This is a genomic window from Novosphingobium sp. BL-A-41-Hi4B-X5A, from assembly GCF_055521705.1.
Genome location: NZ_CM145500.1, coordinates 2,256,991 through 3,145,700 on the forward strand (window position 1 = coordinate 2,256,991; position 888,710 = coordinate 3,145,700).

Here is an 888,710-nt window from a genome sequence, read left to right on the forward strand (position 1 = left end):
GGGCGTGACCATCAACGACCAGTACCGCAAGGAACGCTCCAGCGCCTTCGAAGCCGGTGTAAAGGGCGAACTGTTCGACGGCCGCATCACCTATGACCTTGCCGGCTACTACACCCGCGTCACCGACATGCAGTTCTTCGAATTCTTCGTCGGCGATTTCGGCCTGCTGCGCGTGGTCTCGAACATTGACCGCGTGGACATCAAGGGCGCTGAAATCAACCTGACCGGCAAGGTCGTCGACGGCTGGAAGGTGTTCGGCTCGTTCAACGTCACCGACAGCGAGATCAAGAAGAACGCTTCGCGCCCCTACACCGTCGGCAACAAATCGCCCTATACTGCCGATTGGACGCTGAATCTGGGTTCGGAAATCACCGCGCCGCTGACTGACAATGCCAAGCTGCTGTTCCGCGCCGACTATCGTGTGACCGGTCCGACGTGGTTCCACTCGGTGCAGGATCAGGAGCGCCCGACGATCTTCTCAGGGCTCTTGCCGATTTCGCAGCTGAACTTCCTGCCGCCGTCGTTCGGCAATGCCCGCTATGACGTCGCCAAGCGCGATGCCTTCGGCGTGCTCAACCTGCGCGCCGGAATCACCACGCCGAACTATCGGATCGCGGTGTTCGCCGACAACCTGCTCGATCGGAAGTACATCGCCGAAGCAATTCCTGCGATCGAGTTCGGGGGTTCCTTCATCTCGCCGGGCGCGCGTCGTCTCATCGGGGTTGAAGTGGGCGCCTCGTTCTGATCAGGGCTTCAGGATAGATCCGGCGGGTAGCGGGTTGTACCTGCTCCCCCGGACGATACAGGAGCATACGTGTCCAAAGCCTCGCAGGAAGCCTACCGCAAGATCCGCGCAGGGATCCTGTCGGGGCACTTCCCTGCCGGGCAATTCGTGCCCGAGGACGAATTCGCGCAATACTGCGGATTATCCCGCACCCCGGTGCGCGAGGCTATCGCCGAACTTGTCGCCGAGATGCTGCTGCAACGTTCCGGCACCAACCGGGTTTTCGTGCCGGTCTGGTCCGACGAGGACGAGGAAGAGTTGTTCACCCTTCGCGCCATGCTGGAAAGCCACTGCGCTTCCCGCGCGGCGCGGATGATTACCGACGAGCAGATCGCCGAGCTCAAGTCACATTGCGATTTCATCGACAATGCCATAGCCGCACCTTCGGGACCTGATGTCTCCGGATTTGTCGAGGGCAACCGCCACTTTCATGCGGTCATCCTTGCAGCCGCGCAGTCGGACCGTCTGGGGCAGCTAATGAAGTTCGTCGTCAGCCAGATCGTCGTCCACCGCACGGCAGAACAGTACAGCCGGGCGGACATGGAGCAGAGCCAGCGCGACCACCGTGACCTCGTCAGCGCATTCGAAATGCGTGACGAGGATTGGGCGGGCGCGTTGGCAAACACGCATATCCGGCGCGCGGCCAACGCCTACCGCACGATGCGGCAGGGCAGCGAGGCTGCTCAGGCCGAGGCCTGAAGCACGCGCAGTTCAGCCTGGGGCAGGGCTTCGGTCTTGGCCTGGGCCATCAGCTCCTGCTTGCGCGCCATCATCGCATCGCGCAGTGCGACCATGTCGAGCCCGGCGTCACGGGCTTGCGAGAACATGCCTTCCGAGCGGGCTTCCTCTTCGTGGACGTGGTGCTTGATCTCTTCGCTCAGCACCTTGACCTTGGCATCGAAGAACTCGTCCTCGGGCGACGTGGCCATGATGTCGTTGATCAGCAGCTTTGCCGCATCGTGCTCGACATAGGCCTCGGTATAGGTCTCTTCCTCGATCTTGCCCTTCAGCGCGGGGTAGAAGATCTCCTCCTCGATGATGGTGTGGATCTTCAGCTCGTTGCAGATCTGCAGGGCCAGCGCCTGCTTGCGGTCCGAGCGGGCGCTCTCGAACTTGTCGAACAGCGCCTCGACATTGCGGTGGTCGGCCTTGAGCAGGGCAATGGCATCGGTGAACTTTGCTTGAGCCATGGGTCTAAGTCCTTGAAAATGAGTCGATTGATCGCTCAATCCCCCAAGTGCGGCGAATGTTCCGGAACCATCCTCTGCGCCTCGCGCTTGGCTTGTCATGACCGGACATCGCACACTGCCGCAACCGCACGAACGCTGGCCAGAGGTGCTGTGGCTGATCCGTCACGGCCAGAGCGCCGGCAACGTCGCGCGCGACGCCGCTGACGCCGCGGGTGACCTGCGCATTGCGCTCGACCATCGCGATGTGGACGTGCCGCTTTCCGCGCTCGGCCACGAACAAGCCCGCGCGCTTGGGCACTGGTTCGCCGGTGGCGAAGAGGGTGCGCGGCCGGAGGTGATCCTGGCCAGTCCCTATGTCCGCGCCGTGCAAACTGCCGAGATCTTCCGCGAGGCTGGCGGCTGTGCCCCCGACTTGCGCATCTGCATCGACGAACGCCTGCGGGAAAAGGAGTTCGGCATCCTCGATGGCCTGACTACGCGCGGCATCCACCACTTCCAGCCCGATCAGGCCGAGTTCCGCCGCGTGCTGGGCAAGTTCTACCATCGCCCGCCCGGCGGCGAAAGTTGGGTCGACGTGATCTTCCGCCTGCGCGCGCTGCTCGACACGGTATCGCTGCACTACGCTGGCAAAAGGGTGATGATCGTGGCGCACCAGGTCGTGGTGCTGTGCATGCGCTATATCATCGAGCATCTTTCGGAAGCGGAGATCCTTGCCATCGACAAGGCCGGGGACATCGCCAACTGCGCGATCACGCAATACCGGCTCGACAGCTCTGGCAAGGGCGACGGGGAACTGGTGCTCGAGCATTACAACATGGTCGCCCCGATGGTCCGCGAAGGCACTGAAGCGACCCGCGAGCCCGACCGCATGGTGGCCGCCCGTGGCTAAAGCGCAAACTTTGGACGGCGCGTGGTTGCGAAAGCATCCGTTGCCGCAGCCGGACGAGGAAAGCGACAAGAATGCGCGCGGCCGCGTGCTCGTCGTCGGCGGTTGCACCATGGTCCCGGGCGGCGTGCGCCTTACCGCCGAGGCCGCCCTGCGCGCTGGCGCGGGCAAGGTGCGCATCGCGACCGTCGAGTCGACCGCCATGATGATCGGCGTACTGATGCCGGAAGTGGCGGTCCTGCCGCTGGCGCCCGACCCCAAGGGTGAGATCGACGCCTCCCGCGCGAACCTGGAAGGCGAAGTGGACAAGAGCGATTGCCTCGTTCTCGGTCCGGCGATGAGCTGCGCGGAACAGGCCTCGGCACTCGTCGGTCGGCTGATGAGGGCGGCGGACGAAACGCCGCTGGTGCTCGACGCAGCGGCGCTGATGGCGATCTGCGACCATGCCAGGCGCTTGCGCGAACGACACTCACCGGCTGTCCTTACCCCGCACATCGGCGAGATCGCCGCGCTGCTGGGCGAGGAGGCAGTCGCGATCAATCAGGACCGCGCCGCCGCAGTGTCCCGATGTGCCGAGCGCTTCGGGTCGGTAGTCGTGCTGAAGGGGGCAGTCAGCCTGGTTGCAGCGCCAACCGGAGAGCTGTTTAGCTACAGCGGCGGGAACGTCGGGCTGGCCACCGGTGGCTCGGGCGATGTCATGGCCGGTATCGCTGCCGCCCTGCTGGCGCGCGGGGCAGAACCGTTGCAAGCCGCGCTCTGGTCCGTGTGGCTGCATGGCGAGGCTGGCAGGCGGTGCGCGGAGGCGATCGGCCCGCTGGGCTACCTTGCCAGCGAGCTTCTCGGCTTCATTCCGCGGGTGATGGAACGGGCTGCTTGAGCCGGTAGTCTTCTACCGGTACGCCGCCGATCACATGCTCCTGGATGATCCGCTCCAGCACCGGCGGGGTGCAGGAATGATACCAGACGTTGTCCGGATAGACGACAGCCACCGGCCCTACCATGCACACGCGCAGGCAGCCGACCTTGTTGCGCAGCACCCCCTGCGCCCCGCCCAGCTTCAGCTCGCCGAGGCGCTTCTTGAGGTAGTTCCAAGCCTCGTCACCGACATCGCGCGGGGCGCACTTGTCCTTCTCCGGCCCGGCGCACAGCAGGATATGGCGCTGCGGATTGAAACCGCCGAGCTTTTCGAGGGCTATTTCAGCAAGAGCAATCTCGGCGGCATCAGGGATCATTCGGCCTTGCCATTCTTTTTCAACCAGCGTTCGAGCCAGTTGAACGAAGTCTGATGCCACTGCAACGAGTTCTTGGCCTTGAGCACCCAGTGGTTCTCGTCAGGGAAAACCAGCAGTTCGGAAGGGATGCCGCGGCGCTGCAGCGCCGTAAATGCCGCGAGGCCCTGCGTATAGGGAATGCGGAAGTCCTTCTCGCCGGTGATGACCAGCATCGGCGTTTTCCACTTGGCAACGTGGTTGACCGGGTTCCACTTCTCGAACTCTTCCGGCGCTTCGTAGTAAGGGTGCCCGCCGTGCTCCCACTCGTCAAACCACAGTTCCTCGGTTTCATAGGCCATGGCGCGGGCATCGAACACGCCGTCATGCTGGACAAGGCACTTGAACCGGTCGGGCCAGTTGCCGGCGATCCAGTTCATCATGTAGCCGCCGTAGGACGCCCCTGCCGCGCAGGCATTGTCGCCATCGATCTGTCCATCCAGCGCGATCGCGGCGGCAAAGCCCTTCTGCAGGTCCTCCAGCGGCTTGCCGCCCCACTGCCGGTTGATGGCGTCGGTGAAGGCCTGGCCATATCCGGTGGAGCCGTGGAAATCGATCGAGACGATTGCATAGCCCTGGCTTGCCCAGACGCGCGGGTTCCAGCGGTTGGACCAGCTGTCGTTATACGAGCCCTGAGGTCCCCCATGAACGAACAGGACGGACGGCAGCTTGCCCTTGATCCAGCTTGGCTTGGTGATCTGGCCCCAGACCGTATCGCCATCCGCGCCCTTGAAGCTGAAGCGCTGCGTCATCACGGGAGCGCGCTGGGCCAGCGCTGAAGTGGCAACGTCCGTCAGCCGCATGCCAGCCTTGCCCGGCTTGCCCACGAACAGTTCCGCCGGCGCATCGATCGAATCGCGAGTGTAGACCAGGCGACCGTCCTTGAGCGGCACGACATTGCCGATGTGTCCTTCCCGGCCGGGGTTGAGAACGAGGCGGGTGACCTTGCCGTTCATCGGATCGATGCGGAAGGCGGGCGTATCCAGGACGTCCTCTGCCGTCGCGATCAGCGCCTTGCTGTCCGGCGTCCAGGTCAGCGAGGCGACCGAGCGGTCCCACCCACCGGTCAGTTCGCGCCTTTCGCCGGTCTTCAGGTTGATGAGGTGGACGACCAGGCGGTCCGCCTCGTAACCGGGGCGCGCCATCGCGGCATAGGCCAGCCACTTGCCATCGGGCGAAGGGGCGGGGGTATTGTCGGTGGCCTTGTTGGCCTCCGTCAGGTTCTTCGGCGCCGCGCCGTCCAGCCGTGATTGCCAGATGTCGAGATTGGTCGAGGTTGGCTCGTTCCGGTCGGCCTGCCGCGCGACGAAGAACAATGACTGCGAATCCGCCGCCCAGGCGACGTCCTCGCCGCCACCGAAGGGCTTGCCCGGGCTGTCGCCGGTCAGCGTGCCCACAGGGCCGTCGGCAGCCTTGCCATCGCCGATGACCTTCCCATCAGCGCCAAGATCGAAGGCAAAGACACGGCTGTAGTTGCCGGGCGTTTCCCATGCATCCCAATGGCGAACGAAGCCCGCACCGTCCTTGTAGTGGCGACCTGTGCCGGGTCCGGGGAGGGCGGTGTTGCCGTCGCTGTCGCAGCCGAAGGTGGGGCAATCCCGCGCGATATCGCCCCACACGGCAATGCGCTTGCCATCAGGGGAAAGTTTGAAGCCGGCGACGTCGGTCTTGAAGTTGGTGACCTTCTGGAACTCCAGCAGTGTGGTGCGCGGCGTCCCGGCCTCCGCTTTCGGGCTCGCGGGAATGCGGTAGACCTGCGTCTTCGCATCTTCGTCGGCGACCACGCCGGGAGGGGCGCTTGCGAGGAAATAGAGGCTTCCGTCCGCCCCGTAGGCCGGGTCACTGGCGCCCGGCCAGATCGGCGCGCCCTGCGCCCGTCCGTCGAGAGAAATGAGTTGCAGCGCTGACGTGCGCTTGAGCGTGTCGGGATCAGTGCGAGTCACGATGATCGCCGCGGACTTGCCGTCGGGCGAAACTGCCGTGCCGCCGAGGCGGCCAAGCGTCACCAGATCCTGCGGAGAGAACGGCGCAGCCTGCTCTGCAACGGCAGGAACAGCGAAAGCGAAGGCGAGCGGAGCAGCCGCCCACAACAGCGAGTTGGTTTTCATGGAAACCGGATTAGCGCCGTAAGCCTACGGCGCAAACCGCAAAATCAGCCGCGCTTCCCGGCGATACGCGCAATCTCGGCGGCGACCATCTTCTCGACCATGGCAGGCAGGTTCTTGTCGAGCCATTCGGCCAGCATCGGCTTGAGCATCTCGCGCACCAGCCCTTCGAGCGAAGTTTCGCCCGAGCGGACGATCTGCGGCGCAACGCCGGGCTGCGCCAGCATCGAAAGCGCCGCGAGCGATTCGCGCATCGACGCTGCTGCCGCATCGGCAATCAGGCCGCCTGCGGGCTCGGCTTCGTCCTCTTCGGCAGGGTCGGTCAGTTCGAGCACGTCGGGACGCGGGGCCGGCTTGGGCTGCAGGCGTGCCTGCGCCTCGACCTTGTTGTCGCGCGCGATCACTTTCTTGATCGATTCGAGGATTTCCTCGACGGACGGTTCACCGGCCTGACGCATCGCAACTTGTACCCCCAAATGCCCCCGCTTCACCGATTCTCTCAAGGAAGCGGCGAGGGCGGAATTGTCGCATCCTGCGCGGGCGTGTCAACGGTGCGCGTCGATACCGCAGCAGGCTTGGGATCGCGATCCCAGTCCCAGAAGCGGCCCTTGACGCGGTCATAGTTGACCTGCGGATCGTAGAGCGCGCCGCCATCAAGGCCGAGGTCATTGGCATCGGCTTTGCCCATTGCCGACAACAGGTTGAACCCGGCGACATAGGCATTGCGCCGCGCCGCAACGAGCTGCACCTGCGCCCGCAGCAGTTCCTGCTCGGCATCGAGGATGTTGAGGATGGTGCGATTGCCGACGGTGTTCTCCGCCCGCACGCCCTCAAGGCTCAGCGCTGCGGCATCGACCGCGGTCTGGTTCATCGCGATGATCTCGTTCGCGGCAAGCCAGGACGCATAGGCCGAGCGAACGGTGGCGATAACCTCGCGTTCGACGCCGATTTCCTGCTCGAGCGTCGCCGATTCACGCGCCTGCGCCTGCCGGGTCTGTGCGGCAGGTCCGCCACCCTGATAGAGCGGGATCGAGACGCTGACACCGGCCTGCGCAGTGGTGTTTGCCTGCTGCAGGGTCTGATTGGACCCGAGGAAAGTGCCCTTGAACGCCTGGCGGCTGCCGTTCGTGGAGAGCGATACTGTCGGCAGCTTTGCTGCGTCGGCAACCTTCACGTCAAAGGCAGCAGCCTTGCTGCGTTCGCGTGCGGCCATGAGATCGGGATTGTTCTCAAGCGCGAAGTCGACAGCGTCGTCCGGGTTGCCGGGCAGGCCCGGCAGCGGCGGCGGCGGCTGCAGATCGGTCGGCGCCTTGCCGACGACCTGGATGTACCGCTCACGGCTGGCGATGAGGTTCGCCTGTGCCGTGCGCAGATCGCCACGGGCAAGAGCCAGACGGGAATTGGACTGGGCCACATCGGTGCGGGTCACGTCGCCGATCTCGAAGCGGTCGCTGGTGGCCTTGAGGTTCACTTCCAGAACCTCGACGTTGCTCTTGTTGAGCCCGACGATCGCGGAATCGCGGATCACATCCATGTAGGCCGCAACGACTTGCGAAAACACGCCGGATTCGGTCGCGCGCAAGTCTTCCTGCCCGGCTTCGACGCGGGTCTTGGCGGCCCGGATCGAATTCTTCACCGATCCGCCGGAATAGACCGGCACGCCGAGGCTCAGGTCGATGCTGTTCGACCAGTCGGTGATCAGGAACGAATTGGGGTTGGCGCGCAGCACTTTCGTATAGCTGGCCTGCCCCTGCAGGCTCGGCAAACCGCGCGCTCGGGCCAGTGGCACGCCTTCGTCGGTCGCCCGCTGGGTCGCACGGGCGGCCTGAAGCGTGGGATTGGTGCTGTAGGCGCTGGTCAGCGCCTCGCGCAGGTCATCGGCCAGAGCGGGGGTGACAGCGAGGCTTGCGGCGCTGGCCGCCAGAATGAGGCGTAGCGCCTTGCCCGTCGCCATATGGCTCAGAAGCTCCATTTCTTCGGGGCGGCAAACTCGGCCAGCACCGCGAAATCGGCTTCGGCGAGCGGCGTTGCCACCACCTTGCCCAGCGCCTTGCGGGCCATGGCGAGGCGGGTGACGCCGCGATCGGCGATGCCGGTGACGATCCGGCCATCATCGGCCAGCAAGCCGGCGAGCGAATCCGGCAGGACTTCTGCGGCGCCATCGATCAGGATCAGCGAATACGGTCCGCCCTGAGCCGATGCCAGCGATTCGGCGCGGGTCACGCTGTCGGCAAGCTGTCCGACCAGAGCGGCGAGGTAGCCGTTCGGCGAGATCACGAGGACGGCATCCTCGCGCGCGGTCTGGGCCGCTTCGAGCATCTGGCCGTAGGTCAGCGCCGGGGAAAGCGAGCGCCCATCCCCCAGCGGAACCGCCCGGTCGATGTAGGCAACCGCGCGACGTTCGGCAGGGACAAAGTCCTCGCGCGGGACGGCGTTGAAAGCATTGAGGATTGCCGGCGAATTGACGCCGCTTACGCGAAGCTGGCTATCGATCATCGCACGACGGGCAACCAGCATCTCATCCGCTGCCGGGCGATCTTCAACCACGGTCATTCGAAACCCTCATATCCGCTAGAGGCTTCCACCCGCACCCGGGGAAGCCTGAATGTTGCCAAGTGCCTGTAGATTATCGATCTGCTGTTTCCAAGGGATTTGCTTGTCGCAAATTGCCGCGTAATGCGCCCATCGCAACCAAGGCCTCTGGAGGGAGTCGGCAACATGGCAGAAATGGTCACGATCCGGGAAGCGGACCTTATCGATAGCGTCGCGGACGCGCTGCAGTACATCAGCTACTTCCACCCGATGGACTACATCCGTGCGCTCGGCGAGGCCTACAAGGCCGAACAAGGCCCGGCGGCGAAGGACGCGATCGCGCAGATCCTCACCAACAGCCGCATGTGCGCCGAGGGCCACCGCCCGATCTGCCAAGACACCGGCATCGTCAATGTGTTCATCGAATGGGGCCAGGATTGCCGCCTCGAATCCGACATGAGCCTGCAGGACGTCGTCGATGAAGGCGTGCGCCGCGCGTACAACAACCCCGACAACAAGCTGCGCGCCTCGGTGCTGGCCGACCCCGCCTTCACCCGCCGCAACACCCGCGACAACACGCCCTGCGTGCTCCATGTCGAGATGGTCAAGGGCAACAAGGTCACGGTCGACGTCGCGGCCAAGGGCGGCGGCTCGGAAAACAAGTCGAAGTTCAAGATGATGAACCCGTCGGAGAACATCGTCGACTGGGTGATCGAGATGCTGCCACAGATGGGCGCAGGCTGGTGCCCGCCGGGCATGCTCGGCATCGGCATCGGCGGCACGGCAGAACACTGCGTGCTGCTCGCCAAGAAGGCGCTGATGGAACCGATCGACATGGCCCAGCTCAAGCAGCGCGGCCCCCAGACCGATATCGAGCGCATGCGCATCGAAATCTTCGATAAGGTCAACGCGCTCGGCATCGGCGCACAGGGCCTTGGCGGTCTGTCGACCATCCTCGACGTCAAGATCATGGACGCGCCGTGCCATGCCGCGGGCAAGCCGGTGGCGATGATCCCCAACTGCGCCGCCACGCGCCACGCGCACTTCACGCTCGACGGTTCCGGCCCGAGCTACCTTGAACGCCCCAAGCTCGACGAATGGCCGCAGGTCCACTGGGCGCCGGATTCGGCCGCCAAGCGCGTCAATCTCGATAGCCTGACCCAGGCGGAGGTCGAAGGCTGGAAGGCGGGCGATCGCCTGCTGCTCAACGGCAAGATGCTGACTGGCCGCGATGCCGCGCACAAGCGCATCAAGGACATGCTCGCCAAGGGTGAGGAGTTGCCGGTCGATTTCAAGGGCCGCGTGATCTACTACGTCGGCCCGGTCGATCCGGTGCGCGATGAAGTCGTCGGCCCGGCCGGCCCGACCACTGCCACGCGCATGGACAGCTTCTCGGACACCATGCTCGACCTCGGCCTTCTGGCCAGCGTCGGCAAGGCTGAGCGTGGCCCCGCCGCGACGAAGTCGATCGCCGAGCACAAGAGCGCCTACCTGATGGCAGTCGGAGGCGCGGCCTACCTCGTTGCGCGCGCGATCAAGGAGGCCAAGGTCGTCGGGTTCGAGGACTTGGGCATGGAAGCGATCTACGAATTTACCGTCGAGGACATGCCGGTAACCGTCGCGGTCGACAGCTCGGGCGAGAACGTCCACCAGGCTGCCCCGCTCGTCTGGAAGAAGAAGATCGCGGACGAGAAACTCCTGCCTGTTTGAGGGGGAGGAAAGCCCATCCGGGCGGGGGAGCGGGCCGGTGCCGCAAGCCTCTGACGGATGTCAGAGGCGCACCCGATAAATTCCATGAACGACATTTGCCGCCCGACCGCCGTTATGGCGCGTCGGGCGGTTCGCGTTTAGGGTCGACGGGATGACGTCGTCGCAAATCGATCCCGGTATCCCGCGCGTTCCGGCCCGGCAGGTGATCCTGTCGGCTGCGGCGCTGTGGCTGTGCTACTTCCTGTTGATCACCGTGCGCGGGCTGGTGGTGGAGCTGGGTGACTTTACCGATCTGCTTTGGCGGCGTGCACTGGTGACGGCGGCGGGGATTGTGGTGACGGTCGCCTGCTGGCCGCTGCTGCGCCGGTTCGACGCTCGCCCTCTGGCCACGCGGGTGGCCGCAGCGCTGGTGATCATGCTTCCAGCGGCGCTTGCTCTGGCGGCGGTCAACCAGTGGGCTTTCGCGCCGGTCGAAAAGCGCATGATCGAACGGATCAGCACTGATCAGGGCGAGCCCCGCACCACAACCTCGACCCAAACCACCGTGACCACCGGTCAAGGGAAGCCGGGCGTGAAGATCCGCCACGACATGGCGGGCAACGTCCTTGTCGATGTGCTGGACGAGGGGTTCATTCCTCCGGCACCACCTGAACCCGACTTGCCTGAACCTCCGCCTCCGCCAGAGAACCCGCCAGCTCCCAAGGCTGCTCCATCGATGGAGCCTCTGCTCAGCGCAGAAGACATTGCCGAGCTGCGCAAGGTCGGCGACGAAGCGACGATTCAGGCGCTCAAGAACTTCGGCATCAAGCAGGACGCCGATGGCAGCATGGTCATTTCACAGCCCGGCCTGTTCGTCCGCCAATATGCCGATGGCCGCTCGGAAGTGCGGACCGGGGGCAAGGTCTATACCGTCGACGAGGACGGCGACGTCGAAAGCATCGGCGATGCTGTAGAACCGCCGGCATCGGCGGCATCAGCGGCGCCCCCGGCACCGCCAGTCCCACCGATGCTGTCCGCCGCGGAACGGGAAAAGATCCGCGAAACGGCCCGCCGCGAGGCAGACAAGGCTCTCAGGAAGGCGCAGGCGGCGCGCAAGCTGGCGCTGGAGAAGGCACAGGCCGTGCGGGCCCGTGAGGTCGCCGCAGCCCGGACGGCGGCGGAGCAGCGGAAAGCGGCATCAGCTAGGGATGAGTCAGGCAGGGCTGAAGCGGCAAAGAATGACGCAGACACGCCGCAGCCCAGCGCGTCAGCGATTGTCACAGAGGACCTGCGCGGCCCCGATCACGTCACCATCATCCGGCAAACGGTCGAGAACGAGGGGCTGTGGCGACAGCTCACCGATGTCGCGCTGGGGCGCTACTTCCTGCTGATTGCGTGGGCCGCGCTCTACCTGGCGCTCGGCAATGGCGAACAGTTGCGCGCGGCGGAGTATCGCGAGGGGCAATATGCCCGCGCGGCAAAGGCGGCCGAGCTTCGTTCCCTGCGTTATCAGGTCAACCCGCACTTCCTGTTCAACACGTTGAATTCCTTGTCGGCTTTGGTCATGGTCGGACGAACCGAACAGGCCGAGCGGATGATCCAGTCAATCTCGCGTTTCTATCGCCACAGCCTTGCCGGCGATCCCACGGCAGACATGCCGCTGGAGGACGAAATCGCCTTGCAGCGCCATTACCTCGACATCGAGGCAGTGCGCTTTCCCGAACGCCTGCGCTGCGAGTTCGACATTCCGGACGATCTGATGACCGCCTGCGTGCCCGGCATGATCCTGCAGCCGCTGGTCGAAAATTCGATCAAGTATGCAGTCTCCACCACGATCCGGCCCGTGACCATTCGCATCACTGCCCGCGAGGCGGGGGGCTTTCTGATCCTGACGGTAGCGGATGACGGACCTGGCGAGGGCTTTGCCAATGGTGGTACCGGCATCGGCATCGCCAATGTCAGAAGCCGTCTCGCCGCCCGCTTCGGCGAGGATGGAGCCGGCGTGGAAAGCGGGCCGCTTCCCGCTGGCGGCTATGCAACGGTACTGACCATGCCGGTCGTCCGGAACGAGTGCTGAGGGGACTTGAGTTGCGCACGCTGATTGTTGACGATGAACCGCTGGCTGTCGAGCGGATGCAGATCCTGTGCGCGCGGATACCTGCATTGCAGGTGGTGGGGACGGCCAGCGATGGCGCCGCGGCCCTGCGCCTGATCGAAGCGCTCAATCCCGATCTTGTCCTGCTCGACATGACCATGCCCGAGGTTGACGGGCTCGGCGTCGCGCGGGCGCTTGCAGGACAGGCCAACCGGCCTGCCGTCGTATTCGTTACTGCCCATGATGATTTTGCGGTCGAGGCGTTCGATTGCGATGCGGTGGACTACGTGCTCAAACCTGTCGCGCAGGAACGGCTGGAGCGGGCGGTGGAGCGCGCACAAGCGCGCCGCAGCACGTCGACCGAAGCTGCCCTGACGCCCGAAAAACCGCAAAGCGAGTGGATCGAGGAGTTCTGGGTGCCACACCGCTCGGAGCTGATTCGCGTTGCCGCCTCGGACCTCGAACGCATCGATGCGGAACGCGATTACGTCCGCCTGCATGTCGGGCATCAGAACGGATCGGGTCAAAGCGGGGGCCGCAGCTACATGATGCTGCACACCATCGCCGGGCTTGAAGCACGGCTGGACCCCGAGCAGTTCATCCGACTCCACCGCTCGACCATCGTGCGGCGCGACCGGATTGCCGGACTCAAGCACGATGGTCTTGGCGTGTGGTCCGCCGAACTGGCCGACGGTTCGGTACAGCGCATCGGCCGTACCTACCTCGCGCGGGTCAAGGCCATGGCGGGACGATAACACCCCCCACAGAGCCCGCTCAGACTGAGCCTGTCGAAGGCCCCTCGTGGTCAGGCCTTGGCTGGCATCTTTCGACAAGCTCAGGATGAGCGACCTTGGAAAAGCTCAGGCCTTGTAAAGCCCGTCGATCCGGGCGCTGTAGCGCTCCCTGATCTTGTGGCGGCGGATCTTGAGGCTCGGCGTCATCTCGCCATTGTCGATGCTGAAGGCCTCGTCGGCAAAGGTGAACTGGCGGACCTTCTCGATCACCGACAGGTCCTTGTTCACCCGGTCCACTGCCGCGCGGATCGCATTCCGGAACGCCGGCAGGTCCTGCAGTTCCTTGAAGTTGAAGTGCTCGCCCTGCGCGCGTGACCACTCCAGCGCCCATTCCGGATCGGGCACGATCAGGCCAACGATGTAGGGCCGCTTGTCGCCCGAGACCATCGCCTGCGCGATTTCCGGCTGCAGCGTCAGCATGCCTTCGATCTTCTGCGGGGAGACATTGTCGCCCTTGTCGTTGACGATCATGTCCTTCTTGCGATCGGTGATGACGATGCGGCCCTTCCCGTCGAGATGGCCGATGTCACCGGTGTGCAGCCAGCCCGCATTGGCGCCCTCGCGCGGAATGGCGCGCGCCGTCTCGGCATCGTTCTGCCAGTAGCCGTGCATCACGAGCTCGCCCTTGACGAGGATCTCGCCATCCTCGGCGATCTTAACCTGCACGCCCTTCATCGGCGGTCCGACGGTGTCCATCTTGAGGCCGACCTTGGGGCGATTGCACGAGATCACCGGCCCGGCCTCGGTCTGGCCATAGCCCTGCAGCATCGTCAGCCCCATCGCTTCGAAAAACACGCCGACATCGGGGTTGAGCGGGGCGCCGCCGGAAACCATCGCCTTCATCCGCCCGCCAAAGCGCGCGCGAATCTTCGGGCGCAAAGTTCGCTCGAGGATCAGGTTCATCGGCGCGTCGATGATCCGGCCCTTGCCGGCCGCCTTGCGTCCGCCGATCGAAAGGGCGCGGTCCATCAGGTAGTTCGCCAGCTTGCCCTGCTTCTCCACCTGCTTCATGATTCGCGTGCGCAGCACTTCGAACAGGCGCGGCACCACCACCATCAGCGTCGGCCGCACTTCCTCCATATTCGAGGCGAGCTTTTCCAAGCCTTCCGAATAGTAGATCTGCGCGCCCATGCCGATCGGCAGGTACTGGCCGCCGGTATGCTCATAGGCGTGGGACAACGGCAGGAACGAGAGAAACACTTCCTCTCCCCAGCCGAAGTCATTGGCAAGAATCTCGGCGGCACCCTCGACATTGCACAGGATCGAGCCATGATGCAGCCGCACGCCGCGCGGAGAACCGCCGGTGCCGCTGGTGTAGATGATGCAGGCCAGGTCATCCCGGCCCATGGTCCTGAGCCGCTCGTCCACGGCCGCCCGCGCTGTCGTTCCATCGCCGCTGGTCATCGACTGCCAGTCATGGAAGGACAGCTTGCCGGCCTGCATCTGGCGCAGCGGTTCGATCCCGATCACATGCTCCACGCAAGGCGCGGAAAGCGCGGCCGGCAGCAGCGGCTGCGAGAGCTTCGAGGTCGAGACGATCACCGCCCGCGCGCCGGAATTCTCAAGGATGTGCAGATGATCGCGCTCGGTATTGGTGATGTAGGTCGGCACGGTGACCAACCCTGCGGCCATGATCGCGTGATCGGCGATGCACCATTCGGGGCGGTTTTCCGAAACCAGCGCCACCCGATCGCCGGGATTGAGGCCGAGGGCGCGAAGCGATTGCGCCAGGACGCAAACCTGCCGCACCGCCTCGTTCCATGACAGCGATTGCCAATGGCCCTTGGCTTTGGCCCACAGGAACGGGGCATCTCCCCGGGCGTCAGCGCGGTCGAGAAACATCGAGACCAGATTGGGAAAACCTGCGAAATCGGAAAGCTGCACGTCTAGACCCTCGCCCTTATCGGCTGAACGGACCGAGGTCCGGCACGCCTGTTAACGGGAACCTAGTGGCCTCGTTCCGCCTCGGCAACCGGGCATCCCATTCGTGCGCCCTAACCTGCGCAATGGCACTTCATGGTGCCACCGCTGCGCCTTCGCTGCGGGGGTCGGCCGCACCGCGCCAGCGGTTGCCGACGCGCTCGATGGCATTGGCCTTGAAAGACGGCGACCGCGCCAGAACTTGCGCATGGCCGAGCTGCTGCAAGGCCGGGATCATCGCTTCAAGGGTGGTGCCTTGTTCGACGAAGACCACGTCACCGCCCGGAGCGAAAATAACCGGCAAGGCGATCGCCTCGCGCGCGGACAGGTCCCAGTCGAGCACGCCGATGATCGCCTTGGCCACTTGCGCGGGGATCGTCACGCCACCGGCCGCGCCGATGGCAAGGCGCAGCTTGCCGTCGGGTCCGTAAATCAGCGTCGGCGACATGGAACTGCGCGGGCGCTTGCCGGCTTCGACCCGGTTCGCGGTGGGCTTGTCGTCCTTGTCGGGCACGATGTTGAAATCGGTCAGCTCGTTGTTGAGATAGTAGCCCCCCACCATAAGGCCCGATCCGAACGGACCTTCGATGGTCGAGGTATAGCTTGCGGCATTGCCCCACCTGTCCACGGCGACAAAGTGCGTCGTGCCGTTCTCTTCCTGCGGATCGGCCTTGGCGAAGGCCAGCCTGGCTCCCGGTGGGGTGCCGGGCGACACGATGCCGAGCGACGTGCTTTCGGAAATCAGGGCGGAACGCGCGGCGAGATAGGCGGGATCGGTCAGCCCCGCCACCGGCACCGACACGAAATCGCTGTCAGCCAGGTACTGGTCGCGGTCGGCATAGGCGAGGCGCTGCGACTCCGCGATCAGGTGCCACGAAACCGGGTTGGCGGCCCCTAGCGCCTTCATGTCGAAGCGTTCGAGCTGCTTGAGGATGGCGAACACGGTGGTGGCGCCCGATGAAGGCGGCCCCATTCCGCAGATGCGCCAGGCACGATACTGGCCGCAGACAGGCGGCCGGGCGATGGCCTTGTATCCGGCAATGTCGGCTGTCGTCATCGGTGAGGGATTGCGCGGCGCCGTGCCCACCTCGGCCGCGATCAGCGTGGCGTTCTCGCCTGCGTAGAAACTGTCGGCGCCGCGTGCCGCGACTGTTTCGAGAGTGGCGGCCAGCGCGGGGTTGCGCACAACTGTGCCGACGGCAAGCGGCTGTCCGTCAGCGCCATAGAACAAGGCCCGTGCCTCGGGATCGAGCGCGCCGGTGCGGCTGGCCGCGGCCAGGATTGCCCGCAGGCGCGGCGTGATCTCGAACCCTTCGCGGGCCAGGCGGATCGCGGGCTGGAACAGGGTTCGCCACGAAAGCCGACCCTTGCCATTGTGCGCCAGCGCGGCGAGTCGCAGGTTGCCCGGTACGCCGACGCTGCGGCCGCCCGGGATGGCGTCGCGATAAGGCAGCGGCTTGCCGTCGGCGTAGAACCACTGCGGTGTTGCCGCCTTGGGAGCCGTCTCGCGGCCATCGATCGTCTCGACCTTGCCTGCCGCATCGCCCAGCACAAGGAAGCCCCCGCCGCCAATGCCGGAGCTTTGTGGCTCGACCACGGTCAGCGCCAGCATCGTGGCTATGGCGGCGTCGGTCGCGCTGCCGCCAAGCCGCAGCATCTGCACGCCAGCTTCGGCAGCGCGCGGATCTGCGGCGGAGACGAGGCCCGCGCTGTCTACCGGGACGCCCTCGATCGCAGCGGCCATCGGCGCGGGACGGGACGGGGCAATTGTCGCGCTGTGCGGAGGAACGCAGCCGCTGACGAGCAATGCGACGAGCGGCGTGGCCAGGCTGGCGGATTTCAGAATGCAGGGGACTGACATGCCCCCTTGCTATTCGGTGCCGACCGCCTCGGCAATGGACGTCATGCCGGCTTCGCGGACCTTGCGTTCAAGTCCTGCGACCAGGCGCTTGGCAAGGCCGGGGCCCTCGAATACCATCGCGCTGTAAATCTGGACCAGGCTGGCCCCGGCCCGGATGCGGGCCCAGGCATCCTCGACCGTTGCAATCCCGCCCACGCCGATCAGCGGAATCGCCCCGCCGCTCGCCTTGCGGAAATCGCGCAGGCGCTGCAGCGCAAGCTCACGCAACGGCTCACCCGAAAGACCGCCAGCCTCCCCGGCATGGGCCGAGCGCAATGCCGGACGGGTGATCGTAGTGTTCGAAACGATCAATGCGGCCAGCCGCTTTTCAAGAGCGATGCGGCAGATCGCATCGATGTCCGACGGCTCGAGGTCGGGCGCAAGCTTGAGGAAGATCGGCACGTTCATGTTGCCGCGCGCCTCTATCACCCCGTCCAGCAGGGCCGAGAGCGCACCTTCATCCTGCAACGCGCGAAGGCCCGGCGTGTTCGGCGATGAAATGTTGACGGTGAGATAGGATGCCAGCGGGGCCATGAGCCGCGTCATCTGCGCATAGTCGGCAATGCGGTCGGCCGAATCCTTGTTCGCGCCGATGTTCACGCCAACGATGCCGGGCAGGCCGTGCTTGCCCGTCTCACGGCGGCGGATCAGGCGGTTCGTTACTGCCTGTGCGCCTTCGTTGTTGAAGCCCATCCGGTTGATCACGGCCCGATCCTCGATCAGGCGGAACAACCGCGGCTTCGGATTGCCTTCCTGCGGAAGCGGCGTGACCGTGCCCACCTCGACAAAGCCGAACCCCAGCCCGAGCATGGCATCGGGCACTTCGGCGTTCTTGTCGAAACCCGGGGCCATGCCCAGCGGGTTGGGAAAGGCGATGCCAGCGATGCGCTGGGCGAGATTTGGCGTGGGCGCCAGCCTGCTCGAAGGCGGATTTATCGCGAGTGCGCGGATGGTCAGGCGATGCGCAGGTTCGGCAGGGATCCGGAAGATCAGAGGGCGCAGCAGCGAATATGGCGTCACGGGCAAACGGTTCCGGATTCTGCAAATGGTGAAGGACGAATCGGGGCCGATCCCGATGCGCCATGCCGCCGGACTGCCCCGCCAGAGTCTTTGCGATGTAATCTTCTGTCGGCCAACCCTGTTCTTCTCGAATCTGACAGCAATTGTAATTGATTGCGCTTGGTATGTTGCGCATTTGCCACCGGAATTGTCGAATCCATACAATTCTCTCCAAGGGCTTCTGCTTAGTAAGGCGCTGCGACCCGAAGGGCTCGGTGCAGTTCTGCAACGAGTTCTCGACTTTGAGGCGGCCGGCGCTCCCAGTGAGCGCGGCCGCCCTTTTTTTGCCTCTCTCATTTTTGAGCAAGCGCCCGCTTGTGCCGGCAAGGCCCCGCGCCTAGATAACCGGAGTGATTCGGTCCGATTTGTTCGGGCCGCTATTCGGGACCCTGCCAGATGCGCCTTTCGAGCATGGCCGATTACGCCGTCGTCACGATGACCGCTGCCGCGCGCCATTGCGGGCAGAGCCGCGTCTGCGCGCAACAGCTAGCCGACGAAACCGGCTTGCCGGTGCCGACCGTGCAGAAGCTGGTCAGCAAGCTTTCGGCGGCTGGGCTGCTCAAGTCCGTTCGCGGTGCGCGTGGCGGGCTCAAGCTGGCGCGCCCGGCTGCGGCTATCACTTTGGCCGATATCGTCGAAGCCGTGGAAGGCCCCATTGCGCTCACGCCCTGCAGCGAGCATGGGCGCCATGATTGCACGCTGGAAAGCGCGTGCACCGTCCGTCCGCACTGGCCTGCCGTCGATGCCGCACTTCGCGGCGCGCTGGCTGGCATACCGCTCACCCAATTGTCCCGTCCTGCCGCAGCGGTGACGGAGGTTATGGCATGACCGAGAACGTCGAAGTGAAAGACCAGGCCGCCCGTGAGGCCGCCGCCAAGGTTGCCGAATACGAACACGGCTGGTCGTCGGATATCGAGCAGGAGTACGGGCCCAAGGGCCTGTCCGAGGACACGGTCCGCTACATCTCGGCCAAGAAGGACGAGCCGGAGTGGATGCTCGAATGGCGCCTCAAGGCCTATCGCCACTGGCTGACCATGCCCACGCCCGATTGGGCGAAGCTTAACATCCCGCCGATCGACTATCAGGACGCCTATTACTGGGCTGCGCCCAAGGCCAAGCCCAAGCTCGGCAGCCTTGACGAGGTCGATCCTGAAATCCTGCGCGTCTATGAAAAGCTCGGCATTCCGCTGGAAGAGCAGAAAGTGCTCGCCGGCGTCGAAGGCGCGCGCAAGATCGCGGTCGACGCGGTGTTCGACAGCGTCAGCGTCGCCACCACCTTCCGCAAGGAACTGGAAGCGGCAGGCGTGATCTTCCGTTCGATCTCCGAGGCGATCCGCGAATACCCGGACCTCGTGAAGAAGTGGCTGGGGAAGGTCGTGCCGATGCACGACAACTACTTCGCCACGCTCAACTGCGCGGTCTTCTCCGACGGCACCTTCGTCTACATCCCCGAAGGCGTCCGTTGCCCGATGGAGCTGAGCACCTATTTCCGCATCAATGCGGAAAACACCGGCCAGTTTGAACGCACCCTGATCGTCGCCGACAAGGGCGCATACGTCTCCTATCTCGAAGGCTGCACCGCCCCGCAGCGTGACGAGAACCAGCTCCACGCCGCCGTGGTTGAACTGGTCGCGCTCGACGATGCCGAGATCAAGTATTCCACCGTGCAGAACTGGTATCCTGGCGATGCGCAGGGGAAGGGCGGCATCTACAACTTCGTGACCAAGCGCGCGCTGTGCCAGGGTGCCCGCTCGAAGGTGTCGTGGACGCAGGTCGAAACCGGCTCGGCGATCACCTGGAAGTATCCGTCCTGCGTGCTGAATGGCGAGGATTCGGTGGGCGAGTTCTACTCGGTCGCCGTCACCAACAATTACCAGCAGGCCGATACCGGCACCAAGATGATCCACAACGGCAAGGGGTCGCGCTCGACCATCGTGTCGAAGGGCATCTCGGCGGGCAAGTCCAACAACACCTACCGCGGCCTCGTCCGCGTCGCCCCCCAGGCCGAAGGCGTGCGCAATTTCACCCAGTGCGACAGCCTGCTGCTGGGCGCGGAATGCGGCGCGCACACCGTGCCCTACATCGAAGTGCGCAACCCCAGCGCCACGATCGAACACGAAGCCACCACCAGCAAGATCAGCGACGACCAGCTGTTTTACGCGATGCAGCGCGGTCTCGATCAGGAAAGCGCCGTCGCCCTGATCGTCAACGGCTTCGCCCGCGAGGTGCTGCAGCAACTGCCGATGGAATTTGCCGTCGAAGCGCAGAAGCTGCTTGGCATCAGCCTTGAAGGCAGCGTGGGATGAGCCTTGCCGAAAGCGATCTGTTTCTCGACTTTTCCGCCGTCCCTGCGGCGGATGCGATCGTGCGCAAGATTTCCGAATACGGGCATGCGATTGCCTTTCCGGCTGGTTTCGACACAACCGACAAGGCTCATTCGGGCTGGGTGCCAGCCTTGCTGAATGGCGTCGACACTGGTTTCGATTACGTGGTCATGTCGCGCCAGCAGTATGTCGGGAATGACCCGGAAGCCCCCGCCTGGCCCGAGCATGGCGATACCGCTCTGGCATTCGCGGCGCGCGGGCATCAGAGCTCCATTCTCGCCGTCTCTCTCGTCCAGCGGGCAATCTGCGAACTTTCCGACGCGCAGGGCTGGTGGCAGGAAGGCGGAGAACGCCTCGGCAATGCCGACATGATCAAGTTTTGCATCGCAACGATCAAGGCGATCGAGGCGAACCCCGCTCCGGCGGAGCCCCGGCGCAAGGCGTCGAAGGTCAGCGCCGAGGACAAGCGCTTTGCAATCAAGACGCTGATCATCTTCGGGTCCGTGCTGGTCGGCATTTACGTGCTGAGCGCTCTGGCCGGTTACCTTTTCGCGCCAAGGACGGCACACTGATGAAAAAGACCCTTACCCTCCGCCCTGTCGGCGAGCGCGCCGAAGCGCCGAAGATCCAGAAGAAGGGGCGCGGCTGGGCCATTTCGGGTTCGCGCCTCGATGCGATCCACGACATGGCGCGCCAGCTGCGCCGCGAGCCGGACGAGGCGCACCTCGCTCTGGCCGATGAACTCGCGAAGGAAGACCTCGGCAAGTACAAGTTCAAGCGCTACGCCGTGATCGGCTCGGCCATCGTCGATTTCGCCAGCCAGCCGCTGAAGCTGGTGATTGCGCTCGACCGTGGCGAGGCTCCGGAGATCGAGCGCCGCCGCGATGCCAGCCTTGCCGAAGTCGGCATCAAGGTGATCCGCTACGATGCTGCCGAAGTGCTGGGCGATCCCGAGGGTGCCTGCGCCGCCGTGCTACGCGCTATGAAGGCCCGCTACGACGAGCTGCGCGCCGCCTCGCGCCCAGCGCGCCCGTCCTATTCGCGCTCCGGCGCCCGCCCGCAGCGTCCCGCTCGCGGTTGAGAGACAGACCCATGCTCAAGATCCAGAACCTCCAGGCCAGTGTTGCCGACAAGCCGATCCTCAAGGGTCTTTCGCTCACCATCAACGCGGGCGAGATCCACGCGATCATGGGGCCGAACGGCGCAGGCAAGTCGACGCTCGGCTACACGCTCGGCGGGCGTCCCGGCTACGAAGTGACCGGCGGCACGGCCACATTGGACGGCACCGACCTGTTCGAACTCGAACCGCACGAACGCGCCGCTGCCGGCCTGTTCCTCGGCTTCCAGTACCCGGTCGAAATCCCCGGCGTCTCCTTCGTCCAGTTCCTGCGCGAATCCGCCAATGCCCAGCGCAAGGCGCGGGGCGAGGCTCCGCTTTCGGGCGGCGAATTCCTCAAGCTGGCCAAGGAAAAGGCGGGCCTGCTGCGCATGGACATGGACATGCTCAAGCGCCCCGTGAACGTCGGCTTCTCGGGCGGCGAGAAGAAGCGCGCCGAGATGGTCCAGATGGGCATCCTCGATCCCAAGATCGCCATCCTCGACGAGACCGACTCCGGCCTGGATATCGACGCGCTGCGCATCTGCGGCGAAGGCATCAATGCGATCATGCGCAAGCCCGACAAGGCCGTGCTGCTGATCACCCACTACCAGCGCCTGCTCGATTACGTGAAGCCGGACTTCGTCCACGTCCTTGCCGGTGGCCGCATCGTCAAGAGCGGCGGACCGGAGTTGGCGCTCGAACTCGAAGAGCACGGCTACGAGGCCGTCGCGGCATGAGCGCACTGCCCACCCGCAAGGATGAAGCCTTCCGTTACGCCGACCTGGCGGCGCTGGAAGCGCTCTGGCCGTTGCCGGTGCAGGAAATCCGCGTCGCTGCGGGCGAGACGGGCGCGAGTGCGGTCGTGCTCGATGGCGCGAACGATGCTGCGCAGGACATCGTCATCACGCTGGAAGACGGCGCAGAGTATGACCTGCGCCTGCTCAACGCTGGCTCCGCCTATGGTCGCATCGCGGTCAAGGTGACGCTCGGCAAGGGCGCGAAGTTCCACCTCGGCGCGGCGCAGATTGCAGGCGGCGAACAGACCGCCGAGATCGTCACCGAAGTCGTCCATGCGCAGCCCGATGCCGTGTCGAGCCAGGTCGTGCGCTCGGTCCTTGGCGGCAAGGCCACCGGCACTTATCTCGGTCGCGTCGTCGTGGCGCGCGGGGCGATCGGCACCGATGGCGAACAGTCGATCCGCGCGATGCTGCTCGATCGCACTGCCACCGCCAATGCGCGCCCGGAACTCGAAATCTACGCCGACGACGTAAAGTGCGCGCATGGCTGCGCGGTTGGCGAACTCGATCAGCAGAGCCTGTTCTACCTCGCCCAGCGCGGCCTCCCGCCCGCCGAGGCCAAGAAGCTCATGCTCCACGCCTTTATCGCCGAGGCCTTCGTCGGCGCGGCTGACGAGGAATCGCTGACCGAGGCCGCGCTCAAGGCACTGGATGCCGTGCTGTGACAGTCGAGGCGCTCACCCGCACCGCAGAGTGGCCCGGCCTCGTCAATCCTGACGGCAGCCGCTGGCACTATCTCGATACCGCCGCGACCGCGCAGAAGCCGCAAGTGGTGATCGATGCGATGGTGCGCGCGCTGGGCAGCGACTATGCTACCGTCCATCGCGGCGTCTACGCACGCTCGGCGGACATGACGCTCGCGTTCGAAGCCGCCCGCCGCAAGGTTGCCGCGCTTGTCGGCGGTGCCGAGAACGAACTCGTCTTCACCCGCGGCGCGACCGAGGCGATCAATCTCGTCGCGCAGACCTGGGGCCAAGCCAACCTCAAGGCCGGCGACCGCATCCTCATCTCCACGCTCGAACACCACGCCAACATCGTGCCGTGGCAGATGCTGCGCGATCGTACCGGCGTCGAGATCGACGTCTGCCCGCTAACCGAGGACGGCCTGATCGATCTCGCCGCTGCCGAGCGCATCCTTACCCCGGCGCACAAGCTGGTGGCCTTCGCCCACGTATCGAACGTGCTTGGCTCCACGCTTGATGCTCCGCGCGCGGTCGCCCTGGCGCGCAGCGTCGGTGCGAAGATCCTGCTCGACGGCTGCCAGTCGGTCGCCCGCCTCACCGTCGATGTGAAGGCGCTGGACGCGGATTTCTACGTCTTCTCCGCGCACAAGCTCTATGGCCCAACCGGCATCGGCGCTCTCTGGGCGAAGGCTGAGATTCTCGATGCCATGCCGCCATGGCAGGGCGGCGGTGCGATGATCGACAAGGTCACTTTCGAGAAGACCACTTACGCCCCTGCGCCGCAGCGCTTCGAGGCGGGCACTCCCGCCATTGTTGAGGCCATTGGCTTCGGCGCTGCGGTCGATTTCGTGAAGGCACAAGGGCTCGACGCCATCCACGCCCACGAATGCGCCCTTGTCGCCAAGGCGCGTGAGGCACTGCGCGGCATGAATTCGGTGCGCCTGTTCGGGCCGGAAGACAGTGCCGGCATCCTCAGCTTCGCGCTTGAAGGTGTCCACCCGCACGACCTTGGCACGATCCTTGACGAGGAAGGCGTGGCCATCCGCGCCGGACACCATTGCGCCCAGCCGCTGATGGCGCATCTCGGTGTGCCCGCCACCGCCCGTGCCAGTTTCGGCATCTACAGCGATGAAAGCGATATCGCCGCGCTCGTGCGCGGGATCGAAAGGACCAAGAGGATTTTCGGATGAGCGACAACGATCCCAAATTCGCGGTCGAAGAGGTCGAGGCTGTATCGGCCCCCAAGCGCGCCTTCGTCGAGGACGCAGTTGAAGAGACGCCCGCCGAAAAGCTGGAGCGCAAGCGTGACTATCTCGAAGGCTTCCTCGCGGCAAAGCCGGAAGCAGTCTCCTCGGGCGAACCCGGTGGCGACATCTACGAAGGCGTGATTGCGGCGCTCAAGGAAATCTTCGACCCGGAAATCCCGGTCAATATCTATGACCTCGGCCTGATCTACGGCGTCGATGTCTCGGATGACGGCCACGTCGACGTCACGATGACGCTCACCACGCCGCATTGCCCGGTCGCGGAATCGATGCCCGGCGAAGTCGAACTGCGCGTCTCGGCGGTACCCGGCGTGCGCGATGCCGACGTCAATCTCGTCTGGGACCCGGCCTGGGATCCCGCCAAGATGAGCGATGAAGCCAAGCTCGAACTGGGAATGCTCTGAACGCTCCCCATATAGGTGTCACCATGACGACCGAAACGCAGACCAAGCCCCGCCGTCCCCGCCCTGCTGCGGTGATCCTCACGCCCTCGGCAGAGGCGCGCGTGGCGCATCTGATGGCAACGGCACCCGAAGGCGCGATCGGCGTGAAGCTTTCGACGCCCCGCCGCGGCTGCTCGGGGTTGGCCTATTCGGTCGATTACGTGACGGAAGCCAACCCGCTCGATGAAAAGATCGAAACGCCCGGCGGCCTGTTCTTCATCGACAGTGCCTCGGTGCTCTACCTGATCGGCAGCACGATGGACTGGCAGGAAGACGATTTCACCGCCGGCTTCGTGTTCCAGAACCCGAACGCCAAGGGTTCGTGCGGCTGCGGCGAGAGCTTTACCGTCTAGCTCTCGGCGAGGAATTTCAGGAGCGCCTTTTCCAGCGCATCAACCTGATCGTCGGCGTCGATCCGTGCCTGCAGCCACAGGTTCTCCGCCTCGGTAACGGCGTGATCCCGCATCGCCTCGCCGTCAATGTCACGGCCCGGTTGCTTGCGCCCGAATCCCACTTCGCGAAGCGCCCGGACGAAGTTGCCGGTATCGACCTTTGCCATGCGGCCGAAAAACCGGCCAACATGGGTGGAGCGGTCGTCCATGAAGGCTTCGAGTTCACTCGCGCGTTCGCGGCTTATCCCCTTTGCGCCATTCCAGCCCTGCAGGTAGTTGGCTACGCCCTGCACGAACAGGCGCTCCCAATCGGGGGTATTGCTGGCTCCAAGCGTCGCGTCTTTCAGGCGGAACAGCATTTCCGCCTCGCGCTGGCTGACCGCTGCTGGGCGATCACCGCCCGCTGCAAAGATCGTGCGCCGGATCATCGCGCATTCGGCTGACGTGATGCAACCGGGTTCGAAGGCCCCGCCAGCGCGCGTCGGTCCTTCGCCGGTCAGCACTTCGCGTTCGATCTGCTGCAGCACGAACGCCCGCAGCGCTTCAGGCGCGGACTCTGCCCTTTCCAATGCGCGGACCAGCAGTTCCAGTTCGGTAAGCGTGTCCACCTTGCCGTCGTGCGATACCCGCTCGATCAGCCAGTTGGCGTTTTCTTCAGAGATATGTCCGCGCGGCGCAGTGCCGTTGACGAGAAACTCGACCAGCGCTTCCACGAAGAAGTCCGACCACTCCTGCGTCGGTTCGTCGATGTGATCATTGAGGACAAAGATCGCCTCGGCTTCGTCCGGATCGATCCTGCCATCGGGCCAGGCGGCGCGGCGCAATTCGAGAACTTCCTGTGCAGAAATTACGCCATCCTCGGCAGCCTGCTCGGCCAGAGCGCGGAAATGCAAGGTCATGCGTGTCGGTCCCTCAAGCCACAGATCGCAGCCCGACCTAAGGGAAACCGCTTAATTTGCCGTTATCAGCCGATCAGCCGCGCGATCGCCATCAGGCCCGAAACCGCGAGCAGGAAGCCGACGAACCCGCGCCAGGCCGCATCGCTGACCTTGCCAAAGGCGCGGGTGCCGAAGTGATTGCCGATAAGCACCGGCACGAACAGCACCACCGCGAAGAGCGCATCGCGCCACGATGCCAGCTGCAACGCCAGCGCCGCCGCCGTGCTGGCGATGGACGTGAGCAGGAACACCGTCAGCATCGATGCACGCGCCACTTCGCGCGGAATCGGCCGACGCAGGTAGTAAGGCACAACGGGCGGCCCCGGCATCCCGGCGAACCCGGTCAGCAGGCCCGCCGCCGCTCCGGTAAGGCCCGTCTCCACCTTCCCCGGCGCATGTCCGGGCCTGGCAGGCAGCAGCACCATCGCGAACGCCCCGATCGCCACCACCGCGATCAGCACCCGCGCCACCTCCTGCGGCGTCGCGAACAGGGCCAACAGGCCGACCGGCGTCAGCAACATGGCAAGGCCGCCAATCACCCCGGCGCTCTTCTCGCCCGCGTTCCACACCTTACGCGCGCCGACCAGCCCGATCAGCAGCCCGAGCATGTTGGATACGACCACCGCTTCGCCCGGCGGAATCACCAGCCCGATCAGCGGCACCAGCAGGATCGCCATGCCAAACCCCGCCAGCCCGCGCACGAAGGCGGCAACGAATGCCGCCAGTGCACAAAGGCCGAGCGAAAGGAGCGGTAGGTCGAGCGTGATCAGCTCCGCAGATCCGGCGGCGTCGCCTCGCCCTTGAGCAGGGCAATCGCCTCGTCCAGCGACACCACCTTCTGGTGCTGTTCGCCCAGTGTGCGGATCGCCACGGTGCCTTCCTCCGCCTCGCGCTTGCCCACGACCAGCAGGTAGGGGACCTTCTGCAGCGAGTGTTCGCGCACCTTGTAGTTGATCTTCTCGTTGCGCAGGTCGGTCTCAGCCCGGATGCCCGCCGCCTTTAGCTTGGCGAGCGCGTCCCTGGCATAGTCGTCAGCGTCCGAAACGATCGTCGCGACAACAGCCTGCACGGGTGCAAGCCACGCCGGCAGGCGTCCGGCAAAGTGCTCGATCAGGATGCCGATGAAGCGCTCGTAGCTCCCGAAGATCGCTCGGTGCAGCATGACCGGGCGGTGCTTTTCGCCATCCTCGCCGATGTAAGTGGCGTCGAGACGCTCGGGCAGTACGCGGTCGGACTGGATCGTGCCGACCTGCCAGGTACGGCCGATCGCGTCGGTCAGGTGCCATTCCAGCTTGGGCGCATAAAACGCACCTTCGCCGGGCAGTTCCTCCCAGCCGTACTCTTCGGTCGCAAGTCCTGCGCGGACCACGGCGGCGCGTAGTTCGGCCTCGGCCTTGTCCCACATCTCCTCGGTGCCGAAGCGCTTTTCCGGGCGCAGCGCCAGCTTGATCGAATAGGTGAAGCCGAAGTGCTTGTAGATGCGGTCAGCCAGTTCGCAGAACGCCTGCACTTCCGAAACGATCTGGTCCTCGCGGCAGAAGATGTGCGCGTCGTCCTGCGTGAACTGGCGCACGCGCATCAGCCCGTGCAGCGCGCCGTGCGGCTCGTTGCGGTGGCAGCAGCCGTTCTCGTAGAGGCGCAAGGGCAGTTCGCGGTAGGACTTGATGCCTTGCCGGAAGATCAGCACGTGCGCCGGGCAGTTCATCGGCTTCAGTGCCATCCAGTCGGCATCGTCCGAGACGATCGGGCCTTCGTCCTCGACGTTCGGCACTTCGTCTGGAATGACGAACATGTTCTCGCGGTACTTGCCCCAGTGGCCGGACTGCTCCCACTGGCGCGCGTCCATGACCTGCGGAGTCTTGACCTCGCGATAGCCCGCACCGTCGATCGCGCGGCGCATGTAGGCTTCCAGCTCGCGCCAGATCAGGTAGCCCTTGGGGTGCCAGAACACGGAGCCGTGCGCTTCCTGCTGGAGATGGAACAGGTCCATCTCGTTGCCCAGCTTGCGATGGTCGCGCTTGGCCGCTTCCTCAAGCCGCGTCAGGTGCGCATCGAGCTGCTTCTTGTTGAGCCAGCCGGTGCCATAGACGCGGGAAAGCATCGCGTTCTTCTGGTCACCGCGCCAGTAAGCCCCCGAAACGCGCGTCAGCTTGAACGCCTGCGGATCTAGCTTGCCGGTCGAAGGCAAGTGCGGCCCGCGGCACATGTCGAGCCAGTCGTCGCCCGACCAGTAGACCGTCAGCTCTTCGCCCTCGGGCAATTCGGCGGCCCATTCTGCCTTGAAGTTCTCGCCCTGCTGCTTCCAGCGGCTGATCAGCTGCTCGCGGCTCCACACTTCGCGGCGCAGCGGCTTGTTGGCGGCGATGATCTTGCGCATTTCCGCCTCGATCGCCGGCAGGTCCTCGTCGGTGAAGGGGCGCTCGGCGGGTGCGAAGTCGTAATAGAAGCCGTCGTCCGTGCTCGGACCAAACGTGATCTGCGTGCCCGGGAACAGCGCCTGCACCGCCTCGGCGAGGATGTGCGCGTAATCATGCCGCGCCAGGTCCAGCGCCTCGGCTTCGTCCTTGGCGGTCACCAACGCCAGTTGCGCATCCGCCGTGAAGGGCCGCGTCAGGTCTACCAGCTCGCCATCGACCTTCGCTGCCAGCGCTGCCTTGGCAAGGCCCGGGCCGATTGCGGCGGCGATGTCGGCCGGAGTGCTCCCGGGCGCAACCTCACGCACGGAACCATCGGGCAGGGTGATCTTCAGCAACTCGGACATGCGGGTCTCTCTGCAATCTTGTGGCAGCGCTTTGGCACAGGAGCGCCGCCACCGGAAGAGCGCGCAGCTTGTAAAAGGGCACTTGGCAATTCGTTCGGTTCGGGAGGCGATGCGCAAAGCCACCCGAACCGGGCGGCGGCATCGCGGCAGGCTTTACGCCAGCAGCGACCGCCCCCGGCTCGCGGGGGTAGTGGTTGTAGTGATGGTCGTCAGGCGTGCCATGTTAGCGGGCTTCTAGCGCGAAATACTTGCAGAGTCACCAAGCCCGTTTAGTCAAGCACCATTGCCACGATGACAATGACGCTTGACATGATCTGCAAAAAGGTCAAGCAAACTTGTCATCAGATCAAGGAGGCTTGACCAATGATTCGCTTTGCTCTCCCCGCCGTGACCGCCCTCGTGATGGTCGTGATTGTCTTGCTCGATATCGTCGAAGTCCTGCCCAAGGGCTCCACCACCACGGCCGTGCTGTTCATGCCGCTCGTCGCTGCGCTTTCGGGCACGCGCTGCCTGCGCCGCCCGCAGGAGGCTTGAGTCATGGTCGCCCGGATGACGCCCGAACACCGCCGCTACACCCGTGCCGTCATGCTGCTGATGGGCGGCTATGTCGCCACGCTGGTCGGCGTGAACCTGTTCTTCAGGAACAGCGCCCCCACCGGCCTCAGCGCCTACGCCGCGGCCCTGCTTCCCGCCCTCCCGGTGATTGGCGTGTTCGTGGCGATCGGCCGCCTGCTGACCTCGCTGCGCGATGAATACCAGCGCTACCTGATGACCCGGCAGATCCTCATCGCCACCGGTTTCACGCTCAGCGTGGCGACGGCATGGGGCTTCGTCGAAAGCTTCGGCCTGCTCCCGCACGTTCCGGCCTTCTACGCCACGGTCCTGTGGTTCGCAGGGCTCGGCCTCGGCGGTTGCATCAACGCGCTGCTCGAACGGCGCGGAGGTGGCGAGTGAAAAACCGCCTCAAGGTGCTGCGCGCCGAGCGCAACTGGAGCCAGGCCGATCTCGCCGAAAAGCTGGAGGTCAGCCGTCAGTCGGTCAACGCCATTGAAACCGGCAAGTACGACCCCTCGCTTCCGCTCGCCTTCCGCATCGCCGATGTCTTCGCCCTGCCGATCGAAGACATTTTCCAGCGAGGAGACTGAAAATGCCCGCAAGGACTCCCCGCCGCATCGGCATGTGGCTGGCGATTGCCGTGGGCATCGCTGCCGCATCGATGTCCGCCAGCAAGCACCACAAGGCTGATCGACCCGCCAGCACGGCCAACGGCGCCGTTCACATCACCCTGATCCTTCCGCTCAACTAAGCTTGCCCCGCCCGCCCGTGCGGGCCATGACAGGGCATGACTGACGTAGCCCGCTTCACCCTGCCGTCGGGCCAGCGGATGGCCTACCGCCATCTCCCCGGCACATCGCCCACAATCATCTTCCTCCCCGGCTACATGTCCGACATGGCCGGCGGCAAGGCGCAGGCCGTGCTCGAATGGGCGCGCGAGCAGGGCCGTGCCTGCCTGCTGCTCGACTATACCGGCTGCGGGGAAAGCGATGGCACCTTTGCCGATGGCCGCCTTTCGAAGTGGCGTGACGAGATCACCGCCCTGATCGACCACCTCGGCATAGAAGCCGTGCAATTGGTCGGCTCCAGCATGGGCGGCTGGCTCATGCTGCTCCTCGCCGAAGCGCTGGGTGACAGGGTAAAGGCACTCGTCGGCATCGCGCCTGCGCCGGATTTCACCGAATGGGGCCTGTCGCAATCGCAACGCATCGAACTCGCTGCCGGGCGCACGATCTACGAGGACAACCCCTACGGCCCCGAGCCTACCCCCACTCACGCCGGATTCTTTTCCGACGCCGAACGCCACAAGCGTCTGGCCAGCGGCATTGCCTTCGATGGTCCGGTTCGCCTGATCCACGGCCAGGCCGATGCCGACGTGCCGTGGGAAATCTCGATCAACCTTGCCCGCGCCCTGCGTTCAGCCGACGTGCAGGTGCACCTGATCAAGGACGGCGATCACCGGCTTTCGCGCCCCGCCGATATCGCGCTGCTCCTGCGTGAACTCGCCGGGCTCGCCGCCGTACAAGCCGCCTGACGTGCCGAAGGACAAGCCTGCCATGATCGATCTTCCCGCACCGCTTTTCGCCGTGGAGCATCGCATCGATCAGCAGGCCTCGCTGATGCAGATCGGACCCGCCACCATGCCGATGCGCCCCTCGGACCTGCCCATTCCTCGCCGCCGCGATCCTGAAAAGCAGCGGCAGGCCGAAAAGGAAGCAGGGCTCGAACGGCCCAACCTGCCGGAACAGGATCGCCTTGCCTATTGCCTGCAGAAAGCGGCCACCGACCCCGACGCGGCGATGGTCGAAGCCCAGACCTGGCTTGGTGAAAGCCGCGACTCTGGCCAGCAGGTCCGCGCCAACCAGTGCCTTGGCATGCTGCGGTCAAACGCCGGCGATTTCGATGGTGCGCTCGAAGCCTTCGCGCAGGCCGTTTCGGGCGTGCCCAAGGAACAGGAAGTTGCCGCCGTGCCGTTGATGGCGATGGCCGGTAACGCCGCGCTGGCGGGCGGCAATGCCGAACAGGCGCTGGGCTGGTTCGACCGCGCTCTGGCGATCAAGGGGTTTGCCGACAATGCCGCGCTTGGCGCAATGCAAAGCGATCGTTCGCGCGCGCTCGTCGCGCTCGGCCGCCTCGCCGAAGCTGGTGGCGCGCTCGACGAAGCACATCGCCTGGCGCCGGAAGACCCGGAAGGCTGGCTGCTGTCAGCCACGCTGGCCCGCCGCAATGGTGAACTGGACCGCGCCCAGCGCGATATCGAAATCGCCGCAAAGTACGGCCCGCGCGATCCGCAGGTCGGCCTCGAAGCAGGTGTCATCGCCGTGCTCTCCGGGCGGGACGACGCCGCGCGCAAGTCGTGGGAATCGGTCGTTTCGGCGGACAAGGACGGTGACGCTGGCAAGACCGCGCGCGCTTACCTTGAACAGCTCGGCCCCGCACCTAAATCGGTTTCACCCGAAACCGCAGGAAAGCCGGCATCATGAAACTCTCCGTCCTCGATCTGGTCAGTGTGGTCGAGGGCGGGACGGCGCGGGCGGCGCTCGACAATTCCGCCGCCGCGGCGCGCGTGGCCGAGGAATGCGGCTACCAGCGCTATTGGGTTGCCGAACACCATGGCATGGAAGGCCTCGCCGGCGCGGCCACGGCCGTTGCCCTTGCCCACATCGGCCATGCGACCTCGACCATCCGCATCGGATCGGGCGGGATCATGTTGCCCAACCACAATCCGCTGGTGATTGCCGAACAGTTCGGCACGCTCGATGCCTTGTTTCCGGGCCGCATAGACCTCGGCCTCGGCCGCGCTCCCGGCGCTGACCAGCGCATCATGCGCGCCTTGCACAAGGACACCAACCGCGCCGCCGAGGACTTTCCGCAGGACGTGGTCGAACTCCAGCTCCAGTTCGCGGGCGATCCGCGCGTGCCGCTGCAGGCCTATCCCGCCAAGGGTGCGAAGCCGCAGCTGTGGATTCTCGGCTCGAGCCTGTTCGGCGCCCAGCTCGCCGCGATGCTCGGCCTGCCTTATGCCTTCGCATCGCACTTCGCGCCCGATCACCTCGATGCGGCGTTGAAGATCTATCGCGAACGCTTCCAACCATCCGAAACCCTGGACGCTCCCTATTGCGCAGCCGCCATCAATGTCGTCGCTGCCGAAAGCGACGAGGAAGGCCAATTGCTCGCCTCCTCGATGGATCAGGCCTTCGTTGCCTTGCGCACCGGCACGCCGGGCAAGCTCAAGCCTCCGGTGCCCGGCTATCGCGACACGCTGCCACCGCCCGCCCTCGCCATGCTCGAACACGTCCGCCAGGTCAGCGCCTGCGGGTCGGTGGCAACGGTGCGCGATGGCCTCGCCGCATTTGCCGAGCGCACCGGCGCCGACGAGATCATCGTCGCTGCCTCGATCTATGACCAGCAGGCGCGCTTGCGATCATTGCGCCTTACTGCCGAAGCCGCGCGCGAGCTTGTCGTCGCCTGACGTAACCGGCCCGCAATCCTTCGGCACGAAAAGGTGCGCAAAGGGTTCACAACAGCGGGTTAAGCTGCGCGCGTCGATGAACCGGACTTGAGGTCTCGCCACGGCTGGATTACCCTTTGGAATAATGATACGCTTACGTATTCAATAATTACGCGAGGGTGAAATATCCTCTCGCAAGGAGAGTCGGGAAAACCCCATGGCGTCAACGTCCGCAAGCCGTTCGCAAGCCCCTGCCACTTCGTCTTCGCAGGCTCCCTCCGATCAGCTGTCATTGGCCTTGGCTGAGCGATTTGCCGGCGCGCTCCTCCCTGATGAAGCGCTCGATTTCGATGCTGCGCGCCTCGCCGAAGCGGCCCGATTTGCCGCTGCCGCCGCCGCACTTCGCAAGGGCAGCGATCCCGCCATCGCCATCGAAAGCGTCAGCGGTTCGGACAGCGACGGTCGGCATCTGCGCATCGCCGTGATCAACGACGACATGCCGTTTCTCGTCGATTCGATCACCTCGGCGATCACTGCGCAAGGTCTGGCCATCGATCGCCTCGTCCACCCCGTCGTCGCCGTCCGTCGCGATGCCGACGGCAATCTCACTGAATTCCCGGCGGGCGATGCTTCGGGTGAACGCCGTGAATCCGTCGTCTATCTCGAAACCGAACGCGCCGATGCGCGCCAGCGCCGCGGCCTTGTCGCTGCGCTCGAAGAGACCTTGGCTGACGTGCGTGCCGCCGTCACCGATTGGCCGCTGATGCAGGCCGCCATGCGCGAAGATGCCGCTGGTCTTGCCGATCCCGAAGGCGCTGCCCTGCTGCGCTGGCTGGCTGATGGCATGCTTACCCAACTCGGCAGCGTGACGCGCCTGCGTGACGGTACCGAGGTAAAGCCTCTCGGCATCTGCCGCGCTAGCGACCGCAGCTTGCTGGCGGCCAGTTCATTCGATCGCGCCTTCCGCTGGTTCGAATCCGGCAAGGGCCGCGCGCCCCTGATCGTAAAGGCGAACCGCATCGCCAACGTTCACCGCCGCGTGCCGCTCGACCTGTTCATGGTCCCGCGCATCGAAGGCGGCAAGGTCGTCGCGCTTTCGGTCCATGCCGGGGTCTGGACCAGCGCCGCGCTTGCCGCCGCGCCTGATCGCGTGCCTCGCCTGCGCACCCAGCTGGCCGAGCTGATGGACAAGTTCGGCTTTGCCGCCAACGGCCACGCCGGCAAGGCGCTGGTCCATGCGCTGACGGCACTGCCGCACGATCTCCTCGTCAGCTTCGACGATGCCGATCTGGAGCGCGTCTCGACCGCGATGATGAGCCTGGTCGACCGCCCGCGCCCCCGTCTCGCGCTGGTCCAGGCTCCGCTCGCCCGGCACCTTTTTGCCTTCGTCTGGCTCCCGCGCGATGTGCTGTCGACCGAGGTTCGCCTCGCCATTCGCGACATGCTCGAAGCGGCTGCCGGGGCGCAGGTGATCGACTGGTCGCTGCAGGTCGAAGGCAGCACGCTTGCCATGTTGCGCTTCGTGCTCGACGTGCGCGATCAGGACGGGCAGGTCGATGAAGCCGCGCTCGACCTGCAATTGCAGGGCATGGTCCGGGGCTGGGCAGGCGCTGTCGAAAGCGAACTGGCCACCAGCGAGGAACCCTCGCGCGCCGCCGCCATTGCCGCCCGCTATGCCGACGCTTTCCCGCTGTCCTACCGCAATGCTTCGGGTGCGGCCGAGGCGGCGCGCGATATCCGCGTCCTGCGCACCCTGGCGGGCAGCAAGGCCCCGCGCCGCGCCGTTCGCCTGCATCGCAACCCAGGCGAAGCCGTGCTGCGCCTCAAGCTCTATCAGCGCGAAGGCGCGATCGTGCTGTCCGATGCCGTTCCGGTGCTCGAAAACTTCGGCTTCCGCGTGCTCGAGGAAGTGCCCACCCCGCTCGACGGTGGCCGCCTCGGCTATATCCACGATTTCCTCGTCGCCCACCCGGCTGACAGCTCGGTCGATGATCTGCTCGCCCGCGCAGCATCGATCGAAAGCTCGCTCTCGGCGGTGATCAACGGCGCGGCCGAGGATGACGCCTTCAACCGCCTGATCGTTGCCACCGGCCTCACCGCGATCGAGGCGAACTGGCTCCGCGCCTTCTACCGCTACTTGCGCCAGGCCGGCATGACCTTCGGCATCCCGACCGTGGTCGAAGCGCTCAAGAACGCCCCTGCCGTCACCCGCGGCCTCGTCGCCGCCTTTGTCGCCCGCCACGATCCCGCCTTCACCGGCAACCGCGATGCTGCCTTTGCCGAAGCCGAAGAGCGCATCAGGACCGGCCTCGCCGGCGTCGCCGCGATCAACGACGACCGCCTCCTGCGCAGCTTCCGCGCGCTTGTCGGCGCCATCCTGCGGACCAACGCCTTCGCCCCTGTCGCCGCCGAAGCGATGGCCTTCAAGATCGATTCCGCGCTCGTTCCCGGCCTGCCCAAGCCTTTGCCGTGGCGCGAGATCTTCGTCTATGCCCCGCGCGTCGAAGGCATCCACTTGCGTGCCGGCCCGGTCGCCCGCGGCGGCCTGCGCTGGTCCGATCGCCGTGACGACTTCCGCACCGAGATCCTCGGCCTGATGAAGGCGCAGCGCGTCAAGAACGCCGTCATCGTGCCGACCGGCGCCAAGGGCGGCTTCTACCCCAAGCAGCTCCCCGATCCTGCCAAGGACCGCGAAGGCTGGCTGGCCGAAGGCAAGGCCAGCTACCAGGTGTTCATCTGCACGCTGCTGTCGATCACCGACAACATCGTCGAGGGCAAGGTCGTCCACCCCGCCCATGTCGTGATCCGCGATGGCGAGGACCCGTACTTCGTCGTCGCTGCCGACAAGGGCACCGCCTCCTTCTCCGACGTTGCCAACGCCATCGCCGAATCCAGGGACTTCTGGCTCGACGACGCCTTCGCCAGCGGCGGCTCGAAGGGTTATGACCACAAGGCGATGGGCATCACCGCGCGCGGTGCCTGGCTCTCGGTCCGCCGCCATTTCCTCGAACTGGGCGTCGACGTGCAGACGCAAGCCATCCGCGTCGCCGGCTGCGGCGATATGTCAGGCGACGTGTTCGGCAACGGCATGCTGCTGTCGAAGGCGCTCAAGGTCGTCGCCGCGTTTGACCACCGCCACATCTTCCTCGATCCCGATCCGGATCCGGCAAAAAGCTGGGAAGAGCGCAACCGCATGTTCGCGCTGCCCCGCTCCAGCTGGGACGATTACGACAAGAGCCTGATCTCGGCAGGAGGCGGCGTCTTCCCGCGCTCGATGAAGGCGATCCCGCTCTCGCCCGAGATCCAGGCGATGCTCGGGGTCGAACTGCCCGAGATCGATCCGGATTCGCTGATCGCGCTGATCCTGCAAAGCCCGGTCGACCTGCTGTGGTTTGGCGGCATCGGCACTTACGTGAAGGCCAGCACCCAGAACAACGTCGACGTCGGTGACCCGTCGAACGACTCCGTCCGCGTCTCGGCCAACGAGGTCCGCGCCCGGGTCATCGGCGAAGGCGCCAACCTCGGCACCACCCAAGCCGCGCGCATCGAGTTCTCGCTGCATGGTGGCCGCATCAACACCGACTTCATCGACAATTCCGCCGGCGTCGATTGCTCGGACAACGAGGTCAACATCAAGATCGCCCTTGCCGCCGCCAAGCGCTCGGGCAAGCTGACCGAGGACGCCCGCGTCGAACTCCTGTCGGCGATGACCGACGAGGTCGCCCACCTCGTGCTCGAGGACAACCGCCTGCAGGCGCTCGCCGTGTCCATCGCCGAACGCGGTGGCGCTGCCGCCATGCCGGCATGGTCGCGCCTGATCGATGTGCTCGAGGAAGGCGGCGATCTCGATCGCAAGACCGAAGGCCTCGCCGGTGCCGAAGATCTTGCCCGCCGCGCAGCCGCCGGGCAGGGCCTGACACGCCCCGAACTCGCCGTCCTGCTCTCCAGCAGCAAGCTCGTGCTGCAGCGCGCGCTTGAGGAAAGCACCGTGGTCGATGATCCGGTGCTGGAAGAGGAACTCGTCGCCGCCTTCCCGCCGCAGATGCAGGAAGACTTCGAAAGCGAGATCGTCCACCACCGCCTGCGCCGCGAGATCATCGCCACCAAGCTCGCCAACCGCATCATCAACCGCATGGGGCCGGTGATCCCGTTCGAGCTTTGCGAGGAGGAAGGCGTCTCGCTCGCACAAGTTGCTGCCGCATTCGTCGCGGCAGAGCGCCTGCTCGATCTGCGCAAGACCTGGGAACTGCTCGATTCGGCACACATGCCCGAAACTCTGCGGCTCGATCTGTTCGACCGTGTCGCGCAAGGCCTGCGCGGCCACGTCGCCGATGTCCTGCGCTCAGGCCGTGGCACGCAGTCGCCCGACGATCTGATCGAAGACCTGTTCGGCGGCGTCGCCCTGCTTTCGCACACCACGGCAGAGCTGCTGCGCGGTGCCGCGCAGGCGCAGGCCCGCCGCATGGCCGATGATCTCGCCACCAGCGGCGTTCCGGCGGAGATCGCCGCACGCCTCGTCCACCTCTACGACATGGACGGCGCGATCGGTCTCGCCCACCTCGCAGGCGAGCTCAATGTCGATGCCGCGGCGCTGACCGGCGCCTTCGCCGACCTCGGCGCGGCGCTCGGCATCGACTGGGCGCAACAGGCCGCACGTCGCATGAACCCATCGGACCCGTGGGAGCGCCTGCTCGTCGCCGGCCTTGCCCGCGATTTCCAGCAGATGCGCCTCGATTTCCTTGCGCGCTCCAAGGGCGGCTCACCCGATGCCTTCGTCAGCGACTGGCTGTCGGCCAATGCTGCGGCGGTGCGGCAGTTCCGCAGCCTCGTCGCCCGCGCCCAGGCCGCCCCGGTGGTGTCTCCGGCGATGCTGGCGCAAGTCGCCAGCCAGGCAAGGACCTTGCTCGGCCGCTAATCTGCCCAAGCAAAAGATTGCCGGAGCGGCATCATGGTATATACAGCCGAACATAGCTTGTTCCGGAACCATGATGCCGCCGATTCTGCTGCGCGCCCTCTTTGCCCTGCTGATCGCGCTTGCGGGCGCCACCCCGGCCTTCGCGCAGAATAAGGGTCCACTGGTCCTTGCTGCCGCCAGCCTGCAGGAAGCGATGACCGATGCGGCCGCCGCCTGGGCCAGGAAAGGCCACCCGCGCCCGGTCCTGTCCTTCGCCGCGTCCTCGGCCTTGGCCCGTCAGGCAGAGGCAGGCGCCCGCGCCGATCTCTTCGCCTCTGCCGATGAAGAGTGGATGGACTACCTTCAGGGCAAGTCGCTGCTCAAGCCCGGCACCCGCGCGCGGCTGATCGAAAACCGCCTCGTCCTCGTCGCCCCGGCGCAAGGCCGTGTGAACCTGCAGATCACCCGGAACTTCCCGCTGGCCAGGGCCCTTGGGTCGGGCCGCCTTGCCATGGCAGACCCCGCCGCCGTCCCCGCCGGGCGCTACGGTCGCGAGGCGCTGACCAAGCTGGGTGTGTGGACCAGCGTCGCGGGCAAGGTCGCCGCCGCCGAAAACGTGCGCGCAGCGCTTGCACTGGTCGAACGTGGCGCGGCTCCGCTTGGCATCGTCTACGCCACCGATGCCATGGCCTCGCGCCGCGTGCGCGTGGCCGGGACTTTCCCCGCGGCCAGTCACCAGCCGATAACCTATCCCGTCGCCCTGCTCGCAACCTCGCGCCATCGCGATGCCGAGGCCTTCCGCCGCTTCCTGATCTCGCGCGAAGGCCGCGCCATTTTCCTCAAGCGCGGATTCGGCCGGCGCTGATGACTCCCGAGGAGTGGGAGATCGTCCGGCTTTCGCTCAAGGTCGGCGCCGTCGCGGTCGCCGCCTGCCTGCCGGTCGCTTTCGCGCTGGCATGGGCTCTGGCGCGGGGGCGTTTTCCCGGCAAGGTCCTGCTCGATGCGCTGATCCACCTACCGCTGGTCCTGCCGCCGGTCGTCACCGGCTGGTTGCTCCTGCTCGCTTTCGGCCCGCAAGGCCCGGTCGGTGCGTGGGCTGAGCAGGCGCTCGGCCTCACCTTCATGTTCCGCTGGACCGGGGCCGCGCTGGCCGCCGCCGTCATGGCCCTGCCGTTGATGGTCCGCGCCATGCGCCTGTCGATCGAAGCAGTCGACCAGCGCCTCGAAGCTGCGGCAATGACATTGGGCGCCTCGCGCTGGCGCGTATTCTGCACCATCACTGTTCCGCTCGCGATGCCCGGCGTGGTCGCTGGAACCGTGCTCGGCTTTGCCCGCTCGCTTGGCGAATTCGGCGCGACGATCACTTTCGTCAGCAACATTCCCGGTGAAACCCAGACCCTGCCGCTTGCCATCTACAGCGCTCTGCAAATCCCCGGTGGCGAAAGCGCGGTGACCCGCCTCGCCATGATCTCGGTGCTGCTGTCGCTGGCCGCGCTGGTCATTTCCGAAGCGCTCGCCCGCCGCATGGGCAGGAGTGCCCATGTCCTTTGAGGTGACCGTCGCGCGCAGGCTTGGCGATACGCACATCGCCTGCAACTTCACCGCCAGCCCCGGCCTCACCGCCCTGTTCGGCCCCTCCGGCGCAGGCAAGACCTCGATCCTCAACATGGTATCGGGCCTGCTCAAGCCGGACGAGGGGCGCATCGTCGTGGGTGGCGAAGTCCTGTTCGACAGCGCCGCCGGTACAGACGTGCCGGTTCAGCAACGTCGCGCCGGATACGTCTTCCAGGACGCTCGCCTGTTCCCGCACTTGCGCGTCCGCGCCAATCTTGCCTACGGCGCCCGCGAAGGCGGCCCGATGTCGCAAGCCGATGTCGTCGATTTCCTCGGGCTGGCCCACTTGCTTGATCGCTGGCCGCGCACCCTTTCGGGCGGCGAGGCCCAGCGTGTCGCCATCGGGCGCGCGCTGGTCTCCAACCCGCGCTTCCTGCTGATGGACGAACCGCTCGCCTCGCTTGACCGCGCCCGCCGCGAAGAGATCATGCGCACGATCGAGCGCCTGCGCGACGAGGTGCGCCTGCCGATCCTCTACGTCAGCCATGACCGCGCCGAAGTCGAACGCCTTGCCGGGACGATCGTGGAACTCTGAAATCCTTTGTGGCCTGTCCGCAATGGCCTTTTCCAAGTCAGTCGGTTGACGAACGCGCGCTTTTGGCCAAACGCCCTCGCAACAGCCGGGAGGATTCGAGATGGAGCAGGCAGACGTCATCATCGTGGGTGCAGGGCATGGCGGCGCACAAGCAGCCATCGCATTGCGCCAGAACGGCTTCGAAGGCCGTATCCTGGTGATCGGCCGCGAACCGGAAATCCCCTACGAGCGTCCGCCGCTGTCCAAGGAATACCTTGCCCGCGACAAGACGTTCGATCGCATCTGCATCCGTCCGGCGCAGTTCTGGGAGGACAAGGCTGTCGAGATGAAGCTCGGCGCCGAAGTCGTCTCGCTCGATCCCGCCGCGCACACGGTCAAGCTCGGCGATGGCAGCGAGATCGGCTATGGCAAGCTGATCTGGGCCACCGGCGGCGATCCGCGTCGCCTCTCGTGCATGGGCGCAGACCTCAAGGGTGTCCACGCTGTCCGCACCAAGGAAGACGCCGACCGGCTGATGGCCGAACTCGATGCCGGGGCCAAGCGCGCCGTTGTCGTCGGCGGCGGCTACATCGGCCTCGAAGCTGCTGCCGTGCTGACCAAGTTCGACGTTTCGGTCACCTTGCTCGAAGCGCTCCCGCGCGTGCTGGCGCGCGTTGCCGGTGAGGCGCTGTCCGAATTCTACCAGGCCGAACACCGCGCACATGGAGTCGACCTGCGCACCGGCGCGGCGATGGACTGCATCGAAGGCGATGGCACCAAGGCCACCGGCGTCAAGATGCAGGACGGTTCGGTCATCCCGGCCGACATCGTCATCGTCGGCATCGGCATCATTCCCTGCGTCGGCCCGCTGCTTGCAGCCGGTGCCTCGGGTGGCAACGGCGTCGACGTCGACGAACTGTGCCGCACCTCGCTGCCCGATGTCTACGCGATCGGCGATTGCGCGGCTCATGCCAACGACTTCGCCGACGGCGCGGTGATCCGCCTCGAATCCGTCCAGAACGCCAACGACATGGCCACCACCGTCGCCAAGTGCATCTGCGGCACCGAAGCGCCCTACAAGGCCACGCCGTGGTTCTGGTCGAACCAATATGACCTGCGCCTGCAGACCGTCGGCCTCTCCACCGGCCACGACAACGCCGTGCTGCGCGGCGATCCGGCCACGCGCTCGTTCTCGGTGGTCTACCTCAAGAACGGCAAGGTCATCGCGCTCGATTGCGTGAACATGGTCAAGGACTACGTGCAGGGCAAGAAGCTGGTCGAAGCCCGCGCCCAGATCGCCCCTGAGCAACTGGCCGATGCCAGCGTGCCGCTCAAGGAAATGCTCGCCTAAGCCAGCCGCTCCACGGCCCAGCGGGCGGCATCTGCCACCGCCGGGTCGGGATCGCCGCACAAGCCCTGTACAATCGGCAGCAGCGCCCGGTCGCCGCTGTTGCCTGCGGCATAAAGGCAATTGCGCACCATCCGGTCGCGCCCGATCCGCTTGATCGGGCTGCCGCTGAACACCTGCCGGAACGTCGCGTCGTCCAGCGCCAGCAGTTCTGACAGCTTCGGCGCGGTCAGCTCGGCGCGGGGCAGGAACGCGCGGTTGGCCTGCGCCGCCCGCGCAAAGCTGTTCCACGGACAGGCCGCCAGACAATCGTCACAGCCATAGATGCGGTTGCCCAGGGCAGCGCGGAATTCCTCCGCCACCGGTCCCTTGTGCTCGATCGTCAGATAGGAAATGCACCGCCGCGCATCCAGCTGATAAGGCTTGGGAAAAGCACTGGTGGGGCAGGCCGTCTGGCACGCCGTGCAAGATCCGCAGCGGTCGGCATGGGGCACATCGGGCGTCAGTTCCAGCGTCGTGTAGATCGCCCCCAGGAACAGCCACGAACCGTGAGTCCGGCTGACCAGATTGGTATGCTTCCCCTGCCACCCGATTCCCGCCATCTGCCCCAGCGGCTTTTCCATCACCGGCGCGGTATCGACGAAGACCTTGACCTCGGCCCCCGGCACTTCCGCCACCAGCCACCGCGCCAGCGCCTTGAGATTGCGCTTCACCACGTCATGATAATCGCCGCCCTGCGCATAGACCGAGATGCGCCCCCGCTCCGGATGCGCTTCCAGCGCGCGAGGATCTGCCGCCGGGGCATAACTCATGCCCAGCGCGATCACGCTCTTCGCGTCGGGCCAGAGCGATTGCGGCCCGCGGCGGTGGTGGAGGCGGGTTTCCATCCACTCCATCGATCCGTGACAACCATCGGCGATCCATTGCTCGAGTCGGGTCGCTCGCAGGGAGTCGTCATGGGCAGGGGCGATGCCGCAGGCGGCGAAGCCAAGACGGGTGGCTTCTGCTGCCACTCTGCTCTCGAGAGTCAGGCCTTCGCTGCCAGGAGTTGCCCCATTGCCCCCGGGAGTTGCCGCTCTGCCTGCGAGAGTTGGACTTGCGTTAACCACACTTGCTGCCCTGCTCGTTCATCGCCTATCGCTAGGGCAATGACCCATGAAGATCGAGCTAGGGGAATGGCCGGTGGCTGGCAACGCGGTTGACAGCACCGGAGTGGAACTCGCCCCTCCAGAACTTGCGATCGAGGCGCGCGGGCTGGTCAAGCGCTTCGACGGATTCACCGCTGTCGACGGCGTAGACATATCCGTGCCCAAGGGCGCCATCTACGGCATCCTCGGCCCCAATGGCGCCGGCAAGACCACGACGCTGCGCATGCTGCTCGGCATCATCGATCCCGACGCCGGCTATCGCCGCGTGCTGGGCCACGAACGCCCGACCGAGGTTGCCCGGCGCATCGGCTACCTGCCCGAGGAGCGCGGCCTTTACCCGGCGATGAAGGCTTATGAGGCCATCGGCTTCCTTGCCGCTTTGCGCGGCGTGCCGCTGAAAGAGGGGCGCCGGCGCGGGCGGGAATTGCTGGAAGAACATGGGCTTGGCTATGCAGCCGACCGCCAGATTCGCCAGATGTCCAAGGGCATGGCGCAGACCGTGCAACTGCTCGGCACGCTCGTCCACAAACCTGATCTTGTGGTGCTGGACGAACCCTTCTCCGGCCTCGACGCGCTCAACCAAGGCAAGCTCGAACGCATGATCCGCGCGCTGGCGGCAGGCGGCACCACGGTGATCTTCTCGACCCACGTGATCGCTCATGCCGAGCGCCTGTGCGACAGGATCGCGATCATCGCCGGGGGCAAGGTGCCCTTCGCCGGGCCGGTCGATCTCGCCCGCGACCGCCTGCGCCCGCAAGTCCGGCTCGAAACGCGCGCGCAGGATGGGCCGTGGCGCGCCGCGCTTCCGGCAGACGTGCGGCACGAAGGCGCGTTCTGGTACTTCACCCTGCCCGAAACCGGCGTCGAGCCACTGCTGCGCGCGCTGATCGAAGGCGATGCCGGGATTCTCAGCCTCTCGATCGAGCGGGCAGGGCTGCACGATGCCTTCGTTGCCATCGCCGGCGAGGCGGCGGCCAGGGCGCTCGAGGAAAGCGAAGGAGACGCGCGGTGACCGGATTTGCCGAAAAGCTGCGCTGCGCGCTGGTCATCGCCCGGCGCGATTTCGTCGCCGTGGTGTTCTCCAAGACCTTCATCTTCTTCCTGATCGGCCCGGCTTTCCCGCTGGTCGTGGGCGGGCTTGCCGGAAACATCGGCGCCAAGGTCCAGCAGAACGTCGAGAGGCCGACCATCGGCCTTGCGATGAGCGCCGGGGACAACAAGCGCATGCTTGCTGCGCGCGAGGAACTGGACGGCCGCATGGCCGGTGGCCTGCCCGACATGATCGAACTTGCCGCCGCCGCGCCAGGAGAAGCCTTCGATGCCCGGAGCGCGCTCTCCGACGGCAACCGGGAGGTGACCGCGGTCGTCGGCGGGACACTCGCTGCCCCGACCCTGACCGCGACCGCCGACCGCGCGCGCCAGTGGGTTGGCCTCGTTTCCAACCTCGCCGCGCGTGCCCGCGCCGAGGCGCCAACTGCCTATCCGGACGTGCAGGTCGAGGAGGTCAACACCTCGATCGCCAAGGTCCGCACCGGCCAGATCTACACCGCGCAAGGCGCGCAAGTGCTGCTGTTCCTGCTGACGATGCTGCTGGCGGGCATGGTCCTGTCCAACCTTGTCGAGGAAAAGGGCAACAAGATCATCGAGGTTCTTGCCGCCGCCATCCCGATGGACGCCCTGTTCATGGGCAAGCTCTTTGCCATGCTCGCCGTGAGCCTTGTCGGCATTGCCGTGTGGGGCACGGCCATCGGCATGATCGTGCTGGCCGGTTCGGAAAGCCTGCCCAGCATGTCTGCCCCTGCAGTGGGCTGGCCGCTGTTCCTGATTCTCGGCTTCCTCTACTTTGCGATGGCCTACCTGCTGATGGGATCGCTGTTCCTGTCGATCGGCGGCATGGCGGCCACGGTGCGCGAAGTGCAGACGCTGTCGATGCCGGTCTCGATGTTCCAGCTGATGGTGTTCTTCTTCTCGAGCTATGCGCTGACCATGCCGGGCTCGTGGGTGGAATGGCTTTCGGTGATCTTCCCGGTCAGCTCGCCCTACGCCATGCTGGCGCGGGCCGCGCAACAACCCGAAGTGTGGCCGCATGTCCTGGCGCTGCTGTGGCAGGCGTTCTGGGTTGTCGTGATCGTGCGGGCAGGGGCTCAGCTGTTCCGCCGTACGGTCATGAAATCTGGCCCCGCGCGCGGCAAGGCCAAGGGCGGAGTGTTCGCACGGTTCCGGCGCAAAGCTTATTGACACGCATGTAGGTTGTGGCAAGCTACCAAAGTGACGAGGACCGCGCGGGCAACGTGCGGCCTTTCCGGAGGATAGCCATGGCCACGCAGCTTGCACCCGAAGCCCAGCAGTTCACCTACCGCAGCTCTCCCACCGCGATCGAGGCGTTCACCGCCTGGCTCAAGGACAATCCGCAAGCGATCCCGGCGCATACCCACAAGTGGGATGTCAGCCGCTCGGATATCTATGTAGAGGACCGATGGCAGCCGATCTTTGCCGAGATGCGTCGCGAAGCCCCGGTCAATTTCGTGCCCGAATCGCCCTATGGCGCCTACTGGAACGTGGTGAACCACAAGGCGATCCAGCACGTCGAATCACTCCCCGAGCTCTACTCCTCGTCATGGCAGTACGGCGGCATCACCATCGGCGATCCGCCGGCCGATACCGATCCCGCGCTGCTGGCTGAACGTCAGCTGCCGATGTTCATCGCAATGGACCGCCCCGAACACACTGGCCAGCGCCGCACGGTGGCGCCGGCCTTCACTCCGGCCAAGATGGTCGAGATGGAGCGCGAGATCCGCCAGCGCACCGGCGAGGTGCTCGATTCGCTGCCGTGGGGCGAAAAGTTCGACTGGGTCGACAAGGTTTCGATCGAACTGACCACCGGCATGCTCGCGCTGCTGTTCGGCTTTCCGTGGCCTGACCGCCGCCTGCTGACGTTCTGGTCGGACTGGGCCGGTGACGTCGAGCTCGTCCTCGCGCGCGAACTGTCGGACATGCGCTTCGGCTTCCTTGGCGAGATGGCGCACTATTTCCAGCGGCTGTGGGGCGAACGCATGCGCGCTGCGCCGTCGGGCGATCTCATCTCGATGATGATCCATTCCGAGGCGATGAACCACATGAGCCCGCAGGAGTTCATGGGCAACCTCGTGCTGCTGATCGTCGGTGGCAACGATACCACCCGCAATACCATGTCGGGCATCGTCCACGCGCTCGACCAGTTCCCCGACCAGCGCGACCTGCTTGCCCGTGATCCCTCGCTGATCCCGAACGCCGTGCAGGAGTGCATCCGCTATGTCACCCCGCTCGCCCACATGCGCCGCACCGCCACGGCTGATGCCGATCTGTTCGGCCAGCAGATCAAGGCAGGCCAGAAGCTGATTCTCTGGTACATCTCGGCCAACCGCGACGAGACCGTGTTCGAGAACGCCGACAAGTTGATCGTCGACCGCGACAATGCGCGGCGTCACCTGTCGTTCGGCTATGGCGTGCATCGCTGCGTCGGAGCGCGTCTCGCCGAGCTGCAACTGCGCATCCTGCTTGAGGAAATGCACGAGCGGCGGATGCAGGTGCGCGTTGCCGGCGAAGTCGAACGCGTCCGCGCCAACTTCGTCCACGGGTTCCGCAAGCTCGAGGTCATGCTCGAAAAGCGGTAATCGGGCATACAGGCGATGGTGCTATGACTTTCGTCACGATGGTGGAGGCAGGACGGGGCTAGAAAGTTCCACGTCCTGCCGGTGGACACTCCGCCCCCGAGGTAACACCCTCTCTCCCATCGGCAGGACAACCTGAGGTTTCGCCCATGATCGCCACCCGCCGCCGCTTTGTCGCCTTTCTCGCCGCAGGTTCGGTCCTGCCTTTCGCCAGTGCCTGTAGCGCCAAGCCGGCGGCCAAAGGCACCTTCCCGATCATGAAGAGCGAGGCCGAGTGGCGGCGCCTCCTGACAGCGGAACAGTTCTACATTCTGCGCGAGGAAGGCACCGAACGCCCGTTCACCTCGCCGCTGTTGAAAGAGCACCGCAAGGGCACCTTCGTGTGCGCGGCAGACGGCCACCCGCTGTTTTCATCCTCCACCAAGTTCGATAGCGGCACTGGCTGGCCCAGCTTCTGGAAGCCCTTGCCCAAGGGCGTGGCAACCAGTTCCGACCGCTCGCTGGGGATGGTCCGCACCGAAGTGCATTGCACGCAGTGCGGCGGCCACCTCGGCCACGTCTTTGATGATGGCCCCGCACCCACGGGGCTGCGCTATTGCATCAATGGTGACGCGCTGAAGTTCCGGGCCACCTGATCGCGCCACTTCTGTCCGGCTTGCCGGCGCTTGGGCATGATTCGCGATTGACGGCCCCGTGAGCGATGCCCACGGCAGGCCCGTGCGCCGCAAACTCTTCACATTACTCGTATTGCTGCCGCTGGCGGTGCTGGTCTGGGCAACGCAGCGCAACGACCCATTCACGTTCGATCGCCGGGTCGGCGTGACTGACCTCCTGCCAAAAGTCCCCGCAGCGGAGCGAGAGCAGCTTGGCCCCTTCGTGTTGCAGCAGGCCTGGTTGCTGGAAGGCGGGGATCATCGCTTTGGCGGCTATTCGGCGCTGGTCCCGCAAGAGGGCGGGCTGCTGGCCATAAGCGACCGCAATCGCACGCTGTCGATCCCCGTGCCGCTCAAAACCGGTGTCTTCACCTCGCCGATGCCGAACATGGTGGTGCAGCGTTGGCCCGATGGGCACACCATCATCGGCTTCGATACTGAAAGCGTCGTGCGTGACCCTGCCGATGGCAGCCTGTGGACCGGACTGGAGGACGACGTGCGCGTGGTGCGGACAGACCCTCGAACCGGTGCCGCCAGTCTTATCCCGGTGAACGAAACGCGGGACTGGCCGCGCAATGGCGGAGCCGAGGCAATGGCCCGCCTGCCCGACGGACGCTGGATCATGCTCTGCGAATCGTGCGGGACCGGCCGCGGTGGTCTGCACCTCGGACTGATGTTCAAGGGCAGGCCAGGACTGTCGAAAGCCCAAAAGTTCGGCTTTCTGGTTCCTGCCGGGTTCGATCCGGTGGATGCAGTGCCTTTGCCTGACGGTCGGCTCCTCATTCTTGTGCGCAAGCTGGGCCTGTCACCACCCGGTTTTTCGGCGCGGATCGTGCTTGCCGATGTTTCGCGCCTCGATCCGCGACGGCCATTGCCGACAGTCGAGCTGGCCCGTCTAGAAGGGCCGGTCCTGCACGAGAACTGGGAAGGGATGGCGCTGACGGCGGGCAGGGCCGGGCTTTCGCTCTGGCTTATCTCCGACGCCAATGCCTCAACCTTTCAGCAGACGCGGCTGCTCAGGCTGGAGTTCGATCCGGCGCATCTTCCGGGCCGATAGCGAACACAGCAAAAGCCCCCGTTCCACATGGGAAAGGGGGCTCTCGATGTTCCGACCCTTGCGGGCAGAAGGATTAGGCGGCGTTCGCCTTGACCAGCTCGCGCTTCACCTTGAGGGCGCGCGTCGAAAGCTTGGTGTCCGACTGCTTCAGCAGCCAGTTGTCGAGACCGCCGTTGTGCTCGACCGAGCGCAGACCATGGGTCGACACGCGGAACTTGAAGCTGCGCTCCAGCTTCTCGCTCATCAGCGTGACGTTCTGCAGGTTGGGCAGGAACAGACGCTTGGTCTTGTTGTTGGCGTGGCTTACGTTGTGACCGACTTGGCGGCCCTTACCGGTCAGTTCGCAGATACGCGACATGGCTAAAACTCGCTTGTGTTCGATAATACCTATCGGGAAGGCGCGGCTCTTATCGATTCACCGGACGAAGTCAAGGATTCGCGTTGCGTGTCTGGAACGGATCGTCGCTTGCGCGACGATCCTGACACGGCACCAGCCCACTCCCCCGCCCGACCACCCACGAGAGTATCCTGAATGGGTGGTCGGGCGGGGGAGTGGGCTGGTGCCGCCGCCATTCGCCTTGCGAATGGCCAGCAAACGAATATGCCGTAGGCATGACCCGCTGGCCCCTTCCCGAACCGATGCGACTGGCCTTTGCTCAAGCCCGTAAGGCTGCCGAGGAAGGCGAAGTGCCGATCGGGGCGGTGATCGTCAAGGACGGCAAGGTCATCGCCGCGGCTCACAACCAGCCGCGCAAGCTGTGTGACCCCACCGCCCACGCCGAAGTGCTGGCGATTCGGGCTGCCGCTGCGGCGCTGGGGCAGGAACGTCTCGAAGGGTGTGACCTGTGGGTCAGCCTTGAGCCTTGCGCGATGTGTGCGGGTGCCATTGCCCACGCACGCATCGACCGCGTCTATTATGCGGCCAGCGATCCCAAGGGCGGCGCGGTGGAGCATGGCGCGCGGGTGTTCGACCAGCCGACCTGCCTGCACCGGCCCGAAGTCTATTCCGGCATGGGGGAGGACGAGGCAGCGGACCTGCTCCGCAGCTTCTTCCGCGAGCGGCGTTAGAAGGAGCGCCAGATCCTCACGGGCACCGTGTCCGGCGGCCCGGCGTTGCCGATCGGGCAGCGCGCGGGCTTGAGCTTGCGCGAATGGCACAGATGCACCTCGCGCAGCCAGCCGTCGCGGCCGAGCAGCAGGCGAATCATCTCCGGCCTGAGGCGCGGATTGGCGATGACCAGCGCCTGCTTGACCTTGCCAACGTCCAGCGCATCCGTGCGCGACAGGCGGGCCATGTCGGGAAACTCGAGGCTCTGGAACAGCTCGCGGCCCTTGGCGAAATAGTCCGCGGGGCTGATGCCCATGCAGGTGCCGTGCTTGGCCCATTCGTGCATCATGAGATCGGTCGAAGGCGTAGTGCAGAAGTTGCGGCGCAGGACTTGCGCATCGGGCAGCAGCCGCGAAGGGCAGTACTGCGGATACTTGCCGTCCTTGCCATCTGGCCAGAGCCCGTGGAGCACGAAGCCAAAACGCCCCTGTCGGCCCGAACACTGCGTGGCATGGCGCGGATCATCCTTGCGCGTGCGGCAGAACTCGGGCGACCAGCTGATCGCTAGCGTGTAGCCGGTCGTCGGCATCACCCGGGTCTGCGCATCGGGCGCGGGCAGGGGCGGCACGCTGATCTGCGGCGGCACCTGACACTGCCAGCCCTGCGCGAGGGCGGGGCTGGATGCGATAACCGCGACCGCTGCCAGCCAGCGCATGGTCAGTCTGCCTTGCCCTGCTTCAACCACGCCGTCGATGCGGGCAGGAACATCAGCACGCCTGCGGCAATCATCAGCAGGATTGCGATGACCGAGAAGATGGCGAAGGGAATGCCGATCATCGTCGCTACTGCCGGAATGCCACCCAGCCCCAGGACGTCGAGCGCGATCACGGCAACAAGGAACCAGCGCGCTATCGCAAAGCGCCCTCGGGACACTGCGAGCGCAAGACCGATGGCCACCAGCGCGTTTGCAAAAGGGCCGATCAGCAACTCGTTGCGGCCGACTTCCAGCGCGGCGGCCATGGCCCCTGCATTGGCAACGATGTTGACGATGCGGATCAGCTGGCTGGCGATCACGCTGATTTCAAAGGCTCGGATGGTGGCGGGACGCATCTTGGGTTCCGTTCAGGCGAGGGGCGTGAAATCGAGGCCGATGTCGGCGGCAGGCGCGCTTTGGGTCAGGCGGCCGACCGAGACGTAATCGACTCCCGAAGCGGCAATCGCGCCGATCGTGTCGAGCCGCACGCCGCCCGAGGCCTCGCACGGCACGCGGCCTGCGACGAGCGCCACGGCTTCGCGCAAGCGGTCAGGGCCCATGTTGTCAAGCAGCAGGCGGGTTGCTCCGGCATCGAGCGCGGGCAGGATCTGGTCGATATGATCGACTTCGCAGATCACATCCTTGACGCCGGCAGACAGTGCGCGGCGCACGGCCTCCGCCACACCGCCTGCCACAAGCACGTGGTTGTCCTTGATCATCGCCGCATCCCACAGGCCCATGCGGTGATTGGTCCCGCCGCCGGTGCGCACGGCATACTTTTCGAGGTGGCGCAGTCCGGGGATGGTCTTGCGGGTATCAAGCAGCTTTGCGTTCGTGTCTCCCATGGCATCGACATATTGGCGGGTCAGTGTCGCCACGCCCGACAGGTGCTGCACGGTGTTCAGCGCGCTGCGCTCGCCCGTGAGCATGGCGCGGGCATTGCCTTCGAGCCGCATCAAGTCCGAACCGGGTGCCACCCGCGCGCCTTCCTCGACCAGGATCTCGATTGTCATGTCGGGATCGAGCGCGCGGAAGAATGCGGCCGCGATCGGCAACCCGCAGACCGTGATCGCATCGCGGCTGTCCATCACGCCCGAAAAGCGGGCGTCTGCCGGGATCACGCTTTCGCTGGTGACGTCATGCCCGCCGCCGGGCAAGCCTTCACCAAGATCCTCGGCCAGCGTTGCCGCGACGAAGGCTTCCAGATCGAAGCCGGGAATGGAGAAACTGCTCATGCAGAGCGCATTACCATTCCCGGCCTTTCTGTCGAGGTCAGTGAACGAAGCGCGCGACCACGTCGCGGTAGGAGCGCGACACCTTCACTTCGGCGCCGCTTTCCAGCACGAGGAAGCATTCGCCGTTGGTGTGCGGCTTGACCTGGCGCACCTGGTCAAGGTTGACGATCTTCGAGCGGTGCACGCGCTGGAACACGCGGGGATCGAGGCGGCGCTCGAGATCCTTCATCGTTTCGCGCAGGATCAGCGAATTGTCGCCGGTGTAGATGCACATGTAGTCACCAGCGGCCTCGATCCGCTCGATCGTGTCGACATCGACGCGGAAGATCTTGCCGCGATCCTTGATGTTGATGAGCTTTTCGAAGCGGCCGACCACCGGCTCGCCCTCGTCCTCGATTTCGGGCATGGCGCCAGGGGCCACTTCAGCGAGCACGTTCTTGAGCTTGTCGGCCTCTTCGCGGCTGCGCTTTTCCGAAAGCCGGGTGCGCGCGCGGTCAAGCGCGTCGGCAAGGCGGTCTTCCTCCACCGGCTTGAGCAGGTAATCGACCGCGTTGGCCTCGAACGCCTTGATCGCGTGTTCGGAATATGCGGTCACGAACACGAACAACGGCGGGTCGATTTCCATCACGCCCTTGACCACCGAGAAGCCGTCAAAGCCGGGCATCTGGATGTCGCAGAACACGAGGTCGGGCTTTTCGGTCTTGATCTTGCGGATGGCCTCGCGGCCGTTCGAACAGGTGTCGATCACTTCGACATCGGGGAAGGCCTGAAGGCGGAGCTGCAGCCCCTGAATGGCCAGTTTCTCGTCGTCGACGAGGATCGTGCGGATCGTCATGCGGTTCCCTTGGGTCTTGTCCAGACTTGGATCACGTTGCGCCCCCGAAACGGTCCCCCGTTGGAGTCTGCCTGATGGCAGGACGGGTAAAGTGGCAGTCGGTTCCCGAGATCATGCACCAACCCCCATGCCGGCCCCGATCGGGCGCCGGACGGGAATGCCTGGTACAGGCTCGGCCTTTGCTTCGAACGGCAGTTCGAGCACGACCTGAAAACCCCCTTCCGGGCGGTTTGAAATATCGAAGCGCTGGTTCTCGCCATAGGCCTGGACCAGACGGTCGCGGATGTTGGCAAGACCGATCCCGGTGCTGTCACTGCTCACGCCGAACACGCTTGAAGGATCGGTGCCCGGGGGCAAGCCCGGCCCGGTGTCCGACACGGTGACCCGCAGCATTGGACCGACGAGTTGCGCCTCAACCGTGATTTCCGCGCCGTACTCCATCGGGCTGACGGCATACTTGATCGCATTTTCGACCAGCGGCTGCAGCAGCAGCGAGGGCATCAACCCGTTGCGCACGGCATCGTCGATGCGGAATTCCGTCCGAACGCGCTCCTCGAAGCGCATGCGCTCGATATCGAGGTAGAGCTTCAGCGTCTCGATTTCCTGCGCCACGGTTACCCGTGCGGTCGGCTCGTTCACCAGCGTGTAGCGCAGGAACGAGGACAGGCGCGAAAGCATCGCGTTGGCGGGTTCGGTCTGCTTGAGCAGGACCAGCGTGGAGATGGAGTTGAGCGTGTTGAACAGGAAGTGCGGGTTGAGCTGGTAGCGCAGCATGGCCAGCTGGGCCGAAGTTGCCTGCGCTTCCAGCCGCATCAGCTGGTCGTTCTGCTCTTCCACCTGCAGGAAGAAGTTGATCGCGTAATAGAGCCCGGTCCACGAGATCACGAGCGTGAGGTCGAGGTAGAAAACCCCGAGGAACAGCTGCGCGAAACTGGCATCGCCGCCCTGCCGGTAAAGGCTTATCACCCACGAATCGATGAAGGCGTAGAGGCCGACGGCCACCGACATCGCGATGGCGGTCACGCCCCAGGTCACGATCGGCCGCCGATTGATCAGCGCGCGATAGATCACCGACAGGATCAGCGAGATCGAGAAGCCGGTGATCGTGGCGATGACGACGATGACGAGGAACGACCACGGCTGTGCATTGGCGATGGACGACATCGCACGCAGCAGCATAGCGCCGCCCCAGCCCATGAACTGCAGGCGCCAGAAGGCTCTGTTCTTGTTGCCGAAGAACGGCGTCGGTCTGAACGGCAGCGCAGCCATGAAAAGGTTTGTAACCGTTCGGACCGGCGGAGGCTAGTCCGCCTCAGCCCTTGCGTGCTGCATCGATGGCGGCCTGCAGGTCTTCCTGCGGAACTGCCCCGTGAACGAGCTGTTCGCCGATCACCCAGGCGGGCGTTCCATTGATGCCGAGCTGGCGGGCCAGCTGCAGGTTGCGCTTCAGCTCTTCCTCGACATCGGGCCGGGCCGCAAAGGTCCTTGCCGAGGCGAGGTCGAGCCCTGCCGCGGTTGCCGCAGCGGTGATGCTGGCGTCCGAAAGCCGGGCGCCTTCGAACATCGCCTTGTGATAGGCGGGATACTTGCCCTGCGCTGCGGCGGCCAGTGCCATGCGTGCGGCGGGCGCGCTTTCGGGCGCGATGATCGGCAATTCGCGCACCACAACGCGCAGGTCCGGGTTCTTCGCGATCAGCGCGTCGAGCGTCTTCACGCTCTGTCGGCAATAAGTGCAGGCAAAGTCGGTGAACTCGACCAGCGTGACCTTGCCGTTGGGATTGCCCATGACCGCACCGGGGAAGGGCGTTTCGAGCGCGCCGCGCATCGGACCGATCTGTGCTGCCGCCTCGCGCTGTTGCAACCGCTCCATCGCTTCGGGCAGGACTTCGGGGTGTTCGAGAATATAGGACCGCACCAGTCCTTCGATCGCGGCGCGTTCCTTTCCGTCGATCCCGGCGCTGGCCAGCGAGGCTTCGAGCTGCGCGTCGTCACTTGCTGCGGTGTCGGCGTCGCGGTGGGCGTACCACCATCCTCCAGCAGCGCCGCCTGCGGCAAGGAGCAGGGCGAGGGCGGCGAATGCGTCAATGCGGCGGGGCTGTGTATCTGACATCGACTGGTGCCTAGCGGGATTTCTTCTGGCGTTCCATCATTGCCCGCGCCGACATCGCAATGTCCTGCGCGCGCAGCCAGTCGGGCGTGCCCTTGGGCAGTGCCGCTTCGGCCGCCTCGGCGCTGCGCACGGCTTCGGCCAGTTGCATGTTCATCAGCTGCTGTTCGGCACTGGCAAGGCGCGCGCGCGGAATGTCGCCCTTGGCTTCATAGACCACGCCGAGCTGGTACCAGGTGAAGGGGTTGTCCCGATCGCGCGATGCCGAGGTCTTCAGCACTTTCTCGGCTTCGGCAAAATTGTCCTTGTCCTCGGTGGCGATCAGGGCGTGGCCAAAGGTCGTCGCTATCAGCGGCTCGTTGCCGGTCAGCTGTGTTGCCTTGCGCAGTGGCGGCAGGGCATCGGCGGGGCGGCCGGATTCGAGCAGGATCTGTCCTTCCAGCTCGAGAAAATAGGGGTTGTCCGGATCGCTGGCGATCAGGGCCCTGGTCTCCGCCAGCGCCTTGTCGACGTAAGCCTCCTTGTGGAAGGCATAGGCGCGGGCATAGCGCGCGGGAATATCGGTCATGTAGTCGGGGTAGGCGCGCAGCGTGTCCTGCGGTTCGGCCAGATAGCCATTGAGCTTGGCCTTGACCCGCTGGAACCGCGCCTGCAGCTCGGCCGGGGGCGGGGTGTTCCACGCCGGGTCCTTTTCATAGACATCCTGAAGCGTGGTCAGGCGGTCGGACGTCATCGGGTGGGTGCTGTAGAACTCCGCGTCCGGATTCTTGCTGGCATTGTAGCCATAGCGGAATTCCTGGTTCTGCAGCTTCTTGAAGAACTCGATCGAACCGCGCCCGGAAATGCCGGCGTCGGAAAGGAACTTCGCGCCCGCAGCGTCGGCTGAACTTTCCTGCGCGCGGCTGAAAGCCAGAAACTTGCCCAGCGCGGCCTGCTGCCCGGCCATGAACACGCCAAGCGCGGCATCGGGCGATCCTGCGGCAGCCGCCAGCCCGCCGAGCAGCAGCGACAGTACGGTGATGCCGGTGGCCGGCTTCAGCCCCTCGTTATAGCGGATGATGTGGCCGCCGGTGATATGGCCGAGCTCGTGCGCGATCACGCCCTGCAATTCGTTGACGTTGTCAGCCGCGCTGATCAGCCCCGAATGGATATAGATCGCCTGCCCACCGGCAACGAAGGCGTTGATCGATCCGTCGTTCAGCAGGACCAGATCGATGGCGTTAGGGTTGAACCCCGCCGCCTTGAAGATCGGCGCGGAGGCATCGCGGAACAGCGCCTCGGTCTCCGCATCGCGCAGCACCGATTGCGCTGCGGCAGGCTGGATGCACAGCGACAGCACGGCAAGGAGCGCGAGCAGGCGCGCAAGGAGCAGGGCGGGGATTCGGACTGTCACGGCGCTCGGACTATCGGCCAGCAGCCTGAACCGCAACTGAAGGTGCCGTGACCCTGGCGAGGAACGGCAGCACCGCATCGAGCGCGCGGGTATCGCGCGAGAACGGGCGCGCGAACATCATGATGATGCCTTCGTGGGTCACGCCGTCGAGCAGGACCGGCTGGTTCGGCGCGCCTGCCTCGGTCAATCGCTGGGCCAGCGCCTTGGAATTGCGCGGCTTTACCCGGGTGTCGGCATCCCCGGTCACCAGCAGCAGCGGCGGCGCGTCCTGGCGTGCGAAGTTCACCGGCTGGGTTCCGGAAAGATCAGGCGCATCGCCGAAGCTGTTGATGGTCGCCGGCGAATCGAGGGGCAGGAAATCGAACGGTCCGGCAAGCGAGACCGTCCCGCGGATTACCCGCGTATCCAGCCCCACGCCATTCAGCCAGTGCGGATCAAGCGTGAGCATGACCACGTTGTAGGCCCCGGCCGAATGCCCCATCAGCGCCATGCGCGCCGGATCGCCATGATACTTCGCGGCATTGTCCTGCACCCAGCGCAGGGCGGCAGCGCCGTCCTCCAGCATGCCGGGAAACTTCGCCTGCGGATAGAGCCGGTAACCCGCCAGCACGACCGCATAGCCCTGCGCGCACAGCGTCCGCGCGATGAAGCGATAGTCGTGGGGATCGCCGCTCGCCCAGCTGCCACCATGCACGAACACCACGATCGGCAGCGTGCCCTTGGCGCCTTGCGGCACGAACATCTCGAGCTTTTGCGCCGGGTCCTTGCCATAGCGCTCGGCCGCGACCTGCTGGATCGCGCCATCGCCACCGTTGAGCAGTTTGTCGGCGCCGTCGAGCACGGCCACGGCGTTTTCCTGCATGGCATGGCGGTAGGCAAGATAGCCCACCAGCCCGAGCAGGACGAAGCAAAGCGCCGCCCAGCCGATCCACCCCATGCGTCGCTTGCCCTTGACCGTCCGTGCCATGGGGCACTGGCTAGCAGGCTGCCGCCATTGCGCAAGGCACCTGCAGGGGCAGTGGGTCAGCCGATCAGATGGCGCGCCGCGCGTTCGAACAGGGCTGCGTCATCGTGTACTTCGCCCAGCGCGACGATCTCACCGCTTTCAAGGCGACGCACCACCACCAGCGCGAACTCCTCGCCTTCGGGCGGCGCGATCTCGGTGACCTTGCGTGCCGGCAGCGCGCGCAGCGATTGCGCCAGCGCTTCGGGCCCGCGCTTGGCCAGCGCCTTGCCGGCTTCCTCGCGGCGCAGACGGCGCTCGGCATTGATCACGCCCTTGAGGCCGCCGGCAGCCTCGGAAAGATAGGCACCCAGCTCGCCACGGCGCAGGCCGATGCGTTGCGCATGGGTCAGCGCGGTGGCGTACTCGGTCAGACGCGTCTTGTCGTAGTCGGCGCCGAACACCAGCTTGACCACCGGCGTCATCGGCGCGCGCTCCTGCATGGTCAGCCCTGCGTCGTCCAGCAGTTCGGCAAACTCTTCAGGTTCGGCCTGCGCCGCCAGGGCGAAGTCCCAGGCCCGTCCGATCGCGGCATAAAGCGCGCTGCGGGTGCGGTCCTCGCTCGAATTGGCAACCAAGGCCAGTTCGCGCGCCGAAGCGAGCCAATCGGCCAGGGCTTCCGGTTCATCGGCAGGTGCGCCTGCGGGCAGCGGCAGGATATCGTCGTCGAGCCCAAAGGCGGGCTCAGGAAAGATATCGCCGTCAAGCGAGGCCGGCCCATCGGCCCAGGCATCGGTCGGCTCGATCAGCGGACGGCGCGGCTGGCTCTTGATCGGTGCCGAATCGAGCGCCTGCCCGATTTCCAGCAGCAACTCGTCGGTCGTCGCCTGGTCGGCCAGTTCCTTCCAGTTGATCGCGCCCATGATGTAGTCGATGCGCGTTCCGTCCGAGGAGAACGGCAGCAGGATGCCACGGTAGAGGATTGTGCGGCCAAAGTGGTTCACGAACTCGGCTTCGAAGCCGATCGGTGCCTGATTGGCGATGATCTGCATGTAATGATCGGTGATGCGTGACAGCAGCGATCGGCCGGGCACCTGACTCAGGCGGGTGATCGAGCTTTCCGTGCCGCACTCGTCGGCCAGCTTCGCGCCGAGGAAGGCGATCGCCGGGTCCTCGATCCCTTCGTCGAAGTGCAGCAGCACGAGGTTGTCGGCAAAGTCCGGGTAAGTGCCCGAGAGCAGCGGGGCGACCAGCGGGAACGAATGTTCGCCCAGCAGGCCTGCCCAATAGTTGTAGGCGCGCACCTGCATGCGGCGCTCGTCCTGCCCCACCACCGGCGGCGGCTCGCTCGGCACGTCGTCCTCGAAACCGCCCAGGTCGAGTTCGGCCTCGGCGGCATCACGATCAAATCCACGCAAAGTATCCATCAGGCTCACCTGGTCCCCTTTATGGGATGCAGGTCTGGCGCAACTTCGTGAAGAAGTGCTTAAGTTGCGCCAGTGGAGCTTATGTCAGGTTAACGCGCGGCGATGGCCGCAGCTTTGGCGAGCAGCCGTTCGCTTTGCGCAAGATGCAGCAATTCCGCCATTTTCCCGTTCACCCGCAGGGCGCCCTTGCCGGCGTTGGCAGGGTCGGCAAAAGCCGCAACGATTGCTTCCGCTTCGGCGATATCTCCCTCGGACGGGGCAAAGATGCGGTTGCACACGGCAAGTTGCGCCGGGTGGATCAGCGTCTTTCCATCGAATCCCGAATCGCGCGCCTGTACGCATTCGCCCTCGAGACGTGCGGTATCCTCGATCGCGTTGCACACCCCGTCGAGGATCACGAGGCCATTGGCCCGCGCCGCCAGCACTGCCATGGTCAGCACCGGCAGGAACGCCATCCGCCCCGGCAACTGGGCGATGCCGCTATCCTTGGCAAGATCGTTGAGCCCCAGCACGAAGCCTGCAAGGCGCGTGGTTGCGGCGCAATCGGCAATCCGCTCCAGCGCCAGCACGGCGCGCGGCGTCTCGATCATCACCCACAGCCTGACCTCGGGCGCAAATCCAGCCGCGTCCATCGCTGCGGAAAGCGCCTGGACATCGCCGGCATCGTCCACCTTCGGGGCCAGCACCGCCTCGACCGGCGCCTGCGCCAGCGCTGCGAGATCGTCATGCCCCCAAGGCGTCGACAGGCCGTTGATCCGCGCGATCAGCCGGCGATGCCCGAAGCCGCCTGCCTGCACTTCGGCGACCAGCGCCGCGCGCGCTTCGGCCTTGGCTTCGGGCGCCACCGCATCTTCCAGATCGAGGCACACGGCATCGCAATCAAGGCTGCGCGCCTTGGCCATCGCCCGGGCATTGCTGGCTGGCATGTAGAGAAGCGAGCGCAAAGGGCGGGCGTCGGTCATCGCGAGAACTTTCCGTCTTCAGCTTTTCACGGCAGGAACAGCGTCCAGCCGCCCCTCTTCGCGCGTCGGCATAGGCGCAAAAAAGTGCATGGCAAGCGAAAGCACCAGCCATGCAGCAGCGGCATGAAGTGCGGCCGGCAGGCTCGAGAGATCAGCCACCGTGCCCCAGCACCATGCCCCCAGCGCCATCCCGCCGAACGTGACCGCCTGGTAAATCGACAGGCAGCGGCCGAGAATGTCTTCCGGACTGCGGAGCTGCATCGCGACGTTAAGGCTGGTCATCGCGCTGGCCCAGCCCATGCCGCCCACGAAAGCGGCCACGACTGCCATCGGAATGCCCGTCGCCGAAGCCATCAGCACCTGCGCGCAGGCGAAGATCAGCGTCGCGCCGGTCACCACGGTCTCGCTGCCGAGCCGCTGGCGCACTTTCGAGACGAACAGCGCCGTCACGATCGAGCCGATGCCGAAGCCGCCCAGCATAAGGCCGTAATCGAGCTCGCTGCCCTTGAGCATGTCGCGCGCCACACTTGGCATCAGCGCCTGCAGGCCTGCCGCGCCAAAGCCGATGGCGAGGCCACGCAGCAGGACTTTGCGGATCGGGGAAGACGACGCGCAGAAGCGGACACCCCGGCCGATCGCAGCAAGCATCGGTTCGCGCATCGGCGGCAGCGATTCGGGCCGCCAGCGCGACAGCACCACGATCATGCCAAGATAGCTCACCGCGTTCAGCGCGAAAGCGAGGCTGGTATCCCACAGCGAGATCAATATCCCGCCCAATGCAGGCCCAACGCTCCGCGCCAGGTTGAACGAGATCGCGTTGAGCGAGATCGCCTGCGGCAGATCCTCGCGCCCGACCTGCAGCCGTACCGATGCCTGCCAGGCCGGCCCGTTCAGCGCCGTGCCCATGCCCACCATCAGCGTCAGCGCCAGCAGGGATAATGGCCCGACATTGCCGGTATAGGCGAGCACGGCCAGCACCGAGGACACGACCAGCATGCCCGTCTGCGCCGCCAGCATCACGCGGCGGCGGTCGTAGTTGTCGGCAATGGCACCGGCGAACACGCCCAGCAGCAGGATCGGGATCGTCGCCGAGGCCTGAACCAGCGCCACCAGCACGTGGCTGGTGGTCAGCTCGGTCATCAGCCATGCCGCGCCCACCGACTGGATCATCGAGCCGATGTTGGAGAACAGGTTGGCCGTCCAGATGGCCCGAAATGCGGGGTAGCGGAACGGCGCCAGGGAACTTCGATTGGCAGGCTTGGCAGAAGCGGCTGGCACTACAGGTATCGGACCTTCATCTTCATGCGGACGGGTGCACCGCCGGTTACGTCAAAGGCTGCTGCCTCGAACTTGGGCGCCGACATCTTGACCGGCGCATCGCGCGAGAAGCCGAAGCCTTCCTTCGGCAGGAACAGCGTCTTGTCCATCTTCTTGTTCCTGTTCTCGTCATGCAGGAGAACGATGGCATAGCGCCCCGGCATCACGTCGCGGATCACCAAGGGGCCGGGCTGGTCTGCCCGGATCGAGGCGGTGCGGCGGTTGGGGTCCTTGTCGCATCCTTCCGGAAACAGTTTGGGATTTGCGCTCATGCACAGCCAGATCATGCCCTTGGCATTGCGCAGTCCGTTGATGTCGACCGTTACGCTGGTCGGCGCGGGAGCGTTTCCGGCGAGGAGGAGGGGCAGCAGGAATGCGATGCGCTTCATGGTGCGGACAGTCCCTTGTCTGTGCCGCACAGCCGATCCCAGAAACGGAAATAGAGACCGTAGTTGCAGCGGTAGAGTTCGTGGTGACGATGGTGGTGGCTCGCCGTTATCAGCCAGTTCCCTGCGCCAGAATGAACGAGCCAGCGGGGGAACATCTCCCAGCCCATGTGATTGGTCACGCCCATCACGGTCATCACCAGCAGCACCAGTCCGAGCATCCCGGCATGGATCGGGATCACGAAGACCAGCGCCGGGATCAGCAACGAGACGATCGCCGCCTCTATGGGATGGAAGTTCATGGCGGCCCATGCCGTCGGCGGGCGGCTGGCGTGATGGATCGCGTGGACCTGCCTGAACACCGCCGGGCGATGCATCCAGCGGTGGGTCCAGTAGAACCAGGTGTCATGGATGAAGAGGTAGAGTAGCAGCGAGACCGGCATCCACCACAGCGGATAGGCCAGCGGATCGGTGTAGATCTTCGTCCAGCCGCGCTGCTGCCAGCCCCAGGCGACCACGCCTGCCGGCACGCCATAGATGGCGGCGGTGGCGAGGCTCCAGGTGATTTCCGAACGAATTTGCCTGTCGAGCCCGGCGTAGTGGCCGGGCCGCACCTTGTGCGTCGCCCAGGCGAACATGCCGCTGGTGATCAGGTAGCGCACCGCGACGATCACGGTCATGGCAATCGCCGAGGCTAGAACGCTGTCCATCGCACGGCTCTATGCCAAGGTTTTGGGCGGGAGGACAGCCCTGCCTTGGGGCAGGGCCGAACCTTCCGAAGCTCAGCTCGCGCGGCGAACCTTGTGCTTGTGCGCGCCGACGCCCGGCGCACCGCGCGGACGGAAGCGGCGCGGCTTGCCCGCGTCCTCGCGCTCGCCACCGTTGAGCGTGGCTTCGAGCACCGGATTGCGCACCGGCCCGCGATCGGCAGCGCCGCCGTCACGACGCTCCTGACGCGGCGAGACGTCGCGCGGACGACCGTCGCGACCTTGCGCGCGGCCGCCGTGGGCCTGGCTGTCGCGGCGCTGGCCACCACGTGCTTCGCCACCACGGCCCTGACCTTGGCTGCCGCGACCACCATTGCCGCGTGCATCGCGCGCGTCACGGCGAGCATCCTGCTCCATTTCCGCAGGCTTGCGGCTCGGCGCCGGCAGCCTGGCGGCTTCGGCCATGAAGTTCTCGGGCAAGCCCATCGTATCGATCTTGACCCGGGTCAGCTTTTCGATGTCCTTGAGGTAGGGCTTTTCGTCCGGCGCGCAGAAGCTGATAGCGATGCCGTCAGCCCCGGCACGCGCGGTGCGGCCGATGCGGTGGACGTACTGTTCCGGCACGTTGGGCAGTTCGAAGTTGAACACGTGGCTGACGCCCGAAACGTCGATGCCGCGTGCGGCGATGTCGGTGGCGACGAGCACCGGGCACGAACCTTGGCGGAACGCTTCCAGAGCAGCGGTGCGCTGCGCCTGGCTCTTGTTGCCATGGATCGCACGGGCGTCGATCCCGGCTGAAGTCAGGTGGCGCACCACGCGGTCGGCGCCGTGCTTGGTGCGGGTGAACACCAGCGCGCGGTCAAGCTCCTTGGATGCCAGCAGCGCACGGATGCGCAGCGTCAGCAGGGCCTGCTTCTCGGCCTGGTTGATGAACGTCACGTACTGTTCGACGCGCTCGGCCGTGGTCGAGTTCGGGGCAACCTCGACGCGCACCGGATTGACGATGAACTGCTTGCCAAGGTCCTCGATCGCCTTTGGCATCGTTGCCGAGAAGAACAGGCTCTGGCGGGTCTTGGGCAGCAGGTTGGCCACGCGCTTCAGCGCATGGATGAAGCCGAGGTCCATCATCTGGTCGGCCTCGTCGAGCACGAAGATTTCGGTGCGCGAGAGCGTCAGCGCGCGCTGGTCGATCAGGTCGAGCAGGCGGCCGGGCGTGGCGACGAGAATGTCGACGCCCGGAACCAGACGGCGGGCCTGCTTGCCCACCGGCACGCCGCCGAACACGCAGTCCACCGACATGTTGAGGTAGCGGGCATAGCCCTTCATGTTGTCGGCGATTTGCGCGGCCAGCTCGCGCGTCGGGGAAAGCACCAGCATGCGGCACGAGGCCGGCTTGCGGGGTTGCGGGTTGGCAGCAAGGCGGTGCAGCGAAGGCAGCGAGAACGCGGCGGTCTTGCCGGTGCCGGTCTGCGCGATGCCGAGCAGGTCGCGGCCCTGCAGCAGGGCCGGGATCGCCTGGCGCTGGATCGGGGTGGGATCGTTGTAGCCCTTCGTTTCGAGGGCGCGGAGAATGGGTTCGGCAAGGCCGAGTTCAGCAAAAAAGGACATGAATATGCTTTCGTCGGCGCATCGGCAAAGGGCCGACGCGCGAGGGTGTTCGCTTGTGCGCACGCGCCAAGACGGCACGAGCGGGGTCGATCGTGCGACCCATGCGTGAAAGGGGAAGCGGGCGGGGCAACAACCGTTCGTCCGGAGCGGATTTCTGCCATTTCAGCGAAATCTCACGCCAGCATCCGGACTGCAGCGGAATGGTCCGCCACCGGTCTTGCTGCGGCGCACATAGGCACGAGCGCGCGATAAAGCAAGGAAATTCGGGCAAAAGGCGGTTGCATGCCGCCTCCTGCACCGCCAACGTGACGGCAAAAGGAGTGGGTCGATGCGTTTCACGTCTGGTCTGATGGCTGCTCTTGTGCTCGGCGCTGGCACCGCGCAAGCCGCGCCAAAGGGGGCCGAGGAGAAGATGGCCACCACCGTCGATGCCGAACAGGCGCGCACGCTCAGGTTCCTCGAAACGCTGGTCAACCAGAACTCGGGCAGCCGTAATCTCGAGGGCGTGCGCAAGGTGCGCGATATCGTCGTGCCCGAATTCACCGCGCTGGGCTTCACCTCGCGCTGGATCCCGATGGAACAGACCGGGCGCGCCGGACACCTTGTCCTCACCCACAAGGGGCGCAGGGGTGTGAAGAAACTCCTGCTGATCGGCCACCTCGATACCGTGTTCGAGCCGGACTCCCCGTTCCAGACCTATGTCCTGAATGGTGATAAAGCCACCGGCCCCGGCGTGGGTGACGACAAGGGCGGCATCGCCGTGATCCTCGCCGCCGTTCGGGCCATGCATGCCGCCGGCACGCTGAAGAGCGCCAACATCGAAGTGTTCCTCACCGGTGACGAGGAAGAAGCTGGCTCTCCCACCGAAGTCGCTCGCGCCGATCTCGTTGCTGCCGCCAAGGCTGCCGACATCGCGCTCGATTTCGAAGGCCTGTCACGCGAGAACGGCAGGGACATGGGATCGATCGCCCGGCGTTCCTCGCAAAGCTGGACGCTGGTTATAGAGGCGAAGTCTGGCCACTCCAGCGGCGTGTGGGGCGCAAACGCGGGCGACGGCGCAATCTATGCAGCAGCGAAGATCGTCGACGCCTTTCGCACCGAACTGCCCGAACCCTACCTTACTCTCAATGTCGGCCTGATCGCCGGCGGGGCCGAGGCGGACGTGGCCGAAGACAATGCCCATGTCTCGGCACAGGGCAAGACCAACATCATCGCTGGCAAAGCCGTGGCGCGCGGCGATCTGCGCACCCTCAGTCCCGAACAGAACGCCGCCGCCATGCGCAAGATGGAATGGATCGTCGCGCGCAATTATCCGGGCGTGACCTCGGCGAAGATCACCTTCAGCGAAGGCTATCCGCCGATGGCCCCGACCGAAGGCAACAAGGCGCTGCTCGGCAAGCTCAATCAGGTGAATACGGCGCTCGACCTGCCGCAGATGCAGCCGCTCGATCCGATGAAGCGCGGGGCGGGCGACATCAGCTTCGTTGCCGCATCCGTCGATGGCCTGGTCGGCCTCGGCCCGCACTCGACCGGCGATCACGCGCCGGGCGAAACGGTCGACGTGCCCAGCATTTGGACCCAGGCCAAGCGCGCTGCTCTGCTGATGACCCGTCTCTCGGCAGAGAAGTCCACGCGGTGAGCGAGGCCCACCCGCCCAGTCCCTGCACCGGCGTCTGCGAAGTTGACCGGGTCACCAGCGTCTGCCGCGGCTGCCAGCGCACGCTCGACGAAATCACCGCATGGTTCACCGCCACGGCGCCTGAGAAGCATGCGATCCTGCGCGATCTCGCCGCCCGTCAGAGCGTCAGCATCAGGTCCACATAGCCGTAGGTGGTGTTCCCTGTCGGCGGCGCATTAGGCGCGTCGCGCAGCAGACCTCGCTTGAACAGCACCGCGGCCCCGCCATCCACCTGCAGCAAACCCGGCACGATCCAGTGGCGCACGCGCCCTTCGATCTGGTGCCCGCCAAGGCTTCCGGAACTGCCGCTGGCATCGCGCACGCCGGTCGCGGCAAACTGGTCGCGCCGGTTCTCGGCCCAGGCGGTTCGCCACGCCACGAAAGCATCGGTCCGCTTCGACGGCGTCACTTCCACTCGCAGCGACGGCGAGACGATATTGCTCCGCCGGAATGGCCCATAGAGGCCGTTCGGGCCGAACTCGAAGCGGCGCGCCGAATAGAGCGTGTCGAATCGGGTGAACTTGCGCGGGTCGCCCTTGTCGCCACTCGCGGCATCGAACATCGCCACCAAGCGCGGGCTCCAGCCAGTCGGGAAAGTGTATCCCGCATCGGCGTGGAGGAACCACGCGTACACACCGAGGTCGGTCACGTCCGCCCCACTCGCAGTCCGCCGTGCCTTGCCGAACTGCACCGCGCCTTCGATGTCGTGGTCCCACTCGCCCGCCTTCGCCTTGATGAAGTGCCGCGCCCCCACGGTGCCGATCCGCCGGTTCGCTGTCGCCAGCTTCGCGCCGTCGCGCTCGATCAGGGCGAAGGCATAGGGCTGCAGCGTCCCACCCAGCACTTGCGGCAGGGTTCCATGCGCGCCGAAGAACATCACGTCGAAGTTCTCGCGGTCCCACTGCACCTTGTCGTTGCGGATGCTCGCGGCGTCATCGGGCAGGCGCTGGTGCGGCAGCGCGAACATCAGGTCGAGTTTGCGCCCCTTGCCCCCGTCCAGCGCGAGATGCGCCCCGGTGAAGGCATTGGTCGTATTCCGAAACCGCTGGCGCGCCACCATGCGCCGGTTGCCGAGATCAAGCGTATAGCGCCCCAATGTCAGCGTGCTCTTGCCCGAAAGCTTCACCGCCACGTTCGCCTGCACCAGTTCGAGCGCGTTGACCTCGCCGGCATTGGCGGAAGAGCGCGCGTCCTGCCCCCACGCTCGCGCATCCCACATCTCGGCATTGAACCACACCGGCCCGGCATCATAGCTGGCGGCAAGCTCGGTCCGCAGCGAAATCATGGTGTCTGTTGCAGGCGCGGGGAGGGGCCTGAACTGCCCACCGATCGATTCCACCCGCAGCCGGGTCGAGGCTGACAAAGTCCACGGGCCTTCCTCCGCTCGCGCGGGAAGCGCCAGGCAACAGGCAAGGGCGACGGCAGCAGTTCGCTTCACGATGGGTTTCCACTGGCGCCTCCGTTGTCGGCTGGCGCATTGCCCGCGCCATAGCCCGCACTTGCACGCGGCGCCATAGGCCGCTAACGGCACCCCACGTCACTTGGGGAGTAGCCACCGCGTTGCGCGGCCCTCAGCGTCAACATGCTTGGTCGAGAGGCCATGGCGCAGGCGGCAGGACTTTTTGTCCACCGGGCGAGACCAATGACAGCGAACCCATCGTCCGGGCCGGGCGGAGGGGCACGCTGTCGTTGGCCTGATCGCTCCGCCCGGCCCCGGAATTGCTGATGTTCGAAGCTCTCACTACCTCCACCGCGATAGTCGCCCTCGCCGAGGTTGGCGACAAGACGCAGTTGCTGGCGATCATCCTTGCCACGCGGTTCAAGCGCCCGCTGCCGATCGTGCTCGGCATCCTTGTCGCAACCCTCGCCAACCATTTCCTCGCCGCACTGCTCGGTGCGACTGCTGCGGCCTACCTTGATGGCCAGTGGTTCCGCTTCGCCGTCGCCATTGGTTTTGTCGCCATGGGTCTGTGGACGCTGGTGCCCGACAAGATGGACGAGGACGAACCTCCCAAGCCCTCGCGCTTTGGCGCCTTCCTCACCACGCTGGTCGCGTTCTTCATCGTCGAGATGGGCGACAAGACGCAGATCGCCACGATCGCGCTGGGTGCGCGCTTCAACGATGCCCTTGCTGTCACGGCCGGGACCACGCTCGGCATGATGCTTGCCAACGTGCCTGCGGTGTTCTTCGGCAACGAACTGATCAAGCGCGTGCCTCTGGATGTCGTCCGGATGATTGCCGCTGCGCTGCTCGTTGCCACGGGTGTTTGGCTGTTCGTCCAGACCCTCGGCATCTTCTAAGCCTTTACGTGTTCGGTATTTGTTCTAAAGTGCCGACATGATCGAATCAGCCGCTACCGCCTCGGATGTGATCGAACGCGAAGCCCGCGCGGTCGCGCGCGGCATCTGCCGCCTGTTCGCCCGCAACGACATCTGGTGCCTGCCCGAAATGCCGCTGCGTTCGGGCAGGCGCGCTGATCTCATGGGCATCGATGCCAAGGGGCAGGTCGTGATCGTGGAGATCAAGGTTTCGCGCGCGGACCTGCTCGGCGATGGCAAGTGGACCGATTACCTCGATCACTGCGACCGGTTCTACTGGGGTCTTGCCCCCCATCTTGACCGTGCCGTGCTCGAAACCGAGGACTTCCTGCCCCATGCCTGCGGGGTGATCGTCGCCGACGGCTATGATGCCGAGATACTGCGCCCGGCTCCCACCATTCCGCTGGCTGCTGCGCGCCGGAAGGCCGAAGTTGAACGGCTTGCCCGTGCATCGCTGCGCCGCCAGCTAGTCGGCATTGATCCCCAATGCGCCGCATGGGGCGGTTGATCAGGCCCGCCGCTTTATTCCCAGAGGCGGCACCAGCGCCAGCAAGGCGGCGCGGGATGCCAGGAATTCATGCCAAAGCGCGGTTGCGGCCGGGCCGGGGGTTTGCCCGCGCGCCGAAACTGCGAGCAAGGCCGCCAGTCCCGGCTCCATGATCGCGGCGAGATCGTCCACACCCTGCTTGGCCAGATCATAGCGCCACCCGCCGGTATCACGCATGATCGCCGGGAAGTTGCGCACTTCGGGCTTGCGCATTTCCTGCTGCAGTCCCGCCAGGGTACAGACCACGGCCGCGGCATCGTGCAGTGCCGACCACTTCATCGACATGGCGTTGCCAGCGGCATGGCCAAATTCGGCCCGGCCCGCCTGCGGCGGCGCAGCGCGCGAATCACCTGATGACGTCGAAACCCCGTTCATGGCTTCGGCGTAGCCCGCAACCGGTTCCCAAATTGCTAAGCGCAACTGGAACACAAAATCGCTGGCATGCCCGCCAAGGCGCTGCTAGGTGCCGTCTCGGCCCTGCACCCGTAGCTCAGCTGGATAGAGCGTTGCCCTCCGAAGGCAAAGGCCACAGGTTCGAATCCTGTCGGGTGCGCCATTACCATTCGCTGTGATGATCGTCGGCTGCGCGCGCGAAAGCTCAGGTCCCCGCGTCGGACGCCAGCACCCTCTGCCTTGACACATTGTCGTGAGCGCCCAAGAGGTCGGCACCCCTTTCGTTGAAGCAGGTCCTTTGCATGTTCCGGCGCGTCGCCTCCCTGCTCGATCCCTTCCTGCTTGCCCTTGTCGCAACAGTCGTCCTCGCCAGTCTGCTGCCGGCGCGTGGCGCATTCGTACCGCTGGTGGATGGTGCGGCGGATGCGGGGATCGTGCTGCTGTTCTTTCTTCACGGTGCCAAGCTGTCGCGTGAGGCGATCTGGGAGGGGGCCCGCAACTGGAGATTGCACCTTGCCGTGCTGGCGACGACTTTCGTGCTGTTTCCGCTTCTTGGGCTTGCCGCTCGCGCCCTGCCGTTTCTCCCGGTCGAGTTCGGCGCGGGCCTGCTCTTCCTCGCCCTGCTGCCGTCCACGGTACAGTCCTCCATTGCCTTTACCGCCATCGCGCGCGGCAATGTGGCCGCCGCAGTCTGTGCCGCGTCGTTCTCGAACTTCGCCGGGATTTTCGCCACGCCTGCGCTTGTTGCCGTGCTGATGGGCGGGGCAACGGGCGGGTTTTCCTGGGCTTCTGCCGAAACCATCGTGCTGCAGCTGCTGCTTCCCTTCGTGGCAGGGCACCTGCTGCGTCCGTGGATTGGCGGCTTCATCGCCCGTCACAAAACCTTGCTCGGCAAAGTCGATCGCGGATCGATCCTGCTCGTCGTTTATGCTGCGTTCGGCGCAGCCGTTGTCGAGGGACTTTGGCAGCGCGTTGCGCCCGTCAGCCTGCTCGTGCTGACGCTGGTCTGCCTCGTCATGCTGGCGCTGGTCCTTGCCGCCACCTGGCAGACCGCCAAGGCGATGAAGCTCCCGCGCGAGGATGCCATTGTCCTGCTGTTCTGCGGCTCGAAGAAGAGCCTGGCCTCTGGCGTGCCGATGGCGGGCGTGTTGTTCCCGGCGGCTTCGGTCGGCATCGTGCTGCTGCCCGTGATGGTGTTCCATCAGCTGCAGCTCATCGCCTGCGCCCTCATCGCACCGCGCTTGGCCCAAGGTGCCCCGGAATAGCAAACGGCGGCGAAGCCTGAAGCTCCGCCGCCGCCTTGAATGCCGATCCGATCAGAAACGGTCGGCGTTCATGACCTTGGTCCATGCCGCCACGAAGTCGGTCACGAACTTGGCCTTGGCATCGTCCGAGGCATAGACCTCGGCCACCGCGCGCAGTTCGGAGTTTGAGCCGAACACGAGGTCGACAGGCGTCGCCGTCCACTTGGGCGTACCGCTCGCCCGGTCCTTGCCCTCATAGAGCCCCGGCGTCGCCGACTTCGCCCAGACCGTGTCCATCGACAGCAGGTTGACGAAGAAGTCGTTGCTCAGCGTGCCCGGCCGGTCGGTGAACACGCCCGCCTTCGATCCACCCGCATTCGCGCCGAGCGCGCGCATGCCGCCCAGCAGCACGGTCGTCTCGGGCACGGTGAGGCCAAGCATGTCGGCCTTGTCGACCAGCGCCTCGGTCGGCCCATAGAACGAATCCGCCGCATAGTAGTTGCGGAAGGCATCGGCCTTGGGCTGGAGGTAGTTGAAAGATTCGACTTCGGTCTGCGCCTGCGTCGCATCGACGCGGCCTGGCGTGAACGGTACGCTCACATCTTGGCCCGCCACCTTGGCCGCCTGCTCGATCGCGGCATTGCCGCCCAGCACGATCAGGTCGGCCAGGCTTACCTGCTTGCCGCCCTTCGCCGCCTTGTTGAAGCCCAGGCGGATTTCCTCGAGCTTGGCCGTCACCTTGGCCAGCTCCGCCGGATCGTTGACCGCCCAGTCCTTCTGCGGAGCAAGCCGCACGCGCGCGCCATTGGCCCCGCCGCGCATGTCGGTGGCGCGGAAGGTCGAGGCCGAGGCCCACGCCGCGCGCACCAGCTCTGCCGTGGTCAGGCCCGACGACAGGATCGAACCCTTCAGCGCCGCGACGTCAGCCGCATCGACGGGCGCGTAGCTGGCCTTTGGCAGCGGGTCCTGCCAGGTCATCGTCACCGACGGCGCATCCTTGCCGAGATAGCGCGCCTGCGGACCCATGTCGCGGTGGGTCAGCTTGAACCATGCGCGGGCAAAGGCATCGCTGAAGGCCTGCGGGTTCTTCTTCCAGCCCAGCGTGATCTTGCGGAAGCCGGGGTCCTCGCGCATCGCGATGTCGGTGGTGAACATGATCGGCGCATGGCGCACGTCAGGACGGTGTGCGTCTGGCACCAGATTGGCTGCTGCCGGGTCCTTCGGGATCCACTGCGTCGCGCCCGCCGGGCTCTTGGTCTTGACCCATTCGAAGCCATAGAGGTTGTCGAGGTATTGCGTGGTGAAGGCAATCGGATTGGCCGACCATGCGCCTTCAAGCCCGCTGGTCACGGTGTCCTCGGCATTGCCCTTGCCGCACTTGTTGGCCCAGCCAAGACCCTGCTGTTCGATCTTCCCCTGCCCGGGATCGTTGCCGACGCATTCCTCCGGCTTATGCGCGCCGTGTGCCTTGCCGAAAGTGTGGCCACCGGCGATCAGCGCCGCTGTCTCCTCATCGGTCATCGCCATGGCGCCAAAGGCGCGGCGGATGTCCGCCGCAGCCGCCAGAGGATCAGGCACCCCGTTCGGACCTTCGGGGTTCACATAGATCAGGCCCATCTGCGTCGCGCCCAATGGCCCCTTGAGGTTGCCCTTGCCATCGCGCCGCTTGTCGTCGAGCAGCTTGGTCTCGGGGCCCCAGAACACCAGATCGGGCTGCCAGGCATCGACACGGCCACCGGCAAAGCCGAGCGTCTTGAAGCCCATGTCCTCCATGGCGACATTGCCGGTGAGGATCATCAGGTCGCCCCAAGAAAGCTTGCGCCCGTACTTCTGCTTGATCGGCCAGACGAGCCGGCGGGCCTTGTCGAGGTTGACGTTGTCCGGCCACGAATTGAGCGGCTCGAAGCGCAACTCGCCGCCGTCCGATCCACCACGCCCGTCTCCGGTGCGATAAGTCCCCGCGCTGTGCCAGGCCATGCGGATAAAGAACGGGCCGTAGTGGCCATAGTCCGCCGGCCACCACGGCTGCGGCGTTGTCAGCACTTTGCGGATGTCGGCCTTCACCGCGTCGAGGTCGAGCGATGCGAACTCCTTGGCATAATCAAAGTCGGGGCCATAGGGATTGGCCTTGGTCGCCTCATTCTGCCGCAGCGCGGTCAGGTCGAGCGTCTTGGGGTACCATTCCTTCGCGGCGGGTTCGCTTGTCGGCGTAACGGTTTCGGCCATTGCGGCACTGCCGAGCGGCAAGGCGGCCACAAGCACGGCGGCCAGCGCAATCCTGCTGATCTGCATGAGTTTCTCTCCTCCTGTTGCCCCGCGCGATAGCGGGCTGACAATCGGATAAATCGCTCAATGTTTGCAGACCAACGGGTTAGTTCTATCACAGTTATCGCGAAGGTCGTTCATCCTGTCGCAATTCAGCAATGATTCCGATGGGAGAAATGCGCGAACCCAGGTGAATGGATTCCGGCTTTCGCCGGGATGACGCACGAAAGTGGAAAGTCGCGTTGCAAGCCAAGCACCTGCGAGCCAGCATCCGGCTAACCAACGATCAGCAAGGATCGTCGCCCCGGCGCAGGCCGGGGCCCACAACCTCACGCGCAAGGCACCGCGCTTGCAAATCAAGCAGTAAGGTTTCCCCGAAGGGAGGAACCAAGCCCGAATTCAGCGATGTCGTGAAGTAGGAAACTGGAGCGGGCGAAGGGATTCGAACCCTCGACCCCAACCTTGGCAAGGTTGTGCTCTACCCCTGAGCTACGCCCGCTCGTGCGTTTCTGGCCGGTGGGAAGTGCCCCGTCCGGCTGGGGTGTGGGCGCCTCTAACGGTGACTCGGAAAGAGCGCAACACCAAAAATGCATGAGATGCGAAGTCTTTCGCAAAACCCCCGTTTCCCCTTGCCGAAGCGCGATGCGTTCCCACATTGTGCGGCACATCTAAATACATCGACCGGAGACGCATCTTGGCCAGCATGGGGCTCAATCTCGACGAACAGAAGGCAGTGGACCGCTTCCGCAAGAACGTGGTTGAGCCGTCGATGACCAAGCTGGTGATTCTCGATTTCTGGGCCGAATGGTGCGGGCCGTGCAAGGCGCTGACGCCGGTGCTCGAAAAGGTCGCCGCCGAGTATGCCGACAAGGGCGTGATCCTCGCCAAGGTCAATGTCGACGAGGAACAGTTCATCGCCGCGCAGTTCCAGGTGCGCTCGATCCCCACGGTCTATGCGATGTTCCAGGGCCAGCCAGTGGCCGACCTGACGCCCGCACGCACCGAATCGCAACTCAAGCAGTACCTCGACCAGATTCTCGCCAAGCTGCCGGTGCAGGGCGGTGAGCCCGAACAGGACGTCACCCCGCTGCTCGCGATGGGCGAGGAAGTACTGGCCGAAGGCGATGGCGAGCGGGCAGCCAGCATCTTTGCCCAGATCGTCGAGATCGCACCCGACAATGCCCCGGCCCACGCCGGCCTCGTGCGCGCACTGATTGCCGCAGGCCAGAAGGACGAGGCGCAGGCCGTGCTCGATTCGCTTGACCCCAAGCTCGCCGCCGATCCGGCCCTGGCTCAGGCGCGCTCGGCGCTGGCACTGGCCGAGGATCCGCCGGAAGAGGGCGAACTCGCGGCCCTGCGCGCCGCAGCGGCTGAGCGACCGGCAGACATGGACGCCCAGCTCGCCTTTGCCAACGGCCTCTATGCCGCCGGCCAGCGTGACGAGGCCGCGGCCAAGCTCCTTGCCATGATCGCCGCCGACCGCGAATGGAACGAGGGCGCGGCCAAGGCTCGCCTGCTGCAAATCTTCGAGGCGATCGGGCTGGAAGATCCCTGGGTTGCGGCCACACGCCGCAAGCTCTCCACCGTGCTGTTCGGTTGACCGCGATGGGCGCGAGCGCAAACACGACGCGCCTGTCGATCTTCCCGCTGACGGGCGCGGTCCTTTATCCCGGCCTGCAGCTGCCGCTGCACATCTTTGAACCCCGCTATCGCGCCATGGTCAGCGATTCGCTGGCGCGCGACCGGCGTATCGCGATGATCCAGCCGCAATCGCCGGTCGACGGCGCGCCGCTGTTCAGCGTGGGCTGCGTCGGCAAGATCGCCGATGTCGAAGCGTTGGAGGATGGGCGCTTCAACCTCGTGCTCGAAGGCATCGCGCGCTTCCGCATGATCCGCGAACTCGACGTGACCACGCCGTTCCGCCAGATCGAGGCCGAACTGCTCACCGACGACATGGCCGAAGCGCTGAGCGCGGTCGAGCGCGCGTCGTTCGAACAGGAAGCCCGTCGCTTCGCCGATGCCCAGGGCTATGCGGTCGATTGGGACTCGGTCGGCCGACTGGACGACATGTCGCTGATCAACGGCGTCTCCCAGATCGCGCCGTTCGATGCCGCCGCCAAGCAGGCCCTGCTCGAAGCCGATTCCCTCGCCGCCCGTTGCGAGCTGCTGGTCCAGCTCATGCAGTTCTTCGGCAAGCGCGACAGTGACGACGGCGGGCGGGTAACGCTTCAGTAAACCTCGGGCGAGGCGAGAAATATTGTGCGAATGATTGCTTGCGCCATACTTCTCTTGGTTACCGCTTGCCAACCGGAGCGATCCACCGCTTTAGCAGCCGACGAGGGTGCCGTCCCCCCTTCGGAGCCAAACTTTGCTTCAGGCTACAATCTTGACGAAAACTTCGAGATTGCAGTGAGCAGCGGCATCTCGCTCGAGCCGCAGTTCATTTTAATCAAAGTGACTGACGCAAACTCGGGAGTTTCCAAGTCCGGTTGTGTTGATGCCAATACGCTGTTCGGTTCGATCCACCGTGAGCATAAGTTGGGCTACGATGATCAGTCTCTCAAAACCGTCGGCAAGTTGGTTTTAGAAAAGCCGTTGAGAACTTTCAGTTTCAAAAATGGAGAGGCGTTAGCAAATTTGGATTTTGCCGGACTTGAGACGGCGAACCGCGAAGTGTGCACCTTGGTTCGCAAGGGCATCCGCGTGTGGCGTACGGATACCGGCAAGATACAAACGGATAGAGACATGCCTCCGCCAAGCTAACCTGCAGTACCGCAAGTCAGAACTGCGCCTGAATTCCGTCGATCACGAACTGCGCCGCCAGGGCCGCCAGCAGCACGCCGAGCAGGCGGGTGATCACGGCCTCGACCTGCGCTCCCAGCGCGCGGATCAGTGGCCGGGCTGCGACCAGCGCGATGAAGCTCAGCACCATCACCAAGGCCAGCGCGCCGAGGATCACGGCAGTCTCATTGATCCCGTTGGCCCGCGCGGTCAGCAGCATGACCGAGGCGATCGAGCCGGGGCCGGCCAGCATCGGCATGGCCATCGGGAAGACCGAGACATCCTCCACCTGCGGCTGGGCCGTGCGCACCTTCTCGGCTCGCTCCTCACGCCGTTCGGTGCGCTTCTCGAACACCATGTCGAGCGCGATCAAGAACAGCATGATGCCCCCGGCAATGCGGAAGCTGTCGAGCTCGATGTGCAGAGCGCCCAGCAGGTCCTCGCCGAACAGCGCGAAGACCAGCAGGATGCCGGTGGCGATCAGGCAGGCACGCAGGGCCATGGAGAACGCCTGTTTCGCCGTCGCATTGGCAGTGAGGCCGGCGTAGATCGGCGCACAGCCGGGCGGGTCGATCACCACGAACAGCGTGACGAAGGCGGAGAGAAACAGCTGCCACATCGTCTCAGGCTCCGTTCGCTTTGAAGCTGCGTGCGATGACTTCCTGCATTGCGCCGTCCTTCCAGATCCACGCCGTGAAGCGGCGGCTGCCATCGGGCATCACGCTCGACCGCCACGCCAGGCTGCCGTCGCGCGATTGGCCGTCCTTGCTGTCGCCGCCGTCGGATGCCGGAATGGCTCCGGCAAGCGGACGCATGGGAGGAAGCTTGCTGTCCTCCTTGCGCTCGCGCTTGCTGCCGGGCTGCGGCGCAGGGTCGCTGGCCGGACGACGGCGGACCGGGCAATCGGCGACCTTGCCTTCGGCCCAGTCCACCTCACGCAAAGGCGAGGCGAGATTCTGCCCATCATCAAGCACCCACTTCCAGTCGACCTTGCCCTTGAACTGGCGCTGCCACACGGTGACATATTCGCCGTCTCCGCCTGAGGGACCCTGCCATGCGCCATAGGTCAGCCCGGCGGTGCCATCGCAGCTGATCCACGCCAGGTGCGGCGCCCACTTTACCGGCGCGGGCGGGTCCTTGCGGTCTTTGAGCAAGGTTTTGGCAAGCTTGCGCCCGCCCTCGAACATTTCGGCGGTCTCGTCGGCGGTCTCGCGGAAAGCAGTCCACTGGCCCTTGTCGCGGACAAGGCGGGCAAAGCCGATGTCCGCGGCGATCAGCGCCGAAGGATTGGCATAGGCGCGCTGCGGCCGGCCCGACCTTTGCGAATCAGCGGCAGGCTCCGACAACGCGGGGGCGGCGGCAAGCAGGAATGCGAGGGGTATCAGGCGCTTCATCGCATCAGCCTAGCCGATGCGCCGCAGCCTGCCCACCCCGCGCAGGGTAGATCAGATCGCGTCTGCGGCCAGCTCCAACCCTTCGTTGCGATAAGCTGCAACGAGTGCGTTGCGCAGCAGCACGGCGATCGTCATCGGGCCGACGCCGCCGGGCACCGGCGTGATGGCCGAGGCAACTTCGGCGGCAGAGGCATAGTCCACGTCGCCCACAAGCTTCGTCTTGCCGGCTTCGGCGCCGGGCACGCGATTGATGCCCACGTCGATCACGGTCGCGCCCGGCTTGATCCAGTCGCCCTTGACCATCTCGGGACGCCCCACCGCAGCCACCACGATATCGGCCCGCTTCACCACTTCGGCGAGGTTCTTGGTGCGGCTGTGCGCCACGGTGACGGTGCAACTTTCCGCGATCAGCAGTTGCGCCATCGGCTTGCCAACGATGTTGGACCGCCCGATCACCACTGCGTCGAGGCCGGAAAGGTCACCAAGCTTGTCCTTGAGCAGCATCAGGCAGCCCAGCGGCGTGCAGGGCACGAAGCCCGGCTGCCCCACGGCAAGGCGGCCGGCGTTGGTCACGTGAAAGCCGTCGACGTCCTTGTCGGGATTGATCGCGGCGATGACCTTCTGCTCGTCGATGTGCTTGGGCAGCGGCAGCTGGACAAGGATGCCATCGACAGCTGGGTCGGCGTTGAGCTTCTCGACCATCGCCAGCAGATCGGCTTCCGAAGTCTCGGCAGGCAACTTGTGCTCGAAGCTGTTCATGCCGGCCTCGAGCGTGCTCTTGCCCTTGGAGCGCACATAGACTTGGCTTGCCGGGTCTTCGCCCACCAGCACCACGGCGAGGCCAGCCTTGCGCCCGGCCTGCGCTTCGAACGCAGCGGCAAGGTCGCCCACGCGGGCGCGCAGGGTGGCGGCGAAGGCCTTTCCGTCGATCACGGCAGCAGTCATCGTCTATAATCTAGCGAGTTTGCGCTTCACATTCCGGCCGAGGAAGCGGCAATGCCGCTCAGCAGGATCGTCAGCAGGTTGAGGCCGATGATCAGCACCATCGGCGAGAAATCGAGCGCGCCAGTATCGGGCAGGATCTTGCGGATCGGCCGCAGCATCGGCTCAAGGATAGCGTTCAGCGCCTTCCACACCGCCGCAACCGCATTGTTGTGCATGTTCACGACATTGAACGAGATGAGCAGGCTCAGCACGAACTGCACGATGACCACTACGACAAGGATGTTCACGAGGTAGTTGATCATGGCGATCAGCGTGTAGAGCAGCATCGGTGCAAATCCTCGACGGCAGAGTGAGAGCGAGCCATGCTCCTAGCCGACCCTCTTGCCGGGCCACAAGTGCCCGCGATGCCGCTACAGGGCAGCGATGGCGCCGCTCTGTATGTGCTACTTACAATTTAGGCAAGCTGTGCCGCTGTCGGTCTTAGGGCTTCAAGGTCGTGCTGTCGATGTGCCAGCGCAACTGTTCGGCCGATGCTCCGGGCACGTTGTTGACACGGCGCAGGATGACCTCGCCGGTGATCGTGCGGTCACCATCGGTGATGACGACCGGCGCGGTGTAATAGATCGAACCGGCCGCACCTTCCTGCTGGCCCTCGCTGATGACCACCGATGGCGCCTTCAGCCTGCCCCAGGTTTCGGCGAACATCGCGCCGTCCATGCCGCTGCGATCGCCCTTGTCTGCCCAAAAGGCGCGGACACTGCGCCAGTCGCGCGCTTCGATGGCGGCGGCGAAAGCGTCGAGCACGTCCTCGGGCCGCTTGGCGAGCGAGGGCTGAGCCGCCTCGCCGGACAACGCAGGCTCGGCCTTCTGCACAGGGCTGCCGGAAGACAGCGCGGCCGGCGCAGCCATTGCTGCGCTCTCTTCTGCAGGGGACGCCGGTCCCCGCTGGCAGCCGCCAAGGTGGAAGACGAGTGCTGAAGCAGCAGCCATGACAAGTGCGGTGCGGATCATGCCGCAGGGACGAGTGGCAGCCGGTCCGGTTCCGTCCGTTAATGCAATCATCATCCAATTCGGAGGATGAGCTGCGTCCGTCAGGCGCGGATCAGCGTCCCAGCACCGCGCGCGGTGAAGATCTCCAGCAGCATGGCATGGGGCACGCGCCCGTCGAGCACGACAGTCGCCTCGCAGCCTGCCTCGACCGCGTGGACGCAAGTCTCGAGCTTGGGGATCATGCCCCCGCTGATCGTGCCGTCCTCGGCCAGCCGTGCGATGTCGGCGGGGCGCAGGTCGGTGAGCAGGTTCTTGTCCTTGTCGAGCACGCCCGGGACATCGGTCAGCAGGAACAGGCGCGATGCGCCCAGCGCTGCGGCAATCGCGCCGGCCATGGTGTCGGCGTTGATGTTGTAGGTCTCGCCATCCGGCCCCACGCCGATCGGGGCGATCACGGGGATCATTCCGGCATTGACGATGGTGTCGATCACGGTCGTATCGATCCGGTCGGGCTCACCGACGAAGCCGAGGTCGACCACGATCGGATCGCCATCTTCGCCTTCAATCGCCTTGGGCGACTTCTTTGACTGGACCTTGCGGGCAACGACCATGCCGCCGTCCTTGCCGGAAATACCGATGGCCTTGCCACCTGCGCGGGCGATCCAGCTGACCAATTCCTTGTTGATCGCACCGGCCAGGACCATTTCGGCGACTTCGGCGGTCTGCTTGTCGGTCACGCGCAGGCCGTCGACGAACTGCGATTCGATGCCGAGCGCTTTCAGCATCCGCCCGATCTGCGGCCCGCCGCCGTGAACGACGACCGGGTTGATCCCCACCGCCTTCAACAGCACGATATCCTCGGCAAAGTCCTGTGCCAGTTCGGGATCGCCCATCGCGTGGCCGCCGTACTTCACCACGAAAGTCTTGCCGGCATAGCGCTGGAGATAGGGCAGCGCCTCGGTCAGGGTCTCGGCCTTGGCAAGCATCGCGGGGTCGTGGTTCTGGCTCATGCGCGCGCCCTTACGCGCAATGCCTGCAGAATCCAATATTGGCGTTGCGCGCGTAACGGCAGCTTATGCCGCGTTGTCGAGTCTGCGGCCGATCTTCATTACCAGCGCGATGATCAGCGGCACCAGCACTGCCGACAGCACAACCTTGGCCAGCATCTGCCCCGCCATCAGGGTGGCAATCGGGCGCACGCCATAGAACGAGACCGAAATGAAGATCAGCGTGTCGACAACCTGCGAAAGCGCTGCGGCAATGAATCCGCGCACGGCAAGAAACCGCCCAGCCGCACCGCGCAGGCGATTGAAGATCCACACGTTCAGCGTCACCGACACGCCATAGGCCATGATCCCGGCCAGCATCATCCGCCATGATTGGCCAAGGATGATCGGGAAGGCTTCCTTGGCGGGTTCGTACATGCCGGGGTCGGTCGGCAGGTTCAGCACGAACAGCGTCAGCGCGATGGCAAAAGCCAGCGGCAGGAAGCCATAGCGGACAAGGCGGTCTGCGGCGTCCTTGCCGTGCAGTTCGGCAATGCCGCTGGAAATGGCGACGAGGGTGAGGAAGGGAAATATTCCGGCCTCCACCGCAAGGGGGCCGAGCGCCACCTGCTTTGCGCCCAGCACACCGCCCAACGTCACCATTCCGCCATAGAACAGCGCGAAGAGGAACAGCGAACGGGGGATTGCGGCAGCAGGCGCGGTGGTATCGTGCATTTCGGGCCGATAGCGCGCTTTTAACCTCCCGCCAATTCGCTATTAGAAACCATTGCAACCAATTTGCCTCTCGGAGCAAGTCCTTCCCGATGCGTGTCGCTTCCAGTCTTCTCGGGATGGTGCTCATCCTTGCCCTCGCTTTCCTGCTCTCGTCGAACCGTCGCGCTATCCGCCTGCGCGTGGTGGCTGCGGCTTTCGCGCTGCAGGCCGGCTTTGCCGCGCTGGTGCTCTATGTCCCGGTCGGCAATCGCCTGCTGCAAGGTGCGGCGGGCGGGGTGGAAAGCTTGCTCGGCTTCGCCCGCGCGGGCGTGCAGTTCCTGTTCGGCCCCTTGGCAGACCCGGCGATCGGCGGCACCAGCTTTGCCATTTCGGCGCTGCCGGTGATCGTGTTCTTCGCCGCGCTGATCTCGATCCTTTACTACCTCGGCGTGATGCAACTGGTGATCCGCTGGATCGGCGGCGCGCTGGAAAAGGTCACCGGCATCAGCAAGGTCGAATCGCTGTGCGCTGCCAGCAATATCTTCGTGGGGCAGAGCGAATCGCCGCTCGTGATCCGGCCCTATCTGGCAGGGCTCAACCCCAGCCAGCTGTTCTGCGTGATGACCGTGGGCATGGCGGGTGTTGCGGGCACGATCCTTGCCGCCTACGCCAGCATGGGCATCCGCATCGATTATCTGGTGGCCGCCGCCTTCATGTCCGCGCCCGGCGGCATTCTCATGGCCAAACTGATGATGCCCGACGAGCCGCCGGTCCCCGCCGAAGTCGCCGACGAGGCCCTGCCCAACCCTCACGTCAAGCCCAGCCTCGCCTCTGACGAGGAAGAGCGCCCTGCCAACATCATCATGGCCGCCAGCCAGGGTGCGCAAACCGGCGTGAAGCTGGCCGTTGCGGTCGGCGCGATGGTGCTGGCCTTCGTGGCGCTGGTCGCGCTGGCCAATGGCATCCTTGGCTGGATCGGCGGCTGGTTTGGCGCGCCAGACCTCTCGTTCCAGATTGTGCTCGGCTATGTCTTCGCGCCGGTCTTCTATCTTCTCGGCGCAGACGGCTGGACCGAGGCGATGCAGGCAGGCGGCCTGTTCGGCAGCAAGATCGTCCTCAACGAATTCGTCGCCTTCATCGAACTGGGCAAGGACACTGCGCTTTCCGCGCACACCGTCGCCATAGTCACTTTCGCCCTGTGCGGCTTTGCCAACTTCAGCTCGATCGCAATCCAGATGGCCGTCACCGGCGGCCTCGCCCCCAACCAGCGCCCCGTCATCGCCAAGCTCGGCATCCGCGCCCTTGTGGCCGGCGCGCTAAGCAATCTGATGAGTGCTGCGCTGGCGGGGTTGTTCCTCAGCCTTTAAGGCTCGACCCCACCCTTGAAATCGTTGGCCCGGACTTGATCCGGGGCAGGGCCTTTCTTCGGCGAACGAAAGAAGAAGCCTATGCCTGGATCAAGTCCGGGCCGACGATGAAAGCGGGATCACCCGTAATGCGCGGCCAGCAGGTCTACCGCCTTGGCCAGTTCCCCATCGAGGTAGCCCAGCAGCTTGTGCCAGTCGTGCGCGCCTGCAAGTTCGCCCGGTCCGTCCGATACGCCGCGCAGGCCAACCAGTGGCACGCCGAATGTGCGCGCCGCGCGGGCGACGGCGTAGGTTTCCATGTCGACCATGTCTGCGCTCACCCGGTCCCAGTGATCGCCGCTGACGACATCGCCCCCGCTCGACAGTGTGGCGATGGGCAGGTCCAGTGGCGTTTCCAGCGGCAGTTCCTTGGGTTCATCTAGATAGGGCACGACGCCGGGTTCCACGCCCAACGCAGATGCGTCCATGTCGCGCCACGAAACGCTGCCGATCTGGTGGATTGATCCCAGCGCACAGCGCCGCGATCCGGCCGAGCCGAGGCAGACGATCAGGTCGGGCAGGGTGCCCGCTGCCTCCAATCGCGCCAGCGCCACGCCCACGTGCAGCGCCGCCTCGACAGGTCCGATGCCGGTGATCAGCGGCACGAACCGCGCGCGCAAGTGTGGGCCGTACTCCGGCTCGGCCGCCATCACAAACAAGGCGCGCTTCTTCCCCAGAGCTGTCAGCTCAACCATTCGCCTGCGCCTTCAGTTGATAAAGCAGGTCCAGAGCCTCGCGCGGCGACAGCGCGTCGATGTCGAGGCCGTTGAGGCGTTCGCGCAGGGCGTCCACCTTTTCTTCTGCCGCTTCGATCGCGGCGGCAAACAGTGGCAAGTCATCCAGCCCCGCAGCCAGCCCGCCGGTGGCAGCGCGGCCCTTCTCCAGCTTTTCCAGCACCGATTTGGCGCGCTTGAGAACCGGCGCGGGAACGCCAGCCAGCCGCGCTACCGCCAAGCCATAGGACTTGTCCGCCGGGCCTTCCGCCAGCTCGTGGAGCAGCACTAGATCGCCCTTCCACTCCCGCGCGCGGACGTGGTGGAGCGAGAGCGCATCGCAAGCTTCAGCAAGGCGCGATAGCTCGTGGTAATGTGTCGCAAACAGGCAGCGGCACTGGTTGATCGAATGAATCGCCTCAGCCACCGCCCATGCCAGCGACAGTCCGTCATAGGTCGAGGTGCCGCGCCCGACCTCGTCGAGGATGACGAAGCTGCGCTCCGTCGCCTGGCTCAGGATCGCCGCCGTCTCGACCATCTCGACCATGAAGGTCGATCGGCCACGCGCGAGGTTGTCCGCAGCACCGACGCGGCTGAACAGGCGGTCGACCAGCCCGATCGTCGCACCTTGAGCCGGCACGAAGCCGCCCGCTTGCGCCAGCAGCACGATCAACGCGTTCTGGCGCAGGAAAGTCGATTTACCGCCCATGTTCGGCCCGCCAACCAGCCAGAGCCGGTCCTGCGCATTGAGCGCGCAGTCGTTGGCGACAAAGCGTTCGCCCTTGGCTGCCAGTGCGGCCTCCACCACCGGATGCCGCCCGCCCATGATTTCGAGGCAAGGCTCGTCCACCACGCGCGGCAGGGCCCAGCCGCCTTCGGAAGCACGTTCGGCCTGCCCTGCCGCCACGTCGATCCGGGCCAGCGCGGCAGCTGTGGCGGCAATTGCTTCTTTGCCGCGGACAGCGTGGGCCACCAGTTCCTCGAAATGCGCTTCCTCTGCCGCCAGCGCATGTCCGCCGCTTTCGGCGATCCGGCTGGCTTCCTCGTGCAGGGCGAGCGCGTTGAAGCGCACCGCCCCCGCCATGGTCTGGCGATGGGTAAAGCCGGACTCGGGCGCCATAAGGCGGTCGGCGTGCTTTGCGGGGACTTCGATGAAGTAGCCCAGCACGCCGTTGTGGCGAATCTTCAGCGCCGTGATGCCGGTGTCGTCGCGGTACTTGGCTTCCAGCGCCGCAATCGCCCGCCGGGCATTGCCTGATACCCGGCGCAACTCGTCAAGCGCAGCGTCGTAGCCTTCGGCAATGTAGCCGCCCTGCGAGCGTTCGGTCGGCGGTGCAGGCACCAGTGCGCGGGCATAGAGATCGCACAATGCACCATGGCCGGACAGCGAAGGCAGCATCGCATCCAGTGGCTCGGGCCGGTCGGCGCGAGCGCGCAGAAGATCGTGAAGGCGGCGCGCTTCGGCCAATCCGTCGCGCAGTTGGCCCAGATCGCGCGGGCTTCCACGTCCCGCCACGACCCGGCCCAGCGCACGGCCGACATCGGGCAGGGCGCGAAGGATGCCGCGAATGTCGCCGCGCAGCAGCGGATCGTCGTGCAGCCAGCTAACCAGCTCCAGCCTGCGGTTGATCGCACGCGCATCGGTCAGCGGCGCGGACAGGTCCTCGGCCAGTTGTCGCGCGCCGGCACCCGTCACGCACCGGTCAATCGCCTCGACTAGCGAACCGCGCCGCGTGCCGCCGGAACTGACAAGAATCTCGAGACTGCTTCGCGTCGCCTCGTCCATTGCCATGTGCGTGCCGGCCTCACGCGCCACCGGCGGCAGCAACAGCGGCAGCGCACCGCGCCCGACATGGTCAAGGTAAGTGACGAGACCGCCAGCCGCAGCCAGCATCGCCCGCGTGAACTGTCCGAAGCCGTCCAGCGTCGAAACGCCATGCACCGCTTTCAGCCGGGCCTCGCCTTCATCGCTGCCGAACGACCGATTCGGACGCGGCACGCAATCAACTGGCGCATTCTCCCACGATTCGGGTGCAACCACTTCGCTCGCGCCAAGCCGGGCCAGCGCCGCGCCCATCTGCTCCGGGGCGCATTCCTCAAGCTCCATGCGCCCGGTCGAGATGTCGCAGGCGGCAATGCCGATAGCGCCGCGCACTTCGCACACCGCGGCCAGCACATTGGCCCGGCGCGGTTCGAGCAGCGCTTCCTCGGTCAGCGTGCCCGCTGTCACGAATCGGACGATGTCGCGCGCCACCAGCGCCTTGGAACCGCCGCGTTTCTTCGCTTCCTCGGGGGTTTCGACCTGTTCGGCGATGGCCACGCGGCAACCTGCCTTGATCAATCTGGCAAGGTAGCCCTCGGCCGAATGGACCGGCACGCCGCACATCGGAATTGGCGCGCCGCCATGTTCGCCACGGCTGGTCAGCGCGATATCGAGGACTTGCGCGGCGATCTTCGCGTCGTCGAAAAACAGCTCGAAGAAGTCGCCCATGCGGTAGAACAGGAGGCAGTCGCCAGCCTGCTGTTTAAGCGCAAGATATTGCGCCATCATCGGAGTTGGGGCATTAGGCGTCACGCGCACGTGGCTAGACGAGCGCGACGTGTTTCTCAAACCATCGACACCGGGATATCCGCAACTCCAGCGCACAGCCTGCGCAGAGCAGGCAGCATGGGGACGGTTCCGGTCTTGTGGGGGTACTTACGGTTTGACGCAAGTCCGCGAAAAGGATTGGCTCCGGGGTCTCAAGACTGCCTGGGCCCGCGCAGGTGCGCTGCCGTGGCTTTCCGGCCCCGGCATCCTCATCGCCGTGCTGCTCGTCTGCGCGCCTTTCGCGCTGGTCGAAGTGCCGCCCCTGATCGACGTGCCGGGCCACATGGGCGCCGCCGCGATCGAGGCCGCCGGTCCCGGCAACCCGCTTGAACAGTACTTCACCTGGAAATGGGTGTTCACGCTGAACATCGGCGGCGGCGTGCTGATGAAGGTGCTCGGCGCACAGTTCGGCATCCTTGCAGCGGGCTGGTGGAGCACCGTGCTCGCCACCGGCCTGTTCGCTGGCGGCTGCCTGTGGACCATCCGCATGCTCAACCCCAAGGGTGGGCACGCTGCGGCATGGTCGCTGATGTTCGTGTTCAGCTTCCCGCTGCTTACCGGATTCCTCAACTATATCCTCGCCACCGGCCTCTCGCTGACCGCGTTCGGCGCCTCCCTGTGGCTCGAACAGCGCAACCCCAGGGCGCGCGCCGCGATGCTAGTGATCGCGCAGCCGGTGGCGATGCTGTGCCATGCAATCGGCGGCCTGCTGCTGGCGCTGCTTGTCGGCGCACACGCGTTCGGTCGCGCGCTCGACGAGTTGCCCGAAGGCTGGCGCTGGCGCGATCTGACCAACCGCCAGTGGCTGCGCACGCTTGACTGGAAGGCCATTGGCCTGCGCCTGTGGCAGGCGTGCTGGCCGCTGCTCGCCACGGTGATCACGATCGTGCTGTGGAAGGCGTTCTCGCCGCCCGTCCAGTCGATGAACATCTGGCGCTGGGACCAGAAGGCCTGGTCCTTCGTGCTGACCTTGCGCGACCAGTCCAAGCTGCTCGATGCCGGGACCACGATCATCGCCTGCCTCTTGGTGCTGGTCGGGCCGTTCCTCGGCGCAAAGTGGCGCTTCCGGCAGGGCATGCCCGCGCTGATGGTGTTCCTGCTGTTTCTGGCGATCCCGAGCGACATCAACGGGTCGGCCTTCGTGGACATCCGCATCCTGCCGGTTGCCGCCATGCTCGGCCTCGGCCTGCAGGATTGGAGCGGCGCCCGCCGCCCGCAATGGGCCCGCGTCGTCGCTTATGCTGGCATGGCCCTGCTAGCCGTACGCCTCACCGTCACGGCGTGGAGCTTCAACGGCTATGCCGAGGACTACAACAAGCAGCTTTCCGCGCTGACCCATGTCGAACCCGGCAGCCGCGTCCTCGCATTCGTCGAGCATTCCTGCCTCGACGAATCCTGGCGCAACACCCGCCGCGATCACCTCGCCAGCCTTGCCAGCCTCTACCGGCAGGCCTGGGTCAACGACAATTGGGCGGTCCCTGGGCTGCATATGGTCGTGCCGCGCTTCCGCCCGGGTCGCAACTTCACGGCGGACCCCTCGGAGTTCGTCTGGTCGCGCGGTTGCGCAGGCGGCTGGCGTCGCAACGTCGATACTGCGCTCAAGTACGCCCCGATCGAGCGCGTGGACTATGTCTGGCTGATCGACACCGGTCTGCCCCACCGCGCCGATCCTCGTTTGCAGCTGGTCTGGCAGGAAGGACGCAGCCTGTTATTCAAGGTAAGGCGCCTCGGCATCCCGACGTGGCAACCGAAGGATTTCTGAAGCGACATGCCATAGCTTGCGCGTAATACGGTTTCGGCAAATTTGGTGTTTTCGAACTGTTGCGCACTGCCTGCGCGCCTTGACGTAGCGTCAAAGGTCGGACACTGCCTTTGCCTATTGTCCGATTAAACTTGGGGGAACCATGTCCGAGGAAAGCAACGTCCGCTTCACCGAACGCGAGGCGCTTTTCTACCACAACACGATCCGCCCGGGTAAGATCGAGATCATCGCCAGCAAGCCGATGGCGACCCAGCGCGATCTGTCGCTGGCCTATTCTCCCGGCGTCGCGGTTCCGGTCCGCGCCATCGCCGAAGATCCCGCCACCGCCTATGATTACACCGCCAAGGGCAACCTCGTTGCGGTGATCTCCAACGGCACTGCGATTCTCGGCCTCGGCAATCTCGGCGCGCTAGCATCGAAGCCGGTGATGGAAGGCAAGGCCGTGCTGTTCAAGCGCTTTGCCGACGTTGATTCGATCGACATCGAGCTCGCCACCGAAGATCCCGACGCTTTCATCGAAGCGGTTGCGCTGATGGAGCCCTCGTTCGGCGGCATCAACCTTGAAGACATCAAGGCGCCCGAATGCTTCATCATCGAACAGGCCCTGAAAGAGCGCCTGAAGATTCCGGTGATGCATGATGACCAGCACGGCACGGCAATCATTTCTGCCGCTGGCCTGCTCAACGCCTGCCACCTGACCGGGCGCAAGCTTGAGGACGTAAAGGTCGTGGTCAACGGCGCAGGCGCTGCGGCGATTGCCTGCACCGCGCTGATCAAGGCCATGGGCGTTCGCCACAACAACGTGATCATGTGCGATCGTTCGGGCGTGATCTATCGCGGCCGCGAAAGCGGGATGGACCAGTGGAAGAGTGCGCACGCGGTCGATACGTCGGCCCGCAGCCTCGAGGACGCGCTGGTCGGGGCCGACATCTTCCTCGGCCTTTCCGCTGCCGGTGCGCTCCGTTCCGACTGGATGGCCAAGATGGCGCCGCAGCCGATCATCTTCGCGATGGCCAACCCGGACCCGGAAATCACGCCGCCCGAAGCCAAGGCCGTCCGGCCGGACTGCATTGTCGCCACGGGCCGTTCGGATTACCCGAACCAGGTCAACAACGTGCTCGGCTTCCCCTTCATCTTCCGCGGCGCGCTCGACGTTCAGGCGACGACGATCAACGAGGAAATGAAGATCGCCGCCGCCGAAGCCATCGCCAAGCTGGCGCGCGAGCCGGTGCCCGAGGAAGTGGCGGCTGCCTATGGCATCAACCACACCTTCGGTCTCGACTACATCATCCCCGCGCCGTTCGATCCGCGCCTGATGGAAGTCGTGTCGTCGGCCGTGGCGCAGGCCGCGATGGACTCGGGCGTGGCGCAAAAGCCGATCGAGGACATGGATGCCTATCGCACCAGCCTCAAGGCGCGCCTCAACCCGACGACCTCGGTGCTGACCAACGTCTTCGCGCAGGCCAAGGACAATCCCAAGCGCGTCGTCTTTGCCGAGGCCGAGAACGAGGTGGTGTTGCGTGCCGCGATCCAGTTCAAGGATTTCGGCTATGGCACACCGGTGCTGGTCGGACGCACCCAGGGCGTGCTCGATCTGCTGACCGAACTCGGCGTCAGCGATCCGGCGTCCTACGAGATCCACAACTCCGCCGTCTCGCCGCTGGTGCCCGAGATGGTTGCCTACCTCTACGAACGCCTCAAGCGCCGCGGCTATCTTGAGCGTGACGTCAAGCGCATGGTCAACCAGGACCGCAACGTCTTCGCTTCGCTGCTCGTCGCCCTCGGCCATGGCGATGCGCTGATCACCGGCATGACGCGCACCTTCGCGCAGTCGATGAAGGAAGTGCGCCGCGTTCTCGATCCCAAGCCCGGCCACCTGCCCTTCGGCATTCACCTGATGGTCGCCAAGAACTACACCGTGTTCCTGGCCGATACGACCGTGAACGAGCGCCCTTCGGCCGAGGATCTGGCGCATATTGCCAAGGAAACGGCCGCCGTCGCACGCCGCATGGGCCACGAACCGCGCGTCGCGTTTCTCTCGTACTCTACCTTCGGCAATCCTTATGGCCGCTGGCTCGAATCGATCCGCGGTGCGGTTGCCATCCTCGATGCCGAAGATCCCGGCTTCGAATACGAAGGCGAAATGGCCCCGGATGCCGCCTTGAACCCCAAGGTCATGGCCAACTATCCCTTCAGCCGCCTTTCCGCTCCCGCCAACGTGCTGATCATGCCTGGCCTGCAGTCGGCCAACATCTCGGCCAAGCTGCTGCGCGAACTTGCCGGCAATGCCGTGATCGGCCCGATGCTGCTGGGCATGGAAAAGCCCGTCCAGATCGCCCCGATGACCTCGCTCGCGCCCGATATCCTGACGCTGGCGGTGCTGGCGGCGGCCGGGGTCGTGGGGTAATGCCCACCCCCGACCCCTCCCGCTTGCGGGAGGGGGTTAAGAAGGTGGCATTTGCACCCTCCCGCATGCGGGAGGGTCGCGAGACTTACTGAACGTAGTGAAGTTAGTCGCAGCGGGGTGGGCACCCCGCGCAACGGCTGCTTCAGATCAACCCAGCCAGCGGGCTCGACGGGTCGGCATACTTTCGCGTCGGCATGCGGCCCGCGAGGTAGGCATCGCGCCCGGCCTGCACCGCCAGCTTCATCGCGCGGGCCATGCGGATCGGGTCCTTGGCTTCGGCAATTGCAGTGTTCATCAGCACGCCGTCGCAACCAAGTTCCATCGCCACGGCAGCTTCCGATGCGGTGCCGACGCCCGCGTCGACCAGCACCGGCACCTTGGCACCTTCGACGATCAGGCGCACCGTCACCTTGTTCTGGATGCCGAGGCCCGAACCGATCGGCGCGCCCAGCGGCATGACCGCCACCGCGCCTGCGTCCTCAAGCTGCTTGGCCGCAATCGGATCGTCCACGCAATAGACCATCGGCAGGAAGCCTTCCTTGGCCAGCACTTCGGTCGCGCGGATCGTCTCGATCATGTTGGGATAGAGCGTGCGCGCCTCGCCCAGCACTTCAAGCTTCACCAGATCCCAGCCACCCGCCTCGCGCGCCAGGCGCAGCGTGCGGATCGCGCTTTCAGCGTCAAAGCAGCCAGCGGTGTTGGGCAGGTAGGTGATCTTCTTCGGGTTGATATAGTCGGTCAGCATCGGCGCCTTGGGGTCCGACACATTGACCCGGCGCACGGCCACGGTGACGATCTCCGCCCCCGAAGCCTCGACCGCCGCAGCATTCTGCTCGAAGTCCTTGTACTTGCCGGTGCCGACGATCAGGCGCGAGCGGAAGGTGCGTCCGGCAACGGTCCAGGTATCATTCGAATCCGTCACGTCGCTTTGTCCTCCGCCTACGAAATGCACGATTTCCAGAACGTCGCCCTCGGCAATTGCCACATCGGCCAGCGTCGAACGCGGCACGATCTCGCCATTGCGCTCGACCGCAACCTTGGTCGGTTCGAGTTCGAGGCTGCGCACCAGATCGGCGATCGATCCGGGCGCGGCGCGGCGGGGTTCGCCGTTGACGGTAAGGGAGAGCAGTCCAGTCATGCGGCCCGCTTTAGCGGCGCGGGGGCAGGGTGCAAGTATGGCCTTAGTGAGAGGCGCGCATGTTGATGAAGTGCGCAGTGGCTACAAGAATGACGCCGCCCACCGTCAGCGCCACTTCGGCGTCGCCATGGCCGACTGCGACGGCTGCGCCCATCAGCGCAAGGCCGGTCCCACCAATCGCCAGTGGCAGGAAGCGCCCGTGCCGCAGTGCGCCGATGCCGATGGTTGCCGCGCCGATCACCAGCGCGAATGCCAGGCCCCAGCGGTGGATGTCGGGATTGAGCAGCACGCCGCCGCCAATGCCGAGCATGCCCACAAGAAACAGGCCTGCCACGCAGTGAATCAGGCACAGCCCCGAAAGGAGCACGCCGATCCGGTCAAGCCGGGCACGCAGGGCAAGCAGGGCATCACTCATGCGCCGGCATATATGTTATAATGTAACATCGCGCAAGAAGGCCTCATGAGTTTCTGTCCTGTCCGAAGGTCCACGGCCCTGCCCGACAATCGCTCTTGCGATTCCGCAAAGGCAGGAGCAGGGGCAGCGCCATGAGCAACAGCGTCTCGCCCAAGCTTCGCAGCGACGCCATCGCCCTGTCGCGCTGGCTGTTCATCGTCGCCTTCATGGTTCTCGCCATCGTCGTGGTCGGCGGCATCACCCGCCTGACCGAATCGGGCGTTTCGATCACCGAATGGAAACCGGTCAGCGGCACGCTGCCACCGATCACCGAAGCGCAGTGGCAGGCCGAATTCGACGCCTATCGCGCCACGCCGCAGTACCAGCTGGTCAACGGCCCGGCAGGCATGACGATCGAGACCTACAAGTTCATCTTCTTCTGGGAGTGGGTCCACCGCCTGCTCGCCCGCACCATCGGCCTGGTCTTTGCCGCACCGCTGGCGTGGTTCTGGGTCAAGGGCCGCATCCCTGAAGGCTACAAGCCCCGCCTGCTCGCCCTGCTGGCACTGGGCGCGCTGCAAGGTGCGGTCGGTTGGTGGATGGTCAAGTCCGGCATCGTCAACGACGTCAAGGTCAGCCACTTCCGCCTCGCCACGCACCTGCTGGTCGCATTGTTCACGCTCGCTGGTCTCGTCTGGACCGCGCTCGACCTGATCGCGCTGGGCAAGGGCGAGGGCCGTTCGAAGCTCCGGGGCCTCGGCCTGCTCGCTCTCGTCATGCTGGTGTTCCAGCTATTCTACGGCGCGCTGGTAGCGGGCCTGCGCGCCGGAACTTCGGCAGGCGGCGGCTGGTTCAACTGGGACGCCTGGCCGCTGATGCAGGGCAAGGTCTATCCCGATGGCGTCGACTGGGCGATGGGCGCAGGCCACGCGCTCCTGTCTGATCCATTCCTTGTCCACTTCATCCACCGCTGGTGGGCTTGGGGCGTGGTTGCCGTGCTGGTCGTCGTCGCCCGCAAACTGCGCCGGACCGACCGCAAGGCCTCTGTCGTGCTGCACTCCGTCTTCGGCACCCAAGTCCTGCTCGGCATCCTGACGGTATGGAGCGGCGTCGCCATCTGGCTCGGCGTCCTCCACCAGCTCGTCGGCGCGCTGCTCGTGGCGACGACGGTATGGTGCGCCCACATCCTCGGCAGCCCGAGACACGCGGCGAAATGACCGCCGCGCTGATCTGGTCCACCTTCGGCGACCTGCAAAGCACTGAAGCTGTGGCAGACACGCTGCTCGAAGAGCGCCTGATCGCCTGCGCCAACATCCTCCCCGCCGTTCGCTCGCTATACCGCTGGAACGGCGAGCGCGGCGAGGGCAGCGAAGTCGCCGTCCTGTTCAAGACCCGCGCAGACCTGTTGGATGCGGCCGTCGCCCGCCTCGAAGCCCTCCACCCCTACGACGCCCCCGCGATCTCCGGCTGGCGCTGCGATGCGGCGGGAGCGGCGACGCTGGGCTGGCTGGAAGCGGATTGCGGACCTCAATTCTGATCTGATGGCGAACCGCCCGGATTGACCTTGGCCCGATAAAGCTCGTGCAAGCCGGAGTTATTCAATCGCACCCGATCGCCGCCCTGCGAGGCCATGATCTCAATGCCTTCGCCACGAAATTCGCTATGAATCAGGTAGAGCATGTTGAACACCGTTGCATCGATGACAGCTCGAATGGTTTCCATCGCAGCCTCATCGCTCATTCCTGCCAGCGCCTCTTTTATGCGAAGGGAATGCGGATGCGGCTTCCTCCCAGGAGGGTTGCGATAAAATGATAGCAGGTCGGCTGGGAGACTCTCGGTCGTGTCCGCGATCAACAATTCAATGATAGCGTCTGTCAGGCCGGCCATTGTTTGTATTCTCCTCGCGCCTCGCTTCATGGCGTAGGGCGGTCGGCCAAGCAACTGCCTGCACAGGTGGGTCAGACATGCACCAAATCTGTAGTGGTATTATTTTACCTCTCCCAAAACCCGCAGTTTGCTTGACTCTGGCGGGCATTTGCAACAAAGGCGCGCTTCCTTCGTCGTGAAGCAGCGGATTCCCGCTTGGATCGACGCACCGAATTCAGGGAACCCGTAGCCATGAAGGCTCTCAGCAAGGTCACCCGGTCGATCAAGCCGGCCGAGGTGGAGAAGAACTGGCATCTGATCGATGCCGAAGGCATGGTCGTCGGCCGTCTCGCCGTCGTCATCGCCAACCATCTGCGCGGCAAGCACAAGCCGAGCTACACCCCGCACGTCGATTGCGGCGATCACGTTGTCGTGATCAACGCCGACAAGGTCAAGTTCACCGGCAACAAGCTGAAGAACAAGACCTACTACAAGCACACCGGCTATGCCGGCGGCATCAAGGAAGTCACCGCGGACAAGGTCCTCGGTGGTCGCTTCCCCGAGCGCGTGCTTGAAAAGGCGGTTGAGCGCATGATCCCCCGCGGCCCGCTCGGCCGTGCGCAGATGCGCGCCCTTCACCTCTATGCCGGTGCCGAGCACCCGCATGGCGGCACCCAGCCGGTGGCGCTCGACGTCGCCTCGATGAACCGCAAGAACAAGGTGGGTGCATAATCATGGCCGAAACCGAAAACACCGTGTCGAGCCTCGCCGACCTCAAGGACCTGACCGCAGCCGCTCCGGTTGCTGCTGCTCCTGCCGAAGCTGGTGAAGCCGCTCCCGTCCGCACCGGCCCCGCTGCCGTGATCCGCGCTCGCGAAGTCGATGCGCAGGGCCGTTCCTACGCCACCGGCCGCCGCAAGGACGCCGTGGCCCGCGTGTGGCTCAAGCCCGGTTCGGGCAAGGTCACCGTCAACGGCCGCGATCAGGAAGTCTACTTCGCCCGTCCGACCCTGCGTCTGGTGATCAACCAGCCGTTCGAAGTCGCCGGTCGCGAAGGCCAGTACGACATCGTCTGCACCGTCAAGGGTGGTGGTCTTTCGGGCCAGGCCGGCGCGGTCAAGCACGGCATCGCCCAGGCCCTGTCGAAGTTCGAACCCGAACTGCGCAGCGCCGTGAAGGCCGCCGGCTTCCTTACTCGCGACCCGCGCGTCGTTGAACGTAAGAAGTACGGCAAGGCCAAGGCCCGCCGCAGCTTCCAGTTCTCGAAGCGCTAAGCTTCTTGCCGCAAGGCAGAACGAAATCAGGGGCTGGTCTTCGGACCGGCCCCTTTTTTCATGGGCGTGCATGTCGCTTGCCCATGCCCAACCCTTCCCGCTCATCCTGAGCTTGTCGAAGGGGGGAAGGGACCGAGGCTTATCGAGCCGAAGACGTAACTAGTCGCAGCGGGTGGAGAGCTTCCAACCCCTTGAGCTCGCTCACTCGGCAGGCGCGAACTGCTTGGCCAGCGTGTGGTAGAGCTTGGGCTTGCACACCTTGGCACTGGCCCAGTCGGCGATCAGTGCCGTTGCGAACAGTGGCAGGACCATCGTCCGGTCCGCCGTCATCTCCATGATGATGATCGAGGCGGTCAGCGGCGCGCGAACGACGCCGGTGAAATAGCCGATCATCCCCAGCACCACGATCGCCCCCGGCGCATCCCCGGGGCCAACCTCGGCATAGCCCGCAGCGAGCAACTGCCCGACGCCCGCGCCGACGGACAGTGATGGGGCGAAGATGCCACCCGGCGCGCCGCTCAACGCCGTTGCCAGCGTCGAGACGAACTTGCCCGGCCCAAACAGCAGCGAAGCATCGCCCCCTGCCAGCAGCAACTTGGTCGTGTCATAGCCCGTGCCCCAGCTCGACCCGCTGGTGGCAAGCCCGGTAAGTGCCACGACCAGTCCGCACCCTGCGGCAAGAACGATCGGGTGGGCGCGAACCTGCAGCAGCATCGGGCTCTGCGAAAAGGCCATCCCGATCAGAGCCCGCGAGAACAGCCCGCCAAGCACGCCACCGACCAGTCCTGCCAGCGGCGCCAGCACGAACAGGTCGGACAAGGGCAGGCGCTGTGCCATCGCGCCGAAGTAGACATAGTCCCCCGCCAGACCGAGGCTCACCACACCGGCGATCATCACGACGGCCATGACCAGCACCGCCAGCCGCTGCTCGAAGGCCGAAGCCAGTTCCTCGATCGCGAAAGCCACGCCCGCCAGCGGCGTGTTGAACGCCGCAGCGACGCCCGCCGCGCCGCCGGCAATGATCACGCCTGCCGTAACCGGCACGCGCAGCCAGCGATGAACCGCCACCATCAGCGCCGCGCTCACCTGCACGGTCGGTCCTTCGCGTCCCGCCGATCCACCGACCAGCAGCAGCGCTGTGGTGCCAAACAGCTTGCCCACCGCGCTCTTCATCGAAACCAGCGGTCCGCGCGCCGCAGCCGTCGGATTGTGTCCGGCGGCCATGACTTGCGGAATGCCCGAGCCGCGCGCCGCCGGAAACCAGCGCCGCGTTGCCCAGACCACGCCTGCAAAGACCAGCGGCGTCAGCACCAGCGGACTCAGCGGCGCGACGCGGTAAAGCACGGCGAACAGCGTCTGCGCCCACTCGCCCGCCCGCGCGAACAGGACCGCCACGACGCTGAGCAGGATCGCGCCGCCAAGCGCCGCTACCCTCGCCCGTACCGTAGGCAGGCTGGCGTCCTTGAATGCCTTGCGGAAATCAAACACTTGCATCCGACGCGATTAGACCGCCATGGACTGGCCGACAAGGAGAGGACGGGAATGAGTTCGGCAACGGGGGCCTCAAGGCTCGGCTGGTTCCGCACGGGCTGGCAGCGGGGAGCGATCGGCGCAGTGCTTGGCATCGCGCTTGCCGCGCTGCTCGGCCATCTGGTTCCGGCAGGCGAGGGCTTGCCGTGGATCATGGCTCCTGTCGGGGCTTCGGCCGTGCTCGTCTTTGCGGTGCCAGCCAGTCCGCTGGCACAACCGTGGCCGGTCGTCGGCGGCAATCTCATCTCGGTCCTGGTCGGCATGGCCGTGGGCAAGCTTTGCGCGCTTGGCGGGATCGGCGCGCCCGTGGCCGTCAGCCTTGCAGTTGGCGGTGCGATTGCCGTGATGGCCATCGCCCGCTGTACCCATCCCCCCGGCGGCGCGGCGGCAATACTCGGCGCCATGGCCGGGATTGCGCCTGCCGCCCATTTGCCCGGGCCACTGGCTCCGCTTGCGCTCAACGTGATCGGCATCGCTGGCGTCGGGTGGCTCTACAATGCCATGACCGGGCACCCCTGGCCGCACATCCCGGTCGTGCCACCATCCCCGGCGCCCTTGCGCACCGTGACTTATGACCGCGAAGATCTCGACGCCGTCCTTGCCGACTGGGACGAGACGCTCGACGTCGAACCCGATGATCTCGACGCGCTGTTCCGCGCGGTCGAACGCCGCGTGCTGCGGCGCTGGGAGGATGATCACAAGTAGGTGTCAGAACAGGCTGGGCTGCTCCGGCTTGCGTGGCGCAGGGGAGGCGGCGGGTGCAGTTTCCGCCACATCGATCTCCATCATCGCCGCGTCGGCATAGGGGCGCTGCATGGCCGCCGCCGCATCGCCTTGCACGGTCAGCCACTGATGCGCGGCTTCCGCCGTGCCGAGGATCACCGGCATCGCCTTTGGATGAACCCGCCCGACCACGGCGTTGGCCTCGCACGTAAGGAAAGCAAAGCGCGGCCCTTCCGCCGTCGGTCGCCACAGTCCGGCGAAGGCGAACAGTTCCTGCTCCTTCAGCGCGAACCAGTGCTTGCGCTTGCGGCCAGTCACCGGGTCCGGCGTGGCCGACCATTCCGAGAAGGCCGTCACCGGCACGAGGCAGCGCCGATTCGGGTCCTCCAGCGCCGCCCGCCACATCGGCGAGGCGAGGTTGCGGATGTTGGTCACCGGGCGCTTCACTTCGCCGAACGGTGGCCAGCCCCAGCGCATCGTGCCCAGCCTGCGCGTCGGCCCGCGCGCGATCAGCACGGGCGCCTCGGCGTCGGGGTAGATCTCCGAAAACGCCGGGAGATTGACCTGCGCATTCGCCAGTGGCGCGAACATCTGCGCGATGGCTTGCACGTTGCTGGTCATGCGATACAAGTTGCACATAACAACCAGATATGTGCGGGAGAGCGCCATGGCCACCCATTTGCGGCCGAATATCGAATGCAGCGATGCCGAATGGCATGCCCGGCAGGAACTCGCCGCCTGCTACCGCATCTATGATCACCTTGGCTGGTCCGAATCGATCTACAACCACATCTCGTTGAAAGTGCCGGATCAGGAAGGCGCCTTCCTGATCAACCCGTTCGGCCTGCTCTACAGCGAGGTTACCGCCTCAAACCTCGTCAAGATCGACATCGACGGCAACAAGCTCGACGACAGCCCCTATCCGGTGAACCAGGCAGGCTTCACCCAGCACGCCTACTTCCACCGCCACCTGCCTTGGGCCCACGCCATCTCTCACGTCCATACGACCGAGACGATGGCAGTGTGCAGCCTTGAAGAAGGGCTGATGCCGATCAACTTCTACGCCTGCAACTTCGCCGGCCAGCTCGCCTATCACGATTTCGAAGGCGTCACCGTCCGCGCCGAGGAAGGCGAGCGCCTGCTGGCCAACCTTGGCGACAAGCGCGTGCTGATGCTGCGCAACCATGGTCCGGTGGTGCTGGCCCAAACGCTGCAGCAGATGTTCATCACGCAGTGGAGCCTGCAGCGCGCCTGTGAGATCCAGATGGCGACGCTGTCGATGGGCCGCCCGCCAATCCATGTCGGCGAGGATGTCATCAAGGTGCACCAGCGCGATCTTTCGCAGGTCAGCGCCGGCGGTCGCGTCGGCGAGGCGGACTTTGCCGCATGGACCCGCCGCATCGACCGGATCGACCGCAGCTGGCGGGATTGATCGAAACGGGCGCGGCGGGCTAAGCCACGGCCATGGCCCGCCTCACCGTCAACAACCAGCCCGTGCAGTATCGTCTCGAGGACGATACCCCGTTGCTCTGGGCGCTGCGCGATGCGGCGAACCTCACCGGCACCAAATATGGCTGCGGCACCGGCGAATGCGGCGCCTGCATGGTCATCGTTGACGGGCAGGCAATGCCCAGCTGCACCCTGTCGCTGGGCGAGGCCGAGGGGCGCAGCGTCACCACTATCGAAGGCTTGTCGGGTGACCGCTCGCACCCGGTGCAGCAGGCCTTGGTGGCCGAACAGGCGATCCAGTGCGGGTTCTGTACGCCCGGCATCGTCACGGCCGCAGCCGCGCTGCTGACCAGTAACGCCAGCCCGAGTGATGAAGACATCGCCCGCGCCATCACCAACATCTGCCGCTGCGGCGTCTATCCGCGCCTGACCCGTGCGATCCAGCGCGCGGCCCGCGTCATGCGCGGCGAGGAGACGATCAGTGCCGCCCCGCCACCGGCGATCGTCGCGCCCGGCGCAGGCTGAAAGGGGTGGCGCCCTCCCCTCGCGAGGGGGGAAGGGGAGAGCGCCGGGGGTGTTTCAGAACTTTGCACGCACCGTCAGGCGGGCGTTGAGCGGCTCGCCGGTGGAGATGTTGTTGTCGGTGTGTGCGGCGGGGAAGTAGTCGGTGTCGGTCAGGTTCTCGACATTGAGCTGGATCGAAAGGTTCTCCGACAGATCGTAGAACACCGCTGCGTCAAGCCGGGTGAACGCCGGCAGCGTCACCGCATTGCTGATCGTGGTGAAGCTCTTCGACTGGTGCGTCAGCCCGAGGCCAAGGCCGAGCTTGTCGGTCACATCATAGCGCGTCCACGCCGATGCCTGGTGGCGCGGCAGCTGCGAGAGCTTGCGCCCGGCAGGCGCAGCCGTGGTCTGCGAACGCACTTCGCCATCCTGCAGCGTATAGCCCAGGCTCACCTGCAAGTCGGGCAGCACACGGCCCGCCAGCGACAATTCGACACCCTTGGCCCGGGTCTTGCCCGAAAGCTCGGGCAAGCCGGTAACCGGGTTGTTGAAGCGCGAATTGTCGCGATCGAGCTGATAGACCGCTGCCGTGAATGCAAGGTTCGGGTTCACGTCCCACTTCACCCCCGCCTCGATGTTCTCGAAGCTTTCGGGCGCAAGCGTCGCCTGCACCGGATCGAGCGCGCCGAACTGGTCGCCAGATTGCGGCAGGAACGTGCGGGTGAAGCTGCCGTAGAAGCTGACGTTCTCCTGCGGCTTGAGGATCACGCCAAAGCGCGGCGACCACTTGCGGTCCGTGCGCGATGCGCCCACGCCGTTGATCGCATTGCGGCCGGTGATGCGGAATTCGTCAAAGCGAACGCCTGCGACGACCTGCAGGAACGAGGCCAGCTCGATCTGGTCCTGGATATAGGCCGAGATCGTGCGCACATCGGTGTTGCTGTTCGACACGAGCGCGCCATAGGCCAGCGCGGGCACGGTCAGCCTCCGGGCCAGTGTCACGCTGCCGCTGGGGGTGTTGCGGCGCGTGGCGAGTGTGTCCTGATCGGCAAATTCGACCCCTGCCAGCAGAGTGTGGCCGATCCCGCCGGTCTGTCCGGTCCAGACGAGGTTCGCCTGCCCGATCCAGCTGCCGCGTACGGTGCCGCTCTCGTATCCGGCAAGCGCGACGGTGTTGTTCGTGGTGTTCACGGCGCCGCTGGCGAAGATGTTGCCATAGAGCTTGTCGGTGTGGCTGTACTGGCCAAGCACGTTGAAGCTCAGGTTCTCGGCCAGTTCGTGGTCGAGCCGGGCCTGCGCGATGTGCGCCTTCACCGTGGCGATGTTGGTATCGGCGCGGCCGAAGAAGGTATCGTCATAGCCGGTCAGCGGCTTGCCGTTCAGCGAGGGCACGCCGCGATCGGTGATGCGGCGATCATCGTCGTAGTTGTAGGACAGCTCGATCCGCGTGGCTTCGCCGGGCTGGAAGGCCATGGTCGGGTTCACGCCGATGAAGCGCCCCTCGAACTCCTGGCGGTGGTTGTCGAATTCCTCGTAAGTGGCATTCAGGCGCCCGCCGACCGTTTCTGTGAAGGGCTGGTTCCAGTCGGCGGCAAGGGCGAACGCGCCGAAGCTGTCGACATTGGCGCTGGCCTGGCCCTTGGTGCGGTCAAGGTCAGGCGTCTTGCTGACGCGGTTGATCACGCCGCCGCCGCCGCCACGGCCGAACAGCAGCGCATTGGCACCCTTCAGCACTTCGACGCGCTCGATGTTGTAGAGCGAGCGGTAGTACTGCGTGTCGTCGCGCAAGCCATCGAAATAGAAGTCTGCCGTGGTGTTCTGGCCGCGAATGGTGATCTGGTCGCGGTGGCCTTCGCCCTGGCCAAGCACCACGCCTGGGACATAGCGTAGCGCATCGCCAAGCTGGGTGATGCCCTGATCGTCCAGCTGCTCGCGCGTGAGCACGGTAATGGTCTGCGGCACGTTGACCAGCGGGGTGGGCGTCTTCACCGCATTGGCATCGACCGGGCGATAGCCGTCGGCAGTGCCGGTCACCACGATCACCGTGTTGGCGCTGTCCGCTTCCAGCGCGGCATCGGCGGGCACCAGTTCCTCTGCAAAGGCGGAAGAGGGCATCAACATGGTTCCGGCGAGCAGCAGGCTGGAAAAACGGTTCACGGTAGTCCCCTTGGCATTCAACGCTTGCGATAATCATTCGCAAGAGGGCGAGTATTGCGACTCAATCGCACTTGCAAGCCAATTTTTGCGAATTTTTCGCAATAACATTGACCTGCATCAAAACGCAGGCGTTGCGGCCAGTGTTTGCAGGGCTATGACGCTTGAAACGCACCTGCAGGAGGCACCGATGAAGGCAACGATCTGGCATAACCCGAATTGCGGCACCTCGCGCAACACGCTGGCGATGCTGCAGGAAGCGGGCGCGGACGTGACGGTGATCGAATACCTCAAGACGCCCCCGAGCACCGAAAAGCTCGCCCAGCTCTACCGCGACGCTGGACTCACCTCGCAACAGGGCCTGCGCCTGCGCGGCACCGACGCCGAAGAGCGCGGCCTCCCCTCAGCCGACGACGCCACCGTCCTCGCCGCCATGGCCGCCGAACCCAAACTGATCGAACGCCCGCTGGTGGAGACGGACAAGGGCGTGCGCCTGTGCCGTCCGAAGGAAAAGGTGCTGGAGATCTTGTAAGAGGCCGGGGAAGGGCGACGCCTATGATCTTGCGCCGGCGTCCCTATACATATGCAGCGCGACTTTGCGGATGCGCGGGATGACTTCGAACAGGGTCGAGGAATGTCCAAGGACCTCGTCATACGGCAGTTGGAGCGGCGTGACTTGCCTGCCGCGCTGGCAATCCAGTCACAGGTCTATCCATCCTTTCTTGTCGAACCTGCCGACGCCTTCGCGAGCCGGCTCGACGCATCGGCGCAATTCTGCCTGGCGGCTGTTTCCGATGGAAAATTGCTGGGCTATCTGCTTGCTCATGGCTGGCCGCGGCAGAGCCCGCCACCCATAGGCGCCATTCTGTCGCCCTCAGCCCTGAGCGAAGTCCTTTTCATCCATGATCTTGCCGTCGGCGCGAACGGACGCGGTTTGGCGCTCGGACGACGTTTGGTGAACCGCGCCTTCGAACTGGCTGCCGACCAGAAATTGCTTTGCGCAGAATTGATCGCTGTGGAAGGCGCCGCGCCCTATTGGCAATCACTTGGCTTCGCTGAAGCAGAAGTGTCAGCTGAGCTTGAAACCAAGGTTGCGGTCTATGGATCGCAGGCACGCTGGATGACACGACAGATCGCCCCGCTTTCGATCGGCTAAACGGTCGGGTGGCTACCTTCCGACGGACAAACAAAACGCCTCAACGGACTGTAAAACTCCCAAGATCTTGCGTAGAATCGTCAAATATCGTTGTCGAATTGGCTGACCTGCGATTATCTCCCGGCTGTGATCAAGGATAACGGCAAATCTGCTCGCAATATCGTTGCCAAGGCGGCGATCTTCCTGGCCGTCGCTGTCGTGTTCTATGGTATCGGTCTATTGGTGTTGGATGAAGGCGACCGCCAATACAGCCGAACCACCCAAGTGCGCCAATTCGCCGTTGGCGGAGAATGGCACGATACTGATCTGACAGTCATTCGTGAGTTCGAGAAACGCCATAAACTCGACCCGGAAGCGAAAGGTGGCTTGCGGCTGGTGATGTCGGAGTGGCCTCGCTGGCGGTACCAGATCTCGTTGGAAAATCTCACGGATGCGTCAGCCAAAGGTGCAATCTACGCAATTGCATACGATGGAACAGGGCCAGCCTACGAGAGAAGCTTCTCGCTTAACAAAGCCGATGCAAAACTGTTTTTCGATGTCTTTGACAAGAAGGTGAAGGGGTACCGGGGCGAGGCATTCCAGTATCTTGACGGCACAGGGCTCAGGTTCGAGCGCTGGCAGCAGCGCGCCGTGGTCGGAGCATCGGGAAATGCCGCTTGCATGAGCCACTACGCCGATTTGATGAGTCTGCTGGCCGAGACTTTGTCTGGATCGCTGAGCGATGCTCCCTTCGATTGGCGCACTTGGTTTGCGGCAAAACGGGTTCTGGAGCTTGGCGACTAAGGCAGCGAGTGGGTTTCGACCTCCGCAATCGCCCGAGGGCAGGCGTTACCCGATCAGAAAAACAGAAACGGCTTGCCCGCCATGATCAGCGCCGCAGCGCAGCCAAGCACGATCGCCTTGCGCGCCAGTTCAACCGCCGAAAAGTCGGCGAGGGGCGCGTGGATGAGGGCGATGGTGCGGGCCATGTCCGAGCCATGCGCCCTGATCTCTTAACTTTGCGTAAAAGGGTCGCCTGGCGAGGATTATTCGCACGCAAAGCCGCGAAGACGCAAAGAGGCCGTGTCTGCCTCAAGCTTCCGTCCAGCCGAAACGTCAGCCGTATCAGGCGACCTCGAACGAAGCGCAACATCTTCGCGTCTTTGCGGCTTTGCCTGAGATAATCCGGAAAGACCTTCAGTCCTCCATTGCCGCACAAGTCGCACGCCCACTCCCGGCCCCTCCCGCATGCGAGAGGGGGGAGATCAGTCCTGAAGCCATTCAAGCAGCGACGCCAGGCAATCGCGCGCCAGCAGCTTCGAGCGTTCCGGGCTCCAGCCCTGTTCCTTGCACGGCAGGTCGTCGTTGTCCTTGAACGGCATTTCCAGCGTCATCGCCACGCAGCCGAAACGGTGGGCGACCTGGTTGGTCGACATCGTCAGGTTGGCCCGGCCCGGCGCGGCAATCGGATAGCCGCGCCGCGTCTGGAAATCGGGCGTGCGGCGTTCAAGGATGCGGCGATAGCGTTCATAGGACGCGCCAAGCTCGTCGGTCCACGAAGGGATTCCCTCGAACCCTGCCAGGAACACGTGCGGGATCGCCTCGTCGCCGTGGACGTCCATGGCAAAGTCCACGCCGCTCTCGTCCATGGCATTGCGGATCGCCAGCACCTCGGGCGAACGCTCCGGCGTCGGCTCATGCCATTCGCGGTTGAGGTTCACGCCAACGGCATTGGTGCGCAGGTGCCCGCGGCACGAGCCGTCCGGATTGGCATTGGGCACCACGTGGAAGCGGCACAGCTGGCGCAGCTTCCGGCCATGCGGATCGGCCGGGTCGGTCAAAAGGTCCAGCGCACCTTCCATCCACCACTCGGCCATCGATTCGCCGGGATGCTGTCGGGCATAGAGCCAGACCTGTTTCGGACCCTCGCCCACTTCGAGGCAGTCGATCGGCTGCCCCTCGATGCTGGTGCCGAGGTTGCGATGGGTGACGCCGGGCAGCGCCGCCGTCTGCGCCACCAGATCGTGATGCCGCTCCATCGAAAAGGGTGCGAAATAGGCGAACCAGCAGGTGCCGGCTTGCGGAGCGTGGCGAATCGTCAGCGTGCCGCCGTCCTCGCCCGGATCGTAAGTGGTCTCGGTGCGGCCCCAGTATTCGCGGTCTTCCGAAAACGCCGCACGGTATCCCGGCCATCCGCCCGGATAGGCGGAATTGCCAAGCCCGGTGATCTTCAGCTCCAGTTTGCGCCCTGCCGCGCCATCGACGCGGAAGTGGAACCACTGGAAGAACTCCGAATCGCGGTCCTTGCGGATCGAAAGCTTCGCGCTCGCGCCCGAAACCTCAAGAACTTCGATATTGCCGGAATCGAAGGCGGCATTGATGCGGATATCTGTCATTTGACAGTGATAGTATCCCCTGACGTGCCGGGGAAGCCCGAGAACAGGGCATGCGCCAGACGGGGTGCTGCAAGCGCCGGCTCGGCTTCCTTGGCCTTGGCCTTTTCGCGATTTTCGGCGCGGCCTTCCCACAGCGCCTCGCCGGTCCGGCGGTCGCGGATGCGCACCGAAAGCTGCGTCACCACGTATTCCTTGGGCCCCCCGCCAAGGTTGATGCCGACGCCCAGCCCGACGCCGCCGCCATAGCTGCCGGTCGATCCACCAACGCCGACGCTCACTGGCCCGCGCTGCTTCTCGCGCTTGAGCACCTCGCGATTGACGCGAACCTCGGCCACGACATCCGCCGCGCCTGGGGTCGCACTGCCAAAGCCGCTGGCGAAGAGTTCCTTCTGCACGGCGGCCAGCCAGACCTGGTTCTCAAGACTGGCCTGATCGCCGCCGGGCGCCGCCTCGACTATCACCGCCGCCCCTTTCAGCCGGGGCAGCGTCTGCGCGGTGTGGAAGCGGGTCACGTCAATCGGCGCGGGCTTGGCCAGAACTGGCGTTGCCATCAGGGCACCGAGTGCAACTGCAGCGCTTAGGCGTTTCATCATTCTGCGTCCCATGATCATGGCGCAGTTGGTGCTACGCCGCGGCCTTTCCCGCAATGCCAATTGGCACACCTGCTCCAGTCAGCTCGCCGGAACCACCTGCGCGTCGGCAAATTTCGCAAACAGCGCCGAGGCCAGCCTTGTCGCCACGGCGCCGTTGTCCAGCCCATCGTCGTCCTCGCGCGTCTGCGTTTCGGCGTGCCCTTCCCACAGTACGCGGTTGGTCGCCTTGTCGCGGATGCGCACGTCGAGCCGGGTGGAGACGATCGCTTTCTTCGCCTTGGTCAGATCGATGTTCAGCGCCATCGCGGTGTAGTTGCCGCGGTTGGAGACGCCCACTTCCATCGCCCCCGAAACCGGCTTGCGCTTGGGCTCTTCGGGCATGACCTGTTCGTGGCGGATGCCGATCTGCGCCACTTGCCCGCCCTCGGCCCCGCTCACCGCTGTCTGATAACCAAGCTTGGCCAGCTGGTCGACGACCGCGGCCTCATAGACCGGCAGCTTCCATTCGGCCTCCGCGCCTTCGGCCGCAGCCACGGTGATCGGTCCCTTGCCCAGCAGCGCCGCAGCATCCGCCGCCTGGAACGCCTCGACCTCGACCTTGCGCGAAGGCTCGGCATTCTGTCGCCCGATACGCTGGTCCATCGGACTGTCCCACCGCCCGCCCATCGGCACGGGCTGGGCCGACGCGCTGGTGCTCGCCGCGACGATGGCGATTGCGGACAAGATCGGTTTGGCTTTCATTCGTAATTTTCCCGTAAGGGGTGAGGCGCGACCCGCCCGGACGTGTAAAACGCTCGCGCTGTCGCAACCATGAACGCGCGGGAGCAACGAACCCTGCGCCAGTCCGGAGCGAATCGCCAATGTCCAAGGTCCCCGTTCTCGTCACCGGCGGCGCAGGCTACATCGGCAGCCACGCGGTGCTGGCGCTGCAGGACGCCGGATACCCGGTGGCGGTGATCGACAATCTGGTCACCGGCTTCCGCTTCGCCGTGCCCGATGGCGTGCCGTTCTACGAAGGCGACATCGAGGACGCCGATCTTGTGGCGCGCATCTTTGCCGAACAGGGCACCCGCGCCGTCATGCATTTCGCTGGCTCCGTCGTCGTGCCCGAATCGGTTTCGAACCCGCTGAAGTACTATCACAACAACACCGCCAAGAGCCGCGCGCTGATCGCTGCCGTGGTCGAGGCGGGGGTGCCGCACTTCATCTTCTCCTCCACCGCTGCCACTTATGGCACGCCCGAAGTCTCGCCCGTCACCGAGGATACGCCGCAGCGTCCAATCAATCCCTACGGCATGTCCAAGCTGATGACCGAGGCGATGCTGGCCGATGTCGCCGCCGCCCACCCGCTCAACTACTGCGCGCTGCGCTATTTCAACGTGGCGGGTGCCGATCCGCACGGCCGCACCGGGCAGTCCACCGCGGGCGCCACCCACCTGATCAAGGTCGCGGTTGAGGCGGCCTTGGGCAAGCGCGCCTCGGTCGGCGTGTTCGGGACCGATTTCGATACGCCCGACGGCACTGGCGTGCGCGATTACATCCACGTATCCGATCTCGCCGCCGCCCATGTGCTGGCGCTCGAAGCGCTGATCGCCAGCCCCTCCGATTCGCTGACGATGAACTGCGGCTACGGACGCGGCTTCTCGGTGCTCGAAGTGCTCGATGCGGTTGACCGCGTGACCAATCGCCGGATCGTGCGCGAGATGCAGGGGAGACGCCCCGGCGATCCGGCTTCGCTCATTTCCGACAATCGCCGCATCAGGGCAAGGCTGCCATGGGTGCCGCAATATGCCGACCTCGACACCATCGTCACCCACGCGCTGGCGTGGGAGCGCAAGCTGGGTGAGCTTCGCGCTCAGTAGGCGCGCCCTTCGCCATAGCGTTTGCGCCATTGCGCATGGGTGATGAAGCTGCCGTCAGGCTGGCGGAGAAGCTCGCACTGGGTCGCCGTCGTCCGGCTGATCTCGCGCCAGTTGTCCATGCGGTCGGTGCCGAAATTGAAGCACAGGAACACCGCGCGCTCGTCCAGCTGGCCCACTGCGGTCGAATGCCGGAAGCGCGGCCCGAACACGAGCCCCTTGCCCATGCGGTAGGTCAGGTTGCGCTGCCCGCCGACGACCGTTTCATAGGTCATGCCCATGTCACTGGCATTGGCGGTCAATGGCGCCATCAGCGTGAACGCCTCGCTTTCCTCGGTCAGCCAGTCGTAATGCATGTCGAGCGATTTGCAGCGGCTGCGCGTCACCAGGAACGCCGCATAGAGACGGATCTCGCGGTCATGCGGCACGAACGGGGCGACCAGCGCCGACAGGTTCATGCGCCGATAAATCTCCTCGAACCAGTGGTAGGCGGCCTCGTCGGCATGGCTCAACCAGCAGATGTCGCTGCTCCAGTGGCGCGGGCGTTCGTTGTAGAGCTTCACCCCATTCGACAGGCGAAAGCGGCCCCGGTATTTTTCCATCTTCCGCGATTCGAGCGCCAGCGGCGCAAGTTCGTCAAGCAGTTCGGCTTGAATGTCGATTTCAAATGCGTTGAGCGCAAGCAGCGCGGGGTTGAGAAAATAGGGCTCGCCCGGTTTCTGGATAACGCCCTGCGGCTGGATCAACATGCTGGCCTGCCCATATCCCTCGCAGGCCCGATCCGCCTGCCCGGCCCGCCTGATTGGGCGGTGTTTGCACAGGGCCTTCCGCTTTGCAAGAAAGCGCCCCGGCGCGGCGATTTGCCTCCCGCAGGGTTGACTTGGGGGTTTGCCCCCACTAACGGCCACGCTTCAGTTTTCAGCCCGGTCAGCTTCGGGCAAAGGGATTCGACATGAAGATTCGCAACAGCCTGAAGTCGCTCAAGGACCGCCACCGGGACAACCGCGTGATCCGCCGCCGTGGCCGTGTCTACGTGATCAACAAGACCCAGAAGCGCTTCAAGGCGCGCCAGGGTTAATTCCAGAGTTTCGGTGCAGTCTCGCGACGGCGGGGCTGCACCGGAAACCGACCGGCTCCTGCGTTGAGCCACGCTGCCCCCGCCGAAACGCGGGGGCGCAGTCGTTTATGGGCGGCAGATCGCGAGGTCGCGAATCGAGAGGCTGGCATGTCCGTTGAAGCAGTCGTCTGGGACATCGGCCGTGTGCTGGTGCAGTTCGATCTCGCCGGCATCTATGCGCAAGCGATCCCCGATCCCGTGGAACGCGCCCGATTCGTCTCGGAAGTCGTGACCGAGGATTGGCACGCCCAGCATGACGAAGGCGTGTCTTTCGCGGAAATGGTCGCCGCTCGCACCGTGCAGTTTCCGCAGCACGCCGATCTTATCGCGCTCTACGCCAGCAACTGGCTCGCCAGCCTGCCGGGGCCGGTGCCCGGCACGCACACCCTGATCGAGCGCCTCGCCGCGAAGAGCGTGCCGCAATACGCGATCACCAATTTCGGCGTCGATTCGTGGGGCCTGTTCCGCCCGACCTTCCCGATACTCGACCACATGCGCGACATCGTGATTTCGGCGGTGGAACGGCTGGTCAAGCCCGACCCGGCGATCTTCCACCTCGCCGCCCGCCGCTTCGGCCGCCCGCCCGAAACCATGCTGTTCATCGACGACAACGCGGCGAACATCGCCACAGCACAGTCGCTCGGCTGGAAAGTGCATCACTTCGTGGGCGATCCTGACGCGCTCGAAGCGCGGCTGGTCGCGCTGGGCCTGCTCTAGCCCCTGCACCGCCCCTTCGAAATAACGTCACCCCGGCCTAGATCCGGGGTCCCGCTGTTCTTTGGCAAAGCAGCGCCGCCAAAAAGAAAGCGGGACCCCGGGTCAGGCCCGGGGCGACGAAGCAGATGGGGTGGAGCGCATCGCGCGCGCCCCACCTTCTAACAACTCAAAGCCCGTCGATGGCCTTGCTGACCAGCACGTTCACCGCAACACGGCGGTTCTGCGCCTTGCCTTCCTCTGTCGAATTGTCCGCCGCCGGGTCCGATTCGGCCATGCCGGTCGGCGTCAGCATGCGGTAGGGTGCCCAGCGGCACTGCTGCTGCAGGAAATTGATCACGCTGGCGGCGCGCTTCTCGCTCAGCGTCTGGTTGTATTCCTCGTCACCGACCGAATCGGTGTAGCCGACAACCAGCATCAGCGCGTTCTCGGTGCTATTGGCCATCGACGCGGTCTGGCACAGCTCGGCCTTGGCCTGCGGCGTCAGGGCATGCTTGCCGGTGTCGAAGTAGACGTTGGTCGTCGCCTTGATGTTGTACTTGTCGATGTCGCCCATGCGGCCCTTGAGCGCTGCGGTGGCGGCGGTCTGTTCGGCAAAGCCCTGCGCGGTGCCGTTGCGGATCATCTTGGCGGTCTTGAAGTCGCCGTTGCGGAAGGTGATCTGGCTGGCCAGCAGCGCCTCGCCCGCCTGCATGGTCTTGACCGTCACCGGCAGACCGTTGAGCAGGTTCTGCGTCGTCAGCTTCTTCGAACCGAACAGTCCGGTGCTGGCCTTGACCGTCGTGGCATCGTTGAAGAACACGATCGTGCTGGTGCCATCATCGGCGGTGACCTTCATCTTGTCACCCTTGCGCGCGGTGATGATGCCCTTGACCTCGGGCCCCTTGGTCATCGCCGAGGTATCCGGCACGACTTCGCCTTCGACGATGATGTTGGGATCCTGCATGCCGTTTTGCGGCTGGGCTACAGCGATTGCGGAAACCGATGCGGCAGCAGCAGCCAGCAGCATCATGCCGGCGCGCCGGGGGGTAGTGGTAGTCATCGAGAACGCTCCTTGCGACCTTCAAAAATGTGTCGGTGTTGCGACGGAACTTTCCCGCACATGAACGATCCCGCCCGGGAACCCGATTCCGGGCACTGGCAGCGCCAAGCGTGCGACGAACCGAGTGGGACGTGCATCACCATGGGATGGAATGAGCCCCATTCTCTTCTCCCCTCCCGCAGGCGGGAGGGGGCGGTGGTGGGCAATCAGCGCCGCCGCCAGCAGTCTCACACCGCCGGAAACACCACCGCCGGATCACCCTCGCGCCACGGCGCAAACTTGCCCATGACGCTCGCAAACAGCGCGGACTCGAGATGCCCCGCCAACCAGCGCTGCAAGTGCGGCAAGGGCTGGCTGTCGAACCACACCGGGTCCGTTGCCGCAAACTGCCTCACGAACGGCATGACCGCCATATCGGCCAGTCCGCGTTCGCTTCCGCACAACTGGCCATGCAGCGCCAGCCGCGCGTCAAGTTCGGTGAGGAACACCAGCCCGCTTTCCCGGTGCACCAAGGCATCGCTGCCGTGGCGTTCCGGATACTTGTAGCGATCAAGGTCGTGCTTGAACGGCCCGTCGTTCCGGTTGATCAGCGCCGCATCGTCGCGCTCCAGCCAGCTTTCAGGATCGGCCTGCGCCAGCGCCCAGTGCATCACCTCAAGGCTCTGCTCGATCACCCCGCCATCGGGCAGGACCACCACCGGCACCGTGCCCTTGGGCGAGGCTTCGAGCATTGCGGGCGGCTTGGCCGAAAGCTTGATCTCGCGCAGTTCCACGGCCACGCCGCTTACCGCAATCGCCAGCCGCGCCCGCATCGCATAGGGGCAGCGGCGGAAGCTGTAGAGGACCGGCAATGCCATGGGCTTCAGCCGCGCAAGCCGATCAGCGAGATCTGCCGGCCATAGCCCGGTTCCTTGCGGTGCGTGGCGCGGCGGAACGAATAGAACCGCGCCTCTTGCGCATAAGTGTCCTCGCCCAGCATGCCGACCTTGGCAAGGCCCGCATCGCGCAGACGCGAGGCGACATAGCCCTCAAGGTCGAACCATGCATGGCCGTCGCGTCCGGCCCGGAAGAACCGCTCGTTCTCGCCAGCCTGCTCAAGGAAACGCGCTTCGAAGCCTGCGTCCACCTCGTAGCTTTTCTGCGCGATGCATGGTCCGACCACGGCGGCGATCCTGTCGCGGCTCGCCCCCAGCGCTTCCATCGCGGCAATCGTCGCATCGGTCACGCCGGTGAACGCGCCCTTCCACCCGGCGTGCGCCGCGCCGACTACGCCGGCTTGCGCATCGCAGAACAGCACCGGCGCGCAGTCCGCCGTCAGCACGCCAAGGACAACGCCGGGGCGATTCGTCACCAGGGCATCGGCACGTGGACGATCGGCATCGGCCCACGGTTCGGTTACCGTCACCACATCGGGCGAATGGATCTGGAAGCAGGTTTGCAAGGTTCCGCCCGGCAGCACCGCTTCCACCGCACGGCGGCGGTTTTCACTGGTGAGCGCCGGATCGTCCTCGCTGTAGCTGACGTTCAGCCCCGCCAGCTCGCCCGTGCTCACCCCGCCCTTGCGGCCAAGGAAACCATGCGCCGCGCCTGTAATAAGCGGATGGGTCAGCGCCTCTGTGCTCACGCCTCCAGACTCTTGCTCACCTGCTCGCGCACATCGCGCGACAGTGTCGGCTCGGCAGCGATCCGCTCCAGCTCTGCCCGCATCAGCGCGGCGCGGCCTTCCTCCACCTTCTTCCAGCGGCCGAGGTAGGGCACGAAGCGCGCCGCGACATTGCCGTTTATGGGGTCCAGCTTGAGGATCAGGTCGGCGATCAGGCGGTAGCCTTCGCCGCCTTCCCGATGGAACGCCTGCGCGTTCGCCGCAAACGCCATCCACAGCGCGCGGACGCGGTTGGGATTGGTCATGGTGAAGTCGGGATGCTGCGCCAGCGCCTTCACATGCTCGGTCGCCTTGGGATTGAGCGAGCCGGCCTGCAGCGAGAACCACTTGTCGATCACCAGCATGTTCCCGGCAAAGCGCGCGTGGAAATCGGCGAGCGCCGCTTCGCGCTCTGGGCAATCGAGGCTGCACAGCACCATCAAGGCGCCCTGACGGTCGGTCATGTTGGTGGCACCATCATACTGCGCCTTGGCGCGGCGCGCGGCCTCGGCGGGATCGGCCGCTCCCAGATAGACCAAGCCTTGAGTCTTGCACTTGCGCGCACCCCGCGCCTCGGCCTCAAGGCTGTAGGGCACGGCGGAGACGCGGTCGTGCAGGGCCAGCCACTTGTCCTTCAGCGTCTCGCCCAGCCAGCGCTTCAGGCCCTCGCGCTCGGCAAAGATGCGCGTCGGGTCGGCGCGGGTCAGCTGCTCGGCAAGATAGGCTTCGCCCGGCAGGATCAGCAGTTCGCCGCGCATCAGGTCATCAAGCGCGGCGTCGTCGAGAATTGCGCCCATCGCCGCGCCGATGGCGGCCTGCGATGCCTCGCGGTTCTCCAGCGTGCCCGCCACCGCGCCGACCAGATGCCGCACGATCAGCTGCTGCATCGCCTCGTAGCGGGCAAAGGGATCGTCATCGTGGCGGGCGAGGAAGACAAGGTCCTCCGTCGTCACCGGCGCGACGATTTCGACCGGCGCGGAAAAGCCGCGATTGATGGAAATAACGGGGAGCGACGTGAATCCATCAAAGGTGAAGGACTGCTCCGGCTCGGTCAGGACGATCAGTTCCTCGCCATGGTGCTTGCCGGTCTCGCGGTCGAACAGGGCGAGGCGCAGCGGGATCACGAAGGGTTTCTTCTCAGGCTGCCCCGGCGTGGGAAGAGTTGCCTGTTTGAGCGTGAGAGTTACCACTCTGCCTCCGAGAGTTGCCTCTCCGCCCTCGAGAGTTGGATTTGCATTTTCGAGCGTCATGGAAACGCTCACACGCGGGGTTCCGGCCTGTTCGTACCAGTTGCGGAACTGCTTCAGGTCCAGCCCGGCGCCATCTTCTATAGCCTTTACAAAGTCTTCGCAGGTCGCCGCCTCGCCATCGTGGCGGTCGAAGTAAAGCGTGGTGCCCTTGAGGAACCGCTCCATGCCCGCCAGCACGGTCATCATGCGGATCACCTCGGCGCCCTTGTTATAGACCGTCGCGGTGTAGAAGTTGCTGATTTCCTGATAGGAATCCGGTCGGATCGGGTGTGCAAGCGGCCCCGAATCCTCAGGAAACTGCACGGCCCGCAGGATCCGCACATCCTCGATCCGCTTGACCGGCGCAGAGCCGCGATCGGCGCTAAACTGTTGATCTCTAAGGACTGTGAAGCCCTCTTTCAGCGAGAGCTGGAACCAGTCGCGGCAGGTAACGCGGTTGCCCGACCAGTTGTGGAAGTACTCATGCGCCACCACGCCCTCGATCGCGTCATAATCGCCATCGGTCGCGGTTTCGGGATCGGCCAGAATATAGCGCGTATTGAAGACGTTAAGGCCCTTGTTTTCCATCGCGCCGGCGTTGAAGTCACTGACCGCCACGATGTTGAAATCATCAAGGTCGTACTCGCGGCCATAGACGTCCTCGTCCCACTTCATCGAGGCGATGAGCGAGCGCATGGCATGGTCGGTGCGCTCCTCGTCGCCGGGGCGGACGTAGATCGCCAGGTTCACCTTGCGGCCGGATTTTGTCGTGAAATTATCGCGGTTTGCGACGAGTTCACCGGCCACCAGCGCGAAGAGATAGGAAGGCTTGGGCCAGGGGTCGTGCCATTCGGCCCAGTGGGTTCCGTCGCCATTCTCGCCCGAAGCGGTGGGGTTGCCGTTGGACAGGAGGACGGGAAACTGCGCCTTGTCCCCGCTCATCCGCACCGAATAGACCGAGAGCACGTCGGGCCGGTCGGGGAAGAAGGTGATGCGGCGGAAGCCCTCGGCCTCGCACTGGGTGCAGAGCAGCCCGTTCGAGGCGTAAAGGCCGGAAAGCTGGGTGTTCGCCGAAGGATCGATCAGTGTTTCGATGCCGACGTCATGCGCATCGCCGGGCAGTTCGATGACGAGGTCCGGGCCATCCATGTGCCAGTCATTGTGGGCGTGGCCGTCGACGGTCACCCCCTTGGGCTCGATCGCATCGCCATTGAGGCGCAGCAGTGAAGTGCCTGCGCCTGCGGGATTTTTCGTGACCTTGAGGGTCGCCTGAACCGTCGTGGCATTCAGCGAAAGCGCGAAATCCAAAGCGATTTCGGGAACGAGCCATTCGGGCGGGCGGTAATCCGCGCGGTGGATCACGGTGGGGGCGATGACGGGCTGGCCGGAGAGATCGTTCATGCCGCTGAACTTAGGAACGCGTGCGCGGCGGGGCAATCGCGGTTATCAGGCTTTTGATGGGAAACTTGCTGATCTTCGGAATGGGCTACACCTCGCAGGTGATCGCGGCGAGGCTGCGGGCGCAGGGCTGGACGGTGCGCGGAACAGGGAGTGCGGGCGATATCGCCTTCTCTGACCGCACGGCGGTCGAGGCGGCGATGGCGGAGGCGACGCACGTACTGTCCTCGGTCCCTCCGCTCCGCGAAGGGGGCGATCCGGTGCTGCAGACCTATGGCGACGGGATTGCCGCAGCGCCGCTCGAGGCCATCGGCTATCTTTCTTCGACCGGGGTCTATGGCGATGCGGGCGGGGCTTGGGTGGATGAAAGCTCAATCGTCGGCACTGGGCGGCGTTCGGCGCGGACGCAGGCGGATCTTGATTGGCAGGCGCTATCGCCCAAAGTGCGGGTCTACCGCCTGCCCGGCATCTACGGTCCGGGGCGCAGCGCGCTCGACCGCGTGGCCGAGGGTAAGGCGCATCGCATTGATATTCCGGGGCAAGTCTTTAGCCGCGTGCACGTGGAGGACATTGCCAGCGGGGTGATCGCCGGATTTGCAGGGCCAGCAGGCGTCTACAACCTCGCCGACGATCTGCCCTGCAGCCAGAACGCGGTAATCGAGGAGGCGGCACGGCTTCTGGGCGTTGCGCCGCCGCCGATGCAGTCGCTGGAAGAAGCCAATCTCTCGCCAATGGCTCTGGCCTTCTATGTCGAGAACCGCCGTGTGGCCAATGGCAAGGCCAAGCGCCTGCTCGGGTGGAGGCTTAGCTTTCCGACTTACCGCGACGGACTGCGCGCCCTCAACGCCAGCACCAGCCCGAGCATGGCCAGCGCCGATCCTGCGAGTGCCAGCACCGACCAGCGATAGCCCTCGAACGCGGTCGACAGCAGCATCGCGACAACCGGCACCAGCACCCCGTTGTAGGCCCCACGTCCTGCCCCGAGGCGCTGGAGCAGGCGGAAATAGAGCGGGAAGGTGAGGACAGAGCCTATTATCCCGAGATAAAGTACCCCGAAGATGTAGCCCGGCCGGAAATCGAACTGCGGCGGTCCTTCCACGATCCAGGCAAAGGCGGCGTCGAGAATTGCGCCGAACAGCAGGGCCCAGGCGAGCATCGGGATCATCGGAATGCCGCGCGCCATGCGGCTTGCTTGCAGGACGTTCGCCGACGACGCGCTGAACAGCGCGGCTGTGGTCAGCGCAATGCCGACAAGGACCTGTCCTTCGGGGGGCGCCATGCGGTATTCGTGCAGCAGCAACAGCACGATTCCGGCTCCGGCCACCACCGATCCACCAAGAAAGGCGCGGGTTACCGGTTGCTTGAGAAAGACCCAAGCCATCAGCGAATTGGGCACGACCAGCAGGCCGAAGACTACGGCGACGATGCCCGACGTCAGGTGGTGCTCGGCGCGGTACACGAACTGGAAGTTCATCACGAACTGCAGCAGGCCGAGCAGCGCGGCAACCTTGAGCGTGGTGTTAGAGACGCGCAGGGATTCCCGGCGAAACATGGCAACTGCGGCCATGCCGATGGCCGCTGCGATGAAGCGCCAGGTTACCGACCAGCTTGGCGGCACGCTGTCGATCTGGTCCTTGATCACCAGCCAGGTCGAGCCCCAGATCAGCGCGACGAGGAAAAAGGGGCCGGCAACGTCGAGTTGCCAGAACCGGGCCTGACCCGGCTGCTCTGCCTCGGTCATAGCGCAGAGATTGCCCGCGCCAGCGCAGAGGCATGAGCCGGGTCGGTGTTCCACGCGGTGACCAGCCGCGCGGCACCGGGGGCGCCTTCAGGCGCAGTCCAGTCGTAGAAGTCGAAGCCCTGCGCGCGCAGCGTTGCCTGCTCTGCCGGGGAGAGCACGACGAAGATCTCGTTCGCTTCGACGGCGTGGAACACGCGCGATCCGCAAGCCTGCGCGATTTCCTGCGCGGCGGCGTTGGCGGCGCGGGCATTGTCGAGCCAGAGGTCGCCCTCGATCATCGCAAGAACCTGCGCTGCGAGGTACCGGCCCTTCGACTGGAGATGCCCGGCGCGCTTGCGGCGGTAGCGAACGACGTCAGCGAGTTCCATGTCGAAGAACACCAGCGCTTCCGCGTTCATGCCGCCGTTCTTGACGCAGCCGAAGGTCAGGACGTCGACGCCGGCTTGCGCCGTCACTTCGGCGGGATGGCAGCCAAGGTGCGCGACCGCATTGGCAAAACGCGCGCCGTCCATGTGCAGGCCAAGGCCGCGCCCTTGCGCAAGCGAGCCGATCCGGGCGACCTCTTCCGGCGTATAGACGCGGCCATATTCGGTCGCCTGGGTGATCGAGATGGCGTGAGGCTGGACCTGGTGGACGTCGTTGCGGATCGGGTCGATCACGCGCTCGATCTCCTGGGGTGTCAACTTTGCGCCTTCGCCATCGGCGAGCATAAGCTTGGCGCCGTGGGTGTAGAAGCCGGGCGCACCGCCTTCGTCCATTTCGATATGGGCTTCGCGGTGGCAGACCACGCCGCCGTGGGGCGGGACCATGGCGGCAAGTGCGAGGCAATTGGCTGCCGTGCCGGTGGCAACCCATAGCGCCGTGCATTCGGTGCCAAACAGACAAGAGAACGCCTCGTCCAGATGGCGCGACAGGGCATCGCCGTCATAGCCCGAATCGGGCGCGTCGGCAGCGCGCATGGCGTCCCAGATCTTCGGGTGGACAGCGGCGGTGTTGTCGGAGAGAAATTTCATCGGAAACCGCAATGTCGGCAGCGGCGTTTCGGGTCAAGCAGTCACAAAAGGCCAAGGAACAACAATGTCGGACGTCACCATAACCCACCTCGATCAGGGCGCACGCGGCGAGTATCATGCAAGGGTGGAAGGCAGCGATGCGATCGGGCGGCTGACCTATAAACGCCAGGGCGATATGGTGGTGGCCGATCACACGCTGGTGCCGACCGAGATTGGCGGGCGCGGCGTGGCGGCCGAACTGGTAAAGGCGCTGGTCAACGATGCCCGCCAGTTCGGCTTCAGGATCGTGCCGCAGTGCAGCTATGTCGAGGCCGCGTTCCGCCGCCACCCGGAGTGGGCCGACTTGCGCGCCTGATCAGAGGTTTCGGGGCAGCGATAGCGTGGCGACGAGGCCGCGCTCTTGCCAGTCGATGCCGAATGTGCCTCCACGGGCTGTGCAGATGCGTTCGATGAGCGAGAGGCCTTGCCCGCCTGCGCGCGATGTTGCGGAAACCGGTTGGGCCGATTGCTCCTCCCAGACGATGGTGTGGCGACCGCCAGTCGCGTCGCCTTCGACTGCTGCGCGCAGTGCTATGCTGCCACCGTGGCCGATGGCGCCGTGCTTGGTCGAATTCACGGTCAATTCGCCGACCACCAGCGAAATCACATCGGCCTCGCGTCGATCGATTTGCTGATTCGGCGCGCAATCGAGGTCCACCTGCATGCCCTGGGCCTTGCGGAAGGGCAGGAGCAACGTGGACAGCAGCTCCTGGAGGTCGGACTGCTCGGTTTCGCCATCGAACAGGGTCTGTGCCGTGGCGAGCGCCGATATTCGGGCCACCATGTCTGTGGCGAACGCAGTATTTGCCGCGTCTCCACGCGCCACGGTGCGCAACATGGCGCAAACCATGGCGAAACTGTTCTTGAGGCGGTGGCGCATCTCGGCCAGCAGAACTTTCAGCGCCTCGCGATCGGCGTGCAACTGGCTCACGTCCCGCGAAATGGAGATGTAGCCTGCATGTGCGCCGTCTGGCGTACGAACGGCTGAAAGGCTTACTTCCCACCAGCGAGGCGTGCCCTTGGCGGTGGGACAGAACGCTTCGAGACGAACCACACCGGCGGAGCGGGCACCTTCAAGGGCCGAGCGGATCATCGGTTGAGCTTGCTGCGGCCAGAGGTTGGCCCATTCCTTGCCGTTAAGTTGTTCAAAGTCATCGATTTCCATGGCGCAAAGGCCGTTCGGATTCATCCACAAGAGATTGCCCTGAGGATCGACGAGTTTGACGCAGTCCGTGCTCTGTTCAAGAACGTGCGACAAGCTTTCAGGAGAGAGTTCTGCTTTCGAAAGCATCAGGAGCCCCACGTACTTGTCTCTGGCGATAAAGCCGCAACAGAACCTGAAGTTCCATATATCGAAAGTAAGATTTTACGGCAGATCATGCCGTGTATGCGGGGAAATGGTGCTGCTGGGGAGGATTGAACTCCCGACCTCAGCCTTACCAAGGATGCGCTCTACCACTGAGCTACAGCAGCACACCATTTCCGCGCTACCACTCCGGAGCCGCTGGACGGGCGGGGTGGGCAGGGGCGCGCTAATGACGGGGGCATGGGCCTTTGTCAAGCGACGTTCCAGCCTCATCTTCGACAAGACTTGCAGGAACATGGCGCAATCGGCATTCACACCGGAATGAGCGACCCCAAATCCCCGATAAGCCGCGAAGAACGCCTGGCGGCCCGCCTGCGCGAGAACCTGAAGCGTCGCAAGGCGCAGGCCAGGGCGATGGGTGCTGCTGATGTGATGGCAGTCGAATCGCCCGATTCGCCGGAAACCGGGCTTTCCAATCCGGCCGCCTGACGCTAGGGGCGCGGTTCATTTTCTTTGTCAGTTACAGGATGCCCCGATGCCTCGCCTGATCCTGATTCGCCACGGCCAGTCGCAGTGGAACCTCGAGAACCGCTTCACCGGCTGGTGGGACGTTGACGTTACGGAAAAGGGCGCGGCCGAAGCCTTCGCCGCGGGCAAGCTGCTCAAGGACAAGGGTGTGCTGCCGACGCTGGCCTTCACCTCGCTGCAGACCCGCGCGATCAAGACGCTGCATCTGGCGCTTGAGGCAGCCGGGCGCCTGTGGGTGCAGGAAGACAAGGACTGGCGCCTGAACGAGCGCCACTATGGCGGCCTGACCGGGCTCGACAAGGCCGAGACCGCGGCCAAGCATGGCGACGATCAGGTCAAGGTGTGGCGTCGCAGCTTCGACGTGCCGCCGCCGGTGCTGGAAGCGGGCAGCGAATTCGATCTGTCGTCCGACCCGCGCTATGCCGGGATCGCGGTGCCCGCCACCGAAAGCCTCAAGGACACCATCGCGCGCGTGCTGCCGTGCTGGGAAGAGAAGATCGCGCCTGCGCTGCGCGCCGGGGAGACGGTGATCGTCTCGGCCCATGGCAATTCCTTGCGCGCGCTGGTCAAGCACCTGTCGGGCATTTCCGACGAGGACATCACCGGGCTGGAAATTCCGACCGGCCAGCCGATCGTCTATGAACTCGACGACAACCTCGCCGAGATCGAACGCTATTACCTCTCGGAGCGCTGAGCGCACGACAGCCTGAAGGGGGCGGGAGATGTCTGAGAAGCCTTTGGTCGCCATCGTCATGGGCAGCCAGTCCGACTGGGAGACGATGAAGAACGCCTCTGCCGTGCTGGAGAAGCTCGGCGTGGCGCATGAATGCCGCATCGTCTCGGCCCACCGCACGCCCGAGCGGCTGGTGAGCTTTGCCAAGGGCGCGCACACTGAAGGCTTCAAGGTGGTGATCGCTGGCGCTGGCGGCGCGGCGCACCTGCCAGGCATGGTCGCATCAATGACCCACCTGCCGGTGCTCGGCGTGCCGGTGGAGTCCAAGGCGCTGAAGGGCATGGATTCGCTGCTGTCGATCGTGCAGATGCCAGGTGGCATTCCGGTCGGCACGCTGGCGATCGGCGTTCCGGGGGCGACGAATGCGGGCATCCTTGCCGCTTCGATTCTTGCGACGTCGGATGAGGCACTGGCCGAGCGGCTGATCGCCTTCCGCACCGCGCAGACCGATTCGGTGGCGGAGAAGCCGGTCTGATGATTGCACCGGGCGAGACGATCGGCATCCTCGGCGGCGGTCAGCTTGGCCGGATGATCGCGCTGGCGGCGGCGAACCTGGGCTATCGCTGCCACATATATGCGCCGGAAGCGGATTCGATTGCCGCCGATGTCTGTGCGGCGTTCACGCAAGGCGCGTATGACGACGAGGCGTCGCTCGCGGCGTTTGCGGCGCAGTGCGCTGTCGTGACCTACGAGTTCGAGAACGTGGCGGCGGCACCTCTGGCTGCGGTGACCGCGCATGCGCCGCTGCATCCTCCAGCCAAGGCGCTGGAAGTGGCGCAGGACCGGGTGAACGAGAAGTCGTTCGTGGAAGGCTTGGGCGGTCGGCCCGCGCCTTGGGCGACGGTCGATACGATGGAGGACCTGCGCGCGGCGGTGGCCAGCATCGGCGCACCGGGCATCCTCAAGACGCGGCGCGATGGCTATGACGGCAAGGGGCAGTGGCGGATCATGGCGCCGTCCGATGCCGAGGCCGTTGAGCTTCCGGGCAAGCCGCTCATCTACGAAGGCTTCGTGACCTTCGACGCCGAGTTCTCGGTGATCCTCGTGCGCACCGAAGCGGGCGAAGTGCGCTTCTGGGACAGCGCCGAGAACGTGCACAAGGGCGGCATTCTGGATCGTTCGACCGTGCCGGCCTCGCCGGTGATTGTCGCACAGGTTGAAGAGGCACGGGCGCTGGCAGCGAAAGTGGCCGATGCGCTAGACTATGTCGGCGTGCTGACGCTGGAATTCTTCGCGACGGCGGACGGCCCGGTGTTCAACGAGATGGCGCCACGCGTGCACAATTCCGGGCACTGGACTATCGAGGGCGCGCTCACCAGCCAGTTCGAGAACCACGTGCGCGCGATCTGCGCCTTGCCACTGGGATCGACCGCGCTGGCGGCCAAGGGCGTGGTCATGGACAACCTGATCGGCGACGATGCGCACGATTGGCCCGCAATCCTGTCCGACCCCGCCAATCACCTGCACTTATATGGCAAGGCGGCAGTGCGGCCGGGGCGCAAGATGGGCCACGTGACGCGGCTGGTGCTGTGAGCGGGGTTCGACCCGGACTTTTCCTGATCTATGCCCGCGCCGACAATGGCGTGATCGGCAGGGACAATGCCCTGCCGTGGCGCCTGCCTGCCGATCTCAAGCGGTTCAAGGCGCTGACCATGAACAAGCCCATGATCATGGGCCGCAAGACCTTCGAGAGCCTGCCAGGGTTGCTACCGGGCCGCCGCCATCTTGTGCTGACGCGCGATGGCGGGTGGAGCGCTGACGGGGCGGAAGTGGCGACCTCCGTCGAGCAGGCGCTCTCGATTGCGGGAGCGGGCGAAGTCGCCGTCGTCGGTGGGGCGGAGATCTACCGCCTGTTCATGCCCCTTGCCGAACGCGTGGAATTGACCGAGATACACGGAAAGTTCGAGGGCGATACCGTGATGGAGCCGCTCGGACCGGAGTGGACAGAGGTATCGCGCGAAGTGCATCCGGCTGAGTCTGAAAGACCCGCTTTCGATTTCGTCACTTACGCCAGAGCTGACGCATGATCCGGCTCGACAGCCTGCAGCCGGTTCCGGAATCGATGCGCGGAGCCATTCTGGCGCTGGGTAACTTCGACGGGTTCCACCTTGGCCATCAGTCTGTCGTCGGCGAAGCGATCCGCTGGGCAAAGGCGGAAGGCCGGCCGGCGATCGTCGCCACCTTCGATCCGCATCCGGTGCGGCATTTCAAGCCGGATGCCGAACCCTTCCGCCTGACCACGCTGGACCAGCGGCAGGAACTGTTCGGCGCGGCGGGCGCGGATGCGATGCTGGTGATCCACTTCGGCGCGGAGGTGGCGGGCATGACCGCGCTCGAGTGGATCGAGGCGGGGCTGGTCGGGCATCTCGGTGCGGTGGGCGTTGTCACAGGCGAGGACTTCACCTTCGGCAAGGGCCGCAGCGGCAATGCGCAGGTCTTGCGCGAAGACGGGCCACGCTTCGGGTTGCGCGCGCGCGCGGTGGGGCCGGTCACGCTGGAGGGCGAGGTTGTCTCCTCCAGCCGCATTCGCGATGCCCTGAAATCGGGCGATTGCGAGGCGGCGACGAAGCTGCTGACGCGGCCCTTCGCGATCAGGGGCATGGTGCAGCATGGCGACAAGCTGGGCCGGACGATCAACTTCCCCACCGCCAACCTCGACATCGGCATGTACCTGCGCCCGCGCTATGGCATTTACGCGGTGACCGGGCGTCTGCCTGACGGGCGCGTGCTCAAGGGCGCTGCCAATCTGGGCATTCGCCCGACGTTTGATCCGCCCAAGGAACTGCTCGAGCCGCACTTCTTCGATTTTGCCGGCGATCTCTATGGGCGGGAAATCGAGGTGGCGTTCCACCACTTCCTGCGGCCCGAGGCGAAGTTCGATGGGCTGGATGCGCTGGTGGCGCAGATGGAGCGCGATTGCGAACGGGCGCGCGAGTTGCTGGCGTAGCGGCGGATTCTGTTTCACGCAGAGGCGCAGAGAAAGCAGAGGGCGCGGAGAAGAGTAGAATATTCTCACGCAAAGACGCAAAGACGCGAAGGTGTAGCGCTTTGCGGCGAAGCCGCCTTGACCCGCTGGCGCTCCAGACGATAGGCAATCAAGGCCTGCGGCGCTACCGATCTCTTTGCGTCTTTGCGTCTTTGCGTGAGACATTCCGGGCGAAGCCCGCAAACTTCTCTGCGATCCCTGCCGCCTCTGCGCCTCTGCGCGAAACGACTCTCCCGCCACGCCAGAAAAATTGCGCAAAGCCCACAGCAGCGCTAAGGCCCGCCGGTCATGACCGAACCGCGAGACTACCGCCCGACCGTCTTCCTGCCGAAGACCGATTTCCCGATGAAGGCTGGCCTGCCCCAAAAGGAGCCGGTGATCCTGCAACGCTGGCAGGATCAAGGGATTTATCAGAAGGTCCGCGAAAGCCGCAAAGGCCGGGAAAAGTTCATTCTCCATGATGGCCCGCCCTATGCCAATGGCGACATGCACATCGGCCATGCGCTGAACCATATCCTGAAAGACATGGTCTGCCGTACCCAGACGCTGCTGGGCAAGGACGCGCCCTATGTGCCCGGCTGGGACTGCCACGGCCTTCCGATCGAGTGGAAGGTCGAGGAAGAGTACCGCAAGAAAAAGAAAAACAAGGACGAGGTTCCGCCAAAGGAATTCCGCGCCGAATGCCGCGCCTATGCCCAGAAGTGGGTCGACGTGCAGCGCGAGCAACTGAAGCGCCTCGGCATCAATGGCGATTGGGACAACCCCTACCTGACGATGGACGCCCAAGCCGAGGGCACCATCGTGCGCGAACTGCTGAAGTTTGCGGAAAGCGGCCAGCTCTATCGCGGGGCCAAGCCGGTGATGTGGTCGCCGGTCGAAAAGACTGCGCTGGCCGAGGCCGAGGTTGAGTACGAGGACATCGTTTCGACGCAGGTGGACGTGGCGTTCGAGATTGTTGAGTCGCCGATCCCCGAACTGGTCGGCGCGCATGCGGTGATCTGGACGACAACGCCTTGGACGATCCCGGTGAACCAGGCTTTGGCCTATGGGCCTGAGGTTGAGTATGTCCTCTTCAGCTTGTTCTCCGAGCCTGGGAAGGGTGCTGCGGAAAGCACGGCAGCAGATGAACGGATGGCCGAGCATGGCATCCCGATTGGCAGGAAGGTGCTTGTTGCAGCACCGCTGTTCAACGCCTTCGTTGCACGGCTGAAGCAGGTCGCTGCCAAGATTGACTGGTCGGATATCTGCGAGGAAACCCCAGACATTCTCAACCTTTTTGGCGAAAAGGTTATCAAAGGCTTCGACCTCGCCGGAACCATCTGCCGCCACCCGATGCACGAACTCGGAGGCTTCTTCGCCAAGCCGCGCCCGATGCTCCCCGGCGACTTCGTCACCACCGACAACGGCACCGGCCTTGTTCACATGGCCCCCGATCATGGCGAGGACGACTTTGCGCTGTGCAAGGCGCACGGGATCGAGCCGGTCTTCGCGGTGCAGGGCGATGGCAAGTATCGCGAGGACTGGGGCTGGCTCGGCGGGCAGGGCTCGGTCATCAACCCCAAGTTCAATGCGCCCGATGGCCCGATCTGCGAAGACCTGCGCGAGGCTGGCGGTTTGCTGGCGGCGTCTGCCGATTACAAGCATTCCTATCCGCATTCGTGGCGTTCGAAGGCCAAGGTGATCTATCGCTGCACGCCGCAGTGGTTCGTGCCGATGGATCGGGCGATTACCCCTCCACCCCCGCCTGCGGCGGCGGTCCCCCTCCCCGTTTATCCTGCGGAGAAACAGGGAGGATCAAATCCTCCCCATTTTGTGGAACCAAATGGGGAGGTGGCAGCGCGTAGCGCTGACGGAGGGGCTACTTTGCGCGAGATCGCCCTCCAAGCCATCGCCGACACCCGCTTCGTGCCAGAGAAGGGCCGCAACCGCATCGGCGCGATGGTCGAGGGCCGCCCTGACTGGGTGCTTTCCCGCCAGCGCGCTTGGGGCGTGCCGATCACGCTGTTCGTGGATCGCAAGACCGGGCAGTACCTCAACGATCCGGACGTCAACGCGCGCATTGTCGCGGCGGTCATGGCCGAGGGCGTGGATGCGTGGGACGAGGAACGGGCGCAGGAGTACCTGGGCGAGAAGTACAAGCTCGAGGACTACGAGCGCGTCACCGACATTCTCGACGTGTGGTTCGATTCAGGTTCCACCCATGCCTTCGTGCTGGAATCGGGGCGCTGGCCGGACCTGCAGTGGCCTGCGAACCTCTATCTCGAAGGGTCGGACCAGCATCGCGGCTGGTTCCAGTCCTCGCTGCTCGAATCCTGCGCTACGCGCGGGCGGGCGCCTTATGACGCGGTGCTGACGCACGGGTTCACCATGGACCAGAAGGGCATGAAGATGTCCAAGTCCCTGGGCAACACGATCAGCCCGATCGACCTGATGCGCGATTACGGCGCGGACATCCTGCGGCTGTGGGCGCTCTCGGTCGATTTCACCGAGGACCACCGCATCGGCAAGGAGATCCTTCAGGGGGTTGCCGACCAGTACCGCAAGCTGCGCAACACCTATCGCTACCTGCTGGGCGCGCTGGACGGTTTCAGCGAGGACGAGCGGCTGCCAGTGGCGGAAATGCCAGAGCTGGAGCAGTACATGCTCGGTCTGCTCGGCAAGCTGGATGCGACGCTGCGTCAGGCCGTCGAGGACTTCGACTACAACACCTATGTCCGCGCGCTGACCGACTTCTGCAACGAGGACCTGTCAGCCTTCTTCTTCGACATCCGCAAGGACTGCCTCTATTGCGACGCGGTGACGGACCCGAAGCGCCGCGCCTATCGCACCGTGCTCGATACGCTGTTCCACGCGCTAGTCCGCTATGGCGCGCCGGTGCTTGTGTTCACGGCGGAAGAGGTTTGGGCCTCGCGCTATCCGGGCAGCGACAGCGTGCATCTGCTGGAATGGCCGGACGTGCCTGCCGTGACGGTGGACGAAGCGCGCTGGAGCGAACTTCGCGCGCTGCGCCAGACGGTCAACGAAGCGATCGAGCCGTTGCGCCGGGAGAAGGTGCTGGGTTCGGGGCTGGAAGCTGTGGTGACCGTGCCGGACAGCGCGCCGGAGGCCGATCTGGCAGAGCTGTTCATCACTGCGACAGTCAATCGCGGGCAGGGCAGTGACGTGACCGTCACCCGTTCCACCGACCACAAGTGCGGCCGTTGCTGGCGCCTGCTTCCGGAAGTTTCGGAAGACGGCGACCTTTGCGATCGTTGCGACGCGGTCGTGACGGCGATTGACGCAGGCGCGGCCGCTTGATGCTGGCGCGCCCGCGCATCGAGGGCCTTGGCCTTGCACTGCTGGTCGCGGTGGTCGACCGGATCGTCAAGGCGGTGATGGTCGGCCCGCTGATGCTGCGCGACATTGGCGTGATTGACCTGCTGCCGTTCTTCGACCTGCGCTATGCCGAGAATTACGGCGTTTCGTTCGGCATGTTCACGGCGACATCGATGGAGATGCGGTACGGGTTGATCATCGTCACCGCGCTCATCGCACTGGGCGTGACGGTGTGGATGCTGCGCGAGACCTTGCGGGGCGATATCCTGGCGCTGGGGCTCGTGCTCGGCGGAGCGCTCGGCAATATCTATGACCGGCTGACGCTGGGCTATGTGATCGATTATGCCGACCTGCACATCGGCGAATGGCGGCCTTTCGCCATCTTCAATCTGGCCGACGTGGCGATCACGTTCGGCGTCCTGATACTGCTTGCCCGCTCGTTCAAATCGCGCGAAAAGCCAAACGATAGCGGCGACCATACCGCCACGGAGAATGCATGATGCGTAAAGCTGCCGCCCTTGCTCTTGTCGTCTCGGGGGCGACCCTGCTCTCGGCCTGCGGTGGCGGCGGTTCGCTGTTCAACCGTGACCGTCCCGATGAAATGGCAGTGACCCGCGCTGCGCCGCTGGTGGTGCCGCCCGATTTCGCGCTGACCCCGCCGAGCCCCGGCGCGCCGCGTCCGCAGGATTCGGAAACCGGCAAGCAGACGCTCGAAACCCTGTTCGGCGGCCCTTCGGCGCGCTCCAGCGTCGAGACCGACACGCTCAATCGTGCGGGCACGGCCGCCGCCTCGATCCGTTCGACCGTGGGCGATCCCGGCACGCAGACCGTGGCCAAGGGCCAGGTCGTGCGCGACATCCTCGCCGCGCCGGAAGGTGACGGTCAGGCCGCTTCGGCTTCTATCCCGGGCTGAGTTTTCGGCTTGAGTGCGATATGAAAAGCCCCGCTCTGGCGGGGCTTTTTGCGTCAGACGCGCCAGTCTATCGCACCACGGCCATGGGTTTCGAGGAAGGTATTGGCCTGGCTGAACGGTTTCGAACCGAAGAAGCCCTTGTAGGCCGAGAGCGGGCTGGGGTGCTGCGCCTTCAGCACGAGATGCGGGCCGTTCTGCAGGGCGCCGATCCGCGCTGCCTTCTTCTGCGCATGGCTGCCCCACAGCATGAACACGGTGGGATCGGGCCGCGAGGCGACAGCTTTGACGGCGGCATCGGTGAGCAGTTCCCAGCCCATGCCCTGATGCGAGCCGGCATGGGCCGCCTCGACAGTCAGCGCGTTGTTGAGCAGCAGCACGCCTTGCTGCGCCCAGCGCGTCAGGTTGCCGTGGGGGGCGCGGGGGATGCCGAGGTCGGCTTCGAGCTCCTTGTAGATGTTCACCAGGCTCGGCGGGATCCTGACGCCGTGCTGTACCGAGAAGGCGAGGCCGTGCGCCTGGCCCGGGCCGTGGTACGGGTCCTGCCCGAGGATGACCACGCGCACCTGATCGAGCGGCGTGAGTTCCAGCGCGGCGAGGCGCGCATCGCGTGGCGGGTATATGGCCTTGGCCGACCGCTCTTCGGCGTCGAGGAAGGCGTCCAGATCGCGCAAGGGGGGGGAATGCAGGACCGGTTCGAGGCTCGGTCGCCAGCTTTCGGGCAAGGAAATGATGGTCATCTTGGCGAAAGGTTAGACGGTTAGGAGGCCCACCCGCAAGCAGGGTTCCGGGACGGGCCGGTGCTTGCTAACAGCGCATGGCTGTACGGAGTGCTTTGATGAAGATCGCAATGGTTGGCTCGGGCTATGTCGGGCTGGTTTCGGGAGCCTGCTTTGCCGATTTCGGCCACGATGTGGTGTGCATCGACAAGGACGCGAGCAAGATCGAGCGGCTGCGCGCAGGCGTGATGCCGATCTACGAGCCGGGCCTTGCCGAGCTGGTCGCCGCAAACGTCAAGGCCGGGCGGCTGTCGTTCTCGACCGATCTTGCCAGCTCCATCGAAGATGCTGCGGCAATCTTTATCGCCGTGGGCACGCCTTCACGCCGGGGTGATGGCCACGCCGACCTGACTTATGTCTATGCCGTGGCGCAGGAACTGGCGGAGAACATCAGGACGCCGACTGTTGTGGTGACCAAATCGACTGTGCCGGTAGGCACCGGCGACGAGGTGGAGCGGATCATTCGCGAGAGCGGAACCGATGTGCGGTTCGCCGTGGTATCCAACCCTGAATTTCTGCGCGAGGGCGCCGCGATCGGCGATTTCAAGCGGCCTGACCGCATCGTCATCGGTGCCGAGGAGGAATGGGCGCGCGGCGTGATGCGCGAGGTTTATCGCCCGCTGTTCCTCAACCGGGCGCCGATCCTGTTTACCTCGCGCCGCAGCAGTGAGCTGATCAAGTACGCCGCCAATGCCTTTCTCGCCACCAAGATCACCTTCATCAACGAGATGGCGGATCTGTGCGAGAAGGTCGGCGGCGACGTGCAGGACGTGGCGCGGGGCATCGGCCTCGACAACCGCATCGGTTCGAAATTCCTGCATGCCGGGCCGGGCTATGGCGGATCGTGCTTCCCCAAGGACACGCTGGCGCTGCTCAAGACCGCCGAGGACTATAACAGCCCGGTGCGGCTGGTGGAGGCGGTGGTCAAGGTCAATGACAGCCGCAAGCGTGCGATGGGCCGCAAGGTGATCGAGGCGCTGGGCGGCGATGCGCGCGGCAAGCGCGTCGCGCTGCTGGGCCTGACGTTCAAGCCCAACACCGACGACATGCGCGATGCCCCCTCGATTGCGATCGTGCAGACGCTGCTCGATGCGGGGGCCGAAGTGGTGGCCTACGATCCGGAAGGCATGGAGGCCGCGGCCGAGATCATGCCTGAGGTGACGATGGCAGCATCGACTTATGCAGCCGTCGCGGAAGCTGACGCGGTCGCCTTGGTCACCGAATGGGATGCGTTCCGCGCGCTTGATTTTGCGCGGGTGAAGAGCCTGATGAATGTGCCGGTGCTGGTGGACCTGCGCAATGTCTATGACCCGGCCGAGGCGCGTGCGGCAGGCTTTGCCTACAGCAGCATCGGCCGGGTCTGAGAAGGTCAGACCAGGCCTGCCTCGGCGCTGATGGCGGCGTCCTCATCTTCCACAGCGGGACGCTGGGTGCCCCAGTGGATCGAACTCCACACGCGCTCGTGGAAGTAATAGAGCCCGATCTTCGTGATCACTTCGGTGCCGGCAATGGCGCCGGCGGCCTTGGCGCTGCCGGTGAACAGCCAACCAAGCAGGAAAGTGTCGATACTTCCCAGCGTCCGCCAGCTGATCGCCTTGACGATCGAGCGGGTGTGCGCCTCGTGTCCGTGAAACAGAATCATTGGCGGTTCCCTCCCGGCCAGAGATGCTTGCCTAGATCGTGGGAGCCCAGCCGAGAAGGGCATTCACGATGCGCTCGGCTGCGTCCTCGGGCGATTCCTGGGTGGTATCGACGCGGAAGTCCGGGTTTTCGGGTGCTTCGTAGGGACTGTCGATGCCGGTGAAGTTCTTGAGCTGGCCGGAACGCGCCTTCTTGTAGAGGCCCTTGACGTCGCGCGCCTCGGCTACTTCCAGCGGGGTGTCGACGAAGATTTCGACGAATTCACCCGTCGCCATCAACCCGCGCACCATCTCGCGCTCGGCGCGGAACGGGCTGATGAAGGCGGTCAGCACGATCAGGCCGGCATCGGTCATCAGGCGCGCGACTTCGCCGACGCGGCGGATGTTCTCGATGCGGTCGGCCTCGGTAAAGCCGAGATCCTTGTTGAGGCCATGGCGCACGTTGTCGCCGTCCAGCAGGAAGGTGTGCTTGCCCACGGCGTGCAGGCGCTTCTCGACCAGGTTGGCGATGGTCGACTTGCCAGAGCCCGACAGGCCGGTGAACCACAGCACCTTGGGGCTTTGGCGCTTGAGCGCGGCATGGGCCTCGCGGCTGATGTCGAGCGCCTGCCAGTGCACGTTCTGGGCGCGGCGCAGCGAGAAGTTGAGCATGCCGGCGGCGACCGTGGCGTTGCTCATCTTGTCGATCAGCACGAAGCCGCCGAGCGTGCGGTTGTCGCCGTAGGCCTCGAACACCAGCGGTTTGTCAGTGGCGATCTCGGCCACGCCTATGGCGTTCAACTCCAGAGTCTTCGCAGCAAGCTGCTCCATCGTGTTGACGTTCACGACGTACTTCGGCTGCTGCACGGTGACCGAAACGGTCTGCGTGGCGAGCTTGAGCCAGTAGGCGCGCCCCGGCAGCATGGCTTCGTCATTGAGCCAGACGAGAGTCGCCTCGAACTGGTCTGCGGCCTGCGGGGGATTGTCGGCAAGGCTGATCACGTCCCCGCGCGAGCAATCGACTTCGTCAGCCAGGCACAGCGTGACCGACTGTCCGGCAACCCCTTGTTCGAGATCGCCGTCAAGCGTGACGATGCGGGTGACCTTGCTGGTCTTGCCCGAAGGCAGGACGCGCACTTCGTCGCCCGGCTTGACCGAGCCGGTAGCGATCAGGCCAGAAAAGCCGCGGAAATCGAGGTTGGGGCGGTTGACCCACTGCACCGGCATGCGGAACGGCTTGTCGGCATCGACCGAGGACAGCACTTCGACGGTTTCGAGGTGCTCGACCAGCGTCGGTCCCTGATACCATGGCGTGTTGGCCGAAGGCGTGGTGATGTTGTCGCCCTTGAAGCCGGAAATCGGCATGGCGGTGAAGCTCTCGATGCCGATGGACTTCGCGAACTCGCCGTAGTCCTTGACGATGGCGTCGAAGGTGGCCTGATCGTAGTTCACCAGGTCCATCTTGTTCACGGCCAGCACGATGTTGCGGATGCCGATCAGGTGGCACAGGTAGGAGTGGCGGCGCGTCTGCACCAGCACGCCCTTGCGCGCGTCGATCAGGATCACCGCGAGGTCGGCCGTGGAGGCGCCGGTGACCATGTTGCGGGTGTACTGCTCGTGGCCGGGGCAATCGGCGACGATGAACTTGCGCTTCTCGGTGTTGAAGAAGCGATAGGCGACGTCGATGGTGATGCCCTGCTCGCGCTCGGCGGCGAGGCCGTCAACCAGCAGCGCGAAGTCGATGTCCTGTCCCTGCGTGCCGACCTTCTTCGAATCGTTCTCGAGCGCGGCGAGCTGGTCTTCGAAGATCATCTTCGAATCATAGAGCAGGCGGCCGATCAGCGTCGACTTGCCATCGTCCACCGACCCGCAGGTGATGAAGCGCAGCATGGTCTTGTGCTGATGCTGTTCGAGATAGGCGTCGATGTCCTCGGCGATGAGGGCTTCGGTCTTGTAGATGACGTCTTGCCCAAGTGTCGTTTCCGTCATCAGAAGTACCCCTGCTGCTTCTTAACTTCCATGCCGGCGCCACCGGCATCCTTGTCGATCACGCGGCCCTGGCGTTCGCTGGTGGTGGTCAGCAGGGTTTCCTGAATGACTTCGGGCAGCGTCTTGGCAGTGCTTTCGACTGCCCCGGTCAGCGGGAAGCAGCCCAATGTGCGGAAGCGGACCGACTTCATGGTGATTTCGGGGCGATAGCTCAGCACCTTCTCGAGGCGCTCGATATCGTCGGCCATGAACAGCTGGCCTTCCCACTCGTAGGTCGGGCGCTCGTCCGCGAAATAGAGCGGGACGATCGGCACGTCGTTGAGGTGGATGTACTGCCAGATGTCGAGCTCGGTCCAGTTCGAGATCGGGAATACGCGGATCGATTCGCCCTTGTTCTTGCGTGCGTTGTACAAGTTCCACAGTTCGGGGCGCTGGTTCTTGGGATCCCAGCCGTGGCTGGCGGTGCGGAACGAGAAGATGCGCTCCTTGGCGCGGCTCTTTTCCTCGTCGCGCCGCGCGCCGCCAAAGGCCGCGTCGAAGCCGTACTTGTCGAGCGCCTGCTTGAGCCCTTCGGTCTTCCACATGTCGGTGTGGAGCGAACCATGGTCGAACGGGTTGATACCCTTCTCGGCGGCTTCCGGGTTCTGGTAGATGAGCAGTTCCATGCCGCTCTCTGCCGCCATCTTGTCGCGCAGCGCATACATGTCCTTGAACTTCCACGTGGTATCGACATGGAGCAGCGGGAAGGGCGGCGGCGAGGGGTAGAAGGCCTTGCGCGCGAGATGCAGCATCACCGCGCTGTCCTTGCCGACGGAATAGAGCATCACCGGATTGGTCGCCTCGGCGACGACCTCGCGCATGATGTGGATCGCCTCGGATTCCAGGCGTTCGAGGTGGGTCAGGGTCTTGGCGTCGAATGCCACGGCTCTCGCTCCGTAATTGCGTTGCCGCTCCTTGCGCGATTTGCAGTACCCCGTGCGCTCCCATTTGGGAGCATGGCGCGCAGGCAATACTTTCTCCCTCGAAACGACAGCTTGATAGGCACGCGCCGCCGCTCGTTGGGGGACTGAAAGCTTGCGGGCACTTGCCCAACCGCCTAAGCGACAGGGATGGCAGTTCATTTCCACGAAGAAGACCTTCCCGAGGGCGTGCTTGCGCCGGGTCCCGTCGCCGTCGACACCGAAACCATGGGGCTGATCACCCCGCGCGACCGGCTATGCGTGGTGCAGATTTCCGACGGCCGCGGCGACGAACATCTCGTCCGCTTCTCGCCGGGCAGCAGCTTTGCCGCGCCCAACCTGAAAGCGGTTCTGGCGGATCCCTCGCGGATCAAGCTCTACCACTTCGCGCGCTTCGACCTGGCGGCGATCGAGCATTACCTCGGCGTCGTTGCGGCACCGGTGTTCTGCACCAAGATCGCCTCGAAGCTGGTGCGCACCTATACCGACCGCCACGGTCTCAAAGATCTGGTGCGCGAACTGCTCGGCAAGGAGATTTCCAAGCAGCAGCAGTCAAGCGACTGGGGCGGGCCGGTGCTGTCCGATGCGCAGCAGGAATACGCCGCATCCGACGTGCGCCACCTTCATGCCATGCACACGATCCTGGTCGAGCGGCTGGAGCGTGAAGGCCGCACGGCGATGGCGCAGGCCTGCTTCGATTTTCTGCCGATGCGTGCCCGGCTCGACCTTGCCGGTTGGGCCGAGCGCGACATCTTCAGCCACGAGTAAGGCAAGGCAGGGCAAGGCGCTTCGATGACCGTCCAGGCCGACATGATCCGCACGCAGCGCCGTGGCTTTGCCGCGCCGGGCGGATTTCATGATCGCCTCGTGCAGTTCCTCGCCCGCGCGCTCCCGGCCCTGGTCGGTGCGATGCTGGCGATCATGATCATCGCACCGCTCTCCCCGCGCGGCGAGATCAGCTTCCTGCTCGACCGGCGCAAGGTTGCCGTGCTTAACGAGCGCATGCAGGTATCGAGTGCGATGTATCGCGGCCAGGATGACGATGGCCGCAACTTCTCGATCACGGCAGGTTCGGCGGTGCAGCGCACCAAGGTGCAGCCGCTGATCCAGCTCGATCAGCTGACCGCGCGCATCATGCTCGACGATGGTCCGGCGCTGCTCACCGCGGGCAAGGGAAATTACGATTTCGGCAAGGAGATCGTCGACATCGTCGGACCGATCAACTTCCAGACCTCGGACGGCTACCGCATGACCGCCACCAATGTCGACATCGACCTTGGCGGCAAGCTGCTCAAGAGCCGTGGCCCGGTGGAAGGGCGCATCCCGGCAGGGACCTTCTCGGCCGACAGGATCGAAGCAAACCTTGACGAGCGCACGGTGACGCTCGATGGAAACGCCCGCCTTCGCATGGTGCCGGGCAAGATGCAGATGCCATGAGCAGGACCCGCATGACCACTCCCGCCAAGACCCCCCTTGCCGACATCATTCGTGCCGCCCGCCCGCTGCGCTGGGCTGCGATCGGCTTCGCCGGATCGGCCGCGCTAGTCGCGGGAGCGCAGCACCTTGCTGCACAGGGCATTGCCGGGCACGACAGCAAGGCACCGGTCAACTACGCCGCCGATCGCATCGAAGTGCAGGACAAGGCCAAGCGGGTCGTCCTGTCGGGCAATGTCGACATCAACCAGTCGGACCTGCGCATGCAGGCGGCGCGCACGACGGTGGCTTACAGCAACGCTGGAGACATCCAGATCGAACGGATCGATGCCACGGGCGGTGTTCAGGTCAACCGCGGTGGCGAAAGCGCACGCGGTGATGCTGCAGTCTACGACTTCAACCGCAATGTCATCACCATGACCGGCAACGTCGCGCTGCGCCGCAATGGCGATACGCTCAACGGTGGCCGTCTCACCATCGATCTCGATTCAGGTCTGTCCAGCGTCGACGGCCGTTCCGGCGGTGGCGCCGCGGGCGGCAGTGGTGGCCGCGTGACCGGCACGTTCAACGTCCGCAACAAGAACTGAAGCGCCGCCGCCCGGCCTGTTCAGGCCGGGGCGCGCTTGCAAGAGCCGAGAGCTGTGGCTTCGCGATCGCGATTGCGCTTGGCCAGGGCAGTCCGCATTTGGCCAAGAATGGCGCATTCCAGGCTGGCACCCTTTTGAACTGCCAGAATCGTGCTTTCGACTGCGAGCGGATCGAGGTCGGCAGTCACACTGCGAAGATAATACCGCGTCCAGCTGCCGCCTGCCGCCAGCGTTCCCGCCAGCGCTTCCTTTCCGCCGCGGGCGGCAAGCAGGCGATTGCGCATGTCGAGCAAGGGTGCTTCGTTGTCTCGCAGGGCCCAGATGGCCGCAAAACGGTGCGAGGCCTCGACGGGATCGCCTGCGGAAAGCGCAATATCGAACATCGCCTGCTGGGCAATCGCATCGCGCCAGCCGCGCTGCGCCGCCTGCTGGATCAGGCGTGAACTAATTTCCCGATTGCCCTTACGTTCCTCGGCAATGGCCAGAAGAGTCAGGTGCTCGGCAGGTAGAGGGCTGCGCGAAAGCAGTAGCCTGGCATCTTGAAGGGCCTGATCCGGCTCGGCAGATCGCACTTGGGCGAGACTCACCGTCTCTTGGGCGAAGTTGCGGAAGATCGCCGGCACGAACGGAGCGAGGGACGATTGCCGGCGTGACGCCCGGTCAAGCTGTGCGCCAAGCGCGACAAAGCATAGTGCGCCGACGAAGGTGAGCCATAAGGCGCGGATCACGACTTGCTCCCATGGCTGGCAGTAGGCGGCGAGTTACGGGCCGCTGCCCGGGCCAGGACTGCGATGGCAAAAGCGGCAAGACAGAGCATCGTCTGGTTGCGCAAGGGATAGTCAACCAGCGACTGCAGCGCGATGGTGAGGAGTATCGCGCTGCATCCCAGTACGTCCCAGCGCCGATCCTGGCCAAGGCCTGTCCAGGTCGAACGCAGAACCCATGCCGACCACAACGCAATCAGTAACAAGCCGATTGCGCCCGCCTCAATGGCGATTTCCAAGTAATCATTGTGAGCGCGCCCGGCTCGGCGTGAGGTGACGTTCTCGAGCGATTCATCAATCTGGAATACTTCGTCGAAGGTGCCCATTCCCGCGCCGACAGGCCAGTAGCGTTGCGCGGAAAAACGGGCATCTTCCCAGATGGCCGGCCGCTCCTCGGTGGTCTTGTTGAAGCGTTCCATAACGGCATCGAAGCGCGATTCGGGAAGTGTACCTGCGCCAGCCCCGATGCCCAAGGCAATCAGCGCTGCGGCAAGGCCTCCGGCAATAGCTGTTCTACCCAAGGCGCCAAATCCCTGAGTTTCCCTGCCAGCCCCCGCCCAGCCAAAAACAGCGCGCACCAAGAATAGCCCTACTGGCAAAAGCAAAAGTGCAAGTCCCGTCCGTGACTGGGTGAGGACGACGCCGACTACCAGCAGTGCGGCCGCTGCAAGTCCGGCAATGCCTCTGGTCGAGACAAGGCGAGCCGTGGAATTCCCAGCCAGCAGCAGGAGGCAGCACACAAAATATATTGCAGCCGAGTTGCGGTTCGCAAAAAGTCCGGCCACGACGCTCCGGTTCGTTGGCTCCGGGTACAGGCCAGCGCCTTCGCCGGCATAGAGCAACTGCAGCGCGCCCAGCAGAACTCCGGCCACGCCCATTGCAATGAATATCAGCTTCGCACGTTGAACCGCTCGGCTGTCTCCCTGCAGTGCAAGCGCGATGACGGTGAAAGGAGCAATCAGGCCCAGAAATGCCACCAGCGTACGTGCAGCGTTTACGGTAACAGGGTGTGGGGGGAGTGGGCCGAGAGCTGCCAGGGATTCACGAAGAAGGCTTCTTCCCGGCAGGGATTGCCACACCGAAGCCGGCAAAGGGATCAACTGCAATAGCGGAAGTGCCAGTGTCAGCGCGACCAGGGTTGTCAAACCGCGCGGTGCCTTCCGGAAAAACAGGAACACGGCGGGGCGATTGATCGCGAGGACGATGAGTGCACCGATCTGGATGACCAGATTGGGAAGCCCGTAAGCCACTCCTCCACCGCCCAGAAGGCAGGCTAGAAAGATTAGTGCAGCGAGAAATACGCCGGGTTCGTTTCGCATCGCTACCTGATTGATCGTATCACAGTTCCGGTCAAGGACTTACGGTCTAATGCCAAGGATTGGCGTGTGCTGCAGGCGATCTGGGTTGCCGGCAAATGGGCAGCAAAAAGGCCCGCCCACCTTGATCAGGGGGACGGGCCTTTAAAACTTGTCCGGCAGGATCAGTTCGCGCCCGACGACTTGTTGTCGAGTGCTCGCGAAATACCGTAGGCAGCAGCGCCACCCGACAGCAGAATGATGATCCAGTATGCCGGCTTCAGATCGTTGTCAGCCTTCACCGAGGTCGAAGCGCGGTTAGCTGCGTAGCCTTCGGTCGCGTATACCGAAGAGCCGCTGGCACGGGTTCCGGCTTCGGCGACGACCGGCGCAGCCAACATGGCCGCAGCGGCGAGTGCCGATGCAAAACGAGAAATCTTCATGCTTAATCTCCTAAGCAGTAGCACTAACGTATACCGCCCTCTCGAACCCTGCGCTACCGCAATGCAAAATGATTCGCAAGAAAAACTAGGGATTAACCCTTATTCATTTACTTTCGTTGGGTCTCAAGCTTTGCACGGCTCGTCGTCAATCTCGCGCCAAGTCAAGGTTTCTGAGGCGTAAATGCGCCAATTTGGCGCAATCGCATGTTTTTGCGAACAGGGCGTCAGCTGTGACATTTTTGCTGCATTGCAGCGTTACGTCACTCTTGGTGGGGGTTGCAGAGGGTAAAAGAGTGGCCGCGAACGCAATCCAATGTCTCATGGCAGTTGTCTCGGCTTGGCATAGTGGAGCGGCGTTTGCTCATTGCCTCGCCCCGGCAGACAGTCCACCAGCCTTATCCGTGCAGTGACGCAATTTGCATGTTCAGGACCTGCTATGAATCAAGATAAGTCAGCTGACCCTTTGATCGAAATCATGCGGAGGGAAATGGTCGTCTCGATGGGGGTGGTGCCGGTATCTATCGAAGATCCTTTTTTCGATGATGACGGCTTCGTCATCTCGTCTTCCGAGTTCCTTTTTGAAACGTTCGACCAGGTGCGATTTCATTATCGCAAAGGGTTCGGGATAACCGTGCAGATGCCCGATGACGCGGTTCGCGCAGGTCGAGCCTTGGCTGACACCGATTTCGAACTGTTTCAATGGGGTACGGTTTTTGGGGCAGTCGCCTGGCTCAATGGCCTGTTCCCGCTCCATGCCAGTGCAGTCGACGTCGGAGGGCGCATCGTTGCCTTCACTGCCGATTCGGGAGGTGGTAAGTCCACCATGGCGGCGGGTCTTGCCGGACTTGGGCTCCCGCATGTTTGCGATGATACGCTAGTCGTCTCCGTCAAAGAGCGCGTCATGGCGATGCCTGATGCAAAGCCGCTCAAGCTTTGGGATGATGCGCTTGTGCTGACGGACAGTGCTGCCCACCGGCCGGTGCAGAGCATGCCGGGCAAGCATTATTCGCAAGCGGCGCTCAAGGCGCAAACTGCGTTACCGCTTACGGATCTGTGCTTCATCGAGTTTGGCGAATCGGTCGACCTTGCGCCAGTTACCGGTGTTGAAAAGTTGCGGCTGCTGCCCGGTGCCTTGTACCGGGACTTCGTACATGCTGCGAGGGGCGACCGTGGAATCCATGAGAAACTGTTGCTGCGTTTCTGCACCGAAGTTCGCTTCTGGAAGCTGCGCCGACCGCGCAATCCCTCGACCTTTTCTGCAGATTTGCTGAAAATTAAGCAACTTCTTGAGTCCGTTTAGCCAGCTCTGCAACGGCCAAAAGCAATCTTTCTCGACTTGACACCCCATTCCGGGTTGCTTCGCACCCGCAACAAATGTAAACCACTGTTAAGGGCTAATGCGTATCGATTAACTATAGTTAGGAGTATGAGCATGACTGAGCGTAGCGAATTTGCGACCAAGGTGTGGTCGGCTCCGGTTCTTGAAGAACTCACGGTTGATCTGGCGGCAATCGCTGCCAACAATGGGTTCGGTGGTGACGGCTCGGGCAAGAACGGCAAGTCAAAGAGCTGATTGCAGGCGCTGACCGGGTAATCCGATGGCCAGGCTGCTGCGCAAGGTTGAATCGTCCAACTGTGCAACCGAGGTGGACGGTGAATTGGTCATGATCCACGTCGACACGGGAAAGTTCTTCTCGTTGAAAGGCGTGGGTCTTGATATCTGGCAGCGGCTGGACAGCCAGCCAGATCTTGATCTCATCTGTTCCGACTTATGTCGTGAATACGGCATATCCGCCGAGGAATGCGGGGCTGCCGTAGACGCATTCGTGGCACAGTTGACGACGGCGGGCTTTGCGCAATTGTCATAGCAGCAGCGGCGGTCTAACCTCGGCTGCTGCCATGACGTTCGCTGACCGGATGATCTTTCGGATGAAAGTCTTGCGCGCCATGGCGTTCGTCGCCTTGGCGCGTTTTTTCGTGCGATTTGTGCCCTTCCCGCGGTGGCGCGACACAGTTGGCGGCTTGGTTGAAGCAGGGGCGGCATTGGCCGTCCGAAGCGCGCCGCTTGAACGAGGCGTGAGGAATGCAGTCCAGTCCGCCGTGAATCAGATTGATCGAGCCTGCTTGCGCCTGCCGGGCACCAGCCGCTGTCTGCCGCGCGCGATCGCGTTCGGCTGGCTACTGCGCAAGCGGTCTCTGCCGTTGTTGACGGTCATCGCATTCAGCAAGGGCGACCGGACCGGCGAGGATGCTTATCATGCATGGGTGGAATGCAACGGGGAAATGCTGATCGGGGTCTGCGAGCGCGACACCTACCAGCCGATCATGGTCCTTGCGTCCGCACCAGTGCTGAAAGCACTTGCGAGCCAGCGAAAGTGATGTGGCGTTGACTCCGGAAAAGCCCGACGACCTGCTGATCCTTGCAGCGTTCGAGCTGTCGGAGGGTCCCGAATGGTTCGCAGCGGACTGGGACCGGGCGGTGAGATCGTTGGCCTTGGGCAAAGCAGGTGACGTACTGCACGGCCGGGTTGCCGGAGCAGGGCTTGCCAGCCGCGCAGAAGCGCGACCCGGCATCTCGCGAACTGTCCGGCACAGGACGCATCAGTTCCGGTGTCAGCCGGATGGTTCTTACGTTCTTCTGGCCGGACGCCTACATTTCCCTCGTGAATTGACGGCGCAGTTCGGCCTGCCTGATTGCGAGGATCACGCCTCGCTCTACGCGGCGCTCCATGCAAAGCTTGGCAGCGCTTGCGACCGCCGCATCGCCGGTGACTATGCTGTCGTGCAGTGGTGGCCGGATCAGCGCAAGGTTCGGCTGGCGCGCTCTGCAACCGCAAATGCACCGCTTCACATCAGGCGCGACGGCACCCGGCTCGTGGTGTGTTCGCTGCCCGGTCCGATCATGGCACTGGGCCATCAGGCTCGCGTCGTCGACCTGCGCGCGGGAACATGGCTGATGTGCGGCTGGGCCTCCCCTGGCCAAAGCTTCTATGAAGGCATGAGTTGCCTCGTCTGCGGTACCGAGGAAATCCACGATGCGCATGGGCACCGGGTGCAAAACTTCTGGTCACTTCGCGATGCGCCCGAGGTTCGTTACAAGCGAGACGAGGACTATGTCGAAGCGGTGGTCGAGCAACTGCGTCGCGCTTCGGCCGCCGCGCTCGACAAGGCGAAGTCGCCGGGAATCATGTTGTCGGGCGGTTTCGATTCGCAGGCGGCGGCGAGCTTCGCTGTAGAAGCGCTTCCTGCCGGATCGGTACTGCGCAGTTATACGAGCGTGCCTGCATCGCAATTCCAGCCTGCGGAAAGGCCCACGTCATTCGGCGATGAAGCCGATCATGTGCGTGAATTGTGCAAGATGTACCCGCAGATCCGCCCGAGTTTTGTCGACGGGGAGGATTTGCAATATGGCGAGCGGCTCAACGCTCTGATGCTGGTTTCGGGCTGGCCAATCTACAACGAGATGAACGCACATTGGTTTCACGCGGCGCTGGCCCGTGCCGAAGCCGATGGTGTCGATGTCGTTCTCACTGGGGATTCGGGCAACGCCGGCTTCAGTTATGACGGGCTGACAGGATTTCCGACATGGCTGGCCCAGGGCAAGTGGCTGCGTTTGGTGCGCGAACTGCGGGCTTATCGTCAGGACAAGCGGCCGTTGTGGCGGAAGCTGATATCGCGCGCTGTCATGCCTTACCTGCCGCTTAAGGTGAAACTGCGAATCGACGAGAGGCGCGGCTGGCGCGCTTCGCCATTTGCCTCTTGGTCTCCGCTGCGCGCTGACTTTGCTGAAAGCTCAGGTCTGATGGCGCAGGTCGGCAATGATGGCTTCGCCCTCTACGACTACGACCTTCCCGCGTCACGTGACTGGCGCGACTTGATCGTGACTCAACTGAACAACGGCGGGTCGGAAATCCTGCTCGGTTTCAAACTTCTTTACGGGCTCGAGATTCGCGACGTTCATGCCTACGTGCCGCTGCTCGAACTCTGTGCGGGGATCCCCGACGAGCAGTATCTGCGCGGTGGCCAGGATCGGTGGCTCGGTCGCCGCGTGCTCGTCGGCCGGGTTCCCGAAAAGGTCTGGCAAGAGCGTCGCGTCGGTCGTCAGGCTGCAGACTGGCCGACGCGGTTGCAGCGTGATCGGGATATGATCCTGCGGGAGCTTGAATCCCTTTCGCGTGACGAGCGCATCGCGCGGGTTTTTGACTTGCCCCGTCTGATCAAGAGTCTGGAAGAGTGGGACGGTGAGGACCGGCCCGAGCGGCGCGATGCGGATCGGCTGGTTTCTGCCGTGACTCGCGGCTTGTCGACGGCGCGGTTCATACGGTTTGCAGAGGGCCGCAATGTCGCTTGAAGGTGACGCGCCGGGCGGCCAAGGGCTGGCCACGGTGCGGACTGTCGTGCGCATGGCGGGCTGGCCCCGTCTCATCCTGCTTGGCCTGCTGATGCTCGTTTCGAGCCTGACGGAAGGCATCGGCCTGCTGCTCCTGGTGCCGATCACTGCCGTCATTGCGGGAGAGAAAGTGCCGCAGGGCATGGGGGCGTGGTTTGAGCCTCTGCTTGGCTTCCCGGTGGGGCTGTTGCTGGCAGCCATCGCGATGTTGGTCACTTTTCGTGCGCTGGTCGTTTACCTTGTGCTCGACCAGCAGGCGCGCCTTAGCCACGCCCTGACACGAACCATTCGCATCAAGGCGCAAGATGCGGTGCTTTCTGCAGACTGGCGCTGGCTCAGCCAGCAGAGCACTGCGGCCCATGCCGCGCGTCTGGTCGGCGAGGCCGAGCGTGTGGGCAGCCTTGGTCAGAATCTGCTCTCGGCTGTCACTTCACTTGTCACACTCGTCATGCTGACTACTGCGGCCTTCGCAATTTCGTGGCGGCTGACCGGCGTCGCCGTGTTGTCGGGAGCGGTCGTGGTTGTCGTGCTCGTTGCATTGCGAGGGCGCAAGAACCGCGAGGGCGAGCGGTTCGCGGCAGCTTACGGGGCGCTGCAGCAGCAGGTTACCAACGGGCTATTCCATTTCCGCGCGGCACGGATCAGCGGTGCCGAGGACGCATTGGCGCAACAGTTCAGCGTGACCGCGCGCGAAGTCGAGCAATCGCAGCTGAGCTACCATCGATCCGTTTCGCTGGCCCACGTGCTGTTTCAGGCGATCGCGGCCATCGTGCTCGGCGGACTGATCTATGTGGCGCTGGTTGGCATGCGATTGCCTCTTGGCGTGCTTGTGCCTGTCCTGGCCATTCTCGTGAGGATGGTGCCTGTGGCTATTGGCCTGCAAGGCTATCTCCGTCGCTGGAATTTCGACAGCCCTGCGCTGATCGGACTTCAGCGCATGATCCAGGAAGCAGGGGGGCATCGCGAACCGGAGGATGATGGAGGCGAGCCACCGCGCCTACGCAAGTTCCTCGAATTGCGCGGAATCGGGTTGCGCTACGCTGGCCGCGAGCGGGCAATTTTCCAGGGGTTCGATCTCATCGTGAAGGCGGGCAGCATCGTTGCGATCTGCGGTCCTTCCGGCGTGGGCAAGAGCAGCCTTGCCGACATGCTCGGCGGGTTGATAGAGCCGGACTCCGGCAAGGTGTTGATCGATGGTCAGCGGCTGACATCTCACGATCGCATCCGCTGGCGGCGACGCGTGGCCTATGTGGAACAGGTGCCCTACCTGTTCGATGGAACGATTGCGCAGAACCTTGCATGGGGACAGCCCACAAGCAACGAGAGCACCCTGCGCGAAGCGGTGGAGCGCGCGTTGGCGCAGGCATCTGCGCAGTTCGTCTTTGCCCTTCCGAATGGTCTCGATACCCGTGTCGGCGAAGCAGGGCGGCAGTTTTCCGGAGGTGAGCGGCAGCGTCTGGCATTGGCACGGGCATTGCTGCGCAAGCCCGATCTGCTGATCCTCGACGAGGTTACAGCTGCACTTGATGGCGCCAACGAGCAAGCAATCACTGATATGGTGCAGCGGCTGAAGGGTGAGTGCACGATCCTGATTCTCGGACACCGTAGCGCCCTACTTGCGCTTGCCGATCAAATCGTTGATCTGGGAGAGCATGCCAGCAACTGACACCAGTTCCGATTTCGCGGTACATGAGGAGTTGTTGCTGCGCATCTGTGCGGCGCCTGATTCCGACCACTTGGGCCGCATGACGCTTCTGGATGATGCAGGCTGGGCCAAATTGGCCGGGCTGGCGGAAGACAAGCGTGTATCCGCGCTGGTGCTGCGTGCGCTTGATATCGCCGAAGCTCGCCAGTTGGTTCCCGCAGCACCGCTGAAGCAAATGGAATCGGCGAGGCAATGGCACGCGCTCTATGCGTTGAAGCAAATGGCGGCGATCAAGCGGCTGATGCTGAAACTGGGCGATGCCGGATTTAGGCCGATCCTGCTCAAAGGGTTTGGCCTGGCACATGCAAGCTATCCCGATGCCGGGCTTCGTCCATTGCGCGATGTCGACCTGTTGCTGACTGCCGAGGAGGCACCCAAGGCGCAGGCCTTGCTGCTGGCTGATCGGCATTATCGGATTGCACCCTGGGCGGGTAGTTACGGTATGGATTACGGTCACCAATTGCCGGAAATCCAGGATATCGGTGATGAACTCACAATTGAAATACATCATCGTATAAACGCGCGAAACTGGCCGCAGGAACCCCTCCTGCTTGAAATGCTGCGATGCGAGGCAACTGATCTTTCCATTATGGGGATCGACGTGCTGATTCCGTCGCATCGCTCGAATTTCCTGCACCTCGCTGAACACGCGACCTTGCACCACGCCTTCGAAAACGGACCACTCATTCTGGCCGACCTGCACTTTCTGGTGACTCGTCATCGCACGGATTGGTCCGAGATCCTTGAGGCGGCGTCACGAATGGGCTTGCTGCGCGCATTGCAACTCCTGATGGCTGTAGCGCAGCAGCTCGGAGCCTCATGGGTCCCCGAAAATTTTATACATACCGATGCTGTCGGATGCGCCAATGTTGCAGCCGCAAAATTGGGGATGTTGCAGTCACATGAGCAAGCAGAGCAATACAAGCTGCTCAGACGGCTGGAAAAACGCGAAGGTGGAAACTCTGGCTGGTTGGCAGCTTTCCGCCGTCTGGCTCACCCTGATCCGCACGAGCTTGCCAAGCTCGCAGGATCCCGGTCGGACGATATGCGGCGCTGGCTGTACTACCCGGCCTGGGTCTTGCAAAAAGGCCACCGATACCTCTCGACTTCGCTTGATCCACGCTCGCTAGAGGCTGCGCGGCGAGAAGCATCCATGGTTGAATGGCTGAGCCAGTCAGATTGATTTAGGCAGAAGGGCATAGCAGTTGTTGACCTGCAGCGGGCTTGCTGCAATGCAGCAAGCGACATGCCCGACTTGAATCCGGCTAATGAGAAAAAGTGGCGCGCGCGGGGCGCAAGCATTGCAGCCATGTTGACGTTATAGTGTATCTACTTAGCTATCTCACCTCAGGGAGCACCTCTCATCGTGAACGGATCGCCAAGGCCTGACGGCAGCAGCCTGACGCAGCGGAAGGGAATCATTCTTGCAGGCGGTTCCGGCACGCGCCTCTATCCGTTGACCCGGGGCGTGTCGAAGCAGTTGATGCCGGTCTATGACAAGCCGATGATCCCGACATAGCCGAGTCCGAGAATCGCAATTTTCAACGTAATCTCCCGAAAGGAACAGGAATCTGTCGGTGGGGTGAAGAGACCGGCAAGCCGCCGCCTATCGACGCCGAACCGCGCAACTGACGGAAACAGGACCCTGCCCCGAGCCAGACACGCCCGCGAAGCCTAGCGCCAACTCCAAAATGGTGCAATGCAATATGAAATGTGGCGGCGCGGCGCTCGCGCATGGGGGCCGCGTGAATTCCGACATCGCGAATTGACCGGGACGCAGGATGTCTGGAATGGTGGCCGGAATGGTGAGAAATTCGAAATGGCGCTTCCCGGCAGGGGCATTGGCCCTGACCGCAGTGCTGACCGTGCCCATGCCGGCAGCGCTGCTCCTTGCGCAGGCTGCTCCGCAGTGGCCCGTTCGTATCCGCGATGACATGATCCGGCTCGGCGGCATCGAATGGCGCCTGCGCACCGCAGCTCGCGCGAGTTGCCCACGCACCGCTCCCGACATCGGCGTCACGATTGACGATCGCCGCGCCTATGACCGTCGGGACTGGCCCATGCTGGAGCGGACTGTAGGCCTGCGGGAAAATCCGGTGCTGATCGGAGTAGTCAAGGACGGTCCGGCAGACCATGCGGGGCTGCGTGCTGGCGATGAGCTCCTGGCCATAGGGTCCGTGAGTGTCGATGCCATCGCCGAACGTCGGCAGGCCGGATCGCTGGTGGCTGAAGCGCTGCTTGAAGAAGTGGCGGCAAGCAAGCCCGGTGTCGCCATCGCACTGACAGTGCGCCGGGCTGGCAGCGTGAGGAATGTCACGGTCGATCCGGCGCTTCATTGCGCAGCACGGCTGGTGCTCGTCACCGATCGCGGGGTCGATGCGCATAGCGATTCGCACAATGTCGCGATCTCCAGCGGGCTGATCGCCATGGCCCGCAGTGACGATGAAATCGCGTTGGCGGCGGGCCATGAACTGGCGCACATCACGCTGCAGCATCGCAAGGGCGGGGGCATCTCGGAACGGCGCCGGATGGAGGATGCCGCGGACTCGCTCGGCCTGCAGTTGATGCATTGTGCCGGATATGACGCTGCGCGCGGTCTTGGCCTGTTCCGCCGTCTCGGCAAGGGCGATTGGCTGGGATTTCTCCGCGCACCGACGCACCGCAGCTTTGCCAAGCGCGTGGCGCGGCTCGATGATGAATTGCCCGGGCTCACATGTCCGGTCAGCACGGCCGATGGGCATGGGAATCAGCGGTGACCCGTCAGAACGCGCGGTCGTGAACAAGCACGCGGGCAGTGTTGACGATAATCTTCAGGTCGCGCCAGATCGTCCAGCCATCGAGGTACTCGAGATCGGCCTGGAGTCGGTCCGCCAGATCGGTTTCAGTATCAGTCGCGCCGCGGAAACCTCGCACCTGAGCGAGGCCGGTGAGACCGGGCTTGAGCGAATGACGCAGCCAGTAACGGTGGTCGACCTCCCAGAACAGCTTGTCGCCCGCCAGTGAGCCAATGGCGTGGGGCCGAGGCCCGACGATCGACATTTCGCCCCGCAGCACATTGAAGAGCTGCGGCAATTCATCGATGCTCGTACGCCGGATGAAGCGACCGATGCGGGTGATGCGGTCATCGTCCTTGCTGGCCGACCGGTTGCCCGCGGCATCGAGCTTCTCGACGCGCATCGAACGGAACTTGAAGATCGGGAAGAAGCGATTGCCGCGACCGGTCCGCTTCTGCACGAAGAAGATCGGCCCCCGGTCTTCCAGTTTGATCAGCAACGCCACGAGCAGCAGCAGCGGGGCAAGCGCCAGCACGGCGCCGCCGGCCAAAGTCATGTCGAGGGCGCGCTTCACGGCACGGGCGCGTAAGCCAAGCGGCCCGCTGGCCACGATCAGCGCGCCATAGTCCCGATCACGTCGCGCGCCGATGACACCGAGCTTGCGCACTTCCGGATCGACGATCTCGCCGGAAACGTTCGCGCTCTTGAACACCAGGGCCCAGGAGTTGCGCCGTTCCGGCGAGCAGGTCACCAGAACGCGATCCATGTTGAGCATGTAGAGGCCGAGCCGATCCATCATGTGCGGATCGCCCAGATCAGGCGCGAGATGATGTTCCCGCGCGTCGATATGGAAGGCGTGCGGAATGCGCAGCGCGGCGCCACCGTCGTCGATGAGCAGGGTGTTGATGGCAACTTCGCCACAGCGCGCCTGGATCAGCGGGCGGATCAGAGCGCGGACCCAGAGCAGCAGCACGAGACTGAACGCAAGGCCGAGCATGGCAGACACGCGAGAGAAATCCTCGGTGCTCTTGGTGGCGAAACCGACGAACAGCAGGATTGCATCCGCACCCAGGAGCGACCATGCCGAGCGCAGGCGGGCGAAGTTCGGACGGCGCAGCGAACGAAGCGTGTAGACCTGCAGGCTCAACGCGATCGTCCAGTAGATCGGCAAAATCACCTGGCTGTGGACGAGCGACCCTGCATCCGCAAAATTGCCGAGGTAGAGCCAGCTTGCAGCGCCGAAGCCACCAAGGATTGCCAGTCCATCGGCCACCAGCAGCGCAACGTAAAGCTGCAGCCTGCGCTGCTCAAGAGACGGCGCCAGCGGAAGCGTTATCCGCTTCCGGCTTTGCGACTCGCGCATCTCGTCTGCCGAAATGTGCACTGTCATCGCGTTAGCTGCCCCTTCAGTCCGCTTGCCAGCATCGACAGGTTGATGCCCTGGCCAAGCAGGCGATTGATCGAATCCCTGTAGCGACCAAAGCTTATATTTATTGCACTGCGCAAAAATACCTAGTGATGCCTCTATGGCAAGCGCCTAAGTGTCCCGATGTGACGCAGGCCACACTATATGACGGAAAACCGCCACGCTTCATCGTGCCGCAGCGCGCGCGATCTCTGCCAGCCCCTGCGCGAGGGCGAGTTCCCCGTTCCTGTTGTCGGCGATCAGTGTGCGGTGCAGCAAAACCAGCCTCTCGCACAGACGCACGAGGCGCGGGCCGCGCCAGCGCTTGAGCTGCTGGGTCAGGTCGGCACGGTCACGGAAGAACACCCGGCGCGCGTCGCTTTCCTGTTGCATGAAAGCATTTACGTCTCCACGTTCACCGAGGCGACCGGCAAGCTGAACCAGTTGCCCGGCGCGACGTTCAAGCGCGAGGACCAGCCCGACCGGGTTGATGCCCTGTTCGCGCATGCGGGATAGCTCTCCCGGAATGCGCCGAACCTCGCCGCCAAGGACGGCGTTGACCAGTGGCATCATGCCATCGTCTTCGCTGACGGCACAGACTTCATCGAGGTCTGCCGCCGTCGCGGTGCGCGGCGCCTGCGGGCTGGCATCGAGATAGAGCGCGATCTTCTCCAGCTCGCTTCGGGCCATGCGCGTATCCAGCGCCGTCGCACGGGCGACTCGCTCGGACAGTTCGTCGGTCAGGCGCACGCCCATGGCATCGGCCGAACTTCTGATCGCACTGGCGACGGATTTGAGGTCTGGCGGATGGAACATCCCGACCAGCGCATCGGCCCGGTTCTCGAGCAATTTGGCAATGCGCGACTTGTCCGTGGCCGAAGTGGCGACGATGAGGACCGGCCAACCATCGACAGGGCTTTGCAGCAGGGTTTCGACAGCATCGTGCGCATCGTCGCCGGTCGCACGGACATGAATGATCCGCCTGTCGCCAAACAACGAGACCGAACGCGCCTCGTCAGCCAGACGCACCGGGTCGCGCTTGAGCTCACCTCCGCTCAGATCGACCTTCTCGGCCTCGCCGAGCATGCCTGCGATCTTGGCGGCCGCATCGCTGGCACCGGATTCATCCGGCCCGCAGAAATAGAAGATGCGACAGTCTTTTACCGCGCGAGCAGCGCTTGCCGCGAAGTTCTTCTGGGTGACCTTCACGCCCGGCTCAGGAGCGCTTGCGCAAGCGGACCGATACGCGCGTGACGATCTGATCGGCCACTTCCTGCGACAGGTTTTCGAGCGCCGTCTGTTCCGCAGCAATCACGGCATATTCGCTGTTCACGACGTCAAACCCGGCGTCCGATCCCGCCGTCGCGTCGAGGACGACCTCACCGTTCTGCGTATCGACCAGCTGATAGCGCGCCCGCAAAGTACGGCGCTCGCGCGTGATCGCATCGTTGGAAAGCTGGCCCAGCCCTTCGACGCGATCGTCCAGCCGGACATCAAGACGATAGCGCGCGCCGTTGCCTGCGGCGCCTGCACCCAGGCGATCGACCAGCGCATTGCGGACCAGCCAGCCGGACTGGCCTTCGATCGGCGAGATCGTGACGTCGGCGAGCGCGCGCGCCACCTCGCCCTTGCCGCCGCCTGCATACATTGGCTGCAGACCACAACCGGAAAGCAGCGCAAGCGGCGCGAGGATCAGGACGAGGCGCTCAGGCGACAAGATTCACCAGACGGTCAGGCACGACGATCACCTTCTTCACTTCCGCCCCCTCGAGTGCACGCTGCACTTTCTCGGAAGCGAGGGCAAGGCGTTCGAGGTCTTCCTTCGATGTGCCCTTGGCCACGGTCAGCGTATCGCGCAGCTTGCCCTTGACCTGCACGGCAACGGTCACCTCGTCATCGATCAGCAGCGCGGGATCGACCTCGGGCCACGCGGCATCGGCCACCAGCCCCGCGCCGAATCGGGCATGTGCTTCCTCGGCAAGATGCGGCATCATCGGGGCGACCAGCAGCAGCAGCTTGCGGATGGCGGCCGAACGGCTGGCCGAAGGCGCGGCCTTCTCGATTGCACCGGTCAGTTCGTAGATCCGCGCCACAGCCTTGTTGAAGCCCAGTGCCTCGATGTCCGAGGCGACCATATCGACAGTCTGATGCGCCTTGCGATCCAGCGCCTTGTCCTCACCGGCAGCATTGGCATCGAACTGTCCGAACAGGCGCCACAAGCGCTGGACGAAGCGTGCGCAGCCCTCGATTCCGGCTTCGGACCACGGCAAGTCGCGCTCTGGCGGGGAATCCGACAGCATGAACCAGCGGATCGCATCGGCACCGTATTTCGCCACGATCTCGTCCGGATCCACCACGTTCTTCTTGGACTTGGACATCTTGATCACGCGGCCGATCTCGACCGGCGCGCCGTCTGCCTTCAGCGTTGCGCCATCGCCACTGCGCTCAACCTCGGTGGGCGAGAAGAACACTGGCTGGCCATTCTCGGGATTCCTGCGCTCGTAGGTCTCGTGCGTGACCATGCCTTGCGTGAACAGGCTGCCGAACGGCTCGGTCACCTCGATCTTGCCGATACGGGCGAGCGCGCGGGTCCAGAAACGGGCGTAGAGCAGGTGCAGGATCGCATGTTCGATCCCGCCGATATACTGCTCCACCGGCAGCCACCGCTTGATCTCTTCCGGGTCGAACGGGCGATCTTCGGGCTGGCTGGCAAAGCGCAGGAAATACCACGAGCTGTCGACGAAGGTGTCGAGCGTATCGGTTTCGCGCCGGGCGGGATGGCCGCATTGCGGGCAATCGACATGCTTCCATGTCGGGTGACGGTCGAGCGGGTTGCCGGGCACGTCGAAGCTGACGTCCTCGGGCAAGGTCACTGGCAGCTGTTTCTTGGGCACCGGCACCACGCCGCAGACCTCGCAGTGCACGAACGGGATTGGCGTGCCCCAATAGCGCTGGCGCGAAACACCCCAATCGCGCAGGCGCCATACCGTCCTGCCTTCGCCCCAGCCTTCGCTCTGTGCGCGGCCGATGACGGCAGCCTTGGCATCGGCGACGTTCATGCCGTTGAGGAAGTCGGAGTTGACCAGCACGCCGTCGCCGGCCTCGGCCTCACCGGCGAAGGGCTTGTTTGCATCCGCCGGATCAGCGGCCACAACGCGCAGTATCGGCAGTTCGTACTTGGTGGCAAAATCGAAGTCGCGCTGGTCGTGCCCGGGCACGGCCATGATCGCACCTGTGCCGTATTCCATCAGCACGAAGTTGGCGATGTAGACTGGCAGGTACTTGCCCGTGAGCGGATGCTTGGCGCCGATCCCGGTGTCGAAGCCCAGCTTCTCGGCCGTTTCCAGTTCAGCGGCAGTGGTGCCGCCCTTCTTGCACAGCGCGATGAAGTTGGCCGCTTCGCAGTTCACCGCCGCGACGCCCTGCGCGATCGGATGGTCCGCAGCAACGGCGACGAAGCTTGCACCGAAGATCGTGTCGGGGCGGGTGGTGTAGACTTCCACGCTCTCGCCATTGGAAAGGTCGAAGCGGAACTGCAGGCCCTGGCTCTTGCCGATCCAGTTCTCCTGCATCACGCGCACCTTCTCGGGCCACTTGTCGAGCGTCGACAGGCCCTCGAGCAGTTCGTCGGCAAAGTCGGTGATCTTGAGGAACCACTGGTTGAGCTTGCGCTTCTCGACCAGCGCGCCCGAGCGCCAGCCGCGCCCGTCGATGACCTGCTCGTTGGCGAGCACGGTCATGTCGACCGGGTCCCAGTTGACCGTCGATTCCTTGCGGTAGACCAGGCCTGCCGCATAGAGATCGAGGAAAAGCGACTGTTCTTGGCCGTAGTATTCCGGCTCGCAGGTGGCGATCTCGCGGCTCCAGTCGAGTGCGAAGCCGAGACGCTTCAGCTGCGCTTTCATGTTGGCGATGTTGTCGCGGGTCCAGCCACCGGGGTGGACGCCCTTTTCCATCGCCGCGTTTTCTGCCGGCATGCCGAAGGCGTCCCAGCCCATCGGGTGCAGCACCTCGAACCCGCGCATGCGCTTGTAGCGCGCCAGCACGTCGCCCATCGTATAGTTGCGCACGTGCCCGATGTGGATGCGCCCCGAAGGATAGGGAAACATCTCGAGCACGTAGCTGCGGGGCTTGGCGCTGGAGTCGTCAGCGCGGAACGACTGCTGCTCGTCCCACACCTGCTGCCAGCGGGTGTCGGCGATAGACGGATCGAAGCGCTCGAAAGCAGAGTTGGCGGGAGCAGTGTTCTCGGTCATGCGCGCTCCTCTAGGGAGCGCTGGCGCGACGCGCAAGATTCGCCTCTCGGCAGATCAGAACCGGCCTTGCGCTACGCCGGATGCCTTATCCCGCAATGGCAGCGCGGCGCAGGTCGCGCGCCTTGCTCAGAATGATGTCTTCAAGCTTCTGGACGGTGGCGGCCTGAACAGGAGCATCGACCCACTGGCCGTTCTGCGAGACCTGACGGCTGGCGGCAACCCGCAGCGCATCGGCGCGCAAGTCCTGGTCGACGATCGAAACGGTGACCTTGACGCGCTCGCCCGGGTTCTTGGGGTTGGCATACCAGTCGGTCACGATGACGCCGCCATTGCTGTCAGTCTGCAGCAGCGGCATGAACGAAAGCGCATCGAGCGTTGCGCGCCACAGGTAGGCGTTGACGCCGATCGTGGTCAGCTGGCTGGGGGCGAGATCCGCTCTTGGGCGATCCTTCTTGCCGCAGGCAGTGACAGCCAAGGCCATGGTCCCGATCATAAGCCCACGAAGAATCAGCTTGCGGGTGCTCTGCGCGGTCTTGGCGGTCATGGTCACTACGAAACAGTCCTTGCTTGCGGGGGTGCCGTTTCCGGGCATTGCCGCAGGTTTGCGCGCATGTGAACGCGCGTGATCGAAAGAGCCTCTATCACCGGCGCGCGCCATGCGGCAAGCACGATGAACGACGCACTGAATTGCGGGGCCAAATGGTCTGGACCCGCGTGAACCGTGACTGAACATCGCCGAGTCTTCGCCGCGCCCAGCGCAATCGTCCGATCGGCACCTGTGGATATTGCGCCACACTTCAAAAGGAAGAGTCTTTCGCTGCCACTTCTATCTGGCGTGGGACTGGAAACCTTCAGGCGTTAGAGGTATTGCGTAGAGCATTCCGGGTGGTGCGCGGAGTCGTCACGGCGGCAAGCTGCTCTCGGGAGCATAATGGGGCGGATCAAAGCCCGGGTTGGGGTAGAACGGACGTATCATGGTCGGCAACGGCAACAAGGCTGCAGGTAAGGGTGCGATGCGCCGCCGCCTGCGCGCGCCGTTGACGCTCGGATTGGCCGCCGTGGTGGGTCTTGCCCTTTCGCCGACAGTGACTTCGGCCTTCTCCAGCGGTTTTGACATGGCGCCCGTCAGCCTTGCGGCGCGTGGTGGCATCGGTTCGTTCACGCCTGCCTCGGTTGATGAACGCCTTGCCTCGCAGATTACCGTGCGTGCGCTCAAAAACGGCAAGCTGTTCCGCTTCACGCCCACCGGCACCGATACCCGGCCGACTCGCTCGGTTACCGTTGCGGTCCGCGTCGATGCGCTGAATTCGTCGAACTTCGCGGTTCGCACCGCAATGGCCGATGCGGCGCAGCCGGGCGCGTCGCCGGTCCGCATCGCGCCGATGGCGTTCAACCTCGGCATGGCCCGTGGCTACGCCAGCTTCGCTTCGCCAGGCGCCGCGCCTTCGCCGTTGCATGATCTGCAGCGGATCGACATGCCCGATCTGGCCAAGTTCAAGGCGTCTGCCCCGGCGTCGACGCCCAGCCGCTTTGCGCCCCGGATCGAAGCCGAAGGCCGCGATCAGGCTGGCCGCGCGCCGCGTACGCTTGAAGGCCAGGGTGATTATCAGCTGGATCTCGGCGGCAGCTACCGCCTGACCAAGAACCTGAACGTCACTGCCGGCGTGCGCTACTCGCCCGAACGTGATCGCCTGCGTCCGCTGACCGATGGCAAGCAGGACAATCAGGCCGTCTACGTCGGAACCCAATTCCGCTTCTGATCCCGCTCGGCTTCCGACAGTATTAGCTTCATTGCTGCAGCAATTCTGCAGCATGTTTCCTCGTTCTTTTGCCGCATTTACGTATTCGGCAACTTGTCGCATCTCCGTCATGAACCTACCCTACCCGCGAGAGGGAACAACGGAGGGTAAAGCATGTCGCGAGTTGCAGTGGTTACCGGCGGTACGCGCGGAATCGGTCAGGCGATCTGCCTGGCACTCAAGGCGCAAGGGCGCACGGTTGTCGCCAACTATGCAGGAAACGAGGAAAAGGCCCGCGCCTTTACTGCCGAAACCGGCATTGCAGCTTATCGCTTTGACGTCGGCGATCATGAAGCCACGATCAAGGGCTGCGCGCAGATCGCCGCCGAAGTCGGCGAGATCGACATCGTCGTCAACAACGCCGGCATCACCCGCGATGGCGTGCTCCACAAGATGAGCTTCGACGACTGGAACGAGGTGATGCGCATCAACCTTGGCGGGTGCTTCAATATGGCCAAGGCCACGTTCCCCGGCATGCGCGAGCGCGGCTGGGGCCGCATCGTCAACATCGGTTCGATCAATGGCCAGGCCGGGCAGTACGGCCAGGTCAACTATGCCGCAGCAAAGTCCGGCATCCACGGCTTCACCAAGGCTCTGGCGCAGGAAGGCGCCAAGTACGGCGTGACCGTCAACGCAATCGCGCCGGGCTATATCGACACCGACATGGTTGCCGCCGTGCCTGCGCCGGTGCTGGAGAAGATCGTTGCCAAGATCCCGGTCGGCCGCCTCGGCCACGCCGAGGAGATCGCGCGCGGCGTCGCCTTCCTCACCGCGGACGAGGGTGGCTTCGTTACCGGCTCGACGATGTCGCTCAACGGCGGCCAGCACATGTATTGACCTGCAAAGGCCCCGCCCTCCCATAAGAGCGGGGCCTTGCTTTCTTACTCCACGGTTATGGCGGTCGCCTTCCATCCGCCAGCCTCGGACGCCATCTGCAGCGTCTCGGTCGCTTCCCCCGCCTTTGCGTAGCGCGCCTTGAAGGTCACGGTCCAATAGCCGTTGGGCGGTGCAGGCGTGAAATCGACCTTTTCGAGCTTGCGCGATATCGGCTTGCCAACGCGGGCCCGCACTCCCTCGGAGGCCTTGGCCCACCAGTCCACAGTGTTGAGCAACTGGAAAGATTTGTGCGTGGCCTGCCAGCTGGCGGCCCAGTCGTCACGATCGACCAGGGCAAGAAACGCTTCGGCGGCTCGCACTGCTGCCTGCTCGCTTGCTGCAGTAGGCACTACGGCAGGTGGTGAACCGGTGGCGGTGGCCGCCGGCGTCTGCTCGGTTCCGGAAAGCGCGGTCAGGGCTAACAAGGCAAGGCTCAAGGTCATGGCAACTCCTCCAACGATCCAGCCGATGCGGCGCGATGCGGCAGCCGCTCGGTCTGGGCGATCCATCGGATATGCTCCGGCGCGTTCGGTGGCAGCCCCGATTCCCTTGTCCCCTAACGATTGGGGGGCGCTCCCCTCGATCTCGTGCAGCAGGCGCGCCGCCTCGCGGCTGCTCGCCGTGCCCATCTTGCGCCGCGCCTCGCGCAGCCGTTCATGAATGGTATGCACTGAAAGGCCGAGCTGGCGAGCGATGGACTTGGCGTCATGCCCGCCGAGCAGCAGCCGCAGCGTCTCCCTTTCCTTCTCGCTCAGTGCTTCGTAACCTGTTGCCATCATGCACGGGTAGGAGCGATGCCGGTTGCGGGCCACCCCCAATAATTCGTATCCCGGCAACATGACCAACCCGTACCACCCGCCGGTAAAGCGCTCGGTCGAGATTGCCGGACACAAGACGTCGATCAGCCTCGAGCCGATGTTCTGGGACATGCTACGCGCAGCCGCGGCGGATGATGGGGTTCCGGTCAACGCGCTGGTCGCACGGATCGATGCCGACAGGATAAGGGTTGAGGTGCCGCCGGGGCTGGCGGGCGCGATCAGGCTGTGGCTGGTGGCGCGGCTGACGAAGCAGCTGCGCGATCAGGAAGCGGACGGCGCCGGAGCTTCATGAGCGGGCACAGTCGCTTCGGGCAGGGCTGGCTGCTGCCGCGCATCGAGCATTTCCGCTGCTGCATCGAGTGCCTTGGCATCATCGCGCGAAACGCCGCCGGGCTTTTCCTCTTCGGAGGAGCCGCAGGCGCTGACAAGGCCCAGCAGAACGGCAAGGGCGAAGGACCGCAAAGGTGTGCCGTGTGGTGTCATGGCAAAGGGGGCGGGCGGCAGCGCAATGCGCCGCCCGCTCCTGTCCTTACTGCGCGGGCGGAGCCGACTGCTGATCTTCGCCATCGGCAGCCGCGGCCTGCGCGGCAGCGGCAACCGCAGCGGCGTTGTTCGCGGTATCGCGCACGGCGTTGGCTTCGGCATCGGCCGCGGCCGATGCATCGACCACGGGAGCCATCGGTGCTGCTGCTGCCGAAGGTTCCATCGCGGGGAGTTCGTCTGCGGGCATTTCCACCGTATCTTCGGCAGCCGCTTCGGATGCATCGTCGGACTTGCCGCAGGCCGACAGGGCAAGGGCTGCTGAGGCGACGATCGCGAGGCTTGCGTACTTCTTCATCGAATTCCCTCTCTGGGCTGTTTCTGGGCTGTGCGCGGACGGGACACCGCCCGGCGCGGAGCCGAACGGGGCTGTTCTATAAGTGGCCAGTGGCTAAGGCAAATGCATCCTTGCCCTTGACGAAAGGAACCGTAACAATTGATATAACGTAATTGTTATATCCCTTGACACGTATAAAGGTTCCTTTATATGCCCTTTCGCATGGCCATCCATGACGCCATTCGCGCGCTAGACGACCCGACGCGCCTGCGCATTTTGCGCCTCCTCGCCAGCATGGAACTGGCGGTGGGCGAAGTCGCGCAAGTGCTGGGGCAAAGCCAGCCGCGCGTCTCCCGCCATATCAAGATTCTGTGCGATTCGGGCCTGGCGGAGCGCCGCAAGGAGGGCGCGTGGGTGTTCCTGCGCAGCTCGATCTCCGAAAGCTCGGGCAGCCCGCTTGCCGCCGCGATTGCAAGGCTGCTCGCGGTGGCGGAACAGGAAGACACCGCCTTTGGCCGTCGCTGCGCCGAAGACCGCCAGCATCTCGACGCGATCCGCGCCTCGCGCGAATCCCACGCGCTCGACTGGTTCTCGCGCCATGCCGAAGAGTGGGACGAGCTCCGCTCGCTCCATATCGAAGACGGCCCGGTCGAAGCTGCGTTGACCGAAATGCTGCTCGATCTCTCGGGTGAAGCTGGCCTTGGTCGCTTGCTTGACGTCGGCACCGGCACCGGCCGCATCGCCGAACTGCTCGCGCCGCATGCCGGGCACATCGTCGCTTTCGACAAGAGCCCCGACATGCTGCGCATCGCGCGCGCGCGGCTCCAGCACTTGCGCGCCGACAGCGTGGAGCTGGTGCAGGGCGATTTCGCGCAGATCCCGTTCGCCGCGCGCAGCTTCGATACGGTGCTGTTCCATCAGGTGCTGCACTATGCCCAGGCACCCGAGGCGGTTCTGACCGGGGCTGCCCGCGTCACCGCACCGGGCGGCCGCATCGCCATCGTCGACTTTGCCGCGCACGATCGCGAAGACCTGCGCCAGACCCACGCCCACGCCCGCCTTGGCTTCTCCGATGCCCAGATCGAGGCGATGCTGCGCGACGCCGGTTTCGTCCCATACGAAACCCGCGCGCTCGCGGGTCACGAACTCGTCGTCAAGCTGTGGACCGGCGTGCGCCGCGAGGACAGCGTGACGCTACTCGATCCACGGCAAAGCCGGAAAGCCCAATGAACGCCAGCCCCAAAAACACGAGCTACGACCAGTTACGCGAAGCCCGCACCGCACTCGACACCCCGCTTTTCGCCGGGCTGCCGGGTGACATCAACGTGTCGTTCGAATTCTTCCCCCCGAAGACTGACGCACTGATGGCGCAGCTTTGGGACGTGGTCGAAACGCTGGGGCCGCTGCAGCCGAAGTTCGTTTCGGTCACCTATGGCGCAGGCGGCTCCACCCGCGATCGCACCCACGGCACTGTCGCGCGGATCATCAAGGAGGCCAAGCTTCCCGCCGCCGCGCACCTGACCTGTGTCGATGCGACGAAGGCCGAAATCCGCGAAGTGGCCGAAAGCTACTGGGAAGCAGGCGTGCGCCACATCGTCGCGCTGCGCGGCGACATGGGCGCTCCCGGCGTTCCCTTCACCCCGCACCCCGATGGCTATGCAAATGCCGCCGAACTCGTCGCAGGGTTGAAAGAGATTGCCCCGTTCGAAATCTCGGTCGCGGCCTACCCGGAATCCCACCCGGATTCACCGAGCAGCCAAGCCGACATCGACAACCTCAAGCGCAAGCTCGACGCTGGCGCCACCCGCGGCATCAGCCAGTTCTTCTTCGAACCCGAAACCTTCTTCCGCTTCCGCGACAAGCTGGCAGCGGCAGGTATCGACGCGCCGATCCTCCCCGGCATTCTGCCCGTCTCCAACGTCGCGCAGACCCGCAAGTTCGCCGCAGCCTGCGGAGCGGCGATCCCGGCGTGGATGGACGGCCTGTTCGAAGGGCTCGACACCCACCCCGCCTCGCGCCAGCTCGTCGCCGCCACGATCGCCGCCGAGTTCTGCCGCCGCCTCTATGCCGGCGGCGTGCGCGATTTCCACTTCTACACCCTCAACCGCGCCGAACTGTCCTACGCGATCTGCCACCTGCTTGGCCTTCGCCCCAAGGCTCCGGCGCTGGAGAAAGCAGCGTGACCCTCGTTCCATCAACCGCCCGCACCGCCTTTCTCGAACAGGCAGCGCAGCGTATCCTCATCACCGATGGCGCGTTCGGCACCGAGATCCAGAACTTCAAGCTGTCCGAAGCCGATTACGCCGGAACGCTCGGCCTCGCCAAGGACCAGAAGGGCAACAACGACATCCTCGCGCTGACCAAGCCCGAAGTGCCGGAATCGATCCACCGCGCCTATTTCGAGGCCGGTGCCGACATCGCCGAAACCAACACCTTCAGCGCCAACCGCATCAGCCAGGCCGACTACGCCGCCGAGCATCTCGTGCGCGAGATCAACGTGGAATCGGCCAAACTTGCCCGCCGCGTTGCCGATGAATTCACGGCAAAGGACGGCAAGCCCCGCTTCGTTGCCGGTGCCATCGGCCCGACCAACAAGACCCTCTCACTCAGCCCGGACGTCAACGATCCCGGCTTCCGCGAGATCGACTGGGACCACCTCGTCGATGTCTATGCCGAGCAGGTCCACGCGCTGGTCGAAGGCGGCGCGGACTTCATCCTGATCGAGACGGTGTTCGATACATTGAACGCCAAGGCTGGCGTCATGTCGGTGCGCAAGGTCGAGAAAGACCTCGGCCGCGAAATCCCGATCATGATGTCGATGACGCTGACCGACCTTTCGGGCCGCAACCTCTCGGGCCACACGGTCGAGGCGTTCTGGTACGCGATCCGCCATGCCAAGCCGCTGACTGTCGGCCTCAACTGCTCGTTCGGTGCCACCCAGTTGCGCCCGCATGTGAAGGCGCTGTCGGAAATCGCCGACACGCTGATCATGGTCTATCCCAACGCCGGCCTGCCCAACGAGCTCGGCGAATATGACGAGATGCCGCAAACCACCGCTGGCCTCGTCAAGGAATGGGCCGACCACGGCCAGGTCAACGTGCTCGGCGGCTGCTGCGGCTCGACGCCCGCGCATATCGCCGCGATGGCGCAGGCGGTGAAGGCACTGCCGCCGCGCAAGATGGCCGTGCCGGAAGTCGCGACGCGGCTGGCCGGGCTCGAGCCATTCATCATGGCGGCATAATTCAGTCCCCCTCCCGCAAGCGGGAGGGGTTAGGGGTGGGCAGCGGTCAAGCGCTCACTCCCAAGAAGAAAACCCACCCCCGACCCCTCCCGCCTGCGGGAGGGGGGAGTAGAAGATGACCAATACCCCTACCGGCTCGCGCTTCGTCAACGTTGGCGAACGCACCAACGTCACCGGCTCTGCCGCGTTCAAGAAGCTGATCCTCGCCGGCGATTACACCAAGGCGGTCGAAGTCGCGCGGCAGCAGGTCGAGAACGGCGCGCAGGTGATCGACGTCAACATGGACGAGGGCCTGCTCGACGCACTTGAGGCGATGACCACCTTCCTCAAGCTGATCGCCGCCGAGCCCGACATCGCCCGCGTGCCGGTGATGATCGACAGCTCGAAGTGGGAGGTCATCGAAGCCGGCCTCAAGTGCGTTTCGGGCAAGCCGATCGTCAACTCGATCTCGATGAAGGAGGGCGAGGACGCCTTCCTCCACCACGCCCGCCTGTGCATGGACTATGGCGCCGCCGTCGTCGTCATGGCTTTCGACGAAAAGGGCCAGGCCGATACCAAGGATCGCAAGGTCGAAATCTGCGAGCGTGCCTACAAGCTGCTCACGGGCATCGGCTTCCCGCCCGAAGACATCATCTTTGATCCCAACGTCTTTGCCGTCGCCACCGGCATCGAGGAGCACGACAACTACGGGCTCGATTTCATCGAGGCCACGCGCGAGATCAAGGCGCGCTGCCCGCACGTCCACATCTCGGGCGGCCTCTCCAACCTCTCGTTCAGCTTCCGCGGCAACGAAATCGTGCGCCGCGCGATGCACTCGGTGTTCCTCTACCACGCGATCCCTGCGGGCATGGACATGGCCATCGTCAACGCTGGCCAGCTTGATATCTACGACCAGATCGATCCGGTGCTGCGCGAAGCCTGCGAGGACGTTGTCCTCAACCGCAAGCCTGCCGCCGATGACGGCAAGACCGCGACCGAACGCCTGATCGAACTCGCCGAAAGCTTCAAGGGCAAGGACAAGGTCGCCGAGAAGGAAGCCGAGGAATGGCGCGGCTGGGACGTCGTCCGCCGCCTTGAACACGCGTTGGTCAAGGGCATCGACGCCTACGTTGTCGACGACACCGAGGAAGCCCGCGCTGCTATCGCCGCGCGGGGCGGTCGTCCGATCGAAGTGATCGAAGGCCCGCTGATGGAAGGCATGAACACCGTCGGCGACCTGTTCGGTTCGGGCAAGATGTTCCTGCCGCAGGTGGTCAAGTCTGCCCGCGTGATGAAGAAGGCCGTCGCCCACCTGATCCCCTTCATCGAAGCGGAGAAGGAAGAGGGCGCCAAGGCGAAGGGCCGGATCATCATGGCCACCGTCAAGGGCGACGTTCACGATATCGGCAAGAACATCGTCGGCGTGGTCCTGCAGTGCAATGGTTATGAAGTGATCGACCTCGGCGTGATGGTGCCGTGGGCCACGATCCTCGACGTGGCGCAGAAGGAACAGGTCGACATGATCGGCCTGTCCGGCCTGATCACGCCTTCGCTCGATGAAATGGTCACCGTGGCCGAGGAAATGCAGCGCGCGGGGATGACAATTCCGCTGCTGATCGGCGGGGCGACGACCAGCAAGGTCCACACCGCGCTGCGCATCGATCCGGCCTACGATGGCCCGGTTGTTCACGTGCTCGACGCCAGCCGCGCGGTTGGCGTCGCTTCGCAGCTCCTCTCCGATACGCAGGCACAGGGCTTCATCAAGGCCACTGCCGCCGATTACCAGCACGTCCGCGATGCCCGTGCGGGCAAGGGCGCATCCAAGCTGCTCAGCCTCGAAGACGCCCGCCTCAATGCCTTCGCGCCCGACTTCTCGGAAAAGGCCCCGCCGCCCGAACAGCCCGGTCGCCATGTCTTCGAGGACTGGGACCTGAATGATCTGGTCGAGTGCTTCGACTGGACCCCGTTCTTCCGCTCATGGGAACTCGCCGGCACGTACCCGGCGATCCTCGAGGACGAGATCATCGGCGAATCCGCGCGCAGCCTCTACGCCGATGCCCGCGCGATGCTGGAAAAGATCATCGCCGAGAAGTGGCTGACGGCCAAGGGCGTCGCCCAGTTCTGGCCCTGTGCGCGTCATGGCGATGACGTGATCCTGCACCCGAACGACGACGAGTTTTCGGTTCGCCTGCCGTTCCTGCGCCAGCAGTTCATCAAGAGCCGTGGCCGCGCCAACTTCTGCCTTGCTGACTTCATCGACCCGGCGGGCGACTGGATCGGAGGCTTCGCCGTGGGCATCCACGGCATCGACCAGCACCTCGCCCGCTTCAAGGCGGACAACGACGACTATTCGGACATTCTGCTCAAGGCCTTGGCCGACCGCTTCGCTGAAGCCTTTGCCGAGCGCCTGCACCAGTACGTCCGCACCACGCTCTGGGCCTATGCGCCGGGCGAACAGCTGATCAACGAGGCGCTGATCCGCGAACAGTATCGCGGCATCCGCCCGGCGCCGGGCTATCCGGCCTGTCCGGATCACACGCTCAAGCCGATCCTGTTCGACCTGCTCGATGCGCAGACCACTGCTGGCATCACCTTGACCGAATCGCAGGCCATGCTGCCAACGGCGGCCGTCTCGGGCTTCTACTTTGCCCACCCCGAAAGCCAGTACTTCGGCGTCGCCACCATCGGGCGCGATCAGCTTGAAGACTATGCAGGCCGTCGCGGCTTTGACCTCCCGGTCATGGAACGCTGGCTGCGACCCAATCTGGATTAATCGCAACTTGGATTAGTCATCCCGGCGAAGGCGGGGATCCAGTGCGACATGAGGCCCGAATGGCAGTTGATCTCTCCAAATCTCGCTCCACTATGGTGCGGGGTTCGGGGGAACAACGGCCATGCGAATCGAGTTCACACTTTCACCGCTGCCAAGTCTCACGGGCACCAAGCCACCACAGGCTGCGCTATCCAATTCGTGCCAGGTAATCGCCCTGACCGGCGGAAGATGGAGAGTGACCATGCTTCCCGTGAATGAAGGCAAGGGCGAGCAACCATCGGCGTGGGCAAAGTTCGATCCGAGAACCAAGAAGGAATACTGGTACTGCTATTTCCGGTATGGCCCCGTTGATCCGGAAAAGCCGACTGAGGTTTTGCTGAAAGGTGTCGGTTCCGCCGCACCGCAGGGCACAGCGGCAGAGGCCATGGCCCGGTTTCCGCAAGGCATCGAGATTGAAATTCCGCCACCGCAATATGCCCGTCCCGCGACGGCGATAATCTTCGCCATCCCGACCGATTTCTACAACAAGAAGGGCTCGCTGCGCATTGCGCTGGAGTCTGTCGACTGATCGCCCTGACGTTGACGCTCAGTCCCCTCCTTCCGCTCGTCCTGAGTCTGTCGAAGGACGCAGGCGCAACATGCGATGCTTCGAAAAGCTCAGCATGAGCGGTCGGTGGGGACCGGCCTACTGCAACCGGCTCGCCTCCACCCGCGACATGGCCCGCCGCCTGAGATAATCGGCCTCCACGCCCGAAACCTCGGCTTGGCCCGCCAGCACGCCCAGCGCTGCGCCCAGCCCATGGGCAGCGAGTTCTCCCAGCGCGGCGTCGGTGTCCTGTCCCAGCTCGGCTGCCAATGCCTTCAGCACGCGCGCCATCTCGGCGAACTCCACTTCGCTTTCCCACGCCGCCTTGCATTCTTCGCGCCGAACGAAGCTGTCGCGCATTTCGAAGCCCATGCCACTCTCCTCTCGCGGCGGACCAACCCGCCATGAAGAGAAGCTGTCAGGCCTCGGCAAACCTGCGCTTAACTGACGGCAGCGCATCTTGCCGGAGCCGCGCGATGGTTAAGCGGTAAGATTCCTGTCAGCCGAGTCTTACCGGAGAGGGATCGCCGCGCTCGTCGATCAGCCTGGCCTGCGCGCTTGCCCTGCAGCGCAGGTAATCGGCTTCCACGTCACGCCCGGCCAGTTGTGCGAGGTGACTGAGCGCTTGGCCGAGTCCCCGTTCGGCCAGCACCCCCAGCATCGGCTCCACCGGCGCTTCAAGTTCCCCTGCCAACGCCTTCAGCGCCCGCACCATTTCGGCAAACTCGAACTCCGTCAGCCGCGCGGATTCGTATTCCTCCTTGCGCAACAGGGCCTTGCCGAGGTCAAAGGTCATTGGCCGCCTCCTTCACGCAGGATATGGCCTTTGAGATCAATTGAACAAGCCGTCGCACCTTTGCATAGACGATGGCAACGCGGGGGATGGATGATGACGGCAGCTGCGCCCGCGATGGGCACGACGGAAGTGTTCCTGATCGCGCTCACGATCATCCTTGCCGTCCCTTACCTGGTCTGGCGCCTCCTGCGCACCGACTACTGGGCGCCGCTCGTCGTCGTGCAGATCATCGGCGGCATCCTGCTTGGCCCCGGCGTGTTGGGTGCAGCCTTCCCGGACTATTACGCCTTCGTCTTCAATCCGCAGGTGATCGGCTCGCTGAATGGCATCGCCTGGTGGGCGGTTATGATGTTCGTGTTCGCGGCAGGGCTTGAACTCGATCTCAGCGACGCCTGGGCCAACCGACGCGAAACCGCGATTACCGCTGCAGGCGCTCTCTTGACGCCGCTGGTGTTCGGCGCCGCCGCGGCTGCGCTACTATTGCAGACCCCGGGCTGGATCGGCCCCAAGGGCAACTACCCGCAAGTCGTCCTCGGCATCGGCATGGCCTGCGCCGTCACCGCGCTGCCCATTCTCGTCCTCCTGATGGAAAAGCTGGGCATCTTCCGCGAGCCTTTGGGCCAGCGCATCCTGCGCTATGCCAGCCTTGATGACGTGGCGATCTGGGGCGTCCTCGCGCTGATTCTGGTCGATTGGGAGCGGGTCGGCCGGCAGGGCATCTTCCTCGTCGCCTTCGCCGTGGCGTCCTGGGCGGTGCGGGCCCTGTTCCGCCGCCTGCCCGAGAGCGATCGCTGGTACGTCTCGCTGATCTGGTTGGCCATGGTCGGCTTCGCGGCAGACTGGTCCGGCCTGCACTTCATGGTCGGCGCGTTCCTTGCCGGTGCGGTCCTCGATGCGCACTGGTTCACGCGTGAGCGGCTCGACAGCTTCCGCCAGTTCCTGCTGCTTGCCGTAATGCCCGTGTTCTTCCTTTCGACCGGCCTGCGCACCAAGTGGGATGTCGGCGGCCTCGCCGTGTTCGGCGCAGCGTTCCTGTTCCTCGTCGCCTCGGTCACCGGCAAGCTTGTCGGCGTGCGCATTGCCGGCCGCGTGCTCGGCTGGGCCAAGGGCGAGGCTTCGATCATCGGCTGGCTGCTGCAGACCAAGGCGCTGATCATGATCATCTTCGTCAACGTCCTGCTCGACAAGGGCATTGTCACCAACGAGACTTTCACCGCCTTGCTGCTGATGGCTGTGATGAGCACGATGCTGACCGTTCCGCTGGTCACCCCCAGGCTGAAGGCGCTGGCCAAGCCAACGCTCCATTAACGCCTGCGCGATAGGATCGGCGGCATGGAACCCGTCGATCTTCTCATGGCTGGCGTTGCCGCACTCGTGCTCGGCATGTGCTGGTGCCTGTACCGCGGCGTCACGCTGCTCACTGGCTCGCAGGTCGCCGTCGCCCATGTCTGGCGCGGCGGCTACAGCGATCTCGAGCGGCTGGACGACTTCGTCCACCTGCAGCAATCGATCGGCACCCTGCGCGGCTTCGACATCCGCGATGGCGAGGGCAAGCGCTGGATCGAGGACGAGGTCGTCTTCGAAACGGCCGACGGCACCCGCGTTCATGCCATGGTCGGTCGGCAGGTGCAGCGGTCGTGGAAGCCCTCCAGCGTGTTCCGCATCTGGTACCGCCGCGATGATCCGCAGCATGTCACCGCCTATGGACCGGGATACTGGTTCCTCATGGCCCTGCTCACGCTCGCCGCGCTCTATGCCACGTTCGCCTGGGGCATAGACTGGGCGCGCACCGGGCAGCCCCCGCAGTGGCTGGCCGATCTTTCGGCGAGGGAACTCTCGCACAAGTAAGAGTGGCGCGTCCGCGCATTCTCCCCTCTCCTGCGGCAAAACACCGGAGAGGCCCGCCATGTCCATCGATCCCGTCACCCGCCTGATCGCCATCGAGGAAATCAAGCAGCTAAAGGCGCGCTATTTCCGCTGCATGGACACCAAGGACTACACCGGCCTGCGTGCTGTCTTTGCCGACGATGCGGTGTTCGATGCCTCCTGCTCGCTCTCCATCGAACCCGCCGAGGACGCGGAGAACTGGACGCACTCCGGCGGCGACGCCATTGCCGCCTTCGTCGAAGCCGCCGTCGACGCCCTGCGCACCGTCCACCACGGCCACTGCCACGAAATCGAGCTGCTTTCGGAAACAGAGGCGCGCGGCGTGATCGCCATGGAAGACCAGATCTGGGACGCCGATGGCAAGCCCTTCCTTCACGGCATAGGCCACTACCACGAAACCTACCGCAAGGAGGCAGACGGCTGGAAGATCGTCACCAGCCGCATCAGCCGCCTGCACGTGATCGTCGGCGAATAGTTTCGGGCGCATCCGGCGTGGAATGACAGCACGCGATCTGCCATAGCGGGGCCGTGAGCCTTACCGACACCGTATTCCCGGAATCCGAAATCCTCGATCGTCTCCACGCCGTATTCGGCTTCAACGCCTTTCGCGGCGTGCAACAGGACGTGGTCGAGCGTGTGCTGCAGGGCCGCTCGACGCTCGCCGTCATGCCCACCGGTGCGGGCAAGTCGCTGACCTATCAGCTCCCCGCCGTCATGCTGCCTGGCACCTGCGTCGTAGTCTCCCCACTGATCGCGCTGATGCATGACCAGCTGCGCAGCGCCACCGCCAACGGCATCCGCGCCGCCACGCTGACCAGCGTCGACATGGACCGGGGCCAGACCATCGACCGCTTCCTCGCAGGCGACCTCGACCTGCTCTACGTCGCCCCCGAACGCGCCAGCCAGCCGCACTTCCTCGAGATGCTGACGCGCGGCCGCGTCGCCATGTTCGCCATCGACGAGGCGCACTGCGTGTCCGAATGGGGCCACGACTTCCGCCCCGACTACCGCCTGCTGCGCCCGCTGATGGACGCCTTCCCGGACGTCCCCCGCCTTGCGTTGACGGCCACCGCCGACCGCCATACCCGTGCCGACATCCTCGCCCAGCTCGGCATTCCCGATGAGGGCCTGATCGTTGCCGGCTTTGACCGGCCCAACATCCGCTACGCCATCACCCCGCGCGACAACCCCTTGCGCCAGTTGATGACGGTAATTGCCGAAAACCCCGGCCCCGGCATCGTCTATGCCCCCACCCGCGCGCAGGTCGAAAAGCTCAGCCAGCAGCTGCAGGCCAGCGGCCGTCCATGCCTGCCCTATCACGCCGGCCTCGATCCGCAGGTCCGCGCCGACAACCAGGCCCGCTTCGTCGCGTCCGAAGACATGGTCATGGTCGCCACCGTCGCCTTCGGCATGGGCATCGACAAGCCTGACGTGCGCTTTGTCGCCCACGCCGCCTGCCCGAAATCGATCGAAAGCTATTACCAGGAAACCGGCCGTGCCGGGCGCGACGGCGATCCTTCGGTGGCGGTCATGCTGTGGGGCGCAGAAGACTTCGTGCGGGCCCGCCAGCGCCTCGCCGAAGTCGAAGAGCACCGCCGCGCCGGCGAACGCACCCGCATCGATGCGCTCGCCTCGCTGGTCGAAACCCCGCACTGCCGCCGCGCCCTGCTGCTGCGCCACTTCGGCGAGAACCCGCCGCCGTCATGCGGCAATTGCGACAACTGCCTCGATGCTCCGCGCGTCACCGATGCCACCGAAGTCGCGCGCAAGCTGCTCTCGGCGGTCTACCGCACCGGCCAGTCCTTCGGCTTCGGCCATGTCGAGAAGGTGCTTACCGGCGTCGCCGACGATCGCGTGACCCAGCGCGGACACGATCAGCTCTCGGTCTTCGGCATCGTCACGGCTGACGAAGCCCCGCTGCTGCGCCCCCTGGCGCGCGCCCTGCAGGCGAGAGGCGCGCTGGTCGCCACCGAACATGGCGGCCTGGCCCTCGGCGGCGACGCCCGCGCAATTCTCAAGGGCGAAGCGGACGTGCCTCTGGTCCTCGTGCCGAAAAAGGAAGGCCGCTCCAGCCGCCGCCGGGGCAGTGCAGGCGGAGCGCTCAACCCGGTCGGCGATCCGCTGTTTGATGCCCTGCGCAACCTGCGCCGCGATCTCGCACGCGAGAACGGCGTGCCGCCCTACGTGATCTTCCATGATTCGGTGCTGCGCGAAATGGCCGCGAACCGCCCCGCCAGCCTCTCCGAACTCGGCCAGATCGGCGGCGTCGGCACCCGCAAGCTCGATGCCTATGGCGACCGTTTCCTCGAGGTCATCCGGCAGTGGTGAGCTGAAAGCAAAACCCCCTCCCGGTAAGGGGAGGGGGCATGCTCAGTTGATTGTGCCCGAGGCAATCGGTTCGGCCGGATCGTGCAGGGGCTGCCCTCGCGTCTTCCACAGCGAGTATGCCACGCCACCGGCGATCAACGCGAAGGTCACGCCGAGGCTCAGCACCGGCGGGAACTTGTCGCCGCCCAGCAGAAAGTCCGAGACGAAGATCTTCGAGCCGATGAACACCAGCACCGCCGCCAGCGCATACTTGAGGTAGGCGAAGCGGTCGATCATCGCTGCGAGCGCGAAATACAGCGCGCGCAGGCCCAGGATCGCCATGATGTTCGAGGTGTAGACGATGAAGGTGTCGGTCGTGATCGCGAAGATCGCCGGCACCGAATCCACCGCGAACACCAGGTCGGCAAGGTTGATCACCACCAGCGCCAGGAACAGCGGCGTGGCAGCCTTGACCAGCTTGCCGGTCTTTTCGTCCGGCACCTTCACGAAGAAGTGCTGGTCGTGCAGTTCCTTGGTCACGCGCATGTGGCGGCTGATCCAGCGCACCGCCGGGTTGTTGCCGATGTCGGGATCGTGGTCGTTGGTGAAGAACATCTTGATCCCGGTGAACACCAGGAAGGCGGCGAAGATATACAGCACCCAATAGGCCTGCTCGACCAGCGCGGCGCCCCCTGCGATCATCGCGCCCCGCAGGAAGATCACGGCAACGATGCCCCACAACAGGGCACGGTACTGGTACTTGGGCGGAATGGCGAAGAAGGTGAAGATCAGGCTGATCACGAAGACATTGTCGATCGACAGAGCCTTTTCGATGAAGAAGCCGGTATAGTACTTCATCCCCAGGTCCGCGCCCTTCTCGGCCCAGACCCATGCGCCGAACAGCAGCGCAATGGTGATGTAGAACGCGGTGAGCTTCAGCGATTCGCCGATGCCCATGGCCTTGTCCTCCTTGTGAAGGACGCCAAGGTCAAACGCGGTCAGCGCCACGACAAGGCCGAGGAAGGCCAGCCAGAACCAGGCGGGCGTGCCCAGCCAGTCAGCAAAAAGGAATTCCATCAATCAGACTCCAGTCCCCGCCGCGCCCCTAATGCGTAAGGCGCGGCGGTCGTTCCTCTATTTCAGACTGTTGCCAGAGTGGCTTCTGGACGGCGCAGGAACAGGGCCGCAAGCCGGGCCTTCACCGCGCTCTTGAGGCTGCGCAGACGTAGCACGTCGAGCGGATCGCGCGCGATGCGCAGCGCATCGTCCAGCTTCTGGTGACGTTCGAGGAGATGGAAGTAACGGTCGGACATGAAAAGCTCCCTAGTCGAGCAATTGCTACGATCGGGAATGCCGAAGCCCGCGAGGCCAAAGTCCGAAACGAGGGGAAAGAGACCCGGACCCGCATGGCATCGGCATTACCCGATGCGGTCCGACATCACGAAGCGAACTGCCACTATGGCCAGAACGCCGCGCCAGAGGGGCCCGGTCCGCTCAGATAATGTGGAGTGATTCGGTCCGGATTGCAAGAGGGATGTGCTGGGGGCGCGTAAAGGATCCAGCCGCACGTCAGACCTGCAGGACGCAACGCCCCCCTCCCGCAGGCGGGAGGGGTCGGGGGTGGGCAAGCGGCACGGCATAAACCTCTCTCCAAATCCGCTTGCACCTGCAACCAGATTTGATATTAATTTGATATCAGATTTAAGGGGAATCTCCGATGTCCGAGTCAAAGACGCATTCTGCCAGCACCGAAAGGGGCGCCTGGTCGATCAGTGGCTATCTCATGTTGGTCCTCATGGTCGTGCTGGTGATCCTCACCGGCGCACGGGTGCTGGGCTTTGCCAGCGGCAACCCGTCGGAAGATGCCGTGCCCGGCTTCATCGCCACGATCGCCGCGCTGCCGGTCGTAATCGTGTTCATCGCTTCGGGCTTCTACATGATCCAGCCCAACCAGGCCGCGGCGATCAACCTGTTCGGCTCCTATCGCGGTACGGACCGCAACCACGGGCTGCGCTGGGTCTGGCCGTGGATGACCAAGACCAAGATCTCGGTTCGCGCCAACAACGTCGTTTCGGAAAAGCTCAAGGTCAACGACCTGCGCGGCAACCCGATCGAGATCGCTGCCAACGTCGTGTGGCGCGTGTCCGATACCGCGCAGGCGCTGTTCGATGTCGATGATTACAAGGCCTTCGTCTTCGTCCAGATCGAAAGCGCGGTGCGCTCGATCGGCTCGCGCTACCCTTATGACGATATCGAACATCACGAGGTCACGCTGCGCGGCCACCACGATCAGATCAACGCCGAACTGCGCACCGAACTCAACGCGCGGCTGGTTCTGGCGGGCATCACGGTTGACGAATGCGGCCTCACGCATCTTGCCTATGCGCCTGAAATCGCAGGCGCCATGTTGCGCCGCCAGCAGGCCGAAGCCGTGATCTCGGCGCGCAAGAAGCTGGTCGAAGGCGCAGTCTCGATGGTCGAGATGGCGCTGACCCAGTTGTCGGAAAAGAACGTGGTCGAACTCGATGACGAGCGCCGCGCGGCGATGGTCTCGAACCTGATGGTCGTGCTCTGTGGCGAGCGCGATACCCAGCCGGTCGTCAACACCGGCACGCTTTACCAGTAAGGCGTGCGAGCCATGGCGCCAAGTCCGAAGAAGGCCTTTCCATTGCGCATCGATCCGGCGCTGTTCGCCGCGATCGAGCGCACGGCCTCGGCCGACTTGCGCTCAGCCAACGCCCAGATCGAAGTGCTGCTGCGCGAGGCCCTGACCAGGCGCGGCGTGAAGCTGGCCGCTGCCGAGCCCGTGAAGCGCGGAAGGCCAGCAAAAACGGAGAACAGTGATGGTTGATCCTCGCTACACCACCCGCCCGCCCAAGGCGGAATTGCCCGCCGATGACGGCGCCTGGTTCGCCCCCAAGCGCTTCGGGCTCGGCTCCGGCCTGCCGATCCGCTGGCAGGGTTGGGCGCTGATCGTCGGCTACGTCGCACTGCTGCCGCTGGTAAAGTGGCTCGACGACAGCGGCGACGGACGCCTTCGCACGCTTGGCTTTGCGTTGTTCGTCGTCGCTACGGCGGTCGTCTTCTCGATCTCGGCCAGGCGCACGCGCGGTGGCTGGAAGTGGCGCTGGGGCAAGAGCGATTGATCGGGCAGATTGCCCCTGTGACTTCGGACAGGCCCGCGGTTCCCAACGGAACATAAGGGCCTGTCAATCATTCCGCGCTACCCCGGTTCATGAAAACGCCGGGGACCAGATATGCGCATGATGAACCCGTTCGCCTCCAGAGAGCGCCGCCACCGTGGCCAGCGCCTTGCCGTCTTCCTGCTGGGAATAGCGGTTGTCGCAACGATTCCGGCCACCGCGCTCTTCGCACAGGGCCAGCGCTCGCCCTACACCGTGGTCGAGACCGGTCGCAGCTACGCAGCGCTCCAGCAGGCGGTGAACGCCATCGGCGAAGGCAGCGGCACGATCCGCATCGAACCGGGCGTCTATCGCGATTGCGCGGTGCAGCAGGCAGGCGACGTCGGCTTCATCGCGCAAGTCCCGGGCCAGACGGTGTTCGATGGCGCGGCTTGCGAGGGCAAGGCCGCCATCGTCGCACGCGGCCGCTCCACCACGGTCGAGGGCCTGATCTTCCAGAACATCCGCGTGCCCGATGCCAATGGCTCGGGAATCCGGCTTGAACGCGGCAACCTCACCGTGCGACAGTCCTGGTTCCGTGACAGCGAGCAGGGCATTCTCTCCGCCGACGATCCTGCGGGTGCCGTTCTCATTGAAAAGTCGACCTTTTCACGGCTAGGCCGGTGCGACCGCGGATTGTCCTGCGCCCACTCGGTCTACTTCGGCGATTACGGCAGCGTCACCATCCGCCGCAGCCGCTTCGAAGCTGGGCGTGGCGGCCACTATGTGAAAAGCCGCGCGGGCCGCGTCGAGGTCATCCAGTCGAGCTTTGACGATACCGCTGGAAAAACAACCAATTACATGATCGACTTGCCCGCTGGCGCCACCGGTCGCATCGCCGACAACGTCTTCGTCCAGGGCCTCGACAAGGAAAACTACAGCGCCTTCATCGCGATCGCCGCCGAGGGCAAGACGCACCCGGCGACCGGCCTTGCGATTGTTGGAAACGATGCGCGGTTTGCGCCGGGAGTAAATCGTTCGTCGGCATTCGTCGCGGACTGGTCGGGCGACAAACTGGCGCTCGGCGCCAACGCCCTCGGGGCGGGCCTCAGCCGCTTCGAGTCCCGCTAGAGTTCCGCCGAGTTTGGGTGGAGTTGTCGCTCTGCCCCCGAGTGTCTATCTGGAGTTGGAATGTTGCATTCACCGCTCCTGAAGCTGGGCGGGCGGCTCTGGGCGCTCCTTCTTGCCCTTACCGTCCTGACCCACGCAATTGCCCCGTTCGAGGCACCCGTGACCGTGCGTCACGGCTCGGCCTTCAGTGCGGCGACGGTGGACACGGCGGTCGCCCCGGCCAATCGCGCCCAAATTCAACGTGTTGCCCTGCCGATGGCACCGCCGCCGCCGCTTGCTCTCGCACCCGAACCGGCAGCGCCCGCGCTGTTCCAGCCCGAGGGTTTCTGGCCCCCGCAAACCGCACCGCCTGCGCCGCAGCCGCTTTCGCTGCTGCCAGCACCAAGAGCACCACCACGTTCCTGACCTTGAGCCCGCGCCTTCTGGCGCTGTTCAAACATGTCAGGAATACAGCAATGTCAAACACTTCCACGATTGCGAAAGCAGTCGACGCCCGCCGCGCCCACGTCGAGGCGCTCCTCTCCGCTTACCCCGATGTCACGCCGGAAGAGCGGCAGCTCATGGTCAACTGGTTCCGCTCCGAAGCCAGCGCGCTCGATGTTGCGCTCGTCGCCAGCAACCCCGCCGCCGAACGCGGCTACCGCCGCTTCCGCTCTGAAAACGTGGACAAATTCACACTCAAGGACATGGGCTATGCGCTCGGCTTTGCAGTGATAATCGCGCTCGCCGTGCTGCTGATCGCGTGGCGCGCCTTCTAACGAAGCAAGTGACCGGTGCGATCCCGCTTGGTGTCGAGATAGCGCTGGTTGTGGGGGTTGGCGGGGAGCTGGTGTGCCACGCGCTCCGTCACCTCCACTCCAAGTGCCTGCAAAGTCCCCACTTTCTGCGGGTTGTTGGTGAGCAGACGGATCGACCGCACGCCGAGCAGACCAAGCATCCGCGCCGCCACCGGGAAGTCACGAGCCTCGCTCGGCAGGCCAAGGCGCTCGTTGGCATCGACGGTGTCGAAGCCCTGGTCCTGCAGTTCATAGGCGCGCAGTTTGTTGATCAACCCGATGCCGCGGCCTTCCTGCCGCAGGTAGAGCAGCACGCCCCAGCCGCCCGCATTGGCTTCCTCGGCCATGCGGGCCAGCGCGGCATCGAGCTGCGGGCCGCAATCGCATTTGAGGCTGCCGAGAATGTCGCCGGTCAGGCATTCGCTGTGCAGGCGCACCACCGGCTCGCGCTCGCTGGTCTGCGTGCCAATCACCAGCGCGACGTGCTCGCGCAAGTCATCCCGCGCACGAAATGCCACGATTTCAGCATGTTCGCAGGCGTGAACGGGCAGGCGGGCGCGGGCCTGAATGGTGAGGTTCAGCGGGTCCTTGAACGCCACCAGATCGCCGGTCGAAACTTCCGCTGCGATCTCCACGCCGGTCGAGACGAGGAACGCCGGCAGGATTCCGGCCAGCCGCGCCATGTCCATTGCCGCGACGGCGGCGTCATGCGCCTCGATCGGATCGGCCTTGAACGGCCCGCGCAAGGGCGAGCCCAGATCCTGCGCCGGGTCGGCCAGGTTGCGCGCGGAGTTGAGGCTGAACGGCTCAGCGCCATGGATCATCACCGGCGCTTCCGGCACGGCAGCATCGCGCTGGTTGGCGAGCTTGAGCGTCGCGGCGCGGGCGGCGGAGATGAGCAGGCGCGCGGCGTAGATGCCAGGCTGGGCAAAGGCGGTTTCGGCTGGCAGCAGATCGAGCGCGCCATCCGCGCCGGTAACGCGGATCGCCCAGCCATGGCGCAGCGCGTCGAGCGCTCGTGCTGCGTTTCTGCTTTCGCTCACAAATCCAGCTCGGTGATCAGCGGGATGTGGTCCGAAGGCTGCTCCCACTTGCGTGTTTCCTCGACGAAGCGGTGCGAGCGCGTCTGCGCGGCGGCTTGCGGAGAGGCCCACATGTGGTCCAGGCGGCGGCCCTGATCCTTGGCACGCCAGTAGGAGCGGTAGGACCACCACGAGTAATTGCGTTCCGGCGCAGGGATGTGCTTGCGGCCAAGGTCGACCCAGCCGTGGGCATCGGCAAAGCGCTGCAGCGTCTCGACCTCGATCGGCGTATGGCTGACGACCTTGAGCAGCGCCTTGTGGTCGTAGACGTCGCATTCCAGCGGGGCGATGTTGAAATCGCCGGTGATCAGCGTCGGGCGCTCGATCTTCTCGGCCCAGCGGGTCATGCGTTCGAGGAAGTCGAGCTTCTGGCCGAATTTGGGGTTCACCGCGCGGTCGGCCACGTCGCCGCCTGCGGGAATGTAGACGTTCTCGACGATCAGCCCGTTGCCCGGCCCGAGCAGCTCGACGCCGATGTGCCGCGCCTCGCCATTGTCCTGCCAGTCATGCTTGCTGAAATCGCGGAACGGGATGCGGCTGACGGTGGCGACGCCGTGGTAGCCCTTCTGCCCATGGACCGCGCGGTGGGTGTAGCCGAGCTTCTCGAACACCTCGTGCGGGAACAGGTTCTCCGGCGTCTTGATCTCCTGCAGGCACAGTACGTCCGGCGATTCCTGAGTCAAAAATCGCTCAACCTGATCGGCGCGCAAGCGCACCGAATTGATGTTCCATGTGGCAACCGAGATCATGGCGCTGCTTTAGGGTTGCGGGGGGGCGATTGCTAGATGGGATGTGGTGTGCAGTCAAAGCTACCGCAAAGCCATGACAGCAAACACAACTGCGAATACACTGTGAACCGCCGCACTCCAGGTAGCGAAGCCGCGCTTGAAGCTGCCTTTTTCCGATTTGCGCGCGATGATAGCGGCGGCAGCCGCAATAGGCACCGCGATAAGCAACCCAATCAACGCAAACACGCTAGGAGCCGGGAAATCGAGGGCCGCTTGTGCAATTGCATAAGGGACGGCGGCAAGGATCATTGCAGCATGTCCACCAGAATTCCAGCGCATCTCCTGTCTTAGCATAACAGCACTTCTTAAGCTGCCTCCTGCAACCGCCGAACAGCAGGCTGCGCATGCTGTCGCGCGCGCCACAGGTCATAGTTGGCCTGCATCGCCAGCCACGCCCGGGCTGTACTTGCCCCTGCCTGTTCAAGCCGCAGCGCCAGATCAGGGCTGATGCCCGCCTTGCCGTTCAGCACGCGCGAAAGAGCGACGCGCGACAGCGCGAGACGGCTGGCGGCTTCGGTGACGGACAGATTCAGCGCTTCGATCACCTCGTCACGAAGCAGTTCGCCGGGATGGGGAGGGTTGTCCATCATGGTCATGGGCCGCACCCTATACCGTTCGGCGCGTGATTCCACCCCTCCACTACCAGCTTCGCCGGCGGTCCCCCTTGTATCTTGAAAATGGTGCATGATGCGATTGCGGGAGGCTCCGCTAGCGGAGCCTCCCGCCCGTTCGCGAGCCCGTGTCCCCCTTGGTCGTAGCAGCCCGCTGGGGAGCTTGGGCCCGGACGGATCTTCATCAACCCGAACGGTTGCACGGGGCGTTGACCCCGCACACGCAAGGATGGGAACGGAGATATGGCACAGCACGATCAATTTGTCGGTATCGATGTCAGCAAGGCGCGGCTTGATGTCTGTCTGTGGCCGCAGAATGAGGCCTGCGCTTTTGCCAACGACCGGGATGGCTTGCGAGCCTTGATCCGGTGGCTTCGCCGCGTCAGACCCCACGCAGTCGGCTTCGAGGCTTCGGGTGGTTATGAACGCGCTCTGCTGACGGCTCTATGCGAGGCAGACCTGCCCGCTCGACGCGTCAACCCGATGCGCGTGCGCCAGTTCGCCCGCGCTGCCGGGATTCTGGCCAAGAACGACAGGATCGATGCTGCAGCGATCGCGCATTTCTGCGCTGCGCTGCCCCAGCGCGAGGTGGTCCACGATCCTGCCCGCGCCATGCTCGGCGAACTCGTCACGGCACGCCGCCAGCTGTGCGAGGAGCGCACCCGCTGCGCCAACCAGGCCGAGCAGACTGCCAGCGCGCTGCTCAGGCGGATCGCTGCACAGCGGATCAAACGGCTGTCAGCCGAGATCGCGCTGGTTGAAGCAGAGATCGCACGCCTGATCGCGGATCACCCCGAACTTGCCGAGCGCAACGCAATCATGCGCTCGGTGCCAGGCGTCGGGCCGACAACCGCGGCAACGCTCCTCGCGTTCATGCCGGAACTCGGTGCAATGAGCGCCCGACAGGCCGCATCGCTCGTCGGCGTCGCGCCTTTCGATTGCGAAAGCGGGGCCTTCAGGGGCAAGCGACGCATCGCCGGAGGGCGCAAACCTCCCCGCGATGCACTCTATATGGCCGCCCTCGTCGCAAGTCGGCGCAACACCACAATGGCCGTCGCATACCACAATCTGAAAAACGCCGGAAAACCAGCAAAAGTCGCCCTCGTTGCGATCATGCGAAAACTCATCACAGCTCTCAACGCCATGATCCGAAACAAACAGAAATGGGCTGCCACATAGACGGTTGCTCCCCGTTTGTCCTCCGGAAAAACGGGGAGGATTGAGGCGCGATTTTATCGTTCGAGCTTCGTCTCCTGCGTGAGCGAGGATGGTGGTCTTCGAGAACCGGCGCGCAGCGACCTTGATGGTCGTGAGCACCGGAAGCGCAAGAAGGCTGCCGTCCGCAGCCGCGCAGGGGGCGAAGATCGGATGATAAAACAAAACCCTCGGACCGGGGGCATTGGTCCGAGGGTTCCATTTGCGTTCGTCACGCTTGACGCGGCGGTCTCCAGGAGACCGGGCAACAGGGGGGAAACCCGCCTCGACCGCCTCGTCGAAAACCGTTCTACGCCCGCCTCGCTTGCGCCCCGATGAACGGTGTCTGCAGGTTGGTCGCAGCTTGTCGCAGGGGGTGAACGGTTGGGGGGTGAGGTGAAGGCTTGGGGCGATGGGTGGTGTGCGGGGCACGAGTAACCCCTTCAAAAATTCATTCGTCACCCCGGACTTGATCCGGGGTCCCGCTATTTGGCGAACGCTCAGGAAGCGGGATCCCGGGCCAAGCCCGGGATGACGAAGTGAGGGTGGATGTTTCGCTAGATCAGCGCGTCACGGGACGGCGCGGATCGGTCCAGCGGAAGGTGCTGTCGTTCACCGCCACGCCGTACTGATGGCCCGAGAGGCGGACGGTGGTTCGCTTGTTCTGCGAATCGAGGGCGACCCACGAATCGAGCTGCAGGCCACCGGGCGCGCCGGCTTTGCGCACGAAGATCATGGTGATCGTGCCGTATTCAGGATGCTTGGGGTCGCGCACCTGGAGGCTGATCACGCCGGGATCGCCGGTGGGCAACTGCTTGGCAAAGCGCGCCACGTCCTTCTTGGGATCGAGCAGCGCGCCCAGCGGGCTGTTGGAGATCGGCCAGCGCTGAACCTGACGGACTTCGTAGTCGATCATGGTCAGCGCCCGGCCGTCGCCCACGATCAGCAGGGGCACGCCCTTCTGATACTGGAAGCGGATCTTGCCGGGCTGCTTCATCGTCAGCACGCCCGAAACGCTCTGGCCCGAACGATCGGTCTGCGTGAAGTTTGCGCGCAGCGTGGTGATGCCGCGCAGCGCAGAGACCGCGCGATCGATGTCGGAGGCTTGCGCCTGCACCACGGTGGGCGCGAGAAGCATTGCGGGCGTGGCCGCAGCGAAGGCAAGCGAAAGGGCCGCAGCGGAATAGGTTACCGGGCGGCCCATCTTGCGAATCGAGAAGATTGTATTGTTCATCGCCGTTCCTTGCAGTGTCGGCGTTGAACTCGCCGTGAACCGTCCCGGTTCCGAAAATGGCGGGACGGGCTTCACGGGTAAAGCGCAGATGCGCTGATTACTTGATCTTCGCTTCCTTGAACTCGACGTGCTTGCGCACGACCGGGTCGTACTTGCGGAAGGTCATCTTCTCGGTCGTGTTGCGGGGATTCTTCTTGGTCACGTAGAAGAAGCCGGTGTCAGCGGTCGAGACCAGACGGATCTTGACGGTGGTGGGCTTTGCCATGGCTCTATCCTGAACTTTCGCGCGCGAAACTGAAAACGAATGTGGCGGCGCGTTTCCACGCCGCCGTCACAGGGTGGGGCCGTTGGGGGAGAATCAGGGCAAAGTCAAGCGAGGACAGACCGACAGCGAGATTTGCCGGAACGGGCGCTCCATGCTAATGGTTGCATAAGAAACCAGATTGAGAGACGATGACTGCTCCTGCCAGCCTTGCCACGGACTTTGCCAGCCTGCCCGAGATGCCTGACGGCGTCTACACCGCGCCGCTCAAGCGCCCCGCGCGCGTGGGCGAGGACTGGCTTGAGCCGGCACAGCACGCCTACACGGCAGACGAGCACGCCATCTGGGACGAACTCTATGCTCGTCAGATGGAGGTGCTGCCGGGGAGGGCGTGCAGGGCCTTCCTGCAGGGGCTCCAGCGGCTGGACCTCGGCCGGGGTGGTGTACCGGACTTCGGTCGCCTCTCCGAAGAACTTGGCGCGCTGACGGGGTGGAGCGTCGTGCCGGTGCCGATGCTGATCCCCGACCACGTGTTCTTCTGGCACCTCGCCAACCGCCGCTTTCCCGCCGGCAACTTCATCCGCACGCGTGAGACGTTCGATTATATTCAGGAGCCGGACGTCTTCCACGACGTGTTCGGCCATGTGCCGATGCTGACCGACCCGACTTATGCCGACTACATGCAGGAGTACGGTCGCGCCGGGTGGAAGGCGATGCGCTACAACCGGCTCAAGTCGCTTGGCGCGCTCTACTGGTATACCGTGGAATTCGGGCTTGTGATGGAGGACGGTGCGCCCAGGGTCTATGGCGCAGGTATTCTGTCGGGGCCGACAGAGGCGGTATTCGCACTTGAAGGGCAATCGCCCAACCGGATCATGCTGAATGTCGATCGGGTGATGCGGACCGATTACGTAATCGATGATCTGCAGCCGACCTACTTCGTGATCGAAAGCTTTGCGGACCTCTATCACCAGACCGTCGAGCGCGATTTCGATCGGCTCTATCGCGGGCTTGGCGCCGGGTTTACTTATGCCAACACAGCCGTGATCGATATCGACGACGTGTTGCACCGGGGGACGCTGGAATACCACCTGCGCGGGGGCCGGGGATCGGGCGCGACGCCCGTCTGACAGATACGAAAAAGCCCGGCGCCTTCCAGGGTGCGCCGGGCTTCCTCAGGCCGTTAAGGCGGAAAGACTCAGGGTCAGCCCGGGGTCTTGTCCATCGTGTCGGCCTTGTCCTCCATGGCGTCGGCCTTGGCTTCGCCAGCATTGCGGACGGCGTCAGCCTTGGCTTCCATGGCGTCTTCCGAGGCGCCGCCCATGGCGTCAGCCTTGTCTTCCATGGCGTCGGCAGCAGCTTCCGACGATTCACGCACGGCGCCAGCCTGATCTTCGGCGGCGTTTTCCTGCGCGCTGTCGCAAGCCGAAAGGCCAAGGCCCATCGCCACTACAGACGCCATCATCGCGCCCTTGAAAATTGCCTTCATGTCAGTCCCCTTCAGGTATGGAGAAGGCGGCCGGAGCGACCGCCTTCGGGTTGAAAGTCAGAAAATCGCGGTTTAGCGAACCGAACCGCGACGAACGAGGTTCACGATCGCCAGCAGGATCAGGGCGCCGAGGAACGAAACGATCAGCGTGCCGGCCGAAATGCCGTCGGTGATGGAACCGCCGCCAATCAGCGGAGCAAGCAGGAAGCCACCGAGCAGCGCGCCGACGATGCCGACGACGATGTTGAGGAAAATGCCCTGCTGCGCATCGGTGCGCATCACGATGCTGGCAAGCCAGCCAAGAATGCCGCCGACGACGAGAAGAATGATAAGGCCCATGGTAAGTACCCCTTTGAAGTTCAGTTGTCGGTTAAAATCCCGACGACGAACTTGGTTCCGCAAATGCGGCGGGGCGTTATGGGCCTATCGGGGGATCAGCGCGTTCCGAGCCACACGAGTGCGACAGCGCCGGCCACGATGCGGTACCAGGCGAAGGGCTTGAATCCCGAGCGGCTGACATAGGCAACAAAGAAGCGGATCACGGCAAGCGCGACCACGAAGGACACGGCAAAGCCGATGGCGATTTCCGTCCAGCCCACGCCCATCGTCCCGTCCATCAAGGCCTGACGATTGTCGAGCAGTTCAAGCGCGGTTGCGCCGAGCATTGTCGGGATGGCCAGAAAGAAGCTGAATTCGGCAGCCGTGCGCCGTTCGATGCCCATGGCGAGCGCGCCCATGATCGTCGCGCCGGAACGGCTGACGCCGGGCACCATCGCCAGGCACTGCGCGGCACCTACGCCGAGGGCCTGGCGCAGCGGCAGTTCGCCGATGCCGGTCAGTTCGCCTGGCTTCGCGCTGCGTTCGATCAGCAGGATCGCCACCCCGCCCACGATCAGTGCCCAGCACACCACGGCAGGGCTTCCCAGCAGCACGTCGATGTAGTCTTTGAGGGCAAGGCCGAGAATTGCGGACGGAACGAACGCCGCCAGCAGATTGCGCAGGAACCGCAATGACATCGGGTTAAGCTTGAGCAGGCCCATGCCCACGGCCCAGAACGTGCGCCAGTACTGCACCACCACGGCGAGGATCGCGCCCAGCTGGATCACGACATTGAACATCGCCCACTGGTGCGCGTCATAGCCGAACAGCTCGGTGGCGAGGATGAGGTGTCCGGTCGAGGAGACCGGCAGGAACTCGGTGAGGCCCTCGACAATGCCGAGCAGGATGGCGGTGACGATCGTGTCCATGATGTCCCAAGCGATTGCCGCAGCGCAGCATCAAGTCAAGGCGTTAGGCGGCAAGCCCTTCGAACTGCAGGCGGGCGAGCCGCGCATAGAGCCCGTCCGCCGCCGTCAGGCTGGCATGGGTGCCCTGTTCCACGATCCTGCCGGCATCCATGACGACAATGCGGTCGGCCGCGCGGATCGTGGCAAGGCGGTGGGCAATGACCAGCGTGGTGCGGTCCTGCATCAGGCGGTCGAGCGCTTCCTGCACCAGCCGCTCGCTTTCGGCATCGAGCGCGGAGGTCGCTTCATCGAGCAGAAGGATCGGGGAATTGCGCAGCACGGCGCGCGCAATGGCGATGCGCTGGCGCTGGCCGCCCGAAAGGCGGGCGCCGTCCTCGCCAAGGAACGTGTCGAGGCCTTGCGGCAGATCGCGCAGGAACTGCTCGGCATTGGCGGCGCGGGCCGCTTCCCAGATCTGCTCGTCGCTCGCATCCCAGCAGCCATAGCGCAGGTTGTCGCGCGCCGAGGCGGCGAACAGCATTGCGTCCTGCGGCACTAGTGCGGTGCGGGCGCGGATTTCGGCCGGGTCGGCGCTGGTCAGCGGCACGCCGTCAACGCGGATCGTGCCGCCGTGCGGATCGTAGAAGCGCTGGGCGAGGAGGAACAGGGTCGACTTGCCCGCGCCAGAGGGGCCGACGATGGCCACCGTCTCGCCGGGTTCGACCGTCAGCGAGAAGTCTTCCAGCGCGAGGACTTCGGGCCGGGAGGGGTAGCGGAAGGTCACGTTCTGGAACGCGATCTGGCCGCGCGGCGGTACGGGCAGAGCCGTGGGGCGGGCGGGAGGCGAGATTTCCGGCTCCTCGCGCAGCAGTTCGTTGAGCCGTCCGGCGGCTCCCGCGCCGCGCAGCAGATCGCCATAGACTTCCGACAATGCCCCTGCGGCACCGGCGACAAGGCCTGCGGTAATGACGATGGCAAAGATCGTGCCGCCGCTGATCGTGCCCTGGGCAACGCCGACCGCGCCTTCCCACACCAGCATGGTGATCCCGCCGAACACCAGCAGGATGACGATCGCAGTCATCACCGCGCGCAGGCTGATGCGGCGAAGTGCGGTCTGGAAGGTTGCCTCGACGCGCTCGCCGAAGCGCTCGAGTTCACGCTTCTCCTGTCCGAAGGCCTGCACGATCTTCATCGCGCCGAGCACTTCGGCCACGATGACGCCGATGCCCGCCACGCGATCCTGGCTCGACCGGGAAACATTGCGGACGCGCCTCCCGAAGAACACGATCGGGCCGACGACCAGCGGGATGCCGACCATCAGGATCGCCGTCAGTTTTGGCGCCAGATAGAACAGGTAACCAAGGCCGCCGATTGCGGTGATCGTGTTGCGCAACGCGACCGAGACCGTCGTTCCGACGACCTGTTCGATGATCGCGGTGTCCGAGGTCATCCGCGAGGAGATTTCCTTCGGGCTGTTGGTTTCGAAGAAGGACGGCGGCAGGCGCAACAGGTTTTCCTGCACGCGCAGGCGGATGTCGGCAACGACGCGCTCACCCAGCCAGGATACGAAATAGAAGCGGCACGCCGTACCGATCGCCAGCACCAGCACGATCAGCAGCAGATACTGGAACCAGCGCCCCAGGTCATCGACATTGGCGCCGGCGGCAAAGCCCTTGTCGATGATCAGGCGGAAGCCGGATGGAATGGCAAGCGTGGCCGCCGAGGTCGTCAGCAGTGCCAGCGCGGCGAATACCAGTTGGCGGGGATACTTCAGCGCCTCGCGCCAGATCATGCGCAGCGGCCCGAGGGTCTTGGCCTTGGGTGCGGGCTCGGTAGCGGGCGGCGGGTTCCGGGTTTCCTCGTCCATGGCCGCGTGCCTAGCCGATGGCGGGGATTACCGAAAGGGGGCGGTTAGGGAACCCGCAAGATGACCGGATATTTGTTGCGTTGCACAAACGATCGAATCGCGGCAATCTGTATACAAACGACTCCCGCCCATCGGGCAGGCCATAATCAAAAGGTGTTCGCAGTGCTCTACAAGGCTTACGAAATACAGCGCTCGCTGATGAATGCGGGCAGCGCCTGGGCCTCCATGATGGCCGACGCGCTGACCGATCCGCGCAATCCCTGGGCCGGCGTCGGCCCCTCGCAGACCATCGCCAACGCGCTTGACGTGTTCGCGCATGCAGCAGCGCCGCGCGGCAAGCCGGCCTTCGGCCTCAAGGTCATCCACGTCGACGGCACCGCCCACGCCGTGAAGGAAACCACAGTGGTCACGCGTCCGTTCGGTGACCTCAAGATGTTCACCCATGATGGCCTGCCCAAGAACGCGCCGCGCCTGCTGATCGTCGCACCGATGAGCGGGCACTATGCCACGCTGCTGCGCGGCACGGTCGAACGCATGCTCGAGCGCTGCGTTGTCTACATCACTGACTGGGCCGATGCGAAGTATGTGCCGCTTGCCGAAGGTACCTTCGACCTTGATGATTACATCGATTACCTGACCGGCTTCCTCGAACACATCGGCGAAGGTGCGCACATGATGGCGGTGTGCCAGCCGTCGGTCCCGGCCTTTGCCGCGACGGCGATCATGGGCGCCAACAAGCACCCCTGCCGCCCGGTAACCCTGACGATGATGGGCGGGCCGATCGATACCCGCGAGAGCCCGACCGCGGTCAACGACCACGCGATCACCAAGCCCTATGTCTGGTTCAAGCACAATGTGATCACCACCGTGCCGACCAACTATCCGGGCGAGGGGCGCCGCGTCTATCCGGGCTTCGTGCAGCTGGCCAGCTTCATGTCGATGAACCTCGGCAGCCACATGATGAGCCACTACAAGCTGTTCCAGCACATGAACGCCGGGGCCGACGAAAGCGCCGATGCCACCAAGGCGTTCTACGATGAATACCGCGCCGTGTGCGACCTTCCGGCCGAGTTCTACCTGCAGACGGTGGATGTCGTGTTCCAGCGTCACGCCCTGCCCAAGGGCGAGTTCATCCACCGTGGTCAAGCCGTAGACCTTGGCGCAATTACCGACACCGCAATCCTGTGCATCGAGGGCGAGCGTGACGACATTTCCGGCATCGGCCAGACCAAGGCTGCGCTCAAGGTCACGCCGAACCTGCCCGAGGACATGAAGCAGTATCTGCTCGCCCCCGAAGTCGGCCACTACGGCATCTTCAACGGTTCGCGCTGGCGCGCGTCGATCGCCCCGGTGGTCGAACAGTGGATCGGCAAGTTCGAGAAGAAGGCCAAGGGCCGCAAGCTCAGAGTCGTCGCCTGAGGAAAAAGGCGAGGCCGACCGGTGGCACGTCGATCGGCCTCGCTCCCCCCCAAAAACCGCGCCTGCAGGCGCTACCTTCCCCGGTCACGAGGCGAAGGAACCGATTTCTCTGTCGATTCAGGTTGATGGTCGGCCAATAGATATGAGGCTGTTTCCTCGGCGAGAAGGGGGATTGCCGGGGCGGCGCCTGCTGTTGCCCTACCTTCGAATGAAACCTCGGGCGCATTTTCAATGAAGATGCCAGCGGGGAACGCGCGCCACTGCCGAGCCCTATCTCGTTTGACAAGCTGGCCGCAGTGCTTGCAATTGGCAAAAAGGCCCATGCCGCCCGCCCGGGGGTCTGAGGGTCTGACCTTTATTGCCGAGTGATAGTTGAACCGGCACAGCGCATATCGACGCCTGATAGCCGTAAAGATATTCTCAGGCAGCAGTAGTGCTATAAGTTCGACCAGATCGCGCTTCGTCATCTTTCGTGCTCACTCTAATTGTAAAGTTCAATCACGGACTGACCAGCTTCAGATGTCGTCCAATTGGCGGAGATTTTTCTCGTTCCGAAAGGTCTTTCTGATCTGCTAGGAACTTAAGGTATGCGCTGAGAAGAGAAAGCGCGTGGCAATCTGATTTACAGGAATAGGCAGGCAAAGGCGCTTTTTCTGAAAAGTCGATGAATACAAAAATTCCTGAACTGTTGAATGTCATGAGGACTTTAACATTATCAGGTATTAGGGCGATTAAAGCGCTTTCATACAGCCTATCTTTTAAAAGACGTAATGATCTGGATTTCTGCTTTTCCAGATTAATGCCGAACTCGCTCTCTATGACGTATGGAAGAACATCAATTATCCGTGCGGCAACGTCCGGGATTTCAGAGGCGGAAATTTTCTCGCATAAATCTGCGAAATCTCGAACATAATCGACGCCAAATGATATCCTCATTTGGAAGATCCACTATTATTATCTTCGAAAACAAGCGCATATGAGCCTGAACTGGTGTATTCGATCCGCCATCCTTTGCGGAGTTTCGTCCGTATCTTGGATGTCAGCACTCGCAGCGATGAACGGGCAATCGTTTTTACCCCCGTTGCATTGCACAGCGTTGAAATGCTTACATGATTTGGCGATTGCTCAAACAGAAGGCTGCAAATCGCCCGTTCTCGGCGGGTAAGCGGCGCGGTCGTGATGTTAGACTCATCGAAAAAGCATCGATTCTGCGAGTTTTGCGACAGGCGCAGGCCAGCAATTCTATATCGATTGACCAGACTGACTGCGCGCGCCTGTGCCTCGGGGATCGGCATTCTTGGGTCACAAACTTCATCAAACCCAGCGTTTAGGAGTGCCGCCCGTTCGCGTGGGGTGGTTGCCGGCATTATCGCAATCTTGGCTTTTGAATGCAGGAGAGGTCGATAAAGTCGGAGCAATTGCCGCAGTCGCCTCACGTCATTGCCAGTAACCAAAAGAATGTCGAAATCATTGGCTGCAGGACTAATGTCAGCGATGTAGCTTTCCGAAACCGCTGTGGATGTTTGATTCGGAAAGGCCAACTCCATCCAGTTCAGTTGTGGCAAATTGTTGCCGTCACCAAACAGCGCGGCGCGCGCGCGGATGTTTCTGACATTTAGGGTCGCCCAATCGCGCCGAAAAAATGACGATGACCGCTTGAAACTCGTTTCGCGGTCTTGCTGCACAATCGTTTGCATAGCAAACCCGGCGAGAGCCGTAGCTGCGTTGCGCATATCTGTTCCCACTCCAACAGCTCTTCGCACGTAAAAAAGTGTGCCAAGGGCTGGTCCGCCTGCGACCTAACTAAGCAAGGGTGGATAAAGTAACAAGTTGCGCAATAGGTTAATGCAAAAATGACATCTAACTGTGTAGGGTTGCGATATGTATATGATATGATAGGGAAATATTTAAATTTTAACCTTTGCTCGATTGTGGGTAATATTTGGTAAATTGCACAGTAGGTAAATTATTCTTAGAATATCTCGGAAATATACTTTAGTAAGGATTGGTTAATCCTCGTTTAATTCTAATCTATACAGCAATTCACTGTGAGAAGATGCCGTTTCGCTAAGACATAAAAATAAATCCGCGGGGGTATATTTTGATCGCTTTTGATAAAAACGTCCAAAAAGTGGAGACACACGCTATTGCGGAACCATCTCTATCTGTGATTTTGATCACACCTTACCGCTCGCAGCGGGCATAAGTTGTGTGCACTTCGACATGCGCCGTCGCCAAAGGCCACGCCTCAAACTCCCGGTAAAGGGCGTTAATCTTCAAGGACTTGGTTTCCTGCCCAAAAGGACAGGGTGAGGCGAGCTTCGGGCAATCAGACAAAGAACTGCGTGATCCATTCGCACTGCAGCGCGGGCTTGGCCTCGCCCTCGATCTCGATGGTGATTTCCATGGTCTGCTGCCACTGACCGGGGCGCTTCTCGTCCATCTCGAGCAGCTTGAAAACGCCGCGCACGCTCTTGCCGACGCGCACGGGGGCGAGGAAGCGCGTGCGGTTGCCGCCATAGTTGACGCCCATCTTGATATGTTCGGGCCGCGGGCAATCGCTTTCCATGGTCAGCAGCGGAATCAGCGACAGCGTCAGGAACCCGTGGGCGATCGGGCCGCCGAACGGAGTCAGCTTCGCCTTTTCCGGGTCAACGTGGATGAACTGGAAATCGCCGGTTGCCTCGGCAAACTTGTTCACGCGCTCCTGCGTGATCTCGACCCAGTTCGAGGTGCCGACTACCTGGCCGATCCGGGCCTTGATTTCCTCGGGCGGAAGGAATGTCGTCATGGCGATGTGCTCTCCTGCTCATGTCTCTTGGCCGATACAATGGCTGCAAGCCGGACGCGGGGCAAGCGGGTTTAATTGGGTGGTTAAGCGGTGGCCGGGTGCGGTGTCGGCTGGGGCGCGGGCTTGCGGAAAGGTTGCGGCTGTGCCGTCCGTACACGCTTGATATAGGCCCACAATCCGCATTGCAGCCCGACCAGCATGTAGCAGAACGGCTGGAACGCGATGCCGACGAAGGTCGAGCCCACCAGATAGATGACCTGCGCCTGTTGCAACGCTTCGGCCAGCGGTGCGACCCAGCGGAATTCTTCCGAGGTCTCCTTGCGATAGCGTCGTCGCAGGACTTCCATCTGCCACACGCCCAGAAGGTGCAGCGACAGCCATAGCGCCAGACCGGGATAGCCCTGCTCGCCCAGCATCTCGAAGTAGCTCGAATGGTAGGCGCGGCCTTCCTCGACGATCGGCTGGTATTCGAGCGCGGCATTGTTGTCGCCGGCGTAGTCCGCCTTGACGGTGTCGTAGGTCAGCTTGTTCTGGCGATAGGCCTCGAAGCCGCCGCCGAAGGGATGGCGCTTGGCGAACTCGATCGTCCACTTCCACACCGCCACGCGCGTCGAGGCGGATTGATCGGACTGGTGGTTCTTGATCGTGCTCATCCGGTCGGTGAACTCCTTGGGCAGGAGCGGGACTGCGATCAGCGCGCCGGCGGCCATGACCGAGACGATCAGCAGGCGTCGCCTGGCCGTGCGCAGGATCATGGCTGCCAGAACGACGACGCAGACCAGGCCGGTGCGCGCGCCCGTACCGATCGGCATCAGCGCGCAGGCAAAGCACAGCGCCCAGGCAAAGATCTTCACCCGCCAGTCGGGCGGAAAGATCGTGCCATAGCGCGACAGCCACAGCGCCAGAGGGATCACCGCGATGGCCACCGCCGAGATGATCGAGCCTTCGTAAAGGCCGGTATTGTCGTTCACCAGCAGGCGCAATTCGCCATAGCCGCCACCGCCTGCCGCCGTCTTGATCCCGCCACCGATCACGATCACCCCGATCGACAGGGCCAGGATCAGCGTGATGGCCTCGATTCTCAAGCGGGTCCGCAGGGTAAGGGGCAGGAACAGTGCCCACAGCAGTGCCTTCCACACCCAGGCCCACTTCTCCGCAGCTTCCACCGGAAAGTCGGCGGCCTGAGTCGTCAACCCGCAGTAGACCAGCAGGGTCAGCAGCAGGAACTGGCGCAGGGAGATGCGGATACCGTTCTTGTCCTCGGCCACGAACCACGAGAGGAACGCGCAGAGGAACGCGATCAGCGAAACCGGAATGTGGCTGAGGATGCCCCAGCTGACCTTCTGCGGCGCGACGATGTCAATGTAGCTGTAGGCCAGCACAAAGATGAACGGCTTGCGGAAGCCCGCGCCGATGAAGGCGAGCACGCAGGACAGCAGGAACAGGTCAAGCATCGCCACCGCCCGGCGCCTGCTCGCGGCGCTTGCGGAATGGCGTCTTGCGGCTCGGCAGGGATGGGTCGTCGTTGAGATCTTCACGATGCAGCAAGCGCCAGATGGCAATCGCCATCAGCACGTGCGGCAGGATTATCGTGAACTTGTCGATCATTGCAGGCTTGCGCTAGCCGATCGAGGTTGACGCGGCGTTAAGCCTTCCATGGCAGAGCGTTGCCCATGACACGCGTGCTCCACGTTCTCGACCATTCGCTGCCGATGCACAGCGGCTACACCTTCCGCACTCGCGCCATCCTCAAGGCGCAGGCGGCGATGGGGCTGGAAGTGCGCGCGGTGACCGGGCAGCGCCACACTGCGCCCATGCCGAGCGATCCCGAGGTCGTCGATGGCCTGACCTTTTACCGCGCTGGCGGCATTGCGGGCGGCCTTCCGCTGGTGCGCGAATGGTCAGAAGTTGCGACGCTGGCCGAGCGTATCGTCGCCATCGCGCGTGAATGGCGGCCCGACGTGCTTCATGCGCACTCGCCGGCGCTCTGCGGTCTCGCGGCACTGCGCGCCGGGCGCAAGCTCGGCATTCCGGTGGTGTACGAGATTCGCGCGTTCTGGGAGGACGCTGCGGTTGGCAACGGAACGGGGCGCGAAGGCTCGGCCAAATACTGGCTGACGCGCGTGCTGGAGAACGATGTCGTCAGTGGCGCCGACCGCGTCGTGACGATTTGCGAGGGTCTGCGTGCCGATCTTGTCGCGCGCGGCTTTGCGCCGGAAAAGCTGTCGATCATGCCCAACGGCGTCGACCTTGACCTGTTCGGCGAAGCTCTGTCGCGCGATGCCGGGCTGGCAACCGAACTCGGGCTGGGGGAGGGGCCGGTGATCGGCTTCCTCGGCAGCTTCTACCCTTACGAAGGCCTCGACGACCTGATCGCAGCCATGCCGGCCATCGTCGCCCGCGTGCCCGACGCGCGCCTGCTGATGGTGGGCGGCGGCCCTGCCGAAGCGGACTTGCGCGCGCAGGCACAGGCCTCTGCGGTGGCAGATGCGATCCGTTTCGTAGGCCGCGTACCGCATCACGAGGTGGACCGCTACTATTCGCTGGTCGATGTTGTCTGCTATCCGCGCAAGGCGATGCGGCTGACCGATCTCGTTACGCCGCTGAAGCCGCTCGAGGCCATGGCGCAGGGCAAGCTGGTCAGCGCTTCGGACGTCGGCGGACATCGCGAGCTGATCCAGCACGGCAGGACCGGAACCCTGTTCCCGCCTGATGATCCGGCCGGGCTTGCCACGGCGCTTGCCGATCTGCTCGGATCCCGCGCCGGTTGGGACACCCAGCGCGACGTTGCCAGGGCGTTCGTCCGTGATAGCCACGACTGGGCTAGCAACGTCAGGCGTTATCTACCTGTTTACCAAGCCCTGTTACCGAATCACGAACTGCCATCAGTCGCGGCGTAACCCGCGAATCCGGTGGCGGCAGGATGACCGAAACAGACAGGACGACGCCCCCGTGACTGCGACAAAGCGCAAGCCAAAGCCCATCACCGCGCATCCGATGTTTCCGGTCGTGACGTCCCTGTGGTTTGCGGCGTTCTTCGGGCTCGGCAGCTTTGCCGTTGCACCCTCTCTGCTCGAAGGCCCGGTCGTTGCGCTGGGCATTCCGGCCATCGTCCCTGCGGCCACTCCGCCACTCGGCTTTACCGCGCGCGTCCTGCTGGCGCTTGGCCTGCTGTTGCTGGGTGCGCTCATCGGCTTTGTGGTGGGGCGCAAGCTTGCACCCAAGGAAGCCGCTCCGGTGCGCCGCCGCGACATGTCCGCCGCCCGCAGGCAGCGCAATGACGAGACTGACCATCGTTCCGACGAACCCCGCCGCGTATTGAACCCGGCTGAAGACCTTGGCGAGCCGCTTGATGCGCCTGGCGATGATCAGGTCGCCCCGCTGCGTCGGCGGGCACTGTCGCTGACCGATGAAGCGCAGCCGCTGGTCCCGGCTCAGGACGCGCCGCTCCCCGGCTTCCTGCCTTGGGAGAATGCTTCCCCGGCCTATGCCGCAGTCGCTCGTGATGAAGATCCGCTCGCCCTTGAAGGTCTGCTTGAAGAGGCTGCAGGCGCTGCCGAGGTCTCCGTCGGGGCTGGGCCATTTTCCGCCCCTGCCAAGTCAGATGAAGAGCAGATCGCTGCCTTTGCGCCTCCCGCTGCCTTCACGCAGGAACCTGAAGCGCCGTTTGCTGCTGCTGGCGACGCCGAACCCGATTTCACACGGCCCACAGAGCCTGCGCCTGCTGCTTCGGTTCTGGCACCCAAGCCCCTGCTTCAGGCCCCGGCTGCACAAGTGACTCCGATCGAGCGTGCGCCGCTTGATGGCCTTGGCATGGTCCAGCTTGTCGAACGTCTGGCTGTTGCGATTGCCCGTCACGCGCCGCCGGTGCGCGATGCGGCGCCGCTTGAAACCTCCGCCTATGCGGCCCCCGCTGCTCCGGAAAGCCCTGCTCCTGTCGAAAACGTGGTGGCTGCTCAACCCGTACAAGTTGATGAAGTCCGTGACGATCTGCGCGTCGTCCGGCTGCGTCCGCTCGCGGTCGATATTGCGCCGCCGCTTGACGAAGACGAAGAGCAGGAGGGTGTCGCGCAGCTTGCCCGCTTCCTGCGCGCACCGGCTGTCGCCACGCCGGAGGCGCCCGTGCCCACTACCGATGATCCGGCCGAGCCCGAGGTTGCCGAGGAGCGCTACCCCTCGCTGCTCGACATGGGTCCTGCCTCGCTCCGCCAGCACTCGCCCCGCATTGACGATGGCCTTGCGCTGGACGAGGAAGCGGACGCTTCAGATGTTGAACCGACCGTGGTGTTCCCCGGGCAGGTTTCGGCGCTGCAAGGTGGCCTGCGCCGGTTTGAACGGCCTTCGATCCTGCCGGTCCAGGGCTCGCCCCTGGCTGCGCCGGGGCAGGCTGCACCCTCGACCCCGGCAGAAGTCCTGCCCGATGCATCGCCCGCTGCGTCCGGCGCGCTGGCTGATCCGGAAGAGGCCGATCGCGCGCTTCGCGCCGCACTGGCCACGCTTCAGCGGATGACTGCTCAGGGATAGTTTTCCACGTCCCTGGCGGCACTTTCGGGCAGAAAGACCCGGCGAAGCCGCACTTTCTGCCATGTCGCAACCGTATTTACGGCATTAACCGCGCGCTTGATGCCCTTGCGCGGTTGCAAAATAACTTTCCTGCAGTCATGGGGGCACTTCGCGCAATTTTCGTCGCTTTTCCGCGAGGGTGATTCGCGCGCCGCTGCCTTTTTGGCCATTGCCTTATTGGATGTAGGACGATCATCGAGATGGGATTTCCGCCGCTTCAGGGCCTGTACGATCCGCGTAATGAGCATGACGCCTGTGGCGTGGGCTTTATTGCCCACATCAAAGGCCAGAAAAGCCATGCGATTGTGGACCAGGCGCTGGAAATTCTGCACAATCTTGACCATCGCGGTGCCGTCGGCGCCGACCCGCTGCTGGGCGATGGCGCCGGCATCCTGATCCAGCTTCCCGACCAGCTGTTCCGCAAGTGGGCCGCTTCCGAAGGCAAGGACCTGCCGCAGCCGGGCGATTACGCCGTGGCCATGTGCTTCCTGCCGCAGGAAGAAGCCGCTCGCCTGTTCGTGACGGAATTCTTCGAGAAGTTCATCGCCAAGGAAGGCCAGGAACTGATCGGCTGGCGCGATGTGCCAACCACGCAGGAAGGCCTTGGCAAGGCTGTCGTCGAATCGATGCCGGTGATCCGCCAGTGCTTCATCAAGCGCGGGGCGAACACGCCCGATCAGGACGCGTTCGAGCGCAAGCTGCTCGCCATCCGCAAGCAGACGCAGAACCCGCTCGCCGCCATGGCCGAGAAGCACAACCTGCCGGGCGTCACGCAGCTCTATATGCCGAGCTTCTCGACCCGCACGATCGTCTACAAAGGGCTGCTGCTGGCAACGCAGGTCGGCTCGTTCTACGATGATCTGCGCGATCCGGACTGCGTTTCGGCTCTGGGCCTCGTGCACCAGCGCTTCTCGACCAACACCTTCCCGAGCTGGAAGCTGGCACACCCGTTCCGCTTCATCGCCCACAATGGTGAGATCAACACTGTTCGCGGCAATGTGAACTGGATGAACGCGCGCCGCCGCACCATGGAATCCGAGCTGCTCGGCCCGGATCTCGACAAGATGTGGCCGCTGATCCCGCACGGCCAGTCTGACACCGCCAGCCTCGACAACGCGCTCGAACTGCTGCTCGCCGGTGGCTACAGCCTTGCCCACGCGGTGATGATGCTCGTGCCCGAGGCGTGGGCCGGCAACCCGCTGATGGATTCCAAGCGTCGTGCCTTCTACGAATACCACGCCGCCCTGATGGAACCCTGGGACGGACCCGCTGCCGTCGCCTTCACCGATGGTCGCCAGATCGGCGCAACGCTCGATCGCAACGGCCTGCGTCCCGCACGCTTCTCGATCACCCGCGACGACCTGATCTGCATGGCTTCGGAAAGCGGCGTGCTGCCCTTCCGCGAGGAAGACATCGTCCGCAAGTGGCGCCTCCAGCCCGGCCGCATGCTCCTGATCGACATGGAGCAGGGCAAGATCATCGAGGACGAGGAAATCAAGGCCGAGCTGGCCAATGCCGAGCCATACGAAGAATGGCTCGACCAGGCGCAGTACAAGCTCAAGGAACTCGACGTGATCGAGCCTGAGCTGGCCGCGCTGCCGGTGGAAACCACCTCGCTGCTCGATCGTCAGCAGGCCTTCGGCTACACGCAGGAAGACGTCACCAAGTTCCTCGAACCGATGGGCGTTGCCGGCGATGATCCGATCGGATCGATGGGCACCGACACGCCAATCGCGGTGCTTTCGAACCGCTCGCGCCTGCTGTTTGATTACTTCAAGCAGAACTTCGCGCAGGTCACCAACCCGCCGATCGACCCGATCCGCGAGGAACTGGTCATGTCGCTGGTCAGCATGATCGGGCCGCGCCCGAACCTGCTCGGCCGCGATGCCGGCACTCACAAGCGTCTGGAAGTTGATCAGCCGATCCTGACGAACGAGGACGTCGCCAAGATCCGCTCGGTCGAAGCCGCGCTCGACGGCGCTTTCCGCACCGGCACCATCGACACGACATGGGATGCCGCCACCGGCGCCGATGGCCTCGAAATGGCCATCAAGGAAATGTGCTGGGCGGCGACCGAAGCGGTGCTGGCCGACAAGAACATCCTGATCCTGTCGGACCGTGCCCAGTGTGAATCGCGCATCCCGATGCCGGCTGCGCTGGCAACGGCTGCGGTGCACCAGCACCTCGTCCGTCAGGGGCTGCGCATGCAGACCGGCCTTGTCGTCGAAACTGGTGAAGCGCGCGAAGTGCACCACTTCTGCGTGCTGGCGGGCTATGGCGCCGAAGCGATCAACCCCTATCTGGCGTTTGAAACGCTGGAGCAGATCCGCGTGGCCAAGGAGCTTCCGCTCGAGCCCAAGGACGTCAAGAAGAACTACATCAAGGCCATCGGCAAGGGCATCCTCAAGGTCATGTCCAAGATGGGCATCTCGACCTACCAGTCCTATTGCGGTGCCCAGATCTTCGACGCTGTCGGCCTGTCGACCGACTTCGTGAATGCCTATTTCACCGGCACCGCGACGACGATCGAAGGCGTCGGGCTCAAGGAAATCGCGGAGGAAACCGTGCGCCGTCACGCCACGGCCTATGGCGACAACCCGATCTACAAGAAGATGCTCGATGTGGGCGGCATGTACCAGCTGCGCCTGCGCGGCGAGGAGCACGCCTGGACGGCGTCGAACATCGCCAACCTGCAGCACGCGGTCCGGGGCAACACGCCTGAGAAGTATCGCGAGTTCGCCCAGTCGATCAACGACCAGTCGGAACGGATGCTCACCATCCGTGGCCTGATGGAGCTGAAGAAGGCCGATCAGGCCATTTCCATCGATGAAGTCGAACCGGCGAGCGAGATCGTCAAGCGCTTCGCCACTGGCGCGATGAGCTACGGCTCGATCTCGTGGGAGGCGCACACCACGCTCGCCGTGGCGATGAACCGCATTGGCGGCAAGTCGAACACGGGTGAGGGCGGCGAAGACCCGGCGCGCTTCAAGCCGCTCGCCAATGGCGATTCGATGCGTTCGGCGATCAAGCAGGTGGCGTCCGGCCGCTTCGGCGTGACCGCTGAATACCTCGTCAATGCCGACGACGTGCAGATCAAGATGGCGCAGGGCGCAAAGCCCGGCGAAGGCGGCCAGCTGCCGGGAGACAAGGTCGACAAGACCATCGGCAAGACCCGTCACTCGACCCCGGGCGTCGGCCTGATCTCGCCGCCGCCGCACCACGACATCTACTCGATCGAAGACCTTGCCCAGCTCATTCACGATCTCAAGAACGTGAACACCGGCGCGCGCATCTCGGTCAAGCTGGTCTCGGAAGTGGGTGTCGGCACCGTGGCCGCGGGCGTGTCCAAGGCACGTGCCGACCATGTGACGATCTCGGGCTACGAAGGCGGCACCGGCGCTTCGCCGCTGACCTCGCTGACGCACGCCGGCTCTCCGTGGGAAATCGGCCTTGCCGAAACCCAGCAGACCCTGCTGCTCAACAACCTGCGCAGCCGCATCTGCGTGCAGGCCGACGGTGGCCTGCGTACGGGCCGTGACGTCGCGATTGCCGCGCTGCTCGGCGCTGACGAGTTCGGCTTCGCCACCGCGCCGCTGATCGCGGCCGGATGCATCATGATGCGCAAGTGCCATCTCAACACCTGCCCGGTAGGCGTCGCCACCCAGGACCCGGTCCTGCGTGCGCGCTTCACCGGCCAGCCCGAGCACGTGATCAACTACTTCTTCTTCGTCGCCGAAGAGCTGCGCGCGATCATGGCCGAGATGGGCTTCCGCACGGTTGCCGAGATGGTCGGCCGGGTCGATCGTCTCGACGTGAAGAAGGCTGTCTCGCACTGGAAGGCGCAGGGCGTCGATCTGTCGAAGCTGCTGCACAAGGTCGAGCCGGTCGAAGGCACGACCCTGAACTGGAGCGAGACGCAGGATCACGGCCTCGAAGCCGCGCTCGACAAGGACCTGATCGCTGCCAGTGCCCCGGCACTCGACAAGGGCGAACCGGTCCGTCTTGAGCGCAAGGTCATCAACGTCAACCGCACGGTCGGCGCGATGCTCTCGGGCGAAGTGGCCAAGAAGTACGGGCACAAGGGCCTGGCCGACAACACCATCCACATCTCGTTCAAGGGTGTGGCAGGCCAGTCGTTCGGCGCGTTCCTCGCCCACGGCGTAACGCTCGATCTCGTCGGCGATGCCAATGACTACGTCGGCAAGGGCCTGTCGGGCGGTCGCGTGATCGTGCGTCAGCCTGCCCACGTCGATCGTGACCCCACCGAGAACATCATCGTCGGCAACACCGTGCTCTACGGTGCGATCGCCGGTGAGGCCTACTTCAACGGCGTCGGCGGTGAACGCTTCGCGGTGCGCAATTCGGGCGCCGTCGCGGTGGTCGAAGGCACCGGTGACCACGGTTGCGAATACATGACCGGCGGTGTCGTCGTCGTTCTCGGCAAGACCGGCCGCAACTTCGCGGCAGGCATGTCGGGCGGTGTTGCCTATGTCTATGACGTCGACGGCAACTTCGCCCAGCTCGTCAACGGCGCGATGGTCGACGTCCTGCCGATCTCGGCAGAGCGTGACGAGGAAGACGGTGCGGGCCGTCCGCAACAGCGCGGGGTCGACGTCTACGACTACGGCATGGGCGACATGCTGCGTCACGATGCCGAACGCCTGCGGGTGCTGGTGGAACGGCACCACCTCTACACCGGCAGCAAGCGCGCTCGCGAAATCCTCGACAACTGGGCCGAGGCTTTGGGCAAGTTCGTCAAGGTCATGCCGCGCGACTATGCGCGGGCGCTCCGTCAGATGGAGGCCGAGCGCCTCGAAGCCGCCTCGGTCGCGGCTGAGTAAGGGTTAGATTACAATGGGTAAGGCAACCGGCTTTCTCGAAATCGATCGTCAGGACCGCAAGTACGATGCGCCTGCCGAACGCCTGAAGCACTATCGCGAGTTCGTGATCCCGCACGACGATGCCGGCCTCAAGGGCCAGGCATCGCGGTGCATGAACTGCGGCATTCCGTACTGCCACAATGGCTGTCCGGTGAATAACCAGATCCCCGACTGGAACCACCTGGTCTACGAGAACGACTGGCGCGAAGCGCTGACCAATCTCCATTCGACCAACAACTTCCCCGAGTTCACCGGCCGCATCTGCCCCGCCCCGTGCGAGGCGGCGTGCACGCTGAACATCGTGGACCAGCCGGTCACCATCAAGTCGATCGAATGCGCCATCGTCGATCGCGGGTGGAAGGAAGGCTGGATCGAGCCGCAGGTTCCTGCGAAGAAGACCGGCAAGTCCGTCGCTGTCGTCGGCTCCGGCCCGGCCGGCATGGCGGCTGCCCAGCAGCTGGCCCGCGCCGGTCACTCGGTGACGGTGTTCGAGAAGAACGACCGTATCGGCGGCCTACTGCGCTACGGTATTCCTGACTTCAAGATGGAAAAGACCCACATCAATCGCCGCGCGATGCAGATGGAGGCCGAAGGCGTCCAGTTCCGCACCAGCGTGGAAGTTGGCGTGACGGTCTCCTTCGCGAGCTTGCAGGAAAACTTCGATGCCGTCGTGCTGGCAGGCGGTGCGGAAGATCCGCGCGGCCTCAACATCCCCGGCGCCGAACTTCCCAGCGTGCGCATGGCAATGGAATTCCTGACCCAGCAGAACAAGCGCAACGCCGGCGACGACGAATTGCGTGCCGCGCCGCGCGGGTCGCTCACGGCCACCGGCAAGCATGTCGTCGTGATCGGCGGCGGTGACACCGGCTCGGACTGCGTCGGCACCTCGAACCGCCAGGGCGCCGCTTCGGTCACCCAGCTCGAGATCATGCCCAAGCCGCCCGAGAAGGAAGACAAGGCATTGAGCTGGCCGAACTGGCCGCTCAAGCTGCGCACTTCGTCGAGCCACGAGGAAGGCTGCGAACGCGAGTTTGCCGTGCTGACCAAGCGCGTCGTCGGTGAAAACGACGTTGCCGGCCTCGAATGTGTTCGCGTCGAGTGGGTCAATGGCCAGATGCAGGAAGTGCCGGGCAGCGAATTCGTGCTCAAGGCCGACCTTATCCTGCTCGCCATGGGCTTCGTCGGTCCGCGCAAGCAGGGCCTGCTCGAACAGGCCGGCGTCGAGCTCGACCCGCGCGGCAACGTCAAGGGCAACGTCGTTGATTACAAGACCAGCGTCGACAACGTCTTTGCCTGCGGCGACATGCGCCGCGGTCAGAGCCTCGTCGTCTGGGCAATCCGCGAAGGTCGCCAGTGCGCCCGCGCCGTCGACGAAGCGCTGATGGGCGTGAGCGAACTGCCGCGCTGATCGCAAGCCATTGCCGAAAAAGGGAAGGGGCGTCCGCAAGGGCGCCCTTTTCCGTTGGGTTTCAGCCGTCGCCTTCGGGCGCCACCGCAGGCATGGCTTTTGTGCGGCACACCAGCAGCTTGTCGATCTTGCGACCGTCCATGTCGACAACCTCGAATCGCCAGCCCTGATCGTGGAAATGCTCGCCCTCGTTGGGTAGCTTCTTGAGCACCGACAGACAGTACCCGGCCGTGGTTGCAAATTCGCGGTCGTCAGGCAGGTCCAGCCCGAGCCGGTCGGCCAGTGCATCGGCGGGCAGGGCGCCCGAGATCAGCATCGACCCGTCCTCGCGCTCAACCACCATCGGTTCGTCACCGGCATCGGAATGGCCGACAAAGTTGCCTGCAATGGCCGCCAGCAGATCGGCCGGCGTGACGATGCCCTCAAGGTGGCCATATTCGTCATGGACCAGCGCAATCGCCACTTCGGCCTGCTGGATCATGCCGAGCGCATCCATCGTGTCGAGCTGATCGGGCACGATCGCCGGTTTCTTCATCAGGCGCCCGAGCTGCACCTTGCGCCCGCGCAGCAATGTCGAGAACACGTCGCGCACCTTCACCACGCCGACAATGCGATCGACCGACCCGTCCGCCACCAGCAGCAACGAGTGGGGACTGTCGTCTATCGCTTCACGCAGTTCCGCTTCGCTCGCCTTGCGCTCGATCCAGTGCAGTTCGGTGCGCGGCGTCATCACCTCGCGCACCGGCCGTTCGGCAAGGCGCATGATCCCGGTCATGATCGCCCGCTCGTCCTCCTCGATCACACCCGATCGCGTGGCCTCGGCGAAGATCATGTGGAGTTCCTCGGCGGTTACCTCCTGCTCGGTCCCTTGCTTCAGCCCGAGCAGGCGGATGATCGCGCTCGAGGAATTGTCGAGCAGCCACACGAACGGCGCGGTGATCTTCGACATCAGCGCCATGGCCGGCGCCGCCAGCTTGGCGATCGGTTCCGCCGCGCGCAGCGCCAGTTGCTTGGGCACCAGTTCGCCAACCACGAGGCTGAGATAGGTGGTGATCGCAATGACGACAACGAAACCGGCATCGTCGGCATATTGCGCCGGAAAGCCCCATGCTTGCAGCCGCTCGGCCATCGGGCCGCCAAGGCTCGATCCCGAATAGGCACCGGCGATGATGCCCACCAAGGTAATGCCGATCTGCACGGTCGATAAAAATTTTCCGGGGTCGGCGGCCAGCGCAAGAGCAACCTTCGCGCCCTTGCTGCCGTCTTCCGCAGCCACCTTCAGGCGGGCAGGACGTGCCGAGACAATCGCCAGTTCCGACATGGAAAACAGGCCGTTGAGCACAACGAGGCCCAGGATCACGAAGACGTCAGACCATGGAAAAGGTGTCACGCGAAGGCCCCTAACAGATTTAGGACAAAAGGCGAATAGCGCATGGATTGTTCCTGAGGATCGCTTCGCCTGGGTTCCCGTTCGGGAACCGTTCAGTCGAAGTGGGCGTATTTCACCCTGTCAAAGCGGCATTGCGGCGCTAAGCTCGTGTCCGGATGCTGGTAAAAGGGGACAGGAAATGAAAATCCGTCGTGTTCTTATGTCGAGCCTGTGCGCGGTTTCGCTGGTCAGCTTGTCGGCCTGCGTCACCGATCCCAACACCGGCGAAAAGAAGGTTTCGCGCACGGCCATCGGCGGCATCGGCGGTGCGCTGGGTGGCGCCCTGCTCGGTGGCCTGATCGGCGGCAAGACTGGCCGTATCGTCGGCGCGGGCATCGGTGGCGTCGCCGGTGGCGTGATCGGCTACCAGAAGGACAAGCAGATCAAGGAACTGCGCGAACAGACCGCAGGCACCGGGGTGGATGTGACCGAAACCGATGGCGGCAATGCCATTCTGGTAAACCTGCCCAACGGCGTGACGTTCGACGTCGACAGCTCGACCGTGAAGCCGGCTTTCGGCGCCACGCTTGATCGCGTCGCCCAGTCGCTGGTCCAGTATCCGAACTCGCTGATCGACGTCTATGGTCACACCGATTCCACCGGTTCGGATGCCTACAATCAGGCCCTGTCTGAACGCCGCGCTCGTGCGGTCGCGGATTACCTGACGTCACGCGGCGTCGGCTATGCCCGTATCCGCAGCCAGGGTTTCGGTGAATCGCAGCCGATCGCTTCCAACGACACCGAACAGGGCCGTCAGGCCAATCGCCGCGTCGAAATCAAAATCGTGCCGATCAGCCAGGATGACGTGAATCGCGCTCGCTCCGGCCAGTAAACGCTTAGAATCAAGCCAGCGGCGTCGCCCACACGGGCGGCGCCGTTTGCTATGTGGAACATACGATTGGGCGTTGACCGGTGCGGGCCGAGGCTGGCATCGGCTCTGGCAAAGGAGACCAGTTCGATGCCGATTCAGCGCCGCACCATCAATGGCCGCGAAACCAACCCGATCGGGCTGGGCTGCATGTCATTGAGCTGGGCCTATGCGGGCCGTCCCAGTGAGGAGGATGGCATCCGCCTGCTCCAGCACGCGGTCGACATCGGCTACGATCACTTCGACACTGCGCGCCTATATGGCCTCGGCCATAACGAAACGCAGGTCGGCATTGCGCTCGAAGGCCGCCGCGACAAGGTCTTCCTCGCCTCCAAGATGGGCATCTTTGCCAGCGGCGAGAAGCGCGGCATCGATTGCCATCCCGATACGATCCGCAGCGAGCTCGAAGTGTCGCTCAAGCTGCTCAAGACCGATCACATCGATCTGTACTACATGCACCGGCGGGACTTCAAAGTGCCGATCGAGGATTCGGTGGGCGCGATGGCGGACCTCGTGAAAGAGGGCAAGATCGGCGGGATCGGCCTGTCCGAGATGTCGGCCGAAACCTTGCGCAAGGCAGCGGCGGTCCACCCCATTGCCGCGATGCAGACCGAATACTCGCCGTGGACCCGTCAGGCAGAAATCGCCGTGCTCGAGGCATGCAAGGAACTCGGCACCACCTTCGTTGCCTTCTCCCCGGTCGCGCGCGGCGTGCTGGCCAATGGCGTACGCGATCCGCAAGGCTTGCCCGATGGCGATATTCGCAAAGCCATGCCGCGTTTCACCGGCGAGAATTGGGAAAAGAACCTCGCGCTGGTCGATGCCTTCAATGCCATTGCCGCCCGCGAAGGCGTGACCCCTGCACAACTGTCGCTGGCGTGGGTGCTTTCGCGTGGCGACCATGTCGTCGCCATTCCCGGCACCGGCAAGATCGCCCATCTTGAAGAAAACATCGCGCGCTGGGACTGGGAAATTCCCGCGTCGGTTGCCGCAGAGGTCGATGATCTCATCAACCAGCAGACCGTGTCCGGCCATCGCTATGCCGGCGTCATGCTCCCGACAATTGACACCGAGGACTTCGCCTAAGCCAGTTTCGCCGCCCTGTCGGCCAGCCGCTCGACTGCAGCTGCGTGGATGGCGGGCGCGGTGACCAGCAGGCCGAAGGCGCGGGGGTCGCGCTTGTTGTAATCAAGCGGCTTGCCGAATGCATCGGACACGACCGCCCCCGCTTCGCGCGCGATCAGCGTGGCAGCCGCGATGTCCCACTCGAAACCCCAGCGCAGCGTTGCCAGCAGGTCCGCCTCGTTGGCGCCGACCATCGCGATGCGCAGCGCGATCGAGTTGGGCTTGTCCACGGTCACCAGATCGGCGTCTGCCTTGGGCAGGCTGTCGGCCGGAACGCGCGCTCCCGCCAGCACGGTGCGCGTGCTGGCGTAAAGTTTGCTGCCATTCCGCTCCGCTCCCTGGCCCGCCACTGCGGACCAGTACTCGCCCCGGGCAGGCGCGCTCAGCGCCCCGATCAGCGGGCGCCCCTCGCTCACCAGCGCTACCGAAACCGACCAGCCTGGCCGGCCGCGCACGAAGTCGCGCGTGCCATCGACCGGATCGACCAGCCAGCACAGGCCGCGTTCCAGCCGTTCGGGGTGATCCACCGTTTCTTCGGATAGCCAGCCTGCCGAGGGGAGCAGGGCGCCCAGTTCGCGCTTCAGGAAAGCATCGACCGCAAGGTCTGCATCGCATACCGGGCTGCCCGGCGTCTTTTCCCACACTTGGGGGGCATGGCCATGTCCAGGCCATAGGCCCAGCGCCATGTCCCCGGCAGCGCGGACGATCTGGTGGAGGCGGTCATAGTCGATCATTCCGCGCCTCCGTGCACAGTGGTGAGCATAGTATCGTGCAATTGCGAGACGTTATCAAAGATAGCTTCGAGTCTCGCATTTACGCTCCTTTTCAAGCTCCCCGCTCTGTGCTTAAGGCATTCCGAGTCAAGCGCCAATGGCGGCGTATACCTTTGCGCCAGTGCGGCGCGCCTGTTCGAAACGGGGATAACGCATGAACGTCCATGAGTACCAGGCGAAGGAACTGCTTGCGAAGTTTGGTGTCGGCATTCCGGCGGGGATTGCGGCGCTGACGGTTGAGGAAGCGGTTGCTGCGGCCAAGCAGCTTCCGGGGCCGCTTTATGTCGTGAAGGCGCAGATCCATGCGGGCGGTCGCGGCAAGGGCAAGTTCAAGGAACTCCCCGCTGATGCCAAGGGCGGCGTGCGCCTGGCCAAGAGCATCGAGGAAGTCGAAGCCTTTGCCAAGGAGATGCTCGGCAACACCCTCGTGACGGTGCAGACCGGCGAGGCGGGCAAGCAGGTCAACCGCCTCTACATCACCGATGGCGTTGATATCGCCAAGGAATACTACCTGTCGATGGTCGTCGACCGCGCAACGAGCCGCGTTGCCATGATCGTCTCGACCGAGGGCGGCATGGACATCGAGGAGGTCGCGCATGCGACCCCTGAGAAGATTGCCACGATCACCATCGATCCGGCCGAAGGCTTCATGCCGCACCACGGCCGCGCTGTCGGCTATGCGCTCAAGCTGACGGGCGATCTCAACAAGCAGGCCGGCAAGATCGCCGAGCAGCTCTACAACGCCTTCGTCGCGCTGGATTGCGACATGCTCGAGATCAATCCGCTGGTGGAAACCAAGGACGGTAACCTCCTCGTCCTCGACACCAAGATGAGCTTCGATTCGAACTCGCTCTACCGCCACCCCGACGTGATGGCGCTGCGCGACGAGACCGAGGAAGACCCGGCCGAGATCGAAGCGAGCAAGTACGACCTTGCCTACATCAAGCTCGACGGCAACATCGGCTGCATGGTCAACGGCGCCGGCCTTGCCATGGCGACGATGGACATCATCAAGCTGAACGGCGAATTCCCGGCCAACTTCCTCGACGTGGGCGGCGGCGCAACGACCGAGAAGGTCACCGCAGCGTTCAAGATCATCCTCAAGGATCCGGCGGTGAAGGGCATTCTCGTCAACATCTTCGGCGGGATCATGAAGTGCGACATCATCGCCGACGGCATCGTTGCCGCCGCGAAGGAAGTGAACCTGCAGGTTCCCCTCGTCGTCCGCCTCGAAGGCACCAACGTCCAGCAGGGCAAGGACATCCTCGCCAACTCGGGCCTGCCCATCGTCCCCGCCAACGACCTTGGCGATGCCGCCAAGAAGATCGTCGCTGAAGTCCGGAAGGTCGCCTGATCCTTCGACGGACTGCGGTTTGATCAAGGGGCGTCGGGCAACCGGCGCCCCTTTTCATTTGCCTGTCCCGTCGCCCACTTGTGCAGTTGACGTTTACGTAAGCGCGAATTATGCCGAGACCCACGGAATCAAGGAAAGGACGCTTAGGCCCATGAAAGCCCTGGTCTGCGTGAAGCGCGTGATTGACTACAACGTGAAGCCTCGTGTGAAGGCGGATGGTTCGGGGGTTGATCTTGCGAACGTGAAGATGAGCATGAACCCGTTTGACGAGATCGCGGTCGAGGAGGCCATTCGCCTGAAGGAAAAGGGCGTGGTGAGCGAGATCGTGGCGGTGTCGGTGGGCGTGGCCAAGAGCCAGGAAACGCTGCGCACGGCGCTGGCGATGGGCGCGGACCGGGCGGTGCTGGTGCAGGTCGATGACGGCACCGAGGTCGAGCCGCTGGCGGTGGCCAAGATCATCAAGGGCATTGCCGATGAGGAGCAGCCCGCCCTGATCATCACCGGCAAGCAGGCGATCGACGATGACAGCAACCAGGTCGGCCAGATGGTCGCCGCATTGCTGGGCCGTCCCCAGGGCACCTTTGCCAACGAGGTTTCGGTCGAGGGCGATGCGGTCGTCGTGAAGCGCGAGATCGACGGCGGCTTGCAGACCGTGAAGCTGGCGCTGCCTGCAGTGGTCACCACCGACCTGCGCCTGAACGAGCCGCGCTATGCCTCGCTGCCCAACATCATGAAGGCCAAGTCCAAGCCCTTGGCCACCAAGTCGCCCGCCGACTACGGCGTGGACATCGCCCCGCGCTTGAAGACGCTGAAAGTCAGCGAACCGCCGGTGCGCTCGGCCGGCATCAAGGTGCCCGATGTCGACACGCTGGTCGCCAAGCTCAAGGAAATGGGAGTAGCCTGATGTCCAAGGTTCTCGTTCTCGTCGAACACGACAACGCTTGCGTCAAGGACGCCACGCTCGCTGCCGTCACCGCTGCCAGCCAGCTTGGCGAAGTGACCGCGCTGGTCGCCGGATCGAACTGCGACGGCGCCGCAACGGCCGCCGCCCAGATCGCCGGCGTTGCCAAGGTGCTCAAGGCCGACGACGCATCGCTCGACAACGCGCTGGCGGAAAACGTCGCGCCGCTCGTCGCTGGCCTGATGGCCGATTACGACGCCTTCGTCGCCCCTGCCACGACCACGGGCAAGAACGTCGCCCCGCGCGTCGCCGCGCTGCTCGATGTCATGCAGATCTCGGACATCCTCTCGGTTGAAGGCCCCAAGACCTTCACCCGTCCGATCTACGCCGGCAACGCCATCGCCACGGTCGAAAGCTCCGACGCCAAGCTGGTCATCACCGTGCGCGGCACCGCCTTTGCCAAGGCTGCATCCACCGGTGGCAGCGCAGCGATCGAAGCCGTCAGCGCCACCCCCGACAGCGGCCTGTCGACCTTCGTCAGCGCCGAGATCGCCAAGTCGGAACGTCCCGAACTGACCAGCGCCAAGATCATCGTCTCGGGCGGCCGCGCGCTCAAGGACGCTGCCACCTTCGAACAGGTCATCACCCCGCTCGCCGACAAGCTGGGCGCCGGCATTGGCGCATCGCGCGCCGCCGTCGACGCAGGCTACGTGCCCAACGACTACCAGGTCGGCCAGACCGGCAAGATCGTGGCACCGGAAGTCTACATCGCGGTCGGCATCTCGGGCGCGATCCAGCACCTTGCCGGCATGAAGGACTCCAAGACCATCATCGCCATCAACAAGGACGAGGACGCCCCGATCTTCGCAGTGGCCGACATCGGCCTCGTCGGTGACCTGTTCACGCTGGTCCCGGAACTCACCGGCAAGCTCTGACACCATCACACAAAACGCCACCCTGGAGTGTTTCCCCGGGGAAACACTCCAAATGGGTTAAGGGGGCGAGATTGGCTGGTAAGCCTACACCTCTCAGCGAAGAGCTGTCCAAGCCGAGCCACGGCCGCGCTGCCCTGCTCGCGTCCGTGGCGCGCTCAGCGCGTCTTTCGCCGACCTACCTCATGCTGGTCGCCCTCGCGACCGCGATTGCGCACGTCGGGCTGCTCATGGACTCTGCGCCGGTCGTCATCGGTGCGATGCTCATCTCGCCGCTGCTTGGGCCGATCATGGGCTTCGGCTTTGGCGTGGCCATCTTTGAACTTGCGCTGTTGCGGCGCGCGGCAAGATCGCTGGGCGCGGGTATGATTCTGGCAATCCTCATTGCCGTTCTGCTCACCTGGATTTCGCCGATCCAAGACGTGACGCCAAGCATCCTCGCACGTGTCCGGCCCAATTTGCTCGATCTGCTGGTTGCGGTGTTCGGCGGTATCGCCGGTGCATATGCCACCGTCCGGCGTGAAGCCATCAGCCTGGTCGGCGTGGCCATTGCGACAGCGTTGGTACCGCCACTGGCTGTCGTCGGTTTCTCCCTTGCCACCATGCGCTTCGACTACGCCTGGGGTGCGCTGCTGCTGTTCATCACCAATGCCACTGCCATTGCTCTCATGGCCACGGTCACCGCACGTGTCCGCGGTTTCGGCACGCAACTCTCACCTCGACAGAGCTGGGCGCAGACCGCCGGTATCATCGTCACGCTGGTGGCGCTTGCCATCCCGCTCGGCTTGAGGCTCTCTGCCAACGTGCGCGAGGCGAGAGCGCAATCGGCCATAAACCGCCAGCTGCAAGAACTGGCTGGCCCGGCTGCCCGGATTGATCGCCTCGACAGCAACCTCGCCAGCACGCCTGCGCAAGTGGATGCGGTGGTAATGGCGCCGGTTTACAACGTCGGTCTGCAGGACCGCTTCGCAGATCGCGTGGAGGGCCTCCTCGGCCGTAACGTCCAGGTACGCCTTGTCCAGATCCGCAGCGGCACGCCGGAAGCAGACGACGCGCGTCGCGCACTGGAGGACGCAGTAGCAACCGAGCGAACGCGCAAGGCAGAGATTACCCGGCTGCGGGCGACCTTGGCGCGGATTGTCGATGGCGACGAGACTGCGGTTCTGGTCGATCCGGAGCGCAGATCTGCGCGGGTATTTTCAGCTGAGCCCCTGCCAGAATCCACCATCGCCGCGCTGCAGATCGCGTTCCCGGGGTGGACGATCCAGTGGGGTGAGGCAGATGCTCCTAGCGGCGAGGCTACAACTGCAGCGTCAGGCACTGGCTGAAATCGTCCAGCACGTAGTCCGCAAAGGCCTCGCAGTTGACGAAGCCGTGCTTGCGATAGAGCCCGAGGGCCGGTTCGAAGGCGGGGCCTTGGCCGGTTTCGAGGCTGACGCGGGCGTAGCCGCGCTGCCGTGCAATCGAAAGCAGGTGAAGCAGCACGGCTTCGCCAATTTTCTTTCCTAACCAATCACTTGCGACACGCATGGACTTCAGTTCGCCATGCGTGGCATCGAGTTCGCGGATCGCGCCCATCCCGGCCAGCACATCCCCGACCCACGCCGAATAGAAAGTGACGCCCGGTTGTCGCAGCTTCTCCACGGGCAGGGCGTGGACTTTGCAGGCTGGCGAGTTGGCATGCATGCCTGAAAGGTGGAGGGCGACGAGCTCACGGATCGCCTCTCCGGAAAGATCGTCTTCGATGATCGTGACGCGGTCCATTGGGTCCCTCCCTTCCAGTAACATTGACTTTTGAGCACGAACGGGCGCCATCTCGCAATGCTCGAGAAGAGCCGTGAAGGGGACGCTCAGCTCAAACGTATCATAACCGCCGATCAGTGGCGGGAGGTCGGGAGCAGCTTGGTATCAGGTGTGCTTGTCGGCCTTGCGACGGCCAAAGCGCATGCCGGTTTCGAGGCGGGCGCGCAGTTGGGCGTAATAGGCTTCGAGGAAGGCGCGCTCGTCACCGGCGCCTGCGTTCCAGCCGATCTTGCCGCAGATCGTGCGGGCGACATCCCGCAGCGCTTCTTCGCGATTTTCACGCAGCACGCGTTCGAGCACCTGCAGTTCGTATTCGCCATAGACCGCCAGATCCGTATCGCTGAAGCGGTACTGCACGCCGGTGGTCTGCGAGACGCCGCGCGCGCCTTCTCCAACCGAGAGTGCCTGTTCCAATTTGCGCTTGGGCGCTTCGACTACCCAGGTCCCGGCGATCAGGTCTCCGCAGCGCAGCCTGTCGCGATTGAAGAATGGGAACAGCGCAAAGATCAGGAACCAGACGAGGCCCGACCATGCTGCCAGCTCGGTATCGCCGCCTTCGACCGCGGCGACGAAGATGAAGATCAGCGGCATGAACAGTTCTATGTCGCGCACGAGATTGCGGGCAATCACCGCTTCGGTGGTCAACCGCGCGCCGTCCTTGCCGCGTGCGCGGGCGGCGACGCGGATGCCGGTGATGCGTTTTCCCGGCGTGGCGCCGCGCGGGCCAAGTTCGAAGAACAGGAACCAGGCATTGCGAAACAGGAACACCACGATGATCCAGATGATGACCAGCGCCTGCACGGCGCGCCCGGCGGGGCTGTCGTCATCCTTGTAATTGATGCCCACTGCATCGGCGACATAGATAATGAGCAGCGAGGCACCGACGATCGCGCCGACGATCATGGCAAGATCGAGGAACAGTGCGGCAGCGCGCGCTCCGCGTGAAGCCAGGACGAAAGGCAGCGGCACGCCTTCGGGGGTGACGACCATGCGGCGGCGGCGGTCCTGAAGCACCTGCGGGGTGCGCGGCGCGGGCTTGCCGGTGCGGCGGAAAGGCAGGCGCATTGGAAGGCGCACTGGCAGACGGAGGGCCATCAGCGGGCCTCCCGGCGGTAGGCGAAGAAGTAACCGGTCCACAGCACCAGCATGAAGCCGCCGACAGTGAGGCGGGACGGCGTGGAATCGATCAACTGCCTGGCGAAGCCTTCGAGCAGCGCTGCGACGATCAGCATGAGGACAACGCCGGTCATGACCTGCGCGGCCCGGCGGCCGGCAGCAGCGGCGGCATCCATGACCGACATGTTGCCGGGGAAGGCCATTGCTCGGCCGATGTGGATGCCGGCTGCGCCCGCCAGCAGGATTGCGAACAGTTCGGTCGTGCCGTGAATGGCGAGCCAGCCGACGAAATCGAGCAGCAGCCCCTGCCCGTGGTAGAGCCACAGCATCGCGCCGAGCAGCGCCGTGTTGTGAACGAGCAGCAGCATCGTCGGCAGGCCGAAGGCGAAGCCCAGCGCGAAGCACATGATCGAGACTTGCGCGTTGTTGCTGAACAGCCCGGCGGCAAAGACGCTCATACCGTTCTGGTCCTGGTTGCCGAACAGGGTGCCAAGCAGGACTTCGCGGCTTGCGCCCGGTACGCGCACATCAGCCATGCCGCCGGGGACGAGCGAGTAGTACCATTCGGGGGTCGATGCCACGAGCAGCCAGCCGACCGCAGTGCCCGCGACCATCAGCGCCAGCGCGATCAGCAGGTCGACGCCGAGGCCGCGCACGCTCGCGCTCCAGCCGCCGCCGATGAAGCCGCGAAACCACGACCACAGCGAGGCGCGCGGGCCATAGACAAGGAACCAGGCGCGCTGGGTCAGCGCTTCGAGATAGGCGACGAGTGCTGCGTCCAGCGAGGTTTCGCGAGCGATCGAAAGGCTGGAAGCGGCGGTGCGATAGAGCGCCGGCAGGGCGAGCAGGTCCTCATCCGAAACGCCGCGCGTGTGCCCCGCCTCCATGCGCTCGAGCACGGCTTCGAGACGCTTCCAATCGGCTTCGCGTTCGAGGCGGAAGCGATCGGAGCGCAGGGCGGCTTGCTCTGCCGCAACGGCGGCCTCGGTTGGCCTGGCGAACCAGTTGCCGATCTTCTGGGCAATTCCTGTGGTGACAGCGTTCATCCGATGCGCCCCTCGCGCTTGATCGCGAGATAGGAATCGAGCAGCCGCGTGCCGATCTGGTCATGCGGCGCCTCGAGCACGCGCACGCCGAGGTGGCGCAGGCGCTGGAGCACGATCGCGCGCTGCCGTGACAATGTGGTGGCGGTGACGGCTTCGGCGACCGATTGCATGTCGGTTACGGTTGCGGTGGCAAGGCCTGCGAGTTCGGCATCGGCCATGACCACGAACAGTACGAGGTGGCGTTCGACCAGTCGGCCCACGTTCTCTACCATCAGCTCGGCGCTGGTCGGGTCGGAGAAATCGGAGAACAGGACGATCAGCGAACGCCGCTGCAGCCGCGCGGCAAGCGTCGACAGGGCGAGCGTGAAGTTTGGCTCGCCGGGGTGGTAGTCAAGCTGGGCGGCGGCGCGTTGCAGGCGGGTGAAATCGCGGCTGTCGGTGACGAAGGGTGTGGCAACTTCGGGGCGCGCGGCAAAGCCGAACAGGGCGACGCGGTCCTGCGCCTTCAATGCGACATAGGCGGTGGTGAGCGCAGCGGTGACGGCGCGGTCGATGCGGGGCAGGCCCTCGATCGGTTCGCACATCGCCTGCCCGCAATCGAAGGCGAAGACGATCTGGTTGTTGCGCTCGACCTCGTATTCCTTGGCGAAAAGGCGGGCATGGCGGGCCGAGCTTTTCCAGTCGATGCGGCGGCGGTCCATGCCCGGTTCGTATTCGGCGAGTGCTTCGAATTCCGTGCCTTCGCCACGGATGCGCCGCGCGATCAGGCCGAACTGGGCGTCGCGCAGGAAGATCTGCAGCGCCGGGCTGCGCACCGGGGCAATGTTGGGCCAGACGCGGACTTCGGCATCGAGATCGCGGGTGGCCTGACGGTGAGCGAGGCCGAGCGGGCCGCTCCAGCGCAGCCAAAGGTGGGTGAGTTGCCCCGTGCCGCGGCGGGTGGGAGTGATCGTGGTGGTGCCGCTCCATGCCCCATCCGCAAAGACGAGCGGCAGGGCAATGCGGCCACCTTCGGCAAGGCGCGGGTCGCAGGCGATGGCGGCGTCCGGGCGGATGCCATTGCGGGCGCGGGCAAGCGAGGCAACGACCGTGAGAGTGGCCGGTTCGCCGACTTCGCTATCGGACGGGGCATGGACCTGCACGTCCTCAAGTGTTCCGGCGAACAGGCCATCGAGCAGGATCAGTACGAGCAGCGCGCCGCCCAGCGCGGGTGCGGCGATCCATGCCGCGGGGGCCGCCGCCGCCACGACCAGCGCCAGCGGAGCGAGGCCCGCGAAGAGCAGGACCGCACGGCCCGAGGGCAGCAGGGCGGCAGGCTTGTTCAACGCGGGGCTTCCGTGCCTTCGACGAGGGCGGTGACGATGGCCTCGACCTGCTTGCCCTCGATCTCGGCCGCAGGGCTGAGCATCAGGCGATGGCGCAGGACTGCGGTGGCCAGCGCCTTTACGTCGTCGGGGATGACATAGTCGCGGCCATCGAGCGCGGCGCGGGCGCGGGCAGCGCCGGCGAGCAGCACGGCGGCGCGGGGGCTGGCGCCGACGACGAGATCACCGCTCTCGCGCGTGGCGCGGACGAGGCGGACGACGTAGTCGACAATCGATTCGGCCAGCGTGATCGAGGCGATGGCGCTTTGCGCGCGGCCAAGTTCTGCGGCGGTGGTGACTGCAACGACGCCGAGTTCGGCGGGCTTGGGCGTGCCCTTGCCATAGCGGGCGACGATGCGGGCTTCTTCTTCGGCCGTGGGGTAGCCGACGATGAGCTTGAACAGGAAGCGGTCCAGCTGGGCTTCGGGCAGCGGGTAGACGCCCTGGCTTTCGATCGGGTTCTGCGTGGCGACGACAGTAAAGCGTTCGGACAGGGCGTGGACCTCGCCGTCGAGGGTGACGCGGCGCTCCTGCATGGCTTCGAGCAGGGCCGCCTGTGTCTTGGGCGGGGTGCGGTTGATTTCATCCGCCAGCAGCAGTTCGTGGAAGATCGGCCCGCGCGTGAGGGTGAACTGGCTGGTCTGGAAATTGAACAGGTTGGACCCGAGGATGTCGCCGGGCATCAGGTCGGGCGTGAACTGGATGCGCCCGAAATCGAGGCCGAGAGCGGCGGCGAAGGTCTGGGCGAGGAACGTCTTGGCGGTGCCGGGAGGGCCTTCGAGCAGGACATGGCCGCCTGCGAATAGCGCGACGAGCAGGTGATCGAGCACCTCTTCCTGGCCGACGATCGCCTTGCCGACTTCGGCACGGATCCGGCCGGATAGCGCGCCAAGCTCGGCCAGGGACATTTCGGTGGTCGTCTCGGTCACTTGAGGTGCCTTTCTATCTGCTGCAGCACTTGGGCGCGCTTTGTCAGCTCATGGGGCTTGCGGGCATCGCGCAAGTGGCGCGCCGCTTGGGAAAAGGGCGGTCCGGCCACGGCGCGGCGGACTTGCGCGGCGTCGATCAGGCGTTCGGTTTCGTCCGGTGCAAGGCCCTTGGGTAGGCCCAGCGCCAGCGCAATGCGTTCGCGCGCGGCATCGGCATAAGGTGCAGCGGCAAGGTGGACGCGGCCGGCGCGGCGAATCAGTCCCGCGGCGTTGGCGACGAGGGCAGCCTTGCCAAACGCGATTTCCTGCGCCTGCGCCAATGCAGGGCCAAAGCGGTTGAACGCACGCCAGGCAATCGCCAGCGCGGCGAGGAACAGGCAGATCGTGGCGGCAAGGAACGGCGGCTCGAACGCGAGGGTGAGGAGGTTGCGGCTGGCGCCAAAGCCGTTGAAGGTCATGTCGAAGACGAAGGGCTGGCTGCGATTGTCCGCCGTTGCCAGCACGAGATCGCGGGCAAGCATGGCGGTGTTGCGATCGGCAAGACCCCAGTTGTCGAGCAGGTCAGGTTCGAACACGAGGACGACGGGATAAAGATCCTCGTCCTCGCCGCCGTAATCGGGATCTATTCCAGCCAGCGTGTTGAGCGCGGGATAGTAACCGTCGTCGTCAAGAAACGCGGCGAGGGTCTTGCCGCTGCCGGTGGTGAGGATGGGCACGAGGCCCTTGCCGGAACCGGTTTCGATCTGGCGATCATCAGGGAACTTGCCGCGGCGGTTGCCGAGCTTCCAGCCGCCTGCGGGCGGTGCTTCGTCGTCGCCGATCTCGACCGTGACGTTGTCGGCAAAGCCCTTCCATAAGGGCGCCTGCGTGCCGACCATCTGCACCCAGCCGCGCTTGGCGGCCTTGGCGTCGACACCCGTGGCCAGCCACTTCGGCGTGACGACGATGGTCGGCCCCCAATAGCGGTGGGCATCGACGATTTTGGCGATCTCCTTGCCATCAGCGTCGGCTGGCGGGGTGAGGATCAGCAGGCCTGGTGTGTTTTCAAGCGCGCGTTTGTTCCGCTGCCGCTGGACGTCCAGGCCTTCGGCTTCGAGCATCCGCGCAAGGCCGGCATAACCGTTGAGGCCTTGTCCGCCGACGTGCGCGCCGCCGTTGTTGCTATTGCCGCCGGTGCCGTTGCCGAGGAACCAGAGCAGTGCGACGAAGGCGAGCGCACCGACCAGCAGCATGCCGATCAGAGTGCCGCGCGAGAACGGCGATGGTGCGGCGTTGCTCATTGGCCGGCGGCCGTCAGCGGCGCGATGGCGAAGCGTGAATAAGCCTCGCGCGCCGCACGCCATTCATCCGCCCCCAACGGGCGCAAGGCATAGCGCGCGCGCTCGACCAAGCTGGCGATGGTGCCGAATGCGGTGCGGGCCTCGCCGGGGAGGCCCGCGATCGTGCCGATCTCGCGCGCGGTGCTGGACGGGGCCAGCCAATCGGGCCGGGCCCGGGCGATCTGGCCGATGCTGCGCTTGAGCAGGAGATGCGCGGCCTCGCCATAGAGGCCTTGCGCGGCGAGGCGGTCTGCGTCCTCAAGCAGGGCAAGCGCCTCTTCACGCTGCGGCGCCCATTCAGGCTCGGCCACTTCATGGCGGGTGCCACGTTCCCGCCACAGTGGCCAGAGCAGGCTCCATGCGATCCACAGCACGCCGAGGCCTGCGCCCACGAGCAACAGCATCTCGATCACGCTCCAGCTGCTGCCGAGCAGGCGCCCGAGCGGCGAGAGCAGCCATTCGAGAAAACGGCCAAGCGCCTTGAGCCAGTCCGGGGTTATCGGTGCCGGGTCGGGCGGGACGGGAGCAAACTGGAGGTCCGACGATTCGCGGATCGAACGCCACGCAGCCTCGGCTGCGGCCGCATCATTTGCTGGTACTGTTGCCGCCGCAGGTGCCGTCACCCGCGCAACCTTGCACGTGGCAGGCGGCGGGGCAAGGGCAAGTCATCGGCCTTTTGAATACTCTTACTGGCCGCGAATGCGTTCCATTGGGTAAGTCCCAAGTATTCGCAGGTTCTTGGCAAAGAAATCGAGCTCCTCGAGCGCGAGATCAACCGGGCGTTCACCTGGAGCGCCGACGATATCGGCATAGAATTCGGTGGCGGCAAAGCTCGCGCCGCGCTGGTAGCTTTCCAGCTTGGTCATGTTGACGCCGTTCGTCGCAAAGCCGCCCAGCGCCTTGTATAGCGCAGCCGGGATATTGCGCACTTCGAACACGAACGTGGTCATCGCCGGGCCGGAGATGGTGGCCGGATCGCGCGGGGTCTTCGACAGGATCACGAAGCGGGTGGTGTTGTCGTGCGCGTCCTCGACGTTGTCCTCGATGACTTTGAGGCCATAGAGTTCGGCGGCGATGCGCGGAGCAAGCGCGGCCACTGTCGGATCGCCGAGTTCGGCGATGTAGGCGGCGGCGCCGGCCGTATCTGCATAGCTCATCGGCACGATTCCGCGATCGCGCAGATAGAACCGCGACTGGCCGAGCGCCTGCGGGTGGCTGTAGGCAGCCGTGAACGGCCCATCGCCCAGCGCCATCAGGCTCGCATGGATATCGAGGAAGTGTTCACCGACGATCGAAAGCCCGCTTTCTGGCAGCAGGAAGTGGATGTCTGCTACGCGCCCATGCTGCGAGTTCTCGATCGGGATGATCGCGTGGGCCGCGCGATCTTCCTTGACCGCGTCGAGCGCGTCTTCGAACGAGAAGCACGGCAGCGGCAGGCAATCTGGCAGGGCTTCGAGAGCGGCGCGGTGGGAGTTGGCGCCGGGCGCCCCTTGGAACGAAACGGCGCGCGCGGGATCGGCGGCTGCGGCGGCAGCCATGTTCTCGACAAGGGCGAGCGCGGGGGCGGGATAGCTCTGCATTGTGCTGCGCGCGTTAAGCCGGTCTGTTCTTTCGGGCAAGGGAGATCGATTTTGCGGCGCAAACCATCTTGCGCTGCTGCATGGCGCTGACTAGAGGGACCCCGAACTCGCGCGGGTGTCGGCAAGGTGCTGACGTTGCGCCTATGGGGCTCGTAAATGGACGATCGTTTCAATACCATCGCCGGATGGACCTTGTTCGGGGGCATCGTGGCTCTGGGGCTCTCCAGCCTGTCGGCGCACTACTTCCTGGCCGACAAGGAGCACCGTCCGGAAGAGATGGGCTACGCGATCGAAGGCGTCGTCGAAGAAGGTGCCGAGGGTGGCGCTGCGGCTGAACTGCCGCTGGCGAATCTGCTCGCGGCTGGCGACGTTGCCAAGGGCGAAGCCGTTTTTGCCAAGTGCAAGGCCTGCCACACCGCCGAACAGGGCGGCGCCAATGGCATCGGCCCGAACCTCTATGGCATCGTCGGCAAACCGGTCGGCAAGCATGCCGCAGGCTTTGCCTATTCGGCTGATCTTGCTGCCAAGGGCGGCAACTGGGACTTCGCCACGCTTGATGCCTGGTTGAAGAACCCCAAGGCCTTTGCCGCCGGCACCAAGATGTCGTTTGCGGGTCTGCCCAAGGGCGAAGACCGCGCCAACGTGATTCTCTATCTCAACTCGCTCGGCTCGAACCTGCCGCTGCCTGCGCCTGAAGCCGTTCCGGCTGCTGGTGCTGCGCCTGCTGAAGGTGCGGCAGTTGCTCTGGTTGGCGACGCTGCCAAGGGCGAGGCGATCTTCGCCAAGTGCAAGGCATGCCACACCATCGATCAGGGCGGCGCCAACGGCATCGGTCCGAATCTGTTCGGCGTGCATGGCGAGGCCGTTGCCGGTGATCGCGGTGGTTATGCCTTCTCCGACGCGCTCAAGGGCAAGGGCGGCACCTGGGACGATGCCACGCTTGATGCCTGGCTGAAGAATCCCAAGGCTTTTGCGGCTGGCACGAAGATGACCTTTGCGGGCATCACGGATGATCAGCAGCGCGCAGACGTGATCGCCTACCTGAAGTCGAAGAAGTAAGCTTCGCTTTCAGGCGAAATTCAAAAGGGCGTCCGGAACTGTCCGGGCGCCCTTTTGCTGTCTTTGGTACCTATTGCCTTCGCGCAAGGGCGGCGCAGAGTTGCGCTTTGGGAGGACCCGATGCGCCTGCTTGCTGCGTTACCGCTTCTGCTTGTCATGACTCAGGCCGGTGCGGTGGAACCGCCCGCCGCAATACAGGGCAACTGGACCGTTGATCTGTCGGCCAATCCGGACGAGCCTTACACCAAACCGATGGTGCTGCAGTTGCAGGCCGATGGCACGGTCAAGGGCAGCTTCTACGAGAGCGAGATCCTCTCCGGACGCTGGAAGACCGACCGCGCGCGGACTTGCGTGAGCTTTCGCACCACCGATGGCGCGGGACCCTATCATACAGCAGCATGCCTGGTTGGCGATCACATCGAGGGCCAGACCTGGGCGGAGCACCGCAATTTCCTGTTCAACTGGAATGCGAAGCGCTGACGCTTATAGGCTGCAGGCCTCGGCCATGATTGCTGCGTTGAGCGTCTCGGGCTCGACCGGGGCGTATTGGTCGGCACTGTCGGCGGCAACGGCGTTGCGGGACAGTATTTCCCCGGATGTCGCATAGTCCGTTGCAGCGGCGATCAGCACGCGCCGCGCGGCGCAGTCATAACGAAACAGGATGATCTTGCGTCCGGTGGCCAGACCCGCGGCGGGGGCGAAGTCGAAACCTGCCCAGACCTGGCGGACGGCGAAGCTGCGACCGGCACTGGGCGGCAGTTCGCGTACCGATTCGGGCCGAACGAGCACTTCGGTGCGGTCCTCGGCCACGCCGATGACCTTCCAGTCGGCAGACCATCCTCTTGCTGCGATGTCTTCTGCCATTGCCCCGCCGGAGAAGCCGAGGAAGGCGAGAGGGAGCAGCAGGCTGCGGATGGAGGTCATCGGGTGGCTCCGGAGTGCGTCGGTTAAGGCGCTGATAACCATGCTTGCCGGGTGCGCCCAGCTAAGGGTTTGTCCTGAGTCCCGCGATGCGACAGCAGGCTAGTCGTCAGTTAACGCAGGCTCCCCCGCGCGGCCCTTGAAGCCTTGGGCGATGACGTACCACTCCGAGGAATCCTTGCGGCTCGATGGCGGCTTGGCGTGCTTCACGGTCGAGAAGTTCGTCTTGAGGATCTTGAGAAGTTCACCATCCGTGCCGCCGGCAAAGACCTTGGCTACGAACGCGCCGCCGGGCGCCAGTGTCTGAATGGCAAAGTCGACCGCCGTCTCGACCAGGCCCATCGTGCGCAAGTGGTCGGTCTGCTTGTGGCCGACGGTGTTGGCGGCCATATCGGAGATGACAAGGTCCGGCGGGCCGTCAAGCGCATCCTGGAGGGCTTGCGGCGCCTCGTCGGCCATGAAGTCCATCTCGAAGATCGTGACGCCTTCGATCGGCTCGGTCGGCAGGAGATCAATCCCGACGACCTTGGCCGCCGGTGACTTCTTGCGCACGACCTGGCTCCACCCGCCCGGAGCGATGCCGAGGTCGACAACGCGTTTCGAGCCCCTGAGAAGTCCGAACTTCTCATCGAGATCGATCAGCTTGAACGCGGCGCGGCTGCGCCAGCCTTCGGCCTTGGCCTGCTTCACGTATGGATCGTTCAACTGGCGCGACAGCCAGCGCACCGACGATGCTGATCGTCCCTTTGCGGTCTTGAGCCGCTCATTGGGGTTCTTTCCGGAACGACTCATGCTGCTTCCGTTCTTCTGGGTCCGCGCGGGTCGGCGCCTGTGGCCATAAGGCTGCGCAGGATGCCTTCGCGAATACCGCGATCTGCAATGCCAAGGCGCTCTGCCGGCCAGATGTCGAGGATTGATTCGAGGATTGCGCACCCGGCGACGACGAGGTCTGAGCGTTCGCGCCCGATACAGGGCACGGCAATGCGTTCGGACGGCGTCATGGTCGACAGACGGCGCGAGATGTCGCGCATCGAATCGGCCGGCACGATCAAGCCGTCGACCGCGCGGCGATCATATTGCGGCAGTTCGAGATGAAGCGATGCCAGCGTGGTCACGGTGCCGCTGGTGCCGAGCAGGCGGATGCTGCGTTCGCCCTGTGCCGCGTGCCGGATCGGCGTTACGCGCGCGGTGAAATCGGCAAAGCCTTCGTCCACACGGCGGCGCATCTCGGCATAGGCGACCGCGCGGGCGTGCGGATCGTCGGCGATTGCGCCGATGCTCTCGGTCAACGAGACGACGCCCCACGGGACGGACTGCCAATCGAGGATGCGGGGCACGGTTTCGCCGGTTTCGACCAGCACCATCTCGGTCGATCCTCCGCCGATGTCGAAGATCATCGCGGGGCCGTTGCCCTGTTCGAGCAGGATGTGGCAGCCCAGCACGGCGAGGCGCGCCTCTTCCTGCGCGGTGATGATGTTGAGGCGGATGCCGGTTTCGTTGCGGACGCGATCGATGAAGGCCTGGCCGTTGCTGGCACGGCGGCAGGCTTCGGTGGCGACCGAGCGGGCGAGATGCACGTTGCGCTTGCGCAGCTTATCGGCGCAGACGTGCAGGGCGCCGAGCGCACGGTCCATGGCCTCGTCGGAAAGGCGTCCGGTCTGTGCAAGTCCCTCGCCAAGGCGAACCACGCGGCTGAAGGCGTCGATCACCACGAAATGCTCGCCCGAGGGCCGGGCGATCAGGAGGCGGCAATTGTTCGTGCCAAGGTCGATCGCGGCATATGCCTGACGGTGATGGGGTAGCGGCTTCTGCCAGGTGCTTGCCCGCTCGAACGCAGGCGCTGCGGAAGGTTCCGCCACCACAGCCGGAGTTGCCGCGGCGATAGCCTCGTGTGTGCCGCCACCGCGTGTTGCGGGCGGACTGGTCTTGCCGGCCGACTTGGGTGGAGCGCCGCTCCCGGTCTTGCCGCGGGGCCGACGGGGCTTCTTCCTTTGCCCCTTCTTGCCGCCTGCCGTCTTGCCGTTGGCCGGCTGGCCGTCCGGTCGCGCGCCTTGCCCATTTGCCGGCGGAATTGAACCCGCCATGAATCGTATTCGCTTATGTTTTCCCGCGCCGCCTGATGCAGGCCGGGTACTTGGCCCCAATGCTAGCGATGTGCCGCCCCGGCTGCAAGACCGGCCCCAAAAATGCCCATCGAACCGCTTGACTTGGGCGCACTCGCCCCCTAGTTGCGCGCCTCACACTGCCCCGTCGTCTAATGGTAAGACTACGGATTCTGATTCCGTCTATCGAGGTTCGAATCCTCGCGGGGCATCCAACTCTTCAGATATTCTGCCTGCCACGAGCAGCCCCCAGGCACTCGCCAAGACGAAAATCTGCGCCTCGATGACCGAGGTGATCCCCCGAGCAGTCCTTGTCAGCCCCTGTTCGCCGAGCAGGCTGCCAATCCTGTCGACATCAAGCTGCATTCCTGAAACTCCCAGCTCAAGAGCGTGGAGCGAGCCTGCCAGCAGGATACCGCCAGACAGGAAGATAATGAGACCTGCCACCGCTCCCGCGCACAGGGCCGTGGCAAGCACGATACGTCGCGCCTTGCCGGCAAGCGCAGCCCACGCGGCAAGACCTGCAGCAGAGCCGAGAATTGCGCCCTCAAACGGTCCGGTTACGTAAAGGTCGGATACGCCGGACAGCAACCCCACGCCTTCCCGGCCCAAAAGGTTGCCCAGTGCGCCAATCGCAAGGCCCCCCAGTGCAGTGCCGGCCACGATCCACCAGTCGACATGCTGGCGCCAAACCAGTGTTGCAGCCATTCCAGCGCCAAGCCCTGCGCCGGCGAGAAGACCCAGAACGCCGATCATCGCCGACAGGATCAGCACCTGCCCGCCACCACCGATTCCCGCCACCATGCCGTAGAAAAGCCCCGCCGCCGCCCCTGCCGCGAGTCCTGACAGGGTGCAGGCAGCGGCAATACGCGAGGCCAAGGCCCGTGGTGCCCCGCTGGCTTGCCGGGGCAACGCGCCAATAAAGCGGTAACCATGTTTCGGCACCGTCTGGATGAAGCGAGGTTTGGCCGCGTTGTCCCCCAATGCGCGGCGCAGGGTCCGGATACATTGCGTCAGCGCCTCGTCTGTCACCGGGATGCCCTGCCAGACTTCGTCCATGAAGCTGTCCTTGGTCACCAGTTCGCCGCGCCGCGCAACCAGCAGCGCCAGCGCATCGAAATAGCGGCTGCCAAGCTCGACCGGTGCGCCGTGTTGCCGCAGTTGCCGGTTCTCGCAGTCGAGCTCGAAGTCTCCGAAGCGCAAAATTTGTGCGTGTCTTCCCATTGCGTCCGGGTCTGCTGCGATCCCGGGGCATTGGCAAGCACCTGGCGCGATATCGGCAATTGCTCATCTTTTCCTCATGCCTTTCAGACCGCGCCAACGCATCAACCGCCCCGGCAAATGCATAAGGAGGCCCGATCATGACCAATCCCCGTACTATACAGACTGCCATTGGCTGGCGGGTTGCCGGATGGGGCAGCCTCCTGGCACTGCTCCTGCTCCCCGCCTTGGCGATGCAGCTGACCCCGGAGGTGAACTGGACAGCCGGGGACTTCGTGTTCGCTGCGCTACTGCTCGGCTTCATCGGCACGGTATTCGAACTTGCGGCCCGATTCGCTCAGGCAGGCGCACAGCGCATCGGCTATATTCTTGCCGGCATTACAGCCTTCCTTACCGTCTGGTCGAACGCAGCCGTGGGCATCATTGGCGACGATGATGCCGTGAACGCGCTCTTTTTCCTCATGATTGTCATCGGGATAGTGCTGGCGGCGGCCTGCCGGTTCCAATCCCGCGCCATGCGCTGGATCGCGGTATCCTTGGCGGCGGGACAGTATGCCGCAGGTGTCGCCGCACTCCGCCTGATGCCCGGACACGCTGTCGAATGGGGCGTCCTGACGTTCTTTGCGCTGCTGTGGCTTGCAGTCGCCTGGTGCCATCATCGCGCAGATGGTGCCTAGCACCACGGCGTTATAAGCATGCGAATCGGCATCCCGCCGCAGCGCGATTTGCCCTGTGTGCGGCAATCTTTCATTGCACGGTTCGGGGGTTGCGCTTTCCCGTATGGTGACCGACCTATGTGCACATGACTGAAGAAGAAAAGCAGCACGAGCTGACCAAGCGCAAGTTCTACAAGGCCGAGCAGGAAGCCGGTTTCGTCGAGAACCACCCCAAGACCACTCCCCAGCAGCAGGACCCGGCCTATCGGCTGGCCTTCCGCGATACCGACTTCCTGCTGCGCGAGGAGCTGCGGCCGGTGCGGTTCCAGCTGGAACTGCTCAAGACCGAGATGCTGCTGGATGAAGCCGACATCGGATCGACTCTGGTGGTTTATGGCTCGGCCCGCATTCCATCGCCCGACGAGGCCGAAGCAGCGCTGGCAACGGCCACCACGCCCGAGCGCAAGGCCGTGATCGAGAGCCTCGTTGCCAAGGCCAAGTATTACGAGGAAGCGCGCAAGCTGGCTTTCACCGCCAGCAAGTGCGGGCTGGTGGAAGACGGCAAGCGCCAGTTCGTGATCTGCTCGGGCGGCGGGCCATCCATCATGGAGGCAGCCAATCGCGGGGCGCAGGATGCTGGCGCCGAATCAATCGGCCTGAACATCGTCCTGCCGCACGAGCAGGCGCCGAATGGCTATGTCACGCCGCACCTGTCGTTCCAGTTCCACTACTTCGCGCTGAGGAAGATGCATTTCCTGTTGCGCGCAAGGGCGGTGGCGGTGTTCCCCGGCGGGTTCGGCACCTTTGACGAGTTTTTCGAGCTGCTCACCCTGATCCAGACCGGCAAGATGAAGCCGATCCCGATCCTGCTGTTCGGTGGTGACTACTGGAACCGCGTGGTGAACTTCCGCGCGCTGGCAGAAGAGGGCGTGATCAACTTCGAGGACCTGGATCTGTTCATTCCGGTGGAGACGGCCGAGGAAGCGTGGGCGCATATCGTCAAGTTCTACGATCTGGACTGCTGACCCGATGATCCAGACCGCGCGGCTGCTGTTGCGACCCGTGCGCCCGCAGGAGGACCTTGCGGCGATGCACGGCATCATGCGTCAGCCGCGTGCCATGGCCTACTGGTCCACGCCGCCGCACGACAACGCGGCGGTGACGGCGGAATGGCTTGGCAACATGGCCGAAATTCCGCCGCTCGAGGGCGAGGACTTCATTGTCGAACATGAGGGCCGGGTGATCGGCAAGGCAGGGTTCTACCGCTTTCCTGACCTCGGCTACATGTTCGACCCGGAAGTCTGGGGTCAGGGCTTCGCACGCGAGGCGGTGGGCGCGGTGATCGCGCGCGGCTTTGCCGTCCATCACCTGCCGCGCATCCTTGCCGACGTCGATCCGCGCAACAAGGCTTCCACACGGCTGCTTGAACGGCTTGGTTTCGCCGAGACCCACCGCGCCACGCGGACGTGGCTGGTCGGCGAGGAGTGGTGCGACAGCGTCTACTTCGCGCTCACCCGCGAGGACTGGGATCAGCGCACCGCCTGATGGCCCAGCGGGCCGTGGCCCGCCCCGAAGCCGGGCGCGGCTAGCAAGGCGGCGCGGACGAACTCGCGCGCGTCCTCTACTGCTTCTTCAAGCGAGGCGCCACTGGCGAGCAGCGTGGCAATGGCGCTCGACATCGTGCAGCCGGTGCCGTGGGTGTGGCGCGTTTCGATGCGGGGCGCGGTCCACACGCGCTCGGGCTGGCCGGGCATGACCAAGCGATCGATCACTTCGGGTCCCTCGGCGTCACCGCCCTTGGCGATATAGGCAATGCCCCGCGCCTGCATCGCGGCATAACCACCGAGTGCTGCGAGTTCGGGGACGTTGGGTGTGGTCAGCGTGGCAAGGGCCATCAGGCGTTCGAAAGCGGCGATCGTCGCGGCATCGGCCAGCGCCGCACCGCTGGTGGCAATCATCACCGGGTCGAACACGATGGGCACGGACAGGCTCTCAAGCCGGCCTGCTACCACGGCGGCGATCTCGGGCGAGCCGAGCATGCCGATCTTGACGGCATCGACGCCCAGATCGTTCACGCAGGCATCGATCTGCGCGGCGACCATGGCGGGATCGACGGGGACGACGGCTTGGACGCCGGTGGTATCCTGCGCGGTCAGCGCGCAGATGGCGGTCATCGCGTAGCCGCCAAGCATGGTGATCGTCTTGATATCGGCCTGGATGCCGGCACCGCCGCCGGAGTCCGAGCCGGCGATCGACAGGACGCGTGGTGGCCTCATCCCTTGAACTTGCGCTCCGTCGAGGGCGGGTGTTTGGCGTGGAGCGCCTTGGCCCGCGTCGGACGGTCCATCAGTTCGCCGCCGCAGTTGGGGCAGCGATCGTCAAGCTCCTCGGCGCATTGCGCGCACCACGTGCATTCGAAGGAGCAGATGAAGGCGCCGGGCGCTTCGGCGGGAAGATCCGTGCCGCAGCGTTCGCAATCGGGGCGCATTTCCAGCATCAGGCAGCCTTCCTGACGGCATCGCAGATCTGGTCGACCACGGCCTCGACTTCGCCAGCATCGTCTCCCTCGGCCATGACCCGGATCACCGGTTCTGTGCCGGACGGGCGGATGACGAGGCGACCCTTGCCGAGCAGGCGGGCTTCGGCATCGGCGATCGCTTGTTGGACCGTCTTGTCATCCAACGGCTTGCCGCCGGCAAAGCGCACGTTCTTGAGCAATTGCGGGACAGGATCGAACTGGTGCAGCAGTTCGCTGGCAGGCTTGCCGCTTTCCACCAGCGCCGCCAGCACCTGCAGAGCGGCAACCGTGCCGTCACCGGTGGTGGCGTGGTCGGTCAGGATCATGTGGCCGGACTGTTCGCCGCCGACATTGAAGCCGCCCTCGCGCATGCGTTCAAGCACGTAGCGGTCTCCGACTGCGGTGCGTTCGAGCGTCAGGCCCTTGCCGCCGAGGCAGCGTTCGAGGCCGAGGTTCGACATGACGGTGGCGACCACGCCGCCACCGCGCAGCTCTCCGCGTGCGGCAAGCTGGGTGCCGATCAGCGCCATGATCTGGTCGCCGTCCACCGTCTGGCTCTTTTCGTCGACCACGATCAGGCGGTCGGCGTCGCCATCGAGGGCAATGCCGATGTCGGCGCGCACTTCGCGCACCTTGGCCTTGATCGCGTCGAGATGGGTGGAGCCGACGCCTGCATTGATGTTCTTGCCGTTGGGCTCGACACCCATGGCAATGACCTCGGCGCCGAGTTCCCATAGCGCCGAGGGTGTGACGTGGTAGGCCGCGCCGTTGGCGCAATCGATCACGATGCGCAGGCCATCGAGGCGGACGTTGTCAGGCAGGCTGGCCTTGACCGCGTGAATGTAGCGGCCCCGTGCGTCCTCGATGCGGCGGGCACGGCCGACTTGCGTCGCATCAGCCAGCGCCAGATCCTGCGCCAGCATGGCCTCGATCGCCAGTTCGGCGTCATCCGAAAGCTTGAAGCCGTCGGGCCCGAACAGCTTGATGCCATTGTCCTCGAACGGGTTGTGGCTGGCCGATATCATCACGCCGAGGTCGGCGCGCATGGAGCGCGTAAGCATGGCGACCGCGGGCGTCGGCATCGGGCCGAGCAGCACGACATCCATGCCCACCGAAGTGAACCCGGCGACCATCGCGCTTTCCATCATGTAGCCGGAAAGGCGCGTGTCCTTGCCGATGACGACACGATGGCGGTGGTCGCCGCGCTGGAAGTATGTGCCGGCAGCCTGCCCGACCTTCATTGCGGTCGCGGCGGTCATCACTCCGGCGTTAGTCCGGCCCCGGATACCGTCGGTGCCGAAGAACTTGCGTGCCATGAAACGGCGTTTCCCTTTTTTTCGTGCGCCCGATCCCGGGCGGCATGCGTTGCCTTGCCGTGCAACCTAGCTAGAGTTGTCTCAAGATGACCTTACCGCCTTCTGAAAATTCGTCCATCACGCAACCGCCGATCCCGACGATCCGCGCCGGCTGGATCTTTGCTGCGCTTGTCGGCGGGCTTGTGCTGGGCCTTGCACTGGCTTTTCTCGACCCGGCACTACTCGATCCCGTGCTGGTCGTGGCGCAACCCGTTGGCACGCTATGGCTCAACGCCTTGCGCGCGACGATCGTCCCGCTGGTGGTTTCGCTGCTGTTCACCGGCATTGCGCAGACGGTGGCGGCAGCCCGTGCGGGGGCGCTGGCACGACGGGCGTTGCTGTTCTTCTTCACGATCCTTGCAGGCGGCAGTGCCATGGCGGCACTGCTGATCCCGGCGATCCTTTCGGTCTTCCCGATGCCGACCGCCGCCGCCGCAGCTCTGCGGGCCAGCGTAGCGCAGATTCACGACAAGGCGACCGTGCCCGGCTTCGGCGCGTTCCTGCAATCGCTGGTGCCGACCAATGTGCTGCAATCGGCCGCCACCGACCAGATCCTGCCGGTCATCTTGTTTACCGCCGTATTCGGGCTAGGAGCCACGCGTCTCGCCGAAACGCAGCGCCGCTCGCTGGCCACTTTCTTCGAGGCTGTGGCCAACGCGATGCTGGTGGTGATCGGCTGGGTGCTGCTGGCGGCCCCCATCGGCGTGTTCTGCCTCAGCCTTTCGGTTGCAGCGCAAAGCGGGACTTCGGCCATCGGCGCGCTGGCGCACTACGTTCTGGTGGTGACGTCGGCCGGCACGGTGATCTTCCTTGCCGCATATGCCGTTGCCGTTTTTGGCGCGCGTCTGCGGCTGGGAGAGTTCGCGCGCGCTGTGTTACCGGCCCAGGCTCTGGCGTTGTCGACCCAGTCCTCTCTGGCAACGCTTCCCGCAATGCTGACGGTCTGCCGCAAGCTTGGCGTGCGGGATCAGACTTCGGATCTGGTGATGCCCTTGGCCGTGGCGCTGTTCCGCGCGACCGGGCCTGCGATGAACTTCGCCGTGGCGATCTACGTCGCGCACTGGTTCGGCATGCCGATCACGCCTTCGATGCTGGTTGCCGGCTTCGTGGTGGCGACGCTGACGACACTGGGCGCGGTCAGCCTGCCTGGCGCGATCAGCTTCGTGACCTCGATCGGTCCCATCTCCATCGCCATGGGCATACCGGTGGAGCCGCTTGCCATCCTCGTCGCCGTGGAGGTCCTGCCTGACCTCATGCGCACGCTGGGCAACGTGACCATGGACGTCGCAGTCACTGCTGCGGTCGACCGTGCCCACGGTGAACCTGCGCGTTAACTGCAACTGCTGTTTCAATAATTTCAACGGTCTTGAGGCGGGACGACGTCGCAACCAACGACTACTTCGCGCGTTGGTCTGCGACGCAGATTTCCAAGCAAGGACGTTGACTATCATGGCGATTACACTTCCCCCGCTTCCCTATGCCGACACTGCACTTGAGCCGAGCATCTCGGCAACCACGCTGCAGACCCACCACGGCAAGCACCACAAGGCCTACGTCGACAAGACCAACGCCGCGATCGAGGGCACGGACCTGGTGGACAAGAGCCTTGAGGAAATCGTCACCGCTGCCGAGGCAAAGGGCGACAAGGGCCTGTTCAACAACGCCGCGCAGAGCTGGAATCATGCGTTCTACTGGAACAGCCTGACCCCGACATCTTCAGAGCCGACCGGCGATCTGGCGGCGGCGATCGAAGGCAGCTTCGGCTCGCTCGATCGTCTGCGCGAGGAACTCGGCGCACAGGGCGCGGCGCACTTCGCGTCAGGCTGGGTCTGGCTCGTGGCACGCGGCGACAAGCTGATGGTCGAGCAGACGCATGACGCAGCGACCTTTGCCACCGGCGATGCCAAGCCGCTGCTGGTGATCGACCTGTGGGAGCACGCCTACTACCTCGACCACAAGAACCTGCGCCCCGAGTACCTCAAGGCCGTGATCGAGAAGCACCTGAACTGGGAGTTTGCCGCCGAGAACCTCGGCCGCGACGGCACCTGGACCTATCCGGCCTGATCTGGCTGGTACTGATCCGCTTCAGCCTGCCCGTTCTCATCCATTCCGGAGAGGCGGGCAGGTTCGAATAGAGCTTCGCCAAAAAGGAAGCCGACCAGGTTCGGCCTGCCGATATGGTCGAGCAGCGCGGCGATGGTCAGCAGGATCGGGACCGAGAGCAGTGCGCCGAGCACGCCCCAGATCCACGAGAAGTAGCTGATCGACAGCAGGATGGCGACGGGATTGACCGTGAAGCGCGCGCCGAGGATTGACGGGGTCAGCACGTTCGATTCAATAGCGTGAAGCGCGAGGTAGGCAAGCACCGGGACCAGACCCACCGCCACGCTGCTTGCCGTGCCAAGCCCTACCAGAGCCAGCAACCCCATCATGACCAGCGGCCCGAGGTAGGGCAGGAAATTGAGCACGAAGGCAAGGCCGCCCCACATGACCGGCGCGGCGAGGCCAAAGCCCCATGCCCCCAGCGCCACGACAGTGCCCACGCCGAAATTCACCTGAGCCACAGTGAGGATATAGCTCGCCACGCGCTCCTGCACGTCGCGCAGGACCCGTGCGAGGCGGACTGAGGCGTTGAAGGAATGGCGATCCAGCAGAATGCGCCGTTTCATGCGAATGCGCGATTCGATCATGAAGAAAGTCATAAGCAGGGTAAGCAGCGTCTCCAGGATGACGCTTGGCGTGGCAAAAGCCACCTGTTCGATGACTGAAGGGCTGGCCACCACCACTTCGCGCGTGGCCGAATGCCCCGTGATCCGGGCAAGCTGCCGGTTTACATCTGCGATCCATGAAAGGTTTCCGCGTAGTTCGGCAAACCGTCCGGCAACCTGCCGCGCCAAGGTCGGCACCTGATCCACCATCACGAAGGCGGGCTGCAGGATCAGGAGCAACGCCATCAATACGACAGCAACCAGCGCACAGATCGCGATGAAGGAGGCCAGCATGTTCGGCAGGCCGAGACGGGTCAGTCGGTCCGCCAGCGGGGACATTACGATCGTGAAGATCATCGCCGTCACCGGAGGCAGGAACACCACCGATCCGATCGAAAGCACGAACGGCAATGCGAGGAACAGTCCCAGCCCCAGCAAAAGCACGATCGCCGATTGCAGCCGCGCACGGCGGTCTGCAGGATCGTCGAGGTCCAGCGGACTTTCCAGCATGTCTGACGGTGGCTGATTCACGCAAATGGGCCTGACAGAGGTTTCAATGCTCCATCCACCGTTGTCAGGCGCTGATCAATAGCCTTGGCCGGTGTCGCGTGAATTTGCAGGAGAGTGTTGCTGCGGCAGCAGAGCAGCAGTTCGTCAGGACTGGCTGCCGGCGTGAACGGTTTGATCCAGCTCGGTCATGATGGCCGAGTGAGCCACGGCATCATCGGTGCTACGGCGCGGGATCTGCCCGTTCTCGATCATTTGCGACAGTGCTGCGCGGGCGCGGCCAACGCGGCTCTTGATCGTACCAACGGCGCACCCGCAGATCTGCGCGGCTTCTTCGTAACTGAAGCCGCCTGCGCCCACCAGCAGCAGTGCCTCGCGCCGTTCTGGCGGAAGCGTGAGCAAGGCGCGGTGCATGTCCGAAAGATGCATCGGGCCTTCCTGCGCGGCGGGGGCCACAAGGATCCGCTCTGCCACGGTTTCGTCATAATCGGCGCGGAAGCGGTTCCGGCGCATGTCGGTGAGGTAAGCGTTGCGAAGGATCACGAAAGTCCACGCACGCATCGACGTACCCGGCTCGAACCGCTCTTGCGCGGCCCAGGCTTTGAGCAGCGTTTCCTGCACAAGATCGTCAGCCAGGTCAGGCCGGCCGCAAAGACCGCGAGCGAATGCGCGCAGGTGGGGGATAACGCCGGTGAGTTCACGCTTGAACGTCACGGGGTCGCTGGCGGGGCGAGGCGTCTTGTCGATGTCAGCACCGGCAGCCTGCGGATCAGCTTCAGCCATTGGATGGATCGTCCAGCTTGTTCAGCAGATCGGCAAAGGTATCGGGCAGAGGTTCATCGAGCACCGAATCGTAAAGGCGCTTGAGCCCATCCGCCCATTCAGGCGGGCGCGTTTTTCCGCCCTTGCGGCGCTGCTGACCCGGATTCATTGGTTGTTCTTTCGACATTCGCTCTGTCAACGCCTCCCCCTCCAGGGAAAAATCCAAAATGAGACCGCAACGGCGCGGCAGATGCGCATTTGTGAGTGCATCGCGCCCGTTCATTGAAATGCATTCATCAGAAAGCCATCAAGGTAAACGGCAAAGCGCGATACGAGGTTTTGATGAGGAACGATATTCGCTCCTGTCGGTTCCCGACCTGATGCTCGCAGCGATCATTTCGCTTTGCGGGCTGTTGAGTGTACCGGGGGAAGCGGGTTTTTCGGTGAAACCTGCAGTGGAAGGGAAAACGGGCGCGCGGTGGAGAAATTGCTTGCCCAGAAAAAGCTGACGCCCAGATGGTACGAGCGTTTCCCCCGCGCCGTACCCGTCGGCATTTTCGGCCTGACCATGGCGGTAACAGTCCTCAGCGTCGCTGCTATCGAAACCGCCGAGGATCGTCGCCAGACCGCTACCACGGCGCAATTGGCGCAATCCGTCGCCTCGGGGCTGGAGCGGCGGTCCAACGCCAATGCTGCCTATCTGCGTTCGAGTGCCGCGCTATTTGCAACACAGCAGATGGTCGAGGCGCCCCTATTCCGGACCTTCATCCGCCAATTGCATCTCGATGGCCGATACGTCGGCTCCGAAGGGATCGGCTGGGCGATGAAGGTTAACCGCGCCGACATTCCGACGGTAGAAGCAATCATGCGAAGCGGAGGGTGGCAGGATTTCGCGATCAGGCCCAAGCCAGACGCGGAACGCCCTTTCGTCGTCCCGGTGATGTTCTTGGAGCCCGACACCCAGCGCAATCGACGCGCGATTGGCTTTGACATGTTTTCCGAGGCCACGCGGCGTGCGGCGATGAAGTCAGCCGAGCGTACTGGTCAGCCGACCGCGTCGGGCGCGGTGGTGCTGCAGCAGGAAGGTAAAGAAGCGCGCCACCAGGGCTTCCTCGTCTACATGCCGGTTTATACGCTCAACAGCGATCCCAATCCCCGCACGCTGCGCGGATATGTGTATTCTCCCTACAATGCCCAGCGTTTCCTCGAATCGTCCATCGACACGAACCACCTGGGCGGGGCTGGCGTGCGATTGTTCGATGAAGATGCATCGGGCAGAAGGCTCATGGCCGAGGTGGCGCCGGTTGGCGCATCAGGACGCATCATTCGTCAGGCACTCGACATAGCCGGGCATCGCTTCATTCTGGAGATCGAGGCACCGACAACGCCAATGCTTTCGATCATGTCGGTCATGTCGCTGCTGTTCGGCCTGCTTGTCGCTACCCTGCTTCTGGTCCTGGCCCGCCTGTTGACCCAGCAGGCCGTGGAAGACCGCATCGCTCTGGCGTGGTTCGAGCAGCAGTCTTCGATCCGCAACTCGTTGACGCGCGAGCTCAATCATCGCGTCAAGAATACACTGGCCAATGTGCTGTCGATCATCTCGCTGACGCGCCGCCGCGCCACGAGCCTGCCGGAATTTGCCGACAGCCTGGAAAAGCGTATTCGCGCGCTGTCCGCCACGCACGATCTGTTGACCCAGTCCGACTGGGGAACGACACCGGTCATGGCTGTCGTGAAGGCCGAACTCGCGCCCTATGCGCAAGACGTGCAGCGACATCTCAAAATTTCCGGTCCCGACGTGGAGCTCGCGCCGAACGACGCCTTGTCGCTGGGCCTTGCCATTCACGAACTGGCGACCAACGCGGCAAAGTACGGTGCGCTAAGCGTCGAGACGGGGCAAGTGTCCGTCACATGGGACATGGCCGGCGAAAACCTTGCGCGCATCGAATGGGTCGAGCGGGGAGGTCCTCCGATCGATACCACTGTCCGCCGCAAGCGCGGTTTCGGCACAGAATTGGTAGAAAAGATCGTCGCGCACGAATTGCGCAATCCGGTCGATCTGCAGTTCGAGGCCGAAGGTGTGCGCTGCAGCCTGCTTATTCCTGTCAGGCGGCGCGGCGACTTCGCCATACGACAAGGGCGCGGCTAACGCCGCGCCCTTAAGGCAATTCCCAGTTGGTAGCCCCTTAGAGCGGGCGACTCGAGCCGAAGAACAGCGCTTGGCTAATCGCGGTGCGCACCGTCTGTTCCTGGAATGGCTTGGTGATGAGGTAGGTCGGCTCCGGACGGTCGCCGGTAAGCAGACGCTCGGGGTAGGCGGTTATGAAGATGACCGGGACCGAACCGATGCGCAGGATGTCGTCCACGGCATCAAGCCCTGAACTGCCATCGGCCAGCTGGATGTCGGCCAGTACCAGTCCCGGCTGTTCGCGCTGGACAATCTCGACTGCCTGGGTCCGCGTTGCCGCCATGCCGCAGACATCGTGGCCGAGCGAGCGGACGAGATCCTCGAGCTGCATCGAGATGAGCGGTTCGTCTTCGATGATGAGCACCGACGTCGCCGATTCGCGGTCGATCTCGGCAACGGCATCCTGCACGAGCAGCTCTACGTCAGCCGGCTCGCGGCCCATGATGAAGGCCGCTTCCTCGATGCTGAAGTCTTCCAGCGTGGTCAACAGCAAGGCTTGGCGGTTGGCTGGAGTCATCGCCGCAAGCCGCTCCTGCGCGGCGGCTTCATGATCGCCGAGCATGCCGCTCGACCGGTCCACCGTGTCGACATAAGCCGTTGACCACACGCGGTTGAACGCATGATAGAGCTGCGGACGGCCTTCGCCGATCATCGCGCGCAGGGATTCGTCAGCAAGCGCCGCTTCCAGAGTTGCGCGCACGAACGAATCGCCCGCGCTCTGGCTTCCCGTCAATGCGCGAGCGTAGCGGCGCAGATAAGGGAGTTGATTGGCAACCTTGGCACCCAGAGTCATTCGTACCCCTTCCCGGATAGTAACGTGCGCTCAAACGCACCATAACGTCATCCGGTTCCCGATCGGGAACAAGAGGAAAATTACGTTATCCCGCCTGTGAGGCTGTTAGCTGCTGCAATGTGGTAACGACCCATTCCGCAAGAAGGTCCGGTGAAGTGGGCTTGCGGAACTGGATGGCAAATCCATGGCTGTCGGGCACCGATCCGGAATCCAGCCCGGAAGTGATGGCCACCGCACAGCCCGCTTCGTACAGGCGCGAAGCGAGATCGAGCGAGTTGCCGTCAGGAAGCTGCAGATCGAGCAGCGCCACTGCTGGCATGCCCTTGCCAACAAGGCGCGTTGCCGATTCGACAGTTGAGGCGACAGCGACCGTAAGCCCTCGTTCCATCAAGGAATCTTCAATAGCCATTGCGACCAGAAGGCTGTCTTCGACAACGAGGACAAGGTCTTGCCCGTGTCGCACGGCAGCGTCGTTTTTCGGTTCCATCCGGGAACCCTAGGGCACAACACGGGAACAAACCCTGTCTTTTGACATAGCAGTTCCGGCGAACAGGTGATGAAAGGCGTCGGGTATGGGCAGGGACGATGCAGACTACAGTGCCGGGCAGGACGCCGGCAGGGTGGTGCAGAATCAGAGTGGAGGAGGGGGCTACTTGGTGCTGAACGGAGGACAGCCATGTCTGGCTTGCCCACTGGCGAAATGTGAGGCGCTGCACCAGCCCCCGCCGGATGTCCGCAACTGGATTGCCGCGTTCCGCCATGGCGAAATGCGCTTCACCCGTGGCGAACAGGTCTTTGCGCAAGGAACGCGGCCGATGTTCCTCTATACCGTGCTCTCCGGGGTCCTGATGCGGACCCGCTTGCTTGAGGACGGCCGACGCCAGATCATCAACTTCGTGTTCCCGGGTGACTTCGTTGGCCTGCAGGCCGCACTCGATGCCGAGATGAGCCACACGGTCGAGGCGCTGACCAATGCCACCTTGTGCACATTCGCGCGCGAGAGGTTCTTCGATCTTGTTGCCCAGCAGCCCCGGCTGTCATTCGATCTGACCTGGCTTGCCGCCCACGAGGAGGCCGCGCTCGAGGAGCATCTGGTGTCGCTGGGCCAGCGCAATGCGCGGGAGCGGATGGCCGCACTGGCAGTGTTCCTGGTCCAGCGCGGCATCGATACTGGCATTGCACCCGGTGGCGTCCTGGCCCTAACCGTCACCCAGGGACAGATTGCCGATATGCTGGGACTGTCGTTGGTTCACACCAACCGCACCCTGCAAACCCTGAGGCGCATGGGGCTGGTGGATTGGACCCTTTCGACCATCAGCGTTCCCGATATCGCCGCGGCAAAAGCCTACGCAAAGATCGATGGCAGCACATTTTCTTCGCGGCCTTACATCTAAGCCTTGATTCCAAAGGATAAAAATTTTTGCGAGAGCTTGGAACCGCCTTCCGGGATGCTCGTTTAGGGTATGTCACCGCCGAGACCCCCCCTCCCGTCCAAGCGGCTGGTGATACGATCCCGAAAGGTCCCCGATGGAAACGTCGGGGACCTTTTTTTGGCTGATCGGCCCCGGCTGCGCTCCCCGCGCGGCTGGGGCTTTTGGTCTGGAGGGCTGTTGGAACAGCGGCAGTTGTGCCACTCGGTTGGCTCTACTGCCCGGACAGCGCCTGACGGAGACGCCCGAACAGGCCGGACGAGCGTTCCTTCTCGATCATCGCGATCAGGACGTCGGTGCAGAATGGCTTGGGCAGGACCTTGCCCAAACCTGCCGCAGTGGCAGGTATCGCCGCGGGCGTTGCGGTGGTGAACAGGATCAGCGGGGGGCTTTCGCCAAGCTGGGTCGCCAGTTCCGCAAGCGCCCAGCCATCATCCCGGTCCGCAAGATGCACGTCGAGCACCATGAGGGCCGGGATTGCTTTTTCGAGTTCGGCCATCGCCTCGGCGACGCTGGCGCAAGTTGTGACCGATCTGGCCCCGGCCTCGGCCAAGGCTTCGGCAATGTCCAGGGCAACCAGGCCATCGTCCTCGACGATCAGCGCGGGCCCCAGTGCACGCAAGGGTCTGCGACGACCTCGTGTCCCCTCTCCTTGCGCTGTCGTCCGCACTTTTGCTTGCACCCCTGAATGGCCTGTTTAGCAGAACGTCATGCTCTGGACGGCGTTCCGCCCGGTCGTCCTACGTGATGCGCTGACGGGCGCAATCAGGCCAGTGGCTTGTCGTAGATCACGTAAGTCTTGTTGACGTGGCTGTCGATTGCCTCGGCAATGGCGTTCATCCCTTGGTTGTCGTCTAGGATCCAGCCGATCTCCCCGCGCGACGCGCCATATTCCCGGACCGAGTTGAGGCGGATCGCCTCGATCATCATGAAAGCCAGCTGGCTGGCCAAGCGCGAGGCCTGCAGGCGCTTGCGCACGCCCATCAGCGGCACGCGCATCGTGCGCACGCGCGGCTTGCGCAGCCACAGCAGCAGCTTGGCCCAGTTGAACGGGAACAGCTTGCCACCCATCGGCTTGAGCACTTCGTTGAGATCGGGCAGCGTCATCATGAAGGCCACCGGCTCGCCCTCGTACTCGGCGATCATGATCAGGTCTTCGCGCACGATCGGCTTGAACTTCTTGCCGGCGTACTTGATCTCCGTGTCGGTGAAGGGGACAAAGCCCCAGTTGTCCGACCAGGCATCGTTGAGGATGTCGAGGATCAGCGCCGCTTCTGCATCGAACTTCGACTTGTCGACATTGCGGATGCGGATCTTGGCGTTCTTCTCGCCCGACTGGACGATCCGCTGGATCAGCGGCGGAAAGCCCTTGGTGATGTCGAGCTCATAGGTGTTGAGCGTCTTGGCCGGTTGATAGCCCAGGGCCTTGATATAATCGTCATAGCGCTGTGGCTGGTGGCCCATCATCACCGTCGGCGGATGGTCAAAGCCCATCGTCAACTGGCCCGGCTCTTCCCAGATCGACATTGACAAAGGCGCAAGCACGCGGGTCATGCCCTTTTCGCGCAGCCAGCCTTCAGCGCGGCCGATCAGTGCCTGTGCGACGGCTTGGTCCTCGGCTTCGAGGAGGCCCCAATTCCCGGTGCCCGGGCCCATGCCCTGCGCGGGATCCATGGCGATGGCCAGATGATCGATGTGGGCGGAGATGCGGCCCACCACCACATTTTCCCGGCGAGCGAGGAAAAGCTGCACGTCGGCATGTTCGAAGAACGGGTTTTTGCCGGGCGTGATCAACTCCTCGGCTTCCATCCGCAGCGGCGGCACCCAGTTCGGATCATTGGCATTGAGGCGATATGCGAGGTCGACGAAGGCCTTTCGGTCAGCCTTGCCGGAAACCGGTGTGATGATTACTTCGCCTTGAGCCACGATCTTGCCTTTGTTTGCGGATATGGGGTCGTCGTCGATGGGACTGCGGTCCTGACCGGCGCATTGTCAAGCCGCAGGGCGCGGTGTGGGGACGCCCAGAGGCTATTGCTTGGTGCAAAAAGCCGGCCTGAGCCGGCAGATACGGGTCATACTGGAATTTGTGGCATGATTGCGACCGATACGCTTGAAACTCCCCGCGACGTGGCTGCTGCCGGTGTCGAAGCTCCGAAGCTTCCCCGCGGCCTTGCCGGAACGCCCGACGACAAGGAAATGCTCCGCTCCGCCGTCGAACTGACGCGCGACATCGCGACCGCGCGACCCGAAATCTACTGGCCCGACATGCTGGGGTCAGCCGCGCTTGGCTATGCCGCGCTGGCCGGCGCCATCCTGATCGGCAACCCGCTGGTTGCCGCGCTTTCCGGCGTGGTCGCTGCGCTGGCGCTCTACCGCGCGCTGTTGTTCATCCATGAACTCACCCACATCCACAAGAACGCACTGCCGGGCTTCCGCTTTGCGTGGAACCTGCTGGTCGGCATCCCGATGCTGACACCCTCGCTCATGTACGAAGGCGTCCACACGCTGCATCATGCGCGCACGCGCTATGGCACGGTCGAGGACCCTGAGTACTTGCCGCTCGCACTGATGAAGCCGTGGTCGCTGCCTCTGTTCGCGCTGGTTGCTCTGCTGTTGCCGATTGGCCTGCTGATCCGCTCGGCGATTCTGGTGCCGCTGGGCGCGGTTCTCCCGCCACTTCGTCGCCTGGTCTGGGAGCGTGCCTCGGCGCTATCGATCAACCCGGAATTTCGCCGCCGTCCCCCTGAAGGCGAATTCGCGCGGCAGGTGTTCTGGCAGGAGCTGGGGGCATCGGCCTGGGCGCTGTTCGTCTTGTGGTGGAGCGCCACGCACTCGTGGCGCCCGCTGCTGATCGGCATAGCGGTAATTTCCCTCACCGCGTTGCTCAACCAGATCCGTACGCTGGTCGCTCATCTGTGGGAGAACGAGGGCGAGGCGATGACCGTGACCGGCCAGTACCTCGATTCAGTCAACGTGCCGCCGCCCGCATGGCTGGCGCCGCTGTGGGCACCGGTCGGCCTGCGCTACCACGCGCTGCACCATTTGCTGCCCTCAATGCCCTATCACTCGCTGGCCGAAGCGCACCGCCGTATCGTGGCGCACCTCGGCACAGGCTCGACGTACGAGAAGGGCAACTACAACGGCCTGCTGCCGCTCGTCGGCAGGCTGGCGCGCAGTACAATGATGCCGCGCTGATGGGAAGGGCCGCGCTGCCTCAGGCAGTGCGGCGGTTCCACGGCATCAGGGCAAGCAACTTGGCCATGCCGCACCAGCCGGTTGCCCCGGCTATGAACAGGCCCGCCCCGACGAAAGCAGAAAGCGCGACGAAGCCCTGCGCCACGGTGAGCGACAGCACCACGCCTGCGAGGATCAGCAGCCCGGCGATCATCTGGACCTGCCGCATGATCTCGAGCGGTGCCTTGGCGTCGGTCTTCACTGGCAGACCAGCCGCACGCCAGCCGTCAATGCCACCTTCGAGAAGGTAGCCGGGACAGCCGGACGCGGCGGCGAGCCGTTCGGCATTGGCACCTGTGCGCATGCCTGAACGGCAATGCCAGATCACCGCGGGGTGGCCTGATACTGGTTCCAGAGCCGCAAGCGGCATGTTGGCCGCGCCAGGGATGCTCTGCCGGCGATGTTCGTCGGCGTCGCGGATGTCGATGAGCCGGGCGCCCTCGTCGAGCAGCGCCTTGGCTTGGGCAGGGGTGATGGTTGGAAGCGTCATGGCCTCCATATATTAGATATGACGAAAATTAGCAATATCTAATTTTAAGATCTATTCCTCGGTGCGGATCAGCACCGTCTCGCCGATGAGGAAGAACAGGACGAAGGGCGCCCACGCGGCCAGCAGCGGCGGGTAAGCGCCGAAATTGCCCATGGCCAGGGCCGCGTTATCGAACACGAAGTAGGCAAAGCCCAGCGCCATGCCGATCACCGCGCGCACGAAGAGGTGCCCCGATCGGGCCAGGCCGAATGCAGCCACGGCACCGAGCAAAGGCATGAGCAGCGCCGAAAGCGGCCCCGAAAGCTTGTGCCACCACTTGCCGTCAAGCTCGGTGGTGCGGAAGCCTGCCTCGCGGATCGCGGCGAGCGAACCCGATAGCTGTGTCAGCGATTCCGCATCGGCGTCGACCCGGCTGATCGTGACCTGGACCGGCTCCACCGTCTTGGCGAAGATCTCGTCGCGGCCGATCGGCGTCTTGCGGGCACTCTGCACATCGAACACCACGGGATCGCGGAACTTCCAGCCGGGATTGGCATAGGCTGCCGAGGGCGAAGTGACGATTTCGGTCACCATGCCGGTGGGGTCGCGGCGATACCAGCTGACCCCATCCATCCGCATCGCCTTGCCTTCGCCGGCAACCGAGCGGGCGAAGAGGATGTTCGGGCCGTCCTGCAGCCAGACATTCGACTTGATCGCCGATTCCTGCGGAATGGGCCCGTATTCCACGTTCTGCCAGGCTTTGAGCGTAGCAGTGGACCGCGTGACAATGCGTTCGTTGAAACCGAAGGTCACCGCTGAGGTGACCGCCGCAACGAGAAACAGGGGTGCCAGAACCTGATGCGCGGACAGCCCCGCCGCCTTCATCGCAATGACCTCGCTGTTCTGGTTCAGCGTCATCAACGTGATGATCGTGGCCAGCAGCACGGAATAGGGCAGAAACCGGCTGATCAGCTGCGGCATGCGCAACGAAACATATGTCAGCAGCTCGCCCTGCCCATTGCCCGGCGCCGCCAGCACCTTGCCGCTTTCGCTCAGCAGGTCCAGCATCTGCAGCACCAGCACCAGCATCAGCAGCACGGCAACGATCCGCACTGCAAACATCTTGGCAATGTAGGTTGCCAGGGTTCGCGAAGGGAAGAATTCAAGCTGCATGGGCGGCGTCTTCCTCGGCAACGGCAGGCTCGTCGCGCAACCGCTTGCGCTCGAACAGCTTGCGGATCGAACGCGAAACCTTGGCAAATCCGGTTTCGAGCGCACCAATCGGCTGGCCGCCGGGAACGTAGGCGATCTTCCAGTACATCCACAGGATTAGCGCCGAAAAGACCACGAACGGCCCCCACAGGGCCAACACGGGGTCGATCCTTCCAAGGCTGGCCACGTCCTGCCCATACTGGTTGACCTTGTGATAGGCCACGACCAGCACGATCGACAGGAACACGCCCAGCGCCGAGGTCGAGCGCTTGGGCGGAACCGCCAGCGCCACCGCGAGTAGCGGCAGCAGGAACATCATCACCACCTCGACCAGCCGGTAGTTCAAGCTCGCCTTCGACTGGTTGCGGATCTCCTCTGAATAGCGGTCATTCCAGCCGATCTGCAGCAGTTCAGGGAGGAAATACTCGCGGTCGGCGTCACCGCGCTGGCGGAACTGCTCGATCTTCGGGAGGTCGATCGGAAGGTCGTGGCTGGCGAAAGTCAGCACGCGGGGCGAGGTGATGCCGGGGCCGTCCTGCACGATCTGGCCATCGGTCAGGCGCAGGATCACCGTATCCGGGCTTTCCTTGTTGGCAAAGAAGCGCCCCTCCCGCGCCGAAATCACCATGACCTGCCCGTTCGCAGTCTGCAGGCGAGCGAAGATGCCGCGCAAATCGCGGCCCTCGTCCCGGCTCGAATCGACTCGCAGGGCCGTGCGATCCTGCAGCGAATTGAATTCGCCCACCTTGATTGATGCGCCCAGGGCGCCCGAGCGCAGTTCGAACTGAAGCTGTTCGTAGTAATAGCGCGAAAGCGGCTGAAGGTAGCTGACGATCAGCAGGTTGAGCGCAGCAAGCCCGATTGCGAACATGTAGGGCACGCGCAGCAGGCGGGTATAGGACAGGCCGACCGCGCGCATCACGTCGAGTTCCGAACTTGTCGCCAGCTTGCGGAATGCGAACAGAATGCCCAGCATCAGGCCGAGCGGAATGGCGAGGCTGGCATATTCCGGCAGCAGGTTCGCCAGCATCTTGAACACAACGCTTACCGGTCCGCCCTCGGTCGCCACGAAGTCGAACAGCTTCAGCATCTTGTCGAGGATGAGCAGCGACGCGGCGAGCACGAACACCGAAAGCATCGGCACGAACACGAGCCGGGCAATGTAGCGGTCGGTGGCGGTGAGGAACTTCACGTGGCGGGTGCTGGCGTCTTTTCGTGGATTGATCTTCGGCGGGGTCTTGGCTGTCCCCGGGTGGCTGCCGACAGGTTAACCGGCCATGAGTGTCTGGGAGTTAGCGCTTCCCAAGGCCCGGGGGAAGGAAAAACCGGAACAACTTTCGCTCATAATAACGAAAGTTATGGATGTGACTGGTCTAAAGTCATAGTAATAAACCGGGTGCCAGTGAGAGAGAGGTCGAAGATGTCGCATGAGCAAACCGGTAATGCCTGGTTCGCGGGCTTTTCTGGCGGTCAAACCGATCCGGAAAGGTTGAGCGCGCTGGCACGCTGGTGCGAACAACTCGCACCCACGGAACAGCGCAAGGGATTCGAGAAGATTCTCGGCGAGATCGCTTCGCCGCAAACCGAAGACGAAGGCGGGCGGCTGAGTGCCGCGTTCGACTGGATCGGGGTACTGGCGGATTCCGGCGCGTTCGAATCTGCAGCCGTGGCGTTGATTCCGCGTGATGCCATCTTCACGGGCGGGCGCCTCAAGGACGGCTCGTTCGTCGCGCAGGTGATTCTCGATGGCGGCATCGGCGCGCACTCGCGTGAGGCGCAAAGTCTGGCAATGGCATGGATTGCGGCGCTCCTGCGCGCGTTCGCCCGCCAGGCAGTGGAATCGGGTGCCTTGACGGCGCACTGATGAGAATTGCGATCTGGCGCCTTGCGTCAGGTCAGCAGCGATTTCACGCCTTTTCCAGCGTGCACTGCAGCGGGTGCTGGTTCTGCCGGGCGAAATCCATCACCTGGTTCACCTTGGTCTCGGCGATTTCGTACGGATAGACGCCGCAGACGCCCACGCCGCGCTGATGGACATGCAGCATGACGCGCGTGGCTTGCTCCAGGTCCATGTGGAAGAAGCGCTTGAGCACCATAACCACGAATTCCATCGGGGTGTAGTCATCGTTAAGCATCAGCACCTTGAACTGGCTGGGCTTCTTTGGCTTGGCGCGGGTCTTGGTGGCGATGCCGACCTGATCGTCTCCTCCGGGACCACGTGTGTCGTCGCCCTCTGCACAGCGCAGCGGAACGGACAGGTCCGGTTGGTCGAAAGGTTCGGCTCTCATGATGGCTTGAATATCGCACTCACCGGCCCGCTTCACAAGGGGCACGAAGGGGATGGTGCCAAGAGGGTGGCGAATTGTTGCGCCGATACGACAACCCGACAGCATCAGAACGACAAAAGGGCCGGCGGGATACCCGACCGGCCCTTCATGTCTTGGCTGGCAGCGCGGAAGGCGCTGCCGGTCAGGCTCAAGCGGCCTTCTTGATCTTTTCAACCGCGAGGCTGACGCGGGTCGAGATCGGCTGGAAGGCTTCGTTGGCCAGCTTCAGCATGGCTTCGCTGTTCTTCGAGCTGGCGGCAACCGCAGCGTCGAAGTTCTTGCGGAGCAGGGCCGACTGCTTTTCGAAGAATTCGGTGGGCGACTTGACCGTGGTCAGTTCCTTGACGTCGGCAGTCATCGCTTCGAAGACCGACTTGGTCTCGGCGACGTAACCCTTGGTCATTTCCTGCAGGCCAGTGGTCAGGATCTTGGTCGATTCGACCATGGCTTCGACGTTGCCCTTGGCGAACTCGCCGGCATCGCCAAACGCGGCCTTGGCCTTGTCCTGTGCGTCCTTGAACGCAGCGGTCATCTTTTCGGTCATTTCGGTGGGGGTAGCCATTGCGAACAGTTCCTTTCTGGGCGCCGCATTCTTGAGGGCGGCGCTTGTTTTCTTCACGCTTGGAATGGCGGTGAAAGGACGCTTGGCTGCGGGCTTCACCGCGGCCGTCGGAGCGGCCACCACGGGTGGCTTGGCCGGACGGGCCTTGGGGGCAGGCTTGGGAGCCTGACGGACGGGCTTTGCCTTTGCGACCCTGGGCTTGCGCGCCTTGGGTGCAACGGGCTCGGCCACTGCAGGGGCTTCGATCGGAGCGGCAACAGCCTCCGCCACCGGGGCGGCGACGGGCTTGGCCTTGCGCGGCCGCGAAGCCTTGGGCTTTTCGGCTGCAACCGGCTCAACAGCTTCGATCTCGGCAGTTTCGGTCACGGCTTCGGGAGCGTCGGTCAGCGCGACGGGAGCATCCACCACGGGGGCGGAGGTTTCCGGGCTTTCCTTCGTTTCTTCAACCATCTTGGCGACTCCTGCTTTGCGCATGGGCGGTAGGAACCGCCTCTTGCTGCACTGCACAAAATAGGAGTCGACTGGAAAATGTCAAGAAAATTGTGCGCTGCACAAATTCCATATTGGACCAATTGACGACGCCGGGCGCCGTGAAGCGTCAGCGGCTGCGGACGTAGCGTCCCGGCGCATCCTCAATCACGCGATCGCCCTTGCTGCCCGGAATGCGCTTGCCTTTGGCTGCAACCAGGTCGGGCGCCTGTTTTCCAATCCATTCAATCCAGTCCGGCCACCAGCTGCCCTTGGTTTCGGTGGCCCCAGCCACAAACTCCTCCAGACTCGCGGGATCATTCGGGTTGAGCCAGTACTGGTACTTGCCCGATTCCGGTGGGTTGACCACTCCGGCGATATGCCCTGAACCGGCGAGTACAAACTTCCACTGGCCGGACAGATGCCGCGTCAGTTTCCACACGCTGTTCGGCGGCGCAATATGGTCCTCGCGGCCGGCCTGGATGTAACATGGCGTTGCGATGCGGCGCAGGTCGACCGGCGTATTGTCAACCACCATCGCATCGGGAATGACCAGACGGTTGTCGCGATAGAGATCGCACAGATAGGCCTGGTGCCACCGCGAGGGCAGGTTGGTCGTGTCCCCGTTCCAGTGCAGCAGGTCGAACGCCGGATAGTCCTCGCCCAGCAGGTAGTTGTTGACGACGTAGTTCCAGATCAGGTCCGTGCCGCGCAGCGCGTTGAACGTCGCTGCCATGTAGCGCCCATCGAGATAGCCGTCGGTGGAAAGGCTCTGCAGCATCTTCAGCTGCCCGTCGTCGATGAAGTTCTTGAGTTCGCCCGCGTCCTCGAAATCGACCTGCGCGGTGAAGAACGTCGCGCTGGCAACCTTTTCGGCCTCACCCCGGCGCGCCAGCACGGCCAGCGTCGCCGCCAGCGTGGTGCCGGCCACGCAATAGCCGATGGTGTGGACCGCCGGAACCTTGAGCCGTTCGCGGACATGGTCGATCGCCTCGATCTGGGAGCGCACGTAATCGTCCCACACCACTTCGGCCATGGAGGCATCGGCCGACTTCCACGACACCACGAACACCGTCAGACCCTGCGCCACAGCCCAGCGGATGAAGCTCTTCTGCGGGTTGAGGTCGAGGATGTAGAAGCGGTTGATCCACGGAGGGAAGATCAGCAGCGGCGTCTCGAATACCTCGTCGGTCGTCGGCGTGTACTGGATCAGCTGGAACAGCGGTGTTTCATGCACTACCTTGCCCGGCGTTACCGCGATATTGCGGCCCAGTTCGAACGCATCGGGATCGGTGTGGGTGAGTTGCCCCTTGCGCAAGTCATCGAGCAGGTGTTCGACGCCCTTGACCAGGTTCTCGCCCTTGGTCTCCATTGTCCGCTCGATCACTACCGGGTTGGTCAGCGGGAAGTTCGCCGGGGAAAGCGCGTCGGTCACCACCTTGGTGGCAAAACGCAGCTGCTCCTTGCGCTCGGGGCTGAGCCCTTGCGCCTCGTCCGCCATCTGCTGCAGCTTTTCCGAAAGGAACAGGTAGGTCTGGTGGATCAGCGCGAAAGCGGGCTGTTCCTGCCAGCGCTTGTCCTTGAACCGCCGGTCCTGCCGCGGCAGTGCAGGGGGCGCGGCGTTGCCGGTTCCGGCCGAGACGAACTGCCCCATGACCGAAGACCACAACGCCATGCTCTCGTTCCACAGCCTGGCCTGCGTCTCGGCTTGCGCGATCGGCAACTGGCCGGCCATGGCCATGAACGTCTGCGTCCATTTGCCGATGTCGCCAAGGCGCGCCAGCATCGGCTCGACCTGTCCGGCCTGTTCGGCGCTGAAATCGAGCCACATCTTCTGCAGCTTGGCCGCGGACATCGCCCAGTGCTGGAGATCGGCAGGATCGGTGGTGACGGCTTCGGCACCGGGCACCAGCGGCGCGAACATGGCGCGCATGGCTTCGCCCTGCTGGCGGAACAGGTCTTCGAACACGATCGAATCCGCTGGCGAATCACCCACGTTCTTGTTCGTCATCTTCCGTTCCCTGCCGTTACGTCATGGCCTTGTTGCAGCGATCTATACACGCCGTGTGACAGCTTGTTAGCCCGCAGATGCATCCGCCGAACGCGATCATGCATCCATCGAGAGCAAGGTTTCCACAACTGGGCAATTGGCGTAAGGGCTTGCGCTGCGGCGATCCTGCCGCGCCTTTTCGACGAGTATTCAACCGTGGACGAAGAATTCTACCGCATGAAGCGCCTGCCGCCCTACGTCATTGCCGAAGTCAACGGCATGCGGGCCGCCGCGCGCGCCGCCGGTAGGGACATCATCGACCTCGGCATGGGCAACCCCGATCTTCCCCCGCCCGACCATGTGATCGAGAAGCTGTGCGAAGTGGCGCGCAAGCCCGACGCGCATGGCTACTCTGCCTCCTCGGGCATCCCGGGCGTGCGCAAGGCCCAGGCAAACTATTATGGCCGCCGCTTCAACGTCGATCTCGATCCCGAGACCGAAGTGGTGATGACAATGGGCTCCAAGGAAGGCCTTGCCAGCCTGGCCACGGCGATCACCGCGCCCGGTGACGTCGTGCTCGCCCCGAACCCGAGCTATCCGATCCACACTTTCGGCTTCATCATTGCCGGCGCGACCATCCGTTCCGTGCCGACCACGCCGGACGAGCGCTACTGGGATTCGCTCGACCGCGCGATGAAGTACTCGGTGCCGCGCCCCTCGATCCTGATCGTCAACTACCCGTCGAACCCGACGGCGGAAACGGTCGACCTTGCCTTCTACGAACGACTCGTTGCCTGGGCGAAAGAGAACAAGGTCTGGATCCTGTCGGACCTCGCCTATTCCGAGCTCTATTACGACGGCAACCCGACGCGCTCGATCCTCGAGGTGCCGGGCGCGAAGGACGTGGCGGTGGAATTCACCTCTATGTCCAAGACCTTCTCGATGGCCGGCTGGCGCGTCGGCTTTGCCGTGGGCAATGCGCGCCTGATCGCTGCGCTGAAGCGGGTGAAGTCCTACCTTGATTACGGCGCCTTCACGCCGATCCAGGCGGCGACCTGCGCTGCGCTGAACGGCCCGCAGGACATCGTCGTCAAGAATCGCGAGCTTTACCAGAAGCGCCGTGACGTGATGGTCGAAGCCTTCGGCCGCGCCGGCTGGGAAATCCCCAGCCCCAAGGCCTCGATGTTTGCCTGGGCGCCGCTGCCGCCCGCGCTCACGCATCTCGGCAGCCTCGAGTTCTCGAAGCAGCTGCTCACCCACGCCGAAGTCGCTGTCGCCCCGGGCGTCGGCTATGGCGAGGACGGCGAGGGCTTCGTGCGCATCGCCATGGTCGAGAACGAACAGCGCCTCCGTCAGGCCGCGCGCAACATCAAGCGCTACCTGCAGTCGATGGGCGTCAATTCCTCGGCTGCCTGACGCGGCATTGATGACGAATGACGACGGCCCTCTCCGCCCCTGCGGAGGGGGCCGTTGCCGTTTCGCGCGATCCGTCAAATGAGGAAGCTGGACCGGGCGCGAGCGCTCGGGCACCTTGGTCGCAACGAACCAGACAACGGATGCCTGCCATGAACTTCCACGACCGCGTCACCGTCACCATCGAGGATCACGTCGCCCACGTGCTGCTTGATCGCGCCGACAAGATGAACGCGCTCGACGATGCCATGTTCGAAGCGATCGTCACTGCTGGCCATCACCTCCACACCGAACGCGGCGTGCGCGCGGTGGTGCTTTCGGGCGCAGGCCGTTCGTTCTGCGCAGGGCTCGATCTGTCGAGCATGGGAAACACCAGCCGGTGGGAAGGTGACGGGCTCACCGCCCGCACCCACGGCAACGCCAACCGCGCCCAGCAGGCAGCCATGGTCTGGCGCAAGCTGCCGATGCCGGTGGTCGCTGCGGTTCACGGCGTCTGCTTCGGCGGCGGCCTGCAGGTCGCAAGTGGTGCGGACATCCGCTTCATCGCCCCCGATGCGCGGCTGGCGGTGATGGAAGTGAAGTGGGGCCTCGTCCCCGACATGGCCGGCTACGCCCTGTGGCGCGGCAACGTGCGCGACGATGTGCTGCGCGAACTGACCTACACCCACCGCGAATTCAGCGGCGCCGAAGCGGTGCAGTTCGGCTTTGCCACCCACGTCAGCGCCGATCCGCTGGCCGATGCCATGGCGCTCGCCCGCACGATTGCCTCGAAGAGCCCCACTGCCGTGCGCGGAGCCAAGACGCTGTCGAATCGCACGCCTGACATGAGCGTCGACGAAGTGCTCATGGCCGAATCCGTCGCCCAGCATGAACTGATGTATTCGAAGAACCAGATGGAAGCCGTGCGCGCGGGCATGGAAAAGCGGCCTGCGGAATTTGTCGATCCGTAACAGCCTGCTAGTCCTTGTGGGATGAAGGCCATCCACGATCCGTCCGGCGCTCTTGCTTCCGGCCTTGCTGCCATCCGCCAGCAGTTCCAGGTGCCCGAAGGCTTCCCGCCCGAAGTCCTCGCTGCGGCGGAACTGGCAGCGGCAAAAGCACTGGGGCCAGAGCACGAGGATCGCACCGATGAGCCTTTCGTCACGCTCGATCCGGCAACGTCCACCGATCTCGATCAGGCCTTCCATATCGAGGCAGCCGGCAACGACCTGATCCTCCACTACGCCATCGCCGACGTCGCCTGGTTCGTCGATGATGGCGATCCGGTCGACATCGAGGCGTGGAAGCGCGGCGAAACGCAGTATCTCCCCGATGGCAAGGCCGGGCTCTACCCGCCCGCCCTGGCCGAGCGTGCCGCCAGCCTCCTGCCCGATGGCCCGCGCCCGGCCGTCGTGTTCACCGTGCGCCTCGGCGCCAATGGCGAACCGCGGCTCGATGCCGCCCGCCGCGCCGTGATCCGCAGCCGGGCCAAGCTCGCCTACGACAGCGTCCGCCCGGACCAGCTCCCTGCCGACTTTGCCCGCTTTGCCGAACGCATGAGCGCGGCCGAAGCCGCGCGCGGCGCCGCCCGCGTCGATCCGCCAGAGCAGGAAGTCGAAGCGCTCGGGGATGGGCGCTATGCCCTGTCCTTCCGCCCGCTGCTCGCTTCGGAACGCGCCAACGCCACCCTCTCGCTGGCTGCAAATCTCGCCATTGCGCGCGCATTGCACGAGGCTGGCACCGGCCTCTTCCGCGTCATGGCAGGCCCTACCGCTGCAGCCATGGCTCGCCTGCGCACCACCGCCGCAGGCCTCGGGCTGGACTGGCCCGCGCACACCGATCTCAAGACGCTTGAACGTACGCTCGACCAGCGCAATCCCAACCACGCAGCCTTCATGCTGGCAGTGCGGCGGGCAGGCGGGGGCGCCGGCTACGCCCCATGGATACCCGGCGTCACGCCATGGCACGAAGCGATCGCTGCCACTTACGCTCACGCGACTGCGCCCCTGCGGCGTCTGGCAGACCGCTACGTGATTCGCGCAACGCTCGCTGTCACCAATGGCAAGCCCGCCTCGCCGGAGGTCGAAGCCGCGTTCCAGCGCCTGCCCGCCGTCATGGCGAAGGCCGAGGCGCTCTCCGGCCAGATCGAGCGCGCGGTCATCGATCTTGCCGAAACCGTCATGCTGCACGGGCGCGAGGGTGAGACGTTCCGTGCCTGCGTGACGGATACCGACGGCGATTCGGCGCGCGTGCAGCTGCTGGACCTGCCCGTCGTCGCCCGCGCCCGCATTGCCGGTGCCGCACCCGGCCAGCGCGTGAACCTGAGCCTCGCCGGCATCGACAGCAAGCAGCGCCGCCTCCAGTTCGCGCCGGTAAGCTGACCATCCCGCAAGAACCGCTTGCGGCAGCGCGATCTTCCGGCTAACCGCGCCGGACCACGCAGCTCCTGCGATCGAGGCCCGATGGCGGAGTGGTTACGCACCGGATTGCAAATCCGTTTACGCCGGTTCGATTCCGGCTCGGGCCTCCACTTTTCCCAGATCAACCTTTCGCAACGTCCCGGCCCGCGCCAGCGCGTTCCTGTCGCATGGCGCGAAGCGGCAGCGCAATTCGCGCGTCCTCCCGGCATGAGCGAGAGCCGAGAAGACCTCAAGGCCATGGCCGAGCACGTGCTGGCCGCAGCCAAGCGCGCCGATTTGATGCTGGCGACGGCTGAATCCTGCACAGGCGGCCAGCTTGCGGCGCTGTTCACCAGCATCGAGGGCTTCTCCAGCGAGTTCGACCGGGGCTTCGTGACCTACACTGCGCGCTCCAAGTCCGATCTGCTCGGGATCGATCCGATGCTCGTCATCCGTCACGGCGAAGTCAGCCGCGAAGTCGCGCAGGCCATGGCTGCAGGTGCTCTCGAACATTCGGCAGCAGGTCTGGTCTGTGCGATTACCGGCTTTGCCGGCCGCGGCGAAGATGGCGACGAGACCGGGCTCATCCATCTGGCGGTCGTGCGCAAGGGGGCTCCAGCGATCCTGCGCGAATGCCACTTTGGCGAACGCGGCCGCGAGGAAAGCCGCGACATGACCGTGCGCGCCGCGCTCGAGATGATGGCCGAAGCACTCGAGGTCTAGTCGATCACGAGGTAATAGCCCGCCGCATTGCTCGAAGGGTTGGTCAGCACGATCTCGAAGCGTCCGCTGAACAGCGGTGTCCACATGCATTCGCGGGTCCGTGCCTTGGCGGGCGGGCAGACCGGCTTTGCCTCACCGTCCAGAACCGTGAAATCGAGCGCGGCCTGTCCGGGCGTCGCTACGGCCACGCGGGCGGACCGCCCCCCATCAAACAGTTGCGGCAGGCGCACGGTTGCGCCGGGGTTGATCATGCCTGCCTTGTAGGCCGGCCCCAGCACACGCCCGCGATAAGGCGGCGTATCGGGCATGACGGCCTTTGCGCGCCATTGGGCCACCGGATCCGGTTCCCCGGGCATCGCCCGCGCTCCCAAGCTGTCGAGCGCCGCAAGGATCAACCCCAGTCGTTGTGGATCACCCTGAGCGCTGTCTGCCTCTGCCAGCAGTTTTGCCACGCCCTCTGCCGGATCGGCTGGAATGGCCAGTGCCTCACGCACCGGCGCGGCACGCCCGGAGTGCTGCGCGTTGGTGGCGCAACTGCCGAGCGCGATGGCACCGGCAAGGGTGACGATGGCTAAGGGCTTCATGGTGCAGGCTCCAGGATGAACTGCGCGCCGCGCGGGGCGTCGCCCAGCCTAAGGACAAGGCCGTGGCGTTCGGCAATGGCGCGGGAAAGAGCAAGGCCGAGGCCATGGCCGGGCTTGTCGCCCGGTGCATTGGCGCGGGAAAAGCGTTCGAACACCCGGTCACGCTGGTCGCGCGGGATTCCGGGGCCATCGTCCTCGATGGTCACGTGCGGCCCGGCACGCAGGATCAGGCGCACGCGCCCCCCCTCGGGCACATACTTGATCGCATTGTCGAGCAGGTTGGACAGCAGCCGGGTGATCTGCATGCGCTCGCCCAGCATGGTCACGCCCGGCGCGATCGCGGTCTCCAGCGTCAGCCCGGCATCTTCGGCGCTGCCTTCGTAAAGGTCGGCAAGGCTGGTGACGAGCGCAGTCATGTCGATCTCCGCCAGCCCGGCCAGATCGCCGCGGCGGCTTTCGGCCGAGGCGATGTCGAGCAGGGAATCGAGCATCGACAGGATCGCGCGGATATCCTCGCGCGATTGGCCGATCGGGCCGCCCGCGTTCTCCGGACGTGTCTGCATGGCCGCGCCGAGCCGGTTGTCGAGATGCATCAGCGGGGTGCGGACCTCGTGCGCGACGTGTTCAGAAACCTGCTTGTAGGCCTTGAGCAATTGCGCCTGCCGGGCCAGCAGCCGCGCACCGTGGCTGGCCATTTCGTCGATCTCGTCGCCACCACGCTGTCGCGCCGGAAAGCTCGCCGCGCGGCCATCGGCGGCTGCGCCAAGCGCTGCATTCACCGCGTCCATCCTGCGCGCAAGGTGTCGCGCGGTGATCCACGCGACAAAGGCCACGGCGGCAACGATGGCCGCGCCAACGGCAAGGAACGCGCCCGAAAGAACAGCGAGGGCTGTGCGGTCGCGGTCATATTCGCGTGCGACCAGCAACTGCAGGTCAGGCGCGAGCTTCGCGCCCTGGGCGTAGACGTTCGTCCCTCCCGCCAGCGTGACGAATCCTTCTTCCGACCGGGCGGCATTGATCAGCGGCCATTGCCGCACGTCTCCGGCAAGCAGGCGCCCGCCGCCATCGGCGACCATGTAATGCGAGCGGCGTCCCTCGAGGCTGACCACGGCTTGCCGGTCGGCCACGCGGCGCAACAGTTCCTCGCACCCGGCCGTGGCATAGATGTCGATCAGGCCGGCAAGGTCCGTCGAGACCGTTGCCGAGAGCGAAGCGCGGGTCTGGCGCTGGACGGTGATGGTGGTCACCGCGAACAGCACAGCCACAGCGATCACTGCGATCAGGATCGACGCTGTCGTCAATTGGCCGAAGATCGACCTTCTTCGAACTCGCGCAGGCTTCATTCGCCTCTCGTCAGTCGATAGCCTGCACCCCAGATCGTCTCGAGCGCGGGCGCGGCAAAGCCGTCTTCGAGCTTGCGGCGCATGCGGCCGATATTGACGTCGACGACATTGGTCTGGGGATCGAAGTTCATGTTCCACACGTCCCGCAGCAGCATTTCGCGCGTCACCGTCTCGCCGGCGTTTTCCATGAAATAGCGGAACAGCGCGAATTCGCGCGGAGACAAGGGAATGTGCTTGCCCGAACGGAAGGCGGTGCGGGCCTTCACGTGGCATTCGAACGCGCCGTAGATGATCACCGCGCCGTGAACCGCGCCCGCCGCGCGGCGATGCAGCGCGCGCAGCCGCGCTACCAGCTCCTGCGGCTCGTAAGGTTTGGCAAGATAGTCATCGACGCCAGCCTCGAGCCCTTCAATGCGGTTTTCGCTGCGGCCGAGGGCCGAAAGCATCAGCACTGGCGTGCCGACACCTGCCGAACGCAGGCGCGAGACGATCGTCAGGCCATCGAGATCGGGCAGCATGCGGTCTAGGATGATCACGTCGAAGTCCTCGGCACCGGCGCGCTGCAGGCCCGCCGTTCCGGTCTGCTCCCATGCCATCCGGTCACCGTCGGCCAGCACCAGTTCCTGCACGGCCTGCGCGGCGCGTGGATCGTCCTCGACGTATAGGATGTTGAGATTGCCCATCTTCGCTGCCCCCGATCCGGCATTTGCCGTGGCCGAACCGTCCGGCGCGATCATTTCACGCCGGACGGTGGCCTTGCAACCCTTCGTTTCGCGAGCGTTTCAGCGCATGTCCTCGACCGAGACCCAGCCCTTGGTGCCGAAGCTGTCCTGGACCTCGATGAACAGACCTTGCCGCTGACCGGTGGGTGTGAGAGCGGTACCGGCGCGCACGGTGCGAAGCGTTGCGGACTTGAGATCGGCCGCGGTGAACATCTTGGTGTCGATTGCGGTCGTGGCGTTTGCAGGTGCTGCCGGTGCCGGTGCGGCGGCCGGAGCGAGCGAGGCAAGCGCAGGGCCTTGGCCTGACAAACCGTTGAAAGCCTTGACGAAAGCCTCGATCAGCATCTGCCCGTCCTTGCTCCCGGCATAGGCCGCGCCGGTCGCTCCGCTGGCCACTGCGCCAAGGGTGCCGCCGCCGTTTCCGAAGGAAATCGTGGTCTTCTTGACCTCGCCCGAGCCTGACGCGACAGTCTGCCCATTGGCCGGGCTGATCAGGCGGATGCCGGCGGCCACCACTTTCTTCTTGCCGCCGAAGCCGCCGAACATGCCGAGCATCGAGCCGGCGCCTGGAATGCTGCGCATCATGCCGCTTGCCGCGCCCGAGCGGACGAGGCCTTCCATTGCAACACCCTTAGCCTTTTCAATGGCTTGGTCGACTTCTTCCTTGTCACCGGCGATGACGTTCATCAGGAACGTGGCAGGCTTGCCGCTGGCCGGATCGTGCAGCGAAAAGCAGCCGGATTCGCGGGCCATGGCGGCGATCAGCTCGCGCGGGGAGGACAGGCCGTACTTGGTCCAGCCTTGCGTATCGCCATCGACCAGCGCGACCGAGCCATAGCTCTTGTCGCACTTGGCGAGCGTGACGGGCGGCTCCTTGTCGGCAGCCAGGGCAGCAGTCGAAACCATTGAAAGCACGGCGAAAGTCAAGGTCCTGCGAAGCATCGGTCTTCCCCTAGAAGGGGGGCTGCACCCCCGTGCGGCCCCTTTCCAACTCTGGGGTAACTCTGCGGCAACTCTCCCCCGACTCCCACACAACTGTCCCGTCACTCTCGTGACAATTGCCGTTAATCTTCGCGGCAATTGCCGTTCAAGGAGCAACCTTGCCGAAGACAAGCACGCCGTTGACGGTGAACGCGCCAGTCGGGGCAAAATCGCTGATCTGATAGCCAAGGCCGACGTGGCTGGCGGCGTTGCCATAGAGCGCGCCCACCACGCTTGCGGTGCAAGAACCGATGCAGCTGTTGGCGTTTGCCGCCGCAATGCCAACCGAGCCCGAACCGAAGCGCATGTCGCCGCCGACAACGAGGCCGCCGTTGCCAGGGTCTGCCGATCCGCCCGGCGTTGCCACTGTCCAACCCCGGTTACCGGTGGCGACGTTGAGGTTGAAGCCGACCTTGGCCTGCGTGCCGAACTGGACGGCGAGCGTGCCCGATGCCGTTCCCGAGTTGCCGTCCGCCCCGTTGAAGTTGGTCGGGGCGGTCGAGCCGACGACGGTGTAGTTTACCGTCCCGCTTACCGGGAGGTTGGCTGCTGCGGTTCCGGTGACGATATGAACCTGAGGATTGGTCGAGGCATTGTTCGCGGTATCGTCCCAGCGCGTCCAGGCCACTGCATCATCGATCCGGCCGTGTTCCTTGAGCACCGAGGAGGTGCCGTAGAGGATGTTGGAGTTTGGCGTCAGCTTGACCCGGCTGATCGTGCCGTCCGGCGAGACCGTGACTTCGGCGGACGAGGACGCGTTAGTGCCGCCGTTTTGCAGAACCGCAGTTGGCGCGAAGCTGATCGTGGGCGAGCCGGACGAGGCGACGGTGCCGCTGGCCTTGAAGGCAGCAGAGCCGATGATGTACTTGCTGTCGCCGCCCGGCGTCAGCGCGGCGTAGGTGATTGCCGCCTTGTCTGCCGATCCGGCAAAGCTGCCGTTGACGGCCACGGTGCAGAAATTCGTGCAGCGGCTCGATCCGTCGTCCCCGGGCGCGACGAAGCCGAAGGTCCCGTTGGAATAGAGCTGGAACTGCGTTGTCGACTGCGAGATGTCGGCAAGACCGCCCGTGGTGGCGATGTTATAGACGTAATCGGCACCATTGAGACTGCCGCCGGGCATGACGATACGCGCCTCCATCGCCACTATCGGCAGGGTGCGCCCGAAATTGACCTTGAAGCTGCCGGTGAACGTGCCCGGCGCGCTCGATCCGTCGATCCATGTTGGCTTGGTCGCAGCATAGAGAGCATAGCTGACGATGCCCGTCGTCGGCGCCGTGAAGTTTGTCGGCAAGGCCCGTGCGGCGAAATAATGCAGCCCCTGGTTGGCGTTGAGAGTGAAGGGATTTGCTCCGGTATTGGTGCCATTGGACCAGCGCCCGAGCACGATATCAGCATCACCAGCAACATCGCTGACCGTCATCGTGCCGGGCGTGCGCGTGATGTTGGCCGGGCGGGTGTAGCTTTGCAGCCCGCCGTTGGCATCGAGCGTATAGGCTGTGGCACTGAAGCCCAGCTCGCTGCCGGTGATCAGGCGACCATCCGGCAGGCGCAAGGTGGTGATGAAGTTGATGCGCGGCGATGTGCCGTTGAAGCCGCCGGTGTACCCGGTCAGCACGCCGCCGCCGGTTCCGCCTCCGGTAGTCCCGCCCGGAAGCGTGCCGTCCTTGCCGAAGATCACCGCGCCCTGGATGCGGCCCGCGCTGAAACTGCCGCCGTAGGTCTGGTACATCAGGCCGAGCCGGTTGACCTGGTCCTGTCCGGCAAAATCGCCATAGAGGGTGATGTTGCAACCTGTCCCGCCCGAGGCGCAGCCCTGACCGTTGCCGGTCATGCTGTTGCCGAAGAAGTAGTTGCCGAGGCTGTCGTAGATCACCTCCTGCATCTGGCCATTGGCATAGTTCGGCGTGCTGAAGGTGTAGGTCACATCGCCGCCGGACTCGGGCATGACGATCGTGCCGAGCGTGCGGTAGGTGAGATTGCGGTTGTTGGTGGAAAAGCCGATGGTCAGCGCAGCATCGAAGGTGCCCGGCGCGGTGCGACCGTCGGAATAGACCGGGCGTGTTGCCGCCAGAACCTTGTAATCGACCGTGCCCGAAACCGGCAGCGTGACGCCCTTGGGCGCGAGCACGACATAGGGCATGCCGTTGTTGGTGCCGAAGCCGAACTGGCTGTTCTTGAGCCGCGCGTTGCCATCGTAATAGCGCCCGACAATCGCGCTGGCATCGCCCGCGACATCGGTGACCTTGGCCCCGAGCGTGGCGATGTCACCCGCCGTTTCCAGCTCCCCGGCAGCGTTGACCGTGGGCGTGGAGTTGGCGGGCTGGATATTGCCGTTGTGCCCGGCAAGCGCCTTCGAACCCGCCGCGTTCGACGGAAAGCCGCCAGTGTAGGTGGTGAGGCGCGTGCCGCCGGTTCCGCCCCCGGTGCCGCCGCCCGAGCCGGGAAGCCCCGAGAACAGGTCCGGATTTCCACCGCCTGCGAGGTAGACGTAGAAGCTTTCGATGAAGGCCAGCGTCGCGCCATCGAACAGCGCGGCGAGCACGCCGGCATCGGTCAGCGCCTTGAGGTAGGCGAGGATCTGCGCCTGCGTGAGCAGGGTATATTCCGAAGGCTTGCCGCCGTTTGCGAGGAAGGCGTAGTAGGCCTCGAGCGCGGTGACGTAAGTCGCGTAGACCGGCAGCGCGGTGTAGCCATCAGGCGTGCCGCCGCCGGTGAGGAAGGCGTAGTAGGCGGTAAGGAATTCGGCCTGCGCGCCGAGCAGCGTCGCGAGCTTGCCGCTGTCGATCAGCGCCTTGATGTACTGCTGCAGCAGGGCAAGGTCGGCCCCGGTATAGGCGCTGGGTACGCCGCCTGCCTGCAGATAGGCGACATAGGCCGAGAGCGCATCGGCGAAGGCTTCGTAGTTCGGCGGGGTTGGCAGGCCGGTGTAGAGGTCCGGGTTTCCGCCATTGGCAAGATAGGTGAAGAAGGCCGAGTAGAAGCTGGCGAGCTGGCCGAGGAATGCCTCGTTCGCGCCGACGGCGGAAAGCGCGGCGAGATACTGGCGGATCTCGTCCTGCGTCAGTGCGGTGTAGGCAGAGGGCAACCCGCCGTTCTGGAGAAATTCGTAATAGGCCTGCAGCGCCGTGGCGTAGCCGGTGAAGACGTTGAACGGCAGACCCTGCCAGCCGTCGATGGTGCCGCCACTGGTGAGGTAGGCGAGGTACTGCGCATAGAACGTGGCCTGTGCGCCGAGGAAACGGTCCAGCGCGCCTGCTGCGGCGAGGGCATCGAGGTACTGGCGCAGCACGGCGGGATCGAGCGCGGTGTAGGCCGACGGCACGCCGCCTGCGGCAAGGTAGGCCTGATAGCTGGCGAGCGCGGATGCATAGCCGGCAAAGACATTGGCGGGCAGGCCCTGCCAGTCGTCGATGGTGCCGCCCTGCTTCAGGTAGGCGAGATACTGCGCGTAAAACGTCGCCTGCGCGCCCAGCACCTGTTCGAACAGGCCGGTCGCCTGCAGGGTTTCGAGGTACTGGCGCAGCGCGGCAGGATCGGCGCCTTCGTAGGCGCTCGGCAGCTGGCCGCTCTGGAGATAGGCGAAATAGGTGGTCAGCGCGGTGCGGTACTGCGCGATGAACGTGGTGCCGCCATTGGCGAGATAGGCCTGAAGCAGCGCGCGGTCGCTTTCGGCAAGGCGGACGAGCAGGCCGGAATCGTTGAGGAAGCCGATATAGGCGTTGATCGTCGCCTGGGTCGCGCCGGCAAACGCCAGCGGATCGCCGCCTGTACGGATATAGGCGAAGTAGGCGCTGGTCAGCGAGGTGTAACGCGACACGAACTGGTCGGCATTGCCGCCGCCCAGCACGAAGGCGAGATAGGCATCGACCAGCACGCGGTTCTGGCTCGACAGCGCGGCAAAGCCATCGGTGCGCGAGCGGTAGGAGATGAAGGCGTTGATGTCCGCCAGCGAAGTGCCGCTGAACGAGGACGGCGCCGCGCCCGAACGGACGAGATCGAGGAACTGCACCATCAGCCCCGCATAGACGGTGAGGAACTGCGCCTGGGTCTGGCCGCTGGCGAGGTAGTTCAGGTAGGCGCGGATCACGTCGGCTTGGGCCTGATTGAACGGCTGGCCGCCGTAGAGGCTCTCGAGCCGGGCGGCATAGGCGACGAGGGCGGCAAGATCGCTGGACGGGAAGGTTTCGAGGCTGGGGTTGGCCACGGCCGCTTCGATGCGCTGGCCTGAGGAGACGATATCGCCCGAGGCGCCAGCGGCTGCGAGCGCTTCGCCGAGGATCACGGGCACGCCGTTTTCGGCAGCGGCAACCGGGCCGCCTTCGCTGATCGCGGCGACTTGCGGTTCGGGAGCTGGTGTGGGAGCCGGTGCCGGAGCTGGCGTTTGGGCCGCAAGTTGCGCCTGCCGCTGCGGGGTCATGCGCGGGGCGGGCGCGACGGGGGCCGAAGTGGCAAGGCGGGGGTGGCCGTTGGCAACTTCCCATGCCTGCCCGGCGTTGAAGCGCCGTTCCTCGCGCCCGTTGGCAATGCTGGCAAGGCCGGTCAGGACGCGACCCGTGACCATGGTCTTGCCGCTGGCGTCAGTGGCAACCGAGAAGCTGCCGGACGAGCCTGCGCCCGCGATCTTGCCCGTCCCCTGACCGCCGAGGCGGACGAGCGTTTCACTCATCCCTGCACCGGTGACGGTGACGTTGCCCTTGAACAGATCGACCGAGCCATCGGGGCGCAGCTGGAATTCCGCGCCTTCGACGAACGAGAGCATCGCGCCGCTGGACAGGCGGATCTGGGTGACGCCTGACCCTTGCGTGACGCGCTCGCCGCGCAGGGCGGCGGCGGCAAGATCGGCATTGTCGGCAAAGACCACTTCCTGCGCCTGGGCACGGGTGGCGAGAGCAAGAGTGGAGGCTCCGATCAGGAGGGCGGTGAGGGCTGAGGCTTTCATGGGGCTGGTCTCCCGGATCAGAATTCGAAGCGCGCGCCGGCCTGCACGGTCCAGCGTTCGTGATCGTAGAGGGCGATGTTCGACCAGTTGCGCGACCAGGTGGCCTTGGGCTGGAGGAACAGGCGCGGCAGGATGGCGAACTTGACCGCGGCGGTCACATCGACGCGCTCGTCATGGCGCTTGCGCATGAACAGCAGGTCGGCGCGGTCATAGCGGCGCAAGTCGAACGCCACGCCGCCGACGACCGCGACCTTGGGCGCGATTTGCACCTCCGCGCCTGCGCTGGCTCCGGCAAAGGTGTTGGATTCGGCGTCGCCTGCTTGGCTGCGCGTTTCCTCGTGCCCGCCGATCAGGTTGACCGAGAACTGGCGCGCGGCAAGGCCGAGGCCCACGGCAAAGCGGTCTGCATCGCGCAAGGGATCGCGGTCATAATCGAAGCGGGTGTACTGGACCGAGGCGGAGAGGGCTTTGCCGCCGGGCAGCATATGCGTGTACTGGCCGATCGCGCCATAGGCAGTGCGGAAGCCCTTGTGGCCGAGCCAGTACTTCTGCACCTGCCCCGAAAGCGAGGCGACATCGCGGTTGGCGAAGGTGTGGGCAAAACCTGCGGTGCCGGTGAGGCTGGCTTGATCGAAGGCGGCGGAATCCAGGTTGTCGCGGAAGTTGCCCAGGAGCGAGCCGAACACGCGGTTGGTCCGGCTGATCGCGCTGACGGCGGAGATGCCGCCTGAGATGTCGTAGAACTCGTCCTTCTGGGCGCGGGCGTTGTTGCCCAGCGTTCCGGGGCCGAGCGCGGCGAAGAGCGGGATGGTGATCGAGGTCAGCTGGGTGGCGGAGTTGATGTTGCTGTCGTGCCCGAACGCGCTTTCCGCAAAGCCGGAAAGGTCGGAGCCGCCGCCCTTGATCTGCTTGTCAAACTGGCGGACGAAGCCGGTGAAGCGCTGGCGGACCGGGTCGGGAATGGTCGGATCGTCGACCACAGTGGCGAACTGGGCGCGGGCGGTGTCGATGTCACCGGCCAGGGCATAGGCGCGGGCGAGTTCGGCGCGGGCGGGGGCATTGTCGGGCTGGCGGGCCAGCACGCGCTGCAGGGCGACGATGGCTTCGCCGTAGTGCCCGGCATCCGACGCGGCGAGGCCGAGGGCGTAGTCGAACGCGGGGTCGCCGGCCTTCTGGCGCTCCTGCGCGGCAAGCGCGGTATAGCGGGCTTCGGCTTCATTGGCCTGCTGGCCGAACGCGGGCGTGGGCAGCGCGGCGGCCACGGCCAGGGCGCAGGCACTGGCCTGCAGGAAAAGGTGCTTGGTCGCCATCGTACCCCTCGCGACTGGATGATGGCATTCCAGCTATCGCGGGGCCTGGGCGATGTCCGATGACAATGATTGTCACCGGGGTGACAAGGTCAGTAGGGCAGATCCCTGAGGCTTATCACATAGACACAGGCTATGCTTGCGGGCTAAGCCAGAGTCATGAGCAAGCCCCCATCGCGCCTCCGCCTCGATCCCCGTGCCGTCGCCACGTTCTGGCGGGTGTGCGAGACCGGATCGATCAGCGGCGCGGCGCGGGTGCTGAATATCTCGCAACCTTCGGTTTCGAACACGATCTCGCTGCTGGAGCAGCGGCTGGGAGTGACGCTGTTTGCCCGCTCGCGCAGCGGCATCGTGTTGACGCGCGAGGGTGAGGCCTTGCGGGAACGTGCGCAGGCGATGGTGCGGCTGCTGGAGACGGCAGCGGTCGAGGTGGACCATGCCGCGCGCAACGTGGCGGGCCCCTTGCGGATCGGCGGGACGCCGGGCGCGCTGGTCAGCCTGCTGCCGCAAGCGGTGGCGCGGCTGGAGGAGCGCGTCGGGCCATTTGCGTTGAGCGTGGTCGAGCGGCCGGACCCGCAACTGGCCGACCTTTTGCGCAATGGCGCGATCGACCTCGCTTTCGTCACGACCGAGATCGAGGCCTGTCCGCCCGACCTGGTGGAAGTGACGGCAGCGCGCGATTCCTTTGCCCTGATCGTCGGGCGGCGGCACGATGCGCTGGGAGACCGGATTTCGCTGCGCGAAGTGGCTGAACTGCCGTGGGTGCTGCCCGAGGCGCAAGGGGCGTTCCGGCGCCAGGTCGACGCGCTGTTCCTCGCGGCCGGGGTGGCCGTGCCGCAGAACGTGATCCGCTGCGATTCGCTGCTGACGACCAAGGCCATCGTCCGCCACAGCGACCGCGTCACTATCCTGCCGCGCACCGTGGCCGCAGCGGAACTGTCCATCGGCGTGTTGCGCGCGATCGGGATCGGCGAGGCGACCTTCGAGCGCAGCGTGGGCGTGCGCTATCTGGCCGAACGCGGACTGCCACCACTGGGGCGGGCAATGCTCGACGTCCTCGCCGAGGCATAGGCTGAGTCGATGGCGGGGCGATAATCGGTTATTTTACCTGATGGCTGGCGCGGCGTAGGTCCGGCGGCAAAGCCTTGGGAGAGACCATGTTTGATCGCCGTGCCGTTCTCGCCGGGGGCGTTGCCGCCCTTGCCGCAAGTGGTGCCTCGCTGTCGGCGAAGACGACGCGGAAGCCGGCACCCAGCCCACGCTTTCCCGATGGCTTCCTGTGGGGCGCATCGACCGCGCCGCACCAGATCGAGGGCAACAACACCACGTCGGACCTGTGGTATATCGAACACCAGCAGCCCACCGTATTTGCCGAGCCATCGGGCGATGCGGCGAACAGTTTCCTGTTGTGGGAGCGTGACCTCGATCTGGCCAAGTCGATCGGGCTCAACACCTATCGCTTCGGCGTGGAATGGGCGCGGATCGAGCCGGCCAAGGGCCGGTTCAGCATGGGCATGCTGGGGCATTACCGACGGATCATCGAAGGCTGCCGCGCGCGCGGCCTTGCACCGATCGTCACCTACAGCCACTTCAGCGCGCCCTTGTGGTTCAGCGCGCAGGGCGGCTGGACCAATCCCGAGAGCACCGAGCTGTTCGCCCGCTACTGCACAAGGGTGACGCAGGCGATGGGCGCCGGGATGCACAGCGCGATCACGCTCAACGAACCCAACATCCTGCTGCTGCTCAAGGCGATGCTGCCAAAGCCGGTGTGGGACATCCAGAAGCTGACGCTGGACACGGCGGCCAAGCGGCTTGGCGTGGAGAAGATGGTCTGCGGCAACGTGGCGGCGTACGATGACCTGCCGGCGCTGCAGGTGGGACTACTGGCCGCGCACAAGGCCGGCCGCGCGGCAATCAAGGCAGTGCGTCCCGACCTTCCCGTCGGCGTGTCGCTGGCGATGCTGGACGATCAGGCGGTGGGCAAGAACTCGATCCGCGACCGCATGCGCGGCGAGCTTTACGGGGCATGGCTTGAAGTGGCCAAGACCGATGACTTCATCGGTGTGCAGAACTACGAACGCGCCTTGTGGGGCGACAAGGGCAGGCTGCCTGCGCCTGAAGGCAGCGTGCGCAACTGGTCGGGTACGGAAGTCTGGCCCCTCTCGCTGGCTGGCGCGGTGCGGTATGCCCATGCGGTAACGGGCGTGCCGGTGCTGGTTTCGGAGCATGGCGTCGGCACAGATGACGACGCGGTGCGCGCCGCGTTCATCCCGCCTTCGCTCGCGGGTCTCAAGCAGGCGATGGATGATGGCGTGCCGGTGATCGGCTATTGCCACTGGTCGCTGGTCGACAACTTCGAATGGATCTTCGGCTTCCGGCCCAGATTCGGCCTCGCCAGCTATGATCCGGTCACCTTCGAGCGCAAGGCCAAGCCGAGTGCCGGCGTTCTGGGGGCGATTGCCAGGGCCAACGCGCTCGCGTGAAAAAAAGAGCGGGCGGCAGTCTGACCTGCCACCCGCCCATTTTCGCTGTCGTTTCGATCAGAACGCTATGCTGAGCGAGGCGCGGATCGAGTAGTCGACGCCGCCCTGGATCTGTTCGGCACCACCGGCCAGCTGCCAGGTATAGTCCATGCCGCCCATCAGCAGGCGCGCTTCGGACGTCCAGCCTGACTTCATGCGGTCGGCCACCAGGCGGAACTGGTCGCCATCCTCGAAGTTCGCCACCGTATCGCCGAGCGTTCCGGCGAGCCGTGCGCGGTAGCCGCCTTCCAGCTCCAGCGTGAGCGGGCGCTCGTCGCGGTTGACCTCTCCCGCGCTCCATGCGGCAGTGAGGCTGCCGGTGCCGGTCAGCAGGTCCGAGGTGCGCTTGGCGACGGACAGCGCGATCTGTTCGCTGCCGGTCTCGGTGTAGCCCTTTTCGCTCAGGCGGTAGTAATCGAACTTGGCCATCGGCTTGAGCGAGAGGTTGCCGCCGAGATCAGCGCGGTAGGACACGCCGCCCTGACCGCCCACGGTCCAGCCCTTCCACCGGCCGTTGGCGGTGTAGGACAGGGCCGTGCCATTGACGGCGCCGGTGAACTGCCGCGTCGAATTCAGCGAAACGCGGCCGCCCGAGGCCTTGGCGAAGGCGTAGAACGGACCGGATGCGAGACGCCAGAACAGGCCGAGCTCGTAGTTGCTCGCATCGGTCTTCTGATAGTCCGAGGTGGCGATATCGCCCTTGGTGTAGAGGAACGACAGGCCGAGATAGCCTGCGCCGATGTCGCGCTCCAGCCCGGCCGAAAGGCCCCAGCCCTTGACCTTGAACGCCGCCGTGCCGGTCTGGTCCTTGGTCCCGCGGAAGTAGATCGGCTCAAGCCAGCCGCCGACTTCGCTGATATCGAAGATAGAGCTGTCGTCCATCAGATGGCGCGAGGCGAGGCGGCCCGAGCGGGTGACGAAATCGAACACGCCGCCGGCATAGTCGGGCAGGAGCTGGTTGAACTGGCCCTGCAGCGTGGCAGCATCTTCCACTTGCAGGAAGCTGCTGCCGAGATTGGTCACCGCCGTGCCCTGCTTGTAGATCGCGTCATAGGCGGCGGCTTGCGGCGCGGTGAGGCCCAGCTGCGCGGCGCTCTTGCGCGTCACGGCCAGCACCAGCGTCTCGCCGACGCGATTGATCGCGCCGTTGAACAGGACCGGGAGCTGGGTGGTGGTGGCATCGAACACCGGCGAACCGGTCAGCGTGCCCGCCTTGAGGAAGGTGTAGTTGCCCACGGCCTTGTCGAGCGAGGTGATCGTGGCGGTGACCTTCGAGCCGCTTGCAAAAGTCGCGGTGTTCACGTCGATCAGCGAGGAGGTGCCGGTGCTGCCGTCGATATAGACGTTGAGCGCACCGCCGGAGTTCACGGCAAGGCTGTCGAACTTCAGAGTAGTGGCGCTGCTGGCTCCGAAGCGTCCGCCGTTGACCGTGACGTCGAGCGCGCCGCTGTTGGCCAGCGTGCCGGCGAAGATCGAGGTGCCGCCAAGGGTCAGCGTTCCGGCATTCCCGGCAAGATCGAGCTTGCCGATGAAGAAGGCGGTGTCGCCCATCGTCATCGTCGCGGTGCCCGCGCCGAAGTCGATGTTGCCGACATAGCCGCTGTCGCCCGAAAGCAGGACCGAATCGTTGCCCGCGCCGAGGAAGCTGTTGCCGAAGATGCGGCCCGAAGCCACGTCGAGCACGTCGTTGCCGCTGCCCGTGTGGATGTTGCCGGTGATCGAGGTGTAGATCGTGGGGTTGGCCGGGTTGTAGCCGCTGGCGGCCTTCTCGGCATCCTGCGCCTTCTTGTCGATCGCGTTGAGGTACTGCTTGATCGTTACGCCGCTGGTGTTGGCGGTCAGGTCGATCGCGCGCAGGTCATCGCCGCTGGAGCCCGATACCGAGATGAACCCGGTGTTGTTGAGGCTGGTCAGAGTTCCCGACTTGTCCTGGATGGCATAGGCAGTGCCTTCGCCAGGTGAGGACAGCGTGGCCTTGATCGAACCGCTATTCGACAGGCTGGGCACCGTCGAGCCTTCGTTGATCAGGATGGCGACGGCCTTCTGGTCAACAGTCGTCGCGCTGATCGTGCCCGAAACGCCGATGCCATTGGCCATGGTCACGGTGCCACCCTTGCCGCCGATCACGACGGCATAGGCATCGGTATTGCTGTAGACGGCATTGGCGGTGACGTTGCCGTCGAGCGCGAGCGAGAATTCGCCATCGCGCCCCTTGACCTTGCCGATCACGATGTCGCTGGCTGCGCCGACGAGAATACCGGGGCTGTTGCCGACCGAGGTGATCGTGCCGGTCACTTCCGAAGCATCGGCCACGCCGTCGTTGTCCTCGTCGGTCTTGGTGCTGTCGAGGTCATAGGGAGCGGCGTCGAGCAGGATGCCGCCGGCAACGCTGCCGCCGATCTCGACCGCGGCCTTGCCGGTGCGCAAGTCGGTGCGCGAAAGCGTCTTCGTGGAGCCGGCATCGTTGGTATAGGCAGAGCTTTGCGAGATCGCGCCCTGGATGCGCACCGCGCCGCCGACATTGCCATCGACGACCAGGCCCTGCGCACCGGCGCCGACGACTGCGACAGTGCCTTCGACCGTGACGTTGCCCGAGACGCCCTTGGTGCCGATGCCGACGCTGTTGTCGCCCAGCACCTTGATCGTGCCGGTGTTGGAAACGCTGCCGGTGAGGTCAGACTTGGCGACCATGCCGCCCGAGTTGAGGCCCTCAACCGTGATCGTGCCGGTGTTCTTGAGGGTTGCCGTGGTCGTCGCGCCCGCTCCGACAAGGATGCCATAGCGGTTGCTGGCTGAGGCGATCGGGCCATCGACGATGCCGTTGTTGTCGGTATCGGCGCCATTGAAGCTTTCGGTCACGGTGATCGTGCCGCCGTTGGTCACCGTGGTGTTGCGCCCGGCCTCGATGGTGATGCCGGTATCGCCGTCCTTGCCGCCGGTGTTGCTGATCGTGCCACCCGAAGCGACGGTGGCGGTGTTGTTCGAATCGACCGTCACCGCGGTGCCGCCCGAGCCCAGCGTGATCGTGCCGCCGCTGGCAACGGTGACGTTGCCGGCGGTCGAGGTCTTGAGCGGCGCGGTCGTGCTGGTGCTGACGGTGGTGTCGGCATGAGCCGCCTGAGGCGCCAGGAGGATGAGAGCCAGAGACGCTCCAGTCAGCGTCGACAGAAAAGTGGTGCTGCGAAGACGGTCCATAAACCCCTCATGAATTCCGATAAAGATGGCCCGCGCCGGGGTGCGGTCGGCGCGGGCCGAGTGCCGGACGGCGAGGCAAGCCCCGCTGTCCGATCGACAGGTCGGAGGACTCTTGGCCGCAAAGCCGGTTGCCTCCGCAGCACCTAACGGAGTGCGCCTGCCAACCCTTCGCCCGGTCGCGCAAAAATTTGCGACGGACCGTGTCTGGAGTTCCCGTAAATCTGTTGTTCACTTGGGAACCGGCAGGCAGAGTACGTAGAATCCCCTGCGCTTGGGCCGGGGATTGGTGCGAAACGGCGGGTATCCTTGACCTTCTACGGCGATCTGCGCTCGGAAGCGGTGTCGGCTGAAGACAGCCCGATTCCCGCTGCGGACCCGATCCATCGCGAGGCGCTCGACGATGCGGCCCTCATGCGCGAGGTCGCGCGCGGCTCGGTCGACGCCTTCACGCTGCTGGTCGATCGCCATTCGCCCGCGCTCTATCGCGTGGCCATGCGCATGTTGTCCGATGCGGCCGAGGCCGAGGACGTGCTGCAGGACTGCTTTGCCCGCCTATGGCAGAACGCCCCGCGCTGGACGCCGACCGGCGCTGGCCTGGTCGGCTGGCTGCACCGCGTGACGATGAACCTGTGCTTCGATCGCAAGCGCCGCTTCCGCGTGGTCACGGTTGACACGATGCCCGATCCCGCTGACGACACGCCGTCTGCCGATCGCCGGATCGAAGCCGACCAGGCCTCGCAGGCCGTCGCCGACGCGCTGGGTGACTTGCCCGAGCGCTATCGGGCGGCGTTAGTGCTCTGTTATTACGAAGGATTTTCGAACGCTCTTGCAGCCGAGGTTCTGGACCTCAATATCAAGGCCATGGAATCGCTGCTGTTCAGGGCCCGCAGGCAGATGCGCACGCTGCTCGAGGCACGCGATGTGTCCTGCGCCGATCTTGGGGCGCAAGCGTGATGGCGCGCAAGGTTCCAGCCTCGCCCGCGCGGGCCGATGCCGCGCTCGATCAGGTGCTCGACAAGGCGCCGCGTCCGGCGATGCCGCATGGACTTGCTGCGCGGATCGTGGCGCAGGCGACGGCGCTGCCGCAGCTTCCGGCCGAACCGGTTCCCCAAGCCGAGCCGGTGCCCTCGCGCGAAACCGCGCAGGTCATTCCGTTCGCCGTGCAGGAGCCTTCGGTGACGACCCCGTCACGCAAGCGTTTTGCGGTTGGCGGGTTTGCCGCGATTGCCGCCACTGTCGCGGCCGTGGTGCTGCTGGGCCAGTCGGGACAGAGTCCGGTGCCATCGGGCGTACCCGCAGCAGTGATGGCGCAGCGGCAGCCTGAAGCAGGGCAACCGGCGGCAGCGCCAGTGGCAGTCATGGCAGAACCGACCCCGCAACTGGCGCGTGCTCCCGCCGCGCAGCCAGCACGCCAAGCCGTCGCTGTGGCAGGGACGCAGGCAGATGCGCCTGTGCCCGCTCCGGCGGTGCAGCCGGCCGTTGAGCCTGAGGCGCAAATGGCGGCCGCAGCTGCTCCTGCGCCACGGGAAACTGCCGGGCCCAAGGCCGATCCTTCGGCGCGGCCGTCACCGCCGCGCGGGCTGATGGGGCCGCCGGCGCCGCAGCAGGGCTGGGGCTTTTCGGGCGGGGCGCCGGGTGGAACGCTGCCGGGCGGGCAATCGCTGCCGAGCCAGACGACCGGTACGGCATCGCCGCCGCCGCCCCCCTCCGGCAACTAGCGGCAGGCCTGTCGCTCGGCTAAGGGCTTGCCATGCAACAAGAACCGATCCTCGTGCTGACCACCGGCGGCACTATCGACAAGGCCTATTTCGACGCGCTCAGCGAATACCAGATCGTCGAGAGCGGCATCCCGGCGCTGATCGCCGAGGCGCGCGTGGCGCTGCCGTTCCGGGTGATGGAACTGATGCGCAAGGACAGCCTGGAACTGACCGATGCCGACCGCGCGCTGATCGCTGCCGCCGTGCGCGAGGCGCCCGAGCGCCATGTCGTGATTACCCACGGCACCGATACGATGACCGAGACGGCCAAGGCACTCAGTAACATCGAAGGCAAGACCATCGTGCTGACCGGCGCGCTGTCACCGGCGCGCTTTGCCGAGACCGACGCGCACTTCAACCTCGGCATGGCCTTCGCCACGGCGCAGGTCGCCGCGCCCGGCGTGTGGATCGCGATGAGCGGGCAGGTGTTTGACGGGCTCAAGGTCCGCAAGGACCGCGCGGCCGGCAAGTTCGTGAGCGTCTGAGCTCACGAACTCGCCAGCCGGTCAGGCCGTGAGGAATTCCCTGGTGTACCGCTCACGCAAGCTGCGCTTGTCGACCTTTTCGGTGCCGAGGCGCGGCAGCGGTTCGGTCACTTCCCAGAAGCGCACCGGGATCTTGAACGGCGCGATGTGGGCTTTCAGGAACTCGCGCAGCTCCTCCTCGGTGGCCGAGCAGTTCTCCTTGGCGAGATAGACCGCAGCGGGCACTTCGCCCAGCTTCTCGTCCGGCAGGCCGAACACGCTGGCCTCGGCGATGCAGGGGTGGGCGTAGATTGCGCTTTCCACCTCGATGCACGAGATGTTCTCGCCACCGCGGATGATGATGTCCTTCTTGCGGTCGACGATGAACAGGTAGCCCTCGGGGTCGAGGTAGCCAAGGTCGCCGGTGCGGAAGTAGCCATCGGGCATGATTGCCTCACGCGTGGCTTTCTCGTTGTCCCAGTAGCCAAGGAAGTTGCAGATCGAGCGGATCGACACTTCGCCGACCTGGCCTTGGGGCAGTGGCTTGCCATCGTCATCGAGGATCGCGAGATCGACCAGCGGGCGCGAGGCGGTGCCGGTGCTGCCAGGCTTGGCCAGGTAGTTCTCGTTCAGATTGCCGCAGCCGACGCCGTTGGTCTCGGTCAGGCCATAGCCCAGCAGCGGGAAGGCATGGGGCAGTGCCTTGCGGATGCGGTCGACATGCTCGATCGGGCGCGGCGCGCCGCCGGCAGCGAACGAGACACAGGTCGACAGGTCGTAGTTGTCGCGATCGGGGTGGGTGGCGATCTCGAAGCTCATCAGTGGCACGCCGACGAAGTAGGTCACCTTCTCGCGCTCGATCAGGCGCATCGCCTCGACCGCGTCCCACTTGGGCATCAGCACCAGCTTGCGGCCCAATGCGAAGGACTGGAGGAACACCGGCACTTCGCCGGTCACGTGGAACAGCGGCACGTTGACCAGCGTCACCGGCTGCGAGCCTTCGGCCGGGCCTTCGCCTCGCGCGGTGAGGATCGCCAGCATCGCGGCCGACTGGCAGACGTAATTCATCGTGCCCTGAACCACGCCGCGATGATCCGAATAGGCGCCCTTGGCCATGCCGGTGGAGCCCGAGGTGAACAGCACCGTGGCCAGATCGTCGCCGGTAAGGTCGGGCAGGATCGTCTCCATCCCGCCACCGTTTGCGAGCAGCGCGGCAAGGCCCTCTTCATAAGGGCAATCGTGACCCATCGGCAGGAGCTGCGCGCCATGGGCGTGGCCATCGAGCCGGGCGGCGCGGCCGGCATCGGCAATGACGAAGCGGCACTTCACCAGATCGATGCCGTGCGCCAGTTCCTCGCCCTGCCACCAGCCGTTGAGCAGCGTGGCGCAACCGCCTGCCATCAGCACGCCCATGTAGGCGATGACCCAGTTGGCCGAATTGCGCGCGGCGATGCCGACTCGTTCGCCCTTCTGCAGCTTCAGCCCTTCGACCAGGCCGCCCGCGACATGGCGCGCGGCCTTGTAGGCATCGGCAAAGCTGAGGCGGGTATCGCCATCGACGATGAAGGTCTTTCCGCCCTGCGTCGCGCAGAAGTACGCGAAGTAGGCCGGCAGGTGCGGCGGGGCGGCGGCGATCATGGGCAATTGCTGCCCGAACCGCTCGATCGGGACGGTGTGGAACATGCCACCTTCGGCAGTGAGCGCGCCAAAGGCGCCGTCCATGGCAAGGTCCAGTTCGGTCTTCATGATACCCTTTCGTCTCCTCACCCTGACGCTGTCTTGTTTCGCGCCTTTTTCGGGTTTGCCTGCAACCTTTTCCCTGTGCCAATACGTTACCCTATTGGGCGCGTTTGACAGCACGAAAACGGGTCCGTTCACGAAGTTCTAGGGAGTTCACTTCTTGCTGTCACTAGTGTCAACAGCAACCGCGCTTGCCGTAGCGTCGGCGTCCGCAGGTGCCGGACATGCGCCGATTCGCTGGGAGGATCTGGGCGTCGGGCCGATCGCGCTCGATCTCGGGTTCTTTGCGCTGAAATGGTACTCCCTCGCCTATCTCGCCGGGATCGTGCTGGGCTACTGGCACCTGTCGAAAATGCTGCGCCAGCCCGGTGCGCCGATGGCGCAGCGCCATGCCGACGACCTGTTTTTCTATGCAACGCTCGGCATCATCCTTGGCGGGCGGCTCGGCTATGCGATCTTCTATGCGCCCGAACTGCTGTCGCATCCTGAAAACCTGATCAAGCTGTGGGAAGGCGGGATGAGCTTCCACGGCGGCTTGATCGGCACCGTGCTGGCGATTGCCTGGGTATCCTGGCGCGGCAAGCTGAACTTCGTGCGGGTGTGCGACTACATTTCCGTCTGCGTGCCGTTCGGCCTGCTGTTCGGCCGTCTGGCCAACTTCGCCAATGGCGAGCTGTGGGGCCGCGAGGCAGGTCCCGGCGTGCCGTGGGCGATGGTCTTCCCCGGTGGTGGGCCGGTCGCACGCCATCCCAGCCAGCTTTACGAAGCGGGGCTCGAAGGGCTTGTGCTGGCTGTCATCCTGCTCGCGCTGTTCTGGAAGACCAAGGCGCGCTGGCGGCCGGGGCTGCTCGTCGGCACTTTCACGCTGGGCTATGCCCTTTCGCGCTTCACCGTCGAATTCTTCCGCGAGCCCGATGCCCAGCTGCTCGACTTTGCCATGCAGACCGGTCTTTCGATGGGCCAGTGGTTGACCGTCCCGATGATGGCAGTGGGCCTGTTCTTCCTTCTGCGCGGATTGATGCGCAAGCCGGTGCCCGCGGGCGGAGCCGTCCCGGCGTGAGCCAATCGCTGCTGGAGACCTTCGCCCGCCTGATCGCCAACACCGGGCCGATCAGCGTGGCGCATTACATGGCCGAATCCAACGGGCGCTATTACTCCAGCCGCGATCCCTTCGGCACGGCGGGCGATTTCATCACTGCGCCCGAGATCAGCCAGATATTCGGCGAACTGATCGGGCTGTGGATGGCCGACATGTGGATTCGCGCCGGGCGGCCCGAGCCGATCCACTATGTCGAACTCGGGCCCGGCCGCGGCACCTTGGCGCGCGATGCGCTGGGCGCGGCACGCCGCTATGGCCTGACGCCGCGGGTGCATTTCGTGGAGACGAGCACGGCGCTCAAGGCGCTGCAACTCGAACTCCATCCGACGGCGTTCTGGCATGCCGATCTTTCCACCCTGCCAAGCGACGGGCCGCTGCTGATCGTCGGCAACGAATTTCTTGATGCCCTGCCGGTCCGGCAGATGGTGCGGACGCCTGCTGGCTGGCGCGAGCGCATGGTAGGCCTTGCCGAGGGGCGACTGGTGCCGGTCGCAGGCTCCGCGCCGATGGATGCGGCTGTGCCGCAGGGGCGGCAGGATGCCCCTGAAGGCACGATCATCGAAACATCGCCGGCTTCGGCCGCAGTCGTCTATGAAGTGGCGGGCAGGCTGGCCGGACAGGGCGGCGCAGCGCTGTTCATCGATTATGGCCACGCCGAGCCGCGCTTCGGCTCCTCGCTCCAGGCGGTGCGGGCGCATCGCAAGGTCGATGTCTTTTCCAATCCGGGTGACGCAGACCTTACCGCGCATGTCGATTTCTCGGCCTTGGCTCCGATCGCGCTGTCGCGCGGGGTGCAGTGGCTCGGCACGGTCGAGCAGGGGCGCTGGTTGCGGGCGCTGGGGATCGATGCGCGGGCCGAAGCGCTGGCGGCTTATGCTCCCACCCATGCCGAGGCAATCCACGCCGCGCGCGAGCGGCTGACCGGGGAAGGCCAGATGGGCGTTCTGTTCAAGGTCATGGGACTCGCCGGGCCGCACTGGCCGCAAGGCGCCGGATTCGCCTGAGGCGAAACCTGTGCGCCACCAACTGTCGCAAGACTGAAATCGCCCGGAAATACGGGCCCGATCAAGGGCTGTTTCCCGCACCAAAATGCCTGTTGGCAAAGCCGTGGCTTTGCGTCTATCAGGCGCGCCAAGTGGGGGCCGGGGCCGTGCATTTGCGCGTGCCCGGTTCCCGTGCGGTTCCGGTGTCCATGTGGTTAGCCCCATGGGCAATTTCCAGAGCCGCTCCAAAGGGGCAAGTTGGACCGTGCGCGATCCGCGTGCGCGGCGGCAGCAGGCAGGGAATTTCAATGGCTGAACAGGCAAGCATCGACACTTCGGCACCGGCCGAAGAAGGCGTGCGCCGGCGCGATTTCATCAATATCGCGGCGGTGAGTTTTGCGGGGGTTGGCGGCGCTGCCGTGCTGGTCCCGCTGGTAAGTCAGATGGCGCCGTCGGCGGACGTCCTGGCGCAGAGCTCCACCGAAATCGACATTTCGGCGATCCAGCCGGGTCAGGCGATCAAGGCGGTCTTCCGCAAGCAGCCGGTGTTCATCCGCAACCTGACGCCGGAAGAAGTTTCCGCTGCCGACAAGGTTGACGCTTCCTCGCTGCGCGATCCGCAGACGCTGGAAGAGCGGACCAAGGAAGGCAAGACCAACTGGCTCATCACCATGGGCGTCTGCACCCACCTCGGCTGCGTGCCGCTGGGCGCGGGCGAAGGTGAAGTGAAGGGCGAGTTCGGCGGCTACTTCTGCCCGTGCCACGGTTCGCACTATGATACCGCCGCACGCATCCGCAAGGGTCCGGCACCGAAGAACCTCGAGGTGCCCGAATATGCATTCATCTCCGACACTGTCGTGAAGATCGGCTGAGGACAGGCAACATGAGCTTTCCCTGGGCAAACGAATACAAGCCGGCCAATGGCCTGACGCAGTGGCTTGACGAGAAGCTGCCGCTGCCCCGCTTCGTCTACAACGCCGTCGGCGCCGGTTATCCGGTTCCGCGCAACCTGAACTACATGTGGAACTTCGGCGTCCTCGCCGGCTTCTGCCTGGTGCTTCAGATCGTGACCGGCGTCATCCTCGCGATGCACTATGCCGCGAACGCTGGCGTTGCCTTCGACAGCGTCGAGCACATCATGCGCGACGTGAACTGGGGCTGGATGCTGCGCTACGCCCACGCCAACGGCGCTTCGGCGTTCTTCGTCGTCGTCTATCTCCACATCTTCCGCGGCTTCTTCTACTCCTCGTACAAGGCCCCGCGCGAGATGATCTGGCTGCTGGGCGTGGTCATCTTCCTGCTGATGATGGCAACCGCGTTCATGGGCTACGTGCTGCCCTGGGGCCAGATGTCGTTCTGGGGTGCCAAGGTCATCACCGGCCTGTTCGGCGCGATCCCGGTCGTCGGCGAACCGCTGCAGGTGTGGCTGCTGGGCGGCTATGCGCCCGACAACGCCGCGCTCAACCGCTTCTTCTCCCTGCACTTCCTGCTGCCTTTCGTGATCGCGGGTGTCATCATCCTGCACATCTGGGCGCTGCACATCCCCGGCTCGTCGAACCCGACCGGCGTCGAAGTGAAGAGCGAGAGCGACACCGTTCCGTTCCACCCGTACTACACGGCGAAGGACGGCTTCGGTCTCGGCGTGTTCCTGCTGATCTACTGCGCGGTGCTGTTCTTCGCACCGAACGCGCTGGGTCACCCGGACAACTACATCCCGGCCAACCCGCTCTCGACCCCTGCGCACATCGTTCCGGAATGGTACTTCTGGCCGTTCTACGCGATCCTGCGCGCCTTCACCTATGACTTCTTCTTCATTCCGGCGAAGCTCATGGGCGTGCTGGCGATGTTCGGGGCGATCCTGGTGTGGTTCTTCCTGCCCTGGCTGGATACCTCGCCGGTGCGTTCGGGCCATTACCGTCCGCTGTTCCGCAAGTTCTTCTGGTTCGGCCTGATCCCGACCATGGCCGTGCTGTTCTACTGCGGCGGCGCTCCGGCTGCGGAACCTTACGTGATGCTCAGCCAGCTGGCATCGCTGTACTACTTCGCGCACTTCCTCATCATCCTGCCGATCGTCTCGTCGATCGAGAAGCCGGAACCGCTTCCGTTCTCGATCACCGAAGCCGTGCTCGGCAAGGATGAGAGCGCAGTGCTCAACGCCAACCCTGCGGCCGCCTGAGCCGGTACGAAGCGCAAGAGAAAGAGAACCCCATGGTCCGTCTTTTTGGCCCCCTAGTCGGCCTCTTCTTCGCCGTCGCACTGCTCTGGTCGTTCGGCAATGGCGCCTACTCGGCGATCTCGGAACCCGCTGCCCCCACGGCAGAGCACGAGTTCCACCTGCACCCCAAGGACGTGAAGTTCGCGTCCGACGGGGCGTTCGGCAAGTTCGACAAGCAGCAACTGCAGCGCGGCTTCCAAGTCTACAAGGAAGTCTGTTCCACCTGTCACTCGCTCAAGCACGTTGCCTTCCGTGACCTCGCCGCCCTCGGCTACTCGGAAGCCGAAGTGAAGGCGATCGCCAAGGAGTGGGGCACCAAGCAGCCGACCTTCGATGCGAAGACCGGCGAGCGCGCAGAGCGTGACAACATCCCGTCGGACTACTTCCCGACCGTGTACTACGCAGGACAGGGCAGCCCGCCGGATCTGTCGCTGATCACCAAGGCCCGTCACAACGGCGGCGCCTATGTCGCCTCGCTGCTGACCGGTTATCAGGAACAGCCTGCCGAACTGCTCAAGAAGTTCCCGGATGCCAAGACTCCGGATGGCCTGTACTACAACCCGTACTTCGCCAACCTGAACCTCTCGATGCCCGCTCCGCTGACCGGCGAAGGCCAGGTGACCTATTCGGATGGCACCAAGGCCACGGTCGACCAGATGGCGCAGGACGTCTCGGCCTTCCTGATCTGGACCGCCGAACCAAAGCTCGACAAGCGCAAGCAGACCGGTTGGGCCGTGCTCGGCTTCCTCCTGTTCGCCACTGTGCTGGCCTACCTAGCCAAGAAGAACGTCTGGGCGGACAAGAAGGGCGAATAAGCCTTTCCCGCCCGATGGGCAAAACGAACGAGGCCACCGGAAACGGTGGCCTTTTTCGTGCGTCAGTCCGGCGTGCCGTCGATCCTCAGGTCGCTCGCCCGGCGAAACAGTTCCAGCACCAGCGGATCGTTCTCGGTATTGCGTATCGCAACCTCGAAGCGGATCTTGCGGGCAGGGGCCGGCAGAACCTCGGCGAGCACGCCCGCCTCCAGCAGTGGCCGCACCATCGGCTCGGGCAGCACGGCCGCGCCGCCGCCGCCGGTGACGATGTCGATCAGCGTGCGCACGTTGTTGCAGGTGCCCACCGAGCGCGGCGTGACGCGGTTGGCTTCGAGCGTCTCCATCGTCACGCCGTGCAGCGGCGAGAGGTCCGGAATTGACCACACCGGCAAGGCATTGGCAAAGCCGCCCGCCGCTGCCGTCCGCGCGCTCGCTGCCCAGACGAGGCCGACTGAACCGATAGGCGTGGTCCGAATGCCCGGGCTCGCCACCGGTCCCGCCAGGAAAGCAAGGTCGATCGTGCCGCCTAGCAGTTGCTGGAACATGCGCGCGGTCAGGTCCAGCTCCAGTTCCAGCGTCACCCCCGGCAGGTCTCGCTCGATTGCATGGACGAAGCCCGGCAGGCACGATGCTGCGGCAATCTCGCCTGAACCGATCCGCACGACGCCGCTGGCGCCCTCGAAGCCGGACGCCGTCAGCAGCGCCTTTTCGAACCCTGCCCACAGCGGCTCGCATTCCTGCACCAGCCGCCGCCCGCGCGCGGTCAGCACCATGTTGCGCCCCTCCCGGCGGAAGATCGCGATGCCCAGCTGCTCCTCGATCTCGCGCACGCGGGCGGATATCGCGGGCTGCGTGGTGTTCAGCCGCTCGGCCGCGGCGCGGAACGTGCCGAGGCGCGCGATCCACAGCAGCGTTTCAAGGTGATAGATCGCAATTCGCTTCATTGATCACAGGTTGTTATCGATTGTGATAAAAAACAATCGCTCTTTTCAATTTGTATCCTGTGCTAGCACCTCCGGCGAAAAGGAGAGTCTGCCGATGTCGAAGAAGCTCTATGCCGATGCCACTGCTGCGCTCGATGGCCTGCTGCGCGATGGCCTGCTGATTGCCTGCGGCGGTTTCGGTCTGTGCGGCATCCCCGAACGCCTGCTCGATGCCGTGCGCGATTCGGGCGTCAAGGACCTGACCTTTGCCTCCAACAACGCCGGGATCGACAACGAGGGCATCGGCAAGCTGCTGCGTACCCGGCAGGTCAGGAAGATGATCTCGAGCTACGTCGGTGAGAACAAGGAGTTCGAGCGCCAGTACCTTTCCGGCGAACTCGAAGTCGAATTCTGCCCGCAAGGCACTCTCGCCGAGCGCATGCGCGCCGGCGGCGCCGGCATTCCCGGCTTCTACACCAAGACCGGCGTCGGCACGCTCGTGGCCGAGGGCAAGGAAACCAAGGTATTTGACGGGCAGGAATACGTTCTTGAACGCGGCATCTTCGCCGACATCGCACTGGTCAAGGCCTGGAAGGCGGACGAGACCGGCAATGTCGTGTTCCGCAAGACCGCGCGCAACTTCAACGTGCCTGCCGCAACTTGCGGCAAGGTCTGCGTCGTCGAGGTCGAGGAAATCGTGGCGGCGGGCTCGCTTGACCCGGACAGCATTCACCTCCCCGGCGTCTATGTGCAGCGCATGATCGTCGGCGCGCCTTACGAAAAGAAGATCGAGTTCCGCACCGTGCGCGAGCGGGAAGCCGCATGATCCGGCATGCGCTGCCTCTGATGGCGGCGCTGGCGGCCACGCAGCTCTCGGGCTGCGTCGCTGCGGCCATCGCGCCACTGGCGGCGACGGGCGCGCTCGGTACCAAGGCGGTGAAGGGCAAGAACAAGCCCGAGCAACCCAAACCCCAGACGACGCCCGAAGTGACAGTCGGCCAAGGCGTCTCGGCCACGCCGCCACTGCTGGCGCCTGCCCCGGAAGTGCCGGAGCCTGCTGCGGCCGCACCGATGGTCGAAGCGGCAGAGCCTCAAGCCGCAGACGATTCGTCCTACGATCCCTACGGCGCGCTTGCCGCCTATGTTCTGGCCCAAGCCGAGGCGGCCCAGCCGGCCAAGGTGCGCACCTCTGCCCTGCTCGATCAGCGCAGTCTTGTCGCAGTCCCCAAGATGAGCCCTTGCACCGACCAGCGCGGGGCCGTGCTGATTGATCTCGATCCGGGCGACAAGGCGTTCGACCTAAACGATCCGCCCACTCCGATGCCCGGCCTCGCCCAGCACCTGCGGCGCATCCGCGGCACGGGGACGGCGGTGGTGTGGATCGCCTCGCTGCCCGATAGCGATGCCAAGCGCCTCGCCACGATCCTCAAGGCGACCGGACTCGATCCGCTCGGCATCGATCGGGTCATGCTCCTGCATTCGCGCGAGACCCGCAAGCAGCAGATCCTCGACCGCGCGGACGACGACTGGTGCGTGCTGGCGATTGCCGGCGACCGGAAGGCCGATTTCGACGAGGTCTTCGACTATCTGCGCAATGCCGATGGCCCTGTCGCCATCGCGCTCGAACAGTTCATCGGCGCAGGCTGGTTCCTCGCGCCGCCCCCCATCAAGTGACACGAAAGAGCAAGACCCATGACCACGCATGACGGGCTGAAGACGGGCTGGAGCCGTGACGAAATGGCGGCACGCGCCGCGCGCGAACTGCAGGACGGCTTCTACGTGAACCTCGGCATCGGCATCCCGACCCTTGTCGCAAACCACGTGCCCGAGGGGATGACTGTGACGCTGCAGTCGGAGAACGGCATGCTCGGCATCGGCCCATTCCCCTATGCGGGGGAGGAGGACGCCGACCTCATCAATGCCGGCAAGCAGACGATCAGCGAACTGCCCCATTCGGCCTATTTCGACAGCGCGCAGTCGTTCGCGATGATCCGCGGCGGCAAGATTGACCTCACCGTGCTGGGCGCGATGGAAGTGGCCGAGAACGGTGATATCGCCAACTGGATGATCCCGGGCAAGATGATCAAGGGCATGGGCGGCGCAATGGATCTCGTCGCCGGGGTCAAGAAGATCATCGTGGTGATGGAGCACTGCGCCAAGAACGGTGATCCGAAATTCATCCCCGCCTGCACCCTGCCGCTGACCGGCAAGGGCGTGGTCGACATGATCGTGACCGACCTTGCGGTTTTCCAGCGTCCGGACCACAATTCGCCTTTCAAGCTGATCGAGTGCGCGCCGGGCGTGTCCGCCGAGGAGGTCCGCGCCCGCACGACGGCGCACTACGTCGATCTCTGAGGGGGAGCACCTGATGGCCAATGACCTTGCCGCAATTCCATTGAGCCGGATCGATGGCAGCCCGGACACGCTGGGCAACCATGCCGGCAAGGTCTTGCTGGTGGTCAACGTCGCCTCCAAGTGCGGGCTGACCCCGCAGTACGAGGGGCTTGAGGCGCTCTACAAGGCCAAGGCAGACAGCGGCTTTGAAGTGCTGGGCTTCCCGGCCAACGATTTCGGCGCGCAGGAGCCCGGCAGCCACGAGGAAATCGCCGAGTTCTGCAAGCTCAACTACGGGGTCTCCTTCCCTCTCTTTGCCAAGGCTGACGTGACCGGTCCGGCCAAGCAGCCGCTCTATGCCGCGCTGATCCAGGCTGCTCCGACCAAGCAGGGCCCGGCCGCAGAAATGCGCGAACGGCTCAAGGGATATGGCATGACGCCCACCGAGGACCCCGAAGTCCTGTGGAACTTCGAGAAGTTCCTGATCGGCCGCGACGGCAAGGTCGCCGCCCGTTTCGCTCCGGGCGTCACGCCTGAAGATGCGGCGCTGGTGGCGGCGATTGATACCGAACTGGCGAAGTAGCCGGCCTGCTTGCGCGTGGCTCATGGCGCGCTAGGTTCGCGCCCCATGAGCTACACCCTGATCACCGCAAACCGCAATTACTCAAGCTGGTCGCTGCGGCCATGGCTGCTGATGAAGGCGCTCGGCATTCCTTTTTCGGATCGCATCGAGCCCTTCACCAAGCCGTCGAATTACGACGAATTCCGCGCCTTCTCGCCCACCGGGCAGGTGCCCGTCCTGCAAGATGGCGCACGGACGGTGTGGGATTCGCTCGGCATCACACTCTATCTTGCGGAACGGCATGACGGCGTCTGGCCCGCTGACGAAGCTGCTCGCGCCTTCGCCATCTGCGCCGTGACTGAAATGCACGGAGGCTTCTCCGCCCTGCGCAACGACTGCACGATGAACGTCGGCGTTCGCGTGAAGCCCCGCCCGATGCGCCCGGCGCTGCTGCGCGATGTGGCCCGCGTGCGCGAGATCTTCGAAGAGGGGCTGGAGCGCTTTGGCGGGCCTTGGCTGGCAGGGCCTGCTCTCACCGCGCTCGACGCTTTCTTCGCGCCCGTTGCCTTCCGCATCCGCACTTACGGGCTGGATGTCGGCAAAGGGCAGGCGTGGGTGGATCATGTGCTGGCGCACCCCGCCATGCAGCAATGGGAAGCCGAAGCGCTTGAGGAAGCCTGGCGCGAGGAAGGTCACGAGGCCGAACTGGCCGAATGCGGAGAGATCATCGCCGACTACCGCCGCGCCTGATCTGCCTTGGCGCTTGACTGCGAGTCAATTGCGCAAAAAGAAAGGCCGGCCCGAAGGCCAGCCTTGGAAAGTTTGGGAGAGGATGCCTGAAAGGCCTGTCCTATGTGCGGTTTCAGCCCTGATTCCGCAAGTGCGAAGGACGGAGTTTCGGTTGCACGAAATGCAATTACGGGCCGACGTTCGCCCCCTTGCGCATTTGGAACCGGATAACCGTTGTCCACCATCCCTTGACGGGCTTCTGTGCAGCATTCAGCGCCGGATCGAACTTGGCATTATGCATAAGATACTGGCAGGTTTCATCGACAAAGCCTGCCTTGACCATGGTGACGTTGATCTTGCAGTCATAGGGGCGGCCTTGTTCGTCGACCATCAGGCGCACGCGTGCCTCGGCCCGGTCTGACCGTTGCGACGTTGCCCGGGGCAAGGGAAGGGCGGCGATCCAGCTATCGGCGCCGCGCCGGGGTGAGGGATAGGTCTCCGGCATCTGTGCGGTGTCCGTGGGTTCGATACCCCAGCTGCGCACCACGTTCATCCCGCAGCGGCGCAAGCTGGCATAGGGTTCGGCCATCGAGCCAAGCTTCAGCAAGAGCGGTGGCTTCAGCGCGGGCTCGACGAGCATGCTGTCGATCGCCGCAATCTTCGCGGGCATGAGCACAAGGCGGCGCCGGGCATGGAAATCGGCATGCTTCGGCTTCGTGCTGTCCGGCTTGTCGACGAAAGGCACGTAGCTCACGAGCAGAGTAGGCTTGCCATCGGGCGTAAAACCACGCGTGACGGAATTGTCGACCCAACTGTAACTTCCGCCGCCCGGCAGCATCGAAAGTTTGAGGCTGGTCTTCTCCCCCCGGAAGCTGACAGGTTCGCCGATCAGCATCAGCGAAGGGCTTTCCGCAGGACTGCGCGTATCGAACTGGACGGTGAGCTCGTCCTGCCCTTGGCCGAACTTGCGAAGCAGTTGGCAGTTGTCCTCCTGGACATGCAACGTCCAGTCAGAACTCGGTTCCAGCACGAGCGGCGTAGCAAATGCCGTAGAAAGCGGGAGGTCGGCCAGGAGGAGGCACAAGGCAAAGCGTGCGGACTGTTTCATGCGCGAAGCCTAACCGCAATCGCCCGGATTTGAAGTGGTGTAATCAAACGAAAGAGGCCCCGCCAACGTGGCAGGGCCTGTTCCACGCTTAACCCATTTGGAGTGTTTCCCCGGGGAAACACTCCAGGGTGGCGTTTTGTGTGATGGTGTCAGAGCTTGCCGGTGAGTTCCGGGACCAGCGTGAACAGGTCACCGACGAGGCCGATGTCGGCCACTGCGAAGATCGGGGCGTCCTCGTCCTTGTTGATGGCGATGATGGTCTTTGAGTCCTTCATGCCGGCAAGGTGCTGAATCGCGCCCGAGATGCCGACCGCGATGTAGACTTCCGGTGCCACGATCTTGCCGGTCTGGCCGACCTGGTAGTCGTTGGGCACGTAGCCTGCGTCGACGGCGGCGCGCGATGCGCCAATGCCGGCGCCCAGCTTGTCGGCGAGCGGGGTGATGACCTGCTCGAACGTGGCAGCGTCCTTCAGCGCGCGGCCGCCCGAGACGATGATCTTGGCGCTGGTCAGTTCGGGACGTTCCGACTTGGCGATCTCGGCGCTGACGAAGGTCGACAGGCCGCTGTCGGCACCGGCGCTGACGGCTTCGACCGCTGCGCTGCCACCGGTGGATGCAGCCTTGGCAAAGGCGGTGCCGCGCACGGTGATGACCAGCTTTGCGTCGGAGCTTTCGACCGTGGCGATGGCGTTGCCGGCGTAGATCGGACGGGTGAAGGTCTTGGGACCCTCGACCGAGAGGATGTCCGAGATCTGCATCACGTCGAGCAGCGCGGCCACGCGCGGGGCGACGTTCTTGCCGGTGGTCGTGGCGGGCGCGACGAAGGCGTCGTAGTCGGCCATCAGGCCAGCCACGAGCGGGGCGACGTTTTCAGCCAGCGCGTTGTCGAGGCTGGCGTCATCGGCCTTGAGCACCTTGGCCACGCCTGCGATCTGCGCGGCGGCCTGTGCGGCAGCGTCGCAGTTCGATCCGGCGACCAGCGCGGTCACTTCGCCCAGCTGGCCTGCGGCGGTGACGGCGGCCAAGGTGGCATCCTTGACGGAAGCGTTGTCGTGTTCGACGAGAACGAGAACCTTGGACATCAGGCTACTCCCATTTCCTTGAGCTTGGCGACCAGCGTGTCGACATCGGGCACCTTGATGCCGGCCGAGCGCACCGGCGGTTCGCTGACCTTGAGCGTCTTGAGGCGCGCGGCGATGTCCACGCCGTAGTCGGCGGGCGACTTGGTGGCCAAGGGCTTGGACTTGGCCTTCATGATGTTGGGCAGCGAGGCATAGCGCGGCTCGTTCAGGCGCAGGTCGGTGGTGACCACCGCCGGCAATGCGAGGCGCACGGTCTGCAGACCGCCGTCGATCTCGCGCTTCACGACGACCGCATCGCCCTCGACCGAAACCTCGTTGGCAAAGGTGCCCTGCGGACGGCCCAGCAATGCGGCGACCATCTGGCCGACCTGGTTGCTGTCATCGTCGATCGCCTGCTTGCCGGTGATGATCAGCGCCGGCTGCTCCTCATCGGCAATACCCTTGATGATCTTCGCCACGGCCAGCGGCTCGACCTCGGTGCCGTCCTCGACCTGCACCAGCACCGCCCGGTCCGCGCCCATCGCCAGAGCCGTGCGCAGCGTTTCCTGGCTCTTGGCCACGCCCACCGACACCGCCACGATCTCGCTCACCACGCCCTTTTCCTTCAGGCGAATGGCCTCCTCGACCGCGATCTCGTCAAACGGGTTCATGCTCATCTTCACGTTCGCAAGATCAACCCCCGAACCATCCGCCTTCACCCGAGGCTTCACGTTGTAGTCAATCACGCGCTTCACGCAGACCAGGGCTTTCATGTGTCGTGCTCCTGCCAATCCCATGCCGTTGATGCACAGCACCAGAATAGGATGCGGCACCGGCTCGATCCTCGCGATGACGCGGAACGTGGATGGTGTCCACGGTAAATTTGCAAAGGTGCAAAGCGGAACTTTGCAGTTTGGGTCTGTTGAGGAAGCGTTTGGACCGCTGGGCTGGTCAGTGTAAAAGAACGAAGATTCTAATAAAGGAGCGGATGATGCTGAGACTGTCTCGCCAACTTGATTACGGAAAGCCGGCTCCGCCCTTCGAGCTGCCGGACGTCGAAGGAAGGCTGCGGACCTTGGGCAACTTCGCCGAGAGCCCGGCGCTGCTGGTGGCCTTCATCTGCAACCATTGCCCGTTCGTGCTGCACGTGCTGGACGAATTCATCGCCTTTGCGCGGGAGTATCAGCCCAAGGGCCTGCAGGTCGTGGCGATCTCTTCGAACTGGCCGGACGATTTTCCCGAAGACGATTATCCGCACATGCAGAAGCTGGCGGCCGAGAAGGACTTTCCGTTCCCCTACCTCCATGACGAGACGCAGGATGTGGCGCTGGCCTACAATGCGATCTGCACGCCGGATTTCTTCCTCTACGATCGCGAGCGGCTGCTCTACTACGCAGGCCAGTTCGATGCGAGCAGGCCGAAGATCAACCGGCCGCCCGTGCCGGGCCTGCCGCCGCTGCGGACCGACCTGCCGGTGACGGGCGAAGACATGCGCCGCGCCGTGGATGCGCTGCTCGGCGGACAGCCGGCGCCACAGCCGCAGCACCCGAGCGCCGGTTGCAGCATCAAGTGGCGACCGGGGAAGGACCCGTCGTGGGGATGAGCTTGCCGGCCTGAAGGCAACAAAAAAAGGGGAGCGGCGATGCGCTCCCCTTTCCTTTTTTGACGATCCCGCGTCGACTTAGAAGTCGACCGCGAGGCGGACGCCGTAAGTGCGCGGCGTGCCGAACTGCCAGTTGAAGATATCGTCCGGACCTGCGGAGACGAAGCTGCCGTAGGTCAGCGGGCGGGTGCCCTCGATGTTCTTCACGAACGCACTGATCGTGAACTTCTTGTCCTCTGGTTGGTACTCGAGGCTCGCATCGGTCTGGCTGAGCGCGCTCTGCTCACCATCACGATAGTTGTAGAAGTCGGTGAAGTACTTGCTCTTGAAGGTGGTGTTCACCCGTGCGGTCAGGCCACCCATGTCGCCGAGCGGGAAGGTGTGGTCGAGACCGGCCGTGATGACGAATTCTGGCGAGAACGGCGGGCGGTTGCCGGCAAAGTTCGGCTGCTGCACGCCGGGCTTCGTCGGATCGAGATCACCCACGCCGTTGCGGGCGCCGGAGAGGTCGAACACGTTGAACTGGGCGAAGAGCTCCTTGTACTCGGCGTTCAGGTAGTTAGCCGAGGCGTGGAAGTTCGTGCGATCGTCCAGCGCGATGTCTGCCGAGGCTTCGAGACCCCAGATCTTGGCCTTGCCGGCGTTGAAGATCTGGCCGCCGATGGCAGTGTCGAGCAGGACCGAGACCTGCAGGTCCTTGTAGTCGTAGTAGAACCCGCCAAGGTTGAACTGGTGCTGGCCATGATCGCCGAAGGTCTGCTTCCACCCGCCTTCGAACGCGGTATTCGTCTCGGGCTTGTAGGTTCCGACCGAGTCGAAGCCGCCGCCCTTGAAGCCTGTTGAAGCCTTGACGAACAGCAGCGTATCGCTGTTCGGCTTGTAGTTCAGGCCGGCAAGCCAAGTGACCTTGCTGTCGCTGCTCTTGAGGGGCAGGAACGAGGCGTTGATCGCATTGATGTTCTTGCGGCTCGGGCCGGTAGCGAACAGGAACGGACGCGACGGGCCGAAGGGGTTGGCGTTGACGTAAGTCGCATCGCGGCTGTTGTCGGTGTAGCGCAGGCCGCCAACGGCAGTCAGCTGTTCGGTCAGCGGCACTTCGACCTGGCCAAAGACCGACTTGCTGTCGCTTTCGACATAGCGACCGAAGTAGCTGAGGAAGGTGCCGGGCGTGGGGCCGTTGGCACCGAACGGCGGCGCACCGAAGATGAAGCTCGGCAGCATGAAGCCGCTTTCGCGCGCGATCTTCTCCTTGAAGTAGAAGCCGCCCACCTGGTAGATCACCCCGCCGAGCGTGCCGTTGACGCGCAGTTCGTGGCTCTGTGTGTCGGCTTCGTCCTGGAAGTTGTACGACTGGTAGATCGTCGGCAGGGTCAGGCGGCTCGGATCGCCCGAGTACTTGCGGTAACCACCGATGTAGGTCAGCGTTGCGGCATCGCTGATCTCGTAGGCGATGCGGCCGCGTGCGGCCCATGTGTGATCGCTGACATGGCCGATGCCGAAGAGCGGCGCGGCGTAGTTGCTGCGGTCAACCTTCGAGAGCAGGTTGGTGTTGCTGGGCACGCACAGGACCTGCGGATAGGCCGGGGCAACGCGCGTAAAGCCGTTGTTGCAAGTGCCGCCGGTGGGACCGTTGCCAGCAGCGTTGAGATCACCCGCAGCGAAGACGCCCGGAGTGAAGCTGCGGTGCGAGTATTCACCGGCGAGGTTGATGGTCAGGCGATCGACCGGCTCGAGGCGCAGCGAAACGCGGCCGCCGTAGGAGTGGTTGTCGTCCGAGCGTCCTGCCTTGTAGGCCGGGAACACGAAGAAGCCGCCGCCGGCAGGGTGCTTGCTGTAGCCATCGCGGTCATCATAGAAACCCGAGACGCGCAGGCCGGCAACGTCGCCCAACGGCAGATCAACCCCGGCATCGGCGCGCACGGCGTTGTAATTGCCATAGCTGATCGAGCCGTTTGCGCCGAACTCCTTGCCGGGCTTGCGGGTGATGAAGTTGATCGCGCCGCCGGTCGAGTTGCGGCCATAGAGCGTACCCTGCGGGCCGCGCAGCACTTCGACGCGGTCGATGTCGAACAGGGCCATGCCCATCACGTTCGGACGGTTGATGTATTCACCGTCGATGTTGACGACGACCGAGGTGTCCTGCGCTTCGTCGTTCGAGGTGGTGCCGACGCCGCGCACTGTGACCTTCACCGTGCCCTGGTCCTGGTTGAGCTGAACAACAGGCGCGATCTTGCCGACGTCGTTCATGCTGCCGAAGCCAGCCTTCTGAAGCTCCTCGCCGGAGACCACGTCGATCTTGATGGGAACGTCGTTGAGGTTCTGCGCGCGGTTCTGCGCGGTGACGATGATGACGTTGGGATCGGCCTCTTCGGCAGCTTCCTGCGCGTGGGCGGGCAGGGCGAAAGCCAGCGCGCAGGCGCTTGCCAGCAGGGCATGGGTATACAGGGTCTTGGGCATGATCTTCAGTTCCTCCCCAGGTGGCGCCGCGTTGGGCGTGGCAGCGTGTTAGCAGATTAGAATTATAAAAACTAGAACCCCAATTCTATTGGTAGAAAACTTTCGACACCTTGCGGCATTTTTGCAACGCGAGGGCGAGTGGGTTGCCAAATCGTGCCGGGACTGTGGCGCAGGGTTGGCATCAAGTAAAATACACAAGCTTTCAGCTGCCATAGGCAGAGCTTATGAGAGCCTTCCTAGAAGCCGCCGTTGTCATGGAGCCTATGCTCGTTTTGACAATTCACAAAGAAAACAGATTTGATGGAAACCGATCACTTTTTGATATGATTAACGCAAAAAAGGCGTCGGAGAGCCCCCGACGCCTTGATCTTTTGCGCGGCTGGGTCGTGTCAGCCGATGCCCATCAGCCTTGCGTTCAGGGCGCGATCAGCGCCACCGGCGGCGAAGTCATCGAAGGCATGCTCGGTCACCTTGATGATGTGACGGTCGATGAACGGTGCGCCTTCAGCGGCTCCCACTTCCGGGTGCTTGAGCGCGCATTCCCATTCCAGCACGGCCCAGCCGGCATAGTCGTTGGCGGCCATCTTGCTGAAGATGCCGGGGAAATCGACCTGGCCATCGCCGAGCGAACGGAAGCGGCCCGGGCGATCGACCCATGACTGGTACCCGCCATAGACGCCCGAGCGCCCATTGGGACGGAACTCGGCGTCCTTCACGTGGAAGCACTTGATGCGTTCGTGGTAGATGTCGATGAAGGCGAGGTAATCGAGCTGCTGCAGCACGAAGTGGCTGGGATCATAGAGAATGTTGGCGCGCGGATGGTTGCCGACGCGTGTCAGGAACATCTCGAACGTGACGCCGTCGTGGAGATCCTCGCCGGGATGGATTTCGTAGGCAACGTCGACGCCGTTTTCATCGAACACGTCGAGGATCGGCTTCCAGCGGCGGGCCAGTTCGTCGAAGGCGTCCTCGACAAGCCCTGCCGGCCGCGCTGGCCATGGGTAGAAGTAGGGCCAGGCGAACGCGCCCGAGAACGAGGCGTGCGCTTTCAGGCCAAGGTTGGCACTGGCCTTGGCGGCGTACTTCATCTGCTGTACGGCCCAGGCCTGGCGGGCGGCGGGATTGCCGTGGACCGCTTCCGGGGCAAAGCCATCGAACTGCGCATCGAAGGCCGGGTGCACGGCCACGAGCTGGCCCTGGAGGTGGGTGGAAAGCTCGGTGATCTCCAGCCCCTTGTCGGCGAGCATGCCCTTGATCTCGTCGCAGTAGGTCTGGCTCGTCGCGGCCTTTTCGAGATCGAACAGGCGACCGTCCCAGCTGGGGATCTGGATGCCCTTGTAACCGAGCCCCGCCACCCAGTCGGCGATGGCTTCGAGGCTGTTGAACGGTGCGGCATCGCCCGCGAACTGGGCGAGGAAGATGCCCGGGCCCTTGATGGTCTTCATGGCGCTTTTATCCTCAGAGCTTGACCCAGCCGGCATTGTCGCGGCTGGCGGAAACGGCGGTGTCAATGAATGTCATGCCGCGCACGCCATCGGCAATGCCGGGCAGGAGCGGAGCGCTGTCACCGCGCAAGAGGGCGGCAAAATCGCGATAGAGGTTGGCGAAGGCTTCGAGATAGCCCTCGGGGTGCCCGCCGGGCGTGCGCGTGCGCGATGCTGCGTCGCTGCCGAGGACCCCTGTGCCGGAGCGTACGAGAGTGCAGGTGCCGTCGAGCCGGTTGATGGTGAGGGTGTTGGGCTCTTCCTGTTTCCAGGTCACGCCGCCCTTGTCGCCATAGGCGCGGATGCGCAGGCCATTGAGTTCACCGACTTCGATCTGGCTGGCGAGCAGCACGCCGCGCGCACCGTTATCGAAGCGCAGGAGGATCGAGCAGTCATCGTCGAGCAGGCGGCCGGGCACGACCGCGCCAAGATCGGCCAGCAGTTCGGTGACGCGCAGGCCGGTGACGAACTCGGCCAGCTGGAAGGCATGGACGCCGATATCGCCAATGCAACCGCCGAGACCCGCCTTGGCAGGATCGACGCGCCATTCCGCCTGCTTGCCGACCGCTTCTCCTGCCAGCCAGCCTTGTGGATACTCGACGACAACCTTGCGCACGGTGCCGATCTCGCCGGCGGCAATGCGGGCGCGGGCTTCGCGGACCAGCGGGTAGCCGGAGTAGGTGTAGGTTACGCCGAACGGCTTGCCTGCATCCGCCACCACTGCGGCCAGCTCGTGCGCCTCGGCCAGCGTGGCGGTGAGCGGCTTGTCGGTCATCACCGGATAGCCGGCCGCGAGCGCGGCGCGGGCTGAAGGGAGGTGGTTATGGTTGGGCGTGACGATCGAGACGAAATCGATCCCGTCCGCGCGCGAGGCTTCGGCGGCGAACATCGCGTCGAGCGAAGGGTAGGCGCGGGCGGGATCGATGCGATAGCTTTCGCCTGCGGCCGCGCTGCGGGCGGCATCACTGGAAAAGACCCCGGCGACAAGTTCGATCTCGCGGTCCAGTTCAGCGGCAAAGCGGTGCACCGGGCCAATGAAAGCACCCGGCCCGCCACCAATCAGTGCCATCCGCAAACGCCGCATCAGTCTCTCCTAATTTAGAAAAACCATTCTATTTTCAAAATTCGTCCGGTCAAGGTTCGGCGTACGCCGATTTGCCATCGCCAAGCTTTGCGATTCGTGTAACAAACCCGCGCATCGTTCTAGAACCAAAATTTTCTTTGAAGGCGAACGGGTACGCAATGGCACGAGCGGGTAGGCAGGCGGAAGAACCGGAACTGGCAGTTGAAACGGTCAGCCGCAAGCCCCAGCAGGGCCGGAGCAAGGCTTCGCTGGAGCGGATGCTGTCCGCAGCGCGCGAACTGATGCTGGAGCGGGGCAGCGAAGACTTTACGCTGCAGGACGTGAACCAGAAGGGTAACGTCTCCATCGGTTCGATCTACCTGCGATTCCAGAGCAAGGACAACCTGGTCCGCGCGGTGATTGCCCGTGCGCTTGAAGACATTGCCGCTGCCGAAGATGCGATGGTGGCCGAGGTGCTGGCGCAGTCCCCCACGCTTGACGAGTTCATGCCGCGCTACGTGGCGGGCTATGCCGAAGTGTTGCGCGTGAATGCGCCGCTGCTGCGCCTTGCGATGGAACGGGCGTCGTTCGATCCGCTTGTTTCCAAGCCGGGCAAGGATCACGCCTTCCGTGCGACGCAGCTCGGCATGAACGCGATGCTCCACTATCGCGACACGTTTGGCGGCAGCGACCATGAGACCAAGGCCAATTCGGCCTACAAGATCGTCTTCGCCACGCTGGCGCGCCAGCTCAGCCTCGGCTCCTCGGGCGAAGCGGCACATGATTATGACTGGGAAGTCCTGAAGCGCGAACTTGGCCGCATGTGCCTGGCGTATCTGCGCGCTCCCTGAGGGGCCTGAAGGTCGGGGGCGGAAGGTTCAGCCTTGGGCGAGCAGGCGCTTCATGATCGCGCGGACTTCGTCGGCCATGTCGGGGCGTTCGAGCGCGAGCGACAACGTCGCCTCGACGAATCCGGCCTTGCTGCCGCAGTCAAAGCGGCGTCCATCAAACTTCACGGCGTGGAAGGGCTGCTGGCCGATCATCCGGGCCATCGCGTCGGTCAACTGGATTTCGCCCCCGGCACCCTTTTCCTGGCTCTCGAGCGTGCGCATCACTTCGGGCTGGAGGATGTAGCGGCCAGAGATGATCAGGTTTGAAGGCGCATCCTCGCGCCTGGGCTTTTCGACGAGGCCGGTGACTTCAGTAAGAGAATCCGAGACGCTCTGGCCGGGCGCGATCACGCCGTAGCTGGACACCTCCTCCTGCGGCACTTCGAGCACGGAGATGAGGTTGCCGCCGACTTCGTTGTAGGCATCGACCATCTGCTTCATGCAGCCGCCCTTGCCACCGGGATCGCCGACCATCATTTCGTCGGGCAGGAAAATCGCAAAGGGTTCATTGCCGACGACCGCGCGGGCGCACCAGATCGCGTGGCCCAGGCCCATCGGCACCTGCTGGCGCACGATGACAAGATTGCCCGGCAGAATGCGCGTGGGCTCAAGCACTTCGAGCGCCTTGCCGCGATCGGACATGGTGTGTTCAAGTTCGTAGGCGGTGTCGAAGTGTTCGACGATGGCGGTCTTGCCGCGACCGGTCACGAAAATGAGCTGTTCGATCCCGGCCTCGCGCGCTTCGTCGACCGCGTACTGGATCAGCGGACGGTCGATGATCGGCAGCATTTCCTTGGGGATCGCCTTGGTGGCAGGCAGAAAGCGCGTGCCAAGACCTGCGACCGGAAAAACGGCCTTGCGGATCGGCTTTCGCGAAGTGTCAGAACCCATTTTCCAGCCAATATCCATGCTTTGTTGCATCCTCATGATGCACTGCACAATTACTGAGGTGAAATGTCAAGCGCGTGACGTCACGTTATCGTATGCCCCAAGCTTGCACCGCCCTGAAAACCGGATAAACGGCAGCGATGGACAAGATCATCATCCGTGGCGGCAAGCGCCTTTCGGGAACGGTGCCGGTTTCGGGCGCCAAGAATTCGGCCCTCACGCTGCTGCCGTGCGCGCTGCTGACCGATGAGCCGGTGACGCTGCGCAACCTGCCGCGCCTGGCCGACATCGACGGTTTCCAGCACCTGATGAACCAGTTCGGGGTTTCCACCTCGATCGCAGGCGCGCGGCCCGAGGATTTCGGCCGGGTGATGACGCTGCAGGCGACGCGGCTGACCTCGTCGGTCGCGCCCTATGATCTGGTGCGCAAGATGCGCGCGTCGATCCTCGTGCTCGGGCCGATGCTGGCGCGCGCGGGCGAGGCGACGGTTTCGCTGCCCGGCGGCTGCGCCATCGGCAACCGTCCTATCGACCTTCACCTCAAGGCGCTGGAAGCGCTGGGCGCGACGATCGAACTGGCCGCCGGTTACGTGCGCGCAATCGCGCCGGATGGCGGCCTGCCGGGTGGGCGCTATTCGTTCCCCGTCGTCTCTGTCGGCGCAACCGAGAATGCGCTGATGACCGCCGTGCTGTGCAAGGGCAAGTCCACCCTGCACAACGCCGCGCGCGAGCCGGAAATCGTCGACCTGTGCAATCTGCTGGTGGCGATGGGTGCGCAGATCGAGGGCATCGGCACGTCGGACCTGACGATCCATGGCGTCGACCGCCTGCACGGCGCGACCTACATGGTCATGCCCGACCGCATCGAGGCCGGGTCCTATGCCTGTGCCGCCGCGATCACCGGCGGCGATGTCATGCTCCAGGGCGCGCGGATCGAGGACATGGAAGCGACCGTGCAGGCGCTGCGTGATGCCGGCGTTCATGTCGAGCCGCGCAAGGGCGGCATTTACGTGGCTGCCGATGGGCCGCTGAAGCCGGTAACGCTCTCGACCGCGCCTTATCCCGGCTTTGCCACCGACATGCAGGCACAGCTGATGGCCATGCTGTGCCTTGCCAAGGGGTCTTCGGTGCTGACCGAGACGATCTTCGAGAACCGCTACATGCACGTGCCGGAACTGAACCGCATGGGCGCGCGGATCGAGACCAAGGGCCGCACCGCCGTGGTCCATGGCGTCGACAAGCTGACCGGGGCTGAAGTCATGGCGACCGACTTGCGCGCTTCGATGAGCCTGGTGATTGCCGGCCTTGCCGCCGAGGGCGAAACCCAGGTGCATCGCCTCTATCACCTCGACCGAGGGTATGAGCGGCTTGAGGAGAAGCTATCGCTGCTGGGTGCCGAGATCGATCGCGTCGGGGGCGACTGACGAGCGGGATCAGTCCAGCCGCACCTTGCCGCGTCCAGCCTTTACGGCGCTCCTGATCTTCTTGCCCGCCAGCCGCTCGGTCTTGCCGACGCGGTTGAGGCGGGACTTGGCGCGCTTGGTCGGCAGGTTGCACGCCTCACGCAGCAGCTCTGACAGCCGCTTCCTCGCATCCTCGCGGTTCTGCTCCTGCGTGCGATAGCTGCGCGCGGTCAGGACGATCTCCCCCTTCGCCGTCATCTTGCTGCCGGCGAGGGTCTTGAGGCGGTGGAAGATCTCTGGCGGCAGCCGCAGCATGAAAACGTCGAGCCGCAACTGTACCGCGGTCGCCACCTTGTTGACGTTCTGCCCGCCGGGGCCAGCCGAGGCGATGAAGCTCTCCTCGACCAGCGTCAGCGCGTGGGCGACGAGAGCATCGGGCGACATGTCAGGCCCCGATGTCCGGAAGATCAGTGTCCGGTTGCTCAGGAGCAGGCAGTTCGAACCCGAACGCCGCAAAATCGAGCGGCATTGGCGAATAGGCGTCGATCGGTGGCTTGCCGTCGCGCTTCACCACCAATTCCGAGGCGTGCAGCATGGTGCGCCAGGCAAGCTTGCCATCGCCGTAGATCGGATCGCCGACCAGTGCGTGGCCAAGCCCGGCGAGGGCGTGGATGCGGATCTGGTGGGTGCGGCCGGTCTCGGGGCGGAATTCCACCAGCGTCAAGCCGGGCTTGCGCGACAGCACTTTCCAGTGCGTGACGGCTGGCTTGCCCTTCTTCGCCGGGATCATGCGCCAGCCCTTCTCGGCCGAGCTGATCTTGGACAGGGCGAGTTCGATCGTGCCGCTTTCGCCCTGCACTTCGCCAGCGACGATGCCGAGATAGACCTTGTCCACCTCACGCGCTTCGAACGCGGCGGAAAAGCGCTTCAGCGCCTTGGGATTGCGGGCGAGGAGCAGGCAGCCGGAGGTGTCCTGATCGAGCCGGTGAACAGGCTGCGGCTCGCGCTGGAAGCCGAAGCGCAAGGCGTCGAGATGGTTCTCGAGACTGTCGCCACCAGCGCGGGGCGGGTCGAGCGGCAGGCCCGCAGGCTTGTCGATCACCAGCGCTTCGCCGTCTTCGAACAGGATGGAAAAGTCGATCACGCTACCGCCTTTGCTATACGCCGCAGCGCTTCTTCGAGTTTGGATTCATCGGCCGCGAAGCTGATGCGGAAGCCGTCCTTGCCGCCGAAGGCCGAGGCAGGGACAACCGCCACGCCGCTTTCAAGCAGGTGGAGGCACAGCGCCTCGTCATCTCCGAACCGTGCCATCAGTGGCGCGGCATCGACCATGCAATAGAACGCGCCGTCGGGGATCGGGGTCGAGAGGCCGGGGATCGCGTTGATTGCGGCACAGACCATGTCACGCCGCGCGCGGAAGCGTTCGCGCCAGTCGACCAGGAACTCCTGCGGGCCTTCGAATGCGGCGACGGCAGCGGCCTGCGAAATAGAGGCGGGATTGCCCGACGAGTGTGATTGCAGCCGCCCCATCGCGCCGATCAGCCAGGCGGGGCCTGCCGATACGCCGATGCGGAAGCCGGTCATGGCGTGGCTCTTGGACACGCCGGAAACCGTCAGGATACGGTCGGCAAGGTCCGGGCATTCCACGGCGAGCGTGGCGTGAAGGCCCTCGCCATAGCGGAGTGGTGCGTAGATGTCGTCGCTCATCACCAGCACCCGCGGATGGCGGCGCAGCACTTCGCCCAGCGCGCGCAACTCCTCGGCAGGATAGGTCGCGCCGGTGGGGTTGCCGGGGCTGTTGAGCAGCAGCCAGCGGGTGGCAGGGGTGATCGCGGCTTCTAGTTGCTCGGTCGTGATGCGGAAGCCGCCCGCAGCATCGGTCGGCAGGTCCACGACTTCGGCGCCTGCAAAGCGCACGATTTCGGGGTAGCTGACCCACCATGGCGAGGGGATCAGCACTTCGTCGCCCGGATCGAGCGTGGCGAGCAGCGCGTGGAAGATCGCCTGCTTGCCGCCTGCGCTGACGATCACCTGCGAAGGTGGCACCGCGATGCCGAGATCGCGCCTGAAATGCAGCGCCGCCGCCTCGCGCAAACGCTGCGTGCCGACGACGGCGGTGTACTTGGTATCGCCCGCATCCAATGCATCCTTGGCCGCCTGCACGACATGCGCCGGGGTGGCAAAGTCCGGCTCGCCGACCGAGAGCGAGATCACGTCGCGCCCCTCGGCCCGCAGCTGGATGGCGCGGTCGGTGATGGCGGTGGTCTGCGATGGCGCGATCCGCGCGAGGGCTTTTGAAAGCTGGGTCATAGGGTTCAGGAGCCGAGCAGTTGCGCCGGGATCAGTCCGCGCAGGGCATTGCCGACAAGGAACCCCCCCGCGAGATCATCCAGCGTCAGGTCGGCCTCTTCAGCGCGTCCGGCCTCGATCAACGAACGGCGCAGCACGCCCGGCAGCAGGCCGAGGTCGGCGCGAGGGGTGAGCAGCTTGCCATCGCGTTCGACGAAAATGTTGGTGAAGGTGCCTTCGGTGATCAGGCCATCGTCGCGCAGGAACAGCGCCTCGCCAGCGCCAGCCTTCTTTGCGGCGGCAAGGCCGGCTTCGTAGAAGGCGCGGTCGGTGGTCTTGTGGCGCAGGCGCCAGTCGCCGTCTGAGACTGGCAGGGGCAGCACTGCGCAGGTCAGGCTTTCGAGCGGCGCGGGCATGGGCGAAGCGTCAAGCGCATGGGCGCCGCCCTTCGATGCGACGAGCCGCACTTTCGCGGGCGCATCAAGATCGAAGCACAGCGCGTGGATGGCGTTGCGCACGGCGTGGCGATCGAAGCTGAAGCCCAGTGCCAGCGCGCTCGCCTTCATGCGTTCGAGGTGCAGTTCGAGCAGCTCGATGCCCTTGGCGGGATCGAAGGCCATCGTTTCGATCAGGTCGGCATGGCCGGCAGACAAGCGCAAGAAATTTCCCTTCACCACGCATTCGCGCCATTCGCCGATCATCGCGGAATCGGCGACCACGGCCGACCCCACCCCCATCACGGCGCGACCGTCCGGCGAGAGGCGCACCGTGCGGATTGCCACATTGAAGGCAGCATCGCCAGAGGGGTCTATGCGTCCGATCGAACCGCAGTAGAGCCCCCGAGCATCGCGCTCTGCCTGGTGGATGATCTCCATCGCGCGGATCTTGGGCGCGCCGGTGATCGAGCCGCAGGGGAAGATCGCGCGGAGCAGGCTGCGCACGTCCTGGCCAGAATCCAACTCTGCCCGAACTGTCGTGACCATCTGGTGAACTGTCGGGTATGTCTCGATGGCAAACGGGGACTCGACGCGCACCGAACCGGGGCGTGACACGCGCGCCAGGTCGTTGCGCATCAGGTCGACGATCATCAGATTCTCGGCGCGGTCCTTCACGCTGGCGGAAAGGTCCGCCTTGAACCGTGCATCCTCTTCCGGAGTGCTCCCGCGCGGAGCGGTGCCCTTCATCGGGCGGACGCGGGCTTCGCCGTTCGCAAGCTTGAAGAACAGTTCGGGCGAGAACGACAGGTGCCAGTGCGAACCGTCCCAGATCACCCCGCCATACCCGGCGCCGGCATCTGCCCGGACGTCGGCATAGATCGCCAGCGGGTCGCCGTCCCATGTACCGGCGAGCGGAAAAGTGAGGTTGGCCTGATAGATGTCGCCCGCGCGGATCGCTTCCTGCACGAGATTGAAGGCGCGTGCATAGCCGCCCGAGGAAATCGCCGCGCCCATCGGGCCGAGCCTGCCCGAGCCCGTGGCGGTGGTGGCAAGCCAGCGTTCGACTTCGGCGCTGGCCATGCGCGTGACCTTGCCGAAGCGGGCGAACCACACCAGCGGCCCTGCGGCACCAGTGCGCTCTGCGGCCAAAGGGGCGAGGCGGGGTTCGAGCGCGAGCCCGGCCTCGTAGGCGAGGTAGCCCGCCCAGTCGCCCGGCGTGGCGGCGATTTGTGCCAGCGCCGCTTCGACTTCGTCAGCCCGGCGTGCGACGACGAGTTCGAGCACGTCTTCGTAGAGGCGCGCATCGCTGGCGCCCTCGGTGCGGGCGTCGTCTAGCAGGATGAAGGGGGCGCGGGTCATAGGCTTGGGGGCGCTCTAGCCGTTCCCCGCTCCGGATGCAAAAACCCCTCGCAAGGCGCGCGGTCGCGGCATAGTCTCGTGCCAAACGAATGGGGTGTTCTGGATGGAAGACATTTATCTCGGCCTCGGCTCCAACGGCGAACGGCAGGTGCTACGCCTTGGCCGCGCCAACCGCCACGGGCTGATCGCGGGCGCGACCGGGACCGGCAAGACGGTGACGCTGCAGGGCATTGCCGAACAGTTCTCGGCGCGCGGCGTACCCGTGTTCATGGCCGACGTGAAAGGCGACCTTGCGGGCATCGCCATGCCCGGCAGCCCGACCTTCAAGCACGCCGCCAGCCTTGAAGCGCGCGCCAAGGAACTGGGCATCGAGGACTACGCCTATTCCGACAATCCGGCGGTGTTCTGGGACCTCTATGGCGAGAGCGGCCACCCGATCCGCACCACGATTTCGGAAATGGGGCCGCTGCTGCTCTCGCGCCTGATGGGGCTGAACGAGACGCAGGAAGGCGTGCTCAACATCGCTTTCCGCTATGCCGATGACAATGGGCTGCTGCTGATCGACCTGCCTGACCTGCAATCCGTGCTGGTCGCCTGTGCCGAGAACGCCAGCGCGCTTGCCACGCGTTACGGCAATGTCTCCAAAGCCAGCGTCGGCACGATCCAGCGGCAGTTGCTCGCGTTCGAAAGCCAGGGCGCCGACCGCTTCTTCGGTGAACCGGCGTTCGAGGTGAACGATTTCCTGAAAGTGGACGAGCAGGGGCGCGGCATGGTCAACGTGCTCGCCGCTGACAAGCTGATGCAGAGCCCCAAGCTCTATGCCACGTTCCTGCTGTGGCTGCTGTCCGAACTGTTCGAGGCGCTGCCCGAAGTCGGCGATCCGGAAAAGCCGTGCCTGGTGTTCTTCTTCGACGAGGCGCACCTGCTGTTCGACGATGCCCCGCAGGCGCTGATGGAGAAGGTGGAGCAGGTGGTGCGCCTGATCCGTTCCAAGGGCGTGGGCGTCTATTTCGTCACGCAGAACCCGATCGACATTCCGGAGAAGATCGCAGGCCAGCTTGGCAACCGCGTGCAGCACGCGCTGCGGGCATTCACCCCGCGCGACCAGAAGGCGATCCGCGCGGCGGCCGAGACCTTCCGCATCAACAAGGACCTCGATGTCGAAACGGTCATCACCGAACTGAAAGTCGGCGAGGCGCTGGTCTCGACGCTGGACGATGACGGCGCGCCTTCGGTCGTCCAGCGCACGCTGATCGCCCCGCCGCGCTCGCGCCTCGGGCCGCTCAGCCCAAAGGAGCGCGCGGTGATCCAGTCGGTCAGCCCGTTCGACGGAAAGTACGATACGGCGGTGAACCGCGAATCCGCCGCCGAAGTTCTGGCGCAGAAGGCGGCTGACGCGGCAGCGGCGGCACAGCAGGTGGAGGAGCAGGGCGAAGAAGCACAACGCGCCTCCCCGCGCCGGACCACGACGATGTGGGAGAAGGCTGGCAAGGCGGCGGCGGGCGCGGTGGCGTCATCCGCAGGCGCAGTGATCGCCGCCAGCATCACCGGCAAGAAATCCCGCGCGGCACCGGTGGCCTCGGGGGTGACCGCAATGGTCGGCTCGATCGCCACGTCGATCGGCGGCGAGGCCCTGGGCCGTTTCGCGCGGGGGATTCTGGGCGGGCTGTTGCGTTAAGCCGCGCGCTGCGTGGAATTCCGCTTTGACCCGAGCAGTCACCTTTCGGCCACTATGCGCCGAAAGCTGACTTTCTGGATGCGACCCCATTGCCGGCTTAAAACCCATGCTATAGCCAAACTACGAAACTGGCCGAAGGGGTGATCCTTGTGCGTGAAAGCCCGGAGTGGTGGTGGATAAAAGGTCGGCGTTACATAACCTTAGTCATTTTACTTATTTTTGCTGCGGCATGGATTATCCGGTTAATCTTAGAAGAGGTAGCTGAGACCAACGGCAGCTAACCACCCATTGCTGCCATTCGCTCCGCTGGCAGTGAGTCGCGATAGTGGTCGTCCATTCAAGACGAACCTCATCCGCTCACCCTGAGCCTGTCGAAGGGTGCTGGCGCAGCGGCTGCGCCGGGTGCTTCGACAAGCTCAGCATGAGCGGGGCTTGTTTTAGAGTGGAAGGAGTTTAGGCCCGCTTCCCATTCGTCATTGCGAGCCGCCGAAGGCGGAGAAGCAATCCAGGGCGGTTTAAGCGGCTCTGGATTGCTTCGTCGCTGCGCTCCTCGCAATGACGAGGGATAGGCCCTTACTTCTTCTTCGCGTTCTGCCAGTCGGTCAGGCCCTTGATGAACTGCGGGCGGGTGCGGGCCTTTTCGGTCAGCATTCCGATCACGCGGTCCACCGGGCGGGCGGCTTCGGCGGGGACCGTGGCCTTGAACGCCTTGAGCTTTTCGATCATCGCCGGATCGTTCGATTGCCCGCCGAGGCTGGCGATGAAGGTCACGCGGCTTTGCGCATCGACCAGCGATTCGATCTTCTCGCGGTTGGTCAACGCGAAGTCGTAGGTCTCGTCCGGGTGCAGGCCCGCCGAGGCGACGATCATCGCCGCGCTGGTGGTCTTGCCCGGCGCGTCGGTCAGCGCAAGCTCACGCGCCGCCTTGGCCAGCGAGGCATCGGCGGGGCGGCCGAGCAGGGTGTAGAGGAACTGGCGTTCCACCGCGCTGTTGCTGGCCGCGGCCATGGCCTTGATCGCGTCCCAATCGGCCTTGGTGGCGTTGCGGGCGACGATGTTGAGCCAGGTCGTCTTTAGCGGACCGTCGAGCGCCTTGGGGTTGCTGGCGAGCATGGCGAAGCGGCGGCGCGCTTCGGCGACAACGTCAGGATCGCCCATCGTGCCGAAGCCCGCAATCAGCGTAGAGCGCAGGTCGGCGTCACGCAGGGGCTCGTCCGCCTTGGGCTCGAAGCCCAATGCCATCAAGCGCGGCTTGTAGGTGCCTGCGACCTTGCCATAGAGCTTCTTCTGCGCGGCCGGATCCTTGTCGAGCACGCGCCATGCGCCGACGAAATCGCCGAAAGCATTGCCGAGTACGACCGGATTGGCATTGCCGGGGATCGCCGCCAGCAGATCGAACGCCGGACCATAGGGCTGGTAGCCGCTGGACGAGAGTGCAAGGTTGTCGGCAATCAGGCCCATCTGGTCGACCGGCTGGAGCGTCGGCATGGCCTTCTTCAGCGAGTCGAGCATCTTGGGCGTGTAGAGCGAGCGGTAGTAGCCAAGCTGGCCCGCGTTGATCACGATCGGGCCGCAGCCATTGACCGTCACCGTCGCCTTGCCGCCATCAAGGATCGTGCGCACCGGCTCGCCGGAGCCCGCCGAGACGATCAGCGGCACCTTCCACTGCTGCGGCTTGGTAGCGACTTCGTCCTTGCGGTCGACGCTGAATTCGCTCTGTTCGAGGTTCAGCGTGGCCACGCCCTTCTTGCAGGTCATGCCGGTGACCTTGACCAGCGGGATGCCGGGCTTGGTGGTGAAATCGGCGGCGATGGCGGTGAGGCCGGGGGCGCCGGCCTTTTCGATTGCCTGCCACAGGTCCTTCGAGCGGGTGTTGCCGAACTTGTGATCGCGCATGTAGGCGCGCAGGCCATCGCGCCAGACGTTTTCGCCCGCGAACGCCTCGAGCATCGAGATGACCGCTTCGCCCTTCTGGTAGGTGATCGCGTCGAAGGCCTGGTTGGTCTCGTCGACGGTCTTGATCTCCTGCACGATCGGGTGCGTGGTCTTGAAGCCATCAAGGCCCATCGCCGCATCGCGCCCGTTCACGCGCTCGAGCAGCGGGAACCAGTCGGGGTGGAAGTGGGCGGTGGCCTTGGTTTCCATCCAGCTGGCGAAGCCCTCGTTGAGCCAGAGGTCTTCCCACCAGGCCATGGTCACGAGGTTGCCGAACCACTGGTGCGCCACTTCGTGCGCCTGCGTGGTGACGATGTTCTGGCGGGCGGCGGCGCTGGTGATGGCGGGATCGTTGAGCAGGATGCGCTCGAACGTCAGGATCGCGCCCCAGTTTTCCATGGCCGAGAAGAACTGCGACTGGCCAGGTGCGGCGATGTTGTCGATCTTGGGCAGCGGATAGGGCTGGCCGAAGTATTCGGAATAGTAGGGGATCAGCGGCGCGAGTTCGTCCAGCGCGAAACGGGCCTGCTCGCCGCTGCCCTTGGGCGCGACGATGCCAGCCTGAACGCCGGGGGCGGCTTCCTTGGTCATCCGCTCCCAGTCGCCCAGGCCGAAGAACAGGAGGTACGAAGACATCTTCGGGCTGGTGCCGAAGGTCACGCGCTTCATGCCACCCGCAAGCGGCTCTTCCTTGGCGATCGGCATGTTGCTGACGGCCATCTGCGTGGCGGGGACGACGGCCGAGAGGTCGAACGTGGCCTTGTAGATCGGCTCGTCGAACATCGGGGCGAAGCGGCGGGCGTCGGGCGCTTCGAACTGCGTGAACAGGCCGCGCACCTCCTTGCCGGTCACCTTGTCAGGATAGTCGAGCGCGAAGAGGCCATTGGCCTGCGTGTTGATGATCCCCGAATAGCTGGTGTCGAGGCGGTACTTGCCGGGCGCGAGCGGCGCGGCGGCGGTGAAGGTCGCGGTCTGGCGCTTTTCGTCCATCGTCACGGTGACGGGCATGGCTGCCCCGCCTGCGGGCGTGAGCGTGGCGGTGGTGATCTTGAGGTCCAGCGCGTGGAGCGTCAGCGCGGGGGTCGCTTCGGTGACTTCGAGATCGACCGAGGACGTGCCGGTGAAGGTCAGGGCCTTGGCATCGGGGGTGATCGAGATGGTGTAGTGCGAGGGGTGGGCGACGCGGGGAAGGTCAGTGTGGACGCCCGCTGCAGCCGAAGGATTGAGCGGGGCCTGCGCGGTGGCGGGCACGGCCGCCGTGGCAACGGCAAGGGCGAAAGCGGAAACAAAAGAAATGGTACGCATGCCGATCATGACTCCCCGGCGCAATGAAGATTGGTTGCAGTAGCAACCGGTCGTCGCCTGCGCGACTCCTTTCGACGAACGACAGGTGCGCGCCGACGAATGTCGGTTGACTATCGGGCCGGCGATGATCGGGCGGTTAACCGAGCGGCAGGCGCATGGTTGCGGTGAGTCCGGCAATGCCGTCCTGGCCGCGACGGTTGGCGAGCGTCAGCGTGCCGCCGTGCTGGTCGGCAATCGCGCGGGCGAGCGTGAGGCCGAGCCCGGTGCCGCCGGTGCCGCTGTTGCGCGATGCCTCAAGGCGGGTGAACGGCTCCATCATCCGCGCAATCTCGTGCTCGGGGATGCCCGGGCCATCGTCTTCGATCCGCAGCACGGCCTCGCGGCCTTCGCGGGTGAGCGTGATGCGGGCGCGTTCGCCATAGCGCATGGCGTTCGAGACGAGGTTGCGCAAGGCGCGCCGCATCCAGGTGGCGCGTACGGGCAGGACGACGCGGTCGGTGTCGCCCAGTTCCACCGGTTCGCCCATGTCCTCGAATTCGCCGATCACGTCGGCGACGAGGGCGGAGAGTTCGGTCGGTTCCAGCGGGTCCGACGGACGGCCGACGCGGGCGAGCGAGAGGATATCGTCGAGCGAGCGATTGATGTCCTCGATCGTGGCGGCCATGCGGGCGCGCTCGACATCATCGTCGACCGCCTCGATCCGCACGCGCAGTGCGGCCAGGGGAGTCTTCAAGTCATGCCCGATCGCGCCGAGCATGACGTCCTTCTCATCGAGCATCGCGGCGATGCGGCCTTCCATCGCGTTGTGCGCGACGATCAGGCGCTGAATATCTTCAGGACCCTCCGGCTGGAGCTGGCCATCCAGAGTGCGATTGCCGGCGAAATCCTCGACCCGGCGCGTGAGGGCCTTCAATGGGCGGGCCATGTGCCGCAGGATCAGCGCCATGGTGCCGACCAGCACGAGGTAGAGCACGATTGTCTGACCGACGAGGGGAGCCAGCACGCGCATTTCACCGCCTTCGGTGAACACACGGGTCGAAGTCCAGCCGCCTGACGGGCTGCGGATCGAGGCAATGACCAGGCGGGGCATTGGCTCCTTCGAGACCAGTTCCAGCTTGCGGCGGTTGCGGCTCCAGAATTCGAGGCTGGGACCATCGCGCATGGGATCGCGTTCGAAGACCAGCACTTCGGCGGTCTCCACCCCTTGCGCGTTCAGGACTTCGCTCAGTTCGTGCTCCACGCGCGGCAGGCGCCGCTCGCCGGGGCGATGGAGCGATTGTTGCGAATGTTCGATGCGGAAGGGCGGCGGCGCGCGATCGTCTGAATCCCCACGATGGTGGCGACGTTCCTCAGGGCTGGGGCCGATCAGCCGAAATGCGGCCGAACTGACCATCGACACCTCGCGCCGGTGGTTCTGTTCCTTCCAGAGCAGCACGGCCGAAATGGTCTGCGCCACCAGCAGCGCAAGCGCGATGGCGAGCAGGACCTGGCCCTGAAGGCTGCGCGGCCAGAAGCGGAGGCGCTGCACCGGTGGTCAGCTTTCGTCAGCAGTGGCGGGGCGCTTGCGCACCTCGGCAGCAAGCATGTAGCCGCCGCCCCACACTGTCTGGATCAGTTGCGGATTGCGGCTGTCGACTTCCACCTTGCGGCGCAGGCGCGAGATCTGGTTGTCCACGGCGCGGTCGAACAGATGCGCCTCGCGGCCCTGCACCATGTCGAGCAGGCGATCGCGGTCCAGCACCTGACGGGGATGATCGAGGAAGGCCATGAGCAGGCGGAACTCGGCCGAGGAAATGGCGACGACTGCGCCTTCGCGGTCGATCAGGCGGCGCTTGAGCGGATCGAGCCGCCAGCCTTCGAATTCGTAGATGACCGCGTCCGAAACCTCGCTCGACTGCTTGGTCGCGCGGCGCAGGACCGAGCGGATGCGCGCGACAAGCTCGCGCGGATCGAACGGCTTCACGACATAATCGTCGGCGCCGATCTCCAGCCCGACGATGCGGTCGGTGGATTCACCCTTGGCGGTGATGAAGATGACGGGCAGGCGCTTGGCCTCGACCAGATGGCGACAGAGCGAGAGGCCGTCTTCGCCCGGCATCATGATGTCGAGCAGCACGAGATCGCAGCCCGCTTCAAGCAGGCGGCTACGGGCTTCGGCGGCAGTGGCGGCCTGGGTCACGACAAACCCCTGCCGGACCAGATAGTCCGCCAGGGGTTCGCGCAGCGCAGGTTCGTCATCGACCAGGAGCAGTCGGATCGGCGCTTCGTTCATCGCAGTTTAGTTAGCCGGAGCGGGTGGCGGAGGTCCATCACCCATTGCGCCCATGTGTCCGCCCATGGGACCGCGATGCGCGCCCTTCATCTTGCCCATCATGGTTTTCATCGCGGCGCGACGCTCTTCAGGCGTGATCTTGCCGTCCTTGTTGGCGTCGGCCATGTCGAAGTGCCCCTTCACGCCAGCATCGAATTCGGCGCGGGTGACGGTGCCATCCTTGTTGGCATCGGCCATCATCGCCATGTGGCCGCCCATCATCATGCCGCGCATGCCGTGACCGCGGTGATCCTTGCGATCACCATCACGACCTTCGGGGCCCTTCATCTGCTGGTGGTGAGCGATGAATTCGGCCTGGCTGATCGAACCGTTCTTGTCGGTGTCGATCCTGGCGAACTGTTCGGCCCACTTGGCGCTCTTGTCAGCCTGGTCGAGCTTGCCGTCCTTGTTGACGTCGAGCTTGGCCCACATGTCATCGGACTTGGCCTTGGCCTCGGTCCAGGTGATGGTCTTGTCGCCATCGGCATCCATCTTCTGCGCAAAGGCAGGCGAGGCGGCGTAGAGCGCGAGCGAGGCCGTGGCGGTCACCGCAGCGGCGGCCGCAATATGGAATTTCTTCATCGGTTCGTTCCCGTCAGGAGAGAGGGAGGAGACTGCGGCCGCCATGCTCAGCAAGGAGAGGGGGAGGGATGCCTTGCTCAGGGGGGGACTGAAAGCCGGCGACCGCAGTTCCTGTAGTCCCTATCTAGGCGCAGCTTGTCGCGCGACTATGCCGGGGACGCGGGTTTATTGTCGCAATTTGTCGCGTCTGCACCGGGGCGTTCATCCGCGTGCAATCACGAACCGAACTCCCGCCGTTCAGCCCATCACGAAGGCGTTGAGCTTGTTGCCATCAGGGTCGCGGAAATAGGCGGCATAGAAGCCGCCACCGCGCAGGCCCGGCTGGCCCTCGCACGTGCCGCCATGGGCGAGAGCGATGGCGTGGAGGCGGCCGACCTGCTCCTTGTCACTGGCCTGAAGCGCGACCATCACGCCGTTGCCGACGGTGGCGGGCTGGCCGTCGAACGGCTTCATCGCCGCGATACCGGCAGCGCCATCGGGTACGCCCCAGGCGATGCCGGTTTCGAACTCCATCATCCGGCCGACGCGCATCTCCGCCGCGATGGCATCGTAGAAGGCCGCAGCACGGGGCAGGTCATTGGTGCCGACAGTGACATATCCGATCATCGCATTGTTCCTCATCCACGATTCGATAAGGAACAATACGTGAACGTGGGCGGCGTCACAAGGGCGCGCAGGCGGCGTCCAGCCATGCCAGATCATCACCGGAAAGCTGCGGGGCGAGCACCTTGCGCACCTTGGCGTGATAGGTGTCGAGCCACTCGCGCTCTTCTGCCGAAAGTAGTGCGACTTCGACCAGATCGCGGGCTATCGGCGCGAAGGTCAGCGTCTCGAAGCCGTAGAACTCGCCCTCCGCCCCGGCGATGTCGCGCTTCTCGACGAGCACGAGGTTTTCGATGCGGATGCCGTACTCGCCGGTCTTGTAGTAGCCCGGCTCGTTCGAGAGGATCATGCCCGGCATCAGCGGCTGTCCGGTGCCCGCCTGACCGCCGCTGGCCTTGGCGATGCGTTGCGGTCCTTCGTGGACGGCGAGGAAGCTGCCGACGCCGTGGCCGGTGCCGTGGGCGTAATCAAGGCCTGCCATCCACAGGAACTGGCGGGCAAAGCTGTCGAGCTGGCTGCCCGCCGTGCCCTTGGGGAAGACGGCGCGGGCGAGTGCAATGTGGCCCTTGAGCACGCGGGTGAAGCGGTCCTTGACCTCTGCATGCGGTGCATCGGGGCCGACCCAGACGGTGCGGGTAATGTCGGTGGTGCCATCGACGTACTGCCCGCCCGAATCGACGAGGTAGACGCTGTTGGGCTCGAGCGTGCGGCTGGTTTCCTCGCTGACGCGGTAGTGCACGACGGCCCCGTTCGGCCCGGCGCCCGAGATCGTGTCGAATGACAGATCCTTGAGCAGCCCGCCCTCGGCGCGGAAGGCCTGCAGGCGGTCGGCGGCGGAAAGCTCGGTAACGCCGCCCTTGGGCGCTTCGACCTCGATCCAGCGCAGGAAGCGGGCGATGGCCGCACCATCGCGGGCCTGCGCGGCGCGGTGGCCGGCCTGTTCGACCTCGTTCTTGATCGCCTTGGGCAGCACGACCGGGTCGGTCACGGCGACGGCCTCGGCGCCGGCCTGATAGAGCGCATGGAAGATTGCCGCCACCGAGCGTTCGGGATCAACCGCGACCTTGCGCCCTTTCATCTCGCCAAGAGCATGCACAAAGCGTTTGCGCGGGTGGACCCGAACCGCATTGCCGAGATGGGCGATCAATTCAGGCGTGACCTTTTCAGGCGCGATGAACAGGTCGGCCGTGCCATCGGCATTGGCGATGACGAACGACAGCGCGACCGGCGTGTGATCGACGTCGGTGCCACGAATGTTGAGCAGCCATGCCACCGAATCGAGCGCGGTGATCACGGTCGCGTCATAGCCATTGCTGCTGAGCCACTCGGCCACGGCGGCGCGCTTTTCGTGCGCAGATTGTCCGGCGTGTTCGTCGGCGTGGGGCACGGCGATAGCAAGCGATCGTTCCGGTTGATCCTGCCACACGGCGTCTACCGGATTGTGCGCCACCGGAACAAGGGCCGCATCGCGCTTGTCGAGCGCGGCGCAGACGGATTCGACCCAGCCCTCGGAATGCAGCCAGGCATCATAGCCGATCTTCGCCCCTTGCGGAGCATGCTGCCCGAGCCATTGCGCGACGCTGGTCTGCGGAACCGACTGGTACGACCACAGCTTGCCATCGACCTGATCGCGCACCTGCAAGGTGTAGCGCCCATCGACGAAGATCGCGGCTTCATTTGCCAGCACCACCGCTGCGCCGGCAGAGCCGCCGAAGCCGGTCAGCCATTCCAGCCGCTGCGCATAGGCGCCAACGTATTCGCTCATGTGCTCGTCGGAAATCGGGATGACGAAGCCGTCGAGGCCGTCTTTCGCCAGCTGCTTTCGCAAGGCATCGAGGCGGGCTTCGTGAGTGTGCATCAGCATGGGATAAGGTCCTGAATGTGGGCGGCCCGCCTTGCGGGCATCATGCGCGCAACATAGATGCGAGGGATGAGCATTGCCACACCTCCCGTCGCCGCCAAGGTTCCGCACAGCTTCTCGCACCACGGCCTGACCGTATCCGACGATTACGCGTGGCTGCGCGATCCCGGTTATCCAGAGGTGAAGGACAAGGCGATCCTTGAACATCTCAACGCAGAGAATGCCTGGTTCGAAGCCCGCATGGGCGAACGCAAGCCGGTGATCGACGCGCTGTTCAAGGAAATGCGCGCGCGGATCAAGGAGGCAGACAAGTCGGTCCCGCAGAAGGATGGCGATTTCCTCTACTGGATCGAGTTCGAGGAAGGCGCCGAATACAAGAAGTGGTGGCGCCGCCCGGTTGGCGCGCCCGACGATGGCAGCGCGGACGAACTGATTCTCGATGAAGTCGCCCTGGCGGAGGGCAAGGACTACTTCCGCCTTGGCGCGATTGCGGTGTCGAAGGACGGGACGAAGCTCGCCTGGTCGGTGGATGACAACGGCTCTGAACGCTTCACGGCCCGCATCAAGATCATCGCCACCGGCGAGGTCTTGCCCGACGAGATCCCCGGCACGCTTTCCGGACTGATCTGGGTGAAGGACGACACCGGCCTTGTCTACAGCCTCGCCAACGAGAACTGGCGGACGGACAATGCGCGCCTGCACTGGATCGGCCAGCCGCTGGAAAACGACGTCGAACTCTATCACGAGGATGACGAAGGCTTCCGCGTCGGCGCGTCGCTTTCGGCGAACGAGAAGTGGCTGATCATCTCGACCGGGGACCACGAGACCGGCGAAGTGCGGCTGGTTCCTGCCGACGATCCGCTGGCCGAACCGCTGCTGGTCAAGCCGCGCCGGAAGGGCGTGGAGTACGATGTCGATGAGCGCGATGGCGTTCTCTACATCCACGCCAACGACACCCACGAGAACTTCCGTTTGGCGACGGCGCCGCTGTCCGATCCCGGCAACTGGACCACGCTGATCGAGGGGACGGACGAATTCTACCTCACCGGGTTCGACCTGTTCCGCAATTTCTACGTCACCGAAGGCCGGGTGCGCGGGCTGGATCGCATCGAGGTACGCTACTACGACGATCCTTCGCGCGTCGAACCGATAGAATTTCCCGAAGCGAGCTACGAGGCCTCGCTGGGCGACAATCCCGAATGGGACATGAGCGTACTGCGGGTGGGCTATGAATCGATGGTCAGCCCGGCCTCGTCCTACGACTACGACGTGGCGACACGCAGCCTGACCCTGCTGAAGGTGCAGGAAATCCCGAGCGGCTATGACGCCTCGCTTTACGAAACGGCGCGGCTGGAAATCGCCGCGCGTGACGGGACGATGGTCCCGGTCAGCGTGGTCTGGCGCAAGGACCGCGCGCCCGGTGGGCCGCTGCATCTTTATGGCTACGGCGCCTATGGCATCGCCATCGGCCCGGGCTTCTCGACCACGCGGCTGAGCCTGGTAGACCGCGGATTTGCCTATGCCATCGCGCATATCCGCGGCGGCGACGATCTGGGCCGCGCCTGGTACAAGGCGGGCAAGCTGGAGGCGCGGACCAACACCTTCAATGACTTCGTCGACGTGGCCAAGGGCCTGATCGAGCGTGGGTTCACGCAGGCTGGCAAGATCAGCATTTCGGGCGGCTCTGCCGGTGGCGAGCTGATGGGCGCGGTGATCAATTCCGATCCCGAGCTTTGGGGCGCAGTCGTCGCGCATGTGCCCTTTGTCGATGTGCTCAACACCATGCTCGACGAGGATCTGCCGCTGACGCCGGGCGAATGGCCGGAATGGGGCAATCCGATCGAGGACAAGGCGGCGTTCGAGCTGATCCACTCGTACTCGCCCTACGATCAGGTCAAGGCGCAAGGCTATCCGCCGCTGATGGTGACGGCGGGCCTCAACGATCCGCGCGTGACATATTGGGAGCCTGCCAAGTGGGTTGCCAAGCTGCGCGAAGTGAAGACCGACGCCAACGAGCTGATCCTCAAGACCAACATGGGCGCGGGGCACGGCGGCAAGTCGGGCCGGTTCGAAAGCTTGAAGGAAACGGCGGAGGAGTTCGCCTTCATCCTGTGGCAGCTGGGGGTGGATGCTTGAGCAATCGCTACGCCCTGACCTTCACCGCTGGCCCCGAGCACATCGACGAACTGGGCCACGTCAACAACGCGGTATGGGTGAACTGGATTCAGGACATTGCCACCGCGCATTGGTCTGCCGTGGCATCTGCCGAGCACCAGGACGCCTACGTCTGGGTCGTGACGCGGCACGAGATCGACTATCGCGGCAACATCGTCGCAGGCGAAAGCGTGAGTGCCGAGACGTTCATCCCCGAACCGCCGACCGGCGCGCGGTTCGACCGGCGCGTCGATTTCCGCAATGCAGCGGGCAAGGTCATCGTCAGCGCCAAGACCACCTGGGCGATCATCGACCGCGCATCAGGCCGGATCCTGCGCGTGCCCAAGGACGTGGCCGCGCCGTTCCTGCCATAGGGTTTCGTCCTGAGGCTTTCCATTCTGCCGGAATGGTTGCAACCATAGACGCCCCGCATGCGTTTGGCCGCAGATGCAAGGGCAGTACGTGGATAGGACGAGTGGCGCAGTCACGCCGTCAGGGCGCTATCGCGACCGCCAGCGCAGCGGGCGTGAGCGGCTGGTGCCGACCGTGCTCGCCGCATTGCTGCACATCGCGGTGCTGTGGGGCGTGATCCACGGCTTCGGCGGCGTTCCCGCCATGACAGATCTCGCCAAGGAGACGTTCACCACCAGCACCTTCGATGTGCCGCTGGAAGAACCAAAACCCACCCCGACCTCGACCACGCCCGAGCCCGCGGGCGCTTCGGGTGAGGAGGGGAAGAAGGCCAAGCCCAAGCCGGTCATCGCCAAGGCTCGCGTGCCTTCGCGGAAGGAAAATGCGCCGCCGGTCGCCTCGACCGGGCAGGACCCGCGCTCGGGCGCAGCCGCGCAGGGGCAAGGCACGGGCGGTGGTGGCGAGGGTACGGGCACCGGCAGCGGCGCCAGTGGCAACGGTTCGGGCGGAGGCCTTGCCCGCAAGGCTGAGAAGATCGCCGGCGATATCCGCTCGACCCGGGACTACCCGGTCAGCAGCCAGCAGGAACGCATTGGCAAGCGCGTGGTTATCCTGCTGACTGTCGGCACGGATGGGCGTGTGTCGTCTTGCCGTGTCTACCGTGCGAGCGGCGTGCCCGAGGCTGACGCCACGACCTGCCGTCTTGCCAGCGAGCGGTTCCGCTTCCGGCCTGCGCTTGATGCAGAAGGAAATCCGGTCACCTCCAGCTATGGCTGGGAGCAGCGCTGGTTCGAACCATGATATTGCACTGCAACATGACGAGTGATATATCCTAAGTTATACAAACGGTTGGATAGAAGACCTTTTGCGACAGCCTGCGTTACTTTCGCGCTATTTTTGTTGCATCGCAATGCAACCGGATCGCCCGCCCCGCGTTGGTTCATCGACAGTACAGCAACCGCGTCACGCGGTTTGCGACCAGCCTTCGGAAGAACCTGCACGCCATGACTCTGATCGACAATGCGTTTGGCACCGGCGACGCTTCTGCTCCCGGAGTTCTCTCTTTTCTCCGTCGCGGCCAGAAAGCGCCTTGCCGGGTTGCGCTTATCGGCGGCTATGCTCCGCGCAAATGCGGCATCGCCACTTTCACCACCGACATCTACGAACAGCTGCGTGCGCATCATTCGGATATCTCGGTCGATCTTCACGTGATAGACGATGCGCGCTCCCCGCTTGAATATCCCGGTGTGCGCGGGCTGATCCGCTCGGACCAGGCTGAGGACTATCGCGCCGCAGCCCGTCGCATGAACGAGGATGCGGTCGACGCCGTGTGGCTTCAGCATGAATACGGCATCTTCGGTGGCGCTGATGGCGACATGGTGCTTGAACTGGTCGATCGTGTGGCGGCGCCGCTGATCGTCACTCTCCACACTGTGCTTGCCGAGCCATCGGCGCATCAGCGCGAGGTGCTTGAGCATATCCTGCGCCGCGCTTCGCGGGTCATGGTAATGTCGCAGCACTCGATGGGGTTGCTGCAGGACCTTTACCACGTCGCACCAGCGCGCATCGCGGTGATCCCGCACGGTGCGCCCGATCGTCCGTTCGGTCGTGCCGAGACCTACAAGGCGCGCATTGGCCATCAGGGACGGCGCGTGATGATGACGTTCGGCCTGCTGGGGCCCGGCAAGGGCCTTGAAACCGTGATCGAGGCGCTGCCTGCGGTGGTCGAGAACCACCCGGACGTGATCTATCGCATCGTCGGCGCCACCCATCCCAACCTGGTTGTCAGCGAAGGCGAACGCTATCGTGAGAGCCTTGAGGCGCTGGCGCAGGATCTGGGCGTGGCGGCCAACATCGAATGGGACAACCGCTTCCTCGATCTGGATGAACTGCTCGACCAGCTTGAAGCCTGTGACATTTACCTCACGCCCTATCCCAACATGCAGCAGTCCACCTCCGGCACGCTGAGCTACGCGGTGGCGCTGGGCAAGGCGGTGGTCTCCACCCCTTATGTTCATGCACGCGAGCTGCTGGCCGATGGCGTCGGTGTCCTGGTCGAGCCGCGCCAGGCTGACGTGATTGCGGCAGCGGTAAACCGCCTGCTCGATGACCCCCGCGAACTGCATGCCGTGCAGAAGCGCGCTTGGGACAAAGGCCGCGAAACGATCTGGCCCCGCTTTGCCGGGGCTGCCCGCGGCTTGGTGGAGAGCGTCGTCGTCCGACCTGATCGCACCATGCCACTGCTGGCGACGCCGGGATTCTCTGGCGTTGCGGCAATGAGCGACTCCACCGGCATGCTGCAACATTCGATCCTGACGGTCCCCGACCGCCGTCACGGCTACTGCCTCGATGACAACGTGCGCGCGCTGATGCTGATGGGCGTGGCGGATTCCGTGCCGCTGGCAGAGCGCCAGCGCTGGGCCATGGTCTATGCCTCGTTCATCCAGCACGCCTGGAATCCGGAAGAGCGCGCTTTTCGCAACTTCATGAACTTTGACCGCACCTGGTGCGAACCGATCGGTTCTGCCGACAGCAATGGTCGCACGGTCTGGGCGCTGGGCAGGGCGATGAACGATGCGCCGGACGAAGGGCTGCGGCACTGGGCGGCGCAATGGTTCGACATCGCGCTTGCTCCGGTTGGCACGATGGATGCCCCGCGCACGGTTGCGTTCGTGATGCTCGGCTGCATCGAGGCCTTACGCGCCAATCCCGCGCATGGCGAAGCGCTGGCCAGCCTGCGCCACGGTGCCGAATTGCTCGCCAATCTGCTGAACGAAGCACGTCGCCCCGATTGGGCCTGGTTCGAAGCGGTGCTCAGCTATGACAACCCGCGGCTGTCTCAGGCGCTGATCGGCGCAGGGCAGGTTCTTGAGCGCGCCGACTGGATGGAAGCCGGCCTGTCCTCGCTGCGCTTCATCGCGCGCCAGCAGGTCTCGGCGCAGGGGCACTTCCGCCCCGTGGGCTCGGAAACCTTCGGGCGGCCTTACGAGAACATGCCGTTCGATCAGCAGCCACTGGAGGCTTGGGCCGCGGTCGATGCGGCGGCGAGCGCCTATGCCGCGACCGGCGACATCACCTGGCTGCGCCATGCGGAAACCGCATATCGCTGGTTCCTGGGCGGCAACGACCGCGGCGAAGTGCTTGGCGATATCGTGTCGGGCCGCTGCCGCGATGGCGTGACTCCGCAAGGCGTCAACCTCAATTGCGGCGCGGAATCGATCCTGGCGTTCCAGCTTGCGCATTACGCGATGGTGCAAATTGCGCGGCGCCCCGGATCGGCAACTCTGGCTCAGGAACCTATTTCGCCCCCTGCCATTGCCATGAAGATCAACAGCAAGGGTACGCAACAGCTTGCGGGTACTTGAACAAAGGCTTCACGCCGATCCTTCGAGGGTCGTACTTCGTCCATTCCATCTCGGCTGGCAGGGGCCCGGCGGGTCAGGCGCGCGTGCGCGCAAGCTCGTCGACGATGTCGTCTCGCTGAGCAACGATGAGGCAGATGAGGAGTACGCACGCGTGCTCCACGATTTCGAGGAGCGTCACTGGCAGACTGAGCAGCTTTTCGAGGAGCGCTATCGCCAGATGGAGGCGGTCCTAAGATTCGACGGCTCGGAATTGTCGATTCGCCGCAAGCGGCTGATCGGCGCGTACTTCTGCCACGAATATACATATGCCGCTGCGGCGCTGATGAACCCGAGCATCGTGCCGCATCCCGACCAGTCCGGCATGACTGGCGGCGCGGTACGCTTTGTCATGAGCCTGCGAGCAGTGGGCGAAGGGCACATCAGCTCGATCGTTTTCCGCGAAGGCATCGCCCTTCCTGAAGGCGATTTCGAGCTGTGGCCGCAAAGCCATTTTGCGACCGCCTTGCTGCCTGACGACAGCCTGACGGCGTGCCAGGGAGCAGATTGCGCTGTTACCCTGCATCGCCACTCGGAAAGCACGCTGTCCAACAGCGTGATCTTTCCGGTGACCGAGCAGCAACGTGGCGGTCTGGAAGACCTGCGCCTTGTCCGGTTTGACCATGGCGGTGGCGATTACGAATGGATCGGCACTTATACGGCATATTCCGGCGCGGATATCCGGTCCGAATTGCTGCGCACGCGGGATTTCCGCTCTTTCCGGCTTGAACCCATCGTCGGGCGGGCCGGTCGGAACAAGGGCATGGCGCTGTTTCCGCAGAAGGTGGGGGGGCAGTACTGCATGGTCGGCCGGCAGGATGGCAAGAACCTGTTCCTGCTCCGCTCGGACAGTCTCGAGCGCTGGGACGATGATGGCGTGCTGCTGATGGAGCCCGAATTCCCATGGGAATTCGTGCAGATCGGCAATTGCGGCAGCCCGATCCTCACGGACCACGGCTGGCTGTTGCTCACGCACGGCGTGGGTGCGATGCGCAAGTACGCGCTGGGCTGCGCATTGCTTGATCGTGATGACCCTTCGAAAGTCATCGCGCGGTCCAGCAAGCCACTGCTGACGGCTATCGACGCCGATCGTTTCGGGTATGTCCCCAACGTCGTCTATACTTGCGGTGCACTGTTGGTCGAAGACCAGTTGCTGGTGCCCTACGGCATATCCGACAGCGCCGTTGGCTTCGCCACGACTTCGGTTGGCGAGATGCTGGCAAGAATGGATGCAACTCGCTAGAACAGGGCTTCGCTGCGCTGCAGCAGGTTAAATCAAGGCAACACATGACCAAGACAGTTCCCGTGATCCTGTGCGGCGGCAGCGGCACCCGTTTGTGGCCGCGCTCGCGCAAGGCGCGGCCCAAGCCCTTCCTTCCGCTCGTTGGTGACGAGACTCTGTTTCGCGCAACCGTGCTGCGCTGCCCGGTTGGCGAAGGCTTCGGCGATCCGGTCGTCGTGACCGGGGCTGCCCATCTTGGCCATGTCGAGGAACAGCTGCCTGATCGCGGCGCTACCCGAATCATCGTCGAACCCGAAGCGCGCAACACGGCTGCCGCGATTGCCCTTGCCGCGCTGAGCCTGCCGGAAGACGCGATCATGCTGGTGTGCCCGAGCGACCATCACATCGGTGATTGCGATGCTTTCCGGGCCTCTGCGCATGAAGCGGCGGCACTGGCGCAAGCTGGCTGGCTCGTTTCCTTCGGCATCGTGCCCACTGCGCCCGAGACCGGCTTCGGCTACCTCAAGCAGGGCGAGGCGATCGATGGCACTGGCGGCCGCCGCGTCGAGCGGTTCGTCGAAAAGCCCGATCTGGCCCGCGCCATGGAGTTTCTGAGCAGCGGTGACTATGCCTGGAACGGGGGCATCTTCGCGTTCAGGGTCGGCACGTTCCTTGAGGAACTGGGGCTTCACCGGCCCGACATTCTTTCGGCAGTGCGCGAAGCTGTCGCCAAGGGACGGGAAGATGGCATGCGCTTCCACCCCGATCGCGAAGCCTTTGCCAAGGTGCCCAGCGAATCCGTCGACTATGCGGTCATGGAAAACACGTCGCGCGCGGCGATGGTCCCGGCGGAGATGGCGTGGTCGGACATCGGCAACTGGCAGGCCCTTCACGATGCGCAGGATCGCGATGAAGCGGGCAATGCCGTCCGCGGGCGGGCGGAACTGAAGGATTGCAGCAACGTACTCGTTATGAGTGATGGCCCCCGCGTTTCGGTGGTGGGCGCATCGAATCTCATGATCGTCGTCGATGGCGACGAAGTCCTCGTCTGTACGCCAGAAGGTGCGCAAGCCGTGGGCAAGCTTTCCGGAGCTGCGAACCAGTGACATTGCTGCCGAGGCGGATGGTCGAAAAACCCTGGGGCAAGGACGATCTGCCCCGGCCCTTCGAAGCCTTCTCGGGAAGGAGCATCGGCGAAATCTGGTTCGAGCCGCCGTCCGAACTTCCCTCGATCCTGGTCAAGTACATCTTCACCAGCGATGCGCTCTCGGTCCAGGTCCATCCCAGCGATGAACAGGCGAGGGAACTCGGTGAAAGCGATCGCGGGAAGGAGGAGTGCTGGCTGATCCTCGATGCAGAGCCGGGCGCGAAGCTGGGTATCGGCTTTGGCGAGGCGCTCGACGGGGAAGCGCTGCGCGCCGCAGCCCTCGATGGCAGCATCGAGGGCCTGATGGACTGGTATCCGGTCGAACGCGGGGACTTCTTCTATATCCCGGCCGGCACTGTCCACGCGATCGGCGCGGGCGTGAGCCTCATCGAGATCCAGCAGAACAGCGACATTACCTATCGCCTCTACGACTACGGCCGCCCGCGCGAGCTGCACCTCGATCAGAGCGTGGCGGTGGCCAAGGGCGGGCCGCACGAACCATCGCTCCGCCGCCACGACGTGCTGTCTACCTCGCACCAACTGGCCGACGGCAAGTACTTCACTGCCGACTGCGTGATCGGCGAGCCCGCTGCGGAAGTGCAACGGGCATACGATGGCCCATGCCTCGTCATCCCGGTCGATGCCGCCGTGGCGGTAGCGGGCGAGGCGGTGGACGTTGGCCAATGCGCCCTTGCCGCAGCTGCCGCCGACGTGGCTTTCTCTGCCTCCGGCACCTGCCTGCTCGTCCGACCGGCCTAGCTTTCTCGCGGTGGCCGGGAAAAGGGTACGCATTCATGTAATGTTATGTTGTAACATGGAGGCTTTGCCTGTATGGAGCCGCCAACGCCGCACGGTCAGCAGGCCGGCGGCTGGTCGCATACAGCAAGGACATTCCATGCGTCTTACCGCTCTCCTTCTCCTCGGCGCCGCCGCCAATGCCACGCCCGTCATGGCCCAGCAGGCTCCGGCTCCTGCCGCTGATGATCAGGGCGATACCCACGCCCAGACGCCGAAGCAGATCGTCGTCACCGCCGCCTTCAACCGCGAACGGGCCGATATCATCTCGGGCGTATCGGTCCTGCAGGGACAGGAGCTGGCGCAGGCGATCCGCCCGACCATCGGCGAGACGCTCGATCGCACACCCGGCGTCTCGGCCACCTCCTTCGGCCCCAACGCCTCGCGTCCCGTTCTGCGCGGCCTTCAGGGTGAGCGCGTGCGCATCCTGACCGACGGCATCGGTGCCTTCGACGTCTCCAACACCAGCGCCGACCACGCCGTGGTGATCGACCCGCTGCTGGCCGAGCGCATCGAAGTGCTGCGCGGCCCCGCCACGCTGCTGTTCGGCTCATCGGCCATCGGCGGCGTCGTCAACGTCATCGACAAGCGCATTCCGCGCATGGTGCCAGACGAGATCGCCCACGTCGATGCCATGGCGACCTATGGCTCGGCGGCCGACGAACGCTCGATCGGCGGGGCGGTCGACGTGCCGGTGGGCAAGCAGTTCGTCGTCCACGCCGACGGCAGCTACCTCAAGACCGGAAACTTGCGCGTCGGCGACTATGTCCTTGCCCCCTCGGCCCGCGCCGTGGCGCTGGCCAATGCCGGGACCGAAACCGACGACCAGCTGGACGAAGGCTTGGACTTTGCCGGCAACGCCGCGCTCAGGGGCCGCCTGCCGAATTCTGCCGCCGAGACCTGGACTGCAGGCGTTGGCGCGGCGCTGATCACCGATACCGGCAACCTTGGCATTTCCTACAGCCACTACGACAGCCTCTATGGCATTCCCACCCGCTACGCGATCCGCCCCGGCGAGGAACAGGAAGCCCCCCGCCTCGACGTCTCGCAGGATCGCGTGGACCTCCGCGCCGAGGTCGAGACCGGCGGCGGCTTCCTCAAGTCGATCAAGGCCCGCGCCGGGTTTGCCTCCTACCGCCACTTCGAACTGGAACCGGACGGCGGCATCGGCACCGCGTTCTACAACAAGGGCCTCGAAGGCCGCGTCGAGCTGGTCCAGGCCGATCGCGGCGCGTGGAAGGGCGCGAGCGGCGTCCAGTACTTCGCCCGCGATTTCAACGTGATCGGCGATGAAGCCTTCCTGCCCAAGAACTCCACCCAGCAGCTTGGCCTGTTCACCCTGCAGCAGCTGGATCTCGGCGCATTGAAGCTTGAAGGCGGCGCACGCTACGAACACACCGTGCTCGAAGCCAAGCCGCTGCCCGACCAGCCGCAGTTCTTCAACGGCAAGCGCTCGTTCGACACCTTCTCGGGTTCGGCCGGCGCGTCGCTGGGCTTCGCCGATGGCTGGCGCTTCGGCGTAAACCTCAGCCGCACGGTGCGCGCGCCTTCTGCCGAGGAGCTCTACGCCAATGGCCCGCATGCGGGCACGCAGGCGTTCGAAGTCGGCAGCCCCGATTTCCGCACGGAGCGCGCCTGGGGCCTCGAAGGCGTGCTGCGCGGTTCCGGCCCCGGCTACACGCTGGAGGCCTCGGTCTATCACAACTGGTTCGACAACTTCATCTACGAGAGCCTGACCGGCGCGGTGGAGGACGGCTTGCCGGTGTTCCAGTTCACGCAAGGGCGTGCGCGCTACTATGGCTTCGAACTGCAAGGCACGGTCACGCTGGCACAGGTCGGCGGGTTCGATGTGGTGGCCGATGGCGTGGCCGATTATGTCCACGCCCAGATCGAAGGCGTCGGCCCCGCACCGCGCATTCCGCCGTTGCGCCTGCTCGGCGGCTTGGGCCTCAAGGGGGAGAAGGTGGACTTGCGCGGCGAAGTCGAATGGAGCGACAGCCAGCCGCGCCTCGCCAATTTCGAGACGCCTACGGCCAGCTTCACCTTGGTCAACGCCGAAGTGAACTTCCGCCCATGGGGCAACGCGCGCCCGCTCTCCTTCGCGCTTTCGGCCAACAACATCTTCGACGTTGACGCCCGCCGCCACGCCTCGTTCCTCAAGGACTTCGCCCCCCTGGCAGGCCGCGACATACGTGTAAGTGCGAGGGTGAGCTTCTGAGAACCACGGTTCATCGCAGATAAAGCCGTGGCCCAGCAGTTTTGCCCTTCAGGGAAAACGGTGAGGTCACGGCATGAAGCGGATAGCAATTGCGGGCGCTGCTGCGCTGGTCATTCTCGGAGCAGGGCTGGCCGAGGCGCAGCCCGGCGGGCGTTTGCGCGAACGGATCGCCAAGCGCATGGAGCAGCGCGCCGAAGGCGCGGCCAAGCGTGAACGCACGCCCGGCGCGCAGACCTTCTCCTATGGCCCCGACCCGCTGCAGGTCATGGACTTCTGGGCTCCTGCCACCATCGACATCGCGCCCAAGCCCAAGGTGCCGCTGGTGCTCTACGTCCACGGCGGCGGGTGGAAGCGCGGGAGCAAGGACACCGCAATGGGCAATGCCCTGCCCGGCCACTTGCGCAATCAGGGCTATGCCTTTGCCTCGATCAACTACCGCCTCGTGCCCGCCGCGACGGTCGAGCAGCAGGCGAGCGACGTGGCTCAGGCGCTGGCATACCTGCTGGCGCGGGCGGACAAGCTGGGGATCGACCGCGGCAAGGTCGTCATCACCGGCCACAGCGCGGGCGCACACCTCGTCGCGCTGGTCGGCACGGACGAGCAATACTTGCGCAAGGCAGGCCTGTCCTTCGCCGACATCGACGGCGTGATGCCCAACGACGGCGCGGCTTATGACGTGCCCAAGCAGATGGAGCAGGCCGGTCGCATGATGGCCGACACCTACAAACAGGCCTTCGGCACAGACCCCGCCCGCCAGAAGGCCCTATCCCCCACCTACCACGCCGCCGCCCCCAACGCCCCGCGCTTCCTCCTCCTCCACGTCCAGCGCAAGGACGGCGTGGCACAGGCGCAGGAACTCGGCGCGGCGCTCAAGAAGGCGGGCGTGACCGTCGAATACGGCAGCTTCCCCGGCACCGGCCTGCAAGGCCACGCCGAAATCAACCGCAAGCTGGGCGAGGCGGATTATCCCGCGACGCCGGTTATGGATGCGTGGTTGAAGGGGGTGTTTGGGGGGTAGGTTGAGTTCGTCGCGGATGGCAGTTTCCAAACCGACCTCACCGTCGCCCCGTGCTCGACACGGGGCTTGGCTTCTCTTCCTGGCCCAGCGCTGAAGAAGAAAAGCCAAGTCCCGGATCAAATCCGGGACGATGGGTTTTGGAGTTGTGACGCTCTTGCTTCGATGGGAGGGTTGGCGCGGGAGGCAGTTGAGCGCAACGGTAGGGAATGGTTATGCAAGATCAATGACGCTCAGAGACATCCAAGCCCGCCTAGCGGAAATTCTCGCCGCAGAAGAGGAACTTACGGTAAACTGGCGGACTGTTGATCGTCTTTGCGACGAGCTAGACCGCCAGCTTGAAGCGTTCGGGATGGACACGCCAGAGATCGTGGCCCATTTTCTTTCCGACAGTGATATTCGTGCTCGTGACGCGAGATATGGTGCCGCTCAGCGCGCCGCTCTTCGCACATATCTGTCAACCGGCGATTATTTTGATGGTGTCGAGGTGCCTTGGTGGGGATGCTTGGCGCTGGCGTTAGTAGGCGCGGGTTCGATCGTGTGGGCGCTGACCTAGCCCACTGGCCGCTGTGGGGCAGTGACAGGACCGACGGCTTTCAGTGAAGAATGGGCAAACTGCCCTTACTTCACCTCAAACCTTTTCCGGCCCGCTCTTACCCAACACATGCGTGCACCCCAGCGCTTGCGCACTATCCGTATCGCTCAGCGCCGCAACGGTGCGCCAACCAATCGAGCGCAGCCGCGCTGCCTCATCGCGGTCATGGCCCAGCGGCAGGAACACGCGGTCCTCTGGCGTTTCGCTGGCCGAGAGCAGGTCGATCAGCGCATCCGGATACAGCGAGAAGCCGGTAGCGGCCTCATCCTTGCCGTTGCCCGCGATGCGATATGTGCCACCGCGCCCCAACGGGCCACGCGCGCCTTCGGCGTAGAGGGTGAAGCCGAACCAGGTCTGGTATTCGAAGCCGTGGCGCTCGCTGGGATCGAGCGTCAGCCGCGCCGCGCCGTTCAGGCTCTTGGCGATCTGCCTGAGCGCGGCGATGCGCGAGGCGAGCGCGCCGCCCGCATCGATCTCGCACAGCTTCTCGATCGCGCTGTCGAACTCGCCAGTGGCGTAGAGCAGCGGCACATAGGCCTCGCCGCCCACATCGCGCAGGCCGCCCGCATCCTTGGTGTCGAGTTCGCGCCGCACCGCCTCGATCTGTTCGGGCGCCAGCGGGAAGGCCTTGGCGGCGAGAGTGTCGACCAGATCGGGCAGGGTGAAATCGACGCTGACGCCGCGCGCGCCTGCCGCCTGCAGGGCCTCGACCGCGATGGAGACGATCTCGGTCGCCGCCGCCAGATTGTCCGCGCCGACCAATTCGGCCCCGCACTGCAGCTTCTCGCGCGCCGGGTTCAGCCCGTCGCTCTTGATGGTCAGGACCTGGCCTGCATACATCAGCCGCAGGGGGCGCGCCGCTTCGGCCAGCCGCGTCTGCGCGATGCGGCCGATCTGCGGGGTGTGGTCGGAACGCAGGCCCATCATCCGCAGGCTCGAGGGATCGGTGAAGCGGAACATGCGCCGCGACTGGATACCCGCCATGCGCGCGGCGAGGCTCTTTTCGAACTCGATCATCGGCGGCAGCACGCGGTCATAGCCGTGGCCGTGCATCACGTCCTGAATGCTGCGCATCACGCGCGTGGTGGTCGCCGCCTCGCGTGGCAGGCGGTCCTCAAGCCCCTCGGGCAGCAAGCTGGAATCGACGTCGGTCATGTCGGCGCGCTTAGCGGGATGGATGGGAAATGTCGAACCTGTGATGTTGCGCGTGTTCTTATTTCGCGCAGAGGCGCGGAGAAGAAAAGGATATCTCACGCAAAGACGCAAAGACGCGAAGATGTCGCGCCAAGCGGCGCAGCCGCATTCTCCTCTACACGCCATTCGATTGGCAATGAAGGCCTGCGGCGCGCGCAACCTCTTCACGTCTTTGCGTCTTTGCGTGATTCATCCCGGGCGGAGCCCGTAATCTTCTCCGCGCCTCCGCGCGAAACGGAAAAGGCGGGCGCATCGCTGCACCCGCCCCTCGATTTCACGCTGACGCTGGATCAGACGAAGTTCAGCGCCTTGACCGTGCGGACGCCCTGGATGTCGCAGGCCTCCTTGAGCACGTCCTGCGGCACCGGGCTGTCGAGCGAGAGCAGCAGCACGGCTTCGCCACCGGCTTCGCGGCGGCCGAGGTGGAAGGTGCCGATGTTGATGTTCGACTGGCCGAGCAGCGTGCCGATGCGGCCGATGAAGCCCGGCGCGTCGGAGTTGACGATGTAGAGCATGTCGCCGTCGAGGTCGGCTTCGATGCCGATGCCGAAGATCTCGACAAGGCGCGGCTGGCCGTTGCCGAACAGCGTGCCCGCAACCGAACGCTCACCCTGGCTGGTGCTGACGGTGACGCGCACCAGCGTGCGGTATTCGCCTTCGCGGTCATGGCGCACTTCGCGCACATCCAGCCCGCGCTCCTTGGCGAGGAATGGCGCGTTGACCATGTTCACGCTCTGCGAATACTGGCTCATCAGGCCAGCGAGCACGGCAGCGGTGATCGGCTTCTGGTTGAGCTGCGCGGCGGCGCCTTCAACCTCGATGGCGATCTTGGTCAGGTTGTCGTGGGCGAGCTGGCCGACCAGCTTGCCGAGCTTTTCAGCCAGCGCCATGTAAGGCTTGAGCTTCGGCGCTTCCTCTGCCGAAAGCGAAGGCATGTTGAGCGCGTTGGTCACGCCGCCCGTCACGAGGAAATCAGCCATCTGCTCGGCCACCTGAAGCGCGACGTTGACCTGTGCTTCGGTCGTGCTCGCGCCGAGGTGCGGGGTGCAGATGAAGTTCGGCGTGCCGAACAGCGGCGATTCCTTGGCGGGCTCGGTCTCGAACACGTCAAGCGCGGCCCCTGCTACCTGGCCCGAATCCAGCGCAGCCTTCAGCGCTGCTTCATCGATCAGGCCGCCACGCGCGCAGTTCACGATGCGCACACCCTTCTTGCACTTGGCGATGTTCTCGGCCGAAAGGATGTTGCGGGTCTGGTCGGTCAGCGGCGTGTGCAGCGTGATGAAGTCCGCCTTGGCCAGCAGCGTATCGAGATCGGCCTTCTCCACGCCCATTTCCACGGCGCGCTCGGGCGTCAGGAACGGGTCGAAGGCAACGACCTTCATCTTGAGACCGAGCGCTCGGGCAGCGACGATCGAGCCGATGTTGCCCGCGCCGATCAGGCCGAGCGTCTTGCCGGTGACTTCAACGCCCATGAAGCCATTCTTCGGCCACAGGCCCGCCTGGGTCTGTGCGTTGGCTTCGGGGATCTGGCGAGCGAGCGCGAAGATCATCGCGATGGCGTGTTCGGCGGTGGTGATCGAGTTGCCGAACGGGGTGTTCATCACCACCACGCCCTTCGAGGAGGCGTAAGGGATGTCGACGTTGTCGACGCCGATGCCGGCGCGGCCGATGACCTTGAGGTTGGTGGCGGCATCGAGGATCGCCTTGGTCACCTTGGTCGAGGAACGGATGGCAAGGCCATCGTATTCGCCGATGCGGGCGATCAGCTGTTCCGGCGTCTCGCCGGTGATCACGTCAACGTCGCAGCCCATCTCGGTGAAGATGCGGGCGGCGTTGGGGTCCATCTTGTCGGAAATGAGAACCTTGGGCTTGGTCATAAGTGTCTCCCTCTCCCCTTCAGGGGAGAGGGCCGGGGAGAGGGGGAGTCCTGTCACCGGCCCTGAAATGGTTGGAAAATGCGGGAACAAGGGGCAAGTCCCCTCTCCCAACCCTCTCCCCTCAAGGGGAGAGGGCTAGAGGCAGCTTAGGCCGCGGCCAGTTCGGCCTTGGTCGTCTCGTAGGCCCAGTCGAGCCACGGGCCGAGGTCGGCGATGTCCTCGGCGTTCACGGTCGCGCCGCACCAGATGCGCAGGCCGGCCGGGGCATCGCGGTAACCGGCGATGTCGTAGGCCGCGCCCTGCTTTTCGAGGAGGGCTGCAAACTTCTTGATGAAGTCAGCATCCGCGCCTTCGACCGAGAGGCAGACCGAGGTCTTCGACCGGGTCGCTTCGTCAGCGGCGAGGTGCGAGAGCCACGAACGCTCTTCGACGATCTTGTTCAGCGCCGCCGCATTGGCATCGCTGCGCGCCTTGAGGCCTTCGAGGCCGCCGAGGCCCTTGGCCCATTCGAGCGCGAAGATCGCGTCTTCAACCGCGAGCATCGAGGGGGTGTTGATCGTCTCGCCCTTGAACACGCCTTCGGCCAGCTTGCCCTTGGAAACAAGGCGGAACACCTTGGGGAGAGGCCATGCTGGGGTGTAGGTCTCAAGCCGTTCGACCGCGCGGGGGCCGAGTATCAGCACGCCGTGGCCGCCTTCGCCGCCAAGAACCTTCTGCCAGGAGAAGGTGGCAACGTCGATCTTCGACCAGTCGATGTCATAGGCAAAGACTGCCGAGGTGGCGTCGGCAAAGCTGAGGCCCTCGCGGTCGGCCGGGATGAAATCGGCATTCGGCACGCGCACGCCCGAGGTGGTGCCGTTCCAGGTGAACAGCACGTCGTTCGACCAGTCGATCGCGTTCAGATCGGGGATCTGGCCATAGTCGGCGCGCAGGACCGTGGGATCGAGCTTGAGCTGCTTGGCGGCATCGGTGACCCAACCTTCACCGAACGATTCCCAGGCCAGCGTCGTGACGGGGCGAGCGCCGAGCATCGTCCACATCGCCATTTCGAAAGCGCCGGTGTCAGACCCCGGAACGATGCCGATACGGTGCGTATCGGGCAGCTGCAGCACTTCGCGCATCAGGTCGATGCAATATTGAAGGCGCGTCTTGCCGATCTTGGCGCGGTGTGACCGGCCGAGCGATTCGGTGCTGAGCTTTTCGGGGGCATATCCGGGCGGCTTGGCGCAGGGGCCGGACGAGAAATAGGGGCGCGCAGGCTTGCGAGCCGGAATCGTAGCAGACATGTAGTCTCTCCTTACAGAGAGCACGCGCGGCGTTGGGACCGCGTGGCCCGCCGACCGCCCTAGTGGCGCAGCGGGATTTGTCAAACCTTATCGGTTTCCAACTCTCATGAACTCAGGGGCAAGTCTCCCCCAACTCACCCACAACTGCCGGGTTCAGAAGGCCTACTGTCCGAGGGTTTCGGCAAGCATCGCGGCCGTGCGCGGACCAGACCAGTCATGCGCGCCGATCATGCGCCAGACTTCCTTGCCATCCTTGTCGTAGAGCACCGTCGTCGGCAGCATTCCGGTCTCGTAGAAGAAGCCGAGGTTGTTCTCGGTGTCGAGCCAGGGTTCGAGCGCGGTGAACTTGCGCTCGGCATAGAACGGGGCGACCTTGGCGGCGCCTTCGATGTCCTGCGATACGGTCAGGACCCGCAGCTTGCCGGAATTGTCCGCCGCCAGCTTGTCGAGCATCGGCATTTCGAGGACGCAGGGCCCGCACCACGTTGCCCACAGGTTGACCAGCACCGGCTTGCCCTTGAGGTCGCGCAGCTTGAGCGACTTGCCCGACGGGTCGGTCACGGTGAAATCGGGCATGTCCTTGCCGCGATTGGCAATGTCGAGTGTGCCGTTGAATTCGCCCTTCGCGGCAGATTCCGTAGGTGCCGCCGTCGTCTGCGGTTGCGAGTCGCTCTGGCCTTGCCTATCGCACCCGGCAACGGCAAGGGCCGCCACGAGCAACAGCACTTTGGGCGAATAGACGGACATGGGCGACAAATCAGGCTCCAACCAGATGTGGGGCGGGCGCTTCGCGGGCGGTCCCTCGGCGATCATGCGCGAGATTAACGCCTCGATTCCCTTCGACAAGGCGCTGTGGCGGCAAGACATCGCCGCGTCAAAGGCCCATGTGGACATGCTCGGCGAACAAGGCATCGTTTCGGCCGAGGATGCGGCGCTGATCGCCGATGGCCTCGACAAGGTCGCGGCAGAGTATGAAGCCAATGGGGTGCCCGAGAACTGGGACCTCGAAGACATCCACATGACCACCGAAAGCCGCCTTGCCGAACTGATCGGCCCGGCGGCAGGTCGCCTCCACACCGCGCGCAGTCGTAACGATCAGGTGGCGACCGACTTCCGCCTCTGGGTGCGCGATGCGATGGATCAGGCAGAGCTGGGCCTCAAACAGCTGCAGGTCGCGCTGGTTTCGCGCGCGGGCGAGCATGCGGCCAGCATCATGCCCGGTTTCACTCACCTGCAGACCGCGCAGCCGGTCACACTCGGCCATCATCTGATGGCCTATTACGAAATGATCGGGCGGGATCGTTCGCGCTTTGCCGATGCGCGGGTGCGGATGAACCGCAGCCCCTTGGGCGCGGCGGCGCTGGCGGGCACCGGATTCCCCATCGACCGTTTCCGCACGGCTGAGGCGCTCGGCTTCGATGGGCCGACGGACAACAGCCTCGATTCGGTGTCCGACCGCGATTTCGCGCTCGATTACCTGATGGCTGCGGCGCAGTGCTCGTTGCACCTTTCGCGGCTGGCGGAAGAGTTCATCATCTGGGCGAGCCAGCCCTTCGGCTTCGTGACGCTGCCCGACAGCCTGTCGACCGGCAGCAGCATCATGCCGCAGAAGAAGAACCCCGATGCCGCCGAACTGGTGCGCGGCCATTCGGGGCGGATCGTGGGTTGCCTGACCGCGCTGATGATCACGATGAAGGGCCTGCCGCTGGCCTATTCAAAGGACATGCAGGACGACAAGCCGCCGGTGTTCGAAGCGGCGAGCCTGCTGGCCCTGTCGATCGCGGCGATGACCGGGATGGTCGCTGAAGCCAAGTTCCGCACCGACCGGATGCGCGCCGCTGCCGAGTTGGGCTATGCCACGGCGACTGACCTTGCCGACTGGCTGGTGCGGCAAGCCAACATCCCGTTCCGCGAGGCGCATCACATCACCGGCTCTGCGGTGAAGCTGGCCGAATCGCGCGGCATCGCGCTCGATCAGCTGTCGATCGAGGACCTCAAGGCGATCGACCAGCGCATCGACGATCGCGTCTATGCCGCGCTTTCGGTCGAAGCGAGCGTGGCTGCGCGTTGCAGCCATGGCGGAACCGCGCCGGACGAGGTAAGGAAGCGCGTGGCCCAGGCGCGCATCGCGCTGGGGCTGGAGGAATCGGCTTGAGCCAATCGCGCAACATTCTGCTGGCAGGCCTTGGCGCACTCGCATTGGGCGGTTGCGGCAACAAGGCCGAGCTGAAGCTGGCGCCGGACCAGACGCCGCCACCGATCCCCTATGGCCGCGAGGTGCAGCCGGGCGCGGATGACCTGCTCAAAACCCCCGCGCAGGCAGCCCCTGCGCGCAATGTCGAGCCGCGTCGCCGCTCGCAGGATCGCGAAGACGATCCTTTCGATCTGCCTCCCGAAGACTGAGACTTTCCGATGGACCATTTTGAACTGAACGACGGCGTGCTCTGCGCCGAGAAGGTGCCCCTGCCGGTGATCGCGGCGGAAGTCGGCACGCCTGTCTATGTCTATTCGCGCGCCACGCTGACCCGGCATGCTCGCGTGTTTCGCGATGCCTTAAGCATCCTGCGCGATGCGAAGATCGCCTTTGCAGTGAAGTCCAACCCCAATCTTGCCGTGCTCAAGGTGCTGGCCGCCGAAGGCTATGGCGCCGATGTCGTCTCGGGCGGCGAGATGGAGCGGGCGCTGGCGGCAGGCATGGCGCCCGATGGCATCGTGTTCTCGGGCGTGGGCAAGACCGCTGCCGAAATGCGCCGCGGGATCGAGGCCGGGATTGGCCAGTTCAACCTCGAAAGCGAGGAAGAAGGGCTGGAGCTTGCGGAAATCGCCGCGTCGATGGGCAAGGTGGCTTCTGCCGCACTGCGCGTGAACCCTGACGTTGACGCAGGAACGCACGGCAAGATTTCCACCGGCAAGGCCGAGAACAAGTTCGGCGTTCCGTTCGACCGTGCCGCCGCGATCTATGGCCGTCTGGCCAACACGCCCGGCCTCAACATGCGCGGCCTCACGCTGCACATCGGCAGCCAATTGTCGAAGCTCGAGCCGCTGGAAGCCGCCTTCAACAAGGTTGGCGGGCTGATGGAAGAGATCCGCGCGGCGGGCCATTCTGTCACGCACATGGACCTGGGCGGCGGCGTCGGCGTGCCCTACAAGGCGGGCGAGGTGTTCCCGCAGCCTGCCGAATACGCTGCGATGGTCGCGCGCGTGACCGGCAACTGGGGCGTGACGCTGATGTTCGAGCCGGGCCGCGTGATCACCGGCAACACCGGCGTGCTGGTGACCGAAGTCATCCGCGTGAAGGAAGGGGCGAGCAATCCCTGGGTCGTGGTCGATGCCGCGATGAACGATCTGGCGCGCCCCGCGCTCTACGATGCCTGGCACGATTTCGCCGCCGTGGAGCCGAAGGGCGAGACCTTCACCGCCAACATCGTCGGCCCGATCTGCGAAAGCTCGGACACCTTCGCCATGGCCCGCACGATCGACAAGGTCGGGCGCGGCGATCTCGCCGTGTTCCGCACCGCGGGCGCCTATGGCGCGACGATGGCCAACACCTACAACTCGCGGCCTCTTGTGCCCGAGGTCATGGTGGATGGCGACAAGTGGGCCGTGGTGGCCGACCGCATCGATCCCGCCACGATCCTCGCGGCAGAGCGCGTGCCGGACTTCCTCAAGTAAGCCGAGTTTGAAGATATGAAGGCGCTCCCCCTCTTCCACCGCATCGCGGGCCAGCCGGTGATCCTGCTGGGCGAGGGGGACGCGGCTGAGGCCAAGCAGCGCCTGATCGAGCGTGCGGGCGGGGTGATCTACCGCGACATCAATGCCGGGATCGACGACGGCGCCCGCCTCGCCTTCATCGCGCACGACAATCCCGACATGGCGCAGGGCGACGCGATCCGGCTGCGCTGTGCCGGCCTGCTGGTCAACGTGGTCGACCGGCCCGAACTGTGCGATTTCACCACGCCTTCGATCCTTGACCGCGACCCGGTGCTGATCGCGGTGGGCACCGGCGGGGCCTCGGCGGGCCTGGCCAAGATCCTGCGCCTGCGGCTGGAGCGCCTGCTGCCGCAAGGGCTGGGCGCCTTGGCCCGCGCGCTGGAGGAGGCGCGCGAGGGGATGCGCAAGCGCTGGTCCTCGGTCGCCGACCGCCGCCGTGCCCTCGATGCGGCGCTGGACGAGGGCGGGGAACTTGACCTGTTTCGTGCTGGAAGCGAGGCAAAGGTGGCAGACTGGCTGGCCTCAGGCGCTGAAGGCCAGTCCGGTCGATTCGAGATCGTGCTGACGTCGAATGACCCCGAAGACCTCACCCTGCGCGCCGCGCGGCTGCTGGGGCAGGCGGACGTGGTGGTCCACGACGCCGACGTTGCGCCGAAAATCCTGTCGCGAGCGCGGGCCGATGCGGTGCGGGTGTTGGCGGGGGAGGCGACGCCGGACGGCGGGATCGTGGTGGTGTTGCGATTTGCTTAGGTCAAAATCCACCCCGTTTTCACCGCAGGTGCAAATGGGGAGCAACCGTCTATGTGGCAGCCCATTTCTGTTTGTTTCGGATCATGGCGTTGAGAGCTGTGATGAGTTTTCGCATGATCGCAACGAGGGCGACTTTTGCTGGTTTTCCGGCGTTTTTCAGATTGTGGTATGCGACGGCCATTGTGGTGTTGCGCCGACTTGCGACGAGGGCGGCCATATAGAGTGCATCGCGGGGAGGTTTGCGCCCTCCGGCGATGCGTCGCTTGCCCCTGAAGGCCCCGCTTTCGCAATCGAAAGGCGCGACGCCGACGAGCGATGCGGCCTGTCGGGCGCTCATTGCACCGAGTTCCGGCATGAACGCGAGGAGCGTTGCCGCGGTTGTCGGCCCGACGCCTGGCACCGAGCGCATGATTGCGTTGCGCTCGGCAAGTTCGGGGTGATCCGCGATCAGGCGTGCGATCTCTGCTTCAACCAGCGCGATCTCGGCTGACAGCCGTTTGATCCGCTGTGCAGCGATCCGCCTGAGCAGCGCGCTGGCAGTCTGCTCGGCCTGGTTGGCGCAGCGGGTGCGCTCCTCGCACAGCTGGCGGCGTGCCGTGACGAGTTCGCCGAGCATGGCGCGGGCAGGATCGTGGACCACCTCGCGCTGGGGCAGCGCAGCGCAGAAATGCGCGATCGCTGCAGCATCGATCCTGTCGTTCTTGGCCAGAATCCCGGCAGCGCGGGCGAACTGGCGCACGCGCATCGGGTTGACGCGTCGAGCGGGCAGGTCTGCCTCGCATAGAGCCGTCAGCAGAGCGCGTTCATAACCACCCGAAGCCTCGAAGCCGACTGCGTGGGGTCTGACGCGGCGAAGCCACCGGATCAAGGCTCGCAAGCCATCCCGGTCGTTGGCAAAAGCGCAGGCCTCATTCTGCGGCCACAGACAGACATCAAGCCGCGCCTTGCTGACATCGATACCGACAAATTGATCGTGCTGTGCCATATCTCCGTTCCCATCCTTGCGTGTGCGGGGTCAACGCCCCGTGCAACCGTTCGGGTTGATGAAGATCCGTCCGGGCCCAAGCTCCCCAGCGGGCTGCTACGACCAAGGGGGACACGGGCTCGCGAACGGGCGGGAGGCTCCGCTAGCGGAGCCTCCCGCAATCGCATCATGCACCATTTTCAAGATACAAGGGGGACCGCCAGCGAAGCTGGTGGTGGAGGGGAAAAGCCCCTCCGGCAGTCACCTGCGGTGACTGCCACCTCCCCGTTTGTGCTGCGCAAAAACAGGGAGGAGCTTGATCACCCCTTCATCGCCGCCTGCAACTGCCCGATGATCACCTGGCTCTGCTCTGCGCCTGACTGCGGTGCGAAGTCGCCGGTGCGGTCGCTGATCTTGTCCCAGTTGGCGGCGAAGCCTTCGACGGTGCGTTCGTTCGGGGCGAGGAGGACGCCCTTGTTCATCGTCACCCATGCGCCGTGGTATGCGCCGCCGCCTGCACCGACGATGGCGTTGGTCGGCGCGTCTTCCGAAACGAGGAAGAGCGCGGCGGGGACGACGTTTTCGGGGCCGAACAGCTTGAAGGCTTCTTCGGGGAAGATGTCCTCGGTCATGCGCGTGGCGGCGACAGGGGCCAGCGTGTTGACCTTGATGTTGTTCTTTGCGCCTTCGAGGTAGAGCGTCTTGGTGAGGCCAGCCAGACCGAGCTTGGCTGCGCCGTAGTTCGCCTGGCCGAAGTTGCCGAACAGGCCGGTGGACGATGCCGTCATGAGGATGCGGCCGTAGTTCTGTTCGCGCATCAGGTCCCAGCAGGCCTTGGTGGCGAAGGCCGAGCCGATCAGGTGGACGCGCACGACCATCTCGAAATCGGCCGGGTCCATCTTGGTGAAGCTCTTGTCGCGCAGGATGCCGGCGTTGTTGATCAGCACATGGACTCCGCCCCAACGTTCCTTGGCCTTGGCGACCATCTCGACCATCTGTTCGTATTCGCTGACCGAGCCGCCGTTCGACATGGCCTCGCCGCCCATGGCCTCGATTTCCTCGACAACCTTCAGCGCAGCGTCGGAATGGCCGGTGCCATCGCGCGAACCGCCGAGATCGTTGACCACCACCTTCGCGCCGCGGCGGGCGAGTTCGAGGGCATAGGCGCGGCCGAGGCCACCGCCTGCCCCTGTAACGATCGCGACGCGGCCTTCGAACGAAATGGTCATGTCTGGTCTCTCCGGGAGCGCCCTAACCGGGCGATTAAGTCATGCCCTTGCGATGCCACGGCGGGCGGCGGAACGCAACGGGCGAGGCGGTTTGCAGCATTTGCGACAAATCAGCCAAACCACCGTCAACAAAATGTAACACAACAGACATATTCGGCCGCAGACCAAAGTCCTGAGGATTCGCCATGAAGTTCGTAACCCGCGTCTCGATTTCTGCCCTTGCCTGTGCCGCTGGCTGGGCCGTCCCGGCACAGGCCGCGACCTCCAATGCCGATCTTGCCGCAATGCAGGCCCAGCTTCAGCAGATGCAGGCGCAGATGCAGAGCCAGATGGAAACGATGGCGGCAATGCAGGCGCAGATCCAGACGCTGCAGGGGCAACTCGCCGAAGCCAAGGCCAAGACCGATGCCACGGCTACGGCGGTTGCCGCGATCCCTGCGCCGACGGTATCGGGCAAGCCTCCCGTGGCGATCAGCTGGGATGGCGGGCCGAAGATCGAAGCTCCGGCTGATCCGAAGAACCCCAAGGCGGGCAAGTGGAGCTTCAAGCCGCGCGGCCGCCTGCAGATCGATACCGCGTCCGTTTCTGCCCCGTCCTCGATCGGCAGCAAGAGCCTGGGCCTCGCCACCGAATTCCGCCGCGCCTACTTCGGCTTTGACGGTACGATCCCGGGGAACTTCGGCTATCGCATCGAGGCGGACATTGCCAACAGCAGCATCGATCCGACCGACGTCTACCTGACCTACACCGGCATCAAGAACCTGACGCTGACGATCGGCCAGCACAAGCCGTTCGAATCGATGGAGGACACCGAGTCCGACCTGTTCACCAGCTTCATGGAACGCGCCTCGTTCAACACCGCCTTCGGGTTCGAGCGCCGCCTCGGCCTGTCGGCGCAATACCAGAAGGGCATGGTCCTGGCGCAGGTCGGCGTGTTTACCGACAACGTCACCGATCTCAACGCCGATACCGACAACAGCTATTCGATCGACAGCCGCTTTGCGCTTCAGCCCAAGCTGTTCGGTGGCCAGGCGCATATCGGCGGGTCGGCGCACTACCATGATCTCAACGACAGCAGCGCCACCGTGCGCTATCGCGCGCGCCCCTTCACCCACACCACAGACATCCGCTTTGTCGACACCAAGGCGATCAGCGCGCTGTCGGAAACGAACTATGGCGTGGAGCTGGGCTGGACCGGTGGGCCGGTGCACTTCACCGCCGAATCGCAGTGGATGAAGGTCAACCGCCCCGGCGCCATTGCCGACCCGACGTTCAATGGCGGCTATGTCGAAGCAGGCCTGTTCCTGACAAAGGGGGACACGCTGCCCTACAAGGCGAGCGAGGGTACCTGGACCCGGATCAAGCCGAAGAACGGCGTCGACAAGGGCGGCATCGGCGCGGTGCAGGTCAACGCACGCTACGACTGGCTTGATCTGAACGACAATGGCGTTCTGGGTGGGCGGCAGGAACTGGTGGGCGCGTCGCTGCTGTGGGTGCCGACCGACTACGTTCGCTTCATCATCGACTACGGCCATCTCTGGCTGAAGGATGCAGCAGTCGCGGCGGGCGCGGATCGCAACTACAACGCCGACGTCATCGGCATGCGCGCGCAGTTCGATTTCTGAGACGTGACATTAGCAAAAGGCCCGTCGTTCCATCAGGAGCGGCGGGCCTTTGCACGTCTCTGGAAAAAGATCAGGCGATGCGCGTGACCCAGCCGTGGGTGTCGGCAATCTCGCCGCGCTGGATGCCGACGAGCTTCTGGCGCAGCTTCTGCGTCAGCTGGCCGGGGCCACCCGAACCGATCGTGAATTCGCCTTCATGGTTGGCAACCTTGCCGACCGGGGTGACCACCGCCGCAGTGCCGCAGGCGAAAGTTTCGATCAGCTTGCCCGAAGCGGCGTCGGCCTTCCACTGGTCGAGGCTATAACGGCCCTCGCGCACGGTCAGGCCTTCTTCGGCGGCCAGCGTAAGCAGGCTCGAGCGGGTGATACCGGGCAGGATCGTGCCGGTGAGTTCGGGCGTCAGGATCGAACCGTCGTCGAACACGAAGAACAGGTTCATGCCGCCCAGTTCCTCGACCCACTTGCGCTCCGCTGCATCGAGGAACAGCACCTGGTCATGTCCGCGCGAAAAGGCTTCGGCGGTGGGCACGAGGCTGGCGGCATAGTTGCCGCCGCACTTGGCCGCGCCAGTCCCGCCGGGCGCTGCGCGGGTATAGTCCGAAACCCAGATCGAGACTGCCGGTGCGCCCGACTTGAAGTAGTTGCCGGCCGGGCTGGCGATGACCATGAACTTGTACTGTCGCGCCGGGCGCACGCCGAGGAAGGCCTCGGACGCGAACATGAACGGGCGCAGATACATCGAGCCGCCCTCGACCGTGGGGAACCAGTCCTTGTCGGCGAGGACCTGCTGGCGCACGGCTTCGACGAACAGCTCTTCGGGCAGTTCGGGCATGGCGAGGCGGCGGGCCGAGGCGTTGAAGCGCCGCGCATTGGCATCAGGACGGAACAGCGCGATGCCGCCGTCAGCAAGACGATAGGCCTTCAGCCCTTCGAAGATTTCCTGCGCGTAATGCAACACGGCCGCCGCCGGATCGAGCGCGATCGGGCCATATGGAATGACTCGCGCATCGTGCCAGCCTGCGCCTTCAGCGTAGTCAATCTCGACCATGTGATCGGTGAACGCAGTGCCGAAGCCGGGGTTCGCCAGCACCTGCGCACGCACGTCCGCAGCAACCGGCGCCGGGTGCGGATTGCGGGTGAAGGTCATGCTGGTGGTTTCGGCGGTGCTCGCCATGGGGAGGCAGTCCTTGCGCTAGAATCGAGGAAGCAGCGCCGTGAACTATTGTTGCGCGAAAGGCAAGGGGAATGTAATAAATGTGAAGGGCCGCATCGGTCAATCCGAGCGGCCCTTCGCATGGTCAGCGGCCGGAAGTGCCGCCCACGAAGCCTTTATCGCTTAATCGAAACTCAGCGATAATGCCTCGCGCGGGACTGTACCGACCTCTCTGCTGAACCATGAGACATCGGATCACCTCCTTTCGCGCTGTTGAGCCAAAGTCACAGGCTGTTGGGCCTGCTGGACCGGGAGTTTGCGTTCTCACCGGCCTTGATTTGAATGTGATTCATCCGGGGCCAAACAACAAGACTTGATCGAAAAAAAATTGTCGTCACAATCCCCGCTTCGCGCCTGCAGTATGGTCACCCCTGCAACCGGATCGCGCTATTTCCGGCAATCCTCGATCACTCGCCCGACCTCGGCCCAGGCTGGCAGGTAAAGCGTCGGCAGGCCGTTCACCTCGATGACAAAGCGCCCGCGACTGAACGCCATGGAATCCAACAGCGGATCGCGCGCGGCCAGCGTTGCCACCAGTTGCGGTTGGCCTTGCGGCGCGGGATCGGCGGAAAGCGGGCGGGTATCGCTGGTGGTCACCACCGTCATCGGCAGCGGCACGTTCGAAGTGCCGGTGCGGATCAGGCTCATCGTTGCAGCGCCCCGATTGCAGGCCATCGCGAACAGCGTGGCGTCACCCGGACCGAAGCGAGCCACGCCCGGCTCATAGCGCCAGTTGCCCACGGTCTGCGGCGCATCGCGCCAGTCCTTGAAGGTCTGGGCAGGTGGCGGTGGGGGCGGTGCCTGGGTCGGCTTGGGCGCAGGCGGAGGCGCAGCTTGCGGGACCACCGTCGGCGTGGCGCAGGCGGAAAGTGTGAGGGCCAGCGCACCGGATAAAACGAGGCGGGGGCGGTGTGCATGGTTGATCTTCATGGTGCAGTTATGGAAGGAACGCGCCGTGACCTCAACCCGCCCCCCGAAACAGCCCGGCGCATCCAAGCTTCGCGTGGACCAGTTGCTGGTCGACCGCGGCCTGGTCGAGAGCCGCGCGCGCGCGCAAGCCCTGATCTTGGCCGGGCTGGTCTTTTCGGGCGAAACCAAGATCGCCAAGGCCGGGCAGGCGCTTGCGCTGGACGCCGCGCTGGACGTGCGCGGGCGCGATCACCCATGGGTTTCGCGCGGCGGCATCAAGCTCGCCCACGCGATCGAGCATTTCGGCCTCGACCCGTCCGGCGTCACCGCGATGGACATCGGCAGCTCCACCGGCGGCTTCACCGACGTACTGCTGCAGGGCGGGGCCGAGCATGTCTTTGCCGTGGACTCCGGGACCAACCAGCTTGCGTGGAAGCTGCGTCAGGACCCGCGCGTCACCGTGCTCGAGCAGACAAGCGCGCGCATCCTCACGCCGGGGCACATCGATCGGCAGGCAACCTGGGTGGTATGCGATGCCAGCTTCATTTCCCTGCGCAAGGTGCTCGAAGTGCCGCTCTCTCTGGCGGCGCGGCCGACGCGGCTGGTCGCCCTGATCAAGCCCCAGTTCGAAGTGGGCAAGGCCGAAGTCGGCAAAGGCGGCGTGGTCCGCGATCCCGCCTTGCACGAGCGGGTGTGCGGCGAGGTGCGCGAGTGGCTGGAAAGCGAGGGCTGGGAGGTGCAGGGCATCGTCCCGAGCCCGATCACCGGGCCCGAAGGCAACGTCGAATTTCTGGTTTCGGCGCTGCGGAGTTGAGTTTTCCCCGGATTGTGTCTCCACGCGGGATGCAATGCGGGACGAGTTCCGATTGCAGAGCAGGCAACCCCTCGCCAATATCCTCGGCGAATCGCGCGTTTCGCGCAGTTGCTTGCGGGTGCCATGAACTATCTTGCCTCTTCGGGACAGCTTCGCGCCAGTCTCCTGCGCTGGTCGCTGTTCACCATTCCCCTTGTCGTCGCGCTCGGGTTTCTTTCCGGACAAGCCGCGGGCAGCGGCCCCGGCAATCCGTGGTTCGATGCGCTGGTCAGGCCGTCGATCTATCCGCCGCCGGCCGCCTTCGGGATCGTCTGGACCGTGCTTTATGTCCTGATGGGGCTGGCGCTGGCGATGGTCCTTGCGGCGCGCGGGGCGGCAGGTCGTGGCATTGCCGTGGCGATGTTCGTGGTGCAGCTCCTCATCAACCTTGCCTGGTCACCCACCTTCTTCGCGTTGCACCAGATCACCGTTGCGTTCTGGATCACCGTTGCCATGGCCGCGGCGATCGTATTGACGGTGGTGCTGTTCTGGCGCGTGCGCCCCGTCGCCGGGATGCTCCTGCTGCCTTATCTGGCGTGGGTCTGCTTCGCTTCGGTACTGACGTTCGAGTTCGGGCGTCTCAACCCCGACGCAGATGGCGCGTTCGGCACCGCGAAGACCGAGCGCGTGGAAATCTGACCCCCTAAAATCTGACGCGTCGAGTTCTGACTTTCCCGGCCACTTGCGCAAGGGCTTGAGGCGGACCACATAGCGGGAACAACAGCGCCTGCCTCGCGCCATTCAGGACCCAAGCCCATGCAGAGTGAAAACCCGATGATCGCCGACTTCGTCAAGCTGCTGAACAGCGCGGCGGGAACGATTGCCGGCATGGGCCGCGAAGCAGGCGAGAACGCGCGCGAAAAGGCCAAGGAAATCTTCGGCGGCCTCGATTTCGTCAGCCGCGAGGAATTTGACGCGGTCAAGGAACTGGCAGCATCGGCGCGTGAGGAAGTGGAAGCGCTCAAGGCTCGCATTGCTGCTTTGGAAGCAGCCTCAAAGGGCGAGTGAGGAACCGGCCCCCTACCTTGCGGATTTAACCTGCATCAAAGTGGCGCCTGCGGGCGCGATGCAGGAAGATATCCGTGTTCACACAACTCAATCCGACAATTCCCTTGCACGTGCTTGGCAAGGGCGATGGTTATGCGATCGGCATGATCGATTATGGCCAGGAGCACAACCTGATCTGGGTGACGGCGCTCGATGAATCGGGCGAAATCTGGTGTGCGCCGAACAGCAAGGTCCGCCTCGGCAAGAACTGGACGATGGGGCGCGCGGAGAACCGCCTGATCACGGAGGACAAGCAAGAGGCAACTGCCGCAGCCGAAGCAGAACACTGCGAAGGTCGGCGTGCGGCCTGACAGTCAGCTTTCCAGCATCTTTGCCGTGGCGAGCGAGCACTCCAGCCGCCAGCGCAGACCTGTCGGGGCATAATCGATCGTCACGTCGGCGTTCAGGCTGCGCGCCGGGATATGCCGCATCAACGTGGTGCCAAAGCCGTGGTGCGTCGGCTGATAGACGACGGGAACGCCGCTCTCCCGCCAATCGATCACGAACCTGTCCGCCGTTTCTTCCCAGCACAGCACCACCTTGCCGGTCAGCGATGACAGCGCCCCGTATTTGAGCGCGTTGGTGGCGAGTTCGTGCAGGGCCATGCCGATGATCTCGGCGCTGCGGGGGCTGAGCGGAATTGAGGCTCCGCGCAGTTCGATCTGCGCCCGCGCCTCGCGCCCCAATATTGCCAGCTGCGCCTCGGCCAGTTCGTCCATCAGGATCGTCGACCAGCCGCGCCGTACCAGCAAGTCCTGATTGGCCGAAAGGCTGGCGAGGCGGCGTTCGAAGCGGTGCAGAAAATCCGGGTCCTGGCAGCCGGAGCGACGGGCGAGGGCCTGCACCACGGCCAGCAGATTCTTCGAACGGTGGTTCACCTCCATCAGGAGGACGCGAATCTGCTCTTCCTTTTCCATCATGTCGGTGACATCGGTGTTGGTGCCGAACCAGTAGAGAATCTGGTCTCCGCCATCGCGTATCGGCGTGGCGCGGGAGAGGAACCAGCGCCACGCGCCGTCGCGCCCGAGCAGGGGAAAAGTATCTTCCCATTCCTCGCCCGCGTCGATGCTGGCCTTGAAGTGCGCGGTTACCCGTTCGAGGTGATCGGGGTGGTGGACCTTGTCCCAACCCCAGCCATTGCTTTCCCCATCTGCCAGCCCGGTGTAATCGTACCAGCGCTGATTGTACCAACCGATCGCACCGGTCCGGTCGGCAACCCATGCCAGTTGGGTGATGTTGTCGGCCAGCATGCGAAAGCGCATTTCGCTTTCACGCAAGGCGCGCTGGTTTTCTTCGCGCGCGGTGATGTCGCGGGCAATCTTGCTTGCGCCGACGATCTTTCCCGCCTTGTCGTAGATCGGCGAGACCGTGAGCGAGACGGAGATATGGGCGCCGTCCTTGCGCTGACGCACGGTGTCGAAGCTCTTTACCCGTTCGCCCCGGGCGATGCGCGCAAGGATGTCGTCTTCCTCGGCCTGCCGCTCTTCCGGGATCAGGCGCCGGATCGACTGGCCGATCATGTCCGCTTCCGTAAATCCGAAGATGCGCGTGGCCGCCGGGTTCCAGCTCAGCACGGTCCCCTGAAGGTCCTTGCTGATGATCGCATCATCGGAAGACTGGATTATGGCAGATAGATGGGCCTCGGCCAGCAATGCAGCTTGCTCCGTTGCGACCCCACCCACTGCCCTTCTTAGGGCTTGGGTGGCGGGATGCAACCGGAATGGAGCAAGGTGTTAACCTTGATCAAAGACCGGCAGCGCGCAGAGCCTGATCCAGGTCGTCGATCAGGTCGTCCGGATCCTCGAGCCCGACGTTGAGGCGCAGCATGCCTTCGCCCACACCCATGTCGGCGCGGGTTTCAGGGCCGACGCCGTAGTGCGTGGTCGAGGCCGGGTGGCACATCAGCGAGCGCGAATCGCCGATGTTGTTCGAGATGTCGATCAATTGCAGCGCGTCGAGCAGGGCGTGAGCCTGCTTCAATCCGCCATCGAGATGGAACGAGAAGATCGTGCCCCCGGCCTTCATCTGCTTCCTGGCCAGTTCATGCTGCGGATGGCTGGGCAGGAAGGGATAGAGCAGGCGCGGCACGCGGCCTTCGACGAAGCTTGCCACTTTCAGCGCGTTCTCGCTCTGGCGGTGGATGCGCAGGTCAAGCGTTTCGAGGCCCTTGTGGACGACCCAGGCGTTGAACGCGGCGATGTTCGGGCCGGTGTTGCGTTGGAACGGCAGGAGGACGTTGTTGATCCACTCCGCCGAACCGCACACGGCCCCGGCCATGACGCGGCCCTGTCCGTCCATCATCTTGGTCGCCGAATAGGCGACAACGTCGGCGCCGAAATCCATCGGGCGTTGCAGCGCGGCAGTGGCGAAGGCGTTGTCCACGACGGTGGTGATGCCGTGGCGCCGGGCCAGTCCGCAGACGAACTCGAGGTCGACCACGTCCATCGTCGGGTTCGCCGGGCTTTCGAAGAAGAACACCTTGGTGTTCGGCTTGATCGCGGCTTCCCAAGCGGCATTGTCGGAGGCGTCGATGGTGGTGCCGGTGATGCCGAAGCGGGGCAGCAGATTGTCGACAAGCCAGCGGCACGAACCGAAGGCGGCCTTGGCGGCGACGATGTGGTCTCCGGCAGAAAGCTGGCAGAGCAGTGCGGTGGTCATCGCCGCCATGCCGGTGGCCTGCGTGCGGCACGCCTCGGCCCCTTCCATCAGGGCGATGCGCTCTTCCAGCATCTGCACGGTGGGGTTCTGCAGGCGCGAATAGGTCATGCCTTCGGCTTCGCCGGCAAAGCGCGCGGCAACCGTTGCGGCATCGTCGTAGGTAAAGCCGGATGTAAGGAACAGCGCTTCGGAGGTTTCGCCCATTTCCGAACGCCACGTGCCTCCGCGCACGGCTTGCGTTGCGGGACGCCATTTCTGCGTGATCGAACGGTCCTGGCCAGCAGTTCTCTTCATGCCAGCCGCCTTAGTTTTCCGGAAGGCTGCGCGCAAGCGGCGGGATTGCGAAGCGGGCGCGCGCGCCCTATCGGTCAGGACGCATGACGCCACAGTTCCAGACCGCAGCCCCGCGCGAGAAAGACCCTGCATTCTGGTGCGCGGTCATCGCGTCCGCGTTCTTTCTCCTCGTGCTGCACCGGCTCGGCATTCCGTCGAAGCCGATGTTCGACGAGGTCCATTACCTGCCGGCGGCAAGGCGGCTGATCGACCTCACGGCGCGGCTCAATCCCGAACATCCCCTGCTTGCCAAGCAATTGATCGCCTGGTCGATGCAACTGATCGGCGATACGCCGTTCGGCTGGCGCTTCCCCTCGGCAGTGCTGGGAGGCCTTGGCCTTTGGGCGATGATGCGGGCGCTGTGGTGGGCGAGCTTTTCACGCTCCGCCACGGTCTTGTTCGGCCTGCTGCTGGCCACCGACTTCATCTGGTTCATGATGTCGCGCATTGCCCTGCTCGACATGGCGATGGCCGGTTTCATGGCCTTGGCCATGTGGCAATGGGCGCTGGCCTGGCGCAATCCTTCCGGCAAGACCTTGCTGGCGCGGTCTCACCTGCTGCTGGCGGGCGTTTTCATGGGGCTGTCGCTGGGCGCCAAGTGGAACGGCGCGCTGCTGCTGCCGCTGCCCGGACTGGTTTTCGCCCTGAATCGCTGGCAGGCTCTCGAAGGGCGGCGCGGCGGCTTGATGTGGGCCTCGCGCGGGGCGGGCCCAGTGCCCGGCGTCTCGCTGGTCGAGGCGGCGCTATGGCTGGGGGTGGTGCCAGTCGTGGTCTACCTCGCCACCTTCCTGCCCGCGTTCTTCTATGAAAAGCAGCCGCTGACCGTGGGCGGGCTGTGGCACTGGCAACAGTACATGCTGGAACTGCAGGACAGCGTGAAGAAGCCGCACACCTACATGAGCGTGTGGTGGCAGTGGGTGGCCAATATCCGCGCGATCTGGTTCCTCTATGAAGAAGTCGACGGCGCCCAACGCGGCGTGCTGATGATCGGAAACCCGTTCACCATGCTGGCCGGGCTGCCCGCGCTGCTGTTCTGCGCGTGGGACGGCCTGAGGGGCATGAAGAGTGGGGGCAAGCGTCTCTACCTGCTGGTCTTCGCCGCCTATGTCCTGCTCGTCGGCTTCTGGGCGATAAACGGCAAGCCGGTACAGTTCTATTACCACTACATGCTGGCAAGCTGCTTCCTGCTGGCCGCGCTGGCGCTGGTGCTGGGCGAATGGTGGGACCTCGGCCTGCGCTGGCCGACCAAGGTGACGCTGGTCCTCTCGTTCGGCCTGTTCATTGGCTTCTATCCGATCCTGTCGGCGGGAGAGCTGCCGCGCAAGGATTCGTACCGGGACTACACCTGGCTCAATAGCTGGAAATAGCGCGCAGCCGCAGCCAGATTGCGGTGGTCAGCGCCCCCAGCCCGGCAAGGGCCATGTCCTTCTGCGCGTCCCACGGGTCGCCCTGCTGGCCGTTGTAGGCATCGGCATCGGGCCCGGCCATGACCACGGTCAGCTGCCACTCGAAGATCTCGTAGACCGCGCTGCCCGCCAGCACGAACTCGACCGCGATGTAGCTGGCGAGCGCAGGCGACAGCCCGCGATGGCGTGAAAGCCAGCAGGCTATCGGCCAGACCCACATCGCGCCGAAGCTGAAGTGCACCAGCCGGTCCCACGAATTGCGGGGCAGACCCAATGCCTGGTCGATCGAGGGCAGGCCGAGCGCGCCGAGCCACTGCTCGTAGGGCACGTAGGAATAGATGTAGCGCCCGCCGAGGGTGTGAAGCGCCATGAACAGGGCAATGCATGCGACCGCGCTGGTCGGCATCGGCCAGCGGCGCAGCGCTAGGCACAGGCCCGCGACGATTGCCAGAGTAGGGAGGTTCTGCAGCGGCGCCAGCGCCGGGTAGGGCGTATCGACCAGGCTGAACAGCGCGCCCGCGGCAGTCAGAGCCAGCAGAAGCGCTTGCGGTCCCGGTATCCCCGCGACCGCGCGCAAATCAGTACTTGCCCCAGACAAAGCGCGAGGACAGCGCGAAGTTCCACACCGAGCCGAGCACGATACCGACGATCACCGCGACCACGCTGTGGAAGCCGATGGTCTTGAGCACGGCAGCCGAACCGACGTTGGTCAGCAGACCCAGCGAGCAGGTCAGGCCGAACTGCGCCCAGCCGCGCAGCAGCGGTCCGAAGCCGCGCAGGCGCTTGTCGGAATAGGTCAGCTCGTTGTTCAGCACGAAGTTGAACGTCATCGCGATGATCGCCGCCAGCGTGTTGGCGGTGTTGAACGTCGCGCTTTCCGACCAGTTGCCATAGACGAAGCGTTCGCCGGCAATGACCTTCAGCAGCACCCACAGGGCGCCCAGCTGTACCGCAACACCCATTGCGCCGACCGTGCCAAACAGCGCAAAGCGCGTCGGGATGATGCGGCCGAGCCACTTGTCGTAAAGGCCTACGAGGAATTCGAACACGACGGTCTGGTCCAGCTTGCTCTCGCCCTCGATGCGGGCGACGAAGTTGAGAGGGAATTCCTTGACCTTGAGCGGGCGGTCGACCGTCGCAAGGATATCGAGCAGGATCTTGAAGCCGACGCCTGAAAGGCGGTGCGCGTCTGCGCGCAGCGTTTCGGCGCGGAGCATGAAATAGCCGCTCATCGGGTCGGACAGTTCGACGCCGGTCACCTTGTTGGCGATGCGGTTGGCAAGGCCCGAGGCCTTCACCCGGTCCGGACGGCCCCATTCCTCGGTGCTCGCCCCTTCGGCAAAGCGCGAGGCGTAGGCGATGTCATATTCGCCGCTTTCGACCGCAGCGAGCATCTTGGGCAGCAGTTCGGGGTCGTGCTGCTGGTCGGCGTCCATCACCGCGACGATCGGTGCGGCGGTGGCGCACATGCCCTCGATCGCGGCCGAGGCGAGGCCGCGCCGGCCGATCCGCTCGATCACGCGAACGCGCGGATCGGTGAGCGAGATGCGGCGCGCCTCGTCGGCGGTGCCGTCCGGGCTGTTGTCGTCAACGAAGATCGCTTCCCACGCCACGCCCTGCAGCGCGGCGTCGAGACGCGCGACCATCGGCGCGATATTCGCGCGTTCACGATAGGTCGGAAGAATTACGGCTAACTGGAGCATCGGACGGGGCCTTTAGAGCCTTGCGAGCACCGCGTCACCAACTTCCGTCGTCCCGGCGCTCCCGCCAAGATCGCGGCCCAGCACGCCATCGGCCAGCGTCTTTGCCACTGCGGCTTCGACGCGGTCCGCTTCAGCAGCAAGGCCGAGCGAGTGGCGCAGCAGCATCGCGGCGGAAAGGATCGTCGCCATCGGGTTGGCAAGGCCTTGGCCTGCGATGTCCGGGGCCGAGCCGTGGATCGGCTCGTAGAGGCCGAAAGTGCCATGCGCGGTCTGGCGCTCGCCCAGCGAGGCCGAGGCGAGCAGGCCGATCGAGCCGACGCACATCGAGGCCTGGTCCGAGAGGATGTCGCCGAACAGGTTGCCGGTCAGCACCACGTCGAACTTGCCTGGCGCGCGGACGAGCTGCATCGCGGCATTGTCGACGTACATGTGCTCGAGCGTGACCTCGGGGTATTCCTTGGCAACCTCGATCACCACGTCGCGCCACAGCTGGCTGGTCTCGAGCACGTTGGCCTTGTCGACCGAGCACAGCCGCTTGGCGCGGCCCATCGCGGTGCGGAAACCGACATGGGCGATGCGGCGCACCTCGCTCTCGTTGTACGACATCACGTCGTAACCCTCGCGGTCGCCGTTGGCGGCGGTGCGGAAGCCCTTCTCGCCGAAGTAGACGTCGCCGTTGAGCTCGCGCACGATGACCATGTCGATCGCGCCGGCCACTTCGGGGCGCAGCGCGGAATGGCCTTCGAGGCCTGCAAAGACCTTGGCCGGGCGCAGGTTGGCAAACAGGGTCAGCTCCTTGCGCAGGCCGAGGATGGCCTGTTCCGGACGCAGGTGGCGTTCCAGCGAATCGCAATCGGGATCGCCCACCGCGCCGAACAGGATGCCGTCGGAAAGGCGGGCGATGTCCAGCGTCTCTGCCGGGAGGGGGTGGCCATAGGCCTTGTAGGCGGCGCCGCCGACCGGGGCTTCCTTCATCTCGATGTCGGGCAGGCCGAGCGCTTCGATCACGCGGACGGCTTCGCGCGTCACTTCGGGACCGATGCCATCACCGGGCAGAACCGCAATCTTCATGAAATACCCCTTCGTGCCTGCGCTCACTCGCCGCTTATGCGTCGAAGCCAATCCTTCTTAGGCGCCCGAGCAGAATCGCGCGCGCCCCCATAACATCGCGCGTGCGATCGGCAAGCAGGCGGTTGGCAATGGCTTTGCCCTGACGCTCCAGTCGCGCAAGTAGATCTGGCCATTGCTCGTCAGGCGGTGGGGCCGGGGCCGTGCCATAGCCGACCTCGCGCAGCAGGAGCACCTCGTAACCTGCCAGAACCCGCGCCCAGCCGCGCGCCGAGGGGGCGTGGCAGATCGCATCGAGCAAGGCGACGAGCGATTCATAGAGCACGGGGTAAGGGTGGCCTTCGGGCAAGGTCGCGGCGGTCAGCGCGCAGGCCCAGCCGATCCCGGCGCTCGGCAGCGGTTCGGACAGCCACGGCCCACGACTCGCTACCAATTCGACACGGGCCGATGGCAGTTGCGAGGCGGTGCGCGATCGCACCTCTACTTCGATCAGGTTTCCGGGGATCAGCACGGGCCGCAACTCGCGCCCCCGCGCCCCGGCGACATAGGCGGCGGCAAGGCCATGGTCGGCGGTCAGCACGCGGATGATCGCGCCGTGTTCGCCGTTGGGCAGGACCGAGCAGAGAATGGCGGGGGCGCGGATCAGCATCGCGTCATCCTCTGCGCCCACCGCCCTTTTTGGGCAATGCCTTCAAGGGCAGGCGCCACAAAGTTGCACATCGGCGTTGGAACATCTGGCGGTTTGCGATAGTTTGATGGGCATGAAGCAGCTCTTCCAGCATGCCGCCATCACCGAAGGCGTCACGGTGCGAGTCGCCGTAAACTTCCTCCCCGAACAGTCGCGGGTGGAAGCAGGCAAATGGTTCTGGGTCTATCATATCCGTCTCGAGAATGACGGCGACCAGCCGGTACAACTGCTGTCGCGCCATTGGCGGATCACCGACGGGCGGGGCATGATCAACTTCGTCGACGGTGACGGCGTCGTGGGCGAACAGCCCGTCCTGCAGCCGGGGCAGAGCCATGATTACGTCTCGGGCTGTCCGCTCGGCACCCATCACGGCAGCATGGAAGGCCACTACACGATGCAGCGTGCCGATGGCTCGCTGTTCGATGTGGCGATTCCATTCTTTCCTCTGGCGGCACCGGCTCCGGCAAACTAAATCCGGTTCGCAATGAAGCGGACCCATCTCCCTCTCAATGGCCTGCGCGTGCTTGACGCGGCGGCTCGGCACCTCTCGTTCACGCGCGCGGCCGACGAACTGGCGGTGACCCCCGCAGCGGTCGGCCAGCAGATCCGTGCGCTCGAGGACCTGCTCGGCGTCGTGCTGTTCCGCCGCACCTCCAAGGGCCTCGAGCTCACCGACGAGGCGATTGCCGGTCTCGATGCCATCCGCGAAGGCTTTCTGCGCTTCGAGGAAGGCGTGCAGGCAATGCAGGCCGGGCAATCGAGCCACGTCTATACCATTGCCTGCCCGCGCGATTTCTTTGCCGCGTGGCTTTCGCCCCGGCTTGCGGCATTTCGCGCCGGCAATCCGCAGATGCGCTTCTCGCTGGTTGGCGGCGATGCCGATATCGACTTTACCGAAGCCAATCTCGACCTCGCGGTGCGCTGGGCCGAAGGGCCGGGCGAACTGGAAGGCATCGCGCTGGGCCAATCGTTGATGGTAACGGTGGCGGCGCCCGACGCTGCGCCCGATTGTCCGTGGATCGGCTGGCCGGGCGATCCGGCACCGGGGGGCGGCGATGTAGGCTTCTCGGTCGGCGATGCCGGGACTGCGATCAGCGCGGCAAGCGCGGGCCTGGGTCGGGCGCACGTGCCCTATCAGCTGGTCGACAACGCGATCGGCATGGGCCGCGTGGTCGTGCAGGGCGAGCCCGTGACCTCGCGGAAGGGGTACTGGCTTGTCGCGCCCCTGCCGCAGTGGCGGCAGAAGAAGGTCAAGGAGCTGGTCGCGGCGCTTTCCGCGTAAAGCTAAGTAAATGATTTGCCACGCCAGATAGACCCAATTTGGCAGTGACCCTTACGCGCTGTTAACTGCCTTGATGGTATCCCCGCAGCCATGTTCACCGGGTTGCGCAGTCTATTCGCTCGCGGACGGCGCTTCGGCCGTTTGCTGCGCAATGCGCGTCCCTACACCTCCAGCTGGAAGCAGCGCGAGGGTGACAACTTCACCCTCGCCTATGCGCGAAGCCTGTCGCATCGCCTGCCATTGCTGTACCTCGTCGTCGTCTTCGACATGCTTCTGGTGGCCTTCCGGTTTCGCGACATCGCGCCGAGCTGGCTGATCGCGCCGGGACCTATTTTCCTGAGCGCTTTTGCGCTGCGGCGGGCCTATTACTGGCGGCCGGCTGCGGTCGAGCAGCGCGCAACGGCAGTGCTTCGGCGCGATCTTGCATCGATGAGCTGGCTGGGCGCTTTTGCCAGTTTCCTGTTCGCCCTGTGGGGTATGGTGCTCTACAGTTACGGCGATTGGGAAGCGCAATCATTTATCCATTATATCTTTGCCGTAACGCTGTTTTCCGGGATTCTCGGGCTGGGCCATTCGCCGCTGACGGCGCTGCGCATCGCGATTGCGACCACTATCCCGACCTCGGGCCAGATCCTCTTCAGCGGCCATCCCAACGCGGTCATGGTCGTGCTGGTGCAAGTGGTGGTGACGACCTTGCTACTGCTCATCACCAACGGTCATCATCGCGATTTCGTGCGGCTTGAACTGTCGCGGCAGCAATTGGCCCGGCGAGAGCGTGAAGCGGCCCGACTGGCGCAGGAGAACCTGCTTCAGGCAACCATCGACCCCCTGACCGGTGGCCTCAACCGTCGTGCAATTCTCGATCGGCTGGCCGAGGATATCGAACGGGGCGGCAAGGGTGTGCAGCGGGCCTGGCTCGCTCTGATCGACCTCGACGGGTTCAAGCACATCAATGACACCTATGGCCACGCGGCAGGCGATGCGGTGCTTCAGGCGGTCGCGAATCGGCTTGGCGGAATGGAGCGCGTGCGCTGTTTCGGTCGGCTTGGCGGCGATGAATTCGCGGCTGTTCTCGATCCCTCGCTCGATCACATAGCAGCGTTCGCGATCGGCACGGCGCTTTCGGAATCGCTGCGCGCCCCGGTGCTGCACGGTGGGGCGGTCCTGCGCTTTTCCGGGTCCATTGGCGTCCACCGCATGGACGGCCGGAGCGTCAGCGATTGCCTCGAACGGGCCGACGCCGCGCTCTACAAGGCCAAGGAGCTTTCCGACGGCGCCGTTGTCGTGTTCAGCCCGGATGACGAGGCCGAACTGCAGGATCGCGCCGCAATCACCCGCCTGTTCAACGAAAGCAATCTCGCTGACCGGCTCAAGCTCGTCTACCAGCCGGTCTTCGATGCCGAGAGCGGGGGCGTGATCGGCCTCGAAGCTTTCGTGCGCTGGAGCCCGGATGGCGAACGCTGGCTCGCACCGGGGCAATTCATGTCGCTTGCCGAAGCAACGGGGCGGACCGGCGAACTGACCCGGATGGTGCTGGCGCGCGCCCTGGCCGAATGCCCGGCGTGGCACTATGGACGCTGGCTGGCGATCAACCTCAGCCCTCGCGACGTGATGCGGACTGGCACGGCCGAGGCTCTTGCACGTCTGGTGGAAGAGCATGGCGCGCCACCGCATTCGATCATCCTCGAAGTTACCGAACGGGCCTTGCTCGAAGATCCCAAGCGCGCCGAAGCCCAACTGCTGGCATTCCGCGCGCGAGGTTTCCGCATCGCGCTGGACGATTTCGGCGCAGGCTGGTCAAGTCTCAACCAGGTCCACAGCCTGCCGCTCGACATGATCAAGATCGATCAGGAGCTGTCCCGCGCTCTTGCGAATGACCCGGGCGCGCGTTCGCTGGTCGGCACCATCGTTTCGCTCGCCTGGCAGCTTGGCATTGACTGCACAATCGAGGGCGTCGAGGACGAACTGCAGGCCAGCACGGCGCGCGCGCTCGGCATCCGGCTTATGCAGGGTTACCATCTGGGCCGGCCACAAGCAGCCGCTCAGGCGCTGGCGCTGATTTCAGAGAATGCGTTGAGCCTGCGCGCCTGAGGGTTTCGTGATCAGAAACTTGCGCTTCGGATTTTACGGGCCGGTGCCGCACGAACCTCGCCAGTGGCGAGGTTCAGATCAATGCTCCAGCACGATCGGGCGCGGCGTGCCCGGGGGATGAAGGCGGCGGAACAGCTTGCCCCTCTCGCTGAACAGCACCAGCAGCAGGCTGAGCACGCCCGCCGTCAGCAGCGCCAGAGCAAGGGGGTGGGCCGTGCCGTCATAGGCTTGGCCGACGAAGATGCCGATGACTGAACCGATCACCATGCGCAGGAAGGCATGCATCGAATTTGCACTGCCTGCCGTCCGTTCGAACGGCTGCAGCGCGATCGAGCCGAAGTTCGCGCCGATGAAGCCGATGAGGATCATGTTGGTGATCATCAGCGGCATGAACTGCCACAGCGTCTGCCCTTCCAGACTTGAGGAGTAAGTCTGCAACGCGCTGACGAGGATGAACGCGATCACCGCCGTGTGCGAAACGCGGCGCGCCCCGAAGCGCTCGACGATGCGCGAGTTGGAGAAGCTGGCGCAGGCCATCATCAGCGCGGAGAAGCCGAATAGCACCGGGAACATCTTGCCCGCGCCGAAGTGTTCGCCGACCAGCTGCTGCGACGAGTTCACGTAGCCGATCATCGCCCCGAAGGTGAGCGAACCGCCCAGCACGTAGCCGATGGCCGAGCGGTTCGTGGCGGCACCGGCCATGTTCTTCGCAATCGTCATCGGGCGGATCGGCTGGCGATATTCGGGGTGCAGTGTTTCCGGAAGGCGGATGTAAAGCCATGTCGCCATGCCCGTGGCCAGAACCGCCAGCAGCACGAAGATCCAGCGCCAACCGGCAAACAGCAGCACGACCTGCCCGATGCTTGGCGCAAGCATCGGCACGACCATGAAGATGACCGAGATGATCGACATCTGCTTGGCCATCTGGTCGCCGGAAAAGCGATCGCGGATGATTGCGCCCGGCAGAACGGCAAGCCCGCCGCAGCCGATCGCTTGCCCCACGCGCATCGCCAGCATGCCGTCGAATGACGTGACAAGCGCGCAGGCCAGCGAGAACAGGATGTAAATCACCATGCAGGTCAGCAGGACCGGGCGGCGGCCATAGCGGTCTGCAAGCGATCCGGGCACCAGCGAGGCAAAGCCCGAGGCGAGCAGGAACGTGCCGACCACAAGCTGGCGGCGGTTGGGATCGGCAACGCCAAGATCCGTCGCAATGTCGCCAAGCGCAGGCAGCATGGCGTCGACGGCGAGCGCCTGCATCGCCATGACGAGCGCCATCATCGCGATGGTCTCACGCTCGCCCATCGTGCGCGGCGCGCGCAGGGTATTGGAATCGTTAGTGGGCATAATCACCCTTTGAACGAGAACGGCTTCAAATCCCATCCCCAAAACCGGGTTTATGTTGCAATGCGAAACGGAGTATCGTGTCGCCATGGAACTTGCGCGAGACCATGACGAGCCTGACCGTCAGGCGATTGCCTTGCGCAAGATCATCCACGTCGACATGGACGCCTTCTTCGCCAGCGTCGAGCAGCGCGATGATCCCTCGATCCGGGGGCTGCCCGTGGCCGTCGGCGGATCGTCCGGGCGAGGCGTGGTGGCGGCAGCAAGCTACGAAGCGCGCAAGTTCGGGGTGCGCTCGGCCATGCCGTCGGCGCGGGCAGTGCAACTGTGTCCGGACCTGATCTTCAGGAAGCCGCGTTTCGATGTCTACAAGGCGGTGTCACAGCAGATCCGCAGCGTTTTCCTGCACTTCACGCCGCACGTGGAGCCGCTATCGCTGGACGAGGCCTACCTTGACGTGACCGACGACGTGCGCGGGATCGGGTCCGCGACGCGCATCGCCGAATTGATCCGCCAGCGCATAAAGGCCGAGACCGGGCTGACGGCCAGCGCCGGGGTGTCCTACAACAAGTTCCTCGCCAAGCTGGCCAGCGACCAGAACAAGCCCGATGGCCTGTGCGTGATCCGCCCCGGCGAGGGGGCGCAGTTCGTGGGCTCGCTGCCAGTGCGGCGATTTCACGGCATCGGGCCGCGCGGCGCGGAGAAGATGGCGAAGTTGGGGATCGAGACGGGGGCTGACCTGCGCGCCAAGGACCTCGCCTTCCTGCGCGCCAACTTCGGCAGTTCGGCGGACTATCTCTATCGCGCGGCGCGGGGGATTGACCTCAGGCAGGTCAAGGCGGACCGACCGCGCAAGTCGGTCGGCGGGGAGCGGACGTTCGAGCGGGACATCTCCTCAGGCCCCGCTCTGCGCGAGACGCTGGAGCGAATCATCGAAATCGTGTGGGAGCGGATTGCGCGCAGCGGAGCGACCGGGCGGACGATCACGCTGAAGATGAAGTTCAATGATTTCACGCCCTGCACGCGGGCCAGGTCCCTGCCACGCCCGATCGCCGGAAAGGCAGAGTTCTCAGCCCTCGCCCGCGATCTGCTCGATGCGCAACTGCCCCTGCCCAAGCCGATCCGGCTGATGGGCCTCACGCTTTCGGCGCTGGAGGGTGAAGAGGCCGAGGAAGGCGACGCAGGTGCTGCGCCCCCGGTGCTTCAGGCCGAACTGCCGTTCTGATCGGACAGCCAGCGCGCGATCATCTCGCGCACCGGACCGCTGGTGTTTGCAGGGAGCGCGCGGCCCGGAAAGAAGCGCGCTTCCTCGATCTCGCGGCCATCTGGGGCGGGCAGGTCTGCCGTGGTCCCCGCGACCAGTTCGATGGCGTTGGTCCAGCCCTTGCGGTCCAGCAAGACAGTGCCGAGGTGACGCGGCGCCGCAAGGCGGCAGCCGGTTTCCTCGAACAGTTCGCGTGATGCGGTCGCTTCCGGGCGCTCGTCACGGCCAAGCCCGCCGCCGGGCAGCATCCACGTGTCGCGCGCGTGGTAGCTGTGACGGACAAGCAGCACTTCGCCCGCAGCATTGGCCGCGATCACGTTGCAGCCACGCACCCGCTTGCGCGTGATACGCCAGTACCACAGCCGCGCGGCATGGGTGACACGCAGCACGGTGCGATGGAGTGGGCGGGGAAGGAAGTGCAGCACCAGCGCATTGTGGGGCCGGTGCTGCCGATTGTCACCTGCGCTTACGCCGCCTTCCAGCGCAGCGGCAGCGCCTTGTATCCGCCGACGAAAGTGGAGTTCACGCGGCGCGGGGCTCCTGCCAGTTCAAGGCTCTCCACCCGGTCGAGCAGCACATCGAGCAGGATGCGCATTTCGAGGCGGGCGAGGTGCAGGCCGAGGCATTGGTGCGAGCCTGCGCCGAAAGCGGCGTGCCGGTTGGCCGGGCGCGTGGCGTCGAACTTGCGCGGTTCGGGGAACTGCGCAGGATCGTGATTGGCTGCGACATAGTTGAGCATCAGCCAGTCGCCCTGCGCGATCTGCTGGCCGCCCAGCTCGGTGTCGCGCGCGGCGGTGCGCATGAAGTGCTGAACCGGCGTGGTCCAGCGGATCGCTTCCTCGACGATGCCGGGCAGCAGGCTGCGGTCCGCCTTGGCGCGGGCAAACAGGTCTGGATCGCGGGCCAGCGCCAGCACCGCGCCCGCCGAGGAGGCGGAAGTCGTATCATGCCCGGCGCTGGCGACGATGATGTAATAGCCGGCGGTATCGCGGTCGCTCATCGGTTCGCCATCGATCACGGCATTGGCGATCACCGTGGCGACGTCCTCGCCGGGGTTCTGGCGGCGCTCGGCGGCAAGCCCCGCGAAGTAGCGTTCGAATTCCGCCACGGCGCCGGCGACGATCTGGCTGATCTGTTCGGGCGGCAAGTTCTTGAGTCCGGACTTGTTCAAGTCCTCGTCCTGCCCGCCGAACATCTGCTGGGTCAGGAACAGCATCTTCGGCTCGTCCTCTGGCGGCACGCCGAGGATCTGCATGACGACATGGAGCGGATAGGGCGCGGCGACGAGCGGGATGAAGTCGCCCTCTTCGCCCGCCGCCAGCATCCGGTCGATCGATTCACTGGCGATCTTGCGGATCTCGCCATCCAGTTTCGACAGGTTCTTGGGCATGAACCAGTCCTGCGTCAGGCGGCGCAGCTTGGGGTGTTTGGGCGCATCCATGGCCACCAGCGAATCCACCAGATGCGGACTGCCCCCGGTGATCGAGCGGGCCAGCATGTCTCCGACGCGCAGGGTGAAGACGGCCGACTTGGGCCGGTTGAGGAAAGTCGCGTTGTCCTTGCTGACCTTCATCACTTCGTCGAAGCCCGAAACCAGCCAGAACGGTTCGTGCTCGTCCTGGGGCGCAACGACGCGGGCAACCGGCGCCGAAGCGCGAAGGGCATCGAACTGGTCGAGCAGCGGGTCCCACGTGCCGTAGGACTTGGGGTCGATGACGGCGCGGCCCACTTCGGCCGGAACCACCGGAACGCTTGCCATTGTCGTGTCCTCCCTCAGACCGTGGCCGCTTGCGCGGCTTCCCAGGCCTGCTTGTACTCATCGCGCAGCAGGCGCTTGAACAGCTTGCCGGTAGGTTCGCGCGGCAACTCCTCGCGGAAGTCGATCTGGCGGGGCATTTTCACGCGCGAAAGCTGCGGATTGAGCCACTCGGTCAGCTCGGCCGCAAGCGCCGGGCCAGCCTCGGCCATGTCGCGCGGCTGGACGACCGCAACGACTTTCTCGCCCATGTCCGGATCGGGCGCGCCGATCACGGCAACGTCGGCCACCTTCGGGTGCGTGACCAGCAGGTTCTCGATCTCCTGCGGGTAGATGTTCACGCCGCCCGAGATGATCATGAAGCTCTTGCGGTCGGTCAGGAACAGGTAGCCGTCCTCGTCAACCCAGCCCACGTCGCCAAGGCTGGTCCAGCCGTGCTTGTTGGTGGCGTCGCGGGTCTTGTCGGGATCGTTGTGGTAGCTGAACGGGCTGCCGCCTTCGAAGAACACCTGGCCTTCCGTGCGCGGCGGCACCTCGTCGCCCTCTTCGTTGCAGATCCGGATCGTGCCGAGCAGGGCGCGACCGACCGAGCCGGGGCGTTGCAGCCATTCCTCGCTGGCGATGAAGGTGAAACCGTTGCCTTCGGTGCCCGCGTAGTATTCCCGCAACGCCGGACCCCACCATTCGATCATCGCCTGCTTGACCGGCACCGGGCAGGGCGCAGCGGCATGGATCGCGCACTTGAGGCTGGAGGTATCGTACTTCGTGCGGACGTCCTCGGGCAGCTTGAGCATGCGCACGAAATGCGTCGGCACCCACTGGCTGTCGGTGACCTTGTACTTCTCGATCAGTTCCAGCGCGTGCTCGGGATCGAACTTCTCCATCGCGACGACCGTGCCGCCCATGCGGTGGATGGTCATCGACCAGCGCAGCGGCGCAGCGTGGTAGAGCGGCGCGGGCGAGAGATAGACGGCATCTCCTGTGATGCCGAAGGCTTGGGAGGCGATGCCGATCAGCGAGTTGACCGCGCCGATCTCCGGGTCCTCGGGCAGGGGAATGCGCACGCCCTTGGGCTTGCCGGTGGTGCCCGAGGAATAGAGCATGTCGCACCCGGCGCGCTCGTCAGCGATGGGGGTGGCAGGCTGTGCGGCGAGCGCGGCGTCGAGCGAAAGCGGGCCTTGCGTATCGAAGCGCAGTTGCGGCACGTCAGGGGCAAGCTTCGCCACTTCGTCAAGCACCGGCGCGGTATAGGCCGAACCGATCAGGAGGCGGGTGCCGCTATCGTGCGCGATATAGGCAATCTCGGGCGCGGCGAGGCGGCACGAGACTGCGACGTAGACAAGGCCAGCCCGCTGCGCCCCCCAGGCCAGCGCGAAGAAATCGGCACGATTTTCCAGGCACAGCGCAATGGTATCGCCGATCCGGAGCCCGCGCGAGCGCAACAGCTGCGCGAACTGGTTCGATTTGGCTTCCAGCTGCGCATAAGTGACCACTTCGCCGCTGCCACCCATGATCACGGCGGCGCGATCGGGATTGCGGGCGGCATGATACTTGGGGTGGAAATGCACCGGCCTGTTCCTCTCGCATCTGGCGGACTCAGGCCGCCATTTGCGAGGGAGCTTAACCGATCAGTTAAAGGGTGCAACCGTGATCTGTTCGTCCAGTTGCACCGCCTTGTCGCAATTCTTGCCCGATCCTTTCACGGCGGAATGATCCGCCAAGGCCGTTACTGCGGCGCGGGCAGGACGCGGTCGATCGGATAGATCACGCCGTTGCGCGCGACGATCGGCTCGCCCACCAGCTTGGGCGCGTCGTCTCCGCTGCCAAGGCGGATGGTATCGCCGCTGCGGGTGAGCGTGAGCGGCTGCCCGCCAAGGCTGGCAAGGCGCACCGTGCCGTTGGCGCGCTCGATGCCCTGGTCAAGATCGGCCCGCGCGACGTAGCCGGGAGAGAGGTGCTGGCTCACAAGCGCAAGGAGCTGCACCTTGCCGTCCTCGCTTTCCAGCGCCTTGCGGTCGGCCTCGGGCAGGGCCGCGATCGCCTCGTTGGTCGGCGCGAACAGGGTGTAGCTGCCGACGCCTTCGAACGTCTTCTCGAGCCCCGCCGCCTTCACCAGCTTGGCCGATTCCGAAAGATCACTGCTGTCGTCCAAGGCGTCGAACAGGTCCTTGCTCGACGCCTCGGCAACCGCCCCGCTGCCCTTGGCCTCGGGCACGTCGCTCTTTCCGCACCCGGCAAGGGCGAGCGCGACCGCCAGCACGGTCCCCATCATTGTATGGCGCACCATGGAAATCCCCTTTTGTTTTCGAGTGCAGGTCAGGCGATCAGTTCGATCACGGCGCGGACCAGCTGTGTGGTCGGGTCGACTTCGTAGACATAACCGTCGCTGTAGCGATACCAGCTGTCGGGCGTGTCTGCGTAGCGGCCGCGCCAGTCAGGCGGCACGTTGTAGAAGTCATAGCCTGCGGGCATCGGCTGGCCCACTGCCCACGGATCACCCGTCAGCAGGGCGGCAATGCCTTCGATCACGTTGGACTGCGGATTGACCTCGAAGATCGCGTTCTGCGCGTAGCGATAGTCATAGCCGTCGCGGAAGCCGTAATAGCGGTCGTAATAGCTGGGCACGGCATAGTCGTTGTACTGCGTCGGCCAGACCTGCCCGCCAAACAGGGCGCCGCCGAGCAGGGGCACGAGGCCCGAAACCAGCCCGCCATCGCCCACGCGGTACATATAACCGTTGCCGTAGCGCCAATCGTAATCATTGCCGAGGTAGCGCACCGGATACCAGTCTCCCCAACTACGCGGGGCCTGAATCTGGCGAGCCTGGCCCGGAGGCAGGCAGCCGTTGTTCTTCTTGGCAAGGCCGGGAGGGCAATCGCTCGCAACCGGAATCAGGAAGCGGCTGTCGTCGTAACGATAGCGGCCGTCCTGCCACTGGCGGCTTGCCACGCGGATGACGTTGCGGTCGTCCCCGCGCTCAACGCGATCAACCCGATCTTCAGGGCCGCGGCTGGCCTGGCGTTCGACCTTGTCGAAGCCCTTCGCACTGTTGTCGCGGTCCGGGCCCTTGCCGGGGTTCTTGTCATCGTTGCCGCGCATGGCCTGCTGGGGCGTCTGCCGCGCGTCGTTGCCGCGGGGTTTGTCGGGGCGCATCTCGGCGCGCTTGTCGGGACCCTTGGCCTTGTCGGGGCCTTTCTGGCCGCCGCGATCCATCTTCTCGGCCTTGGTTGGGCCGCCGCCGCCCTTGCCGTTCCCATTGCCCTGGGCGAGGGCCGGGACGCTGGCCGCGAGGGCGGCGACACCGGCCATGAGCATCATCTTGCGCATCGTGGTTCTCCGAATCCGTCGGATCAAGCAACGTGCGCCTTGTCGCTGCGGTTCCCGCAGACTAGGGCGGGGCCATGATAGCACGCGAACTTCTCGGCACCGCGCCGGTGCCCGATGGCGAAGAGCTGAAGCTCTACAAGCACGACCGCGATTTCATGATCGTGCTCGGCCACAACGAACTGATGAGCACGCGGCAGAACGGTTCGGAGATCGCGCTGGCGGTGCAGAGCATCGCCCGGATCGCCAAGGCGCAGCGGCCCGCGATGCTGATTGGCGGCTATGGCATGGGCTTTACCTTGCGCGCCGCGCTGGAGAAGCTGCCGGCCGACGCGCACGTGACCGTGGCCGAGCTGGTGCCCGAGATCATCCAGTGGGCCAAGGGCCCGATGGCAGAGCTCGAAGCCGGTTGCCTCGACGATCCGCGCGTGCGGCTGGTCATGACTGACGTGGCCGACGTTATCTCCGCCAATGCGCTGTCGGTGGGCGGCACGGGATATGATGCGATCCTGCTTGATGTCGATAACGGGCCGGACGGGCTGGTGCGCACCAAGAACAACCGGCTCTACACGATGCGCGGGTTGCGCACTGCGATGGACGCCCTGCGCCCCGGCGGCGTGCTGGCGATCTGGTCGGCGGCTAAGGATGCCAATTTTACCCAGCGTCTCAAGGCGGCAGGGTTCAATGTCGATGAAGTGGAAGTGCGCGCGCGGACCAATGGCAAGGGCGCAAAGCACGTGATCTGGTTTGCCAGCGTTTGAGAGCAATCGCCAATAAGGCACGATGCATTCACGGCGTGGATACCGGGCAATAAATACCATTCCTTTGCTGTCTCGCCGCGCGCGGACTAGGCGTCAGGCAAGACAGCATCGGGAGAATGACATGCGCCTTGCCACAATCGACAACGGTACTCGTGACGGGCGGCTGATCGTCGTCTCGCAACAGGGCGATGCCTTCGCCTATGCTCCCGCTACCACCTTGCAGGAACTGGTCGAGGGCTGGGAAGCACTCGCTCCGGCATTGCAGGCCATCGCCGAATTTCCCGAAACACTGGGCGAGGCCAAGCTCCTCGCGCCGCTGCCGCGTGCGTGGCAATGGCTCGATGGTTCGGCGTTCCAGAGCCATGGCGACCTGATGGACGCGGTGCTCGGCATCACCAAGCCCAAGACCGACGTGCCGCTGATGTACCAGGGCATGTCCGATACCTTCATGGCCACCGGCACGGAAGCGCGCTTCCCGTCTACCGACCTGGGCATCGATTTCGAGGGCGAGTTCGGCGTGATCGTCGATGCAGTGCCAATGGGCACGAGTGCTGCCGAAGCGATGAAGCACATCCGCCTTGTCGTGCAGATCAACGACTGGTCGCTGCGCACGCTCGCCGGGCCGGAAATGAAAACCGGCTTCGGCTGGGTCGGCGCCAAGCCGGCCTGCGCGATGGCGCCCTTTGCCGTGACGCCCGATGACCTCGGCGATGCATGGAAGGACGGGCGTGTCTGCCTCGACCTGCTGGTTGACTGGAACGACAAGCGCTTCGGCGCGGCCAATGGCCACGCCATGGGCTATGGCTTCCATGAACTCGTCGCCCACGCGGCGCGCACGCGCGATCTGGTGGCGGGCACGGTGATCGGATCGGGCACGGTCTCCAATGCAAACTTCCGCGAGATCGGCTCGTCCTGCATTGCCGAGCGGCGCGGGATCGAAGTGCTGGACGAGGGCGAACCGAAGACCGCATTCATGGCCTTTGGCGATACCGTGCGGATGGAAGCGGTCGACGCTTCGGGCCGCGCCCCGTTTGGCGTCCTGCACCAAAGGGTCGTGCAAGCCTGAAGCAGCCCACTTGCCGTCCTTCCGATAATTGTTATAGCGCATAGCGAAATCGGAGGATGCCATGGCCGTTGTTGCGAGTCTGTCCCAAAGTGCGTTGGCCCACGCTGCGCTTGATCGTTTCCTGCGCCCGAAGTCCGTTGCCGTCGTTGGCGCATCGGACAAGCCCGGCGCGCTTGGCGCGACGCTGCTGACCAACCTCGACCGCAACGGCTATGCCGGCGCGGTCTATCCGGTGAACCCCAAGCGCGACGAGATCATGGGCAAGCGCTGCTACGCTTCGGTCGATGCGCTGCCCGAAGGCGTGGACGTGGCCGTGCTGGCGATCCCGCGCGCGGGCGTGCTCGATGCGGTTAAGGGTCTGGCGGCGCGCAAGTGCGGCGGCGTGGTGATCTTCTCCGCGGGCTTTGCCGAGGGCGGCGAGGAAGGCCTTGCCGAACAGCGCGAAATTGCGCGTATCGCGCATGAGGCGGGCATGGTCGTCGAAGGGCCGAACTGCCTGGGCCTCGTCAACTATGTCGATCGCATTCCGCTGACCTTCGTCGAAACCAACGCCGTGCCGCCGGCGGGCAAGCGGGCGATCGGCATCGTCTCGCAATCGGGCGCGATGGCGGCTGTGCTGGGCACGATGCTGCTCGCGCGGGATGCGGGCGTGTCCTACTCGGTCTCGACCGGGAACGAGGCGGCCAGCGGGGTCGAGGATTACGTCGACTGGCTGGTCGATCAGGACGACACGCACGTGATCGCCATGATCGTCGAACAGTTCCGCAAGCCGCAGGCGTTCCTCGCCGCGGCGCGGCGGGCAAAGGCAGCCGGCAAGCCGGTGGTCCTGCTCCACCCGGGCAAGTCGAGTGCGGCACGCGAATCGGCCGCCACGCACACCGGCGCCATGGCGGGCGACTACAAGCTGATGCGGGCCATGGTCGCACGCGCCGGCGTGATCTTTGCCGAAACGCTCGAAGAACTGGGCGACATTGCCGAGATCGCGGTGCGTTGTGCGGCGCTGCCTTCGGGCAAGACGGCGGTGCTGGGCGAATCCGGCGCGTTCAAGGCGCTGACGCTCGACCTCGCCGAAGAGCTCGACCTGCCGCTGGCCGATCTGCACGACGAGGATTCGCCGCTGCTGCGCGCCGCGCTGCCGCCGTTCGTGCCGGTCTCCAACCCGCTCGACATCACCGCGCAGGGGCTTTCGGAGCCCGCGATCTACACCCGCTGCATCGAGGCGCTGCTTGACGACGACCGCGTCGGTACGGTCTTCGCCGGGATCATCCAGGCCGAACCCATCACCTGCAAGATCAAGTTCCCGCCGATCCTTGCCGCGGTCGAGGGCCGCACGCTCAACAAGCCGGTGATCTTCGCCGGGCTCGACGAAGGCGCCGAGGTCCCGGCCGAGCGCATCGCCGCGCTGCGGGCGGCAGGCATTCCGTGGTTCCCCACCACCGAACGCGCACTGCGTGCCGTGACCCGATTGACGCACTGGTCCGCTCAGGACCTTTCCGCCAACGATCTTCCCCCAACGCCACTGCCCGGCCTCGCCGATGTTCATGGCGTGATCCCGGAATACAAGTCCAAGGAACTGCTCGGTCCGCTGGGCGTGAGCTTCCCCAAGGGCGGCTTTGCCGACAGCGCCGATGCCGCGGTCGCCGCTGCCGATGCCGTCGGCTATCCGGTGGCGATGAAGGCGCAGGCGGCAGCCCTCGGCCACAAGAGCGATGCCGGCGGCGTGATCCTCAACCTCGCCGATGCCGCTGCGGTGCGCGAGGCATGGGACCGCATCCACGCCAATGTCGCCGCCTATTCCGCGTCGATCCGCCTGGACGGCGTGCTGATCGAAGCGATGGGCAAGCGCGGCATGGAGATGATCGTCGGCGCAAAGAACGATCCCGAATGGGGCCCGGTCGTGCTCGCAGGCTTCGGCGGCGTGACCGCGGAAATCCTGCAAGACGTGCGCCTGCTGACCGCCGACCTGACGCAAGCGGCGGTCGAGGCCGAACTGATGAAGCTCAAGAGCGCCGCGCTGCTCAGCGGCTACCGTGGCTCGCCCGCTTTGGATGTGCCCGCGCTCGCTGCACTGATCGTCAAGGTCGGCCAAGTCCTGCGCGCCGAACCCTCGATCCGCGAGATCGACCTCAACCCGGTGATCCTGCATCCCCAAGGCGAGGGCGTGGTGGCGCTCGATGCGCTGATGCTGGTGGAGTGAGTGGCGCTTCCGGGGCGCTTCAGTGCCCCGGGAAGTCCATCAGCGCCTCTACTGTTAGCCCAGCGTCGCGCAGGCGGGCGGCGCCGTGGAGGTCTGGCAGGTCGATCGCGAAGAGGGCGTGGGTCACGCTGGCGCCTGCCGAGCGCAGGAGTTCCGTGGCGGCAAGGGCGGTGCCGCCGGTGGCGATGAGGTCGTCGATGATGACCACGCGCTGGCCTTGCGCAATGGCAGTGGGGTCTATTTCGAGGCGGTCGCGGCCGTATTCCAGCGCGTAGTCGATGCCGATGGTCTCGACCGGGAGCTTGCCGGGTTTGCGCACCGGCACGAAGCCGAGGCCCATGTGCGCCGCAACCGCAGCACCGAAGATGAAGCCGCGCGCTTCCATCCCGGCGATGGCCTCGGCACCTGCGTCCTGCGCCATCCGCGCCAGGTGGCCGATGCTGGCGGCAAGCCCGGCGCCATGCGAGATCAGCGTGGTGATGTCGCGGAACAGGATGCCGGGTGCGGGAAAGTCCGGCACGGTGCGGACGAGGGCCTTGAGTTCTACGGGTGTCATGCCTTCAACCTAGCCGCGCTGCGCCTCAAAAGGAAAGGCCGAGAACCTGCCCGAGATCGGCCAGCGCCTGTTCGCCGCTGGTCACCTTGATCGCCTGCATCCCCAGCGCGGCGGCCGGTTTGCAGTTGATGCCGAGGTCGTCGAGGTAGACGCATTGCGCCGGCGCAAGGCCGAGCGCTTCGCACATCATCAGGTAGATGCGCGGGTCGGGCTTGCGCACGCCCGCCTTGCTGCTTTCGATGACGTGTTCGAAGCGGGCGAAGATCTGCTCCATCTCGTCATGTGCATCGGCGCTGCGGGCCATTCCGGCGCCGTGGCCGGCAGGCACGTTGTTGGTGATGCAGCCCAGCCGAAAGCCTTCTGCCTTCAGCCGGTCGAGCGCCGACACCATCGCCGGACGCACCGCGCCTGCCAGCACGGCGAGGACGGACGCGCCGTCGAGTTCATGGCCAAGCGCGCGGGCTTCCTCGGCAAAGCGCCGGTCGAACTCGGCGCTGTCTATCTCGGCGCGTTCGAACAACGCCCAGGCGTTGGTATCGCCGTTGCGGGCGTTGACGGAGCGGACGAAGTCCTGCGGCAGGCCCCGTTCCGCTTCAAGCCGGTTGAACGCCTCGAACGGGGAGGAGGTGATCACTCCGCCGAAATCGAAAATCACCGCTGCGTAAGCCATCCTGCCTCCCTTTATGCCGGAGCAGCCTTAACCGATCGGTGAAATCGAACAAGACCATCGGATTTTTCCTCCATTTTGATGTGGATCATCGTAACCTGGCAGCGGCGGGGGCAGGCTTTTTCCATTGAAGGACAGGAGGATCCCGATGCGCTCCATTCTTTGCCCCGTCGAAAAGTCCGAAACCCTGAACGACCGCGTTGAAACCGCGCTGGCGCTGGCCCGCGAGACCGGAGGGCACGTCACCTTCGTCATCGCGACTCCGTTCGCGCAAATGGCGGCGTGGGAGCCGTTCGGCGGTGCCGCCATTTCCGCTGCCGCAATCAACGAGGCGCGCGAGGCCGACGAGGCCTTTGCGCGCGAACTCGATGCCCGGCTGGCCCCGCAGGACGTGGCCTTTGATGTCACCATCGACGACAACGGCCGGGTGGAAGCCGCCGCTGCCGCCGCGCGCTTTGCCGACCTGATCGTGGCCACTCTCGACGATCCGAGCATCGAGGAACTGGTGCTTGGCGTGCGCAGCCCCGTGCTGGCGGTGCCGCGCGGAGTGCCAATGCTCGATTTTGCGGCACCGGCGCTCATCGCTTGGGACGGCGGGCACGAATCCGCCAACGCCCTGCGCGCAGCCTTGCCGTTCCTGGCCATGGCAAAGTCTGTGCACATCCTCACCGTGCGGGAGAAGGATGACACTTTCCCGGCGGTCGATGCGGCCTGCTATCTTTCGCGCCACGGAATCCATGCCGAAGTGCACGAACAGGAGCGCAACGGCTCGATCGCGTTCACGATCGAGGAATGCGCTCGCAGTCTCGGGGCCGGTCTCGTCGTCATGGGCCTGTTCGGACATAGCCGCCTTCGCGAACTGCTGATGGGCGGCGTGTCGCGCGATATGCTCGACCGGTCGCAGATACCGCTGCTGCTGGCGCATTGACGACTGGGCCGCGGTTGCGCCGCGGCCTGAGTGCGGGCCAGAGTGCGGACATGAAAACCACCCGCTCGCTGTCCGCGCTCGCCCTGCTGGTCACTATGTCGCTTGGTGCCTGCTCCCCGCAGCCGGCAAGCGGACCGACCAGCGCGGCGAGTGAAAGTGCAGTCGCAGCCAATTCTGAAACCACAGCCCCTGCAGAGCCGCCTGCGCTCGTGGCCACCGAAGCTGCGGCTGCGGCTCCGGCGCCGGTTCCACCTTCTTTTCGCGCTATTGGTACCGAGCCGTTCTGGTCTGCGCGGGTTGAAGCCGACAAGCTCTCATGGTCGACGCCCGAGCAGCCCGAAGGCCTGACCGTGCCGGTGAAGCGCCAGGATATTGCCGGAAAGGCGATACTTTCAGGCGAGGTTGGGGGAAAGGCGCTGGTGCTTGAGGTTAGTGCCGGGTCATGCTCCGACGGCATGTCGGACACAGTCTATCCCCTCACCGTGGTCCGGCGAATCGGCAACGACACCCAGCGCGGCTGCGCGCGCTGAACCTATCCAAATCACGCTTGTGCGCTGCACAACGGAGATTCACCAGGCACGGGTGCAAACAATTGCGAACGGAACGATCCGGTATCGTTGCGTATGTAACGACTGCAAAATCCCTGCTAAACAGCGACTTATCGAGTAAATTGCAAAAACTGCAACCAAATCAGACCATTTCGCAATTGCACAATTCTGGTGTGCAATGCATACAGATCCTGCCTTTCAGGCATCCTCTCCCAAAACTTTCCGACCCGGCGGGCAACTGCCGGGTCTTTTTTTGCCCGCATTCCGGGCGGCTCCACGCATCTCGCAACCTTCGCAGCCCTCCCGCGTTTGAAATCCTGATCGCCGGTTCCCACATCGGAACTTGTCGATAGCTCAAGGGGATTTCAAAAAGCTCATGGCAGATGCGGCAACCGAAGCCCGGACCGATGCGCGCACCGTGCGCCTTCAGGTTGCGGGTGCTCGTCAGGAAGAAAGCGGCCACGGCATTGCCCGCATCAGTCGGCACGTGATGTCGCAGCTGGGCGTGACCGAAGGCGACGTCATCGAGATCGTCGGCAAGCGCTCCACCGCGGCGCGGGTTATCCAGCCCTATCCCGAGGACGAGGGTCTGGAACTGATCCGCCTCGATGGCCTCCAGCGCGCCAATGCCGATGTCGGCTCGGGTGAGCACGTGGAAGTGCGCAAGATCGATTCGCGGCCTGCGCAGCGTGTGGTCTTCGCGCCCGCGCAAAAGGAACTGCGCCTGCAAGGACCGGCCGTGGCGTTGAAGCGCAACTTTGCCGGGCGTCCGCTGGTGACCGGCGATCTGGTGGCGACCGCCGGGCAGCAGCAGGTCAACCGCACCGACATGCCGCCACAGCTGCGCCAGATGCTCAATGCGCCTGCCTTCGCGCTGACCCAGATCCGCCTGACCGTGGTCTCGACCAGCCCCAAGGGCGTGGTCCACATCGACGAGAACACCGAAGTCGAACTGCGGCCCGAATATGAGGAGCCGCGTTCGAGCCGCGCCGACGTCAACTATGACGACGTTGGTGGCATGGGCGATACCATCCGCCAGCTGCGCGAGATGGTCGAATTACCGCTGCGCTATCCCGAACTGTTCACGCGTCTAGGCGTCGATCCGCCCAAGGGGGTGTTGCTGCATGGCCCGCCGGGCACCGGCAAGACGCGGCTTGCCCGCGCCGTTGCCAATGAAAGCGACGCCTCGTTCTTCACCATCAACGGTCCCGAAATCATGGGTTCGGCCTATGGCGAGAGCGAGAAGCGCCTGCGCGAGGTGTTCGAGGAGGCGACCCGCAACGCGCCGTCCATTGTCTTCATCGACGAGATCGATTCGATCGCGCCCAAGCGCAGCGAGGTTCATGGCGAGGCGGAGAAGCGGCTGGTTGCGCAGTTGCTGACGCTGATGGACGGGCTGCATAGCCGCTCCAACCTCGTCGTGATCGCTGCAACCAATCGCCCCGACGCGATTGACGAGGCGCTGCGCCGTCCCGGCCGGTTCGACCGCGAGATCGTCGTCGGCGTGCCCGACGAAAGTGGTCGCCGCGAGATCATCGGCATCCATACCCGCGGCATGCCGCTGGCCGAGGATGTCGATCTGCAGGAACTGGCCCGCACGACGCACGGCTTTGTCGGCGCCGACCTTGCCGCCCTGTCGCGCGAGGCGGCGATCGAGGCGGTGCGCCGGATCATGCCGCAGCTCGATTTCGAGCAGCAGACGATCCCGCAGGACGTGCTCGACAACCTGCGCGTGGAGCGCGATGACTTCCTGCAGGCATTGAAGCGCGTGCAGCCATCGGCGATGCGCGAAGTCATGGTGCAGGCGCCGACCATCGGCTGGGCCGACATCGGCGGGCTCGATGATGCGCAGGACAAGCTGCGCGAAGGCGTGGAATTGCCCCTGAAGAACCCCGAGGCCTTCCACCGCCTCGGCATCCGTCCGGCCAAGGGCTTCCTGCTCTATGGTCCGCCCGGCACCGGCAAGACCCTGCTGGCCAAGGCCGTGGCGAAGGAGGCAGAAGCCAACTTCATCGCGATCAAGTCGTCCGACCTGCTCAGCAAGTGGTACGGCGAGAGCGAGCAGCAGATTGCCCGGCTCTTTGCGCGCGCGCGACAGGTCGCGCCCTGCGTCGTGTTCATCGACGAGATCGACAGCCTCGTTCCGGCACGCGGCAGCGGGCAGGGCGAACCGAACGTGACGGCGCGGGTGGTCAACACCATCCTTGCCGAAATGGACGGGCTGGAGGAACTGCAGTCGGTGGTGCTGATCGGTGCGACCAACCGGCCGAACCTGGTCGACCCGGCGCTGCTGCGCCCCGGCCGCTTCGACGAGCTGATATACGTCGGCACGCCGAGCGTCGCGGGCCGCGAGCACATCCTTGGCATCCACACCCGCAACATGCCGCTGGCAGGCGATGTGGACCTCGGGCGGATCGCACAGGCGACCGAGCGCTTTACCGGTGCCGATCTCGAAGACGTGGTGCGCCGCGCTGGCCTGAACGCCATTCGCCGCGCGGGCGGCAATGTCGATCAGGTCACTGCGGAGGACTTTGCGGGTGCGCTTGATGCCTCACGCGCAACGGTGACCGAGCAGATGGAGGAAGAGTACGGCCGGATGAAGGGCGAGCTCAAGAAGCGCGCGATGAATCCGGGGCCGCTGGGCTTCATCACTCCGGGCATGGTCACGCCCTTGCGCGAATCCAAGCACGGCTGACGGCAACGCGGGCGGAGAGGTTCAGGCTTCTCCGCCTTCCAGCGTGAAGTCCATCTCCACGACGATGCCGCGCTCTGCGAAGCGGCGGACGATGGTGCCGCCCAGCTGGCGTTCTGACGAACGGATCAGCGCCGAGCCGAAGCCTTCGCGGCCTTGCTCTGTCGGCGCCGTCGCTTCCCTGGCGGCAATCTCTTCCCAGATCACCTTGGCACGCGTGTCCTCGCGCTCCCAGCGGATGCGCAGCAGGCCGCCGGGCGCGGACCAGGCGCCGTATTTCACGGCATTGGTCGCCAGTTCGTGCAGGACAAGGCCAAGCGGCACCGCGTGCCGGCCCGGCAGGTTCACCGTGCCGCCATCCAGTTCGCAGCGCTCGCTTGATGAGCGATAAGGCGCGATGACCTTGCCGATCAGCTCGGCAAGGTCGACCGTCTGGTCCTTGCCCGACCCTTGCGTAACCTCGTGCGCCGTGACGAGCGCGTGGATGCGCTTGGCGATGCGATCAACCGCCGGGGCGGCAGCAGCATCACCCCGCGCGCTCATCTTCACGATGGCGAGGATCACCGCGAACAGGTTCTTGACCCGATGGTTGAGCTCCTTGGCGAGCAGGTCGGCGCGGTCGCGCGCTTCGGCGATGGCGGCGGCGCCTTCGGCCAGGGCCTCGGCCTCGGCCTTGCGAATCGCCTGCCACAGCCCCAGCGCCAGTGCGCAGACGATCACCACGAACAGCGCAGCCAGCGAGGGCAGGATGCGCGCCTCGGCATTGGCCGCACGCTGCGCCGCCTGATCGAGGCGCACGCGCTCGATATCCTCCAGCCGGGCCACGGCCTTGCGCAACCCGTTCATGGCAAGCTGGCCTTCGTCTGACAGGAGGCGCGCATGGGCATCGGGAATGCGGCGCTGTTCGACGAGGTCGACCACGCCCGCCATCTCGGCCCACTTGGCATCGCCCAGCCGCGCGATCTCGGCTACGAGATTGGCCTGCTCTGCCGGCAGGTCTGGCCCCATGCGGTCGCGCAATGTCCGCATTCCGGCGGCATAGCGGCCCTGGCCTTCGCGGTAGGGTTCGAGGTAGCGGGTGTCGCTGGTGATGAAGTAGCCGCGCTGTCCGGTCTCGCCGCTCATCGTCGCGCGCACGATCTCGTCGAGCGAGGCGATGATGCCGCTGGTGCGGGCCGCCTGCTGGCGCTGGGTGCGTTCAACCTCGACCGTGGCGATGATCAGCGAGAACGTGCCGATCAGCGCCAGCGCGACGACGGCAAACAGCGCCAGCGTCGGAATTCGCGGGGCGCGTTGCCACCAGTGCAGCCTCATCTCCTTGAGGAGGGATTCGGTTTCCCTGTTCATCAGGGGGGCCTAGACCCTAAGGCTTGCATCAGCAACGTCTTCACACTGGGCAACATATTGAAGCGCCTGCGCCTTTGCCTGCAGGGTTGACGCAAATCGCCTTGTCGCCTATCGGCCACCCCCTGATTCCGGCGCTTTGCCCTGCGGCAAGTGCCTGTCCACAGATTCGATATAGAAGAGAAAAGCCATGAAGCGCACTTTCCAGCCCAGCAACCTCGTGCGTGCCCGCCGCCACGGCTTCCGCGCCCGCACCGCCACTGTCGGTGGTCGCAAGGTTCTTGCCGCCCGCCGTGCGCGTGGCCGCAAGAAGCTGTCGGCCTGAGCCTTTCAGCATAAATCCGGTTCCGGCGAAGGCGGGGATGACCCGAATCGCCACAATCCGGAAACGGGCAGACTTCGTTGCTGCCAATCGCGGGATCCGGGTCGCAAGGCCCGGATTCGTGCTGTTGGTGAACCGCGACGTGGTGCCCGCTGACGAGGCCGACCTCCGCTTCGGCGTCACCGTCACCAAGAAGATCGGCAACGCGGTCGTCCGCAACCGGATGAAGCGCCGCTTCCGCGCCCTGCTGCGCGAGGCCCTGCCCGATGCCGGCATTGCCGGCGCTGACCACGTGATGATCGGCCGCGAAGGTGGGGTGGAGCGCGATTTTGCCCTGCTGCGCGAGGAGTTGGCCGTAGCGCTGTCCCGCGCCGCGCAGGGCAAGGGCGACCCGCCCCGCAAGCGCGGCGGCGCCCGTGTCAATCCGGGAAGGGGCAAGTGAAGCGCCTGCTCATCCTCATCGCCCGCGGCTGGCAGCTCGGCCCCTCCCGCGTGCTCCCGCCTTCATGCCGCTACAGCCCTTCGTGTTCGCAATATGCGATCGAGGCGCTGGAAAAGCATGGCGCGATTAAGGGTGGCTGGCTCGCGGCGAAGCGGCTATTGCGCTGCCATCCCTGGGGTGGGCACGGCTATGATCCCGTACCTTAGCCAAGTCTCCTCACCCCACACGACTTCAAGATCTAGGACGCGAACACGGTGCAGAATCAGCGCAACGTCATAATGGCAGTGATCCTGACGGGTCTGCTGCTGATCGGCTGGGAAGCGGCCATGCGCTGGTTCTACCCGGCGCCGCCAGCCAAGCCGCAGGCTGCAGCAACCGCGCCTGCCAGCACTGACGGCACCAAGCCCAAGGCAACGCGCGAAGGCGGCCTGCAGAACGCGGCCGACATCGCGCTGGAAAAGAAGGACCTGCGCGCCGAACTCGCCGCAGGCAACCGCGTCGTCATCGACGCGCCGGGCCTCAAGGGCTCGATCAACCTCAAGGGTGCGCTGGTCGATGACGTGACGCTGGTCCGTCACCGTGAAAGCGTTGACAAGAATAGCCCGCCGGTGCGCCTGTTCTCGCCTGCCGGCACGCCCGCGCAGCACTATGCCCAGATCGGCTGGGTCGGCGAAGGCGTCGCCACGCCCGATGCCAACACGGTGTGGACGGCGGAGGGCGCAAGGCTGACGCCGCAGACCCCGGTCACGCTGCGCTGGAGCAACGCCACCGGCCAGACTTTCGCGATCAAGTATTCGATCGACGCCGACTACATGATCACCGCAACGCAGAGCGTCGCCAACACCGGCGCCGCGCCGGTCGTGGTCAAGCCGTTCGCCTTGGTCAACCGTACCGACAAGACGGCCAGCCTCGATACCTGGCAGCTGCATTCGGGGCCGATTGCGGCGCTGGATGGCTCGGTCAACTTTGACAACAACTATTCCACGGTAACCGAAGCCCCGGGGCAGGTGATTCCGCTCAAGGGCACGACCAACTGGATCGGCTTTACCGACATCTACTGGCTGTCGGCGCTGATTCCCGATACCGGTGCCAAGGCTGAAGGTGCGGTGCGCTCGCTCGGCAACAACGTGTTCCGCGCGGACCTGATCTATCCCGGCGTGTCCATCGCGCCGGGCAAGGCACAGAGCCAGACCGTCCGCCTGTTTGCCGGCGCCAAGGAAAACTCGGTCCTCGAAAAGTACGAAGCGACCGGCGTCACCAACTTCAGCCTGGCTATCGACTGGGGCTGGTTCCGCTGGTTCGAAAAGCCGATCTTCTGGCTGCTCGATTCGCTGTTCAAGCTGGTCAAGAACTTCGGCGTGGCGATCATCCTGCTGACGCTGATCGTGCGCGGTGTGATGTTCCCGATCGCCCAGCGCCAGTTCGCCTCGATGGCGGCGATGCGCGCGCTGCAGCCCAAGATGAAGGCGCTGCAGGAACGCTACAAGGACGACAAGCAGACCCAGCAGCAGAAGATCATGGAGCTGTACAAGACAGAGAAGGTCAATCCGCTGGCCGGCTGCCTTCCCATGTTCCTGCAGATCCCGGTGTTCTTCGCGCTGTACAAGGTGCTGACGCTGGCCATCGAAATGCGGCACCAGCCGTTCGCGCTGTGGATCAAGGACTTGTCCGCGCCCGATCCGCTGCACGTGCTCAACCTGTTCGGCCTGCTGCCGTTCACGCCGCCGAGCTTCCTTGCGATTGGCGTGCTGGCGATCCTGCTGGGCATCACCATGTGGGCGCAGTTCAAGCTGCAGCCGACGGCGATGGACCCCGCACAGCAGCAGGTCTTCGCGATCATGCCGTGGATGATGATGTTCGTGATGGCGCCGTTCGCCGCGGGCCTGCTGATCTACTGGATCACCTCGAACATCCTGACCATCGCGCAGCAGAAGTACCTCTACAGCAAGCACCCGCAGTTGAAGGCCCAGGCCGAAAAGGACCAGCTCGATGTCGACCGCTCGGTCGCGCGTGAGCAGAAGCCTGCTGCCAACCGGAAGCCGAAAACGCGGTGACACCTGAAGAACAAGCCGAACGCGCCGAATTGATCGAACAGGCGCGCCTCCTCTTTGCGGGGCGCGTCGAGTTCCTCAAGTCGGCCCCTGCGCTCAAGCACTTGCCCGATCCGGACGTGCCCGAGATCGCCTTTGCCGGCCGTTCGAATGTCGGCAAGTCGTCGCTGCTCAACGCGCTGACCGGGCGCAAGTCGATTGCGCGCACCTCGGTCACGCCGGGGCGCACGCAGGAGTTGAACTACTTCGAAGTGGGCGAGCCGACGCGCCTGCGCCTGGTCGACATGCCGGGCTATGGCTTCGCCAAGGCTCCGCCCAAGGTGGTCGAGCAGTGGCGCCGGCTGGTCCGCGATTTCCTGCGCGGGCGCGTCGTCCTCAAGCGCACCCTCCTGCTGATTGACAGCCGCCACGGCGTGAAGCCCGTGGACGAGGACATGATGCAGATGCTCGACGAAGCAGGCGTCGGCTATCGCGTTGTCCTGACCAAGGCCGACAAGATCAAGGCAAGCGAGCTTGAGGCGGTGACCGCCGAGACCATCGCTGCCGCCCGCAAGCGCACGGCCGCCTATCCCGAAGTGCTCGTCACCTCGTCGGAAAAGAAGATGGGCATCGAAGAACTGCGCGCAGCAGTGCTGCAGGATTCGTTGATCTAGGTCCGGTTCGCGCCAATCGCCCCAACCTGGTCACCCCGGCGAAGGCCGGGGTCCATTACATCCCTGATCACACGCAACGTCAGATTGAGACGATGGCTCATGGGCCCCGGCCTGCGCCGGGGCGACGGGGTAGTACACGTGGCCCCTGCGCCAAAACGACCAGCTCCCCTCCCGCAAGCGGGAGGGGGTGGGGGGCAGCATCCGGCAAAATGCGCCCCTGAACTCCAACACCGCACCATTCCCGAACGATAACCGCTGTCCTACAGCAAAGCGCCGGGCGCAGGCTTTTGGCCATGCCATATCGCCAGCCTCTCGACTCCGCCCGCCAGAACCTCGGCCAAGCCTTGCGCGAAGCCGCGAACGCGCCTGCCCTGCTGACTGCAGATCGCCTTCACGAGGCCCTGCGCGGCATCTCGGCGATACACGCCCTGAACTGTGTAAACCGTGTAAACCCGTTCACGGTCGACACAGCGAACCTGAACGGCTACGCGGCTCGCAGGCGTAACAGGGCGAACACGATGAAGCTGATCATCGGCAACAAGAACTACTCCAGCTGGTCGCTGCGGGGCTGGCTGGCCGCCAAGCAATCCGGCCTGCACTTCGAGGAAATCACCGTCCCGCTCTACGGCGAGGACTGGGACGAAGCGCGCCGGACCGACGAACTTGCACCATCTTCGGGCAAAGTGCCGATCCTATGGGACGGCGATGGCGAGGACGCACCCGTGGTTTGGGACAGCCTCGCGATCATCGATTACCTTGCCGACAAGGTCGGGCGCGATCGCTTCTGGCCCAAGGACGAGACCGCGCGCGCCATGGCGCGCTCGATGGTCGCCGAAATGCACTCCAGCTATCTGCCGCTGCGCCGCAGTCTGCCGATGAACATCCGCAAGCGCTTCGAAGGCGTGGAGATCAGCGCCGAAGTCCGCGCCGACATCGTTCGCATTCTCTCGCTCTGGGCCGAGGCCCGCGCCCGCTTTGGGAAGGGCGGGCCGTTCCTGTTCGGCACGTTCTGCGCGGCCGACATCATCTATGCCCCCGTCGTCTCGCGCTTCATGACCTATGGCGTGCCCGTGCCGGGCTTTGCCATGACCTACATGGAAGCGGTCTGGACGCACGACTGGATGCAGCAGTGGATCGAAGCCGCAGAGAACGAGGGCTGGACCATCGAGCAGTTTGAGGAGCCCGCACGCTGATGTCGCTCGATCCCGTGATCCTCGCCGAACGTCTGATCGACTGCGAGAGTGTTACCCCCGCGACCGGCGCGGTGTTCGATTGCCTGCAGGCTATGCTCGAACCGCTGGGCTTCGCAATCCATCGCTTCGTTGCCGGTGAAGCGCCCGACGGCCCGGTCGAGAACATGTTCGCGATCCGGCGCGGCCCCGAAGGCTCGCGCCACTTCGCCTTTGCCGGGCATCTCGACGTTGTTCCACCGGGCGAGGGCTGGACGTCCGGCCCGTTCAAGGCAGAACGCCGCGGCGAATTGCTCTACGGGCGCGGTGCGGTGGACATGAAAGGTTCGATCGCCTCGATGGTTGCTGCTGCCGCCGAAGTGCCGGTCGAGGAGGGAACGCTCAGCTTCATCATCACCGGCGACGAGGAAGGCCCGGCGCGCTTCGGCACCGTGCCCCTGATCGAGCTGATCCGCGAGATGAAGGCCGAGCCCGACCTGTGCCTGGTGGGCGAGCCGACCTCGGTCAACCGCCTGGGTGACATGGTGAAGATCGGCCGTCGCGGTTCGGTCAATATGTGGATCACCTGCAAGGGCGCGCAGGGCCACGTCGCCTATCCGCACCTCGCCGACAATCCGATCCCGCGCCTGGTCGCGCTGCTCGCCGATCTCGACGCGCTGGTGCTCGACGAGGGCACCGAGTGGTTCCAGCCAACGAATCTCGAGATCACCGACCTTGAGGTGGGCAACAAGGCCACCAACGTCATCCCCGCCGAGGCGCGCGCGCGCATCTCGATCCGCTTCAACGACCGCCATACCGGGGCGGGGCTGGTCGCCATGGTCGAGGAAGTGGCACGCCGCCACAAGGGCGAGGTGCGTGCGGTGATTTCGGGCGAGAGCTTCATCACCTTGCCCGGCGACTATTCCACGCTGATTGCCGAGGCGGTGCAGGCCGAGACCGGCCTCGATCCCGAACTTTCGACCAGCGGAGGCACCTCGGACGCGCGCTTCCTGCGCGCCGTATGCCCGGTCGTGGAATTCGGCCTGTGCAACGCGACGATGCACAAGAAGGACGAGGCCGTTGCGCTGGAAGACCTTGCAGTCCTCCAGCGAATCTACCGGCGGATTACGCTGGCGGCCTTGGCAGCCTAGGCCTTCACCTTGTTGGCGAAGCTTTTGCGCAGCTTCATCAGCTTGGGCGGTATAACGGCAAGGCAGTAGGGATTGCGCTGGCCTTCGCCTTCCCAGTACTCTTGGTGATAGTCCTCGGCAGGATACCACGTCGCCATCGGTTCGATCGTGGTGACGATGGGCTTTGGCCAATCGGGCTGGGCGCGGGCGATGGCCGCTTCCATCGCTGCCTTCTGCTCCTCGTCCGCCGGGAACATCGCCGAACGGTACTGCGTGCCCACGTCGTTGCCCTGGCGGTTCAGTTGCGTTGGATCGTGCGTGGCGAGGAAAATGTCGAGGATCTGGTCGAGGCTGATCGTTTCGGGACTGAACGTCACGCGGATAGCTTCCGCATGCCCGGTAGTCCCCGAACAGACCTGCTTGTAGGTCGGGTTGTCGACCGTACCGCCGATGTAGCCGCTCTCGACATTCGTCACACCGATCACGTCGCGGAAGACTGCCTCGGTGCACCAGAAGCATCCACCTGCGAGGATGGCCGTTGCTTGTTCGCTCATGCGCTATATTCTCCTGAATTGCGTGAGAGATAAGCATGCCACCCCCGCTTGTCATCGGCCCGAAGGAGTATCCCCACATGCGTCGAATCAGCCTTGCCCTGCTCGCACTCGTTGCGGGAAGCAGCCTCGCCACTCCGGTAATGGCCGAGACTGCGCAGACCGTTGCTGCAAAGGTCGATCCTGCGCTGGCCGCCGCCGTTGCCGATCCGTTGCGCGAGAAGGACCGTGCGCGCGACGTCTATCGCAAGCCTGCCGAGACGCTGAGCTTCTTCCAGGTCTCGCCGACGATGAAGGTGGGGGAATATGCTCCGGGCGGTGGCTGGTACTCCCGCCTGCTCGGGCTCTACCTCGGGCCCAAGGGTAAGCTGGTCGGCCTCTACTTTGACCCCACTGCCAGCGCCTTTGGCGACAAGATGAAGGCGGGCATTCGCGAAGGCGCCGCCAAGTATCCGGCGGAAGTGGCCGAATGGTCGGGCCAGCCGGCGGAGCGCTTCTCCGCGTTCACGCTCGACGTGCTGCCTGACGGTGAGAAGGGCACGTTCGATCGCATCCTTGTCATGCGCATGATGCACAACCTGCTGCGCTGGAACCTTGCTGCGCACGAGATCAAGCAGATGCGCGAACTTCTCAAGCCCGATGGCATGATCGGCATCGAACAGCACCGCGCCACGCCAGACGCGCCCTATTCGTTCACCGACGGTTCCAAGGGCTACCTGCGCGAGGCCGACGTGATCAAGTTCATGGAAGTGAACGGCTTCACTTATGTCGGCAAGAGCGAGGCCAACGCCAATCCCAAGGACCCGGCAAACTGGCCCGATGGCGTATGGACCCTGCCGCCACAGCTTGCCGGCAAGCCCGACGATGCGACCAAGGCGAAGCTGCAGGCCATCGGCGAGAGCGACCGCATGACGCTGCTGTTCCGCAAGCGCCCCTGAATTGGAGCCCGGCGACGGTTGAATTGCGAGGGCAGGGGCCTTAGGTCCCTCCCATGACCGAAATCTCCGTCGCCGCCCTGCAACTCGCCCTTCCCGGGGGCGAGGCCGAGAACATCGCCGCCACTGCCGCGCTGGTTGAAGAGGCCGCGCGTGGCGGCGCGCAGATCGTGCTGCCGCCAGAACTCTTCGCCGGGCCCTACTTCTGCAAGGTCGAGGACGAGGCCCTGTTCTCGATGGCCTATCCGCTCGATGCGGACCCGTCGGTGCGCGAGATGAAGAAGCTCGCCAAAGCCCACGGCATTGCCATTCCCACCAGCTTCTTCGAGCGGGACGGGCATCACTATTACAATACGCTGGCGATGATCGGCCCTGACGGCGAAGTCATGGGCAGGTATCGCAAGAGCCACATCCCGGACGGCCCCGGCTACGAAGAAAAGTACTATTTCCGGCCCGGCAACACCGGCTTCAAGGTTTGGGACGTGTTCGGCACACGCATCGGCGTGGGGGTGTGCTGGGACCAGTGGTATCCCGAATGCGCCCGCGCCATGGCGCTGATGGGGGCAGAGCTGCTGTTCTACCCCACTGCCATCGGCAGCGAACCCTATGACGCCGATCTCGACACCAGCCGCATGTGGCGCCGCGCGATGATCGGTCATTCCGTGTCGAACTGCATGCCGGTGATCGCAGCCAATCGCATCGGTATGGAAGATGGCCAGCGCTTCTACGGCCACAGCTTCATCTCTGATGAATGGGGCGATTACCTCGCCGAGTTCGGCGCAGGCGAAACCGGCGTGCTTCACGCGACTATCGACCTGAAGCGCGCCGCAACGCACCGCGCCGGCATGGGCTTCTTCCGCGATCGCCGCCCGCAGCTTTACGGGCGGCTGGCAGAAGACATCTGAAGCTGCATCGCTACATCGTCGCGCTCGGCTCGAACCAGCGCCACCCCCGCCATGGCAACCCATCGGCAATCCTGTGGGCGGCACTGGATGAAGTCGGGCGGCGCAACTGCAGGATCGATGCGGTGTCCCCGACGATCCGCAGCCGGCCAATCGGGCCGTCGCAGCGCGTCTACTGCAACGCCGCCGCGCTGGTCTCGACAGACCTTGAACCCCGCGCCTTGCTGGACGAGTTGCAGGCGGTGGAAACCCTGTTCGGACGCCGCCGCCAAGGCCAGCGCTGGCGGTCGCGCACGCTCGATCTCGACATTGTCATGTGGTCCGGCGGGTGCTGGGCGGACGAGAACCTGATCATCCCGCATCCAGAATTCCGCAAGCGGGACTTCGTGCTCGGCCCGGCGGCGCGCATAGCCGGTGACTGGCGCGATCCGATCACCGGACTGACGGTGCAGCAGTTGCACCGTCGCCTCGCCAAAGGCTTGACCCGCTCGTCCCCGCCCCCTAGGTGACGCGCCACGCCTCGCGCTTCACTTGCGCAGCCATGGCGGGCCCTTAGCTCAGTCGGTAGAGCAACTGACTTTTAATCAGTAGGTCGCTGGTTCGAACCCAGCAGGGCTCACCATTCCTTACCGCGACCGTGCGTTGAGCCCTTCGCCCAGCAGGTCTGCGGCCACTTCCGCGATCTCTTCCACCGGACGGCTGTCGTCCCAGACGCCGAAGCGCAGGCCGAGGAAGACGTTCATGCCCATGATGGCCCACGCTCGCACGTCCTGCTCCCCATGGCGCAGCGTGCCGGACGCCGCGCCCTCGGCAAGGCGCGCGGCGATGCGCGTTGCCGTGCCTTCGTAGTGGGCGCGGTAGCTTTGCGGGTCGGCGAACTCGGCCTCGTCGATGATCCGGTAGATTTCCTTGTGCTCGCGCGCAAAGTGCAGGAACCCGACGAGGGCTTCGCGTTCACGCTGCAAGCCGGTGGCGCCTTCGCTGACAGCGGCGGCGGCGGTCGTTGCCACCCGGGCCGACATGTCGCGCACAAGGGCGGTGAAGATCGCGTCCTTCGAATCGAAATAGGTATAGAAGCTGCCCAGTGCCGTTCCCGCGCGCCGCGTGATGCCGCTGATCGAGGCTTCGTGAAAGCCGCGCTCGCCAAACTCGGCTGCTGCCGCATCAAGCAGCTTGCGCAAGGTTTCGCGCCCTCGCGCGGTGCGTGGCACCTTTCCCGGACTTGCAGCGCTTGTCTGCGCCATTTGCGCTTCTCCCCGCAACCGCCCACCCCACAGCGCGTGTTGCCGTTTCGCCACGATCCGTAGCGACAAACCGGCAATCTCACAACGAGAAGTTGAAAGGTGGTTCAACTTTCAATATCAAGGCTGGCGAGCGGACGGAGCAGTCCGCGAGAGGGAGCCTGTCTGATGACCCGAATTTCCACGCGCGCCGCCTTGGCCGCCACAGTTGCACTGTTCGCCGTGCCCGCAATGCCCGCCTTCGCGCAGGAAACGCCTGCTGCTGAAGATGCCTCGGAGATCGCTACCGGCAACGAGATCACCGTGATTGCCCGCCGCCGCGAGGAGCGTCTGCTCGACGTCCCGATCGCAATCTCGGCGCTGAACACGGATGCGCTTGAGCGCGCCGGCGCCAAGGACCTTTCGGGCATTCAGGGCGCGATCCCGAACGTGAACATCGTGCAGGGCCGCGGCTCGGCCAGCAGCGCCAACTTCTACATTCGCGGTATCGGCCAGCCCGATGCACTGCAGACGTTCGACCCCGCAGTCGGCGTCTATGTCGATGGCGTCTACCTCAGCCGCATTCAGGGCGCGCTGCTCAACCTGTTCGATGTCGAGCGGGTCGAAGTGCTGCGCGGGCCGCAAGGCACGCTCTATGGCAAGAACACCATCGGCGGCGCGGTCAACGTCGTGTCGAAGAAGCCCGATCTCGATACCGTGAAGGGCGAGGCTGCGTTCACCTATGGTCGTTTCGATGAAGTGACGGCGAAGGGCTATGTCTCGGCCCCGCTGGTCACCGACAAGCTCGCGCTGTCGCTCGCCGGGGTCTATGACGACCGCGACGGTATCGTCACCGACCCGCGCACCGGCCGGAAGTACAATGACCGGAACAACCTGTCCGGCCGCGCCATCCTGCGGGCCAAGCCGACCGATACGGTCGAAGTGCTGATCTCGGGCGATTACACCCGCCAGCGCAACGCGGCCACGCTTGGTTATCTGACCGCACCGTTGATCCAGACCGACTTTGTCCGGGGCGGCGTCGTGCTTGCTCCTGCAAATCCCTATGGCCCCTATGACTACAAGGCATCGACCAGCCTTGCCCCGGATCAGGGCCAGAAGCTGGACCACTGGGGCGTTTCGGGCACGATCAACGTGGATCTCAGCGACAGCTTCCAGCTGACCTCGATCACCGCCTATCGCAAGCTGAAGACCGATTTCTTCATCGACATTGACGCCACGCAGTTCGAACTGGGCGACGTGTTCGTGGGTGTTCGCCAGAACCAGTTCAGCCAGGAACTGCAGCTCAAGTACGATTCCGACAAGCTCAAGGGCGTGTTCGGGCTCTACTACCTCAACGAGAACGTGAGCTCGCACCAGGAAGCCTACGCCGACGGCCTGTTTGCCTTCAACGGCGCGCCGATCACGTTCCTCCGCACGATCGACGACAAGCAGGTTACCAAGAGCTATGCCGCCTTCGGCCAGCTGACCTACGACTTCACCGAGCAGCTCTCGATGACTGCCGGCCTGCGCTATACGCACGAGAAGAAGACCTACAACCGCTGCACGGTCACTGCATCGACGCTCGGGCTGCTCAACAACATCCGTTACTGCTTCCCCGACAACCTGCCCGCGCCCTTCACTGGCGACGACGACGTGAGTTATGACGCGTGGACGCCGATGGTCAGCCTGTCCTACAAGCCGACCCCGGACACACTGCTCTATGCCTCGGCCAGCCGCGGCTTCAAGGCGGGTGGCTTCAACGGTCGCGTCAACTCGAACGGGGACATCTCGGTTACGCGCAACGGCGTGACGACGGTGGTGCCGAACTTCGAACCCGAAACGGTCTGGTCCTATGAGGCGGGGGCCAAGGGCACTTTCCTCGATGGCCGCGTCAATATCTCGGCAGCGGCGTTCTACACGGACTACAACAACTTCCAGGCCCGTGTCGGCAACGGCACCAATGTCGGCCTTGGCGGCAGCTTCCCGGTGCTCAACGCTGGCAAGTTGCGCATCCAGGGCTTCGAGTTCGACATCTCGGTCCGGCCGGTAACGCCTCTGACCCTGTTCGCCTCGGTCGGCTACCTCGATGCCGACTACAAGCGCTTCGATGATCCGCGCCGCTTGCCGCCTGCCGGTGGCGCTGCGTTCAGCTGCAACCCGACGGGGGCGCAGATCACTTGCCGGCCGGCCTTCGCGCCGCCGCTCACCCTGCGTGCTGGCGGTGAATACCGCGTCTCGCTGGGCGATGCCTCGCTGACGCTGGGCGGTGACGTCCGCTTCGTTGACAAGCAGTACCTCTCGGTCGACAACCGCCCGGGCCTGACCGAAGACGGCTACCTGATCGGCAACCTTTATGCCCAGGTCGACTTCGACAAGTTCTACCTGCGCGGCGCGGTCAAGAACGTGGGCAACACGCTTTACAAGACCGACGGTCAGGAATTCAGCTCGGTCGGCAACATCCAGACCGTCTACTACGGCGATCCGCGCACGTGGAACGTCACGGTCGGAGTTCGCTTCTGATCTGACAAGCGATCTCAAGCGGTGCAGGCGCCCTCAATCCCTCCATCGCCTGCCACCGCCGTCGAAGCCCCGGTCCGTTGTGGCCGGGGCTTTTGGCTTATTTGGAATGCTCCATTCCTGCGGGTTCTGCGCTTTGCGGGTGGAGCGGGCCCGGCTTTAACGACGGCATGGATCTGCACTTCAAATGCACGCAATGCGGGCGCTGCTGCCATGACCTCAGGTTGACGCTGTCGGTCGCCGAAGCGTGCGCCTGGGCTGGCAGAGGTCATCAGGTTGACCTGCTGACCGAAGCCTGGCCCTGGCCTGACGATGGCCCCGCCGACGATGCGGTGATGGCGTGGCGAAAGGCTACCAGCTTCGCGGTTCGCATCGGGGATGTTCCATTCCGGATCAATCTCAGGCTGGTTGCGCGGCACGAGGGGGCCTGTCCGCACCTGCTGCCGGACATGCGCTGCGGCAACTATGAAGCCCGTCCTCGCATCTGCCGCATCTATCCGCTCGAAAGCCGTCCCTTTGAAGCGGTGGAGCCCGCGCGCCGGAAGTGCCCGCCCGAAGCCTGGCACGATGATCTGCCCGTGCTGGAGCGCGACGGTGAACCGTCCGACAGCGCAGCTCGCGTGGTGCTTGCCGCCCATCGTCAGGCCATGATGGAGGACGTTCCGCTCAAGGCGCGGCTGGCATCGGCGTTGGGCTTTGCCGAGACAGCATTTGCCGGGGAAGGGTTGGCGGTGTGCGAGGTTGCACCGCTCGCCCTTCTGACGGCTGTCGAGGAAGTGTCCTGCGGCCTCTGGGATGTTACTCGGAACTGGGCAATGGTCACCAACCGGACATCGACGGCGCAGATGCTGGCCGATCTGGATTGCCCGGTGCGGCTGGTGTCGGCCGGGCCTGCGTTCCTGCCAGCCTTTGCCGACGAGACCTGATCAGGCGGACTTGGCGCGGACGCCGAAGCGGCCGAACTTGCGGTAGCGCGTCATCCAGCGGGCCAGGAACAGGCCGAGCGGACGCGGCGTCACGCCCAATGCCTCGATGCCGGGCAGCGTTCCCGACGCCACGTTGCCGGCCTTGAGCAGCTTCCACTGGTCGGTGCTCATCGGCGCACCCGGCAGCCATCCCGTCAGCGAAGCGAAGGCTCCCGACACTGCATCCGGCAGTTCGACCAGCACCGGCGTACGATCCGCAGCATTGGCGATGCGGCGGTTGAGTTCGCCCATGGTGATGACTTCGGGGCCGGCCAGCTCGTAAGTCTTGCCGCCGTGCGCGCCTGGGTTGGCCAGGGCATTGCCGATGGCTTCGGCAGCATCGTCGACGAACACCGGCTGCAACCTGGCAGTGGGGCCGAACACCGGCAGCACCGGCAGCTTGGCCATCAGGCCACCGAACATGTTGAGGAAGTTGTCGTCTTCGCCGAACAGGATCGAAGGGCGGACGATCGTCGCGGTCGGGAAAGCGGCCAGCGCGGCCTGCTCACCTTCGGCCTTGGTGCGGGCATAAGGCACGTCCGAACCGGCATCGGCGCCGAGTGCGGAAACATGCACGAACGCCTTGGCGCCAGCCGTCCCGGCGGCCTCGGCAACGCGGCCGACGCCCTGTCCCTGCAGCGAATCAAGGTCTCCGGCAAAAGCACCGACAAGGTTCACCACGGCGTCGACGCCGGTCAGCGCCGCCGCAACGGTGCGCGGCTTGGTCACGTCGGTCGCCACGAACTGGATCTGGCCGAGCGAACCCAGCGGACGAAGCTTGAAGCTGCGCTCGGGATGGCGGCTGCACACGCGCAGGCGGGCACCGCGCGAAAGCAGTTCCTGCGCCAGATGCGTGCCGAAGAAGCCGCTGCCGCCCACCAGCGCTACCAGCATGCCTTCGAGATCGCGCGTTCTGCCGTTTGCCATATCGAGCGTGTCCTGAATCACTTTTGCCCGCCAATCCGGGCCGTTTCACGCGACGCCTTTGGCACAGCAGCAGGAGCAGTTTCAATGAGGAAACTCCCGTTCTGCAGCGCGGTTGCAAAAAGAGTCGCGATTGACGGAATTTGCCCCGTTGACACCCCGCCGCGCCTGTCCTAGTGGCGCGCTCCTACCCGGCGAGACGGCGCTTCAGCCCCTCGCCTCCGTGCCCAGATGGCGGAATTGGTAGACGCACCGTCTTCAGGTGGCGGCGCTGGAAACGGCGTGGAGGTTCGAGTCCTCTTCTGGGCACCATTTGTTCTTCTCGGAACATCCCAAAAAGTGTATTAAACCCGCAGAAATCCAAGGGAATTGGCCCTTGGATCGTGCCGGATCGTCCCGCCTTTTCTCGGGGGTTCCGCACATTTTTGCGGGCCTTTTGCGGGCCTTTGCAAAAACCACATTGGGAAAAGGCCCGCACATGCCTCTGACCGAAACCCGGCTTCGCGCACTCAAGCCAAAGGACAAACCGTACAAGGTCGCCGACGACCGCGGATTGTACATCGAGGTGTCCCCATCGGGCGGAAAACTCTGGCGATTCCGCTATCGAATCGGCACCGTTGAAAAGAAGCTCTCGATCGGCTCCTATCCCGAAATCAATATCAAGGACGCACGCCAAGCGGCCTATGAGGCGCGGGTCAAAGTCGCGGCGGGCGGTGACCCGGCGATGGAGAAGCGCAAGCAGAAGATCCGTTCGGAATTCCTCTCCGCCCAGACCTTCGAGGCGGTGGCACGCGAGTACATTGATGAGATGATGGTGCAGAACGGTCGGGCGGATGCGACCATCATCAAGGCCAACTTCTTCCTCGACCAGCTGACGGCTGCCATTGGCAGCCGCCCGATCGACGAGATTGAGCCGTTTGAGGTGCTGGCTCCCCTCAAGCGCCTCGAAGCGAAGGGCAAGCACGAGACCGCTAAAAAGACCCGATCCTTTGCGAGCCGCGTGTTTCGCTATGGGGTTGCCACGACCCGATGCAAAGGCGACCCTACGACCATGCTCCGCGGGGCGCTGATCACGCCCAAGGCAAAGCACTATGCAGCGATCCTTGAGCCGAAGGATCTTGGCGCGCTGCTGCGCGCAATCCAGGACTACACTGGCAACTTCATAACCCGGTACGCCCTGCTCATCGCACCCCATGTCTTTGTACGCCCTGGCGAGCTGCGGCATGCCGATTGGAAAGAGATCGACCTGGAAGAAGGTGTCTGGCGCATCCCAGAGGGCAAGATGAAAGCGCGCCGTCCTCATGCCGTGCCGTTGTCCACGCAGGTGGTCGGGTATCTTAAGGAGCTTGCCGAGATGGTTGGTACCGAGGGCTATGTGTTCCCCTCCGCCCGTGCTTCTGTTCGCCCGATGAGTGAGAACACTTTGAATGCGGCCTTCCGCCGGATGGGCTTCACAAAGGACGAGGTAACCGCTCACGGTCTGCGGGCAACCGCCTCAACCATGCTGAACGAGAGCGGCCTCTGGAATCCGGACGCGATCGAAAGAGGGTTGGCTCATGGTGACAGCAATGCTGTTCGCGGCGTTTATCACCGCGGCAAGCACTGGGATGAACGCGTCCGCATGGCGCAGTGGTGGAGCGACTACCTCGATACGATCCGGGAGGGCGGTAAGGTTATCAAGGGCGCGTTCGCGAAGGGGGCGTGAGCCTAAACCCGATGATATTGTCATGGGCTAAAATTGGGACAAAGCAACCATTCGCCCTTCGCACAACGCAGGTCAGCCGCCAAGCCGCGGCTCGCTGCAGTTGATGTTTAATCCGAACCTGTACCATCGCGCTTCAAGCTGGGTGGCAGGAATTTATCGATCTCGCCTGGATTGAAAGTATAGTCCTCCAGCGTTTGCAAGGCTTTTTGCGCCTTGCCATACGCCTTCGGGGTGGTCCCTGGCGCAGACTTGTAGATGGTCGCCAGAGCGTTCTGAAGGTCATCGCGCTTCTGGCGGGCCTCTGCATCACTGATTGATCCGCTGGCGAGATCGGTCAGAAGTGACAGGTAGGCTTCGCGTATTGCCCACAAATCGGCAGCGGTGTCACGATGCTTTTGGGCAGTCGCTCCTGGGTCAAAACCCTTCATATAACCCGTGACGATGAGGCTGGTCAGCGAAACCAGCGCTGTGATCGCCTTTAGAGTGAAATCGTCCGTGAACAGGATGGCTAAAGCACCAGAGGTAGTGATCGCCGCTAGCACAATTTGCCCAATCTTGAGCCGCCGCAATGTACCAGCGCAGAGGTCGCCCTCCTTCTCGTGTGTCTTATGTGCATACACGACGCGGCCGAAACACTCGCGAATTTGGCCCTCAAGCGTGGTGTTCGCCTCGGCCTCAGGGGTAAGTTGAGCCAAAGATTTCCCTCCACTTATTGCGCGCCGTTGCAGGTCGTTGCTCAGCTTCATGAGTGATGGCGCTTAGGGCCACATCATAGCAAGCCTTTGCTTTGGTCTGAAAGTTGCCTTTCTTCCAGACATACGAGCCGCTTCCAGGAGCGCGCCAATACTGCTGAGACGTGTCAATATTCGACAGGTAGAGCAGAAAATCGCGTACAAGGTAGTCGTGATAGAGATAGGATTTATCGCGATATTGCCAGTCAGCGATGAATTGATACGCCAATGTGTCTATCAACATCCCGCTCATTGGGACGCTATGCCTGTCCCGCCAGATGCGAGCCATCCTGCCGATAGCCTTTAGATTGCCGTTCGAGGTGACAGAGTTACGAACCGAGAAGGCGTCCATCTCGGCTCTAGGATCGCAGGTTTTCCAGCTGCCACCGCCATTGGAGTCAGCGAAAGTGAACGACTTGCCGTCCTTATTCAGGAAGACAGGCAGAAACTCAAACCGTATGCCGTCCGTGAAGTTAACCGCGACAACCTGCCCGTCTCCCCCGACATAGCTGGTCGAGTAGGTCCGGCCAATTGACGTGCGAACCTCCTGAAGAAGTGCAGATTGTCCATTTCCAATGTATGCGTTGTATTTGTGATACACCGCATTCGGTAGTGTGAAGGCTACATCGAGATCGCTAACTCCATTGGCCGCCGTATCACGGCCATAAGACCCTACATAGAGGCTGTGGGCCGTTTCTGACTCAGTGTTCCAGAAGTCTTTGTTTAGCTGCTTCGTTATCCGCCTATAGCGGCGCGAAATACTGCCAACCGTGTCTGCGGGAATGAGATAGTTGGCGCGGAACGCCTTAAAGTTTTCGGCTACACCCATTCGATTGACGGTGCCACAACGAGCGCCTTGCCCCTAGAACAAACGTGGATCGCCTGGCGGTTTTCCACAAATGAGAACAGCCGTAGTCGAGAGACATGTCTGTTTGCGCCACCCAAATGCGACCGGAGATGTGGCTGCGCCATCTATCGCGATAAACAGTCCAGAAAATGCTGGGTGCGCTTGTGTGCCGCCTGGCTTTCAAACTCAGCTGGATCGAATCCTGCCGAATCACCAAGACTCTAGATGGGGAAACTTCAGATCTCTGAACACGTTTCAGCACCATGGTTCCCGACGCCCGGTCCAAGTACGAGCAAGGCCCTCGCTGACGAGCCGATCCCCAAGCGATTGGCCACCCCGAACAACGACACGCAATTTGCGACCAAAACGGTCTTCATCACGATTCCCGATCGGCCGGACTTCGAAAGGGCCTTCGTTCAACAGGTCGCGAAGCCGGTAAGTCGCCTTCATACCAAGCTGATACTCAGCGTCGCACTTGGGTTCGCTAATCTCGGGGGTGTCGATGTCTGCGATCCTGATCTTCTGGCCTTCGAGCCAGAAGGTATCTCCATCAACCACGCAGGTGCGGCGTGTCATTCCGCAGAGCTCGAAGCGCGGTGAGGTGCTTCCGGCCATCAGCGAAAGCTTAGGCGCGAGTTCTGCGGGGGCGATTGAGGTCAGACCGGACACGGGCCAATTCAATGCCAACATCCCGCCAGCGAATACGATCGAGAACGTGCCGAGACCCAACACCCACTCCTTGCGCCGACGCTTGTCGTGCTGCTTCTTCAGTTTGTCCCTGAAATCGAAGCGAACGACATTGTCATCCTTTGTGCCTCGACCTTCTTTTTGAGCCATCAAACTTGGCCTTCCCTACTCAAGCAATCGCTTCTTCATTTATCCAAAGACGAACGCCTTTCATATGCGCGAGCCAATTTCTTGCCATCGTTCGAGCACGCTGCGGACATAGCCGGGCGTCTCGCTGTTTCTGGGAATGCCGCCAGCTCGCGAAACCGCTCCAGGTCCAGCATTATAGGCAGCGAGGGCGAGATGTATCTGCCCAAACTTATCCAGCATCTCGCGCAAGTAGCGTGCCCCGCCATCAATGCTCGCAACAGGATCATGCCGGTTCGTGATGCCGAGGTAGCGAGCCGTGCCTGGCATCAGCTGCGCCAGCCCCGCCGCGCCAGCGGGGCTGATCGCCATCGGATTGAAGCGCGATTCAGTCCAGATCAACGCCTGTAGCAAGCCAGTGGGTAGGCCATATCGAAGCTCTGCCTCCCGCACATTCGCCAAATAGATCACCTCGCGGAACGAGGGCGCGAACGCCGCCTTGCGCAGACTCAAGTTCATCTCACCGTGTGCCGTAAGGGCCGGCTCGACAGCCTCAGGCTCTACAGGGGTAGGTCGATGTTCGAATATCGCGAAGGATGGCGTGTCTGCTTGGGCTGAAACCTGCACCGCTGGAATGCTCATCAGGAGCATCCCGATCCTTCCAAATCTGATCATCATCCATCTCGTCGCATTGCCTCGAATCGAATCGGAACGTATGGTGAACAAAGAGGTGTAGGAAAGTGCTATTACGCGCGCGATTGGGAGGAGAGGTCGCTCGCAAGGGGGCGGTATTTTAAGCTTGAGGAGCCCCGCATGTCCCACGCGTTATCCAGTCCTAACAGCTTGTCCCTTGCTTCAGCAGCAAAGCAGCTTTGCGAGGAGTTGGGAGGGTATTGGTCCGGCTCCAAGGGCATGGCGCGATGTCCCGCCCACGATGATCGAACGCCCTCGCTCAGCGTAACTTTGGGACGACGCGCCATCCTCTTTCATTGTTTCGCGGGCTGCAGCCAGGATCAGGTCCTGACTGCACTCGCCGCTCGAGGTGTTTCGCCGGGGAGCTTCTTTGCTGGGAAGGTCGAAGTCGAACCAGGTGCCAATGTCGGCAAGCCAGCATACCATGCGTTTGCAGAGCGAATTTGGCGTGAAGCAACGCCAATCGACGGTACTCCCGCCAAGACCTATCTCCAGGCCCGCGGCATCCGCGCCGTCTCTCGCGCGCTCAGATTTCACCCTCGTACCCCGCTCGGACCGAAGGGGAACACGCAATACTTGCCTGCTCTGATCGCGGCAGTGACGATGGATCATGGGCTGGTCGGAATTCACCGCACGTTTCTCAACCCGCTGAGGCCCGCGGTGCCCCCTTTCGCCAACCCGAAGCGCGCACTCGGGAGCTTGGCATCAGGCGCAGTTCGCCTCTTCGAACCTATCGACGGGCGGCTCGGCCTTGCCGAAGGTATCGAGAGCGCGCTCGCTGCCAAGGCCTTGACCCAGATCCCTTGCTGGGCATCGCTCGGCAATGAGCGGTTTGGCCTCGTGTCGATCCCGGAAAGCGTGCGCGAATTGCATCTGTTCGTCGACCATGATGCAGGCGGCGACATTGCCGAGGAACGCGCGCTCAGCGCCTACGCCTGTGAGCACCGAACGATCGTCACGCGTCGCCCGCGCGGTCACGGGAAAGACTGGAACGACGCCTTGCAAGCGTGGCTGCGGTCCAAGTCCTAACGTGAAGAGAGGGGAGAAGGCTTTTTGCCTGATGAAGCCCGGCCAGTGGACTGGGCTTCGTCAGGAGGTTTCAAATGCCAAGCTCTGCTCCCGCTCTCTTGCTTCCCCCACCATCTGAACCGCTAGTCCTTCTAGCTGCTCGCACCATCGCCGCAAGCATAGCATCCGGCGAACCGATCACGCGTCGGCAGTTGCATATGCTTCTGTCCGATCATTTCGGGGGCACAGACGCAGATGGGCGCTGGTCGGTGCGCGATGCGCATATCGCGTTGGAATTGGCTCAGACCGAATTCCTACAGGCCAACGCACAGATCGACCTTACCGCTTCGGCAGCCGACGCCGACCGGATGTTTACGGCGTTGGAATCCGTACTGCCGACCCAGACCAATCGCAGCGACGAGCAGATCGAATGGCAGCAGTTCGCGACGCCGCCGCGCCTTGCCTGGCTTGCTGCTCGGGCCTGCGCGCTGGCCACTGGCGAACTTGTGCTCGAACCCTCGGCCGGAACAGGAAACCTCGCGGTCTGGGCGGCCAAGGTTGGCTCGCGCCTTGATCTCAACGAAATCTCGCCGCTTCGCCGCGATTGCCTGAGCGCCTTGTTCCCTGCGGCCCGAGTGACTGGCCATGACGCTGAGCTGATCGACGAACTGCTCGATCAAGCCATCATCCCGAGCGTCGTCTTGATGAACCCTCCCTATTCCCATGGCATTGAGCGAGGGCACGATAGTCGCACTGGCTCGCGCCATCTGCGGTCAGCCTGGAACCGTCTGGCGTCCGGGGGGCGGCTTGTCGCGATCATGCCTGAATGGTTCGACTGCGCGAAGTTCCTGGCGGGGCTGAAGGGACCGATCTCGCTGCGGCTCAATGCCGTCGTCGAACGCGCGTTCGTCAGGCAGGGCACCGCCATCACCACGCGGCTGTTGGTCTTCGACAAGGTGGAAGGCTCCAATGAACCTGTCGCTATCCGCGCAAACGACTTTCGCCAGCTGGTCGATCTTGTCGATGGTTTGCCGGCTCGCGCCAGCTTGGAGGCTGTTACCGAGCACTCGAGCCTTCCGGCTCGTGCGCCGTTTCGCCTGGTGGCGGTGCCGCGCAGGCCGCTGCCGACACCAGCCAGGATCACGCCTCCAGCCTCCGCCATCGGGTCGCTCACCTACCAGTCGCTCGAAACCCCTGCGCCGCTTGCCCCTCAGGTCGGCCACTATCTGCCCTATCGCCCGAGCAGGATCGTGATCGATCGCGCGGCCGAGCATCCAACGCCGCTCGTTGAGTCCGTCGCTATGGGGTCGATCGCCGCACCGATGCCCGAAGCTGTGCCGCAGCTGCCCGACGGGCTGGTTGCCAAGGGACTACTGTCTGCTGCTCAAGCAGAGACTCTGATCTATTCTGCAAGCGCCCATGCGCGCGATCTACCCGGCCGGTTCGAGCCAGAGGACAAGGGCTGTTCGCTCAAGGCATCAGCGGAAGGGCAGACCTACCGGCAGGGTTATTTCCTCGGGGACGGGACAGGCGCCGGGAAGGGGCGTCAGGTTGCGAGCGTCATTCTTGATCGCTGGGTGCGCGGGGAACGCCGCCATATCTGGATTTCAAAGAATGAAGCGCTGCTGGAAGATGCCCGGCGCGACTGGGCTGCACTTGGCGGCCTGCCGATCGACATCCAGCCTCTGGCTTCCTGGAAGCTTGGCACCTCCATCGCCATGCGCGAGGGAATTCTTTTCGTGACCTATCCAACCCTGCGGTCAGGCCGAAACGATGCGACCCGCCTCGACCAGATCCTCGCCTGGGCGGGTGATGACTTCGACGGCGTGATCGTGTTCGACGAGGCGCACGCCATGGCCAATGCTGCTGGCGGCGAAGGATCGCGAGGCAAGGTCAAGGGATCGGAGCAGGGTATCGCGGGCGTGCGCCTGCAGAACCTCCTGCCGCGGGCACGCGTGCTCTACGCCTCGGCAACAGGTGCGTCAGACGTCAACAACCTGGCCTATGCCACGCGCCTTGGCCTGTGGGGTCCGGAGACAGCCTTCGCCAATCGCGAGGCGTTCGTAGCCGACATTCGTGACGGCGGGATCGCAGCGATGGAACTGGTTGCGCGGGACCTCAAGTCGCTCGGCCTCTACACCGCGCGCGCATTGTCCTTCGCCGGCGTCGAATACGAAATCCTCGAGCATCGCCTGAGCGAGGATCAGATTGCGGTCTATGATGCCTATGCTGAGGCCTGGGCGATCATTCACGCCAACCTCCGAGAAGCGCTGGAAGCCACGCGGATCGTCGATAGCGAAACCGGCGGGACGCTCAACTCGGGCGCCAAGTCTGCAGCGCTGTCGATCTTCGAGGGAACCAAGCAGCGCTTCTTCGCGCAGCTGCTTCTTTCGATGAAGCTCCCGAGCCTGTTGCCAGCCATCGACGCAGCGATTGCCGAGGGGAACGCCGTTGTCGTCCAGCTCGTCTCGACCGCAGAGGCCATGCTCAATCGTCGGCTTGCCGACCTCTCTGATGAGGAACGCGAAGCGCTGGAGGTTGATCTGTCCCCGCGGGAATATGTGATCGACTATCTCGCAAAGAGCTTTCCTGTTCGCCTGATGGCGGTGTTCACCGACGAAAACGGCAATCCTCGCTCCGAGCCGATGAGCGACGAACATGGCGCGCCGGTACTGTGCCGATCAGCACTCGCCGCGCGCGACCGGATGATCGAGCAGCTCTGCGCCTTGCCGCCGATAGCCACTGCGCTTGATGCTATCATCGAACGCTTCGGTGTCGACCAGGTGGCGGAAGTGACTGGCCGGACGCGCCGGCTCATCGTCGGCCGTGACGGTCGTCAGAAACTCCGATCACGCTCGCCGCGCGCGAACGTCGCTGAAACCCAGGCCTTTATGGACGGGACCAAACGCATCCTGGTCTTCTCGGATGCCGGAGGGACCGGACGCAGCTACCATGCAGACCTGGCCGCCAAGAACCAGGCTCGCCGCGTTCACTTCCTGCTCGAACCGGGTTGGCGGGCTGACGCCGCGATCCAGGGGCTCGGCCGCACCAATCGCACCAACCAGGCGTCGGCCCCACTGTTCAGGCCAGTGACGACCGATGTGCGCGGCGAACGCCGGTTCATCTCGACGATCGCACGCCGCCTCGACAGCCTTGGAGCCCTCACGCGCGGGCAGCGCCAGACCGGCGGGCAAAACCTGTTCGATCCGGCTGACAATCTCGAGAGCATCTACGCCAAGGAAGCGCTCCATCGCTGGTTCGGCCTGTTGTTCACCGGCAAGCTCGAAGCGGTCAGCCTCGGGCGCTTCCAGGAGCTGACGGGCCTCAGGATCGCAGCTCCTGACGGGTCGATGGTCGATGATCTTCCGTCGATCCAGCGCTGGCTCAATCGCATCCTCGCGTTGCCGATTGCCTTGCAGAATGCGATCTTTGACGAGTTCATGGGGCTAGTCGAGGCGCGCATCGATGCCGCCCGCCAGGCCGGGACGCTCGATCTCGGCCTTGAGACCATCGCGGTCGAGGATTTCACGCTCCTGTCGGACACGCTGCTGCGCACGGATCCGGCCTCGGGTGCGAACACCCATCTGCTGGAACTGGAAATCGCCAGAGCCCTGAAGCCGCTCACGCTGAAGCGGCTCGAAGAGCTTCACGGCCTCGCTGGGCAGCGGCAACTGCCTGTTCGAAATGCCCGCTCAGGCCGGGTTGCCTTGCTCGTGCCCGCCCGCAGCATTCTTGCCGATGACGGCACTCGCGTGTCCCGCTTCGAGCTGCTGCGCCCACTGAAGCGCAGCCACATCACCGAGGATCAGCTGGCCGAAAGCAGCTGGGAGGGGATCTCCGTCGAGGCTATCCGCGAAGCCTGGACCGCCGAGGTCGATGAAGCGCGGTCGAGCCACAAGCGCGAGCGCCTCTATCTTGCGACGGGGCTCCTGCTGCCAGTCTGGGACAAGCTCCCGTCCGATTTCGTAAGGGTCAGCCGCATCTCAGCGGCGGATGGCCGGTCGCTCCTTGGCCGGGAGGTTCCTCTCCATTGTGTTCCGCAACTGTGCCGGGCGCTGGGTCTGGAACGCGAGCAAACGCTTTCTGCCGAAGACATCGTTCAGACCATCCTGGCGACCGGCCGAGCCATGGAATTCGCCGGCCGTGAGCAGCTTGTGGTGAAGCGCAGCCTGGTCAATGGCTCACAGCGAATTGAACTGACCGGATGGAGCGTAGCCCGCCTTGACTGGTACAAGGCCCAAGGCTGCTTTACGGAAATCATCCGCTACCAGACGCGGCTGTTCGTGCCGATCGAGGGCGCGGCGAGCGTGGTTGCCAGATTGGCATCATCCACGTAGACCATTGCCAAATGGCATTGATTAGCGTATATGATGCCATATGGAGATTTGCCATGCTGGCTCTGCAACCCGTTGATACTGCCGCCACCGCTTTCCATCCTGATCCGATTACCCAGGACGAGGCAGCGGCCATGTTCCGGGCAGTCCTCAATCTGTTCGGCAAATGGGAGCTGACCGACGACCAGGCGGCAACCCTGCTCGACATGCCAGTGCGCTCCTATCGGCGCTGGAAGGCCGAAGGCCCCGGGCGCGTTTCGCGTGATGGGCGTGCGCGCCTCTCCAACCTCATGGGCATCCACAAGGCGCTTAGGATCATCTTCTCGGAGGCAACCCGCGGCTATTCCTGGATAAGGTCGGCCAACGATGCCTTTGGCGGATCCAGTGCGCTCGAAGTCATGCTCGGGGGCGAACTTACCGACATCATGCGGGTGCGTCGCTATCTCGACGCCGAGCGCGGTGGCTGGTGACCGGAACGGAAGATCTCCCTGTTTCTCGAGTTGAGTGGACGGGCGCTGTCAGGATCATCCGCAGCGCCTATCCGCCGATCGACCTGTTTGAGGACATCGCTGATCCAGCCGACTGGCCGCTGCTGATCTCGGCAGAGCAGAAGACCAATCCCCGCGTCATGGAGACGATTGGCAATCTCGACCTCGTTCCAGTCGACCGGCGCGTCGGCGGCAACGGGGCATCCTACCTCATGGCGCCATTCACCCACGTCAGCACTGACCGGCCAAGTCGCTTTACCGATGGCAGCTACGGCGTGCTCTACGTCGGTGATCGGTTCGAAACTGCACTGTTCGAGACGATCCACCACCATGCCCGCTTCATGGCGCGAACCAAAGAAGAGCCTGGCTGGACCTCGCAGTTCCGGGAAATCATCATGGCGGTCGATGCAGACCTACATGATCTGAGATCCGCAGCTGCGGAACCGGCCCTGATGCTGGACCCTGACAGCTACGCGGCATCTCAAGCTCTAGCTGCCAATCTCAGGGGCGCGGAATCCGACGGCATTGTCTACCCAAGCATCCGGCATCATGGTGGGGAGTGCGTCGCACTCTTCTACCCGGACTGCGCGTCAAACCCCTTGCAGGGGCGCCACCTCGATTATCATTGGGATGGGGAGCGCGTTGACCTCGTCCGAGATGCCGGATCGGGAGCTGTTTTCCGTATCGTCGATTTGCCGCCCGATCCTGTCTGACTGCATGAGTTGGGCTTCCGGCCGAGTGCTGTAGGATCCGCGAGCACAGTTGCCGGCAGCAGACTCATGTCTGCGCACCAGCCTTCACGAGTTGATGAAGGGCTTTGTCCGGCGAAATCGGGCCCTTGTACAGTGGGCTACATGGCGTCTCCGCTAGCTTGGCGGAAATCGCCAGGAGGTCATCATCATCGCCCTTTTCATAGGCATAGGCGGCCAGCCAGAATTCGGCTTGCTTAACGAACTCATTGATGATGCCCACGACGCTCCGGTTCGCAGTCTTCGCGTACCGGACCTGGTCCATCCGCCAAACTTCCTTAGCGATGAATTCGCTTGGCACGCCGTGCTCCTTCAGAACCAGCGCCAATTGTGCGGGGAATCTTCGAGCTAGCGTGGCCGCTGGGGCTAGCGGCATAAGCACGGGAAGCAGCGTGCGCTCAGACACCAGCAAAGCGACTTGCGGCTTCCAGAACATCACCGTGGCATACCAATTGCCCAGGGCGGTGTCGCTCTGTCCGGGCTCAGCGATGTCGGGCTTGATCCGATCTAGCAGCTTCTTGGTGCAGTGGAGGTGAAACATGGCGGCTTACGTTAGTGCTCGCTGTGAAGCGCGTCCACTGACGCTACCGGCCTCGAGGCTGGAATGGCAATGACCGACCACAACGTGCTGTTTAACCCGAAAAGGCGCGGATGGCTGCTTCTCCCGGAACCTGCCATCATGCTCAAGTGCCGCCTGTCGTGCTTAGCCGCTCAAGTCACCTTTCGGTAGGCCAGCAAAGGTGGCCAAGTAGTCTTTTTCGTTGCCGTAAAGCTGGGTGTCTGACTTCTGATACATCTGGAAATTGTAGCTCTCTACCTCAATCAAACCCGCGTCCTTTTGGCGGCAAGGATAACGCTCTCTGCTGGCTGAGAGGATCATGGCTCGTCGAGGGGTCAGTGGATAGAAAAGTTCAACCTCTGGGTCGCTCAATCCGAGCAGATTGATGACTGGCTGATCGCCAGTGATGAAGGGTTTGTCAGTCCGATTGTCGATCATCACAATTTCGTATTCATGGCGTTGGGCGTAGAGGCTTGTCCCCAGATTGGTCGCGTAGATGAAGGCTTCAATCGGCCACGTCCTATCGCGATTGTGCGGGAGTTCGAGCGGGATGGCTCGATAGCCATTCCGAATTTTCGCTGTTCGAAAATACTGATAACTGATGAACTGGATGAAGGTCATCTGCTGCTGATCATCGTTCCTATAAAAGCTCGAATCGCCTGCACGAAGACTATCGAGCATTGGCTTGCCTTGTTCCTCCATTGCGCCGTGATATTGCTCGCCAAGCGTCTTTCCAGTCTCATCTAGCAGCTTTTCGGCTTGGGCCTTGCTCTCATCAGAAAGCGGGAAGTTCGCCAGCATCCTGCGAAGAGTGAATGGCGTTTGGAGGGAATCCACCCAGCCGCGATTGAGCTTGCGGAGGCTCTCATCCTTAGACTGGTTGATGATGTATTCGAGATATTGCTCGTCAGGCTCAGAAAGTTCCTGAAACTCGTAGAAGAAGCGTTCGCTGCCAACATTGCGGGTGTGGCTGATGAAAGGCGCAGCCTTGCCTTTCTGGAGGCACCAGACCTGATCCTTTTTGTTGGCCCACGCCTTGAGATGATATTGCCAGACGTGATGCTGATTGGCGGTCAAGTTGGACACGGGCAGGTCCTGCCTAGAGGTTTTTTCATCAAGCCCATGATCTGAATTTCATCGCCAGTTCGCAGGTTCGTTGCGCTTGTATATGGTTTTTCTACCAGCCCATTGAAGTGCGTGATGAGCGGCTGAATGTGAAGGTCAATTAGCTCTCCGGGACAGCGTACATGTCAATCGCCGGTGCAAATATCCAGCCTTCTGACAACTGTTCAGTCAGTGGGTCACGGTAGATCACCAGCCGCCATTTGCCGCGGCTTTGCTTTACCGCGATCTCCATCCCGGCGTCTCCGCGCATCAGGATTGGTGAGTTACCTTGCGGGTCCCGGCGGATCGGCACAATGCGCTTCAGTTCGCCGCGCGGGTGTATCTCGACATAAGCCTGATTCGCAGCGTCGTCGGCCGCAAGTATCTCATCGAGCTTCTCTTCTATCGTGTTCATGCGACCGACCACCTCGCCATGGGCGTGTTGTTCGGCCGGGGTCAGATCCTGCGGCGTGATCTCCTTGTAAATTGTCTGAAAATTCAAGAGGACCCCAAGGAGCGCGAGCGCGCCTAGATTGCGCAGTTCCTTCACGGTGTTCTCACCGAACGTCGAAAACACCGCGCTCATCAAAGTGATGAATGCTACTACCAGATCGGTCGCCTGCGTCGGATCGTCCGTATGGCCGATCGCATCAACAATCCGCTGCGCCTCGATCACCTGCTCGGCCATCGCGACCGCGCTGCTAGTTGCCACCGCCCCGGCGGTCGCACGCAGGGTCATCATGTCGATCATGCGCGCGCGCTCTGCCGCCAACTTCAGGATGCCGAGCTGAGGACTAAGTGCCTCGCTCATCGCCCTGAACTGAGCACCGATGCTCGGGACCGCCATCAGCTTACCGATCAGCGACCGATTTGTGCCGACCAAGTCGCCCAGCTTCGCCAAGTCGGTGACCGTCGAGCCGACCAGCGCATGCTGCTTTGCCAGAAGGCCGGTAGGGTCCCGATTGATGGCGAAGCCGGTCTTTTGCAGCGCCATCATCCAGTTGGGCGTCGCATAGGGTTTCAGCACTGAAATCCTGCTCCGTCGCAGAGCCTCGCTCGCCGCCATCACCTCCCCGATGCGCGTGCCCCGCATCAAAGCGGCGGTCTTGAGGATGCCACTGCGTTCGGCTGCCTCGATCGCGGCAAGGCCTGTCGGAAGTTTGCGCGTCAGTTCTTGAATAGCAAAGCTCGGGCCCAAGGCCCGCTTAATCAGATCCGACTGCTCGCGCTGGCGCTTCATCATGTCATCGAGGGGGCTCGTCACGCCGAAAGGGAATTTGTTTGTCATGGCGTTGCTTTTCGCAGAATTGGCGACCGTCTTCGAGGCTGTTTTGGTTCACCGCGTAAAACCAGAGAAATGTGTTTCCATTTCCCTGCGCGGAGCGACGACGGCAGAAGACGAGCATGTTCACCTTACATCCTGACGAGCTCACGAATCTGGACGGCCTCCAGCTGGTCGAGCTGCCGCGCATGCTCGTCCATGCCGAGGCGCGCAAATTCGGCATCCCGATGCGTAATGTCCACGTGCCCCTCCAGATTACCGTCGCCGACGGCGGGCGCGACGCAACTGTCCACTGTACGGGCGGCAGGGCATCGACAGAGTATTTTCCCGGCCGCGATACCGTCTTCTAGTGCAAGGCCAGCGACGGCGGCGATGCTGCATGGACCAAGGAGGTCCGGGCAAGGCGTCGCAGGGCAAGAAAAAGAAGTGGGAGCTCAAGAAACTCGCCTAAGCCGTCTTGCGGAACGTGCGAGGATCGCTGATCCATGTGCCCCATCGCCGCGACGCCGCGCTGCCTTTGTTGACCCAGATTTCTTCAACCGCGCTTCCAGTAGAGGGTGCTTCGTCCATATATGGGTAAATGCCGAGATATTCTTGACCTTCGAAGCTCGCCTCGCGGTTCCTAGTGACGGGAAGGATAGCCACCGCCCCGTTAAAGCCGTCGAAATAGCCCAGTTCCCATGGCATCCACTTGGACCCTCCGGAATTCGCGGTATGCACATAGACCAGCGATTTGCACTGGCGCATCCGCGCCCGGATGACCTCGGCGGATGCGGCGGTAACATTCCTCCTGTCCAGTTGCGGATCTTCCAGCCAGTCGACATAGACCGTCTTACCATAGTCCTCGAGAACCCCCTTAACGCCCAAGATGATCTCCGCGTCGGATGTCGAATGGCTCAGGAATATGTCGAAGCTGCTCTTTGTCTTGGTCGCGGCAACCTCCTCTTCGAGGACAGTCGCTGCCTTCCTTAAAGTTCCGGTCTTCTGTTGCGCGCGCTGCCGGATACGGCTTTCCGTGAATGTCGCCATCAATACCCCCTAAAGCCAAAAACCTCGCGCTCTCGAGGCCGCAGTTTTAGCGGCCAGCCGCCTTCGCGGCGGTCTCAATCCAGCTGCCGAGATTGGCGTAGCCGTTGTCGCTGACCCAATCATAGGTTGGGATTGAAACGACAACACCGTTCCGCTTGAACGTCCACTGACTGAACGGATTAGCGCCCTTGGTGTCGGTCTTCTGCGCGGCGTCCTTGAGGTTGTGTATATAGACGCCCAAGAGGCCGTTATTCTTGGCCCAGCTTTGGGTGATCTCATAATTCACGTAATCGCGGTTCGCCGTCTCGGCGCCAATCAGCACGACCGTCACTGACGTGCCTTTAAGTTGGGCGTCGATCCAGGCTTTAATGGCCGCGTCGCCCTTCTTCTTGACCTCCTCCCAAGCCGCCTTGTCGAAGAAGCCGGATGCGACTCGCTCCTGCGTGACCCAGCTGTTACGAACTTGTCCCGCTCGCCAAACGTCTCGTTCGTAGTGAAAGCTGAAAAAGGTGTGACGTGCCATGCCTATTCCTTTCTGAGAATGTCGATAATCTGGAGAATGGGTTCGATGAGCTCGAGCGGATTGTCGACCTGCTGGCCGAGCCGCTTGAACAGCGCATAGAAATCGTCGCTGTGCCCCGGAAGCGCGGCTTTGATATCGCTCATCATCTCGTTCCAGAAGTCGGTCGATATCCAGCCGCTCGCGCCGATCGGTAGGCAATGCAGGCCGGACTTGCGCGCGAGATCGAATTCTACCCGCATCCCTTCCGCCGGCACCACGTCGCCTGACTGCAGCTTGTTCCCCATAAGGAAGATAGCGATTCCAGCCTGCGCAATCAGCTCGGCTCGATAGCGCTCGAAAACGCGTGTGCGTTCGGTCTGGTCCTGGATTCCTGCCGGGAAGGGTCGAAGTAGCAGATGGCTGTCAATGGTACGCTGGCTGCTGGAATATATTTGCTCGACGGCGCCGGTGACGACGGCGCTGCCGATCCCCAGTCCAAAACCGCTTGTGATGCGGCAGTCGCGGTCGATGAGCGCCGCCGCAAGGCGCCTCAGGAAATTCTCTGTTTCCTGCTGTCCCCAAGGGCCGTAGTCCGCCGCGCTTCCAGATATGAACACGGTCCGCTGCCGGAACCGGTTGGCGACTGTGCGCAGAAGCTCAGTGACATCGCCGTATTCTTCGACTGCGATAGTCTTGATGTTGAACCGCAGTAGGTCCTGAGCGACGAGGTCTTGGCGCGTCTTGGCATAGGCGAAGTCGGCCTCCGACTCGTTTGGCAGCTTAGAGCGGGTCTTGACGATACAGAAATGCTGCCGCTGGTTCCTCTCAAATCGCGAGCGGATCCGCGCCAGAACGTAGTCAAGATTGGGATCGGTGAAGCTGAAGCCGAGGAACAGGAAGGTCCGTTCGACAAGATCGCCGGTCAACGCAGTGACGAACGGCGCGTGAGTCCCGGCGTAGCGCTCATAATCGTCCTTGGTGAGCACAGCCTTGTCCGGATGCTCAATGTCGCCATGCATCTTGTAAACGACGGCATCGCGCCCGCGAACGGTCAGTGAGAGCTGTTCGATGGTGTATTTCGCATCCACCCGTTTGCCGCTGTCCTTCAGAGCCTGTTCCATCAGCCGATCATAGTTGGTGGTCCAATAGCTGCGGATCGGAAGGCGGGCGAGCAGCTGATGATTTTCGGTGGGCGTGGGCAAATCCGTGAACTGCTCAATAAGCAGCTGATTGAGCTGGTTACGATTGCCGGCATTGGTGTTGAGGTGAAATTGGGCCAACCCGACGAGGTCGCTTTCTTTTTCTACGTCGAGCCCCAGCGGAGTGGCGATCGGCGCGAGAAGGCCGCGCCAATCGACAAAGCCGGCAGCTTTGGAGAGGCCGGCCCCGATAAAGACTGCGGCATTGTCCTCCCGAAGTTCGGACAGGAACTTGGCTATGAATTCCTCTGCGACGCCATTCATCCATCACCTCCGTTCTATCTTTGTTCGATACTCACCCAGCACACCTGTCAAGGCTTCTGCGTGATCGATCCACAAGTCTGGGGGCCTTCAGGTCGCGCCAAATGCCCCATCGAATGTTCGAGAGATGGGAGGAAAGCACAGGTCGTATATGTGTAGCCATGGCAGCACCCCAGTCGATTTCCGAAGCCGGTCTGTCGGCGAACGGCCCAGTTGCAGTCTTAATCCTGCTACGTGAAGTCCTTGCTGAGTGTTGGGTGTAGGCGATAAAATTGCTGAGAACCCGCCGCGTGGGTATGACCGGAATGTCCCCACCATCGCCAGCCGTCATTGTCCGTGCTTATCGGGAGATCCGCCGCGAACGCATCAGAGGGGAGTGGGCTTTGCCCTGATTGAGCCAATTGGGCGTCGAAGGTCGATGCACCGGGCTCACGTCAGGAGTGTGTCCCATGATCAAATCGATCCCGCTGAACAAGCTTGTCCAGTCTCCCCGCAATGTCCGCCGTCACGGCGATCCAGCCGCCGATGCCGAACTCAAAGCAAGTATCGCAGCCCATGGACTGTTGCAGAATCTCATTGTCCGGCCCGCTGCGAAGGGCAAGTTCGAGGTAGAAGCCGGCGAACGTCGCCGCCGCGCGATGCTCGCGCTCGCTGACGAAAAGATCCTCGCCCGCGATCACGAAGTCACATGCCTCGTGCTTGAAGACAGCGCGGAAGCCGCCGTTGAGACCAGCCTCGCGGAGAACTTCCACCGCCTAGCCATGAACCCTGCCGATGAAGCCCAGGCCTTTGCCGCACTCGTGACAGGCGGTGCGACTGTCGAAGAGGTTGCCCGCCGCTTCGGCCTGACCGTCCGCTTTGCCGAGGGCCGTCTGCGTCTCGCGACGCTCGCGCCCATCGTGTTCGAGGCACTGGCCTCGGGCCAGATCACGCTCGACATCGCCAAGGCGTTCGGTGCGACCTCTGACCAGGAAATCCAGGCTCGCGTCTTCGAACAGGTTTCCTCAGCCTACTATGCGCCCAATCCCGACAGCATCCGGCGCATGGTCCTCTCCGGGACCGTCCGGGGCAGCGATCCGCGCGCCCGGCTCGTTGGTCGAGACGCCTACATCGCCGCCGGCGGCCGGATCGAGCGCGAACTGTTCGACGACGATGACAGCGAATCCTGGGTCGATGTCGCCTTGCTCGAGAGCCTCGCGGCGGCAAAGATGGAAGAGCAGGCCAAAGCCCTCGCCGCCGAGCAGGGTCTCGCCTGGGTCAAGCCCACGCTCGATCCCTATGCCAGCCACGATCTGGTCGAAGGGCTGGTCCGGCTTCCTGCCGAACCGGCGCCGCTCACCGAAGCTGAAGTGGCGAAGCTCGATGAGCTGGATGCCGCGTACGACGAGCATGCGGCGATCCTTGAAGACGAGGACAGCGCCGAGGAGGCCGTAGCAGCGGCCGAAGCGGCGATCGAGGCAATCGAACGCGAATGCCAGGAAATCCGCGCCCGCCCGCCTGTCATCGCGGCTGACCTCAAGGCCGAGGCGGGGATGATCCTGGTCCTCTCGCGCGATGGCACGCCGGTTCTCCAGCCCGTGTTCTACGGCGAGCGACAGGTTGAACTCGCCGAAGCCGACAGCGGGATCGAAGTCGTTCCGGCCGTCGACGGCTCGGACAAGCGCCGGATGGCCTTGTCCAAGCGCCTGGTGGATGAGCTGGCCATGCAGCGCCGCGATGTCCTGGCACTGCATGTTGCCTCTGACCCCGGGCTTGCGCTCGACGTCATGGTCTTCACGCTGGCTGATGCCGATACGCATGACTGGCGGGCACGGGCCGCAACCACACTGCGTGCACCTCTTCCGGCAGGGCCGATCATCGGCTTCGAAGCCAAGGATGCTCCGGCCAGCAGCGCGCTTGCCGAGCTCAGGTCCAGTCTCGACGAAAGCTGGCGCGCTGGCGAAGATGCGACTTGCCGCTTCGACCTGTTCCGCGCGCTGTCCGATGACAGCCGCGCCGCTTGGCTTGGCTATGTCGTTGCCCGGTCGCTCGAGGCGAGCCTCAACATGGCGGGCGAGCGTCAGCTACCGTTCCAGGACCACCTCGGCAGCCTGATCGGCATCGACATGGCGCAGTGGTGGCGACCGACTGCGGCCAATTACTTCGACCGGGTGTCAAAGCAGGTGATCCTCGACGCGCTGACCGACGTCGGCGGCCTCGAGCTTTCCTCGCGCTTTGCCTCCGTCAAGAAGGGCGATCTCGCGATGAGTGCCGAGCGCGTCTTCGCAGGCACCTACATCACAGAAGTCGAAGTACGCGAGAAGGCTCTGGCCTGGGTGCCTGAGGTCATGCGCTTCGCTCCCGCTGCGCCGGATGCTGGCGAGCCCGAGATTGACGCCACTGACGCTGAGCGCGGTGTAGACACCGAAGATCAGTCCCCCCGCGAGCTGGCCGCCTGACCTCCTCCTGACAGGCAAGGCCACTCGCTACCCGAGAGAAGCGGTCCTTCGGCTCACGCCGGAGGGCCGCTTCCTTTTTTGGAGAAGAGCAGAGGGGGCTCGGGAACCTGTGGCACTGACCGGCGAACCCGTCGCCGACTGTCCAGATGCCTCAATCAGGAGACCCAACATGGCCTATCGCAAGGGGCAGAGCGGCGGCTTGTCGCCCGCCACCCGCATCACCCAGGAAATCATCGCGCGTCTGGAAGCCGGCACGAAGCCTTGGATCAAGCCGTGGCGCGGCGTGCCCGTTTCGCGGCCCCTGCGGGCCTGCGGGATTCCGTACCGGGGCATGAATGTGTTCTGGCTGTGGATGGTCGCTGACATGTGCGGTTACGCTTCGCCGTTCTGGATGACGTACAATCAGGCCAAGTCGCTCGGCGCCCAGGTCCGCAAGGGCGAAAAGTCGACCATCGCGATCTTCTACAAGAGCTACACCAAGGAGGTGGAAGCTCCCGATACCGGTGAAAAGACCGACGAGGCCCGCCGGGTGCTCAAGGCCTATCCGGTCTTCAATGCCGATCAGGTCGAAGGTCTGCCCGAGCGCTTCCATCCGGCTGCAACGCTGGAGCTGGTCGAGCCTGAAGGGCGCGAGGCCGAACTCGACGCCTTCTTCGCCGCCATCCCCGGCAACCTGCGCCACCAGGGCTCTGAAGCCTATTACGAACCCACTGCTGATCGCGTCACGATGCCGCCTACCAGCCTGTTTTCCGGCTTCGACCACTACTATGCGACGCTCGCCCACGAGCTCTCGCACTGGACCGGCCATGCCAGCCGGCTGGGGCGCGATCTCAAGAACCGCTTCGGCACGGCGGCCTATGCCGCCGAGGAACTGGTCGCCGAACTCTCCAGCGCCATGCTGGGCGCTGAGCTGGGGCTGCCCGTCACACATCTCGATAGTCATGCGAGCTACATCGAGCATTGGCTCAAGCTTCTGAAGGATGACGACCGCGCCATCCTGACCGCTGCCGCCAAGGCCGAAGAGGCATCGACCCTGCTGCTGAGGCTCGGCGGGCGGATCACGGCCGAGCAGTTTGGCGGCGCGTCAGACGACGCTGCGCTTGCGGCCTGAGGGAGGATGCCATGGGCCGATCAGTCAGCTATCCCAGCGGCGCAATTGTCGCCTTCACCGTGCTCGAGGTCGAAGGCGAGGACGACTGGGAATTCGAATATGATTGGCTGCGGGAAGACCTGCGCGAGCGGGCCGGCCGAGCCTTCCCGTCGCTGATCCCGCATGACGGCTGGCGCGGCCGGGAGGATCGGATCCTCATGCGCAATGCCTATGCGGATTTCGGCGTATCGGTCTACGGCGGGCTGGTGGCCGTCTGGATCGTCGAACGCGATGACGGGGCCTATTGGGACGCCGATTGGCGCACGGCCCGCTCACCGCGGGCACAGCGCTGGCTGTCCCAGATCGCATCCCGCTTCGATGCCGTGTTCGGCGACTATGACTGTCTCGGGCATATGTCGAACGGAGAGGGTGTCTACGCCAAGCGAGCGGCTTGAGCCGAGCCGGGGCTGTGCATGCATGAGGCATAGGGCGTGCCCCTGCCAATGGATCTGTTCCGACCGCCCATGGCCTGGCGCCATCCGAGAGAGGCCCTGGGCCAGCAGCCAGTCTTGCGCAACCCGGCTTGGTTGGGCCCGTGTTGGCCTTGGCCCTTCGGGCTCAAGGCCTGCCCGCGCCAGCCCGCCAAGCCAGGTTTCCCCTGACGGGTGCGCAACCCTGCCTGAATGCTGGCCCTGACGGGCTCTCGCTGGCGCAGCCATGAACGGGTGCGGCGGCCTCACGTCAGTCAGGAGGACATCCCATGCACACGTCATTCGCCGACCAACTCGCCGGGCTCGATCCCGCCGGTTTCTCCATCGGTCCTGCTCCCGTATCGACAAGCGATTTCCCGGTCCGGGAGGCGGTCGTCCAAACCCTCGAAGCGGTCTGGTCCGATCTATTCGCCATGGTGTCCGGGACCGCGCTTGAGGCCGACGCCGAGGATCTCGGCTGGGCCTTCGTCAACATCTTTCACCGCTCCGCCGAGCGCAAATCGACAGCCCTCGACCGGGCTACCGACGAGGTCCGCGCGCTGATTGCGACGGCCGACGGATCCGAGGTCCACACCCATGAACTCGAGACCCAGGTCGAGCGGGCGCAGTGCGCCGAAAGCGCCATGCTGGCGCTCGAAGAGATGCGCGAGGTTGCCGCGGCCCTATACCTCAACGAGTTCGGTTCCTCCTGGAAGCCAGTCTCCAGTTCGCGCTTCAACCACAGTGCAATGCTGACGTCCGCGCTCGTCGAAGGCCGGGATTTCCTGCGCGCCCGCGCCGAGGCCAAGCGCCGTGCGGCCGTGCCCGAAGGAACCCCCGTCGTGTTCGCCGGAGGGCGCACCCGTCATGCGACCGAAGACGATGCGCTGACCTTCGGCAACAACGTCTGGGCGACGCTCGACAAGGTCCGCGACCGCGTGCCGGACATGGTGCTCATCCACGGCGGCGACACCAAGGGCGTCGATCGTCTGGCATCGAGCTGGGCTGAACGTCGCGGCATTCCGCAGGTGACGTTCTCGCTCGATATGCGCCTCGGCGCCCGTGCCGGCTTCAAGCGCAACGAGCGGATGCTCTCCCTCGATCCGCGCTACGTCATCGCCTTTCCGGGCAATGGCGTACTCGAACGCCTGGTGATCGACGCCAAGGCTCGGCGGATAACCGTGGTCGATCGCCGCGGGCCCCTCGGCACCAATCCGAAGAACACTTCGGCCAGGACCGACTGAGACCCTGTCGGCCTTCGCGCCAGCGCCGGACCGGCGCTGGCGTCGTCCGTCAGAGGAAAGGCGCGCGCCTGTCGTTTGGAGCCAGCGAATGGTCGTTGGCTCCGTGCCACAGGAGGCATTCCATGATCGATATCGAGGCCGTGATGGCCGACTTTGCTGTTCGCCAAGCCGAGCGGCAGACCCAGGTGGTCGAAGAGATTCAGCAGCTCAAGACTGTCATTCTCCCGCGCTTGCAGGAAGCCGGCATCGCCCGCGTCGAGGTCCGCTTCGACGGTTGCAGCGACAGCGGTGCCGTCGAGGAATGTGTCTGCCTCGATGCAGCCGGTGCGGCGATCGAATGCCCTGATGTTAAGCTGCAAGAAGGCGAAGCACATACGGCGGATGGTGCCGGTTCCGAGCAGCTGCACTCACTCGGGCAGGCTCTCGAGCAACTGACCTATCTGGCGCTAGAACGCCATCACCCTGGCTGGGAGATCAACGACGGTGCCTGCGGCGAACTGGTGATCGATGTGGCTGAAGCGACCTTCATGCTCGACTGCAGCCTGCGCTTCACCGCGACCGATGATCACTCGACCGAGCTCTAGGAGACCCAGGCATGGCCCACTGCTACTATCACGCCCTCTCGTCGGTCCGGAAATGGGGCGGTACCGTCGATGACTATCTCCCGCTGCATCAGTGGTTCGACCAGTCCAAGGCAATCCTGGCAGACCCCCGACATCGCGCGCTGCGGCATCATGCCGAGGGGATATTCATGCTGGAGGCAATCTTCGGCGAGACCCTCGTCAATGCCGATGGCCGGACGGTTCCGGTGCGTTTGATCGGCGAGCAGCACGTGCGCGAAGACTTGGACTGGATCCCCTCCTTTGCGGACTGGGCGCGCCTGGTCACGCTGCAAGCCTGGATGCTGCGAGGCAACCCTCTGGACGGCGCCGTTGGGGTGACGATCGATATGCCTGTCCCCGGCGAAGCAGTTGCGTCCAGGACCAGGCCACCTGCTGGACGATCGGTCCGCACCGAGATTTAAGAGGGGGTTCTCCGGTGGAGGGCTGCAGTGGATAATCCGGCCAAGACCGGAGGGTAACGAGGCAGGGCAGACCTGTTCAAGGCATCCGGCTCCACCCGGCTTCGATACAAACCTGTCCCTGAATCACCCCGCGTCGAGACGCGCAACCCGGATCAGGTCCGGCCGAGTTGCCGGGCTTTGCCCGGCTGCCCGCACCACCCGAACCAGTTCCGGGTTTCCCTTCGGTGCGCTTCGCCGCGGGGCGCTTCTGCTCGGGTTTGCAGCCGGGATGGACCCGGAATGCTTGATCAGGAGAAAGCCCATGACCAATCTCGTTATTCTCGTTGGCCGCATCGCTCGCGACCCCGAAACCCGCACCACCCAGGGTGGAACCAGTATCACCTCAATCTCGGTCGTCACCGACCGTCCCGCCCGCAAGGATGGCAAGACCTACAAGGACGAGAACGGCTACACCGCCAAGGACAGCGAATTCCACCGGATCACCTGCTTCAACGGCCTGGGCCAGAACGTCGCCAAGTATTGCACCAAGGGCCAGCTCGTGACGGTCGAAGGGCGCATCCACTACACCCAGTGGGAGGATCAGAGCGGCACCAAGCGCTACGGCTGCGAGATCATCGCCGACAAGGTCGACTTCCTCACCAAGGGCCGTTCGGGCGGCAACGATGGCGCTCCCGATATCGACGAGGACTGATTGTCCTCACCTCGCGACAAGGCCCCGGTGGCGGATGCCATCGGGGCCTTTTCTTTTGCTCGGGGGCTATGCGGCGGCGCGGGGCATCGAACCCCTTGCCGCCGCTGGTTGGGGCTACGCAGGGGCGATCCGCTTCAGCGTTTCCTCGATCCCGAGCGCGATTGATGCGCGGACAATCTGGCGCAGCTGGGCCGGTTCGATTGTCTCAGCGCCACACTCGATCAGGATGTGACCAAGGACAATCGCCGCCTCGTCGCGGAGCTTTGCTTCCCTGGCTGCCAGTTCGTCGCGCTGTTCCCGGAGCTTCTTCAAGGCATCGACCGGATTGTTCTTGCGGGGCATGTCAGTCCTTTCCGCCCCCTTGGTTTGTGGTCCCTCGAGAGCTCTTCTGCCACCACGCCCAGGGTGTAGGAAAATGAGAAAAGCGGCGCCCGACTAAAGCCCTCCGGTGCAACCGAAAGGGTAGAGAGGCTGGCTCACGGAATGCCCAGCATGATGTCCGTCCACATGCCGCCTCAAGGACGGCAGGGCCCCACCATTTTGCCGGAGAAGGGATGAATCCCTCCCCCGACAAAATCGTTTCCCCCACCGCCGCTGACGCGGCCGCGCCGACGCGCGGTCCCTGACCCGTCATGCGCACGAACATCGCACTTCCTCCTGTCGTTCGAGACAACCTTCAGGAGGATCATCATGGCTTATTCTGCACCGTGCACCACTTCATCCCGCAGCTACTTCGAGGCCCTGGAACTCGCCGAACGCCGGGCACTGCACAGCTACTTCAATCAGCACATCGTGGCAGACGACGAGCTCGGATACGTCGCGCTCGATGAGGGCGACTACTGCGCCCTGCCGGCACACCTGGCGACGCGTGTCGTCCACACCATTCACGGGTCGATGCTGGATGAATTCTGACGCTGAAAAGGGTGGGAGCCGGGAGCGGTTCCTGCCCTTTTATTTTGCTCGCCGTTGGTTCGATCACGCTCGGGATCAGTTGCGACGAGCGGAGTGCGGGCATCGGCGCCCGCACGCGCTTTGGCTCTGCGCTATCGAGGCCATTCAACCCCTCCAGCATGTTCGGCGAAGTGACCCGATCACCCACTCGCAGCTTAGTAGACTGAGCACACCGTACGCAGTGACACTGCCGGATTTAGTATTGGTATATCAGTGTGATACGCTGAGTTTTCGGGCTGGTGTCAAACCAATTTGAGCGTGATGCATGCCTTGGATTCGCGATTTACGGCCAAATTGGGGCCACCTAACTATCTGAATTGGCGCCAGTTTATCGCGATTGACGCGCCAATGTTCCTGATTTATTCTCATGGCTGTCTTCCGCAAGATCGAACCAGGTTCGCAAGGGTCAATTGGACCCCAGAACATGGATCGGCATCTCAGTCTTCAGACATACGTACCCCGCCCACTTGCTGACTGGATCAAGGGCAAAGCCCGTGACCAGCAGGTCTCCGTCAGCATCGTCATTCGCGATCAGCTGGTCGATGCCTGGCAGCGTGAAAACGAAGCGCGAAAGCGGCCTGGGGCGCTCGACCCGGTAAGGCAAAACCTGTTCATCACGGTAGCCCTCGAAGCGCTCCTGGCCAGCCATACTGATGGCTCGTTGCGGCAGCGAACACACGAGGCCTACAATCGCAGGCTCGCCCGGCTCGGGCTCAGCGCCTCCGCACCCGAGGGAGGCAGCGATGAAGGGTAATCTCCTTAACTTCACGCGCGGCAGCCAGCTCCTCGGTCACTTCGGTTTCATGTTTGCGGCAGGGCTCAAAGGGCCGCTCTTGGTGACTTTCATTGTCGCCGCTTGGCTCTCCTATTGGGAGGTGACCACGGCGCTTACCGACCACCAAATCTATCTGGCGTGGATGCATCTCTATGCTTCGGGCTACGCCTTCATGGAGTTCGATCCCGGCAAGCTAGTGGAGCTGAAGCTAGCCGGTGGCGGCACTGTCCGCCTGCCATTCAATGTCGTTCGCGACTTTCCTCCAATGCGTGAAGCCGTAGCTGCGCTCGGCACCGCCATTCGGCGCGGCATGGGCCTTTCTGCGCTCATCCTCGTCCCTGCCTTTATCGCCTTTTGGTGGTTCGCTGAACGGTTCGGCGGCAAATCAAAGGAGCGCAAGCACGAGCGCGGCGCGATGCTTGTCACCCTTGACGAGCTCGAGGCAGAAATCGACCGGCACAACAGCACGGAACGGGCTCGCGAACTGCAAGCCGTGCTCGGCTGGAAATGGCGGCTGGCGGGCGCTGCAGCCACCGAAGAGGCAGGCTTTTACAGCCCGGCTCATCTCGCGGGTGTGGCATGGCCATGGCGCCTTGAGCAGAGCCACACGATGCTGATCGGCACAACCGGCACCGGCAAGACCGTGGCCCTGAGCCAGCTCCTCGCCGAGGCCCGGGCGCGCGGGCAACGCGCGGTGGTTTTCGATCTCACCGGGGCGTTCATTGAGGCCTTTTTTGACCCCAAGCGCGACATCATCCTGAACCCGCTCGATGCCCGCTGCCCAACCTGGAGCGTGTTCCATGACTGCACCAGCGAGGGCGAATTCCACGCCGCCGCCGAAGCACTCGTTCCGCACGACGGTGGCGGCTCGGAGCAGTTCTGGGTGCTCGCCGCCCGCATGCTCTTCGTCGAGATGTGCCTGCATCTCCAGCGCACCGGGCAGGCCAGCAACCACGCGCTCGCCACCCGGCTGATGACCGCCGATCTCGCGCAGGTCCACAAGCTCATGCGCGGCACAATGGCCGACCCGCTCACCGCTCCCGAAGCGGCGCGCATGGCGGAGTCGATCCGGGCCGTGTTCAACGCAAATGCCAAGGCGCTCAAATTGCTGCCCAACCATAGCCCGCGCTTCTCGGTGCGGGACTGGACTCGAGGCATCTCCGCTCCGGGATCGATCCTGTTCCTCTCGGCGCGCTATGTCGACATGTCGATCTGTTCGCAGCTGCTCACCTTGTGGCTCGACACCGCGATGAACACGCTGATGACCATGGAGCGCACCCCGGATCTCAGAATCTGGTTCCTGATCGACGAACTGGGAGCATTGCACCGGCTGCCCGCGCTGGAAAAAGGGCTCCAGACCGCACGCAATTTCGGAGGAGCGATTGTCACTGGCGTCCATGCCTTTGCCAAGCTCAAGGAGGTCTACGGCGAGAACATGGCGATGACCCTGTCGTCGCTGGCTCGAAGCAAGCTCATCCTTGCAACCGCGGACCGGGAGACGGCGACCTGGTGCTCCGACTTTATCGGACATCGGCAGGTGCGCGACATGGAGGAAGGGTACAGCTACGGCTACAACAATGCTCGCGACGCCGTCAGCCTGACTCCTCGGCGACAAATCGAACCACTGCTCCTTCCCGACCAGTTCATGAACCTGCCGCGGCTGTCCGGCTACCTCAAGTTCCCGGACGGATTCCCGGCCGCTCCGATCACCCTCGTGCCGCGCCGTTTGCCCCGGTTGGCCGAAGGGTTCATTGCGCGAGCCTCCGAACCTGGCCCCCAGCGGACTGCCCCGGATGAGGGAGCCGCAGCGGGCACCTCTTCGCCTGCATCGCGATCCGAACCCGCCGAAGGTGCGCCGGCCGCGAATGACGATGGTGCCGGCAAGCCGGTGGTCCCCCGGCAACTGAAACTCGACCTGCAGGGCGTAAGGCCCGCGCCAGACGAGGCAAGCCAGAAGGGTGAGGAACAGTCCCGAACCCTGCCTGTCCGTGAGGCGCGGGGAGCGCTTGATGAGAGCAAGGGTGAGGCAGCCACCGAAGCCACCGTGGCGGGCGGAACAGCCGCGACACTGCCGCCCGGACCGCTTCTTTCCGGCAGGAGTGAAGCGACCGACGGAGCGCAGCCATCCCCTGATGAGAAGGCGCCCATAAGAGGAGACAAGCCCGGTTCGAGCGACCTCAAGTCGCAGCCGATCGAGCGGCCGCAAGAGCGAGACCATCCTCGCGTAAGGGCGGAACGCGACTTGCTCGAAGGCGGCATCGAGAGCGGCGAACAGGACTTCTACGAACCCGATCTTTGAGAGCCGCAAAGCAAGGGGGCACCTTGCTTGAAGGAACACGATCCATGCTTTCGGTCGCCAATGTCCGGTCAGCCTCCGGCGCGGCCAGCTACTTTGCTGCCGACAATTACTACGCGAGCGCGGACGCCGACCGATCGGGTCAATGGGTGGGATCAGGCGCCGCGGCGCTGGGCCTTTCCGGAGAGGTCGACGCCGCGGTCTTCGACAAACTCCTCAAAGGTGAGCTCCCCGACGGAACCAGGGTCGGCCACGAAAACCAGCACCGTGCCGGGACCGATCTCACTTTCTCGCTGCCCAAGAGTTGGTCGGTTCTCGCCCTCGTTGGTGGCGACAAGCGGATCATTGAAGCCTATCGCGAAGCGGTCATCGAGACACTGCGATGGGCCGAAAAGAACGCGGCCGAAACGCGCCTCGTCGAAAACGGGAAGGTGCGCACGGCTCAGACCGGCAACCTCACCGTGGCGCTGTTCCAGCACGATACGAACCGGAACCAGGAGCCCAATCTCCATTTCCATGCCGTGATCGCCAACGCCACGAAAGGTGCCGATGGCAAATGGCGAACATTGAAGAACGACCGGCTCTGGTCGCTTAACACTCTCCTCAACAGCATGACGATGGCGCGCTTCCGCCTTTCGGTCGAGAAGCTAGGCTATGCGGTAGGGCCCGTTGGCAAACACGGCAATTTCGAGGCGGCAGGCTTTACCCGCGAGCAGGTCATGGCCTTCTCCACGCGGCGCCAGGAAGTGCTCGGCGCGCGGCGTGGCCCCGGGCTTGAAGCTGGCAAGATTGCCGCCCTCGACACCCGCAGCGCCAAGCAGGCAGTCGCAGATCGGGGCGCACTTTTGTCGAGCTGGCAAGACCATGCCCAGGCCGCGGGCCTCGACCTGCCGGCTATGGTTGAACAGGCGCAGACCCTCGCAAATCCAGCATCTCGCACGCCCGCATCCGGCACCAGCCTGATCGAGCGTGGCAAGGCTTGGCTTCGGGACTTTGCCGAGCGGATCAAGGGCAATCCTGCCGATCCGCTAATCCCGGCTCACGTGCTTAAGCAGGACCGCGAAACCGTTGCTGCCGCCCAGGCAACGGCATCTGCCGTTCGCCACCTCTCGCAGCGCGAAGCAGCCTTTCCGCGTGAGGCGCTTTACAAAGCAGCGCTGGATTTCGGTCTGCCCACAACGATCGCGGCCGTCCAAACGCGGGTCAATGCGCTGGTGCGTTCGGGCGATCTCGTTCCAGGGTCAGGAGAACATAAGGGCTGGCTGACCTCGCGCGATGCGCTTGCTAGCGAGCATCGCATTCTCGCTGCCGTCGAAGCCGGGCGGGACGCTGTTGCGCCCCTTCTCGACAGCAATGAAGCAGGCGCACGGGTCAAGGCCGTTGCTGCCATCAATTACGGTATCGACCTCAACCCGGGCCAGGAAACAGCTGCGCGCCTGATCCTGTCATCGCCCCACCGGACGATCGCCATCCAGGGTGTAGCAGGTGCCGGTAAGAGCAGTGTCCTGAAGCCCGTGGCGCAGATCCTCGGTGAGGAAGGCAAGGAGATCATCGGGCTCGCGGTTCAGAACACCCTGGTGCAGATGCTGGAGCGCGATACCGGCATCACGTCGATGACTTTGGCTCGGCTGCTCAAGAGCTGGGCGCCGCTCTTGGAAGATCCCGGAAATACCGGCCTTCATGCTGAGGCGAAGGAAGAGCTGGGCGACCGGGTCCTGGTCCTTGACGAAGCGTCGATGGTCTCGAACCACGACAAGGAGCACTTGGTAACACTGGCCAACCTTGCCGGCGTCCGGCGGCTTGTTCTTGTTGGCGACGCACGCCAGCTCGGCGCGGTCGATGCGGGCAAACCCTTCGATCTCGTCCAGAAGGCGGGCATCGCGCGCGCAGACATGACCACCAACCTGCGCGGCCGGGATCCGCAGCTGCGTCTCGCGCAGGCCGCTGCTCAATCGGGCGATGTCCATGCCGCCCTCGGCCATCTCCAAGGCTCGACGATTGAGACAAGGGGCGACAGCGCATTGGTCGCTGCCGAGCAATGGCTAGCGCTGGCGCCACAGGACCGCGATAGGACCGCGATCTATGCCTCTGGCCGGATCTTGCGCAGCGCGGTCAATGACGCAGTGCAACGCGGGCTCAAGGCCAATGGCGAGCTCGGCAAGACCTCGCTGGACCTGACCGTGCTGTCTCGGGTCAATGCGACCCGAGAGGAACTCCGATACCTTTCGGCCTACCGCCCAGGCATGGTTCTCGACGTCCGCAGTCCTGACAAGCAGCAGCGTATCCCGCGCGGCGAATACAAGATCGAGAGCATCGACGACAAATCTCGCGAGGTCCTGCTCCGCGATGCCAAGGGCAGAACGCGAACTCTTCGCCCGAGCCGCATCCGCCCTGGTGAGAAGGACGATCGGCTCGCGCTGTTCGAGGAAAAGCGCCTGTCGGTCCATGAGGGCGATCGGATTCGCTGGACCGAGAACGATCATCGGCGGGGCCTGTTCAATGCCGACCAGGCGAGGATTGAGACGGTCGAAGGCTCACGGGTTACCCTGGTTACCTCCACAGGCCTGCGGCACGAGCTGGAGCGCTCCGACCCGATGCTCAGGCGGCTTGACCTCGCCTACGCGCTCAATGCCCATATGGCGCAGGGGCTGACATCGGATCGAGGAATTGCTGTCATGGACAGCCGCGAACGCAATCTGGCCAACCAACAAACCTTCTTGGTCACCGTCACGCGCCTGAGAGATCACCTGACCCTTGTCGTCGACAGTGCCGACAAACTCGGGAGAGCGGTCGCCCAGAACACCGGTGAGAAGACTTCAGCGCTGGAAGTGACCGAGCGCCTGCGCGAGGCTGCGGCGAAAGGTCTGGCTGCGGGAGCCGCGACCAAGGAAGATCAGAGCAAGCAGCCGCCCGAACTGGCCAAAGAGCGCACCAAGCCATTCGAAATGGGCATTTGATTACTGTGAGGTTGTGCCTGGACGGCGGAGCATTCTCCAGGCAACCTGGCGCGCATCGACTTTGACTACAGGCGGGAATGTGAAGGGCGTCTTCGAGATCAGCGGCAATTCGCGGTACGATGACGCGATCACCGAGCGGTATCACTTTCCGAGCAATTACCTGTCGGTTGCGCGAGAGCTCGCGAACGACTGGATCGTTTACCGCGAAACGCGGGTTTCTGGCGGGCGAATGGCCTATATTGCCGCGGCCTTCGTCGAGCGCATTGATGCCGACCCGAGCGATCCCAGCCACTTCTATGCGCGTGTGCGCGACTACCTCGAGTTCGATCAGCCTGTCCCCTACCGCGACGGCAGCGGCCGGTTTGCCGAGCGGTTCCTGCGCGAGATGGCAAAGCCAGGCGATGCCGGGCGAAGCCTGCGCGGCAAGTCCGTCCGCGGGCTGGAAAACGAGGACTTCGTGGCGATCGTCAATGCTGGGCTTGCCGAAACCCTCGATCCCGAAAACCGGATCCGGCTGGAGCTTGATGCCCCGCGCATCGATCCGGAAACCAATCTGCTTCTGCAAGATCACTTCGCGGAGCGGCGGGTTGAGCAGATGCTCGTGAACCGCAAGATTCGTGACGCGAACTTCCGCAACCACGTCCTCGACGCTTACGAGAACACCTGCGCCGTCACTGGGCTTAGGATCGTCAATGGCGGCGGCAAGGCAGAAGCCCAGGCGGCCCACATCTGGTCGGTTGCCGATGGCGGTCCTGACATCATCCAGAACGGGGTAGCCTTGTCAGCGACAGCCCATTGGCTGTTTGACCGCCACCTCATCACCTTCGATGATAACCTCTGCCTGCTCGTGTCACACAATAAGGTGCCGTCCGAGCTTCTGCAGCTGTTTCCGCCGGCCGGTCAGCAGATCCGGTTGCCGCGTGATCGATCGCTGCATCCAAGGGCAGACTTCGTGGCTCGCCACCGGGAGCGATTTGCAGGGATCTGATAGCGGCAGATCAGACAGAACGACCGAACCAAATGACCCGGCCGACCACATGGATCGACGCGCGCTCAACGTCGGTCCAGGTCGGGTAGGCGGCATTGTCGCTCGAGATGGTGATCTGACGTCCGCCTGGTTGGATCGTCACACGTTTCACCACCAGCGCATCGTCGACGCGCAGCACGTAGATTCCGTCGCGCAGGCGCGAGCCCTGATCCGATGCGTCGACCAGGACCTCATCGCCGTCCCGCAGCGTCGGTTCCATCGACTCCCCATGGACGTGGATGATTGACAGGCTGGGGCCTTTCGCCCGGGTCAGCTTGCCCAGCCATCGCTCATCGAAACCGAACCGGGTGTGGGCCGTCTCGCTTTCCGCGATCGCACCAAAGCCGGCCGAGGCATCGACGTTCAGAATTGGCACTTCGACCAGGCCATCGCGCACCGGAAGCGCTGGCCCACCGAGCACCTGCTCATCGACCCCGAAAAACTGGGCAAGGATACGCCGGTCCTCGTCATCCAGCTTGCGCGGCGAACCACGCTTGATGAATTGCTGAATGTAAGCAGGATTGCGATTGAGCAGCCGCGAAACCGCGGAATAACCCACGTTTCTCTGCCGGATCAGGCGATCCAGCTCTTCTCTGACATTCTCCATCGGCGGCGCCTTTCGAGGGGCGGTCCAGGTGGCATGTAGGAATTCATCCTAGACTCGATGGAGCCTTCCTAATAAGAACATAACAAGAACACAAGCCCAATCTGATTCGAGGTAGGTCATGAAACTGCTGGAGCGTATCGAGCGTCACCTCAAGGAGACCCACATGTCCGCCACCCGGTTCGGGCGAAGGGCAGTAGGCGATCCGCGCTTCGTTCTGGACCTACGCATGGGGCGCAGACCCCGCCGGAGAACGTTGGAGAAGGTGGAACACTATCTCAGCGAATTTCTCCAAGATTGACCAATGAGCGGCATGCTTGGACCATTCCGGATGCTCAAACATGCTTCGACAATACATCGTGCATCTGAGCGGGCTCAAACACGACGTCCCAAACCCAATGACCAAAGCCACCAACTGCATTCACGGACCTTACCCACTCATCCAAAGCATCGCGCTTCGCTTTGTTCTGTTGACTATCCGTCCCCTTGATTTCCAGAGCGAGTGTTACGCCATTGGCCAGCCTCACAATGAAATCGGGGAGGTAGCGTCGGCGAGATCCCTGCCACAGGTAATGAATCTGGAATCCAAGATGATCGTTCTTGGCGTAAGCTACTACGTCATCATGGTTTTCAAACACATTCGCTGCATATTGCTCCCACGCCGAGTCGCCGACCACATGGCTGATGTGGGATCTTACAGTCGGCATGTTGGGCTTGGTCGTGTACCACGCGCGCATCTGACCGGTGCTACCAATCGGGTTCTCTTCATCGAAGATCGGCGTCAGGGCAGTGGTGTTCTGCTCGGTCACGAACCGCAGAACATGCCGCACGATCAGATCGATGTTCAGCGCGATCAGGATGCGGCGGCGTACCGGGTCGCTATGGAACAGCGACGGGATATCGATCTTGTCTGAGCGCAAGAAGGTTTCGACCAGCCGGATAAGCTGGAAAACGAGGTATTCCTCGTTGCCCTTGAAGTTGCCTTTGAGTTCGGCGAACGCCTTGCGCGCTGCCACGAATGTCAGTCGCTGAAGGCGGAACTCCTCCGGCAGCAATGACAGATCGATAGCCGTCACCTTGCTCATGTCCGCCGCACCGCCAAGCGCAGGGGCAATCTCGGCACTGATGACAGTTGCAACCGGATCGAGGGTCAACGGCTCGACCTTCGCCCATTCCACTGCCAGTTCCGGCTTCACCACCGTTTCGATACGAAGGACGTTCGGCCACTTCAGTTCAAGCGAAGCACGGTCAGGCACCACATCAATCTGCGTGCTAGGTTTTGGTGGCGGCGGGGCATCACCACCTTCGCCCGGCTCGTAGATCGAAAGCGGGACTCCGAAGACGTTGACGTACTCGGGCAGAAAGAGTCCATTTTCGTCCTTGTCGTAACCGACCCTACGAAGCCCGCGACCGATGACCTGTTCGCACAGCAGCTGCGACGTGAACGCCCGCAGCCCCATGATGTGGGTGACGTTCTTTGCGTCCCACCCTTCGGAGAGCATGGCGACCGAAATGACCTTCTGGAGGTTCTGACCGGCACCGCCCCGCTTGCCTACGTTGTCGATGATCTCGCGGAGGAGTTCCTCCTTCTTCATTCCCCGGAAACGTTCCTTCTTGGTCTCGGGGATTGCTGCCTCATCGATCACCTGCTCCAGGCGAGCCTCATATCCCTTGTCGGCGCTGGCTGCCTCGCCAACTTCGGCCTTCTCCATGACGCGAGAGTCAACGCGAAGGGTTTTGCCCGGCGCGTTTAACTCCGGCCAAAAGCAATCGCCCTGATTGAAGTAGTGCTCGATACGCGCCGCCGTCTCGGTGCGGTTACACACGGTCAGCATGACCGGGGGCGAATGATGACCAGCCCAATCCTCTGCTGTCACCCGCCAATCAGCCCCGAGGATCGTGTAGGCGTCTTGAACCAGCTTCGGCAGGGCTTCGTGCGGCTCGGCCTTGCGGTTCAGGTCCTCTGCCACCGCCGGGTCGCGATAGATATGGTAGAGCTTGGACCGCATCGTCTTGGCATCGGGCATGGCATCGTCCCGCACCACGACACGGGGTGTCTTCACTAGCCCGGCTTCAATCGCGTCGTTGAGGCCAAAATCGGAAACAATCCACTCGAACAGCGCCGTATCGGTGCTGGCCTTCCCGGTCGGCGCAAACGGCGTGGCCGACAGATCAAAGCAACGCTGGATGCGCCGGGTCTTGTGCAGACGATCCAATCCCTCGATCCAGCGGGTGGCCTCGTCGAGGTCGATGCCAGCTTCCTCAGCCTGCTTCTTGCTGATCTTGACCTCAGCGGGCTTGCGGTAGGCATGGTGGGCCTCGTCGTTGATGACGACGATATCCTTGAAGGCGGCTAGTTTGCCGAGAACGCGGCGGGTAAATGCCTCGTCGGTCTCCGCACCCTTCTTGACCACCGAACGCTTCGGCTCCGATGCTGGCATGAGCGTATGCCAATTCTCGATCAGGATTTCCGCCTGATTGAGCTTCTGGCGCAGTGCCTCGGAAGGGCACAGGTTGAACTCGTCGTAATAGCTGCCCGCGCTGGGGATCAGCACTTGAAGCCGCCCCTTCACTGTCAGGCCGGGCGCGACGATGAAAATGGCCCGGCTGAAATCCTTGTTCCGCTTCGGGTAGGTCAGGGCGTTCAGCACCTGCCATGTGATGATCATCGCCATCACCGTGGTCTTGCCCGCGCCTGTCGCCATCTTGTTGCACAGACGCTGCCACGGCCCGCCGTCGCCGGGCACATAGATACCCTGCTTGTATTCTTCCGTCGCTTCGATGCACCAAATCAGCGTCTCGATGGCTTCAAGCTGGCAGAAGTAGAACGGGTGTTGCCGCGCAGTGTTGTCGTGCCAATGCTCCAGCAGTCGTTGGGTGACGATGGTCACGCCCGGATAGCCAGCCTCTCGCCACTGATCCACCCGGCCACGGATGACGTTGACGAGTTCGATTTCGACCGTCCGCCGCGTGTTGTTGCGAACATCGAACATCTCATAACTAGCGGGGCGACGCTCTGGAACGATCTCCAGCGTGGCATCCTGTTTCGAGACCCAATGCTGCTGAGGGCATACGAACGGCGTATTGATGATGAGCGACTTGGGCTTGGGCACCGCCGTCACTCCAGGTTCATGATTTTGAGCGACTCAATGCCCCGGTCATCGACGATCTTGACCGCGACCCGACGATGGTCTCCTGCCTCGAAGGGAAGGGAAACCGTGCCGTGGAACTGCTGCAACAGGTCCTCGTCCAGTTCGGCCCGGATCGTCTTCTTCAGGCGGTTCCAGCCGTCCTTGGCACCAGCCATCGGGAAGAAGACCTGATGCGGCATCAGGCTGCGCCCGTCATAGTCTGTATCGAGCGACCACATGGCGATCTTGGACGCGCCACCCGAAATGAGTTCGCCTTCGCGGGGGTCGAAATAATCGAAACCCCGAACCTCCACCTGCCAAGTTCCGTCAGCCAGTTGAACTGGCGGGCCTGCATCCGGCTGCCCCATCAGCCAGAATGACTGGTTAGATGACCGCGCCTTCTTTAGGTCCTCAGTCAACAGGTCGGTGTTCATCTGGGCCTTGAGCAGGGTGACGCCCGGCCAGTTGGTTTCGTCGATATCCTTCGCAGCCTCAGGATCGAAGGTGAAAGCGCAGAACACCACGAACTTGGGCTTTGGCACCAAGGTCTGTGCGTCTTCGATGGCCCGTTCCACCTGCTTCTGTTCAAGCGCTGCGTGTTCGGGACCAAAGCTGACGACGACCCGCTCCCCACTGTCCAAAGTGCCGGACGCATGGAGGTGCCGGACGCCGGGGATGGCCTCAAGGTCAGTAAACTTCAGCATAGCTCCGCCTTTGGCGCGGATGCCTGAGCGGATCAGTTCATCGCGCCATTGAGTTTGGCGGGAGGTCTCGCCGGAACGCGCAACAGTTGTATCAGCTTCCGCCGGTGTGGCTGACTCATCTAGTGAGAGCACAGTGGGTGCTGGTACTGCCTCGACAGAGAATGGGCCGGTGATACGCAACCGCGACTTGTCGGGTTCCGGCTTATCATAGAGGGCCTTTGGCTCGGCGTTGGCTGCTATGGCTCGATCCATTTCGACCTGCATTGAAACGCGGGCCGCATGAAAGTCAGCGAAAGGCTGCTCGGCCGATTTTGGCCAGCCCTCGGGGAAGTCATATGGCACCTCCCATTCTTGCAGCGTGTCGCCTTTCGTGAAGTCGATTTGTTTTCCCTTGCGATAGCCTTGCCAAGGTTTGAGCGCCATAGGCGGAGTTTTCAGCAGGCTTTGATTAAGTGCGCTAAGCGCGAGTAGAATGGCCGGGTGCTTTTGTTCATAGATCGTATCGATATCGGGATTGTTGGCTATCCTCGCAGCCATGATGTGCTCTGCGGTTTTGTAAACGAAGCCACCTTTTAAACCTTCCTGCGGGTAACGGAGGGTATAGTAATCGTAGGCAGCAGTCATCAACCGCTTCTTGGCAAGAGTAATTGCCACTCGGCTAGTGTCACAGGTAATCCAGCGACGGCCCCATTTCTCGGCGACGATAGCCGTTGTGCCTGATCCACAAGTTGGGTCGAGCACCAAGTCGCCCGGTGCGGTCGTCATCAAAATGCACCGTTCAAGGATTTTTTCGTTAGTTTGAACAACGTAAATGGGATTTGAAGGACCACCTATCCCGTCCCACCAATTGGACACCGCCTTCAATCCGAAGTCTTCCGGATACCTTTTAACGGCAAGCTGCTTATCACCGATGTGCAAACGGCCAGAAACCGCCAGGCGTTTCATACCAGAAAAGCCAGAGCTACTTTCTGCAGCGGCTTTCCAACCCAGCCCCTTTTTTATTCCAGGGTCGAATGCCATTCCGCAATGCTCATAGACTTTCGCCTGTGACGCGCCCGGATTTCCGCCGGTGGAAGGATCAGCCTTGAAGAGACGACACCCTGGAAAGTCCTTAGAAAAAGAGGCAAGATCATTGCGATAGCGCCCGGTTGGTACGCCCGCCTGCTTTTCGAGGCGAGCCAACGTTGTGACCTCACCGTTGGGCATTTCTACATTTGCAAAATCTGCCGTTATCTCCTCATCCGTCTCCCTCCCATCATATATCTGGAAATAAGTCATGCATGATTTGTCTTTTGCAACCCAGACAAGGTAGTCGTTAACCGGATCAACTTTTCCGCCCTTCTGACTACCCTTCTTTTTAACAAGAATTGTCACGACGTAGTTTTTAGGTCCAAAAATCTCATCGGTCAGATTTCTAACAAGATGGAGATTGTCATCGGATATCTGAACAAAAAGGCTTCCAGTATCAGCAAGCAAATCCTTGGCAGCGTTTAACCTATCACGCAGATAAGTCAGGTAAGAATGAATACCGAGTTCCCATGTATCACGGAAAGCCTTGATCATTTCAGGCTCAGACGACAGGTCCTCGTCCTTATCCGTTCTTCCCATTGCCTTCTGCCCAGTGAACGGCTGGAAGTTTGATCCGTATTTTATGCCATATGGCGGGTCGATGTAGATCATCTGTACTTTGCTAGCCATCGACTCCTTGTGGAGCAGAGAGTTCATGACCAGCAGGCTGTCGCCCGCGATGAGCCGGTTAGACCAGCCCTTTTCGTGATGATAGAAATCGAGCGCCTGACGGAGCGGCAGGTTCTCAAACGCGGCGGCGAACAAGTCTGCTTGGCGCCATGCTTCGCCAGCTTTCTCGCCCTTCAGCCGCTTGCGCGCATTGGCCAGGATCGTCGCTGGGTCCACCCGCTCATGCACATGCAACGATACCGTATCGACCGCGAAGCTCGCCCCCTCGGCCTTCCCCGCCCAGTTGAGGTACGGCTCCTGAAGCCGCTTCAGTTCCACCAGCGCATCGCGCATCGCATCGGCGTCACCTGACGCAAGCGCATCGTCGATCAGCTTCTCGACCGCTCCGCGCTGGCTGTCGAACATCAATTCCGGGTCGAGGTGGGGATCGTATTTCCACACCGTCTTGGGCTGGTCCGGATCATTGTCAGGGTGGACCATGCCCACTTCGGGATTGTTCACCCGCGTTTCGGTATGGCGATAACTCAGCACCTGCGTCGGCACGTCAGTCTTGCGCGCCACCTTTTTCTTGCCGCTCGCAGCCTTGGGGGCTGACGGAGCGGCATGCTCCTGAGCGGTCAGCGCGAAATCATCGTCGCCTTCATCGTCCTCGTCGTCCTCAAACCCGAGCAGAAATACCGATCCGCCACGGCCGCGACCCTTGCCAAGCAGCCCCTCCGCGACAAGCTCGTCCTTTGCTCCAGTGTACTCTTCATCTGTCAGCCCTGGCACAGTTTCCCGCAGCAGCGCCGCCAGCGCCATGTTACCAATGGCTGAGCCATCCTGCGGCACGTTGGCTAGGATTAGATCGCGGAGCGCTGTCGACATTATCTACCTCGGGTATCTTTAGCTCAGTATCCGGGGCAACAATGTCTCCCCCCACCGCAAGTCTTGATTAGGCGCTCCACGTACGCTCTGACAAGGCGCTGAGAGCGCCTACGACGAACGGATCAATATCATGGTTCGCGAAAATGCTATGAAGCGGACTCGGAAATTTTGAAGCATCGATGAAGGTATGGTCAATCTGCAGTAATTCTGTGATTCACATTGGCGCTCAATCTAAAGGAAAACGACTGCATGCAGATCTATCAGAGCGCTTTGAGCCTCAGCGCAACTGACCTGGTAGGCTATTTGAATTGTCGGCACTTGACGCAATTGGAGCATGCGGCAGCGCGCGGTGAACTTTCGCGCCCGAAATTCTTCGATCCAGCGCTCGAGGCGCTCTGGGAGCGCGGCAAGCAGCACGAGCTGGCCTATGTGGACCATTTGCGCGCCCAAGGCCTTTCATGCGTCGTGATTGAAGGTGTGGACATCAGCGACGAGGCCGTCGCCCAGACCATCGCCGCCATGCGGGCGGGCGTAGACGTGATCGTCCAGGGCGCGCTACGAGGCGGATCCTGGGCTGGCCGCGCCGACATTCTGCAGCGCGTTGATACGCCAAGCGACCTCGGCAACTGGTCCTATGAAGCCGCCGACACCAAGCTCGCCCGGGAAACGAAAGGCGGCACCGTCCTCCAGCTGTGCCTCTACTCCGAGCTCATCGGGGAAGTGCAAGGCACAATGCCGGTCTTCGCCAGCGTCATCCCGCCCTGGACCGACTTTGAACCGGAGCGGTATCGGCTCGCCGATTTCGCCGCCTATCATCGTCAGGTGAAGCAGGGGCTGCTTGGTGCTATCGGAACTGAGCAGCACGGACAGACCTACCCGGAGCCGACTTCAAACTGCGACATCTGCAATTGGAGCGCGCGCTGCGACAAGCAGCGCCGGGACGACGATCACCTGTGCCTCGTCGCGGGCATCTCCTCGATGCAGATTGCCGAGCTCAAGGAACACGGCGTCACCACGGCAACGGCGCTGGCAGAACTGCCGCTGCCCCTGCAATGGAAACCGGAGCGCGGCTCGAAAGAATCCCTGACCCGCGTTCGCGAGCAGGCCAGGATCCAGCTCGAATCCAGAGCCAGCGGCGAACTGCGCTATGAACTTCTGGCGCCGGTGGCAGGTTTCGGTCTCAACTGCCTGCCCGAGCCTTGCGAGGGCGATATCTTTCTGGACTTCGAGGGAGATTCCTTCGTCGGCCAGCATGGGCTGGAATATCTCCTGGGTTTCCACTTTCGTGAGAAGGGCGAGCCACAATACCGCGGGCTCTGGGCGCTAGACCGCGCTGGCGAGAAGGCGGCCTTTGAGACATTCATCGATTTCGTGCTCGAGCGGAGGAAGGTCTTCCCGCAGCTCCATGTCTACCACTATGGCGGGTACGAGCCTGGCGCGCTGAAGCGGCTGATGGGACGATATGGCACGCGCGAAGACGATCTGGATTCGCTGCTGCGTGGTCTCGTGTTCGTCGATTTGCTGGGCGTGGTCCGCCATTCGCTGCGTGCGGGCGTCGAGAGCTATTCCATCAAGAAGCTCGAGCCGCTTTACGGCTATGTTCGCGACGCCAGCCTTCCGGATGCCAACCTGGCGCTTAACCGGCTGCAGGTGAGCCTTGAACTGAACGACGCGGCGGGAATTCTGCCGGAGGATAAGCAGACCGTTGAAGCCTACAACCGCGACGACTGTGTCTCGACAGAGGTCCTGCGTGATTGGCTGGAGGCGGAACGCACCAAGCTCATTGCTCGAGGTATCGAAGTAACGAGGCCGGAACCAGGTGAGAGTGGACCCAGCGAAGGCCTTTCCGAATGGCTCGAGCGAATCACGCCGCTGATTGAGCAGCTGACTGCAGACGTGCCTGTCGATCCGGAAGAGCGCACCGCCGAGCAGCATGCGCGCTGGCTCCTGGCCAATCTTCTCGAGTGGCATCGCCGCGAGGAAAAGGCGACCTGGTGGGAATACTTTCGCCTCAGTGACCTCTCTGCAGAAGAGCTATTCGATGAGCGCGCTGGCCTCGCAGGTCTCACCTTCTTGGAAACGGTCGGCGGCACCGCCAAATGCCCGATCGATCGATACAGCTTCCCGGTGCAGGAAGCCGATATTCGCGCAGGCAAAGGTCTGAGAGCGCATGGCGGCCAGACACTGGGCACCGTTGAGAATATCTCGAGGGAACAGCGCACCATCGACATCAAGAAGGCCTCAGCGATGGCGGACGAACATCCGTCTGCGGTCTTCGTGCATGAGCATGTGTCGTCCAAACCGATGCAGGAAGCGCTGGTCAGACTGGCCACTCATATCTGCGAGCATGGCATGGCCGAAGGAGAAACCTACCAGGCAGCGCGCGACATGCTGATGCGCGTGGCGCCGCGCATTGCAGATGGCAGTGCCGTGCGGCGTGACGGTGAAAAGCCCCTTGATGCGGGCGTGCGCATCGGCCCGCTCATCTCAGCAGGTGTGCTGCCGATCCAGGGGCCTCCTGGCACCGGCAAGACCCACACGGGTGGGCACATGATTTGCGAGCTCGTCCGGCAGGGCAAAAAGGTGGGGATCGTGGCCAATGGTCACGAAGTGATCCGCAACCTCTTGAACAAGGTCATTGAGGTCGCCGAGGAGACCAACACCGCCCTGATCTGCATCCAAAAGCCGAAAGGCGGGTCCAAGGAAGACGCAACAGACCGGCTGCGGTTCGCGAAGAAGAACAATGCGGAGGTCTTCGCCGCGCTCAACGCGGATTGCAGCGTTGCAGGCGGCACAGCATGGCTGTGGTCGACCGAGGATGCCTTTGAAAGTCTCGACGTTCTCTTTGTCGACGAGGCGGCACAAATGTCGCTGGCGAATGTGCTGGCCGTTTCGCAGGCGGCAAAAACGCTGGTTCTGCTCGGAGACCCGCAGCAGCTCGACCAGCCCATGCAAGGCAGTCACCCGGATGGCACCGGCTGCTCTGCTCTCGACCACTTGCTTTCCGGCAAGCAAACCATCGCACCCGACGAAGGCCTGTTTCTCGATGTCACCTGGCGACTGCATCCGGATATCTGTGCGTTCACATCCGAGCTCTTTTACGAGGGCAAGCTCGGAGCGAAGGCGGAAGCGGCCGGGCAGCGGGTAAACGCCAAGGGCATCGCCAATGGCACGGGTCTGAGGTTTCTGCCCGTCGAGCATTCCGGCAATCAGAATTGCTCATCCGAAGAGGCTGACGTTATCGCCGAACTGGTCTCCGACATACTGGCACAGGGGGCGACCTGGATCGATCGCGAAGGAAACGAAAAGCCGCTCGGGATCGCGGACCTACTGATCATCGCCCCGTACAATGCGCAGGTGTTCGAGATCCAACGCCGGCTCCCCCAAGCGCGGGTCGGGACGGTGGACAAATTCCAAGGCCAGGAGGCCCCGATTTCGATCTATTCGCTCGCCAGCTCGTCGCATGCCGATGCGCCGCGCGGGATGGAATTTCTGTACAGCCTGAACCGGCTGAACGTTGCGACTTCACGCGCCAAATGCGTCACTATCCTTGTCGGCTCTCCGCAAGTTTTCGAGGCCGAATGCCGCACGCCTCGTCAGATGCAACTCGCGAATGCCTTCTGTCGGTATCTTGAACTCAGTTCATGAAAATGCCGCCGAACATCCGCTTGGCACCCATGATTTTGTGTGCCAGAATCGCTGCATTAAGCCCGGAATTCTGGGATAATGCAGCGATTTCGGAGCAGCCTGCCTGCTTAATAGGTGCCCTATGTTGAAGTCATCTGATGACCCGATTGCGACCGAGGACTGGAAGGGTCTCAAAGAGATCGACCGGGCCATCGCGGAAAATCGTCTCATGGAATATCGCGTCAAAAAGGCCTGGGCTGACCCTTGGGAACGTCGGGGTTTGCTCCTGTTTGCAGGATTGATCTCAGCCTTCGCGATCTACGCCTTCATTTACGATGTGATCTTCTGAATCACCATTCTTTGACATCGTCAGCCGCCTCTTCCGATGCTCCTTTCGCTCTACGGGTGACAACGTCAAGATTGCCTCTGGATTGACCGATCCGTCCACGGCCCCGCGCCTGGGCCGCGCGGACTTCGTCCCTGATGCCCGAGGTGTCAGGTGCCTCACCAAGACTGCCTGATCCACCGACGCCACTGGGTCCATGCGCGCGGACGCTACCCTGGCTTGTAACGGCAGGGCGGCTGACCGGCGCGAACTCGGGCAGTGTCAACTGACCTTCAATATCATCGTGCAGCCGGTCGGCGTAGCTCTCCACGAACCGTGCCTGGAGCTGTTGGCCCTGTGTGCTCATCTGGAAATTGATGTCGTCGAAGCGGACTGGGCCGTAATAGTCGCGGTTTGCTTCAAGCTCCGCCATGCCCCATTCCCTATAGGCCTGGCTGAGATTGAGCGAACCGGCAGCGTTCGCGCCTTGGTACCACGAGGCCTGGTTCTCGAGCCGGCTCGCCAGTTCTTCGGCGCGGCGTGCTTCGACAGAGTAGGTCTGTGCTTCGGTCAACGAGCGGCTGAGACCCGCAGCGCTGGTCGAGACCTGCGAACTCGAACTCGAGCTCGTTTGGCGGAGGAAGCCTTCACGCGTGTTCGACCAGTTCCGCGTGTCCGAAAGCTGCTGCAACGTCCCGGAAATCCGGTTGCGATCCTCAGATGCAATGCCGACGTCGCTGTCGGTCCAGCTTTGGTTTCGTCCGCCCTTGGCGCCAATCCCGCCACTCAGAACCCCACCTTGCGCTTTTGCTTGAATTCCTGCCTCGCCATTCAGGAACCACGACACGGTGATGTCGTCGGCGGCCCGGCGCGACAGGCCGAACTGGCGCTGCAGGGTGGTGGAGGCATTGTCGACCTCGCTGAAGGCCGTGCCGATGCTGTCGTTGCTGCCGGTGCCGCTGACCGTCTCCGAAGAGCGGCCCTGACTGTAGGCAGTGCGGATCTCGTTGAAGCGAGTGACGGCCGAGCTGGTCGATTGCTGGGCAAGGTTCGAATAGGTCTCGCTTTGGCCGCGGCTCTGGCTCGCCATCGTCGAGAGCCTACTCGTGAAATCTTGGCCCAACGTGGGCGTGAACGGGTACTGCGAGTTCGGCACACTCGCGAATTCCGCCTCACCGAAGCTTGTCGTCTGGGTGCCCACATCGCTGAACCCGCGCGTCTGCGGGGCGCCATAGGAGATGCTCGGATTGAGCGCCCCCTGGGCAAACTGGCGTGAGAAGACCGTCGAGTTGTCGAGATTGCTGTTACCGAGCGAGACATTGCCGGTGCTCGCCTCGCGCGCCGCTTCCTCGGCCGCATTCTGCGAGGGGTTGAGGTAAGAGGTCGCTTGCCCAGAAATCGCGAGCGCGCCCTTGGCGACGCCGCCCGCCAGGAACGGAACCGACGCGACGAGATAACCGGCCAGAAGCCCGATATCGCGGTTCACGTCGGTCATACCCGCGAAGGTCGCGAGCGAGAGCCCGGTGCCGCCGCCGGCCGCCGCAACATCGCTCGCCCCCTTGAACATCAGGATCATGTGCAGGATCACGAAGAGCGGGCCCCATGCCGCGAGGTAGAAGAACCCGGTGATGTAGCCGCGCAGCGCTACCGGCCCGGTCTTGGGCATCAGGAACAGCGGGAAGATGACCGGGAACATCGCGTAGAAGACGACCGTCAGCACGACATTGAGGATCGGCACCCACTTCATCGCGTTCTCGGCGATCGAGGCATAGGTCCGCTCAGTCTGAATGTCGGCCCGGGTCTGGGCGAAGACGTCGATGCTCGAGGTGCCGCTCGCGCCCGCGAACCCGTGCATGGCCTGGTTCATCGCGTTGATCGTCAGAACTTGCCGAAAGATGTCGCTCGCATTCTTCGAGACCCCCGAGAGATACTGGTAGGCGACCGGCAAGTCCGCGAGCAGCTTGGTCTTGGCGAGTGCGGCGCTCTGGCGCGGGTAAAGCTGCCGTCCGGCGCTGAGCGCCATGGAATCGATCAGCCCCGCCCATTGGTTCGAGAGCGCGGTGTAGGCATCGCGGCAGGTGACGATCGAGGCGGTCACGCTGTCATCAGCTTGGCGGGTCACAAACTTCTGGGCGCGCGCCGCACTGCCGGGCGCGATCGTGGTCCAGACGTCATCGCTCTCAGCCAACTGCTTCATCGAATAGCGGCCAAGCAGCAGGTCATAGAACACGCATTGCCGGACATGCTCGTCGAGATTGGCGGCAAATTCGGGATCGGAAATCCGCAGCGAGCGCGTCGCCTCCATCAGCCGCGCGCCATAGATCATGCCGTTCTTCGAGAAGTTGAGATCATCGGGCAGGCCAAAGACGAGCTCGGCCGACCGCGTCAGATAATCGCCGACCTGGCTTGTGAAGCTCGCCATGAGCGCGAGACCGAGCGGCACGTTGGCGACGTTCGCCGAAGCCAGGCTCGGGTTGACCCGGTCGGTCACATGGACGTCCATGCGCGGCACCATCAGGCACATGTAGATGAGCGTCGCGCCAAGAAACCAGTTGAGCCAGGCCCGCCAGTCCTGGTTGAAGGCAAGCACGATGACTGCCAGTGCCAGTCCCATCACCATAGTGACCTGGATGAGGCTCTTGTAGCCACCTGCGCCCGTCCAGCTGGCGACGGCATTAAGGACATTGACGATGTACTCGCCGCCGCCGACCGTGAAGATCTCGATCATGACTTGTCTCGCCTTAAGGGACGATGGAACGGGACTGGAGGGCGCGCGACCAATCGAGCGATGCGGCCATTGATGGGGACATCGAGGCAGCCAGCATGTTCTCGATCATAGCCGTCTTCTCGATGATCTGCATGATGGCCGAGACCTTAGCGTGTCCCGTCGCCTGACGCTGCGCGAGGCTCGAGCGGACGTCTGCAACCTGCGAACGCCAGATTGCGAGCTTGGCCTCGTCGGCAGCGATGAAACTCGCCATCGAGCGGCCGGCCTCGGACACGATCCGGTCGAGCACCGCGTAGAGCAGGTCGATGCTGGTGATTTCCGCAAGCGTGTCGCGATCATCGGTCGCCATGCCGCGACCATAGGCGGCCTGGACAGTCAGGATCTTGTAGAGCGGCACCGAGGCAACTTGCAGCAGCTCCTTCTCGGCATCGCCAATAGCGGTGTCCGAGCGGATCGCGGTCACCATGCTGCCGATCAGCGCAGCCACCCGCGGCCGGATCGCCTTGGCGGAGCTGAGGCTCATGTCCCGAAACGTCGGGTTGAGACACTGGTCAGGCTCGTCGCAGGCAAAGACCCGGACCGTCTGGCCTTGCGTCCCATCGAGCAGCGCGGTCACCAGCGTCGAGGATGCATCGCCCGCAAACGGCACGAACTTGCCCGGCTCATCGTCCTTGGGCGGGACGTAGATGACCGTGCCGATCAGCGTCATCGCGTATTCGGCGAGCTCGCGGTCGAAGGAACCGTTGGGCGTGAAGAAGGCCGATTTCTTGAGGACGTGCCAGGTGTAGTTGCGCGTCACGGCCGGGTTCACGTCGGCATAGTTTGCGCCTGCCCCGGAGTTGGTCGAGCTTCGCTGCCCGCGGGTGCCGCAGCCGTGCTTGGCCGCCGCATAGTCGGTGAAGATGCCCTCGCTGTTGCCGATCGCCTCGCAGATCGCCTTGTCGGCCAGATCGCCCTTGGGCCAGATCCCGCCAACCAGCCCTTGCGCCATCTCGCAGGAGTTGATCGACAGGTTGTTCATGAGCTGCGCCTTCTGCGCAAACTCCTGCATGATCTTCGAACATTCCGGGCAGACGGTGTCGATCGCCAGGCTGAAGGCAAAGCCCACGGCATTGTTCGCGACCGCCTTCAGGAGCGCGACCATCTCGCTCGCGTTGATGAAGCTGAAGCTTCCTGCGAAAATGTCGATCCCGCCGCAGCCGGCCCGCGCCTTGGGCAGCTGGAGATTGGCAATGTTGGTCGTCTTTTGCGGGAAGCGCGTCCAGACATTGCCGAGGCTGTAATAGCCTGCCGACTGGCCCTGGAAGGCGCTCGGCCCGGTGACATTCGCCGCGCCGCCCATGTCGTTCATGAAGCGGTCCATGCTGTCGCCGACATTGGCGTGGAGCGGGGTCGCAACGAGGCTCGTGGCGGCAAGCGCAAGCGCCGCTTTGCGCAGCTTAGAAATCATGGCCGGCTTCCTTTGAGGTCAGGAGAAAGATGCGATCCTGCAGTTCGTCGGCCGACAGGACCCCGTAGCCGATCGGGATCGCGCGCCCCGCTTCGCTGTCCCACAGGACCAGCGCTGGGGTGATCTTGGGCTCGAGTCCCATGCGCGGGCGCTGCCCGTTCTCTACGGCGTATTGCGGGAAATGACGCGAAGGACCGCCGTCGGTCGAAATAGCCCGGACGGTCAGGTTCCAGCGGTCGGCGACCGCTTTGACGATCGGGCTCATGACTTCGCAGGCGCCGCAGGTTTGCGCGAAGAAATAGAACAGCCCGTAGCGGTCACCGAGGTGCGCCATGATCGTGTCACGCTCGGCGGCGCGTGCGTCCTGCCATTGCCGCTTGGCCAGCGTGCCGACCGGGCGCTCGAGCGTGTAGTCGAGCTCAGGCTCCTGCCAGATCGCGCGCTGCCAGACATCGGAGAACAGCGAGGCCCGATCGAGCTGCTCGCGCTGGAAGCGGATATAGGCGGTCACGTTCTGAGGCGTCGGCTCGATGATCGCCCGGGCCTTCAATTCGCGAAGCGCGGCCGTGACGGCTTCCAGCTGGGCTGTTGCCGATTGCGCCTGAGGGACCGATCCATGCTCACGCGGTTCAGCCCGCTTGGGCCGCACGCAGTAGAACCAGTAACCGAGGCGCCGCTCACCGCAGTAGAAGGCATCCGCCTCGTCGGCAGTCACGGCCTGCTGCGGCCCCTGGTCCTGGGCGAAGAGCGGCATTGTCGGGACGAGCAGCGCAGCCATGAGGGCGGCGGTCACAGAGGTACGAAGCGCGCTCACTGGCTGCTCCTTTCATAATAGTCGCGGATTTTTTGCTGGATCAGTTCGGAGGTCTGCAGCTCGTCGGGGAGGCGCGCAGCGTCGGTGAACTCTGCGTAGACCTCGGAGAAATCCATGCGGGAGAGGTCGAGACGGGCGAACTCGTCGAGGGTGAAGCCCAGGCACTGCTCGGACTTGGGCTTGGCCCAGGGCTTGGGCAGCTGCGCGCGGCCCTGCTCCTGGAGGATGCGGGTCAGCTTGGATTCAAAGCAGCAGTAGACCTTCTTCTTGGTCAGGCAGACCCCGAGGAAGCTCGAGGAGCAATAGGTGCCCACATAGGCGCACAGACCCTGCGCATCGCGCTGGTGCAGCAGGATTTCCTCACGCCCGCATCCAAGCGCGACCAGCAGCTGGATACCGGGGATGAGCGGGAAGCCCTTGCCCTTGCAGCAGTTGAGCACGCCGAAGACCTTGGACGAGCAGGTCTCGCGTTCGCCCTTGAACAGGGTCATGGTCGCAGGATCGAATTCGCGCCGCGCCTGATCCATCGCGCTCAAGGCGACAACGGCGTCCTTGAATTCGTCATTGGCTTCGCGCTGGATGGTCTCGCACGAGCCGTCGATGCAGTAGACGTCGCCGTCGCAGACATATTGCTGGCCCGACGTCTCACTCGGCGGCACCGGGCACTCGTAAACACGCTCGGCGGTCGAGCAGGGACTGTCGCCCGTCAGGCAATCCTCGCGCACGAAGCGGCAGCTGCCGTTGGCCTCGAGCTCGCTGCAATCATTGCCGGCGACCCTGGCCGAACAGGTGTAATTGCGCTGCCAGGCCCAGCAGGGCTGGGTCACCGACACTCCGTCGACGATCCGGGTGACGGGATCGCTGTCGGTGCAGACCTCGCTGTCGAGCGAGCAATTGGCATCCGCTGCAAGGCTGGAGCACTGGCTCTCGTTGCGCTGGGTCGTCACCACGGTTTCGGTGGTCGTGGTGTAAGGCGTGGCGCCCTCGACCGGTGCGGTGCAGCTCACGAGGTCGACATGCAGATCGCCGTACGAGCAGCCCCAGTAGATCCCGAAATAGGGATCGCACAGGTTGATCGGCCAGGACTGGGTGACCGTGCACTGCGGTGCCGGATAATGGTTGCAGGCGTAGATGCTGGCGGGATCGACCCCGCTGCCGCCGACGCAATAATAGCCGTAGATGTCGCGCGGGGTTGCGCTGGCCTCCAGCGTGATTGGACAGGATGCGGACTTCTGCTCGGCCGTATAGCCAGTGTTGCAGGTCGCCATGTACGTGCCGACCGAGCCACTTCCCGGCGGCAGGGGCACGCAATTGCCCTTCGAGCCGGACACCGACATGCCGCTGGTGTAGTCGAGCGGGGTCTTGCTGATCTCACCCGAGCGCGCGAGGATGCTCTTGATCTCCTGGGGCGAGAAGCGCGCCCGATTGTTCATCGAATCCTCGATCGTGCGGACGGCAGTGTTGCTGGTGGCTGCACTGCGCGCCGCGCCCTCGATCCGATCCGGATGGGCGGCCAGATCTTCCAGGCTCTGCGTCCCGGCGGGGTTGAAACCAGGCACGCGCGAGGCATCGGGCGCAGTGGTCGCTGCACTCTTCACCTGGTCGATCACGGCATTGCCGAACGACTTGCCGTCGGCCTTCGCATCAGCAGTCGTGTGCCCTGATTGGGACTGGGCCGCGACGGACTGAGCGGCGCCCGCGCATAGGAGGCCGGCGCAGAGCAGCGTCAGGATCGTTCTCATTGATCGGCTCCTGCTTCGAGGCGGGCCAGATGAAGGCGCGCCAGCGCCGCGCCGGGGCCGGCACCGTCTTTGAAAGTTTCAAGGACCTGTCCGACCGTCACATTGCCAGTCAGCCGGTCGTGGGGCGGGAGGACATCCTTGCAATCGAAGCCATCGCAAGGCGAGAAATCGCTCCCCACCATGACAAAGCTCGGCGCTGCCTCGATGTGAAAGGCGCGGAACAGGCGCGGGTCGATCCCGAGCGCCTGCGGGGCATCTTCGCCTTGCCAGATCTCGGTCAGGAGCGCCTTGAACCGCTTGGAATCGCCGGATGGGAAGCCCCGCAGCACGGTCACGCCGCCGGCGCGGCCCATGTCGCGCACCAAGGCCTTCAAGGCCTCGGAAGGCATCGACAGGCTGGCAAAGGCGATGAAGCGCGGGCTTTCGCCAAGCGGCGCTTTCTCCGCCTCGGCGCGTTCGCGAACCATCGCATCGAAATCGAAGACATCGGTGCTCTTCGCCGTGGGCGGCAGGTTGTCCGCGTAGCGCGCGCCAGTTGCCTGCGCCCGGTCCTGGGTCTGGAGTGCATCATCGTGCACCGCTTCGGCCCGTTCGCGAACCGCCGCCGCCAGCGCGGCTGCGTCCTCGGCGTGCTCTGCCGAGCGGGCGCGAATGGCGTCGAGGTCGATGCCGTCGGGGGCACTCTGGGCGAGCGCGAGGCCCGCGAGCGGGAGAGCCAGTCCCAGCGGAATGAGAAGGAGTTTCCGGTTCATAGCGCGCAGCAGTTCCGCTTGCGCCAGACGAGGTAGCCCATGTCCTCGCCGATCGCGGGGATGACCTGTCCGGCCGATTGAAAGGTGGTGGCGGCGCCGATCGGGGGGCAGGCATAGCGCCCCTTGGTCGCCGGGTTCGGATTGGTGGCCTGGAACCGGTATTGCTGCTTGCGCATCACCGGCATCAGGTACTTGCCGCAGAGCCCCTTGCTGCCCATCGTGCCCCAGGCGACGAGTTCACGGTGGAGCTTGTAGGCAAAGCGCGAGAGCACGAGCCGCGACGCCTGGACATGTCCGATCGAGGCCGAAACATTCCCGTTCATCGGGTACATCGAGCCTTGGCAGCCCGCGCACCAGAACATCTCGTCGACCGGCAGGTGGACCGTCGAAGATACACAATCGGCGGCGCAGGCGGCGAGCGCGAGTGGGTTGGCGAACAAAACCGCCTCAGGATTGATGATCGCGGTGAGTTCGCTGTCCTGCCAGAGCGGATCGATCTCTGAGATGTAGAGAATGTCGATCGAGCCCGATTCCAGGCACAGGAAATCGGTGACGATCTCCATCCAGTAGATCAGCGGATAGGCATACCAGTGGACGTGCCAGCTCGAGTAGTTCTGGCTCGCCCCGCCAATCGCCGACGGCCCCTTGATCGAGCGAAACCCGATATCGAAGCCGGGATCGAGCTTCATCCCGCCCAGGTTGACGAAGCACCAGGGCTTCATGCTGACGTCAGCAAGCCGGACCGGCTCCCAGAACCCCATGGCGATGCCGGGGCGCAAACCGCACAGACACAGCGGCAGGGTCGGGTTGGAGGGATCCGGACGGCTCGACGGCCAAATCTTGAGGCCGCCGACCGAGATCGGAAACAGGCACGACCAGCAGATGTCGGTGATCGGGTTGACGAAGCTACCGGTGCAGCGGCCCGGCCCCGCATCGGCACTGGCTGGAGTGGCCAGCGCCAGACCGAGGCTTGCGAGCATGACCGCAGCCAGACGACCAAGATATGTCATGGGCGGGCTCCTTGGCGAAGCGGAAGAACGATCTCGCTGACTTCGAGCGCGCGGCCTTGCTGACGCACCCGCGCTGGCACCGCCCCGATCCCGAAATGACGAATGAGTTTGCCGCCCTGGTCGAAGTAAAAGCGTCGCTGCCGAGCCTTCATCAGCTCGAGCGGCGCACCCTTGGTCAGAATGAGTTTCGCAGCTCTCGACTGGCTCAGCGCCCAGCTGAGCTGATCGGGATCGTCGCCGTCGAAGAACAGGAGCTCTGCGCGCAGGGGTACGCTGTCGAGCGGGTTCACCCTCGTGCCGCGTGCATGAATGAGCTCGCCCTTGGGCCCTCGAATATCGGTCTCGAGCGTAATCGTCGGATCAAAGCTCCAGCGACGGGCGGCGCTCGCGCGGACCAGGCCGACCACGGGCTCGGGCCGATTGACCCGGGCCGTGGTGCGCCGCTGCAGTTCCTGGTTCAGCCGCCCGGTCTCGCCCGACTTTTCCATCGCGGTCAGCCGCGTATGGATCTGCTCGAGGAGATCGCGCTCCATCACCGGAAAGACCGCACCTTGCTGGCCATAGTCACGAGCCTCGGCCGCAGGGGCGCAGGCAAGGCAGAGCGGAAGGATCAGTGCGCGCCTCACAGGATCGCCCTCCCGCTGCCAAGAATGTGGCCACGGCAGGCAAAGCCCACTTCGGCATAGCGGCTGTCGAAGCCGCGCGGGTGGTCGCTCCCGACATAGTAGCAGCCGCGCGGGATCACCCCTTCGGGGCCGGGGCTGAGCGTCAGCCCGAGACGGGTGCGCGCGAGGCGCGCGCCGACCTTGTGTCCGTTGACCAGGACCTCGGCGCCCTCGTGGCTCACCACATCGCCCGGCAGGCCGAGCACGCGCTTGCCGAAGAGATGCGGTCCCTTCCCGAAATGCCTCTCCAACATCGCCGAGGCTGGAGGCTCGAAGAAGATCAGGCTGCCGCGTGCGATCGGCGCCGACTTGTCGAGCCAGAAGGCCCAGTTCGGCAGGCTCGGGCTCGCATTGATGAGAAAAGCATGATCCTCACCAAAAGCCGCGATCGGTGCCCAGGCAAACGGCAAGGCGACAATCCCGGTGAGGAGCAAGGGACGCCGGACCCGGCGCAGCGTGCGGGCGATAAGATCTGTCATGGCCGCTTCTCCCGGCCAAGCTTGGCGGCAACGCGCTGCTCGAGTTCAGCCGTGGCATCGGGGACGTTACCGCTGAGCACCGCTTCGGCGACCAGCACCACCCGGCCATTGCTGCCCATCTCGCGCACCGCAGCCTCGGCGGCTTGGAGATAAGCCAGCGTTCGTGCCTGCCCATCCTCGGGCGCCTTCCCACTGCGCGCTTCGGCATCGACGAAGCGCGCGATCGTTTCGGAGAGGCGCACGGTGACGATCTGCTCGCGGGGACGCGCCACTTCGCGGCTGACCCAGGCACCCCAAAGAAGGAGGCAGACCGCGAGGAGAACCGCGCCCAGGCGCAGCGCCAGTGGGCGATTAAAGGGCTGTAAGAGGGTCGTGTCAGCCATTGTCGTTCTCCTGGGAAGCAGGCGGAGCGAGCGCCATTTCGAGGCGCTTTAAAAACCGCGGTGCGCGCGCCAGCAGCACGCCCAGCGAGGTCGCTAGGAACACAACCTGGAGGTCCTGCGAGAAGGCGATCCGCCGGATTGCGTCCGCCTCGCGGTAGTGGTCGGCAAGATTGGCAAGCTGCGAGAAGAGAAGCTCGAGGTCCCAGCCCGCGAGGAACAGGAACGCAAAGAGCGGCAGGCCGAGCACAATCAGCAGGCTCGAGACGGCAAAGCGCGAAGCCTCGATGAGGACGAAACATGTCCCCTGCAGAAACGGCAGCAAACGCGGCGGCGGCGACCACACCCCGATTTGGTCGAAGGGCGTCTGGTGGAAGGCCATCAGCGCTCTCCTTGGCTGAGGCCCGCAACCTTGCGGATCGCATCGGCGAGCGGCATGCCGCGCGCCTCGAGCGCCTGGATCGCGGCGTAAGTGTCGGGATCGGACGAGAAGATCGTCGCCGAGAGCGGATCGAGCACCAGACGGCCGATGGCCTCGGTCTCTGGACCCTTGATGAAAATCTCGGAATACTCCGCGCCCGAGCGCTTCAGCGACCGGATCAGGGTCTCGGTGCGATCGTCCATGTCGAGCCGGGCGCTCTGTCGGAAGTCGGCAATCGTCTCGGCCTTCTGCTGAAGGATCAGCATCCAGTCGCTGTTTTCGAGTGCCGCGCGCGCGCCGTCAGACTTGTAGTAGTCGTTCAGGGACTGGGTGGCGGTCGCAAGCGCGCCGCCATATTTGCGCGCGGTGCGAGCATAAGTCTCGACGAATTCGCCCATCGAGCCGCCCCGCAGCATTGACCAGGCCTCGTCGATCAGCAGCAGCTTGCGGGTTGCTCGCGAGGTCCGCGTCATGGCCTGACCGGTCATGAACATGATCGCCGAGAGAACGACGCTCCTGAGCTCTTCACGGCTCGCAAGATCGCTCATCTCGAAGACGGTGAAATCATCGTCGAGCGCGAAGCTGGCCTGCCCTGAAAAGAACCCGCCGTAGCTGCCGCCTCGGCAGTAGGGCGCAATGGCGGTCGCGAGGTTTGTCCCGAGCTCGCCCCCGCCAGCGCCAAGAGCGGCTGCGATATCGTCGATGCTGCCGCCACTGCCGAGCGTGTCCCAGACCGTCGTCACCGCCCGGTCGATGAGGCCGCGCTCGGTATCGCTCGGCTTGTCATCGTGCCGCGCCATCTGGCCGATGATCGCCTTGATCATCGCGAAGCAATCGAGCCGGTAGTCTTCATCGCTCGCCGCCCGGGCATCATCGACCATCGAGAAGGGGTTGAGCGAGAAGCCCGCCGCCAGCGTGAACTCGACGAAACGGCCTCCCTGAAGCTTGACCGAATGTTCGAACGAGCGGCCATCGTCGATTACGACGACCTTGGCGCCCGCGCCGCGAAGGGCCGCGCAAAGCTCCTGGAGCAGGACCGACTTGCCCGACCCCGACTTGCCGCAGATGGCGATGTTATGGTTGCCCGCCCCATTCTCGAACGGCGACCACCAGAAAGGCTGACCGCGGCGACCGACGAGCAGGAGATGGGGCACGGCGCGGCCGAGATATTCGCCCTGCATCGGCGCGATATTGGCCGCCGTGGTCGAAAGCATCGTGCGCATGCGCTTCAGGCGCAGCATGTCGTCCGCCAGCCCGTCGGCAAGGCTCAACGGAAAGGCTGCCACCAGGCCCTGGAGCTGGAGAAAGCGCTCGTCGGCAAGATCCCAGCCTGCAGCCTTGAAGATCGCCTTGATGACGCGTTCATGCGCGTCGCCTTGGCCGAGAGGCGAATAGCTGGTGAGCCCGTAGAACAGCTTCACCAGCTTCTTGCCGGCCTGCAGTTCGTTTTGGACGTGCCGCCACTCGGCCGACTGGTCGGCAAGCTTGGGCAGGAACCGCGCGCTCTTGGTCTGGCTCAGGCTCGTGGTGCGCATGAACTTGTAGCCGGCGCGAGCCGAAGCCGCCTCTTGGTCAGGATAGACCAGGCAGAGCATGGTCGCAGTCGGACATGGAAAACGCAGCTTGTCGGTGAACATGTCGCCGATTAGGCGCGCGCATTCCCATGGCGCCCAGCGTTCGGGAAACGCGCGCACCGCAAAGTGGCGCAGATCGAAGCTGTCGGGCAGGCATTCGCCGACTTCGGGATGGCCAGCGCGGTCGCGGCCGATCTCGCGGAACCGCTCGGTTCGCAGCACCATGCGGTCGTCTTCAACCTCGAGCTCAATGTCGCTGCGGATCGCCTGGACGTCGATCTGCTCGAGCGGATTCCAGCCTTCGCGCTCGGGTTCGCGGGCCGTGGTCGGCGAGGTCAGCTCATCGATCAGCCCGATCAGCGCCGAGGGCCGCAGCGCATGGGCTTCCAGGCCCAGCGAATGAATGAGGCCCAGGAGCCCCTCGCGGCATTCGGCGAGTTCGGCATCGGTGACATGCGCGCTTTCTGGCACGCCCAAAGAGACGATCAGACGGCTGCTGCGGACATGGAAGGGCGCGTGCGCCGACCCGCTCTCCCAGACGAGATCGTAGAACCGGGCAATCCGTTCGCGCGCGATCGCTTCGTAAATCCCGCCCTGCTCGTAGCGGGGTGCGAACCACGGCGAGACTTGCCTGAAGATGCGGGGGCTCGCGAAATTGAGCACCTGCAGGCAGGCACCCTGGGGCAGCCCTTCTGAGAAGAACTGACCCAGGATCTCGCCGGTGCGCTCATCAGCGCCGATGAGCGGCGTCACCTCGAGAATGAAGCCCTTGGAGCGGGCATTGCGGTAGAGGCCGGCGCTCTCGTCGAAGACCCGGTACGGGAGCCAGTCCGAGAGCATGTCGAGGCCGAAGCTCGGCCGCGGCTTTTCCGCCGAGGCCGTGTCCGCAAACAGCGAGCCCATCAGTGCGTCGCGCGCCCTGGCAAGCGAGAGACTCATGGCTGTTGACCTTCCTGAGGAGCGGACTCCTCATGGTGTGCATCTGGGTGGGGGACCCGAGCCGGGAGGGAGGCAGTCCCGGGTCCCCCGGCCGGCGCGTGCTGCAAGGGGGCAGTCAGCACGTCCGGCAAGGCGGTGGTGGCAGGATCGGCAGGAAGATCGACCGGGGGACCGATCGGATGCGGTGGCTCTGCGGCGCTATCGGGATGGCGAGCGGCGCTCACCGCACGGGCGAGTGCCCGAGCGACTTCGCGGCGGCTCGCCGGATCGTGGAACTGGCTGGCCGCGCTCGTCGGCAGCGGCACCTCGACGACCCGCGCTTCGTGCGTCCGCCCATCTGCGTCGCGATAGGCCGCGAGCACGACGCGCAGCCGTCCTTCGGATATCTGCGGCAGGACGCGCGCCGAGGGTAGCCTGGTCGCTTCGGACGCTTTGCCGGAGGCCTGAGTGGCCGCGTCATCGATGACCGAGGTCGGCGCGCAATTGCCCTCCGGTGCCCGGCACGAGAAGCTCCCTTTGACGTTGCCGCCCAGCACCGCGCAGCCGCTGGTGGCGACAGCGAGGGCGGCGAGCGCCGCAAAGCGCAGCGGTGTGAGGGAAAGTCTGTTGGGCCTGCCCATCACTGGCCTCCCTTGTTCGGAGTGAGGCCAAGGAAGCGGCGGATTTCGCTCGCCGGGCGATAGCCCTGCAGAACCGCGCCATCGCTCGCCCGCACCATGACTGGCGTGCCGTTGAAGCCATTCGCCTTGGCGTAAGCCTCGTTTGCATCGAGGCCCTTGGGCTTGCAGCCAGGACGCGCCTTCGGCACCTCACCGGCATAGGCGGCGTGGAGCGCGGCGGCCGGATCGGATGCGCAGAGGACGGCCTCAGACAGCGCCCGGCTCTTGGCGCCGAAGATCGAGATCGGCCGTTCCTCGACCTGAACGTTCGCCTTGGTGAGTTCGCCGGTCAGCCGCTGGCAGTAGCCGCAGTGGAAGTCCGAAAAGACCACGACTTTGGGACCTGCCGGATTGCCCCAGCGCACCGCGCCATCGGCGGGCAACTTGGCAAGATCAACCTTGGCCGGGGCCGCCTTCGCCGGTTCGTCGTCCTGCGCCTTGCTCTCGCGCCCCGCCCGCGCTGCGCCGGCGGCGATGAGGTCGGGGTTGAGCTCGAGCAGGCGCGCTGCCGTCACATCGCGGCGCGTCTCCATGTCGTAGAGCCGTCCGACCAGGAGGTAGCGAGCAGACTCATCGACGTAGAACAGCGTGCTCCCCGACACGACTTCGCACAGCCCGCCGAAACCCTCGCAAGTGAGCGCGTCGATCGGCGTCTTGGGAAGGCGTGCCTTGAGTGCAGCGCGCACGGCGCTCGAGGTGTCACTCGCCTGGGCCGGCGCAGAGGTCACCGCCGCGAGACCGAGGCTGACGACGGCGAAGGCCGTAGTGAGGGCAAGCGCTGCTGTTGCGGCGCGGGCTTTGAAGCCCGGCCGGAAATCCGTGTAATTCATTTCGGGTTGCTCCTGACGTGAACGCCGTCGAGAAAGACGATCTCGACCTCGATGCCGGTCGGCATCTCGACGACGGGTTGGTATTGTTCGGCGCGTTCGATGAGGTATTTGCTCACCGTATCGGCGGCCTCGCCGGCGCCTTGGCCGATGCCGCCCGTGACAATGTCGGTCGGCGAAAGCGCCTGCCGCTTGCCATCGGCCCCGATCTGACCGGTGAAGATACCGTTGGCATTGGCCGAGAAGCCCCGGCCAAAGCCGCCGACGATGCCGGCAAGGAGGGCCTGGCCAACCAGGCTGCCTTCGCGGCTGACGACACGGCCACGCACGCCCGACTTGCCGGCAAAGCTGATGAAGCCTTTGACCTCGCTCACCGCATAGCGGCCGCCCGGCTGCGCGCAGGTCATGCGCGCCAGCTTCACATAGACTTTCTCGCTGCTGAGATCGCCGCGGGCCGCGCCGTTGACGAGGCAGCCGGTGATGTCGGTTGTCAGCACCTTGCCGCCGCGCATGACGGAGCGTGCCGGGCCAGTAATCCGCAGCACCACCGGGAGCGGATCAGTCTGGCTGGCGACACCGGTCGAGGCATCTACCCCGACGATGACTCGCGCCGGCGCATAGCTGTTGGGCGGCAGGTAATCGGGGCTGTCCTGTAAGAGGAGCTGCGGGGCGGCGGTGTCGCCGGCCGGCTTCTTGGGTCCGGCACCGCCGGTCTCGAAGCTCATCAGGCTGACCTTGGCGTCAGCTGGCGGGCCATCGGCGGTCTGCCGAGTTGCACCTGGCGCCGTGGTGCCAGCGCCGGGGGTAACGCCAGGGCCATAAGCAGGTGGCGGCATGACCGGTGCAGCCGGTGCACGCGAGGCCTGGTCGAGCTGTACTTTCAAGGCCGCGTTCTCTGCCGAGATCGCATCGATCGCGTGCTGACCGTCGGTGCGCATCTGCGCATTTTCGGTCTTGAGTGCAGCTAGCTGCTGCTCGAGCTCGGGGCGCGACACCTGACCTTCCTTGAGCGCCTTGATCTCGCGGTCCTGGGCATCGGCCCGGTTGCCGTAGGTCGCGACAAACTCGCGTTCGGACAGGTTGCGGTTGACGAGCCCGCCGGTGTCGATCGTCACCGCTTCGCCGGAAGCACCCGAGCCTTTGTCTTTGTCGCCGCTAAACAGGAACGTTGCGCCGCCAACGAGGGCGACGGCGCCGACACCAATGAGCAGAGCCTTCTGGCGCTGGGCAATCTGGCGATTGAGGTTACGGCGTCCAACTTCACGCCGGCTCTCAGGAGTGGCGGCCACCTGGCCGTCGTCGGCAGCGGGTTCACCGCCCGTATGTTCGGTTTCGCGTGCCATTACTCGAGCCCTCCCTTGCGGAAGACAAGGAAGGCGCTGGTCGTCTCGCCGGGGCGCAGCCCATCGCGGCCATAGGCAAAGGCGATGGTTCCGGCCGGACCCTCACGGTCGGCCGCAAGGTCGAGCGGCTCCTTGCCGAGGTTGCGTAAGACCAGGCGCTGCCCGACGAGCTCGGCACCGGAGTATTCCGCGACCAGCTGGACTTCGATCCCACCGGTCTTGCGGGGGAGCCCCAGTTCGGCGCGGGCCGTAAAGCCGGGCAGGACTGCGTCCCCGGCCATGGCCTCGATCAGGCGGATTGCCGCCTCATCGGGACCTGCCGCCTGCTCCCAGTCTTCGGCCTCGTGGGTCTTCAGCGCCGGGTTGGTGACGAAGATCTGGCTCGCCTCTTGGGCGGCCGTCCGGCACGCGAACTTGTAGACGTAGCCCGCCTTGCTCGTAGCGAAGAAGCTGACCCGGTCGGCGGCAAACTGCGGCGGGACCGAAATGTAGATGTCGCCGCGGACCGGCTCATGGGTCACGGTGAAATCGTTGTAGGGATAGGCGCTGGCGATCTTCGAGACGTTGGCAAAGTCATCGCCCACCAGCGCGATGCGGGTCAGCTCGCCGCGCGAGAGCACGCAGTCGATCTTGGCGTTGTCCGCCGCTTCGACGAACTGGTCGGCGAAGGCCGGAGACGCGCTGAACGCGAGGGCGCACAGGGCCGCGCCCAGCGCCTTGAAACCGGTGTCAACACGCCGTGTCACACCTAGTCCGAAGCAGGCGAGACCGGCGCCTAGCGCGGTCGTTGGGGTAAGATAGCTCATGGCCGTCTTCAGTCCTTCTGGCTTTGGTCTTGCAGCTGCTCGAAGCCCGTGAGCCCGAGGGCGAGGCCATGCCGGCTCCAACGGAACCGGAAGCTGCGATCGTTGCTGGCGATCACCTGCGCGCCGACGAAGGTCTTGAGCGTGCCGGTGACGGTTGAAGTGAGTGCGGCCGGGTCGACCTCCATCTTGCGGATGACAAAGGCCTGGCTGATGTCCGAACCGCGCTGCTCGTCGACGATCTTGACGAGCTCGGCCTTGAGGCGGCCGTAAGCGGCCGGATCAGCAAGCTTCAGGATCTCGGCCATCCAGTAGTCGAGGCCTTGCGGGCTCCGGTTGAGCAGCATCAGCGCGGTGTCGCGGGTGACGAGCTCGAGGTAGTGCGCGTCCGGTCCGGCGCTGGAGACCGAGAGCCGTTCGCTGGTCACCGGGACCAGCACAACCTCCCGATCCCGGGTTGCTGCTGCCCCCACGCCGAACAGCGTGGTGACAGCCAGACCGCCGGCGACCAGAGCCAGCCAATTGCGCTGGCGCAGGTATTTCTGGGTCTCTTCGTATGCGAATTCTGCGCGCATCGCTTGTCTCCCTCAGCCGGCCAGGAGGCGGCAATGGGAGGGCGGCGTGGCCTTCAGCCCAAGGACCCCCCCGGGCATGTACCAGTAGGCAGCATGCACCAGCGCCGAGCCCGCGTTTCCGGATTTCGCCTTCCGCAAGACGAACCAGGTCGCAAAGGCGAGAGCGATCCCGATGAAGATGTGCTGCGCCAGGATCCCCCAGATGAAAGGGATCAGCAGCCCCGCAAACTCGTCGATGGTCCAGAAGCCGATCAGCTCCGGATCGTCGAGCCGTTGGGGTACGAGGTACTTGTCGGCCATGTTGCCGCCCTCCCGCCGTGACCGGATCCGCTGTTCAGATGACCGCGGTCACGACCGAGGTGACAATCGGCACACCGGTACCAACGCCAATTCCCACGCCCACCGGCACCGCGATCTGGCCTAGCGAGAAGCGGCCCGATGCAAGGCCGACGAGTCCGCTCGCCAGGCTGAGGACGGTGATGATCTTGCCGCCCGAACCCTGGAGGAAGCCGGTGAATTTTGTGAGGGCAGGAGTGAAAGTGGCGTCGGTGCCGGCAATCGCTGCACCGGCGCAGGTCAACGCAACCGCAGCCGGCAAGAGGTAGTCTTTGAGCCGCGAACCGCGGGCGAGCATAACACGGGTTTTCATGAGCAGGGCCTTTCGAAGGATGGTCAAACAGCAAGCGGCTCACCGTTCGCTGCATGTTCCTCGTGATCCCTCGATGGCCCTGTAGGAAATCTAGCCGTGCGATTTCGCCCGCTCGACCAAGCGAAAAACGACTTTGGCGGCCGATCCGACCGGCCTTTGCGCCAGCGCACCCGTCTCCAGCGCAAATTCAGCCGGAAACTGCGCGTGACCTAACGGAATTCACGCGTGCGCGCCGCATTTCTGCGCGAATCGCCGAGCCGCGTTGATTCGCGCCTTCCTCTATGTTCCTTTTATGTTCTTTTCGTTTTCCTACACCCTTCCTCTTCCGATAGCCGGTGAGTCGATCATGCAAGCCAGAGGAGAAACTACCGTGATCGATATGGGCGTACTTGGTGAAAGCCAGACCCGGCGCGACCTCGCAAACCTGCTCCACACCGCTGTCGAACTGAGTGGCCGCAATCGCTGCGAAATCGCGCGCGAGGCCGACCTTCACAAGGATGCGCTACGCCGGACGCTGATCGGGGAACGTAGCCCCAGCGTGGGCGAAACGCTGCGGATACTGGCGTCATCGGGCATGGCACCGCATGCTCACTTGCTGCTGTTCTTGGGGGCTGGCGGTGATCAGGCGACTCGCTGGCTTCAGACCGACATCGCCCGCTTCTTTGAAGAGCTCGTCGGTGAGCTACCGTCCGCGCTCGAGCGCGTCCTTGGCAATCAGGTCCATGACGTGAAGCCCCGTTGGGCCAAGGGAACCGCTCACCGGGTGGCGAGGCTGCTCGCTGATCACATTGACGAGCTCGAACGCAAGGACGCTCTGCTGGGTGAAGGCAGCGCGGGCTTTGGAGGGCGCCATGGCTGAAACAGAACCGTCGCCGTCACCCGAGCAGCGCAGGATCACTCGCCTGATCCGGCTGAAAGAGGTCCAACACCGCGTTGGTCTTGGCCGGTCCACGATCTACCGGTGGATGGCCGAAGGGAAGTTCCCCAAACCCCTTCAGTTGGGTGGCTATGCCGTTGCTTGGGCAGAAGACGACATCCAGGCCTGGATCGGTTCCCAAGTTGGAAAACCCTGAGCGCACCTTCACTCCTGCGCCAGTGCGTGACACCCGCGCGATATGCATTGCATTTTCGCCCGTCGTTGGCAGCGCTGAGGCAGCCCCACAGCGAAGCCGTCTCCGCACCGGTCCCTGCCCGCCTCGGCGTGCATGGCAACCCGGCTCTGCCGGGTCCTGCGCTTCGCTGCGGCCCTGCGGGTGCAATGCTCGCCCAGCGGCGGGCCTTGGGACCGCCTGCCGCCGCCTTCGCCGCTGGGGCGATTTCCGTGTGTCGGCCAGGACTGCTTCATGAAAATGCCAGATATCGCCGGTGCGCTGGAGCAGCTTCCTCTCCTGAAACCGTGGATAACGCGGCGACGCATCGCCCGCATGCACAAGGCTCTGCTTGCCTTGTCGCCTTTGCACCAAGAGGTGTTCCGCCTGGTCCGCTTCAAAGGGATGTCGGTCGGTAAAGCCGCACAGCACCTGCAATTGCCTTCGCGACGCGTCCAGCAATTGCTCACCGAGGTGATCATCGCATTGGTCGACGCGGCACGGCGATGAGCTGGCTCGACGCCGGCAGCTGCAGTCCCTTTGTCAAAACTGCCTCTGACCTTCCGCCAACCAGCTTGGTGCAGCCTGATGCTACGAGGTTCGCCGCCGTTTGCACTTTGCCCTTGGCAGGAGACTTAAAACGGTCGATTCTGCACCACATGACCTCTCGCCTCGATCATCTGCCCGAAGGCAAGCAGCGGGAACTCGCGCATGTGGTCGAGACCGTGCGCTCGGGCTTTGCCGAAGCCATTGCTTCACGCACGCAGCCGCGCTTCCGCGCAGGTAAGCTACTCAAGATCATCCTGTTCGGCTCTTATGCCCGGGGCGATTGGATCGAGGATCCGGTGGGCCGCTACTTCTCGGACTACGATCTGCTGGTCGTGGTCAACCATGACGATCTCACTGACATAGCCGAGTTCTGGGAAGCGACTGAGAACAGGCTGCTTGCCGACCTTTCGGCAGGGACAGTGCTGCGTACGCCTGTCAGCCTGATCTATCACAGCCTCGACGACGTGAACGACAAGCTCCGGCTCGGCCGTTATTTCTTCATGGACATCCTGAAAGATGGCATTGTCCTGTTGGAGGAGCCCGGGTTCCCCTTTGTCGAGCCCATGCCGCTGTCGCGGGAGCAAGCGCTCAAGGAGACTCAAGACTACTTCGAAGACTGGTTCGAAAGTTCTAAAGAGTTTCTAGGCACGGCAGCCTACGCAATGGATCAAGGATGGCATAAGAAAGCTGCGTTCGACCTGCACCAGACAGTAGAAAGGCTGTATCACTGCCTCTTCCTGGTTCGCACGCTTTGGTCGCCAAAGTCGCACAACCTCAACCGCTTGCGCGACATGGCCGAGGAACTCGAGCCCACCCTGAAAGATGTCTGGCTGCGCACCGGACGCTTCGAGAAGCGGTGCTACGCCCTGCTGCGCGATGCTTACGTGAAGGCGCGTTATTCGCCTTCATACCGGATCTCAGCTGACGAACTCGCCTGGATCGCCGAGCGGGTCAAAGTGCTCCAGGACAAGGTGAAGAGCGCCTGCGAGGCGCGCATCGAGGACCTCGCCAAGGCCGCCTGACGGCACAAGTGGCAATTATAACGCAGAGGCACCGTCATGGCTGTCGTCAGCGTCCAACTTTGCTCGCCTCAGGCCGGAAGCTGAGAACCGCATCTGGGACCTAGCTGCCGCTCGCCAACGCTACCCCAAAGGCCGGACAACAAATAAAGCTGCCTTTCGCGCGCTGCCTTGAGTAAGGCATGAGATCGAGCGGCCGCCTCTGAAGAAGCTGCGGCACATTGAGTAGCCCGTAGATTTCTGGACGCCTTCGATCCTAGTTTTGAGGACAGGAGGCGATGATGGGGAAGCTCAATTTCAGTGATGAGTTCGAGCGCGATGCGGTAGCCCAGATCACGGAACGCGGGTATCCGGTAGCGGAGGTGTCGCAGCGGCTCAGGGCCAGCCCGCACTCGCTGTATGCGTGGAAGCGGCAGCTGGCGAAGGTCGTGTCCGGCGATGCGAGCAAGGATGCCGAGATCCGCCAAGTTGAAGCGCGAGCTGGCCCGGGTGACCGAGGAGCACGACATCCTAAAAAAGCCACCGCGTATTTCGCTCGAGATGCAAAGTGAGATACGCGTTCATTGCCGAGCATCGCAATCGCTTTGGCGTGCGAGCAATGTGCCGCTGCCTCGCCGTGCAGCCCAGCGGTTTCTATGCCTGGCAAAAGAGTCCGATGAGCCGGCGGGCTCGGGAAGATGCCCGGCAGACCGATCTGATCCGCAAAGCTTGGAACGACAGCGGGAAGGTCTGTGGCTATCGCAAGCTGCACGATGATCTTCTGGATCACGGCGAGACCTGCTGCCCCAACCGCGTTGCGCGGTTGACCAGGCTGGCGGGTATCAGGGCCCAGGTCGGCTACAAGCGCCGGCCTGGCAGCTACGGTGGCAAGCCGTCCCTGGCGATCGACAACACGCTGGATCGCCAGTTCGACGTGGCTTCACCAGACCGGGCCTGGGTGACAGACATTACTTACATTCGCACCCTGGAAGGCTTTGCCTATCTGGCGGTCGTGATCGACCTCTATTCCCGGCGGGTGGTGGGTTGGTCGATGCAAAGCAGGCAGACCACCGACGTGGTACTGCAGGCGTTGCACATGGCGGTATGGCGGCGCAGCCGAAGCACCGGGTGCTGATCACTCGGGTCAGGGCTCGCAGTTCGCCAGTATGGACTGGGCTGCGTTCATCCGGGCGCACAATCTCGAGCACTCGATGAGCGCGCGCAGCAATTGCCATGACAATGCGGTTGCCGAGAGCTTCTTCTCGTCGCTCAAGCGTGAGCGCATCCGCCGCCGAACCTACAAAGCACGCGAGGAAGCTTGGCAGGACGTGTTCGATTACGTCGAGATGTTCTACAACCCGGTGCGCAAGCAGGTACGGAACGGGATGCTGTCGCCCGTCGAGTTCGAACGGCAGCAGATTTTGAAAGCGGAAGGCGTCTAGAAAACTAGGGGCTACTCAAGGTGTAATTTGTGCGTACATTGATAATTGGCGTCTGCACCTGCCGCAATTTGCTTAAACCGAGGCGTAGTTGCAGGGTGATTTGGATCTGGACTTTAAAAAACTGGCTCTCAGTGACTGCCATGGTCAAACGTCCGGATCTTGCGATGAAAGATGTAGGAAGGCGGAGATTGGCAGGCTCAAAATCCTGTCATCGCTGGTTCGATGGTTGGTCATTTCCTGGCATGGCCTCCTGGCTTAGCCTTTCGGTCTGGGCTGGCTGTATCGGGGGGACTGCGGCGCGGGCACAGAACGCGGCCCCAGTCACGGTGACCCCGCCAACGCTTGTGCCAGATTCAGTGAACCGCAACGCTGCGGCGGACATTCCCGAGCGCGGCGGCATGCAAGCGCCGCCCGGTGCGGACAGCATTACTCTTAGTCTGTCGGACATCACCGTGTCGGGCGAATATACGGAACTGCACGACCGGACCGAGGCAATCATCCACAGCGTGATAGGAAAACCCGTTACGCTGGCACAAGTCTATCCGGCGGCGTCAGAAATTGAAGCAAGCTACGCCCGTGCCGGATACGTGCTGGTACGGATCGCGTGCCGCCGCAGGAACTGGATGACCACGGCATTCTGCACCTGCTGCTCGTGGACGGTTATTTCGAGGAAATCGATGTTGCCCATGTTCCAGCGAGGGTGCGCGCGCCCGTGGTGCGAGCGGTCGGGCACCTGCGCGAAAGGCCGCAGTTGTACCAGGCTGATGTCGAGCGCGCCATACTGTTAGCGGGCGACGCGCCCGGCCTTTCGCTCCGTTCCACGCTGGTGCGCGGCATTCGACCAGGGGGATCGCAGTTGATCCTGGACGGTACATACCGGCCGGTTTCCGCAAGTCTCGGCTTGCAAAACAGCTACGATCCCTCGCTTGGGTCGGTAGGAGTGCAGGCGCAGGTCTCGCTGAACTCGATCTTTGGGATGGGTGAATTGATCTATGGCTTTGCCGCCAGCGGCATCGATCTTGTCCATCTGTTCGAAGATCGAGCCAAGGTCAGGGTGCTGGGGGGCGGAGCGATCTTTCGGCTGGCCGATGGCGGTTTCGCGCTTAGAGCGGTTTTCGACCGCTTTAAATCGGCGGGTGATTCCCGCGGGGCATGATTTCTGATTCAGAATCCATGCTGGTGAAGGAGGCCGGCATGGATGGCCCAAGCTCTTTCGATGGATTTGCGTTCCCGACTTCTGGCGGCGGTTGATAGCGGGATGAGTTGCCGTGCTGCGGCAACCCGGTTTGGTGTCGCGCCATCGACGGCGATCCGGTGGGAGGCGCAGCGGCGCGAGACCGGTGACTATGCTCCCAAGCCGCAGGGCGGCGACATGCGCTCACGACGGGTGGAAGAGCGTGCGGCAGACATCCTCGCCATCTGGGAGGCGCGCAAGGACATCTCCCTTGAGTAATTGCGCGCTGGCCTGGCCGAGATCGGCCTGATCGTCTCGGTCGCCGGGTTGCATCGCTTCTTCATGCGTCGGGGCATGACGCGCAAAAAAGACTGGCTATGCCATCGAGCAGGACCGGCCCGACATCCTGAAGCAGCGGCGGGAGTGGTTCGACGGCCAACTCGACCTCGAACCCGAGCGGCTCGTGTTCATAGACGAAACGTGGACCGCCACCAACATGACCCGCAGCCATGGCCGCTGCCCGAAAGGCGAGCGGCTGCGGATGGGCTTCCCGCACGGTCATCGCAAGACCACTACACTGGTCGCGGGCTTGCGCATGACCGGCATGGTCGCACCAATGGTGCTGGACGGACCGATCAACGGCGACTGGTTCGAAGCCTATGTCACCCAGGTGCTCGTTCCCGGACTGCGCCCCGGCGACATCGTCGTCATGGACAACCTGTCGAGCAACAAGCGAGCGGCGGTGCGCGAAAAGATCGAAGCGGCCGGCGCAACAATGCGCTTCCTTCCGCCCTATAGCCCCGACTTCAACCCGATCGAGAAGGCATTCTCCAAGCTCAAGGCCATGCTTCGCAAGATCGGCGAGCGAACCGTCAGCGGCCTCTGGAACCTGATCGGCAAACTCGTCGATATCTTCCAGCCAGACGAATGCACAAACTACTTCAGTTCATGCGGCTATGACCCGGAGTGATCGAAAACCGCTCTAGACGGCACATTCTGCCCTGCTACTGCGAGGTCGTGTGGTCGAACGTTGCCAAGCGCGACATCGCCTGTCTTGATCCGGAACGGTGGACCAACTCCTTCGAGGACGCATGAAGCCGAGTCGAGAGATCCGAGAGCCAAGCCTCCAGGCACGTTTTCCCGAAATCAGTCATCTCCAACCAGATGCGACGTTTGTCCATGCCATCGGGTATGCGCTGTAGCAGTTTCCGGTCGTAGAGGACTGCCAGCCAGCGTATGGACGTGGCCATCGGTATGCTGGTCGCCAAGCAGATGTCAGACACGCTGATCGGTCTTCCCTGCATCTCGGAAACATAGACTTCTAATAGGATTCTCCACGAAGAAAAGTCAGCAATAATTCCGTCACAAATTTTTTCCTGTGCTCTAAAGCTTCGGCTTAAAGCCTCGGCTATTTGGAATTTTCCAATAGATTTACATGAGCACATTGGGCCGTGATGCATCGATGTTTCAGCTGCTATCTCAGACAAGCTTCTTTCGATTTGCGCAATTTTCAGCTTGACGTCCTCAAACATGTCGGCAACCCCCGCATCTCACGGACCATGGTTGCACTCCATCTAAAAGTGGATCGAGTCTTATCCGTTTCATATTGGCATGATCTGGAGTGGAGGCAAACTGCGTTCAAATTGGTGAATTTTAGCGGGGTTTTTCCCACGCATTATTTGAAGCGAGGATTCTAAGATCGCAGCGAGTTTACCGATGTTATCAAAGCATTTTTTACGAGTCTGCACATGTTTCTTTTTAGCTAGACCGAGCGATAGCGGAGTGACCGACGCTTGGTTTCATTTTGGCGATATACGTATTGCTACTCATGCCTGACTCCCATCAGCAGCAGTTAGAGTCCGGCGGACTAGTTGCGCATGAGGGTGGGTCGATCAATGACTTTCGCGACCGAACCCGCAGAGCTTAGTGGAGCACGCCTTTGCTTATGCAGTTCAGCGGCGCAGGCCGCTGCGGGCGCTCCCGGTTGTAGTCGTCCGTCCAGACAGGAATCAACACGCAGGCACGGTTCAGGCTGAGGAACAGCGTTTCGTTAAGCAGATCGTCGCGCATGAGGGCATTTAAGCTTTTCGACGTGGCCATCCTGTATCGGCTTGCTGGGGGCGAGGTAATGTCACTCGACACCGATCTGCCCGTGCCAGGCCAGCACTGCGTTCGATGTCAGCTTCGTACCAATATTGCTGACGATCATCCTTGGCCTTGCGCGTTAAGCGATCAAATCGATTTTCTCTCGCACGCCCCTGCGCCTCGAGACGACGTTCCCCTCATTGCGCGGAGGCACGGAACACACGTCCCGATGCCATCTGATCGTGCGACGTCGACCCTCCAGCGCTCGTTGGGCAAGGCCAGCACGGTTGCGGGTCTTCATGTACTGATCGCCCGGCTTCGGTGCCGTCGTCGTTGGACTGACAGATGCCCCTCGCGACATAGCAGCCGGGTCTTGTTGCGGTTAAACACCACGCCCTCCCGTCGCATGTTGAAGGACAGTTCACAGGAGCCGTAAGGCGACATCTAGCTTTACGATTTGTCGCCTTGGTCTGATCGATTTCCCGGCGGGTAGTCTTCCGGGAGAGGACGATGGGTTGTCTCGATGGCGAGGCATTGACGGCGATGAGTGTGCTGTTGAAGCAAGGGCATTCGCAGAGCGCTGTTGCGCGGCTGCTGGGGGTTACGGAAGGATCGGTTCGCTATCACCGCCGTCGGCGTGCCGAGGGCGCGGTGGACGGGCGGAGCCGGCAGATTGGCAAGGCGGCCGAACATGCTGAAGCGATCACGCACTGGCGCAGCGGCCGTGGGGATGGTGCGATCAACATCGCGGCGCTGCATGAGTGGCTGACGCGCGAACATGGCTATACCGGGAGCCTGAAGTCGGTGCAGCGTTATTGGTCGCGGACATTTCCAGCCCCTGTGATCCGCGCGCGTCGCCGGGTGGAGACGCCGCCGGGAGCGCAGGCGCAGGTCGACTGGGCCGAGTTCCCGGGCATGGTGCTGGGCGCGTGGGGCGAGATCAACCCGACTTATCGTCGTTTTGCCGATCAGATGCATTTCCATGTCGATGCCTGCCAAGTTCGTCAGCCCCGGGCAAAGGGCAAGGTCGAGCGTTCGGTCCGTGATTGCCGCGAGTACCTTGAACCGTATAGCGGCGAGTTCTCCAGCCTGGCCGATCTGCAGGCCTGGACCGACACGCGGATGAGCGAGCGCGCAGGCCAGCTGCGCTGCCCGGCGACCGGCACAAAGGTCATGCAGGCCTGGGAGCAGGAACGGTTCCTGCTGACCCGGCTCCCCGAGACGCTGCCCGAGCCGTTCGACGTTGCTGTCCGCCGCCGGGTTGGCGAGGACTGCATGGTCAGCTTCGAGGGCCGCCAGTACAGCGTGCCGTTTGCCTACATCCGCCAGGAGGTCGAGGTACGAGGGCTTTCCGACCGGGTCCTGTTCCTCAAGGACTGCAAGGTCCTCGCCAGCCACCCGCGCGCAAGCGAGGCGCTGATCATCATCGATCCCGCTCATTTCGAGGGCCCGAGCACGCCTCGGGTAATCGCGCCGCTGCCGCTGGGTCGGATGGGCCGCAAACTGCAGGAGATTGCAAGCGCTGGTGTTCAGCACCGCTCTCTAGAGCTCTATGCGCGCCTTGCGGAGGTAGCCCGATGAACGCGCCCCGGATCAGGCTCGATATCGACGCCACCCGCGAGAAGCTGTGTCAGCTTGCCTGTGGCCATGCCGCTGATGCCCTCGAGGGCCTGCTCGGCGATGCGGTGCGTGACGAGATCGGCGCGCACGTCTTCCTCGACCGGCTCCTCACCACCGAACTCGCTGGCCGCGAGGAGCGGCGGGTGCGGGTCATGCTCAAGAACTCGAAGCTGCCGTCGGGTCAGACGCTGGAGAACTTCGACTTTGCCTTCCAGCCTGCAATCGAGCGCTCACGCATCGATACGCTGGCGACCGGAAGCTGGATCCGCAACGCCGAGGTGGTCCTGCTGCAGGGCCCGCCGGGCGTGGGCAAGTCGCACCTGCTCGCTGCGCTCGGCATTCGTGCCGTCCAACTCGGCTTCTCGGTCCAGTACTACCGCTTCGACGAGCTCATGGCCGCGCTGCGCCACGATGCCCAGTTGCCACCGCTGCGCATCAAGATGCGCAAGTACATGTCGAGCGCGCTCCTGCTGATCGACGAGATGGGCTACGATCCGCTCAACCGTGAGGAAGCCAGCCTGTTCTTCCGTCTCGTCAGCTATCGTTACGGACGCGGCGCGATGATGATTACCACCAACAAAACCATCCGCGACTGGACCGAGCTGCTCGCTGGCGACGAAGTCCTCGCCACCGCTATCCTCGATCGGCTTCTCCACCGCGCCCATGTCCTCAACATCAAAGGTCGTAGCTACCGCCTGCGCGACCTCGAGGACGCCTTCAAGGCCTGACCTCCAATCTTCGTTGACGAAACTTCAGGGGTGGGGAGCATGCTCCCCACCCCTGAAATCATGCCTCTCATGTAATGCGACACCTCGTAACACTGGGTGTCGCCTTAGCTCGTAAATCGGTGTCCATTGACATCTGTCGAAATGACGACTCCCGCCATTGCTGAATCATTCCTTTTTCTTTGCAAAAGTTGCGCGGGCAGGTGCAAGCTTGACAGGATCGGGGATTACGTCCCCGAGGAATATAATGTCCAGGTGACGCGCTTTGCGTGAGGCCACGTAGCGGCGCTATGCTCCCAAACGCTGATGGTGATGGCGCGGCCGAGGAAGAGCCATTCGCTCGATGTGATCGAGGGACGGGCCAAATGCCGGAATAGCGGAGCGCGCGACGCCTCGCGCCAGCCACCTGGCGGGATCCGGACCCAATTTCCTGATCATCCTTTTGATCGCCCGTGGCAAAGGGATCACTCAAGATACTCCCGACGGAGGTCGTCGCACAAGAAATCCACTTCGCGGACCCCAGTCTTTGGGCTGAGCTTGAAGCATCGATTATCGACGACAGCAGATTGGCTCTGGCCGCAGCCACAGCTTCGGGATTTCAGTGAATTGTTTGCTGGGACGGTGCGGAGAGAGCATTCGGCGGGACCGGAGCAGTCAATGTTCGGAAAAGCCGTAACGCTCTCTCTGAGCGTAAATTCTACGGTCTGTTTTGTTAACGAATTCTTAAACGAGTGACAATCCCTCAAACTAGTTATGCCAATTTGGAAGTGGATCTCGACAGAATGTACGCAGAGATACGGGCGGTGACCTTGGAGAAAATATCTCTAATACACCGATGGCCTCTAAATTGCGCGTCAAGGTAATACTAAATAAGTCACCGACCTATCCGAGAAGCGCCGCAAAAAAGCGCGCGGTCGCTGCTAGTGTTAGGGTAAGGACAATAACAAACTCTGCCTTCTCAGACATACATTCTTCCTAGTTTGTGATTGGCGATCAACGAAGAGTGCGATGTCCGAACGCATGATCGCCGCTTGGCATTTTCTCAAGATCAATGCCAATGTGAAGCTGGATACCCGCAAAAACCATGTAGTTCGAGGCGGATTGGTCCGAGGATGGCTGTTCCCTGTGCTTTTCGACTACAATGACCCGCCGCTGGTCTATTTCTGTAGGTAATTCGGGCGGTTTGAGCCGGTTCTTCGAGATTCCTGGCAGAGTCATCCCATGCTTTCGCGTAGCTCGTGGAAGATCAGCCTGTTGAAGTTGTAGGCCATGTTGCAAAGGGTGAGCTTTGCTTCGGCACGGGCCAAGCCGATGGTGCGGATGAACAGTCCGAAGCGGTTCTTCTGATGCGCGAAGACATGTTCGACGTGGGCCCGTATCGAGGACTTTGCGGCGTTGGCTCTGGCGATCGCTCTCGGCATGGGCTTGCCCTTGGGTTTGCGCCGGTGAATTCGCGATGTGAGCATCCGATCCGACAACCACTTCTCGTTGCGCTTTGAGCGATAGGCGCTGTCTGCCCAGACCTCGGAGCCGGTGTTATCGGTACTCACGACGTGCCGAAGGAGACGCCCGTCGGCAGCCGATGCGGACGTTACCGCCATCTCCCGGATGAAGCCATAGCGCCGGTCGATGCTGATATGGGATTTGTAGCCGAAGACCGGCAGGGCAATCATGGGCAGCGGCGTGCCGTCTTCCCGATGGCGCACCTTGCCGCCAATCTTGAGCGTCCAGCGTGCATCGGTGTCCTTCTGCGCGGCCTTGTTCGGTGCATCGGGCCAGATATCCTTCGCACTCTTGCCCGACTTGATCGCCTCGCGTTCACCCTCGGTATTTCGCTGCTTGGGCGCGGGCACCAGCGAGGCATCGACAATCTGCCCCGACATCGGGATGTAGCCCTTCTTCTGGAGCTGCCAGTCGAAGGCCTTCATCACCCGTTTGAGCGTTCCGGTCTCGGTCAGGCGATTGCGGAAATGCCGGATCGTGTTCTCGTCCGGCGTCCGGTCCCCGAGCGACAGCCCAAGGAAACGCAGCCAACTCAGGCGATCCCGGATCATGAATTCCATCCGCGCGTCCGACAGGTTGTGCTGCGCCTGCAGGATCAGCGCCTTGAACATCATCACCGGATCGAACGGAGGGCGACCACCTTTGGCACCATCGCCATCGCCGAGCCCTTCAACCAACCAGGCCCGGAAGTATTCAAAGTCCACCGTCTGTTGCAGAACCTCGAGCGGATCGCCGTCCTTGCTCAAGGCCTCAAGATGATCGTCCAAACTGAACAGGAACTTCGGATCCATCACGGATCTCCATGATCGCTCTCGATCAATGAATCACCAACGACACCGAAACTCCATCGGTTTTTGCGGGTCTCCAGCTCGGGCTGCCATCGAGCCGCACTCGTCGAAAGACCAGTTTGGAGCGCGTCGGGTCGATGATAACAGGGTGATCTCCGGGATCATTTACATGCTCAAATGCGGTGGCCGCTGGGCGGACTGCCCCACCGAATACGGCCCATCGACGACCGTCTATAATCGATGGAACCGGTGGAGCCGCGGAGGCATCTGAGCGCGCATCCGGGCGGCTCTGACCAAGTAAGGCTGGATCGCGCAAACGGGTCAGATCGACAGTAGCTACATCAAAGCCCACCGCTCTGCCGGTGGCGCAGAGGGGGGGCGCCAATGCCATTGGCATCGCGCGTGGTGACCGGACAACGAAGTTCCACGCCCTTGACGATGTCCTTGGGCGACCAGTCCGCCTCGTCCCGACGCCCGCCAATGCATCTGACGGGAAGAATGCAGACCTGCTGATCGCCGAGACCATCGGCTTGAAGCGGGTGATCCCCGGACGGCGAAACCGCAAGCGCCCGATCCAGTATGACGAACTGCGCTACACGGACTGCTGCCGGGTCTAGGCCATGTTCTCCCGCCTCAAAGACCTCCGCCGCATCGCTATCTACTAAGACAAACTCGCCAGAACTTCCGTTCAGCCGTTAGCCTCACTGTCGCCGGCCTTGCTTGGCTTGATGGATAGGAAGGGGGCTTACGATACGACGTGAGACCCGAACTTCCGGCGTAACCCAGCCGCCGGAGTAGCAAGTACTTTATAGCTAACCCAAGCAACTGCAAAGCTGGCCGCGATTGCCAAGGGGATACCGACGAGTTTCGTCGCTGCGGTCCCCTCTCTGGTGTCCAGACCGATCGTTTCGAATAGCCGGATCACTTCCCCGTGCCACAAGTACGTGCCATAGGAAAGCACGCCGCCCGCTCGGGCGATGCGGGTCTCGAGTATCGGCATCATGAAGCTCCTGCTCGACGACAGATAGAGATGCGTGAAAACGAGAAACAAGCCTACGCCCTGCAGTGAATAGCGGACTGTTTCCCTGAATACGTCATTGCGGACCAGCAGCGTGAACAGGATCAGCAAGATGCCACAGCACAGCGCTGCGATACTCGTCATCCTTGAGGCTCGCCAAGACTTCTGTGCCGCGAATGCAAAAAGCGCGCCGTATGCGATGGAATCCATTCGCGCTTCAGAAGCCATATATGTGTAGGGATTGGTCCAGCTGATGGGAAACAAGTCTGCCAATACGACAAAGCAGCGCCATATCAGGCATCCGATAAGCACGGTAAGGAAAAAGGCCGTCCGTGCTCGAGAATGTTTGTATATGACAGAAAATATAATCGGAAATGTGATGTAGTAGTGCTCTTCCACAGACAAAGACCATAGATGGGTCCAGTAAGGAATCGCCTCTACTCCTATAGTGCTGTAGAGCCACGCGATATAGTAGTTCGTAAAGTAGAATATCGCAGCAAGAGTCTCTAAAACATTAGGTTTCTGATTCAAAAAAAGGCCGATGAGCGTTGATCCGATGATTAGCCCTAGAAGTTCAGGGGCAAGCCGTAGAAATCGGCGAATGTAGAACTCCCGGACACCGATCTTCTGGTTGCGAACCATCTCGTGAACCAGAAGCGTGGTAATCAGAAAGCCGCTGACAAAGAAGAAAATCGTGACCCCGAAGCCTGCCGGCATTCTCGGTACGCCAAAATGCCCCAGCAGGACCAGTCCCACAGCCAGAAGTCGGAGGCCGTCCAATCCTTCTAAATAACGCAAGGAACGAAAATCGTACACAATTGTCCCCTTGGCAAACCAAGCGGTCACTAGCATTGCGAGGAACCCAGTGCCAGCGGAATGCTGCGATTGCGAAGGCCGCGGTCAGTTCACGCTTCGATCAAGCGCGCTGGATTGCCGCCGACCGTTGTTCCGTCGGCCACATCGCGATTCACAACTGCGCCAGCCAGCACAATGCAATCTCGGCCGACGGTAATGCCGGGAAGGATTATCGCACGAGGACCTATGAGTGTGTTCTCGCCAATGTGCGTATCGAGGTACACTCCGCGCGTCATGTCGTGAGTCAGAACGACTGCCTGATGATCGATTACACATCTTGGGCCGATGTGGATGCCGCGAGGCCACGTGCGATCGATCAGGGCTGTTTCTGCGATCCAGGCAGTGGCATGGATATCCATCCGCCAAAGTCTGGTTTGGATCAGGCGCTGCAACTTCTGCTTAAGAGACTTTTCGAGCGGTTGGGCGGTATTGGCGCTAGACATGTGCATGGCATATGGGATGATCTGTCGAGGATCAACCAAGCACCGCCATGCATAGGAAAGTAAGTTGCGCAGCCTGAACAAATTGCTTTGGTTAAGAAGGATCGTGCTTGATCTGAAACGACGTTGGCTGGTGTGGCGTGACGGCGTGAACATCCATCCGGGTGCGAGCATTTCCCTGTCGTCGACGCTCATCGGCGGAGCGCCCGACGCCATAGTGGTGGACGACGGCACGTTGGTCGCATTCAAGACCCTCTTGGTCTCGCGGCTGCCCGACGGGACCATACGACCGATCAGGATTGGCCGAAACTGCTTTATCGGCGGGGGATCGACCATTCTGCCAGGTGTGACGATCGCCGATGAATGCGTGGTGGGTGCCGGATCGGTGGTCTGCCATGACGTGCCGCCTCGCTGCATTGTTGCGGGCAATCCGGCAAAGGTCCTCAGGACGGAAATCGAAGTTGGTCGCTTTGGCCGCTTTGCCTACGCCGAAGAGAACCAGCATCTCTATTACAAGCAGGATTAAAGCGTAATGGGGGGGCATAAATCGTGCCGCTTGAAAGCAGCGGCGCTATGCATTGTCCCAACGATCGTACTCAGCGCCTTTGTTTTTTTCAAAGAAATTCCTAACCTGCGCTTGGGGGGCGTATTGATCACTGAGCGATCGGCGCTGCCGCGCGTAGGTCAATTTCCCATCCGAATCGCAGATGGGACCAGCATAAAGGTGCTTGGCGACAGCAATTCGACCGGGAGTCGCGTCGGAGGGCAAGAGTATGCGTGGCCGGCGCTTCTTCAAGGAATGCTAGGAAGTTTTGTATCCATCGAAAATCACGCGGTTGGCGGGGCGATCGTGCAAGAGCCCCTTACGAATTGTGCGGAATCTGTTGAGCGTGTGGCAAAACCAGCTCTTGTCGTGATCATGTTCGGCACGAATGACGCTGCACCGCGGCGCTGGTTGGGCTCGCACCGTGTTGTATCTCCAGATAAGTTTCGAACCCGTTTGGAGGCTTTGGTGGAGGCTTGTCGGGAGGATGAGGCGCCGGTCCTGCTGCTTGCGGCACCGCCTGCGGGGTCGCCGGCCATGGACTGGAGGGTCCAGCCCTATCGGAGGATCGCCCACGAAGTGGCCACGAGCAAAGGCGCGTTTTTCATCGATCCCGCCGAGGTGCTTTCAGGGGAGATACTTCTGAAGGTGGATGGCCTTCACCTCAACCGCGCTGCCCAGAGAAAGCTTGCGGGGCTGCTGCATCAGGTGCTTAAGCCCGTTCCTGCCGCTTGAGCGCGCCGGAACCAGAGCTGGGCTCCTAACCAGAGCGCGATAGAAAGGCCCAGATACGCGCCATAGGCTACGGCATAGGTCTGCCCCACTGCAACGATGGAATCAATCCGCCCGCTTTGGATTACGAAAAGAGCGGTGCCCAGGCAAGCCATCCGCGGTAACAGGGTGAGATAGCCAAGATTGCGCGAAAGCAGCGTGTGGTTAAGCATAATTCCGCCCATTCGCAACAGTTCTCCCGAGATGAACCAGGGGATCGTGTCAACCCCGAGCAAGAATCGTTCAGAAAAGAACAGTTTCACGAAGAACGGCCAGAGTGGATCGAAAAGGCGTAACACGGCGATACCCACAGCCGGCAACGCTACCGACGCGGCTAAAAGCACCATGAAGCGCTTGCTGAACGCGAGTTCGCTCGACTGGTCCCAGCGTGCGAGCGTCATGCCGAGAAATGCGTTGGCAAGCGATGCGGCAAGAATAACGAAGAGCATGCCGGGCTGGATGAATCCAACGCCTTCTTCGCCGAAACGGGCTGCTGTTTCGCTACGCAGCGCCAGGATCGTGGTTGGTTCTAACAGGAGGCCGGCCACAATCGGCAACGCAATTACCAGGATTGGTCTACGCGCGGGCATCCACCGAACGGCCTTCCAGTCAACCAGCAAGCGAAGCTGCGGCCATAGCCCCACTAAGCCGCAGATCGCCAACAAGGCAGGCGTCATCACGACATAGGCCATCAGCTGGTGGATGCCGAGTCCGAGGAAAAGCGCGGCAAAGGCGAGATTGCTCGCCCCCCCAGCAACGATCGTCCAGAACATTCGGCGCGAAATGCCTAGTCCGAGGAAGACGCCACCCAGGACGCGCCAAAGCGATGCCAAGACAGCTGCCAAGGCGAAGCTTGCGCCAAGTAGAACCTGATGGCTTTTGACATGCGCTGTAGACAGGAACAGCCACGTTGAAACGGGGATCGCAAGTACCAGTGTCAGCAGAAACAATCCGATACCGCTCGATACCATATCCGCCTTTGTGAAACCCTTGCCGTCGCGCGGCAGCTCGCGGTTGAGAGCGTCGCAGACACCCATGCCCCCGACCACCGCGGCGGTCTCGATCAGGTTGTTGACCAAGGCAATCCAACCCACGCCGACCGGCCCAAAAGAAAGCGCGATAAGCTTGTTTCGGGCAAGGGTGAGGCCGAAGTTGGCAAGGTTGCCGCCAATGACCGCAACGCCCCGCCTGGCATGGGCGAGATAAGCCTTCACTGCACTTCCTTCATCAAGTCAGTGCGCCGCAGTTATTGCTGAATATCGCACGGGGCAGACTCTGCAGTCAATCAGCTGGCTGGCGCTTCATCAAGCGAAAGATGGCAGGCGGAAGCCAGTCGCGCATGAGGTGGTTCATTCGGACCTTATAATCCTCGCGATCCGGACTGTCGGGGCGAACCTTGAAGACGGTCGTGCGCTTTGGAAGGGCGGCAATGCCGTCTTCGTGTGCCGTGTAATAATACGTTGCGATCGAACGGCGTGCTTGCTCGGGAGGGCAGGAAAGCGGAACTGGCTGCCCATGATAGCTATCGAGTGAGGTGTTGAAGACCACGGCACGACCAATGGTTGGAAGCACACGGTGGCAGCAGTTTTCCATTTTCTGGTCCCACAACTCGAGATGGCCGCCGTACTCTTCGGACCAATCATCGTTGAGGTACACCAGCAAGTTCAGGCGACGCTCGATTTTGAGCTTGGGATGAATGTTGAAGTCCGCGTGAACGCCAAGATGCCCTCCCGAGCGAGTTTCATGCAGGCCGCCGCCCATATAGTAAGGATCTGCAATTAACCCGTCGATTCCGGTCATTGCCTGCAGGAAGCGTAGAACGGCCGGGCTGTTGAGTTCGATCACTAGATTGCGCAGTGCGCGGCCGGGTATCTCAGAGGGGCGGAACTGATATTTGAGACGCTCCTGCGCGCGATCGAAATATTCATGTCCGGTCGTATCGGGGAACCCTGGCAGCATCCCCTTCAGAAACTCCGCAGGTAAAAAATCGTCCATTACAATATGGGGAAACGGCGCGGCATTCTGGTAGCGCTCGGCCAACGCCTTGCCCGCATTAATACATTCTTCTTCATTAAAATGGATGTAGCCGTCAGTTTCCTGCGGCGTCAGAATGGCCATTGCCGGTCGCTCCAATGCGGACGAAACGGCTGTAAGCTAGCAGAATGTTTCGCACTTGCACAATGGCAGGCGCTAAAAATTTGAACGGTGTGCGGCATGACAGCAGTGCTGATGTCGCCTCGGAACAGGCACTTGCTAGGTAGCGACCCCGCTGACCGAAGTAGCCCAAGCCGCGACGTTACTCCACCTACGAGCAGAGCCGACGCCCAATTGATGCCCATGCTTGGGCGTGATGACAGCCTGGGTTGGGGAGGGGGGCAACCAGGTTTGCCGATGGATTTGGCACCATCTCTGCCGGGATGAGGTTGCCTAAGGCTCGAGTTGGCCAGGTATTTTAGTCGTGGCGCCAGGCGGCCAGCACCGACCGGGCTTGGGCTGGTGAAGATTGTGTCGTTCAGGCTCTCGTCCCGCAGGCACATGTTGAAGCTCTCGATGAACCGTTCTGCTGCGGCTTGCCCTGTGCGTTTTAGTGCTATTCGACCTCGCGCTCCTTGGACCAGCGCATGATCGCCATGCTGATCATCTGAATGCCATTATTGCTCGCGACTTGCTCTTGTCGGGACCATTCGGGAATCGCCCAGTCCAGCTCTCGAGCCACACGCAGCCTGAAATCGAGGTGTCGGCGTTGAACCGACACACTCGTCGGTGAAGTCGTCGAAAACGACAAAGATCTGAAATCGACGCCCTCGGGCGAACGCATCGGACACGAAGTCCAGCGCTCGTAGCCGGTTGCAGCTTTGCGAAATGGCCATGGGCGGCCGTGTGCCCAGAGCCCGTTTGCGGCCACCGCGGCGTCGTACCTGCACGCGCTTTTCCTGGAATACAGCCGCTGAAACTTCTTGTGGTTGATCCGAACGCCCTCACGCGCCAGTAGCCAGTGCAGACGGCGGGCGCCGAACCGGCGCCATCCGGTCGCCAGACTGCGCACACTCTACCGGATTGCACCGCCATCGCCGCGCTTACTGGGATGCCGCACCATCGGCCAGTCTTCGCTTGGCCCATCACACGCCCGTCGTTGGCTCACCTCTAACACCTGCTCGAGGTGAGCCACCGCATTCTCCGTCTCGCGGGGGGCGCAAACATGTCTTGACGTGATCACCTTGAGCAACGGGTTGTCCAGCACCGCTTCGGCGAGCAGCTTCTTCAGCTTGCTGTTCTGTTCCTGGATCTACCGCAGGCTGTGGCCCCGGATACCTCCACATCGCCGAACGTCGCCTTCCGCTTGTAGATAGAAGGTCGCACTGCTGACGCGGTGCTGTAGCCACCGGTATAGCCTCGTTCGCCTTGCTCTCGCGCGAGCTGCTGCGCCCTCAATCCAGGAGGCATCCAGACGCGCTTGCAAGTAATCCATGTATGGATCAAGCATGTATGGATCAAGCAGGCGATCCCGAGGTTGACGAGGACCGTAGGCGCGTACCTCGATGCCCCGGCCAATGTATTTGCGGACTGCTTTACGGTCGATGCCGACTTGCGGGCGATCGCAGCGATCTTCACACGATGGCGGTGCAAATCAAGGATCATCATCAAACCTCCAAGCTTCTTCATCGCGGCACCGCCTCCCACCGGGAAAGCTATGCCGGATTTTTGGAGTTTGACCTGTCCGGAGTGCGCCTCGGACAGGGTTAACGAGAAGAAGTGGAAATTATGAAATGTCACTTCTGGGGCATTTTACGCCGCGATCAAAAATCGCGGAGAAATTCTGTGCGGAGATCGGGCTGTCCGCAGCGGATTGGGAAGGGTCCAATGCCACCGCATGTCTCGGAACGAAAAGTGAATTAAAGCCCAGTCATGGCAGTCAGCCCACTGGAAAAATGTTTTCCTCCTATGCTGCGCTGCACCCATTTCCCTTGCGGGCTGCGTGCCAATGAGGATAAAGGAAAGTACCAAGGAGATCGCTCAATTCATGGCTTCGTCCGGCATCCCTGTTAAGAGCGGGCACGTTCATTTGCCCGCACCCAACATCGTACGCCCGCAAACGGGCCCGCGCTCACTCGTACCACTTCTGCCGGCGTTGCTGATGTTTTATGCCGCCCTGCTGCCACAGGAGGTGCGCTTGTCCATCGCCGGGCAGGTGATATACTCCTTCCGAGCGGTAAGCTTGTTAATGCTTCCGTGGTTGATCAACAGCATCTCTAGAGGGCGCTATCCGTTCAGAGGTGCGGATCTCTTCATCTTTGCTGCGATTGGCTGGATGATGATTTCCTTTTGTGCATTCTACGGCTTAGGGGAAGGGTTCAGCCGCGCGATCGGGTTGGTGCTCGACGTAATCACTCCCTATCTGATTGCTCGTTTGAGCATTCGCAGCTACGCTGATTTCCGCAGATTTCTAGTCTATATTGCTCCGGGCCTTCTAGCGGCGGGCTTGAGCATGATGGTTGAAAGTTTGACACACCGTCAGCTAGTGCGCCCACTTGCTGCGAGTATTTTTGGTCCGCTTCCCTTTTTTGAGAATGGTCAAGCCGTTGCTCAGGCCAAGGATTTCAATGTTATCCGCCTTGGGTTGCTTAGGGCTGCGGGTCCTTTTTCGCATCCCATTCTCGCCGGACTTTTCATGGCGAGCTTCCTTCCGCTGTTCATAAACTCGTCACTGCGAGGCTGGCCGCGCAAGGCAGGAATTGTAGCGGGCGTGATGGCGGTATTTTCAGTCAGCTCCGCCGGCTTCGTCTCATTTGCTATTACAGGTCTTTTGCTAGGATTTGAACGGTTCAAAAATAATGTTAGCGGAATTGGCTGGCGCACATTCATCTTCACCGTGTTTTCATTTTTGCTGCTGTTGCAGGTGGCGTCCCAAAATGGTGTCGTATCAATCATTGTTCGCTACACACTCGATCCTGCTACGGGTTGGTTTCGACAACTGATTTGGGAATACGGGAGTCGCTCTGTTGCGAAACACCCGTGGTTTGGTATCGGGCTGACTGACTACGAGCGTCTGTCGTGGATGATCAACAGTATCGACAATCATTGGCTGTTGCTCGCCATCCGCCATGGCTACATTACGCCGGTCGCGCTCTTGCTCGGATGCCTTATTGCAATGATCAGCTTGGGGCAGGTTGTTCCTCATCTATCGAAGGTGGAGCGAAAGCTCGGCATAGCAATATCAGTTTCGTTGTTCGGCATGGTCATGCTGGCCTTCACCACGTCCTATTTTGGGGGAACATTGACCTGGTTCATGATGCTAATTGGCATTGTCATGGCTCTGGGAGATAGGCGGATATTGAAGACCCAAAGTCGCGCGCAGAAGGCTGAATAAATGACTGCCAAGCATGTCGTCCCTCAATCGGCTGCGCTGCCCACTGCAGCTACGCAAGCGGTGCCGGAAGTTACCGTCATCATAGTTAGCTACAACACCCGCGATCTCACGATACGTGCGATCGAGACGCTGTTCGATAACGCTGGCGATGTAGCCATGCGAGTTGTGGTGTGGGACAATGCTTCTCATGACGGGTCGGCCGATGCGATCGCAGCACGGTTTCCTGCATTGGAATTGATCCGTAGCGCGGAGAACGTCGGTTTTTCGCGTGCAAACAACGCGGTTGCGGAGACAGCAACAACCGATTGGCTCTTGTTACTTAATCCGGACACGGAGACTCATCCCCGGGCGGTGGAGAACATTTTGGCCTTCGGAAAAGCGCACCCCGAGGCCGGAATTGTCGGCGGTCGCACGGTTTTCCCTGATGGATCACTCAACATCGCGTCTTGCTGGAATACCATGTCCGTATGGAGCCTGTTTTGTTCGGCAACGGGTCTGGCCAAGCTCTTCCGCAATTCCCCGTTCTTCAATGCAGAAGGAATCGGCGGGTGGAATCGGGATAGCGTTCGCAAGGTTGATGTTGTTGTTGGCTGTTTCATGCTGGTCCCCACCGCATTATGGCGTGAGCTTGGTGGCTTCAGCCCACGGTATTTCATGTATGGCGAAGAGCACGATCTGTGCCTCCGTGCCAAACGTCTCGGATATCAGCCGATGGTCACGCCTGACGCACAAATCATGCATCTGGTTGGCGCCGCCAGCGCGAAGCGTGAGGACAAAATCCTCCGACTCATGCGGTCAAAGGCCACTTTGATCCGTGATCATTGGAGTGGCGTCCGTGTTCCGATCGGTATTGCGCTTCTTTGGTTGTGGATTGCGATTCGCCGCGGGGGATCTGCGGTAAAGGCGATCGTCTCCGGAAAGACTGAGGAGCATTCACGCTGGCAGACCGTTTGGTCCAGCCGGAGAGAATGGCTTAACGGCTATTGATGGGACAAGATTCCAACCTCGTGCACAAGCAACGCCTCGGTTTTGGGCGTAAATTGATGCGTCTTCTCATGGCAATTTTCGATCCACGGGCCTGGATGCATCTTGTTAAGATTGTCAACTTCTACAACTATTCCCATGTAAGACCTTTGCGTGAATTAACGGTCGGTGCATCGCCAGCGATTAGTCCTGATGCTGTGTTCTCAAATGCCGAGAGGATCGTGATGGGAGATCGTCCCCGTATCGGTTCTCGCTGCCACATCTGGGCTGGACCCGGCACGGGCCGAATCATCATTGGCGATGATGTGCTTATGGGGCCGGAAGTGATGCTGACAGCGGCTACTTACGACTATAACGCCGGATCTCCAGTTACGGATCAGCCCATGCGTGAAGCTGATATCGTGATCGGGAACGACGTTTGGCTGGCGACGCGGGCCCTTATTCTTCCGGGAACAATGATTGGAGATGGGTCTGTTGTCGCGGCAGGTGCAGTGGTCAAAGGGCATTTCCCACCGATGGTGATTTTGGCCGGTAGCCCGGCAAAAGTTGTCGGCCAGCGTGCCATCCGGTCGCCAGAAGATCAGTGACCCAGTTGACTACTTGCCGAGCGACGCATTGACGATAGCCAGCTGGAGCGCAGTGGCGAAGCTTTGTGCTATATTTGGTCGCGTAAAACGCGCGCTGGCGTCGGACACCTGCCATGCGGCCAGAGAGGCCTTGATAGGTCTCTGCTCGTTCACCAGCTGCAGAATTGCTGCCGCAATTTCTTCCGGCGAGGAGGCTGAGACAGGAAACGCAAAATCTGAATTGTCGAAAAATCCGTCAACCGAAGTACCTTTCGGATAAATGATTGGTGAGCCCGAAAATAGAGCTTCGACAAAGACGAGACCGAAACTTTCGCGAAGCGAAGGCATAACGAAGCCGACGGAGGCGTTAAAGCGGTTGCGCAGTTGGGCATGGTCCAGAGGACCCACGAGCTGAACGTTACGCTGGTTGCCGATAATTGCTTGGCTGCCTTTTACGTCGGATTCGCTCCCTCCGCCGATCACGGAAAGGTGGATACTGGGATCTTTTCTCTCCACGATGCGCATGGCGGCAACCAAGCCAGCGAGATTCTTGCGCTTGCGATTTTTCAAATGAAACACCGTAAGCAGCTCTCGGTTGTCAACGTTCGTAGGGGTTAGCGGGCTATCAAGATCCGTCGGGCAGGGTAAGGTTATTGTAAGTCCACTGCGCTTGCCCAAGCGCTTTTCTATCTGCGTCATAGCCCAGGGCGAGAACGGAAACACAACGGCCGCTTCGTGCAGCACCTTTCGGAACTCTGGCGCGAGATCGGGCCGCATACGGAGGATCTTAGTGTCGGTATCGCCCTGTATGGATATCGCGTAAGGTACACCGAAACTCTTCGCCATGCGGCGAACGGCGAGACCTTCGATCGACAATTTGTGGCCAATAATCAGGTCGACGTCTGCCGTGCCGCCCTTCGACTTAGGGTAATATTCGACCAGTGAGTTGCCAAGCTCGTGCAGCATGGTGGCGTGGAAAACGCCTCGACCCGGTGCATAGTATCGAAGGGAAGTTCCGTCGGAAAATGACTGCGTCTCAAATGCTACTTTCGGCTTCCCGTGGCCCCGTAAAATCGAGAGAAGCATCGCCTTGATCCCCGGCGACCGACGATTGACTGAAATGACCTCGTGATCAAATTTGTCACGCGTCAATTCGACCAAACTCCGGATCACTGGAGTCTTGAACGTATCGAAAGCGTCCGGGTAATCGCCACTTACGTGCAAAATCTTAGCAGCTTTACGATCGGTCACAGCCGCCTCAGCACTCTTCGCACAAAAGGCCGGGGCGGCGAGCGCTACCCCGGCGCGCTGTAAAACTGTCATTCATTCGAGTTTTTGTCGCCGTAGGAGTAATAGTTGTAGGTGTAGTCGTAGGAATATCCGGCCTCAGCAGAACGGTACTTGGTAAGAACAGCTCCGGCCACCTTCCCTCCGGCGGTCCGGAGGCGGCGCAGTGCAGCCTTCGCCTGACCGTAGTGCGAGCGGTTGGCTTCCACAATGAACACCACACCGTCAACATGCTGTGCGATAAGCGGTGCATCCGCCAATCCCATCACCGGCGACGAGTCAATGATTATCAGATCGTAGCTCTCACGACAGCGTTGCAGGAAGTCGGTGAAACGGGTCGAAGACAGGAGCTCGACTGGTCTGAGAGGCAGAGGGCCCACTGGCAGTACATCAAGATTTTCCGGCGTCCCCTCCAACAGGGCGGACTGCAGCGGAACGTCACCCAGCAGAACTTCCCCAAAGCCTGCGGACTTCCGCTCTGAGCCGAACAGCGCGCTGATGGCCGGCTTGCGCAAGTCAGCGTCAATCAGCAGTGTCCGACGGCCCAACTGCGCATATTTACGAGCGAGCACAGTTGAGGTCAGTGACTTCCCTTCGGAAGGCTGGCTGCTGGTAATTTGCAGAACGCGGTGATTATCAGGTACCGCGAAATCGATCGAGGTTCGCAGCGACGAGTACGCTTCCATGAGCGCGCTGAATGGATCGCGGATCTGATCTTCCATCTCATCGCTGGACAAGTGTGGCGTGAAACCGAGAAGGGGCGTGCCGAGCTTGCGTTCGACATCATCACTAGACCGAAGGCGGTCGTCGAAGGCTTCTCGCAACACCGCGGCACCGACGGCCAAACCTACACCGGCAACCAAGGCTACCAGCAAGTTCTTGACCAGGTCGGGCGAGGAAGGAACCGAAGGCGTTTCGGCGCTATCCAGCTTTGTCACGGTGCCATTGTCAATGTTGGCAGCCGCCGAGATTTGGTTAAAACGTTCAAGCAGCGCAGCGAGCTGGGCACGAAGAGCGCCAGCCTCACGATCGAGGAGGTTGTAGCGAACGCGTCGGTCCTGCTTGTCGAGCGTTTCGTCTGCAACCTTGTTCAGTTCGCTAGCGATCCCTTGCTCCTGGCGAAGGGCAACGAGATAGGCATCGCGTGCAGAGTTCTTGATGTCGTTGCCGATCTTGGCAATTTGCGAATCCAGCGTGGCTATCTGTGCACGCGTCTCGCGGATCTGCGGATAAGATTCACCATAACGCTGCCGAAGTTCTGCGATCTTGGCCAGCTGCTTGGAGCGCTCGCCAAGCAGTTCTTGGTAGGTCGGATTTTGCTGCACTTCAGGAAGCTGGCTCGCGGGGATGCCGGCGATTGCGCGCCAGCGTTGCTCGGCAGAAATGCGATCAGAACGCAGCTTGGTGTAAGTCTCGTTGACGCTTGTCAGGTTGCCTACGGTGATCGTGGGGGCAGTGCCTGCGCTTTCGTCTTTGGCGGAGGAAGCTGTCAGAGGGCTGCCTACAATACGGTTCTGCTTGGCGTAAGCATTAGCCTTCATTTCGGCTTCCTGCACTTTTCGGCCGATCTCTGTGATCTGGTCCTGCAGATACTTGCGTGCATATTCGTTTGACCGCAGGCTGCGGCGAAGATCTTCTTTCACATACGCGTCAGCGTAGCCATTCGCGAGCAGGCTTGCAATCTGCGGGGTGGGCGAATGGAAGCTGATTGCAATCACGCGATTGTCCATCGGGATGGTAACGGAGACGCCACCTTGAGCGATGGCGGCTGCCGTATCCCGCCGCGTCTGAAGCCACTGCTTGTCTGAAAGCCCGACTGGACGGTTATCTAGATATTTCTTGCCGAGGAAATCGCGATTATCATACAGTTTCAGGTCGTCGACCACCTGATACGCTAGGCTACGGCTCTGGATGACTGAGCCTTGTGTATTCATGAATCGGTTGATCTCGTTCACCGAGACGTCTGGTGCGAGATCCTGGCCCTCAACGATCTGAACGCCGTTGGGCTCAACCCGCACCGTTGCTTCAGCCTGATATATCGGCTTGGTCATCAGCGTTACTATAAGGCCCAGCACCAGGATTACGGTCGTAACACCTATCAGAATTAGGCGCTGCCGGAACATCACTCCGCGCATCATGGCGAGCGTGAAAAATCCCTCGCTGCCGTCGCTGGAACCGTCATCCGATCCCGGCATAAACTTGTCCGACCACGCAGCGCGGTTCTGGGCGTCTATCATGCTTCGATTAACCCTTTGAAATTCACGGTCGGGAGGCCGTACCTCAGATGTTGGTAAACAGCGCGAAAGCAGGGAGAGTCTTGATCAGGTCTTGCCAGAATAATGAGAGACCGGAAGTCCCGACCACCACGCGGTCGGTCGGCAACAGGATCGGATCTAGCATCGTGCCCGAACGAACGGCGCCGTAGTCGAATTTGGCGACTGACATTCCCCGTTCAGTCTGCCGGAAAATTGCGACTTCCTTGAGTTTGGCTTCGCGCTTTAAACCGTTCGCGAGAGCGATCGCGCCTGAAAGTCTCGTTCCAGGCTTGAACGGATACATGCCGGGCTTTTCAACCGAGCCTTCAACAGTGACGACGTGTGAGCCGAACTGCATAACGTTGACTGAGACCCTCGGATCGATAAGGTCCGCCTTTGCGAGGCGCTGAGCCAATGAGCGCTCTAAGTCACGAGTGGTTATTCCGTCGACCTTGATCGATCCGACCAGCGGTAGCGACAGTATGCCATCGGCGCCAACGGGCACGTTCTCGACGGAAAGATCGGGCTCGCGGAAAACGGTCACGGACACGACATCTGAGGGACGCAATGTGTAGGTGGACGATTCTGTACCCGTGTAGTCCTGCTGACCGAGCTCGGCTGAGGGGGTCTGGTCGACAAGGCCGACCTTGGCACCAGGACCGGTGCTGCAACCCGCAAGAGCGATGAGCAGTATGCCAGCCGCAGCGGGTTTTGCAGCGCAACGGGCGAGTCTAAACTTCATGCAAGCTTCCACCCTCAAAGGCCCTTTTGAAACAGAGTTGTGGTCGGCATAAACCCCTCCCTAACACAGCGCAACCCTTGCTGCGGGGGACGTTGCGAGCCCTCGTCTCGACGCCGACAACTGTCTGTTGGTGCCCCCAAGATCGAATGTTGCAATGCAGCGTCCAATTCTGGCAAGAGGCGCGCGACAACAAACTTGAGGTCCGTCATATGCTCACCCTCTTCGCGGTTGTATCGTATGTCGCCACGGCGGTGCTTGCGTTGAAGGCTTTCTTGGTGTCGCGGTCTCGCAGGGGGCATAGTGCATTGCCTGCCATATCCAGAAATGTGTGGATCCTTGCCACGCTGCTTTTTGTCATAGCAGCGATCTCGCGCTATTTCGGGATTGAGGAACAAATCCGCGTCTGGTTCCGCGCCTTGCTCCGGTCTGATAAGCTCTACAGCAATCGCTTTGAGTTTCAATCGATCTTTGCCAGCCTTGTAGTCATCATTGCGGCAGCGGGAGCATTGTGGAGTGTAGTGAACCGAATGCACAGTGGTAAATTGCGACGAGGCGCTCTGCCGCTTGCTACTCTGGTAGCCGCGTCTGGCTGTGCCACAATGCTGTGCCTGATCGTGCTGCGCCTCGTATCGTTCCACGTCACCGACGTTTTGCTGTTCGGCGGTCCACGGTTGAACTGGTTTCTTGATATCGGCTCGACGCTTTCGGTTGCCTACGCCGCCGTGGTTCATGTGCGCTTGCTTGGCCGTCCGCGGCAACGCTGACGGATTTCGCCGCATACCGGCGTCTCCGTGGGATGCCGGATCAGCGTGCAAAGTTCAGAGCCGTGGAATAAGCGGATATCAGTGGGTTTATTTGGTGGCCCCAGTTCAATTCGGTTTCGACGCGCTTGCGCCCAAATGCCCCCATTTCCATGCGACGCGCCGGATCTTCGATCAGCTCGACGATCTTTTCAGCCATGTCGATCGGATCATTGGCTTTCGCATAGAGCGAAGCGTCCTGTGCCGAATATCGGCCCTCGGTCACGTCAAACTGCACAATCGCCTTCTCGAGGCTCATGTATTCCATGATCTTGTTCATGGTCGACTTGTCGTTCATGGCGTTGACCCGGTCAGGGTTGACGCCAACGTCCATCGTCGAAAGAACCTCGAACAGGTCTTGATCGGGCGCGCGCCCTGTGAAGTGGATGAAATCCGCCAGGCCCTTTTCGGCCACCAGCGCCTTGAGCTTGGGAAGGCTCGGGCCGCCACCGACAAGGCAGAACTGGATATCGCTGCGCCCCATCTGCCGCACGATGTGGTCCACCGCATCGATCAGCAGGTCGATGCCCTCCTGGTCGCCCATCACACCGACATAGCCGACGAGATACTTGCGGCCATTCTTCCAGCTGTCCACCGGCGGCACCCGCTTCAGACGGCTGAGATCAGGGCCGGAGCGCACGACGAAGACCTTGTCCGGGTCCATTCCGCCACGCTCGATCGCGATCTTTCGATAGGAATGGTTGGTCGCCATCGAGACATCGGCCGACTTGAAGGTCAGCTTCTCGAACAGGACCATAAGCTTCCAGAAGAAGCCGCGCTTGTCGAACTTGGCTTCGTAAAGCTCAGGATTGATGTCGTGATGATCGAAGATGTACTTCACGCCGAACAGCTTCAGCGGCAGCGCGACGAGGAAGATCAGGTCCGGCGGATTGCAGCCCTGAATCACATCGATGCCGCGCTTGAAGAAGATCTTCCAGGTCAGCACGGTTTCATAGAACAGCGCAGCGCCGTACTCGAGCAGGAAGCCCAGCGCGCCGCTTGCCTCGATCGGCAGCGGATGGCGATGGATCTCGATCCCGTCGATTACCTCGAAGCGCTTCTCGTAACCCTTGCCGGTCGGGCAGATGATCGAGACAAAAGCGCCTGCCGCCTTCAACGTGCGCGCCTCCTGCCACACGCGCCGGTCGAACGGCAGCGGCAGGTTCTCGACCACGATGAGAACCTTCTTGCCCTTGAGCGGCAGGCCCGGAATCTCGGTCGGGAACTCGAATTCAGCAGGGGTAGCAACCGCGTTCATGCAATGGCGCTCACGTCGACAATGCGCGTAGAACCGAGTTCGAGATCCTTGATCAAGCAATTGGTCGCAACGACCACCGCATAGTCACGCGACTGCGCCGTCGCCTTGTCGACCAGTAGTCCGTCGATCGAGGGCAGGATCGCATAGGCATAGCCCAGATTCTGGCCGATCAGGCTTTCCGGCTTCAACTGCGGGTCATAGATGTCGAGCGCGTACCCTGCATCGAGCAGCTTGCGCGCCATGTCGACCGCCGGACTCTCGCGCAGATCGTCGGTATCCGCCTTGAACGACAGGCCGACGAGCAGCACACGCGCGCCCGGTTCTAAGCCCTGCGTCGCCTGCAGGAACTGGTGGTGCTTGTGCGCGTCGTTGCTGCGCAGCAGAGAGTCGACGAGATGCGTCTGCGCGCCGGTATCAGCCGCAATATGCTGCAGCGCGCGCACGTCCTTGGGAAGACACGAACCGCCGAACGGACCGCCCGGACGAGTATAGTATGCCGAGATGTTCAGCTTGGTGTCCGAGACGAAGATCTTGTGCACCTGCCGCGCCGAGATGTCGAGGTTCTGGCAGACTCGGCCGACTTCATTGGCAAACGCCACCTTGACGGCGTGCCAGGTGTTATCGACGAACTTGGTGATTTCCGCTTCGCGGATGCCGACGTGGAAGATCGGCGCATCGATGCCTTCGTGTAGCGCGACCATCTTTTCGGAGGGCTCACCACCGATGGTACCGAGCACGATCTTGGGCGGGTTGAAATAGTCCTCGATCGCGGTCGCCTCGCGCAGGAACTCGGGGTTGTAGACCAGTTCGATGACGCGGTCGCAATCATCGCCGATAAGCGAACGGAAGATCGGCAGGATCATCTGCTCGGTGGTGCCGGGTCGCATGGTCGAGCGATAGACGACCGTCAGGGGGGTCGCACGGTCAGGCTTGATCGAAGAAGCAATCGCGCGGGTGACCTGCACGATGTAGCTCATGTTGTGTGCCCCATCGACACCACTCGGCGTGCCGACGCAGACGATGGCGATGTCGCAATCGTCGAGCTTCTCGCCGATCTCGGTCACCGCTTCGAGCCGACCTTCGGCGCGAGCCTTGCCAATCAGATCGTCGAGGCCGGGCTCGTAAACCGGCGAGCGACCGCCATTGAGCGTATCGACCTTGCCGGGATTGACGTCGATGCCGATGACATGATGACCCTGGCTGGCGATACATCCCGCCGCGGTGCAACCCACATAGCCCAGACCAAGGATGGCAATCTTCAACGTAATCTCCCGAAGCAAGCCAAACCGCAGGCGGGCCGCATGCCGTCCTTGCCGATCTTTAAGCGATGCGGAAGAAACGGCTTGGCAGGTTTCCCCCGCGTAATACTGCCTGCTTAGCGGCTACTCCAAAATGGTGCAATGCAATATAACTTTGCCGATAGAACGTTTTGTGGGCGTCCGGCATTTGCGGGAGGGCGACGAAATTCTCTCGATCAATGGCCAGAGCGTCGGCGCGATCGTGGAACGTCGCAAGGCGGGCGTCCTGGTCGCCGAGGCGCTGATCGAGGAAATAGCCGCCAATGAACCTGACCATCCGATCACGATCGCCGTCGGCCGAGCAGGGGCGACGCAGCAATTCCGTGTCCAGCCGGTCCGGCATTGCGCAGCACGCCTCGTGCTCTTCACCGATAGCAGCATCGACGCCCATAGCGATTCGCGCAATGTCGCCATTTCCGCAGGCCTGATCACTTTTGCGCGCAATGATGACGAAATTGCGCTGGCCGCAGGGCACGAGCTGGCTCACATCATCCTGCGGCACCGCAAGGGCGGCGGCATAGCGGCCCGGCGACGGATGGAGGACGATGCCGACTCGCTCGGCCTTCGGCTGATGCACTGCGCAGGTTATGATGTCGGCACGGGGCTCGGCCTGTTCCAGCGGCTGGGCAAGGGCGACTGGCTGGGCTTCCTCCGGGCGCCGACCCATCGCAGCTTCGCCAAGCGCGTGGCTCAGCTCAAGGCCGAACTGCCCGGTTTGACCTGTCCCGCGAGCGTCGAAATGCAGCATCTCGGGTAAGCGGAAGTCTCTCAAAACGCGCGGTCATGCACAAGGACGCGCACCGTGTTGACGATGATCTTGAGATCGCGCCAGATCGTCCAGCCATCGAGGTATTCAAGGTCGGCCTGAAGGCGATTGGCAAGGTCAGTCTCGGTGTCGGTCGCACCGCGGAAACCGCGCACCTGCGCCAGACCGGTAAGGCCGGGCTTCAGCGAGTGGCGCAGCCAGTAGCGATGGTCGACTTCCCAGAACAGCTTGTCGCCGGCCAGCGAGCCGATGGCATGGGGGCGCGGGCCCACGATCGACATCTCGCCGCGCAGCACGTTGAGCAGCTGCGGCAGTTCGTCGATGCTGGTACGGCGGATCAGCCGACCAATGCAGGTGATGCGATCGTCATCCTTGCTGGCCGAACGGTTGCCCGATGCATCCAGCTTCTCGACGCGCATCGATCGAAACTTCAGGATTGGAAAGAAGCGGTTACCGCGCCCGGTGCGCTTCTGCACGAAGAACACCGGACCACGATCCTCGAGCTTTATCAGCAGCGCAACCAGCAGCAACAGCGGCGAAAGGAACAGGACGGTGCCCCCTGCCAGCGTCGTGTCGAGAGCGCGCTTGACCGCGCGGGCGCGCAGGCCGAGCGGCCCGCTCGACACGATCAACGAACCGTAATCGCGATCGCGCCGTGCGCCGATCACACCAAGCTTGCGCACTTCGGGATCGACGATCTCACCCGAGACATTGGCGCTCTTGAACACGAGCGCCCACGACGTGCGACGGTCCGGCGGGCAGGAAACCAGTACCCTGTCCATGTTCAGCATGTAGAGCCCGAGGCGGTCCATCATGTGCGGATCGCCAAGGTCGGGCGCGAGGTGATGCTCGCGCGCATCAATGTGGAATGCGTGGGCGACGCGCAGCGAAGCGCCGCCGTCATCGATCACCAGCGTGTTCACCGCAACTTCGCCGCAGCGGGCACGGATCAGCGGGCGGATCAGCGCGCGCACCCACAGCAGCAACGCCAGGCTGAACGCCAGCCCGAGCATGGCCGATACACGCGAGAAATCCTCGGTGCTCTTTGTCGCAAAGCCGACGAACAGCAGCACCGACTCCGCACCCAGAAGCGACAGGGCCGAACGCCCCCGCGCGAAGTTGGGGCGGCGCAGGGCGGTAAGCGTATAGACCTGAAGGCTGAGCGCGATCGTCCAGTAGATCGGCAGCATCACCTGGCTATGCAGAACCGAGGCGGGATCGGCGAAGTTGCCGAGGTATAGCCAGCTCGCCGCGCCGAATCCGCCGATGATGGCAAGGCCGTCGGCCAGCAGTACCGCAACATAGAGCTGCAGCCGCCGTTGCTCGAGCGACGGCGCCAGGGGAAGCGTCACGCGCTTCCTGTTCTGCGACTGGCGCATCTCGTCTGCCGAAATGTGCATTGTCATCGCGTGTAGCTGCCCCTTCAGTCCCGCGCAAAGGTGTCCGCAGCACCGCGCGATCACCAGACGGGACATGGATCGTAACAATGGGAACGAATCTCTAATGCGACCAATGCTATTCTTATTGCACTGCGCAAAAGTACCTAGGGATCATCTTATGGCAAGCATCTTCGTGTCCCAATACGACGCAGGCCACTCCAGATGACGGAAATCCGCCACGCTTCATCGCGCTACAGCGCGCGCAATCTCGGCTAGACCCTGCGCAAGCGCGAGTTCTTCGTTGCGATTGTCGGCAATCAGTGTGCGGTGCAATAAGACCAATCGATCGACATTTCGACACCGGGTGGTGCAAGGCAGAGCCATTGTGAAGGTTTTCATGGCCGCGTAATCGTCGTGTGGGCGCTGGCGCTGCCGGGTCTGATGTTTGGCTCTTTCATCGTTGTGATAGCTACATTCTCGGCACCCTTTTTGATTGCTGCCGCTGTCCTTTCCTTCTAGTTTGGGACCGCGGTCCTGCGTCGCCCGACACCCTGGTCTCTGGCAGCGATAGCTGTTCCGCTATTTGCCGGCTGCGTGATTTTTGGCCGGGCAGGCTTGTTGTCTGTGGTCATAGCCGTGCCAGCAGCCTGCTATTTCGTTGCGTCGCTTCGGATCATGCCACCGACGCAAAGAGACCAGATTGACGTAGCGCCCAGTCGCTGATTCAACGCTGTTTTTTGGAGGCAGGCTTGAGCAGGGCGATCTGACCGAAGCAGAATGGTTTATCCTGAAGGATTTATTGCCCATCGAGCCTGAGAACCGTGGCCGAGGCAGACGGCCGAGTAGAACCGTTCGATCATCAACGGCATTCTCTGGTGACTGCGATGTGGCGCGCCATGGCGTGACGTACCTGCCAGATACTGTAGCTGGAACACCACCTATCTGCGGTTTCGACGTTAGAGCGAAGCTCGGGTCTGGGAGACGGTCGCGGTTACGCTGGCAGAGGTCATGGCGGACAGCAGCCTTGACAGGATCGACAGCACCACAGTTCGCGCCCACGTCTCGGCAGCGGGCGGAGCCGCAGGCCGGCGAAGCTAAAAGGAGGAATCATCGACGCGCTCTTGGCCGGTCGCCTGGCGGGTCCACCAGTAAGCTTCACTACCTGGCTGACGCCTTCGGACGACCATTCGCTTTCCACTTAACGGTCGGCGAGGCGGCACATTGCAAGGCGTATGATCGGGCACTCTACAAACAGCGCGATTGAATTGAGCGCCTGTTCAGCCACTTCAAGATCAACCGCGCCATCGCCACCCGCTACGACCACCTTGCGCGAGCTGGACACCCGCAAAAACCATGTAGTTCGAGGCGGATTGGTCCGAGGATGGCTGTTCCCTGTGCTTTTCGACTACAATGACCCGCCGCTGGTCTATTTCTGTAGGTAATTCGGGCGGTTTGAGCCGGTTCTTCGAGATTCCTGGCAGAGTCATCCCATGCTTTCGCGTAGCTCGTGGAAGATCAGCCTGTTGAAGTTGTAGGCCATGTTGCAAAGGGTGAGCTTTGCTTCGGCACGGGCCAAGCCGATGGTGCGGATGAACAGTCCGAAGCGGTTCTTCTGATGCGCGAAGACATGTTCGACGTGGGCCCGTATCGAGGACTTTGCGGCGTTGGCTCTGGCGATCGCTCTCGGCATGGGCTTGCCCTTGGGTTTGCGCCGGTGAATTCGCGATGTGAGCATCCGATCCGACAACCACTTCTCGTTGCGCTTTGAGCGATAGGCGCTGTCTGCCCAGACCTCGGAGCCGGTGTTATCGGTACTCACGACGTGCCGAAGGAGACGCCCGTCGGCAGCCGATGCGGACGTTACCGCCATCTCCCGGATGAAGCCATAGCGCCGGTCGATGCTGATATGGGATTTGTAGCCGAAGACCGGCAGGGCAATCATGGGCAGCGGCGTGCCGTCTTCCCGATGGCGCACCTTGCCGCCAATCTTGAGCGTCCAGCGTGCATCGGTGTCCTTCTGCGCGGCCTTGTTCGGTGCATCGGGCCAGATATCCTTCGCACTCTTGCCCGACTTGATCGCCTCGCGTTCACCCTCGGTATTTCGCTGCTTGGGCGCGGGCACCAGCGAGGCATCGACAATCTGCCCCGACATCGGGATGTAGCCCTTCTTCTGGAGTTGCCAGTCGAAGGCCTTCATCACCCGTTTGAGCGTTCCGGTCTCGGTCAGGCGATTGCGGAAATGCCGGATCGTGTTCTCGTCCGGCGTCCGGTCCCCGAGCGACAGCCCAAGGAAACGCAGCCAACTCAGGCGATCCCGGATCATGAATTCCATCCGCGCGTCCGACAGGTTGTGCTGCGCCTGCAGGATCAGCGCCTTGAACATCATCACCGGATCGAACGAAGGGCGACCACCTTTGGCACCATCGCCATCGCCGAGCCCTTCAACCAACCAGGCCCGGAAGTATTCAAAGTCCACCGTCTGTTGCAGAACCTCGAGCGGATCGCCGTCCTTGCTCAAGGCCTCAAGATGATCGTCCAAACTGAACAGGAACTTCGGATCCATCACGGCTCTCCATGATCGCTCTCGATCAATGAATCACCAACGACACCGAAACTCCATCGGTTTTTGCGGGTCTCCAGCTTCCTCGGCATGGTCCAAATCGCCACCGCCAGATACTGGCTCAAATTCGTCCACGCCGCCTAGCACACCATAGGCCATCTGCCTCCAGGCATCCACTACCCTAGATCGGCTCGGTATCTGACAGGGCCAACGCTGAGTGGTAGATGCTGCACAGCCTGTCGAAATCAAAAAAAGCGGGTCGAACCGCATGTTCTGCGGCACAGCTTCGCTACCCGTCTTCTGGAAGCGGTGCCAACGTTCGGACCCGCAACCTGTTATCTGCGTATCACAGCAAACTCAGGCTTTTTCTGGATCAGACGAACGCGCGCGGAACAAGTCTTTAGGAGCTATCCTCAGCGCGGTTGCTAAAGCACATATACACATCATATCTAGCGCGTATAAGTATAAGGCCTTACGTATGTATTCATACCTCCATATTCCAGTGTATTCGGGTTAATACTTACAATAAAATGGTGGGGCTAATAAGAATTTAGTTATATGAATGCCAGACTCTAAAGGAGTCTGGGGAATATGAGAGACGTCTACGCTTTGCAGCCAAACCCTTTATTAAGTGGATTTGCTTCACGACGCGCGTTCCTGAGCGGAGCATCGGCGACGCTTGCGCTCTCTGCTTGTGGGGGTGGTGAATCTCCGGAGGCGAGCCCGCCAATCCTGTTATCAACCGCTGCACAAAGCTCGACCCTTCGCGCGGTGGCTACCTCGGCCGCCACGACATCGCAGAACGAGATATACCCAGGCAATAATTGGACCGGATCTGCGGGTTCGGGGTTCACCTATCCGCCTTTAGATCCAGTGCGCCTAACTGCAAAGCCAACGGTGCGGCTCATAGTCCCGCCAAATCAGGCTTACACGGATACGCTCTTGGTGGGCGTTGCAGCTTTTGCGAACGACGGGGGCTCGTTACTTGAAAATCTGGGTTTGAAGTCTCTGATTGTCTATTTCGAAGGCAATCAAATTGAGATATCTAGTCCATCTTCTGAATCTTTCACGGCCGAAAATGGTCAACAAGTTAGCTATTTCGGCTGGTGGTTCCGACTAAGGCATGACGGTCGGAATGGCGATGCCCACTTGTTTGTAGAAGCCGTCCCACGCGACACTACCATGCAAAACAGGGTGATGGGACCTTACCTGTTTATGCCGTCCTCAGCGCTTTACGATCTGGAGCTGACGGTTTCACCTTCCCAACCCGAGATTGCAGGTACTCGTTATGCTTCGATACGGGCCGCGCTGGCTTATGCTGCGTTGCAAAGGAAGGATCGTCCGCGGATCACTTTGACAGAAGCGCGCGATGATTATCGGTTGGAGTCGATTGGTCGATCGTACGTGACTGCCAAGGGCTACGCTACAATCGAGGCTTTGGTGCCAATCACGATTAGCAACGCCAGCTACGCTCCAGCATCTCCTCGTACATTTTATGATGGCTTGCGATTTAAGGGTAGTAATATAACTATAGATCACAAGTTTATGGACACAATATATCATGAAGGTAAAGGGTGTCAGCACTGGTTTGACGGAGTAAACATCACTTCGACAGCCGGACCAAATTATACGATTCCTGCGCTGCGGGGGCCTAAGCTTTATAGTATTGCTCGTAATAATCCGTGGTTTACCGAGTGTACTATAAGTAGCGTTGCTAATATGGTTGTTGGTGCAAGCCTTGCGAGAGGGTGCAGGCTTTCAAACGGTTTGGGCGACATCATGACGGACGTCCGGTGTGCGGTCGGAAATTATGTCGAAAATTTCAACAGCTCGGAGGTTTGGGCAAAGGATGTTCCCGCTTTTACGCTAACATATATTGGAAATGCAAGCTCTGCTAATCTAGAACTTTCGGGATATTCGGATCAAGCATCCCGAGTTTTTACTGCTACGGTGGACGGTATGGTTGTGGGATCCTTCACCGTTTCCAAAACGGCGACAAGTGCTACACCGTGCTCTGCTGTCGTCAACTGGCTGAACGGACTACCGGGGTTCGTGGCAACGTTGCTCGATGATTCGCGCCGAGCTACTTTCTGTTCGTTGCCAAAGCTCAAAGGAGGAGCGTTCGGGCCAACGAATGTAAAAGGTACGACGTTACAAATAGTAACAATGTTGGATATTCACAGTGATGTTTGGCAGCAACTATTTGGGGGAATTCGAGAGAACGTAATTGTATTTAACAATATTATTGTCGGACATGTGGGGCAATGCTTTTTTATAAGCACGAATGAAGCTTCTATGGATTTAGCATTCGTTAATAATTGCTATTATGCTAAAAAGATTAATGACGTATATGCAAAAACGCAATGGTTTTTTAGCCAAGTTGGAAGATCTGGACTAAAATCGCATCTTATATTTTCGCATAACTCAATGAATCAGGCGTGGTGGTTTAGAACTGATGACGGATTTTCTATTGACTCCTACTGTATGTTCAAGAATAATGTATGCCTTAATTTCGAATGGAAAGGAAAGCCTGCGAATAATGTTCCTATAGATAATAATCATTTTTACGCTATGACTTCTCGTCTGGCCGCGTCGTCCGGAACTACGACCGGCGGAACAGAGGAGCAAATTTGGCCACGCGCTGCTCTTGGTGATTTCACTCCAAGTGGCCCCCTACTTTACGCGACCTCAAAACCAAGCGTCAGGCGAGATGGAAGGGGAAGAGAGAGGCGGAATGCCGACGTGCCAGGCGCAGTTGCTAGTTAGATTTGAGTCTCTGTCGAAAAGGTCCACAGCCTTCGCTTCAGCGATCCGACGCACTGGGCATCCCGAGGTGAGGAAAAGAGGGGACGTCGCCATCGAAGTGGAACGATCCGACAGGTTATGGCGCTTGGGCTTGGGACTCGTTGGTCACAGCCAGAAGAGTACGGTGGCTGCGAGAGCGAGGGTGGGGAAGAAGACGGTTGGGCAGCGCTCGTAGCGGGTCGCGAAGCGGCGCCAATCTTCCAAGCGCCCCAACGTCGTCTGCACGCGGTTAGGTCGTTTGTAGCGGCGGTTGTCGTACTTGACGGGCATGGAACGTGATTATCGGCCCGAAAATCAGGGTTTGGTGCCCTTTTGCTCAAGCGCATTTCGCGACCATGCCGAGGAAGCTGGAGACCCGCAAAAACCGATGGAGTTTCGGTGTCGTTGGTGATTCATTGATCGAGAGCGATCATGGAGAGCCGTGATGGATCCGAAGTTCCTGTTCAGTTTGGACGATCATCTTGAGGCCTTGAGCAAGGACGGCGATCCGCTCGAGGTTCTGCAACAGACGGTGGACTTTGAATACTTCCGGGCCTGGTTGGTTGAAGGGCTCGGCGATGGCGATGGTGCCAAAGGTGGTCGCCCTTCGTTCGATCCGGTGATGATGTTCAAGGCGCTGATCCTGCAGGCGCAGCACAACCTGTCGGACGCGCGGATGGAATTCATGATCCGGGATCGCCTGAGTTGGCTGCGTTTCCTTGGGCTGTCGCTCGGGGACCGGACGCCGGACGAGAACACGATCCGGCATTTCCGCAATCGCCTGACCGAGACCGGAACGCTCAAACGGGTGATGAAGGCCTTCGACTGGCAACTCCAGAAGAAGGGCTACATCCCGATGTCGGGGCAGATTGTCGATGCCTCGCTGGTGCCCGCGCCCAAGCAGCGAAATACCGAGGGTGAACGCGAGGCGATCAAGTCGGGCAAGAGTGCGAAGGATATCTGGCCCGATGCACCGAACAAGGCCGCGCAGAAGGACACCGATGCACGCTGGACGCTCAAGATTGGCGGCAAGGTGCGCCATCGGGAAGACGGCACGCCGCTGCCCATGATTGCCCTGCCGGTCTTCGGCTACAAATCCCATATCAGCATCGACCGGCGCTATGGCTTCATCCGGGAGATGGCGGTAACGTCCGCATCGGCTGCCGACGGGCGTCTCCTTCGGCACGTCGTGAGTACCGATAACACCGGCTCCGAGGTCTGGGCAGACAGCGCCTATCGCTCAAAGCGCAACGAGAAGTGGTTGTCGGATCGGATGCTCACATCGCGAATTCACCGGCGCAAACCCAAGGGCAAGCCCATGCCGAGAGCGATCGCCAGAGCCAACGCCGCAAAGTCCTCGATACGGGCCCACGTCGAACATGTCTTCGCGCATCAGAAGAACCGCTTCGGACTGTTCATCCGCACCATCGGCTTGGCCCGTGCCGAAGCAAAGCTCACCCTTTGCAACATGGCCTACAACTTCAACAGGCTGATCTTCCACGAGCTACGCGAAAGCATGGGATGACTCTGCCAGGAATCTCGAAGAACCGGCTCAAACCGCCCGAATTACCTACAGAAATAGACCAGCGGCGGGTCATTGTAGTCGAAAAGCACAGGGAACAGCCATCCTCGGACCAATCCGCCTCGAACTACATGGTTTTTGCGCGTGTCCAGCTTCGTCAGACAAGCAGAAGTCTGCTAACGCCTCCTGCCTCGTCGAAGACCCTCTGCATCAATGCATGCGCTGATTTTCAAGAGGCTGATTGGGCTTGGATCCTAAGCATCGCGGCCAGACGATCACCTGCCGACTTCGAATATGCGAGCGCGCGCTTTTCGATCAAATGCCACGACGCAATCGACAAGGTCAGAGTCACTGGGACACTCGCGGCTATATTCAACCAAGGGGAGTGCCCCGGCCACAGGTCGACAAGGCTTTGCTGCACCGGGTATGCGAAGATATAAACCCCATACGAGAAGTCGCCTAGATCGTTGTAGCGAAGCACAGTGCCTTTCGGCACGAAGGCGAGCCATAGCGATGTATAAACAAGTGCGGCCATGATCGCTGACGAAAAGAAAGCTGTCGAGGAGACCGCCAGAACCATGACCCAGACGAATGCCAGGCCCTGCGGACTGAGCCGCACGCTTTCACGCCAGACGTAAACGGCCATTCCCAGGGCAAAGGGAAGCCCCACAAAGAACATGATGTCCAGACGATAAGCGATCCCTCCCGATGGCGCTGCGAACACCGACCACCCATGAGCGATTAGAACTGCAAGGAAAAATGCTGCGAAAAGCGGTTTTCTGCGAAGGCCGCCAATACATCCAATTACGACCACGCCAGCATAGCAGGCAACTTCGTAGAAGAGGCTCCAAAGGCTTCCGTTTGTTGCCGCACCGTATGGGTTGCGCCCGAAGACGCCCGGCAAGAGGTCGTTGCGAAAGGCGAGACTGGCGTTTCGGGGAACGTATGCCCATGTTTGAAGGCTGGCAAAGTATTCGGAGGTGCGCAGGCTGGTCACGATCGGGCCGAGCGCAAATGCCGTAAGTGTGAGAACGACCAGCAGGGCCGGCCACAATCTAAGGAAACGCGCAATACAGAAATGCGCGAAAGTCTGCCTGCGATCGAAGCTTCGAGCGATCAGTAGCCCAGAAATGCCGAAGAAGATTGCTACGGCATATTGCCCGAGCGAAAGGCCGGTCGTGGCGCGAAGCGGCTCGGCCATCTCATCCCCGGCCACCAAGGCAAATGCGTGGGACACCAGCACTGCGCCTGCGGCGAGAATACGGATCAGGTTCAGGTTGTTGTCCCGCCCGCCGAGGCAGTCCGCAAGGACGCGGGCTTGTGCCAGCCGCAGGCGGGGCTTGTTATCGGCGCTCACATCTAGACTGCCCATGCGTTTACTCCCGGCAGCATCATGGATCATAGCGCCTGCAGCGGCTTCCACCACGCCTCGTTGTCCAGATACCAGCGCAGCGTGTTGCGCAAGCCGTTCTCGAAATCATGCTGTGGCACATAGCCAATCTCGGCGCGCGCCTTGGTCTCGTCGATGGCATAGCGGCGATCGTGGCCCTTGCGGTCCTCGACAAAAGTCTTAAGCTCTCTGGTGGCACGGCCCTTCGCGGCAGGGGCGTCGGGATAGCGCTCGGCAAGGCCTTCGACTTCGATGAAGGCGCGGTCGACTTCGGCGCAGATGCGGTCGATCACCGCCATGTTCGGCAGTTCCTCGCCGCCGCCGATGTTGTAGGTCTCGCCCGGCTTGCCGTTCCTGAGCGCTGCCTCGATGCCGCGGCAGTGATCCTCGACGTAGAGCCAGTCGCGCACGTTCATGCCGTCGCCGTAGATCGGCAGCGGCTTGCCCGAGAGCGCGTTGAGCACGAACAGCGGAATGAGCTTTTCCGGGTAGTGGTAGGGCCCGTAGTTGTTCGAGCAGTTTGTCGTCGTCGTGTTCAGCCCATAAGTATGGTGATAGGCGCGCACCAGATGGTCTGACGCAGCTTTCGAAGCGGAATAGGGCGAGTTCGGCTGATACTGCGTGGTTTCGCTGAACGCGGGATCACTGGGGCCGAGCGAGCCATAGACCTCGTCGGTCGAGATATGGTGAAAGCGGTGATCCTTGCCGGAGCCCTCGTCGAGCCAGACCTTGCGGGCAGCCTTGAGCAGGCTGTTGGTGCCGAGAATATTGGTGTCGATGAAGGCGTCCGGTCCAGTGATCGAACGGTCGACATGGCTTTCGGCGGCGAAGTGGACCAGCGTGGATACGCCGCGCGTGCGCAGCAGCAATTCCACAAGATCGGTGTCGCGGATGTCGCCTACCACCAGTTCGGCCTGCTCGACATCGGCAATGGTCGAGCGGTTGCCGGCATAGGTCAGGCAATCCAGCACAATGATCGTGTCATCGGGGTTCTGCTTGGCCCAGTAATGGACGAAGTTGCCGCCGATGAAGCCGGCGCCGCCGGTGACGAGCAGGTTAGCCAAGAGCCTTTTCCTCTTTCAGCATGGTCTTGAGATTGGTGCGCCAGTGGACCTGCGCGTCGCCAAGCAGCGCACGGGTGGCCGAGGCATCGAGCACCGAGAACGACGGCCGCTTTGCTGGCGTCGGGTAGTCCGCCGTAGCGATGGGGATGATCGCAGGAATGCGAGCAAGCAGGCCGAGCGCTTCGGCCTCCTCGGCAATGGCGACGGCGAAGTCGTACCAGCTGGCAACCCCTGCATCGCGATGGTGGTAGATGCCCGGCTGGTCCTTTTCCGCAAGCCCCCACAACGTCTGCGCCAAGCCGGTGGCCCAAGTGGGCGAGCCGATCTGGTCGGCAACGACGCGCAGTTCGTCACGCTCGCGCATCAGGCGCAGCATGGTGCGGACGAAGTTCGCGCCGCCTGCTGCATAGACCCAGCTGGTCCGAATTACGATCGCGTGTGCACCCGCAGCATCTTCGCCTGCGGCCTTGCTCGCGCCGTAGACGGATTGCGGGTTGCGGGCATCGTCAGGCCGGTAGCCCCGCCCGCTCGAGCCATCGAAGACGAAATCCGTGGAGACCTGAACGAGCCGCTTGCCAGATCCCGCAAGCGCCTTGGCAAATGCACCGGGCGCGCCCGCGTTGACCGCATGGGCGAGGGCGGGCTCGCTCTCTGCGCGATCGACAGCAGTATAGGCTGCAGCATTGAGCACGAGGTCGGGCTGCTCGGCTTCGACCACGCGTGCGACCGCATCGGCATCGGTCAGATCCAGTGCCGTGCGGTCGAGCGCGACGCAGGTCCAGCGTTCAGGCCGCGTGGCCAGCAGAGCCTTGCCGAGCTGGCCGTTGACGCCGGTGATCAGTGCTTTCACGGAAAGGCCTTTACGTCGGCCAAGGGCACGCCCACTGCGTCCTTGGCGGAGAGCTTCGGCTCGATCCCGTCAAGCGGCCATTCGATGCCAACAGCGGGATCATCCCATGCAAGACTGGCCTCATTCTGAGGCGCGTAGGGGGTCGTGCACTTGTAGAGGAAGTCCGTATCGTCCTCGAGCGTGAGGAAACCGTGGGCAAAGCCTTCGGGTACCCAGAACATGCGCTTGTTCTCGGCCGAAAGCACGACACCGGTCCACTTGCCGAATGTCGGCGAGGAGCGGCGCAGGTCCACCACCGCATCGAACACCGCGCCGCGCACGACGCGCACGAGCTTGCCCTGCGGACTGGGGTTCTGGAAGTGCATGCCACGCAGCACGCCCTTCTGCGAGCGGCTGTGGTTGTCCTGCACAAAAGTCAGATCAAGCCCTGCCTTGGCAAAGACTTGCGCGTTCCATGATTCCAGGAAGAAGCCGCGATCGTCGCCGAACACCTTTGGCTCGATGATCAAAGGCCCCGGAATGTTGCACTCGATGACGTTCACAGCGGGCCCTTCTGCGTCAGCAGTTGCAGCAGATATTCGCCATAGCCCGACTTGCGCAGCGGCTGGGCGATGGCTTCAAGCTCCGCATCGCCAATGAAGCCCTGACGCCAGGCGATTTCCTCGGGGCAGCAGATCTTGAGGCCCTGCCGCTCCTCGGTGATGCGCACATAGGTCGCCGCATCGAGCAGCGAGCCGTGCGTGCCGGTGTCGAGCCAGGCATAGCCGCGGCCCATGATCTCGACCGAAAGCTGGCCTTCGTCCATGTAAAGACGGTTGAGATCGGTGATCTCAAGTTCGCCTCGCGGTGAGGGCTTGAGATCACGGGCGCGATCGACCACGGTTTCGTCGTAGAAATAGAGGCCTGTCACCGCGTAGTTCGACTTCGGTGCGGAGGGCTTTTCCTCGATCGAACTGGCGCGACCTTCGGCATCGAACGCTACGACGCCATAGGCTTCGGGATTGTTGACGCGATAAGCGAAGACGCTCGCGCCGGATGGACGCTCGTTGGCGCTGCGCAGCAGTTCCGGCAAGCCATGGCCGTAGAAGATATTGTCGCCCAGAACCAGCGCGCTGGGGCTGCCTGCCACGAAGTCTGCGCCGATGTGGAAGGCTTGGGCAAGGCCGTCGGGCGTTGGTTGGACGGCATAACTGATCGATACGCCAAGTGCGGATCCATCGCCAAGCACCCGCTTGAACTGGTCGGCATCCTCGGGCGTGGTAATGATCAGGATATCGCGAATTCCGGCCAGCATCAGCGTGCTGAGCGGATAATAAATCATGGGTTTGTCATAGACAGGCATGAGCTGCTTCGAGACACCGCGGGTCAGCGGGTAAAGGCGCGTGCCTGAGCCGCCTGCCAGGATTATGCCTTTGCGCCCCATATGATCCTAGTTCCTCCAAGTATCAAGCCGACGAGCACCATCACGCCGAGCCATCAATGGCACTCCGCGGGCCTTTTGTGCATCGCAGCACAGGCATTGGCGGTCAACCACAAATCCGCGATCTCTTGACAGGACGGCAGGCCCATCCGCCTGCCGCTATCGTGTTTCGCGATTGTATCCTAGCGGTTGGCGTCGTGCTTTGGAGGATCGGAACGGACCTCCAGCCTTTTCCCGCCTGCGCGTCTCACGGCAGCCCTGTATCTTTGACCGTGCGCTCGAAGCGCTACCCCTCTGCCGCACCACCTCCAGCACAGCTGTAGTGACCAGACCCGGATAGTCCACCCGTCAACACCTGCGTCGGGAATGCTGAAAGAAATAACTGTCGGGTAAGCGCAGGCAGCCACGTCACCTGCCCGCATGCATCGGGTTTTTCCGCTGCAACGCCTTGTTCGCAGCTGGTGAAGAATGAAGCATGAGCAACCGTAGAACAGTCGCAATCGTAAGTGACCATGGACCACAATATGGTGACCAGGAGTTCGGGGTCCGGCCCCTGTCTATGCATGGGGTCGCACAAAGCGCTCGAGGCACAAGCCTCAATCAGTTCAATCTAATTTTTCCCGACAGCGATGCCTGCCTGGCGCATGTGTTTGATGTGAAATTCGGCCAAGGATTTCCCTGCTACATCTGTAAGGCACCCGCTTACTGGAGGCGGAGAAAGACACGCCGCTCATTCTTGGCCTCCTGCTGCCACAAGGCCGAGATATTCCCGCTGTCTGGTACAATGTTTCATAGGACCAAGATTCCGCTATGGAACTGGTTCTTTTTGATGCTCAACTTCACGAATTCCAAAACGGGATTCTCCTCCACGCACGCACGCCGCCTCCTCGGCACATCCCAGGAGGTTGCCTTTCATATGTGCGACCGCATCCGAACCCATCTGGCTCTTCTAGAAGGCCGCAGATCCATTGGAGGACCGGGAATGCACGTCTATGTAGACGAGGCACTCCTGCGCGGCGTTATCTCGGATGGCGAGGACGCCAATAACATCAGCGTCCTGGGCGCTTGTACGGACCTGGAATTAAGATCCGTCATCATTCCTGACCGCAAAGCCGGCACATTGATTCCTATCCTCGAGCGCATACTGGTCGCAGGCTCGATCGTGGTGACCGACAGCTTTGCGAGTTACAGATCTCTGAAATCGCGTGGATGGGACAGAGTCGTAGTAAACCACAGACAGCGCATCTTTGTGAATGAAGACGGCATCAGCCAAGCCCATATAGAGAGTTACTGGAAACACTTGAAGAGGTCATTCCGCGGAACCCATCTTAAAATTTCTAGAAGATATATATGGAAGTATATCAACTCGTTTAATTTCATTTATAATCGCAGAATGCGTTCTAATGAGATTTTCTGGGATTCTGTGTCATCATTTCCAAGGTTCTTAGATAGCCCTTATCCTCATCGTGATGTGGATCTCGGCTATCAAAGCTTAGTACTGCCTGACATAAACCAAAAACAGAGCAGTGGCCTCCGTGATGAATGACGTCCAGCACAAGGGGGAGCGCCAGACGCGCTGCTCGACAAGACAGCCGGAAGGCATGAGCATTCTCCACCTGAACGAGCATTTTCCGGATCAAGATTCTATAATAACCTACCTGTTTGAATGCCAATCCGATATGATTTCGAAATGCAAAGAATGTGGTTCGACAATTAAACTTTGGAGAGTCAAGGGAACAAAGAGATATGCTGGCCTATGCTGCGGGTACACTATTAGAACAGTGACCAAGGGAACACTCTTCTTCAGAAGCAGTCTGCCACTTAAATCATGGCTTATCGCGATAATGTACTTCTCGAATTCAAGATCCGGCATGACAACTGGGTTCATCCAAGCCATGCTTGGGACTGCGCAGGAGACTGCCTTCCGAATGGCTGACCGAATCCGTAGCCGCATGGCACTACTCGAGGAGCGAAGAACTATCGGTGGCGTGGGCGAACCCGTCGTTGTATCATTCCGCAGGCTTAAACGAACTCGGGACCGGGGCCCCCCTCGCGGTCGTGAACCCTTGGTAATGGCGCTGTTTGACAGTGTTCAGGTGGTCACCTTGGTTGTTCCAAACCGGAAGATCCAGACAATTGCGCCTCTTGTTCTTTCCAAGGTTCGGCCCGGATCAGTGTTGCTTTACATTAACGATATAGAGAAGCGTCGACTTCTCGGGTACGGATTCGACAGGCGGCTGTCAAAAAAATTCGAGCTCGAGTCAGCAACGTCGCACCCAGAGCCCATGAATCTTGCTATATCCTACTGGACGAATTTCCATAGAACTTTTCGGGCGACTTATGGTAAGGCACGATATACCAATATTTCCAAGTATCTTGGTGAATTCAATTTCCGGTTTAATCGCAGAATGCGTCCGGACAAGATCTTTTGGGACATCGTTTACAGCCCGGATATCTGAAGCGGCTGACAAGCAAGCCAAAATCGTGCGGGAATTCCATTGGACGGCGGCGGTGGCCAGCGGGGAGGCACGGTTGTGATGACGGTGCTCGAAGATCCATTCGATGGCGGGGGTCTCCAGACCCTCGTTACACAGAGTTCATGGCGAAACCGCGGCCCGATGACCTCGTCATCAAGGACAACGTGTCGATTGCCAAGTTTGCACCCGTAAGACTTCCGCAGACGGCATAGCAAACCGCGCTGCAAATGCATCCGCCGAGCAGGACCTCGTCCTGACCGAAAGTCAGCGCAAGGTTTGTCGGAAGACTTTCAGGGTATCCATAACCGGTGAACTTGGCATAAAGATTGGAACTGCCATCGGGCCTGTACACCCATGGCTGCAGCGCAGACTTGGTGGTCGGTGCAGACGTCCCACGCAAAATCGCTCGCTAACCGCAGGAGAGCAACGCGGACTCTTAGTCAGACTTGGCGCTGGGTTGCCGGCGTCGCGCTGAATAATGGACGCCACCCACTCAGACTACGGGCTGTCTCGCAACCCTGTCCGGTGGCCGGTTACAAAAAGTTGAGCCCCCGGCAAGAATGACTGAAATTGCGACCCAGCGACAACGGTAGCGATCCAAGGCTGCCATTCTACACTCTGTCTTCCGGGCATTTTCAACCGGGAGCGATGTTTCAGATCCGCCAACCGTCGCATTACCTCTGAACTCCGGTCAGAGCAGGGTAGTCGGGACATTCGGCTCATAATCCAGACCGAACAGGCGCAATCCCGGCGACTCCGGATCCCACCTTTTGCGACGGGTACTTGCGTTGATCTTCGGGTAGCGAGTTACAAAGCGCTCGTCGTAGCGGGCATAAAGCGCAGCGAAGAATGCATCGAAGTGAAGCCCGCTTCCCTCATCTGGAAAACCTGGAACGAGGCTAGTGCGACACTCCCGCTCCATCGCCACCATCGCGAGTGCCGCCGCCTCGCATTGCCCGGCCTGGTCGAGAAGATCACGGCGACGGCCCAGGATTTGCAGAGCATCGTGAAAACGCCGGACTGACGGCACGGGGGCGCCGTCACGCGCGAGAGCAGCATCGCCACCGCCACGCCGCGGCCATTCGTCCAGTTCCTCTACCTGGAGTTTGCAATCATGTCCGGCGGGCCGGTTGCCCCTGATGAGGACCAGATGGCCGATAACGAGCGCTGGGTGCGTCATGTGCAAGTTGGTGCAGTCGCCGATGATTTCCTCGACCCGGTTGCCGAGGTTTCGAAACGCTCCGGTCACGCCCTTGCAGGACACAGACAGCACCGGCCCGATCCGGGCCAGCGAGACGAGCACATCAACGTGCTTGGCCCTGATGCCCCCGAGCACGGTGCCCTCCCCGCAGCCGCCAAGAGCGGGATCGAAATGAAGCAATGGAGCGCCGCGCCGCCGCCGCTCCACCCTGAATGGAGGACGGGGGATGATGTCATCGGGGTCAAAGCCTCCTTCAACAACCAGCCGACATGCGACGTACCAATGCAACGGCAGAATATGGCGTTCGGATTGGATGCGGCCATCGAACTCGGCGAAAGCCCCCAGCGCGGCAGCCAGGCTTGTCCACCTACATGTGTGATTACCCACTACGGTGGTCGGACTGCAATCATCATGTCGTGCAGCACTTCTGCGGATTTGCTTGCGTGCGACAGCAGCGCAAGGGATGCGGGTGCTTCCTGGGCGGAAGATTAGCCCGGCCATATTACGGTTCGCACGGCTGTTGCGCGTTGAGGTCGAGAAGCAAGAGGGATCGATGCTTGCCCCAACAGCTTCTGATCCTTGATGAATTTGTGACGAACCCGCGTTGCAAGCAGTCAGTAGCATGATAAACAAGCAGCCATTGCAACAGGACCGTGTTGCAGCCTGAGAACTGGGATCGCGGTCCACAGGCAGGAGAAAGGGCGCCCTGCTGGAGGCCGGCTAATAAGACTGCCGGCGGGCGCAATGGTACCTCATGGCGGCTCGGGCGCTTGGGGAACTTTTGGAACAGATGTCTGAGCGGGCGGGATCGATCATTGAACTCGATGAGTTGCTCGGCGAAGTCACCTTCAGGCTTGGCTTCGATTACTATGCCCTCGCCCACCATTGCCAGCTTGCGAGCAATGAGGAAGGTGCGATCCGGCTGCACAATTACCCGCAACGCTGGGCGGAGAGTTATGATTCTCACGGGCTTGGCCTGGTTGACCCGGTTCATCGCGCCAGTCACGTCACCGCGAAGGGGTTTTCCTGGTCCGACATCGGTCACCTCATTCCACTCACGCCAGACGACCGCAAGATACTTGCACTTGGCGAAGAACAGGGCTTGCGCAATGGATTTACCGTGCCAGCCCATGTTCCCGGCGAGGCGCGCGGTTCGTGTTCCTTTGCTTGCCGCAGTCCCAGAAGGGGCGAACCTGTTCCGCTCCTTGCTCATTGCGCCGGAACCTTCGCCTTCGAGACAGCGCGACGGATCTGGCTGAAGCGTGGTCATAGCCTGAATCTTCGGAATCCCGTTCTGACCGATCGCCAGCGCGAGTGCGTGCTTCTCATGGCCCAAGGCAAGAGCGATCCTGAAATTTCGACGATCCTGGGCATATCGCGCGAGACCGTGACCGAGCATGTCCGCACGGCGTGCCAGCGTTATGGGATCTACAAGAGACAATTGCTGATCACCCTGACCCTGTATGACGGAACACTCACGTTCGGGGATGTGCAACCATGGAGATACCCCCATTTCTGGGGGTAGCGAGGACGTCGTCACCGTTCGATCCTTGGCCGACCAGTTCGGTTGAGGAGCAATCCGTCATGTTGAAAGTTACCACGCCCGGCACAGAGCCGGACGCTGCCCTGTTGCGCGCCATGTTTGCGGCACGAAAGGCAGTATTCATCGATCTGCTGGGGTGGGACCTTCCGGTCCTTGCCGACCAATACGAAATGGACCAGTTTGACGATGAACACGCACGGTACCTGATCCTGACTGACGAAGGCGTTCATCTTGCGTCTGCCAGGCTCTTGCCGACAACGCGGGCAGGAATCCTTTCAGGCCTTTACCCGATGCTCTGCGCCGGGCCGACGCCCTGCGCGCCCGATACCTTCGAAATTACCCGCTTCTGCCTTGACCGCTCACTGAACGCACGCGAACGGCGGGACGTTCGCAATGCCCTTGTCCACGCGCTGGCAGTATACGCTCTCGATGCGGGAATCTCGCGCTATTGCGCGGTGGCAGGACTTGGCTGGTTCAGGCAGATCGAACGGTTCGGCTGGGACTGCCGGGCACTGGGCTCCTCCATCCGCTCAGGAAAGGAGGAATTGGTTGGACTCGAAATCGACATTACTGCCGACACGCCACGGCTACTCGAAGCAGCCGGTGTCTGCAAAAAGGACAGTGGCCATCTGACACCGGAAATGTTGTCCTCGGTACCGGAAGGGGGCAAGGAGTGGCACTGATGGAACCGCCCGACCAAGCCAACATGATCGTCCATCAGTTGCAAACCGAGGGCTACGCGATCCTGCACGAAGCCCTGCCCGCGCCCATTATCGAGCAGCTCCATGACGATCTCAAAGGCGACTTTGCAGCAACGCCATTCGGGACCGGTATGTTCTACGGAGAACGCACCAAGCGGTTCGGCCGCCTCTTGCGCCGGTCATCTGTCACGCAACGCCTGGTTCTGCATCCGGTCATCCAGGATGTCGTACTCAAGATCCTGGGACCCTGGTGCGATCGCATTCAGCTCAATACGACCCAAGCAATTTCGGTCCATCCGGGCGCTCCAGCACAATTGCCCCATCGCGATCAGGACATGTGGCAAGCCGATTTTGGCGAGCGCGAGTATCTCGTGAACGTCATGTGGCCTCTGACCAGATTTAAGGAAGGAAACGGCAGTACGAGGATCTGGCCGCAGAGCCATGGCAACCAGTGCCACTCGACATTGGCTCCGGCTGAGTTCATCACACCTGACCTTATCCCGGGATCCGCCCTGTTGTTTCTCGGCTCGACGCTGCATGGTGCGGGAGAAAATGCCAGCACGGAGGAGCGGCGCGGAATTGTCATCGGCTATTCTCTGGGCTGGCTCAAACCTTACGAAAACCCTTGGCTTGCCTATCCACCTGAGATCGCACGGACATTTCCGCCAGAACTCGCGGCACTCTCAGGTTACGTTCAGCACCGGCCGAACCTGGGAAACTTCGAAGGGCAATGCCCTTCGATTCTGCTCGGGGACTACAAGGGGGAACCTCTTGGCGCAATCGATGCCCTGCGTCCTGACCAGTTGCAGCAGGCTGCTGCCTTTGCTGACCGGAGGAGCGGATGAGTGCCGGGCCCATTGCCGAGCGCGTGTATGACGCATTGCGCGCGATGATCCTGTCCCGCACCTTCATCCCGGGGGACCGTTTGGATCCGGCCACATTGAGCGAACATCTATCCGCCAGCGTCACGCCGGTACGTGAGGCACTTCATGTACTCTGCGGAGAGCAGCTTGTCGTGACGCATCGCACGGGGGGCTTTTTTGTCCCGACAATTGACGAGCCGACGCTAAAGGACATGTATTCCTTCAGCAACGAGGTGCTGGGACTGGCCCTGCGCCTCTGGCAGCCTTGGACACTCGTGGACTGGGACAGGATTGCAGAGCGCAGGACCGCCTATGCCGAACGCGTCGGGGATGCGCTGGAAGGAACGGCTCGGGCGTCAGTCAACGTCGAGCATGCCAAGGCGGTGATACTTCTGAATGCCCGCCTTCATGCTGTGCGAGTCATCGAGCCTGCAGTCCTACAGGGCTCCGTTGCAGAAATTCGCGACATCGAAAGCGCGCTTGACAGTGGCGACAAGGATCTGCTGCGAAGGTTGCTCGGTGCCTATCATCGTCGTCGCATTCGCAATTCTGCAGACATACTTCGTGCCCTGCACCGCCCGATTGGCCCGGCACCGCAAACAATCGACATATAGAATTCGTATAAGTTTCAGATAGCTCGACGCCATCCATAGTCTGATCCTGCCGCAATCAAGCGGCGAGCTGAAAAGGAGAAGACCGATGGAACGCACGTTCGATTTCGTCGAGGACGTCGAAGACCTGGGCACCGCCAGCATCGAAACGCTGGGCCCTCCGGGGGACCGGATCGAGTTCGGTGTGCTCGCGCAGCTGCCCGGCCTTGATCGCGACTGATCCACTGGCGGGTGCGGCGGTCCTCACAGGCCCGGCGCACCCGCCTTGTCGTTGCGTGGGGCTGACATGACACCGCCTGACTATGATCTTTCCACCCGCCGGATCGCCACGGGGATTGGTATTGCGCTGATCGGCGAAAAGGCGATCGTGCTTGATGTCCGGCACGATCGCTACACCATGTGGAGCGGGACTTGCGCCGCAGCGCTGCGCGACCTGCGCAGCGGCAATCCGTACTGTCTCCACCCCGGCGACTGCAGCAAGCTTGAGAGCCATGGCTTGCTTGCAGGCGATCCAGTCAGCACAGGACCATGGCTGACGGCGGCGGACGTCCCCACGCCAAACGACAGCGCGGTGGATGGTCCTGAAGCTGGACGATTGCGCTTGCCCGACTTGCTTGCAAGCGTCTGGAACTGCATTCGCGCAAGGAAGAATCTGCGTAATGCTCCCCTCCACCAGGTTCTCGTCGACCTGCCCGCCGTCATTCGTAGTGGCACGACGCGCAATCTTATCGCCCACGCCCGCGCTTTCGACCGGGCGCGACGCTTCGCGCCGGTTCGGCCAAGATGCCTTCCCGACGCGCTGGCCTTTGTACGCATGGCAAGGCGCAAGGGCTTTGCGGTCGATCTGGTCTTCGGGGTAAAGCTCCATCCTTTTGAAGCCCACTGCTGGGTGCAGTCGGGCAGCCTCGTGCTGACCGATCCCCTGGACAAAGTGCGCCGGTTCGAAGTGGTACTGGCGCTGTGATGCAGGGGTATCTCGTCGAATTGCCGCTAGATTGTCCGCTGGATAAGCAGGCACCCGGACGTCCCATGCCACAAATATCGAGGCCATGGCGCTCACGAACATTGAATGGCCTGACCATTCATGTGTCGCCTGCGACCGCATCGCGCCAAGTTGGCAGGACCGTGATTATCGGAGAGATCTTTGGCGATCTCTCAGTGTTAGGACGTGTTGATCTTCACCCCGACATGCTCGCACAGCACTGCTGGGGCAACTATGTTGCTTTTCACATGTCCCAGAGCGGCAAACCCGCATGGTTGCTGCGATCACCGCTTGGCCACCTTCCGGTCTATACTGCCGCCGAGGTCGGCAGCCTGTGGGTGTCCTCCCACGCGCCTGCGCTCTTGGCGGCGCGCGGCACAGCGCCGCAAATTGACTGGACCTTCGTCGCGGCACATCTTGCCTTCCTGCATCTAAAGACAGCGCAGACTGGCCTGGTCGGCATCGAGGAACTTCTCGGCGGTGAATGGCTCGATCTCGCGGTGTGGCCACCGGGACAATATCTAGCCTGGTCACCGGGCAAGTTTGTAAGCGGTGACCTCGAGATCACGGACTTTGCAGAAGCCAGCAGGTCCCTCGCCAATAGTATAGACGAGGCCGTGCGCTGTCTCGCTGGCGACGGCAAGATCCTGCTGGAGCTATCTGGCGGACTTGATTCCTCGCTCATCGCAATAGCCCTGGCCAACTGCGAAGCCGAGGCTTGGGCAATCAGTCTTTCAACGGGCTCAGCGGAGAGCGATGAGCGCATCTATGCGCAGGCGGCGGCCGATGCTGCGGGCATCATGCTCAAATTGCGCGAAGTCGGGAGATCCCGCTTGGCTAGCCAACCTCGCAACCGCGAAGCCCGTCCGGGTCTGCCGATGATTCTCGGCGCGGCCGATGCTTTGCTGGCAAGACATGGCAGTGCGCTCGGGATTACAGCATTCTTCAGCGGTGCGGGTGGTGACTGCGTTTTTGCAACGCCGAACGCTGCCGGGGCTGCGGCTGATGCGGCAATCCGGTCGAGCTGGGCTGCCCCTTCGACTTGGCGCACCGTAGAGGCGCTAGCCCGCTATCACAATGCCAGTGTCTGGTCCGTCGCTCACAGAGCCTGGCAACAAGTGCGGGGCGCAGCAACTCCCGCGGGTTGGCCGCGCACGCAGGGCTATCTTGCCGATACCGTTCCCCTCCCCGAGAAACCGCTGCACCCATGGCTCGCAGAAATCAGCGATATGCTGCCGGGCAAGCGGGACCATGTCCTTGCGATCCTCGCCAGCCTCGCTCACGTCGATGGCTATCCTCGCCATGCCGTTGCCCCGACGCGGTTTCCCCTGCTCAGCCAGCCCGTGGTCGAAACCGCCTTGCGCATACCAAGCTGGCTCTGGGTCCAGAAAGGGCAAGACCGGGCAGTTGCCCGTGCCGCATTCAAGCACCGCCTTCCCGACCTGATCCGGGATCGACGCAGCAAAGGGGCGCTCGATGGCTATGCGCTAGCAACGATCGAGCAGCAGGCGGAAGAGCTTATGCCGCTTCTGCTAGATGGTCATCTCGCACGGCAGGGCCTTCTCGATCTGGCAAGATTGGAACGCGCGTTGCAGGCAAAGGCGAAGCGCGCGGACCCGCGCGCGCATCTCCTCCTGCCACTGATCGATACCGAGTGCTGGCTTTGCGCCTGGCTTGGCGAGCCGTGAACTGCTCTGTTGGTCAAAGCGTCCGACCTGCCACGCCGCAAGACATTGAACAAACGAGGCGCTTACCTGCGGCCGGATATTTCCACCCGCCAGGGTAGCTGAGTGCTAGCAAAATCGGTTGTGCCATTGCGGATCGCTACGCAATTGGTTTTCTGAATTCCCGCTTAGATGCTAGGTCTTTCGAGCACGGCGACCCGTCAAATCTGGCCAGCCGTGCGCCCTGGCCTTACGGATCTGATCCAACCGAAGGCCAGGGCCATCAACCGCCGAGTTTCTCTGCATCCTCACATTTTGTGTTGCTGACCATTCGCTCGCGCAAGTTGTCCCCAGGTGATGGCCGTTCAATTTACGACCGCCTGTCGGTGAAGCGGCAAACACCCTCATTTGCTCCCTTTTTTGGACCGGTATGATGTAGTCAGCGTTTCATCTCCCGCCAGCGTTTCCATGACACCGGATCCGTGGGCGTGCCGCCCGCGTCACCCAGCAGCCAGAACCGAAACCAGTCGAAGTTGCGCCGGTTGACCGCCAGTTGATGACGCGGTTGCCACTTGAGGTGCATCTCGCCCGGAAAAGCCCAGAGTTCGACAGGTTTCCCAGCGCGCTGCAGCCGCGCAAGGAGCTCGACGTTGGCGCGGTACTCCTGCTCGGGCAATTGCATCAGCAAGGGCACCGCAATGCGGTCGGCATTGAAGGAAGGGGACACACGCCTCCACCCAGCCTGATCGATATCGGGATCACCCAGGCCCCAAGCCGACTTGAGCATGGCGGGCACGTCGCGCCCCAATACTGCATTGAACCAATAGTAGGTTGGGGTGACCATGACGTTGGCCACGGCTGCGGCCTTCAGCAACCTGGTGTGCATGGCGAGCCAGGCCGTGACTTCGCCACCGAAGCTAACACCGCCCATACCGACGCACGAGGCATCGATCTTGCCCTGCCCGGACAGTTCTCCGATAATTGCCGCAATCCCGCTGGCAGCGACGGCATAGGCTTCGACGTTGCCCCCACCGCCCGCCACGCCGGGATGACGATTGATGCACAAGGCCGCGATTCCCGATGCCACAAGGTCGCGCAAGGGATACTCGTCCCCCGTCCCGCCGCGCAGATACCCTTCGCAGGAATAGTAGGTAATGAACAGCGGCACTGGTCCGAGCTGGTCCGGCGGTAAAGCCAGATAGCCCGAGAACGTTCGCCTTGCACGGTCTTGCCAGACGCGCCGGTCGAAGCGAATGACGGGGTTCTCGAGTGGCGCATTCGGGGCCCTGAGAACCTGCTCATGGCGTGTTGCCAGATCAATTGCCACCACGCGCGGTGGCTCGTTGGCCGAGGATGCGACGCAGATGAGCCTCCGGGTCGAAGCTGCGCAAGCCTTGCCGTTGTCTCCGCCATTGCGTTCGCCCGAACTCTGGAACACCTCCTCGACCTGCCCACTGGCCGGGTCCCATCTGGCCAGAGTGCTGCCACCGTCGCGATTGCGACTTTCGAAAATCAGGGCATTGTCCGTGCCAGCCCAGGCGACAGAGCGCGCCCGTGCGGCTGTGCACTGCACGGCTTCACAGTGTGCCAGTTCCTTCCCCTCGGCATCGACGGCAGCCAGAGCCGAAGCCACGCCTTTGGACAGGACAACTGCAATGCCTCTGGCATCGCCTGACGGCTGGCGCAGGGCGACATACGAGTCCTGCAATCGTTCGAGCGAGCGCGGGCGGGTGGCGTAATGGCGAGCCTCTTCGGGTGTTGCATCGCGGATTGTTGCGAGATCCGGATCAAGCACCTTGAGTTTGGGCGGGCCCGCGGGAATGATGCCGCCCTGCTCGAACCAAGCGCCCTGGAGACGTCCGCTGGACCAGCGGCCATCGATTCGATCGCCACGATACAGTGGCCTTTGCGGGTCGACCGACGCATCGATCCGCGTTCCGCTATCGTACTCGGCCTGCTCGGCGGCCTCGATCGCGGCTCGCTTCGGGCCAAAACCGAGCAACCATGCCTTGCCACCTGCGAGAGGGATCATGTCCCTGACATTGCCAGCCTCGCTGGTCACTTGCGCAACTCCGGAACCATCGGTCGCTGCCTTCCAGACCTGAACTTGTCCGACCGCGATCTTGCGGAACAGCACGGTTCTGCCATCGCGCGTCCACTGCGCGCTTGAAGTCAGGGGAAAGCCGTTGAGCCACTCGATTTCTCCGGCATCGGCGATGCGCCTGGCAGGCGCCGAACCGTCAGACGGCGCCACCAGCCATGCGACGTCGTAATCGTTACGGTCGACCGAGGCGCGAAACTCGCGCCACAACGCGAGGGTGCCGTCTGGCGAGATCGAAGGGCTGTCGATCCGCGTGACTTCTACGGCGGGCCGGATCCCGGCCCCGTCCGCAGCCTGCGCTGCAAACGGGACCAGGGCGGCCAGGGCAAGCGACAGCGGGGCTGGATGCCATCGCGTCACCATGACTTGGTCACCTGCACCGCGACAAGTCGTCCGACCGCGCTTGCCTGCTCGGGATCGAAGCCGGCTGCGCTGAACGGGGTGCGGTTGTTTACATAAGGCGGGTCGCGATCGAACAGGTTCGTGATGCTCAAGGCGAACCGCGTGCCCGCCAAGGCACCGGCGTCATCTCCGAACCGCTTGGAAAGCGTAAGATCGACTGTCGTCCAGCTTGCAACCGACTCGACAGGTGCCACAGCCGTGTTGCGATAGCCCGCCATGTGATTGACGAAGGCTGTTGCACCGAAACCGTCCTGTTCGAACCCGGCGCGTCCGCGCAAACGATAGCGCACCGGGTTGCCGATCGTCCCCAGGGCCTGCGTGCGCGGAGCAGCCGACGTCAACTGCTGCGTCAGGTGGAACAGCCAGCTCCCCGATGCACCAAGTGAAAGCGCACCTCTGGCCGTCTCGTGGCGATAATTGAGATCAAAATCGATCCCGTCGAGATGGTTGCGCGCAAGGTTGGCGTTGCGCGCATCGATCACGTAGCGGATCGAGCCTGCAGCAATGCCAAAGGGATTGCTGAAATCGGGGCTCGCATAGAAACTTGCCACTTGCGCTGGAGACGGATTGGCCGTGATCAGCGGCTCGTAACGCGACCGCTGGGCCAGGAAAGTGAAAGCATCGACCGCGGGATTGAAGATGCGATCCTTGTAGGAAATGTCGAACCATGTCGCGCTCATCGAAAGCCCCGGGATTGCAGGCGGTTTGAAGTCGACGCCTGCCGTCCAGGTCCGCGCGCGTTCAGGTCCGATCCCCGGATCATTGCCGAACAGGGCAATGACATTGCTGCTGCCCGAGGGCGAGCCGGGGTCTGCAACGGGTATGGGCACGACCTGGCTGAGCCCGTGGCCCTGGCGCACGTCGAAGAAGCCGGGTGCACGAAACGAGGTGCCATAGGACCCTCGCAGCGCAAGGCCTTGCACCGGTTCCCACGTCAGTCCGACCTTGGGATTGGTCGTCGTCCCGAAATCCGAGTAGCGCTCGATGCGTCCTGCCACCGACAGGTCGAGCCGATGCACGCCTGCCATGCCCTGCCCAGGACCGACCAGGGGCGCACGAAGTTCGGCAAATCCGGCAAGCACATGGCGCGCCAGCGGGTATCCATTGTCGCCACTCGCGACAGGCGCAAGCGTCGTTTCATCAGCAAGGCTGCGCGAGCCGTAGCCCTCCTCGCGATACTCTCCCCCGACTGCCAGTGTCAGCGCTCCCCCCGGAAGCGCCAGGAGCGGCCCGTCGAACTTGAGACCAGCGGTCGTCTGGCGCGACCGAGCACTGGTTAGCGATGATCCGCGCACATAGTCGATCGTGGCCGCACTGGTGTGAGAGCCATCACCGAATACATTGAAAGCCTTGGCCGGATCAGGATCAGCGAGAGCCTGCGCAAGCCGGGCGCGATTGACGAGATTGTCCCGTAGCAGCTCTTCATGCTGGATGCCGTGATTGCCGTAAGCCTCAGCCCGCCATGCCCCGAAGCGGGCTTCCAGTACGCCCGCGACCGTCCAGTTGGTGACATGCGAACGATTGACGGTGGCCCCGAGGTCGTCCCGGAAATCATAACCGACGCGGATGGGCTGACCCGTTCCGATCGGATCGACATAGAACGGGTTACTCACGGGCACGGTAACCTGCGAGCCGAAGACGATGTAACGCTGGTCCGAGCGGCGGTCGGCAGCAAACCCCTGGAGCCGCATTGTCAGCCACGAAGACAGGTCCTGTTCAAGCGCGATAAGCCCTGCGTGACGGCGCGTGCGTGGCAGGATGTCGGTCAGGCGCCGACCGTCGCCAAGATTGCGCACTCCGGCAAGCAGATCACCTGGCGCAAGCGTCCTGCCATCCTGTCCGGCCGGTATGCCGAAGATTGCGCCATTGGCTGCAGTTATCGTGCCGGGATTGGCAAAGGCCTGGCGATAGTCAGCGCCCTCAAAGCGGGTAAGGTCCTCTGTCGCGTAGTCGCGGTCCTGGGCCGCGAGGCGGTCGCGCCGGTAGAATTCATAGGCCGCCATCAGGCTGCCGCCGCTCCAGCGCAGGCCCGCGAGCTGACTTGCCTGGAGCTCGCTGAAGCCGTCGGCCATGCCGACCCGAAACGATGTCTCGGCCCCTTCGTATCCGCGCCGCAAGCGTACGTTGACCACGCCTGCAACAGCATCGGAGCCGTAGATGGCTGACGCACCATCTGCGAGGACTTCGATGCGTTCGATGGCACTGGCCGGTATAAGCGAAATGTCGACGATTGAGCTCGCGGCTCCCAGCGCAAGGCGATTGCCATCGACGAGCGTCAAGGTCGAGGTCGTGCCAAGGCCGCGCAGGTTGATGCTGGCACCCGAACCGATATTGGCATTGGCATTGTTCCGCTGGGTAAAGCCGAGCGTGCCTTCATTGGGGCCCCCGCCGAAGTTCTGCGGAAGGACCGATACCAGGTCCTGCACTGTGGCCCTGCCGCTTTCCTCGATCGCCTTTCGGTCGATTGCGATCACGGCAGCGCTGCCGGCGCCGAACCGCGAATGCGCGTGCCGGTTACTACGATATCGTCAGTCGCGCTGTCTGCGGATGCACCACGCATTGGCGTTGACGATCCTGCAGAGCGGATTGCGTAGCCTTGGCTCGTCGCGATGCCCTGAAGCCCTGAGCCTTCGAGGATTTTGCCCAGCGCGCCTGCGAGAGTGTAGGTTCCCTGCACTGCAGGAGCGGTTCGGCCCACCACAAGCTTGTCGTCTGCGACGATGGTTGCACCGGCCTTGGCGGCAAGATCGTGGAGCGATCGCGCCATGGCCTGCGCCGGAAGGTCCAGCGAAAGGGTATCGGTCTCCTGCGCGCCCGCTGGCGCTGCCGCCACGAAAGGTGCCGCCAGCATAGCGATGACCATGGCATGGGTTGATGTCTTGAACGTCATGATTGCCTCCCTCGCGTCGATCTCAGGGGACGCGCGTCGGATGGGACGACGTCGCGCAAGAACACCCGCCAGATATATTGTAGGGCATCGCCGCGGACGGCACGCAGCCGGTCAGGCGCTCACTCCATGCTTGTGGAGATCTTGCCGAGCCGCCAGCGCGCACCGATCCAGCCCCTCCTTTCCTCTCTCCCGGAAGTGATTGGGAACTCTTGCAAGGAGAGATGCCGCCGGTCGGACGGCACGCGGATCATTCACACGGTCCGCGAGGGAGAGCAGGAAGCTTCAGGCCGTATCGATCACCAGCATCCCGGGACGCTGCGTCACGCTGATTCCGCCCAGGGCCTCGAGAATGCTCGCAAAGCCTTCTGGATCGTCGAGGCGGATCGCACCTGCCAGAGTCCTGTTGGCCAGTGCAGGACTTGCGAGGCGAAGCTGAACAGCATTGCGCGCGTTGAGCAGGCTGACCGCCTCTCCCAGGGATATGCGGTCACCGGTCGTCAATGGAGGGCGTGCAGAAGAACTGCGCTCGGACTGATGCTCGGTCCCGGATGGCCGCGCTTCGATCGTGTGAGCCCCGCGACCAAGGGTGTGCCGAGCGCCATCGGCGTTCTGCACCTGCACATGGCCATCTAGGACCTCGACGCGCAGACCATTTGCGGCGCGCGCAATATCCACCGTGCCTGCGGCACTGTCGATCCTGGTGCCTGCACTCATGATCTGCATCGCATCTGTGCCGCGCCGCGCCACACGGATACGAACGCGACCGGCATCAATCGTAACCTGGCGGATTGCGCGAGTGATGTTGGTTCGTGCCTTGCTCGGCCCGTTGAGTGTCAGGGAGCTTCCGTCGACAAGCTGCCATGTCCGCGTTTCACCTGCGGCCGTGGTGTATGTCCTGGCCTCGACAGTGGTTCCAACGCCGATTACCGGGTGGTCCCCTGAAAATCGCAATGTCAGCAATCCCATGCCAAGCAACAGGCATGCGCCGACTGCGGCGAGCTGTGTGCCGCGTTGCAGGTACAAAGGTGCACGGGTCAGTTTGCGCTCCTGGCCATGGAGGCTATGACCCAAGGCGAGGCTATCGCGCCAGGCGCGCTCGACCTCGGCGTAGGCGAGACGATGTCGCAGATCGCTGGCAAGCCAGGATTCGAAATCAGGGGCACGCGCTTGATCTGCATTTTCGTTGCGCGCCAGCCACTCTGCTGCTTGATCGCGGATCTTGCTGGGAATGGGTTGTCTCGTCACGCGCGGTTAATCCTCGGCGAGATGCCGCGCCAGGGCCTTGAGGGCCCTGCTCATCTGTTTCTCCACGCCCCGCACGCTCAACCCCGTCTGTTCTGCGATCTCGGCATAGCTATAACCATCGAGCCGCCGCGCAAGAAAGATGTTTCGCGTGAGCGGCTTGAGACGGGCGAGTGCCTGCTCCAGCCGGGCAAGCCGATCACGCGCTTCGAGCTGCGCCTGAAGATCGCACCCTGGATGAATGTCCTCAAACGGCTCGTGGCTGTAATGGTGCTGACGTAACTCCTGCCTGATCAGGTCCTTGCGTGCGTTATCTGCCGCAACCTGCACATAACCGGAGAGGTTCTCGATCTGACGTTGGCGGCCAGTCATCAGGCGCACGAACACCTGCTGCAGCAGGTCCTCCGCCAGGGTCACTCCGGTCTTGCGAGCAAGCTTACGCAGCAGCGAGGTGCGGGAGTTGCGGAACTCCGCCTCGATCGCCGCCGGGTCAGGTGGCAGCGCTTCGGCAGCGTTCTGGCCAAGACTGTCAGTGCCCGCTTTCATTGCAACAGGTTTCGTCAATCGCCAAGCCCCAGCTCGCGAGGCATTCCGGCGGTTGGCCGGATCCTGAGAACACGTCTGGAGACATGCGCCTTTGCCTTTGGCCCCGAAGGACTTGGACATGGACAAGGGCGATCCGGCCGTACGCAGCGGCAGAAACGGTAAAGCTACCAGAGCAAGGTTCTCAGGCCTCGACGCAGCACATCTCGGCTACGCCATTAAAAACTATGACAGCGCAGTTTCAATTGCAACGACAAAGCTCCGCAACGCATGGCAAAGTTTTCACAAGCTGCCACGTAGTAGGATTCGTGCCAACAGGAGATCAATTAGACCGCATCCTGGCGGCTCTGGCTTATGGAGTTTATACTTTCGAGGACGCGGATCGATAAGGAGCAATCTGCGCCGACACGAGCCAGGAGGTCCACTATGTTGCGCGATCAAGCCATTCTCGTGCGATCTCGCGTTCGAGTTGGTCATTTTCCTGCAAAAGGTTGCTTAAGATTGCGTGCGAGAACGGATCACCAAACTGATTCTCGCGCAAAGGCAAGTTCAACGACCCCAGAGAGTTCGCGGCAGATTTTATCCACGCCGACAAAATACTGAATTGTATGGCTCCGGTATCGTCCGCAGTCAGCAAAGCGACCGGCTCAGCGTGCAGTTCGACCGATACGCTGAGGGATCTAGCCAGACGGGGCGCTTCTTCGCGAAGAGGTCGACACTTGCGACTGCTGCGCAGGCTTGACCTTTATAGACCTCGAGGCTGGCGCCCCCTCAAACCCGGGAACTGTACCGGCAAGCAACGCCAGCATTTACTGCGAATTCGGTTTGATACATCTTCATCGCCTCTCAGACATCACGGACCCTCATCCGAGCTCAGCAATAGATGTGAGTGGCGTCCGGGTCTTGCCAACTAGCTCAGTTATGAACAGTTCGGATTTCTCACTCTCGCGTAGAGTTGGGTGGGATCGCTAGTTTGGGATACCGTGCCTTCAGCCTTTCCTCCAGTGCATCTAGCATATGCTTTCCAAGAGCCGTGATCGATTCCGCTCCCGAGCCTGCTGCCACGATGCGTCATGCAAGCAACAGGCTTGCGACTGCTGGTAGTTGGAATCTTTGGCCATGACCTGCACCCGTTGGGGATAAATCACGCCATTTGCATGCATTTTGGGGAAATCTGCTAGGGTTCGGGAGCGAAAGAGTAGGTGCGCTTCCGGCGGTATTGGACCACGCCCACCTTTGCGGGGAGCTATTCTGATCGGCCGGTTTCGCTCGATTTACTGTCCAAGCAGGTCCCAATCTTGGGCAAAAAAAGGTTGTCAGAGACCTGGCGGAACATGCTGGAACTTTCCATAATCGTTTTACTGGCGGGCCTTTCGGTCCCATCCACGGTGCAATTTTCTGCTTTTGTTCGCGGTCAGAGAATGGCTGAAATCCGCCATTTTCTGAAGATTCGAGTCCCATGAAAAGACTCGAACCTTTAAACCACATTGAAATGCGGGCTTTTCTGCGGGCCTTCGCAGAAATCATATCGTATATGCTACTGATATAACACAGAAATCGCAATTCTGTGCGAGTCCTCTTCTGGCACCATTTCTTCTCTTGCGGCTGCAGGCACCTGGATACAGATCCCGGTACGCCTTTTGATGCTGCGAACGCTAGGCATTTGAAAGAAATGGCCTCGGGTCTGGGGTGGCTCCTGATTGAGCGGAAGCGCAGCGATCAGCGCTAGCGCGCACAAGTTTTCGCCGCTCTTCCTCCGATTGCTTGTCGATGATCGACAGCCTCGCATGGCTCGCTTATCCATGAAAGCCGGAAGGGTTTTGGAGCGGGGTGGGCATCGATGCGGGCTTCGGAAATGCGCACGGCAATGTTGGTCGCTGTTTCTGGCCTTGCCTGTCTTGCACAAGTGCCGAGCCATGCCGCAGCAAAGCCCACGGCCAAGCTGGCCACGCTCGACAAGGCGCTGTCTGAGGCGATCAACCGCGAAAATGCCAATCCCAACCAGACCAATTTCGATGCCAGCCTGAAAGCTGCCGAAGCCGTCATCGCCGCGGCAGATGGTTTGCCGGCAGGCCCGGATACCGCACCATATCTGGCCCGTGCGCTTGTGTCACGATCAGGATACGCGCGGGAGGCAGGGGACATCGACAAGACCCTGGCCGATGCCGAGCGCGCGCGCGAGGTTATCCTGCCCTATCGCGATCTCGCCCCTGACGCTTACGTGCAGGCGATTGCCCTGGCCGGTGACGTGGCGATCCGGCGGGCGCTGTTCCAACAGGCGGCCGATCGGCTGAGCGAGGGAGCTGCCTATCTGGAGCAGCGGCGCGGAAAGGGGCCGTCATCTTCAGCGCTCGACATGGGCGAATCCAACATCGGTTACACACTTGCCATCGCCTACATGCAGCTCGGGCAGTATGATGCTTCGGTGAAGGCGCAGGAGGCAAGCCTCGCTGCCCGCGTGCGTGGGGTGGGCGAGTTTCATCCTGCGACGATCAGCGCGCGCTACAATCTGGCGTTGCGCCTGTCGCGCGCGGGGCGCCTTGAAGAGGCCGAGGCGATGGCAAGGCTTGCCGCAGAGCAGGTCAAGCAACATGTGCCGCAAACCGATCTGGGGCATGTGCGCGCGGTCGAGACGCTGGCGCTCGTGCTCGCCGGCGGAGGCAAGCGGAGCGAGGCGGTAGAAGTGGCGCGGCACGCGCTGGACATCCGTGTCGCCACCACCGGCACCGGCGATATCAACTTCGCCGCCAGCCTGACAACGCTGGGCGGGCTGCTGGCCGATCTCGGGCGCTACGACGAAGCCGTGAGCGTCCTGACGGGCGCCACGTCGACGCAGGACAAGCTTGGCCCGCTCGCGGCGCCGACCGACCGCCTGCGAGCTCTGACCTTCCTGGGGTTCGCGCAACTCGGTCAGGGCAAAATGGCCGATGCGCGTCGTTCGCTGGATGCAGCCTACGAAATATGGGAAAAGACAAGAGCGGCTGGAGCGGCTGAAACGTTTCTCCCAGCGGTTGCGCTGGCGCGTCTTGATAGCGGCGACGAAGCCGGTGCGGTTGCCGCCGCGACTGCGCACCTTGCGGTCGCCTCAGGCCCCAGAGCACCCGTGCTGGGCAAGGCGCAATCATGCGCGATCGGCGCCCTGCTCGGTGTCGCGACGGGCGAATGCGGAGCAAGTCCGGGCTTTGCGCTTGTTCGCACAGTGACCGACCGGCTCGATGCGAGTGCGGATGGTGAACTCGTGCTGGCAGATCGCCTGTCGCTCGAACTGGCGATGCGGCTGGCGCTGCGTGATGGCGATGGCCAACTGGCCGCCGACGCGTCGCAGGTGCTGGTTGGCTCGAAGGTTGCGCGGGCGACACGGCTTGCCGCGGCACGGGCGGGCACTTCAGACCCCGTTCTGTCGGCGCGCATTCGCACGCTTCAGGACGCCGAACTGGCCTACCGGCGTGCCAACTCGGTCTATCTGCTGCTACTGGGTAATGGCGGTGACGTGCAGTCCGCCCGCTCGGCGCGAGATGTGGCGCTTGCCAAGCTGGAGCGGGAGCGGGCCGGTATCGCCAGCAGCTATCCTGCCTGGGCAGCGCTGACTGCGCGCCAAGGCGTGACCCTCACTGACATCAGGAGCACGCTGGCAAACGATGAGGCGGTCCTCGCGGTGGTTCCGGCGTTGACGTCGGCCTTTGTCCTGCTTGTTTCGCCAGACCGGGCCGTGGTGCAGCGGATGGAGCCTAGTCGCGCGAGCTTTGCTTCGAGCGCGGCTCGGTTGCGTCGCGCACTCGACCAGCGGAGCTTCGATGCGGCAACGTCACACGAACTCTATCGCGCCATTTTTGCAGGCATAGCACCGGATTTGCGCAAGACAGGGGCCTTGCGGATCATCGCTGGCGGTGATGCCGCGGCCATCCCGTTTGCCACCTTGCTGGAGCGTCCGGTCGACAGGATCGATCGCAAGGCGCCGTTTCTTGTCATGCGTTACGCCTTGTCGGCTGGTGCGTCCTTGCAGGCGCGCACGGTTCAGCCGCGGCGTGCGCTGGCGGGTTCGTCGATGCTGGCGTTGGGCGCGCCTACGCCGTTCGGCACCGTCCGCATGGCCGATGCGCAAGCGGCAAGGAAGGGGCCGCTCCTGGCCAGTGCCGTGTTTCGCGGGGGGCAGGCCGATGGGCAATCGCTTGCCTCGCTGCCCGCCTTGCGCTCGGCCGAGGTGGGCGCCGTCTCGCGCAGCGTGGGCAAGGCCACGGTCCTGACCGGCGATCAGGCCAGCGAAGAGCAACTGGCGAAGACCAGGCTGGACCAGTACGGCGTGCTGCTGTTTGCCACGCACGCACTGGTCGCCGGGGAAATGGAAGGCGTGACCGAGCCTGCGCTCGTCCTCGCCCGGCCGGAGCAGGGGGCAAGCAGCGACGGCGTGCTGACCGCGTCGGAAATCGGGACGCTCAGGCTTGATGCCGACTGGGTGATCCTTTCGGCCTGCAATACGGCTGCTGGCGATGGTGAGGCAGCCCCGGCCTATTCCGGCCTCGCACAGGCCTTCCGCTATGCCGGGGCACGAACGCTGATGCTGTCACATTGGCCCGTGCGCGACGATGCCGCGGCGGTACTGGCCGGAACCGTGCTGAAGGAGGCTGCGAAAGGACGAAAGCCGGCGCAGGCGCTACGCACGGCCATGTTGCGCACCATGGTCGATCCGGACCTGCCGGACGCGGCAAACCCGCACGTCTGGGCTCCGTTCGTCGTGTTCGAATAGGTGGGTCAGAGGTTCGCCTTGAACAGGTCGAGCATCCTGCCCCAGGCCCGTTCCGCCTGAGTACGGTCGTAGATCGGGGCGTCGAGAGTGCACCAGCCATGCTGGGCGGGGTAGACTTCGATCTCGGCAGGGCGGCTGGCAGCGTCGGCGGATGCGCGAAGCTGGGTCTTCTCCTTGGGGGCGCGCTCGTCATCGTTCTTGGCGATGGCGAAGAGATAGGCGGCGCGGGTCTTGCCGATCAGGTTGACCGGGCTGTCAGCCTCCGGTCCGACGAGACCGCCACCGTGGAACGACGCCGCCGCGCCGACGCGGGCCGGATTGGCAAAGGCCGTCCGCACGGTGAAGGGGCCGCCCATGCAATAGCCGGCTGAACCGATGCGCTTCTTGGCGTTCACTTCCTTCTGCATGTCGAGCCATGACACGAAGGCCGCAGCGTCGGACGTGGTGCCCGACGGCGTGATCGCGGCGATCATCGGCTTCAGCTTCTTCTGCCCGGCGTCCGAGCGCCACGCCATCAGTGAATCAAGGATCGGGGCGGGGCTGGAGCGGTAGTACTGGTTGACGACCAGCACGGCGTAACCGGCGGCGGCAAGGCGGGTGCCCATGGTCTTGTAGGCATCGCGCAAGCCCGCGATGTCTGGCCACATGATCACGGCAGGGTGCTTGCCTCGCGTGGGGTAGACGAAGAAGGCGTCGGCCTTGCCGTCGGGCGTGTCGATCGTGACCATGCGGCTGGAGGTCGGCGCTTCTGCGGCGGTGACGCAGCCCGGCACCGTGGCAAGCGCGGCGGCACTTGCGCCGAGCCCGGCAAATTCGCGGCGATTGAGGAAGAATGCGGTGTTTTCGGCTTCGGTGATCTCATCGCACATCGCAGATTCTCCAGCTCCCGTCAGCTGAGGAAAGTAGCGCAGCGCATTTCGCGCGCAAGGTGCGATCGGTTTCATTTTTCCCTCTCGCAATCAACGCGACATTTGTTAGTGTTGCTTACAAATTCAGCCTTGTCGAAGAACTCTGGGGAGAGTCGAGCCATGACCGATGTGAATGCCCGCCTTGCCGCGCTCGAAGCGCGCGTGACCGAGCTTGAGGATCTCAACGCGATCCGCCGCCTGCAGTGGGCCTATGGCTATTACATCGACTACAACCGGCCGGAGGAAGTGGCCGGGCTGTTCGCAAAGGACGGCGCGGTCGTGTTCCTGTCAGGCGAATACGTCGGCTACGAAGGGGTGATGCGGCTTTATGGGACGTGGTTCCAGAACCTCTTTACCGGTGGACGGCGCGGGCCGGTGCATGGCCTGCTGCTCGACCATTTCCAGCTGCAGGACGTGATCACCATCTCCGAGGACGGCCAAAGCGCGAAAGGCCGCTTCCGCGGCATCCTTGCAGGCGGCTGGCACGACGACATCCTCAAGGACAAGCCCGAGGGCATGCCGCAGCAGTTCTGGGAAAGCGGGATCTACGAGAACGACTACGTCAAGGAAGACGATGTCTGGAAGATCAAGCGGCTGGACTACATGATGCAGTGGCAGGCCGATTACGAGACGGGCTGGTCAAAGACCGTAGCCCACCTGCAGCCCGCCGCGGTGTGTTTCCCCGAGAACCCGATCGGGCCGGACCGCCTGTTGCCCGATACCGACGTGCGCCAGACCTGGCCGAACCGGCAGGAAGTGGCGATGAGCTTTGCCCACCCGGTGCTGGCCAAGGCCTTCGCCGTCGGCGATTTCACCAAGCTGCAGAAGAAGTGGCCGTAAAAGGAGTCGGGGCGGGTCAACCGCCCCAGCGACCGATGCGCGTAAGGACGGCAGCGGCAACGCGGCGGAAGGCTTCCCGGTCGCGCGCCGGGACCCCCTTGAACAGATCGGCGCCGACGTGGGCCATCGCGGGAATGGTCTGTGCGAACAGTTCCTGCCCCGCAGGCGTGAGCCGTACCGGTTTGCGGCGGCGGTTGCGGCGGTTGGCGCCGGGCTCGACAAGGCCGCGTTGCATGAGCGCGGCGATTGCCCGGCTGACGTTCATCGGCGGCACGCCCATGATCTCGGACAGGTCATGCCCGGCAAGCTCGCCTTCGCCACCGAGCGCAAGAACGATGCGCAAGTCGGTAGTGGTGAGGCCGAGCGGCTCTGCCACGCCTTCGCGCATCGGCGTGCCGATGAAGGTGCCAAGCTTGAGCAGGTCGACAAGCAAGGCGACATCGCCATCGAGCAGCGCGGCGTTGGCAGCGGGAACTGGTGCGGGCGGCGTGTCCATCGGCCGCCTGTATTGCCCGGTTCCCGGGCTTCGGCAAGTGCCGAAGTGTGCCCGAACTGCATCACCCGGCGAAGTCTGGAACAGTCGCAAATGTTAGGCTTGCAAAGCGCTAATTAGTATGTCTTACTAACAAACAGCAACCGGTTCCGGAGAGAACCATACAGGAGAGGGGATATGGCTCAAGTCCATCGTACCACGTCACACGTGCGCCTGCTTGCGGCAGGCAGCCTGGCTGCACTTTCGCTCGGGCTGGCCACGCCCGCCATGGCCCAGCAGGCCCAGGCGCAAGACCAGGCCCAAGCGGATGAGAACACTCCGGAATCAGCGCGCGAGATCGTCGTGACCGCGCAGTTCCGCGAGCAGCGCCTGCAGGATACGCCGCTGTCGATCACCGCTGTTGACGCAACATTGCTCGCCTCGCGCAACCAGACCGACATCGCCCAGATCGCGCAGCAGGCGCCCAACGTTCAGCTCAACGCCATGGGCGGCGCCTATGGTTCCTCGCTGGGAGCAGCCATTCGCGGCGTCGGTCAGTTCGACTTCAACCCCGCCTACGAACCGGGCGTCGGCATGTATGTGGACGATGTCTACTATGCGACGCTGACCGGCTCGATCTTCGACCTGCTTGACCTTGAGCGCGTCGAAGTCCTGCGCGGTCCGCAGGGCACGCTGACCGGCCGCAACGCCATCGGCGGCGCGATCAAGCTGTTCTCGAAGAAGCCTACCGACGAGAATTCTGGCATGGTCGAGGCTGTCTACGGCAGCCGCAACCGCGTCGATATCCGTGGCAGCGCCAACTTCATCCTCGCGCAGGACCTCTATGCCCGCGTTTCGGGCGTGTACAAGCGTCAGAACGGCTATGTCGACCAGATCGACTATGGCTGCGCCAAGCCCGGCAACCCGCAGGGCATCAGCGCGCGTCCCGGCTCCGGGCAGGACTGCGTGATCGATAAGCTGGGTGAAAAGGGCTATGCCGGTCTGCGCGGATCACTGCGCTACAATCCGGGCGACAACTTCGATCTCGTCATCATCGGTGACTACACGCATGAAGAGCGCACCAACGCTGCGGAAGTGATTTCGCTGATCAACCCTGCGCGCATCACCAACGCCTATGCCTGCGGTCGCTTCTGCACTTATGCGAACTTCTATGCCCCTCCGGGCGGCTTCGTCAGCCAGGGCTACGAAATGCCGAACCGCCTCAAGTTCGACGGCTATGGCTTCTCGGCCAACATGACCATCGGGCTGAGCGATTCTCTCAACGTCCAGTCGATCACCGCCTATCGCAACTATCGCCAGAAGTGGGGTACCGACGACGACTTCACGCCGGACCTCGCCATTGCGGGCCAGGGCTACAACGACCTCAAGTTCTGGTTCTTCAGCCAGGAGCTGCGCGTCAACGGAAAGATCGGTGACAATATCGACTTCACCGTCGGCGGCTTCTATTCCGACCAGCGCTCGGTCTATTTCACCCGCCAGGATATCCGCTACATCGCACCGGGCCTGAACTTCCAGTTCCTCGGCAACGATCCGGTCAATGCCGACAGCAAGGCCGTGTTCGGCACGGTCATCGCCCGCCCCATCGAGGGGCTGACCGTGACCGGCGGTCTGCGCTACACCGAGGAAGCCAAGGACTACACCTTCGTCCGCAAGAACTATGACGGCACGCGCTCGATCTTCCTCGGCGCGCTCGATGGCGTGACGGCGACCTTCAAGGGTGATCGCGTAGACTGGCGCGTTTCGGCCGACTACCGCTTCAGCCCCGAGGTGCTGGCCTACGTGACCGTAGGCACCGGCTTCAAGGGCGGTGGCGTGACTGCCCGTCCGTTCGACGCCGCTCAGGCATTGAACGGCAGCTTCGATCCGGAAACGGTGACCGCCTATGAAGCGGGCCTGAAGACCGACCTGTTCGACCGTCGCCTGCGCCTGAACATCGCCGGGTTCATCAACGACTACAACGACATCCAGCTGCCGCTGATCAGTTGCGCGTCGCTGGGTTCGAACGCGCCGTGCGGTGCGCGCCAGAATGCGGGCAACGGCCAGATCAAGGGCTTCGAGCTTGAAATGCAGGCTTCGCCGATCGAAGGCCTGGATATTGATGCCTCGCTCAGCCACCTGACCGGCAAGTACAAGAACATCGACCCGCGCGTTGGCAACGCGATCCTGCTGACCGATCCGATCGTGACGCCGAACTGGAAGTACAGCTTCGGCATCCAGTATCGCGCCGACCTCGGCAGCGCGGGTTCGCTCACGCCGCGCTTCGACTTCGCGCACACCGGCAAGACCAGCGCCGGTCGCATCGCGGCAGGCCTGCCGATCGAATACTTCAACGCCTATGACATCGGCAACGCCCGCCTGACCTGGCGGAACGAGGCTGAGGACCTGTCGATCTCGATGGAAGTGCAGAACGTGTTCAATGAATACTACACGCCCTTCCGCTTCGCTGCGGTCTATGCCTTCACCGGCACGGCCTACAGCCAGGTCGGGCGTCCGCGCGAATGGGCGGTCACGGTGCAGAAGCGCTTTTGATCGGATGCATGTTCATGAGGGACGGGGCGGTCAGCAATGGCCGCCCTTTTCTTTTCAGCTTGGCACCCACCATATCAAATGTTAGCGTTTGGGTGTGAGCCGAATCCGGCCGCCAAGGGGAGAGATACCGTGCTGACGCGCGAGGCCTACGATCGCTATGTCCGCGCGTTCAACGCGAAGGACTATGATGCGGTCGCCGATTTCTATGTCGATCCGCCGCTGATGACGTTTTTCGGCGTGGAAATCCGTTCGCGCCAGGCGCTCAAGGATTTCTACGAATTCCTGCACCACCATGTCACGGAAAGTGTGACCGTTCTGAACTTCGCCTGCTCCGATACGCTGACGGCCATCGATGCGGTCATCCGGGTAGAGGGGGTGAATGACCTGACCCGCGACGCGCTCGACGCGCGCGGGCTGCACGGCTTCTTCCCGATCGCGGTGGGCGAAGTGCAGGAAATGCGGCAGTTCATCTTCTACACGATCAAGGACGGCCTGATCGAGCGCGTGGAATGCGCGTTGGCGCAGGCGTGAGAGGACACCAGGCCATGACTCCCGAAGGCGTTAACGTCGCCCATCCCGACAAGCTCTTCATCGGCGGCCGGTGGGTGGCCGCCCACTCCGGGCGGATGATTGACCTCATCTCGCCCAATACCGAGCAAGTCGTAGGCCGCGTGGCCGAGGCGGACGCAGCGGACATGGACGCGGCGGTAGCCGCGGCGCGCGAGGCATTCGACAACGGCCCGTGGCCAACAACGCCGCCGGCAGAGCGCATCGCTGCCTTCCGTCGCATGGTTGCCCACCTTGAAACACGGGTGCCGGAACTGGCCCGGGCGTGGACAGCGCAGATGGGCGGGCTCGCCTCGTTTGCCGGGCCGATGCATGGCGGCAGCGTAATGGCGCTCGGCCAGATCGCCGGGTTTGCCGAACAGTTCGAATTCGTGGAACGCCGCCCGAGCATGGCCGCGGATACGGCGCTCATCGCTTATGAACCGGTAGGTGTGGTCGCGGCGATTGCGCCGTGGAACGGCCCGTTCGGGATCATGGCCAACAAGGTCGCCTATGCGCTGCTGACGGGCTGCACGGTGATCATGAAGCCATCGCCGGAAACGCCGCTCGAGGCCTATATCATCGCCGAGGCGGCGCAGGCGGCGGGCATTCCGGCAGGCGTGGTGAACCTCGTCACCGGACACCGTGAGGCGAGCGACCATCTCGTCTGCAACGAGGGCGTCGACAAGGTCAGCTTCACCGGTAGCACCGTTGCCGGCAAGCGCATCGCCAGCGTCTGCGGGGCGCGGATGGCGCGATGCACGCTGGAGCTGGGCGGCAAGTCCGCGGCTATCGTGCGCGATGATTTCCCGATCGATGCTGCCGCGAAGATGTTGGCAGGCACAATCACGATGATGAGCGGGCAGGTCTGCGCCATGCTCAGCCGGGTGATCGTGCCACGCCACCGCCATGACGAACTGGCCGAAGCCATCGCCGCAGAAATGCGGCAGGTCCGGATTGGCCATTCCGATGACCCCGAAACCCAGCTTGGCCCGGTGGCGATGAAACGCCAGCTCGAACGCATCGAGATGTACATCGAGGAGGGCAGGGCCAGCGCCGATCTCGTCACCGGTGGCGGACGTCCGGCGCATCTCAACCGCGGCTATTTCATCGAACCGACCTTGTTCGCCAACGTGAAGAACGAAAGCCGGATCGCGCAGGAGGAGATCTTCGGCCCGGTCCTCAGCCTGATCCCGGTCGAGGACGAGGAAGACGCGATCCGCACTGCCAATGCCAGCGCCTATGGCCTCAATGGTTCGGTGCTAACGACAGACGCCGACGCCGCCTACCGCATCGCCCGGCGCGTACGCACCGGCGGCTTCGGGCAGAACGGCTTGCGCATGGACTTCGGCCTGCCGTTCGGCGGGTTCAAGCAATCGGGCATTGGCCGCGAAGGTGGCCTGGAAGGCCTGTTTCCCTACCTCGAGATGAAGACGATCCTGATCGACGCAATGCCGTCGGCACTTTGAAGGACAAGCGCATGAGCGGACACATTGCCGGCAAGTCGATCGTCATTACCGGCGCAGGTGGAGGCTTTGGCAGCCTGGTGGCGCGCAAGGCGGCGGGGATGGGGGCCAGCGTCACGCTGGGCGACATCGACCTTGCTGCTGCCCAAGGCGTGGCCGATGCCATCCTTGCAGAAGGCGGCAAGGCGCAGGCAGTGGCTGTCGACGTGCGTGACCTGGCGCAGGTCAAGGCATTGGTCGCCGCTTCGCTCGATGCGTACGGCGCGGTGGACGTGATGATCAACAACGCCGGGATCATGCCGCTGGCTTTCTTCTCGGACCACGAAGCGGCTTATCCCGCCTGGGAGCGCTGCATCGACATCAACATCAAGGGTGTGCTGAACGGCATGGTCGCCGCCTACGATCCGATGATCGCGGCAGGACGCGGGCAGATCGTCAACATCTCGTCGATCTACGGCAATTTCCCGGTGATAGGCGCGGCGGTCTATGGCGCGTCGAAATCGGCGGTGAACTTCCTTTCGGAATCGCTGCGAGTGGAAAGCCGCGGACGGATCAAGGTGACCACGATCAAGCCGACCGGTGTGCCGACAACCGGCCTTTCCGGCACTGTGGTCAACCAGGCCGCCGGCATTGGCATCGTTGCGCACAACATGCCGGATTTCATGGATATGGTCGGTCAGATGGCGCAAGGCACGTTCCCGGCGGAGCGGCTCGATCCCGAAGCCATCGACTATGCCAGCCTTGCACCCGAACATATCGCCGATGCCGTGATCCACGCGATCGACCAGCCTTGGGGCGTCTCGATTTCCGAAGTGACTGTCCGGGCGGCCGGAGACCACTTCGTTCTGTGAGGCGCGCGATCGCTCGTCGCGTCAGTTGTATTGCACCATCACCGTCATGGTGCCTGTCAGCGTACCGAGCGCCGAGGAGCCCGTCAGCGGCACGGAACCTCCCACACTGACATCGACCGTACCGACCGAGCCGGTTGCACCGCTCAACACTTGCGCGCCGCCCCCGCTATTGGTCAATGTGGCCGTGACCGAGCCGCCGCTGCCTGACAACGTCATCGTCGTCGGCACCGAAACGGTTACCGCCTGACCGCCTTCCCCGCTCACCGTGAACTGTGCCGCCGTCGCAGCGGGCGACGGAAAGCGGCGGACATTGGTCCCGGTGACCGAAACAATGCCGTCGGGCGTCAGCGTAACAGTCCCCGAACCGCTGGTGGGCCGCGTGACCGAGCCGAACTGCAGGTCCTGTGTCTTGGCAATGCTGACAGGGCGGATGACCTTGGCAATGATGTTGCCGACAAGCGAATCCGATCCCCCGCCCGTCGCGCGCTGTGCGGTGATCAGGTAGGAACTGGTCGCGCTCCCTGTCGGATCGGCAGAGTCGTTGCCGTCTACGGGCAGGTCAAAGCCGATCAGGAACGTGCGTGATGATCTGCGCGGAATGGGGGCCAGATTGATCACGATATAGCTCCCCGCGCTGTAGGCTGAGGTAACCGTGGCGGTGCCGTTGGCAATGCTGATCGCGGTGATGTATCCGACGCGCCCCGTAGGCGATCCGGCCAGTGCCAGCGTGACCTGAACATTCGTGGTATTGCACGCAAAGGTATTGCTGCACGAAATCGTGACCTCGGCGTTTGCGGACGTGTTTGACAGCCGCACCCCCGAGCCGGAGACCACCGTGACCGATCCGGATGTGGCGCTGGACCGCAGTACCGTCTGACCGGACGCGGCAGAGACGATATCGCCGAAGTTGGCATCAGTGATCGTGTCGACCGTGTAGCTCTGGGCATGCGCTGCCGAAATCGGCACGAACGGCAACAAGACGATGCACAGCGCGGTCAGCAGCAAGCGGATCATCAGCGTTTCACCATCTGTACGTGTTCGTTGAACGCGACTTCACCGTTGACATCAACCACCCGTCCATCGGCACCCACTATTGCAAACAACGGCTCTTTCAACCGCATGCCGAGGCGGGCGGCCTGGTCGGCGTCGATCTCGATTGCATACTTGCCCGGCTTCACTGCGTCGAACACTACGGTGCCATCGAACTCGGTCATGCCGGATGCGACATCGCCCTTGGACGAAACGAGCCGCACCTTGACCGCCGACAGGCCGCTCAACGCGCCATCGCGGCCGCGGAAGCGGATGCGCGTGACCAGCTCGGACGTGGGCACCAGCGGAAAGTCGATCCGCGCAACTCCCCCTGCACGTGCGGCAAACGTGATGTTCTGCGGCGGAGGCGCCACGAAGACGGTATCGGTGCCCGAGATATCGGCGCGCAGCGAAGTCATGTTGCCATCGCCCAGGCCGGTCACGAACGCCCGGCCCTGCCCGTCGGTCACGGTCTTCAGCCCGCCACCTTGCACCACCACGCCGGGCACCGCTTCCTCGCCCTGATCGCGCCGACCGTTGGCATTGGCGTCGATGAACGCGAGGAGCGCAGCGCTTGCCCCGTTGGCAGGACCTGGAGGTGTAACGCGATAGCGGCCCTTCAGCGGGTCCCGCGCTATCCCGAAGTTGAGCTGGACGCCCACTCGCCAGCGGTTCTGGCTCGTTGACCAGTCGCCGCCCAATGTTGCCGTCGCCATGGGCAAGCGGGCCGTAAAGCCCGCCTGCAATGCCGTATCGCGCCCAGCAAAGTTGCGGGTCGCGCCAAGGCGCAGGCTGTAGCGATCGCCAATTGCGCGGTCAGCTGCAAAGCCCAGCGTTTCCAGCCGCGTGCCGGGCTTGATTCCGAAATCGGCAGTGGCGCGAAGCTGCCACTCGTAGTCGATCAAGCGCATTGCGCCGAGATTGGCGTTGATCCGAGTGTCGGAAAAGCCGCCCTGCGTGCGGTGGCTGTAGTCGGCACCGATGGCGAACAGGGTCTGCCCCACATTCGCCGTGGTGCGTGCCCGGGCCGAGAGGGTCTGGCTGCCGTCGACGAACTCGGCGCGGTCGAACCGACCGGAGACCGGCAGGCCAAGCGAGCCCGGCAGCGGCACAGCAAGGTCGAAGACCACTTCGCTGTAGCGGCGCATCGGGCGCGACGGATCGAAAGCGGTATTGGCTTCGTCGGCAAAACCCCCGCCGTACTCGACATGGCGGCCAAGGAAGCTCACGCCGGCGATGCGTCCGGCAAGGCCTAGCGAAATTGCACGCCCGCCTGCGAAGTCGCTGGCAAGGTCGGTCTGCACTGCAAGCCCCAGCAGCGAGTTGCGCGTGCCGATCGAACCGATGACGTGTGAACTGCCGCCAAAGTCGGTGAAGCGCGATAGGCCAGCCGCAAAGGTCAGGTGCTCGCTTATGCCGTGGGCGATGTTGAAGGTGGCGCGCAGATCGCCCTTGCCCTTGGCAAAGCCGCTGAGGTTCGCATCAGACAGGTCGATTACGGTCCGGTCCTGCGAGACGATGCCGAGATCGACAGTGGTCTTGCCCGCCGCAAGCTGGCCGCCACCCACGTTGATCACGCGGGTGCGTTCGATGCGTTCTCCGCGCGGACCGTAAAGCACGACGCGCAGGGCGTTTCGGCCGCGCACCAGCGGGATATCGTTGAATTCATAGCGTCCCTGCACCCCCGCACCGCGCTGGGCAGAGCGCAGGATGTCGTTGACGTAGAGCTCGGCATCGTATCCCAGCGGCAGTTCTCCGCGCAGGTTGATGCGCTGGAACACGCTCGCCTCGTCAAGGCGCGAGGAGGAGAATGCGAAACCCGCCCCGCCAAGGCTGCGCGCGCCGATGACCTGCGGCGGCGTGAAGACATCGCCCAGCGCGGCCGAAGTGCCGCCGAGCGAGCCGAGCAGCCGGCCTTCTTCGGACCGGCGCGTGAAGGCGAGGCGGGCCGAAACCGGATCGCCGTGATCGTCGGTGGCGATCCAGGCGTTGAAGCCGGCTTTCAGCAGATCGCCCGCAACCCGCCCCTCGAACCGCGTGACTGCACGGCCGCCGCCGTTGACGCCTTCGCTGTTGTAGCCAAGCTCGGTCGTGAAATCGAAAGCGGGGGCGCTGGCCCAGCGGTACGGCGTTGCCACGCGCATCGCATCGTCCTGCGTCTCGGGCTGGCCGGCCAGACCTGCCATGCGAGCCAGGCGTTCGCGCTGTGCCTGTAAGGGAAGCTTTTCCGTGGCCTCGAGTGTGAGGATCATTTCGTCGGCGATGGACGTGATCTTCAGCGGCAGCAGCTTGGCCACCAGAGAGGCTCGCAGGTAGATGTCGGTTTCGGAGACGAGGCTGTCGGGCGGAATCAGCGCGACAACCTTGCCGCCAATCAGAGCCTGGCCTGACCTCAGGTCGATGGTGATCGGACGCTGACCTTCGCCGATACGCCCCGATGCGACACGGTTTGCAACATCGATATCAAGCGGAAGTTCGAGAAGGCGGGTCAGCTCGCCAAGCGGCAGCAGCGGGTCTGCGGGATCGCCATAGGCTGTCAAAGCCTCGCTGATCGTGGTGCCGTCAAGCTGCACGGAAAACAGCAGGAGGTCCTCGTTCGCAGCCTGCGTCGTGCCGAGCGCAGACGACCCGACCACCGGATCGGGGGCCTGCACGGGCGCAGCCGGTCCCGCTGGCGCGCTGCTGTTGGCAGCGGCCAGGGCCAGAATGGCCAGCGTTGCGGTCATTTCAGGGGGCGGTGTAGCTTCCGCTGGCGATCTCGACCGGCTTCTTCCCGTCGTCGGCGCTGTAGGTGGCGGTCACCACTTCGCCGCGCTTGAGCGGGCGGAGCAGAGGCACGAGGGCCTGGCGCTCGTCAGCTTCCGGGTAGACTGCGATGCCTCGCGCCACGCCGACAACTTCCTTGGCCGTGCGCAGTTCGAGATTGCCGTAAAGCGAAGTCGTGCCCTTGCGCTGCAAGGTGAGTGCAAGTGCAGGGCCATCGCGCGTGGTGGCGGGCGTTATCGCGCCAATTCCGCCGGTTGCATCGGGCGTGCCGCCCCGCACGATCAGCGGGATCGAGATGCCGAAGACCGACTGAATGCGAAGAACCAGCTCGCCCTTTTCGGCGGCGGCGGCCTGTTCGGCGGTCAGCCCCGCATCGGCGGGCGGCACCGTGGTGACGGTAAGGTGGGTGCGGTACTCCGCAGTCGTGCCGGTGTCGGCCAAGGTGGCACGAACGCGGACCGTCTTGCCTTGGCCCGGCGGCAGGATCAGGCGGCTGGGCGCGGCGAGCACGAAAGGCTTGGCCGATCGCACTTTCGCGCCAAGTCCCTCGGCTCCACGTTCTGCGAGGCGGCTGATCGGCACGATCTCGCCAGAGGGCAGCATGGCATTGTCGACCAGCGCCACGTCAACCGTCACCGGGGTGGTGCCCTGGTTGAATACGTAGACCGCTTCGGTGCGCTTGGTGGAATCGAAGATCACGCGGCGGGGCGTAATGTTGATGTTGGCCGCGGCCGCCTGGACCGGGACGGTCACCTGGGTGTCCTGCGCCTTGGGCGCGGTAATCGGCAGCGGTGCCTGTTGTGCAGCCGCCATTGCAGGCGCCAGCAAGGTCAGGAGGCCCGGCATGATCAGGAGGTTGCGCTTCATGGCTCTATGACCCTCAGTTGAATTGCGCGAGGAACAGGATGGAACGGTCGGCTGGAACACTGCCGCGTATTGCGCCGCGCAGGCGTGCGTCGGATGATGCCGGTTGCAGCAGATCGATGCGGTAGACGCCGCTCGCCATGACCAGAACGCCGCTGGCCTCACGGGGCATGCCCTTCTGGCCCGGCTTGCGCGGTGACATCAGCACCGAGACCGAGTCTCCCGCATCGCCATTGAGGAACACCGCGGAAACGGCGTCGCTCAGGATGTCGAACGAGAATCCGGCGCCAACCGGTTCGAGGATGACCACGGCCGCCTCTGCCGATGCGGGTGCGGTGGCAGCATGGGCAACCGTTGGCGAGGCCATGGTCGCGCAAGCAGCGAGGAGCGCCTTGGCAATCTGCCCGGTGCAACCCTTCGATCCCGCGTCCATGGCTTGTCCCTCTCTCGCCGACGGTTGCCGTCTGCCTCGGGAAGTTGCCGCGCAGTTGCGGCAATGCTCCCCTGAAGTTCCATCACTGATAGGTGACAGTTACCGTGAAGTTGCCGGTGTAGGCACCTGAAGCCTGGGTGTCGGGCAGGCTGAACGACCCGCCGACGTTGAGCGTGGCCGATCCAGCGGCGGCCAGTGCGCCCGAAAGCGTCACCGTGTTGCCGAAGTCGGGCAGCAGCGTCACCGGAATGGTGTTGGTGCCGCTGGTCAGGTTCACCGTTGCCGGGATCGAGGTGGTGACGGATTGGCCACCTTCGCCATCGACAGTGAACTGGGCGCGGCTGGTCGTGCTGGCGAGCGCCACGGCGCCGCTGGCGGCAACAACCGAGTTGCCGGTGTTGGCGAGCGTGACCGTACCGGTGCCGCCCGTGCGGGGGCGCACGATGCGACCGAAGGCAAGGTCGCTGTTCTTGGTGATCGTCAGCGGACGGACGATGGTGACCGACCCCGTTGCAGTGGCACTGCTGGTATTTGCGGCGCTCTGGGCGAAGGCAGAACCTCCGGCCAGAAGCCCGGCGGCGATTGCCGCGCTGGCAAGCAACTTCTTCATCTCAATTCCCCTATCCAACACTCCGGAGCTACCGGAGTTGTCCCGAGAAGGATCGTGCCGGATGTTGCACAAACCTTTGCCGGCGAACTGGCCGGACAAGGGGATTTCCTAGGTAGAGCGCCCTAAGCAATGGTTAATTCTGACCGGCCTCAGGCGGGGCCTGAGTTGGCGGTCGTTTACCAACATAAAAATGGAAATTCGTTTATATTCAGCGGCATCTGCGGGATTTTAGCGCGATGCAAGGGCAAGTTTAACAGGATTTAATGTTGTGACTTGGGGGCTTTGCCCAGATGGTCGTTAACTAAAGTGATTAATGGCTCATCCCGTCCGCCAAGGTTGCTGGATAATCTACGGCAGGGCTCCTTGGCCCTGATGAGGACGTGACGGGTCGATGCGGCGTGCCGGCAGGATCGGATGGGGTTCTGGAAGCGGATGCCGGTTCGACCGTCTGAACGGGATCACGGCTTCATCGCCGGATTACCGGCGTAATGCTTGCGGGCCTTGTGCCCAGCAGGATGTGGACCCGGCGCCCGCAGGGGCAGGCGCCGGTCCGGAACGGATCAGCCGTTCAGCTTGTCCTTGACCGCCTTGGCAGCCGAGAAGGTCAGCTTGTTCGAAGCTGCGATCTGGATGGTGGCGCCGGTCGAGGGGTTACGGCCTTCACGGGCCGGGGTGTTCTTGACCTTGAACTTGCCGAAGCCGTTCAGCGAGACTTCCTCGCCCTTCGCGGCTGCGTCGGCGATCGCGGCAAACACGCCATCGACGACCTTGCGGGCGTCTGCCTTCGAAAGGCCGTGGCTTGCTGCGATGGTATCTGCGAGGTCGCTGTTGTTCATTGTCCTGATGTCCTCTGCTGGAAAGGGACGGCACGGCTAACGCAAGCAGAACCGCGAAAGCCATGGCCTGCAGCCGTCTTTCCACCGAATTTCGCGCGCTACCAGTGATTTTGCGGCGATTTTGGACTTGCACTGCGACGAATCGGAGATTTCGAGGAACTTCAAGGCCAGTTGTAACTTTGTGTCGCAGCTTTTGCACTTGCCCATCAAGGGGCGTGCGCCAAGGCAGCAATCTGCTAGACACGGGCCGGAAACGCATCTCGCACTTGCAGCACGGATGGCGCCGCGCAGGGCGTGATTCGCGATTTTGCTGTGGCCGGTGCGATGGAACGATCGAGATTTCGAGAGAGACTGTCCTTGTCGTCGACCAACCGCTTTGTATTTGCCCTGCCTATCGTTGTTGCCTCGGCGTTGGCGCTCTCGGCCTGCGGTTCTGCCGACGCGCAGAAGGAAAAGCCGACGCCGGTCGTCGGTGTCATGGTGGCAAGAACCGAGCCGGTCGAACTGACGACGGAACTATCCGGTCGTACGGAAGCTTCGGAGATCGCCGAAGTGCGCCCGCAAGTGGCTGGGCTCGTAACCGCGAGGCTGTTCCAGGAAGGCTCCTTCGTGCGGGCCGGGCAGCCACTCTACCAGATCGATTCCCGGCTCTATGCCGCCAGCCAGGCGCAGGCCTCGGCGTCATTGGCCGCCGCGCAGGCGACGGTGGAGGCCAACCGCCTCAAGGCCGAACGCTTTGCCCTTCTGGCGGAGCAGGGCGGGGTAAGCCGGCAGGAAGCGGCAGATGCCCGCGCGGCCTACAACCAGTCACGCGCGGCAGTGGGACAGGCGCGGGCCGCACTTTCATCGGCTCAGGTCAACCTCGGCTTCACCCGCGTCACCTCGCCGATCAGCGGACGCATCGGCATCTCGATGGTCACGAAGGGCGCTTTGGTGACGAACGCCCAGGCCACACCCATGGCCAAAGTGCAGCGGCTCGATCCGATGTACGTCAACATCAAGCAGTCGGGGGCTGACTTCATTGCGCTGCGTCGCGCGATCGAAAGCGGCAAGCTCGTTGCCGGAGCGGCACCGGTAACCGTTATTCTGCCCGATGGCAGCACCTATCCGGTGGCAGGCAAGCTCAATCCGGCTGACATCGACGTCGATCCCGAAACCGGGACGATCACCGTGCGCGCCGTCCTGCCCAATCCCAAGGGGGACCTCTTGCCGGGCCTTTTCGTGCGTGCCCGGGTGGGGCAGGGCACGGTGCCCAACGGCATACTCGTGCCTCAGGCCGCCGTCAGCCGCGATCCGCGTGGCCGGGCCAGCGTGCTTGTCGCCAATGCCAAGGACGAGCTTGAGAAGCGCGATGTCGTTGCCGACAATCCGGTTGGGCAGAACTGGCTGGTCACATCAGGATTGAAGCCGGGCGACCGGGTGGTGGTCGAAGGTCTGATCAGTGCCCGCGAAGGGCAGAAGGTCAAGGTGGTGCCGGCTGGTTCGAAGCCTGAAGCCCAAGGGCCAGCGGCATCCGAAAAGAGCGGCGGGAACTGATCGCGGATGATTTCCCGGTTCTTCGCCTATCGCCCGATCTTCGCGTGGGTTCTGGCCATCGTCATCATGGCCGCCGGCTTGCTGGCACTGCGCACCATGGGCGTGGAGCAATATCCCGATATCGCGCCGCCAACGGTCTCGATCAACGCGACGTACGGCGGCGCCGACGCCTCGACGGTCGAGAATTCGGTCACCCAGGTCCTCGAGCAGCAGCTCAAGGGCCTCGACGGGATGCTGTACTTCAGTTCGACCTCGTCGAACGGTTCGGCAAACATCACCGTCACCTTCGACAAGGGTACCGATCCCGATACCGCGCAAGTCCAGGTCCAGAACGCGATCTCGCGCGCCGTGAGCCGACTGCCAGCGGTGGTCCAGCAGCAGGGCGTCAACGTCAACAAGGCGCAGTCCGATCAGCTGATGGTCGTCTCGATCTACGACAAGACGGGCCGCGCGACCAATTCCGACATCTCCGATTACCTTACCACGCACTTCCAGGACCCAATCTCGCGCGTGGAAGGCGTCGGCAGCACGAACGTCTTCGGCGGCTCCTTCGCCATGCGGGTCTGGCTCGATCCCTTGCGGCTGGCGGCGGTGCAGTTGATGCCGTCCGACGTAACAGCGGCGCTTCAGGCGCAGAACACGCAAGTTGCCGCAGGCGAAATTGGCGCCAATCCTGCGCCGGAAGGGCAGCGGCTCAATGCCACGGTCACCGCGCGCTCGCGCCTTGAAACGCCGGAGCAGTTTGCGAATGTGGTCGTGAAGACCAATGTCGATGGCTCAGTGGTAAAGCTCAAGGACGTCGCCCGGGTCGAACTGGGTGAGGAAAGCTACGGCGCGCTCAGCCGGTTCAACGGCATGCCCGCCACCGGCCTTTCGATCAGCCTCGCCTCAGGCGCCAATGCCACCCGCACCGCCGATCTGGTCAAGGCCAGAGTGGAGGAACTCTCGGCCGACCTGCCCGAAGGCTATGCCGTTGCCTATCCGCGCGACAGCTCGATCTTCGTCAAGCTTTCGATCGAGGAAGTCGTCTGGTCGCTCTTCGAAGCAATCGCGCTGGTCGTGGTGGTGATGTTCGTGTTCCTGCAGAACTGGCGCGCCACCCTGATCCCGGCAATTGCCGTTCCGGTCGTCCTGCTCGGCACTTTTGGCGTGCTCTTCCTGTTCGGTTACACGATCAACACCTTGACGATGTTCGGCGTGGTTCTGGCCATCGGCCTGCTGGTGGACGACGCCATCGTCGTCGTCGAGAATGTCGAGCGCGTGATGCACGAGGAAAAGCTTGGTCCGCTCGAGGCGACGGTCAAGTCGATGGAGGAGATCACCTCGGCGCTGATCGGGATCACGCTGGTGCTGACCGCCGTGTTCGTGCCCATGGCGTTCTTCGGCGGATCGACCGGCGCGATCTACCGCCAGTTCTCGGTCACTATCGTCTCGGCCATGACGCTTTCGGTGCTGGTGGCGCTGGTGTTCACGCCAGCCTTGTGCGCCACGCTGCTGAAGCCCATGGCAGATCACGAAAGGCCCAAGGGGCGCTTCTTCAGCGCGTTCAATTCGGGCTATTCCGGTCTTGAAGGGCGCTATCGCAAGCGGCTGGCCCGGGTCGTCGCGCGTCCTCGCGCCTGGATGATTGCCTTCATCGGCATCACCATCGCGATGGTGGTGCTCTATGTGCAGCTGCCGACCAGCTTCCTGCCCGATGAAGATCAGGGCAACATCTCGATCAGCTACCAGCTGCCGGTTGGCTCGACCTCGGAGCAGACCCGTGCCGTGGCGATGGGCATTTCGGATTACATCCGCAAGGCCGAGGCCGACAACATAAAGGCGGTTTTCGTGGTCATGGGCCGCGGACAGTCCGGATCAGCGCAGAATGCCGGGCAAGGCTTTATCCTGCTGAAGGACTGGTCCGAGCGAAAGGGTGCCGACAGGTCCGCCTCGGCCATCGCCGAACGGCTCAACGCCTACTTCCGCAAATCCCGTGATGCGCAGATCTTCATCCTCAATCCGCCGCCGATCCGGGGCCTTGGCAGCTCATCGGGCTTCGAAATGTGGTTGCAGGATGCGGCCGGCGCAGGCCGCGAGGCGCTTACCGCAGCGCGCCGCCAGCTGACCAAGCTGGCAGGCGAAGATTCGCGCATGGCGCAAGTCCGGTTCAGCGGCCTTGAGGACACGCCGCAACTGAAAGTGGACATCGATGACGATGCGCTGACCGCTTTCCAGATTGCGCCAGCCAGCGCCAACTCGACGCTGTCGATCGCCTGGGGCGGGCTCTACGTGAACGACTTTGTCGATCGCGGCAGGGTCAAGCGTGTCTACGTGCAGGGCGATGCGCCCTATCGCGCCAAGCCGGCAGACCTTGGCCAATGGTTCGTACGCAGCAACAACGGCGAGATGGCGCCGTTCTCGGCCTTCGCTTCAACCCGCTGGACACAAGGGCCGGTGCGGCTTGACCGCTTCAACGGCATTGCTGCCCAGCAGCTTCAGGGCAGCGGCGCGCCGGGGGTGAGTTCGGGCGATGCGATGAAGATCATGGAGGAAAACGTCGGCAAGCTCGACGGCAACTTCACCCCGGCGTGGAGCGGCCTGTCCTATCAGGAGCGCGCGGCATCAAGCCAGTCGGTGCTGCTCTATGCGGCTTCGATCTTCTTTATCTTCCTGTGCCTCGCCGCGCTTTACGAAAGCTGGTCGGTGCCGGTGGCAGTGCTGCTTGTCATCCCGCTGGGAATTGTCGGCGCGGTGCTGGCGGTTACGCTGCGCGGCTTCGACAACGACATCTATTTCCAGGTGGCCCTGCTGACGACGATCGGCTTGTCCGCCAAGAACGCGATCCTCATCGTGGAGTTTGCCGAGTTCGCCATGGCCCGAGGCGCCAGCGCCATCGACGCTGCGCTGGAAGGGGCGCGTCTGCGCCTGCGGCCGATCATCATGACCAGCGTGGCCTTCATCGCCGGCGTCATTCCGCTGGCACTCGCCGATGGCGCGGGCGCGAATGGGCGGCAGGCGATCGGCACCGGCGTGATGGGGGGGATGATCTCGGCAACCGTGCTGGCGATCTTCCTTGTGCCGGTGTTCTTCGTGGTGGTTAAGGGCTGGGTCGCTGGCCGCAAGAACCGGCGTAGGCCTCTTGCTGCAGGAGAACCGGCATGAAGCGGCGGGTCGCATTGGTGGCGCTGCCTGCGCTGGCATTGAGCGCATGCAATTTCGCGCCGAGGTACGTGCAGCCCACGCCGCCAGTGCCGCAGTCCCTGCCTCAGGGCGGGGTCTATCCAGCATTGGCCGGAGCTGAAACTGCCGTCGATGCGCTTGGCTGGCGCGACTTCTTCGTCGATCCACGCCTGCAGCAGGTCATCGCCACGGCTCTGGCCGAGAACCGCAACCTGCGCGCCACTCTGGCCAATGTCGAGCGGGCGCGGGCGCTCTACCGCGTGGATCGTGCGGCGCTGTTCCCCATCGTCAACGCTTCTGGAACGCTGTCGGCAGTGCAGGGAACCGCGGGCCGGGTGACCGACAATTTCCTCGTCCAGGCCGGGACGAGCGCCTACGAGATCGACTTGTGGGGGCGCTTGCGCAATCAGAGCCGCAGCTCGCTCGAGACCTATCTCGCCACCGAGGAAGGCCGCAAGGCAACGCAGATCGCTTTGGTCGCCGAGGCGGCGAGCGCATGGCTGTCCTACGCGGCGACGGCCGACGCCCTGCGCATCGCCGAGGACACCGTCGCCTCCCGTCGCCGCACGCTCGACGTGAACGTGCGGCGTGAAGCCAATGGCATCGGCACCAGGCTAGAAGTCGCCACGGCGACGACTGCGCTCAACAGCGCCGAGGCGGCGGTTGCGGACTTTCGCACCAGCCTTGCCCAGGCGCGCAATGCGCTGGATCTTATCGTCGCAAAGCCGCTTAGCGATGACCTACTGCCGACGACCCTTGGGACGGGCGACCAACTGCGCGATGCCCTGCCGGTCGGGCTTTCGTCCGAAGTCCTGTTGCGTCGCCCCGACGTGCTTGCGGCCGAGCACGACCTGAAAGCCACCTATGCCGACATCGGCGTGGCCCGCGCTGCCTTTTTCCCGACCCTTTCGCTCACCGGCCTGTTCGGCTTTGCCAGTGCCGGGCTCACCAACATCTTCAACAGTGGCGAATTCCAGAAAACGGTGAACGGCTCACTGCGGCAGCGCATCTTCGATGGTGGCGCCACGGCCAGCAACCTCGCCGCAGCCAAGGCGTCGCGCGATGCAGCGCTGGCCACCTACGAACGCACAATCCAGACCGCGTTTCGCGAAGTGGCCGATGCACTGGCGCGGCGCGGGACGATTGACGAAAGCATCCGTGCCCAGTCCTCGCTTGAGGCCAATGCGGCCACCGCCTATCGGATCAGCCAGTCGCGCTATGACGCGGGCGTCGCCAATTACCTCGAACCGCTCGATGCGCAGCGCACACTCTACAATGCGCGGCAGTCGCTGATCTCGGCGCGGCTGATCAAAGCGGCGAACATGGTCGAACTCTACCGCGCGTTGGGTGGCGGACTGGTGGAAAGCACAGGGAAGTGATTGCCCCGGCGAAAAGCGGGTTGCCAGATTTAACCATGCGCTTAAATGGTTCGCGCCATATCGGGAGAGAACCATGGAAGCCCCACGTTATTCGCTCGCAGGCCGCGTTGCGCTGATCACCGGGGCGTCATCGGGCCTCGGTGCACACTTTGCCCGCCTCTACGCAACCGCCGGCGCATCGGTGGTCATCGGCGCGCGCAGGGTTGAGCGCGTGGCCGCCCTTGCCGACGAGATCAACGGTCAAGGAGGCAAGGCACTCGCCGTTGCTCTCGACGTGACCGACGAAGCTTCGATCGTCGCGGCCTTCGATGCGGCCGAAGCCGGTGTCGGCGTGCCCGATGTCGTCGTCGCCAACGCCGGCATCGTCGAAGCGGGCCGCTCGATCGATCTGCCGGCCGAAGCGATGCGCCGGGTGGTCGATACAAACTTCAACGGTGTCTACCTGACAGCGCGCGAAGGAGCGCGGCGGATGATCGCGGCGGGATCGAAACAGAGCGAGAAGGGCCGGATCATCCTTACCGGATCGATCACCGCGCAGATGACCGCCACCGGCGATGCCGCATATGCGGCCACGAAGCTCGCCGTGCAGCACCTCGGCCGCCAATTCGCCCGCGAATGGGCACGCCTCGGGATCAACGTCAACGTGATCCAGCCCGGCTACATCCGTACCGAGATCGACGGCGAATGGTTCGATGGCGAAGGTGGCAAGGCCCAGATCGCCTCATGGCCGCGCAAGCGCCTGACCGACATCACCGCGCTGGACGACATGATGCTGTTCTTCGCCTCGGACGCATCACGACAGGTGACCGGCACCTTCATCTCGGTGGATGACGGGCAGAGCCTGTAATACCAAGCTGTGCAGCTTGGTATAAGGGCTTATTCCCCGACGAGTTCGACCAGCATGTCCTTGGTCAGCACCTGCGGCAACTGGCGCGGCTCGCCCCCGCCGTTGGGATACCACAGGTAAAGCGGCACGCCCGCGGCGCCATGGCTTGCCAGGAAGCGCGTGATTTTCGGGTCGCGCCGCGTCCAGTCGCCCTTCATCACCATCACGCCACGGAGGCGGAAGGCGGCGTCGACCGTGCTTGTCTCGATCGCGGCCTTCTCGTTGACCTTGCACGACAGGCACCAGTCGGCGGTGAAATAGAGGAAGATCGGCATGTAATTGGCCCGGGCATCGGCCAATACCTTCTCGTCAAACGGCACCGAGCCGAGCATGTCTTCCTCAGGGACCACTTCCGTGCTGGCAAGGCGTGGCGCGCCGATTGCGGCGAGGGCAATCATAACCGCCGCCGCCGGAGCCATCCACCGCAAGGTCGACCGCCCGCCGCGCTGCACCTGGCCCACGCGCCACAAGGCGATGACCAGCACGACGGCGAGAGCCAGCAAGACGGCCGCAAATACCTCACCGCCAAGGCGTGAGGCGAGCCAGAGCAGCCCGGCTGCGGTCAGCGCCATCGGGATGGCCATGATGCGGCGGAAGCGCTCCATCCACTCGCCCGGCTTGGGCAGCAGGCGCCGCAGGGCAGGAACGAAACCAATCAGCAGGAACGGCAGCGCAAGGCCAACCCCCAGCGCAGCAAACACGCCCAGCGCGGCCCATGTCGGCAGGACCAGCGCCGCGCCCATTGCTGCGGCCATGAATGGCCCGGTGCAGGGCGTGGCGACGAAAGCGGCAAGTAGGCCGGTGCCGAATGCTCCCGAATGGCCTGCACCACGCTCGACCGAAAGGCCTGGGAGTTCGTAAAGGCCGGCGAAATTGGCCGTGATCGCAACCGCCAGCAGCAGCAGCACCGCAACCACGCCCGGCTCCTGAAGCTGGAACGCCCAACCAACCTGCTCTCCGCCCGCCCGCAGCGCCAGCATCACCCCGCCGAGCAGCAGGCAGGCCAGCACGACACCTGCCGTATAGGCCAGGCCCTCGCTGCGGGCATTGTGCGAATTGCCGCGCGCCAGCGCCAGCGCCTTGAGGCTGAGGATCGGGAACACGCAGGGCATGACGTTGAGGATCAGCCCGCCCAGGAATGCACCGAACAAGGCGAACGCCAGCGTCGCTGCGGTGAACGTCCCTTCGCCGCCGACTTCGTCACCGCCCGCCGGCACGGCTCCGCGGGCCGAGGCGAAAGCGATGCCGCCGGCATCCTTGCCCATCGCCAGCACCCCTTCGATCTTTTCGGCAGGGGCGGGTGATTTGGCCATCGGCACTTCCACCACCAGCGTATCGCCGTTGCGGAAAAAGCGCTGGGCGGCGGCGTAGTCGATAATCCGCTCGGTCTTGAGGAACAGGTGCGGAGCATCAAGCGGGGCCGAGGCAGGAAACGGCAGGGCAAGGCGCAGGGTCTGGCCCGTCACCGCGAAAGTGCCCGGCCGGTCCAGCGGCGCAGGCATCGCCGCGCGCCAGCCCTCGAAGCGCTTGTCCCCCGCGCCGCTCCCGACCGTAACCGTGCCCTGCAACTCGGCGCGTTCGGGCACGCAGATCTCGTTGGTGCAGACCAGCCACTGCGCCTTGACGCTGATCGGCAGAAGTGTGCCCGGCGTGGCATCGGCGGGAAGCTTGAGCGGCACCAGCACGGCATAGTCGTGCTCGTACACGTGGTTCATCAGCCCCTGGATGACCAGCGTCTGCGGCACCGGAAACTGCATCGCGCCGGTGCTGGCGCCGTTGGGCAGGGTCCAGTCGAGCGTCAGCCCGTAACCGGCATCGCCGGGGTTGGACCAGTAGCCATGCCAGCCTGCCTCGGGCTGCATCAGCAGGGCAAGGGTGACAGTGCCGCCGGGCTGCGCCGGACCTTCGGCAATCAAGCTTGCGCGCATGTGGTTGGGCGCGGCTTGCGCATGGGGCACGGCCCATAGCAACAGCGCCGTCACAAACATCGCTATGATGCGCAAGGTCTTGATCCCGGCCAGTTCGCGTATCGGCATCAGGGCGTTACCGGTTCCATCTGGCCCCTTGAACAGGAGCGCCCGGCGGGCCATGCGTAGCGCTCTTGGGCGTCCTACGGCTGGCCTTCCCTTGAGTCCAGTGTACGTGCCCACAGGAGTATGTTTCGCGTGAAGACCCTTACCCGTTACGCCGCCGCTGCGCTCGCTTGCACTGCCCCGATGGTTCCCCTCGCGGCGCAGGAGGCCTCGCCCGCGCCCGTGGTCAGCCAGCAGGTCCCGGCCGGCGCGCCGAAGCTGATCGTCGCGATCTCCATCGACCAGTTCTCCGCCGACATCTTCGCGCAGTATCGCCAGCACTTCACCGGCGGTTTCATGCGGCTGACGCAAGGCGCGGTATTCCCGGCGGGCTACCAGAGCCACGCCGCGACCGAGACCTGCCCCGGCCATTCGACGATCCTCACCGGCAACCGTCCCGCCCACACCGGCATCATCGCCAACTCGTGGATCGACCAGAGCGTCACCACCGGCCCGAAGGTCGTCTACTGCGCCGAGGACGTTGCGAAGCGCACGGCGGGATCGCGCGACTACGTCGCCTCGCCCGTGCATCTGCTGGTGCCGACGCTGGGCGAGTGGATGAAGAAGGCCAACCCTGCAGCCCGCAACATCGCCGTCTCCGGCAAGGACCGCGGCGCGCTGATGATGGGCGGGCACGATATCGATCAGGTCTACTGGTGGAAGGGCAAGCAGTTCGTCACGCTGGCCGGGCGTGAGCCTGGCCCGACGGCAATTGCCCAGAACGCCGAGATCGACCGTCTCCTCGCCAAGGGCGCGGGCGAGTTTCCGCTGCCGGCCTATTGCCGTCGCGCCGATCGCGCGGTGCAGGCTGGTGACGTTTCCGTCGGCAATGGCCACTTCGCGCTGAAGGCCGGTGAGGCCGAGCAGTTCCGCGTCTCTCCCCGCCTCGATCGCGCCACGCTCGACCTCGCGGTCAAGCTGGTGGACGAACAGAAGCTGGGCCGGAACGCGGTCCCCGATATCCTGGCGGTAAGCCTCTCGGCCACCGACTATGTCGGCCACGCCACCGGCACCGAGGGCGCGGAGATGTGCATCCAGTTGACCCAGCTAGACCTGGCGCTCGGCGATTTCTTCGCCAGCCTCGACAAGCGCGGGATCGACTACGCCGTGGTACTCACCGCCGACCACGGCGGTTTCGACATGCCTGAGCGCCTGCACGAACAGGGCCTTGAAAAGACCTCGCGCGTCGGCCCCGAAGTTTCGGCAGAGGCCCTGTCGACCACGCTCGGCAAGCGCTACGGGCTCGATCCAAAGGGCCTGATCCTGTCGGATGGGCCGGCCGGCGACTACTGGCTGCGCAAGGACCTCGACGTCGGCCTCAAGGGCAAGATCATCGACGATGCCAGCGCGATCCTGATGACCAGCCCGTTCGTGGAGAAGGTCCTCTCCGCCGCCGAAATCGCCGCAACCCCGATGCCGCACGGCTCGCCCGAAACCTGGACCCTGGCCGAACGCGCCCGCGCTTCGTACAACCCGCTGCATTCGGGTGACTTCGTGGTGATGCTCAAGCGCGGCGTGGTCGCCATTCCACAGGCGCGCAAGGGCTATGTCGCCACCCACGGCAGCCCGTGGGACTATGACCGCCGCGTGCCGATCCTGTTCTGGCGCAAGGGGATGACCGGTTTCGAACAGCCCAGCCCTGTCGAAACGGTGGACATCGCCCCCAGCCTTGCCGCACTGATCGGCCTCAAGACCCCCCAAGGGGCATTTGACGGACGCTGCCTCGATCTCGATGGTGGCACGGCAAACACGTGTGGAGCATCGAAGTGAACGAGTCGCAGGCTGACGTCGTTATTCTGGGTGGTGGCCTTGTCGGCATGACGCTCGCCATCGGCCTCGCCAAGGCCGGGATCACCTCCCACGTGGTCGACAATTCGGACCCTGCGGCGCAGACCGCCGAAGGGTTCGACGGTCGCGCCTCGGCAATCTCGACCGCCAGCTGGAACCTCTACACCAACCTTGGCATGGCCGAGGAACTGGCGCCGAAGGGCTGCCCGATCGAATCCATCGCGGTGACCGACGGGATGAAGCCGGGCCGGATCGACTTCAAGCCGGGCGAGGGTGACGGCTCATTGGGCCGCATGTACGCCAACCGCGATCTGCGCATTGCCATGTATGGCGTGGCGGCGCGGGAAGAGGCGATCACCTTCCACCCCAACAGCCACGTCGTCGCCCGCGAACGCGGCGAACACGGCGTTTCGGTCACGCTTAAGGATGGGCGTATCCTGAAGGGGCGGCTCATGGTCGCCGCAGAAGGGCGCAAGAGCCCGACGCGCGACGAGGCCGGGTTCACGCCCGCGAAGTGGGACTACGGCCACCGCGCGATCATTGCGGGGCTGACGCACGAGAAGCCGCACGGCAATGTCGCGTGGGAAGTGTTCTATCCGGCAGGCCCCTTCGCGCTGCTGCCGCTGCTCGATGAAGGGGGCAAGCATCGTTCGGCGCTGGTCTGGACCGTCGCCGAGAAGGACGCCGCCGCCGTGCTGGCCATGCCCGAGGCGATGTTCCTGAACGAAGTCGCCAGCCGCATGCACGGCATCTTCGGCCAGATCGAACTGGCCAGCCCGCGCTCGTCCTATCCGCTCAACTTCCACCACACCGCGCGCATCGTCGAGGACCGGCTGGCGCTGGTCGGCGATGCCGCGCACGGCATGCACCCGATTGCGGGGCAGGGCCTCAACGTCGGCCTGCGCGATGTCGCGGCGCTGGTCGAGGTGCTGTCCGACGGCGTGCGCCTTGGCCTCGACGTGGGCGATGCGCAACTCCTCGCCCGCTACGAACGCTGGCGCGCCGCCGACACCTTCATGGTCGCCACCGCCACCGACGTCCTCACGCGCCTGTTCGGCATCCCCGGCAAGCTGCCCTCGGCTGTGCGGCGTCTGGGCATGGCCGGCGTGCAGCGTGCCGCGCCGCTCAAGCGCTGGTTCATGGACGAAGCACGCGGGATGAGCGGAGACCTGCCGAAGCTGCTGCGCGCGGCGTGAGCGTGGGGGATTAACCCCATCACCCGCCACCCCATTATCGTCATCCCGGGCTCGACCCGGGATCCCGCTTTTCTCTTGGCCCAGCGCTGAAGTAGAGAAGCGGGGTCCCGGATCAAGTCCGGGACGACGGGTTTTGGGATTGCAGCACTGCGACTTGGATGGCTGCTTTGGGGTGGTTAGTGGACATCAGCGCGTTGATAGCGAGCAGGCCTCTATTAGCCACGATGCGAAGTCCTTGAAGCCATACGCACGACCAGAGTCGTCGAGAACTAAGGCTAAGACAGCCGGATTTCCGGTGCGGTCATCCCCATCGAAGCAGGCTATATCGCCATCCATTTTTGCGAAGGGCACAAGGTTTCGTCCGTCGTGATTCCGGATGGAGTAAAACAGCTTACCCGCATCTGAGGCTGCATCCACAAACCACCAAGGCCCGGTCGGCAGTGTGCCATTTCCCTTCGCTATGGCTTGAATGGCATCTGGATAGCGAAAGCCGGGCGGCAAGATGGACTTGTCGTAGAGCGCGAAGGTGGCGGGCATTTGGACCTCACAAAGGCAGTCGCCACCTAGTTAAACAAGGCAATCGGACGTCTGCAACTGGGCGCTTTCCACCACAAGACTTATGGCAGCAATGGCGTCGTATCCTGAACGGCACCTCTTGTTGTGAAAATCGGAAAAGCGGACTCAGCTACCGCCCCAAACTAAAACCACTTAAATCTGCGGCGTAGACCCCGCCGGTGGCAGCGGAGGCACCGCAGGCGAAGCGCTTGCCGACGGCTCGGGCGCAACCGCCTGTGCAGGCGCGCTCACCGGCTGCGCACCCATCAGCGCTGCCGCCTCAAGCTGATCCAAAGCCCGCTGCGTTGCCATGTAGTCACGCGCGCGGACCAGCCAGTCTTGCGCGGCGTCGTGGCCGGGCATCTTTTCGACTTCTGCCGCAGCGGCCTCGATCTTGCCGCCGGCGAGGTAGGCGCGGGTGCGTTGCAGGCGGCTTTCAGGCGCGGGCGAGGGGGAATCGTCGTGGCGGATCACGAAGAGGTCTGACAGCTGGCGGCCGAGCCAGTCGAACGTGCCCTCATCCGCCTTGCCGCCGACCAGCTCGGGCGCAAGGAGTTCGAACTGTTCGCCAAGCTGGGCGAGCGTGACCGGCGCGGCGCCTGCGGCAATCACGCGGTCCACCGCCGCGCCCTGCGTGGTGCCGAAGCGCGCGCGCAATTGTGCCTCGATCCAGCCGAGGGGCTGACCGCGCTCCAGTGCCCGGCGCGCGGCGAAGGCAAGCAGCAGCGATTCGGCGTGGGTGGCATTGCCCGAGGCGGCGATGGCCTGCTGGTTCAATTCCGCCAGGCGCTGTTCAAGCATGGCGATCTTGGCGGCGGTGCTGTCAATCTGCGCGCCGATCTGCGCCTGCGCTGCGGCCGTTTCGGCGGCCGAGGGGCCCGGGGCGGGTTCCGTGGTGGGGGAAGTAACCAGCTGCGGCAGGCCCGAGCTGTCCATGCGCACGTCGATCAGGCCGTTATGCCATCCCAGCCACGCCGCGCCAGCAGCACCCGCCAGCAGGCACCCGGCGACCAGCGCAGCGATGCCGCGGCCGCCTATGCCGCTCCTTCGCGGGCTTTGACCCCGCGTGCTGTAAACCAGATCCTCCATGCGTTTTCGCTTGTCCTGTCGCCCCGATGTCACACTGTCTGGCACATCCGCGCGCCGAGTTCCAGAACCTCCTTGTCGGTCCTGCCGGCAGCCACTGCGACTGTGCCCCAGCCATTGCCAGCGAGTTCCGCTATGCGTGGGGCCAAGCATGCCAGATGGAGACTTTCCTTGGAGATTCCAAGTCTTTCGCATTCCTGGGCGAAGTGGCGGGCCGCTTCGCCGGAGTGCAGCAGCACGACCGCACCGCGCTCCAACGCCAGTTTCGGCGCGGCAGGAACTGCCCGTTTCCGGGACGCGTAAGTTACAACCGTGACGATTCGCACCCCCTCGGGCGGGGTCAGTGTCACGCGATCTTCACCTGCGATTCGGATGTAATTCCCGGGCGGCAGCGTGGCGACAACCGGCTGCAATCCGCCTTCGCCGACGCGCGCCACGGCAAACCCGGCAGACCGTGCCGCCGCCGCCGTCGTTTCCCCCACCGCGATCACCGAAACATCTGCAAAGGCCGCCAAACCCACCCCGCCATGGCGAAACACGTTGGCGCTGCCGGCAAGGATGGCGTCAAAACGCTCGTCCGGCACGTCCCAGCCCACCGGCTCGATCTCGAAAAGCGGCGCGGCGATCGCTTCCAGCCCCAAGGCGCGCGCCGACGCGCAGGTCGCCGTATTCCCCGGCTCGGGCCGGATCACCACCAGCGGCAAGTTCATGTGCCGGAGAAGTGCACCGTCACGGATTCCGGCGCCTCTGACAGCAGGCGATGGGCCAGCCGCTTCGGACCCTCGCCATCGGCGGGCGCGAACGTCTCGCTCGCCTCGATCCGCTCTGCCCCGTCCGGGCTGTAGATCGCGGCGCGCACGGTGAGCGAGCTTTCGTGATGCGTGGTCAGCACCGCAATCGGGCTGTGGCAATTGCCGCCCAGCGCCGCCAGCAGTGCGCGCTCCGCCAGCACTGCCTGGTGCGTAGGCCGGTCGTCAATCGCGGCAAGCCAGCCACGCACGTCCTCGCTCGCCACCAGGCATTCGATACCGATCGCGCCCTGCGCCGGCGCAGGCAGCCATTCGAACTCCGATAGCGGCGTGCCGACGCCAGTCTCGCCCAATCGCTGCAATCCGGCAGCTGCCAGCAAGGTCACGTCCGCCTCGTCCGCCTGCAGCTTCGCCAGCCGCGTGGCGACATTGCCGCGAAAGCCGACGATCTTGAGGTCGGGCCGGGCGTGAAGCATCTGCGCGGCACGGCGCGGCGCGCTGGTGCCGACGCGCGCGCCGGGCGGAATGGCATGGATGGAGGCCGCACCAACCAGCACGTCGCGCACGTCGGCGCGGGGAAGAACGGCGGCGATGCAGAATTCTTCAGGCCGCAGCGTTTCCACGTCCTTCATCGAATGGACTGCGAAGTCGATCTCGCCTTCAAACAGCCAGGCGTCGAGTTCCTTGGTCCACAGCGCCTTGCCGCCGATCTCGGCCAGCGGCCGGTCGAGGATCTTGTCGCCGCTGGCGGTGACCGGCACGATCTCCACCATGCTTTGGTCCCAACCATGGGCGGCGCACAGTCGTTCGCGGGTTTCCTCCGCCTGAGCCATGGCGAGCGGGGAGCGGCGGGTTCCGAGCCTCAGCGGCTTCTGGGGAGTGGCTGTGTTCATGCTTTGCTTGCCGTAACGGGGATTATCATTAGAGGAAAGCGCCAGATGGCCCTGATCCTTGGCATAGAATCCAGCTGCGATGAAACCGCCGCCGCGGTGATCGACGGCAATGGCACCACGCTTGGCGCGCGAATTGTCGCGCAACGAATTGCTTCACAAGACGAAGCGCACCGCCCCTACGGTGGTGTCGTGCCCGAAATCGCCGCGCGCGCGCATGTCGAAGTGCTGGGCCCGATGGTCGAGGCGGTGCTGGCCGACGCGGGCATGACGCTGGGTGACGTCGATGCGATCGCCGCCACTGCAGGCCCCGGCCTGATCGGTGGAGTGATGGTCGGCCTCGTCACCGCCAAGGCGCTGGCGATGGCGACAGGCAAGCCGCTGGTGGCGGTCAACCACCTCGAAGGCCACGCGCTTTCACCGCGCCTCGCTGATCCGAGCTTGCAGTACCCCTATCTGCTGCTGTTGGTTTCGGGCGGGCACTGCCAGATCCTCGAAGTCGCAGGCGTTGGCCAGTATCGCCGCCTCGCCACCACGATCGACGATGCGCTGGGCGAGGCCTTCGACAAGACCGCCAAGATCCTCGGCCTGGGCTATCCCGGTGGCCCCGCCGTCGAAAGGTTGGCGCGCGAGGGCAATGCCAAGGCCGTGCCGCTGCCGCGCCCGCTGGTGGGAAGCGGCGAACCGCACTTCTCCTTCGCCGGGCTAAAGAGCGCGGTGATGCGGGCCAAGGATGCGGGCATTCACATCGATGCCGATATCGCCGCCTCGTTCCAGCAGGCCGCGCTCGATTGCGTGGTTGATCGCACGCGCATTGCGCTCGCCGCTGCTGCGCCCGGGATGACGGCGTTGGTCGTTGCTGGTGGCGTTGCCGCCAACGCGGCGCTGCGCGGCGCGCTTGAAGCTCTGGCTGCCGAACACGGCCTCTCACTGGTCGCCCCGCCGCCGAAACTGTGCACAGACAATGCCGCGATGATCGGCTGGGCTGGCGCGGAGCGCTACGCTCTGGGATATAGCGACCCGCTTGACGTGGCAGCGCGCCCGCGCTGGCCGCTCGACGACAATGCCGCGCCGGTGCGCGGCGCAGGGGTGAAGGCATGACCGCTGGTGTAGGTGTCGTTGGCGCAGGCGCATGGGGCACCGCACTCGCCCAGATGCTGGCAAGCGACGGCCGCCAAGTCCTGCTCTGGGCGCGTGAGGCCGAACTGGTCGAGGAAATCAACGCCCAGCGTACCAACAGCCTGTTTTTGCCTTCGGCCAAGCTCGCACCTTCGATCCGCGCCACCCGCGATCTTGCGGAAATGGCAGCCCTTCCGGTCCTGCTGATGGTCACCCCGGCGCAGTTCCTGGCCAGCGTGCTCGGTGCAATGGGGCGCAACAGCGGCGACGTCGTGCTCTGCTCAAAGGGCATCGAAGCCGGGACCGGGCGGCTCATGGCCGATGTGGCCCGCACCGCCGCACCCGGAGCGGAAATCGCGGTGCTGTCCGGCCCCACTTTCGCGCATGAAGTGGCAGCGGGCCTGCCCACCGCCGTGACGCTCGCCTGCGAAGGCGGCGAAGTGCAGTGGCAGCGGCTTTCCACTGCCATCGCCCGCCCGACCTTCCGGCCCTATTACTCCGATGACGTGGCCGGTGCCGAAATCGGCGGCGCGGTGAAGAACGTCCTCGCCATCGCCTGCGGCGTGGTGGACGGCTTGGGGCTCGGCCAGAACGCCCGTGCGGCGCTGATCAGCCGCGGCTTTGCCGAGATGCAGCGCTTCGGCCTTGCCTTGGGCGCGCGGGCGGAAACGCTGTCCGGCCTTTCCGGCCTGGGAGACCTCGTGCTGACCTGTTCCTCCACCTCCAGCCGGAACTTCTCGCTCGGCAAGGCGCTGGGCGAAGGCGCCAGCGCAGCGGATGTGCTTGGCGCAAGGAACTCGGTGGCCGAGGGCGCCTTCACCGCGCCGGTCCTCGCGGAAATCGCGCGTAATCGGGATATCTCCATGCCGATCGTCGAGGCCGTGGTGACACTCCTCAAAGGCGCTGCCCCGGCGCGGGACGTGGTTGCAGGATTGCTGTCGCGCCCGCTCAAGGCGGAAACAGTCCTTGTCTGAAGCCAAGCCCCCCCCAACAGGATATCGCCGCGCTGGCCAAGGGCGGGCGGACGAATTTTCTCGGCTTCCTGCTGCGTCTTCTCGCGCGCATCCCGTTCCTTTTCATCGCCAGCCGCCTTTATGGCGCACCCGCCATGGGGCGCTTCGCCTCGGCACTGGTGATGGTCGAATTTGCCGGGATGCTGGCAACCCTCGGCCAGAAGCGCGGCCTTGCCCAGCGTCTTGCCGAGAACGACGAGCACCCCGCCAACGTCGTCGGCGATGCCGTGCTGCTGGCCATGTCGCTGGCGCTCGGCATGGGCGCGCTGATCTACCTGTTCCCACAATCGATGTATCCCAGCGGCAATTTCACGCTTGCCGACCGTCTGCTGGTGCTTTCGATCCCCGGCCTCGCGCTAGGCGACCTGGCCCTCGCTGCATTGGCCTACCGCTTTGACGTGGCGACCACGGTTCGCGCCCGTTCGGTGGTTGAGCCGTGGACAATCTCCATCGCGGCCGGCGCATTCTATTTCATCTGGCCGAGCTCCGGTCTCACACTTGCCTATCTCGCCTCGGTCTGGGCGGCGACGGGCGTCGCGGTCTTCGTCCTGCTGCGTACATATGGCCTGCCGCGTGCGTGGAAGCCGCGCCCCGGCCCGCTGTGGCAGATCGCCCGCCGCAACATCCCGCTGGCAGGCGCGGACGCCGTGGAATGGGGCACCCGCAAGCTTGACGTGTTCATCCTGCGCTTCTTCGTGGGCGAGGCGCCGGTCGGCATCTACTACTTCGCGCAGCAGATCGCCTCGTTGCCGCAGAAGCTCAAGACCAGCTTCGAACCGGTACTCGGCCCGGTCATCACCCGCAGCGTCAAGGACAAGGACTATGCCGCGATTGCCAAGCAGGTCTGCCAGGTCGGCTTCTGGATCGGCGCGGCGCAGATCGGCATTGCCTTGGCGCTCGGCATCCCGGGCGAGGGGCTGATGGGCCTTGGCGGTCCCGCCTTCGTTTCGGGCACCGCGGCGCTGGTGTTCCTGCTGGTCGCCGAAGTCGTCGCTTCCAAGGCGGTGGTGAGCGAGGCGGCGCTGGTCTACCTGGCGCGTATGCGCAACCTGTGGATCAGCCTTGCCACCATCGCGCTGCAGGCGGTGCTGACCATCTTCCTGATCCTTGTGGCCAGGCAGGTCACGCCGGGGCCGATGTACGTCGCCGCTGCAGCTTCGCTGGCTTTGGCCATCTCGCTTGGCCTGTCCTCGGCCGTGAAGTCCCGGGTGCTGACCCGCATTCTCGGCCATTCGATCAGCAACTGGCGTTGGGGCCTTGCCTGGGCGATCATACCCGCCATCGCGGTGGGCGTGGCGATGACCTGGGCACCCGAATGGGCCGAACTGGCCGTTGGAATTCCCGCAATTCTGGGTATTTACTGCTACATGTTGTGGGTCCGCGCGTTCGGGCCAGAGGACCGCGTGCTGTTCCGCAAGCAGCAACCGGCCTGAGATTTTTCGAGTAAGGGGTCATGCAGATGCTGCAATCGCTCGAAGCCAACCAGATCCTGCTGGCGGGCATCGTTCTTGTCGTCGCGTTCGTGGTGTGGTGGGTGTGGGGGCGCACCAAGCCAGCCCCGAAGCGGCGCGAATACACCGATGTACTCTCGGAAGGCGCCGAGAAGGCCGCTCGCAACACGGCCCTGATTGATGCGCCCAGCGCCGCGGCCCTTGTCACGCCGCCACCGGGCGTTGGCACGATGGCCGGGATCGGCGAAGTGGTGGCTGCCGCCGCTGCCGAGGAAGTGATCGAGGCCGCGCCGGTTTCGGCACCTGCCCCCGCTCCGCAGGGCGGCGATGACCTCGGCCGCATCAAGGGCGTCGGCCCCAAGCTCAAGGCCCTCCTCGCCTCGCTTGGCGTGACCAGCTACGCGCAGATCGCGGCGTGGACCGACGAGGACATCGCGCGGATTGACGCCCAGCTCGGCACCTTCGCAGGGCGCGCCACGCGCGACAACTGGGTGGAGCAGGCCAAGCTTCTCGCCAGCGGCGATACCGCCGCCTATGAAGCGAGGTTCGGCAAGGTCTGACTTATTCGGCGATTTGCGCCGGGGCGATGGGCTCCGGCGCGGCAGCCGGCGCAGAACGGCGGCACCTGGCGATAAGGTCGCGCACCGGCGCTCCGGCCGAAACCTTGATCATCCCCGCGCCCGGCAGCGTGCCGTTGTAGGACCCGCCAAGCACCTTGGCCCGGCTGTCATCGGCCGAGATCGTGCCCTGCCAGATATAGCCGCGCTGCCCCGGCACTGATGTCGCGTCCACGGGCAGCCGCATGATCCCGTCGCTCCCGACCAGCGCGAACAGCGCCTGCGCTCCCACCGGCGCGGCGGCATGGCGCGTCACCGTCAGCACGCCCTCGCGGCAGACAAGCGAAACCAGCGGCGGCTCCCCCGGATGCCCATAGCGCACCGAAAGTCCATCCGAGCCGGCGGCCCACGACGCCTGCGATTCCCCATCGCGCACCCCCGGCAAGGCCTCGCCCTCAGGCATGGCCATCCGCACCGCCCCATCCGGCGCCCCCTCACGCGCGGGCATCGCCGGCGATTTCGAACAAGCGGCAAGGGTGAGGGCCGCGATGGCAACAATCAGATTCTTCACGACAGTATCAGGCGGCCCGCTTCTGGACGGTCAATTCGAGCCCAAGCACCGAAAGGACCGCCACCAGTGTTTCAAGTGTGGGGTTACCGTCTTCGGAGAGAGATTTGTAGAGGGCCTGACGCCCCAAACCGGTTTTCCGGGCAATCTCGCTCATGCCCTTGGAGCGGGCGATATTACCCAGCGCTCCGGCGATGTGCTTGGGATCGTTCCCTTCCATTGCCGCTTCGAGATAGAAAAGGATGTCCTCCTCGGTCTCAAGATGATTGGCTGGATCAAATGGGTAGACCTTCAATGCCATCGTCGGCTTCCCTCACCATCTTGTGGGCCAGTGCGATGTCACGCGATTGCGTGTTCTTGTCGCCACCGTTCAGCAAGATGACCAAGACGTCGCCTTGCCAGATATAGTAGATACGATAGCCGGGACCGAAATGCAGGCGCAGTTCCTGCACACCATTCCCAACCGATTTCGTGTCTCCAGCATTTCCTGCAGCAAGGCGCATCAAGCGGTCGTCAATCCGCAACCGCGCCCGCCGATCGCGCAGACCGTCAAGCCAAGCCCGAAAACGGGCAGTCTGGACGATTTGCACGTGTCCTTTATAAGGGACATCATCCGCGTTGTCAATCTGATCGCCCATCCGATACCCACCTCGGGCAGCTTGAATAGGCGGCAAAACCGGTCTCACACATTTTAAGTGCGACCAATTTGGTGCCAGTCAGGACGTTACCCTCACCGCCCCCACTTCGTCTTCTGGCTCTTCCCGTACCGCGTCTTCCGCGTTCCCGGCTTGCCCTCGTTGCTCCGCCCGACGATCGGTGCCTTGCGCTCGCCTTCGGGCAGACCAAGCTCTGACGCCTCCAGCTGCCGGATTTCGTCACGCAGCCGCCCGGCCAGCTCGAATTCCAGATCCGCAGCAGCCGCGCGCATCTTCTTCTCAAGCTCCTCGATGTAGCCGCGAAGGTTGTGGCCGACGAGGTTGTTGGCCCCATCCGCGTCGATATCCACCAGCACGCCATCGCGGCTCGCCGTGTCGGCAACGATATCGTGGATGTTGCGCTTGATCGTCTGCGGGGTGATGCCGTGTTCGAGGTTGTAGGCCTCCTGCTTGGCACGGCGGCGATCGGTCTCGGCAATGGCGCGCTCCATGCTGCCGGTCATGCGATCGGCATAGAGGATCACGCGGCCATCGACGTTGCGCGCGGCGCGACCGATGGTCTGGATCAGCGAGGTTTCGCTGCGCAGGAAGCCTTCCTTGTCGGCGTCGAGAATGCAGACAAGGCCGCATTCGGGGATGTCGAGCCCTTCACGCAGCAGGTTGATCCCCACCAGCACGTCATAGACGCCCAGACGCAAGTCGCGGATCAGTTCGATGCGCTCCAGCGTCTCGACGTCCGAGTGCATGTAGCGCACCTTGAGCCCCGCCTCGTGCATGAACTCGGTCAAGTCCTCGGCCATGCGCTTGGTCAGCGTGGTGACGAGCGTGCGGTAGCCGTTGGCAGCAGTCAGCTTGCACTCGTTGATGCAGTCCTGCACCTGGTCCTCGACCGGACGGATCAGCACCGGCGGGTCGATCAGGCCGGTTGGGCGGATCACCTGTTCGGCAAAGACGCCGCCCGCCTGTTCCATCTCCCATTGCGCCGGCGTTGCCGAAACCGCGATAGTCTGCGGGCGCATCGCGTCCCATTCGTTGAAGCGCAACGGGCGGTTGTCGATGCACGAGGGCAGGCGGAAGCCATACTCTGCCAGCGTCAGCTTGCGACGGTGGTCGCCCCGCGCCATCGCGCCGATCTGCGGCACGGTCTGGTGGCTTTCATCTAGGAACAGCAGGCAGTTGTCGGGCAGGTATTCGAAAAGCGTCGGCGGCGGCTCACCGGGCAGGCGGCCGGTCAGGAAGCGGCTGTAGTTCTCGATCCCCGCGCATGATCCGGTGGCCGCAATCATCTCGAGATCGAAGTTGGTGCGCTGCTCCAGCCGCTGCGCTTCCAGCAGCTTGCCTTCCTCGACCAGTTCCTTGAGCCGCTCCGTCAACTCGAAGCGGATCGCCTGAGCCGCCTGCTGCATCGTCGGTCCGGGGGTAACGTAGTGCGAGTTCGCATAGACGCGCACATTCGTCAGCTTGGCCCCAGCCTTGCCGGTCAGCGGATCGAACTCGACAATCTCCTCCACCTCGTCACCGAAGAAGCTCACGCGCCAGGCGGTATCGTCGTAGTGCGAGGGAAAGATTTCGAGATTGTCGCCACGCACGCGGAAGTTGCCACGCGCAAACCCGGCATCGTTGCGCTTGTACTGCAGCGCCACCAGCTTGCGGATGATCTCGCCGCTGTCGACCGTCTGGCCGACCTTCAGGTCGAAGATCATCGCCGAGTAGGTCTCGACCGAGCCGATGCCGTAGATGCACGAAACCGAAGCCACGATGATCACGTCATCGCGCTCCAGCAGCGACCGCGTGGCCGAATGCCGCATCCGGTCAATCGCCTCGTTGGTCGAGCTTTCCTTCTCGATATAGGTGTCCGACCGGGGCACGTAGGCTTCGGGCTGGTAGTAGTCGTAATACGAGACGAAATACTCGACCGCATTCTCCGGAAAGAAGCTCTTCATCTCGCCATAGAGCTGCGCGGCGAGGATCTTGTTCGGCGCAAGGATCAGGGCAGGGCGCTGCAGTTCCTCGATGACCTTGGCCATGGTGAAGGTCTTGCCCGATCCGGTTACGCCAAGCAGGACCTGCGTCTGGTCGCCATCGCGTGCTGCCGCCACGAGATCGGCAATCGCGGTTGGCTGGTCGCCCGCAGGCTGGTAGTCGGACACGACCTTGAAAGGCCTGCCGCCATCGATCTTGTCGGGGCGCTGCGGCTTGTGCGGCACGAAAGTGCCGGAAGTGTCGGGCTCTTCGAGTCCCCTGCGAATAACGAGTTCGGCCATGGCGGGAATATGGGGAACAAACCGCGCCCATACAACCTCGCGTCGGGCGGTGACGTGGCGCACTGGCGCTTTTTCGGCAGGGTGTTAGCCTGCTTGCCGGAACGAGAGAGAACGAGACCCGATGCGCGCTGCAATTGCCCTGATCCCGCTGGCCCTGCTCGCTGCCTGCAACGATGGCGGCACCGTCGACAAGAAGAACGCCAGCACGGCCGAAGTCGCCAAGTCGGTCGCCGATGCGGGGATGAAGCTCAATCCCGGCCGCTGGGAATTGACCATGCAGTTCAAGAAGTTCGATGTGGAAGGCATGCCGCCCGAGGCCAAGGCGGCGATGCAGAAGATGCTTGGGGAAACCAGGACCTTCGCCTCGTGCCTGACCAAGGAAGAGGCCGAAAAGCCCGATGGCAAGTTCTTCGGCCAGCAGGGCGAAGACTGCAAGTACGACACCTTCACCATGGGCGGCGGCAAGATCGACGCTACCATGACCTGCAAGGGCACCGGTGAGGACGCCGGCAACATGGCGAAGATGACTCTCGCCGGAACCTACAGCCCCGATACCTACGATATGACCATGGACATGAACGGCACTGCCCCCAACGGCAAGCAGATGGTCATGCAGATGGCCCTCACCTCAAAGCACAAGGGCGAATGCAAGGGGGACGAGCAGGGCTGACCGCTCGACCGGCATGGCGGGTAATTACGCTGTCGCGCGCAGGTGCTCGGCGATCCACCATGCCACGAAACTGCAGTATGAAGGCCAGCACGTCAGCCCGATGCGCGCATCCTGCGTCGCGATCTCGGGTCTGTCCCAATCGTCTCGCTCGACTGCATAAATCCGCTTGTCCTGCTTCCAGTAGACGTACCAACGCCCTTGCGGGTCGGCATAGTCCGACCGGTCCTCGCTCCCGGCAATGGCAATGAAATTCGGATGCAGGTCGAACTCGCCGACCAGCAACTCCGTCCAGCCCTTCAATGTGGTCGCCGAACCGGGCAGCGGGTCGCACAGGGAGATGTGGGTGCTGCCATTGGGAATGCAGTCCATCCGGTAGGCGCGCATGAGATCCAGCGATGCCGGGTCATTGCTCCATCCGAGCGCGGCCAACTCGCCGGAAACCTTGCTACGCGCTTTCGCCGGACGGCGGGCATCCGTGGGATAGTCCTCAAACTGCGGCATGCCCGCCAAAGTTGAATCGATGAACCTGCGCGCCTCGGCGGCGTCGGCAATCACACCGCTTTGCGCATCGGGCTGCGGCACGGGCGCCGCATTGACATCGAGATAGCGATCCGGCTCCCGCGTCGTGCGCGCTGGAGAACCCACCACGTCGGTCGCAGGCCAGCTATGCCGATACGTTCCCTCCCACCCGATCCGCTTCAGCACGGCGGCGAAGATGAAGTCGATGATCAGGTCGTTGTCACGATAGCCCGCCAGAAAGTCGGCATCGGGCGAGCGCTTCGCCCGTCCGGTGAACATCGCCTCGTGCGCCGTGAACATCTTCGCTGTCGAGGCAAACCCGCCGGTCAGTGCCTTCACGTAAAACCCGAACTCCTCCAGCCGGTATCGCGGGTGCCGCTTGCGGGTCCATGCATCGCAAGCCGCACTCCATGCCCCCATGTCAAACGGCGCATCGTCAAGACAGCGGTCTAGCAAGGTGTTGATGAACCACGGCTCGTAGCAGTGCTCTTTTCCGCCCTCGGTGGAAAAGACTTCGTCCGTGCTCTCCAGCAGACAGGCCGCCGCCTTGGCATTTTCGATGCCGTCATAGGCCCTTGCCGGTTGGCCATGCTCGGCCATTGCCCGCAACAGCCGCCGGTGCCGTTCCAGCGATTGGCGCATGTAGCTCTCGGCCCGGTCCAGATCCCCTTGACCCCAGTAGAGATTGGCGAGCTGGAAGCAGTCCTTAACCTGACTACCAAGGTTCCACAGAGCCAGATGCAACGGCCCATCGACAAGCTGCTGCTCGACGAACGCCAGAAAGTTGACGCCGCCAAAAGCGTCTTTGGGCGCCTCCAGCTGGTCGTGCTTCACCGTCAACAGATAGTCGATGCGGCTCTGGCTAGGTGCCGGAGGCCGCTTACGCCGGAAAAGATCGAAAAGCCCCATGGGGCGAGATTAATCGTATCGCCACTCGGCTGCAATGCAGGCGCAAGCTACGTCCGCAGGCTCAGAAATCAATCGCGATCCCGTTCTTTTCCCAGTCGCCGAAGCGTGTGGGATCAAGGCCATCGGGATCGTCGCCGCGCTCAATAGCCTTGGGGGCAGGGGCGGGGTCGTTGGTCCAGTGCGCGGGCGGGGTGAAGTCCGCGGGGCGCTGCGTCGCACGAGGAGTGGGCTTTTCCATGCCTCTGCAGATGGGGCTTCGCGCACCGAACTGCAATTGCATATTGGGGCACAAGCGCCGATAGGCTGCGGCTTATGGCCCGTTCCACTCCTGCCGATGAAGTCCCCGGCGTTCCCGCCCGCCGCGCCGCGCTGCGCATGCTCGATGCCGTGCTCAATCGGGGCGATCCGCTCGATCAGGCCGCGCCGCCGATCCTGCGCGCGATCGAACGCGCCGACGACCGCGCGCTGGCGCTCGCCATCGCGCAGGAATCGCTGCGCTGGATGGCCGATCTCGATGCCCTGATCGATGGCGCGACGAAGCAGCCCCTGCCCGAGGATGCCAAGGTCCGCTCGGTCCTGCGCCTGATGCTCGCGCAAGCCCTGCGCCTGAACCTGCCCGGCCACGCCATTGTCGCCACCGGGTTGCCGCTGCTTGTGGGCGGCCCGCGACGGCTGGCGCACGGCGTGTTCTCCGCTGTCACCAAGAGCGGCGCAACGCTGCCCGAAGCGCCCACGCTTCCGCCCGCCGCCGCCGCGCGCTGGCAACTCGCATGGCCCAACCGTATCGGCGCCATCGCCCAAGGCCTTGCCGAACCGCCCCCGCTCGACCTCAGCTTGCGGGATCCCGCCCAGACCGTGCACTGGGCCGAACGCCTCGGCGGCCAGTCGCTCGCCCCCGGCCACGTCCGCCTCGCCCGCGCTGGTTCCGTCGAAGCGCTCGAAGGCTTCCGTGAAGGCGCATGGTGGGTGCAGGACCTCGCCGCCAGCGTGCCCGCGCGCCTGATGGGCGAAGGGCAGGGCCGCCGCGCCCTCGACCTTTGCGCCGCGCCGGGCGGCAAGACTCTCCAACTCGCCGCCGCCGGTTGGGAGGTCACCGCGCTCGACAAGTCCGCCCGCCGCACCGAACGCCTCGCCGAAAACCTCAAGCGCAGCGGACTCACCGCGCAAGTGGTGGTGGCGGATGCCCTGAACTGGCAACCCGAACACCCCTTCGACGCCATCCTGCTCGACGCCCCCTGCAGCGCCACCGGCACCTGCCGCCGCCACCCCGACGTCCTGCACCGCCACGCCAACCTCGCCGAACTGACCGCCCTGCAATCCGCCATGCTCGACCGCGCCGCCACCTGGCTCGCCCCCGGTGGCACGCTGGTCTACGCGGTCTGCTCGCTGGAGCGCGAGGAAGGCGAGTTGCAGGCGCTGGCCTTCGACAAGCTGACCCCCGCGCCGGTCACCGAGGTGGAACTGCCCGAGGGCTTGGCCCCGACCAACGGCCACTTCCGCTCTGATCCCGGTATGCTGGGAGAACAAGGCGGCATCGACGGCTTCTTCGCCGCGCGGTGGGTGAAGGGTTAGGGCGCAGCGTGCTTGGTCACACGGCGGCTATTGAGAGCTGCTGGACCGGAAACCGTCATTCCGCTTGCGACGCCTTTGCCGTCGTTGCATACCGTCCTCTGCACTGACATAAAATCTGGATGTCCAAACCTCCCCAGATCATTGCCACTGACATCCTTTATTACCACGATGCTGATGAAAGAGCCTTTTTCGAGTGGCTCGATCGGATGACCTTCGTTGCTGATTATTATGGAGAAGTCAGAGATTTATTCATTGTGCTCGATCGCGCGCCAACGGATGATGATATGTGGGAGATTATCGGATTTTGCCGCAGATATGGCGTCGACATGAAGCAGCTTGCCCAGTTCGAGACGCCAGCAAACACGGCTTGGCTCCGTGATCCAACTATGATCTGGTGCGAAGAAATATTTGGCATTCCAAGCAAGGCAAGCGGCAGCTAACCATCCGAAAGCGGCCGTTTCAGCCACTACTGCCGGTCCTCAGAAACGGCCATTGGCTCAGGCGCACCGTGCGGACTTTGGCGCTCCCTCCCTTTCCCGTCACCCCGGGCTTGACACGGGGTCCCGCTTTCCTCGCGCAAGCTATCCGACGATCACGTCGTAAAGATCCAGCCAGTCAGGATTGCCGCGCTCGATCAGGTCGAACTTGTACTCTCTGCGCCAGCGCTTCAGACGCTTCTCATGCGCGATGCAGTCTTCGATACGGTCACCGCGCTCCGCCCAGACCAGCCATTTCAAGCCGTACCGAGCGCAGAAGTCCGACCCTCCATCGTTGCGGTGCTGATGGATGCGCGCGGCAAGGTGCGAGGTCACGCCGACGTACATCGCGCCTCGGTAACGGTCGGCCATGATGTAGACCCAGCCGCCGAGCCTTTCCCTGTCCATGGTGCGAACAGAACGAAAGCGGGACCCCGGGCCAAGCCCGGGGTGACGGTAATGGTGCGGTTATGGAAGCTATTCTCGCCCAAGCTAACCGAGACCAGCCCCCCTATACCTCCCCCGCCAGCCTCCGCCGAAACATCCGCCGCACCAGCCACGGTTCGAGAAACCGCCCGACCAGATACAAGAACGCAAAGATCCCCGCGAAGACATAGGCCGCCGTCGCCGAAGGCTTGCGCTTGCGGGATTTGGCGTCGCCGTCCTTGGGCTTTTCCGGAGCGGGTGCGCCGAGGAACTTGTCGATCGGGTGCAGGGTCAGGACCGGCTCGTCCTTCTTCTTGTCGTCCTTCTTCGCGCCCGCGGCCTTCTCCTTGGCCTCGGCCTGCGCCTTCTGGTAGGCGCCGACGGCAAGCGTCAGCTGCCCGAAGCCGATGAACACGAAGGGCAGCAGGAAGCAGAACAGCATGAAGCGGCTGGTCAGGCGATAGCGCACGACTCGGCCCGTCGCCGTGTCTTCCACCCGCAGCGCGCCCTTCTCGAACGTGGAAAGAGTATCCTGCGCGGCGGGGGAGGGGTTGGCATAGGCCAGCCCTTCGCCCAGCGGCTGCACGCTGTAGCCATCGGCGGCGAACGCAGGGGCAATCCGCGCCATCGCCTCGTCCGCGCCGAGCCCCTCGGGCACCGGCACTTCATCGCGCACCGTCCAGATCCAGTCGATCAGACGCTTGGCGGAACGCGGCTTCTCGGGCGTCATCGGTTGCGTCCAGGGCGATGTCGCAGCCAGACCGCTCATTCCGCCGGAACCGCTGTATGCGCGCCACCAATGCCACCACCGAACTTGGCCCGCAGCGTCTTCCATGCCTCGCTGAACGGATAGTGCATCACCTCGCGGATCGGCATGCGGCGTCCGCCTTCCATGCCCAGCACTTCTGCCTCGCCATCGACGCAAGTGCCGAACATCCGGTCGATGATGATCCACGTGCCCGAATAGTTGCTGCGCGTCGCTTCATAGTCGAGCGAGTGGTGGACGCTGTGATGCTCTGTCGTGTTGAACAGGAAGCGCCACCAGCGGGGCGTGTTGAAGCGCACGTTGATGTGCTGGTAGGTGCTCACGGCGAGGCCGAACGTTCCCGCGATCAGGAAGGCGCGCGGCAGGAAGTCGAAGAAGCCGCCGATGCCAAGCCCGATCAGGAACAGCTCCACCGGATTGCCCACCGCGCCCTTGTTGATGTTGAGCTGGGTGATGAAGTGGTGCGGTGCATGGGTCAGCCACAGCGGGTACCAGTTGTGCATGCCGCGATGCATCCAGTACTGGCCGAAGTCGAACACGAACGAGATCAGGAATGCCTGGAGCAGCAGCGGCAGCCCGGTGAACCATGCCACCTTGCCGAAGTCAAAATTGGTCTGCAGCATGCCGATCACCGCGTCCGAGCCGATGAACTGGTCGACGATGCGCAGCACGGTGTAGCCAAGGCCGACATAGAACAGGTCGGTTACCAGCTCCTTCCACGTCAGCTGCCACGAGCGGAAGCGCGGGTTGACCCATTCCAGCGCCAGGAGCAGCACCTTGAAGCCGATGCCGATGGCAATGCCGGTGGATGCCACGGCCCACTCGTTGGGCGCATAGTACCAGAACAGCAGGAAGCCGAAGAAGGTGACCGGCTGGAACCAGGTGAAGAACGCCCGCTTGAATGCCCCGCCTTCAACCTTGGGCACGTTCTCCCAACCGACTGTCACTGGCGCGTCCGCGCCGATGATGCGATTGCCAACCTGAACACCTGCCATCTGCCGACCCTCGATCTGCATGCCATGCGGCGGGAAAAAGCCCCGCTTCCGGGCAGCACTATGGAGCGTCAGTGGCAGAGGTATACGCGTCGAATGACGTATGCCCTTTGTGGCGGGATTTCATGGTCTTGGCCCATCAGCAGGGCGGGGATTCGATGCCTTCCGGCGAAAAAGCCATCTGCGGCAGGAACCCATCAGCGCGGTAGCGCGTTGGCAAACGTTAACGTACGTTATGTCTGGTCGGTGGCCGTTGTCGAATTCTGATACCTCTGGCCAGTCGGCCCGCATGCTCCTTCGCGAACGCACCCGGACGGACCACGATCGCGTCGACGCCGCCTTCGCCCGGCTCGACCTTGGCGATCCTGCCGATTACCGCGAATTCCTGCTGGCCCAGGCTTCCGCCTTGCTCCCGCTTGAAGCCGCGCTCACCGGTGCAGGCATCGAGAACATCGTGTGCGACTGGTCGCACCGCCAACGCGCAAGCCGCATCCTTGCCGACCTCGCAGACCTCGGCCTCGGCGCCCCCGGACTGCTCGAGTCGCCCGGGTTTCACTCCACGGCCGAAATGCTCGGCGCGCTCTATGTGGTCGAAGGTTCGCGCCTCGGCGGAGCGATGCTCGCCCGGCGCGTACCCGCGCATCTCCCCCGCCGGTTCCTGTCAGACGCGGATTCGTCACGCTGGCGCTCGCTCGTCGCCCTGATCGACCACGAACTCGTCGCGCCTGCCTGCCAGGCCGCGGCCCTTGCCGCCGCGCGTGCGGCCTTCGCCCTTTTCGAAGCAGCCGCTCGTGTGCAAGCTGGAGTTCGCGTCCTTGAGCACTGACTACGCGGTCGACCTGACCAACTGCGATCGCGAACCGATCCACATCATCGGCACCATCCAGCCCAGCGGCTTCCTGATAGCGTTGACCGCCGATTGGATGATCGCCCGCGCCTCGGCGAACCTTCACGAATTCATCGGCCACGAGCTTGCCGACGTCTACGGACGCTCGCTTGACGAGGTGTTCCTGCCGCAGGCCGTGCACGACCTGCGCAACCGCACCACCATGCTCCGCAATGACGACGCGGTCGAACGCATGTTCGATGTCCCGCTCGTCGCTGGCAGGGGCAACTTCGACGTCGCGGTCCACTACAGCGGCAGCCAGATCGTCATCGAGGCCGAACCCTCGCGCGGGAGTCTTGGCGATGTCACCGGCATGGTCCGCTCGATGTTTGCGCGGCTTGACCAGTGCAAGAACATGACCGCGTTCTACCGCGAAGGCGCGCGCCAGATCCGCGCGCTGATCCAGTTCGATCGCGTCATGGTCTATCGCTTTGCCGCCGACGGATCGGGCGAAGTCGTGGCCGAAGCCTGCCGCCCCGGCATCGGGCAATTCCTCGGCCTGCATTACCCCGCCAGCGACATTCCGGCCCAGGCCCGCCAGCTTTACCTGCGCAACATGCTGCGCGTGATTGGTGACGTCCATGCCACGCCCGTCCCGGTGCTTCCCGCGCTGGACGAGACCGGCGCCCCGCTCGACATGTCGCTCTCGCTGCTGCGCTCGGTCTCGCCGATCCACATCGAATACCTCAAGAACATGGGCGTCGACGCCTCGCTCTCGATCTCGATCATCGTCGATGGCAAGCTGTGGGGCCTGTTCGCCTGCCACCACTATTCGCCCAACAATCCCAACTTCGAACGCCGCGCCGTTGCCGAGCTGTTCGCCCAGATGTTCTGCATGCGCCTCGAAAGCCGCGAGCGGCAGGCGACCATGGAGTTCGAACGCCGCGCCCGCGACATTTCCGACCAGCTGCTCGGCGCCGTCGCCTCGGATGAAAGCCTGCTGCGCGATCCCGACTGGCTGGCCGACATCCTGACGCATGCAATAGCGGCGGATGGCGTTGGCGTCTGGCTTTCGGGCGGTTACGCCTTTTCCGGCCAGTGCCCGCCCACCGAGGACTTCCGCCGCATCATCCGCGCGCTCAACACCACCGCCGCCGGCAAGGTCTACGCAACCGACCATATCGGCTCGCTGATCCCCGATACCTATCGCTTCTCCGACAAGGTCGCCGGCCTGCTTGCCATCCCCATCTCCCGATCGCCACGCGATTACGTCGTGCTGTTCCGGTCGGAGATGGTGCGTTCGGTCCGCTGGGCGGGCGATCCGCACAAGCCGGTGGAGTACGGCCCCAACGGTCCGCGTCTCTCCCCCCGCGAAAGCTTTGCCGAGTGGAAGGAGCTGGTTCGCGGCAAGTCCGAACCGTTCACTTCATCCGAACTGCGCGTTGCCGAAACGCTGCGCGCCACGCTGATCGAGGTCGTGCTGCGCTTGTCCGACGAGGCCTCCGCCGAACGCCAGCAGGCGAGCGACCGGCAGGAACTGCTGATCGCCGAGCTCAACCACCGCGTGCGCAACATCCTCGGCCTGATCCGCGGCCTCATCCGCCAGTCGCAGGCCAGCGACCCGGCGCTGGCGGGCTTCGTCAAGCTGATCGACGGCCGCATCCACGCATTGGCCCGCGCGCACAACCAGATCACCGAGGACCACTGGGGTCCAGCGCCACTGCAATCCCTCATCGACGCCGAGGCGGCGACCTTCATGGTCGACAGCAAGCGCATCCGCAGCTCGGGTGAGCCGGTTATGCTCAACCCTCTCGCCTATTCGACGATGGCGCTGGTCCTCCACGAACTCGTCACCAATTCGAGCAAGTACGGCAGCCTTTCGGTCCCCGATGGCCATGTTCTCATTGACTGGACCCAGGCTGCCAAGGGCGATCTTCTCGTCACGTGGCGCGAGGTGGGCGGACCGCCGGTGCGCGAACCGCAGCGGCAGGGCTTCGGCACCACGATCATCCAGCGCTCGGTGCCCTATGACCTTGGCGGCGAAGCGGTCGTGCGCTTCCTCGAGTCCGGCTTCGAGGCCGACCTGACGATCCCGAAGCGCCATGTCGCTGAAGCATCAGGCAAGGCGCGCGAGATCCATTTCCCCAAGACCGGTCCCGGCCACATCGAGGAACCGCCGCAGCACCTGCTAGCCGGCCAGCGCGTGCTGCTGGTGGAGGACAGCCTGATCATTGCACTGGACGCTGAGGATATTCTGTCTCGCCTCGGCGCGGATTCAGTGGTCACTGCCGGATCGGTAGATGCCGCGCTCGATCTGATCGATGTGGCCACGCCCACCATTGCCATGCTCGACATCAACCTTGGCATCGGCACCAGCTTTCCGATTGCCGATGTCCTGCACGAACGTGAAGTGCCCTTCATGTTTGCGACGGGCTATGGCGAACAGGCCAAGTTCCCCGATGTCCACCGCGCCCGGCCCGTGGTGCAGAAGCCCTACACCATCGGCAACGTCGCCCGAGCGCTGGCGACCCTGCTGCCCGATTCATGAGGTCGTAGAACCCCCCTCCCACGGGCGGGAGGGGCCATCTCCAGACTCCCCTCCCGCAAGCGGGAGGGGTTGGGCGTGGGCATTCGCCGTCAGGCGAACCAAAGACGCGCTGGGCATTCGCCGTCAGGCGAACCAAAAACGGGGTCGTCATTCGCCACACGGCGAACTCTCAGCCCCCAACAGAAAAGGGCGCCGTCACCGGCGCCCTTTTCCGCATCCTCTCCAAGATGCGTCGTGAAGGAACGGGCCTTGTGGCCCTGTCCCTTATTCCTCAGGACCGCCGCGGCCAGCGGTCTTGTCGTTCGCAGCGTAAAGCGCGTCGCCCTTGCCCTGCATGTAGGGCAGCGGGTTCACAGCTTCGCCCGAAACGCGGACTTCATAGTGGAGGTGGGGACCAGTCGAACGGCCGGTCGAACCGACGTAACCGATGATGTCGCCCTTGCGGACCTGCTGCCCTTCGGCAACCGCCACGCGCGACATGTGGCCGTAACGGGTTTCCATGCCGCCGCCGTGGTCAAGACCGACGAACAGGCCGTAGCCACCGAACCATTCGGCCTTTTCCACGACGCCATCAGCGCTGGCGCGGATCGGCGTGCCGGTCGGTGCGGAAAGATCAATGCCCTTGTGGGCGCGGCGGCCGCCGAGCACCGGGTGCTCACGCATGCCGTAGCCGCTCGAAAGGCGGGTCATCGCCACCGGAGCCAGCGACGGGATCGAAACCGAAGCCTTGCGGATGGTGGTGGGCTTCGACGAAGGCAGGATACCATTGTCGAGCTGCTGCCAGCTGGCAAAGAGGCGGCGGAATTCTTCGTCGCCACGATCGGCCGAGACGCCTGCCTTGGCAGCTTCGGCAGCGCGAAGCGGGGCGGCGATGTCTGCGGAAGCGGCGCTGTTTGCGAATGCCGGCGCGGAAGAGAATGCAACAACCGCCGTCAGGGCGCTGAATACAGTCTTGAAGGTGTTGGTGTTGAACAACATTACGACCCGTACGACCTTTTCTTCGGCTCTCCGCTCCCGGCATTTTCGCCGTGAAGCAGCAAGCCCTGAAACCCCCAGAGCGAACCCGATTTGCGGCTACAGACAGACGTGCGGCCTGTCGCCCGGGATTTTTCAGAGTTGGTCGGAACCCCCCGCCATCTCGTGAATTGGGGTATGCGGGGCAGGTTACAGGCAGGCAACCCCTGCCATCATTTCGCGCGACAAACCGGCTGATCGACGCGCCGAGTCGTTGAACGGTGGCTTAACGGCACCGCGGAAGTGCTGCTGAACCAAGGTTTTCCATAGGTCCACGGGGGATTCGCCCCTCATTTGGCAGACTGCGCCGAAATGTGTTGTGCCAAACCGCACATGGCGAATTTCGTCGTCAACGATTCTTTGCAGGATGCGGGCGGAACGCTCGTCGCCCCCCGCCAGAAACCGCTCGACAGTCGCCGGCGTCACATCCAGCGCGCGCGCTTCCAGCACCATCGGCACCACCGCCAGCCGCGCCGCCACATCATGCGCCGTCTCGCGCGCGGCATCCCACAACCCGTCATGCGCCGGCATCGCTCCGTAGAAGCTGCCCAGCGTGCGCAGGCGACGGGAAAGCAGGGCGAAATGCATCGCCTCGTCCGCTGCGACAGACAGCCAGTCATCGACGAACTGCCGCCCCATCTGCGCACCGAAGCGCCCCGCCGCATCCAGCGCCAGGTCGATCGCCACGAACTCGATGTGCGCCAGCGCATGGAGCAGGGCCAACCGCCCATGCGCTGATCCGCGCCCGCGCTTGCGCATGGCATTTGGCGGCAGCAGTTCCGGCCTGTCCGGCCGGGCGGGATAGTCCGGCATCGCCACGTCGAACACCATCGCCAGCTCGCCCGCACGCCAGCGGCGCACCACGTCGCGCGCCGCCATGACCTTGTCACGCGGATCAGGCGTCAGCATCACCGCGCGGATCGCGCGGGCGAGGGTAGGTGCGTTCATTCTCGGTGTCGCCGGTCAGAGCGCCTTGGCCGCAGCCAGCACTTCCTCGGCGTGGCCCTTGACCTTCACCTTGTTCCACACCTGTGCAATCTTGCCATCTGCGCCAACAAGATAGGTCGTGCGCTCCATCCCCATATAGGTTCGCCCGTACATCGACTTCTCGGTCCAGATCCCCAGCGCATCGGAAACTCCGCCTTCCTCGGCATCACTGGCCAACGGCGCGACAAGCGCGTGCTTCTCGGCAAACTTGGCGTGCTTCTTCGGCGGGTCCTTGCTCACGCCGAGCACGGCAATGCCAGCCGCCTCGAACTCGCCATGGAGCGCGGAAAAGTCCTTGTTCTCGGTGGTGCAGCCGGGTGTGTCGTCCTTGGGATAGAAGAACACGACCAGCTTGCGCCCGGCGAAATCCGAAGCCTTCACGCTGCCACCATCGGGCGTGGTCATCGCGATGTCGGGGAATGCCTCGCCCGTTCCGATCCGCTCGCTCATCATGCAATCTCCAGTTGAATATCGAACACCTGCGCCCAGCCGCGGGCAACGCAATGCCGTGCGTCCAGCACCGCGTCCAGCAGTGCATCCCAGCTGTCCAGCCCGCACGAGCGCGCGACGATGCCCCGGCTGGCCTCGGGCGGGAACATGCCATCAGGGGCAACCAGCCGTACCACCACCAGCAGCCGCGCCAGCAGGTCGTGCGCCCGGCGCGTACCCTGCGGCAGCAGCCCCAGGTCTTCGAGCGCCTGCACCGCCGCGCCCAGATCGGGCGTCTGCGCCACATGATCGCGCAATTGCAGGAAGTGGACCATGAACTCGATGTCGACCAACCCGCCGCGCGCCAGCTTCACGTCGAGTGGCCCCTTGGCTGGCTTGTGCTCGGCCATGGTCCCGCGCATCTCCAGCACGTCGGCGCGCAGCTTTTCCGGGTCGCGTGGGCGATCCAGCACCCGCGCGATAATCGCCGCCAGTGCTGCCCGGTCGGTTTCGGACCCGAACATCGCCCGCGCCCGGCACAGCGCCATGTGCTCCCACGTCCAGGCATCTTCGCACTGATACTTCTCGAAGCTGTCGAGGCTCACCGAGATCGGCCCCTGCGCCCCCGAAGGCCGCAACCGCGTGTCCACCTCGTAAAGCGCACCTGCCGCCGTCGGCACCGAAAGCGCGGCGATCACCCGCTGCGCCAGCCGGTTGTAATAGAGCGTCGCCCCCAGCGGCCTGCGCCCGTCGGATTCGCTCGCGTGATCCCCGCTGAACAGGAACACCAGATCAAGGTCCGAAGCGTGCGTCAGCGCCGCGCCGCCCAATCGCCCAAGCCCGAGAATCGCCAGGTCGCTCTCCGGCACCACACCGTGATTGACGCGAAACTCCTCGATCGCCGCGCGCCCCAGCACCTCGATCGAAGCCTCGGCCACCCGGCTCAGCGCCGCTGCCACCTCCAGCGGATCGCGCTGCCCCTCGACCAGCTGCACCCCCAGCGCAAACCGCATCTCGCCCACGCGCAGCCGCACCGCATCGAGCAAGCGCTGGTAATCATCCCCCGCTTCCCCGCGCGAAAGCTCCGCTGCAATCTCGTCCACGCTGCCCGGCAGATCAAAGGCAGACCGGTCGATCAGGATGTCGAGCAGGTCCGACCGCCGCGCCAGCTCATCCGCCAAAGTCGGCGCATGGGCCAGCACGCGCATGACAACAGCGAGCAATCCGGGCCGCGCTTCCAGCAGGCGGAACACGTTGATCGCACTCGGCAATCCCTCCAGCAGCCGCTCCCACCGGAGCAGCGCCCGCTCCGGGTCCGGCGCCTCGCACAAGGCCCGCAGCAGTTGCGGCCGGATCCGCGCAAACGCCTCGCGCGCCTCGGCCGAGCGCAGGCAGCGATATTGCCCGCCCTCCCATGCCTGCACCCGCTCGGCAAAGCGATCGACCACCGGGTCCGACTGGTCCGGCACCTCGACCTGCACCGCACCCGTTGGCGCATAGGTCTCGATCAGCGCATCGAACCGCTTACCCACCGTGTCCGAAATCGCCGCCAGTTCCGCCACCAGCGCCGCGCCATCGGCAAGCCCATCGAGCCGCGCCACGCCATCCAGCGCCGCCGCATCATTGGGTAGCGAGTGCGTCTGCTGGTCCGCCACCATCTGCAGCCGGTGCTCCAGCGTCCGCAGCCGGTCATAGCTCTCGCCCATGGCTCGCGCATCCTCGGCCCCGATGATCCCGGCTTCGGCCAGCGCATCGAGGCTCGCCCGCGTGCCCCGCAGCCGCAGCGCCGGATTGCGCCCGCCGTGGATCAACTGGTGCGTCTGCGCGAAGAACTCCACCTCGCGAATGCCGCCGCGCCCGCGCTTCAGGTCATAGCCCGGCCCGATTGCCTGCCCCGCCGAATAGTGATCGCGAATCCGCGTCGTCAGCCGCCCGATCTCGGCAATCGCCCCGAAATCAAGGCTCCGCCGCCACACGAACGGTCGTATCGTATCGAGGAAAGCCTGCCCCCGCGCCACGTCGCCCGAGGCCGCCCGCGCCCGGATATAGGCCGCCCGCTCCCACGCCAGCGCGCTGGATTCATAATGCGTGATCGCCGCCTCGAACGGCAGGGCGAGGGGACTGACCTCCGACGCCGGCCGCAACCGCAAGTCCACCCGGAACACATAGCCCTCGGCCGTCACCGAAGACATGATCTCCATCAGCGACCGCGCCACGCGCTGTGCCGCCTCTGCCGGATCGTCACGCTCGCGGCGCGGCAGGACATCGGGATCGTAAAGCAGGATCGGATCGATGTCCGACGAATAGTTCAGTTCCTGCGCGCCATGCTTGCCCAGCGCAATTGCGCAGAAACCTGTGCTTTCAGCATCAGGAACCCGGCGCCGGATCGCCGCCGCTATCGCCGTGTCGAGCGACCGGTCGGCAAAGTCCGAAAGCTCTCCCACCACCCGCGAAAGCCCGAACGCCCCCGCCAGATCGCCGATCGCCACCACCAGCGCCAGCGCCATCCGCTCCCGCCTGAGCGCCACGGCGGCATCCTCGATGCCGTCCCCCGCAGCCTTGGCCAAAGCCAGCGCTCCTTCGACATCCCCCGCCGCCAGCAAGGCCTCGACCTCAGGCAAGCGGCCAAGCGCCATCGACAAAAACGGGGAGTGCGCACGCGCGCGGGCAAGGGCGCCTTGGAAATCGGTCATCGTCTCTCCCGCATGCCCCGCTTGACCGCCCCGATCAAGCGCCATGGAAAACGCGCAGCTTCTGCTCTAAGGCGCGGGGCCAATTCCTTGATTCCGGACAAGCCAGCCATGACCACCCCGTTCCGCATGCCCCCCGAATGGCACCCCCAGGACTGGCTGTGGATCGGCTTCCCGCACTTGGCCGAGGAATGGTCGGGCGTGATCGATCAGGCGCAGGAACAGATTGCCGCCTTCGCCAGCGCCGTGGCCGACAGCGGGCAGGAAGTCCGCCTCGTCGTGCGCGATGCCGCCAACGAAATGCGCGCCAAGTCGCTCGTCTCAGCGGCCGTGAAGCTGGAACGCCGCACTTATGGCGACGTCTGGCTGCGCGATACTGGCCCGCTCGTCGTGCTCGATGAAGCCGCCAATCGCAAAGCCCGCCTGTTTGGCTTCAACGGCTGGGGCGAGAAGTACCTGATGCCGGGCGATCAGGAGATCGGTGCCGATCTGGCGGCTTCTGCAGGCCTCGAAGCCTCGAAGGCCGACTGGATTCTTGAAGGCGGCGCGCTCGATGGCGATGGCACCGGCCTCGTCGCCACGACCGAGCAGTGTCTATTGAACCCCAACCGCAACCCGCAGTTGTCCCGCGAAGACCTCGAACTGCGCCTCAACCGCGACCTCGGCTACACCCGCGTCCTCTGGCTGGGCGATGGCCTCATCAACGACCACACCGACGGTCACGTCGACAATCTCGCCCGCTTCGTCGGCCCGAACCGCCTCGCGCTCCCCCGCGCCACCGGCCCGGATGATCCCAACGCCACCATCTACGCCGATGCCAAGGCCCGCGCACAGGCAGCAGGCGTGGACGTGGTCGAAGTCCCGTCGCCGGGCCGCGTCGAATGGGGCAACATGATCCAGCCCGCCAGCTACATGAACTTCGTGATCACCACGAACCTCGTGGTCGTGCCGATCTTCGGCTCCCCCCACGATGAAGAGGGCGTAGCGGCCATCGCCGAGCTCTTCCCGACCCGCGCGACGATCGGCCTGATGGGCGACGCGGTGCTGGCCGGCGGCGGCGGCTTCCACTGCGCCAGCCAGCAGATGCCGAAGGCGCTAGTCTAAAAACGACCATAGAATTCACCGTCACCCCGGGCTTGACCCGGGGTCCCGCTGCCTTCTTGGCCAAAGCTGAAATTGCAAAGAAAGCGCGACCCCGGATCAAGTCCGGGGTGACGGGTTTTGTGTCCGTTAGCCGAGCACTTTAGCTCGCCAACCGCAACCCCGCAGCCGCGACATCAACCCCCGGCTGATCCGGCCAGATCCCGCGCGTGTCGTACACAACCTTGCCTGAACGCTCGGCCAGCGGCACCACCTTGAACACGTCATGGTCCACCAGCACGATCAGCACGCCGCACTCTTCCAGCGCCGTGTCGAGGTCGATCTGCACCGCGCCGGTCCCTTCGAACTCGCGCGGCAACGCACCCGCATAGGGCTCCACCACATGGACGCGTGAACCAAACTTGCGCGCCAGGCTCGCCGCGACAAAGCGGGCCGGGCTCTCGCGGAAATCGTCGATGTTGGCCTTGAACGCCAGGCCAAGGCACGCAACCTTGACCCCCGGATGGGCCTCGACCAGTTCCGAAGCCTTCGCCACGACATGGTGCATCTTGCCATCGTTCACGTTGCGCGCTGTGCGGATCAGCGGCGTCTCGTCGGGCGCGCCCGCGACGATGAACCACGGGTCCACCGCGATGCAGTGCCCGCCCACGCCGGGTCCGGGCTGGAGGATGTTCACGCGCGGGTGCCGGTTGGCCAGCCGAATCACTTCCCACACGTCCAGCCCCATGCGGTCCGCCACCATCGACAGTTCGTTGGCAAAGGCGATGTTCACGTCGCGATAGGCGTTCTCGACCAGCTTGGTCATTTCGGCTGATCGCGCATCGGTGGTCACGCAGGTCCCGCGCACGAAGCGCTTGTAGAAGGCCAGCGCCTTGCGCGCGCAACGCGGGGTGATGCCGCCGATGGAACGGTCGTTGTTGGTCAGTTCTTCCAGAATGCGCCCCGGCAGCACGCGCTCCGGGCAATAGGCGATGGAAACGTCGGGCGTTTCCTTCGTCTTCCCCGGAAATTTGAGGTCAGGCCGCAGCCCCGCCATCAGATCGCGCATCTGCTCGGTCGTGCCCACCGGCGAGGTCGATTCGAGGATCACCGTGTCCCCGGCCTTCAGCACCGCAGCCACCTGCGTCGCCGCCGCCAGCACATAGGAAATGTCAGGCGTATGGTGCCCGTCCTTGGCAAAAGGCGTCGGCACGGCGATCACGAAGACGTCAGAGGCCGCAATTTCGGTCGAAGCCCGCAGCAATCCGCGCTGCACCACGCCATGAACCAGGCCATCGAGGTCCACTTCCTCGATATGGATCTCGCCGCGATTGATCGTGTCGACCACGTGCTGCGACACGTCGAGGCCGAGCACCTTGCAGCCAGCGCGCGCTATGATGGCAGCGGTTGGAAGTCCGATATAGCCGAGGCCGACAACACAGACATCCGGCTTCACATCACCCATCATTCGCCAGCAACTCCACGATACGGCGCGCCGATTGCCCATCCCCGAACGGGTTGTGCGCACGCGCCATGGCCGAATAAGCAGCCTTATCGTCGAGCAGGGTGAAGATTTCGGAAACGATACGGTCAACATCCGTGCCGACCAGCTTGGCGGTGCCGGCCGTCACGCCTTCAGGCCGCTCGGTCGTCTCGCGCATGACCAGCACCGGCTTGCCCAGCGCAGGCGCTTCTTCCTGCACGCCGCCCGAATCGGTCAGCATGATCTCGGCCACGGACAGCAGCCGGGCGAAGTGCGGATAGTCCAGCGGCTCGATCATGGCGACGTTGGGCAGGCCCGCAAGCGCGGCATCCATCACCTTGCGCACGTTGGGATTGGGGTGGACCGGGAAGACCACCGCCACATCCTCGCGCGTGGCAATCCGGCGCACCGCTTCGGCAATGTTTTCAAGGCCCCCGCCGAAGTTCTCGCGGCGATGGCTGGTCACGCCGATCACCCGCTTGTCCGCGAATCGCGCCTCGATTTCGGCCAGCCCGGACGCGAGCGCAGGTTCTGCCTCGATCTTCGCGGTCACCCACTGCAGCGCATCGATCACCGTATTGCCGGTGATATGGACAGCCTGAGGATCAATATTCTCCGCCAGCAGCGCCGCCGCTGAAACATCGGTCGGCGCAAAGTGCAGCCTGGCAATCGTGCCGATGATCTTTCGGTTCACCTCTTCGGGCCAGGGATGATAGATGTTGTGGCTGCGCAGGCCTGCCTCGACATGCGCCACCGGCAGCTTGCGGTAATACGCAGCCAGAGCCCCTGACATGGCCGTGGCGGTATCGCCCTGAACCACCACCCAGTCGGGCTGCACCTGATCCATCACCTTGCCAAGTTCCGTCAGCAGCGCGGCGGTCAGCCCGTCGAGCGTCTGGTCAGGCTTCATCAGGTCAAGGTCGAAGTCCGGCACGATCCCGGCAATTTCCAGCACCTGATCCAGCATCCCGCGATGCTGCGCCGAAACGCAGGTCACCACGCGGGTGCGCGGGTCTGCAGCCAGCGCGTGGACCACAGGGAACATCTTGATCGCTTCGGGGCGGGTGCCAAACACCACAAGGATGGTCTTTTCCGTCATGGCGCTTCCAATATCGGCTGAGTGTTAACCGTGAAATAAGAGCCTCGATTTAAGCAGGGCGGCAATCCGGCGCGTGATGCGTCAACCATGAAAGGCCGCACAGCCTGTGACCGTACAGTTCCCGACAATTGCTCCTGCCCCAGTTCGCGGTCTCGATCCGCTGGTTTCGTCAACCACCCGTGTCACCGTGCTCGGCCTCGGCTACGTCGGCCTTCCGCTTGCCGTGGCGCTGGCCAAGAAGTTCTTCGTCACCGGATTCGATATCGACGTTCAGCGCATTTCGGAACTCTCCGAAGGACATGATCGCACGCGCGAGATCGAACCTGCGCTGCTCTCGATGTCGAGCCTTGGCCTCACCTGCGATGCCGGGGTCTGCCCGCCAAGCGATTTCTACATCGTCACTGTGCCGACGCCCATCGATGCGCAGAACCGCCCCGACCTGCGCCTCGTCGAATCCGCCTCGCGCACCGTGGGCAAGATGCTGCCCGCCGCCGTGAAGGAAGGCCGCGCGCCTGTCGTCGTGTTCGAAAGCACCGTCTATCCCGGCGTCACCGAAGACATCTGCGGGCCGATTCTCGAGGAGGTCTCCGGCCTCAAGTGCGGTCAGGATTTCTTCCTCGGCTACAGCCCGGAACGCATCAATCCCGGTGACCGCGAACATACCATCGAGCGCATCACCAAGGTCGTCTCGGGGCAGACGCCCGAAGTCCTCGATCGCGTTGCCGATCTCTATGGCGCGATCACTTCGGGCGGCGTGTTCCGCGCGGCCTCGATCAAGGCTGCCGAAGCCGCCAAGGTCATCGAGAACGCCCAGCGCGATATCAACATCGCCTTCATGAACGAAATCACCCAGATCTTCTCGAAGATGGACCTCTCGGTGTGGGACGTGCTCGCCGCCGCCGGCACAAAGTGGAACTTCCTGCCGTTTACCCCCGGCCTTGTCGGCGGGCACTGCATCGGCGTCGATCCCTATTACCTCTCGGCCCGCGCCGAGGCATTGGGCCATGATCCGCAGGTGATCCTCGCGGGACGCGGGGTGAACGATGGCATGGCGCAGTGGGTTGCGCGCGAACTCCACGCCCAGCGCGGCGGCAAACCCGGCTCGGTCCTCGTGCTGGGCCTGACCTTCAAGGAAAACGTGCCGGACCTGCGCAATTCCAAGGTCGCCGATGTTGTCGCCGAACTGGAAAAGCTCGGCCACAAGGTCGCCGTCCACGATCCCCATGCCGACAATGCCGAGGCCATGCTCGAATACGGCATCGAACTGGCAGGCGATGCCTTCGAACAGAAATTCGACCTCGTCTTCCTCGCCGTGCCGCACAAGTACTACCTCGCCGCCGGGGCTGACCGCATCGCCGCGCTGCTCGCGCCGGGCGGCACGCTGGCCGATCTCAAGGGCGTGCTTGGCGAACGGGCCGACTGGAAACTCTGACCGCCGCCCTCTAGGCTGGCGGCAAGACAACATACTGGAATTTCAATGCGCGTCCTGGTTACCGGAGCCGCCGGCTTCATCGGCTATTCGCTCATCACCCGCCTGCTCGCGCGCGGGGACGAGGTCGTCGGCGTCGACATCGTCAACGACTACTACGACGTCAGCCTCAAGGAAGCTCGCCTTGCCCGGCTGGTGGAGCAGGGCGGATCGAGGTTTTCGTTCTGCCGCAATGACTTCGCCGATTATGCGGGCCTCACCGCCGCGCTGGCTGACAAGCAGTTCGAACGCATCGTCCACCTGGGGGCACAGGCCGGGGTGCGTTATTCGATCGAGAACCCGCACGCCTATGTGCAGGCCAACCTCGTCGGCCACCTGAACTTGCTCGAAGTCTCGCGCCATCGCGGGGTTGAGCACATGGTCTATGCCAGCTCGTCATCGGTTTATGGTGGAAATACAAAGCTTCCCTTCTCGGTGGATGACCGCGTAGACCACCCGCTCTCGCTCTACGCCGCTACCAAGAAGGCGGACGAACTGATGAGCGAGACTTACGCCCACCTCTATCGCCTGCCGCTGACCGGCCTGCGCTTCTTCACTGTCTACGGTCCATGGGGTCGCCCGGACATGATGATGTGGCTGTTTACCAAGGCAATTCTGGCGGGTGAGCCGATCAATGTCTTCAACCACGGCGACATGTACCGCGATTTCACCTACGTCGACGACATCGTCAGCGGCGTCATTGCCTGCCTCGACAATCCCCCGCCTGATGACGGTTCGGTCAAGGCTGGCGGCAGCGAGAAACCGCACCGCCTCTACAACATCGGCAACCACAAGTCCGAACACCTGATGAAGGTCATCGCGATTCTGGAAGAGCAACTCGGGCGCAAGGCCGAGATGAATCTCATGCCGATGCAGCCGGGCGACGTCCGCCAGTCCTTTGCCGACATCGATGCGATTTCAGGCGACCTCGGCTACCGTCCGACGACGAGCATCGAGGTCGGAGTGCCCAACTTCGTGGCATGGTACAAGGACTACCACGGGTTGTGACTTCGCCCCCACTTCGCTCGCGAGAGTTTCAGGGGAGTTAGGGGGGAGTTGGGGTAGAGTTGGGGGTGAGTTGGACACCCCGGTTTCGTCAGGCGTTCACGTCCGCATAGTGGCTCGGCGGCTGGATCACGTCCATGCGTTCGGCCAGCAGCGGGCGGAAGCTGGGGCGGCTCTTGAACACCGAATACCAGCCGCGCGCCTGCTCGTGCCCCGACCAGTCGATGCCGCCAAGATAGTCCGCGACAGAGATCTGCGCGGCGGCGGCAAGGTCGGCCAGGCTCATTGTAGAACCGGCCAGCCACGGTCGGTTATCGATCAGATAATCGATATAATACAAGTGCTCATCGGCCAGCCGCATCGAATCGCGCAGGCGTTTGCTGTCAGGCGGGCTGCGATAGACGAGGCGCTTCTTCATGCGCTCTTCCAGCAGCGGCAGCGTCACGTCAGCATAGAAATTCTCGTCGAACAGCGCCACAAGACGGCGGATTTCCGCACGGTTCGTCGCCGTGCCGTTGATCATCGGCGTCTTGTCGACGGTCTCCTCGAAATACTCGCAGATCGCCCGGCTGTCGGCGAGAATCACGCCACGCTCGGGGTTCTGGATCGCCGGAGTCCGATAGGCAGGGCTCAGCTTCCCGAACGCCTCGGTCCGCTCCCACGGGTTCTCCCGCACAAGATCATAGGCCACGCCCTTCTCGCTGAGCAGGAGGCGGACCTTGCGAGAGAACGGACACAGGGGAAATTGATGAAGCTGCCACATGACAGAAGCTTTGCGCGGGGAGAGACGCAGGGTCAAGGACATGCGGCATGCTGGGCGCTTATCCGCGGTAGTGACAAGGGTACTCTTGCGAGTTAGTCTGACTAATTCCAAACTCTGGCAAGTGGCAGGCATGACCGTAACCGCTCTCGACCTCGGCGCGACCCGGCGCTCGTTTCTTCAAGGAGCAAGCGCGCTTGCCCTATTCTTGCACAATGTCAGCGCCTTCGCGGCAGGGGCCGCCCCGGCGCCGGCGCAGGCCAAGGACCGCGCCCAGCCTTTTGACATGTCTGACATAACGCTTGCCGAGAGCCCGTTTCTGCATGCCCAGCGCATGACCGAAGCCTACCTCCTGCGGCTTTCGCCCGACCGGATGCTGCACAATTTCCGCAGGAATGCCGGGCTTGAACCGCGCGCCCCGGTCTATGGCGGCTGGGAATCCGAACAGACGTGGGAGGACATCAATTGCCACGGCCATACGCTCGGCCACTACCTGTCCGCCTGCGCACTCGCCTGGCGCGCCACCGGCAAGGCCGAGTACCGGACTCGCATCGAGTACGTCGCAAGCGAGTTGGCGGAATGCCAGAAGGCATCGGGCTCGGGCCTGGTCTGCGCATTTCCCCGGGGCGCCGCGCTGGTCGCCGCACATCTGCGCGGCGAGAAGATCACCGGGGTTCCGTGGTACACGCTGCACAAGATCTACGCGGGGCTGCGCGACGCGGCGGAACTGGCGGACAGCGCACGGGCGAGGGACGTGCTGCTGCGGCTGGCGGACTGGGGCGTGATTGCCACGCGTGACCTTTCGGATGAAGCGTTCGAGGCCATGCTCGAGACCGAGCACGGCGGCATGAACGAGGTCTACGCCGACCTATTCACGATGACCGGCAAGGCGGAATACCGGACGCTTGCCGAGCGCTTCTCGCACAAGGCGATCCTGCGCCCGCTGGCAGAACGCCGCGATCACCTCGACGGGCTGCACGCCAATACCCAAGTGCCCAAGATCGTGGGATTCCAACGGGTTCACGAGGTGACGGGCGCGCCGGAGTACCACCGCGCCGCGCAGTTCTTCTGGCAGACCGTCACCGGCCCGCGCGCCTTCGCCACCGGCGGCCATGGCGACAACGAGCATTTCTTCCCCATCGCCGATGGAGCGGCGCACGTCTTTTCCGCAAAGGGGTCGGAAACCTGTTGCCAGCACAACATGCTCAAGCTCACGCGTGCCCTGTTCATGGCCGAGCCGAAGGCCGAGTATGCGGATTACTACGAGGGCACGCTCTACAACGGCATCCTCGCCTCGCAGGACCCGGACAGCGGCATGGCGACGTACTTTCAGGGCGCGCGGCCGGGCTACATGAAGTTGTACCACACGCCCGAGGATTCCTTCTGGTGCTGCACCGGCACCGGCATGGAGAACCACGTAAAGTACCGGGATTCCATCTACTTCCACAATGCTGACACGCTCTGGGTGAACCTGTTCATCCCTTCTGCGGTGCGCTGGCGCGGCAAGGGGGCAGAACTCGCACAGGAGACCGCGTTCCCGGAAAAGCCGGAGACCTTACTGCGGTGGAAGTGCTCAAGACCGTTCGCTGCCACGGTAAACTTGCGCCATCCCGCGTGGAGCCGGACTGCGCGCGTCCTGGTAAACGGGGCGGAAGTCGAGACGTCGAATGAACCCGGACGCTTCCTCGCGGTGCGCAGGACCTGGCGCAACGGCGACACGATCGCACTGCAACTGAAGATGGAAACGACTGCCCAGGCTTTGCCAGCGGCGGACGACATCGTGGCGTTCAAGTACGGGCCGCTGGTCCTGGCGGGAGCGCTGGACCCGGTTCCGCAGGGCAGCGACATTGTGGTCAATGAGCGGCTCTATGGCGCCTACAACGATACACCGGCGAAGGTCCCGCAACTGGCTGGCGACGCACACGATCTGGCAGAAACGATCCGCGGCGGGGCCAAACCACTGGAGTTCGAACTACCCGCGGCGGACGGCTCACCTGTCCGGCTGCTGCCCTATTACAGGATCGCCCACCAACGCTACGCGACCTACTGGAAGCTTGCCTTAGGCTTGCGCGCCGCCTGATCAAATGCTCCCCTTCACGGTCAGGGTGAAGATTGGGCCGATCAGTCGGTCGCGGGTTTCGACGAAGGCGATGGGGGCGTTGGGGCGGGGGCCGGCGAAGACCTCGCGGTCCCAGCGCTGGCGGCCGTTGAGGAGGTTGTTGGCGCTGGCCTTCACGGTCAGGCCGAACACGTTCTTGTGCTCGATGTAGACCCCGGCAAACACCGGCCCTTCATAGGCACGGCCACGTTCGAAACGGCGGTGGTAGAGCGACTGGTGGTTGTATTCGTAGGAGGCGCCGGCCGCCCAGTCGGTGCCCTGGAAGTCCTGGCGGAAGTTCAGCTCCCAGTAGCGGTCGGTGATGCCGCCGTAGGGAATGTGGTGGGCCGGGTCGAACGGATCGCGCAGCTTGGTGAAGGTCAGTTCGACGTTGAAATCGAGCCGCGCGCCTTTCCAGCCAAGCGGATCGAACTGCAGCGTGGTGTTGCTGACGATCTGCCGTTCCTGCGCCGATCCGACGTTGCCGATGGATTCGCCGTTCGTGCCGATCGGGACGACGGTCACGTAATCCTGCACTTGGCGGCCGACGAGCCGCAGCTTGGTCGAGCCCAGTTTGCCGAAGGTGCGATTGAGTTCGAGCTCGGCCGACCAGTCCTGTTGCGGCACGAGATCGGCGTTGCCGCTGTTGGCGTTGCCATCATCGAGGAAGCGGCGGGCGAGGAAGTCGTAGAACGAGAGCTGGCCGACCGAGCGTTTGATCTTGAACGATACATCGAGGCTTTTCGCGGCCTTCCAGCCCAGCGAAAGCGAGCCCTTGGGCCGGAAGAACGAGCGGCTGAGGTTGCCTTCCGGGCCAGTCGCGCCGGTCTGCATCAGGGTTGATTTCTCGGCGCCCACGATCATTTGCAGGGTCAGGGTGCTGGAAAGCGGGCGGCTGAACGAGAGGCTGGCATCGTAACGGTCTTCCTTCACGCCGCCGGTGCCTTCGGGGAAGGGAATTTCCACGAACTCCCCGGCCCCGTTGAGTTCGGCGAGGGTGGCAACGTTGCGGAGCGAATTGAACGCGCCTTCTCCGGCCAGTTGCCAGTCGCCGCCGAACATCTTCCACGAGTATTCACCGCGGACGATGCGCTCGGAGCTGTCGCCGGTCTGGGCGAAACGGTCGCCTGTGGCGGGTGAGCCATCGTCGAACATGGTCACGACCTGCTGGCTGTAGGGTTCGTGCTCCTCGCGGTTGAGGCCGATCAGCTTGAGGCGGCCGGGGCCAAGCGCGAATTCGTAGTCGCCGCCGATCTCCCAGTTCCGCGCCGAGGATTTGTCGAGCAAGTCGCGCACGATCACGCTGCCATCGGCGTTGGTGCGCACCGAATGCTCCTTAAAATGGCGGGGCACGCGCTGGAACGAGCCGTTGAGGTTGGCGATGGACGAGCCGGGACCGTCGATCGTCAGGCGCACGGCGAGCTTGGGATCGTCGCGGTTGGCCTTGATCACGTCCTCGCGCGTCTGGATCACCGCGCCGTTGCGGTCGGTGATGATCGTCGGCCCGCCGGCTGCGCCGCGATTGGCGTTGTTGGTCAGGCTGACGGTGTATTCGACCGGCCCCTGGCGGCCCGATACCGAGACTTCGCCATTGGTGTAGCGCGGATCGGCATAGTGCACGCGGTATTCCGGGCTGTAGCGGAACTGGCCGGAAAAGCTGGAGGAGCGGGCAATGACGTTGGCGACTTGCCCGGTAAGGCCGGGGATGTCGAGCTTCGCGCCATCGACCAGTTCGATGCGTTCGACGGTGGAGGCCGGGATGCGCGAAAGCTGGGTCCAGATATCGTCAGACTTCGACGACAGGCGCTTTGAATTGACCAGCACGTTGCCGCTTGCCTGGCCGAGGCCTCGCGCTTCCTCGCCTTCGCGGATGGTGAAGCCGGGGACCTGGCGCAGCATGTCGAGCGCGTTGCGCGGGGCGAAGCGTTCGAAGTCCTTGGGCGTGAAGGTGCTGCGGGTGCCGACCGTCTGTCCGGTCGGGGGTGCGGTTTCCGGGGCCTCCTCTGCTCCCCGCGCGGGCAGGGCAAAGGCAAGCATGGCACAACTGCAAAGCAGCGAAACTTGTTTCGATGGAAACTTCATGCCCTGCCGATGGCGCAACTCGGCAGGGCTGACGCGACAGGCTCGACCAACGACATGCGCGGGCCGACCAAAGCCGTTTGTCGGTTGAGATCAGCCCGAAAGGCGCATCCGGTCACGCAGGACGTCGATCGCAATGCGTTCTATCGCATCGGCGGGGCGGTCAGCGAGCAGGAGCCGAGCCAGCGTGCGTTGCTTCTGCGCGATAAGGTCGATCGCCTGGAGCTTGTCCATGTGGTTGATGGCCACGCTCATGTCGTCGCACAGGGCGGAGCCAAGCGCTTCGACTTCTTCGGCCAGCTCATCAAGAACGACCGCAATCTGGCGATGGGTGGCTTGTGCCATGGGCCTTGCCCTCCCTTGGGTCAGGCTGCTTCGGCGATCTGGGCGCCATCGGAAAGGGCGGCGAGATTCAGGACCATGACCATGCGGTCTTCGATCGCGGCCAGACCTTCGAGGAAGGGCACGACGGTATCGCCCGCCGACGTCGGCGGCGGCGGCTGGAGCGCTTCGCTGTCGATGGTGACGATGTCGCTGACCGAATCCACGATCCAGCCGGAGATCTGCGCGCCCTGCTGGGTGACGATGATCGCGTGCCGGGGCGTCGCTTCGGTGGCGCGCCAGCCGAGGCGGGCGGCGAGATCGACGACCGGAAGGACCGTGCCGCGCAGGTTCACGACGCCTGCGACATAGTGCGGCACGCGCGGCAGGCGCGTGGTGGGCGACCAGGCGCGGATTTCGCGGATGGCCATGATGTCGAGGCCGAAAACCTGGCCTTCAACCTCGAAGGTGATCAGTTCACGCAACATGTCTGGTTCCTTCCAGCAGGGTTCAGTGGGAGACGCGGCGGACGGCGGCGACGAGCTTTTCCGGGTCGAACGGCTTGACGATCCAGCCAGTCGCACCGGCCGCGCGGGCGCGTGCCTTCTTCTCGTCCGAGCTTTCGGTGGTCAGCACGAGGATCGGACGATCGCGGTGGCGGCTGCCCTCGCGCAGGCGCTCGATCAGGCCGAAGCCGTCGAGACGCGGCATGTTGATGTCGGTAATGACGACGTCGACCTCGTTCATGGCCAGCCAGTCGAGGGCGGCCATGCCGTCCTCGGCCTGCGATACGTCGAAACCGTGCCCCGACAGGGCATGGTTGAGGAGCGCCCGCATTGAGGGGCTGTCGTCTACGGTAAGGATCCGGGTGGTGTTGCTCATGGATGGGACTCGCTTCTCGAAGATCAGAACAGTTCGACGTCGCCACGAGCAAGTGCCGGGCGCGGGGTGGGCTGGACGGGTGGCGCGAACCGGTCTTCCACCGTGCGGTGGCGGACCTGGCCCGATGCCGGGCGGAAATCGACGCGGCGCGCCTGGGTGCCGCCAAGGTCCTCACGCATCAGCGCAATGCCTTCACGACGGAGGAATTCGCGGGCGAAATCGGCATTCATCGAGCCGATGCGCATCATGTTGCGATTGACGTTGGCGCCACCGTAGAGGTGCGCCTTGAGGTTGCCCTTGCGTGCGCCACGGGCGAGCATCTCGTTGACCAGAAGCTCCATCAGGTAGACGCCGTAGTGTTCGTCGACCTTGGTGCCGGCAGCGTTGGCGGGTGGCTCCGAAAGCAGGAAGTGGTTCATGCCGCCGATCCGCGCCTCCGGATCATAAAGACAGGTGGCGACGCAAGAGCCCAGCACGGTCGAATATTCGATCGACGGGCTGCCGCTTGCCAGCGCCTGGCCCTGCATCACGGTGACCCGTTCGAGCGGCGGCGCGCCGGGGATGGGGGTTTCGAAGCTCATCTCAGGCGGCCTTGTTGAAAGCGTGGCGCGCGATTGCGCCGAGGGGGGCGACAACCCGGGCCGCGCCAAGATTGATGGCCGCGCGTGGCATGCCGAACACGGTGCAGGTTGCCTCGTCCTGGGCAATGGTGCGAGCGCCGCTCTGGGCCATGGCGAGCAGGCCCTGCGCTCCGTCGGCCCCCATGCCGGTCAACAGGATGCCCACCGCCCGCGGTCCGACAGTCCTGGCCACGGATTCGAACAAGACGTCGACACTTGGCAGGTGGCCGGAGACCGGAGCCCCGGCGCGCAGCTTGCAATGCAAGGTGGAGGTGCCGCCCAGCGTGAGGTGGCGATCATCGCCGGGGGCGAGATATACGTGGCCATCCCGGAGCGGCGTATCGGGTTCGGCAACGACGATGCGCGGCGGGCAGGACTGGTCAAGGGTGCGCGCGACGGCGGGGGCGAAGCGGGCGTTGATGTGCTGCACGATCAGCGTGGGCGGGCAGTCTGCCGGGAAGCCCGAAAGCACAGTCTGCAGCGCTTCGACTCCGCCGGTGGACGAACCGATGGCGATCAGGGCGGGGCGATCTGCCAGCAATCCGCGCGCTTCGCTGGCGACGCGGCGCGTTTGCGGGGCGCGCGCGGTGAATTGCACTTTCGCGGCTTCACGGATCATGCCGGCAAGACGGCCGGCATCGTCCAGCCCGTGCCCGCCACCCGACTTGGCATAGCAATCGACGGCGCCGAGCGCGAGCGCGCGGGCGGTCATCTCGTTGCCTTCCTGCGTCGAGCCGGACACGATGATCACCGGGGTCGGGCGCAGTTCCATGATCTTGGCGAGGAAATCGAGGCCGTTCATGCCGGGCATCTCGATGTCCAGCGTGACCACGTCCGGGTCCAGTTCGCGGATCATCTGGCGGCCCTCGGCGGCATTTGCGGCGGCCGCGACGACTTCGATGTCGGGCTCCTTGCCAAGCCGGTTCATCAGGATTGCGCGCATGGTGGGCGAATCCTCGACGATGACGACGCGAATGGTCATGCAGCCCTCTTGCGGTAGATGGTTGGTCCCATGGTGGAGAGTTGGTCGAGAGCGGGGCCGGTGACCCGCTCGGAATGGCCGATGTACAGCCAGCCGCCGGGCGCGAGCTTCTCGGCGAAACGGGCGACCAGGCGTTCCTTGGTCGGTCCGTCGAAATAGATCATCACGTTGCGGCAGAAGATCGTGTCGAACTGCCCCTGCATCGGCCAGTCACCAAGCAGGTTCAGCGACCGGAAGCGCGCGATCTGCTGCACCGCCGGGTCGATCGTGCATTCATCGCCCGCCGTGCGCGTCCAGGCGCGGCGGAGGGCTTCGGGAACCGGCTTGAGATCTTCGGCGCGGTAGGTAGCGGCGCGGGCCTTGGCGAGCGCGTGGCTGGCGATGTCGCTGGCGAGCAGCCGCAGATCCCGCCGGGCAATGGCATGGCCAGCCCCGGCGTCTTCGCCCAGCAGGGTCATCAGCAGCGACCAGGTTTCCTCCCCGCTCGAACATCCTGCAGACCACAGGCGGACCTTGCCGCCACGCTGCAGGCGATCGATATATTCGGGCCGGACATCGCTGGCGAAATGCTCGAAGTGATGTGCCTCGCGATAGAAGAAGGTGTGGTTTGTGGTCAGCGCGCAGATGGCCTTCTGCCGTTCGGCAAGGTCCTCGCGGATGCGCAGGACATAGGCACCGAACGTGACGCATCCCGAATCGCGCACCAGCGGCGCCAGGCGGGAATAGACCAGCATGGCCTTGCCCGACGGCAGCACGATGCCGGCTTCCGCGTGGGCAATCTCGGAGATCGCGCGGAAATCGGCCTCGTCGAACACCCCGGGGCTGACCCCGGGCATGCTCGCGTCCAAGGCATCCATCAGGCTCATGCGGCTTCAGCCATGGCTGCGGAGGAGGCCGACGAAAGGCTGCGCGAGACCAGCCCGTCGACGTCGATGATCAGGGCGACCCGTCCATCGCCGAGGATGGTAGCGCCGGCGACGCCTTCGACAGAGCGGTAATGCGTGTCGAGGCTCTTGATCACGACCTGGCGCTGATCGCAGATGGCATCGACCATCAGCGCGGCACGGCCTGCGCCTTCGGTTTCGACCACGATCAGCACGGCCTCACGCGGGTCGCTTACAGCTTGTGCCGCGCCGACCGAATGGGCCAGCGAGATGACGGGAATGAACCTGCCGCGCACATTGATCATGCTGCGGCTGGCGCCAAGGCCCTGCACTTCGTGCGGCTCGGGACGCAGGCTCTCGACCACGTTGGCGAGCGGCACGACCAGCGTCTGGTCGCCTACATTGACGACCATACCGTCCGAGATGGCGAGGGTAAGCGGCAGGGTCAGGGTAAAAGTCGTGCCCTTGCCCGGTTCGGAATCGATGGTGATGCGCCCGCCCAGATCCTTCACATTCTGGCGGACCACGTCCATCCCCACCCCTCGGCCCGAAATGTTCGAGACCTGCTGGGCGGTGGAGAAGCCGGGGGCGAAGATCAGCAGGTCGATTTCTTCCTTGGACAGGATGGCATCGGGCGCGATCAGACCCTTCTCGACGGCCTTGGCAAAGACGCGCTCGCGATCGATGCCCTTGCCGTCATCGCCGATGCGGATGAGAATCCGGCCCGAGCGGTGCTCGGCCGAGAGGGTCAGCGTGCCTTCGGCGGATTTTCCTGCAGCAATGCGCTCGTCGGCCGGTTCGATGCCATGGTCCACGGCATTGCGGATGAGGTGGGTCAACGGTTCGCCCAGGCGCTCGATCACGGTCTTGTCGAGCTCGGTGCTTTCGCCCGAAACTTCGAGGCGGACATGCTTGCCGGTGGTGGACGACAGTTCACGCAGGATGCGCGGCACGCGGCTGAAGACCGAGCCGATCGGTTGCGCGCGGATCGACATGGCCGATTCCTGAATGTCGCGGGTGAGGCCCTCGATCATCGCCATTTCCTCGGCAACGGCGAGGCCCTGTCCGGCAAGACGCTGCGCCATCATGGCCTGCGCGATCACGAGTTCGCCGACAGCATCGATAAGCTTGTCGAGCTTTCCGAGCTCGATGCGGATGGACTGACCCGGCGCAGGGGGCGCGGGCGGGGCCGAACCGCCGGACGCAGCGACGCGCGCTGTCATGGCCTCCTCGACCGCGATGGGGGCGTCCGCGGCGGGGGCGGGCGCCGCTGTCTGAACGGCGACGGGCGGGGCAGCCTGGGGCGCTGCAGGCGTCGGCGGTGCGGCATCGGTCTTGCGCACCGGCGGCATGTCTGCGTCGGCTCCGAAGGCCAGCGAGCAATCATCGCCCACGAAATCGAAGATGTCGCGGACACTGGCTTCGGCAACGCCGGAGGGGAAGCTGAATGCCCAGCCAAGATAGCCGCAGCCGGGATCGAACGAATCGAGCGGCGGGACCGCGGACACGTCGCAAAGCTCGCACTTGCCGCCCATATCCGCCATTTCGCGCAGCATCAGCAGCGGCTCGCTGCCATTGCGCATCGCACCGCTGTGGGGGCGCAGCCGCATGTGCCAGCGCGCTTCTGTCACCTCGGCATCGGCGGCAGGCGCAGAATCTGGCGTGATTTCGCCCGAGATGTCGTCAAGCAGGGCATCAAGATCGAAGTCGAAATCGTCGCCTTCGTCGCTGGATGCTTCTGCTGCAACCGGCGCGACGACCTCTGCCGGCGCGGGCTGCGCGGCTGGTGTCGGCGTGGTGGCCGGGGCGGCGGGCGCGGCACCGGCGTTGGCTGCCATTGCTGCGGTAAGTTCGGCCTGGAGCGCGCCGTCCTCGGGCGGCTCGGTTGCGTCGCGCGCAGCAGTCACATGATCGCTCAGCGTATCGAGCGCGCGCAGGAGCAGGTCGGTGAGCGGGCCGGTAATCGGCACGGTGCCGTCGCGCACATCCGACAGCAGCGTTTCGAAGGTATGGGTGAAACCCTGCAGCGCCACGTAGCCGAATGCCCCGGCACCGCCCTTGATCGAATGGACGCCGCGGAAAACGGCGTTGACGGTATCGCTGTCCTGCGTTCCTTCGCGGCAAGCGGCGAGACCCTGTTCGGCCGCAGCCAGCGACTCTTCGCATTCGGCGAAGAAGATCGCCTGGATTTCCTCGGCGGTCATGCCAGCACTCCCGAGAACAGTTCATCAGAAAGCCCCGTCAGTGCGGCGGCCTCGGTCAGGGCATTCGAGGGGAGAATCACTGCCCCATCGCCGGTCTGGCGGGCGCTCACCAGCAGTTGCAGCATCGCTTGCCCGACCTGCCGACATTCGCGCGCATCGATCTCGAGCGGACCCGATCCAAGCGCCGCCAGCATTTCGGGCAACAAGGCTTCGGCGGCGGCGCGGTCGCAGCGCTCTGGCAGGGTGATCGATGTCATGGAGATGCTCTTCCTCCGGCTCGGTTGGGCCGATCCGGGGAGACCCGACGCGGCGACTGGTCTTCCGGAATAGAGCACGAGGGAAAAGGCCGGCTTTCGCCGGGCCTACGGTGAGATACGTAAGTGCCGGAACAGAAATTGCTGGTGCTTCGCGCGTAGAACGAACCGAGGCGAAACAACGCCTTGGAAGGTTTCCCTTGAAATGCACGAAGCCCGTGTTCTCGTAGTCGATGATTCCGCAGCCATGCGGGCTCTGTTTTCCGACATCCTGGATCAGTCCAAGAACGTGACCGTGATCGGCGCGGCAGCAAATGCGGCCGAGGCGCGTGAACAGATCAAGGAACTGCGTCCCAACGTGGTGACGCTGGACGTCGAAATGCCTGGCATGAGCGGCATCGAGTTCCTGGAAGAGATCATGGGCTCCAACCCCTTGCCGGTGGTCATGCTTTCAAGCCTGACCCAGGCCGGGACGGAAACGTCGCTGAAGGCGTACGAGCTGGGTGCGGTCGAGTGCTTTCCCAAGCCGCTCAAGGCAACGCCCGAACAGTTCAGCAAGACCGTGGGCAAGCTCGGCAAGATCGTGCTGGCAGCGGCAAACAGCAACGTGAAGGACCGCAAGGCGCCGCGCGAACACAAGCAGGTCGAAGCACACTTCGAATGGAACGGACACCTGCTTGCGCTGTCGGCTTCGATGGGCGGGATCGATGCCCTGACCCAGCTGCTGTCCTACTTCCCCGAAAAGTGCCCGCCCACGGTGATTGCCCTCAACGCCGAGCCCGGCATTGTCGAGACGTTCATCAAGCGCATGGACGGGGAACTGAAGTGCAGCGTCAAGGCGGCCAAGGACGGCACGCCCCTGACGCAGGGCACCATCCACATTGCCTATGACCCCGAGCGTCATGTGGTGATCGAGCCGGGCACTCCGGCAAAGTTGCGCCTGATCGATCGTGATCCAGTGGATGGCATGCGACCGTCGGCCAATCTCCTTTACGGTTCGATCGCGCGCGGTTCGGTCCCGGCGGCAGGCGCGATCCTGACCGGCATGGGTGCCGATGGCGCCAAGGGCCTGAAGCTGATGCGCGATAACGGGTGCAAGACTTTTGCCCAGGCGCGTCAGTCGGCCCTGGTTGCAGAAGCGCCGGCTGCCGCCATCGATGCCGGCGCGGTGGAAAGCGAGCTTGATCTCGATGGGTTGGGCGAGGCGCTGATCGCAGCCTGCAACATCGGTTAGGAACAAGGTCCTGGAGATCCTGCGCGGTCCGTCCCCGTCCGCGCAGGTGAGGAAGGCCCGGAACCGTCAAGGTTCCGGGCCTTTTCCTGTTTGCGTCAGCAGGGAAGCGCGGATCAGGCCGGAATGCTGCGCAGCATGGCCTCGCGGATTTCGGTGAAATCCTGGCGAATGGCCTGCAGCGTGCGCGCATCGAACCGCGTCACGCAATCGAGGATCGCATTGCGGGCCGATTGATACAGCTGGACCAGCGCGCCTGCCGTCGGGTTGGCGAGGTCCACGCCCATCTGCAGCGCGGTGAGAGCCGAGATCGCACGGGTGAGCGCGGCGCTCTTGGCGGCGTTGTCGCCACGTTCCTGCGCATGGACGGCGCGACCGACCGAACCGATGACCTGCTCGAGGCACAGGTCGACCAGCTGACGCGAATCGGCGCCGCGAACACGGGCGTCGAAATCGACGCGGCGATAGGCTTCGGTCGGGTCTTTCCGGTGATGCAGCATGTCAGTTCTTGCCCGATGCGTTCCAGGCGTCGATCTGCGCCTTCAGGAATGAGAGGGTGGATTGCGAGCCGCTGACCCTGGTGTCCATCGCGGCAAACCGGGTCACGAGCTGCTGGCGCAGCGCTTCCTGCTTTTCGGCCAGCGTGGCCGAGCGGTCAGCGAGGGTTTTCTGCAAGGCCGTGTTTTTGGTGACGGAACTTCCGAGCGAGATGCCGGTGGTCGAATTGGCGTTGCGGGCGATCTTGTCGATCGTGGCAAAGACGCCGAAGATGCCGGTGGTCCACATCGCGCCTGCCTCTTGCGGCGAGGTCTTGAGCGTCTGGTTCAGGCGAGCAGTGTCGAGGCTGAACGTGCCGTCACGTTCGGTCTTCAGGCCAAGATCTGCCAGAGTCGACGGGGCGCCGGATGCTGCGTTGAGCATGATCTTCTGGCCGGCGAGCCCGGTCAGTGCAGTGCGCAGCGCCCGGGCACCGGGATCGTTGTTGAGCTCGCCAGTGTCCTTGTTCATGGCCGCGTTGAGCTGCTTGGCGACCTCGTTGAGCGCGTCTGTGAGGTCGGTCATCGCCGTGGCAATGCCGGTCGACGGATCGCTGAACGTGATCGTGGCCGGGTTGCCGACATTCGTTGCCGTGAGCTTGAGGTTGAGGCCGGGCAGCACGTCGTTGATGGTGTTGCTGGTGCCCGAGTAGGCCACGCCATCGAGCATGTAGGCCGCGTCGGTGGCGGTGGATTTGAGCTGCGTGGTGTTGGTGGCTGGTGTCCAGGCGAGGTCGGCAAGCGCTTCCCCGCCGACAGCCGGGCTGGCTTCAAGGATGAAGCCGCTGTTTGCCCCTTCCTTGCCCTTGAGAACCAGCTGTGCACCTGCAGACCCGTTCGCGACGTAGGCCGAAACGCCGGTTCCCGCAGCATTGATGGCGGTTGCCACGTCGGCCAGCGTGGCTCCGGCTGGTACGGTGATATCGACCGCCGCCTGCGTGGCATCCGCCGTGAACGCGCCGCTCGCCACCGTGCCAAACCGCAGCGTCAGCGTGCCTTCGCCAACCGTCGAGGTCGAGGAAGCGTAGGCCGGCATGACCAGCTTCTGCGCGTTAGCCAGTGACGTGACCTCGAGGCTGTAGGAGCCACTGCCACTCAACGTGCCCTTACTGACCGTCGCGACGCTCGTATTCGAGATCGACGGCTTTACCGCCAGATCGCCGGTGCGGATCAGCGTGCCGATCGATGACGCGAGCGTGCTAATAAGGGACTTGAGGTTCGACGCACTGGAGATCTGTGCGTCGAGCTTTTCGGTCTTGGCCGAGAGCTGGTCGATGCGGGTGGCGAACTGGGCAGCGGCGAGCTGTTCGGCAAGCTGTGCGGTGTTGATGCCGCTACCTGCGCCGAGCGCCGAGACGATCTGCGCAGTGGCAGACGTGGATGCCGTGGAGGATGTGGTCGTTGCCATGGTCTTTAGGACGGCCGCACAGAGGCGGTCTTAAGGTCGATTACCGCTTCGGGGCGCCCATCTGCGTCGAACCGCATGTGGATCGGCAAGTCGATGTTCGGCAGGGGCATATGGTCGCCCCGGCCGAGCGACAGCACGAAGGCGAGGACCGAGGCGACGGCGGCGTAAAGATCCTCGCGGATCATCTGGTTCTCGCGCGTGGTGAAGTAGACCGAGCGGGCAAGCGGCGGCAGTTCGAGCGTCGGAACGCCGAGTTCTGCTGCCAGTTCGCGCATCGCCAGCGCCTTTTCGCCGCGTCCCTTGGCCAGCACGACCGGCGCGGGGGCTAGGTCGGGATCGTAGACCATGGCGACCGAGAAATGCGTCGGGTTGGTGATGACGAACTGCGCCTTCTGCATCGCCTGCTGCATCGCGCCCATCGCCAGCTGGCGCTGCTTGTTGCGGATGGCGGCTTTCTTTTCGGGTGAGCCTTCGGCTTCCTTGTGCTCGTCCTTCACCTCCTGAAGCGTCATGCGCAGGCGCAGGAAACGGCGGACCCACTGGATCGGGAAGTCGAGCAGGGCGATCACGATCAGCCCCGACGCAAGCGCGAACGCAAGCGAAGTGATCGTATCCCACGCGGTGACGAGCTGTCCGTGGATGTCACCTTGGCCGAGACCCACCATCCCGGCGATTCGGCCCGATGCCCAGGACCAGGCAATCGCCCCGAGCAGGCCCAGCTTGGCGAGCCCCTTGGCCAGTTCGATCCAGCCTTGCGGGCCGAACATGCGCTTCAGGCCCGACAGCGGATTGATGCGCGAAGCCTTGGGCGCAAGGTTCGACGGGATCCAGCGTCCATCGGACAGGCCGATCTGTGAAAAGACAGACGCTGCCAGCACCATCAGGCCGAGCAGGAAAACCGGAGGCAGGACGGCAACCATGGCGCCCGTCAGCAGCTTGGCCGGGGCGAAGTCCTCAATCGCCGCGCGATCCAGCGTGAACGAGGCGCGCAGCGTATCCTGCAGGGCGTCCATCACCCACGGCCCGGCAAACTTCAACCAGACTGCGCCGACCAGCACGCCAACAGCAGTGGCCAGGTCCTTCGAGCGCAAGACATCGCCGTTCTTGGCGGCGTCCTTCTTGCGCTTCTCTGTCGGGGCAAAGGTCTTTTCGCCTTCCTGCTCGGCCACGCCTGCCCCCTACTTCAGGACCAGCGCGCCGGCATTGGCGACGGCGGTGGCGGAGATGTCGACCATCACGTCGGTCAGCATCGGGGCGGCGGCGATCATCGCGGCAAGGCCGGCCAGCACGCCTGCGGGCAGGCCGAGCGAGAACAGGTTGAGGCTGGGGGCGGAGCGGCTGATGATGCCCGTCGTGACCTGCACCAGCAGCAGGATCAGAGTCACGGGCAGAGCAATGAGGATCGCGGTCACGAACATCTGCGTCGCGAATTGGCCGATCAGGTCGATCCGGTTTGCCGCCAGCCACGATGTGCCCGGCGGGAAGGTGCGGTAGCTGTCAACCAGCAGCGCGATCCAGTTGAGGTGCGCGCCGGTGCCGAGGAAGATGACGGTCAGCACGACCGCGAAGTACTGCCCCATCGCCGGGGAGTGCGCACCGCTGACCGGGTCTGCCGTCGTGGCGATCGACATGCCCATGCCGCCCCCGATCACTTCGGCGGCAAGCGTCGGTGCGGCAAAGGAAAGCTGGAGGGCAAAGCCCAAGGCCAGGCCGATCAGGACTTCGTTGGCGGCACTCAGCAGGCCATTGATCGAGAGTAGAGCGACGGGTGCTTCAACTCCGGTCCACCCGCAGACCAGCAAGGCGATTGCGCCCGAGGCGACAATACGGATCTGATAGGGGACGGTGCCGGTGCCGAACAGGGGTGCAGCGAACATCGCAGCCGCGATGCGCGTCATCACGAACATCCAGCGCCAGAAGTCAGCTTCGAGCGCGCCAAAGCCGAAGTTCAGCTGCAGCACGGTTCAGCCTTTTCCGGTCATGGCGATCTGGTCGAAGATTTCCTTGGTGAAATCCCCGACAAGACCGAGCATGGCCGATCCGAACAGTACCAGCACCAGCGCGGTGACCGCAAGCTTCGGCACAAAGGTCAGCGTCTGTTCGTTGACCGAAGTGGCCGCCTGGATCACGCCAACCACAAGGCCCACGGCGAGCGAGGCGATAAGGATCGGTGCTGCGACCAGTGCCGTGATCCACAGCATCCGGTCAGCCAGCGCGAGGAGGGAGGCGGTGTCTTCCATTGCCCTTTACCCGAAGCTTGCCGCAAGGCTGCCCATCAGCAGCGCCCAGCCATCGACGAGGACGAACAGCAGCAGCTTGAACGGCAGCGAGACGATCGTCGGGCTCATCATCATCATGCCCAGGCTCATCAGCACCGAGGAGACCACGAGGTCGATCACCAGAAAGGGGAGGAACAGCATGAAGCCGATCTGGAAAGCTGTCTTGAGCTCGCTCGTAACGTATGCCGGGAGCAGGATCGAGTAGGGCACGTCGGCCGGCGTGGCGAACTTGGGCGCCCGCGCCATTTCCGAGAACATGCGCAGATCGGTTTCACGGGTCTGGCGGATCATGAAGGCGTGAAACTCACGCCCGCCGGCCACGAACGCCTGCTCTGCGCCGATCTTGCCGCTGGAATAAGGCTGGATGGCGTTGGCGTTCACCTTGTCGAGCGTCGGGCCCATGATGAACAGCGAGAGGAACAGCGACAGGCCGATCAGCACCTGATTGGGCGGCGATTGCTGCAGCCCCATCGCCTGACGCAGGATCGACAGCACTACCAGCACGCGGGTGAAGCTGGTCATCATCAGGATCAGCGACGGCAGGATCGTCAGCAGCCCCATGATGAGCAGGAGCTGCAGTGACAGCGACAGCGAGCCGCCGCTCTGCGCGCCGGCCATCTGGCCGAAGGCGCGGTCAAGCGCGCCGGAGATCGCGGCGGGCTGCTGGGCCTGGGCAGGGCCGACAGCCGCCTGCGCCATGGCGTAGTGCGGCAGCAATATCAGCGTCGTCGCAAGGGATGCAAGGAGGCGCTTCACTGCACGTCCTCCGCTTCCACCTTGGGCCGTGCCGGAGCTTCGGCAAGGCGGACGAGGCCGTTCTTGCCCGCCGAGACAAGGATTTCGCGGCCGTGGAATTCGAGCACGGCAAGGCGCAGCGTGGGAGAAAGCATCTGCGTTTCGACGATGCGCACCGATTTGGGCGCGTTGCCCGCCATGAAGCGGCCTTCCATGCGCTTGGCGAACTTGAGGCTGGCCCAGGCGAGGCCGCCGATCAGCGGCAGCAGCACGAGCAGCTTGAGGACGTACCAGAACATCAGGCGGCATCCCCCTTGGCGGCTTTTTTCGCCGGGGCTGCAGGCGCTTCTTCGGGCTCGCTGCCGGCAAGTTCGACGATCCTGAGGCCGAAGCGGTCACCTTGTGCGACCACTTCACCGCGCGCGATCAGCTTGCCGTTGACCATGACGTCGAGCAGCTCGTCGGTCAGGCGATCGAGCATGACGACGGACTCCTCGGTCAGGCCGAGCACGTCCTTGAGCTTCATCGAAGTGCGGCCGAGTTCGACGGTCAGTCGAACGTCCACGTCCTTGAGGAAATCGAAACCGCGGGGCTGGAAGGTCATGGGGGTCAGGGCCTCTTCGGGAAATCAGGAAAGCTGGTTGAGCTGGATTGCGACGCGGTCTTCGAGCGCGCCGATCGTGCCGGTGGCGTAAGTCTTGTCGCCGACCTTGACCGGCACGTTGCGCGCGATGGGCACGGGCAGCACTTGTCCGATGCGCAGGCCAGATACGACCGCGAGCGGCAGCCGCATGTCGACCAGCACTGCGGCAAGCTCGACCGGCAGGTCGGCAAAGGGCGCGTCGGTGGGCTGGGCCGGACCGCGCCGGGGCTTGGGCGGACGCTTGGCATCGCCATGGGCAAACATCAGGCCGAGCGTATCGTGCGGGAAGGCAATCGAGATCGCCCAGGGCATCCGGCCCTGCTCGACCACGTTCAGCGTCAGTCCGGCTACCTTGGTCGCATCGGGCATGGCCTGAAGCTGGGCGAGGCTGGCATCGCGGCGCAGCGCGCGGATCGGACCGCCGCTGCCGCCCAATGCAACGGTGAGCGCCGAGGCGACGAGCTGTTCGATCCGGCCGATCATCAGTTCGGCAGAAAGCGGGAATTCCTTGGGCAGCGATGAAGGGGTATCGCCGGGACCGCCAAAGGCGCGGTCGACCAGGCGCAGCACGTTCTCGCCTTCAACGGTGATCATGAACGGGGCGCTGCCGATCTGCATCAGGCTGTTGGCGGCAAGGCGCGGGATTTCCGAGCAGAAGTCTGCGAAGTCCGTGTCCATCGGCTTCATCGCATTGATCTGCGGCTCAGCCCCGCCGAGCAGGGGACCGAGCGCGCCGCGAACCGCCTTGGCCAGGCGTTCGCTCATGCGGGTGAGCGCCGGGATCAGTTCGGCGGCACTGGGGCCGGGGCGCAGCAGGGCCGGATCGTGCCGGGCAATGGCACGTTCGGCGATGAAGGCGCGTTCGGGTTTCATGGAGGCGCTGACGCTTTCCGCTTACTGGACGATAAAGGTCTTGAAATAGACGTTGTCGACCCCGCCAAAGCCCTCGTTCTCGGTGAGGACCTTGTTGATCGCGGCGGTCAGGCGCTTCTGCAGCCGTGCCTTGCCTTCCGGGCTAATCACCTCTTCCTCGGGGGTGTCGGCAATGGCGATGAGCAGGGCCGAGCGGATCGCCAGCTCGTGCTTCTTCATCCACAGCACGACGCGATAGTCGCGGCGGGTTGAGGCCGAGATGTTCACCTGCAGCAGGGCGTCGGTGTTCTTGAGGTTCGACGTGAAATCGTCGGCGAAGTTGTAATAGACCGTGCGGAATTCACTGCCGCCGTCGCCATCGGTTTCGCCAGCAGCACCGCCGCCTTCGCCTTCACCTTCCTTGGCGACCGGCGCATAGGGGTCTTCCTCGCCCTTGCGCACCAGCTTGGGATTGTTGTCGACCTTGACGACTTCATGCGTGCCGCCGCCGATGATCCCGGCAGCCACGAGGCCGAACACGCCGCCCGCGCCGACGCCCAGTAGTGCGACAGCGCCGACGATCTTGATCATCATGCCGCCGCCCTTCTTCTTCTTGGGCTTCTCTTCCTTGTCGCTCTTGTCGCTCATCGAAGTTCTCTCAGGAAATGGGGGTCAGGATCAGGCGTAGATGCCGCGATCGTCGCTGCGGTGGCGGGGCGCTTCTTCCTCGCGGGACGAAGTGCGGTTGCCGGAGAATGGGCGGGCGGGAGCCTGCTCGGCTTGGCGCGGCTGCTGGCGCTGGCTTTCGCCTTGTCCGCTCTGCGCGCGCGGATCGGCTTGCGGCTGCGGATTCTGGCCGGCGCTTTCGGCGGGGGTGCGCGCAGCTTCGGCAGTGGCGCTGACCGCCCGGGCAAAGCCGGGATCGACGCTGCTCATCGCCACCGACATGCCGCGATCCTCGCTCTGGTCGAAGCGCAGGGTGACGCGGCCGAACTCGGCGTGGTTGATCGAGGCGGTAACGGCACGCGGCGAAGCTTCCTCGCGGGCGCGTGCGAGACTGTCGACCAGGGTGGCGAAATCGACGCGATCGGTGCGGGCTTCGTGGCGCACGGGCGAAGGGGCGGCATTGTCCGGCGCCGAGAGCGAACGGTCTGCCAGCAGGCTAGTGGTGCTGGTCGCCTCGATGCGGGGGGCTTCTGCGCGCTCGCTGTCGGTCAGCGGCTTGGCACGGGAGACCGGTGAAGGCGCTGCTGAAACCTCGGCTGCCTCACCATCGGCGCTCGCTGCCTTGCTCTGGCGAGCCATGCGAGCGGCCATGATCTGCGCAGTCGGCGCGCCGGCAATCGTTTCCGGCTGGCCGGGCGACGGTGCTGTCTCAGGTGCGGAGGTCAGTTCAATCTGCACCGTGCGGACCAGCGCGATTGCTGTCGAAGCGAGAGATGACGGTGCATTTAACCCTGGTCCAGCCGAGGCAATGGCTGCCGTGGGGCGTGCGGATGCACTGCTGGCGTCGCCACCGTCGGAAGCCACCAGACTATCCGGTGCGGCGAACAGTGCTGCGAGAAGACCAGCGTCGGGCAGGGCGGCGTCTGGCAGTTCCTGCGCATCGCTGAAGTCGTCGTCGGCGTGCTCGGCTTCGGCCTGCGGCTTTGCCGGCTGAGGCTTCGCCTGCACCTCGGCGGTGCGCACTTGCGGCAAGGCGGCAAGCACCTTTGCCGCATCCGGCAAGATCTTGCCGCTTTCCTGCAAAGGTGCGTCTGCCGGTTCTGCCGGCGTGACCTGCAGGGCGAGGAGGGCTTCGAAGGCAAGGCCGGGGGCAGTGGCGGCTCCATCCGTCGATTCCGCTGGATTTCCGCCATTCTGCAGCGGCGCAGCCTGCAGGGCAGGGGCGGCAGTCGGCTGGGAAAGGGCGGCAAGATCGAACATCGGCAAAGCTCCGTGGCGGTGCGTTAACCGTGATTATTCAAGACCCGTGCCAGATTGCCTTTTGCCGGTAGTAGGTGTTGTTGCGGATGCCACCTTGCGCGCGATCAGACGCTCCTGCGCCTCGGCGCGCTCTTCCACGGCGGCGCGGCGACGTTCGGCAGCGGCGGCTTCCTGCGCCTTGGCATCGGCGATCTTGCGCGCAGCATCGGCATCGGCGCGCGTGCCGGTGGTAATCCGGTCAAGCCCGGCGACGAAATGCCGCAACTGTTGCAATGAATGGGCATCACGCGCATCGGTGCGGGCGGAGTAGTCGGCGGAAAGCCGGGACGTCCGCTCCACGAGCCCCTGCAACTGCGCCAGCGTGCCCTCGGCCTTGCCGGCTTCGGCGAGCGCAGTCTGGCGGGCGATGTCACGGATACGCTCCAGCCGCTTCAGGCGCGCCAGGCGCTCGCGCTCTGCCTTCATGCGCCGATCAGCTGGGTGAGCGCGGCGACGCTTGCCGTCATCGGCACCACTTCACGCTGCGGCTGGCTGATGAACCCGGTCAGCGCCTCGTGCATGGCAATGGCGCGATCAAGCTGGGGATCGGCCCCGCTGCGATAGGCGCCCATCAGCACGAGGTCGCGGTTGGCCTCGTAACTTGCCACGAGTGCACGGAAAGTGCGGGCGGCGCGCTGGTGTTCGGGGGCGGTGATATCGTTCATCACGCGGCTCAACGAGGCGGCGATGTCGATGGCAGGGTATTGCCCGCGCTGGGCAAGATCGCGTGACAGCACGATGTGCCCGTCGAGAATTGAACGCGCCGTGTCGACCACCGGATCGTCCTGGTTGTCGCCATCGGCAAGGACCGTGTAGAGTCCGGTCACCGACCCGCCGCTTTCCGCCGAATTGCCGGCGCGTTCGACGAGCTTGGTAATCGTGGCGAGGGCCGAGGGCGGATAGCCGCGCGCCGCGCCCGGTTCCCCGAGCAGCAGGGCAATCTCGCGTCCGGCGTGAGCCACGCGCGTCAGGCTGTCCATGATCAGCAGCACGCGCTTGCCTTGCGCGCGGAAGTATTCGGCCAGCGCCGTCGCCATCATTGCGCCGCGTATGCGCAAGTTGGGCGCGTGGTCGGCAGGGACCGCAACGACGACCGAACGTTCGCGCTTGGAGCCTTGCATGTGCCGTTCGACAAAGTCCGATACTTCGCGCGCGCGCTCGCCAATCAGGCCGACGATGACGATCTCGGCCTCGGCACCATGCGCAATCATGTCGAGCAGCACCGATTTGCCGACGCCCGAGCCTGCCATGATGCCGATACGCTGGCCGATGCCGAACGTGGTCAGCGCGTTGAGCGCTCGAACACCGGTATCGAAGCTTTCGCGCACCGGCGAACGATCGAGCGCGGCAGCGCGGACGCCGCCTGCAGGCCATTCGCGGCGGTTGTGGATCGGCCCCATGCCGTCGATCGGCTTGCCCTCGCCATCGATCGCGCGGCCGAGGAAGGCCTCACCCACCGGGACCATGCCTGGGCGACCTTCGGGGCGGACCTTGGCACCGGGGCGCAGCAACACTGGATCGCCGAGCAGCATCATCAAGGTGCGGCCGTTGCGAAAGCCGATGGTCTCCGCCGTCAGCGATCCCGCCCCGTGAGCGATGCGGCATTGCGTGCCGATGGGCACCGAAAGCCCCGATACTTCAAGCATTCCGCCATCGCAGGCGGCCAGCAGGCCATAGCGCGCAGGCGTGAAATCGGGTTCGCACAGCGCCAGGGAATCGAGCGCCCGGTCGAGCACGGAGAAGGTTGGCCCCATCAGCATTGGCGCAGCGCCTCGTGGATGGCAGCGCGCCATTGCTCAGGTCCATCCTCGACCCCGCCGGTCGCACCTTCGACGCGCAGTGCGCCGCGTTCGAGCGAAGCGTCGGGTTCGAAGTGCCAGTCTTCGGGCAGGCGCGCGGCGATGAGGGCAAGGTCCTCGGGATGAAGCCGGATGACGCGCTGGTCCTCGGCGCGGGCGAGCATGGCGGCGGCAGCCTCGACCCGGCGGGTCAGCGCATCGGGATCAAGGGCTGCGGGCGCAATCGCTGCCTCGCACAGGGCAATCACCGTCTCACGCAAACGGTCCTGCAGTTCGGTCTGCATCGCGACATCGAGCTTGCCGAGCGCGAACTCGATCTTCTGACGCGCTGCTTCCTGTTCGGCAATGAGCTGGGCTGCGGCCTCCTGCGCTTCGCCCAGACCCTTGGCATAGCCATCGGCCCACGCTTCGGCGATCGGATCGTGCGGTTCTGGTTCGTCCTCCACCGGCACGATGATCGGTTCCGGTTCGGGCGCTGCAAATTCGCGGAAGAAGCGGCGATCACGCGCGAAGCCTGTGGGCACCTGGCCAAGGTCAGCCAGCGAGATCGCCCGCAAGCTGTCAGACATAGTCGTCGTCGCCCGCGCCAAACACGATCACGCCTTCGGCCGAGAGGCGGCGGGCCGCCGTGACCATGGCCTTCTGCGCCTCGATCACTTCGGCCATCTTCATGCGGCCACGTGCGGCAATCTCGTCGCGCACGCCGTCCGCGGCGCGGCTGGACATGGCGCGGAAGAAGCATTCGCGCTGCTCTTCGGGAATGCCCTTCAGCGAGGCAATCAGTGCATCGCTGTCGACCTCGCGCAGCAGTGCACCCATCGACTTGTCGTCGAGCGAGAAGAGGTGCTCGAACTTGAACATCTCGTTCTCGATGGCCTTGGCGAGCTGGCGATCCTGCTTGGCGATTTCCGGCATGACCCGCTTTTCGACCGCTCGGACCGAGGCGTTGATGATGTCTGCCGCCTCGCGCGGTCCGCCCATGGCAAAGGCGCCCTGGCCGTGCCGTTCGCCGATGCGCTGGTGCAGCATTTCCTCGAGCATGGCGATGGCTTCGGGCGCGACTGGCCCGAGCGAGGCGATGCGGTGAACGACCAGCGGCTGCACCTCGTCGGGCAGGCCATGCAGGACCGCGGCGGCCACTTCGGGATCAAGCTGGACCAGCAGCACGGCAATCGCCTGCGGATGCTCATCGCGGATCAGGGGCACGATCACCTGCGGCGTCAGCCATCTGGCAAGTTCGATGCTGGGCGTGCGCGAGGGATCGTCGGGCAGGATGCGTTGCATCAGGCTGTCTGCCTTTATCTCGCCCACGGCGCGCGTCATCAGCGAGCGTACCTGCCCGACGCGATCGTGCGCGATCAGGCCGAGCCGCTCGGTCTTCTCGACGAACCCGGCAATCGCCTGTGCGATCGCCACCGGGCCGATTTCACCCAGCGCGCACATCTTCTCGCCCAGCAGGCGAAGTTCTGCGGGCTCGAGTTGTGCGAGGATCTGCGCGGCCTGATCGTCCTCCAGCAGCATGACCATCACTGCCGCACGTTCGGGATCGGAAATGGCGGGGGCGTCCATCAGGTCGCTCATGCGCTGGCTCCTTCCTCTTCAGGCTCTTTCAGCATCTGCTTGAGGGCAACCAGCGCGCTGTCGGGCTTTTCGACGACAAGCCGCTGGGCAAGGCTGACCTGCCGGGCCAGTGCCTCGGCATCGACGACACCCGTTTCGGGGTTTTGCGCGGGCTGGATTGCCTGGGCAACTTCCTCGGCCGTGACGGTTTCGATGGGTTCAGCCGATTCTTCGGCTTCCTTCTCCTCCTCCTCGTCGTCCGCCGCTTCCCCTTTCTTGCGCTTCTTTGCCGCCTTCTCTTCGGCGGGTGCAGGTTCCTTTTTCAGCGCCTTGATCAAGGGGCGCACGCCGAGCAACAGAACCAGCAGGACCGCGATCAACGCCACGGCATTGCGCAGGATCGTGGCGAACCACGGCGTCTCCCAGAACGGCGCGGGGGCAACCTCTGCGGGCTTGAAGGCGCGAACGGCCACGGCAACCTGATCGCCGCGCGCCGGGTCGGCGCCAACCGCGGCGCTGACCAGCTGCTTGATCTGCTCGATGTCCTGTGGCTTGGCCTTGGCCATGATCTCGGCGCTCAGCGCAACGGCGACGGACAGGCGCTTGATCTTGCCAGGCGTCTGGTTCGAAACCGCCACTTCGCGGCCCAGTTCATAAGTGCGGGAAGAGCTGGATTCGCCGTTGGCGCCGGGCGTTGCCGCAGCCGCCGGCGTGCCTTGCGGGGCACCGGGCTGGGCGGTCGTCGCTGGCGGCGGCGTATTGGCGGTGACGCCGGGCACGCCCTGCGCCGTTGCTGCGCCGGCCTGTTGCGAGGCGCTTTGCGTTTCCTGCCGGACCACGCCCTGCTTGTCATAGCTTTCACGGGCCGAGGTCACCTGATCCATGTCGAGATCGAGCTGGATCTCGGAGGAGAAATTTCCTTCTCCCAGCATCGGGGTCAGCAGTTGCGCCACCTGCTGGCGCAGCTTCTCTTCCATGCGCTGCTGCAGTTCGAGTCGGTCGCCATCAGGGCCGGACGGGTCGGACAGCAGTGCGCCGTGCTGGTCCACCACCCGCACCGCGTCTATCGAGAGCCCGGGCACGGAACCCGCCACCAGGTTCACGATCGCGCGCACCTGGCTTTCGGAAAGCTGCCTTCCGCGCTTCAATTTGACCATGACCGAGGCCGAAGGCGGCACGTTCTCGCGCACGAAGACTGATTTTTCCGGCTCGGCGAGATGGACCCGGACAGCTTCGACGCCGTCGATCTCCATCACCGTCAATTCCAGCTCGCGCTCGCGCGCGGCCTGCAGACGCTGGCCCTCAAGCCCGCGGCTGGCGCCCATCGGCAGCTTGTCGAGCATCTGTGTGCCGGTTTCGGGCGTGGCGATGGCGCCATCCGATGCCGCAGCCATGCGCGCCTTGTAGAGATCGTCCTCGCCCACAGTGATTGCACCGGTGGCGTTGTCGATCTGGTAGGCGATGTTGGCCTTTTCGAGGCTGGCGGTGACTTCTGACCGTTCGCTGTCGGAAAGCTGGCTATAGAGCATGCGCTGCGGTGCGGGCGCCATGGTCAACCACAGCACGCCGGTCAGACCGGCCGCAGAAACGCCGGCGAACCACGGGAGAGTGCGCCGCACCGGCGGTTGCGCCAGAAACGCCTTGGCCCGCGTGCCGAAGCTTCCGGCTGCGGGATCGGTCAGGACGCCGAAGGTCGATGGTGCTGGCGTGGCAGGGACAAGGTCAGCCATTCAATCACACTCCCATCCGCATGATGTCCTGGTAGGCGTTCAGCAGCTTGTTGCGGACCTGCAGCGTGGCCTCGAAGGCAACGCCTGCTTCCTGACGCGCCAGCATGACCTTGGCGACGTCGACCACTTCGCCCTTTTCGTAGGCTTCGCTGATCGCACTGGCCTTCTGCTGGCTGGCGTTCACGTTATCGAGCGCGCCCTTGAGGCTCTCCGTAAAGCTCCCCGCCGGGCCACTGCCGGCTTGTGGTCCTTGCGCCCCCTGCGTTGCCTCGGGCGCCTTGACTTGCTGGAGCAGCTGCGAGCGCTCCATGATCTGCTGTCGCAGGGCCATGATGTCCTGGATGCCGGAAGCCCGGCCCCCGATGCCGGAGACGCTCATCGCCTGCCACCGACGGCCCTACCGTCCGCTGACCGGCCGTTCACTTCGATCCCGGCCTCACGGAAGCTGGCGAGGCGATAGCGCAGGGTGCGTTCGGAAATGCCGAGCTGGCGCGCAGCGGCAACGCGGCTGCCGTTGCAGGCCTCGAGAGTCGAGAGGATCGCCCGGGCTTCGGACATCTGCACGATGTTGGAAAGCTTGGCATCGCCCGCGGCAGGAACCGCAACCGGTTCGTTGATCAGGCGCGCGGGGCGATCGAAGATGATATGGGCCGGCTCGATCACGGGCGCGTTCCCGGCCAGGACCAGAGCGCGCCGCATCACGTTCTCGAGCTCGCGCACGTTGCCCGGCCAGCTATGTGCTGCCAGCATGGCCAGGGCCTCGTCAGAGATCCACGGTGCAACCTGCGCATGGCGCATCGCCATCGCGAAGGCGAGCGGCGCGATATCGTCGGGGCGTTCGCACAGGGCGCGCAGGGCCAGCGGGAAGACATTGAGGCGGTAATAGAGATCGGCGCGGAAGCGGCCTTCCTCGACTTCCAGCGGCAGATCGCGGTTGGCACAGGCGATTACCCGCACGTCCACCTTCACCGGCTGCGTTGCCCCCAGCGGTACCACTTCGCCTTCCTGTAGCGCGCGCAGCAGCTTGGCCTGCAGCGTCAGCGGCATCTCGGCGATCTCGTCGAGCAGCAGCGTGCCCCCGTCAGCCGCGCGGAAGAAGCCTTCGCTCGCGGCATTGGCGCCGGTAAACGCGCCCTTCTGGTGGCCGAACAGCAGCGCTTCGAGCATGGCTTCGGGCATGGCGGCGCAGTTGATGGCGATGAACGGCTTGTCGGCGCGGGCCGAATGGTCGTGGATGAAGCGGCTGAGCACTTCCTTGCCGGTGCCGGTGGGGCCGTTGATCAGGACAGGGATGTCGGTGGCGGCGATGCGTTCGGCCAGGGCGAGGACAGACAGGCTTTCCGGATCTGCGGCAATTGGCGCGCCCGGCTTTGCGGCACAGGCCAGTACCGCAGCCAGCGCAGCTTCGCCGGCACCATCGGTGTAGCGCAAGGTCGCCGTCCGGCTGCCCGGCTGCCGTTCGATGGCAGGCGTTGCCGATCGCTCAAGCAGCACGACCTGCTTGCGCGGGGGCAGCTTCGCGTTCTCGAAGGCATCGGCGAGCATCGACTGCCCATCCGCACCGTAGCTGGAAAGCACCGAAGCCGCGCGCTGGACCAGCGCTGGATGGGCTTTCGCCGCCGCTTCCGTGAACTGCAGTGCCCCGCAATCGCGAATCATTTCAAGACCCCTGTTAACCATCCTGTCTGTTCCCTTCTTTCGCGCGGGACCGACAAACAGGTTGAAACTTTAAGGGGGCGGGTAACCCTAAGGGCCAGTACTTAGGTCCGGCATTCTTTTGCCGGGCGGCAACTTAAATCCGGCTGCCATTTGCCGGTCTTAGTCCCGACAGCCGTGTCGATCCTCTGACCCGGCGGTCCTTTCGGGAACGACACACCACCCTACCGGAGAATGGAAAATGGCGGTTATCAATACAAACATCAGTGCCCTGAAGGCGACGAACTCGTCGAACATGGCCAACAAGATGCTCGGCACGGCGATGGAGCGCCTGTCGACCGGCAAGCGCATCAACGGTGCCAAGGACGACGCGGCCGGTCTGGCAATTGCCACCAGCATGACGGCTCAGATCAAGGGCATGAACCAGGGCGTTCGCAACTCGAATGACGGCATTTCGCTCGCCCAGACGGCGGAAGGCGCGCTGAACGAAGTTTCGAACATGCTTCAGCGCGTTCGCGAACTGGCTGTCCAGTCGGCTTCGGGCACCTATCAGGACGCCACCGACCGTGCCTACATGCAGACGGAAGTTGACGAACTGACCGCGCAGATCGGCCAGATCATCGACAACACCAAGTTCAATGGCACCCAGCTGTTCGACGGCTCGCAAGCGACCGTGACCGTTCAGACCGGTGCGAACGGTTCTGACACCGTCGACCTGACCATGGCAGACCTCACCACCCTTTCGGCGAACGGCGGTGCTGCAGGGTCGTACGACGTGTCCAGCGCAACGGCGGCGAACACGCTCCTCGGCACGCTTGACACCGAGCTGGACTCGATTTCGAGCGCCCGTGCAACGCTCGGTGCTGGCATGAACCGCCTGGAATCGGTGGTGAACAACCTCAACGACAACATCACCAACCTGTCGGACGCCCGTTCGCGCATTCAGGACACCGACTACTCGACCGAAACCACGCAGATGGCCAAGGCCCAGATCCTCTCGCAGGCCTCGACCGCGATGATCGCACAGGCCAACCAGAGCCAGCAGAACGTGCTGTCGCTGCTGCGTTAAGCGATGACCTCCGCCTGCCTCCACCAGGCGTGATCACAAGCCCGGCGGCCCATTCCAGGCCGCCGGGCCTTCGTGCGTTCTCCGGTGAATGAAGAAGGGCGGCTCCTTGCGGGGCCGCCCTTCGATGTTTCAGAAAGGAGCCGTTTTTACTTCACACCGACCGGGAAGCGCACGCCATTGGGCGCGGCGCTGGACAGCCGGCCATCACTGCGAGGACCGCCGATCAGCACGAGCCCGGCAAGGTGCGGAGTGGCCATCGAGGTACCGGAGATCGTGTTGTAGCCGCCGTTCAGCCACGTCGAGAGGATCGACACGCCCGGTTCGGCGAAGTCCACGGGGTCGTTGACCAAAGAGTAGTTCGAGAAGCTGGCGAAGGTGTCCGAGCTGTTCACCGCTGCCACCGTGTAGATATACGGGCCGTCGGCGCGGGCGGGTGAGTGATTGTTGGCGTCGTCAGTCTCGTTCCCCGCGGCCAGCGCAAAGATGACCTTGCTGCTGTTGGACGCGTTGACCACTGCCGTGTCGAGCGCATCGGAAACTGGCCCGCCAAGGCTCATGTTGGCGACGTCTCCGGCCGAGCCGACCGAGGCTACGTAATCCACGCCGGCGATGACATCCGAATAGGCACCGCTGCCGCGACGATCGAGCACACGCACCGCAACGACCTTTGCCCCGGCTGCCACGCCGACGACGCCAGTGCCATTGAGCTTGGCGGCAATCGTGCCGGCCACATGCGTGCCATGGCCGTTCAGATCGTTCGGCGAAGTCTCGCGCGAGACGAAGTTGCGGCTGAGCGCGGTGTCGACGTTGAGGTCCGGATGCGTGAGGAAGATGCCGCTGTCGATCACGAATGCGCGCCCGATGCCGGTGTAATTGGCGCCGCCGCCCACGCGGGTGATGCCGGCAGGGGTGCTTTCGGTGGTCGAACCGCCTCCGCCGCCCGGCTTTGCCAGCGCATTGATCGGGTCGATCACAGTGGCGACCTGGTCGGCCTCGCAGTATTCGATGTTGGGGTTATGCGCGGCGACGGCTTTGGCACCTTGCGCCGGCAAGTTGATAGAGAAGCCCTGCAGCGCATGACGGTAGACGTGTCCGATCTTGCCACCAGCCTTGCCAGTGACCTTGTTGGCTTCGGCCTGTTCGGCGCCGGCCGCAACACTGCCCTTCTTGAAGACGCAGATCCAGCTGTCGGGGATGGCCGATCCGGCGACTGCGGCTGCGGTTGGCCGGGCTGAAACTGCAACGGCATGGCCCGACGAGGCGGGCAACAGCACCGCTCCCGAACCCGTGGACTTCCCGCCGCCCGCCGCGGCAAACACGATCCCGGCCAATGCCACCGCCGATACGGTGGCCAAAGCTGCAAACTTGCGCATCTGGATTCAGCTCCCTGTCCCTACGTGTTGCGGTTCGTGGCTTGAGCCCGACGCACCCCGCAATGATCGGAAGCTGCAGTGATCCGGTTACACATGCAACCGGAACTTTCACCATTATTTCAGGTGAATGTCATTTTATTGCTTAACGAAGCGCAAAGGATGTTCATCCAGTGATCAGGATCGACATGCGCCGATTGCGCGGGTCGGCCGGGTTGTTCTGCACCAGCGGCTCGCGGTCGGCCACGCCCTCGATCCGGCGAAAGCGCGGTTCGGCGATGCCTTGGCGCATCAGCGTCTGGCGCGTCGTCTCGGCGCGGCCGGCCGACAGTGACCAGTTGTTGGCGACACCGTTCTTCCACGGCAAGGAATCCGTGTGGCCGCGAATGGTCAGCTGGGTCGGGTCGGGCGCAATGGCCTGGCCGATCGCGCGGAGAAGTTCGGCAGCGTCAGGCGTCAGCACGGTGGTGCCCAGCAGGAACATCGAGAAGTCCGCATCGTCTACCAGATCCAGACGGACGCCTTCGGGCGTTTCGGTCATGCGGACCTGTCGGGCCAGCTTCTTGAGCTTTTCGGATTGCGCAAGCTTCTGGGCGATGCGTTCCTTCATCACCTGGCTGCGTTTGATCTTGCTGCCACCTTCCTTTGGGCCGCCGGAGGCATCGCGGGGAATGGAAAGCGTCTTGTTGCCGGTCTGCCCGGCGCGGTGCGGATAGTCGTCCACATCCGTCAGCGATGAACCTCCCAGCACGCCATAGCCGCCGGCGCTGCCCTGTCGCACCTTGACGAGTGTCGGCGTGAAGTAGTCGGCAATGCCCTTGCGCTGCTTCTCGGTCGTCGCGCCCAGCAGCCACATCAGCAGGAAGAACGCCATCATGGCGGTCACGAAGTCGGCATAGGCCACCTTCCAGGCGCCGCCGTGGTGCCCGCCGGCCACGATGGTGATCTTCTTGACGATGATCGGTTTGGGCGGCTCGTTCTTGCCCTTGGCCGGTGCCTTGGCCATGGCTTATCTGCCGCGCAGCGAGTCGAGCAGTTCCGATAGGCCGGGGCGGAAGGCATGGCCCAGCCCCGAGCGTGCGCTCTCGACCACCAAAGGCTGCGGCCAGCCATGAAGGCTTGCGATGATCACCTGCTTCACAGCCTGGAAGATCATCTCGTCCTGCTCGAGCACCTGCTTGAGCCGCCCTGCGATCGGGCCGACCATGCCATAGGCGAGCAGGATGCCGAGAAATGTGCCGACGAGTGCCGAACCGATCATCGCACCGAGGATCGATGGCGGCTTGTCGATCGACCCCATCGTCTTCACCACGCCAAGGACCGCCGCGACGATGCCGAGCGCCGGGAGCGCGTCTGCAAGGCCCTGGATGGCGTGCTGGGCTTCGTGCTCCTCGTGGAAATGGGTCTTCATCGCGTGATCCATCACCTCTTCCACGGCATGCACTTCCAGCGTGCCTGAAGAGACCACGATCAAGGTCAGTGTGTCGCAGATCAGGGAAGTGAGTGCACCGTTGGCCAGCAGGCGCGGATACTCGGCGAAGATCGGCGAGTTCTTTGGGTCGGTCACGTGGCTTTCGAGCGCAACCGGGCCATCGCTGCGCAGGATCTTCATCAGCTTGGTGCACAGCACGATCACGTCGATGTGATCCTGCTTGTTGTGCTTGGGCCCCTTGAAGCTCTTGGCGAACCCGCCGCCGATGCCTTTCAGCTCATGCATCGAGTTGCCAGTCACGATTGCGCCCACTGCCGCGCCGCCGATGATCAGCATTTCGTGGGGAAGCGCATGCAGGACCGGGCCAAGGTCACCGCCGGTGATGGCGAAGCCGCCGAAAACCATGGCGAGCAGGATAACGATGCCAACGATCACGAACATGAAACAGGTTCCCGGTGAGCTTGCGCGCTCAGTTCAGCACGCTGAACAGCGAAAGATTGGCGAGCCGCGAAAAGCTGGCCTGGCTGGCCTGCAGCACCAGCATGGTGTTCTGCAGGCGGGCGATGGATTCGGTGAGGTCTGCCCCGCCGACTTCGGTCTTCTCGGTGGTGCGCATCTCGGAAAGTGAGGCGCGACGGTCGGTGTTGAGGTCAATCCAGTTCAGGCGCGAACCGACCACAGTCTGCGCCGTCGTGATGGAGTTGAGGCCATCGCCCAGCGCGGCAAGCGCGGTTTGCGCCGGGGTTATGCCGCCGGTCCCGGATTTCAGGTCGTCTGCCAGGGTCTTGGTCAGCGCCAGCAGATCGACAGTGGCGCCGCCGGACTGGAATTGCAGGAAATCCGGGCCGATTACCCCGCGCTGAACCGACTGGCCTCCGCCCAGTGAAATCGTCCCGGGCGCGTTGGTGCCCGCGTAGGTCGCGTTGCCCGCTGCATCCAGCGTGTAGGCTTCGGCGGCACTCTCACCGCCGAACAGGGCGTTGCCATTGGCATCGCGCGTGTTGGCAAGGGCCACGAGATTGCCGTGGATCTGCGCCACTTCCTCGCCGATCCCGGCGCGCTGGCTGGCGTTGACGGTGGTCGAACCCGCCTGCGTGGCCAGCTCCTGCAGCCGGATGACCAGATTGGCGAACTGCGAAAGCGCGCTGTCGGTGAGCGTGAGGTCACCGGTCGCGCGGTTGGTGGCGGCGGTGTCGATTTCGTCGAACACATCGGCCCGGGCCAACTGGCGCAGGCGCGAGGCGGCAACCGGATCGTCGGAGGACCGCTGCAGGCGCTCTCCCGTCGACATTTCGGCCTGCGTCTCCTCTGCCTGCTTGCGCAGGGCGGTGAGGTCCATGACAGATCGTTCGAAGAACGCGCTGGTCGATGTGCCGAAGATCGTGCTCATTGGCGCTTACCCGATTTGCAGGAGTGCGTTGAAGATGTCGGATGATACCTGCATGACCTTGCCGGACGCCTGAAAGGCCTGCTGGAATCTTACTAGGTTGACCGCTTCCTGATCGAGATCGACGCCCGATTGCGCGGAAAGGGCAACCTTTGCGGTGTCGGCAATCGTCTGAAGCGCTCCCAACGTGACATTGCGTCCCGCCAGCGTGCCTGAAACGTCGAATAGGATCGCATCCATCGTGCCCGACGGGTTCACGCCCGCCAGTGCCGTGCGGATCGCGGCAAGGTTCGTCGCATCGCGGCTGCCGGGCGTCGTCACACTTGCAGGAGCGGTGGCAATCTTGCGGCCGTCCTCGACGGCGAGTGCCATCGTTGCCGCGCTCGTCCCCGAAAAGATCGCGGCGCCCAATGCGCCGTCGAGATCGCGGCCCCCGGTCTGGGCGGTGTTGAAGGCATTGACGATGTCACCGGCAAGCGTGTCGATATCGGTCTTGAGCTGTGCGCCCTTGGCCAGCGCGAGTTGCTGTCCTGCCAGCGATCCGCCAGCGAGAGTCAGCGGCGTGCTGCCGACAGTAAAGCTGATGGTGCCGTCAGTTGGAGATGTGGTCATGCCCAGGGTAGCGGCGGTGTTGCCGGTCACCAGATCGGTGCCGGCGCTGCCGCCGATCTTGATCGCAACCTGCCCGTCGGCTGAAAAATCGGTCGAGATGTTGGCATAGCCGCTCAGTTCCTCGAGCAGCTTGTCGCGCTGGTCGAGCAGCGCGGTCTTGTCGCTGCTGGCGTCGGAGGCGCGGGCGAGGCGGGTGTTGGTCCGCGCCAGTTCCTGCGCAATGCGGTTCACTTGCGTCACGCCGTCGGTGGCAAGGAACCGCAGGCCGTCGGCAGCGGCGTCCATCTCCTGCGCGGCGATCTGGAACGTCCCGGCCATGGTCCGCGCCTTCTCGATCACCGAGGCGCGCAGCGAAGTGTCAGTCGGGTTCTGGGCCAGCTGCTGGAGCGAGGATTCGAAGCCGACGATGGCATCGAACACGCCAGATTGCTCGATTGCGGCTTCGATGTTCTGAAGGCCCGAAGCTTCCGCACTGGCCCGCGCCACGTCAGAGCCGGTGCGGCGCACTTCGGCCTGGCGGAAGGCATCGGCGTTGCGGACAATGCCGTCGAGCCGCACGCCCGAAAGGGAAAGGTCGCCAATTCGATAGGCCCCGCCGGTCGAAGCCACTTCGCTGAACGCGGCCGAGCGCCGGACATAGCCGCTGGACGATGCGTTGGCGATGTTCTGTGCGGTAATGTCGAGGCCGATGCGGGCGGCCTGGACGCCGCTGCGGGCGATCGAGAGAAGATCGGATGCCATGGCTTATGCGCCTCCCTCCGGCGTCGTATCCTTGGGCAGGAGCGCGGCAAGGTGGTTCTCGATCTGCCTGGCAAAGCCCAATGCGCCGGTCTGCGAGGCGATTTCGGCAAAGCGGTCGTCGCGCATCTGCACGAAAGTCTGGTCCATCTTCCCGAAAACGTCGTCGTCCCCGAAGTTGCTGGCGCGCGCGGCGGACAGCATCTGGCGGACGAAGATGGCTTCGAACTGCCTGGCCGCGCCCGAGAGCTTCTCGCGCTCGGTCTGTACCTTGGGCGTGAGCGACAGGTTGGCGGCAGATGCGGAAATCCCGGTCATATCACCACCATCTCCGCCTTGAGCGCGCCCGCTTGCTTGAGCGCTTCGAGGATTGCGACGAGGTCCGAAGGGCTGGTGCCGAGCTTGTTGAGCGCATCGACCAGCGAGGAAAGCGATGCGCCCGGCTTGAACAGGGCGACCTTGGCTTCCTTCTCGACCGCGTCGATCTGGCTGTTGGGGACCACGGCCGTCTGGCCGCGGCTGAACGGAGCGGGCTGGGAAACCTGCGGCTTTTCGTCGATCTTCACCACCAGCTTGCCGTGGCTGATCGCGGCGGGCGAAAGGCGCACGGCACTGTTGATGACCACGGTGCCGGTGCGGCTGTTGACGATGACCTTGGCCGCCGTTTCGGCAGGCGTCACGTCGAGCATCTCGATCGCCGCCATCGTTGTTGCGCGGCTGTCGGCTCCGGCGGGCAGGCGCAGTGCAAGCGTCACGCCATCCTCGATCGTTGCGGACTGCGGAAATCGGGCATTGATCGCATCGCGAACGCGCTGGGCGGTCATGAAATCGGCGTCGAAGAGGTTCCAGCGCAGCACTTCGCCGCTGTCGAACCCGGTGGCGACAGCGCGTTCGACGCTGGCCCCTTCGGCAATGCGGCCCACGGTCGGCACGTTCACGGTCAACTGCGAACCATCGCGCGCGGCAATGCCGAGGCCGCCGACGGCAAGATTGCCTTGCGCCATCGCGTAGATCTGGCCGTCGGCACCATAGAGCGGCGCAAGGATCAGCGCCCCGCCGCGCAAGGACTTCGCCTTGCCAATGGTCGAGACGGTCACGTCGATGCGCTGGCCCGGCTTGGCGAAGGCGGGCAGTTCGGCAGTGACCAGCACGGCGGCAGCGTTCTTGAGCCCGGGCGAGATACCGGGCGGCAGCTGCACGCCAAGACGGCCTGCGGTGCCTTTCATCGCCTGCGTAAGGTATTCGAGATTGTCATCGCCCGTCCCGGCAAGGCCAACGACCACGCCATAGCCAGTAAGCTGGTTGGCGCGGACGCCCTGGAACTCGCCAAGGTCGCGCACGCGCTCGGCCATGGCGGGCACGGGCAGGGCCGCCGCGAAGGCTGCAAGAACAGGAAGGATGAACCGGACCAGCATTGCATCAACCTTCAGAAGGGCGAAATCGCGTTGAAGAACTTCGAGAGCCAGCCCTCGCGGCTTGCCCGGCCGACCGATCCATTGCCGGTATATTCGACCCGCGCATCCGCAACCTGGCTGGAAAGAATGCGGTTTTCCTGATCGATGTCGCCAAGGCGCACGATGCCTGAAAACTGTACCCATTCCTGTCCCTGGCTCAGCATCATGCGCTTTTCACCGCGCACCAGTGCCGTGCCGTTGGACCTCACTTCCGCGATCGTCACCGCAACCTCGCCGGCGAGCGTGCTCGTCTGCGAGGCATTGCCCTGACCATTGAACGACGATCCGCCCGAAGCATTAAGGGCACTGGGCTTGATGAACGACAGCGGGCCGGTGGTTGGCGGGGTGACAGAGAACTGCCCGTTCTTCTGCGTCTTGGCGCCGGCGGTCTTGGCGCTGGTCATGTTCTCTACGAGCATGACGGTGACAAGATCGCCCACCGCATGGGCGCGGCGTCCTTCGACAAAGCCGGTGTAGCCGGTGCTGACGTTGAAGATCGAGCCCGCAGTCGGCGCCGCGGTCTGGACCGGCAGCGGCGGTGCAACCACCGGCTCGAAGCCCTTCTTGGGCTTGGCGGCAGAGGCCGGGTCCATGCCGAACACCACCGCGGCGGCGACCAGCGAGCCGGCCAGCAGGGCGCGGACGGCGGTCCGGCGGCGGCGCGGGCTGCTGAAACGATCGGGGGTGAAATGGCGGTCGAATGGCGTTTGCATCGGTGTCACAGCGTCTGGTTCGCGTTCTGGAGCATGTCGTCGACGGCCGAGATCATCTTGGAATTGATCTCGTAGGCGCGCTGGCATTCGATCATGTCGACCAGCTCCTCGACCACGTTGACGTTCGAACCTTCGAGGTAGCCCTGGCGAATGTTCCCGCGTCCCAGTTCTCCCGGAACGCCGACCTGCGCCGCGCCCGAAGCGGCGGTTTCCTGAAGGAAGTTGTCGCCCATCGACCTTAGGCCGCCCGGGTTGGCGAAGCTGGCAACGGTGATCTGGCCGAGCTGCGCGGGCTCGTTCTGGCCGGCAATGGTCGCAGATACGGTACCGTCGTTGGCAATGGTGATGGCGCTTGCGCCCTCGGGAATGGTGATCGCCGGGTTCAGCGGATAGCCCTGCGCGGTCACCAGCACGCCTTCGGCCGAGCGCGAGAAGTTGCCCGCGCGGGTATAGGCGAGTTGTCCGCCCGGCATCGTCACCTGGAAGTAGCCATCGCCATCCAGCGCAAGGTCCAGCGCATTGCTCGTGCTCTGCAGCGTGCCCTGGCTGTCGATGCGGGTGGTCGCCTGCACGGCAACGCCGGTGCCGAGGTTCAGGCCAGTGGCATAGGCCGTCTCGTTCGAGGACTGCTGCCCGGCCACGCGCGCGTCCTGATAAGCCAGCGTCGCGAAGTTTGCCCGGTCCCGCTTGAAGCCGGTGGTGCCGACATTGGCGAGGTTGTTGGCGATCACGCGCATCCGCGTGTCCTGTGCCTCGAGACCGGTGCGGGCGACGTGAAGGGCTGAGCTGGGCATATCGGGTTACCTTTGCGATCAGGAAATGCGCATGAGGGAGGCGCTGGATTCGTCGACTTCCTTGGCCTGAGCGACGACTTTGGTGCGCATGTCGAACAGGCGCTGGGCTTCGACCATCTCGACAAGCACGCGGGTGGGATCGACGTTGGACTGTTCGAGGCTGCCGACCATCAGCCTGGCCTCTTCGTCTTGCGGCAGGATGCCAGGCTGGCCGTTCTGGCCGGGGACACGGAACAGGCCGTCGAGTCCCTTCTCGATCCGGCTGCCGGTGGTCGAGGCGATCTTGATGCGCCCGACCAGCTGGGGCGGCTGGTCGGGCGTCTCGGGATTGGCGACGGAAACGCCGCCATCGGGGGAAATCGTGACCTTCGAGCCGAGCGGAACGGTGATCGGGCCGTTCTCGCCGATGACCGGGCGCCCGTCGCCGTTCTCCAGCACGCCGCCTGCACTCACCGCCAGATCCCCGCGGCGCGAATAGGCTTCGCTGCCATCTTCCGCCTGCAGGGCGAGCATCGTGTCGCCGGTCAGCGCCACGTCCAGCGGCTTGCCGGTGGCGATCAGCGTGCCCTGCGCCATCGACGATCCGCGCACTTCGCCTTCGGTCATCGCCCGCGCTTCAAGGCTGGGGCCTTTGAGCGTCATCGGCGTGGCCGTGAGCATTTCGGCGCGGAAGCCGATCGTCTGCGCATTCGCCATGTTGCTGGCGATCACGCGCTGGCGCACGGTCGATCCGGTCATGCCGGAGTAGGCGGTATAGATCAGGCGGTCCATGGATCAGGCTCCGGTCAGGTCAGGTGGATCAGGTCTGCAGCTGGATGACGGTCTGCGAGATCTGCGTTGCCGTATCGATCGCCTTGGCATTCGCCTGGAAATTGCGCTGCGCGGTGATCAGGCTGACCAGTTCCTCGGCAATATCGACGTTCGAGCGCTCGAGCGCGCCCGAGAGCAGCGAGCCGTACTGGCCGGTGCTTGGCTGGCCGAATGTCGGGGCGCCCGAGATGCCGGTCGTCACCCAGTTGGAAGAGCCGACCTGCTTCAACCCTTGGGGCGCGATGAAGCTGGCGAGAGCGACCTTGCCAATGATCACGTTGGAGCCGTCGGCGTAGGAGGCGGTTACTGCGCCATCATCGCCCAGGGTAATCCCGGCGAACTCGATCGGGTTGCCGTTGGCATCGGTGCCATTGGTGGCGGGGATCAGCGCGTCGGCGGGCGTGGTCGAGGTAATCGTGCCCGCAGCATCGGTCGGGAAGACCTGCAGTCTGTTGCCGGAACCGTCGGAGATGTATCCTGCCCCATCGACAGTCAGGCTGCCATTGCGGGTAAACAGGGTCTGACCGGTCACGACGTTCTTGGTGGTGAAGAAGCCATCGCCGTTGATCGCAACGTCGAGAGCCGATCCGGTCTGCTCGATCGGGCCAAGCGCGAAGTTCTGGTTGATCGATTCCACCGCCGCGCCGATGCCGACGACCAGCTTGGGGTTGGTAAAGGCGCTGCCGACGACGATGTCGGCAAACTCGGTGCGGCTCTTCTTGAAGCCAGTGGTCTCGGCATTGGCGATGTTATGGCTGATCACGCCAAGATCGGTCTGCGCGTTCTTGAGGCCGTTGAGCGAAGTGTAGAAGGACATGCGCGTCTCCTGCGGAACTTAAGCTTGCGAGGTGGTGGTGGGCTGGCTGGCGAGCAGCTTGGCAACGGTGCTGTTCAGCGTGTCGAGCTTGGTCGAGATCGCCGCGAGCGTGTCGGCCTGCTTGCCCGTTCCGCTCAGCGAATCCTTGATGTCGTTTAGGTTCGACAGCGACGAGAACTGCGCCAGCTGCGCCAGCATCTGCGTGTTGTCGACCGGCTCGGTCGGGTCCTGGTTCTGCAGCTGCGTGGTCAGCAGCTTTACGAAGTCCTCGGCGCCCATCGCGCCCCAGCCTTGACCAGCTTTGGCCGAAGCGGTGGCGCCGTTGACGCCGGTGGTGGCAGTTACGGAAGCGATCGACATTATTTCATCCTCATCGTTTCAAGCATCAGCTGCTTGGCTGTCTGCATCGCCTCGACCACGTTCTGGTACTGGCGCGAGCTTTCGAGCATCTCGACCATCTCGGCGTTCTCATCGACCGGGGCGGTCCAGACATCGCCATTGGCATCGGCGAGCGGATGGCCCGGATCGTGCTGGCGAATGGGGGTGGCGTCGGAGCGCTGGACGGCGGCAACGCGCACGGTCGAAAGGCCATTGGCCTGATCGAGCTGTTCGGCAAAGACCGGGCGCAACGGGCGATAGGCCTCCTGCTCGGTCGTGGTCACGGTTCCGGCGTTGGCAAGGTTCGATGCCGCCGCGTTCATCCGCACGAGCTGCGCCGACATCGCCCGGCCGGTAACCTGGAACAGGGTGAGGGGATTGTTGCCGGCCATGGCTTATTCCCCCTTGATCGCGCGGGTGATCGTCTCGACTCGGCCCTTGAGGAAGTTGAGCGTGGCCGAATACCCCACCGCGTTTTCGGCAAAGGCGGTCTGCTCGGTCGCCATCTCCACCGTGTTGCCATCGAGGCTGGGCATCACCGGTACGCGGAAGCGCGTGGCCGAGGCGATCGCCTTGTCCTCGCTCATGCCTGCGGTGCGGGCCTTGAGCGCTGCGGCAAAGTCGATGTCCTTGGCCTTGAAGCCGGGCGTTGCGGCATTGGCGATGTTCGAGGTCAGCAGGCCCATGCGTTGCGAACGCAGTTCCAGCGCCGCGCCGTGAATGCCGAAAAGGGAGTTGCTCATGGGTCTTGCTTTCACTGGCTGTCGAAACTCTGCCGGTGTTTCAGCAAAGGGTGTGCCAATTGCCGGAATGCCCCGGAAACCCGTGCCTTTCGGGATATCGGCAGGCGATGACCGGCAAGGGCTTGCCGGATGGCGGCAGAATCGCGCCCGTCGCACTGCAACAGACTGAAATTCCAGAACTCGCGGCCGTTCTGTGGTGACAGGAGACGTTCCGCTCATGCCACCTGCCTTTCTTTTCGACGGACTGTCCTTGTCGATCGTCCTTGCCGGAACCGCGCTTGCCACCGTGCTGCGCTCGGGCCGGAACGAGCTGACGGTCACCGCCCGGGCCATCGCCGGCCTGTTCGCAAAGCGCTTCTCTGCGGTTCAGGCCAAGGCTGATCTGGCCGCGCAGGTTTCGGCAATCCGCAGCGACGGTCTGCTGCGCGCCAGGACCAGCGCGATCGGCGACCGCGAGTTCGACGACGTAACCGACGTGCTCATCCGTTCGCGTTCGCTCGATGCCCTGATCGAACGACACCACGACCATCGCCGCAAAAGGATCACGGCAGCCAACGCGGCTGTCCGCACGCTGGCCCAGGCCGCAGAACTGGGGCCGGTGTTCGGCATGGTCGGCACGCTGGTCTCGCTCAGCCGCCTGCCCGCGACCGGGCTTGAACAGGGTACGCTCAGCGGAGCGATCTCGATGGCCGTGCTGACGACGCTTTATGGCCTGCTGCTGGCCAATCTCGTGCTTGCGCCGCTTGCCCGTGCGGTGGAGCGCCGCTCCCTGGACGAGGAACGCCAACGGCAGGAGGTGATCGACTGGCTCTCCGGCCAGATCGAACCGGCCCTGCCGGTTGCAACTCACGCCGCCCAGAACACCGGGCATCACTCTGGGCATCACATTGCGCATCATCGCGCCAGGCTGGAGCCATGATCGTCCGCGCCGGAACCGGCTGGCAATACGCGCTGGCCGATTTGTCTCTGATCCTGTTCCTCGCCACGGCTTCAGCGCTGTCGCAGACCGGCGACAATGCCAAGGCCGCACCGCCCGCGGTGCCTTTGCCACCGATCGCTGCCGCAACGGAAAGCGAACCGGTGGCGGTATGGAGCATCGGTAGTGGCGCGCCACCCTTGCGCACATGGCTCGGCCAGGTCGGGCAGGACCCGCGCCTCGAAGTGCGGGTGATCGTGCGCTATGTCGGCGATACCCGTCTCGCCGCGCTGGCCCAGGCGGTGCAGCTGGCCGAAGCTGGCGGCCCGCGCGCCAGGGATGCCCGCATCCTTGTCGAACCGGGGGATCGCGCCGGTGCCAGCGTAGCGCTCGTCTACAGCAGCGAGACGGCCGCTGCGGCCAGACCAACCCAGTCTGGCACGATGATTGCTCAATAGCGGCATACCCTCAGCTGGATTCCGCTTATGACCACGACCCGCCTTCTCGCCGCAGCCCTTGTTGTCACTGCTGTCGCATCACCGCTGCAAGCGCAGTCCTCGCCGTTCCACGATCTTGTTGCGATCGATCGCGCGGTCACTGCCTTCACCGGCGCCGGAATCGGTGAGCCGGGCGGTGCCACGCTGCCGGTTGACCGCCGTCTGCGCCTTGCCGCTTGCCGCTCGCCCTTGTCGCTCGACTGGCAGGGCAACCGGCAGGATACCGTGCTCGTCCAGTGCCCCGATGCGGGGGGATGGCGGCTGTTCGTCGCCACGTCCGGCAATACCCGGCAAGGCCCTGCCGCCCCACCGGCAATCGCGCGTGGGGAAGCGGTGACGATCAGCGTTGCGGGTGATGGCTTCTCGGTCGCGCAGTCGGGCGAGGCGATGGATTCCGGGGCCCTGGGCGCGTGGATTCGCGTGCGCACCAGCGCCCGCGCCACCCCGATCCGTGCCCGCATCGAACGGCCGGGGCTGGTCATCGTCCCCGTCGATTGACCGGCGCGCAGCCGTTTTTTAACAAACCGGCAAAATTTTTCCGCTCCCGCCCTTAAGAGATCGGCAAGTCCACCGTTCTTGCCTTTATCAAACGCTAGGAGCGGAACCATGTCACCTATTGAAATCGGTGCATCGCGCCCGGTTGGGCCGGTGCAGGTCAGTACGCCCAAGTCCTCCAAGGCTGCAGTAGCGACCCCGGTCGTCGACAACGCGCCCGTTGCCGAAGCCAGCGCAGCTGCACAGGTCGAGCGCTCTTCCGCGCTCGATGCAGGGCAGGCTGCGCCGGTCGATGCCGAGCGGGTAAAGGACATCCGTCACGCCATCGAGACCGGCAAGTACCCCATCATCCCCGCCAAGATCGCCGACGCCATGATCGCGGCCGGCATGCTGCTGAGGACTGCACAGTAATGGCCACCTCTTCCGTCGCTCGCCCATCGGACCTTCGCGAGACGCTTCGGCAGATGCTTGCCGTCCTGCAGCAGGAGCGGCATGCACTTGCCGGTCTCGATCTCGACATGATCATGGGCTGCGCATCGAGCAAGGCGGACCTGTGCGGCACTCTCGCCGATGTCGATCAGGCCTTGGTGGACGAGGAATGCCGCGGCCTGCTCGATGCCGCGCGCCGCCAGAACGAGGCCAATCGCAAGGTCCGCAACCTGATTGCGGCCAATGTCGCGGCCCGTCTCGACGCGCTTTCGGGTTCGGCTCCGCTCTACCGCGCAGGCCCTCAGGTCCACCGCCTTCGCACGGCGTGATGCCAAGTTGGCACGCCCCTTGCTGAACACCTTCCGACACGCCGCCAACCCGCGGCCGGAAGGACAGTTCAGTGAGTTCAGCCGAGACCTTTGCCTTGCCCGGATCCCCGGCCGCCGTCAGCGGAACCGGGGCCAGCGTGCGCGGGGCGATTGCCGGGGCCGCGCAGGCCACGGGCACCGACTTTGCCTATCTCATGGCGCAGGCCAAGCTGGAGTCGAGCCTCGATCCGTCCGCCCGCTCGCGCACATCGAGTGCTTCGGGGCTGTACCAGTTCACCACCGGAACCTGGTTGCGCACGCTCGAAAAGCATGGCGCAGAGCACGGCCTCGCCTGGGCCAGTGACATGATCCGCAGCGGCGCGGCGAGCGATCCTGCGGCCCGTGCCCAATTGCTCGCGCTGCGCTTCGATCCGCAAGTTGCCGCCACGATGGCCGGCGAGTTGGCGGGCGACAATGGCGATTACCTGAGCGGAGTGCTCGGCCGCCAGCCTGACCATGCCGAGCTTTACCTTGCCCATTTCTTCGGAGCCGAAGGGGCAGGGCGCTTCCTGACCGCCCTGGGCAACGATCCCTCGCAATCTGCCGCGGCGCTGTTGCCGTCAGCTGCGGCTGCCAATCGTTCCACCTTCTACGACCGCTCCGGATCGCCACGCTCGGTCAGCGACGTCATGTCGCTCATCCGCAACCGCATGGCAGCAGCCAGCGAGGGCGCTACTGGCGACGAGGCCCTGCAGTGGGCCGCCAGTATGGGGGCCGCCAGCATGGGCGTCACCCCCGCCGCTTCCCCTGCGCCTCAATTCACCGGCGGGCCCATCGCCCGCGAATTCCAGAGCGCGGCGGCAAGCAGCGGCAATCCGGTGCCGGTGGCAGCCAGCTCGATGGCCGATACGCTCAGGCAGGCCTTTGCCCTCGGCGATGGCGCATCGGCGCCTGCGCATGTCCGGCAGGCATATGGCCGTCTTTCGGCAATGGGGCTCTAGGCCATGCTGAAGCGCTTCGGCTCCCCCGCCGCGATGGCCCTGCCTGCCGGCATCCTGATGCTGATCGTGCTGATGGTCGTGCCGATTCCGGCCGTCCTGCTCGATGTGTTCTTCGTGCTGAACATGGCGCTTTCGGTCGCCATCCTGATGGCGGCGATGAATGCGGAAAAGCCGCTCGATTTCTCCTCGTTCCCCTCTGTCCTGCTGTTCGCCACGCTGCTGCGTCTGGCACTCAACGTCGCTTCAACCCGCATCGTGCTGGTCAACGGCCACGAAGGCGGCGCGGCAGCGGGCCATGTGATCGAAGCCTTCGGTGCGTTCCTGATCGGCGGCAACTTCGCAGTCGGCCTATTCGTGTTCATGATCCTGATGATCATCAACATGGTCGTCGTCACCAAGGGCGCGGGCCGCGTCTCGGAAGTGTCCGCGCGCTTCACCCTTGATGCCTTGCCGGGCAAGCAGATGGCGATCGACTCCGATCTCGCCGCCGGCCTGCTCACGGCCGACGAAGCCAAGGCCCGCCGCCGCGAAGTCGCGACCGAGGCCGACTTCTACGGCTCGATGGACGGTTCGTCCAAGTTCGTGAAGGGCGATGCCATCGCCGCCCTGCTGATTCTGGGCGTCAACATCATCGCCGGTTTCTGCCTTGGCATGATCAGCCACGGCCTGACGGCATCGCAGGCGGCAGAGTTCTACATCACGCTGGCCATCGGCGATGCGCTGGTGGCGCAGGTCCCCTCGCTTCTGCTGTCGATCGCCGCTGCCGTGATCGTCACCCGCGTGTCCGACAGCCGCGACCTGACCGGCCAGATCGGCGGCCAGTTCGCCAACCCTGCCATCTGGCTTCCCGTTGCCGTGATCATGGGCGCGATCGGTGCGATTCCGGCGATGCCGCAGATCGTGTTCCTGCCTGCCGCCGCGCTTGCCGGTTGGCTGTGGTGGGCGCTCAAGAAGCGCGCCGACCGTCCCGCCCCGGTGGAAGTCATTGCGCCCGAGCCGATCGATCCCAACCGCATCACGCTCGACGAGGTCAGCGACCACACCCTTGTCACCATCGAGATGGGCTATGGCCTGATCCATCTGGTCGACGAGCGGCGTGGCTCGCCGCTGGTCGCCAGGCTTACCGGCGTGCGCAAGCAGCTCAGCCAGGCCTTCGGCTTCATCGTTCCCCAGTTCCGCGTGCGGGATTCACTGGAACTTGGCGCCAATGCCTACCGTATCCTGCTGGGCGGCGTGCCCGTCGGCATTGCCGACATGCGCCCCGAAAAGATCCTCGCCATCGACGCGGGCGATGCCAGTCCCGACCATGGCTTGCGTGGCGAAGCCACCCGCGATCCCAGCTTCGGCTGCCCCGCCATCTGGATCGACCCGGCACAGCGCGATCTGGCCATCGCCGAGGGCTTTCTCACGGTCGATGCCAGCACCGTCGTTGCCACCCACCTCAACCAGGTTCTGGGCGACCGCCCATCGGCGCTGCTCGGTCCCGACGAGGTCAAGGCCATTCTCGAAGGCGTCAAGGAGCGCGCCGCAGGCCTTGTCGAGACGATCCACCCGCAGCCGATGTCGCTTGGTGCGCTTACCCGCCTGTTCCACGCCTTGCTCGACGATGGCATTTCCATCGCCCACCCGCTGCCGATCCTCTCGGCCTTGAGCGAAGCGCTGCAGCAGACGAACGACCACGACCGTCTGGTGGACCTGCTGCGCGCCGACCTTGGCGCCATGATTGTCGGCCGCATCTGCGGCCCGGACGAGTGCCTGCCTGTCGTCACGCTGGAAGCCGGGCTCGAACAGATGATCGTTGGCGGAATGCACGATCCCGCCACCGGCCAGCCCGTGATCGAGCCCGATCTCGCGCGCGGCATCGGCGAGCGCATCTCCACCCTGATTGCCGAGCGCGGGCCTGCCGCGCCGTCCATTGCCCTGATCGTCCAGCCCCGCGCCCGCCGCCCGCTCGCCGCGCTGTTGCGCCTGCGTGCGCCAGGGTGCCTGGTCATGTCGATTTCAGAACTGCCGCCTTCGCAGCCGATCGAGGTCATCTCCGTGATCGGAGGCGAGGCGCCGCCGCAACCTGCCCGTCCAGAGCTGCCAATTCCTGAGGGACTTGCCGCATGAAACACGACCACCGCGGTTTCGCCGCCGCCCGCGCCTATGCGCAGAACGAGGCCGCCGACCGTATCCGCCGCTTCCTGCCACTGGTGAAGCGCCTTGCCTGGCACGTCCACGGCTCGGGCCGCGCCGGGATCGAGATCGAGGACCTCATCCAGGCCGGCCTCGTGGCGTTGACAGAATGCGCCCAGCGGCACGACGGCCCGACCGAAGACGGCTTCGCCGCCTACGCCAAGTTGCGCGTGCGTGGCGCCATGGTCGACCTCGTTCGCCGCTCCACCCCGCTCTCCCGTTCAGCAACCGAACGCCGCCGCCTCCTGCGCGAGAGAACCACCGCGCTGACCAACGATCTCGGCCGCCCGCCCAGCGACGCCGAACTCGCCGCCGCCATGGGCCTGACCGAACGCGAGCTGGCCGACCAGAAGGCCGCGGATGAGCCTTTGCGTTTCGAAACGATCGACGATGCCTATTCCGACAGCAATGCCGCCTTTGCCGACGATCGCCCGGATGCCTTCGCCATGCTCGCGGACGACGAGATGCGCGGTGCAGTAGCCTCGGCGATCGCCGACCTGCCCGAACGGCTGCAAATGATCATCCAGCTCTACTTTGTCGAGGAGCTGAACCTTGCCGAAATCGCCGAAGTCCTCGGCGTCAGCATCCCGCGTGTGCACCAGCTGAAGGCGCAGGCGCTCGACAAGCTGCGCGCCTCGCTTGGCGAGGGCTACGATATTCTCTGACCCCGCTTGCCAACCGCCCTGAGTCAGTTTAACCGATCAGTTAAACGCAGCTTTGGGAGAGGCAGGAATGGCGATCAGGACACGCATTACCGAGATGCTCGGGATCGAGCATCCGATCGTGCAGGGCGGCATGATGAACGTGGGCTATGCCGAACTGGCAGCCGCGGTCTCCAACGCCGGCGGCCTCGGCATCATCACCGCGCTGACCCAGCCAACGCCTGAAGCCCTGCGTGATGAGATCGAGCGCACCAAGGGCATGACCGCGAAGCCCTTCGGCGTGAACATGACGATCTTCCCGACCGTCAATTCGCCCGACTACAAGGCCTATGCCCAGGCGATCATCGACGGGGGCGTGAAGATCGTCGAGACGGCGGGCACGCAGGCGGTCCGCGAGATCTGGGAAATGCTCAAGCCCCATGGCGTGACCATACTCCACAAGTGCACCGCCGTGCGCCACGCGCTTTCGGCCGAGCGCGCCGGTTGCGACATCATCTCGATCGACGGTTTCGAATGCGCCGGGCACCCCGGAGAGGACGACATCCCCGGCCTCATCCTGATCCCGGCAGCGGCTGACAAGGTGAAGATCCCGATGCTCGCCTCGGGCGGCTTCGGTGACGGGCGCGGCCTCGTCGCGGCGCTTTCGCTCGGGGCGGAGGGCATCAACATGGGCACCCGCTTCTGCGCGACGGTCGAGGCGCCGATCCACGACAACGTCAAGCAGGCCTATATCAACAACGATGAGCGCGGCAGCTTCCTGATCTTCCGCAACTTCAAGAACACCGCGCGCGTCGGCCGCAGCGAAGTGTCGGAGGAAGTGGTCCGTCGCCTGTCCAAGCCAGATGCCAGGTTCGAGGACGTGCAGGAGCTGGTCAATGGCCGCGCCGGCAAGCAGCTGCTCGAAACCGGTGACCTCACCAAGGGCGTGTTCTGGGCCGGCATGGTCCAGGGCCTGATCCATGACATCCCGACCTGTCAGCAGCTGATCGACCGCATCGTCGCCGATGCCGAAAGCATCATCCGCGGGCGCCTTGAAGGCATGCTGGCATGAACATCGACGGTTCGATCAGCGCCGTCGTCACTGGCGGCGCATCCGGGCTCGGCCGCGCGACAGCCGAAGCTCTGGCAGCGGCGGGTGTGAAGGTCGCGATCTTCGACGTCAACGAGGAGCAGGGCGAGGCCGTCGCACAGGCCATCGGTGGCCTGTTCTGCAAGGTCGACATCACTTCGGAAGACTCGGTCGTTGCCGGGTTCGCCAAGGCGCGCGCGGCCCACGGGCAGGAGCGGGTCTGCGTCCATTGTGCGATGACCCACCGCAAGGGCAAGACCGTCAGCCGCAACCGCGAGACCGGCGAGTTCACAAGGCTCTCCACCGAGGACTACGAATACGCCGCGCAAGGCATCCTGATCGCCAGCTACCGGGTCGCCTCCCTCTCGGCATTGGGCATGGCCAGCCTCGATCCGCTGGAAGACGGCGAGCGGGGCACGATCATTCTTACCGCCTCGGTCGCGGCGCAGGATGCGCAGGTGGGGCAGGTTGCCTATGGTTCGCTCAAGGCCGGGGTCAACGGCCTCGTCCTGCCAATGGCGCGCGACCTGATGGACCTCGGCATCCGCGTCAACGCCATCATGCCCGGCATCTTCGGGACGCCGCTGCTCGGCCGCCTGCCCGACAAGGTGCTCGACAGCCTCAACGCCTCGGTCCCGTTCCCCAAGCGCCTCGGCAAGCCCGAGGAGTTCGCCAGTCTTGCCATGGAACTGGTCCGCAACAGCTATTTCAACGGCCAGGCGATCCGTCTCGACGGCGCGATCCGCATGGCCCCCCGGTGAGGATTTCCGCATGACCCAGTCCCCCTTCCGTGACGATGTTCTTGCCGGCAAGACCGCATTCATTGCCGGCGGCACCAGTGGCATCAACCTCGGCATTGCCAAGCGCTTTGCCGAACTCGGCGCCCGCGTGGCAGTGCTCGGCCGCAATCCTGAAAAGGCCGCCAATGCTGCCGCCGAGATCGGCCATGACGCGGTATGGCGCGCGGCTGATGTGCGCGATTACGGCGCGATCTGCGAGGCGATGAAGTCCGTGCGCGATGAAATCGGCGCGCTCGATATCGTCATCTCGGGCGCGGCGGGAAACTTCCTTGCGCCTGTCCTCGGCATGTCGGCCAATGCCTTCAAGACCGTGGTCGACATTGACCTCCTCGGCACGTTCAACGTGTTCCGCGGTTGCCACGAACTGCTGGGCCCCGGCGCCTCGCTGATCGCCATAACCGCGGGGCAGGCGGAACAGGCCATGGCGATGCAGGCCCACGCCTGCGCGGCCAAGGCCGGGATCAACCAGCTTGTCCGCACGCTGGCGATCGAATGGGGGCCGGACGTGCGCGTCAACGGTATCTCGCCGGGGCCAATCGCCGACACCGAAGGCATGGCCCGCCTCGCGCCGGACGAGACCACCCGGCAGGCACACTATGCCCGCATCCCGATGAAGCGCTGGGGCACGGCCTACGAAATCGGCGAAGCGGCAGTGTTCCTCTCGACCCCTGCCGCCAGCTACGTCACCGGCGCGATCCTCGATGTCGACGGGGGCAGCTCGGTCGGCGACGCCTCTCGCACCAGCACGAGCAAGGGCTTGGCCTGATCATTCCTCTCCCCTCCCGCAAGCGGGAGGGGGCGGGGGTGGGCCTGCCTCAGCCCGCGTGCTCACCCGCCAGGATCGGGTCGCCCACCTGCATCGTCTTGCCATCGGTGACGATCACCTTGTCGCCGAGCGAGGCGATGCGGAACAGCTTTTCGGCGAAGGCATCGGGCACGCCGATGCAGCCGTTGGTGGCATAGCCCTTTTCCACCTTGCTGCCGTGGATCGATACACCGTCGTTGGTCAGCCGCATCATCCACGGCATCGGCGCATCGTAGATGTTTGAGACGTGGTCGGCATCCTTCTGGGTGATCGGGAAAATGCCGGTCGGCGTCGGCTTCTCGCCATAACCCTTGAGGATCGCCGCCGCGCCGATCTCGTGCCCGTCGCGGAATACCGAGATGACCCGCGCGGTCAGGTCCACCGTTACCACCAGCTTGCCCGATGCCGGTGCGCGGGTCTCGTCCCAGTAGAACTTGCCGAAGCGAATCGGCTCGTTGATCGGGAGGATCGACTTGACCACGAACGGCCCGTCTACCGGCTTTTGCGCCACGGCGGGAACCGGCTTGGGCGGGGGTACCATGGCAGGCGCGGCTTCTGCGGTGCCGCTGCCAAATGCGACTTGCGCGATGTCCTGCCCAGCGTGGAAGGCGAGCAGCGAAGCGGCGCCCGTGGCAATCACGCCCAATGGCATTCGCACCCAGCGCTTCGTCCACCAACCCGATTGCCCAGCCATTCGCGCCACTCCTTTCCCGTTAAGGAATAGGCATTAACGCATGGGCTTGCGAGTCCCGATCCCACCGCGTCCCGCCTCGGGACGGCGGGCATCTGGCAGGTTATCAATCGTGGTTAACGTGCGGGAAGTGCCAGCCGCCGCCACAGCCGCTCGAGCGGTCCCTGCCCAAAGCGCCGCAGCCACCACTGCGGCCAGAGGAGCATCGCCGCCCATCCCAGCAGCACGAACGCCGGAAGCCAGACGCGCGGCAGCTCCGGCCCAAGGCCAAGGCCCCAGCCAGAGAAAATCGCCGTCATCAGCACGGTCGTGCCAAGATAGTTGCTGAACGCACAGCGCCCCGCCGCCGCCAGCGCCTTGCCGATCCGCCACTGCCGCACGGTCGGGAAGATCAGCACCAGCAAGGCGGCATAGCCCAGCGCCATCAGCAGGTGCGGCAGGGCCATGCCGTCCTCGATTGCCAGGAACATCGCCTGCGGTGGCCAGCCGTGCCCTTCCAGCCAGCGCACCGCCATAACGGTCGGCACCCCACCGATGACGATGCCCGACCCGGCCAGCACCGCCAGCCGCCAGCGCGTCCAGGCCGTGAAGAACCCGCCGCGCACCATCGCCATGCCCAGCAGCATCAGCGGCACCGTTTCGGTAAAGGTCGAAAGCGTCGTGGTCAGAGGCTGGAGGGGAGAGTCGGTCAGCTTGAGCCAGATCGCCTGCAGGAACCCCGCGTTCAGCACGGCGGTGTCCCTGGCCACCGATGCGGCAATGCGGCCCATCAGCGCTGGCTGATCCGCCATCACGCCGGGCAGGGCGGTCAGCGCTTCGATAACGTGAACCAGCACGTAGAAGGGCAGGGCGATCAGTACCAGCTGTCGCGGCTCCAGCCGGCGCAGCAGCAGCGCAGCCAAGCCGCACACCGCGTAGAGAAACAGGATGTCGCCCCACCACAGCAGCGCGAAGTGCAGGTAGCCGAACAGCGCGAGCCACAGCAATCGCCGGACTTGTGCAGCGTCAGGGTCCAGACCCTTGCGCTCGGCAGCTTGCGCAAACAGCACCATGCTGGCGCCGAACAGCATGCTGAACAGCGCCCGCATCTTGCCCTCGAACACCACGAAGGCAAAGGCAAACCAGCCGTACGCGGCAGGCTCGGCATGAGGAATCGCAGGCGAGAAGGTTGCGAGCGAAGGCCCCCAGAACCCGGTGACATTGATCGCCAGAATGCCCAGCACGGCCACGCCGCGCAGGAAATCTATCGCCTCTATGCGGGTAGGGGGTATATCCTCGGCCAAGCCATCAGGGCTTTACCACCAGGCAAGTGAAGCCGCCAGCCTTGAGCGCGCCGCAAGCCTTGTCTGCATCGGCCGGTCCGGCAAACCCCCCGGCAAGCAGGCGCGTGACCGAGCCGGACGGAAGGTCGATGCGGCCATGGCCTGCCAGTTCAGGCCGTCCCTTGACCTTGCTCCACAGCCCATCCGCGTTGGCCTTGACGCCGAATGCGCCCAGCTGGACGCGCCAGTTGCCTTTGGCCTGTGGGGCAGGGGGAACAGGAGCAGAGGCAGCAGGCTTCGGCGCCTTGGCGGCGACCGGCTTTGCCGCCGGAAGTTCCGCCATATGCACCGCACCCGATGATGCTTTGGCTGCGACCGGCTTTGCTGCCGGGGCATTGCTGCCGACCACGCGCTTGGGGGCGGGCATCGGCACTGGATTGGCAAAGTCAGCGCCTGCAGTGATGACCGATGGAGGCACGTCTGCCTTCTCCAGCGAGCCCGTCGGGACGCTCGAACGGACCGGGGCGGTCGGCATGGCCTTGGCACCCAGATCGGCCGCCGCGAACTGCTCGGACCGCTTGGCCTGTGCCTTCTGCTCAAGATCCGCCGCCAGCGATACGCCAAGTTGGCGTTGTTCCAGCGGGATCATGTTGTCCATCATCGACAGCGCCCGCGTCGCCTGTTCGAGGCCGCTCGACGAGGCGCGACTGGTCAGCGCATAGGCGCGAACCCAGTCCTTGCCCACCGTATCGCCGTTGAAGTGCGCAATGCCCAGGATGTACATTGCGCGCGGTTCGCCGCGTTCGGCCGATGCCTGCAGGAAGGGCGCGGCCTCGGCCTTGCGGTTATCCTGGAACAGCAACAGCCCCAGCGTGTCGGACGCCTTGATATGGCCCTGTTCGGCGGCCTTGCGATACCATGCTTCGGCCCGCTTCAGGTCCTGCGGCACGCCTTTGCCCAGCTTGTAGGCCTGCCCCATGTTGAACTGCGCATCGGCATCGCCCCTGGCAGCAGGGCCAAGCCATTCCTTGACCGCCGCTTCATGCTCCCCGCGCGACCATGCCTCGACGCCCGCCTTGGTGTCGGCCAGTGCCGGAGCGGCGGCAAGCGCCATCGCCGCAGCGGCGGCAAGCGCCATTGCCGCAGCGGTGATCGCCAGACTGGAAATGCGCTCGAAGTTTCTCATGGTCGCCAAAGTCCGTCCCGGTGAAATGCCAGTGAAAAGTCACATCGTGATCGTTACTGCAACCCGCAGCCACCCTGTTCGGGTCTGTGCCCGGTTGCGATCCCGGCCTTGCTGCGCGGGCGGTATAGTCAACGAGGCGTTAGCGAAGTCTTAGCGACGGTCTGTGGCCCGAAAAGCGCGTAAGCCCCGACGTTCTTCATGCCAGATCCGCAGTCGGCCGTCTCCGGAATGGAGCCGACGTTAACCGAAATTTCAGTCCGATCTGCGAATCCGGACGCGAAGAGAACGTGGCGTGCGCCTGCATCATTGCGAGGTGCGACTATCAGGGGGTTTGGCTTTGCGCGTACTGGCATTGGCATCGCAGAAAGGCGGATCGGGCAAGACCACGCTGTCCGGTCACCTCGCCGTCCAGGCCCAGCGCGCTGGAGCTGGGCCGGTCGTGCTGATCGACATCGACCCGCAAGGCTCCCTTTCCGACTGGTGGAACGAGCGCGAGGCCGAATTTCCGGCCTTTGCCCAGACAACTGTCGCCCGCCTTGCTTCCGACCTCGTGATCCTGCGCCAGCAGGGCTTCAAGCTCGCGGTCATCGATACGCCGCCGGCCATCACCATGGCGATCCAGTCGGTGATCTCGGTTGCGGAACTGATCGTCGTGCCAACCCGCCCCAGCCCGCACGACCTGCGCGCCGTCGGTGCCACGGTTGACCTGTGCGATCGCGCCGGCAAGCCGCTGATCTTCGTTGTCAACGCCGCCACGCCCAAGGCGCGCATCACCTCGGAAGCTGCCGTGGCGCTTTCGCAGCACGGCACGGTGGCCCCGGTCACGCTGCACCACCGCACCGATTTTGCCGCCTCGATGATCGATGGCCGCACGGTCATGGAATGCGATCCCGGCGGCAAGTCGGCGGCAGAAGTCGCTGCCTTGTGGACCTACATTTCCGAGCGCCTCGAAAAGAACTTCCGCCGCACGGTCTTTGCCGTGCCGCAGCAGGCCGCCGCGATCCCGATGGCTGGCGCGCCGCGCCCGATAGGTGGCTTCGGCCGCCGCGTCGTCGGTTCCTGAGGAGGCGCGGCCCATGAGCGCTTCCAAGCCTCTCGCCTCGCTTTCGCCCAGCCTGCTCGCCCGCAAGGGCGCTGCCCGTCCGGCCATGCGCCCGCAACTGGCCATCAGCTACGAAGAGCAGAGCCAGTTCGTCTCGCAGGACGATCTGGGCTGGAACGACCTTGGCGAAGACATCGCCGAGATCGCCGCCCCGGCCCAGATGGAGCAGCCGGTTGTCGTCCAGCAGATCGAGTCGCTGGCAGAGAAGGTTGCCGCCTTCGCAAAGCCCGCCCAGCCCGGCGAATTTGCGTCGGTGGCGTCGGTCAAGATTGCGCGCAGCCGTGTGAAGGGCGGCAAGCCGGTCCGCTCCGCGCTGCAGGAAGGCCGCAAGGCTGCCTTCACTTTGCGCCTCGACAACTACCGCCATATGCGCCTGCGCCTGGCCTGCACGCTCGAAGATCGCAGCGCGCAGGAACTGGTGACCGAGGCGCTCGACCGCTTTCTCGCCGAACTTCCCGGGCTTGAAGACCTCGCCCGCCGCGCCGTGACGCGCAACTGACGCCTGAGGGGACCATGGACATGATCACCGCCTTCGCACCCAATCGCGCCGCTCGACTGGTGATGTCCACCGCGCTGGCCGCCGGCGTCCTTACCGGCTGCGCCAGCGGCGGCGCTCACCCCGACAAGTACGCATCGTCGGCCCAGACCGCGCTGGCCAAGGGCACCACGACGGCCGCGATCGACAATGCCGAAAAGGCCGTGCTGGCCGATCCGCGCAACGCCGCCTACCGCGTGCTGCTCGGCAATGCCTACCTCAAGGCGGGCCGCTTCGAATCCGCGCGCCAGGCCTATGACGACTCCATGGAACTCGGCGAAGACTCGAGCCGCACCGCGCTCAGCCTGGCGCTCGCCGATATCGCGCTCGGCCGCCATGCCGAAGCGATCGACACCCTGAACTCCTATCGCGACAGCCTTGCCGCTTCGGACTACGGCCTCGCGCTGGCGCTTGCCGGGCAGCCGCAGCAGGGCGCACAGATCCTCGCCCAGGCACTGCGCGGTGGTGAGAACACGCCCAAGGTCCGCCAGAACCTCGCGCTTGCTTATGCGCTGTCCGGCCAGTGGCGCGAAGCTCGCACCATGGCCGCGCAGGACGTGCCGGCCAGCGAGCTTGGCGATCGCATGGAACAGTGGGCGCTGATGGGCTATTCCGAACGCACCCGCGATCGCGTCGCCGGGCTGCTCGGCGTGCCGCTGCGGGGTGACACCGGCCAGCCGCAGGCGCTGGCACTGGCGAACTTCCCGGCGACGGAACAACTGGCCGCAGAAGCTGCCACCCGCGCGGGACCGGAAGCCGTGGCCGTCGCCGCCGCTCCTGCCCTGGCGGAAGCTGCGGTCAAGGAATTGCCCGCGACTGAGCCTGAGGCACCAGCACCATCGCTTGCCGATTCCTCGTCGCAATCGCAGCAGGCACAGCTTGCCCTGATCGATCTGCCCGCCTCGCAACCGGCTGCTGCACAGGCCTATGTTCGCCCCGCAACCGTTCCGGCGCGCAAGGCACCAGTCGCCGCAAGGCCCGTCGCGACTCCTGCAAAGGCTGGCACTCATCTCGTCCAGCTCGGCTCGTTCGCAACGCCCGAGGGCGCGCGCCGCGCCTGGCGCCATTACACCTCGCGCAATCCTTCGCTGAGGGGCTTCACCAACGTGACCACCCAGGTCAGCGTCAACGGCAAGCAGTTCTGGCGCGTTCAGGCTGCCGGCTTCGGCGGCTTTGCCTCCGCCAGCTCGATGTGCGGCTCGGTCAAGTCGCGCGGCGGCGTCTGCCTCGTGATGCGCGGCAATGGCCCCGCCACGCCGGGCCAGCAGCGCCCGACCGAAACGCGCATGGCCAAGCGCTGAATTTCGAAAGTTACCGTGTGAGAGCGGGCGGGGGGCGCGGGACCAAAGGGTCTCGCGCCCTTCTCGCGTCAGCTGACCTGCTTGCCGCCCTTGAACAGCGCAGTCACGCGGCCCTCGACCGGACGGCGGTCGAACGGGGTATTGCCCGCCGCAGCTGCCATCTTGTCGGAATTGACGATCCACGGACGCGCGGCATCGACCACCGCGATATCCGCTTCCATGCCGGTTTCGAGCCGCCCGGCCTCCACGCCCAGCAGCCGCGCCGGATTGGCGCAGAGCAGTTCGAACGCGCGCGCCATGGTGATCACGCCATCGCGGACCAGCGTCAGCGTCAGCGGCAGCAGCGTTTCGGCCCCGGCCATGCCCGGTTCGGCATCGGCAAAGGGCAGGCGCTTGTCTTCCGGGCCGCGCGGATCGTGGCCTGACGAGATCACGTCGATCGTGCCATCGCCAATCGCCGCGATCACCGCCTTGCGATCCGCGTCCTGCCGCAGCGGCGGCGACATCCGGCAGAAGGTGCGGAAGCCGACGAGTTCGAGGTCCGACAGGATGAAGTGCGCGGGCGTAACCCCAGCCGTCACCTTGACCCCGCGCGCCTTGGCCGCACGCACGAGATCGAGCGCGCGCGCCGTCGTCACCTGCCGGAAATGGACGTGCGCGCCCGATAGCTCGGCCAGCGCGATGTCGCGCGCCACTGCCAGCGCCTCGGCCTCGGCAGGGGCGCTCGGCAGGCCCAGCCGCGTTGCCACGTCGCCCGCCGTCGCCACGGCGCTGCCGGTGATCCCTGCGTCCTCGGCATGGGTCACGACCACCAGCCCGAGCATCGCGCAATAGCGCAGCAGCCGCAGCATCACGCCCGAATCCGCGATCCAGCCGCGCCCCGTCGCCACCGCCTTGGCCCCGGCATCGCGCATCAGCGCCAGCTCGGCCAGTTCCGTGCCCTCAAGCCCGCGCGTCGCTGCGGCCAGCGGATGAACCCACATGTCCGGCTTGCCCGACTGCGCGGCAAAGCGCACCCGCGCCGGATGGTCGAGCACCGGCCCCTGATCAGGCATCAGCGCCGCCCGGGTGATCCCGCCGAAGTGGAACGCGGGCTTGTCGATAGCAAAGACGCCAAGGTCGACCAGACCCGGCGCGATCAGCTTGCCGCCTGCGTCAAAAACCTCGTCGCCATCCTGCGGCGTGACATCGCCGACAGCCACGATCCCCCCGCCTTCGCAGCGCAGCGCGCCAGCAACCGGCTCGCCCGAGCCCAGAACCAGCTTCCCGCCAGTGATTGTCAGAGGTTGTGCGATCATGCCGGAACTCCTTCCGCTTCCCAGCCCGGCACACCGCGTGCCCGGCGGGTCAGCACTTCGAGGCAGGCCATGCGGATCGCCACGCCCATTTCCACCTGCCGCGTGATCAGGCTGCGCGTGGGGTGGTCAGCCACGGTCGAATCGATCTCTACGCCGCGGTTCATCGGCCCCGGGTGCATCACGAAGGCATCGGGCTCGGCCCTGGCCAGCCGCTCCGGCGTCAGGCCATAAAGATGGCGGTATTCGCGCGGCGAGGGGATGAACTGGCCGGACATGCGCTCCTGCTGCAGGCGCAGCATCATCACGATGTTGGCGCCCTTCAATGCCGCGTCGAAATCGAAGAACGGCGTCACGCCCATCGCCTCGATCTCCGCCGGCATCAGCGCAGGCGGTGCGCAGACGCGCACGTCGGCGCCCAGTGCGGTCATGCTGAGGATGTTGGACCGCGCCACGCGGCTGTGCAGGATATCGCCGCAGATCGTCACCTTCAGCCCGTTGAGGTCCGACCCTACCGGCAGCCCCAGCGCATGCCGCATCGTCAGCGCATCGAGCAGCGCCTGCGTCGGATGCTCGTGCTGCCCGTCGCCCGCATTGAGCACCGGGCAATCGACCTTCTCGGCAATCAGCCGCACCGCGCCCGAGCTGGCATGGCGGATCACGATGGCATCGGCGCGCATCGCGTTCAGCGTCATCGCCGTATCGATCAGCGTCTCGCCCTTCTTCACGCTGCTCGTGGCGGCATGCATGTTGACCACGTCCGCGCCCAGCCGCTTGCCGGCGATCTCGAAGCTCAGCAATGTGCGCGTCGAGTTCTCGAAGAAGGCGTTGATGATGGTCAGACCATTGAGCAGATCGGTCTTCTTCTTCGGCTGGCGGTTCAGCTCCACCCACTGCTCCGCCTCGTCGAGGAGGTAGAGGATCTCGTGGCGCGCAAGCTGGCCGATGCCGGTCAGGTCACGGTGCGGGTAGGCGAGGCCGCCCGCTGGATAGCGGCCCGCTTGGGGGTGGGTTGAGCTTTGCATTAAAGCCAGTTCCCTAGAGGGCAGGCCCGCCATTCTCAAGCCGTTTCCCGCTGGCTTTGCACCGCCGTCCACAATAGTCTGCGCCCCATGAGCTTTGCCAAATCGGTCTGGAAGATCCTCGTCGCCATCAAGGACGGTCTCGTCCTGCTGTTCCTGCTCCTGTTCTTTGCAGGACTCTACACCGTCCTCACGCTGCGGCCCGCCCCCGGCATGGTCCGCGAAGGTGCGCTGTACCTGCCGCTCGATGGCCGCGTGGTGGAAGAAGCGAGCGAGGTTTCGCCCACGCAATTGCTGTCAGGGCAAACGCCTGAGCCGGAATACACCGCGCGCGACGTATCCCGCGCCATTGCCGCTGCGGCTGACGACAAGCGCATCAAGGCCGTCGTGCTCGATCTCGAAGCTTTCGGCGGCGGGTCCGCCGTCCACCTCAGCCAGATCGGCGCGGCGATGGACAAGGTGCGCGCGGCCAAGAAGCCGGTCCTCGTCCGCGCGCTGATCTACACCGACGATGCGATGCAGCTTGCCGCGCACTCGTCCGAAGCCTGGGTCGATCCCATGGGCGGCGTTGCCATCAGCGGGCCGGGCGGCACGCTGCTGTTCTACAAGGGGCTGATCGACAAGCTGAAAGCCAACGTCCACGTCTTCAAGGTCGGCACCTACAAGAGCGCGGTCGAGCCGTACATCCGCGCCGAAATGTCGCCCGAAGCGCGCGAGGCGATGCAGGCGGTCTATGGCACGCTGTGGCAGAACTGGCAGGACGAGGTGAAGAAGGCCCGTCCCAAGGCAGACCTGACCCTCGCCACCACCGACCCGGCCAAGTGGGTGCGCGACAATGGAAACGACGCTGCACAAGCCGCGCTCAAGTCCGGCCTTGTCGACAAGATCGGTGACCGCGTGGCTTTCGGAAAGCGCGTGGCCCAGATCGTCGGTGCGGATGATGAAGAGGGGCTTGGCGCTTTCAAGGCCACCGAACTCCCGGTCTATCTGGCCGACAAGCCCGCTCCCTCGCAGGGCAAGGCCGTCGCCGTCGTCACCGTCGCGGGCGAGATCGTCGATGGCGATGCCGGCCCCGGCACCGCTGGCGGCGATCGCATTGCCGACCTGATTGATGGCGTGACGCAGAGCGACGATTACGCCGGCCTCGTGCTGCGCGTCGATTCGCCGGGCGGCTCGGTCATGGCCTCGGAACGCATCCGCGCGGCGGTGGAGCGGGTGAAGGCCAAGGGCCTGCCGGTTGCCGTCTCGATGGGCAGCCTTGCCGCCAGCGGCGGGTACTGGGTCTCCACGCCCGCCCAGCGCATCTTTGCCGAACCGAGCACGATCACCGGTTCGATCGGCGTCTTCGCCGTCCTGCCAACGCTCGAACAGACGCTGCCGCAATATGGCGTCACCACCGATTCGATCCGCACCACCCCGCTCTCGGGCCAGCCGGACCTGCTCGGCGGCCTCAGCCCGCAGGTCGAGGCGCTGCTGCAGGGCCAGGTCGAACAGACCTACGGCCGCTTCCTCGGCCTCGTCGCCAAGGCGCGCGGCAAGTCGCCTGCCGACATAGACAAGATTGCGCAGGGCCGTATCTGGGACGGCGGCACCGCCCGCCAGCTCGGCCTCGTCGACCAGTTCGGCGACCTCGACGATGCGGTGGCCTGGGTTGCCAAACAGGCCAAGGCCGAAACCTTCCACGCCGAATACATCGCCGACGAACCCAGCCCCTTCGCCCAGCTCCTCCGCCAGATGGAAACCGGCGAAGCGCCAGAAGCGCGGGCACATGATCTGGCTGGAGCACTCGCCGCGCAGCAGCAGGGCCTGCTGGCGCGGATGCAGGCCGACGTGATGCGCCTGATGGAAGGCGGCGGGATCAGGGCTTACTGTCTGGAGTGTGGGGGGGACATCCCTCGGGCGTCTGCAGACAAGATCGGGGCGGCGAGCCAATCTTCGGGCTTTTGGGGCACGCTGATGAGACTGCTAGCCTAGTTGTCCTGAGGCTTCGCCATGGCTCATACCGACCTGCTGAATGTCCTGCGTCGATCTCGACATCCTGAAATGGCGAGGCTTGTGCAGGGCGCCGTGATCTCTGTGTCAGTGACGCTTGCAGGTTGCGCCCAGACCAAAGCTCCGCAGTTCTGCAAGGGTGATTATACCGCGAGATACGAAGACTCGCGCTACTGGGTTGAATACCGGAGCGCGGATCACTCCTTGACCGCTGGTCCTCTAAGGCCAGAAACGGAAGACGATCGACAATACCTCATCGGCGAACTCGGCGGATATTCGGATGATGGGTATTTTCTAATTTGGGGCGTCGGTCTGATTGTCCCTCGTGATATTTCCAGCCGGGAGCGCTGGAAGAAAGATCGCTTCGATTGCGAACGATCCGGTGCTGAAAATTCTTTCAACGTTACCTGTCTTAGCGATACTGGTTTGATAACTACCACTTACAGCTTCAATCCGACTGTCGGGATCACATCCGCCAAAGTGAGCTGCCGTGGATGCGCCAACAGGGCCGTAAAGTTGGTAAGCAGGCAGGGCATGGGTGCGCTTTGTTCCGACAATATCTCGCAACCAGCTACACTTTGAGGGCCGTGATCAATCCGGCGGCGCTGGCACTTCCTGCGGCGCGCCCGGTTGCACCTGATCGGGTTCCACCACTGGCGTCTCGTCGGGCTGGATGACGGGCGGCACGCCGTCCGGTTCGATCACTGGCGGGCTTTCGGGCGGGGACTGGGGTTCGATTCGGTCGGGCTGCGGTGAATCGGGGGTCGTGGCCATCGTGCGGCTCCTTTGAAAGGCTTGCGCTTTCTTCCCCAACGCGGACCAGCATACACTGTTCCGCGCCGTAATTCCAAGGCGCTTGCCCTTTTCCAGCCACTGCGATAGGGGCACCGCTCGCTTTTCGCCGGATGCGGGCGTGGCGGAACTGGTAGACGCAGCAGGTTTAGGTCCTGCCATCGCAAGATGTGGGGGTTCGAGTCCCTTCGCCCGCACCAGTCCGCGCGCCGGCGTCCGAGTCAGCTTTTCCCGCGCATGCGCGTGACATACATGAAAGTTGGATCAGGATGCAGATCGTCGAAACCACCAACGAGGGCCTGAAGCGCGCCTACACCGTCACCATCCCCGCGGCCGATATTGCCGCCCGGGTCGAAGGTGAGGTCAAGAAGATCGCGCCGCAGGTGCGCATGCCCGGCTTCCGCCCCGGCAAGGTGCCCGCCAACCTCGTGCGCAAGATGCACGGCGCCCAGCTGCACCAGGAAGCGCTGAACACCACCATCCGCGAAGCGATGGACAAGCTGGTCGCCGACAACAAGCTGCGCCCTGCGATGCAGCCTGCCGTCTCGCTCGGCGAAGGCTATGACGAAGGCAAGGACGCGCAGCTGACCGTCGAGCTGGAAGTCCTGCCCCAGATCGAAGCGCCCGCGCTCGATGGCCTGAAGCTCGAGAAGCTGACCGTGCCCGTCACCGAAGCCGAAGTCGACGAAGCCGTTGCCCGCATCGGCGCCGGCCAGAAGTCCTTCACCGACGCCAAGAAGGGCGCGAAGGCCAAGGACGGCGACCAGATCATCATCGACTTCCTCGGCAAGGTCGATGGCGTTGCCTTCGAAGGCGGCGCTGCCGAAGACACTCCGCTGGAACTCGGCGCGGGCCGCTTCATCCCCGGCTTCGAGGAACAGCTCGTCGGCGTGAAGGCCGGTGACGAAACCGTCATCACCGTGACCTTCCCGGAAGACTACCCGGCCGAGAACCTCAAGGGCAAGGAAGCCACCTTCGACATCAAGGTCAAGGCGGTGAAGAACCCCGGTGAGTTCGAAGCCAACGACGAATTCGCCAAGATGCTCGGCCTCGAAAGCCTCGAGCAATTGAAGACCCTGCTGCGCGGCCAGCTTGAGCAGGAAACTGCCGGCCTGACCCGTACCCAGATGAAGCGCGCGCTGCTTGATCAGCTTGCCGCCGGTCACGACTTCGCCGTGCCGCCTTCGATGGTCGATGCAGAGTTCGAGCAGATCTGGGCCCAGCTTCAGCAGGAAGCCCAGAACGAAGAGAACCCGGAAGAGGCCTTGAAGGAAATCGAGGCCGAGAAGGACGACTACCGCAAGATCGCCGAACGCCGCGTGCGCCTCGGCCTGCTCCTGTCGGAAATCGGCCAGGCCAATGGCGTGACCGTTTCCTCGCAGGAAATGGAAATGCTGATCCGTCAGGCTGCCCAGCAGTATCGCGAGCAGGACCGCCAGCGCTTCGTCGACTACGTGCGTTCGGAACCGCTTGCCGCCGCCCAGCTGCGCGCGCCGCTCTATGAGGACAAGGTCGTCGACTTCCTGTTCGACAAGGCCGAAGTCACCGAGCGCGAAGTGACCAAGGAAGAGCTGCAGGCCGCGATCGAGGCCGAGGAAGGCGCTGCTGCTGCCCCGGCCAAGGCCGCGAAGAAGGCTCCGGCCAAGAAGAAGGCTGCCAAGGACGAAGCTCCGGCCGAGGAAGCTTCTGCTCCGGCTGCCGAGGAAGCGCCGAAGAAGAAGGCCGCTCCCAAGAAGAAGGCGGCTGATGAAGCACCTGCTGCCGAAGCCGCCGCTGAGGAAGCGCCTGCTCCGAAGAAGAAGGCTGCGCCGAAGAAGAAGGCCGAAGGCTGATCTCCATTTCGGATTGATCCGGTTCGCAAGAGCCGGATTTCGGACGGCCCGGCGCGCATCAGCACGCCGGGCCGTTGCCGTTTCTGGCCATCCGCTACGTAATTGCGCGCCGCTTGAATGCGTATTTCGTTAGGAAAAACGCAGACCGTTCGGTTTCCGATCCATCTCCCGTTCGCACCCGAGTCGCATTGTGTCAGCATCCATCGGCAAGGAACCTCGTCTGGGGGAACTGCCATGCACACAGTCCGCAATCGCGTAGCCTCGCGTCCTCGTCCTCCGAAGATTTCAACCAGTGGCAGGGCGTCATCGAAGGGAAGGGCTTCACCGAAGGGTGGGGCATCACCGAAGGGGAAAGTGCCTCTGGCGCCAATGTCTGCGCGGGGGCGGCGGGAACCCTCGTTCCTTCTGCGCCAGCCAGATCCGCCGGCATTTCCGCAGCACCTGATCCTTCCCGCTCCGCGCGGCGCGGTCATCGCCAGCATCCCGTGGCCGGAAGCGCCGGTCCCACCCGCACCGAAGAAGCCCTCCAAGGTCGCCAAGGGCAAGAGCGTCAAACGCCGCCCGCCATCCGCCAGAAAGACCACCCGCAGCAAGCCGCAACGGCGCAGTAGCACCGGGGCCGTGCAAACGGTGGCGGCAACCTCAGCCGCTCCCCCGCCAGTGGAGCCGCCAGCACCCATGACCACGATCGACCTGCTCGACCGCGCGCTGGCGCTGGAGCCCGAAGTCCCCGAAACCTTGCCTCAACCCCTTTCGGCCACAGCCTCCGCAACCGTGGCCGAACCCACCCCGCTGCCGCGCTCGCACGCCCCCATGCGTCTGCGCGGCAGCGGCCTTTTTGAGTTCATCGCGCAATGGTTCGAAAGCCTGGCGGTCTGGCGCAGGACACGCGCACAACTTGGGCAAAAGCGCCGCAGCCTTGCTCGCGCCAATGCCCGCCAGCGCGCGCTGCAATCGCAATTCGAAGCGCTCGAGGCCCTGCAGGCGCAAACCAAATCCTAACCTGCCTTGCGCAAAGGGATGGCCTGCCCCGTTCAGGAGAATTCCCTTTGCGTGCCTTCCTTGCCCTGCTGCTTGCCACGATCCCGCTCCCCGCTGCCGCGCAGATCATCAGCGGCAATGCCACGGCATTGGATGGCGACACGATCGACATGACCGGCCAGCGCATCCGCCTGTTCGCAATCGATGCCCCCGAACTCGGCCAGAAATGCGCGCGCGGCGAAACGAACTGGGACTGTGGCGCAGAGGCGAAGCGTCATCTCGGCTTGCTGCTGCAGGGGGGCGAGGTGAAATGCAGGGTCCGCGGCCAGAACGCACAGGGCTTTGCGATTGGCGAGTGCATGATCTCCGAACGGGACCTGTCCGAAGCCATGGTCGCCGCCGGGTTTGCCGTTGCCATCGAAAACAGCCCCGGCGACGCGCCGTATCTTGAATTGGAACAGGGCGTGAAGACCACGAAGGCCGGCATCTGGGGTGGCACTTTCGATTCGCCATCAGACTGGAGGAAGGCCCATCCCCAGGCCCGTATCGCGGCCAGCGTCAGCCCAAAAGCGCAAGGGGCAGCCCGATCCACGCGGGCGAGCGGGGCCCAAGTCTATCGCAACGCCTTCGGCTGCGCCATCAAGGGCAACGTCAGCCAGCGTAACGGCGAATACATCTACTACCTGCCCGGCATGAACTATTATGACGGCACGCGCCCCGAGCGGCTCTTCTGCACCGAGGCAGAGGCCCAGGCTGCAGGCTTCCGCCGGTCCCGTGGCGGCTAGAGTATCACTCCCCCCAGCGCTTGAACGAGGGCACCGGTAGTGCCGTGGTCCGGGCGCGTTCATAGGCCGCGCCCGCTTCGAGCACGCGCTTGTCGTCCCACTTCGCGCCCATGATCGAAAGGCCGATGGGCAGCCCCTCTACCGCGCCCATTGGCACGGACAGGTGCGGATATCCGGCAATGGCCGCGAGATTGCCCGCGCCCACGCCAACGAAGTGATCGCCGAGCACGAGATCGATCGGCCAGGCCGGGCCTTCGGTCGGCGCGACAAGGAAGGTCACCTTGTTCTCGCGCAGCAGCCTGTCGATGCCTTCAGCGCCAGCCAGCCTGAGCGAATTGGCGCGCGCGGCCTCGTAGGCAGCCTTGTCTGTGGTCGCCTCGGCCTGTTCGAACACGTCCTGTCCGAACCAGCGCAGTTCCTCAGGGTGGGCCTTGTTGAAGGCGATCAGGTCGGCCAGCGACTTTGGCCCCTGCCTGCCGGGCAGCGAGCGCAGGTAGGCGCCCATGTCCTCGCGCAGTTCGTAGAGCAGCACGGTGAACTCGTCGCGGCCCATCTCCGGCGCAGGCTCGTATTCGATCTCGACGAGTTCTGCACCCGCAGCCTTCATGTCAGCCAGGGCCTTGCCGAACAGGGCGAGCAGCGCGGGGTGATTGCCCGCCTGCTTGCGCAGCACGCCGATGCGGACGCCTTTGAGGCTGGCACTGGCAAGTCCGCTGGTGAAGTCCGTCTCGCGCTTGTCCGCCTCCATGGTGGCAGCATCGGCGGGGTCGCTCCCGGCAAGAGCATTCATCAGCAGCGCGGCAGCCGCAACGCTGCGGGTCATCGGTCCTGCCGTGTCCTGGCTGTGGCTGATCGGGACGACGTGGGTGCGGCTGACCATGCCGACGGTGGGCTTGAACCCGACGATGCCGTTGACCGACGCCGGGCATGTGATCGAGCCATCGGTCTCGGTGCCTATGGCCGCCCATGCAAGGCCAGCCGCTATGGCCGAGCCGCTGCCCGAGGACGATCCGCAGGGCGTCCGGTCGATCGCATGCGGGTTCTTCGTCTGCCCGCCGATCGCGCTCCAGCCGCTTGACGAGGAGGACGAGCGGATGTTGGCCCATTCTGACAGGTTGGTCTTGCCCAGGATCACCACGCCTGCCTTGCGCAATCGCGCCACCAGCGGCGCATCGCGGCCGGTGACGCTGTCTTTCAGGGCGAGGCTGCCCGCCGTGGTGGGAAGGGGGCCTGCCATCTCGATGTTGTCCTTGATCAGCACAACCTTGCCCGAAAGCGGCCCCTTGATCGCCGTGGCGGCGGCTTCGTCCTTTGCGGCATCGGGATTGATCGCCAGCACCGCGTTGAGCCTCGGTCCGGAGTCATCAACTGCCGCGATCCGCGCGAGGTAATCTGCAGCGCTTTGTGCCGCGCCGGGCGAAGGCGTAAGTGCGGTCACTGCGAGAGCGATGCCAAGAAGCTGCAATTTCATCGGGGTGTCCTCGTCCGAACCTTGCCGCTGAAGCTGCGCAAGCGATCTCGCAGATGCAAGCGCCTTGGTGGAAGTGACACCATCGGGCAGGGAATTCCCCGGATTCGGGGTTAATGCCCTTGAACATCGCGCCGTGGCACGCGACATAGCGAAGCCTAACCATATGAGGATTTCCATGCTCGACCTGTTCGGCGCATCGAGTGCGCAAGGCAAATTCACCACCGATCCCGTCACCGGCGCGCTGATCCCGGTCGTGGTCGAACAATCGAGCCGCGGCGAACGCAGCTTCGACATCTATTCGCGTCTCCTGCGCGAACGCATCATTTTCGTGACTGGCGAAGTCGAGGACCACATGGCCTCGGTGATCATCGCCCAGCTCCTGTTCCTCGAGTCGGAAAATCCCTCAAAGGATATCTCGATGTACATCAACTCGCCGGGCGGCGTGGTGACGGCGGGTCTCGCGATCTACGACACCATGCAGTACATCCGCCCCCGCGTGTCGACCGTGTGCATCGGCCAGGCTGCCTCGATGGGGTCGTTCCTGCTCGCTGCCGGTGAGCCGGGCATGCGCATCGCGCTGCCCAATGCGCGAATCATGATCCATCAGCCCTCGGGGGGCGCGCGCGGCATGGCCTCGGACATCGAGATCCAGGCGCGCGAAATCCTGCGCATTCGCAAGCGCATGAACGATCTTTACGTCAAGTTCACCGGCCGCTCGCTCGACGAGATCGAGAAGGCGATGGACCGCGACACCTTCCTCGAAGCCGAGGAAGCCAAGAACTTCGGACTCGTCGACAAGGTGTTCGAATCGCGTCCGACGACCGATTCGGTTGGTGGCGAAGAAGGTTCGGGCGGCGCGCCCGCATAAGGAAAAACCCTGAGGGGCAAGGCCTTAAGCCCAGCGAAAGGCTTTGCCCCCTAGGATCACGTTACTGTAATCGAGTCCGGTTGATTAATGCCCTTGCGGTAGTAGGATGATCGGGCCCGCCTCTCGTGGAGAGGCGCCTGGGATGGACGAATGACCAAGCTTTCCGGATCGGATACCAAGAGCACCCTCTACTGCAGCTTCTGCGGCAAATCTCAGCATGAGGTGCGCAAGCTGATTGCCGGGCCGACCGTGTTCATCTGCGATGAATGCGTCGAGCTGTGCAACGACATCATCCGTGAAGAGACAAAGGCTGGCATCGCCGGCAAGAAGGATGGCGGCGTACCCACCCCGCGCGACATCTTCGAGACTCTGAACGACTACGTGATCGGGCAGGACCGCGCCAAGCGCGTGCTCTCGGTGGCCGTCCACAACCACTACAAGCGCCTCAAGCACAGCGGCAAGGGCGGCGATGTCGAACTGTCGAAGTCGAACATCCTGCTTGTCGGCCCCACCGGTTCGGGCAAGACGCTGCTGGCGCAGACGCTCGCCAAGACCTTCGACGTGCCGTTCACCATGGCCGATGCCACCACGCTGACCGAAGCCGGTTACGTGGGTGAGGACGTGGAGAACATCATCCTCAAGCTGCTGCAGGCGTCCGACTACAACGTCGAGAAGGCGCAGCACGGCATCGTCTACATCGACGAGATCGACAAGATCAGCCGCAAGGCCGAGAACCCCTCGATCACGCGCGACGTTTCGGGCGAAGGCGTGCAGCAGGCCCTGCTCAAGCTGATGGAAGGCACCACCGCCTCCGTTCCGCCGCAGGGCGGGCGCAAGCATCCGCAGCAGGAGTTCCTGCAGGTCGACACCACGAACATCCTGTTCATCTGTGGCGGCGCCTTCGCGGGTCTGGACAAGATCATCGCCGACCGCCTGCAGAAGCGCTCGATCGGTTTCGGTGCGCACGTTGCCGATCCGGAAAAGCGCCGCGTTGGCGAGCTGCTCCAGAAGTCCGAGCCGGAGGATCTCCTCAAGTTCGGCCTGATTCCCGAATTCGTCGGCCGCCTGCCGGTGATCGCGACCTTGAACGACCTCGACATCGAGGCGCTGGTCAAGATCCTCAAGGAACCGAAGAACGCGCTGATCAAGCAGTATGCCAAGCTGTTCGAGCTGGAAGACGTGACGCTGACCTTCACCGACGACGCCCTGGAAGCGATCGCCAAGAAGGCCATCGAACGCAAGACCGGCGCGCGCGGGCTGCGCTCAATCGTCGAAGGCCTGCTGCTCGACACCATGTTCGACGTGCCGACCGAGACCGACATCAACGAGGTCGTGGTCGACAGGGACGTCGTCGAAGGCCGCAAGGAACCGATCCGCGTCCACAAGGGCAAGGAAGAAGCGGCCTGATTGCTAGCTTCAACTGAGTAACAAAAAAAGGGGCGGGTACCGAGAGGCACCCGCCCTTTTTATTGCCCGTTTCCCCTCCCGCAGGCAGGAGGGGGCAGGGGGGCTATTGCCCGCGTCAGTTCGGCAGCGAAACCGCGTCGGTCACGTGGATCACGCCGTTCTTCTGCATCACGTCGGCCTGGGTCACGTGGGCCATGCCGCCCTTTTCATCGGTGAGCATGACCGTGTCGCCCATCAGCGAGGCGGTGAGCTTGCCGCCGGCGACGGTGGTGAGTTCGGTCTTGCCGCCATCGGCCTTGATCTTGGCGACGAGCTGCGCCGCCGTCACCTTGCCCGGCACGACGTGGTAGGTCAGGACCTTTGCCAGCGTGGCCTTGTTCTCGGGCTTGAGCAGGGTGTCTACGGTGCCGGCCGGGAGCTTGGCGAAGGCAGCGTTGGTCGGCGCGAAGACGGTGAACGGACCGGTGCCATTCAGCGTATCGACGAGGCCGGCGGCCTTGACCGCGGCGACCAGCGTAGTGTGATCGGCGGAGTTCACCGCGTTCTCGACGATGGTCTTCGAGGGATACATCGCTGCGCCGCCGACCATCTTGGTCTCTTCATGGTGGTTGGCGAAGGCGGGCGTGACGAATACCGGCGCAGCGGTGGCGGCGGTGGCGGCGAGGGCCGCAATCAGGAACTTCGAGCTCATCGGTAACTCCTTGGTCGAAACGTGGCTTAGTCCGGCGCAAGATACGAGGCTGCCGGCCCGCCCCTCCGCGACCAGAGGTGGTGGCTGCACCGCGCGATTCCACATGGCCCATGGTGCATGTGATTGATTATGAAGGGTTGTTTCGAAAAAATAGGCGCGCTGCGTGGGGCAGCGCGCCTGAAGAATTGGTGCCCCCGGCCGAAGGGAACGAGTAGCCGGGGATCAAGGGAGGAACCGAGGCGGAGGGGTATGTCTGCCCCGGTCGGAACGTCTCCGGCACCCGGTATGGCGCTCGGCGCCTTGTCTCGCGACATGTCTCTTGGGACATCACGGGATGCCCCATGGGGCTGTTTACACTACATTATCGTGCAACAGGGCGCATTCGTGGCCGTCAATTGTCTCGACCTGGACGGTGGCGTGGCCAATGCCGAAGTCGTGGTCCAGCTCATGCGCGAGCTTGTGGAGGAAGCTGTCACCCGGATGCCCGCCCGGCATCACGAGATGGGCGGTAAGCGCGGTCTCGGTCGTGCTCATTGGCCAGATATGCAGGTCGTGCACCGCTTCGACCCCGCTCAGCGAGTTGAGGAAGTGCCGCACCTTGCGCTCGTCGATCCCCGGCGGAACGGCGTGCAGGCTCATGCGCAGCGAATCCTTGAGCAACCCCCATGTCCCGACCGCGATGATGCCGACAATGAGCAGGCTGGTGACCGGATCGATCCATTGCGCCCCGGTCAGCGTGATCAGCAGGCCGGCAACGACGACGCCGGCTGAAACCGCAGCGTCTGCGGCCATGTGCAGGTAGGCGCCGCGGATGTTGATATCGTGCTTGCGGCCGCGCATGAACATCAGCGCCGTGGCGGTGTTGATGACGATGCCGACGGCAGCCACCGCCATGACCGGGCCACCCGCGACCGGCTCCGGCTCTATCAGCCGGCGGATCGTCTCGACCAGAATGGCGCCCAGCGCCACCAGCAGGAACGCGGCGTTGCCAAGGGCGGCAAGAATCGAGCTGGATTTGAAGCCATAGGTGAAGCGGGCCGAGGGCGGCCGTGCCGCGAGCACGCTGGCGGTCCAGGCGATGACGAGGCCGAGCACGTCGGACAGGTTGTGTCCGGCATCTGCCACCAGTGCCATCGAACCGGCGATGACGCCATAGACCGCCTCGACCACGACAAAGCCCAGGTTCAGCGTGATGCCGACGGCAAAGGCCCGGCCGAAGCTGGCAGGGGCGTGGCTGTGACCGTGATGATGATCATGGGCGTGCCCATGATCATGTTGGATGTGGTGATGATGGTGGCCGCCGGACATGGGATGCGTCCTAACAACTTACACGCCTGTAGGAAACCATCGAAGCGCCAGGGGGCCTGTAAGCCGGGTTCTGTAGCGCCGACGGTATCCTATACAGGACCGTATCGCCGCTGGCAGCCATTCCTCTAGGCGGACCGTTGCCGGAACGCTCAAGCAATCAACCCGGACTGCTGGCCCGAAACCGGCCTGCCCATTGCTGGACGCGCAGTCCCTATTCGATCTTGCTCCGGGTGGGGTTTGCCGTGCCGCTTCCGTTGCCGGTCGCGCGGTGCGCTCTTGCCGCACCCTTTCACCCTTACTCGCCCTTGCGGACTAGCGGTCTGCTCTCTGTGGCACTTTCCCTTGACCCTCCACCTTGCGGCGTCAGGCCCGGCGGGCGTTACCCGCCACCCTTGTTTCGTGGAGCCCGGACTTTCCTCGGGATCTTGCGATCACGCGGCTGCCCGGCCCCCTGGCGAGCGGTCACCTAGCATGGCCCCCCTATCTGGCCAAGCCCATGTCGCGTTCCAACAGGAGTTCGAAGAGCAATGCGCCGATCTGTCCATCGACCTGGCCATCGATCCGCTGTGGGCGCCAGCGCCGCTGGAAGGCGCGCACGGCGGCTGCCTGATCGGAAATGTCATAGCCGAAGCGCTCGAGCGCGAGGAAGAACGCCGCCTCGTTGTCGTAGAGCAGGCGCATCGAGAGCTTGGGGGTGGGCAGGCAGAGGCGGTGGCGGGCAAGCAGCTCCCACGGGAAAAGCTCGCCGGGGTCTTCCTTGCGGGCAGGGGCAACGTCGGAGTGGCCGACCACGTTGGCGCGGGGCACGTTGTGTCGCTTGACGATGTCGGCCAGCAGCGGCAGCAGCGCCTCGATCTGGGCATCGGGGAAGGGGCGGTAGCCGAATTCATGGCCGGGATTGACCAGTTCGATCCCGACGCTCGCCGAATTGACATCGGTGATGCCGCGCCACGACGAGCGTCCGGCATGCCACGCGCGCTTGTCTTCGTCGACGAGGCCGGTGACGGTGCCGTCCTCGTCGATCAGGTAATGCGCCGAGACTTCCGCTGCCGGATCGCAGAGCCGGCCGAGCGCCGCCTGCGCAGTCTCCATGCCGGTATAGTGCAGCACCACCATGTTGACCGGCAGCTTGCGCTCGTTCCAGTTCGGCGATGGCACCTCGCGATGGACGAGCCAGCGGCGCATCATCGATCAGGCAGCCGGGAGCACTGCGCCCATGACCAGGCTTTCCGCCGTGACGTGGACCTGCACGCCGCCGCCGACCGAGGCGGCAAGCTGCTGGACCATCGCGGCGGGCGCCGTCTTGCTGGACAGTTCGCTCATCGGCAGGGTGCCTTCGAGCGCCTGGCCGACAGCCGGATCGAACGCAACGCGCTGTCCGGCGGCGCGCACGACGATCTCGATCGCGCCGCCGTTCACCTCGGCGCCGATATCCAGCGTGCCGCCGCGGACCAGCGCGTCGAGCCCGATCAGGGCCAGGTTGAGCAGGGTCTTCACCGCCGGCTTGGCGAGGGCGTCGACGCCGAACATCCAGTTCACAGCGACGCGGCCGTTGCTGCCGGCCAGCGCGTCGATCAGGGCGCGCGCCTCGTTCACCGGCACGGAGTCGCCGAAGCCGCCTGCCGCACCGAAGGCAAGGCGGAAGAACTTGAGCTTGTCGGCCGATGCCTTCGCGCTCTGTTCAAGCAGTTCGAAGCAGCGCTGGCGCATTTCGGGGTCCTTCTCCTCGACAAGGAGTTCGAGACCGTTGGAAAGCGCGCCCACCGGGCTGAGCATGTCATGGCAAAGGCGCGAGCAGAGCAGGCTGGCGAGATCGAGCGCGGAAGCAGGTGCTGTCATGTTCTGATGGAAGGCCTTTTTGGATCAGTGGTCTGCGCAAGGGACTCTGTGCGAGCAAACGGGTTGATGGCTTACAGCCTTAGCCAGCGATGATCGCATAGGAAAGCGCTTCGAACCCGTTGGGGCCATCGTGCCAACACGTAATTGCCCACGGCTTGTCCCGTTGGCCGTCGCTGAGCGGCGCGGCAATCGCCCAGATCTTGCCATCGTGCGCGGCGCTGGCTGCGTCGGTGGTGGACGGGCGGGCAAGGCCATTGGGATGCGAGTGGAAATAGCCGAGCACTTCCGGCCCGCCGGCCCGCGCCGCCTTGTGCGCGGCGATCAGCGCGGCGGGATCGATCTCGAAGTGGCGGAGCGGATCCTGTGCAGCGTTTGTCGTCCGAACCGTCTGCTCGATGTGCGAGCCGCTGCCGAGCAGGATGCCGCAGGCTTCGGCCGGAGCGGCCTCCTGCGCCGCAGCGATGATCGCGGCCATGGCACTCGTGTCGATCTGGAGCGGCATGGGCAAGCTGTGCAGGAAGGGGGCAATAGTTGCAAGCGCAGCGCCCGCACTTCTGTGAGACGCCAATAATTCTGCGCGGCAGGATAGTTAATCCGATGAATAGCGTCTTGGTTGAATGCCGGTAATTGCCCCGCGTGGAATTACCTAAGGCCCTGCTTGGCCTATGTTTGCTGTTCCGCTGCACACTGCCGAACCTGTTGAAGCACCAGCGCAATGCTTGCGGTGCTCTGAGATACGGAGCGTCAGGTGGTTTCTGGGCAATCGATAAAGCGCAAGGTCACGATAGGCTGCTTGATCCTCGGCGCCGGGGCGCTGGCTTCGACCGCGCTCAGCATGGGCGGGATGTGGCGGCAGGAACTGGCGGTGGCCGAACTCAACGCCGCAACCGGCCTGTTGCGCGATCACATGGAGGCCGACATGGGCCACGATGCGATCCGCGGCGAAGTCGTCAGCATCGTCGCGGCCCGTCAGACGGCAGCGATTGACGGCGCAGAGGCCGCGCGTGAGCTCAAGGCGCGACTGGGCGAGTTCGAGAACCGGATGGCGCCAACGGCGCGGGCAACCGATGCGCCGCAAGTGCTCGCCGCGCGCAAGGCGGCGGACCCGGCGTTCCGGGACTACGTTGCGATCGGACGGTCGATCGCGGCGGCAGCAGAGCAGGGCGCGGTCCCCGACGACGCCGAGTTGCAGCGCTTCCAGCAGCGGTTCAGCCAGCTCGAAGGCGAGATGGCCAAGATTTCGGATGCGGTTGAAGCTCATGCTGCGCAGACAGTCAGCGCGGCCGATGCGGTTGCGCAGCAGGCGCGGCTTATCTCGCTCGCGAGCCTGCTGCTGCTGTTGCTTGCACTCGCCTGGGTCGCCCGTTATGCGCGGCGGGATCTGGTGACCGCGATCATCGCCATCTCGGAGCGGGTACAGGCGATGGCCGCGGGGCGGCTCGACGTGACGATGGCGGGCGAAGACCGGCCAGATGAGATCGGCGACCTAGCGCGTGCTGTGGTGGAACTGCGCGACAACCTGAGCGAGGCACGGGCCGATACGGCGCGGCAGGCCGAAGCCATTGTCGCCTCGATCGGTACCGGCCTCAGCGAGCTTGCTGCGGGCAATCTTGCCTATCGCATCGACGTTCCGCTTTCAGGGCCGTTCGAAAAGCTGCGGCGCGATTTCAACGGGGCGCTGGGCGAACTGGGTTCGGCGCTGGCCAAGATGCAAGCGTCGACCGAGCGGCTGCACGGCGTGGCGCGCGATATCGGCGGTGCGGCCGGAGACCTGTCGAACCGCAACGCCAACCAGGCGGCGAGCCTTGAGGAAACCGCCGCTGCGATCGCCAGCCTTTCGCGGCGGGTGCAAGGATCGACCGAGGCGGTCTCGACCGCGCGCACTGCCGTCGATCAGGTCGGGCAGGAGATCAATCGCGGTGGCGAAGTGATCCAGCACGCCGAAGCGGCGATGGACCGCATCGAGAGCGCTGCGCAGGAGATCGGCTCGATCGTCAGCGTGATCGACGGGATCACCTTCCAGACCAACCTGCTCGCGCTCAACGCCGGTGTCGAGGCGGCGCGCGCCGGGGATGCCGGCAAGGGCTTTGCCGTGGTGGCGAACGAGGTGCGCGCGCTGGCGCAGCGCAGCGCGGATGCCGCGCGTGAGATCAGGGACCTGATCACCAATGCCTCGGGCGAGATCGGCAATGGCGTGACGCTGGTGCGCGATGCCGGATCGAGCCTGCGCGCCATCACGGGGCAGATGGACGAGATCAACCGGGTGATGGAAGTGGTCGAGGCGGGCGCGAGCGAGCAGGACCTTTCGCTGCGCTCGATCGATGCCACGTCAAAGCAGATCGAGCAGATCACGCAGAGCAACAGCGCGGTGGCCGAACAGGTCAGCGATGCCAGCCATCGGGTGATCGCCTCGATCGAGGAAGTCGTGCAGCAATTGTCGCGCTTCGAGATCGGGCACGGCAGCCATGCCGCTGCGGTTGGGGCGCCGAGGGCGCTGGCGGCATGATCGGGCGGATGCTCTCTTGCGGCGTGGCCTTGGGGCTGGCGCTCGGCGCGCCTGGTGCGCAGGCTCAGGATGCGCCGCCGCCTCCGGTCGATCTGGCGGGTGAGGCGATTGTCGATCTGGCGCAGCTCGTTTCGGGAAACGGCGACCGCAAGGTGCGGGCGCTGACCAACGTGAATCTCACCGCCGATCTCGACCTTGCCCGGCTGATCGGGCTGGACGGGACCCGCGCCCACTTCCACGTCCTCGACAATCGCGGGGGGCGGCCCAACGATGCCGCGGCGACGCTGCAGGGCGTGGACAATATCGAAGTGCCCTATGCCGGCCTGCGCCTGTTCGAGGCATGGGTGGAGCGGGACATCGGCGGTGGCGGAGCGTCGCTGCGGATGGGTCTCTATGATGTGAACAGCGAGTTCTACGCCAACGATTCCGCCGGCCTCCTGATCGCCCCGCCTTTCGGAATCGGTTCGGAACTGGCGGCGACGGGGCCGAACGGTCCCTCGATCTTTCCCTCGAGCGCGCTGGCGGCGCGGCTCTATGTGCCGGTTGGCGAGGCATTCGTGCGGCTGGGCGTGATCAATGCGCGGGCGAGCACGCTGGGGGACCGGGGTGGGGTGGATTTCAGCTTTCGCGATGGTGTGCTGCTGATCGGTGAGGTCGGGAGGTCCGAGGGGCGGCTGCGCGGCAACCTTGGCGTATGGCGCTACTCCCGCAATCCCGAGAACTGGTACGAAACCGCGCCGGATGGCTCGCCACTGCGCAAGCCTTCGCAAGGGGCCTATGCGGTGGTCGAGGGCGATCTTCTGCCTGAAGGCAGCGCGCGGCAAGTGACGGCGTTCCTGCGCGCAGGCCTGTCCGATCCGCATACGACGCCGTTTCATGGCGGTTTTCAGGCGGGGCTGTTGATGGCGCCGGCGCTGGCCTCGCGCCCGGACAGCCAGGTCTCGCTTGGGACGCACCACGCCTGGACGAGCAACCACTTCCGCGACGCCATGCGCGCCGAAGGTGGCAACCCCGGCAACGAGACGGTGGTGGAACTGACCTATTCCGACCAGATCGTGCCTTGGCTGGCGCTGCAGCCGGACGTGCAGTGGGTGCACCAGCCGGGGGGCGACCGCGATGTGCCCGATGCGGTGGTGGGGATCGTGCGGCTGACCTGGAGTTTTTGAGCACTTGCTTAGCGCCGCTTGCCCACCCCGCTGCGACTAGCTTCACTGCGTTCAGCAAGTCTCGCGGCCCTCCCGCCTGCGGGAGGGCAGAAGTCCCCCCCCTCCCGCAAGCGGGAGGGGCTGGGGGTGGGCATCGCGGATACGCGATGTGGGAGATCATCCGCTGGCGAGCGCGGACGGTAACGCCGGTGGGAAGCGGACAGATCGCGCGACCGGTGCGGTGCCGTTGTGGCACGCAAGGGATGGGGCGCGGGACCGGTTGCGAGTGGCCGGGGGGCGGTTCCGGACCCCTGATCGGCTCAGCCTGATGGTCGGACATAGGTGACGGGACGAAGCGTCAGCAGCGGCTCGCGGGCTACCTTGGCTTCTGGCAAGCGGCTGCGTGAAAAGAACCTGTCGTTTGCGCAGACACTGTCACGCAAGTCAGGCGGGTTCCGCATCCGCAGCGTCGCTCAGGGTTCGGCGCCGTGCTATCAGCCCTGGGTTGTCCTGTCTGTCCTTGGGTAACGACAGGTCTTGCCCGGTGGGTCTTGGGCTTTACGCCCCTCGTTGAACCCGCGCGCACCTGCCGCACCGATCGCGCCGGAAGCCTTTGCCCCAAATTGCTCTGGGCATCGGCGTCCGAAGGGAGAGGAGCGGGTTGGCCTTGTGCCCTCTCCTGACCTGTGGGCGGGGCTTATAACCTATATGGTTCGTTTTGTCAAGGTCTATTAGCGCGACCCCATCGTCATCCCGGGCTTGACCCGGGATCCCGCTTTCTTGTCGCGAGGGTGTGCAGGAAGAAGAGCCCAGCCCCGGGTCAAGCCCGCGGCGACGATAGTGTTTCGCGTGAGGTGACCGTGGGATTCCGATAGTAAGGACGGTTTCGCGCTTGGGCGCAGGAGAATTGCTGCCATAAAGGCCGCATGCGCCAGTCTGCCACCGAGATCGTCATTGCCACCCCGGGCCAAGGCCTGCACGAGATCACTCGCGACGTGGTGCGCTGGACTGGCGATCAGGGCATGACCACCGGCTTGCTGACCGTGTTCTGCCGCCATACCTCGGCTTCCCTGACCATTCAGGAAAACGCGGCGCATGAAGTGCGGGGCGATATCGTCCGCTGGCTTTCCCGTCTTGCACCGGAAAACGATGGTTATGCCCACGATGATGAAGGTCCGGACGACATGCCGGCGCACCTGAAGTCGATCCTTACCGGCGTATCGCTGTCGATCCCGCTGGTTGGCGGACAGCTGGCGCTGGGCACCTGGCAGGGATTGTATCTGTGCGAGCATCGCAGGGCGGGCCATCGCAGGCGCGTGGCGCTGCATCTTCTTGGTGCTTGACCCGTCTGAGCCGTTAACCATGCGAACTGCGCGATGACTGGCCGATAGCCGCCTGAACGGCTGCTCTTTGGCAATCCGCCTGTGGAAAACCTTTCCGCGCCACTGCGCGACTCTACGGGTCTGCCTCCTTACCGAAAGTTCCCCCCTCGCGGCGTAAGCGGGTGACATGCCGGAAGGCCTGTCGGGGAACATGGATGTTCAGCTTCAACATAACCAAAAAATTCATCGCTGCCTTTGCAGTGCTGCTTGCGGCGATGGCAGGCATGGGCCTGTTCGCGATTTCCAAGATCGGCGAGGTCAACGCCATCGCCGCCGAACAGCGCGACGTGTGGATACCCAGCGCGGAAAAGCTGGGCGACATTCACGCCTTCACCTCGCAGTATCGCCTTAGGCAGGGCGAGATGTTCAGCGCGGCGACGCCTGAGGCGGTGGCGCGCGGCCAGAAGCTGCTCAAGAATGCGCGCAGCGCGATCGATGCGGAAATTGCCGAGTTCGAAAAGCTTGCGATCACGCCGGACCAGAAGACCGGCGCTGCCGCGCTGAAGCAGGCCTGGACGACTTTCGTTGCACAGGACGAAAGCATGCAGGCGATGGCGGTGGGCGGGAACACCCAGAGCGCCCAGGCCATGCACGATGCCGAAGGCATCGACACCTTCTATGCCCTGGAAGACTCGATCCTCGCCGTGATCGAGGCCAACAAGAAGGATGGCGCTGCGGTCGCCGCCAATGCCGAGAAGATCTATGCCTCGGCGCGCAAGTTCACCTTCGCCGCGCTTGGCCTTGCTCTGCTCAGTGCGGTTGTCCTGCTGTTCTATCTCATTCGCAACATTGCCAAACCGGTCGTGTCGATGTCCGACGCCGTATCGCGCCTGATCGATGGCGATCATGCCGTGGCCGTCCCGGGCCTTGGCCGATCGGACGAACTTGGCCAGCTGGCCCGCTCCCTTGATCGCTTCCGCGATGTCTTTGCATCGGACCATGCCCGCGCCGAGGCCGAGACGCAGCGCGCCCGCGAAGTGCAGTTGACCATCGATGAAATCGGCGAAGGTCTGACCGCGCTGGCGGAAGGCAACCTTACTCACCGCGTCAAGGAGAACGGATCGGGCGCGCTGGCCAAGCTGCATGTCGACTACAATGCTGCGGTGACTGCGCTTGAACGGGTGCTGGGCAAGATCGTCGAGGGTTGCCACACGATCAAGCTGGGTACGGACGAGATTTCGAGCGCGGCTTCGGACCTGGCGCTGCGCACCGAGCAGCAGGCCACGTCGCTCGCCGAAACATCGCGGACGATCAACGAGTTCAGCTCATCGGTCAGGACAACGGCCGAGAACGTGAAGCAGACGAGCACCCGCCTGTCGGTGGCCCGCAGCACCGCCGACGGTGTGGGCGATACCGCCAATCGCGCCGTGGCCGCCATGCGCAGCATCGAAGCCAGTTCACGCGAGATGGCCGAGATCGTGGGCGTCATCGACGGCATTGCCTTCCAGACCAACCTGCTTGCGCTCAATGCCGGGGTCGAGGCCGCGCGCGCCGGTGATGCCGGCAAGGGCTTTGCGGTGGTCGCCACCGAAGTGCGTGCCCTGGCGCAGCGCTCGGCCGATGCCGCGAAGTCTATCCGCGACCTGATCGGCAAGAGCACCGAGGAAGTCAGCGGCGGGGTTGCCCTGGTTGAATCCAGCGGTGATGCTTTGCGCCAGATCGTCAACGAAGTGAGCGCAGTTTCGGAGCTGGTCGATCAGATTGCCGAGGCTGCCGGACAGCAGGCAGCGGGCATCGCCGACATTTCGGCAATGGTCGGTTCGATGGACAGCTTCACCCAGCGCAACGCCGCGATGGTCGAGGAAAGCTCGGCGGGAACGCGCAATCTTTCGAACGAGACCATTGCGCTGGTGGAGCAGGTAGGCCGCTTCCGCCTTGGCACGAGCGGCCAGGCCCGGTCGTCGGGGCTATCCTCGGCCAAGCCGCAAGCTTCGCCGCCCGCAGCGCCAAAGCCCGCGCCGAGGCCGCTACCGGTGGCTGCTGCGACAGCAGAGCCCGCCCCACCTCCGGCACCGCGGTCCGCTCCGGTCCTCGGCAATACCGCGCTGAAGGTAGACGAGGACGACTGGTCCGAATTTTGAAAACTGCACCGTCATTCAACAAGATCGAAGGAAACCGTATCATGAAGATTATCGACAGGATCGCCCTTGGCATTGCCTCGCTTGCCTTTGCCGCAACCGCTGTGCCAGCCTTTGCCCAGTCTGCCGAGTGGCAGAAGCAGGTGACGCGCATCATCGCCTCGAAGCAGACCTATCCGCGCACGGCCCAGATGCGCGGCGAGGAAGGCACCGCCAAGGTCAAGGTCTTCGTCGGCGCTGGCGGCAACATCGAGCGCACCGAGCTTGTCGCGCCCTCGGGCTCGAGCACGCTCGACAAGGAAGCGCTGGCCATGCCGACGCGCGCCGGTTCTGTGCCGCCGCCGCCGGGTGGCGCGACGGCCGTCATCGTGCCGGTGACGTGGAAGCTGCTCTGAACGAGCGATGATTGCCTTTCTGGCAGGCTTCCCCCCCTCTGAGCCTGTCGGTTGTTGCCGGTCCTCCCTGCCGGCACAGATCGGGGCGGCCTCAATCCGAAGGCTGCCCCGATTTTTGGCTATCTGACCAGTTCGCCACCCTTCATGACGTGGCGCACGTTTTCGAGGACGGAGATATCGGCCAGGGGATCGCCGCTGACCGCGACCATGTCGGCCCAATGACCGGGCGAGAGTGCGCCGACATCCTTGCTCCACCCCAGCAGCTCGGCGGCGACGGTGGTGGCCGACTGGATCGCCTGCATCGGCGTCATCCCGTAGCGGACCATGTACTTGAACTGCCGCGCATTGGCGCCGTGCGGATAGACCCCTGCGTCGGTGCCGTAGCTCAACCTGACACCGGCCTTGACCGCCTTGCGGAAGCCCGCGCGCTGGGCTTCGGTAGTCTCGTCGTTCTTGCGCAGCATGTCGGCAGGCCAGCCATCGCGTTTGCCGACCTCGGCGATGAAATCTCCGTTGTAGATATCCATGTCGAGCCAGACGCCGCGTGCCCTGGCAAGGGCAATGCCTTCATCATCGATAAGGCTGGCATGTTCGATGGCCTTGACGCCCGACTGGATGGCAAGCTTGATGCCGGCGGCGCCATGGGCATGCGCGGTAACCCATGAACCGCGCTGGCGGGCAACGTCGACCGCTGCCTTCATCATCTCGCCCGAAAGTTCGATCTGGCCGGGTTCGGTTCCTTGCGCCAGGACTGCGCCGGTGGCGATCAGCTTGATCGAATCCGCACCGTTCTGGAACAGCGCGTTGACCTTGCGGGTAACGTCCGCCGCATCGGTGACGACGCCTGCGCGCATGTCGGCAGGCACGGTGACATCGGGCGCAAAGCCGGTCACTTCGCCGCCGCCGCCGGGAATGGTGACGTAGGCGCCTACCGCGCTGATGCGAGGGCCGGGCACATCGCCACGGTTGATCGCGTTGCGCAGTTCGACATCGGCGTAGGCGCGGAACGAGCCGACATCGTGGACCGAGGTGAAGCCTGCGAGCAGGGTCTTCCTGGCGTTGCGCGCGCCGATGAAGCCGATCTCCATGGCCGAGTGCAACAAGGGTTCGGCAATGTTGCTGGACTGTTCGACATCGGCGAGGTGCACGTGGCAGTCGATCAGGCCGGGCAGGACGGTGAAGGCAGACCAGTCCACGACGTTTGCGCCTGCGGGCAGGGGGGCATCGGGCTGGACCGATACGACGCGCCCGTCCTCGACCTTGAGCACCTGTGCGGTGAGCACCCGCCCCGCTTCCGGATCGACCAGTCGCCCGGCGCGGACGTAGAGCGTTTCGGCGCTTGCCGTGGCGGGGATCAGGGCGAGGAAGGGGAGAAGGCGGCGCAGCATGGTGCGCAGATTATCGCACCACGCTGCAAGCGCAATTGGCGAAGCTCCGGACCTCAGTCGGCCCAGTAGAGCTTCATCGGATTGTCGATCAGCAGCTTGCGCTGAAGTTCGTCAGTCGGCGCGATGCGCGGGATCATGTCGACGAGGTGGCCGTCGTCAGGGATCTCGGTGTCCATGTTGGGGTGCGGCCAGTCGGTGCCCCACAGCACGCGGTCCTGATAATCGGCGACGAGCGGCGCGACCGCATCGGCAAAGGCATTCCACGGATCGCCCGCGCCGCCTTCCTTGATGGCATCGAGCCGGTCGGGGCAGGTGGCCTTGAACCAGATGTCCTCGCGGCTGTTCAGGAAATTGCGGAAGGCCTTCATGTCGGCACCGTCGGGGCCTTGGCGCACATCCGGACGGCCCATGTGGTCGATGACGAGGGGGACGGGGATGGCGTCCATGAACGGGCGCAGTTCCTCGAGGATATCGGCCTCGAAATAGATCACGACGTGCCAGCCCTTGGGCAGGCGCTGGGCGACTTCGAGGAACTTGTCCTTGGGCGCATCATCGACGAGGCGCTTGAGGAAGTTGAAGCGGATGCCGCGGATGCCGCCATCGTGCAGGGCTTGGAGGTCTGCTTCCGAGATTGCCGGATCGACGACCGCGACGCCGCGCGCCTTGCCGTTTGACTTGGCGATGGCGTCCAAGGTGGCAGCATTGTCGGTGCCGTGGCAGCTAGCCTGCACAATCACGTTCTTGTCAAAACCGAGATGATCGCGCAGCGCGAAGAGCATGTCCGGCCCGGCGTCCTGTGGCAGGTACTTGGCCTTGGCGCTGAACGGGAACTGCGCCATCGGCCCGAAGACGTGGCAGTGCGCGTCCACGGCGCCCGGCGGCGGGGTGTAGCGCGGCTTGCTGGGATTGGCGTGCCAGCTGATGATGCGGTTCTGGTCGGTCATGCGATCTTCCCTTCATGCTCTCTCCCCTTGAGGGGAGAGATACGCAGGCTTGTCAGCTTGCTGACTAGCCGAAGTTGAGAGGGGATCTAGCGCCTGCCCCTCTCCCAACCCTCTCCCCTGAAGGAGAGAGGGCTACTTAACCAAACACCACCCCATCCATCAGCTTGCGCGCAGTGCGCAGGAGGGCGGCGGTGCGGACTTCGCCACTGTCGTCCACTTCCAGCACGCAACTCATCTCGCCGGTGGGGTGCTCGACCGAAAGCAGCTTGCGGCTGCCTTCGGGGATCGAGGCGACTTCGGCGGCGGGGGAGCCCGGGATCAGGCAGGCGGTGGCGACGCTGACCGCGCCGAGTACGCCGATGGTGGCGTGGGCGCGATGGGGGATGAAGCTGCGCACGGTGACCGCGCCGCCGTTCCTGGGCGGGGCGACCAGCATCATCTTCGGCACCGACTTTTCCTTGACGTCGCCGAGGTTCATGCGTTCGCCGACGGCGAGGCGGATGGCTTCGATCTTCGCCTTGAGGTCGGTGGCGTTGTCGAGCCAGTCGCGGTCCTCGTAACCGGTGATGCCAAGGTCCTCGGCCTTCATCACCACGCAGGGCATGCCGTTGTCGACCAGGGTGACGGCGACGCCATTGACCACATCGACCGCGTTGCCGGTGGGCAAGAGTGCGCCGCAGGATGACCCGGCGGTATCGCGGAATTCGAGCGGCACGGGAGCGTGGGTGCCGGGGACACCGTCGATCTTCGCATCGCCCTTGTAGGTGACCTTGCCATCGGGCGTGCTGACCGTGGCGACAGCGACCTGTCCCGTATTCTCCATGTAGATGGCGACGCGGGTTTCTTGCGCACTGGCGGCGACAAGGCCGCGCTCGATGGCGAAGGGGCCGACGCCGGCGAGGATGTTGCCGCAGTTCTGCGCGTCGGTGACGATGGCCTGATCGACGAAGACCTGGAGGAACAGGTAATCGACATCAATGCCTTCGCGGGTGGATTTCGAGACGACCGCGACCTTGCTCGTCAACGGATCGGCGCCGCCCATTCCGTCGATCTGCACGGGATCGGGGCTGCCCATCATGGCCAGCAGGAAGGCATCGCGCTTCGCGGTGTCTGCTGGCAGATCGTCCTTGAGGAAATAGCCACCCTTGGACGTGCCGCCGCGCATCCACATGCATTGTATGCCTTCGGGGATGCCCTCAGACATACTTCAGCCCTTCCTTCTCGAGGCGTTCGCGCATCTTGTACATGTCGAGGCCGAGGACGCCGGCGGCGAGCTTTTCGCGCTTTTCGCCTTCGTTGGCTTCGCGAGCCTGCGCGGCCTTGAGGACTTCGGCGGCCTTTTCGCGGGGCACGACGCAGACGCCATCGTCGTCGGCGACGATCACGTCACCGGGGTTCACCAGTGCATTGGCGCAGACGACGGGGACGTTGACCGAGCCTAGCGTGTTCTTGACGGTGCCTTGCGCGTAGATCGCCTTGGACCAGACGGGGAAGTTCATTTCCGTCAAGTCGCGCACGTCGCGCACGCCTGCGTCGATCACCAGGCCGCGGCAGCCGCGCGCCTGGGCGCTGGTGGCGAGGAGGTCGCCGAAGTAGCCGTCTTCGCAAGGGCTGGTCGGAGCAAGCAGGAGGATGTCTCCGGCCTGGAGCTGTTCGATGGCGACGTGGACCATCCAGTTGTCACCCGGAGGGGCGCTGATCGTGACGGCGCTGCCGGCGATGCGGGCGCCGCGATAGATCGGGCGCATGTAGGAGGCGAGCAGGCCGGTGCGGCCTTGCGCTTCGTGGACGGTGGCGACGCCACAGGCGGCAAGGCCATCGATCACGGCTGGATCGGCACGTTCGATGTTCTGGACGACGATTCCCGACATTTCCGGCTCCCATGGAAAACTGTTCGCGGGTTCCATGCGACTGCGGCGCGCGGGGAACCAATGCAATGTTTGGCACTGGCCATAAGGAAATGCTAAGCGATGGACCATGCAGCTCCACGCGATCAATGTCCGGCACATTGCGGCTTTCGCGGCAACGGTCCGCCATGGCAGCGTGACGCGGGCGGCGCGGGCGGTGAACCTGACGCAGCCTGCGCTGACGCAGGCTATTGCGCGGCTGGAGGCGGACCTGGGCTGTGCGCTGTTCGAACGCGGGCCAGCGGGGATGACGCCGACCGAACCGGCGTTGCTGCTGGCGCCGCGTGCCGAGGCAGCGATTGCGCATGTCGGCTCTCCGCGCGTGACGGGGACGCAATTGCGGGCGTTCCTGGCGCTGGCGCGGGCCGGGTCATATGCGGTGGCGGCGGAAGCTACGGGTCTGTCTTCGGCGTCGCTGCACCGGGCGGTAGCGGACCTTTCGGTGGCGCTGGGGCAGCGGCTGGTGGACCGGCGCGGGCGCTCGGTAATGCTGACCCCTGCGGGCGAGCGGCGCGCGCGCGGGTTCGGTCTGGCCATGGCGGAGCTGCGGTCAGGCCTTGCCGAAGTGGCGGCGTGGCAGGGCAAGGCGGCGGGGCGCGTGGTTGTCGGCGCGATGCCACTGAGCCGGGCGCGGTGGTTGCCCGAGACGATCCTGCGCTTTGCCGCCGCGCATCCGGGGGTGGACGTGGCGGTGGTCGAAGGGAGCCATGCCGAGCTTTCGGGGCCACTGCGCGATGGTGAAGTGGACCTGATGCTGGGGGCGCTGCGTGATGCGTCCTCGCTCGACGACCTGGCGCAGGAGGCGGTGTTCGAGGACCGGCCCGCGCTGGTCATGCGTGCCGGGCACCCCTTGTTGGCTGGCGCGGTGGATGGGGTGGCGCTGGCGGGCTTTCCATGGATCCTGCCCGCAAGTGACACGCCCTTGCGCCACTATTGGGAAGGCATGATGCGCGGCGCCGGGGCCGAGCCGCCGCGCGTGGGGATCGAGTGCGGATCGGTGCTGACGGTGCGGCAATTGCTGCTGGGATCGGACGCGCTGACGCTGCTTTCCCCGGCGCAACTGGCGGTAGAACTCGATGCAGGGGTGCTGGCGACGCTGCCGCCGCCGGTGCCGGTCGCGCGGACCATCGGTATCACCACGCGCGAGGGCTGGCGGCCGACGGCTCCGCAGGCCGCGTTCGTCGCACTGCTGCGCGAGGTTGCCGCAGAAGGGTTTGCATAAACTTATACCTGTGGCGATGTTTGCATTTGTTCCTTCGCGCGCACCAACGCAGGACCGCTGGCCATGGAGAGCGTTATTGCCCTGATCGGCTTCGGTGAGGCCGGGTCCACTTTTGCCAAGGCGGCAGGCTGGGAGTCTGCGGCGCTGGCGTTCGACATCAACCCGGCGCGCCGGGCGGTGATGGAGCAGGCCGGCGTGGTGATCTGCGGCACGGCCGAAGATGCGCTTGGCGATGCCGACATTGTGCTGTCGCTGGTGACGGCGGATTCGGCGCTGCCTGCGGCTGTTGATTATGCCGGTCTGCTGAAAGCAGGCGCGATCTGGTGCGACATGAATTCCGTCGCGCCCGATACCAAGCGCGCGGCGGCCAAGACGATCGAGGCAGCGGGCGGGCGCTATGTCGACGTGGCGGTGCTGGCCCCGGTGAACCCGGCGCGGATGAACGTGCCGCTGCTGATTTCGGGTGCCCATGCGGCAGAGGCCGAGGCGCGGCTGCAGGCGATGGGGTTTGCCAAGACGCGCGTTGTCGGTGACGAGATTGGCCGGGCCAGCGCGATCAAGATGATCCGTTCGATCATGGTCAAGGGCGTCGAGGCGCTGACCGCCGAGATGATGCTTGCGGCGACGAAAGCGGACGTGGTCGACGAAGTGCTGTCGTCACTGGATGCCAGCGAGAAGACGCAAAGCTGGTTCGAGCGTGCCGAGTACAATGTCGAGCGCATGACGACCCATGGGCTCCGCCGCGCCGCCGAGATGGAAGAAAGCTGCAAAACGCTGGAATCGCTGGGCGTAGAGCCGGTGATGACCAGCGGCACGGTGAAGCGCCAGCGCGAGCAGGCGGGCAAGACAATCGCATTCAACCTTGAGAGGACTGAAGTCGCATGACCATGATCATCGACTGCCACGGCCACTACACCGTGCTGCCAAAGGCGCACGACGAGTGGCGCGAGAAGCAGAAGGCCGCGTTCAAGGCCGGGACCGAGTGCCCGCCGTACCCCGAGATCTCGGACGACGAGATCCGCGAGACGATCGAGAGCAACCAGCTCCGCCTGCTGAAAGAGCGCGGTGCGGACATGACGATCTTCAGCCCTCGCGCCTCGGCGATGGCCCCGCATGTGGGCGACCAGTCGGTTGCGGTGAAGTGGGCGCAGGTGTGCAATGACCTGATCGCGCGCGTGGTGGGGCTTTACCCCGAGACTTTCGCGGGCGTGTGCATGCTGCCGCAGTCGCCGGAAGCGGACATGACCAGCTCGATTGCAGAGCTGGAGCGGTGCGTGAACGAGCTGGGCTTCATCGGCTGCAACCTCAATCCCGATCCGGGCGGCGGGCACTTTAAGCATCCCCCGCTGACGGACGAATACTGGTTCCCGTTCTACGAGAAGATGTGCGAGCTGGACGTTCCGGCGATGATCCACGTCTCGGGATCGTGCAACCCGGCGATGCATGCGACCGGCGGCTACTACATTGCGGCTGACACCATCGCGTTCATGCAGCTGCTGGAAGGCGACCTGTTCAGCCGTTTCCCCACGCTGCGCTTCATCATTCCGCATGGTGGCGGTGCGGTGCCGTACCACTGGGGACGCTATCGCGGGCTGGCCGACATGCTGAAGAAGCCGGGCCTCGACACGCACCTGATGAACAATGTGTTCTTCGATACCTGCGTCTACCACCAGCCGGGGATCGACCTGCTGGCCGACGTGATTGAGAACAAGAACATCCTGTTCGGCTCGGAAATGGTCGGCGCGGTGCGCGGCATCGACCCCACCACCGGGTTCTATTTCGACGACACCAAGCGCTATGTCGATGCGCTCGACATCAGCGACGCTGAACGCCATGCGATCTTCGAGGGCAACGCGCGCCGCGTGTTCCCGCGCCTCGACGCCAAGCTGAAGGAGAGGGGCCTGTGACTGAAGCAGTCAAGCCGACCCAGAACATCCACGAATACCTCGCCGAGTTCGAGGATATCCCCGGCACCCGCGTGTTCACCGCCAAGCGCGCCCGCAAGGGCTACTGGATCAACCAGTTCGCCATGAGCCTGATGAAGCCCGAGAACCGCGAACGGTTCAAGGCTGACGAGCGCGCCTATCTCGACGAGTGGAAGATCAGCGAGGAAGCCAAGCAGGCACTGCTCAAGCGTGATTACAACGCGCTGCTCGACCTTGGCGGGAACGTCTACTTCCTGTCGAAACTGTTCTCGTCTGACGGACTGCCGTTCGCCGAGGCGGTCAGCACGATGACCGACATGACCTGGCCGGAATACCGCCAGATGATGCTGGATGGCGGCCGCTCGCCCGAAGGCAATCGCTCGATCAAAGGAGGCTACTGATGGCCAAGATTACTGCTGGCGTCGGCTCCAGCCACGTTCCGCTGCTTGGCGTCGCTGTCGACCAGGGCAAGTGGCAGGACGACTACTTCGGCCCGATCTTCAAGGGCTATGAGTGGACCCGCGAATGGGAAAAGCAAGAGAAGCCCGACGTCGTGATTCTGGTCTACAATGACCACGCATCGGCATTCGACGCGAACATCATCCCGACTTTCGCGATCGGTTGCGGCGAGCACTACAAGTCGGCTGACGAAGGCTGGGGTCCGCGCCCGGTTCCCGACGTCGAAGGCCACGCCGATCTTGCCTGGCACATCGCGCAGAGCCTGATCCTCGAAGACTTCGACATGACGATCATCAACGAGATGGACGTCGACCACGGGCTGACCGTGCCGCTTTCGATGATGTTCGGCCAGCCCGAGAAATGGCCGGTAAAGGTCGTGCCGCTGGCGGTCAATGTCGTCACCTACCCGGTGCCGTCGGGCAACCGCTGCTGGGCGCTCGGCGAGGCCATCGCTCGGGCGGTCGAAAGCTTCCCCGACGATCTCAACGTGCAGATCTGGGGCACGGGCGGCATGAGCCACCAGCTTCAGGGCCCTCGCGCCGGTTTGCTCAACCGGGAGTGGGACAACAAGTTCCTCGACATGCTGGCATCGGACAACGACGACGTCCGCCACATCCCGCACATCGAATATCTGCGCGAGACCGGCAGCGAAGGCATCGAGATGGTCATGTGGCTGATCATGCGCGGCGCGCTGGGCAAGAGCGTGAAGACGCTCAACCGCCACTACCACATTCCGTGCAGCAACACCGCGATCGGGCACATCGTGCTCGAACCGGCGGACTGACGTTCACCTCATCCACCCTTGCCGGGTAGCCCTCACCGGCTACCCGGTCCTTTTTCAAGAAAGGGACAAGACATGCGCATAGCCCTGGCAGGCGCCGGTGCGTTCGGCGAAAAGCACCTGGACGGCCTGAAGAATATCGACGGCGTCGAAATCACCTCGATCGTCAGCCGTACCGGCGAACAGGCTGCTGCCGTGGCCGCCAAGTATGGCGCCAAGCACTCCTCGACCGAGCTGGAAGATGCACTGGCCCGCGACGACGTGGACGCGGTGATCCTGTGCACGCCGACGCAGATGCACGCTGCGCAGGCCATCGCCTGCATGAAGGCGGGCAAGCACGTGCAGGTGGAAATCCCGCTGGCCGACAGCTGGGCGGATTCGCAGGAAGTGCTGCGCGTTCAGGAAGAGACCGGCAAGGTCTGCATGGTCGGCCACACCCGCCGCTTCAACCCCAGCCACCAGTTCGTGCACAACCGGATCAAGGCTGGCGAATTCAACGTCCAGCAGATGGACGTGCAGACCTACTTCTTCCGTCGCCGCAACATCAACGCCAAGGGTGAGCCGCGTTCGTGGACCGACCACCTGCTGTGGCACCACGCCGCGCACACGGTGGACCTGTTTGCCTATCAGGCTGGCAAGATCGTCAAGGCCAACGCCGTCGAAGGCCCGATCCATCCCGAGCTTGGCATTGCGATGGACATGTCGATCCAGCTCAAGAGCGAGAGCGGCGCGATCTGCACGCTGTCGCTGTCGTTCAACAACGACGGGCCGCTCGGCACCTTCTTCCGCTACATCGGCGATACCGCGACCTACATCGCGCGCTACGACGATCTGGTGAACGGCAAGGAAGAGCCGATCGACGTTTCCAAGGTGGACGTCAGCATGAACGGCATCGAATTGCAGGACCGCGAGTTCATCGCCGCGATCCGCGAGGGGCGTGAGCCGAACAGCTCGGTGCAGAAGGTGTTCGACTGCTACCGCGTACTGGGCGAGCTGGAACAGCAACTCGCCGCCGGCTGATCTTGGAAAGGCCCGCCCGAAACGGCGGGCCTTTTTAGTTGGGGAGCGATCACACTGCCCTCCATCCTCGTCACCCCGGACTTGATCCGGGGTCCCGCTTTCTTCTGCGAGGTTTAGGAAGTGAAGCGGGACCCCGGGTCAGGCCCGGGGTGACGTGAACTGAAATCGTTAAAGCCGAACCCGCACCAAAAGCAGGCCGGCCAAGGAGAGCATGATGGAAGCACGCATCGCCTACTCGGGGCGCAAGTTCGCGCGGCCGCGCTACTACGCCAATGCGCACGAGCGCGATGAAGTGGACATCGTGCCGGTGCCAATGGCGATGACCGATGCGCGGGGGCTGGGCACTTCCATCGACCGCGAGGGTTTCGAGATCGTGGCGCACCGCAGCGCCGTTACCGACTTTGCCGATCGCGAGCTGGTAGCGCGCATCCACATGCGCGAAATCGAGGAGCTGGTGCAGGCGCAGACCTGGGTGGACTTCGTCCACGTCGGCGCGCCGGGGCTGCTGCGCTTTTCCGAGAGGAGCGGCAAGGCGGGGAGCCTCGACAATTCGATGCCGGCGCGCTTTGCGCACATCGACATTTCCGATGCGACGGCCCGCGCCTTTGCCGAGCGGGGCGCGGGCGGGCGGTCCTACCTCAGGTGCGCGCATTACAATGTCTGGCGCGCGATTTCGCCGCCGCCGCAGGACGTGCCGCTGGCGTTCTGCGATGCGCGCAGTCTTGCGCCCGTGGACCTGATCGCCGCCGATGCCGTGTTCGATGCGCCGGGGCAGCCGGAGTGGTCGTTCGAAGGGCTGGTCGTAGCGCACAATCCGGCGCACCGCTGGCACTGGTTCTCGCAGATGACCATCGACGAGGCGGTGCTGTTCAAGACCAGCGACAGCGATCCTGCCCGTGCGCATCACGTGCCGCACGTGGCGTTCGATCTGCCAAATTGTCCCGCCGACGCGCCCCCGCGTGTCAGCATCGAAATGCGCGCGACGGCCTATTGGTGGGCTTGAACGCGGCGCGCATTGCGCTACACATACCGTAACAAATGATAGGGTGAGGTGTGGTGATGGGTGCGTATCCGCAGACGATCTACTTTACCGGTGCGAACGAGCCGGTGGGGCAGGAAGTGGACCTGCGCGGGCTGAAGGTGGAGGGCGACCTGCCCGCCGAGGTGCGCGGCAGCTTCTATCGCGCCGTACCTGATCCCGCCTTCCCGCCGATGTTCGACAATGACCACACCCTTTCGGGTGATGGCATGGTCAGCCGCCTTTCGTTCAACGGTGACGGAACTGCGGATTTCATCATGAAGTTCGTGGAAACCGCGCGCTACAAGGCGGAGAAGGCGGCGGGCAAGGCGCTGTTCGGCAAGTATCGCAATCCGTTCACCGACGATGCCTCGGTGCAGGGCGTGGACCGCACGGTGGCGAACACCACGCCGGTGTGGCACGCCGGGCGCCTGCTGATGGCCAAGGAGGACGGGCGGCCCTATCGCGTCGATCCGAAGACGCTCGAAACGCTCGGTTCCTACGATTTCGGCGGCGCGCTGAAGTCTGAAACGATGACCGCGCACGTGCGGATCGATGCCGACACGGGCGAGCTGTTCTTCTATGGCTACGAGGCGGACGGTCAGGCATCGACCAAGGTGGCCTATTGCGTGGTCGCACCGGATGGCACGCTCAAGTCCGAGCAGTGGTTCGATGCGCCCTACTGCGCGATGATGCATGATTTCACGATCAGCGAGAACTACGCGGTGTTCCCGATCTACCCGACAACGGCGGACCTCGACCGGCTGAAGGCGGGCGGGGAGCACTGGCATCATGAGCCGGAGCTGGACAGCTGGCTGGGCGTGATGCCGCGATATGGCGATGTGTCTGAAATCAAGTGGTTCAAGGGGCCGAAGGGCTGCCATTCGTACCACATGATGAACGCGTGGGAGGATGCAGACGGCATGCTCCACTTCGATGCGTGCCTGAACAACACCAATGCTTTCGCCTTCATCCGTGAGCCTTCGGGCATCCAGATGGGCCCGCAGGACATGAAGGGCGCGCTGACGCGTTGGACGGTCGATCCGAAGGCTGACGGTGGCGAGGTGGTCGAAACCGTAATCGGGCCTCCGGGGGATTTTCCGGTGATTCCGGCGAAGCTGCAGGGGCGGCCGTACAAGACCGGCTTCATGCTCTCTATGAATCCCGAGCTGAAGGGGCCGCCGTTGTTTGCGGGGCCGGTCGGCGTCAGCTTCAACATCTTGCTGCGATTGGACGGGATGGACACGCCGATGCCGCAGGTGACCAACGCGCTCGCCCTGCCGCCAATGGCCGGGTTCAACGAGCCGGTGCACGTGCCTGCTGCGGACCCTGCGAAGGACGGCTGGCTGGTGTTCATCATGGACCAGCAGACTGGCGACAACCAGTTCATCCACGAAGCATGGGTTGTCGATGCCGGGAACATCGGGGCCGGGCCAGTGGCCAAGGTGCACATCCCCACGCGGCTGCGTCCGCAGGTACACGGGTGGTGGGTGCCGCAGGCGCAGCTGGACATGCTCGCATGAGCCGGATCGTCATTACCGGAGCTTCGGGCAATTATGGCCGTGGCGTCACCGATCGGCTGATTGCGGAAGGGCGGGCAAGCGATCTGATCCTGATCACGCGCAAACCGGAGAAACTGGCCGACCGCGCCGCGCAAGGGTGCATCGTGCGCTATGGCGATTTCGACAAGCCCGAAACGCTGGAGCAGGCAGTGCAGGGGGCGGAGCGGATGCTCCTGATCTCGGGCACTCGCGTCGGCGCGCGGGTGGTGCAGCACAAGGCGGCGATCGATGCGGCGGCTGCAGCGGGCGTCGGGCATGTGGTCTACACCAGCTTCATCGGTATCGATGATCCCGCCAATCCCGCCGAAGTGCGGCACGATCATATCGAGACCGAACGCCTGATCCGGGCATCCGGCTGCGGCTGGACCATGCTGCGCGATGCGCACTATGCCGACGCGATGATCCTGATGGCAGGACCGGGCGTGATGCAGAGCGGCAAGTGGTTCTCCAACGCCGGGGAAGGCCGCGAGGCCATGGTCTGGCGCGACGACTGCATCGAAAGCGCCGTGGCGGTGCTGACGGGCGAGGGCCATGAAGGCCAGATCTACAACATCACCGGGCCGGAACTACAGACCTTCCGCGAGGTCGCGGCGATCATGGCCGAAGTCACGGGGCGGGTGGTCGAATACGTCTCGCTGGATGATGAAGGCCAGTACGCGATGTTCGACGCAATGGGCATCCCGCGCCGCCCGGTCGATGATCTGGAAGTCGCCGGCATTCCCTGGAACAGCGACGACATGGTCAGCTTCGGCCGCGCGATCCGCGAAGGGTTCCTCGAGCTTTGCACCGATGACGTCGAGAGGCTGACCGGGCGCAAGGCGCGATCGGTGCGCCAGATGATCGAGGACAACACGGCCATGCTGCGTGGGGTGTGAGGCGCCAATCAGGCGACGCCTGATTCAGCAAGATCACGCCAGCAGCACGCCCAACGATTTCGCTGCTACAACCTCATGATCACATCGTTGCTGTCGTATTCTCCAGCATAAATCGAATGCAATCAAAGCGTGCCGCCGAATCAGGTCGGTGATTGCCCTTGACCTGCCCCCCGCTGCCTCCCTCCATCCGATGCAGAAGACTCTTGTCATGACCGCGGGATCAGCGGGGGGGGGGGGGGAGATCAGCTGGCAAGTCGGTTTCCAGGCAACTTGCGCCATTCTGCCAACAAATTCTTGCCTGCGCGAAGCCGGTGCCAGATTTGGCAATTTGTCAGATTGGTTTATGAGCCCATGCAAACGGTGCGAGGTTGAAGGTGGCAGACGCAAGATCTGACAAGGCGCGCAGGCTTGAACTAGGCCGGCAGCGGCGAGCGAAGACACGCGCCAAGGTCATCGCCGCAGCGTTCGAATTGTTTGGCGAGGAAGATGGCCTTTACGCGCGGATCGAGGACGTCTCGCAGCGCGCCGGCATCACCCGCGCGACGTTCTACGACCATTTCTCCGGCATGAGCGAGCTTCGTGAAGCCGTGACCTACGAGGTCACCCACGATTTCCTGACCGCAGTCACCCGCACCGTTTCGCTCCTGCCCGACCCGCGCGAACGCATCTCGGCAGCAATCCGCTTCTATCTGCACCGCGTGCGCGAGGTTCCCGGCTGGGGGCGGTCAATGATCAATCTCAGCGCGAATGGCATCATCTTCGGCGCGGAAACCTTCCGCCAGGCAGAACTTACGGTGATGGAGGCGATCGCCGCCGGTTACCTGACGATCGCGGACAGCGCCCTTGGCAGAGATGCGATCCTGGGGACGACCATCGCCGCGATCTCGACGATGCTGCGAGAGGAACGGGACGGCAATTACCCCGAACAGGTCGTCGCCACGATCCTCGTGGGCCTCGGTGTAGCTCCGGCAGATGCACGGGAAATCACCGAAAAGCCGTTGCCCGCGCTGATCCCGGCACCTCTCCAAGGATAAACTTGACGATCTGCAAGATCGAACATATCCCAACTTAAATCTGACATGTTGTCGGATTTAGATTCGATGTCCTCGGTCGCAGAAGCCGATGGTTGGGAGAAGCGCAGAATGCCTGTCTTGGCACGTAACCGGCGATTTGCCGGTCCCATTGTTGCGTCCATATCTATCGCGACTGTGGCTTGCTCCGGGTTAGCCAGTGCTGCGGCTGCGCCGCGCCCGCCCGAGACTGTCTACGCCAAGACCTGTGGCTACTGCCATGGCCAGCACGTGGCTCCGATCATCCGCGGGCGTGGCCTGCCGGTCGAGGTGATCGAGCAATACGTCCGCACCGGCCCGCGCGGCATGGTCGCCTTCCGACCGACCGAAATCAGCGATGCGGAACTCAAGGCGCTCGCAAAATGGCTCAATGCCTCGAAGGCCGACCCGAAGGAGAAGGGCGAATGACCGGTATCAGCCGCCGCGATGTGATCCGGACCGGCGCCGTGGGTGCCGCCATGCTGGGATCGAGTGCTTTCGCCTCGCCGCTTGATGGCCCGCGCCAATTGCCGGCTCATCTCGACAAGGGCGCCTTTGCCGCAGCCATCAAGGAACTGCGCGCGGTCGTCGGAGCGGAATGGGTCTTTGCCGATCCCGAAACCACCTTGCCCTATGCCAAGAGCTTCACGCCAGATCCCCGTCACGAGCACGTGCCGTCAGGCGCGGTCGCCCCGGCCTCGGTCGAGGAGGTGCAGGCGATCCTGAAGGTCGCCAACAGATACAAGCTTCCGCTGTGGACCGTCTCAACCGGCAAGAACATGGGCTATGGCTGCGCCACGCCTGCCAGCAGCGGCCAGATGATCCTCGACATGAAGCGCATGAACCGCATCATCGAGATCGATGCCGAACTTGGCACGGCGCTTGTGGAACCGGGCGTCACCTACCAGGACCTGCGCGACTATCTGGACGAGCACAACCTGCCGTTCTGGCTCGACGTGCCCACGGTCGGCCCGATCGTCTCGCCGCTGGGCAACACGCTTGAACGTGGCGTTGGCTACACCCCCTATGGCGATCACTTCTTCATGCAGTGCGGCATGGAAGTGGTGCTGGCCGATGGCACGGTGGTGCGCACCGGCATGGGCAGCGTCAAGAATTCGACGACCTGGCAGGCGTTCAAGTGGGGCTACGGGCCCTACATCGACGGCATCTTCACCCAATCGAACTTTGGCGTCGTGACCAAGCTGGGTTTCTGGCTCATGCCCAAGCCACCCGCTTTCAAGCCGTTCATGGTGCGCCACAACGAGATGGGCGACGTCGCCAAGATCGTCGATGCCATGCGCCCGTTCCGCATGAACAACCTCATTCCCAACGTCGTGCTGATGATGGGCGCGGCTTACCAGATCGCCATGTTCCACCGCCGCGAGGAGCTGTGGGACAAGCCGGAAAGCATTCCCGATGACGTGGTGCGCGATTTTGCGAAGAAGCACGGCCTCGGCATGTGGAACACCTACTTCGCGCTTTATGGCACCGACGAGATCATCGCCGCGATCGAGCCGATCGTGCGCGGTGCCTTCGAGGCATCAGGCGGCGAGGTACTGACCGAGAAGGAAATGGGCGGCAACCTGTGGTTCGAACACCACAAGAACCTGATGTCCGGCCAGCTTACGCTCGAGGAGAAAGGCATCATGCGCTGGCGCGGCGGGGGCATGTGCTGCTTTGCGCCGGTCGCTCCAGCCAAGGGTATCGAGACACAACAGCAGACCGAACTTGCCAAGGAAATCCTCGGCAAATATGGCTTCGACTACTCGGTCGCCTACGCCATCGGCGGGCGCGAACTGCACCACCTGATCTTCATCCAGTATGACAAGGAAGATCCGGTCGAGGAGAAGAAAGCCGACGACTGCATCCGCGAGATGGTCACCCGCTTTGGCGAGCGTGGCTGGGCCAGCTATCGCACCGGCGTCAACACCATGGACCTGGTGGCGAAGCAATACGGCGAAGCCAACCGCGCGCTCAACGCCCGGCTCAAGCAGGCTCTCGACCCCAACCACATCCTTTCGCCCGGCAAGCAGGGGATCGCTTGACATGATGCTGCCAGCCAACACGGTCGACATCTTCTCGGACGCCGTCCTTGAAGACCCTTGGCCGACATACCGTGCCTTGCGCGATCTCGGTTCGGCCGTCTGGCTGGAGCCGACGAACGTCTGCTTCATCGGTCGCTATGCCGACGTGCGCCGCGCGCTCAACGACTGGCAGGTGTTTTCCTCGGCGCAGGGGATCGGCTTCAATCCCGTGATCAATGCCGCATGGGACGAGGCGCTGATCTGTCAGGACCCGCCGGTTCATACCGCAAGGCGCAAGCTGATGATGGAGGCGCTCGGCCCTGCGGCATTGAAACCCGTGGCGGACACTATCGAGCAGCGCGCTTCCGCTCTGGCGGACCGCATTGCGACGATGGGCACGTTTGACGCGGTCTCCGACTTTGCGCTCGACTTGCCGGTCGGCGTGGTCATGGACCTGATCGGCTGGCCGCACGACGTGCGCCCTGCATTGCTCGATCTGGCATCGGGATCATGGAACGCGGCGGGTCCGGCCAATGCCCGTATGGAACAGGGTCTCAGCGGTCTTCAGGAGATGATGGGACTGCTGAGCAACCTTTATGACAAGGAGCGCGTGCTGCCAGGCGGCTTTGCCGCGAAGCTGATCGCCTCTTCCCGCCGTGGCGAGATCAGCCGTGAGACCGCAATTGGCATGCTGGCGGGCTACGTCGTCGCCGCGTTCGAAACGACCATCAGCGCCATGGCCGCAGGCATCCAGCTCTTTGCCGACAACCCGGCCGAATGGGACAGGCTGCGCACCGATCCGCGCCTTGCCATGCACGCGGCCAACGAGATCGTGCGCATGGAAACGCCGCTCCAGAGCTTCGCTCGCGTCACCACCCAGGACGCCGAGCTTTCCGATGGCAGCGTGATCCCTGCGGGCACCCGCGTCGTGGTGTGCTATGCCAGCGCCAACCGCGACGAGCGCCAGTTCGAAGCGCCAGACTCCTTCCGGATCGACCGGCGCGAGAAGCAGAACCTCGGCTTCGGCCACGGCCCCCACGGCTGTGCAGGGCAGAACCTTGCCCGCATGGAATTGACCGCGGTTTTTGGAGCGCTGGCCAAGCGCATCACGCGGTTTGAGTGCCAAGGCAATGGTGTGCGCGCGCTCAACAACATTTCCCGCTCACTCGCCCGCCTGCCCACTCTCGCCGTCGCTGCCTGAGCAGGACCCGATGTATCCTTCCTGACGAGCGGCGGCAGGGGGGGAGGGCATAGTCGAAGGCGGCGCTGACCCTAAGCGCTTCATTGCCGAACTGTGCGCGTCATGGCGAAACTGTGGCGGCAACCACGGTGCCAACCCTACACAGGGTGAGATGCCATGCGCGGAATGCCTCGCCCGTCGCTTGAACCATGGAGACGTTTGCGCTCCACGAGCTGTAGATTCTTACTCAGCTTTCTGAGCAAAATCGGTAGAAAACCATCGTTTTAAGAAAATGGTCGGGGAGATAGGATTCGAACCTACGACCCTCTGGTCCCAAACCAGATGCGCTACCAGGCTGCGCTACTCCCCGACTGGTGACGGCCCCTAGTTTCTCCACGCCTTGCGCGCAAGCGGAAACGTCCCGCCGGTTTGCTTTGGTGGATTGCTTGCCGAGGAGCATCGCGGCACAGAAGCGGCGATGAGCAAGAGCAAGCGCCGTTATCTGACTGCGACGATGCCCGATGGTTACGTGAAGACCATCGGGCCGACGACCGACAGTTTCACGCACTACTGGCGGATCGTCGCCGAGCTTGAGAACGGCAAGACCGAGGTGTTCTGGGGCCACGCCAGATCGCTGGCCGAGGCGCGCAAGAAGCGGGCGCCGGCGCAGGAAGCGGCGAAAATGCGCGGTTGGAAGAGCTTTGCCTTCGAAATCGCCGAGCTGGTCGAGACGCCTGCGCCCGGTGCGGAGACCTAGAGCGGAATTCATTCCGATTGCATCGGAATGATCGCTCTAGATTCCTGTTTCACCGCGTTTTCCTAGCCACCAGATGATTCGATCTGGTTCGAAAACGATCTAGCCGATCAGCGCAGGTACGCTCCTTGCCAGCATGTAGAGCGCCACGACGACGATCAGCCCGGCAAACAGCGTGTTGAGCGTGCCCTTGCTCGCGGCCAGTCTGCCCGAAGCCTTGGTGCCCAGCACCGTGCCGATCACGCCGCCCGCGATAAAGGCCAAGGCAAGCGGCCAGTCGAGCATGCCCGAGGCTGCATAGTTCAGCGAGGTCGCCAGCCCGAATGCGCTCACCGCCACCAGCGAAGTGCCGATGGCGCGGCCGATGGGCATCGATGTGCTCGCGATCAGTGCGGGCACGATCAGGAAGCCGCCGCCGATGCCGAAGAAGCCCGAAAGCAGCCCTGTGCCAGCACCGAATGTCAGCACGCGGGGCAGGTTGTCGCGGTTGCAGACCACGCCTTCGATCCCCTCCGCGCCGCGCCCTCGCCACATGAAGAAGGCGACGACCAGCATCAGCAGTGCGAACAGCGCGAGCAGACTCTGCCCGTCCACGGCCTTGCCGATGGACGATCCGCCAAGCGCGCCGAGTACGCCTGCCGCCGCGAACATGCCGCCGCAGCGCCAGTTGACGTTGCGCGCGCGGGCGTGGCTGGCGAGGCCTGACAGGGCGTTCGCCGCCACGGCCAGCGCGCTCGTGCCGATGGCAAGGTGCGGGCTGGCGACGCCAACGATGTAGACCATCAGCGGCACGGCAAGAATCGAGCCTCCGCCGCCGACCAGTCCGAGGACGAAGCCGACGATCACGCCGGACAGGCTCGCCAGCAGATGTTGCAGGTCGAAGATCACGGTCGGCGCCTTACAGCAGGTCGACAGGCAGGCGCAGGTAACGCACGCCATTGCTGTCGGGTTCGGGCAGGTGTCCTGCGCGCATGTTTACCTGGATCGAGGGCAGGATCAGCTTCGGCATGCCCAACGTGGCATCGCGCGCTTCGCGCATGACAACGAACTCGTCCTCGCTGACGCCTTCGTGGACATGAACGTTGGCCGTGCGCTCGGCGCCGATTGTGGTTTCCCACACGAACTGGTCGCGCCCGGTGGCCTTGTAATCATGGCACAGGAACACGCGCGTCTCGTCTGGCAGGGCCATCAGGCGGCGGATCGAGCGGTAGAGCGTGCTCGCGTCGCCGCCGGGGAAATCGGCGCGGGCGGTGCCGTAGTCCGGCATGAACAGCGTATCGCCGACGAACACGGCATCGCCGATGACATAGGCGAGACATGCCGGGGTGTGGCCGGGGACGTGCAGTGCTATGGCCTCGATCCCGCCGACGCGGAAGGCGTGGCCGTCGTCCATCAGCAGGTCGAACTGGCTGCCGTCACGGGCGAAGGCCGGGCCCTCGTTGAAGACCTTGCCGAACACGTCCTGCACGGTGCGGATTGCCGCGCCAATGACGATCTGCCCGCCAAGCCTTTCCTTGAGATAGGGGGCGGCAGAGAGGTGATCGGCATGGGCGTGGGTTTCGAGCAACCAGTCGACCGTGAGGCCGTGGGCTTCGACATGGGCAATCACGCGATCGGCCGAGGCATGGCTGGTGCGGCCCGAGGCCTGGTCGAAATCGAGCACCGGATCGATCACCGCGGCGCGCAAGGTGGCAGGATCATGGACGACATGAGTCGCGGTGAAAGTCGCCTCGTCGAAGAAGGTGGTGACGACAGGGGCCGCTGCCGAGGCGCGGGCGGCGCTGATCTGGGCGGTGGCGGTGACAAGGGCATGGTCGGACATCGGAAGACTCCTTTGACCCTTTATATAACTTAGAACTAATATAAGGCAAGTGTAATTTAGTTGGTGTCGCGGTCTTGTGCGTGGCGCAATCGGCGTTATCTGCTGAGCTTATGAAGCCCGCCAGCCTTGCCGACCTGAAGCAGAATGCCGCCGCCATGGCGGGCCGCATGCGCACGATGAGCCATCCCGAGCGCCTGCTCATGCTTTGCCGCATGGACGAGGGCGAGGTTTCGGTGACGGAACTGGTTGAACTGACCGGCCTTTCGCAGTCGGCAGTCTCGCAACACCTGGCGCGCCTGCGCGATGAAGGCGTGGTCGACAGCCGCGTGGCAGCGCAAGTGCGCTTCTACAGCCTGAAGGACGAGATCGTCCGCGCGATCATACACGCCCTTTGCGAAATCTGCGAAAAGCGCTAGATTAATCACTGATCAATAAGATGAGTTGGGTGCAGGAAGAGTCTTGCGCCGCGCATCCAAATTAGAGTATTGATTCTATATTGCATGCGTGCGGTGATCCGTGCGCCGGGAGAGACATCGGTTGATGCAGAATGATCCGCAGCGCGGCTGGAACCGCCGCGAATTCGTCAGTGCCTCGGCGCTGATCGCTTTGGCGCTTGGCGTGCCCGCCGCCGCCGTGAGCCTGACCCGGCTCGAATCGGAAGATGCGCCGAGCGACCGGCAGCGCCTGATGATGAAGGAGGTCAGCCAGCTGGTGATCCCGCGTTCGGCAACCCCCGGTGCGGGCGATGTGGGTGCAGGCGATTTCGCGATCCTCGCGCTGGCGCACGGGCTCGATGGCTCGCGCTCACCGCTCAAGGACCCCACCGCCTATGCCCGGTTTGCGCGCAACGATGGCTCGATCCGGCATGTCGCCTGGCTCGAGAAGGAACTGGACGGGCGGGCTGGTGGCAGCTTCCTCAAGGCGCCGGCAGCGCAACGCCTTGCGGCCGTGAAGGCGCTCGATGCCGATGCCTTTGCCAGCCGTGAGAGCGAAAGCCCGTGGAAGGCGATCAAGGGCCTGATCCTGACCGGGTATTACACCAGCGAAGTCGGTGGCGCGCAGGAGCTGCGCTACGAGCCGGTGCCGGGCCGTTTCGATCCCGACCTGCCGCTGACGCCCGATTTCAGGGCGATTTCCAACGACTGGACCGCGGTCGACTTCGGATAAGGACTGACTGACATGCAATTCGACGCAATCGTGGTCGGCTCCGGTATCACCGGCGGCTGGGCGGCCAAGGAACTGACGCAGGCGGGCCTAAAGGTCCTCATGATCGAGCGCGGGCGCGAGATCGTCCACGGCGAGTACGAGACCGAGAACAAGGCGCCGTGGGAAATGCCGTTCCGCGGCCTCGGCGATGCGGCGCTCTATGCCCGCGAATACCAGGTCCAGATGAGGAACCGCCACTTCAACGAGTTTACGCAGGGGCACTTTGTCAACGACAAGGAGAACCCCTACTCGACCGGCTCGGATACCGATTTCACGTGGTTCCGCTCCTACCAGTTGGGTGGACGCTCGCTGACCTGGGGCCGCCAGTCCTACCGCTGGTCGGACTACGATTTCGGCGCGAACAAGCGCGATGGTCACGGCACCGACTGGCCAATCCGCTACGCCGATCTGGCGCCGTGGTATGACAAGGTCGAGGAGTTCATCGGCGTTTCGGGCAGCCCTGAAGGCCTGCCCCAGCTGCCCGACGGCAAGTTCCAGCCGGGCATGAAGCTGAACGTGGTGGAAGAGCACGTGCGCAAGGTCGTGGCCGACAAGTACGGCCGCTGCCTGACCATCGGCCGGACTGCGAACATGACCGTCGCCAAGCCCGAAGAAGGGCGCTCGGAATGCCAGAACCGCTCGATCTGCGCGCGCGGCTGCTCGTTCGGCGCATACTTCTCGACGCAATCGAGCACGCTTCCCGCGGCCAAGGCTACCGGCAACCTGACGGTCGTGACCGATGCCATCGTCGAGGCGGTCGACTATGATCCCAAGACGAAGCGCGTCACCGGCGTGCGCTATGTCAATACGAAGGACGGGACGCGGGGCAGCGCAACGGCGCGGCTGGTGTTCCTCAATGCAGGCGCCTTCAACTCGGTCCACCTCCTGCTCAATTCGCGCAACGAGGCAATGCCGACGGGCCTTGGCAATTCGAGCGGCGTGCTCGGCACCCAGATCATGGATCATGCCAACACGCTGTCGACCATCGCGCTGTTCCCGCAGTTCAACGATCGCACCACTTTCGGCAACCGGCCGACCGGTGCGATCATCGCGCGCTATCGCAACATGGATGCCATGGACGGCGATGGCCACACGCGCGGCTTCTCGTTCCAGGGGGGCGCACTGCAAAGCAACTGGGGCGCTGGCAAGCGCGAGGCAGGGATCGGCGCCGAACTCAAGGACAAGCTGCACCAGCCCGGCATGTGGCGCATGGTGCTGGTCGCCTTTGCCGACTGCGTCCCGCGTGACAGCAACCGCCTGACGCTGGACCGCACGAAGACCGACCGCTTCGGCATCCCTCAGCTTCATGTCGACTTTGCGTTCGGCAAGGAAGAGCACGCGGCGCTGGCCCAGGCCAAGGCCGACGCCACCGAGATGATGACTGCTGCCGGCGGCACGGTGATCATGGGCCTCGACCAGCCGGGCGCGGGCGGCACGGCGATCCACGAAATGGGCGGCGCGCGCATGGGTAATGATCCCAAGACGTCGGTCCTCAACAAGTGGAGCCAGTCGCACGACATTCCCAACCTGTTCGTCACCGATGGCGCACAGATGGCCTCGTCCGCCTGCCAGAATCCTTCGCTGACCTACATGGCACTGACGGCGCGGGCCTGCGATGCGGCGGTGAAGATGCTGCGTGAAGGCGTGATCTGAGGTGACCTCTCCGACCATCGCCGGCATGACCGAGAGGCAGAAAAGCCTCGCCTTCTTCACGCTGATCACCGCGCTGGTGCTGGAAATCGTCGACGTGACGATCATCAACACCGCGCTGCCGGCCATGCAGGCAGACTTCGCCGCGCGCGGGCAGGACCTTGGTGGCAGCGCGGCGCAGTGGATCGCGGCAGGCTATTCGCTGGCCTTCGGCCTGCTGCTGATTCTGGGCGGCCGACTGGGCGACCTGTTCGGCGGGCGCGCGATGTTTCTTACCGGCGTTGCCGGCTTCACGCTGGCCTCGCTACTGTGTGGCGCGGCGGCCGACCCGCAACTGCTCGTCGCGGCGCGCGTCCTGCAAGGTGCCGCGGGCGCGATCATGGCGCCGCAGGTCATGGCGGTGATCCAGATCCTTTACGATCCAGTAGAGCGCATAGGGCGGCTGGCCTGGTTCGGCGTGATCGGCGGCCTTGCCGGCATAGCCGGGCCGATCATCGGCGGACTGCTGATTTCGGCGGACATCGCCGGCCTCGGCTGGCGCACTGTGTTCCTGATCAACCTGCCGATCGGCATTGCCGCGTTCACCGCCGGCTGGCGCTACCTGCCGCGCGAAGTTGCGCACAAGGGCGCAAAGATTGACGTGATCGGCACGCTTGCGTTTGGCGCGGCGCTCGCAGCCGCACTGTTCCCGCTCGTGCGCGGCGAACATGCCGGGATCGATGCCGGGAGCATAACGCTTCTCGCGGCATCGCCCTTGCTGATGTGGGCGGCATGGGCTGGCCTCAACCGCCGGGCGAGAGCGGGCAAGCCGGTCATCTTCGATCCGGAACTCCTGCACAACCGCCTGTTCCGCACCGGCGCTCTGATCGGCCTGATCTTCTCCGCGGCGAACACCGGCTTCCTCTTTGTTTTCGCCCACGCCCTCCAATCGCGGCTGGGCTACTCACCGCTCCAGACAGGCCTCGTCCATATCCCGTTCAGCGCCGGGGTTATGCTCGGTATGGGCTTCCTCGGGCGGCGCTACCTTGCGAAGATGGGCAAGTGGGTACTGGTTTTTGCGGCATTGGCTCTGGTTGTGGCCAATACGGCCACCCTTTCATGGATTGCTTGGGGCGGTCCCGGCCTGCCGCTGCTGCTTCCGGCCCTGCTGCTGGCCGGCGTCGGGATGGGCTGCCTTTCCGGCCCCGTCTCGCCTGTCGCCCTGGCCCGGGTTGACCGCCGCCATGCAGGCGCGGCCAGCGGCATTCTCAAGACCGTGCTGCAAATGGGCAGCGCCTTCGGCATTGCGCTGGCGGGCAGTGCCTACTTCGCGCTGGGTGGGCCGGTTTTGGCGATGGGGGCGGGCGGTCTTTTCGCGGCACTCGGGGTAATTCTCGTGCTGCTGCTCGGCTGCCTTGGCCTTGCGCTGTCGCTGCCCGACCAGATATTCGTGCCCGAGGCCTCTTCCCAAGCGGCATAATCGCGATACTCTCATGTGAAACCAGATGCGCCGAAAGCGCGCACGGGGAGAGGATTCGCATGATGGAAGAGCTGCCCACCGCCAAGTTCCACACCATGACCGAGGGCACCCAGGAAGACTGGGACGCGATCATGACGCACCTCAAGCCTCACGCAAGCAATGGCGGGGCGCGGGTTCTTGCCCACTTGCGCTTGCTTGAAGGCGATTGCGGCGGTTTTGCCGTCGATCGCCTGACCCACTGCCTTCAGACTGCGACCCGCGCCCACCGCGATGGCCGCAGCGAGGACTATGTCGTGATGGCCCTGCTGCACGACATCGGCGACATGCTTGGCGCCTACAACCACCCCGACATCGCCGCCGCCATCCTCAAGCCGTTCGTGTCCGAGGAACTGCTGTGGATCGTGCAGCACCACGGCATTTTCCAGGGCTACAACTTCTTCCACTTCATCGGCCTTGATCGCAACATGCGCGACAACTTCGCCGACCACCCTTACGCTGCGGCCACGGCGGAGTTCATCGAGAAGTACGACTGCCCGGCGTTCGATCCGGACTACGACACACTGCCGCTCGAATTCTTCGAGCCGATGGTCATGCGCCTGTTCGAGCGGCCTTTGAACAGCGTCTACAAGAAGGCCATGGCCGAAGCCTGAGGCGGCCTGCCGCCATTCGGGTCACTAGGCGATGCACTCTGTCACGAATGGTGGCTTGCGCCTTCCCTTAATTGCGTGATTAACTGCGCAAAATTGCTTGGGAGAGCAACGCATGGGCGAGGCCGCCGTAAAGCCGACGACAGCAGAGCGCACTGCCGATCTGTTTACCTTCGACGAATTCATCCGCTTCTGGGCGGCCGACCGCTCGCAAGGGGTGGCGCTTGACGGGCCGGACAGGACGCTGACCTATGGCGGGCTCGATTCCACGACGGCGCGGGTGGTCGCGGGCCTTGTCGATCTTGGCATTGGCAAGGGGGACCGGATCGCCTGGTTCGGCAAGAACAGCACGCTCTACTTCACGTTGTTCTTCGCTGCTGCCCGCCTTGGCGCGGTGATGGTTCCGATCGGCTGGCGCCTGGCCCCGGCAGAGGCGATATGGATTGCCGACGATGCGCAAGCCAAGGCGGTGTTCCTTGGCCTCGGGTTCGAAGGACTGGCGGAGACGTTTTCCGCCCTGCCTGCCGTGCGCATCGCGCTGACGCAGGACGAGGCGTGGCGGTGGATCGATGCGCAGCAGCCCATCGCCTTCGAGGCTGCCGGGCCTGATGATGCGGTGCTGCAGCTTTATACCTCGGGCACGACCGGAAATCCCAAGGGGGCGGTGCTTTCAAATCGCAACCTGTTCGGCCTGCGCAAGCAATCGCTGGGGCAGGAACAGCCCTATACCCAGATGACGGACGACGAAGCTATCCTCGTCGCCATGCCATGCGCACATATCGGCGGCACCGGCCTTGGCGTGATGGCCATCGGCGCGGGGCTGCCGGGCATCATCCTTGCCGAGTTCGAGCCGCGCGCGGTGTTCGACGCGGTGGAGCAAAAGGGCGTTACGCGCTTCTTCATCGTGCCTGCCGCCTTGCAGATGCTGCTCAATCACCCCGATTGCGCCAGCGTGGACTTTGCCCGCGTGAAGTACATCATCTATGGCGCATCGCCGATCCCGCTGGTGCTGCTGCGCGAATGTATCGCCATGTTCCGGGCCGAGTTCATCCAGGCCTATGGCATGACCGAAACGACCGGCACGATCTGTATGCTCCCGCCCGAGGACCACTGCGTCGAAGGCAACCAGCGCATGCGGTCTGCCGGCAAGCCGCTGCCGGGTGTCGAGGTCCGCGTGGTCGGCGAGAATGGCGAGGCGCTTGGCCCCAACGAGATCGGCGAGATCCAGACGCGCTCGTCAAACAACATGCTTGGCTACTGGAACCTGCCAGAGGCGACCGCCAAGACCATGACTGCCGATGGCTGGATCGCCACGGGCGATGCCGGCTATCTCGACGAGGACGGCTACGTTTACATGCACGACCGGATCAAGGACATGATCATCTCCGGCGGCGAGAATGTCTATCCCGCGCAGGTCGAAAGCGCGATCTATGGCCATCCCGATGTGCAGGAAGTGGCGGTGATCGGCGTGCCTGATGCGACATGGGGCGAAGCGGTCAAGGCGGTGTGCGTGCCCAAGCCCGGCCATACGATCGATCCGCAATCGATCATCGACTGGACGCGGGAGCGCCTGGCCGGGTTCAAGGTGCCCAAGTCTGTCGACGTGATCGCGGCGCTGCCGCGCAACCCATCCGGCAAGATCCTGCGCCGCACCTTGCGCGAGCCATACTGGGCGGGCTGCGAACGCCAGGTGAACTGACGCCGCGTTGACCGGCTGGGCGGCATTCCGACCAGCCGGTTCCAATGGATCAGCGGATCGGGCAGTCCGGCGAGAGGCGCATGTCGAGGTAGTTGTCTACCGCGCGCATCATGTCGTCCATCTCGTTTTCGAAGAAGTGGTTGGCGCGCGGCACTTCATCGTGATGGATGGTGATGTGCTTCTGCGTGCGCAGCTTGTCGACCAGCTTCTGCACCGCATTGGGCGTGACCACCGTATCGGCGGTGCCCTGCACGATGATGCCCGAGGCGGGGCACGGGGCGAGGAAGCTGAAATCGTACATGTTGGCGGGCGGCGCCACCGAGATGAAGCCGCGGATTTCCGGGCGGCGCATCAGCAGTTGCATGCCGATCAGCGCGCCGAATGAATAGCCGGCGATCCAGGTGGTGCTGGCTTCGGGATGGATCGACTGGACCCAGTCGAGCGCCGCCGCGGCGTCGGACAGTTCACCGATGCCATTGTCAAAGCTGCCCTGGCTGCGGCCGACGCCACGGAAGTTGAAGCGCAGCGTGGCAAAACCGCGCGCGACGAATGTCTTGTAGAGCGCCTGCGTGATGCGGTCGTTCATCGTGCCGCCCGCCTGCGGGTGCGGGTGCAGGATCATCGCCACCGGTGCGCGGGGGCGGGTGGCGGGCTGGAAACGGCCTTCGAGGCGGCCTTCGGGGCCGGGGAAAATGACTGCGGGCATTGCCTGTCCGGTAATCCTGTGGTCTGGCCCCATGCGGCACGGAATGCCGGGGCTGGGAATTAAGCTGATGGCTATATAGAAACCGAGCCTTCGAAAGCAATCTTTCCACGCATTCCGGGGCGAATCTTGCCGCTAAATTCGATCTATCTCGATCACGCCGCCACGACCCCGCTGGTGCCGGAGGCGCTGGCGGCAATGGAGGAGGGCTGGCGCATCTGGGCCAACCCTTCAAGCCCGCACACTGCCGGACGCGCGGCGCGGGCGGCGCTGGAGAATGCGCGGGTGCGAGTGAAGGCGGCGCTGGCCTGGGACGGCGAGGTGATCTTCACCAGCGGGGCAAGCGAGGCGCTGGAGATCGCCACGAGAAAAGTTTCCCCGGGGAAACATAACAGGAACATCACCAGTGCGGTAGAGCACGAGTCGGTGCTGCGGCTGACGCCAGACGCGCATCGCCTGAGCGTCGATGCGAACGGATTGGTCAAGATTTCCGAGCTGGAGCAGGTGCTTAAGCTGGAAGGGCCGGCGCTTCTGGCAGTCCAGCAGGTCAACAGCGAAACCGGTGTGATGCAGGATCTGGCGTCGGTGGCTGCGCTGGCAAAGTCGAACAATGCGCTGTTGCTGGTCGATGCCGCGCAAGGGGCCGGAAAGCTACCGCTGCCCGAAGCCGACATCATCGCGCTTTCGGCGCACAAGTTCGGCGGGCCGGTGGGCATCGGCGCGTTGCTGGTGCGCAATTACGGCTTGCTCGATCCCGGCGGCGGCCAGGAGCGCGGCTATCGTGCCGGGACCGAGCCGATGCCGCTGGTGATGGGCATGGTCGCGGCGCTGGAGGCCGGAAACGCATGGCTCAAGTGCGCTTCAGGTTTGCGGGAATCGCTGACGAATCAACTGCTTGAAAACGGGGCGGAATTGGTCGCACCGGAATCACCACGCAGCCCGACGATTGCCGCCTATCGCATGCCGGGCAAATCCAGCGCGGCGCAGCTGATCCGGTTCGATGGCGCAGGGATCGCCGTTTCTGCCGGAAGCGCGTGTTCTTCGGGTTCATTGAAGGCGAGCCACGTGCTGACGGCGATGGGCTACGCGAATCCGGGCGAGGTCATCCGCGTGTCCATCGGGCGCGAGACGAGCGAGGCCGAGATCGCCCGGTTCGTTGAAGTGTGGAAGGAGATCCGGGGGTGATCTACCTCGACTATCAGGCGACGACGCCGCTGGCCCCGGAAGCGCGCGCGGCGATGCTGCCGTGGCTGGCAGGGCCGGAGGCTGCCGGTTTTGCCAACCCGCACAGCCCGCACCGCGCCGGGCGCGCGGCGGCGGCGGCAGTCGAGGTGGCGCGGGCGCAGGTGGCGGCGCTGCTGCCGCCGGGCGGGCGCGTGGTGTTCACCTCTGGGGCGACCGAGGCGATCAATATGGCGCTTGCCGGGTGCGGTCGCGAGAGGCTGGCGGTCAGCGCGATCGAACATGCGGCGGTGCTGGATACGGCGCGGGCGCTCGATCCCGGCGTGGCGGTGCTGCCGGTCGATGGCATGGGGCTGGTCGATCCGGAGGTGGCGATTCCGGAGGGGACGGGCCTGGTCGCGGTAATGCAGGTCAACAACGAGATCGGCACGATCCAGCCGATCGAAGCGCTGGCCCGACGGGCACGCGACATGGGGGCGCTGTTCCTGTGCGATGCGGTGCAGGGGGCCGGCAAGATCGCCGCGCCCGAGGGGGCCGACCTGATCGCGGTGTCCTCGCACAAGCTCTATGGCCCGAAGGGCATCGGCGCGCTGTGGGTGCGTGACGGGGTGGACCTTGCGCCCCTGATCCATGGCGGGGGGCAGGAGGGCGGCTTGCGTTCGGGCACGCTCTCGCCAGCGCTCTGCGCGGGATTCGGCGCTGCGGCGGCCCTGTGCACAAGTCTGTCGGAAACCGACCGGCTTCATGTGGAAAAGCTGTGGGCGAAGGCTTTGCCTCTGTTCGAGGGATGGATTCTGAACGGGAGCGCCACCGAGCGCTGGCATGGCAATCTCAACCTGCGATTGCCGGGGCTGGATGTGGCAAGACTGTTGTCGGAATGCCGCACGATCGCATTTTCAGCGGGCTCGGCCTGCGCCAGCGGGTCTGGCAGGCCAAGCCATGTCTTGCGCGCGCTCGGACTTTCGGACAGGGATAGCAGAACCGCGATCCGCATCGGTTTCGGACGCTATACGGGGGATGATGAACTGGAACAGGCTGCCGGGGCGATCAACGCCGCGGCGCGCGCGCAGGGAGTCTTGTAACCATGGTCAGCGTCACCTTCGTCACCGCCAAGGGTGAAAAGATCGCCGCAGAGGGCGAAGCGGGGACGCGACTGCTGGAACTGGGGCAAGCGAAGGGCATGCCGCTCGAAGGAACCTGCGAGGGCCAGATGGCCTGTTCGACCTGCCATGTGGTGATCGATGCCGACTGGTTCGCGAAACTGCCGCCAGCCGTCGACGATGAGGAGGACATGCTGGATCTGGCCGCCGGCGTGACGCGCACGAGCCGCCTGTCCTGCCAGATCGAACTTACCGAAGCGCTTGATGGCCTTGTGGTGCATATCCCGGCCGAAGCGCGGGACATGCAGGGGCGCTGACCCTTCGCACGCCCACCTTCGGGAACGGATCGGAAGGCCAGCCTTTGATTGAGGCATGACGTCTTCGCCTCCCGTTCCAAAACTTGCCCTGCCTGCCAGCCCCGATGTCCTGATTGCCGACACCACCGGCTGGATTACCGACAACTGGCTGCGTATCTCAATCGCCATCGGCATTGCCGTCGTCGTGGTTGTGGTGCTTGTCGCCATCCGCAATCTGGGGCGCCGGTTCTGCCCTGAAGGCGAGGCCCTGGTCGGGTGGAAGACCATCATCGGCCGCATGGCCGGCCGCACGCGCTTCTGGTTCATCGTGTTGGTAGCCGCCGAGGCGGTCGCCAGTTACGCGCAGACACCGGCCTGGCTCGACAGGACCATTGCGTTCCTCTTCACCATCGGCCTCACCTTCCAGGCGGCACTGTGGGTGCGGGAACTGACGATCGGCCTGATCGAGCATCGCGCAGGGGAGGCCCAGCACGCCAACGGTGCGCTGAGCTCGGCGCTCAACATCCTGAGGGCGCTGGTGACGTTCCTCGTTTTCGCCATCGCCATTGTTCTCATACTCGGCAACCTGGGCGTGAATGTCGCCGGACTGGTCGCAGGCCTCGGCATCGGTGGCATCGCCATCGGTCTTGCCGCTCAGGGTATATTCTCCGACCTGTTTGCGGGCATTTCCATCCTCTTCGACCGGCCTTTCAAGGTGGGGGAAGTGATCAGCTGGGGCGGAAATACCGGCACGGTCGAGGTCATCGGCATGCGCACCACCCGTGTCAGGCTGGTAAGCGGGGAACTGCTGATCGTTTCCAACAAGAACCTGCTCGACAAGGAGATCAGCAATCTTACGGTTCGCGATCACATCCGCCTGACGTTCGCGATTGGCGTCGCCTATGAAACCCCGCCTGAAACCTTGGCGCTGGTTCCGGCAATGCTGAAGGAACTGGGTCAGGCCGAAGGCGCTAAAGTGGCGCGTTCGGGGTTCGAGGCATTCGGTGCCAGCTCGCTTGACTTTACCCTGATCCTCGACGTGCCCGGTGCCGACTGGAACGTGGCGCATCCGTTGCGCGATCGTTTGCTGGTGGCAATCATGCAGCGCTTTGCTGCCGAGGGAATCAGCATTCCCTATCCCACGCAGACGACATTCACCGCCGCCCCTGACGGGACGCTGATCATGCCCTATCCCGACGGAGCCGTGGTTCCCGTCAAGGTGTAGCCATGCGCCATGGGACCACGAACCTGATTTCGACCGGACGCTTTTGCCAGCTTGCCGTGGGGGCTGTTTTGCAGTCCCATAAGCTGATCAAGGCAAGAGGGCAGGTATGGCGGCGATCAATCTTCCACGGATCATCAGGGTAGGCGGAGGCGCACTGGCGCAGTTGCCCGAGGCGCTTGCCCAATGCGGAGTGTCCCGACCGTTCATCGTCACCGACGCATTCCTCGTTAGCAGCGGGATGGTGGCGACATTGCTTGCCGTGCTCGACGACGCCGGAATCGATGCGGTCGTGTTCGCCGAGACAGTGCCCGATCCGACCGTGGCTGTGGTTGAAACCGCCCTGGAAGCCTTGCGTGCCGCCGATTGCGACTGCGTTGTTGGTTTTGGCGGTGGCAGCCCGATCGATACGGCCAAGGCCATTGCCGCGCTGGCGGTTGCGCCCCGACCGGTCCAGTCGATGAAGGCTCCGGCAACGACCGACGTGCCCGGCCTGCCGATCATCGCCGTGCCGACAACGGCGGGGACGGGGTCGGAAGCGACGAAGTTCACCATCGTGACCGACGAGGCCAGCAGCGAGAAGATGCTCTGTGCGGGCCTTGCTTTCCTGCCGACCGTGGCGATCGTCGATTTCGAACTGACGATGGGCAAGCCCGCCCGGCTGACGGCGGATACCGGGATCGATTCACTCACCCATGCGATCGAAGCCTACGTTTCGAAGAAGGCCAATGCCTTCAGCGATGCCATGGCGCTTTCGGCGATGAAGCTGATTGCTCCCAATCTTCGCACCGCCTGCGCCGAGCCGGGCAACCGCGCGGCGCGCGAGGCGATGATGGTCGGCGCGCATCATGCCGGGATCGCGTTCTCCAATGCCAGCGTTGCGCTGGTCCATGGCATGAGCCGACCCGTGGGCGCGTTCTTCCATGTGCCGCATGGCCTTTCCAACGCCATGTTGCTGCCTGCGGTTACGGCCTTCTCCGCGCCAGCCGCACTTGCGCGCTATGCCGATTGCGCGCGGGCGATGGGCGTTGCCAGTGCGGACGAGGGCGACCAGGCGGCGGTGGCGCGACTGCTGGAGGAACTGGCGGCGCTCAATGCCGACCTGTCCGTGCCATCCCCGCGCTCTCACGGGATCAGCGAGGCGCGATGGTTCGAGGTGGTGCCGGAAATGGCGCGGCAGGCGCTGGCCTCGGGATCGCCGGGCAACAATCCCCGCGTGCCGGAAGCGGCGGAGATCGAGCGGCTCTACGCCGAGGTCTATGGCTGACGCCAGACTTTCGCACGATTGCAATGCCCTGCCGGATCATGCATAGGCTTTGACCGTTCCTCCCCAGGTTCATCGGATTCGGCTTTTCGCAAGATTTGCGAGGCGCCGCTTATGTGAGCGTATGGACATGGGTGAAATGAACGAACGAATCGAACGCAGCGGCCTCAAGGTCGACGCCAGCCTTGCCACCTTCATCGACGAGAGCGTGATTGCGCCGCTCGGGCTTGATGCAAGCGCGTTCTGGCAGGGTTTTGCCGAGCTGGTCGGTCATTTCGCCCCGGTAAACCGCATGCTTCTCGACAAGCGTGACGCGCTGCAGGCGCTGATTGATTCCTGGCACCGCGAGCGCAAGGGCAAGCCGATCGATGCGGCCGAGTATCGCGCGTTCCTGACCGAGATCGGCTACCTTGTGGCAGAGCCGGATGACTTCATCATCGGCACACAGAATGTCGATCGCGAGATTGCCTGCATGGCAGGACCACAGCTGGTCGTGCCGGTACTGAACGACCGTTTCGTGCTCAATGCGGCGAATGCGCGGTGGGGCAGCCTCTATGACGCCTGGTACGGCACCGATGCGCTCGATGCGGCCCCGGCCCGGCCCGGCGGCTATGACCAGGAGCGCGGCGCTGCGGTTGTCAGCGCAGGCAGGGCCTTCCTTGACCTGACGTTCCCGCTGGACGGCATGAGCTGGACCGAATGGGATGGTGAAAGCGATCTGCCGCTGTGCGATGGGACGCAGTTTGCCGGCACGAAACCCGGCGGCATTCTGCTGTGCAACAACGGCCTGCATGTCGAGATCGTGCTCGACCGGTCGCACCCGGTCGGCAAGGACGACAAGGCGGGCATTGCCGACATCGTGATGGAAGCGGCGCTGACCGCCATTGTCGACCTTGAGGATTCGGTCGCGGCGGTCGATGCCGAGGACAAGCTGCTCGCTTACCGCAACTGGCTCGGCCTGATGCGCGGCGATCTGGAAGCGAGCTTCAGCAAGGGCGGCAAGACCATGACCCGCGCGCTGGAAGCGGATCGTGAATGGACGTCTGCCACGGGCGAGGCGATCACGTTGCCCGGGCGCAGCCTGCTGTTCGTGCGCAATGTCGGCCATCTCATGACCAATCCGGCAATCCTGCTGGAGGACGGGTCGGAGATTCCCGAAGGTATCATGGACGCGGTGATCACCTCGGCCATCGCGTGCCATGACATCAAGGGGCTGGGCCGCCATCGCAACAGCCGCGCCGGCAGCATCTATATCGTCAAGCCCAAGATGCACGGGCCGGAAGAGGTCGCCTTCACCAACGACCTGTTCAATGCCGTCGAGGACCTGCTGGGTCTTGAGCGCCATACCGTCAAGGTCGGCGTCATGGACGAGGAGCGCCGCACTTCGGCCAACCTCGCGGCCTGCATCGAGAAGGTCCGCGACCGGATCGTGTTCATCAACACCGGCTTCCTCGACCGTACCGGAGACGAGATCCACACCTCGATGCAGGCGGGTGCGATGATCCGGAAAGGGGCGATCAAGGGCTCCGGCTGGATCGCAGCCTATGAGAAGCGCAACGTCTGCATCGGCCTGGCGCACGGTTTGTCCGGCAAGGCGCAGATCGGCAAGGGCATGTGGGCCGCGCCCGACATGATGCACGACATGATGCAACAGAAGATCGCCCATCCCCGCACCGGGGCGAACACGGCATGGGTGCCTTCGCCGACGGCCGCAACGCTGCATGCCATGCACTACCATCAGGTCGACGTGTTCGGAGTGCAGCGCGACGTGGCGCGGGAAGCGACACCGGGTCTCGACGCGCTTCTGGCCATCCCGTTGGCCGATGGTGCCAACTGGTCGGAAGAGGAAGTGCGCGAGGAACTGGACAACAACGCGCAAGGGCTTCTGGGCTATGTCGTGCGCTGGATCGATCAGGGCGTGGGGTGCTCGAAGGTGCCGGACATCAACGACGTCGGCCTGATGGAAGACCGTGCGACCTTGCGCATTTCCAGCCAGCACATGGCCAATTGGCTGCTGCACGGCGTGGCCACCAACGAACAGGTCATGGACAGCCTCAAGCGCATGGCCGCCAAGGTCGATGCGCAGAACGCGGGCGACCCGCTCTACGAGCCGATGGCCGGTCGCTGGGAAGAAAGCTTTGCCTTCCGCGCGGCCTGCGATCTGGTGTTCAACGGGGTGGAGCAGCCCAACGGCTATACCGAGCCGCTGCTGCACGCCTGGCGCCTGAAGAAGAAGGCGGCGCTGGCAAAGGTGGCCGAACCGGCTTGAGGTTTTTGGGGCGGGCCTTGCGGGTCCGCCCTTACTTCGTCAGCACCCGTGCGATGGAGACGAACTCCTCGACGCTGAGGGTCTCGGCGCGGCGCTGGGCGTCGATGCCGAGTGTTTCCAAGGCGTCGAGCGCGCCGGGCAGGCCCTTCAAGGACTGGCGCAGCATCTTGCGGCGCTGGCCGAAGGCAGCTTCGGTCACGCGCTCCAACATTCGGGCCGATACGCCTTCGGGCATAGCGCCGGGTTCGACATGGACAATTGCCGACATGACCTTGGGCGGCGGAGTGAAGGCGCTGCGGTGGACCTTCATCGCAATGCGCGGGGCAGAGCGCCACTGCGCCAGCACGGCGAGGCGGCCATAGGCATCCGTGCCGGGCGCGGCGACGATGCGTTCGGCCACTTCCAGCTGGAACATCAGCGTCAATGATTTCCACTGCGGCGGCCAGTCCTGCCCGGAAAGCCAGCCGGTGAACAGTTGCGTGCCGACATTGTAGGGCAGGTTAGCGGCGACGTGCCACGGCCCGTCGAACAGCGTTGCCGGGTCAATCTTGGTGGCGTCGCCACCGATCACGGTGAGCTGGCCGGGGAAGGCATCGGACAGTTCGGCAAGCGCGGGCAGGCAGCGCTTGTCCATCTCGATCGCGGTAACGTTTGCGCCGGCGCGCAGCAGGGCGCGGGTCAGCCCGCCGGGGCCAGGGCCGACCTCAAGGACATTCTCGCCCTTCAGCTTGCCGGGGACGCGGGCAATGCGATCGAGCAATTGTTCGTCGAACAGGAAGTTCTGGCCCAGCGCCTTGGTGGCGAACAGGCCGTGGCGGTTGATGACATCGCGTAATGGGGGGAGGTCGGTCATGCCAAAGCCCTCCGCGCCGCACATTCGCCCGCCATGCGCAGCGCTGCGATGGTCGGGCCGACGCGCGCCTTGCCGGTCCCGGCGATGCCGAACGCGGTGCCGTGATCGGGAGAGGTGCGGATGATCGGCAGGCCCAGGGTGACATTCACTCCGGCGTCGAAATCCAGCGCCTTCATCGGGATCAGCGCCTGATCGTGATACATGCAGATGGCCACGTCATACCCCTCGCGCGCCTCGGCGTGGAACATCGTGTCGGGCGGTAGCGGGCCGAAAGCGTCGATCCCGGCGGCGCGCAAGGCCGCCACGGCCGGAGCGACGATGTCGTGGTCTTCGCTGCCCATGCGCCCGTCCTCGCCCGCGTGGGGATTCAGCCCGGCCACGGCCAGGCGCGGGCTGGCAATGCCGTAGTCGCGCGAAAGCCCGGATGCAGCGATCGCCGCGCGCGATCGGATCAGTTCGGTGGTAAGCATATCCGGCACTGCGCGCAGCGACACATGGACCGTGATCGGCACGACCTTGAGGCTCGGCCCCGCGAGCATCATCACCGCATTCTCGGGCGAAATGCCGCAGGCCTGCGCGACGAATTCGGTCTGCCCCGGATGGTCGAAACCGATGCGGGCGAGGCGGCTCTTGGCAATCGGGCCGGTGACCAGCGCCGAGGCCGCGCCGGAACGGACGAGGCCGGTGGCGGTGGCAAGGGCATCGAGGGCAAGGCTTGCGCCTGCATCATCGGGCTCGCCCGGGGTGTAGGGTAGTTCGGCGAGATCGAGCACCGGCAGCGCGCCGTCGAAACACTCCGCCACCTCGTCGGGCGTCTTGATCGCGCAGACCGGCACAGTGATGCCCCGCCTGCGCGCTGCCTCCTCGACGACGCGGGCCGAGCCGACCACGAAAAACGGCGGAAGGCCTTCCGCATCGCGCAAGGCCCATGCGGCGGCGGCGAGTTCCGGGCCGACGCCTGCGGGATCGCCAATGGTAAGGGCAAGGGGGGCGGTCATGGGCGGGAGCCTAGGCGCTCTGTGCCACGCTGGCGAGACGTTCGAGCGTGGGCACCAGTTCGTCGTAGTGGTCGATGACCGCGTCTGCGCCCAGATCGTCAGCGGGAAGATCGTTGAAGCCGAAGCGGACGGCGACGACCGGCATCTGTGCGGCCTTGGCGGCGCCGACGTCAAACGTGGTATCGCCAACGAACGCAGCGGGCCCACCGCCGCAGCGCTCGACCATCTCGTGCAGCATGTCGGGGCGTGGCTTGGCGCGGTGGCGGCCCAGCGTGTCACCGCCGATCACGCAGGCGAAGCGGTGGAGCAGGCCGAGCTCCTCGAACAGCCTGACCGCAAGGCCTTCTGCCTTGTTGGTGGCGATGGCGATCTTCACGCCGCGCGCGTCGAGGGCGTCCAGCATCTCCGCACCGCCGGGAAACAGCGCGGTGTGGTGGGCTATGTTCCGGCCGTAGAATTCGATCAGGCTGGCCTGCAGGCCGGGGAAGGCGTCTTCATCTACCCCGCCCGATTCCGTCAGCGCCGAGCGCAGCATCTGCGCAGCCCCGCCGCCGATGTGGCGCTTGGTCTGGTCCAGCGGGACGGGTGGCCGACCGGCAAGGCCGAGCGCGTGGTTGAGCGCGACGCCAAGGTCGCGGCTGGTGTCGAGCAGGGTGCCGTCGAGATCGAATCCGACGATTGCATAAGGAAATTCCGCCATGGTGGGGCCAAGTGGCGTCCTGTTCTGGAAAGCGCAAGGTTTGTCTGGCAAGGGTGCGCGCATGACTGACCAGACGCCACAAACCTCGCCCTTGGCCACCATCGTCCTCGCCGCCGGAAAAGGCACCCGCATGAAGAGCGACCTGCACAAGGTCCTCCACCCAATCGCGGGCAGGCCGATGGTAAAGCACCTGATGGCGAGCGCGGCTGAACTCTCGCCTGAGCGGCAGGTGGTCGTGGCAGGCCACGGGCGCGACCAGCTGGAAAAGGCGCTCGGCGGCTCGGCGACGATTGCCGTGCAGGACCCGCAACTGGGTACGGCCCATGCCGTGCAGCAGGCCGAAGGTGCGCTTGCCGGGTTCGAGGGCGACGTGCTGATCCTTTATGGCGACGTGCCCTTCGTGCGCGCGCAGACCATGCAGACGATGATCGCGCGGCTGCATGAGGATGACGCTCCGGCAGCGGTAGTGCTGGGCTTCGAACCGGCCGATGCGCTGCAGTACGGGCGCGTGATCGCCGAGGCCGGTCGCATCGTGAAGATGGTCGAGCACAAGGACGCGAGCGAGGCCGAGCGCGCCTGCCGCGTGTGCAATTCAGGGCTGATGGCAGTGCGCAGCGCAGACCTGTTCGGACTTCTCGCCCGCGTCGGCAACGACAACGCGCAGGGCGAATACTACCTGCCCGACGTGGTCAACATCGCGATTGCCGATGGCCGGACCTGCGCCGTTGTCGTGACCGACGATGCCGACGAAGTGGCCGGGATCAACAGCCGTGCCGAACTGGCCGAAGCCGAAGGCCGCTGGCAGCGCCGCCGCCGCGCTCAGGCCATGGCCGATGGCGCGACGCTGATCGCGCCGGAGACGGTCTGGTTTTCTTGGGACACGGTGCTGGGCCGCGATGTGACGGTGGAGCCCAACGTCTTCTTTGGCCCCGGTGTGACCGTCGCCGATGGCGTGACGATCCACGCCTTCTGCCATCTGGAGGGCGCAACGCTCGCCCCCGGCGTCCACATCGGCCCCTACGCCCGCCTGCGCCCCGGCGCGAAGCTGGAGGAGGACGTCAAGGTGGGCAACTTCGTCGAGGTCAAGAACACGGTGATGCACCGTGGTGCCAAGGCCAGCCACCTGACCTATCTCGGCGATGCCGAAGTGGGCGCGGAAGCGAACATCGGTGCAGGCACGATCACCTGCAACTATGACGGTTACTTCAAGTACAAGACCACCATTGGCGAGCGCGCGTTCATCGGCTCGAACAGCGCGCTGATCGCGCCGGTGAAGATCGGCGCGGACGCTATCGTGGCAGCAGGAAGCGCGGTATCGCGCGACGTGGCCGACGGCGAGTTGCGGATGGTGAGGGCAGAGCAGCTGGTGAAGCCGGGCTGGGCTGACCGCTTTCATGATGCGATGAAGAAGAAGAAGGCGGAGAAGCGGGGGTGATCCTGCCTTCACGGCCCAAGTCATCGTTACGCAATATCAGTCATTTCTGGCCTGCCCTACCGGCTTTTCGGCGGCGGCTGTCCATGCCAGGGAAATGATCGAGGCTCCGGGAGGGCTGTCCAATGACGAGAGGGTGAGGAGTTTCAATTTTACTTTGGTTTGCGAATAGATTTCCTCCGATGTGGATCATTATTACTTGTTGATTCTCAAAATCTTGCAAATCAAAGCCCTTCTCTCCGACAAATCTGATTGAATTTAATGCACTCCCCGTTGTGTAGGCTGTTGCGGTTGGCCGGAGCAGGTCCGGGATCGGGGGGTGCATGTACAAATCGAGTTTTGGCGAGGGTTTGCGATTTCTGATCGGGCTTCCGTTAAGCCTTATCTACTTTCCGATCATGGTGCTGACAGTTGTCGTCTACGTTCTGATGCCGCGGTCCGTCGTTGCGCGCCTGCAGGAAGACAACCGTCGCAAGGAGATTTCGGCGCGGCTCAAGGCGATGGATCAGTTCGTCAACAAGGGTGAGCGGGTGCTCGACTTTGGTGCCGGGCGTGGCGATTTTCTGAAGCACGTCGCCCGCGATTTCTCTGTCGACATCATTGGCATCGACATTATCGACTATACCGATGACGACGTCGAAGTGTTGATGTTCGATGGAGACCGCATTCCGTTGCCGGACAAGAGCGTCGATGTCGGTATGGCTGCCTTCGTGCTTCATCACATCGTAAATCAGGATCGGGCCATGGCAGAACTGATCCGCGTCTGTCGCAGCCGGATCATCATCTTTGAGGACACGTTCTTCACGCCTTGGCAGTGGGTTTTCGTTGCCTGGAACGACTATTACGCCAACATCATCATGGGCAGCGTCCGGGCGTGGAAGAGCCTCGGTAAGTTCACCATCGCGAAAATGCCGATGCCTCTTACGTTTCGGTCAGTGCGCGGTTGGGGCGCATTCTTCGGCGGGTACGGCCTGACGACCAAGTCAGTCCAGGTTCGGCATAACGCGATCAAGCCAATGTCGAAGGTGACCTTCGTGCTTGAGGTGGCTCCGCAAGACGCAAGCGTCGAATTGGCATCGATTCCGACCGAGCTTGTTCCGGCTATGGCCTGATCGCCAAGGGCTGAACGCGCCTGCCGGATCAATCCAGCATTGCCGCCCGCACCTTGCCGCCGTTCTGCGCAAGCTTGCGCATGGTGGCCTTGTGGAGCCAGATGTTCATTTCGGCCGAACCGTCGAGCGCGCCCTTGTAGCCGAGTTCCTGGGCGAGTTCCTTGCGGTTGGCGAGGCTGGAATCGATGCCCAGGAGCTTCATCAGGTCGACGATCGAGGTGCGCCAGTTGAGGTCCTTGTCCTGGGCCATCTCGCTGAGGTTGGCTTCGACGTCGAACTGCGAAACGGGCGCCGGTGCGGGTGCGGTTGGTGCAGGCGCTGGCGTCGATGCAGAAGGAGCGGCGGGGGTTGGGGTGGGCGCGGGCTTGGGCGTCTGGCCAGTCTGGGTCGGGCGCGTGCCCTTCCACGAGATGGCGTCCATGATCTTGCTGAAAATGCTCATCGATTGCTCCTGCGATGGGTTTCCACAGGCAACTGGCGAGGGCGGGGATGCGTTCCTCAGGGCTTGACGATAGCGCGATATCATATCATGATATCGTCATGACTCGCATCCTTGCCGACATTCCGGATGAAGACATTGCCGCGCTGGATGCTCGCGCCAGCGAGCAGGGCAAGTCGCGGGCCGCGCTGGTGCGCGAGGCTGTGAAGCTCTATCTCGTGCAGAGCGATACCAGCAACGACTGGATCGACCGCTATGCCGGGCTCTGGGCACATCGCACCGATATCGGCGACAGCGTCGAGTATCAGCGCGCCATGCGTGAAGATCGCCGCCCCTACGAAGACATCTGACCTTGTCTGCACCGTTCTTCGACACCAACATCGTCATCGATTGGCTGAGGCGCATGCCCCATGCAACCCAAGAGATCGCGCGTTATCGCAGCCACCGCATCAGCCGGATCGTGTGGACCGAAGTCATGGCTGGCGAGGCGCTGGAACGGCGCGATCTCGTCCGAGAAGCCCTGAGCCATTTCGATTGCGTGGAAATCGATGCGCGGATCGCCACGGCGGCAGCAGATATCCGCTATCGCAGCCGCATGAAGCTGATGGATGCCTATATCCTCGCTACCGCGCAGGTTAACGGTTCGATCCTGATTACACGAAATACCAAGGATTTTCCGGCAACCATGCCCGGCATCCGGGTGCCCTATACTCTCTAGTCGAAAGCAGTTGCCTGCATGTGCGGAATTATCGGAATCGTCGGCAAGGAACAGGTGGCGGACCGGCTGGTCGATGGCCTGCGGCGGATGGAATATCGCGGCTATGATTCGGCAGGGATCTGCACGGTCGAAGGCGGGCAGCTGGTGCGGCGGCGGGCCGAGGGCAAGCTCAACAATCTTGTGCTGGAACTCGCGCGCAATCCGGCCTCGGGCCTGATCGGCATTGCCCACACCCGCTGGGCAACCCATGGCGCGCCGACAACGAGCAACGCGCATCCACATGCCACGGGCGAAGTGGCGCTGGTTCACAACGGTATCATCGAGAACTTCAAGACCCTGCGCGACGCCCTGATAGCGCGGGGCCGCAAGTTCGAGAGCGAGACCGATACCGAAGTGGTGGCGCATCTCGTGTCCGAACAGGTCGAGGCAGGACTTTCGCCGCAGGACGCGGTGAAGGCCGTGCTGCCGACCTTGCGCGGCGCCTTTGCGCTCGCCATCGCTTTCCGCACCCATGACGACATGCTGATCGGTGCGCGGCTGGGATCGCCGCTGGTAGTCGGCTATGGCGAGGGCGAGACCTATCTCGGGTCCGACGCGCTTGCGCTCGCGCCGCTGACGCAGCGGATTACCTACCTCGAGGAAGGCGACTGGGTGGTGATCACCCGCGAGGGCGCGCAGATCTTCGATGCGGACAACAAGCTGGTCGAACGCCCCATCGTCGCCTCGGGCGCAACCGCTGCAGCAATCGAGAAGGGCAATTACCGCCACTTCATGCAGAAGGAGATCTTCGAGCAGCCGGTGGTGGTGGCGCAGACGCTGCGGTCCTACTTGCGCCGGGTGGAGCAGACCGTGGCGCTGCCGCAGATTGACTTCGACCTTGCCAGCATCAACCGCGTGACCATCGTCGCCTGCGGGACGAGCTTCTATGCCGGCATGGTCGCCAAGTACTGGTTCGAGCAGTTCGCGCGCCTGCCGGTGGACATCGATGTGGCGTCCGAGTTCCGCTATCGCGATCCGGTGCTGGAGCCGGGCGGCCTTGCCCTGTTCATCTCGCAGAGCGGCGAAACCGCCGACACGCTCGCAGCGCTGCGGCACTGCAAGGCGGCGGGGCAGACCATTGCCGTGGTCGTCAACGTGCCGACGAGTTCGATGGCGCGCGAGGCGGATCTGCTGCTGCCTACCCATGCCGGGCCGGAAATCGGGGTTGCCTCCACCAAGGCGTTCACCTGCCAGCTGGCGGTGCTCGCGGCGCTGGCGGCGCACCTTGCGGTCAAGCGTGGGCGGCTGACACGCGAGGAAGAGGCCGAGATCGTCGAGCAGCTGGTCGAGACGCCGGCCTGCCTCAACGCGGCGCTTGCCCATGACGAGGAGATCGCCGGCATGGCGCACCTGATCGCGCCGGCCCGCGATGTGCTCTACCTCGGGCGCGGGCCAGACTATCCGCTGGCGCTGGAAGGAGCGTTGAAGCTCAAGGAAATCAGCTACATCCACGCAGAAGGCTATGCCAGCGGCGAGATGAAACATGGTCCCATCGCGCTGATCGACGAGGCGGTGCCGGTGATCGTGCTGGCGCCTTCTGGCCCGCTGTTCGAGAAGACCGTGAGCAACATGCAGGAAGTGCGTGCGCGCGGCGGCAAGGTGGTGCTGATCTCCGACGCAGAAGGCATTGCCGAGGCGGGTGAGGGGTGCCTGGCCACGATCGAGATGCCCAAGGTGCACCCGCTGATCGCGCCGCTGGTCTATGCCGTGCCGGTGCAATTGCTGGCCTACCACGTCGCCGTGGCCAAGGGCACCGACGTCGATCAGCCGCGCAATCTGGCAAAGTCCGTCACTGTCGAATAGGCAGGCGCTATAGCGCCCGCCATTCTCCGGGGGCGATGCCGTCCAGCGTCCAGTCGCCGATCTGCCAGCGGACGAGGCGCAGCGTGGGGTGGCCGACGGCTGCGGTCATGCGTCGGACCTGGCGGTTGCGGCCTTCGCGGATGGTGAGGCGCAACCAGCTGTCGGGGATGGATTTTCTCACGCGGATCGGCGGATCGCGGGGCCACAGCGCCGGGTCGTCGATGCGCTCGACCCTGGCGGGGAGGGTGGGCCCGTCCTTCAGCGTGACACCCTTGCGCAGGGCCTGCAATGCGGCCTCGTCGGGCTCGCCTTCTACCTGAACAAGATAGGTTTTCGGCAGCTTGTGGCGGGGGTCGGCGATGCGGGACTGGAGGGGGCCGTCGTCGGTCAGGAGGAGCAGGCCTTCGCTGTCATGGTCCAGCCGGCCGGCAGGGTAAACGCCTGGAAAGTCTATGAAATCCGCAAGCGTAGGCCGGGGCGGGCCGGTGCGTTCGGGGGAGAACTGGCACAGTACGCCGAAGGGCTTGTTGAACGCGATGAGGGCCATGCGGGGGGCTTAGGCGCTTGATTCCTGGGCGGCAATCGCGCGTTTCCAACTCTCGCGGGCAGAGAGGAAACTCCAGCGGTCGCGCAGCGAACTTGGCACGAACTCTTCGAGACCGACCGACAGTGCTAGCATTATCGCGTATCCGACCGAGATATCGGCCATGGTGAACCGCCCGGCAGCGACGAATTTCTCCCCCATCATCGCTTCGGCATTGCGCAATCTTGAGCCGAACCATTCGGCGTAATCGCGAGCGATCTCGGGGCGGCGATCTTCAGGCTTGGCGAAGACCTGATAGCGCAAGTGGATTGTCTGCGGGAAGGTGAGCGTCGCTTCACCCATGACGAGGAAGTTGAGGTAGGCGGCATAGCCATCCTCATGCGGGGCGACGGCGAGGTCCGTGGGGCCGTACTTCGTGGCGAGATAGTGCGGGATCGCGACGCTTTCGGTCATCCGCACGTCGCCATCGATCAGGACCGGGATCGTGCCCAGAGGGTTGATGTCGTGCATGCCTTCGTGGCGGTGGCGGGGCGGGAAGGGGAGGGTGTGGAGCCGGTAGGGCAGCCCCATTTCCTCGAGCGCCCAGAGCGCGCGGAAGGAGCGGGCGTTCTTGCAGTGGTAGAGCGTGAGCATCGCCCGAGGATTGCGGGCCTGCGCCCGCAGCACAAGGGCAAGTTTTCGACACATTGCCGCAAAGTGCGGGTCGTGAAGGCAATCCATAGGACAGCACGGGTCGTTACTTACACTGAGGAGAATAAGGATGCGTGTCATTCGAGCGATGGTGCTCTCTGCCCTGGGATTTTCCTTGGCGAATCTGGCCCTGACGCATCCGGCGCTGGCACAGACGGCGCCTTCGGCCACCGCTCCAGTGCGGCCGGCGGGGCCGCCGATGGTGCCGCAGGGTTGGACGATGACCGTGGGCGTGGCACCGGTGTTCGGGATGGCGTGGCAAGGGTCGAAGGACACCGCGCTTTCGATCTTCCCGGACCTGCGGGTCAACTACAAGGACACGCTGTTCCTTTCGGTGCAGGACGGGTTGGGCTGGAACGCGGTCAATCAGGATGGCTGGAAGGCGGGGCCGATCGTGCGGGCCCGCTTCGGGCGGAACGAGGATGACGGCGGATCGCCGTTCCTGATCGCGGGAGGCAGCGACGCCCTGCGCGGGATGGGCGACGTGGACATTGCCGGAGAAGCCGGGGGCTTTGTCGAGAAGCGGCTGGGGGCGAAGAAGCAGTGGCGCCTGCGCGCCGAGGTCCGGCAGGGCTTTGGCGGGCATGAGGGCGTGGTGGGCGACGTGCTGGCGCAGTATTCGGGGCGTTCGGGCAAGGTGATCTATGCGGTCGGGCCGCGGGCGACCTTTGCCAGCGGCGATTTCATGCGGACCTATTACGGGGTGGATGGTGCCCAAGCGGCACGCACCGGGCTGGCGGTTTCGCGGCCTGACGGAGGGCTGGTTTCCTATGGGATGGGGGCGAATCTGATCCGGCCGCTGGACCGGAAGCGCGCGGTGGCGGTCTTTGCCGGTGTTGACCGGTTGGGCGGTGAGCCGGCCGGGAGTTCATTGATCCGCGAGCGGGGGCAGCGGACGCAGTTTTCGATCGGGCTGGGGTATTCCTACCGGTTCGGGCTTTGATTCCGGCGTAGTGCCTATGCCCACCCCCGACCCCTCCCGCCTGCGGGAGGGGGGAAAGGACGCGTCAGTTGATCGAGATCACGCCATCGACGGCGCGCCATTCCTGCGGGCCGATCAGGTGGTTGTGGGCGATGCGGACCGAGTGGAGTGCGGCCTCGATTTCGCGCCGCCAGTGATCGAGGAAGCCGTGGAGGCGCGGGAAGCGTGGGGCGAGATCGTATTGCTGGAAGGCGAACATCTGCAGCAGGCTGGGGTGGTCCGGCAGGTAGTAGTGGATCTGGATGGTGGTCAGGCCGTAGCCTTCCATCTGCAGCCTGATGTCCTCCCCAAGGGTGTTGGCGCCAGTCACACGTCCCATGCTCTTCCTTCCTTCGTACTGGAAGGAGCATCGGCCGATTGGAGCGCGATGCTCCGACCTCATGCAAAGTCGCAGAAACAGTTACAACTGTGACGAAAATTCCTGAAGAAGCGGTGAACCGTCAAGAGGGTTGAAAAGCGTATTCCACAATCAGCGCGCGGCGATGGGGGCGACCTGTTCGCACTTGGCCTTGGTATCGGACGGGCCGCTGCCGCCGAGCATCGTCGCGGCAATAAAGCCACCGACGACGAGCAGGACGAAGCCGACGGTGACGAGGCCGAGGTACTTGTCGATGAAGCGCTTGATCGGCGCACCGAACAGGCGGAACAGCACGCCGACAATCATGAAGCTGATCGAGCGGCTGACCACGCTGGCGAGGATGAACGGCACCAGCGGCATGGCGATGAAGCCAGCGGTGATCGTCAGCAGCTTGAACGGGATGGGCGTGGCGCCCTTGATCATGATGATCTCGACCCCGTATTCGCGCAGGTAGCAGGCCGCCTTGGGGAAGCTTTCGGTGAGGTGCAGCGCGGCCAGCAGCTGGGTGCCGACAGTATCGTACAGGCCATAGCCGATCGCATAGCCGAGCAGGCCGCCCAGCACCGAGGCGATCGTGGCAACCGCGGCGAAGCGCACCGCCTTTTTCGGTTCTGCCAGGCACATCAGGCCGAGCAGGGGGTGCGGCGGGATCGGGAAGAAGCTTGCCTCCATGAACGCGAACAGCGCGAGCCACCATTCGGCATGGGGGTGCGCGGCCTTGGCCATGGTCCAATCGTAGAGGCGGCGAAGCATCGGGATCCCGTTCGTTGTTGCGGATGTGCGGATAGGGGAGGCGGGGGCGTAGTGCCAGAGCTTCTTTGAGTCTGGTTATGTCGAAGATGATAGATAACCTAATTGGCACTTTTTGATTGACTTTCCCGGTCAATTGAGTACATATCAAGAACATCGCAAGGCCGAATCGTTCTGAAAGCGGGAACGGCGGGCGGTGGCGTCAGAAAAGCTCAATTCCGAAAGGGATGGTCCGCATGGCCAAGCCGAAAGTGCAGCCGGGTGCCGATGAGTCATGTGCGGAGGCCGCGTGCGTGGACGTTCCCCATGGGGAACTGGAACCTGCGCAGCCGCCGAAGACGAGGAAGAGCAACAGGCCTTGGCGACCGGTGTTCCTTGCCGTGCTGGCCGAAACATCGAACGTGACGGCGGCGGCGGCGGCGGCGGAAATTCCGGCATCGCGGGCGTACAAGGACAAGCGCGACGATGGCGAGTTTGCCGCGCGGTGGCGCGAGGCGCTGTGCGAGGGCTACGACCTGCTGGAGATCGAGGTGCTGCATCGCCTGCGCTTTGGCGAGCCGAAGGACGGCGCCAAGTTCGACAATGCGACGGCGCTGCGGCTGCTTTCGCAGCACCGCGACACCGTGGCGCGCGAGCGGGCGATCCGCGACAATGCCGACGTGGAAGCGGTGCGCAGATCGCTTCACGCCAAACTGCTGCAGATCCGCGAGGAAGTGTATCGCCAGCGCCAGACGGCCGCCTGCGATGTGAGCGCGCATGGCTGAGCGGGCGCTGCTGGACTGGCTGTCCGAAGCAAGCCCCGAGCGCATTGCCGCTTTCGTCGAAGGACTGGACGAGAAGGAGATTACCGAGTGGCCGTTTGACTGGCGGACCTGGGCGCGGGAAAACCAGCTTGCCCCGCACGACGATTGGCGGGTGTGGCTGGTCATGGCCGGGCGCGGGTTCGGCAAGACGCGACTGGGTGCGGAATGGGTGCGCGGTGTGGCCGAGACCGATCCGGAGGCACGGATTGCGCTGATCGGATCATCGCTCCACGAAGCGCGCAGCGTGATGGTGGAAGGCGAGAGCGGGCTGCTTTCGATCGGGGCACCATGGCGGCGGCCGACCTATGAAAGCTCGGTCCGGCGCCTGACCTGGCCGAACGGGGCGCAGGCCTTCCTCTATTCGGCGGGCGAGCCGGAAGCTTTGCGCGGGCCGCAGCACAGCCATGCCTGGTGCGACGAGATTGCCAAGTGGGACAACATGTCGAACCGGGCGCTTTCGACCTGGGACAACCTGCTGATGGGGCTGCGGCTGGGGAGCGATCCCAGGCTGGTGGCGACGACTACGCCGCGCCCGGTGCCACTGGTGGCGCGGATCGTGGGCCAGCGTGAAGATGTGGTGGTGACGCGCGGGACGACGTTCGACAATGCCGCGAACCTGCCCGAGCGCTTCATCGAGGCGATGCGCAAGACCTTTGGCGGGACCATGCTGGGACGGCAGGAACTGCTGGGCGAAATGATCGAGGATCTGGCCGGCGCGCTGTGGAGCCGCCGCCTGATCGAAGGGGGCCGCGAGGACGTGGCGCCGCCGTGTACGCGGATCGTGATCGGGGTGGACCCTCCGGCCAGCGCGCACGGTGATGCTTGCGGGATCGTGGTCTGCGGCATCGGGGATGACCGGATCGCCCGGGTGCTGGCCGATTGTTCGGTGGAACAGGCCAGTCCCGAGCGCTGGGCCCGCGCCGTCGTCAATGCCGCGCAGGCCTGGTCGGCTGACCGGGTGGTGGCCGAGGCGAACCAGGGGGGCGAAATGGTGAGTGCGGTGCTGCGTGCGGCACAGGCGAACCTGCCCCTGCGCCTTGTCCATGCGAGCCGCGGCAAGGCGGCGCGGGCCGAGCCGGTGGCGGCGCTCTATGAAGCGGGGCGGGTGCGCCATGCCGGGATGTTCGCAAGGCTGGAGGACGAGTTGTGCGGAATGATGCCGGGCGGAGAATATCAGGGGCCGGGGCGATCTCCGGACCGGGCGGATGCCTGTGTCTGGGCGCTGACCGAGCTGATGCTGGGGCAACAGGCGGAGCCGCGCATCTGGTTTGATTGAAGGTTTTGGTGGGGCTGCCTGGTTTGTGCCGCTTGCCCACCCCCGACCCCTCCCGCCTGCGGGAGGGGAGAAGAGAAGTGCGCCCTCCCGCCTGCGGGAGGGGCGGAGAAGTGCGCCTTAAGCGCGGTCGTTCAGTTTCATCATGAAAGGCAGACTATGTCGTTCTTTCAATCGCTTGCTGCTGCCTTCAAGGGCGAGGCGGTGACGCCGCGGGCGCCGCTGGGGCGCAGTTTCGTCTCGCCGTGGATTGCCGCCTCGGACTGGCGCGGGGATGCCGCTCGCGGGCCGATCAACTATCCCGTGGCGATCCGCGAGGCTTACTTGCGCAATCCCGTGGCACAGCGCGCGGTGCGGCTGGTGGCCGAGGGGATCGGCGGGGCGCCGGTCAAGGCTTCGCAGCCCGAACTGCTGGCGCTGATCGGTGAGACCAGTGCGGGCCAGCCGCTGATCGAGACGCTGGCGGCGCATCTCATGCTGCACGGCAATGCCTATGTGCAGGTGCTGCGCGACGCCGACGGGGTGCCGGTGGAACTGTTTGCGCTGCGGCCCGAGCGGGTGACGGTTATTCCCGATGCGGCGGGCTGGCCCGCGGCCTTTGCCTACAAGGTGGGCGAGAAGGCGATGCGCATTGACGCCGCGGACGACTTTGGCCGGCCCAACCTGATCCATGTGAAGCACTTCCACCCCCTCGACGATCACTATGGCGCAGGGTGCCTGGAAGCGGCGGAGGAGGCCGTGGCGATCCACAATGCGGCGGCGGGCTGGAACCGAAGCCTGCTGGAGAACGCGGCGCGGCCTTCGGGGGCGCTGGTCTATGATCCGGGCGAGCCGGGGGCGGCGCTTTCGGCCGACCAGTTCGAGCGGATCAAGGCTGAACTGACGGCGGCCTATTCGGGCATGGGCAATGCCGGGCGGCCGATGTTGCTGGAAGGCGGCCTCAGGTGGCAGGCGCTGGCGCTGACCCCGGCGGACATGGACTTTGCCACGCTGAAGGCAGCGGCGGCGCGCGACATCGCGCTGGCCTTCGGGGTGCCGCCGATGCTGCTGGGGATTCCCGGCGACAATACGTACGCCAACTATCGCGAGGCGAACCGGGCGCTGTGGCGGCTGACGCTGCTGCCGCTGGCGGGGAAGGTGCTTTCCGCGCTGGCCGAGGGCTTGGCGGGATCGTTCAAGGGGGCGGCGTTGAGCGTCGATCTCGATGCGGTGCCGGCACTGGCCGAGGATCGCGAGCGATTGTGGGCGCAGGTTTCGGGCGCGGACTTCCTTTCGGCTGACGAGAAGCGCTCTCTTCTCGGGATCGGTGAGGTGCAGGCATGACGCGCGAGGACATGCTGGCGCGGCTGGTCGCGCAGGCCGAGGACGAGGGCGGCGATCTCGTCACCTTGCGGGCGATCGTGGAGGAGGCTTCGGACCTCGGCGCGGCGCGGGTGCTGAGCCGGATGGGGCTGGCCGACGATCATGCGCTGACCGACATGGCCGAGCTTCGCCAGCTGCTGGGCGCCTGGCGCGATGCCAAGGCGAGCGCGTGGAAGGCCGTGGTGACCTGGGTGGTGCGGGGCCTGTTGGCGCTGCTGCTGCTGGGCATTGCGATGCGCCTTGGCCTGACGGAGCTGGTGCGATGAGCGGCCCGGTGCGGTTTGCCGGCTATGCCGCGATCTTCCGCAAGCGCGACAGCGGCGGGGATACGATCCTGCCGGGCGCATTCAAGGGCAGTCTCGAGCGCAGGCTGGCCGAAGGGCTGAAGCTGCCGCTGCTGTGGCAGCACCGCCCGGACCAGCGCATCGGCTGGATCGAAAGCGCGGGCGAGGACGAGCGGGGTTTGCGTGTCGTGGCGCGGATCGATGCTGCGGATTCGGCAGCGGCGCGGGCGCTCAAGGACGGGGCCGTGGACGGTCTGTCGTTCGGCTACCGCGTGCTCAAGGGCCGGGCGCTGCCGGGCGGGCGCGAGCTGGAGGATCTCGACCTGTTCGAGGTGAGCCTGGTGACCCGGCCGATGCAGCCACTGGCGCGCGTGCATTTCGTCGAGCCGGAAACGGCCTGATTTTTCCGAAACCGAAGTCCCCGATGGGCCGCGCGGTCCCGTGCGACCTGTTTCATGCAGAAAGGACGTTGAGCCACATGGATAATCTGGAGATCGAAACCAAGGCGGATGCCATCGCTGAATCGTTCGACATCGTCGAGCGCCAGGATGCGCATGATGCCGCCATCGCCGCGCTGCGCAGCGAGGTGGAGGAAGTGAAGGGCCGGATCGAGCGGGCGGGCCGCATGGCGGTGCGTCCGATGCTGGCCGGTGGTGCCGAAGGCGGGCAGGAGCAGAAAGGCTTTGTCGACGGCTATATCCGCCATGGCCGCGAGACCGAGCTGAAGGCGCTTTCGGGCACGGTGGCAGCCGATGGCGGCTTTGCCGTACCGCAGCAGATCGACGAGATGATCGCGCGCCGTCTGGTCGAGATCAGCCCGATCCGTTCGGTTGCCAATGTCGTGCGTACCGGCACTTCGGGCTTCCGCCGCCTGATCTCGATCGGCGGCGCGGCTTCGGGCTGGGTCAGCGAGACCGGCGCACGTCCGGAAACGGCAAGCCCGAAGCTGGCCGAAATCCTGCCGCCGACCGGTGAGCTCTATGCCAACCCCTCGGCGACGCAGGCGATGCTCGACGATGCGGCGTTCGATGTGGAGAGCTGGCTCGCGAACGAGATCGCGACCGAATTCGCCCGCGCCGAAGGTGCGGCGTTCATCAACGGCACCGGCACCAACCAGCCCAAGGGCTTCCTTGGTGCGACGATGAGCACGGCGGGCGACAATACGCGCGCGTTCGGTTCGCTGCAGTTCGTGGGTTCGGGCAATGCCTCTGGCTTTGACAGCGCGCCGGATGCCAAGCTGATCGACCTGGTGTTCCAGATGAAGGCACCGCTGCGCCAGGGCGCGGTGTGGGTGATGAACTCGACCACGCTGGCGACGATCCGCAAGCTCAAGACCGCGGACGGCGCATTCCTGTGGCAGCCGGGCCTGGTGCAGGGCCAGCCCGATCGCCTGCTCGGCTATCCGGTGATCGAGGCCGAGGACATGCCGGACGTGGCGGCCAACGCCTTCCCGATCGCGTTCGGCAACTTCAAGGCCGGCTACCTGATCGCGGAGCGTCGCCAGACCACGATCCTGCGCGATCCTTATACCAACAAGCCCTACGTCCAGTTCTATGCCACCCGCCGTGTCGGCGGGCAGGTGATGGACAGCGACGCGATCAAGCTGCTGAGAATCACGGCCTGATCGACGCCTGGCTGATCTTTCCGGAGGCCTGAAATCCTCCGGATGCCTGCGGCGGTTCCTCCCCCTGCCGCCGCAGGCCCCCTTTCCTTCCAAGATGACCGGAGATTGCCATGATGCGGGCAATTGTCGCGCCGCCAGCCGTGGCCTCGGCGGCGCTTAGCGAACTGAAGGCCTGGCTCGGGATTACCCGGACCGCCGACGATGGCGAGCTTGCCGCGCTGATGCGCGCCGCGTTTGACGTGTGCGAAGGCTTTACCGGCACGATGCCGCTGCAATCGGGCTGCGAGGACATGCTGGAAGCCAGCGGCGACTGGCAGGCACTTTCGGCCCGACCGGTCACCGCGATCACCGCGATGGCGGGGCTCAGCACCGCCGGCCTGCGCACGGCGCTGGCTTCGACCGATTACGAGCTGGACATCCGTGCCGATGGCACCGGCCTGGTGCGGTTGCGCCGACCAATCGACCAGACGCGGGTGGTGGTGACCTATGTTGCGGGTCTTGCCGCTGATTGGACAACTCTGCCCGAGGCGATCCGCCATGGCGTGATCCGCCTAGCCGCGCACCAGCACCGCGCGCGTGACGACGAGAAGAAGGCGGCAACGCTGCCGCCGGCGGTGGTCGCGGCGCTGTGGCGGCCGTGGCGGCGGATGCGCCTCGCATGATCGAGGCGCGGGCCGACGGCGCCGGGCTGGTTCGGCGGCTGACCGAGAAGGCCGAGGCGCTGGCCAAGGCGCGGGCGGCAATGCTGGCGAAAGGCAGGAGTGCAGCGCGCTGGCGCATTTCCGGTTTGCTGTGGCCGCTGTTTGGAAAGGAATAGGCGATGGAAATTCCCTTTCGAGCCGCTTTGATCGACTGGCTGGCGAGCGATCCGGCATTGGGCGCGGCGCTCAATGCCGTGGTTGAGGAAGCACCTTCGCGCGTGGCCTTGCCGTGGCTGGCGCTGACGGCGAGCGCGAGCACCAACTGGGGCACCAAGACGCTGGCAGGCCGCGAGATCCGCGTGGCGCTGGAGCTGAACTTCCGCAGCGACGATCCGCTGGGCGGCGCAGCGCTGGTCGCGGCGATCGAGGCTCGGGTCGAGAGCCTGCCCTACGACCAGACTGCGAGTGGTTTCCGCATTGCCAGCATGGCGATGCTGAAAGCGCGGGCCGAGCAGCGCGGCGAAGCGCTGCGAGTGGTCGTGCTGGAATACCGGGCGCGCGTGATGGCGGCCTGACACCTCATTCTGTTTGAAGGAGAACCGACATGGCAGCACAGAAGGGAAGCGCCTTTCTGCTGAAGATCAGCGATGGCGCGGCAACGCCGACCTACAACACCGTGGCGGGCCTGCGCACCACGCAGATGTCGATCAACGGCGAGGCGGTGGTGATTACCTCGAAAGATTCAGGCGGGTGGCGCGAGCTGCTTTCAGGCGCGGGCACGCGTTCGGTGACGGTCAGCGCGGCGGGCATCTTCCTTGGCAGCGCGGCCGAGGGCCAGGTGCGCGGCAATGCGCTTTCCGGGACGATCGCCGACTATGAGCTTTCGTTCGAGGGTGGCGAGAAGATGCGGGGCAAGTTCCTTGTGCAGCGGCTCGATTACTCGGGCGATTTCAACGGCGAGCGCAATTACACGATGACGCTCGAAAGCTCGGGCGTGGTGGCGCAGGTCTGATGGCTGAAGCAGCCAACCCGCACCGGGGTGAAGCGGTGCTTTCGCTTGGCGGTCAGCCGCTGGTGCTGCGCCCGACATTCGGCGCGCTGGTGGCCGCCGAAGAAGAACTGGGATCGCTGTTCGCACTGGTCGAGCGGGCGAGCGCCGGGCAGCTGCGGCTGGCCGAGATGGTCGCACTGTTCTGGCATGCCTTGCGCGATCGCAACGGACTGGAACGCGCCGACTTTGCCGAGGCGGTGGCGCGCGAGGGCTTGGCCGCCTGTACGCCGGTGCTGCGTGCACTGATCGTGCAGGTGCTGAAGGGCGGCGGATGAGCGGCACCTTCGGCAAAGTGGCAGCGCGGTTATCGGGACAGGCCGCGCTGCTGCTTGGCTGGCCGCCGCACCGGTTCTGGGCAGCGACACCCGAGGAGCTGGCCACGATCCTTGCCGCGATGCGGGCGCCCGATGGCGAAGGCGTGGATCGCAGCATGATCGACAGACTGATGGAGCAAGACCGTGACGGATGAACTCGACACGCTGATGATCGACGTGCGCGCCAATACCTCAGGCTTCACAGCGGACGTGGCGCAGATGCGCGGGAGCTTCGATTCGATCCTGGTGGATGGTTTCGGGCGGGCGGGCGACACACTGGAGCGGGGCCTGCTGGGCGCGATCCGGCGCGGCTCGCTGGGCTTCGAGGACCTGCGGCGCGTGGCGCTGAACGTGGTTGGCGACATTGCCGCGCAGGCCGTGCAGGCCGGGATCGGCTCGATTGGCGGCGCGACTGGCGCGCAATCGGGCGGGATCGGCGGGTTGCTGACGGGGCTGGTCTCGTCGATCTTCGGTTTGCCGGGGCGTGCAACCGGCGGGCCGGTGGCTCCAGGCAGGGGCTATCTGGTGGGCGAGCGGGGGCCGGAGCTGTTCGTGCCGACGTCAGCAGGGCGGGTGGAGCCTTCGGTTGGTGGTGGCCGGGGGCGCGACGTCAACGTCTCGATCCGCATTGTCAGCCCGCAAGGCAGCCACCAGCCCGAAAGCTTGCGCCGATCGGGCAAGCAGGTGGCGCAGGCGGTGCGCCGCGCTCTCAACGAATTCTGATCAGGCGGGGAACCGGCGATGAGTTACTGGCTGGCAAAGCGCCGCACGGTGCAGCAGACCGACACGATCCAGCGCTTCGATCCGCGCTTTTGGACGGTGAATTTCCCAAGGCCGGCACTGGCTTCGGTGGTGACGACCGCACCCGATGCATTGCGGGTCGATGCGGTGTTTCGCAAGGCGGACGATCTTGTCGGCCTGATCTGGGAATCCGAGGACAAGTGGGATCACCCGCTGCTGGCCTATGAAACGCGGCGCGATTATTCGCGGCTGACGCTTTCATTTCGGTGGCGCTCTGCGGGTGTCCTGCCGCTGGATGCCGTGAACGGGCCGACGCTGACGATCGAGGGACGCGATGCGGATGGCAATGCGCGGGCGTGGTACGTGCGGCTGTGGAACTATGCCAGCGGAACTCCGACCGACGCGCAGATCACGCTGAAGTTCTCGGAACTTGATGGCGGGTTTCTGCTGCCTGCCGAAGCTGACCCTGTGCATCCAGCGGACATCGACCGGTTGTTCATCTCGCTGGTGGCGCCGGCTTACGCTGCCGGTGATGCGACGCCGTTTGCCACTTCGGCAGCGGGGTGGGCGGAGCTTTCGGGCATTTCCTGCCAGGGACACAAGCCGATGCTGGAACTGGGCGATGTGATGGTCCCGCCGCACGGCCTTGCCATGTGCACCGGCTATGACGATGCCTACAACCTGACGCCGGCGCGACTGCTGCGGCAGATCAGGGGCCTCGGCTATCGCGGGAGCATCAACCATTACATCGGCATGAGCCACTTCTATTCGCTGGTGCCGGATGGCGCTGGCGGGTTCGTGGTCGATCCCTGGCAGCCGGCGATTAATCCGGCGGCGCAGACATGGCACGAGGCGTTCCTTGCCGGGGCGAAGGCGATGGGGCAGACCGTGATTGCCTCGCAATCATACGAGGTGCTGGCGCAGAACTGCCCGGCAGCGTGGCAGCAGAAGGCGTGGGACGGAACCCCGGCGCGGACCGGATGGGTGCCGCCATCGGCGCTGCTTTCGCCTGCGAACGCACAGGCGATGGCTTGGGTGCGCAAGGTGGGCGTGGCGCTGGTTGGCCTGTTGCAGGGCGCAGGCCTTCCGGTGCGGCACCAGGTGGGCGAGCCGTGGTGGTGGGTGACGCAGGACCGGCGCATCTGCATCTATGACGATGCGGCGAAGGCGGCGTTTGGCGGCAGTCCGGTGAACATTCCGGACATGGGCGAGACTCTCAGCGCGGCACAGAAGAGCCTGCTCGATCAGGCAGGGGCCTTGCTGGCGCAATCGACGGCGGATCTCGCCGCTGCGGTGAAGGCGGCTGCGGGTGGCGCGGGGGCGGAGACGCTGCTGCTGGCGTTCCTGCCGACCGTGCTCGATCCTGTGACGCCCGAGGCTTATCGCGCGAACCTGCCGGTTGGCTGGGCTTCGCCTGCTTTCGACGTGCTGCAGCTGGAAGACTACGACTGGGTGACAGCGGGCAAGGATGCGCTGCGGGCCAAGGCGCGCGTGATCGCCGAAGCACGGCTGGGCTATTCGCGATCGCAGCAGCATTATCTGTCCGGGTTCGTCCTGCTGCCTGAGAACGCTGCGAGCGACTGGGCGCGCATTGACGCTGCAGCAAGCGAGGCGGTGGGCCTTGGCGTTGCGGAGACCTTCATCTGGGCGCTGCCGCAGGTTTCACGCGATGGCTTTACCCGGCTTCCCGACATGAGCGGAGACGAGACCATGCAATCCTTCGACGATGTCCTGTTCCCGCTGGCGTTGGGACGCGATGCTTCGGTGACGCCGGAGTTTTCGACCAATGTCACGATCACGGCTTCGGGTTTCGAGCGGCGCAACAGCCTGTGGTCGGACGCGCGGCTGCGCTTCGATGTGGGGCCGGGGGTGCGCTCGGAGGCCGAGCTGGGCGAACTGATTGCGTTCTTCCGGGCGCGGCGCGGGCAGGCGCGAGGGTTCCGCCTGCGCGATCCTTCGGACTTCAGCTCCAATGGTATGACCGGGGTGCCGACGCCGATGGATCAGGTGCTGGGGACGGGTGACGGCGCGACCTCGCGCTTTGCCCTGGTCAAGCACTATGGCGAGGGCGGCGATGCGCAGAAGCGTCGGATCACCCGGCCGCGCGCGGAATCGCTGCGGGTTAGCGTGAACAGTGCGGAAACCGGCGACTTCTCGCTCGATGCCAAAGGCGTGCTGGTCTTTGCGACGGCACCGGCGGCAGGGTCTGTGGTGCGGGCAGGCTTCTATTTCGACGTGCCGGTGCGTTTTGCCGAGGATCGTCTCGACATCTCGGGCGCGGAGTTTGCCGCTGGCGAAGCACCGAGCGTGCCATTGGTCGAACTGCGAGAAGACGCATGAGCCGGACCTGGTTCAGCCAGTCGCTCGAGACCGTGGCGGTGTGGTGGCGGATCGAGCGGCGCGACGGTGTGGCGCAGGGCTTCACCAGCCATGACCGCGACCTGGTATTCGCCGGGCTTCGCCATAGGACGGCGCCGGGCATGGTGCCATCGGCGGTGCGTCGGACAGCCACGCTTGAGACGGACTCGGCGGAAGTTTCGGGCGCGCTGGCCCACGATGCGATCGGCGAGGCGGACCTTGCCGGCGGGCGCTTTGACGGTGCGCGCGTGGCGATGGGGCTGGTCGATTGGGAAAGCCTCGAGTTCGAGACGCTGTTCACCGGGACGATCGGATCGGTCGGCCGCGAGGGGGAGCAGTTCTCGGCCGAGCTGGAATCGCTCAAGCAGGTGCTGGCGCGCGACCTGGTGCCGCGCACGTCGCCCACCTGTCGCGCCGAATTCTGCGGTGATGGCTGCACGCTTTCGTCGGCGCGCTTCACGCATGAGGCCACGTTGACCGAGGTGGGGGCGGGCCGGCAGTGGGTGAGGGTCGGCGGCATTACGCCGGCTGATTTCGCTTTCGGTTGGCTGAGGCCGGTCGACGGTGGCGATGCCGGGGCGGTGCTGCGCGTGCGCGCGGTGGATGATGGCTGGCTCGTACTCGAACGGCCCTTGGCGGACGATGCGGCGGCGGGGCAGCGGGTGCTGCTGCGCGAAGGCTGCGATCACACGATCGCCACCTGTTCGGCGCGGTTCGGCAATGCCGTGAACTTCCAGGGCGAGCCATACCTTCCCGGCAACGACCTGCTTACCCGTTATCCGGCTGCGCAAGGATGAGCGGGGCGCTTGCCGAGGCGGCGCTGGGCCTGTTGGGCGTGCCGTTCCGGCTGCACGGCCGCGATCCGGCCACGGGCCTCGATTGCGTGGGACTGGTGGCCGAAGCACTGCGCCGCGCCGGGCGGCGGCCTGATCCGCCGGAGGGCTATGCCCTGCGTTCTACCAGTGTGGCGCGGTTCCTGCGCTGCGCCGCGGCAAGCGGGCTGACGGAATGTGCGGAAGAGGGCGATATCGTGCTGTGCCGGGTCGGGGCGGTGCAATCGCATCTGGCGGTGCGCGTACCTGGCGGCTTCGTTCATGCCCACGCTTCGTTGGGGCGAGTGACGTTCCTGCCCGGATCGCTTCCATGGCCGGTCAGCCTGCAATGGCGACTGGCAGACGAGAAGGATTGATTGCGATGGCAACCCTGCTTCTTACCGCCGTGGGTACCGCGTTCGGCGGGCCGCTGGGCGGTGCGATCGGCGCGCTGCTGGGACAGCAGATCGACGGCGCGGTATTCGGCAAGCGCAAGGTCGAGGGGTCAAGGCTCAAGGAACTGTCGGTCCAGACTTCCAGTTATGGGTCGGCATTGCCGATGCATTTCGGCCGGATCCGTTCGTCGGGCAGCGTGATCTGGTCGACTGAACTGGTCGAGCACAAGCAGAAGAACGGTGGCGGGAAAGGGCAGCCCTCTGTCACCAGCTATACCTACACCGCGTCCTTTGCAGTCGCCGTATCGAGCAGGCCCATCGCGGGGATCGGCCGCATCTGGGCTGACGGCAACCTGTTGCGCGGTGCAGCCGGCGATCTGAAAGTGGGCGGAAGCGTCCGCGTGCATCAGGGCTATGCCGACCAGGCTCCTGACCCGTTGCTCGTGCAGGCCGAAGGGGAAGCGCTAAATCCTGCTTATCGCAGCATTGCGTACGTCGTGTTCGAGGATCTCGAACTGGCGGATTTCGGCAATCGTCTACCTTCCCTGACCTTCGAAATTCTGGCCGATGAAGGCGCGGTCAGTGCGGCCGAGGTCGTGCAGTTCCTGCTGCCGACGGCCGACGCCTCGGGCCTCGGTTCGCTCACGCTGGCGGGATATTCGGTCGAGCAGGGCGGCGTGGCTGATGCGGTGGCCACGCTGGCCGAACTGTCGCCGATTGCCTGCACTGTGGCCGACGAGAAGTTGCGCTTCCGGCTTGGCGACGACGGCCAGGACAATTCCCTTTGTTTGCCGCAGCCATGCGCCGGAGGCGAATCCGCCGAGGATGCGCGTGCCAGCGGCTGGTCGCGTCGGCGCGATGCCCTTCCGGTTTCACAGCAATGTGCGGTCCGCTACTACGATATCGGGCGGGACTACCAGCCCGGTCTGCAACGCAGCATTGGCCGCAGTGCCCCCGGAGACGTGGCTACCATCGAACTCCCGGCGGCAATGACGGCTGCCGAAGCGAGCGTCATCGCGGATCGTGCAGCGCGCCGACGGACGATTGCGCGCGACACGCTTCGTTACCGCATAACCGAGATCGATCATGCCTTTGCTCCCGGTGCCGTGGTGACAACTCCCGTCACCGAAGGCCGGTGGCGGGTGGAGCAATGGGAATGGCAGGCAGACGGGGTCATGCTGGATCTGGTGGCGGTGCCTCCATCTGCTCCTGTGGATACCGCGATCAGCGATCCGGGCAGGGCCAACCAAGCTCTTGATCTGCAACCGGGGCCTACGTCGCTCGCAGCTTTTGAATTGCCTTGGGACGGCGTGGGCGATCCGACCACGGTCAAGCTTCGGGTGGCTGCTTCATCGCCGAGCGCCGGGTGGACTGGTGCCGCCTTGTTCGTCCAGATGAGCGACGGGCAGCTAGCGGCAATTGGATCGACAGGTCGGCGCCGTGCGGTCTTGGGGCGAAGCCTTACGCAATTGCCCAAGGGGACGCCGCTGATCTTCGATGCGAGTGCTACGGTCGATGTGGCACTTGTGCCGCAGGATGCAGCGTTAGCTAACGCAACCTGGGCCCAATTGATGCAGGGCAGCAATCTTGCATACCTTGGATCCGAGCTCATCCAGTTTTCGCGCGCAGAAAGGCTTTCCAGCGGGACCTGGCGGCTCAGCGGTCTGCTTCGCGGGCGTGGGGGGACCGAGGCGGCCATCGCCAGCCATGCCATCGGCGAACACTTCGTGCTGATCGATGATGCTCTGACAAAAATCGATCCAGCGGACGTTGCCGAAGGTCTCGAAATCGCGGCGCTCGGGCGTGGTGACCCGGAAGTCGTCACCACCGAGGTGATCAACCGTGGCATCGGCTTGCGACCATTGGCCCCTGTGCATGGGCGGGCCAGACGCCTTGCCGATGGAGGGATGCAACTGGACTGGATCAGGCGCGCCCGCGGCGGCTGGGCATGGCTGGATGAGCTCGACCTCCCGCTGAACGAGCCCCAGGAACTCTGGCAGATCACTTATGGCACTGCGGAGGCAGTGAACCTTGCCTGGAACACGGCTGAGCCGCACCTGCAGCTGACTGCCGCGCAGGTTTCAGGCTTGGGCATCGCGACGGAGGCGCACCGCTTCAGCATACGGCAGGTGGGCAGGACCTCGCTGTCGCTGCCGCTGATCATCGCAGTACCAGCATGACCCGATTGCACAGAAAGGCAGGCACATGACGGACCCTATCAGCTATTCGAACGCCACCGCGCGGCTGGGACTCCCCCTGCTCTTTGCCGGGCAGGCGCAGAAGGAAACCACGGTGAACGAGGCACTTGCCTTGCTGGATCTTTGCGTGGCCGGATCTGTTCAGGGCGTTTTGAGCGATCCTCCGACCGCGCCGGCGGCCGGGCAAGCATGGATCGTGGGAACCAGCCCGACGGGAGCATTCACCGGCCACGCAAACGCAATTGCCGGCTGGACGGAAGGGGGGTGGCGCTTCGTCCAGCCAAGCATCGGCATGCGCAGCTATGACGTCCAGAAAGGCGCGTTCCGCCTGTTTGACGGGGGCTGGACCCTTGCTGTGGCCCCGGACAGCCCGCAGGGTGGCGCGATTGTCGATGCCGAAGCGCGGGCGGCAATCGCAGCGCTGATCGAACTGCTGAAAGTAACCGGCACAATTTCAGACAACTGAGTGGAACCAATTCCCTTTAGCGGCATTTCAACCGGACATGAGGGCGCAATCACCGAGAATTTGCACTGCACAATGGAGTCAATCCGTTGTTTTCATGCAACACTCGGTGTGTTTGTCCGCTTGCATGACCACTTTGGAACCGGTAGACAACCTGCACGACGTGGCATGATGTCGCTAAAAGGGGAAACGATAATGCGGAAACTGGTCCTGGGCCTTGCCCTGGCGTCGAGTGCCTTGGCATCTCCTGCGTTTGCACGAGATGATTCTTGGTACGTCGAGGCCGATGCCGGCGCAATGAAGGTTGAAGATTCGGAAGCTCTGAACGGCCAAGTCGTTCTCAGCAACCATGATGGCTACGACTTCGGCGGCATCGTCGGTTATGACTTCGGCGGTTTCCGCCTTGAAAGCGAAGTCAGCTACCGTCGTGCTTACAACGACTCGGTCGATTTCGGCGGACAGACCTTTACCAACCCTCAGGGCCATGCGGATGCGTTGAGCTTCATGGTCAACGGCCTGCTCGATTTCGGTCCTGACGACGGTCTGCAGGGCTTCGTTGGTGGTGGTGTTGGCGTCGCTCGCGCCAAGTACTTCATCAACGCTGGCGGCACTGGCGGCAACGGTCCGGCTGTGGCGATCAACGATTCCGACACCGGCTTCGCATGGCAGGCTCTGGCTGGCATTCGTGCACCGATCAGCGATCACGTCGATGTTGGTCTGAAGTATCGCTTCTTCAACGCCGACAAGGTCGATCTGGTTGCTGCTGACGGCACCGCGGCTCGCACGCGCTTCCGTTCGCACTCGATCCTCGGTACGCTGAGCTACAACTTCGGTGGTGCTGCTCCGGTGGAAGAAGCGGCTCCCCCGCCGCCCCCGCCGCCCCCGCCGCCCCCGCCGCCCCCGCCGCCGCCGGCTCCGGTCTGCAACAAGGGTCCGTACATCGTGTTCTTCGACTGGGATAAGTCGGACATCACGCCTGAGGCAGCAACGATCCTCGACAACGCGGTTACCGCATACGGCAACTGCGCAAGCGTTCCGATCATGCTGGCCGGTTATGCCGACCGTTCGGGCACCGTGAAGTACAATCAGGCCCTTTCGGAGCGCCGCAACGTGTCGGTCCGTTCGTACCTGACCTCGCACGGCATTCCGGATGGTTCGATCACCAGCCAGGCCTTCGGTGAAAGCAACAACCGCGTGCCGACCGCCGACGGCGTTCGCGAACTTCAGAACCGTCGCGTGGAAATCACGTACGGTCCGGGTTCGGGCATGTAAGGTTCGGCTTTGCCGAAAAAAGAACGAGGGGTCGGAGAAATCCGGCCCCTTTTTCGTTATGATCCTAAACAGATCGGAGACCGTTACGATGCGTTCCAAGGCCGCAATCCTGCCTCTCGCTTGCTCGCTTCTGCTGGGCGCGTGTGCAACGACGGATGAGATGGACAAGACTTCGACGCTGGCACGGGCCACGCTTGCTGACGCGGCGGGTGCTTCGGTCGGCACTGTCAGGATCGAGCAATCGGGGACCGCGCTCTCGCTGGTCGCCGATGTGCGGAGCATGTCGGCTGGCCAGCATGGCATTCATATGCACACAACCGGAAAGTGCGAGGCTCCCGGCTTCACGTCAGCTGGTGGTCATTTGAATCCGACCGCTCATCAACATGGTACGATGAACCCGGCGGGCCCGCATCTCGGGGATCTTCCGAACATCACCGTCGCGGCTGACGGAACCGGGACACTCCGCGCGCCGCTCAGCGGTACAGCCGCCACAGTGCTCGCCAGCCTTTTCGATGCCGACGGCACCGCCATTGTCGTCCACGCCGGGCCGGACGATTACAAGACCGACCCCAGCGGCAACAGCGGCGGCCGCGTTGCCTGCGGCGTGCTTACCCAGGGCTAATCAGGCCAGGGTTTCCCCGGCAGCGCGCGCCCGCTGCTCCAGGCTGGCCAGCGCGCCGGGGACGCTGCGAATTGCCACGAAGAGAAGAACCAGCCCAATCGGCGCTGACACCAGCGTGGACAGCACCCCAAGCGACAGATCATCGCCGTTGGTCGCGGACACATAGCCTGCCATGAACGGCCCGAGCGCCAGGCCGACAAGCGTGGTCGCAAGGAAGAAGGTTGCCGTGGCAGTACCCCGCATGCGGGGCAGGACCAGCGACTGACTGGTCGCTGCGGCACCGCCAAGGGCGCTGCTCGACATCGTTTGTGCCACGAACAGCATGGCTACGAAAGTTGTGAAGCTTTCGGTTCGGAAGGCGATGATCATGGGAATGATCGGCGCGATCAGCCCGAACAAGGTCACCATGATACGGCCGGCGGAGTGGCGCTTGTACAGATGGTCGGCAATGCGGCCGCCGATGATCACACCGAGGAATCCGGCCAAGGCACCGGGCGCGCCGATGAACCACCCAAGATCACCCTTGGCGATGGCGAACACGCGCTCGGCGTAAGGGGCGGCCCAATAGGATGTGGCGTACGAAGTGAATGCCACCATGCCGTATCCCAGCGTCGTGCACAGGAATGCGGGCGTGCCCCAGATCAGGCGGAAGGTCGGCAGGTCACGCGCCCGCAGGGCACTTGCCCAACTGTAGATCGCGTAGAGGCCGACCCCGACGAAGATCCATTGCTGCCGGGTCGACCGTCCCAGCAGCGAGGTCAGAGCGTAGACGCCACCGGCAATGCACACGGCTACGGCAAGATTGGCGATCAGGGCCAAGGGGCCGCGCCGCGCCGCACCGATCAGCGTCAGCGGCGGGATCACCGTCACGAGCTCGGCGAAGAACCCCTTGAAAGGGCGCTCCACGCTCGGCGTTGGCAGTCCGTCGATTGCGCCGCGAATTGGCTCGCGCAGGGTGGCTACCAGCAGAGCCAGAAGCACCCCGGGCAAGCCGACCGCCATGAACGCCGCCTGCCAGCCGACGAGGCCGAAGGGACCGCCTGCGGGATACGCGGCGTTCCATTTCTCGACGATAAGGCCGCCCACCAGCAGCGACAGCCCGCCCCCCAGGAACAGGCCTGAGGAGTAGATCGACAAGGCGGTGGCGCGCAGCCGTTGCGGAAAGTAGTCCGAAATGAGCGAATAGGCAGCAGGGCTCGCCGTCGCCTCTCCGACACCGACCCCGATGCGCGCGGCGGTAAGCTGCCCCCCGGTCCGCGACAGGCCCGAGACCGCCGTCATTACCGACCACAAGGCCAGCCCGGCACTCATCAGCCGGACGCGGTGCCAGCTGTCGGCGAGACGACCCAGAGGAATCCCGAACAGGGAATAGAACACCGCAAAGGCAGTTCCATACAGGAAGCCGAGGTCCGCGTCGGTAAGCGACAGGTCCTTCTTGATATCGTTGGCCAGGATCGAAAGGATCTGCCGGTCAACGAAGTTGAGAACGTAGACCAGCACCAGAATGCTCAGGACGTACCAGCTATACGCAGTCGCTTCCTGCTCCTGAGGGTGCGTCTGGTCCGTGCTAGTCGCTATACCGGGTTCCGTCATTCAGGCCTGCCTCTTCAAACCCTGCGCGTCGCAGGCGACAGCTGTCGCATACGCCACAGGCTTTCCCATCGGTCAGGGGATCGTAGCAGGACCAGCTCTGGCCGGCGTCGAGCCCCAGTCGCGCTGCTTCCTGCGCGATCTGTGATTTCTTGAGGTGCTGGAGCGGGGCATGGACGGTGACCGTACCGCCCTCGCTGCCGATCTTGGTAGCGATCCGCGCCAGGCCTTCGAAGCCTTGCACGAACTCGGGCCGGCAATCGGGGTAGCCGGAATAGTCCAGGGCGTTCACGCCGATGAAGAGGTCCTTCGAGCCAGCAGCCTCAGCCCAGGCCAGCGCGAGCGACAGGAACACGAGATTGCGGGCAGGGACATAGGTAACCGGGATATCGTCGCCCACGCCGTCTTTGGGGACGTCGATATCCGCAGTCAGCGCAGAGCCGCCGAACTGGCGCAGGTCCAGCGGCAGGATTACGTGGCGTTCCACGCCAACGCGCTCCGCGATCACGCGCGCTGCGTCGAGTTCGATGCGGTGGCGTTGGTTGTAGTCGATCGTCAGTGCAAGGACGCGGAAACCCTGCTCCTTGGCCAGGCCTGCGCAAACCATCGAATCGAGTCCGCCCGAAAGGAGAACGACTGCGAGTGGGGCTTGGGCGACTTCAGGGCTTTGCAACATTGCCAATGGGCTAGCCGTGCCGTCGGCCCGATGCAATGGTCTCGCGCGTAACTTTATGCTTCCTGCCTCAACGCGAGCACGGACCGAGCCGCCGCGCCTCGGCGACGAAGTTGAATGGCAGGCCGTTGTCGATGCCTTGCGTTTCCAACTGCGCAAGGCGTGGGTTCTCGAAGCGGACCCGGGTGTGGCCATAGCCACCGGCCGGACAGGTGTACTGCACTGTCACCATATTGGGCGCATCGTCGATGACAAACCGCCGGCAGGCCTCGCCACGGTGGCGCACCTGGATAAGCTTGCGGCCATTGTTCACGCAGAGCTGAACGGTATCCGCGTCGTCGCGGGCACGCACTTCCCACAGCCCCGGCTCCAGCCTGTCAAGCATGGCAAGAGCAGGCCCTTGCGCAACGCCGGAAGTCGCGGCGAAGGCTGCAACCGCAATCGCTGACAGGACTGTGGGGCGACCGAGGCCGCGCAGCGGGATCAGACGTGATGACATGAAGCTCTACTCGCACCCATGAGCGCGGGCGTCTGTGCCGTTGCTCACTCGATGCTGGATCATATCACGGCGTTTCGCGCGGCGGAACGGTCTGCGTGCGCGGCCAATTGTGAAAAGTGCTGTCACATTTCGGGCCAGGACCGAAAAGTCAGTCGAGGTCGATCGCAAATTCGCGCGAACAGAAGGCGCAGTCAACCACGATCAGCCCGTCGTCATTCTCCATTTCCGCGCGCTCGGAAGCGGCAAAACGAGAAAGAATGTCGCGATAGTGTTCGATCGTGCAACGGCATCCGCGGGTGAGAGCCGTCCCGGTCTCGGCGCGGATTTCTGGCTCCTCGTGGAACAGGCGCCACACCATGCTTTCCAGATCGAGCGCCGGATCGACAAGTTCTGCCTCGCTGATCGAGCCACCAAGGACAGAGACATGCTCCCATTCGGGATGGTCCAGCTGCACGTGCAGCCGCTCGCGGCCCTCCTCGCCCTCGGGCAGGTGCTGCAGGAGCAGTCCACCGGCGACACAGGCGCCGGGCGTATTGCTGACGCCGATGCGGATCAGCGTGGGTATCTGTTCGGACTGGAAGAAATAGCTCTGGCACGCTTCGGCCAGCGAATTGCCCTCAAGCGGCACGACGCCCTGATAGCGTTGGCCGGTGGCGGCAAGATCAAACGTGATCGCCAGATAGCCTTCGCCGAACAGGGAGAACAGCGAGGGCACCGGGCCCAGTTCGTCAAGCCGCGCGCGGTCATGCCGGACGTAGCCGCGAAGCTCGCCGTTGCGATAGTCGCAGACCAGCAGGTCGACGATGCCGTCCTGGGTCTGCGCCTGCAGCGTCAACTGGCTGTCCTCACCCTTGAGCAGCGATCCCAGCAGGGCAGTGATCGTCAGCGCTTCGGCCAGGAGGTGGCGGATCGGCGCGGGATAGGCGTGGGCCGAAAGGATCGTGTCTAGAACCGGGCCCAGCCGCACTGCCCGGCCGCGCGCATTCTTGTGCGGCAGGGTGAAGTGCATCACCGTATCGAAACCGGTGGACGGCTGGACCTGTTCACTCACTTTACGTCACATCCTTCAAATCTGGCCGAACACCCAGCGCAGGACAGACTTCTGCGCGTGAATGCGGTTCTCGGCCTCATCCCACACGACCGAGCGGGGACCGTCGATCACCGAGTCCGTGACCTCCTCGTTGCGATGGGCAGGCAGGCAATGCAGGAACAGGGCGTCGGCCTTGGCGTGCGCCATCAGTGCATCGTTGACCTGATACGGCTCCATCGCGGCCAGCTTGGCTTCAGCATGGGCTTGGCCCATCGAGATCCAGGTGTCGGTTACGACCACGTCGGCCCCGCGCACGGCCTCGATCGGATCGCGGACCACACGGATGCCGCCGCCGCTCAGCGTTGCCGCCTCGATCATCGCAGCGTCGGATTCGTACCCTTCCGGAACGCCGATGCGAACGTTGAACTTCATCAGCCCCGCCGCCTCAACGATCGAGTTCAGCACGTTGTTGCCATCGCCCAACCAGGCGACTTCAAGACCGGGCAGGGCCTTGCCGTGCTCGATCACGGTCAGCAGGTCCGCCATGATCTGGCAAGGGTGGGACAGGTCGGTGAGGCCATTGATCACCGGAACGCTGGCATAGCGGGCCAGTTCCTCGACCTTGGCATGATCGTCGGTGCGCAGCATGATCGCATCGGCCATGCGGCTGAGGACGCGTGCGGTGTCGGCGATAGTCTCGCCCCGGCCGAGCTGCGTCGTCCCGGCATCGAGGATAAGAGCCGAGCCGCCAAGCTGCCGCATGGCAATGTCGAAAGACACGCGGGTGCGGGTCGAGTTCTTCTCGAACACCATGGCCAAGACGCGGCCGGCCAGTGGCGCATCTGCGTCCGGCTGGCCCTTGGGAAGGGCGGCGCGCGCCGCCTTCCGGTCAATCGCGTCATTCAGCATGGCGGCGATGGAATCGCCGCCCGCATCGGTGAGGTTGAGAAAATGCCTGGTCATGTAACCGGTGCCTCCAGCGCATAGCTTGCCGCAGCGGCAGAAAGCCGCTCCATGAACTCGTCGATGTGGCTGTCGTCGATCACCAGCGGCGGGATCACGCGGACAGTGTTGTCACCCGCCGAAACGGTCAGCAACTGGTGGTTATCACGCATGTGGGCCACGAACGGACGCGGCTCGACCTTCATCATGAGGCCGAGCATCAGGCCACGCCCGCGCACGCCGATGAACAGGTCCGGGTAGTTGCCGATGAACTGTTCAATGCGCCCGCGCAGCCGCTCACCCTTGGCGCGCACGTCGCTCAGGAACTCCTCGTTGGCAACAACGTCGAGCACCGCTTCGCCCGCTGCCATGGCCAGCGGGTTGCCGCCATAAGTGCTGCCGTGCGTGCCGGCGACCATGCCGCGCGCCGCCTTTTCGGTGGCAAGGCAAGCGCCCATCGGGAAGCCGCCGCCGATGCCCTTGGCCGTCGCCATCACGTCGGGCGTGATGCCATACTGTTCGTAGGCATAGAGCGTGCCGGTGCGGGCAACACCGCATTGCACTTCGTCGAAGATCAGCACGAGGTCATGCTCGTCGCACAGCGCGCGCAGGCCCTTCAGGAACTCGTCCGATGCGTCGCGGATGCCGCCTTCGCCCTGGATTGGCTCGACCAGGAAACCGGCGGTATTTGGTCCCATTGCCGCCTTGGCGCCTTCAAGGTCATCGAAATCGACGTACTTGAAGCCTTCGAGCAGGGGCAGGAAGCCCTTGTGCATCTTCTCCTGATTGGAGGCGCTGATCGTGGCCATGGTCCGGCCGTGGAAGGCGTTCTTGAAGGTGATCAGCTCGTACTTGTGGTCATTGCCCACCGCCGAGTGATAGGCGCGCGCGGTCTTTATCGCACACTCTACCGCTTCGGCGCCCGAGTTCGTGAAGAACACGGTATCGGCAAAGGTCAGGTCAACCAGACGCTGCGCCAGATGCTCGCCCTGCGGACTGCCGTAGAGGTTCGACACGTGCATCAGCGTTGCGGCCTGTTTCTGGATCGCGCCGATCAGGTGCTCGTGCGAATGACCGAGCAGGTTCACCGCAATGCCGCTGGCGAAATCGAGGTAGCGGGTGCCGTCCTCGGAAATCAGGTGGCAATGCTCGCCTCGCACCGGACGCACGCCGCACCGGGGGTACACGGGCATCAGCGGGGTGATCGACATAGAGCTCTCCTGTTCAGTCACGAATGTTTCCGGATGGCGCAACAATACTGCGCAAGCCAGATAGAAAAAGGGGAATCGACAAACGACAAATGGCGGCCCTTCAGGACCGCCATCTGTGCGCGTATGTGTTGCAGGCCGCCGGTCAGACTACCGGAAGCGATGCAATCGGGATCAACCCTGAATCGGCACCAGGTTGACCGCCGAGTGCTTGCCTCGTCGATCGACCTCGAGGTCGAATTCCAGCTTGTCGCCTTCGTTCAGCTCGCGCAGGCCCGAGCGTTCGACAGCACTGATGTGCACGAACGCGTCCGGCTGGCCGTCATCACGCGTGATGAAGCCGAAGCCCTTCATCGCGTTGAAGAACTTGACCGTGCCGGTCGCCTTTTCGCCAGTCAGCTCACGCTGCGGGGCAGCGGGCTTCGAAGCGACGGGGATGACATCGCCGACGACTTGAAGGTCTGCAGCCGAAATCTTGCCGCCACGATCGACGAGGTTGAATTCCAGCGTCTGGCCTTCAGCCAGGCCTTCGAGGCCGGCACGCTCGACCGCGCTGATGTGGACGAATACGTCCTCACCACCGTCTTCGCGCGAGATGAAGCCGAAGCCCTTCTGGCCGTTGAAGAATTTGACGACGCCCTTGCCGGTGCCGACAACCTGGGCAGGCATGCCGCCGCCGCGCGGGCCGCCGAAGCCGCCACCGCCGCCGCCACGCGGGCCGCCGCCGAAGCCGCCACGATCGCCACCGCCAAAGCCGCCGCGATCTCCACCACCGAAGCCGCCACGATCGCCGCCGCCAAAGCCGCCACGTCCGCCACCGCCACCGAAGCGATCGCCACCACCGAAGCCGCCGCGGTCACCATAACCGCCGCCGCCAAAGCCGCCACCGCCGCCGTAGGGATCAAAACCGCCTTCGTCGCCGAATCCGTCGCGCTTGTCTCTGCCGCGACCGCGCCGCCCTCTGTCAAAACCCATAGAAATCAATAGACCTTCAATCCGCCCCAACCTTCACGGCACCGCAGGCCGGACGCGGGAACCGGCGGCGCGACGAGGGAATCAGTGCCGGACTCAAGAGGCCGGACCTTACCTTTGCGGCCAAGACTATAGAGCAAAAACACAGGACCGCTAACGGAATCGACAAGTCAGCCACAATTCGCCTCGAAAACTGTGGCATTTGTGCCGATCCGCCAGATCAAGCGTGCGCTACTTGCCGCCGGGCGATGCTTTGGGCAGAAGCGGAGCACACAGATTGTCAGGACACCACGATGTTTCGCAAGATCGACGACAAGACTTATGCCAGCCCCCAGATCGGCCTCGCCGAAGTGGCCTATGCCAAGGCGCTGGGCATCGGCATGATCATCAACAATCGTCCTGAAGGCGAATCCGACGATCAGACGCCCGGTGCTGACATCGAAGCGGCCGCACGGGATGCCGGAATCGCCTACGTGGCGATTCCGGTCAGCCACGCTGGCTTCTCGATGCCGCAGGTCGAGGCGATGCAGGCAGCCTTGGCGCAGGCAGGCGACGCCCCGGTACTGGCCTACTGCCGCTCCGGCACCCGTTCGACCCTGCTCTGGGCGCTGGCGCAGGCCCGCTCGGGCCTTGATCCGGACGAGATTGCCGCGAGGGCGGCTGGCGCCGGATATGACATTTCGCCGATCCGGGCGACGGTCGACATGCTCGCCGGGCAGGCGGGATAACTTGCTCCGGGCGGCGGCGTGAACACCCTGATCGAGACCGCGCTGGGCAATCCGGTCGTGGCCAAGGGATTGCAATTGCTGGGATCGCTTCTGGCGATCCTCGTGCTGGCATGGCTGGCGAGACGCATGCAACTGGGCGGCGATCCCCGCATTCATTGCGCGGACGAGGCGCGCGCTCTGGCCGAGGATGCGATCTGCGGCTTCGATGCGCAAGACGTGGTGGTCGACCGCGCCGGCATTGGAGCGCTTGCCCGCGACACGCTCGGCCGGGTACTGCTGATCCGCCAGCACGGCAGCCATTTCGCTACCCGACAGTTGACCAGCCACGCCGGAGTCCGGCTCGACGGACGCTTTCTCACCATCGCCACCGATGACCGACGTTTCGGCACGGTCACTCTTGACCTTGGCGATCAGGCGCAAGTCTGGGCTGCCAGCCTCCGTCGTCTCGGAGCGACCGCATGAAGCCGATTGACGTTGTCACTTATGCGGTGCCGTTCTTCGTCATCATGGTCCTGGCCGAGATGATCTGGGCCGCACGCCGCGCGCCCGAGAAATATGAACCGCGCGATACCTTGACCAGCCTTGCGCTGGGCCTCGGCAGCACCGTTGCGGGAGCCCTGACGGCTGGCGTCGTCTTTGCTGCGGCGATGTGGCTCTACGACCACCGCGTGGCCACGGTGCCGTTCGCGTGGTGGGCGTGGATCGCCTGCTTCGTGCTCGACGATTTCAACTACTACTGGGCCCATCGCACCGGCCACCGCGTGCGCTGGTTCTGGGCGAGCCACGTCAACCATCACTCGAGCCAGCACTACAACCTGTCGACTGCGCTGCGGCAGACCTGGACCGGGTTCTTCGCCCTCTCCTTCGTGTTCCGCATCTGGCCGGCGTTCCTCGGTTTCCATCCGGCGATGCTCGTCACCGTCGGCGGCGCCAACCTGATCTATCAGTTCTGGATTCATACGGAGGCGGTTCGTCGCATGCCGCGCTGGTTCGAGGCGGTATTCAACACGCCATCGCACCACCGCGTCCACCACGCCACCAATCCGTTATACCTCGATCGCAACTATGCCGGGGCGCTGATCGTGTGGGACCGCCTGTTTGGCACGTTCCAGCAGGAGCGCGATGATCTTGCGATCCGGTATGGCATCGTCAAGCAGTTGGGCAGCTTCCACCTGCTGCACGCCGCGTTCCATGAGTGGCGCGGGATGCTGGGGGACTTCTGGCGCGCGCCCTTCCGGCACAAGCTGTCGTACCTGGTGCGCGAGCCGGGCTGGAGCCATGATGGCAGCCGCGAAGGCTCGGACGCTATCCGCGCCCGCTGGCTTGAGCGCAACAGCGCCGACTAGCGCTTCTTTACGGCGTTCAGCTTCTCGGCTTGGGCAATTGCTGCCTTGGCGATCGGCTCCATCACCGCATAGCCCTTGGCGTTGGGATGGATCCCGTCCGGTGCAAGTTCGGGATTGATCCCGCCCTCGGCATTGACTAGCGCTGAGTGATAATCCGCGAAGACCGCGCCGCGGGCCCTGGCATAGTCCTTCAGCCAGGTATTCAGCGCAACGACCTGCCTTGCCGGGGACAGCGCCGGTTTCCACGGGAACTTCGCCGCCGGCAGGATGCTGCCGATCACCACGGCGATGCCGTTGGCCTTGGCGAGATCGACCATCGCCGCCACGTGGTTCGTGTACATTTCGGGGCTGTTCGGACCAGTGTTCCCGGCAAGGTCATTGGTACCGATCATGATGTGCACGACCTTGGGCCGTAGGCGCACCACGTCCTGATAGAACCGCACGAGGATCTGCGGGCTGGTCTGCCCGCTGATCCCGCGCCCGACGGCCCCTGCCACGAACAGCGACGGTGCCAGGCCAACCCAGTTCTCGGTGATCGAATCACCGATGAACACCACGCGCGGTGCCTGAGCCAGCTGCTTGTCGGCCTCGGCATAGCGGCATTGCCAGGCCCAGTCGTACTGTCGCACATAGGGGTGGCCGAAGAACAGGCCGCGCGTGTCGGTCGGGCAGGGCTTTTCGATCATGCCGTCCCCCGGCGGCGTCACCACCGGCGGCGAAGCGGCAGGGCGGTTCTGCGCCCATGCCGGAGAAGCCGCCAGAGCCAGAACCGCTGCCAGAACCAGCTGCATCAGATGATCCCCACGGCCTTTCCGGCGCGTTCGAACATGCCGATGATCGTCTGCACCTGATCTGCCGAATGCTCGGCACACAGCGAGCAGCGCAGCAGCGTCATCCCTGCAGGCGTTGCCGGCGGACGGGCCAGGTTCACGTATAGACCTTCGTGCAGGAGCGCTTCCCACATCGCTGCGCCACGTTCCAGATCGGGCATGATCACCGCGATGATCGCGCTTTGCGCTTCGCTGGTGCCCAGCTGGAAGCCCTTGTCACGCAGGCCCTTGTGCAGGGTCTTGGAATTTTCCCACAGGTGCGCGCGCTTGTTTCCGGCGTGCATCAGCTTGCGGATCGATGTCGCCGCGGTGTGCACCACGCTGGGCGGCAGCGAGGCGGTGAACACGTAGGGACGGCACACCAGACGCATGATCTCGAACTTGGGATGGTTCGAAACGCAGAAGCCGCCGACCGTGCCGACCGATTTCGAGAAAGTGCCGATCACGAAGTCGACATCGTCAAGGCAGCCCTGGTCCTCGGCCACGCCGCGCCCGTTGGGGCCGATGAAGCCCATCGAGTGCGCCTCGTCCACCAGCACCATCGCGCCATGCGCCTTGGCGACGCGGATCATCTCCTTGAGCGGCGCAATGTCGCCCAGCATGGAATAGACACCTTCGAGCACCACCAGTTTGCCTGCGCCTTCCGGCACGCGCTTCAGGCGCTTTTCCATGGCCTCGATGTCGTTGTGCTTGAACGGCACGACTTCGGCATCGCCCATCTTGCAGCCGTCCCAGATGGAAGCGTGGCTGTCGATGTCGAGGATGATGTAGTCACCCTTGCCGGCGATCGTGCTGATGATGCCGAGGTTGGCCTGGTAACCGGTGGAGAACACCATGGCATGATCCATGCCATAGAACTCCTTGAGCGCTTCTTCGCAGGCCTTGTGCCCGGCATATGTGCCGTTGAGCACGCGGCTACCGGTGGTGCCCGAACCGAAATCATCAAGGGCCTGCTTGCCCGCCGCGATCACGTCGGGGTCGAAGGTCATGCCCATGTAGTTGTAGGTGCCGAGCAGGATCGTCTCGCGCCCGTTGCACACCGCAACGGTCGGGCTGATCACCCGCTCCATCACCAGGTTGAACGGGTCTTCCACACCGCCCGCCAGCAGCGCGCGGCGTTGTTCGATCAGCGGGTCGAACTTCGAAAACAGGTCGGTCATCTTCGATCTCATCCTGAAATCCGCACTGCACCCGCTCAGGACGTGCGGCTGTGCGCGGACGTTGGCCTCAGCCCTGGAGCTTCGTCACCGCATCGATCAACTGGCCGTAAGTCTCGATCTCGGCCTGCTGGTTCATGCTGATGATGATGTCGAAGTCGTCCTCGATGGCCGCGACGAAGTCCATCACCGTCAGGCTGTCCCACTCAAGATCGCCGGCAAAAGTGGTCGCTTCGGTAATTGCGATGCCCTTCTTGTTGAAGGGTTCGATCAGTTCGGCGATCTTTTCGGCGGTTGCGGCGCGATCCATCAATTCTTCTCCAAGGAGCAGGAGAGGCCCCCTGCCAGACGATTAAGGCCGAAAAGCGGCCAATGCCCCCGCTTGTCAAGCACGCTGCCTCTGTGTCATCCCCGGAAATACGGATAACCGCACAGAACGGCGCCCAGAACGGCGCCAAGAGCGGCGAGGGGGGAATGATGGCACAAGTCGATGAACAGGCCGAACAACCGCTGGCCGCCCCATCGATGCCGTCACCCTCGGGATACTCAAATCACGCCATTCACTTGGTGCGCACCTCGCAGCAGATCAATCTGACGCTGAGCCAGATGGCCGATGCCAAGGCCTCGATCCTGATGGGCGCGACGTTCCTCGTATTCACCATCGCAGTGGGGCAGGCGAAGAGCGGTGCGATGCCCTGGTCGCTGGGGGTGCTGGCGCTGTTTGCGTTCATTTCGGCGATGTGCGCGGTGTTTGCAGTCCTGCCCTCGGTCAGCAACCCCAGGTCTGCAAAGCTGAACGACGGCAAGCCCAACAAACTGTTCTTCGGCTACTTCACCCACATGGACGAGGGCGAGTGGGCCGATTCAATCCTGTCCGAACTGCGCGCCGATGAAACCGTGTTCCGCACGATGTTGCACGACATCTACCAGAACGGGCAGGTCCTGCAGCGCAAGAAGTACAAGTACCTCGCCTACGCCTACAAGAGCTTCATGGCGGGCCTCTGCCTGACGGTGCTGACCTTCGTCATCGAGCACGCAAGCAGCGTTGCAGCGGCGATGTAACCTTCAGACCAAAGCGTTCACCGCCACCATGAACGGCCCGATCGATACCGGCTTGGCAAGATAACCTTCGGCCCCCGCAGCGCGGATCGTCTCTTCATCGCCCTTGCCGGCATAGGCGGTCACTGCAAGGATCGGGATCGCCTTCAACTCCTCGTCCGCCTTGATCGCCTCGATCAGATCGATGCCCGAAACGTTCGGCAGCTGGATGTCCATGATCACCAGATGCGGCATGAACAGCCGTGTCTTCTCGATCGCCTCGCGCCCGTCGGCCACCGGCTCCACCTCGAAACCCTTGGCGCGCAGCAGGTCGCAGAACAGCTTGCGGTTGAGGTCGTTGTCCTCGACAACCAGAATTCTTTTTGCCACTGACACGCCTGTTTTACGAAAGCTGACGGCGCCACCCTTATTGCCCGCGAAAGGCCCTGACAATCATCCGCGAGCCTTCCTCCCCCGTCGATCCCGCTGCCCTTGCGCTGCAGGCTCTCGGCTGGGTCCTTTCCGATGGCGACCGTGCCGAGCGGTTCCTGAGCCTCACCGGCCTGACGCCGGATGAATTGCGGGCGGGGCTCGGCGATCCGGCGATGCTCGGCGCTGTTCTCGATTTTCTCGCCAACCACGAGGCAGACCTTGTCAACGCGGCCTTCGCGCTCGACATCTCGCCCGAAACCCTGATTGCCGCCCGGAAGGAACTAGGCCGTAAGTTCGAGGATGGCACCTTCGAGGTTTGAGGCAAAACGGCCAGGTGCTAGGAAGGAGGGCGCAGTAATATGTCGATATTTCAAGACCGACTGACGCGGCAGATGGCCGTTTTGGTCAAATCCCGAAGGGACACCAAAATGGCTTCCATCTCCAACCGAAATTTCCTTGCAGGGGCAACCAGCCCCTGCGGCAAAAATTTCGGCCCGATATGTTCGCCATTTTGGTGCCTCGAAGGTGTCATCCTCGAACTTACGGCCTGCTCATGAGTAGCCGTCCCCTGATCGTCAGCGATTGCGACGAGGTGCTGTTGCACATGGTCGCCCCCTTCCGTGACTGGCTGGGCGAGGAACAGGGCGTCACCTTCAAGATGGACAGCGCCGATTTTTCCAAGGCGATGCGCTACGCCAGGGATGGCGAGCTGGTGCCGCCGCAGGAAATCTGGAATCTGCTCAACAAGTTCTTCGACACCGAAATGTATCGCCAGCAAGCCATTGCCGGCGCTGTCGCCGGGATCAACGCAGTCGGGAAGGATGCCGACGTGGTGATCCTGACCAATCTCAACGATCATCGTCGTGACATGCGCGCGCGCCAGTTGGCCGATGTCGGTATCAACGCCCGCGTCTTCACCAACCAGGGGCCGAAAGGCCCTGCGCTCAAGGCGATCCTTGACGAGTACAACCCCTCGCGCGCCCTGTTCATCGACGATTTGCCGCAGCACCACGATTCGGTTTCGCAATTGACGCCCGAGGTGATCCGCCTGCACCTGTGCGGCGAACCGCTGCTCAGCCCGCATATCGACTGCGCCCACAAGGCCGGCCACGCCCATGCCCGGATCGACGATTGGGAAGCGGCGCTGCCGTGGATTCTCGAACAAATACATGGAGAAGATTCGTGACCGATTCCGTTGAAGCAAAGCTGGCCGCCCTCGGGCACACGCTGCCGCAGGCCGCCGCGCCGGTTGCGGCCTATGTGCCGACGGTCGAGGCGAACGGCATGCTCCACGTTTCGGGCCAGTTGCCCTTCATCGACGGCAAGCTGGTCACCGGTCGTCTCGGCGAGAACGTGAGCCTCGAGGACGGCACCGCTGCCGCGCAGGCCTGCGGCTTGATGATCCTCGCGCAGGTCAAGGCGGCACTCGGTTCACTCGACCGGGTCGAGCGGGTGGTCAAGCTTGGTGCCTTCATCAGCTCGACCGCAGACTTCACCGACCAGCCCAAGGTCGCCAACGGCGCGTCCGAACTGATGGCGGCGGCGTTCGGCGATGCCGGCAAGCATGCCCGCAGCGCGGTTGGCGTCCCTGTCCTGCCTTTGGGCGCTGCGGTCGAAGTCGATGCTGTCCTTGCTGTTCGCCCTGCTTGACCGCTTTCTGGTCCCCGCGCCCGATCAGGCGCGGGTGGGCTGGCTGCGCGGCGTAAGCTACGCCCACCGTGGCCTGCACGGAGCCGGCGTCGCCGAAAATTCGCCTAGCGCCTTCGCGCTTGCCATCGATCGGGGCATGGGCATTGAGTGCGACGTGCAGCGCACGGCTGACGGTCAGGCGGTCGTCTTCCACGATTGGGACCTCGATCGCCTCACTGTCGAAACTGGCCCGGTGATCGAGCGCCGCGCCGATGCGCTGGCCAGGATTCAGCTCTCGGGCAGCACCGATAGCATCCCGACCTTGCAAAGCTTTCTGGATCAGGTCGGCGGCCGCGCGCCGCTGCTGATCGAAGTCAAGTCGAAGCGTGAAATCCGGGTCGCGCCGTTGTGCCTTGCCGTGCGGCGCGCGCTCGAGGGCTATCGCGGTCCGGTCGCGGTGATGAGCTTCGACCCCCGCGTCAGCCGCTGGTTCGGTCGCCATTCCCCGCGCATCGTTCATGGACTTGTTGTCACGGAAGAGGGCAAGCGCACTGTGTTCGCCGCGCTCAAGCTGCACCTCGCCTTCTGGCAGGCCCGCCCACAGTTCCTCGCCTGGGACGTCCGCGACCTGCCGAGCAAGTTTGCTGCCACCGAGCGCAAGCGCGGTTTCCCGGTCCTCACCTGGACTGTCCGCTCCGCCGAACTTGCAGCCCGCGCGGCCGACTGTGCCGATGGACTTATTGCCGAGGGGGCAGGCGTCGAGGCATGACCCGCGCGTGACCTACACCGCGCGCATCCACAAGTCCGTCTCGGAAATCGCTGCCGAAGACTGGGATCGACTGGCGGGGGAGAGCAACCCTTTCGTATCCCACGCTTTCCTGAAGTCGCTTGAAGATTCGGGTTCGGTCGGTGGTCGCTCCGGCTGGTCGCCGCTGCCGATCGTGATCGAGGGCGAGGGCGGGCGCCCCGCCGCCGCGCTTCCTGCCTATCTCAAAAGCCACAGCCAGGGCGAATATGTGTTCGACCATTCGTGGGCGGATGCTTGGCAGAGGGCAGGGGGCAGTTACTATCCCAAGCTGCAGATCAGCGCCCCGTTCACCCCTGCGACTGGCCCGCGCCTGCTCCTGGGCGACCGTCCCGACCTTGCGCTGCCGCTCCTGCGCGCCGCTGAACAGCTTTGCGACAACAACGGCCTGTCTTCCGCTCACGCCACTTTCATCGAGCCCGATCAGTTGCCCCTGTTCGAACAGGCCGGATGGCTCCCCCGTTCGGACATCCAGTTCCACTGGGAAAATCGTGGCTACGAATCCTTTGCCGATTTCCTCGGCGCGCTAAGTTCCGAAAAGCGCAAGAACCTGCGCAAGGAGCGGGCCCGCGCGCAGGACGGCGTCGAGATCCGACAGCTCACCGGCGACGCCATCCGCCCCGAACACTGGGACGCCTTCTGGGTGTTCTATCAGGACACGGGCGCGCGCAAATGGGGCCGCCCCTATCTGACCCGCACTGCATTCGACCTGATCGGCGAGCGCATGGCCGACAAGGTTCTCCTCGTCCTCGCCTTTGATGGGGACAAACCGGTGGCCGGAGCACTCAACTTCATCGGCAGCGATGCGCTTTACGGTCGCTACTGGGGCGCGGTGGTGGAAAAGCCCTTCCTCCACTTCGAGTTATGCTACTATCAGGCGATCGACGCCGCCATCGCGCTCGGTCTGTCACGAGTGGAGGCGGGCGCCCAGGGCGGCCACAAGCTCGCAAGGGGTTACGAACCCGTGCGCACCTGGTCAGCCCACTACATCGCCGATCCCAACTTCCGCAGCGCGGTCGCCGACTTCCTCGAACGCGAACGCGCAGGCATCGCGCAGGACCAGATTTATCTGGGCGAAAGAACGCCGTTCAGGAAGGGGTGATTGGGCAGACTCAAGCCGCCGCGCGTCCGCTCCGCAACCATTCGCGTGCGCGGCGCTGGGCTTCGGCGATCTCGCGCGCGGTCATCTCGTCGGCCACGTCTGCCCGGCATTGTGCGGCTTCGTCATGCCCACCGACGGCTGCAAGGTTGAACCACTTGTGCGCTTCGATCAGGTCGCAGTCCACGCCGTGGCTTCCGGTCGAATAGGCAACGCCCAGATCGAACAGCGCGCTCGTGTCGCCTGCAGCTGCGGCTGCCAGGCACGTTGCCACCAGCATGTCGGCAATGTCGTGCGATTCGCCGATTGGCGCGCCTTCTTCAGCAACCAGCTTTATCCAGGCCTGTCCCATAACCTCTACCCCCTGAAAGGAAGGCCGAACCCCCGGTCTTCCGACAAGGCAAAGGTCAACGATCTTGGTCAACAAATGGTTAACGACGAAACGATTCCGTTTTCGGATGAAACAGTTTGGGAAAACCTTGTGCGCCTGCTCACCCTTCAGTCGTCATTAATGCATCATAGCCGCCTAAGTGCTTGTGCGCGTCACGGGCCAATCCTATAGGCGCGCCAAGACAAGAGCTTGCGCGCCTGACAAGGGAATGATGCAGGCCGGGAGGGGCGGATAGCTTGTTATGCGGAGGGCCGAATGGCTGGGGTCTTGAGTGACGAGATTGACGTTCTGGCAAAAGCGCGTCGTGCGATGCCGAGCGATTATGTTCCCAATGACGACGAACCCTACATGAATGAAGCCCAGCAGGACTGGTTTCGCCGCCTGCTGATGGAATGGAAGAAGTCGATCCTTTCCGCCGCGGCTGGTACGCTGACTGCACTTCAGGACGGACCGATCCGCGAACCCGACCTCAACGACCGCGCTTCGAGCGAGACCGACTGGGGTATCGAGCTGCGCACGCGCGATCGTCAGCGCAAGCTCATCGCCAAGATCGATTCCGCCATGCGCCGAATTGATGAAGGCGAATATGGTTACTGCGAAGTGACCGGTGAGCCCATCGGCCTTGGCCGCCTCATCGCCCGCCCGATCGCAACGATGACCGTTGAAGCACAGGAAGCGCATGAACGCAGGGAAAAAATTTCCCGCGACATGTGAGGCATGCGTCCCGGGCACGTCGTGTCCGGGACCATGTCATTCAGGTTAACAAAGGGCGGCAGCAACTTCTTGTTTACCCTCGACGTTTAGGAAAGTTCTACGAATTTTGACTAGTTCGGTGCGTGCGGACCCACATGGGTTCACAGGCGTGGGTTTTCTCGAAGGAAGACAGGACCTTTGGTGACAGACATCGACCATCGGCAACTGGGGCGCGACAGCCTTTTCCTGATGGCCGAGGTGCGCCTTTCGGGCAGCGAGGCTGAACACCGCGTCAAGGTTCGCAATCTTTCCGCAGGCGGCATGATGGCCGAAGGCGAGATGAAGGTGCTGCGCGGAACGCCGGTCCAGGTAAACCTGCGCAACATCGGTTGGGTCGAAGGGGTTGTCGCCTGGATCCAGGATAACCGTTTCGGCATTGCCTTTGTCGAGGAAGTCGATCCCAAACTCGCTCGTGCTCCCGTTGGCAACGGGCCTTCGACACCGCGTTTCGTGAAAGTTCCGATCGCGACCCAGACGGGGCCACTGCGCAAGATCTGACCTGCTGGACGCTGGCGCGCTGCTGCCTTAGGCTGACGCCATGATCCTGCGCTACGCTGTCATTACTGCCTTGGCCCTTGCGCTTGGCGCTTGCGGAAAGTCGCGGGAAGGCACCCTTGAAATCGCCGTGATGGGCAGCCCCTCGGCACTTAAGGAGTCCGGACAGCGCCTTTCGCCTGCCGCGCAACTCCTGCGTTCTGCCACGCACGAAGGCCTTGTCAGCTTTGACGAGCAGGGCCGCGTCGTGCCAGCGCTGGCGGACCGCTGGATCGTTACCGACAATGGGCAAAGCTACATTTTCCGCCTGCGCGACGGCACCTGGCCCGATGGCAAGCGCATTACCGCCGATGCTGCCGCCGCTGCCCTGCGCAAGACCATTGCCGGGTTGAAAGGCAGGGCGCTGGGGCTTGATCTCGCCGCGATCGACGAAGTGCGCGTGATGGCCGATCGCGTGATCGAGATTGACCTGTCAGCGCCCGTTCCTGAATTGCTGATCCTGCTGGCCCAGCCTGAAATGGCGCTGCTTTGGCAGGGCAAGGGCACCGGGCCAATGACGAAGGGGCAGGACGAGGAAGGCGCCAGCACCTTTGCGCTCATCCCGCCCGAACAGCGGGGCTTGCCCAAGCAGCCCGACTTCGGCCGGCGCGCACGCAAGCTTGCGCTGACGTTCGCCTCGCCTGACAAGGCCGTGGCTCTCTTCAATGACGGCTATGCCGATGTCCTGCTCGGTGGGCGGATCGATACGCTGCCTCTCGCCGGCTCGATCGGGCTAACCCGAGGCAACGTCCAGCTTGATCCGGTCATCGGCCTGTTCGGCCTGATGGTCGATAGCACCCAGGGTTTTCTCGGCGCTTCTGCCAATCGCGAGGCGCTGGCCATGGCGATCGACCGCGAGGCGGTGATTGGCCGGTTCAATATCGGCGGCTGGCAGGGTACCACCCGCGTCGTCTCGCCCGATGTCGAGGACGATCTCGGCACGATTGGCGAACGCTGGCAGGGCATGTCCGTCGAGGAACGTCAAAGCCAGGCGGCCGCCCGTGTTTCTGCCTGGAAAGGTGCCGGCAGAAGCATCCCGACGCTCAACGTCGCCATGCCGTCGGGGCCTGGCTCGGGACGGGTCTTTGACCAGTTGCAAAGCGATTTTGCTCGCATCGGCCTGTCGATCCGGCGCGTGGGTGAGCGGGATCGGGCAGACTTGCGCCTGGTTGACATCGCCGCGCGCTATGGCCGGGCCACGTGGTTCCTCAACCAGCTGTCATGCACCGTGCAAAAGGCGGTGTGCAGCCCCGTCGGAGACGAGCGCGTGGCCGAGGCCCGCAAGTCCATCGACTCAGCCACACGTGCGGCCTTGCTGGCCGAGGCAGAGGCTGAGATCACTGCGGCCAACGGTTTCATCCCGATTGCCCGGCCCTTGCGCTGGTCGATGGTTCGCAGCGGCACGTCGGGCTTTGCGGCGAATCCGTGGGGATGGCATCCCTTGCCGCCGATGGCATGGCTTCCCAGATAAAGGGCATGGACCACTCCGTTTCTGCCACCCGTCCCCAGCGCATTCGCCCGGAATTGCCGGGCATCGGCAACGATCCCGCCGCGGTGCGCCAGCGTATCGAAATGCTTGAGCGCGTGCTCGAACGCAGCTTCACCATCCCCGGCATTCGCCGCGATGTGGGCCTGGATGCGATTGCGGGTCTTGTCCCGATTCTGGGTGACGTGCTGACCGCCGCGATGGGCGCTTATATCGTATGGGAAGCGCGCAACCTTGGCCTGCCGAAATGGAAGCTGTGGCGCATGGGCGCGAATGTTGCGTTCGATACAGCGCTCGGCGCCGTGCCGCTGGTGGGCGATGCCTTCGACTTGTTCTTTCGCTCGAACTCGCGCAATCTCAGGATCCTGCGCAAGCATCTCGACAAGCACCATCCCCAAAGCCGCGTGATCGAGGGGTGATTTGCGCCGGGTGTCGATTCTTGACGCGAATTTGAAACAATTGCCAAATGCTGGCGTTCACCCGCGGTTAGGCCGATAGCGCGCAGGCAATGGCAATGATGTTCAACCTTCAAGAGCGGGCGGCGGGAATCGGGCAGACAGCTGCCCGTCTTGCGATGTTGCGCAACGAAATCGCCAGGCGCGGCGCGCTGGCATTCCAGCCGCGTCCGGCTGACGCTCGTGGCCCGAAATGGCAGGCGCTGCTTGGCGAATTGCGCACGCCGGTGGAGCATTGGCAGGCGTCACGACAGACCCTGGTGCCGAACGAACCCGCCGCGCAACCGCGCGCCGTCATGCTGCTGCCGGGCTTCGGCACGCACCCCGTGCGCATGAAGCCGCTCCGCCTTGCGCTGGAAGCCGCCGGGCATCGCGTCAGCGACTGGGGCCTCGGCTTCAACTTCGGCCCGACCGAGGACCGCTTCGAACGCTTGTGCGAGCGTGTCGTGGCGATGGCGCGCAAGGAAGGCGAGCCGCTGGTGCTGGTCGGCTGGAGCCTTGGCGGCCTGTTTGCGCGTGAGGTGGCCAAGCGCCATCCCGAGGCCGTGCGGCTGGTCGTAACCATGGGCACGCCCTTTTCCGGAGACCGCCGCGCCAACAACGCCTGGCGCGCCTACCAGTTGATCGCCGGACATTCCGTGGACGAACCGCCGATCGGGCAGGACATGGCGGCCAAGCCGCCGGTGCCCACCATCGCCCTGTGGAGCCCCCGCGACGGCATTATCGCACCCCGCTCCGCCTGTGGTCGCAAGGGCGAGCGAGATCTTGCGATTCCAATGCGTTGCACGCACCTCGGCTTCGCCGCGCATCCCGATGTGGCGGCGATGTTGAAGCGACTGGTGGCGACTTTCTAGGCCGCCTCCACCTCCACGGCGATGCCGCTGAGCGCGGCGTTGCCTGACAGCGGGTCGACTTCGTTCAGGGTGATGTCGTTGACGCTGACGCCGGGTTTGCCGAGCGCGTTGGCCATGGCGACGCCGGGGAGGGCGTGGCCCCAGCCGTGGGGGATGGAGACGGTGCCGGGCATCATGTCGTCGGTGACTTCAGCAGAAAGGCTTATTTCTCCGGCACTTGAGCGGACCTTGACGGTGGCGCCATCAGCGATGCCGCGGCGTTCTGCGTCGGCTGGATTGATCATCACCGTGCAGCGGTCGGGGCCCTTGATGAGGCGGTGACTGTTGGCGAGCCAGGAGTTGTTGGTGCGCAAGTGGCGTCTTCCGATAAGTCTCAGAGAACTAACGGAATTATCATTTTCGGGGATTTCCAACTCTTCGAGGCAAACCATGAACTCTGGTATGGCACAGGCCACACTCTTCGAGGCAGAGCGCAGGCGGGCAGGTAACTGACCGGTGGGCGGTGGACCCAGATCGATGCCCGAAGGCGAGGCTTCTACCTGTTGGAGAGTGAGGGCGTAGGGCCCGGTTTGGAGAAGTCCGTCAAGCGCCTCGCGCGGGGTGGGCGCTTGCACCGATTCACCGCTGATCGCGCTGGCGAGGCCCCGCAGGATTTCCCAATCGTGCAAGCTTCCTTCGGCCTGCGGCAGGGTGGGGGGCGAATAGACCGCAATGGTGCGCGCGGCCATGGGCAGGAGGAACAGGCCGTAGTGGTCGCGCTCCAGCGGGCCGGTGGGGGGCAGGATGTAGTGGGCGTGGGCGCTGGTGGCGTTGCGGTAGATGTCGATCGAGACCATCAAGTCCAGCGAATCCAAGGCCTTGGCAAGGCGGGAGCCATTGGGCGTGGACAGGACCGGGTTGCCGGCGACGACGAACAGCGCCTTGATCTGGCCTTCGCCCGGTGTCTCGATCTCCTCGGCCATGGCGGCGGCGGGAAATTCACCGAGGACCGAGCGGTGGCCGGAAACGCGGGAAGTGTGCTTGCCGATCGAGCCGGGCGGGAGGACGCTGACGGTGTCCACCGCTGGCCGCCCGAACACCCAGCCGCCCTCGCGATCGAGCTGGCCGGACGCTATGTTAATCAATGAGATAAGCCAGGCGTTGAGCGTGCCATGCGCCTGCGTGGCAACTCCCATGCGCCCGTAGAGCGCGGCGGGGCCGCTGGCGAAGCGGTCAGCCAGGCGCTCGATTTCAGGCAAGGGGATGCCGCAGGCCGTGGCGCAGGCCTCGCTGTCGAAGCGTTGCAGCAGCGCGCCGACTTCATCGAGGCCGGTGACGAAATCCTGCACCGGGCGGTGTGGCTTGCGCGCCATGACCGCTTGCAACAGCGCGATCAGGAAGAAGACGTCGGTGGCCGGTCGGATGAACAGGTGCCTGTCAGCGATCTTCGCGGTCTCGGTCTGGCGCGGGTCGATGACGACCAGTTGGCCACCACGGGCTCGCAAGTCCCTCATGCGATTGCGGAAATCGGGGACAGTCCACAGCGAACCGTTCGACGCCATCGGATTGCCGCCGAGAATGACCAGCGTCTGCGTGCGGTCCGCGTCGGGAATGGGGAACATGCTGGCGTGGCCCCACAGGCGCAGATTGGCGACCTGATGCGGCATCTGGTCGACCGTGCTGGCCGAGAACTTGTTCCGCGTGCGCAGCGCCTTTTCCAGAAAGCCGATGTTGAGCGCGTTGCCATAGGAGTGCGCGTTTGGGTTGCCGACGTAGACCGCAGTGCTGCCGGGATCGCGGGCAAGGATGGCGCGGGTCTTTTCACCGATCTCGGCAAAGGCCTGTTCGAAGCTGATTTCGTGCCAGTCCGCCCCGATGCGCTTCAAGGGTTTGCGCAAGCGGTCAGGGTCTTCCTGCAGGTCTTGCAGGGCAGTGCCCTTGGGACAGATATGCCCGCGCGACAATGGGTTGTCGGGATCGCCCTTGATCGAAAGGACCTTGCCTGCATCAACCTCGACCAGCACGCCGCAGTTGGCTTCGCAGATGTGGCAGGTGCGCTTGTGGACCTGTGGCATCGCCGTTCTCCCGAACTTTTAGTTGAGCGATTAAGTCTCATTCCACGCGCGCCGAAGCAAGCGGAATTGCTTGCCGGATTCTTCGCCTCATTGCTGCAGCCAGTGCCCAGCAACTTTATTTCGCAGTGCAGCATTGGCGCGCTTGGCAAAGCGGATTCGTTGTGCAAGCTTGGGGCTCAGACGGGATGAGCCTATGAAAACAACCTCGCCCTCGTCGTATGACGAGATGCTCAACGCCGATGGATCGGTACGGTCAGCCTACGCTGGATATTGCCAGTGGTATGACGAGCAGCCGCCGGACCTTTTGAGGCGCAAGGGCAGCGAGGCCGAGGCCTTCTTCCGTCGCACCGGGATCACTTTCAACGTCTATGGCAACGAGGACGCGGAAGAGCGCCTCATTCCCTTCGACATGGTGCCGCGGATCATCACCGCGCAGCAATGGCGCAAGCTGTCGCGCGGGATCGAGCAGCGGGTGCGGGCGCTCAACGCATTTCTGCATGACCTGTATCACCGGCAGGAGATCGTGCGGTCGGGCAGGCTTCCGGCGCGCCTGCTCAAGGGCAATGTGGCGTTCCTGCCCGAGATGGTCGGCTTCACGCCGCCCGGCGGGGTCTATACCCACATCGTCGGCATCGACCTTGTCCGTACCGGCGAGGACGATTTCATGGTGCTGGAGGACAATGCCCGCACTCCGTCCGGGGTCTCCTACATGCTGGAGAACCGCGAGACGATGATGGCGATGTTCCCGGAACTGTTCACCCGCGTGCGGGTGCGCGAGGTTTCGGACTATCCGCGCCGCCTTGCCCGCAGCCTTGCGGCCTGCGCGCCGCCCGCGTGCGACGGCAAGAAGCCGGTGGTGGCAGTGCTGACGCCGGGGATCTACAATTCCGCCTACTTCGAGCACGCATTTCTTGCCGACCAGATGGGTGCGGAACTGGTCGAGGGTAGCGACTTGCGCGTGGAAAACGGGCGCATCGCGATGCGGACCACTTGCGGATACGAGCCGATCGACGTGCTCTATCGCCGGGTGGATGACGAATATCTCGATCCGCTGACGTTCAATCCCAATTCCGTGCTGGGCGTATCGGGCATCATGGACGTCTATCGCGCGGGCGGGATCACGATTGCCAATGCGCCGGGGACGGGGATCTGCGACGACAAGGCAATCTATTCGTTCATGCCCGAGATCGTCGAGTTCTACACCGGCGAGAAGCCGATCCTGCAGAACGTGCCGACCTGGCGCTGTGCCGAGCCGGAATCGCTGAAGTACGTGCTCGATAACCTGGCCGAGCTGGTGGTCAAGGAAGTGCACGGTTCGGGCGGCTATGGCATGCTGATCGGGCCGACCTCTTCGCGCAAGGAACTGGCCGCGTTCGAGGCCAAGCTGCGCGCCAAGCCCGAGAACTACATCGCGCAGCCGACGCTTTCGCTCTCGACCGTGCCGATCCTGACCAAGGCCGGGCTGGCGCCGCGCCATGTCGACTTGCGACCGTTCGTGCTGGTCAGCCCCAACGGCATCGACATCACGCCGGGCGGCCTGACGCGGGTGGCGCTGAAGAAGGGTTCGCTGGTGGTCAATTCGTCGCAAGGCGGCGGGACCAAGGACAGCTGGGTACTGGACGACTGATGTTAGGTAGATCCGCAAACGGCATTTTCTGGCTGTTCCGCTACCTCGAGCGCGCGGAGAACATCTCGCGCCTGATCGAGGCGGGGTTCCGCATGGCGCTGACCCGCGACGCTTCCGATGCTTCGGACGAGTGGCGCTCGCTGATCGTGACGCTGGGGCTGCGGCCGGGCTACGAAGCGCGATACGGCCCCGAGTACACCGGCAGCCACGTGTTCAACTACATCCTGCGCGACAAGGACAATCCCGGCAGCGTGCTGGCAATGACCGAGATGGCCCGGACCAACGCGCGCATGGTGCGAGGCGGCATTACGCGCGAAGTGTGGGAATCGGTCAACGACGGCTGGATGAAGCTCAAGGAAGCGCTGGCGCGACCGGTCACGGAGACGCGGCTGGGCGATGTGCTCGATCTTGTCCGGCGGCAGTCGACGCAAGTGCGCGGGGCCATGGAAGGCACCATGCTGCGCAACGAGATCTACAACTTCGCGCGGCTAGGCAGCTTCATCGAGCGGGCGGACAACACCGCGCGCATCCTCGACGTGAAATACTATGTGCTGCTGCCCTCGATATCCTATGTCGGGTCGAGCCTCGACAATGTGCAGTGGGAAAACGTGCTGCGCTCTGTGGCAGGCGAGCGGGCCTATCGCTGGCTCAATGCCGGACGGATGGATCCGCGCGGCATTGCCGAGTTCCTGATCCTCGACGGACGTTTCCCGCGCAGCCTGGCATTCTGTTATTCCAAGCTGCGATCAAACCTCGCGAGCCTGGCGCGGGAGTATGGCAGTGAGATGCACTGCCATGAAATCCTGCGCGATGCCGATTGCCAATTCCATCAGGCGACGATCGATGCGATCTTCGAGCAGGGCCTGCACGAGTTCATCGGCACGTTCATTCGCAACAACACCACGCTGGCGATGCAGATCCAGCGCGATTATCGCTTCATCGACTAGGGTTCCATGCGCCTCGCCATCGATCATACCACGCATTACGTGTTCACGGGACCGGTCAGCCGGGGCCTGCAGAGGCTGCGGTTGAAGCCCAAGACTTCTGCCGGGCAGCGCGTGCTTGAATGGCGGATGTCGTTCGAAGGGGCGCAGCTGCAGTGCGAATACGATGATGCCCATTGCAATCATGTGGCGTTGATCTCGTTCGATCCGGGCGTGCAGGAAGTGACGATTCGTTGCGAAGGCCTTGTGGCCACCAACGATGAGGCCGGGATCATGGGCAAGCATTCGGGCTTCGTGCCGATGTGGCAATTTCTCGAGCCGACCGACCTGACCAAGGTTGGCCCCCGCATCCGCTCGCTGGTTTCGGCGTTGTCGCAGGAGGGGAACACGCTTGCCACGCTGCATGCCCTCTCCGCGCTGATCCGCGAGCGGGTGGCCTATTCGACCGGGCACACCAATGCCGAGACGACGGCCGAGAGTGCGCTCGCGGCGGGACGGGGCGTGTGCCAGGATCATGCGCACGTGTTCATCGGCGCGGCGCGGTCGCTGGGGATACCGGCGCGCTATGTCAGTGGTTACCTGATGATGAATGACCGGATCGAGCAGGACGCCGGCCACGCCTGGGCGGAGGCGCATGTCGAAGGGCTGGGCTGGGTCGGCTTTGACGTGTCCAACGGCATCAGCCCCGATGCCCGCTATGTCCGCGTGGCGACCGGTCGCGACTATCAGGATGCAGCCCCCATCACTGGTATTAGATACGGTGCGCTGGACGAGACGATGCATGTGAAGCTTGCCGTGGAACAGCAGCGTGTGGAACAATAGACCACACGTTATTAGGCCGAGACAGGCATTAGGCTTGGACAGGCATTAGGCTGGGACAGGGCAAGATCGGGGCAAGGCGATGACGTATTGCGTGGGGATGATCCTCGACAAGGGCCTGGTGATGATGAGCGACACCCGGACCAATTCGGGCGTCGACAACATATCCGTGTTCCGGAAAATGCATCATTGGTCCGTGCCGGGCGAACGCCAGATCACGATCATGACCGCTGGCAACCTGGCGACGACGCAGGCCGTCATCTCGCAGCTTGAGGAGCGCAACAAGGCGCCAAGCGATCGGCGGCCTTCGATCCTCGAAGCGCCGACCATGTTTCAGGTGGCGACGCTTGTCGGCAATCTCCTGCGCAACGTGATCGAGGGGCGGCAGGACAACGGGATGAAGTCGGAGGGGCCGCGCTTCACGGCATCGATGATCGTGGCCGGGCAGATCCAGGACATGGAGCCGCGGCTGTTCATGATCTATCCGGAGGGCAACTTCATCGAGGCCAGCTTCGATACGCCGTTCTTCCAGATCGGGGAGACCAAGTACGGCCGCCCGATCCTGCTGCGCGGCTATGACCGGACGATGAGCTTCGAGGATGCGGTGAAGCTGCTGATGGTCTCGTTCGACTCGACGGTGGCCGCCAATCTTTCGGTCGGGCTGCCGTTCGACCTGCTGGTGATGGAGCGTGACCGCTTCGAGCCGCTGCACCAGCGCCGAATTCTGGCGAGCGATCCTTACTTCAAATCGATCTCGTCGAGCTGGAGCGAGGCACTGCGCCAGGCCTTCCATTCGCTGCCGGACTACACGTTCAAAGCGGACGAGGGCTGATTCCGGAACAGCGACACGAGAAAACTGATTCGAGAATACCGATTCGAAACGAGGCGTTCCTGGTTAATGGCGGCTTTTCAAGATGCTCATAAGTGATGGAACTGCTTGCGAAAAACCGGCGAATTTTGTGTCCTGCATCACATTTTTTGGTTAACCTCGCCCTAAATGGTCCGTTCCGGAAGCGTTCATCCTAAGGAAAAACCTTTATAGCAGGCCGATGAACGTCAGTTCTGGTTCATTACGAAGCTAACCCAAGTGGCAAAGTCAAAAAATCAGGCGCTTAATGAGCGTCATGGTTGATCGTGTCACACTTCATATCCTCGATGGGGATTCCGCTCGTAGGGCGCAATTGGCCCGGCTTGCTTTCGCTGCCGGCCATCACGCCGAGATATACGCCAATGCCGAGGAGCTGCTGGCGCATGCGCCTTCCGGCGGCCTTGTCCTGGCCCAGGATGAGCCGGTGGGAGAAGGCATCCCGCGGCTCATTTCGGTGATGATGCAGGCGGGCCACTGGCTGCCGGTCATCGCAATCGCCGAACCGCCGCAGACTGCCGCGGTCGTCCGTGCCATCAAGGCCGGTGCGCTTGATTATCTCGCCATGCCGACGCAGATCGGCCCCCTGAATGAAGCCGTCGCCCGCGCCAGCCGCGAAGCCGAAGCCTACCGTGCCCAGCGCGCCCGTGCCGCCGAAGCGCGTCAGCGCATTGCCCGCCTTTCCCTGCGTGAACGCGAAGTCCTCGATCGCCTTGCCGAAGGGCAGAGCAACAAGGCCATCGCGCGCGAGCTCGACATCAGCCCGCGCACCGTGGAAATCCATCGCATGAAGATGATGGGCAAGCTTGGCGCCCGCCATGCCGCCGAAGCGGTCCGCCTGCGGATCGAGGCGACCGGACTGGACGACGTCGCCGCCTGACGCAACTTGGCACGATTGACCGGAACGCGAAGGGCGGGGGGCAACCTCCGCCCTTTGCTTATGCGGGTCGGCGATCTAGGGTCAGAACCCTAGCGGCAGAAGGATTTGAGGCCGCCCGGCTCAAGATGCAGATGATCGCGGTGGGCGGCGTTGTAATCCGGGGTCAGAACGGTGCCGAAGCGCTTGCAGGCGCTGTCGCGGATCGTGCGCAGGAAGGCCCGGACTTGCGGCGATGGCGAGTTCCAGTCGTTGACGATGCTGATGCGGCGACCATCGGCGAGTCGGAATGCGGCAATGTCGATCGCATTGGCAGTTGCGTGGGCTGACAGGCGGCTGGTGCCCGCGACGTTGCGGCAGGAATAGCTGCCCATCGTCTCGATCCGTTGCAGCGGGCTGCCGAGGATCTGGCGCGCAGCGCGGTCAACGCCGAAACGCGCCCAACCTTGCAGCGCGGTGGCTGCCGGGCAGGAGACGGGACCAAGATTGGTGACGTTGAGCAGGCCATTGTCGGCCTGCAGGGATTCAAGCCGAACGGTGCCAAGGGTCGAGCAGCCCGCGCCGTAATATTGATCAGAGAGCGGGGTGAAACGCGCTTGCGCGGCGCCAAGATTGGCAAGGCACGCCCGCGTCTGCGGGGACTGGCTGAGCGAAGCCCCAGTGCTTCCGCGCGACGGCTTGCGCACCGGCTGGTCGGGCGAACCGATGCACCCGGCAAGCGTGGCGGTCAGCGATAGGGCGATGAGAGCGCGCCGGACCATGCAGCGGACGATACCGGCAATCGCCTCGCTTGCACAGCACGCAGACGCACGGACTGTCGCATCGGGAGCATAGACCGGGGGGAGCATGGGCTGGGAGGAAATGGTGGGCGCTGACGGGCTCGAACCGCCGACCCTCTCGGTGTAAACGAGATGCTCTACCAACTGAGCTAAGCGCCCGGTGACCCGGAGACCGCGCATTTAGGGCATTTTGCGCTGCCGTCAACTCCTGGCTTCACGGAACGAAAAGGCACCAAGCGGAACAGATCGGCACCTAGAGTCCCGACATAGTCCCGACCGGAAAGCGGTGTGCGGGCGAGACCGCGTCCATGCATAGAAGCGCACAGCGAAGCCTGCTCCCACCTCATTACATCGATCGGCGATTTTTCTCCGAGAAGTCTACGGCTAGAGGCCATTTGCAGACATTGCGAGGTATCTGGCGCAAGGACATAACATTTATAACATCCTTGGAATTTCAAAGACTTAGGACGTAATAATGATATAATATAGACATAACCATATTATATCTAAGAAAGGTAATGTCTGGGGTTGGAAAAATCGTTTAAAATCAATGACATTATGTCGCCGCCCTCAAAAGATTATGTCAGTGTTAGGCCTCTGACCTCACCTCCAAAATCCAGCATTTCCGGGACTTTTGACGCCACAGATTGGGGCATGTGAGGAATGTTATGTCATTGCGACATATGGCGGTGCTCGCAGAGCGCATGCCGACTGGGCCAACTTGCATATTTTTCGATGAAGAAGCCGAAAGCGAGGCGTGGGGGCGAGCGCGGCGCGCTGGGGGTGGCGGCGTTGGTCCCTGCCCTCAGGGGGTGCTAGGGGTCGGCATGCCCCTACTCATCGCCCTCGCCGCCACCGCCAGCGCCTGCATCGCCCGCGTGTCCGACGGTGACACCATCCGCCTCTGCAGTGGTGAGCGTGTCCGCCTGATCGGGATCGATGCGCCAGAGCGCGCGGGATCAGAGCGATGCAGCCCCCGCTCCCGTGCGCGTCTCAAAGGCAGCCGCAATCCGACCTGGTGTGATCATGCAAAGGCCGAGCAGTCCAAAGCCGCGCTTGAGCGCTTCCTCGCCACAGGCGCCGTGCGCATCGAGAGGCGCGGGCAGGACGTCTACGGACGCACACTCGCCCGCGTTACGGTCAATGGCCGCGACGCGGGCGAGTGGCTTATCGCCAAGGGCCTTGCGCGGCCCTGGCGCTGATCGTCAGTTGGAGATGATCACTTCACCGAAGACCTTGGACTTATCCATGCCCCCGATCTGGTAGCGCACCTGCTCGCCCTCGATCGTGAAGCCCTCGAAGATCCGGCGCACTTCCGGATGATCGTTGAGCGAGAGGATGAACTTGCCCCGGATGCCGCGCAGCTGCTCGGACATGGCCTCGAACTCCTCGCGTCGGAACATGTCCCGGCCATAGTCGGTCTCGCAGCCGTAGTAGGGCGGATCGAGATAGAACAGCGTGGCCGGTCGGTCATACCGCGCGATGAAATCCGCCCAAGGCAGACGCTCGATTATCACGCCTGCAAGCCGTTCATGCACCGCCTCGATCATCGGCCCGACCTTGCTGATGTCGAATCGCCCGCCGCTGCCCAGCACCACGCCGAACCCGCGCCCGTTTACCTTCCCCCCGAACGCAAGCCGCTGCAGGTACAGGAACCGCGCCGATCGCTGCAGGTCAGTCAGCGAGCTCGGCTCCATGGCGAGCAGCTTCTCGAACCCCGCCCTGCTCGTGATCTGGAAGCGCAGCATGTCGAGGAATGGCACGTAATGGTGCTGCACCACGCGAAAGAACGTCGCCACGTCCTCCGACCAGTCGTTGATCACCTCGCCCTTGGGCTTGCGATCCCGGCGCAGGAACACCCCGCCCATGCCGACGAAGACTTCGGCATAGGTGTCATGCGGAACGGCGTTGATCCGCTGCACCAGGCGCTTGGCCAGATTGCGCTTTCCGCCGATATAGGGCGCCAGCGGCTTGACCGGATCGACCGCCACGAGGGTGGTCTCGGGATTCGACAACATCGCACTTGTTCCTTAAATGTTCCGCCGCCGAGTCGGCAGGCGGGATTGGCCCCAAGGCGGGACCGATTGGGACAAGACGAGCTGCGTTCGTCGGACTTGGGCGGTGCAACGCCCGGTCCCCCGCCGTCGCCGGTCAGCGCACCTGGCCTGCGGGGATCTTCCTGAAGCCGTTGCCTTCCTGCCGGATCACCGAGCCATCGGCGCAGAGGTAATCGGCAAACGAAAGCGCCGGCACACCTGCCCAGTCGTTCATGCGCAGCATGCGCCGCGCGATCGGCACGATCTCGAGCTCGTAGAACGAATCGCGCGCCTCGCGCACGCTGCCGAAGCCGCCGTTGTTCTGGGGGATCACGCCGATCAGCTGGGGCGGCGTGCGGTGCGCGCCGAGCATGTCGTCGCGGCTGATGTTCTTCACGTTCGAGAATTCGTCTTTCGCAGTCACATCAGCAATGGGAATGACCTGCACGCCGTCCTTCTTCCCTTTGGGCATGTAGAGCAGCATGTTCTTGAAGTTGCCCACGCCGCGCGCCTGGCCGAGCTTCTCCGCGATCTGGTCGACCATCCCCTCATCGGCCAGAGCGTCCGTGATGCTCAAGATGAAACCAGCATGCGCACCGTTGAGGTAGTAGCGACGGCGGAACAGCGTGGCGTTCTCCGAAAGCAACCCGCTCTGCAGCGCGGATAGCCACTCTGGAAGCCCATAGATCTCCTGCGCCACGTCAGGCTGCTGCAGCTGGAAAATGCGTCCGGGCTCGAACTCGTGGCTCTGGCTGATCGGTCCATTGACGAACCAGAACACGCCGGCCTTCACCCCGGCGCGCATATGGACCGAGGGCGCATGCCGGATCACCGCCACGCGGTTGCCCAGGTTCGGAACCTGCTCGAAGTAACCGTTCCCCATCTGCACGAAGTCCAGGGCAAAGCGCTCGAAGTCGTCGCTGCCGAGCCAGCGGCTCTGCACCTGTTGCGAAACCAGCATGTTGACCTTCAGGGCCACCGCGCTGCGATGATAGGGGCTCATGTTGAACACCTGGGCGAGGCGTGCCGTCGGCAGGGGTGGCTCGTACCACTGGCCGTTGTGCCAGATCTCGAAGTACTGGGAGAGCTCGCGGCGATCGAGCACGCTTTCGGGATCACCGAACGAAAAGACGCCGCCCTCCACGGGTCCTTTCGGCATCCGGGACAGTTTCCCCGCGCTTGCTTTCGCCGGTGCCGCCAGTGCGGTCGATTTCCTCGTGCTCATGCTCGGCTCCTCAATCGAAAAATCTGACGGTACCGCCGCTCGCTTGGCTCTCGGTCCCGACGTCCAAAGGCTCGTTGGAAAGGGCGTGCAGCAGCGCCCAGGCAATGTCGGCGTGGCCGATCTCGCCGTTGCGGCGCGCGGTATAGGTCACGCCCTTCTGGCTTGCGGTAAGCGTGGGGCGGATAGCCATCAGCGCCTGCATCAGGTCGGTCCACCCGGCATCGAACTCGATGCGGCCGGCGCGGAACACGTGTTGCCCCTTGATCACCAGCGCGGTCTTGCTCGCCACCGAATATTCGATCTTGCGGACCAGCGGGAACCAGTGACCGACCAGTTCGAGCACGGCCTGTCCGGACCCGGTAGTGTCGATCGAGATATCGGTGACGTTGTAGCGGCCTGCCACGCCCTTGATGAAATCCGCCTGCCCCGCGAAGTCGAGGCCGTTGAGGCGGTACTTCTCGAGCACGCGGAACTTGCCGCCTACCTTGTCCGGTGGTGCCAGCACGATCAGCGCGGCATCGTCGCGGCCCTGCTTGTTCGGGTCGTAACCCAGCCACACCGGCTTGTCGCCGAACGGACGCCCGCCAGGCACGTCGACCAGCGCCGGATGGAAGTCGCGCCACTTGAGGAAGCTGTCCACCCGCGCCGGGTTGAGGCGGGCATAGGGGAAGCTGCTCTCGGCATCGTCCACGTCCTCGCATTCGAACAGGTTGCGGAACGCGTCTTCCGAATATTCGCGGCGGAGCTCGTCGACGTCGACCAGGGCGGACAGGCCGAGGTCGCAGGCGTCGTGGATGGTGAGGATCTGCTGCCAGCTTCCATCCGGCATGATCGCACCACGGCGAAGGTTCTTGTGGCTGATGTCGAAGGGCTTCTGATCGCCCTTCGCGCGGCCCCGGTTCCATTCCTCGCCCGACCAGAAGGCATAGCTCTCGTGGGTCTTGGTCGATGGCGTCGAGAAATAGGTCTTCTTGTAGATCTTGTGGGTGGCCATGCCGCTGGCGACCTTGGCCAGCTCGGCAAAGCCATGAACCCACGCGTATTCGTCGAAGTAGAAGTCGCCGCTTTCGCCCTGCGCCGTCGCCGAATTGGTCGAGAGAAAGTAGAAGCCGGCCGATTCGATCGGCTTGTGTTCAGTCTGCCCCTCTTCGTCCTCGGGATACTGCCCGACGAAGTCGAGCTCGATGATCTTCCCCTTGAGCTCGATCCCGGTGACCTTGCGCACCCACTTGTAGATCTCGCGCCGAAATTTCAGCGCCTGCCGCTCGCTCGCCGATATGAAGATCTGGTTGCGGGGCTGCTCGCCCTTGAGCACCGCCTCGCCAACTTTGGCGAAGGCCTCGCGCGCGAAATAGACCGTCGCGCCCACCTGGCGCGATTTGCGGATCTTGCGCGTGCGCTGCTCGCGCTGGTCCCACCACAGATCCTGATATTCGAAGCGCCAGTCGTCGAAGTCCGCGAGCAGCTTCTCCCACTGCTCGATGGTCAGGAAGTTCTTGCGCTTCTCCGCGCGCTTGGCCTTGGCGGGCTCGTCGTTCCGGTTCGCGATCTTCGGGTTGAGATCGCCTTCCTTCCCGGTCTTGTCGAACTTGCGGATCCGCGCAGAGCGTTCGAGCTGGCGCATGAGGAAATCCACGCGCTTCATGTCACCCTCGGTGAAGGGTTCCTTGTCGAGCAGCATGGCGATTTTCGCCTCGAGGCGATCCTCGACCACCGCGATCGGCGCGTCCTGGTCCCACGCATCGCGCCGCTTCCATGCCGCCACGGTTGCGTAGGGAACCGCCATCTCTTCCGAGATTTGCTTTGCCGTCCACCCGCGATGGTAGAGCGAGCGCGCCTCGCGCCGCTGCGCACGGTTCACCTGCCGGCTGATAGCCGGTTCTGTGTCCGCATCGGGAACGGGGCGCAGGGGTGGAGAGCAGTGCATGGCGTCAAGCCATGCACCCCGAACCCCGTCTCCTGTCGCCTGCCTCGCCGGGTAAACCCGCGCTCTACCGCGCAGGCGCGTTGCCAGAGCCGCGCCGCCGGTGCCTCAAAGGGCACAACTGCTGACCCCGCACCAACGCGCCACGCCAATACCCAGACGGGAGCCCTTTCGATGAAGACCAAGCCCTTCCTGCTCGCCACCGCCGGTTCCACCGTCGATGGCCGCGTGATCGATGAAAAGATGCTCGAAGAGATGGTCTCGAGCTACGACCCCAAGGTCTACGGGGCACGGCTGAATATCGAGCATGTCCGCGGCATCAGCGGCGATGGACCTTTCCGCGCCTACGGTGATGTTCTCGAGCTCTCGATCGGCGAGGTCGAGGTCAATTTCAACGGCAAGACCGAGACGCGCAAGGCGCTCTACGGCGTCTTCGACGTCAACGACGATGCCAAGAAGCTCAACGAGGCGGGGCAGAAGGTCTATCCCTCGATCGAGATCGAGCCCAATTTCGGTGGCAAGGGCTTTGCCTACATGATGGGCTGCGCGCTCACCGACAGCCCCGCATCGATCGCCACCGAGCGCCTGCAGTTCAACCGCTCACTTCCCGGCACGATCACCGTATCGGCAGACACGGCCGAACCACTTGAATTCGCCGATGCCGATGTCACCCAGGGCGGCAATGCGCTTCTGTCGGGCATGGCCAAGCTGTTCGATGGCTTTGCGGCGAAGTTTTCGAAGGCCGAAGAAAAGCCCGAAGCCAAGAAGGACGATCCGCCCGAGGGTGCGGCTTTCGACTTCGCCGCTCTGCGCCCGCTGTTCGACGAGTTCGGCACCACCATCGCCACGGCCATCAACGGCCTGCGCACCGAGTTCCGCGCCGAAGCCGATGCCCTCGCGGTCAAGCTCAAGAAGGTCGAGGAAACGCAGGAGCGGACGCCCGACCAGAACTACCGCCAGCGCCCGATCTCCGACGGCAAAGCCGGTAACTACTCCGGGATCTTCTGATCCAGTCCGCCGCCCGCCCCGCTTACTCCCCTCAATAGGACCTGACAGATATGGGTTACACTCTTTCCGATCGCGGCCGCCGGGCGCTCGACGGCCTTTTCAACGCTATCGTGCAGCTCAACGGAGCAACGCGCGGCGTGGCTCACCAGTTCTCGCTTGATCCCACCGCCGAACAGCGGCTTGAGGATCTGCAGCGCGAAGAAGTCGGCTTCCTGCAGCAGATCAACGTCATTGGCGTTCGCGATCTGATCGGCCAGGTGATCGGCCTCGGCACCGATGACATGATCGCTTCGCGCACGGCAGAGGCTGACCTTCCGCGTAAGGCGCGTTACGTCGGCAAGCTGCAGGATCGCGAGTATCGGCTCTACGATACCGAGTTCAACACCAAGCTTCCCTGGCAGATCATCGACAACTGGTCGAAGTTCCCCGATTTCGCCCAGCGCTATGCGCGCCATGTCGCGGTGTCGGTGGCTCTCAGCCGCATCTCGGTTGGCTGGAACGGCCTTGCCGCCGCCGCCAGCACGGATGCCGAGGATAACCCCTTGGGCGAGGACGTGAACATCGGTTGGCTGCAGAAGCTCCGCCTTGAAAAGGCCGATCATGTCATGGGGCGCGCCACCGTTACCGCCGGCGGCATCACCACTGCAACCGGTGCGGCCGCGCCAATCTATATCGGCCCCAACGCCGACAGTGCTGCTGGCGATTACAAGAACATCGATGCGCTGGCCTATGATCTCATCTCTGGCATGCCCAGCTGGTCGCGCAACAGCACCGACCACGTCGTTCTGGTCAGCCAGGACCTCGTCGACGAAAAGTACTTCCCGATGATCAACCGTCCGCTTTCGGACACGATCGATGGGGGCCGCTCGACGTCGGATCAGGTGGTGGGCGACATCATCATGTCCACCAAGCAGATCGGCGGGCGCCGCGCTGCCATCGTCCCGAAGTTCCCGGAAAAGACCATGGCGGTCACCCCGCTCAAGAACCTGTCGATGTACTACCAGGAAGGTTCGCGCCGCCGGTACATCAAGGATGAGCCCGAGAACAAGGCGAGTCTCGTCGACTACAACAGCGTCAACGAAGGCTACGTCATCGAAGACACTGATTTCATGGTCCTGGCCGAGAACATCGAGTTCGGCGACCGCCCGTAATACCACGCCGGGAGGGCAGTGAAGGCGGTCGCTGACATCCGGGTCGGTTGCCGCAAGAGCCCACATCCGAGACCGGGGAGGGGAGCGGATGCTCCTTAACCGAACCGGTTGGCCGCGCGCCGGATAGCGCGGTCTCCCTTTCACCATGGAGCCCCGCATGAGCAGCCCCTTCCGTCGTCACAAGCAGCGCGTCCTCGGCATCATGTCGGGCGCTGTTGCTCCCGAAACGGCACGAACGCCCGAACTGCAGGAGCCGAAGGCCAACTCGCCATCGGGTCAGGAATATGCCGCCCTGCGCGTGCTGCTGCATGACAACCTGCGCACCCTGTCCGACATCGCCAGTCACGAGGCCCGCGTGCCGGTAAAGGTGGAAATGGCCCGCGCCTTTGCGCCGTGGATCGAAGGTGTGCTCGCTGCGGAAGGACAGGCCGCGCAGGACGAAATCCTCGTGACCAATCTGGTCTGGGCGATCGACTATCGCGATTTTGACTACGCACTGCGCCTTGCCGCCCATGCTATCCGCCACGGCCTTGCCATGCCGGAGAAGTTCACCCGCACCCCGGCCTGCTATCTGGCAGAGGAAGTGGCCACCATCGCCAATGCCGAGTTCGATGCGGTCAGCCTCGATCACCTGCTCGCGGTATCCGCGCTGGTCGAAGGGCATGACATGCACGATGCGGTGCGCGCCAAGCTGCTCAAAGCGATCGGGCGGCGTTATGCCCAGAAAGCCGCGCGGTTCGATCCAGCGGCCGACAACGCCCCCGCGGGCGGCAAGGCTGCTTATGTCGAGACCGCGCTCGAGGCCCTGCGCCGCGCGCTGCAGCTCGATTCCAACGTCGGCGTCAAGAAGGACATCGAACGCCTCGAACGCGAGGCGAAGAAGCTTGCCCCGGGGGAAGGTGGAGAACCTCCCCAGGGCTGACCGGCCCGCCCCACGGCGCTCGGGGGGCGGATGCGCAAGGGTGGGTCTTCCAGTCCATGCCCGATCGCATCCTCACCCCCCGAAAACTCTGGGGCCAGATTGAAACGAGTGACCCACCATGGCAGGCCTGACCGCAAATCCCGTCACCCCGCTGGATCCGGCCAACGCCAAGGTCGGCGCCGATGGCTGGTTCCCCGATATCCCGCTCGCCCTGGTCCGCAATTCGGTGCGCCTGGGCAATGGCGAGGTCACCACTGATCGCCTGCGCGCCTCTATCGAGGCCGCGATGCTCACGGCCTTCCGCCAGCTGGCGGCATGGCGTTCGACGCATGTCCTCGCCGGGGCCGAAGAGCTCGCCGACGTGACGGCGGACATGATCAACGATCGCAACCAGGCCGAGGCACTGTGGGAGCGCCTGATCATCTCGCTGACCGCCGCCGATCTCTTCGCCGGCAACCGCGACATGACCGCCACAGATCGCGGCCTCGATCGCGCGACCGACAAGGAAGACGGTGCCGACGAGTACTACCGCCGCGCCTGGGCAGCCGTGGCCGACCTCAAGACCTTCGCACCTGGCAACACCCGCGCCGACGTGCCGCGCAATCGCGTGGAGTTGATCTGATGAAGCATCTCGCCGTCCTCGCGGCAGTCTACCTGCTCGGCTCCGCCTTGACCTTCGGCCACGAGGGCGCGCGCTTTCGCAGCGCGTGCGATCCCGTACCCGGCGTCCCGGCCGGCATGGCCGCCTTGGTCTGGCCGCTCTACTGGCCGTACCGACTTTCTTGGGATGCCTTCAATCCTACCATCGAGGCACCATGTCCCTCACGGTAACCGCGCGCGATGGCGAAACCGTCGACGAGGTCTGCTGGCGCGTGCTCGGCCGCACGAGCAACGTCACCGAGCAGGTGCTAGAACTCAATCCGGGCATCGCCGCGCTCGGTCCAAGGCTTCCCGGTGGCACCGAGCTAATCCTGCCCGAAGTGGCTGAGGCAGCGACTGCGACCCGCGAAACCATCCAGCTGTGGGACTGACCTGATGCGCAAGATCGACAGCCTTCGCGCCACCCTTCTCGCGGCGATCCCCGAGGCCAACAACGATCCGGCGATGCTGCCCACGTGGATTGATCGCGGCTCGGTGCGCGGGCGGCAGACTGGCAGCGGCTCTTTCGAAATGGCGTTCCGGCTAAACGTCCTGGCGATCGGCGTCCGCACCGATCTGTCGCTGATCTCGCTTGCGGTAACGAAGTGGCTTCGCGCCAATCAGCCAGAGCGCCTGCAACCCGGATCGGACAGCTTCACCTTCGATGCCGACATTCTGGACAACGACACCGCCGACGTGCTCATCCAGATCGACCTGACCCAGAATTACGAGGTCACGACGGTCAACGGTGAGGAACGGGTCGAGCCGGTCGAGCAGACAGACCCCGTGCTCGAGGAAGCCAACGCCGAGGGCTTGGCCCCGGATATTGCCGCCATCCTTCTCGGTGGTGAGCAGCTCGTGCCTCCCGCGTAAGCTGCCATGGCCCACGATTCCTCTGGCGACGATCTCTCACGCCTCGACGAGTGGATGGGGCAGGTGCTGCATGGCCTTGCGCCGCCTCAGCGCAAGCGCGCGGGCCAGCAGCTTGGCCGCGATCTGCGCAAGTCGAACCTCAAGCGCATCGCCCAGAACGTCGAGCCCGATGGCACGCCGATGGAGCCCAAGAAGGCCCGCTACGACCGGCGCGGACGCCTGCGCGAAAAGGCCGGCGGGAAGATGTTTCAGGGCCTGCGCTATGCCAAGCACTGGCGCATCGATGCCACCGAGGACGGTGTTTCGGTGACCGCTCAATCGCCGTTGGTCGATCGCACAGGCTCGGTCAGCCAGTTTGGCGAGACCAAGACCATCGGGCGCCTGCGCGATCGCACCCCCATCCGCTACCGCTACCCGGTGCGCCGCCTGCTCGGTTTCTCCCCTCAGGATGAGGACCTCGTGCTGCAGATCGCAAGCGACATGATCGAACCGAAATGATCTCTGTTTCGCGTCGTTTTTCGCCTTGTAGAATCGGTCCGTCTCCGTTCTGACTTGAGAAACAATTGTTGTTTCGATCTGACGACGAGGGCAAGAATGGAGGCGGAAGTTATAGCTGGCCGGAAGTGCGGCACTTGCAGCATGTGTTGCAAAATTTTGGCAATTGACGAGCTAAAGAAGCCGCTAGGCGTTTGGTGTAGTCATGTTCGTAAGGGTAAGGGGTGTTCGATTTACGCTGATAGGCCCCCGTCATGTGCCGCTTACGGATGCGGATATTTACATTGGGCACAAACAGGAGAGCACTGGTTCCCATCTCGTGCCAAGATGGTAGTTGAGCTTGAAAGCGACAGCCGATTGCTAGTTCGCGTGGACCCAGCGACACCAAGCGTTTGGCGCACACAACCGTATTACGATGACATAAAGCTTTGGGCACGGATGGCTGAATTAAGCGGCCAACAAGTGGCGGTTATGATTGGTCGAAAAATGATCATTGTAATGGCAGAACACGATATCGATGTCGGATTCGTGTCAGAAGACGAAGCGGTGATTGTCTCCGAAATGCGGGATGGGTCTTTTTCGGTTTCTAAGATTTCGAGAGACGACCATCGTTTTGCCGACCTGCGGACTGGGATATTCCATACGCGCTCCCCTTCCACCAAATTTTGACAAACGCTACCAATCGCACTTGCCGAATCGTTCCGCATACGTTCTCGGGCGGGATGGGCTTCAAGAGACTGGAAACGCTGAACGATTACCGCCGTCACCGGCAGTTTCTCCGAGTGCGGTGCCGCGCCTGCAAGCGGGTCACCGATTTGAACCCGGTGCACCTCGTCCACGAATGCGTTGGCAGGAACCAAAGCCCTGCGATTGACGCTGTTATCGGCAGGCTGCGCTGCTCAAAATGCGGGGCACGTTCGCCGGAAGTCTATCCGACTGACACTCCCTCACGGTAAACCCGGCCTCTACCGCGCCCGCGCCTAGCGCGCGCGCGACGAACCGCGCCATCCCGTCGGGCATGGTCGGCTCCATCGCATCCTCCCCCGCTATCGATCTCTCTGGCCTGCCTGCGCCCGACGTCATTGCGCAGCCGAGCTTCGAGACGCGCCTTGCCGCGAAGCTTGCCAGCGCCATCGCGCAATACCCTGCCTTCGTGGATCTGGTCGAAAGCGATCCGGCGATGAAGCTGCTGCAGGCCGACAGCTACGACGAGATGATCCTCGCGCAGGCCTTCGCCGATGCCGCGCGCGGGCTGCTGCTCGCCTTCGCCACCGGGCCGCGCCTTGATCACCTCGCTGCGCTCTTCGCGGTGGAGCGTCTTGAGGGCGAGGCCGACACCGCCCTGCGCCAGCGCGTGCAGCTCGCCCCGCACAGCTTCTCGGTCGCAGGTCCGGAACTCGCCTACGTCTACTGGGCGCGCACCGCTGACGCCGACGTTGCCGATGCCACGGCGGTCAGCCCGACGCCGGGGCAGGTGGTGGTCACGGTGCTTTCTGCCAGCGGCACTGGCGTGCCTGGTGCGGGCGTGCTCGATGCCGTGACCGACCTGCTTACCGGGCCGGTGCGACCGCTGACTGACGAGGTGATCGTCCAGTCTGCCACGCTCGTGCCCTTCGCGATCGAGGCGCAGCTCACCGTCTTCGCGGGTCCAGACCAGGGCCTGCTGCTGCAGACCGCTCTCGACAGCTTGGGCGCCCACCTCGCCGCCGCGCGCAAGCTGGGCCGCGACGTGACGCGATCCGCGCTGATCGCCGCGCTGCACGTCGCCAACGTACAGAAGGTCGAGCTGCTCGCGCCGCTGGCCGACATCGATATCGACCCGAGCGAGATCGCCTCGGTCACCGGGATCGACGTCACCATCGCCGGGACGGTGATCTGATGGCCTCGCTGCTGCCTCCCAATGCGACCAGCGCCGAGCGCGCGCTCGAGCAGGCGATGCGCTCCGGGATCGACCTTTCGGCGGTGGGGACCTTGTGGAACCCGGCAACGTGCCCAGCAGACGTGCTGCCGTTCCTCGCCTGGGGGCTGGCGATCAGTCATTGGGATGCAGGTTGGAGCGAAGCGCAGAAGCGCACCGCGGTGGCCGAAGCCATTCCCTTCCACCAGATCAAGGGCACGCGCGCGGCCGTCGAGCAGGTCCTTGCGCGGTTTCACCCACTGCTCTCGATCGTGGAATGGTGGCAGGCGAACCCTCGCCGCGATCCCTACACGTTCGAGGTCCGCGCGCCTGCAGGCCCCGGTGGTATCGACGCCAGCTTCCTCACCACCGAGACCGCCGAGGCGATCATCCGCGACGTGGCCGCTGCCAAGCCGCTGCGCGCGCACTTCGACTTCGTCTTCGCCCTGGAAGCGCAGGCCACGCTTTGGATGGCGGGCGGCTTCACGGCCGGGACGATCAGCCGCGCCGATTACGCCGCGGAGATCGACGAGAGCCGCGACTGGAGCCGGGTACTGCAGACCGAGAACGGCGAACCGGTCCGCACTCCTGATGGCCTCGATTTTCTGGAGACAAGCTGATGCCCGGACTGGTCCTATCCCTCACCAACGCGGGGCTTGCAGCCGTGCAGGCCGCATCGGGCAGCGATCCGGTGACCATCGCCGAGCTAGGATTGACTGCCACGCCCTTTGATGTGGCGCCGACGCTGACCGGACTGCCGGGAGAGTTCAAGCGCATCGCCGCGATCTCGGGCACGGCTGCTGCTGACAACATCACCCACATGACGGCCTATGACACCAGCGCGGACGTGTGGAACGCCACGGGCCTCGGCCTGTGGCTGGCCGATGGCACGCTGTTCGCGGTTTACAGCGCGGGATCGACGATCATCAACAAGGCAGCCGTCGCCTTTGCGCTGATCAGCTTCGACATCGCCTGGCAGGCCGATCTGGCCTCCTCGATCACCTTTGGCGATCCGATCTTCACCAGCCCGCCCGCTACCGAAGACATGCGCGGCCTGATCGAGCTGGCCACGCTCGAAGAGGCACAGGCGGGGACTGATCTGCTGCGCGCGCTCACACCGGCTCGCGCCAAGGCCTCGGTGATCCCATGGCTGGGTTACACGCCCCTCGATGTCGCGGCCTATACCGCCGCAAGTGTGATCGCCCGGTTGCTTACGGTGGATGGCGCCGGCTCCGGGCTTGATGCCGATACGCTGGATGGTTTCCAGGGCGAATATTACGCCGATATCGTCGGGCGGCTTGGCTACACCCCGCTCAACATCGCGGCCTACACCGGCGGCGAGATCCTGACGAAGCTGCTGACAGTCGACGGTGCGGGTTCGGGCCTCGATGCCGATACCCTCGATGGCTACCACGCCGCCGCCTTCCGGCGCGTCGTCTCCTCGAACATCACCGCCAACGGCGGCTACATCGAATATTCGGACGGCTTCAAGGAGACCTGGGGCTGGGTCGATTGCGGGGCGAATGCATCGGCCTGGTTCAACGTGCCCATCCCGCACACGTCGTGGCTAGTCCCGTCGCTGGCCGTCGAGGTGCAGCCGGGTGACGACAACAACTCCGAGAACACCGGCGTCGGCCCGATCACGCTGGGGCCACCCACCACCATCGAAATCTACAGCGCGGAGAACTTCACCGCGCGCGTCTTCATCCAGACCAAGGGCGTTTGACCATGAGCGAAGCCATGAAGATCACCGTAGGCCGCTTCGATGCCGCCACCGGCACCGTGCCGGTCACGTTCGAGCAGAACGGCAAGACCCACTCGCGCCCGGTCAACGCCGTGATTGGCAACGACGGCAAGCACGATCGCGCTGCCACGCTCGCACGGGTCGACGAGGTTGCAGCAGGCGTGGCCAACAAGTTCACCCTCGGCCTGCTGGGCAACGCCGAGCCGGAGGCCTGATCCATGGTAAAGATCACCGAACTCGATCCGCCACCGTCGCCGCTCACCGGCGCCGAACAGGTTCCCATGGTCCAGGGCGGCGAGATGTACATCGCCGGTCTGGGCGAGCTCATGGAAAGCGTGGCGCAGCCCTTCGTCGACGGTGCGGCCGAGCAGTTCGCCATGGCGCAGGCTGCAGCCGAGGAATCGGTGGCGGCTGCAGGACTGCTCAGCGCAGGGCACATGGCCCTGAGCAAACCGGTCAACGGTGCGCGCTTGGGAGTCTCGGCCACTTTCGGCAGCAGCACTGGTGCTGTCACTCCTGCCAAGTGGTCGGGTGTGTCCTGGCGCGATGCCTACACCGGTAGCTTTTTGGCACTGCGCCGCGCCGCGACCGTGGCGGTTTCTGGCGACAGCATTGATCGCGGCGTGGGTGCATCGGTCCCGGCCACGAATGGCTGGGCCTATGGCTTCGTGGCCGACATGGGCGCGGCGATCCTCAATCGCTCGGTCGATGGATCAGTTCTTTCGAGCCATCTCAATCGTCCCAACAACTTGCGCAGCCGCTTCGAGACGGACTTCCTTGGCGCCAATCGGCGCGAAGTGGCCGTTATCGGATGCGCCTTCAACGATGCGCGCTGGCTCTATGCCGACCTTGCAAAGTTTCAGTCGGACTACGACCAGATGATCACCCGCCTGCTGCTGGCCGACGGCTACACGTACGAAACGCTGATCTGCAAACAGCCGCCGTATATCAGCGATACCGGGCTGATCACTTCAACCGACCCGGACTTCGCCGGCAACTCTCGCGCCACGTTCGAGCTTACCGTCAATGCCGTGACGGCAGCGGCGCAGGCATGGGGCCTGCCGCTTGCCCCGCTTTACGATCACTTCAAGAACAACGCAGGCGATCGCGCAACGCTTGTGGCGCTGGTCGATTCCGTTGCGGACAAGATCCATTATCCTGATGCGGGTCACGAGCTGCTCCGCCAGGTTGCCAAGACCCAGACATACGTGGCCAATACCCTGCCGCGCGTCACCAATCTGCAGTTCGTGGCCAGCGCAAGCGGTAGCTTTACCACGCGCATGGATCGCTGCGCTTCGGCGGACAGCTACGAGATCCAGTACGGTCTGTTGTCAGCGCTGACCTTCGCGGTGGGCAGCAGCACCATCAACCAGGCGACAACGGCAACGATCGACCGGACTATCACTGGCCTTGCCGAAGGCGTCTACATTGCCCGCGTGCGCGGCATCTTCGGTGGCGTGCCGGGGCCTTGGGCGATCACGCGCGTTCCCTATCAGGTCGCTGGCACCCTCGTCGAAACGATCAACGGTCTCACGGGGTCGCTCGCCGGGCCGAACGCGACCGCCTTGGAAACGACGGTTCCGACCACTGGTGTTTGGGCAAAGCATCCGACCAGCTCGGCCAACCTTGCGCTCAATGGCTCTAGCCGGATACGCGCCTCCGGCGTCAACCAGTACAACCTCTATACCCTGGCAAGCGCGGCAATTCCTGCCGGCGGCCGCGTCTATTCCGAAGTGGATGTCTTTGATGGCGGTGGCTGGGCGGCAGGGGCAATCCTGCATGGTCCGGTTGCGCGGCTGCATGCGGCTAACCGGATCTGCCTCGCAGCGCTCTGGAATGGTCAGACCGTCCGACTGTTCTACCTCAACGGTACGACGCTGACGACGCTGGGGACCTACACGCCGCCCGAACCGATCGGGAACTATAACCTTGCGATCGGGGCAGGGGTCGGCTCCCAGCTAGTTTACCTGAACGGTGCGCCCGTCATCTCTAAGACCTTTGCCGATGCCGATCTTCCGGGCCTCGGCACCGGGCAGGGCATTATGGTTCAGACAGGTGGGTTCAGTTACAACACCACGGCGAACACCGGCCTGCTGTTCACTCGCGTCGAAACGGGGCTGTTGTCGTGACAATCCCCGAAGCCATCCGCGAAATAGAGCAGAACCGCTGCGAGCGCATTGCCGCTCCTGGCAAATGGAAGGTCTGGCGAGAGGGCAACCAGGTCAAGCACGAGGTCACCGCAAAATGACTGCCCGCGAACTGTTCGAAAACATGCCTGACGGCCTCAAGCATGTGCTTGACGCCACCTCCTTCATCGCTCTGCTCGGGAGTCTGATCAGCGTGCTGCCTGCCGTCGCCTCCCTGCTCACGATCGTGTGGACCTGCATCAGGATCTACGAAACCGCCACCGTCCAGACCATGCTGGGACGCAAGAAGGACCTGCCATGAGCATCGCCGATCCCCGCAAGCCGATCTTCGACGCAGTCCGCGCCGAGGCGCGCCCCGGCCTGTTCAATGATCCCGGCAACGTGCTCGCTCTCGACAACCTGCTCGATGCGTTCAACGTGCCGCGCGCAGCAGTTCCTGTCGCGCCAGCGGCTCCAGCGGCTGACGCGATCCCGTCGGGCTACTTCATCCTCCTCGCCAAGATCGAGAGCGGCCATCGTCCCTACATCAAGGCCCCGACGTCGAGCGCCAGCGGTCTCTACCAGTTCGTGCGGTCGACATGGGAAGGCGAGGGCGGGACATGGGGCAGAGATCCGGAGCAGGCCTTCGGTGGATTGCAGCCAAGCGAGGAAGAGCAGACCGCCCGCGCCCGCAGCTTCACGCTCAAGAACCTTGCCTACCTGCAGCGACAGGGCATCGCGATCAACGCGGCCACGCTCTATGCCGCCCATTTCTTCGGGGCGGGCACCGCTGCGAAGGTGCTCAAGTCCGCCGACCGTGAGCGGGCCGACGTGCTGGCAGGCCCTTCCGCCACCGCCGCAAATCCCGCCATCCTTCGCGGCAAGACCGTTGGCGAGTTCAAGGCCTGGCTGCAGCGCAAGACGGGCGCATCGGCATGAGCGTGAACCTTCCGAACTGGCCCCCGAAAGACTGGCGCGCCATTGTCGCGCTGGTCTTTTCCGTTGCCGGGGCGGTGGCGCTCACCGTGCTGCTCTGGCTCCTCTCCGGCATGCTCCTGCCCGAGCGGGGTTGGACGCCCGCCAGCGAGGGTGAGCGCGTCACCACCATCCGCTGGGTGCTGTGGATCTGCGCCTTCTGCATCCTGCTCGTGCTGACCGGGCTTGGTTTCAGCGCGTCGAGACGCGGGCTGCGGGGGCGCTGGGGCGACAAGTCTCTCGATTGGGAAGGCGGGGAAGATCCCGCGCAAGGAGGAACCGATGTTCAAGAAGATCCTGACCAAAGTCGTCGGTAAGGCACTGGCTCCGATCGTGGACGATATCGTGAAGCGCGAGCTCGACAAGCGGACAGGGGGCGCAGCTTCCAAGGTCGAGGACGCGGTAGACGCGGTGAGGCGGGCACTCTGACCCCGTCATGACTGCGGAAGAAGACATCCCTCTCGATCCATCCACGTTGATCCGGCTCGGCCTCATCAGCGAGGTCACCCTGTCGCCGCCGCGCTGCAAGGTCCGCTTCGCAGATCCCGATGGCGAGGATGACGAGGGCGGCGAGACCCCGCCCATCCGCTGGCTCGCCCTGCGCGCAGGCAATACCCGCACCTGGTCCCCGCCCAGCGTCGGCGAGGAATGCCTGCTGCTCTGTCCAGATGGCCAGATCGGCAATGGCGTGGCGCTGCTCGGGCTAAACAACGACACCAACCCCGCGCCCGGTTCCACGCTTGCCGAGCTGGTCGAGTACGAGGACGGCGCGGTGATCTCATACGATCCCGAGGCGCACGTCCTTTCCGCCGTGCTTCCTGACGGTGCGTCCGCGCTGGTCGAGGCACCGGGGGGCTTGACGATCCGCGGTCCTGTCTCGATTGAAGGTGACGTGACGGTCACCGGCGCAATCACCGCCTCGGACGATGTCAGCGCCTACGGCATCAGCCTCAAGTCGCACAAGCACGGTGGCGTCCAAGGCGGTGGTGCCCAGACCGGGGCGCCGGTCTAAGCGTCAGACTCCCGGGACGCCAGTCTAAGCGTCAGACTCCCGGGATGCCGGTCTAGCGGCTCTCCGCACGGTAAACCCGGCCTCTACCGCGCCGCCCGCTGGCGTGGCTCGCGCAAAGCGCGCTTCTGTCCACCTCATGATCGGTATGGACGCAAACACCGGCAAGGCACTCTCCGGCGCACCGCGCCGGGCGCAGTCGATCGCGCGCATCCTCACCACCCCGCTCGGCTCCTGCGTGATGCGCCGCGACTTCGGCTCGCTGCTGTTCGAGCTGCTCGATCGCCCGCTCAACGTTGCAACCGCCATGCTCCTGCGCGCCGCCACGGCCATTGCCATCCGGCGCTGGGAGACCGGCTTCCAGATCACCCGCGTCACGCTCTCGGGTGATTTCCCAGGCGGCGCGCCGATCATCGGCATCGAGGGGTACGACCTCGGCGCGCCCGACCCCACCGCGCTCGTCTCGCTTTCGATCCCCATCCGGCGAAATGCCGCCGCTCTCGCCAACTGAAGGAACTGCCCATGCACGGCCTGACCATCACCGAATCTGCAACCGGCGTCCGCACTATCGCCCGCCTGTCCACGGCTGTGATTGGCCTGATCGCCACGTCCACCGCCATCGCACCCGAAAGTCAGGCCGCGATCGATGCGGCCTTCCCGCTCAACACGCCCGTCCTGGTCACCAGCGTCGATGCTGCAGCGGGCAAGGCTGGCAGCGCGGGCACGCTCAAGGCCGCGCTCGAAGCCATCGGCGATGAAGCCAGTCCGCTGGTGATCGTGGTTCGGGTGGCGGAAGGGGAAGACCAGGCCGAGACCGATGCCAACGTGATCGGCGCGACCGATGGCAACCTCTACACCGGGCTGCAGGCCTTGCTTGCGGCAGAGACGGTGGTCGGCAAGCGTCCACGCATCCTCGGCGCTCCGGGGCTAGATACGCAGGCTGTGGTGGCCGAGATGGTCATTGCCGCCCGCAAGCTGCGCGCCATGGTCTATGCGTCGGCGATCGGTGACGACATCGCCGAGGTAACCACCTATCGAGGCGAATTCTCCGCGCGTGAGCTGATGCTGCTCTGGCCGGACAGCTCGCCGGATTTCGCGGGTGATATCGTGGCCCGCACCCTCGGCCTGCGGGCGCGCATCGACGAAGAACAGGGCTGGCACAAGACGGTCAGCAACGTGCCCTTCTACGGCGTCACCGGCGTAACGAAGAATGTCCACTTCGATCTGCTCGACAACGATACCGATGCGGGCGTGCTCAACGATGCGCAGGTGACCACGATCATCCGCCAGTCGGGCTACCGCCTCTGGGGCAACCGCACAACGGCGGGTGAGGAAACGCCCGAATTCAGCTTCGAGAGCGCCGTCCGCACCAGCCACGCGCTGCAGGATATCATCGCCGCTGCCGTTCTGCCGTTCCTCGATCAGCCGATGACCGTGGCGCGGGTGAAGGATCTGATGGAGACGGTGAACGCCGAATTCCGCCGCCTGGTCGTGGAAGGCAAGATCATGGGCGCGGAGATCTTCTTCGATGCCGATGCCAACACGCCCGAGCAACTGGCGGCAGGCCGTCCGAACTTCCGCATCCAGTACACCCCGGTGGCTCCGATGGAGAACCCGCAGGTCAGCCTGGTCATCACCGACTTCTACTACTCGGGCTTTGCCGATCAGCTCGCCAACGCTGCCTGATTTCGGCGCGGCCTGATCGACATCGCACCCGCCCCTCGCACCTGAAAGGATACGGCCATGGGCCTCCCGCGCAAACTGAAGAACCTCAACACCTACGTCGACGGCGAGGGCTTCCTCGGTACCGTGGCCGAATTCGAAGAGCCCAAGCTGGCCATCGCCACCGAGGAATGGCGCGGCGGCGGCATGCTCGGCCCGGTCATGCTCGACAAGGGCCTCGAGGCGATGGAAGCCACGCTCACCATGGGCGGGCACGTGGCCAGCCTGATCCGCAAGTTCGGCACCACCTTCGTCGATGGCGTCCGCGTCCGCTTCGTCGGCGCCTACCAGGCCGACAACGGCAGCGCGGCCGAGGCGGTCGAAGTCTACATCGGGGGCCGCTTCACCGAGATCGATCCCGGCAAGGCCAAGGCAGGCGACGATACCGAGCAGAAGTACAAGATCCCGCTCGCCTACTACCGCCGCGTGGTCGATGGCCGCACCGAGATCGAGATCGACATGCTGCGCGGCATCTTCCTCGTCGACGGCAGCGATCGCTACGCCGAGATCATGGCAATCATCGCAAGTTAGTGGAATATAAACGAAAGATAGGATATTGAAGGTTCGGCGGGATAAACCCCTATCCCAAGTGTCCCGTCCCTCGGAACCAGCGGCCTCAGCGTCGTTGGAGATCCCCCGATCTGCGGCTCGCCGAAAGGCGGGCCGCTTCCCGCTCTGAAATTGTTGGTGTCCTCGCGTGACACAAAGTCTGGTTTATTTTCAGTTTCCAATCGCTCCAAATTGGAGGAATGTTGCAGCGCAACCGATTGGAGATTCGGCTTTGTTTCACTTGGTGTGTTGGCTTGGTCGGCACCGACCGAAGGTGGATGCCCTTGAGCGCACAATGAGCGGCTATCGGGCCACCTGCCACCGTTGTGGCAAGCCGATAAGGCGGCCGCGCCAAGGCAAATGGACAATCGATCGTGCCGATACCGAACAAGCCTGAACGCGAGACAGAGCCCGATCGTGATGCCGCGCGGCGCCAGGAGCTTCGCGAACTGGTCACGCTATGCCTTTGGCATGCCGATGCCATGGGATTGGCCATGATGGGGATTCATCTCAGCGAAGCTCTGGAGTCCCTGAAGCAAGACGCGCCTGACAAGTCCGGGTAAATCCCGCCTCTACCTGCCAGACCGATAGCAGCCCGCGCGGGCGCGGGTCACACCACCCGGCAAGCTTCCGCTTTGCCGGGTGGTCCTTTTGCGGGGCGCCACCCGGCAGAGGCCTGCGGTGGTGGCGAGCGTCCCGATCCCTCACGTCGCTCCACCGCGGGTCAACCCGCCCCGCGCATAGGAGCCTCGCATGGCTGACAAAGACCCGCTTCCCGAAGGCTATTTCGCCCGCGTTCCGCTGCGCAAGCCGGTGGTGCGTGGCGAAAGCAAGGTGACATCGATCCTGCTGCGCGAACCCAACGGCACTGCACTGATGAACGTCGAGCTGTTCGACCTGATGCGCATGAACACCACCGAAATCATCAAGGTGCTCCCGCGCATCTCGGAACCGCCCCTGCTTGCCGATGAGTGCAAGGCCATGGGTGGGCCTGACCTTTTCGAGATCGGGCAGGAGATCGCCGCTTTTTTGCTGCTCTAGGGGAGAGCGCCAGCTTCCTCCCCGCCGTCGAGGACATGATGGCCGACATCGCCGTGACCCTGCATTTCAGCTTCGAAGCAATGTCAGCGTGGCCGCTGGGAACGCTGGCCCTGTGGCATGGTCGCGCGCTTGCCCGCATTCCGGGAGTTTCCAGCCATGAGTGATCGCAAGCTTAACCTGTCAGTGATTTTCGAGGCCGTTGACAAGGCTACGGGCAAGATCACCGGCATCAGGAAATCCGCGACCGAGGTTGGCAAGGAACTCTCCAAGGCCCGCAAGGAACTGAAGGACCTAAATGACACCCAGTCCAACGTTACCTCATTCATCAAACTCAAGAAGCAGATGGTTGAGAACAATGCCAAGCTGGTCGAGGCGCAGGCCAAGGTAAAGAAACTGGCGACGGAAATGCGCCAGGCCGAAAAACCTACTCGCGAGATGGAGCGGGCCTTGGCCCGCGCCAAGAAGGAAGCCGGTGACCTCGCCGGGTGTGTCGATCGCGATTCCCAATCGTTGCAGCGCATGCGCGACCGGCTCAAGGAAGCCGGGGTCCACACAAAGAAGCTCGCAGATGCGCAGAAGGACCTGAAAGGCAAGATCGCCGAGGCCACTGGGCGGGTGGACCAGCAGAAGGATGCCTACGCCGCAATCATGGCCAGTGGACCCAAAGGGGGCAATGGCGGGCCGGGTTCCTTTACCGACAAGACCGTGAAGGCGGGTCTTATCCTCGGCACTCTGCGAGAGGGAGCGCAATTGCTGTCTGCGCCTATCATTTCGGATGCTGGTGCGCAGGAGCAGATGACGCAGATTGGCATCAAGGCCAATCTATCCCGCGAAAAGCTGGCGGCGATGCGCGATGAAATTCAGCGCCTCGGTCCGCAGGTGCGTATGCCGCCCGAGCAGCTGCGTGGCGGTGTGGACTTCCTCGCGGCCTCGGGCGTGAACCCGGAGCAGGCACTCAAGATGATGGAGCCGCTGGGCAAGGCTGCGCACGCCAACTTCGCGGACATCAACGATCTGGCGAAAGCTGCAAATTCCGCCCTGTCGAATCTTAAGATTCCGCTGGGGAAGGATGACATCGACCGCACCAAGGAAACGGCCCGCGTGCTCGATATGATGAGTGTCGCAGGCAAGGAAGGGAACTTCGAGTTTGCCGACATGGCGCGAAGCTTCCCGACCCTTACCGCTCGTCTTTCCGCTTTGGGAATGAGCGGCGCCGATGATGTGGGCAAGCTCTCTGCCGCATTGCAGGTGGCGTGGACCGCCACCGGCAATGCCGATGAAGCCGCGAACAACATCGACAACCTCCTGATGAAGATCAATGCGAAAGAGACGGCTGCAAACTTTGCCAAGTTCGGCATCGACCTGCCCAAGGCAATGAAGAAGGCCTACGCCGATGGAAAGGGACCGCTCGAAGCCATCGCCGAACTTACCCAGAAGGCCACCGGCGGTGACATGACCAAGCTTTCCCGGTTGTTCGGGGATGCGCAGGCGCAAACGGGCGTCCAGTCGCTTATCCAGAACATGAAAGAGTACGAGCGTATCCGCGACAAGACGCTGGGTGCTGGTGCTGCCGGTGAGGTCAATCGTGATTTTGCGCGCCGCGCTGAAGACACCAGTTCGCGTTGGGACAAGCTCATGGCGCGTTGGGATGTCTTCAAGGAAGGTCTCGGCAATGCGCTTAGCGGCGTGAGCAACGCGGGGTTGGGGATCCTTGACGCGATGTTCGCCGAAAAGACTATGGGCCTCATTCCCGTGAAAACCCAACAGGTCGCCGCAGCTACCAGCACCGGTATCGCGGCGGGAATGGCGCAGCGCCGGAACGAACTCACGCTCAATCAATATTGGCTGACCCAGCAGGACGCGGTTGCCGCCCAGCAGCGCTCGGTATTGATCGGCAATCAGGTTGGCGATGGCCTTGCCATTGGCATGGAACAGAAGGCAGGCCGGGTGTCCGCAGCTGCACAGAGCCTTGCAGCTGCCGCACAGGGACAAGTGCGCAAAGACCTCAAGATCAAGTCCCCGTCGCGGGTTTTCATGGAACTCGGCGGCTTCATAAGTTCGGGTCTTGCAGAGGGCATCACACGAAAGGGAAGAGGACCGGCGTTGGCCGCTTCACGCATGGCCGCTGGCGTGGCCCGCGCAGGCTCGGTCTCGCTCTCGCCGATCGCGCCGGCATCGGGCGGGGTTTCTCAGGGCGGCGCGCTTGCCAGTGGCGGCAACATCATGATTCAGGTCTACGGCGCGCCCGGGCAGAGCGTCGAGGAACTGGCCAGTGTCGTCATGCGCAAGCTCAAACACGCCAGTGGCGTCAAGGAACGCAGCACCTACGAAGGTGATCGCTGATGGCTTCGCTTCCCCCGATCAACGGCGTCACCACCAACACGCTGTCCCCCGGCCACCTGCTCACGCTTGGCATGTTCCTGTTCGGCATCGATGCCATGGCCTATTCCGAACTCTCGCGCCGCACGAGCTGGCGGCACGGCACCTCGGAACGGTTCATGGCGCGGCCCGCCAGCCAGTACCTCGGCCCCGGCGAGGACACGATCACGCTCTCGGGCCTGCTCGTGCCCGAAGTCGCGGGGCAGTTCGTGGCGATCCAGATCGTCAAGGCGATGGCCGACACCGGTGAGGACTATCCTCTGGTCGATGGGCTCGGCCGCGTGCTCGGCCACTATCGCATCGTCCGCCTCGAGGAGACGCAGCACGGCATCATGGGCGGTGGCCTGCCGCGCGGCGTGGACTTCACCATCGAGCTCGAGCGGGTGGACTGACAGTGGGCGCGAACATCGCGGGCCTGCAGCTGCTGCTCGATGACGGCACCGATCTTGCCGCGAAGATCAATCCGCGCTTCCTCGAACTGACTCTCAGCGAGAAGCGCGGCGACGAGGCCGATGAGCTCTCGCTGACCCTGCACAACCATGACGGCCGTCTCGCCGCGCCGGAAACTGGCCGCGTGCTGACGCTCGCCCTGGGCTGGAAAGCGGGCGGGCCGTCTACCGGGCTCGTCGGCAAGGGACGTTTCAAGGTTGACGAGGTGGAGGAGAGCGGCCCGCCCGACGTGATCACCATCCGTGCCCGCTCGGCCGATCTGGGCGGGGACTATCGCAAGCGCCGCACGCAGGTGTGGCGCGATACCACCGTCGGCGCGGTGCTCGATACGATCGCGGGGCGCTATGGCGTGGAAAGCCTTGTCCATCCCGATCTGCGCGGCCTCGCCATCGCGGTGCTCGATCAGCACGGCAAGAGCGACATGGCCCTGGTCAAGGATCTGGGCAGCCGCTTCGATGCGCTCGCCACGTGGAAGGACCGCAAGCTGATTTTCATGCCGGTTGGCGCGCAGACCACCCCGAGCGGCAAGGCTCTTCCCTCCCTCACGCTGACCCGCCGCCATGGCTGGACGTGGCGATTCTCCCGCGCCGATCGCGAGGAAAACGATGGGGCCGAGGCCGAGTGGCACGATCACGCCGACGGCAAGCGCAAGAAGGTCGGCACCGGGGGCACGAAGCCGAAGAAGCTCAAGCGGGTCTACGCCAGCCAGGCTGAGGCGCAGCAGGCAGCAAAGGCGGCAGCAGGAAAGGGCAAGCGCGGCGGGTTCAAGTTCGAATACGACCTCGCCCAGGCTGACATGCAGATCCAGCCCAATGCCCGCGTAACCCTGTCAGGCTGGAATACTCGGGTCGATGGCATCAACTGGCTGGTCGAGAGCGTCGAAACCTCGCTCGGTGCCAACGGCATCCAGCAAAAGGTCTCGCTGGAAAGCGCGTAATTACTTCTTGGCAGGCTTCGTTGCAGCGAGCTCGTCGATCTTCTTCGCCATCTCTGCGGTACGGGTGTCGATTTGCTCCACCTTCGTTTCGATGGACGCCTGCTTTACCTCGATGTCATTGAGCTGCGAATTAAGCATGGCGTAAAGCCCGCAGCCAGCAACTGCGAGGGCGAGCAGCCCGTAGAGCAGATTGCGCACGTCATCATGCAGCCTGTTCAACTGCTGATCTACACTGGCCTTCCAATCGTCGCTCATGCCTCCCGATGTGCCATCGCCTCCGCCATCTTTCAAGGATGCCTCTGGAAGCTGCCTTTCGATGGCGTCCAGTCGAACTTGCATGTCTCGGATAGGACCGAAGGATGGATCAATGTTACTCATTGCCTTCCCCGACGCTATGGCCAGCTTCCTTCAGAAGCGCTTCAGCCTCTTCAGGCTTCACGCCGCTGTTCACGATAAGCATCTTGTGGAGATCTCGTACAGAATCGACGCATTTTTTAAACAGCTCTCGACTTTCAGGAGTCTGGCCCTCCATCTGCCCAATCATTGTTATGATATTCATCAAAGTAGCCATAGTTGCTGCGAGATTGAAGGTCGACTCGGCGCGAGTTAGATACCCGCCCGAATGTTCGTTTATGTAATTTCGCCGAGCTTCTGCAGACGCGAGATAATCATCGATCCCTTGCATTACCATCGCTACTTCTTCCTTACAGTCGCATCCGGCGAAGCGCCTTCGCCAATTTCCATCCTTGTAATCCCACAAGGCTCCGGCACAAACCTGCCCGTGGCGTACATCAGCTTCGCAGGCTGCCCCTGAGGCGACACCGTGAAGCGCAAGGTGGCTTCCCTGCCTTTGCCCGAAACATCGTCCGTGACGTTGAAGTCCCGAAATTCAAGCGTCTGGGCTTGCTCAACCGATAGCTTCCCCTTCACCTGATCGAGCAGCTTCTGCAGGAACTCGTGGTCTGCGGCGCGGCAGGTATCTCTTGGTGGGTCAGCGTAGAGGTCTTCTTTGGTGAAGGCATAGCCCGTCGGCGCTGGGGCCGGTTCATCCTGCTCGCCGCTGCAGCCAGTCAGTGACACAACCGCCAGCATTGAGCAGGCGGCGGCCTTGATCGCGGTCCTATACATCGGGCCACTCCGGGTCTGGTTGGAATTCGAAATCGGGGTCGACGCCCTCGGCCAACTCCGGCGCGCGGCGCAGCGGAACGGCATCGGGATCGACCTTGGGTTCTTCGCCGTCGAAAGCCACGCGGATCCACGCACCCCATGGCGCCGCCACCTGGAAGACGGCGTTGACCTCGCGCCCTTCGTTGATGATCGCGCCGATCCGGCCGCACCGCTCCGCGCTGAGATAGCCCATCTGGATGCCGCGTTCGGAGTATACCGCGACGGCGCGGCGATCTGCTTTGTTCTTGGGCTCCGGCCGCAGCTCCACGGGGTCACCAGGCTTGCACAATGCTATCTCGAACCGCCGGTTGCTGCGGGCCTTGTCCTCGTTTTCGAAGTCGGCGCCGACCACGGCGAGGGAAAGCGCGGGAAGTGTCATAAGCGTTGAAGGAAATAGTCCACGTCTTCAGCAAGCTTCTCGAGTTGGACCGCAGCTTCTATCTCATGCCGATCACGCAGGTCCCCCGCGCATTCCAGTATGTCCGCCCGCAAGTCTCTGAGTGCTGCCGTCGTCGATTGATAGCCTGCTCGTTGCAGGTAAGTGATAACGTCTTCTATTTTAGCGTTAGCCAAGGCCAGCCAGAACTCGTCGAGTTGGGACGCGATTTTACCGGGAATTGCTTCGTGGTACATTTGCTCGCCCTCATTCTGCCTGCTTACGCGTCAGCCAGCCATCCGGCGAACGACCGCCACCACCTTGCCGATCACGTGCAGCTCCCCGTCGTATGCCATCTCCGCCTCCACGAGAGGGTTGTCGGACATGATCTTCACTCCGCCACCTGCCATCGGGCGCAGGCGCTTGATCATGCCGGCATCGCCATAGGCGCATGCGAAGACCTGGTCTGACATGTCCAGTCGGTTCTCGGCGGTGTCGATGATCACAATGTCGGCGTTTTGTATGGTCGGTGCCATCGAATCGCCGATGCCCCGCGCGATGAACACGCGGGCAGGAGGCGATTGGGTGAACAGGCGCAGCCATCCCCGGGTAAACCGGCGCGGCTTCTTCTTCACCGGGAGTTCGAGATAGCTGCCGCCGCCCATGCCGAAGCGCAGATCGAGCTCCATGATCTCGACGAGCTCGTCGTCTTCATCTTCCGATTCGACTACTTCCAGATTGGTGGAATGCGTTGCAGCCACGGGGGCATCGCCAGACGGGTCGCCGGTCTCCCCTGTCAAATATTCCGGCGTTGTTTCAAGGGCTCGCGCGATTTTGTGCAGGTGGCTCGAACGGCCACCGCGCTTGATCAGGTTAGCGATTGCAGGCTGCGTTATTCCCACGCGGCGCGCCAGCTCGGATTGATTTATGCCGAGCTTCTCTATCCTTTCGAGGATGCGGGTGCCGATGTCAGTCACGCCGCGACCCTATAACCGTGCTTATAGCTGTCCACCAAAGTTTGGTGATTGACGGGGTATAACAACGGTGATAGTTATAACACATGGAATTGACCCCGACCCCTTTCGAGGCCCTGCAGTCCGCCCTGGCAAGAGCGGGATCGCAATCCGAACTCGCGCGGATTTGTGGCGTGTCCCAGCCTGCAGTCTGGAAATGGCTGCAAAGCTCAAAGCGCCTTCCGGCCGAGTACGTACTGCGCGTTGAAAGCGCGACGGGTGTATCCCGCCATCATTTGCGCCCCGACATCTATCCGCTGGAATCGCGCGGTTCGCACCCGCGCTGGTATGGCATCGACATGTCTGCTGGCCCTGACGTGGCGGTCGTATCCGTCGCCCAGCGCAAAGAAAACGGCAATCGGATCAATGTTTTGGACACGCCGGCGCAGCGGAGGACCGCATGACCAAGGTTCGCGTCCCGCTGACCGCTCACGCCGCGCTGCTCGAGATCGTCAAGGTGCTCGGCTATGATGGCTGCGCCGAGGTCAGTGGCATCAAGGAATGGGCGCTCCGCAAGATGTCCGATCCTGACACCGGTCGGGAGATCAGCCTGCGCGCGGCGATGCGCCTAGATGCTGCCTATCGGCGCGCTGGTGGCAATGGCGCGCCGCTTTTCGAAGCCTACGCCGCGTTCCTTGATCTGGAGCAGGCAGAGCCGGAAAGTCCCGAGCAGCTCATGCTCCTCTCGGGCGAAGTCTCCAAGGAAGTGGGCGAGGCCGTTGCCGCTGCGCTGGCATCGGCAAGCCGGGCCAACTGCCCAGCCACCCGCGCCCGCGCGATCGATGAAGCGCGCGAGGGCCTTTCGAAAATGCAGTCGCTGGTTTCAAGTCTTGAACGGGGGAACGTCCATGAGCGGTGAGGGCCATCTCGCCTCGCGGCCTTTGATCAACGCACCGCTGCAGACGCGCCTGCGCTCCGGCGGGAAGATGGCGAAGGACAGCGCCTTCATCATCTGCCCCAAGTGCGACGAGCCATGCTTCATTCGCCGGTCGGAGCGGATCACCGAGAAGGTCAAGCACCTTGAGGCGCACTGCACCAACACTGGTTGCGGCCACACCTTCGCGGCGCAGGTGGTCTTCGTGCATTCGTTCAGCCCCGGGCTGATCGACCGGCCCGACCTCGACCTGCCGGTCTGTCCGCGCGACCAAGTGCCGCACGTCTCGGCGCGCAAGGCCGACGAGGACCCGGCGCAGATCAGCATGTTCTCGGGCTGACCTGACCCGGGTCTCACGGCCCGCAACCACTCTGAAATTTCTGGACCATTGACGCCCGCGATCCGGGCGAGGGGGAAGCTTTGCCTGTTCAATCCGTCACACTGCCTGCGCGCCGCTGCGGCAAGACTGCCGCGCTCGGGACCGCCCAGCGCAAGATCAGCTTCGACAAGGCCCTGCGCCTGGTCGTGCCGCGCCTTACCCGCCGCCAGCGCCAGTTCCTCGCCTCGGTCGCCGGTTTCCGCGAGGCTGACATCTTCGACGTGGCGATGATCGAGATGCTCGAAGCGCCGGCATGGGAGCTCAAGGGCCTCGTGCAGTGGCAGGACAGCCAGTGGAAGCGGCACATGGGCCGCAAGCGCCAGATGAGCAGCAGCTACCGTCTCACCGAATATGGGCGGCTCTACGTCACTTCGGCGGCGAACCTGATCGCCCTTTCGAACGGCGACAAGGCGAAGGGTGGGCGCGCCCAGTGAGCCTCGAAGCCGACATCATCAAGGGCCTGCAAGAGCAGTTCAAGTTCCGGAAGACCAAGGGCTCCTGGCTGCAGGAAGGCGTCTGCCCCCAGTGCCAGAAGAAGGAAGCCTTTTGCGCTGCCAAGGACCCCAAGGTGGTCAAGTGCAGCCGCGCCGACAACTGCGGATGGTCTGACACCGTTCGCAACCTCCTGCCCGATCTGTTCGAGGACTGGTCGAAGCGGTTCGCCCCCACGCCCGAAAACCCCACGGCCACCGCCGACGCCTATCTGCTCAACGATCGCATGCTCGATCTGCAGTACCTGCGCGGGTCCTACACGCAGGAACTCTACCGCGACAGCGAGAGCGGGGCCGTGTCGGCCACCGTCCGCTTCAGGGTGGGCGAGACCTTCTGGGAACGCCTGATCGACCGGGTGGGCCGGTTCAAGGCCAAGGCAAACTTCGGATACGGCGGAACCTACAAGGGCCATGTCTGGACCCCACCGCGCTACACGATCGAGGACTACGCCAAGGCCGACGAAATCCTCTTCGCCGAGGGCATCTTCGATACCGTTGCCCTGTGCCAGGTGCGCAAGATGGCCGCATCGGTCATGTCCACCAACAACTGGCCGGAGAAGTTCCTCGCCGATCTGCGCGTCGAGCTCGAACGCATCGGCCGCACCACCCGCCCGAAACTGCTCTTTGCCTACGACGTCGGCGATGCCGGTGTCGGCGCATCCCGCAAGCACGTGAAGCAGGCCAGGGCCGAAGGCTGGCAAGCCGAGGCCCTGCAGGTGAAGCCTGACGGCGAGGGGACCAAGAAGGACTGGAATGACCTTCTCAAGGAGCATCTCGATTGGGACGGCGATCCCGAAAAGTCCCCGATGGGGGCAAAGGCCTTCGACGAGTATCTCTTCAATGGCCGACTGACGCTGGTCGAGAGCGCGCAAAAGAAGGCGCGCCTCATCTACGAACGCAAGCTGTGGCACTCGTTCGATTTTCGCCATGGCAATCGGCTCTACTGGTGCAAGGCCCGCCACACCAAGGACGAGGATGGCGATGAAACGGTCCATCTCGATGTCGAGGAAATCGCCAACTGCACTTTCCGGGTGCTCTACCGCGAGCGCGACGAGGTCGCTGACGAGACCAACTACTTTTTGCAGGTAGATTTCCCGGGCAGGCGTCCCACCGCCAAGGCCCGCTTTTCCCATGCCACGCTGGCCGATTCCGGCAGCTTCAAGAAGCGCCTGATGGCCTTCGCCGGAACATGGAGCGGCACTGGCGAGCAGCTCGATCGCCTCGTCAAGAACCAGCCCGGGCTGGACAAGGTGGTCACTCCGATCAAGTTCACCGGGTACTCGGCAGACCACAAGGCGTGGGTGCTGGGCGATCTCGCCGTGCGCGAGGGGCGGGTCTACAAGATCAACGCCGACAAGTACTTCGACTTCGGCAAACAGGCAGTAAAGCTTCGCTCCGACGATCGCCTGCTGCGGATCAACTACGATCCCGATCACCTCAAGTTCGATTGGCTGCCCGACCTTTGGGGAGCCTACGGCGAAAAGGGCCTGATCGCTCTCGCCTTCTTCACTCTCTCGCTCTTTGCGCAGCAGCTGCGCGGCGCACCGCTCTGGCACGGTTCCATTCCCTTCCTCGAAGTCACCGGCATCCCCGGATCGGGCAAGACCACGCTGATCGCCTTCCTGCACAAGATGCTCGGACGCGGGGGTGCCAACGGCCACGAAGGTTACGATCCCAACAAGGTCACCGGCGCCGCGCTCGGCCGCGTGCTGATGCGTATCTCGAACCTGCCCGAAGGCCTGATCGAAGGGCGGCGCGATGATGAGAAGCGCACCGGTAAGGCGCAGTTCGATTACAACGAGCTGCTGATCCTCTACGACGGGCGCAATCCGCGTGCGACTGGTCAGAAGACCGACGGCTACGAGATCAACGAGCAGCCGTTCCTCGGCACGCTCTACCTGATGCAGAACGAGCGCATCGATGCGCACGCCGCTGTGCTCGAGCGCCTCGTGTCCATGAACATCGACAAGGAGCGCTTCTCAGACGAGAACCGGCAGCGCGCCCAGCGCCTGCGCGAGATGCCGATCGAGGACGTATCCGGCACGATCGTTCATGTCGCCCGGTCCGAAGGCAATTACCTGCCCTTCTTCGCCCAGCGCTACGAGCACCACAACGCCGACATGCGGCGGCGCATCGACGGCTTGCACAACGACCGCATCATCAAGAACCACGCCCAGCTGGCGGCAGCGGTCGAAGCGCTGCCAAAGCTCTTTCCGAATGTGCGGAGCGAGTGGGTGGCCGAGGCCATTGCCTGCCTCGATCGGCTCGCGATCGACCGGCAGCAGTCCATCGGAGCAGATCACCCGGTGGTCGCCGAGTTCTGGGAAAAGGTCGAATATCTGATCGGCCGCGAACCCGGCGATGCGCACAAGACCGGCAAGAGCCTCAACTGCCATCGCGACCCTGACAACATCATGGCAGTCAGCCTTCCGCAGTTCGAAAGTCGCTGCAGCCAGGCAGGCCTCCGCCTGCCCAACATGGACCTGCTCAAGAAGTCGTTGCGCCAGAGCCATTCTCGCAAGTGGCTCAAGAACGGGCCGGTCAATGTCGCTGATCCCGACTATCCCAACGGGAAGTCGGTCATGTGCTGGATTTTCCAGCAGCCCGTCCGCCCGGATCGGATTGTCTGATGGGCGCGGTCGTCAACTTCGCCGAAGCTCGCGCCGCCATGGCTGGCCTGCGCATCTGGCAGGGCATCGAAACCTTCGATCCCCCCAACCGCATCCACGATCACGTCGATCTCCTCGCCATGGCTGAGCGCATGCTTGCCGTGCGAGAGAAGCGGTTTCCCGCGCTGGTCGCTGCAGGGAAGATGTCGGCCGAGCAGGCCGAGGCGGAGATTGCAACCTTCCGCCTGATCGTCGCGGACTGGAGATTTATCTCCACTGGCGAGGGTGAGCCCGCGCCGATCGCTTCGCTCGATCAGCGCCGCGCCGCCGTCGATGCCAGCCTGCGCACCATCGCCGAGATTGCCGGCGAGGATGGGACTTTCTCCGAAGCGCTGGCCGACCAGGCCGAGTGCGTGATCGCCATGCGCTGGCACCTCGAACCGGGCCGCAGGACCGCCGCCCTTTCCCAGCTCACCCGTGAAATCCGCGCGGACTCGCGCACCAACCAGGAGGCCAACCATGCCGTCTGAACTCCACCCCCAGCATTGCCCTTGCCGTGATTGCCGCTTTCCCGGTGACAGGAATGTCCTTGTTCCGGTGCTCATGTCGCTCGGCGCCATCGCCGGGCTGATGATTTTCTCTTTCGCGGTGATCCTTCTGGTCCGCGTCCTGACGGGGTCGGGCCAGTGAAGCGCGCCCGCACTCCCGTCACCATGCCGCACGTGCCGAGCTTCGAGTGCGGTTGTGGCAAAATTCATCACGCGCCAGATGCGCAATTCCCGGTCGGGTGGTCACGCCGCGGCGGCAAGGCGTGGTGTGATGATTGCACCCGCGCTGGCATCTCTGCCCGCACCATCCGCCCGCGCAAGCCATCGCCCGACAAGGTCCGCCTGCGCAGCCAGGTGCTCGCCCTGCTGCAGGAAGGCGCCGCGCTGATGCCCCCGGGTTCACAGAAGCGCGTCGCCTGGGTGGACCGGGTCAACGCTTTGATCACCGAGCAGAAGGACGTCGCGTGATGGCGCAGCAGCTGCACAATGCCGCGCGCCTTGCGGCCTTCGCCGTCGCTGTCGCCACAGTTCTGCACTTCGGACTGCAGATCCTCGCCGGGATCCAGCAGTGCCAGGCATGGGAGGTCTGCCCATGGTGACGCAGCATCACCCTCGCCGACGGCACCGCATTGCTCTTGCCGAGCAGCTCCGCCGCGCAGCCGAACTGGACGCAATCCGCCTGCAGCGTCCCCTGACGGCAGCAGAGCAGGCTGAGGCCGACAACCTCGCCGACCGGGCTTACATGCGGCAGTGGCGCGCACAGCAGCGACTGCAGGAAGCGATCCTCGCAGTCCGCATGATCGCGCCCGATCCGCAGACGCAGCGCCCCCGGAACGTCGGCGGTGCCTCGTAAGTCTGCCAGCCTCGCCGAGCGCTACCGCGCCCACCGCGCGGCCTTCGAGCTCGCGCAGCAGCTGGGCTGCACCCCGAAGGAAGCCGAGGCCGAACTCGCCCGCCGTGCCGCCCAGCAAGAATGGCAGCGCGGCCACGATCGCCTCGAAGCGCTCCGAAACGCGCCCCTGCGCCCTCCCGAACCCGAACCACGCCCGCTGCCATGGTGGCTGCGCGACTGACTGCTCACCTCGAATGGCTCATCAAATTATGCGCGATCAACTGTTGCTCACTGAAATCGAGGCCGCGCGGCGCCTTAGCCTATCCACTCGCACGCTTCGCAAGGCGCGGAGCGAGGGCAAGCTGCGCTATGTGTTGATCGGCCGAGCCGTGCGATACACCGACGACGATCTCAAAACGTTCATCGATTCTCTTCGCACGGTGCAGCCCGCATGTCCGCCAAAGCCACAGCCAACCCGCTCCACGCGCAGCGTTCGCAAGTCTGCGAAGATCATCCCTTTCACCGATCGGAATCGCCGGAAGGCTTGAACGCGGTGCAAAGGTGAGCGTCTACAAGCCCAAGGGCAAACCCCACTACCATTACGACTTCCAATTCAAGGGGAGGCGATATTACGGCTCGACCGGCTGCAGCACGCTGCGCGCGGCAGAGACATTCGAGCGTCGTGAGCGGCACCTTGCTGCCAACCCCGTCAACGCCCGTCCGCCGATCACCGTCAACGAAGCTGCCAGCTTCTATCAGGACCATGTCGAGCTGCTGCCTAGCTGGCCCACCATCCGCTACATGCTGGAGGAACTGGTTGAGGGTCTTGGCCCGTCGAAGCTCCTTTCGGAAATTACCGATCGCGATCTGCAGACCTACTTTGCCAAGCGACGCGATGGCCGCTCGAACGCGTCGGTCAACCGCGAGATCGAGAATGCTCGGTCCATGTGGCGCCGCGCCCAGCGTTCGAAATATGACGTCGGCGAAATGCCCGATTGGGCCCTGCTGTTTTACAAGGTCCCAAAGAAGCCACCGCGCGAGCTGCAGCCGCTCGAGGAAGACAAACTCATGCTGGCACTGCGAAACGACGTGGTCGACGCGGTGGACTTCATGCTCAAGTCAGGCTGGCGGCGCGCCGAGGTTCTAGGGCTGCGCTGGGAGGATTTGAACCTGCCTGCAAAATCCGCCGTCACCCGGATCAAAGGCGGCGACTTTGTCGTTCGCCCGCTGACTACCGCTCTGGTCGAGATCATCGCGCGCCAGCCCCAGGCAGACACCGGGGACGGAAAGCCTTTCGTATTCACCTATGTATGCCAGAAGAGCAGGGGCACCCGCCGCAAGGGCAAGCGCTACCCGCTCACACCAACGGCGCTGCGCAAGCCGTGGGCGGCCGCGCTCGCAGCCGCCAAAGTCAACGCCTTCCGGCTGCACGATCTCCGTCACACGCGCGGCACGCGTATCGTCCGCGCCACCGGCTCATTGGCCGCTGCCAAAGAAGCGCTCAAGCACAAGCGCATCGAGACCACCCTGCGCTACGCTCACGTCATGGACGACGACATCCGCAATGCATTGGAGGCGAGCGAACAAAAAGCGATCCCTGCCAAGCAAATGAACGGATCAAGGAAGCGACGGTGAAACCTCAAAGTCCGACCAGACCTGGTCGTTTACGGAAACGACTATGAATATCTGCTCCTGATAAATGCAGCTGACTAGACGCTGCAAATCGGACAATCGGCAATGCGCCCTAAAAATCGGTCGTTCAGGCATCGCAGCGGGCCGCCTGAAAGTTGCCGTAAGCGGCGGCGTTTAGATGAGCTGGGATGCACCGTCAGAGAGGACGTCGAAGAAAACTCAATGCCTCATCCTGGTCACCCCGCGTGTTTGCGCCCATTCATCCCTATGAAGAAGGAGCTCATCGGCATAGGAATGTGCGAAAGTCGGCAGTAACGTCACCCCGACGCCATGGAAGAACAAGTGAGTCGAGATGAGTTCGGGAGAAGCCGAAGAAAGCGAGAACCTGCCGCCTCGCCGGCCGCTGCATCTGCTGACCACGGAAATCCTGCTCGCGGACCTGATCTCCGGGCGCGCTATCGTCACGAGCGAGGGGCATTCGCTTTCTCTGGCGACAGATCACGCTCGCTCGGCACTGAACTGGTATCGCCGAAACCGGCCGAAATGGGCCGGCAACGTCATGGCGGCCGACTGTGAGGCGCTGATTGACTCGATCGGATCGGCTCCGCCTGAGTTGTCCGCGCCAGCAGCGGCGGCGGGTGCTTCGGATATCAAGCACCTCAGGCTTGTGCGGATGGTGGCGCACCGTTTCGCCGGGTTGCATGCCTACGGCACGGCGAGCGACGCGCCGGGCGATTTTGTCTTCGAGCCCGACAAGCCGATCACACTGTTCGAGGGGTGGAACGGTTCGGGCAAGACCTCGCTCGCCAACGCCATCATCTGGTGCCTCACCGGCCAGTTGTTGCGGCCGCAGCGATCGCCCGAACCGGGCGACAAGGAATTCGACTGCCATGTCGAGCATGGCGAGGACGAACCGAGCGCGCACGCGATCAGCCCTGTAACGCCGCTCCCGCATGCCCAGGACTGGACGCCCGATGCCGCTGCGAGGGTGATCCCGGCCGACACCTGGGTCGAGCTCACATTTGCCGATGCGGACGGCGCGATTCTGACGCCCATCCGGCGTACGCAGTCGCGCAAGCCAAACGGCAAGCTGACCGAGACTGCGCCTGACCCAGCTTCGCTCGGTGTCGATCCAGTCTCATTTCGCCTGGGCACGACCATGCCGGGCATCCTGCCGTTCCTGCAGATCGGCAGCAGTTCCGAGCTGGGCCTAGCGATCACCAAGCTGACCGGGCTCGCCGATCTAGTCGCACTCGCCCGGCATGCCGAGCGCGCCTCGAGCAAGATTGGCGGCGCAATTCTCGCCGAGCGTCAGCAGGAGCTCGAACGCATCGAGGCCGAGTTCATTATCCATCGTACCGACCTTGCCGATCGGATCGAAGCCTTTCCGGCCATGCGGCCGCACGAAGCATTACCCGCATCGCGCGATGCAGAAGCCGCCGAAACGCTGACGCGTATCTCCGCACATTTCGATCGTCTCAAGGCCGAAGGCCTCGCCGACGCGCGCAGTGTCCTTGGACAGTCCTTCGATCCCGAGGACGCCTCTCAGCGCAAAGATCTCGAAGACTGCGTGGGGCCTGCGATCGAGCAGCTGCGGCTCGTGCGCACGCTCCCTGCCATTGAACGGATCGGTAAGCTCAAGTTGAGTGACGCTGCCACCGTCGAGGTGCGGGCGCTTCTCGCGGAATTGCGGGCCGAGGCAAGCGAGCTCGCCGAGCTTGCCGCGAACCCCGTGCTGGCGAAGCGTACCCAGCTCTACGCACGCGTCGCGGCATGGATGACCGAGCACGGCACCCCGCACGACGATAATTGCGTCGTGTGCCGGCACAGTCTTTCTGGCGCGATCGATCCCGACACCGGCACGCCCGTCGCCGAACATCTGGCGCAGCTGCGCGAGGGCGGCGGCGCCGTCGCCAAGGCGGTCAGCCAATGGGCGACCGACTGGTCCGGCACGCTTGCGCGGGACCTGCCCGAACAGCTCCGTGGCACGCTGTCCCATGATCTGCCGGCCAGTCCGGCCGCGCTCCTTCGCCAAGGGCTTGGCGAAGAGCTCTTCGAGACCGAACCGTTCAGCAGAACGCTCGTTACGCTCAAGCCGCTCGCCCTGTCGCTGGTTGACCGGGCATCAGCGGAGTTGCCGCCGTTCCTGGAGCCCGAGATTGAAGCGCTTCCGCAGCGGATCGCCGAGGCCGCGCGCTCGCTCGCGACGACCGTCGCCAAGATCGAGCGGGCGCTCGCCTTCAGCGACTGGATGGCGGCCAATTCCGGCGCACTACGAGGAGCACTTGACGCAGTTCGCGGGGCAGCCGGCAACGGACCGGATGCGCCTGCTGCCGAAGCTTCGCTGGGCGCCAGTCTCCAGCGGCTGGATTTCATCGTGAAGGGCGTCGCGCCGATCGGCGCGGCGACTCAACTCGTTCAGCGCATGCGGACCTGCCTGGACGCGAGGACGGAAAAGGTGCAGCGCATCGCGGCCTGTCACGACACGACACGCGCTCTCGGCGCGATCGTTCCGGTTGGTGCGCTCGCTCAGGACCAAGTCGAAGGTCTCCGAAGGCAGCTCCATGACCGTGCCGAATATTGGCGCGATCAAATTTACCAGAACGCCAGCTCCTTCTCGCCACGCCCCCTGGCATCCGGAATGAGCGCTCAGGGAGTGATCGAAATCCACGTTGGACGCGGCACGGTCCAAGCACCCGCCCAACATGTCTCGAATGCCTCGGCGTTGCGCGCAGCGCTGACGGGATTCTACCTCGCCTTTCGCGAGCACGTCCTCGCGACCAGCGGCGGACTGACGACCCTGGTGCTCGACGATCCCCAGGATCTGCTCGACTATGACAACCGCCAGCGGCTCGCGAGGGCGATCGCGCAGCTGGCAAATGACGGTGCCCAGATTGTCGCCACGACGCACGACCGCAGTTTCGCTCGCACCGTCGTACAGGAGGCGCGCGCCGCGGACCTCATCGCCCATCGCGCCGTGCACCCGGTGAACATCTCGCGCGCAACGCTCGAGACCTCGCTCGCCGTAGACGAGCTCGACCGCAAGCGGCAGGCCTTTGTTGCGAATATCGATAGTGCGCCGCATGCCCAGGACTATGCCAATGAGGCCCGCATCTTCATCGAGGCGCGCTTGGGCGACCTCTTTGATGACCCTGCCTATCCTGCGCATTCCGCGCCCACCCGTGCGCCGACACTAATCCCCTTGTTCGATCGGCTGCGCACGCTCGTAGGCGGACGCTCGAACGAACTGTTCAAGAGCCCGATCCTAGCCGCGTTCTGCGCCGACCCCGGGATGGCCTCCGGCGCCGAGGCACGGCGCATACTGAACCAGTCGCATCACGACAAAGCCTCGATCAACTACGTCGATGTCGATCGCGTCGACGCCGATCTGAGGCGCCTTCGCGTCGGGATCGAGCGCGTGCATGGTGAGTTCAGGCGCTATCGCTGGCGCGAGCCGCTGACGCCCGAGGTGCTCGACAACGTCGTGACGTTGGTGACCGTGCAGGCACCAGCCTTTGCCGTACCTATCAGCCAAGATATCGCCGCATTTACCGGACATATCCCTTCGGGCGGCAGCCAGGCGGAAGACGATGAGTTCCTGTCGAGCGCGTGGTTCGGCGACAAGGCGCTGTTCTACATCCGCCACGACACGATGGGGTTCGCGATTCCCGCTGGATCGGTGGCCATCGTCGAGGCGGCGCCCAGCGCCGTGCGCGACCATAGCCTTGTCGTAGCGCGCCGCGGTTCCCAGGCATTCGCGCGGCGCCTGCTGCGCCCGCGCAATGGCGAGGGGTTCTCCCTCGCCGCCGAGGCGACTGATCCCCGCCGGAGCCGCCCGACGCTCGCCTTCGAGGATCACTGCATCGATACCCACCGCGTGGTCGGCGTGCTCTTAAGTCATCTCCCGCCGCCCGAAGGCCGCGAGGAGGCGATCGACATCTCGAGCGACCCGATCCTGGCAAGGGTCGAAGTTGCCTACCGCGTGCGGGAGGAAAGCGCGGTTCCGCTGGCGCTGCCGGGACAAGTCATCCTCGGCGGGCCGAGGCTCACCGCCGCCGACTTGGGAAGAATGGAAGGGCAGATCGTCGCACTGACGTTGAACGACGGCGCCAGCCTTCTCAAGCGCGTGGGATCGCCGGTGTCGTCGGCGCTTCCTTATCTTCGCCAGTTCGAGACGATCGGGGGGCTGGGGGACTCGGCGGTCATCGCCACCGAGCAGATCGAAGGTGCGCCGGACCTACCAGTGATGGCGTATGCACGACCGATTATTGGTGTGATCTACGATCCCTCGTGATTGTGTAGGAAATACAAGCTGTCAGGCTGGCTCCCATCTTATCTCAGATACCCATGGCCGCGCGCAGCTCGGGAACCGTCACCCGCTCGGACTGATAGTCGTCCTCGAGTCCTGCGATCGGCGAGATTGGCATCAGTTCTGGCATTGCAAAGGGCTGGCCTTCGAGGTGTAGGATCAAGGCCTGGGCGAGATTGACGATGTTGATCCAGCGATGGGCGATCCCGTAGAGCATGCCGACCTTGTCGGCGGGCAGGTCGATCTTGCCGGTCTTGCGCCCGAGCGCACGCGGTGAGGTTTCGTTCAAAAAAGCGAAATTCTCGATTGTGGTGAGATCCCGAAACCGGCGCATTTCGTCCCACAGCCGCGACAACGCGTCATAAGCCGGGCTCTGCACATAGGCGCCCTTCTCGCCGTCATAGTCGAGGAAGATGGTCGAGGTCAGCGCGTCATTGATGACGACCGGCTCGAAGGTCACTCCAATGACCTGGTAAAAGATAGTTGCGAAGGTGTTCCAGGGTTCGAGGTCTACCGTGATCCAGCCCGCGTCCCTGATTTCCAACGTGATGGGGTGTTCCTCCAGGCCACGCTTCAGGCCGACTCTCAGATCGAGCACCATGCCTTTGTACTTAGCGAGCAGGGCACTCATTACGATCAGCAGCTCATGCTGCAGCGCCTTGCGATACGCGGCCTCCTCGGACGTGAGGCCGGTAAAGGCGAGAGGTGCGAGAACATCGTGGATGTCGCGAAAGTCACGGAACTGATGGATCCAGTTGCCGGTCGGCTTGGTCGTGCCCTTGCTGACCGCAAGGCCCGTTTCGAGATTGCGGCCGACCTCGGCGATGAAGTTGCTCACAAAGGCTGCATCGTTGGCAAATTTGCTCGGCGCCTGCGCCACTGCCTGCCGCTCGCTATCGGTCAGCGCCATGTCCGCCAGGAACCGCGCGAGCTCCCTGCGGTCTTCCTTGAGTTGCCAGACCTCGGAACGCACGAAGGTGATCATGCGCAGCTTGCGTTGCTGATGGAGCGCATAAGCGGCGCGATATTCCTGCTGCGTGATGCTGACCCGTGCATTCAGGTCGTACCAGCCGCCGACCCGCGCTCCGATCAGCAGCACGAAATAGTCGGCCTGCTCTATATTTGTAAGGCACGCTTCGTAGCTGTGTTGGTCGAGATTTGCGCCAAAGTCATTGAACTCGGAAGCGAGCACGCGGCACCCCCGCTCTTCGAGGCTGAATTTGATCGCACTGCGTAAATCGCGAAAGTCATAGATCGTGGATGACAGGAAGAATGTTGGTCGATGGGCCATTTCGCTTTCGTTCCCTCACTTGAACTGTCGCAAAGCGCGTCCGTTCGGAAGCCGGGAGGCGCGTTCACTCCGCTACCGTTAGCCGAATCGGCAGACGATTACAGACAGGTGGGCTCGGGCGTCTAGCTCGATCGCATGAGGATACCGCACGGTCGCTGGGGCGGTGCCGAGCAGGAAAAGGCCCAAAAGACTTGAACCTCGATGAGGAGGTTAGATAATCGCAAAGTCCGCCGGTCGCGTGACGCAACTCATAGACGCTGGCAGAAAAAAGCCTTGTTCCGGTTAGCCAGATCTCGCGCCGAAACCAGAATGTCTGCTGCCAGCCCAACGTCAGTTAGCCGAAAGTGGCGTCTTTGCAGTCAGTAGCGTCTGCTATCTCTGAAAGACGTCATACAATTGGGGATCCTAAGACGGCGGCTTTGTCCCAATTGTAGTCCTCGGCTCGGACGGAATTAAGCAGAGGCACAGTTACCAGTCCCGACATAGTCCCGACCGCGGTCAAAACAACTTGTGTCAAAGCTAGGGAATTCACCGCTTGAGGCGCTCAAGACACTCGACGTGTAAACGAGATGCTCTACCAACTGAGCTAAGCGCCCCTCTTGCGAGGTGGGGCGCTATTGCGCGGATTCGCCGGCAAGGTCAATGGGGTGCGGGGATGAAGATCGAGCAAGCGTAGTGACGGCAGCTTTGTCTGCCGCCACCACGCTTCGTTCAAGATGTCAGAACCTGGCGCGCAGGCCGGCATAGACCGCCCGGCGCTCAACCGGATAGTAGATTGCCGAGGTGCCAGTGGCGGTGATGACGGCGGCGATGTCGCCCACGGCCTTCTTGCTGGTGATGTTGCGCAGATCGGCGAAGAGGTCGATATCCTTGCTGACCGAGGCTCCCGCGCTGAGGCCTATCAAGGCATAGCCGGGCGCGCGCACGGTATTGCGATAGTCCGCAAAGGCGCCTTGCGGCACCCATTCCAGGCTGGGTGCGATATGCAGGGCATCGCCGCCAAGCCTGACTTCGCTGCGCAGGACATGGCGTGGCACGACGGGGAGGCGGTTGTTCGCAAACTGGATATCGCCGCGGAAGCGGAAGTCCGAATATTGCCAGATCTGGCGAAGGCGCAGCCAATCAGCCGGCTGCCATGAGAGACCGGCCTCGACGCCCTGATGGCGCGTGCGCCCTGCGTTGAACGTGGCGGCGGGAATGCCGACGTTGGCATCCGGTGTGTATTGCAGCATCTCGCCGGTAAGGTCGGCGCGATAGAGCGATATGTCCCATTCCAGGGTGCCCAGGCGGCCACGAGTTCCCAGTTCTGCCGTCCAGGCGCGCTGTGGGCGCACAGGGACGAACGCGGCTTGCTGGGCGAGCTCGACAAAGGTCGGAAACTCGGCCGAGCGGCTGTAGTTGGCATAGACCTGAACCCCGGCGGCCGGAGTCCACAGGGCACCGAAGCGGGGGGAGAAGGCATCGAAGGCAGCGTTGCCTGTCACCGTGGACGGCAGTTCGCGGTCCTGTCGACGCGCGCCGTTGGCATAGATGCCCCCGGCAATCAGCGTCAGGCTCTCTGCGGGGGAGACCCGCAGTTCGCCATAGGCAGTGGACGTGCGCGCGCGCTGCAGTGCGCGGAAGGTGAGCGCGCCGCGCTTGCCGCCGTTGTTGATGAACTGGCGGGCGCGGGTCGTGCCCCACCGGGATTCGCCGCCCAAAGTGAGCGAAACGATTCCCGCCTCCCATTCGGCACGGGCGAAGAGGCCGCGATCGTCCGACTTCTGGTCGATCACCATGAAGATCGGGTGATCGAGCTGCTTGATGTTATAGAAGCCGCCAAAGGTGAGCTGCAGGGTTCCGAGGCTGATGGCGGTGCGGTTCTGCAGGCGCAGGGAATCGATGTTGCGTTCCTGATCGCCAGTGAAGTTGCCCTTCTGCGGCGTGGCCAGGGCATCGACGAGGGAGAGTGCGCCGGGCAGTTCTTGCCGGATATGGTTGGCGGTGACGTAGAAGCGGGTGCTGAGGTTTTCGGCCAGAGCCAGACCGACGTTGCCATTGAAGCGCAACGAGCGGCGATTGGCGTGCTGACGGTCACCATCGTGGCGTTCGGCGCTAATTCCGGCCCAGGCGTTTGCCGCGCTATCGCCGAAGCCTGCGGAAACGAGGCCGCGCGCAAGGCCGAACGAGCCTCCATCGACGCGGGCGTACAGCCCATGCGCCTTGTCGCCGCGCGGCGTGACACCATTGATTGCGCCGCCCAGGGTTCCCGAACCGAAGCGGAGAGCATTGGCGCCGCGATAGACCTCGAGATGATCGAGGAAGATCGGCTCAAGCTCCTGGAAATCGCCGTTGTCGTCGGCGAGATTTATCGGCACACCGTCCTGAAGCAGCGTCAGTCCGCGCATGTGGAAGCTGCGTGAAAGGCCCGATCCGCGGATGGAAATGCGGACCTCCTGCCCGAAGCGCGGCTGGGCGTAGACGCCGGGCGAAAAGGCCAGCGCATCGCGCAGGGAGACCACGGTGCGGTCGGCGAAGTCTTCGTAAGTGACGACATCGGTTCCGCCTGGGGTCTGCGTGGCCTGTTGTTCGGCGAGGGAGGCATCGTTCTGGCCGATGACGATGATCGCGGCGCCTTCGGCGGCGGCGTCTTCGGCGTGGGCAGGAGTGTCGAGCGAGTAGGCCATGGCCAGCGGGGCCACGGCAAGTATGCGGGTAGTCATGCGGAGAACGCTTTCGATCGCGTCTGGGTTCAGACGGCGGGCAGAGTGACCGGTTCGGTCAGGCTATCGAGGTGGCGATTTCCGAGGGCGGGCCGCACGGGGGCGGCAGGATGCGGCGCGATGGCGCAAGGCGCGGCATCGCGATGGCGAGAAAGCCCAGCGCCAGCACGAATGCCAGCGCAAGGGCGAGCTGGATCGGATCGGCTCCGCCCAGAAGAGCGGCACCGTGGCCAGCGAAAGTGCAGGGCTTGTGATCCTTGGCGACGGTTTCCTTCGCGCCTTGCGGGACGGTGACCTGAACGGACGAGCGCGCACCGGTGCTGTCAGCACAGACTAGAATGGTAATCGCGCGCGGGGTGCCGCTGACCATGTAGCCTTGCGGGATCACGGCCTTCATGGCGAGCGCCAGCGCGACCAGCAGCACTGCCAGATGGCGATTATGCAGCAGGAATGTGCGCAGGCCCCTCATGGCGCCCGCCCCTAGGAGCAGAGGCGGGCGGTGTCATGGGTTTTCATCAAGTTTTCAGCAGCAGCCGATCAGCAGGGCCGAGGCGTCCATTCGCCGCGGACCCAGTGGTGGGCCTTGTGCTTCCACGGATCGATGACGACAAGATTGATCCAGCCGTTCTCGACCAGTCGGCCAACCACATCGTGCGCCAGGACGATATCCTGGACCCGCTGGAGCGGCGCTTCGATGAGGACTGCGAGGCGGCGCGGGGTGTGGTAGGGCGTGCCATCGTCATGGAACAGCGACTGACGGGGCAGGCCGACACAGAGATCGCCGCCACTGCCCTGCACGACGCCAAAGCCCCCGACCACATTCTGCGTCGTCTTGTCGCCCGCGCCGAATACCTCGTTGTCGATGGTCGAGAACAGGTACTGGCAATTGATCCACTGGGCGACGATCATCGGCGCGGTCATGATGCCGGCCAGAGCACTGCCGTCCTTGTCCTTCGTCCAGTCATAGCTGTGAAGGAAGGCGTTGCCGCCAAGGTCGATTTCCGCCGTCAGCGCGCGCGGGCCGACGATGAAGGCGGCGTTGCCGGACAGGCCCCATTCCGGGCGCACTTCGCCCCAATGCATGGCGCCGGTCAGCAGGTCGTCGGCAGAGCGGCCGAGGCGGGCGGCGCGCTCTTTGAGGCACTGCGCACCGGCGCTCTGCAGGGCCTGCTCGAACCTGGCGAGATCCGCCGCGTGGCTTGCCGGCACGAGCTGGCGATCGAAGATCTCGACCACGTCGCGGGTGGTGTCATGCTGCGCGGCGATGAACCAGCTGTCGTCCGGAATTGCAATGCCTTGATCGGCAAGGCCTGCGCGGACCTGACCATCGTTGAGAATGGCAGCCATGAGCCGTGCGTTCGGGCCGCCGGGATGGCCGCCGCAAGCGCCGCAATCGAGACTTGCCGCGAAGGCATTGTTGGTGGTGCAACCGCCGTGGCCAACAAGTGCAACGAGGCGCGCGGTATCGGGCGAAAGCCCGGTCAACGAGAACATGGTGCGGGCGTAGGCGATGCGCTGTTCCAGCGGGATCGCGTTGGTGCCGTGGCCATGGCCATGATCGTTGCAGGCGGCGGGCGTGAGGACGTGTCCCCGCTCGCCCACCAGCCGTCTGCGGAAGGCATCGGTCAGGCGGGGGGCAAGCGTGCGTGCGAGCAGGGCCACTGCTGCCAGCGGACCAGCGGCTTCCGCCGTCGCAAAGCCTGTGGCGCCGCTCTTGTTCGTGTCTAGCATGGCGCGGGCATCAGCGAGGGCGGCATGACGCGCCAGCAGGGCGTTCGCCTCGGCCTCCTGCCCTTGCGCAGCGCGTTCGGCTACGACGTGAGAGGGCGAAAGCAGGACCGGCAGCTGATTGCGTTCCGGTGCATCGCAGGCCGGAGAGATGGCGATCGGCAATCCGAAGAAGCCGGCATAGCCCACCGTTTCGTAGCGACCCTGCGCTTCCAGCGCCCGGCGCATGGGTTCGGAGCGGACATCGATGCAGAACACGGCCTGGGCTTCCGCCGCCGGAGCCTTGACCTTTGCCGTCAGCCTGGCCGAAGCGCCTTCGAGCTGGGGGGCGATCGTGCCCAGGAAGCTGGCCTCTGCCGCCTGCTGGAAGATCAGGCCCAGTTCGGCCAGCGACATCGCGGCGATCCGGTTGAGGCTGTCCCGCGCGGCGGGCGACCAGATGGCGGACGCTTCCATATCAAGGCCGAAATGGGCGAGCAGCGTCCGGCAGACATGGGCGTGCTGGCGGGAAGGTTCCGCGAGCGCCCTGGGACCGCTGCGGACGCTGCCTTCAACGAGCGCAACGAGAGCCATCAGTTCGATCATCGAGGCCGGGGCGGATGCACTCGCTGCGGGGCCGCCATGCTCGCTACGCCAGCGCAAGTGCGCGGCCCAACCCGGCAAGGCGGCGACGAGGCCGCGCAGCCAACCTAGACGCCGGTCACGCGAGACGCCATCGCGGCGGGCGGCAAAGAGCAGCATCTCGAGAGGGTCGGCAGGTGCACTCGCAAGCCAGTGCGCGGCAGTTTCGTCGCCGGCCCGGACAAGGCCCGGATCGTGCCGAAGCGCGGCGCTTACGCTGCTGTACAGGCCGTGCTGGCGACCGGGCAGGGTGAGCGTGGCGTTGCGGTCGAAGAAGGCCGCGAGGTACCGCGCAAGAACGGCGATCGGCGTGGTGAGTTCGCGCCTGGCAACCGGGGTGTCGTCTGCTGGCAGCTCGACAAGGCGCGCCACCAGAAGATTATAGGCGTTGAGATCGGGGCCGAGCGGCGCGAATGCGGGCTCGAGGCCGCCAAGCGCCGCGACCACGGCCTTGCGGAGGGCGATGTCTTCGATGCGGCCTTCTGCCTTGAGCGCGCGCCACTGCATCAGGGAGAGGGAGGGGCGGGCACCGAACAGCTCGGCAGCTTGCGGCAGGGCGTCTTCGAACGGGAGATCTTCGAAACCCGACAGCGGATTGACGGCGATGGCGCTGTCCAGCGGCCAGAGCGGGGCAACAGTCTGACTGGCGATATCCACCAGGGCCTGGAGTTCGCGCCGTTCTTCCTGAAGGCTGGCTGGAACGCCGGTATCGGGTGCGAGTGACGCGGTAGCAATGTTCATGGCTTCAGTCCTTCGCGATGGCGGGGGTGGCGGCGGGTGTGGAAGTGGTGAGGGCGTTGCCGGCGTGAAGAAGGCGCGCGAAGAGGGAGGGAGGCAGGGCCTGTTCGCCGCTCACGATGCGTTGCTGCCAGACCCATCCGGCCAGAAACAGCGAGAGAATGCCAAGCTGCCCGAAAGGCGAAAGCAAAGGCTGGGCGGCGTCGGGCTGGAGTGCGGTCATGAGGACAAGCACCGCAGCGTTGAGGGCAATCAGGGCAATCGGCATCAGGGCTACGACCGCGCCCATTGGACCACGCGGCAGGGACCGCACGGCAACTGCCATGGCGCTGAGCAGCGCGGTCAGGGCAAGGCAGACCGGCAGGAGTGCATCAGCCCGGCGCGCTTCGATCAGGAAGATCGCACCGATGATCGTCGCGAGCGCGATGAGCGCAGGCCACGGCTGGGCAAGACCCTTGGAACGTGTCGTCCTGGTGGAGATGGTACCGGCCGAACCCAGGAACAGCCAGGCCTTGAACAGTCCGTGAGCGACCATGTGCCAAAGGGCCGCAGCGTAGGCGCCGAGCGCGACGGTGAGCAGCATGAAGCCCATCTGCGCGATGGTCGATGCTGCGAGCGATCCCTTCACGTCGGCGCGCACGAGCATGATGGCACTGCCGACCAATGCCGCGACGACGCCGGAGGCAAAGAGCGCGTAACGCGCTTGCAGCGATGTTTCGAGGATCGGCGCAAACTGGATGAGCAGGAACCCACCGGCATTGACGAAGCCGGCATGCATCAACGCGGACACCGGGGTTGGCGCTGCCAGCGAGCGCATCAGCCAGTTCGAGAAGGGCGGAATGGCGCAGCGGGCCAGAGCGGCGACGACCAGGAGAAAGGCAGCGGCGGTCGTCAGGAGCGAGGAGGACCCTGCGGCTGATGACTTTATCGCGAGGATATCGCTCGATCCCGCGGCGATCGAAAGCAAGGCCACTGCGCCGATCAGCGCCACGTCGCCAATGGTGAAGGCAATGGTGGCGCGGCGCGCGGCATCGCGGGCTTCGCTCCATTCGCCGACATGGCCGATCAATCCTGCCATGAGACGGCCCGAGACGATCCAGGCGGCAGCGAGCAGCATGGCGTCGGTGGCAAGGCCCAGCAACACAGTCGCGATGGCGAGGCTCGTCGCGAGGCGTGCGAAGGAATCACTGCGCCGGTCTGCGCGCAGTTGTCGGCGGGAGAAGGCAAGAACGACGACGGCGATCAGGATGCCGAGCCCCGAGAGGGCAACGCCCGGCGTGGTGAGCGAGGCATGGCCGGTGGCGATGGTTGCGGCCAACAGGGCGCCCAGTCCGAAGACAGGCCAATCGGCAGGCTTGAGGCGAAACGCCGGGCCGCTCTTGATGGCAGGTGCAGTCATGGTTGTCGGGTTCATCGTGTGCCTCCTTCGCTTCGCAGGTGCAGCACGTTCGATGATTTTAGAAACGAATTTATGAAATATTGAAGATTTCAAACGTCAATGATAAAGGCATGTGATGGCCCTGCGAAATCTCGACATCGACCTATTGCGCTGCTTCGTGACGATTGCCGATACGGGAAGCTTTACCCGCGCCGGGGAGAGGCTCGGCCGGACGCAGTCTGCGATATCCCTCCAGCTGAAGCGCCTTGAGGAACAAGTGGGGCGCGCGCTGTTCCTGCGCAGCCCCAGGCACCTTTCAATCACGCCTGAGGGCGAGCGGCTGATCGGTCCGGCCCGTCAGATCCTGCGGCTCAACGATGCAACCTTGGCCCAGATGTTCGAGCCGGACATCGCTGGGTCGGTTCGCATCGGTGTGCCCGAGGATTTTGCGACGGCTCATCTGCCTTCGGTTCTTGCCGCATTCACCGAGGCGCACCCGCTGGTCGAGCTTGAAGTTACCTGCGACCTGACCCTCAACCTGCTTGAGCGCTTTCACGCAGGAAACTTTGACCTGGTCCTGGTGAAGCGCCAGCCGACGCAAGCCGTGCAGGACGGCGTCCGGGTCTGGCGCGAGCCACTGGTCTGGGTCGCGCGGGATCGGCAATCCGCGGCAGACTTCGCAAGGGTGCCGCTGGTGGTTTCGCCCGAACCCTGCGTCTATCGCAAGCGCGCCACCGAGGCGCTGGATGCGATGGGGCGCGAGTGGCGCGTGGCTTATACGTCGACCAGCCTGGCAGGTAGCCTCTCGGCGGTGCGCGCGGGCCTCGGGATTACCGTACTGCCGTTGGAGATGGTGCCTGCCGGCCTTGCGACAGCGGGAGATGACGCTGGCTTGCCGCCGCTTTACGACACCGAGATCGCCTTGCTCGAGGCGCCCGGCCTTTCGGACACGGCGCACTTGCTGGCCCAGCACATCATCGCAGCGCTCGAACGCGGAGCGTGACCTTGGTATTAGTCGTCGAGGTTCAGGCGCGCGAACACTTCGGGACGGATGCAGCGCAATCCGTTTTCGACCGGGTTGGCACAACGCGATGGTGCGATTCGCAGCTGCGCCTGGTGAAGCGGCGGCACGACCTCTGCGCCAGTTCCGACCAGACGTATGCCATCGCCTCGCTTCGCGCAGACCGTGACCTCTCGCGTGCTTGAGCAGCGCCGATCCGGCGTGACTGACCGAGGGGCCGAGGTTTCAGGCAAGCGGTAGGCGTGATGGGCGTCCAGTGGTTGGGGCGTTCCGGTCGTCACTGCAATCGCGGCCAATATCATCAGCATGGCAAATGACCTCTCGGTCTGGGCGGAATAGCCCGGAATTGTCTGGCGGCGCATCCTGCCAGGGTCGTCACAATGCGCCGCCAGTGCTCCGCTGCCGACGGCTTGCCGCTTCCGGGGGCGGGCCAGGTCGGCAGTGGCGCGCCTTGCGCCGGGTTGATCGCGCAAGGCCCGTTGCGAAACTCGTGGGGGCGACGCGGACTGGCGGTGCGTCGCCCCGGCAAGGCATCAAGGGACAGTCGGGCAGTTCAGCGAGGGGGGACGAGCGTGAACTGTGAGAAATCGACCGTCGGCGGGGCATCCTCTTCTGCCTTGCCCCAGCACATTGCCGAGGCCAGCCCGTTGCGTCCAATCGAAAGATCGGCGACTAATCGATAGAATGCTTCTATCGGAGGTCGCATGCCTACGGTCCGACAGCTTGAGTATTTCCTGGCAGTTGCCGAACTGCGTCACTTCGGACGCGCGGCACAATCCTGCAATATTTCGCAACCTACGCTCAGTCATCAGTTACGTGCTCTTGAAGATCGCCTCGGCACAACCTTGATCGATCGCGCATCACAAAACGTGGAATTGACGCCGGTCGGTCGGGAGATTGCCGAACGAGCGCGCCGGGTGCTGCGTGAGATCCGGGACATCCGCGCGGTTGCGGCGCGCGCCCGCAAGCAGCTGTCCGGGGTCGTCCGGCTGGGGATCACGCCGACGCTTGGGCCCTACCTTTTGCCCGCCCTGATCGGTGCGCTCAATGCCGAGCAGAGTGACATGCGTTTCTATATCCGTGAAGGAATCCCGGCCGAGCAGAGCCGTGAGCTCGTTTCCGGCAGGATTGATCTGATGGTCGGGCCGGGGCCGGTGATCGGCGAGGACCTGGAGGTCGTCCCCCTGTTCGACGAACCGATGAGCGTGGTGGCATCGCGCAGCCATCACCTCGCCGGGCTTGCGCACATTGATCGGTCGGACCTCAAGGGAGAGCGCTTCCTGACGCTCGACCCCCGTCACCACTATCATCAGCAGGTCCAGCGGGTTTGCGCCGAACTCGGGGCCGAAATGCTGCTGGATTACGAGGGCACCAGTCTCGACAGCATTCACCAGATGGTGGGCAGCGGTGTTGGCCTGGCAATTCTGCCCGAACTTTACCTGCGGTCGGAAGTGGGGGGCGATGCTCTGGTCGTGCGGCTGCCGGTTGCGAACTGGCGCTGCGAGCGCGCCATCGTTGCGGCCTGGCGGGCCAAGTCGGCAAGCGCGGATGATTACCGCACGCTGGCGCAGCGCATCTGCAGCGAGGCCGCCGGGCTGCTTGCCTGACCCTAGGTCGGGCGGGCCTGCGGCTCTGTGATGATGCGGTCTCGCGCGGCGCGCACGTCGCCCGCTTCGATCTGCAGCTTCAGTCGTTCACGGTCACGGGCGCGGAACATGTCTTCGGCGCGCGCAATATCTTCAGCCGAAAGACCTGCGTCAGCAAGGGCGACGCGCGCCATCTTGACTGCAGACTCCATGACTTCGCGCACGACCGCGCTGACAGGCGTGCCACGCAGCCGGATGAGCGCACGCCGGTCGTAGGCGCGAACGTATACCGATGCGCGCGGGAAAGCCTCGTGAACGGCCTCGACCAGATCGGCCGTGACCTGATCGCCGTCCATGCAGAAGAAGATCATCTCCGCTTCCGCTGCCCCGGCTTGCCGCAGCAGATCGAGCCTTGTCCCATCCCCGAAATAGACTTTGGCCCCGAAGGTGGCTGCGACGTCGATCATCTCGATGTCGGTATCGACCATCGTCACCGGGATGTTGCTCGCCAGCAGCATCTGCGTGACACCTTGTCCGAAACGGCCAAAACCCACGACCACGGCATTGGAACCATCGGGCTGGGGGCCTTCGCGCTCACCGGACGAAGCGCTCTCCGCTTCGCGGCGGATCCCGGCGGTCGCCATCATCAGGAACGGCGTCGTGGCCATCGACAGGGTGACAACGGCCCCGAACAGGCTGGCAGCTTCGGGCGCGATGAGCAGCGCCTTTTGCGCCTGAGCGAACATCACGAAGCCGAACTCGCCACCCTGGCTGAGCAGCAGGCCGAGGGCGAGTGCGCCGCGCCAGGGCATGCCGAACAGGCGGCCAATGCCGAAGATGATCGCCGCCTTCACCGCGATCAGGCCAAGGGCCATGCCGGCGACGAACAGCGGGCGCTCGGCGATGGCGGCAAGGTTGAGCATCATCCCCACTGCCAGGAAGAAGAGCCCGAGCAGGATCGACCGGAACGGCTCGACATCGGCTTCGAGTTCATGACGATAGGGGCTGTCTGCGAGCATGACGCCCGCGACGAATGCGCCCAGCGCCGTCGACAGGCCGAGCAGCTCCATGATGGCCGCCGAAGCCATCACGGTGAACAAGGCGGCGACCACGAACATTTCGCGCTCGCCAAGATTGCCGATCAGTCGAAAGAGCGGACGGATCAGATAGCGGCCAGCAGCGATCAGGCCACCTATCGCACCGAGCGAGTACAGGACCATCAGCCAACCGGGAGGGCCACCGGCATCCTCCGGATTGCGGCTCATTGCCGTGATGATCGTGATCATCGGGATGATCGAGAGATCCTGGAAGAGCAGGATTGCAAAAGCGCGTTCGCCAAACGGCGTGCGCAACCGGCCGGAGGATTGCAGCATCGGCAACACCTGCGCCGTCGATGAGAGCGCCAGCGGCAGGCCGAGGGCCAGCGCTGCTTCCCAGCTGAAGTCCGTGGTCAACAGGATCATGCCGGCAACAGCAAGCCCGCAGGCGGTTACCTGAAGCAGGCCAAGGCCAAGGATATCGCGCTTCATCTTCCACAGGCGCGACGGATTCAGTTCCAGCCCGACCAGGAACAACAGCAGGGTTATGCCCAGTTCGGCGATGCCGAGCTTTTCTTCCGCGTCTCCGACCAGACCCAGCAATTGCGGGCCGACGACAGCTCCGGCCACGAGGTAGCCCAAGGTTGCGCCCAGCCCCAAGCGCCGGAAAATCAATACGAAAGCCAGGGCGAATCCAAGCAGGATGAAGCCATCGCGGAGCATTGATGTGTGTTCGGCCATCCCTTCTCTTTAGGCTGCTCATGTTTCATCGCAACCGTCGTTCAGCCTGCGTTGATCTGGCGCCAGCGACAGGTTAGCGATTGGAGAACGGTGGAGGGGCAGATGCGCAAGGTTTTTGGTCTTCTGGGATCGGCTGTTCCCGCAGTGGCTCTGGCCCAGACCGTTCCGACAAGTGCGCAGGGCGACGTGTCTCTGACGATCTACAACAACGATCTCGCGCTGGTGCAGGACGTGCGGCAGATGGCGCTGCCGACGGGCCGGCATCGTCAGGAATTTCCTGATGTTTCAGCAGCCATCCGACCGGAGACGGTGACGTTGAATGCCGGGGGGACAAGCATTGTCGAACAGAACTTCGACTACGACCTCCTGACTCCCGAGAAGCTGATGGACAAGGCCGTTGGACAGACCGTGACGCTTGTGCGCGGGGCTGACGACAAGCGCGAGACGGCGACGATTCTCGCCAATAACGGCGGCACGATCGTCCGCGTCGGAAACCACATCGAAGTCCTGCAGAACTACGGTGCGCGGGTGCTGTTTCCCAGCTTGCCGCCCGGCTTGCGTGCTCGGCCGACACTATCGGTAACCCTGGACACGACCGCGCCGGGCACGCGCCCGGTTTCGCTGAGCTATCTCTCGCGCGGGTTCGGCTGGAAGGCGGATTACGTGGCATTGTTCGATGAGGCAGCGGGCAAGATAGATGTGCAGGGCTGGATCACGCTCACCAACAACAGCGGCACGACCTTCGACAAGGCCAAGGTGCTGCTGGTGGCGGGCGCGGTGGGCGATGGCAGCGGCGGCTATAATGGCGGGTATCGTCCCCAGCGACCGATGATGCCGGGTAACCGACCTGGAACACAAAGCGCAAATCGCGAGAGCCTGGGTGACTTCTACGTCTATCCGATTGCCGGACGAACCACTGTGGCCAATGCCCAGCAGAAGCAGGTCAGCTTCCTCGACGTCGGCGGCGCGCCCGCGACCAAGGCCTATCACTTCCGCAACGGCTGGCTTTCCAGCCAGACCGAGCCGCAGAGCGCAGACACCGTCCTGCGCTTTTCAACAGCGCGAGAGGCAGGGCTGGGCGATGCGCTGCCTGCGGGTACGGTGCGGGTGTACATGCGCGATATGCGCGGGCAGCCTCAGTTCATCGGCGAGAATGCGATCGGACACACGCCGATGGGATCGAACCTTGCGCTCAAGACCGGAGAGGCCTTCGACGTGAAGGTCCAGCCGGTGATGGAGAAGCGGGAGCGTATCGACAGCGGGGAATGGGAGAAGACAGCCCGCTATCGTGTGACCACGCCGGGCAAGGCGCCAAGCGAGGTGACGGTCGAGACCGAAACGGTCTTCTGGCGCACGACGATGAGCTACAAGGTGACCAATGCCAAGTCCGTGCCGGTTACGGTCGAAGTGGTACAAGGCGGCCTCGACAACTGGTGGCACGACACGCGGGTACCTTCCGAAAGCGTGAAAGGTGAACAGCGCTCAGCCGACGAGCGGATGTGGCAAGTGGCAGTGCCTGCCAACGGCGAGGCCACGCTGACCGTGCAATTCGACACCCGGTATTAGGCCCGACGTGCGATTTCCTGCAGCCCTTGCACTGCTGCTTTCCGCCGCGCCGGAGGCGAGCGAGGAGATCATCACTTCGCCTGCGCCCGCAAGCGTTTCGGTGAGCGTCTATCGTGCGCCCGATCGCGCCAGCGACGAAGCCATGAACCTCGACTGGCTGCAGGGGTATGCGCTCGTAACCGAACAGCGGACCGTGGAGATACCTGCGGGCAGGGCGACCGTACGGTTCGAAGGCGTGGCGGCGGGGCTGTTCCCCGAAAGCGCGATCGTGACGGGACTGCCGTCAGGTGTGCGAGAGAAGAACCTCGACGCCGATCTGCTTTCACCCCGAAGCCTCTATGCGCGCATGTTTGGCCGGCCGGTCATCTTGCGGAGAACCGACCTTGCGACCCAAAAGGTCCGTGAAGAGCGCGCGGTGATCCGCTCTGGCCCTGATGGGGCTGCCATCGTGCAGACGGCAGCAGGCTTCGAAGTTGCCAACTGCGGCGGCCTGGAGGACGAAATACTCTATCCCGAAGCGCCAAAGGAGTTGTCAGCGAAGCCCACGCTTTCAATCGAAACGGATAGTCCGGTGGCGCACAAGGCAACGCTGTCCCTGTCCTACCTCGCTTGGGGTTTCGATTGGCAATCCAACTACGTCGTGCAGATGAACGCGGATGGCCGGACGGCCGATGTCTCGGCGTGGGTAACCCTTGCCAGTAGCGATTCCACGAGTTTTGCCGAAGCGGAGACCGCGGTGATCGCCGGGAAGGTCAACCGCGAGGACAGTACGCAAGGCGAAAAGCCCTCGGGTGGGGAACTGGAACTGACCTGTTCGCTATCGCAGCTGGCACCACCGCCCCCGCCTGCACCGCCGCCCCCGCCCATGATCATGCCCGCCCCGGCGATGGAAATGGCCGACATTGTGGTGACTGCCCAGCGTGCGGGTGCAATGAATGCGCCCGTGACCGTGCAGCAGGAGGGCCTCGGCGATCTCAAGCTTTACCGGGTGCCAGTGCGGGTTACCGTAGCAGCCAATGCGCAGAAGCAGGTGGCCTTGGCGCAAAGGCATGGCGTCAAGATGGAGGCGCTCTATCGTGCGGATGTCCATGAAGACCGTGTCGGAGTCGTGCGCCAGATGTTGCGCACCCGCAACCGCAAGGAAGACGGTTTGGGGCTGCCGCTACCGGGTGGACCGGTCACCGTGTTCGAACCTGTTGGTTCTGGCCCGGATCAGGGGTCGATGCTTCTGGCAGGCGAGGGAGGACTTCCGGACCGCGCGGTGGGCGAAGACGTCGAGATCCTGCTTGGAGAGGCGACGCAGATCGTGGCTAGCGCCGAGGAGATCGGCTCAAGCAAGGTTTCCCGTACGGTGGCGTTGAACGTCAGCAATGCGCGGCCGGTTCCGGTGCGCTTCGAGGCGCGCATTTCTTCGGGGGGGACTGTAGAAGGCATGTCCCCGCGACGTCTGGCGCGCAAGGATGGGCGAGCGATCTGGTCAGTCATGGTGCCAGCGCGGGGCAAGGCCAGCCTGACTTACAGGATCGTTAATTCTGACTAAAAACCGACACTTATCCTTCCGAAGACATTTTCACCTGCTATCTCGGCGGCATGATCATGCAGAGCGACATCCGGCGATCGTTCATGGCGCGTAAGCCGCTGTTTTTTGTCGTGCTACTGCTTTTGCTTGGCGCGGCAGGCTATCTCCTGTGGGCGAGACAGTCGGAGAAGCAATACGAACAGTCAGGGGTTGCTGAGGACGGCAACTATCGGCTTGTCGCGCAAGACGGATCATTGTTCCAGCGGTCCAGCCTTAAAGGGCATCCCTACATTACATACTTTGGCTATGCTTCATGCCCGGATCGGTGCCCGGCGATGCTCGTACGCCTTTCGCGCATCCGTGCCCGGATGGGTTGGGCACATGAAGACCTTCCGATCGTGTTCATCACCATCGACCCTGCCCGGGACACGCCGCAGCGCCTCAATGCCTTCGTCAAAAGTCTTGGGGTTGAGATCATCGCGCTGACGGGGGATCCGGAGGTCATAAACCGCATTACCGACAATGCCGGCGTGTTCGTTAAGGTCATTCCGCAATCGGGCGCCAGCTACCGCATCGAACATACGACCAAGGCGTTCGTCTACAACGCTGATGGCGATTTCTGGGATACGCTCAGTCCGATGGAGGATGATGCCCGCATCGAGGCCAAGTTGCGCGATGCCGCTCTCAGCAGATCACCCACGACCGAAACATCTCAAGCCGCATCGGACAAGATGCGATAATTTGGCTTGGGTGGCGGGCTGCTGAGCCCATGGCCTTACGACTTCCAGCGTAGCCGAAAGTTTTGACGATGGCGGTCAGAGCGATGGCACGGCAGCCTCGATTTCCGCGAAGTAGTGCGCCATTGCATCTGCCGCCTTGTCGGAAAGGGCGATGAATGCACGGCGACGATCCGTGGCGTCTTCGGCCCGGCAAAGAAGCTCGGCCTCGGTCAACTGGCCGATCCACCGCAGCGCCGTTGTCGGCGGAACGCCCGATGCAATGCACAGAGACGTGACAGACACTCTTTTATGCTCTGCCCGCGCCGCTGTGAGATCGAGTAGCATGTCCCAGGCCGGGTCAGCGAAGAGATCGCCCTCGAAGAAGCGGGCGCGCAGCTGGCGCTGGCGTATGATCTTGCGGACAAGGCGAGGGTCAGGCAGCGAGGGGCGAGCGCCTCGCCCGAGCCGCATGCCGCCGCAGTCCCGCTCTCCGGTGGCATCGAATGCGAAGGCCGAGGCGTGGACGTGATCGGTTCCTGCCGACGAACCCGACAGCGTTTCCAGGCGATTGGCGATTTCGCTGACTTGCTGGGTCAAGCGAAGCAAGGACATCCGATCGGTGTCCGACAATTCGCGAACGCGCCCTCCCTTGGCTGCGAGCGCAGGAGAGGCGAGGATGTGGCCGAGCGCGATGACCCGGTCCGACCGAGAGGGATTGACCAGTATCTGCGCGCCGGACTGATCGAGGCAGCCGAAGACATCATCCAGTGCCCCTACGCTTGTCGAAACTATCAGTTGGCTGCCGGTGCGGGCCGCCCGTTCATCCAGCGAGACAAGTGCTGCAATGTCGGCACCTTCGAGGAGGGGGCAATCGACCAGTATGAGATCAGCCAAGGTCTGCTCTGCACGCGAATTGACAAGTTGCGCGAGCTCACCCGTGCCGCAGACCCGCAACCCGGCCGCCGATGCATCTTCGGCCATTTCCATGCGAAGATAACTGCGATCGGCAAAGATCGACACGGCAAGCGGCGTGGATGGGCTAAGCCACGCAACGTCCCCGTCGGCGAAAGGAGGGGCGTCAAGATCGGTGGCGGCACGGTTCGGTGCAGATGCTTGGACCAGCGTCATTGCAATGTTCCCTCAGTACTTGCCCTAAGTGTGAACATGAGTGGAACATACGTGGATCAGGTCAAGATCATTTATCTCGATTTTGGATGGAGCTTGACGGACATCGAGGTGAGGCGTCCCCGGAGTCTGAGGAATCCCCGCGTTTTCGAGGCTTGATATGAGAGGATTTGTTCGCGATACCGGGCCGGTGTTCCTACCACCAATTGCCTCCATTTCGGATGTTCCAGCGCAACTAGTGCAGGCCCAGCCGTTTCTCGTTGAAACAGCTGGTGAAAATACCAAGCAGGACGAATCGACGCAGAGCTTGCAGTTGACAGCGGCCCAACTTTTCCAGTTGGCTGATTCGGCTCGCGATGCCGGCGATTATGTCACGGCCGAAACGGCCTATCGCGCCCTGGCAGGCAATCCCGATATCGAACTGCGGAGCGAAGCCAGGTTTCGTCTGGCGATGATGCTTGCCGACCAGATGAAGCGAACGCGCGATGCGGCAGTAGAACTGCGTCGCATCCTCGATGAAAAGCCGGACGCAGCGCGGGTGCGACTGGAACTTGCCCGCATGGACGCGATGATGGGGCGACTGGGCGCTGCCGAGCGTGAAATGCGAGCTGCACAGGCGAGTGGCCAGCTTCCGGCCGATGTCGAGCGGGCCGTGCGTTTCTATGCTGCAGCGCTTGCTGCTGCAAAACCCCTTGGCGGCAGTCTGGAGCTTGCGCTTGCGCCAGACAGCAACATCAATCGCGCAACCAGAGCAGACACCCTCGGCACTGTTATCGGCGACTTCACCCTGAGCGATGATGCCAAGGCCAAATCCGGCTTGGGGCTTGCGGCGCGCGCGCAGGGGTATCTGCGCTTGCCGCTCGGCGCCAGATCGCGTCTGCTGGCGCGACTATCGGGCAGTGGTGACTTTTATCGCTCCGGACAGTTCGACGATTATGCGCTGGCCGTACAGTTCGGGCCAGAGTTCCAGTCTGGTGCGGACCGGATTACTTTCTCAGGAGGCCCGTCCTGGCGCTGGTACGGCCAAGCGGCGTTCAGTCAGGGCTGGGGCGGCACAGCGGTGTTCCAGCATCCTTTGGGCAAACGATCGCAATTGCGTGCCGAGGCGGCAGTCTCGCGTCTAGATAATCTGCGCAACGATCTGCAGGATTCGACGATCTACGCCGGCACTTTCGGGATCGATCGGGCCTTCAGTGCGCGTTTTGGGGGCGGGATGCAGTTGCGGGCAAGCCGCACGTCGGCCCGCGATGCTGGTTGGTCTGACTGGACCGGCGGCACATCAGCGTATTTGTTCAGGGAGCTTGGCAGGACGACAGTCGTGGTTGACGGGGGCTACTCGCACCTGGAGGCCGACGAGCGCCTGTTCCTCTACCCGAAGAAGCGCGTGGATGACCGTTTCAGCCTCGGGCTCTCGGCAATATTCCGCGCCCTGCAGTGGAAGGGCATTGCACCGTTTTTGCGCCTCAGGGTTGAGCGCAACACTTCGACGGTCGGCATATTCGATTTCGACCGGCGCGCGGCTGAACTTGGCCTCACGTCAGCATTCTAGCGTAAGCAACAAGGGGAGAGGGCAATGACCAGACATAACCGCAGGGCTGCGACAGCTTCTGCCTTGACCATTGCACTGATGCTGGCTGCGTGCGGCGGTGGCGGCAATGGCGTCAGCAGCACACCTACGCCGGTTCCCACGCCCACGCCCACGCCCACGCCCACGCCCACGCCTACGCCCACGCCCACGCCTACGCCCACTCCGACGCCAACACCAACCCCCACACCGACGCCTACACCAACACCGACGCCCACACCGACACCGACACCGACACCGACGGCAAATACGAGCCTGGTAGCGCCGCTTGTGAGCGAGAGCTTCAAGAATGTCGCGTCCGTCGGAACTGTAAGCGTCCCGACAAATGGCGCGGCGGTCAGCACGTCGGCTTCAGCCTTGGCACTCACCGTTTCCTACAATGCCACCAATCGTTCGTGGACTGTCTCGGATGGCACCCGCAGCCGCACTTTCGGACCGGGCGACATCGACGCAACGCAATCGAACAGCGCGATCACGACCTACAAGTTCGTATCGGGCAACACGACCGAGTTCCTTTCGTTGACCACGACGGGGACCGCCGCCGGCCAGACACGCTATGTGGGCGCAGGGATATGGCAGCGCCAGGTCAATGGGAGCACCACGATCGATGGGCGCATTTCTTCCTTCGCCTATGGGGTGCAGACGCCGAATGGGTCGCTGCCGAGGACAGGCGCGGCCAGCTTCGATGTAAAGCTGCTGGGCGCGCGGACGTTCAGCACGAACATTTATGCGCTCGGGGGGACAGGCAAGCTTTCTGTCGATTTCCTGTCGGGTGGCATTGCCGGAAGCGGTTTCTATGACGAGACCGACGTCCAGACCAACATTACCGCGCGGGGCTATAACTGGAACGCCTTTGCGCTGCTTTCCAAGAGCGCAAACAGTTTTCTTGGGCAGTTGACCCTGGGCAGCGCCGGAACCGGTGAGTTGCACGGGGCTTTCTTCGGGCCCAATGCCGACGAGGTTGGGGCGGCTTTCTCGCAGAACCCCAACTCGGACGTCGCAGCGACCGGCGTGATCTACGGCGCTCGGGGCACGACACCGGTCAATACCTCGACCAGCCTCGACAGTCCGGCGACAGACCAGTTCTACCAGCCCTTGAGCGCGTCTGCAAAAGGCACTCTGGACGGGGCGGGCAATCTTTCGTCAGTTGCGGCAGGGAACGGGATTGCCTCTGTTCATCAAGGCGCAAACGGCGCGCCATTGGTGTTCTACGGCAGCGATGGCCGGATCATGTGGCAGCCGACGAAGGCGTCGAACACCAGCCTGGCTTATGATTTCTACACCAGCAGCGACTATTTGCGCGCTGGCATCCTGACCGATCGCCGTTCGAGCCTCGGTCAGATCGACGCCTTCGTCTATGGCTTTGCCACGACGAACGCCGCAACGCCGCGCACGGGATCGGCGGCCTTCAATGTGGCCCTCAACGGGGGGCTGATGGCCAATGGCGCGAAGATTCAGGGTGTGAACGGGACCGGTAGCGTCAACGTCAATTTCCAGACCGGCGCGATCTCGACAATCGGGGCCTACACGATCGGCAATGGCATTCCGGCAACCGGCGGAGCCTGGCCCGGCACGCAAGCGGATGCAGGCAACTGGAGCGGCAATGCGACGCTCTCTTCCAGCGCAAATGCCTTCAACGGCAGCATCGCGTTTGATGGCGCGACCGATTACAACGGGACGTTGTCAGGCAAATTCTTCGGACCTGCCGCGGAGCAGGTCGGAGCGGTTGTTCAGGCGAGCAGCACCGGCGGTGCCGTGATGGCAGCGACGCTTGCAGGCGGGCGCGGATCGGACGGCACTGCTTCCCAAAGCGGACTTGCCGGCCTCACGACGACGACGGTTCTGACAGGCAACGATTCGCAGTACTATGTCGTCGATGGTCTCAGCCCGGCAGAGCAGGCGCTGCTCGATACCAATGTCGAGGTTACCTACAATCCGACGAACAAGTCTTATGTCCTCACGTCGAAGACGACCGGCACGAACTTCGGAAATGCCGTGCAGTTGTCGCAGACGCTGGCAGCGGCGGATTACAAGGCGGCGGAAAGCACCAGCACCTTCGATGTCTATCGCGGCGCCGACTACACCGCGCGGGTGTTCAAGTTCGGTAGTGGTAATCCCTCCATCGCTCTGACTTACACCAGTTTTGCCGAAGTGGTGCGCACCGACACGGTAGACGGACGTCAGGTGGCGACGCACTACTATGTGCCGTTCGGCGGGCTGACGCCAAGCTTCCAGATCCCGCGGACAGGCTCGGCAAGCTATTCCGGGGTGGTCTATGGCTATGGCCGGAACGGTGCCACGCAGCGCGAGGCTTCGCTTTCGGGGACCAGCACCTTCACGGCGGACTTCGCCGCAGGCACCGGTAGTGCCGTCCTTGCGCTGACGGCGACCGATGTCGGCAACAATGCCACGTCGAGCCTCGGCAACTTCACTTACAGTGGATCGCTTGCAGGCAATTGCTCAGGTTGCGGCGTTGGCAACACGTTCACCCTGAGTGGAACCGGCACCGATGTGCTCAGCACCAGCTTCCTCAACGGAATGTTCTTTGGCGCCAATGCTGCCGAATGGGGCGGGTCGTTCCTCCTGCAGCTGAATCCGCTGGGCGGACAGCAATCGATCTATTCGGGTGTGACCGTCGGCAAGAAGAACTGACTCATTGCAGCCTCACCATCCGCCCGGACGGTGAGGCTGCAGCTGTTTAATCGACGAAAGGATCGCGCACGAGGATCGTGTCCTCGCGCTCCGGGCTGGTGCTGACGAGGGCCACCGGCGTTTCGATCAGTTCCTGCACCCGCTGGATGTACTTGATCGCCTGCGCAGGCAGGTCTGCCCACGAACGCGCACCGGCGGTGGTGCCGCTCCAGCCGTCCATTTCCTCGTAGATCGGCTCGACTTCGGCCTGGTCGGCGGCGTGGGCCGGGAAGTAGTCGAGCACCTTTCCGCGCAGGCGGTAGCCGGTGCAGATCTTCACCTTATCGAAACCGTCGAGCACATCGAGCTTGGTCAGCGCGATCCCGGTCACGCCCGAGATGGCGCAGGACTGGCGGACCAGCACGGCGTCAAACCAGCCGCAGCGGCGCTTGCGCCCCGTGACAGTGCCGAATTCGTGGCCGCGCTCGCCAAGGCGCTGGCCGACTTCGTCTTCCAGTTCGGTGGGGAAGGGGCCGGAGCCGACGCGGGTGGTATAGGCCTTGACGATGCCGAGCACGAAACCGGTCTGCGATGGACCAAGACCCGAGCCGGATGCTGCAGTGCCGGACACTGTGTTGGACGAGGTGACGAACGGATAAGTGCCGTGGTCAACGTCGAGCAGAACGCCCTGCGCGCCTTCGAACAGGATGCGCGCGCCAGCCTTGCGGACAGTATTAAGGCGCTTCCACACCGGCTGGGCGAACTGCAAGACGTAGGGTGCGATCTCGCGCAGCTCGGCGATCAGCGCGGCACGATCGACTGGCGGCTGGCCAAAGCCTGCACGAAGCGCGTCGTGGTGTGCGCAGAGGCGATCGAGCTGGGCATCGAGCGCATCGAGATGGGCAAGGTCGCACACGCGGATGGCGCGGCGGCCGACCTTGTCTTCATAGGCAGGGCCGATGCCGCGGCCCGTGGTGCCGATCTTGCCCGAGCCGGCAGCCTGTTCGCGCAGGCCATCAAGGTCGCGGTGCAAGGGGAGAATCAGGGGGCAATTGTCGGCAATGGCAAAGTTTTCGGCGTTGATTTCCACGCCCTGCGCGGTCAGCTTCTCGATCTCCGCCTTCAGCGCCCACGGATCGAGGACCACGCCATTGCCGATGATCGAGAGCGTCCCGGTGACAATGCCCGACGGCAGAAGCGAGAGCTTGTAGACCTGTTCGCCGACGACGAGGGTATGGCCGGCGTTGTGCCCGCCCTGGAAGCGGACCACGGCATCGGCGCGGCTGGCCAGCCAGTCAACGATCTTGCCTTTGCCTTCGTCGCCCCACTGGGCGCCGATAACGGTTACATTGGCCATGGATACACTCCTCCACCCTGCCCGGGTGGATCCTCAAGACGCCCTTCGACAGGACTCGGCGAAACGGGATGGATGAGCGGGGCAAGACCCCGGATTTCGGTGCGCGCCCTAGTGGCATAGGCCACCCAAAGTCAAGCGCGCTGCAAGCGTCTTTGCCGAGATGGGAGGTATTGTCCTGGCTGGGGCGGCAGGATTCGAACCTGCGAATGCCGGTACCAAAAACCGGTGCCTTACCACTTGGCGACGCCCCAACAGGAGGCGCGCTTATAGCGCGGTCAGGCCATATGCCAAGAGGGCTTGAAGCGGGTGAGCGGAAGGTCCGCCCACCCGCTTCTGTTTCGTCAGAAGCCCTTGACGATGCTCTGCAGTTTTTCAGGGGGGAGGGCGTCGAAGTCGCTGGCATCGTGGCGTTCCGCAATGCCCTTTTGCGAGTTTACCAGCCGCCCACGCAGAACGCCGGGGCGTGCGTCGATTTCTGCGACCCAACGTCCCACGTGCTCATATTCGTGCATGGACAGGAAGGTTGCAGCTTCGCCATAGGCCTCGCCCCGGTAGATGTTGCCGAACCAGGTGTAGGTGGCGAGATCGGCGATGGTGTAATCGTCACCGGCGAGATAGCGGGTCTTGGCAAGCTGGCGATTGGCGACGTCGAACAGGCGTTTGGTCTCCATCGCATAGCGATCGATGGCGTATTCTATCTTGATTGGCGCATAGTTGTAGAAGTGGCCGAAGCCTCCCCCGATGAAGGGCGCCGAGCCGACCTGCCAGAAGAGCCAGGACAGGCATTCGGCACGCGCCTGACCGGATGTCGGCAAGAGGACGCCAAACTTCTCAGCCAGGTGCATGAGGATCGCACCCGATTCGAAAACCCGGAAAGGTTCCGGTCCGGACCGGTCGACCATCGCAGGAATCTTGGAGTTCGGGTTGATGTCGACAAAGCCCGTCGTGAACTGGTCACCATCGAAGATCTTGATCAGCCAAGCGTCGTATTCCGCTTCGGAGAAGCCCATATGGAGGAGTTCTTCCAGCATGATGGTGGCTTTCTGCCCGTTGGGTGTGCCGAGCGAATAGACCTGAAAGGGGTGCTTGCCGATCGGCAGGTCACGCTCGCTTGTCGGGCCTGCAATCGGACGATTGACGCTGGCGAAGGCGCCTCCATTCGCCTTGTCCCACGTCCAGACCTTTGGCGGAACGTAATCTTCTGACATCAGGAGCTCCTTCGAAATTTGTTAGTATTGCATACTATATCGCGACGTGACGCGGGAACTGCAAGCGTGCTGCAGCCGTTCGCCGACCTATGGAGAGCAAAGCCGCAAAACTCGTGCATGTCGATGATAACCTTCCCGGCGTGACACGGCGACGATGCGGCAGAGGCTGGGCCTATTTCGATGCGAAAGGCAAGCGTATCGCGGACCGCGCCGAGATCGCGCGCCTCAATGCGATCGCCCTGCCTCCGGCTTATGTCGACACCTGGTACTGTCCTGCTCCGAATGGTCACATTCTCGCGACCGGGACCGACGCCAAGGGACGCAAGCAATACCGTTATCATCCTGACTTCCGGGCTGAACGGGAAAGCGAGAAGTTCGATCGCTGTGCCGTCTTTGGTCGTCTGCTGCCCTTGGTCAGAGCGCGCGTGGCGGACGAGCTGGAGCGTAGCAAGCTTTCGCGCGACCGCTGCATTGCCAGCGTCGTGCGGCTACTGGACAGCGGCGGGATACGCATCGGCAACGAAGCCTATGTGCGTGCCAACAGCAGTTTCGGCGCGACGACGCTGAGGATGCGCCATGCCGAGGTGAAGGGGCAGGTGCTGCGTCTGCGCTTCCGGGCCAAATCGGGCAAGGATCGGGAAATGCAGGTAACCGATCGGGGGCTCGTTCGCTTCGTGAGAAAGATGCAGGATCTGCCGGGACAGAACCTCTTTCAGTACCTTGACGAGGATGGTCACCCATGCCCGGTGGGCTCATCAGACGTCAACAACTGGCTGCGCGAGGTGATGGGCGAAGACTTCACTGCCAAGCACTTCAGAACGTGGCGGGCCAGCGTCCTTGGTTTTGCAGCACTGGCGCAGGCCGCTGATCAGGTTTCGCTCAAGGCGCTGCTGGCGGAAGTCTCCGAGCACCTCGGAAACACCCCGGCAATCGCCCGGAAGAGCTATATTCATCCCGCTGTGCTGGACCTGCTCGAGGAACAGGAGCATTGGCGGCAGCAACTGCGCCTCCCGCGCGCGACGCGATGGCTTTCGCGGCACGAGCGAGGACTGTTGGAGCTGCTAGAAAATGGCCCGACGGCTGCCGAACTGATCAGAGCCGCCGGTTGAAGATCAATTGTATTCGATGACAGCGTCGCGCCGCAGGTCGCGAAGGTAGGTCTGCGCACGCTTGTTCACGCGATCGTCCTCCATCTGCGCCATCATCTCGTCGAAGTTGGGGCCGCTGGCGACCTGCGGATCATCGCGACCGCAGAGCATCAGCACACGAACACCCTCGTCGATCGAACCGAACGGAGGAGTTGTCTGCCCGACCTGGAGGTTCAGCAAGGTATCCTGCAGCTGGGCGGGCAGATCGCGTGCCTTGATCTGATCGTTGGCAACAACAGTGGCGCCGATCTTGGTGGCTTGCACTTCGGCATCGCCGCAGCCCTTGATCGCTTTCACGGTTGCAGCAAACTCTGCGGCGCGCTTGGTCGCCTGATCGTTCGAGGTGCCCTTGGCAAACTCGATCGAAATCTGCTTGAGGCTCAGCAGGGCATCACGCGGGTCGGCAGTAAGGACCTGGCGCTTGTCGATCAGGTAGAGGATGGAGAACCCACCACGGATCTCTACAGGACCGGCAAGTTGCCCGGGAGCCATTGATCCCGCAGCCGTCGCAAGCTCGGTCGGCAACTGGCCAAGGCGGATCCAGCCGAGATCGCCGCCCACCGAAGCGGTCGAAGCTTCCGAGTACTGCCGGGCATAGGCGACGAAACTGCCTCCCTGCTTCAGTTGCTCGACGATTTTCTCTGCGTTTGCAAAGACCTGAGCCTTGTTCTCATCGGTTGCGGCGAGGAAGATTTCGCCGATCCGGTATTCGTCGGTGCCCTTCGAGGCCTGGAGGCGCTGGATGGCTTCCTGCACTTCGCCTTCCGAGATGTTGACGAACGGCTGCACGTTGCGTCGCAGCAGGTTCTGCCATGCAATTTCACCGCGGATCTGGCGCTTGAGCGAAGCTGCAGACGAGCCGATACGTGCAAGATACTTTTCCATCGCTTCGGGAGACTGGCCGAAGTTCTGCGTGGCCACGCGCTCATAAGTCGATTCCACCTGCGCGTCGTCGGCCGGTACGTCGGCAGCCTTGGCTTCCTGAATCTGAAGCGTTTCGTCGATCAGATTGCGCAACACCTGCATGCGCAGGCGTTCGGTTTCTTCTGCGCTGATCTTTCCGCCATTGGCCGACACGATCAGGGCAAGACGCTGTTCCACGTCGGTGCCGGTCACGATCTCGCCATTGATGATGGCAGTCGCGCGACGGACGTTAGGATCGTTCGTTCCGAACATGGTCGGATTGGCCGGAATGTTGAGAGGCGCATTTGCTCCCTGCGCCAGAACCGGCGAGGCGGCGATCGAAAGCGCACCGAGCGCCATGGCGGTGGAACCCAGCGTGCGCGAAACCGCCTTGCGGGTGATCTTCAGCTTGGACGTCATGGTCTTGGAATTTGTCCTGTCGAACTGGCGCTCGTACGGCGGCCTTCTGCTATGATCTCTCTCTGGCCGCGGGCGGCTTAACCCAAGCTGAGTGGCGCATCAGACGCAAAAGGGCAATAGAAGAGGCTATTTCACCCCGAGGTTCTTGAGCGAAAGGGAAATCTGGAAGGAGTTGCCGCGCACCGCGTCACCAATGTTCACATAGTCACGCCGCCATGTGAAGGAGAGGTCGAGGCAATCGTCGGTGTAGGCCACGCCAAGACGATGCCGCAGCATCTGGAAACCATCTGACGTGCGGGTCGGGTCTTCGTTGCGGTCCGTCAGGTTGACGATTGCCGAGCCGAATACGGAAAACGCATTGGTAATGGGCGTGCGGGCAGCGATGCGCAGTTCCTCGCGGTCCTGCAGATCCTCGAATGCGGTGGCAATGTTGCGGTTCAGCTTGAGATAACCCGCCTCGATATAGCGGCGATGGTTCCCTATCGTCGCGTCAAACTCGTTCCGGCGAAGCGCGAAGCTGTCCTTGTCGAGCCGGAAGCGGTGCGTGAACTTGATGACGTCGCCGAACCGGACGGTTGTGCGGCCGACATAGTCCGAGGCGCGATTGGTCAACCCGGTGCCGTCGGGCAGGATCGTCGCCTGGCTCGACAGACGATAACTTTGGCCGATCGTTGTCATCACGCGAAGGCCTGGACGCTGAAACGTCCAATCGAAGCCGTAAGTGAAACGCACTCCGTCTTCGATACGGTCGTGACCCGGGAAGCGGTTCAGGGCGAAAAGGTTGGTGTCTTCCAGATCGACCGAGCGCGAATCCTCGTTCGGGATTTCGAAGTTGCGAACGCCCGGAGTCGCCACGACTTGCAGGCGCGGCGTCAGCACTTGCGTGCCGCCGAATGCCTCGCCCACGAAAGGCCACTTCACGTCCACGGCTGCCGTGGCGATGGCGCGAGTCTGCCAGCCCGGCAAGCCGCGGTAGATGGCTGTCGTGGTAAGGTCATTGTCTGAACTGTGATAGGCATCCCCGCGCACGAGGCCGGTGAGTGTCACTTCCTGACCCATGCCGGTTATCGTGCGGAGATCCCACTGCGCGCGGGCAAAAGCGCGCTGGCTGTCCTGTCCCGCAGTGCGGACGATGGCCAGGCTGTTGGCCTCCAGTTCGAACCGGCCCGGCACGCCATCGAATGCCATGCGCTTGCGATAGTCGATCGCCGGCAGGGCGAGGGGCACCATGCCTTGGGGATCGTTGACGCGGACGGTCTGCGTGACCCAGCCGGCGATCGAGAGATAGCTGTCGTCGTCAATGCGCTCGAGATTCAGCGAGGAACGCAGACGGTCGTCACGGCTGATGTCGTAGCGGCGCAGGAAGGTGCGGTCCGAGGCGAAACGAGCGTTGCCGGTCAGGCTCCAGTGCGGTGAGAACTGGAGCTTGCCGTTGGCGTCGAGATAGCCGCGCCATGACTGCTGGCTGGCGTTGGCTGCGCCCGTCGACGTGCTGCCGAGCGGAATGCGCGAGCTTCGCGTCGCATAGCCGGTAACCTGGAACGCGCCGAGGTTGGTGAGGTGCCGGTACTTGGCCGTCAACATCGGTAGCGACCCGGTGTAGAACGTGCCGGTCAGCGAAAGGTCACGGTTGTCGGCGATGCGCCAGTACCAGGTCTCGCTGATTTCCGCGCCGTTTGCCGCGCCTAGGCGGAAGTCGGGAATCAGCAGGCCGGTTTCGGCACGGAAGTCCGACGTGTGGCCGAGGCCGGGCAGCGGCAGGATCGGCACGCCGAACATGCGCAGTGTGGCGCCCTTGTATTTCACGCGCTTCTGCTTGGCATCGAAGTACACGCGAGCGGCGGTGACTTCCCAGCTCGGCTTTTTCGGGCAGCCCTTGCTGTCTTCGACCGCGCATCCCGAATAGGCAGCGTTTTCGAGCGTCATGTTGCCGTATTCGTCGCGCGTCCCGCGCTCTGCGGCAAGGCGTCCGCCGGTGCGAAGGACGACCAGCAGGTCCTCGATTGCGCCGGCCTTGAACTCGTCAGTCAGCTCCACCTTGTCGGTATAGACGGTATTTCCGTCCTCATCGACGAAGCGGATGTTGCCTGTGGCGAGGATCTGCCCCGTTGTGCGATCCCAGGTGACATTATCAGCGCGGACGGTCTGCACATCGTGGCGGAGCACGACATTGCCGTCGGCAAAGACCTTTTCGGCGTTGCTGTCGTAGCGGACCTTGTCCGCCTCGAAGCGAACGACATCGTCGACCGAGGATTCGTCGCCCGCCGGCGAGGAAAGCGGCGCTTCCTGCGCGCTCGCCTGCGCACTGAGTGTAGAGAATAGCGCCAGTGCCGAGGAGGCAGCGGCCAAGCGCGCAAGGCGCAAGCGTCGATCAAGGGCTTGCGGCTGCGGCCGCCGGGCGGGTTGCATGCGCTTGCCTATCGCACCAGTGCACCCTAACTGCAATTCCACAATTTCCGCTTCCCGCCCAGCTTGCGTCGAAGTGTGACGTCCATTCCGTTCAGGAGTTCCCGATGAAGGTCGTTTTCCGCACCAGCGATGCCCCGCTTCCCCGTCTGGTCGCCCGTCTCGTGGCGCAGGATGCGCTGCCTTCCGATCTTGATGCAGTGGTGCGCGAAGGCGCTTCGGCCGCCCGGTTTGCCGGGAAGGCAGGCCAGGTATTCGAGGCCTTTGTCGCAGGCGATTCCGGCGTGAAGCGGCTGGTTCTGGCCGGGATGGGCAAGGCAGACGCCGCCGATCGCAGCGCCAGCCTCGAGAAGGCCGGCGCAGCACTGACCGCCAAGTACCTCACCTCTGGCGAGACTTCGCTTGCCATCGATTTCAGCGGTTCCGGCCTGTCCGGCGCCGAGGCGGCGTCGGTGCTGTTCGGCGCAAGGCTGCGCGGCTGGCGCCATGATGTCTATCGCACGAAAATGAGCGATGAGCAGAAGCCGTCACTGACCGAGATCGTCGCGGTCAACGCTCCGGAAGGCGCTGCAGTAGCCTGGGAAATCGAATCGGCGCTTGCTGAGGGCATCGAGTTCACGCGTGAGCTCGTCGCCGAGCCCGCCAACATCATCTACCCCGAAAGCTTTGTCGAACGCGCCAAGGCGCGGCTGGAGGGTACTGGCGTCGAGATCCTTGTGCTTGGCCTCAAGGAAATGAGCGAGCTTGGCATGGGCGCGCTGCTCGGCGTGGCGCAAGGTTCGGTGCGTGAGCCGAAATTACTGGCAATGCGCTGGAAGGGCGCAGACGTTGACAAGCCTACCGCCTTTGTCGGCAAGGGCGTGACCTTCGATACCGGCGGCATTTCGATCAAACCCGCTGGCGGTATGGAAGACATGAAGTGGGACATGGGCGGCGCTGGCGCTGTCGCTGGCACCATGCTCGCACTGGCCAAGCGCAAGGCCAAGGCCGACGTGATCGGCGTCTGCGGCCTTGTCGAGAACATGCCCGACGGCAACGCCCAGCGCCCCGGTGACGTCGTCACATCGATGTCCGGCCAGACGGTGGAAGTGATCAACACCGACGCCGAGGGCCGCCTCGTGCTTTGCGACGCGCTGACCTGGGTGCAGAAGGAATACTCGCCGAAGACGATCGTCGATCTGGCCACGCTGACGGGGGCCATGATCATTTCGCTCGGTCATGAATACGGCGGCATGTTTGCCAATGACGATGACCTTGCCACCAAACTCGATGCAGCCGGCAAGGCCTCGGGCGACAAGCTGTGGCGCTTCCCGCTTGGCCCGTCCTACGACAAGCTGATCGACAGCCCGATTGCCGACATGAAGAACGTCGGGCCCCGCTATGGCGGCTCCATCACTGCAGCGCAGTTCCTCCAGCGCTACATCGACAAGGGCGTGGCGTGGGCGCACCTTGACATCGCGGGCATGGTCTGGGCCGACAAGCCTGGCCAGACCTGGGACAAGGGCGCGACCGGCTTCGGCGTGCGCGTGCTCGACCGCTACGTTCGCGACGTGCTGGAGGCCTGAGGCTGTCCCATGCCGAAGATGCGGCGCAAGTCAGATCTGCCGACCAAGACTTGCGCCAATTGCGGTCTCCCGTTCACATGGCGCAAGAAGTGGGAGCGGGATTGGGACAACGTGAAGTTCTGTTCCGACCGCTGCCGTAGCGGCAAGAGCAAGGTGGCTGGCTGATGCGTGTCGATTTCTACCAGCTTACCAATGATCCGGCCGAACAGGTCCTTCCGCTGATCGCGCGCAATACCCTTGGCGCGGGTGAGCGGCTGCTTGTCGTGTCGGAGGACGAGGCCCAGCTGCGCCGGGTCAGCGAGGCGTTGTGGACGCGCTTGCCCGAGACTTTTCTGGCAAACGGGCGGGCGGGGACGGCGCACGACGACCGCCAGCCTATCCTGCTTTCGGACGCACCCGAAGCTGCGAACGGCGCGAAGTATCTCGCGCTGGCCGACGGCATCTGGCGCGAGGGGGAGTTCGAGCGGGTGTTCCTGCTCTTTCCGCCTGCGCGGATTGACGATGCACGCGGCTGCTGGCGCATTCTGGGTGGCCGCGAAGGCGTCGAGCGCAGGTACTGGCGGCAGGAGGGCGGCAAGTGGAAGGAGGGACCGTGAGCGGAGAGCCTTCGCTTCCATTCTCCCCTCCTCAAATTGATCGTGTCACCTTCTTCAAGCGCGACGAGATCACGACAGATCTGATCTGCTGCGAGGTTGTCGTTTCCGGCCAGATCCATTTTTTCCACGAGGAATGTGCCGAATGGCGAGCACTTCTGAATAGTTTCTGTGATTTGACCGGCTTTGACGACAACTGGTTCGCCAAAGTCCAATGTCCACCCTTCGAAGCCTGCGAGACAGTTGCGTTCGTTCGTCGTTGATTCCGCCATCCTTGCACCGCAGCACAAACCTCGCTAGGGGCGCGCGCAACCAGAATCCCTATATCGCAAGGAACGCTCCCATGGCGGTTACCCGCACCTTTTCGATCATCAAGCCCGACGCGACCCGTCGCAACCTGACTGGCGCGGTCACCAAGATGCTGGAAGAAGCAGGCCTGCGCGTCGTTGCTTCGAAGCGCATCCACATGAGCCGCGAGCAGGCCGAAGGCTTCTACGCCGTTCACAAGGAACGCCCCTTCTTCAACGACCTGGTCGAGTTCATGATCTCGGGTCCGGTCGTCGTGCAGGTGCTCGAAGGCGAGAACGCCATGCAGCGCAACCGCGACATCATGGGCGCAACCAACCCTGCCAACGCCGAACCCGGCACGATCCGCAAGGAACTGGCTGAATCGATCGAAGCCAACACCGTTCATGGTTCGGACTCGGACGAGAACGCGGCGATCGAAATCGCCTACTTCTTCAAGCCGGAAGAAATCGTCGGCTGATCGGCGAAAGCCGCAATTGATTGAAGGGCCGGGGCAGCGATGCTCCGGCCTTTTTCGTGGGTGCGATACCGACCTTCGGCTAATGTTGCGCGGATGCAACGCTTCGTTGCAAATCACATGTTATCCGACATAACCATAATTGTAAGCGGGGCATACAAGGCGTAGGCATCCTTTTGTTCCAACACGAGAACGCTGAGGCCTTTGGTCTCTTCAGGGAGGATACCTGATGCTCACAACCCGCGCTTCCGCGCGCCTGCTGGCGCGCACCAGTCTGTTCGCCGCAGCGGCATTTGCCCTTTCGCAACCCGTTCTCGCGCAGGACGCCGCTCAGGATGCGGCCTCGTCCGAAGATGGCGGCGAAATCATCGTGACCGCGCAAAAGCGTGCGCAGTCGCTTTCCGACGTCTCGCTTTCGGTTGCCGCTGTCGGTACCGAGCAACTGGCCGCCAACAACACCGTCAACCTCGAAGGCCTGCAAGCGCTGGTGCCTTCGATCAGCTTCGGCAACGACTTCAACTTCGCCAAGCTGTTCATCCGCGGCATCGGCCTGTCGAGCTCGCTGCCGGGCGTTGACCCGTCGGTCGCGCTCCATGTGGACGGCGTTGTCGTCGGCCTCGCGCAAGCGCAGCTCGGCTCGATGTTCGATCTCGAACGCGTCGAAGTTTTGCGCGGGCCGCAGGGTACTCTTTATGGCCGCAATGCCACCGGCGGCGCGGTGAACCTGATCACCGCCAAGCCGACCGACAAGCTCGACGGCTACGTTCGTCAGACCCTCGGCGGCGATGCCTTCCTGGTGCAGACCGATGCCGCGATCGGCGGTCCGATCACCGAAGGCGTGCGTGCGCGCGTCGCAGTCCAGCGCATCAAGCGCGATGGCTTCGGCATCAACGAATTCACCGGCAACGAGATCGATAACGCCAACCAGTGGTCGGTGCGCGGTCACCTGCAGTTCCTGCCGACCGACAAGCTTTCGATCCTGCTGACCGGCGAACTGCACACCGAGAACGATCGCTCGCTGGCCGTGAAGTTCCGCGAAGTTTCGTTCCCCGGCACTCAGGTCGCCAGCCTTACGGCGCTCGGTCAGCGCACCAACGCTGATGGCAGCGCCGCGTCGTTTGCCAAGAACGTCCGCAACCTCAACACCAACTACGACCCGATCAACGATCGCAAGCAGTATGCCTTCACCGGCATCATGGACTACGCAGCGTCCGACACGGTCGCGCTCAAGTCGCTGACCAGCTATCGCAACTTCCGCGCGATCTTCTTCCACGACTTCGACATGTCGTCATACGCCGGCTACCCGCTGGCGCAGACCAACGCCGTGCGCACCAGCGCCAATCACTGGCAGCCGGTGTTCGAAAACCAGTTCAGCCAGGAACTGCAGCTCAACGTCGACACGGACAAGTTGCACGCAGTCTTCGCCGGGTTCTACCTGAAGGAAAACATCCGCGTCGAGAACCACATCGGTTTTGACGTGCTGAGGAACACCGATCCGTTCCGCGTGCAGTTCGACGGCAAGCTCGATGTCGAGACATGGGCCGTGTTCGGCAACGTGACCTATGACCTGACCGAACAGCTCTCGCTCAAGGCTGGCGGCCGCTACTCGTGGGAAAAGCGCAAGATCAAGAACAACAGCGGGATCGGCACCGCGGCGACCGGCTTCGTGCTCGATCCGCTGCAGTGGGACACGTCGAAGACCTGGGATGACTTCTCGCCCTCGCTGGGTGTCGAGTTCCGTCCGAATGACGATGTGATGGCCTATTTCAACTGGTCGCGCGGCTTCAAGTCCGGCACTGCCGAAATCGGTTCGCGCCGTTCGGCAGCAGCGGTCACGCCGTTCGTGAACCCGGAGAAGGTCGAGGCTTTCGAAGGCGGCATCAAGTATAGCGCCGGCTCGCTGCAGACCAATCTTGCCGTGTTCTACCAGAAGCTAAAGAACGGTCAGTTCCAGCGGACCTTCCCGATCCCGAACCCGCCGTTCTTCGCCAGCGCGCTCGAAAACGCGGCGGAATCGCGGGCCTATGGTGCTGAGTTCGAACTGCGCTGGCGCCCGATCGACGGCCTCGCCATCGATGCTTCGGCAGCGTACCTCAACTCCAAGTTCACCAAGTTCTTCTCGAAGAACCCGCTGAACGCGGCGCTGTTCGGCCCTGGCGGCGCTTCGCTGCCTGACGAAGACCTGTCGGGCAACGCCACCCGCATGAGCCCGAAGTGGACGCTGAACTTCAACCCGACCTACACGGCTGACCTTTCGAGCGGTGCCAGCGTGGTGTTCGGTACGAACGTGTCCTACCGTTCGAAGCAGTACCACACCGAGTTCAACGACGATCGCATGGCCGCCGACGGATATGTGATGGTCGATGCCAACGTGAAGTACCGCCACTCGGACGACCGGACTTCGGTCAACCTGTGGGTGCGCAACCTGACCAACGAACTCGTCTGGGCGGGCAGCTACGCGGTGGCCACCAGCCGCACGATCGGTGGCACGCTGATGCCGCCGCGGACATATGGCATTACGCTCGGCTACGAATTCTGAGCCATCGCTCAGGCAAAATGACAAGAGGCCGCCGGTTCACTCCGGCGGCCTTTTTGTTAAGGTCATGCGCCAGAGGAGACCTGAAGAATGCAGGGCATGGTTGGGGGCGATTGTCCCTTCGAATTCAACTTCGATGCGGCGACATTCAAAGTCGGCGACACGGTCAGCTATCGCATCGTCGGTAGCCCGATGTTCGAGGACATGCCTTTTGCGGCAGAACTCGTCGAAGTGCACGAAGACCACGTGATCATCGCCGGAGACCCCAACGATTCAACGGTGCGCTATCGTGGCACGCGGGAAAGCAGGCCGCAGGTGCAGGTCAGCGAGATCTAGGCTGTTAAGGCCTGTTCCGCACGATACCACTGGGTCAGGCCCCACGCGATTCCGGCTATTGCAAGCAGGCCGAGCAGAATCGGCATCGTGTAGCCGAAACCAGTCGCAAGCAGGGCTGCGGCAACCAGTGCGGCAGTTGAGCACCCGAGGTCCCACCCGCCCTCTGTCGCCATGTTGAAGCGCAAGGTGCATTGCGAGCGCTGTGCCATGGCATAGAGCGGCGAGAGCATGGCCGTTGCCAGCATCGGCGCGGCCAGCGCCCCGAGCGCCGTGGCAACAAGCGCGGGCAGGGGAGAGGTCCACGCCAGAGCCTTGAGCACCAGAACCGCAGCACCTAGGCCATAGGCGAGCGCAAGCGAATGCGTACCGCGCCCGCCGTCGATCAGTCGGCCGATGATCAGGCTGCCTGCCGCTGCGCCCAGCCCCGCCAGTGCCAGCGCGCCGCCAAAGCTTTCAAAGCTCTGCCCCAGAGTTACGAACAGCGCGAGGTTCCAGACCACGACCGAGCAGCCCGATTGCAGCCCCTCGGCAAAGTATATGCGACGCCCTGCGCTGACGATCCCGGGATCTGCACGGCTTTCGCGGGGGATCGCCGGATTGGGGGCGCCGGCCAGCGGCAGGCCCGCAAGAAGTTGCATCGTCGCGATAACGGCAAAGCCGATGACCGGCCCCGCGCCGGAAAGCAGAAAGCCTCCCGCAACTGGGGCAACGATTCCCACTGCGGCGGTGGTCGCCTGTTGGATCGACACCTGCCGACCCAACGCGGCGTTATCGCCAGCGGCCGAGACATAGGCGTGATAACCGGTCCAGTAGAGCACGCTGCCAAGCCCCGAGACGAGGATATACGCCAGCAGCAGCAGTCCCGTACCCTCGACGAACGGCAGCATCAGGAACGAGGCAGCGCGAACGCCGCAGCCTAGCAGCAGCACGGCGCGCAGTCCGTGCGCATGGGCGATGGGCAGCACTGCCGCTCGCAAGGCGAAGCGTGAGATCAGCACAAGAGCGAAGCTGGCCAGCGCAAGCGCCGGGCTTAGCCCCTGCTTGACCAGAAAGCCGACCACGAACAGCCCGCCGCTTGCCTCAACAAACGATTGCAGGCCGGTGTGTGCGTAGATGCGGTGGATAGCCGTGAGCTGCATGGCGCTCTTTAGAACTCCAGCATTGCGGCGAGCCGCTTGGGCGCCACGGCAGCCCAGCTGCGGCGAAGCCAGTCGGCGGCGTGCTCCCAATCGACATCGGGCCGGTTGAGGATCAGCCCCGCCCAGCCGCTTGCACCGTAGTAGGCGGGCCGGAACCAGGTGCCCTCGTCCTGCTCGATCAGGGCGGCCAGTTCATCCTGTCCGCTGGTCTTCACCAGCAAAGCAATGTGCGGGGTGCCGTGGTGCTGATCGTTGAAATAGGCGAAGTATTTGCCGCCCACGCGCCAGCCGGGGGCACCGTGGCTTTCACGCTCTTCAACATCGGGAAGGGCAGCAGCGAGGCCGCGCACCTTCTCGAGTAACCATTCGGCGCTGTTCTCGCGCGCAACATAGCTGGCCAGCATGCGCGAATAGAGCTGGTGCTCGGCGAACAGGACGCGAGCGGCGAGACTGTCACCCGTATCGCCGGGGATGATCGCTACCGGCGTCTGGCCAAGGATCGGGCCATCGTCGAGTTCGGCTGTCACGAGATGCACGGTGCAGCCGCCGTGGCTGTCGCCAGCCTCTATCGCGCGATCGTGGGTGTGCAGACCCTTGTACTTGGGCAGCAGCGAAGGGTGGATGTTGAGCATCCGGCCTTCCCAGCGTCCGACGAACTCAGGGCTTAGGATGCGCATGTAGCCGGCCAGAGCGATATAGCGCGCCCCGGCCTTTACCACCTCGGCCTCCATCATCGCGTCGTGGTCTGGCCGGTGAATGCCCTTGTGCGGCAGGCAGAACGTCGCCACGCCTTCGGCTTTGGCAAGCTTCAGGCCCGAAGCATCCGGATTGTTCGATAGAACGAGGACGATCTCATAAGGACAGTCCGCCGCACGGCTTGCATAGAGCAGCGCGGCCATGTTGGTGCCGCTGCCCGAAATGAAGACGGCGACGGGGACCCGGTCAGCCAATGTGGGTGGCTTCCCATGCCTCGCGGGCGGACCACGTCTCGACGCTGCCGGTGACGGTGCAGCCTTTTTCGCCCGCGATGATCGTGCCCACGCGATAGACGGTCTCGCCCGCTGCAGCGAGATCGGCGGCGAGCGAATCGGCCTCGGCCGCTTCCACCGCCAGGATCATGCCGATGCCGCAATTGAAGGTGCGGGCCATTTCCTCAGGCTCGATGTTGCCTTGGGCCTGGAGGAACGCCATCAGGCGGCTCTGCTCCCAGCTGTCGGCATCGATGCGCGCATGCAGGCCTTGCGGCAGGACACGGGGCACGTTCTCTAGCAGGCCGCCGCCGGTGATGTGGGCGAGTGCGTTGATGCGGCCCGAGCGGATGAACGGCAGCAGGCTCTTCACATAGATGCGGGTCGGCTCGATCAGGTAGTCGATCAGCAGGCGTTCGTTGTCGAACAGGGCAGGGCGGTCCAGTTTCCAGCCCTTGTCCGCAGCAAGGCGGCGCACCAGCGAGTAACCGTTCGAATGCACGCCGGAAGAGGCGAGGCCGAGCAGCGCGTTGCCTTCGGCCACGCGGTCACCGGTCAGCTGTTCGCCACGCTCGACCGCGCCAACGCAGAAGCCGGCGAGATCGTAGTCACCATCGGCGTACATGCCGGGCATTTCCGCGGTTTCGCCACCGATCAGGGCGCATCCGGCCTGCTTGCAGCCCTCGGCAATGCCGGCGACAACGCGCTCGGCCACGCCATTGTCCAGACGGCCGGTCGCAAAGTAATCGAGGAAGAAGAGCGGTTCGGCGCCCTGCACGATCAGGTCGTTCACGCACATGGCGACAAGGTCGATGCCGATCTTGTCATGCCGGTCATGATCGATCGCCAACTTGACCTTGGTGCCGACCCCGTCGTTGCCGGCGACAAGAAGGGGATCCTTGTAGCCTGCCGCCTTGAGGTCGAAGAAGCCGCCAAAGCCGCCGAGCTCCACATCCGCGCCGGGACGGGCGGTTGACTTCGCCAAGGGGCCAATGGCCTTCACCAGCGCATTGCCAGCGGCGATGTTCACGCCAGCCTTGGCGTAGCTATAGCTCTCGGGCTTTTCCTGCTTGTCGCTCATGGTGCGCGCGCCTAGCGCTTTCCTGCTTGGATTTCCACTTTCGTTTCGGCAAAAGCGGGCATCCAGTTACGGAATTCGAATTCCGTGTGCGTTAGTGGCCGGTCCTTCCGTCCATGACTGGTTTCGGAGTTCCCTTGGTCGCACTGCATTTGCCATTTGAAAAAGCGAAAAACCGCAAGGCATTGATGCTGGGCATTGCCCTGATCGCTGGCCTCGGCGGGGCAGCGCTTGTCGCACAGATCGAGGGCGATCGCGGCATTCCGCCAATTGCCAGCAACGGCGATTACGAAGTGCGCGGCATCGAGGTAAACGTCTCCGGAGACAATGCCGAGGACGCCCGCAACAATGGTTGGCGCGAAGCACAGCGCAAGGCCTGGGCCAAACTCTGGGAGAGCAATGGCAGTGGCGGTGCTGCGCCGGGGCTCGACGATTCGACAATCGAATCGATGGTTTCCGCCGTCGTGGTCGAAAGCGAACAGATTGGTCCGCGGCGTTACATCGCCCGTCTTGGCGTGATCTTTGACCGCGCCCGCACTGGCGAGCGACTGGGCATGACCGGGGTCAAGGCGCGTTCGGCGCCGTTGCTGGTCGTGCCCGTGCTCTATCAGGGCGGGGTTGCGACCGTATTCGAAACGCGCACACCGTGGCAGAAGGCCTGGGCGGAGTACCGGACGGGCAACAGCGCCATCGACTATGTCCGACCGGCAGGGGCCGGGTCCGATTCGCTTCTGTTGACGGCCGGCCAGCTTGATCGCCGCAGCCGTAACTGGTGGCGACTGATCCTTGACGAGTTCGGGGCATCCGACGTCATCATCCCTATTGCCCGGCTTGATCGGCAGTTCCCGGGCGGCCCTGTCACCGGTACTTTCACGGCGCGCTTCGGCCCGGACAACCGCTTTCTCGGCAGTTTTTCGCTTACCGCGCGGAGCGAAGCCGAAGTGCCGAAGATGCTGGAAGATGCCATCGGCCGGCTCGACGGCATTTATACGCAGGCGCTTGTCGCCGGCATTCTCAAGCCCGATCCCACGCTCAACATGGCTGCCGAGATCGATCCGAAGCTGATTGAACAGACCTTGGCGACGGCAGGGCCTGTAGCGGTGTCAACGAGCGTAGACGGACCAGCGGCAACGCCGATCGCTGCACCCACGCCCACCACCGCAGCGGCGGTTTCGACCTTCACGATCCAGTTTGCCACGGCTGACGGCCCGGCTGTCGACGCCGGCATGTCGGCAGTGCGGAGCGTTCCCGGGGTAAAAAGCGCGGTTTCAAGCTCGATTGCCATTGGTGGCACCTCGGTCATGCGCGTCACCTATACCGGTGAAATCGAAGCCTTGGCTGCGGCACTGCGCGCACAAGGCTGGCGTGTCACCGTGGGCGCAGGCGCGCTTTCGATTCGCAAGTAACCACAATCGCGGTCCGGGCGTATAACTCGCAGATGTCGTCGCAGATTGCCCTTCCGCTGTTAACGGCTCGTAGTGCCGAGACTGTGGTCATGGGGCCAAGTCTGGAGCCCGTCATCGACGCGCTACAGTCGGTCGATAGCTGGCCGTTCAGAACAGCGATTCTCGTCGGTCCACCGCGTTCGGGCAAGAGCCTGCTGGCCCGCTGGTTTGCGGAATCCGGTGCGGGCGAGGTCATTGACGGCGCCGATTCGCGGCCAGAACACGAAGTGTTCCATCAATGGAACCGCTCGCAAGCGTCAGGCCGTCCATTGCTGCTGGTCAGCGATCGCGCGCGCGGGGAGTGGAAGGTTGCTCTGCCCGACCTTGCCTCGCGTCTGGGCTCGGCCTTGCTGATCGAAATCGGCGCACCGGACGACGAGCTGGTGGCAGGCCTGATCGTGGAACATTCCGCGCGGCGCGGGCTTGTTCTGGGCGAACAGGCGATTGCCTACCTCTTGCCCAGAGTGGAACGCACGCACGCAGAAATCGAGTTGCTGATTGAAACTCTTGACCGTCTGTCTCTTGAGCGTAAATCACCCGTCACCATATCACTGGTCCGCGACGCGCTTGCCGAGCGGACAGGGGAATTCCAGCCGCGCTTGCTTTAAGCGCCTGAAAGAGAGAGAATCGGGGCATGTTCAACGGCCTGATCGCCTATCTGGACTCGATCCGCTCGCGCGATCCAGCGCCCCGTTCGCGCTGGGAGATTCTCCTCTACCCGGGCCTGTGGGCAGTCGGTTTCCACCGAATCGCGCATTGGCTGTTCGAGGCTGAGCTGTTTTTCCTCGCTCGTCTGGTGAACCATTTCTCACGCTTCGTGACCGCGATCGACATCCATCCGGGCGCCAAGATCGGCAAGCACCTGTTTATCGACCACGGTTTCACCGTTATCGGCGAGACGGCCGAGATTGGTGACAATGTCACCATCTACCAGTGCGTCACACTCGGCGGCACAAACCCTGCCAATGGCGTCCCCGGAAAGCGTCACCCGACGTTGAGCGACAATGCGATCATCGGTTCGGGCGCTCAGATCCTCGGGCCGATCACGGTCGGTCCCCGCGCGCGGGTAGGGGCAAACGCCGTTGTGACCGACGATGTGCCCGAAGGCGCCACGATGGTCGGGCTGAAAGCTCGCTCTACCCTGGTTCCTGCAGAAACCTGGCTCAAGGAATTCATTCCCTACGGCACCCCGTGCAAGGAGCCGTGCGAACCCAATGGCGGTACGCGGGTCGATGAACTTGAAGTCGAAGTGGCAGCCCTCAAGGCACAGGTCGCGGCGCTTGTCGCTGCTCAGACAGGTGGTGACGATACTTCGCCCGCGCCTACCCCGACGACGGTCGGCAGAAGGAACCGCAGCTGAGCGTGAACGGCCCTGATGCCGGGACGTCCGGCACCGTCGTCCCATTCCCGAACGCGCGTGCGATCCAGCAAGTCGGTTTCGAACGGCCGGAACTGCTGAAGATCCTCGATCTCTACGGCCGGATGGTCGCAGCCGGGCTCTGGCGCGATTATGCGATGGACTTTGGCAAGGAAGCAGCTGTCTTCGCAGCATTCAAGCGAACAGCGGAACGCCCGACAGCGCGGATCGAGAAACGCCCGTCGTTTCGCAGCAAACAGGGCATGTGGGCGCTGTTCGGAGAAGCCGGGCAAGTCCTCAAGCGCGGCCATGACCTGGCGGGCGTCCTGTCTCCGCTTGAACGCCGGTTGATGAAGATCGTCGAAGACTAGCTCTTCGGCTTGATCAGGAAGTTCATCCAGCAGCTTGCCAGAGGCTTGTTCCGGTCTGCCTGCCACGCTTCAGCGCGCACATTGGCAATGCGCCGTCCTGCGCGGATCACCTCACCGCGCGCGAAGGTTTCCACCGTCACCCCGCCCCGCAGGTATTCGACGGAAATGTTCACGGGCTTGATTCGCGTCTTCGCGTCCTCTTCGCCGAGATGGGCGTGAAGAGCCATGATCGCCGCGATTTCCATCATGCCTGCGATAGCGCCGCCGTGAAGGAACCCGGGCCGACCCATGGCGCGATCGGAAAAATCCATTGCCAGAAGCGGGGCACCGTGCAGCATGCCCGCAATCCGCATGCCCATCGATCGCGCGTAGGGCGGCAGATGCTCGGACAGGAGCTCGCTGGACTCGCTCACTTCGCTTCTCCTGGTGAACGTGCCCACCCGTCCGCTTCAACCTGAATGAAGATGCCCGCGGCGTGCGCTACGGGGTCGGTGATGTCGCCGTCGTGGGCAATGCCTCGGACGAAGGCCATCGACTTCTTCAACTGGTAGCACTCTGCCCAGGCAACGATCATCTTGCCCGGCGCCGCGGCGCGGACATAGTCGACGCGCAGGTCCAGCGTCACTTGCGGGCGAAAGCCACCGCGCAGCGCCCAGACCGACATCGACGTGGCATTGTCGAGCAGGCTGATTATCGGTCCGGACGCCAGGACGCCCGTCTCGGGATCGCCGACCAGGTCTTCGCGCCAGGGCAGGCCCAGCTCGACCCAATTGTCCCCATGGGCGCGATATTGCATGCCGATAAAGCCGGTGTGCCCGTGCCGCATCATGAACTTGCCGAACTGCGACGGGTTGAAATCCATGCCCGGCGGGATCGCGGGCCTTCCTCCGGTGCTTTCTGGCGTTGTATCCATGGCGAATTCCCTGCCGCAGCTATGGAGGGATTACAAGCGTATTAAGTGGGCGATTAAAATGCGCTTCCGGCGAGCGCGTCGATGGCACCCTGCAGAATAAGCGCTGCGGCGTGCGAATCGATGCGCTCCGCCCGTTTGGCCCGGCTGAAGTCCTGCTCGATCATCGCCCGCTCGGCGGCTTGCGTCGTCCACCGCTCGTCCCACAGAAGGATCGGCAGCCCCAGGTCTTCGAGGTTGCGAGCGATAGCCCTTGCTCCCTGCGACCTCGGGCTTTCGGATCCATCCATGTTGAGCGGCAGGCCGATAACGAGCCCTACGACACCGCGTTCTTCGATCAGCGCTTGCAGCTTCGCCTTGTCAGCGGTGAATTTGCCGCGCTGAAGCGTCTTGCCAGCCGTGGCGAAGCGCCAGTCGCAGTCGCATAGGGCGATTCCGATGGTCTTGGTGCCGGTGTCCAGCCCCATCAGCACGCCGCCTTCAGGCAGCTCGTCTCGCATGATCAGGGCCGACTGGGTGATCACCTGGCTGCGCCCCCGTGCAGTTTTTCCCATGCCGCCGCACGCCGCGCGACATCGGCGCGCAGGTTCGCCCAGAACAACGGTATGTCGTAAACGTGATAATTGTTGCCCGGAAGAACGAAGGGCCCGAGATCGGGCGCATCCCCGATCATCAACAAGCCGGTCTTGGCATCGCAGCGGGCCGGCACGGCCTTCGGGATCAGTTCTCCGGAATCGAGATGCTCACTCGGCTTCAACGTGCCCAGATTGGCGGCCGCCGGGGCGGAGCCGCCAACGCTTCCGGTCAGCGGGTTCGTGCACAGCACGGGGCGCGCGTCCTTCTGCCTGCCGTCCAGGGCAGGCCGCGTGCGGTAGGCTTCCAGCACCAGCTCAGGATCGGCAGGCTCGGCAAAGCTGGCCCACGTCATCACGCATCCTGCTGCGTCGGCCGAAGCGCAGGCCGGAAGGCCCATCTTTGGCAGATCATGCTCGACCGATATCGGCCAGCCGATCGGATAGGCCGCGACTATGCGCGATGCGAGTGGAGTGCCGGCAACGCGATCCTTGAGCAGGTGCATGAGGTGAAGGGCGCCCTGACTGTGCCCGGCAAGGACTATAGGCTTGTCGGCGGGCACGTTCGCCAGGAACGCGTCGAAAGCCTGGCGCACGTCGACATATGCTGATTCGAGCGCCATCTCCCCTTCGGCCTTGTCGGTGAGGAAAGCGCCGAAAGCGGCCTGGCGGTAGCGCGGAGCCCAGACTTGCGACTGCTGGTTGAAGGCCGAAGCCATGCCCTGGACAAAGAAGGTTGCGCGCCGATTGGTGTCCGTATCGTCCAGCGGGCCGTTCCAATGCTCCCGCGCGAGATAGCTCGTCGGGTGAATGAAGAATACCGCAGCAGGTCCCTTTGCCCCGCTTGCGTTGACGCCCGTCGGGACCCACTGCGCCGGATCTTTCTGCAGCCCCGGCCGTGCGAACCACATGCTGTTTCCGGAATAGGCATCTGCCGCAAGAGGCTCGAGCCTGCCGTACGACACGCGCGGGACAAAGGCGAAGCGGGTCAGCTCATTCTGCCAGATGCTCAGCGCAAAGACCGCAGCAATCACCATCACGATCAGGAGAGCCATCAGATACAGGAACTTGCGGACCATTCTTCGTCTCAAATCTCGAGTGGGCGGATTCAGCTATCGACCCGGTTTGCAGAATTGCGTTCGGCTTGGCGTTCAAGCACGATCTTGAGCATGGCCACGATCGGATCTGCCAGCATGAGGCCGAGAATCCCGAACAGCAGCCCGAACATCAACTGTGCGCCAAGCACGAGGGCGGGGGCAAGATCGACTGTCCTCCTGGCCACCATCGGCACGATCACATTCCCGTCGACCGTCTGCACGACGATATAGACGGCGATGCAGAACAGTCCCATCTCGGTCCCGCCGGAAAAGCCGACCATGATCATCAGGGCGCCGGAAATAGGCGCGCCGATGTTGGGCAGGAATGCCAGAAGTCCGGTCAGCAAACCCAGTAGAGCGGCCATCGGAACGCCCCACCACGCGAGCAGGGCCCAGGTGGCCACCCCTTCCACTGTCATCCCGAGCAGGCGGCCAAACAGCAGCATCCGCAGCGATTTGCCCATGCGCAGAGCCGTGGTTTCCCAATGCTCGCGGCTATCCTCCGGCAGCATCCAGGCAAAGCCCCGGCGGTAGAGGTCCGGTTCTAGTACGAAGTAGATCGACAGAATGAGGATCAGGAAAGCCGTGGTGAAGCCGTTCAGGACGCCTCCCAAGGCCCTTGTGACCTGCCCGACGCTGCCGAGAACCTGCCCCGCGATGTTCTGGAGATCGAGGTTCTGCAGGTTGACGCCATGCCCTTCCGCCCAGGCGCTCAACCTGGTGAGCTGCGTCTGGATGACCTGAGGCAATTCAGCGGCCTGCGCTGCGATCTGACCGCCGGCAAAGATCACCACCCACACCAGAAATGCCAGCGTGCCGACCAGAACAATGACGATCCTGAAGCTGCGGGGAAGCTGCGGCACCACCCGCGCGATCAACCGCTGGCCGCCATCGATCATCGCAGCAAAGACAATGCCGCCTATGATGACCATGATCGGCTGCGCCAGCAGCACCGCCAGCGCGAACAACCCGGCGATTCCCAACCAGACAGCGGCTTTCTTTGCCTCTCGGCGCACCAGATTGTCGGTGATGTCGGTCGGGCCGGCCGTTGCGGTGGCTTCGCATTCATCCATTTGCTTCACCGCTTGTCTGGGCCGTCCGTCACCAAGGGTTGTCGACGGATTTCCGGCCGCAGTCTGGTCCAGGCGCGATCTTTGCGCAAGGCGGACCACCAGGTCCACGGGTTCCAGCCTTCGCTGCCGTCGAGCGAAAAGGTAACGAACTCGGCGCGACCGCCGACATTGGCCAGCGGCACCGGTCCACCAAGACCACGTTCTTCGATCGGGGCGCGGCTGTCGGCAGAATGATCGCGGTTGTCGCCCATCAGGAAGACATGTCCCGGCGGAACCAGCGTTTCCTGATAGTTGTCGAGCACTTGGTCCATGTGGTCGATGATCACATAGCTGGCCCCGTTGGGCAGGGTCTCCCGGAAGGCCGGCAGCTCGAACACTTCGCGGCCGTCATCCAGACGGGTCCGGTAGCGCTCGAACATGTCGTAGCAGGGGGCACCGTCGCATGACAGCTGCGGGTCGGCAGGGATCTGCACTGGCGGCTCTGCTTGCTGCGGCACGAGTTTGCCGTTCAGGATGATCTGTCCGTGGATCACTGCGATCCGGTCGCCGGGAAGAGCCACCACCCGCTTGATGTAGTCTTCGTCCCTGTCGGGTGGCACGGCAATCACGATGTCGCCGTATTCCGGGGTCCTGGGCAGCAAGCGCTCCGACCCCCGAGGCAAGATGTGGAAGGATGCCGAAACCCAGGACCAGCCATAGGGGTATTTGGCAACGATCAGCCGGTCGCCCACCAGAAGGTTGGGCATCATCGAGATCGAGGGAATGTAGAACGGCTTGGCAATCAGGCTGTGAAACGTCACTACCGCCAGCAGCATCAGTAAAAGACCGCGGATCTCTGCCCACCAATCCACGCCACCGGGGGGCGGTGGTGGTGGCGAAAGGTCTTGCTGCGGCTGGTCGGAAGTTTCGGCGGTCAAACTGTGGACTTTTCTGCCAGGGGGCGGGCCTCGATGACCACGAAGGCCTGAGCCCACGGGTGGTCGTCGGTCAAGGTGAGGTGAACTATCGCCTCGTAACCCTTGGGCGTTATTGCGGCAAGGCGAGCTGCAGCCCCGCCTGTCAACGCAAGCGTCGGCGCACCCGACTTCGCGTTGACGACTCCGATGTCCTTCATGAACACACCGGCCTTGAAACCGGTCCCGACGGCTTTGGAAAACGCTTCCTTCGCGGCAAAGCGCTTGGCCAGCGTGCCAGCAACCGTGAGCGGGCGCCGTGCGGCCTTGGCTTTCTCGACTTCGGTGAACACGCGGTCGATGAAGCGGTCGCCAAACCGCTCGATCGAGTTTCGGATCCGCTCGATATTACAGAGATCCGAGCCCATGCCGATGATCATGGTGCGGCCGTTACCGCGCTTCGTCCATCAGGTCGCGCATGCGGCGCACCGCTGCCTCGAGTCCGACGAAGATGGCTTCCCCTATCAGGTAGTGCCCGATGTTCAGCTCGGCCAGTTGCGGGATTGCGGCGATCGGCTGCACATTGTCATAGGTCAGCCCATGCCCCGCGTGGGGCTCGATGCCATTGCGTGCAGCAAGTGCCGCCATGTCCGAGATCCGCTTTAGCTCGACCGCGCGTGCCTCACCTTCGGCGTGCGCATATTCACCGGTGTGGAGCTCCACCACTGGCGCTCCAAGCTTCATGGCGGCTTCAATCTGCCGAGCCTCGGGGGCGATGAACAGGCTCACACGAATACCCGCATCGGCAAGGCGGGAGACGATCGGCGCAAGTCGATTGTGCTGGCCTGCTGCATCGAGCCCGCCTTCAGTCGTGCGCTCTTCGCGCCGTTCGGGCACGATGCATGCCGCATGCGGCCTGTGACGCAATGCAATCTCCAGCATCTCGTCCGTCGCGGCCATTTCAAGGTTCAGCGGCAGGTTGGTTGCCGACTGGATGCGCGCGATGTCCTCGTCGCGGATGTGGCGGCGGTCCTCCCGCAGGTGCGCAGTGATACCGTCACCCCCCACACTGGCCACGACTTCTGCCGCGCGCACCGGGTCTGGATGATGGCCGCCGCGCGCGTTTCGGATTGTGGCGACGTGATCGATATTCACGCCTAGGCGAAGGCGGGCAGGGGCGAGGATGCTGTTCACGGCTTGGCACGGCTCCCGGGCTTCACGGCTTCCGTCGCGGCAAGTTCCGGTGGCAGTTCGTCGGGCGCATAAGTCGGGAAGTTCAACGCGACGAGCGGAAAGAAAGGTACGCCAAGATCGGCGCTGCCCGCGGATCGATCGACGAGAGCGGCAGCGGCAATGACCTGTCCGCCGGCTTCCTCGATCGCCTTGATGGCCTCGCGACTTGATAGGCCGGTGGTCACCACGTCTTCGACCATCAGCACCTTTTCGTCTGGGTTGAGCGAGAACCCGCGGCGCAGTTCGAAGGTGCCGGTCGGCCGCTCGACAAACATCGCTTCCACGCCGAGTGCGCGCCCCATCTCATGGCCGATGATAACGCCGCCCATTGCCGGCGACACCACCTTCTGGATTTGCTGGCGCAATTCGCGCGGAATCTTCTGGGCAGTGGCCATTGCAAGACGCGAGGCCCGCATCGGGTCCATGAGGACGCGCGCGCATTGAAGATAATGCGCGCTGTGCCGCCCCGAAGACAGCAGGAAGTGTCCTTCGAGCAAGGCCTGGCTGGCGCGGAATTCGGAAAGGATCTCGTCTTCGAGCATCGGTCTGCCTGGAATACTGCTGCAACGCCTCGCAAATGGCCCTTGCCCGCGCCGGGAGCAACCCTTTTCGAACACCCCTGTAACAGACTGTTTCGCCATTGCCCGAATGGCCATGACAGCCTCATGAAAAATATGCGCGCTGGCGCTTGAGGCTTGGGACAACCGCGCGTATAGGCCGGTCCGATCGAGGGACTTAGAGGAGGTGCGCAAGCGCCTCCTTGATGCAGCGCAACAAGCGCGCAAACAGGGAAAAAGCGGAAACTTTGACGATGAGTCTTGCCGATACCGCCCGTTCCATGGGCAAAGCTTTCCGGACCTTTGGCGTCGCTGCCGCGCTGACTTTCGGGACCCAGGCCATGGCTGCAGCGCCTGCTGCGCCAGTTGCAGCTGAAGCTGCAGCTCCGGTCGCCGCTGCACCGGCTGCTGCCGCCAGCGACTCGGCTGCGCCTGCAGTTGCCGCCGAAGCCGCTCCGGTCGACAAGGGCTACTACACACCCATGAAGCCGACGGCCGGAAAGGGCCAGCCGGTCGACAAGGGATGGACCTTCCAGGACCAGTATTCGCCGATCGGCGAGGAAGGCCTCTGGATGCACGACGTGATCCTCATGCCGATCATCGTTGCCATTTCGATCCTCGTGCTGGTGCTGTTGCTGGTCGTCATGGCCAAGTTCAACAAGCGCGCCAACCCGGTTGCTTCGAAGACCAGCCACAACACGCTGATCGAAGTGATCTGGACGCTGGTTCCGGTTCTCATCCTGGTCGTGATCGCAGTTCCGTCGATCCGCCTTCTTGCTCACCAGTACGATCCTGCGCCCAAGGGTGCGCTGACCGTAAAGGTGACCGGCTATCAGTGGTACTGGGGTTACACCTATCCCGACAACGGCGGCTTCGAAGTCATTTCGAACATGCTGTCGGAAGAAGACGCTCTCAAGGCAGGTGAGCCTGGTCACCTCGCGGTCGATAACCGCATGGTCGTTCCGGCGGGTGAGCCGATCCGCATCCAGACCATCGGTTCGGACGTGATCCACGCCTTTGCCGTGCCGTCGCTGTGGTTCAAGCTCGACGCTGTGCCGGGCCGCATCAACGAGAAGGTTCTCTTCATCAAGGAGCCGGGCGTTTACTACGGCCAGTGCTCCGAGCTGTGCGGCGCCCGCCACGGCTATATGCCGATCGCGGTGGAAGCCCTGCCGCGCGACAAGTTCGAGGCATGGGTGAAGACCCAGCCCGGCGGCACCGTGGGAGCAGCTCCAGCTGCTCCTGCCGCCTGACGCGATGTTCATGCACAAGGTTTGACCGAGATGGCCACCATTCCAGCAAACGAAGGTTTCGATGCGCATCACGATGCGCACGACCACGATCATGACCACAAGCCGGGCTTCTTTGCTCGCTGGTTCATGTCCACCAACCACAAGGACATCGGTACGCTCTACCTGATCTTCGCAATCTTTGCGGGGATCATCGGTGGTGCGGTGTCGGGCATCATGCGCGCCGAACTGGCCGAGCCGGGCATCCAGTACCTTGGCTGGTGGACCAACTTCCTCGGTGGCAACGCTGCCGATTTCAACGCCACGCTGCACATGTGGAACGTGCTGATCACGGCTCACGGCCTGATCATGGTGTTCTTCATGGTCATGCCGGCAATCATCGGCGGCTTCGGCAACTGGTTTGTTCCGATCATGATCGGCGCGCCGGACATGGCCTTCCCGCGCATGAACAACGTGTCGTTCTGGTTGACCTTCGTGGGCTTCTGCTCGCTCATGTTCTCGGCTTTCGTGCCGGGTGGCACGGGCATGGGCGCCGGCACCGGCTGGACAGTCTATGCACCGCTTTCTACGTCGGGCTCGGTCGGTCCTGCGGTCGACTTCGCGATCTTCTCGCTGCACCTCTCGGGTGCCGGCTCGATCCTGGGTGCGGTCAACTTCATCACCACCATCTTCAACATGCGTGCGCCGGGCATGACCCTGCACAAGATGCCGCTGTTCGTGTGGTCGGTGCTGGTCACCGCGTTCCTGCTGCTGCTGGCGCTTCCGGTTCTGGCCGCCGCCATCACCATGCTGCTGACCGACCGCAACTTCGGCACGACCTTCTTCGATCCTGCCGGCGGTGGTGATCCGGTTCTCTACCAGCACCTGTTCTGGTTCTTCGGTCACCCCGAAGTGTACATCATGATCCTGCCGGGCTTCGGCATCATCAGCCAGATCATATCGACCTTCTCGAAGAAGCCGGTGTTCGGCTACCTCGGCATGGCCTACGCCATGGTTGCGATCGGCGTCGTCGGCTTCATCGTGTGGGCGCACCACATGTACACCACCGGCCTCGACGTGAACACGAAGATGTACTTCACCGCAGCGACCATGGTCATCGCGGTTCCGACCGGCATCAAGATCTTCTCTTGGATCGCAACGATGTGGGGTGGCAGCCTCGAGTTCAAGTCGCCGATGGTCTGGGCGCTGGGCTTCATCTTCCTGTTCACCGTGGGCGGCGTCACCGGCGTTGTTCTGGCGAACGGTGGCGTGGACGACAACCTGCACGACACCTACTACGTCGTCGCGCACTTCCACTACGTTCTGTCGCTGGGTGCGGTGACCTCGCTCTTCGCCGGGTTCTACTACTGGTTCCCGAAGATGAGCGGTCGCATGCACTCCGAGTTCCTGAGCCACCTGCAGTTCTGGGTCTTCTTCGTCGGCGTGAACCTGATCTTCTTCCCGATGCACTTCCTCGGGGTCCAGGGCATGCCGCGTCGTTATCCTGACTACGCACTGGCCTACTCGTACTGGAACAAGATCGCTTCGATCGGCTACGTCATCATGGCCGTCTCGATCGTGATCTTCTTCATCAACATCCTCTACGCATTCCTTGCCGGCAAGAAGGCTGAAGCCAACTACTGGGGTGAAGGTGCGACGACGCTGGAGTGGACCCTGTCCTCACCCCCGCCGTTCCACCAGTTCGAAACCCTGCCGGTGATCGACGACGCCGCTCACGCACACTGAGCACGTCGTCGGCCCAAGGGCTGAAACAGAAGGGGCCTCCGGAGCAATCCGGGGGCCTTTTTCTTTCAGTATCAAGCACACCAAACCTGCCCCAACGCCTCGTCCCGTTTCGCTTTCCATGAACGTCAGGTGCGCGTATAGGCGCGGCCAATCATGGATTCTGCAACACCCCTCGGCTCGACCGTAGCCCTGCCCGCGGAGTGGCGCGATTTCTTCGCGCTGACCAAGCCGCGCGTGATGACGCTGGTCATCTTCAGCGGCCTGTGCGGCCTCCTCGCAGCGCCCGGCGAGATCCATCCGATCCTCGCCTTCACTGCAATCCTGTGCATTGCTGTCGGTGCTGGCGGCGCCGCGGCGCTCAACATGTGGTGGGAAGCCGATATCGACGCAGGCATGAAGCGCACGTCGAAGCGCCCGCTGCCGTCGGGCCGCATGGACCCGACCTCGGCGCGTGATTTCGGCTTTGCGCTGTCGGGCGGGTCCGTCGTGATCATGGGGCTGGGCGTGAACTGGCTTGCGGCCGCGATCCTTGCCTTCTCGATCTTCTACTACGCCTGGATCTACACCGTCTGGCTCAAGCCGCGCACGCCGCAGAACATCGTGATCGGTGGCGGGGCAGGGGCCTTCCCGCCGCTGATCGGTTGGGTGGCGGTGACCGGCAACATCACGCTGATGCCGGTGCTGCTGTTCCTGATCATCTTCATGTGGACTCCGCCGCACTTCTGGGCACTCGCCCTGTTTGTGCAGATCGATTACGCGAAGGTCGGCATCCCGATGATGCCGGTCGTCGCAGGCGAGAAGTCGACCCGTCGTCAGATACTGATCTATGCCCTGCTTCTCCTGCCGGTCACGCTCGCGCCGTGGTGGATCGGTGGAACAGGCTGGGTTTATGGAGTTTCGGCGCTCGTCCTTGGCCTTATCTTCGTTGCGCTTTCGATCAAGGTCGGGCTGCGCGAGTCGGGGCCTGATGACAAGATGAAGCCCGAGAAGCGGCTGTTCGCCTATTCGGTCCTCTACCTTTTCGTCCTTTTCGGCATGCTGGCGGGGGACCGGCTTGCCACAGTGCAAGGCTGGCAATGATGAACGACCCCAAGCAGAATACGCACCTCGGCAAGGAAGAGACCGCGCTCTATCGCGCGCGCCAGCGCAGCCGAAACAAGGTGCTCGGCATCGTTCTCGGATCGCTCGCCGTGCTGTTCTTCGCGATTTCGATCGTGAAGATCGCTGCACAAGTGAACCACTGACATGGCTGGCGCAGTCGTTCCCGACCCGCGCAAGAACCGTAATGTCGGCCTGATGGCTGCTGGTGCTGCCCTGGCAATGCTCGGGCTCGGCTATGCGTCGGTTCCGCTTTACCGGCTGTTCTGTCAGGTCACCGGTTACGGTGGCACCACGCAGCGGGCGGATTCGGAGAAATTGGCCGGCGTGAAGGTCGCCGCCAAGATGATCCGCGTCCGCTTCGATGCCAACACCGCGCCGGGCATGCCGTGGATGTTCAAGCCGCAGCAGGTGACGCAGGATCTGCGCATCGGCGAGCGCAAGATCGCGACGTTCGAGGCCCGGAATCTCTCGGATCGCCCGATTACCGGGACCGCAATCTTCAACGTCTCGCCCGAGCAGGCCGGCAAGTATTTCAACAAGATCCAGTGCTTCTGCTTCACCGAGCAGAAGCTCATGCCGGGTCAGGACGTACGCATGCCGGTCATCTACTATGTGGATCCGGCGATTCTCGACGATCCCGGCGCCAGCAACATCGAGGAGATCACGTTGAGCTATACGTTCAACGAGACGCCCGAAAGTGCGGCGCAGGCCGGCAATTCTGCCGGGACAAAGCCTCTTGCCTCATTGGCAGAAAAGCCTCTGGACCGCGCGCAAGCACGGCGATAAAGGCGCAACTGAACTGCGCCCGGAGTGTTCTGCTTCGGGCCTGCCATTACGACCAGATTTGACTGGGGGATTTCGACGATCATGGCCGGCGCAAAGAACCACGATTATCACATTCTGCCGCCCGACGTGTGGCCCTTCATCGCTGCTATTTCGGCGCTGACCATGACGACCGGCGGCGTGTTCTACATGCACAAGATGGCTGGCGGCCACGCCATCTTTTTCGCAGGGCTCTTGGGCGTGATCGTCACGTTCTTCTCGTGGTTCGGCAAGATCATCAAGGAAGCACACGCCGGTGACCATACCCCGGTCGTGCAGCTCCACCAGCGCTACGGCATGATCCTGTTCATCGCTTCGGAAGTGATGTTCTTCGTCGGCTGGTTCTGGGCCTTCTTCGACTTCTCGCTGTTCCCTTCGACGCTTGCTGAAGTCGTCGGTGGGCAGTGGCCTCCCAAGGCGATCGAAGCGGTCATGGATCCGTTCGACCTGCCGCTGCTCAACACCCTGATCCTGCTCTGCTCGGGCACCACGCTGACTTGGGCGCACCATGCCCTGATCCACGGTGACCGTGACGGCCTCAAGAAGGGGCTGTGGGCAACGATCATCCTCGGCGTCGTGTTCTCGATGATCCAGGCATACGAGTATGCCCACGCGCCATTCGCCTTCGGCACCAACACCTACGGTTCGGCCTTCTACATGGCCACCGGCTTCCACGGCTTCCACGTGATCGTCGGCACGATCTTCCTGATCGTTTGCCTGGTCCGCGCCTACAAGGGCCACTTCACGCCGCGTCAGCACTTCGGTTTCGAAGCTGCCGCATGGTACTGGCACTTCGTTGACGTGGTGTGGCTGTTCCTGTTCGTCGCCATCTACGTGTGGGGCGGCTGGGGCTACAAGATCCACTGATGCCGTCTGGCGATGGCCGCAAGGGCGATCGCAGCACGAAGGGGCAGCCGGGGATCACCCAGGCTGCCCTTTTCGGTTTGTGCCCGCGTTGTGGTGCAAAAGGGCTGTGGGCAGGGCTGGGGGCCTTGGCCGAGCGATGCGCTTCGTGCGGGCTGGAATTCGAACGCCACGAGCCGCGCGGGCGGGGAATGTACCTCGTCGTTCTTCCGGTGACGATCCTGCTGGTGCTGGCGGCCTTGAAGCTGGATGACGTGGTGCGGCTGCCGGTCTGGGCGTTGATTGCGTTGTGGGGCGCCATTGTGCCCACCGTCGTGACCGCTGCCCTGCGCTATGCCAAGGCGACCGTGCTGATGGCGCGACTCGAGAAGGAAGGTTTGCTGTGATGCGGCGCGTGCCGATCGTTTCAACGATTATCGTCCTGATCGCGGTGGGCGTAATGATCTGGCTGGGTTTCTGGCAGCTTGAACGGCTGTATCAGAAGGAAGCGACGCTGCTGGCGTACCGACAGGCCATTTCATCGACGTATGTCGCAGACTATGCCAACGACCTCATGGTCGACGGACCGGAGTTCTATCACCTTGTCCGCCTCAACTGTAATAATGTCGGACCAGACACTCCAATCTCAGGGCGCAATGCCCGTGGAGAAGCCGGTTGGGCTCATCAGGTTCGCTGCAGCTTTCCCTACAAAATGAAAGGTGATTCGCAGGCTGACGTAGTTCTTGGTTGGTCGGACCGACCTGCGACGGTTTCATGGGAAGGGGGCTTGGTTTCCGGATGGGAGGTCCCAGGCAAAGGACCTGTGCATCGCGTAATCGCTGATCCACCGCTCGCTGGCTTGCAGGCCAACGCAAAGCCCGACCCGAATGACATTCCCAACAACCACCTCGCTTACGCTGTCCAGTGGTTCTTCTTCGCAGGCGGGGCGTTGGTGATCTACGCGCTCGCCCTGCGCAAGCGGTGGCGGGAGCGCTGACTAGCGTTGACTGTCCTTCCCCCTCGATGGGGGAAGGATGCCGAAGCTTGCGAGCCTGCTCGCTAGCGCAGGCTGGATGGGGGCGGCTTGCGGCGCTGCGTGTGGCGCTTCACCCCCACCCAACTGCGACTAGGACGCTTCGCGCCCAAGTCTCCGTATCCCTCCCCCCATCGAGGGGGAGGGGGCATACATCGCCGTTCGTGTCGAGCCCCACGACAGGCTCGGGGTAAACTTCGGGCGCAGAGCCCGAAGTCGAGACAGTGTCGCGCGCAGGTGTCTCGACTTCGCTCGACACGAACGGTGTTGGGTATGAACGCTCCTGGTCCAGAATCCTTGCCCTTTGCGCCCTTGGCCGCTAACCGCGCAAACCCATGAAGTACGTCAGCACCCGGGGGCAGGCACCCTCGCTCGATTTTCAGGGCGTCACGCTCGCAGGCCTCGCTTCGGATGGCGGGCTCTACGTGCCCGAAACCTGGCCGCAGTTCAGCGCGGACGAGATCGCCGCCATGGCCGGGCTGCCCTATGCCAAGCTGGCGCAGACCATCATGCAGCCCTTTGTCGGCGATTGCCTGACGCCGGAGCGCCTGCTCCAACTGTGCGAGCAGGCCTATGGTCGCTTCGCCCACGCTGCCGTCGTGCCATTGAAGCAGCTCGACGAGACGCAGTGGGTGCTCGAACTGTTCCACGGCCCCACGCTGGCGTTCAAGGACGTCGCGCTGCAACTCCTCGGCCTGCTGTTCGAGGAATTCCTCGCCCGCGGTGACGAGCACATCACCATTGTTGGCGCCACCTCGGGCGATACCGGCTCTGCCGCCATTGACGCGGTGGCAGGTCGCGCCAAGGTCGACATCTTCATGCTCCACCCGTATGGCCGCGTGTCCGATGTACAGCGTCGCCAGATGACCACGGTCATCGCCCCCAACGTCCACAACATCGCCATCGACGGCAGCTTCGACGACGCGCAAGCGATGGTGAAGCGCATGTTCAACGATGCCGCGATGACCAGCCGCTTCGGCATCGCCGCCGTGAACTCGATCAACTGGGCGCGGCTGATGGCGCAGGTGGTCTACTACTTCTACGCAGCGCTCCAGCTTGGCGCGCCGCAGCGCAAGGTCGCGTTCTCGGTTCCGACCGGCAACTTCGGCGACGTGTTTGCTGGCTATGTTGCGGCGAAGATGGGCCTGCCGATCGAACGCCTGATCGTTGCCACCAACGTCAACGACATCCTCCACCGTGCGCTGTCGAAAGGCGACTATTCCGCCAGCACCGTTACCCCCACCGCTGCCCCGTCGATGGACATCCAGGTCTCGTCGAACTTCGAACGCCTGCTGTTCGACGGCTGCGGTCGCGACGGCGCCGCGCTCGCCGGTCAGATGAAGCATTTTGAAGCGACCAAGGCGATGCAGCTGACCAACGCGCAGCGCGAATCGGCGGCCGAGCTGTTCACCTCCGAGCGCGCCGACGCCGGGCAGATGGCCAACGCCATGCGCTGGGCCTATGAGGCTTGCGGCGAGGTGCTGGACCCGCACACCGCGATCGGCCTCCACGCCGCCCGCGTTGCCGAGGGAATCCCCGCCGGCGTCCCCATCGTCACGCTCGCCACAGCGCACCCGGCCAAATTCGTCGACGCGGTAGAGCGTGCCACCGGCGTTCGTCCCGGCCTGCCTTCTCGCGTGGGTGACCTGTTCGAGCGTGAGGAGCGCTATGATCGCCTGCCCGGCGAGTATGACGCTGTCGCTGCCTACGTCGCCGAGCGCGCGACGCTCAAGCATGGCTGATCTCGATCTCCAGCCGAAGCTGATGGTCGGCGAGGGCTGGGCGGACTTCGCCCTACTCGATTCCGGCCACGGTCGGAAGCTGGAGCAATATGGCCCGCACCGCTTCATCCGTCCTGAACCGCAGGCGATGTGGACGCCGCGCACTTCGGACTGGCGCGCCGACGCCGAGTTCGTCCCCGGCTCCGACGAGGACGGCGGCGGCCGCTGGCAGTTTGACCGCCCGGTCCCGCGCGAGGGCTGGGAGCTCGGCTGGAACGACGTCCGCTTCACTGCCACCTGCACGCCGTTCCGCCATCTCGGCTTCTTCCCGGACATGGCCCCGGTGTGGGACTGGATGGGCGAGCGTCTTGCCGGCAAGCCTGACGCGCAGACTTTGAACCTTTTCGGCTACACCGGCGTCGGCACGCTGGCGCTGTCCGATTACGGTCCGGTCACTCACGTCGACGCCTCGAAGAAGTCTGTCGCCCAGGCCCGCGCCAATGCACAATTGTCAGGCATGGCCGAACGCCCGGTCCGCTGGATCATTGACGACGCTGCCAAGTTCACTGCCCGCGAAGTCCGCCGCGGTCGCCGCTACGATGGCATCATCCTTGATCCACCCAAGTTCGGCCGTGGCCCTGATGGCGAAGTCTGGCGGCTCGAGGAGAGCCTTCCCGGCCTCGTCCGCGACTGCGCGCAACTGCTCGACGCCGACAGCCGCTTCTTGTTTCTGACTGTCTACGCCGTGCGCATGTCTTCCCTCGCCATCGCCGGTCTGCTGGCCGAAGCGCTCAAGGACCTGCCCGGGACGATCGAGCACGGCGACCTGTGCATCCGCGAACAGGGCGAAGGCGGGCGGCACTTGCCCACGGCTATATTCGCCCGCTGGAAAACCTGAATCCCACCCGGCGCAATGGACTCACATCCACGCCGGTGCCAAAGAGCCCACCCATGTCCGATAGCCTGATCCTCGAAGTCGCCAATCTCGAAACCGATGTCCTCACCGGGATCTATTCGGAAGAGACGGGTCGCCCGCAGCCGCTGCGCATCACCATGCGCGTCGGGCTCAGGCATCAGGATCGCTACACTGCCGATTGCCCGCTTGCCGCCAGCAAGAACTACATGGACCTCAAGTTCGCGGCCACCGATGGCTTGCCCAAGGGGGTGCATTTCAAGCTGATCGAAGCCGTGGCAGACCACATCATCGAAACGCTGATGTTGCAGGATGACCGGGTTCAGTGGGTGGAAGTGAAGATTGTGAAGCTGGCGATCAGCGAGAACGGCGAGGAAATCGGGATCACGCTGAAGCGCGAGCGCAAGGCTTGAGCCAGCGCCCCCTCGCGCTTGTCACCGGCGGATGGCGCCGGATCGGCGGCGCGATTGCCCGCAAGCTCGCGGGCGAGGGCTGGGATCTGGCGCTCCACGCCCACCGGCCTTCCACGTTTGACAATGAGTTCAAAGCCCAGCTTGAATGGCTTGGTGCTGCGGTCCACCCCATTTCGGGGGACCTCGAAGATCCGGCCTATCCGCCCAGCCTCTTGGCCGATGTCACCGCGCTTGCCGGTCGCTCACCGGACCTTCTGGTCAACTGCGCTTCGCTGTTCCACGATGATCGCGCGGAGACGATCACCTCCGAAGCGCTTGAACAGCATTTCCGGGTGAACCTGTTCGCCCCTCTTCTGCTGACCCGCGCCTTTGCCGAGGCCTTGGGTGAGCGGGATGGTTCGGTGGTCAACATTCTTGACCAGCGCGTGCTCAATCCCGTGCCGGACCAGATCAGCTACACACTGTCAAAGCAGGCGCTCCACGCCTCGGTCCGGACCATGGCCCGCGCCATGGCGCCCAAGGTGCGAGTCAACGGCGTTGCGCCGGGCCTGATTCTGCCGACCGCGGATTACGATGCCGAACAATGGCGGCGGCTCGAGGACATCATGCCCTTGAAGCGGCTGCCCGGCGCTGATGAAATCGCCGATGCCGTGCACTACCTGGCCAGTGCCAAATCGGTCACCGGACAGACTTTGTTCGTCGATGCCGGCGCGGCCCTTGAATCTTACGCGCGCGACTTCGTATATCTCGAGAAGTGAGCAGCCAAGCGCCTTTGATTGATCGGTTCGCCCGCCGGATCACCTACCTTCGCCTTTCGGTGACTGACCGCTGTGATCTGCGCTGCGCCTACTGCATGCCCGAGCGCATGGAGTTCCTGCCCAAGGCCCAAGTCCTCAGCCTCGAAGAGCTGCACCGTCTCTCGCTCCACTTCATCGCCCGCGGCGTCCGCAAGATTCGGCTGACCGGGGGCGAGCCGCTGGTCCGCCGCGACATGATGGAACTGGTTCGCGCGCTGGGCCGCAAGCTCGGTGACGGACTTGACGAACTCACCCTTACCACAAACGGCACCCGGCTGACGGAATACGCCGACGAGCTCGCCGCTGCCGGCGTAAAGCGCATCAACGTCTCGCTCGACACGCTGGATCGTGAGGCATTTGCCAGGCTCTCCCGCCGCGACATGCTGCCGCAGGTGCTCGAAGGCATCGCCGCCGCAAAGGAGGCCGGGCTCAAGGTCAAGATCAACGCCGTCGCGCTCAAGGACATCAACGAGGCCGAGATTTCCTCGTTGATCGAATGGGCGCACAGTGCCGGGCACGACATGACCCTGATCGAAGTCATGCCGCTGGGTGAGGTCGAGGGCGATCGCTTCGATCACTATCTTCCGCTCGATGCCGTTCGCCGCGATCTGGAGAAGCGCTGGACCCTGACTGACAGCGATGCGCGTTCAGGCGGTCCCGCCCGCTATGTCGACATTGCCGAAACCGGCGGCCGCTTGGGCTTCATCACGCCTCTGACCGGAAACTTCTGCGCCGGGTGCAACCGGGTTCGGGTTACCGCCACCGGCCAGCTCTACATGTGCCTCGGCGGCGAAGGGCGCGTGGACCTGCGCGCCGCGCTGCGCTCCGATGACCCCGACGGTGCGCTGTCCGAATGCTTCGCCCGCGCCATGGGTGAAAAGCAGGAACGTCATTCCTTCGTGATCGACAAGCCGGGCAGCGCGCCTGCAGTGTCGCGTCACATGTCCACGACCGGCGGCTGAGCCATGGCAAAGCTGGTGTTCATGGGGCGGCTCGAAGACGTGGCCGGTGCGGCGGAGCTGCCGGTTGAGCCAGGTCCTGTCGAACAGGTCCTTGCCAGGCTTGACCCTGCACTCGCCGTCCAGTTGCTGGGCGAGAAAATCCGCATGGCGCTCAATGGTCGTCTCCTCACCGATGTCGGCGGCGTTGTCCTTGGCCAAGGTGACGAACTCGCCTTCCTCCCGCCGGTGAGCGGTGGCTGACGTTCGCCTCTCGCTGGAGGCGTTCGACCCGGCTGCCGAGATCGCGGCGTTCAATGCGCAGCACCCAAACGCGGGCGGCATTGTCACCTTTCTCGGCCAGGTCCGCGATTCGGGTGGCGTCGAGGCGCTCGAACTCCAGCACTACGAGCCGATGACTTTCCCCGGAATGGAAGAGCTGGCCCGCGTAACCGAAAGACGTTGGCCTGTCGAAGGCCTGCTGATCCTTCACCGCAGCGGCGTGATGCATCCCGGCGATGCCATCGTCCTCGTCTGTGCCGCCGCCCGTCATCGCCGCGACGCTTTCGCGGCGGCCGACTTTGCCATGGACCACCTCAAGAGCGAATCGTGGTTCTGGAAACGCGAAAAGACAGCTTCGGGCTGGCGCTGGGTCGAACCCCGCCCGGAGGACCACGAAGACATTTCCCGTTGGCGCATTTGACCAGCGCCATTTGATTCCCGTCAAGGAATAGCGGTCGCGACGGGCGCATGAAGGCTCCAGCAAAAGGAGCCCAGTCCATGAGCATGCACATCGCCGCAGACCGGATCGAGCATGTCGCCGACATCGTCGCGCAGCCGCACCATACCACCGTCGATCGCAACTTCGGCCTGCCCGGCGGGCTCTATGCCGTCTCGGCCGCCGGCTATCTCGCATTCATTACGATGATGGCCTCGATCTTCGGCAACGGTGAACTCGCCATCCCGATGACGATCTTCGTGCTGTTCATCGGCTGTGCTTTCGGCATCCCCGCAGCTTGGACCAAACTCGGCGCGGACCGGCACCCGGACGCGCTTGGCTGGTACGATTTCCGCCGCAAAGGCATCCAGACCCTTTCGGGCAAGCTCGATGCTGGCTCGGCCATGGCGCAGGTGCTCATCCTGCCAGTGTTGATCGCGGTGTGGGGTCTGGTCATCGCCGTGATTGTCGCGACCGTCCGCTGAAAATAACGACTCCCCCCCCGAAGGGCGCTGCGCCTCTGCGCGGCGCCCTTTTTCTATCCGGCGAGTTGCGAAAGCAGCGAATCGATCACTGCAGTTTCGCTCGCCACCAGCGCCTCCACCTCGCCGCGCGCCTCGCGCACGGCCTTGAGGTCCGCGTCGGACCCGTCCACCGCCCGGTTGCCTGCCTCTGTCTCCAGCCGGTCAAGATCGGCAAGCGGCAGTCCCGCCCGTGCCCGCGCCGATTCCAGCTGCGCCACTGCCAGCGATGCCACCGACCAGTTCTCTGTGCCCTTCGCTGCGCCGCGTGCCGCGCTGACAGCGCGAGTGGCCGACGCCCGGCCACCCTCGAATGCGGAATGTGCGTTGCGCGCTTGCGCTGTCAGGTCCGCCAGCCGCTTGGCCATGCCTTCGGACATGATAGCCGGAGCGGGCGGAGCAGGCGGCGTAGCCTGCGCAGTGCGATAGGCGTCCTCCGCGGGTCTGCGGGCGAGCGAGGGAAACTTGTCGCGATCGGCGCATCCGCCCAGGAGCGTTGCAGCGCCAAGCGCGGCAATAACGGCAGTACGCGGGGCTGCAGTGCGGGGGGCGATCAAGGTCTTGTGGCGGGCCATGAACGTCGCCATAGCATGGACACGTGCGCTCGCCAGCCTTGCTTGGCGACTGCGCGCCAAGTGGCCGGATTTTGGGCGCGAAGCTGTCAGGCTCCATTGATTGCGGGCATTGACAGCGGGCACGTGTTTGACTATCCGCGCCACTCTTTCCGGGACCCTGCAGCAGCGGGGTATCGGTATGTTGCCCTCAGTCAGCGATTCGCAGGCGTTGGGCGCCTCATTTGGAATCGCCACGGGCAACCGGGCTTTTGGAACGGATACACAGAACGATGTTCGCAATCGTGCGCACGGGCGGCAAGCAGTATCGGGTCGCCGCCGGAGACAAGATCGCGGTCGAGAAGCTGGCAGGCGAAGCCGGCGACAAGATCACGCTGGGTGAAGTGCTTCTCGCCGGTGAAGGCGATTCGCTGGCTGACGCCGCGAAGGTCACTGTTTCGGCAGAGATCATCGCCCAGGCGAAGTCGGAGAAGGTGATCGTGTTCAAGAAGCGCCGTCGCCACAACTATCGCCGCCGCAACGGTCACCGCCAGCAGATGACCCTGCTGCGCATCGTCTCGGTCGCCTGAGCGTAAACGGAATTCGGAGTAATCTGAGATGGCACACAAGAAAGCAGGCGGCTCTTCGCGCAATGGTCGCGACTCAGCCGGTCGTCGCCTCGGCGTGAAGAAGTTCGGCGGCCAGGAAGTGGTCGGCGGCAACATCATCATCCGCCAGCGCGGTACCCGCGTGTACCCGGGCGCCAACGTCGGCATGGGCAAGGATCACACGCTGTTCGCGCTCGGCGAAGGCCGCGTACGCTTCCACGCTGGCAAGCTTGGTCGCAAGTACGTGTCGGTCGACATTATGGCCGAAGCGGCTGAATAACCGGATGGTCATTCAAAGGGCCATCCCGATGGGGTGGCCCCGCCAGCACTTCGCAGCTGGCCGATAGAGGGAGAGGGCCCCGCCCATCTCCCTCTTTTCATGTCTCCCTCGGACGCAAACCGTTCCCTCGCAATCGGACGCATTGGAGCTCCGATCCGGCGCAGGGCGCAATACCTTTGTCACGTCAGCGTTTTAGCTGCGCGTCGGCAGAGGGGCCGATGAAGGAGACTTGAAATGTTCATTCGCAGCGAACGGCTGTTCCTGCGGCCTGCCTGGCCGGAGGACTGGGCCGAGCTCCATGCCCTGATCGATGACGAGGCCGTCGTCCGCAATCTCTCGCGCGCGCCATGGCCCTATGGCCCCGACGACGCCAAGCGTTTCGTCGCGGCTCCGCAGGGCGGCAATCACCCGCACTTCCTTGCAACGCTTCCCGGCGCACACGGTTCGCGCCTGATCGGTTGCGTCGGCCTGATCGAGGAATCGGGCGAGACCGAGCTCGGATACTGGGTTGCGCAGGCACACTGGGGTCGGGGCTTTGCCACCGAAGCGGTGCGCAGCGTCCTCTCCCTCGCGCGCACGCTCGGCCATCACCGCGTCAACGCCCGCCACTTTGCCGACAACCCGGCGTCGGCAAGAGTGCTGGAGAAAGCCGGCTTCCGGCCGACCGGCGAGATTCGTCTCGGCCATAGCCCGGCGCGCACCCAGCCTGCGCCCACGGTTCACCACATCATCGATCTGGTCGCCCCGGTCGATTGCGATGGCCCGGAAGACGGTGGCTTCGAGCCGATGCGACGCGCCGCCTGACCCGGAACGAAAAAGGGCTCCCCACGGGGAGCCCTTCGATCTTCAGCGCGGCATCACCGCATCCGGAAACTCGCTGTCCGCCTTGCCGATCAGCGCGCGGTCGTCGTGCTGCCACGGGTGGAAGCCCGGCAGGAAGTAGCTCAGCCACGCCGGGAAGATACGGCGAATCACGCCCGGCTTCCACAACAGGTAAGCCGCCAGCTTCCACTTCCACTTCGCGCCGGTCAGACCGTCCTGCGCCAGCAGATCCAGCGTGTCCTCGACGCGGTGGGTGATGAAGTTCTTGGTCACCACCACCATCATCAGGCTCTTGACCTTCCAGCGCTTCCAACGGCTCCAGCTTCGCGTCGCATGAAGCCAGGTGTCATAGGCGACGCCCTTGTGCTCGATCTCCTCGATCGCGTGCCAGCGCCACATGTCCGCCGCTTCCTGCTCAGCGCCGGCAAAGTGCGCTGGATTGGCAAGAAATTCGTGCGCCATCATGGCGGTGTAATGCTCCAGCGCCATAGTCGCCGCCAGATTGAGGATGACCGGGCGGTCCTTGGTCAGCGCCAGCAGTTCCTCCACGCGCTTGTCGATCCGCGCCATGTCGTAACCGGCGTTCTCGGCCTGGCGGTTGAACGCGATATGCTCGCGCGTGTGATTGATTTCCTGCTTTACGAAAGCCCGGATCTCGGCCTCGAGCTTCGGCGGCACACCTTCGCGATGAGCCTTCACGGCTTCGATGAAGAAGGCCTCGCCACGAGGGAACGTACCCGACAGCGCGTTGTGCCATGCCGTCGCCACGGGATCGCCAGCCAGCCACCAGCGGCCCGCAGGCTCATTGCGGCCAAAGCGACGGTCGCGTATCGTGATCGTCAGGTCCGGAGGGGTGGGCGCAGCCTTGCCGTTCGCAGTAGTGCGCTCTAGGGCGATCGTGGGGGTCATGGCAGTCATGAGCCGTAATCTAGGCGTGCTTACACCAATGTCAATAAGGAAGCGTCTTCCGCCCGAAGAAAGCCGCATGGCCGCGCTTGAAGCTGCGCGTGCGTTGCTGGTGGAGGCGGGGCCACAGGCTGTCACGCTCAAGGCTGTCGCCGGGCGAATCGGTCGCACGCACGCCAACCTGCTGCATCACTTCGGCTCCGCATCCGGCCTTCAGAAGGCCTTGGCCAAGCACCTTGCCGAGACGATCTGCGCGACTATCCGCGAAGCGGTGATCGCCAGCCGATCGGGCATCGGCAAGCCGCGCGACGTCGTGGACCTCACCTTCGATGCCTTTGACCGTGAAGGCGCCGGAGCGTTGGCCTCGTGGATGCTGCTCTCCGGCAACGAAGACGCGCTCGACCCCATCGTGGAAACCATTCACGATCTCGTCGTCGATCTTGAGGAATACAGCTCGGACGCGCAGCGCAGCACCACACTGGCGCTGACGCTCATGGCTCTGGGCGATGCCCTGATGGGCGGCCCGCTGGCCAAGGGTCTGGAACTGCCGCGCACCGCCGCCCGCGATCGCGCCGAACAGATGTTGATCGAGGGAATCGCGGCGCAGCAGGCTACTCAGGCGGATTAAGGTCCATCCAGCCGGGCGTCAGATCGGCTGGAATGTCCTCCACCCGCCGATGATCCACGGCAAGGCCCAGTTCCGGATAGGCCGCGCGCTGCCGCCCGGTGTCTGACTGGTCGAGCGGCACCACCACCAGACGGCGGTTGACCTTCTGTCGCCAGTTCATCCGCGCGGTGTTCTCCTGGCCCACATAACAACCCTTGGTGAAGCTCACACCATTGAGGTCCACCGCGTTGCACTCCAGCCAAAGCACTTCGCCGTTGCCCAGCTCGGCCTGCCCCTCGGCCACGCCCAGCTTGAGCCGGTGCGCGCGCCACGCGTCGTCTGCCGCTTCGTCAGCCTCGGACATCGGCCCGATCCACCGCTGACCCAGCGCGCGCAGACGGGGGTCATCCGCGCCACCATCGCCGGGATGATCTTCCCAGAACACGCCGAGCGAATCGGTCCGCTCGATCCCGATCTTGCGCCGCAGCCGGTACAGCGTCAGCCGCTTGGCCAGCGCATCGGCACTGGCCGCCTCGCAATCGATCAGCAGGCCGTCCAGACCATCGGGCCAAACGAGAAAGTCGAACAGCACCTTGCCTTGCGGGCTCAGCAGCGCGGTCCACACCGGCAGCGCGCCCTTCACGTCATTGGTGACAAGCCCCTGCAGGAATCCCGCAACATCCTCGCCGGGCTCAAGCGGAAAAAGGCGGATGAGAGCACGTTCAAACAAGCGGGTCATGACTGGTAGATAGGATGCGCCCCGGCTAAGGGGAACCCCATGGCTACGACAACACCGACGACGACTCTGACAATCCGCCGCCCCGACGATTGGCACACCCACCTGCGTGACAGGGACGTGCTCGTCGGCGTCGCACCCTATACCGCGCGTCAGTTCGCCCGCGCCATCGTCATGCCGAACCTTTCCCCGCCGATGACCGATGTGGCCGGCGTCGCCGCCTATCGCGACCGTATCCTCGCCGCGCTCCCGGCGGGCAGCGATTTCACCCCGCTGATGACGCTGTACCTCACCGATTCGACCGACACCGCTGAAGTCGAACGCGGCTTTGCTGAGGGCGTGTTTGTCGCCGCCAAGCTTTACCCCGCGCACGCCACCACCGGATCGGCCCATGGCGTAACCGACATTCGCAATATCTACCCGGTGCTGGAAGTCATGCAGCGCATCGGCATGCCGCTGCTGATTCACGGCGAAGTCACCGACAGCCACGTCGACATATTCGATCGCGAAGCCGTGTTCATCGAACGCACGCTGACGCGCCTGGTCGCCGACATGCCCAATCTGCGGATCGTGTTCGAACACATCACCACCGAAGAGGCTGCGCAGTTCGTCGAAGGGGCAGGGCCGAATGTCGCCGCCACGATCACGCCGCAGCACCTTCATATCAACCGCAACGCCATGCTCGTCGGCGGCATCCGCCCCCACGCGTTCTGCCTGCCGGTTGCCAAGCGCGAGAAGCACCGTCTCGCCCTGCGCAAATTGGCGACGTCCAGTTGTGACCGCGTGTTCCTTGGCACTGACACTGCGCCCCACGCAAAGCACCTCAAGGAAACCGCCTGCGGCTGTGCCGGCATCTTCAATGCGCCTTACGCGCTCGAAAGCTACGTCACTGTTTTCGACGAGGAAGGCGCGCTCGACCGTTTCGAGGCCTTCGCCTCGCTCAACGGTCCGGCGTTCTATCGCATGCCCGCCAACGAAAGCACGATCACGCTTGAAAAGGCCCCGGTCGAAGTCCCCGAAGTGCTCGATTGCAACGGTACGCTGATCGTGCCGTTCCACGCGGGCGAAACCCTGGGATGGCGGCTGGCCTGAACTTCAGGGCTGACGGGCCCGCTTCAGCATGTCCCAACTGTAGAGCCCGATCGCCGACCAGATCAGCGCGAAGCAGGCGAGCCTTGTGGTGTCGAGCGATTCGCCGAACACCGTCAGCCCGAGGATGAAGCTGAGCGTCGGTGACAGGAACTGGACGAAGCCCAGCGTCGAGAGCGGCAGGCTGCGCGCTGCCACGGCGAAGAGCAGCAACGGAATCGCCGTTGCCACGCCCGAGGCGATCAAGAGCGGCGTCTCCTGCCCGCCCATCAACAGCGCTGAACCGGCTGGCGAGATGGCGCCCAACCAGACGATGACCAACGCCGGCAGCACCAGCAGCATCGTTTCGATGGTGAGCCCCGGCACGGCGCCGACCGGCGCCTTCTTTCGCACGAAGCCGTAGAACGCAAACGTGAATGCCAGCGACAGCGCAACCGCCAGCGTATCCAGCGCACCGCCGAGCAGCAGGGCAATGCCCGCACCTGCCAGCGCCACTGCCGCCCACTGCACCCGCGACAGCCGCTCGCCGAGGAAGACCGTGCCGAGCACCACGTTGATCAGCGGATTTATGTAATAGCCAAGGCTCGTCGCCAGAACGTGTCCGTTGTTGATGGCGATCACAAAGATCAACCAGTTCGATCCGATCAGCAGCGCGCTCAGCACCAGCAGGCCCAGAACATGGCCGCTGGTCAGCGCCGCCCTGACATCAGGCCACTGCTTGCGAAAGCTGATGATCACGAAGCACACCGGCACCGTGAACAACACGCGCCACCCCACCAGTTCCAACGGCGGCACCGCGTGAAGCGCTCGAAAATAGAGCGGGAGCAAGCCCCACATCACATAAGCGGCCAGCGCTGCTGTGAGTCCCCGGCGCAAGGTGCTGGATTCGTTCATGCAGCGTCCCTGCCAGCAATGTTTGACTGGGCCAACCCCGGCTTGGCCGTCGTTTCATCGGCAACTGCAATCGCTTCACCGCAAAATTCAAATCTGACGCTCTGGTTGCTTTCCGTTCAGGTTGGCGGGCGTAAACCTTAACCAACGAAGCAACAGGACCAGACTCCAAACGGTGCGGGTCCTCAACGAAGTGAGGAGAACGATCATGTTCAACCTGAAGAATACCGCCCTGGCTCTGGTTGCCGCTTCAACCGTCGCTGCTGCCGTTCCGGCAAGCGCTGCAGTTCTTCCGCAGACTCAGGCGAGCACCGCTGTTGCCGCCCAGTGGAATGAAGGCTGGAATGGCGAGAGCTGGGAACATGGCCGTCGCGACCGTGACTGGCGCGGCGATCGCTACTATGGTCGTGGTTACGACCGCGACTATTACCGCAGCAACGACCGTCGCTATTACGGTGACCCTGTCTATCGCAACACTCGCGTCTGGCGCGGCAATGACGGCCGCTACTACTGCCGCCGTTCGAACGGCACGACCGGTCTCCTGATCGGTGGTGCAGCCGGCGCCCTGCTCGGCCGTGAAGTTGCCGGTGACTATGGCGACCGCACTCTCGGCGCGATCCTCGGTGCCGCCGGTGGCGCCCTGCTCGGCCGCGAGGTTGACCGAGGTGGCTCGCGCTGCCGCTAAGCCAGGCCTTCTGAGGAATTGACCGTCCTTCGGGTCGCACTGAAAGGTCGGCAAGGGAGCGCTCCGCAGATGTGGGGCGCTCCCTTTTTCTTAACCAGGCCGCGCTAATTCAACGCCATGCGCAGCCTTGGCCTCGTTCTGACACTCATTCTCACGGCCTGCGGTTCTGCGCCGGTCGAGCAGGACAAGACGCCGCTCGACCCTGTGATGACCGAGGCGCTCGAAGGGCAACTGATGGTCGATCCCGACCTCAGCCAGCAGAACATGCGCAATCTCGCAATCGTGCCCGGTGGCCCGATCGATCCGGCCCTGCCGCTCCCCGATCCGCAAAGCTGAAATCTACTCGCTGCGCAGACCCACGCCGATGCTCGCGCGTGGCTGGTCCATCTCGCTCGAGGCGACCGGATAGGCGCAATAGTCCGCCGCGTAATAGGCGCTCGGCCGGTGATTGCCCGAAAGTCCGACGCCGCCGAACGGCGCGGCAGACGACGCCCCGTTGGTCGGTCGGTTCCAGTTGACCACGCCCGCCCGGATATTGGCCCAGAAGCGGTTGTAATCCTGGGGACTGCCGCCGATCAGCGAGGCCGAGAGACCGAACCGTGTGTTGTTCGCCTCGGCAATCGCCTCGTCGAAATCGTCGACCTTCACCACCTGCAGCAGCGGGCCGAACAGTTCCACGTCAGGCCGCTCCGCCATACCTGTCACGTCGATGATCGCCGGGCTCAGAAAAGGCAGACCCTCTTGCAGCCGGACCAAGTGCTTGATCGGCCGACCGCCGGACGACAGCAGGTAGACGAAGCTCTCGGTCAGCCCGTCCGCCGTGCGGTTGTCGATCACCGGGCCCATGAATGGCGCCGGCTCGTCAAACGGCGCGCCGACGATGATCCGGTCGGCCAGATGCTTCACCTGGCTCACCACCTCGTCGTACATCGAGGACTTGACGATCAGGCGCCGCCCGGCCGTGCAGCGCTGCCCGGCGCTGGTGAATGCCGATTGCACGATCAGCGTCGCGGTATCTTCGATCTTGGGCGTATCCCACACCACGATCGGGTTGTTGCCGCCCATCTCCAGCGCCACGATCTTGCCGGGGTTGGAGGCCAGCTTGCGGTTGATCGCGATGCCGGCGTGGGCAGAGCCGGTGAACAGCACGCCGTCGATCCCGTCATGGGCGACCAGCGCCTGCCCCTCGGCCGGACCGCCGATCAGCACCTGCACCACAGCCGCCGAAATACCGGCCCGGTGGAAGCACTGCGCCAGCAGTTCACCCGTCGCCGGGGTCTTCTCCGAAGGCTTGAACACCACGGCATTGCCCGCAATCAGCGCCGGCACGATGTGGCCGTTGGGCAGGTGTGCTGGGAAGTTGTAGGGGCCCAGCACCGCCAGCACGCCATGCGGCTTGTGCCGCAGCGCCGCGGTGCCCTGCAGCGCGCTGTCCAGCTTGCGCTGCGACGTGCGGTCGGCATAGGCACGGATCGAGATCTCGACCTTGTTGACGACGCTCTCAACCTCGGTGCGCGCTTCCCACAAGGGCTTGCCCGTCTCGCGCGAGATCATCGTCGCCAGCTTGTCGGCGTCCCTGCGCACTTCGTTGGCGAAGCGGCGCACCAGCTCGATGCGGGTGGCCAGCGGCTGCGCTGCCCATGCCGGCCACGCCCTGCGTGCGCGCGCGACGACTTCTTCGACATCGCCGATCTTGCCGCGCCACACTTCGGCGCCGGTTGCTGGTTCAAATGAGACGATTTCGGCAGCTGCCACGGATTTGCCTGCTCTTCTTTTCGGTTCTTGCGCGAACGATGGGTCCTGATCCCGGACGTACCGTAACGCGGCGTTGGTTACCGATTAAACAAAATTCAGGGGCGGGACCACCCCCGCGTTTCGGAATTCACCCGGTCAAATGGCCCGCAGGTTCCGGCCTTGCGCCCATTGCCTCGCCCATGCGCCGCACGGCATCCACTTTGGCGAACAGGCTGGTCCAGTCGTCCTGCCCGGCAATCGGAGCCCAGATCGCCTCGACTTCATCGATCAGCATGGACTGCGGCGCTGCATCGGACCAGTACGGATGGCTACTGGCGGTTGCGACATAAGGCGCCAGAGCCGCCTTCAGCGCCTGCTCCTCGTCGCTCGCTCCGAATGGTCCGCGCCCGCCGCGATGGGCGAAGAAGAAGGCGTCCGGCCCAAGTCCCTGAACTGCCATCACCTTCTCGCAGGCCCCGATCAGCGCCGTATCTTCCTCCAGCCCGCGCTGTTCCACGCCGAGCCGCCACAGCCACCGCCGGGTCATGGCTTGGCTGTACAGCTCGGGATAGCGGTTGAGCGCTTCGATCAGCGGCGGCGCTTCCACCAATGTCCGCAAAGCTACCGCCAACTGCCCGCAATTCCAGTGAATTGCCTCGGGCTGGCGGCCATAGGCATAGAGCCCCTGATGATCGAAGTAGGCCGCGGTAAAGCCCGGCTCCCATTTCGGCAACCAGCGCCACGGCCCATAGTCAAAGCTCTCGCCGGTCACGTTCATGTTGTCGGAATTGAGCACGCCATGGACGAAGCCCGCCACCATGTAGCTTGCCGCCATGTCCGCCATGCGCTCGATGACCTGGTTGAAGAAGCGTACCGCCGGATGGGGCGCATCCCCGTGCCCGCCTGGAAAGTTCGCCAGACAATAGGTCACAAGTTGCGCCATCTCGTCTTCGAGCTCCAGCGCCGCCAGCCGCTGGAACGTGCCGATGCGGATGTGCCCATGGCTCAGCCGCACCAGCACTGCCGACCGCGTGGGCGAGGGCTCGTCTCCGCGATAAAGCGATTCGCCGGTCTCGATCACCGAAAGCGTGCGGCTGGTGTTCACGCCCAGCGCCTCGAGCATTTCGGTCGCCAGAATCTCGCGCACTGCGCCCTTCAGCGTCAGCCGTCCATCGCCCGCACGGCTCCACGGCGTCTGCCCTGACCCCTTGGTGCCAAGGTCCATCTGCCGCCCATCGCCATCGAGCATCTGCGCAAAGGTAAAGCCGCGCCCGTCGCCAAGGTCGGGGTTGTAAACGCGGAACTGGTGCCCGTGATAGCGCAGCGCCAGCGGTCCCGGCATGTTGCCATCCAGCGGCGTGAACCGCCCGAAATGCTCCACCCATTCCTCGTCGCTCAGCCCGGCCAGCCCGATCTCGGCCGCCGCCCCGTCATTGCGCCAGCGCAGGCGGGTTTCGGGAAAGTCCGCCGCCTTCACCGGATCGCCGATCCAGTCGGCCAAAGCCATGATGCGGGGTGAGGGGCGATAGATCGCGTCTTGCGGGAGCGCCTGCATCCGGCAATAGTGGGCATGACCAGGCCTGCCCGCAAGCAGGCACCCCCGATTTCACGCGGAATACCAGACGAAATGGCCGAATACGAAGATCGCTACTGGACCAGCAGCGACGGATTGCGCCTGCATTTTCGCTACTTTGACGGCGATTCCGCCAAGCCCCCGGTGATCTGCCTGCCGGGCCTGACCCGCAACGCCCGCGATTTCGAAGACCTTGCCGCTCGCCTTGCCGGCACCTGGCGCGTCCTCTGCCCGGAAATGCGCGGCCGGGGTGACAGCGATTATGCCAAGGACCCGATGACCTACACGCCCATGCACTATCTGCAGGACGTCGAGGCGCTGCTGGCGCAGGAAGGGATTGAGCGTTTCGTTTCCATCGGCACCTCGCTTGGTGGCTTGCTCACCATGCTGCTGGCCGTGTCCAACCCGCAGCGCATTGCCGCCGCCGTGCTCAACGACGTCGGCCCCGAGGTTTCCGAGAAAGGTCTCGAACGCATTCGCGGCTATGTCGGGCAAGGGCGCAATTTCGAAACCTGGATGCACGCCGCCCGCGCGCTTCAGGAAAGCAGCGGCGATGTCTACCCCGATTGGGACATCACCCAATGGCTGCGCTACGCCAAGCGCATCATGGTCCTTGGCACCGGCGGGCGCATCGCCTTTGATTATGACATGAAGATTGCCGAGCCGTTCGAGGCCCCGGCAGGCGCAACCCCGCAAGTTGATATGTGGCCGCTGTTCGATGCACTCGCCACCCGCCCGCTCCTGATCTTGCGCGGTGAAAATTCCGACATTCTCGAACCCGCGACTGCGCAAAAGATGGCGAGCCGCCCCGGCGTCGAACTCGTCACGCTGCCGCGCATCGGCCACGCTCCCACGCTGGACGAACCGGAAAGCGTCGCTGCAATCGGGCGCCTTCTGGCCCGGGCATGAGCCGCCCACCGGTCAAAGGCCCCCTGAAACTGCTCCACCTGCATTCGACGTTCGATGCCGGCGGCAAGGAACGGCGTGCCGTCGCGCTGATGAACCGCTGGGGGAAGGGGCGGAAGGACCGGCCGATCGAGCATCACATCGTCTCTGCCCAGCCTGGCGCCATGGGTGCCAGGGCCCTGATCGACGCGAAGGTGTCGGCATTCTTCCCGTTCGGCTTTCCGCCGCTCGCCGGCAAGCTCGGCGTTGGCCGCTTGCGCCAGCTTGCCCGGGCGATGCAGGGCTTCGACCTGATCCTGACCTACAACTGGGGCGCGATGGACGCCTGCATGGCCCACGCGGTGTTCGCGCCCACCATGGGCCTTCCGCCCCTGATTCATCACGAAGATGGCTTCAACGCTGATGAGGCCGATGGCCTCAAGACCAGCCGCAACTGGTATCGCCGCGTCGCGCTTGCCCGTGCCAGCGCGCTGATGGTCCCTTCGCGCCAGCTTGAGGACATTGCGCTCACCGTCTGGCACCAGCCGCGCAGCCGCGTTCGGCGCATCGCCAATGGCATCGACACCGGTCTCTACGCGCGCAAGCCCAAGCCCGACCTGCTGCCCCGCGTGGTCAAGCGCCCCGGCGAGAAGTGGCTCGGCACGCTTGCTGGCCTGCGCGCGGTCAAGAACCTGCCGCGCATGGTCCGCGCGATGAAGGACCTGCCGCCCGACTGGCACCTCGTCATCCTCGGCGAAGGCCCGGAACGCGAAGCGATCACTGCCGAGGCGATCCGCCTTGAGCTTGGTCATCGCGTCCATCTGCCCGGCCACGTCGCTGACCCTTCGCTCGCCGTCGGTTTGTTCGATCTCTTTGCGCTTTCGTCCGACAGCGAGCAGGCGCCGCTGTCGGTGATCGAGGCGATGGCCGCCGGGCTCGCCGTTGCCAGCCCGGCCGTGGGCGATGTTGCCGAGATGGTGTCGGAACCCAACCGGCTCCACATCGCCCCTGCGGGGGACGAGGAAGCCTTCGCCCAGGCCATCATTGCACTCGCCGCCGATGAATCCCTCCGCCGCACCATCGGCAAGGCCAATCGCGATCGCGCTCGGGCCGAATTCGACGAGGCGGTCATGGCCGGCCACCATGCGCAAGTCTACGCGCAGACCCTCGGCCTTGATGTCTTCCCGTGAACCGCACCTTGGCACTCGCCTTCATGCAGGGTTCACGCGCGTCGCGGCAGGTGGGCGGGAACAATCAATTCCGTTGAAAAGGCGGGCCCATCCGCTAAACACCGCGCCAGACACACGCTAGCAAACGTCAACCAATTCCCGAAAGCGCTGCCTTGGCTCTCCGTCCTGATAGTCCGCAATCCCGTTCCAACCAGCTCGCCGAACGCTCGGCCGGGCAGGGCGATGCCTTCCTGCGCGAAGTGGACGATGCCCTGCGCGAAGATCAGGTCTACACCGCGATCCAGAAGTACGGAAAGCCGGTCGGCGCGCTGATCGTGGCCGGCCTGCTCGGTCTGGGCGGTTATCTCTGGTATGAAAACCACAGCAACGCCAAGGCTGCCGAACAGGGCGAAGTGCTGACCAAGGCGCTCGACAGTCTGGAAGTGCGCAACCTCAAGGCCGCGACCGATGCGGTAGCCCCCCTCGCTGCCGAAGGGACCGATGGTTATCGCGCCACGGCAAAGATGCTGGCGGCTGGCGTCCTGTCCGAACAGGGCAAGAATGCCGAGGCGGCCAAGGCTTTCGCTGCCATCGCCGCTGATGCCGAAATTCCGCAAGCCTATCGTGATCTCGCCACGATCCGCGAAATCTCGCTGACCTTCGACCAGCTCGGCCCGGACAAGGTGGTTGAGCGTCTGAAGCCCCTTGCCGTTCCCGGCAACGCTTGGTTCGGCAGCGCGGGCGAACTCGTCGGCATGGCCTACGTCAAGCAGGGCAAGAATGACCTTGCCGGCGCCATGTTCGCGCAGATCGCCAAGGACAAGACCGTGCCTGATACTTTGCGCCGCCGCACGCGCCAGATGGCCGGGTTGCTCGGGGTGGATGCCGTAGAAGATCCCGGCACCGCCACTATCGTGCAGAGCGCGCAATAAGTTTTGAGGATGCATCCGATGACGCCGAAACCCACTTTCCGCCGCGCTTCGCTGACCAGCGTGGTGGTTCTTGCGCTCGCTCTTGGCGGCTGCGGTGTCTTCAAGAAGGGCGTGAAGACCACGCCGACGGTCGGCTCGCGCCAGCCGATCCTCTCGAAGATCGATGCCGGCACCAAGGTCGATGATTCGATCTCGCTGATGACGGTCGTCCTTCCCGCTGCGGAAGTGAACACCGAATTCGCGCAAGGTGGCGGCAACGCCTCGAAGTCCTATGGCCACGCTGCCCTCGCGGAATCGCCCTCGCGCGCCTTCAGCGTCTCGATCAAGGGCTCGAACGCCCGCCAGCGCCTTGCTGCGTCTCCGGTCGTCGGCGGCGGCAAGCTCTTCGCGATGGACACGGACGGCACCGTCCACGCCTTTGACGCAAGCACCGGCGCCCGCGTTTGGGACACCTCGGTCCGCGCCGAAAAGCAGAACGCCGGGTCGACCTTCGGCGGCGGCGCATCCTACGACGATGGCAAGGTCTATGTCACCAACGGCGTCGGCGAAGTCGCCTCGCTCGATGCAGGCTCCGGCGAGATCAAGTGGCGCGTGAAGCCCGCTGGACCGCTGCGCGGCTCGCCCACCGTCGCCTTCGGGCAGGTCATGGTGATGAGCCAGGACAACCAGCTCTTTGCCCTCAACGAAGCCGATGGCGCGGTGCTGTGGAGCGAAAGCGCCTCGGTCGGCCAGACCAACGTCTTCGGCGTTGCTTCGCCGGCTGCAGGGCAGGGCACCATCGTCGCCGGTTTCTCCTCCGGCGAACTCGTCGCCTATCGCTATGAGAACGGTCGCCAGCTCTGGGCCGACGCTTTGGCGCGCACCTCGATCGCCACGTCCGTCTCGACCCTGACCGACATCGACGCCGATCCGATCATCGAACGCGGCCGCGTCTATGCCCTCGGGCAGGGCGGACGCATGGCCGCCTATGAACTCGTCACCGGCCAGCGCATCTGGGAACTCAACCTCGCCGGCATCTCTACCCCCGCCATCGCCGGGGACTGGATCTTCGCGCTGACCGACGAGGCCAAGCTGCTGTGCATCGCCAAGTCGAGCGGCAAGGTGCGCTGGATGACGCAACTTCAGCGGTACAAGAACGAAAAGAAGAAGAAGAACCAGATCCTCTGGACCGGCCCGATCCTCGCCGGCAACCACTTGTGGATGGCCAACTCGCGCGGCGAAGTCCTGCGTGCTTCGGTAACCGACGGCACGGTGAGCGAATTCACCAAGGTCGGCTCCAGCGTCACGCTCGCCCCGATCGTGGCGAACCAGACGCTCTACATCCTCGACGATGGCGGCAAGATCACCGCTTTCCGCTGATCCTGCTCCCCTCCCGCAGGCGGGAGGGGTTGGGGGTGGGCCTGCTCAAGGCATCAGGCGCGCCATCACAACCATATCCTAACCCTTTGATGCGAATGACGGGTGCATGAGCGCCCGTCCGGCCCCGCCTCCGTCAGACGTCTCCGCAGGCACCGGCCTTGCCGGGGTCATCGGCCTTGCGCTGTGGGTGCTCACCTGCCGCTTCTGGCCGCAAATCGTCACCACCCTCGGCCTTTCCGCCCCCGCCGAAGTCATGGACGGCCCCTCCGCCGCGCTCGCCGCCCTGCTGTTCTCGGGCAGCGCCATGGTCGGCTACGCGCTGCTGGTGGAGAAAGTCCACCTGCGCCCGTCGACCGGCATAGACTGGTCCTCGCCCCGTCCCTTGCGCGAAGTGATCGACATCTCGATCACCAAGATCGCAGGACTCTGGATCACATGGGCCGTCATCGCCTTCGCCTACTGCATCGCCCGCTGGTACTGGCGCGGACAATACGTCTTCGCGATGGAGGTGCTGGAAACAGCCGCGCCCTTCCTGTTCCTCGGCGCCATCCCTTATGTCCTTTGGCTCGACCGGGTTCTCGTCAACCCGCGCGATGCATCGTGGCACTTCGGCGCCATGCTCATCGGACGTGAGCCGTGGGAGCCTGCCGAGGTGAAGCGCCACGCCCTCGCATGGCTGGTCAAGGGCTTCTTCTGCGCCTTCATGATCTCGATCGTCCCCGGCGGTTTCGCAGCGGTCATCCATTTCGACTGGGCTTCCGTCCTCCACGATCCCGTCGCGCTCGGCACGCTGCTGATCGAGACGATGTTCATGATCGACGTGCAGATCGCGATGGTCGGCTACCTCGTCACGATGAAACCGCTCGACGCGCAGATCCGCACCGCCAACCCGCACCTTTCGGCCTGGGTCGCGGCGCTGATCTGCTATCCGCCGTTCATCCTGATGGGCGATGGCGACGTGCTGGATTATCGTCACAACGGCGCCGAGTGGGCCTTCTGGCTGCAGGGCCACACCGGTCTGCTGTGGCTCTGGGCCGGCGCGCTGGTGTTCCTCACCGCCGTCTATGCCTGGGCCACCGTCGCCTTCGGCCTGCGCTTCTCGAACCTCACCTATCGCGGCGTGCTGACCAACGGCCCCTACCGCTACACCCGCCACCCGGCCTACCTGTCCAAGAACGCCTACTGGTGGCTCGCCTCGCTGCCGTTCCTCACCACCAGCGGCTCGATGGTCGATGCGATCCGCAACACCGTTATCCTCGCGCTGGTCAGCGCAGTCTACTATTGGCGCGCCCGTACCGAGGAAAAGCATCTTCTCGCCGAAGACGCCAAGTATCGCGAATACCACGCATGGATGGCCGAATACGGCCTGATCACCGCGGCCATGCGCAGGCTCACCCGCGCCGTCACCCCGCGCCGACCGGTCGCCCAGCCGGCCGAATAGCCCTCAGACTTCCGCGCCTTCGTCGGTCTCGAACACGCGGATCTTGCGGTCGAACAACCCCAGCGTCGCACGCTCCTGCGCCCAAACCTTCATGTGCTCGGCTTGAAAGTGCGCCTTCAGCGCCGCCATGTCGCGCCACTTCTCGGCAATGTGGATCAGCTCGGGATCAAGCACGTCCTGCCCATAGGCATACTGGATGCAGCCATCTTCCTTGAGCGTCGCCGCGATGACCTTGGCCATCATCGGCTTGATCGCCGCGATGTTCTCCACCGGAACGCGGACAGTGCCCATCACGATGATCATCAGAAGCTCTTTTCGCCATAGATGCGCGAAAGGTCGCCGCCCCATTCGCCGTGGTAGAGGTCGAGCAGGCGTTCGGCGGGTGTCTTGCCCGAAGACACGATCTCGTCGAGCGGCTGGAGATAGCCGGTCTCGTTGTCGCCCGCCTCGTTCAGCTGCGCCCGTGCAGCCAGGCCCGAGCGCGAGATCGCCAGCACTTCGGCCGCCACATCGCGCAATTTGCCTCCACCCGGCAGCGTCGCATCCAGCCCGAGCTTCGGCACTTCGGCACGCAGGCGCTCGCGCCCGTCCATGTCCCAGCCCTTGACCAGGTCCCACGCCGCATCCAGCGCACCCTGATCGTAGAGCAGGCCGACCCATAGCGCCGGCAGCGCACAGATCCGGCTCCACGGCCCGCCATCGGCCCCGCGCATCTCAAGGAACGACTTGAGCCGTACTTCGGGGAAGGCGGTGGAAAGGTGGTCGTTCCAGTCCGACAGCGTCGGCTTCTCGCCGGGCAGCACCGAAAGCTTGCCTTCCAGGAAATCGCGGAACGACAAGCCTGCTGCGTCGATATACTTGCCATCGCGGAACACGAAATACATCGGCACGTCGAGCATGTACTCGACATAGCGCTCGTACCCGAAGCCCTCCTCGAACACGAACGACAGCATCCCCGTGCGCGCCGGATCGGTGTCGGTCCAGATATGGCTGCGATAGGACAGGAACCCGTTGGGCTTGCCCTCAAGGAACGGCGAATTGGCGAACAGCGCTGTCGCCAGAGGCTGCAGCGCAAGGCTGACGCGGAACTTCTGCACCATGTCCGCCTCGCTCGAATAATCGAGGTTGGTCTGGATGGTGCACGTCCGCAGCATCATGTCGAGGCCCATCGTCCCCACGCGCGGCATATGCCGCAGCATGATGTCGTAGCGGCCCTTGGGCATGATCGGCAGCTCTTCGCGAGTCTTGTCCGGCCACAGCCCCATGCCAAGGTAGGCCAGGCCCAGCTTGTCACCGATCGTCTTGACCTGCGCAAGATGCCGCCCGGTTTCCGCACAGGTCTGGTGCAGGTTCACCAGCGGCGCGCCCGAAAGCTCCAGCTGTCCGGCAGGCTCCAGGCTCACCGCTCCGTCCGGCCCGGACATGGCGATGACGTTGCCGCCCTCGATGATCGGCTCCCAACCGTACTCGGTCAGCGCGTTCAGCAGGTCGCGAATGCCGCCTTGCTCATCGTACGATGGCGCCGCGCGGTCGGCTGTGCGGTAGACGAACTTCTCGTGCTCAGTGCCGATCCGCCAGTTTTCCTTCGGCTTTTCGCCCTTCTGCATCGGCACCACGAGCATGTCGCGGCTTTCGATGACGGGATCGTTGCTATTTGAAACTTGCCGCGTGCTCATGCCCGCATCCGTTAATGGCCGGGACAGGTTTTAGCCAGCCAAATTGTAGCACGTCACCTGCAAGGCAATGTTGCTGTTAGCGAAGGAATGGGCCTAGCCGAACCAATCGCCCTGCATCCCCATCCACAGCGCTGTCCCGGCAATCGCCGCCGTCTCCGCCCGCAGGATGCGCGGTCCCAGCGAAAGCGCCACCGCCGCCGGATGCGCCCGCACCAGCGCCCGCTCAGTCTCGTCGAACCCGCCCTCCGGTCCGATCAGCAGCGCTGCCGGCCCACTGTGGATCGAAAACGCCACCGCTGCCGGCATCCCGCCGTTCTCGTCAGCAAAGAACAGCGTGCGTTCCTCCGGCCACTCGCGCAGCAGATGCTCGAGCTTCATCGTCTCGCCAAGGTCGGGCAAGGCCGTGCGGGCGCACTGCTCGGCCGCCTCGGTCATGATCGTCAGCGCGCGGTCCGGATTCAGCTTGTCTGCCACGCAGCGCCTAGTCAGCACCGGCACGATCTTCGCCGCGCCGAGTTCGGTTGCCTTTTCCAGCACCAGATCGAAGTTCGGCTTCTTCAGCAAGGCGGCGCAGAGCCAGAAATCGGGCACCTCCTCGCGCTCGCGCAGGCGCTTCTCGATCTCGACAACAACCTCGCGTTTGCCCGCATCGGTCACGCGCGCCACCCACTCACCGGTGCGATTGTCGCAAACGATCACGGCATCGCCAGCGCCCACGCGCATCACCTTGCCCAGATAATGCGCCTGTTGCCCCTCGATCGGCAGTCGCAATCCCTCGCTCAACGTCGTATCGACGAACAGCCGCGGCGCGGATTTTGGTGGCCAGGCAGGAGTCGCGGTCATCCCAACCGCCTAGCGCGGATATTGCCTTTCGTTAAGAGTCTGTAATGTGACTTCCACCGCTTCCGAAACAATCGTCCCCGACAGCGAGCACAAGGGCTTGGTCGCCAGCTTGCCGCAGCCGTGGCGCAACCTTGCCTTGCTGGCGAGGTTCGACCGGCCGATCGGCTGGTGGCTGCTGTTCTGGCCCTGCGCCTGGGGCCTGTTCCTTGGCGGCGGCACAGCGCGCTGGGGCATCCTCGCGTGGATGCTGCTTGGCGCCATCGCCATGCGCGGGGCAGGGTGCGTCTACAACGATATCGTCGATGCCGATCTCGATGCCCGCGTTGCGCGCACCGCCGCCCGGCCCATCGCCAGCGGCGCAACCAGCAAACGCACATCATGGATATGGCTGCTTACGCTTTGCGCTGTCGGCCTCCTCGTCCTGTTGCAACTGCGCTGGGAAGCGCAAGTCGTGGCACTTGGCAGCCTGGCGCTCGTCGCGGCCTATCCCTTCATGAAGCGCATCACCGGCTGGCCACAGGCGTGGCTCGGCCTCGTCTTTACGTGGGGCGCACCAGTCGGCTGGGTCGAGGCCACCGGCTTTGAACGCCTTGCCCCTCTGGCTGCGCTCTACGCCGGGTGCTGGGCGTGGTGCATGGCCTATGACACGATCTACGCCCTGCAGGATCGCGAGGACGATGCCATGGTCGGCATCGGTTCCTCCGCGCTGTCGTTCGGGCGCCACGTTCGTGCAGGCGTCGGGGCGCTCTATGCGCTGGCCTTGCTGTGCTGGGCTGCTGCCATCTGGCAGGTTCGCGCCGATCCGCTGGCACTGCTTGCGCTGGCGCCGGTTGCCCTTCACCTCCTGTGGCAGGTCGCCACCCTCAAGGAAGACGGTGCGGACCCGCTGGTCAAGTTCCGTTCGAATCGCTTTGCCGGCTTGCTGATGGCTGCGGCGGCTTACGTCGTCGGTGCGGCCTGAGGGCCGAACAACCGCTCGTGTCGCGCCTCGATCGCGGGCCACAGGTCAGCCGCTTCGGGCACGTCGATCAGGAAAAGCTCGCGCAAAGTGCTGACCAGTTCCCCGGCGGAACCCAGTTCACGCCGCTCTTCGCCATGCGCCCCCACAACCGTCAGCACCTTGCCCCTGAGCATCAGGTAATTGCCTGCAAGCCGCCTCTGCACGGTCAGGTTCTGCACGAACACGGATGCAGGATCAGTGGCCTGCCAATGGCATAGGGCCGAAAGCTGATCCTCATCCGCAGGTTGGGCGACGAAATCATACGACATCGCCGCCGTGCCAAGGCTGACGGAGACCCGCCACATCGCGTCATCGGTGCGGCCGAGCGACACTGGCAGCGGATCATGCAGCCACTGTCCCTGTTCAAGCGGCACGGGCGCGCCAAGCCAGCTTCCGAACCCGGCATCGACCAGCTTCGGTCCATCGCACTGCACCAGCAGGCACAAGTGCGAACCAATTGATTCGTCCCCCCGCAGCTGCCGCATTACACCCGCGCTCATCCGCATCACGTCGAAGCCGATCGCCGCCAATGCCGCGCCCAGCACGCCGTTGTGCTCGTAGCACCAGCCCCCGCGCCGCCCTTCGACCAGCTTGGCAAAGGCCGCATCCGGATCGGTCGTCAGCCCGCGGCCAAGCTGCACGTCGATGTTCTCGAACGGAATCGCCTGAACGTGCGCCCGAACGAGCGCGTCGAGTGTCGCCAGGTCGGCCGCCACCGGCGCCGACAAGCCGATCCGCGCTAGGTAGGCCGCAAGCTGCGCAGGAGAGAGCGGTTCAACCGCCATAGCTGACCACTTCGAACTCGATCCCGTCCCAGTCGTAGAAATAGAACCGCCGGCCCGGCTCATAGTCCGCATGATTGAACGGTTCGAGCCCTGCTGCAATCACGATCTGCTCGGCTGCGGCAAGGTCATCCACTTCAATGCCCACGTGCTGCAGCGGCATGCCTTTGGAGAATCGCGTCGAGACTCCACCGGGCGGGGTGTAGAACACGATGTACTGGTCCTCGGTGCCCAAATGGATCGAGAAGCCATCGTCGATTGCCGGGCCGCGCCAGCGTTCGTGCCACCCGCAAAGCTTGGTGAAGAAGGCGGCCGAGCGCTCGGCATCGCTGACGGAGATGTTGACGTGTTCAAGGCGGGCAAAGGGCATCGTCGGGGTCCTTTCGGGAGCTTTCGTCGAATCGATGCTTGTGAATCTGCAACCTCAAGCTAACTTGAGGTCAAGCGGAAAGCGTGGAGTCGCAGAACCTTGGCCATTACCCGCAACGATCTGATCCCGATCGGCACGCTCGCGCGCCGCACCGGCCTCGCGGTCAGCGCGATCCGCTACTACGAGGATCGCGGGCTGGTCACCTCGATCCGCACGGGCGGAAACCAGCGCCGTTTCCTGCGCTCCGATATCCGCCGGTTGAGCTTCGTGCAGATTGCCCAGAAGCTGGGCTTGGGGCTCGCCGAAATCGAGCGCGAGCTTGCCGCTCTGCCGCAGGGACGCACTCCCAACGTGCTTGATTGGCAACGCATAAGCCGTTCGCTGCGCAAGGAAATCGACAGCCGTATCCAGCTGCTCACCCGCACCCGCAACAAGCTCGACGAATGCATCGGCTGCGGCTGCCTCAGCCTCGAACGCTGCCAACTCTACAACAAGGACGATCGCGCTGCGGCTGGCGGTTCCGGCCCGCGCTACGTGCTGGATTAGCTTGCGTTCTCAAGCAGTTCTACCGCCCCGCCCAGGTCCACGCTGACAAGGCGCGAGACGCCGCGTTCCACCATCGTCACGCCGAACAGGCGATGCATGCGGCTCATCGTCACGGCATTGTGGGTGACGATCAGGTAGCGGGTGCGAGTTTCGGCCACCATTGCATCAAGCAGGTCGCAGAACCGCTCGATGTTGGCATCGTCCAATGGCGCGTCCACTTCGTCGAGCACGCAGATCGGGGCGGGGTTCGTGAGAAACAGCGCGAAGATGAGGGCGACCGCCGTCAGCGCTTGTTCGCCGCCGGACAGAAGAGTCAACGATTGCAGGCGTTTGCCGGGTGGCTGGGCGAAGATCTCGAGGCCGGCTTCAAGCGGATCGTCGCTGTCCACCAGTGCCAGATGCGCCTCGCCACCGCCGAACAGGCGGCTGAAAAGGCGGCGGAAATGGCCGTCGACCGCCTCGAAAGCCGCCAGCAGGCGCTCGCGGCCTTCGCGGTTGAGGCTGCCGATAGAGCCTCTAAGTCTATGAACTGCCTCGGTAAGTTCCGCCTGCTCGGCCACCGAGGTGCCATGCTTGTCCTCGGCGTCCTTCAACTCGTCCGCCGCCACCAGATTCACCGGCCCGATCCGCTCCCGCTCCGCCGCCAGACGGTCCATCGCCGCCGACTCCTCGGTCGCAGCGGCAACCTCTGCTGATGCGAATGCGAACCGCTCGGGCAGGAGGGGGGGAGGGCACTGGAAGCGCTCGCCAGAAATGGCCGCCATCTCCTGTCGACGGGCATCTTCGTTCTCGGCGCGAGCGGACGCTCCGGCACGAGCCTCGCGGGCAGTGGCGAGTGTCTCATTTGCGGCCGCGAGTGTGGCCTCTGTCTGCGAGAGTTGGCCTTCTGCCTCGGAGAGTTGCCGCTCTGCCTCGGAGAGTTGGAGAGTCAGCCGCGCGCGGATTCCCTCGCCCTGTTCGATCTCGGAAATCAGCCCCGCCGGCTTGGCGGCAGAGATCGCGCGCTCGGTCTCCAGCTCCTCGCGCCGCCCGGTCATCTCGGCCAAGCGCTTGGCGGCATCGCCGGCACGGGCCTGCCAGGCGCGGATATCGCCCTTGAGACCCGCCAGCCGCTCCTTGCCCGCCGCGATCTGCTGTTCAAGCGCAGCCGATGCGGCGGTGGCGGATTGCAGGGTGACGCGCGCCGCATCGTTGCGCGCCCGCGCCGCCTCCAGCGCCGCCCGGCCTGCCGCCGGATCGGGCAGGGTGCTGCGCTTGTCCTCGGCCGCCGTGACTTCTGCTTGAGCTGCAAGACGTTGATCCGAAAGATCTTCCTGCGCCCGCGACAGTTCCGCCTTGCGCTGTTCGAGCCGCGCCCGCGCCGCTTCTGCGGCATCCAAGGCCCGCAGCGCCATGCGCTCGGCATCGGCGGCGGCAGAGAGCGCGCGCTCCACTTGCGAAAGTTCGCCCTGCACTTCGGAAAGCGCGGCGCGAACCTCCTCCTGCGCGGCTTCGGCAGTCGAGACTGCTTGACGTCGCTCGGGCAGAAGCGCCTGCAGTTCAGCAAGCCGGTTCTCGGCCTCAAGCGCAGCGGCTTCGGCGGCACCTTCGCCCCGCGCGATGAAACCGTCCCAGCGGCGCAAGTGCCCGGCCTTTGTCACCAGCCATTGGCCGGGGGCAAGCGCCTGACCCTCGTCGGCGTCGACCACGCGAACCAGGGCGAGGCGCGCTGACAGTTCAGGCGGGCACTGCGGGACATGATGGGCCAGCGAATCCACAAGCAGTTCAGGCACTTGCGCGCCAGTCCAGAAACGACCCTCCGCGGTTGGCGGGGCGGCGCCTACCGGAGCCGAGGCATCCCGCCCGAGCACTGCGGCCAAAGCGCGCTCATAGCCCGGCGCCGCGCGGGTTCCGGCGATGGCGGACTGTCCCAAGCCTTTGGCAGAGCGTGCTTTTTCCCGTGCGGCCTTGTCGCGTGTGAGTGCGTCTGCCTCCCGCTCGATTCCAGCAAGATCGGCGCGGGTTTGCGCCAGGGCATTGCTGGCAGCGTCACGACGGGCGGACAAGTCCTCGCGCTGGGCGGTAAGGTCTGCGCGGCGTTCTTCCGCAGTGGCGATGGCCTCGGCGGCAGTGGCGCGCTTTGCTTCCGCCTCGGCGATTTGCGCGGCGGGATCGGCCTCGCGGGCAAGGGCATCGGCCTGCTGGGTCAGCCGCGCAGCATCGGCATCAAGGCGTCCAAGTCTTTGTCGTGCCGCAGAAACTGCCGCTTCGGCCACGCGCCATTCGGCATCAATACCGGCTTGTTCAGCCACACGCTGGGCGAGGGCGACTTCGGCGGCGCGGGCAGCGCGATCGGCATCGTCGACCGCTGCGGCAAGCGTCGGGCGGCGTTCGCTATCTGCCGCAAGCGAACCCTCGGCTGCGGCAAGATCCTGCTCCAGCTTCGCCATCGCGGTGGCGGCATCCTCGGTCAGCCGATCGGCGCTGGCGCGGTCCTCCTCGATGCGGGTCAGCTGGCGTTCGATGTCCTTGACCCGCTGCTCGGCGGCTTCGAGCTGGGCGGTGAGCGAAGCCATGCGCTGGCCGTGGGCCGCGGCGTCCTGTCGCCGGTCGTACAGTTCGTCGCGCGCCTCGGCCAAGGCGGCGGCGGCCTTGTGTTGGGCTTTCTGCGCAGCTTGCGCGAGATCGGTAGCCTGCTTCACCGCGTCCTCGGCAGCGATGGCTTGCTTGCGCGCGGCATCGGCGGCAGCGGCGGCATCGCGCCAGCGGGCGAAGACGAGCCGGGCCTCGGCAAGGCGGATCTTCTCGCTAACGGCGCGATAACGCTCGGCCGCGCGGGCCTGCCGTCGGAGCGTACCGATCTGGCTTTCGAGGCCCGCCAGCATGTCTTCAAGCCGCGCCAGATTAGCCTCGGTCGCGCGCAATTTCTGCTCTGCATCGCGGCGACGGACGTGAAGCCCGGCGATGCCCGCCGCTTCTTCAAGCATCATGCGGCGTTCGGCGGGTTTGGCCGCGATCACCGCAGCGATGCGGCCCTGGCTGACCAGCGCCGGGCTGTGGGCTCCTGTGGCGGCGTCAGCAAAGACCAGCGCGACGTCCTTGGCGCGGACGTCTTTGCCGTTGACGCGATAGGCACTGCCGGCGCCGCGCTCGATCCGGCGGATGACTTCGAGTTCTGCGCCGAACGGGCCATCAGGATCGGTCTCGGCGGTAAGCAGGACTTCGGCAAAGGCGCGGGCCGGGCGCGTGGCTGTCCCGGCAAAGATCACGTCTTCCATGCCGCCGCCGCGCATGGACTTGGGCGAGCTTTCGCCCATCACCCAGCGGATGGCTTCGAGAAGGTTCGATTTGCCGCAGCCGTTGGGGCCGACAACGCCAGTTAGGCCGGGTTCGATGCGCAGTTCGGCAGGTTCGACGAAGCTCTTGAAACCGGAGAGTTTCAAGCGCTTGAATTGCACCGATCAGGCCCCCCGACCCGTCCTGGCCCCCTTAGCGGGCGCCAGCCTTCTGCAGCAGGGGTTCGAGTTCCTGCCAGCTGGCAACGCCGGTCTTGCTGCCGTTGAGGAAGAAGGTCGGCGTGCCGGTGATGTCGAACTCCTTGCTCCACTGTTCATTGGTGGTGGCAAGCTTGGTGGCCCTGGCGCTGTCAGCCAGGCATGAAGAGCCTTGCGCAGCGGCAATGCCGCGCGAGGCGAAGAATTCGCTCATGCCGCCGAGTTGGGCAATGCCTGCAAAGCGCTTGTCGGCAGGAAGGTTCTGGATCTGCTGGAAGGCGGCTTCGTCCTTCTGCAGGTTGGTGAACATGTTCGGCTGCCAGGCCCAGAACTGTTCGGAAAGCGGAATGACCGCTTCGGGCGCGCCGCAGGTTGCCAGCAGCACGGCCGGCATGTCGAGCGCGTTCAGCAGGAACAGGCGCAGTTCATAGGAGACGCGGCCCGACGCGATGTAGTCGTCACGCAGCTTGGGGAAGCCCTTTTCCGAGAACTCCGCGCAGTGCGAGCACGACAGCGCGCCGAATTCGACGAGCTTGATCGGCGCGTCGGGATTGCCCATCAGGTAACCACCCTCAGGCGTGACGGAGAAGGTTTCGGTCCACGACTGGCCTGCAGGAGCCGGCACCTTGGCAATCGGCTCTGCGCTGGCAACTTCGCCCCCGGCAGCGGCGTCCTTCTTGTCACAGGCGGCAAGGCCGAGCGTCAGGGGAAGGGTGGCAAGCAGAAGCGCGCGGGCGAGTTTCATCGTGTGGATATTCCCGTTTTCTGGCGGTTTGGAAGGACGCTAGCGGATTGTTGCCGGGGTTTGAAGGGGCGTGGTTCCGGGATTGTGGATCAGTCCATCCGCGCGAGGATCTGAGGGCGAAGTGAGTCCCAGTCGTGCGTGCCGGCAAGCAGGATGCCGTCGATCATGAAGCTGGGCGTGCCGGTGACGCCGAGCTTCTCGGCAGCATCGTTGGTGCGCTGGGCAAGCTTGTTGGCCAGTGCCTCGTTCGATAGGCAGCGGTCCATGGCCTGCCGGTCCATGCCACGGGCCGCCATGAAGTCATAGAACTTGAAGTCGCTGGCGATGGCGCGGGTGCGGCTGGCGAAAGTGCCGGTGGTCCAGCGCTGGCGCTGGGCCTCAGTCGAGTTGGCAAGCGGGCCGATCCACTGCGGTTGCAGGCGCATGAACGCGGTGTGCAGCTGGAAGAAGCGGTTGGCGGGCACGCAATTGGTGATCAGCGCCACGGTCATGTCCACTGGATCGCGCACGAAATTGCGCACTTCGACTGCGCCCTTGCCCGGAGCGATCATGCCGATCTTGAGCTGGCCTTCAGACTCGGTCTCGAAATGCGAGCAGTGCGGGCAGGTGTAGCTGACGAACTCGATCAGGCGCAGCTTGGCGGCTGGGTTGCCGAGGACGTGATGGCCCTCGGGCGTGACGGAGCCGGTGACGGCCCAGTTGAGGCCGCCTGCGGGCCGCGGTGCAGGCTTCCTGGCTGCCTGGCCCGATGCCCCCGTTGCGACGAGTGCGGTGGCGGCGAGTGCCGTTGCGATGAACTTCTTGATCATCCGATCTTCTTCCCCCCGGTTGCACTATCCAGACTGCGCGCCAGCGACTCCAGCACCGTACGCAGTTCGGGATCGCCGATATCGCGCAGCGAATCCCCCAGTTCCATCGGTATCGGCTTCAGCGAGGGAGGCGCTGCGCGCGGCGCTTCCTTGGGCTTTGGCGCCTGAACGGCGCCTTGCCGTATCTTCACCTTCGCCACGGCATTGTAGCCAAAAAAGCGGTTCACGCGGTCAATGATCTCGGGCGTGACGTGCTGGATCAGCGGCGCGTGCGCCGGGCTGACGACCAGTTGCAGGATGCCTTCGGACTTCTCGCCCGGGGGAAAGCGGATCGATTCGGGCATGCAGTGGCGGGCGTGACGCTCGCCCACGATCTCGGGCCAGCGGGTGACCACGCTCGATTGCACGAAGCCGAAGCGGCGGAAGGCGGTGCGGCCGATGGCGGGCATGAGATCGGCGATCTGGCGCGCTTCGCCGCCGCGCGGACGCTCATAGAGCTTGCCCGCCTCGGTCTTCGTCGACCGGGTGCTCTTGCGTTTCGGCGCGTCCGAAGGGGTGCTTTCCATATCGCTTCGCGCCATGCCATAGGTGTGCGATGCAAGCCAGAGAGGAAGCCGCAAAGTCATTCGATCCGGAGGCAATCGCCCCGTTGCTGCTTGCGTGGTACGATGCCAACGCGCGCCGCCTGCCGTGGCGACGTTTGCCGGGTGAGGAGCGGCAGGACCCCTACAAGGTGTGGCTGTCCGAGGTCATGCTGCAGCAGACTACGGTGGCGGCGGTGGGGCCGTACTTTTCGAAGTTCACCCAAGTCTGGCCGACGGTGGCCGATCTTGCGGCAGCAGACGACGGCGACGTGATGGCGGCGTGGGCGGGGCTGGGCTACTATGCCCGCGCGCGCAATCTCCTGGCCTGTGCGCGGGCCGTGGCGGCAAGGGGCGGAAGCTTTCCCGATACCGAAGCGGGCTTGCGCGAATTGCCGGGTTTGGGGGAATACACAGCTGCTGCCGTGGCCGCGATTGCGTTCGGGCGGCGCGCGGTGGTGGTCGATGCGAATGTCGAGCGGGTGGTGGCGCGGCTGTTCGCGATCGACGAGCCGCTGCCTGCGGGCAAGGCGGCGATCCGTTTTGCCGCCGGGCAGGTGACGCCCGAGGAGCGCGCCGGAGATTTCGCGCAAGGGATGATGGATCTGGGCGCAACGATCTGCACGGCCAGGTCTCCGCGCTGCATGCTGTGTCCATTGCGCGAGGGATGCCGTGGTTACGCGCAAGGTTCGCCCGAGCGGCTGCCGGTGAAGGCTGCGAAGAAGGCCAAGCCGCTGCGAACCGGTAGGGCCTATTGGGTGGAGCGCGAGGGCAAGGTCCTGCTGGTGCGTCGGCCCGGGCGCGGGATGCTGGGCGGGATGCGGGCGCTCCCGGACGATGGCTGGTCAGCCAAGGGCGACGGTCCGGACGGCCTGGAGGGAGAGTGGCGCTCGGGCGGGGTGGTCCGCCATGGCTTCACACATTTCGATCTCGAATTGCAATTGATGCTTCCGGTTCAGCCGCAAGCGGTTAGTCTGCCTGAGGGAGAATGGTGGCCGGTCGAGACAATCGAGGCTGCCGGATTGCCGACCGTGTTCGCCAAGGCAGCGCGGCTGGCCGTCGCTGGAAGGACAGACTGAGCAATGCAGCAGGTTTCGGTTTCGCGGCGCGGGTTCATCGGGTCGCTCGGTTTGGTCGCCGCAAGTATGGCGCTGCCGCGGATGGCATGGGCGAGCGTTGCGGCGGAGGCGCGCTTTCCCACTGTGACGGGAATGCTCGATGGCTATGTCTCTTCAGGCAAGCTGCCGGGCATGATCGCGGCGCTCGGCTGGGGGTCGAGCGAGGCGCCGATGGATATCGCCCGTGGCACTCTGGCCAAGGGGATGGCGCCAGCGGTGAACATGGACAGCCTGTTCCGGATCTATTCGATGACCAAGCCGATTACCGGCATGGCGGCGATGATGCTGGTGGACGAGGGCAAGCTCCGGCTCGACCAGCCGATTGCCGACCTGCTGCCGGCATTCGGCAAGATGCAGGTGCAGGTCACGCCCGACGGTTCGATGACCGATCTGCGTCCGGCCAAGACACAGATCACGGTGCGGCACCTGCTGACGCATACTGCGGGGCTTGGCTATTCGATCATCCAGAAAGGGCCGATCAAGGACGCCTATATAAACGCGGGGCTGGTGCCAGGGCAGGCGAGCCGCATGCGGCTTCTGGGCATGGATGCGCCCAAGCCGTTGGGCAGCCTTGCCGAGTTCGCCGACGTTCTGGCAACGATGCCGCTGGTCTACGAGCCGGGGGCGGTGTGGAGTTACTCGGTTGCGCTCGACCTGATGGGGCGGGTCATCGAAGTGGCTTCGGGCAAGCCCTTCGACGTGTTTCTGGCCGAGCGGCTGTTTGCCCCTTGCGGCATGACTTCGACGTGGTTCCGCGTGCCCGAGAGCGAGGTCGGGCGGCTGACCACGAACTACGCTGCTGTAGGTGGTGCCTTGCTGCCGATCGATCCGGGCAAGGCTTCGGTCTATCTAGATCAGCCGCCCTATCCGTTCGGCGGGGCAGGGCTGGTTTCAAGTCCTCGCGACTACGACCGTTTTCTGCGGATGCTGCTGGGCTTCGGCCGGATTGATGGCAGGCAGGTGATGAGCGAAGCTGCAGTGCGGCTCGGCACGAGCAACCTCCTGCCGGCGGGCACTGACCTGTCGCAAGCCTTCATCAAGGGCAACGGCTTTGGCGCAGGCGGTTCGGTGGGCTTGGGCGAGGATGCCGGAACCTATGGCTGGGCCGGTGCAGCAGGCACAGTAGGCTTCGTCAATTACCGGGTCGGGCTGCGTGCAGGAGTCTATACCCAGTACATGCCGTCAGAAGCCTATCCGGTGCACAGGGAATTCGCGAAGGCCGTGCTGGCTGACGTAACGGGGAAGAAGGCCGCAGCCTGATGGATAAGACGATTGCTTTTGCCGGCGGCGGGCTCGACCGCGCTGACCATATCCGGGGCGATGCCGACAAGCTTGGCAGCCTGATGAACTGGCGGGCGCGGCTGCTGCGGCTGGAAGGGATCGACCCGGTGATCTCGCCCGACGGAGGGCTTGACTGGGGCACGCTGGCCGATGCCGATCCGGAAGCCGAACTGGTGTTCCTCGGCCTCAGCGAGGAAGGGCGCGGGTGCTTTGCCCAAGTGACGCCCGCGATCGTGGGCAGCGTTGCGCCGCCAAACCCAAGACTGTGGGCGGCGATGGGGGCGCTCTCCCCGGGGGACTTGTCGATCTACGGCGGTGCGCGCAGCCTGGTTGACTGGCACGCGCGGCACCGTTTCTGCGCCCGCTGCGGGTCTGCGACGAAACTCGCGAAGGGCGGCTGGCAACGCACTTGCTCGAGCGAGGCGTGCAAGGGCGAGCACTTCCCGCGCGTCGATCCGGTCACGATCATGACCGTGGAGTGCGAGGGCGAATTGCTGCTCGGCCGCCAGCCGCGTTTCCCGCCTCGGCGCTATTCGGCGCTTGCGGGCTTTGTGGAGCCGGGCGAGGGCCTCGAAGACGCCGTTCGGCGCGAGGTGCTGGAAGAGGCGGGCGTGAAGGTGAACGAGGTGCGCTATGTCGCCAGCCAGCCTTGGCCGTTCCCGTCCTCGCTGATGATCGCCTGCCACGCCTTTACCACGCAGCGTGAAATCACCATCGACGTGACCGAACTCGACGACGCACGCTGGTTCACCCGCGAAGAAGTTCGTTACGCCATGACGGGGGCCGAGGACGGCGCGTTCATTGCCCCGCCGCCCTTTGCAGTCGCGCATCACCTGCTCAAATGGTGGCTCTCGCAATGAGCGCGCCCGCCAAGGTCACGCTCGACATCTGGTCGGACGTGATGTGCCCGTGGTGCGTGATCGGGCTGGGTAAGCTCGACAAGGCGCTGGCCAGCATGGACGGCGAAGTGGATGCCACGGTGCGCTTCCATCCGTTCGAACTGAACCCTGACATGTCCGAGGAAGGCGAGGAGCAGGCCGCGCATATCCAGCGCAAGTATGGCCGTACGGCCGAACAATCGGCGGGCGTACGGGAAACCTTGCGACAGGCTGCCGAGCGCGCGGGATATTCGTTCGACTATACCGGCGATGGCGAAGCGCCACCGGCGATGATGTGGAACACGCGCATGGCGCACCGGTTGCTGACCTGGGCCCTGCGCGATTTCGGGCCGGACCTGCAAGTGGCGCTGAAACGCGCGCTGTTTGACGCCCACTTCCAGGGGCGGCGCAATGTGTCGGATCCCGAAGTACTGGCGGAAGTGGCAGAAAGCGTCGGCCTACCCCGGCTCAATGCGCTACAGGCGATGATTGACCCGCAGATCGATGCGATCGTTACCGCCGAGGAGCGGCAGGCTTGGGACTGGAACGTCACTGGGGTGCCGGCGGTGGTGATCAACGGCAAGCTGATCGTCCCCGGCGCGCAGGAGCCGGACGTCTATGCCGACTTGATCCGCAAGGTGCTGGCGCGGGAGGCTGCGGGCAAGGCTTAAGGCGGCGTGGACAAATTCCACGTTGTGGAATCTGTCCACGCCGCCTTAGACCAGCCCAAGCTTTGCCAGTTCGGACGCAATCTGTGCTGGCAGCACTTCTCCCGCCTCGCCATCACCAAGGTCTGCAGGCGCGTCGGTTGGCTCGAGATAGCGCCAGCCCTGATGTGCGCGGCGGGGCTTGGGGTGGACGTCGATCAGCTTGGTGCTGACGACGATGTTGGTGCGACCGCCCTCGGCCTCCTCAAACCCGACGATTTCCGAGCGGGCGACGAGCTGGTGCTTGTGGATCCAGTAGAGCGAACCGCCGATCATTTCCTCGGCGCGCTTGGGGCGGTTGCGGGTGGTGAGGTAGGCGACTTTCGCCCCTCCGCGCCGACCGGTGTCCGAGAACCATTCATGGATCTCGGCCAGCGATTGGGCACCGTAGGCCACTTTGGTCATGTGCAGGGGCATGAACTTCTTCCGGATCAGGCAAGGCCGCTCAGCACGGCGAGGCCGAGGAACGAGAAGAAGCCCATGACATCGGTAGCCATGGTCACGAATACGGCCGAAGAGACAGCCGGATCCACTTTGAGGCGATCAAGCGTGACCGGGACCATGATTCCGGCGAGCCCGGCAACCAGATTGTTGATCACCATGGCCGAGCCGATGACCGCGCCGAGCAGGGGATTGGCGAAGAGCAGGCCCGTGCCGAGACCGATCAGGATGCCCAGCGCAGCACCGTTCGTGGCGGCAATCCGCAACTCGCGCAGGATCATGCGGATCGTGTTGGAACTGGTCAGCTGATTGGTGGCAATCGCGCGCACGACCACGGCCAGCGTCTGCGTTCCGGCATTGCCACCCATCCCCGACACGATCGGCATCAGCACCGCGAGCAGGGCAAAGCGCGCGATCGCCCCCTGGAACATGCCGACGACAGAGGCGGCGACCAGCGCCGTACCGAGGTTGACCACCAGCCACGTCAGGCGCGTGCGAACGGTGAGCAGGATCGGCTCGTTGATGTCGCCATCGCCGGCACCGGACAGGCGCAGGATGTCCTCGCTCGCCTCTTCCTGAATGATGTGGACGATATCGTCGACGGTGATCTGGCCGACGAGGCGGCCGCTCTCGTCCACAACCGCCGCCGAAATCAGCGCGTACTTCTGGAAGCGCAGCGCAACCTCTTCCTGATCCATCGAGACCGGGATCAGCGTCTGGTCGCGCTTCATCACGTCGGCCAGCGGCACGCTGCGCGGCGCGCGCAGTATCCAGCTGAGGCTGCAGGTGCCGACCGGGTGGTGCTTGTGATCGACGATGAACACTTCCCAGAATTCGGTGGGCAGTTCGTCGTCGCGGCGCAGGTAGTCGATCAAATCGCCCACCGTCATCGCCTCGGGCACCGCGATCAGATCGCGGCTCATCAGGCGGCCGGCGGTTTCTTCCGGATAGGACAGCGCGGATTCGATCGCGGCGCGATCTTCCGGCTCCATCTCGGCAAGGACGGCCTGCTGGTCTTCCTCGTCAAGGTCCTCGATCAGGGCGACGGCGTCGTCCGTCTCCATCTGCTCGGCAAGGTCGGCGACTTCTTCGGGCTCAAGCTCTTCGACGAGGTATTCGCGGACGTAGTCGTTAAGCTCGGCGATGACCTCGCCGCCGAGCAAGTCATTGATCGCACGCGCAAGCTTGACGCGGTCGTCCTGGTCGATCAGCTCGAAAAGGTCGGCGATGTCTGCCGGGTGGAGCGGTTCGACGAGGTTGTAGACGGTCTCGTCGTCACCGGCCTCGAGCGCTTCGGCGACGCGGCGGACGAAGCCGGGGCGGAGAGTGTTGTCTTCCTCGTCGAGGCTTTCAGAATTGCGCGAGGGTTCGGCCGGCGCGGGCGCTTCGTCCACGTCGGGGAGCAGGCTGTCGATGATGTCGTCGTCGCGCTCCATAGGCGCGGGTTACCGGCTGAGGCGTCAATTGCAACCGCCTAGCAGACCTATGCGTGACTTTCTTTTCGCAAGCCTTATATCGGCGCGCAAACAAGCAAGGATTGCGACTAATGGCTGACGAAAAACTGGTCCTCACGCTCGATTCCGGCGACGTTGTGATCAAGCTGCGCCCCGATCTGGCTCCCGGCCATGTCGAGCGCATCAAGGAATTGGCGAACGAAGGCTTCTACGACGGCGTGAAGTTCCACCGCGTGATCCCCGGCTTCATGGCGCAGGGCGGCTGCCCGCAGGGCACCGGCATGGGCGGTTCGAGCAAGCCTGACCTCAAGGCTGAATTCAACGACGAACCGCACGTGCGCGGCGTGTGCTCGATGGCGCGCACCAGCTATCCGCACTCGGCCAACAGCCAGTTCTTCATCTGCTTCGACGATGCGCGCTTCCTCGACAAGCAGTACACCGTGTGGGGCCAGGTCGAGAGCGGCATGGACCTGATCGACGCGCTGCCCAAGGGCGAGCCGCCGGCAAACCCGGGCGTGATCCGCAAGGCCAGCGTCGTCGCTGCCTGATCGGACTGCTGATCAGGAAAAGAGGGGCGGGGCCGAAGGGCTGCCGCCCCTTTTCCATGTCAGGCCGAGAGCCGCCGCACCGCTTCATCCTGCGCGATGAGTGGCAGGAGCGCGGCCATTTCGGGGCCGTGGTCGTGGCCGGTAAGGGCCTGGCGCAGCGGCAGGAACAGTGCCTTGCCCTTGCGGCCGGTCCTGTCCTTGAGGGCAGCGGTCAGGGCGCGCCACGATTCAGCAGACCAGTCCAGCGTCGTGGCAACCTTCGCTGCTTCGGACAGATAGGCGCGGGTTTCCTCGTCGAAGGCCGGCGCTGCGACCGGGCCGGTCACGACTTGCCACCAGTCCTTCGCCTCGTCGATATGGGCGAGGTTGGGGCGGATGGCATCCCATGCGGTTTCGCCCATGCCTTCGGGCAGAAGGTGGGCGACGCGGGCATAGGGTAGCCGGTGGACGATCTGGGCGTTGACGCGGTGGAGGTCGGCCTCGTCGAAGCGGGCGGGCGCGCGGCCGAAGCGGGACAGGTCGAAGCTTTCCGCCAGTGCATTGGCATCGAGTGACGGATCGACCGGGTCGGACGTGCCAAGGCGTGCGAGCAGGGCGACGATCGCCTCAGGCTCGATACCCTGTTCGCGGAAATCGGCCATGCCCAAGGCGCCGAGGCGCTTGGACAGTTTGCCTTCGCTGCCGGTCAGCAGCGCTTCATGGGCAAAACGGGGAGGCTGGGCGCCGAGCGCGGTGAACATCTGGATCTGCGTGGCGGTGTTGGAGACGTGATCCTCGCCGCGCAGCACGTCGGTTATGCCCATGGCAATGTCATCGATCGCCGAGGGCAGCATGTAGAGCCACGAACCGTCGGCGCGGCGGATCACCGGGTCCGACATCTGGCGCGGGTCGAAGTTCTGAGGGCCGCGAATGCCGTCCTCCCACGCAATCGGCTGGTCGTGATCGAGCAGGAAGCGCCAATGCGGCGTCTCGCCTGCAGCGGCTCTCGCCTCGTGGTCAGCTTCGGTCAGCTTGAGCGCTGCGCGGTCGTAGATCGGCGGCAGGCCTCGGCCGAGCAGGATCTTGCGCTTGAGGTCCAGTTCCTGCGCAGTCTCATAAGCGCGGTAGATGCGACCGGCCTCGACCAGACGCTGGAACTCGCGTTCGTACAGTTCGGTGCGCAGCGATTGGCGCTCCTCGCCGTCGTAGGTCAGGCCAAGCCAGGCAAGGTCGGCACGGATGGATTCGACGTGCTCTTCGCGGCTGCGCTCGGCATCGGTATCGTCGATGCGCAGCATGAACTTGCCGCCGGTCTTCTTCGCCAGCAGCCAGTTGTGGAGTGCGGTGCGAACGTTGCCGACGTGAAGCTTGCCGGTGGGCGAGGGGGCGAAGCGGGTTACCGTTGTCATGCGCGCTGCCCTAGCGCGCCGCTGCTGCAAGGGGAAGGCTGGCGGTTACGGTATCAGGGCAACGGCGTGGATCGTCGCGTTGTAGAGCGCTTCGTGGCGGTCGGCGCGGACGAAGCCGGTGATCGCGTCCGAAAAGGCCTCGCGCTTGCCGGAAACGGCGGCGCGGGCGAGGGCGGCCAGCGTCGTCTCGTCCGGGGTCATGGCAAGGCAGCAGGGGCGGTTGACCATGAACGGTTCGGGCCAGACCTGCTTGATCGTCTGCACCAGTCCATGGACGGCGCAGGCCGCTTCGATGGAGCGGTAGCGCTGGGCAAGGTCGGGTACGGGATCGCGGCCAGACGCTTCGAACAGTGCGCACAGGCGCATCGCCATGGTCACGTGCAAACCCTTCAGTGAAAGGCCGCGCACGTCCTGCGGGCGGGCCAGACTATCGATCAGGACGGAGAAGCGGGTGGAGGACTGGCCTGCGGGCATTGCGCATCCTTTCTTGCGAACGATTCGCAAGTTAGCATGGGGATGCCTCAGGTCAATGCGAATCGTTCGCAATTACTCTTTCGTCGCGGCTACGCGGTGGGATCGCCAGCGAAGGGCCATCCCGACGATCGACAGCAGCATCCCGGTCAGCATGAAAGCGAGCATCAAAGGCTCATCCTTGGCAGACTTGAGCGCTGGCACTCCGAGCAGCACGACGCTCATACTCGACACGAGATAGCCGCTACCCTTCAGGCGGGAGCTTTTGCGCATTCGTGAATATTCCCAGATAGTTGAATGACAAAACAACTACGGGACGGAGCATGTCAGGTTCCGGTTCGGAAGCCGTGGGTTATCGGATAGCGTCTGTCGCGGCCATAGTTGCGCGCGCCCAGCTTCACGCCGGGAGGGGCCTGGCGGCGCTTGTATTCGGCGATGTTGAGCAGCCGTTCGATGCGGCTGACCGTCGCGCGGTCGAAACCTTCGGCCACGATCTGGTCGACGCTCTTCTCGTTTTCCACCAGCCCCTGCAGGATCGCGTCGAGCACGTCGTAAGGGGGCAGGGAGTCCGAATCCTTCTGGTCCGGGCGCAACTCTGCGCTTGGCGGTTTGGTGATGATCCGCTGCGGCATCACCGGACCGTCAGGACCGAGGCCGATCTTGGGGCGATGCGCGTTGCGCCATTCGGAGACTGCAAAGACGGTCGTCTTGTAGGCGTCTTTCAGTGGGTTGTAGCCGCCGTTCATGTCGCCATAGATCGTGGCATAACCGACGCTCATCTCGCTCTTGTTACCGGTGGTGACCAGCATCGGGCCGAACTTGTTCGACAGGGCCATCAACGTCACGCCACGAATGCGCGACTGGATGTTTTCTTCGGTCAGGTCGGGCTGCTTGCCGGTAAAGACCGGGGCGAGCATGGCGTCGAAGGCATCGACAGCCGGGGCAATCGGCACGGTGTCGAGCCGGACGCCCAGCATGTTGGCGCAGCCTTCGGCATCCTCGAGGCTCTCCTGCGAAGTGTAGCGGCTGGGGAGCATGACGCACCAAACGCGGTCCGCGCCAAGCGCATCCACCGCAATGGCAGCGCAGATCGCCGAATCGATGCCGCCCGACAGGCCGAGCACGACGCCGGGGAAGCGATTCTTGTTCACATAGTCGCGCAGGGCCATGACCATTGCGCAGTAAATGTCTTCGGGGTGCTCGGCGAGTTCGTGGTCAACGCCGGGCTCGCAGCGCCAGCGCGAGCCGGAGCCAACTGCGGTCTGCGTCCAGACGGTGGTAACGATCGATTCTTCCCAGTCCGGCATCTGCACCCAAAGCGCACCTTCGGGGCCGACGACGAAGCTGGCGCCATCGAACACGATCTCGTCCTGCCCGCCGACGCGGTTGAGGTAGGCGAGGGGAATGCCGGTATCGATCGCGCGGCGCTTGGCAACGCCGTCGATGCGCAGGACGTCCTTGTCGATCTCGTAAGGGCTGCCGTTGATGCAGATGAAGATTTCCGCGCCAAGGTCGGCCAGGTGGCGGCAGACGTCGGGGTGCCAGATATCCTCGCAGATCGGCAGCCCGAGCATTGCGCCTTTGAACAGCACCGGCTCCGGCAATGGTCCGGGCATGAAATAGCGCTTTTCGTCGAAGGTGCCGTAGTTGGGCAGCTCGTACTTGAAGCGGGTGGCTGCGATGCGTCCGCCTTCGAGCAGGGCGACGCCATTGTGCAGATCGCCATCGCGCACGAAGACCGATCCGACGAGCATCGCGGGGCCGCCGTCTGCGGTGACCTTGGCGAGTTTCTCGAGTTCGGTGGCGGCCCGCTCGATCAGGGCCGGCTTCATGATCAGGTCTTCCGGCGGATATCCGATCAGCATCAGTTCCGGATAGACGATCAGGTCGGAATCCGGGTTGCTCTCGCGCACGGCAAGCATGGCCGCGACGTTTGCGGCAAGGTCGCCAACCGACTGGTTGAGCTGGGCGAGAGTGATGCGGAGCGTATCGGCCATGGCCCAACTCCTAAGGGACTGTTCGCTGGGCGGCAACGCCCATGGCTGCCAAGAGTTGCAAAGCTGTCATCATGGGCTAAGGGCGCGTTGGGGATCGAATCCGAGGGAATCGCACGCAATGAAGATCATGGCCGGCAACTCGAACCTGCCGCTCGCCCGCGCCATTTCGGCTTATCTCGAAATGCCGCTGACCGACGCCAGCGTGCGCCGCTTCGCTGACGAGGAAGTTTTCGTGGAAATTCACGAAAACGTCCGTGGCGAGGACGTCTTCGTCGTCCAGTCGACCAGCTACCCGGCGAACGACAACCTCATGGAACTGCTGATCTGCATCGACGCACTGCGCCGTGCCTCGGCAAAGCGCATCACGGCGGTCGTCCCCTACTTCGGTTATGCCCGCCAGGACCGCAAGCCCGGCCCGCGCACACCGATTTCGGCCAAGCTCGTGGCCAACCTGATCACGCAGGCCGGTGCCGATCGCGTGCTGGCGGTGGATCTTCACGCTGGCCAGATCCAGGGCTTCTTCGATATCCCGACCGACAACCTGTTTGCAGCGCCGGTCATGGCTGCCGACATCCAGACCCGCTATGGCACGCAGGAACTGATGGTCGTTTCGCCAGACGTCGGCGGCGTCGTTCGGGCGCGTTCGCTGGCCAAGCGCCTCAACAATGCCCCGCTCGCCATCGTCGACAAGCGTCGTGACCGCCCCGGCCAGTCCGAAGTCATGAACATCATCGGCGACGTGAAGGGCCGCATGTGCATCCTGATCGATGACATCATCGATTCGGGCGGCACCCTGTGCAACGCGGCGCAGGCGCTGATGGATGCGGGCGCTGCAGGCGTTTCGGCCTACATCACCCACGGCGTGCTTTCGGGCGGCGCAGTTGCGCGCGTCAGCAACTCGGCGCTCAAGGAACTGGTCATCACCGACACGATCATGCCGACGGAAGCGACCGCCGCCTCCGATCGCATCCGCGTGCTGACGATCGCTCCGCTGATCGGCGAGGCAGTGCGTCGCATTGCCGATGAAAGCTCGGTCTCCAGCCTGTTCGACTAATCCTGCCGCTTTAAGCGTTCTAGCCATGCGCGAGCCTGCTTCGGCTCGCCCACGGCGTTGGCCGGAGGCTTGCCGCGTGAGGCCATGAACTCATCATGGAGCGTGAACGGCTCCATGAACAAGGCCTCCCGCGCTTGTGCGATCTCGTCGGCAAGCTCGATGAGGTTGTCGATAATCGGCGCGGTCACGGCGCGCATGATCTTGTCAGCGTTGTGATCGAACAGGCCCCATTTGCCCGCTGCAGTCACTTCAAGCGCTTCGATCAGCGCAGCGCGATAGTCCGCTTCCATTTCGGAGCGGCGTTTGTCGAGACGTTCGAGACGGTCAGCCCTGGCCATGCCTCTGGCCTAGGCGGTGAAGCGAAGCCACGCAATGCCGCTTACTCCCAGGGCTTGACCTCGCCCGGTTCCAGCCTGCGAATTTCCTCAAGCCTGCGCGCCTGTCGTGTTTCCAGGCCCAGCGTCATCAGCGGTTGGGGACGCTCCACGAACTGGCGCGGACTCATTCCGAACAGCGCGGTGAACTCGCGGATAAGGTGGCTCTGATCGTAATAGCGTAGGGCAATCGATTCGGCTTCGTCATGGTCGGCAACGCCGCGAAGGTGGCTGGCCATGTCGAGCGCGCGCGCACGCCTGAGAACCTGTTTGGGTGGCATGCCGAAATCGCGGCGGGCGATGCGTTCCAGCCGACGCTGTGTCACTCCAAGATTTTCCGCCAGTCGTGCAATGCTGACCGTAGGATCGGCAAATGCAGCGGCTTCGAAGCGGGCGGAAATCGGATCAGGCTCGCGCACGGCGCGATCCGCAATCAGACTGCGCATCTCGCATTCCATGGCCTGAACCCAGTCTTCCGGGGAACCATCGGGATCGAACATGTCGAGCCAGCGCTGCTCCGGCATTTCCAGTTCGGCAAACGTCGCCAGCCTGTCGGTCAGCGTTGCGATCTCGGGTCCGCGCAGCGCATGGCAGACGCCCGGCCGCAGGAAGATGCCGATGCTGACAAAACTGCCGGTGACACTGATCGGCATCCGACGGGAATGCGGGCCAAACAGCATTGCGGCACGCTCAGACGTACGCACGCCATCGGCCGTGGTGGCTTCCCACTTGCCCCGCAACTGGATGCGGATGCACGCGAAATCGCTCAACAGTCCGCAGTCGAGGCGGTGTTCGGGCGGGGTCCCGACGATCGTCACATAGAGCCTTCCGATCCAGCGATCGAGGTCCGCGGCTGGTGCCCGGCTGTAGGAAATCGGCTGGCCATCGCGCGTGGCGATCGGCGAGACTATCGCGCGATCAACGCCTGGCCTGTTGCTGCGACTCATCTAGCGTGCCCCCAAGACAATCGGTGCACGCAGATTTAGCGCCCCTAGAATCTTCCATGCGTGCGGTTTGTCACGGCTTCCTTAAAATTGCGCAGGTGCATTTGTCCAATGACGATTCATGTTCTGCGGGTTGACCGTATTGGCCCAAAGCAGGCAGAGCCAAGGCATGAAGCTTGAAAACGATATCGCCCTTGCCATGCGCCTTGCCGACGCTGCGGCGGAGGCCATTCGCCCGCACTTCCGCACCGTAGCAGCCGAGCGGAAGGGCGATTCGACGCCGGTAACCCTGGCTGACCGTGCAGCCGAAGAGGCGATGCGGCGTATTCTGACAGCTGAGGTGCCGCGGGACACCATCATTGGCGAGGAATTCGGTTCGACCGCCGGTTCCTCGGGACGAAGCTGGGTGCTCGATCCGATCGATGGAACAGCGGGTTTTCTGGCCGGACGCCCGATCTTCGGCACGCTGATCGCGCTGGTGGTCGAAGGTTTTCCGGTGCTCGGCGTGCTGGATCAGCCCATCACCGGGGAGCGCTGGGTCGGCGCCATGGGCAAACGGACTACGCTAAACGGAAAGCCCGTGCAGACGCGGGTATGCCGCGAATTGTCTGACGCGACGCTGGCGACGACCGGGCCGCACTATTTCGACGACCATGATGGCGGCCATTTCATGGGCCTTGCTGCGAAAACTGATCACAAGCGCATGGTGATGGGCGGCGATTGCTACAATTACGCCATGCTTGCGACGGGCCAGCTCGACGTGGTCTGCGAGGCGAACCTCAAGCTTCACGACTGGGCCGCGCTGGTGCCGATCGTCGAAGGCGCGGGCGGCACCATGGCCGACTGGAATGGCGATCCCTTGCACGCGGGTTCGGACGGCCACGTCATCGCACTGGGAGATCCGGCGCGGCTGGAAGACGTGGTCGAGGCGTTGGCCTGCGCGCACTAAGCGGCGTCTCCCGTTGTCCCGCCTTGGGCGAGTGAAGCTGCTTCAGCTGGCGTTGCCGGGTGAGCGCGTGAGTTCCATCAACTCGTAGCGCTCTCCAATCGAGGGCAGGACCGCCAGCAGGGGCAGGCAATCGGATGGCTCGATCCAGTAGTCCGTCAGATGCGGCACCTGATCGCTCCAGCGGATCGTGTAGCGCAAGGCATCAAATGTGCCTGCGCCCACGGTAATCTGCTCGGCTCCCATATAGGCCACGACGGGTTTGACCAGCATGACCGACAGATCCTGATCACCGAGATGCGCCATTGAATTGGCAGCGCAAAGCAGGGGTTTCTCAACGCCGCGCTCATCTGTCCCGCGCACCATCGCGGTAATGGCGTCGCCCGCCAGCGGGTGCATGCCGAGAAAGTCAATTGCGCGCGGCGCTTCGATGCGTTTCGAGACGCGGCCTTCCTCGGCAGTAAAGCCTTCGCATTCCACCATGCGGTCTGTGACGGAATACCAGCACGCCCCGATCATGCTGCCATCGCGCGTGTTGCGGACGTAGCCTTCCCGGGGCCGCCAACCCTCTGTCACAGACCAGCTCGCTTCACGCAGGAGCCGCGCATCGTCCATTTCGCAGACCGCCCGCAAGGAGCGACCCCGAGAATGGACCGAGCCCGAGAAATGCTCCCGACCCCACTCTTGCCCGGAGGCATTGAGATAGGACACTTTCCCGGCATAGTGACGATAGGGCGAAGTCATTGGCAAAGCGCTCCCCAGTTACAGCACCAGGGTAAAGCGCACCCACCAGTCTGCATGGGCGATACGCTCATGCTCCAGCTATCGGATACCAGACCAAGCTGTTCGTCAGCGCTCCAGTAGCTGCACCTCGGACAGCTCGATAACCGGGATCTCCCAAGGGTGAGCAGCCATGAGCGCTTCGAGTGCAGGCGCGAGGTCTGCGTCTGCATCGGCGTAGGTCGTGATGATCGCTGTCGGGGAGAGGGCGCGCTCTCCCGCACTCCCCATTGTTGGCTCGGCATCGGGTCCGGGCTGGAAGCTTTCCCATCCCGGCGATATCTCGCAAACACCCTTGTAGAGCTTGAAGTCGCCCAAGGGATTGTCGGCGCGGATCACGGCCAGCATGGCAGCTGCGGCAGGATCGTGTTCGACCGCGTCGCCATCGCCATTTAGCAACGCATCGAATGTCAGGGCCGAAACCGGGCAATGGATCTTGACCGCAACCGCGCGGCGGCGGCTGACGGTCAAAGCCCGGCCTTCAGCATCCAGTCGTGGAACAGGCGCACCGGGCGCGATTGCAGCGCACGCGGGCGGCAAACGAACCAGTAGGAATAGGGGCTGTCGACGTCGATGTCGTAAAGCCGGGCGAGGCGGGAATCATGGCTGCGATGATAGTGGTCATCATGCATGATTGCGATGCCAAGGCCCTGGGCTGCTGCCTCGAGTATCAGCTGCCCGGAGTCGAAATGATCGATCGCGGCAGGTTCCAGCTTCTCGAGGTGCAGTGCGCGCTTCCACGCCTCGAAGCTTGCCGGAAGGTCGTTGTGTACCAGAAATGTCTGTTTCGAGAGCTTGGCGATATCAGGCCGCTCGCCCAGTTCGGCCGCCAGTTCGCGCGAGGTAATCGCGTGGACGCGGTTGTGATCCAGCCGCACCGAATGGAGCGATGCGTCCGGCCCTTCGGAAAGGACGATGGCGGCATCGATGGTGTCGCCAAGCTTGGTTTCTGCCGCGTGGCCTGAATCGATATCGATGTGCAACTGCGGGTGCAGCTTGCGCAGTTCGCCCAGGCGCGGAAACAGGCGCTGGCTGCCGAACAGCGGAAGTACGCCGAGCCGCAGGCGCATGACCTTGCCGGTATCGATCAGGCGATCGACCCGGTCCGCCATCTCGTCAATCAACGGGGCGACGGCATCATAAAGCTGCTGGCCTTCCTCGGTCAGCTTGAGCGCCTGATGCTTGCGTTCGAACAGCGGCTTGCCGACGAAATCCTCCAGCGCACCGAGACGACGGGACAGAGCCGAAGGACTGAGGGCAAGTTCTGCGGCCGCCGTCTTGGCCGAGCCTGCGCGCACGACGCGAATGAACGCCTCGAGCGAACGCAGTGGGGGCAGGCGGCGGATCATCTCTTCGTCCTATTCTTCTTCGGCCAGCACTGCCTGTGGCGCATGCAGCCTGAGGCGGGTGAGGCGCCGTTCATCGCCCCCTGTTACTTCAAGCCGCCAACCACTGGCATGTTCAAGCACGCGACCGACCGGCGGCACTTCGCCGGCCAATACCACGGCCAGGCCGCCGAGCGTATCCACGTCTTCCTCCACTTCCGCAAGCCTTGGATCGACGGTGTCTGCGACGTCATCCAGTTCGGCCCGCGCATCGGCGTCCCAGGTATCGGGATCGATCCGACGGAGCAATTCTTCGGGCGCATCGTCGTGCTCGTCCTCGATCTCGCCGATGATTTCCTCGACCAGGTCTTCGATGGTGATGATGCCATCTGTGCCCGAATACTCGTCGATCACCACTGCAAGGTGCGTACGGCGGCTGCGCATGTCGGCCAATACGTCAAGTGCGCCCCGGGCTTGGGGCACGAACAGAGGCTGGCGCATCAGGCTCGTCCAGTCCTTGGGCGGTTGCTTGTTCGACAGCATCATGCCGGCGATGATGCCGAATACGTCCTTCACGTGGATCATGCCGACGATCTCGTCGAGCGATTCGCCGTAGACTGGCAGGCGACTGTGGCCGTGCTCGGCAAACGCTGCGACCATCTCCTCGAATGTGGCCGAGGCGGGCACGGCGATGATCTCGCCGCGCGGGATGGCTACGTCATCGGCGTCGTGTTCGCTGAAGTGGAGCAGGTTGCGCAGCATCTGGCGTTCGAGTGGGACAAGATCGCCGTTGCCGTTGCTGCCGCTGTCCTGATGGACCTCGCCCTCGTGCTCGTCGATCGCTTCCTCGATCTGCGCGCGCAGTGATTGATCGTGGTCGGGCCCGCGAAAGAAGGCCCTGATCGCGCGCCACAAGGTGCGACTACTGCTACTGTCTCCGTCTCCCGACCGGCTTTCGCCAGTGGAGCCATTGCCCTCGGGCACTGTCGTATTCCCTCACTTGGTCAGTCTTCGACCGCATATGGGTCGGCAATGCCCATCAGCGCAAGCGCCTTCCGCTCCAGATTCTCCATTTCCTGGGCCTCGGCCTCGCCCAGTTCGTGGTCGTAGCCCGCAAGATGGAGCAGGCCATGCACCACCAGATGGGTAGCATGGACCTCGACCGACACGCCTTTCTCTGCCGCCTCACGCGTGCAGACGCCGTGGGCGAGGATCAAGTCACCTAGCATTCCTGGCGCGTCGGTATCGCGCGCGGCGTGAAGCACTTCCTCGCGGCTGAGCATCGGGAAGGAGAGGACATTGGTCGGCTTGTCCTTGGCCCGCCACTGCTTGTTGAGCGCGTGGACTTCCTCGTCATCGGCCATGACGAGGCTGACGAGGAGGTTCTCGTGCGCCAGTTCGCCTGCGATCTGCGCCGTCGCTTCGGCGGCGCGATTGGCGAGGTCTTCCCAATCGGTTTCCTCGCCCCAGACCGGATCGATGTCGATTTCCAGGATTGGCGCGCTCAAGCGTCCTTCCCTTCGTATGCCTCGACGATGCGTCCGACGATCGGATGGCGCACCACGTCGGCGGTATTGAAGCGCACTGTTGCGATGCCATCGACGCCTTCCAGGCGCTGCACCGCATCGTTGAGGCCGCTGGCGCCGACACCGCCGGGCAAGTCAACCTGCTTTGGGTCACCGCAAATCACCATGCGGCTGTTCTGGCCGAAGCGGGTGAGGAACATCTTCATCTGCGCAGGGGTGGTATTCTGCGCCTCGTCGAGAATGACGAAGGCATCGGCCAGTGTGCGCCCGCGCATGAAGGCGATGGGCGCGATCTCGATTTCGCCCGAGGCAATGCGGCGCTCGACCTGTTCGGGCGGCATGCAATCGTAGAGCGCATCGTAGAGCGGGCGAAGGTAGGGGTCGACCTTCTCCTTCATGTCGCCGGGCAGGAAGCCGAGGCGTTCGCCAGCTTCCACCGCCGGGCGCGACAGGATCAGGCGCTGTACCGAGCCAGAGATCAGCTGCGCCACGGCCTGCGCCACGGCGAGATAGGTCTTGCCGGTGCCCGCCGGACCCAGCGCGAAAATCACGTCATGGCTGATCAACGCCTTCATGTAGTCGATCTGCGTCGGGCTGCGGGGGATGATCGTCTTTTTGCGGGTGCGGATCATGATTGGCGGCGCACCACCCGGAGCTCCGGTTATGATGCCTTCAAGCGTCGGCTCAACGCTCATCGCGATAAGTGATTCGACCGCGCCGGAATCAAGTTCCTGCCCCGATAGCAACCGTTGGTGCATGCCCTTCAGCACGTCGCGCGCACGGGCGACAGCGTCGTCTGGTCCTTCGATCAGCACGCGGTTGCCGCGCGCCGAAATGTAAACTCCCAGCCGATTCTCGATCTGCACGAGATTGGTGTCGAACTGGCCGAACAGGGCGCCAAGCACGGTCTGCTCGTCGAACTCGACTTCGACCCGGGCACGGCGATGCTGTGATTCCGGGCGATGATGCGCCTCGTCGGCGCGGTGGGGTTTACGGGCCATGAGCTCCTTTCAGGTTTGGGCCTGAGTCAGAGCATAGGAACGGAAGTTGCACACACAAGACGCGCGCGCAGACTTTGCACAGGGCAATTAGACGAGCTGACCTGCCAGCGAGTTCGGACCTGCTTCGACAAGCTTTACCGTAACCATCTGGCCGATTTCGGATTCGCCCACAAAGTGGACCGATTGCAACCAGGGCGACTTGCCGAGCCACTGTCCGGGATGCTTGCCGCGGCGTTCGACGAGGACCTGGCAGGTCTTGCCAAGGCTGGCCTGGTTGAAAGCCAATTGATCGCGGTTGAGCGCCGCTTGCAGCCGCTGAAGGCGCTCGTCCATCACTGGTGCCGGAACATGGTCGGGCATCGTTGCGGCAGGGGTGCCAGGGCGGGGGGAATACTTGAAACTGAACGCCTGCGCATAGCCGACAGCGTCGACCAGACGCAGCGTTGCTTCGAATTCTGCATCCGTTTCCCCCGGGAAACCGACGATGAAATCTCCCGACAGCGCGATGTCCGGGCGCGCAGCGCGGATGCGGTCGAGCAGCTTGAGGTAGCTGTCGGCAGTGTGGCTGCGGTTCATCGCCTTCAGCACGCGGTCGCTACCTGCTTGCACCGGCAGGTGGAGGAAGGGCATCAGCTTCTCAAGCTCGCCATGCGCGGCGATCAGGCCATCAGTCATGTCGTTGGGATGGCTGGTGGTGTAACGGATGCGCTGGAGGTCCGGGTCGGCAGCAAGGGTGCGCGCCAGTCCATCAAGACCGATGCTGCGGCCCTTGTCGTCCTCGCCTTGCCACGCATTCACGTTCTGCCCGAGCAGCGTGATCTCGCGCGCGCCGCCGGCAACGAGCAGCTTTGCTTCCTCGACCAGGTCGGCAAATGGGCGGCTGATCTCCGCACCGCGCGTATACGGCACGACGCAGTATGTGCAGAACTTGTCGCAGCCTTCCTGCACCGTGAGGAAGGCGGTAGGGGCCGACTTGCGGCGCTTTGGCAAGGCTGCGAACTTGGCCTCGGCCGGCATGTCCGTTTCGGTGGCACGCTTTCCGGAGGCGGCCTCGGCAACCATTTCCGGGAGGCGATGGTAGGACTGCGGGCCGACCACGACCTTCACGCTTGGCGCGCGCGTCATGATCTCCTCGCCTTCAGCCTGGGCGACGCAACCCGCGACGGCAATCAGCGGTGCTGAGCCATCTTCGCGGCGCAAGCGCCCGATGTCGGAGTAGACCTTTTCGGTTGCCTTCTCGCGGATGTGGCAGGTGTTGAGCACGACGAGGTCCGCATCGTCTCCTTCGCCAGCGGCAGACATGCCTTCTGCCGCCAGCAGCTCGGCCATGCGCTCGCCGTCATAGACGTTCATCTGACAGCCGAAGCTCTTGACGCGGAAGGTCTTGGGAGAAGTATTAACGGTTGAAGACATGGGCCGCGCCGATAGTGGATTTGGCAGGGTTTGTCTAACGCGTGCGGCTCATGACCGCGAGGATGCGTTCGCGTGCTGCCGTAGCCATGACCTTGCGGGTGGCCGTCTCGTCAGGCCCGAGTGGCGCGAGGAAATGAACGGTCACCGGAATCGCCCTGCGCCGGGCAAGGATCTTGAGGAAATTGTCCAGCCCGTGCTCTTCACCGACCCACGCCATCCCGGCAACGTCAGGCCCATAGTCGAGCCACACCGGCTGTATCGCAATTCCCGGCGGCGGCGGATCAAGCGCGGACAGCAACGATGACTTGAACGGCAGCAGGCTGGCCCCGTCGCTGGTGGTGCCTTCCGGAAACACAGTGAGGGCGCCCGTATCCGTCAACGCCGCGCGCACCTGCTCGACCTGGGCATGGACCGAGCGTCGTTCATGCCGGGCGACGAAGACCGTGTCGTTCATCTCGCACAGCCATTTGAGCAGGCCGACATCGGCCAGCCCGGAGTGGGCAACGAAGGCGCTGCCGCTCGCGCCCGAGATGACCGGGATGTCCAGCCAACTGACATGATTGGAGAGGAGGAACGCGCCCTTGCGCGATGGTGCGCCGGTTATCGTGACCCGCGCACCGGCTATGCGGGCGATGCCGCCAAGGAACACCCTCGGCCATGGATTGTGCAGCCTCAGGATCCGCCAGACATAGTAGAGCGGTACACATAAGAGAAGCAGAAGCAGCATGGCTGCGAGCCGCACGGCGATGCGCAGGCGTCCGACAAGCGAAATGGCCGGACGAGCGATGGCGTCAGCCGTCGCGTTCAAGCTTCACGCCGTAAAGCTCCATGCGATGATCGACGAGGCGGTAGCCAAGCTTTTCCGCAATCTGGCGCTGGAGCTGTTCAAGTTCGGGATCGACGAATTCGATGACCTTCCCGGTCTCTACATCGATCAGGTGATCGTGATGCGCTTCGGGCGTCGCTTCGTAACGGGCGCGGCCGTCACCGAAATCGTGCCGGTCGAGAATGCCGGCCTCTTCGAACAAACGCACCGTGCGGTAAACCGTCGCGATCGAAATGCGCGAGTCAATGGCCGAGGCGCGCTCATGCAGCTTTTCGACGTCGGGATGGTCGTCGCTCTCCGAAAGGACGCGCGCGATCGTCCTGCGCTGGTCGGTAATGCGCAGGCCGCGTTCGGCACAGAGAGCTTCGATGTCGATCGGCTGATGCACTGGGTACTCGTCAAGAAAGGATCGGCCCGCCGATCTATAGACCGGCGGGCCAAATCTTCAACTGCGCGCAATCGTATTGCGCACAGTCATCGCCAGGAATCTGCGCGCTGATCAGGCTGCGGTCTTGCGCCCGCGCTTGGGCGCAGGCTTGCGGCCGAGGCCGATCTTCTTGGCAAGTTCACGGCGCTTCTCGGCATAGGCCGGAGCGACCATCGGATAGTCAGCAGGAAGATTCCAGCGCGCGCGATACTGTTCAGGGGTCATGTTGTAACGCGTGGCGAGGTGGCGCTTGAGCATCTTGAGCTTCTTGCCATCTTCCAGGCAAACGATGTGATCGTTCTTGACCGAAGCGCGGATCGAAACGGCAGGCTCGGGAGCAGGTTCTTCCGTGACGACTGGCGTTTCCAGACTGGAAAGCGCGGAATAAACGTTTGAAATCAGGACGGGAAGGTCGTTTACCGACACGCTGTTATTGCTCACGTGGGCGGCAACGATGTCCGAGGTGAGGGTGATCAAGGTCTCCCGCATGTCGTTCTGAATTTCAGTCATGGCAAATCCGACTTTCTATGTTTTTCCTGCGCGCCGATTTTTGGACTCGCGACTTGGTTTGGTGATCCAGATCACATTTATAGTCCTATCCTGACAGGACACAACCGATTTCACGACAGAACGCTTGTCGTGTCAATCACCTTGGGACAAATCCTAAGTATCGTATCAATTGTGAAAAGTCAGTTCCTGGCTGATCGCATCAATCCGGGTGCCATTTGAAGTGCGATAATAACCGGGTCTTAATCCAATTTGGCGGAATCCATGAGCAGCATAAAGGACGCCTGCTGGATTATCACGGCGCATCTCTAGAAAAACCCGGCTCATCCCGCCATCTTGGGCAGACTGTATGAAGCGCTTGAGCAAGACGTGGCCAAGGCCCATCCGCCGGTACTGTGGTGCAATAGCAAAAAGAAGAAGTTCTTCCTCGTCCAGTACCGCTCGGCTCATGAAGAATCCGGCAGTTTCACCAGAGGTGAGCAAGTTTTCGGTGCCATCGGGCGCGATCAGACCGTAGCGGCAATTGCCCAAGCACAAGGCATCGCTGACTTGCCTGCGGTTCCACGCCTCGCCGAACTCGGGTGGGAATGCCTGCTCCATCACCGTCATGATTCGGTCAATGTCGTCAGGCGGCGCGATCATGAGTGGTGTGCCTTGCGGTCAGGCGGCGGACGGCAGCCGTGCGTCCGGCGCGCGACCATAGCTCGGGCGGGGGTCGGCACAAAAGGCACGGTCGTCCAGCAAGTCAGCTTGGCGCGCATCTGGCCGGATATCGAGCGCCACGGCACCGGGACAACGCGACGCGAGCGCGATAGCCTGGCTTCCGGCGATCAATCCTGCAGTCGTGCGACTTGCCGCCACGTCGGGGGCGAGGGAGGTCAAAGGGGCCAGCGGCGATCCATCTGCCGAAAACGGCTGGAAGAACCACTCCCCATGGCCGCCGGTCATGCAGACATCCACGGGGCGTCCCGGTTGCTCGGCCAAAGCCATGGCAGCGACCAGGGAAAGGCTCTCGAAGCCCGTTACCCTCGCGCTCCAGGCAAGTCCCAGCGCACGCGCTGCGGCAAGTCCGACGCGGATGCCGGTGAAACTGCCAGGACCGATGTCGACGGCGATTTCGTCGGCGCGGCCCTTTTCGGGCAGCGCGGAGATCATCGGCACCAGCCGCTCGGCATGGCCGCGGCCAAGCAGTGCGAATTCGCCCGCGACCAGCTCGCCATCGTCGATCAGTGCGACCGAGCAGGCTTCCGTCGCGCAATCGATGACGAGCTTGCGCATGCCGGGCGGATCAGGCCGCGCGTACTTCGCTGACTTCGGGGACGTAGTGCTTCAGCAGGCTTTCGATCCCGTTCTTCAGCGTGGCCGTCGACGACGGACAGCCCGAGCAGGCACCCTGCATCTGAAGGTAGACCACGCCTTCGCGGAAGCCCTTGTAGATGATATCGCCGCCGTCATTGGCCACAGCAGGCCGCACCCGCGTCTCGATCAGATCCTTGATCTGGTCGATGATGTCGGCGTCGGCCGGGTCATCGGCGAAGTTTTCGTCAGCTTCGGCAGGAACGGCGATGCCGGATGCGGTGCCGCCAACGAACAGCGGGGCCTGGCTTACGAAGTGATCGAGCAGGATCGACAGGACCTGCGGCTTGAGTCCGGCCCATTCCACGCCTGGGGCGGCGGTGACCGAAACGAATTCGCGTCCGAACAGCACCCCGGTCACGTCGCCGAGATCAAACAGGGCCTGCGCCAGGGGCGATGCCTCGGCAGCTTCAGGCGAGGTGAACTCGCGCGTTCCGCTCGCCATGACCTGCTCACCGGGCAGGAACTTGAGCGTTGCGGGGTTCGGCGTGGTTTCGGTCTCGATGAACATGATTCGCATGTAGGCCGGTCCTTCCCGTGGTCAAGGGCAAGAAAGGCCGGGTTTTGCGCAGTTTCAGCGCAAGGTCTCATGGCGGAACCTTCCAAGGCCCGCTAATGCAGCGAGATGATCAAGCTCTCCCATGCGCTCGTCCGCCTCGCCCCCGCTGTTCTTGCATGCGCTTTCGGCGCTTCGGCCCTGAATGCCGCCGCGCCTGCGGCCAAGCCGGTCGCGCCATCGGCGGTCGCCATTCCCATGCCGCTGAACCCGGTTGTCTCGCCTGCACAGCGCCTATGCTCTGCGAAGACTGTCAGCGGACTTGGCACGATGCTGCTCAAGCCGGCCGAAGGCGCAAAGCCAACGAAGAGCGATTTCGTGTTGGTCAATTATGTCGGCTATCTGGCGGCCAATGGCGAGGTGTTCGATCAAGGCATGCAGGCGGCATTTCCCGTCGATGGCGTCATTCCGGGCTTTTCTGAAGGCCTGCAGCTATTGTCGAAGGGCAGCCTGATGCGCCTGTGCGTGCCCTCGGCGCTTGGTTACGGTGCGGAAGGTTCAGGCCCGATCGGTGCAAATGCGGATCTCGTGTTCCAGGTGGAACTGGTCGACTTCAAGACCGCTGCGGAAGTCGAAGCTATGCGTGCGGCGCAATCGGCAGCCCAACCTGCTCAGCCGGGCACGACAACTCCCTCGCAGTAACGGGTCTATTCACTGGTCCTTCATAAGAAGGCTTCCTATAGTCGGGTGATGCGATCCCGTAACACGCGCGCCCGGCGCTTCGGCCTGTTCCTATCCCTCCTGCTGGTTTCGGCGGCCCCCGTGGTCGCCGAGGTCCCCGCCAAGGCTCCGGCCATGGCGACGAAGTCCAACGTGCCGTGGCTCTACAAGGGTTCGGATGTTCCGCAGGACAAGGCCTGGACCTTCGGCATTCTGCCGAATGGTATCCGTTACGCAGTCCGTCACAGTGGTGTTCCGCCCGAGCAGGTATCGATCCGCGTTTTGGTTGACGCGGGCTCGATGTACGAAACCGAGCCGCAGCGCGGTTATGCCCACCTGATCGAACATCTGACCTTCCGTGAATCGAAGTATCTCAAGGAAGGTGAGACGATTCCCACGTGGCAGCGGTTAGGCGCCACCTTCGGCAGCGATACCAACGCCGAGACCAGCCCGACGCAGACGGTTTACAAGCTCGACATTCCCAACGCCACGGCGCCTAAGCTGGATGAAACATTCAAGCTGCTGTCGGGCATGATCACTGCGCCGATCTTTACCGATCGCGGCGTCAAGACCGAGGTTCCGATCGTCCTTGCCGAAATGCGCGAACGCACCAGCGCGCAGTCGCGGGTGCTGGACGCAACGCGGGGGCTGTTCTTCAAGGGCCAGCTTCTGGCCGCGCGCAGCCCGATCGGCACGGTCGAGACTCTCGAAGCGGCAGATGCGGCAGGGGTAAAGGCCTTTCATGACAAGTGGTACCGCCCCGACAATACGGTAATCGTGGTGGCGGGAGACGCTGATCCGGCAGCACTGGTCGCGCGGATAGAGCAGTGGTTCGGCGGGTGGCAGGTCTCTGGTAAGAAGCCGTTGCAGCCCGATTTCGGCAAGCCGATCGCGCCGACCGGAATTGATCCCAAGAACCCGGTTGGCGAGGCGAAGGTACTGGTCGAGCCGGACCTTCCACGACTTGTGAACTGGGCGATCCTGCGTCCGTGGACCAAGGTCAACGACACCATCGCCTACAATCAGGGTCTGATGATTGATCGCCTTGCGCTGGCTTTGATCAATCGCCGGCTCGAGGCACGGGCGCGCGGTGGCGGGAGCTACTTGGTGGCGTCCGTGGACGAGATGAAGCAGGAGCTTTCGCGATCGGCCGACGCCACGATCGTGACGGTCACGCCATTGAGCGAGGACTGGAAATCTGCGGTAACAGACGTGCGTGCAGTCATTGCCGATGCTTTGGCCACGCCGCCGTCCCAGGCAGAGATTGATCGCGAAGTTGCGGAATTTGAAGTCGCCTTCAAGGTCTCGGTCGAAACGCAGTCCACCATTGCCGGGTCCAAGGCGGCTGACGATATCGTCAACGCCGTCGATATTCGCGAGACGGTGGCCAACCCGGACACCGTCTACGACATTTTCAGGCGTTCCATCCCCTTGTTCAAGCCGCAAGCCGTGCTTGATCATACCCGGGCCCTGTTTAAGGGAACCGTGGTCCGCCCCATGATGATCACGCCCAAGGCAGGGGAGGCTGACGAGGCGTCCCTGCGCGCCGCATTGACTGCACCTGTCAAGGCAGCCTCGGAAAGCCGCGTGGCGGCAAATGCCCTCAAGTTTTCGGACCTTCCGCCAGTCGGCGCACCCGGAACCGTCGCCAGCGCGCGACCCATCGGGTTGCTCGGCATCGAGCAGGTCGAACTCTCCAACGGTGTCCGCGTTCTGCTATGGCCCAATGATGCCGAGCCCGGTCGGATCATCATCAAGGCCCGGTTTGGCGGCGGCTACTCCGCGATCCAGCCTCAGGACGCGGTTTATGGCCCGATCGGCGAGGTGGCGCTGATGGACAGCGGCATTGGCGCGCTCGGGCGGGATGATCTGGACCGTCTGGCAACAGGCCGCAAGCTCAGCCTCGATTTCAACATCGACGACACGGCATTCGTGCTTTCGGCCGACACGCGCCCGGCGGACCTTGCCGATCAGCTCTATCTCATGGCCGCCAAGCTGGGCATGCCGCGTTGGGACGCCAATCCGGTGTTGCGAGCCAAGGCTGCGGCAAAGCTCCAATACGAAAGCTACAATTCGGCTCCCAATGCGGTGCTCAATCGTGATCTCAACTGGCTGTTGCGCGATGGAGACCCGCGCTATGCGACGCCAAACCCGGCCGAGCTTGAGAAGGTAACTCCGGAAGGCTTCCGCAAGACATGGGAGCCGCTGCTTTCGGAAGGACCGATCGAGATCGACATGTTTGGCGATTTCACGCGCGAACAGGCATTGGCGGCGCTGGAAAAGACTTTCGGCGCTTTGCCCGTCCGCACTCCAACGGCGGCGCCGACACTTGCCCCGAACATCCCGGCACACAACGCCGAGCCGCTGGTCCTGACCCATCGCGGTGATCCCTCGCAGGCTGCGGCCGTGGTGGCATGGCCAACCGGTGGCGGGCAGGCCGGTGTGCGTGAAAGCCGCCAACTCGAAATCCTGGCGCAGATCTTCAACAACCGCCTGTTCGACGCGATGCGCGAAAAGGTGGGAGCGAGCTATGCGCCGCAAGTCGGTTCAAGCTGGCCGCTCGATCTGCCGTCGGGCGGGTACCTCTCGGCGATGGTCCAATTGCGGCCGGGAGATTTCGACACTTTCTTTGCTGCCGTTGACAAGATCGCTGCTGAACTTGCTGCCACGCCGCCCTCAGCAGACGAGATCAGCCGGGTGACTGAACCGCTCAAGCAACTGATTACTCGCGCCAGCACTGGAAATGGCTTCTACATGTACCAGCTGGAAGGAGCTGCATACGATCCGCGCAAGATTGCTGCGATTCGCACGATCCTCAACGATTACAGCCAGACAACGCCCGAGCGCATGCAAGCTCTGGCGCAGAAGTACCTGCGTGCGGACAGGAGCTGGCGCCTGGAGGTTGTTCCGGAAAAGCGCTGAACTGAAAGTCTCTGGTCCGGTGTCAGCATTCGATCTTGTCGTTCGTACCGCTCAGGCCAGGGCCGACATTTCGGTCGTCGCGAACGATGATGGCTGCCTGTTCGTGTATCGTGATCGGCTGGACGAACATCGTTCCGAACAGGCCATGGTATTCGTACCAGACTTCGGCTGACATGACTGCGCTATTGCTGGATGACGTGATCTTTCTCCCGCCCAGGGAGATGCCCGATGCTATTTCAGACAAGGCACTTCCTGTCGCATCGGGTTTCCCATGGGCAGAGGCCTGCTTGCCCTGACCCATGCACTTTTGCCAGTGGATGTATTGTTTGCCAGTCACCGGATGAACTTCAACGCTCGACAAGATCACCCGGCCGTTCTCGGCGAGACCGATGTCAGAGCCTTCCTCCAGCGCGCCTGTAAGGACCGACTGCACATCGTCGCTGGTAACGGTCGGGGTCACGCCGCTGTTGTCGGTCTGGCCGAGACGCGAAGCATTGTCAGCAAGCGCCAGAGCAACCTGGCTTGCCTCCATCGAGGCGGCGTTGAGCCAAGCAATTTCGGCCCCGTACATTCCCAGAATCATGAATACTGGCACAACCAGAGCGAACTCGATGGTCGATACCCCATCTTGTCGGTTGAGCAGTCTTTCCAGCAGCTTCATGGGCAGCTCCCGGCCGTGGCACCATAGCCCGTCTGGTTGCCGAACGGCTGGTTCTTTGTCACTGCAGTCGCCGAAAGGGTTCGTTCCGACCACAGTTTTGGCATGAAGGGCACCTGGAACACGGGTTTGAATGTTGCTGTCACCTTGTAGACGACGACGTCATTGGCCGAACCGGCGCTTTCCTTCTGCCCGACATCCTGGTCCCACTGACCATTGCGGTTTTCGTCGGTAAATGTCTCGCCGGCGTCGCACACGCCATTGGCATTATTGTCATTCCATTTTTCAGCCCGGCCGACGTCGGCAAAGTCGTAGTAGCTGGTCCGGCTCGTCTTGATGTTTACACCAGGAAGGACTGGGCGGATCGCATCGAGTACCGACGCGTCGGCTTCGCTGGTATTGCGGGTTTCCAACGAGGAATCGCGTGCGGCACGGTGGACGGCGCCGGTGAGGACCGACTTGCCATAGACCATCTGCCCGATGTCCATGATGCCGATGAGCAGCAACAGGAAAAGGGGCACGACAATCGCGAATTCGACGATTGTTGCGCCATCTTCATTTTTGCAGAGCTGCGCGAATGTCATTGCACTACCCGCAGTTCGCCGACCTGCTTGGCGATTGACTGGAAAGCCGCGTCCAACTGGTTTGCGTTGGCTGCCGTGAAGGCACTCGAACTTGAGGCGCATGTCTGGAGTTCGGTCGTCATGGCTTGCGCGAACGCGATGACCCAAATGCGGATCCCTTTCGCCTTCACGGCTTCGCACAGGGCGAGGAACCGTGAGTTATGGCGCGCAGCGTCTTCGTTTACACCATCATCGGTCACACGGCGATCATGGTACTCAATGCCCCATGCCGATTGGATGGAGTAGCTGGGCGCCATTTCGCCATCGGTCATGAAGATCAGATGGCGCGAGACTTCGCCGCCGTTTGTGGGCGCGTCGCGAACAATGTTTGACCAGAGACCATCGGGCGAGGCGAGGCGGGCGCCCCAGACCAGACCGATATCGTGATAGGTCGCCCCCTCCGGCACAAGTGAATCGGCATATTGGCCGAACGCCGCCTTGCTCATCGTGGAGAGGAGCTTTGCAGCGGTCGGACAGTAGGACGACGCCTTCAGACCAGTGGGAGATGGCACCGTGCTGTTCATGTAATCGACGCCGTTGTAGTTTACCGTGCGTATGTAGGCGACATCGGGCCACATGGGCGCCCACTTGGTGGAAGCCGTACTGTCAGGGGCGGAATCGATTTCGAGGTCGAGAGCGCCGGCCGGGTTGAAGCCTCCCAGCGATGACCACGTGAAGCTTGGCTCGGATACGGTTGCGCGTTCCTCGATGCACCCTTTCCACGTTGACGAAACGGACGCCCCGTTCACGCCAGTTGGTGTGGAGACTGCTTCGAAATACTTGAACCGGCTCGTGTCATAATTCCACGGGCGATATTCCCAATGATCAAAGACTTGCGAGCTTGTATAGATGGGGTCGGCCGTTGTGGTCGTCGTTGTCACGGAGTTGCGTGAGCCCGTGCGTGACTGGATCCTGAAATTCAGAATTTGCCAGGCGCATTGATAGAACGTCGCCGTCTGTGGCTGGGTCACGACGGTCGTCACGACCTGTTGGCCGGATGAGTTCGTGGTCGTCGTCGAGGTGGAGGTGGCACTGCCCGAATTGGTCCAGGCGGTATCAGCCGGCTTGGCGCTGTTGCACGACGTTGACAGCAGATAGACGTTGGAGCCGTAGTTTGCCCATAATGAGTAGGTTGGCAGGGTCGTCGTGGTTGTCGGACTCCCGCTGACCGGCGTGCCGTAGCCGCTCAATGTCTGCACGGTTCGGTAGATCGCCTTGCGAGACTGGATCGTCCAGTTGTCGACGAGATATGACGGGTCCAGGTCGAGTAGCAGCCTTCCGACATTGACTGAAGAACTGTACGGCACAAATCCATAGCGCACGCGAGCGTTTGTGCCTGACAGGGCGTTCTCGACCGTGGCGTAGAAGTTCTTCATTGCAGCGCGCAGCGCTTCGATCCGCGTCTGCGTGCTGCCTGCCAGAAGCGAACTCATGGACCCGGTGGTATCTAGGACCATCATGATGTCGCTGTTGCCCACGCCCATCGAGGCCGTGCAACTGACGCTCAGATCGAAACCCTGAAAGCCGAAGATCTGCATCATCAGGGGCGGAAGCGTAGTTGTCGCCACGGCGTCGATGGTGCCGCCTTTGTCCGCTGACGTTGGTTCGAAGCTCGTGTCCCGCGAACCCTGGTGGGTCTCGTCGAAGTTCGCGAAGAAGTAATTGTCCGCCTGCGCCTTTGCTGTGGCATCGAAACCGTTGGTGGTGACGTCGCGGCGACCGGCCAGCACTCCTGCGTCGCAAGCCGCCTGCAGCCTGGTCTGGGTGCGCCAGGCGCGGCTTATGTCGATGGCGCCGCCGATCAGTGCTGCCACGGCAAAGATTGCCATGGCCGAGAGAGGCAGGATGTTCCCTCCGCGGCTTCGGGCCAGTAGAATCAGAAGGCGGCGAAGGGCAAGCATGGGAAAACGAACGACCTTTGGTGGGATCTGCACGGTTAACCGCCCGTCCACCAAGACATCCTGATGAGGTGACTAAGGTAAATTCCCTATGCGCCTGCCCCTGGCGATGGCCTTGCGCGTGATCGCGATGATCGATTGCTGTGAGAGCAAGCCTTCCTTTGCTTTTCTTGCGCAGGGGGCGTATGGGCGCGCCTCTTGAAAGGAATGGAAAGTGGCACAGAACTGGACTGCGGATTCGTGGCGCGGGTTTGAAGGTCGGCATCTGCCGGTCTATCCCGATGCCGAAAAGCTGAACGAGGTCGAGAAGACCCTGACGAGCTTTCCGCCGCTGGTCTTTGCTGGCGAAGCGCGCGCACTGAAGGCCGACCTCGCGCAAGTGGCCGCAGGCAAGGGTTTCCTGCTGCAGGGCGGCGACTGCGCCGAGAGCTTTGCCGAGTTCCATCCGAACAACATTCGCGACACCTTCCGCGTGCTGCTGCAGATGGCGGTCGTGCTGACTTTCGCCAGCAAGCAGCCGGTGGTGAAGGTCGGTCGCATGGCCGGACAGTTCGCCAAGCCGCGCTCCTCTCCGGTCGAGAAAATCGGTGAAGTGGAACTGCCGAGCTACCTTGGCGACAACATCAACGGCATCGACTTCACGCCGGAATCGCGCATTCCGGATCCCGAGCGCATGCTGCGGGCCTACAGCCAGGCGGCGGCGACGCTCAACCTGCTGCGCGCCTTTGCAGGCGGCGGTTACGCCAACCTGCGCCAGGTCCACCAATGGACGTTGGACCACATCGGCAAGAGCCCGTGGGGCACCAAGTTCCGCGAGATGGCCGACAAGATCGGCGAAGCGCTGGACTTCATGGAAGCCTGCGGCGTTGATCCACGCACTGTACCGCAGCTTCAGGGCACCAGCTTCTACACCAGCCACGAAGCGCTGCTGCTGGCTTACGAAGAGGCGATGACCCGGCAGGATTCGCTGACTGGCGAATGGTATGACACCAGCGCCCACATGCTGTGGATCGGCGATCGCACGCGTTTCGAAGGTTCGGCTCACGTCGAGTACCTGCGCGGCGTCAACAATCCGATCGGCATGAAGTGCGGTCCTTCGCTCAGCGCCGATGCGCTCCTGCGCATGCTCGATACGCTCAATCCCTCGCGCGAAGCTGGCCGGATGACGCTGATCAGCCGCTTCGGCCACGACAAGGTCGAGGCAGGGCTCGCTCCGTTGGTGCGCGCCGTGAAGCGCGAAGGCCATCCGGTGGTGTGGTCGTGCGATCCGATGCATGGCAACGTCATCAAGGCCGACAACGGCTACAAGACCCGCCCCTTCGACCGCATCCTGACTGAGGTGAAGGGCTTCTTTGCCGTCCACCGCGCCGAAGGCACCCATGCGGGCGGCATCCACATCGAGATGACCGGGCAGGACGTGACCGAGTGCACCGGTGGTGCCGTGGCGATCACGCAGGAAGGCCTTGCCGATCGCTATCACACCCACTGCGATCCGCGTCTGAATGCAGCACAGTCGATCGAACTGGCATTCCTGCTGGCCGAGGCATTGAATGCCGAGCGGGAAGGGGCAAAGGCCGAAGCAGCCTGACGTTCTTGCCAAGCTAGAAGATCACGGCCCCGGAGGTACTGCCTCCGGGGCTTTTTCTTTGCCTAGCGCGGGTGCCTGGCATTCAAGGCGATGCCTGCAAGGTTTTGCTCACGCTTGACCCATCGAACGCGGGCGGGGGGATCCGCTTCAGCCAATTGCCGGAAGCGCTCCAGATGCTTCCGGTCCGCAGGCGACGCCGCTTTCGCGCGGCCATTGGCCTGTTCGATCACCGAACGGCTGTCTCCCAACAGATCAAACGGAGTGTCGCCGCTGGCCTGCGCCACTTCAAGCGCATGGATAAGCGCCAGCCATTCGGCATCGCCATTCGTCCCGCTGCCCAAGTCAGTCCGCACATGGGCCGTTCCGCGCAACACCGCAGCCACCTCGATCGGGCCTGGATTAGGCCGGCATCCGCCATCGAAATAGACCTTGAGACGCTTCTGATCTGCCATGGACGGGCCGGTATCAGGCCCCGGCCTTCACCGCAAAGCTCAAGGCCAGTTCTGCCAGCGGGCGAACTCTTTCCGACATCGCCTTGGCGTGAGCGCTTGAGGCCGTACCGTCGATCACCCGCTTCTTGATTCCCTGGATGATGCCGGCCAGCCTGAAGAAGTTGTAGGCAACATACCAGTCGAGCCCGGGCAAACCGTCACGCCCGGTCTTTTCGCAATACCGTGCCACCACTTCATCAAGTTCGGGTATGCCCAGCGCTTTGCGATCGAGGTCCTGCACGCCGGATCGCCCGCCGTTGTCCTGCACCCAGGCCGTGCAGAAATAGGTGAAGTCGGCGAGCGGATCACCCAGCGTGGAAAGCTCCCAATCGAGCACCGCGACGACCTTGGCTTGTGTGGGATGGAATATCATGTTGTCGATGCGGTAATCACCATGGACAACGCTGGTTCGCGTCTGCTCGGGGAGGGTAGCGGGCAGCCATTCGATCAGCCGCTCCATCTCGGGCATCGTCTCGGTTTCCGAGAGGCGATACTGCTTGGTCCAGCGATCGACTTGCCGACCGAAGTAATTGCCCGGCTTGCCGAAGTCGGAAAGGCCGGCCTTCTCGATATCGACCGAATGCAGTGCGGCAAGCGTATCGACCATGGCGTCGTAAGTCGCGCGCCGGAACTCGGGCGTGGCGCTTGGCGTTGCGCCGTCCCAGATCGTCCGTCCGTCAACGCAGCCCATGACATAGAACCACGACCCGATGACGCTGTCGTCAGTGCATAGCCCGTACTGGCGAGCGACCGGGAAGCCGGTTCCTGAAAGTCCCGCCTGAACCTTGTATTCGCGGTCCACCGCGTGGGCGGAAGGCAGCAGCTTGCCGAAGGGCTTGCGCCGAAGGACGTAGGGTCCAGAAGGACTGTCGATCTTATAGGTCGGGTTCGATTGCCCGCCCTTGAATTTCGAGACCGTAAGCGGGCCTTGAAAGCCCGACACGTTCTCCTCGAACCAGCGGGTCAGGCTCGCCTCGTCCAGCTTGTCGGCGCCCTCGGGCACAACCGTCCCCGTAAACGCTGCCTGCGCGTCCATCACCGCCCCGCTCATTGGTCGAACACGATGACCGAGCGGGCGGAATGACCCTGCTTCATCTTCTCGAACCCGTCGTTGATGCCTTCCAGCGGAATGCGTTCGGCAATGATGGTGTCGAGATCGAGAAGCCCGCGCATATAGAAGTCGACCAGGCGCGGCAGGTCTACCGGGAAGTGATTGCCGCCCATGATGGCGCCCTGCAGCTTCTTGTCCGACAGCAGGTCCATCGCCGAAAGGCCGACCTTGTGGTTCAGCGGCATCATGCCGAGGATCGTCGCCGTCCCGCCGCGCCGCAACGCGGCAACCGCGAGGTCGCCAGAGGCCGGGCGCCCAACCGCTTCAATCGCATGGTGAACGCCGCCCTTGGTCATCTCGACGATTTCCTTGGCCGCGTCGGGTCCGGCATCGAGCGCGTCCGTTGCGCCAAGCTTTTTCGCCAGCTCGCGCTTCTCCGGCATCGGATCGACCGCAATGATACGCCCGGCACCGGCGATCTTGGCCGCGTTGATGGTGGCCAGACCCACACCACCACAGCCGACCACGCAAATCGTCTCGCCCGGCGTGAGCTTTGCCGCATTGAACACCGCGCCAGCCCCAGTCGTCACCGCGCAACCGATTACCGCCGCCCGATCGAGTGGCATCTCCGGGTTGATCGCAACGCAGGCGTGTTCGTGCACCAGCATCTGCTCGGCAAATGCCGAGAGGTTCAGCATCTGGTTCACAGTGCTGCCATCGTCGGTCCGGGTGAGGCGCGGGGGCGCGCCAGCCCCGCGCCGGGTGTCGGCCCCAAGGCACAGCGACATTCGCCCGGTCACGCAGAACTCGCAATGGCCGCAGAAGGCCGAGAGGCAGGTGACCACTGCGTCACCCACCTTCACGGTCCGCACTTCCGAACCGACCGCCTCGACGATGCCCGCCGCCTCATGTCCCGGTACGGCCGGGAGCGGATGCGGATAGGCGCCCTCGATGAAGTGCAGGTCCGAATGACACAGCCCGCAGGCCGCCGTGCGGATCAGCACTTCATGCGGACCCGGCTTGGAAACAGTCAGGTCCTGGATTTCGAGCGGCTTGCCCGGTTCGACGAGTACGGCGGCTTTCATCTTCTCTCTCCTTACCGAGCCACGCCCAGATCGCCCGAGCTGAAGCCTCGGTCGCCTGAGGGCAATTCCGAATGGCGGGCAAACTCGATACGGGCGATGGCGCGGGCATGAACTTCGTCGGGTCCGTCGGCCAGTCGCAAGGTGCGCTGGTGGGCATAGGCTTCGGCAAGCCCGAAATCTTCCGAG

882 protein-coding genes, 11 tRNA genes, 1 other RNA gene and 6 pseudogenes (2 of these 900 only partly in view) are annotated in these 888,710 nt (G+C 63.9%); 470 read left to right on the forward strand and 430 right to left on the reverse strand.

Annotated elements, in window-relative coordinates; all coding sequences use genetic code 11:
* On the forward strand, positions 1-745 hold the 3' portion of the coding sequence (locus tag ACZ1JY_RS10945) for a TonB-dependent receptor (protein ID WP_465129277.1). It extends 1,796 nt beyond the left edge of the window; 745 of the gene's 2,541 nt are visible here — the last part of the coding sequence; its start codon lies off the left edge, out of view; its stop codon occupies positions 743-745.
* Positions 746-814: 69 nt separating this feature from the next.
* On the forward strand, positions 815-1,483 hold the full coding sequence (locus tag ACZ1JY_RS10950; protein ID WP_465129278.1) for a GntR family transcriptional regulator: 669 nt from the start codon (positions 815-817) through the stop codon (positions 1,481-1,483).
* On the opposite strand, the gene ACZ1JY_RS10955 is transcribed toward ACZ1JY_RS10950, so the two are convergent.
* Positions 1,468-1,974: a hemerythrin domain-containing protein gene (locus tag ACZ1JY_RS10955; RefSeq protein WP_168904028.1), complete on the reverse strand. Its 507-nt coding sequence runs from the start codon at positions 1,972-1,974 to the stop codon at positions 1,468-1,470. The genes ACZ1JY_RS10950 and ACZ1JY_RS10955 overlap by 16 nt on opposite strands.
* 97 nt (positions 1,975-2,071) lie before the next feature.
* Between ACZ1JY_RS10955 and ACZ1JY_RS10960 the strand changes: the two genes are divergently transcribed.
* Entirely contained in the window at positions 2,072-2,863 is a 792-nt protein-coding gene (locus ACZ1JY_RS10960) for a histidine phosphatase family protein (protein WP_465129279.1), read from the forward strand.
* Positions 2,856-3,737, forward strand: a complete 882-nt coding sequence (locus tag ACZ1JY_RS10965; protein ID WP_168904026.1) for an NAD(P)H-hydrate dehydratase — start codon at positions 2,856-2,858, stop codon at positions 3,735-3,737. Before ACZ1JY_RS10960 ends, ACZ1JY_RS10965 begins: the two co-directional genes overlap by 8 nt.
* Here the strand turns inward: ACZ1JY_RS10965 and ACZ1JY_RS10970 are convergent.
* From ACZ1JY_RS10970 to ACZ1JY_RS10990, 5 genes are read right to left on the reverse strand one after another with little or no spacing between them, the layout of a single operon-like run.
* Positions 3,706-4,092 carry a (2Fe-2S) ferredoxin domain-containing protein gene (locus ACZ1JY_RS10970; protein WP_118072755.1) on the reverse strand — a complete coding sequence of 129 codons (387 nt, stop codon included), beginning with the start codon at positions 4,090-4,092 and terminating at the stop codon, positions 3,706-3,708. The two genes, ACZ1JY_RS10965 and ACZ1JY_RS10970, sit on opposite strands and share 32 nt — an antisense overlap.
* Entirely contained in the window at positions 4,089-6,236 is a 2,148-nt protein-coding gene (locus ACZ1JY_RS10975; protein ID WP_465129280.1) for a S9 family peptidase, read from the reverse strand. The genes ACZ1JY_RS10970 and ACZ1JY_RS10975 overlap by 4 nt, the downstream gene beginning before the upstream one ends.
* A 44-nt stretch (positions 6,237-6,280) precedes the next feature.
* Positions 6,281-6,691, reverse strand: a complete 411-nt coding sequence (locus ACZ1JY_RS10980) for a DUF2497 domain-containing protein (RefSeq protein ID WP_118072753.1) — start codon at positions 6,689-6,691, stop codon at positions 6,281-6,283.
* A gap of 41 nt (positions 6,692-6,732) precedes the next feature.
* Positions 6,733-8,205: a TolC family outer membrane protein gene (locus ACZ1JY_RS10985; RefSeq protein ID WP_465129281.1), complete on the reverse strand. Its 1,473-nt coding sequence runs from the start codon at positions 8,203-8,205 to the stop codon at positions 6,733-6,735.
* Positions 8,193-8,786, reverse strand: a complete 594-nt coding sequence (locus ACZ1JY_RS10990) for a protein-L-isoaspartate O-methyltransferase family protein (protein WP_168904023.1) — start codon at positions 8,784-8,786, stop codon at positions 8,193-8,195. The genes ACZ1JY_RS10985 and ACZ1JY_RS10990 overlap by 13 nt, the downstream gene beginning before the upstream one ends.
* A 165-nt stretch (positions 8,787-8,951) precedes the next feature.
* Between ACZ1JY_RS10990 and ACZ1JY_RS10995 the strand changes: the two genes are divergently transcribed.
* The 3 genes from ACZ1JY_RS10995 to ACZ1JY_RS11005 all read left to right on the forward strand — a co-directional run bounded on the left by ACZ1JY_RS10995 (position 8,952) and on the right by ACZ1JY_RS11005 (position 13,304).
* Positions 8,952-10,475 carry a fumarate hydratase gene (locus ACZ1JY_RS10995; RefSeq protein WP_465129282.1) on the forward strand — a complete coding sequence of 508 codons (1,524 nt, stop codon included), beginning with the start codon at positions 8,952-8,954 and terminating at the stop codon, positions 10,473-10,475.
* A 151-nt stretch (positions 10,476-10,626) separates the two neighbouring features.
* Positions 10,627-12,531 carry a histidine kinase gene (locus ACZ1JY_RS11000; protein WP_465129283.1) on the forward strand — a complete coding sequence of 635 codons (1,905 nt, stop codon included), beginning with the start codon at positions 10,627-10,629 and terminating at the stop codon, positions 12,529-12,531.
* Positions 12,532-12,542: 11 nt separating this feature from the next.
* Complete coding sequence (locus tag ACZ1JY_RS11005) at positions 12,543-13,304, forward strand: LytR/AlgR family response regulator transcription factor (RefSeq protein ID WP_465129284.1); 762 nt, start codon at positions 12,543-12,545, stop codon at positions 13,302-13,304.
* 105 nt (positions 13,305-13,409) lie between these two features.
* Here the strand turns inward: ACZ1JY_RS11005 and ACZ1JY_RS11010 are convergent, their stop codons facing one another.
* From ACZ1JY_RS11010 to ACZ1JY_RS11020, 3 genes are all read right to left on the reverse strand, one after another.
* Entirely contained in the window at positions 13,410-15,227 is a 1,818-nt protein-coding gene (locus tag ACZ1JY_RS11010; protein WP_465129285.1) for an AMP-dependent synthetase/ligase, read from the reverse strand.
* 130 nt (positions 15,228-15,357) lie between these two features.
* Positions 15,358-17,124 (reverse strand): gamma-glutamyltransferase, encoded by a 1,767-nt coding sequence (gene ggt, locus ACZ1JY_RS11015; RefSeq protein WP_465129286.1) that lies wholly within the window; start codon positions 17,122-17,124, stop codon positions 15,358-15,360.
* A 9-nt stretch (positions 17,125-17,133) separates the two neighbouring features.
* The gene (locus ACZ1JY_RS11020) at positions 17,134-18,183 is read right to left on the reverse strand and encodes a quinone-dependent dihydroorotate dehydrogenase (protein ID WP_465129287.1); all 1,050 of its coding nucleotides are present in this window, start codon (positions 18,181-18,183) and stop codon (positions 17,134-17,136) included.
* Positions 18,184-18,618: 435 nt separating this feature from the next.
* Between ACZ1JY_RS11020 and ACZ1JY_RS11025 the strand changes: the two genes are divergently transcribed.
* From ACZ1JY_RS11025 to ACZ1JY_RS11065, 9 genes are read left to right on the forward strand one after another with little or no spacing between them, the layout of a single operon-like run.
* On the forward strand, positions 18,619-19,050 hold the full coding sequence (locus tag ACZ1JY_RS11025) for an SUF system Fe-S cluster assembly regulator (protein ID WP_118072750.1): 432 nt from the start codon (positions 18,619-18,621) through the stop codon (positions 19,048-19,050).
* Positions 19,047-20,528: a Fe-S cluster assembly protein SufB gene (sufB, locus tag ACZ1JY_RS11030; RefSeq protein ID WP_465129288.1), complete on the forward strand. Its 1,482-nt coding sequence runs from the start codon at positions 19,047-19,049 to the stop codon at positions 20,526-20,528. The genes ACZ1JY_RS11025 and sufB overlap by 4 nt, the downstream gene beginning before the upstream one ends.
* Positions 20,525-21,118, forward strand: a complete 594-nt coding sequence (locus ACZ1JY_RS11035; RefSeq protein WP_465129289.1) for a hypothetical protein — start codon at positions 20,525-20,527, stop codon at positions 21,116-21,118. Before sufB ends, ACZ1JY_RS11035 begins: the two co-directional genes overlap by 4 nt.
* The gene (locus ACZ1JY_RS11040) at positions 21,118-21,627 is read left to right on the forward strand and encodes an endonuclease domain-containing protein (RefSeq protein WP_465129290.1); all 510 of its coding nucleotides are present in this window, start codon (positions 21,118-21,120) and stop codon (positions 21,625-21,627) included. The genes ACZ1JY_RS11035 and ACZ1JY_RS11040 overlap by 1 nt, the downstream gene beginning before the upstream one ends.
* A gap of 11 nt (positions 21,628-21,638) precedes the next feature.
* The gene (gene sufC, locus ACZ1JY_RS11045) at positions 21,639-22,382 is read left to right on the forward strand and encodes a Fe-S cluster assembly ATPase SufC (protein ID WP_465129291.1); all 744 of its coding nucleotides are present in this window, start codon (positions 21,639-21,641) and stop codon (positions 22,380-22,382) included.
* Positions 22,379-23,107 (forward strand): SufD family Fe-S cluster assembly protein, encoded by a 729-nt coding sequence (locus ACZ1JY_RS11050; protein WP_465129292.1) that lies wholly within the window; start codon positions 22,379-22,381, stop codon positions 23,105-23,107. Before sufC ends, ACZ1JY_RS11050 begins: the two co-directional genes overlap by 4 nt.
* Positions 23,104-24,315, forward strand: coding sequence for a SufS family cysteine desulfurase (locus tag ACZ1JY_RS11055; RefSeq protein ID WP_168904014.1), 1,212 nt, complete (start codon positions 23,104-23,106; stop codon positions 24,313-24,315). Before ACZ1JY_RS11050 ends, ACZ1JY_RS11055 begins: the two co-directional genes overlap by 4 nt.
* Positions 24,312-24,794 (forward strand): SUF system Fe-S cluster assembly protein, encoded by a 483-nt coding sequence (locus ACZ1JY_RS11060; RefSeq protein WP_465129293.1) that lies wholly within the window; start codon positions 24,312-24,314, stop codon positions 24,792-24,794. Before ACZ1JY_RS11055 ends, ACZ1JY_RS11060 begins: the two co-directional genes overlap by 4 nt.
* A 23-nt stretch (positions 24,795-24,817) precedes the next feature.
* Positions 24,818-25,186, forward strand: a complete 369-nt coding sequence (locus ACZ1JY_RS11065; protein ID WP_039333062.1) for a HesB/IscA family protein — start codon at positions 24,818-24,820, stop codon at positions 25,184-25,186.
* On the opposite strand, the gene ACZ1JY_RS11070 is transcribed toward ACZ1JY_RS11065, so the two are convergent.
* The 3 genes from ACZ1JY_RS11070 to thrS all read right to left on the reverse strand — a co-directional run bounded on the left by ACZ1JY_RS11070 (position 25,183) and on the right by thrS (position 28,924).
* Positions 25,183-26,124 (reverse strand): hypothetical protein, encoded by a 942-nt coding sequence (locus ACZ1JY_RS11070; protein ID WP_465129294.1) that lies wholly within the window; start codon positions 26,122-26,124, stop codon positions 25,183-25,185. The two genes, ACZ1JY_RS11065 and ACZ1JY_RS11070, sit on opposite strands and share 4 nt — an antisense overlap.
* A 65-nt stretch (positions 26,125-26,189) precedes the next feature.
* Complete coding sequence (locus ACZ1JY_RS11075) at positions 26,190-26,933, reverse strand: TSUP family transporter (RefSeq protein ID WP_465130899.1); 744 nt, start codon at positions 26,931-26,933, stop codon at positions 26,190-26,192.
* Entirely contained in the window at positions 26,930-28,924 is a 1,995-nt protein-coding gene (gene thrS / locus ACZ1JY_RS11080) for a threonine--tRNA ligase (RefSeq protein WP_465129295.1), read from the reverse strand. Before thrS ends, ACZ1JY_RS11075 begins: the two co-directional genes overlap by 4 nt.
* A gap of 363 nt (positions 28,925-29,287) precedes the next feature.
* Between thrS and ACZ1JY_RS11085 the strand changes: the two genes are divergently transcribed.
* From ACZ1JY_RS11085 to ACZ1JY_RS11140, 12 genes are all read left to right on the forward strand, one after another.
* On the forward strand, positions 29,288-29,458 hold the full coding sequence (locus ACZ1JY_RS11085) for a hypothetical protein (protein WP_465129296.1): 171 nt from the start codon (positions 29,288-29,290) through the stop codon (positions 29,456-29,458).
* A 3-nt stretch (positions 29,459-29,461) separates the two neighbouring features.
* Positions 29,462-29,878: a hypothetical protein gene (locus ACZ1JY_RS11090; protein WP_118072740.1), complete on the forward strand. Its 417-nt coding sequence runs from the start codon at positions 29,462-29,464 to the stop codon at positions 29,876-29,878.
* The gene (locus tag ACZ1JY_RS11095) at positions 29,875-30,069 is read left to right on the forward strand and encodes a helix-turn-helix transcriptional regulator (RefSeq protein ID WP_118072739.1); all 195 of its coding nucleotides are present in this window, start codon (positions 29,875-29,877) and stop codon (positions 30,067-30,069) included. The genes ACZ1JY_RS11090 and ACZ1JY_RS11095 overlap by 4 nt, the downstream gene beginning before the upstream one ends.
* A gap of 2 nt (positions 30,070-30,071) precedes the next feature.
* Positions 30,072-30,230, forward strand: coding sequence for a hypothetical protein (locus ACZ1JY_RS11100; protein WP_465129297.1), 159 nt, complete (start codon positions 30,072-30,074; stop codon positions 30,228-30,230).
* Positions 30,231-30,266: 36 nt separating this feature from the next.
* A complete protein-coding gene (locus tag ACZ1JY_RS11105; protein WP_465129298.1) occupies positions 30,267-31,013 on the forward strand; it encodes an alpha/beta fold hydrolase in 747 nt (248 codons plus the stop codon).
* A 22-nt stretch (positions 31,014-31,035) separates the two neighbouring features.
* Positions 31,036-31,962, forward strand: a complete 927-nt coding sequence (locus ACZ1JY_RS11110; protein WP_465129299.1) for a tetratricopeptide repeat protein — start codon at positions 31,036-31,038, stop codon at positions 31,960-31,962.
* Entirely contained in the window at positions 31,959-32,951 is a 993-nt protein-coding gene (locus tag ACZ1JY_RS11115) for an LLM class flavin-dependent oxidoreductase (protein ID WP_168904007.1), read from the forward strand. The genes ACZ1JY_RS11110 and ACZ1JY_RS11115 overlap by 4 nt, the downstream gene beginning before the upstream one ends.
* A 196-nt stretch (positions 32,952-33,147) precedes the next feature.
* The gene (locus ACZ1JY_RS11120; protein WP_465129300.1) at positions 33,148-37,845 is read left to right on the forward strand and encodes an NAD-glutamate dehydrogenase; all 4,698 of its coding nucleotides are present in this window, start codon (positions 33,148-33,150) and stop codon (positions 37,843-37,845) included.
* A 73-nt stretch (positions 37,846-37,918) separates the two neighbouring features.
* Positions 37,919-38,689 carry a molybdate ABC transporter substrate-binding protein gene (modA, locus tag ACZ1JY_RS11125; RefSeq protein ID WP_168904005.1) on the forward strand — a complete coding sequence of 257 codons (771 nt, stop codon included), beginning with the start codon at positions 37,919-37,921 and terminating at the stop codon, positions 38,687-38,689.
* Positions 38,689-39,375, forward strand: a complete 687-nt coding sequence (gene modB, locus ACZ1JY_RS11130; RefSeq protein WP_465129301.1) for a molybdate ABC transporter permease subunit — start codon at positions 38,689-38,691, stop codon at positions 39,373-39,375. Before modA ends, modB begins: the two co-directional genes overlap by 1 nt.
* A complete protein-coding gene (locus tag ACZ1JY_RS11135; RefSeq protein WP_465129302.1) occupies positions 39,365-39,973 on the forward strand; it encodes a molybdenum ABC transporter ATP-binding protein in 609 nt (202 codons plus the stop codon). The genes modB and ACZ1JY_RS11135 overlap by 11 nt, the downstream gene beginning before the upstream one ends.
* A 100-nt stretch (positions 39,974-40,073) precedes the next feature.
* Positions 40,074-41,303: an NAD(P)/FAD-dependent oxidoreductase gene (locus ACZ1JY_RS11140; protein WP_465129303.1), complete on the forward strand. Its 1,230-nt coding sequence runs from the start codon at positions 40,074-40,076 to the stop codon at positions 41,301-41,303.
* Here the strand turns inward: ACZ1JY_RS11140 and queG are convergent.
* The gene (queG, locus tag ACZ1JY_RS11145; protein ID WP_465129304.1) at positions 41,300-42,313 is read right to left on the reverse strand and encodes a tRNA epoxyqueuosine(34) reductase QueG; all 1,014 of its coding nucleotides are present in this window, start codon (positions 42,311-42,313) and stop codon (positions 41,300-41,302) included. The two genes, ACZ1JY_RS11140 and queG, sit on opposite strands and share 4 nt — an antisense overlap.
* A 142-nt stretch (positions 42,314-42,455) precedes the next feature.
* Here queG and ACZ1JY_RS11150 point away from each other — a divergent pair, with 142 nt between their 5' ends.
* The 5 genes from ACZ1JY_RS11150 to ACZ1JY_RS11170 all read left to right on the forward strand — a co-directional run bounded on the left by ACZ1JY_RS11150 (position 42,456) and on the right by ACZ1JY_RS11170 (position 47,808).
* On the forward strand, positions 42,456-43,460 hold the full coding sequence (locus ACZ1JY_RS11150) for an ABC transporter ATP-binding protein (RefSeq protein ID WP_465129305.1): 1,005 nt from the start codon (positions 42,456-42,458) through the stop codon (positions 43,458-43,460).
* Positions 43,457-44,686 carry an ABC transporter permease gene (locus tag ACZ1JY_RS11155; RefSeq protein WP_465129306.1) on the forward strand — a complete coding sequence of 410 codons (1,230 nt, stop codon included), beginning with the start codon at positions 43,457-43,459 and terminating at the stop codon, positions 44,684-44,686. Before ACZ1JY_RS11150 ends, ACZ1JY_RS11155 begins: the two co-directional genes overlap by 4 nt.
* Positions 44,687-44,763: 77 nt before the next feature.
* A complete protein-coding gene (locus tag ACZ1JY_RS11160) occupies positions 44,764-46,101 on the forward strand; it encodes a cytochrome P450 (RefSeq protein ID WP_465129307.1) in 1,338 nt (445 codons plus the stop codon).
* A gap of 146 nt (positions 46,102-46,247) precedes the next feature.
* A complete protein-coding gene (msrB, locus tag ACZ1JY_RS11165) occupies positions 46,248-46,733 on the forward strand; it encodes a peptide-methionine (R)-S-oxide reductase MsrB (RefSeq protein WP_118072727.1) in 486 nt (161 codons plus the stop codon).
* 58 nt (positions 46,734-46,791) lie between these two features.
* A complete protein-coding gene (locus ACZ1JY_RS11170) occupies positions 46,792-47,808 on the forward strand; it encodes an esterase-like activity of phytase family protein (protein ID WP_465129308.1) in 1,017 nt (338 codons plus the stop codon).
* A 73-nt stretch (positions 47,809-47,881) separates the two neighbouring features.
* Here ACZ1JY_RS11170 and rpmB read toward each other — a convergent pair whose 3' ends face one another.
* Positions 47,882-48,166 carry a 50S ribosomal protein L28 gene (gene rpmB, locus ACZ1JY_RS11175; RefSeq protein WP_039333029.1) on the reverse strand — a complete coding sequence of 95 codons (285 nt, stop codon included), beginning with the start codon at positions 48,164-48,166 and terminating at the stop codon, positions 47,882-47,884.
* A 254-nt stretch (positions 48,167-48,420) separates the two neighbouring features.
* On the opposite strand from rpmB, the gene ACZ1JY_RS11180 reads away from it, so the two are divergent.
* Positions 48,421-48,876, forward strand: a complete 456-nt coding sequence (locus ACZ1JY_RS11180) for a nucleoside deaminase (protein WP_465129309.1) — start codon at positions 48,421-48,423, stop codon at positions 48,874-48,876.
* Here the strand turns inward: ACZ1JY_RS11180 and ACZ1JY_RS11185 are convergent.
* From ACZ1JY_RS11185 to ACZ1JY_RS11250, 14 genes are all read right to left on the reverse strand, one after another.
* Positions 48,873-49,571, reverse strand: coding sequence for a ribonuclease T2 (locus ACZ1JY_RS11185; protein WP_465129310.1), 699 nt, complete (start codon positions 49,569-49,571; stop codon positions 48,873-48,875). The genes ACZ1JY_RS11180 and ACZ1JY_RS11185 overlap by 4 nt on opposite strands.
* A 2-nt stretch (positions 49,572-49,573) precedes the next feature.
* Positions 49,574-49,966, reverse strand: coding sequence for a hypothetical protein (locus ACZ1JY_RS11190; RefSeq protein ID WP_118072724.1), 393 nt, complete (start codon positions 49,964-49,966; stop codon positions 49,574-49,576).
* A gap of 12 nt (positions 49,967-49,978) precedes the next feature.
* Positions 49,979-50,845 (reverse strand): carboxylating nicotinate-nucleotide diphosphorylase, encoded by an 867-nt coding sequence (gene nadC, locus ACZ1JY_RS11195; protein WP_118072723.1) that lies wholly within the window; start codon positions 50,843-50,845, stop codon positions 49,979-49,981.
* A 37-nt stretch (positions 50,846-50,882) separates the two neighbouring features.
* Positions 50,883-51,680, reverse strand: a complete 798-nt coding sequence (locus ACZ1JY_RS11200; protein WP_118072722.1) for a LytR/AlgR family response regulator transcription factor — start codon at positions 51,678-51,680, stop codon at positions 50,883-50,885.
* A 111-nt stretch (positions 51,681-51,791) separates the two neighbouring features.
* Complete coding sequence (locus ACZ1JY_RS11205) at positions 51,792-52,949, reverse strand: sensor histidine kinase (protein ID WP_465129311.1); 1,158 nt, start codon at positions 52,947-52,949, stop codon at positions 51,792-51,794.
* Positions 52,950-52,992: 43 nt separating this feature from the next.
* A complete protein-coding gene (locus tag ACZ1JY_RS11210) occupies positions 52,993-53,790 on the reverse strand; it encodes a DsbA family protein (protein WP_465129312.1) in 798 nt (265 codons plus the stop codon).
* Between the two features lie 10 nt (positions 53,791-53,800).
* Positions 53,801-55,180, reverse strand: a complete 1,380-nt coding sequence (locus ACZ1JY_RS11215; protein WP_465129313.1) for a M48 family metalloprotease — start codon at positions 55,178-55,180, stop codon at positions 53,801-53,803.
* Between the two features lie 10 nt (positions 55,181-55,190).
* Entirely contained in the window at positions 55,191-56,147 is a 957-nt protein-coding gene (locus tag ACZ1JY_RS11220; protein WP_465129314.1) for an alpha/beta hydrolase, read from the reverse strand.
* 56 nt (positions 56,148-56,203) lie between these two features.
* On the reverse strand, positions 56,204-57,550 hold the full coding sequence (locus ACZ1JY_RS11225; protein WP_465129315.1) for a PAS domain-containing protein: 1,347 nt from the start codon (positions 57,548-57,550) through the stop codon (positions 56,204-56,206).
* A gap of 89 nt (positions 57,551-57,639) precedes the next feature.
* The gene (locus ACZ1JY_RS11230) at positions 57,640-58,512 is read right to left on the reverse strand and encodes an HpcH/HpaI aldolase/citrate lyase family protein (protein WP_465129316.1); all 873 of its coding nucleotides are present in this window, start codon (positions 58,510-58,512) and stop codon (positions 57,640-57,642) included.
* Positions 58,513-58,530: 18 nt separating this feature from the next.
* Positions 58,531-59,790, reverse strand: coding sequence for an MFS transporter (locus ACZ1JY_RS11235; protein ID WP_118072720.1), 1,260 nt, complete (start codon positions 59,788-59,790; stop codon positions 58,531-58,533).
* Positions 59,790-60,218 (reverse strand): DUF2141 domain-containing protein, encoded by a 429-nt coding sequence (locus tag ACZ1JY_RS11240; RefSeq protein ID WP_465129317.1) that lies wholly within the window; start codon positions 60,216-60,218, stop codon positions 59,790-59,792. Before ACZ1JY_RS11240 ends, ACZ1JY_RS11235 begins: the two co-directional genes overlap by 1 nt.
* Positions 60,215-60,925, reverse strand: a complete 711-nt coding sequence (locus ACZ1JY_RS11245; RefSeq protein WP_118072718.1) for a sterol desaturase family protein — start codon at positions 60,923-60,925, stop codon at positions 60,215-60,217. The genes ACZ1JY_RS11240 and ACZ1JY_RS11245 overlap by 4 nt, the downstream gene beginning before the upstream one ends.
* Before the next feature lie 72 nt (positions 60,926-60,997).
* Positions 60,998-62,530 (reverse strand): DEAD/DEAH box helicase, encoded by a 1,533-nt coding sequence (locus tag ACZ1JY_RS11250; protein WP_465129318.1) that lies wholly within the window; start codon positions 62,528-62,530, stop codon positions 60,998-61,000.
* Positions 62,531-62,858: 328 nt separating this feature from the next.
* On the opposite strand from ACZ1JY_RS11250, the gene ACZ1JY_RS11255 reads away from it, so the two are divergent.
* Together ACZ1JY_RS11255 and ACZ1JY_RS11260 are read left to right on the forward strand one after the other, a co-directional pair.
* Positions 62,859-64,169, forward strand: coding sequence for a M20/M25/M40 family metallo-hydrolase (locus ACZ1JY_RS11255; RefSeq protein WP_465129319.1), 1,311 nt, complete (start codon positions 62,859-62,861; stop codon positions 64,167-64,169).
* Positions 64,166-64,354 (forward strand): DUF1289 domain-containing protein, encoded by a 189-nt coding sequence (locus ACZ1JY_RS11260; protein ID WP_168903989.1) that lies wholly within the window; start codon positions 64,166-64,168, stop codon positions 64,352-64,354. The genes ACZ1JY_RS11255 and ACZ1JY_RS11260 overlap by 4 nt, the downstream gene beginning before the upstream one ends.
* Here ACZ1JY_RS11260 and ACZ1JY_RS11265 read toward each other — a convergent pair.
* Entirely contained in the window at positions 64,327-65,646 is a 1,320-nt protein-coding gene (locus tag ACZ1JY_RS11265; protein ID WP_465129320.1) for an alginate export family protein, read from the reverse strand. The genes ACZ1JY_RS11260 and ACZ1JY_RS11265 overlap by 28 nt on opposite strands.
* A 287-nt stretch (positions 65,647-65,933) precedes the next feature.
* On the opposite strand from ACZ1JY_RS11265, the gene ACZ1JY_RS11270 reads away from it, so the two are divergent.
* Entirely contained in the window at positions 65,934-66,509 is a 576-nt protein-coding gene (locus tag ACZ1JY_RS11270; RefSeq protein WP_465129321.1) for a TMEM165/GDT1 family protein, read from the forward strand.
* Between the two features lie 37 nt (positions 66,510-66,546).
* The gene (locus ACZ1JY_RS11275) at positions 66,547-67,035 is read left to right on the forward strand and encodes an MmcB family DNA repair protein (RefSeq protein ID WP_118072712.1); all 489 of its coding nucleotides are present in this window, start codon (positions 66,547-66,549) and stop codon (positions 67,033-67,035) included.
* Here the strand turns inward: ACZ1JY_RS11275 and ACZ1JY_RS11280 are convergent, their stop codons facing one another.
* A complete protein-coding gene (locus ACZ1JY_RS11280) occupies positions 67,036-67,449 on the reverse strand; it encodes a hypothetical protein (RefSeq protein WP_240344833.1) in 414 nt (137 codons plus the stop codon).
* A gap of 104 nt (positions 67,450-67,553) precedes the next feature.
* Here ACZ1JY_RS11280 and ACZ1JY_RS11285 point away from each other — a divergent pair.
* A tRNA-Arg gene (locus tag ACZ1JY_RS11285) sits at positions 67,554-67,630 on the forward strand.
* A gap of 139 nt (positions 67,631-67,769) precedes the next feature.
* A complete protein-coding gene (locus ACZ1JY_RS11290) occupies positions 67,770-68,732 on the forward strand; it encodes a bile acid:sodium symporter family protein (protein WP_465130900.1) in 963 nt (320 codons plus the stop codon).
* 51 nt (positions 68,733-68,783) lie between these two features.
* Here ACZ1JY_RS11290 and katG read toward each other — a convergent pair whose 3' ends face one another.
* Both katG and ACZ1JY_RS11300 read right to left on the reverse strand, forming a co-directional pair.
* Positions 68,784-71,003, reverse strand: a complete 2,220-nt coding sequence (gene katG, locus ACZ1JY_RS11295; protein WP_465129322.1) for a catalase/peroxidase HPI — start codon at positions 71,001-71,003, stop codon at positions 68,784-68,786.
* A gap of 397 nt (positions 71,004-71,400) precedes the next feature.
* Positions 71,401-71,475 (reverse strand) — tRNA-Gly (locus ACZ1JY_RS11300).
* 204 nt (positions 71,476-71,679) lie between these two features.
* On the opposite strand from ACZ1JY_RS11300, the gene ACZ1JY_RS11305 reads away from it, so the two are divergent.
* From ACZ1JY_RS11305 to ACZ1JY_RS11315, 3 genes are read left to right on the forward strand one after another with little or no spacing between them, the layout of a single operon-like run.
* Positions 71,680-72,576, forward strand: coding sequence for a tetratricopeptide repeat protein (locus ACZ1JY_RS11305; RefSeq protein WP_465130901.1), 897 nt, complete (start codon positions 71,680-71,682; stop codon positions 72,574-72,576).
* Between the two features lie 5 nt (positions 72,577-72,581).
* Entirely contained in the window at positions 72,582-73,211 is a 630-nt protein-coding gene (locus tag ACZ1JY_RS11310) for an LON peptidase substrate-binding domain-containing protein (RefSeq protein WP_465129323.1), read from the forward strand.
* A 24-nt stretch (positions 73,212-73,235) separates the two neighbouring features.
* Positions 73,236-73,739 (forward strand): hypothetical protein, encoded by a 504-nt coding sequence (locus ACZ1JY_RS11315; RefSeq protein ID WP_465129324.1) that lies wholly within the window; start codon positions 73,236-73,238, stop codon positions 73,737-73,739.
* A 16-nt stretch (positions 73,740-73,755) separates the two neighbouring features.
* On the opposite strand, the gene ACZ1JY_RS11320 is transcribed toward ACZ1JY_RS11315, so the two are convergent.
* The 7 genes from ACZ1JY_RS11320 to ACZ1JY_RS11350 all read right to left on the reverse strand — a co-directional run bounded on the left by ACZ1JY_RS11320 (position 73,756) and on the right by ACZ1JY_RS11350 (position 78,807).
* Complete coding sequence (locus ACZ1JY_RS11320) at positions 73,756-74,376, reverse strand: MarC family protein (protein ID WP_465129325.1); 621 nt, start codon at positions 74,374-74,376, stop codon at positions 73,756-73,758.
* 4 nt (positions 74,377-74,380) lie between these two features.
* The gene (locus ACZ1JY_RS11325) at positions 74,381-75,151 is read right to left on the reverse strand and encodes a hypothetical protein (protein WP_465129326.1); all 771 of its coding nucleotides are present in this window, start codon (positions 75,149-75,151) and stop codon (positions 74,381-74,383) included.
* A gap of 51 nt (positions 75,152-75,202) precedes the next feature.
* Positions 75,203-76,096: a bifunctional methylenetetrahydrofolate dehydrogenase/methenyltetrahydrofolate cyclohydrolase FolD gene (folD, locus tag ACZ1JY_RS11330; RefSeq protein ID WP_465129327.1), complete on the reverse strand. Its 894-nt coding sequence runs from the start codon at positions 76,094-76,096 to the stop codon at positions 75,203-75,205.
* Positions 76,097-76,122: 26 nt separating this feature from the next.
* Positions 76,123-76,422, reverse strand: a complete 300-nt coding sequence (locus tag ACZ1JY_RS11335) for a YggT family protein (protein ID WP_039332988.1) — start codon at positions 76,420-76,422, stop codon at positions 76,123-76,125.
* A gap of 154 nt (positions 76,423-76,576) precedes the next feature.
* Positions 76,577-77,107 (reverse strand): hypothetical protein, encoded by a 531-nt coding sequence (locus tag ACZ1JY_RS11340; protein ID WP_465129328.1) that lies wholly within the window; start codon positions 77,105-77,107, stop codon positions 76,577-76,579.
* Between the two features lie 80 nt (positions 77,108-77,187).
* Entirely contained in the window at positions 77,188-78,096 is a 909-nt protein-coding gene (gene argB, locus ACZ1JY_RS11345) for an acetylglutamate kinase (protein ID WP_118072612.1), read from the reverse strand.
* A gap of 63 nt (positions 78,097-78,159) precedes the next feature.
* Positions 78,160-78,807: a queuosine precursor transporter gene (locus ACZ1JY_RS11350; RefSeq protein WP_118072611.1), complete on the reverse strand. Its 648-nt coding sequence runs from the start codon at positions 78,805-78,807 to the stop codon at positions 78,160-78,162.
* 89 nt (positions 78,808-78,896) lie between these two features.
* Here ACZ1JY_RS11350 and ACZ1JY_RS11355 point away from each other — a divergent pair, with 89 nt between their 5' ends.
* Positions 78,897-80,153 carry a NupC/NupG family nucleoside CNT transporter gene (locus ACZ1JY_RS11355; protein WP_465129329.1) on the forward strand — a complete coding sequence of 419 codons (1,257 nt, stop codon included), beginning with the start codon at positions 78,897-78,899 and terminating at the stop codon, positions 80,151-80,153.
* 119 nt (positions 80,154-80,272) lie between these two features.
* Here the strand turns inward: ACZ1JY_RS11355 and ACZ1JY_RS11360 are convergent, their stop codons facing one another.
* Positions 80,273-80,887, reverse strand: a complete 615-nt coding sequence (locus tag ACZ1JY_RS11360) for a 5'-methylthioadenosine/S-adenosylhomocysteine nucleosidase (protein ID WP_465129330.1) — start codon at positions 80,885-80,887, stop codon at positions 80,273-80,275.
* Positions 80,880-83,456 (reverse strand): DNA mismatch repair protein MutS, encoded by a 2,577-nt coding sequence (gene mutS, locus ACZ1JY_RS11365; protein ID WP_465130902.1) that lies wholly within the window; start codon positions 83,454-83,456, stop codon positions 80,880-80,882. The genes ACZ1JY_RS11360 and mutS overlap by 8 nt, the downstream gene beginning before the upstream one ends.
* Before the next feature lie 154 nt (positions 83,457-83,610).
* Between mutS and ACZ1JY_RS11370 the strand changes: the two genes are divergently transcribed.
* Positions 83,611-85,257: a hypothetical protein gene (locus tag ACZ1JY_RS11370; protein WP_240344817.1), complete on the forward strand. Its 1,647-nt coding sequence runs from the start codon at positions 83,611-83,613 to the stop codon at positions 85,255-85,257.
* Positions 85,258-85,399: 142 nt separating this feature from the next.
* Positions 85,400-87,664, forward strand: a complete 2,265-nt coding sequence (locus ACZ1JY_RS11375; RefSeq protein WP_168903906.1) for an NADP-dependent malic enzyme — start codon at positions 85,400-85,402, stop codon at positions 87,662-87,664.
* Positions 87,665-87,806: 142 nt separating this feature from the next.
* Here the strand turns inward: ACZ1JY_RS11375 and thiS are convergent, their stop codons facing one another.
* On the reverse strand, positions 87,807-88,802 hold the full coding sequence (thiS, locus tag ACZ1JY_RS11380; RefSeq protein WP_465129331.1) for a sulfur carrier protein ThiS: 996 nt from the start codon (positions 88,800-88,802) through the stop codon (positions 87,807-87,809).
* Positions 88,803-88,845: 43 nt separating this feature from the next.
* Positions 88,846-89,217 (reverse strand): MerC domain-containing protein, encoded by a 372-nt coding sequence (locus ACZ1JY_RS11385; RefSeq protein WP_118072605.1) that lies wholly within the window; start codon positions 89,215-89,217, stop codon positions 88,846-88,848.
* Positions 89,218-89,348: 131 nt separating this feature from the next.
* Here ACZ1JY_RS11385 and ACZ1JY_RS11390 point away from each other — a divergent pair, with 131 nt between their 5' ends.
* Positions 89,349-90,413 (forward strand): COX15/CtaA family protein, encoded by a 1,065-nt coding sequence (locus ACZ1JY_RS11390; RefSeq protein WP_465129332.1) that lies wholly within the window; start codon positions 89,349-89,351, stop codon positions 90,411-90,413.
* Complete coding sequence (gene cutA, locus ACZ1JY_RS11395) at positions 90,410-90,733, forward strand: divalent-cation tolerance protein CutA (RefSeq protein ID WP_465129333.1); 324 nt, start codon at positions 90,410-90,412, stop codon at positions 90,731-90,733. The genes ACZ1JY_RS11390 and cutA overlap by 4 nt, the downstream gene beginning before the upstream one ends.
* Here the strand turns inward: cutA and ACZ1JY_RS11400 are convergent.
* Positions 90,724-91,083 (reverse strand): hypothetical protein, encoded by a 360-nt coding sequence (locus tag ACZ1JY_RS11400; RefSeq protein WP_465129334.1) that lies wholly within the window; start codon positions 91,081-91,083, stop codon positions 90,724-90,726. The two genes, cutA and ACZ1JY_RS11400, sit on opposite strands and share 10 nt — an antisense overlap.
* Before the next feature lie 231 nt (positions 91,084-91,314).
* Between ACZ1JY_RS11400 and rplM the strand changes: the two genes are divergently transcribed.
* Positions 91,315-91,794 (forward strand): 50S ribosomal protein L13, encoded by a 480-nt coding sequence (gene rplM / locus ACZ1JY_RS11405; RefSeq protein WP_039332974.1) that lies wholly within the window; start codon positions 91,315-91,317, stop codon positions 91,792-91,794.
* Between the two features lie 2 nt (positions 91,795-91,796).
* Entirely contained in the window at positions 91,797-92,336 is a 540-nt protein-coding gene (gene rpsI / locus ACZ1JY_RS11410) for a 30S ribosomal protein S9 (protein ID WP_039332972.1), read from the forward strand.
* A 201-nt stretch (positions 92,337-92,537) separates the two neighbouring features.
* Here the strand turns inward: rpsI and ACZ1JY_RS11415 are convergent, their stop codons facing one another.
* Positions 92,538-93,830: a chloride channel protein gene (locus ACZ1JY_RS11415; protein WP_465129335.1), complete on the reverse strand. Its 1,293-nt coding sequence runs from the start codon at positions 93,828-93,830 to the stop codon at positions 92,538-92,540.
* 48 nt (positions 93,831-93,878) lie between these two features.
* On the opposite strand from ACZ1JY_RS11415, the gene ACZ1JY_RS11420 reads away from it, so the two are divergent.
* On the forward strand, positions 93,879-94,571 hold the full coding sequence (locus ACZ1JY_RS11420) for an HPP family protein (RefSeq protein ID WP_168903900.1): 693 nt from the start codon (positions 93,879-93,881) through the stop codon (positions 94,569-94,571).
* Positions 94,572-94,574: 3 nt separating this feature from the next.
* On the opposite strand, the gene ACZ1JY_RS11425 is transcribed toward ACZ1JY_RS11420, so the two are convergent.
* Positions 94,575-95,258 (reverse strand): SOS response-associated peptidase, encoded by a 684-nt coding sequence (locus tag ACZ1JY_RS11425; protein WP_465129336.1) that lies wholly within the window; start codon positions 95,256-95,258, stop codon positions 94,575-94,577.
* Here ACZ1JY_RS11425 and ACZ1JY_RS11430 point away from each other — a divergent pair.
* Both ACZ1JY_RS11430 and ACZ1JY_RS11435 read left to right on the forward strand, forming a co-directional pair.
* The gene (locus tag ACZ1JY_RS11430; RefSeq protein ID WP_118072601.1) at positions 95,257-96,021 is read left to right on the forward strand and encodes a class II aldolase/adducin family protein; all 765 of its coding nucleotides are present in this window, start codon (positions 95,257-95,259) and stop codon (positions 96,019-96,021) included. The genes ACZ1JY_RS11425 and ACZ1JY_RS11430 overlap by 2 nt on opposite strands.
* 32 nt (positions 96,022-96,053) lie before the next feature.
* A complete protein-coding gene (locus ACZ1JY_RS11435) occupies positions 96,054-96,563 on the forward strand; it encodes a (2Fe-2S)-binding protein (RefSeq protein ID WP_465129337.1) in 510 nt (169 codons plus the stop codon).
* Between the two features lie 54 nt (positions 96,564-96,617).
* Here the strand turns inward: ACZ1JY_RS11435 and ACZ1JY_RS11440 are convergent, their stop codons facing one another.
* Positions 96,618-98,699 carry a TonB-dependent receptor gene (locus tag ACZ1JY_RS11440; protein ID WP_465129338.1) on the reverse strand — a complete coding sequence of 694 codons (2,082 nt, stop codon included), beginning with the start codon at positions 98,697-98,699 and terminating at the stop codon, positions 96,618-96,620.
* A 187-nt stretch (positions 98,700-98,886) separates the two neighbouring features.
* Here ACZ1JY_RS11440 and arsC point away from each other — a divergent pair, with 187 nt between their 5' ends.
* The 3 genes from arsC to ACZ1JY_RS11455 all read left to right on the forward strand — a co-directional run bounded on the left by arsC (position 98,887) and on the right by ACZ1JY_RS11455 (position 100,635).
* A complete protein-coding gene (arsC, locus tag ACZ1JY_RS11445) occupies positions 98,887-99,228 on the forward strand; it encodes an arsenate reductase (glutaredoxin) (RefSeq protein WP_465129339.1) in 342 nt (113 codons plus the stop codon).
* Between the two features lie 102 nt (positions 99,229-99,330).
* The gene (locus ACZ1JY_RS11450; protein WP_465129340.1) at positions 99,331-99,852 is read left to right on the forward strand and encodes a GNAT family N-acetyltransferase; all 522 of its coding nucleotides are present in this window, start codon (positions 99,331-99,333) and stop codon (positions 99,850-99,852) included.
* Positions 99,853-99,978: 126 nt separating this feature from the next.
* Positions 99,979-100,635 carry a hypothetical protein gene (locus ACZ1JY_RS11455; protein WP_465129341.1) on the forward strand — a complete coding sequence of 219 codons (657 nt, stop codon included), beginning with the start codon at positions 99,979-99,981 and terminating at the stop codon, positions 100,633-100,635.
* A gap of 53 nt (positions 100,636-100,688) precedes the next feature.
* On the opposite strand, the gene ACZ1JY_RS11460 is transcribed toward ACZ1JY_RS11455, so the two are convergent.
* From ACZ1JY_RS11460 to ACZ1JY_RS11475, 4 genes are all read right to left on the reverse strand, one after another.
* Complete coding sequence (locus ACZ1JY_RS11460; RefSeq protein WP_255418793.1) at positions 100,689-100,820, reverse strand: hypothetical protein; 132 nt, start codon at positions 100,818-100,820, stop codon at positions 100,689-100,691.
* A gap of 276 nt (positions 100,821-101,096) precedes the next feature.
* Positions 101,097-102,227 (reverse strand): M14 family metallopeptidase, encoded by a 1,131-nt coding sequence (locus ACZ1JY_RS11465; protein WP_465129342.1) that lies wholly within the window; start codon positions 102,225-102,227, stop codon positions 101,097-101,099.
* Positions 102,224-102,778, reverse strand: a complete 555-nt coding sequence (locus ACZ1JY_RS11470) for a DUF4136 domain-containing protein (RefSeq protein WP_465129343.1) — start codon at positions 102,776-102,778, stop codon at positions 102,224-102,226. The genes ACZ1JY_RS11465 and ACZ1JY_RS11470 overlap by 4 nt, the downstream gene beginning before the upstream one ends.
* Positions 102,779-102,898: 120 nt before the next feature.
* Positions 102,899-103,561, reverse strand: coding sequence for a DUF4136 domain-containing protein (locus ACZ1JY_RS11475; protein WP_465129344.1), 663 nt, complete (start codon positions 103,559-103,561; stop codon positions 102,899-102,901).
* A gap of 119 nt (positions 103,562-103,680) precedes the next feature.
* On the opposite strand from ACZ1JY_RS11475, the gene galE reads away from it, so the two are divergent.
* The gene (galE, locus tag ACZ1JY_RS11480) at positions 103,681-104,682 is read left to right on the forward strand and encodes a UDP-glucose 4-epimerase GalE (RefSeq protein ID WP_168903893.1); all 1,002 of its coding nucleotides are present in this window, start codon (positions 103,681-103,683) and stop codon (positions 104,680-104,682) included.
* Here the strand turns inward: galE and ACZ1JY_RS11485 are convergent.
* Positions 104,676-105,428, reverse strand: coding sequence for a hypothetical protein (locus ACZ1JY_RS11485; RefSeq protein ID WP_465129345.1), 753 nt, complete (start codon positions 105,426-105,428; stop codon positions 104,676-104,678). The genes galE and ACZ1JY_RS11485 overlap by 7 nt on opposite strands.
* Positions 105,429-105,631: 203 nt before the next feature.
* On the opposite strand from ACZ1JY_RS11485, the gene ykgO reads away from it, so the two are divergent.
* Positions 105,632-105,757, forward strand: a complete 126-nt coding sequence (gene ykgO / locus ACZ1JY_RS11490) for a type B 50S ribosomal protein L36 (protein ID WP_011446910.1) — start codon at positions 105,632-105,634, stop codon at positions 105,755-105,757.
* A gap of 147 nt (positions 105,758-105,904) precedes the next feature.
* Positions 105,905-106,513 (forward strand): HAD family hydrolase, encoded by a 609-nt coding sequence (locus tag ACZ1JY_RS11495; RefSeq protein WP_465129346.1) that lies wholly within the window; start codon positions 105,905-105,907, stop codon positions 106,511-106,513.
* Positions 106,514-106,679: 166 nt separating this feature from the next.
* On the opposite strand, the gene ACZ1JY_RS11500 is transcribed toward ACZ1JY_RS11495, so the two are convergent.
* The 4 genes from ACZ1JY_RS11500 to pepN all read right to left on the reverse strand — a co-directional run bounded on the left by ACZ1JY_RS11500 (position 106,680) and on the right by pepN (position 111,824).
* Positions 106,680-107,552 (reverse strand): OmpA family protein, encoded by an 873-nt coding sequence (locus ACZ1JY_RS11500; protein ID WP_240946671.1) that lies wholly within the window; start codon positions 107,550-107,552, stop codon positions 106,680-106,682.
* Positions 107,553-107,779: 227 nt separating this feature from the next.
* Positions 107,780-108,409, reverse strand: a complete 630-nt coding sequence (locus tag ACZ1JY_RS11505; protein ID WP_465129347.1) for a glutathione S-transferase — start codon at positions 108,407-108,409, stop codon at positions 107,780-107,782.
* Between the two features lie 5 nt (positions 108,410-108,414).
* On the reverse strand, positions 108,415-109,176 hold the full coding sequence (gene pgeF / locus ACZ1JY_RS11510; RefSeq protein ID WP_465129348.1) for a peptidoglycan editing factor PgeF: 762 nt from the start codon (positions 109,174-109,176) through the stop codon (positions 108,415-108,417).
* Positions 109,173-111,824, reverse strand: coding sequence for an aminopeptidase N (pepN, locus tag ACZ1JY_RS11515; protein ID WP_465129349.1), 2,652 nt, complete (start codon positions 111,822-111,824; stop codon positions 109,173-109,175). Before pepN ends, pgeF begins: the two co-directional genes overlap by 4 nt.
* A 56-nt stretch (positions 111,825-111,880) precedes the next feature.
* On the opposite strand from pepN, the gene ACZ1JY_RS11520 reads away from it, so the two are divergent.
* Positions 111,881-112,729, forward strand: a complete 849-nt coding sequence (locus ACZ1JY_RS11520; protein ID WP_465129350.1) for a Rossmann-fold NAD(P)-binding domain-containing protein — start codon at positions 111,881-111,883, stop codon at positions 112,727-112,729.
* Here ACZ1JY_RS11520 and ACZ1JY_RS11525 read toward each other — a convergent pair.
* Entirely contained in the window at positions 112,639-113,562 is a 924-nt protein-coding gene (locus ACZ1JY_RS11525; RefSeq protein WP_465129351.1) for a DMT family transporter, read from the reverse strand. The two genes, ACZ1JY_RS11520 and ACZ1JY_RS11525, sit on opposite strands and share 91 nt — an antisense overlap.
* The gene (locus ACZ1JY_RS11530; RefSeq protein WP_465129352.1) at positions 113,559-114,575 is read right to left on the reverse strand and encodes a threonine aldolase family protein; all 1,017 of its coding nucleotides are present in this window, start codon (positions 114,573-114,575) and stop codon (positions 113,559-113,561) included. The genes ACZ1JY_RS11525 and ACZ1JY_RS11530 overlap by 4 nt, the downstream gene beginning before the upstream one ends.
* A 64-nt stretch (positions 114,576-114,639) precedes the next feature.
* Between ACZ1JY_RS11530 and ACZ1JY_RS11535 the strand changes: the two genes are divergently transcribed.
* Positions 114,640-114,930, forward strand: coding sequence for a GNAT family N-acetyltransferase (locus ACZ1JY_RS11535; protein WP_118072589.1), 291 nt, complete (start codon positions 114,640-114,642; stop codon positions 114,928-114,930).
* Here the strand turns inward: ACZ1JY_RS11535 and ACZ1JY_RS11540 are convergent, their stop codons facing one another.
* Both ACZ1JY_RS11540 and ACZ1JY_RS11545 read right to left on the reverse strand, forming a co-directional pair.
* On the reverse strand, positions 114,931-115,905 hold the full coding sequence (locus ACZ1JY_RS11540) for a PAS domain-containing protein (RefSeq protein WP_465129353.1): 975 nt from the start codon (positions 115,903-115,905) through the stop codon (positions 114,931-114,933).
* A gap of 107 nt (positions 115,906-116,012) precedes the next feature.
* Positions 116,013-116,087, reverse strand: a tRNA-Thr gene (locus ACZ1JY_RS11545).
* Between the two features lie 154 nt (positions 116,088-116,241).
* On the opposite strand from ACZ1JY_RS11545, the gene ACZ1JY_RS11550 reads away from it, so the two are divergent.
* The 9 genes from ACZ1JY_RS11550 (at position 116,242) to ACZ1JY_RS11590 (ending at position 124,395) form a co-directional block, all read left to right on the forward strand.
* Positions 116,242-116,409 carry a hypothetical protein gene (locus ACZ1JY_RS11550; RefSeq protein WP_162895890.1) on the forward strand — a complete coding sequence of 56 codons (168 nt, stop codon included), beginning with the start codon at positions 116,242-116,244 and terminating at the stop codon, positions 116,407-116,409.
* Between the two features lie 46 nt (positions 116,410-116,455).
* Positions 116,456-117,142, forward strand: a complete 687-nt coding sequence (gene gpmA / locus ACZ1JY_RS11555) for a 2,3-diphosphoglycerate-dependent phosphoglycerate mutase (RefSeq protein WP_168903885.1) — start codon at positions 116,456-116,458, stop codon at positions 117,140-117,142.
* Positions 117,143-117,170: 28 nt separating this feature from the next.
* On the forward strand, positions 117,171-117,656 hold the full coding sequence (gene purE / locus ACZ1JY_RS11560) for a 5-(carboxyamino)imidazole ribonucleotide mutase (RefSeq protein ID WP_168903884.1): 486 nt from the start codon (positions 117,171-117,173) through the stop codon (positions 117,654-117,656).
* A complete protein-coding gene (locus tag ACZ1JY_RS11565; RefSeq protein WP_465129354.1) occupies positions 117,656-118,714 on the forward strand; it encodes a 5-(carboxyamino)imidazole ribonucleotide synthase in 1,059 nt (352 codons plus the stop codon). Before purE ends, ACZ1JY_RS11565 begins: the two co-directional genes overlap by 1 nt.
* Positions 118,711-119,208, forward strand: coding sequence for a dihydrofolate reductase (locus tag ACZ1JY_RS11570; protein ID WP_465129355.1), 498 nt, complete (start codon positions 118,711-118,713; stop codon positions 119,206-119,208). Before ACZ1JY_RS11565 ends, ACZ1JY_RS11570 begins: the two co-directional genes overlap by 4 nt.
* On the forward strand, positions 119,205-120,128 hold the full coding sequence (locus ACZ1JY_RS11575; RefSeq protein ID WP_465129356.1) for a bifunctional riboflavin kinase/FAD synthetase: 924 nt from the start codon (positions 119,205-119,207) through the stop codon (positions 120,126-120,128). The genes ACZ1JY_RS11570 and ACZ1JY_RS11575 overlap by 4 nt, the downstream gene beginning before the upstream one ends.
* Positions 120,129-120,455: 327 nt before the next feature.
* Complete coding sequence (locus ACZ1JY_RS11580; RefSeq protein ID WP_465129357.1) at positions 120,456-123,464, forward strand: isoleucine--tRNA ligase; 3,009 nt, start codon at positions 120,456-120,458, stop codon at positions 123,462-123,464.
* Positions 123,464-123,982 carry a signal peptidase II gene (gene lspA, locus ACZ1JY_RS11585; protein WP_465129358.1) on the forward strand — a complete coding sequence of 173 codons (519 nt, stop codon included), beginning with the start codon at positions 123,464-123,466 and terminating at the stop codon, positions 123,980-123,982. Before ACZ1JY_RS11580 ends, lspA begins: the two co-directional genes overlap by 1 nt.
* Entirely contained in the window at positions 123,979-124,395 is a 417-nt protein-coding gene (locus ACZ1JY_RS11590) for a DUF3035 domain-containing protein (protein ID WP_118072581.1), read from the forward strand. Before lspA ends, ACZ1JY_RS11590 begins: the two co-directional genes overlap by 4 nt.
* A gap of 53 nt (positions 124,396-124,448) precedes the next feature.
* Here ACZ1JY_RS11590 and ung read toward each other — a convergent pair whose 3' ends face one another.
* Positions 124,449-125,132, reverse strand: coding sequence for a uracil-DNA glycosylase (gene ung, locus ACZ1JY_RS11595; protein WP_465129359.1), 684 nt, complete (start codon positions 125,130-125,132; stop codon positions 124,449-124,451).
* 98 nt (positions 125,133-125,230) lie between these two features.
* Here ung and ACZ1JY_RS11600 point away from each other — a divergent pair, with 98 nt between their 5' ends.
* Positions 125,231-126,535, forward strand: coding sequence for a UDP-glucose dehydrogenase family protein (locus ACZ1JY_RS11600; protein ID WP_465129360.1), 1,305 nt, complete (start codon positions 125,231-125,233; stop codon positions 126,533-126,535).
* 5 nt (positions 126,536-126,540) lie between these two features.
* Here the strand turns inward: ACZ1JY_RS11600 and ACZ1JY_RS11605 are convergent, their stop codons facing one another.
* Genes ACZ1JY_RS11605 through cysD form a run of 3 tightly spaced genes read right to left on the reverse strand, consistent with a single transcriptional unit; the run spans position 126,541 to position 129,702 of the window.
* Positions 126,541-126,813, reverse strand: a complete 273-nt coding sequence (locus ACZ1JY_RS11605) for a DUF2061 domain-containing protein (protein WP_118072579.1) — start codon at positions 126,811-126,813, stop codon at positions 126,541-126,543.
* A 31-nt stretch (positions 126,814-126,844) separates the two neighbouring features.
* Positions 126,845-128,779 carry a sulfate adenylyltransferase subunit CysN gene (gene cysN / locus ACZ1JY_RS11610; protein WP_118072578.1) on the reverse strand — a complete coding sequence of 645 codons (1,935 nt, stop codon included), beginning with the start codon at positions 128,777-128,779 and terminating at the stop codon, positions 126,845-126,847.
* Positions 128,779-129,702 (reverse strand): sulfate adenylyltransferase subunit CysD, encoded by a 924-nt coding sequence (gene cysD, locus ACZ1JY_RS11615; protein ID WP_118072577.1) that lies wholly within the window; start codon positions 129,700-129,702, stop codon positions 128,779-128,781. Before cysD ends, cysN begins: the two co-directional genes overlap by 1 nt.
* A 186-nt stretch (positions 129,703-129,888) precedes the next feature.
* Between cysD and ACZ1JY_RS11620 the strand changes: the two genes are divergently transcribed.
* The 3 genes from ACZ1JY_RS11620 to ACZ1JY_RS11630 are packed head-to-tail and all read left to right on the forward strand — an operon-like array spanning position 129,889 to position 131,759.
* On the forward strand, positions 129,889-130,506 hold the full coding sequence (locus ACZ1JY_RS11620; protein WP_465129361.1) for a ribonuclease D: 618 nt from the start codon (positions 129,889-129,891) through the stop codon (positions 130,504-130,506).
* 24 nt (positions 130,507-130,530) lie between these two features.
* The gene (gene lptC, locus ACZ1JY_RS11625) at positions 130,531-131,175 is read left to right on the forward strand and encodes an LPS export ABC transporter periplasmic protein LptC (RefSeq protein WP_465129362.1); all 645 of its coding nucleotides are present in this window, start codon (positions 130,531-130,533) and stop codon (positions 131,173-131,175) included.
* Positions 131,172-131,759, forward strand: a complete 588-nt coding sequence (locus tag ACZ1JY_RS11630; RefSeq protein WP_465129363.1) for an LptA/OstA family protein — start codon at positions 131,172-131,174, stop codon at positions 131,757-131,759. The genes lptC and ACZ1JY_RS11630 overlap by 4 nt, the downstream gene beginning before the upstream one ends.
* A 20-nt stretch (positions 131,760-131,779) precedes the next feature.
* On the opposite strand, the gene ACZ1JY_RS11635 is transcribed toward ACZ1JY_RS11630, so the two are convergent.
* The 3 genes from ACZ1JY_RS11635 to ACZ1JY_RS11645 all read right to left on the reverse strand — a co-directional run bounded on the left by ACZ1JY_RS11635 (position 131,780) and on the right by ACZ1JY_RS11645 (position 134,261).
* Positions 131,780-132,487, reverse strand: a complete 708-nt coding sequence (locus ACZ1JY_RS11635; protein ID WP_465129364.1) for a hypothetical protein — start codon at positions 132,485-132,487, stop codon at positions 131,780-131,782.
* Positions 132,484-133,842, reverse strand: coding sequence for an O-antigen ligase family protein (locus tag ACZ1JY_RS11640; protein ID WP_465129365.1), 1,359 nt, complete (start codon positions 133,840-133,842; stop codon positions 132,484-132,486). Before ACZ1JY_RS11640 ends, ACZ1JY_RS11635 begins: the two co-directional genes overlap by 4 nt.
* Before the next feature lie 161 nt (positions 133,843-134,003).
* Positions 134,004-134,261: a hypothetical protein gene (locus tag ACZ1JY_RS11645; protein ID WP_465129366.1), complete on the reverse strand. Its 258-nt coding sequence runs from the start codon at positions 134,259-134,261 to the stop codon at positions 134,004-134,006.
* A gap of 436 nt (positions 134,262-134,697) precedes the next feature.
* Here ACZ1JY_RS11645 and ACZ1JY_RS11650 point away from each other — a divergent pair, with 436 nt between their 5' ends.
* The 9 genes and pseudogenes from ACZ1JY_RS11650 (at position 134,698) to ACZ1JY_RS11690 (ending at position 143,112) form a co-directional block, all read left to right on the forward strand.
* Entirely contained in the window at positions 134,698-135,561 is an 864-nt protein-coding gene (locus ACZ1JY_RS11650; protein WP_465129367.1) for a hypothetical protein, read from the forward strand.
* 132 nt (positions 135,562-135,693) lie between these two features.
* Positions 135,694-135,834: a hypothetical protein gene (locus tag ACZ1JY_RS11655; RefSeq protein ID WP_465129368.1), complete on the forward strand. Its 141-nt coding sequence runs from the start codon at positions 135,694-135,696 to the stop codon at positions 135,832-135,834.
* Positions 135,835-135,859: 25 nt separating this feature from the next.
* The gene (locus ACZ1JY_RS11660) at positions 135,860-136,129 is read left to right on the forward strand and encodes a PqqD family protein (protein WP_465129369.1); all 270 of its coding nucleotides are present in this window, start codon (positions 135,860-135,862) and stop codon (positions 136,127-136,129) included.
* 31 nt (positions 136,130-136,160) lie between these two features.
* A complete protein-coding gene (locus ACZ1JY_RS11665; protein WP_465129370.1) occupies positions 136,161-136,640 on the forward strand; it encodes a lasso peptide biosynthesis B2 protein in 480 nt (159 codons plus the stop codon).
* A gap of 1 nt (position 136,641) precedes the next feature.
* Entirely contained in the window at positions 136,642-138,612 is a 1,971-nt protein-coding gene (locus ACZ1JY_RS11670; protein ID WP_465129371.1) for an asparagine synthase-related protein, read from the forward strand.
* The gene (locus ACZ1JY_RS11675) at positions 138,602-140,317 is read left to right on the forward strand and encodes an ATP-binding cassette domain-containing protein (RefSeq protein ID WP_465129372.1); all 1,716 of its coding nucleotides are present in this window, start codon (positions 138,602-138,604) and stop codon (positions 140,315-140,317) included. Before ACZ1JY_RS11670 ends, ACZ1JY_RS11675 begins: the two co-directional genes overlap by 11 nt.
* A complete protein-coding gene (locus ACZ1JY_RS11680) occupies positions 140,304-141,539 on the forward strand; it encodes a nucleotidyltransferase domain-containing protein (RefSeq protein WP_465129373.1) in 1,236 nt (411 codons plus the stop codon). Before ACZ1JY_RS11675 ends, ACZ1JY_RS11680 begins: the two co-directional genes overlap by 14 nt.
* A gap of 216 nt (positions 141,540-141,755) precedes the next feature.
* Positions 141,756-141,866: pseudogene (locus ACZ1JY_RS11685) on the forward strand (sugar phosphate nucleotidyltransferase); the annotation flags it as partial.
* A gap of 292 nt (positions 141,867-142,158) precedes the next feature.
* Entirely contained in the window at positions 142,159-143,112 is a 954-nt protein-coding gene (locus tag ACZ1JY_RS11690; protein WP_465129374.1) for a M48 family metalloprotease, read from the forward strand.
* Between the two features lie 4 nt (positions 143,113-143,116).
* On the opposite strand, the gene ACZ1JY_RS11695 is transcribed toward ACZ1JY_RS11690, so the two are convergent.
* From ACZ1JY_RS11695 to ACZ1JY_RS11715, 5 genes are all read right to left on the reverse strand, one after another.
* Positions 143,117-144,520, reverse strand: coding sequence for a sugar transferase (locus ACZ1JY_RS11695; RefSeq protein WP_465129375.1), 1,404 nt, complete (start codon positions 144,518-144,520; stop codon positions 143,117-143,119).
* 201 nt (positions 144,521-144,721) lie between these two features.
* The gene (holA, locus tag ACZ1JY_RS11700) at positions 144,722-145,744 is read right to left on the reverse strand and encodes a DNA polymerase III subunit delta (RefSeq protein WP_465129376.1); all 1,023 of its coding nucleotides are present in this window, start codon (positions 145,742-145,744) and stop codon (positions 144,722-144,724) included.
* A 7-nt stretch (positions 145,745-145,751) separates the two neighbouring features.
* On the reverse strand, positions 145,752-146,183 hold the full coding sequence (gene lptE, locus ACZ1JY_RS11705; protein ID WP_465130903.1) for an LPS assembly lipoprotein LptE: 432 nt from the start codon (positions 146,181-146,183) through the stop codon (positions 145,752-145,754).
* Positions 146,184-146,241: 58 nt separating this feature from the next.
* Positions 146,242-148,791: a leucine--tRNA ligase gene (leuS, locus tag ACZ1JY_RS11710; protein WP_465129377.1), complete on the reverse strand. Its 2,550-nt coding sequence runs from the start codon at positions 148,789-148,791 to the stop codon at positions 146,242-146,244.
* Between the two features lie 85 nt (positions 148,792-148,876).
* Positions 148,877-149,284, reverse strand: a complete 408-nt coding sequence (locus ACZ1JY_RS11715) for a DUF3576 domain-containing protein (protein ID WP_465130904.1) — start codon at positions 149,282-149,284, stop codon at positions 148,877-148,879.
* A gap of 481 nt (positions 149,285-149,765) precedes the next feature.
* Here ACZ1JY_RS11715 and ACZ1JY_RS11720 point away from each other — a divergent pair, with 481 nt between their 5' ends.
* Together ACZ1JY_RS11720 and phbB are read left to right on the forward strand one after the other, a co-directional pair.
* Positions 149,766-150,551 carry a hypothetical protein gene (locus ACZ1JY_RS11720; RefSeq protein ID WP_465129378.1) on the forward strand — a complete coding sequence of 262 codons (786 nt, stop codon included), beginning with the start codon at positions 149,766-149,768 and terminating at the stop codon, positions 150,549-150,551.
* A 153-nt stretch (positions 150,552-150,704) separates the two neighbouring features.
* Positions 150,705-151,427, forward strand: coding sequence for an acetoacetyl-CoA reductase (gene phbB / locus ACZ1JY_RS11725; RefSeq protein WP_465129379.1), 723 nt, complete (start codon positions 150,705-150,707; stop codon positions 151,425-151,427).
* 44 nt (positions 151,428-151,471) lie between these two features.
* On the opposite strand, the gene ACZ1JY_RS11730 is transcribed toward phbB, so the two are convergent.
* Positions 151,472-152,242, reverse strand: a complete 771-nt coding sequence (locus tag ACZ1JY_RS11730; protein ID WP_465129380.1) for a helix-turn-helix domain-containing protein — start codon at positions 152,240-152,242, stop codon at positions 151,472-151,474.
* Positions 152,243-152,303: 61 nt separating this feature from the next.
* On the opposite strand from ACZ1JY_RS11730, the gene ACZ1JY_RS11735 reads away from it, so the two are divergent.
* Positions 152,304-152,576, forward strand: a complete 273-nt coding sequence (locus ACZ1JY_RS11735; protein ID WP_465129381.1) for a ribbon-helix-helix domain-containing protein — start codon at positions 152,304-152,306, stop codon at positions 152,574-152,576.
* On the opposite strand, the gene ACZ1JY_RS11740 is transcribed toward ACZ1JY_RS11735, so the two are convergent.
* Positions 152,546-152,767 (reverse strand): hypothetical protein, encoded by a 222-nt coding sequence (locus ACZ1JY_RS11740; protein WP_465129382.1) that lies wholly within the window; start codon positions 152,765-152,767, stop codon positions 152,546-152,548. The two genes, ACZ1JY_RS11735 and ACZ1JY_RS11740, sit on opposite strands and share 31 nt — an antisense overlap.
* Positions 152,768-152,813: 46 nt before the next feature.
* Positions 152,814-153,122: a hypothetical protein gene (locus tag ACZ1JY_RS11745; protein WP_465129383.1), complete on the reverse strand. Its 309-nt coding sequence runs from the start codon at positions 153,120-153,122 to the stop codon at positions 152,814-152,816.
* Between the two features lie 201 nt (positions 153,123-153,323).
* Between ACZ1JY_RS11745 and ACZ1JY_RS11750 the strand changes: the two genes are divergently transcribed.
* From ACZ1JY_RS11750 to ACZ1JY_RS11770, 5 genes are all read left to right on the forward strand, one after another.
* Entirely contained in the window at positions 153,324-154,331 is a 1,008-nt protein-coding gene (locus ACZ1JY_RS11750) for an ArsR/SmtB family transcription factor (RefSeq protein WP_465129384.1), read from the forward strand.
* Positions 154,328-155,284, forward strand: a complete 957-nt coding sequence (gene metF / locus ACZ1JY_RS11755; protein WP_465129385.1) for a methylenetetrahydrofolate reductase [NAD(P)H] — start codon at positions 154,328-154,330, stop codon at positions 155,282-155,284. The genes ACZ1JY_RS11750 and metF overlap by 4 nt, the downstream gene beginning before the upstream one ends.
* Positions 155,281-156,342 (forward strand): homocysteine S-methyltransferase family protein, encoded by a 1,062-nt coding sequence (locus ACZ1JY_RS11760; RefSeq protein ID WP_465129386.1) that lies wholly within the window; start codon positions 155,281-155,283, stop codon positions 156,340-156,342. Before metF ends, ACZ1JY_RS11760 begins: the two co-directional genes overlap by 4 nt.
* 115 nt (positions 156,343-156,457) lie before the next feature.
* Positions 156,458-159,094 (forward strand): methionine synthase, encoded by a 2,637-nt coding sequence (gene metH / locus ACZ1JY_RS11765; RefSeq protein WP_465129387.1) that lies wholly within the window; start codon positions 156,458-156,460, stop codon positions 159,092-159,094.
* A gap of 241 nt (positions 159,095-159,335) precedes the next feature.
* Entirely contained in the window at positions 159,336-159,662 is a 327-nt protein-coding gene (locus tag ACZ1JY_RS11770; RefSeq protein WP_465129388.1) for a hypothetical protein, read from the forward strand.
* Positions 159,663-159,779: 117 nt separating this feature from the next.
* On the opposite strand, the gene ACZ1JY_RS11775 is transcribed toward ACZ1JY_RS11770, so the two are convergent.
* Together ACZ1JY_RS11775 and ACZ1JY_RS11780 are read right to left on the reverse strand one after the other, a co-directional pair.
* Positions 159,780-160,052: a hypothetical protein gene (locus ACZ1JY_RS11775; protein WP_465129389.1), complete on the reverse strand. Its 273-nt coding sequence runs from the start codon at positions 160,050-160,052 to the stop codon at positions 159,780-159,782.
* 127 nt (positions 160,053-160,179) lie between these two features.
* Entirely contained in the window at positions 160,180-160,476 is a 297-nt protein-coding gene (locus ACZ1JY_RS11780; protein WP_465129390.1) for a hypothetical protein, read from the reverse strand.
* 114 nt (positions 160,477-160,590) lie between these two features.
* Here ACZ1JY_RS11780 and ACZ1JY_RS11785 point away from each other — a divergent pair, with 114 nt between their 5' ends.
* From ACZ1JY_RS11785 to recQ, 4 genes are read left to right on the forward strand one after another with little or no spacing between them, the layout of a single operon-like run.
* Positions 160,591-161,784, forward strand: coding sequence for a cation:proton antiporter (locus tag ACZ1JY_RS11785; RefSeq protein ID WP_465130905.1), 1,194 nt, complete (start codon positions 160,591-160,593; stop codon positions 161,782-161,784).
* A 24-nt stretch (positions 161,785-161,808) separates the two neighbouring features.
* Positions 161,809-162,324, forward strand: a complete 516-nt coding sequence (locus ACZ1JY_RS11790; RefSeq protein WP_465129391.1) for a hypothetical protein — start codon at positions 161,809-161,811, stop codon at positions 162,322-162,324.
* 58 nt (positions 162,325-162,382) lie between these two features.
* Positions 162,383-162,838: a nuclear transport factor 2 family protein gene (locus ACZ1JY_RS11795; protein ID WP_465129392.1), complete on the forward strand. Its 456-nt coding sequence runs from the start codon at positions 162,383-162,385 to the stop codon at positions 162,836-162,838.
* Between the two features lie 53 nt (positions 162,839-162,891).
* Positions 162,892-164,691 (forward strand): DNA helicase RecQ, encoded by a 1,800-nt coding sequence (gene recQ, locus ACZ1JY_RS11800; protein ID WP_465129393.1) that lies wholly within the window; start codon positions 162,892-162,894, stop codon positions 164,689-164,691.
* Between the two features lie 42 nt (positions 164,692-164,733).
* On the opposite strand, the gene ACZ1JY_RS11805 is transcribed toward recQ, so the two are convergent.
* Both ACZ1JY_RS11805 and ACZ1JY_RS11810 read right to left on the reverse strand, forming a co-directional pair.
* Positions 164,734-165,747, reverse strand: coding sequence for a TerC family protein (locus tag ACZ1JY_RS11805; protein WP_465129394.1), 1,014 nt, complete (start codon positions 165,745-165,747; stop codon positions 164,734-164,736).
* Positions 165,748-165,809: 62 nt separating this feature from the next.
* Positions 165,810-165,983 (reverse strand): DUF465 domain-containing protein, encoded by a 174-nt coding sequence (locus ACZ1JY_RS11810; RefSeq protein WP_465129395.1) that lies wholly within the window; start codon positions 165,981-165,983, stop codon positions 165,810-165,812.
* A gap of 404 nt (positions 165,984-166,387) precedes the next feature.
* Here ACZ1JY_RS11810 and ACZ1JY_RS11815 point away from each other — a divergent pair, with 404 nt between their 5' ends.
* The 6 genes from ACZ1JY_RS11815 (at position 166,388) to ACZ1JY_RS11840 (ending at position 169,681) form a co-directional block, all read left to right on the forward strand.
* Positions 166,388-167,296, forward strand: coding sequence for an SPFH domain-containing protein (locus ACZ1JY_RS11815; RefSeq protein ID WP_168903879.1), 909 nt, complete (start codon positions 166,388-166,390; stop codon positions 167,294-167,296).
* A gap of 12 nt (positions 167,297-167,308) precedes the next feature.
* Positions 167,309-167,521 (forward strand): type II toxin-antitoxin system antitoxin, encoded by a 213-nt coding sequence (locus ACZ1JY_RS11820; protein WP_084279467.1) that lies wholly within the window; start codon positions 167,309-167,311, stop codon positions 167,519-167,521.
* Positions 167,514-167,816: a hypothetical protein gene (locus ACZ1JY_RS11825; RefSeq protein ID WP_465129396.1), complete on the forward strand. Its 303-nt coding sequence runs from the start codon at positions 167,514-167,516 to the stop codon at positions 167,814-167,816. The genes ACZ1JY_RS11820 and ACZ1JY_RS11825 overlap by 8 nt, the downstream gene beginning before the upstream one ends.
* A 111-nt stretch (positions 167,817-167,927) precedes the next feature.
* Positions 167,928-168,923, forward strand: coding sequence for a right-handed parallel beta-helix repeat-containing protein (locus ACZ1JY_RS11830; protein WP_465129397.1), 996 nt, complete (start codon positions 167,928-167,930; stop codon positions 168,921-168,923).
* A 60-nt stretch (positions 168,924-168,983) separates the two neighbouring features.
* A complete protein-coding gene (locus ACZ1JY_RS11835; RefSeq protein ID WP_465129398.1) occupies positions 168,984-169,328 on the forward strand; it encodes a hypothetical protein in 345 nt (114 codons plus the stop codon).
* 50 nt (positions 169,329-169,378) lie between these two features.
* On the forward strand, positions 169,379-169,681 hold the full coding sequence (locus tag ACZ1JY_RS11840) for a hypothetical protein (RefSeq protein WP_118072572.1): 303 nt from the start codon (positions 169,379-169,381) through the stop codon (positions 169,679-169,681).
* On the opposite strand, the gene ribA is transcribed toward ACZ1JY_RS11840, so the two are convergent.
* Genes ribA through ACZ1JY_RS11860 form a run of 4 tightly spaced genes read right to left on the reverse strand, consistent with a single transcriptional unit; the run spans position 169,678 to position 172,165 of the window.
* Positions 169,678-170,742 (reverse strand): GTP cyclohydrolase II, encoded by a 1,065-nt coding sequence (gene ribA / locus ACZ1JY_RS11845; protein WP_465129399.1) that lies wholly within the window; start codon positions 170,740-170,742, stop codon positions 169,678-169,680. The genes ACZ1JY_RS11840 and ribA overlap by 4 nt on opposite strands.
* Positions 170,739-171,530 carry an exodeoxyribonuclease III gene (locus tag ACZ1JY_RS11850; protein WP_465129400.1) on the reverse strand — a complete coding sequence of 264 codons (792 nt, stop codon included), beginning with the start codon at positions 171,528-171,530 and terminating at the stop codon, positions 170,739-170,741. The genes ribA and ACZ1JY_RS11850 overlap by 4 nt, the downstream gene beginning before the upstream one ends.
* Before the next feature lie 60 nt (positions 171,531-171,590).
* Entirely contained in the window at positions 171,591-171,818 is a 228-nt protein-coding gene (locus tag ACZ1JY_RS11855) for a hypothetical protein (RefSeq protein WP_062343457.1), read from the reverse strand.
* Between the two features lie 56 nt (positions 171,819-171,874).
* Positions 171,875-172,165 carry a HigA family addiction module antitoxin gene (locus tag ACZ1JY_RS11860; protein WP_465129401.1) on the reverse strand — a complete coding sequence of 97 codons (291 nt, stop codon included), beginning with the start codon at positions 172,163-172,165 and terminating at the stop codon, positions 171,875-171,877.
* A gap of 258 nt (positions 172,166-172,423) precedes the next feature.
* Between ACZ1JY_RS11860 and ACZ1JY_RS11865 the strand changes: the two genes are divergently transcribed.
* Positions 172,424-173,359, forward strand: a complete 936-nt coding sequence (locus ACZ1JY_RS11865) for an IS110 family RNA-guided transposase (protein ID WP_465129402.1) — start codon at positions 172,424-172,426, stop codon at positions 173,357-173,359.
* Between the two features lie 577 nt (positions 173,360-173,936).
* On the opposite strand, the gene ACZ1JY_RS11870 is transcribed toward ACZ1JY_RS11865, so the two are convergent.
* Together ACZ1JY_RS11870 and rpmG are read right to left on the reverse strand one after the other, a co-directional pair.
* A complete protein-coding gene (locus ACZ1JY_RS11870) occupies positions 173,937-174,608 on the reverse strand; it encodes a LolA family protein (protein WP_465129403.1) in 672 nt (223 codons plus the stop codon).
* A gap of 97 nt (positions 174,609-174,705) precedes the next feature.
* Positions 174,706-174,873 carry a 50S ribosomal protein L33 gene (gene rpmG, locus ACZ1JY_RS11875; RefSeq protein WP_011446825.1) on the reverse strand — a complete coding sequence of 56 codons (168 nt, stop codon included), beginning with the start codon at positions 174,871-174,873 and terminating at the stop codon, positions 174,706-174,708.
* A gap of 236 nt (positions 174,874-175,109) precedes the next feature.
* On the opposite strand from rpmG, the gene phhA reads away from it, so the two are divergent.
* On the forward strand, positions 175,110-176,000 hold the full coding sequence (phhA, locus tag ACZ1JY_RS11880) for a phenylalanine 4-monooxygenase (protein ID WP_465130906.1): 891 nt from the start codon (positions 175,110-175,112) through the stop codon (positions 175,998-176,000).
* Between the two features lie 74 nt (positions 176,001-176,074).
* Here the strand turns inward: phhA and ACZ1JY_RS11885 are convergent, their stop codons facing one another.
* The 4 genes from ACZ1JY_RS11885 to ACZ1JY_RS11900 form a co-directional block, all read right to left on the reverse strand.
* On the reverse strand, positions 176,075-176,359 hold the full coding sequence (locus ACZ1JY_RS11885) for a hypothetical protein (protein WP_370073182.1): 285 nt from the start codon (positions 176,357-176,359) through the stop codon (positions 176,075-176,077).
* Positions 176,360-176,431: 72 nt separating this feature from the next.
* On the reverse strand, positions 176,432-176,698 hold the full coding sequence (locus ACZ1JY_RS11890) for a GlsB/YeaQ/YmgE family stress response membrane protein (protein ID WP_039337201.1): 267 nt from the start codon (positions 176,696-176,698) through the stop codon (positions 176,432-176,434).
* 95 nt (positions 176,699-176,793) lie between these two features.
* Positions 176,794-177,606, reverse strand: a complete 813-nt coding sequence (locus ACZ1JY_RS11895; protein ID WP_465129404.1) for an undecaprenyl-diphosphate phosphatase — start codon at positions 177,604-177,606, stop codon at positions 176,794-176,796.
* 43 nt (positions 177,607-177,649) lie between these two features.
* Positions 177,650-179,452: an ABC transporter transmembrane domain-containing protein gene (locus ACZ1JY_RS11900; protein WP_465129405.1), complete on the reverse strand. Its 1,803-nt coding sequence runs from the start codon at positions 179,450-179,452 to the stop codon at positions 177,650-177,652.
* Between the two features lie 162 nt (positions 179,453-179,614).
* Here ACZ1JY_RS11900 and ACZ1JY_RS11905 point away from each other — a divergent pair, with 162 nt between their 5' ends.
* Positions 179,615-180,871 (forward strand): polyhydroxyalkanoate depolymerase, encoded by a 1,257-nt coding sequence (locus ACZ1JY_RS11905; protein WP_465129406.1) that lies wholly within the window; start codon positions 179,615-179,617, stop codon positions 180,869-180,871.
* A gap of 498 nt (positions 180,872-181,369) precedes the next feature.
* Here ACZ1JY_RS11905 and ACZ1JY_RS11910 read toward each other — a convergent pair whose 3' ends face one another.
* The 5 genes from ACZ1JY_RS11910 to ACZ1JY_RS11930 form a co-directional block, all read right to left on the reverse strand.
* The gene (locus ACZ1JY_RS11910; RefSeq protein WP_465129407.1) at positions 181,370-181,807 is read right to left on the reverse strand and encodes a hypothetical protein; all 438 of its coding nucleotides are present in this window, start codon (positions 181,805-181,807) and stop codon (positions 181,370-181,372) included.
* A complete protein-coding gene (locus ACZ1JY_RS11915; protein ID WP_465129408.1) occupies positions 181,804-182,604 on the reverse strand; it encodes a hypothetical protein in 801 nt (266 codons plus the stop codon). Before ACZ1JY_RS11915 ends, ACZ1JY_RS11910 begins: the two co-directional genes overlap by 4 nt.
* 596 nt (positions 182,605-183,200) lie before the next feature.
* Complete coding sequence (locus ACZ1JY_RS11920; protein WP_465129409.1) at positions 183,201-183,662, reverse strand: MaoC family dehydratase; 462 nt, start codon at positions 183,660-183,662, stop codon at positions 183,201-183,203.
* A gap of 83 nt (positions 183,663-183,745) precedes the next feature.
* Positions 183,746-185,116 (reverse strand): putative O-glycosylation ligase, exosortase A system-associated, encoded by a 1,371-nt coding sequence (locus tag ACZ1JY_RS11925; protein ID WP_118074561.1) that lies wholly within the window; start codon positions 185,114-185,116, stop codon positions 183,746-183,748.
* Positions 185,109-185,270 carry a hypothetical protein gene (locus ACZ1JY_RS11930; protein ID WP_162895826.1) on the reverse strand — a complete coding sequence of 54 codons (162 nt, stop codon included), beginning with the start codon at positions 185,268-185,270 and terminating at the stop codon, positions 185,109-185,111. Before ACZ1JY_RS11930 ends, ACZ1JY_RS11925 begins: the two co-directional genes overlap by 8 nt.
* Before the next feature lie 65 nt (positions 185,271-185,335).
* Here ACZ1JY_RS11930 and ACZ1JY_RS11935 point away from each other — a divergent pair, with 65 nt between their 5' ends.
* Positions 185,336-186,562, forward strand: a complete 1,227-nt coding sequence (locus ACZ1JY_RS11935; RefSeq protein WP_465129410.1) for a TIGR04063 family PEP-CTERM/XrtA system glycosyltransferase — start codon at positions 185,336-185,338, stop codon at positions 186,560-186,562.
* Positions 186,563-186,614: 52 nt separating this feature from the next.
* Entirely contained in the window at positions 186,615-188,186 is a 1,572-nt protein-coding gene (locus ACZ1JY_RS11940; protein WP_465129411.1) for a hypothetical protein, read from the forward strand.
* Here the strand turns inward: ACZ1JY_RS11940 and ACZ1JY_RS11945 are convergent.
* Positions 188,177-188,524 carry a hypothetical protein gene (locus ACZ1JY_RS11945; protein WP_206065682.1) on the reverse strand — a complete coding sequence of 116 codons (348 nt, stop codon included), beginning with the start codon at positions 188,522-188,524 and terminating at the stop codon, positions 188,177-188,179. The two genes, ACZ1JY_RS11940 and ACZ1JY_RS11945, sit on opposite strands and share 10 nt — an antisense overlap.
* Between ACZ1JY_RS11945 and gltB the strand changes: the two genes are divergently transcribed.
* A complete protein-coding gene (gene gltB / locus ACZ1JY_RS11950; protein WP_465129412.1) occupies positions 188,426-193,066 on the forward strand; it encodes a glutamate synthase large subunit in 4,641 nt (1,546 codons plus the stop codon). The genes ACZ1JY_RS11945 and gltB overlap by 99 nt on opposite strands.
* A gap of 13 nt (positions 193,067-193,079) precedes the next feature.
* The gene (locus ACZ1JY_RS11955) at positions 193,080-194,513 is read left to right on the forward strand and encodes a glutamate synthase subunit beta (RefSeq protein ID WP_465129413.1); all 1,434 of its coding nucleotides are present in this window, start codon (positions 193,080-193,082) and stop codon (positions 194,511-194,513) included.
* 61 nt (positions 194,514-194,574) lie between these two features.
* On the opposite strand, the gene ACZ1JY_RS11960 is transcribed toward ACZ1JY_RS11955, so the two are convergent.
* Positions 194,575-195,903: a hemolysin family protein gene (locus ACZ1JY_RS11960; RefSeq protein WP_465129414.1), complete on the reverse strand. Its 1,329-nt coding sequence runs from the start codon at positions 195,901-195,903 to the stop codon at positions 194,575-194,577.
* 178 nt (positions 195,904-196,081) lie between these two features.
* Between ACZ1JY_RS11960 and ACZ1JY_RS11965 the strand changes: the two genes are divergently transcribed.
* Together ACZ1JY_RS11965 and ACZ1JY_RS11970 are read left to right on the forward strand one after the other, a co-directional pair.
* Positions 196,082-196,774: a YiaD family glycine zipper/OmpA-like lipoprotein gene (locus tag ACZ1JY_RS11965; RefSeq protein ID WP_118072559.1), complete on the forward strand. Its 693-nt coding sequence runs from the start codon at positions 196,082-196,084 to the stop codon at positions 196,772-196,774.
* Positions 196,775-196,900: 126 nt separating this feature from the next.
* Complete coding sequence (locus ACZ1JY_RS11970; protein WP_465129415.1) at positions 196,901-197,896, forward strand: aldo/keto reductase; 996 nt, start codon at positions 196,901-196,903, stop codon at positions 197,894-197,896.
* Here ACZ1JY_RS11970 and ACZ1JY_RS11975 read toward each other — a convergent pair.
* Complete coding sequence (locus ACZ1JY_RS11975) at positions 197,893-198,669, reverse strand: 3'(2'),5'-bisphosphate nucleotidase CysQ (protein ID WP_465129416.1); 777 nt, start codon at positions 198,667-198,669, stop codon at positions 197,893-197,895. The two genes, ACZ1JY_RS11970 and ACZ1JY_RS11975, sit on opposite strands and share 4 nt — an antisense overlap.
* Before the next feature lie 193 nt (positions 198,670-198,862).
* Between ACZ1JY_RS11975 and sucC the strand changes: the two genes are divergently transcribed.
* The 4 genes from sucC (at position 198,863) to ACZ1JY_RS11995 (ending at position 203,223) form a co-directional block, all read left to right on the forward strand.
* Complete coding sequence (gene sucC, locus ACZ1JY_RS11980; protein ID WP_465129417.1) at positions 198,863-200,062, forward strand: ADP-forming succinate--CoA ligase subunit beta; 1,200 nt, start codon at positions 198,863-198,865, stop codon at positions 200,060-200,062.
* A gap of 151 nt (positions 200,063-200,213) precedes the next feature.
* Complete coding sequence (locus ACZ1JY_RS11985; protein ID WP_465129418.1) at positions 200,214-200,966, forward strand: electron transfer flavoprotein subunit beta/FixA family protein; 753 nt, start codon at positions 200,214-200,216, stop codon at positions 200,964-200,966.
* Complete coding sequence (locus ACZ1JY_RS11990; RefSeq protein ID WP_465129419.1) at positions 200,966-201,898, forward strand: electron transfer flavoprotein subunit alpha/FixB family protein; 933 nt, start codon at positions 200,966-200,968, stop codon at positions 201,896-201,898. Before ACZ1JY_RS11985 ends, ACZ1JY_RS11990 begins: the two co-directional genes overlap by 1 nt.
* Positions 201,899-201,969: 71 nt before the next feature.
* The gene (locus ACZ1JY_RS11995) at positions 201,970-203,223 is read left to right on the forward strand and encodes a TIGR00341 family protein (protein WP_465129420.1); all 1,254 of its coding nucleotides are present in this window, start codon (positions 201,970-201,972) and stop codon (positions 203,221-203,223) included.
* Here ACZ1JY_RS11995 and ACZ1JY_RS12000 read toward each other — a convergent pair.
* From ACZ1JY_RS12000 to ACZ1JY_RS12035, 8 genes are all read right to left on the reverse strand, one after another.
* Positions 203,195-203,659, reverse strand: a complete 465-nt coding sequence (locus tag ACZ1JY_RS12000; RefSeq protein WP_465129421.1) for a GNAT family N-acetyltransferase — start codon at positions 203,657-203,659, stop codon at positions 203,195-203,197. The genes ACZ1JY_RS11995 and ACZ1JY_RS12000 overlap by 29 nt on opposite strands.
* A gap of 144 nt (positions 203,660-203,803) precedes the next feature.
* Positions 203,804-204,793 (reverse strand): RDD family protein, encoded by a 990-nt coding sequence (locus tag ACZ1JY_RS12005; protein WP_240344808.1) that lies wholly within the window; start codon positions 204,791-204,793, stop codon positions 203,804-203,806.
* Entirely contained in the window at positions 204,793-205,860 is a 1,068-nt protein-coding gene (locus ACZ1JY_RS12010) for a stage II sporulation protein M (RefSeq protein WP_465129422.1), read from the reverse strand. Before ACZ1JY_RS12010 ends, ACZ1JY_RS12005 begins: the two co-directional genes overlap by 1 nt.
* A complete protein-coding gene (locus tag ACZ1JY_RS12015) occupies positions 205,857-207,185 on the reverse strand; it encodes a DUF58 domain-containing protein (RefSeq protein ID WP_465129423.1) in 1,329 nt (442 codons plus the stop codon). The genes ACZ1JY_RS12010 and ACZ1JY_RS12015 overlap by 4 nt, the downstream gene beginning before the upstream one ends.
* Positions 207,182-208,132 (reverse strand): AAA family ATPase, encoded by a 951-nt coding sequence (locus tag ACZ1JY_RS12020; protein ID WP_465130907.1) that lies wholly within the window; start codon positions 208,130-208,132, stop codon positions 207,182-207,184. The genes ACZ1JY_RS12015 and ACZ1JY_RS12020 overlap by 4 nt, the downstream gene beginning before the upstream one ends.
* Before the next feature lie 17 nt (positions 208,133-208,149).
* Positions 208,150-209,433 carry a DUF4350 domain-containing protein gene (locus ACZ1JY_RS12025; protein ID WP_465129424.1) on the reverse strand — a complete coding sequence of 428 codons (1,284 nt, stop codon included), beginning with the start codon at positions 209,431-209,433 and terminating at the stop codon, positions 208,150-208,152.
* Positions 209,430-210,095: a DUF4129 domain-containing protein gene (locus tag ACZ1JY_RS12030; protein WP_118072552.1), complete on the reverse strand. Its 666-nt coding sequence runs from the start codon at positions 210,093-210,095 to the stop codon at positions 209,430-209,432. The genes ACZ1JY_RS12025 and ACZ1JY_RS12030 overlap by 4 nt, the downstream gene beginning before the upstream one ends.
* 63 nt (positions 210,096-210,158) lie before the next feature.
* Positions 210,159-211,052 carry a prephenate dehydratase gene (locus ACZ1JY_RS12035; RefSeq protein ID WP_168905506.1) on the reverse strand — a complete coding sequence of 298 codons (894 nt, stop codon included), beginning with the start codon at positions 211,050-211,052 and terminating at the stop codon, positions 210,159-210,161.
* A 156-nt stretch (positions 211,053-211,208) separates the two neighbouring features.
* Here ACZ1JY_RS12035 and ACZ1JY_RS12040 point away from each other — a divergent pair, with 156 nt between their 5' ends.
* Positions 211,209-212,111 carry a c-type cytochrome gene (locus ACZ1JY_RS12040; protein ID WP_118072551.1) on the forward strand — a complete coding sequence of 301 codons (903 nt, stop codon included), beginning with the start codon at positions 211,209-211,211 and terminating at the stop codon, positions 212,109-212,111.
* A gap of 120 nt (positions 212,112-212,231) precedes the next feature.
* Positions 212,232-212,591 carry a hypothetical protein gene (locus ACZ1JY_RS12045; RefSeq protein WP_205525245.1) on the forward strand — a complete coding sequence of 120 codons (360 nt, stop codon included), beginning with the start codon at positions 212,232-212,234 and terminating at the stop codon, positions 212,589-212,591.
* A 3-nt stretch (positions 212,592-212,594) separates the two neighbouring features.
* Here the strand turns inward: ACZ1JY_RS12045 and ACZ1JY_RS12050 are convergent, their stop codons facing one another.
* From ACZ1JY_RS12050 to ACZ1JY_RS12060, 3 genes are all read right to left on the reverse strand, one after another.
* Positions 212,595-213,035, reverse strand: a complete 441-nt coding sequence (locus ACZ1JY_RS12050) for a surface-adhesin E family protein (protein ID WP_168905504.1) — start codon at positions 213,033-213,035, stop codon at positions 212,595-212,597.
* Positions 213,036-213,134: 99 nt separating this feature from the next.
* A complete protein-coding gene (locus ACZ1JY_RS12055) occupies positions 213,135-213,824 on the reverse strand; it encodes an RlmE family RNA methyltransferase (protein WP_168905503.1) in 690 nt (229 codons plus the stop codon).
* Complete coding sequence (locus ACZ1JY_RS12060; protein WP_465129425.1) at positions 213,821-215,116, reverse strand: Ppx/GppA phosphatase family protein; 1,296 nt, start codon at positions 215,114-215,116, stop codon at positions 213,821-213,823. The genes ACZ1JY_RS12055 and ACZ1JY_RS12060 overlap by 4 nt, the downstream gene beginning before the upstream one ends.
* Positions 215,117-215,275: 159 nt before the next feature.
* Between ACZ1JY_RS12060 and ACZ1JY_RS12065 the strand changes: the two genes are divergently transcribed.
* A tRNA-Gln gene (locus ACZ1JY_RS12065) sits at positions 215,276-215,349 on the forward strand.
* Here ACZ1JY_RS12065 and ACZ1JY_RS12070 read toward each other — a convergent pair.
* Positions 215,318-216,358 carry a winged helix-turn-helix domain-containing protein gene (locus ACZ1JY_RS12070; RefSeq protein ID WP_465129426.1) on the reverse strand — a complete coding sequence of 347 codons (1,041 nt, stop codon included), beginning with the start codon at positions 216,356-216,358 and terminating at the stop codon, positions 215,318-215,320. The genes ACZ1JY_RS12065 and ACZ1JY_RS12070 overlap by 32 nt on opposite strands.
* Positions 216,359-216,495: 137 nt before the next feature.
* Between ACZ1JY_RS12070 and ACZ1JY_RS12075 the strand changes: the two genes are divergently transcribed.
* From ACZ1JY_RS12075 to ACZ1JY_RS12085, 3 genes are all read left to right on the forward strand, one after another.
* On the forward strand, positions 216,496-217,032 hold the full coding sequence (locus tag ACZ1JY_RS12075) for a hypothetical protein (protein ID WP_465129427.1): 537 nt from the start codon (positions 216,496-216,498) through the stop codon (positions 217,030-217,032).
* 125 nt (positions 217,033-217,157) lie between these two features.
* Positions 217,158-218,036 (forward strand): LOG family protein, encoded by an 879-nt coding sequence (locus ACZ1JY_RS12080; RefSeq protein WP_465129428.1) that lies wholly within the window; start codon positions 217,158-217,160, stop codon positions 218,034-218,036.
* Between the two features lie 4 nt (positions 218,037-218,040).
* The gene (locus ACZ1JY_RS12085; protein ID WP_465129429.1) at positions 218,041-218,556 is read left to right on the forward strand and encodes a GNAT family N-acetyltransferase; all 516 of its coding nucleotides are present in this window, start codon (positions 218,041-218,043) and stop codon (positions 218,554-218,556) included.
* Here the strand turns inward: ACZ1JY_RS12085 and thiD are convergent.
* Genes thiD through glmM form a run of 3 tightly spaced genes read right to left on the reverse strand, consistent with a single transcriptional unit; the run spans position 218,541 to position 220,845 of the window.
* Positions 218,541-219,287 (reverse strand): bifunctional hydroxymethylpyrimidine kinase/phosphomethylpyrimidine kinase, encoded by a 747-nt coding sequence (thiD, locus tag ACZ1JY_RS12090; protein WP_465129430.1) that lies wholly within the window; start codon positions 219,285-219,287, stop codon positions 218,541-218,543. The two genes, ACZ1JY_RS12085 and thiD, sit on opposite strands and share 16 nt — an antisense overlap.
* Positions 219,284-219,508, reverse strand: coding sequence for a DUF1272 domain-containing protein (locus ACZ1JY_RS12095; protein WP_118072542.1), 225 nt, complete (start codon positions 219,506-219,508; stop codon positions 219,284-219,286). Before ACZ1JY_RS12095 ends, thiD begins: the two co-directional genes overlap by 4 nt.
* Positions 219,508-220,845, reverse strand: coding sequence for a phosphoglucosamine mutase (glmM, locus tag ACZ1JY_RS12100; protein WP_168905497.1), 1,338 nt, complete (start codon positions 220,843-220,845; stop codon positions 219,508-219,510). Before glmM ends, ACZ1JY_RS12095 begins: the two co-directional genes overlap by 1 nt.
* Before the next feature lie 86 nt (positions 220,846-220,931).
* Between glmM and ACZ1JY_RS12105 the strand changes: the two genes are divergently transcribed.
* Positions 220,932-222,218, forward strand: coding sequence for a dicarboxylate/amino acid:cation symporter (locus ACZ1JY_RS12105; RefSeq protein WP_465129431.1), 1,287 nt, complete (start codon positions 220,932-220,934; stop codon positions 222,216-222,218).
* A 115-nt stretch (positions 222,219-222,333) separates the two neighbouring features.
* Positions 222,334-222,948 carry a superoxide dismutase gene (locus tag ACZ1JY_RS12110; protein ID WP_465129432.1) on the forward strand — a complete coding sequence of 205 codons (615 nt, stop codon included), beginning with the start codon at positions 222,334-222,336 and terminating at the stop codon, positions 222,946-222,948.
* Here the strand turns inward: ACZ1JY_RS12110 and ACZ1JY_RS12115 are convergent.
* The 3 genes from ACZ1JY_RS12115 to ACZ1JY_RS12125 form a co-directional block, all read right to left on the reverse strand.
* Complete coding sequence (locus tag ACZ1JY_RS12115; protein ID WP_465129433.1) at positions 222,936-224,123, reverse strand: AI-2E family transporter; 1,188 nt, start codon at positions 224,121-224,123, stop codon at positions 222,936-222,938. The two genes, ACZ1JY_RS12110 and ACZ1JY_RS12115, sit on opposite strands and share 13 nt — an antisense overlap.
* 123 nt (positions 224,124-224,246) lie before the next feature.
* Positions 224,247-224,882 carry a sigma-70 family RNA polymerase sigma factor gene (locus ACZ1JY_RS12120; protein ID WP_465129434.1) on the reverse strand — a complete coding sequence of 212 codons (636 nt, stop codon included), beginning with the start codon at positions 224,880-224,882 and terminating at the stop codon, positions 224,247-224,249.
* Complete coding sequence (locus ACZ1JY_RS12125; protein ID WP_465129435.1) at positions 224,875-225,144, reverse strand: NepR family anti-sigma factor; 270 nt, start codon at positions 225,142-225,144, stop codon at positions 224,875-224,877. Before ACZ1JY_RS12125 ends, ACZ1JY_RS12120 begins: the two co-directional genes overlap by 8 nt.
* A 195-nt stretch (positions 225,145-225,339) precedes the next feature.
* Between ACZ1JY_RS12125 and ACZ1JY_RS12130 the strand changes: the two genes are divergently transcribed.
* Positions 225,340-227,010 (forward strand): CHASE domain-containing protein, encoded by a 1,671-nt coding sequence (locus ACZ1JY_RS12130; RefSeq protein ID WP_465129436.1) that lies wholly within the window; start codon positions 225,340-225,342, stop codon positions 227,008-227,010.
* A gap of 37 nt (positions 227,011-227,047) precedes the next feature.
* Here the strand turns inward: ACZ1JY_RS12130 and ACZ1JY_RS12135 are convergent, their stop codons facing one another.
* Both ACZ1JY_RS12135 and ACZ1JY_RS12140 read right to left on the reverse strand, forming a co-directional pair.
* Positions 227,048-227,842, reverse strand: coding sequence for a response regulator (locus ACZ1JY_RS12135; protein ID WP_118072537.1), 795 nt, complete (start codon positions 227,840-227,842; stop codon positions 227,048-227,050).
* A gap of 85 nt (positions 227,843-227,927) precedes the next feature.
* Entirely contained in the window at positions 227,928-228,329 is a 402-nt protein-coding gene (locus ACZ1JY_RS12140) for a response regulator (RefSeq protein WP_465129437.1), read from the reverse strand.
* A 169-nt stretch (positions 228,330-228,498) separates the two neighbouring features.
* Here ACZ1JY_RS12140 and ACZ1JY_RS12145 point away from each other — a divergent pair, with 169 nt between their 5' ends.
* Positions 228,499-229,236: a Crp/Fnr family transcriptional regulator gene (locus ACZ1JY_RS12145; protein WP_465130908.1), complete on the forward strand. Its 738-nt coding sequence runs from the start codon at positions 228,499-228,501 to the stop codon at positions 229,234-229,236.
* Positions 229,237-229,486: 250 nt separating this feature from the next.
* Here the strand turns inward: ACZ1JY_RS12145 and ACZ1JY_RS12150 are convergent, their stop codons facing one another.
* Both ACZ1JY_RS12150 and ACZ1JY_RS12155 read right to left on the reverse strand, forming a co-directional pair.
* On the reverse strand, positions 229,487-229,894 hold the full coding sequence (locus tag ACZ1JY_RS12150) for a response regulator (RefSeq protein WP_162895885.1): 408 nt from the start codon (positions 229,892-229,894) through the stop codon (positions 229,487-229,489).
* A gap of 143 nt (positions 229,895-230,037) precedes the next feature.
* On the reverse strand, positions 230,038-231,198 hold the full coding sequence (locus ACZ1JY_RS12155) for an N-acetyltransferase (RefSeq protein ID WP_118072533.1): 1,161 nt from the start codon (positions 231,196-231,198) through the stop codon (positions 230,038-230,040).
* 165 nt (positions 231,199-231,363) lie between these two features.
* Between ACZ1JY_RS12155 and ACZ1JY_RS12160 the strand changes: the two genes are divergently transcribed.
* Entirely contained in the window at positions 231,364-232,467 is a 1,104-nt protein-coding gene (locus ACZ1JY_RS12160; RefSeq protein WP_465129438.1) for a fatty acid desaturase family protein, read from the forward strand.
* A 19-nt stretch (positions 232,468-232,486) separates the two neighbouring features.
* Here ACZ1JY_RS12160 and ACZ1JY_RS12165 read toward each other — a convergent pair whose 3' ends face one another.
* From ACZ1JY_RS12165 to lptF, 4 genes and pseudogenes are all read right to left on the reverse strand, one after another.
* On the reverse strand, positions 232,487-232,675 hold the full coding sequence (locus tag ACZ1JY_RS12165) for a YgaP family membrane protein (protein WP_465130909.1): 189 nt from the start codon (positions 232,673-232,675) through the stop codon (positions 232,487-232,489).
* Positions 232,676-232,729: 54 nt separating this feature from the next.
* Positions 232,730-233,005: pseudogene (locus ACZ1JY_RS12170) on the reverse strand (rhodanese-like domain-containing protein); the annotation flags it as partial.
* 42 nt (positions 233,006-233,047) lie between these two features.
* Positions 233,048-234,148 (reverse strand): LPS export ABC transporter permease LptG, encoded by a 1,101-nt coding sequence (gene lptG / locus ACZ1JY_RS12175; RefSeq protein WP_465129439.1) that lies wholly within the window; start codon positions 234,146-234,148, stop codon positions 233,048-233,050.
* Positions 234,138-235,379 (reverse strand): LPS export ABC transporter permease LptF, encoded by a 1,242-nt coding sequence (gene lptF, locus ACZ1JY_RS12180; protein WP_465129440.1) that lies wholly within the window; start codon positions 235,377-235,379, stop codon positions 234,138-234,140. Before lptF ends, lptG begins: the two co-directional genes overlap by 11 nt.
* 228 nt (positions 235,380-235,607) lie before the next feature.
* Here lptF and ACZ1JY_RS12185 point away from each other — a divergent pair, with 228 nt between their 5' ends.
* On the forward strand, positions 235,608-236,051 hold the full coding sequence (locus ACZ1JY_RS12185) for a hypothetical protein (protein WP_465129441.1): 444 nt from the start codon (positions 235,608-235,610) through the stop codon (positions 236,049-236,051).
* Positions 236,052-236,094: 43 nt separating this feature from the next.
* On the opposite strand, the gene clpS is transcribed toward ACZ1JY_RS12185, so the two are convergent.
* The 3 genes from clpS to ACZ1JY_RS12200 form a co-directional block, all read right to left on the reverse strand.
* Positions 236,095-236,475 (reverse strand): ATP-dependent Clp protease adapter ClpS, encoded by a 381-nt coding sequence (clpS, locus tag ACZ1JY_RS12190; protein WP_230487749.1) that lies wholly within the window; start codon positions 236,473-236,475, stop codon positions 236,095-236,097.
* A 187-nt stretch (positions 236,476-236,662) separates the two neighbouring features.
* Positions 236,663-237,526, reverse strand: a complete 864-nt coding sequence (locus ACZ1JY_RS12195) for a TIGR01841 family phasin (protein ID WP_118074555.1) — start codon at positions 237,524-237,526, stop codon at positions 236,663-236,665.
* Between the two features lie 148 nt (positions 237,527-237,674).
* A complete protein-coding gene (locus ACZ1JY_RS12200; RefSeq protein ID WP_465129442.1) occupies positions 237,675-239,555 on the reverse strand; it encodes a PHA/PHB synthase family protein in 1,881 nt (626 codons plus the stop codon).
* A 195-nt stretch (positions 239,556-239,750) separates the two neighbouring features.
* Here ACZ1JY_RS12200 and ACZ1JY_RS12205 point away from each other — a divergent pair, with 195 nt between their 5' ends.
* The 5 genes from ACZ1JY_RS12205 to ACZ1JY_RS12225 all read left to right on the forward strand — a co-directional run bounded on the left by ACZ1JY_RS12205 (position 239,751) and on the right by ACZ1JY_RS12225 (position 244,048).
* A complete protein-coding gene (locus ACZ1JY_RS12205; RefSeq protein ID WP_118072527.1) occupies positions 239,751-240,950 on the forward strand; it encodes an LL-diaminopimelate aminotransferase in 1,200 nt (399 codons plus the stop codon).
* 140 nt (positions 240,951-241,090) lie between these two features.
* On the forward strand, positions 241,091-241,897 hold the full coding sequence (locus ACZ1JY_RS12210) for a crotonase/enoyl-CoA hydratase family protein (protein ID WP_168905483.1): 807 nt from the start codon (positions 241,091-241,093) through the stop codon (positions 241,895-241,897).
* Positions 241,898-241,918: 21 nt separating this feature from the next.
* On the forward strand, positions 241,919-243,307 hold the full coding sequence (locus ACZ1JY_RS12215) for an RNB domain-containing ribonuclease (RefSeq protein WP_465129443.1): 1,389 nt from the start codon (positions 241,919-241,921) through the stop codon (positions 243,305-243,307).
* Between the two features lie 75 nt (positions 243,308-243,382).
* Positions 243,383-243,456 (forward strand) — tRNA-Cys (locus tag ACZ1JY_RS12220).
* Between the two features lie 97 nt (positions 243,457-243,553).
* Positions 243,554-244,048, forward strand: a complete 495-nt coding sequence (locus ACZ1JY_RS12225; protein ID WP_465129444.1) for a CinA family protein — start codon at positions 243,554-243,556, stop codon at positions 244,046-244,048.
* Here ACZ1JY_RS12225 and ACZ1JY_RS12230 read toward each other — a convergent pair.
* The 6 genes from ACZ1JY_RS12230 to ACZ1JY_RS12255 all read right to left on the reverse strand — a co-directional run bounded on the left by ACZ1JY_RS12230 (position 244,045) and on the right by ACZ1JY_RS12255 (position 253,927).
* Positions 244,045-244,632: a hypothetical protein gene (locus ACZ1JY_RS12230; protein WP_465129445.1), complete on the reverse strand. Its 588-nt coding sequence runs from the start codon at positions 244,630-244,632 to the stop codon at positions 244,045-244,047. The genes ACZ1JY_RS12225 and ACZ1JY_RS12230 overlap by 4 nt on opposite strands.
* Positions 244,629-245,933 carry a sensor histidine kinase gene (locus ACZ1JY_RS12235; protein ID WP_465129446.1) on the reverse strand — a complete coding sequence of 435 codons (1,305 nt, stop codon included), beginning with the start codon at positions 245,931-245,933 and terminating at the stop codon, positions 244,629-244,631. The genes ACZ1JY_RS12230 and ACZ1JY_RS12235 overlap by 4 nt, the downstream gene beginning before the upstream one ends.
* A gap of 38 nt (positions 245,934-245,971) precedes the next feature.
* Complete coding sequence (locus tag ACZ1JY_RS12240) at positions 245,972-246,658, reverse strand: response regulator transcription factor (protein ID WP_118074554.1); 687 nt, start codon at positions 246,656-246,658, stop codon at positions 245,972-245,974.
* Positions 246,659-246,757: 99 nt separating this feature from the next.
* Entirely contained in the window at positions 246,758-247,639 is an 882-nt protein-coding gene (locus ACZ1JY_RS12245; RefSeq protein WP_465129447.1) for an SH3 domain-containing protein, read from the reverse strand.
* Positions 247,640-247,784: 145 nt separating this feature from the next.
* Positions 247,785-252,617: a hypothetical protein gene (locus ACZ1JY_RS12250; RefSeq protein WP_465129448.1), complete on the reverse strand. Its 4,833-nt coding sequence runs from the start codon at positions 252,615-252,617 to the stop codon at positions 247,785-247,787.
* Between the two features lie 17 nt (positions 252,618-252,634).
* Positions 252,635-253,927, reverse strand: a complete 1,293-nt coding sequence (locus ACZ1JY_RS12255; protein ID WP_465129449.1) for a tetratricopeptide repeat protein — start codon at positions 253,925-253,927, stop codon at positions 252,635-252,637.
* A 156-nt stretch (positions 253,928-254,083) separates the two neighbouring features.
* Between ACZ1JY_RS12255 and ACZ1JY_RS12260 the strand changes: the two genes are divergently transcribed.
* A complete protein-coding gene (locus ACZ1JY_RS12260) occupies positions 254,084-254,995 on the forward strand; it encodes a LysR family transcriptional regulator (protein WP_118072520.1) in 912 nt (303 codons plus the stop codon).
* Positions 254,996-255,081: 86 nt separating this feature from the next.
* Positions 255,082-256,407, forward strand: a complete 1,326-nt coding sequence (locus ACZ1JY_RS12265) for a family 1 glycosylhydrolase (protein WP_465129450.1) — start codon at positions 255,082-255,084, stop codon at positions 256,405-256,407.
* A 57-nt stretch (positions 256,408-256,464) separates the two neighbouring features.
* On the opposite strand, the gene ACZ1JY_RS12270 is transcribed toward ACZ1JY_RS12265, so the two are convergent.
* Complete coding sequence (locus ACZ1JY_RS12270) at positions 256,465-259,641, reverse strand: autotransporter domain-containing protein (RefSeq protein ID WP_465129451.1); 3,177 nt, start codon at positions 259,639-259,641, stop codon at positions 256,465-256,467.
* A gap of 306 nt (positions 259,642-259,947) precedes the next feature.
* Between ACZ1JY_RS12270 and ACZ1JY_RS12275 the strand changes: the two genes are divergently transcribed.
* The 3 genes from ACZ1JY_RS12275 to ACZ1JY_RS12285 are packed head-to-tail and all read left to right on the forward strand — an operon-like array spanning position 259,948 to position 261,883.
* On the forward strand, positions 259,948-260,595 hold the full coding sequence (locus ACZ1JY_RS12275) for an RNA polymerase sigma factor (protein ID WP_427468020.1): 648 nt from the start codon (positions 259,948-259,950) through the stop codon (positions 260,593-260,595).
* Positions 260,595-261,359, forward strand: a complete 765-nt coding sequence (locus tag ACZ1JY_RS12280) for a hypothetical protein (RefSeq protein ID WP_465129452.1) — start codon at positions 260,595-260,597, stop codon at positions 261,357-261,359. The genes ACZ1JY_RS12275 and ACZ1JY_RS12280 overlap by 1 nt, the downstream gene beginning before the upstream one ends.
* A 32-nt stretch (positions 261,360-261,391) precedes the next feature.
* A complete protein-coding gene (locus ACZ1JY_RS12285) occupies positions 261,392-261,883 on the forward strand; it encodes an asparaginase domain-containing protein (RefSeq protein WP_168905458.1) in 492 nt (163 codons plus the stop codon).
* A gap of 21 nt (positions 261,884-261,904) precedes the next feature.
* Here ACZ1JY_RS12285 and ACZ1JY_RS12290 read toward each other — a convergent pair whose 3' ends face one another.
* Positions 261,905-263,608 (reverse strand): class I adenylate-forming enzyme family protein, encoded by a 1,704-nt coding sequence (locus tag ACZ1JY_RS12290; RefSeq protein WP_465129453.1) that lies wholly within the window; start codon positions 263,606-263,608, stop codon positions 261,905-261,907.
* A 166-nt stretch (positions 263,609-263,774) separates the two neighbouring features.
* Between ACZ1JY_RS12290 and lgt the strand changes: the two genes are divergently transcribed.
* From lgt to ACZ1JY_RS12315, 5 genes are all read left to right on the forward strand, one after another.
* Entirely contained in the window at positions 263,775-264,662 is an 888-nt protein-coding gene (gene lgt, locus ACZ1JY_RS12295) for a prolipoprotein diacylglyceryl transferase (protein ID WP_465129454.1), read from the forward strand.
* Positions 264,659-265,705, forward strand: a complete 1,047-nt coding sequence (locus tag ACZ1JY_RS12300) for a class I SAM-dependent methyltransferase (RefSeq protein WP_465129455.1) — start codon at positions 264,659-264,661, stop codon at positions 265,703-265,705. Before lgt ends, ACZ1JY_RS12300 begins: the two co-directional genes overlap by 4 nt.
* Before the next feature lie 287 nt (positions 265,706-265,992).
* The gene (gene petA, locus ACZ1JY_RS12305) at positions 265,993-266,556 is read left to right on the forward strand and encodes a ubiquinol-cytochrome c reductase iron-sulfur subunit (protein ID WP_465129456.1); all 564 of its coding nucleotides are present in this window, start codon (positions 265,993-265,995) and stop codon (positions 266,554-266,556) included.
* A gap of 11 nt (positions 266,557-266,567) precedes the next feature.
* Entirely contained in the window at positions 266,568-267,860 is a 1,293-nt protein-coding gene (locus tag ACZ1JY_RS12310; RefSeq protein WP_039337158.1) for a cytochrome b, read from the forward strand.
* Positions 267,861-267,892: 32 nt separating this feature from the next.
* A complete protein-coding gene (locus tag ACZ1JY_RS12315) occupies positions 267,893-268,714 on the forward strand; it encodes a cytochrome c1 (protein ID WP_168905456.1) in 822 nt (273 codons plus the stop codon).
* A 62-nt stretch (positions 268,715-268,776) separates the two neighbouring features.
* On the opposite strand, the gene ACZ1JY_RS12320 is transcribed toward ACZ1JY_RS12315, so the two are convergent.
* Positions 268,777-269,658: a LysR family transcriptional regulator gene (locus ACZ1JY_RS12320; protein WP_465129457.1), complete on the reverse strand. Its 882-nt coding sequence runs from the start codon at positions 269,656-269,658 to the stop codon at positions 268,777-268,779.
* Between the two features lie 94 nt (positions 269,659-269,752).
* Between ACZ1JY_RS12320 and ACZ1JY_RS12325 the strand changes: the two genes are divergently transcribed.
* From ACZ1JY_RS12325 to ACZ1JY_RS12345, 5 genes are read left to right on the forward strand one after another with little or no spacing between them, the layout of a single operon-like run.
* Positions 269,753-270,463, forward strand: coding sequence for a CoA transferase subunit A (locus ACZ1JY_RS12325; protein ID WP_465129458.1), 711 nt, complete (start codon positions 269,753-269,755; stop codon positions 270,461-270,463).
* Entirely contained in the window at positions 270,460-271,311 is an 852-nt protein-coding gene (locus ACZ1JY_RS12330; protein WP_465129459.1) for a hypothetical protein, read from the forward strand. Before ACZ1JY_RS12325 ends, ACZ1JY_RS12330 begins: the two co-directional genes overlap by 4 nt.
* An 18-nt stretch (positions 271,312-271,329) precedes the next feature.
* A complete protein-coding gene (locus tag ACZ1JY_RS12335) occupies positions 271,330-271,992 on the forward strand; it encodes a CoA transferase subunit B (RefSeq protein ID WP_118072506.1) in 663 nt (220 codons plus the stop codon).
* A 13-nt stretch (positions 271,993-272,005) separates the two neighbouring features.
* Positions 272,006-272,554 carry a glutathione peroxidase gene (locus ACZ1JY_RS12340; RefSeq protein ID WP_465129460.1) on the forward strand — a complete coding sequence of 183 codons (549 nt, stop codon included), beginning with the start codon at positions 272,006-272,008 and terminating at the stop codon, positions 272,552-272,554.
* Positions 272,555-272,599: 45 nt separating this feature from the next.
* Entirely contained in the window at positions 272,600-273,283 is a 684-nt protein-coding gene (locus tag ACZ1JY_RS12345; RefSeq protein WP_465129461.1) for a glutathione S-transferase family protein, read from the forward strand.
* A 166-nt stretch (positions 273,284-273,449) separates the two neighbouring features.
* Here the strand turns inward: ACZ1JY_RS12345 and ACZ1JY_RS12350 are convergent, their stop codons facing one another.
* From ACZ1JY_RS12350 to ACZ1JY_RS12360, 3 genes are all read right to left on the reverse strand, one after another.
* A complete protein-coding gene (locus tag ACZ1JY_RS12350; RefSeq protein ID WP_465129462.1) occupies positions 273,450-274,370 on the reverse strand; it encodes a hypothetical protein in 921 nt (306 codons plus the stop codon).
* Positions 274,371-274,519: 149 nt separating this feature from the next.
* The gene (locus ACZ1JY_RS12355; protein WP_465129463.1) at positions 274,520-275,452 is read right to left on the reverse strand and encodes an electron transfer flavoprotein subunit alpha/FixB family protein; all 933 of its coding nucleotides are present in this window, start codon (positions 275,450-275,452) and stop codon (positions 274,520-274,522) included.
* A complete protein-coding gene (locus tag ACZ1JY_RS12360; protein ID WP_465129464.1) occupies positions 275,452-276,204 on the reverse strand; it encodes an electron transfer flavoprotein subunit beta/FixA family protein in 753 nt (250 codons plus the stop codon). The genes ACZ1JY_RS12355 and ACZ1JY_RS12360 overlap by 1 nt, the downstream gene beginning before the upstream one ends.
* 218 nt (positions 276,205-276,422) lie before the next feature.
* On the opposite strand from ACZ1JY_RS12360, the gene ACZ1JY_RS12365 reads away from it, so the two are divergent.
* A complete protein-coding gene (locus ACZ1JY_RS12365; protein ID WP_062343283.1) occupies positions 276,423-277,034 on the forward strand; it encodes a thioredoxin family protein in 612 nt (203 codons plus the stop codon).
* 78 nt (positions 277,035-277,112) lie between these two features.
* On the opposite strand, the gene ACZ1JY_RS12370 is transcribed toward ACZ1JY_RS12365, so the two are convergent.
* The 3 genes from ACZ1JY_RS12370 to ACZ1JY_RS12380 form a co-directional block, all read right to left on the reverse strand.
* A complete protein-coding gene (locus tag ACZ1JY_RS12370; protein WP_168903073.1) occupies positions 277,113-279,491 on the reverse strand; it encodes a TonB-dependent receptor in 2,379 nt (792 codons plus the stop codon).
* 389 nt (positions 279,492-279,880) lie between these two features.
* On the reverse strand, positions 279,881-280,936 hold the full coding sequence (locus ACZ1JY_RS12375) for a sugar phosphate isomerase/epimerase family protein (protein ID WP_465129465.1): 1,056 nt from the start codon (positions 280,934-280,936) through the stop codon (positions 279,881-279,883).
* Between the two features lie 13 nt (positions 280,937-280,949).
* On the reverse strand, positions 280,950-282,059 hold the full coding sequence (locus tag ACZ1JY_RS12380) for a Gfo/Idh/MocA family protein (RefSeq protein WP_168903071.1): 1,110 nt from the start codon (positions 282,057-282,059) through the stop codon (positions 280,950-280,952).
* A gap of 158 nt (positions 282,060-282,217) precedes the next feature.
* Between ACZ1JY_RS12380 and ACZ1JY_RS12385 the strand changes: the two genes are divergently transcribed.
* A complete protein-coding gene (locus ACZ1JY_RS12385) occupies positions 282,218-282,889 on the forward strand; it encodes a TetR/AcrR family transcriptional regulator (RefSeq protein ID WP_465129466.1) in 672 nt (223 codons plus the stop codon).
* Between the two features lie 27 nt (positions 282,890-282,916).
* On the opposite strand, the gene galU is transcribed toward ACZ1JY_RS12385, so the two are convergent.
* Complete coding sequence (gene galU / locus ACZ1JY_RS12390; protein WP_465129467.1) at positions 282,917-283,855, reverse strand: UTP--glucose-1-phosphate uridylyltransferase GalU; 939 nt, start codon at positions 283,853-283,855, stop codon at positions 282,917-282,919.
* A gap of 101 nt (positions 283,856-283,956) precedes the next feature.
* On the opposite strand from galU, the gene murA reads away from it, so the two are divergent.
* The gene (murA, locus tag ACZ1JY_RS12395) at positions 283,957-285,240 is read left to right on the forward strand and encodes a UDP-N-acetylglucosamine 1-carboxyvinyltransferase (protein WP_168903069.1); all 1,284 of its coding nucleotides are present in this window, start codon (positions 283,957-283,959) and stop codon (positions 285,238-285,240) included.
* A 9-nt stretch (positions 285,241-285,249) separates the two neighbouring features.
* Here the strand turns inward: murA and arfB are convergent, their stop codons facing one another.
* The 4 genes from arfB to pabB are packed head-to-tail and all read right to left on the reverse strand — an operon-like array spanning position 285,250 to position 289,304.
* Positions 285,250-285,663 (reverse strand): alternative ribosome rescue aminoacyl-tRNA hydrolase ArfB, encoded by a 414-nt coding sequence (gene arfB, locus ACZ1JY_RS12400; protein ID WP_168903068.1) that lies wholly within the window; start codon positions 285,661-285,663, stop codon positions 285,250-285,252.
* A 1-nt stretch (position 285,664) separates the two neighbouring features.
* Positions 285,665-286,360: an RluA family pseudouridine synthase gene (locus ACZ1JY_RS12405; protein ID WP_465130910.1), complete on the reverse strand. Its 696-nt coding sequence runs from the start codon at positions 286,358-286,360 to the stop codon at positions 285,665-285,667.
* Positions 286,360-287,529: a pyridoxal phosphate-dependent aminotransferase gene (locus ACZ1JY_RS12410; RefSeq protein WP_465129468.1), complete on the reverse strand. Its 1,170-nt coding sequence runs from the start codon at positions 287,527-287,529 to the stop codon at positions 286,360-286,362. Before ACZ1JY_RS12410 ends, ACZ1JY_RS12405 begins: the two co-directional genes overlap by 1 nt.
* A gap of 5 nt (positions 287,530-287,534) precedes the next feature.
* Positions 287,535-289,304, reverse strand: a complete 1,770-nt coding sequence (gene pabB / locus ACZ1JY_RS12415; protein WP_465129469.1) for an aminodeoxychorismate synthase component I — start codon at positions 289,302-289,304, stop codon at positions 287,535-287,537.
* Between the two features lie 103 nt (positions 289,305-289,407).
* On the opposite strand from pabB, the gene ACZ1JY_RS12420 reads away from it, so the two are divergent.
* The gene (locus ACZ1JY_RS12420) at positions 289,408-290,982 is read left to right on the forward strand and encodes a helicase HerA-like domain-containing protein (RefSeq protein ID WP_465129470.1); all 1,575 of its coding nucleotides are present in this window, start codon (positions 289,408-289,410) and stop codon (positions 290,980-290,982) included.
* 573 nt (positions 290,983-291,555) lie between these two features.
* Here ACZ1JY_RS12420 and ACZ1JY_RS12425 read toward each other — a convergent pair.
* From ACZ1JY_RS12425 to ACZ1JY_RS12450, 6 genes are all read right to left on the reverse strand, one after another.
* Entirely contained in the window at positions 291,556-294,222 is a 2,667-nt protein-coding gene (locus ACZ1JY_RS12425) for a M1 family metallopeptidase (RefSeq protein WP_465129471.1), read from the reverse strand.
* Positions 294,223-294,358: 136 nt separating this feature from the next.
* Entirely contained in the window at positions 294,359-295,750 is a 1,392-nt protein-coding gene (locus ACZ1JY_RS12430; RefSeq protein WP_465129472.1) for a sensor histidine kinase, read from the reverse strand.
* Between the two features lie 6 nt (positions 295,751-295,756).
* A complete protein-coding gene (locus ACZ1JY_RS12435; protein WP_118072492.1) occupies positions 295,757-296,494 on the reverse strand; it encodes a response regulator in 738 nt (245 codons plus the stop codon).
* 6 nt (positions 296,495-296,500) lie between these two features.
* Complete coding sequence (locus ACZ1JY_RS12440; protein WP_465129473.1) at positions 296,501-297,115, reverse strand: EF-hand domain-containing protein; 615 nt, start codon at positions 297,113-297,115, stop codon at positions 296,501-296,503.
* Between the two features lie 237 nt (positions 297,116-297,352).
* The gene (locus tag ACZ1JY_RS12445) at positions 297,353-297,721 is read right to left on the reverse strand and encodes a VOC family protein (protein ID WP_465129474.1); all 369 of its coding nucleotides are present in this window, start codon (positions 297,719-297,721) and stop codon (positions 297,353-297,355) included.
* Positions 297,722-297,776: 55 nt separating this feature from the next.
* Positions 297,777-299,576: an aminopeptidase P family protein gene (locus tag ACZ1JY_RS12450; RefSeq protein WP_465130911.1), complete on the reverse strand. Its 1,800-nt coding sequence runs from the start codon at positions 299,574-299,576 to the stop codon at positions 297,777-297,779.
* A 63-nt stretch (positions 299,577-299,639) separates the two neighbouring features.
* On the opposite strand from ACZ1JY_RS12450, the gene ACZ1JY_RS12455 reads away from it, so the two are divergent.
* The 10 genes from ACZ1JY_RS12455 to ACZ1JY_RS12500 all read left to right on the forward strand — a co-directional run bounded on the left by ACZ1JY_RS12455 (position 299,640) and on the right by ACZ1JY_RS12500 (position 312,498).
* Positions 299,640-301,715, forward strand: a complete 2,076-nt coding sequence (locus tag ACZ1JY_RS12455) for a S9 family peptidase (protein WP_465129475.1) — start codon at positions 299,640-299,642, stop codon at positions 301,713-301,715.
* Positions 301,712-302,107, forward strand: a complete 396-nt coding sequence (locus tag ACZ1JY_RS12460) for an acyl-CoA thioesterase (RefSeq protein WP_465129476.1) — start codon at positions 301,712-301,714, stop codon at positions 302,105-302,107. Before ACZ1JY_RS12455 ends, ACZ1JY_RS12460 begins: the two co-directional genes overlap by 4 nt.
* Before the next feature lie 88 nt (positions 302,108-302,195).
* The gene (locus ACZ1JY_RS12465; RefSeq protein WP_465129477.1) at positions 302,196-302,945 is read left to right on the forward strand and encodes a TonB family protein; all 750 of its coding nucleotides are present in this window, start codon (positions 302,196-302,198) and stop codon (positions 302,943-302,945) included.
* A gap of 203 nt (positions 302,946-303,148) precedes the next feature.
* Positions 303,149-305,509, forward strand: a complete 2,361-nt coding sequence (locus ACZ1JY_RS12470; protein ID WP_168903055.1) for a glycosyltransferase family 4 protein — start codon at positions 303,149-303,151, stop codon at positions 305,507-305,509.
* Positions 305,496-306,788: a glycoside hydrolase family 130 protein gene (locus ACZ1JY_RS12475; RefSeq protein ID WP_168903054.1), complete on the forward strand. Its 1,293-nt coding sequence runs from the start codon at positions 305,496-305,498 to the stop codon at positions 306,786-306,788. The genes ACZ1JY_RS12470 and ACZ1JY_RS12475 overlap by 14 nt, the downstream gene beginning before the upstream one ends.
* Positions 306,789-306,832: 44 nt before the next feature.
* Complete coding sequence (locus ACZ1JY_RS12480; protein WP_168903053.1) at positions 306,833-307,873, forward strand: mannose-1-phosphate guanylyltransferase; 1,041 nt, start codon at positions 306,833-306,835, stop codon at positions 307,871-307,873.
* A complete protein-coding gene (locus ACZ1JY_RS12485) occupies positions 307,870-308,673 on the forward strand; it encodes a class I mannose-6-phosphate isomerase (protein WP_118072485.1) in 804 nt (267 codons plus the stop codon). Before ACZ1JY_RS12480 ends, ACZ1JY_RS12485 begins: the two co-directional genes overlap by 4 nt.
* A gap of 136 nt (positions 308,674-308,809) precedes the next feature.
* Complete coding sequence (locus ACZ1JY_RS12490) at positions 308,810-310,927, forward strand: TonB-dependent receptor domain-containing protein (RefSeq protein ID WP_465129478.1); 2,118 nt, start codon at positions 308,810-308,812, stop codon at positions 310,925-310,927.
* A gap of 73 nt (positions 310,928-311,000) precedes the next feature.
* Positions 311,001-311,945 carry an alpha/beta hydrolase gene (locus ACZ1JY_RS12495; protein ID WP_465129479.1) on the forward strand — a complete coding sequence of 315 codons (945 nt, stop codon included), beginning with the start codon at positions 311,001-311,003 and terminating at the stop codon, positions 311,943-311,945.
* A 223-nt stretch (positions 311,946-312,168) separates the two neighbouring features.
* Positions 312,169-312,498, forward strand: a complete 330-nt coding sequence (locus ACZ1JY_RS12500) for a hypothetical protein (RefSeq protein ID WP_465129480.1) — start codon at positions 312,169-312,171, stop codon at positions 312,496-312,498.
* Between the two features lie 75 nt (positions 312,499-312,573).
* Here the strand turns inward: ACZ1JY_RS12500 and ACZ1JY_RS12505 are convergent, their stop codons facing one another.
* From ACZ1JY_RS12505 to ACZ1JY_RS12520, 4 genes are all read right to left on the reverse strand, one after another.
* Positions 312,574-313,692: an ATP phosphoribosyltransferase regulatory subunit gene (locus tag ACZ1JY_RS12505; protein WP_465129481.1), complete on the reverse strand. Its 1,119-nt coding sequence runs from the start codon at positions 313,690-313,692 to the stop codon at positions 312,574-312,576.
* 329 nt (positions 313,693-314,021) lie between these two features.
* Complete coding sequence (gene serA, locus ACZ1JY_RS12510; protein ID WP_465129482.1) at positions 314,022-315,608, reverse strand: phosphoglycerate dehydrogenase; 1,587 nt, start codon at positions 315,606-315,608, stop codon at positions 314,022-314,024.
* Between the two features lie 146 nt (positions 315,609-315,754).
* Positions 315,755-316,894, reverse strand: coding sequence for a phosphoserine transaminase (locus ACZ1JY_RS12515; protein WP_465129483.1), 1,140 nt, complete (start codon positions 316,892-316,894; stop codon positions 315,755-315,757).
* 162 nt (positions 316,895-317,056) lie between these two features.
* Positions 317,057-317,641 carry a TlpA family protein disulfide reductase gene (locus ACZ1JY_RS12520; protein WP_118072482.1) on the reverse strand — a complete coding sequence of 195 codons (585 nt, stop codon included), beginning with the start codon at positions 317,639-317,641 and terminating at the stop codon, positions 317,057-317,059.
* 25 nt (positions 317,642-317,666) lie between these two features.
* Here ACZ1JY_RS12520 and argH point away from each other — a divergent pair, with 25 nt between their 5' ends.
* The 4 genes from argH to ACZ1JY_RS12540 are packed head-to-tail and all read left to right on the forward strand — an operon-like array spanning position 317,667 to position 321,355.
* Positions 317,667-319,049 carry an argininosuccinate lyase gene (gene argH, locus ACZ1JY_RS12525; protein ID WP_465130912.1) on the forward strand — a complete coding sequence of 461 codons (1,383 nt, stop codon included), beginning with the start codon at positions 317,667-317,669 and terminating at the stop codon, positions 319,047-319,049.
* On the forward strand, positions 319,046-319,297 hold the full coding sequence (locus tag ACZ1JY_RS12530; RefSeq protein ID WP_465129484.1) for a hypothetical protein: 252 nt from the start codon (positions 319,046-319,048) through the stop codon (positions 319,295-319,297). The genes argH and ACZ1JY_RS12530 overlap by 4 nt, the downstream gene beginning before the upstream one ends.
* Before the next feature lie 9 nt (positions 319,298-319,306).
* Positions 319,307-320,566: a diaminopimelate decarboxylase gene (gene lysA / locus ACZ1JY_RS12535; RefSeq protein ID WP_465129485.1), complete on the forward strand. Its 1,260-nt coding sequence runs from the start codon at positions 319,307-319,309 to the stop codon at positions 320,564-320,566.
* Between the two features lie 15 nt (positions 320,567-320,581).
* Positions 320,582-321,355 (forward strand): precorrin-2 dehydrogenase/sirohydrochlorin ferrochelatase family protein, encoded by a 774-nt coding sequence (locus tag ACZ1JY_RS12540; RefSeq protein WP_465129486.1) that lies wholly within the window; start codon positions 320,582-320,584, stop codon positions 321,353-321,355.
* Positions 321,356-321,404: 49 nt separating this feature from the next.
* Here the strand turns inward: ACZ1JY_RS12540 and ACZ1JY_RS12545 are convergent, their stop codons facing one another.
* Positions 321,405-322,340 carry an IS110 family RNA-guided transposase gene (locus tag ACZ1JY_RS12545; protein ID WP_465129402.1) on the reverse strand — a complete coding sequence of 312 codons (936 nt, stop codon included), beginning with the start codon at positions 322,338-322,340 and terminating at the stop codon, positions 321,405-321,407.
* Positions 322,341-322,639: 299 nt separating this feature from the next.
* On the reverse strand, positions 322,640-323,548 hold the full coding sequence (locus ACZ1JY_RS12550) for an SDR family NAD(P)-dependent oxidoreductase (RefSeq protein ID WP_168903043.1): 909 nt from the start codon (positions 323,546-323,548) through the stop codon (positions 322,640-322,642).
* Positions 323,549-323,733: 185 nt separating this feature from the next.
* On the opposite strand from ACZ1JY_RS12550, the gene ACZ1JY_RS12555 reads away from it, so the two are divergent.
* A complete protein-coding gene (locus ACZ1JY_RS12555; protein ID WP_465129487.1) occupies positions 323,734-325,173 on the forward strand; it encodes an OprO/OprP family phosphate-selective porin in 1,440 nt (479 codons plus the stop codon).
* A 70-nt stretch (positions 325,174-325,243) separates the two neighbouring features.
* On the opposite strand, the gene ACZ1JY_RS12560 is transcribed toward ACZ1JY_RS12555, so the two are convergent.
* Positions 325,244-326,347, reverse strand: coding sequence for a branched-chain amino acid aminotransferase (locus ACZ1JY_RS12560; protein WP_168903041.1), 1,104 nt, complete (start codon positions 326,345-326,347; stop codon positions 325,244-325,246).
* 426 nt (positions 326,348-326,773) lie between these two features.
* Complete coding sequence (locus tag ACZ1JY_RS12565) at positions 326,774-327,316, reverse strand: hypothetical protein (RefSeq protein ID WP_465129488.1); 543 nt, start codon at positions 327,314-327,316, stop codon at positions 326,774-326,776.
* Positions 327,317-327,341: 25 nt separating this feature from the next.
* On the opposite strand from ACZ1JY_RS12565, the gene ACZ1JY_RS12570 reads away from it, so the two are divergent.
* The 4 genes from ACZ1JY_RS12570 to ACZ1JY_RS12585 all read left to right on the forward strand — a co-directional run bounded on the left by ACZ1JY_RS12570 (position 327,342) and on the right by ACZ1JY_RS12585 (position 329,506).
* Positions 327,342-328,109, forward strand: a complete 768-nt coding sequence (locus ACZ1JY_RS12570) for a TlyA family RNA methyltransferase (protein ID WP_465129489.1) — start codon at positions 327,342-327,344, stop codon at positions 328,107-328,109.
* Positions 328,110-328,232: 123 nt separating this feature from the next.
* Entirely contained in the window at positions 328,233-328,787 is a 555-nt protein-coding gene (locus ACZ1JY_RS12575; RefSeq protein WP_465129490.1) for a TspO/MBR family protein, read from the forward strand.
* Between the two features lie 117 nt (positions 328,788-328,904).
* Positions 328,905-329,156: an accessory factor UbiK family protein gene (locus ACZ1JY_RS12580; RefSeq protein WP_039336498.1), complete on the forward strand. Its 252-nt coding sequence runs from the start codon at positions 328,905-328,907 to the stop codon at positions 329,154-329,156.
* A gap of 74 nt (positions 329,157-329,230) precedes the next feature.
* Positions 329,231-329,506: a hypothetical protein gene (locus ACZ1JY_RS12585; protein ID WP_465129491.1), complete on the forward strand. Its 276-nt coding sequence runs from the start codon at positions 329,231-329,233 to the stop codon at positions 329,504-329,506.
* Positions 329,507-329,509: 3 nt separating this feature from the next.
* Here the strand turns inward: ACZ1JY_RS12585 and ACZ1JY_RS12590 are convergent, their stop codons facing one another.
* A complete protein-coding gene (locus tag ACZ1JY_RS12590; protein WP_465129492.1) occupies positions 329,510-330,877 on the reverse strand; it encodes a PAS domain S-box protein in 1,368 nt (455 codons plus the stop codon).
* A 61-nt stretch (positions 330,878-330,938) separates the two neighbouring features.
* Positions 330,939-332,147: a trans-sulfuration enzyme family protein gene (locus tag ACZ1JY_RS12595; protein ID WP_118072473.1), complete on the reverse strand. Its 1,209-nt coding sequence runs from the start codon at positions 332,145-332,147 to the stop codon at positions 330,939-330,941.
* Positions 332,148-332,230: 83 nt separating this feature from the next.
* Here ACZ1JY_RS12595 and ACZ1JY_RS12600 point away from each other — a divergent pair, with 83 nt between their 5' ends.
* A complete protein-coding gene (locus ACZ1JY_RS12600; RefSeq protein WP_465129493.1) occupies positions 332,231-333,553 on the forward strand; it encodes a phospholipid carrier-dependent glycosyltransferase in 1,323 nt (440 codons plus the stop codon).
* Here the strand turns inward: ACZ1JY_RS12600 and ACZ1JY_RS12605 are convergent.
* From ACZ1JY_RS12605 to recO, 4 genes are read right to left on the reverse strand one after another with little or no spacing between them, the layout of a single operon-like run.
* Positions 333,537-334,169 (reverse strand): DUF2238 domain-containing protein, encoded by a 633-nt coding sequence (locus ACZ1JY_RS12605; protein WP_465129494.1) that lies wholly within the window; start codon positions 334,167-334,169, stop codon positions 333,537-333,539. The two genes, ACZ1JY_RS12600 and ACZ1JY_RS12605, sit on opposite strands and share 17 nt — an antisense overlap.
* 1 nt (position 334,170) lies before the next feature.
* On the reverse strand, positions 334,171-335,295 hold the full coding sequence (locus ACZ1JY_RS12610) for a glycosyltransferase (RefSeq protein ID WP_118072471.1): 1,125 nt from the start codon (positions 335,293-335,295) through the stop codon (positions 334,171-334,173).
* Between the two features lie 12 nt (positions 335,296-335,307).
* The gene (gene leuB, locus ACZ1JY_RS12615) at positions 335,308-336,366 is read right to left on the reverse strand and encodes a 3-isopropylmalate dehydrogenase (protein WP_465129495.1); all 1,059 of its coding nucleotides are present in this window, start codon (positions 336,364-336,366) and stop codon (positions 335,308-335,310) included.
* Positions 336,367-336,400: 34 nt separating this feature from the next.
* Positions 336,401-337,012, reverse strand: a complete 612-nt coding sequence (gene recO, locus ACZ1JY_RS12620; RefSeq protein WP_039336415.1) for a DNA repair protein RecO — start codon at positions 337,010-337,012, stop codon at positions 336,401-336,403.
* Between the two features lie 112 nt (positions 337,013-337,124).
* On the opposite strand from recO, the gene apaG reads away from it, so the two are divergent.
* From apaG to ACZ1JY_RS12635, 3 genes are all read left to right on the forward strand, one after another.
* Positions 337,125-337,523: a Co2+/Mg2+ efflux protein ApaG gene (gene apaG / locus ACZ1JY_RS12625; protein WP_039336501.1), complete on the forward strand. Its 399-nt coding sequence runs from the start codon at positions 337,125-337,127 to the stop codon at positions 337,521-337,523.
* 12 nt (positions 337,524-337,535) lie between these two features.
* Positions 337,536-338,333 carry a LysR family transcriptional regulator gene (locus ACZ1JY_RS12630; protein ID WP_118072469.1) on the forward strand — a complete coding sequence of 266 codons (798 nt, stop codon included), beginning with the start codon at positions 337,536-337,538 and terminating at the stop codon, positions 338,331-338,333.
* A 90-nt stretch (positions 338,334-338,423) separates the two neighbouring features.
* On the forward strand, positions 338,424-340,424 hold the full coding sequence (locus tag ACZ1JY_RS12635) for a putative bifunctional diguanylate cyclase/phosphodiesterase (RefSeq protein WP_465129496.1): 2,001 nt from the start codon (positions 338,424-338,426) through the stop codon (positions 340,422-340,424).
* A gap of 78 nt (positions 340,425-340,502) precedes the next feature.
* Here the strand turns inward: ACZ1JY_RS12635 and ACZ1JY_RS12640 are convergent, their stop codons facing one another.
* Positions 340,503-341,771, reverse strand: a complete 1,269-nt coding sequence (locus tag ACZ1JY_RS12640; RefSeq protein WP_465129497.1) for a multidrug effflux MFS transporter — start codon at positions 341,769-341,771, stop codon at positions 340,503-340,505.
* Between the two features lie 85 nt (positions 341,772-341,856).
* On the opposite strand from ACZ1JY_RS12640, the gene dinB reads away from it, so the two are divergent.
* Entirely contained in the window at positions 341,857-342,993 is a 1,137-nt protein-coding gene (gene dinB, locus ACZ1JY_RS12645; RefSeq protein ID WP_465129498.1) for a DNA polymerase IV, read from the forward strand.
* Here dinB and ACZ1JY_RS12650 read toward each other — a convergent pair.
* The 5 genes from ACZ1JY_RS12650 to ACZ1JY_RS12670 all read right to left on the reverse strand — a co-directional run bounded on the left by ACZ1JY_RS12650 (position 342,972) and on the right by ACZ1JY_RS12670 (position 348,115).
* Positions 342,972-343,457: an NUDIX hydrolase gene (locus ACZ1JY_RS12650; RefSeq protein ID WP_465129499.1), complete on the reverse strand. Its 486-nt coding sequence runs from the start codon at positions 343,455-343,457 to the stop codon at positions 342,972-342,974. The two genes, dinB and ACZ1JY_RS12650, sit on opposite strands and share 22 nt — an antisense overlap.
* Positions 343,458-343,498: 41 nt before the next feature.
* Entirely contained in the window at positions 343,499-344,791 is a 1,293-nt protein-coding gene (locus ACZ1JY_RS12655) for a cytochrome P450 (protein WP_465129500.1), read from the reverse strand.
* A gap of 14 nt (positions 344,792-344,805) precedes the next feature.
* Complete coding sequence (locus ACZ1JY_RS12660; RefSeq protein WP_465129501.1) at positions 344,806-346,356, reverse strand: acyl-CoA synthetase; 1,551 nt, start codon at positions 346,354-346,356, stop codon at positions 344,806-344,808.
* A gap of 158 nt (positions 346,357-346,514) precedes the next feature.
* A complete protein-coding gene (locus tag ACZ1JY_RS12665) occupies positions 346,515-347,075 on the reverse strand; it encodes a fasciclin domain-containing protein (RefSeq protein WP_168903028.1) in 561 nt (186 codons plus the stop codon).
* 29 nt (positions 347,076-347,104) lie between these two features.
* On the reverse strand, positions 347,105-348,115 hold the full coding sequence (locus tag ACZ1JY_RS12670; protein WP_465129502.1) for a hypothetical protein: 1,011 nt from the start codon (positions 348,113-348,115) through the stop codon (positions 347,105-347,107).
* 74 nt (positions 348,116-348,189) lie between these two features.
* On the opposite strand from ACZ1JY_RS12670, the gene ACZ1JY_RS12675 reads away from it, so the two are divergent.
* From ACZ1JY_RS12675 to ACZ1JY_RS12685, 3 genes are all read left to right on the forward strand, one after another.
* Positions 348,190-348,873, forward strand: coding sequence for a spermidine synthase (locus ACZ1JY_RS12675; protein ID WP_465129503.1), 684 nt, complete (start codon positions 348,190-348,192; stop codon positions 348,871-348,873).
* Positions 348,874-348,994: 121 nt separating this feature from the next.
* Positions 348,995-349,939 carry a fumarylacetoacetate hydrolase family protein gene (locus ACZ1JY_RS12680; RefSeq protein WP_168903025.1) on the forward strand — a complete coding sequence of 315 codons (945 nt, stop codon included), beginning with the start codon at positions 348,995-348,997 and terminating at the stop codon, positions 349,937-349,939.
* A 61-nt stretch (positions 349,940-350,000) separates the two neighbouring features.
* Positions 350,001-352,136, forward strand: coding sequence for an acetate--CoA ligase family protein (locus ACZ1JY_RS12685; RefSeq protein ID WP_465129504.1), 2,136 nt, complete (start codon positions 350,001-350,003; stop codon positions 352,134-352,136).
* A gap of 19 nt (positions 352,137-352,155) precedes the next feature.
* Here the strand turns inward: ACZ1JY_RS12685 and ACZ1JY_RS12690 are convergent, their stop codons facing one another.
* Both ACZ1JY_RS12690 and ACZ1JY_RS12695 read right to left on the reverse strand, forming a co-directional pair.
* Positions 352,156-352,692 carry an adenine phosphoribosyltransferase gene (locus ACZ1JY_RS12690; RefSeq protein ID WP_465129505.1) on the reverse strand — a complete coding sequence of 179 codons (537 nt, stop codon included), beginning with the start codon at positions 352,690-352,692 and terminating at the stop codon, positions 352,156-352,158.
* A gap of 25 nt (positions 352,693-352,717) precedes the next feature.
* Entirely contained in the window at positions 352,718-353,362 is a 645-nt protein-coding gene (locus ACZ1JY_RS12695) for an HAD-IA family hydrolase (protein ID WP_465129506.1), read from the reverse strand.
* A 145-nt stretch (positions 353,363-353,507) separates the two neighbouring features.
* On the opposite strand from ACZ1JY_RS12695, the gene ACZ1JY_RS12700 reads away from it, so the two are divergent.
* The 3 genes from ACZ1JY_RS12700 (at position 353,508) to ACZ1JY_RS12710 (ending at position 357,530) form a co-directional block, all read left to right on the forward strand.
* Positions 353,508-354,287: a universal stress protein gene (locus ACZ1JY_RS12700; RefSeq protein WP_118072457.1), complete on the forward strand. Its 780-nt coding sequence runs from the start codon at positions 353,508-353,510 to the stop codon at positions 354,285-354,287.
* Between the two features lie 50 nt (positions 354,288-354,337).
* On the forward strand, positions 354,338-354,817 hold the full coding sequence (locus ACZ1JY_RS12705; RefSeq protein ID WP_465129507.1) for a COG3650 family protein: 480 nt from the start codon (positions 354,338-354,340) through the stop codon (positions 354,815-354,817).
* A 394-nt stretch (positions 354,818-355,211) separates the two neighbouring features.
* A complete protein-coding gene (locus ACZ1JY_RS12710; protein WP_465129508.1) occupies positions 355,212-357,530 on the forward strand; it encodes a CDC48 family AAA ATPase in 2,319 nt (772 codons plus the stop codon).
* 21 nt (positions 357,531-357,551) lie between these two features.
* On the opposite strand, the gene ACZ1JY_RS12715 is transcribed toward ACZ1JY_RS12710, so the two are convergent.
* Positions 357,552-358,874 carry a sensor histidine kinase gene (locus tag ACZ1JY_RS12715; RefSeq protein ID WP_465129509.1) on the reverse strand — a complete coding sequence of 441 codons (1,323 nt, stop codon included), beginning with the start codon at positions 358,872-358,874 and terminating at the stop codon, positions 357,552-357,554.
* A 187-nt stretch (positions 358,875-359,061) separates the two neighbouring features.
* Between ACZ1JY_RS12715 and rpmH the strand changes: the two genes are divergently transcribed.
* The 7 genes from rpmH to dapE all read left to right on the forward strand — a co-directional run bounded on the left by rpmH (position 359,062) and on the right by dapE (position 364,659).
* A complete protein-coding gene (rpmH, locus tag ACZ1JY_RS12720) occupies positions 359,062-359,196 on the forward strand; it encodes a 50S ribosomal protein L34 (RefSeq protein WP_039336437.1) in 135 nt (44 codons plus the stop codon).
* 37 nt (positions 359,197-359,233) lie between these two features.
* Entirely contained in the window at positions 359,234-359,635 is a 402-nt protein-coding gene (gene rnpA / locus ACZ1JY_RS12725) for a ribonuclease P protein component (RefSeq protein ID WP_118072453.1), read from the forward strand.
* Positions 359,632-359,841 carry a membrane protein insertion efficiency factor YidD gene (gene yidD, locus ACZ1JY_RS12730; RefSeq protein ID WP_084278662.1) on the forward strand — a complete coding sequence of 70 codons (210 nt, stop codon included), beginning with the start codon at positions 359,632-359,634 and terminating at the stop codon, positions 359,839-359,841. Before rnpA ends, yidD begins: the two co-directional genes overlap by 4 nt.
* Positions 359,842-359,889: 48 nt before the next feature.
* Positions 359,890-361,689 (forward strand): membrane protein insertase YidC, encoded by a 1,800-nt coding sequence (gene yidC / locus ACZ1JY_RS12735; protein ID WP_118072452.1) that lies wholly within the window; start codon positions 359,890-359,892, stop codon positions 361,687-361,689.
* A complete protein-coding gene (yihA, locus tag ACZ1JY_RS12740) occupies positions 361,686-362,339 on the forward strand; it encodes a ribosome biogenesis GTP-binding protein YihA/YsxC (protein ID WP_118072451.1) in 654 nt (217 codons plus the stop codon). Before yidC ends, yihA begins: the two co-directional genes overlap by 4 nt.
* A gap of 518 nt (positions 362,340-362,857) precedes the next feature.
* A complete protein-coding gene (locus ACZ1JY_RS12745; RefSeq protein ID WP_465130913.1) occupies positions 362,858-363,532 on the forward strand; it encodes a glutathione S-transferase family protein in 675 nt (224 codons plus the stop codon).
* Positions 363,532-364,659, forward strand: coding sequence for a succinyl-diaminopimelate desuccinylase (dapE, locus tag ACZ1JY_RS12750; RefSeq protein ID WP_465129510.1), 1,128 nt, complete (start codon positions 363,532-363,534; stop codon positions 364,657-364,659). Before ACZ1JY_RS12745 ends, dapE begins: the two co-directional genes overlap by 1 nt.
* Here the strand turns inward: dapE and msrA are convergent.
* The gene (gene msrA / locus ACZ1JY_RS12755; protein WP_118072449.1) at positions 364,656-365,192 is read right to left on the reverse strand and encodes a peptide-methionine (S)-S-oxide reductase MsrA; all 537 of its coding nucleotides are present in this window, start codon (positions 365,190-365,192) and stop codon (positions 364,656-364,658) included. The two genes, dapE and msrA, sit on opposite strands and share 4 nt — an antisense overlap.
* Before the next feature lie 77 nt (positions 365,193-365,269).
* Here msrA and ACZ1JY_RS12760 point away from each other — a divergent pair, with 77 nt between their 5' ends.
* The 4 genes from ACZ1JY_RS12760 to ACZ1JY_RS12775 all read left to right on the forward strand — a co-directional run bounded on the left by ACZ1JY_RS12760 (position 365,270) and on the right by ACZ1JY_RS12775 (position 367,648).
* A complete protein-coding gene (locus ACZ1JY_RS12760) occupies positions 365,270-366,127 on the forward strand; it encodes a class I SAM-dependent methyltransferase (RefSeq protein ID WP_465129511.1) in 858 nt (285 codons plus the stop codon).
* Between the two features lie 53 nt (positions 366,128-366,180).
* The gene (gene aguB / locus ACZ1JY_RS12765; RefSeq protein ID WP_465129512.1) at positions 366,181-367,029 is read left to right on the forward strand and encodes an N-carbamoylputrescine amidase; all 849 of its coding nucleotides are present in this window, start codon (positions 366,181-366,183) and stop codon (positions 367,027-367,029) included.
* A 71-nt stretch (positions 367,030-367,100) separates the two neighbouring features.
* The gene (gene folK, locus ACZ1JY_RS12770) at positions 367,101-367,535 is read left to right on the forward strand and encodes a 2-amino-4-hydroxy-6-hydroxymethyldihydropteridine diphosphokinase (protein WP_465130914.1); all 435 of its coding nucleotides are present in this window, start codon (positions 367,101-367,103) and stop codon (positions 367,533-367,535) included.
* A gap of 37 nt (positions 367,536-367,572) precedes the next feature.
* Positions 367,573-367,648: transfer RNA gene (locus ACZ1JY_RS12775), tRNA-Lys, on the forward strand.
* 4 nt (positions 367,649-367,652) lie between these two features.
* Here ACZ1JY_RS12775 and ACZ1JY_RS12780 read toward each other — a convergent pair.
* Positions 367,653-368,270 carry a TetR/AcrR family transcriptional regulator gene (locus ACZ1JY_RS12780; protein WP_168903014.1) on the reverse strand — a complete coding sequence of 206 codons (618 nt, stop codon included), beginning with the start codon at positions 368,268-368,270 and terminating at the stop codon, positions 367,653-367,655.
* A gap of 165 nt (positions 368,271-368,435) precedes the next feature.
* Here ACZ1JY_RS12780 and ACZ1JY_RS12785 point away from each other — a divergent pair, with 165 nt between their 5' ends.
* Both ACZ1JY_RS12785 and ACZ1JY_RS12790 read left to right on the forward strand, forming a co-directional pair.
* Positions 368,436-370,766: a TonB-dependent receptor gene (locus ACZ1JY_RS12785; protein ID WP_465129513.1), complete on the forward strand. Its 2,331-nt coding sequence runs from the start codon at positions 368,436-368,438 to the stop codon at positions 370,764-370,766.
* A gap of 167 nt (positions 370,767-370,933) precedes the next feature.
* A complete protein-coding gene (locus ACZ1JY_RS12790; protein WP_465129514.1) occupies positions 370,934-371,689 on the forward strand; it encodes a YkgJ family cysteine cluster protein in 756 nt (251 codons plus the stop codon).
* On the opposite strand, the gene ACZ1JY_RS12795 is transcribed toward ACZ1JY_RS12790, so the two are convergent.
* The gene (locus ACZ1JY_RS12795) at positions 371,690-372,655 is read right to left on the reverse strand and encodes a complex I NDUFA9 subunit family protein (RefSeq protein WP_168903011.1); all 966 of its coding nucleotides are present in this window, start codon (positions 372,653-372,655) and stop codon (positions 371,690-371,692) included.
* 222 nt (positions 372,656-372,877) lie between these two features.
* On the opposite strand from ACZ1JY_RS12795, the gene ACZ1JY_RS12800 reads away from it, so the two are divergent.
* Together ACZ1JY_RS12800 and ACZ1JY_RS12805 are read left to right on the forward strand one after the other, a co-directional pair.
* A tRNA-Leu gene (locus ACZ1JY_RS12800) sits at positions 372,878-372,964 on the forward strand.
* Between the two features lie 166 nt (positions 372,965-373,130).
* Entirely contained in the window at positions 373,131-374,357 is a 1,227-nt protein-coding gene (locus tag ACZ1JY_RS12805) for a tyrosine-type recombinase/integrase (RefSeq protein WP_465129515.1), read from the forward strand.
* A gap of 107 nt (positions 374,358-374,464) precedes the next feature.
* Here the strand turns inward: ACZ1JY_RS12805 and ACZ1JY_RS12810 are convergent, their stop codons facing one another.
* The 4 genes from ACZ1JY_RS12810 to ACZ1JY_RS12825 all read right to left on the reverse strand — a co-directional run bounded on the left by ACZ1JY_RS12810 (position 374,465) and on the right by ACZ1JY_RS12825 (position 377,390).
* Positions 374,465-375,052, reverse strand: coding sequence for an SLATT domain-containing protein (locus ACZ1JY_RS12810; protein ID WP_465129516.1), 588 nt, complete (start codon positions 375,050-375,052; stop codon positions 374,465-374,467).
* Positions 375,033-375,917 carry an SMODS domain-containing nucleotidyltransferase gene (locus ACZ1JY_RS12815; protein WP_465129517.1) on the reverse strand — a complete coding sequence of 295 codons (885 nt, stop codon included), beginning with the start codon at positions 375,915-375,917 and terminating at the stop codon, positions 375,033-375,035. The genes ACZ1JY_RS12810 and ACZ1JY_RS12815 overlap by 20 nt, the downstream gene beginning before the upstream one ends.
* 273 nt (positions 375,918-376,190) lie before the next feature.
* A complete protein-coding gene (locus ACZ1JY_RS12820) occupies positions 376,191-376,772 on the reverse strand; it encodes a thermonuclease family protein (protein ID WP_465129518.1) in 582 nt (193 codons plus the stop codon).
* Positions 376,773-376,832: 60 nt separating this feature from the next.
* Positions 376,833-377,390: a lytic transglycosylase domain-containing protein gene (locus ACZ1JY_RS12825; RefSeq protein ID WP_465129519.1), complete on the reverse strand. Its 558-nt coding sequence runs from the start codon at positions 377,388-377,390 to the stop codon at positions 376,833-376,835.
* Positions 377,391-377,660: 270 nt separating this feature from the next.
* On the opposite strand from ACZ1JY_RS12825, the gene ACZ1JY_RS12830 reads away from it, so the two are divergent.
* From ACZ1JY_RS12830 to ACZ1JY_RS12845, 4 genes are all read left to right on the forward strand, one after another.
* Positions 377,661-378,470, forward strand: coding sequence for a DUF7146 domain-containing protein (locus ACZ1JY_RS12830; protein WP_465129520.1), 810 nt, complete (start codon positions 377,661-377,663; stop codon positions 378,468-378,470).
* A gap of 74 nt (positions 378,471-378,544) precedes the next feature.
* Entirely contained in the window at positions 378,545-382,786 is a 4,242-nt protein-coding gene (locus ACZ1JY_RS12835) for a strawberry notch-like NTP hydrolase domain-containing protein (RefSeq protein ID WP_465129521.1), read from the forward strand.
* Between the two features lie 53 nt (positions 382,787-382,839).
* Complete coding sequence (locus tag ACZ1JY_RS12840) at positions 382,840-383,253, forward strand: MbcA/ParS/Xre antitoxin family protein (RefSeq protein WP_465129522.1); 414 nt, start codon at positions 382,840-382,842, stop codon at positions 383,251-383,253.
* Positions 383,250-383,984, forward strand: coding sequence for an RES family NAD+ phosphorylase (locus ACZ1JY_RS12845; RefSeq protein WP_465129523.1), 735 nt, complete (start codon positions 383,250-383,252; stop codon positions 383,982-383,984). Before ACZ1JY_RS12840 ends, ACZ1JY_RS12845 begins: the two co-directional genes overlap by 4 nt.
* A 64-nt stretch (positions 383,985-384,048) precedes the next feature.
* Here the strand turns inward: ACZ1JY_RS12845 and ACZ1JY_RS12850 are convergent, their stop codons facing one another.
* The 3 genes from ACZ1JY_RS12850 to ACZ1JY_RS12860 all read right to left on the reverse strand — a co-directional run bounded on the left by ACZ1JY_RS12850 (position 384,049) and on the right by ACZ1JY_RS12860 (position 386,971).
* Positions 384,049-384,561 carry a DUF6933 domain-containing protein gene (locus ACZ1JY_RS12850; protein WP_465129524.1) on the reverse strand — a complete coding sequence of 171 codons (513 nt, stop codon included), beginning with the start codon at positions 384,559-384,561 and terminating at the stop codon, positions 384,049-384,051.
* Positions 384,562-384,723: 162 nt separating this feature from the next.
* Positions 384,724-385,665, reverse strand: coding sequence for a DUF4238 domain-containing protein (locus ACZ1JY_RS12855; RefSeq protein ID WP_465129525.1), 942 nt, complete (start codon positions 385,663-385,665; stop codon positions 384,724-384,726).
* A gap of 139 nt (positions 385,666-385,804) precedes the next feature.
* Positions 385,805-386,971, reverse strand: coding sequence for an SH3 domain-containing protein (locus ACZ1JY_RS12860; RefSeq protein WP_465129526.1), 1,167 nt, complete (start codon positions 386,969-386,971; stop codon positions 385,805-385,807).
* A gap of 116 nt (positions 386,972-387,087) precedes the next feature.
* Here ACZ1JY_RS12860 and ACZ1JY_RS12865 point away from each other — a divergent pair, with 116 nt between their 5' ends.
* Positions 387,088-387,315 carry a hypothetical protein gene (locus tag ACZ1JY_RS12865; protein ID WP_465129527.1) on the forward strand — a complete coding sequence of 76 codons (228 nt, stop codon included), beginning with the start codon at positions 387,088-387,090 and terminating at the stop codon, positions 387,313-387,315.
* A gap of 97 nt (positions 387,316-387,412) precedes the next feature.
* Here the strand turns inward: ACZ1JY_RS12865 and ACZ1JY_RS12870 are convergent, their stop codons facing one another.
* From ACZ1JY_RS12870 to ACZ1JY_RS12880, 3 genes are read right to left on the reverse strand one after another with little or no spacing between them, the layout of a single operon-like run.
* On the reverse strand, positions 387,413-387,994 hold the full coding sequence (locus ACZ1JY_RS12870) for a hypothetical protein (RefSeq protein ID WP_465129528.1): 582 nt from the start codon (positions 387,992-387,994) through the stop codon (positions 387,413-387,415).
* Between the two features lie 46 nt (positions 387,995-388,040).
* Positions 388,041-388,517 carry a TIR domain-containing protein gene (locus ACZ1JY_RS12875; protein ID WP_465129529.1) on the reverse strand — a complete coding sequence of 159 codons (477 nt, stop codon included), beginning with the start codon at positions 388,515-388,517 and terminating at the stop codon, positions 388,041-388,043.
* 2 nt (positions 388,518-388,519) lie between these two features.
* Positions 388,520-389,959, reverse strand: coding sequence for an SIR2 family protein (locus ACZ1JY_RS12880; protein WP_465129530.1), 1,440 nt, complete (start codon positions 389,957-389,959; stop codon positions 388,520-388,522).
* A 446-nt stretch (positions 389,960-390,405) separates the two neighbouring features.
* Between ACZ1JY_RS12880 and ACZ1JY_RS12885 the strand changes: the two genes are divergently transcribed.
* From ACZ1JY_RS12885 to ACZ1JY_RS12915, 7 genes are all read left to right on the forward strand, one after another.
* A complete protein-coding gene (locus tag ACZ1JY_RS12885; RefSeq protein ID WP_465129531.1) occupies positions 390,406-392,394 on the forward strand; it encodes a ParB/RepB/Spo0J family partition protein in 1,989 nt (662 codons plus the stop codon).
* A 169-nt stretch (positions 392,395-392,563) separates the two neighbouring features.
* Complete coding sequence (locus ACZ1JY_RS12890; RefSeq protein ID WP_465129532.1) at positions 392,564-393,505, forward strand: ArdC family protein; 942 nt, start codon at positions 392,564-392,566, stop codon at positions 393,503-393,505.
* Positions 393,506-393,516: 11 nt separating this feature from the next.
* Positions 393,517-393,939: a hypothetical protein gene (locus ACZ1JY_RS12895; protein ID WP_465129533.1), complete on the forward strand. Its 423-nt coding sequence runs from the start codon at positions 393,517-393,519 to the stop codon at positions 393,937-393,939.
* A gap of 305 nt (positions 393,940-394,244) precedes the next feature.
* Positions 394,245-395,198: a DUF2493 domain-containing protein gene (locus ACZ1JY_RS12900; RefSeq protein WP_465129534.1), complete on the forward strand. Its 954-nt coding sequence runs from the start codon at positions 394,245-394,247 to the stop codon at positions 395,196-395,198.
* Between the two features lie 122 nt (positions 395,199-395,320).
* The gene (locus ACZ1JY_RS12905) at positions 395,321-395,782 is read left to right on the forward strand and encodes a DUF6878 family protein (protein WP_465129535.1); all 462 of its coding nucleotides are present in this window, start codon (positions 395,321-395,323) and stop codon (positions 395,780-395,782) included.
* Positions 395,783-395,793: 11 nt separating this feature from the next.
* Positions 395,794-396,222: a DUF6915 family protein gene (locus ACZ1JY_RS12910; protein WP_465129536.1), complete on the forward strand. Its 429-nt coding sequence runs from the start codon at positions 395,794-395,796 to the stop codon at positions 396,220-396,222.
* Positions 396,223-396,523: 301 nt separating this feature from the next.
* On the forward strand, positions 396,524-396,913 hold the full coding sequence (locus ACZ1JY_RS12915; RefSeq protein ID WP_465129537.1) for a single-stranded DNA-binding protein: 390 nt from the start codon (positions 396,524-396,526) through the stop codon (positions 396,911-396,913).
* A 114-nt stretch (positions 396,914-397,027) separates the two neighbouring features.
* Here ACZ1JY_RS12915 and ACZ1JY_RS12920 read toward each other — a convergent pair whose 3' ends face one another.
* Positions 397,028-397,255 (reverse strand): DUF6437 family protein, encoded by a 228-nt coding sequence (locus ACZ1JY_RS12920; protein ID WP_465129538.1) that lies wholly within the window; start codon positions 397,253-397,255, stop codon positions 397,028-397,030.
* 348 nt (positions 397,256-397,603) lie between these two features.
* On the opposite strand from ACZ1JY_RS12920, the gene ACZ1JY_RS12925 reads away from it, so the two are divergent.
* The 5 genes from ACZ1JY_RS12925 (at position 397,604) to ACZ1JY_RS12945 (ending at position 404,880) form a co-directional block, all read left to right on the forward strand.
* The gene (locus ACZ1JY_RS12925; RefSeq protein WP_465129539.1) at positions 397,604-397,825 is read left to right on the forward strand and encodes a hypothetical protein; all 222 of its coding nucleotides are present in this window, start codon (positions 397,604-397,606) and stop codon (positions 397,823-397,825) included.
* 406 nt (positions 397,826-398,231) lie between these two features.
* A complete protein-coding gene (locus ACZ1JY_RS12930) occupies positions 398,232-398,618 on the forward strand; it encodes a hypothetical protein (RefSeq protein WP_465129540.1) in 387 nt (128 codons plus the stop codon).
* Positions 398,608-400,938 (forward strand): type IV secretion system DNA-binding domain-containing protein, encoded by a 2,331-nt coding sequence (locus ACZ1JY_RS12935; protein WP_465129541.1) that lies wholly within the window; start codon positions 398,608-398,610, stop codon positions 400,936-400,938. The genes ACZ1JY_RS12930 and ACZ1JY_RS12935 overlap by 11 nt, the downstream gene beginning before the upstream one ends.
* Before the next feature lie 44 nt (positions 400,939-400,982).
* A complete protein-coding gene (mobF, locus tag ACZ1JY_RS12940; RefSeq protein ID WP_465129542.1) occupies positions 400,983-403,892 on the forward strand; it encodes a MobF family relaxase in 2,910 nt (969 codons plus the stop codon).
* Positions 403,893-403,971: 79 nt separating this feature from the next.
* On the forward strand, positions 403,972-404,880 hold the full coding sequence (locus ACZ1JY_RS12945) for an HNH endonuclease (protein WP_465129543.1): 909 nt from the start codon (positions 403,972-403,974) through the stop codon (positions 404,878-404,880).
* Positions 404,881-404,890: 10 nt separating this feature from the next.
* On the opposite strand, the gene ACZ1JY_RS12950 is transcribed toward ACZ1JY_RS12945, so the two are convergent.
* From ACZ1JY_RS12950 to ACZ1JY_RS12960, 3 genes are all read right to left on the reverse strand, one after another.
* A complete protein-coding gene (locus ACZ1JY_RS12950; protein WP_184081895.1) occupies positions 404,891-405,526 on the reverse strand; it encodes a S24 family peptidase in 636 nt (211 codons plus the stop codon).
* A 332-nt stretch (positions 405,527-405,858) separates the two neighbouring features.
* On the reverse strand, positions 405,859-408,636 hold the full coding sequence (locus ACZ1JY_RS12955) for a BPTD_3080 family restriction endonuclease (RefSeq protein ID WP_465129544.1): 2,778 nt from the start codon (positions 408,634-408,636) through the stop codon (positions 405,859-405,861).
* Between the two features lie 5 nt (positions 408,637-408,641).
* Positions 408,642-411,923, reverse strand: a complete 3,282-nt coding sequence (locus ACZ1JY_RS12960; protein WP_465129545.1) for a site-specific DNA-methyltransferase — start codon at positions 411,921-411,923, stop codon at positions 408,642-408,644.
* Between the two features lie 249 nt (positions 411,924-412,172).
* Between ACZ1JY_RS12960 and ACZ1JY_RS12965 the strand changes: the two genes are divergently transcribed.
* The gene (locus ACZ1JY_RS12965) at positions 412,173-415,571 is read left to right on the forward strand and encodes a TM0106 family RecB-like putative nuclease (RefSeq protein ID WP_465129546.1); all 3,399 of its coding nucleotides are present in this window, start codon (positions 412,173-412,175) and stop codon (positions 415,569-415,571) included.
* 121 nt (positions 415,572-415,692) lie between these two features.
* The gene (locus tag ACZ1JY_RS12970) at positions 415,693-415,899 is read left to right on the forward strand and encodes a hypothetical protein (RefSeq protein WP_465129547.1); all 207 of its coding nucleotides are present in this window, start codon (positions 415,693-415,695) and stop codon (positions 415,897-415,899) included.
* 1 nt (position 415,900) lies between these two features.
* Here the strand turns inward: ACZ1JY_RS12970 and ACZ1JY_RS12975 are convergent, their stop codons facing one another.
* Genes ACZ1JY_RS12975 through ACZ1JY_RS13060 form a run of 18 tightly spaced genes read right to left on the reverse strand, consistent with a single transcriptional unit; the run spans position 415,901 to position 433,685 of the window.
* Positions 415,901-418,603 carry a conjugal transfer protein TraG N-terminal domain-containing protein gene (locus ACZ1JY_RS12975; RefSeq protein WP_465129548.1) on the reverse strand — a complete coding sequence of 901 codons (2,703 nt, stop codon included), beginning with the start codon at positions 418,601-418,603 and terminating at the stop codon, positions 415,901-415,903.
* 13 nt (positions 418,604-418,616) lie between these two features.
* The gene (locus ACZ1JY_RS12980) at positions 418,617-420,053 is read right to left on the reverse strand and encodes a conjugal transfer protein TraH (protein WP_465129549.1); all 1,437 of its coding nucleotides are present in this window, start codon (positions 420,051-420,053) and stop codon (positions 418,617-418,619) included.
* A complete protein-coding gene (locus ACZ1JY_RS12985; RefSeq protein WP_465130915.1) occupies positions 420,043-420,807 on the reverse strand; it encodes a conjugal transfer protein TraF in 765 nt (254 codons plus the stop codon). Before ACZ1JY_RS12985 ends, ACZ1JY_RS12980 begins: the two co-directional genes overlap by 11 nt.
* Positions 420,808-420,863: 56 nt before the next feature.
* On the reverse strand, positions 420,864-422,609 hold the full coding sequence (locus tag ACZ1JY_RS12990; RefSeq protein ID WP_465129550.1) for a conjugal transfer protein TraN: 1,746 nt from the start codon (positions 422,607-422,609) through the stop codon (positions 420,864-420,866).
* Positions 422,606-423,361 carry a type-F conjugative transfer system pilin assembly protein TrbC gene (gene trbC, locus ACZ1JY_RS12995; RefSeq protein WP_465129551.1) on the reverse strand — a complete coding sequence of 252 codons (756 nt, stop codon included), beginning with the start codon at positions 423,359-423,361 and terminating at the stop codon, positions 422,606-422,608. The genes ACZ1JY_RS12990 and trbC overlap by 4 nt, the downstream gene beginning before the upstream one ends.
* A complete protein-coding gene (gene traU, locus ACZ1JY_RS13000; protein ID WP_465129552.1) occupies positions 423,358-424,371 on the reverse strand; it encodes a conjugal transfer pilus assembly protein TraU in 1,014 nt (337 codons plus the stop codon). The genes trbC and traU overlap by 4 nt, the downstream gene beginning before the upstream one ends.
* On the reverse strand, positions 424,368-424,997 hold the full coding sequence (gene traW / locus ACZ1JY_RS13005; RefSeq protein WP_465129553.1) for a type-F conjugative transfer system protein TraW: 630 nt from the start codon (positions 424,995-424,997) through the stop codon (positions 424,368-424,370). The genes traU and traW overlap by 4 nt, the downstream gene beginning before the upstream one ends.
* Entirely contained in the window at positions 424,994-425,515 is a 522-nt protein-coding gene (locus tag ACZ1JY_RS13010; RefSeq protein WP_465129554.1) for a S26 family signal peptidase, read from the reverse strand. Before ACZ1JY_RS13010 ends, traW begins: the two co-directional genes overlap by 4 nt.
* On the reverse strand, positions 425,512-425,898 hold the full coding sequence (locus ACZ1JY_RS13015; protein WP_465129555.1) for a TrbI F-type domain-containing protein: 387 nt from the start codon (positions 425,896-425,898) through the stop codon (positions 425,512-425,514). Before ACZ1JY_RS13015 ends, ACZ1JY_RS13010 begins: the two co-directional genes overlap by 4 nt.
* Positions 425,891-426,277 carry a hypothetical protein gene (locus tag ACZ1JY_RS13020; RefSeq protein WP_465129556.1) on the reverse strand — a complete coding sequence of 129 codons (387 nt, stop codon included), beginning with the start codon at positions 426,275-426,277 and terminating at the stop codon, positions 425,891-425,893. Before ACZ1JY_RS13020 ends, ACZ1JY_RS13015 begins: the two co-directional genes overlap by 8 nt.
* A complete protein-coding gene (traC, locus tag ACZ1JY_RS13025) occupies positions 426,277-428,829 on the reverse strand; it encodes a type IV secretion system protein TraC (protein WP_465129557.1) in 2,553 nt (850 codons plus the stop codon). The genes ACZ1JY_RS13020 and traC overlap by 1 nt, the downstream gene beginning before the upstream one ends.
* Positions 428,826-429,449 (reverse strand): hypothetical protein, encoded by a 624-nt coding sequence (locus ACZ1JY_RS13030; protein ID WP_465129558.1) that lies wholly within the window; start codon positions 429,447-429,449, stop codon positions 428,826-428,828. The genes traC and ACZ1JY_RS13030 overlap by 4 nt, the downstream gene beginning before the upstream one ends.
* On the reverse strand, positions 429,449-430,318 hold the full coding sequence (locus ACZ1JY_RS13035; protein WP_465129559.1) for a DsbC family protein: 870 nt from the start codon (positions 430,316-430,318) through the stop codon (positions 429,449-429,451). Before ACZ1JY_RS13035 ends, ACZ1JY_RS13030 begins: the two co-directional genes overlap by 1 nt.
* Entirely contained in the window at positions 430,315-431,658 is a 1,344-nt protein-coding gene (locus tag ACZ1JY_RS13040) for a TraB/VirB10 family protein (protein WP_465129560.1), read from the reverse strand. Before ACZ1JY_RS13040 ends, ACZ1JY_RS13035 begins: the two co-directional genes overlap by 4 nt.
* Positions 431,658-432,464 carry a type-F conjugative transfer system secretin TraK gene (locus ACZ1JY_RS13045; RefSeq protein ID WP_465129561.1) on the reverse strand — a complete coding sequence of 269 codons (807 nt, stop codon included), beginning with the start codon at positions 432,462-432,464 and terminating at the stop codon, positions 431,658-431,660. The genes ACZ1JY_RS13040 and ACZ1JY_RS13045 overlap by 1 nt, the downstream gene beginning before the upstream one ends.
* Positions 432,465-432,472: 8 nt before the next feature.
* A complete protein-coding gene (locus ACZ1JY_RS13050; RefSeq protein WP_465129562.1) occupies positions 432,473-433,036 on the reverse strand; it encodes a type IV conjugative transfer system protein TraE in 564 nt (187 codons plus the stop codon).
* A 12-nt stretch (positions 433,037-433,048) separates the two neighbouring features.
* A complete protein-coding gene (gene traL, locus ACZ1JY_RS13055; RefSeq protein WP_465129563.1) occupies positions 433,049-433,336 on the reverse strand; it encodes a type IV conjugative transfer system protein TraL in 288 nt (95 codons plus the stop codon).
* 34 nt (positions 433,337-433,370) lie between these two features.
* Positions 433,371-433,685 (reverse strand): hypothetical protein, encoded by a 315-nt coding sequence (locus ACZ1JY_RS13060; RefSeq protein WP_465129564.1) that lies wholly within the window; start codon positions 433,683-433,685, stop codon positions 433,371-433,373.
* A 262-nt stretch (positions 433,686-433,947) separates the two neighbouring features.
* Here ACZ1JY_RS13060 and ACZ1JY_RS13065 point away from each other — a divergent pair, with 262 nt between their 5' ends.
* The 7 genes and pseudogenes from ACZ1JY_RS13065 to ACZ1JY_RS13095 all read left to right on the forward strand — a co-directional run bounded on the left by ACZ1JY_RS13065 (position 433,948) and on the right by ACZ1JY_RS13095 (position 439,906).
* The gene (locus ACZ1JY_RS13065; protein WP_465129565.1) at positions 433,948-434,544 is read left to right on the forward strand and encodes a hypothetical protein; all 597 of its coding nucleotides are present in this window, start codon (positions 433,948-433,950) and stop codon (positions 434,542-434,544) included.
* Entirely contained in the window at positions 434,537-434,758 is a 222-nt protein-coding gene (locus ACZ1JY_RS13070; protein ID WP_465129566.1) for a helix-turn-helix transcriptional regulator, read from the forward strand. The genes ACZ1JY_RS13065 and ACZ1JY_RS13070 overlap by 8 nt, the downstream gene beginning before the upstream one ends.
* Positions 434,759-435,028: 270 nt before the next feature.
* The gene (locus ACZ1JY_RS13075) at positions 435,029-435,283 is read left to right on the forward strand and encodes a sigma factor-like helix-turn-helix DNA-binding protein (protein ID WP_465129567.1); all 255 of its coding nucleotides are present in this window, start codon (positions 435,029-435,031) and stop codon (positions 435,281-435,283) included.
* Between the two features lie 149 nt (positions 435,284-435,432).
* Positions 435,433-436,344 carry a HEPN domain-containing protein gene (locus ACZ1JY_RS13080; RefSeq protein WP_465129568.1) on the forward strand — a complete coding sequence of 304 codons (912 nt, stop codon included), beginning with the start codon at positions 435,433-435,435 and terminating at the stop codon, positions 436,342-436,344.
* A gap of 278 nt (positions 436,345-436,622) precedes the next feature.
* Positions 436,623-437,762: pseudogene (locus ACZ1JY_RS13085) on the forward strand (IS3 family transposase).
* Positions 437,763-438,366: 604 nt separating this feature from the next.
* Entirely contained in the window at positions 438,367-438,918 is a 552-nt protein-coding gene (locus ACZ1JY_RS13090) for a hypothetical protein (RefSeq protein WP_465129569.1), read from the forward strand.
* Between the two features lie 42 nt (positions 438,919-438,960).
* Positions 438,961-439,906: pseudogene (locus ACZ1JY_RS13095) on the forward strand (IS630 family transposase).
* 34 nt (positions 439,907-439,940) lie between these two features.
* Here the strand turns inward: ACZ1JY_RS13095 and ACZ1JY_RS13100 are convergent.
* Entirely contained in the window at positions 439,941-440,468 is a 528-nt protein-coding gene (locus tag ACZ1JY_RS13100; protein ID WP_465129570.1) for a hypothetical protein, read from the reverse strand.
* Between the two features lie 391 nt (positions 440,469-440,859).
* Complete coding sequence (locus tag ACZ1JY_RS13105) at positions 440,860-441,078, reverse strand: integrase core domain-containing protein (RefSeq protein WP_465129571.1); 219 nt, start codon at positions 441,076-441,078, stop codon at positions 440,860-440,862.
* A gap of 453 nt (positions 441,079-441,531) precedes the next feature.
* On the opposite strand from ACZ1JY_RS13105, the gene ACZ1JY_RS13110 reads away from it, so the two are divergent.
* The 3 genes from ACZ1JY_RS13110 (at position 441,532) to ACZ1JY_RS13120 (ending at position 444,539) form a co-directional block, all read left to right on the forward strand.
* Positions 441,532-442,602 carry a Mu transposase domain-containing protein gene (locus tag ACZ1JY_RS13110; RefSeq protein WP_465129572.1) on the forward strand — a complete coding sequence of 357 codons (1,071 nt, stop codon included), beginning with the start codon at positions 441,532-441,534 and terminating at the stop codon, positions 442,600-442,602.
* Positions 442,599-443,369 (forward strand): IS21-like element helper ATPase IstB, encoded by a 771-nt coding sequence (istB, locus tag ACZ1JY_RS13115; protein ID WP_465129573.1) that lies wholly within the window; start codon positions 442,599-442,601, stop codon positions 443,367-443,369. Before ACZ1JY_RS13110 ends, istB begins: the two co-directional genes overlap by 4 nt.
* Positions 443,370-444,374: 1,005 nt before the next feature.
* Positions 444,375-444,539 carry a hypothetical protein gene (locus ACZ1JY_RS13120; protein ID WP_465129574.1) on the forward strand — a complete coding sequence of 55 codons (165 nt, stop codon included), beginning with the start codon at positions 444,375-444,377 and terminating at the stop codon, positions 444,537-444,539.
* Between the two features lie 41 nt (positions 444,540-444,580).
* Here the strand turns inward: ACZ1JY_RS13120 and ACZ1JY_RS13125 are convergent, their stop codons facing one another.
* The gene (locus ACZ1JY_RS13125) at positions 444,581-445,660 is read right to left on the reverse strand and encodes an IS5 family transposase (protein ID WP_465129575.1); all 1,080 of its coding nucleotides are present in this window, start codon (positions 445,658-445,660) and stop codon (positions 444,581-444,583) included.
* A 28-nt stretch (positions 445,661-445,688) separates the two neighbouring features.
* Between ACZ1JY_RS13125 and ACZ1JY_RS13130 the strand changes: the two are divergent.
* Positions 445,689-446,319 (forward strand): annotated as a pseudogene (locus tag ACZ1JY_RS13130) (IS5 family transposase); the annotation flags it as partial.
* 83 nt (positions 446,320-446,402) lie between these two features.
* On the opposite strand, the gene ACZ1JY_RS13135 reads toward ACZ1JY_RS13130, so the two are convergent.
* Positions 446,403-447,473: an acyltransferase family protein gene (locus ACZ1JY_RS13135; protein WP_465129576.1), complete on the reverse strand. Its 1,071-nt coding sequence runs from the start codon at positions 447,471-447,473 to the stop codon at positions 446,403-446,405.
* A gap of 107 nt (positions 447,474-447,580) precedes the next feature.
* On the reverse strand, positions 447,581-447,973 hold the full coding sequence (locus tag ACZ1JY_RS13140; protein WP_465129577.1) for an acyltransferase: 393 nt from the start codon (positions 447,971-447,973) through the stop codon (positions 447,581-447,583).
* Between the two features lie 64 nt (positions 447,974-448,037).
* Here ACZ1JY_RS13140 and ACZ1JY_RS13145 point away from each other — a divergent pair, with 64 nt between their 5' ends.
* Both ACZ1JY_RS13145 and ACZ1JY_RS13150 read left to right on the forward strand, forming a co-directional pair.
* Positions 448,038-448,496 carry an acyltransferase gene (locus ACZ1JY_RS13145; protein ID WP_465129578.1) on the forward strand — a complete coding sequence of 153 codons (459 nt, stop codon included), beginning with the start codon at positions 448,038-448,040 and terminating at the stop codon, positions 448,494-448,496.
* Between the two features lie 6 nt (positions 448,497-448,502).
* Entirely contained in the window at positions 448,503-449,249 is a 747-nt protein-coding gene (locus ACZ1JY_RS13150; RefSeq protein WP_465129579.1) for an SGNH/GDSL hydrolase family protein, read from the forward strand.
* On the opposite strand, the gene ACZ1JY_RS13155 is transcribed toward ACZ1JY_RS13150, so the two are convergent.
* From ACZ1JY_RS13155 to ACZ1JY_RS13165, 3 genes are all read right to left on the reverse strand, one after another.
* A complete protein-coding gene (locus ACZ1JY_RS13155; RefSeq protein ID WP_465129580.1) occupies positions 449,219-450,499 on the reverse strand; it encodes an MATE family efflux transporter in 1,281 nt (426 codons plus the stop codon). The two genes, ACZ1JY_RS13150 and ACZ1JY_RS13155, sit on opposite strands and share 31 nt — an antisense overlap.
* 67 nt (positions 450,500-450,566) lie before the next feature.
* The gene (locus tag ACZ1JY_RS13160) at positions 450,567-451,403 is read right to left on the reverse strand and encodes a 2OG-Fe(II) oxygenase (protein WP_465129581.1); all 837 of its coding nucleotides are present in this window, start codon (positions 451,401-451,403) and stop codon (positions 450,567-450,569) included.
* A 472-nt stretch (positions 451,404-451,875) separates the two neighbouring features.
* The gene (locus tag ACZ1JY_RS13165; RefSeq protein ID WP_465129582.1) at positions 451,876-452,103 is read right to left on the reverse strand and encodes a hypothetical protein; all 228 of its coding nucleotides are present in this window, start codon (positions 452,101-452,103) and stop codon (positions 451,876-451,878) included.
* Between the two features lie 1,164 nt (positions 452,104-453,267).
* Here ACZ1JY_RS13165 and ACZ1JY_RS13170 point away from each other — a divergent pair.
* Genes ACZ1JY_RS13170 through ACZ1JY_RS13180 form a run of 3 tightly spaced genes read left to right on the forward strand, consistent with a single transcriptional unit; the run spans position 453,268 to position 456,224 of the window.
* Positions 453,268-454,653, forward strand: coding sequence for an O-antigen ligase family protein (locus ACZ1JY_RS13170; RefSeq protein WP_465129583.1), 1,386 nt, complete (start codon positions 453,268-453,270; stop codon positions 454,651-454,653).
* Entirely contained in the window at positions 454,654-455,640 is a 987-nt protein-coding gene (locus ACZ1JY_RS13175) for a glycosyltransferase family 2 protein (protein WP_465129584.1), read from the forward strand.
* Entirely contained in the window at positions 455,640-456,224 is a 585-nt protein-coding gene (locus ACZ1JY_RS13180) for an acyltransferase (protein ID WP_465129585.1), read from the forward strand. Before ACZ1JY_RS13175 ends, ACZ1JY_RS13180 begins: the two co-directional genes overlap by 1 nt.
* 9 nt (positions 456,225-456,233) lie before the next feature.
* On the opposite strand, the gene ACZ1JY_RS13185 is transcribed toward ACZ1JY_RS13180, so the two are convergent.
* From ACZ1JY_RS13185 to ACZ1JY_RS13195, 3 genes are read right to left on the reverse strand one after another with little or no spacing between them, the layout of a single operon-like run.
* A complete protein-coding gene (locus ACZ1JY_RS13185) occupies positions 456,234-457,526 on the reverse strand; it encodes a glycosyltransferase (protein ID WP_465129586.1) in 1,293 nt (430 codons plus the stop codon).
* Complete coding sequence (locus ACZ1JY_RS13190) at positions 457,523-459,727, reverse strand: GumC family protein (protein ID WP_465129587.1); 2,205 nt, start codon at positions 459,725-459,727, stop codon at positions 457,523-457,525. Before ACZ1JY_RS13190 ends, ACZ1JY_RS13185 begins: the two co-directional genes overlap by 4 nt.
* A gap of 43 nt (positions 459,728-459,770) precedes the next feature.
* On the reverse strand, positions 459,771-460,487 hold the full coding sequence (locus ACZ1JY_RS13195; protein WP_465129588.1) for a polysaccharide biosynthesis/export family protein: 717 nt from the start codon (positions 460,485-460,487) through the stop codon (positions 459,771-459,773).
* Between the two features lie 209 nt (positions 460,488-460,696).
* Between ACZ1JY_RS13195 and ACZ1JY_RS13200 the strand changes: the two genes are divergently transcribed.
* Positions 460,697-461,251 (forward strand): hypothetical protein, encoded by a 555-nt coding sequence (locus ACZ1JY_RS13200; RefSeq protein ID WP_465129589.1) that lies wholly within the window; start codon positions 460,697-460,699, stop codon positions 461,249-461,251.
* A 40-nt stretch (positions 461,252-461,291) separates the two neighbouring features.
* Here ACZ1JY_RS13200 and ACZ1JY_RS13205 read toward each other — a convergent pair whose 3' ends face one another.
* Together ACZ1JY_RS13205 and ACZ1JY_RS13210 are read right to left on the reverse strand one after the other, a co-directional pair.
* On the reverse strand, positions 461,292-462,545 hold the full coding sequence (locus tag ACZ1JY_RS13205) for a glycosyltransferase family 4 protein (RefSeq protein WP_465129590.1): 1,254 nt from the start codon (positions 462,543-462,545) through the stop codon (positions 461,292-461,294).
* Entirely contained in the window at positions 462,542-463,807 is a 1,266-nt protein-coding gene (locus ACZ1JY_RS13210) for a nucleotide sugar dehydrogenase (protein ID WP_465129591.1), read from the reverse strand. The genes ACZ1JY_RS13205 and ACZ1JY_RS13210 overlap by 4 nt, the downstream gene beginning before the upstream one ends.
* A 169-nt stretch (positions 463,808-463,976) precedes the next feature.
* On the opposite strand from ACZ1JY_RS13210, the gene ACZ1JY_RS13215 reads away from it, so the two are divergent.
* Complete coding sequence (locus ACZ1JY_RS13215; RefSeq protein WP_465129592.1) at positions 463,977-464,600, forward strand: M48 family metalloprotease; 624 nt, start codon at positions 463,977-463,979, stop codon at positions 464,598-464,600.
* A gap of 11 nt (positions 464,601-464,611) precedes the next feature.
* Here ACZ1JY_RS13215 and ACZ1JY_RS13220 read toward each other — a convergent pair whose 3' ends face one another.
* The 3 genes from ACZ1JY_RS13220 to ACZ1JY_RS13230 form a co-directional block, all read right to left on the reverse strand.
* Positions 464,612-466,009, reverse strand: coding sequence for a sugar transferase (locus ACZ1JY_RS13220; RefSeq protein WP_465129593.1), 1,398 nt, complete (start codon positions 466,007-466,009; stop codon positions 464,612-464,614).
* 1,177 nt (positions 466,010-467,186) lie between these two features.
* Complete coding sequence (locus ACZ1JY_RS13225; protein WP_465129594.1) at positions 467,187-467,330, reverse strand: hypothetical protein; 144 nt, start codon at positions 467,328-467,330, stop codon at positions 467,187-467,189.
* Positions 467,331-467,471: 141 nt separating this feature from the next.
* Complete coding sequence (locus ACZ1JY_RS13230) at positions 467,472-468,551, reverse strand: IS5 family transposase (RefSeq protein WP_465129595.1); 1,080 nt, start codon at positions 468,549-468,551, stop codon at positions 467,472-467,474.
* 588 nt (positions 468,552-469,139) lie between these two features.
* On the opposite strand from ACZ1JY_RS13230, the gene ACZ1JY_RS13235 reads away from it, so the two are divergent.
* Entirely contained in the window at positions 469,140-471,314 is a 2,175-nt protein-coding gene (locus ACZ1JY_RS13235; protein ID WP_465129596.1) for a hypothetical protein, read from the forward strand.
* Positions 471,315-471,458: 144 nt separating this feature from the next.
* On the opposite strand, the pseudogene ACZ1JY_RS13240 reads toward ACZ1JY_RS13235, so the two are convergent.
* Positions 471,459-471,689 (reverse strand): annotated as a pseudogene (locus ACZ1JY_RS13240) (IS5 family transposase); the annotation flags it as partial.
* Positions 471,690-471,777: 88 nt separating this feature from the next.
* Here ACZ1JY_RS13240 and ACZ1JY_RS13245 point away from each other — a divergent pair.
* Positions 471,778-472,857, forward strand: coding sequence for an IS5 family transposase (locus ACZ1JY_RS13245; RefSeq protein WP_465129595.1), 1,080 nt, complete (start codon positions 471,778-471,780; stop codon positions 472,855-472,857).
* Positions 472,858-473,083: 226 nt separating this feature from the next.
* On the opposite strand, the gene ACZ1JY_RS13250 is transcribed toward ACZ1JY_RS13245, so the two are convergent.
* From ACZ1JY_RS13250 to rfbA, 5 genes are read right to left on the reverse strand one after another with little or no spacing between them, the layout of a single operon-like run.
* Positions 473,084-474,280, reverse strand: coding sequence for an acyltransferase family protein (locus ACZ1JY_RS13250; protein WP_465129597.1), 1,197 nt, complete (start codon positions 474,278-474,280; stop codon positions 473,084-473,086).
* Complete coding sequence (rfbB, locus tag ACZ1JY_RS13255; RefSeq protein ID WP_465129598.1) at positions 474,253-475,308, reverse strand: dTDP-glucose 4,6-dehydratase; 1,056 nt, start codon at positions 475,306-475,308, stop codon at positions 474,253-474,255. Before rfbB ends, ACZ1JY_RS13250 begins: the two co-directional genes overlap by 28 nt.
* A complete protein-coding gene (rfbD, locus tag ACZ1JY_RS13260; protein ID WP_465129599.1) occupies positions 475,301-476,158 on the reverse strand; it encodes a dTDP-4-dehydrorhamnose reductase in 858 nt (285 codons plus the stop codon). Before rfbD ends, rfbB begins: the two co-directional genes overlap by 8 nt.
* Positions 476,155-476,700: a dTDP-4-dehydrorhamnose 3,5-epimerase gene (rfbC, locus tag ACZ1JY_RS13265; RefSeq protein WP_465129600.1), complete on the reverse strand. Its 546-nt coding sequence runs from the start codon at positions 476,698-476,700 to the stop codon at positions 476,155-476,157. The genes rfbD and rfbC overlap by 4 nt, the downstream gene beginning before the upstream one ends.
* Positions 476,697-477,581, reverse strand: coding sequence for a glucose-1-phosphate thymidylyltransferase RfbA (gene rfbA / locus ACZ1JY_RS13270; protein WP_465129601.1), 885 nt, complete (start codon positions 477,579-477,581; stop codon positions 476,697-476,699). Before rfbA ends, rfbC begins: the two co-directional genes overlap by 4 nt.
* Before the next feature lie 472 nt (positions 477,582-478,053).
* Here rfbA and ACZ1JY_RS13275 point away from each other — a divergent pair, with 472 nt between their 5' ends.
* Together ACZ1JY_RS13275 and ACZ1JY_RS13280 are read left to right on the forward strand one after the other, a co-directional pair.
* On the forward strand, positions 478,054-479,124 hold the full coding sequence (locus tag ACZ1JY_RS13275) for an IS1595 family transposase (protein WP_465129602.1): 1,071 nt from the start codon (positions 478,054-478,056) through the stop codon (positions 479,122-479,124).
* A gap of 406 nt (positions 479,125-479,530) precedes the next feature.
* Positions 479,531-480,037, forward strand: coding sequence for a transposase (locus ACZ1JY_RS13280; RefSeq protein ID WP_465130916.1), 507 nt, complete (start codon positions 479,531-479,533; stop codon positions 480,035-480,037).
* A gap of 709 nt (positions 480,038-480,746) precedes the next feature.
* On the opposite strand, the gene ACZ1JY_RS13285 is transcribed toward ACZ1JY_RS13280, so the two are convergent.
* The gene (locus ACZ1JY_RS13285; RefSeq protein ID WP_465129603.1) at positions 480,747-481,643 is read right to left on the reverse strand and encodes a hypothetical protein; all 897 of its coding nucleotides are present in this window, start codon (positions 481,641-481,643) and stop codon (positions 480,747-480,749) included.
* 403 nt (positions 481,644-482,046) lie between these two features.
* Between ACZ1JY_RS13285 and ACZ1JY_RS13290 the strand changes: the two genes are divergently transcribed.
* From ACZ1JY_RS13290 to ACZ1JY_RS13320, 7 genes are all read left to right on the forward strand, one after another.
* Entirely contained in the window at positions 482,047-482,781 is a 735-nt protein-coding gene (locus ACZ1JY_RS13290) for a LuxR family transcriptional regulator (protein ID WP_465129604.1), read from the forward strand.
* Between the two features lie 59 nt (positions 482,782-482,840).
* A complete protein-coding gene (locus tag ACZ1JY_RS13295; RefSeq protein WP_465129605.1) occupies positions 482,841-483,482 on the forward strand; it encodes an acyl-homoserine-lactone synthase in 642 nt (213 codons plus the stop codon).
* The gene (locus ACZ1JY_RS13300; protein WP_465129606.1) at positions 483,482-484,345 is read left to right on the forward strand and encodes a phytanoyl-CoA dioxygenase family protein; all 864 of its coding nucleotides are present in this window, start codon (positions 483,482-483,484) and stop codon (positions 484,343-484,345) included. Before ACZ1JY_RS13295 ends, ACZ1JY_RS13300 begins: the two co-directional genes overlap by 1 nt.
* Positions 484,342-484,977 carry a GntR family transcriptional regulator gene (locus ACZ1JY_RS13305; RefSeq protein ID WP_465129607.1) on the forward strand — a complete coding sequence of 212 codons (636 nt, stop codon included), beginning with the start codon at positions 484,342-484,344 and terminating at the stop codon, positions 484,975-484,977. The genes ACZ1JY_RS13300 and ACZ1JY_RS13305 overlap by 4 nt, the downstream gene beginning before the upstream one ends.
* Before the next feature lie 85 nt (positions 484,978-485,062).
* Positions 485,063-485,194, forward strand: a complete 132-nt coding sequence (locus ACZ1JY_RS13310) for a benenodin family lasso peptide (RefSeq protein ID WP_465129608.1) — start codon at positions 485,063-485,065, stop codon at positions 485,192-485,194.
* 66 nt (positions 485,195-485,260) lie between these two features.
* Positions 485,261-485,938 carry a lasso peptide biosynthesis B2 protein gene (locus tag ACZ1JY_RS13315; protein ID WP_465129609.1) on the forward strand — a complete coding sequence of 226 codons (678 nt, stop codon included), beginning with the start codon at positions 485,261-485,263 and terminating at the stop codon, positions 485,936-485,938.
* Positions 485,939-486,204: 266 nt separating this feature from the next.
* Positions 486,205-487,644 (forward strand): asparagine synthase-related protein, encoded by a 1,440-nt coding sequence (locus tag ACZ1JY_RS13320; RefSeq protein WP_465129610.1) that lies wholly within the window; start codon positions 486,205-486,207, stop codon positions 487,642-487,644.
* Positions 487,645-488,059: 415 nt separating this feature from the next.
* Here the strand turns inward: ACZ1JY_RS13320 and ACZ1JY_RS13325 are convergent, their stop codons facing one another.
* The 6 genes from ACZ1JY_RS13325 to ACZ1JY_RS13350 form a co-directional block, all read right to left on the reverse strand.
* On the reverse strand, positions 488,060-490,084 hold the full coding sequence (locus tag ACZ1JY_RS13325; RefSeq protein WP_465129611.1) for an Atxe2 family lasso peptide isopeptidase: 2,025 nt from the start codon (positions 490,082-490,084) through the stop codon (positions 488,060-488,062).
* A complete protein-coding gene (locus tag ACZ1JY_RS13330) occupies positions 490,078-492,597 on the reverse strand; it encodes a TonB-dependent receptor plug domain-containing protein (RefSeq protein ID WP_465129612.1) in 2,520 nt (839 codons plus the stop codon). The genes ACZ1JY_RS13325 and ACZ1JY_RS13330 overlap by 7 nt, the downstream gene beginning before the upstream one ends.
* Positions 492,594-493,013: an STN domain-containing protein gene (locus tag ACZ1JY_RS13335; protein WP_465129613.1), complete on the reverse strand. Its 420-nt coding sequence runs from the start codon at positions 493,011-493,013 to the stop codon at positions 492,594-492,596. Before ACZ1JY_RS13335 ends, ACZ1JY_RS13330 begins: the two co-directional genes overlap by 4 nt.
* Before the next feature lie 282 nt (positions 493,014-493,295).
* Positions 493,296-494,258, reverse strand: coding sequence for a FecR family protein (locus tag ACZ1JY_RS13340; protein WP_465129614.1), 963 nt, complete (start codon positions 494,256-494,258; stop codon positions 493,296-493,298).
* Between the two features lie 6 nt (positions 494,259-494,264).
* Positions 494,265-494,921, reverse strand: a complete 657-nt coding sequence (locus tag ACZ1JY_RS13345; protein WP_465129615.1) for an RNA polymerase sigma factor — start codon at positions 494,919-494,921, stop codon at positions 494,265-494,267.
* 301 nt (positions 494,922-495,222) lie between these two features.
* Complete coding sequence (locus ACZ1JY_RS13350) at positions 495,223-495,534, reverse strand: HipA N-terminal domain-containing protein (RefSeq protein WP_465130917.1); 312 nt, start codon at positions 495,532-495,534, stop codon at positions 495,223-495,225.
* 1,131 nt (positions 495,535-496,665) lie between these two features.
* Between ACZ1JY_RS13350 and ACZ1JY_RS13355 the strand changes: the two genes are divergently transcribed.
* Positions 496,666-499,542, forward strand: a complete 2,877-nt coding sequence (locus ACZ1JY_RS13355) for a CHAT domain-containing protein (protein WP_465129616.1) — start codon at positions 496,666-496,668, stop codon at positions 499,540-499,542.
* Between the two features lie 5 nt (positions 499,543-499,547).
* On the opposite strand, the gene ACZ1JY_RS13360 is transcribed toward ACZ1JY_RS13355, so the two are convergent.
* Positions 499,548-500,411: a dienelactone hydrolase family protein gene (locus ACZ1JY_RS13360; RefSeq protein WP_465129617.1), complete on the reverse strand. Its 864-nt coding sequence runs from the start codon at positions 500,409-500,411 to the stop codon at positions 499,548-499,550.
* Positions 500,412-500,570: 159 nt separating this feature from the next.
* On the opposite strand from ACZ1JY_RS13360, the gene ACZ1JY_RS13365 reads away from it, so the two are divergent.
* A complete protein-coding gene (locus ACZ1JY_RS13365) occupies positions 500,571-501,290 on the forward strand; it encodes a nuclear transport factor 2 family protein (protein WP_465129618.1) in 720 nt (239 codons plus the stop codon).
* Between the two features lie 16 nt (positions 501,291-501,306).
* On the opposite strand, the gene ACZ1JY_RS13370 is transcribed toward ACZ1JY_RS13365, so the two are convergent.
* The gene (locus ACZ1JY_RS13370; protein WP_118072431.1) at positions 501,307-501,786 is read right to left on the reverse strand and encodes a MarR family winged helix-turn-helix transcriptional regulator; all 480 of its coding nucleotides are present in this window, start codon (positions 501,784-501,786) and stop codon (positions 501,307-501,309) included.
* Positions 501,787-501,960: 174 nt separating this feature from the next.
* On the opposite strand from ACZ1JY_RS13370, the gene ACZ1JY_RS13375 reads away from it, so the two are divergent.
* The 4 genes from ACZ1JY_RS13375 to ACZ1JY_RS13390 all read left to right on the forward strand — a co-directional run bounded on the left by ACZ1JY_RS13375 (position 501,961) and on the right by ACZ1JY_RS13390 (position 507,175).
* On the forward strand, positions 501,961-504,312 hold the full coding sequence (locus ACZ1JY_RS13375) for a TonB-dependent receptor (protein WP_465129619.1): 2,352 nt from the start codon (positions 501,961-501,963) through the stop codon (positions 504,310-504,312).
* A 129-nt stretch (positions 504,313-504,441) separates the two neighbouring features.
* Positions 504,442-504,843: a nuclear transport factor 2 family protein gene (locus tag ACZ1JY_RS13380; protein WP_465129620.1), complete on the forward strand. Its 402-nt coding sequence runs from the start codon at positions 504,442-504,444 to the stop codon at positions 504,841-504,843.
* Between the two features lie 14 nt (positions 504,844-504,857).
* Positions 504,858-506,327 carry an aldehyde dehydrogenase gene (locus ACZ1JY_RS13385; protein ID WP_465129621.1) on the forward strand — a complete coding sequence of 490 codons (1,470 nt, stop codon included), beginning with the start codon at positions 504,858-504,860 and terminating at the stop codon, positions 506,325-506,327.
* 11 nt (positions 506,328-506,338) lie between these two features.
* Entirely contained in the window at positions 506,339-507,175 is an 837-nt protein-coding gene (locus ACZ1JY_RS13390; RefSeq protein WP_465129622.1) for an SDR family oxidoreductase, read from the forward strand.
* A 21-nt stretch (positions 507,176-507,196) separates the two neighbouring features.
* Here ACZ1JY_RS13390 and ACZ1JY_RS13395 read toward each other — a convergent pair whose 3' ends face one another.
* From ACZ1JY_RS13395 to ACZ1JY_RS13420, 6 genes are all read right to left on the reverse strand, one after another.
* Complete coding sequence (locus ACZ1JY_RS13395; protein WP_465129623.1) at positions 507,197-508,189, reverse strand: DUF4402 domain-containing protein; 993 nt, start codon at positions 508,187-508,189, stop codon at positions 507,197-507,199.
* Complete coding sequence (locus ACZ1JY_RS13400; RefSeq protein WP_465129624.1) at positions 508,189-510,930, reverse strand: hypothetical protein; 2,742 nt, start codon at positions 510,928-510,930, stop codon at positions 508,189-508,191. Before ACZ1JY_RS13400 ends, ACZ1JY_RS13395 begins: the two co-directional genes overlap by 1 nt.
* A gap of 1 nt (position 510,931) precedes the next feature.
* On the reverse strand, positions 510,932-511,837 hold the full coding sequence (locus ACZ1JY_RS13405) for a fimbrial biogenesis chaperone (protein WP_465129625.1): 906 nt from the start codon (positions 511,835-511,837) through the stop codon (positions 510,932-510,934).
* 13 nt (positions 511,838-511,850) lie between these two features.
* Entirely contained in the window at positions 511,851-512,267 is a 417-nt protein-coding gene (locus ACZ1JY_RS13410; protein WP_465129626.1) for a hypothetical protein, read from the reverse strand.
* An 82-nt stretch (positions 512,268-512,349) separates the two neighbouring features.
* Positions 512,350-512,877: a DUF4402 domain-containing protein gene (locus ACZ1JY_RS13415; protein ID WP_118072423.1), complete on the reverse strand. Its 528-nt coding sequence runs from the start codon at positions 512,875-512,877 to the stop codon at positions 512,350-512,352.
* Positions 512,878-513,437: 560 nt separating this feature from the next.
* Positions 513,438-513,713: an HU family DNA-binding protein gene (locus tag ACZ1JY_RS13420; RefSeq protein ID WP_039336287.1), complete on the reverse strand. Its 276-nt coding sequence runs from the start codon at positions 513,711-513,713 to the stop codon at positions 513,438-513,440.
* Positions 513,714-514,070: 357 nt separating this feature from the next.
* Between ACZ1JY_RS13420 and ACZ1JY_RS13425 the strand changes: the two genes are divergently transcribed.
* The 4 genes from ACZ1JY_RS13425 (at position 514,071) to ACZ1JY_RS13440 (ending at position 520,637) form a co-directional block, all read left to right on the forward strand.
* Positions 514,071-515,249, forward strand: a complete 1,179-nt coding sequence (locus ACZ1JY_RS13425; protein WP_465129627.1) for an efflux RND transporter periplasmic adaptor subunit — start codon at positions 514,071-514,073, stop codon at positions 515,247-515,249.
* Positions 515,250-515,255: 6 nt separating this feature from the next.
* Complete coding sequence (locus ACZ1JY_RS13430; RefSeq protein ID WP_465129628.1) at positions 515,256-518,393, forward strand: efflux RND transporter permease subunit; 3,138 nt, start codon at positions 515,256-515,258, stop codon at positions 518,391-518,393.
* Positions 518,390-519,790 carry an efflux transporter outer membrane subunit gene (locus tag ACZ1JY_RS13435; protein WP_118072422.1) on the forward strand — a complete coding sequence of 467 codons (1,401 nt, stop codon included), beginning with the start codon at positions 518,390-518,392 and terminating at the stop codon, positions 519,788-519,790. The genes ACZ1JY_RS13430 and ACZ1JY_RS13435 overlap by 4 nt, the downstream gene beginning before the upstream one ends.
* Positions 519,791-519,863: 73 nt before the next feature.
* Positions 519,864-520,637 carry an SDR family NAD(P)-dependent oxidoreductase gene (locus ACZ1JY_RS13440; protein WP_168902984.1) on the forward strand — a complete coding sequence of 258 codons (774 nt, stop codon included), beginning with the start codon at positions 519,864-519,866 and terminating at the stop codon, positions 520,635-520,637.
* A gap of 29 nt (positions 520,638-520,666) precedes the next feature.
* Here ACZ1JY_RS13440 and ACZ1JY_RS13445 read toward each other — a convergent pair whose 3' ends face one another.
* Positions 520,667-522,766: a protein-disulfide reductase DsbD family protein gene (locus tag ACZ1JY_RS13445; protein ID WP_465129629.1), complete on the reverse strand. Its 2,100-nt coding sequence runs from the start codon at positions 522,764-522,766 to the stop codon at positions 520,667-520,669.
* A 66-nt stretch (positions 522,767-522,832) separates the two neighbouring features.
* Here ACZ1JY_RS13445 and ACZ1JY_RS13450 point away from each other — a divergent pair, with 66 nt between their 5' ends.
* Together ACZ1JY_RS13450 and ACZ1JY_RS13455 are read left to right on the forward strand one after the other, a co-directional pair.
* Positions 522,833-524,518: an alkaline phosphatase family protein gene (locus tag ACZ1JY_RS13450; protein WP_465129630.1), complete on the forward strand. Its 1,686-nt coding sequence runs from the start codon at positions 522,833-522,835 to the stop codon at positions 524,516-524,518.
* Entirely contained in the window at positions 524,515-525,732 is a 1,218-nt protein-coding gene (locus tag ACZ1JY_RS13455; RefSeq protein WP_465129631.1) for a UbiH/UbiF/VisC/COQ6 family ubiquinone biosynthesis hydroxylase, read from the forward strand. Before ACZ1JY_RS13450 ends, ACZ1JY_RS13455 begins: the two co-directional genes overlap by 4 nt.
* 186 nt (positions 525,733-525,918) lie before the next feature.
* Here the strand turns inward: ACZ1JY_RS13455 and ACZ1JY_RS13460 are convergent, their stop codons facing one another.
* The 4 genes from ACZ1JY_RS13460 to hemC all read right to left on the reverse strand — a co-directional run bounded on the left by ACZ1JY_RS13460 (position 525,919) and on the right by hemC (position 529,015).
* Positions 525,919-526,269 (reverse strand): SMI1/KNR4 family protein, encoded by a 351-nt coding sequence (locus ACZ1JY_RS13460; RefSeq protein ID WP_118073256.1) that lies wholly within the window; start codon positions 526,267-526,269, stop codon positions 525,919-525,921.
* 171 nt (positions 526,270-526,440) lie between these two features.
* Positions 526,441-527,376 (reverse strand): mitofilin family membrane protein, encoded by a 936-nt coding sequence (locus ACZ1JY_RS13465; protein WP_465129632.1) that lies wholly within the window; start codon positions 527,374-527,376, stop codon positions 526,441-526,443.
* Between the two features lie 29 nt (positions 527,377-527,405).
* Positions 527,406-528,083 (reverse strand): uroporphyrinogen-III synthase, encoded by a 678-nt coding sequence (locus ACZ1JY_RS13470; RefSeq protein WP_465129633.1) that lies wholly within the window; start codon positions 528,081-528,083, stop codon positions 527,406-527,408.
* Positions 528,080-529,015 carry a hydroxymethylbilane synthase gene (gene hemC, locus ACZ1JY_RS13475; RefSeq protein ID WP_465129634.1) on the reverse strand — a complete coding sequence of 312 codons (936 nt, stop codon included), beginning with the start codon at positions 529,013-529,015 and terminating at the stop codon, positions 528,080-528,082. The genes ACZ1JY_RS13470 and hemC overlap by 4 nt, the downstream gene beginning before the upstream one ends.
* A 45-nt stretch (positions 529,016-529,060) precedes the next feature.
* Here hemC and tsaD point away from each other — a divergent pair, with 45 nt between their 5' ends.
* Genes tsaD through ACZ1JY_RS13495 form a run of 4 tightly spaced genes read left to right on the forward strand, consistent with a single transcriptional unit; the run spans position 529,061 to position 533,155 of the window.
* Positions 529,061-530,113 (forward strand): tRNA (adenosine(37)-N6)-threonylcarbamoyltransferase complex transferase subunit TsaD, encoded by a 1,053-nt coding sequence (gene tsaD, locus ACZ1JY_RS13480; RefSeq protein ID WP_465129635.1) that lies wholly within the window; start codon positions 529,061-529,063, stop codon positions 530,111-530,113.
* Entirely contained in the window at positions 530,110-531,105 is a 996-nt protein-coding gene (locus tag ACZ1JY_RS13485) for an NAD(P)H-dependent glycerol-3-phosphate dehydrogenase (protein WP_465129636.1), read from the forward strand. The genes tsaD and ACZ1JY_RS13485 overlap by 4 nt, the downstream gene beginning before the upstream one ends.
* Positions 531,102-532,577: a lipopolysaccharide biosynthesis protein gene (locus ACZ1JY_RS13490; RefSeq protein WP_465130918.1), complete on the forward strand. Its 1,476-nt coding sequence runs from the start codon at positions 531,102-531,104 to the stop codon at positions 532,575-532,577. Before ACZ1JY_RS13485 ends, ACZ1JY_RS13490 begins: the two co-directional genes overlap by 4 nt.
* Positions 532,578-532,603: 26 nt before the next feature.
* A complete protein-coding gene (locus ACZ1JY_RS13495) occupies positions 532,604-533,155 on the forward strand; it encodes a hypothetical protein (protein ID WP_118074536.1) in 552 nt (183 codons plus the stop codon).
* A 1-nt stretch (position 533,156) separates the two neighbouring features.
* On the opposite strand, the gene ACZ1JY_RS13500 is transcribed toward ACZ1JY_RS13495, so the two are convergent.
* From ACZ1JY_RS13500 to uvrB, 4 genes are all read right to left on the reverse strand, one after another.
* Positions 533,157-533,723 carry a hypothetical protein gene (locus ACZ1JY_RS13500; protein ID WP_168902977.1) on the reverse strand — a complete coding sequence of 189 codons (567 nt, stop codon included), beginning with the start codon at positions 533,721-533,723 and terminating at the stop codon, positions 533,157-533,159.
* Between the two features lie 7 nt (positions 533,724-533,730).
* Entirely contained in the window at positions 533,731-534,021 is a 291-nt protein-coding gene (locus tag ACZ1JY_RS13505) for an addiction module antidote protein (RefSeq protein ID WP_118072412.1), read from the reverse strand.
* Entirely contained in the window at positions 533,996-534,358 is a 363-nt protein-coding gene (locus ACZ1JY_RS13510; RefSeq protein ID WP_168902975.1) for a type II toxin-antitoxin system RelE/ParE family toxin, read from the reverse strand. Before ACZ1JY_RS13510 ends, ACZ1JY_RS13505 begins: the two co-directional genes overlap by 26 nt.
* 92 nt (positions 534,359-534,450) lie before the next feature.
* Positions 534,451-536,640, reverse strand: a complete 2,190-nt coding sequence (uvrB, locus tag ACZ1JY_RS13515) for an excinuclease ABC subunit UvrB (protein ID WP_465129637.1) — start codon at positions 536,638-536,640, stop codon at positions 534,451-534,453.
* A 121-nt stretch (positions 536,641-536,761) separates the two neighbouring features.
* On the opposite strand from uvrB, the gene ACZ1JY_RS13520 reads away from it, so the two are divergent.
* A complete protein-coding gene (locus ACZ1JY_RS13520) occupies positions 536,762-537,310 on the forward strand; it encodes a DUF3617 domain-containing protein (protein WP_465129638.1) in 549 nt (182 codons plus the stop codon).
* Between the two features lie 24 nt (positions 537,311-537,334).
* On the opposite strand, the gene ACZ1JY_RS13525 is transcribed toward ACZ1JY_RS13520, so the two are convergent.
* Both ACZ1JY_RS13525 and ACZ1JY_RS13530 read right to left on the reverse strand, forming a co-directional pair.
* Entirely contained in the window at positions 537,335-538,738 is a 1,404-nt protein-coding gene (locus tag ACZ1JY_RS13525; RefSeq protein WP_168902972.1) for a tetratricopeptide repeat protein, read from the reverse strand.
* Between the two features lie 61 nt (positions 538,739-538,799).
* On the reverse strand, positions 538,800-538,976 hold the full coding sequence (locus ACZ1JY_RS13530; protein ID WP_168902971.1) for a DUF1674 domain-containing protein: 177 nt from the start codon (positions 538,974-538,976) through the stop codon (positions 538,800-538,802).
* 74 nt (positions 538,977-539,050) lie between these two features.
* On the opposite strand from ACZ1JY_RS13530, the gene ACZ1JY_RS13535 reads away from it, so the two are divergent.
* Together ACZ1JY_RS13535 and ACZ1JY_RS13540 are read left to right on the forward strand one after the other, a co-directional pair.
* Positions 539,051-540,310 (forward strand): RsmB/NOP family class I SAM-dependent RNA methyltransferase, encoded by a 1,260-nt coding sequence (locus ACZ1JY_RS13535; RefSeq protein ID WP_465129639.1) that lies wholly within the window; start codon positions 539,051-539,053, stop codon positions 540,308-540,310.
* 119 nt (positions 540,311-540,429) lie between these two features.
* Positions 540,430-540,750 carry a hypothetical protein gene (locus ACZ1JY_RS13540; RefSeq protein ID WP_465129640.1) on the forward strand — a complete coding sequence of 107 codons (321 nt, stop codon included), beginning with the start codon at positions 540,430-540,432 and terminating at the stop codon, positions 540,748-540,750.
* Between the two features lie 141 nt (positions 540,751-540,891).
* On the opposite strand, the gene ACZ1JY_RS13545 is transcribed toward ACZ1JY_RS13540, so the two are convergent.
* The 3 genes from ACZ1JY_RS13545 to ACZ1JY_RS13555 all read right to left on the reverse strand — a co-directional run bounded on the left by ACZ1JY_RS13545 (position 540,892) and on the right by ACZ1JY_RS13555 (position 542,973).
* Positions 540,892-541,194 (reverse strand): GIY-YIG nuclease family protein, encoded by a 303-nt coding sequence (locus ACZ1JY_RS13545; RefSeq protein ID WP_465129641.1) that lies wholly within the window; start codon positions 541,192-541,194, stop codon positions 540,892-540,894.
* 103 nt (positions 541,195-541,297) lie between these two features.
* Positions 541,298-541,981, reverse strand: a complete 684-nt coding sequence (locus tag ACZ1JY_RS13550; protein WP_465129642.1) for a hypothetical protein — start codon at positions 541,979-541,981, stop codon at positions 541,298-541,300.
* Positions 541,978-542,973, reverse strand: a complete 996-nt coding sequence (locus tag ACZ1JY_RS13555; RefSeq protein WP_465130919.1) for a sterol desaturase family protein — start codon at positions 542,971-542,973, stop codon at positions 541,978-541,980. The genes ACZ1JY_RS13550 and ACZ1JY_RS13555 overlap by 4 nt, the downstream gene beginning before the upstream one ends.
* Before the next feature lie 286 nt (positions 542,974-543,259).
* On the opposite strand from ACZ1JY_RS13555, the gene ACZ1JY_RS13560 reads away from it, so the two are divergent.
* The gene (locus ACZ1JY_RS13560; RefSeq protein ID WP_465129643.1) at positions 543,260-543,796 is read left to right on the forward strand and encodes a biliverdin-producing heme oxygenase; all 537 of its coding nucleotides are present in this window, start codon (positions 543,260-543,262) and stop codon (positions 543,794-543,796) included.
* Entirely contained in the window at positions 543,786-546,344 is a 2,559-nt protein-coding gene (locus tag ACZ1JY_RS13565; protein WP_465129644.1) for an HWE histidine kinase domain-containing protein, read from the forward strand. The genes ACZ1JY_RS13560 and ACZ1JY_RS13565 overlap by 11 nt, the downstream gene beginning before the upstream one ends.
* A gap of 264 nt (positions 546,345-546,608) precedes the next feature.
* Here ACZ1JY_RS13565 and ACZ1JY_RS13570 read toward each other — a convergent pair whose 3' ends face one another.
* From ACZ1JY_RS13570 to ACZ1JY_RS13585, 4 genes are all read right to left on the reverse strand, one after another.
* Positions 546,609-547,322 (reverse strand): M23 family metallopeptidase, encoded by a 714-nt coding sequence (locus ACZ1JY_RS13570; protein ID WP_118072406.1) that lies wholly within the window; start codon positions 547,320-547,322, stop codon positions 546,609-546,611.
* Positions 547,323-547,508: 186 nt separating this feature from the next.
* On the reverse strand, positions 547,509-548,306 hold the full coding sequence (locus ACZ1JY_RS13575; RefSeq protein WP_465129645.1) for a ferritin-like domain-containing protein: 798 nt from the start codon (positions 548,304-548,306) through the stop codon (positions 547,509-547,511).
* Between the two features lie 15 nt (positions 548,307-548,321).
* On the reverse strand, positions 548,322-548,795 hold the full coding sequence (locus ACZ1JY_RS13580; protein WP_465129646.1) for a peroxiredoxin: 474 nt from the start codon (positions 548,793-548,795) through the stop codon (positions 548,322-548,324).
* Entirely contained in the window at positions 548,795-551,467 is a 2,673-nt protein-coding gene (locus ACZ1JY_RS13585) for a bifunctional [glutamine synthetase] adenylyltransferase/[glutamine synthetase]-adenylyl-L-tyrosine phosphorylase (RefSeq protein ID WP_465129647.1), read from the reverse strand. The genes ACZ1JY_RS13580 and ACZ1JY_RS13585 overlap by 1 nt, the downstream gene beginning before the upstream one ends.
* Before the next feature lie 108 nt (positions 551,468-551,575).
* On the opposite strand from ACZ1JY_RS13585, the gene ACZ1JY_RS13590 reads away from it, so the two are divergent.
* A complete protein-coding gene (locus tag ACZ1JY_RS13590) occupies positions 551,576-552,568 on the forward strand; it encodes an agmatine deiminase family protein (protein WP_465129648.1) in 993 nt (330 codons plus the stop codon).
* Positions 552,569-552,707: 139 nt separating this feature from the next.
* On the opposite strand, the gene wecC is transcribed toward ACZ1JY_RS13590, so the two are convergent.
* Together wecC and wecB are read right to left on the reverse strand one after the other, a co-directional pair.
* Entirely contained in the window at positions 552,708-554,012 is a 1,305-nt protein-coding gene (gene wecC, locus ACZ1JY_RS13595; protein ID WP_465129649.1) for a UDP-N-acetyl-D-mannosamine dehydrogenase, read from the reverse strand.
* Positions 554,002-555,126 (reverse strand): non-hydrolyzing UDP-N-acetylglucosamine 2-epimerase, encoded by a 1,125-nt coding sequence (gene wecB, locus ACZ1JY_RS13600; protein WP_465129650.1) that lies wholly within the window; start codon positions 555,124-555,126, stop codon positions 554,002-554,004. Before wecB ends, wecC begins: the two co-directional genes overlap by 11 nt.
* 106 nt (positions 555,127-555,232) lie before the next feature.
* On the opposite strand from wecB, the gene ACZ1JY_RS13605 reads away from it, so the two are divergent.
* Positions 555,233-556,558, forward strand: a complete 1,326-nt coding sequence (locus ACZ1JY_RS13605; protein ID WP_465129651.1) for a nucleotide sugar dehydrogenase — start codon at positions 555,233-555,235, stop codon at positions 556,556-556,558.
* Positions 556,559-556,603: 45 nt separating this feature from the next.
* Complete coding sequence (locus ACZ1JY_RS13610) at positions 556,604-557,602, forward strand: GDP-mannose 4,6-dehydratase (protein ID WP_465129652.1); 999 nt, start codon at positions 556,604-556,606, stop codon at positions 557,600-557,602.
* 88 nt (positions 557,603-557,690) lie between these two features.
* Here the strand turns inward: ACZ1JY_RS13610 and ACZ1JY_RS13615 are convergent, their stop codons facing one another.
* Positions 557,691-558,362 carry a glutathione S-transferase family protein gene (locus ACZ1JY_RS13615; protein WP_465130920.1) on the reverse strand — a complete coding sequence of 224 codons (672 nt, stop codon included), beginning with the start codon at positions 558,360-558,362 and terminating at the stop codon, positions 557,691-557,693.
* A gap of 130 nt (positions 558,363-558,492) precedes the next feature.
* On the opposite strand from ACZ1JY_RS13615, the gene ACZ1JY_RS13620 reads away from it, so the two are divergent.
* Positions 558,493-560,439, forward strand: coding sequence for a beta-L-arabinofuranosidase domain-containing protein (locus tag ACZ1JY_RS13620; RefSeq protein ID WP_465130921.1), 1,947 nt, complete (start codon positions 558,493-558,495; stop codon positions 560,437-560,439).
* Here the strand turns inward: ACZ1JY_RS13620 and ACZ1JY_RS13625 are convergent, their stop codons facing one another.
* The 9 genes from ACZ1JY_RS13625 to ACZ1JY_RS13665 all read right to left on the reverse strand — a co-directional run bounded on the left by ACZ1JY_RS13625 (position 560,440) and on the right by ACZ1JY_RS13665 (position 568,686).
* Positions 560,440-562,494, reverse strand: coding sequence for a TonB-dependent receptor plug domain-containing protein (locus ACZ1JY_RS13625; protein WP_465129653.1), 2,055 nt, complete (start codon positions 562,492-562,494; stop codon positions 560,440-560,442).
* A gap of 135 nt (positions 562,495-562,629) precedes the next feature.
* Positions 562,630-562,881, reverse strand: coding sequence for a hypothetical protein (locus tag ACZ1JY_RS13630; RefSeq protein WP_039336211.1), 252 nt, complete (start codon positions 562,879-562,881; stop codon positions 562,630-562,632).
* Positions 562,882-562,901: 20 nt separating this feature from the next.
* Entirely contained in the window at positions 562,902-563,345 is a 444-nt protein-coding gene (locus tag ACZ1JY_RS13635) for a chemotaxis protein CheW (RefSeq protein WP_118072399.1), read from the reverse strand.
* A gap of 22 nt (positions 563,346-563,367) precedes the next feature.
* On the reverse strand, positions 563,368-563,739 hold the full coding sequence (locus ACZ1JY_RS13640; RefSeq protein ID WP_082013426.1) for a response regulator: 372 nt from the start codon (positions 563,737-563,739) through the stop codon (positions 563,368-563,370).
* Positions 563,740-563,762: 23 nt separating this feature from the next.
* Positions 563,763-564,320 (reverse strand): chemotaxis protein CheD, encoded by a 558-nt coding sequence (locus ACZ1JY_RS13645; RefSeq protein ID WP_168902956.1) that lies wholly within the window; start codon positions 564,318-564,320, stop codon positions 563,763-563,765.
* Position 564,321: 1 nt separating this feature from the next.
* Complete coding sequence (locus ACZ1JY_RS13650; RefSeq protein ID WP_168902955.1) at positions 564,322-565,341, reverse strand: protein-glutamate methylesterase/protein-glutamine glutaminase; 1,020 nt, start codon at positions 565,339-565,341, stop codon at positions 564,322-564,324.
* Positions 565,338-566,207, reverse strand: a complete 870-nt coding sequence (locus tag ACZ1JY_RS13655; protein ID WP_118072398.1) for a CheR family methyltransferase — start codon at positions 566,205-566,207, stop codon at positions 565,338-565,340. The genes ACZ1JY_RS13650 and ACZ1JY_RS13655 overlap by 4 nt, the downstream gene beginning before the upstream one ends.
* Positions 566,204-568,429, reverse strand: coding sequence for a chemotaxis protein CheA (locus ACZ1JY_RS13660; RefSeq protein ID WP_465129654.1), 2,226 nt, complete (start codon positions 568,427-568,429; stop codon positions 566,204-566,206). The genes ACZ1JY_RS13655 and ACZ1JY_RS13660 overlap by 4 nt, the downstream gene beginning before the upstream one ends.
* Positions 568,426-568,686 (reverse strand): STAS domain-containing protein, encoded by a 261-nt coding sequence (locus ACZ1JY_RS13665; RefSeq protein WP_118072396.1) that lies wholly within the window; start codon positions 568,684-568,686, stop codon positions 568,426-568,428. Before ACZ1JY_RS13665 ends, ACZ1JY_RS13660 begins: the two co-directional genes overlap by 4 nt.
* Positions 568,687-568,888: 202 nt before the next feature.
* Here ACZ1JY_RS13665 and ACZ1JY_RS13670 point away from each other — a divergent pair, with 202 nt between their 5' ends.
* Positions 568,889-569,917 carry a chemotaxis protein CheB gene (locus tag ACZ1JY_RS13670; protein WP_168902951.1) on the forward strand — a complete coding sequence of 343 codons (1,029 nt, stop codon included), beginning with the start codon at positions 568,889-568,891 and terminating at the stop codon, positions 569,915-569,917.
* Positions 569,918-570,030: 113 nt separating this feature from the next.
* Here ACZ1JY_RS13670 and ACZ1JY_RS13675 read toward each other — a convergent pair whose 3' ends face one another.
* From ACZ1JY_RS13675 to ACZ1JY_RS13760, 18 genes are read right to left on the reverse strand one after another with little or no spacing between them, the layout of a single operon-like run.
* The gene (locus ACZ1JY_RS13675; RefSeq protein WP_062345866.1) at positions 570,031-570,414 is read right to left on the reverse strand and encodes a flagellar export chaperone FliS; all 384 of its coding nucleotides are present in this window, start codon (positions 570,412-570,414) and stop codon (positions 570,031-570,033) included.
* 1 nt (position 570,415) lies between these two features.
* A complete protein-coding gene (gene fliD, locus ACZ1JY_RS13680) occupies positions 570,416-571,858 on the reverse strand; it encodes a flagellar filament capping protein FliD (RefSeq protein WP_465129655.1) in 1,443 nt (480 codons plus the stop codon).
* A 5-nt stretch (positions 571,859-571,863) separates the two neighbouring features.
* Positions 571,864-573,027, reverse strand: coding sequence for an EscU/YscU/HrcU family type III secretion system export apparatus switch protein (locus tag ACZ1JY_RS13685; protein WP_168902948.1), 1,164 nt, complete (start codon positions 573,025-573,027; stop codon positions 571,864-571,866).
* 9 nt (positions 573,028-573,036) lie between these two features.
* Positions 573,037-573,819, reverse strand: coding sequence for a flagellar biosynthetic protein FliR (gene fliR, locus ACZ1JY_RS13690; RefSeq protein ID WP_465129656.1), 783 nt, complete (start codon positions 573,817-573,819; stop codon positions 573,037-573,039).
* Positions 573,820-573,822: 3 nt separating this feature from the next.
* Positions 573,823-574,098: a flagellar biosynthetic protein FliQ gene (locus tag ACZ1JY_RS13695; RefSeq protein ID WP_039336195.1), complete on the reverse strand. Its 276-nt coding sequence runs from the start codon at positions 574,096-574,098 to the stop codon at positions 573,823-573,825.
* 6 nt (positions 574,099-574,104) lie between these two features.
* Positions 574,105-574,836 (reverse strand): flagellar type III secretion system pore protein FliP, encoded by a 732-nt coding sequence (fliP, locus tag ACZ1JY_RS13700; protein ID WP_465130922.1) that lies wholly within the window; start codon positions 574,834-574,836, stop codon positions 574,105-574,107.
* Positions 574,837-574,889: 53 nt separating this feature from the next.
* Positions 574,890-575,171: a flagellar biosynthetic protein FliO gene (locus tag ACZ1JY_RS13705; RefSeq protein WP_168902947.1), complete on the reverse strand. Its 282-nt coding sequence runs from the start codon at positions 575,169-575,171 to the stop codon at positions 574,890-574,892.
* Positions 575,171-575,476 carry a flagellar motor switch protein FliN gene (gene fliN / locus ACZ1JY_RS13710; protein WP_118072391.1) on the reverse strand — a complete coding sequence of 102 codons (306 nt, stop codon included), beginning with the start codon at positions 575,474-575,476 and terminating at the stop codon, positions 575,171-575,173. The genes ACZ1JY_RS13705 and fliN overlap by 1 nt, the downstream gene beginning before the upstream one ends.
* A 24-nt stretch (positions 575,477-575,500) precedes the next feature.
* The gene (locus tag ACZ1JY_RS13715; protein WP_168902946.1) at positions 575,501-576,388 is read right to left on the reverse strand and encodes a FliM/FliN family flagellar motor switch protein; all 888 of its coding nucleotides are present in this window, start codon (positions 576,386-576,388) and stop codon (positions 575,501-575,503) included.
* Positions 576,389-576,409: 21 nt separating this feature from the next.
* On the reverse strand, positions 576,410-577,015 hold the full coding sequence (locus ACZ1JY_RS13720) for a flagellar basal body-associated FliL family protein (protein WP_465129657.1): 606 nt from the start codon (positions 577,013-577,015) through the stop codon (positions 576,410-576,412).
* 30 nt (positions 577,016-577,045) lie between these two features.
* On the reverse strand, positions 577,046-578,293 hold the full coding sequence (locus ACZ1JY_RS13725) for a hypothetical protein (RefSeq protein ID WP_465129658.1): 1,248 nt from the start codon (positions 578,291-578,293) through the stop codon (positions 577,046-577,048).
* A 33-nt stretch (positions 578,294-578,326) separates the two neighbouring features.
* Positions 578,327-578,758, reverse strand: a complete 432-nt coding sequence (locus tag ACZ1JY_RS13730; RefSeq protein WP_118072388.1) for a hypothetical protein — start codon at positions 578,756-578,758, stop codon at positions 578,327-578,329.
* Complete coding sequence (locus tag ACZ1JY_RS13735) at positions 578,755-580,086, reverse strand: FliI/YscN family ATPase (protein ID WP_465130923.1); 1,332 nt, start codon at positions 580,084-580,086, stop codon at positions 578,755-578,757. The genes ACZ1JY_RS13730 and ACZ1JY_RS13735 overlap by 4 nt, the downstream gene beginning before the upstream one ends.
* Positions 580,086-580,700 carry a FliH/SctL family protein gene (locus ACZ1JY_RS13740; RefSeq protein ID WP_168902943.1) on the reverse strand — a complete coding sequence of 205 codons (615 nt, stop codon included), beginning with the start codon at positions 580,698-580,700 and terminating at the stop codon, positions 580,086-580,088. The genes ACZ1JY_RS13735 and ACZ1JY_RS13740 overlap by 1 nt, the downstream gene beginning before the upstream one ends.
* Positions 580,693-581,712, reverse strand: coding sequence for a flagellar motor switch protein FliG (gene fliG / locus ACZ1JY_RS13745; RefSeq protein ID WP_465129659.1), 1,020 nt, complete (start codon positions 581,710-581,712; stop codon positions 580,693-580,695). The genes ACZ1JY_RS13740 and fliG overlap by 8 nt, the downstream gene beginning before the upstream one ends.
* A complete protein-coding gene (gene fliF / locus ACZ1JY_RS13750; protein ID WP_465129660.1) occupies positions 581,709-583,421 on the reverse strand; it encodes a flagellar basal-body MS-ring/collar protein FliF in 1,713 nt (570 codons plus the stop codon). Before fliF ends, fliG begins: the two co-directional genes overlap by 4 nt.
* 4 nt (positions 583,422-583,425) lie before the next feature.
* Complete coding sequence (gene fliE, locus ACZ1JY_RS13755) at positions 583,426-583,800, reverse strand: flagellar hook-basal body complex protein FliE (RefSeq protein ID WP_465129661.1); 375 nt, start codon at positions 583,798-583,800, stop codon at positions 583,426-583,428.
* Positions 583,797-585,080, reverse strand: a complete 1,284-nt coding sequence (locus ACZ1JY_RS13760) for a sigma-54 interaction domain-containing protein (protein WP_465129662.1) — start codon at positions 585,078-585,080, stop codon at positions 583,797-583,799. Before ACZ1JY_RS13760 ends, fliE begins: the two co-directional genes overlap by 4 nt.
* 238 nt (positions 585,081-585,318) lie before the next feature.
* Between ACZ1JY_RS13760 and ACZ1JY_RS13765 the strand changes: the two genes are divergently transcribed.
* Positions 585,319-586,146 (forward strand): flagellin N-terminal helical domain-containing protein, encoded by an 828-nt coding sequence (locus ACZ1JY_RS13765; protein WP_427467587.1) that lies wholly within the window; start codon positions 585,319-585,321, stop codon positions 586,144-586,146.
* Positions 586,147-586,292: 146 nt separating this feature from the next.
* Here ACZ1JY_RS13765 and ACZ1JY_RS13770 read toward each other — a convergent pair whose 3' ends face one another.
* The 14 genes from ACZ1JY_RS13770 to flgB all read right to left on the reverse strand — a co-directional run bounded on the left by ACZ1JY_RS13770 (position 586,293) and on the right by flgB (position 597,394).
* Positions 586,293-587,519, reverse strand: a complete 1,227-nt coding sequence (locus ACZ1JY_RS13770; RefSeq protein ID WP_465129663.1) for a S8 family serine peptidase — start codon at positions 587,517-587,519, stop codon at positions 586,293-586,295.
* A gap of 163 nt (positions 587,520-587,682) precedes the next feature.
* The gene (locus ACZ1JY_RS13775) at positions 587,683-588,522 is read right to left on the reverse strand and encodes a flagellar motor protein MotB (RefSeq protein WP_168902938.1); all 840 of its coding nucleotides are present in this window, start codon (positions 588,520-588,522) and stop codon (positions 587,683-587,685) included.
* 3 nt (positions 588,523-588,525) lie between these two features.
* Positions 588,526-589,389, reverse strand: a complete 864-nt coding sequence (motA, locus tag ACZ1JY_RS13780) for a flagellar motor stator protein MotA (protein WP_118072381.1) — start codon at positions 589,387-589,389, stop codon at positions 588,526-588,528.
* Positions 589,390-589,417: 28 nt separating this feature from the next.
* Positions 589,418-590,338 carry a flagellin N-terminal helical domain-containing protein gene (locus ACZ1JY_RS13785; protein WP_118072380.1) on the reverse strand — a complete coding sequence of 307 codons (921 nt, stop codon included), beginning with the start codon at positions 590,336-590,338 and terminating at the stop codon, positions 589,418-589,420.
* Between the two features lie 6 nt (positions 590,339-590,344).
* On the reverse strand, positions 590,345-591,688 hold the full coding sequence (flgK, locus tag ACZ1JY_RS13790; RefSeq protein WP_465129664.1) for a flagellar hook-associated protein FlgK: 1,344 nt from the start codon (positions 591,686-591,688) through the stop codon (positions 590,345-590,347).
* Positions 591,689-591,691: 3 nt separating this feature from the next.
* Complete coding sequence (locus tag ACZ1JY_RS13795) at positions 591,692-592,003, reverse strand: flagellar biosynthesis protein FlgJ (protein ID WP_118072378.1); 312 nt, start codon at positions 592,001-592,003, stop codon at positions 591,692-591,694.
* A complete protein-coding gene (locus ACZ1JY_RS13800; RefSeq protein WP_168902934.1) occupies positions 592,000-593,100 on the reverse strand; it encodes a flagellar basal body P-ring protein FlgI in 1,101 nt (366 codons plus the stop codon). The genes ACZ1JY_RS13795 and ACZ1JY_RS13800 overlap by 4 nt, the downstream gene beginning before the upstream one ends.
* Before the next feature lie 11 nt (positions 593,101-593,111).
* Complete coding sequence (locus ACZ1JY_RS13805) at positions 593,112-593,852, reverse strand: flagellar basal body L-ring protein FlgH (RefSeq protein WP_465129665.1); 741 nt, start codon at positions 593,850-593,852, stop codon at positions 593,112-593,114.
* A gap of 5 nt (positions 593,853-593,857) precedes the next feature.
* Positions 593,858-594,646, reverse strand: coding sequence for a flagellar basal-body rod protein FlgG (gene flgG, locus ACZ1JY_RS13810; RefSeq protein WP_039336161.1), 789 nt, complete (start codon positions 594,644-594,646; stop codon positions 593,858-593,860).
* Positions 594,647-594,664: 18 nt separating this feature from the next.
* A complete protein-coding gene (locus ACZ1JY_RS13815; RefSeq protein ID WP_168902931.1) occupies positions 594,665-595,417 on the reverse strand; it encodes a flagellar basal body rod protein FlgF in 753 nt (250 codons plus the stop codon).
* Positions 595,418-595,445: 28 nt separating this feature from the next.
* Positions 595,446-596,273 carry a flagellar hook-basal body complex protein gene (locus tag ACZ1JY_RS13820; RefSeq protein WP_118072375.1) on the reverse strand — a complete coding sequence of 276 codons (828 nt, stop codon included), beginning with the start codon at positions 596,271-596,273 and terminating at the stop codon, positions 595,446-595,448.
* 18 nt (positions 596,274-596,291) lie between these two features.
* Entirely contained in the window at positions 596,292-596,633 is a 342-nt protein-coding gene (locus ACZ1JY_RS13825; protein ID WP_118072374.1) for a flagellar hook assembly protein FlgD, read from the reverse strand.
* Complete coding sequence (flgC, locus tag ACZ1JY_RS13830) at positions 596,633-597,043, reverse strand: flagellar basal body rod protein FlgC (RefSeq protein WP_118072373.1); 411 nt, start codon at positions 597,041-597,043, stop codon at positions 596,633-596,635. The genes ACZ1JY_RS13825 and flgC overlap by 1 nt, the downstream gene beginning before the upstream one ends.
* Before the next feature lie 3 nt (positions 597,044-597,046).
* Positions 597,047-597,394 carry a flagellar basal body rod protein FlgB gene (gene flgB, locus ACZ1JY_RS13835; RefSeq protein WP_062345831.1) on the reverse strand — a complete coding sequence of 116 codons (348 nt, stop codon included), beginning with the start codon at positions 597,392-597,394 and terminating at the stop codon, positions 597,047-597,049.
* Positions 597,395-597,611: 217 nt separating this feature from the next.
* Between flgB and ACZ1JY_RS13840 the strand changes: the two genes are divergently transcribed.
* From ACZ1JY_RS13840 to ACZ1JY_RS13890, 11 genes are all read left to right on the forward strand, one after another.
* Entirely contained in the window at positions 597,612-598,313 is a 702-nt protein-coding gene (locus tag ACZ1JY_RS13840; RefSeq protein ID WP_465129666.1) for a MotA/TolQ/ExbB proton channel family protein, read from the forward strand.
* Positions 598,310-598,768, forward strand: a complete 459-nt coding sequence (locus ACZ1JY_RS13845; protein WP_465129667.1) for a hypothetical protein — start codon at positions 598,310-598,312, stop codon at positions 598,766-598,768. The genes ACZ1JY_RS13840 and ACZ1JY_RS13845 overlap by 4 nt, the downstream gene beginning before the upstream one ends.
* A 27-nt stretch (positions 598,769-598,795) precedes the next feature.
* The gene (locus ACZ1JY_RS13850) at positions 598,796-599,305 is read left to right on the forward strand and encodes a flagella basal body P-ring formation protein FlgA (RefSeq protein WP_465129668.1); all 510 of its coding nucleotides are present in this window, start codon (positions 598,796-598,798) and stop codon (positions 599,303-599,305) included.
* 108 nt (positions 599,306-599,413) lie between these two features.
* Positions 599,414-599,713 (forward strand): flagellar biosynthesis anti-sigma factor FlgM, encoded by a 300-nt coding sequence (gene flgM, locus ACZ1JY_RS13855; protein WP_465129669.1) that lies wholly within the window; start codon positions 599,414-599,416, stop codon positions 599,711-599,713.
* A complete protein-coding gene (locus ACZ1JY_RS13860) occupies positions 599,713-600,060 on the forward strand; it encodes a flagellar protein FlgN (RefSeq protein ID WP_465129670.1) in 348 nt (115 codons plus the stop codon). The genes flgM and ACZ1JY_RS13860 overlap by 1 nt, the downstream gene beginning before the upstream one ends.
* Positions 600,061-600,131: 71 nt before the next feature.
* Positions 600,132-601,040 (forward strand): lytic transglycosylase domain-containing protein, encoded by a 909-nt coding sequence (locus tag ACZ1JY_RS13865; RefSeq protein ID WP_465129671.1) that lies wholly within the window; start codon positions 600,132-600,134, stop codon positions 601,038-601,040.
* Between the two features lie 3 nt (positions 601,041-601,043).
* Positions 601,044-603,152, forward strand: a complete 2,109-nt coding sequence (locus ACZ1JY_RS13870) for a flagellar biosynthesis protein FlhA (RefSeq protein WP_465129672.1) — start codon at positions 601,044-601,046, stop codon at positions 603,150-603,152.
* Complete coding sequence (locus ACZ1JY_RS13875) at positions 603,149-603,883, forward strand: sigma-70 family RNA polymerase sigma factor (protein ID WP_465129673.1); 735 nt, start codon at positions 603,149-603,151, stop codon at positions 603,881-603,883. Before ACZ1JY_RS13870 ends, ACZ1JY_RS13875 begins: the two co-directional genes overlap by 4 nt.
* Positions 603,884-603,950: 67 nt before the next feature.
* Positions 603,951-604,931 (forward strand): NAD(P)H-dependent flavin oxidoreductase, encoded by a 981-nt coding sequence (locus ACZ1JY_RS13880; protein WP_465129674.1) that lies wholly within the window; start codon positions 603,951-603,953, stop codon positions 604,929-604,931.
* Positions 604,928-605,710, forward strand: a complete 783-nt coding sequence (locus ACZ1JY_RS13885) for an SDR family oxidoreductase (RefSeq protein WP_465129675.1) — start codon at positions 604,928-604,930, stop codon at positions 605,708-605,710. Before ACZ1JY_RS13880 ends, ACZ1JY_RS13885 begins: the two co-directional genes overlap by 4 nt.
* A gap of 10 nt (positions 605,711-605,720) precedes the next feature.
* Complete coding sequence (locus ACZ1JY_RS13890; RefSeq protein WP_168902925.1) at positions 605,721-606,515, forward strand: SDR family oxidoreductase; 795 nt, start codon at positions 605,721-605,723, stop codon at positions 606,513-606,515.
* Positions 606,516-606,564: 49 nt separating this feature from the next.
* Here ACZ1JY_RS13890 and ACZ1JY_RS13895 read toward each other — a convergent pair whose 3' ends face one another.
* The 3 genes from ACZ1JY_RS13895 to ACZ1JY_RS13905 all read right to left on the reverse strand — a co-directional run bounded on the left by ACZ1JY_RS13895 (position 606,565) and on the right by ACZ1JY_RS13905 (position 609,693).
* Entirely contained in the window at positions 606,565-607,248 is a 684-nt protein-coding gene (locus ACZ1JY_RS13895) for a L,D-transpeptidase family protein (protein ID WP_465129676.1), read from the reverse strand.
* Positions 607,249-607,361: 113 nt separating this feature from the next.
* On the reverse strand, positions 607,362-608,528 hold the full coding sequence (locus ACZ1JY_RS13900; protein WP_465129677.1) for a DUF418 domain-containing protein: 1,167 nt from the start codon (positions 608,526-608,528) through the stop codon (positions 607,362-607,364).
* 4 nt (positions 608,529-608,532) lie between these two features.
* A complete protein-coding gene (locus tag ACZ1JY_RS13905) occupies positions 608,533-609,693 on the reverse strand; it encodes an SPOR domain-containing protein (RefSeq protein ID WP_465129678.1) in 1,161 nt (386 codons plus the stop codon).
* A 337-nt stretch (positions 609,694-610,030) separates the two neighbouring features.
* On the opposite strand from ACZ1JY_RS13905, the gene ACZ1JY_RS13910 reads away from it, so the two are divergent.
* From ACZ1JY_RS13910 to ACZ1JY_RS13920, 3 genes are read left to right on the forward strand one after another with little or no spacing between them, the layout of a single operon-like run.
* Positions 610,031-610,756 (forward strand): AAA family ATPase, encoded by a 726-nt coding sequence (locus ACZ1JY_RS13910; RefSeq protein WP_465129679.1) that lies wholly within the window; start codon positions 610,031-610,033, stop codon positions 610,754-610,756.
* Positions 610,757-610,769: 13 nt separating this feature from the next.
* The gene (locus ACZ1JY_RS13915; RefSeq protein ID WP_118072364.1) at positions 610,770-611,294 is read left to right on the forward strand and encodes a hypothetical protein; all 525 of its coding nucleotides are present in this window, start codon (positions 610,770-610,772) and stop codon (positions 611,292-611,294) included.
* 20 nt (positions 611,295-611,314) lie between these two features.
* Positions 611,315-612,631: an SPOR domain-containing protein gene (locus tag ACZ1JY_RS13920; protein ID WP_465129680.1), complete on the forward strand. Its 1,317-nt coding sequence runs from the start codon at positions 611,315-611,317 to the stop codon at positions 612,629-612,631.
* Between the two features lie 68 nt (positions 612,632-612,699).
* Here the strand turns inward: ACZ1JY_RS13920 and ACZ1JY_RS13925 are convergent, their stop codons facing one another.
* Entirely contained in the window at positions 612,700-613,929 is a 1,230-nt protein-coding gene (locus ACZ1JY_RS13925) for a dihydroorotase (RefSeq protein WP_465129681.1), read from the reverse strand.
* On the reverse strand, positions 613,926-614,951 hold the full coding sequence (locus ACZ1JY_RS13930; protein ID WP_465129682.1) for an aspartate carbamoyltransferase catalytic subunit: 1,026 nt from the start codon (positions 614,949-614,951) through the stop codon (positions 613,926-613,928). The genes ACZ1JY_RS13925 and ACZ1JY_RS13930 overlap by 4 nt, the downstream gene beginning before the upstream one ends.
* An 87-nt stretch (positions 614,952-615,038) precedes the next feature.
* On the opposite strand from ACZ1JY_RS13930, the gene sppA reads away from it, so the two are divergent.
* A complete protein-coding gene (gene sppA, locus ACZ1JY_RS13935; RefSeq protein ID WP_465129683.1) occupies positions 615,039-616,922 on the forward strand; it encodes a signal peptide peptidase SppA in 1,884 nt (627 codons plus the stop codon).
* Between the two features lie 18 nt (positions 616,923-616,940).
* Positions 616,941-617,522 (forward strand): hypothetical protein, encoded by a 582-nt coding sequence (locus ACZ1JY_RS13940; RefSeq protein WP_465129684.1) that lies wholly within the window; start codon positions 616,941-616,943, stop codon positions 617,520-617,522.
* 9 nt (positions 617,523-617,531) lie between these two features.
* Here ACZ1JY_RS13940 and ACZ1JY_RS13945 read toward each other — a convergent pair whose 3' ends face one another.
* Entirely contained in the window at positions 617,532-617,714 is a 183-nt protein-coding gene (locus tag ACZ1JY_RS13945; protein ID WP_082013422.1) for a hypothetical protein, read from the reverse strand.
* Between the two features lie 133 nt (positions 617,715-617,847).
* On the opposite strand from ACZ1JY_RS13945, the gene ACZ1JY_RS13950 reads away from it, so the two are divergent.
* From ACZ1JY_RS13950 to ACZ1JY_RS13965, 4 genes are all read left to right on the forward strand, one after another.
* A tRNA-Leu gene (locus tag ACZ1JY_RS13950) sits at positions 617,848-617,932 on the forward strand.
* A gap of 69 nt (positions 617,933-618,001) precedes the next feature.
* Positions 618,002-619,564, forward strand: coding sequence for a trigger factor (gene tig, locus ACZ1JY_RS13955; RefSeq protein WP_465129685.1), 1,563 nt, complete (start codon positions 618,002-618,004; stop codon positions 619,562-619,564).
* Between the two features lie 678 nt (positions 619,565-620,242).
* Positions 620,243-620,566, forward strand: a complete 324-nt coding sequence (locus ACZ1JY_RS13960) for a hypothetical protein (RefSeq protein ID WP_465129686.1) — start codon at positions 620,243-620,245, stop codon at positions 620,564-620,566.
* 47 nt (positions 620,567-620,613) lie between these two features.
* Positions 620,614-621,330: a thermonuclease family protein gene (locus ACZ1JY_RS13965; RefSeq protein ID WP_465129687.1), complete on the forward strand. Its 717-nt coding sequence runs from the start codon at positions 620,614-620,616 to the stop codon at positions 621,328-621,330.
* A 4-nt stretch (positions 621,331-621,334) separates the two neighbouring features.
* Here the strand turns inward: ACZ1JY_RS13965 and ACZ1JY_RS13970 are convergent, their stop codons facing one another.
* Complete coding sequence (locus tag ACZ1JY_RS13970) at positions 621,335-623,095, reverse strand: amidase (RefSeq protein WP_465129688.1); 1,761 nt, start codon at positions 623,093-623,095, stop codon at positions 621,335-621,337.
* On the opposite strand from ACZ1JY_RS13970, the gene clpP reads away from it, so the two are divergent.
* Both clpP and clpX read left to right on the forward strand, forming a co-directional pair.
* Positions 622,977-623,669: an ATP-dependent Clp endopeptidase proteolytic subunit ClpP gene (gene clpP, locus ACZ1JY_RS13975; protein ID WP_118072355.1), complete on the forward strand. Its 693-nt coding sequence runs from the start codon at positions 622,977-622,979 to the stop codon at positions 623,667-623,669. The genes ACZ1JY_RS13970 and clpP overlap by 119 nt on opposite strands.
* 150 nt (positions 623,670-623,819) lie before the next feature.
* Positions 623,820-625,076, forward strand: a complete 1,257-nt coding sequence (gene clpX, locus ACZ1JY_RS13980; RefSeq protein WP_118072354.1) for an ATP-dependent Clp protease ATP-binding subunit ClpX — start codon at positions 623,820-623,822, stop codon at positions 625,074-625,076.
* A gap of 115 nt (positions 625,077-625,191) precedes the next feature.
* Here the strand turns inward: clpX and ACZ1JY_RS13985 are convergent, their stop codons facing one another.
* The 6 genes from ACZ1JY_RS13985 to ACZ1JY_RS14010 all read right to left on the reverse strand — a co-directional run bounded on the left by ACZ1JY_RS13985 (position 625,192) and on the right by ACZ1JY_RS14010 (position 629,416).
* Positions 625,192-625,767 (reverse strand): fasciclin domain-containing protein, encoded by a 576-nt coding sequence (locus ACZ1JY_RS13985; protein WP_168902914.1) that lies wholly within the window; start codon positions 625,765-625,767, stop codon positions 625,192-625,194.
* Positions 625,768-626,118: 351 nt separating this feature from the next.
* On the reverse strand, positions 626,119-627,075 hold the full coding sequence (locus tag ACZ1JY_RS13990; protein ID WP_465129689.1) for a cation diffusion facilitator family transporter: 957 nt from the start codon (positions 627,073-627,075) through the stop codon (positions 626,119-626,121).
* A gap of 43 nt (positions 627,076-627,118) precedes the next feature.
* An RNA gene (gene rnpB, locus ACZ1JY_RS13995) (RNase P RNA component class A) lies at positions 627,119-627,530 on the reverse strand.
* 25 nt (positions 627,531-627,555) lie between these two features.
* Positions 627,556-628,260 (reverse strand): N-acetylmuramoyl-L-alanine amidase, encoded by a 705-nt coding sequence (locus ACZ1JY_RS14000; RefSeq protein ID WP_465130924.1) that lies wholly within the window; start codon positions 628,258-628,260, stop codon positions 627,556-627,558.
* Positions 628,261-628,266: 6 nt separating this feature from the next.
* Positions 628,267-628,914, reverse strand: a complete 648-nt coding sequence (locus ACZ1JY_RS14005; RefSeq protein WP_118072351.1) for a histidine phosphotransferase family protein — start codon at positions 628,912-628,914, stop codon at positions 628,267-628,269.
* 79 nt (positions 628,915-628,993) lie between these two features.
* Positions 628,994-629,416: a M67 family metallopeptidase gene (locus ACZ1JY_RS14010; RefSeq protein WP_465129690.1), complete on the reverse strand. Its 423-nt coding sequence runs from the start codon at positions 629,414-629,416 to the stop codon at positions 628,994-628,996.
* Positions 629,417-629,662: 246 nt separating this feature from the next.
* Between ACZ1JY_RS14010 and ACZ1JY_RS14015 the strand changes: the two genes are divergently transcribed.
* From ACZ1JY_RS14015 to ACZ1JY_RS14035, 5 genes are all read left to right on the forward strand, one after another.
* Positions 629,663-631,420, forward strand: coding sequence for a methyl-accepting chemotaxis protein (locus ACZ1JY_RS14015; RefSeq protein ID WP_465129691.1), 1,758 nt, complete (start codon positions 629,663-629,665; stop codon positions 631,418-631,420).
* The gene (locus ACZ1JY_RS14020) at positions 631,417-632,586 is read left to right on the forward strand and encodes a carbohydrate porin (protein ID WP_465129692.1); all 1,170 of its coding nucleotides are present in this window, start codon (positions 631,417-631,419) and stop codon (positions 632,584-632,586) included. Before ACZ1JY_RS14015 ends, ACZ1JY_RS14020 begins: the two co-directional genes overlap by 4 nt.
* A gap of 905 nt (positions 632,587-633,491) precedes the next feature.
* Complete coding sequence (locus ACZ1JY_RS14025) at positions 633,492-633,908, forward strand: secondary thiamine-phosphate synthase enzyme YjbQ (RefSeq protein ID WP_118072347.1); 417 nt, start codon at positions 633,492-633,494, stop codon at positions 633,906-633,908.
* A 194-nt stretch (positions 633,909-634,102) separates the two neighbouring features.
* A complete protein-coding gene (locus ACZ1JY_RS14030; protein WP_465129693.1) occupies positions 634,103-636,028 on the forward strand; it encodes a methyl-accepting chemotaxis protein in 1,926 nt (641 codons plus the stop codon).
* A gap of 41 nt (positions 636,029-636,069) precedes the next feature.
* On the forward strand, positions 636,070-636,420 hold the full coding sequence (locus ACZ1JY_RS14035; protein ID WP_118072345.1) for an energy transducer TonB: 351 nt from the start codon (positions 636,070-636,072) through the stop codon (positions 636,418-636,420).
* A 119-nt stretch (positions 636,421-636,539) separates the two neighbouring features.
* Here ACZ1JY_RS14035 and ACZ1JY_RS14040 read toward each other — a convergent pair whose 3' ends face one another.
* From ACZ1JY_RS14040 to ligK, 4 genes are all read right to left on the reverse strand, one after another.
* Positions 636,540-637,808, reverse strand: a complete 1,269-nt coding sequence (locus ACZ1JY_RS14040; RefSeq protein WP_465129694.1) for a Xaa-Pro dipeptidase — start codon at positions 637,806-637,808, stop codon at positions 636,540-636,542.
* A gap of 53 nt (positions 637,809-637,861) precedes the next feature.
* Positions 637,862-638,752, reverse strand: coding sequence for an amidohydrolase family protein (locus tag ACZ1JY_RS14045; RefSeq protein ID WP_465129695.1), 891 nt, complete (start codon positions 638,750-638,752; stop codon positions 637,862-637,864).
* A gap of 136 nt (positions 638,753-638,888) precedes the next feature.
* Positions 638,889-639,956, reverse strand: coding sequence for a 4-oxalomesaconate tautomerase (locus tag ACZ1JY_RS14050; RefSeq protein ID WP_465129696.1), 1,068 nt, complete (start codon positions 639,954-639,956; stop codon positions 638,889-638,891).
* On the reverse strand, positions 639,949-640,623 hold the full coding sequence (gene ligK / locus ACZ1JY_RS14055; protein ID WP_039336089.1) for a 4-carboxy-4-hydroxy-2-oxoadipate aldolase/oxaloacetate decarboxylase: 675 nt from the start codon (positions 640,621-640,623) through the stop codon (positions 639,949-639,951). Before ligK ends, ACZ1JY_RS14050 begins: the two co-directional genes overlap by 8 nt.
* Positions 640,624-640,729: 106 nt before the next feature.
* Between ligK and ligR the strand changes: the two genes are divergently transcribed.
* From ligR to ACZ1JY_RS14120, 13 genes are all read left to right on the forward strand, one after another.
* Complete coding sequence (gene ligR / locus ACZ1JY_RS14060) at positions 640,730-641,881, forward strand: aromatic metabolism transcription factor LigR (protein WP_168902904.1); 1,152 nt, start codon at positions 640,730-640,732, stop codon at positions 641,879-641,881.
* Between the two features lie 63 nt (positions 641,882-641,944).
* Positions 641,945-642,766, forward strand: a complete 822-nt coding sequence (locus ACZ1JY_RS14065) for an NAD(P)-dependent oxidoreductase (RefSeq protein WP_465129697.1) — start codon at positions 641,945-641,947, stop codon at positions 642,764-642,766.
* Complete coding sequence (locus tag ACZ1JY_RS14070) at positions 642,763-643,788, forward strand: amidohydrolase family protein (protein ID WP_465129698.1); 1,026 nt, start codon at positions 642,763-642,765, stop codon at positions 643,786-643,788. The genes ACZ1JY_RS14065 and ACZ1JY_RS14070 overlap by 4 nt, the downstream gene beginning before the upstream one ends.
* A complete protein-coding gene (gene ligA / locus ACZ1JY_RS14075; RefSeq protein ID WP_465129699.1) occupies positions 643,785-644,207 on the forward strand; it encodes a protocatechuate 4,5-dioxygenase subunit alpha in 423 nt (140 codons plus the stop codon). Before ACZ1JY_RS14070 ends, ligA begins: the two co-directional genes overlap by 4 nt.
* Positions 644,207-645,049 (forward strand): class III extradiol dioxygenase subunit beta, encoded by an 843-nt coding sequence (locus ACZ1JY_RS14080; RefSeq protein WP_465129700.1) that lies wholly within the window; start codon positions 644,207-644,209, stop codon positions 645,047-645,049. Before ligA ends, ACZ1JY_RS14080 begins: the two co-directional genes overlap by 1 nt.
* A gap of 72 nt (positions 645,050-645,121) precedes the next feature.
* Positions 645,122-646,066, forward strand: coding sequence for a Gfo/Idh/MocA family oxidoreductase (locus ACZ1JY_RS14085; protein ID WP_465129701.1), 945 nt, complete (start codon positions 645,122-645,124; stop codon positions 646,064-646,066).
* Positions 646,067-646,280: 214 nt separating this feature from the next.
* Positions 646,281-647,069, forward strand: coding sequence for a CmcJ/NvfI family oxidoreductase (locus ACZ1JY_RS14090; RefSeq protein ID WP_465129702.1), 789 nt, complete (start codon positions 646,281-646,283; stop codon positions 647,067-647,069).
* A 56-nt stretch (positions 647,070-647,125) separates the two neighbouring features.
* Positions 647,126-648,607: a carotenoid oxygenase family protein gene (locus ACZ1JY_RS14095; RefSeq protein ID WP_465129703.1), complete on the forward strand. Its 1,482-nt coding sequence runs from the start codon at positions 647,126-647,128 to the stop codon at positions 648,605-648,607.
* The gene (locus ACZ1JY_RS14100) at positions 648,604-649,521 is read left to right on the forward strand and encodes an SDR family oxidoreductase (RefSeq protein WP_465129704.1); all 918 of its coding nucleotides are present in this window, start codon (positions 648,604-648,606) and stop codon (positions 649,519-649,521) included. The genes ACZ1JY_RS14095 and ACZ1JY_RS14100 overlap by 4 nt, the downstream gene beginning before the upstream one ends.
* A 374-nt stretch (positions 649,522-649,895) precedes the next feature.
* Positions 649,896-650,555 (forward strand): TetR/AcrR family transcriptional regulator, encoded by a 660-nt coding sequence (locus ACZ1JY_RS14105; RefSeq protein ID WP_465129705.1) that lies wholly within the window; start codon positions 649,896-649,898, stop codon positions 650,553-650,555.
* Between the two features lie 174 nt (positions 650,556-650,729).
* The gene (locus tag ACZ1JY_RS14110) at positions 650,730-650,999 is read left to right on the forward strand and encodes a c-type cytochrome (protein WP_465129706.1); all 270 of its coding nucleotides are present in this window, start codon (positions 650,730-650,732) and stop codon (positions 650,997-650,999) included.
* A complete protein-coding gene (locus ACZ1JY_RS14115) occupies positions 650,996-652,615 on the forward strand; it encodes an FAD-binding oxidoreductase (RefSeq protein ID WP_465129707.1) in 1,620 nt (539 codons plus the stop codon). The genes ACZ1JY_RS14110 and ACZ1JY_RS14115 overlap by 4 nt, the downstream gene beginning before the upstream one ends.
* Before the next feature lies 1 nt (position 652,616).
* Positions 652,617-653,795, forward strand: coding sequence for a cytochrome P450 (locus ACZ1JY_RS14120; RefSeq protein ID WP_465129708.1), 1,179 nt, complete (start codon positions 652,617-652,619; stop codon positions 653,793-653,795).
* 272 nt (positions 653,796-654,067) lie between these two features.
* Here the strand turns inward: ACZ1JY_RS14120 and ACZ1JY_RS14125 are convergent.
* A tRNA-Pro gene (locus ACZ1JY_RS14125) sits at positions 654,068-654,144 on the reverse strand.
* 108 nt (positions 654,145-654,252) lie between these two features.
* Between ACZ1JY_RS14125 and ACZ1JY_RS14130 the strand changes: the two genes are divergently transcribed.
* The gene (locus ACZ1JY_RS14130; RefSeq protein WP_465129709.1) at positions 654,253-654,531 is read left to right on the forward strand and encodes a hypothetical protein; all 279 of its coding nucleotides are present in this window, start codon (positions 654,253-654,255) and stop codon (positions 654,529-654,531) included.
* Positions 654,532-654,630: 99 nt separating this feature from the next.
* Here ACZ1JY_RS14130 and ACZ1JY_RS14135 read toward each other — a convergent pair whose 3' ends face one another.
* Positions 654,631-655,413, reverse strand: coding sequence for a sulfite exporter TauE/SafE family protein (locus tag ACZ1JY_RS14135; protein WP_465130925.1), 783 nt, complete (start codon positions 655,411-655,413; stop codon positions 654,631-654,633).
* Positions 655,414-655,426: 13 nt separating this feature from the next.
* Positions 655,427-656,350 (reverse strand): MBL fold metallo-hydrolase, encoded by a 924-nt coding sequence (locus ACZ1JY_RS14140; protein ID WP_465129710.1) that lies wholly within the window; start codon positions 656,348-656,350, stop codon positions 655,427-655,429.
* Positions 656,351-656,460: 110 nt separating this feature from the next.
* On the opposite strand from ACZ1JY_RS14140, the gene ACZ1JY_RS14145 reads away from it, so the two are divergent.
* The 6 genes from ACZ1JY_RS14145 (at position 656,461) to ACZ1JY_RS14170 (ending at position 663,011) form a co-directional block, all read left to right on the forward strand.
* Positions 656,461-656,766, forward strand: coding sequence for an ArsR/SmtB family transcription factor (locus tag ACZ1JY_RS14145; protein WP_062341928.1), 306 nt, complete (start codon positions 656,461-656,463; stop codon positions 656,764-656,766).
* 124 nt (positions 656,767-656,890) lie between these two features.
* The gene (locus tag ACZ1JY_RS14150; protein ID WP_168902889.1) at positions 656,891-657,517 is read left to right on the forward strand and encodes a gluconate 2-dehydrogenase subunit 3 family protein; all 627 of its coding nucleotides are present in this window, start codon (positions 656,891-656,893) and stop codon (positions 657,515-657,517) included.
* A 12-nt stretch (positions 657,518-657,529) separates the two neighbouring features.
* Positions 657,530-659,209, forward strand: a complete 1,680-nt coding sequence (locus ACZ1JY_RS14155; RefSeq protein WP_465129711.1) for a GMC oxidoreductase — start codon at positions 657,530-657,532, stop codon at positions 659,207-659,209.
* A 1-nt stretch (position 659,210) separates the two neighbouring features.
* Positions 659,211-660,665 carry an MFS transporter gene (locus tag ACZ1JY_RS14160; RefSeq protein ID WP_346766658.1) on the forward strand — a complete coding sequence of 485 codons (1,455 nt, stop codon included), beginning with the start codon at positions 659,211-659,213 and terminating at the stop codon, positions 660,663-660,665.
* Between the two features lie 62 nt (positions 660,666-660,727).
* Positions 660,728-661,315: an HD domain-containing protein gene (locus tag ACZ1JY_RS14165; RefSeq protein WP_118074522.1), complete on the forward strand. Its 588-nt coding sequence runs from the start codon at positions 660,728-660,730 to the stop codon at positions 661,313-661,315.
* Positions 661,316-661,427: 112 nt separating this feature from the next.
* Complete coding sequence (locus ACZ1JY_RS14170) at positions 661,428-663,011, forward strand: fatty acid--CoA ligase (protein ID WP_465129712.1); 1,584 nt, start codon at positions 661,428-661,430, stop codon at positions 663,009-663,011.
* 49 nt (positions 663,012-663,060) lie between these two features.
* On the opposite strand, the gene ACZ1JY_RS14175 is transcribed toward ACZ1JY_RS14170, so the two are convergent.
* Positions 663,061-663,717: an alpha/beta hydrolase gene (locus ACZ1JY_RS14175; RefSeq protein WP_084278426.1), complete on the reverse strand. Its 657-nt coding sequence runs from the start codon at positions 663,715-663,717 to the stop codon at positions 663,061-663,063.
* Between the two features lie 126 nt (positions 663,718-663,843).
* Here ACZ1JY_RS14175 and ACZ1JY_RS14180 point away from each other — a divergent pair, with 126 nt between their 5' ends.
* From ACZ1JY_RS14180 to ACZ1JY_RS14205, 6 genes are all read left to right on the forward strand, one after another.
* A complete protein-coding gene (locus ACZ1JY_RS14180) occupies positions 663,844-664,899 on the forward strand; it encodes a cysteine desulfurase family protein (protein ID WP_465129713.1) in 1,056 nt (351 codons plus the stop codon).
* Positions 664,896-665,978, forward strand: a complete 1,083-nt coding sequence (locus ACZ1JY_RS14185; protein ID WP_465129714.1) for a cysteine desulfurase family protein — start codon at positions 664,896-664,898, stop codon at positions 665,976-665,978. The genes ACZ1JY_RS14180 and ACZ1JY_RS14185 overlap by 4 nt, the downstream gene beginning before the upstream one ends.
* Before the next feature lie 2 nt (positions 665,979-665,980).
* Positions 665,981-666,313 (forward strand): 2Fe-2S iron-sulfur cluster-binding protein, encoded by a 333-nt coding sequence (locus tag ACZ1JY_RS14190; protein ID WP_118072329.1) that lies wholly within the window; start codon positions 665,981-665,983, stop codon positions 666,311-666,313.
* A gap of 55 nt (positions 666,314-666,368) precedes the next feature.
* The gene (locus tag ACZ1JY_RS14195; RefSeq protein WP_465129715.1) at positions 666,369-667,517 is read left to right on the forward strand and encodes a mechanosensitive ion channel family protein; all 1,149 of its coding nucleotides are present in this window, start codon (positions 666,369-666,371) and stop codon (positions 667,515-667,517) included.
* A gap of 106 nt (positions 667,518-667,623) precedes the next feature.
* Entirely contained in the window at positions 667,624-668,781 is a 1,158-nt protein-coding gene (locus ACZ1JY_RS14200) for an iron-containing alcohol dehydrogenase (protein WP_465129716.1), read from the forward strand.
* A gap of 136 nt (positions 668,782-668,917) precedes the next feature.
* Positions 668,918-671,047: a malate synthase G gene (locus ACZ1JY_RS14205; RefSeq protein WP_465129717.1), complete on the forward strand. Its 2,130-nt coding sequence runs from the start codon at positions 668,918-668,920 to the stop codon at positions 671,045-671,047.
* A gap of 31 nt (positions 671,048-671,078) precedes the next feature.
* On the opposite strand, the gene rsmA is transcribed toward ACZ1JY_RS14205, so the two are convergent.
* Genes rsmA through ACZ1JY_RS14220 form a run of 3 tightly spaced genes read right to left on the reverse strand, consistent with a single transcriptional unit; the run spans position 671,079 to position 673,598 of the window.
* Positions 671,079-671,900, reverse strand: coding sequence for a 16S rRNA (adenine(1518)-N(6)/adenine(1519)-N(6))-dimethyltransferase RsmA (gene rsmA / locus ACZ1JY_RS14210; protein ID WP_465129718.1), 822 nt, complete (start codon positions 671,898-671,900; stop codon positions 671,079-671,081).
* Entirely contained in the window at positions 671,897-672,898 is a 1,002-nt protein-coding gene (gene pdxA / locus ACZ1JY_RS14215; protein ID WP_465129719.1) for a 4-hydroxythreonine-4-phosphate dehydrogenase PdxA, read from the reverse strand. The genes rsmA and pdxA overlap by 4 nt, the downstream gene beginning before the upstream one ends.
* A 10-nt stretch (positions 672,899-672,908) precedes the next feature.
* The gene (locus ACZ1JY_RS14220; protein WP_465129720.1) at positions 672,909-673,598 is read right to left on the reverse strand and encodes an HAD-IA family hydrolase; all 690 of its coding nucleotides are present in this window, start codon (positions 673,596-673,598) and stop codon (positions 672,909-672,911) included.
* 130 nt (positions 673,599-673,728) lie between these two features.
* On the opposite strand from ACZ1JY_RS14220, the gene glmU reads away from it, so the two are divergent.
* On the forward strand, positions 673,729-675,033 hold the full coding sequence (gene glmU / locus ACZ1JY_RS14225; RefSeq protein ID WP_465130926.1) for a bifunctional UDP-N-acetylglucosamine diphosphorylase/glucosamine-1-phosphate N-acetyltransferase GlmU: 1,305 nt from the start codon (positions 673,729-673,731) through the stop codon (positions 675,031-675,033).
* Positions 675,034-675,458: 425 nt separating this feature from the next.
* Positions 675,459-676,142, forward strand: a complete 684-nt coding sequence (locus ACZ1JY_RS14230; protein ID WP_465129721.1) for a class I SAM-dependent methyltransferase — start codon at positions 675,459-675,461, stop codon at positions 676,140-676,142.
* Positions 676,143-676,170: 28 nt separating this feature from the next.
* Here the strand turns inward: ACZ1JY_RS14230 and ACZ1JY_RS14235 are convergent, their stop codons facing one another.
* Positions 676,171-676,584 carry a DUF3597 domain-containing protein gene (locus tag ACZ1JY_RS14235; protein ID WP_465129722.1) on the reverse strand — a complete coding sequence of 138 codons (414 nt, stop codon included), beginning with the start codon at positions 676,582-676,584 and terminating at the stop codon, positions 676,171-676,173.
* Positions 676,585-676,682: 98 nt separating this feature from the next.
* On the opposite strand from ACZ1JY_RS14235, the gene ACZ1JY_RS14240 reads away from it, so the two are divergent.
* Genes ACZ1JY_RS14240 through glmS form a run of 3 tightly spaced genes read left to right on the forward strand, consistent with a single transcriptional unit; the run spans position 676,683 to position 679,141 of the window.
* Positions 676,683-676,931 carry a ribbon-helix-helix domain-containing protein gene (locus ACZ1JY_RS14240; RefSeq protein ID WP_062341970.1) on the forward strand — a complete coding sequence of 83 codons (249 nt, stop codon included), beginning with the start codon at positions 676,683-676,685 and terminating at the stop codon, positions 676,929-676,931.
* Positions 676,932-676,933: 2 nt separating this feature from the next.
* Positions 676,934-677,299: a PIN domain-containing protein gene (locus tag ACZ1JY_RS14245; protein ID WP_465129723.1), complete on the forward strand. Its 366-nt coding sequence runs from the start codon at positions 676,934-676,936 to the stop codon at positions 677,297-677,299.
* An 18-nt stretch (positions 677,300-677,317) separates the two neighbouring features.
* Positions 677,318-679,141, forward strand: a complete 1,824-nt coding sequence (gene glmS, locus ACZ1JY_RS14250; RefSeq protein ID WP_465129724.1) for a glutamine--fructose-6-phosphate transaminase (isomerizing) — start codon at positions 677,318-677,320, stop codon at positions 679,139-679,141.
* Between the two features lie 7 nt (positions 679,142-679,148).
* Here the strand turns inward: glmS and ACZ1JY_RS14255 are convergent, their stop codons facing one another.
* Together ACZ1JY_RS14255 and ACZ1JY_RS14260 are read right to left on the reverse strand one after the other, a co-directional pair.
* Complete coding sequence (locus ACZ1JY_RS14255; RefSeq protein ID WP_465129725.1) at positions 679,149-679,688, reverse strand: rRNA large subunit pseudouridine synthase E; 540 nt, start codon at positions 679,686-679,688, stop codon at positions 679,149-679,151.
* 9 nt (positions 679,689-679,697) lie between these two features.
* Positions 679,698-680,372, reverse strand: a complete 675-nt coding sequence (locus tag ACZ1JY_RS14260; protein WP_465129726.1) for a glutathione S-transferase — start codon at positions 680,370-680,372, stop codon at positions 679,698-679,700.
* Between the two features lie 73 nt (positions 680,373-680,445).
* Here ACZ1JY_RS14260 and ACZ1JY_RS14265 point away from each other — a divergent pair, with 73 nt between their 5' ends.
* Positions 680,446-681,318 (forward strand): MipA/OmpV family protein, encoded by an 873-nt coding sequence (locus ACZ1JY_RS14265; protein WP_465129727.1) that lies wholly within the window; start codon positions 680,446-680,448, stop codon positions 681,316-681,318.
* 64 nt (positions 681,319-681,382) lie between these two features.
* Here ACZ1JY_RS14265 and ACZ1JY_RS14270 read toward each other — a convergent pair whose 3' ends face one another.
* Together ACZ1JY_RS14270 and ACZ1JY_RS14275 are read right to left on the reverse strand one after the other, a co-directional pair.
* Positions 681,383-681,676: an usg protein gene (locus tag ACZ1JY_RS14270; RefSeq protein WP_168902873.1), complete on the reverse strand. Its 294-nt coding sequence runs from the start codon at positions 681,674-681,676 to the stop codon at positions 681,383-681,385.
* A 150-nt stretch (positions 681,677-681,826) separates the two neighbouring features.
* Positions 681,827-682,468, reverse strand: coding sequence for a YqaA family protein (locus ACZ1JY_RS14275; protein ID WP_168902872.1), 642 nt, complete (start codon positions 682,466-682,468; stop codon positions 681,827-681,829).
* Between the two features lie 233 nt (positions 682,469-682,701).
* Between ACZ1JY_RS14275 and ACZ1JY_RS14280 the strand changes: the two genes are divergently transcribed.
* The 20 genes from ACZ1JY_RS14280 to ACZ1JY_RS14375 all read left to right on the forward strand — a co-directional run bounded on the left by ACZ1JY_RS14280 (position 682,702) and on the right by ACZ1JY_RS14375 (position 698,678).
* Positions 682,702-683,229 (forward strand): hypothetical protein, encoded by a 528-nt coding sequence (locus ACZ1JY_RS14280; protein WP_465129728.1) that lies wholly within the window; start codon positions 682,702-682,704, stop codon positions 683,227-683,229.
* Positions 683,222-684,544 (forward strand): DNA-packaging protein, encoded by a 1,323-nt coding sequence (locus ACZ1JY_RS14285; protein WP_465129729.1) that lies wholly within the window; start codon positions 683,222-683,224, stop codon positions 684,542-684,544. Before ACZ1JY_RS14280 ends, ACZ1JY_RS14285 begins: the two co-directional genes overlap by 8 nt.
* A gap of 156 nt (positions 684,545-684,700) precedes the next feature.
* A complete protein-coding gene (locus tag ACZ1JY_RS14290; RefSeq protein ID WP_168902870.1) occupies positions 684,701-685,864 on the forward strand; it encodes a phage portal protein in 1,164 nt (387 codons plus the stop codon).
* Positions 685,861-686,169, forward strand: coding sequence for a DUF6127 family protein (locus ACZ1JY_RS14295; RefSeq protein WP_168902869.1), 309 nt, complete (start codon positions 685,861-685,863; stop codon positions 686,167-686,169). Before ACZ1JY_RS14290 ends, ACZ1JY_RS14295 begins: the two co-directional genes overlap by 4 nt.
* Positions 686,166-686,588 carry an HK97 family phage prohead protease gene (locus tag ACZ1JY_RS14300; RefSeq protein ID WP_465129730.1) on the forward strand — a complete coding sequence of 141 codons (423 nt, stop codon included), beginning with the start codon at positions 686,166-686,168 and terminating at the stop codon, positions 686,586-686,588. Before ACZ1JY_RS14295 ends, ACZ1JY_RS14300 begins: the two co-directional genes overlap by 4 nt.
* Before the next feature lie 77 nt (positions 686,589-686,665).
* On the forward strand, positions 686,666-687,811 hold the full coding sequence (locus ACZ1JY_RS14305; RefSeq protein ID WP_465129731.1) for a phage major capsid protein: 1,146 nt from the start codon (positions 686,666-686,668) through the stop codon (positions 687,809-687,811).
* Between the two features lie 110 nt (positions 687,812-687,921).
* Positions 687,922-688,473 (forward strand): head-tail connector protein, encoded by a 552-nt coding sequence (locus ACZ1JY_RS14310; protein WP_465129732.1) that lies wholly within the window; start codon positions 687,922-687,924, stop codon positions 688,471-688,473.
* On the forward strand, positions 688,470-688,628 hold the full coding sequence (locus ACZ1JY_RS14315; protein WP_168902865.1) for a hypothetical protein: 159 nt from the start codon (positions 688,470-688,472) through the stop codon (positions 688,626-688,628). Before ACZ1JY_RS14310 ends, ACZ1JY_RS14315 begins: the two co-directional genes overlap by 4 nt.
* A gap of 3 nt (positions 688,629-688,631) precedes the next feature.
* Positions 688,632-689,027, forward strand: a complete 396-nt coding sequence (locus ACZ1JY_RS14320) for a DUF3168 domain-containing protein (RefSeq protein ID WP_168902864.1) — start codon at positions 688,632-688,634, stop codon at positions 689,025-689,027.
* 29 nt (positions 689,028-689,056) lie between these two features.
* A complete protein-coding gene (locus ACZ1JY_RS14325) occupies positions 689,057-689,464 on the forward strand; it encodes a phage major tail protein, TP901-1 family (protein WP_168902863.1) in 408 nt (135 codons plus the stop codon).
* Positions 689,464-689,778: a gene transfer agent family protein gene (locus tag ACZ1JY_RS14330; RefSeq protein ID WP_206065474.1), complete on the forward strand. Its 315-nt coding sequence runs from the start codon at positions 689,464-689,466 to the stop codon at positions 689,776-689,778. The genes ACZ1JY_RS14325 and ACZ1JY_RS14330 overlap by 1 nt, the downstream gene beginning before the upstream one ends.
* A complete protein-coding gene (locus tag ACZ1JY_RS14335; RefSeq protein ID WP_168902862.1) occupies positions 689,775-689,972 on the forward strand; it encodes a phage tail assembly chaperone in 198 nt (65 codons plus the stop codon). Before ACZ1JY_RS14330 ends, ACZ1JY_RS14335 begins: the two co-directional genes overlap by 4 nt.
* A complete protein-coding gene (locus tag ACZ1JY_RS14340; RefSeq protein ID WP_465129733.1) occupies positions 689,962-690,540 on the forward strand; it encodes a tail tape measure protein in 579 nt (192 codons plus the stop codon). The genes ACZ1JY_RS14335 and ACZ1JY_RS14340 overlap by 11 nt, the downstream gene beginning before the upstream one ends.
* Positions 690,541-690,558: 18 nt before the next feature.
* Entirely contained in the window at positions 690,559-692,898 is a 2,340-nt protein-coding gene (locus tag ACZ1JY_RS14345; protein ID WP_465129734.1) for a DUF2460 domain-containing protein, read from the forward strand.
* Complete coding sequence (locus ACZ1JY_RS14350; protein ID WP_168902859.1) at positions 692,895-693,713, forward strand: DUF2163 domain-containing protein; 819 nt, start codon at positions 692,895-692,897, stop codon at positions 693,711-693,713. The genes ACZ1JY_RS14345 and ACZ1JY_RS14350 overlap by 4 nt, the downstream gene beginning before the upstream one ends.
* Positions 693,710-694,105, forward strand: a complete 396-nt coding sequence (locus tag ACZ1JY_RS14355; RefSeq protein WP_465129735.1) for an NlpC/P60 family protein — start codon at positions 693,710-693,712, stop codon at positions 694,103-694,105. The genes ACZ1JY_RS14350 and ACZ1JY_RS14355 overlap by 4 nt, the downstream gene beginning before the upstream one ends.
* Positions 694,106-694,110: 5 nt before the next feature.
* Positions 694,111-696,303, forward strand: a complete 2,193-nt coding sequence (locus tag ACZ1JY_RS14360) for a phage tail protein (protein WP_465129736.1) — start codon at positions 694,111-694,113, stop codon at positions 696,301-696,303.
* Positions 696,304-696,328: 25 nt separating this feature from the next.
* On the forward strand, positions 696,329-696,787 hold the full coding sequence (locus ACZ1JY_RS14365; RefSeq protein ID WP_465129737.1) for a DUF2793 domain-containing protein: 459 nt from the start codon (positions 696,329-696,331) through the stop codon (positions 696,785-696,787).
* Positions 696,788-696,979: 192 nt separating this feature from the next.
* Positions 696,980-698,056, forward strand: a complete 1,077-nt coding sequence (locus tag ACZ1JY_RS14370) for an OmpA family protein (RefSeq protein ID WP_465129738.1) — start codon at positions 696,980-696,982, stop codon at positions 698,054-698,056.
* A 160-nt stretch (positions 698,057-698,216) separates the two neighbouring features.
* Positions 698,217-698,678, forward strand: coding sequence for a superoxide dismutase family protein (locus ACZ1JY_RS14375; RefSeq protein ID WP_465129739.1), 462 nt, complete (start codon positions 698,217-698,219; stop codon positions 698,676-698,678).
* On the opposite strand, the gene ACZ1JY_RS14380 is transcribed toward ACZ1JY_RS14375, so the two are convergent.
* From ACZ1JY_RS14380 to ACZ1JY_RS14410, 7 genes are all read right to left on the reverse strand, one after another.
* Complete coding sequence (locus tag ACZ1JY_RS14380) at positions 698,679-700,271, reverse strand: MFS transporter (protein ID WP_465129740.1); 1,593 nt, start codon at positions 700,269-700,271, stop codon at positions 698,679-698,681. It abuts the gene before it with no gap.
* A complete protein-coding gene (gene queC / locus ACZ1JY_RS14385; RefSeq protein ID WP_465129741.1) occupies positions 700,246-700,944 on the reverse strand; it encodes a 7-cyano-7-deazaguanine synthase QueC in 699 nt (232 codons plus the stop codon). Before queC ends, ACZ1JY_RS14380 begins: the two co-directional genes overlap by 26 nt.
* Positions 700,945-701,011: 67 nt before the next feature.
* Entirely contained in the window at positions 701,012-701,440 is a 429-nt protein-coding gene (locus ACZ1JY_RS14390; RefSeq protein WP_465129742.1) for a DUF3617 domain-containing protein, read from the reverse strand.
* A gap of 148 nt (positions 701,441-701,588) precedes the next feature.
* Positions 701,589-702,449, reverse strand: a complete 861-nt coding sequence (hslO, locus tag ACZ1JY_RS14395; RefSeq protein WP_465130927.1) for an Hsp33 family molecular chaperone HslO — start codon at positions 702,447-702,449, stop codon at positions 701,589-701,591.
* A gap of 57 nt (positions 702,450-702,506) precedes the next feature.
* The gene (argF, locus tag ACZ1JY_RS14400) at positions 702,507-703,433 is read right to left on the reverse strand and encodes an ornithine carbamoyltransferase (RefSeq protein ID WP_118072317.1); all 927 of its coding nucleotides are present in this window, start codon (positions 703,431-703,433) and stop codon (positions 702,507-702,509) included.
* Positions 703,430-704,623, reverse strand: coding sequence for an aspartate aminotransferase family protein (locus ACZ1JY_RS14405; protein WP_118072316.1), 1,194 nt, complete (start codon positions 704,621-704,623; stop codon positions 703,430-703,432). Before ACZ1JY_RS14405 ends, argF begins: the two co-directional genes overlap by 4 nt.
* 171 nt (positions 704,624-704,794) lie before the next feature.
* Complete coding sequence (locus tag ACZ1JY_RS14410) at positions 704,795-705,595, reverse strand: cold-shock protein (protein ID WP_118072315.1); 801 nt, start codon at positions 705,593-705,595, stop codon at positions 704,795-704,797.
* A 290-nt stretch (positions 705,596-705,885) separates the two neighbouring features.
* Here ACZ1JY_RS14410 and ACZ1JY_RS14415 point away from each other — a divergent pair, with 290 nt between their 5' ends.
* Genes ACZ1JY_RS14415 through ACZ1JY_RS14425 form a run of 3 tightly spaced genes read left to right on the forward strand, consistent with a single transcriptional unit; the run spans position 705,886 to position 707,666 of the window.
* A complete protein-coding gene (locus ACZ1JY_RS14415; protein ID WP_062347231.1) occupies positions 705,886-706,320 on the forward strand; it encodes a protein tyrosine phosphatase family protein in 435 nt (144 codons plus the stop codon).
* 18 nt (positions 706,321-706,338) lie between these two features.
* Positions 706,339-706,782 (forward strand): hypothetical protein, encoded by a 444-nt coding sequence (locus ACZ1JY_RS14420; protein WP_465129743.1) that lies wholly within the window; start codon positions 706,339-706,341, stop codon positions 706,780-706,782.
* Positions 706,779-707,666: a sterol desaturase family protein gene (locus tag ACZ1JY_RS14425; protein ID WP_168902849.1), complete on the forward strand. Its 888-nt coding sequence runs from the start codon at positions 706,779-706,781 to the stop codon at positions 707,664-707,666. The genes ACZ1JY_RS14420 and ACZ1JY_RS14425 overlap by 4 nt, the downstream gene beginning before the upstream one ends.
* On the opposite strand, the gene ACZ1JY_RS14430 is transcribed toward ACZ1JY_RS14425, so the two are convergent.
* The 3 genes from ACZ1JY_RS14430 to ACZ1JY_RS14440 all read right to left on the reverse strand — a co-directional run bounded on the left by ACZ1JY_RS14430 (position 707,663) and on the right by ACZ1JY_RS14440 (position 709,963).
* Complete coding sequence (locus tag ACZ1JY_RS14430; RefSeq protein ID WP_465129744.1) at positions 707,663-708,457, reverse strand: SGNH/GDSL hydrolase family protein; 795 nt, start codon at positions 708,455-708,457, stop codon at positions 707,663-707,665. The two genes, ACZ1JY_RS14425 and ACZ1JY_RS14430, sit on opposite strands and share 4 nt — an antisense overlap.
* Positions 708,457-709,656: a serine palmitoyltransferase gene (gene spt / locus ACZ1JY_RS14435; RefSeq protein WP_118074512.1), complete on the reverse strand. Its 1,200-nt coding sequence runs from the start codon at positions 709,654-709,656 to the stop codon at positions 708,457-708,459. The genes ACZ1JY_RS14430 and spt overlap by 1 nt, the downstream gene beginning before the upstream one ends.
* A 67-nt stretch (positions 709,657-709,723) precedes the next feature.
* Complete coding sequence (locus tag ACZ1JY_RS14440) at positions 709,724-709,963, reverse strand: acyl carrier protein (RefSeq protein WP_039332481.1); 240 nt, start codon at positions 709,961-709,963, stop codon at positions 709,724-709,726.
* A 167-nt stretch (positions 709,964-710,130) separates the two neighbouring features.
* Here ACZ1JY_RS14440 and ACZ1JY_RS14445 point away from each other — a divergent pair, with 167 nt between their 5' ends.
* Entirely contained in the window at positions 710,131-710,715 is a 585-nt protein-coding gene (locus ACZ1JY_RS14445) for a Pycsar system effector family protein (RefSeq protein ID WP_465129745.1), read from the forward strand.
* Between the two features lie 3 nt (positions 710,716-710,718).
* Here ACZ1JY_RS14445 and ACZ1JY_RS14450 read toward each other — a convergent pair whose 3' ends face one another.
* Entirely contained in the window at positions 710,719-711,081 is a 363-nt protein-coding gene (locus tag ACZ1JY_RS14450; RefSeq protein ID WP_039332483.1) for a response regulator, read from the reverse strand.
* Positions 711,082-711,146: 65 nt separating this feature from the next.
* Here ACZ1JY_RS14450 and ACZ1JY_RS14455 point away from each other — a divergent pair, with 65 nt between their 5' ends.
* From ACZ1JY_RS14455 to ACZ1JY_RS14475, 5 genes are all read left to right on the forward strand, one after another.
* The gene (locus ACZ1JY_RS14455; RefSeq protein ID WP_465130928.1) at positions 711,147-711,443 is read left to right on the forward strand and encodes a DUF3572 domain-containing protein; all 297 of its coding nucleotides are present in this window, start codon (positions 711,147-711,149) and stop codon (positions 711,441-711,443) included.
* Positions 711,444-711,676: 233 nt separating this feature from the next.
* Positions 711,677-712,309 (forward strand): HAD family hydrolase, encoded by a 633-nt coding sequence (locus ACZ1JY_RS14460; protein WP_465129746.1) that lies wholly within the window; start codon positions 711,677-711,679, stop codon positions 712,307-712,309.
* A complete protein-coding gene (locus ACZ1JY_RS14465) occupies positions 712,306-712,773 on the forward strand; it encodes a RidA family protein (protein ID WP_118072310.1) in 468 nt (155 codons plus the stop codon). The genes ACZ1JY_RS14460 and ACZ1JY_RS14465 overlap by 4 nt, the downstream gene beginning before the upstream one ends.
* A complete protein-coding gene (locus ACZ1JY_RS14470) occupies positions 712,745-713,521 on the forward strand; it encodes a glycerophosphodiester phosphodiesterase family protein (RefSeq protein ID WP_465129747.1) in 777 nt (258 codons plus the stop codon). The genes ACZ1JY_RS14465 and ACZ1JY_RS14470 overlap by 29 nt, the downstream gene beginning before the upstream one ends.
* 7 nt (positions 713,522-713,528) lie before the next feature.
* Positions 713,529-714,659, forward strand: coding sequence for a GNAT family N-acetyltransferase (locus ACZ1JY_RS14475; protein ID WP_465129748.1), 1,131 nt, complete (start codon positions 713,529-713,531; stop codon positions 714,657-714,659).
* 10 nt (positions 714,660-714,669) lie between these two features.
* On the opposite strand, the gene ACZ1JY_RS14480 is transcribed toward ACZ1JY_RS14475, so the two are convergent.
* The gene (locus ACZ1JY_RS14480) at positions 714,670-715,008 is read right to left on the reverse strand and encodes an SEL1-like repeat protein (protein WP_465129749.1); all 339 of its coding nucleotides are present in this window, start codon (positions 715,006-715,008) and stop codon (positions 714,670-714,672) included.
* 294 nt (positions 715,009-715,302) lie between these two features.
* On the opposite strand from ACZ1JY_RS14480, the gene dksA reads away from it, so the two are divergent.
* From dksA to ACZ1JY_RS14505, 5 genes are all read left to right on the forward strand, one after another.
* Positions 715,303-715,761: an RNA polymerase-binding protein DksA gene (gene dksA, locus ACZ1JY_RS14485; RefSeq protein WP_039332497.1), complete on the forward strand. Its 459-nt coding sequence runs from the start codon at positions 715,303-715,305 to the stop codon at positions 715,759-715,761.
* A gap of 180 nt (positions 715,762-715,941) precedes the next feature.
* Positions 715,942-716,298 (forward strand): PilZ domain-containing protein, encoded by a 357-nt coding sequence (locus ACZ1JY_RS14490; RefSeq protein ID WP_240344767.1) that lies wholly within the window; start codon positions 715,942-715,944, stop codon positions 716,296-716,298.
* Between the two features lie 40 nt (positions 716,299-716,338).
* On the forward strand, positions 716,339-717,805 hold the full coding sequence (locus ACZ1JY_RS14495; protein ID WP_465129750.1) for an ABC transporter substrate-binding protein: 1,467 nt from the start codon (positions 716,339-716,341) through the stop codon (positions 717,803-717,805).
* Positions 717,806-717,810: 5 nt separating this feature from the next.
* Positions 717,811-718,239 carry a DUF4112 domain-containing protein gene (locus ACZ1JY_RS14500; protein ID WP_118074508.1) on the forward strand — a complete coding sequence of 143 codons (429 nt, stop codon included), beginning with the start codon at positions 717,811-717,813 and terminating at the stop codon, positions 718,237-718,239.
* Between the two features lie 89 nt (positions 718,240-718,328).
* On the forward strand, positions 718,329-719,129 hold the full coding sequence (locus tag ACZ1JY_RS14505; protein ID WP_465129751.1) for an esterase/lipase family protein: 801 nt from the start codon (positions 718,329-718,331) through the stop codon (positions 719,127-719,129).
* Here ACZ1JY_RS14505 and ACZ1JY_RS14510 read toward each other — a convergent pair.
* On the reverse strand, positions 719,126-721,183 hold the full coding sequence (locus ACZ1JY_RS14510; protein WP_465129752.1) for a molybdopterin oxidoreductase family protein: 2,058 nt from the start codon (positions 721,181-721,183) through the stop codon (positions 719,126-719,128). The two genes, ACZ1JY_RS14505 and ACZ1JY_RS14510, sit on opposite strands and share 4 nt — an antisense overlap.
* Before the next feature lie 193 nt (positions 721,184-721,376).
* Between ACZ1JY_RS14510 and ACZ1JY_RS14515 the strand changes: the two genes are divergently transcribed.
* From ACZ1JY_RS14515 to ACZ1JY_RS14535, 5 genes are all read left to right on the forward strand, one after another.
* Positions 721,377-722,810, forward strand: a complete 1,434-nt coding sequence (locus ACZ1JY_RS14515; protein ID WP_118072305.1) for a circularly permuted type 2 ATP-grasp protein — start codon at positions 721,377-721,379, stop codon at positions 722,808-722,810.
* Positions 722,810-723,757 carry an alpha-E domain-containing protein gene (locus ACZ1JY_RS14520; RefSeq protein ID WP_118072304.1) on the forward strand — a complete coding sequence of 316 codons (948 nt, stop codon included), beginning with the start codon at positions 722,810-722,812 and terminating at the stop codon, positions 723,755-723,757. Before ACZ1JY_RS14515 ends, ACZ1JY_RS14520 begins: the two co-directional genes overlap by 1 nt.
* 6 nt (positions 723,758-723,763) lie before the next feature.
* Complete coding sequence (locus tag ACZ1JY_RS14525) at positions 723,764-724,576, forward strand: transglutaminase family protein (protein WP_168902840.1); 813 nt, start codon at positions 723,764-723,766, stop codon at positions 724,574-724,576.
* A gap of 79 nt (positions 724,577-724,655) precedes the next feature.
* Positions 724,656-725,405, forward strand: coding sequence for a proteasome-type protease (locus ACZ1JY_RS14530; protein ID WP_118072303.1), 750 nt, complete (start codon positions 724,656-724,658; stop codon positions 725,403-725,405).
* A gap of 292 nt (positions 725,406-725,697) precedes the next feature.
* Positions 725,698-726,318: a response regulator transcription factor gene (locus ACZ1JY_RS14535; RefSeq protein ID WP_039332870.1), complete on the forward strand. Its 621-nt coding sequence runs from the start codon at positions 725,698-725,700 to the stop codon at positions 726,316-726,318.
* A gap of 89 nt (positions 726,319-726,407) precedes the next feature.
* Here ACZ1JY_RS14535 and ACZ1JY_RS14540 read toward each other — a convergent pair whose 3' ends face one another.
* A complete protein-coding gene (locus tag ACZ1JY_RS14540; protein ID WP_168902839.1) occupies positions 726,408-727,076 on the reverse strand; it encodes an extensin family protein in 669 nt (222 codons plus the stop codon).
* Between the two features lie 101 nt (positions 727,077-727,177).
* Positions 727,178-727,253, reverse strand: a tRNA-Val gene (locus ACZ1JY_RS14545).
* Between the two features lie 668 nt (positions 727,254-727,921).
* Between ACZ1JY_RS14545 and ACZ1JY_RS14550 the strand changes: the two genes are divergently transcribed.
* Entirely contained in the window at positions 727,922-728,296 is a 375-nt protein-coding gene (locus ACZ1JY_RS14550; RefSeq protein WP_465129753.1) for a thermonuclease family protein, read from the forward strand.
* Between the two features lie 3 nt (positions 728,297-728,299).
* On the opposite strand, the gene ACZ1JY_RS14555 is transcribed toward ACZ1JY_RS14550, so the two are convergent.
* The 3 genes from ACZ1JY_RS14555 to ACZ1JY_RS14565 all read right to left on the reverse strand — a co-directional run bounded on the left by ACZ1JY_RS14555 (position 728,300) and on the right by ACZ1JY_RS14565 (position 732,216).
* The gene (locus ACZ1JY_RS14555) at positions 728,300-729,112 is read right to left on the reverse strand and encodes a DNA adenine methylase (protein WP_465129754.1); all 813 of its coding nucleotides are present in this window, start codon (positions 729,110-729,112) and stop codon (positions 728,300-728,302) included.
* Positions 729,113-729,245: 133 nt separating this feature from the next.
* Positions 729,246-730,355: a phage portal protein gene (locus ACZ1JY_RS14560; RefSeq protein ID WP_465129755.1), complete on the reverse strand. Its 1,110-nt coding sequence runs from the start codon at positions 730,353-730,355 to the stop codon at positions 729,246-729,248.
* A 10-nt stretch (positions 730,356-730,365) separates the two neighbouring features.
* Positions 730,366-732,216 carry a terminase large subunit domain-containing protein gene (locus ACZ1JY_RS14565; RefSeq protein ID WP_465129756.1) on the reverse strand — a complete coding sequence of 617 codons (1,851 nt, stop codon included), beginning with the start codon at positions 732,214-732,216 and terminating at the stop codon, positions 730,366-730,368.
* 237 nt (positions 732,217-732,453) lie between these two features.
* On the opposite strand from ACZ1JY_RS14565, the gene ACZ1JY_RS14570 reads away from it, so the two are divergent.
* The 28 genes from ACZ1JY_RS14570 to ACZ1JY_RS14705 all read left to right on the forward strand — a co-directional run bounded on the left by ACZ1JY_RS14570 (position 732,454) and on the right by ACZ1JY_RS14705 (position 752,196).
* On the forward strand, positions 732,454-733,287 hold the full coding sequence (locus tag ACZ1JY_RS14570; protein ID WP_465129757.1) for a GPO family capsid scaffolding protein: 834 nt from the start codon (positions 732,454-732,456) through the stop codon (positions 733,285-733,287).
* A gap of 50 nt (positions 733,288-733,337) precedes the next feature.
* Positions 733,338-734,438, forward strand: a complete 1,101-nt coding sequence (locus ACZ1JY_RS14575) for a phage major capsid protein, P2 family (protein WP_465129758.1) — start codon at positions 733,338-733,340, stop codon at positions 734,436-734,438.
* Between the two features lie 157 nt (positions 734,439-734,595).
* Positions 734,596-735,360 carry a phage terminase small subunit gene (gene gpM / locus ACZ1JY_RS14580; RefSeq protein ID WP_465129759.1) on the forward strand — a complete coding sequence of 255 codons (765 nt, stop codon included), beginning with the start codon at positions 734,596-734,598 and terminating at the stop codon, positions 735,358-735,360.
* Positions 735,361-735,478: 118 nt separating this feature from the next.
* Positions 735,479-735,982 (forward strand): head completion/stabilization protein, encoded by a 504-nt coding sequence (locus ACZ1JY_RS14585; protein WP_465129760.1) that lies wholly within the window; start codon positions 735,479-735,481, stop codon positions 735,980-735,982.
* A complete protein-coding gene (locus tag ACZ1JY_RS14590; protein WP_465129761.1) occupies positions 735,982-736,191 on the forward strand; it encodes a hypothetical protein in 210 nt (69 codons plus the stop codon). The genes ACZ1JY_RS14585 and ACZ1JY_RS14590 overlap by 1 nt, the downstream gene beginning before the upstream one ends.
* On the forward strand, positions 736,176-736,391 hold the full coding sequence (locus tag ACZ1JY_RS14595) for a tail protein X (RefSeq protein ID WP_465129762.1): 216 nt from the start codon (positions 736,176-736,178) through the stop codon (positions 736,389-736,391). The genes ACZ1JY_RS14590 and ACZ1JY_RS14595 overlap by 16 nt, the downstream gene beginning before the upstream one ends.
* Positions 736,392-736,395: 4 nt before the next feature.
* Entirely contained in the window at positions 736,396-736,872 is a 477-nt protein-coding gene (locus tag ACZ1JY_RS14600) for a phage tail protein (RefSeq protein WP_465129763.1), read from the forward strand.
* A 6-nt stretch (positions 736,873-736,878) separates the two neighbouring features.
* Positions 736,879-737,370 carry a phage virion morphogenesis protein gene (locus tag ACZ1JY_RS14605; protein ID WP_465129764.1) on the forward strand — a complete coding sequence of 164 codons (492 nt, stop codon included), beginning with the start codon at positions 736,879-736,881 and terminating at the stop codon, positions 737,368-737,370.
* Positions 737,371-737,694: 324 nt separating this feature from the next.
* A complete protein-coding gene (locus tag ACZ1JY_RS14610; protein ID WP_465129765.1) occupies positions 737,695-738,036 on the forward strand; it encodes a hypothetical protein in 342 nt (113 codons plus the stop codon).
* A 349-nt stretch (positions 738,037-738,385) separates the two neighbouring features.
* Positions 738,386-739,246, forward strand: a complete 861-nt coding sequence (locus ACZ1JY_RS14615) for a baseplate assembly protein (protein ID WP_465129766.1) — start codon at positions 738,386-738,388, stop codon at positions 739,244-739,246.
* The gene (locus tag ACZ1JY_RS14620; protein ID WP_465129767.1) at positions 739,246-739,884 is read left to right on the forward strand and encodes a phage tail protein I; all 639 of its coding nucleotides are present in this window, start codon (positions 739,246-739,248) and stop codon (positions 739,882-739,884) included. The genes ACZ1JY_RS14615 and ACZ1JY_RS14620 overlap by 1 nt, the downstream gene beginning before the upstream one ends.
* A complete protein-coding gene (locus ACZ1JY_RS14625) occupies positions 739,884-740,990 on the forward strand; it encodes a gp53-like domain-containing protein (protein ID WP_465129768.1) in 1,107 nt (368 codons plus the stop codon). The genes ACZ1JY_RS14620 and ACZ1JY_RS14625 overlap by 1 nt, the downstream gene beginning before the upstream one ends.
* Positions 740,991-740,992: 2 nt before the next feature.
* Positions 740,993-741,223, forward strand: a complete 231-nt coding sequence (locus ACZ1JY_RS14630; protein ID WP_465129769.1) for a hypothetical protein — start codon at positions 740,993-740,995, stop codon at positions 741,221-741,223.
* 3 nt (positions 741,224-741,226) lie between these two features.
* Positions 741,227-743,137, forward strand: coding sequence for an SGNH/GDSL hydrolase family protein (locus ACZ1JY_RS14635; protein WP_465129770.1), 1,911 nt, complete (start codon positions 741,227-741,229; stop codon positions 743,135-743,137).
* Positions 743,134-743,256: a hypothetical protein gene (locus tag ACZ1JY_RS14640; protein WP_465129771.1), complete on the forward strand. Its 123-nt coding sequence runs from the start codon at positions 743,134-743,136 to the stop codon at positions 743,254-743,256. Before ACZ1JY_RS14635 ends, ACZ1JY_RS14640 begins: the two co-directional genes overlap by 4 nt.
* Positions 743,253-743,456 (forward strand): hypothetical protein, encoded by a 204-nt coding sequence (locus tag ACZ1JY_RS14645; protein ID WP_465129772.1) that lies wholly within the window; start codon positions 743,253-743,255, stop codon positions 743,454-743,456. The genes ACZ1JY_RS14640 and ACZ1JY_RS14645 overlap by 4 nt, the downstream gene beginning before the upstream one ends.
* On the forward strand, positions 743,453-744,073 hold the full coding sequence (locus ACZ1JY_RS14650) for a lysozyme family protein (RefSeq protein WP_465129773.1): 621 nt from the start codon (positions 743,453-743,455) through the stop codon (positions 744,071-744,073). Before ACZ1JY_RS14645 ends, ACZ1JY_RS14650 begins: the two co-directional genes overlap by 4 nt.
* Positions 744,070-744,426: a hypothetical protein gene (locus ACZ1JY_RS14655; protein ID WP_465129774.1), complete on the forward strand. Its 357-nt coding sequence runs from the start codon at positions 744,070-744,072 to the stop codon at positions 744,424-744,426. The genes ACZ1JY_RS14650 and ACZ1JY_RS14655 overlap by 4 nt, the downstream gene beginning before the upstream one ends.
* Entirely contained in the window at positions 744,392-744,538 is a 147-nt protein-coding gene (locus ACZ1JY_RS14660) for a hypothetical protein (protein ID WP_465129775.1), read from the forward strand. Before ACZ1JY_RS14655 ends, ACZ1JY_RS14660 begins: the two co-directional genes overlap by 35 nt.
* A 7-nt stretch (positions 744,539-744,545) precedes the next feature.
* On the forward strand, positions 744,546-745,121 hold the full coding sequence (locus tag ACZ1JY_RS14665) for a phage baseplate assembly protein V (protein WP_465129776.1): 576 nt from the start codon (positions 744,546-744,548) through the stop codon (positions 745,119-745,121).
* Positions 745,122-745,257: 136 nt separating this feature from the next.
* A complete protein-coding gene (locus tag ACZ1JY_RS14670; protein WP_465129777.1) occupies positions 745,258-745,629 on the forward strand; it encodes a GPW/gp25 family protein in 372 nt (123 codons plus the stop codon).
* 11 nt (positions 745,630-745,640) lie between these two features.
* A complete protein-coding gene (locus tag ACZ1JY_RS14675; protein ID WP_465129778.1) occupies positions 745,641-746,804 on the forward strand; it encodes a phage tail sheath subtilisin-like domain-containing protein in 1,164 nt (387 codons plus the stop codon).
* Positions 746,805-746,861: 57 nt separating this feature from the next.
* Positions 746,862-747,371, forward strand: a complete 510-nt coding sequence (locus tag ACZ1JY_RS14680) for a phage major tail tube protein (protein ID WP_465129779.1) — start codon at positions 746,862-746,864, stop codon at positions 747,369-747,371.
* Between the two features lie 771 nt (positions 747,372-748,142).
* Positions 748,143-748,430 (forward strand): hypothetical protein, encoded by a 288-nt coding sequence (locus ACZ1JY_RS14685; RefSeq protein ID WP_465129780.1) that lies wholly within the window; start codon positions 748,143-748,145, stop codon positions 748,428-748,430.
* 38 nt (positions 748,431-748,468) lie between these two features.
* Complete coding sequence (locus ACZ1JY_RS14690; protein WP_465129781.1) at positions 748,469-748,594, forward strand: GpE family phage tail protein; 126 nt, start codon at positions 748,469-748,471, stop codon at positions 748,592-748,594.
* Complete coding sequence (locus ACZ1JY_RS14695) at positions 748,587-750,773, forward strand: phage tail tape measure protein (protein ID WP_465129782.1); 2,187 nt, start codon at positions 748,587-748,589, stop codon at positions 750,771-750,773. The genes ACZ1JY_RS14690 and ACZ1JY_RS14695 overlap by 8 nt, the downstream gene beginning before the upstream one ends.
* Positions 750,773-751,201, forward strand: a complete 429-nt coding sequence (locus tag ACZ1JY_RS14700; protein ID WP_465129783.1) for a phage tail protein — start codon at positions 750,773-750,775, stop codon at positions 751,199-751,201. The genes ACZ1JY_RS14695 and ACZ1JY_RS14700 overlap by 1 nt, the downstream gene beginning before the upstream one ends.
* A gap of 2 nt (positions 751,202-751,203) precedes the next feature.
* The gene (locus tag ACZ1JY_RS14705) at positions 751,204-752,196 is read left to right on the forward strand and encodes a contractile injection system protein, VgrG/Pvc8 family (RefSeq protein WP_465129784.1); all 993 of its coding nucleotides are present in this window, start codon (positions 751,204-751,206) and stop codon (positions 752,194-752,196) included.
* Here the strand turns inward: ACZ1JY_RS14705 and ACZ1JY_RS14710 are convergent, their stop codons facing one another.
* The 6 genes from ACZ1JY_RS14710 to ACZ1JY_RS14735 form a co-directional block, all read right to left on the reverse strand.
* Entirely contained in the window at positions 752,197-752,451 is a 255-nt protein-coding gene (locus ACZ1JY_RS14710; protein ID WP_465129785.1) for a hypothetical protein, read from the reverse strand.
* Between the two features lie 115 nt (positions 752,452-752,566).
* Positions 752,567-752,881, reverse strand: coding sequence for a hypothetical protein (locus ACZ1JY_RS14715; RefSeq protein WP_465129786.1), 315 nt, complete (start codon positions 752,879-752,881; stop codon positions 752,567-752,569).
* A gap of 8 nt (positions 752,882-752,889) precedes the next feature.
* The gene (locus ACZ1JY_RS14720; RefSeq protein WP_465129787.1) at positions 752,890-753,288 is read right to left on the reverse strand and encodes a hypothetical protein; all 399 of its coding nucleotides are present in this window, start codon (positions 753,286-753,288) and stop codon (positions 752,890-752,892) included.
* A gap of 28 nt (positions 753,289-753,316) precedes the next feature.
* Positions 753,317-753,742 carry an HIRAN domain-containing protein gene (locus ACZ1JY_RS14725; RefSeq protein ID WP_465129788.1) on the reverse strand — a complete coding sequence of 142 codons (426 nt, stop codon included), beginning with the start codon at positions 753,740-753,742 and terminating at the stop codon, positions 753,317-753,319.
* Positions 753,739-753,996 carry a hypothetical protein gene (locus ACZ1JY_RS14730; RefSeq protein WP_465129789.1) on the reverse strand — a complete coding sequence of 86 codons (258 nt, stop codon included), beginning with the start codon at positions 753,994-753,996 and terminating at the stop codon, positions 753,739-753,741. The genes ACZ1JY_RS14725 and ACZ1JY_RS14730 overlap by 4 nt, the downstream gene beginning before the upstream one ends.
* Positions 753,997-754,026: 30 nt before the next feature.
* Positions 754,027-754,716 carry an XRE family transcriptional regulator gene (locus ACZ1JY_RS14735; protein ID WP_465129790.1) on the reverse strand — a complete coding sequence of 230 codons (690 nt, stop codon included), beginning with the start codon at positions 754,714-754,716 and terminating at the stop codon, positions 754,027-754,029.
* A gap of 83 nt (positions 754,717-754,799) precedes the next feature.
* Here ACZ1JY_RS14735 and ACZ1JY_RS14740 point away from each other — a divergent pair, with 83 nt between their 5' ends.
* The 14 genes from ACZ1JY_RS14740 (at position 754,800) to ACZ1JY_RS14805 (ending at position 766,411) form a co-directional block, all read left to right on the forward strand.
* Positions 754,800-755,156, forward strand: a complete 357-nt coding sequence (locus ACZ1JY_RS14740; RefSeq protein WP_465129791.1) for a YdaS family helix-turn-helix protein — start codon at positions 754,800-754,802, stop codon at positions 755,154-755,156.
* Positions 755,153-755,611 (forward strand): hypothetical protein, encoded by a 459-nt coding sequence (locus tag ACZ1JY_RS14745; RefSeq protein ID WP_465129792.1) that lies wholly within the window; start codon positions 755,153-755,155, stop codon positions 755,609-755,611. The genes ACZ1JY_RS14740 and ACZ1JY_RS14745 overlap by 4 nt, the downstream gene beginning before the upstream one ends.
* Positions 755,601-755,966, forward strand: coding sequence for an ogr/Delta-like zinc finger family protein (locus tag ACZ1JY_RS14750; RefSeq protein WP_465129793.1), 366 nt, complete (start codon positions 755,601-755,603; stop codon positions 755,964-755,966). The genes ACZ1JY_RS14745 and ACZ1JY_RS14750 overlap by 11 nt, the downstream gene beginning before the upstream one ends.
* Positions 755,967-756,046: 80 nt before the next feature.
* Positions 756,047-756,439, forward strand: a complete 393-nt coding sequence (locus ACZ1JY_RS14755; protein WP_465129794.1) for a hypothetical protein — start codon at positions 756,047-756,049, stop codon at positions 756,437-756,439.
* Positions 756,436-759,126 (forward strand): toprim domain-containing protein, encoded by a 2,691-nt coding sequence (locus tag ACZ1JY_RS14760; protein ID WP_465129795.1) that lies wholly within the window; start codon positions 756,436-756,438, stop codon positions 759,124-759,126. The genes ACZ1JY_RS14755 and ACZ1JY_RS14760 overlap by 4 nt, the downstream gene beginning before the upstream one ends.
* Positions 759,126-759,635, forward strand: coding sequence for a hypothetical protein (locus tag ACZ1JY_RS14765; protein WP_465129796.1), 510 nt, complete (start codon positions 759,126-759,128; stop codon positions 759,633-759,635). The genes ACZ1JY_RS14760 and ACZ1JY_RS14765 overlap by 1 nt, the downstream gene beginning before the upstream one ends.
* Positions 759,625-759,795: a hypothetical protein gene (locus tag ACZ1JY_RS14770; protein ID WP_465129797.1), complete on the forward strand. Its 171-nt coding sequence runs from the start codon at positions 759,625-759,627 to the stop codon at positions 759,793-759,795. Before ACZ1JY_RS14765 ends, ACZ1JY_RS14770 begins: the two co-directional genes overlap by 11 nt.
* Positions 759,792-760,121 (forward strand): hypothetical protein, encoded by a 330-nt coding sequence (locus tag ACZ1JY_RS14775; RefSeq protein ID WP_465129798.1) that lies wholly within the window; start codon positions 759,792-759,794, stop codon positions 760,119-760,121. The genes ACZ1JY_RS14770 and ACZ1JY_RS14775 overlap by 4 nt, the downstream gene beginning before the upstream one ends.
* A complete protein-coding gene (locus tag ACZ1JY_RS14780; RefSeq protein ID WP_465129799.1) occupies positions 760,121-760,252 on the forward strand; it encodes a hypothetical protein in 132 nt (43 codons plus the stop codon). The genes ACZ1JY_RS14775 and ACZ1JY_RS14780 overlap by 1 nt, the downstream gene beginning before the upstream one ends.
* Positions 760,231-760,506 (forward strand): hypothetical protein, encoded by a 276-nt coding sequence (locus ACZ1JY_RS14785; RefSeq protein WP_465129800.1) that lies wholly within the window; start codon positions 760,231-760,233, stop codon positions 760,504-760,506. The genes ACZ1JY_RS14780 and ACZ1JY_RS14785 overlap by 22 nt, the downstream gene beginning before the upstream one ends.
* Positions 760,496-760,726: a hypothetical protein gene (locus ACZ1JY_RS14790; RefSeq protein ID WP_465129801.1), complete on the forward strand. Its 231-nt coding sequence runs from the start codon at positions 760,496-760,498 to the stop codon at positions 760,724-760,726. The genes ACZ1JY_RS14785 and ACZ1JY_RS14790 overlap by 11 nt, the downstream gene beginning before the upstream one ends.
* A 13-nt stretch (positions 760,727-760,739) precedes the next feature.
* Positions 760,740-761,033 (forward strand): helix-turn-helix domain-containing protein, encoded by a 294-nt coding sequence (locus ACZ1JY_RS14795; protein WP_465129802.1) that lies wholly within the window; start codon positions 760,740-760,742, stop codon positions 761,031-761,033.
* A 13-nt stretch (positions 761,034-761,046) separates the two neighbouring features.
* Positions 761,047-762,120 carry a tyrosine-type recombinase/integrase gene (locus ACZ1JY_RS14800; protein WP_465129803.1) on the forward strand — a complete coding sequence of 358 codons (1,074 nt, stop codon included), beginning with the start codon at positions 761,047-761,049 and terminating at the stop codon, positions 762,118-762,120.
* Between the two features lie 349 nt (positions 762,121-762,469).
* A complete protein-coding gene (locus tag ACZ1JY_RS14805; protein ID WP_465129804.1) occupies positions 762,470-766,411 on the forward strand; it encodes an AAA family ATPase in 3,942 nt (1,313 codons plus the stop codon).
* 43 nt (positions 766,412-766,454) lie between these two features.
* Here the strand turns inward: ACZ1JY_RS14805 and ACZ1JY_RS14810 are convergent, their stop codons facing one another.
* From ACZ1JY_RS14810 to ACZ1JY_RS14830, 5 genes are all read right to left on the reverse strand, one after another.
* On the reverse strand, positions 766,455-767,717 hold the full coding sequence (locus tag ACZ1JY_RS14810) for a DUF4062 domain-containing protein (protein ID WP_465129805.1): 1,263 nt from the start codon (positions 767,715-767,717) through the stop codon (positions 766,455-766,457).
* 719 nt (positions 767,718-768,436) lie between these two features.
* Positions 768,437-770,419 (reverse strand): TonB-dependent receptor family protein, encoded by a 1,983-nt coding sequence (locus ACZ1JY_RS14815; protein ID WP_465129806.1) that lies wholly within the window; start codon positions 770,417-770,419, stop codon positions 768,437-768,439.
* 58 nt (positions 770,420-770,477) lie between these two features.
* Positions 770,478-770,888, reverse strand: coding sequence for a DUF2946 family protein (locus ACZ1JY_RS14820; RefSeq protein WP_465129807.1), 411 nt, complete (start codon positions 770,886-770,888; stop codon positions 770,478-770,480).
* Positions 770,889-770,956: 68 nt separating this feature from the next.
* The gene (locus ACZ1JY_RS14825; RefSeq protein ID WP_465129808.1) at positions 770,957-773,509 is read right to left on the reverse strand and encodes a DUF2309 domain-containing protein; all 2,553 of its coding nucleotides are present in this window, start codon (positions 773,507-773,509) and stop codon (positions 770,957-770,959) included.
* Between the two features lie 4 nt (positions 773,510-773,513).
* Positions 773,514-774,920, reverse strand: a complete 1,407-nt coding sequence (locus ACZ1JY_RS14830) for a proton-conducting transporter transmembrane domain-containing protein (RefSeq protein ID WP_465129809.1) — start codon at positions 774,918-774,920, stop codon at positions 773,514-773,516.
* Positions 774,921-775,020: 100 nt separating this feature from the next.
* Between ACZ1JY_RS14830 and ACZ1JY_RS14835 the strand changes: the two genes are divergently transcribed.
* Positions 775,021-775,887, forward strand: coding sequence for a LysR substrate-binding domain-containing protein (locus ACZ1JY_RS14835; protein ID WP_465129810.1), 867 nt, complete (start codon positions 775,021-775,023; stop codon positions 775,885-775,887).
* Between the two features lie 8 nt (positions 775,888-775,895).
* On the opposite strand, the gene ACZ1JY_RS14840 is transcribed toward ACZ1JY_RS14835, so the two are convergent.
* Positions 775,896-776,267, reverse strand: coding sequence for a hypothetical protein (locus tag ACZ1JY_RS14840; protein ID WP_168902833.1), 372 nt, complete (start codon positions 776,265-776,267; stop codon positions 775,896-775,898).
* Positions 776,268-776,609: 342 nt separating this feature from the next.
* Between ACZ1JY_RS14840 and ACZ1JY_RS14845 the strand changes: the two genes are divergently transcribed.
* A complete protein-coding gene (locus tag ACZ1JY_RS14845; RefSeq protein WP_168902832.1) occupies positions 776,610-777,512 on the forward strand; it encodes a LysR substrate-binding domain-containing protein in 903 nt (300 codons plus the stop codon).
* Positions 777,513-777,514: 2 nt separating this feature from the next.
* On the opposite strand, the gene ACZ1JY_RS14850 is transcribed toward ACZ1JY_RS14845, so the two are convergent.
* The gene (locus ACZ1JY_RS14850) at positions 777,515-779,269 is read right to left on the reverse strand and encodes a cation:proton antiporter domain-containing protein (protein WP_118072294.1); all 1,755 of its coding nucleotides are present in this window, start codon (positions 779,267-779,269) and stop codon (positions 777,515-777,517) included.
* A 102-nt stretch (positions 779,270-779,371) separates the two neighbouring features.
* On the opposite strand from ACZ1JY_RS14850, the gene ACZ1JY_RS14855 reads away from it, so the two are divergent.
* The 3 genes from ACZ1JY_RS14855 to ACZ1JY_RS14865 are packed head-to-tail and all read left to right on the forward strand — an operon-like array spanning position 779,372 to position 783,094.
* On the forward strand, positions 779,372-780,835 hold the full coding sequence (locus ACZ1JY_RS14855; RefSeq protein ID WP_465129811.1) for a DUF4139 domain-containing protein: 1,464 nt from the start codon (positions 779,372-779,374) through the stop codon (positions 780,833-780,835).
* Positions 780,836-780,842: 7 nt separating this feature from the next.
* Complete coding sequence (locus ACZ1JY_RS14860; RefSeq protein WP_465129812.1) at positions 780,843-782,375, forward strand: DUF4139 domain-containing protein; 1,533 nt, start codon at positions 780,843-780,845, stop codon at positions 782,373-782,375.
* 50 nt (positions 782,376-782,425) lie between these two features.
* Complete coding sequence (locus tag ACZ1JY_RS14865; protein WP_465129813.1) at positions 782,426-783,094, forward strand: SCO family protein; 669 nt, start codon at positions 782,426-782,428, stop codon at positions 783,092-783,094.
* Positions 783,095-783,169: 75 nt separating this feature from the next.
* On the opposite strand, the gene ACZ1JY_RS14870 is transcribed toward ACZ1JY_RS14865, so the two are convergent.
* Positions 783,170-784,201 carry a helix-turn-helix domain-containing protein gene (locus tag ACZ1JY_RS14870; RefSeq protein ID WP_240946522.1) on the reverse strand — a complete coding sequence of 344 codons (1,032 nt, stop codon included), beginning with the start codon at positions 784,199-784,201 and terminating at the stop codon, positions 783,170-783,172.
* A 334-nt stretch (positions 784,202-784,535) separates the two neighbouring features.
* On the opposite strand from ACZ1JY_RS14870, the gene ACZ1JY_RS14875 reads away from it, so the two are divergent.
* A complete protein-coding gene (locus ACZ1JY_RS14875; protein ID WP_465129814.1) occupies positions 784,536-785,747 on the forward strand; it encodes a surface lipoprotein assembly modifier in 1,212 nt (403 codons plus the stop codon).
* 24 nt (positions 785,748-785,771) lie between these two features.
* On the forward strand, positions 785,772-788,435 hold the full coding sequence (locus tag ACZ1JY_RS14880) for a beta strand repeat-containing protein (protein WP_465129815.1): 2,664 nt from the start codon (positions 785,772-785,774) through the stop codon (positions 788,433-788,435).
* A gap of 46 nt (positions 788,436-788,481) precedes the next feature.
* Here the strand turns inward: ACZ1JY_RS14880 and ACZ1JY_RS14885 are convergent, their stop codons facing one another.
* From ACZ1JY_RS14885 to yghU, 3 genes are all read right to left on the reverse strand, one after another.
* Positions 788,482-789,771 carry an adenylosuccinate synthase gene (locus tag ACZ1JY_RS14885; RefSeq protein ID WP_465129816.1) on the reverse strand — a complete coding sequence of 430 codons (1,290 nt, stop codon included), beginning with the start codon at positions 789,769-789,771 and terminating at the stop codon, positions 788,482-788,484.
* Between the two features lie 176 nt (positions 789,772-789,947).
* A tRNA-Gln gene (locus ACZ1JY_RS14890) sits at positions 789,948-790,022 on the reverse strand.
* 90 nt (positions 790,023-790,112) lie between these two features.
* The gene (yghU, locus tag ACZ1JY_RS14895) at positions 790,113-790,979 is read right to left on the reverse strand and encodes a glutathione-dependent disulfide-bond oxidoreductase (protein ID WP_465129817.1); all 867 of its coding nucleotides are present in this window, start codon (positions 790,977-790,979) and stop codon (positions 790,113-790,115) included.
* Positions 790,980-791,068: 89 nt separating this feature from the next.
* On the opposite strand from yghU, the gene ACZ1JY_RS14900 reads away from it, so the two are divergent.
* On the forward strand, positions 791,069-792,088 hold the full coding sequence (locus ACZ1JY_RS14900) for a DNA topoisomerase IB (RefSeq protein ID WP_465129818.1): 1,020 nt from the start codon (positions 791,069-791,071) through the stop codon (positions 792,086-792,088).
* A gap of 3 nt (positions 792,089-792,091) precedes the next feature.
* Here ACZ1JY_RS14900 and ACZ1JY_RS14905 read toward each other — a convergent pair whose 3' ends face one another.
* Both ACZ1JY_RS14905 and ACZ1JY_RS14910 read right to left on the reverse strand, forming a co-directional pair.
* On the reverse strand, positions 792,092-793,450 hold the full coding sequence (locus ACZ1JY_RS14905) for a peptidylprolyl isomerase (protein WP_168902825.1): 1,359 nt from the start codon (positions 793,448-793,450) through the stop codon (positions 792,092-792,094).
* Positions 793,451-793,576: 126 nt separating this feature from the next.
* On the reverse strand, positions 793,577-795,859 hold the full coding sequence (locus tag ACZ1JY_RS14910) for an LPS-assembly protein LptD (RefSeq protein ID WP_465129819.1): 2,283 nt from the start codon (positions 795,857-795,859) through the stop codon (positions 793,577-793,579).
* A 104-nt stretch (positions 795,860-795,963) separates the two neighbouring features.
* On the opposite strand from ACZ1JY_RS14910, the gene ACZ1JY_RS14915 reads away from it, so the two are divergent.
* The 7 genes from ACZ1JY_RS14915 (at position 795,964) to ACZ1JY_RS14945 (ending at position 801,649) form a co-directional block, all read left to right on the forward strand.
* Complete coding sequence (locus tag ACZ1JY_RS14915; RefSeq protein WP_465129820.1) at positions 795,964-797,421, forward strand: leucyl aminopeptidase; 1,458 nt, start codon at positions 795,964-795,966, stop codon at positions 797,419-797,421.
* Positions 797,422-797,430: 9 nt separating this feature from the next.
* Positions 797,431-797,586: a DUF2256 domain-containing protein gene (locus ACZ1JY_RS14920; protein WP_465129821.1), complete on the forward strand. Its 156-nt coding sequence runs from the start codon at positions 797,431-797,433 to the stop codon at positions 797,584-797,586.
* Positions 797,586-798,017, forward strand: coding sequence for a DNA polymerase III subunit chi (locus tag ACZ1JY_RS14925; RefSeq protein WP_465129822.1), 432 nt, complete (start codon positions 797,586-797,588; stop codon positions 798,015-798,017). Before ACZ1JY_RS14920 ends, ACZ1JY_RS14925 begins: the two co-directional genes overlap by 1 nt.
* Positions 798,014-798,277 carry a hypothetical protein gene (locus ACZ1JY_RS14930; protein ID WP_118072267.1) on the forward strand — a complete coding sequence of 88 codons (264 nt, stop codon included), beginning with the start codon at positions 798,014-798,016 and terminating at the stop codon, positions 798,275-798,277. The genes ACZ1JY_RS14925 and ACZ1JY_RS14930 overlap by 4 nt, the downstream gene beginning before the upstream one ends.
* Before the next feature lie 80 nt (positions 798,278-798,357).
* On the forward strand, positions 798,358-798,780 hold the full coding sequence (gene ndk, locus ACZ1JY_RS14935) for a nucleoside-diphosphate kinase (protein ID WP_118072266.1): 423 nt from the start codon (positions 798,358-798,360) through the stop codon (positions 798,778-798,780).
* A gap of 226 nt (positions 798,781-799,006) precedes the next feature.
* Positions 799,007-801,316 carry a TonB-dependent receptor gene (locus tag ACZ1JY_RS14940; protein WP_465129823.1) on the forward strand — a complete coding sequence of 770 codons (2,310 nt, stop codon included), beginning with the start codon at positions 799,007-799,009 and terminating at the stop codon, positions 801,314-801,316.
* Positions 801,317-801,403: 87 nt separating this feature from the next.
* Positions 801,404-801,649: a hypothetical protein gene (locus ACZ1JY_RS14945; protein WP_465129824.1), complete on the forward strand. Its 246-nt coding sequence runs from the start codon at positions 801,404-801,406 to the stop codon at positions 801,647-801,649.
* Here the strand turns inward: ACZ1JY_RS14945 and ACZ1JY_RS14950 are convergent.
* From ACZ1JY_RS14950 to purM, 3 genes are read right to left on the reverse strand one after another with little or no spacing between them, the layout of a single operon-like run.
* On the reverse strand, positions 801,646-802,788 hold the full coding sequence (locus ACZ1JY_RS14950) for an MFS transporter (protein ID WP_465129825.1): 1,143 nt from the start codon (positions 802,786-802,788) through the stop codon (positions 801,646-801,648). The two genes, ACZ1JY_RS14945 and ACZ1JY_RS14950, sit on opposite strands and share 4 nt — an antisense overlap.
* A gap of 8 nt (positions 802,789-802,796) precedes the next feature.
* The gene (purN, locus tag ACZ1JY_RS14955) at positions 802,797-803,738 is read right to left on the reverse strand and encodes a phosphoribosylglycinamide formyltransferase (RefSeq protein WP_465129826.1); all 942 of its coding nucleotides are present in this window, start codon (positions 803,736-803,738) and stop codon (positions 802,797-802,799) included.
* The gene (gene purM, locus ACZ1JY_RS14960; protein WP_465129827.1) at positions 803,731-804,837 is read right to left on the reverse strand and encodes a phosphoribosylformylglycinamidine cyclo-ligase; all 1,107 of its coding nucleotides are present in this window, start codon (positions 804,835-804,837) and stop codon (positions 803,731-803,733) included. Before purM ends, purN begins: the two co-directional genes overlap by 8 nt.
* A gap of 185 nt (positions 804,838-805,022) precedes the next feature.
* On the opposite strand from purM, the gene ACZ1JY_RS14965 reads away from it, so the two are divergent.
* From ACZ1JY_RS14965 to ACZ1JY_RS14980, 4 genes are read left to right on the forward strand one after another with little or no spacing between them, the layout of a single operon-like run.
* A complete protein-coding gene (locus tag ACZ1JY_RS14965) occupies positions 805,023-806,240 on the forward strand; it encodes a heavy-metal-associated domain-containing protein (protein WP_465129828.1) in 1,218 nt (405 codons plus the stop codon).
* A 32-nt stretch (positions 806,241-806,272) separates the two neighbouring features.
* The gene (locus tag ACZ1JY_RS14970) at positions 806,273-806,887 is read left to right on the forward strand and encodes an HdaA/DnaA family protein (protein ID WP_118072258.1); all 615 of its coding nucleotides are present in this window, start codon (positions 806,273-806,275) and stop codon (positions 806,885-806,887) included.
* 26 nt (positions 806,888-806,913) lie between these two features.
* Entirely contained in the window at positions 806,914-807,639 is a 726-nt protein-coding gene (epsC, locus tag ACZ1JY_RS14975) for a serine O-acetyltransferase EpsC (protein WP_465129829.1), read from the forward strand.
* Positions 807,640-807,641: 2 nt separating this feature from the next.
* Positions 807,642-808,007, forward strand: a complete 366-nt coding sequence (locus ACZ1JY_RS14980; protein ID WP_465129830.1) for a DUF2794 domain-containing protein — start codon at positions 807,642-807,644, stop codon at positions 808,005-808,007.
* Here the strand turns inward: ACZ1JY_RS14980 and ACZ1JY_RS14985 are convergent.
* From ACZ1JY_RS14985 to pyrE, 9 genes are read right to left on the reverse strand one after another with little or no spacing between them, the layout of a single operon-like run.
* Positions 808,004-808,420 carry a PaaI family thioesterase gene (locus tag ACZ1JY_RS14985; RefSeq protein WP_465129831.1) on the reverse strand — a complete coding sequence of 139 codons (417 nt, stop codon included), beginning with the start codon at positions 808,418-808,420 and terminating at the stop codon, positions 808,004-808,006. The genes ACZ1JY_RS14980 and ACZ1JY_RS14985 overlap by 4 nt on opposite strands.
* Positions 808,417-808,920 (reverse strand): PaaI family thioesterase, encoded by a 504-nt coding sequence (locus ACZ1JY_RS14990; RefSeq protein WP_206065470.1) that lies wholly within the window; start codon positions 808,918-808,920, stop codon positions 808,417-808,419. Before ACZ1JY_RS14990 ends, ACZ1JY_RS14985 begins: the two co-directional genes overlap by 4 nt.
* Before the next feature lie 53 nt (positions 808,921-808,973).
* A complete protein-coding gene (gene ruvX, locus ACZ1JY_RS14995) occupies positions 808,974-809,471 on the reverse strand; it encodes a Holliday junction resolvase RuvX (RefSeq protein WP_465129832.1) in 498 nt (165 codons plus the stop codon).
* Positions 809,438-810,544: a DUF3089 domain-containing protein gene (locus ACZ1JY_RS15000; protein ID WP_465129833.1), complete on the reverse strand. Its 1,107-nt coding sequence runs from the start codon at positions 810,542-810,544 to the stop codon at positions 809,438-809,440. Before ACZ1JY_RS15000 ends, ruvX begins: the two co-directional genes overlap by 34 nt.
* A 53-nt stretch (positions 810,545-810,597) precedes the next feature.
* Entirely contained in the window at positions 810,598-811,659 is a 1,062-nt protein-coding gene (locus ACZ1JY_RS15005; RefSeq protein WP_118072254.1) for an AI-2E family transporter, read from the reverse strand.
* A 5-nt stretch (positions 811,660-811,664) separates the two neighbouring features.
* Positions 811,665-812,576, reverse strand: a complete 912-nt coding sequence (gene lepB, locus ACZ1JY_RS15010) for a signal peptidase I (RefSeq protein ID WP_240946519.1) — start codon at positions 812,574-812,576, stop codon at positions 811,665-811,667.
* Positions 812,573-812,992 carry a holo-ACP synthase gene (gene acpS, locus ACZ1JY_RS15015; RefSeq protein WP_118072252.1) on the reverse strand — a complete coding sequence of 140 codons (420 nt, stop codon included), beginning with the start codon at positions 812,990-812,992 and terminating at the stop codon, positions 812,573-812,575. Before acpS ends, lepB begins: the two co-directional genes overlap by 4 nt.
* A 10-nt stretch (positions 812,993-813,002) precedes the next feature.
* Positions 813,003-813,746 (reverse strand): pyridoxine 5'-phosphate synthase, encoded by a 744-nt coding sequence (locus ACZ1JY_RS15020; protein ID WP_118072251.1) that lies wholly within the window; start codon positions 813,744-813,746, stop codon positions 813,003-813,005.
* A complete protein-coding gene (gene pyrE / locus ACZ1JY_RS15025; RefSeq protein WP_465129834.1) occupies positions 813,743-814,327 on the reverse strand; it encodes an orotate phosphoribosyltransferase in 585 nt (194 codons plus the stop codon). Before pyrE ends, ACZ1JY_RS15020 begins: the two co-directional genes overlap by 4 nt.
* A 269-nt stretch (positions 814,328-814,596) precedes the next feature.
* Here pyrE and coxB point away from each other — a divergent pair, with 269 nt between their 5' ends.
* The 16 genes from coxB (at position 814,597) to ACZ1JY_RS15105 (ending at position 827,101) form a co-directional block, all read left to right on the forward strand.
* Positions 814,597-815,595: a cytochrome c oxidase subunit II gene (gene coxB, locus ACZ1JY_RS15030; RefSeq protein ID WP_206065469.1), complete on the forward strand. Its 999-nt coding sequence runs from the start codon at positions 814,597-814,599 to the stop codon at positions 815,593-815,595.
* Between the two features lie 30 nt (positions 815,596-815,625).
* Positions 815,626-817,317, forward strand: a complete 1,692-nt coding sequence (gene ctaD, locus ACZ1JY_RS15035) for a cytochrome c oxidase subunit I (RefSeq protein WP_118072249.1) — start codon at positions 815,626-815,628, stop codon at positions 817,315-817,317.
* A gap of 153 nt (positions 817,318-817,470) precedes the next feature.
* Positions 817,471-818,397 (forward strand): heme o synthase, encoded by a 927-nt coding sequence (locus ACZ1JY_RS15040; protein ID WP_168902808.1) that lies wholly within the window; start codon positions 817,471-817,473, stop codon positions 818,395-818,397.
* Positions 818,397-818,561, forward strand: a complete 165-nt coding sequence (locus tag ACZ1JY_RS15045; protein ID WP_162895853.1) for a hypothetical protein — start codon at positions 818,397-818,399, stop codon at positions 818,559-818,561. The genes ACZ1JY_RS15040 and ACZ1JY_RS15045 overlap by 1 nt, the downstream gene beginning before the upstream one ends.
* Position 818,562: 1 nt before the next feature.
* Positions 818,563-819,204, forward strand: a complete 642-nt coding sequence (locus tag ACZ1JY_RS15050; protein ID WP_118072247.1) for a cytochrome c oxidase assembly protein — start codon at positions 818,563-818,565, stop codon at positions 819,202-819,204.
* Positions 819,205-819,285: 81 nt separating this feature from the next.
* On the forward strand, positions 819,286-820,107 hold the full coding sequence (locus tag ACZ1JY_RS15055) for a cytochrome c oxidase subunit 3 (protein ID WP_168902807.1): 822 nt from the start codon (positions 819,286-819,288) through the stop codon (positions 820,105-820,107).
* Positions 820,107-820,490: a DUF983 domain-containing protein gene (locus tag ACZ1JY_RS15060; protein WP_465129835.1), complete on the forward strand. Its 384-nt coding sequence runs from the start codon at positions 820,107-820,109 to the stop codon at positions 820,488-820,490. The genes ACZ1JY_RS15055 and ACZ1JY_RS15060 overlap by 1 nt, the downstream gene beginning before the upstream one ends.
* A complete protein-coding gene (locus ACZ1JY_RS15065; RefSeq protein WP_465129836.1) occupies positions 820,490-821,080 on the forward strand; it encodes an SURF1 family cytochrome oxidase biogenesis protein in 591 nt (196 codons plus the stop codon). The genes ACZ1JY_RS15060 and ACZ1JY_RS15065 overlap by 1 nt, the downstream gene beginning before the upstream one ends.
* Positions 821,081-821,451: 371 nt before the next feature.
* Positions 821,452-822,858, forward strand: a complete 1,407-nt coding sequence (gene thrC / locus ACZ1JY_RS15070) for a threonine synthase (protein ID WP_465129837.1) — start codon at positions 821,452-821,454, stop codon at positions 822,856-822,858.
* Positions 822,851-823,735 (forward strand): class I SAM-dependent methyltransferase, encoded by an 885-nt coding sequence (locus ACZ1JY_RS15075; RefSeq protein WP_465129838.1) that lies wholly within the window; start codon positions 822,851-822,853, stop codon positions 823,733-823,735. Before thrC ends, ACZ1JY_RS15075 begins: the two co-directional genes overlap by 8 nt.
* 53 nt (positions 823,736-823,788) lie before the next feature.
* A complete protein-coding gene (locus ACZ1JY_RS15080; RefSeq protein ID WP_039332665.1) occupies positions 823,789-824,163 on the forward strand; it encodes a dihydroneopterin aldolase in 375 nt (124 codons plus the stop codon).
* A complete protein-coding gene (locus tag ACZ1JY_RS15085; protein ID WP_118072240.1) occupies positions 824,160-824,921 on the forward strand; it encodes an SDR family oxidoreductase in 762 nt (253 codons plus the stop codon). The genes ACZ1JY_RS15080 and ACZ1JY_RS15085 overlap by 4 nt, the downstream gene beginning before the upstream one ends.
* Entirely contained in the window at positions 824,918-825,922 is a 1,005-nt protein-coding gene (gene moaA / locus ACZ1JY_RS15090) for a GTP 3',8-cyclase MoaA (RefSeq protein WP_118072239.1), read from the forward strand. Before ACZ1JY_RS15085 ends, moaA begins: the two co-directional genes overlap by 4 nt.
* 3 nt (positions 825,923-825,925) lie before the next feature.
* A complete protein-coding gene (locus ACZ1JY_RS15095) occupies positions 825,926-826,162 on the forward strand; it encodes a MoaD/ThiS family protein (RefSeq protein ID WP_118072238.1) in 237 nt (78 codons plus the stop codon).
* Complete coding sequence (locus tag ACZ1JY_RS15100) at positions 826,155-826,601, forward strand: molybdenum cofactor biosynthesis protein MoaE (RefSeq protein ID WP_465129839.1); 447 nt, start codon at positions 826,155-826,157, stop codon at positions 826,599-826,601. The genes ACZ1JY_RS15095 and ACZ1JY_RS15100 overlap by 8 nt, the downstream gene beginning before the upstream one ends.
* Positions 826,602-826,678: 77 nt before the next feature.
* Positions 826,679-827,101 (forward strand): hypothetical protein, encoded by a 423-nt coding sequence (locus tag ACZ1JY_RS15105; protein ID WP_118072236.1) that lies wholly within the window; start codon positions 826,679-826,681, stop codon positions 827,099-827,101.
* 53 nt (positions 827,102-827,154) lie between these two features.
* Here ACZ1JY_RS15105 and ACZ1JY_RS15110 read toward each other — a convergent pair whose 3' ends face one another.
* Entirely contained in the window at positions 827,155-827,712 is a 558-nt protein-coding gene (locus ACZ1JY_RS15110; RefSeq protein ID WP_465129840.1) for a hypothetical protein, read from the reverse strand.
* A gap of 269 nt (positions 827,713-827,981) precedes the next feature.
* Between ACZ1JY_RS15110 and rplU the strand changes: the two genes are divergently transcribed.
* From rplU to ACZ1JY_RS15125, 3 genes are all read left to right on the forward strand, one after another.
* Positions 827,982-828,278, forward strand: coding sequence for a 50S ribosomal protein L21 (gene rplU / locus ACZ1JY_RS15115; protein ID WP_011444588.1), 297 nt, complete (start codon positions 827,982-827,984; stop codon positions 828,276-828,278).
* 28 nt (positions 828,279-828,306) lie between these two features.
* Positions 828,307-828,576 (forward strand): 50S ribosomal protein L27, encoded by a 270-nt coding sequence (rpmA, locus tag ACZ1JY_RS15120; RefSeq protein WP_084279130.1) that lies wholly within the window; start codon positions 828,307-828,309, stop codon positions 828,574-828,576.
* A 234-nt stretch (positions 828,577-828,810) separates the two neighbouring features.
* On the forward strand, positions 828,811-829,380 hold the full coding sequence (locus ACZ1JY_RS15125; RefSeq protein ID WP_465129841.1) for a GNAT family N-acetyltransferase: 570 nt from the start codon (positions 828,811-828,813) through the stop codon (positions 829,378-829,380).
* A gap of 42 nt (positions 829,381-829,422) precedes the next feature.
* Here ACZ1JY_RS15125 and ACZ1JY_RS15130 read toward each other — a convergent pair whose 3' ends face one another.
* Entirely contained in the window at positions 829,423-830,307 is an 885-nt protein-coding gene (locus ACZ1JY_RS15130) for a metal-dependent hydrolase (RefSeq protein WP_465130929.1), read from the reverse strand.
* 37 nt (positions 830,308-830,344) lie between these two features.
* Here ACZ1JY_RS15130 and ACZ1JY_RS15135 point away from each other — a divergent pair, with 37 nt between their 5' ends.
* Positions 830,345-830,932 carry a TetR/AcrR family transcriptional regulator gene (locus ACZ1JY_RS15135; RefSeq protein WP_118072234.1) on the forward strand — a complete coding sequence of 196 codons (588 nt, stop codon included), beginning with the start codon at positions 830,345-830,347 and terminating at the stop codon, positions 830,930-830,932.
* On the opposite strand, the gene ygfZ is transcribed toward ACZ1JY_RS15135, so the two are convergent.
* Positions 830,916-831,650, reverse strand: coding sequence for a CAF17-like 4Fe-4S cluster assembly/insertion protein YgfZ (gene ygfZ / locus ACZ1JY_RS15140; protein ID WP_465129842.1), 735 nt, complete (start codon positions 831,648-831,650; stop codon positions 830,916-830,918). The two genes, ACZ1JY_RS15135 and ygfZ, sit on opposite strands and share 17 nt — an antisense overlap.
* A gap of 39 nt (positions 831,651-831,689) precedes the next feature.
* Between ygfZ and pyrC the strand changes: the two genes are divergently transcribed.
* Positions 831,690-832,739, forward strand: coding sequence for a dihydroorotase (gene pyrC / locus ACZ1JY_RS15145; protein WP_465129843.1), 1,050 nt, complete (start codon positions 831,690-831,692; stop codon positions 832,737-832,739).
* 3 nt (positions 832,740-832,742) lie between these two features.
* Here the strand turns inward: pyrC and rarD are convergent, their stop codons facing one another.
* A complete protein-coding gene (rarD, locus tag ACZ1JY_RS15150) occupies positions 832,743-833,630 on the reverse strand; it encodes an EamA family transporter RarD (protein ID WP_465129844.1) in 888 nt (295 codons plus the stop codon).
* A 205-nt stretch (positions 833,631-833,835) separates the two neighbouring features.
* Here rarD and ACZ1JY_RS15155 point away from each other — a divergent pair, with 205 nt between their 5' ends.
* Together ACZ1JY_RS15155 and ACZ1JY_RS15160 are read left to right on the forward strand one after the other, a co-directional pair.
* Positions 833,836-834,312 (forward strand): glycine zipper 2TM domain-containing protein, encoded by a 477-nt coding sequence (locus ACZ1JY_RS15155; protein ID WP_465129845.1) that lies wholly within the window; start codon positions 833,836-833,838, stop codon positions 834,310-834,312.
* A 117-nt stretch (positions 834,313-834,429) separates the two neighbouring features.
* Positions 834,430-834,648 (forward strand): hypothetical protein, encoded by a 219-nt coding sequence (locus tag ACZ1JY_RS15160; RefSeq protein WP_465129846.1) that lies wholly within the window; start codon positions 834,430-834,432, stop codon positions 834,646-834,648.
* A gap of 3 nt (positions 834,649-834,651) precedes the next feature.
* Here the strand turns inward: ACZ1JY_RS15160 and astD are convergent, their stop codons facing one another.
* Both astD and ACZ1JY_RS15170 read right to left on the reverse strand, forming a co-directional pair.
* A complete protein-coding gene (gene astD, locus ACZ1JY_RS15165) occupies positions 834,652-836,067 on the reverse strand; it encodes a succinylglutamate-semialdehyde dehydrogenase (RefSeq protein WP_465129847.1) in 1,416 nt (471 codons plus the stop codon).
* Positions 836,068-836,194: 127 nt separating this feature from the next.
* Positions 836,195-837,601, reverse strand: a complete 1,407-nt coding sequence (locus tag ACZ1JY_RS15170) for a protein adenylyltransferase SelO (RefSeq protein WP_465129848.1) — start codon at positions 837,599-837,601, stop codon at positions 836,195-836,197.
* A 72-nt stretch (positions 837,602-837,673) separates the two neighbouring features.
* Between ACZ1JY_RS15170 and ACZ1JY_RS15175 the strand changes: the two genes are divergently transcribed.
* The 5 genes from ACZ1JY_RS15175 (at position 837,674) to ACZ1JY_RS15195 (ending at position 843,405) form a co-directional block, all read left to right on the forward strand.
* A complete protein-coding gene (locus tag ACZ1JY_RS15175) occupies positions 837,674-838,528 on the forward strand; it encodes an alpha/beta fold hydrolase (protein WP_118072228.1) in 855 nt (284 codons plus the stop codon).
* A complete protein-coding gene (locus ACZ1JY_RS15180; RefSeq protein WP_465129849.1) occupies positions 838,525-839,694 on the forward strand; it encodes a glycosyltransferase family 4 protein in 1,170 nt (389 codons plus the stop codon). Before ACZ1JY_RS15175 ends, ACZ1JY_RS15180 begins: the two co-directional genes overlap by 4 nt.
* Positions 839,695-839,846: 152 nt before the next feature.
* Positions 839,847-840,605: a tetratricopeptide repeat protein gene (locus ACZ1JY_RS15185; protein WP_465129850.1), complete on the forward strand. Its 759-nt coding sequence runs from the start codon at positions 839,847-839,849 to the stop codon at positions 840,603-840,605.
* A gap of 18 nt (positions 840,606-840,623) precedes the next feature.
* Positions 840,624-841,964, forward strand: coding sequence for an outer membrane protein assembly factor BamB family protein (locus ACZ1JY_RS15190; RefSeq protein WP_465129851.1), 1,341 nt, complete (start codon positions 840,624-840,626; stop codon positions 841,962-841,964).
* A gap of 106 nt (positions 841,965-842,070) precedes the next feature.
* Complete coding sequence (locus ACZ1JY_RS15195; protein WP_465129852.1) at positions 842,071-843,405, forward strand: methyltransferase family protein; 1,335 nt, start codon at positions 842,071-842,073, stop codon at positions 843,403-843,405.
* Positions 843,406-843,408: 3 nt separating this feature from the next.
* Here the strand turns inward: ACZ1JY_RS15195 and ACZ1JY_RS15200 are convergent, their stop codons facing one another.
* The 3 genes from ACZ1JY_RS15200 to ACZ1JY_RS15210 all read right to left on the reverse strand — a co-directional run bounded on the left by ACZ1JY_RS15200 (position 843,409) and on the right by ACZ1JY_RS15210 (position 845,924).
* Positions 843,409-843,708: a putative quinol monooxygenase gene (locus ACZ1JY_RS15200; RefSeq protein WP_465129853.1), complete on the reverse strand. Its 300-nt coding sequence runs from the start codon at positions 843,706-843,708 to the stop codon at positions 843,409-843,411.
* Entirely contained in the window at positions 843,708-845,081 is a 1,374-nt protein-coding gene (locus ACZ1JY_RS15205) for a glutamate--cysteine ligase (RefSeq protein WP_465129854.1), read from the reverse strand. Before ACZ1JY_RS15205 ends, ACZ1JY_RS15200 begins: the two co-directional genes overlap by 1 nt.
* A 93-nt stretch (positions 845,082-845,174) precedes the next feature.
* On the reverse strand, positions 845,175-845,924 hold the full coding sequence (locus ACZ1JY_RS15210) for a 16S rRNA (uracil(1498)-N(3))-methyltransferase (RefSeq protein WP_465129855.1): 750 nt from the start codon (positions 845,922-845,924) through the stop codon (positions 845,175-845,177).
* Between the two features lie 46 nt (positions 845,925-845,970).
* Here ACZ1JY_RS15210 and ubiA point away from each other — a divergent pair, with 46 nt between their 5' ends.
* Positions 845,971-846,885 (forward strand): 4-hydroxybenzoate octaprenyltransferase, encoded by a 915-nt coding sequence (gene ubiA, locus ACZ1JY_RS15215; protein WP_465129856.1) that lies wholly within the window; start codon positions 845,971-845,973, stop codon positions 846,883-846,885.
* Here the strand turns inward: ubiA and ACZ1JY_RS15220 are convergent.
* The gene (locus tag ACZ1JY_RS15220; protein ID WP_465129857.1) at positions 846,864-847,709 is read right to left on the reverse strand and encodes an arylamine N-acetyltransferase family protein; all 846 of its coding nucleotides are present in this window, start codon (positions 847,707-847,709) and stop codon (positions 846,864-846,866) included. The genes ubiA and ACZ1JY_RS15220 overlap by 22 nt on opposite strands.
* Complete coding sequence (locus ACZ1JY_RS15225) at positions 847,699-848,076, reverse strand: VOC family protein (RefSeq protein WP_118072220.1); 378 nt, start codon at positions 848,074-848,076, stop codon at positions 847,699-847,701. Before ACZ1JY_RS15225 ends, ACZ1JY_RS15220 begins: the two co-directional genes overlap by 11 nt.
* Positions 848,077-848,181: 105 nt before the next feature.
* On the opposite strand from ACZ1JY_RS15225, the gene soxR reads away from it, so the two are divergent.
* A complete protein-coding gene (gene soxR / locus ACZ1JY_RS15230; RefSeq protein ID WP_168903096.1) occupies positions 848,182-848,622 on the forward strand; it encodes a redox-sensitive transcriptional activator SoxR in 441 nt (146 codons plus the stop codon).
* Here the strand turns inward: soxR and smc are convergent.
* The 4 genes from smc to ACZ1JY_RS15250 all read right to left on the reverse strand — a co-directional run bounded on the left by smc (position 848,619) and on the right by ACZ1JY_RS15250 (position 854,215).
* Positions 848,619-852,059 (reverse strand): chromosome segregation protein SMC, encoded by a 3,441-nt coding sequence (smc, locus tag ACZ1JY_RS15235; RefSeq protein ID WP_465129858.1) that lies wholly within the window; start codon positions 852,057-852,059, stop codon positions 848,619-848,621. The two genes, soxR and smc, sit on opposite strands and share 4 nt — an antisense overlap.
* A gap of 31 nt (positions 852,060-852,090) precedes the next feature.
* The gene (locus tag ACZ1JY_RS15240) at positions 852,091-852,840 is read right to left on the reverse strand and encodes a thioredoxin domain-containing protein (RefSeq protein WP_168902786.1); all 750 of its coding nucleotides are present in this window, start codon (positions 852,838-852,840) and stop codon (positions 852,091-852,093) included.
* A gap of 89 nt (positions 852,841-852,929) precedes the next feature.
* A complete protein-coding gene (locus tag ACZ1JY_RS15245; protein ID WP_465129859.1) occupies positions 852,930-853,649 on the reverse strand; it encodes a DsbA family protein in 720 nt (239 codons plus the stop codon).
* Positions 853,646-854,215: a DUF721 domain-containing protein gene (locus tag ACZ1JY_RS15250; RefSeq protein WP_168902784.1), complete on the reverse strand. Its 570-nt coding sequence runs from the start codon at positions 854,213-854,215 to the stop codon at positions 853,646-853,648. Before ACZ1JY_RS15250 ends, ACZ1JY_RS15245 begins: the two co-directional genes overlap by 4 nt.
* Positions 854,216-854,244: 29 nt before the next feature.
* On the opposite strand from ACZ1JY_RS15250, the gene ACZ1JY_RS15255 reads away from it, so the two are divergent.
* From ACZ1JY_RS15255 to ACZ1JY_RS15270, 4 genes are read left to right on the forward strand one after another with little or no spacing between them, the layout of a single operon-like run.
* A complete protein-coding gene (locus tag ACZ1JY_RS15255) occupies positions 854,245-855,309 on the forward strand; it encodes an A/G-specific adenine glycosylase (protein WP_465129860.1) in 1,065 nt (354 codons plus the stop codon).
* A gap of 3 nt (positions 855,310-855,312) precedes the next feature.
* Positions 855,313-856,608 carry a serine hydrolase domain-containing protein gene (locus ACZ1JY_RS15260; RefSeq protein ID WP_465129861.1) on the forward strand — a complete coding sequence of 432 codons (1,296 nt, stop codon included), beginning with the start codon at positions 855,313-855,315 and terminating at the stop codon, positions 856,606-856,608.
* The gene (gene nudC, locus ACZ1JY_RS15265) at positions 856,608-857,489 is read left to right on the forward strand and encodes an NAD(+) diphosphatase (protein ID WP_465129862.1); all 882 of its coding nucleotides are present in this window, start codon (positions 856,608-856,610) and stop codon (positions 857,487-857,489) included. The genes ACZ1JY_RS15260 and nudC overlap by 1 nt, the downstream gene beginning before the upstream one ends.
* On the forward strand, positions 857,486-858,178 hold the full coding sequence (locus ACZ1JY_RS15270) for a DsbA family oxidoreductase (protein ID WP_465129863.1): 693 nt from the start codon (positions 857,486-857,488) through the stop codon (positions 858,176-858,178). The genes nudC and ACZ1JY_RS15270 overlap by 4 nt, the downstream gene beginning before the upstream one ends.
* A gap of 45 nt (positions 858,179-858,223) precedes the next feature.
* Here the strand turns inward: ACZ1JY_RS15270 and ACZ1JY_RS15275 are convergent, their stop codons facing one another.
* Both ACZ1JY_RS15275 and mgtE read right to left on the reverse strand, forming a co-directional pair.
* Positions 858,224-858,631, reverse strand: coding sequence for a DUF1489 domain-containing protein (locus tag ACZ1JY_RS15275; protein WP_465129864.1), 408 nt, complete (start codon positions 858,629-858,631; stop codon positions 858,224-858,226).
* A 14-nt stretch (positions 858,632-858,645) separates the two neighbouring features.
* A complete protein-coding gene (gene mgtE / locus ACZ1JY_RS15280) occupies positions 858,646-860,091 on the reverse strand; it encodes a magnesium transporter (protein WP_118072213.1) in 1,446 nt (481 codons plus the stop codon).
* A gap of 110 nt (positions 860,092-860,201) precedes the next feature.
* Here mgtE and ACZ1JY_RS15285 point away from each other — a divergent pair, with 110 nt between their 5' ends.
* Positions 860,202-860,657 carry a peptidylprolyl isomerase gene (locus ACZ1JY_RS15285; protein ID WP_118072212.1) on the forward strand — a complete coding sequence of 152 codons (456 nt, stop codon included), beginning with the start codon at positions 860,202-860,204 and terminating at the stop codon, positions 860,655-860,657.
* 59 nt (positions 860,658-860,716) lie between these two features.
* Here the strand turns inward: ACZ1JY_RS15285 and gltX are convergent, their stop codons facing one another.
* From gltX to ACZ1JY_RS15305, 4 genes are all read right to left on the reverse strand, one after another.
* Positions 860,717-862,045, reverse strand: a complete 1,329-nt coding sequence (gene gltX, locus ACZ1JY_RS15290; RefSeq protein WP_465129865.1) for a glutamate--tRNA ligase — start codon at positions 862,043-862,045, stop codon at positions 860,717-860,719.
* A 45-nt stretch (positions 862,046-862,090) separates the two neighbouring features.
* Positions 862,091-862,519 (reverse strand): hypothetical protein, encoded by a 429-nt coding sequence (locus ACZ1JY_RS15295; protein ID WP_118072211.1) that lies wholly within the window; start codon positions 862,517-862,519, stop codon positions 862,091-862,093.
* Positions 862,520-862,591: 72 nt separating this feature from the next.
* Positions 862,592-862,789 carry a hypothetical protein gene (locus ACZ1JY_RS15300; RefSeq protein WP_465129866.1) on the reverse strand — a complete coding sequence of 66 codons (198 nt, stop codon included), beginning with the start codon at positions 862,787-862,789 and terminating at the stop codon, positions 862,592-862,594.
* Positions 862,790-862,842: 53 nt separating this feature from the next.
* Positions 862,843-864,513, reverse strand: coding sequence for an NAD+ synthase (locus ACZ1JY_RS15305; protein ID WP_465129867.1), 1,671 nt, complete (start codon positions 864,511-864,513; stop codon positions 862,843-862,845).
* Between the two features lie 118 nt (positions 864,514-864,631).
* Here ACZ1JY_RS15305 and ACZ1JY_RS15310 point away from each other — a divergent pair, with 118 nt between their 5' ends.
* A complete protein-coding gene (locus ACZ1JY_RS15310) occupies positions 864,632-865,567 on the forward strand; it encodes a ribose-phosphate pyrophosphokinase (RefSeq protein ID WP_118072209.1) in 936 nt (311 codons plus the stop codon).
* Here ACZ1JY_RS15310 and ACZ1JY_RS15315 read toward each other — a convergent pair.
* Together ACZ1JY_RS15315 and ACZ1JY_RS15320 are read right to left on the reverse strand one after the other, a co-directional pair.
* On the reverse strand, positions 865,564-865,905 hold the full coding sequence (locus ACZ1JY_RS15315; RefSeq protein WP_465129868.1) for a hypothetical protein: 342 nt from the start codon (positions 865,903-865,905) through the stop codon (positions 865,564-865,566). The two genes, ACZ1JY_RS15310 and ACZ1JY_RS15315, sit on opposite strands and share 4 nt — an antisense overlap.
* A 41-nt stretch (positions 865,906-865,946) precedes the next feature.
* The gene (locus tag ACZ1JY_RS15320; RefSeq protein ID WP_465129869.1) at positions 865,947-866,888 is read right to left on the reverse strand and encodes a helix-turn-helix transcriptional regulator; all 942 of its coding nucleotides are present in this window, start codon (positions 866,886-866,888) and stop codon (positions 865,947-865,949) included.
* Positions 866,889-867,054: 166 nt separating this feature from the next.
* Between ACZ1JY_RS15320 and ACZ1JY_RS15325 the strand changes: the two genes are divergently transcribed.
* Positions 867,055-867,834 (forward strand): inositol monophosphatase family protein, encoded by a 780-nt coding sequence (locus ACZ1JY_RS15325; RefSeq protein WP_465129870.1) that lies wholly within the window; start codon positions 867,055-867,057, stop codon positions 867,832-867,834.
* A gap of 42 nt (positions 867,835-867,876) precedes the next feature.
* Here the strand turns inward: ACZ1JY_RS15325 and ACZ1JY_RS15330 are convergent, their stop codons facing one another.
* From ACZ1JY_RS15330 to ACZ1JY_RS15390, 13 genes are all read right to left on the reverse strand, one after another.
* The gene (locus ACZ1JY_RS15330; RefSeq protein ID WP_465129871.1) at positions 867,877-868,575 is read right to left on the reverse strand and encodes a hypothetical protein; all 699 of its coding nucleotides are present in this window, start codon (positions 868,573-868,575) and stop codon (positions 867,877-867,879) included.
* Positions 868,576-868,680: 105 nt separating this feature from the next.
* Positions 868,681-869,082, reverse strand: a complete 402-nt coding sequence (locus ACZ1JY_RS15335) for a hypothetical protein (protein ID WP_465129872.1) — start codon at positions 869,080-869,082, stop codon at positions 868,681-868,683.
* Positions 869,079-869,960: a LysR substrate-binding domain-containing protein gene (locus ACZ1JY_RS15340; protein ID WP_118072203.1), complete on the reverse strand. Its 882-nt coding sequence runs from the start codon at positions 869,958-869,960 to the stop codon at positions 869,079-869,081. The genes ACZ1JY_RS15335 and ACZ1JY_RS15340 overlap by 4 nt, the downstream gene beginning before the upstream one ends.
* A gap of 9 nt (positions 869,961-869,969) precedes the next feature.
* Positions 869,970-870,920, reverse strand: a complete 951-nt coding sequence (locus ACZ1JY_RS15345; RefSeq protein WP_118072202.1) for a CBS domain-containing protein — start codon at positions 870,918-870,920, stop codon at positions 869,970-869,972.
* 20 nt (positions 870,921-870,940) lie between these two features.
* Positions 870,941-871,444, reverse strand: a complete 504-nt coding sequence (gene ybeY, locus ACZ1JY_RS15350) for an rRNA maturation RNase YbeY (RefSeq protein WP_465129873.1) — start codon at positions 871,442-871,444, stop codon at positions 870,941-870,943.
* Positions 871,441-872,463 carry a PhoH family protein gene (locus tag ACZ1JY_RS15355; RefSeq protein WP_168902772.1) on the reverse strand — a complete coding sequence of 341 codons (1,023 nt, stop codon included), beginning with the start codon at positions 872,461-872,463 and terminating at the stop codon, positions 871,441-871,443. Before ACZ1JY_RS15355 ends, ybeY begins: the two co-directional genes overlap by 4 nt.
* Before the next feature lie 87 nt (positions 872,464-872,550).
* Complete coding sequence (miaB, locus tag ACZ1JY_RS15360) at positions 872,551-873,876, reverse strand: tRNA (N6-isopentenyl adenosine(37)-C2)-methylthiotransferase MiaB (RefSeq protein WP_465129874.1); 1,326 nt, start codon at positions 873,874-873,876, stop codon at positions 872,551-872,553.
* Positions 873,877-873,910: 34 nt separating this feature from the next.
* Positions 873,911-874,684 carry a lysophospholipid acyltransferase family protein gene (locus tag ACZ1JY_RS15365; RefSeq protein WP_465129875.1) on the reverse strand — a complete coding sequence of 258 codons (774 nt, stop codon included), beginning with the start codon at positions 874,682-874,684 and terminating at the stop codon, positions 873,911-873,913.
* The gene (locus ACZ1JY_RS15370) at positions 874,668-875,090 is read right to left on the reverse strand and encodes a Fur family transcriptional regulator (RefSeq protein ID WP_039332758.1); all 423 of its coding nucleotides are present in this window, start codon (positions 875,088-875,090) and stop codon (positions 874,668-874,670) included. Before ACZ1JY_RS15370 ends, ACZ1JY_RS15365 begins: the two co-directional genes overlap by 17 nt.
* Before the next feature lie 111 nt (positions 875,091-875,201).
* Complete coding sequence (locus ACZ1JY_RS15375; protein ID WP_465129876.1) at positions 875,202-875,639, reverse strand: Ros/MucR family transcriptional regulator; 438 nt, start codon at positions 875,637-875,639, stop codon at positions 875,202-875,204.
* Between the two features lie 165 nt (positions 875,640-875,804).
* Complete coding sequence (locus ACZ1JY_RS15380) at positions 875,805-876,278, reverse strand: GNAT family N-acetyltransferase (RefSeq protein WP_465129877.1); 474 nt, start codon at positions 876,276-876,278, stop codon at positions 875,805-875,807.
* An 18-nt stretch (positions 876,279-876,296) separates the two neighbouring features.
* The gene (tsaB, locus tag ACZ1JY_RS15385) at positions 876,297-876,914 is read right to left on the reverse strand and encodes a tRNA (adenosine(37)-N6)-threonylcarbamoyltransferase complex dimerization subunit type 1 TsaB (RefSeq protein WP_465129878.1); all 618 of its coding nucleotides are present in this window, start codon (positions 876,912-876,914) and stop codon (positions 876,297-876,299) included.
* A 10-nt stretch (positions 876,915-876,924) separates the two neighbouring features.
* Positions 876,925-877,503, reverse strand: coding sequence for a NifU family protein (locus ACZ1JY_RS15390; protein WP_465130930.1), 579 nt, complete (start codon positions 877,501-877,503; stop codon positions 876,925-876,927).
* 114 nt (positions 877,504-877,617) lie between these two features.
* Between ACZ1JY_RS15390 and ACZ1JY_RS15395 the strand changes: the two genes are divergently transcribed.
* Together ACZ1JY_RS15395 and ACZ1JY_RS15400 are read left to right on the forward strand one after the other, a co-directional pair.
* Positions 877,618-878,190, forward strand: coding sequence for an FKBP-type peptidyl-prolyl cis-trans isomerase (locus tag ACZ1JY_RS15395; RefSeq protein ID WP_118072198.1), 573 nt, complete (start codon positions 877,618-877,620; stop codon positions 878,188-878,190).
* Positions 878,191-878,238: 48 nt separating this feature from the next.
* Entirely contained in the window at positions 878,239-881,130 is a 2,892-nt protein-coding gene (locus ACZ1JY_RS15400; protein ID WP_465129879.1) for a M16 family metallopeptidase, read from the forward strand.
* A gap of 22 nt (positions 881,131-881,152) precedes the next feature.
* Here the strand turns inward: ACZ1JY_RS15400 and ACZ1JY_RS15405 are convergent, their stop codons facing one another.
* From ACZ1JY_RS15405 to ACZ1JY_RS15415, 3 genes are read right to left on the reverse strand one after another with little or no spacing between them, the layout of a single operon-like run.
* A complete protein-coding gene (locus ACZ1JY_RS15405; RefSeq protein WP_465129880.1) occupies positions 881,153-881,791 on the reverse strand; it encodes a TadE/TadG family type IV pilus assembly protein in 639 nt (212 codons plus the stop codon).
* A complete protein-coding gene (locus tag ACZ1JY_RS15410; RefSeq protein WP_118072196.1) occupies positions 881,788-882,372 on the reverse strand; it encodes a TadE/TadG family type IV pilus assembly protein in 585 nt (194 codons plus the stop codon). The genes ACZ1JY_RS15405 and ACZ1JY_RS15410 overlap by 4 nt, the downstream gene beginning before the upstream one ends.
* Entirely contained in the window at positions 882,369-884,312 is a 1,944-nt protein-coding gene (locus tag ACZ1JY_RS15415) for a pilus assembly protein TadG-related protein (RefSeq protein ID WP_465130931.1), read from the reverse strand. Before ACZ1JY_RS15415 ends, ACZ1JY_RS15410 begins: the two co-directional genes overlap by 4 nt.
* A 211-nt stretch (positions 884,313-884,523) precedes the next feature.
* Here ACZ1JY_RS15415 and ACZ1JY_RS15420 point away from each other — a divergent pair, with 211 nt between their 5' ends.
* Entirely contained in the window at positions 884,524-885,897 is a 1,374-nt protein-coding gene (locus ACZ1JY_RS15420; protein ID WP_118072194.1) for a class II 3-deoxy-7-phosphoheptulonate synthase, read from the forward strand.
* A 62-nt stretch (positions 885,898-885,959) separates the two neighbouring features.
* On the opposite strand, the gene ACZ1JY_RS15425 is transcribed toward ACZ1JY_RS15420, so the two are convergent.
* The 4 genes in view from ACZ1JY_RS15425 to ACZ1JY_RS15440 are tightly spaced (at most 13 nt apart) and all read right to left on the reverse strand, a layout consistent with a single transcriptional unit that may run on beyond the window.
* Entirely contained in the window at positions 885,960-886,349 is a 390-nt protein-coding gene (locus tag ACZ1JY_RS15425; RefSeq protein WP_168902765.1) for a ribonuclease HI, read from the reverse strand.
* A 13-nt stretch (positions 886,350-886,362) separates the two neighbouring features.
* Positions 886,363-887,424: a phosphotransferase family protein gene (locus ACZ1JY_RS15430; protein ID WP_465129881.1), complete on the reverse strand. Its 1,062-nt coding sequence runs from the start codon at positions 887,422-887,424 to the stop codon at positions 886,363-886,365.
* Between the two features lie 11 nt (positions 887,425-887,435).
* Complete coding sequence (locus ACZ1JY_RS15435; protein ID WP_118072192.1) at positions 887,436-888,524, reverse strand: Zn-dependent alcohol dehydrogenase; 1,089 nt, start codon at positions 888,522-888,524, stop codon at positions 887,436-887,438.
* A gap of 11 nt (positions 888,525-888,535) precedes the next feature.
* On the reverse strand, positions 888,536-888,710 hold the 3' portion of the coding sequence (locus ACZ1JY_RS15440) for an acyl-CoA dehydrogenase family protein (RefSeq protein WP_465129882.1). It continues 1,118 nt past the right edge of the window; 175 of the gene's 1,293 nt are visible here — the last part of the coding sequence; its start codon lies off the right edge, out of view; the stop codon is at positions 888,536-888,538.

What these genes read in the sequence shown, in the direction of transcription:
- ACZ1JY_RS10955 (WP_168904028.1), bottom strand. Translation starts at nt 1,974, where the DNA reads ATGGCTCAAGCAAAGTTCACCGATGCCATTGCCCTGCTCAAGGCCGAC.
- ACZ1JY_RS10960 (WP_465129279.1), top strand. Translation starts at nt 2,072, where the DNA reads ATGACCGGACATCGCACACTGCCGCAACCGCACGAACGCTGGCCAGAG.
- ACZ1JY_RS10970 (WP_118072755.1), bottom strand. Translation starts at nt 4,092, where the DNA reads ATGATCCCTGATGCCGCCGAGATTGCTCTTGCTGAAATAGCCCTCGAA.
- ACZ1JY_RS10975 (WP_465129280.1), bottom strand. Translation starts at nt 6,236, where the DNA reads ATGAAAACCAACTCGCTGTTGTGGGCGGCTGCTCCGCTCGCCTTCGCT.
- ACZ1JY_RS10980 (WP_118072753.1), bottom strand. Translation starts at nt 6,691, where the DNA reads ATGCGTCAGGCCGGTGAACCGTCCGTCGAGGAAATCCTCGAATCGATC.
- ACZ1JY_RS10985 (WP_465129281.1), bottom strand. Translation starts at nt 8,205, where the DNA reads ATGGAGCTTCTGAGCCATATGGCGACGGGCAAGGCGCTACGCCTCATT.
- ACZ1JY_RS10990 (WP_168904023.1), bottom strand. Translation starts at nt 8,786, where the DNA reads ATGACCGTGGTTGAAGATCGCCCGGCAGCGGATGAGATGCTGGTTGCC.
- ACZ1JY_RS10995 (WP_465129282.1), top strand. Translation starts at nt 8,952, where the DNA reads ATGGCAGAAATGGTCACGATCCGGGAAGCGGACCTTATCGATAGCGTC.
- ACZ1JY_RS11000 (WP_465129283.1), top strand. Translation starts at nt 10,627, where the DNA reads ATGACGTCGTCGCAAATCGATCCCGGTATCCCGCGCGTTCCGGCCCGG.
- ggt (WP_465129286.1), bottom strand. Translation starts at nt 17,124, where the DNA reads ATGTCAGTCCCCTGCATTCTGAAATCCGCCAGCCTGGCCACGCCGCTC.
- ACZ1JY_RS11025 (WP_118072750.1), top strand. Translation starts at nt 18,619, where the DNA reads ATGCGCCTTTCGAGCATGGCCGATTACGCCGTCGTCACGATGACCGCT.
- sufB (WP_465129288.1), top strand. Translation starts at nt 19,047, where the DNA reads ATGACCGAGAACGTCGAAGTGAAAGACCAGGCCGCCCGTGAGGCCGCC.
- ACZ1JY_RS11035 (WP_465129289.1), top strand. Translation starts at nt 20,525, where the DNA reads ATGAGCCTTGCCGAAAGCGATCTGTTTCTCGACTTTTCCGCCGTCCCT.
- ACZ1JY_RS11040 (WP_465129290.1), top strand. Translation starts at nt 21,118, where the DNA reads ATGAAAAAGACCCTTACCCTCCGCCCTGTCGGCGAGCGCGCCGAAGCG.
- sufC (WP_465129291.1), top strand. Translation starts at nt 21,639, where the DNA reads ATGCTCAAGATCCAGAACCTCCAGGCCAGTGTTGCCGACAAGCCGATC.
- ACZ1JY_RS11050 (WP_465129292.1), top strand. Translation starts at nt 22,379, where the DNA reads ATGAGCGCACTGCCCACCCGCAAGGATGAAGCCTTCCGTTACGCCGAC.
- ACZ1JY_RS11060 (WP_465129293.1), top strand. Translation starts at nt 24,312, where the DNA reads ATGAGCGACAACGATCCCAAATTCGCGGTCGAAGAGGTCGAGGCTGTA.
- ACZ1JY_RS11065 (WP_039333062.1), top strand. Translation starts at nt 24,818, where the DNA reads ATGACGACCGAAACGCAGACCAAGCCCCGCCGTCCCCGCCCTGCTGCG.
- ACZ1JY_RS11070 (WP_465129294.1), bottom strand. Translation starts at nt 26,124, where the DNA reads ATGACCTTGCATTTCCGCGCTCTGGCCGAGCAGGCTGCCGAGGATGGC.
- thrS (WP_465129295.1), bottom strand. Translation starts at nt 28,924, where the DNA reads ATGTCCGAGTTGCTGAAGATCACCCTGCCCGATGGTTCCGTGCGTGAG.
- ACZ1JY_RS11085 (WP_465129296.1), top strand. Translation starts at nt 29,288, where the DNA reads ATGATTCGCTTTGCTCTCCCCGCCGTGACCGCCCTCGTGATGGTCGTG.
- ACZ1JY_RS11090 (WP_118072740.1), top strand. Translation starts at nt 29,462, where the DNA reads ATGGTCGCCCGGATGACGCCCGAACACCGCCGCTACACCCGTGCCGTC.
- ACZ1JY_RS11100 (WP_465129297.1), top strand. Translation starts at nt 30,072, where the DNA reads ATGCCCGCAAGGACTCCCCGCCGCATCGGCATGTGGCTGGCGATTGCC.
- ACZ1JY_RS11105 (WP_465129298.1), top strand. Translation starts at nt 30,267, where the DNA reads ATGACTGACGTAGCCCGCTTCACCCTGCCGTCGGGCCAGCGGATGGCC.
- ACZ1JY_RS11110 (WP_465129299.1), top strand. Translation starts at nt 31,036, where the DNA reads ATGATCGATCTTCCCGCACCGCTTTTCGCCGTGGAGCATCGCATCGAT.
- ACZ1JY_RS11115 (WP_168904007.1), top strand. Translation starts at nt 31,959, where the DNA reads ATGAAACTCTCCGTCCTCGATCTGGTCAGTGTGGTCGAGGGCGGGACG.
- ACZ1JY_RS11120 (WP_465129300.1), top strand. Translation starts at nt 33,148, where the DNA reads ATGGCGTCAACGTCCGCAAGCCGTTCGCAAGCCCCTGCCACTTCGTCT.
- modA (WP_168904005.1), top strand. Translation starts at nt 37,919, where the DNA reads ATGCCGCCGATTCTGCTGCGCGCCCTCTTTGCCCTGCTGATCGCGCTT.
- modB (WP_465129301.1), top strand. Translation starts at nt 38,689, where the DNA reads ATGACTCCCGAGGAGTGGGAGATCGTCCGGCTTTCGCTCAAGGTCGGC.
- ACZ1JY_RS11135 (WP_465129302.1), top strand. Translation starts at nt 39,365, where the DNA reads ATGTCCTTTGAGGTGACCGTCGCGCGCAGGCTTGGCGATACGCACATC.
- ACZ1JY_RS11140 (WP_465129303.1), top strand. Translation starts at nt 40,074, where the DNA reads ATGGAGCAGGCAGACGTCATCATCGTGGGTGCAGGGCATGGCGGCGCA.
- ACZ1JY_RS11150 (WP_465129305.1), top strand. Translation starts at nt 42,456, where the DNA reads ATGAAGATCGAGCTAGGGGAATGGCCGGTGGCTGGCAACGCGGTTGAC.
- ACZ1JY_RS11160 (WP_465129307.1), top strand. Translation starts at nt 44,764, where the DNA reads ATGGCCACGCAGCTTGCACCCGAAGCCCAGCAGTTCACCTACCGCAGC.
- msrB (WP_118072727.1), top strand. Translation starts at nt 46,248, where the DNA reads ATGATCGCCACCCGCCGCCGCTTTGTCGCCTTTCTCGCCGCAGGTTCG.
- rpmB (WP_039333029.1), bottom strand. Translation starts at nt 48,166, where the DNA reads ATGTCGCGTATCTGCGAACTGACCGGTAAGGGCCGCCAAGTCGGTCAC.
- ACZ1JY_RS11180 (WP_465129309.1), top strand. Translation starts at nt 48,421, where the DNA reads ATGACCCGCTGGCCCCTTCCCGAACCGATGCGACTGGCCTTTGCTCAA.
- ACZ1JY_RS11185 (WP_465129310.1), bottom strand. Translation starts at nt 49,571, where the DNA reads ATGCGCTGGCTGGCAGCGGTCGCGGTTATCGCATCCAGCCCCGCCCTC.
- ACZ1JY_RS11190 (WP_118072724.1), bottom strand. Translation starts at nt 49,966, where the DNA reads ATGCGTCCCGCCACCATCCGAGCCTTTGAAATCAGCGTGATCGCCAGC.
- nadC (WP_118072723.1), bottom strand. Translation starts at nt 50,845, where the DNA reads ATGAGCAGTTTCTCCATTCCCGGCTTCGATCTGGAAGCCTTCGTCGCG.
- ACZ1JY_RS11200 (WP_118072722.1), bottom strand. Translation starts at nt 51,680, where the DNA reads ATGACGATCCGCACGATCCTCGTCGACGACGAGAAACTGGCCATTCAG.
- ACZ1JY_RS11205 (WP_465129311.1), bottom strand. Translation starts at nt 52,949, where the DNA reads ATGGCTGCGCTGCCGTTCAGACCGACGCCGTTCTTCGGCAACAAGAAC.
- ACZ1JY_RS11210 (WP_465129312.1), bottom strand. Translation starts at nt 53,790, where the DNA reads ATGTCAGATACACAGCCCCGCCGCATTGACGCATTCGCCGCCCTCGCC.
- ACZ1JY_RS11220 (WP_465129314.1), bottom strand. Translation starts at nt 56,147, where the DNA reads ATGGCACGGACGGTCAAGGGCAAGCGACGCATGGGGTGGATCGGCTGG.
- ACZ1JY_RS11225 (WP_465129315.1), bottom strand. Translation starts at nt 57,550, where the DNA reads ATGGATACTTTGCGTGGATTTGATCGTGATGCCGCCGAGGCCGAACTC.
- ACZ1JY_RS11230 (WP_465129316.1), bottom strand. Translation starts at nt 58,512, where the DNA reads ATGACCGACGCCCGCCCTTTGCGCTCGCTTCTCTACATGCCAGCCAGC.
- ACZ1JY_RS11240 (WP_465129317.1), bottom strand. Translation starts at nt 60,218, where the DNA reads ATGAAGCGCATCGCATTCCTGCTGCCCCTCCTCCTCGCCGGAAACGCT.
- ACZ1JY_RS11245 (WP_118072718.1), bottom strand. Translation starts at nt 60,925, where the DNA reads ATGGACAGCGTTCTAGCCTCGGCGATTGCCATGACCGTGATCGTCGCG.
- ACZ1JY_RS11250 (WP_465129318.1), bottom strand. Translation starts at nt 62,530, where the DNA reads ATGTCCTTTTTTGCTGAACTCGGCCTTGCCGAACCCATTCTCCGCGCC.
- ACZ1JY_RS11255 (WP_465129319.1), top strand. Translation starts at nt 62,859, where the DNA reads ATGCGTTTCACGTCTGGTCTGATGGCTGCTCTTGTGCTCGGCGCTGGC.
- ACZ1JY_RS11270 (WP_465129321.1), top strand. Translation starts at nt 65,934, where the DNA reads ATGTTCGAAGCTCTCACTACCTCCACCGCGATAGTCGCCCTCGCCGAG.
- ACZ1JY_RS11275 (WP_118072712.1), top strand. Translation starts at nt 66,547, where the DNA reads ATGATCGAATCAGCCGCTACCGCCTCGGATGTGATCGAACGCGAAGCC.
- ACZ1JY_RS11280 (WP_240344833.1), bottom strand. Translation starts at nt 67,449, where the DNA reads ATGAACGGGGTTTCGACGTCATCAGGTGATTCGCGCGCTGCGCCGCCG.
- ACZ1JY_RS11290 (WP_465130900.1), top strand. Translation starts at nt 67,770, where the DNA reads ATGTTCCGGCGCGTCGCCTCCCTGCTCGATCCCTTCCTGCTTGCCCTT.
- katG (WP_465129322.1), bottom strand. Translation starts at nt 71,003, where the DNA reads ATGCAGATCAGCAGGATTGCGCTGGCCGCCGTGCTTGTGGCCGCCTTG.
- ACZ1JY_RS11305 (WP_465130901.1), top strand. Translation starts at nt 71,680, where the DNA reads ATGGGGCTCAATCTCGACGAACAGAAGGCAGTGGACCGCTTCCGCAAG.
- ACZ1JY_RS11310 (WP_465129323.1), top strand. Translation starts at nt 72,582, where the DNA reads ATGGGCGCGAGCGCAAACACGACGCGCCTGTCGATCTTCCCGCTGACG.
- ACZ1JY_RS11320 (WP_465129325.1), bottom strand. Translation starts at nt 74,376, where the DNA reads ATGTGGCAGCTGTTTCTCTCCGCCTTCGTCACGCTGTTCGTGGTGATC.
- ACZ1JY_RS11325 (WP_465129326.1), bottom strand. Translation starts at nt 75,151, where the DNA reads ATGAAGCGCCTGATACCCCTCGCATTCCTGCTTGCCGCCGCCCCCGCG.
- folD (WP_465129327.1), bottom strand. Translation starts at nt 76,096, where the DNA reads ATGACTGCTGCCGTGATCGACGGAAAGGCCTTCGCCGCCACCCTGCGC.
- ACZ1JY_RS11335 (WP_039332988.1), bottom strand. Translation starts at nt 76,422, where the DNA reads ATGCTGCTCTACACGCTGATCGCCATGATCAACTACCTCGTGAACATC.
- ACZ1JY_RS11340 (WP_465129328.1), bottom strand. Translation starts at nt 77,107, where the DNA reads ATGATCCGCACCGCACTTGTCATGGCTGCTGCTTCAGCACTCGTCTTC.
- argB (WP_118072612.1), bottom strand. Translation starts at nt 78,096, where the DNA reads ATGAGCCAGAACCACGACCCCGCGATGCTTGCCAAGGCCGAGACCCTG.
- ACZ1JY_RS11350 (WP_118072611.1), bottom strand. Translation starts at nt 78,807, where the DNA reads ATGCACGATACCACCGCGCCTGCTGCCGCAATCCCCCGTTCGCTGTTC.
- ACZ1JY_RS11355 (WP_465129329.1), top strand. Translation starts at nt 78,897, where the DNA reads ATGCGTGTCGCTTCCAGTCTTCTCGGGATGGTGCTCATCCTTGCCCTC.
- ACZ1JY_RS11360 (WP_465129330.1), bottom strand. Translation starts at nt 80,887, where the DNA reads ATGGTTGAGCTGACAGCTCTGGGGAAGAAGCGCGCCTTGTTTGTGATG.
- mutS (WP_465130902.1), bottom strand. Translation starts at nt 83,456, where the DNA reads ATGATGGCGCAATATCTTGCGCTTAAACAGCAGGCTGGCGACTGCCTC.
- ACZ1JY_RS11375 (WP_168903906.1), top strand. Translation starts at nt 85,400, where the DNA reads ATGTCCGAGGAAAGCAACGTCCGCTTCACCGAACGCGAGGCGCTTTTC.
- thiS (WP_465129331.1), bottom strand. Translation starts at nt 88,802, where the DNA reads ATGACTGGACTGCTCTCCCTTACCGTCAACGGCGAACCCCGCCGCGCC.
- ACZ1JY_RS11385 (WP_118072605.1), bottom strand. Translation starts at nt 89,217, where the DNA reads ATGAGTGATGCCCTGCTTGCCCTGCGTGCCCGGCTTGACCGGATCGGC.
- ACZ1JY_RS11390 (WP_465129332.1), top strand. Translation starts at nt 89,349, where the DNA reads ATGAGCAACAGCGTCTCGCCCAAGCTTCGCAGCGACGCCATCGCCCTG.
- cutA (WP_465129333.1), top strand. Translation starts at nt 90,410, where the DNA reads ATGACCGCCGCGCTGATCTGGTCCACCTTCGGCGACCTGCAAAGCACT.
- ACZ1JY_RS11400 (WP_465129334.1), bottom strand. Translation starts at nt 91,083, where the DNA reads ATGGCCGGCCTGACAGACGCTATCATTGAATTGTTGATCGCGGACACG.
- rplM (WP_039332974.1), top strand. Translation starts at nt 91,315, where the DNA reads ATGAAGGCTCTCAGCAAGGTCACCCGGTCGATCAAGCCGGCCGAGGTG.
- rpsI (WP_039332972.1), top strand. Translation starts at nt 91,797, where the DNA reads ATGGCCGAAACCGAAAACACCGTGTCGAGCCTCGCCGACCTCAAGGAC.
- ACZ1JY_RS11415 (WP_465129335.1), bottom strand. Translation starts at nt 93,830, where the DNA reads ATGCAAGTGTTTGATTTCCGCAAGGCATTCAAGGACGCCAGCCTGCCT.
- ACZ1JY_RS11420 (WP_168903900.1), top strand. Translation starts at nt 93,879, where the DNA reads ATGAGTTCGGCAACGGGGGCCTCAAGGCTCGGCTGGTTCCGCACGGGC.
- ACZ1JY_RS11430 (WP_118072601.1), top strand. Translation starts at nt 95,257, where the DNA reads ATGGCCACCCATTTGCGGCCGAATATCGAATGCAGCGATGCCGAATGG.
- ACZ1JY_RS11425 (WP_465129336.1), bottom strand. Translation starts at nt 95,258, where the DNA reads ATGGCGCTCTCCCGCACATATCTGGTTGTTATGTGCAACTTGTATCGC.
- ACZ1JY_RS11435 (WP_465129337.1), top strand. Translation starts at nt 96,054, where the DNA reads ATGGCCCGCCTCACCGTCAACAACCAGCCCGTGCAGTATCGTCTCGAG.
- arsC (WP_465129339.1), top strand. Translation starts at nt 98,887, where the DNA reads ATGAAGGCAACGATCTGGCATAACCCGAATTGCGGCACCTCGCGCAAC.
- ACZ1JY_RS11450 (WP_465129340.1), top strand. Translation starts at nt 99,331, where the DNA reads ATGTCCAAGGACCTCGTCATACGGCAGTTGGAGCGGCGTGACTTGCCT.
- ACZ1JY_RS11460 (WP_255418793.1), bottom strand. Translation starts at nt 100,820, where the DNA reads ATGGCCCGCACCATCGCCCTCATCCACGCGCCCCTCGCCGACTTTTCG.
- ACZ1JY_RS11465 (WP_465129342.1), bottom strand. Translation starts at nt 102,227, where the DNA reads ATGACAGATATCCGCATCAATGCCGCCTTCGATTCCGGCAATATCGAA.
- ACZ1JY_RS11470 (WP_465129343.1), bottom strand. Translation starts at nt 102,778, where the DNA reads ATGGCAACGCCAGTTCTGGCCAAGCCCGCGCCGATTGACGTGACCCGC.
- ACZ1JY_RS11475 (WP_465129344.1), bottom strand. Translation starts at nt 103,561, where the DNA reads ATGAAAGCCAAACCGATCTTGTCCGCAATCGCCATCGTCGCGGCGAGC.
- galE (WP_168903893.1), top strand. Translation starts at nt 103,681, where the DNA reads ATGTCCAAGGTCCCCGTTCTCGTCACCGGCGGCGCAGGCTACATCGGC.
- ACZ1JY_RS11485 (WP_465129345.1), bottom strand. Translation starts at nt 105,428, where the DNA reads ATGTTGATCCAGCCGCAGGGCGTTATCCAGAAACCGGGCGAGCCCTAT.
- ykgO (WP_011446910.1), top strand. Translation starts at nt 105,632, where the DNA reads ATGAAGATTCGCAACAGCCTGAAGTCGCTCAAGGACCGCCACCGGGAC.
- ACZ1JY_RS11495 (WP_465129346.1), top strand. Translation starts at nt 105,905, where the DNA reads ATGTCCGTTGAAGCAGTCGTCTGGGACATCGGCCGTGTGCTGGTGCAG.
- ACZ1JY_RS11500 (WP_240946671.1), bottom strand. Translation starts at nt 107,552, where the DNA reads ATGACTACCACTACCCCCCGGCGCGCCGGCATGATGCTGCTGGCTGCT.
- ACZ1JY_RS11505 (WP_465129347.1), bottom strand. Translation starts at nt 108,409, where the DNA reads ATGGCATTGCCGGTCCTCTACAGCTTCCGCCGCTGCCCCTATGCGATG.
- pepN (WP_465129349.1), bottom strand. Translation starts at nt 111,824, where the DNA reads ATGAACGATCTCTCCGGCCAGCCCGTCATCGCCCCCACCGTGATCCAC.
- ACZ1JY_RS11520 (WP_465129350.1), top strand. Translation starts at nt 111,881, where the DNA reads ATGGGAAACTTGCTGATCTTCGGAATGGGCTACACCTCGCAGGTGATC.
- ACZ1JY_RS11525 (WP_465129351.1), bottom strand. Translation starts at nt 113,562, where the DNA reads ATGACCGAGGCAGAGCAGCCGGGTCAGGCCCGGTTCTGGCAACTCGAC.
- ACZ1JY_RS11530 (WP_465129352.1), bottom strand. Translation starts at nt 114,575, where the DNA reads ATGAAATTTCTCTCCGACAACACCGCCGCTGTCCACCCGAAGATCTGG.
- ACZ1JY_RS11535 (WP_118072589.1), top strand. Translation starts at nt 114,640, where the DNA reads ATGTCGGACGTCACCATAACCCACCTCGATCAGGGCGCACGCGGCGAG.
- ACZ1JY_RS11540 (WP_465129353.1), bottom strand. Translation starts at nt 115,905, where the DNA reads ATGCTTTCGAAAGCAGAACTCTCTCCTGAAAGCTTGTCGCACGTTCTT.
- ACZ1JY_RS11550 (WP_162895890.1), top strand. Translation starts at nt 116,242, where the DNA reads ATGAGCGACCCCAAATCCCCGATAAGCCGCGAAGAACGCCTGGCGGCC.
- gpmA (WP_168903885.1), top strand. Translation starts at nt 116,456, where the DNA reads ATGCCTCGCCTGATCCTGATTCGCCACGGCCAGTCGCAGTGGAACCTC.
- purE (WP_168903884.1), top strand. Translation starts at nt 117,171, where the DNA reads ATGTCTGAGAAGCCTTTGGTCGCCATCGTCATGGGCAGCCAGTCCGAC.
- ACZ1JY_RS11565 (WP_465129354.1), top strand. Translation starts at nt 117,656, where the DNA reads ATGATTGCACCGGGCGAGACGATCGGCATCCTCGGCGGCGGTCAGCTT.
- ACZ1JY_RS11575 (WP_465129356.1), top strand. Translation starts at nt 119,205, where the DNA reads ATGATCCGGCTCGACAGCCTGCAGCCGGTTCCGGAATCGATGCGCGGA.
- ACZ1JY_RS11580 (WP_465129357.1), top strand. Translation starts at nt 120,456, where the DNA reads ATGACCGAACCGCGAGACTACCGCCCGACCGTCTTCCTGCCGAAGACC.
- lspA (WP_465129358.1), top strand. Translation starts at nt 123,464, where the DNA reads ATGCTGGCGCGCCCGCGCATCGAGGGCCTTGGCCTTGCACTGCTGGTC.
- ACZ1JY_RS11590 (WP_118072581.1), top strand. Translation starts at nt 123,979, where the DNA reads ATGATGCGTAAAGCTGCCGCCCTTGCTCTTGTCGTCTCGGGGGCGACC.
- ung (WP_465129359.1), bottom strand. Translation starts at nt 125,132, where the DNA reads ATGACCATCATTTCCTTGCCCGAAAGCTGGCGACCGAGCCTCGAACCG.
- ACZ1JY_RS11600 (WP_465129360.1), top strand. Translation starts at nt 125,231, where the DNA reads ATGAAGATCGCAATGGTTGGCTCGGGCTATGTCGGGCTGGTTTCGGGA.
- ACZ1JY_RS11605 (WP_118072579.1), bottom strand. Translation starts at nt 126,813, where the DNA reads ATGATTCTGTTTCACGGACACGAGGCGCACACCCGCTCGATCGTCAAG.
- cysN (WP_118072578.1), bottom strand. Translation starts at nt 128,779, where the DNA reads ATGACGGAAACGACACTTGGGCAAGACGTCATCTACAAGACCGAAGCC.
- ACZ1JY_RS11620 (WP_465129361.1), top strand. Translation starts at nt 129,889, where the DNA reads ATGGCAGTTCATTTCCACGAAGAAGACCTTCCCGAGGGCGTGCTTGCG.
- lptC (WP_465129362.1), top strand. Translation starts at nt 130,531, where the DNA reads ATGACCGTCCAGGCCGACATGATCCGCACGCAGCGCCGTGGCTTTGCC.
- ACZ1JY_RS11630 (WP_465129363.1), top strand. Translation starts at nt 131,172, where the DNA reads ATGAGCAGGACCCGCATGACCACTCCCGCCAAGACCCCCCTTGCCGAC.
- ACZ1JY_RS11640 (WP_465129365.1), bottom strand. Translation starts at nt 133,842, where the DNA reads ATGCGAAACGAACCCGGCGTATTTCTCGCTGCACTAATCTTTCTAGCC.
- ACZ1JY_RS11645 (WP_465129366.1), bottom strand. Translation starts at nt 134,261, where the DNA reads ATGAAGATTTCTCGTTTTGCATCGGCACTCGCCGCTGCGGCCATGTTG.
- ACZ1JY_RS11650 (WP_465129367.1), top strand. Translation starts at nt 134,698, where the DNA reads ATGAATCAAGATAAGTCAGCTGACCCTTTGATCGAAATCATGCGGAGG.
- ACZ1JY_RS11655 (WP_465129368.1), top strand. Translation starts at nt 135,694, where the DNA reads ATGACTGAGCGTAGCGAATTTGCGACCAAGGTGTGGTCGGCTCCGGTT.
- ACZ1JY_RS11660 (WP_465129369.1), top strand. Translation starts at nt 135,860, where the DNA reads ATGGCCAGGCTGCTGCGCAAGGTTGAATCGTCCAACTGTGCAACCGAG.
- ACZ1JY_RS11665 (WP_465129370.1), top strand. Translation starts at nt 136,161, where the DNA reads ATGACGTTCGCTGACCGGATGATCTTTCGGATGAAAGTCTTGCGCGCC.
- ACZ1JY_RS11675 (WP_465129372.1), top strand. Translation starts at nt 138,602, where the DNA reads ATGTCGCTTGAAGGTGACGCGCCGGGCGGCCAAGGGCTGGCCACGGTG.
- ACZ1JY_RS11680 (WP_465129373.1), top strand. Translation starts at nt 140,304, where the DNA reads ATGCCAGCAACTGACACCAGTTCCGATTTCGCGGTACATGAGGAGTTG.
- ACZ1JY_RS11690 (WP_465129374.1), top strand. Translation starts at nt 142,159, where the DNA reads ATGGTGAGAAATTCGAAATGGCGCTTCCCGGCAGGGGCATTGGCCCTG.
- ACZ1JY_RS11695 (WP_465129375.1), bottom strand. Translation starts at nt 144,520, where the DNA reads ATGACAGTGCACATTTCGGCAGACGAGATGCGCGAGTCGCAAAGCCGG.
- lptE (WP_465130903.1), bottom strand. Translation starts at nt 146,183, where the DNA reads ATGTATGCAGGCGGCGGCAAGGGCGAGGTGGCGCGCGCGCTCGCCGAC.
- leuS (WP_465129377.1), bottom strand. Translation starts at nt 148,791, where the DNA reads ATGACCGAGAACACTGCTCCCGCCAACTCTGCTTTCGAGCGCTTCGAT.
- ACZ1JY_RS11715 (WP_465130904.1), bottom strand. Translation starts at nt 149,284, where the DNA reads ATGATCGGGACCATGGCCTTGGCTGTCACTGCCTGCGGCAAGAAGGAT.
- ACZ1JY_RS11720 (WP_465129378.1), top strand. Translation starts at nt 149,766, where the DNA reads ATGGTCGGCAACGGCAACAAGGCTGCAGGTAAGGGTGCGATGCGCCGC.
- phbB (WP_465129379.1), top strand. Translation starts at nt 150,705, where the DNA reads ATGTCGCGAGTTGCAGTGGTTACCGGCGGTACGCGCGGAATCGGTCAG.
- ACZ1JY_RS11730 (WP_465129380.1), bottom strand. Translation starts at nt 152,242, where the DNA reads ATGGCAACAGGTTACGAAGCACTGAGCGAGAAGGAAAGGGAGACGCTG.
- ACZ1JY_RS11735 (WP_465129381.1), top strand. Translation starts at nt 152,304, where the DNA reads ATGACCAACCCGTACCACCCGCCGGTAAAGCGCTCGGTCGAGATTGCC.
- ACZ1JY_RS11740 (WP_465129382.1), bottom strand. Translation starts at nt 152,767, where the DNA reads ATGACACCACACGGCACACCTTTGCGGTCCTTCGCCCTTGCCGTTCTG.
- ACZ1JY_RS11745 (WP_465129383.1), bottom strand. Translation starts at nt 153,122, where the DNA reads ATGAAGAAGTACGCAAGCCTCGCGATCGTCGCCTCAGCAGCCCTTGCC.
- ACZ1JY_RS11750 (WP_465129384.1), top strand. Translation starts at nt 153,324, where the DNA reads ATGGCCATCCATGACGCCATTCGCGCGCTAGACGACCCGACGCGCCTG.
- metF (WP_465129385.1), top strand. Translation starts at nt 154,328, where the DNA reads ATGAACGCCAGCCCCAAAAACACGAGCTACGACCAGTTACGCGAAGCC.
- metH (WP_465129387.1), top strand. Translation starts at nt 156,458, where the DNA reads ATGACCAATACCCCTACCGGCTCGCGCTTCGTCAACGTTGGCGAACGC.
- ACZ1JY_RS11770 (WP_465129388.1), top strand. Translation starts at nt 159,336, where the DNA reads ATGCTTCCCGTGAATGAAGGCAAGGGCGAGCAACCATCGGCGTGGGCA.
- ACZ1JY_RS11775 (WP_465129389.1), bottom strand. Translation starts at nt 160,052, where the DNA reads ATGGGCTTCGAAATGCGCGACAGCTTCGTTCGGCGCGAAGAATGCAAG.
- ACZ1JY_RS11780 (WP_465129390.1), bottom strand. Translation starts at nt 160,476, where the DNA reads ATGACCTTTGACCTCGGCAAGGCCCTGTTGCGCAAGGAGGAATACGAA.
- ACZ1JY_RS11785 (WP_465130905.1), top strand. Translation starts at nt 160,591, where the DNA reads ATGGGCACGACGGAAGTGTTCCTGATCGCGCTCACGATCATCCTTGCC.
- ACZ1JY_RS11790 (WP_465129391.1), top strand. Translation starts at nt 161,809, where the DNA reads ATGGAACCCGTCGATCTTCTCATGGCTGGCGTTGCCGCACTCGTGCTC.
- ACZ1JY_RS11795 (WP_465129392.1), top strand. Translation starts at nt 162,383, where the DNA reads ATGTCCATCGATCCCGTCACCCGCCTGATCGCCATCGAGGAAATCAAG.
- ACZ1JY_RS11805 (WP_465129394.1), bottom strand. Translation starts at nt 165,747, where the DNA reads ATGGAATTCCTTTTTGCTGACTGGCTGGGCACGCCCGCCTGGTTCTGG.
- ACZ1JY_RS11810 (WP_465129395.1), bottom strand. Translation starts at nt 165,983, where the DNA reads ATGTCCGACCGTTACTTCCATCTCCTCGAACGTCACCAGAAGCTGGAC.
- ACZ1JY_RS11815 (WP_168903879.1), top strand. Translation starts at nt 166,388, where the DNA reads ATGTCCGAGTCAAAGACGCATTCTGCCAGCACCGAAAGGGGCGCCTGG.
- ACZ1JY_RS11820 (WP_084279467.1), top strand. Translation starts at nt 167,309, where the DNA reads ATGGCGCCAAGTCCGAAGAAGGCCTTTCCATTGCGCATCGATCCGGCG.
- ACZ1JY_RS11825 (WP_465129396.1), top strand. Translation starts at nt 167,514, where the DNA reads ATGGTTGATCCTCGCTACACCACCCGCCCGCCCAAGGCGGAATTGCCC.
- ACZ1JY_RS11830 (WP_465129397.1), top strand. Translation starts at nt 167,928, where the DNA reads ATGCGCATGATGAACCCGTTCGCCTCCAGAGAGCGCCGCCACCGTGGC.
- ACZ1JY_RS11835 (WP_465129398.1), top strand. Translation starts at nt 168,984, where the DNA reads ATGTTGCATTCACCGCTCCTGAAGCTGGGCGGGCGGCTCTGGGCGCTC.
- ACZ1JY_RS11840 (WP_118072572.1), top strand. Translation starts at nt 169,379, where the DNA reads ATGTCAAACACTTCCACGATTGCGAAAGCAGTCGACGCCCGCCGCGCC.
- ACZ1JY_RS11850 (WP_465129400.1), bottom strand. Translation starts at nt 171,530, where the DNA reads ATGATCTCGGTTGCCACATGGAACATCAATTCGGTGCGCTTGCGCGCC.
- ACZ1JY_RS11855 (WP_062343457.1), bottom strand. Translation starts at nt 171,818, where the DNA reads ATGATCCTTGCCGCCGTCCCTTATGCAATTGCACAAGCGGCCCTCGAT.
- ACZ1JY_RS11860 (WP_465129401.1), bottom strand. Translation starts at nt 172,165, where the DNA reads ATGACCATGATGGACAACCCTCCCCATCCCGGCGAACTGCTTCGTGAC.
- ACZ1JY_RS11865 (WP_465129402.1), top strand. Translation starts at nt 172,424, where the DNA reads ATGGCACAGCACGATCAATTTGTCGGTATCGATGTCAGCAAGGCGCGG.
- ACZ1JY_RS11870 (WP_465129403.1), bottom strand. Translation starts at nt 174,608, where the DNA reads ATGAACAATACAATCTTCTCGATTCGCAAGATGGGCCGCCCGGTAACC.
- rpmG (WP_011446825.1), bottom strand. Translation starts at nt 174,873, where the DNA reads ATGGCAAAGCCCACCACCGTCAAGATCCGTCTGGTCTCGACCGCTGAC.
- phhA (WP_465130906.1), top strand. Translation starts at nt 175,110, where the DNA reads ATGCCTGACGGCGTCTACACCGCGCCGCTCAAGCGCCCCGCGCGCGTG.
- ACZ1JY_RS11885 (WP_370073182.1), bottom strand. Translation starts at nt 176,359, where the DNA reads ATGAAGGCAATTTTCAAGGGCGCGATGATGGCGTCTGTAGTGGCGATG.
- ACZ1JY_RS11890 (WP_039337201.1), bottom strand. Translation starts at nt 176,698, where the DNA reads ATGGGCCTTATCATTCTTCTCGTCGTCGGCGGCATTCTTGGCTGGCTT.
- ACZ1JY_RS11895 (WP_465129404.1), bottom strand. Translation starts at nt 177,606, where the DNA reads ATGGACACGATCGTCACCGCCATCCTGCTCGGCATTGTCGAGGGCCTC.
- ACZ1JY_RS11900 (WP_465129405.1), bottom strand. Translation starts at nt 179,452, where the DNA reads ATGGACGAGGAAACCCGGAACCCGCCGCCCGCTACCGAGCCCGCACCC.
- ACZ1JY_RS11910 (WP_465129407.1), bottom strand. Translation starts at nt 181,807, where the DNA reads ATGAGGATATCATTTGGCGTCGATTATGTTCGAGATTTCGCAGATTTA.
- ACZ1JY_RS11915 (WP_465129408.1), bottom strand. Translation starts at nt 182,604, where the DNA reads ATGCGCAACGCAGCTACGGCTCTCGCCGGGTTTGCTATGCAAACGATT.
- ACZ1JY_RS11920 (WP_465129409.1), bottom strand. Translation starts at nt 183,662, where the DNA reads ATGACGACATTCCTTCCGCCCGAGGAAATCAAGGCCCGGATCGGCCAG.
- ACZ1JY_RS11925 (WP_118074561.1), bottom strand. Translation starts at nt 185,116, where the DNA reads ATGCTTGACCTGTTCCTGCTGTCCTGCGTGCTCGCCTTCATCGGCGCG.
- ACZ1JY_RS11930 (WP_162895826.1), bottom strand. Translation starts at nt 185,270, where the DNA reads ATGATCGACAAGTTCACGATAATCCTGCCGCACGTGCTGATGGCGATT.
- ACZ1JY_RS11935 (WP_465129410.1), top strand. Translation starts at nt 185,336, where the DNA reads ATGACACGCGTGCTCCACGTTCTCGACCATTCGCTGCCGATGCACAGC.
- gltB (WP_465129412.1), top strand. Translation starts at nt 188,426, where the DNA reads ATGGGATTTCCGCCGCTTCAGGGCCTGTACGATCCGCGTAATGAGCAT.
- ACZ1JY_RS11945 (WP_206065682.1), bottom strand. Translation starts at nt 188,524, where the DNA reads ATGGCTTTTCTGGCCTTTGATGTGGGCAATAAAGCCCACGCCACAGGC.
- ACZ1JY_RS11955 (WP_465129413.1), top strand. Translation starts at nt 193,080, where the DNA reads ATGGGTAAGGCAACCGGCTTTCTCGAAATCGATCGTCAGGACCGCAAG.
- ACZ1JY_RS11965 (WP_118072559.1), top strand. Translation starts at nt 196,082, where the DNA reads ATGAAAATCCGTCGTGTTCTTATGTCGAGCCTGTGCGCGGTTTCGCTG.
- ACZ1JY_RS11970 (WP_465129415.1), top strand. Translation starts at nt 196,901, where the DNA reads ATGCCGATTCAGCGCCGCACCATCAATGGCCGCGAAACCAACCCGATC.
- ACZ1JY_RS11975 (WP_465129416.1), bottom strand. Translation starts at nt 198,669, where the DNA reads ATGATCGACTATGACCGCCTCCACCAGATCGTCCGCGCTGCCGGGGAC.
- sucC (WP_465129417.1), top strand. Translation starts at nt 198,863, where the DNA reads ATGAACGTCCATGAGTACCAGGCGAAGGAACTGCTTGCGAAGTTTGGT.
- ACZ1JY_RS11985 (WP_465129418.1), top strand. Translation starts at nt 200,214, where the DNA reads ATGAAAGCCCTGGTCTGCGTGAAGCGCGTGATTGACTACAACGTGAAG.
- ACZ1JY_RS11990 (WP_465129419.1), top strand. Translation starts at nt 200,966, where the DNA reads ATGTCCAAGGTTCTCGTTCTCGTCGAACACGACAACGCTTGCGTCAAG.
- ACZ1JY_RS12000 (WP_465129421.1), bottom strand. Translation starts at nt 203,659, where the DNA reads ATGGACCGCGTCACGATCATCGAAGACGATCTTTCCGGAGAGGCGATC.
- ACZ1JY_RS12005 (WP_240344808.1), bottom strand. Translation starts at nt 204,793, where the DNA reads ATGGCCCTCCGTCTGCCAGTGCGCCTTCCAATGCGCCTGCCTTTCCGC.
- ACZ1JY_RS12010 (WP_465129422.1), bottom strand. Translation starts at nt 205,860, where the DNA reads ATGAACGCTGTCACCACAGGAATTGCCCAGAAGATCGGCAACTGGTTC.
- ACZ1JY_RS12020 (WP_465130907.1), bottom strand. Translation starts at nt 208,132, where the DNA reads ATGTCCCTGGCCGAGCTTGGCGCGCTATCCGGCCGGATCCGTGCCGAA.
- ACZ1JY_RS12025 (WP_465129424.1), bottom strand. Translation starts at nt 209,433, where the DNA reads ATGAGCAACGCCGCACCATCGCCGTTCTCGCGCGGCACTCTGATCGGC.
- ACZ1JY_RS12035 (WP_168905506.1), bottom strand. Translation starts at nt 211,052, where the DNA reads ATGCAGAGCTATCCCGCCCCCGCGCTCGCCCTTGTCGAGAACATGGCT.
- ACZ1JY_RS12040 (WP_118072551.1), top strand. Translation starts at nt 211,209, where the DNA reads ATGGACGATCGTTTCAATACCATCGCCGGATGGACCTTGTTCGGGGGC.
- ACZ1JY_RS12045 (WP_205525245.1), top strand. Translation starts at nt 212,232, where the DNA reads ATGCGCCTGCTTGCTGCGTTACCGCTTCTGCTTGTCATGACTCAGGCC.
- ACZ1JY_RS12050 (WP_168905504.1), bottom strand. Translation starts at nt 213,035, where the DNA reads ATGACCTCCATCCGCAGCCTGCTGCTCCCTCTCGCCTTCCTCGGCTTC.
- ACZ1JY_RS12055 (WP_168905503.1), bottom strand. Translation starts at nt 213,824, where the DNA reads ATGAGTCGTTCCGGAAAGAACCCCAATGAGCGGCTCAAGACCGCAAAG.
- ACZ1JY_RS12060 (WP_465129425.1), bottom strand. Translation starts at nt 215,116, where the DNA reads ATGGCGGGTTCAATTCCGCCGGCAAATGGGCAAGGCGCGCGACCGGAC.
- ACZ1JY_RS12070 (WP_465129426.1), bottom strand. Translation starts at nt 216,358, where the DNA reads ATGGGAAGACACGCACAAATTTTGCGCTTCGGAGACTTCGAGCTCGAC.
- ACZ1JY_RS12075 (WP_465129427.1), top strand. Translation starts at nt 216,496, where the DNA reads ATGACCAATCCCCGTACTATACAGACTGCCATTGGCTGGCGGGTTGCC.
- ACZ1JY_RS12080 (WP_465129428.1), top strand. Translation starts at nt 217,158, where the DNA reads ATGACTGAAGAAGAAAAGCAGCACGAGCTGACCAAGCGCAAGTTCTAC.
- ACZ1JY_RS12085 (WP_465129429.1), top strand. Translation starts at nt 218,041, where the DNA reads ATGATCCAGACCGCGCGGCTGCTGTTGCGACCCGTGCGCCCGCAGGAG.
- thiD (WP_465129430.1), bottom strand. Translation starts at nt 219,287, where the DNA reads ATGAGGCCACCACGCGTCCTGTCGATCGCCGGCTCGGACTCCGGCGGC.
- ACZ1JY_RS12095 (WP_118072542.1), bottom strand. Translation starts at nt 219,508, where the DNA reads ATGCTGGAAATGCGCCCCGATTGCGAACGCTGCGGCACGGATCTTCCC.
- glmM (WP_168905497.1), bottom strand. Translation starts at nt 220,845, where the DNA reads ATGGCACGCAAGTTCTTCGGCACCGACGGTATCCGGGGCCGGACTAAC.
- ACZ1JY_RS12105 (WP_465129431.1), top strand. Translation starts at nt 220,932, where the DNA reads ATGACCTTACCGCCTTCTGAAAATTCGTCCATCACGCAACCGCCGATC.
- ACZ1JY_RS12110 (WP_465129432.1), top strand. Translation starts at nt 222,334, where the DNA reads ATGGCGATTACACTTCCCCCGCTTCCCTATGCCGACACTGCACTTGAG.
- ACZ1JY_RS12120 (WP_465129434.1), bottom strand. Translation starts at nt 224,882, where the DNA reads ATGGCTGAAGCTGATCCGCAGGCTGCCGGTGCTGACATCGACAAGACG.
- ACZ1JY_RS12125 (WP_465129435.1), bottom strand. Translation starts at nt 225,144, where the DNA reads ATGAACGGGCGCGATGCACTCACAAATGCGCATCTGCCGCGCCGTTGC.
- ACZ1JY_RS12135 (WP_118072537.1), bottom strand. Translation starts at nt 227,842, where the DNA reads ATGACTCTGGGTGCCAAGGTTGCCAATCAACTCCCTTATCTGCGCCGC.
- ACZ1JY_RS12140 (WP_465129437.1), bottom strand. Translation starts at nt 228,329, where the DNA reads ATGGAACCGAAAAACGACGCTGCCGTGCGACACGGGCAAGACCTTGTC.
- ACZ1JY_RS12160 (WP_465129438.1), top strand. Translation starts at nt 231,364, where the DNA reads ATGATTGCGACCGATACGCTTGAAACTCCCCGCGACGTGGCTGCTGCC.
- ACZ1JY_RS12165 (WP_465130909.1), bottom strand. Translation starts at nt 232,675, where the DNA reads ATGCGGCAGGTCCAGATGATCGCCGGGCTGCTGATCCTCGCAGGCGTG.
- lptG (WP_465129439.1), bottom strand. Translation starts at nt 234,148, where the DNA reads ATGCAGCTTGAATTCTTCCCTTCGCGAACCCTGGCAACCTACATTGCC.
- ACZ1JY_RS12185 (WP_465129441.1), top strand. Translation starts at nt 235,608, where the DNA reads ATGTCGCATGAGCAAACCGGTAATGCCTGGTTCGCGGGCTTTTCTGGC.
- clpS (WP_230487749.1), bottom strand. Translation starts at nt 236,475, where the DNA reads ATGAGAGCCGAACCTTTCGACCAACCGGACCTGTCCGTTCCGCTGCGC.
- ACZ1JY_RS12195 (WP_118074555.1), bottom strand. Translation starts at nt 237,526, where the DNA reads ATGGTTGAAGAAACGAAGGAAAGCCCGGAAACCTCCGCCCCCGTGGTG.
- ACZ1JY_RS12200 (WP_465129442.1), bottom strand. Translation starts at nt 239,555, where the DNA reads ATGACGAACAAGAACGTGGGTGATTCGCCAGCGGATTCGATCGTGTTC.
- ACZ1JY_RS12210 (WP_168905483.1), top strand. Translation starts at nt 241,091, where the DNA reads ATGCCTGCCATGAACTTCCACGACCGCGTCACCGTCACCATCGAGGAT.
- ACZ1JY_RS12215 (WP_465129443.1), top strand. Translation starts at nt 241,919, where the DNA reads ATGAAGGCCATCCACGATCCGTCCGGCGCTCTTGCTTCCGGCCTTGCT.
- ACZ1JY_RS12225 (WP_465129444.1), top strand. Translation starts at nt 243,554, where the DNA reads ATGAGCGAGAGCCGAGAAGACCTCAAGGCCATGGCCGAGCACGTGCTG.
- ACZ1JY_RS12230 (WP_465129445.1), bottom strand. Translation starts at nt 244,632, where the DNA reads ATGAAGCCCTTAGCCATCGTCACCCTTGCCGGTGCCATCGCGCTCGGC.
- ACZ1JY_RS12240 (WP_118074554.1), bottom strand. Translation starts at nt 246,658, where the DNA reads ATGGGCAATCTCAACATCCTATACGTCGAGGACGATCCACGCGCCGCG.
- ACZ1JY_RS12245 (WP_465129447.1), bottom strand. Translation starts at nt 247,639, where the DNA reads ATGCTTCGCAGGACCTTGACTTTCGCCGTGCTTTCAATGGTTTCGACT.
- ACZ1JY_RS12250 (WP_465129448.1), bottom strand. Translation starts at nt 252,617, where the DNA reads ATGAAAGCCTCAGCCCTCACCGCCCTCCTGATCGGAGCCTCCACTCTT.
- ACZ1JY_RS12255 (WP_465129449.1), bottom strand. Translation starts at nt 253,927, where the DNA reads ATGGCGACCAAGCACCTTTTCCTGCAGGCCAGTGCCTGCGCCCTGGCC.
- ACZ1JY_RS12260 (WP_118072520.1), top strand. Translation starts at nt 254,084, where the DNA reads ATGAGCAAGCCCCCATCGCGCCTCCGCCTCGATCCCCGTGCCGTCGCC.
- ACZ1JY_RS12265 (WP_465129450.1), top strand. Translation starts at nt 255,082, where the DNA reads ATGTTTGATCGCCGTGCCGTTCTCGCCGGGGGCGTTGCCGCCCTTGCC.
- ACZ1JY_RS12270 (WP_465129451.1), bottom strand. Translation starts at nt 259,641, where the DNA reads ATGGACCGTCTTCGCAGCACCACTTTTCTGTCGACGCTGACTGGAGCG.
- ACZ1JY_RS12280 (WP_465129452.1), top strand. Translation starts at nt 260,595, where the DNA reads ATGGCGCGCAAGGTTCCAGCCTCGCCCGCGCGGGCCGATGCCGCGCTC.
- ACZ1JY_RS12285 (WP_168905458.1), top strand. Translation starts at nt 261,392, where the DNA reads ATGCAACAAGAACCGATCCTCGTGCTGACCACCGGCGGCACTATCGAC.
- ACZ1JY_RS12290 (WP_465129453.1), bottom strand. Translation starts at nt 263,608, where the DNA reads ATGAAGACCGAACTGGACCTTGCCATGGACGGCGCCTTTGGCGCGCTC.
- petA (WP_465129456.1), top strand. Translation starts at nt 265,993, where the DNA reads ATGGCTGAACAGGCAAGCATCGACACTTCGGCACCGGCCGAAGAAGGC.
- ACZ1JY_RS12310 (WP_039337158.1), top strand. Translation starts at nt 266,568, where the DNA reads ATGAGCTTTCCCTGGGCAAACGAATACAAGCCGGCCAATGGCCTGACG.
- ACZ1JY_RS12315 (WP_168905456.1), top strand. Translation starts at nt 267,893, where the DNA reads ATGGTCCGTCTTTTTGGCCCCCTAGTCGGCCTCTTCTTCGCCGTCGCA.
- ACZ1JY_RS12320 (WP_465129457.1), bottom strand. Translation starts at nt 269,658, where the DNA reads ATGAAGCGAATTGCGATCTATCACCTTGAAACGCTGCTGTGGATCGCG.
- ACZ1JY_RS12325 (WP_465129458.1), top strand. Translation starts at nt 269,753, where the DNA reads ATGTCGAAGAAGCTCTATGCCGATGCCACTGCTGCGCTCGATGGCCTG.
- ACZ1JY_RS12330 (WP_465129459.1), top strand. Translation starts at nt 270,460, where the DNA reads ATGATCCGGCATGCGCTGCCTCTGATGGCGGCGCTGGCGGCCACGCAG.
- ACZ1JY_RS12335 (WP_118072506.1), top strand. Translation starts at nt 271,330, where the DNA reads ATGACCACGCATGACGGGCTGAAGACGGGCTGGAGCCGTGACGAAATG.
- ACZ1JY_RS12340 (WP_465129460.1), top strand. Translation starts at nt 272,006, where the DNA reads ATGGCCAATGACCTTGCCGCAATTCCATTGAGCCGGATCGATGGCAGC.
- ACZ1JY_RS12345 (WP_465129461.1), top strand. Translation starts at nt 272,600, where the DNA reads ATGAGCTACACCCTGATCACCGCAAACCGCAATTACTCAAGCTGGTCG.
- ACZ1JY_RS12350 (WP_465129462.1), bottom strand. Translation starts at nt 274,370, where the DNA reads ATGAAACAGTCCGCACGCTTTGCCTTGTGCCTCCTCCTGGCCGACCTC.
- ACZ1JY_RS12355 (WP_465129463.1), bottom strand. Translation starts at nt 275,452, where the DNA reads ATGTCCAAGGTTCTCGTTCTCGTCGAACACGACAACGCTTCCGTCAAG.
- ACZ1JY_RS12360 (WP_465129464.1), bottom strand. Translation starts at nt 276,204, where the DNA reads ATGAAAGCCCTGGTCTGCGTGAAGCGCGTGATTGACTACAACGTGAAG.
- ACZ1JY_RS12365 (WP_062343283.1), top strand. Translation starts at nt 276,423, where the DNA reads ATGCTGAGACTGTCTCGCCAACTTGATTACGGAAAGCCGGCTCCGCCC.
- ACZ1JY_RS12370 (WP_168903073.1), bottom strand. Translation starts at nt 279,491, where the DNA reads ATGCCCAAGACCCTGTATACCCATGCCCTGCTGGCAAGCGCCTGCGCG.
- ACZ1JY_RS12375 (WP_465129465.1), bottom strand. Translation starts at nt 280,936, where the DNA reads ATGAAGACCATCAAGGGCCCGGGCATCTTCCTCGCCCAGTTCGCGGGC.
- ACZ1JY_RS12380 (WP_168903071.1), bottom strand. Translation starts at nt 282,059, where the DNA reads ATGCGGCGTTTGCGGATGGCACTGATTGGTGGCGGGCCGGGTGCTTTC.
- ACZ1JY_RS12385 (WP_465129466.1), top strand. Translation starts at nt 282,218, where the DNA reads ATGGCACGAGCGGGTAGGCAGGCGGAAGAACCGGAACTGGCAGTTGAA.
- galU (WP_465129467.1), bottom strand. Translation starts at nt 283,855, where the DNA reads ATGAGGATGCAACAAAGCATGGATATTGGCTGGAAAATGGGTTCTGAC.
- murA (WP_168903069.1), top strand. Translation starts at nt 283,957, where the DNA reads ATGGACAAGATCATCATCCGTGGCGGCAAGCGCCTTTCGGGAACGGTG.
- arfB (WP_168903068.1), bottom strand. Translation starts at nt 285,663, where the DNA reads ATGTCGCCCGATGCTCTCGTCGCCCACGCGCTGACGCTGGTCGAGGAG.
- ACZ1JY_RS12410 (WP_465129468.1), bottom strand. Translation starts at nt 287,529, where the DNA reads ATGACCCAGCTTTCAAAAGCCCTCGCGCGGATCGCGCCATCGCAGACC.
- pabB (WP_465129469.1), bottom strand. Translation starts at nt 289,304, where the DNA reads ATGACCCGCGCCCCCTTCATCCTGCTAGACGACGCCCGCACCGAGGGC.
- ACZ1JY_RS12420 (WP_465129470.1), top strand. Translation starts at nt 289,408, where the DNA reads ATGGAAGACATTTATCTCGGCCTCGGCTCCAACGGCGAACGGCAGGTG.
- ACZ1JY_RS12425 (WP_465129471.1), bottom strand. Translation starts at nt 294,222, where the DNA reads ATGCGTACCATTTCTTTTGTTTCCGCTTTCGCCCTTGCCGTTGCCACG.
- ACZ1JY_RS12435 (WP_118072492.1), bottom strand. Translation starts at nt 296,494, where the DNA reads ATGAACGAAGCGCCGATCCGACTGCTCCTGGTCGATGACGAACCTGCG.
- ACZ1JY_RS12440 (WP_465129473.1), bottom strand. Translation starts at nt 297,115, where the DNA reads ATGAAGAAATTCCATATTGCGGCCGCCGCTGCGGTGACCGCCACGGCC.
- ACZ1JY_RS12445 (WP_465129474.1), bottom strand. Translation starts at nt 297,721, where the DNA reads ATGATCGGATATGTCACTGTCGGCACCAATGACCTGCCCCGTGCTGCG.
- ACZ1JY_RS12450 (WP_465130911.1), bottom strand. Translation starts at nt 299,576, where the DNA reads ATGCACACTCACGAAGCCCGCCTCGATGCCTTGCGAAAGCAGCTGGCG.
- ACZ1JY_RS12455 (WP_465129475.1), top strand. Translation starts at nt 299,640, where the DNA reads ATGCGAGGGATGAGCATTGCCACACCTCCCGTCGCCGCCAAGGTTCCG.
- ACZ1JY_RS12470 (WP_168903055.1), top strand. Translation starts at nt 303,149, where the DNA reads ATGACTCTGATCGACAATGCGTTTGGCACCGGCGACGCTTCTGCTCCC.
- ACZ1JY_RS12480 (WP_168903053.1), top strand. Translation starts at nt 306,833, where the DNA reads ATGACCAAGACAGTTCCCGTGATCCTGTGCGGCGGCAGCGGCACCCGT.
- ACZ1JY_RS12490 (WP_465129478.1), top strand. Translation starts at nt 308,810, where the DNA reads ATGCGTCTTACCGCTCTCCTTCTCCTCGGCGCCGCCGCCAATGCCACG.
- ACZ1JY_RS12495 (WP_465129479.1), top strand. Translation starts at nt 311,001, where the DNA reads ATGAAGCGGATAGCAATTGCGGGCGCTGCTGCGCTGGTCATTCTCGGA.
- ACZ1JY_RS12500 (WP_465129480.1), top strand. Translation starts at nt 312,169, where the DNA reads ATGACGCTCAGAGACATCCAAGCCCGCCTAGCGGAAATTCTCGCCGCA.
- ACZ1JY_RS12505 (WP_465129481.1), bottom strand. Translation starts at nt 313,692, where the DNA reads ATGACCGACGTCGATTCCAGCTTGCTGCCCGAGGGGCTTGAGGACCGC.
- serA (WP_465129482.1), bottom strand. Translation starts at nt 315,608, where the DNA reads ATGACCAAGCCCAAGGTTCTCATTTCCGACAAGATGGACCCCAACGCC.
- ACZ1JY_RS12515 (WP_465129483.1), bottom strand. Translation starts at nt 316,894, where the DNA reads ATGTCTGCTACGATTCCGGCTCGCAAGCCTGCGCGCCCCTATTTCTCG.
- ACZ1JY_RS12520 (WP_118072482.1), bottom strand. Translation starts at nt 317,641, where the DNA reads ATGTCCGTCTATTCGCCCAAAGTGCTGTTGCTCGTGGCGGCCCTTGCC.
- argH (WP_465130912.1), top strand. Translation starts at nt 317,667, where the DNA reads ATGTGGGGCGGGCGCTTCGCGGGCGGTCCCTCGGCGATCATGCGCGAG.
- lysA (WP_465129485.1), top strand. Translation starts at nt 319,307, where the DNA reads ATGGACCATTTTGAACTGAACGACGGCGTGCTCTGCGCCGAGAAGGTG.
- ACZ1JY_RS12540 (WP_465129486.1), top strand. Translation starts at nt 320,582, where the DNA reads ATGAAGGCGCTCCCCCTCTTCCACCGCATCGCGGGCCAGCCGGTGATC.
- ACZ1JY_RS12545 (WP_465129402.1), bottom strand. Translation starts at nt 322,340, where the DNA reads ATGGCACAGCACGATCAATTTGTCGGTATCGATGTCAGCAAGGCGCGG.
- ACZ1JY_RS12550 (WP_168903043.1), bottom strand. Translation starts at nt 323,548, where the DNA reads ATGACCATTTCGTTCGAAGGCCGCGTCGCGATCGTTACAGGGGCAGGC.
- ACZ1JY_RS12555 (WP_465129487.1), top strand. Translation starts at nt 323,734, where the DNA reads ATGAAGTTCGTAACCCGCGTCTCGATTTCTGCCCTTGCCTGTGCCGCT.
- ACZ1JY_RS12560 (WP_168903041.1), bottom strand. Translation starts at nt 326,347, where the DNA reads ATGGCGAGCACCGCCGAAACCACCAGCATGACCTTCACCCGCAATCCG.
- ACZ1JY_RS12565 (WP_465129488.1), bottom strand. Translation starts at nt 327,316, where the DNA reads ATGAAGATCAACCATGCACACCGCCCCCGCCTCGTTTTATCCGGTGCG.
- ACZ1JY_RS12575 (WP_465129490.1), top strand. Translation starts at nt 328,233, where the DNA reads ATGAACTATCTTGCCTCTTCGGGACAGCTTCGCGCCAGTCTCCTGCGC.
- ACZ1JY_RS12580 (WP_039336498.1), top strand. Translation starts at nt 328,905, where the DNA reads ATGCAGAGTGAAAACCCGATGATCGCCGACTTCGTCAAGCTGCTGAAC.
- ACZ1JY_RS12595 (WP_118072473.1), bottom strand. Translation starts at nt 332,147, where the DNA reads ATGAAGAGAACTGCTGGCCAGGACCGTTCGATCACGCAGAAATGGCGT.
- ACZ1JY_RS12600 (WP_465129493.1), top strand. Translation starts at nt 332,231, where the DNA reads ATGACGCCACAGTTCCAGACCGCAGCCCCGCGCGAGAAAGACCCTGCA.
- ACZ1JY_RS12610 (WP_118072471.1), bottom strand. Translation starts at nt 335,295, where the DNA reads ATGCTCCAGTTAGCCGTAATTCTTCCGACCTATCGTGAACGCGCGAAT.
- leuB (WP_465129495.1), bottom strand. Translation starts at nt 336,366, where the DNA reads ATGAAGATTGCGGTTCTGCCCGGTGATGGCATCGGTCCCGAAGTGACG.
- recO (WP_039336415.1), bottom strand. Translation starts at nt 337,012, where the DNA reads ATGCTGATCCGCGCCCCCGCCATTCTCTGCTCGGTCCTGCCCAACGGC.
- apaG (WP_039336501.1), top strand. Translation starts at nt 337,125, where the DNA reads ATGAAGCAGCTCTTCCAGCATGCCGCCATCACCGAAGGCGTCACGGTG.
- ACZ1JY_RS12630 (WP_118072469.1), top strand. Translation starts at nt 337,536, where the DNA reads ATGAAGCGGACCCATCTCCCTCTCAATGGCCTGCGCGTGCTTGACGCG.
- ACZ1JY_RS12635 (WP_465129496.1), top strand. Translation starts at nt 338,424, where the DNA reads ATGTTCACCGGGTTGCGCAGTCTATTCGCTCGCGGACGGCGCTTCGGC.
- ACZ1JY_RS12640 (WP_465129497.1), bottom strand. Translation starts at nt 341,771, where the DNA reads ATGCCCACTAACGATTCCAATACCCTGCGCGCGCCGCGCACGATGGGC.
- dinB (WP_465129498.1), top strand. Translation starts at nt 341,857, where the DNA reads ATGGAACTTGCGCGAGACCATGACGAGCCTGACCGTCAGGCGATTGCC.
- ACZ1JY_RS12655 (WP_465129500.1), bottom strand. Translation starts at nt 344,791, where the DNA reads ATGGCAAGCGTTCCGGTGGTTCCGGCCGAAGTGGGCCGCGCCGTCATC.
- ACZ1JY_RS12665 (WP_168903028.1), bottom strand. Translation starts at nt 347,075, where the DNA reads ATGGTGCGCCATACAATGATGGGGACCGTGCTGGCGGTCGCGCTCGCC.
- ACZ1JY_RS12670 (WP_465129502.1), bottom strand. Translation starts at nt 348,115, where the DNA reads ATGCGCAAGATGATGCTCATGGCCGGTGTCGCCGCCCTCGCGGCCAGC.
- ACZ1JY_RS12675 (WP_465129503.1), top strand. Translation starts at nt 348,190, where the DNA reads ATGATAGCACGCGAACTTCTCGGCACCGCGCCGGTGCCCGATGGCGAA.
- ACZ1JY_RS12680 (WP_168903025.1), top strand. Translation starts at nt 348,995, where the DNA reads ATGCGCCTTGCCACAATCGACAACGGTACTCGTGACGGGCGGCTGATC.
- ACZ1JY_RS12685 (WP_465129504.1), top strand. Translation starts at nt 350,001, where the DNA reads ATGGCCGTTGTTGCGAGTCTGTCCCAAAGTGCGTTGGCCCACGCTGCG.
- ACZ1JY_RS12690 (WP_465129505.1), bottom strand. Translation starts at nt 352,692, where the DNA reads ATGACACCCGTAGAACTCAAGGCCCTCGTCCGCACCGTGCCGGACTTT.
- ACZ1JY_RS12695 (WP_465129506.1), bottom strand. Translation starts at nt 353,362, where the DNA reads ATGGCTTACGCAGCGGTGATTTTCGATTTCGGCGGAGTGATCACCTCC.
- ACZ1JY_RS12700 (WP_118072457.1), top strand. Translation starts at nt 353,508, where the DNA reads ATGCGCTCCATTCTTTGCCCCGTCGAAAAGTCCGAAACCCTGAACGAC.
- ACZ1JY_RS12705 (WP_465129507.1), top strand. Translation starts at nt 354,338, where the DNA reads ATGAAAACCACCCGCTCGCTGTCCGCGCTCGCCCTGCTGGTCACTATG.
- ACZ1JY_RS12710 (WP_465129508.1), top strand. Translation starts at nt 355,212, where the DNA reads ATGGCAGATGCGGCAACCGAAGCCCGGACCGATGCGCGCACCGTGCGC.
- ACZ1JY_RS12715 (WP_465129509.1), bottom strand. Translation starts at nt 358,874, where the DNA reads ATGAACAGGGAAACCGAATCCCTCCTCAAGGAGATGAGGCTGCACTGG.
- rpmH (WP_039336437.1), top strand. Translation starts at nt 359,062, where the DNA reads ATGAAGCGCACTTTCCAGCCCAGCAACCTCGTGCGTGCCCGCCGCCAC.
- rnpA (WP_118072453.1), top strand. Translation starts at nt 359,234, where the DNA reads ATGACCCGAATCGCCACAATCCGGAAACGGGCAGACTTCGTTGCTGCC.
- ACZ1JY_RS12745 (WP_465130913.1), top strand. Translation starts at nt 362,858, where the DNA reads ATGAAGCTGATCATCGGCAACAAGAACTACTCCAGCTGGTCGCTGCGG.
- dapE (WP_465129510.1), top strand. Translation starts at nt 363,532, where the DNA reads ATGTCGCTCGATCCCGTGATCCTCGCCGAACGTCTGATCGACTGCGAG.
- msrA (WP_118072449.1), bottom strand. Translation starts at nt 365,192, where the DNA reads ATGAGCGAACAAGCAACGGCCATCCTCGCAGGTGGATGCTTCTGGTGC.
- ACZ1JY_RS12760 (WP_465129511.1), top strand. Translation starts at nt 365,270, where the DNA reads ATGCGTCGAATCAGCCTTGCCCTGCTCGCACTCGTTGCGGGAAGCAGC.
- aguB (WP_465129512.1), top strand. Translation starts at nt 366,181, where the DNA reads ATGACCGAAATCTCCGTCGCCGCCCTGCAACTCGCCCTTCCCGGGGGC.
- ACZ1JY_RS12780 (WP_168903014.1), bottom strand. Translation starts at nt 368,270, where the DNA reads ATGGCGCAGACAAGCGCTGCAAGTCCGGGAAAGGTGCCACGCACCGCG.
- ACZ1JY_RS12785 (WP_465129513.1), top strand. Translation starts at nt 368,436, where the DNA reads ATGACCCGAATTTCCACGCGCGCCGCCTTGGCCGCCACAGTTGCACTG.
- ACZ1JY_RS12790 (WP_465129514.1), top strand. Translation starts at nt 370,934, where the DNA reads ATGGATCTGCACTTCAAATGCACGCAATGCGGGCGCTGCTGCCATGAC.
- ACZ1JY_RS12795 (WP_168903011.1), bottom strand. Translation starts at nt 372,655, where the DNA reads ATGGCAAACGGCAGAACGCGCGATCTCGAAGGCATGCTGGTAGCGCTG.
- ACZ1JY_RS12805 (WP_465129515.1), top strand. Translation starts at nt 373,131, where the DNA reads ATGCCTCTGACCGAAACCCGGCTTCGCGCACTCAAGCCAAAGGACAAA.
- ACZ1JY_RS12815 (WP_465129517.1), bottom strand. Translation starts at nt 375,917, where the DNA reads ATGGGTGTAGCCGAAAACTTTAAGGCGTTCCGCGCCAACTATCTCATT.
- ACZ1JY_RS12820 (WP_465129518.1), bottom strand. Translation starts at nt 376,772, where the DNA reads ATGGCTCAAAAAGAAGGTCGAGGCACAAAGGATGACAATGTCGTTCGC.
- ACZ1JY_RS12825 (WP_465129519.1), bottom strand. Translation starts at nt 377,390, where the DNA reads ATGAGCATTCCAGCGGTGCAGGTTTCAGCCCAAGCAGACACGCCATCC.
- ACZ1JY_RS12830 (WP_465129520.1), top strand. Translation starts at nt 377,661, where the DNA reads ATGGCGCGATGTCCCGCCCACGATGATCGAACGCCCTCGCTCAGCGTA.
- ACZ1JY_RS12835 (WP_465129521.1), top strand. Translation starts at nt 378,545, where the DNA reads ATGCCAAGCTCTGCTCCCGCTCTCTTGCTTCCCCCACCATCTGAACCG.
- ACZ1JY_RS12840 (WP_465129522.1), top strand. Translation starts at nt 382,840, where the DNA reads ATGCTGGCTCTGCAACCCGTTGATACTGCCGCCACCGCTTTCCATCCT.
- ACZ1JY_RS12850 (WP_465129524.1), bottom strand. Translation starts at nt 384,561, where the DNA reads ATGTTTCACCTCCACTGCACCAAGAAGCTGCTAGATCGGATCAAGCCC.
- ACZ1JY_RS12860 (WP_465129526.1), bottom strand. Translation starts at nt 386,971, where the DNA reads ATGACAAACAAATTCCCTTTCGGCGTGACGAGCCCCCTCGATGACATG.
- ACZ1JY_RS12865 (WP_465129527.1), top strand. Translation starts at nt 387,088, where the DNA reads ATGTTCACCTTACATCCTGACGAGCTCACGAATCTGGACGGCCTCCAG.
- ACZ1JY_RS12870 (WP_465129528.1), bottom strand. Translation starts at nt 387,994, where the DNA reads ATGGCGACATTCACGGAAAGCCGTATCCGGCAGCGCGCGCAACAGAAG.
- ACZ1JY_RS12875 (WP_465129529.1), bottom strand. Translation starts at nt 388,517, where the DNA reads ATGGCACGTCACACCTTTTTCAGCTTTCACTACGAACGAGACGTTTGG.
- ACZ1JY_RS12880 (WP_465129530.1), bottom strand. Translation starts at nt 389,959, where the DNA reads ATGAATGGCGTCGCAGAGGAATTCATAGCCAAGTTCCTGTCCGAACTT.
- ACZ1JY_RS12885 (WP_465129531.1), top strand. Translation starts at nt 390,406, where the DNA reads ATGATCAAATCGATCCCGCTGAACAAGCTTGTCCAGTCTCCCCGCAAT.
- ACZ1JY_RS12890 (WP_465129532.1), top strand. Translation starts at nt 392,564, where the DNA reads ATGGCCTATCGCAAGGGGCAGAGCGGCGGCTTGTCGCCCGCCACCCGC.
- ACZ1JY_RS12895 (WP_465129533.1), top strand. Translation starts at nt 393,517, where the DNA reads ATGGGCCGATCAGTCAGCTATCCCAGCGGCGCAATTGTCGCCTTCACC.
- ACZ1JY_RS12900 (WP_465129534.1), top strand. Translation starts at nt 394,245, where the DNA reads ATGCACACGTCATTCGCCGACCAACTCGCCGGGCTCGATCCCGCCGGT.
- ACZ1JY_RS12905 (WP_465129535.1), top strand. Translation starts at nt 395,321, where the DNA reads ATGATCGATATCGAGGCCGTGATGGCCGACTTTGCTGTTCGCCAAGCC.
- ACZ1JY_RS12910 (WP_465129536.1), top strand. Translation starts at nt 395,794, where the DNA reads ATGGCCCACTGCTACTATCACGCCCTCTCGTCGGTCCGGAAATGGGGC.
- ACZ1JY_RS12915 (WP_465129537.1), top strand. Translation starts at nt 396,524, where the DNA reads ATGACCAATCTCGTTATTCTCGTTGGCCGCATCGCTCGCGACCCCGAA.
- ACZ1JY_RS12920 (WP_465129538.1), bottom strand. Translation starts at nt 397,255, where the DNA reads ATGCCCCGCAAGAACAATCCGGTCGATGCCTTGAAGAAGCTCCGGGAA.
- ACZ1JY_RS12925 (WP_465129539.1), top strand. Translation starts at nt 397,604, where the DNA reads ATGGCTTATTCTGCACCGTGCACCACTTCATCCCGCAGCTACTTCGAG.
- ACZ1JY_RS12930 (WP_465129540.1), top strand. Translation starts at nt 398,232, where the DNA reads ATGGCTGTCTTCCGCAAGATCGAACCAGGTTCGCAAGGGTCAATTGGA.
- ACZ1JY_RS12935 (WP_465129541.1), top strand. Translation starts at nt 398,608, where the DNA reads ATGAAGGGTAATCTCCTTAACTTCACGCGCGGCAGCCAGCTCCTCGGT.
- mobF (WP_465129542.1), top strand. Translation starts at nt 400,983, where the DNA reads ATGCTTTCGGTCGCCAATGTCCGGTCAGCCTCCGGCGCGGCCAGCTAC.
- ACZ1JY_RS12950 (WP_184081895.1), bottom strand. Translation starts at nt 405,526, where the DNA reads ATGGAGAATGTCAGAGAAGAGCTGGATCGCCTGATCCGGCAGAGAAAC.
- ACZ1JY_RS12960 (WP_465129545.1), bottom strand. Translation starts at nt 411,923, where the DNA reads ATGTCGACAGCGCTCCGCGATCTAATCCTAGCCAACGTGCCGCAGGAT.
- ACZ1JY_RS12965 (WP_465129546.1), top strand. Translation starts at nt 412,173, where the DNA reads ATGCAGATCTATCAGAGCGCTTTGAGCCTCAGCGCAACTGACCTGGTA.
- ACZ1JY_RS12970 (WP_465129547.1), top strand. Translation starts at nt 415,693, where the DNA reads ATGTTGAAGTCATCTGATGACCCGATTGCGACCGAGGACTGGAAGGGT.
- ACZ1JY_RS12975 (WP_465129548.1), bottom strand. Translation starts at nt 418,603, where the DNA reads ATGATCGAGATCTTCACGGTCGGCGGCGGCGAGTACATCGTCAATGTC.
- ACZ1JY_RS12980 (WP_465129549.1), bottom strand. Translation starts at nt 420,053, where the DNA reads ATGATTTCTAAGCTGCGCAAAGCGGCGCTTGCGCTTGCCGCCACGAGC.
- ACZ1JY_RS12985 (WP_465130915.1), bottom strand. Translation starts at nt 420,807, where the DNA reads ATGCCGCTCTTCGCCCAGGACCAGGGGCCGCAGCAGGCCGTGACTGCC.
- ACZ1JY_RS12990 (WP_465129550.1), bottom strand. Translation starts at nt 422,609, where the DNA reads ATGAGAACGATCCTGACGCTGCTCTGCGCCGGCCTCCTATGCGCGGGC.
- trbC (WP_465129551.1), bottom strand. Translation starts at nt 423,361, where the DNA reads ATGAACCGGAAACTCCTTCTCATTCCGCTGGGACTGGCTCTCCCGCTC.
- traU (WP_465129552.1), bottom strand. Translation starts at nt 424,371, where the DNA reads ATGACATATCTTGGTCGTCTGGCTGCGGTCATGCTCGCAAGCCTCGGT.
- ACZ1JY_RS13010 (WP_465129554.1), bottom strand. Translation starts at nt 425,515, where the DNA reads ATGACAGATCTTATCGCCCGCACGCTGCGCCGGGTCCGGCGTCCCTTG.
- ACZ1JY_RS13015 (WP_465129555.1), bottom strand. Translation starts at nt 425,898, where the DNA reads ATGGCTGACACGACCCTCTTACAGCCCTTTAATCGCCCACTGGCGCTG.
- ACZ1JY_RS13020 (WP_465129556.1), bottom strand. Translation starts at nt 426,277, where the DNA reads ATGGCCTTCCACCAGACGCCCTTCGACCAAATCGGGGTGTGGTCGCCG.
- traC (WP_465129557.1), bottom strand. Translation starts at nt 428,829, where the DNA reads ATGAGTCTCTCGCTTGCCAGGGCGCGCGACGCACTGATGGGCTCGCTG.
- ACZ1JY_RS13030 (WP_465129558.1), bottom strand. Translation starts at nt 429,449, where the DNA reads ATGGGCAGGCCCAACAGACTTTCCCTCACACCGCTGCGCTTTGCGGCG.
- ACZ1JY_RS13035 (WP_465129559.1), bottom strand. Translation starts at nt 430,318, where the DNA reads ATGAATTACACGGATTTCCGGCCGGGCTTCAAAGCCCGCGCCGCAACA.
- ACZ1JY_RS13040 (WP_465129560.1), bottom strand. Translation starts at nt 431,658, where the DNA reads ATGGCACGCGAAACCGAACATACGGGCGGTGAACCCGCTGCCGACGAC.
- ACZ1JY_RS13045 (WP_465129561.1), bottom strand. Translation starts at nt 432,464, where the DNA reads ATGAGCTATCTTACCCCAACGACCGCGCTAGGCGCCGGTCTCGCCTGC.
- ACZ1JY_RS13050 (WP_465129562.1), bottom strand. Translation starts at nt 433,036, where the DNA reads ATGCGCGCAGAATTCGCATACGAAGAGACCCAGAAATACCTGCGCCAG.
- traL (WP_465129563.1), bottom strand. Translation starts at nt 433,336, where the DNA reads ATGGCCGACAAGTACCTCGTACCCCAACGGCTCGACGATCCGGAGCTG.
- ACZ1JY_RS13060 (WP_465129564.1), bottom strand. Translation starts at nt 433,685, where the DNA reads ATGAAAACCCGTGTTATGCTCGCCCGCGGTTCGCGGCTCAAAGACTAC.
- ACZ1JY_RS13070 (WP_465129566.1), top strand. Translation starts at nt 434,537, where the DNA reads ATGGCTGAAACAGAACCGTCGCCGTCACCCGAGCAGCGCAGGATCACT.
- ACZ1JY_RS13075 (WP_465129567.1), top strand. Translation starts at nt 435,029, where the DNA reads ATGAAAATGCCAGATATCGCCGGTGCGCTGGAGCAGCTTCCTCTCCTG.
- ACZ1JY_RS13080 (WP_465129568.1), top strand. Translation starts at nt 435,433, where the DNA reads ATGACCTCTCGCCTCGATCATCTGCCCGAAGGCAAGCAGCGGGAACTC.
- ACZ1JY_RS13100 (WP_465129570.1), bottom strand. Translation starts at nt 440,468, where the DNA reads ATGTTTGAGGACGTCAAGCTGAAAATTGCGCAAATCGAAAGAAGCTTG.
- ACZ1JY_RS13110 (WP_465129572.1), top strand. Translation starts at nt 441,532, where the DNA reads ATGGGTTGTCTCGATGGCGAGGCATTGACGGCGATGAGTGTGCTGTTG.
- istB (WP_465129573.1), top strand. Translation starts at nt 442,599, where the DNA reads ATGAACGCGCCCCGGATCAGGCTCGATATCGACGCCACCCGCGAGAAG.
- ACZ1JY_RS13120 (WP_465129574.1), top strand. Translation starts at nt 444,375, where the DNA reads ATGTCCGAACGCATGATCGCCGCTTGGCATTTTCTCAAGATCAATGCC.
- ACZ1JY_RS13125 (WP_465129575.1), bottom strand. Translation starts at nt 445,660, where the DNA reads ATGGATCCGAAGTTCCTGTTCAGTTTGGACGATCATCTTGAGGCCTTG.
- ACZ1JY_RS13140 (WP_465129577.1), bottom strand. Translation starts at nt 447,973, where the DNA reads ATGTCTAGCGCCAATACCGCCCAACCGCTCGAAAAGTCTCTTAAGCAG.
- ACZ1JY_RS13150 (WP_465129579.1), top strand. Translation starts at nt 448,503, where the DNA reads ATGGGGGGGCATAAATCGTGCCGCTTGAAAGCAGCGGCGCTATGCATT.
- ACZ1JY_RS13160 (WP_465129581.1), bottom strand. Translation starts at nt 451,403, where the DNA reads ATGGCCATTCTGACGCCGCAGGAAACTGACGGCTACATCCATTTTAAT.
- ACZ1JY_RS13165 (WP_465129582.1), bottom strand. Translation starts at nt 452,103, where the DNA reads ATGCGTTCGCCCGAGGGCGTCGATTTCAGATCTTTGTCGTTTTCGACG.
- ACZ1JY_RS13170 (WP_465129583.1), top strand. Translation starts at nt 453,268, where the DNA reads ATGAGGATAAAGGAAAGTACCAAGGAGATCGCTCAATTCATGGCTTCG.
- ACZ1JY_RS13175 (WP_465129584.1), top strand. Translation starts at nt 454,654, where the DNA reads ATGACTGCCAAGCATGTCGTCCCTCAATCGGCTGCGCTGCCCACTGCA.
- ACZ1JY_RS13180 (WP_465129585.1), top strand. Translation starts at nt 455,640, where the DNA reads ATGGGACAAGATTCCAACCTCGTGCACAAGCAACGCCTCGGTTTTGGG.
- ACZ1JY_RS13185 (WP_465129586.1), bottom strand. Translation starts at nt 457,526, where the DNA reads ATGACAGTTTTACAGCGCGCCGGGGTAGCGCTCGCCGCCCCGGCCTTT.
- ACZ1JY_RS13190 (WP_465129587.1), bottom strand. Translation starts at nt 459,727, where the DNA reads ATGATAGACGCCCAGAACCGCGCTGCGTGGTCGGACAAGTTTATGCCG.
- ACZ1JY_RS13195 (WP_465129588.1), bottom strand. Translation starts at nt 460,487, where the DNA reads ATGAAGTTTAGACTCGCCCGTTGCGCTGCAAAACCCGCTGCGGCTGGC.
- ACZ1JY_RS13200 (WP_465129589.1), top strand. Translation starts at nt 460,697, where the DNA reads ATGCTCACCCTCTTCGCGGTTGTATCGTATGTCGCCACGGCGGTGCTT.
- ACZ1JY_RS13205 (WP_465129590.1), bottom strand. Translation starts at nt 462,545, where the DNA reads ATGAACGCGGTTGCTACCCCTGCTGAATTCGAGTTCCCGACCGAGATT.
- ACZ1JY_RS13220 (WP_465129593.1), bottom strand. Translation starts at nt 466,009, where the DNA reads ATGCACATTTCGGCAGACGAGATGCGCCAGTCGCAGAACAGGAAGCGC.
- ACZ1JY_RS13230 (WP_465129595.1), bottom strand. Translation starts at nt 468,551, where the DNA reads ATGGATCCGAAGTTCCTGTTCAGTTTGGACGATCATCTTGAGGCCTTG.
- ACZ1JY_RS13235 (WP_465129596.1), top strand. Translation starts at nt 469,140, where the DNA reads ATGAGAGACGTCTACGCTTTGCAGCCAAACCCTTTATTAAGTGGATTT.
- ACZ1JY_RS13245 (WP_465129595.1), top strand. Translation starts at nt 471,778, where the DNA reads ATGGATCCGAAGTTCCTGTTCAGTTTGGACGATCATCTTGAGGCCTTG.
- rfbA (WP_465129601.1), bottom strand. Translation starts at nt 477,581, where the DNA reads ATGGGGCGCAAAGGCATAATCCTGGCAGGCGGCTCAGGCACGCGCCTT.
- ACZ1JY_RS13275 (WP_465129602.1), top strand. Translation starts at nt 478,054, where the DNA reads ATGAGCAACCGTAGAACAGTCGCAATCGTAAGTGACCATGGACCACAA.
- ACZ1JY_RS13280 (WP_465130916.1), top strand. Translation starts at nt 479,531, where the DNA reads ATGGCACTACTCGAGGAGCGAAGAACTATCGGTGGCGTGGGCGAACCC.
- ACZ1JY_RS13290 (WP_465129604.1), top strand. Translation starts at nt 482,047, where the DNA reads ATGTCTGAGCGGGCGGGATCGATCATTGAACTCGATGAGTTGCTCGGC.
- ACZ1JY_RS13295 (WP_465129605.1), top strand. Translation starts at nt 482,841, where the DNA reads ATGTTGAAAGTTACCACGCCCGGCACAGAGCCGGACGCTGCCCTGTTG.
- ACZ1JY_RS13300 (WP_465129606.1), top strand. Translation starts at nt 483,482, where the DNA reads ATGGAACCGCCCGACCAAGCCAACATGATCGTCCATCAGTTGCAAACC.
- ACZ1JY_RS13305 (WP_465129607.1), top strand. Translation starts at nt 484,342, where the DNA reads ATGAGTGCCGGGCCCATTGCCGAGCGCGTGTATGACGCATTGCGCGCG.
- ACZ1JY_RS13310 (WP_465129608.1), top strand. Translation starts at nt 485,063, where the DNA reads ATGGAACGCACGTTCGATTTCGTCGAGGACGTCGAAGACCTGGGCACC.
- ACZ1JY_RS13315 (WP_465129609.1), top strand. Translation starts at nt 485,261, where the DNA reads ATGACACCGCCTGACTATGATCTTTCCACCCGCCGGATCGCCACGGGG.
- ACZ1JY_RS13320 (WP_465129610.1), top strand. Translation starts at nt 486,205, where the DNA reads ATGTCCCAGAGCGGCAAACCCGCATGGTTGCTGCGATCACCGCTTGGC.
- ACZ1JY_RS13325 (WP_465129611.1), bottom strand. Translation starts at nt 490,084, where the DNA reads ATGGTGACGCGATGGCATCCAGCCCCGCTGTCGCTTGCCCTGGCCGCC.
- ACZ1JY_RS13335 (WP_465129613.1), bottom strand. Translation starts at nt 493,013, where the DNA reads ATGACGTTCAAGACATCAACCCATGCCATGGTCATCGCTATGCTGGCG.
- ACZ1JY_RS13345 (WP_465129615.1), bottom strand. Translation starts at nt 494,921, where the DNA reads ATGTCCAAGTCCTTCGGGGCCAAAGGCAAAGGCGCATGTCTCCAGACG.
- ACZ1JY_RS13355 (WP_465129616.1), top strand. Translation starts at nt 496,666, where the DNA reads ATGTTGGTCGCTGTTTCTGGCCTTGCCTGTCTTGCACAAGTGCCGAGC.
- ACZ1JY_RS13360 (WP_465129617.1), bottom strand. Translation starts at nt 500,411, where the DNA reads ATGTGCGATGAGATCACCGAAGCCGAAAACACCGCATTCTTCCTCAAT.
- ACZ1JY_RS13365 (WP_465129618.1), top strand. Translation starts at nt 500,571, where the DNA reads ATGACCGATGTGAATGCCCGCCTTGCCGCGCTCGAAGCGCGCGTGACC.
- ACZ1JY_RS13370 (WP_118072431.1), bottom strand. Translation starts at nt 501,786, where the DNA reads ATGGACACGCCGCCCGCACCAGTTCCCGCTGCCAACGCCGCGCTGCTC.
- ACZ1JY_RS13375 (WP_465129619.1), top strand. Translation starts at nt 501,961, where the DNA reads ATGGCTCAAGTCCATCGTACCACGTCACACGTGCGCCTGCTTGCGGCA.
- ACZ1JY_RS13385 (WP_465129621.1), top strand. Translation starts at nt 504,858, where the DNA reads ATGACTCCCGAAGGCGTTAACGTCGCCCATCCCGACAAGCTCTTCATC.
- ACZ1JY_RS13390 (WP_465129622.1), top strand. Translation starts at nt 506,339, where the DNA reads ATGAGCGGACACATTGCCGGCAAGTCGATCGTCATTACCGGCGCAGGT.
- ACZ1JY_RS13395 (WP_465129623.1), bottom strand. Translation starts at nt 508,189, where the DNA reads ATGATCCGCTTGCTGCTGACCGCGCTGTGCATCGTCTTGTTGCCGTTC.
- ACZ1JY_RS13400 (WP_465129624.1), bottom strand. Translation starts at nt 510,930, where the DNA reads ATGACCGCAACGCTGGCCATTCTGGCCCTGGCCGCTGCCAACAGCAGC.
- ACZ1JY_RS13405 (WP_465129625.1), bottom strand. Translation starts at nt 511,837, where the DNA reads ATGAAGCGCAACCTCCTGATCATGCCGGGCCTCCTGACCTTGCTGGCG.
- ACZ1JY_RS13410 (WP_465129626.1), bottom strand. Translation starts at nt 512,267, where the DNA reads ATGGACGCGGGATCGAAGGGTTGCACCGGGCAGATTGCCAAGGCGCTC.
- ACZ1JY_RS13415 (WP_118072423.1), bottom strand. Translation starts at nt 512,877, where the DNA reads ATGAAGAAGTTGCTTGCCAGCGCGGCAATCGCCGCCGGGCTTCTGGCC.
- ACZ1JY_RS13420 (WP_039336287.1), bottom strand. Translation starts at nt 513,713, where the DNA reads ATGAACAACAGCGACCTCGCAGATACCATCGCAGCAAGCCACGGCCTT.
- ACZ1JY_RS13430 (WP_465129628.1), top strand. Translation starts at nt 515,256, where the DNA reads ATGATTTCCCGGTTCTTCGCCTATCGCCCGATCTTCGCGTGGGTTCTG.
- ACZ1JY_RS13435 (WP_118072422.1), top strand. Translation starts at nt 518,390, where the DNA reads ATGAAGCGGCGGGTCGCATTGGTGGCGCTGCCTGCGCTGGCATTGAGC.
- ACZ1JY_RS13440 (WP_168902984.1), top strand. Translation starts at nt 519,864, where the DNA reads ATGGAAGCCCCACGTTATTCGCTCGCAGGCCGCGTTGCGCTGATCACC.
- ACZ1JY_RS13445 (WP_465129629.1), bottom strand. Translation starts at nt 522,766, where the DNA reads ATGGCCCGCCGGGCGCTCCTGTTCAAGGGGCCAGATGGAACCGGTAAC.
- ACZ1JY_RS13450 (WP_465129630.1), top strand. Translation starts at nt 522,833, where the DNA reads ATGTTTCGCGTGAAGACCCTTACCCGTTACGCCGCCGCTGCGCTCGCT.
- ACZ1JY_RS13460 (WP_118073256.1), bottom strand. Translation starts at nt 526,269, where the DNA reads ATGCCCGCCACCTTCGCGCTCTACGACAAGTCCATCTTGCCGCCCGGC.
- ACZ1JY_RS13465 (WP_465129632.1), bottom strand. Translation starts at nt 527,376, where the DNA reads ATGGAGGATCTGGTTTACAGCACGCGGGGTCAAAGCCCGCGAAGGAGC.
- ACZ1JY_RS13470 (WP_465129633.1), bottom strand. Translation starts at nt 528,083, where the DNA reads ATGAACTTGCCGCTGGTGGTGATCCGGCCCGAGCCGGGGAATACGGCG.
- hemC (WP_465129634.1), bottom strand. Translation starts at nt 529,015, where the DNA reads ATGAACACAGCCACTCCCCAGAAGCCGCTGAGGCTCGGAACCCGCCGC.
- tsaD (WP_465129635.1), top strand. Translation starts at nt 529,061, where the DNA reads ATGGCCCTGATCCTTGGCATAGAATCCAGCTGCGATGAAACCGCCGCC.
- ACZ1JY_RS13485 (WP_465129636.1), top strand. Translation starts at nt 530,110, where the DNA reads ATGACCGCTGGTGTAGGTGTCGTTGGCGCAGGCGCATGGGGCACCGCA.
- ACZ1JY_RS13495 (WP_118074536.1), top strand. Translation starts at nt 532,604, where the DNA reads ATGCTGCAATCGCTCGAAGCCAACCAGATCCTGCTGGCGGGCATCGTT.
- ACZ1JY_RS13505 (WP_118072412.1), bottom strand. Translation starts at nt 534,021, where the DNA reads ATGGCATTGAAGGTCTACCCATTTGATCCAGCCAATCATCTTGAGACC.
- ACZ1JY_RS13510 (WP_168902975.1), bottom strand. Translation starts at nt 534,358, where the DNA reads ATGGGCGATCAGATTGACAACGCGGATGATGTCCCTTATAAAGGACAC.
- uvrB (WP_465129637.1), bottom strand. Translation starts at nt 536,640, where the DNA reads ATGGCCGAACTCGTTATTCGCAGGGGACTCGAAGAGCCCGACACTTCC.
- ACZ1JY_RS13520 (WP_465129638.1), top strand. Translation starts at nt 536,762, where the DNA reads ATGCGCGCTGCAATTGCCCTGATCCCGCTGGCCCTGCTCGCTGCCTGC.
- ACZ1JY_RS13525 (WP_168902972.1), bottom strand. Translation starts at nt 538,738, where the DNA reads ATGGGGCTTTTCGATCTTTTCCGGCGTAAGCGGCCTCCGGCACCTAGC.
- ACZ1JY_RS13530 (WP_168902971.1), bottom strand. Translation starts at nt 538,976, where the DNA reads ATGGAAAAGCCCACTCCTCGTGCGACGCAGCGCCCCGCGGACTTCACC.
- ACZ1JY_RS13535 (WP_465129639.1), top strand. Translation starts at nt 539,051, where the DNA reads ATGGCCCGTTCCACTCCTGCCGATGAAGTCCCCGGCGTTCCCGCCCGC.
- ACZ1JY_RS13540 (WP_465129640.1), top strand. Translation starts at nt 540,430, where the DNA reads ATGTCCAAACCTCCCCAGATCATTGCCACTGACATCCTTTATTACCAC.
- ACZ1JY_RS13545 (WP_465129641.1), bottom strand. Translation starts at nt 541,194, where the DNA reads ATGGACAGGGAAAGGCTCGGCGGCTGGGTCTACATCATGGCCGACCGT.
- ACZ1JY_RS13550 (WP_465129642.1), bottom strand. Translation starts at nt 541,981, where the DNA reads ATGAGCGGTCTGGCTGCGACATCGCCCTGGACGCAACCGATGACGCCC.
- ACZ1JY_RS13555 (WP_465130919.1), bottom strand. Translation starts at nt 542,973, where the DNA reads ATGGCAGGTGTTCAGGTTGGCAATCGCATCATCGGCGCGGACGCGCCA.
- ACZ1JY_RS13560 (WP_465129643.1), top strand. Translation starts at nt 543,260, where the DNA reads ATGCTCCTTCGCGAACGCACCCGGACGGACCACGATCGCGTCGACGCC.
- ACZ1JY_RS13570 (WP_118072406.1), bottom strand. Translation starts at nt 547,322, where the DNA reads ATGTTGTTCAACACCAACACCTTCAAGACTGTATTCAGCGCCCTGACG.
- ACZ1JY_RS13575 (WP_465129645.1), bottom strand. Translation starts at nt 548,306, where the DNA reads ATGAACGCACCTACCCTCGCCCGCGCGATCCGCGCGGTGATGCTGACG.
- ACZ1JY_RS13580 (WP_465129646.1), bottom strand. Translation starts at nt 548,795, where the DNA reads ATGAGCGAGCGGATCGGAACGGGCGAGGCATTCCCCGACATCGCGATG.
- ACZ1JY_RS13585 (WP_465129647.1), bottom strand. Translation starts at nt 551,467, where the DNA reads ATGACCGATTTCCAAGGCGCCCTTGCCCGCGCGCGTGCGCACTCCCCG.
- ACZ1JY_RS13590 (WP_465129648.1), top strand. Translation starts at nt 551,576, where the DNA reads ATGACCACCCCGTTCCGCATGCCCCCCGAATGGCACCCCCAGGACTGG.
- wecC (WP_465129649.1), bottom strand. Translation starts at nt 554,012, where the DNA reads ATGATGGGTGATGTGAAGCCGGATGTCTGTGTTGTCGGCCTCGGCTAT.
- wecB (WP_465129650.1), bottom strand. Translation starts at nt 555,126, where the DNA reads ATGACGGAAAAGACCATCCTTGTGGTGTTTGGCACCCGCCCCGAAGCG.
- ACZ1JY_RS13610 (WP_465129652.1), top strand. Translation starts at nt 556,604, where the DNA reads ATGCGCGTCCTGGTTACCGGAGCCGCCGGCTTCATCGGCTATTCGCTC.
- ACZ1JY_RS13615 (WP_465130920.1), bottom strand. Translation starts at nt 558,362, where the DNA reads ATGTGGCAGCTTCATCAATTTCCCCTGTGTCCGTTCTCTCGCAAGGTC.
- ACZ1JY_RS13620 (WP_465130921.1), top strand. Translation starts at nt 558,493, where the DNA reads ATGACCGTAACCGCTCTCGACCTCGGCGCGACCCGGCGCTCGTTTCTT.
- ACZ1JY_RS13625 (WP_465129653.1), bottom strand. Translation starts at nt 562,494, where the DNA reads ATGCTTGCCTTTGCCCTGCCCGCGCGGGGAGCAGAGGAGGCCCCGGAA.
- ACZ1JY_RS13630 (WP_039336211.1), bottom strand. Translation starts at nt 562,881, where the DNA reads ATGGCACAAGCCACCCATCGCCAGATTGCGGTCGTTCTTGATGAGCTG.
- ACZ1JY_RS13635 (WP_118072399.1), bottom strand. Translation starts at nt 563,345, where the DNA reads ATGTTGCGTGAACTGATCACCTTCGAGGTTGAAGGCCAGGTTTTCGGC.
- ACZ1JY_RS13640 (WP_082013426.1), bottom strand. Translation starts at nt 563,739, where the DNA reads ATGAGCAACACCACCCGGATCCTTACCGTAGACGACAGCCCCTCAATG.
- ACZ1JY_RS13645 (WP_168902956.1), bottom strand. Translation starts at nt 564,320, where the DNA reads ATGAGCTTCGAAACCCCCATCCCCGGCGCGCCGCCGCTCGAACGGGTC.
- ACZ1JY_RS13650 (WP_168902955.1), bottom strand. Translation starts at nt 565,341, where the DNA reads ATGACCATTCGCGTCGTCATCGTCGAGGATTCGCCCACCATGCGCGCA.
- ACZ1JY_RS13655 (WP_118072398.1), bottom strand. Translation starts at nt 566,207, where the DNA reads ATGAGCCTGATGGATGCCTTGGACGCGAGCATGCCCGGGGTCAGCCCC.
- ACZ1JY_RS13660 (WP_465129654.1), bottom strand. Translation starts at nt 568,429, where the DNA reads ATGACCGCCGAGGAAATCCAGGCGATCTTCTTCGCCGAATGCGAAGAG.
- ACZ1JY_RS13665 (WP_118072396.1), bottom strand. Translation starts at nt 568,686, where the DNA reads ATGACATCGATCACCCTGCCAGAGCGCTGCGACCGCGCCGCCGCCGAA.
- ACZ1JY_RS13670 (WP_168902951.1), top strand. Translation starts at nt 568,889, where the DNA reads ATGCACGAAGCCCGTGTTCTCGTAGTCGATGATTCCGCAGCCATGCGG.
- ACZ1JY_RS13675 (WP_062345866.1), bottom strand. Translation starts at nt 570,414, where the DNA reads ATGCTGCATCACCGGAAAGACCCGACCGAAGCCTATCGCCGCGTCGAT.
- fliD (WP_465129655.1), bottom strand. Translation starts at nt 571,858, where the DNA reads ATGGCAACGACCACATCCTCCACGGCATCCACGTCTGCCACTGCGCAG.
- ACZ1JY_RS13695 (WP_039336195.1), bottom strand. Translation starts at nt 574,098, where the DNA reads ATGGAAGACACCGCCTCCCTCCTCGCGCTGGCTGACCGGATGCTGTGG.
- fliP (WP_465130922.1), bottom strand. Translation starts at nt 574,836, where the DNA reads ATGGCGCAGGCGGCTGTCGGCCCTGCCCAGGCCCAGCAGCCCGCCGCG.
- ACZ1JY_RS13705 (WP_168902947.1), bottom strand. Translation starts at nt 575,171, where the DNA reads ATGTTCTGGTACGTCCTCAAGCTGCTCGTGCTGCTGCCGCTGATCGGC.
- fliN (WP_118072391.1), bottom strand. Translation starts at nt 575,476, where the DNA reads ATGACCTTCCAGCCCCGCGGTTTCGATTTCCTCAAGGACGTGGACGTT.
- ACZ1JY_RS13715 (WP_168902946.1), bottom strand. Translation starts at nt 576,388, where the DNA reads ATGAAACCCGAACGCGCCTTCATCGCCGAACGTGCCATTGCCCGGCAC.
- ACZ1JY_RS13720 (WP_465129657.1), bottom strand. Translation starts at nt 577,015, where the DNA reads ATGAGCGACAAGAGCGACAAGGAAGAGAAGCCCAAGAAGAAGAAGGGC.
- ACZ1JY_RS13725 (WP_465129658.1), bottom strand. Translation starts at nt 578,293, where the DNA reads ATGTTCGATCTTGCCGCCCTTTCCCAGCCGACTGCCGCCCCTGCCCTG.
- ACZ1JY_RS13730 (WP_118072388.1), bottom strand. Translation starts at nt 578,758, where the DNA reads ATGAAGGCAGAGCGCGAGCGCCTGGCGCGCCTGAAGCGGCTGGAGCGT.
- ACZ1JY_RS13735 (WP_465130923.1), bottom strand. Translation starts at nt 580,086, where the DNA reads ATGGGGCCAACCTTCTCCGTGCTCGACCGGGCGCTCGATTCCCTGGCG.
- ACZ1JY_RS13740 (WP_168902943.1), bottom strand. Translation starts at nt 580,700, where the DNA reads ATGTCTGACAGCTTGCGGGCGATCTCGCTGGCTGACCTTGGCCAGGTG.
- fliG (WP_465129659.1), bottom strand. Translation starts at nt 581,712, where the DNA reads ATGAGCGACCTGATGGACGCCCCCGCCATTTCCGATCCCGAACGTGCG.
- fliF (WP_465129660.1), bottom strand. Translation starts at nt 583,421, where the DNA reads ATGGCTGACCTTGTCCCTGCCACGCCAGCACCATCGACCTTCGGCGTC.
- fliE (WP_465129661.1), bottom strand. Translation starts at nt 583,800, where the DNA reads ATGAGCGTCTCCGGCATCGGGGGCCGGGCTTCCGGCATCCAGGACATC.
- ACZ1JY_RS13760 (WP_465129662.1), bottom strand. Translation starts at nt 585,080, where the DNA reads ATGATTCGCGATTGCGGGGCACTGCAGTTCACGGAAGCGGCGGCGAAA.
- ACZ1JY_RS13765 (WP_427467587.1), top strand. Translation starts at nt 585,319, where the DNA reads ATGGCGGTTATCAATACAAACATCAGTGCCCTGAAGGCGACGAACTCG.
- ACZ1JY_RS13770 (WP_465129663.1), bottom strand. Translation starts at nt 587,519, where the DNA reads ATGCGCAAGTTTGCAGCTTTGGCCACCGTATCGGCGGTGGCATTGGCC.
- ACZ1JY_RS13775 (WP_168902938.1), bottom strand. Translation starts at nt 588,522, where the DNA reads ATGGCCAAGGCACCGGCCAAGGGCAAGAACGAGCCGCCCAAACCGATC.
- motA (WP_118072381.1), bottom strand. Translation starts at nt 589,389, where the DNA reads ATGTTCGTGATCGTTGGCATCGTTATCCTGCTCGCCATGGTTTTCGGC.
- ACZ1JY_RS13785 (WP_118072380.1), bottom strand. Translation starts at nt 590,338, where the DNA reads ATGAGCACGATCTTCGGCACATCGACCAGCGCGTTCTTCGAACGATCT.
- flgK (WP_465129664.1), bottom strand. Translation starts at nt 591,688, where the DNA reads ATGGCATCCGATCTTCTCTCGATCGCCCGCAGCGGCGTCCAGGCCGCC.
- ACZ1JY_RS13795 (WP_118072378.1), bottom strand. Translation starts at nt 592,003, where the DNA reads ATGACCGGGATTTCCGCATCTGCCGCCAACCTGTCGCTCACGCCCAAG.
- ACZ1JY_RS13800 (WP_168902934.1), bottom strand. Translation starts at nt 593,100, where the DNA reads ATGCTGGTCCGGTTCATCCTTCCTGTTCTTGCAGCCTTCGCGGCGGCC.
- ACZ1JY_RS13805 (WP_465129665.1), bottom strand. Translation starts at nt 593,852, where the DNA reads ATGCAAACGCCATTCGACCGCCATTTCACCCCCGATCGTTTCAGCAGC.
- flgG (WP_039336161.1), bottom strand. Translation starts at nt 594,646, where the DNA reads ATGCCCAGCTCAGCCCTTCACGTCGCCCGCACCGGTCTCGAGGCACAG.
- ACZ1JY_RS13815 (WP_168902931.1), bottom strand. Translation starts at nt 595,417, where the DNA reads ATGGACCGCCTGATCTATACCGCCTACTCCGGCATGACCGGATCGACC.
- ACZ1JY_RS13820 (WP_118072375.1), bottom strand. Translation starts at nt 596,273, where the DNA reads ATGTCCTTCTACACTTCGCTCAACGGCCTCAAGAACGCGCAGACCGAT.
- ACZ1JY_RS13825 (WP_118072374.1), bottom strand. Translation starts at nt 596,633, where the DNA reads ATGTCGATCGCTTCCGTAACTGCCACCACCGGCGTCAACGGCGCCACC.
- flgC (WP_118072373.1), bottom strand. Translation starts at nt 597,043, where the DNA reads ATGGCCGGCAACAATCCCCTCACCCTGTTCCAGGTTACCGGCCGGGCG.
- flgB (WP_062345831.1), bottom strand. Translation starts at nt 597,394, where the DNA reads ATGAGCAACTCCCTTTTCGGCATTCACGGCGCGGCGCTGGAACTGCGT.
- ACZ1JY_RS13840 (WP_465129666.1), top strand. Translation starts at nt 597,612, where the DNA reads ATGCCACCTGCCTTTCTTTTCGACGGACTGTCCTTGTCGATCGTCCTT.
- ACZ1JY_RS13845 (WP_465129667.1), top strand. Translation starts at nt 598,310, where the DNA reads ATGATCGTCCGCGCCGGAACCGGCTGGCAATACGCGCTGGCCGATTTG.
- ACZ1JY_RS13850 (WP_465129668.1), top strand. Translation starts at nt 598,796, where the DNA reads ATGACCACGACCCGCCTTCTCGCCGCAGCCCTTGTTGTCACTGCTGTC.
- flgM (WP_465129669.1), top strand. Translation starts at nt 599,414, where the DNA reads ATGTCACCTATTGAAATCGGTGCATCGCGCCCGGTTGGGCCGGTGCAG.
- ACZ1JY_RS13860 (WP_465129670.1), top strand. Translation starts at nt 599,713, where the DNA reads ATGGCCACCTCTTCCGTCGCTCGCCCATCGGACCTTCGCGAGACGCTT.
- ACZ1JY_RS13870 (WP_465129672.1), top strand. Translation starts at nt 601,044, where the DNA reads ATGCTGAAGCGCTTCGGCTCCCCCGCCGCGATGGCCCTGCCTGCCGGC.
- ACZ1JY_RS13875 (WP_465129673.1), top strand. Translation starts at nt 603,149, where the DNA reads ATGAAACACGACCACCGCGGTTTCGCCGCCGCCCGCGCCTATGCGCAG.
- ACZ1JY_RS13880 (WP_465129674.1), top strand. Translation starts at nt 603,951, where the DNA reads ATGGCGATCAGGACACGCATTACCGAGATGCTCGGGATCGAGCATCCG.
- ACZ1JY_RS13885 (WP_465129675.1), top strand. Translation starts at nt 604,928, where the DNA reads ATGAACATCGACGGTTCGATCAGCGCCGTCGTCACTGGCGGCGCATCC.
- ACZ1JY_RS13890 (WP_168902925.1), top strand. Translation starts at nt 605,721, where the DNA reads ATGACCCAGTCCCCCTTCCGTGACGATGTTCTTGCCGGCAAGACCGCA.
- ACZ1JY_RS13895 (WP_465129676.1), bottom strand. Translation starts at nt 607,248, where the DNA reads ATGGCTGGGCAATCGGGTTGGTGGACGAAGCGCTGGGTGCGAATGCCA.
- ACZ1JY_RS13905 (WP_465129678.1), bottom strand. Translation starts at nt 609,693, where the DNA reads ATGAGAAACTTCGAGCGCATTTCCAGTCTGGCGATCACCGCTGCGGCA.
- ACZ1JY_RS13915 (WP_118072364.1), top strand. Translation starts at nt 610,770, where the DNA reads ATGAGCGCTTCCAAGCCTCTCGCCTCGCTTTCGCCCAGCCTGCTCGCC.
- ACZ1JY_RS13920 (WP_465129680.1), top strand. Translation starts at nt 611,315, where the DNA reads ATGATCACCGCCTTCGCACCCAATCGCGCCGCTCGACTGGTGATGTCC.
- ACZ1JY_RS13925 (WP_465129681.1), bottom strand. Translation starts at nt 613,929, where the DNA reads ATGATCGCACAACCTCTGACAATCACTGGCGGGAAGCTGGTTCTGGGC.
- ACZ1JY_RS13930 (WP_465129682.1), bottom strand. Translation starts at nt 614,951, where the DNA reads ATGCAAAGCTCAACCCACCCCCAAGCGGGCCGCTATCCAGCGGGCGGC.
- sppA (WP_465129683.1), top strand. Translation starts at nt 615,039, where the DNA reads ATGAGCTTTGCCAAATCGGTCTGGAAGATCCTCGTCGCCATCAAGGAC.
- ACZ1JY_RS13940 (WP_465129684.1), top strand. Translation starts at nt 616,941, where the DNA reads ATGGCTCATACCGACCTGCTGAATGTCCTGCGTCGATCTCGACATCCT.
- ACZ1JY_RS13945 (WP_082013422.1), bottom strand. Translation starts at nt 617,714, where the DNA reads ATGGCCACGACCCCCGATTCACCGCAGCCCGACCGAATCGAACCCCAG.
- tig (WP_465129685.1), top strand. Translation starts at nt 618,002, where the DNA reads ATGCAGATCGTCGAAACCACCAACGAGGGCCTGAAGCGCGCCTACACC.
- ACZ1JY_RS13960 (WP_465129686.1), top strand. Translation starts at nt 620,243, where the DNA reads ATGACCACGATCGACCTGCTCGACCGCGCGCTGGCGCTGGAGCCCGAA.
- clpP (WP_118072355.1), top strand. Translation starts at nt 622,977, where the DNA reads ATGCTCGACCTGTTCGGCGCATCGAGTGCGCAAGGCAAATTCACCACC.
- ACZ1JY_RS13970 (WP_465129688.1), bottom strand. Translation starts at nt 623,095, where the DNA reads ATGTCGAAGCTGCGTTCGCCGCGGCTCGATTGTTCGACCACGACCGGG.
- clpX (WP_118072354.1), top strand. Translation starts at nt 623,820, where the DNA reads ATGACCAAGCTTTCCGGATCGGATACCAAGAGCACCCTCTACTGCAGC.
- ACZ1JY_RS13985 (WP_168902914.1), bottom strand. Translation starts at nt 625,767, where the DNA reads ATGAGCTCGAAGTTCCTGATTGCGGCCCTCGCCGCCACCGCCGCCACC.
- ACZ1JY_RS13990 (WP_465129689.1), bottom strand. Translation starts at nt 627,075, where the DNA reads ATGTCCGGCGGCCACCATCATCACCACATCCAACATGATCATGGGCAC.
- ACZ1JY_RS14000 (WP_465130924.1), bottom strand. Translation starts at nt 628,260, where the DNA reads ATGCGCCGCTGGCTCGTCCATCGCGAGGTGCCATCGCCGAACTGGAAC.
- ACZ1JY_RS14005 (WP_118072351.1), bottom strand. Translation starts at nt 628,914, where the DNA reads ATGACAGCACCTGCTTCCGCGCTCGATCTCGCCAGCCTGCTCTGCTCG.
- ACZ1JY_RS14010 (WP_465129690.1), bottom strand. Translation starts at nt 629,416, where the DNA reads ATGCCGCTCCAGATCGACACGAGTGCCATGGCCGCGATCATCGCTGCG.
- ACZ1JY_RS14020 (WP_465129692.1), top strand. Translation starts at nt 631,417, where the DNA reads ATGATCGGGCGGATGCTCTCTTGCGGCGTGGCCTTGGGGCTGGCGCTC.
- ACZ1JY_RS14025 (WP_118072347.1), top strand. Translation starts at nt 633,492, where the DNA reads ATGCGCCAGTCTGCCACCGAGATCGTCATTGCCACCCCGGGCCAAGGC.
- ACZ1JY_RS14030 (WP_465129693.1), top strand. Translation starts at nt 634,103, where the DNA reads ATGTTCAGCTTCAACATAACCAAAAAATTCATCGCTGCCTTTGCAGTG.
- ACZ1JY_RS14035 (WP_118072345.1), top strand. Translation starts at nt 636,070, where the DNA reads ATGAAGATTATCGACAGGATCGCCCTTGGCATTGCCTCGCTTGCCTTT.
- ACZ1JY_RS14040 (WP_465129694.1), bottom strand. Translation starts at nt 637,808, where the DNA reads ATGCTGCGCCGCCTTCTCCCCTTCCTCGCCCTGATCCCCGCCACGGCA.
- ACZ1JY_RS14045 (WP_465129695.1), bottom strand. Translation starts at nt 638,752, where the DNA reads ATGACCGACCAGAACCGCATCATCAGCTGGCACGCCAATCCCAGCAAG.
- ACZ1JY_RS14050 (WP_465129696.1), bottom strand. Translation starts at nt 639,956, where the DNA reads ATGTCTGAGGGCATCCCCGAAGGCATACAATGCATGTGGATGCGCGGC.
- ligK (WP_039336089.1), bottom strand. Translation starts at nt 640,623, where the DNA reads ATGTCGGGAATCGTCGTCCAGAACATCGAACGTGCCGATCCAGCCGTG.
- ligR (WP_168902904.1), top strand. Translation starts at nt 640,730, where the DNA reads ATGCAGCTCCACGCGATCAATGTCCGGCACATTGCGGCTTTCGCGGCA.
- ACZ1JY_RS14065 (WP_465129697.1), top strand. Translation starts at nt 641,945, where the DNA reads ATGGAGAGCGTTATTGCCCTGATCGGCTTCGGTGAGGCCGGGTCCACT.
- ACZ1JY_RS14070 (WP_465129698.1), top strand. Translation starts at nt 642,763, where the DNA reads ATGACCATGATCATCGACTGCCACGGCCACTACACCGTGCTGCCAAAG.
- ACZ1JY_RS14080 (WP_465129700.1), top strand. Translation starts at nt 644,207, where the DNA reads ATGGCCAAGATTACTGCTGGCGTCGGCTCCAGCCACGTTCCGCTGCTT.
- ACZ1JY_RS14085 (WP_465129701.1), top strand. Translation starts at nt 645,122, where the DNA reads ATGCGCATAGCCCTGGCAGGCGCCGGTGCGTTCGGCGAAAAGCACCTG.
- ACZ1JY_RS14090 (WP_465129702.1), top strand. Translation starts at nt 646,281, where the DNA reads ATGGAAGCACGCATCGCCTACTCGGGGCGCAAGTTCGCGCGGCCGCGC.
- ACZ1JY_RS14095 (WP_465129703.1), top strand. Translation starts at nt 647,126, where the DNA reads ATGGGTGCGTATCCGCAGACGATCTACTTTACCGGTGCGAACGAGCCG.
- ACZ1JY_RS14100 (WP_465129704.1), top strand. Translation starts at nt 648,604, where the DNA reads ATGAGCCGGATCGTCATTACCGGAGCTTCGGGCAATTATGGCCGTGGC.
- ACZ1JY_RS14115 (WP_465129707.1), top strand. Translation starts at nt 650,996, where the DNA reads ATGACCGGTATCAGCCGCCGCGATGTGATCCGGACCGGCGCCGTGGGT.
- ACZ1JY_RS14120 (WP_465129708.1), top strand. Translation starts at nt 652,617, where the DNA reads ATGATGCTGCCAGCCAACACGGTCGACATCTTCTCGGACGCCGTCCTT.
- ACZ1JY_RS14130 (WP_465129709.1), top strand. Translation starts at nt 654,253, where the DNA reads ATGAGCAAGAGCAAGCGCCGTTATCTGACTGCGACGATGCCCGATGGT.
- ACZ1JY_RS14140 (WP_465129710.1), bottom strand. Translation starts at nt 656,350, where the DNA reads ATGTCCGACCATGCCCTTGTCACCGCCACCGCCCAGATCAGCGCCGCC.
- ACZ1JY_RS14145 (WP_062341928.1), top strand. Translation starts at nt 656,461, where the DNA reads ATGAAGCCCGCCAGCCTTGCCGACCTGAAGCAGAATGCCGCCGCCATG.
- ACZ1JY_RS14150 (WP_168902889.1), top strand. Translation starts at nt 656,891, where the DNA reads ATGCAGAATGATCCGCAGCGCGGCTGGAACCGCCGCGAATTCGTCAGT.
- ACZ1JY_RS14155 (WP_465129711.1), top strand. Translation starts at nt 657,530, where the DNA reads ATGCAATTCGACGCAATCGTGGTCGGCTCCGGTATCACCGGCGGCTGG.
- ACZ1JY_RS14165 (WP_118074522.1), top strand. Translation starts at nt 660,728, where the DNA reads ATGGAAGAGCTGCCCACCGCCAAGTTCCACACCATGACCGAGGGCACC.
- ACZ1JY_RS14170 (WP_465129712.1), top strand. Translation starts at nt 661,428, where the DNA reads ATGGGCGAGGCCGCCGTAAAGCCGACGACAGCAGAGCGCACTGCCGAT.
- ACZ1JY_RS14175 (WP_084278426.1), bottom strand. Translation starts at nt 663,717, where the DNA reads ATGCCCGCAGTCATTTTCCCCGGCCCCGAAGGCCGCCTCGAAGGCCGT.
- ACZ1JY_RS14190 (WP_118072329.1), top strand. Translation starts at nt 665,981, where the DNA reads ATGGTCAGCGTCACCTTCGTCACCGCCAAGGGTGAAAAGATCGCCGCA.
- ACZ1JY_RS14195 (WP_465129715.1), top strand. Translation starts at nt 666,369, where the DNA reads ATGACGTCTTCGCCTCCCGTTCCAAAACTTGCCCTGCCTGCCAGCCCC.
- ACZ1JY_RS14200 (WP_465129716.1), top strand. Translation starts at nt 667,624, where the DNA reads ATGGCGGCGATCAATCTTCCACGGATCATCAGGGTAGGCGGAGGCGCA.
- ACZ1JY_RS14205 (WP_465129717.1), top strand. Translation starts at nt 668,918, where the DNA reads ATGAACGAACGAATCGAACGCAGCGGCCTCAAGGTCGACGCCAGCCTT.
- rsmA (WP_465129718.1), bottom strand. Translation starts at nt 671,900, where the DNA reads ATGACCGACCTCCCCCCATTACGCGATGTCATCAACCGCCACGGCCTG.
- pdxA (WP_465129719.1), bottom strand. Translation starts at nt 672,898, where the DNA reads ATGACCGCCCCCCTTGCCCTTACCATTGGCGATCCCGCAGGCGTCGGC.
- ACZ1JY_RS14220 (WP_465129720.1), bottom strand. Translation starts at nt 673,598, where the DNA reads ATGGCGGAATTTCCTTATGCAATCGTCGGATTCGATCTCGACGGCACC.
- glmU (WP_465130926.1), top strand. Translation starts at nt 673,729, where the DNA reads ATGAAGAGCGACCTGCACAAGGTCCTCCACCCAATCGCGGGCAGGCCG.
- ACZ1JY_RS14230 (WP_465129721.1), top strand. Translation starts at nt 675,459, where the DNA reads ATGCCGCGGTCCGTCGTTGCGCGCCTGCAGGAAGACAACCGTCGCAAG.
- ACZ1JY_RS14235 (WP_465129722.1), bottom strand. Translation starts at nt 676,584, where the DNA reads ATGAGCATTTTCAGCAAGATCATGGACGCCATCTCGTGGAAGGGCACG.
- ACZ1JY_RS14240 (WP_062341970.1), top strand. Translation starts at nt 676,683, where the DNA reads ATGACTCGCATCCTTGCCGACATTCCGGATGAAGACATTGCCGCGCTG.
- glmS (WP_465129724.1), top strand. Translation starts at nt 677,318, where the DNA reads ATGTGCGGAATTATCGGAATCGTCGGCAAGGAACAGGTGGCGGACCGG.
- ACZ1JY_RS14255 (WP_465129725.1), bottom strand. Translation starts at nt 679,688, where the DNA reads ATGGCCCTCATCGCGTTCAACAAGCCCTTCGGCGTACTGTGCCAGTTC.
- ACZ1JY_RS14260 (WP_465129726.1), bottom strand. Translation starts at nt 680,372, where the DNA reads ATGTGTCGAAAACTTGCCCTTGTGCTGCGGGCGCAGGCCCGCAATCCT.
- ACZ1JY_RS14265 (WP_465129727.1), top strand. Translation starts at nt 680,446, where the DNA reads ATGCGTGTCATTCGAGCGATGGTGCTCTCTGCCCTGGGATTTTCCTTG.
- ACZ1JY_RS14270 (WP_168902873.1), bottom strand. Translation starts at nt 681,676, where the DNA reads ATGGGACGTGTGACTGGCGCCAACACCCTTGGGGAGGACATCAGGCTG.
- ACZ1JY_RS14275 (WP_168902872.1), bottom strand. Translation starts at nt 682,468, where the DNA reads ATGCTTCGCCGCCTCTACGATTGGACCATGGCCAAGGCCGCGCACCCC.
- ACZ1JY_RS14280 (WP_465129728.1), top strand. Translation starts at nt 682,702, where the DNA reads ATGGCCAAGCCGAAAGTGCAGCCGGGTGCCGATGAGTCATGTGCGGAG.
- ACZ1JY_RS14285 (WP_465129729.1), top strand. Translation starts at nt 683,222, where the DNA reads ATGGCTGAGCGGGCGCTGCTGGACTGGCTGTCCGAAGCAAGCCCCGAG.
- ACZ1JY_RS14290 (WP_168902870.1), top strand. Translation starts at nt 684,701, where the DNA reads ATGTCGTTCTTTCAATCGCTTGCTGCTGCCTTCAAGGGCGAGGCGGTG.
- ACZ1JY_RS14295 (WP_168902869.1), top strand. Translation starts at nt 685,861, where the DNA reads ATGACGCGCGAGGACATGCTGGCGCGGCTGGTCGCGCAGGCCGAGGAC.
- ACZ1JY_RS14300 (WP_465129730.1), top strand. Translation starts at nt 686,166, where the DNA reads ATGAGCGGCCCGGTGCGGTTTGCCGGCTATGCCGCGATCTTCCGCAAG.
- ACZ1JY_RS14305 (WP_465129731.1), top strand. Translation starts at nt 686,666, where the DNA reads ATGGATAATCTGGAGATCGAAACCAAGGCGGATGCCATCGCTGAATCG.
- ACZ1JY_RS14310 (WP_465129732.1), top strand. Translation starts at nt 687,922, where the DNA reads ATGATGCGGGCAATTGTCGCGCCGCCAGCCGTGGCCTCGGCGGCGCTT.
- ACZ1JY_RS14315 (WP_168902865.1), top strand. Translation starts at nt 688,470, where the DNA reads ATGATCGAGGCGCGGGCCGACGGCGCCGGGCTGGTTCGGCGGCTGACC.
- ACZ1JY_RS14320 (WP_168902864.1), top strand. Translation starts at nt 688,632, where the DNA reads ATGGAAATTCCCTTTCGAGCCGCTTTGATCGACTGGCTGGCGAGCGAT.
- ACZ1JY_RS14325 (WP_168902863.1), top strand. Translation starts at nt 689,057, where the DNA reads ATGGCAGCACAGAAGGGAAGCGCCTTTCTGCTGAAGATCAGCGATGGC.
- ACZ1JY_RS14330 (WP_206065474.1), top strand. Translation starts at nt 689,464, where the DNA reads ATGGCTGAAGCAGCCAACCCGCACCGGGGTGAAGCGGTGCTTTCGCTT.
- ACZ1JY_RS14335 (WP_168902862.1), top strand. Translation starts at nt 689,775, where the DNA reads ATGAGCGGCACCTTCGGCAAAGTGGCAGCGCGGTTATCGGGACAGGCC.
- ACZ1JY_RS14345 (WP_465129734.1), top strand. Translation starts at nt 690,559, where the DNA reads ATGAGTTACTGGCTGGCAAAGCGCCGCACGGTGCAGCAGACCGACACG.
- ACZ1JY_RS14350 (WP_168902859.1), top strand. Translation starts at nt 692,895, where the DNA reads ATGAGCCGGACCTGGTTCAGCCAGTCGCTCGAGACCGTGGCGGTGTGG.
- ACZ1JY_RS14355 (WP_465129735.1), top strand. Translation starts at nt 693,710, where the DNA reads ATGAGCGGGGCGCTTGCCGAGGCGGCGCTGGGCCTGTTGGGCGTGCCG.
- ACZ1JY_RS14360 (WP_465129736.1), top strand. Translation starts at nt 694,111, where the DNA reads ATGGCAACCCTGCTTCTTACCGCCGTGGGTACCGCGTTCGGCGGGCCG.
- ACZ1JY_RS14365 (WP_465129737.1), top strand. Translation starts at nt 696,329, where the DNA reads ATGACGGACCCTATCAGCTATTCGAACGCCACCGCGCGGCTGGGACTC.
- ACZ1JY_RS14370 (WP_465129738.1), top strand. Translation starts at nt 696,980, where the DNA reads ATGCGGAAACTGGTCCTGGGCCTTGCCCTGGCGTCGAGTGCCTTGGCA.
- ACZ1JY_RS14375 (WP_465129739.1), top strand. Translation starts at nt 698,217, where the DNA reads ATGGACAAGACTTCGACGCTGGCACGGGCCACGCTTGCTGACGCGGCG.
- ACZ1JY_RS14380 (WP_465129740.1), bottom strand. Translation starts at nt 700,271, where the DNA reads ATGACGGAACCCGGTATAGCGACTAGCACGGACCAGACGCACCCTCAG.
- queC (WP_465129741.1), bottom strand. Translation starts at nt 700,944, where the DNA reads ATGTTGCAAAGCCCTGAAGTCGCCCAAGCCCCACTCGCAGTCGTTCTC.
- ACZ1JY_RS14390 (WP_465129742.1), bottom strand. Translation starts at nt 701,440, where the DNA reads ATGTCATCACGTCTGATCCCGCTGCGCGGCCTCGGTCGCCCCACAGTC.
- hslO (WP_465130927.1), bottom strand. Translation starts at nt 702,449, where the DNA reads ATGCACTTCACCCTGCCGCACAAGAATGCGCGCGGCCGGGCAGTGCGG.
- argF (WP_118072317.1), bottom strand. Translation starts at nt 703,433, where the DNA reads ATGACCAGGCATTTTCTCAACCTCACCGATGCGGGCGGCGATTCCATC.
- ACZ1JY_RS14405 (WP_118072316.1), bottom strand. Translation starts at nt 704,623, where the DNA reads ATGTCGATCACCCCGCTGATGCCCGTGTACCCCCGGTGCGGCGTGCGT.
- ACZ1JY_RS14410 (WP_118072315.1), bottom strand. Translation starts at nt 705,595, where the DNA reads ATGGGTTTTGACAGAGGGCGGCGCGGTCGCGGCAGAGACAAGCGCGAC.
- ACZ1JY_RS14415 (WP_062347231.1), top strand. Translation starts at nt 705,886, where the DNA reads ATGTTTCGCAAGATCGACGACAAGACTTATGCCAGCCCCCAGATCGGC.
- ACZ1JY_RS14425 (WP_168902849.1), top strand. Translation starts at nt 706,779, where the DNA reads ATGAAGCCGATTGACGTTGTCACTTATGCGGTGCCGTTCTTCGTCATC.
- ACZ1JY_RS14430 (WP_465129744.1), bottom strand. Translation starts at nt 708,457, where the DNA reads ATGCAGCTGGTTCTGGCAGCGGTTCTGGCTCTGGCGGCTTCTCCGGCA.
- spt (WP_118074512.1), bottom strand. Translation starts at nt 709,656, where the DNA reads ATGACCGACCTGTTTTCGAAGTTCGACCCGCTGATCGAACAACGCCGC.
- ACZ1JY_RS14440 (WP_039332481.1), bottom strand. Translation starts at nt 709,963, where the DNA reads ATGGATCGCGCCGCAACCGCCGAAAAGATCGCCGAACTGATCGAACCC.
- ACZ1JY_RS14445 (WP_465129745.1), top strand. Translation starts at nt 710,131, where the DNA reads ATGGCACAAGTCGATGAACAGGCCGAACAACCGCTGGCCGCCCCATCG.
- ACZ1JY_RS14460 (WP_465129746.1), top strand. Translation starts at nt 711,677, where the DNA reads ATGAGTAGCCGTCCCCTGATCGTCAGCGATTGCGACGAGGTGCTGTTG.
- ACZ1JY_RS14470 (WP_465129747.1), top strand. Translation starts at nt 712,745, where the DNA reads ATGCTGTCCTTGCTGTTCGCCCTGCTTGACCGCTTTCTGGTCCCCGCG.
- ACZ1JY_RS14480 (WP_465129749.1), bottom strand. Translation starts at nt 715,008, where the DNA reads ATGGGACAGGCCTGGATAAAGCTGGTTGCTGAAGAAGGCGCGCCAATC.
- dksA (WP_039332497.1), top strand. Translation starts at nt 715,303, where the DNA reads ATGGCTGGGGTCTTGAGTGACGAGATTGACGTTCTGGCAAAAGCGCGT.
- ACZ1JY_RS14495 (WP_465129750.1), top strand. Translation starts at nt 716,339, where the DNA reads ATGATCCTGCGCTACGCTGTCATTACTGCCTTGGCCCTTGCGCTTGGC.
- ACZ1JY_RS14500 (WP_118074508.1), top strand. Translation starts at nt 717,811, where the DNA reads ATGGACCACTCCGTTTCTGCCACCCGTCCCCAGCGCATTCGCCCGGAA.
- ACZ1JY_RS14505 (WP_465129751.1), top strand. Translation starts at nt 718,329, where the DNA reads ATGGCAATGATGTTCAACCTTCAAGAGCGGGCGGCGGGAATCGGGCAG.
- ACZ1JY_RS14510 (WP_465129752.1), bottom strand. Translation starts at nt 721,183, where the DNA reads ATGCCACAGGTCCACAAGCGCACCTGCCACATCTGCGAAGCCAACTGC.
- ACZ1JY_RS14515 (WP_118072305.1), top strand. Translation starts at nt 721,377, where the DNA reads ATGAAAACAACCTCGCCCTCGTCGTATGACGAGATGCTCAACGCCGAT.
- ACZ1JY_RS14520 (WP_118072304.1), top strand. Translation starts at nt 722,810, where the DNA reads ATGTTAGGTAGATCCGCAAACGGCATTTTCTGGCTGTTCCGCTACCTC.
- ACZ1JY_RS14525 (WP_168902840.1), top strand. Translation starts at nt 723,764, where the DNA reads ATGCGCCTCGCCATCGATCATACCACGCATTACGTGTTCACGGGACCG.
- ACZ1JY_RS14530 (WP_118072303.1), top strand. Translation starts at nt 724,656, where the DNA reads ATGACGTATTGCGTGGGGATGATCCTCGACAAGGGCCTGGTGATGATG.
- ACZ1JY_RS14535 (WP_039332870.1), top strand. Translation starts at nt 725,698, where the DNA reads ATGGTTGATCGTGTCACACTTCATATCCTCGATGGGGATTCCGCTCGT.
- ACZ1JY_RS14540 (WP_168902839.1), bottom strand. Translation starts at nt 727,076, where the DNA reads ATGGTCCGGCGCGCTCTCATCGCCCTATCGCTGACCGCCACGCTTGCC.
- ACZ1JY_RS14550 (WP_465129753.1), top strand. Translation starts at nt 727,922, where the DNA reads ATGCCCCTACTCATCGCCCTCGCCGCCACCGCCAGCGCCTGCATCGCC.
- ACZ1JY_RS14555 (WP_465129754.1), bottom strand. Translation starts at nt 729,112, where the DNA reads ATGTTGTCGAATCCCGAGACCACCCTCGTGGCGGTCGATCCGGTCAAG.
- ACZ1JY_RS14560 (WP_465129755.1), bottom strand. Translation starts at nt 730,355, where the DNA reads ATGAGCACGAGGAAATCGACCGCACTGGCGGCACCGGCGAAAGCAAGC.
- ACZ1JY_RS14570 (WP_465129757.1), top strand. Translation starts at nt 732,454, where the DNA reads ATGAAGACCAAGCCCTTCCTGCTCGCCACCGCCGGTTCCACCGTCGAT.
- ACZ1JY_RS14575 (WP_465129758.1), top strand. Translation starts at nt 733,338, where the DNA reads ATGGGTTACACTCTTTCCGATCGCGGCCGCCGGGCGCTCGACGGCCTT.
- gpM (WP_465129759.1), top strand. Translation starts at nt 734,596, where the DNA reads ATGAGCAGCCCCTTCCGTCGTCACAAGCAGCGCGTCCTCGGCATCATG.
- ACZ1JY_RS14585 (WP_465129760.1), top strand. Translation starts at nt 735,479, where the DNA reads ATGGCAGGCCTGACCGCAAATCCCGTCACCCCGCTGGATCCGGCCAAC.
- ACZ1JY_RS14590 (WP_465129761.1), top strand. Translation starts at nt 735,982, where the DNA reads ATGAAGCATCTCGCCGTCCTCGCGGCAGTCTACCTGCTCGGCTCCGCC.
- ACZ1JY_RS14595 (WP_465129762.1), top strand. Translation starts at nt 736,176, where the DNA reads ATGTCCCTCACGGTAACCGCGCGCGATGGCGAAACCGTCGACGAGGTC.
- ACZ1JY_RS14600 (WP_465129763.1), top strand. Translation starts at nt 736,396, where the DNA reads ATGCGCAAGATCGACAGCCTTCGCGCCACCCTTCTCGCGGCGATCCCC.
- ACZ1JY_RS14605 (WP_465129764.1), top strand. Translation starts at nt 736,879, where the DNA reads ATGGCCCACGATTCCTCTGGCGACGATCTCTCACGCCTCGACGAGTGG.
- ACZ1JY_RS14610 (WP_465129765.1), top strand. Translation starts at nt 737,695, where the DNA reads ATGGTAGTTGAGCTTGAAAGCGACAGCCGATTGCTAGTTCGCGTGGAC.
- ACZ1JY_RS14615 (WP_465129766.1), top strand. Translation starts at nt 738,386, where the DNA reads ATGGTCGGCTCCATCGCATCCTCCCCCGCTATCGATCTCTCTGGCCTG.
- ACZ1JY_RS14620 (WP_465129767.1), top strand. Translation starts at nt 739,246, where the DNA reads ATGGCCTCGCTGCTGCCTCCCAATGCGACCAGCGCCGAGCGCGCGCTC.
- ACZ1JY_RS14625 (WP_465129768.1), top strand. Translation starts at nt 739,884, where the DNA reads ATGCCCGGACTGGTCCTATCCCTCACCAACGCGGGGCTTGCAGCCGTG.
- ACZ1JY_RS14630 (WP_465129769.1), top strand. Translation starts at nt 740,993, where the DNA reads ATGAGCGAAGCCATGAAGATCACCGTAGGCCGCTTCGATGCCGCCACC.
- ACZ1JY_RS14635 (WP_465129770.1), top strand. Translation starts at nt 741,227, where the DNA reads ATGGTAAAGATCACCGAACTCGATCCGCCACCGTCGCCGCTCACCGGC.
- ACZ1JY_RS14645 (WP_465129772.1), top strand. Translation starts at nt 743,253, where the DNA reads ATGACTGCCCGCGAACTGTTCGAAAACATGCCTGACGGCCTCAAGCAT.
- ACZ1JY_RS14650 (WP_465129773.1), top strand. Translation starts at nt 743,453, where the DNA reads ATGAGCATCGCCGATCCCCGCAAGCCGATCTTCGACGCAGTCCGCGCC.
- ACZ1JY_RS14655 (WP_465129774.1), top strand. Translation starts at nt 744,070, where the DNA reads ATGAGCGTGAACCTTCCGAACTGGCCCCCGAAAGACTGGCGCGCCATT.
- ACZ1JY_RS14660 (WP_465129775.1), top strand. Translation starts at nt 744,392, where the DNA reads ATGTTCAAGAAGATCCTGACCAAAGTCGTCGGTAAGGCACTGGCTCCG.
- ACZ1JY_RS14665 (WP_465129776.1), top strand. Translation starts at nt 744,546, where the DNA reads ATGACTGCGGAAGAAGACATCCCTCTCGATCCATCCACGTTGATCCGG.
- ACZ1JY_RS14670 (WP_465129777.1), top strand. Translation starts at nt 745,258, where the DNA reads ATGATCGGTATGGACGCAAACACCGGCAAGGCACTCTCCGGCGCACCG.
- ACZ1JY_RS14675 (WP_465129778.1), top strand. Translation starts at nt 745,641, where the DNA reads ATGCACGGCCTGACCATCACCGAATCTGCAACCGGCGTCCGCACTATC.
- ACZ1JY_RS14680 (WP_465129779.1), top strand. Translation starts at nt 746,862, where the DNA reads ATGGGCCTCCCGCGCAAACTGAAGAACCTCAACACCTACGTCGACGGC.
- ACZ1JY_RS14685 (WP_465129780.1), top strand. Translation starts at nt 748,143, where the DNA reads ATGGCTGACAAAGACCCGCTTCCCGAAGGCTATTTCGCCCGCGTTCCG.
- ACZ1JY_RS14690 (WP_465129781.1), top strand. Translation starts at nt 748,469, where the DNA reads ATGGCCGACATCGCCGTGACCCTGCATTTCAGCTTCGAAGCAATGTCA.
- ACZ1JY_RS14695 (WP_465129782.1), top strand. Translation starts at nt 748,587, where the DNA reads ATGAGTGATCGCAAGCTTAACCTGTCAGTGATTTTCGAGGCCGTTGAC.
- ACZ1JY_RS14700 (WP_465129783.1), top strand. Translation starts at nt 750,773, where the DNA reads ATGGCTTCGCTTCCCCCGATCAACGGCGTCACCACCAACACGCTGTCC.
- ACZ1JY_RS14710 (WP_465129785.1), bottom strand. Translation starts at nt 752,451, where the DNA reads ATGAGCGACGATTGGAAGGCCAGTGTAGATCAGCAGTTGAACAGGCTG.
- ACZ1JY_RS14715 (WP_465129786.1), bottom strand. Translation starts at nt 752,881, where the DNA reads ATGCAAGGGATCGATGATTATCTCGCGTCTGCAGAAGCTCGGCGAAAT.
- ACZ1JY_RS14720 (WP_465129787.1), bottom strand. Translation starts at nt 753,288, where the DNA reads ATGCTGGCGGTTGTGTCACTGACTGGCTGCAGCGGCGAGCAGGATGAA.
- ACZ1JY_RS14725 (WP_465129788.1), bottom strand. Translation starts at nt 753,742, where the DNA reads ATGACACTTCCCGCGCTTTCCCTCGCCGTGGTCGGCGCCGACTTCGAA.
- ACZ1JY_RS14730 (WP_465129789.1), bottom strand. Translation starts at nt 753,996, where the DNA reads ATGTACCACGAAGCAATTCCCGGTAAAATCGCGTCCCAACTCGACGAG.
- ACZ1JY_RS14740 (WP_465129791.1), top strand. Translation starts at nt 754,800, where the DNA reads ATGGAATTGACCCCGACCCCTTTCGAGGCCCTGCAGTCCGCCCTGGCA.
- ACZ1JY_RS14745 (WP_465129792.1), top strand. Translation starts at nt 755,153, where the DNA reads ATGACCAAGGTTCGCGTCCCGCTGACCGCTCACGCCGCGCTGCTCGAG.
- ACZ1JY_RS14750 (WP_465129793.1), top strand. Translation starts at nt 755,601, where the DNA reads ATGAGCGGTGAGGGCCATCTCGCCTCGCGGCCTTTGATCAACGCACCG.
- ACZ1JY_RS14765 (WP_465129796.1), top strand. Translation starts at nt 759,126, where the DNA reads ATGGGCGCGGTCGTCAACTTCGCCGAAGCTCGCGCCGCCATGGCTGGC.
- ACZ1JY_RS14770 (WP_465129797.1), top strand. Translation starts at nt 759,625, where the DNA reads ATGCCGTCTGAACTCCACCCCCAGCATTGCCCTTGCCGTGATTGCCGC.
- ACZ1JY_RS14780 (WP_465129799.1), top strand. Translation starts at nt 760,121, where the DNA reads ATGGCGCAGCAGCTGCACAATGCCGCGCGCCTTGCGGCCTTCGCCGTC.
- ACZ1JY_RS14785 (WP_465129800.1), top strand. Translation starts at nt 760,231, where the DNA reads ATGGGAGGTCTGCCCATGGTGACGCAGCATCACCCTCGCCGACGGCAC.
- ACZ1JY_RS14795 (WP_465129802.1), top strand. Translation starts at nt 760,740, where the DNA reads ATGGCTCATCAAATTATGCGCGATCAACTGTTGCTCACTGAAATCGAG.
- ACZ1JY_RS14805 (WP_465129804.1), top strand. Translation starts at nt 762,470, where the DNA reads ATGAGTTCGGGAGAAGCCGAAGAAAGCGAGAACCTGCCGCCTCGCCGG.
- ACZ1JY_RS14810 (WP_465129805.1), bottom strand. Translation starts at nt 767,717, where the DNA reads ATGGCCCATCGACCAACATTCTTCCTGTCATCCACGATCTATGACTTT.
- ACZ1JY_RS14815 (WP_465129806.1), bottom strand. Translation starts at nt 770,419, where the DNA reads ATGACTACCCGCATACTTGCCGTGGCCCCGCTGGCCATGGCCTACTCG.
- ACZ1JY_RS14820 (WP_465129807.1), bottom strand. Translation starts at nt 770,888, where the DNA reads ATGAGGGGCCTGCGCACATTCCTGCTGCATAATCGCCATCTGGCAGTG.
- ACZ1JY_RS14825 (WP_465129808.1), bottom strand. Translation starts at nt 773,509, where the DNA reads ATGAACATTGCTACCGCGTCACTCGCACCCGATACCGGCGTTCCAGCC.
- ACZ1JY_RS14830 (WP_465129809.1), bottom strand. Translation starts at nt 774,920, where the DNA reads ATGAACCCGACAACCATGACTGCACCTGCCATCAAGAGCGGCCCGGCG.
- ACZ1JY_RS14835 (WP_465129810.1), top strand. Translation starts at nt 775,021, where the DNA reads ATGGCCCTGCGAAATCTCGACATCGACCTATTGCGCTGCTTCGTGACG.
- ACZ1JY_RS14840 (WP_168902833.1), bottom strand. Translation starts at nt 776,267, where the DNA reads ATGCGCCGCCAGACAATTCCGGGCTATTCCGCCCAGACCGAGAGGTCA.
- ACZ1JY_RS14845 (WP_168902832.1), top strand. Translation starts at nt 776,610, where the DNA reads ATGCCTACGGTCCGACAGCTTGAGTATTTCCTGGCAGTTGCCGAACTG.
- ACZ1JY_RS14850 (WP_118072294.1), bottom strand. Translation starts at nt 779,269, where the DNA reads ATGGCCGAACACACATCAATGCTCCGCGATGGCTTCATCCTGCTTGGA.
- ACZ1JY_RS14855 (WP_465129811.1), top strand. Translation starts at nt 779,372, where the DNA reads ATGCGCAAGGTTTTTGGTCTTCTGGGATCGGCTGTTCCCGCAGTGGCT.
- ACZ1JY_RS14865 (WP_465129813.1), top strand. Translation starts at nt 782,426, where the DNA reads ATGATCATGCAGAGCGACATCCGGCGATCGTTCATGGCGCGTAAGCCG.
- ACZ1JY_RS14870 (WP_240946522.1), bottom strand. Translation starts at nt 784,201, where the DNA reads ATGACGCTGGTCCAAGCATCTGCACCGAACCGTGCCGCCACCGATCTT.
- ACZ1JY_RS14880 (WP_465129815.1), top strand. Translation starts at nt 785,772, where the DNA reads ATGACCAGACATAACCGCAGGGCTGCGACAGCTTCTGCCTTGACCATT.
- ACZ1JY_RS14885 (WP_465129816.1), bottom strand. Translation starts at nt 789,771, where the DNA reads ATGGCCAATGTAACCGTTATCGGCGCCCAGTGGGGCGACGAAGGCAAA.
- yghU (WP_465129817.1), bottom strand. Translation starts at nt 790,979, where the DNA reads ATGTCAGAAGATTACGTTCCGCCAAAGGTCTGGACGTGGGACAAGGCG.
- ACZ1JY_RS14900 (WP_465129818.1), top strand. Translation starts at nt 791,069, where the DNA reads ATGGAGAGCAAAGCCGCAAAACTCGTGCATGTCGATGATAACCTTCCC.
- ACZ1JY_RS14905 (WP_168902825.1), bottom strand. Translation starts at nt 793,450, where the DNA reads ATGACGTCCAAGCTGAAGATCACCCGCAAGGCGGTTTCGCGCACGCTG.
- ACZ1JY_RS14910 (WP_465129819.1), bottom strand. Translation starts at nt 795,859, where the DNA reads ATGCAACCCGCCCGGCGGCCGCAGCCGCAAGCCCTTGATCGACGCTTG.
- ACZ1JY_RS14915 (WP_465129820.1), top strand. Translation starts at nt 795,964, where the DNA reads ATGAAGGTCGTTTTCCGCACCAGCGATGCCCCGCTTCCCCGTCTGGTC.
- ACZ1JY_RS14920 (WP_465129821.1), top strand. Translation starts at nt 797,431, where the DNA reads ATGCCGAAGATGCGGCGCAAGTCAGATCTGCCGACCAAGACTTGCGCC.
- ACZ1JY_RS14925 (WP_465129822.1), top strand. Translation starts at nt 797,586, where the DNA reads ATGCGTGTCGATTTCTACCAGCTTACCAATGATCCGGCCGAACAGGTC.
- ndk (WP_118072266.1), top strand. Translation starts at nt 798,358, where the DNA reads ATGGCGGTTACCCGCACCTTTTCGATCATCAAGCCCGACGCGACCCGT.
- ACZ1JY_RS14940 (WP_465129823.1), top strand. Translation starts at nt 799,007, where the DNA reads ATGCTCACAACCCGCGCTTCCGCGCGCCTGCTGGCGCGCACCAGTCTG.
- ACZ1JY_RS14945 (WP_465129824.1), top strand. Translation starts at nt 801,404, where the DNA reads ATGCAGGGCATGGTTGGGGGCGATTGTCCCTTCGAATTCAACTTCGAT.
- ACZ1JY_RS14950 (WP_465129825.1), bottom strand. Translation starts at nt 802,788, where the DNA reads ATGCAGCTCACGGCTATCCACCGCATCTACGCACACACCGGCCTGCAA.
- purM (WP_465129827.1), bottom strand. Translation starts at nt 804,837, where the DNA reads ATGAGCGACAAGCAGGAAAAGCCCGAGAGCTATAGCTACGCCAAGGCT.
- ACZ1JY_RS14965 (WP_465129828.1), top strand. Translation starts at nt 805,023, where the DNA reads ATGCTGGGCATTGCCCTGATCGCTGGCCTCGGCGGGGCAGCGCTTGTC.
- ACZ1JY_RS14970 (WP_118072258.1), top strand. Translation starts at nt 806,273, where the DNA reads ATGTCGTCGCAGATTGCCCTTCCGCTGTTAACGGCTCGTAGTGCCGAG.
- epsC (WP_465129829.1), top strand. Translation starts at nt 806,914, where the DNA reads ATGTTCAACGGCCTGATCGCCTATCTGGACTCGATCCGCTCGCGCGAT.
- ACZ1JY_RS14990 (WP_206065470.1), bottom strand. Translation starts at nt 808,920, where the DNA reads ATGGATACAACGCCAGAAAGCACCGGAGGAAGGCCCGCGATCCCGCCG.
- ruvX (WP_465129832.1), bottom strand. Translation starts at nt 809,471, where the DNA reads ATGGGAAAAACTGCACGGGGGCGCAGCCAGGTGATCACCCAGTCGGCC.
- ACZ1JY_RS15000 (WP_465129833.1), bottom strand. Translation starts at nt 810,544, where the DNA reads ATGGCTCTCCTGATCGTGATGGTGATTGCTGCGGTCTTTGCGCTGAGC.
- ACZ1JY_RS15005 (WP_118072254.1), bottom strand. Translation starts at nt 811,659, where the DNA reads ATGGATGAATGCGAAGCCACCGCAACGGCCGGCCCGACCGACATCACC.
- acpS (WP_118072252.1), bottom strand. Translation starts at nt 812,992, where the DNA reads ATGATCATCGGCATGGGCTCGGATCTCTGTAATATCGAGCGGATCCGA.
- pyrE (WP_465129834.1), bottom strand. Translation starts at nt 814,327, where the DNA reads ATGCTCGAAGACGAGATCCTTTCCGAATTCCGCGCCAGCCAGGCCTTG.
- coxB (WP_206065469.1), top strand. Translation starts at nt 814,597, where the DNA reads ATGAGTCTTGCCGATACCGCCCGTTCCATGGGCAAAGCTTTCCGGACC.
- ctaD (WP_118072249.1), top strand. Translation starts at nt 815,626, where the DNA reads ATGGCCACCATTCCAGCAAACGAAGGTTTCGATGCGCATCACGATGCG.
- ACZ1JY_RS15040 (WP_168902808.1), top strand. Translation starts at nt 817,471, where the DNA reads ATGGATTCTGCAACACCCCTCGGCTCGACCGTAGCCCTGCCCGCGGAG.
- ACZ1JY_RS15045 (WP_162895853.1), top strand. Translation starts at nt 818,397, where the DNA reads ATGAACGACCCCAAGCAGAATACGCACCTCGGCAAGGAAGAGACCGCG.
- ACZ1JY_RS15050 (WP_118072247.1), top strand. Translation starts at nt 818,563, where the DNA reads ATGGCTGGCGCAGTCGTTCCCGACCCGCGCAAGAACCGTAATGTCGGC.
- ACZ1JY_RS15055 (WP_168902807.1), top strand. Translation starts at nt 819,286, where the DNA reads ATGGCCGGCGCAAAGAACCACGATTATCACATTCTGCCGCCCGACGTG.
- ACZ1JY_RS15060 (WP_465129835.1), top strand. Translation starts at nt 820,107, where the DNA reads ATGCCGTCTGGCGATGGCCGCAAGGGCGATCGCAGCACGAAGGGGCAG.
- ACZ1JY_RS15065 (WP_465129836.1), top strand. Translation starts at nt 820,490, where the DNA reads ATGCGGCGCGTGCCGATCGTTTCAACGATTATCGTCCTGATCGCGGTG.
- thrC (WP_465129837.1), top strand. Translation starts at nt 821,452, where the DNA reads ATGAAGTACGTCAGCACCCGGGGGCAGGCACCCTCGCTCGATTTTCAG.
- ACZ1JY_RS15075 (WP_465129838.1), top strand. Translation starts at nt 822,851, where the DNA reads ATGGCTGATCTCGATCTCCAGCCGAAGCTGATGGTCGGCGAGGGCTGG.
- ACZ1JY_RS15080 (WP_039332665.1), top strand. Translation starts at nt 823,789, where the DNA reads ATGTCCGATAGCCTGATCCTCGAAGTCGCCAATCTCGAAACCGATGTC.
- ACZ1JY_RS15095 (WP_118072238.1), top strand. Translation starts at nt 825,926, where the DNA reads ATGGCAAAGCTGGTGTTCATGGGGCGGCTCGAAGACGTGGCCGGTGCG.
- ACZ1JY_RS15105 (WP_118072236.1), top strand. Translation starts at nt 826,679, where the DNA reads ATGAGCATGCACATCGCCGCAGACCGGATCGAGCATGTCGCCGACATC.
- ACZ1JY_RS15110 (WP_465129840.1), bottom strand. Translation starts at nt 827,712, where the DNA reads ATGGCCCGCCACAAGACCTTGATCGCCCCCCGCACTGCAGCCCCGCGT.
- rplU (WP_011444588.1), top strand. Translation starts at nt 827,982, where the DNA reads ATGTTCGCAATCGTGCGCACGGGCGGCAAGCAGTATCGGGTCGCCGCC.
- rpmA (WP_084279130.1), top strand. Translation starts at nt 828,307, where the DNA reads ATGGCACACAAGAAAGCAGGCGGCTCTTCGCGCAATGGTCGCGACTCA.
- ACZ1JY_RS15125 (WP_465129841.1), top strand. Translation starts at nt 828,811, where the DNA reads ATGTTCATTCGCAGCGAACGGCTGTTCCTGCGGCCTGCCTGGCCGGAG.
- ACZ1JY_RS15130 (WP_465130929.1), bottom strand. Translation starts at nt 830,307, where the DNA reads ATGACCCCCACGATCGCCCTAGAGCGCACTACTGCGAACGGCAAGGCT.
- ACZ1JY_RS15135 (WP_118072234.1), top strand. Translation starts at nt 830,345, where the DNA reads ATGTCAATAAGGAAGCGTCTTCCGCCCGAAGAAAGCCGCATGGCCGCG.
- ygfZ (WP_465129842.1), bottom strand. Translation starts at nt 831,650, where the DNA reads ATGACCCGCTTGTTTGAACGTGCTCTCATCCGCCTTTTTCCGCTTGAG.
- pyrC (WP_465129843.1), top strand. Translation starts at nt 831,690, where the DNA reads ATGGCTACGACAACACCGACGACGACTCTGACAATCCGCCGCCCCGAC.
- rarD (WP_465129844.1), bottom strand. Translation starts at nt 833,630, where the DNA reads ATGAACGAATCCAGCACCTTGCGCCGGGGACTCACAGCAGCGCTGGCC.
- ACZ1JY_RS15155 (WP_465129845.1), top strand. Translation starts at nt 833,836, where the DNA reads ATGTTCAACCTGAAGAATACCGCCCTGGCTCTGGTTGCCGCTTCAACC.
- ACZ1JY_RS15160 (WP_465129846.1), top strand. Translation starts at nt 834,430, where the DNA reads ATGCGCAGCCTTGGCCTCGTTCTGACACTCATTCTCACGGCCTGCGGT.
- ACZ1JY_RS15170 (WP_465129848.1), bottom strand. Translation starts at nt 837,601, where the DNA reads ATGCAGGCGCTCCCGCAAGACGCGATCTATCGCCCCTCACCCCGCATC.
- ACZ1JY_RS15175 (WP_118072228.1), top strand. Translation starts at nt 837,674, where the DNA reads ATGGCCGAATACGAAGATCGCTACTGGACCAGCAGCGACGGATTGCGC.
- ACZ1JY_RS15180 (WP_465129849.1), top strand. Translation starts at nt 838,525, where the DNA reads ATGAGCCGCCCACCGGTCAAAGGCCCCCTGAAACTGCTCCACCTGCAT.
- ACZ1JY_RS15190 (WP_465129851.1), top strand. Translation starts at nt 840,624, where the DNA reads ATGACGCCGAAACCCACTTTCCGCCGCGCTTCGCTGACCAGCGTGGTG.
- ACZ1JY_RS15195 (WP_465129852.1), top strand. Translation starts at nt 842,071, where the DNA reads ATGAGCGCCCGTCCGGCCCCGCCTCCGTCAGACGTCTCCGCAGGCACC.
- ACZ1JY_RS15200 (WP_465129853.1), bottom strand. Translation starts at nt 843,708, where the DNA reads ATGATCATCGTGATGGGCACTGTCCGCGTTCCGGTGGAGAACATCGCG.
- ACZ1JY_RS15205 (WP_465129854.1), bottom strand. Translation starts at nt 845,081, where the DNA reads ATGAGCACGCGGCAAGTTTCAAATAGCAACGATCCCGTCATCGAAAGC.
- ACZ1JY_RS15210 (WP_465129855.1), bottom strand. Translation starts at nt 845,924, where the DNA reads ATGACCGCGACTCCTGCCTGGCCACCAAAATCCGCGCCGCGGCTGTTC.
- ACZ1JY_RS15220 (WP_465129857.1), bottom strand. Translation starts at nt 847,709, where the DNA reads ATGGCGGTTGAACCGCTCTCTCCTGCGCAGCTTGCGGCCTACCTAGCG.
- ACZ1JY_RS15225 (WP_118072220.1), bottom strand. Translation starts at nt 848,076, where the DNA reads ATGCCCTTTGCCCGCCTTGAACACGTCAACATCTCCGTCAGCGATGCC.
- ACZ1JY_RS15240 (WP_168902786.1), bottom strand. Translation starts at nt 852,840, where the DNA reads ATGAAACTCGCCCGCGCGCTTCTGCTTGCCACCCTTCCCCTGACGCTC.
- ACZ1JY_RS15245 (WP_465129859.1), bottom strand. Translation starts at nt 853,649, where the DNA reads ATGATCAAGAAGTTCATCGCAACGGCACTCGCCGCCACCGCACTCGTC.
- ACZ1JY_RS15250 (WP_168902784.1), bottom strand. Translation starts at nt 854,215, where the DNA reads ATGGAAAGCACCCCTTCGGACGCGCCGAAACGCAAGAGCACCCGGTCG.
- ACZ1JY_RS15255 (WP_465129860.1), top strand. Translation starts at nt 854,245, where the DNA reads ATGCAAGCCAGAGAGGAAGCCGCAAAGTCATTCGATCCGGAGGCAATC.
- ACZ1JY_RS15260 (WP_465129861.1), top strand. Translation starts at nt 855,313, where the DNA reads ATGCAGCAGGTTTCGGTTTCGCGGCGCGGGTTCATCGGGTCGCTCGGT.
- nudC (WP_465129862.1), top strand. Translation starts at nt 856,608, where the DNA reads ATGGATAAGACGATTGCTTTTGCCGGCGGCGGGCTCGACCGCGCTGAC.
- ACZ1JY_RS15270 (WP_465129863.1), top strand. Translation starts at nt 857,486, where the DNA reads ATGAGCGCGCCCGCCAAGGTCACGCTCGACATCTGGTCGGACGTGATG.
- ACZ1JY_RS15275 (WP_465129864.1), bottom strand. Translation starts at nt 858,631, where the DNA reads ATGCCCCTGCACATGACCAAAGTGGCCTACGGTGCCCAATCGCTGGCC.
- mgtE (WP_118072213.1), bottom strand. Translation starts at nt 860,091, where the DNA reads ATGGAGCGCGACGACGACATCATCGACAGCCTGCTCCCCGACGTGGAC.
- ACZ1JY_RS15285 (WP_118072212.1), top strand. Translation starts at nt 860,202, where the DNA reads ATGGCTGACGAAAAACTGGTCCTCACGCTCGATTCCGGCGACGTTGTG.
- gltX (WP_465129865.1), bottom strand. Translation starts at nt 862,045, where the DNA reads ATGACAACGGTAACCCGCTTCGCCCCCTCGCCCACCGGCAAGCTTCAC.
- ACZ1JY_RS15295 (WP_118072211.1), bottom strand. Translation starts at nt 862,519, where the DNA reads ATGCCCGCAGGCCAGTCCTCCACCCGCTTCTCCGTCCTGATCGATAGT.
- ACZ1JY_RS15300 (WP_465129866.1), bottom strand. Translation starts at nt 862,789, where the DNA reads ATGCGCAAAAGCTCCCGCCTGAAGGGTAGCGGCTATCTCGTGTCGAGT.
- ACZ1JY_RS15305 (WP_465129867.1), bottom strand. Translation starts at nt 864,513, where the DNA reads ATGGCCGATACGCTCCGCATCACTCTCGCCCAGCTCAACCAGTCGGTT.
- ACZ1JY_RS15310 (WP_118072209.1), top strand. Translation starts at nt 864,632, where the DNA reads ATGAAGATCATGGCCGGCAACTCGAACCTGCCGCTCGCCCGCGCCATT.
- ACZ1JY_RS15315 (WP_465129868.1), bottom strand. Translation starts at nt 865,905, where the DNA reads ATGGCCAGGGCTGACCGTCTCGAACGTCTCGACAAACGCCGCTCCGAA.
- ACZ1JY_RS15320 (WP_465129869.1), bottom strand. Translation starts at nt 866,888, where the DNA reads ATGAGTCGCAGCAACAGGCCAGGCGTTGATCGCGCGATAGTCTCGCCG.
- ACZ1JY_RS15325 (WP_465129870.1), top strand. Translation starts at nt 867,055, where the DNA reads ATGAAGCTTGAAAACGATATCGCCCTTGCCATGCGCCTTGCCGACGCT.
- ACZ1JY_RS15330 (WP_465129871.1), bottom strand. Translation starts at nt 868,575, where the DNA reads ATGACTTCGCCCTATCGTCACTATGCCGGGAAAGTGTCCTATCTCAAT.
- ACZ1JY_RS15340 (WP_118072203.1), bottom strand. Translation starts at nt 869,960, where the DNA reads ATGATCCGCCGCCTGCCCCCACTGCGTTCGCTCGAGGCGTTCATTCGC.
- ACZ1JY_RS15355 (WP_168902772.1), bottom strand. Translation starts at nt 872,463, where the DNA reads ATGGCCCGTAAACCCCACCGCGCCGACGAGGCGCATCATCGCCCGGAA.
- miaB (WP_465129874.1), bottom strand. Translation starts at nt 873,876, where the DNA reads ATGTCTTCAACCGTTAATACTTCTCCCAAGACCTTCCGCGTCAAGAGC.
- ACZ1JY_RS15375 (WP_465129876.1), bottom strand. Translation starts at nt 875,639, where the DNA reads ATGACTGAAATTCAGAACGACATGCGGGAGACCTTGATCACCCTCACC.
- ACZ1JY_RS15380 (WP_465129877.1), bottom strand. Translation starts at nt 876,278, where the DNA reads ATGATCGCGCCGCCTGACGACATTGACCGAATCATGACGGTGATGGAG.
- tsaB (WP_465129878.1), bottom strand. Translation starts at nt 876,914, where the DNA reads ATGCGCAAGCTCGTCATCGATTGCGCGACGGAAGCCTGCTCGGTCGCA.
- ACZ1JY_RS15390 (WP_465130930.1), bottom strand. Translation starts at nt 877,503, where the DNA reads ATGTTCATCGAGACCGAAACCACGCCGAACCCCGCAACGCTCAAGTTC.
- ACZ1JY_RS15395 (WP_118072198.1), top strand. Translation starts at nt 877,618, where the DNA reads ATGATCAAGCTCTCCCATGCGCTCGTCCGCCTCGCCCCCGCTGTTCTT.
- ACZ1JY_RS15400 (WP_465129879.1), top strand. Translation starts at nt 878,239, where the DNA reads ATGCGATCCCGTAACACGCGCGCCCGGCGCTTCGGCCTGTTCCTATCC.
- ACZ1JY_RS15405 (WP_465129880.1), bottom strand. Translation starts at nt 881,791, where the DNA reads ATGAAGCTGCTGGAAAGACTGCTCAACCGACAAGATGGGGTATCGACC.
- ACZ1JY_RS15410 (WP_118072196.1), bottom strand. Translation starts at nt 882,372, where the DNA reads ATGACATTCGCGCAGCTCTGCAAAAATGAAGATGGCGCAACAATCGTC.
- ACZ1JY_RS15415 (WP_465130931.1), bottom strand. Translation starts at nt 884,312, where the DNA reads ATGCTTGCCCTTCGCCGCCTTCTGATTCTACTGGCCCGAAGCCGCGGA.
- ACZ1JY_RS15425 (WP_168902765.1), bottom strand. Translation starts at nt 886,349, where the DNA reads ATGGCAGATCAGAAGCGTCTCAAGGTCTATTTCGATGGCGGATGCCGG.
- ACZ1JY_RS15430 (WP_465129881.1), bottom strand. Translation starts at nt 887,424, where the DNA reads ATGGACGCGCAGGCAGCGTTTACGGGGACGGTTGTGCCCGAGGGCGCC.
- ACZ1JY_RS15435 (WP_118072192.1), bottom strand. Translation starts at nt 888,524, where the DNA reads ATGAAAGCCGCCGTACTCGTCGAACCGGGCAAGCCGCTCGAAATCCAG.